The 922746-nt window shown below is 59.3% G+C and carries 830 protein-coding genes, 7 tRNA genes, 4 pseudogenes and 3 riboswitches (2 of these 844 running past the window's edge); of the genes and pseudogenes, 375 read left to right on the top strand and 466 right to left on the bottom strand.

The window, feature by feature from the left end:
* From oppB to HCG46_RS08235, 3 genes are all read right to left on the bottom strand, one after another.
* Positions 1–257 carry the start of an oligopeptide ABC transporter permease OppB gene (oppB, locus tag HCG46_RS08225; RefSeq protein WP_031268981.1) on the bottom strand. 667 nt of this gene lie to the left of the window's left edge, so 257 of the gene's 924 nt are visible here — the first part of the coding sequence; its start codon is at positions 255–257; the stop codon falls past the left edge of the window.
* 108 nt (positions 258–365) lie between these two features.
* Complete coding sequence (locus HCG46_RS08230) at positions 366–1952, bottom strand: peptide ABC transporter substrate-binding protein (RefSeq protein ID WP_062489583.1); 1587 nt, start codon at positions 1950–1952, stop codon at positions 366–368.
* Positions 1953–2174: 222 nt separating this feature from the next.
* The gene (locus tag HCG46_RS08235; protein ID WP_168685690.1) at positions 2175–2657 is read right to left on the bottom strand and encodes a BA14K family protein; all 483 of its coding nucleotides are present in this window, start codon (positions 2655–2657) and stop codon (positions 2175–2177) included.
* A gap of 203 nt (positions 2658–2860) precedes the next feature.
* On the opposite strand from HCG46_RS08235, the gene HCG46_RS08240 reads away from it, so the two are divergent.
* Both HCG46_RS08240 and HCG46_RS08245 read left to right on the top strand, forming a co-directional pair.
* On the top strand, positions 2861–4672 hold the full coding sequence (locus tag HCG46_RS08240; protein WP_168685699.1) for an ATP-binding cassette domain-containing protein: 1812 nt from the start codon (positions 2861–2863) through the stop codon (positions 4670–4672).
* A 219-nt stretch (positions 4673–4891) separates the two neighbouring features.
* Entirely contained in the window at positions 4892–5554 is a 663-nt protein-coding gene (locus HCG46_RS08245) for an FAD-binding oxidoreductase (RefSeq protein WP_023000048.1), read from the top strand.
* 124 nt (positions 5555–5678) lie between these two features.
* Here HCG46_RS08245 and HCG46_RS08250 read toward each other — a convergent pair whose 3' ends face one another.
* From HCG46_RS08250 to HCG46_RS08265, 4 genes are all read right to left on the bottom strand, one after another.
* Entirely contained in the window at positions 5679–6251 is a 573-nt protein-coding gene (locus tag HCG46_RS08250; RefSeq protein WP_168685701.1) for a GNAT family N-acetyltransferase, read from the bottom strand.
* Positions 6248–6805 (bottom strand): XRE family transcriptional regulator, encoded by a 558-nt coding sequence (locus HCG46_RS08255; protein ID WP_168685703.1) that lies wholly within the window; start codon positions 6803–6805, stop codon positions 6248–6250. The genes HCG46_RS08250 and HCG46_RS08255 overlap by 4 nt, the downstream gene beginning before the upstream one ends.
* Before the next feature lie 92 nt (positions 6806–6897).
* Positions 6898–8160, bottom strand: coding sequence for a beta-ketoacyl-ACP synthase II (gene fabF / locus HCG46_RS08260; RefSeq protein WP_023000045.1), 1263 nt, complete (start codon positions 8158–8160; stop codon positions 6898–6900).
* 100 nt (positions 8161–8260) lie between these two features.
* On the bottom strand, positions 8261–8680 hold the full coding sequence (locus tag HCG46_RS08265) for a MarR family winged helix-turn-helix transcriptional regulator (RefSeq protein WP_023000044.1): 420 nt from the start codon (positions 8678–8680) through the stop codon (positions 8261–8263).
* A 142-nt stretch (positions 8681–8822) separates the two neighbouring features.
* Between HCG46_RS08265 and HCG46_RS08270 the strand changes: the two genes are divergently transcribed.
* Positions 8823–9386, top strand: coding sequence for an HdeD family acid-resistance protein (locus HCG46_RS08270; RefSeq protein WP_031268980.1), 564 nt, complete (start codon positions 8823–8825; stop codon positions 9384–9386).
* Between the two features lie 256 nt (positions 9387–9642).
* Positions 9643–10761, top strand: a complete 1119-nt coding sequence (locus HCG46_RS08275; protein WP_168685705.1) for a TauD/TfdA family dioxygenase — start codon at positions 9643–9645, stop codon at positions 10759–10761.
* Between the two features lie 81 nt (positions 10762–10842).
* On the opposite strand, the gene HCG46_RS08280 is transcribed toward HCG46_RS08275, so the two are convergent.
* From HCG46_RS08280 to katG, 10 genes are all read right to left on the bottom strand, one after another.
* Positions 10843–11580: an anti-sigma factor gene (locus HCG46_RS08280; protein ID WP_055658531.1), complete on the bottom strand. Its 738-nt coding sequence runs from the start codon at positions 11578–11580 to the stop codon at positions 10843–10845.
* On the bottom strand, positions 11577–12125 hold the full coding sequence (locus HCG46_RS08285) for a sigma-70 family RNA polymerase sigma factor (RefSeq protein WP_152512082.1): 549 nt from the start codon (positions 12123–12125) through the stop codon (positions 11577–11579). The genes HCG46_RS08280 and HCG46_RS08285 overlap by 4 nt, the downstream gene beginning before the upstream one ends.
* Positions 12126–12360: 235 nt before the next feature.
* A complete protein-coding gene (locus tag HCG46_RS08290; protein ID WP_023000039.1) occupies positions 12361–13149 on the bottom strand; it encodes a DUF4394 domain-containing protein in 789 nt (262 codons plus the stop codon).
* A 221-nt stretch (positions 13150–13370) separates the two neighbouring features.
* On the bottom strand, positions 13371–14075 hold the full coding sequence (locus HCG46_RS08295) for a pseudouridine synthase (RefSeq protein ID WP_055658527.1): 705 nt from the start codon (positions 14073–14075) through the stop codon (positions 13371–13373).
* Position 14076: 1 nt separating this feature from the next.
* Positions 14077–15120 carry a class I SAM-dependent methyltransferase gene (locus HCG46_RS08300; protein ID WP_168685707.1) on the bottom strand — a complete coding sequence of 348 codons (1044 nt, stop codon included), beginning with the start codon at positions 15118–15120 and terminating at the stop codon, positions 14077–14079.
* 57 nt (positions 15121–15177) lie between these two features.
* A complete protein-coding gene (locus HCG46_RS08305; protein ID WP_055658523.1) occupies positions 15178–15750 on the bottom strand; it encodes a GDYXXLXY domain-containing protein in 573 nt (190 codons plus the stop codon).
* Entirely contained in the window at positions 15747–17108 is a 1362-nt protein-coding gene (locus tag HCG46_RS08310; RefSeq protein ID WP_209009418.1) for a DUF2157 domain-containing protein, read from the bottom strand. The genes HCG46_RS08305 and HCG46_RS08310 overlap by 4 nt, the downstream gene beginning before the upstream one ends.
* A gap of 424 nt (positions 17109–17532) precedes the next feature.
* The gene (locus tag HCG46_RS08315) at positions 17533–20172 is read right to left on the bottom strand and encodes a DUF3141 domain-containing protein (protein ID WP_168685709.1); all 2640 of its coding nucleotides are present in this window, start codon (positions 20170–20172) and stop codon (positions 17533–17535) included.
* A gap of 9 nt (positions 20173–20181) precedes the next feature.
* Positions 20182–20946: an enoyl-ACP reductase FabI gene (fabI, locus tag HCG46_RS08320; RefSeq protein WP_023000033.1), complete on the bottom strand. Its 765-nt coding sequence runs from the start codon at positions 20944–20946 to the stop codon at positions 20182–20184.
* A 275-nt stretch (positions 20947–21221) separates the two neighbouring features.
* The gene (gene katG / locus HCG46_RS08325; protein ID WP_023000032.1) at positions 21222–23393 is read right to left on the bottom strand and encodes a catalase/peroxidase HPI; all 2172 of its coding nucleotides are present in this window, start codon (positions 23391–23393) and stop codon (positions 21222–21224) included.
* A gap of 251 nt (positions 23394–23644) precedes the next feature.
* On the opposite strand from katG, the gene HCG46_RS08330 reads away from it, so the two are divergent.
* Positions 23645–24568 carry a LysR substrate-binding domain-containing protein gene (locus tag HCG46_RS08330; RefSeq protein WP_075284260.1) on the top strand — a complete coding sequence of 308 codons (924 nt, stop codon included), beginning with the start codon at positions 23645–23647 and terminating at the stop codon, positions 24566–24568.
* A gap of 21 nt (positions 24569–24589) precedes the next feature.
* Here the strand turns inward: HCG46_RS08330 and HCG46_RS08335 are convergent, their stop codons facing one another.
* The 3 genes from HCG46_RS08335 to HCG46_RS08345 form a co-directional block, all read right to left on the bottom strand.
* The gene (locus tag HCG46_RS08335; RefSeq protein ID WP_209009420.1) at positions 24590–25768 is read right to left on the bottom strand and encodes an MFS transporter; all 1179 of its coding nucleotides are present in this window, start codon (positions 25766–25768) and stop codon (positions 24590–24592) included.
* A 137-nt stretch (positions 25769–25905) separates the two neighbouring features.
* Positions 25906–26571, bottom strand: a complete 666-nt coding sequence (locus HCG46_RS08340; RefSeq protein ID WP_168685712.1) for a class I SAM-dependent methyltransferase — start codon at positions 26569–26571, stop codon at positions 25906–25908.
* A gap of 144 nt (positions 26572–26715) precedes the next feature.
* Positions 26716–26862 carry a hypothetical protein gene (locus HCG46_RS08345; RefSeq protein WP_023000028.1) on the bottom strand — a complete coding sequence of 49 codons (147 nt, stop codon included), beginning with the start codon at positions 26860–26862 and terminating at the stop codon, positions 26716–26718.
* A gap of 85 nt (positions 26863–26947) precedes the next feature.
* On the opposite strand from HCG46_RS08345, the gene HCG46_RS08350 reads away from it, so the two are divergent.
* Complete coding sequence (locus HCG46_RS08350; RefSeq protein WP_168685714.1) at positions 26948–27853, top strand: LysR family transcriptional regulator; 906 nt, start codon at positions 26948–26950, stop codon at positions 27851–27853.
* A gap of 91 nt (positions 27854–27944) precedes the next feature.
* On the opposite strand, the gene HCG46_RS08355 is transcribed toward HCG46_RS08350, so the two are convergent.
* Positions 27945–29579 (bottom strand): hypothetical protein, encoded by a 1635-nt coding sequence (locus HCG46_RS08355; RefSeq protein ID WP_168685716.1) that lies wholly within the window; start codon positions 29577–29579, stop codon positions 27945–27947.
* A 225-nt stretch (positions 29580–29804) separates the two neighbouring features.
* Positions 29805–30713, bottom strand: coding sequence for a phospholipase (locus HCG46_RS08360; protein WP_075284264.1), 909 nt, complete (start codon positions 30711–30713; stop codon positions 29805–29807).
* 586 nt (positions 30714–31299) lie between these two features.
* On the opposite strand from HCG46_RS08360, the gene HCG46_RS08365 reads away from it, so the two are divergent.
* The 4 genes from HCG46_RS08365 (at position 31300) to HCG46_RS08380 (ending at position 35304) form a co-directional block, all read left to right on the top strand.
* Positions 31300–32004 (top strand): ParA family protein, encoded by a 705-nt coding sequence (locus tag HCG46_RS08365; protein WP_035908315.1) that lies wholly within the window; start codon positions 31300–31302, stop codon positions 32002–32004.
* 263 nt (positions 32005–32267) lie between these two features.
* Positions 32268–33224, top strand: coding sequence for an HlyD family efflux transporter periplasmic adaptor subunit (locus HCG46_RS08370; RefSeq protein ID WP_023000023.1), 957 nt, complete (start codon positions 32268–32270; stop codon positions 33222–33224).
* Positions 33221–34159, top strand: a complete 939-nt coding sequence (locus HCG46_RS08375; protein ID WP_023000022.1) for an ABC transporter ATP-binding protein — start codon at positions 33221–33223, stop codon at positions 34157–34159. The genes HCG46_RS08370 and HCG46_RS08375 overlap by 4 nt, the downstream gene beginning before the upstream one ends.
* A complete protein-coding gene (locus HCG46_RS08380; protein WP_168685718.1) occupies positions 34156–35304 on the top strand; it encodes an ABC transporter permease in 1149 nt (382 codons plus the stop codon). Before HCG46_RS08375 ends, HCG46_RS08380 begins: the two co-directional genes overlap by 4 nt.
* Before the next feature lie 240 nt (positions 35305–35544).
* Here HCG46_RS08380 and HCG46_RS08385 read toward each other — a convergent pair whose 3' ends face one another.
* From HCG46_RS08385 to phnD (HCG46_RS08405), 5 genes are all read right to left on the bottom strand, one after another.
* Positions 35545–36465, bottom strand: coding sequence for a DMT family transporter (locus tag HCG46_RS08385; RefSeq protein WP_023000020.1), 921 nt, complete (start codon positions 36463–36465; stop codon positions 35545–35547).
* A 311-nt stretch (positions 36466–36776) separates the two neighbouring features.
* Complete coding sequence (gene phnE / locus HCG46_RS08390; protein ID WP_023000019.1) at positions 36777–37574, bottom strand: phosphonate ABC transporter, permease protein PhnE; 798 nt, start codon at positions 37572–37574, stop codon at positions 36777–36779.
* A complete protein-coding gene (gene phnE, locus HCG46_RS08395) occupies positions 37574–38368 on the bottom strand; it encodes a phosphonate ABC transporter, permease protein PhnE (RefSeq protein WP_023000018.1) in 795 nt (264 codons plus the stop codon). Before phnE (HCG46_RS08395) ends, phnE (HCG46_RS08390) begins: the two co-directional genes overlap by 1 nt.
* Complete coding sequence (phnC, locus tag HCG46_RS08400; RefSeq protein ID WP_006939395.1) at positions 38365–39138, bottom strand: phosphonate ABC transporter ATP-binding protein; 774 nt, start codon at positions 39136–39138, stop codon at positions 38365–38367. Before phnC ends, phnE (HCG46_RS08395) begins: the two co-directional genes overlap by 4 nt.
* A gap of 65 nt (positions 39139–39203) precedes the next feature.
* Positions 39204–40181, bottom strand: coding sequence for a phosphate/phosphite/phosphonate ABC transporter substrate-binding protein (phnD, locus tag HCG46_RS08405; protein WP_208984471.1), 978 nt, complete (start codon positions 40179–40181; stop codon positions 39204–39206).
* A 231-nt stretch (positions 40182–40412) separates the two neighbouring features.
* On the opposite strand from phnD (HCG46_RS08405), the gene HCG46_RS08410 reads away from it, so the two are divergent.
* Both HCG46_RS08410 and HCG46_RS08415 read left to right on the top strand, forming a co-directional pair.
* Positions 40413–41165 carry a response regulator transcription factor gene (locus HCG46_RS08410; protein ID WP_023000016.1) on the top strand — a complete coding sequence of 251 codons (753 nt, stop codon included), beginning with the start codon at positions 40413–40415 and terminating at the stop codon, positions 41163–41165.
* Positions 41162–43684, top strand: a complete 2523-nt coding sequence (locus tag HCG46_RS08415) for an ATP-binding protein (protein ID WP_168685720.1) — start codon at positions 41162–41164, stop codon at positions 43682–43684. The genes HCG46_RS08410 and HCG46_RS08415 overlap by 4 nt, the downstream gene beginning before the upstream one ends.
* Positions 43685–43718: 34 nt before the next feature.
* Here the strand turns inward: HCG46_RS08415 and HCG46_RS08420 are convergent, their stop codons facing one another.
* The gene (locus HCG46_RS08420) at positions 43719–44051 is read right to left on the bottom strand and encodes a hypothetical protein (RefSeq protein WP_139314017.1); all 333 of its coding nucleotides are present in this window, start codon (positions 44049–44051) and stop codon (positions 43719–43721) included.
* Positions 44052–44392: 341 nt separating this feature from the next.
* Between HCG46_RS08420 and minC the strand changes: the two genes are divergently transcribed.
* Genes minC through minE form a run of 3 tightly spaced genes read left to right on the top strand, consistent with a single transcriptional unit; the run spans position 44393 to position 46364 of the window.
* Positions 44393–45229: a septum site-determining protein MinC gene (minC, locus tag HCG46_RS08425; protein ID WP_075281219.1), complete on the top strand. Its 837-nt coding sequence runs from the start codon at positions 44393–44395 to the stop codon at positions 45227–45229.
* A gap of 56 nt (positions 45230–45285) precedes the next feature.
* On the top strand, positions 45286–46107 hold the full coding sequence (minD, locus tag HCG46_RS08430) for a septum site-determining protein MinD (protein WP_006939389.1): 822 nt from the start codon (positions 45286–45288) through the stop codon (positions 46105–46107).
* Positions 46104–46364: a cell division topological specificity factor MinE gene (minE, locus tag HCG46_RS08435; protein ID WP_023000012.1), complete on the top strand. Its 261-nt coding sequence runs from the start codon at positions 46104–46106 to the stop codon at positions 46362–46364. Before minD ends, minE begins: the two co-directional genes overlap by 4 nt.
* Before the next feature lie 35 nt (positions 46365–46399).
* Here minE and HCG46_RS08440 read toward each other — a convergent pair whose 3' ends face one another.
* Both HCG46_RS08440 and HCG46_RS08445 read right to left on the bottom strand, forming a co-directional pair.
* Positions 46400–47869 (bottom strand): diguanylate cyclase, encoded by a 1470-nt coding sequence (locus HCG46_RS08440; protein WP_023000011.1) that lies wholly within the window; start codon positions 47867–47869, stop codon positions 46400–46402.
* Positions 47870–48318: 449 nt separating this feature from the next.
* Positions 48319–49920 (bottom strand): peptide chain release factor 3, encoded by a 1602-nt coding sequence (locus HCG46_RS08445; RefSeq protein WP_031268973.1) that lies wholly within the window; start codon positions 49918–49920, stop codon positions 48319–48321.
* Between the two features lie 178 nt (positions 49921–50098).
* Between HCG46_RS08445 and HCG46_RS08450 the strand changes: the two genes are divergently transcribed.
* Positions 50099–50653: a DUF2585 domain-containing protein gene (locus tag HCG46_RS08450; RefSeq protein ID WP_168685722.1), complete on the top strand. Its 555-nt coding sequence runs from the start codon at positions 50099–50101 to the stop codon at positions 50651–50653.
* Between the two features lie 74 nt (positions 50654–50727).
* Here HCG46_RS08450 and HCG46_RS08455 read toward each other — a convergent pair whose 3' ends face one another.
* Positions 50728–51402 (bottom strand): GntR family transcriptional regulator, encoded by a 675-nt coding sequence (locus tag HCG46_RS08455; protein WP_055658487.1) that lies wholly within the window; start codon positions 51400–51402, stop codon positions 50728–50730.
* Complete coding sequence (locus HCG46_RS08460; protein WP_168685724.1) at positions 51395–52453, bottom strand: Gfo/Idh/MocA family oxidoreductase; 1059 nt, start codon at positions 52451–52453, stop codon at positions 51395–51397. Before HCG46_RS08460 ends, HCG46_RS08455 begins: the two co-directional genes overlap by 8 nt.
* Positions 52454–52644: 191 nt before the next feature.
* On the opposite strand from HCG46_RS08460, the gene HCG46_RS08465 reads away from it, so the two are divergent.
* From HCG46_RS08465 to HCG46_RS08500, 8 genes are all read left to right on the top strand, one after another.
* Positions 52645–53658 (top strand): TRAP transporter substrate-binding protein, encoded by a 1014-nt coding sequence (locus HCG46_RS08465; protein WP_168685726.1) that lies wholly within the window; start codon positions 52645–52647, stop codon positions 53656–53658.
* A gap of 176 nt (positions 53659–53834) precedes the next feature.
* The gene (locus HCG46_RS08470) at positions 53835–54365 is read left to right on the top strand and encodes a TRAP transporter small permease (protein WP_168685729.1); all 531 of its coding nucleotides are present in this window, start codon (positions 53835–53837) and stop codon (positions 54363–54365) included.
* The gene (locus tag HCG46_RS08475; protein WP_023000004.1) at positions 54362–55645 is read left to right on the top strand and encodes a TRAP transporter large permease; all 1284 of its coding nucleotides are present in this window, start codon (positions 54362–54364) and stop codon (positions 55643–55645) included. Before HCG46_RS08470 ends, HCG46_RS08475 begins: the two co-directional genes overlap by 4 nt.
* A 10-nt stretch (positions 55646–55655) precedes the next feature.
* On the top strand, positions 55656–55946 hold the full coding sequence (locus HCG46_RS08480; RefSeq protein WP_168685731.1) for a putative quinol monooxygenase: 291 nt from the start codon (positions 55656–55658) through the stop codon (positions 55944–55946).
* Positions 55943–56740 (top strand): N-acyl homoserine lactonase family protein, encoded by a 798-nt coding sequence (locus HCG46_RS08485; protein ID WP_168685733.1) that lies wholly within the window; start codon positions 55943–55945, stop codon positions 56738–56740. Before HCG46_RS08480 ends, HCG46_RS08485 begins: the two co-directional genes overlap by 4 nt.
* Positions 56737–57969: a 3-oxo-tetronate kinase gene (gene otnK, locus HCG46_RS08490; protein WP_168685735.1), complete on the top strand. Its 1233-nt coding sequence runs from the start codon at positions 56737–56739 to the stop codon at positions 57967–57969. Before HCG46_RS08485 ends, otnK begins: the two co-directional genes overlap by 4 nt.
* Positions 57966–58613, top strand: a complete 648-nt coding sequence (gene otnC / locus HCG46_RS08495) for a 3-oxo-tetronate 4-phosphate decarboxylase (protein ID WP_168685737.1) — start codon at positions 57966–57968, stop codon at positions 58611–58613. The genes otnK and otnC overlap by 4 nt, the downstream gene beginning before the upstream one ends.
* An 11-nt stretch (positions 58614–58624) precedes the next feature.
* A complete protein-coding gene (locus tag HCG46_RS08500) occupies positions 58625–59740 on the top strand; it encodes an isocitrate/isopropylmalate family dehydrogenase (RefSeq protein ID WP_168685739.1) in 1116 nt (371 codons plus the stop codon).
* A 28-nt stretch (positions 59741–59768) separates the two neighbouring features.
* Here the strand turns inward: HCG46_RS08500 and HCG46_RS08505 are convergent, their stop codons facing one another.
* Positions 59769–60803, bottom strand: a complete 1035-nt coding sequence (locus HCG46_RS08505; RefSeq protein ID WP_168685741.1) for a LacI family DNA-binding transcriptional regulator — start codon at positions 60801–60803, stop codon at positions 59769–59771.
* A gap of 202 nt (positions 60804–61005) precedes the next feature.
* Here HCG46_RS08505 and HCG46_RS08510 point away from each other — a divergent pair, with 202 nt between their 5' ends.
* From HCG46_RS08510 to HCG46_RS08555, 10 genes are all read left to right on the top strand, one after another.
* Positions 61006–62529, top strand: a complete 1524-nt coding sequence (locus HCG46_RS08510; protein ID WP_168685743.1) for a sugar ABC transporter ATP-binding protein — start codon at positions 61006–61008, stop codon at positions 62527–62529.
* 2 nt (positions 62530–62531) lie between these two features.
* A complete protein-coding gene (locus tag HCG46_RS08515) occupies positions 62532–63548 on the top strand; it encodes an ABC transporter permease (RefSeq protein WP_022999996.1) in 1017 nt (338 codons plus the stop codon).
* Positions 63549–63654: 106 nt separating this feature from the next.
* A complete protein-coding gene (locus tag HCG46_RS08520; RefSeq protein WP_031268970.1) occupies positions 63655–64611 on the top strand; it encodes a substrate-binding domain-containing protein in 957 nt (318 codons plus the stop codon).
* A 100-nt stretch (positions 64612–64711) separates the two neighbouring features.
* On the top strand, positions 64712–65767 hold the full coding sequence (locus tag HCG46_RS08525) for a sugar phosphate isomerase/epimerase (RefSeq protein ID WP_022999994.1): 1056 nt from the start codon (positions 64712–64714) through the stop codon (positions 65765–65767).
* Between the two features lie 249 nt (positions 65768–66016).
* Positions 66017–67177 carry a Gfo/Idh/MocA family oxidoreductase gene (locus tag HCG46_RS08530; RefSeq protein ID WP_022999993.1) on the top strand — a complete coding sequence of 387 codons (1161 nt, stop codon included), beginning with the start codon at positions 66017–66019 and terminating at the stop codon, positions 67175–67177.
* A gap of 460 nt (positions 67178–67637) precedes the next feature.
* On the top strand, positions 67638–68591 hold the full coding sequence (ytfQ, locus tag HCG46_RS08535) for a galactofuranose ABC transporter, galactofuranose-binding protein YtfQ (protein ID WP_022999992.1): 954 nt from the start codon (positions 67638–67640) through the stop codon (positions 68589–68591).
* Between the two features lie 77 nt (positions 68592–68668).
* Positions 68669–70183 (top strand): sugar ABC transporter ATP-binding protein, encoded by a 1515-nt coding sequence (locus HCG46_RS08540; protein WP_022999991.1) that lies wholly within the window; start codon positions 68669–68671, stop codon positions 70181–70183.
* Complete coding sequence (locus HCG46_RS08545; protein WP_055658468.1) at positions 70183–71223, top strand: ABC transporter permease; 1041 nt, start codon at positions 70183–70185, stop codon at positions 71221–71223. Before HCG46_RS08540 ends, HCG46_RS08545 begins: the two co-directional genes overlap by 1 nt.
* A complete protein-coding gene (gene yjfF / locus HCG46_RS08550) occupies positions 71223–72212 on the top strand; it encodes a galactofuranose ABC transporter, permease protein YjfF (RefSeq protein ID WP_031268969.1) in 990 nt (329 codons plus the stop codon). Before HCG46_RS08545 ends, yjfF begins: the two co-directional genes overlap by 1 nt.
* Entirely contained in the window at positions 72158–72928 is a 771-nt protein-coding gene (locus tag HCG46_RS08555; RefSeq protein ID WP_208984467.1) for a FadR/GntR family transcriptional regulator, read from the top strand. Before yjfF ends, HCG46_RS08555 begins: the two co-directional genes overlap by 55 nt.
* Positions 72929–73080: 152 nt before the next feature.
* Here HCG46_RS08555 and HCG46_RS08560 read toward each other — a convergent pair whose 3' ends face one another.
* The 7 genes from HCG46_RS08560 to chvE form a co-directional block, all read right to left on the bottom strand.
* On the bottom strand, positions 73081–74589 hold the full coding sequence (locus HCG46_RS08560) for an aldehyde dehydrogenase (NADP(+)) (RefSeq protein ID WP_168685745.1): 1509 nt from the start codon (positions 74587–74589) through the stop codon (positions 73081–73083).
* A 27-nt stretch (positions 74590–74616) separates the two neighbouring features.
* Positions 74617–75540 (bottom strand): Gfo/Idh/MocA family oxidoreductase, encoded by a 924-nt coding sequence (locus HCG46_RS08565; protein ID WP_055658462.1) that lies wholly within the window; start codon positions 75538–75540, stop codon positions 74617–74619.
* Positions 75540–77282 carry an L-arabinonate dehydratase gene (gene araD / locus HCG46_RS08570; RefSeq protein ID WP_055658459.1) on the bottom strand — a complete coding sequence of 581 codons (1743 nt, stop codon included), beginning with the start codon at positions 77280–77282 and terminating at the stop codon, positions 75540–75542. Before araD ends, HCG46_RS08565 begins: the two co-directional genes overlap by 1 nt.
* A gap of 3 nt (positions 77283–77285) precedes the next feature.
* Positions 77286–78281, bottom strand: coding sequence for an AraD1 family protein (araD1, locus tag HCG46_RS08575; RefSeq protein WP_022999984.1), 996 nt, complete (start codon positions 78279–78281; stop codon positions 77286–77288).
* Between the two features lie 4 nt (positions 78282–78285).
* Positions 78286–79530 (bottom strand): multiple monosaccharide ABC transporter permease, encoded by a 1245-nt coding sequence (gene mmsB, locus HCG46_RS08580; protein ID WP_168685747.1) that lies wholly within the window; start codon positions 79528–79530, stop codon positions 78286–78288.
* Positions 79531–79541: 11 nt separating this feature from the next.
* Positions 79542–81056 carry a multiple monosaccharide ABC transporter ATP-binding protein gene (gene mmsA, locus HCG46_RS08585; RefSeq protein WP_055658457.1) on the bottom strand — a complete coding sequence of 505 codons (1515 nt, stop codon included), beginning with the start codon at positions 81054–81056 and terminating at the stop codon, positions 79542–79544.
* 249 nt (positions 81057–81305) lie between these two features.
* Positions 81306–82385 (bottom strand): multiple monosaccharide ABC transporter substrate-binding protein, encoded by a 1080-nt coding sequence (gene chvE / locus HCG46_RS08590; RefSeq protein WP_022999981.1) that lies wholly within the window; start codon positions 82383–82385, stop codon positions 81306–81308.
* A gap of 156 nt (positions 82386–82541) precedes the next feature.
* Between chvE and HCG46_RS08595 the strand changes: the two genes are divergently transcribed.
* Positions 82542–83498: a LysR substrate-binding domain-containing protein gene (locus tag HCG46_RS08595; RefSeq protein WP_152507231.1), complete on the top strand. Its 957-nt coding sequence runs from the start codon at positions 82542–82544 to the stop codon at positions 83496–83498.
* A gap of 63 nt (positions 83499–83561) precedes the next feature.
* On the opposite strand, the gene HCG46_RS08600 is transcribed toward HCG46_RS08595, so the two are convergent.
* The 11 genes from HCG46_RS08600 to HCG46_RS08650 form a co-directional block, all read right to left on the bottom strand.
* Positions 83562–83637, bottom strand: a tRNA-Phe gene (locus HCG46_RS08600).
* A 378-nt stretch (positions 83638–84015) separates the two neighbouring features.
* Entirely contained in the window at positions 84016–85611 is a 1596-nt protein-coding gene (locus tag HCG46_RS08605; RefSeq protein WP_168685749.1) for a bifunctional metallophosphatase/5'-nucleotidase, read from the bottom strand.
* A 487-nt stretch (positions 85612–86098) separates the two neighbouring features.
* Positions 86099–86302 (bottom strand): DNA gyrase inhibitor YacG, encoded by a 204-nt coding sequence (gene yacG, locus HCG46_RS08610; protein WP_031268946.1) that lies wholly within the window; start codon positions 86300–86302, stop codon positions 86099–86101.
* Between the two features lie 88 nt (positions 86303–86390).
* Positions 86391–87017 (bottom strand): Maf-like protein, encoded by a 627-nt coding sequence (locus HCG46_RS08615; RefSeq protein ID WP_006939342.1) that lies wholly within the window; start codon positions 87015–87017, stop codon positions 86391–86393.
* 43 nt (positions 87018–87060) lie between these two features.
* The gene (gene infA, locus HCG46_RS08620; protein WP_006939340.1) at positions 87061–87279 is read right to left on the bottom strand and encodes a translation initiation factor IF-1; all 219 of its coding nucleotides are present in this window, start codon (positions 87277–87279) and stop codon (positions 87061–87063) included.
* Between the two features lie 117 nt (positions 87280–87396).
* Positions 87397–88011 carry a GNAT family protein gene (locus tag HCG46_RS08625; protein ID WP_168685751.1) on the bottom strand — a complete coding sequence of 205 codons (615 nt, stop codon included), beginning with the start codon at positions 88009–88011 and terminating at the stop codon, positions 87397–87399.
* Positions 88012–88026: 15 nt separating this feature from the next.
* Entirely contained in the window at positions 88027–88479 is a 453-nt protein-coding gene (locus tag HCG46_RS08630) for an arsenate reductase ArsC (protein ID WP_022999902.1), read from the bottom strand.
* A gap of 5 nt (positions 88480–88484) precedes the next feature.
* Positions 88485–88988 (bottom strand): UPF0262 family protein, encoded by a 504-nt coding sequence (locus HCG46_RS08635; RefSeq protein WP_022999901.1) that lies wholly within the window; start codon positions 88986–88988, stop codon positions 88485–88487.
* Positions 88989–89018: 30 nt separating this feature from the next.
* Positions 89019–90326, bottom strand: coding sequence for a histidinol dehydrogenase (gene hisD, locus HCG46_RS08640; RefSeq protein WP_077293138.1), 1308 nt, complete (start codon positions 90324–90326; stop codon positions 89019–89021).
* Positions 90327–90368: 42 nt separating this feature from the next.
* Positions 90369–90806 carry a DUF2948 family protein gene (locus HCG46_RS08645; RefSeq protein WP_031268943.1) on the bottom strand — a complete coding sequence of 146 codons (438 nt, stop codon included), beginning with the start codon at positions 90804–90806 and terminating at the stop codon, positions 90369–90371.
* 148 nt (positions 90807–90954) lie between these two features.
* Complete coding sequence (locus tag HCG46_RS08650) at positions 90955–91167, bottom strand: hypothetical protein (protein WP_022999898.1); 213 nt, start codon at positions 91165–91167, stop codon at positions 90955–90957.
* A gap of 155 nt (positions 91168–91322) precedes the next feature.
* On the opposite strand from HCG46_RS08650, the gene HCG46_RS08655 reads away from it, so the two are divergent.
* Complete coding sequence (locus HCG46_RS08655; protein WP_168685754.1) at positions 91323–91811, top strand: DUF3124 domain-containing protein; 489 nt, start codon at positions 91323–91325, stop codon at positions 91809–91811.
* 79 nt (positions 91812–91890) lie between these two features.
* Here the strand turns inward: HCG46_RS08655 and murA are convergent, their stop codons facing one another.
* Both murA and HCG46_RS08665 read right to left on the bottom strand, forming a co-directional pair.
* Positions 91891–93180, bottom strand: coding sequence for a UDP-N-acetylglucosamine 1-carboxyvinyltransferase (gene murA, locus HCG46_RS08660; RefSeq protein ID WP_168685756.1), 1290 nt, complete (start codon positions 93178–93180; stop codon positions 91891–91893).
* A 175-nt stretch (positions 93181–93355) separates the two neighbouring features.
* A complete protein-coding gene (locus tag HCG46_RS08665) occupies positions 93356–93538 on the bottom strand; it encodes a hypothetical protein (RefSeq protein ID WP_022999895.1) in 183 nt (60 codons plus the stop codon).
* 605 nt (positions 93539–94143) lie between these two features.
* Between HCG46_RS08665 and HCG46_RS08670 the strand changes: the two genes are divergently transcribed.
* From HCG46_RS08670 to HCG46_RS08680, 3 genes are all read left to right on the top strand, one after another.
* A tRNA-Thr gene (locus tag HCG46_RS08670) sits at positions 94144–94218 on the top strand.
* 251 nt (positions 94219–94469) lie between these two features.
* On the top strand, positions 94470–95774 hold the full coding sequence (locus tag HCG46_RS08675) for a hypothetical protein (protein WP_055658446.1): 1305 nt from the start codon (positions 94470–94472) through the stop codon (positions 95772–95774).
* Between the two features lie 6 nt (positions 95775–95780).
* Entirely contained in the window at positions 95781–96572 is a 792-nt protein-coding gene (locus tag HCG46_RS08680; protein ID WP_209009424.1) for a hypothetical protein, read from the top strand.
* Between the two features lie 41 nt (positions 96573–96613).
* Here HCG46_RS08680 and HCG46_RS08685 read toward each other — a convergent pair whose 3' ends face one another.
* Genes HCG46_RS08685 through HCG46_RS08695 form a run of 3 tightly spaced genes read right to left on the bottom strand, consistent with a single transcriptional unit; the run spans position 96614 to position 101632 of the window.
* A complete protein-coding gene (locus HCG46_RS08685) occupies positions 96614–97282 on the bottom strand; it encodes a PhzF family phenazine biosynthesis isomerase (RefSeq protein WP_161633231.1) in 669 nt (222 codons plus the stop codon).
* Between the two features lie 20 nt (positions 97283–97302).
* Positions 97303–98232: a DNA-binding response regulator gene (locus HCG46_RS08690; RefSeq protein ID WP_062491827.1), complete on the bottom strand. Its 930-nt coding sequence runs from the start codon at positions 98230–98232 to the stop codon at positions 97303–97305.
* Positions 98219–101632 (bottom strand): ATP-binding protein, encoded by a 3414-nt coding sequence (locus HCG46_RS08695; protein ID WP_168685758.1) that lies wholly within the window; start codon positions 101630–101632, stop codon positions 98219–98221. Before HCG46_RS08695 ends, HCG46_RS08690 begins: the two co-directional genes overlap by 14 nt.
* 516 nt (positions 101633–102148) lie before the next feature.
* Here HCG46_RS08695 and urtA (HCG46_RS08700) point away from each other — a divergent pair.
* From urtA (HCG46_RS08700) to HCG46_RS08730, 7 genes are all read left to right on the top strand, one after another.
* Complete coding sequence (gene urtA / locus HCG46_RS08700) at positions 102149–103327, top strand: urea ABC transporter substrate-binding protein (protein WP_208984573.1); 1179 nt, start codon at positions 102149–102151, stop codon at positions 103325–103327.
* A gap of 168 nt (positions 103328–103495) precedes the next feature.
* Complete coding sequence (gene urtB, locus HCG46_RS08705; protein ID WP_031268940.1) at positions 103496–104422, top strand: urea ABC transporter permease subunit UrtB; 927 nt, start codon at positions 103496–103498, stop codon at positions 104420–104422.
* Between the two features lie 10 nt (positions 104423–104432).
* On the top strand, positions 104433–105596 hold the full coding sequence (urtC, locus tag HCG46_RS08710; protein ID WP_168685760.1) for an urea ABC transporter permease subunit UrtC: 1164 nt from the start codon (positions 104433–104435) through the stop codon (positions 105594–105596).
* 9 nt (positions 105597–105605) lie between these two features.
* Positions 105606–106361 carry an urea ABC transporter ATP-binding protein UrtD gene (gene urtD, locus HCG46_RS08715; protein ID WP_022999885.1) on the top strand — a complete coding sequence of 252 codons (756 nt, stop codon included), beginning with the start codon at positions 105606–105608 and terminating at the stop codon, positions 106359–106361.
* Between the two features lie 9 nt (positions 106362–106370).
* Positions 106371–107060, top strand: a complete 690-nt coding sequence (gene urtE, locus HCG46_RS08720) for an urea ABC transporter ATP-binding subunit UrtE (RefSeq protein WP_055658424.1) — start codon at positions 106371–106373, stop codon at positions 107058–107060.
* Between the two features lie 58 nt (positions 107061–107118).
* Positions 107119–108348 carry a formamidase gene (gene fmdA, locus HCG46_RS08725; RefSeq protein WP_055658422.1) on the top strand — a complete coding sequence of 410 codons (1230 nt, stop codon included), beginning with the start codon at positions 107119–107121 and terminating at the stop codon, positions 108346–108348.
* Positions 108349–108431: 83 nt separating this feature from the next.
* Positions 108432–108806: an FmdB family zinc ribbon protein gene (locus HCG46_RS08730; protein WP_168685762.1), complete on the top strand. Its 375-nt coding sequence runs from the start codon at positions 108432–108434 to the stop codon at positions 108804–108806.
* Positions 108807–108951: 145 nt separating this feature from the next.
* Here HCG46_RS08730 and HCG46_RS08735 read toward each other — a convergent pair whose 3' ends face one another.
* The 6 genes from HCG46_RS08735 to HCG46_RS08760 form a co-directional block, all read right to left on the bottom strand.
* Positions 108952–109335 (bottom strand): hypothetical protein, encoded by a 384-nt coding sequence (locus HCG46_RS08735; protein WP_168685764.1) that lies wholly within the window; start codon positions 109333–109335, stop codon positions 108952–108954.
* A gap of 139 nt (positions 109336–109474) precedes the next feature.
* Positions 109475–114202 carry a VCBS domain-containing protein gene (locus HCG46_RS08740; protein WP_168685766.1) on the bottom strand — a complete coding sequence of 1576 codons (4728 nt, stop codon included), beginning with the start codon at positions 114200–114202 and terminating at the stop codon, positions 109475–109477.
* A gap of 661 nt (positions 114203–114863) precedes the next feature.
* Positions 114864–116237, bottom strand: coding sequence for an HlyD family type I secretion periplasmic adaptor subunit (locus HCG46_RS08745; RefSeq protein ID WP_023001593.1), 1374 nt, complete (start codon positions 116235–116237; stop codon positions 114864–114866).
* Positions 116234–118237 (bottom strand): ATP-binding cassette domain-containing protein, encoded by a 2004-nt coding sequence (locus tag HCG46_RS08750; protein ID WP_168685768.1) that lies wholly within the window; start codon positions 118235–118237, stop codon positions 116234–116236. Before HCG46_RS08750 ends, HCG46_RS08745 begins: the two co-directional genes overlap by 4 nt.
* On the bottom strand, positions 118234–119829 hold the full coding sequence (locus tag HCG46_RS08755; protein ID WP_168685770.1) for a hypothetical protein: 1596 nt from the start codon (positions 119827–119829) through the stop codon (positions 118234–118236). Before HCG46_RS08755 ends, HCG46_RS08750 begins: the two co-directional genes overlap by 4 nt.
* Before the next feature lie 438 nt (positions 119830–120267).
* Positions 120268–121299 carry a hypothetical protein gene (locus HCG46_RS08760; RefSeq protein WP_168685772.1) on the bottom strand — a complete coding sequence of 344 codons (1032 nt, stop codon included), beginning with the start codon at positions 121297–121299 and terminating at the stop codon, positions 120268–120270.
* A gap of 1673 nt (positions 121300–122972) precedes the next feature.
* Between HCG46_RS08760 and pseB the strand changes: the two genes are divergently transcribed.
* The 12 genes and pseudogenes from pseB to HCG46_RS08820 form a co-directional block, all read left to right on the top strand.
* On the top strand, positions 122973–123989 hold the full coding sequence (pseB, locus tag HCG46_RS08765) for a UDP-N-acetylglucosamine 4,6-dehydratase (inverting) (protein WP_139314019.1): 1017 nt from the start codon (positions 122973–122975) through the stop codon (positions 123987–123989).
* 35 nt (positions 123990–124024) lie between these two features.
* Entirely contained in the window at positions 124025–125137 is a 1113-nt protein-coding gene (gene pseG, locus HCG46_RS08770) for a UDP-2,4-diacetamido-2,4,6-trideoxy-beta-L-altropyranose hydrolase (protein WP_168685774.1), read from the top strand.
* Between the two features lie 66 nt (positions 125138–125203).
* On the top strand, positions 125204–126397 hold the full coding sequence (pseC, locus tag HCG46_RS08775) for a UDP-4-amino-4,6-dideoxy-N-acetyl-beta-L-altrosamine transaminase (RefSeq protein WP_168685782.1): 1194 nt from the start codon (positions 125204–125206) through the stop codon (positions 126395–126397).
* A gap of 246 nt (positions 126398–126643) precedes the next feature.
* Entirely contained in the window at positions 126644–127693 is a 1050-nt protein-coding gene (gene pseI, locus HCG46_RS08780; RefSeq protein WP_168685784.1) for a pseudaminic acid synthase, read from the top strand.
* Between the two features lie 134 nt (positions 127694–127827).
* Positions 127828–130230, top strand: coding sequence for a tetratricopeptide repeat protein (locus HCG46_RS08785; protein WP_168685786.1), 2403 nt, complete (start codon positions 127828–127830; stop codon positions 130228–130230).
* 206 nt (positions 130231–130436) lie between these two features.
* Positions 130437–130682, top strand: coding sequence for a phosphopantetheine-binding protein (locus tag HCG46_RS28545; protein WP_205838452.1), 246 nt, complete (start codon positions 130437–130439; stop codon positions 130680–130682).
* Between the two features lie 91 nt (positions 130683–130773).
* Positions 130774–132018: a class I adenylate-forming enzyme family protein gene (locus HCG46_RS08795; protein ID WP_286185361.1), complete on the top strand. Its 1245-nt coding sequence runs from the start codon at positions 130774–130776 to the stop codon at positions 132016–132018.
* Positions 132015–132737: an SDR family NAD(P)-dependent oxidoreductase gene (locus tag HCG46_RS08800; RefSeq protein WP_168685793.1), complete on the top strand. Its 723-nt coding sequence runs from the start codon at positions 132015–132017 to the stop codon at positions 132735–132737. Before HCG46_RS08795 ends, HCG46_RS08800 begins: the two co-directional genes overlap by 4 nt.
* Positions 132734–133339 carry a hypothetical protein gene (locus HCG46_RS08805; RefSeq protein WP_168685795.1) on the top strand — a complete coding sequence of 202 codons (606 nt, stop codon included), beginning with the start codon at positions 132734–132736 and terminating at the stop codon, positions 133337–133339. The genes HCG46_RS08800 and HCG46_RS08805 overlap by 4 nt, the downstream gene beginning before the upstream one ends.
* Positions 133336–134136 carry an AAC(3) family N-acetyltransferase gene (locus HCG46_RS08810; RefSeq protein WP_168685797.1) on the top strand — a complete coding sequence of 267 codons (801 nt, stop codon included), beginning with the start codon at positions 133336–133338 and terminating at the stop codon, positions 134134–134136. The genes HCG46_RS08805 and HCG46_RS08810 overlap by 4 nt, the downstream gene beginning before the upstream one ends.
* Positions 134129–135439: a DUF4910 domain-containing protein gene (locus tag HCG46_RS08815; RefSeq protein WP_209009426.1), complete on the top strand. Its 1311-nt coding sequence runs from the start codon at positions 134129–134131 to the stop codon at positions 135437–135439. The genes HCG46_RS08810 and HCG46_RS08815 overlap by 8 nt, the downstream gene beginning before the upstream one ends.
* A gap of 205 nt (positions 135440–135644) precedes the next feature.
* Positions 135645–135887 (top strand): annotated as a pseudogene (locus HCG46_RS08820) (transposase); the annotation flags it as partial.
* 130 nt (positions 135888–136017) lie between these two features.
* Here the strand turns inward: HCG46_RS08820 and HCG46_RS08825 are convergent.
* Together HCG46_RS08825 and HCG46_RS08830 are read right to left on the bottom strand one after the other, a co-directional pair.
* Positions 136018–137141, bottom strand: a pseudogene (locus tag HCG46_RS08825) (IS3 family transposase).
* Between the two features lie 83 nt (positions 137142–137224).
* On the bottom strand, positions 137225–140044 hold the full coding sequence (locus tag HCG46_RS08830; protein WP_168685799.1) for a hypothetical protein: 2820 nt from the start codon (positions 140042–140044) through the stop codon (positions 137225–137227).
* Between the two features lie 233 nt (positions 140045–140277).
* Here HCG46_RS08830 and HCG46_RS08835 point away from each other — a divergent pair, with 233 nt between their 5' ends.
* The 7 genes from HCG46_RS08835 (at position 140278) to HCG46_RS08865 (ending at position 148038) form a co-directional block, all read left to right on the top strand.
* Positions 140278–140790, top strand: coding sequence for a GNAT family N-acetyltransferase (locus HCG46_RS08835; protein ID WP_168685801.1), 513 nt, complete (start codon positions 140278–140280; stop codon positions 140788–140790).
* A gap of 82 nt (positions 140791–140872) precedes the next feature.
* The gene (locus tag HCG46_RS28380; protein ID WP_205838453.1) at positions 140873–141694 is read left to right on the top strand and encodes an SDR family NAD(P)-dependent oxidoreductase; all 822 of its coding nucleotides are present in this window, start codon (positions 140873–140875) and stop codon (positions 141692–141694) included.
* Between the two features lie 117 nt (positions 141695–141811).
* Entirely contained in the window at positions 141812–143254 is a 1443-nt protein-coding gene (locus HCG46_RS08845; RefSeq protein WP_168685803.1) for an AMP-binding protein, read from the top strand.
* Positions 143232–144347 (top strand): acyl-protein synthetase, encoded by a 1116-nt coding sequence (locus HCG46_RS08850; RefSeq protein ID WP_168685805.1) that lies wholly within the window; start codon positions 143232–143234, stop codon positions 144345–144347. Before HCG46_RS08845 ends, HCG46_RS08850 begins: the two co-directional genes overlap by 23 nt.
* 88 nt (positions 144348–144435) lie before the next feature.
* Complete coding sequence (locus HCG46_RS08855; RefSeq protein ID WP_168685807.1) at positions 144436–145653, top strand: acyl-CoA reductase; 1218 nt, start codon at positions 144436–144438, stop codon at positions 145651–145653.
* Positions 145654–145764: 111 nt separating this feature from the next.
* The gene (locus HCG46_RS08860; protein ID WP_168685809.1) at positions 145765–146502 is read left to right on the top strand and encodes a glycosyltransferase family protein; all 738 of its coding nucleotides are present in this window, start codon (positions 145765–145767) and stop codon (positions 146500–146502) included.
* Between the two features lie 405 nt (positions 146503–146907).
* Entirely contained in the window at positions 146908–148038 is a 1131-nt protein-coding gene (locus tag HCG46_RS08865) for a hypothetical protein (protein WP_168685811.1), read from the top strand.
* A 627-nt stretch (positions 148039–148665) separates the two neighbouring features.
* Here the strand turns inward: HCG46_RS08865 and HCG46_RS08870 are convergent.
* Genes HCG46_RS08870 through HCG46_RS08880 form a run of 3 tightly spaced genes read right to left on the bottom strand, consistent with a single transcriptional unit; the run spans position 148666 to position 151521 of the window.
* Positions 148666–149991, bottom strand: a complete 1326-nt coding sequence (locus tag HCG46_RS08870; protein ID WP_205838454.1) for a hypothetical protein — start codon at positions 149989–149991, stop codon at positions 148666–148668.
* A gap of 34 nt (positions 149992–150025) precedes the next feature.
* Positions 150026–150685, bottom strand: a complete 660-nt coding sequence (locus HCG46_RS08875) for an ABC transporter ATP-binding protein (RefSeq protein WP_077290523.1) — start codon at positions 150683–150685, stop codon at positions 150026–150028.
* Positions 150682–151521, bottom strand: a complete 840-nt coding sequence (locus HCG46_RS08880) for an ABC transporter permease (RefSeq protein WP_168685815.1) — start codon at positions 151519–151521, stop codon at positions 150682–150684. Before HCG46_RS08880 ends, HCG46_RS08875 begins: the two co-directional genes overlap by 4 nt.
* Before the next feature lie 543 nt (positions 151522–152064).
* Between HCG46_RS08880 and HCG46_RS08885 the strand changes: the two genes are divergently transcribed.
* Positions 152065–153357 carry an Hsp70 family protein gene (locus HCG46_RS08885; RefSeq protein ID WP_168685817.1) on the top strand — a complete coding sequence of 431 codons (1293 nt, stop codon included), beginning with the start codon at positions 152065–152067 and terminating at the stop codon, positions 153355–153357.
* A 69-nt stretch (positions 153358–153426) separates the two neighbouring features.
* Here the strand turns inward: HCG46_RS08885 and HCG46_RS08890 are convergent, their stop codons facing one another.
* The gene (locus HCG46_RS08890) at positions 153427–153741 is read right to left on the bottom strand and encodes a DUF1905 domain-containing protein (protein ID WP_168685819.1); all 315 of its coding nucleotides are present in this window, start codon (positions 153739–153741) and stop codon (positions 153427–153429) included.
* 66 nt (positions 153742–153807) lie between these two features.
* Entirely contained in the window at positions 153808–154326 is a 519-nt protein-coding gene (locus HCG46_RS08895; protein WP_031269595.1) for an ACT domain-containing protein, read from the bottom strand.
* 317 nt (positions 154327–154643) lie between these two features.
* On the opposite strand from HCG46_RS08895, the pseudogene HCG46_RS28550 reads away from it, so the two are divergent.
* Together HCG46_RS28550 and HCG46_RS08900 are read left to right on the top strand one after the other, a co-directional pair.
* Positions 154644–155141 (top strand): annotated as a pseudogene (locus HCG46_RS28550) (DUF3365 domain-containing protein); the annotation flags it as partial.
* A 144-nt stretch (positions 155142–155285) separates the two neighbouring features.
* Positions 155286–156089 (top strand): annotated as a pseudogene (locus HCG46_RS08900) (PP2C family protein-serine/threonine phosphatase); the annotation flags it as partial.
* 145 nt (positions 156090–156234) lie between these two features.
* Here HCG46_RS08900 and HCG46_RS08905 read toward each other — a convergent pair.
* Positions 156235–157635, bottom strand: coding sequence for a PepSY domain-containing protein (locus HCG46_RS08905; protein ID WP_168685821.1), 1401 nt, complete (start codon positions 157633–157635; stop codon positions 156235–156237).
* 85 nt (positions 157636–157720) lie between these two features.
* A complete protein-coding gene (locus HCG46_RS08910) occupies positions 157721–158095 on the bottom strand; it encodes a DUF2946 family protein (protein WP_168685823.1) in 375 nt (124 codons plus the stop codon).
* Positions 158096–158501: 406 nt separating this feature from the next.
* On the opposite strand from HCG46_RS08910, the gene HCG46_RS08915 reads away from it, so the two are divergent.
* From HCG46_RS08915 to HCG46_RS08955, 9 genes are all read left to right on the top strand, one after another.
* A complete protein-coding gene (locus tag HCG46_RS08915) occupies positions 158502–158741 on the top strand; it encodes a DUF6732 family protein (RefSeq protein ID WP_168685825.1) in 240 nt (79 codons plus the stop codon).
* On the top strand, positions 158738–159901 hold the full coding sequence (locus tag HCG46_RS08920) for a sirohydrochlorin chelatase (RefSeq protein WP_168685827.1): 1164 nt from the start codon (positions 158738–158740) through the stop codon (positions 159899–159901). Before HCG46_RS08915 ends, HCG46_RS08920 begins: the two co-directional genes overlap by 4 nt.
* A 22-nt stretch (positions 159902–159923) precedes the next feature.
* A complete protein-coding gene (locus HCG46_RS08925; RefSeq protein WP_075281446.1) occupies positions 159924–160565 on the top strand; it encodes a precorrin-8X methylmutase in 642 nt (213 codons plus the stop codon).
* Between the two features lies 1 nt (position 160566).
* Positions 160567–160821 (top strand): hypothetical protein, encoded by a 255-nt coding sequence (locus HCG46_RS08930; RefSeq protein ID WP_168685829.1) that lies wholly within the window; start codon positions 160567–160569, stop codon positions 160819–160821.
* Positions 160818–162032, top strand: a complete 1215-nt coding sequence (gene cbiE / locus HCG46_RS08935; protein ID WP_168685831.1) for a precorrin-6y C5,15-methyltransferase (decarboxylating) subunit CbiE — start codon at positions 160818–160820, stop codon at positions 162030–162032. The genes HCG46_RS08930 and cbiE overlap by 4 nt, the downstream gene beginning before the upstream one ends.
* The gene (cobI, locus tag HCG46_RS08940) at positions 162029–162754 is read left to right on the top strand and encodes a precorrin-2 C(20)-methyltransferase (protein ID WP_197923118.1); all 726 of its coding nucleotides are present in this window, start codon (positions 162029–162031) and stop codon (positions 162752–162754) included. Before cbiE ends, cobI begins: the two co-directional genes overlap by 4 nt.
* Positions 162724–164646, top strand: a complete 1923-nt coding sequence (gene cobJ / locus HCG46_RS08945) for a precorrin-3B C(17)-methyltransferase (RefSeq protein ID WP_168685833.1) — start codon at positions 162724–162726, stop codon at positions 164644–164646. Before cobI ends, cobJ begins: the two co-directional genes overlap by 31 nt.
* Complete coding sequence (cobM, locus tag HCG46_RS08950) at positions 164643–165416, top strand: precorrin-4 C(11)-methyltransferase (RefSeq protein ID WP_023001619.1); 774 nt, start codon at positions 164643–164645, stop codon at positions 165414–165416. The genes cobJ and cobM overlap by 4 nt, the downstream gene beginning before the upstream one ends.
* A gap of 183 nt (positions 165417–165599) precedes the next feature.
* Positions 165600–166229 (top strand): methyltransferase domain-containing protein, encoded by a 630-nt coding sequence (locus HCG46_RS08955; protein WP_168685835.1) that lies wholly within the window; start codon positions 165600–165602, stop codon positions 166227–166229.
* Here HCG46_RS08955 and HCG46_RS08960 read toward each other — a convergent pair.
* Together HCG46_RS08960 and cobA are read right to left on the bottom strand one after the other, a co-directional pair.
* On the bottom strand, positions 166226–167545 hold the full coding sequence (locus HCG46_RS08960) for a cobyrinate a,c-diamide synthase (protein WP_168685838.1): 1320 nt from the start codon (positions 167543–167545) through the stop codon (positions 166226–166228). The genes HCG46_RS08955 and HCG46_RS08960 overlap by 4 nt on opposite strands.
* Entirely contained in the window at positions 167535–168425 is an 891-nt protein-coding gene (cobA, locus tag HCG46_RS08965; RefSeq protein WP_208984463.1) for a uroporphyrinogen-III C-methyltransferase, read from the bottom strand. Before cobA ends, HCG46_RS08960 begins: the two co-directional genes overlap by 11 nt.
* 130 nt (positions 168426–168555) lie before the next feature.
* Between cobA and HCG46_RS08970 the strand changes: the two genes are divergently transcribed.
* Together HCG46_RS08970 and HCG46_RS08975 are read left to right on the top strand one after the other, a co-directional pair.
* On the top strand, positions 168556–169650 hold the full coding sequence (locus HCG46_RS08970; RefSeq protein WP_168685840.1) for a cobalt-precorrin-5B (C(1))-methyltransferase: 1095 nt from the start codon (positions 168556–168558) through the stop codon (positions 169648–169650).
* Complete coding sequence (locus tag HCG46_RS08975) at positions 169640–170401, top strand: cobalt-precorrin-6A reductase (protein WP_168685842.1); 762 nt, start codon at positions 169640–169642, stop codon at positions 170399–170401. The genes HCG46_RS08970 and HCG46_RS08975 overlap by 11 nt, the downstream gene beginning before the upstream one ends.
* On the opposite strand, the gene HCG46_RS08980 is transcribed toward HCG46_RS08975, so the two are convergent.
* Positions 170398–171186: a WecB/TagA/CpsF family glycosyltransferase gene (locus HCG46_RS08980; protein ID WP_075281322.1), complete on the bottom strand. Its 789-nt coding sequence runs from the start codon at positions 171184–171186 to the stop codon at positions 170398–170400. The genes HCG46_RS08975 and HCG46_RS08980 overlap by 4 nt on opposite strands.
* 163 nt (positions 171187–171349) lie before the next feature.
* Positions 171350–171964: an acetyltransferase gene (locus HCG46_RS08985; protein WP_055658374.1), complete on the bottom strand. Its 615-nt coding sequence runs from the start codon at positions 171962–171964 to the stop codon at positions 171350–171352.
* Positions 171965–172317: 353 nt separating this feature from the next.
* Between HCG46_RS08985 and HCG46_RS08990 the strand changes: the two genes are divergently transcribed.
* The 4 genes from HCG46_RS08990 (at position 172318) to HCG46_RS09005 (ending at position 178829) form a co-directional block, all read left to right on the top strand.
* A complete protein-coding gene (locus HCG46_RS08990) occupies positions 172318–173538 on the top strand; it encodes a glycosyltransferase (RefSeq protein WP_168685844.1) in 1221 nt (406 codons plus the stop codon).
* Positions 173535–174857 carry a cellulase family glycosylhydrolase gene (locus HCG46_RS08995; RefSeq protein ID WP_168685846.1) on the top strand — a complete coding sequence of 441 codons (1323 nt, stop codon included), beginning with the start codon at positions 173535–173537 and terminating at the stop codon, positions 174855–174857. Before HCG46_RS08990 ends, HCG46_RS08995 begins: the two co-directional genes overlap by 4 nt.
* Positions 174858–175021: 164 nt before the next feature.
* Positions 175022–176335 carry an O-antigen ligase family protein gene (locus HCG46_RS09000; RefSeq protein ID WP_152507268.1) on the top strand — a complete coding sequence of 438 codons (1314 nt, stop codon included), beginning with the start codon at positions 175022–175024 and terminating at the stop codon, positions 176333–176335.
* Between the two features lie 145 nt (positions 176336–176480).
* On the top strand, positions 176481–178829 hold the full coding sequence (locus HCG46_RS09005; RefSeq protein WP_168685849.1) for a GumC family protein: 2349 nt from the start codon (positions 176481–176483) through the stop codon (positions 178827–178829).
* A gap of 17 nt (positions 178830–178846) precedes the next feature.
* On the opposite strand, the gene HCG46_RS09010 is transcribed toward HCG46_RS09005, so the two are convergent.
* Positions 178847–180460, bottom strand: a complete 1614-nt coding sequence (locus HCG46_RS09010; RefSeq protein WP_168685851.1) for an alpha/beta hydrolase — start codon at positions 180458–180460, stop codon at positions 178847–178849.
* Between the two features lie 356 nt (positions 180461–180816).
* Between HCG46_RS09010 and HCG46_RS09015 the strand changes: the two genes are divergently transcribed.
* Positions 180817–181725, top strand: coding sequence for a glycosyltransferase family 2 protein (locus HCG46_RS09015; RefSeq protein ID WP_168685853.1), 909 nt, complete (start codon positions 180817–180819; stop codon positions 181723–181725).
* 31 nt (positions 181726–181756) lie between these two features.
* On the opposite strand, the gene HCG46_RS09020 is transcribed toward HCG46_RS09015, so the two are convergent.
* Positions 181757–182437 (bottom strand): polysaccharide deacetylase family protein, encoded by a 681-nt coding sequence (locus HCG46_RS09020; protein ID WP_077290543.1) that lies wholly within the window; start codon positions 182435–182437, stop codon positions 181757–181759.
* A 235-nt stretch (positions 182438–182672) separates the two neighbouring features.
* Between HCG46_RS09020 and HCG46_RS09025 the strand changes: the two genes are divergently transcribed.
* Entirely contained in the window at positions 182673–183980 is a 1308-nt protein-coding gene (locus HCG46_RS09025; RefSeq protein WP_168685855.1) for an oligosaccharide flippase family protein, read from the top strand.
* A gap of 21 nt (positions 183981–184001) precedes the next feature.
* Here HCG46_RS09025 and HCG46_RS09030 read toward each other — a convergent pair whose 3' ends face one another.
* The 10 genes from HCG46_RS09030 to HCG46_RS09075 all read right to left on the bottom strand — a co-directional run bounded on the left by HCG46_RS09030 (position 184002) and on the right by HCG46_RS09075 (position 193958).
* The gene (locus HCG46_RS09030; protein ID WP_168685857.1) at positions 184002–186452 is read right to left on the bottom strand and encodes a glycoside hydrolase family 2 protein; all 2451 of its coding nucleotides are present in this window, start codon (positions 186450–186452) and stop codon (positions 184002–184004) included.
* A complete protein-coding gene (locus HCG46_RS09035) occupies positions 186453–187475 on the bottom strand; it encodes a DUF1839 family protein (RefSeq protein ID WP_168685859.1) in 1023 nt (340 codons plus the stop codon). It lies immediately after the preceding gene.
* Positions 187476–187486: 11 nt separating this feature from the next.
* On the bottom strand, positions 187487–188395 hold the full coding sequence (locus tag HCG46_RS09040; protein WP_031269603.1) for an amino acid--[acyl-carrier-protein] ligase: 909 nt from the start codon (positions 188393–188395) through the stop codon (positions 187487–187489).
* Positions 188396–188397: 2 nt separating this feature from the next.
* On the bottom strand, positions 188398–189579 hold the full coding sequence (locus HCG46_RS09045; RefSeq protein WP_023001638.1) for an acyl-CoA dehydrogenase family protein: 1182 nt from the start codon (positions 189577–189579) through the stop codon (positions 188398–188400).
* Between the two features lie 3 nt (positions 189580–189582).
* Positions 189583–189831, bottom strand: a complete 249-nt coding sequence (locus HCG46_RS09050) for an acyl carrier protein (RefSeq protein ID WP_006933785.1) — start codon at positions 189829–189831, stop codon at positions 189583–189585.
* Positions 189832–190042: 211 nt separating this feature from the next.
* Entirely contained in the window at positions 190043–190573 is a 531-nt protein-coding gene (locus HCG46_RS09055; protein WP_168685861.1) for a cytochrome b, read from the bottom strand.
* An 87-nt stretch (positions 190574–190660) separates the two neighbouring features.
* The gene (locus tag HCG46_RS09060; protein WP_168685863.1) at positions 190661–191443 is read right to left on the bottom strand and encodes a class I SAM-dependent methyltransferase; all 783 of its coding nucleotides are present in this window, start codon (positions 191441–191443) and stop codon (positions 190661–190663) included.
* On the bottom strand, positions 191440–192492 hold the full coding sequence (locus tag HCG46_RS09065) for a glycosyltransferase family 4 protein (RefSeq protein WP_168685865.1): 1053 nt from the start codon (positions 192490–192492) through the stop codon (positions 191440–191442). Before HCG46_RS09065 ends, HCG46_RS09060 begins: the two co-directional genes overlap by 4 nt.
* 6 nt (positions 192493–192498) lie before the next feature.
* Positions 192499–192897: a 6-carboxytetrahydropterin synthase gene (locus HCG46_RS09070; RefSeq protein ID WP_077290549.1), complete on the bottom strand. Its 399-nt coding sequence runs from the start codon at positions 192895–192897 to the stop codon at positions 192499–192501.
* A 38-nt stretch (positions 192898–192935) separates the two neighbouring features.
* Positions 192936–193958, bottom strand: a complete 1023-nt coding sequence (locus tag HCG46_RS09075; protein WP_168685867.1) for a zinc-binding alcohol dehydrogenase — start codon at positions 193956–193958, stop codon at positions 192936–192938.
* A gap of 147 nt (positions 193959–194105) precedes the next feature.
* Here HCG46_RS09075 and mdoH point away from each other — a divergent pair, with 147 nt between their 5' ends.
* The gene (mdoH, locus tag HCG46_RS09080) at positions 194106–195878 is read left to right on the top strand and encodes a glucans biosynthesis glucosyltransferase MdoH (RefSeq protein WP_209009427.1); all 1773 of its coding nucleotides are present in this window, start codon (positions 194106–194108) and stop codon (positions 195876–195878) included.
* A gap of 159 nt (positions 195879–196037) precedes the next feature.
* On the opposite strand, the gene ptsN is transcribed toward mdoH, so the two are convergent.
* From ptsN to HCG46_RS09155, 15 genes are all read right to left on the bottom strand, one after another.
* Positions 196038–196505 carry a PTS IIA-like nitrogen regulatory protein PtsN gene (gene ptsN / locus HCG46_RS09085; protein WP_023001645.1) on the bottom strand — a complete coding sequence of 156 codons (468 nt, stop codon included), beginning with the start codon at positions 196503–196505 and terminating at the stop codon, positions 196038–196040.
* A gap of 60 nt (positions 196506–196565) precedes the next feature.
* The gene (gene raiA, locus HCG46_RS09090; protein WP_023001646.1) at positions 196566–197153 is read right to left on the bottom strand and encodes a ribosome-associated translation inhibitor RaiA; all 588 of its coding nucleotides are present in this window, start codon (positions 197151–197153) and stop codon (positions 196566–196568) included.
* A 291-nt stretch (positions 197154–197444) separates the two neighbouring features.
* On the bottom strand, positions 197445–198998 hold the full coding sequence (gene rpoN, locus HCG46_RS09095) for an RNA polymerase factor sigma-54 (RefSeq protein ID WP_023001647.1): 1554 nt from the start codon (positions 198996–198998) through the stop codon (positions 197445–197447).
* Positions 198999–199087: 89 nt separating this feature from the next.
* Positions 199088–199843, bottom strand: coding sequence for an LPS export ABC transporter ATP-binding protein (gene lptB / locus HCG46_RS09100; protein WP_023001648.1), 756 nt, complete (start codon positions 199841–199843; stop codon positions 199088–199090).
* Between the two features lie 124 nt (positions 199844–199967).
* On the bottom strand, positions 199968–200546 hold the full coding sequence (locus HCG46_RS09105; RefSeq protein ID WP_023001649.1) for an LptA/OstA family protein: 579 nt from the start codon (positions 200544–200546) through the stop codon (positions 199968–199970).
* 3 nt (positions 200547–200549) lie between these two features.
* On the bottom strand, positions 200550–201200 hold the full coding sequence (gene lptC, locus HCG46_RS09110) for an LPS export ABC transporter periplasmic protein LptC (protein WP_208984459.1): 651 nt from the start codon (positions 201198–201200) through the stop codon (positions 200550–200552).
* 45 nt (positions 201201–201245) lie between these two features.
* Positions 201246–201866, bottom strand: a complete 621-nt coding sequence (locus tag HCG46_RS09115) for a ribonuclease H-like domain-containing protein (RefSeq protein ID WP_031269608.1) — start codon at positions 201864–201866, stop codon at positions 201246–201248.
* A 465-nt stretch (positions 201867–202331) separates the two neighbouring features.
* On the bottom strand, positions 202332–202757 hold the full coding sequence (locus HCG46_RS09120; RefSeq protein WP_168685871.1) for a cytochrome c: 426 nt from the start codon (positions 202755–202757) through the stop codon (positions 202332–202334).
* Positions 202757–203182, bottom strand: a complete 426-nt coding sequence (gene cueR / locus HCG46_RS09125; RefSeq protein WP_055658337.1) for a Cu(I)-responsive transcriptional regulator — start codon at positions 203180–203182, stop codon at positions 202757–202759. The genes HCG46_RS09120 and cueR overlap by 1 nt, the downstream gene beginning before the upstream one ends.
* Positions 203183–203193: 11 nt before the next feature.
* Positions 203194–205551, bottom strand: a complete 2358-nt coding sequence (locus HCG46_RS09130) for a heavy metal translocating P-type ATPase (RefSeq protein WP_168685873.1) — start codon at positions 205549–205551, stop codon at positions 203194–203196.
* 97 nt (positions 205552–205648) lie between these two features.
* Positions 205649–206359 (bottom strand): ABC transporter ATP-binding protein, encoded by a 711-nt coding sequence (locus tag HCG46_RS09135; RefSeq protein ID WP_062489846.1) that lies wholly within the window; start codon positions 206357–206359, stop codon positions 205649–205651.
* Positions 206359–207090 (bottom strand): ABC transporter ATP-binding protein, encoded by a 732-nt coding sequence (locus tag HCG46_RS09140; RefSeq protein WP_077290556.1) that lies wholly within the window; start codon positions 207088–207090, stop codon positions 206359–206361. The genes HCG46_RS09135 and HCG46_RS09140 overlap by 1 nt, the downstream gene beginning before the upstream one ends.
* A complete protein-coding gene (locus HCG46_RS09145) occupies positions 207087–208010 on the bottom strand; it encodes a branched-chain amino acid ABC transporter permease (protein WP_168685875.1) in 924 nt (307 codons plus the stop codon). The genes HCG46_RS09140 and HCG46_RS09145 overlap by 4 nt, the downstream gene beginning before the upstream one ends.
* Positions 208007–208870 (bottom strand): branched-chain amino acid ABC transporter permease, encoded by an 864-nt coding sequence (locus HCG46_RS09150; RefSeq protein ID WP_023001658.1) that lies wholly within the window; start codon positions 208868–208870, stop codon positions 208007–208009. Before HCG46_RS09150 ends, HCG46_RS09145 begins: the two co-directional genes overlap by 4 nt.
* A 59-nt stretch (positions 208871–208929) precedes the next feature.
* Positions 208930–210123 carry an amino acid ABC transporter substrate-binding protein gene (locus HCG46_RS09155; RefSeq protein ID WP_209009428.1) on the bottom strand — a complete coding sequence of 398 codons (1194 nt, stop codon included), beginning with the start codon at positions 210121–210123 and terminating at the stop codon, positions 208930–208932.
* Between the two features lie 212 nt (positions 210124–210335).
* Here HCG46_RS09155 and HCG46_RS09160 point away from each other — a divergent pair, with 212 nt between their 5' ends.
* The 4 genes from HCG46_RS09160 (at position 210336) to HCG46_RS09175 (ending at position 214150) form a co-directional block, all read left to right on the top strand.
* Entirely contained in the window at positions 210336–211037 is a 702-nt protein-coding gene (locus HCG46_RS09160) for a GntR family transcriptional regulator (protein WP_055658321.1), read from the top strand.
* 35 nt (positions 211038–211072) lie between these two features.
* Positions 211073–212521: an aldehyde dehydrogenase gene (locus tag HCG46_RS09165; RefSeq protein WP_168685877.1), complete on the top strand. Its 1449-nt coding sequence runs from the start codon at positions 211073–211075 to the stop codon at positions 212519–212521.
* Positions 212522–212789: 268 nt separating this feature from the next.
* Positions 212790–213605 (top strand): hypothetical protein, encoded by an 816-nt coding sequence (locus tag HCG46_RS09170; protein ID WP_152511606.1) that lies wholly within the window; start codon positions 212790–212792, stop codon positions 213603–213605.
* 197 nt (positions 213606–213802) lie between these two features.
* Positions 213803–214150, top strand: coding sequence for an SMR family transporter (locus HCG46_RS09175; protein ID WP_055658316.1), 348 nt, complete (start codon positions 213803–213805; stop codon positions 214148–214150).
* A 100-nt stretch (positions 214151–214250) separates the two neighbouring features.
* On the opposite strand, the gene HCG46_RS09180 is transcribed toward HCG46_RS09175, so the two are convergent.
* Positions 214251–214337, bottom strand: a tRNA-Leu gene (locus HCG46_RS09180).
* Between the two features lie 178 nt (positions 214338–214515).
* Here HCG46_RS09180 and HCG46_RS09185 point away from each other — a divergent pair.
* A complete protein-coding gene (locus HCG46_RS09185; RefSeq protein WP_055659463.1) occupies positions 214516–215490 on the top strand; it encodes a complex I NDUFA9 subunit family protein in 975 nt (324 codons plus the stop codon).
* Positions 215491–215691: 201 nt separating this feature from the next.
* The gene (locus HCG46_RS09190) at positions 215692–216954 is read left to right on the top strand and encodes an MFS transporter (RefSeq protein ID WP_168685879.1); all 1263 of its coding nucleotides are present in this window, start codon (positions 215692–215694) and stop codon (positions 216952–216954) included.
* Between the two features lie 29 nt (positions 216955–216983).
* On the opposite strand, the gene HCG46_RS09195 is transcribed toward HCG46_RS09190, so the two are convergent.
* Entirely contained in the window at positions 216984–217220 is a 237-nt protein-coding gene (locus HCG46_RS09195) for a DUF1127 domain-containing protein (protein ID WP_023001666.1), read from the bottom strand.
* Positions 217221–217370: 150 nt separating this feature from the next.
* Between HCG46_RS09195 and HCG46_RS09200 the strand changes: the two genes are divergently transcribed.
* The gene (locus HCG46_RS09200; protein ID WP_168685881.1) at positions 217371–218399 is read left to right on the top strand and encodes a WYL domain-containing protein; all 1029 of its coding nucleotides are present in this window, start codon (positions 217371–217373) and stop codon (positions 218397–218399) included.
* A gap of 83 nt (positions 218400–218482) precedes the next feature.
* Here the strand turns inward: HCG46_RS09200 and HCG46_RS09205 are convergent, their stop codons facing one another.
* Entirely contained in the window at positions 218483–219289 is an 807-nt protein-coding gene (locus tag HCG46_RS09205) for an undecaprenyl-diphosphate phosphatase (RefSeq protein WP_023001668.1), read from the bottom strand.
* Between the two features lie 218 nt (positions 219290–219507).
* Here HCG46_RS09205 and HCG46_RS09210 point away from each other — a divergent pair, with 218 nt between their 5' ends.
* The 3 genes from HCG46_RS09210 (at position 219508) to HCG46_RS09220 (ending at position 223727) form a co-directional block, all read left to right on the top strand.
* Positions 219508–220200 carry a glutathione S-transferase family protein gene (locus tag HCG46_RS09210; RefSeq protein WP_023001669.1) on the top strand — a complete coding sequence of 231 codons (693 nt, stop codon included), beginning with the start codon at positions 219508–219510 and terminating at the stop codon, positions 220198–220200.
* Between the two features lie 67 nt (positions 220201–220267).
* A complete protein-coding gene (gene queG, locus HCG46_RS09215) occupies positions 220268–221410 on the top strand; it encodes a tRNA epoxyqueuosine(34) reductase QueG (protein WP_168685883.1) in 1143 nt (380 codons plus the stop codon).
* A gap of 148 nt (positions 221411–221558) precedes the next feature.
* A complete protein-coding gene (locus HCG46_RS09220) occupies positions 221559–223727 on the top strand; it encodes a hypothetical protein (RefSeq protein WP_168685885.1) in 2169 nt (722 codons plus the stop codon).
* 104 nt (positions 223728–223831) lie between these two features.
* Here HCG46_RS09220 and fdhF read toward each other — a convergent pair whose 3' ends face one another.
* The 18 genes from fdhF to HCG46_RS09310 form a co-directional block, all read right to left on the bottom strand.
* On the bottom strand, positions 223832–226600 hold the full coding sequence (gene fdhF, locus HCG46_RS09225) for a formate dehydrogenase subunit alpha (protein WP_168685887.1): 2769 nt from the start codon (positions 226598–226600) through the stop codon (positions 223832–223834).
* A complete protein-coding gene (locus HCG46_RS09230) occupies positions 226597–228273 on the bottom strand; it encodes an NAD(P)H-dependent oxidoreductase subunit E (RefSeq protein ID WP_168685889.1) in 1677 nt (558 codons plus the stop codon). The genes fdhF and HCG46_RS09230 overlap by 4 nt, the downstream gene beginning before the upstream one ends.
* Positions 228274–228546: 273 nt before the next feature.
* Positions 228547–229077: an RNA pyrophosphohydrolase gene (locus HCG46_RS09235; RefSeq protein ID WP_055658263.1), complete on the bottom strand. Its 531-nt coding sequence runs from the start codon at positions 229075–229077 to the stop codon at positions 228547–228549.
* A 30-nt stretch (positions 229078–229107) separates the two neighbouring features.
* A complete protein-coding gene (locus tag HCG46_RS09240) occupies positions 229108–230253 on the bottom strand; it encodes a divergent polysaccharide deacetylase family protein (RefSeq protein WP_208984457.1) in 1146 nt (381 codons plus the stop codon).
* A gap of 118 nt (positions 230254–230371) precedes the next feature.
* Entirely contained in the window at positions 230372–231703 is a 1332-nt protein-coding gene (locus HCG46_RS09245) for a S41 family peptidase (RefSeq protein WP_023001676.1), read from the bottom strand.
* Positions 231700–233079: a peptidoglycan DD-metalloendopeptidase family protein gene (locus HCG46_RS09250; RefSeq protein WP_055658261.1), complete on the bottom strand. Its 1380-nt coding sequence runs from the start codon at positions 233077–233079 to the stop codon at positions 231700–231702. The genes HCG46_RS09245 and HCG46_RS09250 overlap by 4 nt, the downstream gene beginning before the upstream one ends.
* Before the next feature lie 281 nt (positions 233080–233360).
* Positions 233361–233852 (bottom strand): GNAT family N-acetyltransferase, encoded by a 492-nt coding sequence (locus HCG46_RS09255; protein WP_168685891.1) that lies wholly within the window; start codon positions 233850–233852, stop codon positions 233361–233363.
* A gap of 30 nt (positions 233853–233882) precedes the next feature.
* Entirely contained in the window at positions 233883–234365 is a 483-nt protein-coding gene (gene rlmH, locus HCG46_RS09260) for a 23S rRNA (pseudouridine(1915)-N(3))-methyltransferase RlmH (protein ID WP_168685893.1), read from the bottom strand.
* Positions 234366–234445: 80 nt separating this feature from the next.
* On the bottom strand, positions 234446–234829 hold the full coding sequence (gene rsfS / locus HCG46_RS09265; protein ID WP_023001680.1) for a ribosome silencing factor: 384 nt from the start codon (positions 234827–234829) through the stop codon (positions 234446–234448).
* 230 nt (positions 234830–235059) lie between these two features.
* Entirely contained in the window at positions 235060–235695 is a 636-nt protein-coding gene (locus HCG46_RS09270; RefSeq protein ID WP_228148058.1) for a nicotinate-nucleotide adenylyltransferase, read from the bottom strand.
* A gap of 62 nt (positions 235696–235757) precedes the next feature.
* A complete protein-coding gene (locus HCG46_RS09275; RefSeq protein ID WP_168685895.1) occupies positions 235758–237038 on the bottom strand; it encodes a glutamate-5-semialdehyde dehydrogenase in 1281 nt (426 codons plus the stop codon).
* A 95-nt stretch (positions 237039–237133) separates the two neighbouring features.
* Positions 237134–238258 carry a glutamate 5-kinase gene (gene proB, locus HCG46_RS09280; protein WP_023001683.1) on the bottom strand — a complete coding sequence of 375 codons (1125 nt, stop codon included), beginning with the start codon at positions 238256–238258 and terminating at the stop codon, positions 237134–237136.
* On the bottom strand, positions 238258–239304 hold the full coding sequence (gene obgE, locus HCG46_RS09285; RefSeq protein WP_023001684.1) for a GTPase ObgE: 1047 nt from the start codon (positions 239302–239304) through the stop codon (positions 238258–238260). The genes proB and obgE overlap by 1 nt, the downstream gene beginning before the upstream one ends.
* A 46-nt stretch (positions 239305–239350) precedes the next feature.
* Positions 239351–239893, bottom strand: a complete 543-nt coding sequence (locus HCG46_RS09290; protein ID WP_168685897.1) for a GNAT family N-acetyltransferase — start codon at positions 239891–239893, stop codon at positions 239351–239353.
* Positions 239893–240462 (bottom strand): GNAT family N-acetyltransferase, encoded by a 570-nt coding sequence (locus tag HCG46_RS09295; RefSeq protein ID WP_168685899.1) that lies wholly within the window; start codon positions 240460–240462, stop codon positions 239893–239895. Before HCG46_RS09295 ends, HCG46_RS09290 begins: the two co-directional genes overlap by 1 nt.
* Positions 240459–241064, bottom strand: coding sequence for a GNAT family N-acetyltransferase (locus tag HCG46_RS09300; RefSeq protein ID WP_031269624.1), 606 nt, complete (start codon positions 241062–241064; stop codon positions 240459–240461). Before HCG46_RS09300 ends, HCG46_RS09295 begins: the two co-directional genes overlap by 4 nt.
* A 138-nt stretch (positions 241065–241202) precedes the next feature.
* Positions 241203–241472: a 50S ribosomal protein L27 gene (gene rpmA, locus HCG46_RS09305; protein ID WP_006933726.1), complete on the bottom strand. Its 270-nt coding sequence runs from the start codon at positions 241470–241472 to the stop codon at positions 241203–241205.
* 50 nt (positions 241473–241522) lie between these two features.
* Positions 241523–242122: a 50S ribosomal protein L21 gene (locus tag HCG46_RS09310; protein ID WP_023014642.1), complete on the bottom strand. Its 600-nt coding sequence runs from the start codon at positions 242120–242122 to the stop codon at positions 241523–241525.
* 633 nt (positions 242123–242755) lie between these two features.
* Between HCG46_RS09310 and HCG46_RS09315 the strand changes: the two genes are divergently transcribed.
* A tRNA-Ser gene (locus HCG46_RS09315) sits at positions 242756–242845 on the top strand.
* Positions 242846–243008: 163 nt separating this feature from the next.
* Here HCG46_RS09315 and HCG46_RS09320 read toward each other — a convergent pair.
* Together HCG46_RS09320 and HCG46_RS09325 are read right to left on the bottom strand one after the other, a co-directional pair.
* Positions 243009–243617, bottom strand: a complete 609-nt coding sequence (locus tag HCG46_RS09320; protein WP_168685901.1) for an NAD(P)-binding domain-containing protein — start codon at positions 243615–243617, stop codon at positions 243009–243011.
* A 91-nt stretch (positions 243618–243708) separates the two neighbouring features.
* Entirely contained in the window at positions 243709–244461 is a 753-nt protein-coding gene (locus HCG46_RS09325) for a glucose 1-dehydrogenase (protein WP_168685903.1), read from the bottom strand.
* 111 nt (positions 244462–244572) lie between these two features.
* Between HCG46_RS09325 and HCG46_RS09330 the strand changes: the two genes are divergently transcribed.
* Positions 244573–245475, top strand: coding sequence for a LysR family transcriptional regulator (locus HCG46_RS09330; protein ID WP_168685905.1), 903 nt, complete (start codon positions 244573–244575; stop codon positions 245473–245475).
* A gap of 191 nt (positions 245476–245666) precedes the next feature.
* Here HCG46_RS09330 and HCG46_RS09335 read toward each other — a convergent pair whose 3' ends face one another.
* The 5 genes from HCG46_RS09335 to HCG46_RS09355 are packed head-to-tail and all read right to left on the bottom strand — an operon-like array spanning position 245667 to position 250375.
* Positions 245667–247175: a tripartite tricarboxylate transporter permease gene (locus tag HCG46_RS09335; protein WP_075281364.1), complete on the bottom strand. Its 1509-nt coding sequence runs from the start codon at positions 247173–247175 to the stop codon at positions 245667–245669.
* Positions 247176–247180: 5 nt separating this feature from the next.
* Positions 247181–247642 (bottom strand): tripartite tricarboxylate transporter TctB family protein, encoded by a 462-nt coding sequence (locus HCG46_RS09340; RefSeq protein ID WP_023014641.1) that lies wholly within the window; start codon positions 247640–247642, stop codon positions 247181–247183.
* A gap of 59 nt (positions 247643–247701) precedes the next feature.
* Entirely contained in the window at positions 247702–248655 is a 954-nt protein-coding gene (locus HCG46_RS09345) for a tripartite tricarboxylate transporter substrate binding protein (RefSeq protein ID WP_168685907.1), read from the bottom strand.
* 26 nt (positions 248656–248681) lie between these two features.
* Entirely contained in the window at positions 248682–249362 is a 681-nt protein-coding gene (locus tag HCG46_RS09350) for an RraA family protein (protein WP_209009429.1), read from the bottom strand.
* 2 nt (positions 249363–249364) lie between these two features.
* On the bottom strand, positions 249365–250375 hold the full coding sequence (locus HCG46_RS09355; RefSeq protein WP_168685911.1) for a hydroxyacid dehydrogenase: 1011 nt from the start codon (positions 250373–250375) through the stop codon (positions 249365–249367).
* 179 nt (positions 250376–250554) lie between these two features.
* Here HCG46_RS09355 and HCG46_RS09360 point away from each other — a divergent pair, with 179 nt between their 5' ends.
* Positions 250555–251454, top strand: coding sequence for a LysR family transcriptional regulator (locus tag HCG46_RS09360; protein WP_023001697.1), 900 nt, complete (start codon positions 250555–250557; stop codon positions 251452–251454).
* Positions 251455–251605: 151 nt separating this feature from the next.
* On the opposite strand, the gene HCG46_RS09365 is transcribed toward HCG46_RS09360, so the two are convergent.
* The 6 genes from HCG46_RS09365 to HCG46_RS09390 form a co-directional block, all read right to left on the bottom strand.
* Positions 251606–252934 (bottom strand): TRAP transporter large permease, encoded by a 1329-nt coding sequence (locus HCG46_RS09365; protein WP_168685913.1) that lies wholly within the window; start codon positions 252932–252934, stop codon positions 251606–251608.
* Positions 252931–253494 (bottom strand): TRAP transporter small permease, encoded by a 564-nt coding sequence (locus HCG46_RS09370; protein ID WP_023001699.1) that lies wholly within the window; start codon positions 253492–253494, stop codon positions 252931–252933. The genes HCG46_RS09365 and HCG46_RS09370 overlap by 4 nt, the downstream gene beginning before the upstream one ends.
* Before the next feature lie 76 nt (positions 253495–253570).
* Complete coding sequence (locus HCG46_RS09375) at positions 253571–254626, bottom strand: C4-dicarboxylate TRAP transporter substrate-binding protein (RefSeq protein ID WP_023001700.1); 1056 nt, start codon at positions 254624–254626, stop codon at positions 253571–253573.
* 48 nt (positions 254627–254674) lie between these two features.
* Complete coding sequence (locus HCG46_RS09380; RefSeq protein ID WP_168685915.1) at positions 254675–257056, bottom strand: xanthine dehydrogenase family protein molybdopterin-binding subunit; 2382 nt, start codon at positions 257054–257056, stop codon at positions 254675–254677.
* Positions 257053–257553, bottom strand: coding sequence for a (2Fe-2S)-binding protein (locus HCG46_RS09385; protein WP_168685917.1), 501 nt, complete (start codon positions 257551–257553; stop codon positions 257053–257055). The genes HCG46_RS09380 and HCG46_RS09385 overlap by 4 nt, the downstream gene beginning before the upstream one ends.
* Positions 257550–258383 carry a xanthine dehydrogenase family protein subunit M gene (locus HCG46_RS09390; RefSeq protein ID WP_168685919.1) on the bottom strand — a complete coding sequence of 278 codons (834 nt, stop codon included), beginning with the start codon at positions 258381–258383 and terminating at the stop codon, positions 257550–257552. Before HCG46_RS09390 ends, HCG46_RS09385 begins: the two co-directional genes overlap by 4 nt.
* Positions 258384–258528: 145 nt before the next feature.
* Here HCG46_RS09390 and HCG46_RS09395 point away from each other — a divergent pair, with 145 nt between their 5' ends.
* A complete protein-coding gene (locus tag HCG46_RS09395) occupies positions 258529–259167 on the top strand; it encodes a TetR/AcrR family transcriptional regulator (RefSeq protein WP_062489896.1) in 639 nt (212 codons plus the stop codon).
* A 267-nt stretch (positions 259168–259434) separates the two neighbouring features.
* On the opposite strand, the gene HCG46_RS09400 is transcribed toward HCG46_RS09395, so the two are convergent.
* The 8 genes from HCG46_RS09400 to HCG46_RS09435 form a co-directional block, all read right to left on the bottom strand.
* Entirely contained in the window at positions 259435–260340 is a 906-nt protein-coding gene (locus HCG46_RS09400; RefSeq protein WP_168685921.1) for a 2-oxo acid dehydrogenase subunit E2, read from the bottom strand.
* A 9-nt stretch (positions 260341–260349) separates the two neighbouring features.
* The gene (locus HCG46_RS09405; protein WP_168685923.1) at positions 260350–261780 is read right to left on the bottom strand and encodes an NAD-dependent succinate-semialdehyde dehydrogenase; all 1431 of its coding nucleotides are present in this window, start codon (positions 261778–261780) and stop codon (positions 260350–260352) included.
* A 16-nt stretch (positions 261781–261796) separates the two neighbouring features.
* On the bottom strand, positions 261797–263140 hold the full coding sequence (locus HCG46_RS09410) for a biotin/lipoyl-containing protein (RefSeq protein ID WP_168685925.1): 1344 nt from the start codon (positions 263138–263140) through the stop codon (positions 261797–261799).
* Positions 263130–264128 (bottom strand): alpha-ketoacid dehydrogenase subunit beta, encoded by a 999-nt coding sequence (locus HCG46_RS09415; protein ID WP_168685927.1) that lies wholly within the window; start codon positions 264126–264128, stop codon positions 263130–263132. Before HCG46_RS09415 ends, HCG46_RS09410 begins: the two co-directional genes overlap by 11 nt.
* 11 nt (positions 264129–264139) lie before the next feature.
* On the bottom strand, positions 264140–265135 hold the full coding sequence (locus HCG46_RS09420; RefSeq protein ID WP_168685929.1) for a thiamine pyrophosphate-dependent dehydrogenase E1 component subunit alpha: 996 nt from the start codon (positions 265133–265135) through the stop codon (positions 264140–264142).
* Positions 265136–265189: 54 nt separating this feature from the next.
* A complete protein-coding gene (locus HCG46_RS09425) occupies positions 265190–266488 on the bottom strand; it encodes a Xaa-Pro peptidase family protein (RefSeq protein ID WP_006933717.1) in 1299 nt (432 codons plus the stop codon).
* A gap of 66 nt (positions 266489–266554) precedes the next feature.
* On the bottom strand, positions 266555–267361 hold the full coding sequence (locus HCG46_RS09430; protein ID WP_077290581.1) for an SDR family oxidoreductase: 807 nt from the start codon (positions 267359–267361) through the stop codon (positions 266555–266557).
* Between the two features lie 12 nt (positions 267362–267373).
* Positions 267374–269128: an extracellular solute-binding protein gene (locus HCG46_RS09435; protein ID WP_228148059.1), complete on the bottom strand. Its 1755-nt coding sequence runs from the start codon at positions 269126–269128 to the stop codon at positions 267374–267376.
* A gap of 300 nt (positions 269129–269428) precedes the next feature.
* On the opposite strand from HCG46_RS09435, the gene HCG46_RS09440 reads away from it, so the two are divergent.
* The 8 genes from HCG46_RS09440 to HCG46_RS09475 all read left to right on the top strand — a co-directional run bounded on the left by HCG46_RS09440 (position 269429) and on the right by HCG46_RS09475 (position 277340).
* Entirely contained in the window at positions 269429–270388 is a 960-nt protein-coding gene (locus tag HCG46_RS09440; RefSeq protein WP_031269629.1) for a sugar ABC transporter substrate-binding protein, read from the top strand.
* A gap of 80 nt (positions 270389–270468) precedes the next feature.
* Complete coding sequence (locus HCG46_RS09445; RefSeq protein ID WP_168685931.1) at positions 270469–271266, top strand: SDR family oxidoreductase; 798 nt, start codon at positions 270469–270471, stop codon at positions 271264–271266.
* A gap of 29 nt (positions 271267–271295) precedes the next feature.
* A complete protein-coding gene (locus tag HCG46_RS09450; RefSeq protein ID WP_228869438.1) occupies positions 271296–272327 on the top strand; it encodes an ABC transporter permease in 1032 nt (343 codons plus the stop codon).
* An 11-nt stretch (positions 272328–272338) separates the two neighbouring features.
* Entirely contained in the window at positions 272339–273340 is a 1002-nt protein-coding gene (locus HCG46_RS09455) for an ABC transporter permease (RefSeq protein WP_023001717.1), read from the top strand.
* On the top strand, positions 273337–274848 hold the full coding sequence (locus HCG46_RS09460) for a sugar ABC transporter ATP-binding protein (protein WP_168685933.1): 1512 nt from the start codon (positions 273337–273339) through the stop codon (positions 274846–274848). The genes HCG46_RS09455 and HCG46_RS09460 overlap by 4 nt, the downstream gene beginning before the upstream one ends.
* Positions 274848–275723, top strand: coding sequence for an NAD(P)-dependent oxidoreductase (locus HCG46_RS09465; protein ID WP_168685935.1), 876 nt, complete (start codon positions 274848–274850; stop codon positions 275721–275723). The genes HCG46_RS09460 and HCG46_RS09465 overlap by 1 nt, the downstream gene beginning before the upstream one ends.
* Complete coding sequence (locus HCG46_RS09470) at positions 275720–276430, top strand: ThuA domain-containing protein (protein WP_168685937.1); 711 nt, start codon at positions 275720–275722, stop codon at positions 276428–276430. Before HCG46_RS09465 ends, HCG46_RS09470 begins: the two co-directional genes overlap by 4 nt.
* 139 nt (positions 276431–276569) lie before the next feature.
* Positions 276570–277340 (top strand): sulfotransferase family 2 domain-containing protein, encoded by a 771-nt coding sequence (locus HCG46_RS09475; RefSeq protein ID WP_168685939.1) that lies wholly within the window; start codon positions 276570–276572, stop codon positions 277338–277340.
* A gap of 109 nt (positions 277341–277449) precedes the next feature.
* Here HCG46_RS09475 and HCG46_RS09480 read toward each other — a convergent pair whose 3' ends face one another.
* The 3 genes from HCG46_RS09480 to HCG46_RS09490 form a co-directional block, all read right to left on the bottom strand.
* Positions 277450–278172, bottom strand: coding sequence for a FadR/GntR family transcriptional regulator (locus HCG46_RS09480; RefSeq protein ID WP_168685941.1), 723 nt, complete (start codon positions 278170–278172; stop codon positions 277450–277452).
* Positions 278173–278369: 197 nt separating this feature from the next.
* The gene (locus tag HCG46_RS09485; protein ID WP_023001723.1) at positions 278370–279284 is read right to left on the bottom strand and encodes a response regulator transcription factor; all 915 of its coding nucleotides are present in this window, start codon (positions 279282–279284) and stop codon (positions 278370–278372) included.
* Complete coding sequence (locus HCG46_RS09490) at positions 279274–282663, bottom strand: ATP-binding protein (protein WP_168685943.1); 3390 nt, start codon at positions 282661–282663, stop codon at positions 279274–279276. The genes HCG46_RS09485 and HCG46_RS09490 overlap by 11 nt, the downstream gene beginning before the upstream one ends.
* A gap of 299 nt (positions 282664–282962) precedes the next feature.
* Here HCG46_RS09490 and urtA (HCG46_RS09495) point away from each other — a divergent pair, with 299 nt between their 5' ends.
* The 8 genes from urtA (HCG46_RS09495) (at position 282963) to HCG46_RS09530 (ending at position 293037) form a co-directional block, all read left to right on the top strand.
* Positions 282963–284249, top strand: coding sequence for an urea ABC transporter substrate-binding protein (gene urtA, locus HCG46_RS09495; protein WP_031269634.1), 1287 nt, complete (start codon positions 282963–282965; stop codon positions 284247–284249).
* A gap of 239 nt (positions 284250–284488) precedes the next feature.
* Entirely contained in the window at positions 284489–286111 is a 1623-nt protein-coding gene (gene urtB, locus HCG46_RS09500) for an urea ABC transporter permease subunit UrtB (protein ID WP_168685945.1), read from the top strand.
* Positions 286108–287346 (top strand): urea ABC transporter permease subunit UrtC, encoded by a 1239-nt coding sequence (gene urtC / locus HCG46_RS09505; protein WP_168685947.1) that lies wholly within the window; start codon positions 286108–286110, stop codon positions 287344–287346. Before urtB (HCG46_RS09500) ends, urtC (HCG46_RS09505) begins: the two co-directional genes overlap by 4 nt.
* A gap of 4 nt (positions 287347–287350) precedes the next feature.
* On the top strand, positions 287351–288097 hold the full coding sequence (gene urtD, locus HCG46_RS09510) for an urea ABC transporter ATP-binding protein UrtD (RefSeq protein WP_023001728.1): 747 nt from the start codon (positions 287351–287353) through the stop codon (positions 288095–288097).
* A 114-nt stretch (positions 288098–288211) separates the two neighbouring features.
* Positions 288212–288907 carry an urea ABC transporter ATP-binding subunit UrtE gene (gene urtE / locus HCG46_RS09515; protein WP_023001729.1) on the top strand — a complete coding sequence of 232 codons (696 nt, stop codon included), beginning with the start codon at positions 288212–288214 and terminating at the stop codon, positions 288905–288907.
* A 175-nt stretch (positions 288908–289082) separates the two neighbouring features.
* The gene (locus tag HCG46_RS09520; protein WP_168685949.1) at positions 289083–290369 is read left to right on the top strand and encodes an ArgE/DapE family deacylase; all 1287 of its coding nucleotides are present in this window, start codon (positions 289083–289085) and stop codon (positions 290367–290369) included.
* A gap of 328 nt (positions 290370–290697) precedes the next feature.
* Complete coding sequence (locus HCG46_RS09525; protein ID WP_168685951.1) at positions 290698–292005, top strand: UDP-glucose/GDP-mannose dehydrogenase family protein; 1308 nt, start codon at positions 290698–290700, stop codon at positions 292003–292005.
* Between the two features lie 279 nt (positions 292006–292284).
* Complete coding sequence (locus HCG46_RS09530; RefSeq protein WP_075281390.1) at positions 292285–293037, top strand: sugar transferase; 753 nt, start codon at positions 292285–292287, stop codon at positions 293035–293037.
* Between the two features lie 45 nt (positions 293038–293082).
* Here HCG46_RS09530 and aroQ read toward each other — a convergent pair whose 3' ends face one another.
* On the bottom strand, positions 293083–293526 hold the full coding sequence (gene aroQ, locus HCG46_RS09535; protein WP_055658186.1) for a type II 3-dehydroquinate dehydratase: 444 nt from the start codon (positions 293524–293526) through the stop codon (positions 293083–293085).
* On the opposite strand from aroQ, the gene HCG46_RS09540 reads away from it, so the two are divergent.
* A complete protein-coding gene (locus HCG46_RS09540; protein WP_168685953.1) occupies positions 293513–293953 on the top strand; it encodes a hypothetical protein in 441 nt (146 codons plus the stop codon). The genes aroQ and HCG46_RS09540 overlap by 14 nt on opposite strands.
* A 33-nt stretch (positions 293954–293986) precedes the next feature.
* Here the strand turns inward: HCG46_RS09540 and HCG46_RS09545 are convergent, their stop codons facing one another.
* Positions 293987–294517 carry a response regulator gene (locus HCG46_RS09545; RefSeq protein ID WP_023001735.1) on the bottom strand — a complete coding sequence of 177 codons (531 nt, stop codon included), beginning with the start codon at positions 294515–294517 and terminating at the stop codon, positions 293987–293989.
* A gap of 257 nt (positions 294518–294774) precedes the next feature.
* Between HCG46_RS09545 and HCG46_RS09550 the strand changes: the two genes are divergently transcribed.
* On the top strand, positions 294775–294975 hold the full coding sequence (locus HCG46_RS09550; protein WP_023014640.1) for a hypothetical protein: 201 nt from the start codon (positions 294775–294777) through the stop codon (positions 294973–294975).
* A 30-nt stretch (positions 294976–295005) separates the two neighbouring features.
* Here HCG46_RS09550 and HCG46_RS09555 read toward each other — a convergent pair whose 3' ends face one another.
* From HCG46_RS09555 to ccoN, 9 genes are all read right to left on the bottom strand, one after another.
* On the bottom strand, positions 295006–295677 hold the full coding sequence (locus HCG46_RS09555) for a class I SAM-dependent methyltransferase (RefSeq protein WP_168685955.1): 672 nt from the start codon (positions 295675–295677) through the stop codon (positions 295006–295008).
* A 72-nt stretch (positions 295678–295749) separates the two neighbouring features.
* A complete protein-coding gene (ccoS, locus tag HCG46_RS09560) occupies positions 295750–295902 on the bottom strand; it encodes a cbb3-type cytochrome oxidase assembly protein CcoS (protein ID WP_023001738.1) in 153 nt (50 codons plus the stop codon).
* A 7-nt stretch (positions 295903–295909) separates the two neighbouring features.
* Complete coding sequence (locus tag HCG46_RS09565; protein WP_168685957.1) at positions 295910–298156, bottom strand: heavy metal translocating P-type ATPase; 2247 nt, start codon at positions 298154–298156, stop codon at positions 295910–295912.
* Between the two features lie 10 nt (positions 298157–298166).
* Positions 298167–298679: a FixH family protein gene (locus HCG46_RS09570; protein WP_055658177.1), complete on the bottom strand. Its 513-nt coding sequence runs from the start codon at positions 298677–298679 to the stop codon at positions 298167–298169.
* 10 nt (positions 298680–298689) lie between these two features.
* Positions 298690–300153, bottom strand: a complete 1464-nt coding sequence (gene ccoG / locus HCG46_RS09575) for a cytochrome c oxidase accessory protein CcoG (RefSeq protein WP_187306591.1) — start codon at positions 300151–300153, stop codon at positions 298690–298692.
* A 171-nt stretch (positions 300154–300324) separates the two neighbouring features.
* On the bottom strand, positions 300325–301203 hold the full coding sequence (ccoP, locus tag HCG46_RS09580; protein WP_168685959.1) for a cytochrome-c oxidase, cbb3-type subunit III: 879 nt from the start codon (positions 301201–301203) through the stop codon (positions 300325–300327).
* A 3-nt stretch (positions 301204–301206) separates the two neighbouring features.
* Positions 301207–301362, bottom strand: coding sequence for a cbb3-type cytochrome c oxidase subunit 3 (locus HCG46_RS09585; protein WP_006933670.1), 156 nt, complete (start codon positions 301360–301362; stop codon positions 301207–301209).
* 5 nt (positions 301363–301367) lie between these two features.
* The gene (ccoO, locus tag HCG46_RS09590) at positions 301368–302102 is read right to left on the bottom strand and encodes a cytochrome-c oxidase, cbb3-type subunit II (RefSeq protein ID WP_023001743.1); all 735 of its coding nucleotides are present in this window, start codon (positions 302100–302102) and stop codon (positions 301368–301370) included.
* Between the two features lie 14 nt (positions 302103–302116).
* Positions 302117–303772: a cytochrome-c oxidase, cbb3-type subunit I gene (gene ccoN, locus HCG46_RS09595; RefSeq protein WP_168685961.1), complete on the bottom strand. Its 1656-nt coding sequence runs from the start codon at positions 303770–303772 to the stop codon at positions 302117–302119.
* Positions 303773–304165: 393 nt separating this feature from the next.
* Here ccoN and HCG46_RS09600 point away from each other — a divergent pair, with 393 nt between their 5' ends.
* Positions 304166–305071, top strand: a complete 906-nt coding sequence (locus HCG46_RS09600; RefSeq protein WP_286185237.1) for a DMT family transporter — start codon at positions 304166–304168, stop codon at positions 305069–305071.
* A 23-nt stretch (positions 305072–305094) separates the two neighbouring features.
* Here HCG46_RS09600 and HCG46_RS09605 read toward each other — a convergent pair whose 3' ends face one another.
* Positions 305095–305976, bottom strand: coding sequence for a LysR family transcriptional regulator (locus HCG46_RS09605; RefSeq protein ID WP_168685963.1), 882 nt, complete (start codon positions 305974–305976; stop codon positions 305095–305097).
* A gap of 101 nt (positions 305977–306077) precedes the next feature.
* Here HCG46_RS09605 and HCG46_RS09610 point away from each other — a divergent pair, with 101 nt between their 5' ends.
* Complete coding sequence (locus HCG46_RS09610; protein ID WP_168685965.1) at positions 306078–307400, top strand: aminotransferase class I/II-fold pyridoxal phosphate-dependent enzyme; 1323 nt, start codon at positions 306078–306080, stop codon at positions 307398–307400.
* Positions 307401–307463: 63 nt separating this feature from the next.
* On the opposite strand, the gene HCG46_RS09615 is transcribed toward HCG46_RS09610, so the two are convergent.
* On the bottom strand, positions 307464–308513 hold the full coding sequence (locus HCG46_RS09615) for an AbrB family transcriptional regulator (RefSeq protein WP_168685967.1): 1050 nt from the start codon (positions 308511–308513) through the stop codon (positions 307464–307466).
* A gap of 100 nt (positions 308514–308613) precedes the next feature.
* The gene (locus HCG46_RS09620) at positions 308614–309360 is read right to left on the bottom strand and encodes a glutathione S-transferase family protein (RefSeq protein ID WP_209009430.1); all 747 of its coding nucleotides are present in this window, start codon (positions 309358–309360) and stop codon (positions 308614–308616) included.
* 92 nt (positions 309361–309452) lie between these two features.
* Here HCG46_RS09620 and hemN point away from each other — a divergent pair, with 92 nt between their 5' ends.
* A complete protein-coding gene (gene hemN, locus HCG46_RS09625) occupies positions 309453–310826 on the top strand; it encodes an oxygen-independent coproporphyrinogen III oxidase (RefSeq protein WP_168685969.1) in 1374 nt (457 codons plus the stop codon).
* Between the two features lie 130 nt (positions 310827–310956).
* On the opposite strand, the gene HCG46_RS09630 is transcribed toward hemN, so the two are convergent.
* The 5 genes from HCG46_RS09630 to HCG46_RS09650 form a co-directional block, all read right to left on the bottom strand.
* The gene (locus HCG46_RS09630) at positions 310957–311670 is read right to left on the bottom strand and encodes a helix-turn-helix domain-containing protein (protein WP_208984447.1); all 714 of its coding nucleotides are present in this window, start codon (positions 311668–311670) and stop codon (positions 310957–310959) included.
* Between the two features lie 355 nt (positions 311671–312025).
* Positions 312026–312382: a response regulator gene (locus tag HCG46_RS09635; RefSeq protein WP_062489950.1), complete on the bottom strand. Its 357-nt coding sequence runs from the start codon at positions 312380–312382 to the stop codon at positions 312026–312028.
* A gap of 142 nt (positions 312383–312524) precedes the next feature.
* Positions 312525–313142 carry a response regulator gene (locus HCG46_RS09640; protein ID WP_023001753.1) on the bottom strand — a complete coding sequence of 206 codons (618 nt, stop codon included), beginning with the start codon at positions 313140–313142 and terminating at the stop codon, positions 312525–312527.
* Positions 313143–313149: 7 nt separating this feature from the next.
* Positions 313150–314337: a PAS domain S-box protein gene (locus tag HCG46_RS09645; protein ID WP_023001754.1), complete on the bottom strand. Its 1188-nt coding sequence runs from the start codon at positions 314335–314337 to the stop codon at positions 313150–313152.
* A gap of 77 nt (positions 314338–314414) precedes the next feature.
* Entirely contained in the window at positions 314415–315587 is a 1173-nt protein-coding gene (locus tag HCG46_RS09650) for a pyridoxal phosphate-dependent aminotransferase (protein WP_168685971.1), read from the bottom strand.
* Positions 315588–315861: 274 nt separating this feature from the next.
* Between HCG46_RS09650 and HCG46_RS09655 the strand changes: the two genes are divergently transcribed.
* On the top strand, positions 315862–319383 hold the full coding sequence (locus HCG46_RS09655; RefSeq protein WP_031269641.1) for a PAS domain-containing hybrid sensor histidine kinase/response regulator: 3522 nt from the start codon (positions 315862–315864) through the stop codon (positions 319381–319383).
* A 44-nt stretch (positions 319384–319427) separates the two neighbouring features.
* On the opposite strand, the gene HCG46_RS09660 is transcribed toward HCG46_RS09655, so the two are convergent.
* Both HCG46_RS09660 and HCG46_RS09665 read right to left on the bottom strand, forming a co-directional pair.
* Positions 319428–321920 carry an EAL domain-containing protein gene (locus HCG46_RS09660; protein WP_168685973.1) on the bottom strand — a complete coding sequence of 831 codons (2493 nt, stop codon included), beginning with the start codon at positions 321918–321920 and terminating at the stop codon, positions 319428–319430.
* Between the two features lie 265 nt (positions 321921–322185).
* Entirely contained in the window at positions 322186–322869 is a 684-nt protein-coding gene (locus HCG46_RS09665; RefSeq protein ID WP_023001759.1) for a response regulator transcription factor, read from the bottom strand.
* 455 nt (positions 322870–323324) lie between these two features.
* On the opposite strand from HCG46_RS09665, the gene HCG46_RS09670 reads away from it, so the two are divergent.
* Positions 323325–324194, top strand: coding sequence for a thioesterase family protein (locus tag HCG46_RS09670; protein WP_023001760.1), 870 nt, complete (start codon positions 323325–323327; stop codon positions 324192–324194).
* Between the two features lie 81 nt (positions 324195–324275).
* Here HCG46_RS09670 and HCG46_RS09675 read toward each other — a convergent pair whose 3' ends face one another.
* On the bottom strand, positions 324276–324818 hold the full coding sequence (locus HCG46_RS09675; RefSeq protein ID WP_208984445.1) for a hypothetical protein: 543 nt from the start codon (positions 324816–324818) through the stop codon (positions 324276–324278).
* 164 nt (positions 324819–324982) lie between these two features.
* Positions 324983–326638 carry a cisplatin damage response ATP-dependent DNA ligase gene (locus tag HCG46_RS09680; RefSeq protein WP_168685975.1) on the bottom strand — a complete coding sequence of 552 codons (1656 nt, stop codon included), beginning with the start codon at positions 326636–326638 and terminating at the stop codon, positions 324983–324985.
* 394 nt (positions 326639–327032) lie between these two features.
* On the opposite strand from HCG46_RS09680, the gene HCG46_RS09685 reads away from it, so the two are divergent.
* Entirely contained in the window at positions 327033–329150 is a 2118-nt protein-coding gene (locus HCG46_RS09685) for a DEAD/DEAH box helicase (protein WP_168685977.1), read from the top strand.
* A gap of 47 nt (positions 329151–329197) precedes the next feature.
* Here the strand turns inward: HCG46_RS09685 and HCG46_RS09690 are convergent, their stop codons facing one another.
* From HCG46_RS09690 to HCG46_RS09705, 4 genes are all read right to left on the bottom strand, one after another.
* Positions 329198–330601: a right-handed parallel beta-helix repeat-containing protein gene (locus HCG46_RS09690; RefSeq protein WP_168685979.1), complete on the bottom strand. Its 1404-nt coding sequence runs from the start codon at positions 330599–330601 to the stop codon at positions 329198–329200.
* Positions 330594–331037 carry a DUF4440 domain-containing protein gene (locus HCG46_RS09695; protein WP_023001766.1) on the bottom strand — a complete coding sequence of 148 codons (444 nt, stop codon included), beginning with the start codon at positions 331035–331037 and terminating at the stop codon, positions 330594–330596. Before HCG46_RS09695 ends, HCG46_RS09690 begins: the two co-directional genes overlap by 8 nt.
* Positions 331038–331089: 52 nt before the next feature.
* A complete protein-coding gene (locus HCG46_RS09700; protein WP_168685981.1) occupies positions 331090–332112 on the bottom strand; it encodes a ligase-associated DNA damage response exonuclease in 1023 nt (340 codons plus the stop codon).
* Positions 332113–332204: 92 nt separating this feature from the next.
* On the bottom strand, positions 332205–333128 hold the full coding sequence (locus tag HCG46_RS09705) for a DUF4189 domain-containing protein (RefSeq protein ID WP_168685983.1): 924 nt from the start codon (positions 333126–333128) through the stop codon (positions 332205–332207).
* Between the two features lie 119 nt (positions 333129–333247).
* Here HCG46_RS09705 and HCG46_RS09710 point away from each other — a divergent pair, with 119 nt between their 5' ends.
* From HCG46_RS09710 to HCG46_RS09725, 4 genes are all read left to right on the top strand, one after another.
* The gene (locus HCG46_RS09710) at positions 333248–335752 is read left to right on the top strand and encodes a ligase-associated DNA damage response DEXH box helicase (protein ID WP_168685985.1); all 2505 of its coding nucleotides are present in this window, start codon (positions 333248–333250) and stop codon (positions 335750–335752) included.
* On the top strand, positions 335749–336486 hold the full coding sequence (gene pdeM / locus HCG46_RS09715; RefSeq protein WP_023001770.1) for a ligase-associated DNA damage response endonuclease PdeM: 738 nt from the start codon (positions 335749–335751) through the stop codon (positions 336484–336486). Before HCG46_RS09710 ends, pdeM begins: the two co-directional genes overlap by 4 nt.
* Before the next feature lie 50 nt (positions 336487–336536).
* Positions 336537–337490 (top strand): AraC family transcriptional regulator, encoded by a 954-nt coding sequence (locus HCG46_RS09720; RefSeq protein ID WP_168685988.1) that lies wholly within the window; start codon positions 336537–336539, stop codon positions 337488–337490.
* A gap of 111 nt (positions 337491–337601) precedes the next feature.
* On the top strand, positions 337602–337889 hold the full coding sequence (locus HCG46_RS09725) for an antibiotic biosynthesis monooxygenase family protein (RefSeq protein WP_168685990.1): 288 nt from the start codon (positions 337602–337604) through the stop codon (positions 337887–337889).
* On the opposite strand, the gene HCG46_RS09730 is transcribed toward HCG46_RS09725, so the two are convergent.
* The 4 genes from HCG46_RS09730 to HCG46_RS09745 all read right to left on the bottom strand — a co-directional run bounded on the left by HCG46_RS09730 (position 337886) and on the right by HCG46_RS09745 (position 345420).
* Complete coding sequence (locus tag HCG46_RS09730; RefSeq protein ID WP_168685992.1) at positions 337886–339016, bottom strand: AI-2E family transporter; 1131 nt, start codon at positions 339014–339016, stop codon at positions 337886–337888. The two genes, HCG46_RS09725 and HCG46_RS09730, sit on opposite strands and share 4 nt — an antisense overlap.
* 204 nt (positions 339017–339220) lie before the next feature.
* Complete coding sequence (locus HCG46_RS09735) at positions 339221–340003, bottom strand: TIGR02186 family protein (protein WP_023001774.1); 783 nt, start codon at positions 340001–340003, stop codon at positions 339221–339223.
* Positions 340000–340929: a sulfite exporter TauE/SafE family protein gene (locus HCG46_RS09740; RefSeq protein WP_031269647.1), complete on the bottom strand. Its 930-nt coding sequence runs from the start codon at positions 340927–340929 to the stop codon at positions 340000–340002. The genes HCG46_RS09735 and HCG46_RS09740 overlap by 4 nt, the downstream gene beginning before the upstream one ends.
* A gap of 420 nt (positions 340930–341349) precedes the next feature.
* Positions 341350–345420 (bottom strand): peptidoglycan-binding protein, encoded by a 4071-nt coding sequence (locus HCG46_RS09745; protein WP_168685994.1) that lies wholly within the window; start codon positions 345418–345420, stop codon positions 341350–341352.
* A gap of 422 nt (positions 345421–345842) precedes the next feature.
* On the opposite strand from HCG46_RS09745, the gene HCG46_RS09750 reads away from it, so the two are divergent.
* The 9 genes from HCG46_RS09750 (at position 345843) to HCG46_RS09790 (ending at position 356301) form a co-directional block, all read left to right on the top strand.
* Positions 345843–346304 carry a MerR family DNA-binding transcriptional regulator gene (locus HCG46_RS09750; RefSeq protein ID WP_023001777.1) on the top strand — a complete coding sequence of 154 codons (462 nt, stop codon included), beginning with the start codon at positions 345843–345845 and terminating at the stop codon, positions 346302–346304.
* A 332-nt stretch (positions 346305–346636) separates the two neighbouring features.
* A complete protein-coding gene (locus tag HCG46_RS09755) occupies positions 346637–348433 on the top strand; it encodes an acyl-CoA dehydrogenase C-terminal domain-containing protein (RefSeq protein ID WP_077290611.1) in 1797 nt (598 codons plus the stop codon).
* Positions 348434–348537: 104 nt separating this feature from the next.
* Entirely contained in the window at positions 348538–349176 is a 639-nt protein-coding gene (locus HCG46_RS09760; protein WP_023001779.1) for a glutathione S-transferase, read from the top strand.
* A 27-nt stretch (positions 349177–349203) separates the two neighbouring features.
* Positions 349204–350412: an acetyl-CoA C-acetyltransferase gene (locus HCG46_RS09765; protein ID WP_168685996.1), complete on the top strand. Its 1209-nt coding sequence runs from the start codon at positions 349204–349206 to the stop codon at positions 350410–350412.
* Between the two features lie 2 nt (positions 350413–350414).
* Positions 350415–350798, top strand: a complete 384-nt coding sequence (locus HCG46_RS09770; protein ID WP_023001781.1) for a cupin domain-containing protein — start codon at positions 350415–350417, stop codon at positions 350796–350798.
* Between the two features lie 18 nt (positions 350799–350816).
* Positions 350817–353027 carry a 3-hydroxyacyl-CoA dehydrogenase NAD-binding domain-containing protein gene (locus HCG46_RS09775; protein WP_168685998.1) on the top strand — a complete coding sequence of 737 codons (2211 nt, stop codon included), beginning with the start codon at positions 350817–350819 and terminating at the stop codon, positions 353025–353027.
* Between the two features lie 146 nt (positions 353028–353173).
* Positions 353174–354295, top strand: a complete 1122-nt coding sequence (locus tag HCG46_RS09780; protein ID WP_168686000.1) for an AraC family transcriptional regulator — start codon at positions 353174–353176, stop codon at positions 354293–354295.
* Positions 354296–354855: 560 nt separating this feature from the next.
* Complete coding sequence (locus tag HCG46_RS09785; protein WP_031269649.1) at positions 354856–355131, top strand: DUF6460 domain-containing protein; 276 nt, start codon at positions 354856–354858, stop codon at positions 355129–355131.
* A gap of 123 nt (positions 355132–355254) precedes the next feature.
* Complete coding sequence (locus tag HCG46_RS09790) at positions 355255–356301, top strand: hypothetical protein (protein ID WP_168686002.1); 1047 nt, start codon at positions 355255–355257, stop codon at positions 356299–356301.
* 11 nt (positions 356302–356312) lie between these two features.
* Here the strand turns inward: HCG46_RS09790 and HCG46_RS09795 are convergent, their stop codons facing one another.
* Complete coding sequence (locus tag HCG46_RS09795; RefSeq protein WP_168686004.1) at positions 356313–357260, bottom strand: histone deacetylase; 948 nt, start codon at positions 357258–357260, stop codon at positions 356313–356315.
* Between the two features lie 182 nt (positions 357261–357442).
* Here HCG46_RS09795 and HCG46_RS09800 point away from each other — a divergent pair, with 182 nt between their 5' ends.
* Positions 357443–358795 carry an MATE family efflux transporter gene (locus HCG46_RS09800; RefSeq protein WP_168686007.1) on the top strand — a complete coding sequence of 451 codons (1353 nt, stop codon included), beginning with the start codon at positions 357443–357445 and terminating at the stop codon, positions 358793–358795.
* Between the two features lie 12 nt (positions 358796–358807).
* Here HCG46_RS09800 and HCG46_RS09805 read toward each other — a convergent pair whose 3' ends face one another.
* Together HCG46_RS09805 and HCG46_RS09810 are read right to left on the bottom strand one after the other, a co-directional pair.
* Entirely contained in the window at positions 358808–359902 is a 1095-nt protein-coding gene (locus tag HCG46_RS09805; protein WP_168686009.1) for a quinone-dependent dihydroorotate dehydrogenase, read from the bottom strand.
* Positions 359899–360243: a DUF952 domain-containing protein gene (locus tag HCG46_RS09810; RefSeq protein ID WP_031269651.1), complete on the bottom strand. Its 345-nt coding sequence runs from the start codon at positions 360241–360243 to the stop codon at positions 359899–359901. Before HCG46_RS09810 ends, HCG46_RS09805 begins: the two co-directional genes overlap by 4 nt.
* A 152-nt stretch (positions 360244–360395) precedes the next feature.
* Between HCG46_RS09810 and HCG46_RS09815 the strand changes: the two genes are divergently transcribed.
* From HCG46_RS09815 to HCG46_RS09830, 4 genes are all read left to right on the top strand, one after another.
* Entirely contained in the window at positions 360396–361079 is a 684-nt protein-coding gene (locus tag HCG46_RS09815) for a helix-turn-helix transcriptional regulator (RefSeq protein WP_168686013.1), read from the top strand.
* A gap of 18 nt (positions 361080–361097) precedes the next feature.
* Positions 361098–362039, top strand: coding sequence for a thermonuclease family protein (locus HCG46_RS09820; RefSeq protein ID WP_168686015.1), 942 nt, complete (start codon positions 361098–361100; stop codon positions 362037–362039).
* A gap of 226 nt (positions 362040–362265) precedes the next feature.
* Entirely contained in the window at positions 362266–364242 is a 1977-nt protein-coding gene (locus HCG46_RS09825) for a methyl-accepting chemotaxis protein (protein WP_168686017.1), read from the top strand.
* Between the two features lie 226 nt (positions 364243–364468).
* Positions 364469–365272: a pyrroline-5-carboxylate reductase dimerization domain-containing protein gene (locus HCG46_RS09830; protein ID WP_168686019.1), complete on the top strand. Its 804-nt coding sequence runs from the start codon at positions 364469–364471 to the stop codon at positions 365270–365272.
* A gap of 80 nt (positions 365273–365352) precedes the next feature.
* On the opposite strand, the gene HCG46_RS09835 is transcribed toward HCG46_RS09830, so the two are convergent.
* Positions 365353–367011, bottom strand: coding sequence for a lysine--tRNA ligase (locus HCG46_RS09835; protein ID WP_055658110.1), 1659 nt, complete (start codon positions 367009–367011; stop codon positions 365353–365355).
* 322 nt (positions 367012–367333) lie between these two features.
* Here HCG46_RS09835 and HCG46_RS09840 point away from each other — a divergent pair, with 322 nt between their 5' ends.
* The 3 genes from HCG46_RS09840 to HCG46_RS09850 all read left to right on the top strand — a co-directional run bounded on the left by HCG46_RS09840 (position 367334) and on the right by HCG46_RS09850 (position 369380).
* Complete coding sequence (locus tag HCG46_RS09840) at positions 367334–367747, top strand: tellurite resistance TerB family protein (protein WP_023001795.1); 414 nt, start codon at positions 367334–367336, stop codon at positions 367745–367747.
* Positions 367748–367765: 18 nt separating this feature from the next.
* Positions 367766–368866 (top strand): alpha/beta fold hydrolase, encoded by a 1101-nt coding sequence (locus HCG46_RS09845; RefSeq protein ID WP_168686022.1) that lies wholly within the window; start codon positions 367766–367768, stop codon positions 368864–368866.
* Positions 368867–368975: 109 nt separating this feature from the next.
* The gene (locus HCG46_RS09850; protein WP_023001797.1) at positions 368976–369380 is read left to right on the top strand and encodes a hypothetical protein; all 405 of its coding nucleotides are present in this window, start codon (positions 368976–368978) and stop codon (positions 369378–369380) included.
* A 13-nt stretch (positions 369381–369393) separates the two neighbouring features.
* Here the strand turns inward: HCG46_RS09850 and apaG are convergent, their stop codons facing one another.
* Positions 369394–369795: a Co2+/Mg2+ efflux protein ApaG gene (gene apaG, locus HCG46_RS09855; RefSeq protein WP_023001798.1), complete on the bottom strand. Its 402-nt coding sequence runs from the start codon at positions 369793–369795 to the stop codon at positions 369394–369396.
* A 210-nt stretch (positions 369796–370005) separates the two neighbouring features.
* On the opposite strand from apaG, the gene HCG46_RS09860 reads away from it, so the two are divergent.
* On the top strand, positions 370006–370623 hold the full coding sequence (locus HCG46_RS09860) for a CDP-alcohol phosphatidyltransferase family protein (protein WP_031269656.1): 618 nt from the start codon (positions 370006–370008) through the stop codon (positions 370621–370623).
* Here HCG46_RS09860 and HCG46_RS09865 read toward each other — a convergent pair.
* Positions 370620–371819 carry an O-succinylhomoserine sulfhydrylase gene (locus tag HCG46_RS09865; protein ID WP_075281460.1) on the bottom strand — a complete coding sequence of 400 codons (1200 nt, stop codon included), beginning with the start codon at positions 371817–371819 and terminating at the stop codon, positions 370620–370622. The genes HCG46_RS09860 and HCG46_RS09865 overlap by 4 nt on opposite strands.
* Before the next feature lie 45 nt (positions 371820–371864).
* Positions 371865–371944, bottom strand: a riboswitch (SAM riboswitch).
* Between the two features lie 138 nt (positions 371945–372082).
* On the opposite strand from HCG46_RS09865, the gene HCG46_RS09870 reads away from it, so the two are divergent.
* Positions 372083–373219 carry a 2'-deoxycytidine 5'-triphosphate deaminase gene (locus tag HCG46_RS09870; RefSeq protein ID WP_051990224.1) on the top strand — a complete coding sequence of 379 codons (1137 nt, stop codon included), beginning with the start codon at positions 372083–372085 and terminating at the stop codon, positions 373217–373219.
* Positions 373220–373225: 6 nt separating this feature from the next.
* Entirely contained in the window at positions 373226–373774 is a 549-nt protein-coding gene (locus HCG46_RS09875) for a YigZ family protein (RefSeq protein WP_168686024.1), read from the top strand.
* 232 nt (positions 373775–374006) lie between these two features.
* On the opposite strand, the gene HCG46_RS09880 is transcribed toward HCG46_RS09875, so the two are convergent.
* Complete coding sequence (locus tag HCG46_RS09880; RefSeq protein ID WP_031269660.1) at positions 374007–374807, bottom strand: ion transporter; 801 nt, start codon at positions 374805–374807, stop codon at positions 374007–374009.
* A gap of 169 nt (positions 374808–374976) precedes the next feature.
* On the opposite strand from HCG46_RS09880, the gene HCG46_RS09885 reads away from it, so the two are divergent.
* Positions 374977–375050 (top strand) — tRNA-Gly (locus HCG46_RS09885).
* Positions 375051–375090: 40 nt separating this feature from the next.
* Here the strand turns inward: HCG46_RS09885 and HCG46_RS09890 are convergent.
* Positions 375091–375297, bottom strand: coding sequence for a DUF1127 domain-containing protein (locus tag HCG46_RS09890; RefSeq protein ID WP_023001804.1), 207 nt, complete (start codon positions 375295–375297; stop codon positions 375091–375093).
* 150 nt (positions 375298–375447) lie between these two features.
* Here HCG46_RS09890 and HCG46_RS09895 point away from each other — a divergent pair, with 150 nt between their 5' ends.
* Both HCG46_RS09895 and HCG46_RS09900 read left to right on the top strand, forming a co-directional pair.
* Positions 375448–375897, top strand: a complete 450-nt coding sequence (locus tag HCG46_RS09895; RefSeq protein ID WP_031269661.1) for an Lrp/AsnC family transcriptional regulator — start codon at positions 375448–375450, stop codon at positions 375895–375897.
* Positions 375898–376078: 181 nt separating this feature from the next.
* Positions 376079–376960 (top strand): transporter substrate-binding domain-containing protein, encoded by an 882-nt coding sequence (locus tag HCG46_RS09900; RefSeq protein WP_209009431.1) that lies wholly within the window; start codon positions 376079–376081, stop codon positions 376958–376960.
* 31 nt (positions 376961–376991) lie between these two features.
* On the opposite strand, the gene HCG46_RS09905 is transcribed toward HCG46_RS09900, so the two are convergent.
* On the bottom strand, positions 376992–377837 hold the full coding sequence (locus HCG46_RS09905) for a sterol desaturase family protein (protein ID WP_168686026.1): 846 nt from the start codon (positions 377835–377837) through the stop codon (positions 376992–376994).
* Positions 377838–377952: 115 nt separating this feature from the next.
* On the opposite strand from HCG46_RS09905, the gene HCG46_RS09910 reads away from it, so the two are divergent.
* The gene (locus HCG46_RS09910; protein ID WP_023001808.1) at positions 377953–378600 is read left to right on the top strand and encodes an alpha/beta family hydrolase; all 648 of its coding nucleotides are present in this window, start codon (positions 377953–377955) and stop codon (positions 378598–378600) included.
* 116 nt (positions 378601–378716) lie between these two features.
* On the opposite strand, the gene HCG46_RS09915 is transcribed toward HCG46_RS09910, so the two are convergent.
* The 3 genes from HCG46_RS09915 to HCG46_RS09925 are packed head-to-tail and all read right to left on the bottom strand — an operon-like array spanning position 378717 to position 381839.
* Positions 378717–379703: an Hsp33 family molecular chaperone gene (locus tag HCG46_RS09915; RefSeq protein WP_023001809.1), complete on the bottom strand. Its 987-nt coding sequence runs from the start codon at positions 379701–379703 to the stop codon at positions 378717–378719.
* Positions 379704–379713: 10 nt separating this feature from the next.
* Entirely contained in the window at positions 379714–380643 is a 930-nt protein-coding gene (gene argF, locus HCG46_RS09920; RefSeq protein ID WP_023001810.1) for an ornithine carbamoyltransferase, read from the bottom strand.
* Entirely contained in the window at positions 380643–381839 is a 1197-nt protein-coding gene (locus HCG46_RS09925; RefSeq protein WP_075281428.1) for an aspartate aminotransferase family protein, read from the bottom strand. The genes argF and HCG46_RS09925 overlap by 1 nt, the downstream gene beginning before the upstream one ends.
* Before the next feature lie 441 nt (positions 381840–382280).
* On the opposite strand from HCG46_RS09925, the gene HCG46_RS09930 reads away from it, so the two are divergent.
* Positions 382281–382817 (top strand): GcrA family cell cycle regulator, encoded by a 537-nt coding sequence (locus HCG46_RS09930; RefSeq protein WP_023001812.1) that lies wholly within the window; start codon positions 382281–382283, stop codon positions 382815–382817.
* A gap of 326 nt (positions 382818–383143) precedes the next feature.
* On the opposite strand, the gene phoB is transcribed toward HCG46_RS09930, so the two are convergent.
* The 9 genes from phoB to HCG46_RS09975 all read right to left on the bottom strand — a co-directional run bounded on the left by phoB (position 383144) and on the right by HCG46_RS09975 (position 392983).
* A complete protein-coding gene (phoB, locus tag HCG46_RS09935; protein WP_023001813.1) occupies positions 383144–383845 on the bottom strand; it encodes a phosphate regulon transcriptional regulator PhoB in 702 nt (233 codons plus the stop codon).
* An 80-nt stretch (positions 383846–383925) separates the two neighbouring features.
* Positions 383926–384621 (bottom strand): phosphate signaling complex protein PhoU, encoded by a 696-nt coding sequence (gene phoU, locus HCG46_RS09940; protein WP_023001814.1) that lies wholly within the window; start codon positions 384619–384621, stop codon positions 383926–383928.
* A 31-nt stretch (positions 384622–384652) separates the two neighbouring features.
* On the bottom strand, positions 384653–385414 hold the full coding sequence (gene pstB, locus HCG46_RS09945; protein ID WP_228148061.1) for a phosphate ABC transporter ATP-binding protein PstB: 762 nt from the start codon (positions 385412–385414) through the stop codon (positions 384653–384655).
* A 47-nt stretch (positions 385415–385461) separates the two neighbouring features.
* On the bottom strand, positions 385462–386814 hold the full coding sequence (gene pstA, locus HCG46_RS09950) for a phosphate ABC transporter permease PstA (RefSeq protein ID WP_023001816.1): 1353 nt from the start codon (positions 386812–386814) through the stop codon (positions 385462–385464).
* Entirely contained in the window at positions 386814–388283 is a 1470-nt protein-coding gene (gene pstC, locus HCG46_RS09955; protein WP_023001817.1) for a phosphate ABC transporter permease subunit PstC, read from the bottom strand. Before pstC ends, pstA begins: the two co-directional genes overlap by 1 nt.
* A gap of 65 nt (positions 388284–388348) precedes the next feature.
* Complete coding sequence (locus HCG46_RS09960) at positions 388349–389389, bottom strand: substrate-binding domain-containing protein (RefSeq protein ID WP_023001818.1); 1041 nt, start codon at positions 389387–389389, stop codon at positions 388349–388351.
* 354 nt (positions 389390–389743) lie between these two features.
* Positions 389744–390694 (bottom strand): substrate-binding domain-containing protein, encoded by a 951-nt coding sequence (locus HCG46_RS09965; RefSeq protein WP_286185239.1) that lies wholly within the window; start codon positions 390692–390694, stop codon positions 389744–389746.
* A gap of 203 nt (positions 390695–390897) precedes the next feature.
* On the bottom strand, positions 390898–392253 hold the full coding sequence (locus HCG46_RS09970) for an ATP-binding protein (protein ID WP_168686030.1): 1356 nt from the start codon (positions 392251–392253) through the stop codon (positions 390898–390900).
* Between the two features lie 244 nt (positions 392254–392497).
* A complete protein-coding gene (locus tag HCG46_RS09975; RefSeq protein ID WP_023001821.1) occupies positions 392498–392983 on the bottom strand; it encodes an SRPBCC family protein in 486 nt (161 codons plus the stop codon).
* Positions 392984–393153: 170 nt separating this feature from the next.
* On the opposite strand from HCG46_RS09975, the gene HCG46_RS09980 reads away from it, so the two are divergent.
* A complete protein-coding gene (locus tag HCG46_RS09980; protein WP_168686032.1) occupies positions 393154–394056 on the top strand; it encodes an MBL fold metallo-hydrolase in 903 nt (300 codons plus the stop codon).
* A gap of 12 nt (positions 394057–394068) precedes the next feature.
* On the opposite strand, the gene HCG46_RS09985 is transcribed toward HCG46_RS09980, so the two are convergent.
* The gene (locus HCG46_RS09985) at positions 394069–395067 is read right to left on the bottom strand and encodes a DUF1499 domain-containing protein (RefSeq protein ID WP_062490049.1); all 999 of its coding nucleotides are present in this window, start codon (positions 395065–395067) and stop codon (positions 394069–394071) included.
* Between the two features lie 189 nt (positions 395068–395256).
* On the opposite strand from HCG46_RS09985, the gene HCG46_RS09990 reads away from it, so the two are divergent.
* From HCG46_RS09990 to HCG46_RS10000, 3 genes are all read left to right on the top strand, one after another.
* Positions 395257–395694 carry a hypothetical protein gene (locus HCG46_RS09990; RefSeq protein WP_023001825.1) on the top strand — a complete coding sequence of 146 codons (438 nt, stop codon included), beginning with the start codon at positions 395257–395259 and terminating at the stop codon, positions 395692–395694.
* Between the two features lie 287 nt (positions 395695–395981).
* Positions 395982–396125 (top strand): hypothetical protein, encoded by a 144-nt coding sequence (locus HCG46_RS09995; protein WP_023001827.1) that lies wholly within the window; start codon positions 395982–395984, stop codon positions 396123–396125.
* Positions 396126–396401: 276 nt separating this feature from the next.
* The gene (locus HCG46_RS10000) at positions 396402–397376 is read left to right on the top strand and encodes a magnesium transporter CorA family protein (protein WP_055658081.1); all 975 of its coding nucleotides are present in this window, start codon (positions 396402–396404) and stop codon (positions 397374–397376) included.
* A 43-nt stretch (positions 397377–397419) separates the two neighbouring features.
* On the opposite strand, the gene pdxH is transcribed toward HCG46_RS10000, so the two are convergent.
* Positions 397420–398055: a pyridoxamine 5'-phosphate oxidase gene (gene pdxH / locus HCG46_RS10005; RefSeq protein ID WP_168686034.1), complete on the bottom strand. Its 636-nt coding sequence runs from the start codon at positions 398053–398055 to the stop codon at positions 397420–397422.
* A gap of 135 nt (positions 398056–398190) precedes the next feature.
* Between pdxH and HCG46_RS10010 the strand changes: the two genes are divergently transcribed.
* The 5 genes from HCG46_RS10010 to HCG46_RS10030 all read left to right on the top strand — a co-directional run bounded on the left by HCG46_RS10010 (position 398191) and on the right by HCG46_RS10030 (position 401509).
* Entirely contained in the window at positions 398191–398604 is a 414-nt protein-coding gene (locus tag HCG46_RS10010) for an RT0821/Lpp0805 family surface protein (RefSeq protein ID WP_077290634.1), read from the top strand.
* A gap of 197 nt (positions 398605–398801) precedes the next feature.
* A complete protein-coding gene (locus HCG46_RS10015; protein ID WP_023001831.1) occupies positions 398802–399779 on the top strand; it encodes a J domain-containing protein in 978 nt (325 codons plus the stop codon).
* A 173-nt stretch (positions 399780–399952) separates the two neighbouring features.
* A complete protein-coding gene (locus tag HCG46_RS10020) occupies positions 399953–400483 on the top strand; it encodes a MarR family transcriptional regulator (protein ID WP_152507432.1) in 531 nt (176 codons plus the stop codon).
* Positions 400480–400800: an antibiotic biosynthesis monooxygenase gene (locus HCG46_RS28555; RefSeq protein WP_075281439.1), complete on the top strand. Its 321-nt coding sequence runs from the start codon at positions 400480–400482 to the stop codon at positions 400798–400800. Before HCG46_RS10020 ends, HCG46_RS28555 begins: the two co-directional genes overlap by 4 nt.
* Entirely contained in the window at positions 400781–401509 is a 729-nt protein-coding gene (locus HCG46_RS10030; protein WP_205838460.1) for a GNAT family N-acetyltransferase, read from the top strand. Before HCG46_RS28555 ends, HCG46_RS10030 begins: the two co-directional genes overlap by 20 nt.
* Here HCG46_RS10030 and HCG46_RS10035 read toward each other — a convergent pair.
* From HCG46_RS10035 to HCG46_RS10050, 4 genes are all read right to left on the bottom strand, one after another.
* Complete coding sequence (locus HCG46_RS10035; protein WP_168686038.1) at positions 401491–402036, bottom strand: ClbS/DfsB family four-helix bundle protein; 546 nt, start codon at positions 402034–402036, stop codon at positions 401491–401493. The genes HCG46_RS10030 and HCG46_RS10035 overlap by 19 nt on opposite strands.
* 69 nt (positions 402037–402105) lie before the next feature.
* Positions 402106–402738 (bottom strand): GNAT family N-acetyltransferase, encoded by a 633-nt coding sequence (locus HCG46_RS10040; RefSeq protein ID WP_205838461.1) that lies wholly within the window; start codon positions 402736–402738, stop codon positions 402106–402108.
* Between the two features lie 51 nt (positions 402739–402789).
* The gene (locus HCG46_RS10045) at positions 402790–404112 is read right to left on the bottom strand and encodes an FAD-binding oxidoreductase (RefSeq protein ID WP_168686041.1); all 1323 of its coding nucleotides are present in this window, start codon (positions 404110–404112) and stop codon (positions 402790–402792) included.
* Position 404113: 1 nt separating this feature from the next.
* A complete protein-coding gene (locus HCG46_RS10050; RefSeq protein WP_168686043.1) occupies positions 404114–405439 on the bottom strand; it encodes an FAD-binding oxidoreductase in 1326 nt (441 codons plus the stop codon).
* A gap of 202 nt (positions 405440–405641) precedes the next feature.
* On the opposite strand from HCG46_RS10050, the gene HCG46_RS10055 reads away from it, so the two are divergent.
* Entirely contained in the window at positions 405642–405872 is a 231-nt protein-coding gene (locus tag HCG46_RS10055; RefSeq protein WP_209009432.1) for a DUF3329 domain-containing protein, read from the top strand.
* On the top strand, positions 405862–408234 hold the full coding sequence (locus HCG46_RS10060; protein ID WP_168686047.1) for a fatty acid cis/trans isomerase: 2373 nt from the start codon (positions 405862–405864) through the stop codon (positions 408232–408234). Before HCG46_RS10055 ends, HCG46_RS10060 begins: the two co-directional genes overlap by 11 nt.
* Before the next feature lie 303 nt (positions 408235–408537).
* Here the strand turns inward: HCG46_RS10060 and HCG46_RS10065 are convergent, their stop codons facing one another.
* Positions 408538–409467, bottom strand: coding sequence for a LysR substrate-binding domain-containing protein (locus HCG46_RS10065; protein ID WP_168686049.1), 930 nt, complete (start codon positions 409465–409467; stop codon positions 408538–408540).
* Positions 409468–409646: 179 nt separating this feature from the next.
* Here HCG46_RS10065 and HCG46_RS10070 point away from each other — a divergent pair, with 179 nt between their 5' ends.
* From HCG46_RS10070 to HCG46_RS10080, 3 genes are read left to right on the top strand one after another with little or no spacing between them, the layout of a single operon-like run.
* Positions 409647–411263, top strand: a complete 1617-nt coding sequence (locus tag HCG46_RS10070; protein WP_168686052.1) for a GMC family oxidoreductase N-terminal domain-containing protein — start codon at positions 409647–409649, stop codon at positions 411261–411263.
* Complete coding sequence (locus HCG46_RS10075) at positions 411260–412747, top strand: aldehyde dehydrogenase family protein (protein ID WP_168686054.1); 1488 nt, start codon at positions 411260–411262, stop codon at positions 412745–412747. Before HCG46_RS10070 ends, HCG46_RS10075 begins: the two co-directional genes overlap by 4 nt.
* A 10-nt stretch (positions 412748–412757) precedes the next feature.
* Positions 412758–413969, top strand: a complete 1212-nt coding sequence (locus HCG46_RS10080) for a mandelate racemase/muconate lactonizing enzyme family protein (protein ID WP_168686056.1) — start codon at positions 412758–412760, stop codon at positions 413967–413969.
* Between the two features lie 93 nt (positions 413970–414062).
* On the opposite strand, the gene HCG46_RS10085 is transcribed toward HCG46_RS10080, so the two are convergent.
* Both HCG46_RS10085 and HCG46_RS10090 read right to left on the bottom strand, forming a co-directional pair.
* On the bottom strand, positions 414063–416165 hold the full coding sequence (locus tag HCG46_RS10085; protein ID WP_168686058.1) for an EAL domain-containing protein: 2103 nt from the start codon (positions 416163–416165) through the stop codon (positions 414063–414065).
* 298 nt (positions 416166–416463) lie between these two features.
* Complete coding sequence (locus HCG46_RS10090; protein WP_168686059.1) at positions 416464–418626, bottom strand: malate synthase G; 2163 nt, start codon at positions 418624–418626, stop codon at positions 416464–416466.
* A 229-nt stretch (positions 418627–418855) separates the two neighbouring features.
* Between HCG46_RS10090 and HCG46_RS10095 the strand changes: the two genes are divergently transcribed.
* The 3 genes from HCG46_RS10095 (at position 418856) to HCG46_RS10105 (ending at position 424505) form a co-directional block, all read left to right on the top strand.
* Positions 418856–419767, top strand: coding sequence for a DMT family transporter (locus HCG46_RS10095; RefSeq protein WP_031269674.1), 912 nt, complete (start codon positions 418856–418858; stop codon positions 419765–419767).
* A 109-nt stretch (positions 419768–419876) separates the two neighbouring features.
* Positions 419877–421415, top strand: coding sequence for a hypothetical protein (locus HCG46_RS10100; RefSeq protein WP_168686061.1), 1539 nt, complete (start codon positions 419877–419879; stop codon positions 421413–421415).
* A gap of 96 nt (positions 421416–421511) precedes the next feature.
* Entirely contained in the window at positions 421512–424505 is a 2994-nt protein-coding gene (locus tag HCG46_RS10105) for a cation:proton antiporter (protein ID WP_023001849.1), read from the top strand.
* Between the two features lie 60 nt (positions 424506–424565).
* Here the strand turns inward: HCG46_RS10105 and HCG46_RS10110 are convergent, their stop codons facing one another.
* From HCG46_RS10110 to HCG46_RS10120, 3 genes are all read right to left on the bottom strand, one after another.
* Positions 424566–425372: a mechanosensitive ion channel domain-containing protein gene (locus HCG46_RS10110; RefSeq protein WP_075283300.1), complete on the bottom strand. Its 807-nt coding sequence runs from the start codon at positions 425370–425372 to the stop codon at positions 424566–424568.
* 96 nt (positions 425373–425468) lie between these two features.
* Positions 425469–427016, bottom strand: coding sequence for an ankyrin repeat domain-containing protein (locus tag HCG46_RS10115; protein WP_168686063.1), 1548 nt, complete (start codon positions 427014–427016; stop codon positions 425469–425471).
* Between the two features lie 170 nt (positions 427017–427186).
* On the bottom strand, positions 427187–427597 hold the full coding sequence (locus HCG46_RS10120; RefSeq protein WP_023001852.1) for a helix-turn-helix domain-containing protein: 411 nt from the start codon (positions 427595–427597) through the stop codon (positions 427187–427189).
* Between the two features lie 135 nt (positions 427598–427732).
* On the opposite strand from HCG46_RS10120, the gene HCG46_RS10125 reads away from it, so the two are divergent.
* Complete coding sequence (locus tag HCG46_RS10125; RefSeq protein WP_168686065.1) at positions 427733–428299, top strand: NADPH-dependent FMN reductase; 567 nt, start codon at positions 427733–427735, stop codon at positions 428297–428299.
* A 67-nt stretch (positions 428300–428366) separates the two neighbouring features.
* On the opposite strand, the gene HCG46_RS10130 is transcribed toward HCG46_RS10125, so the two are convergent.
* From HCG46_RS10130 to HCG46_RS10140, 3 genes are all read right to left on the bottom strand, one after another.
* A complete protein-coding gene (locus HCG46_RS10130; protein ID WP_062490086.1) occupies positions 428367–429230 on the bottom strand; it encodes an NAD(P)-dependent oxidoreductase in 864 nt (287 codons plus the stop codon).
* Positions 429231–429303: 73 nt separating this feature from the next.
* Positions 429304–430047: a crotonase/enoyl-CoA hydratase family protein gene (locus tag HCG46_RS10135; RefSeq protein WP_168686067.1), complete on the bottom strand. Its 744-nt coding sequence runs from the start codon at positions 430045–430047 to the stop codon at positions 429304–429306.
* Between the two features lie 21 nt (positions 430048–430068).
* Positions 430069–431850: an acyl-CoA dehydrogenase gene (locus HCG46_RS10140; RefSeq protein WP_168686069.1), complete on the bottom strand. Its 1782-nt coding sequence runs from the start codon at positions 431848–431850 to the stop codon at positions 430069–430071.
* A 314-nt stretch (positions 431851–432164) separates the two neighbouring features.
* On the opposite strand from HCG46_RS10140, the gene HCG46_RS10145 reads away from it, so the two are divergent.
* The 14 genes from HCG46_RS10145 to HCG46_RS10205 all read left to right on the top strand — a co-directional run bounded on the left by HCG46_RS10145 (position 432165) and on the right by HCG46_RS10205 (position 448017).
* Complete coding sequence (locus HCG46_RS10145) at positions 432165–433160, top strand: L-threonylcarbamoyladenylate synthase (RefSeq protein ID WP_168686072.1); 996 nt, start codon at positions 432165–432167, stop codon at positions 433158–433160.
* An 831-nt stretch (positions 433161–433991) separates the two neighbouring features.
* Positions 433992–434921 (top strand): histone deacetylase family protein, encoded by a 930-nt coding sequence (locus tag HCG46_RS10150; protein ID WP_031269678.1) that lies wholly within the window; start codon positions 433992–433994, stop codon positions 434919–434921.
* 139 nt (positions 434922–435060) lie between these two features.
* Positions 435061–435309, top strand: a complete 249-nt coding sequence (locus HCG46_RS10155; protein WP_006933521.1) for an exodeoxyribonuclease VII small subunit — start codon at positions 435061–435063, stop codon at positions 435307–435309.
* A gap of 493 nt (positions 435310–435802) precedes the next feature.
* Positions 435803–436930: a hypothetical protein gene (locus tag HCG46_RS10160; RefSeq protein WP_168686074.1), complete on the top strand. Its 1128-nt coding sequence runs from the start codon at positions 435803–435805 to the stop codon at positions 436928–436930.
* 346 nt (positions 436931–437276) lie between these two features.
* The gene (gene dxs / locus HCG46_RS10165; protein WP_168686076.1) at positions 437277–439238 is read left to right on the top strand and encodes a 1-deoxy-D-xylulose-5-phosphate synthase; all 1962 of its coding nucleotides are present in this window, start codon (positions 437277–437279) and stop codon (positions 439236–439238) included.
* Positions 439239–439463: 225 nt separating this feature from the next.
* On the top strand, positions 439464–440861 hold the full coding sequence (locus HCG46_RS10170) for an MFS transporter (RefSeq protein ID WP_055658030.1): 1398 nt from the start codon (positions 439464–439466) through the stop codon (positions 440859–440861).
* Between the two features lie 523 nt (positions 440862–441384).
* Positions 441385–441903 carry a copper chaperone PCu(A)C gene (locus HCG46_RS10175; protein WP_023001863.1) on the top strand — a complete coding sequence of 173 codons (519 nt, stop codon included), beginning with the start codon at positions 441385–441387 and terminating at the stop codon, positions 441901–441903.
* 124 nt (positions 441904–442027) lie between these two features.
* Positions 442028–442654 (top strand): SCO family protein, encoded by a 627-nt coding sequence (locus HCG46_RS10180; RefSeq protein ID WP_075283310.1) that lies wholly within the window; start codon positions 442028–442030, stop codon positions 442652–442654.
* A 27-nt stretch (positions 442655–442681) separates the two neighbouring features.
* The gene (locus HCG46_RS28560; RefSeq protein WP_286145701.1) at positions 442682–442816 is read left to right on the top strand and encodes a hypothetical protein; all 135 of its coding nucleotides are present in this window, start codon (positions 442682–442684) and stop codon (positions 442814–442816) included.
* Positions 442817–442823: 7 nt separating this feature from the next.
* The gene (locus HCG46_RS10185) at positions 442824–443564 is read left to right on the top strand and encodes a TlyA family RNA methyltransferase (RefSeq protein ID WP_168686078.1); all 741 of its coding nucleotides are present in this window, start codon (positions 442824–442826) and stop codon (positions 443562–443564) included.
* A gap of 127 nt (positions 443565–443691) precedes the next feature.
* Positions 443692–444924 carry a class I SAM-dependent RNA methyltransferase gene (locus HCG46_RS10190; protein ID WP_075283312.1) on the top strand — a complete coding sequence of 411 codons (1233 nt, stop codon included), beginning with the start codon at positions 443692–443694 and terminating at the stop codon, positions 444922–444924.
* A 14-nt stretch (positions 444925–444938) separates the two neighbouring features.
* Positions 444939–446048 (top strand): class I SAM-dependent methyltransferase, encoded by a 1110-nt coding sequence (locus HCG46_RS10195; protein ID WP_168686080.1) that lies wholly within the window; start codon positions 444939–444941, stop codon positions 446046–446048.
* Positions 446049–446119: 71 nt separating this feature from the next.
* The gene (ribB, locus tag HCG46_RS10200) at positions 446120–447439 is read left to right on the top strand and encodes a 3,4-dihydroxy-2-butanone-4-phosphate synthase (RefSeq protein ID WP_031269683.1); all 1320 of its coding nucleotides are present in this window, start codon (positions 446120–446122) and stop codon (positions 447437–447439) included.
* A 23-nt stretch (positions 447440–447462) separates the two neighbouring features.
* Entirely contained in the window at positions 447463–448017 is a 555-nt protein-coding gene (locus HCG46_RS10205) for a hypothetical protein (protein WP_055658017.1), read from the top strand.
* Between the two features lie 133 nt (positions 448018–448150).
* Here HCG46_RS10205 and yghX read toward each other — a convergent pair whose 3' ends face one another.
* Both yghX and aroC read right to left on the bottom strand, forming a co-directional pair.
* Entirely contained in the window at positions 448151–449038 is an 888-nt protein-coding gene (yghX, locus tag HCG46_RS10210) for a YghX family hydrolase (RefSeq protein ID WP_168686658.1), read from the bottom strand.
* A 140-nt stretch (positions 449039–449178) separates the two neighbouring features.
* Positions 449179–450264 (bottom strand): chorismate synthase, encoded by a 1086-nt coding sequence (gene aroC / locus HCG46_RS10215; protein ID WP_168686090.1) that lies wholly within the window; start codon positions 450262–450264, stop codon positions 449179–449181.
* Between the two features lie 312 nt (positions 450265–450576).
* On the opposite strand from aroC, the gene HCG46_RS10220 reads away from it, so the two are divergent.
* Positions 450577–452850 carry a bifunctional diguanylate cyclase/phosphodiesterase gene (locus tag HCG46_RS10220; RefSeq protein ID WP_168686092.1) on the top strand — a complete coding sequence of 758 codons (2274 nt, stop codon included), beginning with the start codon at positions 450577–450579 and terminating at the stop codon, positions 452848–452850.
* Here HCG46_RS10220 and HCG46_RS10225 read toward each other — a convergent pair.
* Positions 452841–454025, bottom strand: a complete 1185-nt coding sequence (locus HCG46_RS10225; protein WP_209009434.1) for a DUF3095 domain-containing protein — start codon at positions 454023–454025, stop codon at positions 452841–452843. The genes HCG46_RS10220 and HCG46_RS10225 overlap by 10 nt on opposite strands.
* Before the next feature lie 213 nt (positions 454026–454238).
* Between HCG46_RS10225 and HCG46_RS10230 the strand changes: the two genes are divergently transcribed.
* Positions 454239–454892 (top strand): hypothetical protein, encoded by a 654-nt coding sequence (locus tag HCG46_RS10230; protein WP_023001874.1) that lies wholly within the window; start codon positions 454239–454241, stop codon positions 454890–454892.
* 152 nt (positions 454893–455044) lie between these two features.
* Here the strand turns inward: HCG46_RS10230 and HCG46_RS10235 are convergent, their stop codons facing one another.
* A complete protein-coding gene (locus HCG46_RS10235; RefSeq protein WP_205838463.1) occupies positions 455045–455689 on the bottom strand; it encodes a histidine phosphatase family protein in 645 nt (214 codons plus the stop codon).
* Between the two features lie 87 nt (positions 455690–455776).
* Positions 455777–456595 (bottom strand): enoyl-ACP reductase FabI, encoded by an 819-nt coding sequence (gene fabI / locus HCG46_RS10240; protein WP_023001876.1) that lies wholly within the window; start codon positions 456593–456595, stop codon positions 455777–455779.
* Positions 456596–456764: 169 nt separating this feature from the next.
* Here fabI (HCG46_RS10240) and HCG46_RS10245 point away from each other — a divergent pair, with 169 nt between their 5' ends.
* From HCG46_RS10245 to HCG46_RS10260, 4 genes are all read left to right on the top strand, one after another.
* Positions 456765–458177, top strand: a complete 1413-nt coding sequence (locus HCG46_RS10245) for an FAD-binding oxidoreductase (protein ID WP_168686094.1) — start codon at positions 456765–456767, stop codon at positions 458175–458177.
* 303 nt (positions 458178–458480) lie between these two features.
* On the top strand, positions 458481–459761 hold the full coding sequence (locus HCG46_RS10250) for a hypothetical protein (protein ID WP_168686096.1): 1281 nt from the start codon (positions 458481–458483) through the stop codon (positions 459759–459761).
* A 948-nt stretch (positions 459762–460709) separates the two neighbouring features.
* Complete coding sequence (gene dnaA / locus HCG46_RS10255; protein WP_075283338.1) at positions 460710–462173, top strand: chromosomal replication initiator protein DnaA; 1464 nt, start codon at positions 460710–460712, stop codon at positions 462171–462173.
* 418 nt (positions 462174–462591) lie between these two features.
* Positions 462592–463023: a glyoxalase superfamily protein gene (locus HCG46_RS10260; RefSeq protein ID WP_023001881.1), complete on the top strand. Its 432-nt coding sequence runs from the start codon at positions 462592–462594 to the stop codon at positions 463021–463023.
* A 107-nt stretch (positions 463024–463130) separates the two neighbouring features.
* Here the strand turns inward: HCG46_RS10260 and HCG46_RS10265 are convergent, their stop codons facing one another.
* Both HCG46_RS10265 and HCG46_RS10270 read right to left on the bottom strand, forming a co-directional pair.
* Positions 463131–464006 (bottom strand): methyltransferase, encoded by an 876-nt coding sequence (locus tag HCG46_RS10265; protein ID WP_168686098.1) that lies wholly within the window; start codon positions 464004–464006, stop codon positions 463131–463133.
* Positions 464007–464084: 78 nt separating this feature from the next.
* Complete coding sequence (locus HCG46_RS10270) at positions 464085–464843, bottom strand: SOS response-associated peptidase (protein ID WP_168686100.1); 759 nt, start codon at positions 464841–464843, stop codon at positions 464085–464087.
* A gap of 114 nt (positions 464844–464957) precedes the next feature.
* Here HCG46_RS10270 and HCG46_RS10275 point away from each other — a divergent pair, with 114 nt between their 5' ends.
* The 4 genes from HCG46_RS10275 to HCG46_RS10290 all read left to right on the top strand — a co-directional run bounded on the left by HCG46_RS10275 (position 464958) and on the right by HCG46_RS10290 (position 466911).
* Entirely contained in the window at positions 464958–465470 is a 513-nt protein-coding gene (locus HCG46_RS10275) for a hypothetical protein (protein ID WP_031269690.1), read from the top strand.
* A gap of 59 nt (positions 465471–465529) precedes the next feature.
* Positions 465530–465976 carry an NUDIX hydrolase gene (locus tag HCG46_RS10280; RefSeq protein ID WP_168686102.1) on the top strand — a complete coding sequence of 149 codons (447 nt, stop codon included), beginning with the start codon at positions 465530–465532 and terminating at the stop codon, positions 465974–465976.
* Positions 465977–466036: 60 nt separating this feature from the next.
* Complete coding sequence (locus tag HCG46_RS10285; RefSeq protein WP_077290665.1) at positions 466037–466447, top strand: TIGR02301 family protein; 411 nt, start codon at positions 466037–466039, stop codon at positions 466445–466447.
* 191 nt (positions 466448–466638) lie between these two features.
* Positions 466639–466911, top strand: coding sequence for a hypothetical protein (locus tag HCG46_RS10290; RefSeq protein ID WP_006933467.1), 273 nt, complete (start codon positions 466639–466641; stop codon positions 466909–466911).
* A gap of 80 nt (positions 466912–466991) precedes the next feature.
* Here the strand turns inward: HCG46_RS10290 and HCG46_RS10295 are convergent, their stop codons facing one another.
* Positions 466992–467645 (bottom strand): LysE family transporter, encoded by a 654-nt coding sequence (locus HCG46_RS10295; protein WP_023001887.1) that lies wholly within the window; start codon positions 467643–467645, stop codon positions 466992–466994.
* A 211-nt stretch (positions 467646–467856) separates the two neighbouring features.
* On the opposite strand from HCG46_RS10295, the gene HCG46_RS10300 reads away from it, so the two are divergent.
* Positions 467857–468546 (top strand): hypothetical protein, encoded by a 690-nt coding sequence (locus tag HCG46_RS10300; RefSeq protein WP_168686104.1) that lies wholly within the window; start codon positions 467857–467859, stop codon positions 468544–468546.
* Positions 468547–468728: 182 nt separating this feature from the next.
* Positions 468729–468941 (top strand): hypothetical protein, encoded by a 213-nt coding sequence (locus HCG46_RS10305; protein WP_077290667.1) that lies wholly within the window; start codon positions 468729–468731, stop codon positions 468939–468941.
* Positions 468942–469033: 92 nt separating this feature from the next.
* On the opposite strand, the gene HCG46_RS10310 is transcribed toward HCG46_RS10305, so the two are convergent.
* Positions 469034–470839, bottom strand: a complete 1806-nt coding sequence (locus tag HCG46_RS10310) for a tetratricopeptide repeat protein (protein WP_168686106.1) — start codon at positions 470837–470839, stop codon at positions 469034–469036.
* 185 nt (positions 470840–471024) lie between these two features.
* Here HCG46_RS10310 and HCG46_RS10315 point away from each other — a divergent pair, with 185 nt between their 5' ends.
* The 8 genes from HCG46_RS10315 (at position 471025) to HCG46_RS10350 (ending at position 478739) form a co-directional block, all read left to right on the top strand.
* Positions 471025–471333 (top strand): hypothetical protein, encoded by a 309-nt coding sequence (locus HCG46_RS10315; RefSeq protein WP_152533462.1) that lies wholly within the window; start codon positions 471025–471027, stop codon positions 471331–471333.
* A gap of 41 nt (positions 471334–471374) precedes the next feature.
* Positions 471375–472982 carry an arylsulfatase gene (locus HCG46_RS10320; protein ID WP_023001892.1) on the top strand — a complete coding sequence of 536 codons (1608 nt, stop codon included), beginning with the start codon at positions 471375–471377 and terminating at the stop codon, positions 472980–472982.
* A 110-nt stretch (positions 472983–473092) separates the two neighbouring features.
* Complete coding sequence (locus HCG46_RS10325; protein ID WP_168686661.1) at positions 473093–474061, top strand: HAD family hydrolase; 969 nt, start codon at positions 473093–473095, stop codon at positions 474059–474061.
* A gap of 107 nt (positions 474062–474168) precedes the next feature.
* Positions 474169–474522, top strand: coding sequence for a hypothetical protein (locus HCG46_RS10330; protein ID WP_168686108.1), 354 nt, complete (start codon positions 474169–474171; stop codon positions 474520–474522).
* Positions 474519–474887, top strand: coding sequence for a hypothetical protein (locus HCG46_RS10335; RefSeq protein WP_152504526.1), 369 nt, complete (start codon positions 474519–474521; stop codon positions 474885–474887). Before HCG46_RS10330 ends, HCG46_RS10335 begins: the two co-directional genes overlap by 4 nt.
* Positions 474888–475033: 146 nt before the next feature.
* Positions 475034–476989 carry a multiheme c-type cytochrome gene (locus HCG46_RS10340; RefSeq protein WP_168686110.1) on the top strand — a complete coding sequence of 652 codons (1956 nt, stop codon included), beginning with the start codon at positions 475034–475036 and terminating at the stop codon, positions 476987–476989.
* A 134-nt stretch (positions 476990–477123) separates the two neighbouring features.
* Positions 477124–477915 (top strand): hypothetical protein, encoded by a 792-nt coding sequence (locus HCG46_RS10345; RefSeq protein WP_023001897.1) that lies wholly within the window; start codon positions 477124–477126, stop codon positions 477913–477915.
* Positions 477916–477938: 23 nt separating this feature from the next.
* Positions 477939–478739, top strand: a complete 801-nt coding sequence (locus HCG46_RS10350) for a hypothetical protein (protein ID WP_168686112.1) — start codon at positions 477939–477941, stop codon at positions 478737–478739.
* 84 nt (positions 478740–478823) lie between these two features.
* On the opposite strand, the gene HCG46_RS10355 is transcribed toward HCG46_RS10350, so the two are convergent.
* A complete protein-coding gene (locus HCG46_RS10355; protein ID WP_062490148.1) occupies positions 478824–479144 on the bottom strand; it encodes a DUF1330 domain-containing protein in 321 nt (106 codons plus the stop codon).
* 12 nt (positions 479145–479156) lie between these two features.
* Positions 479157–479567, bottom strand: coding sequence for a hypothetical protein (locus HCG46_RS10360; RefSeq protein WP_209009436.1), 411 nt, complete (start codon positions 479565–479567; stop codon positions 479157–479159).
* Positions 479568–479700: 133 nt separating this feature from the next.
* Here HCG46_RS10360 and HCG46_RS10365 point away from each other — a divergent pair, with 133 nt between their 5' ends.
* On the top strand, positions 479701–480519 hold the full coding sequence (locus tag HCG46_RS10365) for a helix-turn-helix transcriptional regulator (RefSeq protein WP_031269694.1): 819 nt from the start codon (positions 479701–479703) through the stop codon (positions 480517–480519).
* An 18-nt stretch (positions 480520–480537) separates the two neighbouring features.
* On the opposite strand, the gene HCG46_RS10370 is transcribed toward HCG46_RS10365, so the two are convergent.
* Together HCG46_RS10370 and HCG46_RS10375 are read right to left on the bottom strand one after the other, a co-directional pair.
* The gene (locus tag HCG46_RS10370; RefSeq protein WP_152504532.1) at positions 480538–481263 is read right to left on the bottom strand and encodes a class I SAM-dependent methyltransferase; all 726 of its coding nucleotides are present in this window, start codon (positions 481261–481263) and stop codon (positions 480538–480540) included.
* 257 nt (positions 481264–481520) lie between these two features.
* Positions 481521–482231 (bottom strand): helix-turn-helix transcriptional regulator, encoded by a 711-nt coding sequence (locus HCG46_RS10375; RefSeq protein WP_023001903.1) that lies wholly within the window; start codon positions 482229–482231, stop codon positions 481521–481523.
* A 91-nt stretch (positions 482232–482322) separates the two neighbouring features.
* Between HCG46_RS10375 and HCG46_RS10380 the strand changes: the two genes are divergently transcribed.
* Together HCG46_RS10380 and HCG46_RS10385 are read left to right on the top strand one after the other, a co-directional pair.
* The gene (locus tag HCG46_RS10380) at positions 482323–483930 is read left to right on the top strand and encodes an FAD-dependent monooxygenase (protein ID WP_168686116.1); all 1608 of its coding nucleotides are present in this window, start codon (positions 482323–482325) and stop codon (positions 483928–483930) included.
* Positions 483927–484106, top strand: coding sequence for a DUF2783 domain-containing protein (locus HCG46_RS10385; RefSeq protein ID WP_168686119.1), 180 nt, complete (start codon positions 483927–483929; stop codon positions 484104–484106). The genes HCG46_RS10380 and HCG46_RS10385 overlap by 4 nt, the downstream gene beginning before the upstream one ends.
* 134 nt (positions 484107–484240) lie before the next feature.
* Here the strand turns inward: HCG46_RS10385 and HCG46_RS10390 are convergent, their stop codons facing one another.
* The 10 genes from HCG46_RS10390 to HCG46_RS10435 form a co-directional block, all read right to left on the bottom strand.
* Complete coding sequence (locus HCG46_RS10390) at positions 484241–484591, bottom strand: RidA family protein (RefSeq protein ID WP_168686121.1); 351 nt, start codon at positions 484589–484591, stop codon at positions 484241–484243.
* 36 nt (positions 484592–484627) lie between these two features.
* Positions 484628–485728 (bottom strand): FAD-binding oxidoreductase, encoded by a 1101-nt coding sequence (locus HCG46_RS10395; RefSeq protein WP_168686123.1) that lies wholly within the window; start codon positions 485726–485728, stop codon positions 484628–484630.
* The gene (locus tag HCG46_RS10400; RefSeq protein WP_168686125.1) at positions 485725–486747 is read right to left on the bottom strand and encodes a histone deacetylase family protein; all 1023 of its coding nucleotides are present in this window, start codon (positions 486745–486747) and stop codon (positions 485725–485727) included. The genes HCG46_RS10395 and HCG46_RS10400 overlap by 4 nt, the downstream gene beginning before the upstream one ends.
* A complete protein-coding gene (locus tag HCG46_RS10405; RefSeq protein ID WP_023001909.1) occupies positions 486744–487232 on the bottom strand; it encodes an N-acetyltransferase in 489 nt (162 codons plus the stop codon). Before HCG46_RS10405 ends, HCG46_RS10400 begins: the two co-directional genes overlap by 4 nt.
* A gap of 2 nt (positions 487233–487234) precedes the next feature.
* Positions 487235–488164 carry a 3-keto-5-aminohexanoate cleavage protein gene (locus tag HCG46_RS10410; protein ID WP_023001910.1) on the bottom strand — a complete coding sequence of 310 codons (930 nt, stop codon included), beginning with the start codon at positions 488162–488164 and terminating at the stop codon, positions 487235–487237.
* A gap of 10 nt (positions 488165–488174) precedes the next feature.
* Positions 488175–489530, bottom strand: coding sequence for an aspartate aminotransferase family protein (locus HCG46_RS10415; protein ID WP_023001911.1), 1356 nt, complete (start codon positions 489528–489530; stop codon positions 488175–488177).
* Positions 489527–490612 (bottom strand): ABC transporter ATP-binding protein, encoded by a 1086-nt coding sequence (locus tag HCG46_RS10420; protein WP_168686127.1) that lies wholly within the window; start codon positions 490610–490612, stop codon positions 489527–489529. The genes HCG46_RS10415 and HCG46_RS10420 overlap by 4 nt, the downstream gene beginning before the upstream one ends.
* A gap of 86 nt (positions 490613–490698) precedes the next feature.
* Positions 490699–491838 (bottom strand): extracellular solute-binding protein, encoded by a 1140-nt coding sequence (locus tag HCG46_RS10425; RefSeq protein WP_062491878.1) that lies wholly within the window; start codon positions 491836–491838, stop codon positions 490699–490701.
* A gap of 52 nt (positions 491839–491890) precedes the next feature.
* Positions 491891–492676: an ABC transporter permease gene (locus tag HCG46_RS10430; protein ID WP_077290682.1), complete on the bottom strand. Its 786-nt coding sequence runs from the start codon at positions 492674–492676 to the stop codon at positions 491891–491893.
* Positions 492676–493542, bottom strand: a complete 867-nt coding sequence (locus HCG46_RS10435) for an ABC transporter permease (protein WP_031269698.1) — start codon at positions 493540–493542, stop codon at positions 492676–492678. The genes HCG46_RS10430 and HCG46_RS10435 overlap by 1 nt, the downstream gene beginning before the upstream one ends.
* A gap of 108 nt (positions 493543–493650) precedes the next feature.
* Here HCG46_RS10435 and HCG46_RS10440 point away from each other — a divergent pair, with 108 nt between their 5' ends.
* The 3 genes from HCG46_RS10440 to HCG46_RS10450 all read left to right on the top strand — a co-directional run bounded on the left by HCG46_RS10440 (position 493651) and on the right by HCG46_RS10450 (position 497377).
* Complete coding sequence (locus tag HCG46_RS10440) at positions 493651–494619, top strand: LysR family transcriptional regulator (RefSeq protein WP_023001916.1); 969 nt, start codon at positions 493651–493653, stop codon at positions 494617–494619.
* A 162-nt stretch (positions 494620–494781) separates the two neighbouring features.
* Entirely contained in the window at positions 494782–495864 is a 1083-nt protein-coding gene (locus HCG46_RS10445) for an OmpA family protein (protein WP_168686130.1), read from the top strand.
* Positions 495865–495871: 7 nt separating this feature from the next.
* Positions 495872–497377, top strand: a complete 1506-nt coding sequence (locus HCG46_RS10450; RefSeq protein ID WP_168686132.1) for a caspase family protein — start codon at positions 495872–495874, stop codon at positions 497375–497377.
* 48 nt (positions 497378–497425) lie between these two features.
* Here HCG46_RS10450 and HCG46_RS10455 read toward each other — a convergent pair whose 3' ends face one another.
* The 4 genes from HCG46_RS10455 to HCG46_RS10470 form a co-directional block, all read right to left on the bottom strand.
* A complete protein-coding gene (locus HCG46_RS10455; protein ID WP_168686134.1) occupies positions 497426–498082 on the bottom strand; it encodes a class I SAM-dependent methyltransferase in 657 nt (218 codons plus the stop codon).
* A gap of 32 nt (positions 498083–498114) precedes the next feature.
* Positions 498115–499377 carry a DUF3419 family protein gene (locus tag HCG46_RS10460; protein ID WP_168686135.1) on the bottom strand — a complete coding sequence of 421 codons (1263 nt, stop codon included), beginning with the start codon at positions 499375–499377 and terminating at the stop codon, positions 498115–498117.
* A 243-nt stretch (positions 499378–499620) separates the two neighbouring features.
* Positions 499621–500829: a L,D-transpeptidase gene (locus HCG46_RS10465; protein ID WP_208992242.1), complete on the bottom strand. Its 1209-nt coding sequence runs from the start codon at positions 500827–500829 to the stop codon at positions 499621–499623.
* Between the two features lie 264 nt (positions 500830–501093).
* The gene (locus HCG46_RS10470; RefSeq protein WP_023001922.1) at positions 501094–502425 is read right to left on the bottom strand and encodes a dihydroorotase; all 1332 of its coding nucleotides are present in this window, start codon (positions 502423–502425) and stop codon (positions 501094–501096) included.
* Between the two features lie 195 nt (positions 502426–502620).
* Between HCG46_RS10470 and HCG46_RS10475 the strand changes: the two genes are divergently transcribed.
* The 5 genes from HCG46_RS10475 (at position 502621) to HCG46_RS10495 (ending at position 507329) form a co-directional block, all read left to right on the top strand.
* Entirely contained in the window at positions 502621–503535 is a 915-nt protein-coding gene (locus HCG46_RS10475; RefSeq protein ID WP_353621816.1) for a folate-binding protein YgfZ, read from the top strand.
* A 23-nt stretch (positions 503536–503558) separates the two neighbouring features.
* A complete protein-coding gene (locus HCG46_RS10480) occupies positions 503559–504221 on the top strand; it encodes an HD family hydrolase (RefSeq protein WP_055657932.1) in 663 nt (220 codons plus the stop codon).
* A gap of 54 nt (positions 504222–504275) precedes the next feature.
* On the top strand, positions 504276–504782 hold the full coding sequence (locus HCG46_RS10485; RefSeq protein ID WP_023001925.1) for a tyrosine phosphatase family protein: 507 nt from the start codon (positions 504276–504278) through the stop codon (positions 504780–504782).
* A 20-nt stretch (positions 504783–504802) separates the two neighbouring features.
* Positions 504803–505846, top strand: coding sequence for a hypothetical protein (locus tag HCG46_RS10490; RefSeq protein ID WP_055657931.1), 1044 nt, complete (start codon positions 504803–504805; stop codon positions 505844–505846).
* Between the two features lie 313 nt (positions 505847–506159).
* Positions 506160–507329 carry a cell wall hydrolase gene (locus HCG46_RS10495; RefSeq protein ID WP_023001927.1) on the top strand — a complete coding sequence of 390 codons (1170 nt, stop codon included), beginning with the start codon at positions 506160–506162 and terminating at the stop codon, positions 507327–507329.
* A 34-nt stretch (positions 507330–507363) separates the two neighbouring features.
* Here HCG46_RS10495 and HCG46_RS10500 read toward each other — a convergent pair whose 3' ends face one another.
* The 6 genes from HCG46_RS10500 to dctP all read right to left on the bottom strand — a co-directional run bounded on the left by HCG46_RS10500 (position 507364) and on the right by dctP (position 513780).
* A complete protein-coding gene (locus HCG46_RS10500) occupies positions 507364–507867 on the bottom strand; it encodes a YqhA family protein (protein WP_062491880.1) in 504 nt (167 codons plus the stop codon).
* Positions 507868–507978: 111 nt separating this feature from the next.
* Positions 507979–509496, bottom strand: coding sequence for a malonyl-CoA synthase (locus tag HCG46_RS10505; RefSeq protein WP_168686139.1), 1518 nt, complete (start codon positions 509494–509496; stop codon positions 507979–507981).
* A 92-nt stretch (positions 509497–509588) separates the two neighbouring features.
* The gene (locus HCG46_RS10510; RefSeq protein ID WP_023001930.1) at positions 509589–510854 is read right to left on the bottom strand and encodes a malonyl-CoA decarboxylase; all 1266 of its coding nucleotides are present in this window, start codon (positions 510852–510854) and stop codon (positions 509589–509591) included.
* Positions 510854–512170 (bottom strand): TRAP transporter large permease, encoded by a 1317-nt coding sequence (locus HCG46_RS10515; RefSeq protein ID WP_023001931.1) that lies wholly within the window; start codon positions 512168–512170, stop codon positions 510854–510856. Before HCG46_RS10515 ends, HCG46_RS10510 begins: the two co-directional genes overlap by 1 nt.
* Positions 512170–512718 (bottom strand): TRAP transporter small permease, encoded by a 549-nt coding sequence (locus tag HCG46_RS10520; RefSeq protein WP_168686144.1) that lies wholly within the window; start codon positions 512716–512718, stop codon positions 512170–512172. Before HCG46_RS10520 ends, HCG46_RS10515 begins: the two co-directional genes overlap by 1 nt.
* Positions 512719–512793: 75 nt before the next feature.
* Positions 512794–513780, bottom strand: a complete 987-nt coding sequence (gene dctP / locus HCG46_RS10525; RefSeq protein WP_075282301.1) for a TRAP transporter substrate-binding protein DctP — start codon at positions 513778–513780, stop codon at positions 512794–512796.
* A gap of 133 nt (positions 513781–513913) precedes the next feature.
* Between dctP and HCG46_RS10530 the strand changes: the two genes are divergently transcribed.
* The gene (locus HCG46_RS10530; protein ID WP_055657918.1) at positions 513914–514570 is read left to right on the top strand and encodes a GntR family transcriptional regulator; all 657 of its coding nucleotides are present in this window, start codon (positions 513914–513916) and stop codon (positions 514568–514570) included.
* Between the two features lie 6 nt (positions 514571–514576).
* On the opposite strand, the gene HCG46_RS10535 is transcribed toward HCG46_RS10530, so the two are convergent.
* Positions 514577–515512, bottom strand: a complete 936-nt coding sequence (locus HCG46_RS10535) for a GlxA family transcriptional regulator (RefSeq protein ID WP_023001935.1) — start codon at positions 515510–515512, stop codon at positions 514577–514579.
* Between the two features lie 402 nt (positions 515513–515914).
* On the opposite strand from HCG46_RS10535, the gene HCG46_RS10540 reads away from it, so the two are divergent.
* Positions 515915–516508 (top strand): HupE/UreJ family protein, encoded by a 594-nt coding sequence (locus tag HCG46_RS10540; protein ID WP_023001936.1) that lies wholly within the window; start codon positions 515915–515917, stop codon positions 516506–516508.
* Between the two features lie 208 nt (positions 516509–516716).
* Here the strand turns inward: HCG46_RS10540 and nadC are convergent, their stop codons facing one another.
* The 3 genes from nadC to nadA form a co-directional block, all read right to left on the bottom strand.
* On the bottom strand, positions 516717–517580 hold the full coding sequence (nadC, locus tag HCG46_RS10545; protein WP_031269705.1) for a carboxylating nicotinate-nucleotide diphosphorylase: 864 nt from the start codon (positions 517578–517580) through the stop codon (positions 516717–516719).
* Positions 517581–517592: 12 nt separating this feature from the next.
* Entirely contained in the window at positions 517593–519194 is a 1602-nt protein-coding gene (locus tag HCG46_RS10550) for an L-aspartate oxidase (protein ID WP_023001938.1), read from the bottom strand.
* Positions 519195–519293: 99 nt separating this feature from the next.
* A complete protein-coding gene (gene nadA / locus HCG46_RS10555; RefSeq protein ID WP_055657911.1) occupies positions 519294–520376 on the bottom strand; it encodes a quinolinate synthase NadA in 1083 nt (360 codons plus the stop codon).
* 463 nt (positions 520377–520839) lie between these two features.
* Between nadA and HCG46_RS10560 the strand changes: the two genes are divergently transcribed.
* A complete protein-coding gene (locus HCG46_RS10560) occupies positions 520840–522075 on the top strand; it encodes an MFS transporter (protein WP_168686146.1) in 1236 nt (411 codons plus the stop codon).
* A 109-nt stretch (positions 522076–522184) separates the two neighbouring features.
* On the opposite strand, the gene glyS is transcribed toward HCG46_RS10560, so the two are convergent.
* Entirely contained in the window at positions 522185–524272 is a 2088-nt protein-coding gene (gene glyS, locus HCG46_RS10565; protein WP_168686148.1) for a glycine--tRNA ligase subunit beta, read from the bottom strand.
* A 355-nt stretch (positions 524273–524627) separates the two neighbouring features.
* Between glyS and HCG46_RS10570 the strand changes: the two genes are divergently transcribed.
* Positions 524628–526070 (top strand): EAL domain-containing protein, encoded by a 1443-nt coding sequence (locus tag HCG46_RS10570; RefSeq protein ID WP_209009437.1) that lies wholly within the window; start codon positions 524628–524630, stop codon positions 526068–526070.
* 9 nt (positions 526071–526079) lie between these two features.
* On the opposite strand, the gene gltS is transcribed toward HCG46_RS10570, so the two are convergent.
* The 3 genes from gltS to HCG46_RS10585 form a co-directional block, all read right to left on the bottom strand.
* The gene (gltS, locus tag HCG46_RS10575; RefSeq protein ID WP_168686152.1) at positions 526080–527300 is read right to left on the bottom strand and encodes a sodium/glutamate symporter; all 1221 of its coding nucleotides are present in this window, start codon (positions 527298–527300) and stop codon (positions 526080–526082) included.
* Positions 527301–527382: 82 nt separating this feature from the next.
* Positions 527383–529329 carry a DUF2207 domain-containing protein gene (locus HCG46_RS10580; protein ID WP_168686154.1) on the bottom strand — a complete coding sequence of 649 codons (1947 nt, stop codon included), beginning with the start codon at positions 529327–529329 and terminating at the stop codon, positions 527383–527385.
* A gap of 10 nt (positions 529330–529339) precedes the next feature.
* Positions 529340–529900, bottom strand: a complete 561-nt coding sequence (locus HCG46_RS10585; RefSeq protein WP_168686662.1) for a LemA family protein — start codon at positions 529898–529900, stop codon at positions 529340–529342.
* A gap of 188 nt (positions 529901–530088) precedes the next feature.
* On the opposite strand from HCG46_RS10585, the gene HCG46_RS10590 reads away from it, so the two are divergent.
* The gene (locus tag HCG46_RS10590; protein WP_168686156.1) at positions 530089–530418 is read left to right on the top strand and encodes a hypothetical protein; all 330 of its coding nucleotides are present in this window, start codon (positions 530089–530091) and stop codon (positions 530416–530418) included.
* A 118-nt stretch (positions 530419–530536) separates the two neighbouring features.
* Here the strand turns inward: HCG46_RS10590 and HCG46_RS10595 are convergent, their stop codons facing one another.
* Complete coding sequence (locus HCG46_RS10595) at positions 530537–531505, bottom strand: glycine--tRNA ligase subunit alpha (protein WP_055657898.1); 969 nt, start codon at positions 531503–531505, stop codon at positions 530537–530539.
* A 289-nt stretch (positions 531506–531794) separates the two neighbouring features.
* On the opposite strand from HCG46_RS10595, the gene HCG46_RS10600 reads away from it, so the two are divergent.
* Positions 531795–533186 (top strand): MATE family efflux transporter, encoded by a 1392-nt coding sequence (locus tag HCG46_RS10600; protein ID WP_209009438.1) that lies wholly within the window; start codon positions 531795–531797, stop codon positions 533184–533186.
* 53 nt (positions 533187–533239) lie between these two features.
* Here HCG46_RS10600 and HCG46_RS10605 read toward each other — a convergent pair whose 3' ends face one another.
* The 4 genes from HCG46_RS10605 to HCG46_RS10620 all read right to left on the bottom strand — a co-directional run bounded on the left by HCG46_RS10605 (position 533240) and on the right by HCG46_RS10620 (position 536204).
* Positions 533240–533425: a hypothetical protein gene (locus HCG46_RS10605; RefSeq protein WP_023001949.1), complete on the bottom strand. Its 186-nt coding sequence runs from the start codon at positions 533423–533425 to the stop codon at positions 533240–533242.
* Positions 533426–533472: 47 nt separating this feature from the next.
* Positions 533473–534330, bottom strand: coding sequence for a S49 family peptidase (locus HCG46_RS10610; protein ID WP_031269710.1), 858 nt, complete (start codon positions 534328–534330; stop codon positions 533473–533475).
* A 118-nt stretch (positions 534331–534448) separates the two neighbouring features.
* On the bottom strand, positions 534449–535045 hold the full coding sequence (locus tag HCG46_RS10615; protein WP_161633266.1) for a PilZ domain-containing protein: 597 nt from the start codon (positions 535043–535045) through the stop codon (positions 534449–534451).
* 199 nt (positions 535046–535244) lie between these two features.
* Complete coding sequence (locus tag HCG46_RS10620; protein WP_168686663.1) at positions 535245–536204, bottom strand: uracil-DNA glycosylase; 960 nt, start codon at positions 536202–536204, stop codon at positions 535245–535247.
* 381 nt (positions 536205–536585) lie between these two features.
* On the opposite strand from HCG46_RS10620, the gene HCG46_RS10625 reads away from it, so the two are divergent.
* The gene (locus HCG46_RS10625) at positions 536586–538262 is read left to right on the top strand and encodes an electron transfer flavoprotein-ubiquinone oxidoreductase (RefSeq protein WP_168686161.1); all 1677 of its coding nucleotides are present in this window, start codon (positions 536586–536588) and stop codon (positions 538260–538262) included.
* Between the two features lie 1196 nt (positions 538263–539458).
* Here HCG46_RS10625 and HCG46_RS10630 read toward each other — a convergent pair.
* The 6 genes from HCG46_RS10630 to HCG46_RS10655 all read right to left on the bottom strand — a co-directional run bounded on the left by HCG46_RS10630 (position 539459) and on the right by HCG46_RS10655 (position 547033).
* On the bottom strand, positions 539459–540763 hold the full coding sequence (locus tag HCG46_RS10630) for a DEAD/DEAH box helicase (protein WP_023001956.1): 1305 nt from the start codon (positions 540761–540763) through the stop codon (positions 539459–539461).
* A 332-nt stretch (positions 540764–541095) separates the two neighbouring features.
* Positions 541096–542220: a PQQ-dependent sugar dehydrogenase gene (locus HCG46_RS10635; protein ID WP_209009439.1), complete on the bottom strand. Its 1125-nt coding sequence runs from the start codon at positions 542218–542220 to the stop codon at positions 541096–541098.
* 71 nt (positions 542221–542291) lie between these two features.
* Positions 542292–542639: a chorismate mutase gene (locus HCG46_RS10640; protein WP_077293159.1), complete on the bottom strand. Its 348-nt coding sequence runs from the start codon at positions 542637–542639 to the stop codon at positions 542292–542294.
* Between the two features lie 81 nt (positions 542640–542720).
* Positions 542721–545015 (bottom strand): NADP-dependent malic enzyme, encoded by a 2295-nt coding sequence (locus tag HCG46_RS10645; RefSeq protein ID WP_023001959.1) that lies wholly within the window; start codon positions 545013–545015, stop codon positions 542721–542723.
* A gap of 107 nt (positions 545016–545122) precedes the next feature.
* Positions 545123–545779 carry a ceramidase domain-containing protein gene (locus HCG46_RS10650; RefSeq protein WP_322853556.1) on the bottom strand — a complete coding sequence of 219 codons (657 nt, stop codon included), beginning with the start codon at positions 545777–545779 and terminating at the stop codon, positions 545123–545125.
* Positions 545780–545806: 27 nt separating this feature from the next.
* Positions 545807–547033 carry a PLP-dependent aminotransferase family protein gene (locus HCG46_RS10655; RefSeq protein WP_055657890.1) on the bottom strand — a complete coding sequence of 409 codons (1227 nt, stop codon included), beginning with the start codon at positions 547031–547033 and terminating at the stop codon, positions 545807–545809.
* 187 nt (positions 547034–547220) lie between these two features.
* Between HCG46_RS10655 and moaB the strand changes: the two genes are divergently transcribed.
* On the top strand, positions 547221–547778 hold the full coding sequence (gene moaB, locus HCG46_RS10660) for a molybdenum cofactor biosynthesis protein B (RefSeq protein WP_168686163.1): 558 nt from the start codon (positions 547221–547223) through the stop codon (positions 547776–547778).
* A gap of 53 nt (positions 547779–547831) precedes the next feature.
* On the opposite strand, the gene HCG46_RS10665 is transcribed toward moaB, so the two are convergent.
* A complete protein-coding gene (locus tag HCG46_RS10665) occupies positions 547832–548527 on the bottom strand; it encodes a glycosyltransferase (protein ID WP_023001963.1) in 696 nt (231 codons plus the stop codon).
* A gap of 369 nt (positions 548528–548896) precedes the next feature.
* On the opposite strand from HCG46_RS10665, the gene HCG46_RS10670 reads away from it, so the two are divergent.
* The 3 genes from HCG46_RS10670 (at position 548897) to HCG46_RS10680 (ending at position 551703) form a co-directional block, all read left to right on the top strand.
* The gene (locus HCG46_RS10670) at positions 548897–549739 is read left to right on the top strand and encodes a transporter substrate-binding domain-containing protein (protein ID WP_209009440.1); all 843 of its coding nucleotides are present in this window, start codon (positions 548897–548899) and stop codon (positions 549737–549739) included.
* Positions 549740–549894: 155 nt separating this feature from the next.
* Complete coding sequence (locus HCG46_RS10675; RefSeq protein ID WP_228872851.1) at positions 549895–551007, top strand: PA0069 family radical SAM protein; 1113 nt, start codon at positions 549895–549897, stop codon at positions 551005–551007.
* Between the two features lie 45 nt (positions 551008–551052).
* The gene (locus HCG46_RS10680) at positions 551053–551703 is read left to right on the top strand and encodes a ribonuclease HII (protein ID WP_168686165.1); all 651 of its coding nucleotides are present in this window, start codon (positions 551053–551055) and stop codon (positions 551701–551703) included.
* A 203-nt stretch (positions 551704–551906) separates the two neighbouring features.
* On the opposite strand, the gene HCG46_RS10685 is transcribed toward HCG46_RS10680, so the two are convergent.
* The 8 genes from HCG46_RS10685 to HCG46_RS10720 all read right to left on the bottom strand — a co-directional run bounded on the left by HCG46_RS10685 (position 551907) and on the right by HCG46_RS10720 (position 559791).
* Positions 551907–552386 carry a F0F1 ATP synthase subunit B gene (locus tag HCG46_RS10685; protein WP_023001967.1) on the bottom strand — a complete coding sequence of 160 codons (480 nt, stop codon included), beginning with the start codon at positions 552384–552386 and terminating at the stop codon, positions 551907–551909.
* 10 nt (positions 552387–552396) lie between these two features.
* Positions 552397–552957, bottom strand: a complete 561-nt coding sequence (locus HCG46_RS10690) for a F0F1 ATP synthase subunit B (protein ID WP_023001968.1) — start codon at positions 552955–552957, stop codon at positions 552397–552399.
* Between the two features lie 81 nt (positions 552958–553038).
* Positions 553039–553263 (bottom strand): F0F1 ATP synthase subunit C, encoded by a 225-nt coding sequence (locus tag HCG46_RS10695; RefSeq protein ID WP_006935776.1) that lies wholly within the window; start codon positions 553261–553263, stop codon positions 553039–553041.
* 70 nt (positions 553264–553333) lie between these two features.
* Positions 553334–554083, bottom strand: coding sequence for a F0F1 ATP synthase subunit A (locus HCG46_RS10700; protein ID WP_023001969.1), 750 nt, complete (start codon positions 554081–554083; stop codon positions 553334–553336).
* A gap of 53 nt (positions 554084–554136) precedes the next feature.
* On the bottom strand, positions 554137–554523 hold the full coding sequence (locus tag HCG46_RS28565; protein ID WP_023001970.1) for an AtpZ/AtpI family protein: 387 nt from the start codon (positions 554521–554523) through the stop codon (positions 554137–554139).
* Positions 554524–554735: 212 nt separating this feature from the next.
* Positions 554736–558194: a chromosome segregation protein SMC gene (gene smc, locus HCG46_RS10710; RefSeq protein WP_168686167.1), complete on the bottom strand. Its 3459-nt coding sequence runs from the start codon at positions 558192–558194 to the stop codon at positions 554736–554738.
* 87 nt (positions 558195–558281) lie between these two features.
* Positions 558282–558917: a thioredoxin domain-containing protein gene (locus HCG46_RS10715; RefSeq protein WP_023001972.1), complete on the bottom strand. Its 636-nt coding sequence runs from the start codon at positions 558915–558917 to the stop codon at positions 558282–558284.
* Between the two features lie 364 nt (positions 558918–559281).
* Positions 559282–559791, bottom strand: a complete 510-nt coding sequence (locus HCG46_RS10720) for a DciA family protein (RefSeq protein ID WP_031269719.1) — start codon at positions 559789–559791, stop codon at positions 559282–559284.
* Positions 559792–560015: 224 nt separating this feature from the next.
* Here HCG46_RS10720 and mutY point away from each other — a divergent pair, with 224 nt between their 5' ends.
* The 4 genes from mutY to HCG46_RS10740 all read left to right on the top strand — a co-directional run bounded on the left by mutY (position 560016) and on the right by HCG46_RS10740 (position 563612).
* Positions 560016–561095, top strand: a complete 1080-nt coding sequence (gene mutY, locus HCG46_RS10725; protein ID WP_168686169.1) for an A/G-specific adenine glycosylase — start codon at positions 560016–560018, stop codon at positions 561093–561095.
* Between the two features lie 83 nt (positions 561096–561178).
* Positions 561179–561727 carry a 2OG-Fe(II) oxygenase gene (locus HCG46_RS10730; protein WP_168686171.1) on the top strand — a complete coding sequence of 183 codons (549 nt, stop codon included), beginning with the start codon at positions 561179–561181 and terminating at the stop codon, positions 561725–561727.
* Between the two features lie 209 nt (positions 561728–561936).
* Complete coding sequence (bfr, locus tag HCG46_RS10735) at positions 561937–562422, top strand: bacterioferritin (RefSeq protein ID WP_023001976.1); 486 nt, start codon at positions 561937–561939, stop codon at positions 562420–562422.
* An 83-nt stretch (positions 562423–562505) separates the two neighbouring features.
* Positions 562506–563612 carry a Gfo/Idh/MocA family oxidoreductase gene (locus HCG46_RS10740; RefSeq protein WP_075282289.1) on the top strand — a complete coding sequence of 369 codons (1107 nt, stop codon included), beginning with the start codon at positions 562506–562508 and terminating at the stop codon, positions 563610–563612.
* Positions 563613–563837: 225 nt separating this feature from the next.
* Here the strand turns inward: HCG46_RS10740 and HCG46_RS10745 are convergent, their stop codons facing one another.
* The gene (locus HCG46_RS10745; protein ID WP_062490216.1) at positions 563838–565346 is read right to left on the bottom strand and encodes an AMP nucleosidase; all 1509 of its coding nucleotides are present in this window, start codon (positions 565344–565346) and stop codon (positions 563838–563840) included.
* 198 nt (positions 565347–565544) lie between these two features.
* Here HCG46_RS10745 and HCG46_RS10750 point away from each other — a divergent pair, with 198 nt between their 5' ends.
* From HCG46_RS10750 to HCG46_RS10765, 4 genes are all read left to right on the top strand, one after another.
* A complete protein-coding gene (locus HCG46_RS10750) occupies positions 565545–566345 on the top strand; it encodes a transporter substrate-binding domain-containing protein (RefSeq protein WP_023001979.1) in 801 nt (266 codons plus the stop codon).
* A 123-nt stretch (positions 566346–566468) separates the two neighbouring features.
* The gene (locus HCG46_RS10755) at positions 566469–567275 is read left to right on the top strand and encodes an amino acid ABC transporter permease (protein WP_023001980.1); all 807 of its coding nucleotides are present in this window, start codon (positions 566469–566471) and stop codon (positions 567273–567275) included.
* Positions 567276–567363: 88 nt separating this feature from the next.
* Positions 567364–568050, top strand: a complete 687-nt coding sequence (locus tag HCG46_RS10760; RefSeq protein WP_168686173.1) for a DNA-3-methyladenine glycosylase I — start codon at positions 567364–567366, stop codon at positions 568048–568050.
* 131 nt (positions 568051–568181) lie between these two features.
* Positions 568182–569321 carry a site-specific DNA-methyltransferase gene (locus HCG46_RS10765; protein ID WP_023001982.1) on the top strand — a complete coding sequence of 380 codons (1140 nt, stop codon included), beginning with the start codon at positions 568182–568184 and terminating at the stop codon, positions 569319–569321.
* A gap of 108 nt (positions 569322–569429) precedes the next feature.
* Here HCG46_RS10765 and HCG46_RS10770 read toward each other — a convergent pair whose 3' ends face one another.
* From HCG46_RS10770 to HCG46_RS10780, 3 genes are read right to left on the bottom strand one after another with little or no spacing between them, the layout of a single operon-like run.
* Complete coding sequence (locus HCG46_RS10770) at positions 569430–571235, bottom strand: EAL domain-containing protein (RefSeq protein WP_168686175.1); 1806 nt, start codon at positions 571233–571235, stop codon at positions 569430–569432.
* On the bottom strand, positions 571232–571816 hold the full coding sequence (locus tag HCG46_RS10775) for a heme NO-binding domain-containing protein (RefSeq protein ID WP_062490227.1): 585 nt from the start codon (positions 571814–571816) through the stop codon (positions 571232–571234). Before HCG46_RS10775 ends, HCG46_RS10770 begins: the two co-directional genes overlap by 4 nt.
* 53 nt (positions 571817–571869) lie before the next feature.
* On the bottom strand, positions 571870–572133 hold the full coding sequence (locus HCG46_RS10780; protein ID WP_168686177.1) for a hypothetical protein: 264 nt from the start codon (positions 572131–572133) through the stop codon (positions 571870–571872).
* 107 nt (positions 572134–572240) lie between these two features.
* On the opposite strand from HCG46_RS10780, the gene HCG46_RS10785 reads away from it, so the two are divergent.
* Together HCG46_RS10785 and adh are read left to right on the top strand one after the other, a co-directional pair.
* Positions 572241–573185 (top strand): helix-turn-helix domain-containing protein, encoded by a 945-nt coding sequence (locus HCG46_RS10785; protein WP_205838465.1) that lies wholly within the window; start codon positions 572241–572243, stop codon positions 573183–573185.
* Positions 573186–573358: 173 nt separating this feature from the next.
* Positions 573359–574879 (top strand): aldehyde dehydrogenase, encoded by a 1521-nt coding sequence (gene adh, locus HCG46_RS10790; protein WP_168686179.1) that lies wholly within the window; start codon positions 573359–573361, stop codon positions 574877–574879.
* A 108-nt stretch (positions 574880–574987) separates the two neighbouring features.
* Here adh and HCG46_RS10795 read toward each other — a convergent pair whose 3' ends face one another.
* Positions 574988–575710 carry an alpha/beta fold hydrolase gene (locus tag HCG46_RS10795; RefSeq protein WP_023014631.1) on the bottom strand — a complete coding sequence of 241 codons (723 nt, stop codon included), beginning with the start codon at positions 575708–575710 and terminating at the stop codon, positions 574988–574990.
* 22 nt (positions 575711–575732) lie between these two features.
* Positions 575733–576095: a helix-turn-helix domain-containing protein gene (locus tag HCG46_RS10800; RefSeq protein ID WP_228148064.1), complete on the bottom strand. Its 363-nt coding sequence runs from the start codon at positions 576093–576095 to the stop codon at positions 575733–575735.
* 168 nt (positions 576096–576263) lie between these two features.
* On the opposite strand from HCG46_RS10800, the gene HCG46_RS10805 reads away from it, so the two are divergent.
* The 4 genes from HCG46_RS10805 to HCG46_RS10820 all read left to right on the top strand — a co-directional run bounded on the left by HCG46_RS10805 (position 576264) and on the right by HCG46_RS10820 (position 578424).
* Entirely contained in the window at positions 576264–576878 is a 615-nt protein-coding gene (locus HCG46_RS10805; RefSeq protein WP_075282282.1) for a glutathione binding-like protein, read from the top strand.
* Entirely contained in the window at positions 576875–577261 is a 387-nt protein-coding gene (locus tag HCG46_RS10810) for a nuclear transport factor 2 family protein (RefSeq protein ID WP_055657861.1), read from the top strand. Before HCG46_RS10805 ends, HCG46_RS10810 begins: the two co-directional genes overlap by 4 nt.
* Position 577262: 1 nt before the next feature.
* A complete protein-coding gene (locus HCG46_RS10815; protein ID WP_152508317.1) occupies positions 577263–577478 on the top strand; it encodes a 4-oxalocrotonate tautomerase family protein in 216 nt (71 codons plus the stop codon).
* A gap of 373 nt (positions 577479–577851) precedes the next feature.
* Entirely contained in the window at positions 577852–578424 is a 573-nt protein-coding gene (locus HCG46_RS10820) for a DUF4166 domain-containing protein (protein ID WP_168686182.1), read from the top strand.
* Positions 578425–578430: 6 nt separating this feature from the next.
* On the opposite strand, the gene tyrS is transcribed toward HCG46_RS10820, so the two are convergent.
* The 3 genes from tyrS to HCG46_RS10835 all read right to left on the bottom strand — a co-directional run bounded on the left by tyrS (position 578431) and on the right by HCG46_RS10835 (position 581162).
* Complete coding sequence (gene tyrS / locus HCG46_RS10825; RefSeq protein WP_023001993.1) at positions 578431–579708, bottom strand: tyrosine--tRNA ligase; 1278 nt, start codon at positions 579706–579708, stop codon at positions 578431–578433.
* Positions 579709–580036: 328 nt separating this feature from the next.
* A complete protein-coding gene (locus HCG46_RS10830; protein ID WP_062490238.1) occupies positions 580037–580621 on the bottom strand; it encodes a hemerythrin domain-containing protein in 585 nt (194 codons plus the stop codon).
* A 97-nt stretch (positions 580622–580718) separates the two neighbouring features.
* Entirely contained in the window at positions 580719–581162 is a 444-nt protein-coding gene (locus HCG46_RS10835; protein ID WP_168686184.1) for a MarR family winged helix-turn-helix transcriptional regulator, read from the bottom strand.
* A gap of 95 nt (positions 581163–581257) precedes the next feature.
* Between HCG46_RS10835 and HCG46_RS10840 the strand changes: the two genes are divergently transcribed.
* The gene (locus HCG46_RS10840; protein WP_168686186.1) at positions 581258–581962 is read left to right on the top strand and encodes a glutathione S-transferase family protein; all 705 of its coding nucleotides are present in this window, start codon (positions 581258–581260) and stop codon (positions 581960–581962) included.
* A gap of 42 nt (positions 581963–582004) precedes the next feature.
* Here the strand turns inward: HCG46_RS10840 and HCG46_RS10845 are convergent, their stop codons facing one another.
* Together HCG46_RS10845 and HCG46_RS10850 are read right to left on the bottom strand one after the other, a co-directional pair.
* Positions 582005–582649, bottom strand: coding sequence for a cysteine hydrolase (locus tag HCG46_RS10845; protein WP_168686188.1), 645 nt, complete (start codon positions 582647–582649; stop codon positions 582005–582007).
* 22 nt (positions 582650–582671) lie between these two features.
* A complete protein-coding gene (locus HCG46_RS10850; protein ID WP_152508322.1) occupies positions 582672–583139 on the bottom strand; it encodes a MarR family winged helix-turn-helix transcriptional regulator in 468 nt (155 codons plus the stop codon).
* Positions 583140–583335: 196 nt separating this feature from the next.
* Here HCG46_RS10850 and HCG46_RS10855 point away from each other — a divergent pair, with 196 nt between their 5' ends.
* Positions 583336–584151: a methyltransferase domain-containing protein gene (locus HCG46_RS10855; RefSeq protein ID WP_168686190.1), complete on the top strand. Its 816-nt coding sequence runs from the start codon at positions 583336–583338 to the stop codon at positions 584149–584151.
* A gap of 64 nt (positions 584152–584215) precedes the next feature.
* On the opposite strand, the gene gcvPB is transcribed toward HCG46_RS10855, so the two are convergent.
* The 6 genes from gcvPB to HCG46_RS10885 form a co-directional block, all read right to left on the bottom strand.
* Positions 584216–585808 carry an aminomethyl-transferring glycine dehydrogenase subunit GcvPB gene (gene gcvPB / locus HCG46_RS10860; protein ID WP_077290724.1) on the bottom strand — a complete coding sequence of 531 codons (1593 nt, stop codon included), beginning with the start codon at positions 585806–585808 and terminating at the stop codon, positions 584216–584218.
* Positions 585805–587151 (bottom strand): aminomethyl-transferring glycine dehydrogenase subunit GcvPA, encoded by a 1347-nt coding sequence (gcvPA, locus tag HCG46_RS10865; RefSeq protein WP_168686192.1) that lies wholly within the window; start codon positions 587149–587151, stop codon positions 585805–585807. Before gcvPA ends, gcvPB begins: the two co-directional genes overlap by 4 nt.
* A gap of 213 nt (positions 587152–587364) precedes the next feature.
* Positions 587365–587850: an OsmC family protein gene (locus tag HCG46_RS10870; protein WP_023002002.1), complete on the bottom strand. Its 486-nt coding sequence runs from the start codon at positions 587848–587850 to the stop codon at positions 587365–587367.
* 3 nt (positions 587851–587853) lie between these two features.
* Positions 587854–588225, bottom strand: coding sequence for a glycine cleavage system protein GcvH (gene gcvH / locus HCG46_RS10875; RefSeq protein WP_023002003.1), 372 nt, complete (start codon positions 588223–588225; stop codon positions 587854–587856).
* A 26-nt stretch (positions 588226–588251) separates the two neighbouring features.
* Positions 588252–589403, bottom strand: a complete 1152-nt coding sequence (gene gcvT / locus HCG46_RS10880; protein WP_168686194.1) for a glycine cleavage system aminomethyltransferase GcvT — start codon at positions 589401–589403, stop codon at positions 588252–588254.
* Positions 589404–589585: 182 nt separating this feature from the next.
* Positions 589586–589678, bottom strand: a riboswitch (glycine riboswitch).
* Between the two features lie 224 nt (positions 589679–589902).
* Positions 589903–590487: a hypothetical protein gene (locus HCG46_RS10885; RefSeq protein WP_031269728.1), complete on the bottom strand. Its 585-nt coding sequence runs from the start codon at positions 590485–590487 to the stop codon at positions 589903–589905.
* A gap of 189 nt (positions 590488–590676) precedes the next feature.
* Between HCG46_RS10885 and ispH the strand changes: the two genes are divergently transcribed.
* From ispH to HCG46_RS10905, 4 genes are read left to right on the top strand one after another with little or no spacing between them, the layout of a single operon-like run.
* Positions 590677–591678, top strand: a complete 1002-nt coding sequence (gene ispH / locus HCG46_RS10890; protein ID WP_205838466.1) for a 4-hydroxy-3-methylbut-2-enyl diphosphate reductase — start codon at positions 590677–590679, stop codon at positions 591676–591678.
* A 4-nt stretch (positions 591679–591682) separates the two neighbouring features.
* Positions 591683–592648 carry a homoserine kinase gene (gene thrB / locus HCG46_RS10895; protein WP_062490248.1) on the top strand — a complete coding sequence of 322 codons (966 nt, stop codon included), beginning with the start codon at positions 591683–591685 and terminating at the stop codon, positions 592646–592648.
* Complete coding sequence (gene rnhA, locus HCG46_RS10900; RefSeq protein WP_023002008.1) at positions 592645–593115, top strand: ribonuclease HI; 471 nt, start codon at positions 592645–592647, stop codon at positions 593113–593115. The genes thrB and rnhA overlap by 4 nt, the downstream gene beginning before the upstream one ends.
* A 17-nt stretch (positions 593116–593132) precedes the next feature.
* Positions 593133–594056 (top strand): diacylglycerol kinase family protein, encoded by a 924-nt coding sequence (locus HCG46_RS10905; protein ID WP_209009441.1) that lies wholly within the window; start codon positions 593133–593135, stop codon positions 594054–594056.
* A gap of 239 nt (positions 594057–594295) precedes the next feature.
* Here HCG46_RS10905 and HCG46_RS10910 read toward each other — a convergent pair whose 3' ends face one another.
* From HCG46_RS10910 to HCG46_RS10930, 5 genes are all read right to left on the bottom strand, one after another.
* Positions 594296–597205: an EAL domain-containing protein gene (locus tag HCG46_RS10910; RefSeq protein WP_023002010.1), complete on the bottom strand. Its 2910-nt coding sequence runs from the start codon at positions 597203–597205 to the stop codon at positions 594296–594298.
* Between the two features lie 31 nt (positions 597206–597236).
* Positions 597237–597875 (bottom strand): GNAT family protein, encoded by a 639-nt coding sequence (locus tag HCG46_RS10915; RefSeq protein ID WP_023002011.1) that lies wholly within the window; start codon positions 597873–597875, stop codon positions 597237–597239.
* Between the two features lie 29 nt (positions 597876–597904).
* Positions 597905–599194, bottom strand: coding sequence for a pitrilysin family protein (locus HCG46_RS10920; RefSeq protein ID WP_031269731.1), 1290 nt, complete (start codon positions 599192–599194; stop codon positions 597905–597907).
* A gap of 4 nt (positions 599195–599198) precedes the next feature.
* Positions 599199–600605, bottom strand: a complete 1407-nt coding sequence (gene thrC, locus HCG46_RS10925; protein WP_077290726.1) for a threonine synthase — start codon at positions 600603–600605, stop codon at positions 599199–599201.
* Positions 600606–600834: 229 nt separating this feature from the next.
* A complete protein-coding gene (locus HCG46_RS10930; protein ID WP_168686197.1) occupies positions 600835–601431 on the bottom strand; it encodes a YqgE/AlgH family protein in 597 nt (198 codons plus the stop codon).
* 184 nt (positions 601432–601615) lie between these two features.
* On the opposite strand from HCG46_RS10930, the gene HCG46_RS10935 reads away from it, so the two are divergent.
* Both HCG46_RS10935 and HCG46_RS10940 read left to right on the top strand, forming a co-directional pair.
* Positions 601616–602437: a protein-disulfide reductase DsbD domain-containing protein gene (locus HCG46_RS10935; protein WP_168686199.1), complete on the top strand. Its 822-nt coding sequence runs from the start codon at positions 601616–601618 to the stop codon at positions 602435–602437.
* A gap of 131 nt (positions 602438–602568) precedes the next feature.
* Positions 602569–603057 (top strand): peroxiredoxin, encoded by a 489-nt coding sequence (locus HCG46_RS10940; protein ID WP_023002016.1) that lies wholly within the window; start codon positions 602569–602571, stop codon positions 603055–603057.
* A gap of 269 nt (positions 603058–603326) precedes the next feature.
* Here HCG46_RS10940 and HCG46_RS10945 read toward each other — a convergent pair whose 3' ends face one another.
* The 8 genes from HCG46_RS10945 to coxB all read right to left on the bottom strand — a co-directional run bounded on the left by HCG46_RS10945 (position 603327) and on the right by coxB (position 609956).
* Positions 603327–604088, bottom strand: coding sequence for an SURF1 family protein (locus HCG46_RS10945; RefSeq protein ID WP_023002017.1), 762 nt, complete (start codon positions 604086–604088; stop codon positions 603327–603329).
* Positions 604089–604115: 27 nt separating this feature from the next.
* Positions 604116–604511: a DUF983 domain-containing protein gene (locus HCG46_RS10950; protein ID WP_031269732.1), complete on the bottom strand. Its 396-nt coding sequence runs from the start codon at positions 604509–604511 to the stop codon at positions 604116–604118.
* A gap of 80 nt (positions 604512–604591) precedes the next feature.
* Positions 604592–605464 (bottom strand): cytochrome c oxidase subunit 3, encoded by an 873-nt coding sequence (locus HCG46_RS10955; protein WP_023002019.1) that lies wholly within the window; start codon positions 605462–605464, stop codon positions 604592–604594.
* A gap of 45 nt (positions 605465–605509) precedes the next feature.
* The gene (locus HCG46_RS10960) at positions 605510–606118 is read right to left on the bottom strand and encodes a cytochrome c oxidase assembly protein (RefSeq protein WP_023002020.1); all 609 of its coding nucleotides are present in this window, start codon (positions 606116–606118) and stop codon (positions 605510–605512) included.
* Positions 606119–606128: 10 nt separating this feature from the next.
* On the bottom strand, positions 606129–606290 hold the full coding sequence (locus HCG46_RS10965; RefSeq protein ID WP_023002021.1) for a hypothetical protein: 162 nt from the start codon (positions 606288–606290) through the stop codon (positions 606129–606131).
* A gap of 4 nt (positions 606291–606294) precedes the next feature.
* A complete protein-coding gene (locus tag HCG46_RS10970; protein WP_031269734.1) occupies positions 606295–607230 on the bottom strand; it encodes a heme o synthase in 936 nt (311 codons plus the stop codon).
* 150 nt (positions 607231–607380) lie between these two features.
* Positions 607381–608976 (bottom strand): cytochrome c oxidase subunit I, encoded by a 1596-nt coding sequence (gene ctaD, locus HCG46_RS10975; protein WP_168686201.1) that lies wholly within the window; start codon positions 608974–608976, stop codon positions 607381–607383.
* A 77-nt stretch (positions 608977–609053) separates the two neighbouring features.
* The gene (gene coxB / locus HCG46_RS10980; RefSeq protein ID WP_031285188.1) at positions 609054–609956 is read right to left on the bottom strand and encodes a cytochrome c oxidase subunit II; all 903 of its coding nucleotides are present in this window, start codon (positions 609954–609956) and stop codon (positions 609054–609056) included.
* Between the two features lie 632 nt (positions 609957–610588).
* Between coxB and HCG46_RS10985 the strand changes: the two genes are divergently transcribed.
* Complete coding sequence (locus tag HCG46_RS10985) at positions 610589–611062, top strand: invasion associated locus B family protein (RefSeq protein WP_051990219.1); 474 nt, start codon at positions 610589–610591, stop codon at positions 611060–611062.
* Positions 611063–611144: 82 nt separating this feature from the next.
* Here the strand turns inward: HCG46_RS10985 and HCG46_RS10990 are convergent, their stop codons facing one another.
* Entirely contained in the window at positions 611145–612938 is a 1794-nt protein-coding gene (locus tag HCG46_RS10990) for a monovalent cation:proton antiporter-2 (CPA2) family protein (protein WP_023002027.1), read from the bottom strand.
* A gap of 300 nt (positions 612939–613238) precedes the next feature.
* On the opposite strand from HCG46_RS10990, the gene HCG46_RS10995 reads away from it, so the two are divergent.
* A complete protein-coding gene (locus HCG46_RS10995; RefSeq protein ID WP_168686203.1) occupies positions 613239–613853 on the top strand; it encodes an AraC family transcriptional regulator in 615 nt (204 codons plus the stop codon).
* 36 nt (positions 613854–613889) lie between these two features.
* On the opposite strand, the gene HCG46_RS11000 is transcribed toward HCG46_RS10995, so the two are convergent.
* Positions 613890–614504, bottom strand: a complete 615-nt coding sequence (locus HCG46_RS11000; RefSeq protein WP_168686205.1) for an HAD family phosphatase — start codon at positions 614502–614504, stop codon at positions 613890–613892.
* 21 nt (positions 614505–614525) lie between these two features.
* Positions 614526–615950, bottom strand: coding sequence for a metalloprotease TldD (tldD, locus tag HCG46_RS11005; RefSeq protein WP_023002030.1), 1425 nt, complete (start codon positions 615948–615950; stop codon positions 614526–614528).
* 312 nt (positions 615951–616262) lie between these two features.
* Between tldD and HCG46_RS11010 the strand changes: the two genes are divergently transcribed.
* Positions 616263–616475, top strand: coding sequence for a DUF2093 domain-containing protein (locus HCG46_RS11010; protein WP_023002031.1), 213 nt, complete (start codon positions 616263–616265; stop codon positions 616473–616475).
* A 26-nt stretch (positions 616476–616501) separates the two neighbouring features.
* Here HCG46_RS11010 and lpxK read toward each other — a convergent pair whose 3' ends face one another.
* Genes lpxK through HCG46_RS11040 form a run of 6 tightly spaced genes read right to left on the bottom strand, consistent with a single transcriptional unit; the run spans position 616502 to position 622013 of the window.
* A complete protein-coding gene (gene lpxK, locus HCG46_RS11015) occupies positions 616502–617524 on the bottom strand; it encodes a tetraacyldisaccharide 4'-kinase (RefSeq protein WP_168686207.1) in 1023 nt (340 codons plus the stop codon).
* Positions 617521–618837, bottom strand: coding sequence for a 3-deoxy-D-manno-octulosonic acid transferase (locus tag HCG46_RS11020; RefSeq protein WP_168686209.1), 1317 nt, complete (start codon positions 618835–618837; stop codon positions 617521–617523). Before HCG46_RS11020 ends, lpxK begins: the two co-directional genes overlap by 4 nt.
* A complete protein-coding gene (locus HCG46_RS11025) occupies positions 618830–619528 on the bottom strand; it encodes a lysophospholipid acyltransferase family protein (RefSeq protein WP_055657809.1) in 699 nt (232 codons plus the stop codon). The genes HCG46_RS11020 and HCG46_RS11025 overlap by 8 nt, the downstream gene beginning before the upstream one ends.
* Before the next feature lie 32 nt (positions 619529–619560).
* On the bottom strand, positions 619561–619800 hold the full coding sequence (locus HCG46_RS11030; RefSeq protein WP_023002035.1) for a DUF4170 domain-containing protein: 240 nt from the start codon (positions 619798–619800) through the stop codon (positions 619561–619563).
* Positions 619801–619834: 34 nt separating this feature from the next.
* Positions 619835–620683 carry a 3'(2'),5'-bisphosphate nucleotidase CysQ gene (locus HCG46_RS11035; protein WP_205838467.1) on the bottom strand — a complete coding sequence of 283 codons (849 nt, stop codon included), beginning with the start codon at positions 620681–620683 and terminating at the stop codon, positions 619835–619837.
* Positions 620670–622013: a TldD/PmbA family protein gene (locus tag HCG46_RS11040; RefSeq protein WP_023002037.1), complete on the bottom strand. Its 1344-nt coding sequence runs from the start codon at positions 622011–622013 to the stop codon at positions 620670–620672. The genes HCG46_RS11035 and HCG46_RS11040 overlap by 14 nt, the downstream gene beginning before the upstream one ends.
* Positions 622014–622456: 443 nt before the next feature.
* On the opposite strand from HCG46_RS11040, the gene HCG46_RS11045 reads away from it, so the two are divergent.
* Entirely contained in the window at positions 622457–623047 is a 591-nt protein-coding gene (locus tag HCG46_RS11045; RefSeq protein ID WP_208984425.1) for a DUF6101 family protein, read from the top strand.
* Positions 623048–623099: 52 nt separating this feature from the next.
* Here the strand turns inward: HCG46_RS11045 and ubiA are convergent, their stop codons facing one another.
* Positions 623100–624056, bottom strand: coding sequence for a 4-hydroxybenzoate octaprenyltransferase (gene ubiA, locus HCG46_RS11050; protein ID WP_075282254.1), 957 nt, complete (start codon positions 624054–624056; stop codon positions 623100–623102).
* A gap of 369 nt (positions 624057–624425) precedes the next feature.
* On the opposite strand from ubiA, the gene purD reads away from it, so the two are divergent.
* The 6 genes from purD to HCG46_RS11080 all read left to right on the top strand — a co-directional run bounded on the left by purD (position 624426) and on the right by HCG46_RS11080 (position 632812).
* Complete coding sequence (purD, locus tag HCG46_RS11055) at positions 624426–625697, top strand: phosphoribosylamine--glycine ligase (protein ID WP_075282253.1); 1272 nt, start codon at positions 624426–624428, stop codon at positions 625695–625697.
* A gap of 110 nt (positions 625698–625807) precedes the next feature.
* Positions 625808–626725, top strand: coding sequence for an alpha/beta hydrolase (locus tag HCG46_RS11060; protein ID WP_168686212.1), 918 nt, complete (start codon positions 625808–625810; stop codon positions 626723–626725).
* 427 nt (positions 626726–627152) lie between these two features.
* Positions 627153–630302 carry an EAL domain-containing protein gene (locus HCG46_RS11065; RefSeq protein WP_168686214.1) on the top strand — a complete coding sequence of 1050 codons (3150 nt, stop codon included), beginning with the start codon at positions 627153–627155 and terminating at the stop codon, positions 630300–630302.
* A 123-nt stretch (positions 630303–630425) separates the two neighbouring features.
* Entirely contained in the window at positions 630426–631274 is an 849-nt protein-coding gene (locus HCG46_RS11070) for a patatin-like phospholipase family protein (RefSeq protein WP_168686216.1), read from the top strand.
* A gap of 193 nt (positions 631275–631467) precedes the next feature.
* A complete protein-coding gene (locus HCG46_RS11075; RefSeq protein ID WP_209009442.1) occupies positions 631468–631734 on the top strand; it encodes a hypothetical protein in 267 nt (88 codons plus the stop codon).
* Positions 631735–632002: 268 nt separating this feature from the next.
* On the top strand, positions 632003–632812 hold the full coding sequence (locus tag HCG46_RS11080; protein WP_209009443.1) for an MBL fold metallo-hydrolase: 810 nt from the start codon (positions 632003–632005) through the stop codon (positions 632810–632812).
* Positions 632813–632869: 57 nt separating this feature from the next.
* Here the strand turns inward: HCG46_RS11080 and rsmD are convergent, their stop codons facing one another.
* Together rsmD and HCG46_RS11090 are read right to left on the bottom strand one after the other, a co-directional pair.
* Positions 632870–633427: a 16S rRNA (guanine(966)-N(2))-methyltransferase RsmD gene (gene rsmD / locus HCG46_RS11085; protein ID WP_168686218.1), complete on the bottom strand. Its 558-nt coding sequence runs from the start codon at positions 633425–633427 to the stop codon at positions 632870–632872.
* Positions 633424–634842, bottom strand: a complete 1419-nt coding sequence (locus HCG46_RS11090) for a pseudouridine synthase (RefSeq protein WP_209009444.1) — start codon at positions 634840–634842, stop codon at positions 633424–633426. Before HCG46_RS11090 ends, rsmD begins: the two co-directional genes overlap by 4 nt.
* Before the next feature lie 218 nt (positions 634843–635060).
* Between HCG46_RS11090 and HCG46_RS11095 the strand changes: the two genes are divergently transcribed.
* Both HCG46_RS11095 and HCG46_RS11100 read left to right on the top strand, forming a co-directional pair.
* Positions 635061–635522 (top strand): nucleoside deaminase, encoded by a 462-nt coding sequence (locus HCG46_RS11095; protein ID WP_168686220.1) that lies wholly within the window; start codon positions 635061–635063, stop codon positions 635520–635522.
* A 162-nt stretch (positions 635523–635684) separates the two neighbouring features.
* Entirely contained in the window at positions 635685–636869 is a 1185-nt protein-coding gene (locus HCG46_RS11100; RefSeq protein WP_055657792.1) for a porin, read from the top strand.
* 77 nt (positions 636870–636946) lie between these two features.
* Here the strand turns inward: HCG46_RS11100 and HCG46_RS11105 are convergent, their stop codons facing one another.
* Positions 636947–637825 carry an alpha/beta hydrolase gene (locus HCG46_RS11105; RefSeq protein ID WP_209009445.1) on the bottom strand — a complete coding sequence of 293 codons (879 nt, stop codon included), beginning with the start codon at positions 637823–637825 and terminating at the stop codon, positions 636947–636949.
* Between the two features lie 63 nt (positions 637826–637888).
* Positions 637889–639781, bottom strand: a complete 1893-nt coding sequence (gene mutL / locus HCG46_RS11110; RefSeq protein ID WP_168686222.1) for a DNA mismatch repair endonuclease MutL — start codon at positions 639779–639781, stop codon at positions 637889–637891.
* Between the two features lie 114 nt (positions 639782–639895).
* Between mutL and HCG46_RS11115 the strand changes: the two genes are divergently transcribed.
* A complete protein-coding gene (locus tag HCG46_RS11115) occupies positions 639896–640771 on the top strand; it encodes a TIGR01459 family HAD-type hydrolase (RefSeq protein WP_075282248.1) in 876 nt (291 codons plus the stop codon).
* Between the two features lie 28 nt (positions 640772–640799).
* Here HCG46_RS11115 and HCG46_RS11120 read toward each other — a convergent pair whose 3' ends face one another.
* Positions 640800–641372, bottom strand: coding sequence for a TetR/AcrR family transcriptional regulator (locus tag HCG46_RS11120; protein ID WP_158514211.1), 573 nt, complete (start codon positions 641370–641372; stop codon positions 640800–640802).
* Between the two features lie 201 nt (positions 641373–641573).
* Between HCG46_RS11120 and HCG46_RS11125 the strand changes: the two genes are divergently transcribed.
* Together HCG46_RS11125 and HCG46_RS11130 are read left to right on the top strand one after the other, a co-directional pair.
* Complete coding sequence (locus HCG46_RS11125) at positions 641574–642947, top strand: hemolysin D (protein WP_168686224.1); 1374 nt, start codon at positions 641574–641576, stop codon at positions 642945–642947.
* On the top strand, positions 642944–646069 hold the full coding sequence (locus tag HCG46_RS11130; protein ID WP_168686226.1) for an efflux RND transporter permease subunit: 3126 nt from the start codon (positions 642944–642946) through the stop codon (positions 646067–646069). The genes HCG46_RS11125 and HCG46_RS11130 overlap by 4 nt, the downstream gene beginning before the upstream one ends.
* Positions 646070–646240: 171 nt before the next feature.
* Here the strand turns inward: HCG46_RS11130 and HCG46_RS11135 are convergent, their stop codons facing one another.
* Both HCG46_RS11135 and HCG46_RS11140 read right to left on the bottom strand, forming a co-directional pair.
* Positions 646241–646933 (bottom strand): protein phosphatase CheZ, encoded by a 693-nt coding sequence (locus HCG46_RS11135; protein ID WP_023002056.1) that lies wholly within the window; start codon positions 646931–646933, stop codon positions 646241–646243.
* A gap of 173 nt (positions 646934–647106) precedes the next feature.
* Positions 647107–647490, bottom strand: coding sequence for a response regulator (locus HCG46_RS11140; RefSeq protein ID WP_006935666.1), 384 nt, complete (start codon positions 647488–647490; stop codon positions 647107–647109).
* Positions 647491–647740: 250 nt separating this feature from the next.
* Between HCG46_RS11140 and HCG46_RS11145 the strand changes: the two genes are divergently transcribed.
* The 3 genes from HCG46_RS11145 (at position 647741) to HCG46_RS11155 (ending at position 650555) form a co-directional block, all read left to right on the top strand.
* Complete coding sequence (locus HCG46_RS11145; RefSeq protein ID WP_023002057.1) at positions 647741–648187, top strand: MaoC family dehydratase; 447 nt, start codon at positions 647741–647743, stop codon at positions 648185–648187.
* Between the two features lie 185 nt (positions 648188–648372).
* Positions 648373–649371 carry a bifunctional riboflavin kinase/FAD synthetase gene (locus HCG46_RS11150; protein ID WP_168686228.1) on the top strand — a complete coding sequence of 333 codons (999 nt, stop codon included), beginning with the start codon at positions 648373–648375 and terminating at the stop codon, positions 649369–649371.
* A 248-nt stretch (positions 649372–649619) separates the two neighbouring features.
* On the top strand, positions 649620–650555 hold the full coding sequence (locus HCG46_RS11155) for a DMT family transporter (protein WP_168686230.1): 936 nt from the start codon (positions 649620–649622) through the stop codon (positions 650553–650555).
* On the opposite strand, the gene HCG46_RS11160 is transcribed toward HCG46_RS11155, so the two are convergent.
* Entirely contained in the window at positions 650547–651830 is a 1284-nt protein-coding gene (locus tag HCG46_RS11160) for a glycosyltransferase family 87 protein (RefSeq protein ID WP_168686232.1), read from the bottom strand. The two genes, HCG46_RS11155 and HCG46_RS11160, sit on opposite strands and share 9 nt — an antisense overlap.
* Before the next feature lie 380 nt (positions 651831–652210).
* On the opposite strand from HCG46_RS11160, the gene ileS reads away from it, so the two are divergent.
* The 5 genes from ileS to HCG46_RS11185 all read left to right on the top strand — a co-directional run bounded on the left by ileS (position 652211) and on the right by HCG46_RS11185 (position 659514).
* Positions 652211–655171: an isoleucine--tRNA ligase gene (gene ileS / locus HCG46_RS11165; protein ID WP_168686234.1), complete on the top strand. Its 2961-nt coding sequence runs from the start codon at positions 652211–652213 to the stop codon at positions 655169–655171.
* 21 nt (positions 655172–655192) lie between these two features.
* Positions 655193–655726, top strand: coding sequence for a signal peptidase II (lspA, locus tag HCG46_RS11170; protein ID WP_205838470.1), 534 nt, complete (start codon positions 655193–655195; stop codon positions 655724–655726).
* A gap of 78 nt (positions 655727–655804) precedes the next feature.
* Positions 655805–656512: a hypothetical protein gene (locus tag HCG46_RS11175; protein ID WP_161633267.1), complete on the top strand. Its 708-nt coding sequence runs from the start codon at positions 655805–655807 to the stop codon at positions 656510–656512.
* Between the two features lie 195 nt (positions 656513–656707).
* Positions 656708–658183, top strand: a complete 1476-nt coding sequence (locus tag HCG46_RS11180) for a pitrilysin family protein (protein ID WP_228869748.1) — start codon at positions 656708–656710, stop codon at positions 658181–658183.
* Between the two features lie 2 nt (positions 658184–658185).
* Positions 658186–659514, top strand: coding sequence for a pitrilysin family protein (locus HCG46_RS11185; protein WP_168686236.1), 1329 nt, complete (start codon positions 658186–658188; stop codon positions 659512–659514).
* A gap of 343 nt (positions 659515–659857) precedes the next feature.
* Here HCG46_RS11185 and HCG46_RS11190 read toward each other — a convergent pair whose 3' ends face one another.
* The gene (locus HCG46_RS11190) at positions 659858–661420 is read right to left on the bottom strand and encodes an EAL domain-containing protein (RefSeq protein WP_168686239.1); all 1563 of its coding nucleotides are present in this window, start codon (positions 661418–661420) and stop codon (positions 659858–659860) included.
* Positions 661421–661796: 376 nt separating this feature from the next.
* On the opposite strand from HCG46_RS11190, the gene HCG46_RS11195 reads away from it, so the two are divergent.
* From HCG46_RS11195 to HCG46_RS11230, 8 genes are all read left to right on the top strand, one after another.
* Complete coding sequence (locus tag HCG46_RS11195) at positions 661797–662603, top strand: hypothetical protein (RefSeq protein WP_168686241.1); 807 nt, start codon at positions 661797–661799, stop codon at positions 662601–662603.
* 212 nt (positions 662604–662815) lie between these two features.
* On the top strand, positions 662816–664306 hold the full coding sequence (locus tag HCG46_RS11200; protein WP_168686243.1) for a sigma-54 dependent transcriptional regulator: 1491 nt from the start codon (positions 662816–662818) through the stop codon (positions 664304–664306).
* A gap of 181 nt (positions 664307–664487) precedes the next feature.
* Positions 664488–665054, top strand: a complete 567-nt coding sequence (locus HCG46_RS11205) for a hypothetical protein (protein WP_168686245.1) — start codon at positions 664488–664490, stop codon at positions 665052–665054.
* Positions 665055–665332: 278 nt separating this feature from the next.
* The gene (gene groES, locus HCG46_RS11210; protein ID WP_006935644.1) at positions 665333–665620 is read left to right on the top strand and encodes a co-chaperone GroES; all 288 of its coding nucleotides are present in this window, start codon (positions 665333–665335) and stop codon (positions 665618–665620) included.
* Between the two features lie 54 nt (positions 665621–665674).
* Positions 665675–667315, top strand: coding sequence for a chaperonin GroEL (groL, locus tag HCG46_RS11215; RefSeq protein ID WP_031269757.1), 1641 nt, complete (start codon positions 665675–665677; stop codon positions 667313–667315).
* Positions 667316–667536: 221 nt separating this feature from the next.
* The gene (locus tag HCG46_RS11220) at positions 667537–668328 is read left to right on the top strand and encodes an isocitrate lyase/phosphoenolpyruvate mutase family protein (protein ID WP_168686247.1); all 792 of its coding nucleotides are present in this window, start codon (positions 667537–667539) and stop codon (positions 668326–668328) included.
* Between the two features lie 205 nt (positions 668329–668533).
* Positions 668534–669208, top strand: a complete 675-nt coding sequence (locus HCG46_RS11225; RefSeq protein ID WP_168686249.1) for a YceI family protein — start codon at positions 668534–668536, stop codon at positions 669206–669208.
* Positions 669209–669311: 103 nt separating this feature from the next.
* Positions 669312–669515, top strand: a complete 204-nt coding sequence (locus tag HCG46_RS11230) for a hypothetical protein (protein ID WP_023002073.1) — start codon at positions 669312–669314, stop codon at positions 669513–669515.
* 16 nt (positions 669516–669531) lie between these two features.
* On the opposite strand, the gene HCG46_RS11235 is transcribed toward HCG46_RS11230, so the two are convergent.
* Entirely contained in the window at positions 669532–670236 is a 705-nt protein-coding gene (locus tag HCG46_RS11235; protein ID WP_168686251.1) for a glutathione S-transferase N-terminal domain-containing protein, read from the bottom strand.
* A 200-nt stretch (positions 670237–670436) separates the two neighbouring features.
* Here HCG46_RS11235 and HCG46_RS11240 point away from each other — a divergent pair, with 200 nt between their 5' ends.
* From HCG46_RS11240 to HCG46_RS11255, 4 genes are all read left to right on the top strand, one after another.
* Positions 670437–670649 (top strand): SlyX family protein, encoded by a 213-nt coding sequence (locus HCG46_RS11240; RefSeq protein ID WP_023002075.1) that lies wholly within the window; start codon positions 670437–670439, stop codon positions 670647–670649.
* A 143-nt stretch (positions 670650–670792) separates the two neighbouring features.
* Positions 670793–671806, top strand: coding sequence for an efflux RND transporter periplasmic adaptor subunit (locus HCG46_RS11245; RefSeq protein WP_168686253.1), 1014 nt, complete (start codon positions 670793–670795; stop codon positions 671804–671806).
* Positions 671803–673041 (top strand): ABC transporter permease, encoded by a 1239-nt coding sequence (locus HCG46_RS11250; RefSeq protein ID WP_075284461.1) that lies wholly within the window; start codon positions 671803–671805, stop codon positions 673039–673041. The genes HCG46_RS11245 and HCG46_RS11250 overlap by 4 nt, the downstream gene beginning before the upstream one ends.
* The gene (locus tag HCG46_RS11255; protein ID WP_168686255.1) at positions 673038–673787 is read left to right on the top strand and encodes an ABC transporter ATP-binding protein; all 750 of its coding nucleotides are present in this window, start codon (positions 673038–673040) and stop codon (positions 673785–673787) included. Before HCG46_RS11250 ends, HCG46_RS11255 begins: the two co-directional genes overlap by 4 nt.
* A gap of 28 nt (positions 673788–673815) precedes the next feature.
* On the opposite strand, the gene HCG46_RS11260 is transcribed toward HCG46_RS11255, so the two are convergent.
* The gene (locus HCG46_RS11260) at positions 673816–674505 is read right to left on the bottom strand and encodes a YoaK family protein (RefSeq protein ID WP_158514212.1); all 690 of its coding nucleotides are present in this window, start codon (positions 674503–674505) and stop codon (positions 673816–673818) included.
* A gap of 97 nt (positions 674506–674602) precedes the next feature.
* Positions 674603–674727: riboswitch (SAM-I-IV-variant riboswitch) on the top strand.
* A 41-nt stretch (positions 674728–674768) separates the two neighbouring features.
* Between HCG46_RS11260 and HCG46_RS11265 the strand changes: the two genes are divergently transcribed.
* Entirely contained in the window at positions 674769–675068 is a 300-nt protein-coding gene (locus tag HCG46_RS11265; protein ID WP_139314296.1) for a hypothetical protein, read from the top strand.
* Positions 675069–675299: 231 nt separating this feature from the next.
* Here HCG46_RS11265 and HCG46_RS11270 read toward each other — a convergent pair whose 3' ends face one another.
* From HCG46_RS11270 to HCG46_RS11280, 3 genes are all read right to left on the bottom strand, one after another.
* Positions 675300–675644: an acyl-CoA thioesterase gene (locus tag HCG46_RS11270; RefSeq protein WP_051990218.1), complete on the bottom strand. Its 345-nt coding sequence runs from the start codon at positions 675642–675644 to the stop codon at positions 675300–675302.
* 265 nt (positions 675645–675909) lie between these two features.
* Positions 675910–676131 (bottom strand): hypothetical protein, encoded by a 222-nt coding sequence (locus tag HCG46_RS11275; protein ID WP_031269763.1) that lies wholly within the window; start codon positions 676129–676131, stop codon positions 675910–675912.
* On the bottom strand, positions 676122–676625 hold the full coding sequence (locus HCG46_RS11280) for a group III truncated hemoglobin (RefSeq protein ID WP_208984417.1): 504 nt from the start codon (positions 676623–676625) through the stop codon (positions 676122–676124). The genes HCG46_RS11275 and HCG46_RS11280 overlap by 10 nt, the downstream gene beginning before the upstream one ends.
* A 97-nt stretch (positions 676626–676722) precedes the next feature.
* Here HCG46_RS11280 and HCG46_RS11285 point away from each other — a divergent pair, with 97 nt between their 5' ends.
* Positions 676723–677154 carry an Rrf2 family transcriptional regulator gene (locus HCG46_RS11285; protein WP_075284384.1) on the top strand — a complete coding sequence of 144 codons (432 nt, stop codon included), beginning with the start codon at positions 676723–676725 and terminating at the stop codon, positions 677152–677154.
* A gap of 56 nt (positions 677155–677210) precedes the next feature.
* On the opposite strand, the gene HCG46_RS11290 is transcribed toward HCG46_RS11285, so the two are convergent.
* The 4 genes from HCG46_RS11290 to HCG46_RS11305 form a co-directional block, all read right to left on the bottom strand.
* Complete coding sequence (locus HCG46_RS11290; protein ID WP_023002086.1) at positions 677211–677900, bottom strand: Crp/Fnr family transcriptional regulator; 690 nt, start codon at positions 677898–677900, stop codon at positions 677211–677213.
* Between the two features lie 284 nt (positions 677901–678184).
* On the bottom strand, positions 678185–678982 hold the full coding sequence (locus HCG46_RS11295; RefSeq protein ID WP_168686257.1) for a ChbG/HpnK family deacetylase: 798 nt from the start codon (positions 678980–678982) through the stop codon (positions 678185–678187).
* Between the two features lie 108 nt (positions 678983–679090).
* The gene (locus HCG46_RS11300; RefSeq protein ID WP_168686259.1) at positions 679091–680590 is read right to left on the bottom strand and encodes a glycosyltransferase family 39 protein; all 1500 of its coding nucleotides are present in this window, start codon (positions 680588–680590) and stop codon (positions 679091–679093) included.
* Positions 680591–680599: 9 nt separating this feature from the next.
* Positions 680600–681736, bottom strand: coding sequence for a glycosyltransferase family 2 protein (locus tag HCG46_RS11305; protein WP_168686674.1), 1137 nt, complete (start codon positions 681734–681736; stop codon positions 680600–680602).
* Positions 681737–682209: 473 nt separating this feature from the next.
* Between HCG46_RS11305 and hisS the strand changes: the two genes are divergently transcribed.
* Genes hisS through hisG form a run of 3 tightly spaced genes read left to right on the top strand, consistent with a single transcriptional unit; the run spans position 682210 to position 685798 of the window.
* Entirely contained in the window at positions 682210–683676 is a 1467-nt protein-coding gene (hisS, locus tag HCG46_RS11310) for a histidine--tRNA ligase (RefSeq protein ID WP_152508370.1), read from the top strand.
* Between the two features lie 2 nt (positions 683677–683678).
* Positions 683679–684833, top strand: coding sequence for an ATP phosphoribosyltransferase regulatory subunit (locus HCG46_RS11315; RefSeq protein WP_168686262.1), 1155 nt, complete (start codon positions 683679–683681; stop codon positions 684831–684833).
* Complete coding sequence (hisG, locus tag HCG46_RS11320) at positions 684830–685798, top strand: ATP phosphoribosyltransferase (protein ID WP_055657728.1); 969 nt, start codon at positions 684830–684832, stop codon at positions 685796–685798. The genes HCG46_RS11315 and hisG overlap by 4 nt, the downstream gene beginning before the upstream one ends.
* 152 nt (positions 685799–685950) lie before the next feature.
* Here hisG and HCG46_RS11325 read toward each other — a convergent pair whose 3' ends face one another.
* On the bottom strand, positions 685951–686631 hold the full coding sequence (locus HCG46_RS11325; RefSeq protein ID WP_205838471.1) for a DNA-3-methyladenine glycosylase I: 681 nt from the start codon (positions 686629–686631) through the stop codon (positions 685951–685953).
* A gap of 143 nt (positions 686632–686774) precedes the next feature.
* Positions 686775–687479, bottom strand: a complete 705-nt coding sequence (locus tag HCG46_RS11330; protein ID WP_208993393.1) for a protein phosphatase CheZ — start codon at positions 687477–687479, stop codon at positions 686775–686777.
* 298 nt (positions 687480–687777) lie between these two features.
* Here HCG46_RS11330 and HCG46_RS11335 point away from each other — a divergent pair, with 298 nt between their 5' ends.
* The 3 genes from HCG46_RS11335 (at position 687778) to clcA (ending at position 691057) form a co-directional block, all read left to right on the top strand.
* Positions 687778–688503, top strand: coding sequence for a DUF2927 domain-containing protein (locus HCG46_RS11335; protein ID WP_168686263.1), 726 nt, complete (start codon positions 687778–687780; stop codon positions 688501–688503).
* Positions 688504–688742: 239 nt separating this feature from the next.
* Complete coding sequence (locus HCG46_RS11340; protein ID WP_286185318.1) at positions 688743–689540, top strand: L,D-transpeptidase; 798 nt, start codon at positions 688743–688745, stop codon at positions 689538–689540.
* A 155-nt stretch (positions 689541–689695) separates the two neighbouring features.
* A complete protein-coding gene (gene clcA, locus HCG46_RS11345; protein WP_023002097.1) occupies positions 689696–691057 on the top strand; it encodes a H(+)/Cl(-) exchange transporter ClcA in 1362 nt (453 codons plus the stop codon).
* A 43-nt stretch (positions 691058–691100) separates the two neighbouring features.
* Here clcA and glcF read toward each other — a convergent pair whose 3' ends face one another.
* The gene (gene glcF / locus HCG46_RS11350) at positions 691101–692438 is read right to left on the bottom strand and encodes a glycolate oxidase subunit GlcF (RefSeq protein ID WP_168686267.1); all 1338 of its coding nucleotides are present in this window, start codon (positions 692436–692438) and stop codon (positions 691101–691103) included.
* A 268-nt stretch (positions 692439–692706) separates the two neighbouring features.
* Here glcF and HCG46_RS11355 point away from each other — a divergent pair, with 268 nt between their 5' ends.
* Complete coding sequence (locus tag HCG46_RS11355) at positions 692707–693336, top strand: hypothetical protein (protein ID WP_023002099.1); 630 nt, start codon at positions 692707–692709, stop codon at positions 693334–693336.
* Between the two features lie 73 nt (positions 693337–693409).
* Here HCG46_RS11355 and HCG46_RS11360 read toward each other — a convergent pair whose 3' ends face one another.
* The 3 genes from HCG46_RS11360 to HCG46_RS11370 are packed head-to-tail and all read right to left on the bottom strand — an operon-like array spanning position 693410 to position 696511.
* The gene (locus tag HCG46_RS11360) at positions 693410–693769 is read right to left on the bottom strand and encodes a DUF4870 domain-containing protein (RefSeq protein ID WP_023002100.1); all 360 of its coding nucleotides are present in this window, start codon (positions 693767–693769) and stop codon (positions 693410–693412) included.
* Positions 693770–693813: 44 nt separating this feature from the next.
* Positions 693814–694992, bottom strand: coding sequence for a glycolate oxidase subunit GlcE (gene glcE, locus HCG46_RS11365; RefSeq protein ID WP_209009446.1), 1179 nt, complete (start codon positions 694990–694992; stop codon positions 693814–693816).
* Positions 694993–695014: 22 nt separating this feature from the next.
* Complete coding sequence (locus HCG46_RS11370; protein WP_031269770.1) at positions 695015–696511, bottom strand: FAD-linked oxidase C-terminal domain-containing protein; 1497 nt, start codon at positions 696509–696511, stop codon at positions 695015–695017.
* Positions 696512–696666: 155 nt separating this feature from the next.
* Here HCG46_RS11370 and HCG46_RS11375 point away from each other — a divergent pair, with 155 nt between their 5' ends.
* Both HCG46_RS11375 and HCG46_RS11380 read left to right on the top strand, forming a co-directional pair.
* Positions 696667–697611 carry a LysR family transcriptional regulator gene (locus tag HCG46_RS11375; protein ID WP_077290764.1) on the top strand — a complete coding sequence of 315 codons (945 nt, stop codon included), beginning with the start codon at positions 696667–696669 and terminating at the stop codon, positions 697609–697611.
* 140 nt (positions 697612–697751) lie between these two features.
* Complete coding sequence (locus tag HCG46_RS11380; RefSeq protein ID WP_055657706.1) at positions 697752–698147, top strand: cytochrome c family protein; 396 nt, start codon at positions 697752–697754, stop codon at positions 698145–698147.
* A 111-nt stretch (positions 698148–698258) separates the two neighbouring features.
* Here the strand turns inward: HCG46_RS11380 and HCG46_RS11385 are convergent, their stop codons facing one another.
* Entirely contained in the window at positions 698259–699590 is a 1332-nt protein-coding gene (locus tag HCG46_RS11385) for a DUF3422 domain-containing protein (protein ID WP_353612647.1), read from the bottom strand.
* A 163-nt stretch (positions 699591–699753) separates the two neighbouring features.
* Here HCG46_RS11385 and HCG46_RS11390 point away from each other — a divergent pair, with 163 nt between their 5' ends.
* Both HCG46_RS11390 and HCG46_RS11395 read left to right on the top strand, forming a co-directional pair.
* Positions 699754–700521, top strand: a complete 768-nt coding sequence (locus HCG46_RS11390; RefSeq protein ID WP_168686271.1) for a FadR/GntR family transcriptional regulator — start codon at positions 699754–699756, stop codon at positions 700519–700521.
* A gap of 17 nt (positions 700522–700538) precedes the next feature.
* Positions 700539–701675 (top strand): alpha-hydroxy acid oxidase, encoded by a 1137-nt coding sequence (locus tag HCG46_RS11395; protein ID WP_023002107.1) that lies wholly within the window; start codon positions 700539–700541, stop codon positions 701673–701675.
* 4 nt (positions 701676–701679) lie between these two features.
* Here HCG46_RS11395 and HCG46_RS11400 read toward each other — a convergent pair whose 3' ends face one another.
* Entirely contained in the window at positions 701680–702480 is an 801-nt protein-coding gene (locus HCG46_RS11400; protein WP_168686273.1) for a helix-turn-helix transcriptional regulator, read from the bottom strand.
* Between the two features lie 129 nt (positions 702481–702609).
* Here HCG46_RS11400 and HCG46_RS11405 point away from each other — a divergent pair, with 129 nt between their 5' ends.
* A complete protein-coding gene (locus HCG46_RS11405) occupies positions 702610–703587 on the top strand; it encodes a threonine dehydratase (RefSeq protein WP_168686275.1) in 978 nt (325 codons plus the stop codon).
* A 56-nt stretch (positions 703588–703643) separates the two neighbouring features.
* Here HCG46_RS11405 and HCG46_RS11410 read toward each other — a convergent pair whose 3' ends face one another.
* On the bottom strand, positions 703644–704342 hold the full coding sequence (locus HCG46_RS11410; protein ID WP_168686277.1) for a type 1 glutamine amidotransferase: 699 nt from the start codon (positions 704340–704342) through the stop codon (positions 703644–703646).
* Between the two features lie 156 nt (positions 704343–704498).
* Between HCG46_RS11410 and HCG46_RS11415 the strand changes: the two genes are divergently transcribed.
* Positions 704499–705416: a DMT family transporter gene (locus HCG46_RS11415; RefSeq protein ID WP_023002111.1), complete on the top strand. Its 918-nt coding sequence runs from the start codon at positions 704499–704501 to the stop codon at positions 705414–705416.
* A 39-nt stretch (positions 705417–705455) separates the two neighbouring features.
* On the opposite strand, the gene HCG46_RS11420 is transcribed toward HCG46_RS11415, so the two are convergent.
* Together HCG46_RS11420 and HCG46_RS11425 are read right to left on the bottom strand one after the other, a co-directional pair.
* Positions 705456–706346, bottom strand: coding sequence for a LysR substrate-binding domain-containing protein (locus HCG46_RS11420; protein ID WP_023002112.1), 891 nt, complete (start codon positions 706344–706346; stop codon positions 705456–705458).
* A gap of 171 nt (positions 706347–706517) precedes the next feature.
* The gene (locus HCG46_RS11425; protein ID WP_006935582.1) at positions 706518–707393 is read right to left on the bottom strand and encodes a LysR substrate-binding domain-containing protein; all 876 of its coding nucleotides are present in this window, start codon (positions 707391–707393) and stop codon (positions 706518–706520) included.
* A gap of 263 nt (positions 707394–707656) precedes the next feature.
* On the opposite strand from HCG46_RS11425, the gene HCG46_RS11430 reads away from it, so the two are divergent.
* Complete coding sequence (locus HCG46_RS11430; protein ID WP_023002113.1) at positions 707657–707971, top strand: DUF1127 domain-containing protein; 315 nt, start codon at positions 707657–707659, stop codon at positions 707969–707971.
* A 127-nt stretch (positions 707972–708098) separates the two neighbouring features.
* On the opposite strand, the gene HCG46_RS11435 is transcribed toward HCG46_RS11430, so the two are convergent.
* From HCG46_RS11435 to HCG46_RS11445, 3 genes are all read right to left on the bottom strand, one after another.
* A complete protein-coding gene (locus tag HCG46_RS11435; protein ID WP_168686279.1) occupies positions 708099–708872 on the bottom strand; it encodes a DUF937 domain-containing protein in 774 nt (257 codons plus the stop codon).
* A 146-nt stretch (positions 708873–709018) separates the two neighbouring features.
* The gene (locus tag HCG46_RS11440) at positions 709019–710392 is read right to left on the bottom strand and encodes a glutamate--cysteine ligase (protein WP_168686281.1); all 1374 of its coding nucleotides are present in this window, start codon (positions 710390–710392) and stop codon (positions 709019–709021) included.
* Between the two features lie 350 nt (positions 710393–710742).
* Entirely contained in the window at positions 710743–711501 is a 759-nt protein-coding gene (locus HCG46_RS11445; protein ID WP_152508388.1) for a 16S rRNA (uracil(1498)-N(3))-methyltransferase, read from the bottom strand.
* 198 nt (positions 711502–711699) lie between these two features.
* On the opposite strand from HCG46_RS11445, the gene xseA reads away from it, so the two are divergent.
* Positions 711700–713262 carry an exodeoxyribonuclease VII large subunit gene (gene xseA / locus HCG46_RS11450; RefSeq protein WP_168686283.1) on the top strand — a complete coding sequence of 521 codons (1563 nt, stop codon included), beginning with the start codon at positions 711700–711702 and terminating at the stop codon, positions 713260–713262.
* 120 nt (positions 713263–713382) lie between these two features.
* A complete protein-coding gene (locus HCG46_RS11455) occupies positions 713383–713979 on the top strand; it encodes a DUF805 domain-containing protein (protein ID WP_168686285.1) in 597 nt (198 codons plus the stop codon).
* Positions 713980–714073: 94 nt separating this feature from the next.
* On the opposite strand, the gene HCG46_RS11460 is transcribed toward HCG46_RS11455, so the two are convergent.
* From HCG46_RS11460 to HCG46_RS11480, 5 genes are all read right to left on the bottom strand, one after another.
* Positions 714074–715444 (bottom strand): TRAP transporter large permease, encoded by a 1371-nt coding sequence (locus tag HCG46_RS11460; protein ID WP_023002120.1) that lies wholly within the window; start codon positions 715442–715444, stop codon positions 714074–714076.
* A complete protein-coding gene (locus HCG46_RS11465) occupies positions 715441–716085 on the bottom strand; it encodes a TRAP transporter small permease (protein WP_023002121.1) in 645 nt (214 codons plus the stop codon). The genes HCG46_RS11460 and HCG46_RS11465 overlap by 4 nt, the downstream gene beginning before the upstream one ends.
* Before the next feature lie 76 nt (positions 716086–716161).
* Positions 716162–717178: a C4-dicarboxylate TRAP transporter substrate-binding protein gene (locus tag HCG46_RS11470; protein ID WP_023002122.1), complete on the bottom strand. Its 1017-nt coding sequence runs from the start codon at positions 717176–717178 to the stop codon at positions 716162–716164.
* A gap of 440 nt (positions 717179–717618) precedes the next feature.
* Entirely contained in the window at positions 717619–719013 is a 1395-nt protein-coding gene (locus HCG46_RS11475) for a sigma-54 dependent transcriptional regulator (protein ID WP_168686287.1), read from the bottom strand.
* Positions 719010–720830: an ATP-binding protein gene (locus HCG46_RS11480; protein WP_168686289.1), complete on the bottom strand. Its 1821-nt coding sequence runs from the start codon at positions 720828–720830 to the stop codon at positions 719010–719012. The genes HCG46_RS11475 and HCG46_RS11480 overlap by 4 nt, the downstream gene beginning before the upstream one ends.
* Positions 720831–720985: 155 nt before the next feature.
* Between HCG46_RS11480 and HCG46_RS11485 the strand changes: the two genes are divergently transcribed.
* Complete coding sequence (locus HCG46_RS11485) at positions 720986–721819, top strand: universal stress protein (RefSeq protein ID WP_055657672.1); 834 nt, start codon at positions 720986–720988, stop codon at positions 721817–721819.
* A 251-nt stretch (positions 721820–722070) separates the two neighbouring features.
* Positions 722071–724800 carry a GNAT family N-acetyltransferase gene (locus tag HCG46_RS11490; RefSeq protein ID WP_168686291.1) on the top strand — a complete coding sequence of 910 codons (2730 nt, stop codon included), beginning with the start codon at positions 722071–722073 and terminating at the stop codon, positions 724798–724800.
* A gap of 125 nt (positions 724801–724925) precedes the next feature.
* Here HCG46_RS11490 and HCG46_RS11495 read toward each other — a convergent pair whose 3' ends face one another.
* Positions 724926–726188 carry a urate hydroxylase PuuD gene (locus HCG46_RS11495; RefSeq protein WP_055657666.1) on the bottom strand — a complete coding sequence of 421 codons (1263 nt, stop codon included), beginning with the start codon at positions 726186–726188 and terminating at the stop codon, positions 724926–724928.
* Between the two features lie 122 nt (positions 726189–726310).
* Between HCG46_RS11495 and HCG46_RS11500 the strand changes: the two genes are divergently transcribed.
* Positions 726311–727231: a LysR family transcriptional regulator gene (locus HCG46_RS11500; RefSeq protein WP_031269774.1), complete on the top strand. Its 921-nt coding sequence runs from the start codon at positions 726311–726313 to the stop codon at positions 727229–727231.
* A gap of 31 nt (positions 727232–727262) precedes the next feature.
* Here HCG46_RS11500 and HCG46_RS28570 read toward each other — a convergent pair whose 3' ends face one another.
* Complete coding sequence (locus HCG46_RS28570) at positions 727263–727385, bottom strand: hypothetical protein (RefSeq protein WP_268257695.1); 123 nt, start codon at positions 727383–727385, stop codon at positions 727263–727265.
* A 930-nt stretch (positions 727386–728315) separates the two neighbouring features.
* Here HCG46_RS28570 and HCG46_RS11505 point away from each other — a divergent pair.
* Positions 728316–729086, top strand: a complete 771-nt coding sequence (locus HCG46_RS11505; protein ID WP_168686293.1) for a Stf0 family sulfotransferase — start codon at positions 728316–728318, stop codon at positions 729084–729086.
* Positions 729087–729226: 140 nt separating this feature from the next.
* A complete protein-coding gene (locus tag HCG46_RS11510; RefSeq protein WP_168686294.1) occupies positions 729227–730567 on the top strand; it encodes a mechanosensitive ion channel domain-containing protein in 1341 nt (446 codons plus the stop codon).
* Positions 730568–730784: 217 nt separating this feature from the next.
* On the opposite strand, the gene uraH is transcribed toward HCG46_RS11510, so the two are convergent.
* Entirely contained in the window at positions 730785–731138 is a 354-nt protein-coding gene (uraH, locus tag HCG46_RS11515) for a hydroxyisourate hydrolase (RefSeq protein ID WP_077290783.1), read from the bottom strand.
* Between the two features lie 226 nt (positions 731139–731364).
* On the opposite strand from uraH, the gene puuE reads away from it, so the two are divergent.
* The 3 genes from puuE to HCG46_RS11530 all read left to right on the top strand — a co-directional run bounded on the left by puuE (position 731365) and on the right by HCG46_RS11530 (position 734762).
* A complete protein-coding gene (puuE, locus tag HCG46_RS11520; protein WP_209009475.1) occupies positions 731365–732759 on the top strand; it encodes an allantoinase PuuE in 1395 nt (464 codons plus the stop codon).
* Positions 732756–733253 (top strand): ureidoglycolate lyase, encoded by a 498-nt coding sequence (locus HCG46_RS11525; RefSeq protein ID WP_023002142.1) that lies wholly within the window; start codon positions 732756–732758, stop codon positions 733251–733253. Before puuE ends, HCG46_RS11525 begins: the two co-directional genes overlap by 4 nt.
* Positions 733254–733325: 72 nt before the next feature.
* Positions 733326–734762 carry a nucleobase:cation symporter-2 family protein gene (locus HCG46_RS11530; protein WP_168686298.1) on the top strand — a complete coding sequence of 479 codons (1437 nt, stop codon included), beginning with the start codon at positions 733326–733328 and terminating at the stop codon, positions 734760–734762.
* A 418-nt stretch (positions 734763–735180) separates the two neighbouring features.
* Here HCG46_RS11530 and HCG46_RS11535 read toward each other — a convergent pair whose 3' ends face one another.
* From HCG46_RS11535 to bhcA, 5 genes are all read right to left on the bottom strand, one after another.
* Positions 735181–736164, bottom strand: a complete 984-nt coding sequence (locus tag HCG46_RS11535) for a glyceraldehyde 3-phosphate dehydrogenase NAD-binding domain-containing protein (protein ID WP_168686300.1) — start codon at positions 736162–736164, stop codon at positions 735181–735183.
* A gap of 14 nt (positions 736165–736178) precedes the next feature.
* The gene (bhcD, locus tag HCG46_RS11540; RefSeq protein WP_023002146.1) at positions 736179–737144 is read right to left on the bottom strand and encodes an iminosuccinate reductase BhcD; all 966 of its coding nucleotides are present in this window, start codon (positions 737142–737144) and stop codon (positions 736179–736181) included.
* 325 nt (positions 737145–737469) lie between these two features.
* Positions 737470–738633 carry a 3-hydroxy-D-aspartate aldolase BhcC gene (gene bhcC / locus HCG46_RS11545; protein WP_168686302.1) on the bottom strand — a complete coding sequence of 388 codons (1164 nt, stop codon included), beginning with the start codon at positions 738631–738633 and terminating at the stop codon, positions 737470–737472.
* Positions 738634–738732: 99 nt separating this feature from the next.
* Entirely contained in the window at positions 738733–739725 is a 993-nt protein-coding gene (bhcB, locus tag HCG46_RS11550) for a beta-hydroxyaspartate dehydratase BhcB (RefSeq protein WP_168686304.1), read from the bottom strand.
* Positions 739722–740912 carry an L-aspartate--glyoxylate aminotransferase BhcA gene (gene bhcA, locus HCG46_RS11555; protein ID WP_168686306.1) on the bottom strand — a complete coding sequence of 397 codons (1191 nt, stop codon included), beginning with the start codon at positions 740910–740912 and terminating at the stop codon, positions 739722–739724. Before bhcA ends, bhcB begins: the two co-directional genes overlap by 4 nt.
* 170 nt (positions 740913–741082) lie before the next feature.
* On the opposite strand from bhcA, the gene bhcR reads away from it, so the two are divergent.
* Positions 741083–741943 carry an HTH-type transcriptional regulator BhcR gene (gene bhcR / locus HCG46_RS11560; protein ID WP_055659362.1) on the top strand — a complete coding sequence of 287 codons (861 nt, stop codon included), beginning with the start codon at positions 741083–741085 and terminating at the stop codon, positions 741941–741943.
* 213 nt (positions 741944–742156) lie between these two features.
* On the opposite strand, the gene HCG46_RS11565 is transcribed toward bhcR, so the two are convergent.
* Both HCG46_RS11565 and HCG46_RS11570 read right to left on the bottom strand, forming a co-directional pair.
* Positions 742157–743032: a bifunctional allantoicase/(S)-ureidoglycine aminohydrolase gene (locus HCG46_RS11565; protein WP_168686676.1), complete on the bottom strand. Its 876-nt coding sequence runs from the start codon at positions 743030–743032 to the stop codon at positions 742157–742159.
* 164 nt (positions 743033–743196) lie between these two features.
* Positions 743197–744912, bottom strand: a complete 1716-nt coding sequence (locus HCG46_RS11570) for a thiamine pyrophosphate-requiring protein (protein WP_205838472.1) — start codon at positions 744910–744912, stop codon at positions 743197–743199.
* Between the two features lie 384 nt (positions 744913–745296).
* Between HCG46_RS11570 and HCG46_RS11575 the strand changes: the two genes are divergently transcribed.
* From HCG46_RS11575 to HCG46_RS11585, 3 genes are read left to right on the top strand one after another with little or no spacing between them, the layout of a single operon-like run.
* Positions 745297–746331, top strand: coding sequence for a TRAP transporter substrate-binding protein (locus HCG46_RS11575; protein WP_168686308.1), 1035 nt, complete (start codon positions 745297–745299; stop codon positions 746329–746331).
* Complete coding sequence (locus HCG46_RS11580; RefSeq protein WP_023002154.1) at positions 746331–746846, top strand: TRAP transporter small permease subunit; 516 nt, start codon at positions 746331–746333, stop codon at positions 746844–746846. The genes HCG46_RS11575 and HCG46_RS11580 overlap by 1 nt, the downstream gene beginning before the upstream one ends.
* Before the next feature lies 1 nt (position 746847).
* A complete protein-coding gene (locus tag HCG46_RS11585; RefSeq protein ID WP_168686310.1) occupies positions 746848–748203 on the top strand; it encodes a TRAP transporter large permease in 1356 nt (451 codons plus the stop codon).
* 73 nt (positions 748204–748276) lie between these two features.
* On the opposite strand, the gene HCG46_RS11590 is transcribed toward HCG46_RS11585, so the two are convergent.
* Positions 748277–749941, bottom strand: coding sequence for a thiamine pyrophosphate-binding protein (locus tag HCG46_RS11590; RefSeq protein ID WP_168686312.1), 1665 nt, complete (start codon positions 749939–749941; stop codon positions 748277–748279).
* 382 nt (positions 749942–750323) lie between these two features.
* Positions 750324–750704, bottom strand: a complete 381-nt coding sequence (locus tag HCG46_RS11595) for a hypothetical protein (protein WP_055657628.1) — start codon at positions 750702–750704, stop codon at positions 750324–750326.
* Positions 750705–750832: 128 nt separating this feature from the next.
* Here HCG46_RS11595 and HCG46_RS11600 point away from each other — a divergent pair, with 128 nt between their 5' ends.
* Entirely contained in the window at positions 750833–752383 is a 1551-nt protein-coding gene (locus HCG46_RS11600) for a bifunctional aminoglycoside phosphotransferase/ATP-binding protein (RefSeq protein ID WP_168686314.1), read from the top strand.
* 1 nt (position 752384) lies between these two features.
* On the opposite strand, the gene HCG46_RS11605 is transcribed toward HCG46_RS11600, so the two are convergent.
* From HCG46_RS11605 to HCG46_RS11615, 3 genes are all read right to left on the bottom strand, one after another.
* Entirely contained in the window at positions 752385–752705 is a 321-nt protein-coding gene (locus HCG46_RS11605) for an AzlD domain-containing protein (protein WP_023002159.1), read from the bottom strand.
* On the bottom strand, positions 752698–753399 hold the full coding sequence (locus HCG46_RS11610; RefSeq protein ID WP_023002160.1) for an AzlC family ABC transporter permease: 702 nt from the start codon (positions 753397–753399) through the stop codon (positions 752698–752700). The genes HCG46_RS11605 and HCG46_RS11610 overlap by 8 nt, the downstream gene beginning before the upstream one ends.
* A 132-nt stretch (positions 753400–753531) precedes the next feature.
* Positions 753532–754359 carry a sulfite exporter TauE/SafE family protein gene (locus tag HCG46_RS11615; protein WP_023002161.1) on the bottom strand — a complete coding sequence of 276 codons (828 nt, stop codon included), beginning with the start codon at positions 754357–754359 and terminating at the stop codon, positions 753532–753534.
* 187 nt (positions 754360–754546) lie between these two features.
* Here HCG46_RS11615 and HCG46_RS11620 point away from each other — a divergent pair, with 187 nt between their 5' ends.
* The 3 genes from HCG46_RS11620 (at position 754547) to HCG46_RS11630 (ending at position 756365) form a co-directional block, all read left to right on the top strand.
* The gene (locus HCG46_RS11620; protein ID WP_062490375.1) at positions 754547–755113 is read left to right on the top strand and encodes a DUF3291 domain-containing protein; all 567 of its coding nucleotides are present in this window, start codon (positions 754547–754549) and stop codon (positions 755111–755113) included.
* A gap of 127 nt (positions 755114–755240) precedes the next feature.
* Complete coding sequence (locus tag HCG46_RS11625; protein WP_168686316.1) at positions 755241–755945, top strand: pirin family protein; 705 nt, start codon at positions 755241–755243, stop codon at positions 755943–755945.
* Between the two features lie 114 nt (positions 755946–756059).
* Positions 756060–756365 carry a GNAT family N-acetyltransferase gene (locus HCG46_RS11630; RefSeq protein ID WP_023002164.1) on the top strand — a complete coding sequence of 102 codons (306 nt, stop codon included), beginning with the start codon at positions 756060–756062 and terminating at the stop codon, positions 756363–756365.
* Positions 756366–756381: 16 nt separating this feature from the next.
* Here HCG46_RS11630 and HCG46_RS11635 read toward each other — a convergent pair whose 3' ends face one another.
* Complete coding sequence (locus tag HCG46_RS11635; RefSeq protein ID WP_168686318.1) at positions 756382–756870, bottom strand: hypothetical protein; 489 nt, start codon at positions 756868–756870, stop codon at positions 756382–756384.
* A 248-nt stretch (positions 756871–757118) separates the two neighbouring features.
* On the opposite strand from HCG46_RS11635, the gene HCG46_RS11640 reads away from it, so the two are divergent.
* A complete protein-coding gene (locus tag HCG46_RS11640) occupies positions 757119–757313 on the top strand; it encodes a hypothetical protein (protein WP_168686320.1) in 195 nt (64 codons plus the stop codon).
* 77 nt (positions 757314–757390) lie between these two features.
* On the opposite strand, the gene HCG46_RS11645 is transcribed toward HCG46_RS11640, so the two are convergent.
* The 6 genes from HCG46_RS11645 to HCG46_RS11670 form a co-directional block, all read right to left on the bottom strand.
* Positions 757391–758143 (bottom strand): 2OG-Fe(II) oxygenase, encoded by a 753-nt coding sequence (locus HCG46_RS11645; protein ID WP_168686321.1) that lies wholly within the window; start codon positions 758141–758143, stop codon positions 757391–757393.
* A complete protein-coding gene (gene ada / locus HCG46_RS11650; RefSeq protein WP_168686323.1) occupies positions 758140–759216 on the bottom strand; it encodes a bifunctional DNA-binding transcriptional regulator/O6-methylguanine-DNA methyltransferase Ada in 1077 nt (358 codons plus the stop codon). Before ada ends, HCG46_RS11645 begins: the two co-directional genes overlap by 4 nt.
* A gap of 254 nt (positions 759217–759470) precedes the next feature.
* Positions 759471–760229 carry an SDR family oxidoreductase gene (locus tag HCG46_RS11655; protein WP_168686325.1) on the bottom strand — a complete coding sequence of 253 codons (759 nt, stop codon included), beginning with the start codon at positions 760227–760229 and terminating at the stop codon, positions 759471–759473.
* A gap of 351 nt (positions 760230–760580) precedes the next feature.
* Positions 760581–760657: transfer RNA gene (locus HCG46_RS11660), tRNA-His, on the bottom strand.
* Positions 760658–760883: 226 nt separating this feature from the next.
* Positions 760884–761402, bottom strand: coding sequence for a phasin (locus HCG46_RS11665; protein WP_023002171.1), 519 nt, complete (start codon positions 761400–761402; stop codon positions 760884–760886).
* A gap of 366 nt (positions 761403–761768) precedes the next feature.
* The gene (locus tag HCG46_RS11670; RefSeq protein WP_031269792.1) at positions 761769–762155 is read right to left on the bottom strand and encodes a phasin; all 387 of its coding nucleotides are present in this window, start codon (positions 762153–762155) and stop codon (positions 761769–761771) included.
* A gap of 261 nt (positions 762156–762416) precedes the next feature.
* Here HCG46_RS11670 and HCG46_RS11675 point away from each other — a divergent pair, with 261 nt between their 5' ends.
* From HCG46_RS11675 to ftsH, 5 genes are all read left to right on the top strand, one after another.
* Positions 762417–767135 (top strand): ATP-binding protein, encoded by a 4719-nt coding sequence (locus HCG46_RS11675; protein WP_168686327.1) that lies wholly within the window; start codon positions 762417–762419, stop codon positions 767133–767135.
* Between the two features lie 26 nt (positions 767136–767161).
* Positions 767162–767854: a DUF4336 domain-containing protein gene (locus tag HCG46_RS11680; RefSeq protein WP_205838473.1), complete on the top strand. Its 693-nt coding sequence runs from the start codon at positions 767162–767164 to the stop codon at positions 767852–767854.
* Positions 767855–768123: 269 nt separating this feature from the next.
* Positions 768124–769167: a Fe(3+) ABC transporter substrate-binding protein gene (locus HCG46_RS11685; RefSeq protein ID WP_023002175.1), complete on the top strand. Its 1044-nt coding sequence runs from the start codon at positions 768124–768126 to the stop codon at positions 769165–769167.
* A gap of 319 nt (positions 769168–769486) precedes the next feature.
* Positions 769487–771175 carry an iron ABC transporter permease gene (locus HCG46_RS11690; RefSeq protein ID WP_023002177.1) on the top strand — a complete coding sequence of 563 codons (1689 nt, stop codon included), beginning with the start codon at positions 769487–769489 and terminating at the stop codon, positions 771173–771175.
* 116 nt (positions 771176–771291) lie between these two features.
* Positions 771292–773118 carry an ATP-dependent zinc metalloprotease FtsH gene (gene ftsH, locus HCG46_RS11695; RefSeq protein ID WP_152504662.1) on the top strand — a complete coding sequence of 609 codons (1827 nt, stop codon included), beginning with the start codon at positions 771292–771294 and terminating at the stop codon, positions 773116–773118.
* 28 nt (positions 773119–773146) lie between these two features.
* Here the strand turns inward: ftsH and HCG46_RS11700 are convergent, their stop codons facing one another.
* The 3 genes from HCG46_RS11700 to HCG46_RS11710 all read right to left on the bottom strand — a co-directional run bounded on the left by HCG46_RS11700 (position 773147) and on the right by HCG46_RS11710 (position 777039).
* Positions 773147–775315: an EAL domain-containing protein gene (locus tag HCG46_RS11700; RefSeq protein WP_168686331.1), complete on the bottom strand. Its 2169-nt coding sequence runs from the start codon at positions 775313–775315 to the stop codon at positions 773147–773149.
* Between the two features lie 385 nt (positions 775316–775700).
* Positions 775701–776330, bottom strand: a complete 630-nt coding sequence (locus tag HCG46_RS11705) for a CoA transferase subunit B (protein ID WP_023002181.1) — start codon at positions 776328–776330, stop codon at positions 775701–775703.
* A gap of 13 nt (positions 776331–776343) precedes the next feature.
* Complete coding sequence (locus HCG46_RS11710; RefSeq protein ID WP_168686333.1) at positions 776344–777039, bottom strand: CoA transferase subunit A; 696 nt, start codon at positions 777037–777039, stop codon at positions 776344–776346.
* 298 nt (positions 777040–777337) lie between these two features.
* Here HCG46_RS11710 and HCG46_RS11715 point away from each other — a divergent pair, with 298 nt between their 5' ends.
* Complete coding sequence (locus HCG46_RS11715) at positions 777338–777583, top strand: DUF6460 domain-containing protein (protein ID WP_006940008.1); 246 nt, start codon at positions 777338–777340, stop codon at positions 777581–777583.
* 10 nt (positions 777584–777593) lie between these two features.
* On the opposite strand, the gene HCG46_RS11720 is transcribed toward HCG46_RS11715, so the two are convergent.
* The 7 genes from HCG46_RS11720 to HCG46_RS11750 all read right to left on the bottom strand — a co-directional run bounded on the left by HCG46_RS11720 (position 777594) and on the right by HCG46_RS11750 (position 785680).
* Positions 777594–778739 (bottom strand): GNAT family N-acetyltransferase, encoded by a 1146-nt coding sequence (locus HCG46_RS11720; protein ID WP_168686335.1) that lies wholly within the window; start codon positions 778737–778739, stop codon positions 777594–777596.
* Between the two features lie 14 nt (positions 778740–778753).
* Positions 778754–779908: a GNAT family N-acetyltransferase gene (locus tag HCG46_RS11725; protein ID WP_168686337.1), complete on the bottom strand. Its 1155-nt coding sequence runs from the start codon at positions 779906–779908 to the stop codon at positions 778754–778756.
* A 139-nt stretch (positions 779909–780047) separates the two neighbouring features.
* On the bottom strand, positions 780048–780872 hold the full coding sequence (locus HCG46_RS11730; RefSeq protein WP_023002185.1) for an ABC transporter permease subunit: 825 nt from the start codon (positions 780870–780872) through the stop codon (positions 780048–780050).
* Positions 780869–781798 (bottom strand): ABC transporter permease subunit, encoded by a 930-nt coding sequence (locus HCG46_RS11735; protein ID WP_168686340.1) that lies wholly within the window; start codon positions 781796–781798, stop codon positions 780869–780871. Before HCG46_RS11735 ends, HCG46_RS11730 begins: the two co-directional genes overlap by 4 nt.
* A gap of 9 nt (positions 781799–781807) precedes the next feature.
* Complete coding sequence (locus HCG46_RS11740) at positions 781808–782965, bottom strand: ABC transporter ATP-binding protein (protein WP_152508445.1); 1158 nt, start codon at positions 782963–782965, stop codon at positions 781808–781810.
* 81 nt (positions 782966–783046) lie between these two features.
* Entirely contained in the window at positions 783047–784141 is a 1095-nt protein-coding gene (locus tag HCG46_RS11745; RefSeq protein ID WP_031269801.1) for a polyamine ABC transporter substrate-binding protein, read from the bottom strand.
* A gap of 150 nt (positions 784142–784291) precedes the next feature.
* Positions 784292–785680: a glutamine synthetase family protein gene (locus tag HCG46_RS11750; RefSeq protein ID WP_023002189.1), complete on the bottom strand. Its 1389-nt coding sequence runs from the start codon at positions 785678–785680 to the stop codon at positions 784292–784294.
* Positions 785681–785880: 200 nt separating this feature from the next.
* Here HCG46_RS11750 and HCG46_RS11755 point away from each other — a divergent pair, with 200 nt between their 5' ends.
* The 7 genes from HCG46_RS11755 to HCG46_RS11785 all read left to right on the top strand — a co-directional run bounded on the left by HCG46_RS11755 (position 785881) and on the right by HCG46_RS11785 (position 793008).
* Positions 785881–786558, top strand: a complete 678-nt coding sequence (locus HCG46_RS11755; RefSeq protein ID WP_168686678.1) for a GntR family transcriptional regulator — start codon at positions 785881–785883, stop codon at positions 786556–786558.
* Between the two features lie 152 nt (positions 786559–786710).
* Complete coding sequence (locus HCG46_RS11760; RefSeq protein WP_031269805.1) at positions 786711–788117, top strand: glutamine synthetase family protein; 1407 nt, start codon at positions 786711–786713, stop codon at positions 788115–788117.
* A 31-nt stretch (positions 788118–788148) separates the two neighbouring features.
* Positions 788149–789543: an aspartate aminotransferase family protein gene (locus HCG46_RS11765; RefSeq protein ID WP_023002192.1), complete on the top strand. Its 1395-nt coding sequence runs from the start codon at positions 788149–788151 to the stop codon at positions 789541–789543.
* Between the two features lie 183 nt (positions 789544–789726).
* Positions 789727–790710: an iron exporter MbfA gene (mbfA, locus tag HCG46_RS11770; RefSeq protein ID WP_168686342.1), complete on the top strand. Its 984-nt coding sequence runs from the start codon at positions 789727–789729 to the stop codon at positions 790708–790710.
* Positions 790711–790877: 167 nt separating this feature from the next.
* Positions 790878–791270 (top strand): YciI family protein, encoded by a 393-nt coding sequence (locus HCG46_RS11775; protein ID WP_023002194.1) that lies wholly within the window; start codon positions 790878–790880, stop codon positions 791268–791270.
* The gene (locus HCG46_RS11780) at positions 791239–792483 is read left to right on the top strand and encodes an RNA polymerase sigma factor (protein ID WP_168686344.1); all 1245 of its coding nucleotides are present in this window, start codon (positions 791239–791241) and stop codon (positions 792481–792483) included. Before HCG46_RS11775 ends, HCG46_RS11780 begins: the two co-directional genes overlap by 32 nt.
* Before the next feature lie 141 nt (positions 792484–792624).
* On the top strand, positions 792625–793008 hold the full coding sequence (locus tag HCG46_RS11785; RefSeq protein ID WP_031269808.1) for a VOC family protein: 384 nt from the start codon (positions 792625–792627) through the stop codon (positions 793006–793008).
* A gap of 213 nt (positions 793009–793221) precedes the next feature.
* Here the strand turns inward: HCG46_RS11785 and HCG46_RS11790 are convergent, their stop codons facing one another.
* The gene (locus tag HCG46_RS11790; RefSeq protein WP_168686346.1) at positions 793222–794016 is read right to left on the bottom strand and encodes a MipA/OmpV family protein; all 795 of its coding nucleotides are present in this window, start codon (positions 794014–794016) and stop codon (positions 793222–793224) included.
* A gap of 94 nt (positions 794017–794110) precedes the next feature.
* Here HCG46_RS11790 and HCG46_RS11795 point away from each other — a divergent pair, with 94 nt between their 5' ends.
* Complete coding sequence (locus tag HCG46_RS11795; protein ID WP_075283580.1) at positions 794111–794737, top strand: TetR/AcrR family transcriptional regulator; 627 nt, start codon at positions 794111–794113, stop codon at positions 794735–794737.
* Positions 794738–794757: 20 nt separating this feature from the next.
* Here HCG46_RS11795 and HCG46_RS11800 read toward each other — a convergent pair whose 3' ends face one another.
* The 7 genes from HCG46_RS11800 to cysG form a co-directional block, all read right to left on the bottom strand.
* Entirely contained in the window at positions 794758–796185 is a 1428-nt protein-coding gene (locus HCG46_RS11800; protein WP_168686355.1) for a sensor domain-containing diguanylate cyclase, read from the bottom strand.
* A 299-nt stretch (positions 796186–796484) separates the two neighbouring features.
* Positions 796485–797258, bottom strand: coding sequence for an SDR family oxidoreductase (locus tag HCG46_RS11805; RefSeq protein ID WP_023002200.1), 774 nt, complete (start codon positions 797256–797258; stop codon positions 796485–796487).
* Between the two features lie 472 nt (positions 797259–797730).
* On the bottom strand, positions 797731–798264 hold the full coding sequence (locus HCG46_RS11810; protein ID WP_023002201.1) for a DUF934 domain-containing protein: 534 nt from the start codon (positions 798262–798264) through the stop codon (positions 797731–797733).
* Positions 798265–798298: 34 nt separating this feature from the next.
* Positions 798299–799060: a phosphoadenylyl-sulfate reductase gene (locus tag HCG46_RS11815; protein ID WP_023002202.1), complete on the bottom strand. Its 762-nt coding sequence runs from the start codon at positions 799058–799060 to the stop codon at positions 798299–798301.
* Positions 799047–800705 carry a nitrite/sulfite reductase gene (locus HCG46_RS11820; protein ID WP_168686357.1) on the bottom strand — a complete coding sequence of 553 codons (1659 nt, stop codon included), beginning with the start codon at positions 800703–800705 and terminating at the stop codon, positions 799047–799049. The genes HCG46_RS11815 and HCG46_RS11820 overlap by 14 nt, the downstream gene beginning before the upstream one ends.
* 62 nt (positions 800706–800767) lie before the next feature.
* Entirely contained in the window at positions 800768–801067 is a 300-nt protein-coding gene (locus HCG46_RS11825) for a DUF2849 domain-containing protein (protein ID WP_055657573.1), read from the bottom strand.
* Positions 801068–801088: 21 nt separating this feature from the next.
* The gene (gene cysG, locus HCG46_RS11830) at positions 801089–802552 is read right to left on the bottom strand and encodes a siroheme synthase CysG (protein ID WP_062490406.1); all 1464 of its coding nucleotides are present in this window, start codon (positions 802550–802552) and stop codon (positions 801089–801091) included.
* A gap of 362 nt (positions 802553–802914) precedes the next feature.
* Here cysG and HCG46_RS11835 point away from each other — a divergent pair, with 362 nt between their 5' ends.
* Positions 802915–804021: a hypothetical protein gene (locus tag HCG46_RS11835; RefSeq protein ID WP_168686359.1), complete on the top strand. Its 1107-nt coding sequence runs from the start codon at positions 802915–802917 to the stop codon at positions 804019–804021.
* 167 nt (positions 804022–804188) lie between these two features.
* Here the strand turns inward: HCG46_RS11835 and HCG46_RS11840 are convergent, their stop codons facing one another.
* Complete coding sequence (locus HCG46_RS11840; RefSeq protein ID WP_168686361.1) at positions 804189–805916, bottom strand: HAMP domain-containing methyl-accepting chemotaxis protein; 1728 nt, start codon at positions 805914–805916, stop codon at positions 804189–804191.
* A gap of 217 nt (positions 805917–806133) precedes the next feature.
* Positions 806134–807300 (bottom strand): acetyl-CoA acetyltransferase, encoded by a 1167-nt coding sequence (locus tag HCG46_RS11845; protein ID WP_168686363.1) that lies wholly within the window; start codon positions 807298–807300, stop codon positions 806134–806136.
* A 582-nt stretch (positions 807301–807882) separates the two neighbouring features.
* Here HCG46_RS11845 and HCG46_RS11850 point away from each other — a divergent pair.
* Both HCG46_RS11850 and HCG46_RS11855 read left to right on the top strand, forming a co-directional pair.
* Complete coding sequence (locus HCG46_RS11850) at positions 807883–809553, top strand: alpha-glucosidase family protein (protein WP_055657568.1); 1671 nt, start codon at positions 807883–807885, stop codon at positions 809551–809553.
* A gap of 85 nt (positions 809554–809638) precedes the next feature.
* The gene (locus HCG46_RS11855) at positions 809639–810427 is read left to right on the top strand and encodes a glycosyltransferase family 2 protein (protein WP_168686365.1); all 789 of its coding nucleotides are present in this window, start codon (positions 809639–809641) and stop codon (positions 810425–810427) included.
* Between the two features lie 72 nt (positions 810428–810499).
* Here the strand turns inward: HCG46_RS11855 and HCG46_RS11860 are convergent, their stop codons facing one another.
* The 4 genes from HCG46_RS11860 to betI form a co-directional block, all read right to left on the bottom strand.
* On the bottom strand, positions 810500–811783 hold the full coding sequence (locus HCG46_RS11860; protein WP_023002212.1) for an adenylate/guanylate cyclase domain-containing protein: 1284 nt from the start codon (positions 811781–811783) through the stop codon (positions 810500–810502).
* Between the two features lie 306 nt (positions 811784–812089).
* Positions 812090–813553: a betaine-aldehyde dehydrogenase gene (betB, locus tag HCG46_RS11865; protein WP_168686367.1), complete on the bottom strand. Its 1464-nt coding sequence runs from the start codon at positions 813551–813553 to the stop codon at positions 812090–812092.
* Positions 813554–813598: 45 nt separating this feature from the next.
* On the bottom strand, positions 813599–815257 hold the full coding sequence (gene betA, locus HCG46_RS11870) for a choline dehydrogenase (RefSeq protein ID WP_023002214.1): 1659 nt from the start codon (positions 815255–815257) through the stop codon (positions 813599–813601).
* A 15-nt stretch (positions 815258–815272) separates the two neighbouring features.
* Entirely contained in the window at positions 815273–815875 is a 603-nt protein-coding gene (gene betI, locus HCG46_RS11875) for a transcriptional regulator BetI (RefSeq protein ID WP_023002215.1), read from the bottom strand.
* A 364-nt stretch (positions 815876–816239) separates the two neighbouring features.
* On the opposite strand from betI, the gene HCG46_RS11880 reads away from it, so the two are divergent.
* The 3 genes from HCG46_RS11880 (at position 816240) to choV (ending at position 819150) form a co-directional block, all read left to right on the top strand.
* A complete protein-coding gene (locus HCG46_RS11880; RefSeq protein WP_023002216.1) occupies positions 816240–817184 on the top strand; it encodes a choline ABC transporter substrate-binding protein in 945 nt (314 codons plus the stop codon).
* Between the two features lie 83 nt (positions 817185–817267).
* The gene (choW, locus tag HCG46_RS11885) at positions 817268–818110 is read left to right on the top strand and encodes a choline ABC transporter permease subunit (protein WP_055657561.1); all 843 of its coding nucleotides are present in this window, start codon (positions 817268–817270) and stop codon (positions 818108–818110) included.
* Entirely contained in the window at positions 818107–819150 is a 1044-nt protein-coding gene (choV, locus tag HCG46_RS11890) for a choline ABC transporter ATP-binding protein (protein ID WP_023002218.1), read from the top strand. Before choW ends, choV begins: the two co-directional genes overlap by 4 nt.
* 290 nt (positions 819151–819440) lie before the next feature.
* Here choV and HCG46_RS11895 read toward each other — a convergent pair whose 3' ends face one another.
* Positions 819441–819653, bottom strand: coding sequence for a cold-shock protein (locus tag HCG46_RS11895; RefSeq protein WP_006934329.1), 213 nt, complete (start codon positions 819651–819653; stop codon positions 819441–819443).
* Positions 819654–820036: 383 nt separating this feature from the next.
* On the opposite strand from HCG46_RS11895, the gene HCG46_RS11900 reads away from it, so the two are divergent.
* Entirely contained in the window at positions 820037–820402 is a 366-nt protein-coding gene (locus tag HCG46_RS11900; RefSeq protein ID WP_023002219.1) for a BA14K family protein, read from the top strand.
* 137 nt (positions 820403–820539) lie between these two features.
* On the opposite strand, the gene HCG46_RS11905 is transcribed toward HCG46_RS11900, so the two are convergent.
* A complete protein-coding gene (locus HCG46_RS11905; RefSeq protein WP_062490424.1) occupies positions 820540–820995 on the bottom strand; it encodes a YaiI/YqxD family protein in 456 nt (151 codons plus the stop codon).
* Complete coding sequence (locus tag HCG46_RS11910; protein ID WP_168686369.1) at positions 820992–822245, bottom strand: TIGR03862 family flavoprotein; 1254 nt, start codon at positions 822243–822245, stop codon at positions 820992–820994. The genes HCG46_RS11905 and HCG46_RS11910 overlap by 4 nt, the downstream gene beginning before the upstream one ends.
* A 176-nt stretch (positions 822246–822421) precedes the next feature.
* Here HCG46_RS11910 and HCG46_RS11915 point away from each other — a divergent pair, with 176 nt between their 5' ends.
* Positions 822422–823615, top strand: a complete 1194-nt coding sequence (locus tag HCG46_RS11915) for an HD domain-containing phosphohydrolase (protein ID WP_075283568.1) — start codon at positions 822422–822424, stop codon at positions 823613–823615.
* Between the two features lie 117 nt (positions 823616–823732).
* Here the strand turns inward: HCG46_RS11915 and HCG46_RS11920 are convergent, their stop codons facing one another.
* From HCG46_RS11920 to kynB, 10 genes are all read right to left on the bottom strand, one after another.
* On the bottom strand, positions 823733–823948 hold the full coding sequence (locus HCG46_RS11920; RefSeq protein ID WP_031269825.1) for a hemin uptake protein HemP: 216 nt from the start codon (positions 823946–823948) through the stop codon (positions 823733–823735).
* A gap of 423 nt (positions 823949–824371) precedes the next feature.
* A complete protein-coding gene (locus HCG46_RS11925) occupies positions 824372–824836 on the bottom strand; it encodes an Rrf2 family transcriptional regulator (RefSeq protein WP_075283567.1) in 465 nt (154 codons plus the stop codon).
* A 101-nt stretch (positions 824837–824937) separates the two neighbouring features.
* Entirely contained in the window at positions 824938–826005 is a 1068-nt protein-coding gene (locus HCG46_RS11930; RefSeq protein ID WP_168686371.1) for a LacI family DNA-binding transcriptional regulator, read from the bottom strand.
* A gap of 200 nt (positions 826006–826205) precedes the next feature.
* Positions 826206–827384, bottom strand: coding sequence for an NAD(P)/FAD-dependent oxidoreductase (locus HCG46_RS11935; RefSeq protein WP_168686373.1), 1179 nt, complete (start codon positions 827382–827384; stop codon positions 826206–826208).
* A 320-nt stretch (positions 827385–827704) separates the two neighbouring features.
* Positions 827705–828910 (bottom strand): ABC transporter substrate-binding protein, encoded by a 1206-nt coding sequence (locus HCG46_RS11940; protein ID WP_055657548.1) that lies wholly within the window; start codon positions 828908–828910, stop codon positions 827705–827707.
* Positions 828911–829003: 93 nt separating this feature from the next.
* Positions 829004–829990, bottom strand: a complete 987-nt coding sequence (locus tag HCG46_RS11945; protein WP_023002229.1) for a branched-chain amino acid ABC transporter permease — start codon at positions 829988–829990, stop codon at positions 829004–829006.
* 15 nt (positions 829991–830005) lie between these two features.
* Positions 830006–830878, bottom strand: coding sequence for a branched-chain amino acid ABC transporter permease (locus HCG46_RS11950; protein ID WP_075283563.1), 873 nt, complete (start codon positions 830876–830878; stop codon positions 830006–830008).
* Positions 830879–830883: 5 nt separating this feature from the next.
* Positions 830884–831591, bottom strand: a complete 708-nt coding sequence (locus tag HCG46_RS11955) for an ABC transporter ATP-binding protein (RefSeq protein ID WP_023002231.1) — start codon at positions 831589–831591, stop codon at positions 830884–830886.
* The gene (locus HCG46_RS11960) at positions 831588–832358 is read right to left on the bottom strand and encodes an ABC transporter ATP-binding protein (protein WP_168686375.1); all 771 of its coding nucleotides are present in this window, start codon (positions 832356–832358) and stop codon (positions 831588–831590) included. The genes HCG46_RS11955 and HCG46_RS11960 overlap by 4 nt, the downstream gene beginning before the upstream one ends.
* Positions 832359–832427: 69 nt before the next feature.
* On the bottom strand, positions 832428–833057 hold the full coding sequence (gene kynB, locus HCG46_RS11965; protein WP_168686376.1) for an arylformamidase: 630 nt from the start codon (positions 833055–833057) through the stop codon (positions 832428–832430).
* 427 nt (positions 833058–833484) lie between these two features.
* Between kynB and HCG46_RS11970 the strand changes: the two genes are divergently transcribed.
* Positions 833485–835563 (top strand): bifunctional diguanylate cyclase/phosphodiesterase, encoded by a 2079-nt coding sequence (locus HCG46_RS11970; protein ID WP_168686377.1) that lies wholly within the window; start codon positions 833485–833487, stop codon positions 835561–835563.
* Here HCG46_RS11970 and kynU read toward each other — a convergent pair.
* Positions 835556–836776, bottom strand: coding sequence for a kynureninase (gene kynU / locus HCG46_RS11975; RefSeq protein ID WP_168686378.1), 1221 nt, complete (start codon positions 836774–836776; stop codon positions 835556–835558). The two genes, HCG46_RS11970 and kynU, sit on opposite strands and share 8 nt — an antisense overlap.
* 249 nt (positions 836777–837025) lie before the next feature.
* Between kynU and HCG46_RS11980 the strand changes: the two genes are divergently transcribed.
* Together HCG46_RS11980 and HCG46_RS11985 are read left to right on the top strand one after the other, a co-directional pair.
* Complete coding sequence (locus HCG46_RS11980; protein WP_031269831.1) at positions 837026–838420, top strand: L-serine ammonia-lyase; 1395 nt, start codon at positions 837026–837028, stop codon at positions 838418–838420.
* Between the two features lie 83 nt (positions 838421–838503).
* Entirely contained in the window at positions 838504–838908 is a 405-nt protein-coding gene (locus HCG46_RS11985) for an MAPEG family protein (RefSeq protein WP_023002237.1), read from the top strand.
* On the opposite strand, the gene HCG46_RS11990 is transcribed toward HCG46_RS11985, so the two are convergent.
* The 5 genes from HCG46_RS11990 to HCG46_RS12010 all read right to left on the bottom strand — a co-directional run bounded on the left by HCG46_RS11990 (position 838909) and on the right by HCG46_RS12010 (position 844866).
* Entirely contained in the window at positions 838909–839526 is a 618-nt protein-coding gene (locus HCG46_RS11990) for a GntR family transcriptional regulator (RefSeq protein WP_023002238.1), read from the bottom strand.
* Between the two features lie 133 nt (positions 839527–839659).
* Positions 839660–840748, bottom strand: a complete 1089-nt coding sequence (locus tag HCG46_RS11995; RefSeq protein WP_168686379.1) for an anhydro-N-acetylmuramic acid kinase — start codon at positions 840746–840748, stop codon at positions 839660–839662.
* Positions 840745–842097: an aspartate aminotransferase family protein gene (locus HCG46_RS12000; RefSeq protein WP_168686380.1), complete on the bottom strand. Its 1353-nt coding sequence runs from the start codon at positions 842095–842097 to the stop codon at positions 840745–840747. Before HCG46_RS12000 ends, HCG46_RS11995 begins: the two co-directional genes overlap by 4 nt.
* 382 nt (positions 842098–842479) lie before the next feature.
* Positions 842480–844351, bottom strand: coding sequence for an adenylate/guanylate cyclase domain-containing protein (locus HCG46_RS12005; protein WP_168686381.1), 1872 nt, complete (start codon positions 844349–844351; stop codon positions 842480–842482).
* Positions 844348–844866 carry a FecR family protein gene (locus HCG46_RS12010; RefSeq protein ID WP_031269834.1) on the bottom strand — a complete coding sequence of 173 codons (519 nt, stop codon included), beginning with the start codon at positions 844864–844866 and terminating at the stop codon, positions 844348–844350. Before HCG46_RS12010 ends, HCG46_RS12005 begins: the two co-directional genes overlap by 4 nt.
* Before the next feature lie 124 nt (positions 844867–844990).
* On the opposite strand from HCG46_RS12010, the gene HCG46_RS12015 reads away from it, so the two are divergent.
* Both HCG46_RS12015 and HCG46_RS12020 read left to right on the top strand, forming a co-directional pair.
* Positions 844991–845692: a Crp/Fnr family transcriptional regulator gene (locus tag HCG46_RS12015; protein ID WP_023002243.1), complete on the top strand. Its 702-nt coding sequence runs from the start codon at positions 844991–844993 to the stop codon at positions 845690–845692.
* A 165-nt stretch (positions 845693–845857) separates the two neighbouring features.
* Positions 845858–846124: a BA14K family protein gene (locus HCG46_RS12020; protein WP_075284313.1), complete on the top strand. Its 267-nt coding sequence runs from the start codon at positions 845858–845860 to the stop codon at positions 846122–846124.
* 101 nt (positions 846125–846225) lie between these two features.
* Here the strand turns inward: HCG46_RS12020 and HCG46_RS12025 are convergent, their stop codons facing one another.
* Positions 846226–847797 carry an alpha/beta hydrolase gene (locus HCG46_RS12025; protein WP_168686382.1) on the bottom strand — a complete coding sequence of 524 codons (1572 nt, stop codon included), beginning with the start codon at positions 847795–847797 and terminating at the stop codon, positions 846226–846228.
* A 449-nt stretch (positions 847798–848246) separates the two neighbouring features.
* Here HCG46_RS12025 and HCG46_RS12030 point away from each other — a divergent pair, with 449 nt between their 5' ends.
* Both HCG46_RS12030 and HCG46_RS12035 read left to right on the top strand, forming a co-directional pair.
* The gene (locus tag HCG46_RS12030; RefSeq protein ID WP_023002246.1) at positions 848247–848456 is read left to right on the top strand and encodes a cold-shock protein; all 210 of its coding nucleotides are present in this window, start codon (positions 848247–848249) and stop codon (positions 848454–848456) included.
* A gap of 127 nt (positions 848457–848583) precedes the next feature.
* Positions 848584–848835, top strand: a complete 252-nt coding sequence (locus HCG46_RS12035; protein WP_152504690.1) for a hypothetical protein — start codon at positions 848584–848586, stop codon at positions 848833–848835.
* 170 nt (positions 848836–849005) lie between these two features.
* Here HCG46_RS12035 and HCG46_RS12040 read toward each other — a convergent pair whose 3' ends face one another.
* The 7 genes from HCG46_RS12040 to HCG46_RS12070 all read right to left on the bottom strand — a co-directional run bounded on the left by HCG46_RS12040 (position 849006) and on the right by HCG46_RS12070 (position 854798).
* Positions 849006–849401: a GNAT family N-acetyltransferase gene (locus HCG46_RS12040; protein ID WP_168686383.1), complete on the bottom strand. Its 396-nt coding sequence runs from the start codon at positions 849399–849401 to the stop codon at positions 849006–849008.
* 187 nt (positions 849402–849588) lie between these two features.
* A complete protein-coding gene (locus HCG46_RS12045) occupies positions 849589–849897 on the bottom strand; it encodes a hypothetical protein (protein WP_168686384.1) in 309 nt (102 codons plus the stop codon).
* 90 nt (positions 849898–849987) lie between these two features.
* Positions 849988–850350, bottom strand: coding sequence for a hypothetical protein (locus tag HCG46_RS12050; protein WP_168686385.1), 363 nt, complete (start codon positions 850348–850350; stop codon positions 849988–849990).
* A 312-nt stretch (positions 850351–850662) separates the two neighbouring features.
* Positions 850663–850739 (bottom strand) — tRNA-Arg (locus HCG46_RS12055).
* Positions 850740–850954: 215 nt separating this feature from the next.
* Positions 850955–852427, bottom strand: coding sequence for a HAMP domain-containing sensor histidine kinase (locus HCG46_RS12060; RefSeq protein WP_168686386.1), 1473 nt, complete (start codon positions 852425–852427; stop codon positions 850955–850957).
* 82 nt (positions 852428–852509) lie between these two features.
* Positions 852510–853940 carry an FAD-dependent oxidoreductase gene (locus HCG46_RS12065; protein WP_168686387.1) on the bottom strand — a complete coding sequence of 477 codons (1431 nt, stop codon included), beginning with the start codon at positions 853938–853940 and terminating at the stop codon, positions 852510–852512.
* Positions 853941–853976: 36 nt separating this feature from the next.
* On the bottom strand, positions 853977–854798 hold the full coding sequence (locus HCG46_RS12070) for a TVP38/TMEM64 family protein (RefSeq protein ID WP_023002253.1): 822 nt from the start codon (positions 854796–854798) through the stop codon (positions 853977–853979).
* A gap of 325 nt (positions 854799–855123) precedes the next feature.
* On the opposite strand from HCG46_RS12070, the gene rpmH reads away from it, so the two are divergent.
* From rpmH to HCG46_RS12130, 12 genes are all read left to right on the top strand, one after another.
* Positions 855124–855258 (top strand): 50S ribosomal protein L34, encoded by a 135-nt coding sequence (rpmH, locus tag HCG46_RS12075; RefSeq protein ID WP_006934271.1) that lies wholly within the window; start codon positions 855124–855126, stop codon positions 855256–855258.
* Between the two features lie 59 nt (positions 855259–855317).
* Complete coding sequence (gene rnpA / locus HCG46_RS12080; protein ID WP_023002254.1) at positions 855318–855728, top strand: ribonuclease P protein component; 411 nt, start codon at positions 855318–855320, stop codon at positions 855726–855728.
* Positions 855725–857545: a membrane protein insertase YidC gene (yidC, locus tag HCG46_RS12085; RefSeq protein WP_197923138.1), complete on the top strand. Its 1821-nt coding sequence runs from the start codon at positions 855725–855727 to the stop codon at positions 857543–857545. Before rnpA ends, yidC begins: the two co-directional genes overlap by 4 nt.
* Positions 857546–858008: 463 nt before the next feature.
* Positions 858009–859013: a hypothetical protein gene (locus HCG46_RS12090; RefSeq protein WP_168686388.1), complete on the top strand. Its 1005-nt coding sequence runs from the start codon at positions 858009–858011 to the stop codon at positions 859011–859013.
* A gap of 227 nt (positions 859014–859240) precedes the next feature.
* Positions 859241–859900, top strand: coding sequence for a transglycosylase domain-containing protein (locus HCG46_RS12095; protein WP_023002258.1), 660 nt, complete (start codon positions 859241–859243; stop codon positions 859898–859900).
* A 228-nt stretch (positions 859901–860128) separates the two neighbouring features.
* Positions 860129–860809, top strand: coding sequence for a CatB-related O-acetyltransferase (locus tag HCG46_RS12100; protein ID WP_168686389.1), 681 nt, complete (start codon positions 860129–860131; stop codon positions 860807–860809).
* A 136-nt stretch (positions 860810–860945) separates the two neighbouring features.
* Entirely contained in the window at positions 860946–861593 is a 648-nt protein-coding gene (gene yihA, locus HCG46_RS12105) for a ribosome biogenesis GTP-binding protein YihA/YsxC (RefSeq protein ID WP_023002260.1), read from the top strand.
* 98 nt (positions 861594–861691) lie between these two features.
* Positions 861692–862579: an acetylglutamate kinase gene (argB, locus tag HCG46_RS12110; protein ID WP_023002261.1), complete on the top strand. Its 888-nt coding sequence runs from the start codon at positions 861692–861694 to the stop codon at positions 862577–862579.
* Complete coding sequence (locus HCG46_RS12115; protein ID WP_023002262.1) at positions 862576–863319, top strand: pyrimidine 5'-nucleotidase; 744 nt, start codon at positions 862576–862578, stop codon at positions 863317–863319. The genes argB and HCG46_RS12115 overlap by 4 nt, the downstream gene beginning before the upstream one ends.
* A 133-nt stretch (positions 863320–863452) precedes the next feature.
* Positions 863453–864355 carry a DUF817 domain-containing protein gene (locus tag HCG46_RS12120; RefSeq protein ID WP_168686390.1) on the top strand — a complete coding sequence of 301 codons (903 nt, stop codon included), beginning with the start codon at positions 863453–863455 and terminating at the stop codon, positions 864353–864355.
* 63 nt (positions 864356–864418) lie between these two features.
* The gene (locus HCG46_RS12125) at positions 864419–865282 is read left to right on the top strand and encodes a LysR substrate-binding domain-containing protein (protein ID WP_023002264.1); all 864 of its coding nucleotides are present in this window, start codon (positions 864419–864421) and stop codon (positions 865280–865282) included.
* Positions 865283–865412: 130 nt separating this feature from the next.
* Positions 865413–865793 (top strand): hypothetical protein, encoded by a 381-nt coding sequence (locus HCG46_RS12130; protein ID WP_209009448.1) that lies wholly within the window; start codon positions 865413–865415, stop codon positions 865791–865793.
* A gap of 66 nt (positions 865794–865859) precedes the next feature.
* Here HCG46_RS12130 and pcaF read toward each other — a convergent pair whose 3' ends face one another.
* The 3 genes from pcaF to HCG46_RS12145 are packed head-to-tail and all read right to left on the bottom strand — an operon-like array spanning position 865860 to position 868465.
* Complete coding sequence (gene pcaF / locus HCG46_RS12135) at positions 865860–867062, bottom strand: 3-oxoadipyl-CoA thiolase (protein WP_152508494.1); 1203 nt, start codon at positions 867060–867062, stop codon at positions 865860–865862.
* A gap of 1 nt (position 867063) precedes the next feature.
* Complete coding sequence (locus HCG46_RS12140; protein WP_023002267.1) at positions 867064–867732, bottom strand: 3-oxoacid CoA-transferase subunit B; 669 nt, start codon at positions 867730–867732, stop codon at positions 867064–867066.
* 1 nt (position 867733) lies between these two features.
* A complete protein-coding gene (locus HCG46_RS12145; protein ID WP_152508495.1) occupies positions 867734–868465 on the bottom strand; it encodes a 3-oxoacid CoA-transferase subunit A in 732 nt (243 codons plus the stop codon).
* Positions 868466–868670: 205 nt separating this feature from the next.
* Here HCG46_RS12145 and HCG46_RS12150 point away from each other — a divergent pair, with 205 nt between their 5' ends.
* Positions 868671–869429 (top strand): IclR family transcriptional regulator C-terminal domain-containing protein, encoded by a 759-nt coding sequence (locus HCG46_RS12150; RefSeq protein ID WP_168686391.1) that lies wholly within the window; start codon positions 868671–868673, stop codon positions 869427–869429.
* A 323-nt stretch (positions 869430–869752) separates the two neighbouring features.
* Here the strand turns inward: HCG46_RS12150 and HCG46_RS12155 are convergent, their stop codons facing one another.
* The 10 genes from HCG46_RS12155 to HCG46_RS12200 form a co-directional block, all read right to left on the bottom strand.
* A complete protein-coding gene (locus HCG46_RS12155) occupies positions 869753–871246 on the bottom strand; it encodes a TIGR01777 family oxidoreductase (protein WP_168686392.1) in 1494 nt (497 codons plus the stop codon).
* Between the two features lie 2 nt (positions 871247–871248).
* The gene (locus tag HCG46_RS12160) at positions 871249–871896 is read right to left on the bottom strand and encodes a DUF4166 domain-containing protein (protein ID WP_168686393.1); all 648 of its coding nucleotides are present in this window, start codon (positions 871894–871896) and stop codon (positions 871249–871251) included.
* 175 nt (positions 871897–872071) lie between these two features.
* A complete protein-coding gene (locus tag HCG46_RS12165) occupies positions 872072–872629 on the bottom strand; it encodes a MarR family transcriptional regulator (protein ID WP_022999787.1) in 558 nt (185 codons plus the stop codon).
* Positions 872630–872719: 90 nt separating this feature from the next.
* Positions 872720–873190, bottom strand: coding sequence for a MerR family transcriptional regulator (locus HCG46_RS12170; RefSeq protein WP_083660681.1), 471 nt, complete (start codon positions 873188–873190; stop codon positions 872720–872722).
* A gap of 167 nt (positions 873191–873357) precedes the next feature.
* Positions 873358–874131, bottom strand: coding sequence for an SDR family oxidoreductase (locus HCG46_RS12175; protein ID WP_022999785.1), 774 nt, complete (start codon positions 874129–874131; stop codon positions 873358–873360).
* A gap of 108 nt (positions 874132–874239) precedes the next feature.
* Entirely contained in the window at positions 874240–875019 is a 780-nt protein-coding gene (locus HCG46_RS12180; RefSeq protein ID WP_168686394.1) for an SDR family oxidoreductase, read from the bottom strand.
* Positions 875012–875905 carry an aldose 1-epimerase gene (locus tag HCG46_RS12185; RefSeq protein WP_168686395.1) on the bottom strand — a complete coding sequence of 298 codons (894 nt, stop codon included), beginning with the start codon at positions 875903–875905 and terminating at the stop codon, positions 875012–875014. Before HCG46_RS12185 ends, HCG46_RS12180 begins: the two co-directional genes overlap by 8 nt.
* Positions 875905–876846: an L-arabinose ABC transporter permease AraH gene (gene araH, locus HCG46_RS12190; protein WP_168686396.1), complete on the bottom strand. Its 942-nt coding sequence runs from the start codon at positions 876844–876846 to the stop codon at positions 875905–875907. The genes HCG46_RS12185 and araH overlap by 1 nt, the downstream gene beginning before the upstream one ends.
* A gap of 15 nt (positions 876847–876861) precedes the next feature.
* Positions 876862–878367, bottom strand: a complete 1506-nt coding sequence (gene araG, locus HCG46_RS12195; RefSeq protein ID WP_168686397.1) for an L-arabinose ABC transporter ATP-binding protein AraG — start codon at positions 878365–878367, stop codon at positions 876862–876864.
* A gap of 68 nt (positions 878368–878435) precedes the next feature.
* A complete protein-coding gene (locus HCG46_RS12200) occupies positions 878436–879419 on the bottom strand; it encodes an arabinose ABC transporter substrate-binding protein (RefSeq protein WP_022999780.1) in 984 nt (327 codons plus the stop codon).
* Between the two features lie 224 nt (positions 879420–879643).
* On the opposite strand from HCG46_RS12200, the gene HCG46_RS12205 reads away from it, so the two are divergent.
* Both HCG46_RS12205 and dgoD read left to right on the top strand, forming a co-directional pair.
* Complete coding sequence (locus HCG46_RS12205) at positions 879644–880393, top strand: FadR/GntR family transcriptional regulator (RefSeq protein ID WP_168686680.1); 750 nt, start codon at positions 879644–879646, stop codon at positions 880391–880393.
* Positions 880394–880445: 52 nt separating this feature from the next.
* Entirely contained in the window at positions 880446–881594 is a 1149-nt protein-coding gene (gene dgoD, locus HCG46_RS12210) for a galactonate dehydratase (protein WP_168686398.1), read from the top strand.
* 35 nt (positions 881595–881629) lie between these two features.
* Here the strand turns inward: dgoD and HCG46_RS12215 are convergent, their stop codons facing one another.
* Together HCG46_RS12215 and HCG46_RS12220 are read right to left on the bottom strand one after the other, a co-directional pair.
* Positions 881630–884305: an EAL domain-containing protein gene (locus HCG46_RS12215; RefSeq protein ID WP_168686399.1), complete on the bottom strand. Its 2676-nt coding sequence runs from the start codon at positions 884303–884305 to the stop codon at positions 881630–881632.
* Between the two features lie 163 nt (positions 884306–884468).
* On the bottom strand, positions 884469–885374 hold the full coding sequence (locus HCG46_RS12220) for an EamA family transporter (RefSeq protein ID WP_022999776.1): 906 nt from the start codon (positions 885372–885374) through the stop codon (positions 884469–884471).
* A 262-nt stretch (positions 885375–885636) separates the two neighbouring features.
* Here HCG46_RS12220 and dapD point away from each other — a divergent pair, with 262 nt between their 5' ends.
* Positions 885637–886491 (top strand): 2,3,4,5-tetrahydropyridine-2,6-dicarboxylate N-succinyltransferase, encoded by an 855-nt coding sequence (gene dapD / locus HCG46_RS12225; protein ID WP_088665171.1) that lies wholly within the window; start codon positions 885637–885639, stop codon positions 886489–886491.
* A 75-nt stretch (positions 886492–886566) separates the two neighbouring features.
* On the opposite strand, the gene HCG46_RS12230 is transcribed toward dapD, so the two are convergent.
* The 3 genes from HCG46_RS12230 to HCG46_RS12240 are packed head-to-tail and all read right to left on the bottom strand — an operon-like array spanning position 886567 to position 888798.
* Positions 886567–887160: a hypothetical protein gene (locus HCG46_RS12230; RefSeq protein WP_022999774.1), complete on the bottom strand. Its 594-nt coding sequence runs from the start codon at positions 887158–887160 to the stop codon at positions 886567–886569.
* Complete coding sequence (gene dapE, locus HCG46_RS12235; protein WP_168686400.1) at positions 887157–888329, bottom strand: succinyl-diaminopimelate desuccinylase; 1173 nt, start codon at positions 888327–888329, stop codon at positions 887157–887159. The genes HCG46_RS12230 and dapE overlap by 4 nt, the downstream gene beginning before the upstream one ends.
* A 43-nt stretch (positions 888330–888372) precedes the next feature.
* A complete protein-coding gene (locus HCG46_RS12240) occupies positions 888373–888798 on the bottom strand; it encodes a DUF805 domain-containing protein (protein ID WP_031268909.1) in 426 nt (141 codons plus the stop codon).
* 295 nt (positions 888799–889093) lie between these two features.
* On the opposite strand from HCG46_RS12240, the gene HCG46_RS12245 reads away from it, so the two are divergent.
* Positions 889094–891277 carry a mechanosensitive ion channel family protein gene (locus tag HCG46_RS12245; protein WP_209009449.1) on the top strand — a complete coding sequence of 728 codons (2184 nt, stop codon included), beginning with the start codon at positions 889094–889096 and terminating at the stop codon, positions 891275–891277.
* 439 nt (positions 891278–891716) lie between these two features.
* Positions 891717–892481, top strand: coding sequence for a DUF2189 domain-containing protein (locus HCG46_RS12250; RefSeq protein WP_022999770.1), 765 nt, complete (start codon positions 891717–891719; stop codon positions 892479–892481).
* A gap of 19 nt (positions 892482–892500) precedes the next feature.
* On the opposite strand, the gene truA is transcribed toward HCG46_RS12250, so the two are convergent.
* The 5 genes from truA to def all read right to left on the bottom strand — a co-directional run bounded on the left by truA (position 892501) and on the right by def (position 896177).
* Positions 892501–893331 carry a tRNA pseudouridine(38-40) synthase TruA gene (gene truA / locus HCG46_RS12255; protein ID WP_168686402.1) on the bottom strand — a complete coding sequence of 277 codons (831 nt, stop codon included), beginning with the start codon at positions 893329–893331 and terminating at the stop codon, positions 892501–892503.
* Positions 893331–893870: an N-acetyltransferase gene (locus tag HCG46_RS12260; RefSeq protein WP_077290865.1), complete on the bottom strand. Its 540-nt coding sequence runs from the start codon at positions 893868–893870 to the stop codon at positions 893331–893333. Before HCG46_RS12260 ends, truA begins: the two co-directional genes overlap by 1 nt.
* Positions 893871–893892: 22 nt before the next feature.
* The gene (fmt, locus tag HCG46_RS12265) at positions 893893–894831 is read right to left on the bottom strand and encodes a methionyl-tRNA formyltransferase (protein ID WP_168686403.1); all 939 of its coding nucleotides are present in this window, start codon (positions 894829–894831) and stop codon (positions 893893–893895) included.
* A gap of 157 nt (positions 894832–894988) precedes the next feature.
* Positions 894989–895621, bottom strand: coding sequence for an NAAT family transporter (locus HCG46_RS12270; RefSeq protein ID WP_055657472.1), 633 nt, complete (start codon positions 895619–895621; stop codon positions 894989–894991).
* Positions 895622–895658: 37 nt separating this feature from the next.
* Complete coding sequence (gene def / locus HCG46_RS12275; protein ID WP_031268905.1) at positions 895659–896177, bottom strand: peptide deformylase; 519 nt, start codon at positions 896175–896177, stop codon at positions 895659–895661.
* A gap of 161 nt (positions 896178–896338) precedes the next feature.
* Between def and rmuC the strand changes: the two genes are divergently transcribed.
* Both rmuC and HCG46_RS12285 read left to right on the top strand, forming a co-directional pair.
* Complete coding sequence (gene rmuC / locus HCG46_RS12280) at positions 896339–897526, top strand: DNA recombination protein RmuC (RefSeq protein ID WP_035908085.1); 1188 nt, start codon at positions 896339–896341, stop codon at positions 897524–897526.
* A 78-nt stretch (positions 897527–897604) separates the two neighbouring features.
* The gene (locus HCG46_RS12285) at positions 897605–898171 is read left to right on the top strand and encodes a hypothetical protein (protein ID WP_168686404.1); all 567 of its coding nucleotides are present in this window, start codon (positions 897605–897607) and stop codon (positions 898169–898171) included.
* Between the two features lie 93 nt (positions 898172–898264).
* Here HCG46_RS12285 and HCG46_RS12290 read toward each other — a convergent pair whose 3' ends face one another.
* The 3 genes from HCG46_RS12290 to HCG46_RS12300 form a co-directional block, all read right to left on the bottom strand.
* Complete coding sequence (locus HCG46_RS12290) at positions 898265–899137, bottom strand: NlpC/P60 family protein (protein WP_168686405.1); 873 nt, start codon at positions 899135–899137, stop codon at positions 898265–898267.
* 33 nt (positions 899138–899170) lie between these two features.
* A complete protein-coding gene (locus HCG46_RS12295; protein WP_006934185.1) occupies positions 899171–899521 on the bottom strand; it encodes a MarR family transcriptional regulator in 351 nt (116 codons plus the stop codon).
* A 72-nt stretch (positions 899522–899593) separates the two neighbouring features.
* Positions 899594–900982 carry a leucyl aminopeptidase family protein gene (locus HCG46_RS12300; RefSeq protein WP_168686406.1) on the bottom strand — a complete coding sequence of 463 codons (1389 nt, stop codon included), beginning with the start codon at positions 900980–900982 and terminating at the stop codon, positions 899594–899596.
* Positions 900983–901170: 188 nt separating this feature from the next.
* On the opposite strand from HCG46_RS12300, the gene HCG46_RS12305 reads away from it, so the two are divergent.
* Complete coding sequence (locus HCG46_RS12305) at positions 901171–901947, top strand: tetratricopeptide repeat protein (RefSeq protein ID WP_051990112.1); 777 nt, start codon at positions 901171–901173, stop codon at positions 901945–901947.
* A gap of 221 nt (positions 901948–902168) precedes the next feature.
* Here the strand turns inward: HCG46_RS12305 and HCG46_RS12310 are convergent, their stop codons facing one another.
* The 9 genes from HCG46_RS12310 to HCG46_RS12350 all read right to left on the bottom strand — a co-directional run bounded on the left by HCG46_RS12310 (position 902169) and on the right by HCG46_RS12350 (position 911231).
* On the bottom strand, positions 902169–903146 hold the full coding sequence (locus HCG46_RS12310; protein WP_022999759.1) for a type II secretion system F family protein: 978 nt from the start codon (positions 903144–903146) through the stop codon (positions 902169–902171).
* An 8-nt stretch (positions 903147–903154) separates the two neighbouring features.
* On the bottom strand, positions 903155–904174 hold the full coding sequence (locus HCG46_RS12315; protein ID WP_022999758.1) for a type II secretion system F family protein: 1020 nt from the start codon (positions 904172–904174) through the stop codon (positions 903155–903157).
* Positions 904175–904181: 7 nt separating this feature from the next.
* Positions 904182–905702, bottom strand: a complete 1521-nt coding sequence (locus HCG46_RS12320) for a CpaF family protein (protein ID WP_168686407.1) — start codon at positions 905700–905702, stop codon at positions 904182–904184.
* Between the two features lie 31 nt (positions 905703–905733).
* The gene (locus HCG46_RS12325; protein WP_205838476.1) at positions 905734–907041 is read right to left on the bottom strand and encodes a CpaE family protein; all 1308 of its coding nucleotides are present in this window, start codon (positions 907039–907041) and stop codon (positions 905734–905736) included.
* Positions 907042–907050: 9 nt separating this feature from the next.
* The gene (locus HCG46_RS12330; RefSeq protein ID WP_209009450.1) at positions 907051–907755 is read right to left on the bottom strand and encodes a CpaD family pilus assembly protein; all 705 of its coding nucleotides are present in this window, start codon (positions 907753–907755) and stop codon (positions 907051–907053) included.
* Between the two features lie 16 nt (positions 907756–907771).
* The gene (locus HCG46_RS12335; protein ID WP_077290872.1) at positions 907772–909181 is read right to left on the bottom strand and encodes a type II and III secretion system protein family protein; all 1410 of its coding nucleotides are present in this window, start codon (positions 909179–909181) and stop codon (positions 907772–907774) included.
* A 38-nt stretch (positions 909182–909219) separates the two neighbouring features.
* Complete coding sequence (gene cpaB, locus HCG46_RS12340) at positions 909220–909990, bottom strand: Flp pilus assembly protein CpaB (RefSeq protein WP_031268903.1); 771 nt, start codon at positions 909988–909990, stop codon at positions 909220–909222.
* A gap of 393 nt (positions 909991–910383) precedes the next feature.
* Positions 910384–910890 carry a prepilin peptidase gene (locus HCG46_RS12345; protein ID WP_022999752.1) on the bottom strand — a complete coding sequence of 169 codons (507 nt, stop codon included), beginning with the start codon at positions 910888–910890 and terminating at the stop codon, positions 910384–910386.
* A gap of 152 nt (positions 910891–911042) precedes the next feature.
* Positions 911043–911231 carry a Flp family type IVb pilin gene (locus HCG46_RS12350; protein ID WP_022999751.1) on the bottom strand — a complete coding sequence of 63 codons (189 nt, stop codon included), beginning with the start codon at positions 911229–911231 and terminating at the stop codon, positions 911043–911045.
* Positions 911232–911758: 527 nt separating this feature from the next.
* Here HCG46_RS12350 and HCG46_RS12355 point away from each other — a divergent pair.
* From HCG46_RS12355 to HCG46_RS12375, 5 genes are all read left to right on the top strand, one after another.
* A complete protein-coding gene (locus HCG46_RS12355) occupies positions 911759–912223 on the top strand; it encodes a pilus assembly protein N-terminal domain-containing protein (protein ID WP_055657461.1) in 465 nt (154 codons plus the stop codon).
* A 26-nt stretch (positions 912224–912249) separates the two neighbouring features.
* Positions 912250–912804, top strand: a complete 555-nt coding sequence (locus HCG46_RS12360; RefSeq protein ID WP_031268901.1) for a TadE/TadG family type IV pilus assembly protein — start codon at positions 912250–912252, stop codon at positions 912802–912804.
* A 1-nt stretch (position 912805) separates the two neighbouring features.
* A complete protein-coding gene (locus tag HCG46_RS12365; RefSeq protein ID WP_022999748.1) occupies positions 912806–913396 on the top strand; it encodes a hypothetical protein in 591 nt (196 codons plus the stop codon).
* Between the two features lie 195 nt (positions 913397–913591).
* Complete coding sequence (locus HCG46_RS12370; protein WP_022999747.1) at positions 913592–915004, top strand: bifunctional enoyl-CoA hydratase/phosphate acetyltransferase; 1413 nt, start codon at positions 913592–913594, stop codon at positions 915002–915004.
* Positions 915005–915006: 2 nt separating this feature from the next.
* Complete coding sequence (locus tag HCG46_RS12375; RefSeq protein WP_168686408.1) at positions 915007–916191, top strand: acetate/propionate family kinase; 1185 nt, start codon at positions 915007–915009, stop codon at positions 916189–916191.
* A 27-nt stretch (positions 916192–916218) separates the two neighbouring features.
* On the opposite strand, the gene phnD (HCG46_RS12380) is transcribed toward HCG46_RS12375, so the two are convergent.
* The gene (gene phnD, locus HCG46_RS12380; RefSeq protein WP_209009451.1) at positions 916219–917163 is read right to left on the bottom strand and encodes a phosphate/phosphite/phosphonate ABC transporter substrate-binding protein; all 945 of its coding nucleotides are present in this window, start codon (positions 917161–917163) and stop codon (positions 916219–916221) included.
* An 84-nt stretch (positions 917164–917247) separates the two neighbouring features.
* Here phnD (HCG46_RS12380) and HCG46_RS12385 point away from each other — a divergent pair, with 84 nt between their 5' ends.
* A complete protein-coding gene (locus tag HCG46_RS12385) occupies positions 917248–917868 on the top strand; it encodes an HAD family phosphatase (protein WP_168686410.1) in 621 nt (206 codons plus the stop codon).
* Between the two features lie 84 nt (positions 917869–917952).
* Here the strand turns inward: HCG46_RS12385 and HCG46_RS12390 are convergent, their stop codons facing one another.
* From HCG46_RS12390 to HCG46_RS12410, 5 genes are all read right to left on the bottom strand, one after another.
* Positions 917953–918981 carry a histone deacetylase family protein gene (locus tag HCG46_RS12390; protein WP_022999743.1) on the bottom strand — a complete coding sequence of 343 codons (1029 nt, stop codon included), beginning with the start codon at positions 918979–918981 and terminating at the stop codon, positions 917953–917955.
* A gap of 54 nt (positions 918982–919035) precedes the next feature.
* A complete protein-coding gene (locus HCG46_RS12395; protein ID WP_077290878.1) occupies positions 919036–920034 on the bottom strand; it encodes an aldose epimerase family protein in 999 nt (332 codons plus the stop codon).
* 80 nt (positions 920035–920114) lie between these two features.
* Complete coding sequence (locus HCG46_RS12400) at positions 920115–921614, bottom strand: phosphomannomutase/phosphoglucomutase (protein WP_031268898.1); 1500 nt, start codon at positions 921612–921614, stop codon at positions 920115–920117.
* A 64-nt stretch (positions 921615–921678) separates the two neighbouring features.
* Positions 921679–922185: a TIGR02281 family clan AA aspartic protease gene (locus HCG46_RS12405; RefSeq protein ID WP_168686411.1), complete on the bottom strand. Its 507-nt coding sequence runs from the start codon at positions 922183–922185 to the stop codon at positions 921679–921681.
* 66 nt (positions 922186–922251) lie between these two features.
* A protein-coding gene (locus HCG46_RS12410) for a ribokinase (protein WP_077290881.1) crosses the window boundary here: on the bottom strand, positions 922252–922746 show its 3' portion. Its footprint extends 405 nt past the window's final position; the window shows 495 of its 900 coding nt (coding positions 406–900); its start codon lies beyond the right edge, outside the window; the stop codon is at positions 922252–922254.

A 922746-nucleotide genomic window follows, 5' to 3' on the forward strand; every position in this document is an offset into this window, starting at 1 on the left:
ATCGAGAAGTCGCGGAAGTAGAAACTCGGACCGAAATCCAGACGGGCCACGCTCTGCAGGTACAGCAGGTACTGGTTCCACAGGGGCTCGTTGAGATGGTAGATCTTGTTCAGGTTTTCCATCACCTTTGCTTCCAGGGGACGTTCCAGATCGAACGGTCCACCCGGTGCGATGCGGATGAGGAAAAAGGAAATCGTGACAATCAGAAAAAGCGTCGGGATTGCGCCGAGCAATCGTCCGAGGACATATCGGAGCATAGGCTTTGCCTCTGTTTGTTAAACGGCGGTCTTTCGGTCAATCTTGATTGATTGATGCCGCCTTGCAAGAACCGGCAGGGAAGCCCTGCCGGTCTCGATGTTGTCAGGTTATTCGGAGATGCTCATCCAGCGGGACGGATGGATGTTGAGGAGGTTGTCCTCAAATCCTGCCATCTTGTCGGAGACCAGGTTCATGGAACCGTAGTACATCATCGGAATGAACGGCAGGTCCCGCATGAAGAGCTCTTCAGCCTTCTTCAGGATGTCCGCACGCTTCTCCAGATCCACCGTGACGGCCGCTTCGTCCATGAGTGCATCATACTCAGGATTGTTGTAGCGGGCGTAGTTGAAGCCGTCGTTGTCGCTCTCGACCATGAACAGGAAGTTCTGCGGGTCGGAGTAGTCGCCGATCCAGCCGGCGCGGGCGACGTCGAAGTCCTGACGGTCACGCAGCATGGCGTAATGCGTCTTGGTGTCGGTGTTGATCAGCTTGACGTTGACGCCGAGAGGTTTCCACATGTCGGCAATCGCGACTGCCGTATTCTTGTGGTTTTCGGACGTGTTGTAGTTGATCGTCAGTTCGACAGGATTGTCCGGGCCGAAACCGGCATTGGTCAGAAGTTCGATCGCTTTTTCTTCGCGGTCGATCTGGGACATGTCCTTGTAGTCGGCATAGGCCGGTTCACCGTAGTTGCCGATGCCCGGCGGCACGAAGGAATAGCCGGCCACCATGGTGGAGCCCCAGATTTCGTCGGCCAGGAACTCACGGTCAATCGCCATGGACAGAGCCTGGCGGACGTCCGGGTTCTTCAGGACTTCGTCTTCGTGATTAAGCGCGTAATAGTAGGTGCCCAGATACGGCGCCACGTGGAACTGGTCGCCCAGGTTCTCACGCATGAAGGCGACCTGCTCGGTCGGCGCATCGTTGTTGGTGTGCAGCTCACCGGCCTGGAACCGGCGCAGAGCCGCGCCACGGTCTTCGGTCGGATAGAAGAAGACAGTGTCGATCTTCACCTGATCGGCGTCATGGAAATGCGGGTTCTTGACCGCTTTCACATGTGCGTTCGGCACGAATTCTGCGAGGGTGAAGGCACCGTTGGTGACGATGTTTTCGGCTTTCACGAAATCGGAGCCGAATTTTTCAACGGAAGCCGGATGGACCGGAAGGCCGGTCTGGTGGCCCAGAAGGTCAATGAAATACGGCGTCGGGGACTCCAGAGCGATCTCGAGCGTGTGATCGTCAAGCGCCTTCACGCCGAGTTCTTCCGGCTTGGCTTCGCCCTTGTTGACCTTTTCGGCGTTCAGGATCGGATACAGAACGTTGGCGTATTTCGCGCCTGTTTCCGGGTTCATGATGCGCTGAAGCGAAAAGACGAAATCGCCGGCAACAACCGGATCCCCATTGGACCACTTGGCATCATCGCGCAGCATGAAGGTATAGGTCTTGCCGTCGTCGGAAACCTTCCACTCCGAAGCCACGCCCGGAATGATCTGGCCATCGGCGCCATAGGCAACCAGGCCCTCGTAAAGATCACGCAGGATATGCGCTTCATAGGTTGTGGAGGTCTTGTGCTGATCCAGGGTTTCCGGGTCGGCAGTGTTGCCGCGGTGGTAGACCACCTCTGCAACCGCAGTAATAGATGTAGCAGCCATCAAGGCAGCCGCAAGCGCTGTCACACGCATGGACTTGAACATATCGCTCTCCCCTCTTGGGTTATAGTTGAAGCAAATGGAACGATGGGTCACAAGATTCCACGCTCTTTGCGAGCAATCAAGCATCCCCCAACGGCACATTTCGACCTTAGTCGCAAAAAGGCGATGTTTTTGCTTGTTTTTAAACGAAACCGGAAAATTTTTCCGTTGTTTTACTCGGCGGTCAAATAATTTGACCTCAACACGCGCAATTATATTTCAATCCTAGCGGCAAAATCGATACTTTCCACTATGAGCCAGATACATGCCCGTATCAGGGTTGAAAGACTTGAATTTCCGCGCGCAATAGGCCGTCCACTGAGGGGTAAAAGGAGCCAGTCCAGTCTTGGTATAGGGGACACGCTGCGGTTGTCCACGATAGCGCGGCGGGTTCACATAGACCCGCGACCGGTAGGGATAGGCCCGCATGTCGTAGGGGTGGTAATAGTAAGGTGCGCCATAGGGACGGTAAGGCGGGCCGTAAAGACCATAAGGTGCGTAGAAGGCGCCGCCGCGATAGCCACGATTGCCGAAACCGAAGCCGATACCGACACCATTGAAATAGATCCCGTCGGCACGTGCGGGCGATGTGCCGGTCAAGCCGGCGACTGCCCCGGCCAGACACATGGCGACAGCGGCAAGACAGATCCGAAACCGCATGCGGGCAAGAGAGCCCCTTTCGCGTTTCGCCAGGTTCAGGTCAGACATGATGCTCTCTCCTGTCGGCGCACGCCCCGCGCCTGTTGGTCGCCCCTGTCCACACGCTGCCCAGAATAACGCATTCGGGCACCAAAATCTCTCAGATCAAGATCAAAAATGCTGGGCGTTCTTTCCGGGCCGCTTGCGCGGTTCACGCGCGGCCAGTAAACCGGGCGCCGATCCGACATTCCGACCGGGAAAACAAGACCCTCATGGCTCCACCGCTGCTGACACTTCGCGACGTTCATCTGACCTTTGGCGGCACGCCACTTCTTACCGGTGCCGAGCTTTCCGTTTCCGAAGGTGAGCGCATGTGCCTTGTCGGCCGCAACGGCTCCGGCAAGTCGACCCTTTTGAAGATTGCTGCCGGCATGGTGGAGATGGACAAGGGCGAACGCTTCTTCCAGCCCGGCCGCACGGTGCGCTATCTCCCGCAGGATCCAGACCTTTCCGCCTATGCCTCCACGCTGGAGTATGTCAACGAAGGCCTGACCGAGGGCGACGATCCCTATCGCGGCGCTTATCTTCTGGAAGTCCTGGGCCTTAGCGGCACGGAAGACCCGAAGTCCCTTTCCGGCGGCGAAGCCCGCCGAGCTGCCCTCGCCCGGACGCTCGCCCCCGAGCCGGATATCCTGTTGCTCGACGAGCCAACCAACCACCTAGACCTTCCCGCCATCGAATGGCTGGAACAGGAGCTCAAGAGCCTGAAGTCCGCCCTGGTGCTGATTTCCCACGACCGTCGCTTCCTGGAAAACCTGTCGCGCACCACTGTCTGGATCGACCGAGGCGTCGCCCGCCGGCTCGACAAGGGCTTTGCCCATTTCGAAGCCTGGCGCGACGAGGTGTTCGAGCAGGAAGAGGTCGACCAGCAGAAACTTGCGCAGAAGATCAAGCGCGAAGAGCACTGGATGACCTACGGTGTCACCGCCCGGCGCAAGCGCAATATGCGGCGCGTGCGCGAGCTTGCCGACCTTCGCAAACAGAAGCGGGAACATCGCGAGCCTCAAGGCACCGCCAAGCTTGCTGCCACGGATGCCGAAGTTTCGGGCAAGCTGGTGATCGAAGCCAAGGGCATTTCCAAGACCTATGGCGACCGTGCCATCGTCAAGGACTTCTCGACCCGCATCCAGCGCGGTGACAGGATCGGTTTTGTCGGCCCGAACGGCGCCGGCAAGACGACGCTTCTGAAGATGCTGACCGGCGAACTGGCACCGGACACGGGCACGACACGGCTCGGCACCAATCTGGAAATGGTCACACTCGACCAGAAGCGCGAGAACCTGAACCTCAACGACACGCTGTCCTCGGTCCTGACCGGCGGGCGCGGCGATACGGTGGTGATCGGCGACGAGACCAAGCATGTCATGTCCTACATGAAGGACTTTCTGTTCTCGCCGGAACAGGCCCGTACGCCGGTGGGTGTGCTGTCGGGTGGTGAACGCGCCCGCGCCATGCTCGCCCGGGCACTGGCCAACAAGTCGAACCTGATGGTGCTCGACGAACCGACCAACGACCTCGACCTTGAAACGCTTGACCTGCTGCAGGAACTGCTGGCCGACTATCCCGGCACGGCCCTGATCGTCTCGCACGACCGCGATTTTCTCGACCGGGTGGCAACCTCCGTGATCGTCTCGGAGGGCGACGGCCTGTGGCGTGAATATGCCGGTGGCTACACCGACATGCTGGCACAGCGCGGCGAAGGCGTGACCGCCCGCAAGGCCGACAAGGCAGCGCCCGTGAAGAAGGAAAAGTCTTCCGCTCCAGAGGCTTCGCCGCAAAAGCCTCAGGCAAAATCAAAACTGAGCTTCACCCAGCAGCATCTTCTGAAAACCCTGCCGGACACGATCGAGAAACTTGAAGCACGTCTCGAAACGCTTCAGGCGGAAATGAACGACCCGCAGCTCTACGTGAAGAACCCTGACAAATTTGCCAAGATATCCCAGCAAATTACTGATCTCACGAATGAAAAGGATGCTGCGGAAGAGCAGTGGCTGGAGCTGGAAATGCTGAACGAGGCAGGTTAGGCAAGCTCTTCGGCACATCAACTTCAGAAATTGATTCAACTCTGGGACCGCCCAGCTCTGCACTCCGGCACCGCGATCACATGGTCTCGGGAGCACTAGGCGCCTCACCGGGCACATTGCACCAAATCGGACCTATGGCACCCAGCCTGGACACCGTGTTCTGGCGGAACCTGCCGCCACCTGTCGCGTTTCCTTTTCGAGCAAGAAGGAGACGCACAGATGCACAAGGCGACCATTCTCAAGATCGACCAGGTCACTCACGATGTGAAACGCTTCCGTCTTGTCGAGCCTGAAGGGTTCGACTTCAAGGTCGGTGACGCGACAGAGATTGCGCTCGATGAAGACGGATGGCGGGACGAGACTCGCCCCTTCACGATGACGTCCTTGCCCGAAGAGCGAACTCTCGAATTCACCATCAAGGGATACCCCGATCATGACGGGGTTACGGAGCGCCTTCACAAGCTGAAGGAGGGCGACCACGTGCTGATCGCCGATCCGTTCAAGACCTTCCGCTATGACGAGCCGGGCGTGTTCATTGCCGGCGGCGCCGGCATCACGCCGTTCCTTGCGATATTCCGGGACCTGGAGAAGAAGGGAAAGCTGAACGGCAACCAGCTGATCTTTGCCAACAAGACCTCGGAGGACATTATCTACCGCAAGGAACTTGAGGCTATGGACGGCCTGAAGATCGATCACGTTCTGTCAGACGAAGACACGGCCGGCAGCCACCACGGCATGATCGACGCGGACATGATCAAGGAATTCGTGCCTGATCTGGACCGCCGCTTCTACCTTTGCGGACCGCCGCCCATGATGGAGGCGGTTCAGGAAGTGCTCGAGGAACTTGGCGTCAAGGCGGACTCCGTGGAATTCAGCGACTAACGCAGGCGTGGCGGGTCTGCTTCCTCAGCTGAGCCATCCTGGCGACTGGCAAACCAGGCAAAGCCCAGCGGAGACCCGTGCCTCGGGCCTCCGCCGCCTGTACTGCGAAGCAAATCGCTTCCCCTCACCGTAAATCCTTGAAGAACACGGTTGTCGCGTCCAGATGGCCGTGGCTGTTATAGGCGTAGTCCGGAATGACGCCGACCTTCTGGTATCCGCAAGTCGGGTAGAGCTTTTCCGCCCGATCTCCGGTGACCGTATCCAGCACCAGCATCCAGCGGTTCTCGGAACGGGCAAGGCCATCGATGGCCGACATGAGCTTTCTGGCAAGTCCCTTGCGCCGATGTTCCGGATGAACCATCAGCTTGGCGACGTCCGCCCGATGGGGCTGGTTGTCGGCTCCTGCCTTCACAAGCATCACCACGCCCGCGATGTGCACACCTTGACGCGCGGCAAGCAGAAATGCCTCCCCACTTTCGATGGCGGGCAGCTTGCTCGCCCAGAAGGATTCCGCCTTGTCCTGTGGCATCGGCAACAGGAAGCCGATCCCGGCACCATCTTCGACACATGCTTTCAGAAGCTGCCCCAGGGCGGGAAGCGACCTGCGCACCTCATCTGCGGACATCAGATCGACGGGTGCTTCAGGCGTGAACGGCTGGACTTGCAGAGGCCCGGTCACGGTAACGGGAAGTGTCATGGCGTGATCACCGTCAGGAAATAGCGTGCCGGAACCGTTCCAGACGCGTGGTAACTGTTGGGGGCGTTGAGACGAAACCGCAAGGCATCACCGGGCTCCAGGTCGTAGGCATCCGGGCCGATGACCATCCGCAGGCTCCCCTCCAGTAGCACAAGTTGATGCTCCAGATCCGGAACCGGTGGAGCGGCATAGGCAACGGTGGCACCCGGGGGAATGCAACCTTCGATCATGGCCCCGCGATACCCGCTTGCTGCCGGCGTTAACGTGCGGCGGACATAGCCTGTCTCCGGGTCCGTCCAGACGGCCTGCGCGTCCCGAGGAACAAGGCGCTCGATCGTAGCGGAGGCCGCTCCGAATAGTTCGGCCATTGAGAGGCCGAATGCCGCGGCAAGTTTTCCGAGAACGCTTGCGGTCGGGCTGGTATCGCCGCGCTCGATCCGCGACAGGGTTGCCCGGCTGATACCGGTGCGTTCGGCCAGATCTTCCAGTGGCCAGTTTCTGGCCCGTCGCAGCTCGGTCAGCCGCCGGGCAAGATCTTGATCAAGGTTCGACATCAAAAAATCCCATAAATGAGAATTTTCTCATATATGGGATTTCTCATTTTACCAAGCTCAAAGAATGAGCAGTGTCTGACGGTCGTTTAGTTTCACACCTTCGAGAACACCGCGCTGGCGTTCACACCGCCGAAACCAAAGCCATTGGTGAGGATGTGGTTGACGTCACGAGCAATGGCCTTGCCGGGGATCATTTCGAACCGGCTCATGGCCTCGTCGGCCGCTTCCAGATTGCGGGAAGGCGGCAGCAGACCGCTCATCAGGGCCTTGACGCAGGCGATTGCCTCCACGGCTCCAGCGGCTCCCAGCAGGTGGCCGAACATAGATTTTGACGACGACACCGCAAGGTCCTTGCCACGGTTTTCGAAAAGCGTTGTCAATGCAGCAATTTCGGCAGCATCGCCGACGGGCGTCGATGTGGAGTGCGCATTGACGTAACCGATTTCACCGGGCGAGAGATTGGCCGTCGACAAGGCCTGCCGCATTGCCCGCAGTCCGCCCTCACCGTCCGGCGAAGACGCGGTAACGTGATAGGCGTCGGCGCTGGTGCCGTAACCGGCCAACTCGGCCAGGATCGTCGCACCGCGGGCGGTGGCATGGTCATGGTCTTCCAGGATCAGGATGCCAGCGCCTTCGCCCATGATGAAGCCGTCACGGTCCTGGTCAAATGGCCGGGACGCATGGGCCGGATCGCCATTGCGTTTGGAGGACATGGCCTTCGCTGCACAGAACCCGGCGTAGGAAACCTTGTCGATACAGGCTTCTGACCCGCCTGCCACCATCACGTCGGCTTCTCCCGAACGGATAATACGGGCGGCATCGCCAAGGGCCTGAAGGCTGGCGGCACAGGCAGTCACCGGCGCGCCGATCGGCCCCTTGAGGCCATGCCGGATGGAGACTTGCCCGGCAGCCAGGTTGGCCAGGAACGACGGCACCAGAAAAGGCGACGCGCGGCGGGGACCTTTTTCGTCCACCAGCCGCGTACCGGCGGTCATGGCCGGAAACCCGCCAACCCCGGTCGCGATGATCGTGCCTGTGCGTTCCTTGTCCCTGTCGGACTTCGGCTCCCAACCCGCATGGGCCAGCGCTTCCTGAACCGCCCCCATGGCAAAATGGATGAACCGGTCAGAGCGGCGCTGTTCGCGCGGATCCATCACTGCATCGACATCAAAGCCATGCTCGTCTTCTGCTTTCGAAGGAACCTCGCCTGCAATCTGGCAAGCCAGCTCACCTGCATCGAAGTGGGTGATCTGGCGGATGCCGTTGCTGCCGTCTTTCACCCGGTTCCAGAAGGCATCTACCCCGGTGCCCAGCGGGGAAACGATCCCCAGTCCCGTCACGACCACACGTCGCATGTCTTACCTCACATTGGTTTGCCAGCGCCCCCGCCCCGGCAGTTAAGATGTTTCGAGGCGGTTTGCCAGTCCGCCCGAGATGGAAATCCTTTTTGCCCGGCTATAGCTCCGAGAGCCGTTTCAGGGTGTCGATGGCACGCAGAAATTCATCGCTGCCGAGATGTCCCTTCACGTCTGCCTGGGCCTGCCGCCACAACGGGACGGCAGTATCAAGAAGCTCCGCACCCTTCGGGGTCAGCCGATACTGTTTGCTGCGGCCGTCCCGGACGGGTTGCGATGCGACCAGCCCCTTGCGCTCCAGAAGAGCGACATTGCGCACCAGCGTCGTTCGTTCCATGGACAGCCGCTTGGCCAGTGCTGCCGTCGTCACGCCTTCGTATTTCCGGATCGAGACAAGAACGGAGAACTGACCAGCCGTCATGCCAACCTGCCGCGCCAGCTTGTCGTAGTGCCGGCTGACGGCACGTGCGGCCTTGCGCGCGTTGTCGAGAACGCAGAGCGAGAAATCGTCTTCTTCCATGCGGGCTTTGTGTGCATATACACATCAAAAGTCAAGTCACAGTCGAACGATCCCCTTCCAGGGCAATTTGTCATCAGGATATTGCGTTTATTTGCAAAGGGGTTACGGTCAACAACGGCAACCGGAGCGTGAGGAGGTCAAAATGACAGATGCTGTTCAGGCCGTAGAGAATATGAGAAGAAAGATCCAGGACAACTGGGGCTGGTTTCTGGCGCTCGGCATTGCGCTGGTCATAGGTGGCATCATCCTGATCGCCGCTCCCCTGGCAACGTCGATTGCCGTGACGATCCTGATCGCGGCCGTGCTATTCGTCGGCGGCCTGGTTCAGATCTACAATTCCTTCAAGACCCATGGTACCGCCAGTTTCCTCTGGAACCTGATCACCGGCATTATCGCTGTCATCGGCGGGATCGTGATTTATGTGAACCCGCTCGCGGGAACCATCGCGCTGACACTGGTGATTGCCGCCATCTTCGTGGCGCAGGGCATCAGCCAGATCCTGCTGGCCTTCAAACTGAAGCCGCATGACGGCTGGGTCTGGGTGCTGATCGCAGGGCTCGTGTCGCTGGTGGCCGGTGCCATGATCTGGCTGGAACTGCCGAGTTCGGCCGCCTGGGCGCTTGGCCTTCTGGCCGGCATTTCGGTGCTGATCAACGGCTGGAGCTACATCGCCATTGCCCTTGCAGCCAAGGCATCCAAGAACTGAACCTGAAATTATTTGAGATGACTGGCACCCGGCAGAATTTCATTTGCCGGGTGCTTTTTTTGATGTAGCGTTTTTCAGGTTCAACAGCAGGCATCGCCTGCGTTCAGGCTGTTCCGTGGATGGTTTCTGTTCTCGGCCGCAATGGCGGCAATCCGCATAACAAGGCCTATTGGTGGTGGCCGCCCCCCGCCGACCGTTGATGTTTGCCGGCTCTTGCCGGTGTCTTTACCCTCCAAGACATCAACGGATTTTCGAAATGACGAACGTGACCTTGCGCGGTGAGGACCGCATGCTTTCTGTCGCCTGGACCGATGGCACCAGCACCGACTTTCCCTACATCTGGCTTCGCGACAACTGCCCGAGCGGGTTTCATCCGCAAACGCAGGAACGCCAGTTCGACCTGACCGGCATTGCGATGGATATTTCCATCGCGAAGGCCGAACAGGATGCGGATGAAATTATTCTTACCTGGTCCGGCGACGGCCATGTCAGCCGCTACAGGGCCGACTGGCTGTTCGATCACCGGCCAGGGGTCGGACTTGCCGATCCAGCCGAGATCGAACCTGCGCTGTGGCGCGGTGATCTTGTCCCGGAAAGCCTTCCGCGCGCGGCGGCCGCCGACTTGATGGTCAACGACGATCTCCTTCTCGCTTTCCTGATCGAAGCCAAGAAAACCGGCCTTGCTCTTGTCGACGGCATGGCTGACGACGTGGAGGCAGGTGTCGATGTCGCCCGCAGGATCGGTTTTCTTCGGGAGACCAATTTCGGCACGACATTTGAGGTCATTTCCAAGCCGAACCCGAATAACCTGGCCTATACGTCCCATGCCCTTCCTTTGCATACGGACCTGGCCAATCAGGAACTGCCACCAGGCTTCCAGTTCCTGCATTGTCTTGCCAATGAAGCAGAAGGTGGCGGCTCGACCTTTTGTGACGGCTTCGCGATTGCGGACGATCTTGCCCGGCTCGATCCGGAGGCCTTCCGGCTCCTTGCCGAGACGCCGGTGCCCTTTCGCTTTCACGACGAGGACTACGACATCCGCCGCCATCACACGGTGATCGAACTCGATCTGTTCGCACGCGTGCAGGAGCTCCATTTCAACGCCCATCTCGCCGGGATCTTCGATCTGCCGGCCGATCGAATGGAAGCTTATTACGGGGCGTATCGCACCTTGATGCAGATGACCCGATCAAGGAATTACGTCATCACCACACGGCTGAAAGGCGGAGAGATGGTGATCTTCGACAATCGGCGGGTCCTGCATGGCCGAGCCGCTTTCGACCCTGGCACCGGGTTCCGCCATCTGCGCGGCTGTTATGTCGACCGCGGCGAATTCGACAGCCGCATACGAGTCCTCAGCCGAAAAAGAAATTAAGGGTCTCATAATCAAGAGCGCCCGAACATGTCCGGGCGCTCTCCAGTTCTTTACACCTTCCGGTGCTTTTCACACAGATGATCAGCGAGGCTCCCTGGCAAGACCCTTGCCGAGGATGGGGCCGGTCGGCAACCCGGTTGGAGAGCCTCCCGGCTGTTCGAAGGTGATCTCATAAAGCTGGTCAGGCTTGGGAACCGGCAACCCGGCAGCTTGCAGGATCGTTTGTTTAGGCTCATCGAAGATGCCCAGGGAAACCGGCGGCCCATCCGGATCCGGTTTGGTCCAGAGCTGAAGGATCGTGCCTGCCGGGACATCGGTCTGCCCCAGAAGCGTGACCTGTGTCGCGTTGTTCTCAGCCCCTTCGATCATCGCAACAGGCTGCCCGGCATCGTTGACAAGCACGGCAATTACCTGCGGTTCAACCGTCGTCATGAGGTTCCAGACAAGCGCGATGGCAAGTACGAGGCTCGCCGCCAGGCTGGCTGCCGCCGTCCACATCATTGGCCTGCTGCGCTTTTCTCTCTCGGACTTGAGATCCACCGGCGCTTCAACACGACTGTCTTTCGTCTCGGGAGCGGCCATACTCTCTTCCACCGCGTCCAGACGCCTTTCAACGCGATGCCAAAGGCTCTCCGGCACGGCTTCACGGGGCGTCGCGGCGTCCAGAGCGGCGAACCGCTGACGGGCAAGTTCCACGAGAACGGCCAATTCCGGCTCCTTCATCAGGCGATCTTCCACTTCGCGCTGTTCTTCTGGGTCGCACAGGCCAATGACGAATTCGTCGGCAAGTTCAGCAAGATTTCGGCGGGCCGTTCTCATGACATGCACTCCCGCAAGGAAGTCAGGCCACGGCGCACCCACGCCTTTACCGTTCCAAGGGGGGCCGACAGACGGCCGGCAATTTCACCATGGGTGTAGCCCCAGATATAGGACATCAGCACGGCACTGCGCTTTTCCGTTTCCAGTCGTCCGAGACAACGGCGCAACTCGCTGTCATGGCCCAGCATTTCCCACGCCTCGTTCAGTTCGCTGCCGTCGATCTGGCGTTCCAGCTTGTCGTCATCGGTTGCCGCTTCCCGGGCACCGTCACGAAGCATGTTCAAGGTCCTGTTCCGCAGGACCGCGTAGATCCACGCGCGTCCGGATCCCTTCGCAGGATCAAACTGGGAAGCCTTGCGCCAGATCAGGACCAACGCATCCTGGAGCGCATCTTCAGCAAGGTCCTGCCGGCGCAACATGCGCTTGGCAATGCCCAGCATCTTGGGGCCTTCCAGTTCCAGGATCTGTCGCAAGGCCTGCCGGTCCTTGCGTGCACAGGCGGCCAGAAGGGCCGCGTGATCCACTTCGCTTACGCTTTCCGGCATATCCAGCACGTTGGTCTCACTTGTTCAATCTCACCAGGGCTCCTGAGTGCTACGCATCAGAAGCGTTGCCGGACCAGTCGTACCGGTAAGGGACCGGAGCAGCCTGGGGTGGGTGGTCCAGGCTGCTCCGGCAATCGGCTTTGCGAACCAGGTGGGACGGGGCCGCAAAGCCCAGAGCATCCTTGTTCATTCAGCGGGCTGAAGATGCTCTGTCAGTATGTGTTTTGGATGGGGCTCACATCGCGGTCATGAACGTGATGTCGCGCAGCGGCCATTCCAGGCCACCCAGTTCCCAGCTGTCGGTCACCTTGCCGGTTTCCAGCGAAACGGTGTGCAGCCACGTGCCGGTTGCCAGCCAGGCCTTGTTGTTGCCTTCCGCGTCGGTGGCGACATCAAAGGCGTAGGTTTCGGCAGCGTCCACACCCAGTTTGCCAACGGCCGCAAGGGTGCCATCGTTCGGCGAAGTCTGACGGATGACGGCACCAATGGTCGCGTCGATGTCGTACATCGCCGTCGTTTCCGGCTGGCCGTAGGAGTTGATGTAGGCGGCAGCAACGATGTTCGGCGCCTCACCCGCATGCATGTCCTTTTCCTCAAAGGCCAGGCTGCCGTCGACGGTCACCTTGCCGCTTTCGATATCAACCCGGTGGTTTGTCACACCGGTCATGAAGCGCAACTTGTTGGCCTTTGGGTTGAAGTCGACGATGACAGGCTGCCCGTCTTTCAGCGGCAGCATCTTGTCCATCTTGGAAATCACCGTTGCCGCACCGGTCTTCGGATCAATCTCGACGATTTCATGAGCACCACTGACGCCGATCAGCTGCCCCGTCGCCGGCCGCAGGTCAATGCCGAGCAGGCTGTCGACACCGGAAACTTCCATCGTGTCGGTGACCTTTCCGGAATTGCTATCGATGACCACCAGGGTCTTTTCACCGGCAAGACCGATCGCAGGGGTCGCGTGAGCAGCGCCAGCGGCAAGAACAAGGGCGGATGCTGTCAGAAGGCTACGTGCAATAAGGGGCATTTCAGATCTCCGTCTCTCAAAGGCAGGAGGCATCGGATTGGCCTCACTTCCCGGAAACACGGCAGATCGAATTTTGGATGCAGCAGGGGGAAATCTTTTTTGGAATTTTTCAGAAATTGGCGATCAGATAAAATATAAGTGCCTGAAATTATTAAACTTAAGAGAGAAACCTCTCATCACAAAAAAATCCTGGTTCGCAGCAGAAACAGGAAACCGTGACCTCATCCGCCTTCGAAAATGCGTGTCTTTTCTTCTTCGGACAGCACTTTCCATTTGCCCTCTTCGAGACCTTCCAGACCGAGGCCGCCGATGTGACTGCGGGTCAAGTCGGTGACATGATTGCCCGTTGCCGCAAACATGCGGCGTACCTGGTGATACCGGCCTTCATGCAGGGTCAGCCGGGCATGGGTTTCGTCCAGAACCTGAAGCTCCGCCGGCTTCAGCGGCTTGTCTTCACTTTCCAGCATCATGTCGCCGGAGGCAAACAGCGCGCCTTCGTCGCCCTTCATCGGGCGGTCGAGCGTCACTTCGTAGATCTTGGGAACTTCGGACTTTGGCGAGATGACGCGATGCAGAAATGTGCCGTCGTCGGTAAACAGCAAGGCACCGGACGTTTCCTTGTCCAGCCGACCGATCGTGGACAGAACCGGCTTGCGCATGCGGAACCTGTCCGGCAACAGGTCATAGACCAGCCGGCCCTGATCCTTGATGGAGCAAGTGTAGCCAAGCGGCTTGTTCATCAGGATCACCACCCCGTGTGCGGGGTCGAGCGGTTCATCGTCGAAGAGGATGTCCTCGTGAGCGGTCTTGGCATCCGCCTTCAAACGGCTGCCCTCGCGGTCTGTGAGCCACCCGTTGCGGATGGCGACCTGCATTTCCTTCCGGCTGCCATAGCCGAGATTGGCAAGGAGTTTTACAAGACGCATCTTACCGACCTCCCTTGCCTTTGACGGCCCGGATCACCTTGTAGCCACCTTCGTCGGCGAGCTGTTTCACATCGGCGAAGACTTCGCCCAGCGTGTGCTCGTAGGGAAGATGCCGGTTCGCGACCATGAAGAACTCGCCACCCGGCCGCAGTCCGCGGGCAGCGGCGCGAATGAAGCCCTGACCGACGTCAGCGCGATCTGCCTTGCCGGCCTGGTGGAACGGCGGATTGGAGACGATGAAGTCGTAAGGTCCTTCGATGCCCTGGGTCACATCCGACCAGATGCCGTTCATCGTTCTGAGGCCCTTGAAGGCAGCCAGGTTCTGTTCGGCCAGATCCAGCGCACGCTTTTCCGCCTCGTAGAGATCCATCGAAGTGACCTTCGGAGCCTTCTCGAAAACGGCACGTGTCAGATAACCGAAGCCCGCTCCAAGATCAGCGCCTCTGCCCTTCAGCGTTGCCGGCACAAGGTCTGCGAGAAGTCTGGAGGCCGGGTCGATCCTGTCCCAGGCGAAGATGCCCGGCCGGCTGACGAATGCGCCGTCAAGCACGGTCCGCGGCGCATCGAGTACCAGCCATTCGGCGAGAAGCGTGGTGTTCAGGCTATCATCGGAAAGTTCACTCCAGACAACCCGGCACTTGTTCTTGGTCATTTTCTCGGCGCTGCCCAGAAGCTCCTGAAGATCGCTTTCCAGCGTCTTGGCACCTTCGGTGTTGGGCGCGCAGGCCATCACGGTTCCGCCCGGCCGTGTCTTTGAAACCGCACGGGCAAGCTGTGCCCTTGCTTCCTGCCGTTGACGACCGGGAAGAACGAGAACAGCGTCGAAGCTTTTGTCTTCCGTCTCCGCGTCTACCTTCAGCCCTGCCTTTTGCAGCGCATCCCGGTCTGGTGCGAAACTCTGTTCGCAAACAAGATCTGTGTCCGCAAGCGCTGCAAGCGAACGCCCTGTCCTTGCGCGCAGGAACAGGACGCGACTCTTGTCGGCAAGCTCGACAGCCCCGGTTTCAAGAGGCAATACGAGTGTATCGAGCGCGGGATCGGACATGGCGGTCTTTCAGACGGGTTTCACCTGACGCGCTCATACCGCCAGAATGGCCGAAGGTCAAAAGATCGCATCAGACCGGAATGCTTTTCCATCCACCAGCAGGTTTACCGGCAGTGACCGGCCGTCTTCGGTCAACGAGATTTCAAGAAGAATGCGCGATGTGTCCATGCGTTCGATTTCAAGTCCCTCGCCCTCGGGCAGGAAGAAGGCATCGATACCGTAGTCCACCCGTATTTCGTCACCAAGGACGGAGCGAACGGTACCGGCGATCGCCAGATCACCGGCGTCAGCTCTTTCCTTCGCGATCAGGACCGGCACCGCAGCACCCGTTCCTTCTGACTTCAGACCGACGAAGATGCTGTCTCCCGACTGGACCTTGTCAGCTCCGGGCACCGTCCTGGAAATGGTACCGATCGCAAGATTGATCACCACATAGTCGCCACGGAGCAGGTCTCTCGGGTCAACCGGCACCACGGCAAGCGAAACAGCGGTTCCGCTGTGTTGCACGTCCAGCCGGTCGAACAACGGGATTGAGATGAGGCCAAGCTGGATCAGGGCCAGAAGTCCCCAAAGCAGCCATTGGGCGCGGGACTGCGGTTTTGAAACGGGAGTTGCAGTTGCCGTGGTCATTCCTGAACCTCCCCGGTGACGTCACCTTGTTCCGGCGTCCGGCCACCGCGCCTCATCAGACGCGCCAGCCAAAGGGCCATTCCCAGCAGCAGAACTCCTGCCACCAGGAAGAACAGCGACTGCCCCAGCAAACTGCCGATGGTGACCTGAAGCAGCCAGAGCGCGACCGCAGTCAGGCCGAAATAGGCACAAAGCATCCAGAACCTGTTGTTATACCATGTCCCCAGCGCGCACAGACCGATTAGTGCGGCCAGAACAAAGGCTGCAAGCACGAGAACGTTGGCTGTCAGAACCGGCATCAGCACGGCCACGAGCGCCAGGCCGGTTGCCCCGAAGAGCGCCCCCGACTTCACGGTCTTGTAGGATAGCAGCAGGCCTGTCACCAGGAGAGCCAGAGCGACGGCCAACGGCACCATGGCAGGGAGTGTTGCAAGGCCGCCCAAGGTCGGTTCATCCGCAACCTCGGGAACAAACACGAGCGCCAGGACGACCAGCACCGACAAGACCAGAATACCGACATCCTGAAGGGACCTTGCCATCAGCCAATGCCCATGACTGCGCGTCGGCCGGTCGCTTGACCACTTCACAAAAAGATCGGCAACGGGATCGAGCAACATCATCGCGGCCGCCATACCACCGGTTCCAGCTAGGAACATTGCAGTGATGAAATCATCGCTGGAGCTCATCAGTTCCGCTGTTTCGCCAAACCAGCGGCCATAAGTTACCCAGAGCAGCGAAATCGCGGCCCAGCGCGAAAGCCGTGCGGGATGAACGACCGGATGTGCAAACACCGCGACAAGAAGGAGAAGCCCGATCAGATCTTCCATCAGCGGTGCCGAACCGAATTCGGACCGCATGACCTGCCAGGTTATGGCAGCACCGGCAGCGACGATCAGGGATGTTTTCGAACCGGTGAGCCACGCGGCAGCCAATGCACCGAGACAGACAAGGAAAGCACCACCGGGCCAGTCGGCAGGCAAGTGGAAGATCTGTCCGACCAGCGCCATGCCACCGAGAAAAACCAGCGTTGCAAAGCCAGTGGCAAGATCCGCGATACCCTTGCGCCCTCTTGTAGCGGCAAAGGCCGCAAGACCGTTGCTCGCAACGACAAGCAATGCAATGCCGACGAGCTTCACGGACTTCGGGATAGCTCCCCAGTTTGCCGCAATGAACGCCAGCAGCGCCAAAGCCACGCAGACCATTCCAATTCCGGCAAGGGCCATGGGCAGGCGTGAACGACCGTCGTCCTGTTCCTGCTCCTTCAATATGGCCGTTGCACCGGCAGAACTCACCCAGCCCTTCTCGACCCAAAGTTCCAGGTCGTCCTTCAAGCGTTTCTTATAGGCCCAGTCGAACATGCGGCTCCGCCAGATTTCTCTTCATTTTTCTCTCGCAGCAGGGTTTTCCCTCACCCAGGTACACGGGTTCCCAACCGCGAGCGGCTCTGCTTCGGACAAGAAGTAGGCATTCGGGTGGCGAATAGGAAGTTTGTCTTTCGCCATCACGCAGGAGCGTAGCGAAAAATGTAATAAAAACAGAGTTCGAAATTCGGCAGCTCAAATTCCTGCCGGAAGCAGCGTTCCGGCACTTGTGAGCAGCACCGATCTTGCTATGCTTAACGGACAAATCCGGCGGTCGGACATCGGCGCCACCCGTGCCGGATTGCCGGAAACATGTCTTAGCCTGCTAAGCGAAACACCGTTTCAGATCAGAGCCAAACTCCAAAAATAATTCCAGGGGGGCTCTGTGGGGGCGTCCGAGAGGCCCGGACGCCCCCTATTATTATTCAGCCGGTTCCTGCGGTTTTTTCGCACTGCTGCGTGATTTGCGTGGAGCCGTCGTCTTACGCGCCGCTGCCTTTCGCGTTGCAGTCTTGCGAGGAGACGATTTGCTCGGCACTGCCGCAGCTGAAGCCGCCCTAACGGGAGCTGTCCGCGTTGGCGCCGACTGCGCGGGGGCCTTGCTCGCCGCCTCTTCCTGTGCCGCTCGGGCGTCTTCCTTGCCCGGCTCGACGACTACATCGGTCACGGCAAGGGGATCTTCCGTGATGTCTCCCGAAACAGGCGGCAGGCCCAGCACCTTGTGGAACTGCTGCAGCGTTTCCAGTGTATGCGGCGTCATTTCGTCTATTGCACCGGGAATGAACCGCACAACCTTGGCCGCAAGTTCCCGCTCTTCCGGGGTTTTCAGAAGCTTTGGCAAGGTTTCGATTGCCAGTTCGGGGGCAAATTCGACGATCAGCGTCTGTTCCTGAAGAATGAAGCTGCGTTCGTCCGCATTGAGCGATTTGAACGGTTCGTCCTGTGTCAGGACACGGGCTGAGCGTTCCAGACGGTCGCGGCGAACATTGCCCCGGCTATCGGCAAGCAGGATCAGCATACGGATCACCGCTTCGCAGAAACCGCCTTCCTCGATATGCATCAGGGCTGCCTGTACCGGCGGCAAGCTGCGCAACTCGTCCTTGCGCTTCAGCGTCCGGCCCGGTTGCTTGGTCCGGCCGAACCAGCGCATGTAGGGCGTACCCCAGATGGAATAGAAGAGGTTCTCATAGGCTGTGTCGCGCAAATCCCGGAAAAGGTCCATGGACTGCTCGATCAGGGCTGCATTGACCTTTTCCAGTTCGACAAACGGATTGCCTGCAGCGGCCGGAGACCTTTCGTTCCTTGCACGTTCGGCAATGCCAGGCAACCAGCCGAGAGCCGGATTGAGGCTGGAGAACAGCGCACGCTGCATTCTGAGCGGATGGCTCTTGCGACGCAGATCTGCGCTCTGCTCGGTGACGAAAGCCTGCACGAAAGGCCGTACGCAAACATCGTAGAATTCGGCCTGCTGCTCGGATGCACGGGCAACAGCGGCAAAGGGTATTTCATCGTCCCGGCCATCATCGATCTTCGTCAGGTCTTCCATCTTGCGCTCATGGAAGCTGACCGTGAATTCCCGCTCCAGCAGCGGGCCTTCATAGTCGTCGATGGTCATTTCGTAGAGGCCTGGCGCCAGCGCCTCGATTGTCTTCAGTGTCGAGGTGACTTCCGTGTGCTCCTTCTTCGCAATCTTGGAGGACACGAAAATGCCGAGATGGCCGACCTGTTCGTGGACCATATAGATGATCCGCTGGCCACGAATGGCGATTTCCCGCTCATCCGTGTAGGTGTCGATGATCCAGTTGAGGGCCTGCTGCGGCGGTGTGATGTTGTCGCCATAGCTGGCGAAAACGATGATCGGCGCGCGAATATGCTTGATGTCGACGTTTCGGCCGGGCTCAAGCTGTGCCTCATTCTTGGAAAGACGGTTGCCGACGAAGAGCTGCTCGACGATCCACTTCATCTCCGCTTCGTTCAGCAGGAAATACCCGCCCCACCAGCGTTCGAACTCCAGGAAACGCTTCGGCTCGGTGTCGACCTTGGCATAGAGATCGTAGTACTTGCCGAAGTAGTTCCGGGCCGGATTGAGCAGTTCGAAGTTCTGCACGATGTCGGCGCCATCAAAGATGCCATGACCAAGGTCGGAGTAATACATCGCGTTCCAGGTCCCACCCAGGACACCGGCATTGTAGCGCATCGGGTTTTCACCGACCCGGCCGGACCATGTGGACACAGGCGCCCCATTGAGGATGACCGGCCCGGTCAGATCCGGGTTCATGGCAGCCAGCAGCAGCGTCGCCCAGCCGCCCTGGCAATTCCCGGTCACCACCGGGTTCGGAGCTTCGGGGTGAAGCTCCATGACCTTGCGCACGAAGGCCGCCTCGGCATGGGTGACGTCCGCCAGTGTCTGGCCTTTCTCCGGCATGCGCTTGAAGGCAACGAAGTAGACCGGGTGACCGTCATGCAGGGCAACGCCCACCTGACTGTCCGGTTTGAAACCGCCGATCCCGGCTCCGTGTCCGGCCCGTGGATCGATGATGATATAGGGCCGTTTCCAGGGTTTCGGATCACGGCACGGCAGATCTGCGGGCGGAATGATTTTCAGCAGCATGTAACAGCTGGGGCGCGGCAGATCGGCACCATCCAGAACCACTTCATAATCATAGATCAGGACAGGTGGACAGCCGGCCTCTTCGTGATCCAGGAAGATGTCACCGCGCTGACGAAGCGTGTCCATTGTGAGGACCATGCGCTGGGCCGCATCCTTCCAGTAGTCTTCCCAGGCCTTGTATAAAGATCCTTTTTCCTGCGCACCGCCCATCGCTTCCACGGCTTTGCCGAACTCGGAAATATTCGACTGCCAACGGGTCTTGTGATCGTCCGAGATCCGGGTCAGGTGCTTGGTCAGTCCCCTGCCCATCAGTTCCGCAAGGTTGGACAGCTCCGTCGCCTGGGCCTGCAGTGCCGTAAAACGCTCCGAAGGCCCCCAGGCGGTGGCATCATGCAGCGATTCCAGAAATTCGTTCTGGCCTTTTTCAAGCGCGTCAAAAATGTCCTTCATCAGGACCTCCTATCCAAGAATGCTGTAGCCACCGTCGATCGGGTGCACTGCCCCGGTGACGTTGAACGCCTCCCGGCTGGCAAGAAAGGCGGCATAGGCCCCGACATCGTCGATCGTGGCCAGTTGGTGTGTCGGCGCGCGCTCAGCCGCGTCGTTCAGTAATGCGTCGAATTCGGCAATGCCCGATGCGGCACGAGTCTTGAGCGGACCTGGCGACAGCGCATGGACCGAGATCCCCTTCGATCCGAGCTCGGCTGCCGCGTAGCGGGTGGCCGCTTCCAGCGCGGCCTTGACCGGACCCATGACGCCATAGTTCTCGACGACCTTCTGCGCGCCCATGAAAGAGACTGTCATGCAGGTACCACCATGGGGCATGAGCGGCTCGGCCCTTTTGATAAGCCGCAGGAAGGAGTGGACGGAAACGTCCATGGCCAGCGAAAAGCCGTCCGCGGAACAGTCGATCACACGGCCGTGCAGGTCTTCCTTTTTGGAGAAGGCGATGGAATGGAGCAAAGTGTCGAGACGGCCCCATTTGGCCTCAATCTCGGAAAACAGCGCATCCATCTGTTCGGTATTACGCACGTCGAGCGGGGCAATGATTTCCGCATCGAGCTGTTCGGCCAGAGGCCGCACGTAGGCTTCGGCCCGCTCATTCAGATAAGTGATCGCCAGATCTGCTCCCTGCGCACGGAAGGCCTTGGCGCAGCCATAGGCGATGGACTGATCGTTGGCGACCCCGACAACAAGGGCCTTGTGGCCCGTCAAATCAAACATATGCGCACAGCTCCCGAAACCTTGGGCGGCCAGGACGGAGGGAAACCGGCCGACCACCACACTTCGCTGTCTCAAGCGCAACCTGAAACTGCTTCGCAGTGCAACATAAACCTTGTGACGGAACAATGACCTTTTCAAGGAGATAAGGGTTAGTGCTGATGAAAATGATCTGCTGCAGCGCAAAATCAGCACCGGACGGAAAGCCCGCCCAAAGAAAACGGCGCCCCGGGAAACCCCGGGGCGCCGCCATCTGTCTCAAATTGCAGATACCGTCCTTAGATCAGGTCGAACCGGTCTGCGTTCATGACCTTGGTCCAGGCTTCAACGAAGTCCTTCACGAACTTCTCGTTGTTGTCGTCCTGAGCGTAGACTTCCGCATAGGCCCGCAGGATGGAATTGGAGCCGAAGACCAGGTCTGCGCTGGTTGCGGTCCACTTCAACGTGCCCAGCTGACGGTCGCGCACTTCGTAGGTACCGTCAGCAACCGGATGCCAGCTGTTGGCCATGTCGGTCAGGTTGACGAAGAAGTCCGTGGTCAGGGCACCTTCACGGTCGGTGAAGACACCATGCTTGGAACCACCGTAGTTGGTCCCCAGCACGCGCAGGCCGCCCACCAGGACAGTCATTTCACGCGCGGTCAGGCCCAAGAGCTGTGCACGGTCGAGCATCATCTCTTCCGGGCTGACAACGTATTTCTTCTTCTGCCAGTTGCGGAAGCCGTCAGCGAGCGGCTCCAGAACTTCAAAGGACTCTGCATCCGTCTGTTCGTCGGTTGCGTCACCGCGGCCCGGAGCGAACGGGACAGAGACGTTGAAGCCACCTGCCTTGATTGCCTGTTCCACACCAAGATTGCCGGCCAGAACAATGACATCGGCAACCGAAGCACCGGTTTCGGCAGCAATCGGCTCGAGCTTGGCCAGAACCTTGGCGAGGCGTGCCGGTTCATTGCCTTCCCAGTCCTTCTGTGGCGCGAGACGGATGCGCGCCCCATTGGCACCACCACGCTTGTCGGAGCCACGGAAGGTCCGGGCGCTGTCCCATGCGGTTGCGATCATCTCTGCAGCGGTCAGGCCACTGGCTGCGATTTTCGCTTTCACGGCGTCCACATCGTAGGAGGTGGAACCAGCCGGGATCGGATCCTGCCAGATCAGGTCTTCAGCCGGAACGTCCGGACCAAGGTAGTTGACCTTCGGGCCCATGTCGCGGTGGGTCAGCTTGAACCAGGCACGAGCGAAGCAATCGCGGAAATAGGCTTCGTCAGCCATGAACTTCCGGCAGATCTCGTTGTAGACGGGGTCCATCTTCATGCCCATGTCGGCATCGGTCATCATCGGGTTCCGGCGGATCGACGGATCAGATGCATCAACCGGCTTCTTGTCTTCCGGCATGTTGACCGGTTCCCATTGCCAGGCACCAGCCGGGGACTTGCGCAGTTCCCAGTCGTAGTTGAACAGGTAGTCGAAGTAGCCCATGTCAAACTGGATCGGGAATTGCGTCCAGGCACCTTCGATACCGGAGGTGAACGCATTGGAAGCCTTGCCACCCTGTTCGGTGTTCGCCCAGCCGAAGCCCTGAGACTCAACACCGGCGGCTTCCGGCTCGACACCAATTCCTTCGGCAGACCGGTTGCCGTGGGCCTTGCCGACGGTGTGGCCGCCACAAGTCAATGCCGCGGTTTCCTCGTCGTTCATCGCCATGCGCTTGAAGGTTTCGCGAACATGCGCTGCGGTTCTGACCGGGTCCGGCTGGCCATTCACGCCTTCCGGGTTGACGTAGATCAGGCCCATGTGGATCGCCGCAAGCGGGTTCTCCAGGGAGGTCGCATCATCGGCATTTTCAAAGCGATTCTCGACCGGTGCGAGCCATTCCTTTTCCGAGCCCCAGTAGACATCGGTTTCCGGACCCCAGATGTCTTCGCGGCCGAAACCGAAACCGAAGGTTTTGAAACCCATGGATTCGTAAGCCATGTTACCGGCCAGAATGATCAGGTCGGCCCAGGAAAGCGCGTTGCCGTATTTCTTCTTGACCGGCCACAGCAGACGGCGGGCCTTGTCCAGGCTGGCGTTGTCGGGCCAGGAGTTCAGCGGAGCGAACCGGATGTTGCCGGAGCCCGCGCCGCCGCGGCCGTCCTGCATGCGGTAGGAACCGGCGGAATGCCATGCCAGGCGGATCATCAGACCGCCGTAGTGACCCCAGTCAGCCGGCCACCAATCCTGGCTTTCGGTCATGAGCGCACGGACGTCGGCCTTGACTGCCTCGTGGTCGAGACCCTTCACGGCTTCACGGTAGTCGAAGTCGGGGTCCATTGGATTGGTGCGTGCACCGCGCTGGTGCAGGATGTCGAGGTTCAACGCATCCGGCCACCATTTCGTTACCGGCTTGTCCATCGCCGTGTTGCCGCCGTGCATTACAGGGCAACCGCCTGTCTTTTCCACCTTAGCGTCCATAACTCTCTCCACTGTCATCTGAAACGTTCGATTATTCGGGCCGCGTGAGACGCCCGTGATATCCGCAAGGCCCGTATGGGCTCGGGACAGATCGGTTTCCTCAAATCTCCCAAAATCTCCGCGCACAAAAATCAACCGGCATCGCAAGGGGTGTTTGCATGCCACCTGATCTCGTCTGTGCAGATTGACGCTAGCAAAGGCAATCGATCAGAGGAAGTTGAATTTTCTGATAAGTTCGATAAGTTATTCTTATGATCAATATCACCCTCAAACAGTTGCGCTATTTCGAGGCCCTCGCCCGGCACGGTCATTTCGGCAAGGCAGCCGAGGCCTGCGCCATTTCGCAGCCGGCGCTGTCCATGCAGATCAAGGAAATGGAGGAAGTGCTCGGCGCGAGCTTGTTCGAACGCGGGGCCAGACAAATCCGCCTGACACATTTTGGTGAAGTTGCCGCCGAGCGTGCCCGCGACATCCTGCGGGCCACCGAGGAGCTGGGTGACCTTGCCAGGGCATCACGCGAAAGGCTTGTCGGGCGGCTGCGCATCGGCGTCATTCCGACTGTCGCCCCCTATCTTCTGCCGAGCGTTGTCGGAGCATTGACCAGGAGCTATCCGGAGCTGGACATTCATGTGCGCGAGACAGTGACGCCGAACCTCATCGACGAGCTGGACGAAGGCCGCCTCGACACGGCCATTGTGGCCTTGCCGGTTTCCGAAGGCACACTTGCGGAAACGGCCCTTTTCAGCGAGCGCTTCGTGCTGGTGCGCTCGGCGCGGGAAGCCAACGCACCAATGCCGAGCGCCGACAGCCTGCGCGAGATGCGGTTGCTTTTGTTGGAGGAAGGCCATTGCTTTCGCGATCAGGCCCTGTCCTTCTGCAACCTGCAATCCGGCCCACCGCGCGAAGTGCTGGACGCAAGTTCCCTTTCAACGCTTGTCCAGATGGTCAGTGCGGGGATGGGTGTCACCCTGATTCCGGAAATGGCTGTTCCCGTGGAGACACGTTCGGCATCAGTTGCGATCTCGCGTTTTGAAGCCCCCGAACCGACCCGGACAATCGGCATGGTCTGGCGTAGAAGGAGCCCGTTGGCAGGCCAGCTCACCGAGATCGCTGATATCGTCAGACGGTCAGCAGAAGGACTGACGGCCTTGCGAGACCAGCCGGCTATCAGCTGATCTTCCACCCCATGCCAAGTGTTACGACTGCGTGGCGGCGCGCCGGAATGTCATGACGCCCAGCACTGCCATTGCGCCGGCAAGGCCAAGCAGGACGGCCCTTGCGTCGTCTCCAGCTGCGAAGATGGCGACGATGAGGCCAGCCAGCGGCTGCGACAGATTGTTGAGGCAGATGATCACACCGGTTGTCTTGCCGAATTCCTCCGGCGGTATGATCTCCTTGCGCAAGGTGCGTACATAGATGTTGAACATCTTGTCGAACCCGGAAATCAGCAGGAAACCTGCCGCATAAATCAGCGGATGGGCTCCAAGGCCTGTCAGCACGGCCCCCGCGCAGATCAACCCGTAAGCCGTAACGCCGAGGGTCTTCAGGCTGAGCGCAACATGTGCGGTCAGCGTCAGGACGGCAAGTGTCGCCAGGGCTCCGCCGACCTGAAGCCAGGCGTAGACCTGTTCGCTTTGGCTGAAGAAGCCCGTCATCATGGCGGCAGCCGTTGCCAGCGTCGCGCCAATGATCAGGTTGACGCCGGCGGCCTGCAGGATTGCCCGCGTCAGGCCCGGCAATGTCCAGACCAGCTTGAGCGCGTGATTGAGGTCCGCCAAGGGATGGCGCGAAACACGCCTGCCTGGAGCGTCTTCCATTCGCGCCTGACCGGGCCAGAAATAAAAGGCTAGATCGGCCAACACAAACAGGACCGTTGCCAGCACGACCACTGCCTGCCAGGGCCAGAACGCCATGAGGTAGGCGGCGACCAACGGACCGAGCACGACGCCCATTTGCGAGGCGAGCTGTCCGTAACTCGCCACTTTTTCGAAACGCTGGTCGGAGAAGGCACGTACAAGCACCATTTCCAGCGCCAGCATGCCCTGCGTCGTGAAAATGCCGACGACGGCAGAAAGCCCGATCAGCCACCAGACCCCACCAAATGCAAGCTGGCCGGCTATACCGACAATACAGGCCACAGCCCGCAGGATGCGGCTGATACGCAGCAGCAGGATCGGCGAGAACCGGTCACACAGAATGCCTGCGACTGGAAATGTCAGATAGCGCGGCAAGGTTTCGAAGAAGAAGGCAAGGCCGGACCAGGCGACATCGCCGGTTATCTGGAAGATCACCAGCGGCACCAGAAACAGGAGGATCTGGTCGGCCAGAACCGTCAGGAACATGGACGCGAAAAAGGCGCGGTCGCGGACGAGCATTTGCAGCTTTCGAGGGAGCAAGTGTGGCGAGACAGATCACACCTAGCACTCAACACCCCTCATCTGCAAGTCGCTGCAACCGGCCAATTCAATCGATTTAAGAAATATCCGGGACGCTTCTTTTTCTGCGCCTCCTGTCAGAGCTTCCTTGCCACGACAAAGCGGCTGTAGGGTGCAGGATAGGTTCCTGTCTCGATGATTTCGAACCCTGCCGACCGGATGCCGTCTTCCAGTGTGTCGAAGGAAAAGAAACGGACAAAAGGCGCCTTGCCAACCAGTTGCATCACCTTGACGAGGGGAGCAAACAGCCACGCGCGCCTTTTCAGGCAAACGGTCTTGGAAATGTACAGCCCACCCGGTTTCAGGAGATGATGAATGCGGGACAGTGTATCCTCGGCGTTTTCCACCAGATGCAGGAAGTTGTAGGCAAGGATGGCATCGTACCCGGTTTCCCCCGGCTCGACCTTGTCGTTGAAGACATCGGCAACGGCAAACCTCAACCCTTGCGGATGATCTTCGGTGTCCGGCCCACCCTTCAATTTCGCCTGTGCAATCTCGATCATGCCGCCGGCGAAATCGGTCGCAAGATAAGACCTGACATTGCCGGCCAGCAAAAGCGCCGTCGACCCTGTGCCGCAGCCCAGTTCCAGAACACTGTCCTGCGGCCCCAGATGTTCCGTCGTACGCTCCAGCGTCTTTTCGTAAGCTTCCTGGTTGCGGATGGGAGACGCAGCATATTTGCGCGCAGCCTTGCTCCAGAAACCGGCAGATGACGGCATTTCATTGGTCCATGTTGTCGCCATGGCGAATAGTCCATTTCTAACAGATAAGCGGGAACGGCAGTAACCGGTCGAACCTGGTCCGACTGCAAATATGACAGCCGGCACGCAGTTATCCGTGCTTCGAAACAGCTTCGAAGCACAGGCTGCTTGAAACTCCCGTACCCGCTATTTCTTCTTCTTGCGACCGCCGCGCAGACCGATCTGATGAAGAATGTCGCGGCCGATATCGCGGCCGCCAGTGGGTGAAGCCAGGAACTCCAGAACCGAAAGAACGATGTTTGCCAATTGGATCATCAAAGATGACGGGCTCATTGGCGTCTCCTTTCGACAAGAAATCTACTTGCTTCAGAAATGAATGAGAATTGCCGAATTCTGGCTAGTTGATATACATATTTGCATGAACTGGCAGACCATCACATTCGACTGGAACCAGGCCCGTGCGTTCCTGGTAACGGCAGAGGAAGGGTCTCTCTCCGCAGCTGCCCGGGCACTCGGACTGACCCAACCCACGCTCAGCCGGCAGGTGGCAGCGCTTGAGCAGACACTTGGCGTGACCCTGTTCGAGCGTGTGTCGAAAAGCCTGATCCTCACGGAAGCCGGGATCGAACTGGCTGATCATGTGCGCGCCATGGGCGACGCGGCCAGCCGGATATCCCTTGCGGCATCCGGCAAATCACAGCAAGTCGAAGGACTGGTCACCGTTTCCACGACGGATCTGATGGCAGCTCATCTCTTGCCCGATATTTTGCGTGAGCTGCGCAAAAAGGCACCGGGCGTGGAAGTGAAGGTGCTTTGTACCAACAGCCTGAGCGACTTGCGCCGACGCGAAGCCGATATTGCCATTCGACATGTCGAACCGGACCATCCAGACCTTTATGCCCGCAAGCTGCGCGCGGCCCCGGCCCGCATCTTTGGCGCCAGATCACTGGTTGAACAATTCGGCCGCCCCTTGACGAGGGACGATGCGCCAGATCTCGATTTTATCGGCTTCGACAACAACGAAGAGCTGGTCAGCTACCTGCGCGCCTTCGGTCTGAAGGTGACCGAGGCCAATATTCGCCTTGGCTCCCCCAGCGGTGTGGTCGCCTGGGAATTCGTCCGCCAGGGCCTCGGTCTGGCCATCATGGCGGACGAAATCGCTGCCCGGTTCCCCGAGATCGTTCCCGCCTTTTCCGATATCGAACCGGTTTCGTTTCCAATCTGGCTGGTCACCCACCGCGAACTTCACACCAGCCAGAGGATCCGCGTAGTGTTCGATCATCTGGCGGAAGGTTTGCTGAAGGCCAAGCTCGCCAAGATATAGACGCCCGCTCCGGTCCCAGCCATGTGGCGCAGGTATCTGGTCATTTTTTAGCGGCATCCAAAACCAGTCGTTGATCTGCCCGAACTCTTCTTTACGCGGCCTTCGCCCGGCAGAGGCAGCTTGCCCGGATCGGAATGTCCGCACGCGCGATGGCCTGGTCGAGCAGAAGCTTGACGTGCGGCAGCTCCACCTTCTCCGAACGCCTTACCAGACATTCATGCAATCCGTGCAACGCCCAGACATTACGTGGATGCTGGCTCGGGCGCGGCAGTTTGCCGTCCAATCCGAGATCCGCGCGGTAGACCGCTTCGGCTTCCTCATATTTGCCGGCTTCCATCAGGAGCGCGCCCAAGGCATGGCGCGTTGGCTGTGGCCAGGACCACGGCTCTTCGTATTGAAGCCCGTCGTCCAGGTCGACGGCAGTGCGAAGATGGGCAAGTCCTTCTTCCCTCCGCCCAGCCTTGAAAGCCACCTCCCCCTTCATCATTTCCTCTGCAACGGCGAGAACATCCCTTGCGGTGTTGTTGAAGAGCATCCGGCTATCGGGCACCTGCGCATAAGCCGCGGTGAAATCCGCCATGGCGGACAGCGCTTCGTCATGACGGCCGAGGTTGGCCAGGGCGATGGCCTTCGCGTAGTAGATCAACGCGTTGGTGGTGACATAGAGTTCCTTGTCCGCCGGCTGATCGAGCTCAAGGATTTCAGGCCACATTCCGAACCGGATGTAGACATGCGGTGCGGCGGCCACGAAGGTTTCGAACACGTCCGGATACGATCGAACAACTTCGTCGGGCACCTCGTCGCGCAATCGCTCGACAGCCTCCACCGCGGCGCCTTTCCTGCCAAGAAACATGGCGCCGTAGAAGGCGAAATGCAGATTGTGGATCCGGTACAGCGCATAGAAATTCGCCGGGCCAGCGTAAGCCTTGAACTTGTCGTCGACCTTGGCTGCCGCAAGATTGCGGTAGAGCACATTCTGATAGTCGCCGCACAAGACATCGATATGCGTTCCCATGTGCACAAGATGCCCGGCATCCGGAACCAGATCCTTCAGCCTGTCGCCATGGCGCAAAGCGCTTTCCGGGTGCGGCGACATTTCCATCAGGTGAATGTACATGTGCAAGAGCCCAGGATGATCCCAGGCGCCCGGCAACCTCTCAAATGCATGTTCCAGAACAGCTACGGCCTCGGTGGTGGAACCTTCAGGGTTCGGCACGCCCGTGTGGAAATCCCACAATTGCCAGGGCGTGCGGTTCATCAAGGCTTCTGCATAGATGCACGCGACATCCAGATCTTCCCTGTTGGCTTCGTAAACGGGTTTCATCGCTTCCGCGAAGCCATCGTTGAAGGGCTGATAGTCTTCGATTTCCGGATCTGTGGGATAACGCGACGCCAGGGCCTCGATCAGCGCACGCTCCACCGGTCTGGCCTCCTTCAGCGCCTTTGCGGTGGCCAGCGCTGCATGTGCTCGTGCCAGCGCAGGCCCCTTTTCCTCAGGCGTGAAGATTTCCCAGGCCTTGTTGTAATTCGGACCGATACCGTAAGCGATGCCCCAGTGAGCCAACGCACAGGCCGGGTCAGCCGCCACCGCCTTTTCGAAACAGACAATCGCCTCTTCGTGATTATAGGCAAACAGCCAGACCAGACCGCGGTCAAACCAGACTTGCGCTTCCGGTATTGACGACACGACACGCGTATAGCGGCCGAGATCAAAATACTCTGACATGATACATCCCCCCTGATATGCGACACCAACCCGAGGATCGAGGCTGGCACGCCGAAAACGGCGGTTTCGAGCCGTCTTCCAGATGATAGGCATTGGTGCCCAGAGGGTAATTTGAAATTAAAAGTGACGTTAGGGCAATCGCAAAAGCGCTTCAAGTATGCTCAGGCGCCGCGCAGACCAATTCACACGAGCCCGTTTTGATCCTGAACAGCGCCGAGCCTTCGCCTAACCCAGCATCCAGTTGAGTATCAGGCGCCAGTCGGTCATGCGGATGGGGGTGCCGTGGGTGCCTGTATCGAACAGCGTGAACTTGATCGGATAGTTCGGAGCCCTGGTCTTGATCTGTTTGAAGAAGTTCGCCTGATCTTCCCAATTGTAGACCTGGTCGAGCGTCCCCTGCCCCATATAGATCGGCACGTTGCGCCCGAGTGCACCTGAAGACAGGAAGTTGGGATCCTTCGGAGAGCCAAGCAGCAGGATACCGGAAAGCATGCTGGCATAATTGGCGTTCTTTACCAGGTTCCAGCAGATGATGCCGCCCATGGAGCCGCAGGCAACCACGACCTTGGCACGGGGTGACAGCTGCTTCTGATACTGGATCAGGGCTGCCACATCCGCCGTGCCGCGATTGTCGAAGTTCTTTATGTCGACTGTCAGGTAGGCGCCGCCGTTCCTGACCATCAGGTTCTGAACGCGGTTGAAGTTGCCACCGAACGAAACGTCGTTCATGCCCTGAAAGCGGTTGCCGCCCTGCCCATGAATGTAGATCACGATGGCATTGGCACCGCCCTTCCAGTTGCCGGTGCCCATGAATTCGACAACCCGGCCGTTGGCTTTCAGTTCTCCGCTGCCACGGCCCCGCTTCGGTTTGTAGGAGACATAGTTTCCATAGACCCTGCGTTCGTCGACTTCGTCGCGATCGCGCAGGTCTCGCTGTTTGGAATATTCAACGACGATAAAATCGCCATCATAGAGCGTTTCGGAGACCTTCTTGTATCTGAACAGCCCATCCTTGTAAGGCTTAAGGGCCTCAGCCCACGCCGCCCCTGCCGTGCCCGCATATGCCAACACCCCGCAAAGCAGAAGGTTCCGGATCAAGCAGGCCGGGCGGGAGTTGAGAAATCGGTGCAGCATGTGGCGTCCTTCAAGGCGCGGATCAAAGACATAATTCTGACCCCAAAGCATCTGGCGTTCAAATCAACGCGGACAAGTGCCCCTAATACCATGAGACCGATCAACAGCGGCAGACCACCGATTCAGGCACCCCTTCCGCACCGACAACCTACGCGGCACCCAAGGCGCATGCAATCGGTGGCGATCCAAAATCCGGCAGGATTTCTCTCCACCCCAGACAGAAAACGCACGAGGCGTTGCTGTTGTCGAATTCGCGTCATCCAGGCTGCCCATTGCGGCTGAACGCAGCTTTTCACCAGACCCTTGCAAATAGTGCCAAGGCGCTTTGCTGGTCTTTATCCACAAATCCTAACGTTTGTTGAATAAGTCTGCTGCAAATTGCGAATTTAAGGATTTGGTAACCATAAAAATCCAAGACTGCCAGACAGATAGGCCTGCAATGGGTCATCGGCGACACAAGCGGATTTGCAACGGAACACTCGGGAACCCGCTGACAGATCGCCTTCAAGGTGTTGGGCAGCTTTCGGCATGCGCTCGCAGACGCAAGTTGCTCCAGACAATGCTCGGCAAGGTCAGGAGAAGCCAGATGCCAGTCATTTCCTTCGCAAACGCAAAGGGCGGCGCCGGAAAAACCACGGCGGCTCTGCTGCTGGCGACAGAAGTCGCAGCACGGGGAAAGCGTGTCACCATCTTTGATGCGGACCCGCAGAAATGGATCTCGAAGTGGTACGAGTTGCCACGCAAGAGCCCGGGCATCAACGTCGTCAGCGAAATTTCGCCGGCCTCCATTACAGAGCAGATCACACTTGCCGCCGAAACGTCCGACTATGTGATTGTCGATCTTGAAGGAACCGAAAACCTCATCGTCGCCAACGCACTTTCAGTGTCCGACCTTGTGGTCGTGCCGATCCAGGGGTCTTCGATGGATGCGCGCGGTGGCGCCAAAATCCTGACCCTGATCAAGAAGCTGGAAAAGATTGTCCGCCACGACATCAAGCATTGCGTGGTTCTGACCCGTACCAATGCCGCGGTGACAACGCGTGCCATGAAGGCGGTCCAGGACTTCCTTTCCGCCCAGAATATCGACGTTCTTATGACCCCGATTGTGGAACGCGCCGCGTTCCGCGATCTCTTCGAATTCGGCGGCGGCCTCTCCGGCCTCGACACGTCGCTGGTCTCCGGTGTCGGCAAGGCCCGGGAAAACGCTTCGCTTTATGCTGCGGAAATCCTCGAACGGGCTATCACCGTTCCCAGGAAGCGCTGGTACAACGTGTTCAAGCGGGCGAGTTGACGGCGTTCGTTCCTGTCGTTTTTGCAAGAAAGGCTGCGGCTCAAACCGCGGCCTTTTTCGTATCGCTTGCAGAAGACCGGACCTGCACCCTCCTGCTTGACATGCCCGGTGTTGATGCCCGGTGTTGACGCACGGCATTGCCCCGAAGACGGCAGGTCCGAACCGGCCTCAACCAGCCATGGCACAGGCCCGCGAAGCAGGCTATGGTGGCGGCAAGGCGATACCCTTCTTGCCGCATACCCTTGATCCATAGGGAGGAATTCATGTCTACACCCCGTCTGCGCAGTGTCCTCGCAGCCACCGTGTGCCTGTTTGCTGCCGGTTGTTACGGTGAAGATGGGAATGTTGCCCTTGGAAACCTCGAGCGAGACAGGGTCGCACTGACCGCAACAGCAAATGAGGTTCTGGTCGAGTTGCCTGTGCCACAAGGAACCTTCGTCAAGAAGGGCACCGTGCTGGCTCAACTGGACCCGGCCGAACAGCAGGCCATCGTCGCCCAGGCGAAGGCAGAGGTGCAGAAGGCCAAGGCCAATCTCGTGAAGCTTGAAAACGGCGCCCGCGACGAGGAGATAGCCAAGGCCCGCGCGGCCGTAGCGGGTGCGAAAGCAGAGCTGGAAGATGCACAGGCTTCGTTCGGGCGCTACGACGACCTGACCGGACGCGGCACCACAAGCCAGGCACAGCTCGACAGTGCCAAGGCTGCGCGCGATGCAGCCGACGCGACCCTGAAAAGTGCGCAGGAACAACTGAAGGAGCTTGTCGCCGGCACTAGACCGGAAGACCTCGACATAGCCAAGGCCGAACTGGAGGCCGCCCAGGCAAGCCTCGCCACCCAGGAAAAGATCCTGTCCGATCTGACCATCACCGCCTCGCGTGATGGCACGCTCGACAACCTTCCCTGGAACCTTGGGGAACGAGTGACGGTCGGCAGTCCGGTCGTTGTGATGCTGGCCGGCGATGCACCCTATGCCCGCGTCTATGTTCCCGAACCGCACCGGGTAAAGGTCAAGCAGGGCGACAAGCTGGAGGTGCGAATTGACGGCCTCGACAAGCCGATCGAAGGCACTGTGCGCTGGATCAGCTCCGAAGCTTCCTTCACGCCCTATTACGCGCTCAATCAATCCGAGCGCGCCCGATTGATGTATGTCGCCGAAGTGCAGTTGCCCGACAGCGCCAACGACCTGCCAAACGGCGTTCCGGCCCAGGTTGTTCTGCCGTGAGTTCAAACGACGGCGACATCGTGATCCGGGCCGAGGGCCTGGTGAAAAGCTTCAAGGGGTTCCGGGCGGTCGACGGGCTGGATCTGACCATCGAGCGTGGCATGATCTATGGCTTTCTTGGCCCCAACGGCTGCGGCAAGACCACGGCCATGCGCATGCTGACGGGCCTTCTCACGCCGACCGAAGGCACCGTCGAAGTGCTGGGGCTTTCCGTCCCCAAGGATGCCGAGACCCTGAAATACAAGATCGGCTACATGACCCAGGCCTTTTCGCTCTACGGCGATCTGACGGTTCTGGAGAACCTCAACTTCATGGCAACGATCTACGGCCTGCCATCGAAGCGGAAGAAGCAGCGCATTGCCGAGGTCATGGAGCGATATGAATTGAGCGAGCTGGGTGACCGGTTCGCAGGCAAGATGTCCGGCGGGCAACGCCAGCGCCTGGCGCTGGCAACCGCGGTTCTGCACGAACCGCAGCTTCTGTTTCTGGACGAACCGACCTCGGCCGTGGATCCGGAGTCGCGTCGCCATTTCTGGGAACAGCTGTTCGACCTGGTCGATGGCGGAACGTCCATTGTCGTGACCACGCATTTCATGGACGAGGCGGAACGCTGCCACAAGATTGCAATCATGGAAGCAGGCCAGAAACGTGCTGACGGGGCACCGAAGGACCTGATGGCGGCAATGGGTGCCAATGTCGTGGAAATCGAGGGCCCCAACCTGCGCGAAATCCGCCGCCGGCTGCTGGGAACGGAAGGCATCATCACCGCCGCGCAGCTGGGTGCACGCCTGCGTGTTCTGGTGCGGGACGACATTGCCGATCCCGAAGCGTTCCTGAAAAACAAGGACGAGACCAACGGTGCCACGTTGATCGAAAAGGTGCGCCCGAACCTGGAAGATGTCTTCGTGACGGCAACGGGAGAAGGCCGACAATGATCAGACCCCTTTCACGGATATCGGCCATCTTCTTCAAGGAGCTCAGCCAGCTGCGCCGGGATCGGATGACCTTCGGCATGGTCATCATGATCCCGTTGATCCAGCTGATCCTGTTCGGCTACGCCATCAACACCAACATTCGTGATATTCCCGTAGCTGTCGTCGATCACAGCCAGACCGGGCTGAGCCGGATCCTGATCCAGATGGTGGAAGCGACCCGTGTCGTAAAGGTGACCGAACGCCTGATCAGCATCGAGGAAGCGGAAACCGCGATCAAGGCCGCGCGCGTGCGCGCCGCCTTCATTCTGCCGGACGACCTCTCCCAGAGGGTCGCCCGCTCGCCCGCCGCCAACCTGGGCACGCCGCCTTCCACCGACGAAGAAACCAGCCGCCCTGTTGCCCAGTGGATCGTCGACGGCTCCGACACCATGATCGCAGGCGCCATCAAGTCGCTGCGCAACATGCCGCTGGCAGAATTGAACCGTCAGGCCCCGAACCGGTCGACGCCGACCTTCGAGGTGGCCCTGTTTTTCAACCCGGAACAGCGTACCGCCATCAACATCGTGCCCGGCCTGGTCGGCATCATCCTGACCATGACCATGATCATGTTCACATCGGCGGCAATCGTGCGCGAACGCGAGCGCGGCAACATGGAAATGCTGATCAACACACCGGTGCGGCCGATCGAGCTGATGATCGGCAAGATCATTCCCTACATCTTCATCGGCCTATTGCAGACGGTGATCATCCTCGGGCTCGGACACCTGCTGTTCAACGTGCCTTTCGGCGACAAGATATTCGATCTCTTTGTCGGCACATTGCTTTTCATCGGAGCCAGTCTGTCACTGGGCCTGGTGCTGTCGACCATCGCCCAGAGCCAGTTGCAGGCAACCCAGATGACGGTGTTCGTGCTGCTGCCGTCCATCCTGCTGTCCGGCTTCATGTTTCCCTATGAAGGCATGCCGGTGATCGCGCAGTATATTGCCGAGGCGTTTCCGGCGACCCATTTCATGCGCATGATCAGAGGGTTCGTCCTGCGGGACGCCGGACTGCTGGAGCTGCACCGCGACGTGCTCTGGATGTGCGGGTTCTTCGTTCTGGGCATGATCGTCGCCGCTTTCCGCTTCAAGAAACGGCTGGACTGAGGAATGTTTGGCCTGAGGCGAGAACCTAGCTCATCCCTTCGGTGCAAGGGGGCCTTCGCCCGCCTTCCCCACGGCCTCATCCTGAGGAGCGCATTTCTGCGTGTCTCGAAGGATGGGCGACATACTCAGGAGCAAGCGGCCCATCCTTCGAGACAGCGCTCACGCGCTTCCTCAGGATGAGGCTGTCGTATTGTGGGAAGTCCGGATAGCCGCCAGTTGGGAGCCAGTCTCCCTCGCCCCCTACTTCGGCTGCGGGCCCGTATCGAAACGCGGGTTGGCGGTTTTCAGGACCGGGGTCTGTACAGAGACATTCTCCCGGCTCTCACGCCACACGACGAAGATACCCGAGGCAATGATGACTGCAGAGCCGAGGCCGACGTAGAAATCCGGTGTTTCGGAAAAGAACAGCATGCCGAACAGGCTTGCCCAGAGGATCTGGCTGTATTGCAGCGGTGCCACGACCGCGGCCGGCGCAGCCTTGTAGGCGGAGATCGTCAGGAACTGGGCAATGACCGAGAGAAAGCCGATCGCCGCCATAAGTCCGAGGTCGAGAAGCTCCACCGGCACATAGAAGACAGGCAGCGTCATCGACATGGCCATCATCGACAGGATCATCGGGTAGAGGATCAGGACGGCCGGGCGTTCCTTGCCGCCGAGTTTACGCACCAGAATGGTGGAAAGCGAATTGGCGAAGGCCGCTGTCAGGGCGGCTGCATGGCCGAGGGTCAGCTCCGTCACGCCGGGACGTAAAACGATTAGAACGCCGATCAAACCGACGATCACGGCAGCCCAGCGCTGCGCCCGCACGGTCTCACCAAGCAGCGGTACGGACAAGGCGGTGATCAGAAGCGGCATGGCAAACAGCAAGGCATAGACCTCGGCCAGCGGCAGCGCCGTAAAGGCGTAGAACCCGCAGGACATGGCGATAATGGCCAGGCCTGCCCGCGACAGCACCAGCCAGGGGTGTCTTGGGCGGAAATTGTCGACCGCCTTGTCCGCCAGCATCATCATCGACATCGGCACGAAGGCAAAAAGCATCGTGAAGAAGATGATCTGAAAGACCGGATAGCTGCCACCGAGTTCCTTGATGATGGCGTCATGCGTGGAAAACAGGGCAAATGCGAGAAGCGCGGCGGCAAGTCCCTTGAGCGATTCAGTCATAGGCCGGGCCTTAATGGTGTGATGGCCGCCCGCAGAAACCGGACGGTTGCTGGGCTGGTTCCGGACGTGACGTCTTGTTTCGTCAGCCGAGCGGTGATGGCAAATCAGCGGTTGGTGGCAATGTCTTGTTTCGATCATCACTGAAACGAAGAAAAGTTCAAGAAAGGCCGCTTCGTTTCAGACGGGTTTCGGACCAAATGACCAAGAGTTTCCACAAAGCAAATGGCGCGGCAGAGGTTTCCCGCTGCCGCGCCATCTTTTTCAGTTCGCCAGAACGGCTTTTCAATCCTGGCAACCGGTTCCGGCTCTTTTCAGAGGATCTTGCGCCGCAGGTAGGACGATACGACCTCACCCACCACCACCAGGGCGATGATGGCCAGGAGCACCATGGAGACTTCCTGCCAGTTGAAGGTATCGATGGCCCCTTGCAGGATCACACCAATGCCCCCTGCCCCGACCAGCCCGAGAACCGTGGATTCCCGCAGGTTGATGTCCCAGCGCAGGATAGTCACCGCAAAGAAGGTCGGCATGACCTGGGGGACGATGGCATAGAGCACCACCTTGAAATGGCTTGCGCCGCACGCCTTCAGCGCCTCGACCGGTTTCGGATCGATTTCCTCGATGGCTTCGCCCAGAAGTTTGCCCAGGAAGCCGATGGAACGGAACATGATTGCAACGATGCCGGCAACCACACCCGGGCCGAAGATTGCCACGAACAACAGGGCCCAGATGATGGTGTTCACCGAACGCGACGAGACCAGGATGAACCGGCCAAGCCAGAGCGTCAGTGCGTTCGGCGTGGTGTTCTGCGCGGCGATATAGGCCACCGGCAGAGCCAGCACGACCGCCATAGCCGTGGCGATTGTGGCAAGGTTTACCGTCTCCCACAACGCACTCAGAATCTGGTCGAGGTGGGTAGGGTCTGGAGGCACCATGCGGCTGAAAAGATCGCCCATCTGGGTCGGCGCGTCCCACACCCAGGCCCAGATGATGTTGACGCTGCCGAGGGCCCAGGCAACGACGAGTGCGGTCAGGGCAAAGTAGCCGTAGCGCTGAAACCGTTGGGCCGGCGTGTAACGCGCCCAGTCTTGGAGCTGTACCTGTTCCATTATGCGATCCGCTTTCTGATTGCACCGCTGACGGCTTCGGAAATCAGGATGGCACCCACGATGACCATGGTGATGGCCAGGGCGAAGTCGTAGTCGTAGCGCCCGAAGGCATTCGCCAGGGTGGCGCCGATGCCGCCCGCGCCAACGATACCGACGACCGCCGAGGCTCTCAGGTTACTGTCGAGCTGATAGATGCCGAGGCCGATCTGGCGCTGCATGATCTGCGGGAACACCGCGTAAACCAGTGTCGACAGGAACGGTGCGCCCGCTGCCTTCATGGCTTCGACGGGCCCTGGATCGATTTCCTCGATCTTTTCCGCCAGCAGCTTGGCAACAAAGCCGATGGAGTAGACGATCAGCGTCAGGACACCCGCGAAGGGACCAAAACCGACCGCTTTCACGAAGATGATGGCGACAATTACCGGATGGAAGCTGCGTGCGATGATGATGACCGCCCGGCCAAAATAATAGATCGGGAGCGGTGCGATATTCCTGGCCGCCATGAAGGCGATCGGGATCGACAGCAAGATGCCGCCGACAGTTGCAAGGATCGCGATCTTCAGGCTTTCCATAAACCCGTCGATGAGCAACTCGCTACGCTGGAAGCTGGGCGGGAAGGCCCCGCCGAAGATCCGCCCTGCACGGCTCAAGCCTTGCATCATGCGGTCCCAGTCGATCGGCAGCGTCGCAAAGGTGGTCACGATATAGACCGCTATTGCGACATAAAGGCCGTAGCGCAATAGCGGGTTGGCGATGAAGGGCTGCTTGCGCCAGGTATCCCTCGCCGTACTCATGCCGCAGCGCCTTCCATCTGCCGGTCTTCGTGAGGAACACCGGCATAGATCTCGTGCATCGCGTCCTTCGTCAGGGCATCCGGCAGATCGTCGAAAATGATCCGCCCATAGCGCATACCGACGATACGGTCGCTGAATTCCTTGGCTTCATTGACGTTGTGAATGTTGATGATCACCGGAAGCTTCAGTTCGCGCGCAAGATCCCGCAGCAGCGTCATGATCTGTTCCGAGGTCTTCGGGTCGAGAGAGGCTGTCGGTTCGTCGGCCAGGAGGATTTCAGGTTGCTGCATCAGCGCCCGGATAACGCCGACACGCTGGCGTTCGCCGCCTGAAAGTTCGTCCGCACGCTTGTTGGCGTAATGGGCGATCCCGACCCGCTCCATGAGCTCATAGGCCCTGCGGATGTCTTCCTTGGGGTAACGTCTCGAAAGCGCTGCCCAGGTCGAGATGTAACCGAGGCGCCCGCTCTGGACATTTTCCATCACGGTCAGGCGGTCAACCAGATTGAAGCTCTGGAACACCATGCCGATGCGGCGGCGGCCGACGCGCAGCTCGCGCTTGCCCAGGCTGGTGAAATCGGTGCCATTCAGGAAGATCTTGCCGGAGGTCGGCTCGACCAGCCGGTTGATGCAGCGAAGCAGTGTACTCTTGCCTGCCCCCGAAGAGCCGATCACGGAGACGACCTCTTCACCGGGAACCTCGAGGTCCAGGTCTTTGAGCACAGGATCCCCGGCCCCGTAACGTTTCACAAGGCTTGTTATCTTTAGCATGTTTTACCTCGATTGAACCGGCCCGCCGGAGTTCAACTCACGGCGGGCCGTCAAAGCCAGTTGTCTTACTTGGCAAGACCTTGCGGCGTGTATTCAACACCGTTGCTGGCCTGGATCTGCCGGATGACAGCCCACTGATCCTTGTAGGTGATGGGGACGAACTTGCTTACGCCTTCGAATTCCTCACCCAGTTTGTTGCCCTTGAAGTCGAAGCTGAAGAACGCTTCCTTGATTTTTTCAACGAGGGCCGGGTCTAGGTCGTGGGCATAGTTGAAGGAGGTTGTCGGGAACGGATCGCTTTCCCAGACAATGCGCACTTCCTCCGGATCGTAAAGGCCACGTTCCGCCATGCGGTCAACAACTTCGGAAGCGACCGGTGCGGCGTCATAGTCGCCGGCAACCACACCCAGCATCGACTGGTCATGGGATCCGGAATAGATGACTTCATAGTCCTGATCCGGCACGACACCGAGGTCCGGGAACAGGGCCCGCGGCGCCTGGTTGCCCGAGTTGGACGTCGGAGACGTGTGTGCGATGCGCTTGCCCTTCATATCGGCAGGCGTTTTGATATCGCTGTCGGCTTGGGTGTAGATCTGAAGGCGGTAGCCGAACTGACCGTCTTCGCTGCCCATGATCGCAAACGGCACGGCACCGGCGAGATTGACGGCAAAAGGCGTCGGGCCGGTCGAGAAGCCCGCGATATGCAGACGGCCGGACCGCATGGCTTCCACTTCAGCCGAATTCGACTGCACGGCGAAGAACTGCACGTCCTTGCCGGTAACGGTTTCCAGATGCTCGATGAAAGGTGCCCAGATGTCGGCGTAAACGGCCGGATCTTCAACCGGTGTATAGGCGAAGACGAGCGTGTCCGGGTTGCTCAGTTTGGCCGGATCGGACGGGGCATCGGCGACAAGATCGCCATTGGCATCGCAATAGATGCTATCAAGTGCACCCTGGTTCGCGCATTCAGCTGCATAAGCGGACGAAAGGGCAAAACCGGTCACAAAAGCCACGGAACCGAGCCGGGCCAGCATATTTCTCATATTTTCCTCCCATTACAGATCACTCGCGCCTCACAGCGCATCGCACCGCAAGGCTCTTGAAAGATCGACTTCAGCCTAGCGGGATGTGGCGAGGGAAAACGAGCGGCGAAGTGTTAACAGAAGCTGTTGGACAGCCCTATTTTGTTAACAGTGTTACAACCGCCCATGGGCGGGTGAAACAATTGTAACGAGATTCTGGTCTCGCAACCTGGTCCTTGTGTTAGACAGCTCATGAAGGTGCAAGAGAGCGACGGCATGGATGCAAGCGCGACAAGACCGGTGATTGCCATCATCGATGATGACGCGGATGTGCGCGAAACCCTGTCTGCTCTCATGGAGGCAAGCGGGTTTGAACCGGTTGCGTTTCAGGACAGCGACGGCTTCAAGGCGGCCGGCAGTCCCCAGGATTTCGACCTCGCGCTGATTGACCTGCGCCTCAAGGGCGAATCCGGTCTGACCCTTGCCATTCACATTCGCGAAACCAGCGAGCTTCCAATCGTCATGCTGACCGGTGTGGGCGACGAGATCGACAAGATCATCGGCCTTGAGACAGGCGCTGACGACTACCTGATGAAGCCGTTCAATCCGCGCGAACTCGTCGCCCGCATCCGCGCGGTTCTGCGACGCTACGGGCATGGCGTTTCAGCTGCGAAAGCCGGCAAGGATCAGGAGATCATCTTCGGCGACAAGAGGGTGAACCTGAAACGCAGGGAACTGCTTGACGGTAACGGCGACGAGATCCCGCTGACCAATGCGGAATATGTCCTCCTGGAATATTTCGTGAAGAACCCGGACCGGATCATTCCCCGCACGGACCTGATGCGCGAGATCGGCAGCGACATGCAGCGCTATGTCGACCGGACCATCGATGTCCTGATCCTGAGGCTGCGCCGCAAGATCGAGAATGTTCCGTCCAAGCCCGTTCATCTGCAGACCCGCCGCGCACAGGGATACATCTTCGTCCTGCAGGCGGACGGACCATGAGCACGCCCCGGCTCCGCCAGCCCAGCATCCGCTCGCTGCTGCTTTCCTCCATCGGCCTGCTTCTTGTCGTGGTCATGGTTGTCGGGGCCATTGCCCTCATCACTCTCAACAGCGCCGAAGAGCAGCTCGGCACATTTCACGACCAGACCTTGAGCGACGTTTCCGACGCCCTGGAACTTTCCGGCAACGCTTCGAAACTGGCCGCCTCCGCGCCCTTTCTGATGACGCTCAGCCCCAGCTTCCAACTGGAAAGCGAGGCCGAACGAATTCTCGCAACGCTTGATCACATCGAGACACTGGGTGGTGGCGATCCCGACCTCATCAGGCCTCTTGCCCGCATCCGGGTCGCGATCACCGATCTGGCCCGCGCAATGGTTCCGCAAGGCAGGAACGCTGCAGAACTCGCATTGATCGATCAGGATCTGGAGCGCCTTCAAAAACGCTTCAGGAGGCTCGCACAGTCTCGGGACCAATCGCCTGAGGACCGTCAGGACTGGTCAGCCCTGCAGCAACTGGTCATGGCGGCCATCGGTGCGTTGCGCAGTCAGGAGCTGATCAAGGTCGGCGAGCAGCAAAGCAGCTTCCGGCGTATCCGTCAGGACATTGCTTCCAATGCCCCTGCCGCCGTACGCGCCGCCTTGGCCGAGGTCGATGACGCCGTGATGCGGCGGGGCGACCTGTTCTCGCTGCGTTATGCCAGCCTCGCCGCCAAGCTCGATGCCGAAAACGCGCTCTTCCGCATTCGCACGGAGCTCGCGCAGGTGAACGCCTACGCCCTTCAGAAGGTGACGGACACAAAGCTGCGGCTTCGCGATTCACGCGACAAGACAACGACCAGCATTACCTTTGCAAAGGCCGTCATTCTTGTCCTGACCGGCATCAGCCTGATTGTTGCCATCGGCTCCGCCCTGTTTGTCTCCCGCTACGTGGTTCGCAACCTGCACCAGATCACCGCAGTCATGCGGCGGCTGGCAGCAGGAGACCTGAAGGCGCGGCTCCCCAAGAAGGCAAGCTCGTCGGACGAAATCGGGCAGTTGTCCGAAGCCTTCCGCAAGTTCCGGTCCAACGCCCTGCGCCTGGAACGGAAAACCAGGGAAGTCTGGCGCCGAAACGAGCTTTTCATCACCGTTTTCCAGAACATAAGCGACGGTGTCGCGGTCCTGTCGCCAACCGGGCAGATCCTGGCCGAAAATGATCGTGTCCGAGAGTTGTTGCGCCTTGAAAGAGCTGGCCGCGGCAAACGCATGACTTTGCCGGAACTTCTGGAAAAGTCACCGTTCGAGCGCCGTGCCAACGAAAACGACCGCGCCGGATTTGGCGAATACGCCGACACGACCGGCCGGGTGCTGGAAGTGCGCCAGTCGGCATTGCCCGACGGCGGCTCGGTTTGGCTGTTTTCCGAAACGACGGAACGCAAAAGGATCGACGAACGGCTGGAAGAAATCCGGCGAGTGGAAAGCCTCGGCAAGGTGACAGGCGAAGTTGCCCACGACTTCGGCAACATTCTGTCCACGATCTCCGGAAATCTTCACATGCTGGAGGGCGAGCTTAGCCCCAAGGCCTCCGTGCTGAAAGCAAGGATCAATGACGCCGTCGAACTCGGTGTTTCGCTGATCGAGAGGCTTCTGGCCTTCGCCCGCAAACAACACCTTGCCCCCATCGAAACCGATATCGCCGTGATTGCGGAAGGCATGGAAGACCTGTTGTCGATGGCCCTGCCCGAAACCGTAACGCTGACGATCAGGTGCGACGAAGGCCCGATGCATGCGCGGATCGACCCCGGCCAGCTGGAAAGCGCCATCTTGAACCTGTGCGTCAATGCAGGTCAGGCCATCGAAGACGAAGGACATATCGAAATTGCCGTGACGCGGCAGACAGACGGGACGATCTCGCTATCGGTGCAGGATGATGGCTGCGGTATGGATGCAGATACGTTGCGCCAGGCCGCAGAGCCTTTCTTCAGCGCCCGCGCGAATGGTGAAGGCACGGGCCTAGGGCTGTCCATGGTGCACGGATTCGCGCACCAGTCAGGCGGCACCATCCACATTGCATCGCAGCCGGGGCACGGAACCTGCGTAATGTTGACCTTTCCCCAGCAGCCTCGTGGACAAACCGCCCATTCTGTCGAGACCGTGGCCGGGAACGGGATCGGGCACGCTCTTGTGGTTGATGACGACCGGAGGTCGGCAGCTGCGATATCGGACCTCATGACAAGGTTCGGGTACAAGGTGACGACAGAGCATTGTTTTGAGGATGCCAAGGTCAGGATTGGCCGCGACATGCCCTATTCGATCATGGTGACGGACTTGCAGCTCGACAATGGTCACTCGGGCTGGGACCTTGTGGCGAAAGCTCTTGATATGCACCCCGATTGCCGGGTCGTTGCCGTTTCGGGGCATCTGCCACAGGACGACCAGTTTTCAGACAGATTTCCGGAACGTTTTTCGAAGCTGCCCAAGCCGGTGGATGCGGAAGCACTGGCCGAAAAGATCGGGATGCAGCTCAACGCACCTGGCTGAGCAGGCGCGAACCGAACCGAAGGCTCGGTTCAGATCAAACGAAGACCCGTGCCAGTGTCGCGACCGCGAGCGCAGTTGCGGCCCGCTTCGGGCCTGCAAGATCCGACGTGGTTCCGCCAGGCACCATCAGGTTGATCCGGTTGAGGTCCGTTGCATCCAGATGATCGAGATCGGCCGATTTGGCGGCTTCCTCGGCCGACAGGCGGATTTCGTCGAGCATGCGCACAAGGCCCTGCCAGATATGGATAGGAGGAGCCTCGCTCGTATTGCACCAGCGAAGAATTTCATCTTCAGATACATTGAGCACCATCGCAGCCTCACTCGTATCGAGACCGAGATATGTCATCATATCACTGAAGTTACTCATTCTTTTCCCCAAGACGCTCTGCGCCCCAAACACCAGAACCTACATTTTGCACTGCAATATGGCAAAAATCCAGTTCTTTACGGGAATTGAGTTTACCAATGCGCCGGCAAAGCAGGCGGGCAGCAACGCAATGCTGCGATTCTTGGCGGTTCTCTTGGTATTTTTGGCAAGAGTGGCCCATTGCAATTGACCAGCGCACTGGGTGGAAGAGCCAATTATCTGAAATATCTGATGAAAATTGATATCGGTGGAAAACGGTCGCCTGCCCGATTGTCCGGTTCGGTTAATGATAGGTTTATCCGACCAAATCAACCTGACCAATTGTGCCGCCGGACTCTTTGATGAAGTTCAAGGGAAAATCCTTCATTGCCATCGTTCTGAGCCCGGAGCCGCCCTTCGCGGACTGGTTCCGTGAAATCGACCGGATCATCGAACGCTCACCGGGATTTTTCATCGACCGGCCCATTATTCTGGACGTTCGGGGAACCAAGATTCCGATTGAAGAGCTGGAACAGCTTCTTGCCGAACTTGCCGAACGCTCGATCCGGGTGATGGGAATTGACGGTGTCGCCGGAACACGCCTGAAAGCCGGCATGCCGCCGAGCTTTTCCGGTGGCCGTCTGGCGTCCGACGTGGATGTCCCGACCCCTGCAAACGCTTCGGCCGTGGCTGGAAACGGTTCTGAAACCGAAAAGCCGGACGCCAAGGACGCAGATGGCTCGACCAGGAACACAACTGCAAAGTCCAAGAAGACAGCCGCTGAGCCCAAAGCCAAGGAGAGCAAGGCAAACGGTGACAGCGATGTCGAACCGGAAGCGTGGGAAACCTCGCCGGCCAGCATCGCAAGCGGATCTTCCATCGTGATTACCGAACCGGTGCGCTCGGGCCAGAGCATCCTGCATCCGGAAGGCGACGTCACTGTCATCGGCTCCGTGAGTTCCGGCGCCGAAATAATCGCCGGTGGCTCGATACACGTTTACGGCGCCCTGCGCGGACGTGCATTGGCCGGTGTCGCAGGGAAAGACAGCGCCCGTATCTTCTGTTCCAAGCTGGATGCGGAGCTGGTTTCCATCAACGGGCTCTACAAGGTCGCGGACGATTTCGATGGCGCCCTGCGCAACGCACCTGCGCAGATCCGCTTCGAAAACGAGACCCTCGTCTTTGAAGAGCTGAACTAACCACAGGGCCGGCTGCAGAAGGCCGCCGGACTGACAACAAAAACAGGACGAACACCATGAGCAACGCTACTGTCGTTGTGGTCACGTCAGGCAAGGGCGGCGTGGGCAAAACCACCACCACCGCAGCTATCGCCTCGGCGCTTGCCAAAGAAGGCTACCAGGTCTGCGCCATCGACTTCGACGTCGGGCTGCGCAACCTCGACCTGATCATGGGTGCGGAACGGCGGGTCGTGTTCGACCTCGTCAACGTGGTGCGCGGCGAAGCTTCGATCAAACAGGCGCTGGTGCGCGACAAGAAGCTGAACAACCTCTACCTGCTGCCGGCCTCCCAGACCCGGGACAAGGACGCATTGACCGAAGAGGGCGTTGCCAGCGTCATCAGCGAATTGCGGATGTATTTCGACTGGGTGATCTGCGACAGCCCTGCGGGCATCGAACGCGGCGCAACGCTGGCCATGCGCCATGCGGATGAGGCCATCATCGTGTCCAACCCGGAAGTGTCGTCCGTACGCGACTGCGACCGGATCATCGGCCTGCTCGACGCGAAGACCAAGATTGCCGAAGACGGTGGTCGGATGCCGAAGCACCTGATGATCACCCGTTACGACACCGAGCGTGCCAAGACCGGTGACATGCTGGCAACCGACGATGTCGTCGACATTCTCTCCGTTCCACTTATAGGCGTCGTGCCGGAAAGCAAGGACGTGCTGAAGGCGTCGAACGTCGGACTGCCGATCACGCTGTCGGACGAAAATTCGCCTGCCGCAAAGGCCTATACCGAGGCCGTACGCCGTCTGCTGGGTGAAAATATCCCGGTCACCATCCCTGAGGAAAAGAAGGGCCTGTTCGGCAAGTTCTTCAAGGGGAGGGCCGCATGAACATCCTGAGCCTCTTTGGCAAAAGAGGTGAAAGTGCCTCTGTTGCCAAGAACCGGCTGCAAATTCTGCTGGCGCACGAACGGGCCGACGACGGCTCCGACGCGGTCCTGATCTCAAGTCTGCGGGAAGACATCCTGGCCGTCGTGGCAAAGCGCGTTGCGATCGACCCGGACTCCGTCCGTCTCGAAATGGACAGGACCGGTGACGTCACCACGCTCGGCATCGATATCGAATTGCCGCCGGCGAAAGCCTCCTGACGTTCAAGACCGGCCTTCTGGCCGGTCTTTTCCTATCAGCCCGGCTGAGCTGCCGACTGAATGGGGACATGCCGGAAATCCAGCAGGTCGGAAGAATAGACCGCGACCTGTGCCCTGCCCCGCCGTTTCGCCGAATAAAGTGCAACATCCGCCTGGCGAAGCAATTCCGAAGGCTTGTGCGAAAAAGCGACGCCGACACTGGCTCCGAAGGTATAGGTAGCACCGTCCAGGTTCACCGGCCGGCTGAGCTGTTCCACGATCGCCCGGCTTGCCGAAAGCACCCGCTCGCGCCGTGCCCTGCCGAACACAATGACGAACTCATCCCCGCCCAGCCGAACCACCGTGTCGTCCGCATTGACAAGGCCGGTCAAAGCTTCCGCGACATGCAAAAGCACCAGGTCCCCTGTTTCATGGCCGAAGGTGTCGTTTATTTCCTTGAACCGATCAAGGTCGACATAGAGCAGCGCGTGACCGTCCGCCAACGGCTTGACGTCCTGCAGGAGTGCCAGCTTTTCATCCAGCAATCGCCTGTTGCCCAGCCCCGTCAGAGGGTCGCTCCTGACCTGATTGGCCAGCAGTTCCTTGACCTTGTCCGCCTGGTGTTTGGCTTCCGCAAGCGCCCGGACCGTATCTGTTGCACGGTGGAAGAACATGCGCGCGGACAAGTACATGCCGAGATAGACCGCCAGCACCCCAAGGGCCAGAAGAGGCAACATCCGAAATCCGGCCAATTCCGGGTTCCAAACGAAAAACCCGAGGTGCCGCCTGTCCACGGTCTCAATGTCGTATCCAGCCTGCCAGAAGGCCGGGGGTATTTGCGCCAACCCAAGACCGGGCAAGTGATATTTCTCCGCCATATCCGCCAGGACTGAGGCATTGATAGGCCGTGCGAAGACCAGCACATGATCGGTACTGGTGTCGCTGTCCTCCGTGTAGGACGTCAGCAAAACAGCGCTGGCGAGGTAAAGCGTCTCAAGGTTCCCAACCAGACCTGTTGCCGGAACCGGCGCCTCATCCTGCGGCGTATTTCGGGCATCGGCAATCAGAACGCTCATCGAAGGCCCATAGCGAACCCGCAAGTCCGTGTTGGCGACCTTGCCTTCCACCACATGAACCTTGGGCTGGTTGTTGCCATCCAGCAAGTGGATCCCGTCGATCTGCAGTTCTTCCTGCATGTAGTCGACAAAGGTTTCCCGTATCCAGGTCATGTCAAAGGATTCGACAAGGTTTTCGACCGCGTCGTTCCAATAGCCGTACTCAAGCGTGATGTCCGCCAGATGATCGGAGCGATCGCCAAGCATGGCCGTGAAAATATGTTCTGAAGATCGGATGGAATTGCGGTCAAGGGTCCAGGAAAGGAACGACACAAACGCCATCAGGCTCACCGCGCTGATGATCACGGTTATCCAGAACGGCTTGGACAGACGGCGGATTTCTACCGCTTGCGCTTCGCCCTTGGCCTTTTGAAGCGGCGGCGAACCATGCCCGACAGGCTCGTATCGCACTTGCTTATTCGCTCTCTTAGCTGCATTCCAGCTGGAATACCTATATTCCGGCAGCTGCAAGTATCCTAGAGAAGCCTTTCAGCACTATCAACACAAGAAATATTATTTAAAATCAATACTTAGCCAAATATTTCACAAATACTCGACCTGAAAGACAATCACCGTTAAAAATTACAATAAATTATCCTCAAAACAACTTTCATGAATACGCATTAGTCACGAGCCAACTTCTGAAACTCGAAATCGTTTCTTGTGAAAAACCCAAGCGAGATAACATAGCCCCCCGTGGACAGCGCACGGTTCGTGGGGCGCGGCAAAGCCCCGGATGAAGGCTGAGGCCAACCAGGTGGTCCGGCTCCCATGCTCATTCCTCTCAGCCCCTGAGGTCGCCTCAGCTCAATAACACTGAGGTTCAGTGAACGGAGAAAAGCTGGAGCCGGATTTTCCGGTTACGCCTCGTAGACGATCTCGCGGGTTTCGCGGAATTTCACGTCCGGGAATTTTTCGGTTACGTGACCGATTTCCCAGGCGTTCTTGAACAGGAACACCGGCTTGTCGTCACGGTCGTTGGCGATCGACATGCGGTGACCTTCCAGCATCTTCTGCAGGGTCTGGCTGTCTGTTTCGATCCAGCGGGCGGTGGTGTAAGGCACTGCTTCGAAGCCGATTTCAGTGCCATATTCCGCCTTCAGCCGATCCACCACGACATCAAGCTGCAGTGCGCCGACCACGCCGACGATCCAGTTGGAGCCGAGATCCGGTTTGAAGATCTGCACCAGACCTTCTTCTGCCAGGTCCTGAAGGCCCTGACGCATCTGTTTGACGCGCATGGTGTCGGACAGGCGTACGCGGCGCAGGATTTCCGGTGCGAAGGCCGGCAGGCCGGTGACGTGGATGTTCTCGCCTTCGGTCAGGGTGTCGCCAACACGCAACTGGCCATGGTTGGGAACACCGATGACGTCGCCCGGATAGGCAAGGTCGGCGATTTCCCGTTCCTCGGCAAAGAAGAAGATCGGTGCGGAGACGGCAATCTGCTTGTCGGCGCGCACGTGCTTCAGCTTCATGCCGCGCTTGAAGGTGCCGGAGCACAGGCGCACGAAGGCAATGCGGTCGCGGTGCTTGGGGTCCATGTTTGCCTGAACCTTGAAGACGAAGCCCGTGACCTTGTCTTCCTGCGGCATGATTGTGCGCCCGCCTGTCGCCGGCTGCGAATGCGGCGGCGGGGCGAAGTCGGCGATGAAATCGAGCACTTCCTCGATGCCGTAGTCGCGCAGCGCCGAGCCGAAGAAAACCGGCGTCAGGTGTCCTTCCAGGAAGCTTTCCTTGTCGAATTCGGCGTAGCCTTCGGCGCCCAGTTCGACGTTCTCGGTCAATTCATCCATGATCCGGTCGAACACGGTGCCGGTCAGGACCTCGTCATCAAGACCGGAAACGTCCTTGGTCTGGGTAAAGGCACCACCGCGCTCGCCGTCGGACGTGTGGAATTTCTTCTTCTGCCAGTCATAAACACCGAAGAAGTCCGAGCCCATCCCGACGGGCCATGTCTGCGGAGAGACGTCGAGAGCCAGTGCCTCCTGTACCTCGTCCAGAATCTCCAGCGCATGCCGGCCTTCACGGTCGATCTTGTTGACGAAGGTGATGATCGGGATGTCGCGCAGGCGGCAGACTTCGAACAGCTTGCGGGTCTGTGTTTCGATACCCTTTGCAGCGTCGATCACCATGATGGCCGCATCGACGGCGGTCAGCGTGCGATAGGTATCTTCGGAGAAGTCCTCGTGACCAGGCGTGTCGAGCAGATTGTAGACGATGCCCTTGCGCTCGAAGGTCATGACGGAGGACGAGACGGAAATGCCGCGTTCCTGCTCGATCTTCATCCAGTCGGACCTTGCACGGCGGCGTTCGCCGCGGGCGCGCACTTGGCCCGCCGCCCGGATTGCGCCGCCTGAAAGCAGCAGCTTTTCGGTCAGGGTCGTCTTACCGGCATCCGGGTGTGAAATGATCGCAAAGGTGCGCCGGGACTGATAAGGCGCCGTGCCGTTTAGGCCAGTCATGAAGATCTCCTGATCCCAAATCCGGCGGGGCCGCGCAAACACGCCGGGAAAACCGGGGCGCAACCTTCCACTCAGAGCCGGACGGATTGATGTTTCGTTGGCGGAAGGTCATAGAGAGAATTCTTGAAGATTTCCAGTAGAGAATCGCCGATTTGCCCCGACAGTCCGAGGAGACCCCATGAGCCGAAGCAAATGTCTGATCGTCGGCCTGGTGATGATTGCCGCCACAGCGGCCATTCTCCTGGCCATGGGGCGGATCCCGATCTGTGATTGCGGCTATGTCTTGTTGTGGACACCGGCCAGCGATGTCGCCGGTTCCTCGCAACATATCGCCGACTGGTACACGCCCTCGCATATCATCCACGGCTTCCTGTTCTATCTGTTCCTGTGGCTGGTTTTCAGACACAGTTCCGTCGGTGAGCGCGCGCTCGGAGCGATCTTCATCGAAGCAGCCTGGGAAATCGTCGAGAACAGCCCCTGGATCATCGACCGGTACCGCGAAGCGACCATTGCCGTTGGTTACACCGGTGACAGTGTCCTGAATTCCGTCTTCGATATACTCTGGATGCTCGCCGGCTTCTTCTTTGCCTGGCGCATGCCGGTCTGGGTGACGATCCTGGTTGGGATTGCCTTCGAACTGCTCGCGCTCTGGGTGATAAAGGACAATCTGACGCTGAACGTTCTGATGCTGATCTACCCGGTCGAGGCGATCAAGGTCTGGCAAGGCGGGTAGGCACTGCCACCTGTTGCCACCCCTCCTACGCCGTTATCGTTGAGCCTGACGAGAGAAATACATCCGAGTGAAGCTCAGAGCTGAAACAGCTTGTGCTTTTTCAGAAGCTCGATCAGCACCTCGCGGGCATCCTGGCGATGAAGATGATGGCGCTGGCGTGCTGCCTGGGCGTCGCCCTTGCGGATCGCGTCGAAGACAGCCCGGTGGTCTTCGTTGGACTTGACCGGCAGCGGGCGAATGTAAAGCGTCATAGCGCGTGCCCGGCGCACCTGATTGGACATCATCGAGACGATGGACTGGACACGCGAGTTGCCACCGAGGCGGACAAGCTCCGTGTGGAAGGCATCATCGGCTATCGCCCAGGCTTCCCGGTCCTCACGCTCCAATGCATCTTCCATGGCCTCGATCGCCTGCTTGAGATCCGCAAGATCCGTTTCCGAATAGCCTTTTTCAGCGGCTTCTTCGGCAGCAAGGCTCTCCAGTTCGGTCAGGATGGCGTAGATTTCCTCCATGTCCTTCAACGACAAGGTGGCGATGCGAACACCCTTGCGTGGTCGCACCTCCAGAAGGCCTTGCTGGGCCAGCATCAAGGTTGCCTCGCGCACCGGTGTGCGGGACATGCCAAGCCGGTCGGCAAGTTCGCTTTCGAGATGATCGGAGCCGGCCGCCAGTTCACCGTCGAAAATGAGCTGGCGGATCTGCTCCATGGCCTGCGTGGTGATGGTCTTTTGTTTCGGAGCCTCAAGCACAGTCAAACTCCCGGATTTTCTGCCCCTTGCGGTCCGACTCATAGATGGCCTGTTCGATTGCAATCACCTTCAGGTAGCTCCGCGCCTCGTTTTCCAGCGGCTGTCCATCCAGGAGACCGTCTACAACATGGCTTATCAGATTCTTGACGCAATCGCCGCCAAAGCCAGGCCAATCCTGTGCCGCCAGCAGAAGAGTTTCGTCCTTGTCGCCGAAATGACGCAAGCGCACCGAGCCGTCGCCTTTCAATGTCAGCGTTCCCCGAGTGCCCTCCAACAGAGCTTCACCAAGTGTGGTTCTGCAATTTTCGGCGGCGTGGTCCAGAAGTCTGTTGCCGTCGAAGAGCGCTCTCACCCCGTTTGAATAGTCGAAAATGAAATAGCCGGCGTCCTCTCCCTTGATGGCCGGGTTGAGCCTGCGAAGATCCGCATAGACCGCCTCGGGCTCACCGATCAGGTAGCGAAACGTATCGATCCAGTGAACGCCGGTCTCATGGATCAGCAACCTGGGCATTTCCTGAAAATACGGCTGCCGGTCCAGATAGGCCTTCGGCCCCTGCCCGTCCCCAGTGCGCAGCCGGAAAGTTACCTGAAGCAAATCGCCAAGCAGTTGCCGTTCCAGAGCCTGTCGGATTGTCCGGTACCAGGGCTGGAAGCGGAAGTTTTCATGGATGACGATGATCACGCCGGCTTCTTCTGCCAGCTTCGTTGCCTTCCGGGCTTCCTCGAGCGAGGTACAGAACGGTTTCTGACAGATGATCGTCTTCACCCCCTTCCGGATGGCAAGCTCGATGGCGCTGAAATGCGTCGGCGGCGGCGTGATGATGTCCAGCAGATCGGGTTTCGCCATCTTCAGCATGCACTCCAGATCACTGAAGGCAGTCAGTCCAGTGGCCTTCGCCTTCGCGGGATCCTGATCACAGGAACCGACCAGCCGAACCCGTTCGACCCTGCGCCAGGCATCGTAGTGAAACTGGGCAAAGTAGCCCGCTCCAAGACAGGCAACGCGTAACGTGTCCGAGACGCCCAGGTCTTTTGCAGAGCCGTCGTTCATCTTTTTTCGTCCTCCCGCACACTCCTGAAATCGGCAGAAGACCCGAAGGCTTTCCCTGTTTCGAAGCGGCAATTCCATCATTGGATTTTTGATAGTCGACATTAGCGTCGTTGACAAGGGATTGGTTAGCGTATACGCAATCGAATGTGTAAATTGATACGGCCTTGGAGCGGCCGTGGGAGGAGATTGAAATGCTTGACAAGAAATCCTTGAGCCGCCTGCTGACGAGCGCGGCAATTCTCACAATGGGCATGAGCGGCGCGCAGGCTGTCGAAACCTTGCGATTCAGCCATACGGACAACCCTGGCGGATCCCGTCAGCAGGCTGCAGAACTGTTTGCGGAAAAGGTCGCGGAATATACGGACGGCCGTTACGAAGTTCAGATCTTCTCGTCCGGATCGCTCGCAAACGATCCGAAAGCCATTGAACTGCTGCAGCTTGGCGGCATCGACTTCACGGTCTCGGCCACGGGCAGCTACGCCACGCACATGCCGACGCTGAACCTCACCGCCATGCCGTTCCTGGTCGACACCTACGAGCAGGGTTGGGAACTCTATGACAATTCCGAATGGCTGCAGGGAGAATTCGCCAAGCTGCCGGAAAAGGGTTTCCGGGTACTGTCGACGTGGGAAGCCGGGTTCCGCAGCTTCACCACCAACGAACCGCTAAATTCGCCAGAAGACGCCAAGTCCATGAAAATGCGCGTCTTCCCGAACGACATGATCCGCTGGTCGATGGAAGCCATCGGTTTCCAGACGGTCGTCATGCCGATTACCGACGTCTACATTTCCATTCAGCAGGGCATCGTCAACGGCCAGGAGAACCCGGTCGACACCATCAAGTCACTGCGGTTCTATGAAGTTGCGCCCTACATCACGTTGACACGCCACGTCTACAGCCCTCTGCCCCTGACGGTGGCCGAAAAGACCTGGCAGTCCTTTTCCGACGAAGACAAGGAAGCCGTGATGAAAGCTGCAGCCGATTCCGCAGCCTTCAGCCGGAACCTCGTCAAGAGTTCGGTCGAAAGCCAACTCACGGAAATGCAGGAATCCGGCGCCATGGTCAGCGTTCCCGATATCGCACCGTTCCGCGAGGCGGTGCAGTCGGTCTACGCAAAGGCCAAGGATGTCTACGGCGAGGAAGCCGTCGACCAGATCCTGTCAGATGCGGCAGCGATCCGCGAAAAACTCCCGGCCCAGAACTGATCAGGCAACGAGATCAACGCACGGGTGATCGAGCCGGTTGCCCGTTCAACAGTTGATCGTTTCTTGTGGGTCGGAGCGCCGAACGGCGTTCGAAAGAACGCAGGGTGCTCCGGGGCTCAACTGCCGGAACCGCACGTCACGCGGCGGTTCCGGCCCTTTTCAAAAAGAGACGACCCTTGGATTACCGAGATCACTATCCGGCTACGCTTCGCTGGCTCAGCCACCTGGTCGATATATGCCTGGCGCTCGGCGGCTTTTCGATCGTCACCCTGGTTTTCTGCAACGCCTGGCTTCGCGGCTTCGCCGGCTTCGACCTTGCCTGGTCGCTGGAAGTGACCAGCTTCCTGCTGCTCTGGAGCACCTTCATCGGCTGTGCGGCAGCGGTTGCGCGGGGCGCGCACATGCGCGTTACCGAAGTTGTCGAGAAACTGGTGCCGCTGACGGGTCAACGTGTCTTGTCGATCGCAATCGACGTGATCATCGTCGTCCTGCTGCTCAGCCTGATCTACACCGGTGTCAATATCTCGGTCCACACCTGGGCACAGAAGACAACGGTTCTCTACTGGCCTGTCGGTCTGCTCTACGCGTCCATGCCAGCCGGCATGACACTGACCCTGATCTTCCATCTCTTCAACATGGTCTACGACCTCAAAAATCCTGTCGTTCCTCATGCAGCGCACTCAGATGGCGGCGAGGCCCTCTCATGATCCTGATCTTCGTTGTTGCGGTCTTCCTGACCTCCGTTTTCATCGGCATTCCGCTGGTCTGGGCAATTCTGATCACCGCTGTCCTGCCGATCATCGTCTTTGACCTCGGTTACCCCTTGCAGGCGCTGTTCCTGAATTTTATCGGCGGGGTGGAGCCGAACCACTTCCTTGCGATCCCGCTCTTTATCGTCGCCGGGGAAATGATGAGCCGCGGTGGTGTCGGCCTGCGCATCATCGGCTTTGCAAGGGCTGCCTTCGGCTTCATGGCAGGCGGGCTCGGCATGGTCGTCGTCGGCGCCTCCATGATTTTCGGCGGCATTTCGGGTTCGGCCATTGCCGACAGCGCAGCCATCGGTTCGGTCATGATCAAGAACATGTCCCGCGAGGGCTACAACACCGCCTTCGCCGCCGGTCTGGTGGCTGCAGCCGGGACGATCGGCATCATCATCCCTCCATCCATTCCGATGCTGATCTACGGCTTTGTCGGCAACGTTTCGGTTGCCGATCTCTTTCTCGGTGGCATGGTTCCCGGCATTCTGTTCGGCGCCCTGTTCATGGCGGTTTGTTACTATGTCGGCAAGACCACCAAGTGCGACCCCGGTGGGCGCACCACGACCTTCAAGGAATTGACCAGTTCCTTCATCGGTACCGCCCCTGCCCTGTTCATGCCGATCGTGATCCTCGGCGGCATTTTCACCGGCTGGGTAACCCCTACGGAAGCCGCGGCCCTTGCCGTCGTCTACGGCCTGTTCGTCACAACTGTTGTCTACCGGGACTTCAAACTCCGCGATCTGCCGCGTCTTCTTATCGACAGCTTTGTCACCAGCGCGGTGGTGATGGTCGTGATCGGTGCAACGACAGTCCTTGGCTGGCTGATCACGCTTGAACAGATGCCCCAGATCCTGGTCGGTTTCGTGCAGGCGTTTTCAACCGGACCATGGATGTTCCTGTTGCTGGTCAACGTCGTGCTTCTGGTCCTCGGTCTCGTTCTCGATCCGGTTCCTGCAATCCTGCTGACGGCACCGCTGTTCCTGCCGACCGCACAAGCCTTCGGTGTCGACCCGGTCCATCTGGGTGTGATCATGACCTGCAATGTGGCCGTCGGCCTGTTCACACCTCCGGTTGGCGCAACGCTTTATGTTGCCTCGCGGATATCCGGCGTCGGTGTTTTGTCGATCGCCCGCAACATGGCACCGCTCTACATAGCCGCAATCGCCGCCCTGCTCGCCGTGACTTACATACCCTTCCTGTCGATGGGTATGGTGAACCTGTTCCGCTGAGGAGAAGAACATGTATACCGTAACGGTGGTGTTTCAGATCAAGGCCGAGGCGGTGGAGGATTTTCTGCCGCTCATGATCGCAAACGCCGAAGCGTCCCTGAAGGACGAACCCGGATGCAGGCAATTCGACGTCTGCACCGACCCTGATCGCCCCGGCGATGTGTTTCTCTATGAACTTTATGACGATGCCGACGCCTTTCAGGCGCATCTGCAAACCCCTCACTTCAAGTCGTTCGATGCAAAGGTTGCCGGGATGATCGCGCAGAAAACGGTTCGAACCTACGCGAAGGTGGCCTCATGAGCCCCTGGCAGGTTTTCGCGGTCAAATATGCCGACAGGAATGCGCGCACGCGCAAGGACAGTTTCCTGTTCGACGACAACCACGACCAGCCACACGAGATGGATTACTTCATCTGGGTGCTGCGGCAGCAGGACGAGATCATTCTGGTCGACACAGGTTACGACGGCGAGGAAGGCGCGCGGCGCGGCCGTCCTGTCCGGCTCAATCCGGTAGAGGCCCTGGCCCCTCTCGGCATTGAACCTGAGGCTGTGACGACCATCATCGTCACCCATCTGCATTATGACCACGCGGGCGGCTTGAAGCATTTTCCCAATGCCACCATCCATCTGCAGGCAGCAGAAATGGCTTTCGCCACAGGTCCCTGCATGTGCCAGGGCGCGATGAAGGCTCCCTACACCGCGGACCATGTCTGTGAAGCCGTGCAAAAGCTCTACTCTGGCCGGGTAATCTTTCATGAAGGAGATGGCGAAGTCCGGGAAGGACTTACAGTTCATCGCATTGGCGGGCACAGCAAGGGATTGCAGGCTGTTCGTGTACTGACAGAAGCCGGCTGGATGTGCCTGGCTTCCGACGCAGCGCACTACTACGAGAATTTCCTCGAAGCCAAACCGTTCCCGATCGTGGTCGACATGCAGGACATGCTGGATGGTTTTGGAACCATTCAGCACCTTGCCAGCTCGATAGACCTTGTTGTGCCGGGACATGATCCCCTGGTGCGAACGCTCTTTCCGCAACACGGCCCGGACCACATCTTCCGTCTCGACCGTGGTCCGTTCAAGGGGATCCGCTCATGAAGCTGGGCGTGATTGCGGATGATTTTACCGGAGCCTCCGACATTGCATTGATGCTGTCGGAAGGCGGCATGACGGCGGCTCAATATGTCGGTGTACCCGATGTTCCGGCACTTGCGTCGGTGGACGCCGGCATCATCAGTCTGAAGTCCCGAACGATCCCAGCTGCAGAGGCAGTTGCCCAGTCTCTGCGAGCCTGCGACTGGCTGACCGATCAGGGATGCAAGCAGATTGTCTTCAAGATCTGTTCGACGTTCGATTCGACCGACGAAGGCAATATCGGCCCGGTGGCGGAAGCCCTTGCCGACAGGCTTGGCGAGACGTGCGTGATCGTCTGCCCGGCCTTTCCGGAAAACGGACGAACCGTCTACCAGGGACATCTCTTCGTCGCAGACAGGCTTTTGAGCGAAAGCGGCATGCGCCACCATCCGTTGACGCCGATGGGCGACCCGGACATCCGGCGGGTGCTGGCTCGTCAGACGTCCTGGACAGTCGGCCATGTCTCCCTCGATCACGTGGCAGATGGTCCGGCGGCAATCAACCTCGCCTGCCCTGCCGACGGCAAGTCGATGGTGATTGTGGATGCAATCCGCAACGATGATCTTGCGACCATTGGGCGGGCAATCGCCGCGCGAAAGCTTCTTGTCGGGGGCTCGGGCATAGCCCTCGGCTTGCCCAAGAACTTTGGCCACGCGCCTGCGGTCGCCAACTGGACCGGACATTCAGGCAAAGCCGTGGTTCTGTCCGGTTCATGTTCAGTGGCAACTCGCGCCCAGGTGGCGAGCTACAAGGCCATTGCACCCTCGCGTGAACTGACTGTCGACGACATGATGGCGAAGGCACTGTCGGTGCAGGAAATCGCCGGCTGGGTACTTCGCCAGGACGCTTCGCCCCTGCTTTATTCCTCCGCCGACCCGGAGGCGGTGGGTGCTGCCCAACAAAAATACGGCAGGGAAAAAAGCGCGGCGGTGATTGAGGAGTTTTTTTCCGATCTGGCGGCGTCACTGTTCAGCGCCGGTGTCAGCCGAATGGTGGTCGCCGGCGGCGAAACGTCAGGGGCCGTTGTTTCCGGTCTCGGGGCAAACACGCTGGATATCGGTCCGAAGATTGCGCCGGGTGTTCCCGCGCTCAAGGTGAGCGGTCAGCCGCTGGCGCTGGCGCTGAAATCCGGCAACTTCGGTGGCCCGAACTTTTTCTCCGAGGCGCTCAGCGTTCTGGAGACAAGCCGATGAGCGAAAGCGCAACTACCCGCGAACAGATTTGCCTGATGGCAAAATCGATGTTCGACCGTGGTTTGACACATGGATCGACCGGCAATCTCTCCGTTCGTCTGTCGGATGGCACATTGCTCGTTACCCCGACCGGCTCCTCCATGGGGTTTCTGGACCCGGCCCGGATCAGCCATCTTTCTGTCCAGGGCCAACTGCTTTCGGGTGACAGGCCGACGAAGGAAATCCCGCTTCACACGGCCTTTTACGAGACCCGCCATTCGGCAGGTGCGGTCGTGCATCTTCATTCGTGCCACTCGGTTGCGCTTTCCCTGTTGCCGGAGATCGATCCGGACAACGTTCTGCCACCCCTGACGGCCTACGGGATCATGCAGCTCGGCAAGGTTAAGCTTCTGCCGTTTTTCGTGCCGGGAGATCCGGCAATGGGAGACGCGGTCCGAGGACTTGCAGGCCGTCGTTCTGCCGTTCTGCTGGCCAACCACGGCCCCGTTGTTGCCGGCCAGGACCTGGCCGCCGCCGTCCATGCCATGGAAGAGCTGGAAGCAACAGCCAGGCTTGCCCTTCTGCTTCGCGGCACTGCCGCAACGGCGCTCAATCCGGACCAGATCGGCCGGATCGTCGAGCGCTACGACGTTGATTGGATTTGAGGAACAGTCCCATGAAAATTGCCCTGATAAAAGGTGACGGTATTGGCGTCGATGTGGCGGAAGCAGCCATTGCCGTGCTGGAAACAGCCTTGAAGCACACGGGAGAACCCGCGCCCCGCTATGACGAGATCCAGGCAGGGGCGGGTTACTTCAAGGAGACTGGCCGCGACATCGAAGACGGCGGAGAGGAACGCGCGGGGCTTGCCGATGCAATTTTCCTTGGGGCCATCGGCCTTCCCTCTATCCGGCATTCAAACGGCACGGAGATCTCGCCGCATTTGCGCCTGCGCGATCGCTTTGGGCTTTATGCGGGTGTTCGCCCGGTCAAAGCCTATCCCAACGCACCGCAAAGGCTCGCCGATCCGCGCGCTGCCGGTATCGATCTCGTTATCCTGCGGGAATCTACCGAAGGGCTGTTTTACTCTGCAGCAGCACACAAGCGCAGCCTCGTAGTCAATGATGACGAAGTGCAGGATGTCTTGCGCATCACGCGCAAAACCACCACCAAGCTGCATCGCTTTGCATTCAACCTTGCCCGCAAACGGCGCGAGCGCGGCCATCCGGGCAGGCTCACCTGTGTCGACAAGGCGAATGTGTTCACCTCTCTGGCCTTCTTCCGCCAGATCTTCGACGAAGTGAAATCGGAATTTGCCGACGTGCCTGTCGGCTACAATTACGTCGACGCACAAGCGCTCGACCTTGTGCGCAAGCCCTGGGAGTTCGACGTTCTGGTGATGGAAAACATGTTCGGCGACATCCTTTCGGACCTTGCCGGTGGCCTGGTGGGTGGCATGGGCATGGCCGCCTGTGGGGAGATCGGCGACACCACCGGATTGTTTCAGCCTGCCCACGGCAGCGCCCCCGACATCATGGGAGAAGACAAGGCCAACCCGCTGGCCGCGATCTTGAGTGCTGCGCTGATGCTGGACTATCTCGCCGAGAAGTTGGACAAGCCCTCCCTTGCCGATGCCGCAGACCTGATCAACGGCGCAGTCGACACCGGCTTTCAAGAAAACGTGTTGCGACCGATGGAATTCGGAGGTGACATGGGAACCAGGGCGGTCACGAACCAGCTGCTTACGCTTATCGGATCATCGACTGCGATCAGAAGGTCTGCCAGCGCCTAGTGCGCACTGGCATTACGCCGACAGCACGTCACTTCAGCTTGCGGGAAATGCCACCACAGCTCTCGCGCACGATGAGATCCCCGTGGAGCAGATGAGAGCGCGTTTCCAGGGACCGGTTCGCAAGGCGATCAAGCAGGATTGTCATGGCCTTTTCGCCGATATGTTGCCGGGGTTGGCGGATTGTCGTCAATCCGGGTGTGAAATTGTTGGCAAAGGGAATGTCGTCGAAACCAAGCACGGAGAAATCTTCCGGGACGCGGTAGCCACGCAGTTGAAGCGCCGAGATGACCCCGATCGCAGTGTTGTCGTTGAAACAGAAGAAAGCGGTCGGCAGATCGTCCTTGATGAACAGCCGTTCGACGGCGGCACGCCCGCTCTCGCTGGAGCCGTCGCCCTCCACGCGCCAGTCGCGCAGTGCCTCGGGTGATTCTCTCAACCCTTGCAGATATCCGGAATGGCGAAGATCGCTGCGGATGTCGGCGGGCCCGCCGGAAATATAGGTGATCCGTCGGTGCCCCAGGGAGATCAGATATTCGGTCGCCACCTTGGAGGCCGCGACATCATCCACCCCGACATAGCTGATTTCGGGATTCGAGACCGGACGCTCGGTCGCCACGATCGGCGGCAGATTGGTGAGCGGTGTTTGTGGCTGCCCGGCAACCGGAATATGTCCTGTCAGCAAGACAAGCCCGTCGGCCATGCCCGTCGACAGGAAACGCAGGTAGTTCTGCTCCAGTCCGCTGGTACCTTCGGTGTTGCCGATGAGGACACCATAACCACGGTCGTTTGCCGCCTTTTCCAGCCCTGTCAGAATGCCGGCAAAGTTTGGATCAGCAATGGAAGACGCCAGCACCAGCACCATCTGCGAGCGCTGCATGCGCAGGTTCTGCGCCATGGCATTGGCGGTGTAGCCGGTCCGGGCAATGGCGGCCGTAACCTTCTTGCGCGTGCTCTCGGCAACCTTCTCCGGCGAGCGCAAGGCCCTGCTGACGGTCGCGATGGATACGCCCGCCAGTTTCGCAACGTCTTCAATGGTCGCCGGCCGCTCGCCCGGTTCGCTCATTTTCTATTTCCAGACATGCTGCGGTGCGGCCTCGTGGTAAGTCCATGAATCGCAACGCCATCTACGCTGTATAGAACGCATTGCACATAATGAAAAGGTTTACAGAGGCCAATGTAAAGGTTTACACGATCCATGAAAACGTTTACATCAAACGCACGGCGCCATTGAGGAAGAGGGCTTTGGCGCCTTGGGAGGAACAAGAATGAGCGTGGACACCACTGCTCCGGCAGCGGTCATCGAGGCCGTGAACATCAGCAAATCCTTTGGGCCGGTTCCCGTGCTGTTCAGTGTCAGCATGGACGTCCGCCCTGGCGAGGTTCATGCCCTGATCGGCGAGAACGGCGCCGGCAAGTCGACGCTGATGAAAATCCTCTCCGGGTTTCATGATCCGACCTCCGGCCAGATCCGTCTCGACGGCAAGCAGACCGACCTGCCCGCGAACGGCGGCGCAGAGAAACTCGGCGTCGTGCTGATCCACCAGGAGCTCAACCTCGCCGAACAGATGACGGTAGAGGAAAACGTGTTCCTCGGCCGCGAGATCAAATCCAACGGTTTTCTGGACAAGGCGGCCATGCAGGCAACTGTCCGGAAGTATCTGGACGAGATCGGCCTCGACATTTCCCCGACCGATCGCATTTCCGACCTTACCATCGCCCAGAAGCAGATGGTCGAGATCGTCAAGGCTGTCAGCCGGAACGCCCGCATCCTGATCATGGACGAACCAACCGCCGTTCTGACCGAAGAGGAAACCCAGGTTTTCTTCCGCCAGGTGGAAAAGCTGAAAGAAAGCGGCGTCGGCATCGTGTTCGTTTCGCACAAGCTCAACGAGGTCAAGGAAATTGCCGACCGCGTCACCATCCTGCGTGACGGTCAGTGGATCGACACGCGTGCCTCCAGCGATCTGACGCCGGACATGATGGCCCAGATGATGGTTGGCCGGGAGCTTTCCGACCTCTACCCGCCCATGCATGAGGCAGACGTCGATGCAGAGCTCGTTCTGGAAGTCCAGAACCTGCGTGCGCCGTCCGTCGACAACGTCAGCTTCAGCCTGCGCAAGGGCGAGATATTGGGCTTTTCGGGTCTGATCGGCTCCGGCAGGACCGCAGTCTTCGAGACGATTTGCGGCCTTGCTCCGTTTGAAGCAGGAACCATCAGGCTTTTTGGACGCGACACCGGCCCCATGACCGTCGCGCAGGCACGGGACCTTGGTTTGGCCTATCTCACCAAGGACCGGAAAGAAAAAGGACTGCTTCTCGACAAGAAGATGCGGCCAAACCTGACACTGTTCGCCCTGCCGAAATTCGTCCGCAATTTCGGTCTCGACAGCAAAGCGGAAGAAGACGCGCTCAACCGTGCCATCCGCCGCTTCGACGTTCGGGCCCGCGACAAGGAAATCACAGTCGGCAAGCTGTCGGGCGGCAACCAGCAGAAGCTGCTGCTCGCCAAGATCATGGAATGCGATCCGAAGATCGTCATCATCGATGAACCGACCCGCGGTATCGATGTCGGCACGAAACAACAGATCTACCACTTCATCGCTGCCCTTGCCGCCGAAGGGGTTTCGGTCGTGGTCATCTCTTCGGAAATGCCGGAAATCATCGGTATCTGCCATCGGGTGGTGGTGATGCGCGAAGGCCATATCACCGGCGTTCTGAGCGGCGATCACATCAACGAAAACGAAATCATGCGCTACGCCGCCGGGCTGAAACGGGAGGAACTCCATTGACCATGATGACCGCGTCTGACGATACAGCGGCCAAGCCGGCCAAGAGGTCTTCCATAGACTTCAAGACGATTGGCCCCGCAGTTGCCCTTCTGATCCTTTGCATCATCGGCTTTCTGCTGAACCCTGCCTTCGTCAGCGAAGGCAATCTGACCAACCTTCTGACCCGCTCTGCCTTTATCGGCATCATTGCTGTCGGGGCGACCTTCGTCATCACCGCCGGAGGCATCGATCTGTCTGTGGGGTCCATGGCGGCAGCCATTTCCGGTGTCATGATCATCATCATGAACAACGCCGTCGAGACCATGGGCAGCGGTGTTCCGACAGTTCTGCTCGGCTGCGGCCTTGCCATCGTGCTGGGCATCGGGGCCGGCTGGGTGAACGGTGCCCTGACCACCAAGGGCAAGATCGAAGCCTTCATCGTGACGCTCGGCACCATGGGCATCTATCGCTCGCTGGTGACCTACTTTGCCGATGGTGGCACCCTGTCGCTCAACTTCGATATTCGCGGAACCTACCGGCCCGTCTATTACGACACGTTTCTGGGCCTGCCCTTCCCTGTCTGGGTGTTCATCGCGGTTGCCATCTGCGGCTGGCTGCTGCTGAACCGCACAGCGTTCGGCCGCTATTGCACGGCCATCGGCTCGAACGAGGCTGTCGCCAGATATTCGGCGATCAACGTGGACCGTGTGAAGACGCTTACCTATGTCATCCAGGGCCTGTGCGTTTCCTTTGCCACCATCATTTACGTGCCCCGCCTCGGCTCGGCGTCCGCGTCCACCGGCGTGTTGTGGGAACTTGAGGCGATCGCCGCGGTCATTATCGGCGGTACGGTGCTGAAGGGTGGGTATGGCCGGATCGGCGGCACCATTCTTGGCGCCCTCATTCTCACCACGATCGGCAACATTTTGAACTTCACCGATGTGATCTCGAATTACCTGAATGGAACCATGCAGGGCCTGATCATCATCGTCGCAGTGTTTCTTCAGCGCAGTGACTGGAAGCTCCGCAAGAGCAAGTAAGCCCCTGACCTGATTTCAACCGAACCGGGACCCGTCCCCAATTCAAATACCGGATCGCACCGGACGGGAGAGGTGCGTCCAGATGGCAGCATTGAAGGAGGAAGCAATGCTCATGAAGAAAGCTTTGGGAGTGATCGCGGTAACCGGTGCGCTGGCCTTTGCGGGCGCTGCGGTTGCACAGGAAAAAATCAAGATCGGCGTCAGCTATCCGACCCCGACCCATGCCTGGGCAGCCGGCATGAACTGGCACGCGGAACAAGCGGAAAAGCGGCTTGAGGCGCTTTATCCGGATGTCGATCTCATCCTGGTGAACTCGCCGGATCCGGAAGCACAGGCAAGTGCCCTGGAAGACCTGGTCTCCGTTCACCAGATCAAAGCCCTGGTGGTTCTGCCGTTCGAATCCGAACCGCTGACCGACCCGGTGCTGAACGTCAAGAAATCCGGTGCATGGATCACGGTCGTCGACCGCGGCCTCAGCCAGCCGGGCATCGAAGACCTTTATGTGGCCGGCAACAACCCGGAACTGGGCCGTGTTTCCGCGCAATACATGAAGACCCGCCTGAAGGACGGCGACAACATCGTCATCCTGCGCGGTATTCCGACGGTCATCGACAATGAGCGCTTCGACGCGTTCATGGCCGAGATCGAAGGCTCCGGCATCAACGTGCTCGACCACAAGCACGCCAACTGGAACCGCGACGACGGCTTTGAAGTGATGCAGGACTTCCTGTCCCGCTTCCCGGACATCGACGCGGTCTGGGCCCAGGACGACGACATCGCCATTGGCGTGGTTGCCGCCCTGAAACAGGCTGGCCGTGACGGCGACGGCATGTTCGTCGTTGGCGGTGCCGGCATGAAGGAAACCATCAAGGCAATCATGGATGGTGACACCCTCATTCCGGTCGACGTTCTCTATCCGCCGGCGATGATCGCCACCGCCATGGACCAGACGGTTGCCGCCTTCAAGTCCAATGGTCCGGTTGCCGGCCGCTACATTCTCGGTGCGACGCTGATCACGCCGGAAAATGCTGAAAACTACTACTTCCCGGATTCGCCCTTCTAAGGCTCCGGGACGTAGCAGGCCGGGGTCTTTCGCGATGGGACCCCGGCCTTTTCCACCTCACCTCACCTCACTTCACCTTCCCCGATTTCTGGAGAATGTCATGAAAACCATAAAGGGTCCGGCGTTGTTTCTCGCCCAGTTTGCGGGGGACGAAGCGCCGTTCAATTCCTGGGCATCGATCACGAAATGGGCCGCGGATTGCGGCTATCTTGGCGTTCAGGTACCCAGTTGGGACAGCAGGCTGATCGACCTTGAAAAGGCAGCCAGTTCCAAGACCTATTGTGACGAATTCATTGGAACGGCGCGCGAGAACGGTGTCGAGATCACCGAGCTTTCAACCCACTTGCAGGGCCAGCTCGTTGCCGTGCACCCGGCCTATGACACGGCTTTCGACGGCTTTGCCGCGCCGCATGTCCATGGCAATCCTGCCGCCCGTCAGGCCTGGGCGGTCGACCAGGTCAAACTGGCACTGGCCGCAAGCCGCAATCTCGGCATTTCAGCCCACGCCACCTTTTCCGGCGCGCTTGCCTGGCCCTATGTCTATCCGTGGCCGCAGCGTCCTGCCGGACTGATCGAAACCGCATTTGACGAACTTGCCAGACGCTGGCGTCCGATCCTCGACTATGCCGAGGAAATGGGGGTTGATGTCTGTTACGAAATTCACCCGGGTGAGGACCTGCATGACGGCATCACCTTCGAGATGTTCCTGGAGCGCGTCAACGGTCACGACCGCTGCAAGATGCTCTACGATCCGTCCCACTATGTGCTGCAGTGCCTGGATTATCTGGACAATATCGACATCTACAAGGACCGGATCGGCATGTTCCACGTCAAGGATGCCGAGTTCAACCCGACCGGACGTCAGGGTGTTTATGGCGGCTACCAGTCGTGGGTCGACCGCGCCGGACGCTTCCGCTCCCTTGGCGATGGTCAGGTCGATTTCGGAGCCGTCTTTTCCAAGATGGCCGCGAATGATTTCGATGGCTGGGCCGTGGTTGAGTGGGAATGCTGCCTGAAGCACCCTGAAGACGGGGCCCGGGAAGGCGCGGACTTCGTGAAGGCTCACATCATCCGCGTGACCGAAAAGGCCTTTGACGATTTCGCCGACGGCGGCAGTGACGAGGCAGCCAACCGGAAAATGCTCGGGATCAACTAGAGTTTTGACTTCGACGAGGCAACAATTGGAAGGGTCGGCGACGACGCTCGCCACCTCTCACTCTCGTCATGAGGAGGACCGCCCGGTCCGTTTCGAAGGATGGGCTGCAATCTTGAAAACAAGTGGCCCCTCCCTCGAAAAAGCGCATCCGCGCTTCCTCAGTATGAGGTTTCTATGTATGTAAACAACGCGTGTAATCGATTACAGCGCGCGGCACGATAGAACAGAAACAGTTTCAGGAGGAGCGATATGGCCATCGAAGGAAAAGACACCGTGCAGACGCGCCCGATCCGGCTCGGCATGGTCGGCGGCGGCAAGGATGCTTTTATCGGCGCCGTTCACCGAATTGCCGCACGCATCGACGGCGCCTACGACCTGGTGGCGGGCGCCCTGTCTTCCACCCCGGAGAAAGCGCTTGAATCTGGCCGCGCGCTCGGCCTCAAGGAAGATCGCATCTATGGCTCCTTCGAGGAAATGGCCAAGCGTGAAGCCCGGCTGAAAGACGGCATAGAAGCCGTTGCCATCGTGACGCCGAACCACATGCACTATCCGGCGGCGAAGGAATTCCTGAAACGCGGGATCCATGTCATCTGCGACAAGCCTCTGACTTCGACCCTGGCCGATGCCAAGAAATTCGTGAAGGCTGCGGAAAGCTCCGATGCTCTCTTCTTCCTGACGCACAACTACACCGGTTATCCAATGGTTCGGCAGGCACGCGAGATGGTGGCCAGTGGCGACCTCGGCACGATCCGCGTCGTTCAGGTGGAGTATCCCCAGGACTGGCTGACGGTGGAACAGCACAACAAGCAGGCTGATTGGCGTACAGACCCGGCACGCACGGGCCTTGGGGGCTCCACGGGCGATATCGGCACTCATGCCTATAATCTTGCCTGCTTCATCACAGGCCAGTCGGCGGAAAGCCTTGCTGCAGACCTGCAGTCCTTCGTTCCGGGCCGTCAGGTGGATGACAACGGCCACGTGATGCTGCGCTACGCCAGCGGCGCGCGCGGCATGCTGTGGTGTTCGCAGGTGGCACCGGGCAACGAGAACAATCTCAAGATCCGGATCTATGGCGACAAGGCCGGGCTCGAGTGGCACCAGGAAGACCCGAACTATCTCCACTACACGCCTTTCGGCAAGCCGAAGCAGCTTCTGACCCGGGGCGGTGCCGGCATGCTCGACAGCATCGCCTCGGCCACACGTGTGCCGCCAGGACATCCGGAAGGCTATCTGGAAGGCTTCGCCAACCTCTACAAGGACGCTGCCGACGCCATCCGTGCCCACCAGTCCGGCAAGGACGCCAGCTCTCTGGTTCCGGGAATCACTGACGGACTTGCCGGCGTGCGCTTTGTCGACGCCTGCGTCCGCTCTTCGGCGAAAAACGCTGCCTGGGTGAAGCTGGACGGATAGTCTTGCCTATCGTCGCACTTTACGAAGCCCGGGCTCTGCTGCCCGGGCTTTTGTCGTTTTCAGGGCACGCTCCCTTGAGAAAGCAGGGCCACAGAACAACATCCTTGCCGCTCTCGGCAATTCCACACGGTGGTGTGTACCGTACCCTGGAACTTGACTTGGAGCGGGAGGACCAATGATGAGCCTCATCCCTTCCTCGTCGCGCCATGGCTCAACAGTGGTTTCCATGCCTCTTCCTGACCTTCGTCACGCCTCCCGGAAATGGCCCCGCATCGGCGTGGATTGCCGGATCAGGCCCGGAAACGATGAGGGAAAGAGGCAATCCAGATCGTTATTTTTTTCATTATTACAGATACTTACCCATCCCGTTCGCACCGCACAACGCTACTCGCTTTACAAAAGTAATAAAGTATTACTTAATGATTTTTGTGAGGAGAATATACCTTGTGGAGGAGACCCTATGAAACTCAAGGCAATGCTTATTGCCGGGGCAATGTCGTTTGTCCCGATGACCGCCATGGCTGCCGATCTGACCATCGGTTTTTCGCAGATCGGATCTGAATCCGGTTGGCGTGCAGCTGAAACAACTGTCACCAAGCAGGAAGCTGAAAAGCGCGGCATTGATCTGAAATTTGCCGATGCCCAGCAGAAGCAGGAAAACCAGATCAAGGCGATCCGGTCTTTCATCGCACAAGGTGTCGATGCGATCCTGCTCGCTCCTGTGGTTGCCACCGGTTGGGACGAAGTCCTGGAAGAAGCCAAGGATGCCGAGATCCCGGTCGTGCTGCTTGACCGGACTGTCGACGCACCGGAAGATCTTTACATGACCGCCGTCACGTCGGATCTGGTTCATGAAGGCAGCGTCGCCGGCCAGTGGCTGGTTGATGAAACTGCCGGCGAGAAGTGCGACATCGTCGAACTTCAGGGAACAACCGGTTCCAGCCCCGCCATCGATCGCAAGAAGGGCTTCGAGCAGGCGATTTCCGGCCATGACAATCTGAACATTGTCCGTAGCCAGACCGGCGACTTCACCCGCAGCCAGGGCAAGGTCGTCATGGAAAGCTTCCTGAAGGCTGTTGGCGGCGCCAACATCTGTGCCCTTTATGCCCACAACGACGACATGGCCGTCGGCGCCATCCAGGCGATCAAGGAAGCCGGCCTGAAGCCGGGTGAAGACATCAAGATCGTCTCGATCGACAGTGTTCCGGACATCCACCTGGCGATGGCAAACGGCGAAGCCAATGCCACGATCGAACTGACCCCGAACATGGCAGGCCCGGCGCTGGACGCGCTTGAAGCCTACCTTGCGGATGGCACGATGCCGCCGAAGTGGATCCAGACCGAGTCCAAACTCTACACGCTCAAAGATGATAACATGGCCATCTACGAGATGAAGAAAGACCTGGGATACTAAGAACGATCCCGATGCCGGGCGGCCTGCCGCCCGGCATCTCAAGGTTCAGGAAGTCCGACTTCGGGGGAAGCCGATACATGGCGAGCGTAACCGACCCTGTGCTCGAATGCCGGGGCATATCCAAATTCTTTCCGGGGGCCATAGCGCTGGATGCAGTGGACCTGACCCTTTATCCGGGTGAAGTGCATGCGCTGCTCGGCGAAAACGGGGCCGGAAAATCCACCCTGATCAAATGCCTGACCGGTGCCTATCGGCGCGATGCCGGCACCATCCTCCTGAACAGCCAGGAAATCTCGCCCAACAGCACTCAGGACAGCCAGAAACTGGGTATCGGCACCGTCTACCAGGAAGTGAACCTGCTGCCGAACCTGACTGTTGCGGAGAACCTTTTTCTCGGCCGCCAGCCGATGTGGCACGGGTTCATTTCCCAGCGCAAGATGATGAAGATGGCGCGGGATCTGCTTGCCGAATTCGGCCTCTCCGTCAATCCGGCCGAGCCGCTGTCGGCCTATTCCGTCGCCGTACAACAGGTGGTCGCGATTGCCCGTGCCGTCGAGCTTTCCGGCAAGGTTCTGATCCTTGACGAACCGACAGCCAGCCTCGACCGGGACGAAGTCGACCTTGTTTTTTCCGTCATTGAAAAACTGAAGGCGCGTGGCCTTGCCATTGTCTTCATCACGCATTTCCTCGACCAGGTGTTCGAGATCTCCGACCGGGCGACGGTGCTGAGAAACGGCCGAGTGGTTGGCACCCGTCAGCTTGCAGATGCAACCCAGACCGAGATCGTGACGCTGATGCTCGGCCGGCAGCTGGAAGATCGCATTCACGACCGCGCCCCGTCGGCAACCGGTGACACATTGATAGAGCTGACGAACTTCGGCAAACGCGGCATGATCACGCCGTTTGACCTGACCGTGCGCAAGGGCGAAGTCGTCGGCCTGGCCGGGCTTCTGGGGTCCGGACGTACGGAAACTGCCGAAATCATCTTTGGCGCCGTGCAGGCTGACCAGGGCGAAGCGCTGCTGGAAGGCAAGAAAGTCACCATCAAGAACCCGCGTGAGGCCGTCGCGCACCGGTTTGCGCTCTGTCCGGAAGACCGGAAGAGCGACGGTATCGTCGGCGATCTTTCCGTGCGGGAGAATATCATTCTGGCTCTGCAGGCCCGACAGGGCTGGTTCCGGCCACTCCCGAAGGCAAAGGTCAACGAACTGGCGGAAGCCTATGTGAAGGCCCTCGACATTCGCCTCGCCAGCCTGGACATGCCGATCCGCCTGCTTTCTGGCGGCAATCAGCAGAAGGCACTGCTGGCAAGATGGCTGGCAACCAATCCGGCCTTCCTCATCCTGGATGAACCGACACGCGGCATCGATGTCGGCGCCCACGCGGAAATCATCGCCCTTATCGAGAAGCTGCGCGAAGACGGCATGGCGCTTCTTGTGGCCTCGTCCGAGCTGGAAGAACTCGTCGCCTATTCCACCCGGGTGATCGTGCTGCGTGACCGGCGTCAGGTATGCGAACTTGCCGGTGACGACATCACGACTTCCAACATTGTCGCGGCCATTGCCGACGAACCCATGGCGGAGGCCGTTTGATGACCGCACATGTTCACAACACCCTCCGGCGGATCACCCCGCAGCTGATCATCCTGGCTGCCGTTCTGATGTTGAACTTCATGGTATTCCCGGATTTCTTCCGGATAGAATTCCAGAACGGGCGCCTCTTCGGCAATCTGATTGACGTGCTCAATCGTGGCGCGCCAACCGCCCTTCTGTGCATCGGCATGACACTGGTCATCGCGACCAGAGGCATCGATCTGTCGGTTGGCGCCGTCATGGCAATTGCCGGTGCGGTTGCCGCTTCCCTTGCCGTGGATGGACACGGCTGGCACGTCGCCCTTACCGGTGCGCTTGCCGTCGGTGCGATCTGCGGCCTGTGGAACGGCGTTCTGGTTGCTGTCCTGCGCATTCAGCCGATCGTCGCAACGCTTGTGCTGATGGTCGCCGGCCGTGGCATTGCGCAGCTGGTGACGGAGGGAACGATCCTGACCTTCCTGGATCCTGGGCTCATCCACCTGGGCGCCGGCACGATCCTGGGCATTCCGACCCCGATCCTGATCTGGATCGGGCTTGGGCTCGCGGTTGCGGCCGTGGTCCGCAAGACAGCGCTTGGCATGCTGATCGAGGCAATCGGCATCAACGAGAGCTCTTCGCGCCTTGCGGGCATCAACAGCCGCGTGCTCATCATCTCGGTCTATCTGATTTCCGGTGTCTGCGCGGCCCTGGCCGGCGTTATCGTCGCGGCGGATATCAAGGGGGCAGATGCCAACAATGCCGGTCTCTGGCTCGAACTTGATGCCATCCTTGCGGTGGTCATTGGCGGCAACTCGCTGCTTGGCGGGCGTTTTTCGATCATGGCGTCGCTGCTCGGAGCCCTGATCATCCAGTCGGTCAATTCGGTGATCCTTCTGTCCGGCATGCCGCCTGAATTCAATCTGGTCATCAAGGCACTGATCATCATCGCGATCCTGGTCATCCAGTCTCCAACCGTGAAACACGCGCTCTACATCTTGCGGGCTTCCGCGGAGCCCCAGCCGTCCGACCCCATCAAGGAAGCGAAAGAAAGCCCGCAATGATCCGCTCCACTCATCTGCCGCTTCTGATCACCATCGCGACTTTCGTGCTGGCCTATACGCTGTGCGCGTCGCAATACCCGGCGATGCTGTCAACACGGGTCGTCGCGAACCTTCTGACAGACAACGCCTTTCTTGGAATAGCCGCCGTCGGCATGACCTTCGTGATCCTTTCGGGGGGCATCGATCTTTCGGTCGGCTCGGTGATCGCCTTTACCGGCGTCTTTCTGGCTGTGATCCTGAGGGATACCTCGATCCATCCGCTGGTCGCCTTTGTCCTGGTACTGGCGATCACCATTTCCTTCGGCGCGGCGATGGGGGCGATGATCCACTATCTGGAGATGCCGCCCTTCATCGTCACGCTGGCAGGCATGTTCCTGGCCCGCGGCGCGGCCTATGTGCTGTCGACCGACAGCGTGCCGATCACCCACGAGTTCTACGACACACTGCAGTCGCTTTACTGGAAGGCTCCGGGCGGCGGACGTTTCCGGCTCACCGGCATGATCATGCTGCTGACCTTCCTCATCGGCATCATCGTCGCCCACCGCACCCGCTTCGGCCAGAATGTCTATGCACTTGGCGGCGGGCTGTCGACCGCCCGGCTGATGGGCGTTCCCCTGGCAAGGACCACCATCGGCATCTACGCAACGTCAGGCGGCCTTGCCGGACTTGCCGGGATCATCTTCTCTCTCTACACGTCCGCCGGCTATTCACTGGCGACGGTCGGGGTGGAACTCGACGCCATCGCGGCGGTGGTGATCGGCGGCACATTGCTTACCGGCGGCACTGGTTTTGTCGCAGGCACATTCTTTGGCATTTTGATCATGGGGTTGATACAAACCTTTATCGTGTTCGACGGAACGCTTTCGAGCTGGTGGACAAAGATCGTGATCGGCGGTTTGCTCTTCGGCTTCATCTTGCTTCAGAAGGGACTCACTTGGGCAACGACACTGCGCAGAAAACCAGCGACAGAGTTCGCCGCGCAATCATGACCTTCGTCGCCACCGGCGGGTTGGGAAGCCAGATCGGAAACCATACCGATCAGGTTGTCGAGCAACTGGGAAGAGCCATCGTTGCAGGTGAGTATCCGCCGGAAACGATGATCCCCCTGGACCCGGACATTTCGGAAATGTTCGACGTCTCGCGCACGGTGGTGCGGGAAGCGAAGAAGACGCTGATCGCAAAAGGCCTGATCCAGTCGAAAGCCAAGGTTGGAACCCATGTCCGGCCCGCATCCGAATGGAACATGTTCGATCCGGACGTCCTGCGCTGGCACGCCGCGCTCAACAACCAGCGTCCGTTTCTGGAAGACCTGTTCGAGATCCGCCTGATCTTCGAACCGGCGGCGGCAGGCAGCGCCGCCAAGCGCGCAACCGATGCGGAATGCGTGACCCTGTCCAAACTCTGCGATAACCTTGCCACCGGCAAGGACAGGGCCGCCGTGGCCGTGGCCGATCTGGAGTTTCACAAGATGATCCTGAAGCTCTCCGGCAATCGCTTCCTGCAGTCACTTGGAGATCTCGTTCAGGCCGCGCTCTACTCCCTCTTCATTGCCGAGGCCAACGAGCGCAACGACCAGGAAACATACGAGTTCGTCGAGCGTCACCGCGCCATCGTCACGGCCATCAAGGCCGGAGACGCGAAGGCCGCTCATGACGCCATGGTCGCCGTCATCCTCGCCGGCCGGAAGATCGAACTGAATATCTGAGGCTTCAAACTTGAAAAAACGCCTCATCCTGAGGAGCGCACTTGTGCGCGTCTCGAAGGATGGGCCACTTGTTCAGAGCAAGGTGCCCATCCTTCGAGACGGACCTGAAGGTCCTCCTCAGGATGAGGTCGTCATTTGATCGCCCACCTGGCTCAGCTGGCCGGCAGCAGGTCGTCCGGCAGGTTCTGGTAGCAGACCGGGCGCAGGAAGCGCCGGATAGCCATCGTGCCGACGGAGGTGGCGCCGAAGTTGGTCGATGCCGGGTAAGGCCCGCCGTGAACCATGCTGTCGGCAACTTCCACACCGGTCGGGAAGCCATTGGCAAGCACGCGGCCTGCCTTGCGCTCCAGCACCGGCATCAGCTTGCGGGCAAGGTCCTTGTCGCCTGCATCCATCTGCAACGTGCAGGTGAGCTGGCCTTCCAGGCCCTTGGCGATTTCCAGAAGCTGTGCTTCATCCTTCACGCGGACCACGATGCCGAGCGGGCCGAAGACTTCTTCACCCAGTTCCTCGTTGGCCAGCCAGTTGTCGCCGGTTGTCTCGAAGACGTAAGGTGCGGCTTCACGGGTCTCGCAGGACGTGCCGATCAATTCGCGGACACCGCTGGAAGCGGCAACCCGCTTGGAACCGGACCGGTAGGCGGCCGCGATTCCGTCTGTCAGCATGGTCTGCTTGCCAATGCCGCCGAGGGCTTCTGTTGCTGTCGCAACGAAGGCGTCCGCATCCGGACCTTCGAGCACCAGGATAACGCCGGGGTTGGTGCAGAACTGGCCAGCACCCATTGTCAGCGATCCGGCCCAGCCCTTTGCAATTGCCTCGCCGCGAGCGGAGAGCGCCGCCGGCAGCAGGAACATCGGGTTGACCGAACCAAGCTCACCAAAGAACGGGATCGGCACCGGGCGCTGTGCGCACATGTCGAACAAAGCACGGCCGCCACGCAGGGAGCCAGTGAAACCGACGGCGGTGATCAGCGGGTGCTGAACAAGCGCCTGGCCGACCTCGAAACCATTGCCCTGGATGAAGGAGAAGACACCCGGATGCAGGCCGCAGGACTTGATGGCTGCGGCGATTGCCTCGGCAACGATCTCACCGGTGCCCGGATGGGCCGGGTGGCCACGGACGACCACGGGGCAGCCGGCAGCCAGAGCCGATGCCGTATCACCGCCGGCGGTCGAGAATGCCAGCGGGAAGTTGGAAGCACCAAAGACCGCGACCGGCCCGATCGGGCGCTGGACCAGCTTCAGGTCCGGGCGCGGCAGAGGCTGACGGTCCGGCAGGGCTTCGTCGTGACGCTTGTCGAGATAATCGCCTTTCAGAATGTGCGAGGCAAACAGGCGCAACTGGCCGGTGGTGCGACCACGCTCTCCCTGAAGACGCGCTTCCGGCAAACCGGTTTCGGACGTGCCGATCTCGGTGATGGCGTCCGCACGGGCTTCAATCTCGTCTGCAATGGCATTGAGGAATTTCGCCCGCTCTTCACTGCTGGAATAGCCATAGCTCCAGAAGGCTTCTTCCGCTGCGCGGCAGGCCGCGTCCACCTGGTCGGCAGTACCGACGGAAAAAGCGTGAGACGCGCCATGCGCCGGTTCGGAGGTAAATGTTACATCGCCGGCAACCCATTGCCCTGCAACAAGCTGCTTTCCGTGAGGCATAAATGTCATGTCAAACCTTCTGGTTTTGAAGATGGATCAGAATTCGAACGGATCAGTGATGACGCGCCGCCCAAGAGAAAAGGCGTCGCACACATGGATCATCGGCGAGAGATCGACGTCGCTCGTGCCCGATTTCACCAGATCCGCCATACGGACGTAGAGGTTGGCATATTCATGGTTCGCCCCCTGTATAACGGGCTCACCGTCGATTTCCAGCTTCTCACCGCCAAGTGACAGCTTTGCGGCGCCTCGGTCGGTTTCAACGTCGATGTCCCATGTCTGAGGCCCTTCCTGACGCCAGTCGAAATCGGCGGACATTTCTGCGCCAACCGGATCTGCGAAGGTCAGCCCGGCGGCAATCGGCGTTGCCCGGTTCTCCGGAAACTCGAGCGTCGCACCCGTGAGGTGAACCGGATAAGGAAGAACCTCGGTCAGGATCGAGAGCGCATTGATACCTGGGTCGAAGACCCCCATGCCACCCGGCTCCCAGATCCATTCCTGGCCGGGATGCCAACGGCGAACATCTTCCTTCCAGGTGATCTTGAGCCGTTTCAACGTGCGTTCGGCAAGGAATGCCTTCAGCGCCGGTACGCTATCGGCATAGCGGGAGTGCCAGGTGGCGAACAACGTCACCCCGTGTTCCCTTGCAAGTGCCTCCAGCGCATAGCATTCGGCAAGGCTCTGACCCGGCGGCTTTTCCAGCATCACATGCTTGCCGGCCTTCAAGGCCTTGGCCGCATACTCGAACCGAGGTTGCGGTGGAATGGCGAGCGAGACCGTGGTGATGTCCGGCCGCTTTTCCAGAAGCTCGTCGATCGTCTGGAAATGATCGATCCCGTCAACGCCGGCGTGACGGCTGACCGCCGCCTCCAGCTGCCAGTCCGGATTACCGGCAATTGCCGGAATGTGCTGATCGCGGGCAATCTTGCCGATGCCCACCAGCGCCAGTTTTTCTGCCATCAATGTGAATCCTTCGGCACGGCGGAACCGCGGCAGCCTTTCAGGAAGTCGAAATCGGCGCCGGTGTCGGCACCCTGAACGTGGTCATGGAACAGGCGGGCGTAGCCGCTGTCCGGAACATGGTGCGACGGCTTCCATGCTGCAAGCCGTGCGGACAATTCCTGTTCGGAAATGTCGAGATGGATTGTCCGGTTCGCAACATCCAGTTCGATCATGTCGCCGTCTTTCACCACAGCCAGCGGTCCACCGGCAGCCGCCTCCGGAGAGGTGTGCAGGACAACGGTGCCATAAGCCGTGCCGGACATGCGCGCATCCGAAATGCGGACCATGTCGGTAATGCCTTTCTTCAGCACCTTGGGCGGCAAGCCCATGTTGCCGACTTCCGACATGCCAGGATACCCCTTGGGGCCGCAATTCTTCAGCACCATGACGCAGGTCTCGTCGATGTCGAGGGCATCGTCGTTGATCTTGGCCTTGTAGTCGTCGATATCCTCAAAGACCACTGCCCTGCCCTTGTGCTGCATCAGATGCGGCGACGCGGCAGACGGTTTCAGGACAGCGCCATTGGGTGCAAGGTTGCCTTTCAGAACCGCGATACCACCCTGGCTGGTCAGCGCCTTTTCCGCCGGCAGGATGACATCCTCGTTCCAGTTCTTTACATCCTTGACCTGGTCCCACATGGTCTCGCCGGAAACGGTGATGGCATCCTTGTTGAGCATGCCCGCCTCGCCGAGGCGCTTGATCACCACCGGCAGACCACCGGCATAGAAGAACTCTTCCATCAGGTATTTGCCGGACGGCATCAGGTTGACGATGGTCGGAATATCCCGGCCTGCCTTGTCCCAATCATCGAGCGAGAGGTCTATGCCGACACGGCCGGCGATGGCCAGCAGATGGATGACCGCATTCGTCGACCCGCCGATGGCACCATTGGTGCGGATGGCGTTCTCGAAGGCTTCCCGGGTCAGGATGTCGGACGGTTTCAGATCGTCCTTCACCATCTGCACGATCCGCCGGCCGGAGAGATGCGCGATCACCCGACGTCGGCTGTCGACAGCCGGGATCGCCGCATTGCCGGACAGCGCCATGCCGAGCGCCTCGGCCATAGAGGCCATGGTGGATGCCGTGCCCATGGTGTTGCAGCTGCCGGGGGACCGGCTCATGGCGGCCTCGGCCTCCAGAAACTCCTCCTGGGTCATTTCCCCGGCCTTCACCGCCTCGGAGAATTTCCAGAGGTGCGTGCCGGAGCCGACCCGTTCGCCCTGGAACCAGCCATTCAGCATCGGACCGCCGGTGACGACAATTGCCGGAATATCGACTGAAGCCGCCCCCATCAGCAAAGAGGGCGTGGTCTTGTCGCAGCCGACAAGCAGGACGACGCCATCCAGGGGCGTGCCCCGGATCGCTTCTTCCACATCCATGCTGGCAAGATTGCGGAACATCATTGCCGTTGGACGCAGCGTGCTCTCGCCGGTCGAGAACACGGGAAACTCCACCGGAAAGCCGCCGGCCTCGTAGATCCCGTGTTTGACGCGCTCCGCCAGATCGCGCAGATGCGCGTTGCAGGGCGTGAGCTGGGACCAGGTGTTGCAGATGCCAATAACCGGGCGACCATCGAAGAGGTCGTCCGGCAGACCCTGGTTCTTCATCCAGCTGCGGTGATAGATGTGGTCACGGCTGGTGCCGCCGAACCATTCGGTCGACCGCAGTTTGCGCGGCCATTTCGCCGGTTTGAATGCCATGATCTAAAGAACCTTCACTTGAGCCGCCCCGGCTTCCGCAGCCTTGAAAGCCAAGCGGTTTTTCAGGGGAACGCCGAATCCCGGCGCAGAAATCTCGACCTCGTCGCCTTCCCGGCAGCCAATGCCATCGGCGAAGGAAAGCGTTGCCGTGCCGAACATGTGCACGTGCAGATCGCCCGGCTGGCGGAAAACGTCATACTTGAAATGATGGTGTTCCAGGTTCGCCAGCGTGTGGGACATGTTGCCTTCACCCGACAGGAAGGGCTTTTCCCAAAGCACTGCGCCATCACGGTAGATCCGGCTGGTGCCTTCAACCTTCTCCGGAAGCGGACCAACCATCAACTCCGGCCCAAAGGAGGCCGGACGCAGTTTGGAATGTGCCAGGTACAGATAGTTCTGGCGCTCCATCACGTGATCGGAGAACTCGTTGGCGAGCGCGAAGCCGACGCGGAACGGCGTTCCGTCTTCGGCAATAACATATACCCCGGCAATCTCCGGCTCCTCGCCGCCGTCCTCGCAGAAACCGGGACTGACAAGATCACCGCCCGGCGCAACCGCGCAGGACCCGTTGCCCTTGTAGAACCATTCCGGCTGGACGCCGACATGGCCCGGCTGCGGCCGACCGCCTTCAAGGCCAAGCTGGAACATCTTCATGCTGTCCGTGACGTTGGCATCGTCGTTCTTCGCCTTGGCGTGCATGGCGTCACGAGTCGCTGCTGACCCCAGGTGCGTCAGCCCCGTGCCGGTCAGATGCATATGAGCTGCGTCCGGGTGGTCGATCGGCAGCAGCAAACGGCCTTCAGAGGCCAGCTGTTCCAGGTCGACCGCCGCGCCGAGTTCATGTCCTCGGATACATTCGGTCAGGCTCTGGCCCTTTGCGATGGCTTCCTGAACCAGCTCGTAGGTAGAGGCAACTCCCTTCAGGACAGAAGCTTCGCTGCCATTGCGGACGACCACGGCACGTTTGCCGGCATCATCCAGGATCTGGGAAATCAGCATAGCGTTACCCCTGCTTGTTCTTGTTGTAGACGTCGAAAATTACGGCTGCGAGCAGCACGAGGCCCTTGATCATCTGCTGGTAGTCGATACCGATGCCCATGATCGACATGCCGTTGTTGAGCACGCCCATGAGGAAGGCTCCGACGACCGCGCCAATGATGGTGCCAACCCCGCCGGACATGGACGCCCCGCCGATGAAGACGGCCGCAATCACGTCCAGTTCCAATGCGAAGCCGGCCTTGGGCGTTGCGGTGTTGAGACGTGCAGCGAATACGAGACCCGCTGCTGCAGCCAGAACGCCCATGTTGGTGAAGGCCAGGAAGGTCAGTCGTTCGGTCTTGATACCGGACAGTTTGGCAGCCTTCTGGTTGCCGCCAAGTGCGTAGATCCGGCGGCCGACCGTCGTCGTTTCGGTGATGAAGGCATAGATGATCGTCAGGACGCCCATGGTGATGAGGACATTCGGCAGGCCGCGGAACAGGGACAGCTTGAACATCACGAACACCAGTGCCGCAGCAATGATCACGTTGCGGGCGATGAAGAAGCTCGTCGGCTCATCCTCGATGCCGTAGGCCTTGTTCTGTGCCCGCTGGCGCATGCCGATCCAGACCACAAGGGCTGCGGCCACGACACCGGTTGCGAGCGCAAGAACATTGACCTTGCGGGCACCGAAGAGATCCGCCAGTGCTTCCCCCATGCCGGCCGGAAACATGTCCGGTACGAAACCGGTGGCAATGATCTGGAATTCCTTCGGGAACGGCCCAACCGACTGACCTTCGAGAAGCCAGAGCGACAAGCCGCGGAAGACCAGCATGCCTGCCAGCGTCACGATGAAGGACGGTATTTTCCAATAGGCGACCCAATACCCCTGGGCCGCGCCGATCAGCCCGCCGATGGCCAGGCAGACGATCATCGTGATGTACGGCGATTGACCGTAGTTGACGATCATGACCGCGGCGAGCGCCCCGATGAAGCCCATCACCGAACCGACCGACAGGTCGATGTTGCCCGAGACGATGACGATCAGCATGCCGAGCGCCATGATGATGATGTAGGAGTTCTGCAGCTGCAGGTTGGTGATGTTTACTGCACGTAGCAGCGTGCCGTCGGTAACCACCTCGAAGAAGGCCATCACCGCAATCAGCGCGAACAGCAGTCCGTATTGCCGCAAATGCGAGGAGATATACTCGCCGATGCCCTTGGTCTTCACGACCGGCGTCGCATTGGTGTCGCTATCAGCCAGTTCCATGGGTTTTTCTCTCACTCGTTGACAATGAGCGACATGATGCGCTCCTGGCTCGCATCGCCGGCGGCAAGTTCACCGACGAGAGCCCCTTCGTTCATGACGTAGACCCGGTCGCACATGCCGAGCAGTTCCGGCATTTCCGACGAGATCATGACCACGCCTTTGCCCTGCGCGGCGAGGTCGTTGATTATGGTGTAGATTTCATATTTGGCGCCGACGTCGATGCCGCGGGTCGGCTCGTCCAGGATCAGCACTTCCGGCGCGGTGAACAGCCATTTGGCCAGCACCACCTTCTGCTGATTGCCTCCGGAAAGGTTGACCGTTTTCTGGAACACCGACGGCGTACGGATCGCCAGCGCTTCCCGATATCTCTCGGCGACGCGGGTTTCCTCGTTGCGCTTGAGGATGGGCCCGGAAGAAACGCCGTTCAGGTTGGCGAGCGTCGTGTTGAACCGGATCGTCTCGTCCAGAACCAGCCCGAGGGCCTTGCGGTCTTCAGTGACGTAGGAGATACCGGCTGCAATTGCCCGATCCACGGTGCTGACATCAATCGGCTGGCCCTTGAGCTTCACCGATCCGCTGATGTTACGGCCATAGGACCGGCCGAAGATGGACATCGCCAGTTCGGTCCGGCCCGATCCCATCAGCCCGGCAATGCCGACGACCTCGCCTGCCCGGACATTGAAGGAAGCGTTCTTGATCACACGCCGTTCGGAATGCTCGGGATGCCAGACGGACCAGTCCGTGACTTCCATCAGGACATCGCCCGGGGTTCGGCTGTGCTCCGGGAACCGGTGCGTCATATCCCGGCCGACCATATCGCGGACGATATCGTCCTCGCTCAGGCCTGCCTTGGCGTCGAGGTTCGACACGGTCATGCCGTCACGGATCACCGTAACGCTGTCCGCGACATATCGGACTTCGTTGAGCTTGTGCGAGATGATGATGCTGGTGACGCCCTGCGCCTTGAGTTCCAGCATGAGATCAAGCAGCTTGCGGCTGTCGTTTTCCTGCAGTGCCGCGGTCGGCTCGTCCAGGATCAACAGCTTGACGTCCTTCGACAGGGCCTTGGCGATTTCGACAAGCTGCTGCTTGCCGACGCCGATGGAATCGACCTTGGTCGTCGGGGGCTCCGAAAGACCGACCTTGGCGAGCAATTCTTCTGTCCGCTGGTTGGTTTTCCGCCAGTCGATCACGCCCTTGCTGGCGCATTCGTTGCCCAGGAAGATGTTTTCGGCAATCGAAAGCTGCGGCACCAGGGCAAGTTCCTGGTGAATGATGATGATGCCCTGCTTTTCACTGTCCGATATGCCGGAGAACCGGGCCGGTTCACCTTCAAAAACAATCTCGCCGTCATATTGACCGTGCGGATAGACGCCGGACAGAACCTTCATCAGTGTGGATTTGCCTGCGCCATTCTCGCCGACGACGGCGTGAATTTCGCCCTTCTGGACATCCAGATTGACCCGGTCCAGCGCCTTCACGCCGGGAAAGGTCTTGCTGATGTTCTGCATGGAAAGGAGTGCCATCGACCCCGTTCTCCGAATTCCGAGGAAAGACCCGCCCACCGAGCCGGACAATCAGGGTCCGGGTCCATTCCGCTCTCCCAGGACTGCGAGGAAGAGCGGAATTGCCGTGTCGATGGGTGGTAAGTGCCGCCGGACCAGCGGAAGATCAATCGGATGGGATCGATCCTCCTGAAGCTGATCACGTCCAAAGTGGCGGAGCATCCGGTGTGCGCTCGGTTGAACGCAGGATGCTCCGGGGTGTTGTCGTTCTTATTTGACCTGGTCTGCAGTGTAGTAACCGCTTCCGATCAGGATCTCTTCCCAGTTGCTGGCGTCGACGGAAACCGGCTCCAGCAGGTAGGACGGAACAACCTTCACACCGTTGTCGTAGGTGGTGGTGTCGTTGATTTCCGGCTCGCCGCCACCCAGCAGGGCATCAACCATGCCGACAGTGACGCGGGCAAGTTCACGGGTATCCTTGAAAACGGTCGAGTACTGCTCGCCGGCCAGGATCGACTTCACAGACGGGACTTCGGCGTCCTGACCGGTGACGATCGGCATCTTCAGATCGCCGGAACCGTAGCCGACACCCTTGAGCGAGGACAGGATGCCGATGGACAGGCCGTCATACGGGCTGAGAGCGCCGTGCAGCTGCTTGTCGGTGTAGTGAGCGGACAACAGGTTATCCATGCGAGACTGCGCAACTGCACCGTCCCAACGCAGCGTACCGACGGTATCCATGCCCATCTGGCCGGACTGGATGACGATCGTGCCATCGTCGATCAGCGGCTGCAGAACGGACATCGCACCGTCGTAGAAGAAGTAGGCGTTGTTATCGTCCGGAGAACCGCCAAAGAGTTCGACATTGTAGGGGCCGTCACCGAACCGCTCTTTCAGGCCGTTCACGAGAGACGTTGCCTGCTGCACGCCGACCTTGAAGTTGTCGAAAGTCGCGTAATAGTCGACGTCGCCGCTGTCACGGATCAGGCGGTCGTAGGCGATGACCTTGATGCCGGATGCTGCCGCATTTTCAAGAGCATTGGAAAGCGTGGTGCCGTCGATGGCTGCGATCACCAGAACGTCCACACCCTTGGTGATCATGTTTTCGATCTGTGCGAGCTGGTTCGGAATATCATCTTCTGCGTACTGCAGGTCTGCTTCATAGCCGGCTTCGGTGAACTGCTCGACCATGGAATTGCCGTCGGAGATCCAGCGTGCCGAAGATTTCGTCGGCATGGCGATGCCGATGGAGCCTTTGTCCTGGGCCATTGCCGCGCCGGTCAGCGCCACGCCGGACATAAGGGTTGCTGCTGCCGCTACCGCGACAAGCGCCTTGGAAACAAATTTCATATCGTCCTCCCGGACCGGATCCCAGCCGGCCCAATTCAGTCACAGGCATTCACGGGTTGATGCCGGGGAGTACAAAATGGAAAAGTAACATGACGGTCAAATTATTATTCATTATCATTACATACCTTAATTGATATGAAATAACGGAAATCGGCCATGAGCTTGGACTTGCTGCGGCGGGGAATGAAAATCTCCCACTTGCGATTGCTCGCGGAGCTTGCAAAACACACTCGGCTCACCGACGCAGCAAGCGCTCTCGGCATGTCGCAACCGGCCGCTTCGCGTCTGATTTCCGAAGTTGAGCGCGTGGCGGAAGCCGACATTTACGTGCGATCGGGCCGCGGAATCGAGTTGACCGACATCGGCCACAAACTGGCCGAACGCTGTGTGCGCATCCTGCAGGAGTTTGCCGATGCGGGACGCGATATCGAACAGCACAAGTCCGGCCAGAGCGGGCACGTCAGCATCGGGTCGGTGACAGGCCCTGCAATCGAATATGTCCTGCCCGCGATACGTCACGTGCGCCTCAGCTACCCGGATATTTCCATTTCGGTGGAAGTCGGTCCCAGTCTCGATCTGGCACCGATGCTGGAGGACGGGCGGCTCGACTTTTCCCTCAGCCGCGTGCCGGTGGATGAAGATCCGGACCTGTTCGAGGAACGCCCTCTCCTGCGCGAACCTGCCTGTCTGGTCGCCCGGACGGATCATCCGCTGACCCGCCTCGCAACACCTGTGCCTGCAGAAGCCCTATTGGGTTTTGACTGGGTGCTTCCTCCTGTTGGCGCCCCGATCCGCACCACGACGGAACAGGCATTGCGCGACAAGGGGCTTGGACTGCCCACCAAGGTGCTGACGACGTCTTCGTTTCTGTTCACGGTTACGACTGTGCAGCGTACCAACGCGATTGCCGCTGTTGCCCAATCGGTTGCCTCAAGCTTTGCTGAAAATGCAGATGGGAGCCCGGGCACGATCACGGCCCTTGAAAGCGATCTCACCTTGTCGGTTGAGACCTATTCCTTCCTGACCCGAAAAGGCCAGGTTCTGACGCCTGTCGCCCGGATCGTGGCACGTGAAGTCCTGCGGGCAATCACGGGCGAAACGATACTCGCGTGATTGCGGATCGCAAGCCGAAGCGATGCAACGTCTTGAAAAACTTGACAAACTGTAGAGGGTGAGTGGTGCCCAGAGCCGGAATCGAACCAGCGACACGCGGATTTTCAATCCGCTGCTCTACCAACTGAGCTATCTGGGCGTGCCTTGCAAGTGGTCCGGGGCGAGCCCCGTTCGCTGAAAGCCCGGTCCTTATAGAGGCTCCCTGAAACCTTGTCCAGCACCCCGGCAAAGTTTTTTGCCGAACGGCCTCACCTCACCTGTTGAAAACTTTCAGCCCCGCTAACCTTCTGAAAAACAATATCTTTCCCGAGCCTGACCAAAATCGTTTCGTACTGTGTCACATATATCTCGGCTTCTGTCGCAACAAGGCACGTGGTCGGAGGCTCTCTGGCCCACAGTCAAGTCATCACCTCTATCCTGCGGTACGCACCCGATCTCCCCCAAATACTGACGTGCAAACGAAAGAAGCGCGCCACGAATGGCGCGCTTCTGACAGTCATCAACGATCCTGTAGATCTTATTTTGCGGTGATCCGGTCGTCCGTGTAGGCTGAGTAACCGTTCTTGCCTGCAAGATAATCGGATACCACATCGGCCAGGTCCGGGCCGAAGTCGTAGGCATTCATGCCGTTGGTCGCGAAGATCTTGTAGCCGTCGCCGCCACCGCGCATGTAGTTGTTGGACACCACGCCGTAGACCTTTTCCGGATCCAGCGGAACGTAGCTGTCGCCTTCCATCACCATGACATCGGAGATCCGCTCCCCGGCAGGTTTGGTCTTGTCGAAGGAATACTTAAGACCGGCGACTTGCGGGAAACGGCCCGCGCCCTCTTCCACCTGGCTGACACCGTTTTCAAGAGCCGCGATCACATCGGACCCCTTCAGTTCGAAAGTGGACAGCGTGTTCTGGAACGGCAGCACCGTCAGGACTTCGCCCTTGGTGATCTCACCGGCGTCGATGGAGGCACGCAGACCACCGCCGTTCTGGATGGCGATCTGGACACCCTGGCCCTTTACGCGATCAAGCATGGCATCTGCGACCAGGATCCCCATTTCGCAAGCCTGGGCCCGGCAGACTTCCCGGTCGGCGCCGATGGGAGCATCGGCCTGGGCAACGACTTCCTTGCGGATTTCGTCGAGCGGTTCGGCGAGTTCCTTGATGCGGGAAACAAGTTCCGGATTTTCGACGATGGTGTTGTCGATGATGATCGGCTCACCGGCAGCTTCCGTGATGACGCCATTGTCGTCAAAGGTCACGTTCAGCTCGCCCAGGAACTTGCCGTAGGCGTAGGCCTGAACGACGGCGGTCGGCGTTCCATCCGGACCGTCGATCATGGTCGGATACGGGCCTTCGGCATCGTCCGACGTGTTGGACAGGTAAGTGTTGGAGTGGCCGCCGACAATCACGTCGATGCCAGGTGCCTTGGCAGCAACTTCCTTGTCGACGTTATAGCCGGAGTGGCTGAGGACGATGATCTTGTTGACGCCTTCAGCAGCAAGTTTCTCCGCTTCGCGGGTTACGGCTGCAACCGGATCGGTGAAGGAAATATTCGCGCCGGGGCTGGCCAGTTCATCGGTGTCTTCCGGCGTCAGGCCGATCAGGCCGATCTTCTCACCGCCGCGTTCGATGACGAACGAAGGCTTCAGCACGTCGGCAAGCTGAGGCTCCTTCGATACATCCGCGTTGGACATCAGAACCGGAAACTCGACCGCATCCATGAACCCGCGCAGGACTTCAGGTCCATCATCAAATTCATGGTTGCCGACGGTCATTCCGTCGTAGCCGAGCTTGTTCATGAACTCGGCGGCAGCCTTGCCCTTGTAATAGGTATAGAACAGCGTGCCCTGGAACTGGTCACCACCGTCGACGAGGATCGTGTTGTTGCTGGCCGCGCGGCGATCCTTGATGATCGTGTCGAGGCGCGCCGTGCCACCGAAGCATTTGCCTTCTGCATTATCCTCTTCACCGCAGGTCGAATCGTACTTGTTGATCGGCTCGATGCGGCTGTGGAAGTCGTTGGTATGCAAGATCGTCAGCGAATAATCGGCATAGGCTGCCGTCGACAGTGCCGTGGTCACGGACAGCACTGCGGCGCTCAGAAAACGTTTTTTCATCGGACCCTCGCCCTTGGATAGGTTGGTTATGCCGTATCAGGAACGAGACGCCTGACGCCGGCTTCCCGGTGTTCTTAAAAACCCCGTACGCCCCTCAACAAAAGGCATCAACCCTACCGGACAAAACCGGAATTCAGGGCGTCAGGATCGCCGGTATAAAAAGATCTTGGTGCAGTTTTATGACAGCTGCAAGTGTTTGGCGGCATGAAACTGAAAAAAATTTTGCTGGATAAATATTTTTGCAGCGCTGCCTAAAAATAGCTCAATCCCGCCAACTCTGCCGAGCCAAGTTCCGTGGCAGCCGGCTGAACAGGCAAATGGCAAGGCTTCCCGAAAACTCTGGTGACGGTCGGTTTTCAGGGACTTTTGAGAAGATTTTCGGGAAAGGAGCACTGAGGCGCCGAGTTCTGCCTGGAATACCGGCAAGGCCTTCGCGCCTGCTTCGCCGGCAAACGAACCGGCGGATCACATGGCGCGCCTGGACCTGTCAGGAGCGGTCTTCGTCCGGGAAATTGCTCTCGTCGATATCGTCGGTCTCCACCACGGGTATGGTGTACCCCTCGGAGAACCAGCGGTTCAGATCAATCTTGGCGCAGCGATCCGAGCAGAACGGATAATCGTCCGGCGTCGACAATTTCGAGCAGATTGGACAGGGGCGCATGCGCCGTTCGGGTTTCTGGCTTTCGGCCATTTCACTCTCCGGATTTCTGCTTCGCGCCAACTGCTGAAAAGGCAGCCGGTGATGGATCATCGGCTTGCCGAACACGATCTCGACAGCTTCAGGCTGCCGCTGTCGCCCAGCCCTGATGCACAGGGTATCCGGCTGAACTCAGCAGGTTCGCGGTTTCCACCAGGGGCAGTCCGACCACCGCCGGGTAGGACCCGACCAGTTTTACGACAAAACTTCCCGCGAGCCCCTGAATGGCATATCCGCCTGCCTTGCCGCGCCACTCGCCGGAGGAAATATAGTCGTCCATGTCCTTGCGCGTCAGGCGTTTGAACCGCACGCGGGTTTCGACAAGCTTGGAACGGACCTTGCCGTTTGCCTCTGCAACGGCCACCCCGGTGAACACCCGGTGGCCACGGCCCGACAGGAGAGACAGGCACATGAGCGCCTGATCGGTCAGCTCCGCCTTGGGCAAGGCCCGGCGGCCGACCGCAACCACGGTATCGGCAGCCAGCACCACACTGTCCTGCATCGCTTCGGACGCATCGGCCATCTGACGAACGGCTTCAGCCTTTGCACGTGCAAGGCGCAGCGCAAGACTGCGCGGTGTTTCATGCTTCTTCGGCGTTTCGTCGATATCGGCCGGCAGGAGGTGATCCGGCTCCAGTCCGATCTGCTGCAGCAGCGCGAGGCGGCGCGGCGAGGCGGAGGCCAGGATCAACTGAGGGGCATTGGTCATCTAAGAGCGAGCCTTGCAGCCGGGGTCACCTTGAAGGATCCGCTTACTTGAAGCGGTAGGTGATCCGCCCCTTGGTAAGATCATACGGGGTCATTTCGACAAGAACCTTGTCGCCCGCCAGTACGCGGATACGGTTCTTGCGCATACGCCCTGCCGTGTGGGCAATAATTTCGTGATCATTTTCCAGTTTTACGCGGAACGTCGCGTTCGGCAACAGTTCTGTTACGACGCCCGGAAACTCCAGAGCTTCTTCTTTGGCCATTTGATATCCTGAATAAAGCGGGCCCTGCCCGCGGGTGCCGGGGAAACTAACGGATTAGCGGCAGAAAGTGAACCTTTCTTTCCACCGCTATGCAAAGAAACTGCCAGATCCTATGCATCACTGCCTGCGATCGCCATTTCCTGCCGGATTTACGCCGGAAAACCCGGCATTTTCCTGCTGTTCACGCCACTCATCTTCAAGAATTGCGTAATAGAACTCTTCGTCCCAACCACCCTTGAACAGGGCATGCTCGCGAAAATGGGCCTCCCTGCGCATGCCCAGGCGTTCCATCACTCCCCAGGACGCATTGTTGCGGGCATCGCAGCTGGCGAAGATGCGGTGCAGTCCGAGATCCTCGAACCCCATGCGCAGCAGCGCGCGGCCAGCCTCCGTGGCAAAGCCCCTGCCCTGATATTGGGGATTCAACGTGAACCCGATGGTGCCCTGGCGCGCCTCCACGTTCGTCACCCTCAGCGAAACGTCACCGATGACACCACCGTCCTTCCGTTTCTCTACCGCTAAGGCCAGTGTCCCTTCACCATCCAGGCACTTCATGTCCGCCCATTTGGTCAGTTTCGACCGGATTTCCTCCAGGCTCCGAGGTTCCCAGAACTGGAAACGAGCAACCTCCGGCAGAGACTGGTAGGCATGAAGTGCCTCCGCATCGCCTGGCTCCATGGGACGCAGTACCAGCCGGTCCGTCAGGACCTGCGACGTGATTTCGAATTTCATCTTGTTCCTTCAGGTTCAGCCGCTTGGCGGCGGCGCCCAGTCCAGGCGCTTCTTGATGCGCATCATGAGCTGATCGCGCACTGCCCGGTATTCGCCCAGGATCTGCTCCCGGCTGCCGGTGGCAAGGGTCGGGTCGAGTGTCGGCCAGTATTCCACCTCGACCGATTCCGTTCTCGTCATGTCGAGCGCCTTGTGGTGCGCCTCGGGAGCGAGAGTGACCACAAGATCGAACCCGGATTCGTCCAGATCCTCGAATGTCTTCGGCGTGTGCCGGCTCATGTCGACACCTATTTCGGCCATGACCGCGTCCACGAACGGGTCAACCTTGCCGGAACGGACGCCGGCGGAACGCACATAAATCTGGCCGGGAAAGAGTTTGGCCGTCAGAGCCTCGGCCATGGGCGAGCGTACGGAATTCATTCCGCAGGCAAAAAGCACCGCAGTCGGACGCATGCCCGGCCCGGCCATATCCGTCAGCCCTTCCAGTGCAAGGCGTAAACGAGGGTAAACAGCCGTCGTGCCGTCTGCATGTCGACTTCTATCTTCCCTTCCAGCCGCTCCATCAAAATGGCAGAGCCTTCGTTGTGCACCCCGCGCCGCCCCATGTCGATCGCCTCGATCTGGCTCGGTGTCGCGTGGCGGATGGCCTCGTAATAGCTTTCGCAGATCAGGTCGTAGTCCTTGACGATCTTGCGCAGCGGAGACAGTGACAAAACATGAGTGACGACTTCCTTGTCGTCATCGGTCCTGATCCGGAAAACCAGCTTCTTTTCGATTACCGACAGGTTGAGAACATAGCTCGCAGGCGGATGCCCGACAGGCTGAAACGCGTTTTCCTCAATCAGGTCGTAGATCGCAACAGCACGGTCATGCTCCACTTCCGGTGTGGACCGAGCGATAGAAGCTTCGTCCAAAACCACATCAACCAGCTTTCCGCCGGTTTGCTGCGGTTCGGGATCCGGGTGCGGTTCGCTCATCTGGTCGAAGCCTCTTCTTCAAATCGGGAGCTATAAATTCAGTCTGATGGAAACAGAGCGCGCGTGCGCCGACAACCCCTCTGATTCACCAAGAGCGATTGCCGCCGGCCCGAGCTGACGCAGATTATCCGCATTGCATTTCAGGATCGAGGTGCGTTTGACGAATTCCAGCACGCTCAGTCCCGACGAAAAGCGAGCCGACCGCGCGGTCGGCAACACATGATTGGAGCCGCCGACATAGTCGCCAATGGCTTCAGGCGTATAATGGCCCAGGAACACGGCGCCTGCGTTGCGCACCTTCTTCAGAAGCGCTTCCGGATCGGCAACGGCAAGTTCCAGGTGTTCGGGAGCAATACGGTTGGCTAGCGGCATTGCCGCCTCCAGATCGTCCACCAGGATGATTGCTCCGTAATCCTGCCAGCTGGCACGGGCAACATCTTCTCGCGGCAACGTTTTCAACTGCGCTTCGACGGCAGCTTCCACCTGGTTCGCAAGATCTTCGCTGTCGGTGATCAGGATCGACTGCGCAGCGGTATCGTGTTCGGCCTGTGCCAGCAGATCGGCAGCAAGCCAGTCGGCATTGTTGCCGCTGTCGGCCAGGATCAGCACTTCGGACGGGCCCGCGATCATGTCGATGCCGACAGTGCCGAAGACACGGCGCTTGGCAGCCGCCACAAAGGCATTGCCCGGACCGACGATCTTGGCGACCGGGGCAATGGTCTGCGTTCCATAGGCGAGAGCAGCCACGGCCTGTGCACCGCCAATACGATAGATTTCCGTGACACCGGCAATTCTGGCGGCAGCCAGCACCAGCGGGTTCAGCACCCCGTCCGGACTCGGAACCACCATGACGATGCGTTCCACGCCCGCGACCTTGGCCGGCACGGCATTCATCAGAACCGAACTCGGGTAGCTTGCGGTACCACCGGGCACATAGATGCCGACAGCCTCGACAGCGGTCCAGAGCGAACCGAGTTCCACGCCGATGGGATCGGTATAGCGGTCGTCCTTCGGCATCTGGCGGGCATGGTGGGCGTGAATGCGGTCGTGGGCAAGCTGCAGGGCGTCCAACGTCTCCTGCGGCACCTTTGCAAGCGCGGCATCAATTTCTGCGGCGGACACCGTCAGTTCGGCCATGCTCTCGGCCTGCAGCCGGTCGAACCTTGCCGTATAGTCGAGGACTGCCTTGTCGCCTTCGGTGCGAACACGCTCGAGAATGTCCCGGACGATCTGGTCGACATCCTCCGACACTTCCCGTTTGCCGGAAAGGAGAGCCTTGAACTGGTCTTCGAAGCGGGCGTCGTTGATGTTAAGGCGTAGAACCACGCAATTCTCCATCATGTGCGGTGCCGTGCACCGTCTGTCATTCCGTGCGAGCGGTCAGCTGAGGTCGTGTTGCGGCAGGTTCGGCGTGGACCATGCGGCGCCCAGGTCCGACAGTTGCGCCTCGATGCAGTCCACCTCGAGCGCAAGGCTGCCACCACCTGCAAAGGCGAGCTGGATCGTGCCGGCCGGCTCTTCGCCCGGCTCGAAGGTCACGGCGAGCAATTCCAGGACGGCACCCTTGGCCTTCTGGTTGATGTTCTGGGCCTTCATGGCCTTGACCTGCGCAAAGGCCAGCGCCGTGCGGCGGCGCTCATGTTCCTTCGATCGCTTGTCGGCTTCCTTGTCCCACACGAACCGGTTCAACACGAACACGGCCTTCTGCTCCTTCGGCAGATAGCGGATATCCGCGATGGTGATCACCGCGTCCTGCAGATGGGCGGAAAGAACCTGAAGGTCTTCCTGGTCAAGGGCGGCAAGTTTCAGCTGGTCCATTTGCTCTTGTTCTGATCCGGTCATGCGTTGTCTGGCAGGACGCATATAAGCGACTTTCTGCCCGGTCCCAAGGCTGTTGCCTAATGGGGAATGACGGTTTTGGCAATCTCCAATGCCCTGAAACATGCCTTGCGGCATCGTGGAGCCCTCAAGGGCCTTCATCCACCCGCTGGCGCAGATCCGCCTTGACTTCGTCCAGCGATGCAATCCGCCGGAAGATCCGACGGCCCAGCCAGAGCCCGAACACAAGCAAAAAGAAGCCCAGAGACGGTCCGTAGGGCGCCGGAACAAGGACAACAGCGAACAGTGCCGCGAAGGCAAAGGCCAGCTGGACCAAAAACCGGATTGTCTGTGCATTCATGCAGTCGCTCCAACTTCGTCCCGCAGGTTATCCCGGCGTCGATTTGTAATCACCCGCCATCTGCCTTCCGTCTTGCAATCAGGGCACGCATTCTGGAAAGTGACGCCAGCACATCAGGGCGACACCCTACCATCACACGAACGCACGGGCACGCAATGCTGAAACGATCCACCTGCCTCGGCCTGCTGGCAGGCAGCCTGCTTCTTTTCCAGACGCCGATGGATGTCCAGTCACAGGATTTTACCGAGAAGGTTCTGGGTGAGACCATATATGTCCCGGCCTATTCGCGGGTCTTTTCCCATCCGAACAGGTCCGACCTTCTGGCGGCAACACTTGCCGTACACAATGTCGACCCTGAAGCCACCATTACGTTGCAGCAGGTCGATTATCACAACGAGGATGGCACCTTGCTGCGCACTCTGCTTGATGCGCCGGTGGACCTTGCGCCCCTGCAGTCGAAAACAGTGCTGATCCCGATCAACGACACCACTGGCGGCGTCGGGGCGAATTTCCTGCTCGTTTGGTCGTCGGATAGCGGTGCTCACAGCCCCATCGCAGAAGCCATCATGACCAGTGGCAGCGGCGGTCCCGGCCCCTCTTTCACGTCACGAGGCCGGGTGATCAAGCGGCAAACGGCGCAGTAGATTTCGCGAAAAATGCATTACATGGAGTGCGGCGCAGTCCACGACGCCCATGTTTTCACACCGTAATCCGATGGCTTTATCAGGCCGAGATGCGCTCGATCTTCGCGCCGCAGCGGGTCAGTTTGTCTTCCAGACGCTCAAACCCGCGGTCGAGGTGATAGACACGGCTGACCGTCGTTTCGCCTTCTGCTGCCAGACCGGCAATAACCAGCGAGACGGACGCCCGCAGATCCGTTGCCATGACCGGAGCACCGCGCAGGGTCGAGACGCCTTCGATCATTGCCGTGCGGCCGTCCACATGGATCTGGGCACCGAGGCGGGCCAGTTCCTGCACGTGCATGAACCGGTTTTCAAAAATGGTTTCGGTAATCCGGCTGGTGCCGCCGGCCTTCGTCATCAGAGCCATGAACTGGGCCTGCAGGTCGGTCGGAAAGCCCGGGAACGGTTCGGTGGTGATATCCACCGGCTGAATGCCGTTGCCGTTGCGGTAGACCTTGATGCCGTCGGCGGTCTGCGTAATGTCCGCGCCGGTCTGGCGAAGTGTCTCGAGCGCCGTTTCCAGAAGGTCCGAACGGGCGCCTTGCAACAGAACCTCACCACCGGTCATGGCAACAGCCATGGCATAGGTGCCCGTTTCGATCCGGTCCGGAACAACCGCGTGATGCGCACCATGAAGGCGCGGCACACCCTGGATGCGGATGGTCGATGTGCCTTCACCCTCGATCTTCGCGCCCATGGCCTTCAGGCACTTGGCAAGATCGACGACTTCCGGCTCACGCGCGGCATTGACGATTTCCGTCTCGCCACTGGCCAGCGTCGCCGCCATCATGATTGTGTGGGTTGCACCGACGGAAACCTTCGGAAACTCGACGCGAGCACCTTTCAGCCCGCCCGGAGCCTTGACGATGACATAGCCGCCGTCGATCTCGATCTCGGCGCCGAGCGCTGCCAGACCGTCGATGAAGAAGTCTACCGGCCGCGTGCCGATTGCACAGCCGCCAGGCAGCGAGACACGCGCCTCATGGCTGCGGGCAACCAGCGGGCCGATTACCCAGAAGCTGGCACGCATCTTGGAAACCAGCTCATAAGGCGCGGTGGTGTCGACGATTTCACGGGCGGTCAGGTTCAGCGTCTGTCCGGCAAGGTCATCCTGGCCACTGCGCTTGCCGTTCACCGAGTAATCAACCCCGTGATTGGACAGGATCTGCATAAGCTGGGCAACGTCGCGAAGGCGCGGCACATTCGACAGCGTCAGGGTCTCATCCGTCAGGAGCGATGCGATCATCAGCGGCAGTGCCGCATTCTTCGCGCCGGAAATCGGAATGACACCATTCAGTTCCGCACCGCCAACGACCTTGATACTGTCCATGTTTTTCCCCGAACAGGACCGTGCTCACCGCACGGCCATCCCTTTGCATACGTCAAGAAACTCACATCAAACGTGCGGTCTACACGCAAGTTATGGCCCATGCAAGGCGCGCAACCGGCTGCGACCGGGCATTTTTGGGGCGACACAGTCCTGCCGAACATCCGGCTGGTGGTCCTCAGTCGGCGTCCCGCGTCTTGGCAGCAGACTTGCGGCGGCGCAGATTGGCTCTCAAGGCTTCGGCCAGCCGGTCTTCGCGGGATTTCGCCCCGGCTTTGTCCGAGGCCTTTTCGCCTGACTGCTTGCCGGATTTTCCGCCGCCGCTTTCAGCGGACTTGTGCTGCTGGTCTTTTTCGCCCATGGCGCGCCTGTGTGATGATCCTGTGATTCATTTGTCTAGCAAGCTGCCCGCAGCTTGCCTAGGCGTCTTGTGTCTTCCGCATCGTTTGCCGCTAACCCTGCCAGCTTCAGCAGCATTCGGTCTTCCCATCGCTGCCCAAAACGTGTCCGCGGCCTTGCCGCCCCCGACCAGAGATAAGCAGCATCGCGCCAAGTAGCCTGCACACGGTGCTGAGCCCCGCCTTCAGTCTTCCCTGTTCCCAAACTTCTGATTTCCCCGGACGCCGCTTCCACACGCCTTTCGGCGAGGGCCTGTCTCCCCTCTCTCGAAAAGGCCAATCTGCTCTGCGCCTCGACCCGCAAGATTGCTTAATATCCACAGGCGAAACAGGGCCAAAAGCACCAGCTTTGCCGCGCCAACCCTTCAATCGTCCCGGCTTTGACGGGAGGGAGCAAATGACTGCGGAAAAAAATCCCAAAACACTGCTTGCGTCCCCGAAGGTCTTATGGCAAAAGCCCCCTCATTCCGGTCGGCACCGCTGATCGGCACCAGCACTTGCGTCTTGCAACTCAAGCTTTTCAAGCAAAAAAGTTCGACGCCGCGCCTGTCCCAAAGACAAGCCAGATGCTGCCGTAGCTCAGGGGTAGAGCACTCCCTTGGTAAGGGAGAGGTCGAGAGTTCAAATCTCTCCGGCAGCACCATTTCACATTTCTTCCCGCAAAAGACGCTAACGCCCTGAATGGTAAGGCAATTTCTGGCGCTCTATAATCCTCGTTTCGGGTGTATTCCAAGCGCTCATCAAAAGCCATTCTGACGACTATATTCTGCAACGCGATGGCGCATGGGCCCTCAAGGTTTTTCCTCGCGCTCCATTGCCGGAATAACGCCGCAATGCTTGGTTTTATGGGGTAAAGCCCTAGCTAAGCTGCTTGCGAGCTTGTGAGGAAATGCAATGAATGAGAGCCAGACGAAATTGACTGCTGCGGAAGCAAAAGGCCTTCGCACTGCCAAGGAGCTTGAAGCTCATCTTGCTTGGCTTGAAACCTTCACACCTGCGGCGCTCGGCGTTCTGGCAATCGCTTCCGGTATCTACACCTACCTGGGTGTGTCCTCTCTGCTGGAGGATACGGGTGCGATGAGTTTCTTCGCGGCGGTGGCCTATTCCGTCGCCGTGTCAGTGGGGATATTCGTATTCTGGAGCTACATGCTTCGGCTCATGCCAGCGATGCGCAGTGCGGCGGGTTTCATCGGACTTTCGGTTTCAATGCTTGTGGGGTCGGCTGCAATCATTGCCATGTCGAGCTGGCTCAACGCTGCCGCGCTTGCGGGATCGGCGGCTGTCGAACAACACCTGGATACGACAGTCCGTGATTACCAGGCGGCTTTGGAGCAGGCACATGAGATCGCCCTTTCGGGCCAGGCTCTCGGTCGCGAGGTTCAACGTGCCAAGGAAGCATTCGAAGCACTGGCCCAACAGGAACGCTCCGGCGAGCTCTCAGGCACAGCGGGTGAAGGCGCAGTCTTTCGAGTTCTGACGCAAAAAACCGAAGAGCTCCAGAACCTTGAGGAGCAGATTTCAGAACAAAAGCCACTGATTGACTCTGCCTTTGCCCGGGGCAACGAAATTCTTGGGCGCATGCGAGCTCTGACGGTTGCCCCCGGCCCGGTTGAACAAAGGTCGGTCGCGTTTTCGGAGGAAAGTGTGCGTCTTGCCGGCGTTATTGCAAACCTGAACCAGTACTCCGTTGCACCGCTCGTTGCTCGAGCCGCCGAGGATCTGCCCGCATCTGTTGTTCTTCCCGAACTTGATGGCCGAAACAGCAGCGTTCGGGACGCTCAATCAAGCACCATCGCATCCGTGTTGAACGCCCTCGACCAACGCAGCCAGACCCTGCGGCGCGCAGCCGATGAAGTGCTGGCGTTGGAGCCACCACAGGAGACGGCCTATAATCCGATCTCAAGCGCCGATGCTGTGATCAGGTACGCAGGCAACTTTGTCCCCTCATGGGCTGGTGCTATCGCGATCGACCTCCTGCCCGCCGTTCTGGTCTTTGTGGTCGCAATCACCCAGGCATCGATCCGTAGCGGCCGGGATGGGCTAAGCATCGAGGAAACCCTGACGCTCGCAGACCTCAAGGCAGCAATCAATGCGATGAAGGATGTCGAGGCTTCGATGGGGGCGGCAGACAAGGAAGTCTTGCGCCGTGTCGCAAATGCGGAAACTTCCGAACCCGCAAACCTGAATGCTGCGGAGTAGCACGACGTGTTTTCCGAGCGCCTTGATACGTCGCGAATAACCATCCAGCGCAGCCTGAAGTGGGTTTTGGTCGCTCAGGCGGTCCTGGCAGCCTTGTTGGTGCTCTCGCATCTGCAGGCTCAATGGCCCCCGGGGGCTGGCGGCAACGATGCACTGCCGTCCGGACCCACGACACCCGGCGATCAGGTGAGACACTACGATCCATCTCGAAGCTTTCCCGACTTCATGCGGACACCCGCCCCGTCGACTGTCAAAATTCCGGGTGACATGCCTCCCAGGCTTCAGTTTGAAGTGATCGACAGAGGTGAATTGGGGGAAGCGATTTTCCTGAAGGGCCGGATCTCGTCTGGAGACGCCGAACGCTTTACGAGCTTCCTGGCTAGCCTGGAAGAAGCCCCCAAAGTGGTTTCACTCCATAGCCCCGGTGGCAATGTGAGTGAGGCATTTGAAATTGGTCGTAGCCTGCGCGCAGCTGAGCTGGATACCACCATGCTGCCTGGTCTGGTGTGCCTTTCGTCGTGTCCTTACATTTTTGCAGCCGGTGTCAATCGTTCAGCCTCCAAGGATGCTGCCGTAGGCATGCATCAGCACTACTATGACACCCCCGGCTACATGCCTGTTTTCCTGGCGGTGGAAGAGATTCAGTACGGCCAGGGGGAAACGATGGAATACCTGATCGAGATGGGTATCGATCCAGGCCTGATGGTCCATTCTCTCAATACGCCCCCCAAGGAAATCTACATCCTGGTTGAAGATGAGCTTCTCGGCACCCGGCTCGCGACGGAAATCCTGGACTGAGCACCGATCAGCAGAGGTCGGGTCTGAGCCCGCTCCAAAAGCTAGAGATGCAATTGGCCCGTTGCAGTGAGCACAGCGGAACCGGTCAGCTCAACAGCGTCGGGGCGCACGAGAAGCCGAATATGGCTTTCCCTACCCATAGAAACTCCCTGTACGACCGTGAACGTTTCTTGTCCTCCAGCACCGCTGCGGTTGGCCAATAGCCACCCCAGTGGGCCTGCGGCACTTCCTGTTGCCGGGTCTTCCCGAATGCCTACCGTTGGATTGAAGAAGCGGGCATAGGCTTCCCCTCTCTGTTCACCGGATGTCGTGAAAACATAACATCCTTGCGCACCGGCACGCTCCAACAACGGAAGAAGCATGGAGGCGTCAGGCTCCGCACGATCAACTTCGTCGCGCGAAACGAGCCTGACGAGCATATGCGCCGCACCCGTGGAGACCACAACCGCTTCCTGCGGCCCAAGGGCCGGCTCAGTCTTGTCGAGCCCCAGTGCTTCGGCAAGCGCCTCCAAGTCCCCGACGTCGCCAATATGGCGCGGCATGGCCTGAGCCAGGGAGACAGTGGCCCGCCCATTTTCCCGTCCGATCGAAACTGGAAGAAGCTCTTCCCCCAGTTGCTGAACAAATGAGGCGCCTTCACCTAGTTGACCCGTTTCTGCCAACCACCGCCAGACACCAGGTGAAAAGCGACGCGATGCATCCTCCAGCAAGACTTTCTTGCGAGCCGAGTTCAGCCTTCCAGGATGCGTCTCAGTGAAACAACCGCGGCCGAGGTCCGGTTTTCAACGCCCAGCTTGCCGAAGATCCGGTCCAGATGCTTGTTCACCGTGCGCGGGCTCATGTCCAGAATGGAGGCGATTTCCTTGTTGGACTTGCCGTTGGCAATCCAGATCAGGACTTCGGCTTCGCGTTCCGTCAGGTCGAAGGCATCCTTCAGGATTTCGGAAGGCACGCTGTCCGAGACATCCGACACGCGCAGCAGATGCTCACCCGCACTGATGTTGCCGGCATAAGTGAACCGCAACTCCCGTCCCTTGATGCGGGCAACAATGTCCTCTTCCTTCTGGGCAGCCTTTCCCTGTGGCAGCAGGTAATGGCGCAGCCAGTCGACGGCAGCTTCCGGCAACTGCCCGGCTGCCGCTGCGTCCTCGGCCGTGCCCGTACCAAGCAGCGCGGAGGCTTGCGGTGTCGCCCAGCATACAGCGCCCGAGAGGTCGACCGACATCAAGTAACGACCGGATGCATCAAGTGCGACATGGGCGCTGCGCGAATTTCGGGCGTTGGAAATGTGCACGCGCAGACGGGCGATCAGTTCGTCCGGGTTGACCGGCTTGGTGACATAGTCGACGCCACCTGATTCCAGCCCCCTGACAATATGTTCCGTCTCGCTCAGTCCGGTCATGAAGAGAACCGGCACATCCCGAAGGTCTTCCAGCGCCTTCAGGCGCTTGCTGGTTTCGAAACCGTCGAGCTCCGGCATGATCGCGTCCATGAGGATCGCATTGGGGATCACGCGGGCTGCGATTTCTATCGCCTTTCGACCGCTTTGGGCCACCAGAACTGTGAAACCGGCTTCCTCCAGGGCGTCCGAAAGCATGCCCAGGGAAGAAGGCGTGTCATCGACCAGCAGCACCGTCTCGGCCTGACTAGGAGCATTCATGATCATGTCCGAGCCTTTCCAGAAGCTTGTCGTATTGGGTGAGATCGAATTCCTTGATGAGACGCCGCATGTGGTGGACAAAGTCCGCCGCATGCGGCTCATGCGCCTCGATGTCGTCGAGTTTTGCCTTTATTCCACGCACATAGCCGATGTCGCTCAGCTGTTTCAAAATCCCGAGGCTCTCTTCCGACGGCAGGCAGGCCTTCTCGAATATCGCCCTGCCCGACGATCGCAGGCCCTCTGCCGGCGGCGCTGCCGCGGGGTCGTCCGTGCGCCAGACGAGTTTCAATGCCAGCTGAAGCTTGTCCTGCAATTCCTGCAGCCTCACGGGCTTCACCAGGTAATCGTCATGATAGATACGGTGCACCGGGTCCCGGCCGCTGTCATCCGCATTGGCCGAAATCATGATGATGACCGCATCGCCAAATCCGCTTTCCCGCAGCTTGCGGGCAAGGTCCCAGCCACTCATGCCCGGCATGCTTATGTCGAGCAGAAAGGCATCGGGACGTTCGTCCTGTACCATCGCCAGACACGAGCGGCCGCTTGCAGCTGCAAGAACCTTGAAACCGAGAGGCGACAGGAAATCCCTGACCAGCGCCCTTTGGGCGGGGTCGTCATCCACCACCATGATCGTCTGGATCGGACCGTGATACCCGCGAATGCGTTTTTCCGCCCGCCCCGCCTGGATCGGCGCTTCCGCGGCGCTCAGCAGCATGCGGACCTTGAACGTGCTGCCGGCACCAACCGTGCTTGAAACCTGTATGTCACCGCCCATCACCTCACTCAGGAGTTTGGTGATCGTCAGACCGAGCCCCGTCCCGGGAACGGCCTCCTTGCCGTCCTCCTCTATGCGTTCGAACGGATTGAAGATCCGCTCGAGATTTTCCGGAGCGATGCCGATGCCGGTATCGACCACTGCAAATTCGGCAACCTGGCTGTGATAGGACACCTTCAGTTTGACGCTTCCTGTGTCTGTCCATTTGATGGCGTTCGACAACAGGTTGATCAGCACCTGCCGCAAGCGCTTCTCGTCACCGAACACGAACACCGGAAGGTTTTCGGCAGGCTCGAACAGAAAGCGCAATTCCTTGGCGTCGGTCTGAAGGCGGAACATGTCGACGGTCTGCGCCAGGAATTCATGCAGGTTGAACCGTTCCCGGTAGATGGTGAGATGCCCGGCCTCGATCTTGGAGATGTCCAGCAGGCCCTCGATCAGCCCGGCCAGGTGATCGGCCGAATGCTGGATCACCTTCACGGCGTCTCGTCTGTGGGCGGGGATTGCCGGGTCCTTGCGCATCAACTGGGCGTAGCCGGAGATCGCATTTAGCGGCGAACGCAGTTCGTGGCTGATGCCGACCACATAACGGCTCTTGGCTTCGTTGGCGGCCTCCGCGGCTTCCTTGGCTTTCTGCAGCTTGGCGTCGGTGCGTTTGTGCGCGCGGATTTCCTTCATCAAAAGGCTGGTCTGGCGCCTTGTTTCCTCATTGGCGAATTTTCGGCTTTCGTGGACAAGAACGAACAGCCAGGCCATGACACCCGAGGTGACCAGCAGAATGAAGAAGACCTGGGTCAGCGCCCTGCCAACCCCTTCGCTGCCCGCCCCCGGCGAAATGGTTTCCGCCTCGACATAGACAAGCGACAGGATCGCCCCGAGCGAAGCGGTGATCAGGATCATGACACTGAAATAAAGCCCGATCCGGGAGCTCATCCAGCCGGCGATCCGGTCCGGAAGGATCGAATGAAGCAGCACGGTGACCTGGTCGCCAATGCGTGCTTCCTGTTTGCAGTCATCCTCGCAGCGCGCGTCGAGCGAGCAGCACAGCGAGCAGATCGGCCCCGAATAGACCGGGCAATGCGCCATGTCCTCATGCTCGAACGTATGCTCGCAAATACAGCATTGAATGTCGGGGGGCCGTTCGCCGTCGGGGGTTACAGCCCGTACCGGTTCACGGGCGATATAATATTTGCCGCCGGTCGCGTAGGCGATCAGTGGGGCAAGGAGAATGGCGGTAAACAGAGCAATGTAGCTTGCCAGCGCATGAGCGGTCTGGCCGAACACCCCGGAATAGGCAATGAGGGCGATCAGGCTCGCCGCGCCCATAGAGCCAAGGCCGACCGGATTGATGTCGTACAGATGGGCACGCTTGAACTCGATATGTTTCGGGCTGAGCCCAAGCGGCTTGTTGATGACAAGATCGGCAAAGATCGCGCCGATCCAGGCAACGGCAACCACGGAATAAAGACCGAGCGTGCGTTCCAGCGCCTTGTAGACACCAAGCTCCATGAGCGCGAGTGCAATCGACACATTGAAGACCAGCCACACCACCCGGCCCGGGTGGCTGTGGGTGAGACGGGAGAAGAAGTTCGACCAGGCAATGGAGCCGGCGTAGGAGTTGGTCACGTTGATCTTGACCTGGCAGACAATCACGAAGAGCCCTGTCAGGGCGACTGCCACCTCCGGCGTCGTGGCCCTGGTGAAGGCGACCAGATACATGTGCGTCGGTTCGATTGCCTTGTCCGGGCTGAGGCCGCTCTGCAGGGCCAGAACCACCAGGAACGACCCCAGCAGCAGTTTCAGCGCGCCGATAAGGATCCAGCCAGGACCTGCCGCCAGAAGGGCGAACCACCATTTCAGCCTGTGCCCGCGCCGTTGACGCGGCAAAAAGCGCAGGAAATCGACCTGTTCGCCGATCTGTGCGATCAGCGAGAACAGAACGGCGCTTGAAGCACCGAAAAGCAGGAGGCTGAACTGGCCGCCCTCGTCGCCCAGCCGGCCGGAGAAGTTCTGCCAGTCGTCCAGTGGGGCAACGCCCTGCCAGGCCAGGAAAGCAAACGGCAGGATCTGCAACACGATCCAGAGCGGCTGGGTGTAGATCTGCAGCCGGCTGATCAGGGTGATGCCGTAGATCACCAGCGGAATGACCACAAGCGTGCACAGAAGGTAGCCGATGTTGAGCGGCACACCGAGGAACAGCTCCAGCGCCGTTGCCATGATGGCCGCCTCGAGGGCGAAGAAGATGAAAGTGAAACTTGCGTAGATCAGCGAGGTCACTGTCGAGCCGATATAACCGAACCCGGCTCCGCGGGTGAGCAGGTCGATATCCACGCCGTATTTCACGGCATGGTAAGCAATCGGAAGGCCGGTAATGAAGATGAGCAGGCAGACGACGCCAATCGACGAGACGGCATTCGTGAAACCGTAGTTGTAGGTGACGGCTGCCCCGATCGCCTCAAGGGCCAGGAAGGAAATTGCGCCCAGCGCGGTGTTGGCAACCCAGACCGGAGACCAGCGGCGGGCGCTTTTGGCGGTGAAACGGAGCGCAAAGTCCTCCAGGGTCTGGTTTGCGACCCACTGATTGTATGTTCTCCGCAGGCGTACAACCCGCTGATGACTACCCATTGCCCTTCACCATCCCGCCCGCCGGAACCGGCGCGCCAGCCCACTCATTGTGCATCGCATCTATTTTTCATGCACATTTTTGTTCAAGATTTGCGACCTCCCCCTCAAATTGATCGACAACCGCCGATCGACAAACTTCCTAGCAATTTCTATGCCTCACTCAAAAAATATTAAAAAATTTCAATATTCCCATCAATACAAGTCATTCGAATTCAAAAAATACGAATGACAACTTACCTTAAGATCGAGTTTCAGATTTTTGGACTATGAATTTATTCCAAACATGGAAGTCTTTCACATGCGGCAGTGCGGAGAAATAAGTCAAATAACCCACAGCAACTGACGCATTGCGGCACTGCACAATTCCGGACGAGCCTTGAATGCATGCGGAGGAGCTTCACGGCGCTCTGCTTCAACCTCAACCTCAGAGGGGTCCAGAGAATGAAACGTCTGAAAGACTTGATTGACCACCGGCTTTCTCGCCGGTCCGTGCTGTCAGGCACGGCAGCCGCGGCAATGCTGGCCACCGCCAGCACATTTGCACCTGCCATCGCCGACGACGCCAACACGACTGGCCTTGCGGTCACCGAAGACACCGTGAAGGTCGGCATCCTGCACTCAGTCACCGGAACCATGGCGATTTCCGAGACCGGGTCGGTGCAGGCGGAAAAGCTCGCCATCGACCAGATCAACGCCATGGGCGGCGTGCTTGGACGCAAGATCGAATACATCCAGGAAGATGGCGCGTCCGACTGGCCGACCTTTGCCGAAAAGGCGAAAAAGTTGCTGGTCAACGACAAGGTCGCGGCTGTTTTCGGATGCTGGACATCCGCGTCGCGCAAGGCCGTTCTGCCCGTCTTCGAGCAGTATAACGGCATGCTCTACTATCCGACCTTTTATGAAGGTTTGGAGCAGTCCCCCAACGTGATCTACACCGGCCAGGAAGCCACCCAGCAGATCATCGCCGGCATCGACTGGGTCGCCAAGGAAAAAGGCGCCAAGAGCTTCTATCTGCTTGGTTCAGACTATATCTGGCCGCGGACGTCCAACAAGATCGCCCGCAAGCACATCGAAAAGCTTGGCCTGGAGGTCGTCGGCGAAGAGTACTATCCGCTCGGCCACACCCAGTTCAACTCGGTGATCAACAAGATCAAGCTGAAGAAGCCGGACGTGATCTACGCCATCGTCGTGGGTGGTTCCAACGTTGCCTTCTACAAGCAGCTGAAGGCTGCCGGCATCGACATGACCAAGGAAAAGCCTGTTCTTCTGACCATCTCCGTGACCGAGGATGAAATCCGCGGCATCGGTGGCGAAAACATCGAAGGCGCTTATGCCGCGATGAAGTACTTCCAGTCTCTCGACAATGAGAACAACGCCGAATTCGTCAAGTCCTTCAAGGAAATGTGGGGCGATGACATCGTTATCGGCGACGTGACGCAGGCCGCCTACCTCGGCCCCTGGCTCTGGAAGGCCGCGGTTGAAAAGGCCGGCAGCTTCGACATCGACAAGGTGCGTCTTGCCTCCCCGGGCATCGAACTCACCACCGCGCCGGAAGGCTATGTCCGCGTCCATGAAAATCACCACCTGTGGTCCAAGACCCGGATCGGCCTTGCCAAGCCGGACGGCCAGTACGAGCTGGTTTACGAGACGGCCGACCTGATGGAGCCGGATCCGTTCCCGGAAGGCTACCAATAAGCCTCCGACAGTTCCCCCAGGGATGGAAACGCCCTTCCAGAAAGCGGGCATAACCGGGGCGCTGCGTGGAGGCAGCCTGCGCAGCGCCCGTCCCCTTCGTTTCAAACCCTTATTCGCAGCAGGGGAACAGGCGTTCCGTCTTGACCCCGCAGCATGGAGACGCGCGCAATGTTCGCCGATTATTCATGGACGGAACTCGGGTCCATATTCGCCATGCAGGGTTTTGCCGGACTGATCCTGTTTTCCGTTTTCGTCCTCATGGCCCTGGGTCTTGCAATCATTTTCGGCCAGATGGGCGTCATCAACATGGCTCATGGCGAGTTCATGATCCTGGGCGCCTATGTCACCTATCTTTGCTCCAATTTCGTCGAGACCTATGTCCCGTCCCTGTTCGGCATCTACTTCTTCTTCGCCATGGCATTGGCCTTCGTCGCTGCGGGTGCACTCGGGGCACTCGTCGAATGGTCGCTCATAAGGCATCTCTACAAGCGTCCGCTGGATACCCTGCTGGCGACCTGGGGCCTGAGCCTCATCCTTCAGCAGGCCTACCGGTCGATCTTCGGCGCGCGTGAAGTCGGCGTCAGCCTGCCGAACTGGCTGCTCGGGTCCGTGCCGCTGACGGACATCATCGAAATCCCGATCAACGGCATCTTCGTCATGGTACTGACCCTGGTCATCGCCATCGGCGTCTATTTCATCCTGTTCCGCTCCCGCATGGGCATGCAGACCCGCGCTGTGGTCCAGAACCGCGTCATGGCCGGGGCCGTCGGCATCAACACCGAAAAGGTCGACCGGCACACTTTCGCGCTCGGCTGCGGCATTGCGGGCATCGCCGGCAGCGCCTTCACGATGATCGGGTCGACCGGCCCCACCGCCGGGCAGCTTTATATCGTCGATACCTTCCTGATCGTCGTTTTCGGCGGCGCTGCAAGCCTGCTCGGAACGATCGCGTCTTCCTTCGCCATCAGTCAGGCCCAGTCCACCATGGAGTTCTTCCTTTCCGGCTCCATGGCGAAAGTCCTCACCCTGCTGACCGTCGTCGGGATCCTGATGCTGCGCCCCGAAGGTCTCTTCTCCCTGAAAATCCGTCGCTGAGGAGGTTCCGATGACACATGTGAAATCCCTGCTGTCTCGACAGGAACTGATCGGACTGCTGGTCGTGGCCGCGCTGATCTTCGTCTTGATGCCCCTGTCGATGGACATCTTCCGTCTCAACCTGTTCGGCAAATACCTGACCTATGCCTTCGTCGCTATCGGGCTGGTGCTGTGCTGGGGCAAGGGCGGTATCCTGAGCCTTGGGCAAGGCGTCTTCTTCGGTCTGGGCGGCTATTGCATGGCCATGTACCTGAAGCTGGAAGCCTCCACGCCGGAAGCGACCGCGATCCAGTCCACCCCGGGCATTCCCGACTTCATGGACTGGAACCAGATCACGTCCCTGCCCTGGTTCTGGGAACCCTTCAACAGCCTGACCTTCACGCTGCTGGCCATCATCGTCCTTCCCGCGCTGTTCGCCTTTGTTATCGGTGCAGCGATGTTCAAGCGAAGGGTTGGCGGTGTCTATTTCGCCATCATTACCCAGGCAATCGCAGCCATCCTGACGATCCTGATCATCGGACAGCAGGGCTACACCGGCGGCGTCAACGGCATCACGGATCTCAGGACCCTGAAGGGATGGGACATCCGCACCGACGAGGCCAAATACGTTCTCTACTACGTCAACGGAGGTCTTCTGATCGCCGTCCTGCTGCTGAGCCAGTTCGTTCTCAAAAGCAAGCTCGGCCGCCTCTTGGTCGCCGTCAGGGACAAGGAGGACCGGGTCCGGTTTTCCGGTTACGACGTCTCCAACATCAAGATCTTCGTCTTCTGTTTTGCCGCGGTCCTGTCAGCCATTGGCGGCGCAATGTTCACCTTGCAGGTCGGCTTCATGTCCCCCTCGTTCGTGGGCATCGTTCCTTCCATCGAGATGGTCATCTTCTGTGCGGTCGGCGGCAGGCTTTCCATCTTCGGCGCGGTCTACGGAACGCTGCTGGTGAACTGGGCCAAGACCACCTTTTCCGAAACCTTCCCCGAATTGTGGCTCTTTGGCCTGGGCGGGCTCTTCATCGCCGTTGTCCTGGTGTTCCCGAACGGATTGTCCGGCCTCTATCGCACCTACCTGGCACCGCATGTCGACCGGCTGATTTCACGGGGCAATAGCGGCAACAGGTTAGAACCAGCCAGCCCTCCCCCCGACCTTGACGGCGACGCAACCGCAAAGCCAGCCGAATAGGAGAGACACATGAACACCATCAGCAACAACACCGACTTCCTGCTGTCCATCGAAAACCTGTCTGTTTCCTTTGATGGCTTCAAGGCGGTGAACGACCTGAACCTTTATGTCGACGAAAATGAGATCCACGTCATTATCGGACCGAACGGCGCGGGCAAGACAACGGTTCTCGATCTGATCTGCGGCCGCACCAAGGCGACCGCCGGCTCGATCAAGTTCCGCCAAAAAGAACTGACCCAGCTGCGCGAACACGAGATCGTGCTTGAGGGGGTCGGACGCAAGTTCCAGAACCCGTCCATCTATGAGGACCTGACGGTCTTCGAGAACCTGGAGCTTTCCTTTCCCCGTGGCCGCAGTGTCTTCGGTGCCCTCACCTTCAAGCGCGATGCGGAGGTGACGACCCGCGTGCGCGAGATTGCCGAAATGGTGTTCCTCGACACGCTCCTGGACATGCAGGCAGCCCTGCTCAGCCACGGCCAGAAACAATGGCTGGAGATCGGCATGTTGCTGATCCAGGACCCGGAACTCCTGATGCTCGACGAACCTGTTGCCGGCATGAGCGTCTCGGAGCGCAAGCAGACCGCGAAGCTTCTCAACGAAATCACCAAGGGACGTTCGGTAATGGTTGTCGAACACGACATGAAATTTGTCGAGGACATCGCCCACCGCGTCACCGTCCTGCACCAGGGCAAGATCCTGTCCGAGGGCTCCATGGCAAAGGTGCAGGCCGATCCCAAGGTCATTGACGTCTATCTCGGCCACTAGGAGGCGACCATGCTCAATGTTGCACAGTATCACGTTGCCTACGGCCAGAGCGAAGTCCTGCACGGCCTCGACTTCACGGTCGCGCCGGGAGAAATCATCGCCATCATGGGCCGCAACGGCATGGGCAAGACCACGCTGATGAAATCCCTGATGGGGATCGTGCCCACCAGCAACGGCGCTGCCGCGGTCGACGGCGTCGACATCACCACCATGAAGAGCTACGAGCGCGTCGCCAGGGGCATCGCTTACGTGCCTCAGGGGCGGATGATCTTTCCGACCATGACGGTCCAGGAAAACATCGAAACCGGCCTGACCATCAGCGGCCAGAGCAAGGTTCCCGGCGACATCTACGAGCTGTTTCCGGTGCTGCTCGACATGAAGGGCCGTCGCGGCGGCAATCTCTCGGGCGGCCAGCAACAGCAGCTGGCGATTGCCCGCGCGCTGGCGACCAACCCGAAGGTCCTGCTGCTGGACGAACCGACCGAAGGCATCCAGCCGTCGATCATCCGCGAGATGGGCCGCGTCCTGAAACGTATCCGCGACGAGCGCGGACTTTCCATCGTTGTGTCGGAACAGGTTCTGTCCTTCGCCCTCGACGTCGCCGACCGGGTGCTCGTCCTGGAGAACGGCCGCCTTGTCCACGACGAACCGCGGGCAAGCGTCGACGAGGAAAAAGTCTCCGCATTCCTGTCCGTCTAACCAGCTCATCCAGTTCAACAGCGCACGCTTTTCAGGCGCAAATCCAGAGGAGAACCCCATGGCAGATACACTGATTTCGGTAGATTTGAGCGAGTCCCCGCATACCAATGAAAAGGTCCATAACCGCTGGCATCCGGATATTCCGATGGCGGTCTGGGTGGAGCCTGGCGACGACTTCAAGATCGAGACCTATGACTGGACCGGCGGGCAGATCAAGAACAACGACGACGCGGCAGATGTGCGCGATGTCGAACTGGAACAGGTGCACTACCTCTCCGGTCCGATCGGCGTCAAAGGAGCCGAACCGGGCGACCTGCTGGTCGTCGATATCCTCGACATCGGCGCCAAGGAAGAAATGCTCTGGGGATTCAATGGCTTTTTCTCCAAGCAGAATGGCGGCGGGTTCCTGACGGAACACTTCCCGGAAGCCCAGAAATCCATCTGGGATTTCGAAGGCATGTTCACGCGCTCGCGCCATGTGCCGGGCGTCAGTTATGCCGGCCTGATCCACCCGGGTCTGATCGGCTGCCTGCCGGACCGCAAGATGCTGGACATGTGGAACACTCGCGAAAAATCGTTGTTCGATACGGATCCTGACCGCGTTCCGGCACTTGCCGCCCTGCCGAACACCCAGTCTGCCCATATGGGACAGCTCAAGGGCGAAGCGCGCGACAAGGCGGCTGCCGAAGGCGCACGGACGGTTCCCCCGCGTGAACATGGCGGCAACTGCGATATCAAGGATCTGTCGCGCGGTTCGAAGATCTATTTCCCGGTCTATGTGGACGGTGCCGGTCTCTCCATGGGTGACCTGCATTTCAGCCAGGGCGACGGTGAAATCACCTTCTGCGGCGCGATCGAAATGGCCGGCTGGCTGCACATCCGGGTCAACCTGATCAAGGGCGGGGTCGCAAAATACGGGATCAAGAACCCGATCTTCAAACCCTCACCGATCACGCCGAAATATGACGACTACCTGATCTTCGAAGGCATCTCGGTCGATGAGGCCGGCACACAGCATTACCTTGACGTGCACATCGCCTATCGCATGGCCTGCCTCAACGCCATCGAGTACATGAAGAAGTTCGGCTATTCCGGTGCGCAGGCCTACGCCATCCTGGGAACGGCGCCAGTGCAGGGACATATTTCGGGCGTGGTCGATATTCCGAATGCCTGTGCCACCTTGTGGTTGCCGACCGACATCTTCGACTTCGACATGATGCCGGGTGCGGACGGACCGAAGACCTTCATTGACGGATCGGTCGACGTTCCGCTTGCCCCGGATCTTTGATCCGGACGCGAAGACGAGACGGGCCCTGCCCGTCTCAAACCCCTTCCGCCGGCGAGCCGGCTTTCCGTCTTTCAGGATCAATCATGCCGACCTACGATTATCTGTGCGCTTCCTGCGGTCCCATCTCGGCCAACCGGCCGATGTCCGCCCATGCGGATCCGATCGAATGTCCGATCTGCAAGGCGGAAGCCCCGCGCGCAATCCTTCAGGCGCCGCATATGTCGGGCCTGTCTCCCAGCGACCGGGCAGCCCATCAACGCAATGAAACTTCCCGGCACAACCCGAAATTCTCGACCAAGTCGGATCGTGACGACAGTGCGAGGGAAAACCGAAAACGTCACCCGTCGGGCTGCTCGTGCTGTTCCGGCTCGAAAGGAAATTTTCGCTCAAGTGCGGTCTACAAGGCCGACGGCAGCAAGACGTTCCCCTCAAAACGCCCCTGGATGATCAGCCACTGACAGGTCGCGTATTCAGGGATACGTGGCAGGCTGCCTTGTTCCACTTTGTAAAAAGCTGCGTGAGGAGGAGGCGGCCACTCGGTCAGGGATATAGTTTGCGTGGCCTTGCTCACGTTGGCCGAAACGTCTTCAACGTGGCTGTTGGTCAGTCGCACGCGTCGTAGCGGCTGTCGCCGAATTCCAGCCAACGCTGACCGTCGTCTTCGAACACCAGGTATTCGGAGTGGTCTTCCCCCAAGAGGGCAACCACAAAGCCGCGCGGCGGTTGTGTTTTGCCGAAGTAGCTATAGGCTGTCATAGCTCTTATATCGGTCCCGTTCACCGTCACGACAGCATCCCATTCCCCGTCGGGTTGTTCCGGTGTGTGGTATTCAATTCTCTGTTTTCCTGCCGCCTCGCCACAATAGGCGACACCTTTGGACGGCTGCGCCGACACCCGGACGAACCGCCCGTTGAAGATGGAACACGAGGCACCTGCCAACTGGTTCGGGCCGCATCCCCTTTCGAGTGCCCATGAGCTGCTGTGCATCCTTTCGCCGGCAGGAAAAACAGCGCGCCACTGTCCGGCGGTAGCGGGAACCGCTGCAAAGGTGAGTGCGACAGTGAAGCAAATTCCGAATTTGAACATATCTTTTAGTCCCGATTGGAATTTAGGCGGCCTGACACGCCTACCCGTGCTGGTTCGTATCGTCATTTGGATTGGGCAAGAGAGGATCTGGCAAATCGGCAACAGAAACGTCATCCGGGGCGGCGGTACTCGCACCCTGTTGTCCGTCATCATCCAGGTCTGACACATCATCGCCCGGCAGCGTCGCTGGGTCTGGCAGATCGCTCAAAGTCGTGGCGCTGGCAGGATCGACACCGACTGCATCAAGATAGGCACCCAATTGGTCTGCGTGTACCGGCGGAGCCTGAGGCGCCTCCGGATCCTGTCCGATTGCCTCGAAATAGGAAGCCAGTCTTCCGGCTCCGGCGTCAGCAGGTTCAATTGGTGGCTGCTGCGGCGCATCCGGATTGGTGTCACCGGTCTGGCTCTCGACGTGACCAAGCCCGGTTGTAGCATCCGCAACGTCTTGGGAAGACGTGTCGTGGTCTGGCGGTGGAGCTGGATCGGCACTCATCAGATCGATGGTGATGTCGTCAATATCTGGCTCATCGGGCGCATCATGCTGAACGGTTGGCACAGGAGAGAAGGTAATGCCTTGCAGCACCGTGTGATCGACATGGTGGCCACTGCTGCCGTGAACGCTTTGAACATCGATCTGGACCTGAACATCCGCAGTCCCGGCAGAGGCGCCCTGCTGAACGATGTGGAAGGTGTCGATGTGCTGACCAGACGCTGTGGAAGTCCCGCCCTGCTTTATGACACCCGAGTTCTGTTGATAGTGATACTCGAAGTGCCCGGTTTGCTGATCAATGACCAATGTCCCGTAGAGGCCTTGCAGCGAAAGGACGACACCGCCATGCCCATTGTCGATGCCCCATCCACCTTGGCCACCGCTGCTGAACGTTCCGGAAAGATGTTGTGAGCCCACGCCCTGCACTGCTGCAACGGATGGCGTCACGGCGGGGGCGTCGTAGGTACCGGTCACGGTAATGACGAGATTTTCCGTATCGGTGGCACCGGCTCTGTCGGTCACGGTCACCGGGATAGTGAGTTGTTCGACCTGGCCTTGCGCCAGATGCTGGTAGGCGGCGTGAGACGGATCAAAAGTCCAGGAGCCGTCGGTGTTCATCGCGAAACCATCGACGGGATGACTGATCGAGAAGCTCTTCGTGTCGCCTGTATCCACGTCCGTGGCGATCATCTGTCCCGTGACGACCTTGCCGTCTTCCACTGCCGATGCGGCGGCAGCAGTCAAGACCGGACCATCGTTGGTGCCGGTTACGGTGATAACAAGGCTTTGCGCGTCAGTTGCCCCGGCGCTGTCGGTGACAGCGACCGGGATGGTGACCTGCTGGGTCTGACCGGCTGCCAGATGCTGGTAAGCCGCATGGCTTGGGTCGAAATTCCACGAACCGTCCGTGTTCATCGTGAAGCCGTCGATGGGCTGACCGATGGAGAAGGCCTTGGTATCTCCGGCGTCGATATCCGTTGCCACCATCTGTCCTGTGACAGAACTGCCGTCTTCGGTAGCCGAGGCTGTCGCTGCCATCAGGACCGGGGCATCGTTGGTCCCCGTAATGGTGACGGTGATGTCATGGGTGGTCCCGTCAAGACTGGCGACTGTGAGCGTGTCCGTGAGCGGCGTGCCACCTACCTGGAGCGCCTGAACGGCGGCCTGACTGTTGTCGGCCGTATACGTCCAGTGGCCCTGGGCATCCAGCGTGAATGTGCCGTATGTCCCCGCACCAGCCACGCCCGTGACCGGCGCAAACGCCGACTCGCCTGCATCCGGGTCAACAATCATCAGGGTGCCGTCCACCGTCAGCAAGCCTCCAGTGACGTGCTTGTCTTCCGTCACCAAGCCCGTGTCGGTTCCCGTGATGACTGCTGCGTCCGGTGTCGCCCCCAGAACCAGGCTTGCGGTTTGCGAGACACTTCCGCCGTGACCATCGGTGACCTGGTAGCTAAGACTCACCGGACCGTTGTAGTTGGCATCCGGAATGAAAGTGAAGCCGTGGGCCACGTCTCCCGTGATGGTACCGTGGCTCGCGGTCAGGTTCGAGACGGAGAGGACATCTCCCGTGTCAATGTCCGTGGCATGGGCGAGAAGCTGCGCCGCAGAGATCAGAACAGCCTTGTCCTCCGTCCCTCTGCCGAGATCGACCGGGCTGGACACAACGGGACCGTCATTGCTGCCGGTGACCGTGATGACGAGGTTCTGGGTGTCGGTCGCCCCGGCGTGGTCGGTCACCGTCACCGGGATCGTCAACTGCTGGGTCTGGCCGGCGGCAAGATGCTGATAGGCGGCATGGCTGGGGTCGAAGCTCCAGGACCCGTCCTGGTTCATGGTAAAGCCGTCCACCGGCTGGCCGGCCGAGAAGGTCTTTGTGTCGCCGTGATCGACGTCGGTTGCCACCATCTGGCCGGTGACGGACTTGCCGTCCTCCGTCGCCGAGGCCGTCGCCGCGCTCAGAACAGGAGCATCATTGGTGCCATGGACGGTTATATCGATCCGGTGCGCGGTGCCGTCGGCCGAGTGCACTTCATAGATCGCATGGCCTTCCTCGCCCGCGGCAAGCGCCTGCACGGCCGGATGGGTGTTGTCGACCTCGTATCCCCACCATCCGCTGGGGAGAATGTGCAAGTTGCCGCCGAAGGGGTCCGAGACCGCGTGTTCGCCCAGGCTGTTGGACTGGAAGTGGTCGAAGGCCGTGCCATCCGGATCGTGGACGGTCAGGATGCCGCTTACACCGAGCTCATGCACGGACGATCGTCCGACATTCTTGTCCTCGGTGAGATCACCCGTGTCAGTCCCGGTGATGATGGCGGCGTCAGCGGTTGCCGCGAGTTGCAGCGACGCGCTCTGTTGAACCGTGCCGCCGTGGCCGTCGGTGACCTGGTAGCTGAGCGTGACCGGACCGTTGTAATCCGGGTCCGGCGTGAAGGTGAAGCCGTGCGCGGCATCACCGGTGATGGTCCCGTGGCTTGCAGACAGACCAGTCACGGAGAGCGTATCTCCGGTGTCGATATCGGTGGCATGGGCCAGCAGCTGCGCCGCCGAGATCTGGACGGAATGATCTTCCGTTCCTCTGCCGAGATCAACCGGGCCGGACACAACGGGCCCGTCGTTGCTGCCGGTGACCGTGATGACGAGGTTCTGGGTATCCGTTGCCCCGGCGTGGTCGGTCACTGTCACCGGGATCGTCAGCTGCTGGGTCTGGCCCGCCGCGAGATGCTGATAGGCCGCATGGCTTGGGTCGAAGGACCAGGAACCATCCTGGTTCATGCTGAAGCCGTCGACTGCATGGCCAGCCGAAAAGGTCTTTGTGTCGCCGTGATCGACGTCGGTTGCCACCATCTGGCCGGTGACGGACTTGCCGTCCTCCGTGGCCGAGGCAGTCGCTGCTCTCAGGACAGGCCCGTCATTGGTGCCATGGATGGTGATATTGATCCGGTGCGCAGTGCCGTCGGCCGAGTGCACTTCGTAGATCGCATGTCCCTCTTCGCCCGCGGCAAGCGCCTGGACGGCCGGATGAGTGTTGTCGACCTCGTATCCCCACCATCCGCTGGGGAGGATGTGCAAGTTGCCGCCGAAGGGGTCCGAGACCGCGTGTTCGCCCAGGCTGTTGGACTGGAAGTGGTCGAAGGCCGTGCCATCCGGATCGTGGACGGTCAGGATGCCGCTTACACCGAGCTCATGCACGGACGATCGTCCGACATTCTTGTCCTCGGTGAGATCACCCGTATCAGTCCCGGTGATGATGGCGGCATCATCAGTCGCAGCCAGCGTCAGAGAGGCGGTCTGGGCGGTGCTTCCACCGTGACCGTCGGTGACCTGGTAGCTGAGCGTGACCGGGCCGTTGTAATCCGGGTCCGGGGTGAAGGTGAAGCCATGCGTAGCATCGCCACTGATGGTTCCGTGGTCCGCACTCAGCCCCGTCACCGACAGAATGTCGCCCGTGTCGATGTCGGTGGCATGGGCCAGCAGTTGCGCCGCCGAGATCTGGACGGAATGATCTTCCGTTCCCCTGCCGAGATCGACCGGGCCGGACACAACGGGACCGTCATTGCTGCCGGTGACCGTGATGACGAGGTTCTGCGTATCCGCCGCCCCGGCGTGGTCGGTCACTGTCACCGGGATCGTCAGCTGCTGGGTCTGGCCTGCGGCAAGATGCTGATAGGCGGCATGGCTGGGGTCGAAGCTCCAGGAACCATCCTGGTTCATGGTAAAGCCGTCGACCGCCTGACCGGCCGCGAAGGTCTTAGTGTCGCCGTGATCGACGTCGGTTGCCACCATCTGGCCGGTAACAGACTTGCCGTCCTCCGTCGCCGAGGCCGTCGCAGCCTTCAACACAGGGGCATCGTTGGTGCCGGTGATAACGACCCGCAATTGATGAGACGTTCCGTCCACGCTCTGAACCGTAATTCTGTCGGTCAGTGTGTCACCTGGCTTCAGCCCCTGGACGGCCGCCTGGGCGTTGTCGGCGTGGTAATTCCACTGGCCGTCGGCGTGAATTTCGAAATGTCCATAGGCACCTGCGCCGGCAGGACCGGTGACCGCGGTGAAGTGATCCTGTCCTGGATCAGGGTCGACGATCTGCAATTTGCCGCCGGCAACCAATGATCCTGAAACGACGTTCCGATCTTCCGTCGCAACGCTCGTGTCGACGCCGCTGATCTGTGCAGAAGTCTGAGATGGTGTCTGGGTCGCAATCTGGGCAGGAGTTTGCTGGGTAGTCGCCGGCGGATGCGCGCCGCCAGTGAAGGTCTGCACCCCAGTGAGCAACACGGAGGGCTGCTGCGTTCCGCCGGGAGGTTGAGTTCCTGCCGGTGGCTGTGTTCCACTAGGTGGTTGTGTTCCGCCAGGTGGCTGTGTTCCGCCAGGTGGCTGTGTTCCCGCAGGAGGTTGACTGCCGGAAGGAGGTTGTGTTCCGACCGACGTATGCGAACCGACCGGCGGAAGAGGCCTTGGAGGAGCGTCCGGCAGAGCTGACACATCCACCGAAGGATGAGAGTGTGGCAGCGTTTGAGGGGCGTCTGGCGCACCCACCGAAAAGCCAGGTTGGGACACGCCCGGCGACTGATGGAGATCGGTTTGATGACCTGATGCAGGCGCCGCATGTTCACCCTGGTAGGTACTCCTCGGTGCAGCCTGTTGCCCGGCAGCTGGCGTGGCAGGCGCAACGCTGTGAGCCTGACCTGATGCATCGGCCTGGGCATGACGCGGCGACGGACTGTTTATCGCGTCATCGTTTAACGTTGGACGCCCTTCCTCCTCATTCTCCAGCGACTGTGTTTCGGCGGAGGGCGTATCCTCTCCTTCCGAGGTTGGCGTCCATCCAAAAACTTCTTCTGGCTGGATCTTCCTGGAATCCTTGATCTCCTCCGGCGTGCTACCCTGATCCTGCGAAGTGGCTTTTTTGTCCGGTTGATCGGCCATCACGGTGCTCCTACCGCTCGCTCAGCGCCAGATCCAGGTTCGTATAGATCGGCTTCCAGATGTATTCGAAGACTGTCTTCTTGCCTGTCAGGATATCCGCCTCACCGGTCATGCCCGGCAGAAGCGAATAGCGACCCGGATCATCACCAAAATGAGTAACGGGGACGGAAACCAGAACTTCGTAGTAGGCGGTTCCGCGCTCATCAACGATCGTTGTTGGCGAAACCTCGATCACCTTGCCGGTCAGAGAGCCGTAGCGACTGAAATCGAAGGAATCGACCTTGAGTTTGGCAGGCTGACCTATGGAAACAAAGCCGACATCCCGAGGGGGCAACTGTGCCGTGAAGCGCAAGTCCACGTCCCGTGGAACGATTTCAGCCACAAGCCCACCAGGTTCGATCACCCGGCCGACAATTGTCTCGGGAACCGATTGCACAAATCCGTCCACCGGGCTGCGCAGTTCTGTTGACCACAAGCGCCTCTGGATCCGCTGCATTTGTTCGTCCAGCGCACTGTGTTCCGTGTGGATTTCAGCAATCCGCTGGCGTGCTTCGGAGGCCTCGTTCAATCCGACGCGTTCGAGGTTTTCCTGCAGCTCCGAAATCTGCGCTTCAGCAACGGCGCGCCGTCCTGAAAGGGTCGAAAGCTCATACTCATATCTCGCCTCTTCCTGCACGGCCGCAACCAGCTGAGGACGCGCGGCAAGCCCTCGGTCCACCAGGTCTCGCAGGCTTTCTGTTTCCTCCCGGGCGACGGTGAGTTGCCGCTCGATCGCAGGTTGTTCGGAATCAATTGCCCAGACATCTGCCGCCTTTTCGGCTATCTGGCGATTGATGACGTCTCTTTCATTGGACAGGAAGGCGACCCTCGCCTCAAAAGCGGCCATTTCCCGGTTGATGAGTTCCTCAACAGTTCGCTGGTTTGTTGAAGGTGCCGTGGCCGTCCCGTTCTTGACCGCAATAAGATCCGGCGGTGCCGTGAAAGGAGCGGCAGCTTTCTGGAACTCAGGGGTTCTTGTTTCCACGATCGCCAGCAGCCGCTCACGCTCTAGCGTCAGCGCAAGTGATTTTGTCTGCGCTTCACGGAGCTCCGACTTCAACTCGCTATTGTCGAATATCGCGATGACGTCACCTTTTGCGACCGTCCCGCCCTTGCGCACAACCAGTGTTGCCAACGCCCCACCATGTTCGCTCTGCAGGCGCTGCACTTCGCTGACCGGTTCGATTACGCCCCGTGCCTTGGCAACTTCATCAACAGGCGTCGCAACGGCCCACGCAATGAACAGCACCAGGCAGATGCCGATCACGGCTGCAGCCATGTTGGTCAGCCTGACCGCCTTGCCGTCATTCAGTTCAAACTGACTATCCAGATGGGTCGCTTTCATCGGCTGGCGTCCTCCGACGGATCGATTGGTTGACTGGTGGGCTTCACAGGACCGAAATAGGCCATGCCGCCATCGTCCAGAATAAGTGCGTTGTCCGCGAGTTCGGCCAGGGTTGTGTCGTGCGTCGCAAGGAAGATCGTTGCCTTGCCCCTGGCTGCTTTCAGGAATTCTTGAAGTTGCTTCCGGGTTCCCGCCGTTGCTGCGCCGGTGCTGTCGTCCAGCAGTATGAACCGGCAATTTGCCGCTGCATCATTGTCTGCAGTCGAGTGCCATTCTTCCCTCAGCTGCGCAAAGGCCTTTTCATCTGTTTCGCCGTGATAATCGCCGATCCGAAGAAGGCATGTGGATCGCGCCAGGTCGTCTGGATCATACTGGCTTACCGAGCGGCTATTGATTGACAGGCGCCCTGACTGGGCAGGAACAAGGCCGGAGATCACTTTCAGAAGTGTCGACTTTCCAGCGCCGTTCGGCCCCATGACAATCGTGAGAGTTCCAGGAGCACAATTGAACGAAACGCCTGTCAGGGCCGGCTCCGAACTCTGGTCGAACTTCAGGTAAAGGCCCTTCCCGCTGACTTCCGGCGGGCCTTGCTCCAGCCTTTCGAGCGATGCAGGCTGTGCCTGCGGCGTTCCCCAGGAAAATGACTGCTCGAGCCCCGAGATTGCCTGACGGATCGCCTTCAACCGCGGAATAGCCAGGAAAAAGGCCTGGGAAGGACCTGTGACGCGCCATGTCAGCAACATTGTTCCAATGAGCGCGCCTGCCGTGATGGTGCCGTTCATGGCAAGGGCTATACCGACGCAAAGCGTTGTCAGGGCTGCGCCCGTTCCAAGAATATAGGCAAGAGACTGCAGGGCAGCAGAGCGCTGCGCCTGTCGGTGCTTCACGAAAGCCGCCTGCCGGGCAAGGGATACAAACTTGGTGAACCAGGACCTTCCATGATCGATGTTCCGGATTACCGCGGCCTTCGCACTCAGCTCTGTCAGGGCCTCAACGCGCTTCTGATTTGCATTTTCAAGCTGCGGGTCCAGGCTCTGCCTGGTTTCGCTCAGGATCCAGCTCAAGGCGAAAAACAGCGTCAGATAAATTGCCGGCACAATGGCCATCCAGCCGCCGACAAAAGCAATCGCAAAAATCGACAGCGGCACAAACGGGGCATCAAAGATGGCGGGTGTGTTCTGAGATGCAAAGGCCTCTGCTCCCATCGACGTCGTTTGTAACCTGCCTTGCAGCCGATCGAAACCCAACTTGTGCCGAATTGCGTGAGGCAGGCGCAAAATACGCGACAACGACATCAGGCGGATTACCGCGACCAGACGCGCATATTCGGCCGCAAGGATTCTCGCCCGCATACTCCGCAAAATCACGATGGCAAGAAGTACGACACTTGCGCCAGAAAGCAGCGGGATCAGGCTCTCCGAGGCTTGTGCCCCCAGAACCCGGTCGAAAATCGCCATCGAAAAGAATGGGATGAACAGCGCAAGCGCATTGAGCACGAGCGACAGAAACAGCGCCGTCATGGCGACCCTGCGCATCCGCGCGCGCACCGAAATGGCATGGACCGTCGCGACGGAGTGTTCCGGGTTATGAACAAATAGCAGCTTGCCGGCGTTCCTTATGCGGCGGCGAACCTGATCGCGGTCGAGGCCTGCGGAAGATGTCGAGAATTCGCGTGTGTCCTCCCGGACGAGCGCATGTACTCCTTCCCTGTCCTTTACGACCAAGGCACCGTCCAGTCCGCTCAGCCATGCGGCGGGCAACTTCGCTTCAACGCTTGCGCCGATATCGATAAGATCAAGCACCATCGCGGCGTCATCGAGCGACTGCAGCCCGGTTTCATGTGACATCGCCGCGCCCAGAACTTCGCTGGAACGGCGCCAGCCCAGCTCGGTCAGAACGGCCAGCAGGACGTTCTCAAGATCCGTGCGTTGAACCGGATCATCGCTCGACCATCCGGCAGTCATTGTGGAACTTCCCGACACTTTGGACTGAACATTCATGCGGCGGCTTCCGTCATCGGCACTTGTGGGACGGGAAGATCCACGCAGTTTTCGAACTGCTCGACCAGCCCTGCGGCGTTGTCGAACACAATGGTCGTGACCTTGCCATCAAGGGCCCTCAAAAGACCGGTCAGCTGATCAATGCCGCGCGCGTCGAGAAAAAGGGAGGGAGATTTCAGCAACAGGACTTGAGGTTCACCTGCCAGAGCTCGAACCAGCATGAGACGCTTCAGGTGCCCATCTGACAGCGGTACACCAAGACCGGGAGACAAACGCGTTTCCAGCCCGTCGCGCAGTCGTCCGATCGCGTCGGCCAGACCGAGCTGCTCGGACAACCACACGGCTCGCCCGGTCGCCTCGCTGTCAAAGGCCGTCATGTTTTCCAGCAGCGTTCCGTTGAAGACGGTGAGCCCTTCATCGCAAACGGACACGCGGCACTTAAGTGCAGAGACAGACTTTCCGTCCGCCGCGAAAATCTCGGCCTTCTTTAGGGGGCCGGTGCCCTCTGCGTCATTTTCCGACAGCGCATGTACCAGTTGGGCAAAGACTGCAGCAGCCTGCTGCCCATTCGAAGGACGAACGACAAGGCATCGTCCGGGTTCGCAAACAACCCGGCAACCCTCGACGTCAAATCGCAGACCAATATTCCCTTCACTTTCCACTGCTGTGCCCCGAAGAGAGTGGGCAGAAGGCAACGCAAGAAGGTCCTGGATGGTCTTGAACGCGGATGCGGAAACCCGGTGCCGGGCAAAGGCATTCACAAGACCAAGAAGACCGGCAACACCCCTTTGCCCGAGGATCAGACAAGCTGCCAGCCCTCCGGTCGTCATGTCACCGGCAAGCACGACCATTGCACCGACACCCAGCACCAGAACCGTTGTCGCCAGACCGCCGGTCTGACTGAGGTTGAGCGAGGCTGCAAGGCTGCTTTCCGAAGTCTCCTGGGCTGCCGCCTTGCGTTTCTCGTGCAGGCGCAACTTGCCGGCAAACTCACCCAGCTTCCCGCGTGCAATGAGCCGGTCAATGTGTTCGCGGCAATTCATGATAAGTGACGTTTCATCGGCCGAAGCCTCGAACAAGGCCTTGCCTGCCTTTGCCTGCCTGTAGGCGGAAAACAGTGCCAGAGCGCCAAAGACAACGACCACCGTCAACGGCCCGAACACGGTGGGCCCGCCCAGGAACCAAACCAGGACGAGAAAGGTGATCGCGAAGGGCGCATCGAAGACGGCAAGCGTCGATTGCCCTATCAGGACATCGTTGGACCTGTTGATAGCCGTAAACAGCTCGCGAATGCGCCCGGGGCTGAACTGCCCGAGCCTGTTTGCGTCAATGGAGAGCAGCTTCTCGGCCGTCTTGAACGACAGCTCATATTCCGCCTGCGCCGCAAGCCGCCCCAGGATTGAAGCGCGCGCATATTTCACCAAACCATCCAGCAAGATGGCCAGTGCAACGGCGGAAAAAATGACGAATGCCGTTCCAACCGCCTGATTTGCGAGAATTCGGTCGTAAACCTGAATAAGCGCGAGTGGCAAGGCAAGGGCAAGAACGTTTGAAATCAACGAAAGAACGATCAACCAGAGACGTATGGTCATTAGCTCGGCTCTCTTTGGCGACAGACATCACCACACCCGCAATCCGGCCCCACATATTGAGCCAGCCAGCATTGCCAAAGCCTATTTCGTTTTTCGTGAATTCTTACTTAAGGGAACTAATGAAATTTAGCTGATAAACAACCGAAAACCGTCATGTAATTGCAAAAACTATCAATCTTGCAGAGCTTCTCATTGCAAAAATTACGAATTAAATAATATATGTTAGGAACCGCCCCTTACAATTCAGAGATCTATTTAATCAAATGCTCTGCTCTTGCGCCTCAATGAGCCATTCAATTCTAACCACATTCCACAATCTGCTCGTCTACACCCGCGTAAAACTTGGCTCCTGAAGGCAACTTTTTCAGCCGCTGACAATGCTATGTGTGAAACCTCTGTCTAACTTTGCATTCCGGAACTCTTGAGCGCGATTGAGCCTCAGGCCTCACTACGTGCAAGTTGGATTCGTTCTTCCAGTTGGTAAACCGCCTCTTCAAAGGAAATCTCCCGAACAGGATCGTGTTCCAGGTAGTGGCTGTAGTCGAAATAAAGTGCAGCAAAGACTGCTTCCAGGGATACCGGGTGACGTCGGTTCAATTTCACCGGGTTTCGCTCAACGGTTAAGCCCCAACCTCCATAAAATGGAACACCGAAAGTGTGGACCTCACAGCCAGCAAGAATAGCTTCGAACCCCAGTTGACTGGATACGCAATAGACCTTGGCACAGGCCTCCAGAAGCGGCCAGGGATTGATTGCTTCCGGCGTTAAACGCAACCGACCTTCAGTCAGGGCCTTGGCGCAATTCTCATCCACTTGCGCGAGAGCCTGGAGGACTTCAGGCGTGAAATGCCCAGCCTTGCGCCCGATCATCGTTTCCGGGTGAACCTTGATCAGGATCTCTGCGTCGCGGTTCTCCTGGATGGCGACTTGCAGCATCTGGCGGAAGGTTTCATCTTTCGCAAATGCCCCCGGTATCGACGCATCGCCGGCGGTTTGATCAATAACAAGTACCCGATCCCTGCGGTCGGAAGATTGCAAACAAAGCTCTGAAATGTCCGAGAAATCGAAACTGTTGTATTTCGAGAGCCGCTTGGACCGGATCAAGTCGATGGCATCGTGGATCTCTTGCGTCCGCATGGGCTTTGCAAAACGCCGACGAACAAAACACTCCAGATCACTTGGCTGGCGGGCGTCGTAATAGATACCCGTTCGATCAAGGACCAGGGAGATCGGCTTTTCCTGCCTGCCAGGTCTGACAGATCTCAAAAATCCATCTTCGAAAGCTAAGTAAGGAAAATTTCGTTTAGCAGCTATCTTCCGGGTGCGCGCTGCGGTTTGTTTATGACCCCAGCCCGCTAGCGCATCCACTCCGTGGCAGAACATCCATATGCGTTGCAGTCTATAGCCTGATATGAGCCCGATTGCTTGTCTTAATTTCCAAAGTCCAGAAGTATTTATTCCGATTTTCATCAAAGAATTGCTCCAAGATTAATTCAGAGCATTTTAATGCACTGCGTACTTGATCGCCGGGACACTATGTGGAGTTGAAGGCTAATGGAATATTCTTTTTTACAACAGAATGTCTGATCAAAATGCACAAACTTAGAAGATTCACTCAGCAACAGACCCTAAGTGGTGGATTGTCACTCCCGACACCAATAACACCGAGACTCGCTGTGTCTCCAGCACCTACAGTCATCGACTTGCCCCCCTTTTAACTCTTGAGACTGAGACTAGAGAAACGAGCTTGCAGTATACAGTTGTGATCATCATTGCAAATACCTCAATGCGTAGAGTTTCAGCATTCATCTCTTAATCGTTCATTGAAGTTTTTGGCAAAGCGATGCTGCATTGGCTTGCCCGTGCGATGTAGAACCATTCCACCACTAGGTCCTACTGACGTTGAGTATTGCGTATGCCCCATATTCTGGGCTGTTCTCGCGGCCGCAAAACAATAAAAGGGTAGCGTTCACGACCCTCAGCGATACCGTCCAGTTTGGGAACCGTGCAAGCGCAAGAGATCGTTTATCGATTACTGTTGCGAGGCATTGCAAGCTGATGTCGCTATTGACATAAAGGGGATGGAACTCGCCCCATGATTCAGGGCATCGGAGACGAATTAGGGGAACCTGCCCTGATTGGATGCCTGTGGCACGGCATGAGCGTCTGCGTTCCCAGAACTGTTTTCCGGCCGCCACGCTAAGGCATATCAAGGCTCTTAGTTTCTGTCAGATTCTGAAAATCTTCCTCCAATTGGCCCCATCCATTTCTACTTCTAAGAATTTGCAGCTAGTGATAGCCGAAGCGTCGTCTCTCTGAAACCAGTTCCTTCAAATGCTGGCGCAATCCGACATCGTAGGCTCTAGTCGATGGACGTCGTTAGACACGTGGATCGATACAGCCCAAATAGCAAGCTCTCCCCTGTGAACAGCATATAGCCTCGGCTGTCCAGAACACGTCTTTCCTCTTTGAATTGAGCATCAGAAGTATCTCTAATCATCTAGCTGCGCGTCAATACAACCATAACTCATGCCGCGAGCAGTTTCTTGAACTTTACTTACTTTAATACAAGAGCCCTCAACCGTTTAGCCTCAGAAAGCTCGACACCGTCATACTTTAAACGCTAATGGTACAATCCAGCGTCACGGCGTATTTATTTCAAAGCTTAGAGACCTATTTACCAACCCGATACTGCTCCAACACACCAAGATTCCCTTCTTCGGATGAAGCAGAATCACTTCGTCGTCTACTTTTCAATCAAAATGGGCTAACCTCAAAGCAGGACCCTCAAAAGAATCAGGTCGCCTGTAAGCACCTACTTCCTGCCTACCGCATTCTCCCTCGCTCAATTTGTCGATATACTATTAGTCTTTCTACACTCACCGCTTAATTCGGCCTTCATCCTGATTGCCGTGAAATTTACCTCAAAATTGGAGGAGATCTAGGTCTCCTGTCATATCCGCTAATCAACAGTCAAGTGAAAGAAGTGGTTTGCCAAGAAACTCAAAAGATGGTACCGGCCCAACTAAGGTGTTGCAGGTGCTGAGATGTTTTCTCCAGTGAGAAGATATGCTTAAACACTAAAACAGAATGAAAGAGTTATCCGAACTTAGCCGATAGTCGTCATAAGTAGAGTTAATACAATGAATCTTCTAAACTCACGTATACTGATCACCGGAGCGACAGGATCCTTTGGTCAAAAATTAATTCGGAATTTGCTTGATCAACACCAGCCTGAACGGCTTGTGATTTTTTCGCGTGACGAGCTTAAGCAGTATGACCTAAAGGCCAGCCTTGAACAAGAATATGATTCAAAAACACTTAGTTGCCTTCGCTTTTTTATCGGCGACGTACGCGACCGGATGCGCCTGCAAATGGCGACGCGTGACATCGACGTGATCATTCACGCGGCGGCCTTGAAGCACGTTCCGATAGCCGAATACAATCCGATGGAGTGCATTCGCACCAACATCCATGGCGCAGAAAACGTCGTTTATGCAGCGCTTCATAACGAAGTGAAGAAAGTCATTGCGCTTTCGACCGATAAGGCCTGCAACCCAATCAATCTCTATGGCGCAACCAAGCTAGCCTCTGACAAAACATTCGTTGCCGCCAACAACCTCGTCGGTTCAAACCGAGAAACGCGATTTTCGGTTGTCCGATACGGCAATGTCGTGGGCTCTCGCGGCTCTGTCATCCCGTTCTTCCGCAAGTTGATCGAAAATGGGTGCGATGAACTTCCGATTACCGATGAGCGCATGACACGCTTTTGGATTCGGCTAGATGACGGCGTAGAGTTTGTAAAGTCGAGCCTTTCCCTAATGAAGGGAGGCGAGATTTTCGTTCCAAAGATACCAAGTGTGAATATCATGTTGATGGCGAACGCAATCGCGCCAGGGCTGAAAACCAAGATAATCGGCATCCGTCCAGGCGAAAAACTGCACGAAGTAATGATTTCCGAGGATGATTCCTGGAGCACTGTCGATCTCGGCGACCGCTACGCGATCGAGCCTGCATTCAATGAATACGGCCGCAAGTCCTATGCTGAAACTCACAATGCGAAGCATGTGCCTGATCGCTTCTATTATTCAAGTGACAACAATCCCGACCAGTTGGATGTAGCACGAATGGTCGAACTGCTAGAAAACGCGGGCGTATAAAGCGGTAGAGTAATTAGCCGGGATGGGAACCGACGATGCCTGTCGCCAAGTTCGTGTTTAGAGTTGACGGCGGACCGATCATTGGTTCCGGACACGTTGTACGTTGTTTGACGCTGGCGCAAAAATTGCATCAGTCTGGCTTAATATGCATGTTTATCACTAGACCAGATTCCGGACCATTGATCGATCAGATAGGTGCAAGCGGCTTTGAAGTTTCTACCCTATCGGAACGCCCGGAGCCACCGGCATCTGGTCAGCATGAATCTTGGATCGGCAACTGGGCTGCAGATGCCGACGAGTTCGCAGAGGCTGTCTCCAGACTTCAAGATAACAGGATAGTGGTGATCACCGATCATTACGGTATCGACCACCGCTGGCAGTCCCGTATAGGTAAAATGGCGTCCAGCCTTATTGTTATCGACGATCTCGCCGACCGGCGCCATCACTGCGATATTCTTATCGATCAGAACCTTGGGCGAACTGCCGCAGACTATGCAGGACTGGTGCCTAACGGTTGCGAGCTATTATGTGGTACTTCCTTTTCTATACTGCGCGACGGGTTTTTAGGAGTTCGCGATCGCAGCCTAGTAACCAAACGCTCAAAGACAGCTCCAAAGCGTTATCTTGTATCCATGGGCGGTGCAGACCGTGACAATTTCAGCGCTATCGCTTTGGCAGCTATCGAGGAGTTGGCTTCAGCAGGTGTTGATGTAGAGCACGTCGACATACTGCTTGGCGGGATTGCGGCTAACGCTAATGAACTTCGAGAGCGGATCAAGAACAGCTCGCTTCCTGTGACATTACATATTGATAGCGATCAGGTTCCTCAACTGATGGCCGATGCGGATCTCGCGATCGGAGCGGCCGGTACAACGTTGCTGGAGAGGCTAGTGGTCGGACTACCGGTCGTCGTTCTGGCAAATGCCAGTAACCAGGTTCGTCTTCTTGGAATGGTCGACGATTACGGATTTGGCAGATATGCAGGTTGGGTAAATGAAGTTTCTGCAAATGACTTAGCCGAGACGATCAGAGGCATAACTTCCGATCCAGGGAAATGGCACGAAATGGTCATGAACTCTTCTCGACTGTGTGACGGAGAGGGCTGTAATCGGGTAGTGGAAGCAATTCGGCTTCAGATTGAAGAATAATTGTTTTTCGACATTGGACATAGATGAACGGAAGTGGTTCCGGTAGCAAGAGCAAAGGATCTGAACATGTTACCTTATGGTAGGCAGTTCATCGATGATGACGATATTAATGCCGTTGCAAAGGCCTTGAAGAGCGACTTTCTGACAACCGGACCAGAAATCGAAGCTTTCGAACAAGAGCTGTGTCATTATACTGGAGCACCGTTCGCTGTCGCCAGTTCTAATGGCACCACCGCGTTGCACCTCGCGTCGATTGCTATGGGTTTGAAGCCTGGTGATCAAGTAATCGTGCCGACTATTTCGTTCGTCGCGACCGCCAATGCTCCACGTTTTTGCGGAGCCGAGATCATATTCAGCGATGTAGATCCCGAGAGCGGTCTAATGACCCCCGAAAATCTCGAGGAAGCCATTTCGCGGGCGGACAGCTCGAAACTGAAGGCAGTTTTCGTGGTTCATATGGGAGGGCACCCAGCAGCTGTTGCATCAATCCGACAGATCGCAGACAAACATGGGTTAACTGTTGTCGAAGATGCCTGTCACGCACTTGGAACCAGCTATGACGGGCCAGACGGAGACTGGCATATGGTCGGAGCCTGCCGGCACAGCAATTTTGCGACGCTATCCTTCCACCCTGTAAAGACGATCACTTCGGGTGAAGGAGGTGTGACGTTTACCTCAAACGAAGAACTCGCAAATAATATGCGCCTGATGCGCAGTCATGGGCTCTCGCGTGACGCCACAACCTGGTTGAACACAGAATTGGCTTTCGACCAAGGATATAGCAATCCTTGGTACTATGAGATGCAAGATATCGGCTACAACTATCGCCTGACCGATTTACAAGCCGCACTTGGTCGTTCGCAGCTGAAGAAGATGCCGTTTTTCGCGGAACAAAGGCGAAAATTAGCCAAGCACTATCGTAACGTACTCAGTGGTCAAAATAAGGCCTTCCGATTTGTCATGGTGCCAAACACAGAGCGTTCAGTGCAGCACCTGATGGTTTGCATGATCGATTTCGAAAGTATTGGTAAGACAAGACGCCAAGTAATGTCGGAACTGCGCGACAGAGGCGTTGGGAGTCAGGTTCATTATATCCCGATTCACCGTCAACCCTACTATAGCAGAAAGGTGGGCGAATTGGATTTGAAGGGTGCCGACGCTTATTACGCACGGTGCCTATCATTACCACTGTATCCCGGAATGAGCCTCGCGAATGTTGAAACAGTAGGTGAAGTTCTCAAGGATGTTGTTATGCGTTGAACCCCAAACTGGGCATCTCCCACGGCGGCAACAATAGACAAACCGTCAAGTTCGACTCACCTGAAAGTCAAGACAAAAAAAATACTAATTAGATTAATTCGAACTTGCAGTGGGCGGAGTATAACCCGGTTTCGATCTAGATTTGACTTCGAGGAGCCGTATGCTAATAGCCAAACTGCAGGGTGGTGAAATCGCCCATACCCAGTATCTCAGCACACGAAAATGGTTTGAAACAGGTCTTTGCAAATGAACGAATTTTCTATTGCAGGTCGTATTATTGGGCGAAACGCATCGCCGTTCGTCATTGCCGAAATGTCCGGCAACCACAATCATAGCATTGAACGCGCCATGGAAATTGTTGACCGTGCTGCCGAATACGGGGCGCATGCGATCAAACTGCAGACCTACACTGCGGACACCATGACTATTGACGTGCAACAGGACGAATTCGTTATCTCGGACAAGCATAGCCTGTGGTATGGTGAAAATCTCTACGAACTGTATCAGAAAGCGTGCACTCCGCTGGAATGGCATGAGCCGATTTTCAATCGCGCCAAGGAAAAAGGCATTGTCGCCTTTTCCTCGGCGTTTGATGCAACGGCAGTAGATTTTCTCGAATCCATCGATGCGCCCGCCTACAAGATAGCTTCCTTCGAAATGACCGATGTTGAACTCGTCGCAAAGGTCGCGGCGACGGGTAAGCCGGTGATCATTTCGACCGGAATGGCTACTCTTGCTGAAATAGACGAGACCGTACGCATAGCGCGTCAGAACGGCTGCCGCGATCTAGTTTTGCTGCGTTGCACCAGCTCCTATCCAGCTGATCCCGCAGAAGCGAATTTGGCCTCCATACCGGTTCTGCGAGATGCCTTCGGGTGTCAAGTCGGAATTTCCGATCACACAATGGGTTTGGCTGTGCCGATCGCATCAGTCGCGCTCGGAGCGACAGTGATCGAGAAACACTTCACGCTTGCTCGTGCCGACGGCGGGGTCGACTCGGACTTCTCGCTGGAGCCCGATGAATTGAGGGCGCTCGTGCGGGAGAGCGAACTTGCATGGAAAGCTCTCGGTACGCCACGCTTCGGAGCCGGCGACAAGGAAAAAACATCTCTCAGCCACCGCAGATCACTTTACATAGTCAAGGATGTTCCCGCAGGCGGTGAACTTACCGAAGACAATCTCCGTTCGATCCGGCCTGGATTGGGCTTACCGGTCAAATACAGACAGAATTTGATTGGAAGAACCGTCAAGAATGATGTCAAGCGTGGCACACCGATGTCCTGGGGCCTGCTGTAACAAGGTCTTCGCTATTTGTGATCGCGAGCCGAAAGGCGCAAGAACCAACGCATTCTGTTAAGCTCTGATCCGGCTGGGAGTGCGCTCGACATCGGCCAAGGATATGAAGTGTGATGGATTTAGGCGGGCGTCGCATGAAGTCTTTCCCTAAGCTTGTGAGCTGGCTGGGAAGGAGCCGTATCGGCTCTCTCGCTCTTATGGCACCTGCCATCGGCAGCCGTTTGATCGCCACCAACCCAACCACACGCCGGATGGCGGTGGACGTGGCCATTTTCGGCAGCCGGTTGCCGGCAACGCAAAGCCTGTCAGCAAGTTTTCTCGCTGCCATCAGATCCCGATTGACCGACCGGCGTCAAACAGAAGCATTCCGGCACACGATCGCAAGCAAAATGCCTCGAGACCGGGAAAGCCGGTTGAAGGCCGCATCGGCTCTTTCCAAGCGCCGGTTTTACGACGACGCTCAAGTTTTGCTGTCGGACCTCGGTAACGACCCGGCAACTGATGCACAGAGGGCGATCTGCGCAATTCACACCGGCAAATTGCCAGAGGCGCGCGAACTCTTGTCGGCCTATTCCGGCGACACCAGCGTGGCAGGGCTGACCCGTGCATGGGTTGAACTGGCCCGTATGGAAGAGGATTGGGATTGGCTAAACCAGCACTATCGAAGTCAACTTGGCTTGTCCGATCTCACACAGCAGGCGTGTGGCCCGAATGCAGTTCGGCTCGCCGAGGTGGAAATGGCCCGCGGCAATCTGAGCGAAGCGCGCAAATTGCTTTCCCAGGTTCTCGCACACGATGAAAGTGCGCTTGACGCTCGTCTCCTGCTGATCCGGATCAGCCTTGCATCCATGGACACGGATGAAATCCGCGCGGCAATCCCACAATTGCAGGCAACGCAAACACGGACCAGCTCAGAAGCCTTGGCTTTGCTGGGAGATTGTCACGAGTATTTTGGCCAGCATGATGAAGCCGCGGACGCTTATGAGGCCAGCCTTAGGCAGAGTTTTCCCACGGGGTTTGTTGCCAGCGTATACCGCAAGCTTCTGGGCTCGGAGGCCGCCAAGGAAGACTGTTCCACCAAGCGTTCGCAAACCCTGCGAGACCATTTCCTGGCGTATCCTCACAAGAGTGCGCGCGCCTGGGTAATGGCAGGACGGGTACATCTTGAGGCAGACGACCTCGAAGGACACCTGGCATGCTGCCGGGAGGCTTTGAAGCGGGATCCCGGGTCGGCTAATGCCTGGCACTGGTATGCGCATGGTCTGGCTTGGCAGGCCGGACTCTTGGAACAGGGTCAGGCTGAGGCATGGCAAGACGCCCGTCGGTTCTACGAAATGGCGATCGTCTCAACTGCATCCCATCCCTGGTGGATCGTAACCGATTACCTGCGGCTTTGTGCCCGCCTGGGAGATCTCGAAACGGGTTCAAACTGGCTTGAGGACTTTCGTGACGTGTTCGAAATGCCGGCAATGCGGACCAGATCCCACAGTAGCCGGATACTTATCCACCAAGGAACCGGCAACTATTTGGAAGCGCATCGCGCCTATGCCGACGACGCACATGTGGTGGCGGCTCGGCGTCACGTTCCCAACTTCGTCACATCGATTGAGCAACTTTCTCCAGATACCAAGGTCTTGTTCCTGAGCGAGGGGGGCGTGGGGGACGAAATCCGCTTTTCGCAGCTTTATGACGAACTCATCCACCGCTTCCCAAAGGCGGTCTTTACCGTTGAAGACCGGCTTAAGCCGCTGATACTCAGAAGCTTTCCGGCCGAGCGTCTTCATGCCGTACGACGTTACTTCCGGCGCAATGTTAATCACATCGAGACCAGTTTTATTGGGGATTTGCCGAGCGCGGATCTGTCGCACTATTTCGACAACTCCCTCTGGCGAACGGTGCTGGACTATGATGCTGTGGTATCAGTCAAGACCACTATGGCGCAGTTGCGCCCAGATCGCGCAGCCTTTCTCGGTGCCCGGATCAGGCCGCTTGAGGTCGATGCGGTGAAGCGGGAAGACTTTTCACAGCGTCTCCGAAAGCTGGGGCCTGCTCCCTATATAGGCATTTCCTGGAACAGCAGTGTCTCGCTCTACCGCCGCTCCAGTCACTATTTTAACCTAGACGAGATGATTGACACGATAAGTCGAAGCCAGGCCACATTTGTCAATTTGAACTATTTCGACGCTACTGACGATTTACGCCAACTTGCGGACGCACTAGGCCCGGACCGAATCGTGAATTTCACGGATTTCGACAAGCGGGATGACTTCGACACAATGGCCGCATTGATTGCGTCGCTCGACTTTGTGGTCGGCGTGAACAACGCGATTCTGGAGCTTGCAGGAGCCGTAGGTGCACCTGCCTGTTTCTGTGCCTTCAGTCCGGAAAACGCCTGGCGCAGAATGGGCGCGGACGGACAAGACGCCTACTACAAAAACGTGCGCGTTTTTACGCCGCTCGCAAAAGGCGACCGACAGTCGGTGATTGATCAGGTTGGCGAAGCTGTTAGGCAATGCGCGGTGATCAAGCAAGGCTGACGGTAGCTTTTGAAAACGCGGGTGCAACAGAAGCTCAATCTTTGACTAAACCACAGTGACGCCAGCGGTAGTACACAACTCTGAAAAACGATCTGGAATGCACACGGTCGCAACACGCTCTAAACTTGTATGATCCGAGAGGATGCCCTATTAGAACCATGAAAAGGGCTATTGTGACACAGGGCCCAAAAAATATTGGAGGTACAGTGCGAACCCAAATCAAAGACGTCTTTTTACGTGTATTTATCCGCGAAACCAAAGGGCAGAAACCGCCCGAAATTACCGACGATTTGGTTCTTCTGGAATCGGGTCTTGACAGTCTCGGATTCGCCATCCTGGTGGTAGAACTGGAAGAGGAATTGGGGTTTGACCCGTTCACATTGTCCGACGAGGCCTATTATCCGCAAACCTTCGGGGAATTCGTAGCCTTTTATGAAGCCAACAAGCCTTAGACAGGCCCTAGAACAGATCGACAGCGCACGCTCCGCGTTGATTACACCACAGGGTGTCACATCGTTCGAGCGATTGGTCCAATCTCGATGGATGGGACCGGGTGAGGCCTCCGTTGTGGTATATTGTTCCGATTTGAACAACACAATTCGGGCTATGGTCGCATTGGATGGGACTGTGTGTGCGTTTTGTGCCATACCGACCACTCTTGCAGCTGGAGAGATTGCGGCACTGCTCGCTCAATGGGCCTTCGACACCGTTATCACGGATGTCGGTGCCGAAATGCGAAGCATATTCATGGAGCATGGCCTAACCTGCTTAGGCGTGGATGAAGCCTTGGCCGACGATAGCGCTGCACAAGACGAGAGGGCAACAAATTGGCTTGTCCCGACTTCGGGTACGACATCCACGCCAAAACTGGTTGTGCATAGCTTTGACAGCCTTGCACGTGCGGCTCTCGCCGGGCGCAAGATCAGCGATCCGCCGCAGGTATGGGCGATGCTGTACGACGTGACCCGGTTCGCCGGGTACCAGGTGTTTTTCCAGGCCGTCCTGTCCGGGCACAAGCTGGCTTTTGCCGGGTTGGACACGCCCATGGACCAACGTGTGGCGTTCTTTTCCAATCATGGAGCAACACATATCTCGGCCACTCCCACGCTGTGGCGGAAGATCCTGATGTGTCCCGCAAGTACCGAGCTTTCGCCCGCACAGATCACCCTTGGTGGTGAGGCCGCCGATCAAGCAACACTTTCGTCGTTGGCTGCGAAATACCCTCGGGCGCGGGTGACTCATATTTTTGCCTCGACTGAAGCCGGCGTGGGGTTGGCGGTTAGTGATGGGCGAGCGGGGTTTCCCCTGTCATACCTTGAAAATCCGTTCAATGGGGTTGAAATCCGTCTCACCGACGGCAGGCTGCATGTCCGAGCTGCGACCCGACCTAGCGGCTATGCCGGAGCGATCCCGTTGACAGACAAGGAGGGCTGGGTCGATACCGGCGACCTTGTTCAAGTGAAAGATGACCGATTCTTTGTTGTCGGGCGAGCAAGCGGGATGATCAACGTAGGGGGAGATAAGGTGGTACCGGAATTGGTGCGTGCGGCGCTTTTGGCATGCGATATAGTGCAAGAGGCTGTGGTCTATGCGAAAAAGAACCCGTTCACCGGTGAGCTTGTGGCAGCCGACGTAGTTCTGAGCGGCGTTGTCGACAAGGGCGATGCCCGTAAGATTATCGATGACTTCCTTTCACAACGGCTGACCGTACCCCAACGCCCGCGTCTTTTGCGCTTCGTGCCCGAGATCAACGCCAACGCGACCGGAAAAGTGGCAACCAAACCATGACAGACCGACAAACCGTCATAATCACAGGCGCAGCCAAGGGACTTGGCCTGGCCATCGCCGAAACCCTGGTCGATGCCGGATTCTTCGTCGCCGGTATTGGGCGTAGCGCAAGTGATGCGTTTAACGCGCTTCCCTCTGATCAGAGACACTTTATCGAATACGACCTGATAGACCTGCCCGGCATTCCCGCTTTGTTGAAGCAGGTCGTGGGCGCTGCTCCCGGACCGCTTTATGGACTGGTGAACAATGCGGGGGTCGGGCTAGACGGTACGCTGGCGACACAACATGCCACCGATATCTCGCGGGTTTTGACGCTGAACCTAGAAGTGCCCATCACCCTGTCAAAATACGCCGTGCGCTATATGCTGCGGCAAAGACAGGGACGGATCGTCAATATCTCGTCCATCATCGCAACCACCGGGTTCAACGGATTGGCGGTTTATGCGGCGTCCAAGGCCGGGCTGGAGGGGTTCACGCGGTCGCTGTCACGCGAGGTCGGACGCGCGGAGATCACCGTTAATTGTGTGGCCCCGGGATACATGTTGACCGACATGACCGCGGGGCTTGAGGGATCGAAACTTGAATCCATCAAGCGGCGCGCGCCGCTTGGACTTCCCGAACCCAGCCATGCGGCCCACGCGGTGCGCTATCTGCTGGAACCCGGCACGGCCAAAATCACCGGTACGGTCATCACCGTTGACGGTGGGAGCACTGCTTGACCTATTCAGAAGCAGTGCAAAGAGGCATTGAACTTCAGGCGTTCAGTGCAGAAAACGCCGATCTCATCTTGTCTTGGCGCAATGCCGAGCATGTACGTGCCAATTCGTTGGACGAAACGATCATCGAGAAAGACGTGCACCTCGGATTTGTCGAGCGACTAGCGAGCACACCAAAAGTTGATTTCTTTGTTGTCGTGATAGACGGGATCCCCGCGGCCGTCCTTAATGTCGACGCCTCCAGTGAGCGCGCCTTTTGGGGCTGCTATCTTGCTCCGGGAAATGCACCAAAGCCAGGGGTCTTCCCCTTGCTCATCATGATAGCGGGCCATCTGGCCTTCAACCATTATGGCGTGAGCGAGCTTCGAAGTGACGTTCTAGAACACAATACTCCACCACAAAAGATGAACGCCTTTCTTGGCATTCCGGTTATCGGGCGCAGAACAGTCAAAAGAGCATCGGGAACTGAGATCGAGGTTTTGGAATACTGCATTGGGCCTGAAGACTTTGCAGAGGTAAAATCAATCGCAGTCAAACTTTTGACACGGCACTACCGAGAGAGTTTTGACGCATTCGCGGCGCTAAACGGTGAGTCGACCACATGATTGAACGCGCGAAACCGATGTTCGTGCATTCCGATATTGGGCGCGGGATGATCGCTGCGAAACGGGCCGGGGCGAAGATCAATCCCCGCGCCGTTCAACGCAGCCTCATCGATTTTCTTGCGGCGCAGGTGGATGATGGCACCAACGACCTGATCTTTCCGGCGTTCAACTATGAGTACGGCTCCAAGCGCGTCTTTGATGTGGAGTCGGATCCGGTTCAGGTGGGTGCGCTACCCGAATGGATGCGGCAACAGGGCGAAATGCGCCGAACCCACTTCCCGTTCTTTTCAGTCCTGTCTGTGTGTGATCTGGGCCTGAAAACTGACGGACAGATCAACCCGTTCGGTGACGCCTCGGCCTTTCAGTGGCTCGTTGATCATGATGCCACCCTCGTGCTGCTGGGCGCGCCGCTGCACAGCCTGACATTCATCCATTACGTCGAAGAAATGTCTGGTGGACCGATCTATCGCTACGAAAAATCGTTCCCCGGCCATATTGTCAGTGGCGGCTTAACGGCACCGTGCTCTTTTTCCATGCATGTGCGGCCCAAGGATGTGCATCTGGATTACAATTGGCCCGGTATCGAAGCTGAACTGCGCGCCGAAGGCCTGTTGCATCGCTCCGATACCGCGCCCGACCTGCAATGGCTGAACGCCCGTGCGCTGCTGGAATACTGGGGCAACCGGATCGCGGCCGACCCATTCCATCTGGTGGACGCGCCGTCCCGTGCGTTTTTCGCAAAGGCCACGGATGGTGGCAGGAACCGTGTCCAGAGAGAGGATTACGAGAATGTATGACATGATTGGCTGGGCCAAGGACCTGTTCCCGATCCCGCGGTCTCTCACCGGCGACGGCGTGCGCGAAACCTTTCGTTACCTGCAAAACATCAATTCCGAGATCACCACACAGGCGTTTCCCACCGGCACGCAGGTGTTTGACTGGAAGATCCCGCGAGAGTGGAAGATCAATGCTGCCTGGATCGAACACGTGCAGACCGGTCAGCGGTTTGCCCAGTTCTCCGAGTGCAACCTGCACGTTTTGGGCTACTCCCTACCGATCGATACCGAGATGGACCGGGCGGAGCTGCTGCCTCATATCTACACCCAGCCGGATCAGCCGGATCTGATCCCCTACGTAACCAGCTATTACAAGGATCGCTGGGGTTTCTGCATGGCACAAAACGCCAAGGACGCACTTCCTGAAGGCGCATATCGCGTGTATATCGACAGCGACCTGTTTGACGGGGAATTGCTGGTGGGGGACGCCCTTGTCCAAGGGGAGACCGATCGCGAATTGATGTTCTCGTCCTATATCTGCCATCCATCCATGGCCAACAACGAATTGTCTGGACCGGTCCTTCTTTCCGCTCTGCTGAAGTTTGTCAAGGACCACTTTCCGCAGCCGAAATTCTCGTATCGCTTCATATTGGTCCCTGAAACCATCGGTTCGCTGGCCTATATGTCGCGCAATCTCAAGCAGATGCAGCAACGCATAGAATGCGGTTTCAACCTGTCCTGCGTTGGCGATGAACGCGGCTTTAGCCATGTACAAAGCCGCTACGCCGACACCATTGCTGACGTCGCCCTGAAATCGGCGCTGATTGGCAAGGATAATGTGAAGACCTACTCCTTTCTTCAAAGGGGTTCGGACGAACGGCAATACGGTGCACCGGGCATTGCTCTGCCGATATGCGGGTTCTGCCGCTCCAAGTACGGTGAATATCCCGAGTATCACACCGACGCCGACAATTTCGATGTGGTCACGCAAAAGGGCCTAGAGGGTTCATTTGAGGTTATAACAACGATCATAAAGGCATTTGAAATCGGGCTTTACCCCACGACCGCGGTCAAGGGCGAACCCCAACTGGGCAAACGCGGGCTCTATCCCACCATCAGTAAGAAAGGCTCCTACAGCGCCATCCGCGCGCGGATGGACGTTCTGGCATATGCAGATGGATCCAACAGCCTGTTTGATATTGCCAACTATATTTCCGTACCGCTGGAAATCGTCCTGGACGAAGCGGAATTGATGCTCGAGCATGGTCTGATCACCGTGTCTGATACCGCAACGGACAGGCATCCCAGAGGGACTGGTTGTTGATTTTCACTTAGATCTGACGCGCCTTTTGTGTAGGGAACGCCAGTTACGCCGTGATCAAGATTTTGGTTTCCTCCCTTGCCGATCTGATTTGCAGTGCTGTTTTGAATTGGAAGCTTTCGTTTTCGGTTTCAAGGATATGGTTGACTTGAGACTCCATAACTCCTCCAGTTTTTGTAGAGTCCGTCGCAGTCAGGAGACGGATGGAATGAAGCGTTCACGGTTCACTGAAGAACAGATCATCGGTATCTTGCGGGATCAGGAGAGTGGCCAGAAGACAGCCGATGTTTGTAGGCAGCACGGGATCTCGGAAGCCACCTTTTACAAATACAAGGCCAAGTTTGGCGGTATGGATGTATCCGATGCCCGCAAGCTGAAGGCGCTTGAAGACGAGAACGCCAGGCTGAAGAAGTTGCTGGCGGAAACCACGCTCGACAATGTCATGCTGAAGTACGTTGCCTCAAAAAAATGGTGACGCCCGGCGCTGGCTCACCCCGTACGCTGTGTACAGATGGGCCGCGGCCTCCCGCTTCGCACCGGGCGTCACTGATCAGCACCACCTGAATGGTCCAGTTTGATTGTTAGTGCATGACAGGTGTTTGGTCCATCGGGATGATGGTTTCGGGAGCCGGTGGGCGGTAACCAATGCGCTGTGCGGTCTCTTGGTGTTGTAGTGCTTCCTCCATTTTTCGATCAGGATTTGCGCTTCCTGCAGCCCATAGAAGATTTCACCGTCGAGCAGTTCATCGCGGAACCTGGCGTTGAAGCTCTCGCAATAACCGTTCTCCCAAGGTGAGCCTGGCTCAATGTAGGCGGTCATGGCGCCGACGGCCTTGATCCAGTCCCGCACGGCATGGACAACGAACTCCGGACCATTATCAGATCGTATGAACGCAGGCACACCGCGCAGCATGAACAGTTCGCTCAAGGCGTCAATGACATCGGTCGAATTCAGCTTTCGTTTGACCCGGATCGCCAGACACTCCCGGCTGAACTCGTCGAGGATGTTCAAGGTTCGGAACACCTTGCCGTCATCGGTGCGACAATGGACGAAGTCGTAGCTCCAGACGTGGTTCCGATACTCGGGCCGGAGACGGAGGCATGCGCCGTCATTCAACCAGAGCCGTCCCTTCTTCGGCTGTTTCGCCGGCACCTTCAGCCCCTCCCGCCGCCATAGCCGTTCGACACGCTTGTCGTTCACCTGCCAGCCAGCATCCCTCAACAGAGCCGCAATCCGGCGTTAGCCATAGCGGCCATACTGTCGGGCAAGCGCGATCATACCCTCGACCAGGCACTCGTCATCGGCACGCCATCGAGGTCGCCGCCTCTGGGTAGAGCGATGCTGGCCCAACACAAGAGAGACACGACGCTCGGAGAGCTTCATTTGGCTGCGCACATGATCGATGTAGGCACGGCGACGGGCCGGCTCAGAAGTTTCCCCGTGCGGCCTCGGCAAGGATCAACTTGTCCAGTGTCAGACCGGAGACCGCCTTGCGGAGCAGCTCATTTTCCTTTTGAAGCCGTCTGTGCTCTTACATTTGGTCAGTTCCCATGCCGCCATACTGCTTGCGCCAGCGGTAGTAGGTCTGCTCATTATGCGAACTTCCCGGATCGCATCGATCCGCTCCATTCCCCGGTCCACAAGAACCTCAACCTGCCGCAGCTTCGTGACAATCTCTTCCGGCTTGTGCCGCTTGTTTCCCATTTTTGATCCTCCGTTTTCCTAAACATAACAGCGGACCACTTCATTGGGGGAGGATCATCACCACTTTTCCGAGGCAAGTCCAATCAGTTTTTCCACGCGCCAAAAAACTCTTCAGCAATATGGGCATATCGTTCGCGGAACTGCGTTGAAGTCATCTGACACAGTATATCAGGACGGTAATCGGACCTGTTGAAGTCGACGTTGGTCGCTGAGCGATGAGCCAGATCAAAAGTAGCGGCAAATGGCGCCTCCACTAGATAGCAAACATAAGCGCTGGAGAGCCTTTCGAAATCCGGATGCATCTTCAAGTCTTGTAAATTCAAAAGTAGTCTTTCATAATCTTTGCTGTCGCTTGGAACCGTGAGCTGTATTGGATAGTTTTCCCCAGCCCAATAGTCACTGGCTATGACATTGCGCCCGGCGGCCCCCAGCTCCGGGATTGATGAACCATTCCAAAGCAAGAAGCAATCTACAGTCGGGCTCAAATCTTGTAGGTTGAACTCGTGATGACCTAGAACAATGATATTCTCACTAAACTCTTCTTCTATCAGATCCAGGAATCCTTGTCGAGATTTTGATGAGATCTTGTAGTTAAGTTCGTGTGGATGCGGTTTGATGAGGAGTAGATTATTGGATTCTTTAAACACTGCGATCGTATGGTTGAGCCAGTCCTTCATGCTGGAATGAGCTGGTCCCCCCATAGTTGGAACACCCATGTCATAGGGGATTTTGCCAAGCAGGCACGCAACCGCTCCTTGAGAACTGCGACACTTGCGGATTGCGTCTCCAATCCTAGTATCTATTGGATCGACGGATTCGGAAACGGTCCTGCGCTCGCCGATTAACTTGTCCCGCAACTTTGAAAAATACTCAGGACGCTTAAGGTACTCCTGTTCATACCACTGCTGAAAATTTTCTCTGGATCCGAAGGCGGGTTGTGATGGTCCGTTTACGAGATCTCTTCGACGGCGCGCAACAATTGTCTCAAAATGCTGCCCCCGCATATTGGTTTTCCAGTTTTCATAACTCGAGTTGAGGTCCACAAACGCAAAGTTCTCAGGATTCGCAACAGCAAAACAGCGATATACGCCCCAAGGGACAAAATGCCCTTGCATGCCTGCGAAGCATATCTTCAAGTTCTTTTGCTTCGCGACTTCGCGCAGTTTTTCCAATGCAACAACGGTTCTATCCGCGACAAGAAGCCAGGGGGTGATATAAGTTTGTGCCTGTGGGCTGGTGTAATCAATGTCGAAGCGCTTTTGAACCCGGCTCAGCCTTTCATAAAACGGCTGGAAGATATCCAGACCGTTCACTTTGAGTATGCCGTTTTCTAAATCGATCTCCCAGTTGCACACTCTATCGAAGCGGGGAAGTTCGTTGCCAATCAGATAATCGCCAGTAGCCCCTATTCTCGGTGACAAAGGCCAAGGCTTAACAATGTCATTAAAAAAACCATTCTGATAAAGATTGAAGAACAAGACACCATCACCAGCCAATACTGGTACGAATGCGGACATTAGAACAGGCGTATTACGACATTGGTCTGCTGCGAATAGGAATATACTTGAGCCATCCGCGATTTCTTCCGCGCTTTTAGGTATCCCCACCACTTTCGCGATGTCGTTGTAAAAATTGTTTGACAACTGGATCATGTCCCAATCTTCGCGCAGGCGGAAGATCTTCAATCGGGTGCCGATTCCGGTGGGGGTTTCCCTAGACAGACCTCTTTTCTCGATAGTGGCACTTAACTCCATCAAATATTGATATCGCTTTTCACTGAATCCCAAAATGATGAGAGCATCAATAATTGAACCAATCTGAGAGAGCGTTAGTTTATTTGTATTTGTTCCAGGGAATAAGTTAAATTCATCAACCGAATAGCCCTTGAGAACATTCGAATTCATTTTTTGAAAGTTAGATGTATCAATTTCAGTTAACCTTTTGGAAAAGTCAGATAAATCACCCAACAATCCAAACTGCCTCAATCTTCGTATCCTCGACAAGGATTCGATATCCTCATGACGATCCCCAATCATCCACTCAACGATATCAGTCAATTGCCCTGACAGGTGATGTGCACGCGTGGCTATCATATATTCTACGAGGAGCGAGAATACTGAACTGAAACGCGGGTCGTATGGTGAAATCTGATTTGCAAATTTATTCTTCTCGACCTGCACAAGCTCAATAAATTCACTCCCGATAGTATCCAGAAGATTTCCCACTGGCCCGGATCGATCATCGACATAAAACGCCGAGTAACTTGCGCTTGATAGCAGGATATCCAGTCGGCCTTCTCGTATCTTACTTAAAAGCTGATACGTGATATCATCAAAGTTATACCAAAATGACGAGCGAACGATATAACTTAGTGCATTTGACAAATAAAAATGAGTTCTCGAAATGCCCTCAACTTTGCCATCATACCATTCACGCACGGACCTAAATGATAACGAGTTTAGCTCTGTTTCTTTATCAATTAACACCCCCTCCAATGCGCAAAGTCTTTCAAATACCGAAATATCATCAAACAAATACCCAAGTTTATACATAAGGTGCTGGTAGGAAACAAAATAACTTCCACAAAGATAATTAAATTGTTTTGAAATCGCTTCCAATTGAGCTGCAGCGTTACGTTCAGTCCCGTCTAACTTATGTGCACGCAACTCTAACTCGCCCAAAAGCGTGACAAACTCTGCCTCAAAGGTTTCGCTATCGACAGCCACGATAGCTTCGTTAAGTCGAATCAGCCGAGCATTGCCAGAAGCGTGTCGTTTCCTGTCAGCTTTTTTGGAGGCTGAAAAAAACACATTCGCCAACAAGGCAGGCAGTTTGCGGACATTTGCGTTCCCTTTAACGGAAGCTGGCATCAAACGTCGAAACCGTTCTATGGTATTTGACATGTCTGTCCTCAAATTTTTCGGCGCTCTTTTTGCGAATAACCCACCGATTGCGCTTTTTACTTCAGCGCTATCTTCTAAAACCGCGACAGACGCTTACAACACTAGGGTGATTGTTATCTAGGTTGTTTAATCGCATAGACTTGTGGTAACCGAATTCGGGCAGGTCGTAACTCTATTTACCGCTTCGATCAAGTTGTTTTGCCTGCAATCCCGGCATGCCTAGCGAGTGATCCATGAGCAATCTTGTTTTCTCCCCGGTGACAACCGCAGATGCAGCGCAGCTGCTGGATTGGCGGACTTCGGAACGTGTGACGCGTTACATGCGAACAGATTTTGAAGGGACCGTTGAAGGCCAAGCAAACTGGATCGAATCGTGCGTGAAAGCGGCCGGATTCCGGCACTGGGTTGTTCGCCGCGGCGACACACCCTTTGCCTATCTGAGCGTGCAGACCGACAGCAGCGGCCGGACTGCGGACTGGGCATACTATATCGGCAATGAGAACATGCTGATGCTCGGCGCCTATGTGCCTCTGGCCTTTCACAACAAATGGGTCTTCGATTTTGGCTATGAGGCAACTTTCGCCGATGTTGCTGAGGCAAACGAGGCGGTGCACAAGCTTCACGCCTCCCACGGCTATGTCGATGTTAGCCGCGAGCCCAACGGCATCGACAAACCCTATATCAAGTGCGACATCATCCGCATGCGACTCGACGCTGGCGCTTCCGGAAGACTACAGCACGGCTGAAATGGTTTTTTCCCAAACGCCAGGATGAGATTCGTTAGCCCACATGCGGCTGGTGGCGGAAATAGAAGAAAAATTCGACATCATGCTTGATCTTGATGACATCATCGACATGTCGAGTTTTGCCAAGGCACAGGAAATACTGAAAAATATGGTGTCACTGATTGATCTCAGCGGCAAGGTCGCTATCGTCACCGGCGCGAGCCGTGGAATAGGTGCCGCGACAGCAGAGGTGCTGGCGCAGGCTGGCGCTTCGCTTTGCCTGGTCGCGCGGTCGCAAGCCGAGATCGAGGACCTTGCCGGCCGCCTGACAGACCAATACGGAATCGAGGTTTTTGCGCACGCAACAGACCTGTCGGACTGGAAGGCCGCTGATCAAGTGGTGCGGGCAGCCTTCGGCCGTTTCAAGCGCGTCGATATTCTCGTTAACAATGCCAGCTCCCTGGCCGACGGCACGATCGGAACCTTTTCCGAGGACACAATCAACGAAGCTTTCGCTCTCAACGCATTCTCAGCGATGAACCTGATTCAGATTGCTGCCCGCGTCATGATGCGCAAAGGGGGCGGGTCGATCATCAACACTAGCTCGATCATGGCCACCCACGGTGCAAAAGGCCAGTTCGTCTACGGAGCAGCAAAAGCTGCTGTCATCGGCGCAACCAAGTCCGCTGCCCGTGAACTTGGGAGGCAGGGCATCCGCGTCAATTGCGTCGTTCCCGGACTTATCGAGACCTCGATGATTAGCGGCTTGGCGTCGGACATGCTCCAAACACGTATCGACAACATCGCCCTCGGCCGCGCTGGAAGGCCGGACGAAGTTGCCAATGTGGTGCTGTTTCTTGCAAGCGATCTCTCGTCCTATGTGAACGGGCAGGCGATTGCTGTCGACGGTTCCATGGCGATATGAGCCAGAGTAATGACTGGCGTCGTGCCCCCGTAAGCCGTCGGCTTTAAGATACCCGCGGTGAAGCTGCCCTCGTTGCGAGGCGAGAACCGTTGCGCAACTGACGGATAACGGACGCATATGAGAAACTGGAAATTTACACTTTCAGATTCGGCGGCGCTTGTAGACGCCGACCAAGGTCAGACGGTCACCTATGCCGAAATGCCCGGCGCACTCTGTCGGACTGCCCGGAGGCTTGCGCGCTGGCAAACCGGTGCGCCGCATTTCCTCCTCGCCCGGAACTGCATGGACCATGCGCTTACGATCCTCTCGGCTTTCCAGGAAAATATTCCGCTAGCCCTCGTCGATCCCGAGCTCGCGCCAGAGCAGCTTACCGAGCTCATAGGCATTTACAAACCTGCAAGCCTGATCGGTGACCAGAGTTTTCTAGATACCTACACCCTACCCGGCTACTCACGTAACACTAAGGATGAGGCCGGCTTGTGCCAGCTCGTACGAGACGCTGATAAACCGATTCCCACAACTCACCCGGATCTTGCCTGCCTGCTCTCGACCTCTGGATCGACCGGCGCCCCCAAATTCGTGCGGCTGTCATCCACCAACCTGATCTCTAATGCGCGGGCGATCGCTGAAGTTCTCGAGATTGGCCCCGGCGTTGTGAGCCTTGGACATCTCAAGTTTCATTATTCCTTCGGCCTGTCAGTTCTGACCAGCCACCTTCTGGCTGGTGGCACAGTTGTGCTGACCGGAGCTACAATTGCCGAGCGTGGCTTTTGGGAGGCGATGAGCAAGTATGAGGTTGCGGTCCTTCCCTGTGTGCCGTTTCATTGCGAATATATTTGCAGATTGGGGCTCAAACGGCTGAGGCTGGAGCATTTTAAAACCATCATCCAGGCGGGCGGCGCTTGCCGCCAAGACATTATGACCGGGCTCGACACGCAGCTGCAGGAGCGCGATGGACGTTTCTTCGTCATGTACGGTCAAACCGAGGCCTCACCACGGATGACAACGCTTCCCGCGCAGGAACTTGCGGCGCATCCGGGTTCTGTCGGCTCGGCGCTGCCGGGTGGACGTATCGAGATCCAAGATACCGATGGCCGGAGGCTGCCTTGTGGCCAAACCGGAGAGGTCGTCTATTTCGGACCGAACGTCATGATGGGCTACGCCTCATCCGCAGACGATCTGAAATTGGGCAATATCACCGGCGGCTGTTTGAGAACCGGCGATCTTGGCTTTCTCAGCGATGAGGGTTATCTGACGGTTACCGGACGGGCCGCGCGTTTTGCGAAAGTGTATGGCAACCGCGTCAGCCTTCACGATGTGGAGAAAATTGCAGCCGCCCGTTTCAATCAGGAATGCGTCGCCGTCGAGGGGACTGATCAAATTCGCATTTTCATCGAGCGCTCCGGGGGCGGCGCCGCTGACGAAGTGCTTGCCGAGGCTGAACTGGCTCTTTGCCGAGAGCTGAGGCTGCCAAATGGCAGCGTAAAGGTTCACCGGATCGACGGGTTGCCGCGCAAGACCAATGGGAAACCTGACTATGTCAAGCTCACCAGCTTCTGAGAATTTTTATGCCCTAAATGAGGCACCGCAATGGTCAATTCCCCAGGCTGTCCGCGAGGCTTCTCTGTTGTCGGGGCTGTCGGAACTGATTGACCACCATCGGCTGAACTGTCCGGAATATGAGCGGATCCTAGGTGGCCTATGGCAAGGTGATCCGGCGCAGACGCTTGAGGAAATTCCCTATCTTCCGGTCTCGCTGTTCAAGACTCACCTCTTGCAGTCCGTGCCACAAGAGCAGGTCCGCATCACCATGACATCAAGCGGGACAACCGGGGCTGCGGTCAGCCGCATCGCTGTCGACAATGAGACCTCCCGGCGCCAGAAGCTCTCGTTGCGCGCGTCCATGGCCGCAATTCTGGGCTCGAAGCGGCGGCCGATGCTGGTGATCGATTCATTGGCCGTTGTTTCCGATCCCGCGCTGATGTCTGCCAGAGGCGCAGGCGTATTGGGCATGATGCCCTTCGGTCGCGATCATTGCTTCGCGCTCGATGAAACCATGAAATACCGGCTCGACGAAGTGCGCGAATGGCTCGCCAAGCACGCCGACGAGGAAATCTTCATATTTGGCTTTACCTTCCTCGTCTGGCAGTATCTGCGCGGCCTCGCCGCAGAACTGGGCTGCGACCTGTCTAAGGCCACGCTCGTCCATTCCGGCGGATGGAAAAAACTTCAATCCGAAGCGGTGAGCCCAGAGGTGTTCAGGCGCACGTTCAGAGAACTTGCTGGGTTGCAAAACAGCTACAATTTCTATGGAATGGTGGAGCAAATGGGAGTGCTCTTCCTGGAGGGCGACGATGCGTTGCTCTACCCGCCAAATATCGGCGACGTGATAATCAGGGATCCGTTGACGTTCGAACCATGTCCGCCTGTAACCGAGGGGATCGTCCAGGTGCTGAGCCTGATCCCATCATCCTATCCTGGACACAGCATCCTGACTGAAGATGTCGGCGTCATCGAGACTATCGACGCGGGCGTTGGGGGGCGTCTTGGCAAGGCCCTAAGAATTGTCGGCCGCGTTCCAAAGGTCGAGTTGCGCGGATGCAGCGATGTCATCGCTGCGGAAAGCCAACGCGTGCTTAAGTCCGCCCTTTAGCATGCTTTGGGCGATCCACCTTGACTCGGACCACATCTCCCAGCCTGGGACATGTCCTGTTAACTTGTTTTGATTGTGCCGGATTGCCATGACGATCACTTTGTTTCCCGACGTTGATATTTCGCTGGATGCGCTTTGCGGTAAAATTGCTGCAGCTTCTCCCTCCCCGCCTTTTGAAGCCGAGCAGATCGAGGTCTTGCACGATCTTTCCCGGTTCTTGATGACCGATCGCCGCCTTGCCGGGCGTGCCGAATGGACCGCTCTTGGCTATTGGCTTCGTCGCGCTTCGCTTGCAAAGTTGAAAAGCGATTTCATGCAACGGCAGCCGGTAGGCACCATCGTTGCGCCACGGGGTCTTGCTGTGCACCTACCGCCGGCAAATGTGGACACTATATTCGTCTACTCTTGGGCGCTCTCGCTCCTGTGCGGGAACGTCAATCTGGTTCGTCTTCCATCTTCGCGTCCAGAACAAATTGATATCGTGCTTGGCTATCTAACCAATGTACTTGAGGAAGCAAGGCTTGGTGCCGCCAACTTGTTTGTGAGTTATCCGGCGGACAACAACAACATCAATGCGTCGATTTTCGGATTGGCTGATATGCGGCTCATTTGGGGGGGAGACCAGAAAGTTCGGACGCTGTCGACGATGGAGGCCAAGCCTTCCTGCCACACGCTAAACTTTGCCGACAGGTTCTCTCTGTCGCTGAACAAGGTAGAGGCGTATCTGAACCTGAACGACAAGGAACGCGAAGAACTGGCGAAGAAGGCTTACAACGATGTCTATGTCTTTGATCAACTTGCCTGTTCGTCCTCCAGACTGATCGTATGGCTTGGAAGTACTAACGGCAATTACAAGGAGGCGATCGCCGACTTCTCCCGTCGCCTGTCCGCGCATGCGCGACGCATGAACTATAATGTTGCGCCTCACACCAACTTGGCCAAGTTTGCTTCCGCCAACCGTTCGAGCCTAGATTTCGATGTAAGCGGCTTGGCTCTGCGGTCGCCGGAGCTAACGGTTGTGGAGCTTTCTACGCTTGTGGATATTCGCGATGAAGCAACGGGAGGAGGTTTTCTTTATTCCGCCCATGTCGCTGAGGCAGAAGAATTGACAAACTTCCTCTGCCGAAAGGATCAAACGATTGCCTATTCCGGATTTGACGAGAACGAACTGTTTCGGCTTGCGCGGACGCTCAGTGTTCACGGCGTAGACCGGTTCGTTCCGGTTGGAAGTGCTCTGGATTTCGATTTCATCTGGGACGGTTTCGACTTACCCGGTCAGATGCTTAGATATGTCCGTATCCGATAGAGCACGAGCCGCAAACGCGACGAAACTGATTTCCGTCCGAAATGCGACAATACGATTGATGGGTAAATACCCGATGATAGGGTAGTCACGAAATCTGCTTTTAGGAGGCGAATGACTGTGGCTGATGCAATAATCCAGGCACGAACATGTTCCACGCGACTTCCGGGCAAAGTTATGCTCGAAATCGAAGGCAAAAGCGTTTTGTCCCATGTCTGCGAGCGTGTCAGTCGAGCCCGGTCGATAAAGCGCGTCATTCTCGCACTACCGGATACACCTGAGGACGATGCGCTCGCCGCGCACGCCCGCTCTCTTACCGACTATGTTTACCGGGGAAGCGAAACCGACGTGCTCGACCGGTACTATCAGGCGGCACGCCGTTTCGGCTCGACGGAGATCTTCAGGATCACCTCCGATTGCCCACTGATCGATCCGGAAATCGTGGACAACTTGCACCAATCCTTCCAACACGCTAGGCCGGACTACATGTCGAACATGATAATGCCTGGGTTGCCGCGCGGTCTAGACGCGGAGCTCTTCGAATTCCGGTCGCTTGAAAGAGCCTGGCAAGAGGCACGCCAGCCACATGAACGCGAGCACGTGACGCCGTACATTTATCAAAATCCCGATCTATTCGACATCAAAGCTCATGAAGAGCCAATCGATCGAACTAACTGGCGGTGGACCCTGGATACAGACGCGGACTTCGCATTTATCACAGCGGTGTACGAGGCGCTCTACAAACCGGGCCAACAGTTCGGATTCGCGGATATCGAGTCCCTACTTTTGCAACGTCCTGATCTTGTAGAGATCAATGCTCATGTAAGCCAGAAGATCGACCATTTAATATGATATCTACAGTTTATCACAAAAATACTTTGTGGTTCGAACTCTCTTGGTTGTGTGCGGTTTTCGAGATGGAGCAATTTTCTTCAATTTCGAAGTATTACACAATCGAACCATCTTTCCCGCGACTTCGTTACTGATCAAATATATAAAAAATATTGTCAAATCAGAGCCCCGCAACACCCATGACGTTTTTTCCTACTGACTTGAAGTGTTCACGCAAAGAGGATAACCAACCATTGCACCTATCCGAGTCCAGATCTAAGTGCGAGGCGCTTCCACATGCAAGTTACTCATCGCTTTTTTTCATCAAGCCTTCTCGCTTGAGCTCACGCCATGATTACATTTGAAAACTTGCGATGAGGGGTCGGATTTATGGAACAAGGCGAGTGTACATAAGGCAGCATGAAAATGACTGGCAAATTTAATTTGCATAGATACTCACTCTTTGCCCCTATTTTCTCTGCGAAAAAGAAGGGTTTGTTTGCTGACAAATCGCATATTCTTACGAAATTAGATAAGTCAAACCCTACGTTATTCTTTGGGTTCTCAGCGTGGAAACATAGATTCTACAACCAAGTCTTTTCAGAACAGGAAGTACTATTTTTAGGCGATGAGTTAGCTCAAGACGATGAGGTCATAGAAAAGATATTTTCTACGATTAGAAGACAAAAAGTATTTGTTTGGTCTTATAAAGACCCCTTCTGGTTATCAGCGCTTTCCGCTCGAAATCATGTCACGATCTGCCGCGTCGAGGACGGCTTTCTACGTTCTGTGGGACTAGGCGCAGAAAAAACTGCCCCGTCGTCCATTGTGATCGAAGAAGGAACCAATCTCTACTTCCACAAAGAGCGAGATAGTCGTCTTCATCAGATCATTAGGTCTCTATCTGATGATGAGCTCAAGGATTTTCACCGCAAAGGGATCGAGCTTCAGGAGAAAATTATTAGTAACAATCTAACAAAATATAACTTTGCGAGGAGAAGTTCTGAATTTCACGTTGAAAAAGGAAGTATTCTTGTGATCGGGCAAGTTGAAAGAGACGAGTCAATCAGAAGAGGGCCCGACCCTTACTTCACCTGTGAAAAGCTTATTGAAATCGCATATCGCGATAATCCAGGCCAGTCAATCCACTTCAAAGCACACCCAGAGGTCTTGAAAGGATTCGCACAACCATTCAGCGCACCATTCCGTCGATTTCCAGAACTAGTCGAGTTTCCTCGGCATGCAAATATGTTCGACTACGCTAATCGATATGAAAGGATCTATACTATTTCGTCCTTGGCGGGTTTTGAATTATTGCTGCGAGGAGCAAGCATCACAACACTTGGCTCTCCTTGGTATGCTGGCTGGGGACTGACTGATGACCGGGCAACCGTGCTTGAAGCAAGACAAGAGATTAGCGTTCAAGTACTTTTGTGGGCTGCGTACGGTGCTTATCCCTATTATTTCGATCAAAATGGCCAAATGTCCGACGTATTCAAAATCGTGGACAGTTTATCTTCTCAAGTCAAAACTGCCAAGGACGACGCATTTACTTGATCAAATCGCTGAGAAGTATCTTACGAGCCCTAGCATTAATTGACGAAGCTCGTTTCGGTAAAATAAAGCATTGATTAAGATCTCTTTACCGCCACAGTGCGTCATTGCAAAGTGCCGACAACGAACGTTTCGGCACTAAATGGCAGAAATAAAGTCATGGCAAGCAACTGAAGTGCTGTTTCTGATGCAACCCAATTCCCGTTATCGACCTGATTTCAAGCTAGATTGAATGCACAACACTACGATCATGAGTACCAGTGACTGTGAAGCTAAGGCAGGTGGGGAATCATATTTGACCTGCTCCCCTGAAAGTTCTTCGTTTTGCGGGGAGCATGCCACATATACAGCATGTTATTTTACAGATCGAAGTTCTGTGGGAAAGTGATACTAGTCGCCGGTGAGTTTTTAAAGATGGGGAGAAACCAATATCGATGAAGACAGGCTTTCGTGTTATCTACAAGGTTAAGGTGTGTAGTTATATTACAAGCTGTTTTTCCAAAAGAGTTCGCATTGGGTGTACTTTTTCAGTAAGAAATTTTTTTTGGCCGTCTGAAAGACCTTCAATTTCTCGACTATCAGCAAGTCGTCATACACTTCAATTTTCAGTCATTTCAGCTCCTACCAATATCAAGTGCGATCCCTTACATTATAGTACATTAGAACAGCAACAGACCACGCTCCAGCCAAGAGCAAAAATGCAGCAATTGAATATAGAAAACGGTGTGGATACTGTGCGTCTTCTGAGAGGGTCGGCTGGATGAAAGTCGCTAAGTAAAGGTGTTTACCGTCGGCCTCCTGACGAGCCGTTTCCAAGCTGGCAAGCGATGTTACATAGAGTTGCTGTGCAAATTCTTCTTCCAATGCGAGTTCCGAATAGTCCGCAAGACGGAAGGAAAGAGCTGTCCTGTTCGTACCAGAAGAACCGGAAGGCGATGTGCCGGAGCCAAGGCGTTCCCGCGCACTTGAAATCTGGCCTTCCAGGGCCTCGATTTGCTGGTTCAGGAGCCTGATACGGGGAGAGTCCTCGTCCAGATAACTCATCAGGGTCTTTTTTTCTGCTTCCCGGCTTGCGCGCTGCTGATCCAGTCCGGCAATCATTTCCACAGCAAGCTTGGCATTTTCCTCCGGACTGACTTCCTGTGTCTCGTTCCTGTAGGCAAGCATTTGCTTGCGGATTGCTTTCAGACGCGCCTCGGCGCGCGCAACACTTTCTTCCGCGAAGCGCACCGTCTCTCGCCTGTTTGCTTCGGAAAGCTGGTTGACCAATATTTCGCTGCGTTTAAGCACTGCCTTGGCGATCTCGACCGAATCCTCGGGCCGGAAGCTGCGCACTTCAACCTGGATGACCCCGGAGGTCGCGTCGAAACTGACGTCGACCATGTCATTCCAGTAACTCAAGCGGTCTTCGACCGGCAGATCGCTGCCCATGCTGAACAGAAAATCCGAGGATTCGCGATTGAAGATGGTCTGCAAATCCAGATCGTCCGGAAGGTCCTCCAGCACGGATTGGCTCTGGAGATAGTCCGTGACGATGTAGCTGTTGGAGGTCGCAGACTCCCCCCCGGTATTTCCCATTACCATGCCAAGAACTTCAGTCGCTGCTACTGGCTGTGAACTGCGAACGGCAAATGCTGTCATGCTGTGATATTGGTCGCTTGCCCAGAAAAACATATAGGCGGAAAACGCGGCAGCCGGCATGGCTACGAACAACATGAAGCCTAACAGCATCATTCTATGCCGCATTTTCGTCGCGGACTTCGCCGTCGCTGCCGGCAGTGCCAAATCAAGCAGTTTCTGCGGATCGAGGCCGGACTTTTTCAGCCTATTAATCAGCTTGCCGTCCTTGGATCTCGCCTTGGCAACGGCAGCTCCCTTTTTGGACGGAAGATTGAACACCGTTCCCTGACCAATCTCGTCGGCCTTTTCTCCAGGCATTTTTTCGACAGCTGACATGTTCAATCAAACCTTCAAGTATTCAGAGACCGGCCTATCGGCGTGCCATGTTGTCATTGTGCATGTTAATTGCATCGTCAATATCGTTAAAAAAGGTTAAGTTGCCATCTTCTAACACAATTCCGGTCGTACAATATTCTTTTAGTGCACCGTTTGAGTGTGACACCATGATGATGTCAGAATTCTGGAGTTTTTCTTCAAAAACCCGTTTGCACTTTTTCTTGAAATTCGAATCGCCGACGGCCGTGATTTCGTCAACCAGATAGTAGTCAAAATCAATGCCCATACTGACGCCAAAGGCAAGTCGGGCTTTCATTCCGGAGGAATAGCTTTTTACCGGCATGTAATAGGATTTCCCAAGTTCGGCAAAATCCTGAACGTAATCGACCAGCTGTTCCGTGTCGTGCCCATAAATGCGGGCAACGAAGCGAACATTCTGCTCTCCGGTTAAAGAGCCATTGAAACTGCCCTGAAAACCAAGCGGGAATGACACGTTGGCAAGACGGATAATCCTGCCCGAGGTCGGCTTGATCGTACCCGCAATAAGCCTCAGCAATGTGGACTTGCCAGCACCATTACGCCCCAGCAGACCAATACTGTTTCCCCTGGGCACCGTAAACGACACATCCCTTGCGATGTAGCGCATCTCTCCCTTGAGCTTGAAGCGTTTGGTCAAGCGATCCAACCTGATCATTTCGCCTCCCGTAGCTGCGCATCATAAAGCCATACCAGAAAAAATCCGAAAACAATCGAAAACACGGTTAGCCCTATGATGTAAGGCATGTCGACATAAGACGCCCGGTAGGTGGGGTAGAACCCGGTTCGAAAAAGGCCAACAATGTGAACCAGCGGGTTCCACATGAGCCATTCCCTGAATGGATGCGGAACGGTGTCTGGCAGAAAAAACACTCCGGAAACGATGAATGCCGGCCGGTTAATAATACCCCAGATCTGCTGGTAGGTACTGCTCAAGTGAAACCATACGATGTTCGAAGCCCCTACTCCTGCACCAAGTGCAATTGCAATCAGGGAAGCCAGGAAGATAGGTGCCAGGTTGATACTCTCAAACGGAACCACGAAATAAAGTGCCCCGAAAAGAAGAGCATTTACGACGAAAAGCGTCGCTACCTGTAAAAAAATCCTTCCCAAAATCGTGTCGTAAGGTCGCACGACAGGATAGTTCAGTAGCGCTCTGTTTGCCTCGACTGCAGAACCTACTTGCTCAGAAGTTGAACGATACATGTAGAATGCGATGTAGCCGGTCGCAAAAAACAAGGTGAAGCTTCTTCCCAGTGGCGGGATATGAGCGACTGCCGAAAATACTGTCGTCAGGATGGCGATCGTCAAAACCGGATCCAGAACCGCCCACATGTAACCGCCGAACTTGTTTCCGTAGCGGGTGGTCATTTCGCGAACGACCAACGCAAATGTGATCGCGAATTGGCGTTTCAGGCCCTGGCGCAAAGGTTCTGAGTGCATACTGTCAATCTGCAGTTTTTGATCTCTGTTGACGCGTTCTTCGAATGCCAACTGGTTGTCTTGACTAGACCTTTAGACAGTTCATGTCCATCTTCTGACAGTGCGTATCATAATGGAATTTCGCGCAGCAACATAGTGTCACGATGCCACAATGATTTCAAAGGCGGGATGATTTGTACAAATTGGAAGTGCGAATGCCTGCTGCCTGAGACTGCGACCAACTCCGATCGCGACCACAAAACCGATGAAACGCATAGCGTGCGGTCTGGGTATTTCGACCCGGCAGCAATGTCCTGACGATAAGCTCCAGGCATCAACGCCAAATTTTCATTGAGCAATTCACCTTTTTCCAGATGGCACCTGCGAGCCGAAGGTTGGAGCCGCAACGGATGCAGGATCGAATGCCTTGAGAACAGCCAGTTTCCGCTTGCGTTTTCGTTTGTTCCCGCCTATCCCGCACAGCCATTTCACTTTTGCAGGATTGCCGTATTGGGAGTGCCCCTACGCACTCCTGCGTCGGTTTCGAATGAGCCAACGCCATTCAATTGCAAAACGGCACGGGTACAAAACGCTGCGACATAAAGGGACTTTGCCATGAAACAGACCATCGGACTTGATTTCGGCACCTCCAACACGGTCGCGGTTTCGGCGCAGGGTGTGGGCGCGACTGCGCCGATCAGCTTTGTTGATGGCAATGACAGTTTCACATCGCTTCCGACCGTCCTCAGTTTTCTCGACCGGGGGCCGGCCAAGGCGCTGAATGCGGAGGTCGGGCCCTGGGCAATCCGGCAGTTTCTGGAGAGCTTTGGCGATGTGCGGTTCATCCAGTCGCTGAAGACCTTTGCGGCGAGCCGCGTTTTCAAGGGGACCGGAGTTTTTGGGGTCCGGTTCGAGTTTGAAGATCTGATGGCGACGTTTCTGCAGCGGGCTTTCGAGCGGGCCGGGGCTGCATTTGATCCCGCGGCAACCCGGCTCGTTGTTGGCCGGCCGGTGGAGTTTGCCGGCCACAATCCGGATGAAGACCTGGCGATGGAGCGGTATCGCAAGGCGTTTCAGAAGGTTGGTTTTGAAGACATCCTCTTTGTTATGGAACCTGTCGGGGCGGCCTTTTCCTACGCGCAATCGCTGGAACAGGATACGACCATCCTGGTTGCCGACCTTGGCGGCGGCACGACCGACTATTCGATCATGCGATTCGAGACCGAAGCCGGGCACCTGAAAGCGACGCCGCTTGGCCGAGGCGGGGTCGGCATTGCCGGTGACACGTTCGACTACCGCATCATCGACAACGTGGTGCTGCCGAAGCTCGGCAAGGGCACCGCCTACCAGAGCATGGGCAAGATCCTGGAGATCCCGCCCAACCTCTTTTCCAACTTCGCCCGTTGGCACATGCTGTCGATTTTCAAGACCTCAGACGATTTCAAGGAAATGAAAAAACTGCTGCGCTACTGCGTGGAACCGGAGAAGATCGAGCTTTTCATCGATCTGGTGGAAGAGGACCAGGGCTACCCGCTTTATAAATCCGTCTCGGAAACCAAGGCCCTGCTGTCGTCTGCAGACGAGGCGGAGCTGACCTTTGCCCCGCTCGGTTCGGACTTCCGGGCGACTGTGAAACGTGCGGACTTCGACGGCTGGATCGCACCGGACCTGAAGAAGATGGATCTGGCACTGGATGTCACCCTGGAAAAGGCCGGTTTGACTGAGTCAGACATCGACCGGGTGTTCATGACCGGCGGCACCTCCTTCGTGCCTGCCGTGCGCCGTCAGTTTGCGGAGCGCTTCGGCCAGGAGCGAATTTCCGGCGGCAACGAGCTGACGTCGGTTGCCAACGGCCTTGCCCTGATCGGGGCGCGCACGGACGCGGCCGATTGGGCGCTTGCCGCCTGAGTTCGCCTGCCCGGATCCGGCGGAACGAGCCTGACCGACGGAAGTCAAAAGCTCAAACAGTCCTCCCTGTCAGCAACCCGGCGGCACCTGAAGCCACAGTGATACGTCGACGGTGTCTCCGGCTGCGATCTTCTCTTTCTTGCGCACGGCCGACTTGACCGGCAACAGGAAGGAGCCGGACGCCTTGTCCGGCCAGATGGTGGTGCTCCATTCAGCCTCGCCGATCCGCGCCTTTACCTTGATCATGCCCCAGGCGCCGCCTTTACGGCTTCCTGTGAAAAACCGGATCTGATCGGCGCAGGCCGGCGGTAACGTCACGAAGGTCCAGCCGCCTGGACCGGCGGACAGCCAAAGTTTGCCGGTAAAATCCAGCCGGTCGAGCATGAAGTTGCAGCCTCTGTCCTGCCAAGCCTGTGTCGTGTCGCTTCCGTCTGGCAGGACTGAGCGACGTCAGTCAATCAGATTGATATCCGCCATCAGGTCTCCTGCCGTTTCCTGAAGTGCGTCGCTCAGGCTCGCAGGGTCCAGTCCACCTGGCAGGCGCAGGTCGGCAGATGCCTTGAACAGGGCCTCTCCCTGCATCGAGCCGGAGACGACTTCCGTTTCCAGATGCTCGATGCTGACACCCTTTTCGGAAAGAACGCGGGTGATATCCCGCAAGATGCCCGGGTGGTCCTGGGAGACGAGATCCAGATGAGCGGAAGCGCCTTCCGGCAGCTCTGCACCGGTCTGGTCGGAGCGCAGCGTGATATCGATGCCATCGGCAGAAAGAGCTTGCAGCTTTTCCACCAGTTCGTCCGCATGCAGCCCCTCGATCGCGATGCGCACGATGCCTGCAAATTCGCCGCCGAGGCGGGCCATGGAGCTTTCGATCCAGTTGCCACCAGTGCCGGCGATGATTTCCGCCATCCGCTCGACCAGGCCTGGCCGGTCCTTTGCAATGACCGTGAAAACAAGATGAGTTTGCATGATGCCCCGCTTGCGCATTGGAACTCGACCATTCTACTAGACAGCCTCAACGTGCTGAAAACAAGACTGCAAAATCTCATCTCCAGCTGTGGCCGTTGCGGCAGACAACCGTCATAATGGCGAAATTGATCGGGTTTCCCTTCAGGCTTTCTTGCCGATCCGCATTCCGTTTCAATTCATTCTGAAAATCAGGTTTCCCCATGAAGCAGACAGAACCCCGCCGCGTCGACAAATTCTGGCTCACGCTCATCGAACGACCGGCGGTTTTTCTGGTTCTGGTGCTGATCGGGCTTGGCATGTTGCCTGTTGCCGTGTGGATGGACCTGCGCGCCATTTCAGATGCCTCCCTGCGCTCGCAGGCGGTTGACCTGGACCAGGCCATCGGCAAGATCCGGACCTATTACGCGCAAAACGTGATCGCCCGGGTTCAACAGGCGCCGGGCGACATCACCCCGACACACGAATATCACGAAACGCCAGGCGGCATTCCGATCCCCGCCACGCTCTCCATCGAGCTTGGGGAAGTGATCGGCGGCAACGACCATAATCTGCAATACCGGTTCGTGTCGAATCTGCCGTTCATGGAGCGCGGGTCACACAACCTGACACCTTTCGAGATCAAGGCACTGAACGATTTCCGACAAAGCCGTGATCCTGCAGACCTGGAGATTGCCTACGAAGGATCGATCTTCGACCGAAAGATCCAGATCGCCTCCCCCGTCTTGATGGGCGAGGCCTGCGTTTCCTGTCACAACAGCCACCCGGAAAGCCCCAAGACTGACTGGAAGACGGGCGACGTGCGTGGCATTCAGGCGATCACCATCAGCCAACCCATTGCCGCAAACCTCTGGTCGTTCAAATATCTGCTGCTCTACTTCGGCTGTGCAGGGGCGATCGGTGCTGCGGTCACCGCCCTGCAATGGCACCAGGCAACGCGGCTTCACCGGATGAACGTCAATCTGGAGCACGCGAATACGGAAATCGCGCATCTCAACAAGCAGCTGACGTCCGAAAACCTTCGGCTGGGAGCGGAAATTGAAGTCGCAAGGCAGATCCAGATGATGGTGCTGCCGACCAAGGATGAGCTTGGCGGCATTCATGAACTGGAGATCGCGGCCTTCATGGAACCGGCGGACGAAGTTGGCGGCGACTATTACGACGTGCTGCAGCTGGACGACAAGGTGAAAATCGGCATTGGCGATGTGACCGGCCATGGCCTGGAAAGCGGCGTTCTGATGCTGATGGTTCAGTCCATCGCCGTCGCCCTGCAGGAACGCGGACCGTCAGATCCGCGCCAGTTCCTGGTTGCACTCAACAGCGCCATCTGCCGCAACCTGAAGCGCACCCGGACCGACAAGCACCTGACGCTGTCCTTCCTCGATTTCGAACCGAACAAGGTAACCTTGTCGGGCCAGCACGAGGAACTGATCATTCTGCGCGACAACGGCCAATGCGACATCGTCGATACGGTCGATCTCGGCTTCCCCATCGGCCTCGATGAAGACATTGAACCGTTTATCGAAACCAGGGAACTGGCGTTCGGTCCCGGAGATCTCATCATTCTTTATACGGATGGCGTGACCGAAGCGGAAAATCCTGACGGTGTGCTGTATGGTCTGGACCGCTTGGTCGCAAGTGCCCAGCGCCACGCGGCACCAAAGGCCGGACGGGTGCTGGAAGGCATCCTGGCGGACCTCAAGGCCCATATCGACACACAAACGGTGCATGACGACATTACGCTGATGGTGATCAGGCACAAGTAAGCAGGCAGCATTGGCCGCAGCTTGCTGCCGCACACTGCGATCAAAATTTTGGAGGCGTGTCACCCCGAATAAGCGCAGCGCCTATCCGGGGTAACAGCAATGTAGAGGACCCGATCAGCGGCCTCTTCAGACGCCCCTTACGTCTTCATCCGATGGCCTTTCTCAGAACCGGCACGCGTTTGACAACAAGATAGTCCAGCGCCAGCACGCTCAATAGCGTGATGCCGACCAGCGGAAAGGCCAGGGAGACGGCCAGCATCAGGATCATCGCGCCGCGCCAATGCGGCAGGTCGTCCGGCATTTTAGGTGCAAAAACCCGAAGGGCTGAGCCTTTCGGCCGTCGCAGCCACCACATGACAAGCCCGCTGACGCAAAGGAAAATCACCGACAGGCAGAATAGTGTGTTGAGCACCACGTTCCAGAGCCCCATGTCGCCTTCATGAAAGGCAATGCCGATGGCCATGCCCTTGGCCGGCAGGGAATAATCCGCAAAACCGACATCAGCCAGGATCCGTCCGGTGTATTGATCTATATGCACCGTGCGGTCGACCATCGGGTTCTCTGAGTCGTTGCTCATGGAATCCTGGTTGATGGTCCAGACACCGGTTTCATTGCCGGGAAGGTTCACCCGGAACCGCCCTTCAAAGCCGATTTTCCGGCCGAACGCTGCAATACTGTCCAGATCAACAGGCGTTCCGGCAGCAATCGCGTCGGTGCCGGCATCAGAACCGGACATCGGCATTCTGGTCTGTTCCAGCCCCCAGGGAACATCCTTTATCGAGCCATGGTTCATCGAGGCGTGGGTGTCGTCGGACAGAGGCACGTTCGACCATTTTTCGGCTGGAAAGGTGCTCCAGGCCTGAACGAATTTCTCGCCCCAGACACCGGCCCAGGAGAGACCACTGACCAGGAAGACCAGCAGAATGAGAGAAACATAGGCGCCGATCACCTTGTGCAGGCTCTTCCAGAGCGCACGACCATTTGCGCGAAGATCCGGCACAAGAGCACTTCCACCGCCTGCCCGTGGCCACCACAGGTAAAGGCCGGTCACGATCAGCACGATGGCAAGGCCGGCTGCGATTTCGATCAGACGATCACCAAGATCGCCGATCAGCAGCGTACCGTGAATGTCGTTCAGCAAGTCATACCAGCCGTCACGCCGGATCCAGCTCTCAACGACCGAGCCCGAATAAGGATCAACTGCAACCATGTAATTGGTGCCAGCGTCGTTGACGCGGAAGACATTGGCTCCGTCGGCGGTCTTGGCGCCGATCCATTCCACCAGGCTAGCGCCCTGCCCGCGCGTTGCCAGCACAGCGCCGGCCTGCTGCGACAGCGCCACTGGTTCGCCGGCAATTGCAACCTTGATGTATTCCCCGTCGCGGCCATCAAGAACGGAAATAAACATCATCGAAAGGCCGGTGACGGCAAGCATGATCAGAAACGGCACAACATAAAGACCGGCGTAAAAGTGCCAACGCCAGGCAGCCAGGTAAAATCGGCTGGGGGTGGACGCATATACAGCGTCCGAAGGGATGTTGCTCATGGGATCTCCACACCCGAGTGCGTCCGTTCGGCAAAAGCCGGACAGACCTCGAGTTCAAATCGAGTTCAGATAAGGTTCGGAAAGATCACGCGTTGAGCGGCGGTGCCCGGGCAAAGTTCCGACCGCGCGGTGTGCTGGAAGCCCAGACCTTTGCAGGGAGAGAAACCGGTTGGCGGGAGATCTCTTCCTGCACGAAGAGGAAAGGCACCCTGTCAGGCGCAGCAAACGCACCGACACCGGCAAAGACGCAATGGCGGGAGGCCTTTTCCGCAGGGCTATCCTCGTCGGAACCCGGCGGAATTTCTGCACCGTTCGCATCCAGCGTAACAGTGCGAAGGCCCTCGGTGGTACACAGCGTGACGGTAAAACCGCCATCCGCGCGCACGTCCGGCATGTACCCCTTGGGCACAAGCGCCGTGACCAGAAACGGCAGCAGAAGCAGTAGCCTGACTGCCGCCATGAGGTCCGGATGTTTTCGCCGGAAGTTTTCCACGCCCCACTTACCCCGAATCGAGACAGGTTGATCACTAATCCAAAGGGATGACAAAGACAAACCGGTTCTTTTCGGGGAGCCGCAAGACGCAACGATTGCCGGTTTCAGGCCATGGCTGCCTCGTGCCAATGGATGTCGCTTTCATGCTTGATCCGCTATGGCCACTCCCCTAAGGTGCGCCCACCTGACGGCGTCCCGTGGAGGGACTGAAAGCCATTCCGGATGAGGTTGACCCAAGCAGGGGACCAAGGCCGGAGCTGTCCAAGGCATCTGCAGATCAACCGGCTCCGCCGGCTTTTGCGCGTGTTTGCTTTCATTCTTCCCGACGCCTGTTGCCACGCTGCCGATCCGGCATCAGCCACTGGGGAGAGACATGATCAGACGGACCATCCTTGCAGGCCTTGCCGCCGCGCTGCCTACCTCCGCCTTTGCCCATGGGGGCCATCTTGGCGAACTCGCCGGTCATTCCCACTGGGTCGGGGTCGCAGCCCTTGCCGGTGCCGCGCTCGTCGCCGGCATCATCGCCCTCAAAGACAAGAAGCAGAAAAAAGCCGAAGACGCGCCTGAAGCCCGTCCGGAAGACGACAAGACTGCCGGAGAAGCTGCTCAATGAGCGAAAAACTCGGACTGATGATCTGCGGCCATGGCAGCCGCAACAAGGGTGCCGTAAAGCAATTTGCACAGCTGGCGGAAGGCCTGACGGCTCGCTTCCCCGATTGGCCGGTGGAATACGGATATCTGGAATTCGCCAACCCGGTCATTCATGACGGACTGAACAAGCTGCGCGAGGCCGGCTGCACCCGCGTTCTGGCCGTGCCGGGCATGCTGTTTGCCGCTGGTCACGCCAAGAACGACATTCCCTCGGTCCTGAACACGTATCAGGCCATGCATCCGGAGATGACGATCTCCTATGGCCGCGAACTGGCCGTCGACACACGCATGGTGAAAGCCGCCGCTGCCCGTGTTCAGGAAGCGATCGACGCTGCCGACAGCGATGTGCCGCTGCACGAGACCCTGCTGATGGTGGTCGGGCGCGGCGCTTCCGATCCGGACGCGAACTCCAACGTCTCCAAGATTACGCGCATGCTTTGGGAAGGCTTCGGTTTCGGCTGGGCGGAAACCTGCTACTCCGGCGTCACCTTCCCCCTGGTCGGACCCGGCCTCGAACATGCGGCAAAGCTCGGCTACAAGTGCGTCATCGTGTTCCCCTATTTCCTGTTCACCGGTGTACTGGTGCAGCGGATCTATTCGACCACGGACGAAGTTGCCGCCAAACATCCGGAAATCGAATTCCTGAAAGCCGGTTATCTGAACGACCACCCGCAGGTGATCGACACGATGGCCGATCGGGTGCAGGAGATCCTGCAGGGCGCAAATCTGATGAACTGCCAGATGTGCAAGTACCGCGAACAGGTCCTTGGCTTCGAAGCCGAAGTGGGTCTGGCCCAGGAAAGCCACCACCATCACGTGGAAGGCCTCGGCGCGGAAGCAGAATGCAAGCTGTGTGACGAGATCTGCACCGGAGCCTGCGAAAAGCAGGTGCAGGCGGGTGGTCATCATCACCACGACCATGGTCATCATCCTCACGATCACTCCCATGACCATGGGCATGATCACGCGCATCATCATGGCCACTCTCATGATCATTCGCACGAGCATGGGCATGGGCATAGCCACGGGCACGGGCACGGGCACGATCACGATCATCACCACCACCCCTACCCGCACGCAGACCATCCGCACGGCCCCCGGTCGTTGAACCGCGGAGACTGAGGCTGCCGTGAGCACCGAAACCATGCCGTCCTACGACTATGAAAAGGACCCGGCGGCGATTTACCGCCAGTCCTTTTCAATCGTGCGGTCGGAAGCAGAATTGTCTCATCTACCCGACGGGCTGAAACCGGTCGCGGTGCGTCTGATCCACGCCTGCGGCATGACAGACCTTCCGCAGGATCTTGCCTGGTCGGAGGATATCCTGTCTGCCGCGCAGGATGCCTTCGCGCGGGCTGCACCCGTCTTTTGCGATGTGGAGATGGTGGTGCATGGCGTCATTCGCTCACGACTTCCGGCGGACTGCGACGTGGTTTGCACCTTGAACGATCCCGCGGTTCCGACCCTTGCCAAAGAGCTCGGCACGACCCGCTCGGCTGCTGCGGTCGAGCTCTGGCGCGACAGGCTGGAGGGAGCCATCGTTGCGGTTGGCAATGCACCGACGGCCCTCTTCCATCTGCTTGAAATGATTGCCGCCGGCGGACCGAAACCGGCGCTGGTTCTGGGGTTTCCGGTCGGGTTTGTGGGCGCCGCAGAATCCAAGGAAGCTCTGATCTCCAATCCGTTCAAGGTACCCTTCCTGGCTGTTCGCGGCCGCAGGGGTGGATCGGCCATGGCTGCCGCCGCAGTCAACGCTCTTGCCGCCGGCCTGCCGGAGGAAACGTAAGATGGCCGGAGGTCCGCCGAAAGACGACGAAAAACCAACCGGATTGAAATCCGTTCGCAGCAAAAAGCCTTTGCGGTCACGCGGTTTCCTGTCCCAGCCGGGTGGTTCGGTCAAGACGCCTGCGGACGGCAGTGATGACCAGCCGGTCCATCAACGGTCACGGGGTGCCCGGCAGGTATCGCCAAGCAGTAGCGGCGCGCCACAGGACCTGTCGGTAAAACCGGTGATCAAACCTTATCGTCTGGAGGACAAATGACTTCCTCCACAGACAAGCGCCCGTGGTTGACGCTCGTTGGCCTGGGCGAGGACGGTGTTCTGGCTCCGGGTGGCGCAGAAGCCCTGGCAGGTGCAGATATCGTTTATGGCGGCACCCGACACCTGGAGCTGACGGGCGGAATCACTGCCGAGAAGCGGACATGGCCCAGCCCCTTTGCAACCGTCTTCGAAGATCTGGCAGCGCTCAGGCAGAAGCGCGTCGCGGTATTGGCGACAGGCGATCCCATGTGGTTCGGCATCGGCTCGTCCTTGCTGAAACATTTCCCTGCGCACGAGCTGATGGTGCTGCCCTCGCCGTCCGCCTTCCAGCTGGCTGCCGCACGAATGGGGTGGGCCTTGCAGGAAACCGACTGCCTGTCGGTTCATGGTCGACCAGTCGATCTGTTGCGGGCATCGCTTTACCCGGGCGCCCAGATCCTGTGTCTAACCAGCAATGCGGAAACTCCCCGCCAGGTGGCTGACCTCCTGGCCGACGAAGGCTATGGGCGCAGCCGGATGACGGTTCTGGAGCATCTCGGCGGCACCAGGGAACGGTGCGTTGCAGGTACCGCGGAAGACTGGTCGGCCGAGGTTGCCGACTTTCACACACTTGCTCTGGAAGTGATTGCCGACCCCGGTGTGCGGTTCCGTGCGCGGATACCCGGCCTTGCCGATGATGCCTTTCGCCACGACGGCAAGATGACCAAGCAGGACATCCGCGCCATCACCCTGGCGGAGTTGAAGCCTCACCCAGGAGCGCTCTTGTGGGATGTCGGTGCAGGCTGCGGTTCGATTGCCATCGAATGGTTGCGGGCAGCCGACCGAACCCGGGCCATCGGCCTGGAACCGCATGTGGAACGGCGGCAAATGGCGGCTGAAAACGCTGTCGCGCTTGGCGTCCCACATCTGGAACTGTTGGACGCGACCGCTCCGGAAGGCCTCCACGATCTGCCGCAGCCGGACGCGATCTTCATTGGCGGCGGCCTGACAGCCTCCGGTGTGATCGAGGCCTGTCTTGCAGCGCTAGGCCCAGGGGGGCGGCTTGTCGCCAATGCAGTGACCCTGGAGAGCGAGGCCATACTTCTCTCCGCCTATCAGTCTCATGGAGGCACTTTGAAGAAAGTTTCCGTTCACCGGGCAAGCGCCGTCGGCGGCTTGACCGGATGGCGTCCCTTGATGCCCGTGACGCAGTGGAGCCTGACGAAATCATGACGGGCACACTCTATGGCATAGGTCTTGGCCCGGGCGATCCGGAGCTGATGACCCTGAAGGCGCACAGGCTGATCGCAAGCGCACGGGTAATTGCCTACCCCGCTCCCGATTCCGGCGAAAGCTTCGCCCGGTCAATCGCCTCCGATGTGATCCCCGTCGGCGTGCGGGAAATCCCGATTGTCGTACCGATGCGGGTCGACAGGTTCCCGGCACAGGAGATCTACGACAAGGCTGCCGAAGAGATAGCCGCCGTTTTGGCTAACGGTGAGGATGTCGTGACCTTGTGTGAAGGAGATCCGTTCTTCTTCGGTTCGTTCATGTATCTGTTTGAGCGCCTGTCCGACCGTTTCACGATAGAAATCGTGCCCGGGGTCACCTCGCTGACAGCCTGCGCCGCCCAGTTGAGACGACCGCTGACGGCACGAAACGATGTACTAACCGTCATTCCAGGCCCGCTTCCGGACGCGGACATCCGCCGCAAGATCGAAGAAGCCCAGGCGGTTGCCATCATGAAGGTCGGCCGTCACCTGACACGGCTGAAGACCTTGCTTTCCGACATGGGGCTGCTGGAAAAGGCCGGCTACGTGGAACGTGCCAGCCTGCCGGAGCAGAAGGTTCATCGGCTCATCGACCTTGAGACCGACACCGCCCCCTATTTTTCCATGATCCTCATCTACAAGGGAGAAGAAGCGTGGACGCTTCCCCCATCCTACTCGTCCTGAACCAGGCCGGCCTTGCCGCTGCCGAAGTGATCGCCAGACGGTTTTCAACCGCCCGCATCCACGGGCTTGCCGGCCGTGTGCCGACGGCGGACACCCAGTTCAACGAAACGATCGACCATATCCGCCTGTTGTTTCAGGCCGGTCATCCGATCGTCGGCTTCTGCGCCAGCGGCATTCTGATCCGGGCCCTTGCACCGGTCCTGTCCGACAAGACAAGCGAACCGCCGGTGATCGCCGTGTCGGAAGACGGCAAGAGTGTCGTGCCGCTGCTCGGTGGTCATCGCGGCGCCAACGAACTGGCCAAGCTTCTGGCCAGCGCTCTCGGTGGGCACGCGGCGATCACGACGGCAGGGGACACCAAGCTTGGTGTTGCGCTCGACGCCCCGCCCCGCGGCTGGCGTCTCGCCAATCCGGAAGATGCAAAACCGGTGATGGCCGAGCTGCTCTCCGGCGCTCCCGTCCGCCTGGAAGGCCGCGCCGATTGGCTCAAAGAGGCCAAGCTGCAGCAGGCAGACGACGCCGCCATCACGCTTTCGGCAACCGAACATCCGGAAGAAGCAGGCCCGACGCGTCTGGTCTACCACCCGCAGCGCTATGCTGTTGGCGTCGGCTGCGCGCGCGGGTGCGATGCGGCCGAACTGATCGAACTGGTCGAGACCGAACTGGCGGGAGCCAACATTGCCAAGGGCGCTGTTGCCTGCATCGCGACCATCGACCTCAAGGCAGATGAGGCCGCTGTCAATGCTCTCGCCGCGCATCTGGATGTGCCGCTTCGGGTCTTTTCCGCAGAAGACCTGCAGCGCGAGACCCCGCGCCTGAAAAACCCGTCGCCCGTCGTCTTCAAGGAAGTCGGCTGTTACGGAGTGTCTGAAGGGGCTGCACTGGCCGCGTCCGGCGCCTTTGGAACGCTGAAGGTCGAAAAGCAGAAAACCGACAACGCAACTTGCGCCATTGCAAGGTCACCGAAGTGGATTGACATCGACACGGTCGGCCGGGCTCGCGGGCATCTTTCCGTTATCGGTATCGGTCCGGGCAAGGACGACTGGCGCACACCGGAGGCCACCAAGCTTCTGGCGGAAGCAACCGACGTTGTCGGCTACTCGCTTTATCTCGACATTGTCGACCAGCACATTACCGGCAAGACCCACCACAACTTCCCGCTTGGCGCGGAAGAGGACCGCGTCCGCTTTGCGCTGGAAGAAGCTGGCAAGGGCAAGAATGTCGCGCTGATTTCCTCCGGTGATGCCGGCATCTACGCCATGGGTTCGCTGGTCTATGAACTGTTGCACAGGAATGAGGAGTATGGCGGTGTGTCTGATGCCGCCAAGCGCGTCAGCGTCACAAACGCGCCGGGCATTTCCGCCCTTCAGGCCTGCTCGGCTCGTATCGGCGCACCGCTTGGCCATGATTTCTGCGCGATCTCGCTGTCCGATCTCCTCACCCCTTGGGAGGTGATCGAAAGGCGTCTGAGGGCAGCAGCCGAGGGCGACTTCGTGATTGCCTTCTACAACCCGGTGTCCAAACGCCGCCGCACGCAGCTTGCAGCCGCAAAGGAAATCCTGCTGGAGCACCGCTCGGCAGCGACACCGGTCATTCTCGGCGTCAATCTTGGCCGGCCGGAGGAAACCATCCGCGTCACCAGTCTGCATGCGCTCAGCGTCGACGATGTCGACATGCTGACCACCGTGCTGGTCGGTTCGACCAACACCCGCACCGTCATGCGCGGTGACGGGAAACCTTTCGTCTATACGCCGCGCGGTTATGCCAAGCGGATCGACGCACCAAAGCCGTTGGAAGCAGCGCCAGTTGCCACTGAAGCCGCGCCTTCGTCCCTGATGGAAGACGTGACGACCGACATTTCCGACATTCTCGAAACGGATGACAAATCATGACCGTTCATTTCATTGGCGCCGGACCTGGCGATCCCGATCTCATCACCGTTCGTGGCCTGAAGCTCATCCAATCCTGCCCGGTCTGCCTTTTCGCGGGCTCGCTGGTGCCTGAACAGATCGTTGCCGCTGCACCGGAAGGTGCACGCGTCATAGACACGGCCCCGATGACGCTTGACGAGATCATCGACGAGATCAAGGCTGCCCATGAAAAGGGCCAGAACGTTGCCCGGGTTCATTCCGGCGACCCTTCCATTTACGGTGCAACGGCGGAGCAGATGCGCCGTCTGGACGCACTCGGCATCGATTACGATGTAACACCGGGCGTGCCGGCCTTCGCGGCCGCTGCCGCTGCACTCAAGACCGAGCTGACCATCCCGGAAGTTGCCCAGACCATCATTGTCACCCGCACGGCAATGAAATCCTCGGCGATGCCGAATAACGAGGACCTGGACACGCTCGGCAAGAGCGGGGCGACGCTGGCAATTCACCTGTCGATCAGGAACCTGCGGGAAGTCGAGCGCCAGTTGACGCCGCATTACGGTGCCGATTGCCCGGTGATCGTCGCCTATCGTGTCGGTTGGCCGGATGAGGCCTTCATTCACGGCACATTGTCGACCATTGCCGCAGAAGTGCGTGCCTCCAAGATCACCCGCACCGCGCTGATCTTCGTCGGCCATGCCTTGAAGCCTGCAGCCGACTTCCGCGACAGCGCCCTTTACGACGCCGACCACGTGCATGTGCTGCGCCCGAAGAAGAAGGCGAAAGCCTGAGGAACCGGCGGAACCAAACCACTTCGCGGCCTTCCTCTGTCTGTCATCATCGACATGCGGGAGGTCGCGAAACGCTTCGCAGGTTCATCGAGCGAATATTTGCCTGTCCGAGAGCGCTCATTTGCATACCGTTCCCGCCCTCGCCTAATCTCAACAGGATTAAGACCGGCCAGGAGCAATCCCATGACAGATGAAAACCCACTTCTGAAACAGGCGATTTCTCTCAGCGGTGATCCCGATGCCATTCGCAAGTTCTACGCGGACTGGGCGGAGACCTACGATGCCGACCTGCTTCAGACCATAGGGTATGTCGGTCCCAGGATTGCAGCGGAAGCACTGGTCAAACGCCTGCCCAAAACGGCGTTGGTCCTGGACGCAGGCTGTGGGACCGGTCTCGTCGGAAGCGAGCTTGTCATTCGCAATTCAACCCTGACCATTGACGGCATAGACCTGACACCGGCGATGCTGGAGCATTCGCGCAGCCGTGGGATTTACCGCAATCTGTCCCAGGCCGACATGATGGCCACGCTCTCAGGCATTGACGACAACATTTATGACGGCATCGTCAGCGCTGGCGTTTTCACGAATGGCCATGTGGGTCCGGAAGGGATCGACGAACTGCTGCGCATCGCCAAACCGGGTGCTCCTATCGTCCTGACAGTACGCGATAGCGCCTGGGAGGCCGACGGCTTCAAGGCCAAGGTCGAACAGCTGGAACAGGACGGCAAGACAAGGACGCTGGTGATCAGCCACTGTCCCTATCACACCAAGGAAGACGTCTATTGCGAGCTTGTCGTGCTTGAGGTGGTTTAGGCGAGAGCAATGACATGGGCAAAGGAGCCCATGACCGATCCGGCGCGCAGCCCCATCTGTGCCAGTTCGTTGCCTTCGGCATCTTCCGCTGAAAACAGCCGCTCCGCCCCGCCTTCCGACATTATGGAGGCATAGTGGAACTCATGCGCGGATAGCGGCATTTGCCAGGGTAGGCCACGGAGTGGCATGACTTTTCGATAGCCGAGGTGACGCTTGCGGGTCTGAAACGAGGTCTCCAGCGGCAAAAGCCCCAGCATTTCGTGGCGTGTGCCATCGGCATCGATCATGCCCTTGCCAAGTGTCATGTAGCCACCACACTCGCCATAGATCAGCTTTCCGGTGGCTGCGGCCTTCAAGACCCCAGCCTTGAACCTGTCTGCCGCAGCCAGCTTTCCGGCATGTAGCTCCGGATAACCGCCGGGAAGAAAAATTGCATCGGCATCAGGTGACGGCGCTTCATCCGCGAGTGGCGAGAAGAACTCGAGCCTCGCGCCCTGCCTATCCCAGAACTCCAGCAGATGCGGATAGGAAAAGGCAAAGGCAACGTCTCGTGCAATAGCAATGCACTGGCCAAGCGGCGCGGGCAGGTGTTCCCTGTTATCACCGGCAGGGCTCAGTGGTGACGCCAATGTTTCCAGGCGGTTCAGGTCTACATTCCGGGCACACAGGTCGCTTGCCTTTTCCAGGAAGGTTTCCAGATCCGGATGCTCCCCCGCCTGGACAAGCCCCAGGTGGCGTTCGGGAAGGCCTAGTTCCTGAGCCCGCGGCAAGACACCCAGAACATCCACGGCGAGCGGTGCCAGCGCTGCGCGCAACATGGCTTCGTGGCGCGGGCTGCCAACCTTGTTGAGAATAACGCTTGCGAGATTGATATCCGGCCGGAAGCTTTGAAACCCATGAACAAGCGCTGCGACCGACTGGGCCTGTTTGCCGCAATCGACGACGAGAATCACGGGTAGATGCAGCGTTGCCGCCAGATCGGCAGCCGAGCCCTTGCCGCTGGCAGCTCCGTCGAATAGCCCCATGGCGCCTTCGACCACGAGAACGTCATGACTGTCGGCCTGACGGTGGGCAAGCATCTGCAGTGTCGCCGGGTCCATAGCCCAGGCGTCCAGGTTGATGCAGGGCATCCCGCTGGCAGCTTCGTGGAATTTCGGATCGATGTAATCCGGGCCGGACTTGGCCGAAACGACCGAACGCCCGGCGGATTTCAGTGCGCGCAGCAACGCAAGCGTCAGTGTGGTCTTGCCAGCACCCGACGATGGCGCCGCAATCAGAACACCCTTGGCGCCTGCCTTGGCAGTGTCAGCCGGCATCGGCAGAACGGGAGGATATGCGCAGGCCTAGCGGGTCACTGTCCAGCACCTTGCCCGACAGGGCGCCGAGCCAGTCGAGCCCCTTGCGCAGACGGACAACCTCACCGACACAAACAACTGCCGGTGGTTCTATCCCGGCAGCCTTCGCTTCTTCAGCGCAGCGGCCCAGCGTGGTTTCCAGAACGTCCTGGCCCGCAAGAGACGCATTGCACACGATACCCACAGGTTCATCCACAGATCGTCCACCGGCAATCAGTTTGCCGGCTATGACGTCCAGGTGCTTCATCGCCATATACATGACAATGACGGGCGACCCCTTGGCGATACCATCCCAGTTGATCGCGTCCGGGGTGAGGCCCGTCTGGTCATGGCCTGTCAGGAAGGTGACTGCCTGATTGCAGTCCCGGTGGGTTGCGGGAATCCCCGCATAGGCCAGACCGCCGATACCGGCGGTGATGCCGGGAATGATACGGAACGGCACACCGGCCTCGACAAGGCCGAGCGCTTCCTCGCCGCCGCGGCCGAAGACGAAAGGATCGCCGCCCTTCAGGCGAAGCACCCTTTTGCCTTCGCGGGCGTAATCGATCAGCTTCAAGGTTATGTCGCGCTGTTTCGGGCTCGGTTTGCCGCCGCGCTTGCCCGCGTAGTCAGTCACGGCTCCCGGTTTGACCCAGGCAAGAATGCTCTGATCGACAAGGGCATCAAACACGACAACATCGGCCTGGCGCAGACCATTGAGCGCATGCAGTGTCAGAAGGCCGGGGTCGCCCGGACCTGCACCGGCAAGCCAAACCCAGCCGGGTTCGAACACGGGTAACCCGCCTGGCAGGTCTCCCGGCAAGCCTTCATGCGGTCTATTGTTGTCGTCTTCTCCAGTCATGGTTCCTGTTTACCCGCGTGGCCCGGTAACGCCAAGCGCTTCGGCGATCAAAAACGATGCGAAAACGACATTTCATCGCGCACATAAACTAATATGCACAAAGCGGAATTTCATCGTCTATAGAAAGAGCATGTCGAAGGAAGAGCCAAAAGAGCTGCGGCGGGGCTGGACGACGGGAGCCTGTGCGACAGCAGCCACCAAGGCGGCGTATCAGGCCCTTTTGACCGGCGATTTCCCGGATCCGGTCGAAATCACCCTGCCCAAGGGGGGCACGGCCTCCTTTGCGCTGACCCGGCATACGCTTTCAGGAAAATCGGCGTCCGCCGCCATCATCAAGGATGCGGGGGACGACCCCGACGTGACCCATGGCGCCTTGGTCACTGCGACCGTCAACCTGTTGCCTCCTGGTTCTGGAGTAATCTTCAGGGCCGGAGAAGGTGTCGGCACCGTCACAAGGCCTGGCCTGCCGATCCCGCCGGGCGAACCTGCCATCAATCCGGTGCCGCGCCAGATGATGCGGACGGCAATCGATGAGGTTTCCCAACTGAATGGCGGGGCCGGCGATGTCGAGATAACGGTCTCGATCGAAGGTGGTGCAGAGCTCGCTCTCAAGACGATGAACCCCCGGCTCGGCATCCTGGGTGGACTGTCCGTCCTGGGCACGACCGGCATTGTTCGTCCGTTCTCCTGTGCGGCCTGGATCGCGTCCATTCACCGGGGGGTCGATGTTGCCCGCGCGGTCGGGCTTGGCCATGTGGTCGGCGCAACCGGCGCCAGTTCCGAAGATGCGGTGAAGGCCCGTTACGAGCTCGATGAAACCGCTTATCTCGATATGGGCGACTTCGCCGGTGGTTTGCTCAAATACCTGCGCAGTCATCCGGTCGACCGGCTGACGCTTGCCGGCGGCTTTGCGAAATTCACCAAGCTGGCCCAGGGAGCGCTCGACCTGCATTCGGCTCGCAGTTCCGTCGATTTTTCCTTCCTGCAGGATCTTCTGCGGCAGGAAAACGCTCCCACAAACCTTATCGAAAAGGCAGCTTCGGCCAATACGGCCAAGGAGGTGCTGGACGCCTCCCTGGCGGCCGGCATCGATCTGAGTGGCCCGCTTGCCCGCCGAACGAAGACGGCTGTCCGCCAGATCCTGCGCAATGCCCCGGTGGATGTGGAAGTGCTGATCACCGATCGGCAAGGCAAGGTGCTGGGGGAAACCGGCTTTGACCGCTGAGGCCAATCATGTCCTGCTCCTTGCCGGGACAAGTGAAGCCCGGCAGCTTGGCAAAACCCTGGCGGAGACATTTCCGGAATGGCGCTTGACTGCCTCTTTCGCCGGAGCGGTTCGCGATCTGCCTGATCTTGGCGTCCCGACACGCGTCGGCGGTTTTGGTGGCACCAAAGGTCTGCTTGCCTTCATGCGGAACGAAGGGATCACCGTCATTGTCGATGCGACCCATCCCTTCGCTGCCCAGATGAGCCGTAATGCGGCCGAAGCCGCCAAGATGCTCAAGGTACCGCTTGTGCGCCTGGAACGGCCATGCTGGCACCCCGGTGAAGGCGACGCCTGGACAAATGTCCTGTCCATGGACGATGCGGCCGAGACCCTGCCTGACGGCGCGCGCGCCTTCCTGGCCATTGGCCGCAAGGAGATCGAGCGCTTCACTCATCGAAACGATATTTTCGGTCTTGTCCGGACGATCGAGCCGCCCAAAACACGATTACCTTCCGCCTGGGAGCTGATCCTCTCCCGTCCCCCGGCATCTGCCGACGAGGAAGTTTCGCTGTTTCTGGAAAAGAACATCACTCATGTGGTGACGAAAAACAGTGGTGGCAGTCGTTCCTACGCCAAGATCGAGGCTGCGCGGACCTTGAAACTTCCCGTCATCATGATCGCCCGGCCAGATCTACCGGAAGCCGAATCTGCTCCAACAAATTCAGCGCTCGTTGACCGGTTACGGCAGATCCTCCCACGTGGGAACTAGCGCGAAACGCCGGACCTGGAAAATCTGATTTTCATCAGGGCAAACAGAAAACGCGGTATGCCGATGACATAGCGGCGGAACAGGCGGCGAGGTTCCTGCAACAGTCGGAACAGCCACTCAAGGCCGGCGGCCTGAATAATCTTCGGTGCGCGGACAACGGCCCCGGACATGAAGTCAAACAGCGCCCCGACCCCGATCGCGACCGGAACAGCCAGCGCCGACCGGTTCTCAACGATGAAAGTCTCCTGCCTGGGGTTCCCCATGGCAACAAGCAAAAGGTCCGGCTTTGCCTCGTTGATCCCCTGGCACAAACTGTCCAGTTCATCGCTTGCGAAATAGCCGTTCCGGTAGCCAACCACCTGGTGCTTCGGATAGGCAGTCTCGATATGCTCCTTGGCAAGGCGAACCTGTTCTTCCTTGGCGCCGAGCAGATAGATCCGCAGCGGAATGCCGATGTTCGCCAGGATCCGGGGAATGAGGTCAGTCCCGTTCAGATTTTCCGGAAACGGCTCTTCCCTGAGCAGCTTGCTGGCAAGGCTCATACCGATGCCGTCGTTCAGAAGCGTCATTTTCTGGAGTGTTGCAGCGTAGCGGGGATCATCCATCGCTGACAGGAGCGTATGGGCGTTGCAGATGGCAATATCGAGGTTCTGCCGCTTTTGAACGGCGGCCTCGACAAGCTGGATGGCATCCCGGGAGCGAAGACGCCCGATGGCAAACGGACCGATAGCGGTTGCTTCGATCCGGCACCCCAGCAGTTCACTCTCGAAATCTCTTGCCAGCATTCCGTTCCCAGTCTCCCCTTTACGTTCGTCCCGGTTACGACGGCGGCGAACGCATTAGAGCAATATCCGATCGGTCTCTAAGCAGTTGTAAACATAGCCGTTAGAAAGTTCGTAGTTACCGATATTTAATGGGCCTGAAGGGCAGACTGAATCGGAGGGAAAATCAGTCGGCGGTTTCCAACGGCTCACGCCATCCCCGCTTCGGCACGTCACTACGCTCAAACCGCGCCCGCTCCTTGAGCGCCTTGGCAGGATTACCTGCATAAACAGTCCATGGAGCCAGGTCTTTCACCGTTACCGCACGCGCTCCCAGAACAGCTCCCTCACCGACACGAACCCCGGGACCAACAAAGGCTTCAGCGGCAACCCAGCTATAGGCCTCCAGAACGATAGGTTTTGCGATCAGCAGGAACTTGTCGTCGTTGATGTCATGCGTTCCCGCGCAGATGTGCGCACGTTTGGAGACGACACCGTACCGGCCGATCGTGACAGGGCCCATGTTGTAGATATCCGCGCCGTCTGCGATCGCGGCGAAATCCTCCAGGATCAGGTTGCCCGGATGCCATATCCTGGCGGATGGAGCCACATAGACACCCTCCCCCACTGTCGCTCCGAACTGTCGCAAGAGCCAACGGCGCCAACCATGCAACGGCTGCGTCCAGGAGGCCAGAAGGAACCAGACAATACCCCAGAGGATACGGAACAGCCTGTTCTTCAGGCCGAAGCTTTGCGCGCCGAGCGCCCTGGCGTCCCTGTCTTCGTCGATCTGGTTCGGCATTCATCGTCCTCCTGCGCAGCTCCCTCCAGCAGGTTGTTCGTGAAACGTGTTCCCGGCCAACATGGGGACGCCACTCAACCTTGGGGGCTGCCTGCCGGCAATGTGACGAACTGTCGTTTAAAGTTAGTTATTTTTGTCGATTGTACATTTTCGGTGTCCCGTGGCGCTTCAGAATGAGGCCGTTGGTGACGCAAGGTGCGGCATTCACTCTTTATTGAAACGTAATGAGAGAAGTTTGCCCCGAAAATGACGATCAAACAGGCTGATGGAACGACCTGCGGCCTTGTTGCAATCAAAGACCGATGAGCGCGGCGCAACCGTTCTGCCGCAAATATTCGCTGCCGAGGGAAACAATGGACACAAGAGCAGAATTCGGTGAACCGGGTGCAGCAGCACCCCTCATCCTGCATCTGAGCGCCGACTACCCGAACCCGCAGCAATTCCATCGCAGAACCACCGCAATCGAGCGTCTCGTCACCGGCGTGGACTTTGGCAGACACATCGTCGTGACGATGGACCGGACCAGCTTGCCCTGGCAGGCCAGCTTCAAGGATTGCGGTGAGATAAAAGGCGTGCGGCTATTCTCCTACCGCTATTTCGGCCTGCCGATGGGTATAGGTCTCGCCTCGGCGATGCGACGTATCGCAAGACATGTGTTTAAGACGCTGAGGACCGAGCACGAGACGCCTGCCCTCGTTCACGCTCATAAACTCTCGTTTGAAGGCATCGCGGGATTGTGGCTGGCGGAACGGTTTGGACCGGATACCCGGCTGTTCATTTCCGTTCGCGGTGAATCGGAACGCAAGATCCTGCTGTTCAAGCCGACGTACCGGAGCCTGATGCGCCGGATCGCGGCACGTGCAGACAAGATATATCATATCTCCGCCTGGTTCCGGGACACCTACCACAGGTATGTTCCAGCGCAGCCTGAGAAGGAAAGACTGCTTCCAAACATTGTTGGGAACTCCACCAGCAAAGTGCCGGTAAAGGATCCGATCCCCCGGTTCGTCAGCGTGTTCGATCTGGACATGCGCCGCCGAAAAGGCATGTCCGACCTGCTGCAGGGATTTGCTGGTTTCCAAAAAACACACCCGGACATCGGACTGGACCTGATCGGCCCAGGCAGTGCGGAGGCCATGGAAGCGGCGAAAAAGGAAATTGCCGAACTGGGGCTCGGCGACAGCGTACGGATTCTTGGACCGATGAACAGCAAGGACCTGTTCGAGGTTCTGCCGCACTATCTTGCGATGGCATTGGTCAGCTACAACGAGACCTTCGGGATGGTCTACCTGGAAGCGCTGTTTGCCGGTTTGCCGATTATCTACGGCAAGGATACGGGTATCGACGGTTATCTTGATGACATCGATGTCGGTATCGGCGTGAAACCCGGTGATGTCGCTGGAATTGCGGCCGCTTTCAAGGAATTGGCGGAAAAATCAGCTCACTATCGCAGCCAGATTGTGGCAAGCGAGCAAATCTTGCACGACCGGTTTAACCCTGCAATGATCCTTGAAAGTTACCGTCAGGACCTGGAAGCTGTCTTGACCCCAGATCAACAACGGAGCCGCACGTGACCGCAAAAAAGTCGAAGCGCCTATGGTCCTGGCTGACCGCGCTTGCTTTTGGTCTGGCTTTCCTCGTTTTCGTTGGTGGTTTTCTGTATCTGGACGAACGTCAGAACGCTATCGCTGCAGGAACTCAGGCAGCGAAGGAGGAGACGATTTCGATCCCCAAATTCAAACGGGGTATCAATGTTTCCAGACTGCAAAATTTTGCCTATCGGGATCCCCAGCGGCCGGGAAAATATCTCTGGCCACCGTTCCGGGGCGAATTGTCCAAGGTCTCCGACGCTGAACTTGAACGCCTGCGCGCGCTCGGGTTCGACTTCATTCGCTTTCCGATCGACGCCGGCGTCTTTCTGGCCGCGACGGACAGCGAACGCCGCATATTGCTGGATGATACGAAATCCATAACGGTTCGCTTACTGGACAGCGGCTTTACCGTGATGGTCGATCTGCATCCGGCTGCGTATCTCACGGAATGGGCACCTGTCGACATTTTGAGCGATGCACCCGATGGCCCGCGCTTTCAGGCCTACTCCGATCTTGTGGAAGAAGTCGCCAAGCGGATCCGCGATCTGCCGACGGACAAGGTCGCGCTGGAACTTATGAACGAGCCGCAGGGCGTCTGTTTCGAAGAAGACAGCCAAGACTGGTCTGTCTCTCAAAAGCAGCTGTATGACAGGGCGCGCAGTGTTGCGCCAGACCTGCCGATTGTCCTTACACCGGGCTGCTGGCGGTCCATGGAAGGCCTCGAGTACATGAGTCTCGACGGCTATGACGACAAGATCATCGTCGACTTCCATTTCTACGAGCCCTTCTATTTCACCCATCAATCCCTCCCCTGGGTATTGGACCCTCTCCGCTATATCGCGGGCCTCAGCTATCCCTGGACGGCGGGTGACGTGGAGACTGCCGAAGAGAGGACACGTCAGCATATCGCCGCCCTCAAGGCAGCCGATGTCGACGTTCCCGACTATGCCTTCGACAAGGCGATGGACGGTGTCAGGGACTACTATAAACGTGAAAGGCCCGACCGGAATTTCATTGAAAGCCGCTTTGACACGATCTCGCAGTGGGCGGAAAAACATGACATTTCCCCGGACCAGATCGTGCTTGGCGAATTCAGTGCTATCCGTCCCCCGAAAGGACTTCCGGACGATGGAAGCAGGCTTGCCTGGATCAGGGACGTCCGCACAGTGGTGGAGGAACGCGGCTTTGGCTGGGCCTTGTGGGACTACTACGAAGGCTTCGGTCTGATGACCGACAACGTCAAAAGAACCGTCGAGCCGGCTATGGTCGATACCTTGGGGCTCAACGCAGACGCGCTATGAACCGCGCCATCCAGGCACGACAGTTGATGCGGAATTTGCAGTCGACTGTGCGAAATCGTGACTGATAGATTGAGCTGACAGCTGCGAATCATGCCTAGTGACTGACCTAGCGGTGCGGGCCGGCAGAAAGCTTCTGCAGCTGCAATTGATCTGGAGACTGGGATTTGACAGTTCACCCCGTTGAACAGTCCGGGCCACAGGCCGCCATGCACGGGCAAACGTTGCTGGACAGGATCTTCAACTGGATTCCGGTGCTGCTGCTCGCCTATCCGATGTTGATCAGCCCATTCTTTCTGGTGTCGTCCGGAGGTGAAGACACCGCGGCCAACATCAGCGCGTCAAAGTCCAACGCATTGAACCAGTTGTTCTGGATCTGCCTGTTCATGGTTCTGCTGGTATCGGCGGGGCGACGCTTGCTCAACGCGTTTACGGTTCTGAAAAGTCCGCTTATCTGGATCCTGATGCTTTATCTGCTGCTCGCTGTCACGAGCGTGCTCTGGTCTCCTGCACCCGGAATTGCGTTTCGCCGCGTGGTCTTGCAGATCATCATTGTGATGAGCCTTGTGATTTCGGTTTCTTTTACGGACGACGCCCGCTCACTGCTAAGCCGACTGATGCTGCTGATGAATACCGTTGTTCTGATGAATGCGGTTGCAGTCGTCCTGCTACCGCCGACACCTATCGGTCACGCAGGCATCTACACCCAGAAAAACAATCTGGGCGCGGTCATGGCTTTGGCCATGATGTTCAATATCTACGGGTTTCTGGTTTCGCGCGGTTTTCTGAAACGTTTCGGCATGCTGATCATTTCGGCACTGGCTTTTGGCCTGCTTGTTCTCAGTCAGTCGAAAACATCCCTCGGGCTTGCCGTCCTCATGCCGGTCATCGCCTATATTGCAGTCGGCATGGCGTTCCTCTTCCGTATCAATGCGGCATTGCTGCTGATTTTCGGAGCGGTTACCGGCGCCGTTCTTCTGTCCTTCCTCTCGCTCCTTACACGGTTCGGGTTCTCGGACCTGTCTCTATTCCTGTTCAATGACGAGACCTACACCGGCCGGACGTTCATCTGGGCGTTTGTCGTGGATGTGATTTCCAGAGCCCCGGTACTTGGCCAGGGCTATGCGTCTTTCTGGGCCACGGGGTCCGATTCAATTGCCTTCCGTGAGGCGCCGGGTTTCGTCATTTTGCTGATCCAGGCTCATAACGGTTATCTCGATGTCATGCTCGAACTCGGCATTGTCGGAATTTCGCTATTGTTCCTGGTTATCCTGACCGCTCTGTTTTCCGCAGCCCGGGTCGTTTCGCTGGACTACCGGATTGCCTTTCTCTGCTATTCGTTGATCCTCTTCGTCACCTGTCACAACATGCTGGAGAGCGCCTGGTTTCGTTCCTTTTCCCTGAACTGGCTGATTTTCTTGCTTGCCGCGCTACTGCCGCATGCAGTGGTTCGCACCTGGGACAATCGTTCGCAGAACTAGTGCCCCCCCTCTCTGGCCGCAGGCAAACGACAGCGGGCTTCGTGGTGTCGGAGCACCGTAGTCTTGCCGCAAATTAGCAGTTCACTAACCATAAGTGCTTACAAGCAATAAGACGCATGCCCGCGAGGACATAAGGTGACTTTTTGTGGACCCCAGACAGGTAGAAAACCCGGCTTACGATAAGGCGGCCCTTCAAGGCCGCGACGCCATTGCTCTGGACATCCTGTCCATTTTTCAGGTCTTGCGCCGCCGCATCTTCCTGATCGCGGCAATTGCATTTGTTTTTGCAGCGTTGACTGCCGCCTACTCCCTGACCATCACACCGATCTTCAGAGCGTCCTCGCAAGTCCTGTTCGACCCGACTGTCCGCCAGCCTTTCGATGACCCGAACCGCCCAAGCCGCACGGGACAAGGCTCGGAAGTGATCGACAGTCAGATGTCGGTCATCCATTCCGACACAGTGCTGCGCCCCGTCGCCCGGGAAAACAACCTGGCTGAAGATCCTCATTTCGGCGAAGGCAAGCCGGGGCTGATGAGCCAGTTCAAGAGCCTGATCTTCGGGGCAACCAAGAAGGACGCGGCGACGCTTGAAGCGCAGGAGACCGCCGCGGTCGAAGCTCTTGCAGATGCAACCAGCGTCAAGCGCGTTGGTCAGACCTTCGTCATCAATATTGCCGCGGAATCTCCTTCACCGGTCCAGGCAGCCGTTCTGGCGAATTCGATCGCCGAAAGCTATCTGTCCGACCAGAAACGGCAAGTTGACCTGGCCTCGGACGAAGCCGCCGCCCAGATCGATGATCGGCTGGTGGATTTGCGGGAACGCCTGAGGCAAGCCGAAGAAGAAATCCAGAAATTCCGCGCGGCCAACAAACTGCAGAACTCCGACGAGGGGTCGCTGCTGACGGGACAGGAACTGACCGGACTGAATTCCAGGCTCATCGATGCCCGAGCGGCACTGGCGGAAGCAACCGCCAAATACGATGAAATCCAGCGGGTTCTGCAAAGCGGTGTCGACGCGGAATCCATTGGAGATGTGGTCAATTCCCCCACGATCTCCTCACTTCGCCAGCAATATGCCACGGCTGCACGCACGGAAGCTCAGCTGATGGCCGATCTTCTGCCCTCACATCCGTCTGTCGTGCAGGCAAGATCCCAGCTGGAACGGTTGCGCAATCTCATCCGGGACGAAATCAGGCGGATTGCGGAATCCACACGCATCGATGTCCAGGTCAATCAGGAACGGGTTTCCAGGCTCGAGCAGCAGCTCGATTCCACGCGAAACCTTTCCGACGTCGACCAGGCGGCTTCCATCAGGTTGCGTGAATTGGAAACGGAAGCGCAGGCAACTCGGCAGCTTTATGAGATAGCGCTGAGCCGGGCCAAGGAAATTTCGCAGCTCGACCAGGTTGTTCTCCCCAATGCCCGCATCATTTCGCCTGCCATTCCGCCGGAAAGCCCGGTCTACCCGAAACGGAAGATCATGGTGGTGCTGGCCGGAATCCTGGGTCTGCTGTTCGGCACCATCATCGCCGTTGGCGGCGAAGCCATTCGCATTGCCAAAAAACACCTGTTGCCGGAGTTCCTGCAGAACCCCGAACCTGCAATGGCCATCGCCGGCCCTGCACAGTCGCTTGCTCCCGTAACCACGGTTGTCGACACCTCCCACGTTTCACGCTCATCAGTGGGGCTGCCGGGAGCGCGGACGAGAAGCAAACGCACTCCCTCCAGGCAGGTACCCCAATCAGAACCCGGGCTGAAAGTTATCAGCCAGCTGCCCTGGCTGACGGAAACCGACGAAAACGGCAGTGTCCGTCCGCTCAGCTCCGACGCCATCTCTGCCGTACAAGATGCGATCGAGCAGTTTTATTCGGACGACGCCGGACCTGGATGGTCTTTCGGACAAGGCGTTGACCAGATCATTGCATCGATCCAGAGCGCGCCTGCCCAAAACGGCACGCGGATCGTCTTTCTGACCTCTCCCGCCCTTGGCCATGGTCAGACCATTGCTGCCCTTGCCCTCGCCCTCGGGGCGGCCCAGCGCGGATTGCACGTGCTCCTCGCCGATGGTGAACCGAAACAGCGAATGCTCAGCCACGACCTGAGCATCGACGATATGGAAGACATTGGCGGAACGCTTCGCGAACGGGTTGTCGACTATGACGAGCTGGATATTTCCTTTCTGTCGCTGGTCTCCGGATTGCCGAAGTACAAGCACCACCGGATGAATATCCGCGAAGCTTTCGATTTCGCAGACATCGCGCGTGACTACGATCTTGTAATCATCGATGGCGTTGCCCTGCCGCAACTTGTCGAAGATGATCCGCTCGCAGGCCTTTCGACGCAATTCCTGGTCACGGTTGCCGAGCGTGAAGAAGATCAGATCTCGATGCCGATCCTGTCGCGTGACCTGCTTACGATCGCAGAAGGTCGGCCTTCCGGTCTCGTGCGAACGATGACCGGCACTCCCCCGCCATCACGCCGTAAATACGCGTGAACGGATCAGCTGAGGCATCACTTACAAGATCTTGAAGCGGAGACTTTCGCAACAAATTCGGTCAACAGGGCGAACATCTGTTGACGGGCGGCGATAGGTGTCAGGTTGTGATCCGCATCCTGCAGGCCGTGCATCTCGATGTTCGGATAGGCTTTCAATCCATGCCGGTCGACGCCGAACCAGTTGTGTAACTCAAGAAGCCCCCGGTCGTTGTCGCTATAGACGAGAGACACTGGGACATCACGCTGCTCGAGTTTCTGAAGGCGACCGGTCAGGACCTTGAAGAGCCGGTAATGGCGTGACAGATTGCCTAGAACAGGTGCCAGGGTTCGGTCCACCTTCAACTTCACCGGCCGGGTTACCTTTTTCAGAGCGGAAACCAGATTGATTTCCCCTGACAGAACCCGTTTCAGGGTCTCTGCATCGACCGCCTTGCGTCCATAGCTGGACAGCGTCTGTATCGGCTCACGGATAGCCTTGTCCACGTTTTCGTCCGGATCCCAGACCAGTTTGCGTGAGTTCACCAGAAAGGCCGCATTGACGCGGTCATCGTCTGCAGCCGCCAGAAGGGCGAGATAGGCACCGCTGCAACGGCCGAACAGGATAATGTTTTTCGCCCCGGTGCGTTCCTTGACGAACCCGACGGCGGCTCTGACATCCTCCAGTTGCCTGTCAGAATAAAGAACCTGGGACGGCTGATCCGGCCAATAACAGCTCTCACCGATACCAGCCAGATCCGTGCGCAGAACCGCGCAGCCGCTTTCCGCAAGAGACCTGGCAAAGCCGACTGACATGCGTGCCCAGCCAATGGAATGGTCATATCCGGAATTGAGCATGATCACCGCCGTTTCCGCACATTTGCCACGGGGGCTCGCGAGCACGCCGAAGAACATTTTGTCGGGCCCGAAACGCAGCGCCTCCTCCTCGACATCTGGCAACGGCTCCGACACGGCAGAGATTTCGGCAAGAGCTGCAGTCTCCAATTGCCCTGCCGGGAAATTGGCCTTCACCCAGGCTACGATCCGATCCAGCGTTTGAACCGGGGGGACGGACAGGGTCGGGTCGGACACATAGTCGACGTACCCCTCAAACGACAGGCTCTCGAACTCCAAACCGTTTTCGGCGTAGTGATCTGCAAGTTTCTGATCGCCCGGATGGTCGGCCCTTTGAACAAGCAATGTTTTCAATCCGGAGGGCAATTCCGTCTTGTAGAGATTGAGCGATTTGATTTCGTCGGCTGTTGCGGCCGAGAGCACGAAACCGCCTGCCATCAACCCGCCTTCGGGACCATCCGACGCACTGACCAGGAACGTCGGCTGCGTCAACGCAGTCCAGGCTGCGAGTTCCCGCAGATAAGCTCGTCCCTGGGCAACTGGCGCCATTAGAACTTGTCCTGCAATCTCTCCGTCTGCTGCCAGGTTGCTTGCGAGACTTGCACCTATCCCCTGTCCGACCACGACAACCCGATCCGGGTTTGCCAATCTCTTGAGTTCGGAAAGGGCTGTTCGAACGGAAGCCTGCCATGCCGACTTGTCCTGAATATCCGCGCTGTCACCGTGTGAATTCGCGGTTGCCGGATAGTCGAACCGCAGACATGGGTACCCGGATGCAGCGAATTTTTCGCCGAGCATCCTGTAGCTTTTCCGGGAACACAGCTCTTCATACCCCCAGGGACTCAACAGCAGGATTGCTGTTCCTCCCGCAGCTTGATGAAAATAACCAGCAAGCCCATCGAACGAGATCGGCAAGGCCACAGCAGACGTTCCGGCAACAGGTGTAGCAGAGGAGGTATCAAAACCTTGCCGGTTCATATCACGTGCGAGCTCCAGCTTCATGGCGGGTGAAAGGCGGTCCTTCCAAATTCCGGGGCATCTTGCGCCTTTTTTCTAAGCCATTGTTTAATAATGCTGCAGGAACTTCTGGTGCATTAAAAGATCGTCTCACATCCTGTTGATTGCTTCCAACTCTGCTTCGGAGCCCAGTCTGAATGGAAAAAGTTTCCGTCGCCATAGCGAGCATTGGCCGTGAAACCTTGCTCGATACGTTACGTTCCCTGGCGGCGGTGACCAAACCGGTCGGGATGGAGCTCAACGTGCTGGTGGCCGATGATTCCAAATCCGGTGCGGCGACCAAACTCGTTGCCGGTCATCCCATCAAGTCGCTGGACGTGACCTGTCTTGCCGTGGCGAGCGGTAATATCTCTTCAGCCCGCAACGCATTGCTCGATGCAGCTGATGGCGACTGGCTGATATTTGTCGATGACGACGAATGGGTGGAGAGAGATTGGCTGGAAAAACTCTTCGCCTGCCAGAAAGACTTCAACGCAGACGTCGTGATCGGCCCGGTAAAACCACGCTATCCGGACAATACGCCCGAGTGGATGCGGCGTGCGAACCCGCTTTACACCGACTGGGGGCACCGGGGAAAACGGCTTTACACCGGCCGGGGCGGCAACACGCTGGTGCGGGTTGGTTTTGTTCGTGCGCTGGAACTGAGATTTGATGAAGCCTACGGCCGGACAGGCGGCGAAGACACCATCTTCTTTGCTCAAGCAGCCGAACGCGGGGCACGTATCTTTGCCACGGACGATGCGATCGCGCACGAACATGTTCCACAAGACCGATTGTCGACGAAGTTCATTCTCAGCCGCGCGACACGGTCAGGCCAATCCTATGGCCAGATGCGCCTCGCCCGGCATCCAGACCCTTTCTGGCACGTTTTTTTCGCATTTGGAGCACTGGCAAAATGTGCCGTTGCCGGTGTTTTAGCGCTCGCATTCCGGCTTCTCGACAGGGGACGTTCTTTCCGGATGCGGCAAAAACTTGCGCTCAATACAGGCAAGCTGCGCGCTGTATTCAACCTGCCCCTTGCAGAGCTCTATAGAAAACCGGATTGAACCAGCTGGCGCCTACGCCTCGGACATGCCTTCAAATGCGGAATTTCGCGCGCCGTGCGAAGGCATAGAGGGAGCTTTTCAGGCGCTTCTTGGCCGAAAACATCGGCGGGATGTCACGATCCGGGTCAAAGCCATTTGCAGGCGAAAAGCGCGGACAGAACCATGCCGTCTGATAGGCAAGTCCTGGTGTGCTTGTGAAGACCCGTCGATACCCGGCTTCCTTGAGACGATGCAAAACGTTCGCGTCCAGAGCACCGAACGGGATCGCCGCTTCTGTGACAGCAGCCCCTACCGCATCCTCGATTTTCTTTCGAGCGTCATAAAGCTCCCGTTGAAAGCCGGCAGCATCCAGCTTGCGCCAGTCGACATGGTCGTGGCCGTGGCTGCCGATGACCGATCCCGACGAAACAATCTCCCGCATCTGTTCCGCGGTCAGATAGCCCTTTGCCCCGATACGTGCAGCCAGAACGAAAAAACGACCTGGCCGACCCGCCTCCACAAGGGCTGGCAACCCAACCTCGTAATCAGACAGGTTGCCGTCATCAAAGGTGATTTCCAGCTTCACTCCGTGTTTCTGCTCAAGTGCAGGAAGGCGTTCAATTGTGCGCTGGTAAGTCTCTATCGGGACGAAGTAATGGCTCTCTTCCGGCGAAACAGGCACCGCTGGTACACCAATACCGTGGAATGTGAGAACCTGCGTTTTTGCCAGCATTTTTTCTCCGCCTTTTCGAACAGGACGCCAGATCCTTGACGCAGGGAAGTTAAAATAGTTTGTGCAGGTTCGCGTTGCCTGCCTATTAACGGCGCAGTCAGGTTTGGCACCTAGTTTCTGTTGTGACTTATCCGGGGGGCAGATACACAAAATCCGCTCCTGCGGTCCAAGGCCAGCGGCCACGGATCCAGCTTTTTTCGATCAACGGCCCACGCCTCGAGGCAATTTCGTGTCAATGAATTCCAGTTCGGCATCGAGAAAATTTCGCACGCTTTATGACAAGGCCCTTGGCCTCTCACGACGCCCGCTTGTTGCCAATACAATTTCCTACACGATTAATTTTGGTCTCTTGCTCGTCATTCAGCTCGTCTTTTTCCTGTTCATTTCGCGCGCTTTGGGAGCAGCAGACTACGGTCTGTTCATCACCATCGTCAGTGTCTCCATCATGGCCGGTTTCCTGGTCGGTCTGGGCAGTGAATACCTTCTTCTCCAGCGGGTCGCGGTTGAGCCTCAGTCCTTCGACAGATACCTCGGGCATTCCCTGATCATGATGGGACTTACCTTTCCGTTTGTCCTGCCCGGGACAATCGCTTTGTTGTACGTCCTCATCGGCGATACCGTTCCGCTATCGACTATCGCGATTGTCACTGTTTCGGATCTGCTCCTCACAAAGCTGGTGATCTTGTCCGCGCAGTCCTACATGGCCTTCGACCGGGCCAGAAAACAGATTGTCATCAATGTTCTGGCTGCTTCGTTGAAACTCGCTTTCCTTTTCGTTGCCACGCTTCTCCCCGGAAGTCTCACGCTACAGGAATGGGCGTGGTGGTATTTCGCCGCCGGAATTCTGTCTGCTCTTGCGGCTTGCTGGCTTGTTCTGCGTGATCTCGGCCGGCCGACCTTCACCCTGATCCGGGACGACCTGAAACTCAGCCTTCTCTATTGCATCGAGTTTTTTGCCATCGGCGGCATGAAGGATCTGGACAAGCCGGTGGTCGTTCACACTTTGAGCGCAGATGCAGGCGGGCAGTACGCAGCCGGGTTCCGCATCATCGACGCAGCCTCAGCGCCCGTCAGAGCGTTTCTCTATGCAACCTACACCCGCCATTTTCGCCAGGCACAAGATGGGCAGGCAAGCAGCCTTGCTTTCGGCGTCAAGCTGTTGCCGGTGACGGTATTCCTCGCCTTGCCGGTCGCAGTTTTCCTGTTGCTGATCGCCGGTTTCATTCCCCTTGTTCTGGGGGAAGATTTCGCAGAAACACCGACAGTCGTTATGTGCCTTGCGTTTTATCCGCTCCTGATGGGGCTTTCCGGTGTAGGGGCGGACATCTTGCGAGCCACCGGTCGTCAACGCGTGCGGATGGCGCTGCTTATCAGCACCAGCCTCCTGTTGATACCCGTCGTCAGCCTTGGCGCTGCGTTGGGAGGCTTGGCCGGCGCAGCGCTTTTCCGCTTTGGCGTCCAGATTGCTTTGACCGCGGGCACCTGGTTCTTCATTTTCTGGAAAAAGGCACCTGCGCCCGAACCAGACGAAACCGCAGGCTGATCCGTCGCTTCCAGAAAGGCGTCAGAAGGGCACGCGCCCGGCGAAGTTCAAGGCCGTAAGTTGCCCTTTGGGTGCTGCCTGATCATCGCGTTCTTCGTCTGGCGTTTGTTGCAGTTGAATGCACTTCGCCTCGCCCGGACCCAGATGGAACCAGTTATCCTCCGCCTCAAATCCGGGAATGGAAACGACGGTCGATTGCAGGAAGCGCTTGGCACGGATCATCAGTGACCAACTGCCGGCCTCGTCCTGTTCCACACTTACCTCGGGAGCATCGAAATGGCGATGCTGTCCTCGGCCGAGCGGGAAATGATGCGCCTCGGATAAGAGTTCTCCGGTTTGCGTATCGAACAGACGTACCACGGTTACATCATGCGAGGGTGGGCCGAAACGATAGGCGTAGGTGACGTCGTAGAAGGCTCCGATCAGGTCCACCGCATTGAGCGTCTGCGCACTGTTCGGCGCCAACAACAGCTCCTTGTCTCCTGAAACCACCGGCACCTGGCCATCCCTCAGGCAGGCAATACTGATCCTGACCGGCTTTTCCTCTGCCCTCTCGTTAAGGACGTGAATGGCAAGGCCGTTCGTGCCTTCGTCGGTGACACAGGCAATTACCGGACTGAATGCGCGCTTGAGGGCATACCACGCGGGTTTGGGCCGTCCGGCTGCATCAACAAGTCCCCACCCGGCACCAGTCGAGAAGTCGGCAAGGGTCCAGACCAGTGCGCCCTGGCAATTGGACCCGGGCCGTCGCCATTCGGAAAAGGTCTCGGACATGACTTCACCGGTGACCGCCCGTCCGAGGTCGAGGTATCTGTCCGGATCGCCGTAGCGAAGCGCGGCCGGATCGACACCGTAGAGCAGCTTCAGATAGTGATCGCGCACATCCTCGAAGTCCCAACCGGCTCCACGATCACGCGGTACCCGTGCCTTCCAGCGTGGATCATGCCCCGGTTTCACCGGCAATCCTTCTTCCAGGCTTTGCTGGACAGGAATATTGGAAAACGCAAGGCACTCACCTGCAAAGCGGACGTCAGCCCGTCTTGCGTCTTCCAGAGGCCGCAGATACGCCCCGACGCCGTAATAGTGGGCGATGCCTTCGTTGGGGGAGAACGGCAGGACCCCGCCGCATGGCGAATTTGCTGCATAGGGCACATCCGGCCGCAGCTCTGTGGCAATAGCCGGCAAGATCTCCTCGCACAGCGGCCCCTTCCAGCGATCCTCGGAAAGCCCCATCATGGCGCCCTGCTGGTAGATCTCGCTTCCACCGCACAGAACGGCAAGTGAAGGGCTGCCCATGCTTTCATCCAGCTGATCGCGCAGTTCCGCTTCGACCTCCGCGACGAAGGCGGCATCCTTCACGGGGTAATCGTAGTTGGCGAACTGAAAGTCCTGCCAGACCAGCAGGCCCAATTCGTCACATAGCTCAAAGAAGGCGCGGCTCTCGTAAAGCATCGTCCCACCGATGCGCAGCATGTTCATGCCTGCGTCCCGGGCTTTTTCCAACAGCGGGCGATAGGTTTCGCGGCTGGACGACAGGTTCAATAGATCCGCATTGGTCCAGACGGCGCCCCGGCAGAAGACCGGCACACCGTTGATCTTCAGGCCGAAGCCGCGTCCATCGGCACCGTGGTCCACCTCGATCCGGCGGAAGCCTGTCTTGCCCAGTGAAAGAATATTGTCAGCGGCCTGAACGGTTACGTCGTAAAGAGCAGGCTCGCCGTGCGTGTGCGGCATCCAGGGCTTGGCGCCCTCAGGACGGAGGGTCGCCGCATAGCAACCGTCGTCCTGAAGGCTCATCTTCGCCGATGCTCCCGCGCAAGTCAGCACCGGAACGGCATCCGTATTTTCCACCCTGACCGTAACTGACAGCGCGGCTGTGCCATCCGGAGCCAGGTCCGCAAGAATATGCTTTTCAACAATACGCGGCGGCGTCTCGGGTTCGAGCCTGATTGGGCGGTATGGGCCAACCGCATGGATTTCCGGGCACCAACCGGGCATGTGACCGAGAAGCGTCGTCCGCACGAGCCTCAGCCCCTGGCTGGTTGCCAACTGAGGCTTCCACCGGGCGCGCGGCCCCTTTGCGTTCAAGTGCGGCTCTAGCGCGCGAAAGCAGATTTTCAGAACGTTGCGATCGGCCAGTTCCACGGGAACACTGTATTTGCGGAACATGTTCCGGCTGGACAGCACCTCAACGTCGTTCAGGTAAACCTCGGCAATGGTCGCCAACCCCTCCAGGTGCAAGCGGTATCGGCCCGGCGGGGCGTCGAACCAGGCTTCATACCAGACGTCTTTGCCATGAAGGGGAACGGGATTTTCCGGGTCGTAAAGTCCTGCATCCGTCAGTGCACCGGCGACGGTTCCCGGAACGTGTGCCGGAACAAAATCCCACTGGTGCCCCGTCGAAAGCGGTGTTTCAAAGGCACCGGGCTCTGTCATTGACAGCGCCCAGGTCACTTCACCCAGGTCAATCATTCAAGCCCCGGCAGCGCTGACTACGGGAGTAAAACGTGTTTCCTGATCACCGTAGTGGGTGTCGAGAAGTTGCATCAGGTTGTCCCAGGCGTTGACCGCCGGCAGCAAGCCTTCGTCCAGGCCCTGAAACTTCTTCCGCATGACGGCGCGCGCCAGTTTGAACTGCACCATCTTGCAGGTGGAGGAAATGGTCTTGGCCATCTGCACACCCTCGGTCAGATCGTCCCTGCCTTCCGCCACCAGCCATTCGAGATAGGACGAAAACAGCTCGAAATTCGCACCGAGCTGGCGCAGCGTGTTGAAGGCATACAAGTGGAAGAAGCCGAACTCGCGTTCGCAGATCTTTTCCACCTGCGCCGGGAACACCTGTGCAAAGGCAGCAATGGGGTTCTGCTTTGGGCGGCGCTTCAGGTGATGGCGCAGAAGACCTTCCGAAACGTTCAGGATATGAGCCGGCGTAGGCAGTGTGTCCGGAACCTTCACGAATTCCGTGTATGGCAGGAACGGCGTCGGCTTTTCATGTGCGCCGCGCTGGAACACTCCGTCGAAATCGTCACCTTCCAGCCGGTGCAGGCCCAGACCATGGAAATATTCCATTGTCCTGGCTTCAAAATCCATCCAGTTGACTGCGATCGTGGTCTTGCCGTGGGCCTCGTGATAACCGACACCGTGTGTGTCCGGCAGGAAATAGCTGTCGACTTCGACCAGTGACAAGCGACCCCGTTCGATCTGTTGCCGGACGTGGGCTTCCACCCGGTCGTAGATCGCAAGTTCCGTGACCTTGAGACCATAAAGCGCTTCCAGATCCTCCAGCGGCACCTTGAAGAAGGTGAACTGGTCCCCTTCAAAATCCTGGGTGACCGAATAGGACAGACAAGCCTCCGCCGGCAGACCAAGCGACGGCAATACCTCGATCCAGACATCAAGATAGCAATTGGTTTCGGGCCAGTCCCGGTCCTGGGAATGGAGCGGGCTACGCACGTAGGTCGCCGCATTGAAGCGGTCAAACACGGCTTGCGTCATGTTGCGTCCCCTCATCCCCAAAGCGTGGCACGGACGCCTTCAGGCCATTTGGACGTGTCGAAACCATGATGGCGGAAGAGCGCCAGCGCCAGTCGTTCCAGACCGAAGCCGACACAGGCGGTGTGGGCAGGCGTTCCATCAGCCTGACGGATGTTCCAGGCCTTGCCGAAATTGTCCATGTGGTAATTGAAGCTCATGCAGGCCGTCGGTTTTTCTTCCGACGTGATCGGCACAAGCATTTCGAACTTCAATTCCTGCTCACGCTGGCCGGACGCCATGATCTTGCCGGCTCGGCCGAAGAAGGGATCGTTGGCGACATCGACGTTATGCGGGAGCTGCAGCCGCTCCATCATGTCCGAGCCGCGCTGTTTCCAGGTCTCGCGGAAATCCATGGTCTGTTCGGCAGAACCGACGCGCACGTATTCACGCTGGCGGAACATCTGCATCCGAGCCGGATCCTTGGAAGGCTCGTGGCGGAAACAATAGGACTGCAACGCTACATAGGCTCCCTCTGCCGGCAATGCGCCACGGCGCGAGAGGATCGGATAAAGCGGATAGCAGGCAGCAGGTGTCAAAGCCACCTGGGTCGGTTTCTGATCCTTGGACCAGTCGTCGCCAGCCGCCATGCATTGCAACAGCCCCATGTGGTCATGATCGTTGCCGCAAAAGGCATGCACTGTTCCTGCCAACTGCGGGAAGTTCTTCATGTAACCGCTGGTTTCGAAATCCTGCATGGTCATTCCCGGCGGGAACACCATTGCTTCGGAGATCTCGTCCTGACCGTATGTGAGGGCAAATTTTTCGAAACGGGCAATAACGTCTTCAAATTCGCCGCTGCGGGCATAGAGGCCGTCGACGCCGCTGTCATGCAGGACGCCTTTGGCAAAGAGCTGATCCAGAAAAGAGACTTGCGCGTCCATCATTACCCCAAAAGACTGGTGTCTTGTTTGTTGACCAGGAGCATCGTGGACGTGTTGCCCAGAATACGGTCGTTGGAAATCATCAGCTGCGCCGAATGGGCGTCACGCAGGTGGCGTCCGAGGCTGAACGGCGTACCGTTCTTGTAGCCTGCGATCCCGCAGATCAGCATGCAGTGGTTGATGATTGTCAGGATCGTCTGTGACGTGCCGATCTTCACGTTGTTCATGGCAACGGAGAAGCTCATGGCGTTGAGCGCATCGCTGTCGCCCTTGCAGCCTTCGAACTGTTTCAGGCCGGCAACGACGTTGGCCTTGACCAGCTGCAGCAGGCTTGACGCCTCCGCCAGACGCAGTGCTCCCGGAGGAACCTGGCCGGGAGCCTTGCGCGCAGCGTTCTTCACGAATGCCTGCCCACGGGCAACCGCATCAGCAGCGATGCCATACCAGAGCGCGCCCCAAAGAAGATGGGAAACGGCCAGCATGGATTGGGCCGCAATCTCCGCAAACGGGCGCGGCAGGATCTGGTCAGCCGGAGCTTCCGCCTTGAAAATATAGCCGTCGGAGCAGGTTCCACGCATGCCGAGCGTATCCCATTTGCTGGTCTGCTCAAGCGTGTACTGATCCTTCAGGAAAATGGTCGCAACCTGGTCGGAATGAGCCGCGTCGACATGCCGGCGGGAGGTCACCATGATGGCGTCCGCATTGGCACCGTAGGAAATCACGGTTGCATCCTTGGTCAGGCGCACGGTGTCACCCTCGACCTCGACCGCACAGATCGAATTGCGCAAGTTGCCGCCGATACCCGCCTCACTGGTTGCAGAGGCGATCAGAAGCTGCTCATCGCAGATCCGCTTCTGGAAACCTTCGTGCCAGGCACTGCCTACGGCGTAATCCGCCAGGCTGGCAATCTGGATCTGGTGCATGGCATAAGTCATCGCCGTGGCCGCGCAGGCTTGTCCAAGAATTGCGCAAACATCAGCAATCTCGGTCAGCGTTGCGCCTTCCCCGCCGAATTCCGGACGGATCATGACACCCATCAGGCGTTCCGCTTTCAGGGCGTTCATGCCTTCAACAGGAAAGCGGCCTTCCACATCAACCTTGTCGGCAAACTCAGAAGCGACCTTGGCGGCCCGCTTGGCGCGATCTGCCAACCCCATGGCAGTGATCTTGGCTGCGGCGGTCATGGATTACGCAGCCTGCTCTTTCAGGATTTCGGTCAGAGCTGCGTCGATCGCATCAATGGAGGAGAAAGACTTGCGGTTCAGCAAATGCTCCGGAAATTCGATATCGAATTCTTCCTCGAGCGCCAGCATCACCTGGACGGATGCAAACGAAGACAGACCGGCATCGTAGAGGTCAGCACCGTCCGCGACGTCGTCGATAGAAACCGGCAGATTGCCGTGTTTTGCCAGCAGGGTCCGAATGGTCTGTTTCATTTTAGTCCTTACCATTTTCTAACGGTTACACTTGAACCGGTCCTTGGGTTCCGAGACGTCATTTAGGCCAAAAAACGATAAACTGTAATTAAAGGGCATGGTAAAAAATTACAAAACAGGAACTATTAAAGTTTGTTAAGTTAACACTTCCTCAATCATAAAAAATCTTTCATGACACTCAACATTACCGCAGAGTATTCGTTCCAAAAACTTAAATCATTCTACCGAGAACACCGTCCTTGCGCACAAGACCGTGATAAAGCGCGGCGGCAATGTGCAGCACCACAGCGGCAGTGAAGAGCAGCCCGAGCACAAGATGAATCTGAAAAAGCTGGTCTGCCAACGCACGGTCCTTGGCGACAATGGCCGGCATGGTGAACAGGCCGAAGACCGAGATTGCCGCGCCGTAGGCGGAAGTAGCCACCCACCCGATGAAGGGATTAACCAGCAAAAACCCGTACAGAAAGGCATGGGTAGCCTTGGCGGCAAATTGCTGCCAGAGCGGCATGCCTTCCGGCAAGGGGGCGGGTTTGTGGGTCAGCCGATAACCGAGACGTACCAAGGTCAATATCATCAACACGATGCCGACCGAGCGATGGTAATCAAATAGCTGGTTCTGCAAGGGGCCGCTGTCGATCCGGATCATGACAAGGCCCGCGGGCACCATTGTCAGCACCAGAATGGCGGTCAGCCAATGGATCAGCCGGGCAATCGGGCTATAGCGCTCATCACTTGCGCCCATATCGCACCTCTCCTCTCCTGCCTGCACACAGTTTAGGCAGCCCACCCGGTTTCAACAAGTCCCGGGAGGATGCCGAATACCTGTGTCTTAGGGCAAGGCAGTGAAATCGACGTGACCGACGCTAAGCGTGAGTTGACCGGAAGCGATGTGTTCCTGCCGCTGCGACCACCATTGCGCCAGTTCCGTCTCGTCCAGCGCGACTTCCCTGCCGACGTTGCACCAGCCTCCGAGAAGCTCTTTCAGGAAATCCGCTGACGAACTGTCTGCCTGCCAGTCAGACCGGCCCTGCACCACCTTGTAGCCTCGATCCCGAAACAGTTCGATGGCACGCATGGCAGCGGACGGACCGAGGGCTGGACCAAACCCCTTGTCAGACAGCTGATGCGTGTTGTGTGCGGCCAACAACGCGGCATCAAGGGAAAGTTGCGGGGTGAAAAGCGCGCGGCCATCGTAGGTCAGGCTTGCCAGAAACGGTTTTCGCGCCTTCACGACCTGATCGACCAGCCGGACAAGAAACGGCTCTGCGACCAAGTCCAGAAAAGCGGATGTAGTCACCGCGTCAACCTCGGCAAACGGCAGCTCCTCCAGATCGCTCGCAAGGTCGATCTGCCGCGTTGTTACCCTGTCCTGCCAGCGCTGCCCGGCAACTTCCAACAGAGCCGGATCGTAGTCGGTCAAAAGCCATTCGATCGAAGTGCATCGATGCCGAGCAAGAGCCGAGACAGTCGAGCCTGCTCCACTTGCGAGATCCATTATGCGCATCGGCTGACTGCCGAGAGCCGTGAAGAATGCGGTTTCAACGTCCTTATTGCGAGCCGCCAGATCGACCGGTTCGCGCAAGGCAAGCCATGCTGGTGAAAAACCACTCATCGGCCATTATCCTGCAACAGGTCTGCAAACTTCCGTGCCGCATCCGTCCAGTCCGGCAAGAGTTCAGCGGCCTTTCTGGCTTCAGTGCTCAATCCCGCACGTTTCTCGCGGTCGGAGATGAGTGTTTCGAGCGCGTCACGCAAAGCATCGACATCCTCGACGCCGCAGTAGATGGCAGCTTTCTCCGGAAGTGTTTCCTTCACCGCGCCGCCACCGCTACCGATTACCGGCAAACCGTGGGCAAGCGCTTCGGTATAAGCCATGCCGTAGCCCTCATACCGGCTTGCGAGCACGAATACCTCTGCCGAGCGATAAAAGTCGCCAAGGTCTTGCGCCGGAACAGCCCCGTGAAAGGTAATCCTGTCGAGAAGTTCCAGCTCACGCGCCTGGCCTAAGAGCGCCTGGTAACATTCAGGATCCGCCTCAAGCCCGCCGACGATATCCAGATGCCAGCGCAACTTCTTGAGGCTTGCAAGAGCGGTCAGCAAGAGATCGTAGCCCTTGCGTGGCAGCAAGGTGCCGACCGACAACAGCTTCGTGACGTCGTTCTGTGGGCGTTCATACGGCTCAGGCTTTTCCGTGCCGGGCAGAACAGCGGTGATGCGGTCCGGAGATATGCCGAAAAGCTCTTCAACCTGGGTGCCTGTTGCGGGACTGGTCACGATGACATGACGGGCAAAAGCCAGCACTTTGTTTTCGCTCTGGAAAAGAGCTTCAGCCTGTTCCTTCGACAAACCGTTTTCGACGCAGAGTGGGTGGTGCACAAGCGCAATGAGAGTGATCCGGTCCTGCAGTCTTTCCATGGCTCCCGCCATTACACCAAGTGCGAGACCGTCGACGACAACAAGCGACCCTTCCGGCACCGACGACAGCCGGGCTTCGGCTTGCCGAAGCGTTTCTTCGGTGGGAAACGGAAAGCCGTCCCCAAGCGAAACCAGATCAACCTCCCAGCCAAGCGTGCGCAGACCGGCGACGATCCTGCGATCGTAGCCGTAGCCACCGGTCGGTGTGTTGAAATCTCCCGGATAGGCAAAGACAAGTGCGGGCATGAGCGGTCAGATCCCGGCTTCGTACCAGGCGCGCGCGACGTGGGATTCTGAGATTGTCACGCGGATCGCCTTCAGTTCAGATCCCGGACGTCCGAGCTTGTCCGCTCTGGCAGCCTTGGCCAGGTGATCATGGATGTGCTTTGTCAGAAACTCGGTCGTGGTGTTGATGCCCGCAAATTCCGGCACCTCGTCGAGGTTCTTGTAATTCAGAGGCTGCAGGACTTGCTTCAACGCATCATGCGCCCGGCCGATGTCGATCACCACGCCGTTGGCGTCAAGGCTGTCGGCCAGAAACGCGGCATCGATGACAAACGTGGCGCCGTGCAATGCCTGGGCCGGACCGAACAGTTCTCCCTTGAAGGAGTGGGCAATCATGACGTGATCGCGTACTTCAACTGCAAACATCTTATCATCCTGAAATCATGAGGAAAATTGAGAGCTTTTCAAATGACGGCTTGGTTGGTTCCGTCATATACGACGAGGGCGGCAAGCACATCTGACGCCTTGTTCAACAAATCGGGAAGACGATCCGGGAGCTCGGCAAACGCCACCTTGTGGGTGATGAGACGGTCGAGGGCAGGATCGGCCAGGAGGCCAAGAGCCGTTTCCAGCCTGCGGCGGTAAGTCCAGCGGGCCTGCCGATCGATCGGGATCGTTCCAACCTGACTGGAAACAAGCTTCAGGCGGCGGCAGTGAAAGTCTGCTCCCAGCGGAGCCGTGACCGCATGCGCGCCGTACCAGCTCAGCTCGACGATGGACGTACCGTCGCCGGCACAGGCAAGCGCCGTCGCCAGTCCCGCCGACGTGGCGCTTGTGTGAAACACCAGATCCTGGTTAGCCGGCGCATCTTCCGGCAGTGTAAATTCCAGACCCAGCCCGATGGCAACTTCCGCTCGGTCAGGGTTTGTATCCACGACAGTTACTTTTGATCCGGGTAACTGCCCGGCAACGTATGCGGTCAAGAGACCGACGACACCACCGCCGACCACGCAGATGTGATCCCCCGGTGATGGTTTTCCGTCCCATAACGCATTAAGTGCCGTTTCCATGTTGGCCGCCAAGACGGCTCTTTCGGCGGAAACGCCCTGGGGAACCGGCACGCACGACATGGAGGGGAGCGTAAAGACGCTTTGATGAGGGAAGAGAGAAAACACAAGACAGCCGTTGAGATCCGGGTCTCCTGCTATGACCCTGCCGACGTTTGCGTATCCGTATTTAACCGGAAACGGGAAATCTCCCTCTTGATGCGGCGCCCGCATGCGCTGCCATTCACTCGACGGAACGTCGCCGCGAAAGACAAGGCCTTCCGTTCCCCGGCTTATCCCGCTAAAGAGCGTTTCGACCAGCACTTCGCCGGTTTGCATCTCATTCAAGGAAACAGTCTCCAGTCCGCATCGACCGGGCTCGGTGTACCACAGCGCCTGCGGTTTACCTGTGTCGCGCGTCACCGGTACGTCTGCGGTCATCCTTTATCCTCTGCGGTCATCAACCCTTGCCTTTGTCAACGTTAGGACATTTTGACATGCGCACTATTGCGATGATCGCTCCGATTGGAAGTCAAAAAAATGTTTCGGGTCTTTGACATGCCAAAATTCAATGGATCAATTGCTCCTATGACCGCACGGCGTTTGACGTTCGCGGCCCTTATCGGGCTCAGTTTTGCCGGCCTCGCCACCTTGATGACGCTGACGCTTTCTCCTGGTGGATATACGGCGCTCGACCTTTTCATTCTTGTCTGCTTCATGATCACCCTGCCCTGGACCATCATAGGTTTCTGGAATGCGGTGATCGGCCTCCTCATCATGCGGCTTTCCAGAAACCCTGCTGATGCAGTCTGCCCGATCGAGCACGGCGACCCCACACAGCCGCTGCGAAGCTCGACAGCGCTGCTGTCCTGTGTCCGCAACGAAGATACTGAAAGCCTGGAAACCAATCTGAACGCCATCGTGTCTCACTTGATACGCGCAGGCGAAGCAGACCGGTTCACCCTTTATGTGCTCAGCGACACCAATATGGACGACGTTGCCCTTCAGGAGCAGCAGATGACGTCCCGGCTGAAAGATCGCTTCGAAGGCCAGATGGAGGTGGTCTATCGGCGGCGCACGGACAATCGCGGTTTCAAGGCCGGCAACATCGAAGACTTCTGCGAACGTTGGGGCGATCGACACGAGTTTGCACTGGTGCTGGATGCCGACAGCTACATGTCGGCCGACGCTATTGTCGGACTGGTGCGCCGCATGGAAGCCAATCCCCGGCTCGGCATTCTCCAAAGTCTCGTGGTTGGCCTTCCGACAGACAGCGCATTTGCGCGTGTCTTCCAGTTCGGCATGCGGCTTGGCATGCGTTCCTACACCATCGGCAGTGCCTGGTGGCAGGGTGACTGCGGCCCCTACTGGGGACACAACGCCATCTTGCGGATCAAACCGTTCAAGGAAAGCTGCCGTCTGCCGGAACTGCCCGGGAAGGGCCCGCTCTCGGGAACCATTCTTTCCCATGATCAGGTGGAAGCCGTCCTGATGCGCCGCGCCGGCTACGAAGTGCGCGTACTGCCGCTTGAAACGGGCAGCTATGAAGCCAATCCGCCTCATCTGCTGGAGTTTATCCGCCGTGACTTGCGCTGGTGCCAGGGCAACCTGCAATACCGCCGGCTGATCGGGCTTCCTGGCCTCAAACCCGTTAGCCGGATGCAGCTGGTGCTGGCTATCCTGATGTTCCTCGGCTCTCCTGCGTGGCTGGGCTTCATGACATCGGCGGCCATCCTCGGCATGGTCACCGACTACATGCCATATCGCCCTGACACTGGCGCCCTGCTCTTCTTCACCGTCCTGACGATGGTGTTCGCGCCGAAACTGGCAACCGTCGCCGACGTGCTCGCCCGTCCGGACCTTCGCAAGGCCTTCGGCGGGCCGATACGTGTCGTCGTGAGCGTTCTTGCGGAAATCGTCTATTCGGCAATGCTGGCACCGATCATGGCCGTGGCGCACTCGCTGTTCATGGGCGGGCTCCTGTTCGGCAAAACCATCGGCTGGGGTGCGCAGGCACGTGGTGTCCAACGACTGCCGGTCTTGCTGGCGGCCCGCAAGCTCTGGCCGCAGACACTCTTCGGACTTGCAGGTCTTGCCTGGCTTTCCACTCAGCCTATCGATCTGGTGTGGCCGGTCATTCCCGTGGCCATCGGGCCGCTTCTGGCAGCAGTCATCGCGGTGACAACCTCTACCAGAACACTTGGCCGGATCGCGATCCGTTCAACCCTGTGGCGTATTCCCGAAGAGACCAATCCCCCTGCAGAGCTCGCAGACCTTCACCTGCCGGCGCTTACCAAAGGTGCAGTCGCCGTCCAGCAGCAAGGGCTCGTTCAGGGCGATGCCAATCCGGCGAAGGCCTGACACGGATCAGCCTCGCGCACTGGGACCTGCCAAGTCCATTGAGGGCTGGGTGACACCAGGTGAACCGTCCAAAGCCTCCTTGCTGGCTGAACGCTCCGCATACGAACCAAAAGACCGGCCTCGCAGCCGGTCTTTTTGCATCAGAGACTTTGAAACGGATTAAGCCGCGTTGGAAGATGCCAACGGCTGGGTCAGAAGATCGTAGATCTCTTGCGCATCATGGGACGCGCGAATGCCCTGGGTGACGGCGCCGTCGCGGAGCTGGCGTGCAATTCGGGCCAGAGCCTTCAAATGGTCGGCACCAGCGCCTTCCGGCGCCAGAAGCAGAAACACCAGGTCAACCGGCTCATCATCGAGAGCATCGAAATCGACTGGTTTTTCCAGCTTCGCGAACAGTCCTACCAGACGGTCGAGCCGTGTCAGCTTGCCGTGCGGGATCGCAATGCCGTGACCGACACCTGTAGAGCCCAAACGTTCGCGCTGAAGAAGCGTGTCGAAGATTTCCCGTTCGGAAAGACCGGTCAGTTCAGACGCCTTACCGGCGAGTTCCTGAATTGCCTGTTTTTTGCTTTTGGCCTTGAGCCCGGCAATTACCGCGTCTTTACCCAGAAGATCACCAAGATCCATTAGTCCGCCTACAAGTTTCAGAAGCCGGCTTCCCTGAGGAAGCCGACCCCATCCGCATCCTTATTCGGCAGCCTGATTGGCTACCAATGCTGGATCTATCCAGCCAATATTGCCGTCTGGCCTGCGATAGACAACATTGACACCGCCATTTGCCGCGTTTTTGAACAACACGACCGGCGCTTCGGTCAGATCCAGCTCCATTACCGCCATACCGACGGTCATCGTTTTAACTTTCGCGGAAGTTTCGGCAATCACCAGCGGATTGAAATCCACCGGCACTTCCTCGTCTTCCTCGGGCGAAGCCAGCACATAAGATGCTGCTTCCAGAGCCTCCCGGTCGTGGCCGTTGGGGCCATGATGGTCCTTCAGCTTGCGCTTGTAGCGGCGAAGCCGCTTTTCGATCTTTTCCGCAGCCATATCGAAACTGGCGCGCGGGTCCTGATCCTGCGCGGACACTTGAAGTACAATACCGGTGTCCAAATGCAGGCTGCATTCAGACTTGAAGCCTGTGCCCTCCCTGCTGAGCGTAACGTGGCCTGTGAAGCCGCCTGTGAAATATTTTTCCAGAGCGTCTTCGATTCGGTCTGTGACGTGGACGCGCAGTGCATCGCCTACATCGACATTCTTACCCGAAATCCGCAAAGCCATGGGGACCTCTTCTTTTTCTATTGACCGATAGGTCACCGGCGTTGCCGCCGGTGTTGAAACGCGAGACGTTTCAAGCTTACAGAATGGACCAGTCAGCGCCGAAGCGCCATCCCCTGTTTACGTCACGAGGGCGGTGCTATAATTGCGCTCGCTCAAAGAGTCAATTGATTATGAATTAAAGAAACAAAGTTGAAAAAGAGCCGTGTAATTGCCTTGTATTGTTTCAGTGGAAATCTCTGAAACATTTTAAATATTGCACCATTGAGCCCTAACGGCAGATCACATCAGGACTTAAAGTCGCACGTTTTTTTCACGCCGGCGCTGAACGGACGAACCGATCTTCATGGCTTCGCGGTATTTGGCGACCGTCCTGCGGGCAATATCGACACCGTCGTCCTTCAGAATTTTGACAATCGTATCGTCCGACAGGATCGACTTCGGATCCTCGGCATCGATCATCTGCTTGATCCGGTGCCGGACCGACTCCGCCGAATGGGCATCGCCACCCACCGTTGCGGAGATGGCGGAAGAGAAGAAGTATTTGAGCTCGTATATGCCGCGCGGGGTCGCCATGAACTTGTTCGACGTCACCCGGCTGACCGTCGATTCGTGCATGCCGATCGCTTCCGCGACGGTCTTCAGGTTGAGCGGACGCAAATGGGCGATGCCGTAGGTGAGAAACCCGTCCTGCTGCCGGACAATCTCAGTCGATACCTTGAGGATCGTACGGGCGCGCTGATCAAGGCTCTTGGCCAGCCAGTTGGCCGTCTGCAACGAGTCGGTGAGATATTCCTTCTCCGTCTCGTTTCGGGCCGTCTTGATGACCTTGGCATAATAGGTCTGATTGACGAGCACTTTCGGCAGGGTGTCCGAATTCAACTCGATCGCCCAGGTGCCGTCGTTGGCCGGGCGCACGAAGACATCCGGCACCACCGGCTGCACCAGCGCCGATCCGAAGAGACTGCCGGGCTTGGGATCGAGTGCGCGGATTTCCGCAATCATCTCGACCAGATCCTCATCATCGACACCGCAAACCTTGCGAAGCCCCGGCAGATCGCGTCTGGCCAGCAGTTCAATATTGTCGATCAGCGCTTCCATGGCCGGATCGTAGCGGTTCTTGTCGATGAGCTGCAGCTTCAGGCATTCGGCCAGGTTACGTGCAAACACGCCTGCGGGCTCAAAGGTTTGCAAGATGGCCAGAACGCTTTCCAGCCGCTCGGTTTCGACCCCGAGCTGCTCCGCCGTCTCATCGAAATCCAGGTAAAGGTAGCCGTTTTCATCAAGCGAGTTGATCAGATGGGTCGCGATCAGCTTGTCGGCTTCATCGCCGATCGCCAGATGCATCTGTTCTTCAAGAGACGTGACCAGGGAGGCTTCGTCGGCAACGAAGGCCTCCAGATTGTAATCTTCAGAAGCACCACTGCTGCCGGCGTTCTTGTAACTGTCACCGGCCTTCAGAAGAGCCGGATCCGGCGATGCAGGCACGCCGGGCTCATCGGGAAAGACGTTGCCCAGATCGGTATCCATGCGTGAGGCAATGGCCTCCGACCCGGTTTCCAGATCGTTCTGCATCCAGTCGCCGGTATCGGGCTCGTCGCCCTGGCGGGTCTGATTGTCCGCGCCATCGCCAAATGCGTCTGCAGCGGCGTCCCTGCCGCCATCCCCCTCGCCTCCGCCTTCGGCGATGTCGTTCTTTTCCAGAAGCGGATTTCGTTCCAACTCGGCTTCGACATAGGCAACGAGATCGAGATTGGACATTTGCAACAGCTTGATCGCCTGCATCAGTTGCGGCGTCATGATCAGCGACTGACTTTGTCGCATCTCCAGCTTGGTTGAAATGGCCATTGAGTTCCCAGGCAAGCGTTATTTCAAGTTGGTCTGCTTTTTGCTTCTTGATTGCAGACCGAGTGTATAACGTAGCTGGCGGCGTGTCATCAAAGCGTAAACTGTTCACCCAGATAAAGCCGGCGCACATCCGGATTGGTGACAATTTCCTGGGGGAGCCCTTCCGTCAGAACCTCGCCCGAAGCGATGATGTAGGCGCGGTCGATGAGGCCGAGCGTCTCGCGAACATTGTGGTCCGTTATCAGAACGCCAATGCCACGCTGGGTCAGGTGACGCACGAGCTGCTGAATATCCCCTACCGCGATGGGGTCGATACCTGCGAAAGGTTCATCGAGCAGCATGAAGGACGGACGGCTTGCAAGTGCGCGGGCAATTTCAACGCGGCGGCGTTCACCACCGGAAAGGGCGATACTCGGCGATTTCCGCAAGTGGGTGAGGCCGAATTCAGCCAGCAGCTCATCTAGCTCCTCCCGGCGTTTCTGCCGGTTCGGCTCGATCACTTCCAGAACGGCGCGGATATTCTCTTCCACCGTCAGGCCACGGAAGATGGACGCTTCCTGGGGCAGGTAGCCGATGCCGAGCCGGGCGCGCCGGTACATGGGCATGCGGGTGATGTCGAAGCCTTCCAGCGAGATCTTGCCCTGATCCGGCCGGATCAGCCCGGTGATCATGTAGAAGGTCGTGGTCTTGCCGGCACCGTTCGGCCCCAAAAGGCCGACGGCTTCGCCAGGCTTCACGGACAGGCTCACATATTTCACCACCTGGCGGCGGCCATAGGTCTTGCCGATGCCATCGACGACCAGCGCCTGCGACAGTTCTTCGCCATCGTGGCCCGTTTCCGGCATGCTTCCCTGCAATCCGTTATACTCCGAAGACGTTCTCTTCACTGGCGCGCCGTCCATCCGATCATTGCCGCGGCTTCACATAAGGTCTGAGGCCGACACTGTCGAGTCGAACCAGCCGTCAATATCAGTTGCCGTTTTGGTCGTTGTTCACACTGTTAGGCTGAATGCGCACCTTGACGCGGCCGCTGCCCTGGCCGGACACCTTGCCGTTGCCGGCGCTCAGATTGGCCTGGCCGGTCTTCAGATTGACGGTCAGCCTGTTCCCGACGACAACATTCGGTCCCTGGCTGAGCACGACTTCCTTGCCGGTCATCACCATGACTTCCTTGTTCATGTCGAAGCTGGCTTCGTCGCCCTTCGCGGTCTGGTCCTTGGAGGTGATGAACACGCCTCCCGCCGCTTCCAGCTTCGAAATCTTCTGCTGGACGGCGCTTTCTTCGGTCTTCTCAGCACCAGAGCCGACGTAGAACACCTTGAGCCGCTGCGTCTTGAGGCTGGTTTCGCCCTGCGTGACCAGCACATCGCCAACGAAGGTTGCGGTGTTGTTGTTGTCTTCGACCCTCAGTTCACTCGCCTCGATCTCGATAGGCTCACCATCGTTCGACCCGAAGCCGGCGAAGGCATCGGAGAAGGTCTGGGCATGGGCCGAACCGGCAAGAAGGGCTGCGGCGGCGGCAATCGTCATGCGTTTCAGAAAAGTCATCTCTTACTGTCCTTGCGAAGCAGGATTGAGGGTCATCTTGATACCGTCGGAAAACCTGACGATTCCCTTGGCTTTATCATAGTCGAGTTTGCCCGCCACGACACGGCCCTGATCGGAACGAATGGACACGACCTGCGAGGTCTTCAGAGCCCCGTTGCTGAGGTCGATTTCCACTTCGGACAGGTCGACCGTGTAGCCCTCACTCCATTCAAGCTGAATGCCTTCATAGAGCCGCAAGCTCTCCGTCGCGTTGTTGTAGGTACCTTTCAGCGCCACAATCTGCGCGCTCTGGTCCTTGCTGAGCGTGATGTCGGCCCGAATGGTCTCAAGATCGATGACGCGCGGGTCACTGAGGCGCTGGATCGCCCTGTAGGCGGTTACACGGTAGGAGCGGTCACCATCATGACCCGACAGTTCGGGATGATCCATCACCAGCCCCTCGCTGGTCAGCATCATGTTGGTGGCACCAAGCCCGCTGAGCACGTTGAACAAGACCACAAGCCCGACCATGACTGCCAGAATCAACAGCCCGACGCCAGGAAACAGCCAGCGCATGATGCGCACCATCAGGCTGTGCCGGCGCGCGGCTCGTTGGGCGCGGGTCAATGGTCGCCTGGCCGCATGTCCGTGCATATGATCGCCAACAGCGCTCAATCCATTCTCCGAAATCGTGTGCCCGATCTCCTGGCACCTAAGCCATTACGAGTGGGCGAAAATATCGTTTTCTTCCCAGCCCTTCAGATCGAGTTCTGCCCGCGTCGGCAGGAAATCGAAACAGGCCCGGGCAATATGACTACGTTCTTCACGCTCCAGCATCATTTCCAGCCGTTCCTTCAAGGCGTGCAGATGAAGCACGTCCGAAGCCGCGTAGGCCAGTTGGGCGTCGCTCAATGTTTCTGCAGCCCAATCCGAGCTCTGCTGCTGCTTGGACAATTCAACCCCGAGAAGTTCGCGCGTGATATCCTTCAGTCCGTGGCGATCCGTATAGGTCCGAACCAGTTTGGAGGCGATTTTCGTACACCAGATCGGCGAGACCTGGATGTTCAAATAGTGCTGAAGCACCGCAACATCAAACCGGGCGAAGTGGAATATTTTCGGTTTGGCCGTATCGGTCATCAGCGCAGCGAGGTTCGGCGCCTCGCTCTGGCCGCGTGCGATCTGGACCACATCGGCGCTGCCATCGCCCGGTGAAAGCTGCACAACACAGAGCCGGTCACGATGCGGGTTGAGGCCCAGGGTCTCGGAATCGACCGCCACCGCACTTGCCGTTTCATAGGCTTTCAGATCGGGCAAATCGCCCTTGTGATAGCGGATGGTCATGACGTTTCGTCTCCTCTGGCCTGTCCCGAGCACAATTTCTGTCGATGCTCCTGCCATACTGATCCGGCAGGACACCTGTTTCTTATCTTCAATGACCGCACCTGCATTTATGCCATGACACATGAACACAGGTTGAACGACCGCAAATGTTATTGCCTGCCGACTGCCCGCAACAGGCAAACGACAGGCCGCTTTTTCGAATAAGTTTTCCGTCAGGTAAAACATGCGGCGGGATGAGGCAAGCCGGTTGACCGCAGAACCATGCCGATACGTGAAGAGAATGCTATTTCTTGATACGAATTGCCTGGTGGCAGCTCATTGCAATTCCAGTCCCAAGTCGCAAACAACGCACCAGGTACTCGGCCGCCGGCCATCCCTCTTCCATGACCGGTTCGGAAAGATGGCGCGACAGCCGAGGCCAACAAACACCCCCCCGGTTCAAAGCTCGCGCCCGCCCCTTCGAGTTCAGTTGATCCCGTTTGCCCGCTGAAGCGCGCGTACATAGGCAACGATCTTTAGTACATCCTCCTGGCTGACACCATCCACGGGCGGCATATCGCCAAATGGCCAGTGGTGCGCACGCACGCCACGGGAGACTGCAAGCAGAAATGCCCCGTCGGCGTGATGGCCAGGCTCGTAAATCTTGTGTACCAGCGGAGGCGCGATGCCATCACGCCCGGCAGCGTTGTCGCCATGACAACTCGCGCAGTTTTCGCGAAAAAGAGTTTCGCCAGCCAGGGCGTCTCCTTCCAGGGCCGGGACTTGCACCGACACCAGCGCGGCTCCACTGGCGGCAGGCGGTTGTTCCTTTCCGGACACGAGCCCCCAGAACAGAATGCCCAGCACAACAACGGACAAGATCGCTGAAACTGTCAGAAAGATCCTGCTCATCAAGCCTGCCTGCTATCTTCATCCAGCTGATCGTGGTCATGCTGGCCGGAGAGATCGTCGATGATCGGGCAGTTGGGCCGATCGTCACCATGGCAGGCGGTCACCAGCTCTGACAGAACCTTCTTGAGTGAGCGCAGCTCCTCGATCTTGCGATCCACTTCCTTGATCTTCGCCCGGGTGATCGCCTTGACGTCGGCACTTGCCCGGTTGCGGTCTTCGTAGAGAGACAGAAGTTCACGGCACTCGTCGATGGAAAACCCAAGGCTGCGCGACCTTTGAAGGAACTTCAGCCGCTGGAGATCCGCGTCGATAAAATCGCGATATCCGTTCTCGCTGCGCAGAGGACGGACGAGGCCGATATCCTCGTAGTAGCGGATCGTCTTGACCGGCAGTCCGCTCTGTTCGGAGGCTTCACCGATATTCATTTTTCTTTTCCTTAAAGCTTCAGCGTGCGCAGACGCAACGCGTTGCTGATAACCGAAACCGAAGACAGGCTCATGGCGGCGGCGGCCAGCATCGGCGATAGCAGTATGCCGAAGACCGGATAGAGCACACCGGCCGCCACAGGCACACCGACCGCATTATAGACGAAGGCGAAAAAGAGGTTCTGCCGGATGTTGCGAACCGTCTCGCGGGCGAGCTTCCGGGCGCGCAGGATGCCTTCCAGATCACCCTTGAGCAGCGTCAGTCCGGCGCTTTCCACCGCGACATCGGCCCCCGTGCCCATGGCAAGACCGACATCGGCAGCAGCCAATGCAGGCGCATCGTTGACACCGTCACCAGCCATGGCAACCGTTGCCCCCCTGGACTTCAGGTCTTCAATGAGCTTTTTCTTGCCTTCCGGCAACACACCGGCGTGAACCTCGTCAATCCCCAGCAGCTTGGCTACGGCGTCTGCCGTGCGGGGCGCATCGCCCGTCGCCATGACGATCCTGATACCGTCGTCATGCAGGGCGCTGATGGCTGCCCTGGCATTTGCCTTGACCGGATCCGCAACGGCGATGAGCCCAAGAAGCTGCGCTGTCTCACCAGCCTCTTGCACCAGATACATCACCGTCTTGCCCAGCTCAGCCAGTTCTTCGGCACGATCGCCAAGATCGGACAAATCGGCGCCACTTTCGCTGGCAAAAGCGGCGTTGCCAAAAAGAACGACTGCATCATCGACCCGTGCACGCACGCCTTTCCCCGTGACGGCTTCGAAGTTTTCTGCCCTGGGCAGATCCAGATCCTGGCTTTTGACTGCCCCGAGGATCGCTTCGGCAAGCGGGTGTTCCGAGCCTTTTTCAAGCGCGCCGGCCAGCCGCAGAAGTTCCATTTTGCTTTTGCCGGCGGCCGGAACGATCTCATCGACAACCGGTTTGCCTTCGGTAAGAGTTCCCGTCTTGTCAACGACGATCGTATCCACCGCTGCTAGCCGTTCCAGACCTTCGGCGGTCTTTACCAGAACGCCGGCCTGCGCACCTCTGCCTGTTGCCGTCATGATCGACATCGGGGTGGCAAGGCCGAGTGCACACGGACACGCGATAATGAGCACCGAAACGGCTGCGACAACCGCGTGAACGAATGAAGGGCTTGGACCTAGGAACAGCCACATCACGAAAGCAAGCACCGCCACACCGAGTACCGCAGGCACGAAATATCCTGCAACGCGATCGGCCAGCCCCTGGATCGGGGCGCGTGAACGTTGCGCCGAGGCAACCATGTCGACGATCTTGGACAGCATGGTGTCCGCACCGACCAGCTTCGCCTCCATGGTGAAGGACCCGGTCTTGTTGAGCGTTCCGCCGGTAACCTTGTCTCCCGGGTTCTTTTCGACCGGAACCGGTTCCCCGGTGACCAGGCTTTCGTCGACGGATGACCCACCCTCCTTGACCACACCATCGACCGGAACAGCCTCGCCTGGTCGAACGCGCAACAGATCCCCTGCAAGGATATTCTCCAGCGGTGCGTCGTACTCGTCACCCTCCGGCGTGATCCGCCGGGCTGTCTTGGGGGCAAGGTCCAGCAGGGCGCGGATCGCGTCGCCCGTGCGTTCGCGGGCGCTCAGTTCCAGCACCTGGCCGACGAAGACCAACGCGATAATCACCACTGCCGCCTCGAAATAAACCGGCATATGGCCTTCCGGTCCCTTCAGCGCATCCGGAAAGAGGAAAGGCAGGAAAGCGGCAATCATGGAATAGAGATAGGCTGCACCGACACCGATCATGATCAGTGTCCACATGTTGAAATTGCGAGTGACCAGAGACGCCCAGCCCCGCTGGAAAAAAGGCAAGGCTGCCCACAGGACTACCGGCGTAGCCAGCAGGACTTCCAGGTAGATCGCAACGCCTTCGCCGATCCAATCACGGATAGGCACGCCTACCATCGGCCCCATGGTCAGGATCAGAAGTGGGACAGCCGCCAGGGCGCTGACCCAGAGCCTGCGGGTAAAATCGACCAGCTCATGGTTGGGTTCGTCGGAAACTCCGCTCTGCGGTTCCAGTGCCATCCCGCAAATCGGGCAGGTTCCCGGACCTTCCTGGACGATTTGCGGGTGCATGGGGCAGGTATAAAGTGCGCCCTTGGCGGACTGTTCCGCCTCCATCGCCTTTTTCTTCCTGCTATTGCCGGACACATAGAAATAGGGATCAGCCTCGAACTTGTCGTGACACTTCGGACTGCAGAAGTGGAACTCCTCGCCCTTGTATTTCAGGCTCGGCTTGCCTTTTCCAAGAGTAACCGACATGTCGCAGACCGGGTCCGTGACCTTGCCTGCCTCGCCAGTCTGGTTCGGCTGGATCTCTGTATCCTGCATGATGTTCGCCCTGATGGATCTTCGATCTCTTCATCAGATAGGCCCTCCAGTTGCTGGAAGGTCAAGGCGGACAATTGCTTATTCTCCGGCCCGGTGTTTATCCCGATCCGAGATAGGCTTTCTGTACAGCCGGATCATTGAGCAGGGCAGATGCCGTATCAGCGCCTGTGATCAGGCCGTTTTCAATCAGATACCCCCTGTCCGCGATCGCCAGGCTTCGCTTGGCGTTCTGTTCGACCAGAAGGACGCCGATGCCGGTTTCCCGGATGCGCGACAGGTTCTCGAAGAGTTCGCCCGACAGGAGTGGCGACAGGCCAAGGGACGGCTCGTCCAGCATCAGGATGTCCGGGTTCGACATCATGGCGCGGCCGATCGCCACCATCTGCTGTTCGCCACCCGACATGGTTCGGGCGGTCTGGTTGCGCCGCTGTGCCAGCTTCGGAAAGAGAGCAACCACCTTTTCCAGGTTCTCCTGCCGGCTTGCTCGCGCCCGCTCCGGATAGGCACCCAGCATCAGATTTTCCCAGACGCTGAGATCGCCGAATATGCCTCGGCCTTCCGGCACGAAGGCTATTCCAGCCTCGACGATCCTGTCCGCTTTCATCTGGCGAAGGGATTGGCCAGCGAGTGCTGCCTCACCACTGACCGTTCCTTCACTGATCCCGGCGATGGCCCGCAACAGCGAACTCTTGCCGGCCCCGTTTGCGCCCAGAATGACGACGATCTCGCCTTTCGATGCGGTCAGGCTGACACCCTGAAGGGCTGCATGAAGACCATAGGTGACGGTGAGCCCGTTGATATCCAGCATCAGCCGTCCCCCAGGTAGGCCCGGATGACTTCGGGGTCGGAAAGCACGTCTTCCGGTGTGCCTTCGGCAATCCGGGCGCCGGAGTTAATCACAAGGCACCTGTCGCATAGCGAGCGGATGGCGTCCATGACATGTTCGACAAGAATGATCGTCCGCCCCTCCTGGCGCAGGCTGGCAATCAGATCGATGCCGACCGTCAGCTCGGAAGGATTGAGACCGGCGAGCCACTCGTCCAGAAGAAGGACTTCCGGTTCACTGGCGAGTGCGCGGGCAAGTTCCAGCCGCTTCTGGTCGATGTAGGTCAGCGCGGAGACCGGCTTGCCACTTTGCCCTTCCAGACCGACCCTTGCCAGAAGCTCCGCCGCGAAAGTTTCCACCTCCTTGCCCCAGCGCCTGGCATGGCCGAAGACGCCGCCGGCGATGACGTTTTCCAGCACGGTCAGCTCCGGCAGAATGCGGACAAGCTGGAAGGTTCTGGAAACGCCAGAGCGGGCAATTTCGTGGGGCTTTTTCCTGGTCAGATCCTGCCCCTTGAGAATGATCGCCCCGGAGCTCGGCTTCAGGGCGCCGGAAATCATGTTCATGGTCGTGGACTTGCCGGACCCGTTCGGCCCGATCAGCCCCATCACCTCATGCTCGAGTACCTGGAAACTGACATTGTTGACTGCAACAAGACCGCCGAAGCGCTTGCTGAGGCTTTCCACGTGAAGGATCGGTTGTCCTTGTGTCATGACGACCTCCCTGCCAGAAGCTTGCCGAAAAGACCAGTGACACCATTCGGCAGGAAATAGACGATCAAAAGAAAAGCGAGCCCTAGAACCAGCGTGGTGGCATTGGGGAAAGAGACAGAAATCACCTCCCACAGGAGCGTGAAGGGAAGAACGCCCAGAAGCGGACCGTAAAGTTTCCGCGTGCCCCCCAGAAGAGCCATGATGACAACGACGAAACTGAGCTCCGGCGAGAACACGACATTCGGTTCGATGTAGTAGTAGCGCGGTGCGACGATGGCACCGACGAGAGCGGCGACGAAGCCGGTGGTCATGAACATCAGGACCTTGGTGCGCGCGGTGTTGATGCCGACATGGCGCGCCACAGCCTCGTCATTGCCGAGAATGCGCAGCGCGAACCCGAGCCGCGACCGCCCCAGCCACCAGCCGAACGCGAACACGGCGGCAAGAACGGCAAGCAGCATCCAGTAGATATGCGTTTCATCCAGGTCGGTGAGCACATAGAGCCCGCGGCTGCCGAGGAAATTGTTCTGCACCCAGCTGACGAGGTTGCGGACCATTTCCGCAAGACCGAGCGTGAAGATGACGAAATAGACGCCGGACAAGCGCAGGGTTGCCCAGCCGATCAGCGCGGCGAGCGCTGTCGCGACAACGGGAGCGAGTGCCGCCATGGCCCAGAAGCTCTGGTCGTAGTCGCTCATGCCGAGGCCGACCAGATAGCCACCGATGCCGAAAAAGGCGCCCGTCGACAGGGCAATGTAATGGGTCGGCCCGGAAAACAGCGACCATGAAGTGGCAAGGGCGGCATACATGAGAACGGTAACGGCGATCGACAGCCAGTAGCCGTCTGCAACAAAGGGAACGCATGCGGCGGCGGCCAGAAGCGCTACGGCGCCGGGCATCGCAAGGGCTGAAATGTTCATGCAGGTCTCCTGCCAAACAGGCCCTGGGGCCGAAACAGGAGAACAAGCAGAAAGATCGTGTAGGCAGCAGCCAGGGTCAGCCCCGGATCGATCAGCGTCGCCACGGCGGTTTCCACCACGCCCAGGATCAGCGCAGCCACAATCGCCCCGCGAATGTCGCCGACCCCGCCCATGATCACGATGATCAACGCCTTCATGGTGAAGATGACACCGAACGACGGATCAAGCGTGACGAAGGTTGAAATCAGCACGCCCCCCATCGCGGTGATCGTGCCGCCGATGGCAAAGGCCAGCGCGCTGATGCGTTCGACGTTGATGCCGACAAGGCCGGCTGCCATCGGACTGACGGCAACAGCCCGGACAGCCAATCCGGCGTTGGACCGGTTCAGCCAGAGATAAAGTGCCAGACTGATGGCCACGGCCCCGCCGAAGGCAACCAGCCGGTTGGCGGCAACCGTCGTTCCGGCAACGTCCACCGGAACGGCAAGGAAGGAATAGGCAAACAGTTCCGGATAGATCAACACCATGGTGCCCACCAGAATGAATGCCATTCCGAAGGTTGCCAGAATGGAGTCCACCTCCAGCTGGCCTTGCGTTTTCGCCCGCCGGACAAGCGGCAGAAGCAGGACGCGGTAGACCAGCCAGCTGGTTGCGAATGCCAATGGCGCCACGAGGAACACCGTGATCAGCGGACTTATGCTAGCCGCGGTAAAGGCAAGAAACGACGCCAGTGCCCCCATGACCAGAACCTCGCCATTGGCAAGGTTCATGATCCGGGCGACGCCGTATTGCAGATTGAGCCCCATGGCTATGAGCGCATAGGTTCCGCCCAGAAGCAGGCCGGAAATCAGGATGTCCATCTAAACTACCAATTCGCGAGACGATCCGGACCGGCCTGAGTCGGCCGGTCCGAAGGTCTTCAGTTCCAGCCTTCCTTGGCGACCGGCTCGACCGCAACCGGGACACCTACGCCGGCGACGGCATTGAACTGGCCGTCGTGCCACTGGCCCACCGTCCAGTAGTGCTTCGATTCATTGTGCTTGTCGAAGCTGATCGTGCCGAGGGCGGTGTCGAAGCTGTTAGCCTTGATGTACTCGGTCACGGCCTCACGGTCCGTACTGTCAGCCCCTTCGATCGCCTGTTCCAGAACCTGCAGGCTGGCATAGTAGGTGGCTGCGGCCCAATATTCAGGCTGGTTGCCATGAAGCTCGTTGAAGGCCGTGCGGTATTCCGTCATCGGCTCCAGATCGAGATTGACGCCCCCTGCCCCGAGATTACCTTCGATCTTGCTGCCGAATTTGCCGGCGTAGGCGGGAAACGCTGTCGCGACCGCCGTGTAGAAGGCGCCGACATCGAGATTTTCAATGATCGCCTGTTCCGTCAGAGCAAAGGTATCCGGCGGATAGGAAAAGGCGATGAACACATCCGGTTCAGTCGCCTTGGCTCCCTTGACCACCGGAGACAGATCCGCCGTGCCGAGGGGGTAGGACTTGTCGAAGACAATCTCGTAGCCAGCCGCCGGCAGAACTTCACGGGCGACGGCCGCAAGCTCTATGCCGAAGGCATCTGCGACATTGACCATGGCCACCTTGTTGCCGATGGCACCGTTGTCTCGAAGCTTGTTCAAGGTGTCGCGCAGGCCCTCGACAAAACCGGTCGTGTTGCCGAGGGTGAAGAACATGTTCGGAAACCGTTCGGAAAGTTCCTCGATCTCGTCGGTGATGTTGGTTACCGAGATTTGCGGATAACCGTATTTTGCAAAGATCGGAGCAGCTGCCGCGTTGAAACCGGTGCCCCAGGGCGTCAGCATAAAATCGACTTCATCCTGCGTGGCGAGACGCTGCACCGCCTTGATCATCTCGGCCGGGTTGGATTTGTCGTCATATTCGACCAGCTCCACAGGACGACGCTCGCCACCGACCATCAGGCCGCCGCGTCCGTTCACCTGGCTAACCCAGAGCTCCACATTCGGGCTGTGGCTGGCAGCATCACCTCCTGCCGCCGGACCGGTCATATGCACCACGCGGCCGATCTTGATCGGGTCCGCGGCAAAGGCCGTGGAGGCCAGCAGCGCCGCGGCAAGCGCGGTCGCTCCAAAAACTATTCTACGCATCAGAACTCCTCCCAGTCGCGCAGATCATGCGTTTGATCGCGCATCAACTTTGTATCCATAAATTTTCAACTTTGCAACATATTGCATCCAATAACAGTGATTTCAGAAATTTTATAATGACAATCAGTTATTTTTGGATACATAAATATGAAAATGCTCATGATAAGGTCCATGCCTTCGAACTGGTATGGATCCGAAAATGGCAAGGACAGATGACGACCAAGGCAAATGAAACAGCCCCGTCTGACAAGCGCGTGCTGGCAGTTCTTCACCGCATGATCATGGACGGCTCGCTGGCACCGGGCTCGAAGATCAGCGAAGTGAGCGTTGCCGACATGTTCGACGTGTCGCGAACACCGGCACGGCTGGCACTGCGCGCGCTGGAGGTGGAAGGTCTCATCAAGAAGCGTGACGGTCGCGGCTTCACGGTGCAGGAATTCAATCTGGGCGACATCAAGCATGCCTACGAGGTGCGCGGTGTGCTGGAGGGTCTGGCTGCCGGCACGCTTGCCAAGAGCGGCATGAGCAAGGACGTCGAGGCGACGCTGAAATCCGTCATCAAGGACATGGACATCGCGCTAACCGACACATCGGCGGATGGTGACAAGATCTCGCGCTATCAGGACGGCAATGTCGCCTTTCACGAGACGATCATGCGCCAGTGCGGCAACGACTACATCGGCTATGCGTTCGATCGCATGGAAAGCCTCCCGATGCTCAAGCTGGGCACGGTGGTGTTCAGCGCCGACAAGGCCGAAGAAGACATGATGCGCCTGCGCCTGGGCAACATGCAGCACCGCCTCATCTTCGACGCGATCTCGAAACGCGACCCACAGCGCGCTGAATCGATCATGCGCGAACACGCCAACCAGACACTCGTCTACTCCGCCCTGTTCGCAGGCCCGGACGACTGACGGGACCAAACAAGACCAACACAACGGAGGATCCCATGGACTACGGCCTTTTCATCGACAACGAGGACCAGGCAGCCAGCAGCGCGGCTGTCTTCGAACGCAAGAACCCGGTCAGCGGCGAACGCGCCAGCGTGGCGGCAGCCGCGGTGGCGGCCGACGTCGACAAGGCTGTGCAGTCCGCGCAGGCTGCCTTTGCCGCGTGGTCGAAGACTGGCCCGAGCGAACGGCGCAAGATCCTTAATAAGGCAGCCGATCTCATGGAAGGACGCACGCCGCAGTTCGTCGAGGTCGGCATTCGCGAGACAGGGGCGACCGCGCCATGGCTCGGTTTCAACAACATGTTCGCCGCCAAGATCCTGCGTGAAGCGGCCGCTTCCACCACTCAGATCAAGGGCGAGATCATCCCCTCCGACAAGCCCGGTTCCTTTTCCATGGGTTACCGCCAGCCCGTTGGCGTTCTGGTCGGCATGGCGCCGTGGAACGCTCCGACCATTCTGGGTGTCCGCTGTTTCGCGCTGCCGATTGCCTGCGGCAACACGGTGGTAATGAAAGCCTCCGAGAAATGCCCTGGCCTGCACAGGCTTCTGGGTAACGTCATGGCTGATGCGGGCCTGCCCAAGGGCGTCCTGAACATCCTGACCCACGATGCAGCTGACGCTCCAGAAGTGGTCAACGCGCTGGTCGACCACCCGCTGACGCGCCGGATCAACTTTACCGGATCGACCCGCGTTGGCCGGATCATCGCAGAGCGTGCTGCCAAGCACCTGAAACCCTGCCTTCTGGAACTCGGCGGCAAGGCTTCGCTGGTGGTGCTGGACGATGCCGATCTCGACGGTGCGGTCAATGCAGCCCGGTTCGGCGCTTTCATGAACCAGGGACAGATCTGCATGTCCACGGAAAAAGTTGTTGTCGATCAGTCCGTTGCAGACGTCTTTGCGGAGAAATTCGCGGCCAGTGCCAGCGCGCTTAAAGTGGGCGCGCCAACCGAACAGGTTCATATCGGCTCGGTTGTCGATCGAGACACGGTCGACCATGTCAAAGCCCTGATTGACGACGCCGTTGCGAAAGGCGCAAAGGTTCTGTGCGGCGGCGTACCGGAGGAAGGCACCGTGATGGCCCCGACCATCGTCGATCTGGTAACACCGGAGATGCGCATCTACGGCGAAGAAAGCTTCGGTCCTGTCACCACGATGATCCGCGCCCGCGACACCGCCCATGCCATCGAGATCGCCAACGACACGGACTACGGCCTTTCGGCGGCTGTCTTCGGGCAGGATACCCGCAGGGCTCTGGAAGTTGCCAAGGACATCCAGTCCGGCATCTGCCACATCAATGGCCCGACTGTCTTTGACGAAGCGCAGATGCCATTCGGCGGTGTGAAATCCTCCGGCTATGGCCGCTTCGGCGGTACGGCAGGCATCAACGAGTTCACGGAACTGCGCTGGATCACCATCGAAGACCCCGGTCAGGGCTATCCGATCTGATCCATCATTGGTAACTCGCTGCCTCCCCCTGAGAGTGTGCGGGAGGCGGTTGAGCCAAATCACTTTCACCAGGGGCCCCGCAGCAAGGCTTGCCGGGGCCGTGCTGGGGCTGTGCCGGGGCCTGCCTCCTTTGCAAGGCCCGCCGAGTGGGACGCTGCGTCACCTGACTTAAACAGGTGTGCCTTCACGCACTGTTAACCATAAATTGCAATACCTGACACACCAATAGCGCGCATTTCCGCGTAATCAGACAAGCGGTGTTTCAGCCATGAAAAGACTTTTGCAGTCCCTTCCGATTGCGGCCTTCCTTGCGCTTTCTTCGGCGCCCCTTGCCTCCGCCGCGGATGTCTACTCAGGGTCCGGCGAGCTCTATCAGCCATCGACACTGCGCGGCAGCATCGGTCTGCGATACTGGTACAGCCAGTCGCGCTCCGATCTGGACAACAGCGGCTTCGACATTTCCAGCACGGATAATGTGACCTCTCACACCGCGGAACTGGTCGGAACGCTCGAGGACACGACGTCCAACACCTTCTTCAGGGGCTATGTCGGCCTCGGCAGGAGCGACGGTGGCGATGTGCATTTCTCTGGCTACGAGATGGACGAAACCGATGAGACCTCGCTCGGATATGTTGTTCTCGACGGCGGCTGGGGCTTTGCGCAATTTGCAAACAACCAGGTGCGGCTGAAAGGGTTCGTCGGCTACCAGTACCTGTCCGACGACGTTTCGGCGAAATACGGAAATCTGACCGTCGAACAGTCCCGCGACTGGCATGCGATCCGCCTGGGCATGACTGCTGAAGGCGACATCGGCCAACGCGCCGGCTGGTCCGTTGACGTCGCAGGTGTGCCCTGGAGCTACAACAAGATAGAAACCTGGGAAAGCGACTGGACCTATGGTCTGGAAGCAGATGCGATGCTGAATGTCGACCTGACCAAGAACTGGCAACTGGGCGTCGGTGGCCGTTACTGGTGGCTCCACTCGAATTTCGACCGCAGATATGTCGTCACTGGCGAGAAAGTGGTTCTCGACCAGAACTATCACCGCTACGGCCTGCTGCTGGAAAGCAAATACACCTTCTAGAACGTGTCGCGTTCAACCAGAAGGATCGCGCATCGTGATTTGCGCCAGACAGCTGCCCGCAAATACAGCCCCAGCCTTCAGAAAGGTCCGCGCACGCGGGCCTTTTTCGTATAAACAGACGAAACGGAAACCACTCGCTCCCTGGAAGGCCTGCGTACCTTCATCCGGAGCTCCCTCACCGCCTTAAAGAGCCAGAGATGCCGAACAGCCTCGCCGCCACCTATCTTTTCCTCGTCGCAGCCATCGTCGCCGAGGTCATCGCAACTTCCGCTCTGGCAAAAACCGAAAATTTCACCCGCCTGCTGCCTTCGATCATCACCGTGGCCGGTTATGCGATCTCGTTCTGGCTGCTGTCCTATCCGATTCGCGTTTTGCCGACGGGAATCGTCTACGCAATCTGGTCCGGAGCGGGCATCGTTCTCATCACCATGGTCGCCTGGCTGGTGTTCGACCAGAAACTCGACCTGCCGGCCCTGATCGGCCTTGGACTGATCCTTAGCGGGGTGGTGATCATCAATGTTTTCTCGAAATCGGTAGGCCATTAGGCCAAAACGCCGAAGCAGCCCCAGAAACGAAAAAAGCTCCGGAAAACCGGAGCTTTTTTAGATTGTTCTGGACCTTGGTAGTGTGTCCAAAACCAAAATTTGGTGCCCAGGAGAGGACTCGAACCTCCACGCCCTTGCGAGCGCTAGCACCTGAAGCTAGTGCGTCTACCAATTCCGCCACCTGGGCTGTGAGGGGGGCTTGTAAGGGTGGTTCCGGGGCTTGTCAATCACTCTGTGTGACTTTTTTTATTCATTCACAGCGAGCCCTTCACAGACCCGCGGCAAAGGGCTAAGAAACTCCCAGACTGAGCCGGCCAAATTCCAGGCCGCCTCTCCTTTTGGACGCGACAGAAGGCATTTTCAGGATGTCCACAGCACTTAACGGCAAACTCGTCACGGTTTTCGGCGGATCGGGATTCCTTGGCCGTCATATCGTTCAGGCGCTCGCCAAGCGCGGTTACCGCGTGCGCGCAGCCGTCCGCCGTCCCGATCTGGCGACTCATCTTCAGCCGCTTGGCGCCGTTGGCCAGATCATGCCGGTACAGGCCAACCTGCGCTATCGCTGGTCGGTCGACCGGGCCGTGATCGGCGCGGATGCGGTGGTCAACGCCGTCGGCATCCTGGCCCCCAGCGGCAAACAGTCCTTCGACGCAGTGCAGAGTTTCGGTCCGCGAGCGATCGCGGAAGCCGCGCGTGCCGCTGGCCTTGATCGGATCACGCATATCTCTGCCATCGGTGCGGACGCACAGAGCAGCTCTGCCTACGCCCGCTCCAAGGCGGTCGGCGAAGCCGGTGTTCTGGAAACCCTGCCCGGCAGCGTTATCCTGCGGCCATCCATCGTGTTCGGTCCGGAAGACAAGTTCTTCAACAAGTTTGCCGACATGGCCCGCTTCTCGCCTGTGCTGCCGCTGCTTGGTGGCGGCGAGTCCAAGTTCCAGCCGGTTTATGTCTGCGACGTTGCCGAAGCGGTTGCCCGCGCTGTCGATGGCCAGCTTGCCGGTGGCACCACGTATGAACTCGGCGGCCCTGAAGTGAAAAGCTTCAAGTCTTGCCTGGAAGACGTTCTGGAAGTCACCCGCCGCAATCGCGTTCTGTTGCCGCTGCCCTTCCCGGTCGCATCTGCCATGGGCAAGGTTCTGCAGCTCTTCCCCTACGCGCCGTTCACCGCCGATCAGGTCGAGCTGCTGAAAACCGACAACGTGGTGTCTGACAAGGCAAAGGCGGAAGGCCGCACCCTGGAAGGCATCGGCATTCCTCCGGCAACGCTGGCCGCCGTTTTGCCAACCTACCTGGAACGCTACCGCGAACACGGCCAGTACGACGCGCACCGGCCGGCGTAAGGCCTGCTTGCACCTGATTTCTTCGACGGGCCCTTCGGGGCCCGTTTTCTGTTGAAAGAAACTTGCCGGTGCCGGGCGGGTATGCGCACTCCAGCAGTTCGTCTGCATGCAGCACCGTTCATCCGCCGCCCCTACCCGGCACAGCTTTTCGTTGCCGCATCCCGCTCCTTCGCCTACCGTCAAAATTGACGGGAGGCGCAGATGTCATTTCTTGCCAAGGTCACGTTACTTTTTGTTGTCTTTGTCGACCTGCTCGGTCAGGGACTGGTGTTTCCGATCATCAATTCCCTGGTGATGGAACCGTCGACGTCGATGTTGCCGCATTCCACCAGCGACGCGATGCGCCATTTCGATTACGGCCTCATCATCGGCGTCTTCTTCTTGTGCTGGTTCTTCGGTGCGCCCTACATCTCCAAACTGTCGGATGTCATCGGCCGCAAGAACGCGATCCTGATCTGCCTGTTCGGCGCGCTCGGCGGCTATGCGCTCACCATAGCAGCGCTCTATCTCAACAGCTTCCTGCTCCTGGTCCTGGGCCGCGCGATCACCGGGTTGACTGCGGGCAACCAGCCGATCGCGCAGGCCGCGATGATCGATGGCAGCACGGATGACGAGGACCGCAACCGGAACATGGGCTATATCATCACCGGCGTCAGCTTCGGGCTGGTCGGCGGCCCGCTGCTCGGCGGTCTCCTGTCGGACCCGGTCCTGCTTGGCGACCTGGCGAGCATCAAACTGCCGTTCTATGCCTGTTTCGTACTGGTGCTGATTGCCATCCTGCTGGTTGTGTTCTCATTCAAGGATGCACACGACGCCGAGGCGGAACGGCAGAAATTCGTGTTCAGGCCTTCGGAAATCCTCGAGCTTCTATGGCGTATCCGGAAATATCCGACAGTGATGCGGCTGACAGTGGTGTTCTTCTTCTTTCACGTCGCCAACCTGTCTTTCTACATCTTCGTCGACAACTACCTGACCAGCCGCTTCGGTTACGGCACGCTCGGCGGTTCGATGGTGATGCTGACAATCGGCATTGCCCTCGCCTTTTCCAGCACGTTTCTGGTTGTGCCGGCGCAAAAGCGGTTCAGCAAGGAAGCTATTCTGGGCATGACCTTCACGGTCTGGGCAGTGTCGGCGGCAGCTTTCATAGCCTCGCCCAGCGCAATTCTGACCTATGTGCCGGTCTTCTGTTTCTACTTCGCCTTCGGCATCGCCTATCCGACGTTTCTCGGGCTTTATTCGGCAGCCGTCAGCGACAAGGAACAGGGATGGGTCATGGGTGTGACCATTGCCGTCTTCACCTTGGTGGCGGGCGTGATCTCGTTGCTGGGCGGGGAACTGATCGGGCTTGATCTGGATCTTCCGTTCTACGGTGTGATCATCGCGGCCCTTACCGCTCTTGTGGTGATGTTCTTTGCCTGGAACAAGCCGGAGATAAAGGCATTGATGCGCGGATCCGGCGGCTGACAGGAGAACTTGCCAGCCACCGGAAAAGATTATCCACGCCGAGGCCCCAACTTGAAGCGGTCGTCGTGCAGCTCGCTGTAGCCGAGCTCTGTGCGTTGCAGGCCGATATCCTTCAGCTCACTCTCGTTCAGGCGAGAAAGTGCTCGGTTAGTTTCCCGGCGGCGAAGATAATTCCGGAACTCTGCCACACAAACACGAAGGGCAGAAAACAGAACACTGCGGCTGTTTGCACGGCTGCGGAAAATGGTGTCGATCTCAAGGCTCATCTCTCTTCTCCTAAGGGCTGAACGCCCGTTCCTTCCTGGGGACGAGATGAGAATGACAAATCAATCCTGACAGCAGTGAGTCATGTTTGATCCCGTTCTGTTCTCAGGTTATGATTTTTTTTGTTCCGACCTCACAGAGCCCGATTTTCCATGAACCCGATTGAACGCGCACTCGGCATCCTGCTTCTGCTGACCGGCGGCAAACTTGTCCCGGCAACCGTACTTGCCGAACGGTTTCACGTTTCCCATCGCACGATCTATCGCGACATCGACAGGCTGATCGCGCTTGGCGTTCCGGTGGATGCGGAGCGCGGTGCGGAAGGCGGCTACCGGCTTGCCAGCGGTTATCTTCAGCCACCCGTGGCGCTGACCCGCAATGAGACCGCCGCCCTGCTGGCTGCAATGGCACTGGTGCGCTCCAGCCGCACGGTGCCGCTGGCAGACGATCTTGCGGCCGCGGAAAAGAAGCTGTTGGCGTCCCTGCCCAAAACGGTTCACGGGCTCCTGAAAGAGGCCGACAGGATCGTGGGCATCGAACCAATCCCGCCCGACATCTTTCATTCCGGCACAAAGGCGGAACCGACGGGCGACTGGCAGAAGGCCCTCGACGGATTCATGGCCGGTATCCTGGATGGCAAACGGGTCCGCTTCGAGCACGTCAACCCCACAAGGCGGACCGTGAAAGCCCATGACGTCGAACCCTATGGGGTCATGTTCGACCGGGACCTTTGGTATCTGGCCGGACGCTGCGTCGATACGGACACGCTCAAGGTCTATCGGGCGGACCGGGTGCGGGATCTGGAAATCAGCGGGCTCTTTTTCCGGCCCGACAAGACCTTCTCCATCAAGAGCCTTCTCGGCGGGGCATGGCTGTCGCAGGCGATGCGTCGCTGGGAGCAGGAAGAAGCGATTGCCGAGATCCTGATCACTGCCGCACAGGCAAAGAAGCTGAGCGCCGACTGGTATTACCGTCACGCCGTCTTCACACCGGCCGAAGAAGGCCGGATCCTCGTCAGCATCCCCTCTACCGAGCGGGCCCGCATTTTGCCGCTCGTCCGATGGCTCGGGCCGGGGGCGGAACTGCTTGGCCCGGAGGACCTTCGTCAGGAGCTTGCAAGCGAACTCGAGGCATTGGCGGGGACCTATACGGCCAAGAGACAGCTCAACCGTTCAGCCTGAGCCAAGCCGCGTCACACTCGCTCCGTCGGTCCGGACAAGCGCAGCAAAATATGCACGCTGATCCGGACATTGGTAAAGCGGCCTCAGCCCAGGAAATAAAGTCCGGCGAAACCGGCAATGCCGACGAAAATGCGCCACCAGGCAAAGGGCGCGAAGCCGTGTTTGGAGACGAAGTCGAGCAGCCCCTTGACCACAAACACACCGGCGATGAAAGACGCGACAAAACCGATACCAATGAGCATGGCATCGTCCATTGAGAGCACGTTGCGGTTCTTGTAGAGATCGTAGGCAAAGGCGCCGGCCATTGTCGGCATGGCCAGAAAGAACGAGAATTCGGCCGCCGAGCGCTTGTCGGTGCCCATCAGCAATGCACCGGCAATGGTCGCACCGGAGCGTGAAACGCCGGGCACCATGGCAAGGCACTGGCAAAAGCCGATCTTCAGGCAGAGCGACAGCGGGTAATCCATCACATTTGTATAGCGCGGCTTCAGCGGCAGGCGGTCGATCCACAGAAGGACGATGCCACCGAGCAGCAATGTCGTGCAGATAAGCGCGGGCGTTTCGAACAGCACTTCCTTGATGAAACCATGCAGCAGCACGCCGATGACGGCGGCCGGCAGGAAGGCAATCAGGATACCGGCCACAAAGCGCCGGCTGGAGGGATCGCTTGGCAGCGTGATCAGAAGCGTCCACAAACGGCCGAAATAAACCGACAGGATCGCCAGAATGGCGCCGAGCTGGATCAGAACCTCGAAAGTTTTACCTGTGCTGTCGAAGCCGAGAAAATGCCCCAGCAGCAGGATGTGACCGGTAGACGAGACGGGAATGAACTCGGTCAGACCTTCGACAATCCCCAAAATGAGAGCATTAACAATCGTTTGGCCGTCCATTGTGTATCTTGTCTCCAAATGGCTTGATGAAAACCAGCCTGACCAAGTATGTCTCGCGACTCAGGGCGTCTCCCAAGTCGCCGCTTATTTGACGAAGCGAAGTCACGCCGTCAAACCCTTGATAACCATATTCGGGGCAAACTCTCCGTTAAGGCGATTGCAGCATTCGGCATTCGCTTTGACGTAGTCTTGCCACAGTTCAGGCTCTTAACCCCTTCATGCTGACGCTCTACCATCATCCGTTCTCGCCATCTTCAAGGTTCATCCGGCTCATCCTGAGCGAATACGGTGCCGCCTTCGAGGAGCATCACGTGAACCCATGGGAGCGGCCTCAGGCGCTCCTGGTGCTGAACGCGGCAGGCACCGTGCCGGTTATCGTGGAAAACGAAGGCCCTGCCATTTGCGGCGCCGGACCAATCATGGAGTATCTGGACGAAACCCGGGGCTATGCGGTTGCCGACCGTCGCTTGATGCCGGATCATCCCGATGCCCGCGCAGAAACGAGACGCCTGGTCGAGTGGAGCCTCGGCAAGTTCGATCAGGAAGTGATCGGCCATCTTGTGCGCGAACGCATCTACAAGCAGATCATGCCGAAGTCCGCCGGCGGCGGCGAACCGGATTCGGCTGCCCTGCGCGTTGCCCGGGCAAACATCCATCACCACCTGAAATACTTCGGCTATCTGGTCGCCTCCCGCCGCTGGGTTGCCGGCGACCGGCTGACCTTCGCCGACTTCGCCCTTGCGGCCTCCCTGTCGTGTGCCGACTATCTGGGCGAAGTGCCCTGGAGCGATCAGGAAGACATCAAGAGCTGGTATGCGCGGGTCAAGTCGCGGCCGTCGATGCGCCCGCTCCTGGGCGAGAAGGTGCTGGGCATGCCGGCCGCACAGACCTATGCGGATCTCGATTTCTGACGCATTCTTCGTGCGTTCAACCGGTTCCGGTTGAACTGAACGTTGTTCCAGCGAGCAGCCGAAGGCCTTGGACCGAAAGACCCAAAAGCTTCTGACCGCCTTTGAGGAGAAGGCCCGCGCCCTCGGTTTCGACGGCGTGAAGATTGCCGCTGCCGACAGCATTCCGGAGGCGGGCGAACGCCTGCGGCACTTCCTGGACAAGGGCTATGAAGGCAGCATGGGCTGGATGGCGGAAACCGCCGACCGCCGATCCTCACCGCAAGCGCTATGGCCGGAGGTTCGCTCTGTCATCATGCTGGCGATGAACTATGGCCCCGGCAGCGCACCGCACGAACATCCCCTCGCCCATCTGGCCGACAAGACCACCGGCGGCATTTCCGTCTATTCGCGACACCGCGACTATCACGATGTCATCAAGGGGCGTTTGAAGGAACTGGCCAGCTTCCTGGTTTCCCGGTCCGGTGGAGACGTGAAGGTATTCGTCGATACCGCACCGGTGATGGAAAAACCGCTCGGGGAGGCTGCCGGGCTTGGCTGGCAGGGCAAGCACACGAACCTCGTGTCACGTGATCTCGGGTCCTGGTTTTTCCTCGGCTCGATCTTCACCACACTGGATCTGCCGCCGAGCGGCGCGGAACGCGATCATTGCGGCTCCTGCCACGCCTGCCTCGACAGTTGCCCGACGAACGCATTTCCCGCGCCTTATCAGCTCGATGCGAGACGCTGCATTTCCTACCTCACCATCGAACACCCCGGCCCCATTCCGGAAGCGTTTCGCAAAGCCATCGGAAACCGTATTTATGGCTGTGACGATTGCCTGGCTGCCTGTCCCTGGAACAAGTTTGCCGAAGCTGCCCGGGAGGCCAAGTTGATTGCCCGGGAGGAGATGATTACCCCGAAGCTTGCAGACCTCCTGTCGCTGGACGACGCAGCTTTCCGCCAGCTCTTTTCCGGATCACCGGTGAAACGGATCGGACGGGGAAAGTTTCTGCGCAACGTTTTGATTGCCGCCGGCAATTCCGGAGAAATTGGGCTGCTCGGCAAGATCGAAGCACTGCTGGACGATGCAGACGCCCTTGTTCGCGGCACCGCCGTCTGGGCACTCGGCCAACTTTCTGCACAGGAAGATTTTCAGGCCCGCAAAACCGCGGCGTTGCGCGTCGAAACCGACGAGACCGTGCGTTCTGAATGGCTCCTCGCGCAATCCTGATCCGGCATTTCCCGATTCGACCTTGTCATGTGATTGGTACATAGTCATGGAATGGCCTAGGTCTTGATGAGGACTTGGACGTCCAACCCTATCGGGACCGATCTCGTTCAAACCGCTCGATTCCGATCATTTTATTGGAGCCACGACATTGAATTTTCAGCCCGCCTCCGTTTTCTCATCCAAACCAGCCAGGGCCCGTGTCCGGCTCCTCATGCTCGGCACCGCGCTTGCGCTGGTTTCCGGCTCCGCCCTTGCGCAGGACACCGGCGAGACCGCCTATGAAGCTTATGTAGAAGGCTTGAAGAGCCTGGGTGTCGAGGTCGAAAACGGTAGCGTCGCTTACGACGAAGGTACCGATACTCTGACCCTGACCGACAGCACGATCTCCTTGAGCGGAACCATCGAGGATATTCCGGCCGAGGAAACGGATGTCACAGGCAATGACGGCGCCACGGATATCGAACCGGAAAAGCTGACCGACCTGACCTATTCGCTTTCATTCAGCAGCGGCACGGTCACCATTACAGGTCTCAGCCATGAAGACGGCGACTTTGACGCCGCAAGCTGGGTCTATTCCGACGATTCAGAAATGGTTCTTTCCGCCAGCGCCGAAGGCAAGGGCCGATTGAAGATCGACGGCCGGTTGAGCGGAGTTTCCGCGACGAACTACAGCTTCACCATGCCGGAAGTGCCGGCAGAAGACGAGGCGCATCAGGTCAGCCGCTGGCTGCCGTTCGTGAAGGCCGCCCTCCTGACTTCCTACGACGAAGTCAAGGCCGACAACACGGCGATGACCATCGAGGCGCATGAGATCGAAGACGGCAAGGACACTCTTGTTCTGTCAGGCACCATGCAGATTGCCGGCTACCGCATGGCCGACGCTGTGGATGGCCGGATCGGGGAATACACGATCGACAGCATGAGCCAGTCGATGCAGACACTGGACACGACCTCGGGCCAGATGCTGAACCAGACCACCAGCCAGGGCAAGACCGTTTACACGGACATGGACGCGGCAGCGTTCTTCGATCTGTTTGACCCCGATGTTCCCGAAACCGGCGATGAAGTGGTCATGCTCGGCTCGGCGTCGGCGATCGACTACAAGTCCAAACAGGACATCGCCGACGGGCTTGCTATTGAAATTGCCGTCGACAAGACCTCGATTTCAGAAGTCACCGTTCTGAAGCGTGAAAACAACATCCTTGCCCTGTTCGACAGTCTGTTTGCCAAGCAGATTCCAGCCCCTGAAGAACTGATCACCGGCGTATTCCAGTTCTACCGGTCGTTCGGCGTCACCGATGCCCGCATCAGCGGTATCAACGTGACTGTGCCGACACCTGGCCCAGAAAAGCCGATGGAAATCGCCATCAAGGAAATGTCCATGTCGGAGATCAACTCCGACGGTATCGGCGAAATGATGATGGTCGGTCTCGATGCCCCGGACCTGCCGGAAGGTGCATCGGTCAAGATCGACTGGGCGGCGATCGGCGATATCGAATTCGCCGAATATACGCCCATGCGTGCCATGATCAGCACATTGATGGCAGACCCAAGCTTCGGCGAGGATCACCCGATGGAGGTGGCCCGCGCGTTCATGCCGCGCTCTTTCGGTTATGAACTGGAAGGACTGGACGTTGCCGTGCCGGACCTCGGTCGGACCGAAATCGGCAGAGCCGAGATGACGCTGTCCACCACGGTGCCGCCAATCCCGACCAGCTTTCACGCCAGGACCGAAGGGCTGAAAGTGCCTGTCGCGGCCATCGATGACCCGGAAGCCCAGGCATTGCTGGAAGCTCTCGGTCTGGAAACGGTCGTCTGGTCCGACGAGACCCGGCTCTACTGGGACGAGGCAACGCTGGAACTGCGCCTGGAGCGCATGATGGTGAATGTCGAAGGGCTCGGCCGCGCCGAATTGTCCGCACGTCTTGCAAACGTACCGAAGTCCTTGTTCGAGGATCCCGAGAACCAGGGACAAATGGCCCTTGTGGTTGCCCAGTTCGTCGACGCGTCCCTGACCTTCAAGGATGCCGGCCTCACCAAGAAGGGCTTGGCCCACATTGCCGAGGCTCAGAACATCCCCGAAAATGTCTTCCGGGAAGCTCTGGTGGCACAGGCAACACAAATGACCGCGCCGATCCAGAACGCGGCCTTCACGCAGATGGTTACTGAAGCAGCATCCAAGTTCCTCGACAATCCGGGTGAACTGAAGGTCACCCTGACGCCACCGAACCCGGTTCCGCTGGCGCAGATCCTGGGTTCGATGGCAGCACCGCAAACCCTGCCGGATCTGCTTGCAGTCAAGATTGTTGCCAATTGATTGCTCTGACCACGTGAATGCGAATACCAAAAGGGCGGCCAGTGGCCGCCCTTTTTTGCCTTCAGGCAGTTAGCTCGTTCCTTGAGTTCTGGCGAGACCCGGCGTCACTCTGCCGCCTGCTGCTGTCCGCCCGTTCCGATCCGCGCCGCACAGAACTTGAACTCCGGGATCTTGCCGAAGGGATCCAGCTGCGGGTTGGTCAGGAAGTTGGCCGGGGCTTCGCTGAAGCAGAACGGGATGAAGAGCATGCCTGTCGACACGTCCCGGTCTGCGCGCAGGGTCAATGTGATCGCGCCGCGCCGTGTTTCCACCCTCACCTGCTGGCCGATGTCCAGACCCGAGCGCTCGATATCGCGCGGGTTCATGGAAACGACTGGCTCCGGTTCGATGGCATTGAGCACTTCCGCACGCCGCGTCATGGCACCGGTGTGCCAATGCTCCAGCATGCGCCCCGTGGTCAGCACCAACGGGAAATCATCGTCGGGAAGTTCATCCGGCGGCACCAGATCCGTCGGCACGATGCGTCCGCGGCCATCTGCCGTCGGGAAGGACTGGCCGAACAGGATCTCGTTGCCAGGCTTGTCCGGGGCATCCGCCGGATAGGTGACCGTGCCGTCGCGCTCCAGCCTTTCCCAGGAAATGTTGCTCAGCGAGTTCATGTGCGACCGCATTTCCTCATAGATCGCCGGGACGCCGTCATAGGTCCAGTTCAGACCCAGGCGGTTGGCGATATCGATGAGGATCTGCCAGTCGGCACGTGCTTCACCGGGCATCGGCACGCAAGGACGGCCGATCTGAACCTGGCGGTTGGTGTTCGTGAACGTGCCGAGCTTTTCCGCATGGGCGGAGGCAGGCAGGATCACGTCCGCATGCCAGGCGGTTTCTGTCAGGAAGATATCCTGAACCACAAGATGTTTCAGACTGGCCAGTGCCTTGCGGGCATGGGCCTGGTCCGGATCGGACATGGCCGGGTTTTCACCCTGAACGAACATCGCCTCGATGCCACCATCCAGGATATCGTCCATGATCTCCACCACGGTCAAACCGCGCACGGGGTCAAGTGTACGGCCCCAGGCGTCTTCGAATTCGGCGCGGATATCCGGGTTTTCAACTGAACGATAGTCCGGGAACACCATCGGAATGAGCCCGGCGTCGGATGCCCCTTGCACGTTGTTCTGACCGCGCAGGGGATGCAGGCCCGTGCCCGGGCGGCCTATCTGGCCGGTTGTCAGCGCCATGGCGATCAGGCAGCGGACGTTGTCGGTGCCGTGGACATGCTGCGAAACGCCCATGCCCCAGAAGATGATCGACTTGGCACTGGTGGCGTAAAGCCTTGCGACTTCCCGCAGGGTTTGGGCGTCGATGCCGCAGACCGGCTCCATCGCTTCCGGCGTGAAATCGACGATCTTTTCCTTCAGTGCCTCGAAGCCGTCCACGTGAGCGGCGATATACTGGCTGTCGTAGAGGCCTTCGGTGATGATGACGTTGAGGATCGCGTTCAACATCGCCACATCGGTTCCCGGCTTGAACTTCAAGCCGTAGTCGGCAAAGCGCATCAGCCCCTGGCCGCGCGGGTCCATGACGATCAGCTTTGTGCCGTTCTTGGCCGCCTGCTTGATGTAGGTCGCGGCAACCGGGTGGTTCTGCTCAGGACGAGCGCCGATCACGATCATGCAGTCTGCATCGCCGGCTGCATTGAACGGGGCAGTCACTGCACCCGAACCGATGCCCTCCATGAGCGCAGCCACGGAAGAAGCGTGGCAGAGACGCGTGCAGTGGTCGACATTGTTGGTCTGGAAACCCTGGCGGATCAGCTTCTGGAAAAGATAAGCCTCTTCGTTGGAGCCCTTGGCCGAGCCGAAGCCCGCAATACCACGGCCGCCCTTGGCGTCATAAACCGCTTTAAGACCACCAACGGCTCGCTCGAGCGCTTCGTCCCAGGTTGCCTCACGGAAATAGTCGAGATGGTTTTCCAGCGTCATGGCAATGTCACCGCGCTTGGGCGCATCGTCCCGGCGGATCAGCGGCTTGGTCAGGCGCTCGGGGCTGGAAACATAATCGAAGCCGAAGCGGCCCTTGACGCAGAGCCGGTTCTCGTTTGCCGGGCCGTCGCGTCCCTCGACGCTGACGATCTTGCCGTCCTTCACCGAGACAGACGTCAGGCAGCCCACACCACAGAAAGGACAGACGCTGTCGACGGTTTCTTCGGCAAAGATCTCGCGCTTGCTGGCGCTGGCATCCAGAAGGCTCTTTTCCATCAGGGCCCCGGTCGGACAGGCCGACACGCATTCGCCGCAGGCAACGCAGGTGGAAAGACCCATCGGGTCTGCCAGATCGAACACCGGCACCGTGTGCGAACCGCGATCCGCCATGCCGATAACGTCGTTTACCTGCACTTCCCGGCAGGCTCGCTCGCACAGATTGCACGCGATGCAGGCGTCCAGATTGACCGCGATGGCCGGATGGGAAATGTCCTGGGCCGGTTTGGCGCATGGGGCAAAGCGGCTGGTGGCGACACCGACATGGTCGGACCATTTCCAGAAATCACTTTCCGGGTCAGGGTGATGGTCACGCGAGGGCTGGTCGGCAGCCAGAAGTTCAAACACCATCTCGCGTGCCTTGGACGCACGTTCGCTGACGGTCTTCACCACCATGCCTTCGGCTGGGGTGCGAATACAGGAAGCGGCAAGCACGCGCTCGCCCTCGATATCGACCATACAGGCACGGCAATTGCCGTCTGAGCGATAACCCGGTGCGTCCTTGTGGCAGAGATGCGGAATGGCGACGCCTTCGCGCTTGGCAACTTGCCAGATGGTTTCGCCGTCTTCCGCGGTGACCATCCGACCGTCGAGGGAGAAAGTGACCTGGCTCATTTCTCGAACTCCTCCGGGAAAAATTTCAGCACCGACGTGACCGGATTGCTGGCTGCCTGCCCAAGACCGCAAATGGATGCCGATCGCATGACTTCATCGAGATCCGTGATCTTCGTCTTGTCCCAATCGCCTGCTGCCAGCAGATGTTCCATCTTCTCCGTTCCGGACCGGCAGGGCGTGCACTGACCGCAACTCTCGTGCTTGAAGAAGCGCATCAGGTTCAATGCCACATCGCGCATGTCATCCTGATCGGAGAAAACGACGATGGCGTGGCTGCCGATGAAACAGCCGTATTTGTCGAGCGTACCGAAATCCAGCGGCTCGTCGGCAAGAGACGCGGGCAGGATGCCTCCGGAGGCACCACCGGGCAGGTAGCCCTTGAAGACGTCCCCCTCTTCCATGCCACCGCAGTATTCTGCCAGAAGCTCGTTCATGGTGATCCCCGCCGGGGCCATCTTGACGCCCGGGTCCCTGACACGGCCGGAAACCGAGAATGAGCGGTAGCCCTTGTGACCACGGCGGCCGTGGCTGGCGAACCACTCCGAACCCTTCTCGACGATATCCCTGATCCAGAACAGGGTTTCTATGTTGTGATTGAGCGTCGGCCGACCGAACAGGCCGACCTGGGCAATGTACGGTGGGCGGTGGCGTGGCAGGCCGCGCTTGCCTTCGATCGATTCGATCATCGCGCTTTCCTCGCCGCAGATATAGGCTCCCGCCCCGCGGCGCAGTTCGATGTCGATGGTCGTGATGATGCCCGCTTCGCGCAGGGCCTCGATTTCCGTCTTCAGGATCCGGAGTACCGCCGGATATTCGTCGCGCATATAGAGATAGATGCGCGCGGCGGAAATCGCATGGGCGGCGATCAGCGCGCCCTCCAGCATCCGGTGCGGGTCGCGTTCCAGGTGAACGCGGTCCTTGAACGTGCCAGGTTCGCCTTCATCGCCATTGATGGTGAGGTATTTCGGGGCCGGCAGGTCGTGGACGATCTTCCATTTCGTGCCGGTCGGGAAGCCTGCACCGCCCAGGCCGCGAAGGCCTGCTTCCAGCGCCTTGTCCGCAATTGCCGCTGCATCCAGTTCACCCGCGCGCACGCGCTCCAGCAACTTGTAACCACCAGCTTCGCGGTAGGCATCCAGCTTGATGTAATCGGGAACCACCGGATCGGACGTTCCTTCGAACAAGGCAGCGCGCACGGACACTTCGCTTGCGTTGTCGATGGCCCGCTTGCCGACCTGCACGGCCGGGGCACCAGCACAGCGACCGATGCACGGAACTTTCTGGATGCGGACTTTTGCCGGATCAACCCCGGCTTCAAGCGCTGCAGCCAGAGCGTCCGCCCCCTTGAGCGCGCAGGCAACGCTGTCGCAAACACGAATGGTCAGAGGTGCAGGCTTTGCATCCCCTTCTCGTACGATGTCGAAATGGTGGTAAAAGCTCGCGACCTCATAGACCTCGGCCTGCGACAGGCGCATCTCGTCGGCCAATGCGCGCAGGTGCCGAGCCTCAAGACAGCCAAATGCGTCCTGGATCTTGTGCAGATGTTCAATGAGCAGGTCGCGCCGGCGCGGCTCATCACCCAGCAAATTCCGGACTTCGTCCAGGGCCGCATCTTCCAACTGACGCCCTTTTGGCTGGGACGGCTTGCGTGAAAGCCCCTTGCCGAAAGACATTGGCGTACCTCCCGTATTGCTGGAGCGCATCTGGATTTCGCGTCCGCGCTCCTCTCTCGATCTTCGCGGGGGCGGCTGATGGTTCGAACAGGCGAACCCAGGACCTACCCCGCATTTTGGTCCGGATGTTAGCCGCGCCGAGTCAGCCTGTCTGTTTGAAAAACGACAAGCGGGACTCCAATGCTGACGCTTTGGAGCACCTCACGGACAAAAAGCACCGCGAACCCAGCAGGTTCCAGGGGGCTTTTCAGCCCGTGTTGGATGAGCTTCGTTTTACGAGGTCAGATGTGAAAACGCGGCAACCACACGCTCATAGACCGGGCGCTTGAACGGCACGATCAAACCGGGCAGCCGGTCGGCATCTTCCCAGCGCCACTCGCTGAATTCCGCGGTGTGGCCGTCCGGTGGCGTGAGGATATCAATTTCGTCTTCCGATCCGTCGAAGCGGTAGGCGATCCAGCGCTGAGCCTGACCGCGATACTTGCCCTTGCGCGATGCGCGGACGACGTCTTCTGGATAGTCGTAGGCGAACCACTCCGGGGCTTCTTCCAGAAGGGAAACGGACTTGATCGAGGTTTCCTCGTAAAGCTCGCGCCGGGCAGCCGGCTCGGGTGCTTCGCCCTTGTCGATCCCGCCTTGCGGCATCTGCCAGCAATATTCGTAGTTGGAGGAACTGCCCCCATCATCGCGGCTGCCGATCCAGACCTTACCTGCCTTGTTGATCAGCATGATACCGACGCAGGGCCGATAGGGAAGACCGTCGACGGGTTCCGGAAATCCCGGTCCGAGTGCCAGCTTCGTCACGAATACCTCTTGGTGCTCAATTTCTCAGAATTATCGATCGATGGTCGCGCTGACGGGGACCAGCTGGAGACCGCGCTCTTCAAGATCCTGCACCCACTTTTCCAGCTGGCGCACGGTCACGGGCAATGCGGATGCGGTCGCCACCGCGACACCGCGGGCACGGGCAACGCTTTCAAGCTGCAGCAGCTTGGCGTTAATGTCGTCTTCACGCGGTACTTCGTCCAGCACCACGTCCACCCCACTGAAGGGAACGCGCATTTCCTTGGAGACATCATCGGCGATGGACCGGGAAGATGTGCCGTTGTCGGCGAACATCAGGCCACGCGCCTTCAGTTTTTCCAGAAGGAACTCCATGGAGGGTTTCGTCGCCGTGAAACGCGCGCCCATTTCAGGAATGACGCCGACATAGTTGGTCGCCCGCGTGAGCAGGAACCCAAGCCGATCCATCATTTCATTGGGGCGCAGGCTGACCAGCAGCGTGTGCGGGCCCGGGTCATTGTCGGGAAAATCGAACGGCTCCAGCGGCAATTGCAGCAGCAATTCATGGCCCTTGGTCCGGGCCTGCTGCATCCACAGGTCCAGGTCTTCACCATAAGGGGCAAGTGCAAAGGTCGTATCGGCCGGCAACCGGGTAATAGCGTTCTGGGTACCGGTTTCACTCAGGCCGAGCCCGGTCACGATGACGGCAATTTTCGGGATCGAGGTGAACTCGCGAACGATGGGCCGGGAATAGGCATCCAACGGACGGATCCCGGCATCGCTGACCTTCGGCAGGAAGCCGAAATCGGACCGTTCGCTTACACGGCTGTCCGGATTGATCGACAGGCCAGTTACCGGAGCTTCCGGGCCCAGTCCGTCCGGTCGCATGACCATGTCGTAGCGCGGGCCAAGCAGATCCTTGCTGCTTTCCGGACGCAGGTTCGGGCCCAGGTCACCGTTGATGCCCGGGCGGATCTCGACCACTTCGATGTCCTGGGAGGTCACGCCTTCGACAATGGCGTCGAGCGGCAGAACGGCAACGGGTTCTCCGCCAAGCGGGTCGTCGACAACAGTGATCCAGACGAGCGTAGAAGTGAGGATCACGCTCAGAATACCGACCCCGATAAGACCGAACGGCAGCCTGACCAGCCGCCGCTTGCCCATGCCTAAAGGAGCTGTGAGATCTTCGCTCGACATATCGTCCTGAGCCTATTGCCCGGTTTCAGGATGTCCCCGAACCGGAAAGTTTGTTTTTGATATACGCAGAACGAGAACGACAAGTCGCGCGCCGGCGGACCGGCGCGCGTTTTTTGATTTAGTTTTTGACAGCCGCGCTGTCGGAGACCGGCGGGAAGGCGCTGTTCACCTGATTACCGCGCAGAAGGTCGAGTGCCAGGTTCAGCTGGGTGTCATCCTTCGGATCGGACGGCACATAGGCCTGGCTACCGGATTCTTCCTCACCTTCGGAAGCTTCCAGGTGGCCACGAAGCCCGGCTTCGCCCTTGGTATCGACACGGCCGACCAGATCGTCCGGCAGATCCTGCAGGGACTCAATGTCCGGCACGATGCCCTTGGCCTGGATCGATGTGCCAGACGGGGTGTAGTACCGAGCCGTGGTCAGGCGGATGGCGCCGTTGGCACCAAGCGGGATGATCGTCTGAACCGAGCCCTTGCCGAAGGACCGCGTGCCGAGGATGGTTGCCCGGCGATGATCCTGCAGCGCACCTGCAACGATTTCCGAAGCGGAGGCCGAGCCGCCGTTGACCAGCACGATTACCGGCTTGCCGGTTGTCAGGTCGCCAGCCCGTGCGTTGTAGCGCTGGGTTTCGTCGGCTTCACGGCCACGTGTTGAAACAATCTCGCCACGGTCCAGGAAGGCGTCGGAAACGGCAATTGCCTGATCCAGCAGACCACCCGGGTTGTTGCGCAGATCGATGACGAAACCCTTGAGCTTGTCTTCACCGATGTTCGCGGTCATTTCCTCGATGCCTTCCTTCAGGCCGTCGAAGGTCTGTTCGTTGAACTGGGTGACGCGAACATATCCGACGTCATCCTCTTCCCGCCAGCGAACCGAACGGATGCGGATGATGTCGCGGGTGATGGTGATGTCGAACGGTTCGGCGCGGCCCTTGCGGCGCACCGTCACCACGATGTCCGTCTTGACCGGCCCGCGCATCTTTTCGACCGCTTCGTTGAGGGTCAGTCCCTGGACCTGTTCGCCGTCGATGTAGGTGATGTAGTCACCTGCCAGGACACCCGCCTTGGCGGCAGGCGTATCGTCGATCGGCGACACGACCTTCACGAGGCCTTCTTCCATGGTGACTTCAATGCCGAGACCACCGAATTCGCCGCGGGTCTGCACCTGCATGTCCCGGAAGCTCTTCGGAGACATGTAGCTGGAGTGCGGGTCGAGGGAGGTCAACATGCCATTGATGGCGCTCTCGATGAGCTGGGCGTCATCAGGGACTTCCACGTAGTCTGACCGCACGCGTTCGAACACGTCGCCAAACAGGTTAAGCTGCCGGTACGTATCCGTTGCCGCCGCATTGGCCGCTACCGAGACATTGATCGGCATCTGGGACAGTGTCGTGATTGCTGCTGCTCCCATGAGAGCACCCACAAGCAGCAAGGAAGCTTTCCGTATCATCCGCGAGCCTTTTCTTCTTCAGTGCGTGCCCACCAGGGTGTGGGATCGATCGCACGACCGTCTTTCCGGAATTCAACATAAAGGATCGGCTGGGTCGAGCCCAAACCGAACGTCGAAGCGCTTGCCCACTGGGTTGCGCCCATCACTCCGACCGGTTCCCCGGTCAAAACAAATTGCCCCAACTCCGCATCGATCCGGTCCATTCCGGCCAGCAACACATGGTAGCCGTCGCCGGTATTCAGGATCAAGAGCTGTCCGAATGAACGGAACGGTCCGGAGTAGACCACCCATCCGTCGGCAGGTGACGTAATATTGGACCCAGGCCGTGTGGCGATAGATTGACCCTCCGTCACACCGCCGAAATCGTCTTCCTGGCCATAGTCCTTCAAAAGCGTACCGGCAACAGGCTGAGGCAGCTTGCCCTTGGCTTCCTGGAACGAAATGGCCGGTGCCAGACGCCCAGGATCCGCAAAGGGATCATACGAGCGCGACGGATTTTTCCTGGCCTCGAGTGCTGCCTGACGCGACTTTTCCGCCGCCTCCCGGGCGCTCTCGATTTCCACTTCCAGGGTCGCGATCAATTCTTGGAGAGATCCCGCCTTGTCCGCAAGTTCCGCTGCACGCTCCTTCTCTTCCTGAAGGTCCTGTACCGATCTTTGATGTTCCTGCCTTTTCGCGCTCAGAAGAAGCTCCAGCCGGGACTTTTCCTCAGCCAATCGCATCGCGTCGCCGCGCAGGCGGTTTTTTTCCTCAGCAATCACCGTCTTCAGACGGTGCAATTCCTCAAGATCTGCTGCCAGCGCCTCGGTTTCCACCTTCAGCTCCGGCATGACCGCGTTCAGGAGAATCGCACTGCGCACGGCCGACAGCGCGTCGCTCGGGCGCACGGCAAGCGCCGGTGGCGGACGGCGCCCGATTCGCTGCAGGGCAGCCAGAACTTCTGCCAGCACGTCGCGGCGAGCAATCAGCGACAAGCGCACCGCGTCCTCGTTCTCCCCCAGCGCGCGCAGCCGCCGCTCGGTATCGGTCAGTTCGCCTTCCAGGCCCTTGATCGTGTCGGACGTGCTGATGATCTTGGCATTCAACGTGTCCCGGTCGCGATCAAGTGCGCGGATTTCGCGTGCGATGGTCGCCTGCCGGTCCGTCGATACCTCGATATCGCGCGACAGCGCGGCAAGTTCCTCTTCGCGTTGTTTCTTGCGTTCCAGTGCAGCAGTCACCTCAGCAGGCGGAGCCGCCTGTTCCTGGGTGGTGGTCTCGTCGACACTTTCCGTCGATCCGGCTGGCAGGGGCAGAACGAGCAAGGCCGCAGTCAGGCCACTCAAGAGCGGGCGGAATTTCTTCCGTCTCTCGAGTTCCGAACGCGCCGCTGTCATGCGATCCGCTATCAACCTGCCTAAGCTCCCAAAGGGTTATCTTCCAATGCGATACACAGTCTGCGTTAACGAACCGTTTACCCTAGTGACCGGCCAATTAACTTCTGCTCCCACCGAGGATCGCATTCCCTCTTCTGTCTGATCGATGACCGTTACGTGGCGAATGCGGCGAGATACAGGCATTCTCGCCTTTTTCCGCCGTTTCAATCGTTAATTTTTGGTCATAGTGCCGTTACGACAACAGGTTTTCCGGCGGAAACCCCATCTCCTGTCCTTCACGATCAGTAATGTCTGTAGACAATATCCTTGGGGTCCGGGCGCGCAGCATCGACATCGAGATGCGCTCCAAGCCGTTCGGCAAGGCGCGCCGAGCGGGTGTTTTCCTGATCCATATAACTGACGAGCGACGGTAGACGGCGCTCCTGCCGTGCCCAGTCACGAAAGGCCCCGGCCGCCTCGAAAGCGTAGCCCCTTCCCTCCGCATGCTCATAGACGAACCAGCCGAGTTCATGTTCCGGAAAAAGCGGGCCATGATTGATACCGACCTGACCGAAGACCTCGCCGGAGCCGCGCGCCTCCATCATCAGGGCCCCATGCCCCATCAACTGCCATTGCGCAATGTCGTGACAGAACAGGCCCCAGGCTGCAAACCGCGATAGCGGGCCTCCCATATATTGGGATCGATCCGAGGCCATCAAATCCTCGTACGCCGGCCAGTCCGACATGGTCATCGGCCGCAGGATCAGTCTTTCGGTCTCAAGTGCCGGTATCACCGGTTCTCTCCCAGGGCTCTTTCAGAAGTCTCACACACGGTGATAAGGGTGACCGGACTGGATCGTCATGGCGCGGTAGACCTGCTCCGCCAAAAGAATGCGGGCGATCTGATGCGGCCAGGTCATGGCACCAAGAGCGAGTTTAAGATCGGCGCGGCTCAGAACTTCCTGACCGTGACCATCCGCTCCGCCAATGGCAAAGACAACTTCGGGAACACCTTCATCCTTCCAGGCTTCCAGTTTCTGGCTGAAGGCCGGGCTGGTCAGGTTCTTGCCGTTCTCGTCCAGCACCACCAGCCGCGCACCGGCATTGAGCGCGGCAAGAATTCCCCGCGCTTCTTCCGCCTTGCGGTCATCGGCGCGCTGCGCACGGCTTTCCGGCATTTCGTTGAGGATGACTTCGGTAACGCCGAGACCGCGGCCTGTCTTGCGGGCGCGGTCGATATATCGGTCGAAAAGTTCTTTGTCCGCACCGGCTTTCATTTTGCCAATGCAGAAGAGCGTAAAGCGCATAAGTCCCTGCCGGAGATCGATCCGGTGAAAAATCTGCCCGGCAGCAGACGGAGGCCCTGCCTCAGGGCCTCAATGCCGGCTCAGCCGATGTAATGCGGTGCCGCATCCTCTTCCGGTGCCCACATCTTCTCAAGATTGTAGAAGCCGCGAACCTCCGGACGGAAGATGTGTACGATCACATCACCCGCATCGATCAGCACCCAATCGCAAATGTTCAGACCCTCAACCGTTGCCGATCCGGCGCCGGCCGATTTGAGGTCTTTCAGCAAGTGCTCGGCAATCGCGCCCACGTGACGATGGGAACGACCGGACACGATTACCATGTAATCGGCCAGTGAACTCTTGCCTGCGATGTCGAGGGTAACAGCGTCCTCAGCTTTGGAGTCGTCAAGACTGGTGAGGACCGTATCGAGGAGGTCTGCCGCAAGTTCTTTACCTACGGAAGCCTGCAGAGGAGAGGACATGTCTGTCCGCCCACTTTCAAAGGTCATGGTCAGGTGTTGTGCCTTTCGCCGTTTATGCCGTCCCGCGCCCAACGTCGTCACGAACTGAAACGTCCGACTTCGTACGTCACCCGTTTTGGATGCAGGACCGGTTGACCGTACCTCGGCCGCGCTCATCGCGACCGTCCCTATAATACCGCTTCCCGTTTGGCATTTTCAAGACACGCGGAAATTCTTGGCAAATCTGCTGTTTACCGCTTTTGCCCAAGGCGCAGATCGGTGGACGATGTCCGGTCCAATGGCGTGTGCAGAAAAGTCCAGATCGGCGCCTCCATTTCCGGCAGAAGTGCCGCGTCTTCTTCCGGAAGCCTATATTTTTCATAGGCTTTTGCCATGGGAGACGACATCACTGACAAGGAGGCTCCCGGCCGGTCGACAATGGCGATCGGCACCGAGCCGACGATGTCGCGCCAGTCCTGCCAGCGATGGAAGCCGGCTAAATTGTCAGCCCCCATGACCCAAACGAATCGGACAGATGGACGCATCTGGCGCAGGGCAACCAGCGTTCTGGCCGTATAGGGTGTTCCCAGAACCTGCTCGAAGGCGGTGACCTTCATGCGTGGATGGTCGGCAAGGTCCGCCGTCAGGCGCAGCCGCCGCTCCAGCGGCGCCAGGTCCGCGTGGCTCTTGAGCGGGTTGCCAGGTGTCACCAGCCACCAGACCTGATCCAACCCCAGCCGCTTCAACACGGTCGAAGCCACCAGCCGGTGACCTGAATGAGGAGGATTGAAGGATCCGCCGAAAATGCCGATGCGGTTGCCCGGCTCGGCATGGGGCAGTTTCATCCAGTCACGGTCCAGTCCCGCGCCAAGACTCAAGGGGCTCATTCAGGCGAACTCACGATTGGTCATTACGGGCGGGCATTCCTGGCGGTCCTCAAGGGCGGTCGTCACGGGCGGGTCTGGCCGGTGCCATGCACCTTGTACTTGAAGCTGGTCAGCTGCTCCACGCCCACTGGTCCGCGTGCGTGCATGCGCCCAGTGGCAATGCCGATCTCGGCGCCCATGCCGAATTCACCACCATCGGCAAACTGGGTTGAAGCATTGTGCAGCACGATGGCTGAATCCACTTCCCGCTGGAACCGGTCGGCAGTCGCCTGATCTTCGGTCAGGATGCAATCGGTATGGTTGGAACCGTAGCGCGCGATATGCTCCATGGCAGCGTCGAGATCCGTGACAACCTTCACCGAAAGGATCTTGTCCAGATACTCCGTCGACCAGTCGTCCTCGCTTGCCGGCACGATGTTTTCGCAGATGTCGCGCACAATCGCACCGCCCCGGATCTCGCAGCCCTTTTCCTGAAGTGCCTTCACGATCACCGGCAAGTGGCTGTGGGCCACGTCTTCATGCACCAGCAATGTTTCCAACGCACCGCAGATGCCGGTCCGGCGCAGCTTGGAATTGACGACCACCTCGACGGATTTCTCAAGATCTGCCGCCTTGTCGACGAAGATATGCACCAGGCCTTCCAGATGGGCAAAGACCGGCACGCGAGCTTCGGTCTGCACACGCTCGACAAGGCTGCGGCCACCACGCGGGACGATGACATCGAGGTTGCCTTGAAGACCGCGCAGCATTTCGCCAACAGCGGCCCTGTCGGTCACCGGAACGATCTGGATCGCATCTTCCGGCAGACCGGCGGCAACGAGGCCTTTTTGCAGGGCCGCATGGATCGCCCGGTTGGAATTGATGGTGTCGGATCCGCCACGCAGAACAACGGCGTTGCCGGCTTTCAGGCACAGCGCGCCTGCATCCGCGGTCACGTTCGGGCGGCTTTCGTAAATGACACCGATAACACCCAGGGGCGTGCGCACACGTTCGATCTTCAAGCCGTTCGGCCGGTCCCAGGCGGCGATCACGCTGCCGACGGGATCGTCCAGCGCGACTATGTCCTCAAGGGCTTTGGCAATCGCCTCGATCCGCTCTTCCGTAAGTGTGCCACGATCCAGGAACGCTGCCGTCTGGCCGCCTGCCTTCATCGCTTCAAGATCGAGACGGTTGCCTGCAAGAATATCCGGAATTGCAGCCCGAACGGCGGCTGCCATTTCGGCCAGGGCCTTGTTCTTCTGGTCTGCTGGAGCGATGGCAAGGATCCGGCCGGCAGCACGGGCGCGCTGCCCGATCTCTGCCATCAAGTCCTCGGTCGTCTTTGCCTCGACTACTTCCAGCATACTCACTTGCTCCCGTTTTGCGGCGCTCACCGCCGCCAGTCTTTCCGCGTTTTAGCGCGTTCTGCCTCAAAAGGCATCCATCGGTTCGCTCACACTCACTCGAGCGCGGGCAGTTCCAGAACCAGATCGTCCCGGTGGATCATTTCCGCCCGGCCCGGATAGCCGACGATGGCTTCAATCTCGCGGCTGTTGCGGCCTGCAATCAACTGCGCCTCGTCCGCGTCATATGCAATCAGCCCCCGGCCGATGATCCGGCCTTCCGGGTTGAGCAATGTCACGGCGTCGCCGCGCGAAAAACTTCCCGATACAGATGTCACTCCGGCAGGCAGGAGGCTCTTGCCAGACGTCATCGCCTTGACCGCACCTGCATCCAGCCGGATTTCGCCGCGCGGCTCCAGATGGCCGCCAATCCAGGCCTTGCGGGCGCTGGCAGGTGAACTGAGCGCCGGGAACCAGGTGCCGCGGGCGCCCTGATCCAGCCGCTGAAGCGGGTTGAGTTCCTTGCCGGAGGTGATCACCATCGACGTTCCGGCCGCGGTCGCGATCTTGCCGGCATCGATTTTCGTCTTCATGCCGCCGCGCGAAAGCTCCGACCCGGCGCTGCCGGCCATGGATTCGATTTCATGGGTAATGCGCGGCACTTCCGGCAGGAACACTGCATCGGGGTTCTGCTGGGGCGGTGCGGTATAAAGCCCGTCAATATCCGACAGCAGCACAAGGCAGTCGGCGCTGGCCATGGTGGCAACACGCGCTGCCAGCCGGTCGTTGTCGCCATAACGAATTTCGGAAGTCGCCACGGAATCATTTTCGTTGATGATCGGTACCGCACCAAGCTTCAACAGAGTGCCGATAGTGGCGCGCGCATTGAGATAGCGCCGCCTTTCTTCCGTGTCGCCAAGGGTCAGCAGGATCTGACCAGCCTTCTTGCCATGCGCGCCGAGGGCATCCGCATAGGCCTGGGCCAGCGCGATCTGACCGGCTGCGGCCGCCGCCTGGCTTTCCTCCAGCTTCAGCGGTCCACCCGGCAGCCCGAGAATACCGCGGCCAAGCGCAATCGATCCGGAGGAGACAAGCAGCACCTCCGCACCGGCATCGGACAGCTTGACCACATCGGCGATCAGCGCGTTGAGCCAGCTACGCTTGAGTTCGCCCTGCTCGACAAGCAGGGCGGAGCCGATCTTGACAACGATGCGGCTGAAGTCTCTCAGACTGCGGGACATCAGGGATGCCAGCCCTCTTGTTCGGGTGCAGGCACCTGGTTGGCTTCTTCTTCCTTGTCCCTGTCAATCGCGCGCACGATCATGCGCAGCGCCCGGTCGACATTGAGGCCGCTGGCCGAGGACAGGATCAGCGGTTTCTGACCACAGGCTTCCTCAAGGCTCGCCGCCTTTTCGGCAATCAGGTCTTCATTGAGAGCGTCGCACTTGCTGAGCGCCACGATCTCGGGTTTCTCCGTAAGCCCGGCGCCATAGGCATCCAACTCGCCGCGCACGATCCGATAGGCTTCGCCCGGGTCTTCCTGGCCGGAGCCGTCAACCAGATGAAGCAGAACGCGAGTGCGTTCGACATGCCCAAGGAAGCGGTCGCCAAGGCCCGTGCCTTCGTGCGCCCCCTCGATCAAGCCGGGAATATCGGCCATGGCAAAGCTGCGACCGTCGATCTGCACGATGCCAAGATTGGGGTGAATGGTCGTGAACGGATAGTCGGCAATTTTCGGCTTTGCAGCCGATACCGTTGCAAGGAAGGTGGACTTGCCCGCATTGGGCAGGCCGACCAGGCCGGCATCGGCGATCAGCTTCAGCCGCAGCCAGATCCATTTTTCCTCGCCTTCAAGACCAGGGTTGGCCCTGCGCGGCGCCTGATTGACCGACGACTTGAAATGGGCGTTGCCGAAGCCGCCATTGCCCCCTTTCAGAAGCATCACCTTCTGGCCAAGCTCGGTCAGGTCGGCGATCAGCGTCTCGTTGTCTTCCTCGAAGATCTGGGTACCGACAGGAACCTTCAGCACAACGTCGCCGCCGTGCGCGCCGGTGCGGTTGCGGCCCATGCCGTGAATGCCGGTTTCCGCCTTGAAGTGCTGCTTGTAGCGATAGTCGATAAGCGTGTTCAGGCCGTCGACACATTCGATGATGACATCACCACCCTTGCCGCCGTCACCACCGTCCGGTCCGCCATATTCGATGTATTTCTCGCGCCGGAACGATACGCAGCCCGCTCCGCCATTACCAGAGCGCACATAGATCTTGGCCTGATCAAGGAATTTCATTTTCTTTTTCTCTTTTCGTCCTGTTTCAGGCCGGATCCCGATCGGATCAATGGCCGTTCAGAAAGTCTGTTCGTGTCATCTCGGTGCGAATGGCGGGCATCGTACAGCCTCGCGACACGCTGGCACAGCCCACTTCACCAACTTCCCGGAAACCCAATTTCCGGGCAACGCCGAGCGAAGCCGGGTTCTCTGTCATGGCTTCGCAGGCGACCAACTTGTGATCCGTATTGCCGAACAGCCAGGCGACCGCCGCCTGCACTGCTTCGCTCATATATCCCTTGCCCCAATAGGCACGCCCCAGCCAATAGCCGATCTCCGGGGCCTCCCGCAACTTTTTGAAGCCGATGCCACCGATCATCAGGCCGTCGCAGTCGATCTGGAAACCGAGTTCCTCCGCCTCCTGCCATGTCGACCAGCGCTCGACAGACAGCGCCAGATAAGCCCGGCCCTGCTCCAGATCGTAAGGGTAGGAAACCCGCGACAGCATCTTGGCGACTTCGTAGTCCCCCAGAAGCTCGGCGCAGCGGTCCAGATCCTCCGGGCGCGGGGCTCGAAGGACCAGACGCTCGGTCTTCAGAACGGGCGACATCAGGCCGCTTCCTTGCGGGCTTCGAAATCCGTGCGCGCCAGGCGGACGATCACGTTGGAAACCCTGCGATCCAGTGCCTTCGAAAAACGTTCCGTCATGGAGTAAGGCTTGAAACCCATTTTCCGCAGCAGACCGCGGGAGCGGAAGTTGTCCTCAAAGGCGCGCGCGGCTATGGCGTCCGTCTCGAAGGCTTCGAACGCCCAGGCGAGAGCAGCCTCTACAGCCTCGCTGGCATAGCCATGCCCCTGAAACGCCCGGCCGAGCCAATAGCCGAGTGTCGGCAGGTTCGGCAGATCATCCAGGTCACCCGGCGGTTCGATGGCAACCACCCCGATGAACACCCCACCGAGCGTAATGGCAAACAGCGCTTCGGTTTCGAACGGATCCTTGCCGACCACCGTCTTCAGGAAGGCTTCCGCAGCCCCGTCCTCATAAGGCCAGGTGAACGACGTCATCCAGCGGGCGACCTCGAAATCCTTGCCCGCCAGCGCAACCATGGCTTCGGCGTCCGACATCTCGATCGGCCGCAGGATCAGGCGTCTCGTTTTCAGCTCAGGCAACATGCTCATCGTCCCTGCCCCCATCTTTTCAATGACTTCCAGACAGCCCGCTCCAGCGTATAGCGCTCGATGGGCACCGAGCCACCCGCCCCGAGAGAGCGGATCATGGCCTGGTCGCGATACTGAAATCCGGATTTGACGAGCACCCGGCGCGATGCCGGGTTGGTGACCCTGCAGGATCCCTGCAGCTCGCCGATGTCATGATAGGTGAAGGCATGGTCGACCAGTGCATGCACCGCCTCTGTCGCCAGACCCTGGCCCCAGAAGGGTTCACCCAGCCAATAGCCGACATGCACCGGACCGCCGGGCTCGACATTGGCATACCGCGCGATGCCGATCAGCCGGCCGGTTAACTTCAGGCGGATGGCAAAGCTTGCAGAACGGGGCTGGTTGATCGCGGCCTTGGCGACCAGCGCCCGGGCATCGTCCAATGCGAAGGGATGCGGCATGGTGGAAAGGTTTGCCGCCACTTTCTTGTTGTTGGCCAGAAACACCATATCGGCCAAATCGTCCATACGCGGCTTGTCGAGCCGCACACGAACCGCTTCCTGCGGCAATGGGGCCGCAGCCAGACTGCTTTCGTCTAATAAACCGTCACTTTCAACAACCATCTTTTCCTCCAGCCAAAACAAATCAAGGGAGAGATGGCGCCCCATCTCCCCCTTGGATCTTGACTGGTCGGATTGCTGACCTGTCTCGAATTGCCGGGGTCTTACGGGACGCCGGCGTTTCGAAACTTCACGTCGGCTTTACTCCGCTGCTTCCGCTACCGGGAGCACGTTAATGTAGGTTCGCTTGTTGGCTTTCGCCTGGAACTCTACCTTGCCTTCCACGGTTGCGAAGATGGTATGGTCCTTGCCCATACCAACGCCGGTGCCCGGGTGCCAGGTAGTGCCGCGCTGACGCGCGATGATGTTGCCGGGAATCACAGCTTCCCCGCCGAATTTCTTGATGCCGAGACGGCGGCCAGCTGAGTCGCGGCCGTTGCGGGACGAGCCGCCTGCCTTTTTATGTGCCATCGTTAGAACTCCTCGTTCTTCGAATACTTTTTAGGTTCGGGAGCGGCGGCTTAGTTGCCAGCCAGTTCCTTGGCCTGCTCAACCCAATTACCGCGTTCGAACTTGCCTTTCAGGCCAGTTTCTTCTTCAACGCGTGCGACGTCGTCAGCGGACATTGCTGCGATCTGAGCGAAGGTGGTGATACCTGCTTCGTTCAGCTTCTTCACAGCTGCCGGACCGGCGCCATCGAGTTTCTTCAGGTCGTCGGCGCCTTCTGCTGCAGCCGGTGCGGCTTCAGCGGTTTCTTCAGCCTTCGGCGCTGCCTTCTTCGGCGCTGCCTTCTTGGCCGGCTTTGCACCACCGGTCAGGATATCGGTCACCTTCACGAGGGTGAAAGCCTGACGATGGCCGTTGCGGCGGCGGGAATTCTGACGCCGGCGCTTCTTGAAAATGATAACCTTGCGGTTACGGCCCTGTTCGACCACTTCGGCAACCACGGTTGCGCCTTCGACAAGCGGAGCGCCAACGGTGGTGTCGGTGCCATTGCCGACCATCAGAACCTCTTCAAAGGTGACGGTGCTGCCGGCTTCGGCATCGAGCTTTTCGACCTTCAGGAGGTCATCGGCGGCAACAGTGTACTGCTTGCCACCCGTCTTGATCACTGCGAACATGTCTCGCACGTCCTTCTTTTCGTTTTTGACACACCGGAACGGGCTGTTAAACCATCGAACCGGCTGCTTTTCAGGTCGAACCGAGGCGCCTGTCTCTCCAGGTCTTGACCCTGGCTGACAAGTCTTTGTGTCGGGTTGAGCGTGAAGCTTTTAAAGCCCGGCAGGCCTTGAACGACAAACATAACTCGAAAAAGCGAACCTTTTCGAGCCCGCGCAATATAGTCGGCCGGTTCTCGTTGTCAAACGGAAATCTGGCCTTTCTGCCGCAAAACCGCTTGTTTTCGTTTCCCTGGCGCCATCGCATTCGCGGCGGTTTCTCTCGTGGTCACCACGATTCCCGCAAACAGGGATACGCCAATCGGCGTTGACGGCCGTTATCGGGGCAAGCCGACATCCGGTCAATCCGAATCTCCACGGTGTTCCCTCCTCCCCTTCCCCGGGCTCCCTGCAGACCGCTTTTCGCGTCGCGCAAATACGTCTGCAGGCGGTAAATTCGCGCCCAGGAAGCAGACAAACCGGGCAAAAACAGCCCCAATCCACAAACTGAAAAAAGAACTCATTTCCGGGCTTGCAGGGCGCGCAGAGTGTGTCTATGTTCCGCGCCACTTGAGACCCGTACATCGCAAGTACCGCGGAGAGGTGCCGGAGTGGTTGAACGGGGCGGTCTCGAAAACCGTTGAGCGCGCAAGCGTTCCGGGGGTTCGAATCCCCCTCTCTCCGCCATATCTATCCTTGCGCTACCGCCTTCGGCTACTTTAGCGCATGGCTCCGGGTCGGGACCTTGTCTTCCCTCCTCCGCCATTTCTATTCTTGCGCTACCGCTTTCGGCTACTCGAGGACCGGGTCGTCATCGGTGTCACACGTGTGGGCCGTCGGGTCAGCTCTATCACCTGCCGCCATCGATGAAGAGTTCCAGGCCGCTCAGCGCGCCGCCGAGTTCCATCAGCCTCCCACCTGTCGCCAGCGAGCCGAGGTACACCGGGTGCAGATGGATGTCTGAAACAAGATTCTGTGCGATGGCGACAGCGTCTTCGTCGTCACCGGCCACGAACAGGACTCGCCGCAAACGTTCTTCCAGTAACGGCGCGATCATTGTGGCGACAGGAAGAGTGTTGAACGCCTTGACGACACGGGCGCCGGGGGCCAGGCGGGCGACAATCTCGCTGCCGGTCTCTTCCCCAAGGTCATCGATCTCGAACGACGGTGCATAGCTGGTGAAGATATTTGTCGCGTCGATCAGGACGCGGTTGTCCCAGTCGATATCAGGCGCAAGCACGTCGCTGAGTTTCGTCCATGGCATGGCCAGGACAACAACCGGTTTGTTCATGGCCTCCGCCGCATGGCCGGCGGTAATCCCTTTCCCAAGACGCGTGATGACATCGCGAAGACTTTCCGGCCCGCGGCTGTTGGCCAGGACTATGTTGTGACCGGCAGCGGCCAGCCGGCTGGCGAGGGTCTGCCCGAGCGACGCTGCGCCCAGAATTCCGACTTCCATCGAAGAGACTCCTTGAGAGCATATTGAAGTGAGCGCGTGGGCCAGACGGCCAAGCCGGTTGTCGGCCCGGACCGTCTGGTCAACCGTGGACTTAGATCTGGTTCATGCCGCCATCGACGAACAGCTCGATGCCGTTGACGAAGCTCGATGCCTCTGAAGCAAGAAAGAGCACTGCGTTGCTGATGTCTTCCGGCCGGCCGATCCGGCCCGAGGGAATATTGCCGAGGATGTGGTTCTTGACACCTTCGGCCTGCTCACCGCCGCCAAAGAGATCGTTGAGGCCGGCGGTCTCGGTCAGCCCTGGGCTGATGGTGTTCACCCGGATATTGCGGTCCTTCAGATCGAGGATCCAGCTGCGGGCGAAATTGCGCACTGCCGCCTTGGTTGCCGAATAGACACTGAAGTTCGGTGTCCCCGCGGTGCCCGTGGTCGAAGACGTCAGGATGATCGAGGCTCCGTCCCGCAGCAACGGCAGCGCCTTTTGCACGGTGAAAAGAACACCTTTCACATTGGTATCGAAGGTCTTTTGATAGTGCTCTTCGCTGATCTCGCCGAGCGGGGCAAATTCACCTCCACCGGCATTGGCGAAGAGTACATCAATCTGGCTGTGCTGCTGCTGGACCGCGTCGTACAGCCGGTCGATATCTGCAAGCACGGACATATCCCCCTGCACGCCGGTCGTTCTCCCGCCAATGGACTTGACGGCTTCGTCAAGAGTTGCCTGGCGGCGACCGGTGATGAAGACCGATGCCCCCGCAGATGCGAATGCTTTTGCCGTCGCCAGACCGATACCACTGGTTCCGCCGGTGACAACCACAACCTTGTTCTCGAAGTTCTGTGTCATTTCATTCTCCTGTCTGACGGCACGATTGCCGTTGACAAGAAGATGCAAATGGAACGATCGTTTCTGTAGTGGACAATTTCAACACTTAGCGTTCCATAGGAAGAACGATAGATGCAGCAAGACCTGAATGACCTGGCTTATTTCGCCGAGGTGGTGGCGCATCGCGGGTTTGCGCCGGCGGGCCGGGCGATCGGCGTTCCCAAGTCAAAGCTCAGCCGGCGAATAGCGGCTCTGGAAGAGCGTCTGGGCGTAAGGCTGATCGAAAGATCAAGCCGTCGGTTTCGGGTCACCGACATCGGGAAGCAATTCTATGAGCGGTGCCGCAGCATGCAGTCGGAAGCTGAACACGCCCATGCCCTGGTTGCGGAATCCAGGGCAGAACCGCACGGGCTGATCCGCTTCGGATGCCCAACCGGCCTCGTTGAGGTTGTTGCCCCGCTGATAAGCGAGTTCCTGTCTCGTCACCCCAAGGTACGGCTGCAGCTGGTAGCTGCCGATCGGGCGCTGGACCTGATCTCGGAACGCATTGACCTCGCCTTGCGTGTGCGCACGGCGTTGACCAGCGATGCCTCGCTGACAATGCGTACGATCGGTACCTCAATCAGAATTCTGGTTGCAAACCCAGGCCTGGCGCAGACCGTTCATGAGGTCGATGACCTGGACAAAGTTCCCTTGCTATCGACGAGCGATAGCGCGGATGAAATCGAATGGCACATCGAAACCGATATGGGAGAAACCCGCGCGTTTCGAAAGCAGGCCAGGATGGGCTGCGCGGATTTTTCGGCAACCCGAACTGCCGTGAAGAAGGGTCTCGGTGTAGCGCTATTGCCCGACCACGTCTGCAGCGCGGAACTGGCTACCGGGGATCTTGTGCGTGTCCTACCGCAATGGCGAAGTCAGAAAGGGATCGTGCATCTGGTGTTCACGACGCGGCGCGGGCTGCCGCCAGCTGTCCGATCATTCATCGACCATCTTGCCCGCTGTTTTCCAAAGGATGCACTGAGCTACGAATAGCAGTCGAAACCTAACCATGTTGCGGCTCCGTCAGTCCTCCGAAAGGTACTGTGGCGGATCCCCGAAAAACCACAGCACACGGATCTCACGGAAAGAAATGGAACCGGCGGAAAACCCCGATGCGAACTCATCGTTCTGCACCGGGGTCCTGATTTTTCAGGCATGTTTCCCGTCAGACACTCAAGGTCTTGTCAGCTGGTAGCCTCTTCCCTTTTGGCGGCCTGAAACCGACGCTTGATCATCGGACCGACGACAACCGCGACCGTCAGGGCGACCAGAACCAGGCTGGTTGTGTTCGAGAACAGGACCAGCCAGTCGCCGCGTCCGATCCGCAAGGCAAGACGAAGGTTTTCCTCGGCAAACCCACCCAGGATCAGACCCAGGACAACCGGTGGCAGCGGGAACTTGAGCTTGTCCATTACCCAGCCGATCGCACCGAAGCCGAGCATCAGATAGACATCGAACATCCGTCCGTGGATCGAATAGACCCCGATCAGCATCAAGACGATGATGACCGACCCCAGGAGAGGACGCGGGAGATTTAAAAGGCGCGCAAAACTGTTCGTTGCCAGTGCCCCGCCAAGCAGCACCAGAAGGATCGCGCCGAACAGGAACTGCCACATGAAGCCGAATACCACGTCCGGATTGTCCCGGAACAGCATGGGTCCCGGCTGCAGACCATGCACCAGCAACCCACCCAGCATAACCGCAGCGACAGCAGTTCCCGGGATGCCAAGTGTCAGGGCCGGGATCAGCGCGGAAGCGGTGTCCGCATTGTTTGCCGTTTCCGCGGCCGCAACGCCTTCGGGTTCACCATTGCCCCAGGTATCGGGTGTTTTCGAGGCCCGGCGAGCTTCGTTATAGGACATGAAAGCAGCCATCGAACCGCCGGCTCCCGGAAGAATTCCGATCCAGATCCCGATGATCGATGAACGGATCCATGTCTTCCAGAAGCGGTACATGCGAGGCAGCGCACGCCAGATCGGCTCCGTTCCCAGTTTGGAACTGTTGACGCCGTCCGTTTTCAAAGGCGTTTCGAGCAGATCGATGACCGGAGGCAGCGCGTAGAGGCCGACGAGCAGAATGACGATATTGACGCCGTCCAGAAGCTCCAGCTGTCCGAAAGTGTAGCGATCATTTCCATAGATCGGGTCCGATCCCACCACTGAGACGAAGACACCGAAACAGGCGCTGATCAGCCCTTTTACCGGATTGCCTCCCAGCAGGAAGATGATGCTGGCAAGGCCGAACACGGCAACCCAGAACACTTCCGAAGGGCCAAACAGGAGCGTGACCTTGGAGAGCGGAGGCGCGAGCAGCATCAGGGCAAAGGCGCTTGCGATGCCGCCGATCGAAGATGAGACGACGGCCACTTGCAGCGCAAATCCGCCCTCGCCCTTTTGCGCCATCGGATAACCGTCGAACGTTGTGGCAACGGCTGCGGGGGTTCCGGGAATGCGCAGAAGAACAGCGGGGATGGCACCGCCATACATAGCGCCGTTGTAGATGCCGGCCATCAGACCGAGCGCGACCAGAGGTTCGAGACCGAACGTGAATGGCACAAGCACGGAGATGGCCATTGTGGCGCTCAGGCCGGGCATTGCACCGACAACGATGCCCGCAATCACGCCTATGACGACAGCGGCAAAGTTGGCCAGCCCGAAAACTTCGGGAAGTGCGCTGAGAAGATCGGAGTACATTGAGATCACTCCTGCCAGAGGCGCCCTGCCGGAAAGTCTTGCGACATTCCGTAATCGAAGATCAGCCAGATGGCTCCGACAACGACCAGGGTTGCCACTGCAAGTCCAAGTGGGTTGCGATAGCCGAAGAGCCAGGCAACGAGCGGAATGGTTATGGCTGTGCTCGGGTAAAAGCCGATCAGGTCTGTGGCCAATGCGTAGCCAAGGATCAGCAGAAAGGCACCTGCGACCCGGCCGGGCGACTTGCTCATGGGCTCGGTTTCTTCACCAGCCGACGCCTTGCGTTGATCGGCGATCAGAAGCAGTAGCGAGAGGATGATCAACCCGACCAGCATCACGGCTGGCAGCAGGGCAGATATCGGCCTCAATGTCGAGGTCGGGTAGAGAAAAGCAAACGCGGCCGCGGCGATGCCAAGAGCGGTCAGTGTCTCGGGCCGGAGAAGGCGGTGTGTACGATGGTCGGACATGGCACTGGCTTTATCTGAGTAAGAGAGGCCGCGCGGGGGCGTGCCCCGCGCAACGCGCATCAGTTCCAGGGAGTCGTATCCCAGACCTGCTTTGCAAGGGTATGCAGATCCTCGGTCAATGCCTTGAAATCGTCCCCGGTTACCACTTCGACCGGATTTGCGGTTTCCTTCATGGCTTTGAGGAACTCCGGATCAGAGGCAAGCTGTTCGAATGCGGCAAGAAGCTTAGCCTCTACATCCTCAGGCAGGCCGGCAGGCGCAACGAACCCCCGCATGGATCCATTTATCAGGTCCAGCCCCTGCTCCTTGAAGGTTGGCAGGTCTGGCGCAAAGTCAGAGCGCTCCGGCGTCGCAACGCCAAGTACATTCAGTTCTTCCTGAAACTCGGCCACCTCGGAAATGTTGAGGATCCCCATCGCCACGTGTCCGCCCATGAGCGCGGTTCGCGCCGGGGCGGAGCCCTTGAACGGTACGATGGTGAACTCGGTTTCGGTCAGGCCTTCAAGCTTGATCAGCGCGAAGTGATCATCGCCTCCGAGGCTGGACATCCCGACGGTGATGGCCCCGGGATTGGCCTTGGCTTCCGCGATCAGCTTGTCGAGCGTGTCGAGACCGCTCGCCTTGGAGGTGACGATCACGTTGGGATCGTTCACCACATTGGCGAGATAGGTGAAGCTGTTGGCATCATATTCCGCTTCACGGTCAATCGTGCGCGCCATCATGCCCGGAAGGTTGAAGGTGCCGAGCGTGTAGCCATCCGGAGAAGATCTCGCCGTTTCCGTAATGCCGATCTGCCCACTTGCACCCGGCATGTTCTTGACGACGAGGCTTGCCCCTTCGCCCAGATATTTTTCGATGAAAGGTGCAGCGGTGCGAGCCATAACGTCCGTGCCGCCGCCTGCGGAATATCCGACAATGACCTCAATGGGTTTTTCGGGATAGTCGGCCATGGCAGCCCCAGCGACCATAACCAGCGCACCTGCAATTGCAGAAGCCTTCAGGTAAGTAAGCATTTGTCTCCTCCCTTTGTTGAGACTGTTCAGTAATCCGGAAATTCGCAACCACGTTCCTTGAGGGCTGCGTCCACCCAGCTGCGATCGTTCTTGCCTTCAGCGATTGCCTTCATCTGCCGTTCTTCGGCATCCTGTTTCGCCAGGGTCTGACGAAGAATTTTCTCGGCCCCATCCAGGGGAACCGCGAGCACGCCATCGGAATCGCCCAGCATGATGTCACCTGGCTCGATCACCATTCCGTCCAGACTGATCGGAACATTGATTTCACCCGGGCCGTCCTTGTAAGGACCGCGATGGGTGACCCCCGCTGCGAAGGTCGGCAGGTTGGTCTTGAGGAAGGCATCGACATCGCGGATTGCGCCATTCAAGACGAAGCCCGCAACCCCTCGCTTGACGGCGTAGGCAAGCATCAGCTCACCCATGAGGGCATTGGAAAGATCCCCACCGGCATCGACAACGATCACATCACCGGGTTTGGCCAGGTCGATCGCCTTGTGCAGCATCAGGTTGTCACCGGGACGGCTCTTGACGGTCAGCGCCACACCGGCCAGGCCGCCGGAGGCATGCATCGGCCGCAGGCGCGGACCGGCGGCTGCGAGGCGTCCCATGCAGTCGGAGACATTGGCAACCGGAAGCTTGGCAAATTCAGCAACGAGTTCCAGCGGCGCAGCTTGTTTTCGGCTGCAAATACGAAAGCCAACCGACATGTTCATTCTCCTGCTTTGGCGTACATGGCACCGGCGTCGGCCAGAAGTGCACGATTTGCTATGCGTTCGCGGGCGACAGGCTGGCCATCCAGAACCTGGAAGATGCCGCGCACGGCTTCCACTCCGACACGTGCACCGGCTTCGCGCGTGACGCCGCCGATATGCGGAGTGACAATGATGCGGTTTTCACTGAAGAACGGATGGTTCGCCTGGGGTGGTTCCACGGCAAAGGTGTCAAGTCCCGCGCCTGCAAGATGACCTGATTGAATTGCAGCGAGCAGCGCGTCTTCGTCAATCAGCCCACCACGTGCCGTGTTGATCACGTAGCTGCCTTCCGGCATGCGCGTGATGGCTTCGGCGTTCAGGATCTGGCGTGTCTGATCGGTCAGCGGACAATGAAGGCTGAGGACATCGGATTGTTCCAGCAACTCTTCGAGCGAGCTGCAGCGTTTTACGCCCAGTCTTTCGAATACGTCGTTGTCGGCATAGGGATCGTAGCCGATCAGGTTCAGGCCAATGCCCTTGGCAATTCGGCCTGTCGCCTGTGCAATAGACCCCATCCCCAACAGGCCCAGTCGGCTTCCTGCCAGCTCGCGGCCAAGAAAACCTGCCTTTTCCCAGCGGCCGGCACGAAGCCCTGCGTCAAGCGGCAGGATGCGCTTCACGGTGGCAAGCATGAGTGCAATCGCATGTTCGGCGACTGAAACTGCATTCGCGCCCGTTGCAACAAGCACAGGAATGCCGCGGGATGCGGCTGCCTGGAGATCGATGTTGTCGACGCCAACACCATGCTTTGAAATGACGCGCAGCTTTGGAGCCTTTTCCAGGACGTCGGCATCCAGCCGGCCCATCCGCGAGACGATCCCTTCCGCCCCGGTCTCGACCAGAAGCCTGGAGATCACATCGCTGTCTGCATAGGCCGGGGTATGAACGGTTTCGTATCCGTGGTCTTTCACAAGCGCGACAGCAATTGGGTCGAGGTCGGGGCCGGTCACAAGGATTTTCTTGCTCATGCGTACGTCTCTCTGCTCTCCGCAAGCGGAAAGTGATTGTTCTTTGATAGGGGATGAGTGACCGCGTCCGCCTCCCAGCTTGCACGGTTGAATTCCTCCGCCATCTTGGGTAACGGATAGAATGACTTAACAAAAGCGAATTAATCTGGTTCTTATATTAAGAAAACCTGGATGAAGGTATGGACACCCGTCAACTCAAGACCCTGGTCGCTATCGCAACCCATGGCACCTTCACCAAGGCGGCGGAGATCGTAAACCTGACGCCATCGGCAGTCAGTCAACAGATCCAGGCGCTGGAAGTCGAACTGAACATCATCCTGTTCGAACGGTCGTCCCGTCCTCCGAAGTTGACCTCGCAGGGACTTCAAGTCCTTGAAATGGCTCAGGAGATGTTACGTCTCGAAGACGATACCAAGGCAAATCTGCGGGGAGACAAGCTCGCCGGCACCCTCATGCTGGGCTCTGTTCGTTCCAGTGCACTCAATCTGCTGCCGAGAGCCATTGTCCAGATGCGAAACCAGTATCCCGATCTGAAAACCAATCTGAGAGTTTCGCTGTCTTCAACCCTGATTGCCGATGTGGCTTCCGGACGGCTCGATGCTGCAGTGGTCGCGGAGCATGTCGGCATTCCGCCCGCCTTGCGCTGGAGCCCCTTTCTTCGTGAGCCGCTCTGGCTGATCGCACCGGAAGACACAAAATCCACCGACCCCGCCGACCTGCTTGCCACCTGTCCGTTCATTCGATTTCGCAGCGCCGTGCCGCTTGCCAACCTTATCGACACGGAGATCTCTCGCATGGGGATCGCAACCAACGACGTTGCCGAGATCGACACGATCGGGTCCATCGTCACATGTGTCCGGCAAGGCATGGGAGTTTCCGTTGTACCGCATGTCGCCTTGCAGGAGCCGGATCACCAGCGGCTGACAAAACTCCCTTTCGGCAATCCGCAAGTGACAAGGCAAATCGGCATCGTTGAGCGGATCGTATCGCCGCGGGCTGAAATCATCGCGCGTATCCACACGGTACTTGCCGAGCTTTGCGCCCCGCATGGCGTAAGCAGAATAGAGGACGTGTCTTGACCATCCTCCGAAGGATCACCAGCCGGTAGGCTGCGCCGCCTCGTAAGCGTGTCTTGTCAAAATGGCTGTTACCAGCGAGGTCGTTCGGTCTCGGGGCCGCGAAAGAAGGCGTTGCCTGGACGAACGAAAGATCCTTGCACTGTTTTTTCCATCACAAGAACAAGGTGGCAATGCCGGGTAGAAGAATAACGAGCAACAAAACCAGTAGCATGACCGCGATGAAAGGCATCGTGCCCGCGAAGATCTGTTCGACGGAAACGTCCGGATCGTTGAGCGTATTGTGCACCGTGAAGACCGATATGCCGAAGGGCGGCGTCAGGAGGCCGATTTCAACGGCGATCACGATGACGATGCCAAACTGGCTGAGGTCTATACCCATGTGCTGCGCGATGGGCGCTGCGATAGGCACCATGATCAGGAGGATCGACGTGCTGTCGAGGATCATGCCCATGACGAGAATGAGCACCGAGCACAGAACCATGAAGCCCATCGGGCCGAGGCCGGTCTCGTTGACGAGGCTTGCGATGGCGTTGGGAAGGCCGGCGATCGACAACATGCGCGAATAGTAACTGGCAGCGACAAGCAGCAGCAGGATCGATACCGAGATCACGCCGGTCTGCTTCATCACCCGCCACAGGTTATGGCGGTTGAGGGAACGGCGTGAAAGCGCAACCAGCAGCGCACCGAAGGCGCCGACACCGCCAGCCTCTGTTGGTGTGAAATATCCCGAATAAAGTCCGCCGAGCACCAGAACCACGAGCAAGATGATCGGCACCAGCTTGGCGATCATCCTACCAAGCGGCATCGGTTCGATGGCGCTGTCGCGACGGCGCTCCTTCGCAGCAGCCGGATCGGTGAGAACGAAACCCGGGAACAGCACGGTGACGGCAACGAGCATTGTCACGAAGCCACCGGCAAGCATCAGCCCCGGCACGATGCCGGCGATGAACATGCCACCGATAGAGACTTCTGCCAGAACCCCGTAAATAATGAGGAGCAAGCTCGGCGGGATCAGCATACCGAGTACCGATGAGCCCGCGACGGTACCGGCAGCAAAGGCCGGGCGATACCCGTGACGCTCCATTTCAGGGACTGCGACGCGCGTGAATACCGCCGCCGAGGCAATGGAAACGCCGGTGACCGCAGCGAAGATCGTGTTGGCCGCGACAGTCGCGACCCCGAGACCGCAGATGACTCGGCGCAGCAGTTCCTCTGCAACTTCGAAGGTGTCCCGCCCGACGTTGGAAACGCTCACCAGCAGCCCCATAAGGACGAAGAGGGGAATGGTCGCAAACAGATAATCGGCAATGCCGCTGTAGACGGTCAGCTCCAGCATCCTGAAAGCAAGGTCGATGTTATTGCGGATGATCCAGATCCCGGCAAAGGCCACCAGGAACAGCGCATAGGCTATTTGCATGCCGAGCAGAACCAGAACGATCAACGCGCCGACAAGCAGGAAGCCAATGGTCAACGTCGTCATGAAAAGCTCCGGAACATGCGAATTTCTGTGTGCGCCCGGTAAAACGCGGCCAGAACAGCCACCGCCGAGCCCAGGACCGTTATGCCCCGGAAGGGCCAGGTCGGAATGGTGAAGACGCCCTGGACGCCGAAAAATTCGGACGTCGCCCAGGCACTGGCGAATTTCGGCCAGGAAGCCCAGAGAATGAGACCGAACACGATGACGCCGCAGAGGGAGAACAGGGCCTCAATCAGGCAGACACCTTTCGGCGACACGCTTTCAAGACGCCGGACGAGAAAATCGGCCCGGGTCAGGCGCTTTTGCAGGATGGCAGCGGCAACCTGCAGGAAGACGATGGCAACAACGGTGCGTGCAGCGATTTCCGCAACGCCGGTAATCGGCGCGTTGAAGAAGTTTCGACCAAGGACATCAGCGACGATCAGTATCATGAGCGCGCCGATGGAAAGTGTACCGACCGATGACATGATGGCGGCCGTGCCGCCGAGCATTGCGCCGAAAGGCGCTTCCGAGAAAGCCGGGACATAGGCGTCGTCGGCCTCGGTTCTGGTCTCATCCGTCATCGTTACGTCCAGTTCGCTCTCAATAAACCCGCCCGGACAAGATGCCGGGCGGGAGAGGTGTGAGGCAAGGCCGCTCTCAGAGCCCTTCGTCCCAGGACCTCAGCGGTTCCGCACCACGTGCGCGCAGGGCGTCGAAATAGGCCTTCAGCACGACACGGCCGGCATCGCCGGTCTGTTCCAGCCACGGTTCCACGATATTCGGCAGTCCGTTCACCCAGGCGGTTTTTTCTGCTTCCGGCAGTTCGTGGATCGTCAGACCCGCTTCCTGCATTTCCTTGAGTGCTCGCGTGGCAAGATCCTCGACATATTGACCGTGTGCCGCGGAAGTTGCCTTCGCAGCTTCCCGGAAGGCGGCCTGGACCGGTTCCGGCAGACCGTCGAAGAAGTCCTTGTTGGCCGCGATGCCGCCGAAATACATCGAGCCGATGCCCACGCGGGTGAGTTCCGGCGCGACTTCATAGACGCGGGTCGGCAGAATGCCCGACGCGAAGGACAGCGTACCTTCGGTCACGCCGGTCTGGATGTTGGTGTAGTAGGTCGTCAGTGCACCATCGACCGGCGTTGCCCCCGTTCCGCGCAACCAGTTGGCAGAGGTCCCCGGGGCGTTGAGCTTGCGGTTTTCAAGATCCTTCATGGAGTTGACCGGGAAGGTGGCATAGATGTCGTAGCTGTCGGTAATGAGCGACGACAGATGAACCATGCCGTTTTCCGCCCAGCTGTCACGCAGCTCCGGCAGGTTTGCCGAAAGATCATCGAAGATCTCGATGATCATCTTGTGGTCTTCCGTGGCAAACGGCGTGAAATAGGTCACGTTCTGGAGCGGCATGTTCGCACCTTCCCAAACGGTGCCGACCATGCCCACATCGACGATGCCGTCCATGACGGCTTCACGCGTGTCGGTGAATTTGTAGAGCGTGCCGGCATAGGACTCCACCCAGTCGACCTTGTATTCGCCGGCGGCTTCCAGGATCCGGTTCACTTCCGGCTGGAAGGTGTTCTTCATCGCATAGACCCAGATGTTCTGTTCCGGATGCGACGAACCGATGTTGACCGTGATCGCCTGTTGCGCGGCGGCGAGGCCGGCAGAACTGGCCAGCATGGCCGTTGCGGTTGCCAATGTTACGAACTTCATGATTTTCCTCCCTGCATTCGGAGCCTTATCCTCCCAGGCTCCTCTGGTTCAGTCATTCAAGGTTCCAAGTGCTCTCACGATCCGTTCAGGGGTGAACGGCATTTCTGTCACTTGCGCGCCCATGGGCCGCAGGGCGTCGTTGATCGCATTCATGACGGCGGCCGGAGACCCGGCAGTGCCCGCCTCGCCCGCGCCCTTGGCCCCGAGCAAACTCTCCCCCGTCGGCGTTTCAACGTGCCCGATGATCATGTCGGGCATTTCAGCTGCCATCGGCACGAGGTAGTCTGCCATCGAGCCGTTCAGGAGCTGGCCTTCCGCGTCGTAGTGGATTTCCTCAAAGAGCGCTCCACCGAGTCCCTGAACGATGCCACCCCGGATCTGCTCGTCCACGAGAAGCGGATTGATCACCCGCCCGCAATCCTCGACGCACCAATGCTTCAGCAGCTTCACGATACCGGTCTCCGTATCGACCTCGAGGTAGGAGGCCTGGACGCCGTTGGTGAAGGCAAAGGGATATTCGGACGTGATGAAGTGCCGTGTCTGGACGAGTTCCCGCGGCAGGCCCTTCGGCAATGTGTCGCCGCGGAAGTACACGATCCGGCCGAGCTCTTCGAGCGGCATGCGGGCTTCGCCCGAAGTGCTGTCGACCACAGCGCCGTCGCGGATGTCGAGCTGCGCCTGATCGGCCTGGAGCATGGAAGCGGCCACCTCAAGGATGGAATCGCGAAGCGCCCGCGCCGCCTGCAGCGCAGCCTCGCCGCCGATACCGGCCCCGCGCGACGCCCAGGTGCCGCCACCATAGGGCGTCACTTGTGTATCACCGGTAATGACGCGCACACGCGCAGGGGACACGCCAAGCCCCTCGGCAACCACCTGGCTCAGCATCGCCTCGGTGCCCTGCCCCTGTTCGGTTACACCGGACAGCGCAACGATCGATCCGTCCGGATCCATCCGCACCGTGCAACCGTCTTGTGCCGAAATACGCGCGCCGCCGATACCGTACATGAAGGGCGAGGGATTGGTCAGCTCGATGAAGCTTGCAATGCCGATGCCCCTGTAGATGCCCTTCTTGCGGAGCTCTGCCTGTTCGGCTCGCAAGCCGTCGTAGTCCATCAGCTCCAGAAGCTTGTCCATGGAGGCGTGATGCGACAGCCCCTCGAAACGCATGTTCGCGGGAGACGTCACCGGATAGGCATCATCCCTGAACATGTTGCGCCGGCGGATCTCGACCGGGTCCATGCCGATTTCGGCGGCCGCCATATCCACCAGCCCTTCGGTAATCGCGACCGCGATCGGATGGCCGACTGCCCGGTACTGGCAGGTCGGCGTCTTGTTCTGGAAGACGACCGTGGTCCTGGCCCGGTAATTCTGGAAGTCATAGGGGCCACCGCAGAGGTTCACCACCTGGTTGCCTTCGATGGCGGAGGTGCGCGGATAGACCGAATATGGGCCGATCGCCGTCCAGTCATCGACATCCATGGCGAGGATCCGGCCGTCTTCTCCAACTGCAATCTTCGCCTCAATCTGATGATCGCGGGCGTGGATGTCGCTGGAGAAACTTTCCAGCCGGTCGGCAATGAATTTCACCGGTCGTTTCATGATCTTGGCGATTGCCGCCGTCGCCATTTCGTCCGGATAGACATGCACCTTGATGCCGTAGGAGCCGCCGACGTCCTCGCAGATGACCCGGACCCGGCTTTCCGGCAGGTCGAGATGAGTGGCCAGAACTGTCTGGATCATGTGGGGCGCCTGCGTCGCATGCCAGGCGGTCATCTGTTCCTCGGCCGGGTTCCAGTCGACCAGGATCGAGCGCGGCTCCAGCGTCACGCCCGTGTGCCGTCCGGTGACGAACCGCGCCGAGACGACCTTGTGCGCGGTCCGGAAGGTTTCGTCCACGTCCCCCTGTTCGTGCAGGCGCCGGAAGGCGAGGTTGTCACCCATTTCCGGATGCAGCACCGGCGTTTCAGGATCGAGCGCGGTCATCATGTCGGTGACGACGTCCAGTTGCTCGTAGTCAACATCGACAAGAGCCGCGCCATCCTCGGCAGCAGCGCGAGAGGTCGCGACAACGGCTGCCACCGGTTCGCCGACCCAGCAGGCTCGTTCAACGGCAATCGCATGTTCCGGCGGCGATTTCAGGCCTTTCAGATGGGCGAGCACAGCAACCCATGGCTTGCAGACCTCGGCGATGTCCTGACCCGTGAAGACCCGGAGCACACCCTTCACCGATTTTGCATCCTCGGCGTCGATACGGTTGATCTTCGCGTGTGCGAAGGGCGAGCGCACAAAAGCGACATGGACCATGCGCGGCAGCACGATGTCGTCCACATAGACCCCGCGCCCCTGGACCAGACGCCGGGCATTGGGCCGGGGGACCGTCTTGCCGATATAGGAATTGGGCCGGTCCGGATTACCGAATTGAATGGTCATGCGGCCCCCTTCTGTGCGCGGACACGCGCTACCGATTCAACCGCATCCACGATGGCTTCGTAGCCGGTGCAGCGGCAGTAATTGCCCGACAGATGCTCGCGGATCTGATCGCGTGACGGCATGCCGCCGGCCTCCAGCAGCTCGTTAATGGCAACCAGCATGCCGGGCGTGCAGAAGCCGCACTGGAGCGCATTGCGCTCGACAAAGACGTCCTGAAGATCCTTTATCGCGCCCTGGTCCGACAGGCCTTCCACTGTCCAGACGTCGGCACCGTCCGCCTGGGCGGCCAGCATCAGGCAGCCACGCACGGCTTTGCCATCGACCTTCAGCGTACAGGCACCGCAGACACCGTGTTCGCAGCTTGCATGGGCGCCGGTAAGGCCAAGCTCGCCGCGCAGGAAATCAACGAGATGCTGACCTGCCGGAACACGCGCCTCGACGGGCTCCCCGTTCACGGTCAGGCTGATGTCGATCTTGTCGCGGAACATCTCCGTCATGCGTTTCCTCCCTCGATCCTGGCGGCGGCGCGGCGTAAGAGGACACCGGCAAGGTGGCGGCGGTAAGCGGCACTTGCCTGGGTGTCCGACGGTGGGTCGATTTCCGCCTGCAGAGCCTGAACGGCGCCATCAATGTTGCCCTGGTCGAGAGCGGCCATGGCCCCTTCGGCAAGGATCGGCTTGGGCCCGACGGAAAAAAGCGACAGCCGGTGTCCATCGGCACGCTTGACGAGGCACACTCCGGCAAGGGCATAGTCGCCGGATCTCCTGGCAACCTCTACGATGACCTGCGTTTCGCCGGGCTCTGCCTTCGGGACCGAGAGGCCGGTCAGGATTTCACCCTCCTCGATGGCCGTTTCGAAAATGTCCTGAAAGAAATCTTCCACCGGTATGTCCCGCGAGCCGTTGAGGCCCTCCACATGCAGCGTGGCGCCAAGGGCCAGAACGCAGGCTGGAAACTCCGCAGCCGGATCGGCATGAGCCAGCGCACCACCTATCGTGCCGCGGTTGCGGATTGCAGCATGGGCGATGAATTCCACCGCCTGTGAAAGAAGCGGAGCAGACTGTCGGATCAGCGGATTGCGACCAATCTCCGCATGCGAAGTCAGCGCGCCGATCCGCAGACCATCCTGCGTTTCGGTTACCCCGGAAAGCTCGCTCAGGCGGGAAATGTCGATCAGGACGTCGCCTGCGGAGAGACGCAGGTTCAAGGCCGCAACCAGGCTCTGGCCACCTGCAAGCACGCGGCCGTTGCCGTCGCTCGCGGCCAGCATTTCCAGCGCGTTGCGCAAACTGGATGCCCGGGCATAACCGCCCGCCGATGCCTTCATGGCGTCTCCCTCCCGATTTCATCGCGACGCCCTCCAGCATCGCTTATTGAGCATCTGCTCAACTTTATTGATCAGATGATCTATAAAAATCGGAAGATTGCAAGTAGATTATTGCGTGCCGTATGAGGGAGGCAGGAAAAGGAACATGAATGGAATGACCGATGTCGCCGAAACGGGGGACACTTCCAGCCGTCGCAGGCTGCCCCCTTCCGAACGCCGCCAGCAGATCGTTGAAGGTGCCGTCGCCTTCTTCGCCGAGGTCGGCCTTGACGGCAACACACGCGATCTCGCCAAGCGTATCGGCGTCACGCAATCGCTGCTTTTCAACTATTTCGCCACCAAGGACGACCTCATAGAGGCGGTCTACGAAAAGGTGTACCTCGGTCGACTTTCTCCCGACTGGCCGGAACGGCTGACCGACCGGGAAGTGCCGCTGCGTCGTCGCCTGCTCGATTTCTACACCGAATACAGCACACTCATCTTCCAGTACGAGTGGATGCGGATTTTCATGTTTTCCGGCCTTTATGGCGCAGAACTCAACCGCCGCTATCTCAAACATCTGGGTGACGTCATCCTGCTGCCGCTCCTCGGCGAGATCGAGCACGAGGCCAGTTCCGGCGTCTCACCGGTCATGGAAGATATCTGGAACCTGCACGGCGGCATCGTCTACATCGGCATCCGACAGCACATCTACCGAACCCCCTGCCCGGACGATCCGTCCGAGGCCATATCAAGAGCGATCGACCGTTTCCTGCTGTCGTTCGGAATCAGTCCCTGCCCTTGAGCTGGTGCTGAAGAGGTTGTCCGCTGTTCAAGCGGCTCATTCACCACCCCCGGAGAGGCACACGCGAGGCAAGGCTCCAATCCTGTTCCAAGCGCAGCTGGACAATCGGAAACGCGATTTCGGTAACTTCGTGGAGAACAGAGATAACGTTGTTCCGGCTATTCCCCAAGTTTTTCAAGGACCGCATAGCGTCCACAAGCTCCCAGGCAGCTACACACATTCCGGGAACCTCAATCTTGCAGTGAGGTAATTCCAGCGAACACCCCGTCAGATCAACATCCGCCGAGGCTCTTTCAAAAGACCCGCGTAATAGCTCAGGAAGCGCGCGGCGTCGGCGCCGTTGATGACCCTGTGGTCGTAGCTGAGATCGAGGGGCACCATCTGGACGGGTTGGAAAGCCTCCCCATCCCAGACGGGGGACGCTTCGGTGCGAGTGATGCCGAGTATGGCGACTTCGGGTGGGTTGACGATGGGTGTGAAGGCGGTGCCGCCGATCCCGCCGAGGTTGGTGATGGTCATGGACGCACCGCCCATTTCATCAGGGCGCACCTTGCGCTCTTGTGCTCTGGAGGCAAGGTCGGCGATTTCCGCTGCGATCTGCCAGAGGCCTTTCCGGTCAACGTCCCGGATCACGGGCACCATCAGGCCGTGGGCGGTGTCGACCGCGATGCCAAGGTGCACATAGTCCTTCAGGAACAGTGCCTTGCCGTCCGAGCTGAGAGAAGCGTTGAACTTCGGGAACTCCCGCAAGGCCTTCGACAAGGCTTTGGCATGGAAAGCCAGCGCCGTCAGCTTCACGCCGCGCTCGCCGGCTTCCGTCCGCAATTCCTTGCGCAGGGCTTCAATGGCGGTCATCTCCGCGCGGTCATGATGCGTGACAGCAGGAATGAGCCGCTGGGCCGCGGCCATGTTCTGTGCGGCAACCTGCGCGAACCTTGAAACCGGTTCTTCCGTTATGGAGCCGAAAAGCGCGTGGTCGACGTCCCAGTAACCGCGGTCTCCTGTTTCAGCGGGAGAAGCTGAGACCGAAGGCGACATCCCGGTATCGCCTTCACCTTCCACATCCTCGCGGGCGATGGACGTGCGTCCGATGTCGCGCGCGAGTTTCTCTATGTCTATGCCCTTCTGCCGGGCCAGCGCCCTGACCGAAGGCGGTGCGATCACGTCGGACATCTCCACCTCCTACCAGCTTGCCGAAATATACTGGGTTTCCATGAACTCCAGCATGCCTTCATGGCCGCCTTCACGGCCGAGGCCGGACTGCTTGGTACCGCCGAAGGGAGCCGCCGGATCGGAGACGAGGCCGCGGTTGAAGCCGACCATGCCATAGTCCAGCTTTTCGCAGACCTGCAGGCCGCGTTTCATGTCCTTCGTGAAGACATAGGCAACCAGACCGTATTCCGTGTCGTTGGCCCTGCGGATCACGTCGTCCTGATCGGTGAAGGTCTGGAGGGCGGCGACGGGCCCGAAGATTTCGTCGTGCACGCAGTCGGCCGTCTCGGGCACACCCGACAGAACCGTGGGCGGATAGAAAAAGCCCTTTCCGCCCGGCAGGTCGCCACCGACTTCGATCTTCGCCCCCTTCTCAACGGCATCACGAACGAAATCCGCAACCTTGTCGCGGGTTTCCGCATTGACCAGCGGGCCGACATCCACGTCCGGGTCAGATCCGTCACCGACCTTCAGTTTTTTCATGGCCTCGACAAGTCGGCGGGTAAAGTCGTCGGCAACGGCTTCGTGTACATAGATCCGGTTGGCCGCCGTGCAGGCTTCACCGAGGTTGCGCATCTTGGCCAGCATCGTGCCCTGCACCGCCTCATCAAGGTCGGCATCGTCAAAGACGATCAGCGGCGCGTTGCCGCCAAGTTCCATCGCCGGTTTGAGAACCTGATCGGCCGCTGAATGCAGCAGCTTGCGGCCAACCGCCGTGGAACCGGTGAAGGAGACGACGCGCACGCGCGGGTCGTGCAGCATGTGATCGACAAGCGCGCCGGTGCGCTTGGAAGGCAGCACATTGACAAGGCCAGCCGGAACGCCGGCTTCTTCCAGGAGGGGCATGAGCGCCAGCATGGTCAGCGGCGTTTCGGAGGCCGGTTTGATGATCACCCCGCAGCCAGCGGCCAGAGCCGGAGCGATCTTGCGGGTGCCCATCGCCGCAGGATAGTTCCAGGGCGTGACAAGAACCGCAAGGCCGGCAGGCTTGTGCTGCACGATGATGCGCGCGCCAGAGGCAGGCGCATGGGTGATGAGGCCGTCGGCGCGTACGGCTTCTTCGGCAAACCAGCGGAAGAATTCGGCGGCATAGGTCGCCTCGCCCATGGCATCGCTGCGCGCCTTGCCGTTTTCCAGCGTGATCATGCGGGCAAAGTCTTCCAGCCGCGCCGTCATCAATTCCCACGCCTTGCGCAACACTTCCGAACGTTCGCGCGGCGTTTTGGCGGCCCATTTTGCCATCGCGGCTTCCGCTGCATTCAGCGCGGCATCCGCGTCCTTGATGTCTGCGGAGGCAACGGAGGCAAGCACCTCTTCGGTTGCCGGGTTCAGAACGTCGAACCTTTCGCCGCTCGCTCCCGCGCACCAGGCGCCGTTAATGTAAAGATCGGTATGGTCCATAATGGTCCCCATCGGTTCAAAGCAGGTGGCGGAGCGGTTGCTCCATCCGACCCGCGAAATTGGAAAGCAGGTCAATCGCCTGAGGCGTGGTCACTCGGTCACCGGTCCATTCCAGCACCAGAGCGAGATCCTCCCCCTGGCGCAGGATGCTGATGACAGGGCATTTGCCTGCATCAAGCTGAAGCGCCGAGATGCGGCTTGCTCTCAGGTCGCGCACCAGCAGATCCACTTCTTGATCGTCGTCCGCCGGTTTGACCTGACCAAGCCAGAGCGAAGCAGCGGAGTAGGCTTGCGACTGCCACATATTCTCAACGCGGACTTTGGCGGGAAAGTTCCCGAAACTGGCAGCCGCAAACCCGGCTAGCAGAGCTGCCTGATCGGCTTGCCCGCCGTTTTCCTTCGCCCAGGCCACGAAGTCTGCAAATCCTGTACCCGATACCTCTGCCCTGAGTTCGAAGCGCTGCGCCGTGGCACTTGCCGCCGGCGTTTCCGCGTGCAGGGTCTTGAGGGTCTCCAGATCCTTGACGTGAAACGGCTGGGGGTGGCCGGCATCGGCCAGACGCTGCAGTTCCAGCCCTTGTTCCTGCGCAAGCCGCCGTGCCTTGGGGGACGCAAGAACTCTTCCGGCCACCCCGGGCGCTGTCTTGGCCGTCATCCGTTTTTCAGGAGAAGGTGCAGGCGTGTTAACAGGTTCCGTCTTTTCCTGCCGCTCCGGCGCTGTTTCACCGGCTGCGGAGATTGGTGCTCCAGCCGCCTTGCGCGACACTGCCTTGTCCGGTTTTTGCGCCGAAATCACCGCGATCGCCTGGCCGACAGGCACTTCCTCTCCCGCTTCCGCCAGAAGCGCGGCCACGAAACCGTCGCGGCCGGCATTCACCTCAACCGTGCTCTTGTCCGTTTCCACTTCGAAGAGAATGTCGTCAGCCGCAACGGCTTCTCCGGGCTGTTTGCACCAGGCAACCAGGAGACCCGTGTCCTGAGCCATGCCGAGTGTCGGCATGATCACCTGATGTCCGTCTGGAAGCTCATCCTCCCCGGCCTCCATGCCGCCCGGTGCGGGTTCTGCCGTATCGGCGGCCTTCTCCGGTGAAGTCGCATTGCCTGCTTCTCCGGCCCCTTCCGGGGTTTCAGAGATCATCGCGATCACCTGTCCAACCGGAACATCGCTGCCTGCTTCCACGGAGACGTCGGTCAGATAGCCTTCCTTCTGCGCCTCCACTTCCATGGCGGCCTTGTCGGTTTCCACCTCGAAAAGCACATCGCCAGCGGCGACCGCCTCTCCCGGTTTCTTGTGCCAGGCCAGCAATTGGCCGCTGTCCTGGGCCATGCCGAGCGCGGGCATGATCACCTCATGCGGCATGGACCAGCTCCCCGCGGCAGATCTTGCGCGCGTTTTCGGCAACTCCTGCGGCATTCGGCACGGTGATGTCTTCAAGGGCGGGCGAAAACGGAACCGGCACGTCCATGGCGCCCATGCGGATGACCGGCGCGTCGAGGTGGTAGAAAGCTTTCTCGCTGATGCGTGCGGCAATTTCCGCCGTCACGCCGTAGCTCTGGTGGCCTTCGTCGATGACGATGGCGCGCGACGTCTTGCGGACGGACTTCAGGATCGTTTCCTCATCCAGCGGCACGATCGTGCGTGGGTCGATGATCTCCGCGCTGATGCCCTCGTGCGACAACGTTTCCGCTGCTTCCTCGGCCACCTGCACCATGGAGGAGGTCGCCACCAGCGTGACGTCCCGACCCTCGCGCTTGATGTGCGCCTGACCGAAGGGGATCAGGTATTCTTCCTCCGGCACCGGGGCCTTGTCGTTGTACATCAGCTTGTCTTCGAAGATGACCACCGGATTGTTGTCCCGGATTGCCGTCTTCATCAGGCCCTTGGCCTCGTAAGCCGAAGACGGCATGGCGACCTTGAGCCCCGGAATGTGGGCGACAAGCGCTTGCAGCGACTGGCTGTGCTGGGCGGCCGAGCGGCGGGTTGCCCCCATGTTGGTCCGCAGGACCAGCGGCACGTTCAGCTTGCCGCCGGACATATAGTGGGTCTTGGCGGCCTGATTGCAGAGCTGATCCATGACAAGATAGAGAAAGTCGCCGAACATCAGGTCGACGATCGGCCTCAGTCCGGTCATCGCCGCACCAACGGCAATGCCCATAAAGCCGGGTTCGGATATCGGCGTGTCGATGATCCTGTCCGTTCCGAACTCCTCCACCAGGCCGGACAGCACCTTGAACGGCGTTCCGGCCTCGGCAACGTCTTCGCCCAGGAGAATGATCGACGGATCCCGGCGCATTTCTTCCGCGATGGCCTCGTTGACGGCCCTGGACAGGGTGATTTCACGTGTCATGGCGTCTCTCCTCAGGCGGCCGTGTCGGCGTAGACATGCATGTCCACTTCCCGCACATCCGGATATTTCGCGTCGAGCGCATATTTGACGGCAGCTTCGGCATCGGCGGCGATTTCATTGTCGATGGCCACCAGTTCGTCGGCGGTCATGATCTTCTGGTCGATCAACCACTTGCCGAAGTTGGTGATCGGGTCGCGCACAGACTTCCACTCCGTCTCTTCATCCTTGGTGCGGTAGTAGTCGCGGTTGATGTCGCCGACGTGGTGGCCGTGATAGCGATAGGTGTCGAGTTCGATGAAGAACGGGCCTTCGCCCTTTCGGCAGCGGGCGGCGAGCTCTCCCGCCAGCTTGTTCACGGCCAGTACATCCTGGCCATCGACCTTGAAGCTCTCGATGCCGAAAGCTTCCGCTCGGGCAGTCAGCGAACCGGCCGCGATTTCCTCGGTCCTGGTGTATTCGCTGTAGCCGTTGTTCTCGCAGGCATAGATGACAGGGAGCTTCCAGAGCGCGGCCATGTTCATGACCTCGTACCAGAGCCCCTGTGCCGTCGCGCCATCTCCAAAGAAACACACGGTGACGTGCCCGGTGCCCAGACGCTTGGCGGTGAGTGCCGATCCGGTGGCAATACCCATGGAACCGCCGACAATGGCGTTGGCACCCAGATTGCCATTGGCCTGGTCGGCGATATGCATCGACCCGCCCTTGCCCCGGCAATAGCCCTCTTCCTTGCCCAGAAGCTCGCAGAACATTTCCTTGAAATGCGCCCCCTTGGCGACACAGTGACCGTGCCCCCTGTGCGTCGACGTGATCTTGTCTTCGGGCGTCAGCGCTTCGCAGATGCCGACGGCCACGGCTTCCTGACCGGAATACATGTGGGTCAGGCCCGGCATCTTCGCCGACAGGTAAAGCTGGTTGGCGTTGTCCTCGAAGGCACGGATGCGCACCATCTGCGTGTACATGCGCAGATACTCTTCCGTGTTGTGTTTCTTTTTCTTCGCAGCGCTCATCTTGTTGTCCCTTGACTGGGCCCGGCCGCCGCGCGGCCGGGCACGATGGGCAGGTCAGTACCGGTTGGCGATCGGAAGTTCTTCGGCCGGGAACAGGCTGATGACCTCGACGCCCGTGTCCGTCACCACGACTTCCTCCTCGATCCGGGCAGCGGAATAGCCATCGGCGGCCGGGCAGTAGGTTTCCAGCGCGAACACCATGCCCGTCTTGATTTCCATCGGATGGTCGAGCGAGACCGCACGCGAGATGATCGGCCGTTCGTGCAGGGCCAGACCCAGGCCGTGGCCGAATTGCAGACCGAAGGCTGTCTCCTCGTTGGGGAAGCCGAACTCCTCCGCCTTGGGCCAGACTTCCGCCACCTTGTCGGTGGAGACGCCAGGTTTGATCATGGCGATGGAGGCATCGATCCATTCGCGCGCCTTGACGTAGGCATCACGTTGCGCCGGGGTTGCCCGGCCGATGTTAAAGGTGCGGTAGTAGCAGGTCCGATAGCCCTGGTAGGACTGCAGGATGTCGAAGAACGCCTGATCGCCCGGACGGAAATAGCGGTCGGTGAAATTGTGCGGATGCGGATTGCAGCGCTCGCCGGAAATGGCGTTGATCGCCTCGACATCATCCGATCCCATTTCGTAGAGCATCTTGTTGGACAGGGCGACAATGTCGTTCTCGCGCACGCCCGGCTTCAGTTCCTCGTAGATCATGTGATAGACGCCATCGACCATGGAAGCCGCCTGCGTCAGAAGCTGGATCTCGTCCCAGTTCTTGATCTCGCGCGCCGCCAGCATGATCTGCTGTCCGTCGACCACGTTAAGTCCCTCTGCCTGAAGCGCATGGAACATGGCGGTTTCGGCATAGTCGACACCGACCGGCATGTCCGCCATGCCGGCGTCCCGGATCAGTCCGGCAATTTCGCGGGCATATTTGCGCATCAGGCCGAATTCCGGCGGAATGGTGCCGCGCATGCCGACCACACCTGCCCGGCAATGATCCGGCACCAGCCAATCGGAGAACTTCTTGTGGTGAACGGCCGCAGAGCCGAAGTCCCACACGTAAGGGGCATCATCGCCCGTCAGCAGGCAGAAGCGGCACATCTTGTCCCGCTCCCATTCGCCGATCTTGGTGGCCGAGACGTAGCGGATGTTGTTGACGTCAAACAGCAGCAGCGTACCGGCGGGAGAGGCCTTCAGCGCCTCCCGTGTTCTGGCAAGGCGATACCGGCGCAGCCGATCATGGTCGATACGGCGTTCGAAATCGACGGATGTGTGCCCCCAGGCAGGCAAACGCCCCTCCCAGCGCCAATGCGGTTCGAGATCCTGCGGCGTCAGGAGGTTGGGTAACAGTGCGCGAGACATGGCTCTCTCCTTCGGATGCACCTGCGCACATCCGTCATGTGAAAAAGAATATTGTTTTTCAGAGTGTTACTGGATGCACCAGCCGCCATCGATGTGGATCATCTGGCCGGTCATATAATCGCTGTCGGGGCTGGCGAGAAACGACGCGGTGCCCTTGATGTCATCCGGATAGGACACACGCTTGATCACCAGTTCGTTGTTGGCGATGTCTTCGTAAGCCTGTCCGGCCCGTTCCTTGAACCCGATTTCGACAAGGTCCTTGTCGAGCTGTTCCCAAAGCGGTGTCACCACCACGCCGGGGGCATAGCCGTTGACGGTTATGTTGTGCTCGCCGAGCGCAACGGCCCCGCAATGGGTCAGAGCCAGGCAGCCGTATTTGGACGTGCAATAGACGGTCACATCCACCAACGGCTTGCGCGAGGCGATGGAGCCGACATTGATCAGCTTGTAGGGAAAATCCTGTGGCCCTTGCGCAATCATCTGCCGGGCGGTTTCCTGCATGCCCAGCCACATCGCCTTGGTGTTGACGCCCATGATGAGATCCCAGTTGTCCTCATCGATATCCATGAAGAAACGGGGCTTGTTGAGGCCGGCGTTGAAGAGGCCCACATTGATGCTGCCGAAGGCTTCGACAGTTGCCGCCACCGCCGCGGCGTTGTCCTCGCGGCGGGTCACGTCCATCTTGACCGCAACCGCCTTGCCGTTACCGGCCGCATTGATCCGCTCCGCGACGGCCTGGGCTTCGTCGAGGTCCAGATCACCAAGACAGATGTTGGCGCCCTGAGCTGCAAAATGCTCGGCGTTGGTTGCGCCCATGCCGCGTGCGGCACCGGTAATCAGAACGTTTTTTCCCTTGAGCCGATTGGGGTCCATGAATTCCTCCCATTAAAGTTTTCCAGCCTCCCGCAGAAGTCGGTCGGCACGATCTTGAGCCATCTGCAACGCGGCTTTTGGCGTCTTCACGCCACGCAACATGTCGTGGCATTCCTCCCCGCAGATGCGGATGATGTCGTTGATTTCCGGGATCGGCGGTCGTGGCCAGAACTGCAGTTCGTCCCGCCAGGACATGGCGTCCACCGCTTCAAAGATCGGAGACAGGCGCCGGACTTCCGGGTCCGCGCCAACCGAATAACGCGGATTGGTGCGGCTGCCGTGTTCGACGTAGAGCTTTTGCGCCTCAGGCGACGTGAAGACGATCAGCGCTTCGGCTGCCGCCTCCAGCCGTTCCGGCGCGATATTCGCCGGAATGCCGAGCAGATAGCCGCCGACCGGGGCGATATTCTGCGCATTCGGTCCGGAAGGATGCGGCAGAAAACCAACCTTGCCGTGAGCCGCACAGGCCGGATTCTGTTCGAAGTATGGAGCGAGCAAAGTGTAGCCGTAGGCCATCGCCACACGTCCGCTGGCGAACGGACGGACGCGCTCGTACCAGGACATCGACAGGATATCTGGCGGCGAATATTGCAACAGCGCCATCAGGTATTCGGCAGCATCGAGTGCACGTTCGGAATAGATGACAGGCCGGTAGCCGCCGTCTGCCAGTCGTGAGGCGTCGTAACCACCAGCCTGTTTGGGCAAATCCAGAATAGGCTGACCGAAGTCCGCACAGGTCATCATGAATGTATGGCCAAGCGCCGTTCCGCGTGCCGCGTTCCAGGCAATTCCGTATCTGCCCTGAACCGGGTCGTTGAGCCGGGCGGCGGCCTTGAGCAGCGCGTCCGTCGTGAGGGGCGGTTCAAGCCCTGCTTCCGCCAGCAGATCCTTCCGGTAAAACAGCAGTTCCGGCGTGGTCTGCGAAGGCACACCGTATGGCTTGCCTCCCCAGTGAGCTGCCTGCCAGCCGGCGGTGTGAAAATCGCTCGGCTGAAGCCGCTCGACATCCAGCACTTCGTCCAGCGGCAGGAGATACCCGTTCTCGGCAAACTCGCCCAGCCACGGCAGGTCCAGGGCAATCAGGTCATAGCGGCTTGTCGCCCTGTGGGCGTTCTTGACCGCTTCTTCGTGAAGCCGGTCGATGGAAAAGGCCCGCTGCTGAATGGAGCACCCGACCACCTGCTCGAACTGGCGCTTCAGACCATGCATCACCATGAAGGTGGGATCGCCATGGACCAGGACGCGAAGATCGCCGGACAGTTTCAAGGGTTCAAGCAGGACCTGGGGCGGCTGGATTGTCTGGGCTTCCAGATAGGACCCGCCGAAATAATAGTCCTGTGTGCCGGAGCGCAGATCGGCAGACCCGAACGATTGTGCCGCCATCCTGCGGACCCGGCTGCTGAACTGGGTCCATGCCTCCAGCATGTCGGCGCTCGGATGGAGGGAGTAGCTTCTGCCGGAAGACGTCCTCGGCCTTTGCTCGATCAGGCCGTTGTCGATCATCTCGCGCATGCGGCGGCTGGCTGTCGCGTAGGGAACGCCCGACGCGCCAATGAGCGAGGTCGGGGTCACCGCCTTCGCTTCCAGATGCCTTTTCACCAGATAGGTCGACATTTTGACATAGGGGTTCGGAGCAGATATCTCCAACAGACCATCCATCTCTTCTTCAAAGTTCTCCAGAAAGCTGAGAACCTGGAGGATTTCCGTCTTGGCCTGTTGCGTCAGATAAGTCTTTTCGCGAACCAACTCTCCCTCTTGCTGGTTCATCGCTCGGCTCCAGTTTTCCGGACGGGATGAACCACTGCTGCGTTTCCTCGTTTTGGATATTTTTTGGATCGACATTGAATGTCCTCCTAAGCGTGAGCGACGTGGCCGATTAGAAAAACGGCCAAAAAATCCATTTTGGATATAAGAACATCCATTTTGGATATTTTCGAGGGGGCGTCGTTCTGCCGAGGCGTGCAGGCTTTTGAGTGACGCTCACGGTGGGCGCATATCCGTGTCAGGAGGAGGCACGGTTCAGAATTCAGACCATTCGAAATGGTCTCTCAGGGAGGAAATGAAACGATGAACACTTTCCGTTCGCTGCTTGTCGCCACGACGGCCGTCGCAGGCCTGACCTTGTCTGGTGCAGCCGGTGCAGAAACGATGAAGATCGGCATCACGCAGAACAACGTCGGCGTCGACAGCTACCAGACCACTTATGAAAAAGCCTTCATCGCGGCAGCCGACGCCAATGCGGATGTCGAGACCGTCGTTCTGGACGCCGGCGGCGACGTCGCCCGGCAGATCGCCCAGATGGAAGACCTGATCCAGCAGGAAGTGGACGCGATCATCATCTGGCCGACGAACGGTGAAGCCGTCATCCCGGCCGTCCGCAAGGCCTTCAAGGCCGACATTCCGGTGATTGTGACCAACTCGAACATCGCCGAACAGGGCTTCGAGTTCGTGAAGTCCTTCTCCGGTCCGGACAACATCACCCAGGGTTCCCGTTCCGCCGAGATCATGTGCGACAAGTTCAAGGCCATGGGCATCGAGAACGAAGCCCAGATCGTTCAGATTTCCGGCCAGCCGGGCTACACGACTGCAATCGAGCGCGCCAAGGGCTTCGAAGACCGCCTGCCGGAAGTCTGCCCGAATGTGACCCTGGTGGAGACCCAGCCGGGCGACTGGAACCGCGAAAAGTCCCAAAAGGTCATGGAAGCGTTCCTGGTCAAGTATGACGACATCGACGGCGTCTACGCCGGAGACGACAATATGGGTGTCGGCGCGCTGAATGCCGCCAAGGCCGCTGGACGTGAGGGCATCATCTTCGTCGGCGCGACCAATTTCTCCGTCGGTTACGAGGCGATGGAGCGCGGCGAATACTGGGGTTCGATCTACCAGTCGCCCGTTGACGATGCCGAAGCTGCCCTGCAGACGGCAATCGATATCCTGTCCGGCAAGGATGTTCCGTTCCTGAATTACTTCGACACACCGAAGATCACCCAGGACAACATGGCCGAATTCGACAAGCCTGTCTTCTGAGCCTGAAGGTCAAGCCCGACTGGGGCGCGAGCCAAGCCTTGCGCCCCATTTTTTCCCAATACATTGACCGGGAGGAAACCATGGGCCGAGTGTCCGGGCGTTCCTGTATCGTCACCGGCGCTGCCCGAGGGATCGGACGTGCCATTGGCGAAGCCCTTATCAACGAGGGAGCGGATGTCTGCTTTGCGGACATCAACGGCGAACAGGCAAGTGCCGTCGCCGAAGCCAACCGCAACCGTGCTGCCGAAACCGGCGCCGGGGTGACATGGGCCCAGGTCGATGTGACCGATCGTGACCAGGTTCGTGCCATGATCGCAAAAACCGTCGCGGCTTTCGGCAAGCTGGACGTCAAGTTCAACAATGCCGGCGTCAACAAGCCCATGAACTTTCTCGATGTCACGGAGGACAACTGGAACTTCATCATGGGAGTGAACGGCCTTGGGTGCCTGATCGGCATGCAGGAAGCCGCCCGCCAGATGATTGGCCAGGGCACCGGCGGCAAGATCATCAACACCGCGTCGGTCGCCAGTCGACAGGGGTTCGACAATGTCGCGCCCTATTGCGCCTCGAAATGGGCCGTGGTCTCGCTGACGCAATCCGGCGCAAGAGACCTTGCCAGACACAACATCACCGTCACAGGCTTCGCACCGGGTGTCGTGGCTACCGAAATGTGGGAACAGGTGGACCGGGATCTTCTGGATATCGGCGCTGCCGAACGGCCCGGACAGGCGATGGAGGAATTCTCCTCCGAGATCCTGCGCGGCCGGGTGGCGACACCGTCCGACATCACGGGAACGACCACGTTCCTGGCGTCACCAGAAAGCGATTACATGACCGGTCAGGTGGTGATGATCGATGGTGGCATGACGCTCGTTTGAAACTTTACAACAGGATGAGGGAGGGTCTGTTGTCCGACATATCAAGCAAGGCTGCCAGCCGTCCCGGCAGTTCCAAGGAAAAATCCATGAAGCCCTTCAGTCTGTCGGGTGTTGGGGGATTTCTGGCGAAACAGGGCATTCTGATCGCCTTCGCCGTCTTCATGATCGGCTTCACGATCGCCAACCAGCGCTTTCTCGACCCAGACAACATCATGGGCGTTGTCCGCTCCTCTGCAATCCTGGGCGTGATGGCCCTCGGCGTCACCTTTGTCGTCATCAGCGGCAATCTCGACCTGTCCGTCGGGTCGATGATGTCGTTTGCCACCATCGTCGTCCTCGATCTGCACGACAAGCTGGGGCCTTTGCTCGCCATCCCGTCCATGTACGCCATGGTACTGTGCCTGGGCGCCTTCATTGGCTTCCTCGTCGGATATCTGAAGCTGAATTCCCTGATCGTGACCCTTGGCATGTTGTCCGCGATCCACGGACTGACCCTCACCTATTCCGGCGGCAAGAACATGGATATTGCCGACAAGGAAGGCACCTGGTTCAGCGTGTTCGGCCAGTCGACCGTCCTCGGCATTCCGGTACCGATCCTGTTGTTTGCCCTTGTCGCCTCTGTTCTGGGGATCGTCCTTGCCAAGACACCGTTCGGTCGCAAGGTCTACGCGGTTGGAGGCAACGGCACCGCGGCAACCTTCTCGGGCATTCGCAGAGCCCGTGTCGTCTTTACCTGCTACCTCATGTCCGCTTTCTGCGTCGGTACTGCCGGTCTCATCCAGGCCAGCCGGTCACTGGGAAGCCAGAACACGGTTGGTCAGGGGCTTGAGCTTGAAGTTCTGGCTGCAGTCATCCTCGGCGGAGCATCGCTGATGGGCGGCTCCGGAACGATCTTCAAGACCGTTATCGGTGTCCTGATCCTCGGCTTTATCCAGAACGGCCTCTTGCTCGTCGGACTGCAGTTCTATGTCCAGTATGTGGTGACCTGGATCATCATCATTCTTGCCGTGTGGCTGGATATTGCCGCCAAACGCGGCAAGCTCTGGTCGCCGATCGCGTGAGGGAGGGATTGATGGAACCGGGAACCTTGAGCACTTTTCTGAAACGCGGCGCGATCTGGGGCTTCATTCTCGTCGAGCTGGTCTTCTTCTCGGTCGCGGGCGAATTCCTGTCGCTCAGTGACAAGGCCTTCATGGACGTGGACAACATGCTGCTTTTGTTCAAGCAGTCAGCCCCCATCGGGATCATCGCCATCGGCATGACGATCATCATGATCAACGGCAATATCGACCTCAGCGTCGGAGCGACCTTTGCCCTGAGCGCCGTCGTCCTGCTCGACAGCATGACCTGGCCGGTTTTCGCCGGCCTCGGCGACGGCGTCATTCCCATTGCCTGGGGACTGGCGTTGCTGACAGGGATCGTTCTGGGCGCTCTGAACGGGCTGATCGTCTGGAAGACCGGTGTCGATGCCTTCATCGTCACGCTCGGTTCCATGCTCGGCTATCGCGGTCTTGTGTTCATGTACAATGGCGAACAGCCCACATCTCATCTCAACTGGACGCTGGTTGATTTCGCCGAAGCCCATTTCCTGGGACTGCACACCGCCACCTGGTTCCTGATCGTCGTGACCGCCGTGATCTGGTTCGTGATGAACCGCACGATCCACGGGCGCAACGCCTATGCCATCGGCGACAACCGGTCTGCGGCCATCAATGCGGGTATCCGCGTCGGGCCACACATGATGATCAACTTCATGATCATCGGCTTTCTCGCCTCCCTGTCTGCCGTGGTGTTCTATTCGGAATCCGGCTCGGTCAATCCCAACGACGGCGAACTCTATGAGCTGTGGGTCATCACCGCCGTGGTTCTGGGTGGCACCAAACTTACCGGAGGTGCGGGGTCCGTGCTTTCGACGCTCGGCGGCGTTCTGGCCATCCAGCTTCTGCGAAAAGGCCTGGGACACATCGGCGCCGACACGGAAACAGTCAATCTGGTAATCGGCCTGATCCTGATTGCCGTCCTGTTCCTCGACCGCCAATTGAACCTGAAAGGCAAACAGGAGCTGAGAATATGACTGGCACCACCCCAGCCTTGCGCCTGGAAGGCATCGTCAAGACATTCCCCGGCGTGCGCGCGCTCGACGGTGTGTCCTTTTCCGTCCTGCCCGGTGAAGTGCATGCCCTGATGGGCGAAAACGGCGCCGGAAAGTCGACCCTCATGAAAGTGCTTGGCGGCATCTATCAACCTGATGAAGGCAAGATCATCGTCAGCGAACAACCGGTTGTCATGACGTCGCCGCTACAGGCGAAAAGCAAAGGCATCGTCTTCATCCATCAGGAACTGAGCCTCGCCGAGGAACTGACGGTTGCCGAAAACATCTATCTCGGCGAACTGCCGCGAAAGAGCTTCGGCCGGGTCGACTGGCAAAAGCTGCATGAACAGACCAACCGCATTCTGGAGATGCTCAAAGTCGGCTTCGACGCCCGCACGCGTGTCGGCGATCTCTCCATCGCCAACCAGCAGATGGTGGAAATCGCGCGTGCCCTGACAGTGGAAGCCAAGGCGGTCATCTTTGATGAGCCAACCGCCTCGCTGACCGATGCGGAAAAGGTGGTTCTGTTCGATGTCATCGACAACCTGAAAGCCGAAGGCGTCGGCATCATCTACATCTCGCACCGGATGGAAGAGATCTTCAGGATCACCAACCGCATCAGCGTGCTGCGGGACGGACAGTATCGCGGCACACTGAACACCGCCGAAACCAGCGAGGACGAGATCACGCAGTTGATGATCGGCCGCAAGCTCGACCTGTCACGCAACGCAGTCCATCACGAACTGGGTGAAGTGGCGCTGGAGGTGCGAGGGCTCTCCTGTGGTTCGCTTTTCCGTGACATCAGCTTCGAAGTGCGCAAGGGCGAGGTTGTCGGCTTTTATGGCCTGGTCGGGGCCGGCCGCACGGAAATCGCCGAAACGCTGTTCGGTCTCAGAGAACCCAGCAGCGGCGCTATTTTCCTGAACGGGGAAGAAACTGCCATTCACTCGCCGGCCGATGCCATTGCCAAGGGTATCTCGCTGGTGCCTGAGGACCGCAAGACGCAGGGCCTCGTTCTGGGCATGAACTGCCGAGACAACATGACCCTGCCTCAAGTAGACGACTTGAAAGCCGGCCCATTCGTCGCCGAAGGCGCGGAGATCGCGATTTTCGACCAGTACCGGGACCGGCTCGACATTCGCACGCCCGGCTGGAAGCAGCTTGCCGGCAACCTTTCCGGCGGTAACCAGCAGAAGATCGTGATCGGCAAGTGGCTTTCGATGCACCCGAGCGTTCTGATCGTCGATGAACCGACACGCGGCATCGATGTCGGCAGCAAGTCCGAGATCCACAACCTCATCCGCGACCTGGCCAGCCAGGGCTATGCGGTCATCGTCATCAGTTCGGAAATGCCGGAGGTCCTGCATGTAAGTGACCGGATCGTCGCCATATACAGCGGCGAGATCATCCGGACTTTCACCTCCGAGGAAGTCACCGAAGACAATCTCATCCAGGCCATTTCCGGCATTCGGCCGGACAAAGCCGCCTGATGCGGGTCGGATTTGCGGGGCTTGGCCGGATGGGCGTGCGCATGGCTGCCAATCTGGCTGCTGCCGGTCTGAATGTGAGCGTCTGGAACCGGACAGCTGGACCTGCACAGGCCTTCGCCTCCGCCCACAACGCCTTTTCGGCAGCCAACCCAAAAGACCTGGCTGAGCGGTCGGATGTGGTGATCACCATGCTCGCCGACGATGCTGCTGCTGAGGCAGTCTATCTCGGGCCGGATGGCTTGCTCGAGGCGTCAGGGGGCAGTCGGGTTCTGGCCGAAATGGGTACCATTTCCGTACCCATGGCAGAACGTCTGGTGCTATCGGCACGGAAGAAAGGCCGACGCTTCGTCGATGCGCCGGTTTCCGGTGCCACACAAGCGGCGGCGGATGCCAAGCTGCTCATCATGGCAGGAGCAGAAGCAACTGATGTGCCTGATCTGGCCCGCCTCTTCGAGGTTCTTGGCCGGAAAACCGTCTGGCTTGGCAAATCCGGCGCAGGCGCTGCCATGAAACTCGGCGTCAACATGCTCATTCATGGCCTCAACCAGACATTGGCAGAAGCCCTTACCCTGACCACGGCAGCCGGCATCCCAAAAGAACAAGCCTATGAGGTCGTTGAAAATTCGGCGGCTGCCGCTCCGGTTCTCGCCTATCGCAAGGGGCTTTATCTGGATGAGACTGCGCACGACGTCAGCTTCACGGTCGCACTTGCCCGCAAGGATGTCGGGCTGGCGCTGGAACTTGCATCCACGTGCGGTGTGGTCATACCGCAGGCGGAACTCAATCATGCGGTTCTGAAGGCCGCCGGATCAGCCGGATATGACGACCGCGACATGGCTTCCATTCTTTCTTTCGTGAACAAGGGTCTGAAATGAAGGCAGTTCTCTTTGTCGGTGGCTGGGAAGGCCACACACCAACCCATTTCAGCGACTGGTATGAGGCCTTGCTTCGCGACAATGGTTTCAGCGTTACCGTCTACGATACGATGGAACCGCTGGAACGCCCGGAGGACCTTGCCGATGTCGACCTTATCACGCCTATCTGGTCTTCGGCCCGGTCGGGTCACCAGCAGGAATTCGGCAACATGACCAAGCCGCAGGAGGACGGGCTGCTGAAGCTCGTCGCCAACGGTTGCGGCATTGCCGGGTGGCACGGACATATGGGAGATGCCTTCCGCGACCGGCCGACCTACCACTTCCTGATTGGAGGCCAATTCGTCGCCCATCCTCCCGGTTGGCCGGACAACCTGCAGCCCAGGGAGGACTACATCGACTACGACGTGACGATTTGCAAACCGGACGATCCGATCGTCAAGGGCATCAGGAGTTTCCGCCTCAGGTCCGAGCAATACTACATGCTGGTCGATCCCTCCAACGACGTGCTGGCCACCACGACCTTCTCAGGCGACCATCTGTGGTGGATCGAGGGCACCGTCATTCCCGTTGTCTGGAAACGGCGCTGGGACAAGGGCCGAGTGTTCTACTGCTCCATCGGACACGAACTGGATGACCTGAAGATTCCCCAGGTGACGGAAATTATCCGTCGCGGTGCACTCTGGGCAGCAGAAGGCAAATCCGCTTAGTGCCCCGCAAAGAACGCACCCTTCAAGAACCATCAGCTTTGCAATAGGATATTCAAACTTTCACGATCGTCTGGCGCACCTGTGACTGCGCTGATCTGCGCGAATGCGGTTAATACACTGCAGGAACAGGGAGACGTTTTTGAAGTTTGATAGAAAGATCTTCTTCTGCCATATCCCGAAAACAGCCGGCACGTCGTTGCGCCTATCTCTGGAACAGGCTGTCGGAGACGCAGCCGTTGTTCCCTCTCAGGCGCAGATTTCCCATCATGGTGGCCGCTATCCGCCGCTTCACGAGGCCCTGCAGGAGCTTCAGGAGAAACCGGACTATCGCCTGTTTCGGGGACACTACGGCTTCTGGGTCCGGAAATATCTTCCAAAAGATACGCTGACGATCGTAATTCTGCGTGATCCGTTAGAGCGTGTCCTTTCCCACATTCGACATTTTCTTGCAGATGGACGAATTACAGAGGCAGATGCGTTCGAAAGCCTTGATCAGGGAAGATTACCAATTCCCGACAATTCAATATGCAGATATCTCGGTGGAACGCCAATAAAAGCAGTAGGACAAGAGCTGTCAGACCGCTTCCTTGCCTCCAGATTTGATCCGATCGACGATCACGACAGCCTTTTCAAACGTGCTGTTTCGACAGGTCGCTCGGTGGATATCATGGGATTTACCGATGAAATGCCTGATCTCTATGAGAAGATCTCGCAAGAAACCGACCTGCCCCTGACAATGCGGCAGGACAATCCAAGCCGCTATCCTGCGCTTTCGCTTTCAGACCGTCAGCTCGACACCGTCAGGAGACACAATCAACTCGACCTGCAGCTCTATGAGACGATGCGAGCAGAGCGCAATTCCAACAAGTTGACACGGCTCCTAAAAAGAACAGGACTGTACCGAACCTGATCCGCTGCTACGCCCCTGTCAGCCGGAGCCCCCACTTGAGACCGTCGGCTTGCGGGAGTGGAAATCAACCGCACGAACAATCCAGTTGCAGGCAAATAGGCCGGAGGCGCTAAACTCTGGTGCCCAGCTTGACCTGAACGTTGAGACGGGACGCAGCGCCCTGAACATGAGCCGCCATGGCTTCCCGGGCGCCTGTCCTGTCACCTGCCTCAATGGCCTCAAGAACCCTGCAATGCTCACCCAAAGTGATCTCCACCAGATCGTCCTTGGCGTAGATGTCGGATGTCACCCGCGTGGTTTCCTTCAGCCTGGAGGAGATGTAGCAGATGATGCCGAAGAGATAGGAATTGCCGGCGGCCTTGCCGATTGCGCGGTGAAACACGGCGTCGGCTTCCAGCCGCTGTTCGTCGAACCGCTTGTGCCCTTCCAGAATGGCGACTGCCGCCCGCATCTCCCTGAGATCTGCCCCTGTCCGACGCATCGCGGCAAGTCCCGCAGCTTCGATTTCCAGGAGGCCACGCAACTCGAACAGGTCCGCAAGGTTGCCGGACTTGTCGAGTGAGCGGATATCGACCCGGAAGGTTTCGCGCTCCGAAACAGGTTTGACGATGGCCCCGCGCCCCTGGCGCGATTCAATGACGCCATCAGACCGCAGCCTGGCAATGGCTTCGCGCACCACATTGCGGCTGACGCCAAAGGTTCCCGCGAGTGCATGTTCGGTCGGCAACGTATCGCCGGGGTTCAGTTCACCATCCTGAATTTTCGCCATGATGTCTGCTGCGATGCGGTCCGGTAACAGCGATGACCGACGCACTTCCCGAAACTCAGCCATGCCGGGCTCCTCTTCGCATTGCCGGAGGTTATTCGTGTTCTTCAACGGCTTAATGCATCCATAGGCCAAGCTCGAGTGCTTGTCGAGCCGGTCGCCACCTCGAGGTCAGATGGCCGAAACCCGCCATTCTCACGGATCGAACGCGATTACGGAAGCAGATTGCAGATCGAGCCGAGGGACCCGTTTCCCACGAAGCCCTAAAGCGCGTAGATCACCTCTGCTGCGCGAACGGCAGCGGAGGCCCTGTTCTCAACACCAAGTTTGACGAAAATCTGTTCCAGATGCTTGTTCACGGTGCGTGGCGACAGACCCAGAATTTCGCCGATATCCTTGTTGGACTTACCCTTGGCGATCCAGATCAGGACTTCCGCTTCGCGCTGTGTCAGTTCAAAGCTGCCCTGAAGCGCCTGGACCTGCCCGGCTTCGTCTTCTGCAGTGACACGGAACAGGTTTTCATCAGGGCCGACACGGCCAAGCGGGTGAAGTTGCACTGCCAGGTTTTCAGATAAGCCGAGCATGAAACTCTTGCGACGCTCGCCCGAGGAATTCGGCCCGTCCAGCCAGTCCCCCAGTGCACGGCCCAGCCGGAAAAGACTGGTTTCGGCAGCCCCTGTCTTTGCCAGCAGGTTGTGGATCTGCGGTGTCGACCACAGCACTGTCCCCTCCTGCGACACGGCCACCAGATGGCGCCCGGCTGCATCCAGCGCCACATGCGCGCTTTGAACCGACCGGGCATTCTTCAGATGCACCTTGATCCGTGCCTTCAGTTCGTCGACGTCAATCGGCTTGGTGAGGAAATCGACCCCACCGGATTCCAGCGCCTTTACCACATGTTCCGTTTCGGACAGCCCGGTCATGAAAATCACCGGTACGTGCTGGAGCGCCGGATTTTCCTTGATCTGCCGGCAAGTCTCAAAACCGTCGAGCCCGGGCATGACCGCATCCATCAGGATCGTATCCGGTGTCACCTTGTTGCAGATGTTGAGAGCGGTTTCGCCGCTGGTCGCCACCAGAACGGCTACGCCGGTCTTTTTCAGGGCTTCGGTGACGAAGCCGAGCGTTTCCGGGCTGTCGTCGACCACAAGGACCGTATCGCGACGATCATCCGTCATGTGTTTCCAATTCACTCAAGACGTTTTTGTAGGCATCGAAATCAAACCGGGCAAGATGGACATTCAATGCGTCGATCAGGGGCAGATTTTCCGGCGTTTTCGCCAGTTCGTTCAGTTTGGCCTCGATGCCTTCCACATAACCGATCTCCGCAAGCGAGATGAGATCGGCGACGTGATCGGCACCGGGTGATTTCAAGGGATCCTTTCGGGCAGGTTCCTGGTTTCGCTCGACCGGCAGTTCGGTCCAGACAACACCCATGTGTTTTTGCAGCAGGTCGTAAAGCTGGCCGATGCCGAAGGGCTTTGCAAGGGTTGCCGAATGGTGAGCCGGACCGTCCGGCCGCAAAGCCTTGTCACCGATGTTGGCCGACAGCATGATGATCGGCGCGCTGACGCCTCTGTCCCTCAGGTCCTCGGCCAGTTCCCAACCGTTCATTCCCGGCATCAGGATATCGATCAGGTAGAGATCCGGCCGCAGCGGCTCGACCGTCTCCAGGCAGGCCCTGCCCGTATCCGCCTCGATGACGGCAAATCCGATCGGTTTCAGGATATCGCAGACAAGCGCACGGTGATCCGGATTGTCATCGATCACGGCAACCGTCTTCCGCTCGCCTTCGTAGCCTCGCACCTGTCTTTCCAGGCGGATGGTATCGACAGGCCGGTCGACAGCCGCCAGCATCAGCCGCACTTCAAAGGAAGCGCCCTTCCCCGGTTCGCTGGACAGCGCGATGGCTCCGCCCATGGTTTCCGTCAGAAGCTTGGTGATGGTCAGCCCGAGCCCCAACCCCGGTGTCTTCGCCCCGTCGGCGGTCTTGCTGCGGCCGAATGGTTCGAAAATCTTGACCTGTTCGTCAAGCGCGATGCCCGGCCCGCTGTCCGAAACGACAAAGCTGGCCACCTGTGACCGGTAACTGACCGAAAACGAAACAATGCCCTCGGAGGTGAACTTGATCGCATTCGACAGAAGGTTCACCAGGATCTGCCGCAGGCGCTTTTCATCGGTTCGGACAAACACCGGCAGGTTGGGTGCGCGCGCATAGTTGAAGCCAAGCCCCTTGGCAGCCGCCTGCATGCGGAACATGTCGACGATCTGATCCAGAAACTCGTGAATGTTGATCTCGTTCGAATAGATCTGCAGCCTTCCCGCCTCGATCCGCGAAATATCCAGGAGGCCGTCGATCAGCCCTGACAGATGCTCGGCACTGCGCCGGATTGTGCTGATCGCAGGCCTGCGGGCTGTCGGCACGCTGTCGTCCCGCTCCAGCACCTGGGCATAGCCCATGACCGCGTTCAAGGGTGTTCTGAGTTCGTGACTGAGGCCGACAACGTAGCGGCTCTTGGCAAGGTTGGCGGCCTCGGCATCTTCCTTGGCCTTCTGCAGAGCAGCGTCGGTAACACCGTGAGCGTCGATTTCCTTCTGAAGCAGCGCGTTCTGGCGCATGGATTCCTCTTCGGCGACCCGCCGGGTGTCATGAGCAAGCACCAAGAACCAGCAGGCAATACCGACGACGATGGCAAAAACAAAGAAAATCAACAGCACCGTCTGGCCGATGATGCCGGTCGGATCTCCCAGACGGTTTTCCGCCTGGGCATAAATGATCCAAAGCACCAGGCCGATTGCAGCATTCGACAGAACAGAGATGAACGCATAGCGCCCCAGCCGGGACTGCAGGAACGCCATCGCGTTTTCCGGCAGAATGCGGCCCGCGACGGTGCCGACCTGATAGGACAAACGTGCCTTAGGCTTGCAGCTGTCGTGGCAGCGGGCATCGAGTGAGCAGCACAGCGAACAGATCGGCGACTGATAGGCCGGACAATAGGCCATGTCTTCCGGTTCGAACGGGTTTTCGCAGATCGAACAGGCGATGTGCTCCTTCGTCTGCCAGCTCTGGCGCGGCTTGCGAGCCAGGTAGAACCGCCCCCTGGTCGCATAAGCGATCAGGGGCGCGGCGACAAAGGCGATGGCCATAGCCAGAAAGGTGGCCAGTGCCTCGGCCGTCTTGCCGAACTCGCCGAAGTGCGCGGCCAATGCGAGACCGGCGGCCAGAAGCATTGCGCCGGTACCAACCGGATTGATGTCATAAAGATGCGCGCGTTTGAATTCGATTCCCGGAGGCGACAGCCCGAGCGGCTTGTTGATGAAGAGGTCAGCCGAAATGGCGGAAAGCCAGGCCATCGCAATGATGGAAAAGACGCCAAGAGTTTCTTCCAGCAACCGATAGATGCCGAGTTCCATCAACAACAGAGCGATGCCGACATTGAAGACGAGCCAGACAACCCGGCCGGGATGGGAGTGTGTGAGGCGCGAGAAGAAATTCGACCAGGCAAGCGACCCGGCGTAGGCATTCATGACGTTGATCTTGAGCTGCGCCACCACCACGAATGCCGCCATCAGCAAGAGGACGACGGTTTCGTTCGGGATCATGTAGCCGAAAGCGACCGCATACATGCGCGAGGGTTCGTCGGCATGATCAACCGGAACACCGTGCGACAAAACGAGGACTGCCAGGAAAGAGCCTGCAATCATCTTGGGGGCACCGAGAACAACCCAGCCGGGCCCGGCCAGAAACAATGCAAGCCGGTGCCGGCGGCGGGCATAATCCTGCGCCGGAAGAAACCGCAGAAAGTCCACCTGTTCACCGATCTGTGCCATCAGCGCCAGAATGACTGCGGAGGCTGCGCCGAAGCTGACCAGGTTGATGCTGTCCCAGCCGCCAACTGTCGTACGCGGCGCCTGTGTGACCGGGTCGATGCCGGAGAACGTCAACCATTCGCCGACGGCCTGCCAGTCGGTGAAGGCAATGAAGACGAACGGCAGGATGTTCAGGATGATCCAGAAGGGTTGCGTTGCGAGCTGAAAGCGGCTGATCCAGGTAATGCCGTGGGTCACCAGCGGAATGACCGCAACCGCGCTGATGACATACCCCAGCCAGAGCGGCACACCGAAAGCGAATTCCAGCGCGCTCGACATGATGGAGGCTTCAATCGCAAAAAGAATGAAGGTGAAGCTGGCATAGATCAGCGAAGTGACCGTCGAACCGATGTAGCCAAACCCTGCACCACGCGTGAGCAGGTCTATGTCGACGCCGTAGCGCATGGCATAGCGGCTGATCGGCAGACCGACGACCAACAGCACCAGGCTGCCGACCAGTATGGCGAGAAACGCGTTGGCTGTTCCGTGGGACAGGGTTATCGCACCACCGATCGCCTCCAGAGCCAGAAAGGAGATGGCCCCGATCGCCGTCTGGGAAATCGCCCGGGAGGAAAAGCGGCGTGCGCTCTTGGCGGTGAACCTGAGCGCATAGTCTTCCAGGGTCTGGTTGTTGACCCATTTGTTGTACTGGCGCCGAACAGGCAGAATGCGTTGGCGCGCCCTCACGCGCTCGCCTCCACACCGGCACCAAATGCCCAATAACTGGACATATGACTATTTATTCGGCAAATGCCGTTCTTCATCGCCCGCTTTCCGCCCCGTTTTTTATTCAGCTCCTCTCTTCAGCACATTTCATGCCGTCTTTGCTTCTGGAACGCCGTGGCAGGCTTTCAAGCCGGTTACGTCAATTGACGTATGTTGCGGTGCAGTGGTGCCAGTGCACGATCCCTTCCTGACAGCGGCACACCTTCCAGCCGCCAATCGCCGGCGTGGGAACCGGTGACGTCAAGCAAAGGGGAACATCCATGAAAAACACATTCACCAAACTCGCATTGGCAGGCCTGATGGCCTCCACGATGATCGGCGGCGCATCCGCCCAGGAAGACACGATCAAGGTCGGCATCCTGCATTCGCTTTCCGGCACCATGGCCATTTCGGAAACCACTCTGAAAGACGCCATGCTGATGCTCATCGAAGAGCAGAACAAGAAGGGTGGCCTGCTTGGCAAGAAACTGGAAGCGGTCGTCGTCGACCCGGCTTCCGACTGGCCGCTGTTTGCTGAAAAGGCGCGTGAGCTGATCGAAGTCAACGGCGTCGACGCCGTGTTCGGCTGCTGGACGTCCGTTTCGCGCAAGTCCGTTCTGCCGGTCTTCGAAGAACTCAACTCGCTGCTGTTCTATCCGGTTCAGTACGAAGGTGAAGAATCCCAGCGCAATGTCTTCTACACGGGCGCTGCACCGAACCAGCAGGCCATTCCGGCCGTCGATTACCTGATGAACGAGGAAGGCGTCGAGCGCTGGGTTCTGGCCGGTACCGACTATGTCTATCCGCGCACGACCAACAAGATCCTTGAAGCCTACCTGAAGTCCAAGGGCGTGGCTGAAGAAGACATCATGATCAACTACACGCCGTTCGGTCATTCCGACTGGCAGACGATCGTGTCCGACATCAAGACCTTCGGCTCCGCCGGCAAGAAAACCGCTGTGGTTTCCACTATCAACGGCGATGCCAACGTGCCGTTCTACAAGGAACTGGGCAACGCGGGCATCAAGGCTGAAGACATTCCGGTTGTCGCCTTCTCCGTTGGTGAAGAAGAGCTCGCCGGTCTCGACACCGCTCCGCTCGTCGGCCACCTGGCTGCCTGGAACTACTTCCAGTCCGCAGATACCGAAGCCAACGCCGAGTTCATCGATGCCTGGCACGCTTACATCGGCGACGACAAGCGCGTGACCAACGACCCGATGGAAGCGCACTTCATCGGCTTCAACATGTGGGTTGAAGCAGTCAAGAAGGCGGGCAGCACCGAGCCGGATGCCGTGATCGACGCCATCGTCGGTGTCAGCGTACCGAACCTGACCGGCGGCTACTCGGCAATGATGCCGAACCACCACATCACCAAGCCGGTGCTGATCGGTGAAATCCAGGAAGACGGCCAGTTCGAAACCGTCTGGGAAACCTCCGGTCTCGTCGTCGGCGACGCATGGTCCGACTATCTGGACGGCTCCAAGGACCTGATCTCCGATTGGCGCGCACCGCTTTCCTGCGGCAACTTCAACACTGCCACCGGCAAGTGCGGCGGCTCCGGGTCTTAAGGGAGGAGACGGAGCTCGGGCGGGTCTTACGAGACCCGTCCTCTTTCCCCGGTTTTCCAACCGGAAAGGTTTGCCTGGAGAGACGCTCTTAGCTCTCCCCTCATCCTGAGGAGGACCACAAGGTCCGTCTCGATGGATGGGCGGCAATCCCGGAAGCAAGTGACCCATCCTTCGAGACGCCGCAATGCGGCTCCCAGGATGAGGTCGTCAGGTGAACGTTCTAAACACCGGTGGACACGATGTCCTTGATGAGATCCTTCCTACTCCTCCTCAGCCTCGCTGCCAGCCTCCTTGCCGCACCGGCACTGGCCCAAAGCGATCCAGAGGCACTCCGTCCGCTGATCAACGACCTGGCCAAGGGCAAATATTCCGAAACCGAAAAGCAGATCGGTGCCCTTGTCGCGACCGGTGACCCGCAGGTGGCCCCCGCCCTCGAGGCCCTGAGCGATGGCGACCTCTACGTGCGCAAGGCCGATGGCGAAGTCTTCATCACCAGGAAGGCCGGCAAGAACTTTGCCCTGATCGACCCGCTGACCATGGAAACGACCGGCGAAGCGGCCAAGGGCGAAATCGACAAGATCAAGGTCAACAACAAGCTGCGCCGGGTGATCCGGTCCGCGCTCGGGTCGCTGACCCTGATGGCGCCCGATCCGAAGGTGCGGATGGCGGCTGCCGAAGCCGTGTTCAAGGCGAAGGATCCGGACAGTATCGAAGCCCTGGATGCCGCCATTGCCGCTGAAACGGACGATGGCGTGCGCAAGGTGATGGAAGAAGCCCGGGCCGCAGCCGTTCTGAACTCAGATATGGACGAGGCAGCGAAACTCCAGGCGGTTTCGACGCTCGGCACGATGGGCAACCGTGATGCTCTGTCTCTTCTGATCGCCGTACAATCTTCCTCTGAGGGCGCCTTGCGCGAAGCGGCAACCACGGAAATCACCAAGATCGAGAAATCCATCGCCGCCTGGGATGCGGCACAGAATGTCTGGTACGGCCTGTCGCTTGGATCCGTGCTGCTGCTCGCTGCCATTGGTCTTGCCATCACCTTCGGTGTCATGGGCGTCATCAACATGGCGCATGGCGAGATGGTGATGATCGGGGCTTACGTCACCTTCGTGGTTCAGGAATTCATTCGCTCCTCCGCGCCAGGGCTCTTCGATTATTCCCTGTTCATCGCCCTGCCGCTTGCCTTCCTCACCTCAGGACTGGTGGGCGTTGCCATCGAGCGTGGCGTGATCCGCTGGCTGTATGGGCGCCCCCTGGAGACGCTGCTTGCGACCTGGGGCATCTCGCTGGTGCTGCAGCAGGCAGTGCGCTCGATCTTCGGCCCGACCAACCGTGAGGTTGGCAACCCGGACTGGATGTCCGGCGCCTTCGAAATCGGCCAGATGACGATCACCTATAACCGCATGTGGATCATCGTCTTCGCGATGCTGGTCTTCGCCGGACTGATGCTTGTCCTCAAGAAGACCCCGTTCGGACTCTATACCCGGGCCGTGACCCAGAACCGGCGCATGGCCGCCTCGATGGGCATCCGCACTCCCTGGATCGACGCCCTCACCTTCGGGCTCGGCTCTGGCATTGCCGGGATCGCGGGCGTCGCGCTCAGCCAGATCGACAACGTTTCGCCGAACCTTGGCCAGGGCTACATCATCGACAGTTTCATGGTCGTGGTCTTCGGCGGGGTCGGCAATCTGTGGGGCACACTGGTAGGCGCCATGACCCTCGGTGTCGTGAACAAGTTCCTGGAGCCCTATGCCGGCGCCGTGCTCGGCAAGATCTTCGTGCTCATCTTTATCATTCTCTTTATCCAGAAGCGTCCAAGGGGCCTGTTCGCCCTCAAGGGCCGGGCAGTTGAAGCATGATGACCTCCTTCCTCTTCCGCGCCATGGACGCCCGAGCAGGGATCTTCCTCGCCATCATGGCGGCCGTGATTGTCCTGGTTCCTGCCGGCAACCTGCTTGTCCCGGAAGGCTCTGCCTTCCATGTGCCGACCTACGCGGTCACGCTGATGGGCAAATACCTGACCTACGCGTTGTTGGCGTTGGCGGTAGATCTGGTCTGGGGCTATTGCGGCATTCTCTCGCTCGGTCATGCGGCCTTCTTCGCGCTCGGCGGCTATGCCATGGGCATGTACCTGATGCGTCAGATCGGAACCCGCGGCGTTTATGGCGACCCGATCCTGCCGGATTTCATGGTGTTCCTGAACTGGGGAGAACTGCCCTGGTACTGGTACGGCTTCGACATGTTCTGGTTTGCGGCGCTCATGGTGCTGCTGGTGCCGGGCGTGCTGGCCTTCGTCTTCGGCTGGTTCGCCTTCCGCTCACGCGTCACCGGCGTTTACCTGTCAATCATCACGCAGGCCCTCACCTACGCGCTGCTGCTTGCCTTCTTCCGGAACGACATGGGTTTTGGCGGCAACAACGGCCTGACCGACTTCAAGGACATTCTCGGCTTTGATATTCAAGCCGACACGACCCGCGCGGGCCTGTTTGCAGCCTCAGGCCTGGCGCTGGTCCTGTGTTTCCTCATCTGCCGGGCGATCACCCGATCGAAACTCGGCAAGGTGCTGGTGGCCGTGCGCGACGCGGAGAGCCGGACACGCTTCCTGGGCTACCGTGTTGAACACTACAAGCTGTTCGTCTGGACCCTGTCGGCCATGATGGCCGGTATCGCCGGTGCCCTTTATGTGCCGCAGGTCGGCATCATCAACCCGGGTGAATTTGCACCCGCCAACTCCATCGAGGTGGTGATCTGGGTTGCCGTCGGCGGGCGCGGAACGCTGGTTGGGGCCGTTCTCGGCGCCGTTCTGGTCAACTTCGCCAAGACATGGTTCACCGCCGCCCTGCCCGACATCTGGCTCTTTGCGCTCGGTGGCCTCTTCGTGGTCGTGACCCTGTTCCTGCCGAAGGGCATCGTCGGCACCCTTTCCCAGGGCTGGACGGCCTTGCGGCAACGGAAAGTCTCCAAAGACTTCGAAGCCGGGTCGGACCAACCTCCGAGCCAGGCACCGCAGTCGCCCGCTTCCCCGGCCAACGTCAGCCCGAAAAAATCTGCCTCGACCGTTCCGGCGGATGCCGAAGCCCAGCCCGCGGAGTAAAGCCATGGCACGATCTTCCAGTCTTCTTTATCTCGACGGCGTGTCGGTTTCCTTCGACGGCTTCAAGGCACTGAACGAATTGTCGCTGACGATTGCCCCGGGTGAAATGCGGGCCATCATCGGTCCCAACGGGGCAGGCAAGACCACGATGATGGACGTCATTACCGGCAAGACCCGACCGGACAGTGGCGAGGTTTTTTTCAACGGCACCGTGGACCTTACCGGCGAGGACGAAGCTTCGATCGCCGAACTCGGGATCGGCCGCAAGTTTCAAAAGCCGACCGTTTTTGAGAGCCATACCGTCTGGGACAACCTGGAACTGGCGCTCAAGGCACCGCGTGGCCCATTTGCGACCCTGTTTCATGTCATTTCGGGTGGTGAGAAGAAGCGGGTTGAATATCTGCTCGATCTGATCCGGCTTGGTTCGAAGAGAAGCGAGCTCGCAGCCAACCTCAGCCACGGCCAGAAGCAGTGGCTGGAGATCGGCATGCTGTTGGCCCAGGATCCGAAGCTGCTTCTCGTGGACGAGCCTGCTGCCGGCATGACGGATGCCGAAACCGCCGAAACCGCTGAACTTCTGAAGGATATCGCCAATGATCACTCGGTCGTCGTGGTCGAGCACGACATGGTGTTTGTGCGCTCCCTGGGTGTCAAAGTCACCGTTCTCCACGAAGGCTCGGTCCTGGCTGAAGGCTCACTCGACCATGTCTCAGCCGACGAACGTGTCGTGGAAGTTTATCTCGGACGATGAGGAGTAGGCTTTGTCTTTCGCGTCTCGTCGCTCGTGGAAGTGATACGGCGGTACCGAAAACGAACGAACCAACGGCCACAAGGCGCATCGCGATCAGCCAAGGGAAGTCAGCTCATGCTGCAAGTTGAAAACATCGATCTTCACTATGGCGCCGCCCAGGCGCTGAAGAAGGTTTCGCTGAAGGCCGAGACCGGCAAGGTAACCTGTCTGATGGGGCGCAATGGTGTCGGCAAGACGTCCACCTTGCGTGCCGTGGCCGGTCAGCACGGCATCAGCGCCGGCAAGATCCTGTGGGACGGCGAGGACATATCCTCGCTGGCAGCCCACGCCCGCGCCAAGAAAGGCATCGCGATTGTGCCGCAGGGACGCGAGATCTTCCCTCTTCTATCGGTAAAGGAAAATCTTGAGACCGGCTATGCCCCGATCCCGCGCAAGGAACGGTTCATTCCCGACACGATCTTCGAACTTTTCCCGGTGCTCAAGGACATGCTGTCCCGCCGTGGCGGTGATCTGTCCGGCGGACAGCAGCAGCAGCTCGCGATTGCACGAGCCCTGGTCACCCGTCCGAAACTTCTGGTGCTTGATGAACCGACGGAAGGCATCCAGCCTTCAATCATCAAGGACATTGGCCGGGCAATCTCGTGGCTGCGCGACCAGGGCACGATGGCCATCGTGCTGGTGGAACAATATTTCGAGTTCGCCCGTGATCTGGCCGACGATTATGCCGTCATGGACCGCGGCGAAGTGGTGCTCTCGGGCACGGGGGCCGACCTTTCTGAAACGGAAGTCCGTCGGTATCTGACTGTTTAGGCCAGGGGCACGTCTCCCAAAGCTCACTTTTCCGCCTCATCGTGGGGAGCCGCTTCGGAGGCGCCGCGAAGGATGATGGGGTTAGGTGTGCTGTTACCCGCATTTGACGCAGGCAGTGCAGTTGATAGGGTGCAGGCAAATCGCCCACCTCATCATCCTTCCCAGCCGGATCGTCATGTCAGAACCCCTTTCCAACGAAGCCATTTCCGCAATCACAGCTGCCGTTGACGCCGCATTCGAGGACGAGATCGCCTTCCTGCAGGATATCGTGCGGGCAAGATCCCTTCGCGGTGAGGAGGCCGGTGTCCAGAAGATCATTGCAGACGCTCTCCGTGACCGTGCCTATGACGTCGAGACCTATGGGCTTGATGTGGCGCAACTGCAGTCCCATCCGGCCTATTCTCCAGCCACTATCGACTACACCGACACGTTCAACGTCAGTGGTCGCAAGAAGTCTGGCCATGGCGGACGTTCGTTGATCCTGAATGCCCACGTTGATGTTGTTCCCACTGCCAATCCGGCAAACTGGACCCATCCGCCGTTTGCAGCCGTGCGCGAGGGCGATTGGCTTTTCGGACGGGGCGCGGGGGACATGAAGGCAGGCCTCGCAGCCAATCTCTTCGCAGTCGATGCCATCGAGGCTGCCGGGTTCAGCTTGAAAGGACCGCTCGAGTTCCAGTCTGTCATCGACGAAGAGGTGACGGGCAATGGCACCGCAGCTGCGATCATGAATGGTGCGACAGCGGACGCGGTTCTCATTCCCGAGCCGACAGACGAAGAGGTCACCTATGCAAATTCCGGTGTCATCAAGTTCCGGATCTCCGTCCAGGGCGTGCCGGCTCACCCACGTGAGCCGGAGTCAGGCCTCAGCGCAATCGAGGCGGCGTTCCTCGTTATCAATGAGTTGAAGGTTCTGGAAGCTCGCTGGAACGAGGAAAAGACCAGCCATCCCGGCTTCGATGACCTGCGCAATCCTGCAAGCCTCAACATCGGCACCATCAACGGCGGCGAATGGCCGGCGTCCATCCCGTTTGAATGCCGTTTCGAAGGCCGGATCGGATTTTATCCGGGTGACGCCCCACAAGACCGGATGGCCAGCGTGGAACAGATGCTGAAAACGCTTGGTACGAAGGATCCCCGGCTTGAAAAAGCCAATCCAAAGCTCAAATGGATCGGGACATGTCAGGCAGGATATCTTCTTGCCGAAGGCAGCGACGCGGAAAATGCGCTCGCCGCCGCACACAAGATCACATCCGAAACTGCGCTCAAACGGTCGATCATGGCCTGCTATCTGGATGCGGCTCTTTACGTGAACCATTGCGGCATTCCCGCCCTCACCTATGGCCCGCTGACAAAGAACATTCACGGCATAGACGAATGCGTGAACCTGCCGTCGCTGAAAAGAGTGACGAAGACGATCGCCCTGTTTACCGCTGCCTGGTGCGGCATCGCACCGACGTAGGCCAGTTCAGCTGCACCGAAATGAGGAGGCCCTTCTTCGCACAGGGGCCTTCCTTCCGGCGGAGCACATCCCCTTTTTAGCCAGAAAAATGCTCCCGTTTTTTGTGTCGTTCCGTTAGTCTTCATGCCCGGGACGCGTTCAGGCAATTGCAGACGCCTCATCCTGTCCCTTTTCAGAGTAGTGTACGGAGCAGAATTTCAAAATTTCAAACAATACGATTTCAACGAACTGGTCTTTTGCTGCCGGTCCATGTAATTCGGGCAGCACCTAGCGGGCTTATGGTGATTGACTAGCGCCTGAAGACCACCCAGAAGCAGGAAAATTTAAAATGCGTGTTGCAATGATTGGGACCGGCTATGTCGGTCTGGTGTCCGGAACCTGTTTTGCCGATTTCGGACATGTCGTGACTTGCATCGACAAGGATGCAAGCAAGATCGACGCCCTGAACAACGGACAGATCCCGATCTATGAACCTGGCTTGCAGGAACTCGTTGCAAAGAACGTTGCCGAAGAACGCCTCTTCTTTACCACTGCTCCTGAAGAAGCGATCCGCAAAGCGGATGCCGTTTTCATTGCCGTCGGCACGCCGACCCGCCGAGGCGATGGCCATGCCGATCTTTCCTACGTTTATGCCGCGGCAGAGGAAATCGCACGACTGATCGAGGGCTTCACCGTGATCGTCACCAAATCGACCGTTCCGGTCGGCACGGGAGACGAAGTGGAAGCGATCATCCGCAAGACCAACCCTGACGCAGAATTCGCCGTCGTTTCAAATCCGGAATTCCTGCGCGAAGGCGCCGCCATCAGCGACTTCAAACGCCCCGACCGGGTGGTGGTCGGGACCGATGACGAGCGCGCGGTCGAAGTGATGCGTGAGCTTTACCGCCCGCTGTATCTCAACGAAACCCCGATCATCGTGACCCGCCGCCGCACATCGGAACTCACCAAATACGCGGCCAATGCGTTTCTCGCGGTCAAGATCACCTTCATCAACGAAATTGCAGACCTGTGTGAGAAAGTCGGGGCAAACGTCCAGGAAGTCTCGCGCGGTATCGGCCTCGACAACCGCATCGGCGGCAAGTTCCTGCATGCCGGCCCAGGCTACGGCGGCTCTTGCTTTCCGAAGGACACTCTTGCCCTCTCGCGGATCGCCGCGGACGCACAGTCCGATCTGAAGATCGTCGATTCCGTCATCGAGGTGAACGCGGCCCGCAAGAAGAAGATGGCCGACAAGGTGATCGAATTCATGGGCGGCGACGTAAGCGGCAAGACGATCGCGCTGCTTGGCCTCGCCTTCAAGCCCAATACGGACGACATGCGCGAAGCTCCGAGCATCGACATCGTGGAAAAACTGCAGGCTGCTGGTGCCAAGATCCGTGCCTACGACCCGGCCAGCATGGAAGAAGCCGAGAAGGTCATGTCGGGTGTGATGTTCTGCGATGGCCCCTATCATGCCATCGAGAACGCAGATGTGGTTGTAATCGTTACGGAGTGGGATCAGTTCCGTGCGCTTGACCTCGACCGCGTCAAAACTCTGGTCTCTGCACCCAAGGTTGTCGACCTGCGAAATATCTACAAGCCGGACTACATGGAAGCCCGTGGCTTCGAGTACACCAGCGTCGGCCGCACCTACTAAGCGGCCGGTTCCCACCTCAGAATTTAATATTCAATGCGAACGTCGGGCTAACCCTAGCCCGGCGTTCAATTTTTTAAAAATTAATTAAATTTCACATCACTTTTGACGTCGGAACATTGCTCCCGTCGCGTCACTATGGTAACCAAACCCTTAATGGATAACAATTTTCCCGATCTTGTTACCCAAATATTAACGATACGATCGTGATTGCGACTGCCTCCAGACAGGTTGCTGGCGCACATCAAGTGGTCTCGTAAATCGGGTTGAGGCTGGCATATCTTGGCAGACGAAACAGTATCTTACGAAGCAGATGATCACGGCCGCGAAGCGATGAATATTGCCGGTTTCGCGACGTGGGGCTATCCGCACCCCGACCTGCTCGATGCGACAAACCGTGCCTCCCGCGACCTCCGCCCGGCACGCGGAGTGATTCAATCCGGACTGAAGAAATGTATTGACCTGACCGGTGCAAGTGCCGGCCTTCTACTGCTTTTTCCCTTATTTGTTGCACTCGCGGTTGCAATAAAACTGACAAGCCGCGGACCGGTATTTTTCCGTCAGTGGCGCTACGGTTTGAACGGCAAGAAGTTTGCCGTTCTCAAGTTCCGGACGATGTACGCCAACCAGTGCGACAGCACCGGGATTTCGCAAACCGTTGCCAACGATCCGCGCGTCACATTGATCGGCGCCTTCCTTCGCAAGAGCAACTTCGATGAATTGCCGCAGCTCATTAACGTGTTGCGGGGAGAGATGTCCCTGGTAGGTCCTCGGCCGCATGTGCCCGGAATGCTGGCCGCCGGAATGCCTTATGAAGACTTCCACCCCAGGTATATGGATCGCCACAAGGTGCTTCCGGGCATCACAGGCCTGGCGCAGGTCAACGGCTTTCGCGGGGAAACCAAAAACGCTCATGCGGCCCGTATGCGGCTGGCCTATGATCTTGCCTACATCGAGCGTCAGTCGGTTATCCTTGATGTCAAAATCCTCGCGACGACGGTCGCAAGGGAATTCTTCAACGGCAACGGTTACTGAACCGCCGAAAAATCCTCAAACAGTGTCCCTGGCGGAGACGCAGGATCATGCGTCTGCGCACAAAGTCGCCATGCGCTGCAGGGCAAGCAGGTAACCCTCCACACCGCAGCCAGCAATCACCGCATCCGCCCGGGCTGAAACATAGGAATGGTGCCGGAAGCTTTCCCGTTTGTGGATGTTGGAGACATGAACCTCGATCACCGGACAGGTGCAGGTATTCAATGCGTCCAGAATTGCGATCGACGTGTGCGTATAGGCCGCCGGGTTGATGATGATACCCGCGGCCGCTTCTCTCGCCTCATGGATCCAGTCGATAAGCACGTGTTCGGCATTGCTCTGATGGAATGCGATCTCCAGCCCCTTGGGCGCAGCGGCGGCCTCACACATCGCACGGACATCATCCAGGGTCTGAGCCCCGTAGATCTCCGGTTCCCGCTTGCCAAGCAGATTGAGATTCGGACCGTTCAGAACATAGATGATTTTTGCCATTGAATTTTCCCTAGACCTTCGTCGACAACTTGCCCCGCACTGGCGATTTTTACCAAGAAATTCGAAGATTTCCGGCAAAAGTTTGTGGACGATTGTTATCGGAGGTGATACCGCGGTCCCGCATCCTTGCGACGCTCGGTTTTACGCAATATTAACTATAAAACTCCAGTGTGAGAAAAAATCGGCTCATCGGGTAACCATGATTAAACTCCGCGAACGGTTGGACACACTTGAAGCTTTGATGGCCGCCATCGAAGGCTACCATCATCTCCCTATCGATGTTCTTTCCCAGTTCCTGCTCGACCACTACACGGTTGATCTTGACGTTCTGGCGCAGTTTGCCGAAGCGGCAGAAAGTGCCCAAGCTCAAGGCGCATCGTCTTATGCGGCAGCGGAAAATCGCGCGGCAGCACAGTCGGCCGCCTGACGCGTCCACATCACATTCAGCTGAGTTTTACGCTTAACCGATCGCGGTGAGGTTACCGTCGCCTTCGCCGCCCTGCTGTTGCGGCTGGCCGGGGCCACCTTGCCAGATTTTCTGGCGGTTCCGGATTTCGCGCGGAGCAGGGCCGAAATAGGTGGCCGTCTTGATGAAATCGCGCGGGTGCAGGATCACGCTGGAAACGCGCTGATACAGTGCCTTTGCCGAGATCGGCTTGGACAGAAGCTCGTGCACGCCGAGCCGGCGCGCTTCCACGATCCGGCTACGCTCGGTGTGAGCGGTCACCATGATAATCGGGATATAGGCGAAGGGATTGTTCGGACTGCGGATCATGCGCACCATGTCCGCCCCGTCCAGGATCGGCATGACCCAATCCAGAATAAGGATGTCAGGGTTCGCCCGGTCCATGGCTTCAAGGCCGGACGCGCCGTCTTCAGCCTCGACAATGCGCCGCGCACCGAACCCCTGCAGCATGGTGCGCAGGATGGTCCGCATGTAAGCACTGTCTTCGACCAGCAAGAATGTCAGAGAGGCAAGATCCAGGCTCACCTAGTCCTCCTTGTTTGACTTAACCTTTGCCATGAAAGTCTGAACAATGAGTTAGTCTCCGGCCGCGAGGGCCCCACAATCATCCACCGATGCGGCATCGACTTTGAATAGTTTCGGAAAGGCTGAGAAATTACTCGCAATACACTGATGGATTTCACCTATTGGTAATATTGCGCTCAATTAATCTTTTGGCCGGTTCGATATTAACGGGACTTTCAATTGTACGCCCCCATCTTGCAGGCAAGAAATCGAACTGAATGAGCAGCCTTTTGCAAACGATTGTAAGAACCATGTCCCGGGATCCTGAAACGTTCGGGGAAGACGATCCGCTCCCTATGGAGCATGAACCGTCCGACCTCGGCACTAATGCAAGACTGAGAGACAATCTCCTTCTGCTTGCCGGCATAGGGCTCGTCCTGCTTGCCACAGGCATGGCCCTGTCCAACGTCCTCTCCTAAGCTGCCCGTTGTGCCTTGCCGCGGCAGGGCTCAGGCAAGGCGCGGCTTCCGGGCACTGAAGAGTGCCACGCACCCGATCCTTTCAATCTTCACCTCGGCAAAGCGTTTTTCAAGTTCCGCTCGCAACGTGTCCTGCGTGTCGGCTTCGTTTGAAAAGACACCCTTGCGGTTATAGATCTGCATCAGCTTGCGGGCGGCACCGGACCGCGGCGCATCGCCTTGAAGGATGGTGGAGCCAAAGACGGTTGCCCCTTCTTCGAGATGCGGTACCGCATGATCGAAAATCACTGCCTTTTCAGTCATGGTTCCCGGAAGGCAATGAAGCACGTAGTTGAGGCCGATGGTCTTGAAACTGCCGATATCTTTTGGCCACGGCACGAGTGCATCTGCCTGAACGGTGACGGGGTTCAAGCGGGCAATCCTGGCAGCAGCCTTGTCGAGGCACTCCTGGTTGGGATCGAGCAACGTCACGCTTGGATCTGCAACGGGAAACCTGGTCTTGTCCAGGAAGTAACCGGTGCCCACGCCGATATCCAGGTGATCGGCGGAAACATACTGGTCATAGAGCGCGACCAGATGAGAGCTCGGACAACGCCAGATCCAGCGGTTCGACAAACCCAGCACCAGGGCATCGTAGATGGCCAGCGACGTTCTGGAATAAACGGCGTAGCCCGGTTTGTGCGCGTCCGGAAACGAATCCATGCATAGCTCCAGTTACCTTAAGGAATGCATGGGGCTAGGCGCACGGGAACACAAAGTCAAGATTGCCGGCAACTACTTGTCTGGCAGGTCGTCGTCGTCAAGGATGCGCCATTTGGCACCTTCGAGATCGTCATACTGGCCGCTTTTCAAGGACCAGAGGAAAGCCCCAAGCCCTAGCGCTCCCAGGAGCAATGCAATCGGTATCAGATAGATCAGAACGTCCATGTTGATCTCATTCAGCAGCCTGTTGCCGTCGCACTGCGGGTGCGTTCGCTCCTGCGTCCCTGCCGCCCTCTCCCCAGCGCAGCTTGAGCGCGTTTGCGGTAACTGCCAGCGACGATGCGGACATCGCTGCTGCCGCCATCAAAGGTGTGACGAAACCGGCCACGGCAATGGGCACGGCAATGATGTTGTAGACGACCGAAATCCAGAGGTTCTGCTCGATTGCCGCCCTTGCCCGTTTCGACAGCCTGAGCGCATCGGCCACCGGCTGCAATTTGTCACCGAGAAAAACGGCGTCTGCAGCGGCCTGACTGAGATGCACGGCAGAGACAGGCGACAACGAGACATGCGCCCCGGCCAGCGCCGGTGCATCATTCAGGCCATCGCCAACCATCAGGACCTTGCGGCCACTGGCCTGGAGTTCTTCGAGACGTGCAATTTTCTGGGCCGGCTTCATGCCCGACCGCCAGTCCGATACACCCAGCACAGCCGCGCAATCGGCCACAGCAGGTTTCGTATCCCCGGAGACAATTTCAAGCGCGTAGCCGGCTGATTTTAACTGATCGATCACCGCCCTGGCATCCGGCCGCAGCCGTTGCCGGAAGGCCAACAGGCGGGCAGGATCCGCGCCAAAGCGGATAGCAAGCAGAGAGGCACCCGGGTTCGACTGCAGTGCTGCCTCGACCTGTTCGTCGGATGCTTCGCAGAACAGCGGGCTGCCAAGCCGCAGACGCTGTCCGGCAACCAGGGTTTCAAGCCCCGCCCCGGATGTCTCGCTGACGTCCGGCAGAGGCTGCAGCGCTCCTGTTGCCTTGACCAGGGCTGCCGACAAGGGATGCCGACTTGCCAGGGCAAGGCGTCCGGCCAGCGCAAGCGTTTCGTCATCTGGATCGATGGAGCTACACAGATCCGGCTCGGTAAGCGTCAGCGTACCGGTCTTGTCGAACAGGATGGTGTCGATATCCGACAATCGTTCGATGGCATCGCCCGAATTGAGCAGGATTCCACACCGGAAGAGCTGCCCGGATGCCACCACCTGCACAGCAGGAACCGCCAAACCGAGCGCGCAGGGACAGGTGATGATCAAGACGGAAATGGCGATGATCAGGGCTGGCTGCCAGTCGAGCCCGGCCAGCAACCAGCCAAGAAATGTCAGCGCAGCCGCGCCATGCACCAGGGGCGCATAAAGGCGGGCGGCTCGGTCTGCAATGCGCACGTATTTGGATTTGGCCTGGGATGCAGCTTCCAGCAGGCGGTTGACCTCATCCAGCAACGTCGCGCCGGAAGCAGCCTGAACCCGGACCTGCAACACCCCTGCTCCGTTTAAGGTACCGGCATAGACCCGTTGACCGGCCGCAACCGGCACCAGCACGCTTTCACCGGTCACAAGGCTCTGGTCGATCTCGGAAACACCGGTTTCAACCACACCATCCACCGGCACCCGCTCGCCGCCCGATACCAGAACCAGGTCACCTGCGGCGATTTTTGAAAGCGGAACTTCGCGGACAGCACCGTCGGGATGGATCAGTGCAGCAACTTCGGCCTTCAGAGCGGCGATGTTCTCTGCAAAAGACCGCGTCCGCCCCCGCATGTTGTGGTCGAGATACCGTCCGACCAGCAGGAAGAACAACAGCATGACGGCAGATTCGAAATAGGCGTGATGCTGGTGCTGGATGGTCTGGACGACCGACAGGGCAACCGCCAGTGTCACGCCGATCACGATCGGCACATCCATGTTCAATCGGCCGGCAGCCAGGGCGTTGAAGGCGCTACGAAAGAACGGCCGCCCGGAGTAGGCAACCGTCGGCAAAGCAATCAGCGCAGACAGCCAGTGGAAGAAATCCCGGGTTTCCGGGGTGATGTCGGTGGCATTGCCCGACCACACGGAAACGGACAGCAGCATGATGTTCATGCCGGCAAAGCCGGAAACCGCCAGGCAGCGCAGCAATTGTTTGCCGGTCTTGTCCTGACGCTCCTTCTGGCTTGCCGGATCAAACGGGTGGGCCTTGTATCCGAGACGTTCCAGCTCGGCGACGATCTCGTCAGCCCCGGTCTGGTCTTCCGACCAGTCGACGGCGAGCCGCTGGCTGGTCAGGTTGACGCGTGCCGTCCGGATGCCCGGAAGCCGTTTCAGACCTCGCTCGATGTCTCCCATGCAGGCAGCGCAGGTGATGCCGTCGACGGCAAGGTCCATGTGGACCGCACCGTCTTCGCCCGGCGTCACGAATGCCTGCCAATCACGCTGATGGACCGTCACGGTACGTGCCTCAGTTCTTGACGAAGATCCGGTTCTCGGACCGGAATTTCCGTTCGCCATCCTGTTCGATTTCCAGGATGAGTGTCCAGTTGCCGTCGGCAAGGTTCTCGACTGTGCCGACATAGCGCCCACCGCCGTCAGCCGTGAAATCGACCTTCACGTCGGCGTCGTCATGAACCGGATTGCGCAAAAGAGCATGAAGGACCACCCCGTAAAGCGGCGTTCCCTGCGCGTCGTTGGCCGTGACGACCAGCTTGCCATCCGCACTGCTGGTGCGGGTAAATTCGGTCGAGACCTGCCAGTTCAGGTCTGCCTGAGCCTTGGCGGCCGCGATTTCCTCGTTGTAGGCCTGTCCGGCTTCATAGGAACTTTCCACCACCACGCCCGGGAAAGACCCGAGCGCGAGATAGATGAACACGGCGTTGGCGGTAAAGATCACGCCAAAGAAGGCAAGAAGCCAGACCAGGACCGTCTTTCCGGTGATCGCCTTGGGATCTTTCATGTTCGATTGAACCATCGTCATTCTTTGCTCCTCAAGGTTTTTCCGGTGCCTTGAACGTGTCTTTGGCTGTGACCACTTCGCCCATGACGCTTTCGGTGATCCGGAAGGTGACCGGCGTCGAATGTGGCATCTTTGCCCAGGGCGGCGAAGTCACGAGAATACGGACTTCCCGGGTCGTGTCAGGACCGACAGAGATGATCGGACGGCCGGCGAAGGTGTCCTCCGTACCGACGGCTTCCACCATCGTGTTGGCCGGCATGCCTTCCACATGCAGCATGAAATGGCGCTCGTGGCGTCGTTTGTTCGACAGACGCACAGTATAGCCGTTGCGCACGGACCCGTCCGACTGCTCGACGAACACCGGGTTCCTGTCATGCAGAACGCTGATATCGGCGAAATCACGATTGAGCAGTGCGAACAGCATGATGCCGCAGACCACGGCAATGATGCCCACATAAATGACCGTTCGGACGCGGACGATCTCGTAGACCGATTCCTTGCCTTCCAGGCGGCGCTGGATGTTTTCGTCCGTATCGTAGCCGATCAGTCCCTTCGGCTTGCCGATCTTTTCCATGACGTTGTCGCAGGCATCGATGCACAGGCCGCACTGGATGCAGTCGAGCTGCATTCCCTTGCGGATGTCGACACCGGTCGGGCAGACCTGGAAGCACTGGTAGCAGTCCACGCAATCGCCGGCGGGCATGCCCTGGTCGGCAAGTTTCTTGTTTTGCTTCAGGGAACCGCGCGGCTCGCCCCTGTCCCAGCGATAGGTGACGTTGAGGGCCTTCTCGTCGGTCATGGCGGCCTGGATGCGCGGCCATGGGCACATGTAGATGCACACCTGCTCCCGCATGAAGCCTGCCAGGAGATAGGTCGTCGTGGTCAGGATGGCGATCCAGACATAGGCAATCATCGGTGCCTGGAAGGTCAGGAGTTCCCATACCAGGGTCGGTGCGTCGTTGAAGTAAAGCACCCACGCACCGCCCGTCCACCAGGCGATCATCAGCCACAGGAAATGCTTTGTCACGCGCTTGCGGACCTTGTCGAAGGTCCAGGGGTCCTTGTCCAGCGCGATGCGCTCGCGCCGGTCGCCTTCCACCTTGCGCTCGACCCAGAGGAACAGGTCCGTCCAGACCGTCTGCGGGCACAGATAGCCGCACCAGACGCGTCCTGCGACCGCGTTCATCAGGAACAGTACCAGCGCTGCAAGAATCAGGAGACCGGTGAGGTAGTAAACTTCCTGCGGCCAGATCTCGATGAAAAAGAAATAGGCCCTGCTGCCTTCCATATCGACAAGAACAGCCTGGCTTGGAGCATCCGGGCCGCGGTCATACCGGATGAAAGGCAGGAAATAATAGATGCCCAGCGTGATGAACAGCAGCGCCCACTTGATCCTGCGGAACAGGCCGTGCGTCGCCATGGGATAGATCTTTTTGGCTGATGCAAACCATTCATCGGATTGCGCGCCCTCATGCGTCTCGGTGTCCGTAGACATACCGTCCGTCCTCTTCAACGCGATCCTGCCCCAATAGGATCTTTGGAAAATCATTCGCCACCCACCATTAGCAGCGAGTGCTCAAAATAAACCGGCGCAAAGCGTCACACTTTGCGCCGGATCAAATCGTTCAGGCTATCTGGCGCATTTGTCGCACCAGATCCGCAAGTTCTACTGCCCGCCCCCGAAGGAGTGGACGTAGACCGTCAGCGACTTGATGGTCGCCGGATCGAGACGATCGACCCAGGCCGGCATCACGCCGTTGCGCGGATTGTTGATCTGCGCCTTGATGGCGTCCAGCGACTTGCCATAGAGGTAGTTGGCAGACAGCAGGCTCGGCGCACCGACATCCTGAATGCCCTTCAGGTCTTCGCCGTGGCAGGCTGCGCAGTTGTCGTCATAGACGGTCTGCCCCGCTGCCAGATCGACGCCTTCGTCGGTCTCAAGTCCCGCGCGGGATGCGACGAAGTTGGCAACCTGATTGATCTCCTCGCGGCTCAACAGCTCATCACGGCCGAAGGCTGGCATTTCGCCGATGCGTGCTTCGTCATGACCGGACCTGATACCGAATTCCAGCGTGGTGTGGATGTCATCCAGCGTGCCACCCCAGATCCAGGTGTCGTCCTGCAGGTTCGGATAACCTTCCGCACCCGTGCCGCCGGAACCGTGGCACGGTGCACAGTTGTCACCGAAAGCTGCCTGGCCGTTGGCCCGGGCAAATTGCAGCAGCTCCTGATCGGTGGAGATGTCCTCAAGCGAGGCTGCCACGATCTTGTCGGCAAAGACCGACCGGTCGGAGATCCCCTTGTCGTAGGCAGCGATCGCCTCGGTCCGCTGGTTGGCACCCAGTACACCGGTGGTGTAGCTGGAGACCAGCGGCCAGGACGGGTAGAGAACCCAGTAGATCACCGCCCAGACAATGCAGGCGTAGAACAGATACAGCCACCATTTCGGCAGAGGATTGTTCAGTTCTTTCAGACCGTCCCATTCGTGGCCGGTGGTTTCGACCCCGGAGATCTGGTCGACTTCCTTGTTATGTGTGTCTGCCATGGATCAGTCCTCCCGAAACGGGATTTGAGCAGCGTCGTCGAACTTTTTCCGGTTCTTCGGCCACAATGCGTAGGCCAGAACGACGCCAAACAGGATCATGAAGTAGAGTAGGCCCCAGGTTTGTGCGAAGCCTGCGAATGCTGAGTATGTCTCGTTCATCGCCCTTACCTCGCGTTTGCCTTGTCGTCATAGATCGAGAAATCGACCATGGTACCCAGCACCTGGAGATAGGCGACAAGCGCGTCCATCTCGGTCACTTCCCTCGGGTTGCCGTCGAAATCGCGGATCGTGGCATTCGGCCAGCGCTCCTCGAAGCCATCCGCCGCTTCCGTGTCCGGTCTCGCCTGACCGAGGATGTCAGATGCGGCATTTGCGATCTGCTCTTCGGTATAAGGCACGCCGATCACGGTGTTGACCGTCAGGTGAGACTCGATGTCCCGGGTGTTGAGGCGGTTTTCAGCCAGGAACGGATAGCCGGGCATGATGGACGCTGGAACCAGCGCGCGCGGGTCCTTCAGGTGCTCCACATGCCAGTCGTCGGAGTATTTGCCGCCGACGCGGGCCAGATCCGGACCGGTACGCTTGGACCCCCACTGGAACGGATGATCGTACATCGATTCCGCAGCCAGCGAGAAATGACCGTAGCGTTCCATTTCATCGCGCATCGGACGCACCATCTGCGAGTGGCACAGATAGCAGCCTTCGCGGATGTAGATATTGCGTCCGGCCAGTTCGAGCGGCGTATAGGGCCGCACGCCTTCGGTCTTTTCGATCGTGCTCTTCAGATAGAAGAGTGGAGCGATCTCGACCAGGCCGCCGATGGCGACCATGACCAGAATGCCGATCAAGAGAACGAAGGAGTTCTTTTCAAAGACTTCGTGTTTTTTCCATGCAGACATAGTCTGTCCCTCCCTTATTCGGCCGGAGCCAGGGAGCCAGCCGGCGTGGCATCGGCTTCTTCAGCCTCGCCGTGACGGACGGTCATCCAGAGATTGTAGGCCATGATCACGGCGCCGAGCACGAAGAGCGCACCGCCAAGAGCACGGATGATGTAGAAGGGATGCATCGCCTCGACGGTTTCCACGAAGGAGTACTCCAGGAAGCCGAGCTGGTCGTAGGCGCGCCACATCAGGCCCTGCATGATACCGGACACCCACATCGCGGTGATGTAGAGAACGATACCGATCGTGGACAGCCAGAAGTGCAGGTTCACGAGCTTCAGCGAATACAGCTGACGCTTGCTCCAGAGCCACGGGATCAGGCAGTAGATCGCGCCGAACGAGATGTAGCCAACCCAGCCCAGGGCACCGGAGTGCACGTGACCGATGGTCCAGTCGGTGTAGTGCGACAGGGAGTTGACCGAGCGCAGCGACATCAGCGGACCTTCAAAGGTGGACATGCCGTAGAAGGCGACCGAAACCACCATCATGCGCAGAACCGGGTCGGTCCGCAGCTTGTCCCATGCACCCGAAAGCGTCATCAGGCCGTTGATCATGCCACCCCAGGACGGCATCCACAGGATGATGGAGAAGGTTGCACCCAGCGTAGACGCCCACTGCGGCAGAGCCGTGTAGTGAAGGTGGTGCGGACCTGCCCAGATGTAGATGAAGATCAGCGCCCAGAAGTGCACGATGGAAAGACGGTAGGAATAGACCGGCCGCTCCGCGCGCTTCGGGATGAAGTAGTACATGATGGCAAGGAAGCCGGCGGTCAGGAAGAAGCCCACCGCGTTATGGCCGTACCACCACTGCACCATGGCGTCCTGAACGCCCGACCAGACGATGTAGGACTTGGTCGAGTAGATCGAGACCGGAATGGTCAGGTTGTTGGTGATGTGCAGCATGGCAATCGTGACGATGAACGCCAGATAAAACCAGTTGGCCACGTAGATATGCGGTTCCTTGCGCTTCCAGAGCGTGCCCAGGAACAGCAGCAGGTAGGCCACCCAGACGATGGTCAGCCACAGGTCGGCATACCATTCCGGCTCGGCATATTCCTTGCTCTGTGTCGCGCCGAGCAGATAACCCGTTCCCGCGATCACGATGAAGGCGTTGTAACCCAGGATCACGAACCAGGGCAGGACCTTGCCGGGCATGCGCACACGGCAGGTGCGCTGGACCACATACATGGACGTTGCCAGCAGCACGTTGCCGCCGAAGGCGAAAATCACCGCGGAGGTGTGCAGCGGACGCAGGCGCCCGAAATTGGTCCACGGCAAATCAAAGTTCAGCGCAGGCCAGGCCAGCTGAAGAGCGATGATCAAACCGACCGTGAAACCGGCAATGCCCCAGAACATTGCCGCGACCGCACCGAATTTGATCGGTCCGATGTTGTAGTTTGGTTTGCCGTCGATTTCGGCCGGAATCACTTCCCCGCCGTCGTCGAAGTAGTTCTTGAAAATCAGAAACACGCTGACGGCGGCGAACAATGCGCCTATGCCAGCGTGGAATGCCATGACCTGATCGAATGTCTTGCCTGCCACGATGATGCAGGCAAACGCAAGCAGCACAAGGAAGATGGCGAAGCCGCCTTCCTCGAGCGAGATCATTTTGGCCTTGTTTTGTGCCATTTTAGCGCCCCAGTCTTGAAATCGTTACAAGGTGCCAACGATGGCACGACCATGCACACGACTCTGAAAATGCCGCGTTGATTCATATCAACATGCCAGCAATTGGCGATGTCGGAACAGCCTCCAAAGGTCAGATTGCATTGCGTAAATTGTCGCGGGCAAGATGAAGGCACGCCGTGAAAGGGATGTGACGCCCGCCTGAAGGACGTAGGCCGGTTTGCGGCAACGTCCTGGCCCCCTTGCTCATCCGCCGGCCTTGCGGTTTTCCGAAGCCAAGGACCGGGAAACGTGTTACGCCGTTCTTCCCTCCGCTGAAGGGCGTTGCTTTCTGGCGCGTCCGATGGCCCCTGATCTGCCGCTGACGACCTTCCACCTCGACACGGGACCCCTCGCTTGAACGCTGCATCTCAAAATGGCGCAAGCCTCCATCCCAATATCATCGGCAGCCTCTGGATGGTGGCTGCGATGGCCGCCTTCGCATTGGAAGATGCCTTCGTGAAGCAGGCTGCGGCACAGTTGCCCGTGGCGGAAATCTTGGTGCTGTTCGGCGTCGGTGGAACCATTGCCTTCTTCGGACTTGCCACTGTCACGGGCGAGAAAGTTCTCAACCGGGACGTTTTCTCGCCTGTCATGCGAGTTCGCTTCGCCTTCGAACTGGTCGGCCGGTTGTTCTATGTTCTGGCGTTGGCCCTGACGCCGCTCTCCTCGACCACCGCCATTCTCCAGGCAACACCGATATTCGTTGTGCTGGGCGCTTCCCTGTTCTTTGGCGAAAAGGTCGGCTGGCGCAGGTGGACAGCAATCTTTATCGGCCTTGTGGGCGTCCTGATCGTGCTCCGACCGACCAGCGACAGCTTTTCTTTGCTATCGATCCTGGCCGTCATCGGCATGCTTGGCTTCTCCGGCCGCGACCTTGCCAGCCGCGCTGCTCCGGCAACCCTCAGCACCAATATCCTCGGGTTCTACGGTTTCCTGACGATCATAATCGCCGGTCTTGTCTATGGTCTTTGGGACAGGTCCGCCTTCGTGGTGCCTGACACAACCGCCCTTCTCGCCCTTGGAACCGCAGTCTTCTGTGGTGTCTTTGCCTATAGCGCCCTGATGAAGGCCATGCGCACCGGAGAAATCGCCACCGTCACACCGTTCCGCTATTCGCGGCTGCTGTTCGGCGTCCTGCTCGGTGCCGTCTGGTTCAACGAGCGGATCGACGCGCAGATGCTGGTTGGCTGCACCGTCATCGTCGGATCGGGACTGTTCATCCTGTGGCGCGGCAACAAGGCGAAGACCCGGCGCACTTGAAACGGGAACAGCCTTTCAGGCACCTAGCCCATCTGACGCAAGGCCTGCAGCACCTGACCGGCCGCACCTTTGCCCCGGCTTGCCGGAAGGGTCCACAGGCAGATCTGACGCTGTAGCGGGACAACTGCTGCAAGAGGCGCCACCAGGGTGCCGGCGGCAAGCTGATCTACGACAAGTGAGCGATGCGCCATCAGTACGCCTGCGCCGTTCAGTGCTTCTTCGACCGCAAGAGCATAAAGCGAGAAGACAGGTCCGCGTGGCGCAAACCCCTCGCCCGGCATAGCTTCATCCGCCCATATTCGCCAATCGTCTGCCCAGGCCGTGTCCGTCAGACAAACCGCCTCTTTCAGATCACCAGGCTGCTTGAGCGCCTTTGCAAGCGCCGGTGTGCAGACCGGCAGCAATTCGTCGCCCGAAAACGCGATCCCGTTGTCCGGGACGCTGTCGCAGTAGAACAGGCAGAGATCGAATGGCACCCGCTTCAGGTTCGGCGGTGTTTCAAGGGCTGTGACCGAGATGTCGATCTCCGGCAACTTCTCGCGAAGCTGCGGCAGTCTGGGGGCCAGCCAAAGCTGCGCCAGCGCCGGCAGGGCCGCGATGTGTATCCTGCCGGGTGCAGCATCACGCCTCAGGTCGCGCACTGCAGTTCCAAGCTGGTCGAATGCGGCGACAAAACCCGGCAGTGCCCGGTGACCAGTGGCCGTCAGGCGGACCCCCTTGGCATGCCGCACGAACAGGGCCGCGCCGATCTCCTGCTCCAGCGCCTTGATCTGCGCTGCCACAGCTCCGGGTGTAACCTGCAGTTCCGCCGCAGCCTGTGCAAACCCACCGAGGCGCGCGGACGCTTCGAACGCTCTCAGTGCGTTCAGCGAAGGCAGTCTGGGGACGGGAGGAGCTACGGACATCTACAAGACCTATTTTTTCTAGCCCTTGAATTTCTAAAATCTGATTTGCGCGAACACAAGCGGAGATGGACACTTTGTCCAAATAGAACCGGAGTTCCGACATGACCGCGCAAGACAAATGCCCCTGGCTCCCCGCTGTGGCTGCCACCCGTATCGACGAGATCACCCAGGCAACTTCGCCTCTCGGATCCGAAGCAATTGCCGCGCGCATCGAAGCGCTGGCCGAGGCCAACAAGACCATCCACGAGAAAGACTGTTTCAACCTCAACCCCGCGACCAACGTGATGAATCCGCGCGCCGAAGCCTTGCTGGCAAGCGGCATGGGGTCCCGTCCCTCGCTCGGCTATCCGGGTGACAAATATGAGATGGGCCTCGAAGCCATCGAGGAAATCGAGGTGATCGCAGCGAACCTTGCCTGCGAAATCTTCCAGTCGGCTTATGCGGAAATCCGGGTCGCCTCGGGCGCGCTGGCAAATCTTTATGCATTCATGGCAACCACAAAGCCGGGCGACGCCATCATCGCACCGCCTGCGTCCGTCGGTGGCCACGTCACTCACCATGCGCCGGGGTGTGCCGGTCTTTATGGCCTGGATATCCACGAAGCACCCGTCGATGCCGACGGCTACACAATCGATCTGGAAGGTCTGCGCGCCCTGGCCCTGAAGGTTCGGCCGAAGCTGATTACCATCGGCATGAGCCTCAACCTGTTCCCGCACCCGGTAAAAGAAATTCGGGCCATCGCCGATGAAGTCGGCGCCTTTGTCCTGTTCGATGCAGCCCATCAGTGCGGCATGATTGCCGGTGGCGTCTTTTCCGATCCGCTGTCGGAAGGCGCACATCTCATGACCATGAGCACTTACAAGAGCCTGGGTGGTCCCGCTGGCGGGCTGATCGTCAGCAATGATCAGGATCTTGCCCGAAAGCTCGACAAGATTGCCTTTCCGGGTCTGACAGCCAACTTTGACGTTGCAAAGTCTGCAGCGCTCGCCATCACCCTTCTGGATTGGCGCGATTTCGGCAAGGCCTACGCTGCCGAAATGGCCGCCAGCGCCGGTGCGCTCGCCGCAGCTCTCGAAGCAGAGGGAATGCCGGTGTTCTCTACCGCCAAGGGGACAACCGCTTCACATCAGTTTGCCCTGGAAGCGGCAGCCCTCGGCGGCGGTCAGGCAGCTTCGAAGAAGCTTCGCCAGGCAGGGTTTCTGGCATGCGGAATCGGACTGCCGATAGCGCCCGTCGCCGGTGACATGAACGGCCTGAGGTTCGGAACACCGGAACTGGTCCGTTGGGGCATGACGACGGTCGACATGCCAGAGCTGGCAAAAATGATAGCCGAAGCGCTGCGGTCGAACGATCCGGCAGCGATGTCAGGACGTGTGGCCAAATGGCGCCAGAGTTTCAACACGCTCCACTTCATCCACCCTTGAGAAGCATCACTCAACCTGCAGATCGGCGGTTCTTTGTTCCGCACTCAGGACCGCTAAGCAGGATCAGTTGCTTCGACGCCCCAGAACAAGTCCGGTGATGAAAGGCAGCAGCAGCACCATTCCGGTAAAGCGGGCGATCTGGTGCGCAGCCACAAAGGCGGGGTCGAGATCCAGCATGAATGCGAGCAGCGTCATCACCTCAAGTCCGCCCGGCGCATAGGCAAGCAGGGCCTGGCCAAAGGGAATGTCCACCAGTTCGGCAACGATCCACGCCCCGGCAAGCGAGGTCAGGAACGCCGCCGCAAAGGCGGCCATGGATGCGCCGAGCACGCTGAGAAACTGGCGCAGTGTCATGGAGGCAAAGCGGCAACCGATGTGAGCGCCCATCATGACAAAACACGGCAGCACGATGTAACCCGGCAGGACAAGGACCAAGAGACCGGATGCATTGAGGCCGGCACTCATGAAAAACGCCCCTGTCAGACCGCCACCTGGAACTCTGGCCTTGATGGCAAGCCAGCTTGCCGCGAGGCAGAGCGGTATCCCGATCAGGAAGTCTTTGAGACCGGAGACATAAATCGTGCCGCTGCCGCCGCCCGCCGGTTCTGCGGAGGACACAACGGCGAAAGGCAGCACCGCCACCAGAACGAACAGACGCAAGGACTGGCTGGAAGCGATGCGGGGAAGGTCCGCTCCTCGTTCGGTGGCAAGAGCTATGACATAGGAAAGTGCACCGGGAATGGCGCCGAAATAGGCCGTTTCCCTGGACCATTTTGCCCCGTAGTGCAGAACCGCGTAGCCCGCGAACGTAACGGCCACCATGACAGCGATCAGCATGGCCATGGACACCGGCCACTCCGCCACCCGGTCAACGATATCGGGATGGACACCCGCCCCCATGGAGATGCCGATCATGACGAAGAGCGCATCTCGCAGCGGGACCGGCATGAGCGTCGGCACTCGCGCAAGCGTTGCGATGGCAACGAAGACCATGGCTCCCGACAGCCAGGCCGCGGGAAGCCCGAACAGGTTGAATGTTGCTCCTCCGGCAGCGGCAATGAGAAGTGTGACCGCAAGTCTTCCGGCGGCAGATTGAAACGAATTGGCAGGCATCGGGAACCGTTGAGCTTGGAATGGCTCCTTGAGCTATAAATGGATTGATCGGCCAGCGCATGGTTGATTGCATGGATCAACATGTACGGCCTGTATTTTATCAGGCGGTTGTCCCCGGCAACTGTACAGGACGGGGCTCTGTGAAAGGTTTACCCTCAATTCCTTCCAGTTCACAGGCCCTGTGTATCGTCGGGCGCATTTCCAGCCGTTCGCACAGGGCGCGCAGGTGGGGCGTCGCCGCCAGGGACCACTTGCCCTCATTACGATAGATCTGCGCCCACCTGGCACAGGCAGCAAGATAGTGGTCGAGGATGGAAAGGTCCTGTCCCAGGAGAAATGGTCCACTCCAAGTGGCAAGTTCAGTTTCCAGATGCGCGAAACTGCCGGCGATCCGGCGGGTCAGCCCAGCGTGAAGGCTCAAGGCCGTCTCCGGGTCGCGAACGTATCTTTCCGGCTTGAAGGAGATCCGAAGGTCGGAATGCAGGGTGTTTGAGAGAAAAAACAGCCATTTCAGAAATCGGCCGCGCTGTGGAGAGGCCGGCGCCGGAGCCAGACAGCCGTGCGCATCTGCCAGATGCAAGGCGATCGCGGCGGTTTCGAACATGGGGGCATCCTGACCCGGCACTTCCAGAACCGGGATCAAACCTTGAGGATTGAGCCGCCGATATGCTTCCGAATTCTGTTCGGAGATCAACCTGTCAACAGCCACGTAGTCATAGGGCAGGCCCAGTTCTTCCAGTATCATCCTGACAATGAAATTGGCGCTGTCAGGCGAACCGTGCAGGCGATAGCGCTCCAGACCCTCAGGTTTCCGGGTCGGTTCAGATGCGACAAGCAAATCGGTCACCCCACAGCTCTCCATCAAATTGCGTGTCTTTCAAACGGCTGGACTTGAGCGATATCAAGGCACGACCGGGCGAAGGACGGATAGATCGACACATGATGAAAGATCCGCTCTCCTACGCCATGCGCAACGTACCGCGCTATACAAGTTATCCGACAGCACCGCATTTTCATGACGGCGTAACGGCCGGCGTTTATGCGGACTGGCTCAAGGCGCTTTCGCCGCAGGACTCGCTTTCGCTGTACCTGCATGTCCCCTATTGCCGTGAGCTCTGCCATTATTGCGGCTGCCATACCAAGGCGACCCGTCAGGATGCGCCGCTCAAGGCCTATGCAGCGACACTCGGCCAGGAAATCAATCTGGTTGCCGGGCACATGCCGAATGCCGGTCCTGTCCGGCACATTCACTGGGGCGGCGGCACACCCAGCCTTCTGCCACGGCAGAGCCTGATCGACCTCACCGGCCTGATGCGTGTCAATTTCAACCTTGCGCCGGACCTGGAACATGCCATCGAACTCGATCCGAGGCTTGTTACGGAACAGCTCGCCGAGACGCTGGCCATCATCGGAGTGAACCGGGCCAGCCTTGGCGTTCAGGACTTTAATCCCGACGTTCAAAAGGCCATCGGCCGTCTTCAGCCCTACAGGGTCGTCAAACAGGCCGTAGAGTTTCTGACAGCAGCCGGTGTCACCGCGCTCAATTTCGACCTGATGTACGGATTGCCCGGCCAGTCGCCGGAAACGATACTCGATACGGTGGAAAAGACGCTCTCGCTGGCGCCCGGGCGCATTGCCCTGTTCGGCTATGCCCATGTGCCCTGGATGCGCAAGCATCAGCGCCTGATTGACGAAAGCACCTTGCCGAATGCCGCCGAACGGCTGGCCCTTGCGGACCTCGCCCGCGCGGAACTGCTCAAGGCCGGTTATGTCGCCATCGGGCTAGATCATTTTGCCCGGCCGGACGACAGCATGGCCATCGCCCTTTCGGACGGCTCCTTGAAGCGCAATTTCCAGGGCTATACGACGGATCAGGGCGAACAACTCGTTGGCTTCGGCGTCTCTTCCATCGGACGTCTGTCTGCCGGCTATGTTCAGAACATGTCTGATGTCGGCAACTGGCGCCGGGCAATCATGGCGAGCGAATTGCCGGTTTCCAAGGGCTTGGCGCTTTCTGCCGACGACCGTTTGCGGGCACGGATCATCGAAGAGCTGATGACCAACTATGCCTGCGATCTCGTACCGGCCTGCCGTGCTTTCGGCCTGCCGACAAGTCACTTGAACGATGCTTTCGATGCCTTGCAGGACCTGGCCGCCGACGGCCTGGTCCGTCTGGAAGTGGGCAATGAAACTGCCAGGGTTGAGGTAACTGAGGCCGGACGGCCTTACGTACGTCTCGCAGCCGCCGCCTTTGACGCCTACCTGGCGGCGAGCCAGGCAAGTGGCAAGGCTCGGCATTCTGCCGCGGTTTGAAGAAAATGGCCCCGAGGCGAGACCTCGGGGCTGACTACCGAACTTGCCAGCTTACGGATCGCCGAAGATCGACAACAAAAAAGGGCCGCGAAAATCGCAGCCCTTTCCAGGTCGACTATTAAACAACGGGTCAGTGCATACCTGTCATCTGACAGAGGCTGCAGACCTTGTTGAGATGGATCTGGTCGGCGCGGTCGACGCGGATAACGCCCCGGCGTTTCAGATCGGACACAACGCGGCTGACAGTTTCGATGGTCAGCCCCAGATAGTCGGCAATTTCCTGCCGGGTCATGTGCAGTCTCAGGTCGAACCCGTCGTCGCTGTCGTCAATCGGCCCGATGCAGCCGACACCACCGCGATCCGGAACGAGATGCATCAGAAAGCTTGCAACCCGTTCGACGGCGGACTTGCGGCCAAGCAGAACCGCATGTTCGTGCAGCACGCGCATCTGGTTGGTCAGGCATCTGGTGAGCGTGCGCTGAAGCGCATCGGAACGTTCGACCTGCTTCAGATCGATTTCCTGAATTTCGGCATTGGTGAGTGTTTCGGCGGTGCAGTCGTTCTCGTCACTGCCGGCGAGACCGAAAATGTCACCGGGACGAAGGACTTCGACAACCTGGCGGCGTCCGTCCGGCAGCAGCTTGTAGAGCATCACCGAGCCCTTCACCAACTCATAGAGCCGCTTTGCGGGATCGCCTTCGTAATAGATCACCGCATGGGTATCGTATTGGACAGCCTTGCCGCCAAATTCCGAAAACGATGTCTTGCTGGGTGTGCAGATGGGAGCACCTGTCATTCTTGGTGCTGCGCCCTGGCCGGGGGTACCCGCGTCGAAATAAGCCATATGTCCCTCCTTCGTGCCTGTGGCACGGCCTTCATTTGCTACGTCAGCGGGTGATCTCCATTCCTTGGTGCTTCCATTTCCGCACCGCTCGAAAAATCGACCACTGCTTGCAGGTGTCCCGTCCGACACCCCGCAGCTTGCAGGATGCACTCTAAAACGCGGAGTGCACACAACGTAATTCGGTCGACTGCGTAAGATAAACTACATATGAGCCGTAACGCCGCAGCCGACTAAGGTCTAATCAGGCCGGGACCGCCTGCGCGTTTCGGGCGCGCGAAGCCAACGCCTGCCAAAATCGGCAGCGCTCAATCTCGAACACTCAATTTTCTGAAATTGGGTCAAACACGTGGAGAGATCAGATGATCGCCTTCTGAGCCATGGCCGCCGTCAGCATGTCTATCGACAGCGGTTTCCTCAGGACCTTGAGCCCCGGAAGCTCACGAATTTGCTGCAACAGGTTCACTCTCGACTTGCCGGAAATGGCAAGGATGCTCGGAGGTGTTGGCAGGCCCATGAGTTCACGAACGACATCCGTGCCGCATCTGTCGGGAAGGCCGATGTCCACGATCACCCAATCGTCCGACGAAGGAATACCGCCGGCGAAAAAACTCTCCGCATCTTTGTAAGTTATCGGATGATGATCGAGATCTTCGAGCGCAATCGCCAATGCATCGGCGACTGCTTCATCATCTTCAACAATGTGAACAACCACGAATGTAGATCCTCAAAGCCTGCCCCCAACGCAGACGATCAATCATACATACGCGATTTTTTGCTTGCCGGATGTACGCAGAAATACGTTTCGGCATGCCGGTCATCCGGAAATGCATTCCAGCCGTTCACCTGAACCCGGCTTATCCCGAGGCGGAGTGGCCCAAAACAATGCGAACGAGATCCGCCGCATTGCGTGCACCCAGTTTTTCCATGATCCGCGCCCGGTGCACTTCTACCGTTCTCGGACTGATTCCAAGAGTGCGGCCGGCTTCCTTGTTGGAAGCTCCGTCGGTGATTTCCTTCAAGACTTCCAGCTCACGGCGGGTCAGCAGATCCGCTCCCTGGAAGGAGGCCGTGACGACCTCGTCCTGACGCTGCTTGGTGATGGCGATGCTTTCCTTCACCCGCTCCAGCACGGTTTCGGCGGAAAACGGTTTTTCCACGAAGTCAAAGGCGCCGTTGCGAATGGCTTCAACAGCCATCGGAATGTCGCCCTGGCCGGAAATGATGAAGATCGGCGCCGGATAGTGTTCGGCATTCAGCGCCTTGAGAATCTCGATACCGGAGCGCCCAGGCATATGGACATCCAGCATGACACAGGCAGGAACAGCCTTGCTTGCAGACTGCACGAAAGTGTCGCCATCCGAGAAGGTTTCGACCACATAGCCTTCCATATTGAAAAGCACCGACAGGGCGTCGCGCACCGCCGGATCATCATCAACGATGTATATGGCCTCCGCGTCAGCTTTCATGTCCATCACTTCCTCAGCTCATTTCTTTCGAACCGTTCGTTTCGGCTCTTTCTGCAACATCTTCTTCGGGCGGGTCTATTGGCAGAGACAACACGAAGGAGGCTCCTCGTCCGTTTGCCCCCTTCTCCAGGCGCAAATCACCACCATGGTTTTGAGCAATCGAACGGGATATCGCCAAGCCCAGGCCAACCCCCTTGTGCTTGGCACCCGTAAAGGCCCGGAACAGGTTGTCAACCAGCTCTTCGGGAACGCCCGGGCCGTTGTCCGTAACCCGAAATTCCAGGCGATCTCCATTCCGGCATACGGCCAGCACTACCTTGCGGTCGGCCTGATCGCAAACCGCTTCGCGCGCATTGCGCAGCAGGTTGATGAGAATCTGCCGAATCTGCACCGGGTCGGCCATTAGTGGCGGCAGTCCTCTTGCGATCTCGGCCTTCATGATCGATCTGCCATTGCCGCTGCCGAGTTCCGCCATTTCCAGGCAGCTGGTGACAAAGTCCCGCACTTCGATCGACTGGCGATTGGGCGTTTTCTTTTCCACCAGTTGACGCATGCGCTGGATGATTTCTCCCGCCCGCTCGGCTTCGCGTACCGCCTTGTCGATAACCTCGATGATGAAGGGATCCAGGGATTTATCGGCACGGGTCTTGCGCGATACCGATTGCAGGTAGAGCAATACTGCGGTCAGCGGCTGGTTGAGCTCATGCGCAATCGCTGCGCCCATTTCGTCCAGTGCGCTGATCCGGGTCATGTGGAGAAGCTGTGCCTGGGTCTTGGCCAACCGGTCTTCCATCTGTCGGCGCGAGCGTAGGTCGCGCAGAATGCCGATGAATTGTCGTCCGGCCGGTGTCCATGCCTCACCGACAGACAGCTCGATGGGAAAGACCGTGCCGTCCTTGTGGCGGGCCTGGACCTCGCGGCCGATACCGATGATCTTCTTATGACCGGTGGTGAGATAGTTGTTCACGTAGTGATCGTGCGCGTTGGCATATTCAGCAGGCATGATCCTGTTGACATTGCGTCCCAGAAGGTCGGCGGCTTCATAGCCGAAAAGCCGTTCGCAGGCCTTGTTGAAGGCCAGCACCTGCGCACGATCATTGATCACGACAATGCCGTCGGCCGCGGTATCGAAAACACTGGCAAGACGCGCTTCCGTTACGGCTGCATTGTCATCATCGTGATCTAAAACGTCGTCGCCCACCGTCCCCGCACCCAAATGGAATTCTCGTCCCGTCTAGGTTTAAGGGTTTTCCCGTAGGCCAGCAACCCGTCAGGGCTCTAAATCTCTGGTATCCAAGTGCTAATTCGACGCACTGCTTCCTCCAGGTGATCCTCGCGCCGGGCATAGCATAACCTTAGGTGATGTTCACCGCCCTTGCCGAACGCAGTGCCCGGCGCAAGACCCACACCTGTCTGGCGAACAAGGTCCAGCGCAAAGTTGCGTGTGTCCGTGACGCCCTCAATGGAAAAGAAGAGATAGAACGCGCCGTCGGGCGGCAGCACCTTCACGCGGTTAAGGCCCTGCAATCCCTTGAGAACACAGTCACGCCCCTTGCGAGCACGTGCGACCTGCTCCTGCAGGAACGTGCGCCCTTCGGTCAGGGCGGCAACGGCGCCCCACTGCGAAAAGGACGGAACACCCGACGTGGAATACTGGATCAGGTTTTCAAACACCTGGCCAAGTTCCGGCGGCGCCGAGATCCAGCCGACCCGCCACCCGGTCATTGCCCAGTTCTTGGACATGGAATTCACGAAGATGATGCGGTCGTCTTCTTCGGCTATATCGTAGAAGGAGGGCGAACGCTCCCCTTCCCCGTAATAGAACAGTGCATAGATTTCGTCCGCGATGATCCAAAGGTCATGCTTTCGCGCGAGATCCAGAAAAGCCTTCAAGAGGTCTTCGCTTGCAACCCATCCGGTCGGGTTGCAGGGCGAGTTCAGGAAGAGAGCGGTCGTCTGCGGCGTGATCGCTGCTTCGACGTCCTCAATGGCCAGCCGCCAGCCGTCGCCCTCCTCCCGCATCGGCACACTGACCGAACGCGCCCCGTGAATTTCGATGGCAGCCGATATGTTCGGCCAGGACGGCGTCGGCACGATCACTTCGCGCCCGGCTCCTGCAACCGCCTGCACGGCGAGTTGAATGGACTGCATGCCCGATCCGGTCACATAGAATCGTTCCGGCGAGAAAGGCTTGCCGTAAAGATCCTGATGATAGGCCGCCAGTGCCTCGCGCAGCTGCGGGATGCCGCGCTGGTATGTGTAGAACGTCTCGCCCCGGTCGAGCGACGCTTTTGCGGCTGCGCGGATGAACTCGGGCGTCGGCAGATCGCCTTCGCCTGCCCAGAGCGGGATCAGATCTTTCCGGTCACGTCCGGCATTGAAAACTTCGACGATACCGCTTTCAGGTGCGGTTCTGGCTTCCGGGCTCAATCGCTCGATCAGGCTGGTCACGTGGCAGATCCTTCATTGTCAATTGGCGCCACCTTATCGGGTTTGCTTGCCAATGTTCCATGAAAGGATGTGAAGAAGACTTCACCGAAGGTGATCAATTCACATACCTTGGGAAAGCCTTGAAAGCAGATCAGTCGCAAGGCGAATAGACAGATCGATTTGGCTGTGGTCGGATCGGACAAGGCAGCGTAAGGGGTTGCCGGGAAACAGGTTCGAGCCGGCCCGACAAGAGGCCGACGGAACCCATGCCGCTCGGGAGGACGGTTACCAGATCATGCTGCATGGATGGCTCGTGATACTGGCCGCAACGGCCTACATCCTGTGCTTGTTCGCCATCGCCAGCTTCGGCGACCGGATGCCGCGCCGGTATTCGTCGCGTACGGGCGGCCGCCCCTTCATCTACGCCCTGTCGCTCTCGGTCTATTGTACCTCCTGGACCTTCTACGGCTCAGTCGGCAATGCCAGCCGGACGGGCATAGAATTCCTGACCATCTATATCGGCCCCTTGATTGTTTTCGCGCTCGGTTATCCGCTGCTGCAGCGGATTATCCAGATCTCCAAGACAGAAAGCATCACGTCGATCGCCGATTTCATCGGCGCGCGGTACGGCAAGAGCCAGTCGGTCGCAGCACTTGCCACACTGATTGCGGTCATTGGCGTCATTCCGTACATCGCTCTGCAGCTGAAAGCCGTGTCGCTGTCGATCACCACCATGATCGGCCCGCTGATTTCCCCCGGTGACATCTTCACGCCGGTGTTCGATGACGTCACCCTGCTGATCGCCCTCGGCATGGCCATCTTCAGCTGGGCGTTCGGGACAAGACACATTGACGCGACGGAGCACCAGGAAGGGCTGATGCTGGCGATCGCAGCCGAAGCGGTAGTCAAGCTCATTGCCTTTCTCGCGGTCGGCTTCTGGGTCACCTACTCGCTTTTCGACGGCCCGGTCGACCTGATCCGTTCCATCTCGGAAGCGCCTGAAGTCGCGCAAATTTTCGAAAAACCGCTGAACATCGGCAACTGGCTCGTCATGTCGTGCCTGTCGGCCTTTGCGGTGCTCTTGCTGCCGCGCCAGTTCCACGTCACGGTGACGGAGAACAATTCAGACGCCGAGCTGCGCCGCGCGACATGGATGTTTCCGCTCTATCTGGTGCTGATCAACCTGTTCGTGATCCCGATTGCAGCTGCCGGCCTGCTGCGCTTCGGACAGGACGTCAATCCGGATACCTTCGTTCTGGCCCTGCCCATAGACGCCGGACATCCGTGGCTTGCCCTCTTTGCCTTTATCGGAGGCCTTTCGGCGGCAACAGCCATGGTCATCGTGGCGACGGTTGCGCTGGCCATCATGATTTCCAACGACATCGTTGTTCCGCTCCTGCTGCGCCGGCACAGCGAGGACGACATCGTCAACATCGGCGGCCAGGACATGAGCGACCGGCTGCTCACGATCCGCCGCCTCGCCATCTTCGGCATCCTTCTGCTGGCCTATGCCTACTACAAGGCGGCCGGCAATACCGCGGCGCTCGTTTCCATCGGGCTTCTGTCCTTCGCCGCAATCGCCCAGTTCGCTCCCGCTTTCGTCGGCGCCCTCTTCTGGCGCCGGGCCACGTCTCTTGGGGCCATCGCCGGGCTGAGCGGCGGCTTTGTCTTCTGGGCCTATACGCTGCTGCTACCGACCTTCGCCAAATCCGGCCTGATTTCCGACGGTTTCCTGGAAACCGGCCCGTTCGGCATTAGCGAACTGAACCCGCAAGCCCTGCTCGGGATCACCATGGATCCGTTTATCCATGGCACCCTGTGGAGCCTATTCGTCAACATCGTCCTGTTTGTAGGCGGCTCCTTCCTGAGAAAGCCTCTGCCTGCGGAAACCCTTCAGGCAAACGTCTTCGTACCGGCCGAGTTCGCACCCTCCCCCAGCCTGCGTTACTGGCGTACGTCCGTTACCGCCGGAGACTTGCAGGCAACCGTCGCGCGCTATCTCGGCGAAGAGCGGACGGCCCGTTCGTTCCGGCGGTTTGCGAGCGAACGAGGTATCGAACTCGATCCGAAAACTTTGGCGGACGCCAACCTGCTGCGCTTTTCCGAGCAGCTTCTGGCAAGTGCCATTGGCGCGGCCTCGTCGCGCCTTGTGCTGACCTTGATGCTCAAGCGGCACGACCCGTCGACCAAAGGCGCAGTGAAGCTGCTCGACGACGCCTCCATCGCCATTCAGTACAACCGCGACCTGCTGCAGACGGCACTCGATCAGGTGCGCCAGGGCATCGGAGTGTTCGACCGGGATCTGCGTCTGATCTGCTGGAACAGGCAGTTCCGCGACCTGCTGGGACTGCCTGCCGAATATGGTCAGGTCGGCACCACACTGGATGCGATCCTGCGTTTCAACGCGGAACGGGGCGAGCATGGCCCCGGGCCTGTGGAAGCGATCGTCGCCGACCGGATCGAGAAGCTGGTGCTGATCCAGGAAACCTTTCAGGAAAAACTGGAATCAAGCGGAGCGGTGTTCGAAGTCCGCATCAGTCCGATGCCCGACGGCGGCATCGTGACCACCTATACAGACATCACCGAACGGGTTCTGGCGGAAGAAGCGCTCGCCCGCGCCAACGAGACGCTGGAACGCCGGGTCAGGGAACGCACGGAAGAACTCACCCACGTCAACGAGCGCCTGGTGGAGGCCACCCACGCCGCGGAAGAAGCCAATATCGGCAAGACCCGTTTCCTGGCAGCGGCCGGGCATGACATCCTGCAGCCTCTGAATGCCGCCCGTCTTTACGCCTCGGTTCTGGTCGACAAGCTTAAGGACGGTGACGACGGCTCGCTGGTCCGCAATGTGGAAATGGCGCTGGAATCGGTCGAGGACATTCTCGGCGCCGTCCTCGATATTTCCAGGCTCGACACCGGCGCCCTGAAACCGGAACCGACGGTCTTCCGGCTGGACGAACTGCTGCGCGGTATCGATCTCGATTTCCAGCCTGTCGCCAAGGAAAAGGGGCTGGAACTGCGGATCGTGCCGACGTCCCTTTCGGTGCGGACAGACAGACGCCTTATGCGGCGCCTGCTGCAGAACCTCGTTTCGAACGCCTTGAAATACACTCAGTCAGGCCGCGTCCTTGTGGGGTGCCGCCGACGCGGCAATCGGGTGATCGTGGAAATTCACGACACCGGCATGGGCATCCCGAAAAGCAAGCAGAAGGCGATTTTCCAGGAGTTTCACCGGCTGGATGACGGCATGCGCGTTGCCAAGGGGCTGGGGCTAGGCTTGTCCATTGTCGAGCGCATCAGCCACGTTCTGAACCACCCGGTTGAACTCCGCTCGGAAGCCAACAAGGGCTCGTGCTTCTCGGTCGAACTGCCTCGTTCCGCGGACATGCCCGATCTCGTTCCCATTCCGCAGGCCCCAACCATGGCTGGCCAGCTTGATGGTCTGTGCGTTGTGGCCATCGACAACGAGCCGGACATCCTGAGCGGCATGCGCCACCTGCTGACGAACTGGAACTGCAAGGTGATTGCAGCTGCCGATGACGTGGAGGCGGCAAACGAGCTCAGCAAAGCCGGCCTGACGCCGGACGTCATACTGGCGGACTATCACCTCGACAATGGGACCGGTATCGAGGCGATCTTGAAACTGAGATGGAAATTCGGTCGCCAGATCCCCGCGATCCTGATCACCGCGGACCGAAGCCGGCCTGTGCGCACGGAAGCCGAGGAAAAGGACATCGCCTTCTTCAACAAGCCGTTGAAACCAGCTGCCCTGCGTGCCCATCTGGCCCGCTGCCAGGCAGGCCAGGCGGCCGAATAAGCCGCGTTGGAGCCCGGGATCCGGACGTTGTCGGCACAAATGCATCAGGAAGCGGAGCGGAGCGCTCCAGGGTTCTTCGGCGCGGTGCTCGGCGAACGGTCCTGCCAGTCTTCCCTGCGTATCTGGGCGACCCGCATCGGATTGGGATCCGGCTTGCCGAAGTAATAGCCTTGCATGGTGTCGCAACCGAGCGTGCGCAAAGCATCCACCTGAAACTGGCGCTCCACGCCTTCTGCCGTGACTTCCAGACCAAGGTTATGCGCAAGTGCAATGACTGCAGAGATGATCGCCAGACCGTCGCTGCGTTCGCCGATCTCATCGACGAAGGATTTGTCGATCTTGATCTTGTCGAACTTGTAGTGCCGCAGATACGAAAGAGACGAATAGCCCGTGCCAAAGTCATCCAGCGCGATGCGGATACCAAGGTCACGCAATTTCTGCAGCTTGATCGATGCTGTGCCGAAGTCGCGCAAAAACACGGATTCGGTGATTTCCAGGACAAGGCGTTCCGGCGGGAACCCCGTTTCCTGCAGCACGGTCAGGATCTGTTCCACCAGATTTGGATCCATGAACTGGACCGGCGACAGGTTGACCGCAACGCTCTCCAGTTCAGGACATTGGGCTGCTGCTGCACAGGCTTTCCTCAGAACCCAGCTGCCGAGCGGCAGTATCAGACCGGCGTGTTCGGCAATCGGAATGAACACGTCCGGCGGCACCTCACCACGCTCGGGATGCAGCCAGCGGAGCAGGACCTCGCTGGACACCACCTTGCCGGACCGGGCGTCCACGATCGGCTGAAAATCGACATTGAGCTTGCCATATTCGAATGCTTCGCGCAGATCCGATTCCAGTTCGCGGCGTTCGCGGACCTCACGCTCCATGTCCTGCTCGAAGGCGAGCGACCGTCCCCGGCCACCTTCCTTTGCCTTGTAAAGCGCAATGTCAGCCTTGCGCATCAGATCGTCGACAGTGTCCTTGCTGTCGCACAGACGGGTGAACCCGACGGTGGCACCAATGGCGAAGTCGCGACGGCCTATCCGGAAAGGCTTGCGTGTCACGGCAACCAGTTCTTCGGCAAATGCAAGAGCGGCCTGATCGCTGACGAAACGGCCGAGCGCGGCAAATTCATCGCCACCGAAACGCGCGAGCATCGTTCTGCCTTCGCCAAGGGCGGTAAACCGGCTTGCGACCTGCCGCAGAAGTTCATCCCCTGCCGGGTGGCCGCTGGTATCGTTCACGACCTTGAAATTGTCGAGGTCAATGAGGAAGAGCGTCAGCGTGTTCTGGCCATTCTGGCTTTGCTCTTCCAGTTGCGCCTCGGCCTGTTTCAGGAACCAGCTCCGATTGCCGATCCCCGTCAGGGAATCGTGCTCGGCCAGGTGTGAAACAAGGGCGCTTGCCCTGCGAGCTTCGGTGATGTCGGAAGCAACACCGCGGTAACCGGTAAAGGAACCATGGTCGTCGTAGACCGGACGTGCTGCCAGGGACCACCAGCGCTCCTCGCCGTTCACGTCCACCCCGATGACGATTTCGCGGAAGGCCTGCTGACGCTTCATGGCGTTTTCCAGCCTGGTCACGGCAGACCGCGCATCGTTCTCGTCCAGGGAATAGGCCAGATCGACCATGCGCATGGTTTCCAGTTCCGCCCGGTCCCGGCCACTGGCATGTAAAAACCGGTCGGAAATCGAATGCAGATTACCGTGGCTATCCGATTTCCAGAGCCAGTCGCTGGACTTTTCCTCGAACTCGTTCAGCAGCAGGGCGATCAGTTCACCGCGTTGTTCCAGCTCGGCTTCGGCAAGGAAATGGGAGGCAAACAGCCAGCCTGCCGAAGCAACGCTGCCGACCACCACCAGCGTGTAGCTGCTCAACAGGAAGACCAGCGGCCACAGCTCCGCGCTGCGTCCGATTGCGAACGATACAAGCGATGCAAGGAAAAGGATCGCGACCCAGCGAAAGGCTGCCTGCGGCACGGTTGCCAGCGTAAAACCGCCACCACACAGCATGCCGGTGGTAACGCAGGAGGCAATCCAGATGCCGTCCGGATCGCCATAGCCGAATGCGGCAATTGGAACGACCGCCCAAAGGCCACTGAAAATCGTCGCGTGCAAGACCGCCTTGTTCAGAGATCGCCGCGAGGCAAGATGAATAGGCGACCTGTTCGCTTTCAACCACTTGAACAGGGTGTAGGCAAGAAAAGCTCCAATAGCCGCAATCCAGACCGCAATGAAACTGAACGGCATGAAGTGCTGAAACGCGAGCGTAATGACGATTACGTTGACGACGTTTGCCAGCACGATAAAGGGCGTCAGGCGCGCGATACTTGCGATCTGCGCTGCACGTACCTTGCGGGCGAGGAGTTCGTCGACCACCGGGTGACCGAACGCGAGCATGAAGGCGCGAACAGGATTGCTTTCCTGCTGTCCGGTCTGCGTGTCCGCGTCAGACTGGAAGTCCACCTTGAGCTGACGACCGGGCAACACGAAGGCCATGCCGATCGTCTTGAAGATCAGTCGCCAATTGAAGCTGGACCGCATTTTCTCTCCGGGTGGCTACTCGCACTCTGCGTGGCAGCGCCCCGCAGCAATGACGGTTACAGCCATTCCCTGAAATTACGGTAAAAACGGTGGTCTGGATTCCGCTATGTTTTTGCAATCCTGACTGGAAAGCTCGACCTCAAGGCCTACAGAAATTGCATCCAGGCAGTTCTCTCTCAGCACGCAAAGCAGAAAACGGTCTCACGCATTGGAGACCGTTTCCAGGTGGAGCCGCCGGAAAGCAACGTGGCGCGTGTGCCTGGCCTCACTGGGCCTGGGCAGCCTCGGCGGTTTCGCCGCCAACCTGCCACTGCCCGGCCTCGATCTTGGACGCTGCAATAACGGCCTGGGTTCTGCTTTCCACGCCAAGCTTTTGCAGGATCGCGGATACATGGGCCTTTACGGTCGCTTCCGAAACGGACAGTTCGTAGGCAATCTGCTTGTTCAGAAGACCTTCGGACAGCATCATCAGAACACGAACCTGCTGGGGGGTAAGCGTTGCAAGGCGCTGGACCAGATCGCCGCTGCCATCGTCAGCGGCAAGGTCGACATCCGGCGGGGTCCACATGTTGCCGGACATGACCTCCGAAATCGCCTCACGGATGACATCGATCCCGTGAGACTTCGGAATGAAGCCGGAAGCTCCGAATTCAACCGCGCGCCGGATGGCCTGCGGATCTTCATTGGCCGAGACCACCACCACAGGAACGCCGGAATATTGGGCCCGCAGGTACATAAGCCCGGAAAAACCGCGCATGCCGGGCATGGACAGATCAAGCAGGATGAGATCGACTTCGCCATCCTGTTCCAGCTTGGCCGTAACGTCCTCCAACGCACCGGCTTCCTCGATCACAGCATCGGGGTATTGTGTTTCGAGCGTTTGACGCAGAGCACCCCGGAACAGGGGATGATCATCCGCGATGATGAACCGATACGATGTCGCCGACACGTTGTTATTCCTCCCTCAACGGTCCGTTTGGCCCGCAGGTTCCGCCAGAGCCATGCGTCGCAGTCATCCTGCACCCGCTCGCTTCTTGATTTTATGGCGAAGCCCCGTTGTTGCGGCCATTGTGAAGTATGTTTGCAACATGGGTTACGCGCAAGTCAAACCATGCTTTTGACCAACACTCCATGTTCACGCGCTGCGCATTCGCTGTTGGCACGGCAAATAGGCTGCCTTTACGCGCAAGAAAAATAGTCAAGTTAGAACCACCGACAAAAACAACCTTAAGTTTAAATCACGCCGCCGCAGTTGATCTTTTCATTTTACCCGCTTCCTCAACGTTGCCTGAACTAATTTTCCAGAATCTACATTTCTTGTTGATAATCAATGCAAAGACAGCAACAAATGACCTGTCCAATACACATCACATAATCAAAAATCACTGAGTGCACGAAGCAATTATGACAATTCAGGCAACGCTGTTTTCATTTGTGAACCGTTGGGAATGTGACGAAAACGATCATCTGAACGTCCAGTTCTACTTCAGCCGCTTCGAGGAAGCAGATCGCCAGTTCCGGCTAATGACCGGCTTGAGCGAAACCGTCGTGGGGGCTCGCCGGGTGCGCCACGTGCGCTACCACAAGGAGATGCGTACGGGGGACCTGATCACGGTGCACTCCAGCATCGCCTTCGACGGCCCGCATATGCTCACTGTCATTCACGAAATGCGCGACGCCGCCACAGGAACGCTTTCGGCAACAGCTCTCGACGGATATGAGCCGAGCGCCAGCGCCGCGAAGACCTTGCGCCAGCGCTTCCGCGACTTCCAGACGCCAATGATTGCAGAGGCCGGACCAAGGGGGATTTCCGCCGGACCGGCAAATGCACGCGCAACGCTTGCGGCCCTGCAGTCGAAAGGCGCCCAGATCGTCTACCGGGGAACCGTTTTGCCCCGCGATATCGGTCCAGACGGCAAGGCCGACGACAGATTTGCCCTGTCCTGCTGCACGGACGGCGTAGCCCATGTCTGGCAGCGTACGCCGATGACACACGCCTATCTGACGGAAAACGGTTTCGGCCGGGTGGCCGTTGAAATGAAGCTGACCTGGATCACACCGCTGAAGACCGGCGACGCAATGCTGGTGGTTTCCGGCTTTACCGGCGTCAATCCAAAGACCTTCTCGATGCGCCATCACCTGTTTGAAACACGGACGAACCGTCTCGCCGCCGTCCTGGATGTTGTCGCGCTGACGATGGATCTGACCAGGCGTGTTGCCGTGGAACAGCCGGATGAAGCCTATCAGAGCATCAACAAGATGCTGATCGACTGACGTCTCCCGGCCAAGGAACTTTGCCGGACACAGCGTGCCCCTGGCAGGGACACGCTGTTTTTTTATCCTGACTTCAGGCGATCAGTTGGCTTCGCCTTCGAAGTCCTTCTGCAGATCGCGAACCATGCCAAAGAAACGACGCATGGCGCTTTCTGTGAAAGTCAGAACCTTTTCCAGTTCCTCATCTTCCTCGGTTGTCGATGGGCTGCGTCCGCCCTGACTGGAGCCGGGTGCTTTTGGGCGATCAAGTGCGGAACCGGGTGGCAATTGCTTGTCGGACTTTACGCCATTGCCTTCCAGCTCCTCCACACGGGCTGTCAAGCGATCCACTTCACCGGCCAGCTCGTTGATTTCAGCAAGATAGGCATCTTCTGCCAGCGGCACCGGATTGCAGCGCCAGGCGTCGCTCTGCTCCTTGCAAATGGAGACGGTCCCGTTCTGCCGGTCCACCCTGAGGATATCCTCATCCACCCTGACCAGGGAAAAGCGGTCCGCCTGTCCCTTTGTCACTGCGTCTGCGGTTTCAGGGGCGACACTGTCCTGTGCGACAGCTGCCGGGGCCAGAAGAACGGCCACGGCCAGCCCGCGGACCACGGGAGCCAGATATTTGTTGCGGATCGTCATATTGCCTCTCCGGTTGCCGGCCTCGCGCTTTCGCGCCCCAGGCATTTCAGTTGAAACAGGGGCACAAGCGTCTGGCCGTTTGTATCTTGCCATGGGTGCCATATTTCCATGGCCAAAGCACGACTTAAGGGCGGGTTTTCAAAAGCGAGTTGTCGAACACCGAATTACCCTTCTTCGCCTGGCAACATTGCCTGAAGCGTTTCCAGCCTGTCGGCCTCGGCTGCCGGCTTGTCCCAACGCAGCCTGGAAATGCGAGGAAAACGCATGGCAACGCCGGACTTGTGCCGTGTGGACCGGTTGAGCCCTTCAAAGGCGACCTCCAGCACAAGCCCCTTTTCAGCGCTATGAACGACTTCCCTCACCGGTCCGAACCGGTTGATGGTGTTGTTGCGCACATAGCGGTCGATTTCACGCAATTCCTCATCGGTAAAGCCGAAATACGCCTTGCCGACCGGAACCAGCTCGGCTCCCGCCTCCCCGTCACGCCAGACACCGAAGGTATAGTCGGAATAAAAGGATGAGCGTTTGCCGTGGCCGCGCTGCGCATACATCAGCACGGCATCGATCAGGTAGGGTTCCCGTTTCCACTTGAACCACAATCCCTTCGGCCGGCCGGTGACATAGGGCGCATCCCACCGCTTCAGCATCAAGCCTTCAACGGCATCGGCGTCGGCAGAAGGCAGATGGGCATGGGGATCGGCGCGCGCGGAGGTGATTTCCTCCCATCCGGTTACCTTCACCATGGGCGACAGATCGATGCTTCCCTCCGGCAATCCGGTAATAAAGCTTTCAAGCGCCTTGCGCCGTTCTGCAAACGGCAGCTCCCTCAAATCGGTTCCGCCGACACTGAGCAGGTCGTAGGCACGGATCGCTGCCGGGTATTCGCGGATCAGCTTTGGCCCGGCGGTCTTGCGGTTGAGGCGTTTTTGCAGATCTGCAAAAGGACGCACCTGACCGTCCGACACCACAAGCAATTCGCCATCAATGCAGGCATCGAATGTCAGCAAATCCAGAATATCGGGAAAGGCCCTGGATATGTCTTCACCGGTCCGGCTGAACAGGCGGCGTACGCGGTCGCCATGCTCTGTCAGACCGGCTGCCGCCTGAACGCGAATTCCGTCCCATTTCCACTCGACCGCAAAGTCCTCCGCGTTCAGCAGCTCCGTGTCCTTGTCCTCGTCCAGGGGGTGCGCCAGCATTACCGGCCGGAATGGTGCGGGATCGGACGTTTGCGGTTGTCCGCTCAGTCCTTCCGCCCAGGCGAACAGTGCTTCATAAGGTGGCTCCAGACCGTGCCAGACCTCCTCCACTGAAGCAACATCCAGTCCACCGAGCTTTGCCACGGCCGTTTTCGCAAGGCGCGCAGATACCCCGACGCGCAAACCGCCCGTCACCAGTTTCAAAAGGGCCCATCTGCCGGTCTCATCCAGCGTGTCCAGCCAGTCGGTCAGCAAACCGGGCACTTCGCTCTTTCCGGCCCCTTCCAGCCGCTTGACCACTTCGGACAGGCTGGGAGCAGCTTCTTTCAGGGCAACCTCTCCGTTTGCAGCCTGCGGCCACATCAACGCAATAGTTTCGGACAGGTCACCAACAAAATCATAGGAAAGCGCAAACAGCTCCGGGTCCGTCCGCTCGCCGATCAAAGCCCTGAGCAGGGCCGGTTTGGCGTGTTTGAAACTCAACCCACCTGTCAGTGCGGCCAGGGCAAAGCCCCGGTCCGGATCCGCGACCTCCTGGAAATAACGGATCAGGAGCGCTTCCTTGGCGAGGCGCCTGGGTTCCAGCGAAAGCCGGTCGAGCAGATGGGAAAAAGCCAGCATAAGCGCTATACGAACCGCGAAAGCGCCCGGACTGCAAGCCCTTACGTCATAGATCAAAAATTCAGCTTATCATCTCAATGCGGGCTGAAAGCTAACACCGGCTCTAGGCCGAGTTCATTTCAGCTACGGCAGAAGAGAATTGGTCAATGCCCCACAAGATGACCGGATACGAGGAACAATAGTTTGCTTGTGTCATCGCTCGGGACCTGGCGCAATGTGTAAAATCACTGCAGTTTTTGCCAGTGCACCACTTTCACGCCTGAAAAATGCGGGATGGACGACAAGGAAAAATGCCTGTATAAGCCGCGGCCATCCATGGGCCGATAACTGGATGGCCCTATCCGGTAGACTGCTGACTGGCATGCAGAAGATCCGGAGCAGTTGAAAGATTTCTATGACCGATTTGACTTCTCTCGCCCCGGCGCTGAAGGCCGCGCTGGCGAAACGTGGCTATGAAAACCTCACCTCCGTGCAGGAAAGCGTTCTAAGCGACGCTCCGCCGGAAGCCGACCTTCTGGTATCTGCGCAGACCGGGTCCGGCAAGACCGTTGCCTTTGGCCTCGCACTCGCCCCGACGCTGCTTGACGGCCAGGACAGCCTCGGCCAGGCAGGCGCTCCCATTGCGCTGGCCATTGCACCGACCCGCGAACTTGCCCTTCAGGTGAAGGAAGAACTGACCTGGCTTTATAATGAAGCCGGCGCCGTAACGGCCTCTTGTGTCGGCGGCATGGACCCGCGCACCGAACGGCGGACACTGGAACGCGGTGTTCATATTGTCGTCGGCACGCCTGGCCGCCTGCGCGATCATATCGAACGTGGCGCATTGGACCTGTCGGAAATCAAGGCTGTCGTGCTCGACGAAGCCGACGAGATGCTCGACATGGGCTTCCGCGAAGACCTGGAATTCATTCTGGATACCGCGCCGCAGGACCGGCGCACGCTGATGTTCTCAGCAACGGTTCCGAAGCCGATTGCAGAACTCGCCAAGCGCTTCCAGAAGGATGCCGTTCGCCTGTCGACCATCAACGCTCGCGAACAGCACGGCGATATCGACTACGTTGCGCATCCGGTTGCTCCGAACGAGCGCGAAAACGCCATCATCAACGTGCTGCGCCAGCATGAAGCGGAAAAGGCAATCGTCTTCTGCTCGACGCGTGAAGCTGTCAGCCGGCTGACATCGCGCCTCGCGAACCGCGGTTTCTCCATCGTGTCCCTTTCCGGTGAACTCAGCCAGGAGCAGCGCTCCAGCGCACTGGCCGCAATGAAGGACGGCCGCGCCCGTGTGTGTGTGGCAACTGACGTTGCTGCACGCGGTATCGACCTGCCGAACCTCGATCTGGTGATCCACGCCGACCTGCCGACAGGCAAGGCCGCCCTGTTGCACCGCTCCGGCCGTACGGGCCGTGCCGGCCGCAAGGGCACCTGTGTGCTGATGGTTCCCTTCCCGCGCCGCCGCCAGGCAGAGCGCGTGCTGCATTTTGCCGGCATCACGGCGACCTGGAAGGGTGCTCCGACCGCAGACGACATCCGTGCCAAGGACAAGGAACGGCTTCTGGCCGATCCCGCACTCAAGGTGGAACTGGAAGAAGAAGAACTGGCGATCGCGAACGAGCTGCTTGCGCTTCACAGCCCGGAACAGCTTGCTGCCGCCTTCGTCAAGCTGCGTCAGTCGCGTCTGCCCGCACCCGAAGAAGTCTCCGATCTCGATGAGACCTCGCTTCGAGGCAGGGACGCCGGCTCGCGCGGCGGTCGCAACGCGGAAATCACCGGCAAGTTCGAAGACGGCATCTGGTTCTCGCTGTCGCTCGGCCACCGCCAGCGCGCAGAACCGCGCTGGATCCTTCCGATGATCTGCCGTGCCGGTCACGTCACCAAGAAGGAAGTCGGCGCGATCAAGATCTTCCAGAACGAGCTCTACTTCGAAATCGCCGGCAGTCATGGCCAGCGCTTCGCCGATGTGGTCAAGCGCGAAGGCACGGGCGAGGAAAATGCCACCATCACACTGCTTGATGCACGTGGCGGCAAGATCCCTGCCCCGCCGAAGGAAGACGGCTTCCGCCGTGACCGGTCCGACCGTTCCGGCCCGCCCAAGCGCCGTCCACGTGGTGCAGATGCACCGGATTATGAAAGCCTCGGTGCCGAAGACAGCATGAAATCCGGCCGGCCGAAGCGCGAAGGCAGAGGCAAGTTCGACGGTCCCAAAGGCAAATTCGACGGGCCGCGCGGCAAGTTTGACGGACCTCGTGGCAAATCCCGCCGCCGGTCCGGTGACGACGATTTCGTGCCGCACCACCCTGCCTACGAGCCTCTGAACACCAAGGACCTGGCTCGCGACCTCGACGGCGGCGACCGTGCTCCCAAGCGCAAGGAACGTGCCGCGGATGGCCCGGACGGCGACCGGCGCAAGCCGCGGACCCGGTCGGCTGCCAACTCCGCGCCGCCAAAGAAAAAGGCCGCAAAGAAAAACAAGCCGTCGCGCGCCGAGCGCAAGGCCTCGAAAACAAAGCCCTGACAGAAAGCCGGTGACCCGTGTCACCGGCTTTTTTCATTTGAACCGGTCTAGGTCTGTCCCGTCTTGCAGGTATCCGGCGCAGGCACGGATGAACCAGCATCGGGCTGGACGATGACAGTGTCCTTGTGCTCGTCATCGACCAGAAAGCTGTTCTGCAGGAAGCTACGCGACGAGGGCGAGGCATTCTTGTTGCCTTCTATCACTGTTCCCTCTATCGGCCGGTTCAGCATTTTTGCCCGGAACGGACTGCCGAGATAAAGGTATTCGAAGTCTCCCAAAAACAGATTGTCCCGGACCGTGTTACCGTCGTCCTCGATCCGGATGCCCGTGACAAGGTTCTCGAAGCAGTTGTCCTGGTACGTGTTGTCTTCGGCGAAATCCTCGTAAAGGTGCAGCTCCATCGGAAACGGCCATCTGGGAGCAAGCGCGTTCTTGTCGACAAAACCGGCGATGAGTTCCGGGTTGAAGTGATACCCCAGAAAAGTGTCGGACTGCCCCCATGGGCGGTCGCCCATCATCGGGGCCAATGAAACCGGACTGTCGTAAGGGCTCTTGTCGCCGCAGTCCCACATCACCAGGTCGCGCGCCTGGCGCGAGGCAACCCAGATGCCGATGTCCATGTTCCGAAAGACATTGCCGCGGATGACATTGCCGTCCGATCCTTGCAGGCGCGGTCGGCTTTCCGGGTTGGTGGTGTGGAACTCCCAACAGTTCTTGTAGTGAAAGATTCCGCCGAAAGCGTTGCTGTCGAAGATGTTGTTCTCGATCAGATTGTACGCGGATCCATCCACGGACAGGCCTTCGCGGCGGGTCGGTCCGATGCGCCGGATGCCCTTGTTGGTGAAGAGGCCATTGTTGCGGATCAGATTGCCGGAAACGACGTTCTTCTGCGACCCATGCTCCAGATAGATGCCGACATGGTGACCATCGGCAACGATGGAATTACGGATCGTCGCGCCGACGACGTAGTGATCGACAAAGACGCCTGTCATGTAGGACTTGGTGATGGTCAGATGGTCGAGAACAACCCCTTGGGACGAATTTGCCCTCGCCTCGTCCCGCGCCGCCGCGTCATCCGACGGCGTTTGACCTTCAATCAGGATGCCACCGGTATCGTCGAGGCGACAATCGCGAATGGTGATGTTTTTCAGGCCTGGCCGAATGGTAATGCCGCGCCGGTGCATGCCCGTGATGGTGCCACCGCGGCAATCCAGCAGGATGTTGTCGGAGGAGATGACGACCGGTTCCGTATAACGGCAATCGGTCTCCAGCAACACCTTGCCAGGCGTCATCTCCGGAAGTGTGCAGGCTCGCAAGGTTTCCGATGCTGGCGTCAATGCCCCATAGATAGCCCGCGTTTCGCCCGCTGCGGTTCCCGACAGAACCGAAAGCAGGCAAAGGATCGGCAGCAGGGCAAGGCACCCTGCCCTCCGGCCTGTCGTTCTATTCATTGACGATGCAGGCAATAACCCAATCCGCTCCGTCCTGGATAAGCTGATAATGGCAGGTGAACTCGAACACGGCTTCGCCGTCCGCCGTTTCCTGGCTCCAATCGAGGGTCACCAGTGCGACCGAGCCGCTCACGTGGCTGGATACGACGTGAAAGTCCGAATGGGACACGCCTTCCTTCTCCAAGGCCTGAAGGAGCGCTTCGATGTTCTCGATCAACTCTTCGTCGTCGTTGAAGACATGCCCCTTCTCGTGCTGCCAGATGATGGTCGGCAGGGCGAAGCAGTCGCAGATCCTGTCGATGTCATAATCGTTGAAGCCGGCCTGATAGTCGTCAAAGAGCTGTGCAATCGCCTCTTCGGCTTCGCCGTTGGCACCAGCCCCGGCGCCGTTTGTCTGGCCGTTGCCGGCACCTGCAAATTCACCGTCGTCCGCCATGACTGCCTCTCCCCCAAAAGGAAATAAATGCCGCAATTTCGCGTGGGCCGGATCAGCCTTCTGCGGCCCGCGCAACGTCGGCGTCCTCGCCGTCGTCATAGCCTATCATATTGAGCGGGCGGGCGTTTCGTCCATTCAATTCGCACCAGTGGACAAGTGCCTCCTCCGCGCCATGGGTCACCCAGATCTGCTCGGCACCCGTTTCCAGAATGGTGCGGCAAAGGTCGTCCCAGTCGGCATGGTCGGACAGGATCAGAGGCAACTCTGCCCCTCTTTGACGCGCCCGCGCCCGAACACGCATCCACCCCGAGGCCATTGCCGCGACCGGGTCGCCGAACCGGCGGGACCAACGGTCCGAAAGCTGGCCGGGCGGACACATGACGATTTCACCGGCAAGCTCCTTGCCGCGCTGGCCGACAGGTTCGACATCGCCAAGTTCGATCCCCTGGCTTCGGTAATAGGCCGTCAACTTCTCCAATGCGCCGTGAAGGTAGACCGTCTTTTGGTAACCGGCCGCCCGCAATTCTGCGAGAACACGTTGCGCCTTGCCGAGCGCATAGGCACCGACCAGATGGGTCTGCTCCGGAAACAGCTCCAGCGACGACAGCAGCTTGGCAATCTCCTCTCGCGCCGGGGGATGACGAAACACCGGCAGGCCGAAGGTCGCCTCGGTAACGAAGGTATCGCAGGGAACCACTTCGAAAGGCGCGCAGGTCGGGTCTGCCTGCCGTTTGTAGTCTCCCGATACGACGGTTCGCCGCCCGGCAGATGACAGCAGAACCTGTGCAGAGCCAAGTACATGACCTGCAGGGTGCAGCGAGATCTCGACATTCCGAAGCCTCAACGTCTCGCCATATCCGATCGCCTGCGCCGATCCGCAGAAGTTCTCGCCATAGCGGATTGCCATGATGTCGAGGGTCTGGCCCGTTGCCAGCACCGCGCCATGACCCGAACGCGCATGATCTGCGTGGCCATGCGTGATGACCGCCTTTTCGACCGGGCGGACGGGGTCGATATGGACACCTGCTTCAGGACAATAGAGGCCTTCGGGTGTCAGCGTCAGTAGATCGGACATCCGTCGCTAGATAGGTCTGATTTGCGGATCTGCCATGGCCATGCGGCGAAAAGGTCGCATGGCCATGGCGTCGTGATTCACTGGCAAGTGGCTCACTGACAATAGGAATACTCGATACGGCAGCCGCTTGCGCCGCTGTTCGAGCACCAGCCCATGGCAAAGTTCATCGCTGCCTGCTCGCTGTCGCCAGCGCCAATACCGTTGCTGGAAGGCGAAACAGCCAATGCATGGCACCTTGCCTGGGTGGCGTCCGCAATCCGGCATTGATTGTTGCCGCAATATTGCATGGCGAATTGTTCCGCGGCTGCCCTGGTGGGGGCAGCTCCATGACCAAAGGCTCCACCAGGTGCCAGGGCAAACGCCATCCAGCCACCACCGAGTTGCTGAGCCACTTTCGTGGCCGGCTGCGCAGACGCCTGCGCACCACAAGCTTGATCGACACCGGCAATCTTCGAGCCGTTGGAACACATGATTCCGCCCCACTGGAAACCGCGCAATCCGCTGTCGGCCACAACTTCAAACCAGTCGTAGCCGTCCATTCGAACACCACTGTTTTTCAGGATGGTGACCCAGGTCCCCTCCGAAAGGCTGCCGACCTGCGCGAAATTCGTTCCCGGACCTGCGCGCAACTTGCCCCCTCGAGATTGGCCCTGGAGATTCAATTGCGTTTCATTTTTTCCAACAGCGTTGCTTGCCTGGCTCTGCCCGATCGAATCTGGCACCGCTAATTCGCAGTTATGCGACACATCGCCAAGCCAGAGTTCAGGAACGGCTTTAGCCCGCTCAAAAGAGATTTCCTCGTCATCGTTGAAGTAACCACCCCGCCCGTCCGGTACCAGGATTGTCTTGCCGTTGATATCCTCGAGAATTGCGCGTCCCTCTTCCGGGATCGTTTCAATGAAGACGAACTCATTGCCGAGCTTGCAACGGTAATTGAGGCTTTCCGAAGCATTTGCGCTTCCACCTGCACAAAGAACGGTTACTGACAAAAGTCCCATAAATACCAATGTTTTCAATAGAACCTCCCTTAGGTCATATTCGCGCAGAATTGACCAAAGGTCACCTGAACACAAGCTGAACAATCAAGGAACATTCCCCCTCGCCTTTCACCCATCCCTGGCCTAAAACCAAAGCCATGGACGTGCAGTTGCTACCAAACAGATTCCAAAGCTGGTTTGCCTCGCGGGGATGGGCTCCAAGGCCCCATCAGCTGCAACTGATCGATCGTCTGCAACAGGGCCATTCCACCCTACTGATTGCGCCTACGGGTGCCGGGAAGACCCTGGCAGGCTTTCTGCCCAGCCTGGTGGAACTGGAAGCGCGAGGAAAGCGCAAACCCGGTTCCGCGGGCAATGGCATCCACACACTTTACATCTCGCCGCTGAAGGCACTTGCGGTCGATATTGCCCGCAACCTGGAGGCTCCGGTTTCGGAAATGGATCTTGCCGTCCGGCTGGAAACCCGCACCGGTGACACGCCCTCTCACAAGCGTCAGCGGCAAAAGCTCAATCCACCGGACATTCTGCTGACCACGCCGGAACAGATTGCCCTGCTTCTGTCGGATCCAGCCTCGGCACGGATGTTTGCCTCGCTTCGAACCGTTATTTTGGACGAGTTGCATGCGCTGGTGACCTCCAAGCGTGGCGACCTCTTGGCACTTGGCCTGGCACGGCTGAGGCGTCTTGCCCCGAACCTCAGGACCATAGGCCTGTCGGCGACTGTCGCCGAACCGGATGACCTGCGCGCCTATCTTGTAGATCAGCCCGACCCGGACGGCCGGGCGCTGTCTCATGTCGTTGAGGTCGCCGGTGGCGCCAAGCCCGACATCTCGATCCTGGAGAGCGAAGAACGCGTTCCCTGGTCCGGCCACTCGTCGCGTTATGCCATTGCCGACATCTACAAGCTGATCAAGGCACACAACGTATCGCTGCTGTTCGTCAACACGCGCAGCCAGGCCGAAATGGTGTTTCAGGAACTCTGGCGCATAAACGACGACACGCTGCCGATCGCGCTGCATCATGGCTCGCTTGATGTCGGCCAGCGGCGGAAAGTCGAAACGGCCATGGCCACCGGTGCCCTGAAGGCGGTGGTTGCCACCTCTTCGCTGGATATGGGCATCGACTGGGGCGATATCGATCTGGTGGTCAATATCGGCGCGCCGAAAGGGGCCAGCCGCCTTGCCCAGCGGATCGGCCGTGCCAACCACCGCATGGACGAACCTTCCAAGGCGGTTCTCATTCCTTCCAACCGGTTCGAGGTGCTCGAGTGTCAGGCGGCCCTTGCCGCGTCGATGCGCGGTGATCAGGACACGCCGCCGCTGCGCCAGGGCGCGCTGGACGTGCTTGCCCAGCATCTGCTCGGCCTTGCCTGCGCAGACCCGTTGGATGCAGTAGATGTCTTTAATGAAATACGGTCCTCTGAAACCTACAGGCATCTCGACTGGGAGACGTTCGAGCGGGTGCTCGATTTCGTCGCTACCGGCGGCTACGCACTGAAAAGCTACGATCAATATGCCAAGCTGCGGAAAGGCCAGGACGGGCTTTGGCGGATTTCCCACCCGAAGATCGCGCAGCAATACAGGCTCAACGTCGGCACCATCGTCGAAGCCCCGATGCTGAAGGTGAGGCTGGTGCGCTCCAAGGCCGCGGGGCGAAGAACACCCGTCGGCCGCGGCGGGCGTGTTCTGGGTGAGATGGAAGAGTATTTTCTGGAGCAGATGGCGCCAGGCGACACGTTTCTTTTCGGCGGCGAGGTGGTGCGTTTCGAGGGCATCCGCGAAAACGAGGCCTATGTCTCGCGCACCACATCGGACAATCCGATGATCCCGTCCTACATGGGCGGAAAGTTTCCGCTCTCCACCTATCTCGCTGAAGGCGTCCGCACGATGCTGGCAACACCCGAGAGCTGGAAGGCGCTGCCCGAACAGGTGCGCGACTGGCTGAACATCCAGAGGGAGAAATCCGTCCTGCCTGCAAGGGACGGTTTGCTGGTGGAGACGTTTCCGCGCGCCAACAAGCACTACATGGTCTGTTATCCGTTCGAGGGACGACTGGCGCACCAGACACTTGGCATGCTGCTGACCAAGCGTCTGGAGCGGCTGGGTGCGAACCCGCTCGGCTTCGTCGCCAACGACTATGCGCTTGCCGTCTGGGGCCTCGGAGACCTGTCTCTGCTGTTTTCTTCCGGCAGAATTCCTCTCGACCGATTGTTCGAGGAAGACATCCTCGGCGACGATCTCGATGCCTGGCTCGCCGAATCCAGCCTCATGAAACGTACGTTTCGTAATTGTGCCGTCATTGCCGGTCTGATCGAACGCCGCCATCCGGGGCTGGAGAAGTCGGGCCGGCAGGTAACCGTATCTTCGGACCTGATCTATGACGTGCTGCGAGCCCATGAACCAGACCACATATTACTCAAGGCAACCTGGAACGACGCCGCCGAAGGACTTTTGGATATCTCGCGTTTGGGGGAACTTCTTGCCCGGATCCGAGGACGAATCACGCATACTGAACTTCCGCACGTCTCTCCCCTTGCCGTGCCAATTCTCCTGGAAATAGGGAAGGAACCGGTCTACGGGGAGGCCATGGACACGCTGTTGGCAGAGGCAGCCGAAGAACTCGTACTGGAGGCTATGGAATGAGTGCCCTGACATCCCATTTGCGCAAATATGCTGCTGCGCCGGTATGTCATGACATTCAGATCAATGGCCAGCTGGTCGGTCTGCACGACAGCGGGATCTTGTGGTGGCCGGACGAGTCCACCCTGATCGTCGCGGATCTCCATCTTGAAAAAGGGTCCAGCTACGCCCGGCGCGGCGTGATGCTTCCGCCCTATGACACCGGAGCAACGCTGGAGAAACTTGCCGGCGTAATCGATGCCTTCGATCCGGCTTGCGTCATTTGCCTTGGAGACAGTTTCCACGATCCCGACGGCTCCGACCGGTTGCCAGCGCCCTACCGCGCGATGCTGACGACCCTTCAGCTCGGCCGTGAGTGGATCTGGGTGACGGGAAACCACGATCCGATTGCACCGGTGCGCCTGTGCGGTGTAACGGTTGACGAAATCACCATCGGCCCGCTGACCTTCCGGCACGAACCAATCGAGAAGGTCGGTTCCACGTCGACCGCAGGAGAAATCTGCGGACACCTGCATCCGGCCGCCCGTGTGCGCCGCTTCGGCCGTTCGATCCGGCGGGCCTGCTTCGTGACCGATGGCACCCGTCTTGTCCTGCCCGCCTTTGGCGCGTTGACCGGCGGGCTCAATGTCACCGATGAAGCCTATGGCATGCTCTTCCGGCGACGGCAGTTTTCCGTTTTCATGCTCGGTAATGACCGCCTGTTCCCCTTCACTGCCAGCCGTCTGGTCGGGGACTGACACTTCATCTGCCGCTTGTGCTCATGGCTGACGTTGGCTAAGCCAGAGCTATGCTGACGAATTCTCCCGTACAAGCTTGCCACTCCGTCCATACCGACAATGCTTCGCCAGCAATCGCCGCACTGAGTGATGCCGTTCGGAAGTTTGCGAAAACGGAAGGGGTCACTCCGTCCCCACTCGGCTCCGTCTGGGCTTTGAAACTATCGGAATGCCTTCCCTATCACCGTGGCCGGAACAAGGGACTTTCCGTCGCCGTTGCCGTCTCCGGGCTGAAGCGCGTTTGCCTGGGTGACAAGCAGATCGTCAATGACCCCGGCCACGTGATCGCGTTTCATGGTGACACTTCTTACAGCGCAGTTGTCGAGGGCACACCGGCAAAGCCCTATCTGGCCCTCAAACTGCAATTGTCACCTGAGCTGATTGCTCAAACACTGGTTCGCCTTGCCGAAACCGATGCCCATGCGTCTTCCCCGGCCAAAGGCGCGCTTATCTCCTGTGAACCGCTGGACGATGAACTTGCCGGTTCGCTGCTGCGCCTCGTCACCTCTTTTCGGGATCCAGCCGACTGCAATGTTCTGGCACCGCTGTGCCTGCAGGAAATCTGTTACCGGATCCTGCGGTCCAACGCCTTTGGCGTCTTGAGGACCCTGGTCAGTGCAAGGGATGAAAGGCTGGTCAAGGCCTTGCGTTATATCGAGACCCATGCGGCACGACCGGAGCTGACGATTGCCGAAATTGCAGCCGAAGTTGCCATGAGCCCCTCCCATTTCGCACATGGTTTCTCTGCTCTGTTCGGTCAGTCCCCGCTTCAATACCGCAAGCAGGTACGTCTCGACCGCGCCCGGCAACAGCTACTGACGTCAAACGCCAGCGTGGCCCGTGCAGCCGAAGCTGCCGGCTATGCAAGCACGTCCCACTTCACGCGTGATTTCAAATCCGCTTTCGGCATGGCTCCGCGCCAATATGCCGAAACTCTGGACCCTCCTCGCCAGAACGGTACTTGAGGAAAGTTCCGCAGGATCGGGCAGCCGTTCAGCAGGAATGGATCTGTCGCCAGCTACCTTGGCTGTTTATCCCATGCCGGCAACATACAGCCGACGCGGAAAGGATCCCCCATGGCCATCAAAGTTGTCGTTCAATTCAAGGCTCTCAAGGACCGGCAAGAGGCGTTTGAAACCATCATGCACTCGGTTTCGGCCGATCTTCCGGGCGTGTCCGGGTGTCAAGGTGTCGAGGTTCTGAAGGACCTGGATGATGCATGCCGCTTCACGCTTGTCGAAAGCTGGGAAAACAAAGCAATCCACAAGGCACATATCGACGGACTGATTGCTGATGGAACCTGGGCCATGATTTCCGGTCATCTCGCCGAAGATCCGGTAAGTGGTTATTTTCAGACGCTCTAGCGATCGGGCAAGGTCGTCACTTCAGGCGGCCTTTTCTCGCCTGCCTTCACCCAAGCAATGATCAGTTCGTAGAACACCGCCAGGATGACGGGCCCGAGGAAGAGACCGATCAAGCCATAGGCAATGGTGCCGCCGAGAACGCCGATCAGGATCACCAGCATCGGCACGTTGAGGCCACGGGACATCAGGATTGGCCGCAAGACATTGTCGATGAGCATCACCGGAACCATCAGCACGGTGAACAGGAGTGCCGGCACCAGTTCCCAGGAGCTCCAGGCCCAGATGATCGTGGGAACAATCACCAGTGCCGGGCCGATCTGGATGATGCACAGGATCAGCGCCACGAAGGTCAGGACGCCGGCAAGCGGCACAGAAAACGCGATCAGCACGATCCCCGTCAGCAGCCCCTGGACGACAGCAACACCGATGACACCGCGCGAGACGTTGCGGATGGTGGCACCGGCCAGATCGACAAATTCCGATCCGCGCGGCGCGATGATGCGGTCGGCAAACAGCTTGCTGCCCTTTGCCAGGGACGGGGCCGGTACAAACAGGCAGCCTGCGAGTATGATGGAGACGATGAAAAACAGCACGCTGCCACTGAGTGAAGCCAGAACACCGAGGATGCGGCTGCCGGCCGGCACCAGCGTCGGCCCGACCTTGGCCAGAAGTTGTTCCAGCCCCTGACCAGCGAGTTGCCAGATCTCGGAAATCTTGGCACCGACGACCGGCAACCCGGCGAGTTTCTCAGGCAGGGGCGGCAGCTTGAGGACGCCGTTCGCCATGCCGTGGTACCAGCCCTGAAGCGTGTCCACGAGACTGACGATCAACACGGCAACGGGACCGATCACGATTGCAAGACAGCAGAGCGTGATCAGGACTGCTGCAAGAACCTTTCGTCCACCAAGCCTGGCGACGAGCCAGTCAAACACCGGATAGAGTGCGACCGTCAGCACAACCGCCCAGACCAGGAACAGAAAGAACGGCGCGACGAGCTGAAGTGAAAAATAGGCAAAGAGCCCCAGAACGCCCAGGCGGATGGCGATATCGATGACCTTTGCATCCAGTGTCGGGTCAGGTTTCACAACTGTTTCCACCCGTGGTGTGGATGAGGGTTCTTCTGTCATGTCCGCCTGCCCCAACAGCCTGAAAATTCTTTGGACTCGAGAATAGCCGCGGCGGCGGCAAGCGCCAGCGGAAAGTGCGCGAACATGCGGTTTCCGGCGATAACATTCGGCGTTCAGTCAGATGGGTAAGCCTGGTAGGACAAGATCGGCTCGAGAAGGCAAACTCAAGCAGGCCGAGATTGGGCGGGCCGAGATCGGGTCTGCCTAGTCCTTGCGGAAGATCACACCGGCGAGCCAGCCTGTGAAAATGGCCAGTGACACCGCGAGGAGGCCATAGAAGAACGGATAGGACTGCGCCAGTTCAAAGGTGACCTGTTCGAAACCGCTTTTGGCAACAGCCAGCGTCTGCTCCGTCTGGGCCACCACCTCGCCATGGAGGAAGAGGAAGCTTTTGACCTTGTAGTCGCCCACGGGGATGTTGGCTGGCAGGGGAATATTTGTTCGGAACATTGTGTCGGTCAGAAAGGTGATCGAGGTTTGCTGTTCCGAGTAAAGACCCATCTGCTCCCGCAGCCGGACGAAGGCGCGGCGAAAATCATCCCTGTCTGACAGAGCGACATTGGAAACGCCCGAGACAGCCAGGTTGATGTGGTTGAGGCCGATGCCAAGGTCGTCAAGAACCGTGCGGTTCGCAAGGTTGCCGATATTGATGGTGCTGGCGACCGCGTAGTAGGAAGGAACGTTCTGGAACCGCTCGGCCTCCCGGTTCACCCAAACGCCCAGAAAACGGCCCTTGCGCCGCGTGGTGATGTCCTGCGGTGGTCCCTCCACGACGATGGCCAGTTCATAGCCGCTCGGATCGTTGGGTTGGCGCTCGATGTTGCTGGCTTGCCCGAAGATGACGATTTCCGTGCCCGTGAAATTGGACTGGATCGAGATCAGATCCGAGGACAGGGACGTCACCAGTTCCTGGTTCGGCCGGCTCTGGGCTGCAGCGCCGGTTACCAGGCCAACGACAATCGACAGAAGCAGGATCAGCCGGCTCATGCCCCTGCCCCCTTCCGGATCGCGATGGAATAGAAATCGTCCGGTGTCAGCAGCAGGTCGACCGCAAAGCGCAAGCCGACAGCCAGGACCAGAAGCGCAAGCAGCAGACGCAATTGATCGCCGCGCAGGTTCTGGCCCATGCGGGCGCCGAACTGGGCTCCGATCACGCCGCCGACCATCAGCGTCATGGCCAGAACGATGTCGACAGTCTTCGTGCCCATGGCATGGAACACAGTCGCGGCTGCCATTGTGAAGAGGATCTGGAACAGGGATGTGCCGATGACGATGCTGGTGGGCACGCGCAGCAGGTAAATCAGCGCAGGCACCATCATGAAGCCGCCGCCGATCCCCAGGATCGTGCCGAGAAAGCCGATGATCGCGCCAAGGCCGACAACCGGGATGATGCTCACATAAAGCTTGGAGCGCCGGAAACGGACTTTCAGCGGCAGCCCGTGGATCCAGTTATGCTGACCCGGTTTGCGGGCTTTGGGCGCAACGCCGGACTTGCGCCGACGGATGGCACGGATGGATTCGAACAGCATCAGGCCGCCAATGGCGCCCAGGAACGTCACATAGGACAGCGAAATCACGACATCCAGCTGACCGATGGACTGCAGAACCTCAAACAATATGACGCCGATAAACGACCCTATGACACCGCCGCAGAGCAGGATGGTGCCAAGTTTCAGGTCGATGGCCTTTCGTCGCCAATAGGTGACGACGGCCGATGACGAAGAGGCAACCACCTGCGTGGTAACGGTGGCAACGGAAACCGCGGGCGGGATACCGGAGAAGATCAAAAGCGGTGTCAGCAGGAAGCCACCGCCGATACCGAACAGCCCCGACAGAAAACCCACGGCGCCGCCCATGCCGAATATCACGAAGATATTCACCGGAATCTCGGCTATGGGCAGGTATAATTGCACGGGATCAACCGGAAAACTGCAGAAATGACTGCGTAAAGATTACGATGAAATGGTTAAAGACCTGTAGAGTCCAGCATGTCAACCGGCCAGCAGGTCTGTTTGGTTCGGTTCGCCGATTTTAGACAAGTGCCAGGCGGAATTCGACCATTGCGTTGCGCAAATATCCCGCGTTCCGGTCTGTTTTTGAAACCACGCCCATCGTGCTTCACGTTAGAATATCTGACTGCATTCAGGCTCTGCCTTTTCCATCGGCAAATTGCCTGTAGCGCCGTTACCGAAGAAAATTCCATTTCGTGTCACCGTGAAAAAACAATGCGGGCCGCAATGTGAAAACACCCAGCCGGGCATCTGGCCTGGCTGGGTGCTTGTTTCATCAGGTCGCCGTTTGTCGCGCCCACCCCGGATACACCTAGGGATGGTCTAGATCGCCTGGCTCTTCAACTCGTCCAGCAGACGGTTGTCGACTTCTCCGGTTTCCGGCATTCCGATGCTCCGCTGGAAGGCGCGGATCGCGCTGCGGGTGCGCGGACCCATCTGGCCGTCCGGGGTACCGGTGTCAAAACCGAGGTAGTTGAGCTTGTCCTGGGCTTCCTTGACCATGGCCGTGTTGTCGGGCGCCTGGATCGACACCTTTTCCGCCGGCAATGTGGCGCTGTCCACCCAACCCGGCTCCATCGTCACCTTGTTGGCCGCTGCGTTCGGCGTCTTCAGCTTGAAGTTTTCGACCGCGAGCCGGGCATTGGCCAGGGTTTCCTGGTCCATCATGTTGGCGACATCGTCGCGGCGCTTGGCTGCTTCCGGGTCGCCCTGATCAGCCGCAATCGCGAACCATTTGTAGCTGGCGACCAGGTCCTTATCGACGCCGATGCCTCCGGCATAGAGGATGCCCAGGTTGAACAGGCTGTCCTTGACGCCGAAATTGGCGGCTTCTTCGAACCACTTGGCAGCAGCTGCATAGTCAGGCTGTTCACCACCTCCCTCGGCATAAAGAACCGCGAGGTTATGCATGGCCTTCGCATTACCGGCCTCGGCCGCCTTGGAATACCAGGCCTTTGCCTTCGGCAGGTCCTTGTCGACACCACGGCCTTTTTCGTAGAGGCTTGCGAGCCTGTACTGGGCAGGTGCGAGACCCTTGTCGGCCGCTTTCTGATACCAGACTGCTGCCTTGGACAGATCCGCCGATACACCGCTGCCTTCGGTGAATTTCACACCCACCAGGAATTCTGCGGCCGCATTGCCACTGGCAGCAGCGCTACGCAGCGCCATCGGGCCAACGCCTTCCGGCGGCAGGTTTGCAAGGAGGCTTGCCGGAGCGCCGGCTTCGCTTGCCGGTTGGAACCCGGACACAGTGCTTTCACCTGCTTCGCCGAAGCTGCTTGCAACGCCTGCGGGCGGCGCGAACGCCAGTTCGGTTTCAGGGGCAAGCGGACCGGACGCGGAAGCAGCCTCAACATTGTTGCTTTCGGTGACCGGTGTCGTTTGCGGCGGCGCGGACTGCGCTGATGCAACAGCCGGGGCCTGTTCTGACATCGTGTCGGCTGTCTCGTCCGGCATCGCGCTGACAGGCACGGATTCTGCGCCTTCGGCCGCAGATCCGACGCCGCGGCTTTCTGCCAGAGCAACCTCGCTAGTAACCTCAACGTCCGGCTGAACGTCGGCTTGTACCGGAGCAGCGTCTGCCATTTCCGGCGCAGGAACCGCTTCAACGGTTTCCGGCGTGTTCGCGGCAAGCTGATCGGCCTCTTCCGGGCCACCGGTTGCCAGGCGGAACACCTGCAGTGTTCCGATCAACAGGACAACGGCGGCAGCTGTATAGAGAATGGCCCGACGCCGGCCGCTGGAGGCCTGCGGAGCTTCCGGCGCCGGGCGATCACCCGGCAGAACGGCAGAATCCTGGGTTTCAAACGCCTGATCGGCAACGTCCTCGGCATTCAGCTCCAGATCTCCGACCGGTTCGGCCTTGTCTTCCTTCGCAGCGGACTTGTCGCGCTTGAGAACGTTGCGCAGCCAGCCGACACGGGCCTTGCCGCGTTCCTCGTCGGCAGCTTCAGGTTCTTCCGTTACCTTCTGCCGCTTTTCCAGCTGGGCAGCTTCCGCCGAAGCTGCCTGTGCTGCGCGGCGGGCAGCTGCGATGAAGTCTGCCTTGCGATCACGGGTCCGGTCATCGGCTCGCGGTGCCTGCGATGCATCAGCGGGCTGCTGCTCGCCTTCCGTCTTCCTGGCCTGTGGGGCCTTGGAGAACAACGGGGCCGGTTCATCAACCTTGATCGGGGAGAAGCTGGAGGCCGGCGTTTCACCGAAGTGGTCGGCACGTTCCAGGTTGTCCAGGCGCTCGGTCAGCGAGCCCAGCACGGACTTGACCCCGTCAAAAGTGTTCCGCGTCCGTTCGTCAGTACCTTCAGCAGCGTCAAGCAAACGCTTCAGATCGGACTGAAGCTCCGTGATGGCCTGATCGTACTGGCCGTTTCTCGGTGCCGGTGCGCTTTCGATCGCTTCCCTTGCCGCTTCGCGGGCGATGCCCACGACGTCTGAGCGGGTTTTTTCCAGGCCCTTCTCGATCCGCTCCAGGAACGGCGAGAACTGCTCCATGCTGAACGCCTTAGTGGACGTGCTTTCGATCTGTTCCGCGAGCGCGGCAACCTTGGCTCCAAGCTGTTCGAAGCGGCTGTCGTCGGTAACTTCGGCACCCTTCGACACGATCTGTGCCAGATCGGCAATCCGCTGTTCGAGCGCTTCTGTCGATGCCGGTGCCGACACGCTGGCACGCATGGATCCGATCTCCGCGCGCAGCTTGTCGAGGTCCGATGTCGTGACCGTGTCTTTCGGCTGATCCAGACGAGCAGTCAGATCGTTCAACCGCTCCTGAAGCTGGGCCATGAACTTGGTGTCCGGCGCATTGCCGCCGGACCGCATCGCGGCTGCATCCAGAACCGGCACCGGGCGCGCAGATTTCTTTTCGATCGCGTCGATCTTGCCGGAGATCGTTTCCAGACGCTGTTCCAGCGCTGCAAAGGCGCCCGTGTCGGTCGACGGAAGCGGACCTGCTTGCTCCATCCTCTCGAGACGGTCAACGATTTCGTCGAGGCGCCGGTCAACCTGACCCAGATGCTGAGTGTCCACCGGAGCTGCACGGTCGTCGGCCATCATGCCGACGATGTCTTCCAGGCGGCCCTGCAGCCTGGAGATCGTTTCCGGCTCGGGCATGCGTTGTTCCATGGCGGACAGACGGCTGTCCAGGCCGCGCTGTTCCCGTGCCAGGACTTCCAGATCGTCGAGGCGGCCGGACACGAATTTCATCCGGTCATCGATACCCTCGACAAGACCCTTGATATCGATCTGTTCGACAAAGCCGCGCACTTCACGCAGTTCCGCACGAAGCGGTTCGATATCGGCATGGCCCTTGCGCTGCAGGAGCTCTTCCATGCGTTCAGCAATGCTGACGACCCGGTCTTCCAGCACCATCATGTGCTCGGACCGCGGCAGGGCGGCGAAGGCGTCCTCGATTTCGTTGAGGCGCGCGGTCACACCGCGCAGGACGCGGGGATCCACAGACGCACGGGACAATTCATCAAGGCGCTGCAGGATATGGGCATACCCGTGCTCCAGGGTCTGGAGTGCCCCTTCCACGTTCGTGCGGCCGACCATGTCCTTCAGGTCGGCGACTTCCTTGCGGATCTCGCGGGCCAGCTGGTCGTTCTTCTTGTCGGCACGCAGACGCTCGACCATGTCGGACAGGCGACGCAGTTCCGCATTCTGCCGGCTCACGGTTTCGTTGGTGCCGCGCGACAGGCCGCCAAGTGCCTCGCGCAGCGAACCAAGCTCATCGCGAACCTGATTGAAGGCCTGTTCCTGCGGCGCTCTCAATGCGTCGATGCGGCGGCCAAGGTCCTTGTAGATATGCATGGACGCTTCGCTTCTGGAGCGTACGTCCCGGTCGCGCTGGCGAGAGGGCTGCGGCGCATATTGCGCTTCGTAGGCATCGTCCTCGTCATAATAGGGTTCGTCAGCCGGCAGATTGTCGATGGCATAGCTCCCCGGGCGAGGACGTGGCTTCGGCGCCGGCCGAAGCGGCTCATCCCGGTAGTCCGCGCGATGCTCCTGACGATAGTCTTCCAGCGGGTCCGGGCTCGCAAGCCCCTGCACCTGTTCGTCCAATCGGTCGAGCGCACCCATGACTTCATCAATGCCCGGCTCGCGACGAGGCACCCTGCGGCGCGGCGCAGACTGGTGAGGCTCCGGCCGACGCACTTCGGGCCGGCGTGGTTCCGCCTGGTCGGCCAGTAGCCGGTCCAGCTCGTCGGCCACGGCGTCGAGATCCTCGTCACGTTCCTCGGAGGGATAACGGTCATTTTTGCCAAGCGCCGTTGCAGTGCGCGTCAACCGTTCTATGCGGTTTCGCGCCGGCTCGCGGCGTGGTGCATCGTAAAAGTCGTCGCCTTCATACGCATCACGGCCGCGGCGTCCTGCCTCGTTTTTCTTCCAAGCCGGCATCTCTTGACCCTGGGCTGACGGTCATTCAGACCGCTGATGAAACAGGCTGCGCCATGATTCCGTCGAGGACGGGACAGGCACAGCGTTTTGAAAGACTTTGTCGTTTTAGGGTAAACAGGCCGTTAATTGGCCTTGCTAAATGCGAAAACAGACCGTTTTCGAATGAAAATCAGATGTTCACGCGATCAGGGTGACGCGAATCGGCAAACGCTGCGTTAACGAATTTTTCCCCTGCGACCTTACGTGACTGGACCTTAACGCAAACGTAAGCTAAACAGTGCGCAAGAAACCGGCTGAGCCACTGTGCACACAACCGCATCGCCTGAGAACGCACTGGAGATCATGTCTTCGGAGCGGGTTTCGAAAACTGCAAAACATCAACGATGAGCCGGACAACGGCTGAAAAACGAGAACAAACTGCTATGAGCGAAGCGCTTTCGATCCTCAATGAAGACGATCTTGTGGACGTTGTGTCCGCAAACGACGACAGCACAAAGAAAACCCAGTTCACAATCGGCGACCTGGCGAAAGAATTCGACTGCACCCTGCGCACGCTGCGCTTTTACGAAGACAAGGGGTTGCTCAACCCCAAGCGCGACGGCCTGAACCGCGTCTATAACCGCCGCGACCGTGCCCGCCTGAAACTGGTACTGATGGGCAAACGCGTTGGCTTCTCCCTGTCCGAGATCCGCGACATGCTCGACCTTTACGACCTGCGCGACGGTCAGGTGACGCAGCTCCGCGTCGCCCTGTCCAAGTTCAACGAGCAGATCGCCGTTCTGGAAGATCAGCGCAAGGACATCGAACAGGCCATCGAGGAACTGTCACGCACTGTCGAGATCGTTTCCGGCATGCTGAAGCACAAGGAAGCGGAAGAGGCATAAGTCCCTTTCCTTTCGACCTCAGAGTTTTGAACCGCTGGCGGCAACGCCGGCGGTTTTTTGTTTGTGCGGACGTCAACTTGCAATTTCTGCGAGAATTGACACCCTTTTTCCAAAAACTGTGAAATTCCCCAAAAACGACAAGTCGCAACACGATTTCGCGTACGGGACCTTCGGAAATCATTCCCATCAGCATGTTTTAGGCGTATTTTTTTGACAACCCTTCCGTTGGGACACCACTTGCCGGGCAATAACAACACGCGTATATAGGCCTCAAGGTGACGTTTACGGAAACGTAAGGTCGAGACATAAACGGCAGATCTGGGAGGATTTCCATGCCGAGCTATACCGCTCCCGTCGATGACACGCTTTTCCTGTTGAAGGACGTGTTCGGCTATGACCGATATTCCAACCTGCCAGGTTTTTCCGATGCACCTCTCGACCTTGTGGAAGCGATCTTGCGCGAGGGTGGCAAGTTCGCGGAAGAAGTTCTCCAGCCGTTGAACCAGACCGGCGACAGCGAAGGCTGCACGCGCAACGACGACGGCACGGTCACGACACCAAAAGGCTTTCTGAAAGCCTACAAGGCGTTTTGCGAAAACGGCTGGGGTACCTTGTCGGCGGACGCGAATTACGGCGGACAGGGCCTGCCGCATACTCTGACCACCGTCTTCAATGAATTTGCCTCTTCGGCAAACATGGCCTTTTCCATGTACCCGGGTCTGACCGCAGGGGCCGTTGCGGCCCTGACGATCCACGGCACGGATGATCAGAAGCAGACATACCTTCCCAACATGATCGCCGGAACCTGGACCGGCACCATGAACCTGACCGAACCGCACTGCGGAACGGATCTCGGCCTCATCCGCACCAAGGCAGTGCCGCAAGCCGACGGCTCCTACAAGATTACCGGTACCAAGATCTTTATCTCAGCCGGTCAGCACGACATGGCGGAAAACATCATCCACCTGGTGCTGGCCCGCATCGAGGGCGCCCCGGAAGGCACCAAGGGCATTTCACTGTTTGTCGTGCCCCGCAACGCGATCGGCGACGATGGCTCGGTGGGAGACAACAATGGCGTTTCCTGCGGCTCGATCGAGCACAAGATGGGCATTCACGGCAACGCCACCTGCGTGATGAACTACGACGATGCCACCGGCTGGCTGGTCGGCGAAGAGAACAAGGGCCTGCGCGCCATGTTCACCATGATGAACGAGGCCCGCCTCGGCGTTGCGGTTCAGGGGCTCTCCCAGTCGGAGGTCGCCTATCAGAATGCCGTCATCTACGCCAAGGATCGCATCCAGGGCCGCGCCCTCACCGGACCGAAAAACCCGGACAAGCCCGCCGACCCGATCATCGTGCATCCGGACGTACGCCGCACCCTGATGCAAATCCGCTCGTTCAACGAGGCCGCCCGTGCTCTCGTCATCTGGACCGCGCTTCATGGCGATGTCTCGCACAGGTCCGACGACGAAAAGTCCAAGCAGTTCTCCGACGACATGATGGGGCTGATGACACCTGTGCTCAAAGGCGTTCTGACCGACACCGGATTTGCAAATGCGGTCAATGCCCAGCAGCTTTACGGTGGCCATGGCTACATCAGCGAGTGGGGCATGGAGCAGTTCGTCCGCGATGCCCGTATTGCCATGATCTACGAAGGCGCCAACGGCATCCAGGCACTGGACCTCGTCGGCCGCAAGCTGCCCGCGAACGGCGGTCGGGCAGTCATGAGCTTCTTCAACGAGGTCAATACCTTCCTGAAGGAGAACAAGGACAACGAAGCCCTTGCCGCCTTCACCGGGCCATTGAAGAAGGGCATGGACGATCTTCAGGCCGCGACCATGTGGTTCATGAACAACGCCATGAAGAACCCGGACAACGCCGGCGCCGGCTCCGTCGACTACATGCACCTCTTCGGGCTTGTTGCCCTTGGCTACATGTGGGCGAAGATCGCAAAGGCCATTCAGGAAAAGGTCGCGGAAGGTGCAGGCGACAAGGCCGAATGGCTGGAAACCAAGCTGACCTTCGGGCGTTTCTTCATGGAACGCACCTTGCCGGAAACGGGCGCGCATCTTGCCCGAATCTCGTCCGGGTCCGAAACCATGATGTCGGTTGCCGCGGACGCTTTTTAAAGCGTCCGGGGGTCAGCTCGCTGATGGCGGAAATTTGAGCCCGCAAATCGAAACCGGCGGCTATAGTCGCGTTCCAATTTGATTTGCGAGGGGAATTTCAAGTTATGGCTGAATACGTTCTTCACTGCATGGCCCAGTCGGGACACTCCTACAAGGTGGCCCTGATGCTGGAGCTGTGCGGCGCCGACTGGAAGCCGGAGTGGGTCGACTTCTTCAACGGGGCCACCCGAACCGAAGAATTCCGGGACACGCTGAACGAGATGGGTGAAGTTCCGGTGCTTGTGCATGGTGACGACATCCTGACCCAGTCCGCCGTCATCATGGACGACCTGTCCGAAAAGTTTGGCGCCTTTGGCTGGGAAAACGATGAAGAGCGGCGGGAAATCCTGCGCTGGACGATTTTCGACAACCAGAAGGTTTCCGGCTTGCTCGGCCCGCTGCGCTTCCTGCGCACGCTGATGAAGACCGGCGAGACGGACGTGGTCAAATGGCTCGACGGGCGGTCGAAATCCGCACTTGCCATCCTGGACAAGCATTTCGCGAAGAATGACTTCGCCATCGGCAAGAAGCCGACAAGCGCGGATTTCTCGCTGTGCAGCTACCTCTTTTACGAAGGTGAGCTCGGGATTGATCTCGAGGCTTATCCGAATGTCACCAAGTGGCTGGGGCGGATCAAGGCTCTGCCCGGCTGGAAACATCCTTACGACCTCATGCCCGGCCATCCCTTGCCGGATAAGACCTGAGGCCAATCCGATCTAGAGGAGGATCTGATGCCCGAAGCCTATATCTACGACCACGTGCGCACGCCGCGCGGACGCGGCAAGAAGGACGGTTCGCTGCACGAAGTGCCCGCCGTCCGGCTTGCGGCCACCGCGCTGGAAGCGATCCGCGACCGGAACGGTCTTGACACGACCCGGGTGGACGACGTCGTCCTGGGCTGTGTCGACCCGGTCGGGGAAGCCGGAGGCGACATTGCCCGTGCGGCGGTGTTTGCGGCCGGTTACGACAAGTCGGTTCCGGGCATGCAGATCAATCGCTTCTGCGCCTCCGGTCTCGACGCGGTCAACATGGCTTCGGCCCAGGTCATGGCAGGCCAGCACAAGCTGGTAATCGCCGGCGGCGTGGAAAGCATGAGCCGTGTCGGCCTTGGCGCTTCCGGCGGTGCCTGGCCGATCGAGCCGCAGGTGGCCATCCCCTCCTATTTCATGCCCCAGGGCGTCTCGGCTGATCTGATTGCCACCAAATACGGTTTTTCGCGCGATGACTGCGATGCATATGCGGTGGAAAGCCAGAAGCGCGCCGGCAAGTCCTGGGAAGATGGCCGGTTCTCCGGATCCGTCGTGCCCGTGAAGGACGTCAACGGCATCACCATTCTTGACCGGGACGAGCACATGCGGCCGGAAACCGACATGCAGTCGCTCGCCTCGCTCAACCCCTCCTTCGAAATGATGGGCAACATGGGCGGTTTCGATGCGGTCGGCATCCAGGCCCATCCGGAAATCGAAAAGATCAGCCATGTGCACCACGCCGGCAACTCCTCCGGCATTGTCGATGGAGCTGCCGCCGTTCTGATCGGTTCCAGCACCGCAGGCCGTTCCTCCGGCCTGAAGCCGCGTGCCCGCATCAAGGCTTTCGCCAATATCGGTTCCGAACCGGCCCTGATGTTGACCGGCCCGGTGGATGTTACCGAAAAGCTTCTGAAAAACGCCAAGATGGACATCAAGGACATTGATCTCATCGAGATCAACGAAGCCTTTGCCTCCGTCGTCCTGCGTTACCAGCAAGCCTTCGATCTTGATCCGGCAACGGTCAACGTCAACGGCGGTGCGATTGCCATGGGCCATCCTCTCGGCGCCACCGGCGCCATGATCCTTGGCACCGTGCTCGACGAACTGGAACGCCGCGATCTCAACACCGCCCTCGTCACGCTGTGTATCGGCGCGGGCATGGGAACAGCGACCATCATCGAGCGGGTCTGATCATGATCAGCAACATCGACAGGGAATTCGCCCAGATCACTGACTACTGGTCTCCGCGTGTGGTGGCCGACGTCAACGACCAGAGCGTCAAGCTTGCGAAGCTGAAAGGCGAGTTCGTCTGGCACGACCACCAGGACGAGGACGAGCTCTTCTTCATCATCAAGGGCAGCCTCACCATCCGCTACCGCGACCGGGACGATGTCGTCCTGAACGCCGGCGACATGCACGTCGTGCCCAAGGGCGTCGAGCACAATCCGCTCGCAGAAGACGAATGCTGGGTGATGCTGTTCGAACCCGCAGAGACCAAACACACCGGCGACGTTGTCGTCGACGGCACGAAGACGGCTGCGCAACAGCGCGCCCATCTGCAGTCGACCGGCGCCTGACCCGAGGAGGACCATCAAATGAGCTACAAGAATTTCACCGTTGAAACCGATGAGGACGGTTTTGCCCTGATCACCTGGGACATGCCGGAAAAATCGATGAACGTCATCGATCTGTCGGTCATGGACGAGCTGGATGCGATTGTCGACCAGGTGGCAAGTGACGACGCCATCAAGGGGGCCGTGATCACGTCCGGCAAGTCCGCCTTTTCCGGTGGTGCCGACCTGACCATGCTGGAAGGGCTTCTGAAGGACTTCCACATCAAGCGCGGTAACGACGCGGAAGCTGCGGCCAAGGCTCTGTTCGAAGGATCGCGCAAGCTGTCTCAGGTCTACCGCAAGCTGGAAACCTGCGGCAAACCCTTCGTCGCCGCCGTTGCCGGCACCTGCATGGGCGGCGGTACCGAACTGGCGCTGGCCTGTCATGGCCGCGTCGTTGACGAAGGCCTGAAAATGGGTCTGCCGGAAGTCAAGGTAGGCCTCTTTCCGGGCGCCGGCGGCACCCAGCGTGTCATGCGCATGACGGACGGACAGCAGGGCATGCAATTCCTGCTCCAGGGCCGCACCCTGCGGGCACCCCAGGCCAAACAGATGAAACTGGTGGATGAAGTCGCCCCGACCAAGAAACTGGTCGCCGCCGCCAAGAAGATGCTGAAGGCAGGCCTCGACCCGGTCAAGGACTGGGACAAGAAGGGTTACAAGCTGCCAAACGGCAAGGTCTATTCCCCTGCCGGTTTCCAGTTCTGGCCGGCCGCCAATGCGATCTACCGCCGCGAGACCTATGACAACTATCCGGGTGCCCGCTACCTGCTGCGCTCCGTCGTCGAAGGTCTGCAGCTGCCGATGGATCTCGCGCTTCAGGTGGAAAGCCGCTACTTCGCCAAGGTGCTGCAGGCCCCGGAAGCCGCCAACATGATCCGCTCGCTGTTCGTCTCCATGCAGGAGCTGAACAAGCTGGCTCGCCGCCCGGTGGATCAGCGTCCAAACAAGATCCGCAAGATCGGCATTCTCGGCGCAGGCTTCATGGGTGCAGGCATTGCCTATGTCACGGCACAGGCGGGCATCGACGTCGTGCTGATCGACCGCGACCAGGAAGCCGCCGACAAGGGCAAGGCTCATTCCGAAGAGCTGATCACCAAGGCGATCAAGCGTGGCCGGGCGAGCGAGGAGCAGAAGGAAAAGCTGCTGTCGAAGATCACCGCCACCGTCGATTATGAAGCCCTGGCAGATTGCGATCTGGTGATCGAAGCCGTCTTCGAAGATCGTGAGATCAAGAAGGCGGTGACGGAGAGAGCCGAGGCGGTGATGAAGTCTCGTGCCATCTATGCTTCCAACACCTCGACCCTGCCGATCACCTCTCTGGCGCAGGCGTCCAAGCGGCCGAAGAACTTCATCGGCATCCATTTCTTCTCGCCCGTCGACAAGATGATGCTGGTGGAAGTGATCCTCGGCAAACGCACCTCCGATCGCGCGCTTGCCATGGCGCTCGACTATATCAAGGCCATCAAGAAGACCCCGATCGTCGTCAATGACAGCCGCGGCTTCTACACCTCGCGCGTCGTCATGACCTATATCCGCGAAGGCCTGATGATGCTGGCGGACGGCGTTCCAGCGGCCATGATCGAAAATGCCGGCAAGATGGCTGGCATGCCGGTCGGACCGTTGTCGCTTGGCGATGAAGTGGCGCTGGATCTTGCCTGGAAGATCGTCTCTGCAACTCGCAAGGACCTCGGCGTCAAATACGTCGAAGGCCCGCTCGACAACATCCTGGAAGAGATGGTGGTGAAGCAGGAACGTTTCGGCCGCAAGAACGGCAAGGGCTTCTACGACTACAAGGGCAAGGACAAGAGCCTGTGGCCCGGCATTCCGGAAGTCACCGGTCAGCCGAAGCCCGCGGAGAGCTTCAACATCGAAGAACTCAAGCAGCGTCTCCTGGTGATGCAGGCGCTCGAAACCGCCCGCATCTTCGAGGAAAAGTGCCTGACGGATGTGCGTGAAGCCGATGTCGGCTCCATCCTTGGTTTCGGCTTCGCACCCTATACCGGCGGTACGCTCAGCTATATCGACATGATGGGTACACCGGCCTTTGTCGACTTGTGCAAGAAGTTCACCCGCAAGTGGGGACCGCGCTTCAAGCCGAACAAGCTGCTGAAGGATATGGCCAAGGAAAACGAGACGTTCTACGGCAAATTCCCGCCGAAAGCCGAAGCGAAGGTCAAGGACGCAGCCTGATCGACAACCGATGCCGCTTCCGGACGGGGGCGGCATCGACCTTCCGTGTTCGTCAAGTGTTAGCATTTTACGACAAAACTTGATCCGGCATGACTTGTCATGCACAGTTCTGCTTGGAATTGGGCATGGGCAGGCTGGAGATACGAATGCCGCTAGATGGCGAATGGGCACGCTCCGATGTCTTCCGCGTTCTGCGCGACATTTGTTCGAACGCCAATCTGGACTGGCCTCAAATGGCCAGGGACTACGAATTCGATCTCGCAAGCCTGGACGACCCGCAAGGTACCGTGCCGATAGCCGCCTGGCATGCCGTTTTTGAACATATCGCCGATGTCCTGGGCGATGACGCCGTCATGTTCGATCTGTTCAACACGATCGACATCGGCTGCTTTTCAATCTTCGACTATCTGTTTGCCTGCGCTCCGTCACTTCGGGAGGCCTGTCAGGCCTGGGCGAAGTTCAGTCCGATCAGAACCAATGCCTATCGGGTGATTTTCGAGGAAGACGAGACCGGCGGCTTCGTGGAATGGCCTATCCTTGAAGGACGCGGTGAATGGCGACAGAACGTGTTCGGACGCATCGGCTGGGCGACCCAGCAGATTGAACATGCACTCGACATGAAAGCGCCGCCAATCCTTATCGAGCTCGCGACCTCACAACCAAATTGCACGTCCAATTTTCAGAAGAAATATCAGGGCCGGATCAAGTTCGGCGCGACCCGCAACAGGATTTCGTTTCCGAAAACGTTGCTCTCCCGCCCGCTCCGGCGCCACGACGCCCACCTTTACGAGATCATCCTGACGTCTGCGAATTCGGAACTGGAAAGGTTCGGCCAGTTTGAATCTCCGCTGTCGCGCATTGCCAATGAAGTTTCCGCCAGTCTGTCGACCGGGACATGCACCCTGCCGCTCATTTCAGCGAAACTTGGCATGTCACAGAGGGCGGTGCAGAGGCTTCTGGAAAAGGAAGGCACCAGCTTCCGTCAGCTAAGCGAGGAAGTTCGGCGTTCCGCAGCCGAACGATATCTTCTGGGAACGGACCTTCCGATGAAGGAGATCGCCTATCTCCTCGGCTTTTCGGAACTGAGCACCTTTTCGCGCGCCGTGAAGACATGGTTTGGCGTCTCCCCCAAGAAGGTTCGGGATGCACCCCGCTCCAGATCTCCTGCTGCTGCTAATTCCACGACGGGGCGCAAGCAACCGATGCAGCGCTCCAAGGTCACGGTGGCGACGCCCTCCGCTGTTCGGCAATCCGCTGCCACAAAATGATTTCGTTTCCAGCCCTGGACAGGGCTTGGTCACCGCGAAGCTGTGATGGTTTGGGAATTGCGGCACGGCGGTTACGGGCTTGTCACCACCGTGCCAGAGATCATTCTTGTTGCCGGCGGTTCCGTCGAGAACACTCGACTGAACCCGCCAATACCGCTTTCGGCTGCTCTTTCATTAGCATGAAGAACAGGACGGGTCGATGGCGGCTGGCCCATCCTGCAGTGTGCGCGCTTTTTTGCCGGTTCAGCACTTGTGCCGGTCCGGCGGCTGTCTTTCACCGCAGGTAGAGGAAGGCAGATCGTCGCGGTTGTGGGTGGCCGCAAACAATCTAGATGCACATTCCTGAAAGTTTAATACGCCAACAGGGCCGCTGCGTCTTTGGCAGGAAGCGAACAGAACTTTACGAATTACGACACCAAACTTAATTAATAAGAAATTTTACAAACGGCCTTCGCACGAACTGGAGTTGCCGCCGTGCTTGCCAGGCCTCATTGTAATCGACACCGAATATTCCTAACTTCTGGCCAGGAATGGTAAGCAACGTCATGCAGGAGACACATATGTCCGACACCGGCCTGAGCCGATTTCTGGGAGGTTCACCAGCCCAGGTGCTTTTGCGGCTTGTGTTCCTGTCCTTTGTTGTCGGCATTATCCTCTCCGCGCTGAACCTCGACCCGCTCGACCTGATCACCATGTCGATCGATTTTGTCGAACGCCTGTGGAACATGGGTTTCAACGCCCTTGGACGCCTGGGCAAGTATCTGGTCATCGGTGCAATGGTGGTTGTCCCGATCTGGCTGGTTACTCGCATTCTGGCCATGGGGCGAAACCGCTAGTCCCGGCAGAGGCCTGCGTTTGTCACTTAAGGCAAGCACGCAACCCTTGCGGGAAATTAACCCTTTCTTAATCATAATTAACTGAAACTGGCGGAACCTCCCCGAGCCTTAAGGGGCCCTTGCATGTCCGCCATCGCAACGTCGAAATTTGCTGCCTCCTACCAGGCCTACGCCCGCGCGGGTTCTGGTGCGGGCAATCGCTCAGGTTCGCTTGCTGCCGCACAAACGCTCACCACGTTTCTGGGGGCCAACGGTTCGGCCGACGACGAGGACAAGGCAAAATCCCTCTTCGAAACCTACAAGGATTCTGTTGAGCTCAGCGACGGCCTCGCCCGGTCGGTTGAGAACAACAAGGATGCGATGCGCAGGCAAAAGATCGAGATGGTCCAGAAGCGCATCGAACGGCTCAAGGAAATGCTGCGGTTCGCAACGCCGGAGCAGGCCAAGCGTCTGCTCAAGGAGCTGAAACAGATCTCCAAGGAGTTCAAGTCCGCCTCCCAGGACCTCAAGTCGGCAGGTCAGGGCTTGAGCGGTGGAGGCGTCGGCACGGGTGTTCTTTCAGGCGCTTCAAACATCGCCGCCACAGCAGATATCATAACCGGTGCCGGGACGCAGGTTAATGCAACCTCCGCATTGGTCGAGACGGTGTCTGCAGCAGCGAGCAGTCCCGAGACACAAATTCCGGTATCCGGATCTGAAACGGGTGCCGCGACTTCGGGACCGGAGATCCAGGCGACGGGTCAGGCTCAGACCGGAGCGGAGCAGGATGGTTCTTCCGCAGGCGCACAGGAACCGGACAGCTGGCGGGAAGACCTGAAAGCGGCTGTCCTGACCTACACAGAACAGCAACAGGAAACGAACAAGGCACTCGCCGCAAGCCGCAGGTCAGGGCTGCAGGGCGACAAGGAAGCCCTCGCCAAGATGGCTGAGGACATCAAATTTCTTGCCCAACAGATAGAACGCCTGCTCAAACGCGATGAGCGCGACACAAAAAAAGATCTGAAAGACGTCCGTGCCGATCTCAAGGACGGCGTCAAGGCACTGAGGGCCTCAAATTTCAGCGCGCAGCCAGACCCGGCTTCCACCGCGAGCCCTGCGGGTACGGACGGGGTTTCGACCGCAACCGGTTCGACATCGGTCTCCCTGCAGGTGTCCGATATCCTGGTATGAACCGGCTGGCTTTAGCCGGCCACCTGTTCATGCGCGGCAACCGTAGTGAAATCTTCAGCCATCACAGCCTTGGCTGTTCGATGCAGTGTCACATGGCGATCGGCCAATTCGTCGATATCCGTCGAATAGCCTCCACCCAGAACTCCTGCCAGCGGCACGCCCGCCTTTCGCACCGTTTCGATGACATAGCGGTCACGCCTGCAAAGACCGTCGCGTGACAGCGACAGTCTGCCGAGACGATCACCGGCATAGGGATCGACGCCGGCATTGAAGAAAACGATGTCCCAGGGCCCCTGGCGCAGCAGATCAGGCAGAACCTCTTCCAGAACAGCAAGATAGACTTCGTCACTCGTCCCATCGGCAAGACCTATATCGAGATGGGAGGGGACCTTGCGCACGGGGTAGTTCTTTTCCGAGTGAAGCGAGAAAGTGAAGACATCCGGGTCGCCCTGAAAGATGTCCGCGGTGCCGTCTCCCTGATGCACGTCCAGGTCGACCACCAGCGCCTTGCGGATGGCGCCGTCCGCCTGCAACACCTTGATGGCAACTGCGACGTCGTTGAAGACGCAGAACCCGGCTCCGTGTGCACGGCGGGCATGATGACTGCCGCCGGCGGTGTTGCAGGCAATGCCGTGTTCCAGTGCCAGATATCCCGTCAACACGGTCCCGCCCGTTGCACAGCGCGCCCGCAGGGCGATGTCCTCGCGCATCGGAAAACCGATTTCCCGCGCCACCTTTTCCGGCACCCGGGCATTGAAGACCTGATCCACATAGGCAAGATCATGTGCGAGTGCGACCCACTCGAAGGGGGCGGGACGAGGCCTGAAAAAGGCGCTGTCGCCGAGAAGCCCTTCCTGCCGTATCAACTCGGCAACGGCACGGAACTTGTCCATCGGGAACCGGTGATTGGCGGGAAGATCGGCGCAGTAGGCCGGATGGTGAACGATAGGCAGGGTCATCTGTGCGCAATATAAGGCGCGCCGGCGCTACGGGCACCCCTTTGAACGACACAGCAGATCCGAATTTTACGGCTCAGTGCAAATTCGGCAGCCATGTCCGTGAATACCCGGTATGTGCCGAAATGAATTGACGTGCCGAGGCAAGGCAGACATGAAGGTCTTCCTCTCGAAGCGAGCCATCGATGTCCCAACTTTCAGCAACCGGCGAGCGGCCGAAACTGGCGTTTGCGGTTACCCACCGCACTGTTCTTGCCATCGCCATTCCGATGACACTCGCCTATCTGTCGACGCCCCTGCTCGGCATCGTCGACATGGCCGTGATCGGCCGCCTTGGCGACCCGGCTCTGCTTGGCGGGATTGCCATAGGCGGGATCATCTTCGACCTGGTGTTCACGACCTTCAACTTCTTGAGGTCCGGGACGACAGGCCTGACAGCCCAGGCTTTCGGCGCCCAGAACGAAGAAGAAGTCAGGGCAACACTGCTGCGCGCCTTCGTGATTGCGGCCATCGGCGGTCTGCTGGTCATCCTCTTGCAAGCCCCCTTGCGAGAAATCGGGCTCTGGTTCCTGGGGGGCAGTGCGGATGTGCAGGCCGCAACGAGCCGCTACTTTGACATCCGCGTCTACAGTGCCCCTTTTCTCCTTGCCAACTATGCCATGCTCGGCTGGTTCATCGGCCTCGGGCGCGCAGGAACAGGGCTGGTGCTTCAGCTCGTTCTGAACGGGCTCAACATCGGCCTCAGTGTCTGGTTCGTCATCGGTTTCGGCTGGAGCGTGGAAGGTGTCGCGCTGGCAACTGTCCTGAGTGAAATCGCGGCAACGGCACTGGGCGTCTGCCTGGTCGTCTTCACCACCGGCAAGACGTCCTGGCCGGCTCTTCAGGTGATTTTCGACCGCCGCCTGCTGGTGCGGATGATGGCCGTCAACAGGGACATCATGATCCGCTCCTTCACCCTTCTCTTCGCCTTCGCGTTTTTCACGGCGCGTTCGGCAGACCAGGGTGATACCGTGTTGGCCGCAAACGCTCTGCTTGAGAAGTTCATCATGCTGGCTGCATTCTTTCTGGATGGCCTGGCGACCGCGGCGGAACAGCTTGCCGGCCGGGCGGTCGGGGCAAGATACCGGCCCGCCTTCGACCGCGCATTGAAACTGACAGCACTGTGGAGCTTCGCCCTGGCGGGGATCCTGTCGACGCTGTTCTGGTTTTTCGGGCAGTACATGATCGATTTCATGACAACGGCAGAAGATGTCCGCCAGGTAACTTCGACCTATCTTGTGTGGGCGATACTGACCCCGGTCTTCGGAGTGCTGGCATTCCAGATGGACGGGGTCTTTATCGGCGCTACGTGGTCATCGACCATGCGCAACATGATGCTGTTGTCGCTCGTCGTTTACCTGGCTGCCTATTACCTTCTGTTTCCTATCCTGGGGAACCACGGTCTTTGGCTCGCCTTCCTGCTGTTCTTCGGAACGCGTGGCCTGACATTGCTGGCCGCCTGCAGAAAGCGGGCAGCCGAGACGTTCGGCAACGCATAAGAACAGCTGTATCTAGGCCGTTTCCGATGCCCAGGCATCGACATTGGCATCCCGCGCGTCGCGCAGCGACGCAATCCCGTGCTGGTCCAGTTTTGCAGAAAGGCCGCTCAGGATCTCGTCAATCAGCCCCGCACCCTTGAACACAAGGGCAGAATAGAGCTGCAACAGGTCCGCCCCCGCCGTGATCTTGGTCCAGGCGGTTTCCGCACTGTCGATACCGCCGACACCGATGATCGGTAGATCCGGTCCGGCCAGCTTGCGTGCGCGCGCCAGCATGATGGTCGATTTCCGGAACAGGGGCTTGCCCGACAAGCCTCCGGTTTCTTGTGCCGGCCCCTTGCCGCTCAGGCCGTCTCGTCCGATCGTCGTGTTGGAGACGATCAGGCCGTCGACGCTCTTGGCGAGTACTTCCTCGACAATATCCTGCAGGTCCTCATCAGCAACGTCCGGCGCGATCTTCAAGAGCACAGGAACCTTGCGCCCAAACGTCTGCGTGCACTCGTCCCGTGCCGTGATCACGGCAGTCAGCAGATCGGCAAGTGCGGACCGGGCCTGCAGGTCGCGCAGTCCCGGTGTGTTGGGCGAAGAAATATTGACGGTGAAATAAGACGCCATATCGGCGAACGCGGTGATACCGGCGACGTAGTCGGCAATCCGGTCGGTTGCATCCTTGTTGGCGCCAACATTGATGCCGACAATTCCTGTCAACCGCCGGCGGGCTTCAAGCCGCTGTCGCAAGGCTGCGTGGCCTTCGTTGTTGAATCCATAGCGGTTGATCACGCCTTCGTCTGCGGGCAAGCGGAACACCCTCGGCCGCGGATTGCCGGGCTGCGGCTTCGGGGTGACCGACCCTGCCTCGGTATATCCGAACCCCAGCTTCAGCAGCGCATCGGGCACTTCGCCGTTCTTGTCGAACCCTGCAGCCATCCCGAGCGGATTGGGAAAGGTCAGATCCCAGAGCTTCACTGCAAGGCGCGGGTCAGACACCTTCCGGCGCGGCGGCATCAGACCGGATTTCAAAGCCACAACAGTCGCACGGTGCGCGGTTTCGGCGTCCAGGCACTGCAGGCCTCTCAGCGCAACGTTTTCAAGGAAAGGCGGTATCATTGATCCAGCTCCGGAAAGTCATGTGACCCGTCCGGTGAAAGCGGCAGTTCCTTCACCCAGAGTGCGACCTTCGGGTCCAGCGAGCCATAGAGATGGGGAAACAGGGCCCCGCCCCGGGAAGTTTCCCATTTCAACAAGTCGCCAAACCCATCAGCATCAAAGGCGGCCAGCAACAGATCCTGCTGGCCCGCGAAATGTTTTGCAGCGGTTTCCCGGACCTGATCCTCGGCGGAAAAATGAATGAAGCCGTCCTGAAGGTCCACCGGCGCGCCCTTGAAGACGCCTTGGTCGGTTGCCTCTTGCCACATGGATTTCGGGACGATCTTGAAAATCAGGGTCATCTGTCTGCCTTGCCTCTTGCCGGGGATGGCATGGCAGGCAAAGGCCCGGCGCATGCTCAGCCGGTCGGGACACTACTCATCCGAACCGTAGCGAACAAGCCGCACAAGTGGCTCCAGCCTGTTTCTTTTGAATTTTGGTCGGGAAAACCCATATGAGCGAAAGGTATTTATTCCTGTCGCGCCAATACGGAGAAACGGCAGCCGTGCTCTCACATGAAAAGGTCTGGGCGGCCATTGATGCCCTCGCCTCGCAGAACGGGCTTTCGCCGTCCGGCCTGGCTCGGCGTGCCGGACTGGATCCGACCGCTTTCAACCCGTCGAAACGCGTTGCGGGCGACGGACGCCCACGGTGGCCATCGACAGAGTCGCTTGCCAAGGTGCTGGCCGCCACCGGCGAAGCCTTGAACACGTTTGCCGCCAGGGTCGAAACCCCGGGCGGGCCAACCGACGCTGCGCCAGCTTTGGTGCCCCTTGCAGGATTGGATGCTGCCTCGGAGCGAAACGCCTTCGACAGTGCCGGCCGGCCGGCTGGCGCGACGTGGCAAAGTCTCAGCTTTCCCCAAATCGGCGCTGCTTTTGCGCTGCAGGTCAGCAACGAAGACTTCCATCCCCTTTACAGGAACGGCGATATCGTCGTGGTTGCTCCCGGCGCCCCCCTTCGCACCGGTGACAGGCTTGCCATCAAGCTCAACAGTGGCCGGTTGTCGCTTTACACGTTGCAGGAGACAGGCGACGAAGACCTGGCGGTTTGCACAATCGGGGACAATTCACAGTCAGCGCGCTTTCAGCACTCGGCAATCGAGTGGACTGCCCGTATTATCTGGGCGAGCCAATAACCTGCGAGCACACATTTGATGAAGCTTCGGCCTCTCATAACGCCAGCAATCGTGCTGACCACCGCAGGTGGTCTGCTCGCCTGGCTGCTCCTGGCAGACCCGCCGTCCGTACAGGACGAGCCGGTAGCGGCTGGCAGCATCACCAGCGCCGCCGAGGAAACAAGCGAGCCGGCAAAGACGCCCGAGCCCGCACCGCAGTCGTCCACTACCCAAGCCCAGACGCAGAAACCGGCACAGCCCCAGAGTGAACCCGTCGTTGTTGCAGCTGCGCCGCTGCCGAACGACATTCGCAACGTTTCGCCGGAGGGGGTATCGGCACCGCAGGTACAAGGTGACCTCAAACGTATCGAACCTTCCAAACGCTACCTGGAACTGAAGGATCCGCCGATTGAACCGGTTCCGGACGGCCCACTGGAGCTGATGCGCGTGCAGGTTCTTGACGGCGGACGCATCAAGTCGGACCGGTTGACAGTAACGCTTGCCCATATCGTTCCGCTGAAATCGGACGAAACCTGTGTTTCCCGTCTCGGTGGCACCTGGCCCTGCGGTGCCAGGGCGCGCACTTTCCTGAGAGGACTGGTGCGGCAGTTGAAGGTGGTATGCGAAAAGATCGAGGAGACCGGACCGCAACAGATTCTGGCAACCTGCACCCGCGGATCGATGGACCTCAGCAAGCGTCTTGTCCGCTATGGCTGGGCGGATCCGGCGCCGGACGCACCTGCCGATTTCATGGAACTTGCCGAAAAGGCCAGAGACAGAAAAGTCGGCAAGTGGCAATCGGAATGGCTGAACGAGTTGCCGACGAGCGAACTGGAAACAGAAGTGCCGTCTGCCTTGCCAGGCCTTGAGGAACTTGCCCCGGAAATCGTCGAATGGAGCCTGAGGACCGAACCGGAACAGCCGGGGGACGGTCAAATGGCAATCGAGGATTACCCGCAAGTAGAACGGCCGGTGCAGTAGGGCTGGAGCGGCACCGCTTCGCGTGAAGCAAGCCTTTGTTTCTCCTCGTCAACCGACCGCCTCTCACTGCTGCTGAAAAATCCTTGCGAGCGCCTCGAAGCAGCTCATACCTTCGGCGAATAGGGTTAATACATAGACAAATCAATCAGTACAATTAGTTCAATGTTTACGCCCATAAGGGAAAGTGGCTCAAACATTATCAGTCCGTGACGAGGACCAAAGAAATATGAGCGCACCTGCCCCCAAGAACACTGTCGAAACTGACAATATCACGAAGTACATCAAGTTCATGTCCTCAACGGGAAGCGACACGTCTTCCGCTCAGACGGCATGGAACTCCCTTCAAAAACACCTGCCCGACATACTGGACCGCTTCTACAAGGAACTCGTTTCGCACGAAGAGTTGCGCCAGAAAATGGGCGCCCACGAGAAGAACACCGTTCCTCTCAAAAATGCGCAAACCAAACACTGGGAATATATCTTCAACCACGACCCGGACCTGGAGTTCATCGGACAGGCTGCGCGTATCGGTCAAGCTCACGTAAAGATCGGGCTGAAGGCCGAATGGCTGATGTCCGCGTTTGGACGGCTGTTGAACGAAATCCTTCCCGTCGTCGTCAAGAAGCACCGGTTCTCGCAAAAGGCCATGGTTTCCGAGATGCAGGCCGTGGTGACACGGTTCTTTCTGGACATGATCCTTGCACAACGCGCGTTCGAAACGGAACAGCGCCGCATTGAAGACGCTGAAATGCGGGATACGATCGGGCTGGAGAACCTGCGCACGACCGCAAACACCATCAGCGAGCTGAACGAAATCGTGATGTCGATGGCGTTGTTGTCGCGCAATACCCAGGAAGCCAATGCGAACGGCCAGTCCATTTCCGCCGCGGCGGACCAGCTTGTCGCCTCCATCGGCCAGATTTCCGAAAACAGCGAAGGCGCGGCCAACGAAGCCGTTCAAACAAACAACGCCGCCAAGGATGGCCTGGACAAGATGTCGGCCGTATCGAGTGCCATCGGCGATATTTCCTCAACGTCCCGGCAAACCGCGCAGAGCCTGTCAGACCTGAGCGAAGCTGCATCGCAGATCGGCGAATTCCTGTCGGTCATTCAATCCATCGCAGACCAGACCAATCTTCTGGCGCTGAATGCCACCATTGAAGCCGCCCGTGCAGGAGAAGCCGGCAAAGGCTTTGCCGTCGTTGCTTCGGAAGTCAAAACCCTCGCCTCGCAGACCGGCAAGGCGACGGAAGACATCGCGCAGCGGATCGAAGCACTGACCGCTGGCATGGAAACAATCCAGACAGCCATCCAGAGCTCCGAAGGCGCCATCCAGAATGGCGAGGATGCCATCGCGGCCGCCAATGAACTCATGCAATCCATCGACGGGATGGTTGGCAATGTTTCCGAACGGGTCACCCAGATTACGGACATCCTTCATCAGCAGAAAGAAGCCAGCCACGAAATCGCTCGCAACGTCGCCAATGTCGCTGAATCGAACCGGAACACGGATCAGCAGCTCGGCGCCATGCAGCGTGTTCTGAAACAGAGCAACGACAGTTTCAGCGGCTCGGCCAAAAACTTCTTCGACGCCAATTCCGACAAGTCGCTGTTGGAGATGGCGAAGATTGATCATGTCCTGTTCAAGAAGCGTGTCGTCGACACAGTGACCGGACACGACGACTGGGCATCCTCCGGCATGCCCGACCATCATCATTGCCGTCTTGGCAAGTGGTACGACGCCATCAAGAACGAGAAGATCAAGACACACCCGGTCTTCCGCAACCTGGTCACTCCGCACAAGGCAGTTCATGATGCAGGCCACAGAGCCCTGCTTGCCGCCGAGCAAGGCAATTCCACGGAAGCCTTCGCTGCTCTCGTCGATCTGGACAAGGCCAGCAAGGAAGTCCTGAATGGCCTGACGGAACTTGCCGCCGCCATGGAAACCGATCTGAAAGACGCGGAACCCCGCAAGTCGCCAAGACAGGACGTCGGCAAGAAGGCCGAAGTTCTGCTGGACGGCGCCATCCAGACCGTGGAGCTTGAAAACGTGTCCGTAACGGGTGTCGGCCTGAAGGGCGTAAAAGATGCAAAGGCGGGCAAAACCGTTTGCATCCGTAGCGATGGCAAGGAGCGCCTTGGCCATATCATCTGGGTGGACGGCACCAGGGCGGGCGTCCAGTTCTTCGACGAAGACAAATAAACTTCGCGGGAAACGCCTGCTGACAATCCTGATAAGGTGCCCGCTTGGGCACCTTATCAGCTTTATCGCCATGCACGTTTGAATGAACGGCTGCACTAGCCATTCACACCACTGGATGCAGGCAGACTTGCTGACAGACCTCTGCTCAATTGTGTTCCGCCGGTTTCTTATTTTTCCTGATTGGTATTAGGCTTCGGAGTTCGGAAGTCCCGGATCTGGAGTATTCATGACTGGAGAAATCAAGGTCGGTATCATCGGTGGAACCGGGCAACTCGGCAGCGCCATTGCGACGGCTTGGCTGGAAAGCGGCTGTGTCAAACCTCGCCAGCTCTGGATATCCAATCGATCCGGAACTGCCGCACGCTTCGAAAGCTGGCCGGAGATCACCTTCACCGCATCCAATCAGCTTCTGGCTGACGCCTGTGATGTCATCCTTCTGTCGGTTCCGCCAGCGCTTGTCGAAACGGTCAGCATTTCGGCGCCCGGAAAACTGGTGCTCTCGGTCATGGCGGGTGTCTCACGTGAGAGGCTCAAAACCCTCACAGGCTCGGAAAAGGTCGTTCGTGCCATGTCGAGCCCAGCGGCGGGCAAGCAGCTGGCCTACTCCCCCTGGTGTGCGGCTTCGTCGCTTTCGCAGGAAGACAGGGACCTCGTCCAGTCGTTGTTGTCGGCCTGCGGCCCGAGTGATGAAGTCCAGGACGAACAGCAGATCGAGGTCTTCACCGCCATAACCGGTCCGGTACCGGGATTTGCCGCGTTCTTCGCCGACTGCATTGTTGACTATGCAAGGTCAAACGGTGTCGACAGGCATATTGCCGAACGCGCCGCAAAACAGCTGATCCTGTCGGCTGGGCAAATCATCGCCGGTGACACCAGATCTCCGGCGGAACATGTTCAGGAGATGATCGACTACGCAGGAACGACTGCCGCCGGTCTCGTCAAGCTGAAGGAACTGGGTGTTTCGGATCTGATCAGTGAAGGGCTGGACGCCAGTACGGAGCGCGTCAGAACTATTGCCGGCAAAGACTGATACCGCGCTTCTTCCGCCGGAGAGCACAGCTGAAAACAAAAAAGCGGCGCTGGTGCGCCGCTTTTCCTGAAGTCTGATAATCAGGCTGTCAGTTCGCCAGCCAGTGCCTTGCGGATCATCTCACGCGTTTCGGCAATGCCGTAAAGAGCAACGAAAGACCCGAAGCGCGGTCCCTTTTCCTGCCCGAGCAGAAGCTGGTAAAGCGCAGAGAACCAGACGACGGACACGCCAGGACCACCATCGGGACCCTTTTTGGACGGGTCCTGATAACGCTCGATGGACCGGGCGACGTCCAGCACCGCATCCTGGATGGCACCGCCATCCGCATCGGCCGGCAGGGCGGCCAGTGTTTCGTCCAGTTTTTCGAGCGCAGTGCGCTCGACATCGTCCGGCACCTTGAACGACTTGGTCGGTTTGACGAAATCGTCGAAGTAGCGGATCGCATAGCCGACAAGCGCATCCAGTTCCGGATGGGTCGACGCCGTCACGCCCGGAGCGTAGCGGGAGATGAACGCCCACAGCACGTCCTTGTTTTCCGCGTTGGAGGCGGACACAAGGTTCAGCAGCATGGCAAAGGGCACCGGCATGTCGATCTTCGGAATGTTGCCCGAATGGATGTGCCAGACCGGGTTCTGAAGCTTCTGCTCGACCGGCATCTGCTCGTACTTCTGGACGAAGGTGTAATATTCGTCGACCGCCTTCGGAATGACGTCGAAATAGAGCTTCTTGGCCGTCTTCGGCTTCTGGAAATTGTAGAGCGCAAGGCTCTCCGGTGCAGCGTAGGTCAACCACTCGTCAATGGTCAGACCGTTGCCCTTGGACTTGGAGATCTTCTCGCCCTTTTCGTCCAGGAACAGTTCGTAGACAAAGTGTTCCGGAGCGGTCCCGCCCAGGATGTTGCAGATCTTGTCGTAGATCGGCGCATTGGTCATATGATCCTTGCCGAACATCTCGAAATCGACGTCAAGCGCAGCCCAGCGCATGCCGAAGTCGGGCTTCCACTGCAGCTTCACCTTGCCGCCGGTGACCGGCAGCGTGATGTCCTCGCCCGTCTCGTCCGCAAAGGTGATGGTGCCGTCCTTCGAATTGACGTCCTTCATGGGCACATAGAGCACGCGGCCGGACGTCGGCGAGATCGGCAGGAAGGGCGAATAGGTCGCCTGACGTTCCGCGCCGAGCGTCGGCAGCATCACGTCCATGATCTTCTGGTACTTCTCGGTCGCCCGGATCAGCACGTCATCGAACTTGCCGGCCTTGTAGTATTCGGTCGCGCTGGCGAATTCATAATCGAAACCGAAGGTATCCAGGAACCGGCGCAGCATGGCGTTGTTGTGCTCGGCGAAGCTTTCATAGTCGCCGCCGAAGGGGTTCGGCACCGCCGTCAGAGGCATCTGCAGATATGGCTCAAGCGCTGCGCGGTCCGGCACGTTTTCCGGGATCTTGCGCATGCCGTCCATGTCGTCGGAGAAGCACAGCAACCGCGTCGGGATCTTGTCTTCGGTCAGCAGCCGAAACGCCGTGCGCACCATTGTGGTGCGCAGAACTTCGCCGAAGGTGCCGATGTGCGGCAGGCCGGACGGGCCATAGCCCGTTTCAAACAGAACCGGTTTGTCCGTTCCCCGTTTCTCGATCCGTTTGACCAGTTTTCGCGCTTCTTCGAACGGCCACGCTTTCGATTTCGTGGCCGCCTCGACAAACTCTTGCGAAAGGTCAAGCGGAGGCAGGGATTGATCGGTCATTTTTCAAGTCGTTCTGTTCATGAGAATGGATGGAATGCAACCCGGTCGGTTTTTTGACTTTTCGGCCGGTTGCTGCGGCGCGACACTAGATCAACGCGCCTCTATGTGCAATCACATGAACACAGCTAAGTTGACCGAAATCTCGGGCTTTGCGAACTCTTTCCGCCTGCGGACATATCGCGCCGGAAAAAAGCGGATAACTCCGGTCAATCGATTGTCTCGTAGCGGTGACTTGAAGCTTGTCTTCCAACCCGTTACATCGGGCGCACGATCAAGAAGAAATTTTCCGTCTTTTGGCGCTACGGGAGAATGAATAGTGTCTATGAACGAGCCGATCAGCGTACAGGAAGCCCTTATCTACGTGATGGTTATCGTCTCGGCGTCGGACAACCAGATGACCGACAACGAACTGGCCACCATCGGCGACATGATCAAGATGCTGCCCGTTTTCAATGGCTATGACGGCAACCGGATCATCCCGGCAGCCCAGCGCTGCGGCGACATCCTGCAGGAAGACAACGGCTTGCAGCTGGTGCTGGAGCTGGTTGGCGACGTCCTGCCGGCAAAGCTTTACGACACCGCATATGCGCTTGGGGTTGAAGTCGCGGCTGCCGATCTCCACGTCGAGAAGGAAGAATTGCGCATCCTTCAGCTTCTGCGTGACCGCTTCAAACTCGACAAACTCACCGTTGCCGCAATCGAGCGCGGTGCGATTGCCCGTCACCGGACCATCTGATCCTCTCGGAGCAGGTATTTGAAAGCAACGAAGGCCCTCGCCTGGGCCGGGGCGGTATCAATAGCCGTCCTGGCAGGTGTTTTCCTGATCCTCCAGGGCCTTCAGGATTTCGATCTGTCTGAATACGAAAGCCGGCCGATTGCCTTTTCCTTCGACGGACATTCCGTCGCCGGAACGTTGCATCTGCCCCGCCTGCAAGATCCTGGGCACGCAAACCCGCCTCTGGTCCTGATCGTTCACGGGGACGGGCCAGCGGACCGCTATTCCGGCGGTGGGTACATGCCTCTCATCAGCCATCTTCTGGACAGCGGTCTTGCCGTCTATTCCTGGGACAAGCCTGGCGTCGGCGAAAGCCAGGGCAACTGGCTGTCCTTTTCCATGGATGAGCGAGCCCGCCTCGCGGCAACGGCCCTTGCGGCCGCCAAAGAACAGCCCGAATTGAAGACGTCTCCAGCCGGATTTCTCGGCTTTTCGCAGGCGGGGTGGGTTTTGCCCATTCTGGCGGAAGCGCCAGCGCAGGGCGATTTCTTCGTGATTGTCGGCGGAGCTGTCAACTGGCTGCGGCAGGCTGGTTATTATACCCGGCGCAGGCTGGACCTTGCAGGTGCAGACAGCAAGGCGATCGACAAGGCTCTCGCGCAGGACGCAAAAGACGGACAAAAGTTTCTAGACCGGGATTTTTCCTATCAGGACTATCTCGACAGCGGAATGGACAGGCTTCCGATGCCGGAAGATCGCTTCACCTTCGCGCGCCGGAATGCGGCCTCCGACTCCACCGCCTCCCTTGCCCGTATCTCCTCGCCCGTTCTGACACTGCACGGAGCAGAGGACCTCAATGTCGATCCTCATTTCAATTCCGGCATCTATCGAAAGATGCTGACGGACAACAATCCCGCCAACCGCTTCGTGATCGTCCCGGAAGCAACCCATGCGCTGTTGCGGGCGGAAGCCTTCAACTACCAGCTCGAAGGGCAAATGCCTTCCTGGTCGAAGGCCTTGTTCATGGTCCTGGGGCGCCGTGCCTACGCACCGGGCGCACTGGACACCATAACAATCTGGATCAAGGAACAGGCCTCAACAGCAAACAGCCTTTCAACTTCACCAGATCGATCAAATTGAACCCTTTTTGTTTTCGGTCCTTCAATCCGCCGCACCTTATCACCGGTGCGGGGACAGCACGCTTGTGGGCTGCCGGGACCTGTAGGTCCTTCAGTGCGGAGACAGGGACATGAGCAATCAGGCAATCGGAGAGCGGACAAGTGTGCGCTATCCACTGAGGCGACGCCGCCAGAGGCTGCGCGTACAGCGCCCCATGCCTTATGCTGTCCGGTACGTGCAGGTTCGCACCGCTCCAAAGCAGGCGAACTGGGGCACGCGAATGATGATTGCCTTTGCAGGCTTCGTCTGCGGACTTGCAGCCGACGCGCTGGTGATGTTTGCCGAAGACCATTTCCATCTGGCAAAGAACCGGGATCCGGATCTTTTCGCATGGGTGCTCGGCACCGGCTTTGCCGGCCATATCCTCTATCTGATCTTCGGAATACTAGCGGTCACGTTGCTGACGGCCTTCAACCGCCGCAAGTGGATCTTGTGGCTGCTGATCGGCTTTGTCGGCGGACTGCTGAGTATCTGATCGGCTGATAGCCTCAATTCAGGCTGTGGATCGCATCCGGCAGATCGAGTGAAAACGCCGGAATGACGACGTCGAACATGGAGCCGTCCGGACGTTCCATCGAGTAGGACCCGGCCATGATGCCGCTGTCGGTCGAAAGCGGGCAGTGCGACGAATACTCATAGGTCTCGCCGGGCTCTATCACCGGCTGTTCGCCGACCACGCCCTCGCCGCTGACTTCTTCCTGGCGCCCTCTGGCATCGGTTATCTGCCAGTAACGCGTCTTCAGCTGCACCGGTTCGCTGCCACCGTTGTGGATCTCGACCATATACGCCCAGATATACTCGCTCTCTTCCGGACGCGATTCATCGTCCAGATAAAACGGCTCGACGGAGACTTCGATCCCTTGGGTGATGGCGGTGTAACTGCCAGACACGGCTTTTCCTTAATTTCAGAACTGCGAACCTTGAAATAGACCGGTCCGAAGCGACTTCCACGGGTGGTGCCCGCTCGTTCAGGAGGGGCTTATAGGGCGAATGACGCAAGCGTGAAAGAGGGTTGTGACATATGAGGCCGGAATTGCTTGAGATTTGAGGCCGGATTTTGCAAGAACACCATCTGTCAGACCCAAAACAGTGATCTCTTCATGTTCGATGCCCACCTGCGCCCGCTGATCGATCCGCCGTTGAACCGGCTGGGCCTGATCCTTGCCGGCACGGGGCTTACTGCCAACAGCGTGACGCTGGCGGGCTTTGCTGCCGGTATGGGGGCAGCCATCGCTATCGCAACGGGTCATACCCTGATCGGCTTGTTCCTGATCGCGGTCAACCGATTTGCAGACGGTCTCGATGGCGCATTGGCCCGGGCAACGGCCAAGACGGATCTTGGCGGCTACCTCGACATCACACTGGATTTCTTCTTCTACAGCGCAATCCCTCTGGCCTTTGCCATACAGGACCCGGCCAGCAACGCTTTGCCGGCGGTGGCACTTCTTGCCAGCTTCTACGCGAACGGCTCGGCCTTTCTGGCCTTTGCCATCATGGCGGAGAAGAACAAACTGACCACCGACGCTCAGGGCTCCAAATCGCTCTATTACATAGGCGGGCTGGCCGAAGGTACCGAGACCATCGCGCTATTCCTGCTGATGGCCCTGGTCCCCGCCTGGTTTCCTGCGCTTGCCTATGGTTTTGCCGCGATATGCGTCGTGTCCGCCGGCGCCCGGGTGCTCATTGGCGTGAAGGCGCTGCGGCAGACAGGCCGTTAGATCGCCTGGAGCGCCTTCTCGATATCTTCCAGCAGATCCTGCGGATCCTCCAGACCGATTGAAAGCCGCAGGATACCATCGGTGATACCGAGTTCCGCGCGCGCTTCCTCGCCAATCGACTGGTGCGTTGTCGTCGCCGGATGGGTGATCAGGCTCTTGGCGTCGCCCAGGTTGTTGGAGATCTTGACGATTTCCAGCGCGTTTGTGAAACGGAACGCGGCTTCCTTGCCGCCCTCGATTTCCATCGCCAGCATGGTGGATCCGCCGCTCATCTGGCGTTTGGCAACATCGGCCTGCGGGTGGTCGTCCCGGCCCGGATAGATCAGCCGCGCGACCTTGGACTGGCTTGCCAGATAGTCGGCAATCCTGCCCGCCGTTTCCGTCTGGCGCGCAACGCGCAGCGGCAGCGTTTCCAGGCCCTTCAACAGGACCCAGGCACTGAACGGGCTCATGTGCGGACCGGTATGCTTGATGAAGGGCATGACCTCGTCGTTGATCCATTCCTCGTCCGACAGGATCACACCGCCGAGGCACCGGCCCTGGCCATCGATGTGCTTGGTGGCCGAATAGACGACCACATCGGCACCGAGTTGAAACGGCGACTGATACAGCGGGGTCGCAAACACGTTGTCGACGATCAGACGGGCACCGGCTTCCTTGGCGATCTGTGCCACGGCCTCGATGTCGATGACTTCCAGCGTCGGGTTGGTCGGGCTTTCCAGAAACAGGGCCTTGGTGTTCGGCCGGACAGCCGCCTTCCACTGCTCGATGTCCGTTCCGTCTACCAGCGTGCTTTCAACGCCGAAGCGCGGCAGCAGTGTTTCGCAAATATAGCGGCAGGAGCCGAACAGGGCCTTGGCGGCAATCACGTGATCGCCTGCCCTTACCGCTGCCATCAGCGCCAGATTGACGGCCGCCATGCCGCTGGCGGTTGCCCGCGCGGCCTCAGCCCCTTCAAGTGCCTTGATCCGGTCCTCGAACATGGTGACGGTCGGGTTGGCATAGCGCGAATAGACATAACCCGGGTCCTCGCCATTGAACCTGGCCTCGGCAGCTTCGGCACCGCTGTAGGTGAAGCCCTGGGTCAGGTAGATGGTCTCCGAGGTCTCACCAAACGGTGACCGCATGGTGCCGCCATGAACCAGAGTGGTTGCAGGGCGCCAGTTCTTGTTTCCGGTCTTGGTGGTCTCAGTCATGTCTTTCATTCGCTCCAAACGCAAAAAACCCCAGCCTCAAGACCGGGGTTCTCACCTCCGGCCTTTTTAGCAACTTGTTTAACGTGGCTGCAAGCCGGCCGGCCCAAATCACCACGAAGTGAGCCTGTCCTACGGGAAAAGCAGGCACAGGTCAATTGTCTTGCGCACGATCCCTTCAAAAGCCCCGTTCTGCCAGAATGCCTGTTGGCGCGGGCGGCCCGATCCTTTAATGACCATAGACCAGCATAATGCGGAACATCTTCATGAACGTCACAGCGGGTCAGGTCTTGAACGGAAGCGCACTTCTCACAGCAAACGGCATTTTGCCGGAACGGGTAATCCAGGCCATGTTCGCCGCCGGAGAGATTTCAGCGGACGCGCCGCCTGTCACCGGTCAGATACAGCCTGCCAGCCTCGACCTGCGTCTGGGCAAGGAAGCCTACCGGGTGCGTGCCAGCTTCCTGCCGGGCCCCGACATCCAGGTAGCAGCTCGGCTTGAGCAGATGAAACTGCACACGGTCGACCTGAGCGAAGGTGCCGTCCTTGAAACAGGCTGCGTCTATATCGTGCCGCTGCAGGAAAGCCTCGCCCTGGCTCCCGATATTTCGGCAACTGCCAACCCGAAAAGCTCGACCGGCCGCCTGGACGTCTTCACCCGCGTCATCACAGACAACGGCCTTGCCTTCGACACCATTCCGGCCGGCTACACCGGTCCGCTTTATGCCGAAATCTCGCCGCTGACCTTTCCGATCCTCGTGCGGTCCGGGTCCCGCCTCAGCCAGATCCGCTTCCGGCGCGGTCAATCGCTCATTCCCGATGCGGAGCTGGAAGAGGTGCACAAGGCCCACACATTGATGAGCGGCGGCAACGAGCGCATCGGCAACGGTGTGCAGCTCTCCATCGATCTGGAAGGGACCGGACCCAACAGCCTGATCGGATATCGCGCCAAGCAACACTCCGGACTGATCGATGTCGATGTCGTCGGCGCGCAGGACGTCCTGGATTTCTGGGAACCTATCTATCGCCGCCAACGGGCGGAACTTATCCTCGATCCGGATGCATTCTATATTCTGGTCAGCCAGGAAGCTGTGCATGTGCCGCCGGACTATGCGGCCGAAATGGTGCCGTTCGATCCGCTCGTCGGCGAATTCCGCGTCCATTATGCAGGCTTCTTCGATCCCGGTTTTGGTCACGCCAGTGCCGGTGGTGTCGGCTCGCGCGCGGTTCTTGAAGTCCGCTCACATGATGTCCCGTTCATCGTGGAACACGGCCAGACCATCGGGCGTCTGGTCTATGAACACATGGCGGAGCGCCCGGCGACACTCTACGGTGAAGGCATCGGCTCCAACTATCAGGGCCAGGCACTCAAGCTGTCCAAGCACTTCAAGGCACCCGCCTGACCGCCGATGGCCCTGAAAACCGTCACCCGTGAGTTTGAAGGATTTCTGGAAGACCGGAAGTCCCGCTTTCTGGCGCATCTGGTGCCGGTGGACATGTTCGACCAGCGGATGGAAGAGCTGCGCAAGGAGCACAAAAAGGCCAATCACATCGTCACGGCGCACCGGAGACTTCTGGAAGACGACCGGATTGAGGAGAGCGGCAAGGACGACGGTGAACCGGCTGGCACCTCCGGCATGCCGACATTGCGCGTGCTGCAAGGCGCCGAACTGATCAACTGCGCTGTTCTGATCGTGCGTTATTTCGGCGGTACGAAACTCGGCGGTGGGGGCCTGGCCCGGGCCTATTCAGGCGCAGCGCAGGATGCGATCAACAACGCCGACCTGATACTGTTTCAAAAGATACTGTCGAAAACAGTTCGCGCAGATTTTGCGTCCGGATCGGAACTGGAACGGCGGATCGAGACCCTCGGCCTCACCGTCATGGCGCGCGACTACACCGAAGACGGAGTGACGCTGACCGTCGAAGGGCCGGAAGAGGTTCTGGCTGAACTTTAGAGAGCGTCGACGTCCCGTCACTCCTTCCAATTCACTAGGGCCAGCCCCTCCCCCGGTCGTTATTGCCGGGCTTGATCCGGCAATCCATACCGGAATCTTGGTGACAAAGAGGCAATTGGCTCAGGAAACGGAGCGTCCTGGTTCCCACGGTTCAGCAATGGGACGACGCATCAGATCGTGGATAGCTCTTGGTTTATCCGCTGACGCCACTGTTTCAGTCCACCACGCCGCCTTACGTCCGCGTCTTGCCGGCTTCCGCCTTCAGCTCCTTCAGTTCTGCTCGAAGCGCCCTGACCTCTTCCAGGATCAGCCCTGTGTCGTCATGGATGGCCTGGCGGTTGGCGTCGGCTTCAGCCTCGTGTTCCTCCTGCATGGCGGAGACGATGATACCGATGAAGAGGTTCAGCACCGTGAAGGCCGTGCACAGGATGAAGGGGACAAAGAACAGCCAGGAATAGGGATAGACATCCATGACCGGACGCACGATGCCCATGGACCAGCTTTCCAGGGTCATGACCTGGAACAGCGTGTAGAGCGATGCGCCGAGATTACCGAACCATTCCGGAAAGGCTTCTCCATAGAGCTTGGTCGCCATGACGGCGAAGACGTAAAAGACCAGCGCCATCAACACGACGATGGAGCCCATGCCCGGCAGGGCGGCCACCAGCCCGCCGATAACACGGCGCAGGGACGGTACGACGGAAATGAGGCGCAGAGCCCTCAAAATTCGAAGCGACCGCAGAACGGACAGGTTGCCTGTTGCCGGCATCAGCGAGATTGCAACAATGCTGAAGTCGAAGAGGCTCCAGGGGTCCTTGAAGAACTTCAGGCCATGAGCATAGAGCCGCAGAGCCAGTTCAACGACGAATATGCCCAGGATCACCTGATCGACCAGCCTGAGGAAACTGCCTACCTCTGCCATGACAGCAGGACTGGTCTCCAGACCGAGCGTCACCGCATTCAAAACGATAACGCCGATGATGCAGACTTCCCAGTTGCGTGAGGTGACCAGCGCCCTGACCTGATTTCGCATATATATGACCCGGTTTGATGTCTTTTCGTGCGTACCGCACTGCCCGGGCCGGAACATGGCGATTTCAGCGTCGCAGCGCAAGATCGCAGCGCTTTGGAAAAGCATCTACCCATCAGACAAGCGTGCTTGACAGGTCGGGCAAGTCGGCGCAGAAAGCTCATCAGGTTCGGCGGGTGTAGCTCAATGGTAGAGCAGAAGCTTCCCAAGCTTAAGACGGGGGTTCGATTCCCCTCACCCGCTCCAAACAACCAATCCAATTCCTGATTTTCCCAGTGACTTTTCTTCAGCGCAGCGTTTCGCCGACCTGTGGGGTTTTCCGGACATCAGCGCGGCTGAGGCCAACATCCTTCAAGAGATAGTCGGGCAGATCCGCTAGGTGGGCCATGTCGCGCCGACGGCGCAGGCACTTCAGCGCAAAATGCAAGACGGCAGCACCGAGACCGGCTCTACGGACGCGCGCCAGGTGCAGAGGTACAAGGTGATCGGTCATCTGTTTTGCTCCTTTCCAACGGACAGGAGTAAGTTTAGAAAAAGCCTCTACGGACAGTGCGCAAAATTCTCAAAATTGAGCGATAAATTCGCAAAAATTCCGATTTTGAGATAAACTACCGCACAATTACGCCGAACAGGACTTTTCAACATGGATCTGGACGATTTCGATCATCAGCTGCTGCATCTCCTCAGTCTCGATGCCCGCCAGACCGGCAAGGAGCTTTCCGAGAAAGTTGGCCTGTCTTCTGCCGCCTGCCTGCGCAGGGTGCAACGCCTGAGAGAAGTCGGGGCGATCGAGCGGGAAGTGGCCATCGTGTCACCGGAGGCAACGGGCGCCTCCGTTACCTTGCTCGTGATGCTGATGCTGTCGCGTGGACAGCCGGAACGCATGGCGAAGTTGCGGCAGAAGTTGCTGAAGCTTCGGGAAGTGAAAAAGATCTACCACGTCACGGGCCCGGCCGATCTGGTACTCACCGTGCAGTGTTCTTCCATGGAAGCCTATGCAACTTTCACCGAAGCGCATTTCTATGAAGACGACATCAAGGGCTTCGATACGATCGTCGTCCTGCGCTCCTATGATCCGGAACCGGAGACCTGACCGCATTCCGCGGAATTCAGTCGACGCTGTGAATGTCAGAGGTCACGCGTTTGTTTTCAGGAATGCCTCGTGCCATCTTCGACGGAGCGGGCTGACAAGCGCTGCCGGTTCGCGATATTCTGTCTGCGCGATTCCCGGCGCGTATTGCCGACCATGACTTGATACGGAACGAGACGTCCGCGTGCCAGCTTCACTGCCACTTCTCAAGACTATCTGCCGCGTTGCAGCCGGGCTGCTGACGCTTGGCACTTTGGCGCTTGGTACTTTGGCGCTCGGCATCCTGTCGGTTTCAGCCCAGGAGGCTTCGGTCCGCGTTCCCAATTTCTGGGATCCGAAAGCCGTCCACGACCGGCCAAATGCCATTCCGGACAAGATCCAGTTTCTGGCAACCGACGGATATCCGCCGTTCGTCTTTCGCGACCAGCATGGCCGGCTCACCGGCTTTAACGTCGATCTCGCCCGGGCACTGTGCCAGGAACTGGGCAGTTCCTGCGCCCTGCGCATCAAGGACTTCGAGGTTCTTCTGCCTGCACTGGACGAAGAAGAAGGTGACGCGATTATCTCCGGCCTGTCGCGCAGCCTCCCCTCCACGCGCCGCCTCAACTTCACCGAGGACTATCTGAAGCTGCCGGCGCGGTTTGTGGTTCGGGCGTACAACGCGTCCGATTTCAACGAGCAGGCGCTCACCGGCAAGCGGATAGCCGTTGAAGCCGGGTCCCGCTACGAGGCGTTTGCCAAGCGCTTCTTTCCTGATGCCGAGATCATCAGTCTGGAAACCGCAGAGGCGACACGTGAGGCGGTCAAGGGCGGTTCGGCCGATGCTCTGTTCGGCGACGGCCTGAACCTGTCCTTCTGGCTGCCGAGCGAAGCTGCAGATGGCTGCTGTGCCTTTGCCGGTGGCCCGTGGCTGGAGCCGGGCTATTTTGATGAAGGCATGGCCATTGCGACCCGCCAGGACGATCCGGAACGGGCTGCGGCCCTCACCTATGCCTTGCGCCAGCTTCACCAGAAGGGCATCTACCGCGAGCTTTACCTGCGCTATTTTCCAATGAGCTTCTTCTGACCTTTCCGGCCATTCCCGACATAGAATCAGGTCAGCTTTTGCCTTTCGCGTCCTCGACACGCGCCGCCTTCCGGCGGTCCGGATTTTTCAGGAACGGGATCGCCAGGCTGAAGGGAAACGAATGCGCACGCGGCGTGAGCGCGGCACCGAGCCCGATTTCCATCGTCTCCTGTCCTTGCTCGGGATCTTCCACGTAGGTTCCGAACAGGCGGTCCCAGACCGAAAGATAGAACCCGTAGTTGGAATCCGTCTCGTGCGGTAGCACCGAGTGATGAATGCGGTGCATGTCCGGAGTGACGATCAGAAACCGCAAGGGGCGGTCCAGCCAAAGCGGCAAGCGGACATTGGCGTGGCTGAAAACCGCAGAGCCGTTGAGAACGATCTCGAAGATCAGCACGGCTTCAACAGGACCGCCGAGGGCGATGATGACCAACCCCTTCCAGAGGAAGGACAGCAGAATTTCGATCGGGTGGAACCTGAGCGCGGTTGTTGCGTCCACCTCACTATCTGCGTGGTGCATGCGGTGAATGCGCCAGAACAGAGGAACCTTGTGTGAGACCAGGTGCTGGAACCACACCGCAAGATCGAGCACGACGAAGGTGATCAGACCGGCCACAACACCCGACCAGCCGAGCAATGCAAAGAGGCCCCAACCCTTTTCCTGCGCCAGCATTGCAAGGCCGACGCCGCCGATGGGGAAGATCAGCCGCACCAGAAGGGCATCAAGCAGAACAATGCCCCAGTTGGTCGGCCAGCGCTTCAAACGGCTGCTCTTCAGGCGCCGCCGTGGCAAGCCAGCCTCCAACAGCGCCATTATCAGAAAGATGCCGCCGAAACAGGCCATGCGAACCTGGTTGATGTCGATCTGGTCAAACATGGGGTCTTTTGAAACGTCCTGACTAATGCTGCTTGCCACGGTCCCGATGGCACGATAGGGCGATACGACAATACTCCTGATATCATTCCTTGCCGCTGCGACAGATCACATCATCATGACCGACTTTCTCTGGAACCGCCCCGAAACGCCACCTGTGGCAACACTGCTGCTGGCCCATGGCGCTGGCGCAGCCATGGACTCAACCTTCATGAACAAGCTCGCGGCAGCCCTCGCGAGCCAAGGCATTGCGGCCGCACGTTTTGAATTTGCCTATATGGCCGGCCGCCGGACGGGAGGCCCGAAAAAGCCGCCGCCCCGGGCCGACAAGCTGATTGCCGAGTTCCAGACCGCCCTGCAATCTGTCCTCAGCCAGAGCGACGGCCCTCTGCTGATCGGCGGCAAATCGATGGGTGGTAGGGTCGCCGCGATGCTGGCAGGCGGCGGCTCGCTGCCTGGCCGCGCCAAGGGCGTTGCCTGTTTCGGCTACCCTTTCCACCCGACCGGCAAGGCCGATGCCGAGTGGCGGCTCCAGCCGCTGCAGGACGCCAAACGACCGGTTCTGGTTCTCCAGGGCGACCGGGATCCGTTCGGCTCGAAGGCGGAACTCGATGAAGTCACCTTGCCAGCTCATGTCAGCCTGACTTATCTGGAAGACGGCAACCACGACTTCGGACCGCGCGGCAAGTCGCCGGCGACACTCGACGGCAACATCAAGCTGGCAGCCGAAGCAGTCAGGGCATTCGTGGATCGGCTCACGAGTTAGGGCTCACTACGTGCCCGGACAAGCGCAGCGCAAGTCCAGGGCTTACGCGGAAGGCAGCAAGGAAAAAGCCCGGACCGTTTCCGATCCGGGCTTTTTGAATTTCACGACAGTCCGGCTTACTGGCCGGGCTTGCCGTCGAATTCGTAGCTGGTGCTGCAGAACTCGCAGGTGACGATGATCTTGCCGTCGACAGTCATGTGGTCGACGTCGTCGTCGCTGAACCCGGCGAGAACATTCTCGATCTTCTCGCGAGAGCAGCTGCACTTGTCGACCAGCGGCTGCGGCTCGAAAAGGCGGACGCCGCGTTCGTGAAACAGCCGGAAGAGCAGCATTTCCACGCTGACTTCAGGATCAGTCAATTCGACATCCTTGACCGTTTCGACCAGTACCTTGGCTTCCACCCAGGCATCGTCCTCGTCAATCTCGTGCGGGCTCGTGCCTTCCGGGGCATTGCCCGGATCGATGTCAGCCTGGCGCATGCGTTCCGGCGCTTCGGGCAGGAACTGGATCAGGATCCCGCCGGCTGTCCAGGTTTTCACGTGACCCTCGCCTTCCTGGCGGGTGAACAGTTCACCAACACCAAGACGAACTTCTGTCGGGATCTGCTCGGATCGCTCGAAGTACCGGCGTGCGACTTCTTCCAGCGACACACCATCCAGCTCCACCAGTCCCTGGTAGCGCTGCATGTGCATTCCCTGGTCGATGGTCATCGCCAGATGTCCGTGCCCGAGAAGGGCCTCCTGCGTCGCCTTGCCGTCAGCCATCAGCGCTGCGACTTCAGCAGCATCGAAGGTTGCGCAGGCGCGGATTGCGTCGGGTGACTTGAAGTCAACGACCAGCATGGACACCGGCCCCTTCGTCTGCGTCTGCAGCGTGAAGCGACCGTCGAATTTCAGCGACGTGCCCAAGAGGCTCGTCAGGACGATCGCTTCCGCCAGCAGGCGCGAAACCGGTTCCGGATAGGCATGCCGGTCCAGAATTTTTTCCAGGACAGGACCAAGCGCGACCGCACGGCCGCGCACATCGAGCCCTTCCACGGCAAAGGGCCGGACAGCGTCCAGCCCTGCAGGCGTAATGCCCAGTTCATCAAGATTAAGTGCCACTTGGCTTGCCTTATGCTGCGCCGAAGCACCAGGCCAGAATGCCCTTTTGGGCATGGAGCCGGTTTTCGGCTTCGTCAAACACAACGGAGTTGGGACCGTCCATGACGTCCGAGGTGACTTCCTCACCCCGGTGGGCCGGCAGGCAATGCATGAACAGGGCGTCCTGGTTTGCCTCAGCCATCAGGCGTTTGTTGACCTGATAGGCGCTGAGGAGGTTGTGACGCGATTCCGCATCGTCATCCCCCATGGACACCCAGCAGTCGGTCACGACACAGTCGGTCCCCTTGACTGCCTCATATGGGTCCGTCGTGACCTGAATGGAACCACCCTTGGCACGAGCAGTTTCAATCAGGTCCATCGGCGGCGCCAGTTCACCCGGCGTCGCGATGCGCAATTCGAAATCGAAGCGCGGCGCGGCATGAATCCAGGAGGCCAGCACGTTGTTGCTGTCACCGGTCCAGGCAACGCTCTTGCCCTTGATCGAACCGCGATGCTCTTCAAAGGTCAACAGATCCGCCATGATCTGACAGGGATGCGAGAGCTTGGTCAGGCCGTTGATCACCGGCACTGTCGCATTTTCGGCAAGTTCACGCAGGTCGTTGTGATCGAGGATGCGGATCATGATCGCGTCGACGAAGCGCGACAGAACCTGCGCCGTATCGGCTATTGTCTCTCCGCGGCCGAGCTGCATTTCCGCACCGGTCAGCATCAAGGTCTCGCCGCCAAGCTCGCGCATGCCGACATCGAAGGAAATGCGCGTACGGGTCGACGGTTGCTCGAAGATCATGGCCAGCACCTTGCCGGCCAGAGGGCCCTGGCCGCGATGCACGCCGTTACGGCTCGACTTGATCTTCCGGCTGGTGTCCAGGATGGCGCGCAGTTCGTCGCCTTCGAAGTCCGTCAGATCCAGAAAGTTCCGGTAGGTTCCGTTTGCGGTCATCAGGCCGCTCCTTCCGCCAATTTCGCTTCCATGGCGACAGCAGCCTGTTCCAGGCGCTCGACAGCAATGGAAATTTCCTCTTCGCTCATGGTCAGCGGCGGCATGATGCGCACCACGTTATCGCCGGCAGGAACTGCCAGCAGACCGGCTTCACGGGCTGCAAGCACATAATCTGCTACCGGCACCACGCATTTCAGACCGAGCATCAGGCCGTTGCCGCGCACTTCGGCCAGAACGTCCGGATGGCCGTCCACCAGTCCGGCCAGCTTCTGCTTGAAGCTGAGCCCCTTCTGACGGACACCTTCCAGGAACCCGTCTTCCAGAACGACGTCCAGAACGGCATTGCCGACTGCCATGGCCAGCGGATTGCCGCCAAAGGTGGTGCCGTGTGTCCCGGGGGACAGCGCCGCAGCGGTTTCTGCCGTTGCAAGACATGCGCCCATCGGGAACCCGCCACCGATACCCTTGGCGATTGCCATCAGGTCCGGTTCCACGCCCGTCCACTGGTGAGCGAACAGCTTGCCGGTCCGTCCGACACCGGTCTGGATCTCGTCGAAGATCAGCAGAATGCCGTTGTCATCACAGATCTTGCGCAGCGCACGCAGGAAATCGGCCGGAATTTCGCGGATACCGCCCTCGCCCTGCACGGGCTCGATCGCGATCGCGGCCGTTTGCGGACCGATGGCATCTTTCAGCGCATCAAGATCTCCTGCCGGCACCTGGTCGAAACCGGGAGCCTTCGGGCCAAAGCCTTCAAGATATTTCGCCTGGCCGCCAGCCGCGATGGTCGCGATGGTCCGGCCATGGAAAGCGCCTTCGAAGGTCACGATGTGGAACCGCTCGGGGTTGCCGTTGTCATAATGATAACGGCGCGCGCATTTGATGGCAGCTTCCATCGCTTCCGCACCGGAATTCACGAACAGCACCTTGTCGGCAAAGGTTTCCGCGCACAGGCGCTGCGCCAGCCGTTCGCCATCCGGGATCTGGTGCAGGTTGGAGGTATGCCACAGCTTGGCTGCCTGATCCTGCAATGCCTTGACCAGATGCGGATGGGCATGACCGAGTGCGTTGACCGCGATGCCGGAACCGCAATCGAGGAATCGTCGGCCATCGGTGGTAACCAGCCAGACGCCTTCCCCATGATCGAAAGACAGGTTCGATCTTGCGTAATTTCCGAATAGTGCAGTCGCGGACATAACCTCGTTTGTCTCCTTTAAACGCCCCTGCTGTCCCCTGCGTCGCCCCGACGCCGGGCCGTCACCTTGAAAAGATGCCGAAGGGCCAAAACGCAACGTGCCGCCCCGATGAGGCGGCACGCAGCGGCTTTCTTATACACTGCCGGTACCATGCACTGTCAATGGAAATGGCGCACAAGACATTTCATGTGCCGCGGAGGGCGGATTTCATAAAATTCTCAATGACCTCGCCATAATTGGGGAAAAGTCGTTTCATCCCCAACTGGTTTGGGTCGAGTGGTTGCCTGACAAATTAACGTTATTGTAACCTCTCAGCAATCAGACACGAGATCTCGTGAGGCAAATCACCAAGAGGCACTAGATCTGCCAGCATTAAGCGTGCTTGCGCATGCTTAACACGGGGTTAATGGCCGCAGGACGGTCAAACTAAAGGGTGCGGCAATGAGTTGGACAAACGAACGAGTTGAGCTTCTCAAAAAGCTTTGGGGCGACGGCTTGAGCGCAAGCCAGATCGCAGGCGAACTGGGTGGTGTTACCCGTAACGCCGTGATCGGCAAGGTGCACCGCCTTGGCCTGTCCGGCCGCGCCAAGTCCACCTCTTCAAGCGCCAAGCCGCGCCGGCCGCGCACCGCAGCTCCTGCAACGGGTGCAGCGCCGAAGAAACCGACGACGTCACATCCGCAGTCGATCGGCGCAACGGCCCTGAAAGCAGACATCTCGCCTGCACCAGTGGTGGCTGCCAAGCCGCGCGTAGAGCCGATTGCAGAGCTCGTTCCGATCTCGCAGCGGGCTACCATCCTGACGCTGACCGAGCGGACCTGCAAATGGCCGATTGGCGACCCGGCGACCGACGACTTCTACTTCTGCGGCCGCCAGTCCGATGCCGGCGTCCCCTACTGCGCTCATCACTGCAAGATCGCGTATCAGCCGGTCGCCGACCGCCGCCGCGATCGCAAGACGATGGCTCAGGCAGGCTGATAGCCTCGCACCTAACCAATTCATGAGAAAGCCCGCCATCTGGCGGGCTTTTTTTTGTTTGGGCCTTCCATTGACCAGATGCCCGACCCCGACCAGTGACCTCCCACGGCTTGTTCTTGGCACCGCTCCATGCCGTTTCCGTTCCATCAAAACAAACCTTGTTTGACCACTCCGCCACGACAGGGACCGCAGGATCAGCCCCGACACCGACACAACTGATGGGGTTGTCGCAGAAGAGAACCTTGCTCCGCGAAAGGCACATAACCGCTGAGAAACAAAAAGCCCGCTAGAAAGCGGGCTCCTTAATTCCATTCTGCAAGTTGCCCTCAGGCAGTGGCAGAGGTGAACTGGTCATTGAAGGCGTATCCGGCACCACGGACGGTACGGATAGGATCCTTTGCCTTGCCCTTGTTCAGAGCCTTGCGCAAGCGACCGACGTGAACATCGACAGTGCGTTCGTCCACGTAGACATCGTGACCCCAGACCCCATCCAGCAGTTGTTCGCGGGAGAAGACACGGCCAGGCGATGTCATCAGGAATTCCAGCAGGCGGAATTCCGTCGGCCCCAGGTGTATTTCCTTGGTGTTGCGGCGAACGCGGTGCGTTTCACGATCCAGTTCGATATCGCCGGACCGCAACATGCTGGACACCACTTCCGGGCTTGCCCGGCGCAGGATGGCGCGCACGCGGGCCATCAATTCCGGTACCGAGAAGGGCTTGACCACGTAGTCGTCGGCACCGGTCGACAGGCCGCGGATGCGCTCTGCTTCCTCACCGCGTGCCGTCAGCATGATGACCGGCAGGCGCTCGGTGTCCTCGCGCGCCCGCAGGCGGCGGCACAGTTCAATTCCGGACAGGCCCGGCAGCATCCAGTCGAGCAGCAACAGATCCGGCAGGCTTTCCCGCAGGCGGATTTCCGCCTCGTCACCCCGGACACAGGACTCGACCGAGTACCCTTCCGCTTCCAAATTGTATCTCAATAGAAGGCTGAGCGGTTCTTCGTCTTCAACGATGAGCACCTTCGGCATACATCTCGCTCCAATTACCGCAACCGGCGCCGAAGCGCCGGCCGTTAAGATCTTCTGCAAATCCGACGATTACCGGCGGGTCAGACCGCGCCTGTTTCGTCGACCTTTGCCCGGTCTTCCGGCAAACGCTCGCCAGTGACCATGTAGTAGACGTTCTCGGCGATATTCGTCGCGTGATCGCCGATGCGCTCGATGTTCTTTGCGCAGAACAAGAGATGGACGCACTGGGTAATGACCCGCGGGTCTTCCATCATGTAGGTCAAGAGTTCGCGAAAGATCGACGTGTAGATCGCGTCGACTTCGGCGTCGGCTTCCTGAACCCGGCGGGCGGCTTCCGCATCCTTGCGGGCGTAGGCATCCAGCACCTGCTTGAGCTGCGAAAGAGCGAGTTCCGTCATGTGCTCCACACCGATCGCGAGCTTCTTGGACTGCAAGTCGCTGTCGATGGCGATGACGCGCTTGGCAACGTTCTTGGCAAGATCGCCAACACGCTCCAGGTCATTGGCAATGCGCGTTGCGGCGGTGATTTCACGCAGGTCCTGCCCCATCGGCTGACGACGGACGATCAGCTCGATCAGCTTCACTTCAAGTTCGTTGTAAAGGCTGTCCAGACGGACATCGCCCTTGATCGTCGCCTTGGCAAGCTCCAGATCCTGCGACACCAGCGCGGACACCGCATCGGCGAAAGCCTTTTCGGCAATACCACCCATTTCGGCAACCTTGCCGGCCATGGCCGTCAGTTCGTCATCGTAAGCCGAGACTGTATGTTCAGACATCCTGTGTCCCCTTCAGAAACCTAAAAAATGCTTAGCCGAAGCGGCCCGTAATATAGTCCTGCGTACGCTTGTCCTTCGGATTGGTAAAGATGTCCTCCGTCAGACCTTCCTCCACCAGAACACCCAGATGGAAGAACGCGGTACGCTGAGACACACGGGCAGCCTGCTGCATCGAGTGGGTCACGATCACGATGGTGAAGTTTTCCCGCAGTTCGTCGATCAGCTCTTCCACCTTCGCGGTCGCGATGGGGTCAAGCGCCGAGCACGGTTCGTCCATCAGGATCACTTCCGGGCTGACGGCAATCGCACGGGCAATGCACAGACGCTGTTGCTGACCGCCCGACATGCCGGTGCCCGGCTCGTCCAGACGGTTCTTGACTTCTTCCCAAAGCCCGGCCTTCTGCAGGCTGGAGGCAACGATTTCATCAAGCTCGGACTTGTTGCGGGCCAGACCATGGATCCGCGGACCGTACGCAATGTTGTCGTAGATCGATTTGGGAAACGGGTTCGGCTTCTGGAAAACCATGCCGACCTTGGCGCGCAGCTGTACGGGATCGACCTTGGGATCGTAGATGTCCTCACCGTCGATCTTGATCGACCCTTCCACACGGCAGATGTCGATGGTGTCGTTCATGCGGTTGATCGTCCGCAGGAACGTCGACTTGCCACACCCGGACGGACCGATGAAGGCAGTCACGGACCGCGGCTGAATCTCGATGTCCACGTCCTTGATGGCGTGGGTATCGCCATAATAGACCTGCACCTTGTTCGCGGAAATTTTGCTGTCGGTCATGGTTTTCGCCTGTTCAAAATTCGGCATCTCGTTCATCGGAGCAATCCTTACCAGCGGCGTTCAAACCTGCGGCGCAGGATGATAGCGATAATGTTCATGGTCATGAGGAAGACCAGCAGCACGATGATCCCGCCCCAAGCGCGTTCATAGAAAGCCGGGTCGGCGCGTTTCGCCCACTCGTAGATCTGGGCCGGCATGGCCGAGTTCGGAGAGAAGAAACCGGCAGCCACACCGTCCGGGAAATTGGAGGCGATGAAACCGACCATCCCGATCAGCAGCAGCGGAGCGGTTTCCCCAAGCGCCTGTGCCAGACCGATGATCGTGCCGGTTAGAATGCCAGGCATTGCCAGCGGCAGGACATGGTGGAAGATCGACTGCATCTTGGAGGCGCCAATGCCAAGGGCCGCATCGCGGATGCTCGGCGGAACGGCCTTCAAGGAGGCGCGGGTGGATATGATGATCGTGGGCAGTGTCATCAACGTCAGTACCAGACCACCCACCAGTGGTGCGGATTGCGGCAGATGCATGAACTGGATGAACACCGCCAGACCGAGAATACCGAACACGATGGACGGAACGGCGGCCAGGTTGGAGATATTCACCTCGATCAGATCGGTGAACTTGTTCTGCGGAGCGAACTCTTCCAGGTAGATGGAAGCGGCCACGCCGATCGGCAGCGACAGGAACAGCACCACCAGCATCATGAACAGCGACCCGATCATGGACGCCCCGATGCCGGCCTGCTCCGGACGGCTGTCGGAAGCATCGGTCCCGGTGATGAAGGCCCAGTTGAAGCGCTTCTCCAGAATGCCGGCGGACTGCATCTGGTCCGCCAGATCCAGGTGTGCGGCATCCAGGTTCTTGTCTTCGGCAAGATCCTCGCGCTTGACGCGGCCCTTCAGGTAGCCGTCGACACGGGATGAGGCGATCAGCTCGAAGGTTACCGTCGTGCCGATCTTGTCCGGGTTGGCAAGTGCATAGTCACGAACCGTTGCGGCAGCCCCTGAGGAGAACAGCTTCTGCAGGTCCTTTGCCGACATGTCGGTGGTGATATTGAGGCCGGCAAGTTCCTTGGCAAAGGCGTCGTCGATAATGGCCCGGTACTTGGAGGTCTTGACCACCGACTTTTCCGCTTCGGCAATCTGCTCCTGATTGAGCGGGACATCCACCTTCAGGAAGGTCTGGCTGAAGGCGCCAAGGCCGTTGGACAGGATTGCCCACAACAGCGCAACGAGGAAGAACAGGCCGATGCCGATGGCAATGATGCCGTAGAGCTTGAAGCGCGCTTCAGCGGCGTTGCGCTTTCTGGTCAGCGGATCGAGTTCGAGGATCGACGTGGTCTTGTGCGGGGTCGGAGCACTGGTCTTGCCCGACGGTGGCGTAAGGGTCGTGTCGGTCATTAGTCGTACTGCTCCCGATATTTGCGCACGATGTAGAGCGCGACGATGTTGAGCCCCAGGGTCACGACGAACAGGGTCATGCCGAGCGCGAAGGCGACAAGGGCTTCCGGGGAGGCAAAGTCGGCGTCGCCGGTGAGCTGGCTGACGATCTTCGCGGTCACGGTGGTCATCGCTTCAAGCGGGTTCATGCTGAGACGGGCAGCTGCGCCGGCCCCCAGAACAACGATCATGGTTTCACCGATGGCGCGAGAGGCCGCCAGCAGGATGGCCCCGACGATCCCCGGCAGGGCCGCCGGCAGAATGACCTGCTTCACGGTTTCCGAATGGGTGGCACCAAGTCCGAGCGAACCGTCACGCATGGCCTGCGGCACAGCGTTGATGATGTCGTCGGAGAGCGAGCTGACGAAAGGGATCAGCATGATGCCCATGACAGCGCCCGCGGTGAACACCGAGGAAGCACCGGACATCCAGCTTACGCCAAGCGCACCGCCGGAGCCGAAGACGTTCATCAGAAGCGGCCCGACTGTCAGCAGCGCGAAGAGACCGTAAACGATGGTTGGAATACCGGCCAGGATCTCGAGCAGCGGCTTGGCGACGGCGCGTACGTGCGGCGTTGCATACTCAGACAGGTAGATGGCAGCGAACAGACCGATCGGTACGGCAACGGCAAGTGCAATCAGGGAGATATACATGGTCGCCCAGATCAGCGGCACGATCCCCAGCTCCGATCCACCGCCGAAGCTCGGCGCCCAGGTCAGGCCGAAGAAGAAATCAGCAGCCGGATAGAGCCGGAAGAACTCGACCGTGTTGAAGATCAGCGACAGCACGATGCCGACAGTCGTCAGGATGGCGATCGAGGCTGCTGCAATCAGGATATAGCGGACGACCGTTTCCACGACGTTGCGGGCACGGAAATCCTTGTTGGTGCGCAGAACACCGACAGCGAAACCGATCAGGCCGACCGCCAGAACGCCGATTGTCCGCAACAACAGGCCTGTACCCGAGATGCTGCGGTATGTCTGCGCGGCCCGCAACGTTTCGGCGGTCACTTCGGAACCGAGCGCGACACCTATCTCGCCGAGACGGCTGCGCACGTCGGTCAGATCGGTGCGGATGGAAGACGCCATGTCGGCCGACATGGCGCCCTGGGAAACGGCAAGGTCGAGCCCCTCGGCAACACGTACGACGTCGCTCATGACGAGGTCGAGCGAACTTGCGGCAATGGTCTCTTCGGAAATCTTGGAGGAAACCTGACTGTCAAGAATGATGGGCTGGAAGATCAGCCACGCAATGAGCAGCAGGAGGGCAGGAACCAATATCGAAACAACGACGTTCCAGCCGTAATAACCAGGCAGGGAATGGAGCTCACGCACATCCCCTCCGGCAGAACTTAAGGCTTTTCCGCGGCCGACTATGTATCCGGCGACAGCCAGAACCAGCAGCGCAATAAGAATATATGGAAGTGACATAGGGCGACCCAACCGGCAAAGAAGAAAGAAAGGGCGGCCGAAGCCGCCCTTCCGGAAAGATGTGCTTAGTTGCCCATCGTTTCTTCGGCTTCGATGGAAGCCTGCGTAGCTGCAAGCTCCGGATCGGAAACCAGGCCATACTGGGCCAGCGGGCCGTCCGGGCCAGCGATTTCGTCAGAAACGAAGAACTGAGCGTATTCTTTCAGGCCCGGGATAACGCCGATGTGTGCCTTCTTGATGTAGAAGAACAGCGGACGGGAAACCGGGTACTCACCCTTGGCGATGGTTTCGGTGGACGGAGCGATACCGGCCATCGTTGCCACTTTGAGTTTGTCGGTGTTGTTCTCGTAGAACGCCAGGCCGAAAACGCCAACGCCGTTCGGGTTGGAGTCGATGCGAGCCAGGGTCTCGGTGTAGTCGCCGTCGATGTCGACCGACTTGCCGTCCGTGCGAACTGCGATGCAGGCGTCTTCAGCGTCGTCTTCGGACATGCCGCCGTCGATCATGGCTTTCAGAGCGCCGGATTCTTCACAGCCAACAGCCAGAACTTTTTCTTCGAACACTTCACGGGTGCCGTGCTTGGTGCCCGGGATGAAAGCAGCGATTTCCGCGTCCGGCAGGGAAGCGTCAACTTCGGACCACTTGGTGTACGGGTTGTCGACGATCTGACCGTCCTTCAGGACTTTCGGGGACAGAGCGTTGAACCACTGAACCTGGGTGAATTCGTTGAAAGCCGGGCCGTCTTTCTGGGAAGCGAAGACGATGCCATCGTAGCCGATGCGGACTTCGATGATGTCTTTCACGCCAGCTTCGGCACAAGCCTTGATTTCCTTCTCGCGGATAGCGCGGGAAGCGTTTGCGATGTCGATGGTGTTTTCGCCAACGCCGGTGCAGAACTTCTTCAGACCAGCAGAGGAGCCACCGGATTCAACGACCGGTGTCGGGAAATCGGTGTTTTCGCCGAATGCTTCAGCAACGATGGAAGCATAAGGAAGAACCGTGGAGGAACCAGCAATCTGCACCTGGTCGCGAGCCTGAGCCGAACCAACGAATGCAGTGGAAGCAACGGCAAGAGCAGTTGCGCTAACGAGGGTCGTAAATTTCACTTGACCACTCCCTTTGAATGTCAAGGTTTCTAGATGATCACCGCGCTTGGATGTGCACGAGCGATGCGGGGAACCTAGGCTCCACGGATGAGAGTTCTATGACAGTTCCTTTTCAGTTTTGTGACAATTTAAGATGCTGAAATTACTCAAGAAAACCTGTTCCTTGACGGTTTTATGTCGCAAAGGGTCACAAAAACCCGTCTCGAGGTGCACATGGAGCAGCTCTCACTTGCCTCGGCAAAGCTGACAGGCATCTCTTTTATCCATCTGGCGAGCGTTATGCCTGATCAGGGAGGTTTTCAGGCACCTGCCGCAGCGGCCGAACGGGGTTTTGCATTGCCCGGTTCGGCTCGATCAGAGTTGCAAGGCCGGCAACGCCATTGCGTCGGTCGCCTCTTGCCTGCGTTTTTCGGCAGACAGGGGAATCAGTCCCTTGCTCGCCAGATACCCATCGTCGCCCCAGGCCTCTTCGCTGGTGAAGGCAGCCACATACTCCTCCATGCCAGGAATAAGGCCGACGTGTTCCTTCTTGATGTAGAAAAACAGCGGGCGGGACACCGGGTATTCCCCTGAGGCAATCTTTTCGAACGTCGGCTCGACCCCGTTGACGCCGACGCTCTGGATCTTGTCCCGGTTCTGCATCAGGAAGGAATAGCCGAAGATGCCGACCGTCACGGGATTGGCCTCCAGAGCACCGACGATCAGGTCGTCGTTCTCGCCCGCTTCGACAAAGCTGCCGTCCCGGCGAATGCGCGTGCAACCGTCCTTTTCCAGATCCTTGACCGTCTTGCAGCCTTCTTCCATGACAAGTTCCTCGAACGCGTCACGGGTGCCGGAGGTCGGAGGCGGTCCAAGCACCTCGATTTCCTCATTCGGCAAGTCCGCATCAATGTCAGACCAGGCGAGGTTGCCGTTGTCGACAAGCTGTCCGTCCTTCGGAAGTTTCTCGGCCAGCGCCTCGAAAATCTGCTCCACGGTCAGGGTGAATTTCGGGCCATTGCGCGAATTGGCCAGCACGATGCCATCATAACCGATTTCCACTTCGACCGGCGTGACACCGTTTGCGAGACAGGTGTCCAGTTCCGAAGGCTTCATGCGCCTGGATGCATTGGTGATGTCCGGCGTGTGTTCACCAACGCCCTTGCAGAACAGGTTGAAACCGGTACCTGAGCCCGTGGATTCGACAATCGGGAACTTTACGCCGTTGCTGCCGACTGCTTCTGCGACCGCGGTCGCAAACGGAAATACCGTGGACGAGCCGACGATAAGCAACCGGTCACGGGCTTCGGCGGTCAGGGATGCCAAACAAAAAACGCCACACAACACAGCGCGGGCTGAAAAATACATCGGCACGTTAAAACTCCTGGACAAAATGCTGGCGCGATCCGGCTAGACAGGCCTTCCTTTAGGCGGATCGCCTGACCGGTCACAAAAGACTTTTCCGATCTTGCAGTGGCAAGTCTCTAGCAGTCTCGCGTCTCAGGAATACGACAGTCGCCAATCCGGCATCAGGCGGAGATCTTCTCGGGCAGACCTTCAACGTTCTCCATGGCAGGCAAACTGACCTTGAACGTCGCCCCCTGCCCCGGCTCGCTCTCCACCTCCAGCCGGCCCCTGTGGCGTGTCAGGATGTGCTTCACGATGGCAAGTCCGAGGCCCGTCCCCTTCATCGCCCGGCTCGATTCGACATCGACCCGGTAGAACCTCTCCGTCAGGCGCGGCAGATGCTCACGCGGGATGCCCTCGCCGTAGTCGCGTACCGAAAGTTGCCAGGTCAGTGCATCCTGCGGCGCCTGCGGTCTTTCAAGACCGACGTCGACGAACTTGCCGTCATGGCCGTATTTCAGCGCGTTCTCGATCAGGTTTTCCGTCACCTGGATGAGCTCGTCCCTGTCGCCCCTGATCCGCACGGGGGTGTCCGGGAGCTGAAGCCGGATCTCGACGCCCATGTCGGTGGCCAGCGGAGACAGCGCATCGGTCGTATGTCGGACGATTTCTGACAGATCGACAGCATTTGCGGGCCGGACGTGCGCCTTCAGCTCGATCCGCGACAGTGACAGGATATCATCGATCAACCGGCGCATGCGCCCAGCCTGATCCAGCATGATCGACAAAAACCTGTCTCGCGCCTCCGGATCGTTGCGCGCAGGTCCTTGCAAGGTCTCGATAAATCCGGTGAGCGAGGCCAGAGGCGTGCGCAGTTCATGGCTGGCATTGGCGACGAAGTCCGTGCGCATGCGTTCAAGCCGGCGATTTTCTGTCAGGTCCTGAATGACCACCAGAATGAAGTCCGGCAAGCTCGGCATCTTTTCCAGGCCTGCGCTTCCGGGCATGTAGATCGGCGAGATATGAGCCTCGTACCAGGTTTCGGTCGGCACCTTCTCGATCCAGCTGATCTTCTCGGCTTCACCCGTTGTGCAGACACGGTCGAACGCTTCCAGCAGCGAAGGAGCCCGGAGCGAGAAGGACAGAGGATCCCCCGGTTTCACGCCTTCATAAATCGACAGCGCCTGCTTGTTGACATAGCGGGTGATGCCCCGCCCGTCGGCAACGAAGCAGGGTGTCGGCAACGCATCAACAGTGACCTTCATGCCCGTACCCGGCCACATCCTGCGGATTTCCCGCTGGGCATTCAGCTTGACCCTGCGGCTCGAAGACTTGCGCGGCACGAAACAGGCCACGACAACAATTGCCGCCATGGCGAGCAGCGCCGTCGTCAACGGCACTTCATGGACGATGACCGCGCCTGCGGCAGCAGCAAACGCGAACAGCAGAATCCAGCGGGCCTCGCCAAGTCGGGTCAGCGGCGATGCGGCCTGCCGGTCTTCAGCAGGTTCTTCGATTGGCGAAGGCGGTTGGGTCATGGACGGTCGAGCGAATTCGTTTCAGCGGTTAGGTGTCCCGAGTGCAGACACTATTTCGACGTCTCAGTAAATGTGCAAGGCCGGAATAGGGAGATCGGGGCAGCATCGGACCACTCCCCTAACACGGAAAGCATGTCAGCCAAGCGACAATCAAATACACCCCTGAAAATGGGTTCCGACCCACCAACGCTGTTCGCGTCAGGTGAACCGAAACTTCCGAACCGGCGCCAAATACCCGCACCAATCACCGATTTTGAGGCAAGGGATGTCTGGCGGCGGATTTCAGGTTGTCCAGAATACGCGGCCAGCCATCAGGCTGGCGCATGCGTTCCAGATATTCCGCTCCCGCTTCGCCATGTCTCAGAAACTCACTGTGAACGATTTCAAGGCGCGTGCTGTCCCCGGCCTCGCGGAAGTTCACCATGACACGGCTTGCCGTCGCAGGATCCGCAACTTCCTCGCCATCCCGGCTGACCTGCCAGGCCAGACGAATGTAAAGCGGCGGTTCCAGTGAGAGGACGGTTCCCCAGACCCTGTGCTGGCCTTCACTGTCGATCTCATAACAGCTACCGCCCGCATAGGGATCGATACCCGCCTGAACCTTGCCCTCGCCCGCATCCTTGAAAGGCGATGTCCACCACAGATCAAGCCGGTCGACAAACAGTGAAAACGCCTGGCTCCGCGGCAGATTCAACATGCCTTCAACCCGGCACTCGGTGTCATGTGTCATGATTTTCCGTCAAATTCGTTCTTTCCAACCCCAAACGCACTGTTTCACATTTGGACCCGGCTTGGCAAAGTACCGCTTCCCTAGCCGATTCAAACGTCAGATACATGACGTACAGACCGAGGCAGAACCTGCCGAAACTGTCGCCCCTGGCGGAACCAACTGGAGACATCATGAAGCACGATCGCACGTTCGATCCGCAATATGGAACTGCCGTCGAGCTGATGCCGGGCGTGCGCCGGCTAACGGTAAACAACCCGGGGCCTTTCACCTTTCATGGCACCAACAGCTATCTGCTGGGGACCAGTCGGCTGATCTGCGTTGACCCCGGGCCTGCCCTGGAAGGTCAGGTCGACACCATCTTGAAGGCTGCACAAGGCGCAGTCATCGAAGCGATCCTGATCACCCACACGCATGTGGATCATTCGCCGGGCGCACGGCTCTTGAAAGAAAGAACCGGTGCCGAGATCATCGGGTGCGGGCCGCACCGGCCGGCACGAGCGCTTCTTGAAAACGAGGTCAATCCACTCGACGCCAGCGGCGACAAGGACTACGCGCCCGACAGGTTGCTGGAAGATGGCGAGATGTTCGAGGCCGCAGGCATTTCGCTTGAAGCCGTCGCCACGCCCGGCCACACGTCCAACCATCTGTGTTTTGCCCTTGCCGGGGAACCGGTTCTGCTGTCCGCCGATCACGTCATGGGCTGGTCGACATCGGTCGTCGCCCCACCCGACGGCAGCATGCGGGACTACATGGCCTCGATCGACAAACTGCTGGCCCGTTCCGAAACCGTCTATCTGCCCGGACACGGCGGTATTGTTCGCAATGCCATCGACTACGTCCGCGACCTGAAGCAGCACAGGCTCGACCGGGAAGCCTCGATCCTTCATGAACTGGCAAAAGGCGAAAGATCGATTCCGGAAATCGTATCGGTGCTCTATGCAGCGGTTGATCCGGCGTTGCACCCGGCAGCAGGTCTGTCCGTATTCGCGCACCTGGAGGACCTCGCGGACAGAGGCCGCGTCGAGGCCAGTCCGGAGCTGTCTCTTGTCGCCCGCTATCGCCTCACCGGCTGAGCCTGCAAGCCATCAGCCTTCCAGATCGACCGCATCCAGACCTTCGGCAACCGGCGCATCCTCGTCCTCGAAATAGGGTTTGAAGCTCGGCAACGGAATGGTTTCGCGCAAGTCTTCAACCGGTTCGGCCGGCAGGTCTTCTTCCAGCTCGGTCTCGTCGACCGAAAGCCGCGCCAGATCGCCGTATGTTTCCAGAAGCACACGGTCGATCTCGCTGAAGACAAGACGGATGCGGTCCGCATTGTCGGTCAGGTCCTTCAGCGGTGTGCGCGAACGCGAACGGACGTCAAGCAGGGCCCCCACCGAATCCGGCCGGACGCGCAGTACGATATCGTGTTTCAATCCCAGGATCTGCGAAGTGCCCTCGGCCTGCAGATAGGTCGGTGCATCGAGGAGATCGGGCGGCAATTCATCAACGACCTGCCAGTTCAGACCTTCAAGCGCCTTGACACTCGCCGCATGCAGTTGAGCGGTAGAAATGCGGTATCGGCGCGGAACGATATCGGGGTAAAGACGGTCTTCCGCCGAATTGGCCACAGCAGTCATGCCCGGCGCGGCACCCGTATAAGCGGCAACGGCCGGCCAGACGTCTTCAACAAGCGCGGTGTTCAGCCAGTCGAGAAAAGGCTGTTCGCTTGAAGCCACATTTGTTTCAAGTTCGGGTGGATCGGTTCGGTTGGTGGCCAGGTCGCTCGCTCCCGCGTGCATGACCAGCATTCCGACCACAAGCACAGGCGTCGCAAGCGCCAGCAACCCCAGGAACAAACCTGTGAGCGCCGCCGGCACGCCGGGTCCGCCATAGGTCCAGATCCGGTGGAAGCCGAACAGGGCAAGCAGGATGGCGGCGAGCGCAATCGTAGCCGCTGCAATCAGAGACAGGACAAACACATCCGCGTCGATCAGGCCGAACCGCTTTGCCAGAAAGGCAATTGCCGCGAGCGCCAGCGCCACGGAGCCGGTCGTGCGACTGGCCGGGGCCGAAGCTGTTTTATAGACGGCGTAGCGCTTCATGAGATCCTATCTCGCCTGGCTTGCCGCATCGGCGCGGCAAGGTGTCCACCTGATTGTTTCTTCGTTTACAGCCAATTTGTCAAAAATGAACTTCACTTCGACAGCGAACACATCATACATTCCTTCTGGGCAAACGATAAACGTGCAAGCAAGACACGCCGGAAATACAGTTGCAAATCGGGGTAAGGCATGACCGGATTGCGGTCCCGTCATACGGCGAGCGAACAGGAACACCGCGCTGCCGGTGACGGAAAACAAAAGGCGTTTTCACCATTTGGCTTGTTTCGGCCAGGCTCTGCCAATATCTGCCTGTGCCACCTGCTGGTTCTGACGATACTCCTGTCGCCCATCGCCCTGGCATTTGCGATCCTCTATGCCGAACCGGGCGGACGCTGGCTGCAAGCCCACTACCATTACCTGCGGACAACCATTGCTCTCTTGGTCATAGGCCTCGGCACAGGAGGCCTGATGATCCTTCTGGGAGCTTCGATCTCTTCTGCATTGATGCTGGCCGGACTGGGCCTTTGTGCCACGACGGTACTGCTCAGCTACGCGCGATCGCTGCTAGGATTCTGCAGTGCCTTGCGGGGCTCTCCACTACGGAATCACAGAAGCTATTTCATATGAATGGGCAGTCATATACTTGCTCGAATGACTGGAAGGCCTAATTCGTAAATAAATCCTTACCGTATTACTTCAAATCCGGCCGGGATTCGTTACATCTTGTTATTGTTTTTGACTGGCCGATTTCCGCCAATAAGCGCATGCTTTTTCACATCCATTGCGAAAACCGGCTGAAAGGCGTGTTTTCTGCCTTCCGTTTGCCGCAATTGGATACGACATGCACACCGCCCGCGAGCCATGAAAACTTTAACCCAGAGAGCGGGCACTGGAAAAGACAACGGACGAGACAAATGTCTGAGCAATCTGCCCGCCCTGCCCCGAAGCAAAGCGCCGATGCGAAACTGGTGAACCTCTACAAGCCCGTCGGCATCGCAGCCCTCAATGCAGCTGCCCTTTGCAAGAATTCGGGCACGGTGGCCAAAAAGAAGAACTGAGCCGCTGCGCTATAGCGTCCGAAGACGCGGCAAGCCGCTGGTGACGGCCCGCTTGCCATGTTGTTTCGAGACGCTGTTTGACGGCCGGCGTGACCGGTCCAGGATAGCGTTCGGACATACAATCGGTGACGATTGAATGTCCGCCATCCTGAAGCGGCCAAGCCCCGTCGGGGTGCCGCAAAATCACTTTCTTCAGACGGTTGCCGTCTTCCGATCTGTTGGGCAAACTGCCGCCGAACAGGGCACGCTCCGTGTCCTTCGGCGGAGATTGCCTGCATGATCATTGCCTACTGCCCGACCGTCAAAGGTCTGGAGCGTCTTGAGCTTGCCTCCGGCGCCCCCCTTCCGACCACGTCTGTATGGATCGACCTGATCGCCCCGACGCAGGAAGAGCAAAAGGCAGCAGAAAAGCTGATGGGCGCGGAAATCCCGACACGGGACGAGATCGCCTCCATCGAAACCTCCGAACGCCTTTACCTGGAGCCCGGCGCCGTGGTGATGACCGCGCAGCTTCCGATCGCCACGCAGATGATCGACCCGGCGCTTTCGTCTGTCACATTTGTCGTCAATGCCAAGCGGCTGGTGACTGTGCGTTATGGCGAACCGAAATCCATCGCCCTTCTGTCGCGCAAGGTTCAGGCCGATTCGACTATCGCCCACAAGGGGCCGGCTGTTCTCTTCACGATGCTCGACATCATCGTCGACCGGTGTGCCGATGAAATGGAAAGCGCGTCAGCGCGGTATGACAAGCTGGCAGTGCAGGTGTTCGGCGACGGCCTCAACATGCGCAAGACCGCAAGCTATCAGATCGCCATCAAGCAACTGGGGCAGATCGGACTGCATGTGTCCAAGATGCACGATGTCTGTACCAGCCTGTCGCGGATGATGCTTTACCTCAGCACACATGCCAAACGTCTGAACCTGAATGAGGAGCAGGAAGCCGACTGCAAGATGTTCGGCAGGGACATCCATTCCATCAAGGAACACGGCGACGCACTGGACAACAAGCTGTCCTTCCTGCTGGACGCAACGGTCGGCCTCGTCACGCTGGAGCAGAACCAGATCTCGAAGATCTTTACGGTCGTCAGCGTGATCTTCCTGCCGCCGACCTTGATCGCATCGATCTACGGCATGAACTTTGCCAACATGCCCGAGCTGAACTGGCAGCTCGGGTTCCTGTTCTCGTTGGGCCTGATGGTGTCGTCAGTCGGGCTGACGTTCCTGTTCTTCCGCTGGAAACGCCTGCTATAACCGGTTCGGCATCTTGCAAGTTTCAGCCCTGGTCGCAGGCGCGTTACGGATAAAGGCGCGCCTTGGACCATGGCTGATCCGCGCCAGTTCGGGTGAACTGCACGCGGTCATGAAGTCGGAACGGCCGGTCGTGCCAGAATTCGATGGAAACCGGCGCCAGGCGCATGCCTGACCAGTGGTCGGGCCGCGGAATGTCGCCGATACCGAACTTGGCGGTATATTTCGCCACTTCCTTTTCCAGAGCGAAACGGCTTTCCAGCGGCCGCGATTGCCTGGACGCCCAGGCACCGATCCGGCTGCCGCGCGGCCGGGAGCGGTAGTACTCGTCCGCTTCCTCGTTCGAAACCTGTTCGACAAGGCCACGAATGCGAACCTGCCGACGCAAGGACTTCCAGTGGAAGCACATGGCAGCCTTGCCGGCGGAGAGCAGCTCCTGCCCCTTGGCGCTTTCGAAATTTGTGTAAAAAACAAAGCCGCGTTCGTCGAAGTCCTTCAGCAGAACCATCCGCACATTCGGCAGGCCGTCTGCGTCGACGGTCGACAGCGCCAGTGCGTTGGGATCGTTGGGCTCCGAAGCCCTGGCGTCCTCAAGCCATTCTGCAAAAAGCTCAAATGGCTTCACTACCTCTGTAAAGTCACCTTTTGTTAACTCTTCAGGGGGATCTTTAAGGTCTGTCATCGGTAACCTGTCGAAGGAAACGACAGCCTTTAAAGCGGCTCGAAAAAGCCGGACCGGGGGGCTGCCTGAAAAATGTATCGTATGCGTTCATATACTGCCGGGCACATAAAGATCCAACCCTTAGCCGCACTTTGCATGGCCATTGCAACCGCACTTGGCGGCTGTAGCCAGTTGTCCGTTCCGGTGGGCAGCAACAACATCGATTCCCCGACAGTCCTGACCGGCTCCATTCCGTCCGCATCCGACGTCGCCTATGCCGATATCAACGAGGACGACCGGTCTGTGATTGCGCAGAACCTCGACACTATCAGCCAGGACCTTGCCGCCGGAACGCCGACGCAGGCCTTGTCACTGACGTGGCTCAACGCGATCAGCGGCAATTCCGGCACATTGTCGAACATCAATGCCTCCACCTACAGCGAGACAGGCTGTCTCGGCTTTCAGACGACGGCAAATACCATCGTCGGCATCAAGCTGTACTCCGGCACGGCCTGCCGGGACATCACGCAAAAATTCGCGGTCACCAGCCTAACTGTCGCCGAAGCTTGAACCCCGTCAAAAAACCGCTAAAACCGGAAGGTCCTCAAGACGAATTCGGGGTCTGGAATTTTTTCCTATCCATCCCGATATAGAGGACAAGTCCGGTCAAGCATGACCTGCTAAACTTGCACGCTTGTGTTCGGCTCGCCGAACGGAGCAGTGCGCGGGGCAGCCTGCCGGAAAATCTTAGGAACCTGGTGAGACGAATGCGTGATCCCTATAGCGTTCTCGGGGTGGCAAAATCTGCCAGCGAGAGCGAAATCAAGAAGGCCTTTCGGAAGCTGGCCAAAAAATACCATCCGGATCAGAACAAGGATGATCCGACGGCCGCACAGCGTTTTTCCGAAGCAAATCAGGCCTATGAAATTGTCGGCGACAAGGAAAAACGTGCCAAGTTCGACCGCGGAGAAATCGATGCGGAGGGCAAGCAGCGCTATCAGGCGCATGGTTTTGACGGCTTTTCCGGATATGAAGACTTCGGCGGTGCACGCACCCAGAAGACATCCGGTGGCGGCGGCAGTTTCGACGATATTCTGAACGACATTTTCGGCAGCTTCGGCGGAGGCCGTGCACGCGCCGGCGCAGGTGCAGGCGCTGGACCCGGTGCAGGTTTCGGCGGCGGCGCCCGCGCGAAGGCACCGCCCAAGACAAAAGGCGCCAACGCGGAAATCGTCGCCCGCGCCTCGCTGGAAGACATCGTCAACTCCGGCAAGACCCAGGTAACGCTTCCAAGCGGCAAGACGGTGAATGTTACCCTGCCCAAGGGGGTGGTCGAAGGCGAAAAGATCCGGCTCAAGGGCCAGGGGCACCCGGGGGAAAACGGCGGTCCTGCAGGCGACGCCCTGGTCGAGATCCGCTTCAAGCCCCACAAGCTTTTCGAAGTGAAGGGATCCGACCTCCACCTCGACCTGCCTCTGACACTTTATGAAGCTGTCCTGGGCGCAAAGGTGCGTACGCCAACCCTGTCCGGTGCCGTCAACCTGACCATTCCGGCCAACGCCTCCAGCGGCAAGTCCATGCGGTTGAAGGGCAAGGGCCTTCCGACCAAGACCGGTGGTCATGGCGACCTTCTGGTCAAGCTGCAGATCGTAATGCCGCCGCACGGCGACGACGAGTTGGACACGCTGATGCGGGCCTGGAAGGAAATCACTCCGTACCGTGCACGCGGACCGGAATTCGACTAGGCGGCCCCCTCGTCAACTGTTGACCGTAACCTCGCCCCGCCAGTGCCACTGGTGGGGCGACGTTTTTGACTTTCCTCATCTCAGCCTCGGATCAGTCTCCAACTACTTCACCCACCAGGCCTTGCGAATTTACATAACTAGTTATATATCAAGTTATGTAAATGGAGTGACCCATGAGCGAAGATGTCGTCCGCGCGCTTGGCTATGCCACCCTGGGCAGCCGGCTGAAACGGATCGGGGAAATGCTGCAGGCACAAACGCAGATCGTTGCGGCCGAGCTTGCCGACACCAGTCTGCCGACGCCGCACAACCCCGTTCTTGCCGCACTCGACCGGCAAGGCCCGCTGAGTATCGGCGATCTGGCGAAGACCCTTGGCCAGAGCCAACCGGGCGTTACCAGAACGATCAACAAGATGAAGTCGGATGGACTGGTTGAATCCGTTCCCTCGCAACAGGACCGTCGCGTGACGACAATCGGCCTGACCGACAAGGGAGTCGCCCTCGTCGCCCATCTGAAAGAAACGCTCTGGCCCGCGATCACACTGGCAGTTGCCGAAGCCTGCAACAGTCTGGAAGGTCCTTTGCTAGACCAGCTTGCAGGTCTTGAGGATGCCCTTTGCACGAGGCCGCTTTCCGTCCGCTGCAAGGACAGGCCGTTGCAGGACTGGAACTCTCTGCAAACGCCCCCGGAGATTGAACGATGATCAAGCGCATCTGGCACGGCTGGACGGATCCCGGCATGGCCGACACCTATGCCCATGTTCTCACGACACAGGTCATTCCGGGCATCGAGGCGAAAGCCATTCCCGGATATCTCGGCATCGAGGTCCTTCGAAGGAACCTGGAAACCGAGGTGGAGTTCATCACCATCATGAGTTTCCGCTCGCTTGACGACATCATCGCGTTTCAAGGCCCGGATTACGAGCGCTGTTATGTGCCCGATGCCGCCCGGGACGTGTTGAAGCGATGGGATCTGATTTCACAACACTATGAGCTCGAAGATGCACGCAGTTATGAATGAACCGAGCCGGGACAGCCTTCTGAAGCGGGTTGTCTGGTCAGCCCTGACCTCCCGGCATGCGCAATTCAGCCAGGGAGGCGACCTTGCCCGCCGTTTCGATCCGGCCATCTCCCCCTTTGCGGCAGCGGCGAACAACTCGCCCGAAGCTCTGGCTGCGCTGGCGGAGCTGATTCAACCGGGTGACGACCGGGCGTTCATACTGCAGGCGGATGACATCGCACTGCCTCATGAACTTGAGGCAGAGATCACCGCGCTGGGTGTCCTCATGGTGGAAGTTTCCCCGTCAGAAGGCCCATCCCGATCGACTTCAATCGTGCAGCTGGACGAAACCGATGTCCCGGAGATGGTCGAGCTTGCAGCACTTACAAAACCGGGTCCGTTCACCGCGCGCACGCCGGAGCTGGGCACTTTCTTCGGCATCAGGCTGGACGGCCGTCTGGCTGCAATGGCGGGTAGCAGGATCAACCTCGACGGCTATACGGAAGTCAGCGGGATCTGCACTCATCCCGATTTCCGAGGCAGAGGCCTGGCATCCGAGCTCTCTCTTCATGTGACTGAAGTCATCAGGAACCGCGGCGACATTCCGTTCCTTCACGCCTATGCGGACAATCACGGAGCAATCGCCCTCTACCGCAAGCTGGGTTTTGAGATATGGCGGGAGGTCAACGTAGCCGTTGTCAGACGCAAGGCTCAGATCGACCCGGACTGATCCCTCACATCGAAATTGCGCCGGTCTCTTTCCTCCTGAAACTGCGCGAGACGTTGGCGAAGATATTTCGAAGCCGACCGGTAATGGCTTGGACCGGCGGCTTCCGCCCAGCGTCCCGTCGTCCACTTGTTTTTGGAGCCTTTCATCGGTTCGCCGTAGAGTTCGTCATTCTCCAAACTTTCCACGAGGGCGAGCAGTTCGGCATGGTTTCCCTCCAGAAGGGATCGCACCGATCGCCAGGAAAGACCGGATTGCTTTTGCCGCAAGTCGGCATTGTATCTGGGTGTCTCGTTCCACTTGTAGCCTTTGGCCGGAAACCAGACCGGTCTGCCGGCCTGGCCGTCCCGGTACCAGCCCAGAAACAGGTCTATCCAGTGGGCCCGGTGACCGACGATATCCTTGGGCGATATGCCGTCCGCATCCTTTTCAAGACGCAGCATCGCGGGCAGGTCATCGAGGAGCGTTTGCAGCTTTGAAAACTCGCTCTCGCTTGCGGCGAGCAATTCCGTTTTCGTGGTTGCAGGCATTCCGCTCTCCCGTGACCACAACATTCAGTGCGAACTATGCGGAGCTAAAGCCTTGTTGGCCCGTGGCGACTACAAGCTTCGTCCGCACCAGATGGTGCCATGAGATCCGCTGTTGCTGACTGTCAGAACCGGATGGAACTCCCGTGCTGTCCAGAAAGCAAGCCCGGCTTCGTTGGCAGCGCTCACCCCGGCATGAACGGCCGAGACACCCTTCAGTTTTGCAGCGGCAATCCAGGCGTCCAGCAGCCTGGTACCAACTCCCCTCCCGCGCGCACGCGGCAGGAGGTTCATGTGAATATGCGCCGGATATTCATCGATGACGGCCCGTGGCACGGGCGACGGATTGTGGATCGTGCGGATCCGCTGATCATCTGCTGACTGGTCGGTTTCCTGCTGCACCGGTTCCGGGTAACGCTCCCGCAAAGCCGGCCACCATTCCCGCTCCAGTTCGCGCTCGAAAGCCCGTGTATCGCTGACGCCGACGGCATAACCGAATACGCCGAGATCATCTTCAGCGACAAAGCTGATGGGACCTTTCAAAGCCACATAGGGCCCTGCGTAGATATGGCCGATCAATGCGGGGTCAGAATAAAGATCCGTGGCGTCGCGCCCGGCCTGGCCGGTTTTCAGGCAGATATCGTAAACGGCTTCCAGGTCCCGAAGCTCGGCCTGCCGAACGATCATGGTATCAGTCATAAGCATCCGATTTCTGTCTTCAATGGTCCCGGATTATGGCGAATGCAGATCTGCGGTTTACCTGTCCTGCCAGCCGTACCACCAGTAAGCGCCCTGAAGATAGAGTTTGCGCAGTGACGGCAGGGGAAACCTTGCAAAAGGCCGACGCAGGGCAACCGGCAGATCTTCCGGCTGAAGCTTGCCCAGGATCAGTCCGGCGACCTTCTCCCCCGAGATCGATGCCATTGCTATGCCGCTGCCATGCCACCCCATTGCGGCATAGACGCCGCCGAGACCGGGCACTTCCCCAACAAAGGGGGTCAGATTTCGCGCCAGGCACACATGTCCATACCAGCTGTGTTCGGCCTCAATGCCTGCCCAGGCAGGAAACATCTCGTCGAAATCCGACCTTGCACGCTTGTACATCGCCGTGAGCGACTGGGCATTTTCGAAAATGCCGCCGCGCGTTCCGAACAGGAACCGCCGGTCGGGCAACAGGCGGAAATAATGCAACAGGTTACGAGTGTCGGCAGCCATGGTGTCGGAGGTCCAGCCCTGTGCGGCAAGTTCACCCTCGCTCAGGGGGCGGGTCACCAGGATTGACGACATGACCGGCAGCGTACGCCCGTGCAGCCATCTGGGCGCATCCTCGCGTGCATAGCCATTTCCCGCCAGGACAACCTTCCGGGCCCGAATGAAGCCGTGTTCGGTCTCCAGTTGCCAGCGGTCATTGTCCCGGGTCATCCCTGTCACCGGCGACTTGCCGAAGATCTTGCCGCCGGCTCGGCGCACCTGATCCGCCAGAGCCTGGACATAGGCCATCGGATTGAGTGCAAAGCCGTAGGGTACCTGCAATCCGCCGTGGAATGTCGGCCCGCCATAGCCTTCCGCGTCCAGGTCCGTCTTGGAAAGCACTCGGGCCTTGATGCCGAAGTTCTCCTTCAGGAACGCTGCTTCCGCCTGAAAGCCGGCGAAATCCTTCCGCCGGTGGGCAAGATAGATTTCGCCATTGGAATGGCGGTCGGCGTCAACACCCCAGCTGTCGAGCCTCTGGGCAACCAGATTGACGCCCGCGACCTGATAGGCAACGAAACGGCGCGCTTCCTCGAGGCCGAATTTCTTGATGAGGCGGCGCTCGTCGAGTTTGGTACCACCCAGGCAACAAAATCCGCCGTTGCGGCCCGAAGCGCCGTAACCAACGTGTTCCGCTTCCAGAACGCACACGGAAACGCCTGCCTGCGCGAGCCGTAGCGCTGCGCTCAGCCCGGCGAACCCGGCGCCGATAATCGCAACATCGAAAAGCGCGTTGCCGATGAGCTGCCGGTCCAGCTTGACCTGCGGAACGCTGGCTTCCCAGTAACTGCCGATCGTCCGGCGCGCTTCTGTACGGCTCTGCGGCATCTCAGAACCCGAGCCTGTCCCGCAGAGAGAACCACGTCATGGCAAGTACCAGAAGCGGGAAGCGCAGCCGGTCACCGCCGGGGAATGCCGGTACGTTCAGTTTTTCAAAGACGTCGAAGCGACCCGCAGTTCCCGTCACGGCTTCCGCCAGCACCTGACCACCAAGGGTTGCCATGGCAACGCCGTGGCCGGAGTACCCACCTGCGGTCAGCATGTTGGGCGCAATCCTTGCGAAATAGGGCATGCGCTTGGGCGTAATCGCCAGCGTACCGCCCCAGCCGTAATCGATGGCCACGTTACTGAGCTGGGGGAAGATTTCCAGCATCGGTTCGCGCACGAAGGCCTTGATGTCTTCCGGAAAGCGATAGCCGTAATTCTCACCGCCACCGAAAAGCAGCCGGCGGTCTGCCGACAGACGGAAGTAGTTGATGACGAACTTGCTGTCGGCCACGGCAACGTTGTTCCGGATGATCTTCTGCGCCTCGTCTTCCGAAAAGGGCTCCGTTGCGACAATGAAATTGTTGATCGGCATGACGTGCGCGGCGGTCTGCCGGTCAAGGCGGCCGAGATAACCGTTGCACGCCAGAATGACGTGCTCTGCACGAACGTCGCCCTGCCCCGTCCTCACGGTGATCCGTCCCGTGCCCTGGCCGTCAATGCCGGTGACCTTGGTTTCCTCGAAAATCCTGGCCCCTGCCGCTTCGGCTGCCTGCCCGAGACCCAGTGCGAAATTGAGCGGATGCAGATGGCCTGCGCCCGTGTCCAGAGAGCCGCCGTAGTACCGGGGACTGCCGACCTGTTCGCCGATTTCATCCGGACCGACAAAGCGAATGTCCTCATAGCCGTAGACGAGCCTGAGATGCTCGACATAGTCCCGGCTTTCCTCGACAAAACTCTTGCGGTGATCGGCATGCAGTATCCCCGGCGTGTAGTCGCAGGCGATCTGGTGCTTGATGATCAGGTCCTTGACCAGCGCCTTGGAATCCTCGGCAAGGTCCCACAGCAATCTGGCGTGAGACTTGCCATGGCGTTCTTCCAGAACCGTCTGGTCCATGCGCTGGCCGGAACCGACCTGGCCGCCATTGCGGCCCGAGGCGCCCCACCCGATCCGGTTGGCTTCCAGGAGGATGACGTCAACACCCCGTTCAGCCAGATGCAATGCAGCCGATAGCCCCGTATAACCGCCACCGATGACGCAGACCGTGCAGGTGTGTGAGCCATCGAGAACCGGGTGAGCCGTTTGCCTGTTGGCAGTTGCAGCGTAATAGGAAGGTGGGTGTTGACCTGGCGTGTCATTAGCTGTCAGGAGATCAAGCGCAGTCAGCATGTCGGAAGCCAGGCTCCTCTTATCAACATGAATTTCCGTGGCCGGGAGTGGTACGCCACATTCCCTTGTTCAGCAGCCAGTTTCAAGGTGTAATCAGGTGATGGCAGGCAAGTTTTGCCTGATTTTGCAAGCTCTTGAGGCTCCCGCTACGTCAGCAAGCCCGGGCAGCTCGGCTCAGATGACGCAAAAGGAAGGCAAAACTGTGTTTGGTCCCGTAGAACATCCCTGGTTTGATGCGCTTTGGCGCAGAATTGTTCTGGTCGCTTTTTGCGCCGGCTGGACCGGTGTGGAATATGCATTCGGCAATATCACCTGGGTCTACATCATGGCGGCAATCACCGCCTATGCCACCTGGGCTTACCTGTTCAACTACAAGGGGCCTGATGACCCGAGCCGGGTGACCCGTCCACGGATGGAAGACGATGAAGGTTGATGCCTCTGGCATGATTGCGGCCGGCCGCCTTCAGGCTCTCTGGCCTCGGATCCTGAAACAGGCGTTTCGCGCCATACTTCTGATTTGCTGTGCCGGCGCTGCATCGGCGCAGGAGGATACATCAGCTCTCGATGTCCTCAACAAGCGCTGCGTCGTCTGCCACGGCTGCTATGACGCACCTTGTCAGCTCAAGCTGTCATCCGCCGCGGGCTGGATGCGCGGAGCGAGCAAGCAGAAAGTCTACGATTCCTCGCGTCTGGAAGATGCTCCGATGACACGCCTGGGGATCGACGCAAAGTCTGTTCCGGGCTGGCGCGCCAAGGGTTTCTTCGACGTTGTCGGTGCACAGGACGGACCATCCGTTCTGGAACAACTGCTGCTGGCCGGCCGCAAGAATTCGTTCAAGCTCGGAGCGCCGCTTCCTGACGACATCGACATTTCGACGCTGCGTGCAAACACCTGCGCCATGCCTGGCAAGGTGAAGGACTACCTCGAGGAACACCCGCAGGGCGGCATGCCCTTTGCCATGGCGCCGCTTGCAGATGGCGACTACGAGACCCTGCTGTCCTGGGCCAGGGATGGGGCACCTGCACCGGACGCCGGCAAAGGATTGCCACAGAGTGTCGAACAGTCGGTGCACACCGTCGAAACGTTCTTCAACCGCGGCGACAAACGGTCGAAACTTGTCGCGCGCTATATCTATGAACATCTGTTCCTGGCCCATCTGCACCTGGAAGGCGATGACCAGAACCGCTTCTTCCGCGTAATCCGTTCCAGAACCGCGACCGGGTCGCCTCCAGATGAGATTGCCTCGCGCCGACCCTTTGACGATCCAGGTGGCCCCTTTCATTACAGGCTCATCCCGATTGACGGCACCATCCTGCACAAGGAGCACATGGTCTATGAGATCGGCCCCGAACGCCTGAACCGCTATGAAGACCTGTTCCTGAAAAGCGACTGGGAGATTGCGAGCCTGCCGCCCTATTCAACGGCTGCAGGCGGCAACCCGCTGTCGACCTTCCGCGCCATTCCTGCGCACAGCCGCTACCAGTTCCTGCTGGACGAAGCACTTTATTTTGTCCGCTCTTTCATTCGTGGTCCGGTCTGCTACGGCCAGGTCGCGGTGAACGTGATCGAGGACCGTTTCTGGGTCTCCTTCCTGACACCCGACGCCGATCTCTCCGTCACCGACCCGAGCTTCCTGGAAGCCGCGACCCCGATCCTCGAACTGCCGGTTGCCCAGTCAAAGGGAAAACTGTCCAAGCGTCTGGAAGGCTTCCTGTCGCTCGGACCGGTCAAGTATCAGGAGTTTCGCAAGGGGCGGTATGAACGCAAGTTCCTGGCGGAAGGCGGCCCCGACTACGGTGACATCTGGCAAGGTGATGGCTCCGAGGTCGATGCCCGTCTGACCGTCTACCGTAATTTCTCTTCCGCCTCGGTCGTGACAGGCTTCGTCGGCGCGGTGCCCGAAACCGCCTGGGTAATCGATTTCCCGCTGTTCGAGAGGATCTACTACAATCTCGTTGCCGGGTTCGATGTCTTCGGCAACGTGGAACACCAGCTCACGACACGCCTTTATATGGACAGCCTGCGCCGTGAGGGAGAGCGAACCTTCCTGTCGTTCCTGCCACCACAAGTGCGCAAACCCATGCACGAAAGCTGGTATCAAGGTCCGCTTGTCAGCATGGTCGACCTCTGGAAGGAAAGCGCGCTCGACACCAGGTCTCCGACGGGTATCGCCTTTTCCACCAGCGATCCCAAGGAGGAGTTCCTCACCGAGCTGCTGCGCGAACCTGCTGGCCTGTGGGCTGAACAAGACCCTATCAACCGCTGCACCGGCAATGCCTGTGCGTCCAGTGACACGCCTGCTGGGCAACTACGCCCGCTTGCCCAGAAACCTGCGCCATATGCAAAGTTCCTGCCTGATATCTCGGTTCTGCTCGTGGAAACGGAACGGGACACGCAGGTCTTTACCCTGGTGCATGACATGGCCCACAGCAACGTTGCCTTCATATTCAACGAGGATCTGCGCCGCGAACCCCAGAACGACAGCGTGACGGTCGTACCCGGCCAGTTCAGCAGCTATCCGAATTTCATGTTCAAGGTGAAACAGGATCACCTGCCGGCCTTCGTGGAAACGGTTCGGGAGATCAGGTCACAAGATGATTTCCTCAAGCTCGTCGACCGTTTTGGCGTCCGCAGAACCGACCCGGAATTCTGGACCGACTTCGACCGGATCCAGACCGCCCTGAAAGACCAGGATGAACTTCAGGCAGGCCTGCTAGACCTCAATCGATACCGCGATCCCAAACCGCTCGACCCAATTGACCGGTTGTTCGAATTCACCTTCTCGCTGGATTAATCTTGCAGCTCGAGCGGGTGAGCTTTTGCTCAGCCAAACTCACTTCCTTATCCTGAGTGTCTGATCCGAAAGTGGTTCCCGCGGCGACTGCCACAACCACACTTGTCATTCCCGCGAAGGCGGGAATCCAGTACACCGTGAGGTGAGAATTATATTTCCAAAGCAAATTCATGTTGTTACTGGATCCCCGCCTTCGCGGGGATGACAACTGAGGAGGGCGGAAGTTCGTTACACGAACCACGTCAACTGCGCCCTCTGACACTTTCAGTCCAGACGTCCAGTTTGAACCGGAGTTTGTCGTGGTCAGTCCGACAAACTTCTCATATCCTTGATCCTCCCTTCCCCCGCTTCGCCCCCAAGTTCCCGGAACATCCAGTCGCAAAAGATCTGGGCGTCGGGGCCGAGTGCCTGACGCGAGCCGTCGGTGACGAGATAGTAGCTGTGCCGGCTCTTTATCTTCTTGTCCGATGAACGGATCAGCCGGCCGCTGTCGAGATACGGTTGGGCGAGCGTTTCCAGAACCAGAGCGTGGCCATGGCCGAGAGCAGCCAGTTCCAGGGCCGACAGGGTCTGGTCAACCTGCAGGCCGTTGCGTTTTGGAACCGCATGACCGTGGCTGCGGAAGAAACTTTCCCAGGTGTCGATCACGCCCATGATGTCGAGCCGGGTTGCTTCCGCCAGCGCCTCGATTTCACGCTTGCCTGGGTCAAGCGCCAGATCCGGATGACAGACCGGGATGATCGGGTCGTTCAAAAGAAACGCCACCACTCCGTCAGTCCAGCTGCCGTCGCCGAAACGGATATCTATGTCGAACAGTTCCGGGCTGAGAGTTTCCGCCCAGGAGGCCGAGATCATCTGCAGATCGATGCCCGGATGTGCCTCCTGAAAAGCGCGCAGACGCGGGATCATCCAGAGCTGGCCGAAGCTGTTGAGGCATCGAAAACGAACCGGCTGCCTGTCCCGCTCGCCAAACACCGAGACGGTGGCGATTGAAAGATCCGAAAACGCCTTCTCGACCGTCGGCAGGTAAGTCTGCCCCAGTCTGGTCAGGGCCAGTTCCCTGTGAACACGGTCGAACAGCGGGTAGCCGAGGAGCTGTTCCAGCTGGCGAACCTGGTAGCTGACAGCAGCCGGAGTGATCAGCAGCTCCTCCGCCGCCCGGGTGAAGTTCCCCAGGCGCGCAGCCGCCTCGAAGGCGCGCAGCCATGTGAGCGGTGGCAGGCTGTAGGCCATTTCGTCTTCCTTCCATCATCAGGTGCGGAAGCTGTTTTCACTTTCTGAAACGAATTCGCACCTGTGCAACAAGCGTCTCCTTCAAATTTTTTCAAAGCTATACCAAATATTTTTTCGTTTCAGGAATTTTCCATCCTCGCAGACACTTCTCCGAAACAGCGGTCAACCGGCAGCGCATCATGGACAAGGTCGATTACATCATCGTGGGAGCCGGCTCGGCCGGATGCATCCTGGCGGAACGCCTGAGCGCAGATCCGCAGACGCGTGTTCTGCTGCTGGAGGCCGGTGGGTCCGATGCCTCACCCTGGGTGTCGCTGCCACTCGGCTATGGCAAGCTGAATTCCGACCCAAAACGCACGTGGCGCTTCATGACCGAACCAGACGAAGGCCTCGGCGGACGCAGTGTCTACTGGCCCCGCGGTCGATTGCTGGGTGGCTCCGGCTCGATCAACGCCATGGTCTATTGCCGAGGTCTGCCTGGCGATTTCGAAGACTGGGAGGCCTCCGGCGCGGCAGGTTGGGGCTGGGCGAATGTAAAGGCAACTTACGAGCGCCTTGAAACCCGGGTGACCTGCGAGGGGGTGAAGCAAGGCGAGGGACCGATCCATATCCAGAATGTGTCCGACCAGATCCACAGGGTGAACCGGCACTTCTTTGCCGCGATCCGTGAAGTGGGCCTGCCCTGGAGTGACGACTTCAACGGTGATGCTCCCGAAGGTGGCGGCATTTACCAGATCAACACGCAAGATGGCCGCCGGTGTTCGTCCGCACGCGCCTATCTCCATCCTGCCCTTGCCCGCAAGAACCTAAGCGTCCGGACACAGGCCCAGGTTGCCCGCATCCTGTTTGAAGGAAGAACGGCTGTCGGCGTCGAACTCCTGAGCGGGGAAATCCTGCTTGCCAGCCGGGAGGTCATCCTGGCGGCGGGCGCAATCGGTTCGCCGCAACTGCTTCAGGTTTCCGGCATCGGCCCGGGAAGGTTGCTGAATGAGCTCGGCATTCCGGTGATCCGGGCCAATGACAATGTCGGCGGCAATCTGCAGGATCATCTGGCTGCGAACTTCACCTTCCGGGCCAAGGAACCGACACTCAATGCGATCCTGCGTCCCTTGCTGGGCCAGGCCCTGTCCGCCATGCAATATGCAGCAACCCGCAAGGGTCCTCTGGCTCTATCCGTCAACCAGTGCGGCGGATTCCTGCGCTCGCGCCCCGAGCTGAGCCGGCCGGACCAGCAGCTCTATTTCAATCCTATCAGCTATCGCCTGAGGCCTTACAAGGACAAGACACGGCTGAGCATCGATCCGTTCAACGGCTTCATCATTTGCGCACAGCCGGCCCGCCCGACGAGCCGCGGCCGCATCGACATCAAAAGTGCCAATGCCAGTGCGGCGCCTTCGATCCAGCCCAATTCGCTGGCGACCGAGGAAGACCGCCAGACCGTGATCGATGGCGGCAAGCTCTGCCAGAAGCTGATGGCAAGCCAGGCCTTGAGCGCGCTTGTCGAGCACCCCATCGCTCCGAACCTCGGAGAACTCGACGGCGACGGCATCCTGGCGGACTTCCGCGCCCGGGCCAGCACCGTCTTCCATCCGGTATCGACTTGCCGCATGGGCGAGAACCGCGAGACAACCGTCGTCAACAGCCGGCTGCAGGTGCACGGAATTGAAGGGCTTCGCGTTGCCGACGCCTCCGCCTTTCCGAACATCACCTCCGGCAACACCAACGCCCCGACCATGATGCTGGCTCTCAAGGGAGCCGATCTCATACTTGAAGACCAGAAGCGAGCCCTCTCATGACCGTTCAGGACATCGCCCAAGACTATCTGACCACCGGCAAGCTGGATGCCTTGCCCGACGGGCATTTCATTGCCGGCAAACGCACTCCGGCCTCGAACAAGAAGATGGAAAGCTTCGATCCGGGCCGGGCGGAAGCCTTTGCCGAATTTTCTCTCGGGTCCGACACCGATATGGATAACGCCATCGACGCTGCCGAGAAAGCAGCCCTGCATTGGCGGCAAGTCTCACCGGCAGAGCGCTGCCGTATCCTCAACAATGTTGCCCGGGTCTTCCGCGACAACGCAGACCGGTTGGCCGTGATAGAGGTGGTCGACAGCGGCAAGACGCTGGCCGAGGCCCAGGGTGACGTTCAGTCCTCCGCACGCCTTTTCGAATATTACGCCGGCGCTGCCGACAAGCTCGATGGCCGATCGGTCAATCTTGGTCCGGCCTATACCGCCTTCACCGTGCGCGAACCGGTCGGCGTTACAGGACACATCATTCCCTGGAACTATCCCACCTCGACCTTCGCGCGTGGTGTCGCCCCTGCCCTTGCCGCGGGCTGTTCCGTTGTTGCCAAGCCGGCCGAGACCACGCCCTTTACTGCGCTGGTCATGGCGGAACTGCTTTGCGAGGCCGGGGTGCCGGAAGGGCTGGTGAATGTGGTCACCGGCCTGGGCAGTAATGTCGGCGCGCACATGGCGCGCGATCCACGCATCAAGCAGCTGACCTTCACTGGCTCCGTCACCACCGGTATCAATGTTGCCCAGATGGCTGCCCCGAATGTGACCCGCCTGACGCTGGAACTTGGCGGCAAGTCACCGCTGATCGCCTTTGCCGACGCCGATCCGGAAAAGGTCGCCGACGGAGCCTACTGGGCAATCTTCTCGAACTCCGGTCAGATCTGTTCGGCCGGATCCCGGCTGATCCTGCATAAATCGATCCGCGACGAAGTGCTTTCCATCCTTGCCGAACGAGCCGCCAAGATCAGGACCGGTCACGGACTGACGGCTCCGGACATGGGGGCCATCAATTCCGAGCTGCACCTGTCCCGCATCAAGGCCCATGTGGATGCCGCAAAGGCGCGCGGTGCCAACATCCTGACCGGCGGCGACGCGACCGGCGACGCAGAGACGGGCAAAGGCTGGTTCTTCCAGCCAACGGTAATTGCGGACCTTGCACCGAACGATCCGGCAATCCAGGAAGAGATTTTCGGCCCTGTCCTGTCGGTGCAACTGTTCGAAAGCGAGGAAGAAGCCGTCGCCCTTGCCAACGGTACGGACTTCGGCCTGATTGCCAGCGTCTATACCAATGATGTCGGGCGGGCGATGCGGGTTGCCGGCGCAATGGATTGCGGCCAGGTGTCAGTTAACGATTATTGGGCCGGGGGGCTTGAGCTGCCTTTCGGCGGCAACAAGAAATCAGGTTACGGCCGCGAAAAAGGCTGGGAAGGCCTCGACGCCTATACCAAGGTAAAGTCCATCACGATCAGCAACGCGAGCTAAGCGGACCAACATGAAACTCGACCAAATCGAGACCTTCGTCGTCGAAAACGCCCCGCCGCGCCATGGCGGGCGCTACTTCATCTTCGTCAAGCTGGTGACTGCTTGCGGCATCATAGGCTATGGCGAGATCTACAACGCCACCTTCGGCCCGCACCTGGTGGCCGAGATGGCGAAGGACGTGTTCCAGCGCCAGTTCGAGGGCGAAGATCCGCATCATATCGAGAAGCTGTGGCACAAGACCTATGGTGCCGGATATACGCAACGTCCTGATGTGACCGTGATGGGCGTTTTGTCAGGTCTGGAAATGGCTTGCTGGGACATCGTCGGCAAAGCCGCTGGCAAGCCAGCCTATCAGCTTCTGGGCGGCAAGGTGCATGAGCGCCTGCGCTCCTACACCTACCTTTATCCCTCCGATGGCGATGTCTATCCGGACCCGTCGAAACCCAATGTCTACAACGATCCGGACATGGCGGCCGAAGCGGCGGTCAAGGCCGTCAGCCAGGGTTTCACGGCGGTGAAGTTCGATCCGGCTGGTGCCTATACGATCTACGATGGCCACCAGCCGAGCCTTGACGATCTGGAACGCTCGGAAGCCTTCTGCCGGCAGATCCGCAATGCAGTCGGCACGAGGGCCGATCTTCTTTTCGGTACCCACGGACAGTTCACCGTTTCCGGGGCCAAGCGGCTTGCACGCCGGATAGAGGGCTATGATCCGCTTTGGTTCGAAGAGCCGATCCCACCCGAAAAGCCGGAAGACATGGCCGAGGTTGCGCGGTTTACCTCCATGCCAGTTGCAACGGGTGAGCGTCTGTGCACGAAGTATGAATTCGCCCGCGTGCTTGAAACCGGTGCGGCCAGTATCCTGCAGATGAACCTTGGTCGCGTCGGCGGCCTTCTGGAAGCCAAGAAGATTGCCGCCATGGCGGAATGCCGGTCAGCGCAGATCGCCCCTCACCTTTATTGCGGTCCGCTGGTGGCGCTCGCAAACATCCAGCTGGCAACCTGCAGCCCGAATTTCCTGGTGCTGGAATCCATCCGGACCTTTGACGGGTTCTATGCCGACCTCTTGAAGACACCTATTCGATGGGAAGACGGCTATGTCATTCCTTCAAGCGAACCGGGTCTCGGTCATGATCTGAACGAAGACGTCGCGCGGGCCCATCCCTATACCGGCAACGAACTGCATCTCGGGTTTCAGGAAAGCCCGGCTTTGCCGCTGTAAGGGGATCAGGGCCGGCAAGGCGGTTTTCTTTACCCGGCCCATGCCCTTGTCATCTCATGGTCAAACCATGGGATGACGGGAATGAAGGTTGCCTCAGGCCACCTTGCTGATCAGCGTCATGTCCTGCGCGGGCTCAGCGGGCGGAACCGGTTCTTCGACCCGGATGGCGGTTGATGCCATCAAGGCACGGCGGACGTCGGCCACCGGCATGGGCCTGCCAAACAGGAAGCCCTGAACCTCGTTGCACCCTTGCGAAGCAAGAAAGCCGAGATGGTCTTCCGTTTCCACACCTTCGGCCAGCACCGGAATATTGAGACTTTCACCCAGAATGATCGTTGCCTTGATGATCGCTTCTGACTGCTTGTTGCCCCCGAGATCCTTGACGAACTCCCGGTCGATCTTGATCTTGTCGAACGGAAAGGCCTGCAGTGTGGCAAGCGACGAATAGCCGGTGCCGAAGTCGTCCATGGCGATGCGAATGCCGAGACGTTTCAGCTGATGGATGATCTGAAGCGCGTGCGATGTGTCGGCGATGATGCCGGTCTCGGTGATCTCCAGTTCGAGACGCTCCGGCGACAGGCCGCTTTCCTTCAAGGCGTGGGCAACGATATCCGGAAAGCTGCTGTCGGCAAGCTGCACTGGCGCCACATTGACCGCGATCTTGACCCGGTTGTCCCAGGACGCTGCCTCACGGCAGGCGGTACGGATGATCCAGGCGCCGATTTCGCGGATCTGGCCGGTCTCTTCCGCAATCGGGATGAACTCGAACGGCGGGATCATGCCGCGCTGCGGGTGGTTCCAGCGCAGCAGAACTTCCGTGCCGGTGACTTCCCGGGTCATGACATCGTTCTGAAGCTGATAATAAAGCTCGAACTCGCCGTTCTTCAGGGCATTGCGCAGGTCCATGGCAAGGGCACTGCGCTCGCGGGTCTGTTGATCTAGCTCGACGTCATAACAAAGCGCGGCATTGCCGCCGGCAGCCTTGGCACGGTGCATGGCACGCTCCGCGGCTTCGATCAGCTGCGCACCCGACGATGCGTGATCGGGATAGTTCGCGTAGCCGACACTGCAACTGACGCGGATTTCTTCGCCCTGCCATAGCAGTGGCCGAGCGACCAGCTTCTGGATGCGCTTGCAAAGGTCAAGGATATAGCCCCGGTAGTAGACCGGCTTGCCGACGATCACGAATTCGACGCCGCCGTTCCTGGCGATGTATTCATCGGCCTCCAGGTTCTCCGACAGATGCTTGGCAACGTGCCGCAGCAGAGCATCTCCGCACGCATGGCCATGAACTTCGTTGACTTCCTTGAACCGGCTCAGACTGCAGTTGAGCACGACGACCCGGGCATTGTCGGCAGCATACCTGGTTAGGAAACTATCGAGATGGCGGTCGAGTGCCCGGCGGTTCGGTAGACCGGTCAGCGGGTCGTGATGAGTAATGTGGTTGACCCTGCTTTCGGCAACCTGGGAGTTCGCGCTGTCGATCGAATAGGTGATCATCGCCGACAGCAACAGGACACTCATGGTGAAGACCACCGAGATGCCGATCAACTGGTTGGAGACAAGGTCCTTGACGCTGCCATCCAGCCGCAGTGGCAGAATTTCGACACCAGCCATGGCAACAAAGTGCAGGCTGGCCACAGCCAGGATCAGGCTGAGGACAGCCCCGTATTTGCAGTAGCGTGTCACCGGGCGGGCGACTCGGCTGGTGGCAATGAGGCAGAAGACGCAGGCCAATACGATGGAAACGACCACGAAAGGCGCCGACAACATCATGATGCCGGATATCTGAAGCGCCTTGATCCCGATGAAATGCATCGCCGCAATAGAGGCACCGAAGATGACGCCCCCGACCTCGATAAGCGCTGAGCGCGGGGAAATGCTACTGACGAGAAGTCCTGCCGTCGTGCCGGCAATGGCGATAACCAGCGAGAAGGCCGTCAGTTTGAGATCGTAACCCAGAATGAACGGGCTCTTGTAGGCGATCATGGCAACGAAGTGCGTGCTCCAGATCGTACCGCCGGCGATCAGGCCGGACAACAGCAGCCAGAGATACTTGAGATCGCCCTGTGTCCGCCGAACACGGGCGAACAGCCGCATAGTCAAAACGGCACCGACCGTCAGGATTATTACCGCCAGGGCAACAAACAACGGGTCATGCTCGAAAGCTATGCAAGACAGGACGGTTAGCATCATCAACTCCAGATGATGCAAGATAGCGTTTTTCTGCTCTAAAGTAGTAAAAACACCTATATCCCATGCAATATGGATAACAGTTGGTAAATTGTTTTAACTGATTGTAAACGCGAGAATATTTTCCGGAAACTGTACGCTTTCGATCCAAGACAGTTTGCTTCGATTTTTACCCGTTTACCATTCCCGTATTGCGCAGCACAAAGCGAAGCAACACGCCATGCGGGAACAGGGGATCATAACGATTTCGGCCGCCGGGAGTGATCCCGGCGGCCGAAACTTCAAGACCTGGTGACAAATGTCAGGCTGCGGTTTTCGCCTTAAACTCGATCCTGCGGCGATGCAGCACCGGCTCGGTGTAACCATTTGGCTGGCTGGTGCCTTCGAACACCAGTTCGCAAGCTGCCTGGAAGGCGACCGAGCCGTCGAAATCCGCCGCCATCGGCCGGTAGAGCGGGTCACCTTCATTCTGGCCGTCAACGACAGCGGCCATGCGTTTCATGGTCTCCAGAACCTGCTCACGGCCGACAACGCCATGGTGCAACCAGTTGGCGATGTGCTGCGAAGAAATGCGCAGCGTTGCGCGGTCTTCCATCAGGCCAACATCGTTGATGTCCGGCACCTTCGAACAGCCAACGCCCTGTTCAACCCAGCGGACGACGTAGCCCAGAATGCCTTGGGCGTTGTTGTCGAGTTCTGCCTGAATGTCTTCCGGAGCCCAATTGGGACGTTCGGCAACAGGAATGGAGAGAATGTCTTCCAGCTTGGCGGAAGCGCGGCTCTTCAGCTCGTTCTGACGATCCTTCACGGCGACCTTGTGATAATGCAGCGCGTGGAGCGTTGCAGCGGTCGGTGACGGAACCCAGGCCGTGTTCGCTCCGGACATCGGATGGCCGATCTTCTGCTCCAGCATGGCATGCATCAGGTCAGGCATCGCCCACATGCCCTTGCCGATCTGCGCGTGGCCCGGCAGGCCGCAGGCAAGTCCGACATCGACGTTGTTGTTCTCGTAGGCGCTAATCCAGGTCGCGGCCTTCATGTCGCCCTTGCGGATCATCGGGCCGGCTTCCATGGACGTGTGCATTTCATCGCCGGTCCGGTCGAGGAAGCCGGTGTTGATGAAGAACACCCTGTCCTTGGCCTGGCGGATACACTCCTTCAGGTTCACCGTGGTGCGGCGTTCCTCGTCCATGATGCCCATCTTTAGCGTGTTGCGCTCGAGGCCCAGCGCATCTTCAACGCGGTTGAAGATCTCGCAGGCGAATGCCACTTCTTCCGGTCCGTGCATCTTCGGCTTGACGATATAGACCGAACCCGCGCGGCTATTGAGCTCCCGGCCGTTCGGACCAATGTCGTGCAGCGCAATCAGCGAAGTGATCATGCCGTCGAGGAGACCTTCCGGCACCTCGTTGCCGTCCTTGTCGAGCACGGCATCATTGGTCATCAGGTGGCCGACGTTGCGGATCAGCAGCAGCGAGCGACCGTGCAGCGACAGCGCGGAGCCGTCGGGAGCGGTGTAATTGCGATCGCCATTCATGCGGCGGGTAACGGTTTCGCCGCCTTTCACGAAGGTTTCTTCCAGGTCGCCCTTCATCAGGCCAAGCCAGTTGGTGTAGACGACGACCTTGTCTTCCGCGTCGACAGCGGCAACGGAATCCTCGCAGTCCATGATCGTCGACATGGCCGATTCCAGGATCACGTCGGCGATGTGGGCGGCATCGGTCTTGCCGATCGGATGCTGCGCATCAATGTCGATTTCAAGGTGCAGACCGTTTCTGACCAGCAGGACCTTGTAGGGAGCCGCATTGTCCCCGGAATAGCCGGCAAACTGCGAACCGTCGGCAAGGCGCGTGGAGCCCGTCTTGGTGGAAAGAACCAGAGCTTCGCCTTCAACGGCAAATCCGGTCACGTCGGACCAGCTTCCATCAGCCAGCGGTGCAGCCTCATCCAGGACCTTGCGTGCATAGGCGATCACCTCGGCACCCCGTGCCGGATCAAATCCCTTGCCTGCCGGCAAAGAGCCCATCGCATCGGTGCCGTAAAGCGCATCGTAAAGAGAGCCCCAGCGGGCGTTGGCGGCATTCAGCGCATAGCGCGCGTTCATCACCGGAACGACAAGCTGCGGGCCCGCGACAGAGCCGATTTCCGGATCGATATTGGCGGTACCAACGGCAAAGTCCGCACCTTCCGGCACCAGGTAACCGATTTCCGTCAGGAAGGTCTTGTAGCCGTCCATGTCCGGAGTACCGGGGTTGGCCTTGTGCCAGATATCGATCTTTTCCTGCAGGCTGTCGCGCTTTGCCAGCAGTGCCCGGTTCTTCGGTGCCAGATCGTGGATCAGGCTGGACAGGCTTTTCCAGAAATGGTCCTGATCGACGCCGGTATCCGGAAGGGCCTTTTCATTGACGAAGTCATAAAGAACCCTGGCAACTTGCAATCCATGGGCATCGACGCGGCCTGTCATCTGTCAGCTCCCCTAAACGAACTTGAATGTCTGATATTAGCCCGTGTTTTGGGGTCTTAACACGCAATCGTCAATTGCCGGGTCGATTGGATGACCTTTTCCATTTTGGAAAAGATCCAGATCATTATCTCCAACAGTATAAGTCGGTATACAAAAAGATAGCCCTTTGCCTGGGCCCGCCAATCCGTTACCGATGGGTTTCCACTCCATCTTCCACGCAACGGTTTTCATGTTTTCGCTGGTTAAACGTGTAGGCGACCTGACCTACGGCAACGCCCTGTTGATGCTGGCCCTGACCACATTGTTCTGGGGCGGCAACACCGTCGCTGGCCGCCTTGCGGTGGGGGAAGTGTCTCCGATGGTGGTGGTGTTCCTGCGTTGGGTGATCGTTGCCGGCATCCTGGTCCCGCTGCAATGGCGACACATACGTGCGGAGTGGCCCCTGATGCGGCCCTATTCCTTCCGCATGGTGCTGATGGCCGTCTTCGGGTTCATCGGGTTCAACACCCTTTTCTACATCGCTGCGACGGAAACCACGGCCGTCAACCTTGGCATTATCCAGGGATCCGTCCCGATTCTTGTTCTGATCGGTTCCATGATTGCCTTCGGCAGCAGGATCCGAGCCCTGCAGGTGATCGGCATTCTGCTGACGCTTGCCGGGGTGACGCTGATTGCAGCCCAGGGCAGCCTGGACGTGCTGCTGGCGCTTGCCGTCAATCCGGGCGATGGCGTCATGCTGATCGCCTGTGTACTCTATTCCGGCTATACGCTGGCCCTGCGTGACCGGCCCCAGGTCTCACCACTGGCTTTCTTTGCGGTTCTGTCCGGCATTGCCGCCATCACATCTCTGCCCGGACTTGCATACGACATCGCTGCCGGCACCGTTCAGTGGCCGTCACTCCAGGGCTGGCTCGTGGTCCTTTATATCGCGCTGTTTCCTTCCTGCCTCGCGCAGATCTTCTTCATGCGAGGTGTCGAACTGATCGGACCGGCGCGCGCGGGGGTCTTTATCAACCTCGTGCCGATCTTCGCCGCCATACTGGCGGTCTCCATCCTCGGAGAACCGTTCAAATGGTACCACGGCACCGCTCTGGCGCTGGTGATCGGCGGCATCTGGCTGTCGGAGCGCAAGGCAGGTTAAGCGGATCGGCACAGTGCCGACGCAGTTGCAACCGGGTCGAGGGTCATTATCCTTGCTGCCGTTTTGAGTTTTTTGGAAACACCTTTTCTATCTGACCGGGATTTCAGGCGTGTTGCGCAGTTTCAAAGGTTCTCTCCGCGTGCTTGCCCTCGTGGCAGCCACCTTGTGTGTTGTCTCGACCGCCGACGCCGGGCTATTGTCGCGGCTTGCGCGGGAAGCAGGCGATGCGGCCGGGTCCGCAGGCAAGCATATCGACACGCCCAAGCATCTTCTCGATGAAGGCGCTTCCCTTGCAAAGCGGTTGCCCAAGGTCACTGGTGCTGCATCCCTTGCCCTGATGCCGGCACCAGGCAACGCCTGGCAGCTTGTCACGCCTGACGGGAAAAGCCTTCAGCTCGCCTCCCTGCACGACTTGCCGAATGCCCTGGATGACGCCGCCAGACAGAACCACCGGCCACTGGCGGGTGATCTCCCGGGCAAGGCTCCTGTGCCCGACGCCCTGCAACTTGCGCTTCGGGAAACCGATTTTTTCAAACTTCGGGACCAGCTTGACAGCCTGCCCCTCAAAGCCCGGCCGGTGATGGTGAGGCCAAATGGCAAGACCTACGACCTGAAACCGATCAGCACTTCAAAAGGCACGCGGCTTGCGGTTGCGCTTTCTCCAGACGTCCTGATCAACCCGGCAACCGCAAGGGCGCTCGACGGAAACATCAGGTTCCTGTCCCGGCCGGTTAAACGCGCGGATCTCAAGATGGCGCGGTTCAACAGTTCCGAAGCAGCCAATGCTTCAGGTCCCGGAGACATGATTGCCGATCTGAATGCCGACATTCTGGCCTCCAGCCTGGCGAAGTACAAAAACAGGACGCTGGTTGTCACCGGCCGCATCACCCCGCACCCGCAAACCGGTCGACCTCAGCTCAGCGTGCGTGACGGCAAGTCCGTGCGCGAAATCGACCTCGACGCATTTCAGAAGGCGGCTGAAAGCCAGCGGGTCAACCTGATGCTTGTGGAAAGCAAATCACTGGTGCAGCCCGGCAAAAGCTGGTTTTCAAGAACAGCACTCGAAAAGCGCTTCGAGTCCGCGCAGTCGGCAATAACCCAGACGGAGCTGCTCAAGGCACTTTCGCCTCCGAACAGCACGACACTGATCCACGCTGCCGATGAACGAAACTTCCGCCTTGTTACGGCAAACCGTTTCAGCCCGGAGGCGCCCCCCGTAACGACCTCGCCTCAGGTGTCCGCCACTGCCGGAGACGACTATACGCTCGCAGGCTGGTTGCTGGACGCAAGCTTGCGCACAAGTGTCAGGACCATTCACCGCAATGGCGAGGACCCCGAGCACACGGAAGAAGTGGAAAGCCGCTGGATACCCTGGATATCAAATTTCGACCTGATCCTGCTCTCGGTCCTTTCCGTCGTAACGCTGTTCATGAGCTGGTATCTCTGGCGCTGGTGGAACCGCTTCTGGCGCTTCGTGCTGGGGAACCGGGCTGCCGCCGAAGCTCCCTCTTTGCCGCTCAAGCTCGTGAAGATCGTCTTCTTCCTGCCGTTTGCACTGATCATGCTGGTTCCGGCGATGATCTGGCTCTTTATCGGCGACTGGGTGAGATTTCTTACATGGCCGTTCCGAAAAGCATTCGGACGTTAACGCATTTGCGCGTAATCCTGTGTCCTATTGCCCGTGGCGGCAATAATTTTGGATGGCCAATTTGAAATTGCCGCAATCGCGGTGCACCATAACGACATGGAAACTCCATTAATTACAGGCGCTTTCGCGCTGCTCCTGATTACGATTTCCCTGCTGCAGCCCCTTGCCAGACGGCTTGGGCTGGCGCCCAGCGTTTTGCTGGCCACGGTCGGCACCATGATCGGCATTCTGGCGATCTATCTGCGCTACACTGCCGAAACGAATGCCTTCAACGCTATTGCGGACGTCTTCATCAATCCCCCGCTGGATTCGGAGATGATCCTCTACATTTTTCTGCCCATCCTTCTGTTTCAAACCGCCCTCACTCTGGAAGTTCGACGGATCGTCGAGGACATTGCCCCGATCCTGCTGATGGCGGTTGTCGCCGTCTTCGTCGCAACAGCCTTCATCGGCTTTGCCCTTTATCCGCTGGCAACGCTGTTTTCGCTCACCGACATCACGCTGATCGCCTGCCTGCTGCTGGGCTCGATTGTCGCCACGACGGACCCGGTTGCCGTTGTCGCCATCTTCCGGGACATTGGCGCGCCCGCGCGGCTCGGCCGTATCGTGGAAGGCGAGAGCCTGCTGAACGATGCTGCCGCCATCGTGATCTTCGTCATCCTGCTGCACATGCTGGCCGGTCACGAGACCATGACCGTCGGCGAAGCCGCCATTGCCTTCTGCCGCTCTTTCGCCGGCGGCATCATCGTGGGTGCACTGCTTGGCCGGATCGCGGTTTCCCTTTTGCCGATCATGCGCGACATTCCGCTGGCACAGGTGACCCTGAGCCTGGCACTGCCCTACGGCACCTATGTGCTCAGCGACCAGTTCGTTGATGTTTCCGCCGTTGTTGCCGTCGTCTGTGCGGGCACTGTGTTCAACCTTTATGGCCCGGCCCGCATTCAGCCGGCCAGCTGGCAATTTCTCCATGCGGTCTGGGAGCAGATCTCCTTCTGGGCTGCTTCGCTCATCTTCCTCCTGTCCGCCATCCTGATCCCGCGTTTCGTGGAAGGCTTCACGCCTGTCGACATCCTGTTGCTGTTCGTCGTCATCGTCGCCGCATTGGCCGCCCGTGCTGTCGTCATCTTCGGACTGCTGCCGGTGCTCAGCGTTTTCCGGATGGGACAGGCGGTCAACGACCGCTACAAAACGGTGATCCTGTGGGGCGGCATGCGCGGAGCGGTCACGCTGACACTGGCGCTCAGCGTGTCCGAGCATGCGATGCTCTCGGACGAAGTGTCGGTCTTCGTCACCAAACTGGCGACGGGCTTCGTCCTGTTTACGCTGCTGGTTTACGGCACCAGTCTGAAGCCGCTGATCCGGCTGCTCGGTCTCGACAAGCTGAATGCCCGCGACGAGGCCTTGCGAACACAGTTCCTGGCCCTGGCTTTGTCAGACGTCCGGCACGAACTGGAAACCGCCGCCCGCAACTATCACATTGCACCGCGCGTCACGGACGATGTGCTGAAAGACTACGAGAGCCGTGCGGAAGCCGCAGCTGCGGAAACCAACAAGCTGGAAGAACTGAAGGACTGGGACCGCGTCCGCATTGGCCTGATTGCCCTGGCAGACCGGGAACAGCAGCTCGTGCTGGAGCATTTCCATGAAAAGACCATCTCCGGACGGTCTGTTTCGCGGTTCCTGGCCCTGACCGGACGTACCGGCGACCTGACACGAAGCGACGGCCGGTCCGGCTATAATCAGGCCGCGCGTCAGCCGTTGAAATTCGGCCTCGGTTTCCGTCTCGCCCAGACACTGCAGCGGCGGCTCAGGATTGCTCGGCCATTGGCAATCCGTCTTGCCGACCGGTTCGAATTCCTGCTGGTCTACCGGATCCTTGCCGACGAGCTTGTCGACTTCAACAACAAGCGGATACGCCCCCTGCTCGGCGACCGTGTTGCCGACATTCTGCAAGACACCCTGGCGATCCGGCAGGACGAGACCCTTGCAGCCATCGATGCCCTGCGCCTGCAGTATCCGGATTACGCCGACGCCCTGGAAGGACAGTTCCTGCGCAAGGCCGGCGTCCGGCTGGAAGAAACCGCCTATGACGAAGCCAAGGAGCAGATGCTGATCGGCACCGAACTGCATCGCGACCTTCTGCGGGATGTCGAGCGGACCCGAAAAGCCTGTCACACGCGGCCTAAACTCGATCTTGGCCTGAAGACCCGCGAACTCGTCAGCGCGCATCCGCTGTTTGCGGACCTCACCCGCAAGCAGCAGAAGGCCATTCGCCGGATGATGCGGCCGCAATTCGCGACGCCGGGCGAGAAACTGATCCGCAAGGGCGACCGCGGTGATGCTGCCTATTTCATAGCGTCCGGCGCAGTGGAAGTGCGTGCACCCAGCCACAACATCCGTCTTGGCCGCGGTGACGTGTTTGGTGAAATCGCGCTGATGACCGGCGGCCGCCGCAGCGCGGATGTCGTCGCACTCGGGTATTGCCAGTTGCTCAGCCTAAGGGCGCAGGACTTCAAGGCGCTGCTGGCCGAAAACGAGGACTTGCGCAACCACGTTGCCATGCTGACCAAACGGCGTCAGCTGATGAACCTGGACGACGGTGAAACAGAAATGGAAGACCCTGTCTTTCCCATTTTCACCGAGATCAGAACCAGCAACCAGACCGGCGAGGAGCTGTCCCCGGAGACCATTCTTGCGGAGCCTGATGCAGGAGAAACAGAAACCGAAATTCTCACCTTCGATGAGGCGGACGCGCAGAATGACCCGTCGCTCATGGAGAAGTTGAGCGCGGCGGATACCGTCACTGCAACGCCTGAAGAGCCGTCTCAGTTGGAGAAGGACAAAGACAGCCACGCCGAAGAAGGCGAAGAAGTACAGGAAGTCGCCAAGAGTGACGCCGGCTCTGCCGATGCGGAACCGGAAAAGGGTGGCGCTGAAGGCACACAGCCACACTCAAAAGGCTTCGAAGCTTCTGCAGCGGACGCATCAACGCCGAACCAGGGCAAGTCGGAACCGACTGAAGAGGCCACCGCCACGAGCGAGCCTGAGGAAACTCGAAAGCCGAAGACCAAGACCCGCGAGACGGCATAGGCTTTTGATCGGAATACAATCGCCGCAGCGGACGTTCCCCTGCGGCGATGGTACGCCGTATTATCCAGCTTTCTGAATTTCGACCGAATGCGGATAGGGAATGGAGATGCCACCGGCATCAAACGCTTCCTTGACCGACTTCAGCATGTGGAACTTCAGTTCCCAGTAGTTTCCGGCATCACACCACAGCCTGACGCCAAGATCGACCGAACTGTCTCCCAGATTGGTCAACCGGACCCAGGGCTCCGGATCCTTGTGAACGCGTTCGTCCGTGTTGGCGACATCGAGAATGATCTGCACCGCCTTGTCGATATCGTCGCCATAGTCGATGCCGAAGGTCAGATCGAGACGCCGGGTGGAATGCGCCGAGAAATTGGTGATGACCGTGCCCCAGGCCTTGCCGTTCGGCATGATGATCTGAACGTTGTCCGGCGTCACAAGCTCGGTGACGAAGATGTTGAGATCCTTCACCGTTCCGGACGTTCCGCCGATATCAACATATTGGCCCATCTTGTAGGGCCGGAAGATGATCAGCATCACGCCTGCGGCGATGTCGCTCAATGTTCCCTGCAACGCCAGGCCGATGGCCAGTGTACCGGCGCCCAGCACGGCAACAAGACTGGTGGCCTGAATGCCGAAGAGCTGCAGAACCGCGATAACCGTGATGAGCAGGATGAGCCAGCGAACGATGGATGCGGCAAAGCTGCCGATCGTGTCGTCGATGCGCGGGTGAGCCACGATCCTGCTCTTGACGATGCTCGACAGGAAACCGGCCAGAAACCAGCCGATCACCAGAACGATGATGGCTTTCACTGCGTTGATGATCAGTGGCGTATAGACACTCACCTGGTCGATTGCGCTTTCCATGAAGTCCCTCCGTTCCCGTACAATCACTTGAATACGTGGAAGTACTAACAGCAGATTTGGGCACTGGCCAGCAATGCACCCTGAGATTGCTGTAACTTACCGGAATATTGCCGGGGAGCCGGCTTCATCGGCTGAACCGGCAAGCCAATCCTCGAGAAACTGTGCCATTTCCTCGTTGCCGCATCCGCTGATGTAGCGCGGATCAAGCAAGCTGCCGGCTTCAAGCAGCAGACGTGCACAGGCAATATGATCGGCTTCACGGCGTTTCGGGGAAAATTCCGAACCGTGGACGACAGTGTCGAGAGCATCGCCGCCAAAGCGGTTCTTGCGGGTAAGATCCGGTCCAAGCGAGAGGAAATAGGCCATTTCATCCGCAAGGCCGTTCCAGCCTGCCACCTGCAATGGTGGCAGCCCCATGTCGTCGGGCTCATTCGGGTCCAGTCCGGCCGCAATCAGCGCCTTCATGTGTTCCAGCTTGCCTGGAATGAAGGCGAGCCGCGTCAGCAGGCTTTTGTCTTCCTTGCTCAGACGCGCAGTATCGAGACTACCAGGATTTGCCTTTCCCTCGGCGCAGGCGGCCAGAACCTGTTCGTTCCGGTCCAGCTTGTGCGCATGACCTTTCTCCGCCAGGTATTTGGCGACCGGCAGATTGCCGTAAATCAACGCCATGGCGTATCCGGTATGTCCGTCCCAAACCGCGTCCAGATCGGCGCCATGGGCAAGCAACAGCTCGACAACCTTCACCGAGCCACCGCGCCGGGCTGCCTGATGCAGGGAGGGAATCGTGTTCATGGGCTGGCCGCTCGGATGATCCGGCACGGTGATGTTCGGATCGGCTCCGGCTTCCAGAAGCAGACGGACCTTGATTTCATCGTCAAAGTCGAGTGCGCGCGGCAAGGCATTGGTCCCATCCGGCTGCGCGCCATGCTTCAGGAGGAGTTCGAGCGCACGCGGATGCTCAAGCTCGGTGGCGTGGTAGAGGCTTTCGTTGTCGTTGGGACTGGCTCCCTGTTCCAGCAACCAACGGCCAAGTCCGAAATTATCCGCGTGACACAACGCGCCGTAGAGTGCGGACAGCATGTGTTTGTCGCCTGGCCTTTCCGGGTAACCGTCATTTACATCCGCTCCGTTGGCGACCAGCAGTTCGGCAATGGCGATCATGTCTGCCGCCCGTTCCGGACGCCGATGTATTTCCTTCGCAAATGCCAGATGCAGGATCGGCGAGCGCACACCGACCAGGCGCGTGGCGGCTGCAGCGTCCGCTGCCACCACCCCGCGAACGGCGTCGAGGTCGTACAGGGCAACCTGAAGACCGAAATTGTCGTCCTTCAGCGTCGGGTCATCGGCAAGCAGTTTTTCCGTAACCCAATGCTGGCCGAAATAGAGCGCCTGTTTCAAACGCTCTGCCCGCTCATCCCTGCTCAGCGATGCTGCTTCGAGGGTGAATTTCAGCTTAGGCCAGCTGTCATGACCGGCTTCACGGGCAATCACATGAAGAAAATCCGCGTGGCGAAGGGGCTTTGCCGGGTCTACGTTGGCAGAAACGCGTTCAGTGGCTTCCGCCTCGCCTTTCAGAAAGGCTTTTCTGAGACGTCGTGCGGATTTCTTGAAGTCATCGAGGGAAGTTGCAGGTCCTGCGGACATGGCTTTTCTCCTGTGTCGAAAGCCCGGGCGATCCGCTGGTGTCGGGCGCAGGTGAAAAACCGGCATATGTCGTCAGAAGTCAGGGTGCTTTCGCTTTCCGCGGATCCGGCAGCCGCCCTCGTCGGCGACGCCAAATTGCATGAGGACACAACGGATTGCAAGCCCGGAGGTCAGTCCGGACCGTTCTCCCGCTCGAACCGTTCGCGAGCCGAGGAGACAGCGGCTTCGTTCTCTATCGCCCAGTTGGTGAGCGCTTTCAGCGGCACCAGAAGCGTCCGGCCGAGCGGTGTCAGCGAATAGTCTACACGCGGGGGAATGCTGGGGGTCACGACGCGGTTGACCAGGCCGTCCTTTTCAAGTTCCCGCAAGGTCGCTGTCAGGGATTTCTGGGTCACGCCGCCAATCGACCGCTTGAGATCGGAAAACCGGCGCGGCTCATATTCGAGATGGGCAACCACCAGGCTGCACCATTTGCTGCCGACAGTTTGCAGCAGTCTTCGTACCGGCACGCAGCGCGGATCCTCGTGGTGCGGCAGCTGTTCGCGCGGCAGCTCTTCGACGGGTTTCGCCAGCGGTTTCATCAAGGATACCTCGGTTTCCAAAAAGTGCCGTCTTGCGGCCGGCTCAGTCTTACATCATTTCATACCAGTATCCAACGTATACCGAGGTATCGTCTGGATACTCCTCCCAAGCTTTTGTTTCTTAAGGAATTCATCATGTCGCTGAAACTGAAGATCATCTCCGGGTCGACCCGGCCTGGCCGGGTCGGGCCGACGATCGCGAAATGGGCAGCCAGTGCCGCCGAAGCGCATGGCGGCTTCGAGGTGGAAAGCATCGATCTCGCCGACATCAACCTGCCACTCCTGGACGAGCCGGCGCATCCAGCCGCCCAGCAATACACCCACGACCACACCAAGCGCTGGAGCAGCATTGTCGCCGACGCAGACGCGTTCCTGTTCCTGACCCCGGAATACGACTATTTCGCGCCGGCATCGTTGGTGAATGCCGTGCAGGTGCTTTACCGCGAATGGAACTACAAGGCGGCCGGCATCATCAGCTACGGCGGCATTTCCGGTGGCCTGCGCGCGTCGCAGACGCTGCGCGAGCTGCTTGGCAACGTCAACGTGATGGCTCTGCCGCAAGTGGTTCCGGTTCCCTTCTTCCCGGAATTCATCAACGACGAAAGCGTTTTCACGCCGAACGACAAGATGAGCGAAGGCGCCACGCAGCTTCTGGGCGAGCTGACCAAATGGGCGACCGCCCTGAAGACCATGCGCGGTTAAATGACAAGGCCGCCGGATCGACATCCGGCGGCCCCTAGATCTTCTGAACAGTGTGGAAGACCAGGTTCTACTTCTTGACCGGCCCCAGATCGCACGGCGCCTTGCTCTCGTCAGGGACGAAGAAATCAGGTGCCAGTGCCAGGCTCGGGTCCACCCGATACTTGTCGAAATCGGTGACACCGCGACTGGCCAGGAACGTGTCGTCAATGACGAACTGTCCGGTAAATTCCTTCGACGGTGTGGTGAAGATCTCATAGGCTGCATCGGCCAGAATGTCCGGCGTCCGGCTCTGCTGCATCATCTTGTCACCACCGATGATGTTCTTGATCGCCGCCGTCGCGATGGTCGTGCGTGGCCATAGCGCGTTGACCGCAATCCCCTTGGAGCGCAGCTCGCCTGCCAGCCCCAGCACCACCAGGCTCATTCCGTATTTGGCGATCGAATAGGGCGTGAAGGGCGCGAACCATTTCTCCTGCATGTCCAGCGGCGGCGACAGCATCAGGATATGCGGGTTGTCGGACTGTTTCAGATGTTCGATGGCATGTTTGGAACAGGCAAGCGTTCCACGGGTGTTGATCTGGTGCATCAGATCGAACCGCTTCATGTCGGTCTGCTGCAGCGGGGTCAGTTGAATGGCACTGGCGTTGTTGACCAGAATGTCGAGCCCGCCGAAATGTGCCGCGGTCTTGTCCATTGCTTCCTTGACCGCTTCGTCGTCGCGCACGTCGAGCAGCACCGGCAGTGCCTTGCCACCTGCCGCCTCGATCTCCTCGGCAGCGGAGTAGATCGTGCCTTCCAGTTTTGGATGTGGCTCGGCGGTTTTGGCGGCAACGGCAACGTTGGCTCCGTCACGCGCAGCCCGCAGCGCAATTGCCTTGCCGATCCCGCGCGACGCGCCAGTGATGAAAAGTGTCTTGCCCTTCAGGGACATGGTGGTTCCTCCGTATGCCGCTCTCCGGCGACAACCTTGCGGTCTGAAATTTTCTCATCCGAGCAAACGTGGCTCAGGCCTTCTTTTTCGTCATGAAAGCCTGGAAGGCAGCTATCGTTTCCGGCGCACTCAGCCGGCTGGCGAAGATCCTGATTTCTTCCTCTACGCGCTCGGACAGCTGAGCTGTGTCGCCGCGCAGAAGCTTTCTGGAAAGCGTCATTGCTTCGGGCGGCTTTGCGGCGATTTCCTTCGCGCAGGCAAGTGCTGCCGCGTCGACGTCACCTTCGACAACCTCGTTTACCAGTCCGGCCTGTGTCGCCTTTTCGGCCGAAAAGGCGTTGCCGAGGCAGAGCAGCTCAAAGGCCCGGGCCGGCCCCATGATCTGTGGTCCGAGAAGGCTGGACCCCGCCTCCGGAACAAGCCCAAGATCGACGAAGGGGGAACGGATGAGGGCGCGCGGGCTGGCAAACACCATGTCGCAATGCATCAACAAGGTCGTGCCGACACCGATGGCGATACCGTCTATCGAGGCAACCAAAGGCTTTTCGTTGCGAACCAGAGCCCTCAGGAACCGGACGACCGGAGTTTCACCAAGCCCGGTCTTGCCGGCGTATTGCAGGAAGTCGCCAATATCGTTGCCGGCGGTAAAAACTTCCGGCAGGCCGCAGATCAGATGACAGCGAATATCCGCATCCGTATTGCCTGTTTCCAGAGCTTCGGCGAGATCACTGTACATCTGCCCGGTCAGGGCGTTCTTCTTTTCCGGCCGGTCCAGACGCAGGGTCTGGACACCGTCTTCAAGGGACTTGCGGATCATCATCTACTCCGATCAGGCGGTTCAGGACGCCAGGGCTTCGGCGTCGAACGCCTGAATGGCTTCGGCGGACAGAAGAATATCCGACTTCAAACCGGCGGTTTCCCCCATTGTGGTTTCACAGAAACTGCGGGCAAGCAGAGTACGTTCTGAAAGCCGCTGTGCCGGTTCACCTGTCGAGGCAAGCGCACCCTTGGCAAGCAAGGCGCCGCCCAGGGTCAGCCCGGCCAGTCGCAGATAGGGCGTCGCCCCGGCCAGGGCATCGCCGACCCTGCCGTCCGCCTGCGCGCTCAGCATGAAGCTTGTTGCGTCCTCAAGATCCCGGATACTGGCCGAGAGCCGATCCGCGGTGGCACCGAATTCCGGGCGGTTGGAGGCAGCAACCTCGTCGGCCACCGTTTGCAGTTCCGCGATAAAGCCCTTGATGTGCTCACCGCCGGACAGCGGCAACTTGCGCATGACCAGGTCGATGGACTGGATTCCGTTGGTGCCTTCATAAATCGGGGCAATGCGGGCGTCGCGCAGATGTTGTGCGGCGCCGGTTTCCTCGATGAAGCCCATGCCCCCGTGTATCTGAATACCCAGCGAAGCGACCTCGACGCCGAAGTCGGTCGGCAGTGCCTTGGCGATCGGCGTCAGCAGGCTTGCACGCTCGTTCCAGAAGGTCTTGCCAGCGTCGTCTTCGGCAATCTTCGACATGTCGATGGCGTGGGCACAGGCATAACAGATGGCGCGGGCAACCTGCGTGCGCGCCTTCATGCCCAGCAGCATGCGTTTGATATCCGGGTGGCGGGCAATCGGGCTCATGCCTTCGCCGGTCTCGCCGGGAGCCCTGCCCTGCTTGCGCTCCAGCGCGTAGGCAAGCGCATGCTGATAGGCGCGCTCGGCCACGCCAAGCCCCTGAATACCGACTGCAAGGCGAGCATTGTTCATCATCGTGAACATGCAGGCCAGACCGCGATTTTCCTCTCCGACCAGCCAGCCGATGGCACCGCCCTCGTCGCCATAGACCATGGTGCAGGTGGGCGAACCGTGAATGCCCATCTTGTGTTCGACACCGGCCACCTTTACGTCGTTGCGCTCGCCCAAGGAACCGTCGTCGTTGACCAGGAACTTCGGCACAAGGAACAGCGAAATACCCTTGGTGCCTGCTGGCGCATCCGGCAGGCGGGCCAGCACCATGTGAACGATGTTGTCGGTAAGATCGTGGTCGCCGTAGGTAATGAAAATCTTCTGGCCGAAGATGCGGTAGGTGCCGTCGTCCCGACGCTCGGCCTTTGCCTTGAGCGCGTTCAGATCCGAACCGGCCTGCGGTTCGGTCAGGTTCATGGTGCCCATCCACTCGCCGGAAACCAGCTTCTCCAGGTATTTGGCCTTGAGCTCTTCCGAAGCGTGTTTTTCCATCGCCTCGATAGCGCCGATGGTCAGGGTTGGGCCGATGGCGAACGCCATTGAGCCGGAGTTCCACATTTCCAGAGCCGCCGCCGACATCATGACCGGCAGGCCCTGGCCGCCGGACTCCGGATCGGCGGTCAGGCTGTTCCAGCCGCCCTCGATCCATGCGTGATACGCTTCGCGCCACCCCGGAGGAGTAGACACCTTGCCATCGGCAAGCGGCGTGCCGTGCTTGTCGGCAACTGCATTTAGAGGTGCGATTTCCTCGGCGGCGAACCGGCCCGCCTCGGTCAGGATGGCATCGACAAGATCGTCGCCGAGTTCGGCATGACGGGCACTCTTTTGCAGGTCGGACAGACCGCAGACATGTTTCAGAGTGAAGGCAATCTCATCGACGGGTGCGCGATACATTCAGGTCCTCCCAAAACCAATTGGCTTTCGATTCTTGCCGCCGGATGGCGGTTTTCGCTGTTCCGAGCTTGACGGCGGCAAGGCTACTCCGCAAAAGGCGCTATCGACAGCGGTTTGAAAGGACAATAGACCCGTTGACGTTAACGTCAACCCGTATCGCAGCGGCAGGTCATCGTCTTTTTGGTCAATTGCGGAAATGACATGTCCGGTCGGCTCGAGCCCTTCCGGAACTCATTGTACCGTCATTGTCGGAACCGAAATCTTCGCACATCCGGTCAGCTCTCGACTGCCGGGTACGCAAGCGAGTGAGGCACATGCGGACTTGGACGCTCGACATCGCGGCACCTGACTGGAAGGAAGCGCCTGAAGCAGATGCGGTGTGCGCTGCGCTGATGGCGGGTGACCTTGTGGCGGTGCCGACCGAAACCGTTTACGGCCTTGCCGCCGATGCCACCAACGGCACGGCCTGTGCGAAGATTTTTGCCGCCAAGGGCAGGCCCCAGTTCAATCCGCTCATCTCCCACGTCCAGACGCTGGATGCAGCACTGGAACATGGTGTTTTCGACGAACGCGCACTTGCACTGGCTGAAGCCTTCTGGCCCGGCCCCTTGACGCTGGTCGTGCCCAAACGTCCGGATTCCACGATTTCCGATCTGGCCACTGCCGGACTTCAGACTGTTGCGCTTCGGGTTCCGGTCGGTCCGGTGATGCGATTTCTGGCAGAAAAGACCGGCAGGCCTCTCGCCGCGCCAAGCGCAAACCGCTCAGGCAAGATCAGTCCGACGCGCGCAGAGGACGTCGTTGCCGATCTCGGCCCTTCGCTCAGCTTCGTCATTGATGCGGGCGCTTGTGCCGTCGGTATAGAATCCACCATTGTCGGCCTGGTTGACGGCACACCGCGCCTGTTGCGGCCAGGAGGCCTTGCTCGCGAGGACATCGAACGAGTACTTGGCCAATCGCTGCAAGGCGCGAGCCCCGACATGCGGCCGGACGCTCCCGCGGCCCCCGGCATGTTGACGTCTCACTATGCCCCCGACGCTGCGATGATACTGAACGCCAGCGAGGTGAACGCCGCAGACGGACTGCTCTCCTTCGGGGCTGATCGTTTGCCAGGAGCTGATCGTGCACAGGCTGAATTCAACCTGAGCCCGGCAAGTGACCTTGCCGAAGCTGCCGCAAATCTGTTTCGCGCCATGCGATTTCTGGACGCCAAGGGTGTCCGCGTCATCAAGGTGCAGTTTATCCCCAGCTTTGGATTGGGCGAAGCGATCAACGATCGGCTGCGCCGTGCGGCAGCACCGCGCGACTGACCCCGATCAACACTTGCGATGGAATGAGCCGGCTAAATTCATCCGGCAATGTTTTGGCGCATTCTTCGGCACCAAAACAAAAGGCCTTAAAAAACAGCAACTCGGAAGCAGGCGCTAAAATTCAAGCTGAATCCGGATCGCCTTAAGTTAACCGAAAAGAGACGCAAGTTTCCGCTTTAACGGACAAGCAACCGTCGCCGTCGCAACTCGATTTTGGTTAAGCAAATCATACAATATCTATCGAGATACGACCCTCTACTGCAAACTTATCAACACCATGCCCCAAATGGATTACGGTAAAAAGCTCGCATTCCCTTACTGGAATCACGTAGTTTAAGAATCAGATTTGAGATGCAGCGGACCTCCCCTCGGGCATTGCGGTGCTCGCACCTCGGTAAGGGCCGGCAAAGAGCCGGCCCCTTTTTTTGACCCTCCCTTTCCCATGACCCAAGTCCGATCAGCCGAAGCTGAAGCCGGCACACCGGGACGCGTGCGACACTCGCCCAGTCAGCTGCCTCATGTACTCACTTGCCTCAAACGCGCTCAATGCGATGGCGAAAGTTTTCAAGCGAAGTTCAAGCGAATTCCCAGATCAGACTTAAGCCACCTCTCCCGCGATGCGGGACAGGCCCCATGTGGAACCGGTATCGGGGTCCAAGTTCAGTCAGACCTGACTTTCTAAAATGCCCGCCCGAACTCCCGGCTTTCCTTTCCGCGGTTCACCAATTTTGCCGCAGTCGTTATTCCAATGCGGGAATTGACAGCCTGTCCGGCAACCGTTCTGATGCAGAGCCGACAAAAGATAACAATCGACCTTCCGGAAACGCCCCCTTGTCTACCTTGCTTCTGCATCATTCGTCCTATCTCGACCACCTGACACCCGTGGGGCATCCGGAGCGACCGGACCGGATCCGGGCGATCGACAGGATCCTGGAGCACGAAAAATTCCAGTCCGTGGAACGCGACCTCGCCCCAATGGGAACCGTTGAGGACATCGCCCGCGCCCACCCGATGAGCTACGTCGACCAGATCCACCGGCTGGCGCCGGCGGAAGGAACAGCCCGGGTTGATGCGGACACCACCATGTCGCCCGGCACCTGGGAAGCAGCGCTTCGCGGCGTTGGCGGTGCATGCCGTGCGGTCGACGAGGTCCTGACGAAAAAGGTCAACAACGCCTTTTCCGCCTCGCGCCCACCTGGCCACCACGCGGAAAAAGACCGCGCCATGGGCTTCTGCTTTTTCAACAATGCAGCGGTGGCCGCGCGTTATGCGCAGGCAAAGTTCGGACTGGAGCGGGTGGCCATCGTCGATTTCGACGTTCACCACGGCAACGGCACGCAGGACATTTTCTGGGACGATCCCACGGTAATGTATTGCTCCACCCACCAGATGCCGCTCTATCCGGGCTCAGGAGCCGCCTCGGAGACCGGAGAAGCCAACACGATCGTAAATGCACCTCTGGCCCCGGGGGAGGATGGAACCGGCTTCAAGGAAGCGTTCGAAGTCCTGCTGCTGCCTCGCCTCAATCACTTCGCGCCGGAGCTGGTTATCATTTCCGCAGGTTTCGATGCGCACATGCGCGACCCGCTTGGGGGCCTTAATCTTGTCGAAGCCGACTTTGCCTGGGCAACGCGCGCGCTGATGGACGTTGCCGATGCTCATAGTAACGGTCACCTGATCTCCGTCCTTGAAGGCGGATACGATCTCGAGGGCCTGGCGCGATCGGTCGCAGCCCATGTCATGACGTTGATGACGGGCTAAGCGATCCCGCTTCGGCGCGGCAAGATCGAAAAGCACGGGGATGACCGTCTGAAGGCCCAAATGAAACCTTGACCTTCGGCCCTCAGACCGCAAGTTTCCCTCAAGACCAGATGCCATCCAGACAAACGGGATCCGACCGATGACCGATGCTGCCAACGATATTGCCGGCCTTTCCTTTGAAGAAGCGCTGAAGCAGTTGGAAACCATTGTGCGGGAACTCGAGCAAGGGAACGTGCCGCTGGAGCGAAGCATCGACATGTACGAGCGCGGTGACGCGCTGCGCAAACATTGCGACACACTTCTGAAATCGGCGGAAGCCAAGGTCGAGAAGATCCAACTGGGTCAAAATGGCGAAGCCAGCGGTACCGAAGCACTCGACCCGCAGTAATCCGACAAGGTCATTTTCCAGTTCGACCAGACGCAATACCGTCAAATCGCGATCAGAGCAGCCTTGAAACGCGGCCTGTTCAGCCGGCGGACGCTTTTAGCTTACGTCATCCCTCATCGTCTTGACCGGCTAGCGGCTGCTCAATCGCCAACCGGAATATCGCCGGCTTTGCGAGCGCGCCGCCTCGTTGATGTGTCGGCCACCTTTATCGAGAAGACGGCGTCAACTGCGGCCAATCCACCAGCACAAGCCAGCATCCACTGTATTCATTTTGAAGTAAGCCCAAGTTCCACCCATATTCTGACATAATAAATTTCATACTATTCAACGATCATTCGACCACGCGTACCCTAGGTTACTATTGGCAGATTTATTGCAATTTATTCGATAAGTTGATAAAAATATTGTCAAAATAGAGCCTCGACAATGTAATCATTAATAGACACAGCAGAGCATGCCGGCACTCAGCCAACGCGACCACATAGAACTACTTATGCGGATGCTCAAGCGCCCGCTACAACCTGAAGGTTGGCCCCCAGTACTGAACTTCATCGACGGCAAACTGAACTGCAGAACCTTTCTTGCCGAATACGATGGAGACGGGACACCGTTAAGGTCCCTTGGCGGCGAAGACCAGGCCAGAGAGCTCGCGACCCTTTTGAGCCGCATTGAAACGGTGAGCGGCAACACCGCATTTCAGTTCCTGCTCACCGAAGCCGCCCCGCTCTACCCCTATTCAAAGACATCCCTGGCGAACCATCGACAGGCGGCATCCGCCCCCGCCACCGGATCGCAGGAAACTTCGCACTCAGATGCGAATATGGCAGACAACTGGCTGAAAAATGCTCCCGGGCTGATTACCCCAGTCAGGCGCACTGCACACTCTTCCGTCCTGTTTGGCTGTCTTTTCAGAGGATACAGCACCGAAAGGATTGACGCGGACCGGGCCAGCGCGACCTTTCACACCCTCGTCAGTGCGCTGCTGCCCGCACTCGATCTGCACTTCCAACTGGAAAAACAACGGCTAGAAAACCAGCTCCAGGAATTGATGCTTTTGGAACAGGAGAGCGCTGCGGTTCTTGTCGACGCTAACCGGGTGATACTTGCCGAGACGTCAGAAGGGTTGGAAAGGTTGAACGAACTGGATATCGCCGTCCGTCGGCAACGGCAGCTGGCGATCAACAGCAGACGCCTTGAGATTGCCCTTCAGGAACACCTGGCGACTTACGAAGACGGCGGCATCGCAGACCCGACAAGCGTCCTTTTTTCTCCCGCACCGGACAGCGGGCTTGTCTGCCGGGTGTCGCTGGAGACCGTTTCGTGCCCGGGCCTGCCGCCGGACGCCTGCGCACAACCCTTGTTTTTGATCCGCACGACAACATCAAAAGACCCTCCGGAAGAGGTCGAAATTTGCCTTCAGGATCACTACGAGCTTTCACATTCCGAAGCACGTCTGGCCTGGCATCTGACCATGACCGGTGCACTGAGCACCACGATCCAGGATCTCGGCATCACGCAGAACACTGCAAAAACACATCTGCGACGGATATACGAAAAGACCGGAGCGCACACACAACTTCAACTCGCACGGCTCGTCCACCGGATCGCCCGCCTGTTTTGAAAGTACTCAGGAACGCAGAACCTTGTGTTGAAGCCAGTTGCTATCATTATTGTTTCAGCAACCGGAAAGCGGCCAACGCACAAAAAAATGGAGCCGTGTATTACGACTCCCAGTTGATCACTGTGCACGTGGCCCCATCGACCACACCCATTCCCTAGGCCAGTTCCAAATGCTTTGCATCACCCAATGGGGTGATTGCGCGTATTTTCACTAAAAATTGCACGGTTTCTGCCAAACACCTTCTTAAGTCTTTTGAGGGAAAGGCGTGGTAAATTTTCGACCGAAATCATGAGGCCAATTTGGCGCATACCCCCCGCCCGATTTGCGCCCTATATCCGGTTGGTGTATGCCTGCCCGCCATGTTTCAAATCGTGGAGCTATCTCCAGAGTGACTTCCAAGCTCGATACCCCGCTTCTTGACAAGGTCAAGTCCCCGGCCGATCTGCGCCTGCTCGATGAAAGCGAACTCAAGCAGCTCGCCGAAGAGTTGCGTGCGGAAACGATTGATGCCGTGTCGATTACTGGCGGACACCTGGGCGCCGGGCTTGGCGTCGTGGAACTTACTGTCGCGCTGCACTACGTGTTCAACACGCCGGAAGACAAGCTCATCTGGGACGTCGGCCACCAGTGCTATCCGCACAAGATCCTGACGGAACGCCGCGACCGCATTCGCACGCTTCGCCAAGGCGATGGCCTGTCCGGCTTCACGAAACGCGCCGAAAGCGACTTTGACCCGTTTGGTGCAGCCCATTCCTCGACGTCGATCTCGGCAGGCCTCGGCATGGCCGCCGGACGGGATCTGAAGGGCGGAAACAATAACGTCATAGCGGTGATCGGTGACGGCGCCATGTCCGCCGGCATGGCCTACGAGGCGATGAACAACGCCGGCCATCTCGGCTCTCGCCTCATCGTCATCCTGAACGACAACGACATGTCCATTGCGCCGCCGGTCGGCGCCATGTCCGCCTATCTGGCCAGGCTCGTTTCAGGCCCGACCTACCAGACCCTGCGCGATGCGGCCAAGAACCTGGTGAAGAACCTGCCCAAACCCATGTTCGAAAAGGCGGCTCGGGCTGAAGAATATGCCCGCGGGTTCTGGACGGGCGGCACGCTCTTCGAGGAACTCGGCTTTTATTATGTCGGTCCGGTGGACGGCCATAACCTGGAACACCTGCTGCCTGTTCTGAAGAACGTCCGCGACACCCACCATGGCCCGATCCTGATCCATGCGGTCACGCAGAAGGGCAAGGGTTATGCTCCTGCCGAAGGGGCGAAGGACAAGTATCACGGCGTCGCCAAGTTTGATGTCGTCACCGGCAAGCAGTCCAAGCCGAAGGCCAATGCGCCCAGCTACACCAACGTCTTTGCGACGTCCCTGATCAAGGAAGCGGAAACGGACGACAAGGTGGTCGCGATTACAGCTGCCATGCCGGACGGAACAGGCCTTGATCTGTTCGGCGAAGCCTATCCGAAACGCACCTTCGACGTTGGTATCGCCGAACAGCACGCAGTCACTTTCGCCGCGGGTCTTGCGACCGAAGGCTTCAAGCCCTTCTGCGCGATTTACTCCACGTTCCTGCAGCGCGCCTATGATCAGGTTGTCCACGATGTGGCGATCCAGGGTCTGCCGGTGCGTTTCCCGATTGACCGTGCAGGCCTCGTTGGTGCGGATGGCCCGACCCATGCCGGCGCTTTCGACACCGCTTTCCTCACCTGCCTTCCCGGCTTTGTCGTCATGGCGGCTTCGGACGAAGTGGAGCTGCGCCACATGGTGGCAACTGCCGTTGCCTATGACGAAGGCCCGATCTCCTTCCGCTATCCGCGCGGCGAAGGTGTCGGCCTGGAGATGCCGGAACGCGGCAGCGTACTTGAAATCGGCAAGGGGGTCATCCGCAGGGAGGGCACCAAGGTTGCCCTTCTCAACTTCGGTGGCCGCATGAGCGAATGCCTCAAGGCTGCGGACGAACTGGATGCGGCCGGTCTTTCGACCACAGTCGCTGATGCCCGCTTCGCAAAGCCGCTCGACATGGATATGATCCGCCGTCTTGCCCGCGAGCATGAAGTTCTCGTGATGATCGAAGAAGGCTCCGCTGGTGGTTTCGGCAGCCATGTGCTGACCCGGCTTGCCGAGGAAGGCTTGCTGGACAACGGACTGAAAGTGCGGGCCCTTACCTTGCCGGATGCCTATCTCGACCACGACAAGCCGGACCTGATGTATGCCCGGGCAGGCCTCACCTGCGACGGCATCCTGAAGACCGTCTTCACCGCACTCGGAACGGCCTCCGTCAGCGCGCCGCAACGCGCCTGACCGGTCTTCAGGCTACCGGCTCCAGCACGCGACATGCTGCAATGGACAAAGTCGATTGGGGAGCGGGTTTCAAACCTGATTGACACAGGCCGCCATACCTGAAAAGGCTGGTCGAAAGAAACAGACGCGTCGGATCAATCCGGCGCTTTTGTTTTATTTCTGGAGCACGATACCGGCCGCGACGCTTCTGTTGGAGCTGCGGCGATCCATCGTCAGGATGCAGCCATGGCTCAGACCCTTCTTTCCGTGTCCGCTCTCTTGTTGTCCGTTGCCCTGCTCATATTCGGGCACGGTCTGCAGACGACACTGCTGCCGCTGGCCGCCGAACGGTTTTACTTCACCGACTTCGAAATCGGTCTGGTCTCTTCGGCCTATTTCTTCGGCATGGTGCTTGGCTGTCTCGGCGCGCCTCTGGTGATCATGCGGGCCGGGCACATTCGTGCCTTTGCCGCACTTGTCTCGCTGATGTCGGCCGCCGCAATCCTGCATCCCGTGCTCATCGATCCCTATGCCTGGATGATCATCCGCATGATCTCCGGTTTCAGCCTTGCCGGCTTCTACATGATCGTCGAAAGCTGGCTCAACGAAAGCGCATCCAACGAGAACCGCGGCACGGTGATGTCGTTCTACATCGTCATCCTGTTCGGCGCCCTGATGCTGGGCCAGATCTCGATCGCGTCGATGAATATTGCCGATTTCATCCCCTTCGCGATTGCCTCGGTGATGGTGTCCCTTGCGGTGATGCCCGTATCGCTGACCACCTCGACCCAACCTGCGCCGATCACGCTGGTGCGGTTCCAGCCCGTCAAGCTCTACAAGAACTCCCCTGCCGCCTTCATCGGCGTGCTGTTTATCGGCAGTTCTCAAGGAGCCCTGCTGACGCTGTCTTCGCTCTATGGGTCCCAGATCGGCCTCTCGACCAAGGAAGCCGCCTTTTATGCGGCAGCCATCGTCGGTGGCGGGCTTATCGCACAATGGCCGGTTGGGCGTTTGTCCGACCGCATTGACCGGCGACTTGTGATCGCAGGGCTGGGGATCGCGACCGCTGCCGTCTCGGCTGCTATCGTGTTCTTCTCGCCGAAGGACTTCACGGTTGCCATACTGAGCGCCGTGGCCATGGGCATGGTCGTCCAACCGCTTTATGCAATCGCGGTTGCGCACGCCTTCGACCACGCGGCAGCGGAAGATTTTGTCGCCACGTCGTCCGGCATGCTGCTGTCGTTCGGGATCGGATCGATCATCGGGCCGCTGGCCGCCTCGATGATCATGAGCAACACCGGCCCGTCCGGGCTCTACATCATGATCATCGGTTCAAATATCCTGATGGTGATCTTCATCCTTGCCCGCGTCCTGACCCGTCAGGCACCGACAGCGGAAGAAAAGACCGACTTCGAATACGCCTCCACGGCACAGGTCGGTTCGGTTATCTCGGCTGAACCGCTGGATGCAGCAGCAGAAGAATACGTCATCGCGCCTGAAGATTTCCCCGCCTACGAAGACGACATCTACAATTTCGAATCGTCATCCGATGCAGAGGCAGAAGAAAACAACGCGTCCGCTGAAGGCGCCGCGACGGAAGAAGCGCCGGATGCGACTGCAGACAAGACAACTCCAAAGAGCTGACACAGCCACGCCGCAGGTGACAGGCCTCAGCCCATGCACCTGCGCGGTTTCGCCCCTCGACACGGCATTGCAACCGGCTTATAGCCGCTAGCATGAATGCGCGCGTCACAAAGCTGCAACAGCTGAGGCAGGAGCGCCACCCTCTGGTGGCGCTGGCAACCCTTGCCTTTGCAATGCGGCTTGTTCTGCTGGTTCTCGCCAGCGCGCTGACGCCGGACGCAGCTGTTGCTGCAGGCCTTACCAGTCTCTGCCAGCCCTCCGGGCAGGAACAAAGTCTTCCTGGGCCACACAACCCGCTGACATGCCAATGCGGCCCGGTCTGTGCTCATGGCTGCGCTATCGCGCCCTGCCTTGCGAGTGCTTTCGCCCCTGTGAACCTGTCACCCGCGATTTCCGCCACTGACCGTGTTCCGGCAGGGCAACAGGCTGTTCTGGCCGTTCCTTATAGAGCTACTGCCATCAGGGCTCCCCCTTCCTTGATCTGAAAGAATATCCAACTTCTCAGACCTCAAGGAATAGCATTATGAAACTCTGGAAATCCGTTGCGGCTGCAGCCGCCCTTTCGCTTGTCTCCCTGTCCGCCCTTGCCAGTGACTACAAGGTTGGTGAACTGACGCTGACCCAACCGTGGACCCGCGCGACACCGCCCAAAGCAAAGGCCGGTGGCGGTTTCGTCGAGATCGTCAACAACGGCACCGACACAGACCGCCTTGTCGCGGTCAGTTCAGATGTTGCCGCCAAGGTGGAAATCCACGAGATGGCAGTCACTGACGGCGTGATGAAAATGCGCAAGATGGAAAATGGCATAGACATCCCGGCTGGCGAAACGGTTGCACTTCAACCGGGCGGCTTCCACATCATGTTCATGGGCCTGAACCAATCCTTCGAAGAAGGCACCAGCATTCCGGTTGTCCTGACCTTCGAAAAGGCCGGAGATGTTGCCATTGAACTTCCTGTCGCCAAGATGGGCGCCAAGGCACCTGATGGCGAAGCTGCGCATGGTGCGATGGACCATAGCAAGATGGATCACGGCAAGAACTGAGCCCCGTCAGCGGGCGCTGTCTCGGTGAAGAGACAACGCCCGGCAATATCTTTTTCAAGCGTCAGAGCCGCCAGCCCGTCTCGAAGCCGGCACTGAAGGCTCTGGCCAAAGCAGGACGAAACCGATGTCTGGTTTGAAACTCTTCCGGTACGTGGCCTGGGCTGCCGTTGCCGTGCTTGCTGTCGTGTCCGGTGTTCTGGTCTATCAGCAGACTGCCGGCAACAAGGGTACCGGTGCCTTGATCGAGCCGCTTGCGGCCATTGGCGGCCCGTTCGAACTTGTCAGCGGCACCGGCGAAACGGTGACCGACGAGACCTTCTCCACCAAGCCGACAGTGATGTTCTTTGGCTTCACCTTCTGTCCGGACGTCTGCCCGACCACGCTTTCCGAACTTCAGGGCTGGATGGCCGAACTCGGACCGGATGCGGACAAGCTGAACTATGCTTTTGTCACCGTGGATCCGGAACGCGATACGCCCGAAGTCATGCGTGACTATGTCTGGGCATTCGACAAGCGTATCGTTCCGCTGACCGGTTCGCGGGAACAGATCGATGCGATGCTGAAGGCCTATCGGGTCTATTCCAAGAAGGTGCCACTTGACGATGGCGACTATACGATGGACCATTCCGCTGCCGTCTACCTGATGAGCGCCGACAACAAGTTCGTCGGAACCATTGCCTATGGCGAGGCGGAGGAAAATGCCCTGAAGAAGCTGCGCAGGCTGATCGACAACGCGCCTGCCTCTTCCTGAGGCGATAGCTGGAGCAAGCCGGACACGATGCGCCTGCCGCTTTTCATGGGACTGACCGCCGGCGCGACGGGCCTCGTCGCGCTTTCGGCGTTTTTGTGGCTGTATGCCGGTGAGCGGGTTTATGCCGACCGCCTGATCTCGGCAATCGCCGGCTGCTTCTGAAGGCTGCATGTCCAAACAACGCCTCGACCAGCATCTTGTCGATACGGGTGTCTTTCCGAGCCGCGCACGGGCGCGTGACGCAATCCTGCGCGGAACGGTGAGCGTCGATGGTCATCTATGCACCAAACCGGCGCAGAAGACTTCGGCGGACGCCAGCATCACTGTAGAAGATCCCGCTTCCGGTTATGTCAGCCGGGCCGCGCTGAAGCTGATCGAAGGCCTCGACCGGTTCACGGTCGACCCCGCAGGCCGGATCTGCCTCGATATTGGCGCGTCCACAGGCGGATTTACCCAGGTTCTGCTGGAACGTGGGGCCAACAAGGTTCACGCCATCGATGTCGGGCATGGTCAGTTGCACGACAGTCTGCGATCAGACCCGAAGGTGACCGCGCGCGACGGCCTCAACGCCCGGGACCTGACCTTACAGGATCTTGGAGGAGACGCTCCGGCTCTGCTTGTCTCGGATGTCAGCTTCATCTCGCTAAAGCTTGCCCTTCCTCCCGCTCTTGCGCTGGCTGCACCGGGTGCTGAAGGCGTCTTTCTGGTGAAGCCGCAATTCGAGGCGGGCAAGGACAATATCGGCAAAGGCGGTCTGGTCGATCCGGCAATTGCCGAAGAGACCGCAAAATCCCTGCAAATATGGTTGAACACCATTCCCGACTGGCATGCAGGCGACCTCGTCCCCTCGCCGGTCAAGGGTGGTGACGGCAATGCGGAATGGCTGCTCTACGGAAAGAAAGCCGACTGAGGGCTGTCGCCTTTCATCTCCTTCGACGTCTGGTGAAAGAGCAAAAGCCTGTTTCCATCAAGGGAGCGGAAAGCACGTCCCACGATCAAGACTTGCCCAAACCCCTACTTGGCGTTATCGCTCGCCCATGAGCGAGAGAGAGATTGAAATCACCACGCTCGGTCACCGCGGCGACGGCGTTGCCGAGACGGAGACCGGGCCGATCTACGTGGCCGGTGCCCTGCCCGGGGAAATCGTCCGGGCGAAAGTCGTGGACGGGCGCGCCCAAAAGCCTGTGATCGAAAAGCCGTCGCCGGACCGGGTCGAACCCGTGTGCCGTCATTACTCCGCCTGCGGCGGCTGTTCCGTACAGCACCTTGCGGAAGAGCCATACCTTGTCTGGAAAAGCGGGCTGGTCGAAAAGGCCTTGCGCGATCGTGGCATCGAGACCGAAGTTTCCGGAACGATAGCTGCGACCATGGGAGGTCGCCGCCGGGCTGTACTGACGGCCACCCGCGCCGGACGCCACACCTTGCTCGGTTACCATGAAAAGGCCAGCCACAGGCTGGTCGATATCGCCGAATGCCCGGTGCTCGACCCGGTCATCGTTGAAGCGCTGCCCGGCCTCAAGTCCCTTGCCTCGGAAGTGCTGCCGAAAAAGGGTGAACTGCGGATGACCGTCCTGGTAACGACCACCGGTCTGGATGTGGCTCTCGACAAGGCCGACAAGGGGTACGAGCGCAAGATCCCTGCCCTGTCGCAAAAGGTCGTCGATCAGAACCTTGCCCGGCTTTCGGTCAACGGTGAAGTCATTCTGGAGTTGCGCCCGCCGCTGCTCGACATGGGCGGCATCGGCATTGTTGCCGCGCCCGGCGGGTTTGCCCAGGCGACACTGGCGGCGGAACATGCACTTTCCAAGCTGGTAATTGACGGTGTCGGCAAGGCCAAGACAATTGCAGATCTCTTTTCCGGTGCCGGCACATTCGCGCTCAGGCTCGGCCGACAGGCAAATGTGCATGCGGTCGAAGGCGATGCTGCGGCACTGGCCGCCTTTGACAAGGCCCTGCGCAAACCCCAAGGCCTGAAGAAGGTGACGTTTGAACGGCGAGACCTGTCACGCAGGCCGCTGGTGAAGGAAGAGCTGGAGCCTTACGACGCCGTGGTTTTCGACCCGCCGCGCGCAGGCGCTCAAGCCCAGGCAGAGCAACTGGCGCTATCCAAGGTCAAGACGATTGTTGCCGTCTCCTGCAATCCGGCGACGCTTGCCCGGGATCTGCGCATCCTGCTCGACGGCGGCTACGTGCTGCAAAGCGTCACACCGGTGGACCAGTTCCACTATTCGCCCCATATTGAAGCAGTGGCGGTGTTGACCAGACCTTGATCAGGGAGTGAGCCATGAGCGCGGCGGATGAGGAATTCGGACCTGTCAAAGGAACCCGCAGCCTGCCGCCGCTCCTGAGCCTTGCCCGGCGAACGCGCTATGCGCTTTACCAGGGCAGCCGAGTCGCGCTCTACACTCTTCATTCCGAAGCCATGCGGCGGATGAACCGGGATCTCCAGAAACAGCTTCCGGAAACGCCGAAGGTGGTGCCGACCGGCCCGGTGCCGAGCCAAAGGCGCATGCTGTCGGACATCGTCAAGCTGTTTGCGGATGATCTGAAGTCCGTCGAGGACGGGATTTATCCGCTGCCTTCCGATGGCACCATGACGCCGGGCGAGCTGATCGCGACCAGCCGTGCCTTCTTCAAGGACGTGCCGGAGGTGGCACGCCGTCGCGCAAGCGGTGCACATCAGGAGGTCAATGCCACCGAGGGGTTTGCCGCAGCACTGCCGCGCTATTACCGGCAGAACTTTCATTTTCAGACCGATGGCTGGCTGTCGGAGGAAAGTGCCCGGCTCTATGACTTCCAGGTGGATGTGCTTTTTTCTGGTGCCACTGCCGCCATGCGCCGACGGGCCCTGGTACCATTCGCCAGGATCTTGCGCCGCAAGGACCAACGCCACGTTTCGTATCTTGATATCGCCTGCGGCACCGGCGGTCTCCTGCGGCCCGCCCTGGCCGCATTTCCGCGCCTCAAGGGCACGGGGCTCGATCTGTCGGAACCCTATCTGAACGTTGCCCGTGAGCGCCTGCCGACGCGCCGTGCCGGCTATATCTGCGGCCTGGCCGAGACCCTGCCGTTTGCGGACAATTCTCTCGACGTCGTATCCTGCGTCTTCCTGTTCCATGAACTGCCGCCGAAAATCCGGCGTCAGGTCGTCTCGGAGGTCGCACGCGTTCTGAAACCCGGCGGCTCCTTCCTTTTCGTCGACAGCCTGCAAACCGGAGACGTGCCGGAATATGACGGCCTTCTGTCGGTCTTTCCGCAGCTTTTCCACGAGCCCTATTTTACGTCTTATCTCAGCGAAGACCTGACGGGTATCGCCAAGGCCGCAGGGCTCGAAGAGAGCTGGATGGTGCCTGCCTTTGTCTCCCGCGTCGCGGAGTTTATCAAAAGCGACTGATCTTTCAGTATTACTGAAAAATCTCATTCCTTCTCTTGAGGCTGAAAACAATCAGGCGTATATCGAACGCCATGAGATTGGATCTATGGCTCTTGCAGACAGGGGAAAGCCGCAGCGCCTTTGCGCGCCGCGCCAACCTGTCGCCTGCCTCCGTAACCGCCCTATGCAATGACCCCAATGTCTGGGTCTCGCGGGATATGGCCCGCAAGATCGCCATTGCCACCAATGGCGCTGTAACCCCCAACGACTTTCTCGGACTGTCTACAACCAAGGAGCATCCCGTGTCCCAGGCCCGTGTCGCAGAAGCAATCCGCGCATTCGAACGTGGAGAAATGGTGGTCGTGACTGACGATGACGACCGCGAGAACGAAGGCGATCTGATTGTTGCCGCCGCCAAGGTCACGCCGGAACAGATGGCCTTCATGGTGCGTCACACCTCAGGCATCATCTGTGCGCCGATGACGGTTGCCCATGCACGGCGCCTGCGTCTTGACCCTATGGTTGCCGAAAATGATGCTCCGCTTGCGACCGCCTTCACCATTTCCGTGGACTACCGCCAGGGACTGACCACCGGCATTTCGGCCGAAGAGCGCTGCTCTACCGTACGCGCACTTGCAAACCCCAATGTCGGCGCTGACGACTTCGTCCGCCCCGGGCACATCTTCCCGCTGGTGGCCAAGGAAGGCGGTGTCATGATCCGCTCCGGCCATACGGAAGCTGCCGTCGACCTGTGCCGTCTCGCCGGCCTGGAGCAGGTTGGCGTCATCAGCGAGCTGGTCAATGACGATGGCACCGTGAAACGCGGCCAGCAGGTTGCCGAGTTTGCAGCCGAGCACGACCTGAAGATGGTTTCCGTTTCCGACCTGATCGCCTGGCGCCAGCGTACCGAGAAACTGGTGGAACGGGTCAACGAACAGCCCGTCGACACGGTTTTCGGCCCGGCCTATGCCACCACCTATTCCACCCCGTATGACCCGATGCACCATCTGGCCATCGTCTACGGCGACATTCTGGACGGCCGCAGCGTGCCGGTGCGCCTGCAACTGGAATCCGTGCTCGATGATGTCTTCGGAGACGTCCAGCCACTCGACCAGATCATGAAACACTTTGCGGATCGAGGCCGGGGTGTCATCGTCTATCTCCGCGAAGGGTCGGTGGGCGTTGCCCGTCAGTCCAAGCGGCCGAGATCCGACTTTGAAGCCGCTGATTCCGAGGAACACAGCTCCGCACAAGCTAGACAGGAACAATGGCGTGAGGTCGGGCTTGGTGCACAGATCCTGAAGGACCTGGGCGTCAGTTCAATTCGCCTGCTGGCCTCCCGTGAGCGTCATTACGTTGGGCTGGAAGGCTTCGACATCAAGATTGACGAAACAGAGATCCTCGACACCTGAGGATCCTTCGGAAGGGGCCTTTCATGGCGGCGAACAAAGAGGCAGTCAAACAAGAGGAAAACGTGAAGCCGACACCGGTGCCCTTCACCGTCGGCTTTAACCGCAGTCAGAGCGAAAGCATTGTCTACGGCAGCCTCATCCTCGGCATTCTGTTCGCCGTGATCGGGATTGTCGGCAATCTTCCCTTGCTGGCCCTCGCCGCCCTCGCCCCGCTCGCAATTGCCTTCTGGCACTATCCGATGATCGAAAAAGGCAAGCCACAGCTCGGCGCCAACGAAGACGGGCTTTATGTGGAACGCATCGGTTTCATCGACTGGGCCGCAATCCGGATGACGGACGTCAAACGGACGTCCGTCCGCAACATCGAGCTGGTCCGGCTGGACGTCCTCCTGACCCGTTCACTGGATGACGCCGTCACCAAGGCACAGACCTTTCCGGTCTGGAAAAAGTTCATGATGCGCAACTGGAAGCGCACGCCGCGCGAGCATGGCCGGGAGCTGATTGCGATCAACCTGCACACGCTTGCAGCCGACCCGGAAGAAATCCTGAGCCGCATCCGCGCCTTCAAGTTTGTCTGAGATATCGCGGCCCCGGCACCAAGCCGGGCCGCAATTTATTGGAAGACGACCAAACCAAGCCTGCTCATCATGATCATCCCGGCGGGGCAAAGCCGGAACCGGGATGAGGTGAGACGAGCAGACCCAGGCAACCCTACATCAGGTTTTCCTTGAAGAAGTCGACGGTTCTCTGCTCTGCGAGCTTTGCAGCCTCTTCGTCGTAGCGTGGTGTCGTGTCGTTATGGAAGCCGTGGTTCACGCCCGGATACATATGCGCCACGTAGGTCTTGCCGTTGGCCTTCAGAGCTTCCTCATACGCCGGCCAGCCTGCATTGATACGCTCGTCCAGCTCGGCATATTGCAGCATCAGGGGCGCTTCGATCTTGGAGACATCCGCAGGATCCGGCTGACGTCCGTAGAAAGGAACGCCCGCGGCAAGCTCCGGATAGGCGACCGCAATTGCATTGACCACACCGCCGCCGTAGCAGAAACCAACCGCCCCAACCTTGCCGGTGCTGTCGTCACTGTTGAGGAGATACTCGAAGCCGGCGAAGAAATCGTTCATCAGCTTGGTACCATCGACCGTACGCTGCAATTCGCGGCCCTGATCGTCACTGCCCGGATAACCGCCGACCGAGGTCAGTCCGTCCGGCGCCAGCGCCATGAACCCGGCCTTGCCGAGGCGGCGCGCGACATCCTCGATATATGGATTGAGACCGCGGTTCTCATGCACGACCAGCACCGCCGGCAGCTTGCCGATCGCACCTGCGGGCTTCACCAGATAACCGTTGACCTCGCCATGGCCGTTTGGTGACGGGTAAGTGATCCGTTCGGTGACGATCCCCGCATCATCGGGAGCAACCTGTTGTGCCAACGCATAATTGGGAGAAAGCTGATCCAGCAGCATGGCCGCCGTCAGTCCACCCACCGCGAATTTTGCTGCCCCGTTCATGAACTCGCGCTTGGTAATCTTTCCATGCGCGTAGAAATCATAAAGATCCAGAAGCTCCTGAGGAAAGTCCTTTGCCGTCATACGGCGCACAGGCGTCATTTCATTCATGTCATTACTCCCTGAAATGCATGAGACGTCATGCTGGAGTTAAAACTAGAGAGATGACGGGCAAGGTCCATGGCCCTTGCCTTCCGGAATTGTAACGAGTTGTAACGCTGCGAAGCTGCCCGTCAGCCGATCTGGCCGCGATGACGCAGGAAATGGTCCGCCAGAACGCAAGCCATCATCGCTTCGCCGACCGGCACTGCGCGAATGCCGACGCAAGGGTCATGCCGGCCCTTCGTCATGACGTTGACCTCTTCACCCTTGCTGGTAATCGACTTGCGCTCGGTGAGGATCGAAGACGTCGGCTTGACCGCGAACCGGACGACCAAGGGATCGCCGTTGGAGATCCCGCCCAGAATGCCGCCGGAATTGTTGCTCAGGAAGACAGGCCGGCCGACATCATCAAGGCGGATCTCGTCTGCATTGTCTTCACCGGTCAGGCTTGCGGCATCGAACCCGTTGCCGACCTCGACCCCCTTGACCGCATTGATCGACATCATCGCAGCAGCAAGATCCGTGTCCAGCTTGCCGTAGATCGGCGCGCCCCAACCGGCGGGGACACCTTCGGCAACGACTTCGATGACGGCACCGACGGAAGACCCGGCCTTGCGGACACCGTCCAGGTAGTCCGCCCAGAATGCGGCGGCCTTTGCATCCGGAGAAAAGAAGGCGTTGTTGTCAACTTCCGCCCAGTCCCAGTTGGCCCGGTCGATCTTGTGCGGTCCAACCTGCACCAAAGCGCCGCGAACGGTTACGCCCTGCAATACCTTGCGTGCGACGGCCCCGGCGGCAACGCGCATGGCGGTTTCGCGCGCCGAGGACCGGCCACCGCCACGATAGTCGCGGATACCGTATTTGGCGTCGTAGGTGAAATCGGCATGGCCGGGACGAAACCGGTCCTTGATCTCCGAATAGTCCTTGGAGCGCTGGTCGGTGTTTTCGACAAACAGCGAAATCGGCGTCCCGGTCGTTTTCTGGATACCGTCCTCGTCAACCATGACACCGGACAGGATCTTCACTGCATCCGGCTCGCGCCGCTGCGTGGTGAAGCGGGACTGGCCCGGCTTGCGCTTGTTCATGAAGCCCTGAATATCGGTCTCCGTCAGGGGAATGAGAGGCGGGCAGCCGTCCACCACGCAGCCAATAGCGGGACCGTGGCTTTCGCCCCAGGTGGTAACCCGGAAAAGATGACCAAAACTGTTATGCGACATGAACGGTGACCGAGGCTTACAATTGAACTGTCAGGCGCCGAGCGATACGCCATCGCGCCCGCAAGCTCAAGCCCGCAGCCGGGAATACAGGTATTTTTGGCAAGTCCATTCGTCCACCACCCTTGTCAAAATTAAAGACAAGTAGATTTCGAATGGAAGCTGGCGTCCTTGGCACGCGTTTCACGATGTCTTGAATTAACGACCTAGGAAATCGCGCGAATCGTTCGCAAAAATTCGACCCTTGATTTGCTAATCCTTAAACCTCTACCGTTATTACACGTTGGGATCTAATAAACACCAAGAGGCAAAACGTTGCGGATCAGGGGCTGGCTGACTGGACTGATCGTATTTCTGCTGGCACCCAGCCTGCTCTTTGCCTCACTCTGGTTTCATAATAAATTCGAGAAGGTCAACTCGATCGACCACAGCCTGGCCGGGCTGCACCTGATCGAGGCACTCGGTCCGCTGATGCAGGAGAAGGCGCTCACCGGCAAGATCAGGGAGACGCCGGTCCAACTGCGCGAACGCCTGGAAACTCTCGGGGGAAATGAGCTTTCCGCCGACCTCGTTCAGCCGCTCGACACCTTCCTGAACGAAGGCAACATTCCGCTCGCGCTTCGGCAAGCCCGTATCCTCGCCTCGATGATCTCCCAGGTCACCAGGCTGAGTTCGACTTCATCTTTCGAGACCGCAAAACTTCCGCATCTGATCACCGACACCATGCCGACCGTCGTGATCGAATCCGCGATCATGGCAAGCAATGCGAAAAGCATTTCCAGCCGGGGCGAGATCAATGTCTGGGACAAGATGCTGATCCCCGTGCAGGGAGGCCAGTACAAGATTGCCGCCGACGGGGCGTCGCGGGACACGGTTGATTACTTTAACGACCTGACCGGTGAGCAAGCCGATCTCTTGCAAAAACAGGCGAGAGCCTTCCGGACAACGAACGTTGCCTTTCAGACCGCGGGCTCGAAACTGCTCTCTTCCACAATCACCGCCTCAAAGGGGGCGGATGTCATTGCCCAGCCCGTGGTGGAGATGCAGCCGGCCCTGGTCAGTGCCGCGTTCGACCTTTGGCAGTCCACCGTCGACTATCTCCTGATGGACCTGCAGAGGCAGCGATCCGAGACACTGTTTGCGGTTACACTTGCCGGTCTTGTCGGCGGACTGGTCATTGTCGCGGCCTTTGCAATTGCCATCGCCCTGTCGCGCGCACTTGCCGACCGGACGCAGCAGGAATTCGAAAATCTCGGATTTCACGATCCCCTGACCGGACTGCCGAACCGCCGCGCCCTTTTGAATACGATACGCAACCTGCCGCCGGCAGAGCCGGGAACGCGCACGGGTGCGATCCTGATCGACCTGCGCCAGTTCAAGAAGGTGAACGACCGGTTCGGGGACCACAACGGCGATTCACTTCTGCGCCAGGTGGCCGAACAGCTGACCCAGCACGCGGAACCGGAAGACTTCCTGTGCCGGACTGGCGGAACGGAGTTCCTGTTTCTGCGTCCGCGCCTCAAGAAGGCGGCGCAGTTCGAGCAACTGGCTTTCACACTTCTCCAGGAAATTGCAACCGACCGGATCATCGGCAACAACAGATCGGCGATCGAGGCGAATGCGGGCATTTTCATCAGCAGTCCGGGCGAGCAGGTCTTCGATCATTTGCTGACCGATGCGGCTCTTGCCCTGAGAGCGGCCAAGCAAAAGGGGCCGCGCAAGTTCGATCGCTTCACCCCGGCAATGCGCGCTGCCTTCGAGGAAAGCGACGAGATTGCCAAAGAGCTGCAGAATGCGCTCAAGAACGGCAATATCGTTGCTTGGTTCCAACCGCAGGTGAATATTCACACGGGCGAAGTTGTCGGCGCAGAAGCCCTCGCCCGGTGGATAGATGACGACGAGATCCGGTATCCAGGCTCTTTCCTGCCCGCCGCAATGGAAGTCGGGTATCTGGAGGAGATCGAGGAGGCCGTGCGCAGCCGGGCGCTGAAGTTTGCCGCCAGCCTGAGCGGCAAGACAAGGCCAGCCATACATCTGGGCCTGAACGTGACCGCCAGTCTGCTGACAAGCGCCAAGGCGGTGGATGCGCTCCACCGGCAGGTGCTTGACCTGGGACTTCAGCCTGCAGATGTCAGCCTGGAAATCCTGGAAGCGGTGATGATCGACGAAATCACGGCTACCCCCATCAAGCAGAATATCGCCCGCCTGTCGGAACTGGGGTTCTTCATCGAACTGGACGACTTTGGAACCGGCCATTCAAGCATTTCGAGCCTGCGCGATCTGAAGGTTGACCGGGTCAAGATCGACCGAAGCTTCATTTCCGGCGTCGATGCCGATCCCGCCCTGCAGAAATTTACCAGTGCGCTGATCAATCTTGCCAAGAGCCTCGACATCAGTGTCCTTGCCGAGGGTGTGGAAACCGAAGCCGAGCGTGACTGGCTGAAACGCCACGGGTGCGACGTCATCCAAGGGTTCCTCATATCAAAGGCCGTTCCCGACAGCGACCTTGCGATGATGATCCTTAAACAGAATTTTGCACACCCGATGCCCGCCCTGGAACGACACGGCCCACTGCGCAGTCAGGCCTGACCGACCGCCTTCGGCACCATGTTCGCCTGGCGTTTCTTGAATTCGGCAGCTGCCAGAGAAAATCCGCCGTCAGCCCCGTCGACGAAATGGATATGCCGGCTTTTGCCGATATCCTCGACAAAGCAGGTCATCAGGGCGGACGTGGACACATGCAGCCCGAACACCAGATCCCCGGTGGCATAGCCAGCTTTCAGATAGTCTTCGACCCCTGCAAACTGCTCCGGTGTCAGATCCAGCACGAGCTGCAGACTGTCGCCGACCTTGCGATGGTCAGTGTTGAGGCCAAGTTCGGGGAAGTATCGTTTCGGGTCAAAAGGGCCGATGCGCCAGCCCGTGTGATAGCTGATGACGAAGACCATCGCCTCCAGCAACGCCTTTGCCCATCCGCGGAAGTCTTTTCCCGGTGATCCCAGGCGCACCTCATGACGCGTACCGGTTGGTGGAAAGCGAAAACGAAGACGCGTCTTGTCCGCCAGTCTCATCCGGCTGTCATCCCTCGAGGGATCATAGCCGAGTTTATCGGCCAGCCCCCGCAGGACATCCTGCATTGGAATACGTCCGGTCGGCTTGACGATCAGGGACACGATGTGTCCGTTTCGTGAAGGAAGCGGTTCCCATCTGCAGGAAAGCCCGTCGAGCGGCGGTAACGCGGCATCGGGGAGAGAGATCTCAAACGGCCGCGCTTTTTCCGGATCTTTCAGAATATTGTCCGCGACGGCCAGGCCATCCCCCAGGATCATGGCCAGGTGATTGCCCGGGCTGAGCTGGTACTTGCGCACACGGACGTCGCCTCCAAGATCCCGCAGATGAGCGACCGGAATCGCAGCGGCGCGCAGCTCCAGTTCCATGACCTGGCGCGCCAGACCGACAACACCGGCCAGCGCGTCGCTGGCTGCCTCGACATCGTGTTCGGACACGACCAGCATTGCGCCGTCTCCCCCGAAGACAAACGGTACACGGTCGCTGCCGATCCGGTTCAACACCGCGGCTATCACCGCGGCGCCAACCATGTTGACTTCCTTGTACCGGCCCTGTGCGACCGCATCGCTGGAGCGGACTATGTCGGCAGCAAGAACGTACCAGTCGTCCGGCACCGGCCGGTAATCGGCCAGATCCCCGACCGTGCTGAAATCTGAAAAGCTTGGCAGTTCGCTATAAAATTCATTGGCGGACACGGCACCTGACCCGGATTGTCTCCAGGTTCCCTCGCAATCGCTGTAAACATCTACGCCGCAGCTGCTTCGCCCGATCACCGTCACTGGACAAGCCCGAGGCACGGATGGTCGGGGGCTCCTTTGCAGTGCCCAAGGTCACACGTAAAGCGGCCTTCACATGCGTACATTTCGAATAGCAAACGCTCATGGCCCGTTGTACCAGAGGAAACCGAAATGACGTATTCAAGAACCGCTTTCGATCAGGATCTACTGACACTTTCCTACAATCACTATGAGCTGAACGAGCTGAGGCAGAACCCCTGGGACACCAACCGGACCCAGTTTGAATCACCTGGAGATGCAAACAGCAAGATCAGCCTGTCACACATATCAAGACACACCGCGTGGGCCGTCTATGACAAGGTCGCCCGTTCCGGTGGCGAGATGTATGTCGGGAGACTGGCGCAGACCCAACAGCTTTACCGGCGCTTCAACCTGGAAGACCCGACGCATTTCAACCTGACCCCCGGTCTTCCGATCAATGTCCAGAAGCTTGCCCGCTGGTCGGTGTGCATCAACGACTGCTGGATCCTGGGGGCGATTCACACCCACAAGAAATTCTGCCTCGTTACCAAAATCCGCAATCCGGGTGAAATTTACGATTACGGACGCGGCTTCTTCATCGTGACAGGGCGTGAGCTTTATGGCCTGAGCAAGTTCGGCTACGAGCCGGAACGGGAATGGGGAAGCGTGATGACGTTTGTCTGCACCAACAAGCAGAAGGCCGACCGTGCGACGCTCACGAATTACGCCACCCTCATGGGACAAGCTGCCAATAGCGTTGTCGCAAAAGCGAAGATTTCCCTGTATGCCCAGGGTATCTACTGAGCCAATGGAGGAATGCCGCAGATCCTTGATATGGCGGATTGGTTCCGGCTTATTCTATGGATTGATTGGTGATTTCCGCAGACAGAACTCTCCTTCACGCAGACCTGCAACAGGCCGTCGCAAACTACGACCGAACGCCGACGAAGGGTCTGTCAAACGATCTCGAAAGCGCCCTTACGCCAGACAAAGACCTTGTCCTGCGGCACATCCAGCTTGGGAACGGAAACCGTGTCCAGCCCTTCCAGCAAGCCGCGCAGAACGCGGAAGACACCGCCATGCGACACGACGACCGAAGGCCGATCGACGGTCACCAGCCAGCGCCCGATGCGCTCGGCCAACATCTTGTAGCTTTCGCCCTTGGGGGGAACGAAGCCCCACTTGTCGGCGCGGCGCTGCAGGATCAGATCCTGCTCTTCCTCTGCCAGTTCTTCCAGCGTGAAGCCTTCCCAGTCACCGAAGGTGATCTCCTTGAGCTGGTCCTCAAGGCGGTAGGCCTCCACCGGAAGGTCCATCGACTGGCGCAGCAACTCCATTGTCGACCGTGTGCGGTGGAGCGGTGAGGATACGAAATCCAGACCGGCGGGATCGATCATCTCCTGCTCCAGAAACGCTTTGAGACGCGTGCCATTGCCGCTGGCCTGGCCGCGCCCCGTGTCGTTCAGCGGAATGTCCCTTTGCCCTTGCATGCGCCCTTCGAAGTTCCAGTCCGTCTGGCCATGGCGGACAAAGATCAGGAACTCCGGATCGTGCAGCCTGGGCAGCAGGTCGGATTTCGGGGCACTCAGCACAGATGTCATTTCAGTTTCCGGTATGCGGGATCACCCCTGGCGGGCGGGGCCGGACAATATGAAAATGGCCGGTGTGAAACCGGCCATTCGAAACGGTCAATCCTTGACGACGGAAATGTCCGGGGCGTCCACCGCCTTCATGCCGACAATGTTGTAGCCGCAGTCGACGTGCTGGATCTCGCCGGTAACACCACGGCCGAGGTCTGACACCAGGAACAACGCGCTGTCGCCGACTTCCTCGATCGTCACCGTGCGGCGCAGAGGAGAGTTGTATTCGTTCCACTTCAGAATGTAGCGGAAGTCGCCGATACCGGAGGCAGCCAGCGTCTTGATCGGTCCGGCAGAAATCGCGTTGACGCGAATGTTCTGCGGGCCGAGGTCCATCGCCAGATACTTTACGCTGGTTTCCAGCGCGGCCTTGGCAACGCCCATGACATTATAATGCGGCATAACCTTCTCGGCGCCGTAATAGGTCAGCGTCAGAATGGAGCCGCCGTCGGGCATCAGCTTCTCGGCGCGCTGGGTGACAGCCGTCAGCGAGTAGCAGGAAATGTCCATGGTGCGGGCGAAGTTATCGGAAGACGTATCGACGAAACGGCCGGTCAATTCGGATTTGTCGGAGAAGGCAACGGCATGGACGAGAAAATCGATCTTGCCCCATTTGTCTTCCAGCGTCTTGAAGACCGCATCGATGGAAGCGCCATCGGTCACGTCGCAATGGCCGACAACAATGGCGTTCAACTGGTCTGCCAGTGGCTCCACGCGCTTCTTCAACGCATCACCCTGGTAGGTCAGAGCCAGTTCAGCTCCCGCGTCGGCCAATGCTTTGGCAATGCCCCAGGCAATTGACTTGTTGTTCGCCACACCCATGATCAGGCCGCGTTTGCCATTCATCAGTCCGCGCGTTTCCGCCATCGTCGTCTCCGAAAGAATTCCAATACCACCCCAGCGGGCTGGCTTCCTATGGCACAAGGGGTTTGTTCCTTCAAGAGACACGGTGACGGAATGAACCGTCGACGCCAGCGCTTTCAGACACTATGTTGGCGCCCGAATTTTACTGTCAAACTTCACGAGGACCCCGCTCATGGAGCGTACTGCCCATGCCGACCGCTTCGCCGAGATGATCGGCGCAGCCAACGTTCTGACAAGTCCGGACGACCAGGCTCCCTACCTCACCGAATGGCGCGACCTGTATCAGGGCGTCACTCCCATGGTGCTGCGCCCGGGCAGCACCGAAGAGGTGAGCGCCGTCATGACCTATGCGTATCAGAACGATCTCAAGGTCGTGCCGCAAGGCGGCAACACCGGCCTTGTCGGTGGCCAGATTCCGCAGGAAACCGGGGATGAAATCGTCCTTTCACTGTCACGCCTCAACAAGGTTCGTGCGGTAGATCCGGCCGGCTTCACCATTACGGCCGAGGCCGGTGTGGTGCTGGAGACGCTTCAGAATGAAGCTGAAAACGTCGACCGGCTGTTCCCGCTTGCGCTCGGGGCTCAGGGCTCCTGCCAGATCGGCGGCAACATTTCCACGAACGCGGGCGGCACCGCCGTTCTGGCCTATGGCAACACGCGCGATCTGGTTCTGGGCCTCGAGGTGGTGCTGCCGACAGGGGAGATCTGGAACGGTCTCAGAACCCTGCGCAAGGACAATACCGGTTATGATTTGAAACAATTATTTATCGGTGGTGAAGGCACTCTGGGCATCATTACAGCCGCAGCGCTGAAACTTTTCCCCAGGCCCAAGAAGCTTGAGGCCGCTTTTGTCGGCCTGCCGGACCCGCACGCCGCCCTCAAGCTGTTCACCCTTGCCAAGGCGCAGGCCGGACCGGTTCTGACCGGCTTTGAAATCATGCCGCGCGTTGGCGTCGAATTCTGCCTGCGCCACCTGGAAGGCGCACGAGACCCGCTCGAGGGCGAACATGCCTGGTACGTGCTGATGGAGTTGTCCAGTGGTTCTGAAGCTTTTCCGGTGCGGGACCTGATGGAGAGCATTCTCGGCGAAGCATTTGAAGAAGGCCTGGTGGAAGACGCCGCCTTTGCCCAGAACCTGACCCAGGTTCAGGATTTCTGGCACATCCGCCACGGCATGTCGGAAGTGCAGAAGCCAGAGGGTGGCTCGATCAAGCATGACGTTTCCGTGCCGGTTGCCTCGATCCCGGACTTCCTGGACAAGGCCATGACCGCGGTAGAGGACTTCGTGCCCGGATGCCGGCCTGTTCCGTTCGGTCATATCGGCGACGGCAACATCCACTTCAATGTCAGCCAGCCGGTGGGCGCCGACAAGGAAGACTACCTGGCGAAATGGGATGAGATGAACACCATTGTTCATGGCATCGTCGGCGAGTTCGGCGGCAGCATCTCCGCAGAGCATGGCATCGGCCGCCTCAAGCGCGATCTCCTTAAGGACGTCAAGCAGGGGATTGAGCTGGATCTCATGAAGCGGATCAAGGACGCATTCGACCCCAAGGGACTGTTGAACCCGGGCCGCGTTCTCTAGGGCGCTTCGCCTGCTCTTGAAGGCAGACATTACGTCCGCACGTTTGAAAGCCGGTCATCGGCAGATTTCGACAAACAGGAAGTGCCGGCGCCAAAAGCGCCGGCATTTTTTTGCTGTCCGAACCTCTCTTGTCAAAGCGGCTTTGCCAGCGTGGCCTGCATTCCAAATCCGCTTCAATGAGGGATGTATTCTTAAAGCTTTATTCAGCACTCTTTGGTTGCATTATTGTGAGATTGCACGAAAAAGTATCTCATTTCTGAGCGCAAGACTTCCGCAAAAACCCTTTATTTCAGGCGACCCACCATGACGACAACCAAATGGACATGTTCCGTCGACAGCGATGGAACCGCAAATCTTTACTGCGAACTCACCGAAGACGGACAGCAGCCCACGACCGAGAAGGTCAAATTGAAAGGGGTCTGCTATTCCCCGGCCCCAATCAACGGTTCCAACTCCTACGCCCCCGCCTTGGGTGACTGGTATTGGGACGACTTCGAAGCAGGCTCCACTTTCATTTCCAGCTGGTCCCCCCTGCTGTCCCGCGACTTCCCCAATTTCAGGAACCTCCACAACAATGCACTGCGGGTCTACTGCATGCTGTCACGGCAGCTGGAAGGCAACGGAACCTTCCCTTCCCCCTGGGACAATGGTCACTATTTCACGCATAAGAATTTTCTGGACCTGGCCTGGGACAAGTCTGCTCCGCCAGAAGCAAAGATGCGCCGGTCCGTCCTGGTCGGCATCCCCTTGCCTGCCACGATGTTCTGGAAGACCCAATACGACCAGGCCTCACAGGTAGAGATCGATTACTGGACGAATGTCCTGCGGGAGACCGTCAGATCCGTAGCAGATCATCCGGCGGTGATGGGGTTCACCATTCAGAACGAACAGGACGGCGCCGACGTTTGCTACAACAATCCGGAATGGGCCACTTTCTGGTGGGGCCAGGTGGAGAAAATGGCAGCCATCGTCAAGGAAGAAGCTCCTGGCAAGCTGGCCGGCATGGCCACCCACGACGACCCGAACATTCCCCTGAAGGCGTCCTCCTACATGGAGAACTGCCCGAGCATCGACTTCTGGGGCGTCAACACCTACCAGACCGAGACCTTTGAAAGCATCTTCAAGGACTACGGCAGCCTGCCGCCAAAGGCGTTGAAACCCGTTCTCTTCACCGAGTGGGGCATGCCGGCAACCAGTCACCGGGACCCGAACAATCCCGGAACCATTTATGCAGACGATCAGACCTGCAGCAAGGCGGCGCAAGTTGCGCAGAAAATGCTGCCTCAGGCCTTCGCTCATCCGCTTTGTATCGGGCTTTACTACTTCGAATATTGCGATGAACTGTGGAACCAGCCTGAAGCCCCCAACATCTACACCTGGTGGGGCGGCCCGCCTGCGCCCGGTTTCCCCAACGGATACTGGGACAACGACGGCTTTGGCCTCGTTTCGGTGCAACGGGGTCAAGGCCTGCCCAACGACGCGCCCATCTGGGCGAACACCGGCCCCAAGTTTCCGATAGATGTGCACACGAACAGAAACAATCTGTTCTCGACTGTTGCGAATGTTTTCAAGACGACAACTTGAGCTGACAAGCTGCGGAGCCGGCGCACCCCAAGCCGGTTTCGCCACGTCGGCGTAGCCTAACTTCGTGATTTACTGATCTCTACTTGGAAAGCGCCAGGTATCGGCTATGTAAAAGCACCTAGTGCCGGGAAGGCCTGCCCCGCCCGCAACAGCCTCAAGGGATCAATTGTCAAAACTGGCAGGTTGCCGAAGTTTCCTCGGTGCTGGGGATAAGGTTCCTTCGATCTGCCAAATACGAATGCCCCATCAACGTATGCATTGATACGGCCAGGATCCTGATCTGTCAGCAGTTTACGGGAACGGCAACCAGGCCCGGGTTCTGGTTTTGCCGGTCATAAAGCCTGTTTTCAGGCGCCCCATTTTCCCCAGCTTCCACCACCATACGGACCTGCCAGACCGGTTAGGTGGAACGTTAGCCGATTCAGTGACCATGTGACGGGTGAACCGGCGAGTACGCACCCCTGTCATAAACGACATGATCTTTCGATTTAAGCCGGCTTTTTCCTTGGCTAAACTTCTTAATTTGACAGCGTCCTTTTGAAAACTCGCAGAAAAAAATCCTGAAAAGTTAAATTTTTCCTAAAATCGTCTTCAAGCTCACAGGCAGAGCGGAAACAGCAACAGGAGAACAACTGGGTCGGGACTTGCGGCATGTCCTGACGATGACGAAACGCAAGATTCGCTATGTAAAATTTACATGCGCAGTGCCCGTCATCTACAAAAATTACAATATGAAACGTCTATGACCTCATAAAAATAAGCTATTTGTAAATATGGTAAGCAAAAGGTTAATGGTGTTTCATAGGCGCTAATAAGCCATCCGGTCTGGAGACCCAAAATGGGCAAAAGACCTAACGAAAGAAACGGGCAGCGAGGCGGAACGTCGTTGCTCATAGACAGTGCACAGGGGGGGAGCGGTTCCAAACGGTCCCTCCAATGGAGGCCACAATGCAGGTTCAGAACTTAGCTGGTTCGGATCAATGGGATCGTGTGAAAAAGGAACTGAGAAACGAGCTCGGTGACGATGTATTTTCCAACTGGTTCGGCAGAGTAAAACACGAAGAAACCACGGGCGATGCAGTCCGCCTGTCGGTGCCCACCCGCTTCCTGAAAAACTGGATCCAGAACAACTACGAGAAGCAGCTCGTCGGCCTCTGGAAACGCGAGCAGGACGATATCAACCGCATCGAGCTGACCGTTCGCGGTGCTCTGCGTCCTCGTCAACTCAATGTCGGTCTTGCCCCCAAAGCGATCTCCGCCCGGCGGATCAGCGGCCGTCCCGGCCCCTTCAGCAGCACGCCTCAATTCGGCGCGTCCCATGGCATGTCGGTCATTCCGTGCCTTGCGGACAGCAACGAGGATGCGGCCGCGGATTTCCTGAACGGTGCGTCTCTCAATCCGAAGCTGACCTTCGACACCTTTGCCGAAGGCGCCTCGAACAGCCTTGCCTGTGCCGCCGTGCGCCAGATGGCTGCCGGCCACCAGGGCACGCTGGACTTGCTCTATATCCATTCGTCCACCGGCATCGGCAAGACCCACCTGCTGCAGGCAGCGGCGGCCGAAGCTCGCAAGACGGGACGGCAGGTTGCCTATCTGTCGGCTGAATTCTTCATGTACCACCTGGTGCCTGCGCTCAGAACGCCGGCCTTCCCGGTGCTGCGCCAGGCAATGCGCTCCATCGACCTGCTCCTGGTTGACGATCTCCAGTTCCTGCATGGCAAGCAGGCCGCGGACGAGTTCAGCAAGACGCTGGAACTGCTCATGGAGTCGCCGACCCAGATCATCATGGCAGCCGACCGCTCGCCTGAAGACCTCGATACGCTTGGCGATGCGCTGCGCTACCGGATCCAGAAAGGTGAAGTCGTCGGCATCCAGTCAACCGACTATGCGCTGCGCCACGATATCCTGAAGAAGCGGATCACCGCAGCGCGTCGCACTCATCCGGGCTTCTCCGTTCCCGAAGATGTCGCCGACTACATTGCCCGCTACGTGATCGCTTCGGCCCGCGACCTGGAAGGCGCTCTCAATCGCCTGTTCGCTCACAACCAGCTGACGAAACAGCCGGTGACGATGGACTTGGCGGAAAAGACCCTGCACGACCTGGTGCGGATCGGCGAGCCGCGCTCCATCAAGGTGGAAGAGATCCAGCAGGTTGTGTGCAAGCATTTCAGCGTTACCAAGGCGGACCTCCTGTCGTCGTGCCGGGCGCGCACATTGGTCCGTCCGCGCCAGATCGCGATGTATATCGCGAAGGTGATGACCGGACGCTCGCTGCCGGAAATCGGCCGGCGATTCGGCAACCGTGATCACACCACCGTGCTGCATGCGGTCCGCAAGATCGAGGACATGGTGTCCAAGGACAAGGCCCTTGCACAGGAAGTCGAACTCCTGAAGCGGCTGGTCCACGCCTGATCTGTTTCCGGGGACACCCCTCCCTCGGAAAACCTGCGGCGGCGGGCTTGCCCGTCTCCGCGATTGCCCTGCCCCCAATTCAGGGCAATCACCCTTCTGCGCCCGACGGGGCGCGGTCGAACTCAGGCGGTAAGAGCCGCCGGGTGTTTCATCTTAACCTCCCTCTCCTTGAAGCCGCGCCAGCGGCTTTCTTTTTGCCGCGTTGACAGACCTGGAACCGGGGCGTATGCCTTGCGCCGGTTTGAGGGAACCGGCCGCCCGCAGGCTTCGGCCATGGTGAATTCCCTTGCGCAAGACATCTTGCAGCTTTGATCGACCTTCACGAGACAGTGCAGGCTGATGGCAACGCGGGCCCCATGAAGGGTCGCCGCCAATTGGCGAACACCTTACCGCCTGCCTTTCTTGGAAAGGTAATCCCATGACGCTGCCCAGCGTTGCCAATCTCAAAGCACAGGCCAAGCGCCTGCGCGCCGCGCTAGCTGCCAAGGGGCAGGATATCTCCCACAGCCAGGCGCTCGAACTCCTGTCCGCCCAATACGGCTTCAAGGACTGGAACACCGTATCCGCGACAGCCGCCAGACCAAACCAGATGCAGTTTGCCGTCGGCAACCGCGTCTCGGGCACCTACATGAAGCAGCCTTTCGAAGGAGAGGTGCTGTCGCTGACACGGGTTGGTCCGGCAGGCCAATACCGGGTGACCATCAAGTTCGACACGCCCGTGGATGTGGTCACCTTCGACAGTTTTTCTGCTTTTCGCAGCCGGGTCGTCGTTCTGATCAACGGTGACGGTGTTGCCGTCAAGCGAACGTCCGACGGTGAACCCTATCTGCGCATGCAAAGGGCTGACTGACGGAAAGGCGATAGTCTGCCGTGCCATCGGCCATGATGGAACGGCAGATGATCCCTGGCCTTCCCGTTGAATGTCGAGCCGAAGAAATGCTCTTCAGCGCATGGGCTCTAGCGCAGCCGCGCAATCACAAGGTGCCCGGGGACAGGGTCTCCGTCCTCGAGACGAACGGTGATGGGGTCCATCGCGAGAATGTCGAACCCCGCCGCATCCAGAGATGAGCGAATATAGCCTTCGCCCTGCGCAAACCGGCTTTTCGGCCCGACCATGTAGGGACGCCCTTCAAGTGCTTCTTCAGACAGGGTTTCGGTGGAGAAAGCCAGGTAACCGCGTGGTTTCAGACGGTCGACTGCACCGGCAAGAAATGGTTCAACCGCCCCCAGATAGGGAAACACGTCGGTTGCCGCGATCATGTCCCAGCCGGGACGAGAGCCATCGTCTTCCTCGAACTCCTCAAGGAATGCGACGGCCTCGCCCACATAAAGGTCGTCATAGACTTCCCGGTCATAGGCAAGTTCAACGATCCGCTCGGAGAGATCGACGCCGGTCCGGTGGCTCGTGCAATCGGCAAGAGCCATACCTGTAAGGCCCGTGCCGCAGCCGAGGTCGAGCAATCGATCGAATGGGCCAATCTCAAGCTTCTGGACGAGATCGCGAACCAGCAGAGGCACGCAGTAACCAAGCTCATCGACCAGAATGTCGTCGAACACATCTGCGTGCTGATCGAATAGGGTCGCGACATAGGCATCCGGCATTTTCTGGGGGGCGGCTTCCGCGCCGATTGCCGCCAGACGAATGCTGACGCCGCCCGGGTCGTCCGGATCCAGCGCAAGGGCTTCGCGATAGGCCTGCGCGGCACCTGCCAGATCGCCCGATTTCTGCAGGGCGAGACCTCGATTATAGGCTTCGGCCAACGCTTCGTTCTCCGATGCGTCCTCTTCCAAGGCCTCGTCTAGCTCAAATTCAGGCGTGTCGTCGTTGCTCATGATCCATCCTTGCGGCTGAGCCCCTGCCCTACAGCCATGAGCCGACTTTTGCACGGCAATTCTGATGCCTGCGACGGTTCAGAACAGATCGAGCTGGTTCTTGTCCTCCTGCGATTTCTCCGCAGCTGACGGCTTGGCAACCTTTTTCAAGGGCACCGACATTTCTTCCGGGGAAATCTCGCGCTGGACATCAGCATCGTCATTGGCGACCTTGTTCACCCGGTTGGAAACCGGCGTCGCGACCAGAAAATCGTCTTCTACCGGCTGCAGCAGCTTTTCGGCTTCACGCCTGTCGACGTTGGCAACATCCAGCCACGTTCCGAAATCTTCCCGTTTCAGGATCACCGGCATTCGGTGATGGATCGCAGACATCATCCGGTTGGACTGGATCGTCAGGATTGCACCCGTGTCGATGTCACCGCCATCGGGATCCGACCAGGTTTCCCAAAGGCCGGCAAAGCCCATGACGTCGCCCTTCGCCGGACGGATCCAGAAAGGCTGCTTGCCTTCCGGCGTGCGACGCCACTCGTAAAAGCCGGACGCCGGCACGAGGCACCTGTGATGACGCATGGCATTGCGGAACGACGGTTTTTGCGACGCTGTTTCCGCCCGGGCATTGATCAGAAGTGTGAAGCTTGCCGGGTCCTTGACCCAGGGCGGCATCAAGCCCCAACGCACAAGATGAAAGCGGCGTGTGCCGTCGAGCGTCTGCCGCACAATGGCCAGCGGCTGGGTTGGCGCAATGTTGTATCGCGGCGGAAAATTGGGCTGATCGACGTAGTCGAAGAAGCTGCGCACAGCGTCCGGTGGTGTCGTCAGAGCCAGGCGGCCGCACATCGTTTTTCTCCGGTTGGGGCCCCTGAAGCGGGGCAAACAGGGTTCCGCCAAGTTAGGCAATTGGAAATAAAAAAGAAGTACCGTAGGCCCCAAGTCAATAACAGGGGGACCGGTATGGAATGTTTGCATCCAGTTTTGGGCGCCGGGGAGCTGGCAGCCGAAAGGCTGGAACAGGCAAACATTAATCCCCAAACCGGTTTGGCGACCGATTATCTCAATCATTTCAATGAAGTCATGATGCTTCTGGAAATGCTGCCGGATATGCCGGATTGCGCCGAAGATGTTCTGGAGTGGGAGCCGCTCGACTATGAGGGCCACTTCGAGAACTCGAGTTTCAAGGACAAGAACCTGGCCATCATGGCCTATCATGCCGCCCCTAACTTCTTGCGCGAACACCTGGAAAAACAGGTTGCCGGCATAAACAGGCTCGTGGGCAAGATTCAGGACCAGCTGCGCGAGACACCGGATCCCGCGATGATTGCGACTGACATTGCCGACCGGGCCACGAACGAAATCAAACCGCTGATAGCCGTTGCCGGTGCCGTCATCCACGGCCATGTGGAACCCGAAGCGACTCAGCACGAAGGCGAAGGCGCACAGGCGGAAATCGACGCTCTGTTCGCATAACGCCTTGGGGCTTATTGTGCCCGGACAGAATCAGCCGTCTTTCCGTCCGCCGAGGTTCCATGTCCAGGTTTTATCCGGAAGCGCCACGCGCCAGTGTCAGTGTCCTGTGCCATCGTGATGGCCGTGCGCTGCTGGTGAAGCGCGGCAGGCCTCCTTTCAAGGATCACTGGAGTTTGCCTGGTGGAGTGATCGAGCTTGGGGAGACCCTTCAGGAAGCGGCCGCGCGTGAACTGCTGGAGGAAACCGGTGTCACTGCCGCGATCAGCGAGCCTGTCGAGACCTTCGATTCCATCCAGAGAGATGATGACGGCCGTGTCGTCACTCACTTCATCCTGACTGTCTTTTGTGGGCCTTATCTATCGGGAACTGCAGTTGCCGCCGATGATGCCGCTGCGCTCGACTGGGTCGGCCTGGAAGATCTCGACGGGCTGTTGACCACACCCGGTACGCCGGACCGCATTCGGCGGCACCTGCCTATCCCTTCAACCAAGCAACCAGACCTCTAATCTTTGGATCAACTTGCCATAGTGCTTGCGGTGCGGCGCCGGGTTCAGCATGATCCGCCCATGATCAAACGCCGAATGCACGTTTTCCTGTCCCGGACTGCTGTTGTTCTGGCCCTTGCGGCCATGTGCCCGGTGCAGGTTGTATCGGCGCAGGAAACCGCGATCGACGCGCCCCCTTACGAACAGCAACTCATGCGTCTGTCGGAGATATTCGGAGCTCTGCATTTCCTGCGACCGCTGTGCAAGGAAAGCGATAACCCGAGCTGGCGTGACCGTATGGAAGATTTCCTGGACGCTGAAACGCTGGACGAGAATCGCCGCCGAAGGTTCATTGAGCGATTTAACCAGGGTTATCGTGGTTTCTCAGTTGCTTACCGAGAGTGCACAGAGGCTGCCCGTCTCGCAATGGGACAGTACTTGAGCGAAGGCGAGGTCATCATCAGCGACGTCACCAGTCGCTATGGTCGGTAATTTTCGCAGAAATCTTCAAATCGTTACGAGTTGGTTAACCTTTTGAATCAAATTTGTGGGTGGCCGTTAAGTTTGCGTTCACGGTTACTTATCAGCGCGGTTCGCCGTGCTAGGATCATTACTCAAGATTCGGGGCAGGAACACGCGGGAGTTGTCCCTCTTGCGTTCGGGAAGGACCGGTAAGGAAGCGAATGATAAACGACGATTACGCCGACGCGGCAATGGAAGCCGAATTTGCTGAAGACGAAGACATCAGACGTGCTGCACTCGGCTTCATTTCCGACGCCTGGGCCGAAGCCATCGCCAATGGTGTAGATGCGGACGCCGTCGCTCACGCGGCGATGTTCACTGCACTTGCGGATCTGGTTGCTGCCTATGGTGAAGATGCCGTGGCCAAATTGGCTGAAGGCCTGCCGGACCGCATCCTGCAGGGCGACTACACCGTGAACCGCGTACTTCAGTAAAACGCACGCTCACGACACGCATTCTGAAGAGGCCGGTTGCCCGGCCTTTTTGATTCAGGTGTATTTACGCTTGGCCAGTGCTACGTGATCAGCCCAACGCCTGCCGCTTCGAGCGCCAGCTTGAGATAGATCAGCGCGCCGAACACGACCAGCAGAAATCCGGCAATATGGTTGGCACGATCCAGCCAGAGATCGTCGATACGCGACTTGAAGTGTGAAACAGATGCCGAGACCAGCACCCACCAGGTGGTCGCCCCTGCCGTGACACCGGCAACCATCACCAATGCGCCGAAATGATCCCCCGTCTGGGGGCGATAATCTCCGAGACCACCAAATATCGCCACGAAGGCAAGCACTGCACCCGGATTGGTGATCGCCATGAAAAAGGCTGCGGTGGCATCGGCCAAAAATCCATGTTCTCTCGGATTGCCGTTCCGGGTCAGATGCGGATGGGTGTTCCAGATCTTGATGCCGAAAATGATCAGCAGAGCTCCGCCGACGATCTCGATGAGGTCGAACTGGCCTTCGATGAAATTGGTGACAGCGGAGATGCCGAAAATCGCAGCAGCCGCAAAGATGGTGTCGGCAACGACAGCCCCCAGCCCCACGAAGACACCCTGTCGAAACCCGCCATGCACGGCGTGTTGAATGGCCATGATGTTTACAGGACCAACCGGGGCTGTTGTGATAATGCCAACAAAAAACCCGATCAGCGCATATTCGAAAAACGACACGGCCGGTCCTTTTCTAGACCCTTGATATTACTTTTAAAGCGAACGGACCTCTCGATAGCGGCCCCGCGGCGTCGTGACAAGACAAGAGGAAATCTCGGTCCCGATGTTTTCAGTCTCGCATGAATTGTTTAAGGAAAGGCGCGGGGCGATGCCTGCTTGTGCCAGTGTTATACGATGGGGACCGGCAGGTGCGGATAAACGAGGAACTTTCATGAGTCGGATTTATCAGGCTGCGGTTCTTGCCGCCGGTCTTCTGGCGGGCACAGCGCTCGCAGCCCCGGGTTTCGCCAAGACTGTCCAGGTGGAAACAATTCCGGTTGCGCCGTCCGAGCCTGAAAATGCACCCGCAATTCCGGCGGAAGACCTCGCAGCGCCCGAAGCTGGAGAGCCGGCAGCCGCAGAAGGTTCCAAAGCAACTTTGCCGGCCAGCGCCGAGTTGCCTCAGGTGCTCTACAGCACGTCCTATCTGCCAAAGCCTGTGCAGCGCATGCAAGCCCAGCTGAAGGAAGCAGCGCTTTCGGGCAACATGGAACGGCTGCGCATGGTGTTCGAGAGCAACGAACTGCCGCCTACGGTCTCATTCGGGCAAATCGACGACCCGATAGACTTTCTGAAGGAAATCTCCGGTGACGGCGAAGGCTTCGAGATCCTGGCCATTCTCGCCGACATCATGGATGCAGGGTTCTTGCATGTAGATGCAGGTACACCCCAGGAAATGTATCTCTGGCCGTATTTTGCCCGTTACCCGCTTCACGATCTGACACCCGATCAGAAAGTGGAGTTGTTCCGGATCGTTACCGCAGGCGACTTTGCTGAAATGCAGGATTTCGGTGCCTGGACGTTTTATCGCGTCGGCATCGGTCCTGACGGCACGCTTCATTACTTCGTGGCCGGTGACTGACAAAAGCCCCCCTCAGAACGCAAACCACCAGATAAATCGGGCGCCTGTACCGATGGGGCTATTGCAGCAAAACAAAAAATCGTGACAATCAATACGAGCGCAAGAAGTTCATTACGCGAAAAGCACGTACTTGCGCCCCGCCTTCCAACTCCCGCCATCTGCGGCGCATGCGAGTGACCAATATGATTGTAAGATTTTTCTCTGCTGCCTTTCTGATTTCGCTTCTGGCCCTGGGCGGCTGCCAATCCAGCAACCAGTCCGGCGACGGCCTGGAGAACGGTAGCGCGGCGCCTCCGATCGGCGGCCTGAGTTCAGTAGACCAGGGCCCGGATGGCGACCCGGACGCTTGCGCAGGCGAAATGTCCGAAGGCACTTCGATGACACCGGGCTGCTAACCGCCCACAACTCGTTCAGAACACGCTTTCCGGAACGGCTGCCGCAAATAGCACAACCGTCCCGGAAAGCTTCCGGGCTGCTTCGCCGGACCTCACTGTCCGGCAGGGGCGGTCCATCCTGCTTCTCTCAGTCCTGCCATGAGGGAAGTAACAATCTGCTCGCTAGCCCGATGGGAGCGGAGGAAGGCACCTGGGTCACGGCTCAGGCCGGGAGAAACGTCGGCCATCTTTTCCAACGCAGCACGAGCCGCTTCCTTGTTGCCAAGTTTCGATTGGGCAACAGCGACAAGACACCAGCTCACTCCGGATCCGTCCAGAACGCCCTTCTTCGCCGCTGTCAGCATCTCGGCGTAGTGGCCGTTCAGCAGGTGGTTTATGGCAATCAGGTGGAAATACCAGCCGGGCGCGTTCCGCGTACGTTCGATCGCCTTTTCCAGATAGGGAATGCCTTCCTCGAACTTGCCCACAACGGACAGCCGCCAACCAAGTTGAGCCAGTGTGTCCGGATCGTTGGGATCTAGTTCGAGTGCTTTCTTGGCAAGCCTTTCCCCTTCCTCGATGTTTCCCATGTAGTGATTGATCGATGACAGCGCCTTGAGCGCCAGAATGTTGTTGCCATCAAGGCTCAGGGCATGTGACGCGGCGTCCAAGGCACGGTCGAAGGCAAGTTCCTTGTTTCCGTCTGCTGCCAGACCAAAGCGACCAGCATCCAGATAGATCCAACCGAGCATAGCCCAGGCTTCAACATAACCCGGGTCCCGTTTGACCGCACTATTCAGGCACGCCTCGACTGTTGCATGCAGTTGCCTTGAAAAGTTCCTCCGGTACACGTAGCCGCGCAGTACGCATTCGAAACTGTCGTTGCTCGGTTCACTTCCAACGGACAGGTTACCGGCGAGTTCCGACTTGATAACACCGTAGGGCTGACCAGCGACGGTAGCGATTTCCGAGGCGATGCTTTTTTCGATTTCCAGCAGAGTCGTCCGGCTGCGCATACGATCATAGCTGCCCGACCAGAGCACCCGCTTGCTGGGGCTGTGCACCAGCTTCGCACTGACACGGACAATCCCGTCTTCCGACCCGACAGATCCGGTAATCAGGAAAGAGACGTTTTCCTGCCGGCCGATTTCAACCGGATCAAAGGTTTCGGCTGTCTTGGTTCCGACGGGGGGCCAGAAAATACGGAAGTCCGGAAACCGGCTCAGGGCAGTCATGATCTGCTCGGCAATACCCGCCGCCAATATCTGTTGTTCCGGATTAGCCGAGGTAACGCTGAATGGAAGAACCATCACGGAAGGTTTCGAAGTCTCGAGACGCTCCTGCTGTGGGGGCACGAAGTACATCACGAAAGCGGCTCCGAGCACCAGGAGTGCGAACAGCACCGCGCCCAAAGCAACCAGCCATGGCAGCCTGGGTGAGGTTCGTGCAGGTCTTGGCGACGCATTGACCTCTTCCGGCACATGAGTATCTGCCGTCTCATCGTTGCCGGTGGTCGAGACGTCCCGTGCAGTCACACTGGCCAGATTGTCATGAAACTTCGGCGCATACTGGCCTTTGGGAATGGAAATGCGGATCGGATTCCGCGCGCCTTCGGCGATGTAGTAACTGTCCAGATCATGCCGCAGTCGGCGGGCCTCCAGACGAACGATCGGGTCTGATTGCGGGTCAAAGTTCTCGTCACGACAGAAGACGGCCAACCCGATAACGTAGCCCTTCAGCGTGTCCGCGCGCCCGGCCAACGCTTCCTCTATCAGGAATGTCAACATGGCGCGGCGCTTGGGCGTTGCGTGAAAATGATCGCTGTGCAGGACACGGGAAAGTTCTTCCCGAACTCGTTCCGGGCAATCGAACTCCTCGACATCACCCGACGCAACTATTTGTTGTCTGCCAGACCGCATAATTCCCCCTGAAAGGGCCGGACAATAAATTTAGTTGAACGATAGTCCATCGCCATAAGTTTTGTCATCCGTAAGAAGCACTATAGCCGACAATCTTGGTGAACACACCACCTCAGACTCCTGTTCGTACCTGTTCATACCTTGTAACGCCCCTGAGTCCCGTACGTAATCCTGTTGGAATTTCCGTGATTATTAGACAACGGGGCAGTGTCGTCATGCCGACAACAGCTCTCATCATGCGTCGTTTCAAAGTGGACGAACTTGCCCTTCGCCGCCTGTGCAACGCTCATCCTTCCTTCTTGTCACTTTGCGAGGACTACGCAACCGCATGTTGTGCCCTTGAACGCTGGCAGAACGATGAAGCAAAGGCTGCCGACTATCGCTCCGTGATTGAAGAACTTGAACGGGAAATTTCAAGCTTCCTGACAGGAGGCGCACCTATCGACGGGTCGTCATCGGCCTACTCCACGAATGGTCCAAAAAGGAGCCATTAGGTATGTTGACCAGAATAGTAACCGGACTGGCGGTCGCAGGCATGGCCTGCACAGCGCTGTCAGGTGTGGCCTTCGCGCAAGACGCGAAGAAACCCAACATCCTCTTCATTGTATCGGACGACACCGGCTACGGTGACACTGGCCCGTATCTGGGCGGTGAAGCCCGCGGCATGCCGACTCCGAACATCGACAAGCTGGCTGACGACGGCATGATGTTCACGCATTTCTACGCCCAGCCCAGCTGTACGCCGGGCCGCGCAGCCATGCAGACAGGCCGTATTCCCAACCGCTCCGGCATGACAACGGTGGCCTTCCAGGGCCAGGGTGGCGGCCTTCCCGCGGCCGAGTGGACATTGGCGTCGGTTCTTAAAACCGGTGGCTACGACACCTATTTCACCGGCAAATGGCACCTTGGTGAAGCGGACTACGCGCTGCCAAATGCCCAGGGCTATGACGTGATGAAATACGTCGGTCTTTACCATCTCAACGCCTACACCTATGCCGATCCGACCTGGTTCCCGGACATGCCGAAGGACCTGCGCGAGATGTTCGAGAAGGTTACAAAGGGGTCGCTGTCCGGCAAGGCCGGTGAAAAGCCGACAGAGGACTTCAAGATCAACGGCCAATACGTCGACACGCCGGACAAGGGCGTGGTTGGTATTCCCTATTTCGATGGCTACGTCGAAAAAGCGGGGCTCGAGTTCCTGGAAGAAGCTGCGAAGAAGCCGGACACGCCGTTCTTCATCAACGTCAACTTCATGAAGGTGCACCAGCCGAACATGCCGGCGCCGGAGTTCGAAGGAAAATCGATCTCCAAAACCAAATATGCAGACTCCGTCGTCGAACTGGACAGCCGCATCGGCAATCTGGTCAATAAACTCGATGAGCTCGGTCTGTCCGACAATACGATCGTCTTCTGGACCACGGACAACGGCGCCTGGCAGGACGTTTATCCGGACGCCGGTTACACGCCGTTCCGAGGCACCAAGGGCACCGTGCGTGAAGGCGGCAACCGCGTTCCGGCAATCGTCCGCTGGCCCGGGCACGTCAAACCGGACACGAAAAGTGCCGCAGTCGTCGGCGGTCTCGATTTGATGGCCACTTTCGCTTCTGCTGCCGGCATTACGCTGCCGACCGAAGACCGCGAAGGCCAGCCGATCATCTTCGACAGCTACGACATGACACCTGTGTGGGAAGGTTCCGGAGACTCCGGCCGAAAGGCCTGGTTCTATTTCACCGAGAACGAACTTTCTCCCGGTGCAGCGCGCGTCGGCAACTACAAGGCCGTTTTCAACCTGCGCGGTGACGATGGCGCAACCACCGGAGGCTTGGCAGTCGACAGCAACCTTGGCTGGAAGGGCCCCGACAGCTATGTTGCTACTGTTCCGCAAGTGTTCAACCTGCTGGACGATCCGCAGGAGCGCTACGACATGTTCATGAACAACTTCACTGAACGCACCTGGTATCTGCCGGTGATCAACAACGAGGTGACGGAACTCATGAAGTCCTACATCAAATATCCGCCGCGCAAGTTGCAGTCGGAAACCTATACCGGTCCGATCACGCTCAGCCAGTATCAGCGGTTCAAATATGTTCAGGAGGCTCTCGCCAAGGACGGCTTCTCGATCGGCCTGCCAACCGGCAACTGATCTACGAAGTAGCTGAGTGTCCGTCCCGGCGACGTCCGGGGCGGACATCGCCTTGAACAACACGAATTTGGAAGGTTGCAGCTATGAAGGTCAAATTCCTCTTCGGCGCAATGGTCTCCGGCCTGTTGGGAGCAAGCGTCTGGATATCGGGTGCCCTTGCACAAACCGACCCGCTGCCATCGTGGAACGATGGCGCGAACAAGCAGGCGATCGTCGAATTCGTCGAAGCAGTTACGAGCGAAGGTGGCGCGGATTTCGTGGCACCGGGAGAGCGGATCGCAACCTTCGACAATGATGGCACCTTGTGGGTCGAGCACCCCATGTACACCCAGCTTGCTTTCGCGCTCGACCGGGTGAAGGCAATGGCACCGGACCACCCGGAATGGAAGACGACCCAGCCTTTCCAGGCCGTTCTGGAAAACGACATGGAAGCCCTCGGCAAGGCCGGTGAAAAGGGATTGATGGAGATCGTCGCAGCGACTCATGCCGGGATGAGCACGGATGAGTTCGAAAAGACGGTCACCGACTGGATCGCAACTGCCAAGCACCCGAAATTCGACAAGCCCTATACCGAGCTTGTCTATCAGCCGATGCTGGAACTTCTCGCCTATCTGCGTGCCAACGACTTCAAGACCTTCATCATCTCCGGTGGCGGCATCGAATTCATGCGTCCTTGGACCGAAGAGATCTACGGCATACCGCCTGAGCAGGTGGTCGGCTCATCGATTGTCACTGAATACGAGGTCGTCGACGGCATTCCCACCTTGATGCGGACACCCAAGATTGCCTTTGTCGACGACAAGGCTGGCAAGCCCGTCGGCATCCTGACCCACATAGGCAAACGCCCGTTGGCCGCCTTCGGCAATTCCGACGGCGATTATCAGATGCTGCAATATACGACTGCCGGTTCCGGCAAGCGCCTCGGCATGTTTGTCCATCATGATGATGCAGATAGAGAATATGCTTATGATCGTGATACCCATTTCGGGTCGCTGAACAAGGGGCTGGACGACGCCCCGAAGGAAGGTTGGCATATCATCAGCATGAAAGACGATTGGAAGCAGATCTTTCCGGAATAGATTAACCGGAAAAGACACATGAATTGAACAGCAACTGGAGTGCACCGCGCCCGGCTCGGAGACCTGAAGGGACAGACCGAGGGCGATGCAAGCTGCAAGGATAGATCATGAAAAGAATTTTTTGCCTCACCCTCATGACAGGACTGGCATTTGCCGGCCCGGCGTTGGCGCACGATCCCCAAAAGATACAAAAACGCATGGAAGAGCGTATGCGGACACTCGGACTGGATGTCGGCAATGCCTACGCCTGCACGCCGGACGACCAGAAAAAGGCGTTCCGTGACCAGGCCCGCCACCTGTTTGTGCACGTCCTTTACGACCATGGTGAAGATGCCGCCTACGACTATGCGGCCTCCGTCGGTTTTGGCTCTGCTCGCGATCTAGAAAGCATCAACTGTGAAGAGCGGCTCGCCTATTGGGAAGACGTCAAGGAAACGCTGGAACTGGAGGAAAAGGAATGAGGCTTCGCACGATCAGACTTTTTGGTGTTGGCGCTGCCCTGCTCCTCGGCAGCAGCGGGATCGCAATGTCCCATGACGTTGTCCGCGGCGGATACCATGGCGGTTATCACGGTGGTTACCACGGGGGATATCACGGCGGGTATCATGGTGGCCACAACGTGGTCGTGGAAAACAACAGCAGCCATGGCTACTACGGCCGCCCCTATTATGGCCCGACTGGCGGCTACCTGGCCGGTGCGGCCGTTGGCGCAGCAACCGGTGCGCTGGTCGGATCTGCAATCGCAAGCTCGAACAGCGACAATGGTTGCCAGGTAACGGATGCTGCCGGCCAGAAACACGTCGTTCCCTGTTCAGACCTCGACTAGGCATCGGCGAGACGAAGCCGTGCGGAGAAGCAGCCGGTAGGCAGCAGCTTCTCCGCATGGAGCCTGCACAAGCACCAGGCAGTGCCGGCAGAAACAGACGTCTCGTTTTACCCAGCGGCTTTGACGGAGAGGTTTGAGCGCACAGAATGTTGTTCACCCGATTGCTCGTCGCGCTCCTTGCCGTGCTCTGGTTCCAGAGCGCCAATGCAGCCGAAAACCTTTCTGCCGCTGTTCCGGACTATGCCGGCACAGCAACATGTACCGGTTGCCACGAGGCGGAAGCCGGCGCCTGGCGCGCTTCACACCATTCCAAGGCATGGATGGAGCCCGGACCGGATACGGTCGATGCGGACTTCGACAATTCGCAGTTCACGCACAAGGGGCGCACCAGCCGCTTCTTCACACGCGACGGCGACTATTTCATCGAGACGAGCGACGTTCCGGGTAAGACGCAAACGTTCAAGGTGATCGGCGTCGACGGAATTGCTCCGCTGCAACAGTATCTTGTCGAAACGGAACCGGGACGGGTTCAGTCTTTCGACGTGGTCTGGGACCAGCAGAACAAGCGCTGGTACCACCTTTACGCAGACGATGCTCCGCCACCTGAAGACGGGCTGCACTGGACCGGACCTTACAAGAACTGGAACGCCCGCTGCGCCGAGTGCCACGCCACCGGCTTTGAAAAGAATTATGACCCCGCCACCAGGACCTACTCCAGCCGGCAGGCGGAAATCGGCGTCGGATGCGAAGCCTGCCACGGACCGGGGGCCGCCCATCTTGCCTGGGCGAAAGACCCGGAGACCTACGGCAAAAGCCCCTTCCCCGGAACCGGGCCGACCGGTCTTCTACCGGTGTTTGCAAAAGGCCAGCCGGAAGCGGAAATCCAGCAATGCGCAGGTTGTCATTCGCGCCGCGAAGCCTTTGAGGACGGCAATCCGGTGCCTGGTACACCGTTCCATGATGCGTACCGTTTATCGCCACTACGTGAAGGCCTTTATCACGCCGACGGGCAGATCCTTGACGAGGTCTATGTCTACGGCTCATTTCTGCAGTCAAAGATGTATGCCAAGGGCGTAAGCTGCAGCAATTGCCACGAGCCACACAGCGGAGAATTGCGCGCGGAAGGCAACGCCGTTTGCACACAATGCCACAGTTCCGCGGGCAACGAGGCGTTTCCGTCGCTGACGGGCAAGCTTTATGACGACCCTTCCCATCATTTCCATCAACCGGAGACGCCGGGCGCCGAGTGCAAATCCTGCCACATGATCGAGCGCGTCTATATGGGCATCGACGGGCGAAGAGATCATTCCTTCCGCGTTCCACGGCCGGATCTTTCTGAAAAGCTCGGCACGCCGAATGCCTGCAACGACTGCCACACCGACAAGTCTGCCGCCTGGGCGGCCGGAGAACTTGAAAAGCGGTTTCCGGACAGTCGTCACCGTGGGCCGCATTTTGCAGAGATCTTTTCGGCGGCACGGCAGAACCCGGGCGTGAACGCCACGGACCTTCTGGCAGTCGCCCATCAGGCAAGCTACCCGGGCATCGTTCGGGCGAGCGCGCTGGACCTGCTGCTGCCTGTTGCGACACCGGAGATTGCCGAGGCCGTCACCGACCTTTTGGCAGATCCGGAGCCAATCGTCCGCGCCGGAGTGCTGGCGTTACAGCAGCCGGTTCCGCCAACCCAGCGGCTTCCGCGGATCATTCCTGCCTTGAGTGATCCGGTCAAAGCCGTCCGGATTGCCGCGGCCCGTCTCATGATCGGCGCTCCCATTGCCCATATGCCGGACCAAATGGCCGAGGCTGCGTCCAGTGCCACAACCGAATGGCAGCAGTCACTCGCGAACAAGGCGGATTTTCCGGAGACCCAGCTCGTGCTTGGTGGAACTGCGCTCGTTCTTCGCAATATCCCGGCAGCCATAGCAGCCTTTGAGGAAGTCACGCTGCTGGATCCGCAAATGATCAATGCCTGGGTGATGCAGGTACGCATCAAGATGGCAGTCGGTGACATGGCGGGAGCGCAGCTCAGTCTGCAAAAGGCCCTGGTTGCCAATCCTTCGGACCCGACGTTGCAATCCTACAGGCAACAGCTTTCACAGCAATAAGACGAAAAGGCATGCTATACTCCTGATTGCCATTTCCAGAAGTACATCCACAAAACCCGGAAGGAGCTTCTGGGTCACATAGATGATCAACCCCCTGCAAGGGCAGTTCTCTTGAGCATGGAAGGCATGAGACCATGAAGCAATTGGTTACCTTGGGCGCTCTGGCGCTTTTCTTCCAGATGACACCGGCAGGTGCTCAGGATTCCGAACTTGCCAAGAAGCTCTCCAATCCCGTGGCGTCTCTCATCAGCGTTCCGTTTCAATGGAACTACGATCACGGATTTGGCCCTGCCGACGGCAACAAGGTCACGCTCAACATACAGCCCGTGGTGCCGTTCTCGCTCAACGAGGACTGGAACCTGATCTCTCGAACGATCCTGCCCGTTGTCTGGCAGGATGACATTGCCGGAAATTCAGGCACGCAGTTCGGTCTCAGCGACACGACGCAGAGCTTCTTCTTTTCGCCAAAGGAGCCAACGTCCGGCGGGATCATCTGGGGCCTTGGTCCGGTGTTGCTGCTGCCCACAGGTACCGACGACCTGTTGAGCACCCGCAAATGGGGCGCCGGTCCGACGGGCGTTGTGCTGCGTCAATCCGGCCCGTGGACCTATGGCGGGCTAGTCAACCACGTCTGGTCATACGCAGGTGACGATAATCGTAGCGACGTCAATTCGACCTTCCTGCAGCCGTTTCTGTCCTACACGACCGACGACGCCTGGACCTTCACGCTGAACTCGGAAAGCACCTATGACTGGACGTCGGACGAATGGTCCGTGCCGATCAACGCCATGGTTGCCAAACTTGTGACCATCGACAAGCAACCCATCAGCTTTCAGGCAGGTGTTCGGTATTATGCAGCAAGTTCCGACAACGGCCCGGAGGGCTTCGGCGCACGGGCTGCAGTGACCTTTCTTTTCCCGAAATAGGGACCCAACAGGGGCGGGGTAATATGAAAAGAGCTGCATTTCTTCTGATATTGGCCAGCCTGCTGACCGGGGGTGCTCAGGCTGCCGATCTGGCCCAAGCGCCTGCTCCGGTTGACACACCGGATGTGCGTGTCGACCGAGCGTGGAAATTCGTCGTCGCGCCTTACCTGCTTGCCCCGACCATTCAGGGAAACAGCCGTATCGGCCGCTTGCCCAACACGTCGCTCGACGTTTCCCCCGGAACCATTTTCGAGAACCTTCAATTCGGGGCGATGGGTCATTTCGAGGCGCTTTACGACAATCGCTTCGGCGCAACACTGGACGTGGCCTACATGGACCTTGGTAAGGGCCGGAGTTTCCCACGTGTCGGCGGCAGTATCGATGCTGGCGTCAAGCAATTGGTGACCGAAGCCTTCTTCGGCTACCGCTTCTGGCATCAGGACCGGAACTGGGCCGAAGCCTATGCCGGGGGGCGCTGGTGGTACAATCAGCTGAAGGTCAGTGCCAACACGCCGGCCAACACCTTTACCCGAACAATCACCGAACAATGGATCGATCCGGTGATCGGCGTTCGCGGTCAGGTTTTCGTGGCACCCAAATGGTCGCTGTTCGGCAGCGGTAACGTCGGCGGTTTTGGCCTGGTGTCGGACTTCACTTGGGGTCTGCAAGGCGGTGTCGGCTATCACTTCAACGATCGTGTCGCGCTGCATCTGCAATACAAGGCAACCGGCGTCGATTATGACAACGGCAAGTCCGGCCGATCCGCCTTCAGCTATGACACGGTCACACACGGCCCGTTGATGGGAGTTGCCATCAGCTTCTAGGACGCAGGCAAGGACAACAAGTCAAAAGGCCGGTTCCTCATCGGGACCGGCCTTTCCTTTTCGTGCTGCGACTTCGTCGGAAGATCACGAAAGTACATCCGTTGCCTTGTGATCCGCGTCGACACCTTCGATCAGGAACACCTCGCCCACCGCCTTGTTCAGGCGCAGTGGCAGGATCGTCCGGTAAGCCGGCGATGCATACCAGGCCTCGGCCCGTACCCGGTCAGGAAAGGCAATCACGATGAGGTCTCCCTGGAACGCGCCTTCCAGCTGATGTTTCTCGCCACCATGGATGATGAAGCGACCGTCAAAGGGTGCCAGCGTTGCGTCGATCCCTTCCAGATAGGCCACGATGTCGGGCCCCATTTCGATTTCGCGCAGATGGCCGATGGCGTAACAGGTCATGGTCCGGTCTCTTCAAGCTAGCGGTTGCGCAATGACGGGCTGCGGCCTTGCGGCTTTCCACTCCAGCCAGGTGAAGCAGAGCACGACGACAGCCTGCGCCAAGAGAAACGCCCAGCCCAGCACGTTGGGCGCAATCAGGCCCGTCAACGGCAGCAGCAAACTGGCCAGCACCCAAAGAAGATTGCCGGTAACTACCAGGCTTGACGCCCAGACAGGCACCTGACCGGCAAACGCGAATACTCCCATGAAAACCGCTACCGGAAACAAGGCCAGACCTGCCCAGAAAAGAAGCTCGCTCGGAAGTGCCGTCAATCCGGCAATCCATCCGGATGCGCCGACCAGCAGGACACCCATCACCGCACAGGTCAGCGCGTCAAACCGTAGAACCACCTGTAACGAAACACCTGAATTCGATTTGGTCATCATCTGTCTCCACTCGTGAAATCCACCCGCACACTGCGAGTGGCGATGACAAGAGGATTGCCAATCGATGTTCTGAAGTCGATTACTTCGCAGGTAATTGAATCTTCGAAACTGCACCAGCAGGGTAATGCTCATGAAACGAACAGCGGAAACGGCGGGTGACCTGCTGCGCCAGTGGCGACAACACCGGCGAATGAGCCAGCTTGCACTGGCCAGTGAAGCGGATATCTCTCAGCGCCACCTGAGTTTTCTGGAATCAGGACGGTCTCGTCCAAGCCGGGACATGGTGATGCATCTTGCCGAACAGCTGGATGTCCCCTTGCGTGAACGCAATGCCATTCTTGTTGCGGCAGGCCATGCCCCGCAATATCCGCAGCACGGGCTGGATGAGCCTGAACTTGCCGCGGCAACCGCTGTTGTCCGGCAGATCCTCGACGGACATCTGCCCCACCCTGCCCTTGCCGTGAACCGGCATTGGGAGCTGCAGGCCGCCAATCAGGCGATCTTTGCCCTGCTGGACGGCGTCGCGCCACATCTGCTGGAAGCACCGGTAAATGTGCTTCGTCTCAGCCTGCACCCAGAAGGCCTGGCACCACGCATCCTCAACCTCGGTGAATGGCACGCCCATATTCTTGCACGCCTCGCACATGAGGTAGATCAGTCCGCCGACCCGAAGCTTGCCGCGCTCAGGGAGGAACTCGCCGAAATGGCTCCGGAGCGGTCGCGCAAATCACGGACCGAGGTACCGTCACAGAAGGGACGCATCGCCGTTCCGCTTTATCTGCAAGGCCCCAACGGAACCTTGAGCTTCCTGAGCACCACAACGGTGTTCGGCACGGCCGTGGATGTCACCTTGTCCGAAATCGCCATCGAGGCCTTCTTTCCCGCAGACGAGGAAACGGCAAGGCAGATGAGCGCCTTGAGCGCTGGAAGCGCGGGCGGTCGTTCCTGAACCGCCCGCGCTCCGGACTCAAACGCGTGCCTTGACGATCAGGATCATCGGGCGCTCCATCTCTTCCGCCAACGATGGCATGGCTTCGATTTGCTCTTCGCCGGGGAACCATTCCAGCACATGATCAACCGTGAAACCTGCCGCGATCAGCGTGTTGAGCGTGGTGCCGATGGTACGGTGGTATTTGACGACGCCATCGGCCAGCCAACTGGTTTCCCGTGCTCCTTCGCGAAGATACTGGTTGACCGGCCAAGACTTCCGGCCGTTCAGTTCGATCCATCCAGGTTCTACTGGTGCCATGAAGATCGGGTGTTCGATGCTGAAGACGAAACTGCCTCCTACCTTGAGTGATCTGAAGATCTCTCCGGCCAGGCGGTTGAAGTCCTCTATATAGTGAAAGGCGAGCGAGCTGTAGACCAGGTCGAAGGCTGCCTGAGGCAGCTTCAGGGTTTCCAGGTCAGCAGTCCGGTAAACGATCGCATCGTCTTCGGTTTCGTCCCGCGCACGGGCAAGCATTTTTTCAGACAGGTCGAAACCAAGTACATGCGCAGCACCAGCGCTCCGGACCCAGCGGGCAAACCAGCCGAACCCGCAGCCGAGATCGGCAACGTGCAGCCCATTTGCTTCCGGCAACAGTGCCCGGATAGCAGGCCATTCGGGAGCCCCGTCAAGGCCGAACTGCGACCTGGGCAGCTGGCTGTAGCCTTCAAAAAAGGCCGGTTCGTCATAGATGTTTTGTGCCATTTATTTCTCCATCAGAGTGCCGATGGACGGCGCGCACCGCAACAGGTAAAGCCCCGCCCGATCCGGCGGGGGTGCAGGTGCGCGAAACGCTTGAAACTCAGCGTACACAATCAGCCTGCATCCCGCCTATTGGGATGCAAGCGAACCGGGAAACGATTTGAGTATCTTCTTCGCACATGAGAGCATCATTAGGAGCGCCCTTGGTGCCTGTCAACGAGTTGCAGGTCTCTGACACGGCTCGCCATGGCGAGATGGAGCTACTTCCCGCAGATTGCGAAGAGGCCGGCTCTGGAGGCAATGCCAAGCTTTGCGTAGGCGCGTTTGCGGTATGTGATGACTGTCGAGGGAGCGACGTCGAGATCTGCTGCAATCGCCTCCGCCTTGCGACCTGACAGGATGCCCAGACACACCGAACGCTCCCGCTCGCTGAGCGCCGCCAAAGGCGGTGGCAGATCCGTGTCCGATGCCTTTTCGAAATGGAGCAGAGCCAGACGGCCTGCAAGGCGTGCAAGATCCGGATCACACAGGGGAGCGGCAGGATCGCTTTGATAGAGGCTGACGAAAAGGCGCAGTTTTTCTCCGACCGCAAGCAATGTCGTCTTTGCCAGCATGCCGGGATTTTCGAAAAAGAGCTTCCGGTAGTCTGCGCTCATCCGGCCCTCGATCTCGGCGAGCCGGCTCAAGGTCACCGACTGAGGCGGTGACGCCACCAGATCGGGCAATAGAGGGTCCTTGAGAAACCAGCCGTCGAGATAGGTCTCGGCAAGTTTTCCGGCCATGACGGAGCGGCTGAAGTGCCACGACAGCAGGCACCGAGCCTGCGTGTTCTCGATTGCAAAAACCATGATCTGGTCGACACCGAGCGTTTCGACAAACGAGACAAAGGTCTGGGCAAACCGATCCGTGCCCAGATCCGCGAGGCAGGCTTCAATGTGACAGGCAGTGGTGTGTCCGTCCGGAGTGCTCATGAAATGCTGATAGCATGTCCTCCCCGAAAGGGGACAGACGCGCGACGGCAAGGCTCCTAATCTTCTGCCAACAATCAGGGAGGATCCTCAAATGAGGCCAGCCGGACGTGCCGAAACGGACTCGCTCTATTTCACCTATCCGCATTTCGAAGCGCCGACGGACCGTGCGCATCTGACCCGGCCTGCACGTGTTACCATTGCCGGAGCGGGGCCGGTCGGAATGACCGCAGCGCTGGCACTTGCCCGCGAAGGAATTGCTTGCGTCCTGTTGGATGCGAAGTCCACCTTCAACGACGGCAGCCGCGCGATTTGTATCGCCCGGCAGAGCTACCACATTCTCGACCGGGTTGGCGCAGTCGAGCCCTTTCTGGAAAAATCACTCGGCTGGACCACAGGCCGCAGCTTCTATCGCGGCAGGCAGATCCTCGAATTTGAAATGCCGGACAGTCCCCGCGAGAAATACCGGCCGATGTACAACCTCGAACAGCAATATATCGAGCAGTACCTGTGGGATGCGATCCAGCGGGAGCCGCTGATCGAAACGAGATGGCAAAGCCGTGTCTGCGGTCTGGACGATCTTGAGCAGGGTGTGCGACTGACAATCGAGGATCCGCTTGGCACCTACCAGATGACCTGTGACTGGTTGCTGGCGGCGGATGGTGCTCGCAGCACCGTCCGGAGCTTGCGCGGTCTGCGGCTCAAGGGCGAGAATTTTGAAGGCCGCTACGTGATTGCCGACGTCCAGATGGAGCATGATTACCCGACGATCCGGCGCGCCCTGTTCGATCCGGATTGTCGCCGGGGCGGAACGATCCTTGTTCACAAGCAGCCCGACAACATCTGGCGCATCGACTATCAGCTTCGCGATGGCGAGGACGAAGCCGAAGCCATCCGCGAGGACACCGTGCGTGCCTCAGTGGCCGCCGTTCTGACGGAAATCGGTTATGACGGGAACTGGGACCTGGAATGGTGGAGCATCTATTCGGCCAACACCCTGGCGCTGGATGACTACCGCGACGGCAGGGTGTTTTTCATCGGCGACAGCGCGCACATCGTGCCGATCTTTGGCGTACGTGGCCTCAACAACGGTCTCGCCGACGCCCACAACATTGCCTGGAAACTCGCCTGGGTGCTGAACGGCAAGGCCGGCGCGGATCTCCTCGACAGCTACACGCCCGAGCGGCGTGGGGCGACGCTGGATGTGTTTCGGAACGCCTCCAAGTCCGCCCGTTTCATGACCCCTCCGACGGCAGGCTGGCAATTGATGCGCGACGCAGCTCTCAATCTTTCGCTCAGCCACTCCTTTGCGGGAGAGCTCGCCAACCCGCGCCAGATGACACCCTATACTTATGCCGACAGTCCGGTTGTTACCCCGGACGACGAAAACTTCGATGGTGGGCCAAAACCCGGCGCTGTCTTTCCGAACGCGCGCGTTGGTGACGGGTTCCTGTCCGACTTGCTCGGTGACGGGTTCTCGCTGATCGCCTTCAGTAAAGAGGTGGCGGATCGTCTCGCCGACCTGGATTTTACCCGGGTCGTGCTGCAGCCGGGCTCGGAAGCATCTGAAGTGCTCGCGGCTTCCGCCGGCAGTGCCTATCTTGTCCGGCCCGACATGCACATTGCAGCGCGCTGGCAAACCGCTTCACCAGAGGCAATCCGCCAAGCTCTCGAGCTTGCAGTAGCTGGAGGAAAAGCATGACGCCCGCCGATCTGGAAACCGTTTACGAGGCCTTGGCCGAACAGCTCGATGCCATCGGATCCGCTCAACGGGAGCTTTACCTCGCCAAGCTCGCCTTGCTGCTGGCGCATGAGATCGCCGACGCCGGTCGTGCGCGCTCGCTTGTTGCCGAAGCTGCCAGCAATCTCGAGATATAACGTCAGCGCAATTGAGCGGCGGATTCTTTTGAACGGAGCCCCTCGGCTCGTCATCCCGGCTCGCGCTGCGCTTGGCCGGGATGACGCCGGTGGGTGAAACCGGAGGCCCTGACTTCGAACCGGCCGACCTCGCTTTAAGCGAGTGCCGCGATGACGATGATCTCGACCTTGTATTCCGGGGCCGCCAGTTTGGCTTCGCCGGTAGCGCGTGCCGGCGGGTTTGCCGGATCGACCCAGGCGTCCCAGACCTTGTTCATCTCGGCAAAGTCCTTCATGTCGTCCATCCAGATAGTGGTCTGGAGAATGCGGCTCTTGTTGCTGCCAGCCTGCTCCAGAAGGGCATCGATGCGCTCCAGGATCGTCTGGGTCTGGTTGGAAACGGTGTCGCCCGGGTTGCCGACCTGGCCAGCAAGATAGACGAGACCGCCGTGGATAACAGCCTGGCTCATGCGCGGGCCAACTTCCAGCCGTTTGATGTCGGACATGATTGAATTCCTTCTTGTCTTGAAAGAGACGCCCGCTCAGAACAAGCGGGCGGGATCGAGAGCAGCCACTACCTTCTCGGGCAGTTCGCTCGGACGCTTGAGACAAAGATCCGCAACGAGCCGGGAGAGCGCTGGGGCCGTTTGTACGCCGTAGCCGCCCTGACCGGCAAGCCAGAAAAACCCTTCCGCATCCGGTGCAAATCCAACCACAGGCGTGCGGTCCGAAACGAAGCTGCGCAGGCCTGCCCAATTGCGCTCGACGCGCGTGACGGGCATGGTGACCGCCTGCTCGAACCGGTGCAGACCTTCAGCCAGAACCATGTCATCTGCCCAGGCATCGTGCGGCTCCACCGGGTCTTCATCGGCAGGTGAAACCATGAACTTGCCGGCATCCGGCTTGGCATACCATTGCTCCGACGCGCTGGCGACGAGCGGCCATTTCGTGACATCGATACCATCCGGCGGCGGCACGATGGCCGCCGAGCGGCGCATGGGCACCAGGCCGACCTTGCGAACGCCTGCGAGACCCGCAATCTGATCCGCCCAGGCCCCGGCTGCATTGATGAGGACCGGCGCTTCGAAGGCACCCTTGGGCGTCTCGACACGCCACTGCCCGCCGCTTCTGAGAATGCGCTGTGCGGGCGCTTCCGTGACGAACCGCGCCCCGGCCTTTCGTGCAAGCCGGGCAAAGCCCTGCAACAATCTGTCGACGTCGATATCTTGCGCGTCCCGCTCTATGGCAGCAGCGGCAATCGTTTCCTTGCGAAGCAGTGGAAACAGGGCGACAGCTTCTTCCGCCGTCAGGACTTCCATACCGTCGGCACCGTCCAGATAGGCCTTGAACGCGTCCAGTTCGTCCTCGGTCGCAATGAGCATTTCACCACGGGGCGACAGCAGGCTTTCCTCCGATATCCCTTCCGGGTTCTTCAGAACCGGTTCAGAAGCTGCATTCAAGGCCCGCAAGGTGGCATTGCCGTAGTTGCGGATGAAGATGGCGGCGGAGCGACCGGTCGCGTGTCGGCCAAGCGCATCTTCCATTTCCAGCACGGTGACCTTTGCGTCCGGCGCAAGCCGTGCCGCGGCCCCGGTGCCGGCAATGCCGCCGCCGATGATCAGAAAATCCGATGTCTCGATCATGCGTCCTGGAACCCTTTCAGGAAACTGGTGAGGTTCTGGCCGAGTTCTTCCGATAGGTAACCGCCTTCCTGCACGAACAGCACCGGCAGGCCGAGCTTCGCAATGGCGGCACCAATCCGTCCGAACCCGGGAGTGGTGATGGCGAGTCCCTTGAGAGGATCTTTTTCATAAGCGTCGAGCCCCAGGGCAACAACCAGAATATCGGTGCCGAAGGCCCGAATGTGGTCGAAGGCCGTTTCCAGGGTTTTCAGGTACTCGTCATCCCCGGTGCCGCGTGCCAGGGGCAGGTTGAGATTACAGCCCCGTCCCGCGCCCTCGCCGCGCTCATGGCCGTGGCCCCAGAAGAACGGATAGAACCGCACCGGATCGGCATGCAGCGAAACGGTGAGAACGTCACCGCGCTCATAGAAGATGCCTTGCGTGCCATTGCCGTGGTGGACGTCGATGTCGAGGATCGCCGGACGCTTGCCTGCCTTCAGAAGCCTTTCGGCCGCAATGCCGGAGTTGTTGAGAAAACAGAAGCCGCCCGCCAGATCCGCGAATGCATGGTGACCGGGAGGGCGCGACAGCACATAGGCGGCCTGTTCCCCGGCCGCCATCAAGTCCGCGCCGTGGACCGCACTTTGGGCAGACCAATAGGCCGCTTCCCAGGTACCGGCTGCGATGGGACAACTGGTATCGGCCTGGTGGAAACCGGCCTGACCGACTGCGGAGCGCGGATAACTTGCCGTGCGCCGATCCGGATGAATGTTCGGGATGACCTCGTCGGATGCGCCCTCGATCCGGCCCCAGCGTTCATGGATGGTCTGAAGAAAAACGAGGTATTCCGCAGAGTGGAGAGCCGCAATCGGGCCGAGTCCATGATCGTCCGGCACCTCGAAACGACAACCTGCCGCCTTGGCACCTTCGGTCAGGACCTCGATGCGCTTTGGCTGTTCCGGATTGGCCAGCCTGGTGCCGTTCGCCATGAAATGCTTGGGATCGTGCACCCATTGGCGGTCGTCAAAAATGGCTTTCATGAGCGGTCCCTCAATTTGTCGAGTGCCGGTGCGCGCAGATCGAAGACGGTTTCGCCTTCCCGAGGCGCAAAACCGAGCCGTTCATAGAAACGGCGTGCATCCGGATTGTCGTGATAAACGGCGAGCTTCAGAAAGATCGGCGTCCAGCTATCAGGCGCAAGATCCAGACTGGCGGCAAGCAGGCGCTGGCCCAGCCCTTCTCCGCGCGCTTCTCCATCGACCCAAAGATCGGAAACATAGAGACCGGTGCCGCCACGCGTCGTCGAAAAGACAGGCGAGGCCTGCAACACGCCGAGCGTTCGGTCGTCAGACGGCCGGATCGCTAGCAGCGCGAAGAAGGCGGGAGTTTCCGAGAAACCGTGGCGGATCACATCATCAAGACTGGCGACGTGAGTGTCACCCATATCGGCCGAAAGCTGGAGCAGCGCTGCGTGAAGCCTTTCGGCATCAGCTCGTTCAGCCCGCCTGATCGTTATGTTGCTCATGATCAGAAGGCCGTCTCGCCGGCCCCTTTGAGGCCCAGCATCTGCCGGGCTTCTTCCGGTGTTGCGACCGTTCGCCCGAGTTCCTCGACAATCTTGCGGATCTTGGTGACCTGCTCCGCGTTGGAACGGGCCAGCTTACCCTTGGCGATGTAGAGATTGTCCTCCAGCCCGACACGGACGTGCCCGCCCATGCTGGCAGCAATGGTGGCGAAAGGGATCTGCTGTCGGCCCGCCGCAAGAACGGAGAAGACATAGTCGTCGCCGAAAAGCTTGTCCGCCATCCGCTTCATGTGCTGCAGGTTTTCCGGGTCCGCACCGATACCGCCCAGAACGCCGAAGACGAACTGGATGAAGTACGGCGGCTTGACGAGACCCCGGTCGGCGAAGTGGCGCAGCATATAAAGATGCCCGACGTCGTAGCATTCGAACTCGAAACGCGCACCGCGCTGCTGGCCCATCTGCGTCAGCACGAATTCGATATCCCGCGGTGTGTTCTTGAAGACGAGATCATCCGTTCCGCGCAGGAAAGGCTGCTCCCAGTCATGCACCCACGCGTCGTACCTGTCGGCCAGCGGATAGAGCGCGAAATTCATCGTGCCCATGTTGAGTGAGCACATTTCCGGCTCTGCCTTCAGCGGACCGGCAAGCCTGTCCTCCAGGCTCATGATGGCGCTGCCGCCGGTGGACAGGTTGAGCACCGCGCCGCAGCCCGCCTTGATCTCCGGAAGGAAGGCCATGAAGTCGGCCTCCCGCGCCGACGGCTGGCCGGTTTCCGGATTTCGGGCATGAAGATGCAGGATTGCGGCGCCCGCCTCGGCAGCACCTATCGCCTGGCCTGCAATCTCGGCAGGCGTCACCGGCAAGTGAGGCGACATGGTGGGTGTATGAATGGAGCCCGTGACGGCACAGGTGATGATGATCTTGTCTGTCATGTCTTGAATGTCAGCTGGCTCTGGCCTGTTGCTGCGAAATCCTGTCGAGAAACTGGCGGAGAGAAAGGTCGAGACCTTCAATGATCTCGGCTACATGATCCGGTGTCGAGATCATGGGAGGCGCAATCAGGAAGTGGTCGCCGCTGTAACCGCCCCGCGTCCGGCGGGAATAGATGATAAGGCCGTTCTCGTAAGCTATATCGACCAGTTCGTTGAAGGCGTTCAGTTCCTTTGCGAGCGGTCTCAGGCTTGCACGGTCCTCGACCAGTTCGAAGGCCAGCAACAGCCCTTCGCCGCGTACGTCGCCGATGATCGAATAGCGGTCCATTAGCTTCTTCAGTTCGCTCTTCAGGAGCGCCCCGGTCTCCGCCGCGTTCTGGCACAGGTTTTCCCGCTCGATCTCTTCCAGCACCGCCAGACCGGCAGAGCAGGCAAGCGGATTGCCGGCATAGGTGAAACCATGCAGGAAACCGCCATTGTCGAGCACATTGGTGACGATGTCCTTATGCGCAATCATGGCGCCCAGAGGTGCATAACCAGCAGCAAAGCCTTTGGAGATCACCAGAATATCCGGATCGACATTCCAGTGTTCACCGGCGAAGAACTTTCCGGTCCTCCCGCCACCGGTCATGACCTCGTCATGGATCAGCAGGACGCCATAGCGCGTACAGATCTCGCGAATGCGTTGCATGTACCCCTTCGGCGGCACGAGCGCGCCGGTGGAGGCGCCACCGATCGGCTCGACAATAAAGGCCAGGATCGTTTCCGGGCCTTCGGACAGGATCTTCGCCTCCAGCATGTCGGCGTAGTGCCTGCCCGTTGCCTCGTCGTCCGGATCCAGCCCGTCGAGATAGGCGCGCGGTGCCGGAATCTTCGGCATCGGCCGCATCATGGGGTCGAACGGCGCGGTAAGGGGTGCGTAGCCTGTCAGGGCGAGAGCGCCGAGCGTGCAGCCGTGATAGCTCGGTTCGCGCGAGATGATCTTGTAACGCTGCGCCTGGCCGATCGCGATGGCGTTCTGGCGGGCCAGCTTGATGGCGCTCTCCACCGCTTCCGACCCACCGGAAACGAAGAACACCTTTTCCAGCCCCTCGGGCGCCAGTGCGGCGGTCCTGGCGGCCAGCAGCTCCGCAGGCTCTGTCTCGAAATGGAGGCGGTACCCGAAGGTGGACTTGTCCATCTGCTTGCGCATTGCCTCCAGCACGCGCGGGTTGGAATGGCCGATGTTGCAGACCATCGCCCCGGACGAACCATCGAGATAGCGCTTGCCGTCGACGTCCCACATGTAGACACCGCGCGCCTGGTCCAGAACGGGCCGGCGCTGACGAGACTGATAGAACAGATGAGAGGTTTGCGGACGGCTCATGAAGCAGCTCCAGGCAGGGCTGCGCAGTCGCGCGGACGGAAGCGAACGGAGACGTCCGAGCCTTCCTCGAAAGGGTGCTGATCGATCATGTTGATCACCTGAAGTTGCTGGTCGCCGACACGCACGAAATACCGTGCCGCCTGACCCTGGTAGTCCACCGCCTCGACCTTGCCGTCGAGCGCGATGCGATCATCCGCCGGAGCGGATTTTTCCGCCAGCAGAAGTTTTTCAGCCCGGATAACAAGCTGTGCAGGACCGGCCTGCGAAAGATTGGGAGCCTTTTCCCTCGGCACATTGATCTTGCCGAAGTAAGGCAGTTCAAGGGACAGCTCCTGCCCGTTCACCGCCTGGCACGTCGCTGGCAGAATGTTGGAGATGCCCAGGAAGCGCGAAACGAACTCGCTTGCAGGCGTGTTGTAAACCTCCTGCGGCGTGCCGATCTGCTCCACCCGTCCGTTGGACATCACCACGATCCGGTCGGACATGGCGAGCGCTTCGGACTGGTCATGGGTAACGAAGACGGTGGTGATGCCGATCTGGTGCTGGATGCGCTTCAGCTCAACACGCATGTCCTCGCGCAGGTTGGCGTCGAGCGCGGACAGCGGTTCGTCCAGAAGCAGCACGTCCGGCTCTATGACGATGGCCCGAGCCAGCGCGATACGTTGCTGCTGACCACCGGAAAGCTGCTTGGGATAACGGTCGCTGACATGGGGCAGCTGAACCAGTTCCAGCGCCTCGCGCACTTTCTTTTCGGCATCCGCCTTCGGGATATCGCGGTATTTCAGGCCGAAAGCCACATTTTCGGCAATCGTCTTGTGCGGAAAGAGCGCGTAGTTCTGGAAGACGAGACCAAGGTTTCGCCTGTGGATCGGCACGTCGTTGATGCGTTGACCCTTGATGGTGATGTCGCCTTCGGAAGGGTCGATGAGACCGGCGATCATCCTGAGGGTGGTCGTCTTGCCACATCCGGAAGGGCCGAGTAGCGTTACGAAGCTTCCGTCCGGGATGTCCATGCTCATCCGGTGAACGGCGGTAAAGCCACCGAACTTCTTGACGATATTGTTAAGGGAAACCGCGCTCACGCAAATTCTCCAGATCCTGGGGAGAAGACGACCTTCCGGCAATAACTGCCGGAAGGTACTGGGTCAGTGATGGGGCCGTACCGGGCTCAGTACCCCTTCTGGATCCGTCCGAACATCTTGGACCAATCCTGTTCGTGACTGTTCCAGTATTCCGGATTGGCGAAGGTCAGACCGTCAAGCGTGCCCGTCGGATCGAACGCCGGAAGGGTCGGGATTTTCTTGCCGAGATCAACCTTTGTCGGGTCAAGCGCCGGCGGGTAGTTCTGGCCTTCGGCGACCGCGATCGAGGTTTCGGGCGCCAGCATGAAGTTCAGAAGTTCCTCGCAAGCTTCCATGGGCGAGCCCTTGATCACGAACAGGCATTCCTGCCAGCCGAAACCGTTGGGCGGATCGATATAGCCGATGTCATGGCCTTGCTCCTGAAGGGCGTAGATCCGGCCGGACCAGCCCTCGGTAACGTAGATTTCCTCTTCGGCCAGAAGGCTCATCAGTTCCGCGCCGGACTGCCAGTATTTCAACAGCAGATCACGGTTGGTGCGCACAGCCTGCCAGACGGCATCCATATCCGTTGCGTTGTTCGGATCCTGGTCGGTCTGCAGCGATGCGTACCAGATGCGGGTGCGCCAGTCGGACCAGCCGCCGATCTTGCCCTTGTAGGCTTCATCGATCAGGAGCTTTGCACCCTTTTCCTTGGCTTCGTCGTCGGAGATGTATTTCCGGTTATAGGCAATGCCTGTGGTGCCGTAGTCATAAGGCACGCAGGACAGCTTGCCGTCTGTGACACCGCGGAAGACGTCGGTGAGTTTCGGGATCACGTATTTCAGGTTCGGGATGTTGTCCTCGTTGAGCGTCGAGTTCAGCCCGAGATTGACATAGCGTGCGTAGTCGAAGACGCCTGACAGGTGCGCGATATTGTATTCGCCTTCCTGGCTGGCCTTGACGCGCGACAGATATTCATCACCGCCGCCGAACGTTCCGTCGACAACCTTGATGCCGGTCTTTTCGGTGTAGGGATCGAAGGCATATTTGCGGAAGGCTTCCGAGACGACCCCGCCCCAACCATCGAAGCGGACTTCCTCCGTCGCAGCCATGGCATGGCGGGCAAAGGGTGTCTGCACTCCGTAGGCCAGACCGGCCGCCCCGATCAGCCCGAGAAACTTGCGGCGGTCGAGATCACCGTTGAGATAGCGTTCGCGCAGACGCTCATAGCGTTTGGTATTGTCCATCTTGTTTTCCACTCTGGTTCTTGTGTCGGTTTCTTGCTTTGATCGCGCGGTTCTAACCGCCGCGCTGCATGGCCATCCGCCGGGCGATTGCCAGCCCGAGAAGCGGCAGGCCGACGGTCAGGAAAATCATCACGGTGCCGAGCGCGTTGATCTCCGGGGAGATGGAATTGCGCAGCATGGCAAAGATCTGGGTGGGCACTGTTTCGACACCGCCCGGCTTCCAGAACAAGGTGCCGGTGATATCGTCGAAGCTGATGGTGAACGCGAAGAGCATACCGGCGAAGACCGCCGGGGCCAGCAGCGGCAGCGTGATCTGGAAGAAGGCCTGCACGGGACTTGCGCCAAGGCTGAGTGCGGCTTCCTCGTAATCGCGGCGGATGCCGACAAGGCGGGCCTGCACCACAAGGATGACAAAGGGCAGCGTGAAGATGACGTGCCCCATCAGGAGGAGGAAGAAGCTCTTGTTGATCGACAGGAAATTCAGGAACAGCAGCAAGGCGACCGCCAGCACCACCTCCGGCACCAGGATCGGCGCAATCAGGAGGGTGGAGATCAGGTTGCGGCCGGGTACCTCGTAGCGCACCAGGGCAAGACTTGCCAGAACACCAAGTGTCGTGGAGATCAGCGCGGTCAGGGCACCAAGGACAATCGAGGTCTGGAACGCCCGCAGGATGGCGTCGTTTCCGGCCAGTTCGACGAACCAGCGGAACGAGAAGCCGGTCATCGGAAAGCTGCCGAACTGGCTGGCATTGAAGCTGAGCAGAACCACCACCGCGACCGGCAGGAACATGAACAGATAGACCAGCAGCGTATAGGCCCGGATCAGTTGCCACCCCATCAGCCAAGCCCCTTCATCAATTGGCCCATGCCGAGATAGTGGTTGTAGATCAGCACCAGGGCGCCGAGGACGGCGAGCAGCATGAGCGAGAGCGCGGAGCCGAGCGGCCAGTTGAGCTGAGTGATGATCGCCTCGAAAACGAGATTGGCGAACATGGCGTCCGTCGGACCACCCAGAACCAGCGGCGTGATGTAGGTACCGGCGCTCAGTACGAAACAGAGCAAGCCGCCAGCGGCGAGCCCCGGCAGGGACAGCGGCAAGGTGACTTCCCGGAATGCCTGCCAGCGGGTGGAGCCGAGGGAACAGGCCGCGTCCTCCAGCGAAACATCGATCCCTTCCAGCGCCACATAGACGTTCAACACCATGAAGGGCAGCAGGAAATGCACAAGGCCGAGGATCACGGTCGGCTCGTTGTAGAGCATCTGGACCGGTTCGGAGACAATGCCGAGGTTGAGCAGGGCCCAGTTGACCGCACCGGATACACCCAGGATGTTGATCCAGGACATGGTCCGGATGATGTAGCTGATCCAGAACGGCAGCATCAGCAACAGCAGCAGTAACGCCTTGTTGCCACGTGAACGGGCAATGAAATAAGCCGCCGGATAGCCCATGACGGCGCAGGCAAATGTGGTGATGGCGGCAATCCGCAGGGTACCGAGCAGGATGTCCCGATAGAAGGGATCGGTCAGCGCCTCGTTCCAGTTGTCCAGGTAAAAGCCCGCCTGGTCAGCGCCCGTGGCCGTGCGCAGCCAGAACGAATAGACGACAATAAAAACGAGCGGCACGAAAAGCAGCAGCCCCACTGCTGTGAGCGCAGGGGAAAGGAGTATCCATGGCTGTCGTTTTTCCCGCGCCTCGACGCTCATGCGCTCAAACCCTGCCAGATGCCTTGTCAAAATTGCTTGACTTCAGCGTCGCAGGCAGGTGTTCATTGATCAAATAGATAATGAAAATTATAATTATAGATCTAATCAATGGCTGATGGATTACGCCCGATCCAGGCGGAACGGCTTGCCCGCGAACTGGACTGGAACCTGCTGAGAACCTTCATCGTCCTGGCCCAGTCCGGAAGTGTGACGCGGGCGGCTGACAGACTGCGCCTCAAGCAGCCCACCGTTTCCAGCGCACTGAAGCGGCTGGAGGACCGGTTGGGACGCAAGCTCATCAATCGCAAGCCGGGTCAGTTCGAGCTGACGGAAGCCGGCGAATTGCTGTTGAAGGAAGCCATCGAGATCCAGGGATCCATCCTGAGGCTCGGGACCCTGATGCGTGACGTCACCGACGAGATCCGCGGCCACGTCGAAATCGCCATGGCCAGTCACGTGGTTTCGCCGCTCTATGACGACACCCTGCGCGAGTTTCACGAACGGCACCCGGCCGCAACACTTACCATCAACGTTTCGGCCAGCAAGGATGCACTGGAAGCCGTCACATCCCGCCGGGCTTCGCTCGCCGTCTGCCTGGTGCGCGAACGCAATCCAAAGCTTGAGTACCTGCGCCTTTTCCGGGAGTTTTTCGGCCTCTTCTGCGGTCCGCCTCACCCGCTTTACGGCAAGACCAACCTGACAAAGGCCGATCTTGCCGGTCAGTCCGCCGTCAGCTTCGTGACCGACCGGCTGGAAGACGCCCTTCGTCCGGTAACGCTGATGCGGGCGGAAGCGGATCTCGAAGACCGGATCGTCGGCACATCGGCCAACCTGGAAGAAGTCCGGCGCATGATCATTGCCGGACTGGGCATCGGCCCCTTGCCTGTCCACGTTGCCAAGCGGGATATTCGAGAGGGTCTTTTGTGGCAACTCCCACCCTATGACGCGCTGCCGGAGATCGACGTTCATGTGGTCTGGAACCCGAAGGCGAAACTGAACCGCGCCGAACAGGCTCTTCTGGACATGCTGCTGGAAAAGATAAGGCTGACGCCGATAGAGGAGCGGACCTATCGCTGACACATATCGCAGAGCATTGGCCTGCCGGCTTCTTTACCAACCCGAGCGACCAATACGGGAAACCCGGCAGCGGCCCGTTGCATTCCCCCGCTGACGTTGTAAAACTTTCAGGACGCTACGAAAATTGGCGATCAACGCCGTCCGGGTTGAAGGGGTAGGAAGATGAATGGTGTGCGGTTCGCCTGGAAAATGCTCTTCCTTGCGCTGGTGACAGTGGTCCTTATTCAGTCGCCTGCCAATGCATCGGAAGAATTCTTTGAAGGCGGCTGGACCCTGCAACGGGATGCATCTTCCCTGCGGTTCCAGTCGGTCAAGAACCTGACCATCGTTGAATCCAGTTCTTTCGCGGAATTTGAAGGCGGCATTGACGATACCGGCAACGCCAGCGTCCGCATCTTTCTTGACTCGATCGATACGAAAATCGACCTCAGAAACGTGCGCATGCGGTTTCTCTTCTTCGAAACGTTCGAGTTCCCTGAAGCCGTCATCTCGACGAAAATTGATGCGTCAGCCCTGGCTGACCTTCCGACCGTCAAACGCAAGACGATCCCGCTTGCCTTCAATCTCGACCTTCACGGCGTCTCAAAACCGTTCGAGGCCAATGTTACGGTGACCTATCTGAGCGAAGACCTGGTTGCCGTTTCGAGCACCGCGCCGGTGTCTGTCGCAGCTTCCGACTTCGCTCTCGGTGGCGGTATCAAGAAGCTCGAGGAAGCCGCCGGCGTCGTCATCGTGCCATCGGCAACGGTCTCCTTCGATTTCATCTTCGCCCGCAAATCGGGCGAAACGGACGAGGATGATACCGACGACCAGCCCCAGCAGGCGGCCGCTTCTCAGCCAGCTGCAAGCACCGCGCTTGAGCCGGAAGGCAACCTGGACAACGAGGCTTGCACCGGCCGGTTCGAGATCCTGTCCCGCACGGACAACATTTACTTTCCAAGCGGCAGTTCGCAGCTTGATCCGCGAAGCCAGCCACTCCTGAACAGCCTCGTTGACATCATCATGAGATGCCCGGAACTGACCATTGAAGTCGGAGGACATACCGACAGTGATGGCAGCGATACATCGAACCTGGCCCTGTCCGAACGCCGGGCGGGTGCGGTCAAGCAGTATCTTGTCTCCAAGAACGTTCCCGACAGCAGGATCAGGAGTGTCGGGTATGGCGAAAGCCGTCCCGTCGCTCCGAACACCTCCGCGGAAGGAAAGCAACGCAACCGGCGGATAGAGTTTGTCGTTGTCGAATAGGTCCAACATGCACCGCTTTGCAATCGCAATCCTCCTGGCACTGACAGTGACCATTGGCGCGCTGTCTGAGAGGGCTCACGCGGAACCGCGGCTGGCTCTGGTTGTCGGCAATGGCGCCTACACGACCGTGACGCCACTGGACAATCCGGTAAACGACGCAAGCCTGATGGCCGACGCGCTGCGCAAGGTTGGCTTCGAGGTTACCCTCGTCACCGACTCCAGCCAGAACGAGATGATCACGGCGATTTCGCAGTTCGGCAGCAAGTTGCGGGCCGCGGGCGAGGACGCGACCGGGCTGTTCTATTATGCCGGCCACGGCGTGCAATCGTTCGGTGCAAACTTTCTCCTTCCAGTCGATATCGAACTTCAGGACGCTGCCGACCTCAGCCTGGTCGGGGTCCCTGCGCAGGCCGTTCTGCGGCAGATGTTCTCGGCACGGAACCGGACCAACATCGTCATTCTGGATGCCTGCCGAAACAATCCGTTCGTTTCCATCCCGGACCTCAGCGACAACGGTCTGGCAGAAATGAAGGCCCCCAGAGGTACTTTCCTCTCCTATTCCACCGCACCGGGCGACATCGCGCTCGATGGTATCGGCGGCAACAGCCCCTTCACCGAAGCGCTGGCCCGGCACATGCCGACACCCGGCATGCCCGTCGAAACCCTTTTCAAGGCGGTGCGGGTCGATGTTCTGAAGGAGACCGGCAACCAGCAGACCCCGTGGGACACGTCCTCCCTCACCGTTGATTTCCAGTTTGTCCCGGCCAAGGCTCCCTCTGCCGAGGAAGTCGAGCTGCGCCAGATCTGGGACACGGTGAAACTCAGCAAGGACCCCTTGCAAGTCCTCCTGTTCCTGCGCGCGCACCCGGACAGCCGATACTCCGCAGAAGCCAGGGAACTCCTGACGGCTCTGATGGAGAAGGAAACGCAGCCCACCGCGCAGGCGACACCTGCCCCACAACAGGAAACCGAACCTGCCACGCCCCAGACAAGCGAGCGTGACATGATCGAAACAGCGCGCCGAGAGGGAACCGCAAGCGCCTATCAAACCTATCTGGACGCATATCCGAATGGTGCCTTTGCCGAACTCGCACGTCTGGAGCTGCAAACGATCGTCAACAAGGAGCAGAGCACGGATCCGGTCGCCAGTCAGCCGCAGCAGGAAGACGCGCCGGCCATCGCCGAGCAAGGCTCACCTGCCGCCGAGCCGGGGGAACCGTCAGCCGTCATAGCATTCAACGCCCCCCTTGCCATGGGAGAGCCGGATATCGCCACCCGAAGCATTTCGGAGCTGATCACCGGATCGCCGAAATTCCCGCCGATCGAGGGCCTGCCGGAAGCGGTCTGGAAGGACAAGACTTGTGCCGCCTGTCATCAATGGGAGCAGGCGAACCTGTGCGACCAGGCCAAGACCTACGTCGCAGACAAGTCCAGAACCATCGAGAAACAGCACCCCTATGGCGGCACTTTCAAGAATGCGTTGCGGCTTTGGGCCGAACAGGGGTGTCCGTAACTTCGACGCCGGTTCTGTAGCGATCCGACGTGTTGTCGCGTACCTCGGTTACTGCGATTTCGAGATCACCGCATAGTCGGAGTAGCCGGCGTAAAGGCGATGGAAAGAGGCAACGGCGCCGATGCTGGCAGCCAGGGCTTTCAACTCGCCTTCCAGGTCAGCTCGTGGAGATACGTGGAAGGATTTGAGCCAGGCAAACAGGACGCGCTTGAACCAGCCGGGCAAGCGTTCCTGCTGACCGAAATCGACCACGTGGATCCGCCCGTCCGGCGCCAGCCGCGCGGCACCTGCCGCCAATGCTTCGCGCCAGATCGGGATCATGGACAGCGTATAGGAATAAAAGACGCGGTCGAAAGCCGGAACACCAAAACCTTCCGTTGCCGCCGGGTTTGCGGCATCGCCTTCCACAAGCGTAATCCGGTCTGTCAGGCCTGCCTTGTCGATGTTCTTCTGGGCGGTTTCCAGCATGTTCCTGGAAATGTCGAGACCGTAGAAACGAACGTCCGGATAGGCTTTCGCAGCCGCAATCAGGTTCCGGCCGGTGCCGCAGCCAAGTTCCAGCACGACGCCGTCTCGCGGCGGCTGAAGCTCTCGGATCAGCTTGTCGCGCCCGAGCAGGTAGAACTTGCGGGTCAGGTCGTAAAAATGGCGCTGATGGCGATAGACGGCATCCATCAGCCGGGCTGTTTCGACGGCTTGGGTCATGACGCTATGTTTCCGTACGCAGGACGGCCAGCTTAGCCGTTGAACACATAAAGATGGAAGCCACCATAAATGGAGGAGCGGTCCTGACGGCCCAGCTCCAGGCTTTCCTCTTCCTCGTAGGTCCAGCGGTTCAGGATCTGGTCGGATACGCGGCCCGGCAGAAGTGTCGGTTCGGCAGCGGTGCGGAAGATGACCCGGGCACCTGGAAGAGCGGTCCGCGTTATCTCGGTCCAGAGTGCATTGAGCTGATGGTCTGTCATCCAGTCCTGGGCGTCCAGCAGCACATAGGCGTCAAGCGTATTGTCCTGAACCGACTGAAGGTGTTCGGTAAAATTGCGATTGAGCACGCGGACCCGGCCCGCACGCTGACGGATTTCCTCGAAATGCTCGCGCTTTAGGTATGGCGGCAAAGGCCCGGCCGGCCCAGTGCTGTCCTGACCGCTTGGAGCATAACCACGGCCGAAGGCCTGCCAGGCGAAATAGTTGTCCTGCATGGAGAAGTCGCAAGCGAGTTTCTCAAGCCGCTGACGCAGAACCGCAGACATGTCGCGTTCGGCACTGGCCGATACCAGGGCGTCATACTGCGCCGGCGGAATGCCGAGGCCGTAGAGCGACATCTTCTTGGACGTAGCCCAGCGCACCAGACGCTTGTCGAACAGCGGCGCCAGTGCGGTATCGAAGAAAGTGCGCTGTTCTTCCAGCGACCTTGTCTTGACCATGTGCTTCGGGTCGATGCCATAGAGCCTTGCGACCAGGTGTCCCGCGCCGATGCAATAGCCCAGCAGACCGTGATGATAGAGGTCGCGCGAGAACAGCGTGATCCTCTTGCGGCCCCAATTGGCCATGTCACGGCCTTCCCAGTAGGCGACCGTTTCAGGATCGAGCTTGTCTTTCAGGAAACGCTGATAGGCGGCAACATTGGCCTTTTCGTCTGCTTCGCCGAAGAACCTGTAGAAGACCTCGTAATTCGGCAGATGCTTGGCTGCCGCCAGTTTCAGCCGGCCCAGCGCCACATGTGCACGGTTGAGGTCCACCGCAGTGATCTCGGCCGGATTTGCCGTCAGGTAGGACATGACGTTGCAGCCGCCCGACGCGATCGTGATCATTCGGGAGTCCGGCGTCAGGCGAAGAGCCCTCATGTCGACATCCGGATCTTCCCAGATCTGCGGATAGACAAGGCCCTTGAAAGCGAATGTGAACAGGCGCTCGAGAAAACCGTCCTTGGAGGTGGCTTCGGAACGGTGAACCGCATTCTTGAGACGTTTCTTCGATGCGGTAAGCGTGCTCTGCGCCATGTCTTTCTCCCGAGTCACCTGCGCCAATAAACTGCCTTCCGATACGTGACGGACGCGACAGTTTGGTGACGTTTGCGGAGAAACGAGCCGTTATCCGGATAATAAACCGCCAGTGAAGACCTGCCTCAGCAGTCAGGAGCGTCTTCGTCGATGGGAAGCCTTCCTCCCCAGCGGAAACGAAACAAAAAAGCCCCCGCCGAAGCGGGGGCTGTGTTTCCGTCCAGACCGTTGGGAGATCCGAACCTAGCGCGTGATAACCACGAAGTCGGTGCCAAGACCCGTGTTGCGGGTGAAGTTTCGGTCCGTGACCGTCAGGGACGAACCCGGGGTCAGCATCCTGGAAACTTCAAGCGCGACCTTCTTGGACATCTCGATCCGGTCGAGAACGTCCATCGACGCGCCACCGCGTTCACCTTCGGCAGATACCGCCATCCACTCGACCGACGAGTCACCGGGCTTGAAATCCATGGCAGTGAAAACGTGCGTTCCGATTTCCTGGTCGATATCCTTGATCGAGACAGGGGCGGAATAGACATCGCGGAACTTGCGACGGATCCGCAGCGTTGCATTCTTCGGCTCTTCGTATCCGGCATCGGCATGGATGCGGAACTCAAGCGCATTGGTCAGCTGACCAGTTACCGGCAGTTCGGCACCTTCCTGGTACAGGCTGATTGCTGCACGCGTCTTGCGGCCCATGACACCGTCTTCCGGACCGGCATTGAAGCCCATCTGGTTGAGCAGCTGTTGCAGCACCTGAATGCGGCTTGGTGCTTTCTGCGGCGTGATGATCATCCGAAGAGGCTGATCGAAATAAGGATTTTCCGGCTGTACTGCCGGCAGGTTAGCCTGCAGGGGCGCTTCCTGAATGGCACCACGCAGAGCCGGATCGGCTGCAATGGTCTCGTCCGTCAGGCTTGCGACCTCGGTTTCAGGCACATAGGGCTGCGGCAATACAGCGTGATGCACACCAAGCGGGTTCGCCTCGCCCCGTGTCACGACAACATGCATGCCGCGCTCGGTCATGCTGTAAAGCGACTGTGCAAATGCTTTCGGAAGACGAATGCAACCGTGCGAAGCCGGATAGCCGGGCAACCTTCCGACATGCAGGGCAATACCCGACCATGTCAGACGCTGCATGAATGGCATCGGCGCATTGTCGTAGAGGTTGGAAAAGTGCTTGCGCCTCTTTTCCAGAATGGAAAACACACCGGTCGGTGTGCTGTGGCCGCGCTTCCCGGAGGAAATCGACGACACTTCGATCAGATCAAGGCCGCGATAGACCTTGATCTTCTGCTCGTCCAGCGACACCAGCATGTGCAATGGCGGTTCGCTTGTCACATCCGTTTCCGGAGCGGCGTCACGCGCGAATGCGGCCGACATGGCGGCGAACGAAATAACTGCGGCACCGGTCAAGTTGAGCAGCGAGCGCTTGTGCCTACTCCGGCTATTCATTTCCAATGACAACATCCCTGAGCTCCCCAACGCAAATACCCATAAAGCTCGATTAAAACTGTAACCAACATCTGTGTAGATCGGGTTAGGAAACACGGTTACTTATTGGTTTCCTTCGACCTTTCAGCCGCAAAGTCGCACATTACCCAGCTCGCGGCTGTTATTCACATCACATTTTGTACAGCTAGCAGCCACAACGTGAACGGGGCCTGAATGGGGAAAACGGCCCATTCACGCCAACGGTTCCCGCAGGAGTGGCTTTTCTCAGGCTTTCAGTCCGTCCAGGAAACGGACGGGTTCGCCACGCGAGGGTGTCGTCAGCTCGCCGTCCCACATGACGCGCTGCCCGCGGACAACAGTCCCAACCGGCCAGCCGGTGACGTCCTTGCCGTCATAAGGTGTCCAGCCGCACTTGGAGGCAATCCACTCGTTGCGGATCGTTTCCTTGCGCTTCATGTCCACCACGGTGAAGTCGGCATCGTAGCCGACTGCGATCCGGCCCTTGAGCGCCGTCTGGAAAAGACGGGCCGGGCCTGCACTGGTCATGTCGACAAAACGCGCGAGGCTGAGGCGGCCTGCGTTGACATGATCCAGCATGATCGGAACCAGCGTCTGCACACCGGTCATTCCCGACGGGGACGCCGGATAGGGCTTCTGCTTTTCTTCCAGAAGATGCGGGGCATGATCGGAACCGAAGATGTCGAGAATGCCCTGCTGCAAGGCCCACCAGAGACGTTCCGAGTGGCGCGGTGCACGCACCGGTGGGTTCATCTGAACCAGCGTACCCAGCCGGTGGTAGGCTTCGTCCGTCAATGTCAGGTGGTGCGGTGTCACCTCGATGGAGGCGACATCCTTGTGGTCGATCAGGAAATCGACCTCCTCTGCCGTAGACAGATGCAGAATGTGGATCTTGGCGCCGGTTTCGCGCGCAATGCCCACAAGACGCTGGGTGCACTGAAGCGCTGCGATCTCGTCACGCCAGATCGGATGGGAGCTTGGGTCGCCTTCAACACGTTCTCCCTGACGTTCGCGCAGGCGGAATTCGTCCTCGGAGTGGAAGGCCGCCCGGCGGCGGGTTACGGACAGGATTTCCTTCACGCCCTGGTCGTCTTCCACCAGAAGGTCGCCGGTGGAAGACCCCATGAACACCTTGATGCCCGCTGCCGCCGGCAGTCGTTCCAGGTCAGGAATGTCCTTGACGTTATCCCGCGTTCCGCCGACCCAGAAGGCAAAGTCGCAGTGCATGCGGTGGTGTCCGCGCCGCACCTTGTCGGCAAGGGCTGCCTCGGAAGTCGTCAGCGGATTGGTGTTCGGCATCTCGAAGACCGCGGTGACGCCGCCCATGACGGCAGCACGGGAACCGGATTCCAGGTCTTCCTTGTGGTCGAGACCGGGCTCGCGGAAATGCACCTGGGTGTCCATGACGCCCGGCAGGACATGCAGCCCCGTGCAATCGACCGTTTCGCCTGCCTGTGAAGCGTCGAAGGAGCCTATGCCGACAATCCGGCCGCCGCGAACAGCGACATCACGCTGCCCCTCGCCGTCCTGATTGACTACGGTTCCGCCCTTCAGGATCAGGTCATAGGTCGCGCTCATGTGGCTCCTCCGCGTTAATTCGGGTCTGTCGGCAGGTCTATTTAACGGGCTTATACGCGGCCCGGCGGCAAAGGACCAGACAGGGGTCGACAGATTCAGAACCTTGCCCACGGTGGGGAAAGCGCCTATGTGGCACTCAAGTGAAACTGGCCAGTCAACCTGTCTGAATCAGTCATCCGTTCCATGGAGCCTGCCGTGTCGACCCTGTCCTATGCCCACCTGTCCGACCGCTCGTTGATCCGCGTTGGCGGTGCCGAGGCACAGCATTTCCTGCAAAACCTGGTGACGGCAGATATCGACGGCATGACGGAAGGTGGCGCTCGCGCAGGTGCCCTGCTGACGCCCCAGGGCAAGATCCTGTTCGATTTCCTGATTTACCGCGTCGAAACCGGGTACCTGCTGGATGCCCCATCAGAAACGGCAGCTGACCTTCTGAAACGGCTGACATTCTATCGGCTGCGGGCAAAGGTGGAACTGGAACTGCTGCCGGAAGACATCGGTGTGATTGCGGTTTGGGATGGCGCTTCGGAAGCGGGCAACGCTTTGAACCTTGGTCTGGAGGCAGCCCTGGCCTGCGTCACGGATCCGCGGCTGCCAGCGCTCGGGATGCGTATTTCCGGTTCAGTGGCTGATGTTTCCGCAATGCTCGACGGTTCACCCGCGGACGTTGCAGCCTATGATCTTCACCGCATTTCAAATGGCGTGCCGGAAGGTCTGAAAGACTACGACTACTCGGATATTTTCCCTCACGATGCCGATCTAGATCAGCTTGGCGGTGTCTCCTTTTCCAAGGGATGTTACGTCGGCCAGGAAGTGGTTTCGCGCATGCAGCACCGGGGCAGCGCCCGCAAGCGGTTCGTTCAGATCGAAAGCGGCGCGATGCTCCCCGAAAAGGGCGCCGATATCATGGCCGGCGGCAAATCCGTCGGGGCGCTCGGGTCCAGTGCCGGTACCGGTGACAGCGCTGTGGGCCTTGCCCTGCTCCGTCTTGACAAGGTAGCCCAAGCCAAGGACAACGGCATCCCTCTGCAATGCGGTGACGCGGAGATTCTGGTCAAGGTGCCCGACTGGGCATCGTTTTCCTTGCCGGAGCCCAGCACCGCGGACTGAAACCGCGAGACCTTTGAGGACCGATGGCCTCTGCCCGAACCGACCAGCCCCCGCGCGCCTGGCAGCGCATGTTGTCCGGCAGACGGCTCAATCTTCTGGACCCCTCACCGCTCGACGTCGAGATCTCCGACATCGCCCATGGCCTTGCCCGTGTCGCCCGCTGGAACGGACAGACCTATGGCAACCATGCCTTCTCGGTCGCGGAACATTCGCTGATCGTTGAAGACATCGCCATGATGCTGAAACCGGACCTGCCGCCGCACTGGCGCCTGGCTGTTCTGCTGCATGATGCGCCGGAATATGTCATCGGCGACATGATATCTCCCTTCAAGTCCGTCATTGGTGAAGCCTACAAGGGGGTGGAATCCCGCCTGCAGGGGGCAATCCACCTGCGGTTCGGTCTGCCCGCGGCAATTCCCGTGGCCGTGAAGAAGCTCGCAAAGCGCGCCGACATCATCTGTGCCTATTTCGAGGCGGTGGAACTGGCCGGTTTCGACGAAGACGAAGCTGCCAAGATTTTCGGCAAACCACGTGGTTTTCCGCTCGATGCGAACGGCAAGTTGCGTTACGGCCTTGAGCCTCTGCCGGTGAAATCTGCCCAGGAAATGTTCATGCAGCGCTTTGAAGAGATCGAAGCCCTGCGCGAAGCTGGGAACAACCCGAAAAGCAGACAAGCTAACGGGTGACCTTGCCCACGAATGACCCTAGTTTATTGACGGATACGAAGAACCGGTTCTGTCATGCTGCACGTTTGTTCCCTGTCGAAATTGCCCGAAACGGTGGTCTCCACCGGCGCCAAATCCGTGATCACCCTGATCAACGCCGAAATGAGCGTGCCGACCCCTGTCGGTATCTTGCCGGAACGCCATCTGTTTCTTGCCTTCAACGACATTGTAACGCCGGTGAAGGGGCTGGTTCCGGCCAGTGAAAGGCAAGTGGAGGCTTTTCTGTCCTTCGTGAGATCCTGGGACCGGCAGGAACCGCTGGTGATACACTGCTGGGCAGGCATCAGCCGCTCGACGGCCGGTGCCTATGTGGCAGCTTGTGCGCTTAACCCGAATGCGGATGAATACGATCTTGCGAAGATCCTTCGGACGCGGTCGCCGTCGGCCACACCGAACGCCCGGATTGTTGCGATGGGCGACAAGATCCTCGGCCGTGATGGCCGCATGATCGACGCCATCCGGGGCATCGGCCGCGGTGCAAATGCCTTTGAAGGCAACCCCTTTGTCATGCCGATCGACTGACGACCAACCACGGAGACGCAATGCCCCACCGGCAAGCCAATATTGAAATCGGATTGAATGCCGTCATCGTATCGGTTGCCGGAGGCCTGCCCCAGATCGTTCACGTGAACGATGCGAAGGAGGCCAGTACACAGACAGGCCAGCAAACCGGAGCAGAGAGCGGCACGAACGCGCCGGGTGAGGCAACACTCGACAGCCTTCCGTTTGGTCCATTCGACCCGATCCGTCACCGCACCTTCGAAATCGGCCTGCGCTCCTGGGTGGAAAACCAGACCGCGCTGAGGTTGGGATATGTCGAACAGCTTTACACCTTCGGCGACCGTGGCCGGCACCGGGTCTTCGGTGATGAAGGACCGCATGTGGTTTCGGTCGGATATCTGGCTTTGACACGTCAGACCCCGGATTCGGAAAGCATGCTCCTGCGGCACGATTCGGCATGGCGTTCCTGGTACGACTATTTCCCCTGGGAAGACTGGCGCACCGGGCGTCCCGATGTCCTGGATCGGGACATTCTGCCGGCTCTCGACGCCTGGTCCAGCGAACCGCCGCCTTCGGGTGAGCCGCCCAAACCACTTGGGCGTCAGGAACGGGTGCGGCTTGCCTTTGGCACCGGCGGGACTTCCTGGGATGAAGAAAGGGCACTGGAGCGGTTCGAACTTCTTTATGAGGCTGGCCTCGTCGAAGAAGCCCGGACCGATGGACGGCCCGCGGCCCTGCGGCGGTCAAACCTGCCTTTTCTCGGCGCGTCGATGCGCTTCGACCATCGCCGGGTGCTGGCGACAGCCATTTCCCGGTTGCGCGGCAAGTTGAAATACCGACCGGTGATCTTCGAACTGATGCCGGAGACCTTCACGCTCACCGAGCTTCAAACCTCTGTCGAGGCCATTTCAGGACGTCATCTGCACAAGCAGAATTTCCGCCGCCTGGTAGAAAACGCCGACCTTGTTGAACCGACCGGTGCAACATCGACCGCGACCGGGGGCCGCCCGGCCGCCCTGTTCCGGTTCCGCCATCAATTGTTGAGCGAACGGCCTGCCCCCGGGCTTCGTGTAGGCGGGCGCTGACGGCTTTCTGCGATTTTTTTCGACACGGCCATTAAAGTTAAGTCCTTAGTAATATTAACCATAACTCCTCCTATCGGCGCGAAAACTTCCACGATTTTCCACGAATTCCAGTCTTATTAACGCTCTTTCAAGGTTAAGCAGACATCTTCAATTTCAGCGTCGTTGTTTACACAGCGTTCACGCTGTTCGTCCGGCGTTTTCGGGACGATGTGTAACGAGTTGGAGTTGGCTGCGTATGTCTGGCCTTAAGTCCCGCAACGGAAAGCGGTTTTCTTCTAAAGTGACACAAGATTTCGGCCCGGTCCGTGCGCGTATGCGACGGCTCAAATATGTTCTTGTTGCCTGCCCACTGGTCTGGCTCGGTATCGGCGGATCGGTTGGAAACCAGGACATCTTTTCGCTCGTCAACTCGCGCAAGGCGGAATCGCCGCGCTGGATGATGTATCTTGAGCCAGCGAATTTCACGACCAAGGTTGCACCGAAACTGGCGCTCGGCACGACGCCGGTACCCGACCATATCTCTGCACCGATCCTGACACTGACGTCCGCAGATGAGGATTTCGAGGCCAGGCCACTCGTCGGTTTTGAAGAGGTCGCCATGAACGCCAGGCCGACCGAAGTGCCCGACACGATCCTCACCAACAGCACCGCCAAAAGCGACCGCTTGATCACGATGGCGCCGGACCGCCAGATGGTCGACAGGGCAGCCGGCAATCTCTACGCCATGTCGAGCCTGATCTCGACGGAGAAGAAACACGAGGATCTGCCGCGCGTCGCCTTCGTCAAGGCGCAGCCGCTCAACTCCCAGGAAACCAGCATGCTCGCCAGCAACGGCAAGGATGGTTTCCCGGAAGGTGGGCCGCTGGACCTGCAAAAGGTCATGATGGCGCGCAATGCCGCTGCCGCCAGCTTCTCCCTCGTTTCCGCCTACGCTCCTGAAAGCGTGAAGGAAACCAAGGAACCCTTCGACGCGCTGTTCGGCGCTGCCATGTACGAGCAGGAGCTGCCGCCGCCGGAAGATCCCGACAACCCGCATTGGTGGGCGCAAAAGCCGCTGCCGCTGTCCGTTGGAGACAAGAAAGAGCAGCGCTGCCTTGCCGAGGCCATCTACTTCGAAGCTCGCGGTGAAAGCGAAGATGGCCAGGTGGCCGTCGCACAGGTCGTGTTGAACCGGGTCAAGAACCCGGCCTACCCGGACAGCATCTGCGGCGTCGTTTACCAGAACCGCCACAAACGCAACCGCTGCCAGTTCTCCTTTGCTTGCGATGGTATCAAGGATCGCATTTCCAGCCCGACCGCCTGGGCCACGGCCCAGAAGCTGGCAAGGGATGTCGCTGACGGCAAGCGCTATTCGAAGATGGTCGACGCTTCGACCCACTATCATGCGACCTACGTCAACCCGCGGTGGGCGAAGTCCATGGCAAAACGCGGCAAAGTCGGCCTGCACATCTTTTACAAGACCTACGCCGGCGGCTGGAACTGATCCTGCCGCCCAGGGCCTTCCACGTCCTTTCCCGTCAGTCGCTCGACTTGAAGACGTTGGTGACCACATAAGTTGCCAGAAGGACGAGATGAAACCCCAGAAGCGCGGCAACCTGAAGCGGTGTGGTCTGGGAAAATTCCAGAAGTTCGCTCAATACGTGGATCGATGAGATGATGATGATCGTCGAGACGATCCGGTGCTTCATCCGCCTGTAGGCCTTCTCGCCCTGCTGGATGTAGTCATCGCCCTGCACAAGCGCCTTCAGCCGGAAGGTGTTGTAGGTGTTGGTCGCCACCATGATCACCAGATTGGCGATGAACACCATGTCGAGCAGATTGAGAATCAGCAGAATCGTCTTCTTTCGATCCAGAAACTCGAAGCTCTGGATCGCGTCGTAGATATCGACGAAGAAGGTGACGAGAAACAGCACCATGGCAACAGACAGACCGGCCAGGATCGGAACCTGCGCGTAGCGGGTCAGCCTGATTACCGGATCGCTTGCCGAGATCTTGCGGTCTTCGTTCTCACGTTCGCTCATGTGCCTGCCCCGACTGTCCTTCTTCAGAGCTAGCACGAGTATGGATTGCAGACCAACCCGGAAGGTCGGCCTGCAAACTGCATTCACGGCCGGCATCTAACGCCGGCCGGATCAAGCGGTTGCGAAAGTGTCCTTGAACTGCTCGCGAAGAACGTTCTTCTGGACCTTGCCCATGGTGTTGCGCGGCAGGCTGTCGACCAGAACAAGCTTCCGCGGATGCTTGAAACGGGCGAGCGATGTTCCGGCAACAGCAAGGATCGCGTCCAGATCGGGCGTTTCCGGGCTATCCGGCACCACCAGGCCCAGCACTGTTTCTCCGAAATCGGAATGCGGCACACCAATGACGGCGCTTTCCCGAACCCCGGGCTGGGCATCCAGGATCAACTCGATTTCCTTCGGGTAGATGTTGTAGCCGCCGGAAATGATCAGGTCCTTGTTGCGCCCGACGATATGGACATAGCCGTCTGCGTCGATCATCCCGAGATCACCGGTGATGAAGAAGCCGTCCTCCCGCAATTCGGCAGCGGTCTTCTCCGGCATCTGCCAATACCCCTTGAAGACGTTCGGGCCGCGCACCTCGATCTGGCCAACCGTTTCGGCCGGCAACGTGTCGCCCGTCGCGGGGTCCGTGATCTTCAGTTCCACGCCCGGGAGCGGGAAACCGACCGTCCCGGCGCGGCGTTCGCCTTCATACGGGTTGGAGGTATTCATGTTGGTTTCGGTCATGCCGTATCGCTCCAGGATCCGGTGACCGGTCCTTTCCTCGAACTGCCGGTGCGTTTCGGCAAGCAGCGGCGCGCTTCCGGAAATGAACAGCCGCATGCCCTTTGTGAGGTCCGCCGTAAAACGCTCGTCCTGAAGCAGTCGGGTGTAGAAGGTCGGCACACCCATCATCGTCGTTGCCTTGGGCATCAGATCGATCATGGCGTCGAGATCGAATTTCGGCAGGAACAGGATGGCACCACCAGCAGCCAGCGACACGTTGGTTGCAACGAAAAGCCCGTGAGTGTGGAAGATCGGCAAGGCATGCATCAGAACATCCTTGTCGGTGAAGCGCCAGAGTTCCGCCAGGGTGGCGGCATTCGACAACAGGTTCGCCTGTGTCAGCATTGCCCCCTTCGACCGCCCTGTCGTGCCGGAGGTGTAAAGGAAAGCGGCCAGATCGTCCGGCGCCCGTTCCACCGTTGCAAATTCTGAGGGTTTGGCTTTGGCCTGATCCGTCAGCGACCCGCTTCCGTCAGCGTTGAGCGTCTCGAGGCGGGCGCCGAGTTTCGAGACGACAGGGTCCAGCAAGGTCTTGCTGCCACCGTCGCAGACCACGGTCCTGGCGCCGCTGTTTTCGATAAAATAGCTGAGCTCATCGACGGTGTAGGCCGTATTGAGCGGCAGGAACACGATCCCCGCCTGAGCACAGGCCGCGTAAAGAGCCAGAGACGTGGCTGACTTTTCGACCTGGGCGGCGAGCCGGTCACCAGCCACCATGCCGTTGTCGGTCAGAACATGGGCAATCTGCGCCGCGCTTTCCAGAAACGCAGCATGGGTCAGGATGGAGCCGTCCTGAAAGATCAGAAAGGGAGTGTTCTTGCCGGCATGCTTTCCGAACAGTTGGTCGTAGAGTGGGTTTGTCATCTATGGGGCTCCTGGATCAGCAGGCTTTCGATCTAACCTTGCAAGGCCAAAAAGCTGATCGATTCTATATTGTTAGAGCTTATTAGCCGCATTCAGTTCAGTGCGGAAAGCTCTAAAGTGAACGCATTTTCTCCAGCAGTGCTGAGTGATTTGATTTCAGAAGAAGCGGCAATTGTCCGGGTCGAAGCGAACCTCTCATGGTTCTGGGTTACCTTCTCCAGATCATAGAGATAATTGACCATGACGCCGGCAGACTGCTTCATTCCCTTGTCGGAAAGATCCGCGCCTGCGTGCACCTGGTGGACCAATGCACCGTTGCCAAGGTGGAAGCGGGCAACTGGGTCCAGCGGCAGACCGTCCTTTCGCTTTGCGGTCATCAGGTACCGGGCTGCAAGCTTGCGCAAGGTATCCTCGTCGGCAGAGCCGTGGTCGATCCCCTCGCCTTCCAGCCAGCGGACCAGCCCCGGGATCGGCGACAAGGTTACGAATGTCTTGAGCTTGGGCAGCTCAAGCGACAAATCCGCGGCCACCTGTTTGATAAGCGAGTTGCCGAAGGAAATGCCGGCAAGGCCGGCCTGGCAGTTGGAGATCGAATAAAACACCGCGGTATCCGCCGTATCTGCTTCGATTTGGGTTCTGTTTTCGGCAAGAAGACCCTGGATGGAGCCTGGTATTCCCTTTGTCAGGGCAACTTCGACGAAGATCAGCGGCTCGTCCGGCATAGCCGGATGCAGAAACGCGAAGCACCGTCTGTCGACAGGTTCCAGACGCCGGCGAAGATCGCTCCAGCTGTCGATCGCGTGAACGGCTTCGTAGGCGATGATCTTTTCCAGAAGCTGGGCCGGGCTTTCCCAATTGATCGGCCGAAGCACCAGGAAGCCGCGATTGAACCAGCTGGCAAACAGATGCCGGAAGTCCAGATCAAGCGCCTGAAGGGCATCATCGCCCTTGCTGAGGCGCAACAGGTCCTCGCGCATGCCGACCAGAAGCCGGGTTGCGTCCGGAACCTGGTTGAGCCGCCGGATCAGTTCCTGCCGCGGAGGTTCGACAGCCTCCATGAATTCGCGGTAACTGGCCTTCGACTGCCCCTTCTCATAATGCTCCAACGCCGATCTGACAGCCGGAGCCGATACGGCCAGACCGTCCGCGAGATGACGGAAGAAGGCACGTTTTTCCTCGTCATTGAGAGCGCCATACCGGCTGAGGATCTGCCGGGCAAGATTTTGCCCGGAGACCTCCCCGGTTGCACCGATCAGATCGGCGACGAGCGCCTCGAGCGGACGGTCATCCGCCTTGTCCGCCCCCTTCGACAGGTATCTTCGTTCGAAAACGGTCGTCAGCAGATCGGCCAGAAACATCACCGCGCTTCTCCCATCACCACGTCCGGCAGCCAGGTGGCCAGTTCCGGAAACAGACAGAGGATGACGATCGCCACGAACATGCACGCCACGAATGGCAGGGACCCGGTGAGGATCGTCTTCAAGGAAATGTCCGGAGCGATGCCGTTGATCACGTAGAGGTTCAACCCGACCGGAGGAGAGATCAGACCGATCTCCATGTTGATGGTCAGGACAACCGCGAACCAGATCGGATCGAAGCCGGCTGTGGTGATGATCGGCAGCAGGATCGGTGCCGCCATCAGGATCACCGCGACGGGCGGCAGGAAGAAACCGGCAATCAGCAGGAAGACGTTGATTGCCGCCATCAGGATCCAGCGGTTGACGGACAGCGTGCCGATCCATTCTGCAATCGCCTGCGTGATGAAAAGCGACGACAGCATGTAGGAGAAGACACCGGCTGCCGCGATGATGAAGAGGATCATCACGCTTTCCCGCGTACTGTCGCGCAACACCGTCCAGAGCAGTTTCGGGCTCCAGAGCCGGTAGATGATGACCGCGATCAGCAGACAGAGCAGAGCGCCGACGGCAGCGGTTTCAGACGGTGTCGCGATGCCGCCGTACATGGCATAGAGCACACCCAGAATAATGAGCATGAACGGCAGGACGCGCGGCAGGATCTCGAACTTTTCCGCCCAGGAATAGTTGCCCGCGCTGAGCACGCTGGCATTGCCGCTGCGCCAGGTCGAATAGAGCGACCAGGCCATGAAGAGGCCCATCAGCATCAGGCCGGGAATGACACCTGCCAGGAACAGACGACCGATCGAGGTTTCGGTTGAAATGCCGTAGACGATCATCGTGACGGACGGCGGGATCAGGATGCCGAGCGTGCCGCCCGCGGCGATGGAACCGGCGGCGACACCATCCGGATAACCGCGCTTGCGCATTTCCGGAATACCCATCTTGCCGATAGCCGCACAGGTGGCGGGTGAAGACCCGGACATGGCAGCGAACAGGGCGCATGCACCGAGGTTCGAGACGACCAGTCCACCGGGCACCCGGGTGAGCCAGCGTTCCAAAGCTTCGTAGAGATCGGCCCCCGCCCGAGTGGAGGCGATGGAGGCGCCCATGATGATGAACATGGGGATCGACAGAAGGGCGAAGTTATCGAGTTTGCCGAACAGGATTTCGGGCATCAGTTCGAGCGACCGGAAGCCGTCGAATGCCAGCAGGAAGCCGGCGGAAACGATCAACAGACCGATCGCGACGGAAATGCCGGAGAAGAGGACCAGGATGGTGGCGACCGCCACCAGGGCGCCGAGCAGCAAGGGATCCATTATTTGTCCTCCAGACCGAAGGGTTTGTCGATACCGATGAGAACCGCGTAAAGATCTGCGGCGAGCTGCAGCAGCAGCAGTCCGAACCCAACGGGGATCGACAGATACGGGATCCAGAGCCTGACGCCCCAGACAGTGTCTGAGGTCCAGCCCTTCGACCAGGCGAGGTACCAGAATTCAGTGCCGTAGAAGAGCATCATCGCCATCACCAGGATCGAGATTGACAGCGTGATGCAGGCCAGCACGAAGCGGGCACGTGGTGCCAGCGACATGGGAAACAGGTCGACATTGACGTGCCCCCGAAGCCGCTGAACGTAAGGCAGCCCCACAAGGGTTGCGGCGATGACCAGATAAATGACCGTTTCGGTCTGCCAGACGGTGGAAGCGTTGAGCACGAGGCGCACGAAGATCATCTGGCAAGTGACGACGACGGCGACAACGATCATCGCTGCCGCACACCAGCCGGCCACGGTCGAAATCGCTGCGACAACGCGCAAGAAGGGGTTGCTGCCGGCATGCGCTACCGCAGCCGTACTGTGGCCCGCCATGGGTCACTCCTTGAAATGAGGTCCTTTGGAACAGGTTTCGGGGCGGCTTTCAGGCCGCCCCGCAAGTTCAGTCGCTTATTCGACGGCGAATGCCAGATCGAGAAGCTGCTGACCGTTCGGGGTTTCTTCCACGAACGCCTTGTAGGAGGTTTCCTTGGCAAGAGCCCGCCAGGCATCGAAGTCCGCTGCGGTCATTTCGGCGATTTCGACACCGTTCTCACGGAAGACTTCTGCAGAGGCCGCATCTTCCTTCTTGGCTTCTTCGAGATAGAAAGCCTGCGCCTTTTCAGAAGCCGCCAGCAGCGCTTTTTGCTGGTCTTCGGTCAGGCTGTCGAACTTGGCCTTGTTCATCAGGAGTGGCTGGTACATGAACCAGAGCGCATATTCGCCAGCCGGGGTGTAGCAGGACACCTGTTCGTAAATGCGATAGCTGACGAAGGACGAGGACGAGGTGTTGACCGCGTCCAGAACACCGGACTGCATGGCATTGTAGACTTCCGAAGACGCCATCGAGGCAATCGAGGCGCCTGCGCCTGCAAGCATCTGCTCAAAGGCCTTGCCCGCAGCGCGGGTCTGAAGGCCCGGCATGTCTTCCGGCTTGGTGATGCACTTGTCCTTGGCTGCAAAGCCGCCGGCCAGGTAACCGTGCACCAGCACGATCACATCGTCCTCGGCCATGATTCCCTCAATGGCCTCCATGAACGGGCTTTCGTTCATGCGGGCTGCATGGTCATGGTTTTTCACCAGACCCGGCATCAGGGTGAGGTTATAGGCAGGTTGCTGGCCACCGGCATAACTGAGCGGCAGAACGGTCATATCCAGCAGACCGCGAGACAGCGGCTTATACTGTTCGCGCGCCTTCAAAAGCGACTGGGACGGGAAAATCTTGATGTCGAGATCGACACCGGCCGCCGCCACGTCGTCGGCAACCATCTGGGCCACCTTGTGGCGGACGTCGCCGGTGGACCACTGGTGAGACAGGCGCAGCTCGGTCGCGTTGGCGGTGAGCGCGCTGGCGAAAAGCGTCACGGCAGCAACCGACGCTGAGAATTTGAAGTTCATTTTTTCCTCCCTGATGGTTCCGGACGGGAACCGGAATTCGATCTTACCCTCATGTGATGTTTTTCTGTCAAGTCATTTTGTATACAAGATCGACAATATTGCGCGCGAAAAACTCCTATGCTAAATGCGAAATATGGAAAGAAAACGATCCGACCGCATCGCGGATGCGCTTGAAGGGCTGATTTTCGACGGCACTTTCGCCGATGGCGACAGGCTGGACGAGGTTCAGCTTGCCGGCCGGTTTTCGGTTTCCAGAACACCGGTCCGGGAAGCCCTTCACAGGCTTTCCCAGTCCGGTCTGGTCGTGCAGATACCCCGCCGCGGTGTCTTCGTCCGGCAACCCGGTCCGGTGGAACTGATCGAAATGTTCGAAGTCATGGCAGAGCTGGAAGCCGTGAGTGCGCGCCTTGCTGCCGCGCGTATTTCCGAAACTGCCCTTGCCGATCTTCACGCTGCGAACGAGCGTTGCAAACACGCCGTCGAGGCGCAGGACACGGATGGCTACTATCTGGAAAACGAACAATTCCACGCCATCATCTACCGCCAGTCAGGCAACCGTTTTCTGGAGCAGGAATGCCTTCGCCTTCAACGGCGTCTGCAGCCCTTCCGAAGGGTGCAGCTTCGCGTGCGGGGGCGCATGAAACAATCCATGGCCGAACATGAAGACGTCGTTGCCGCCATCGAGGCTGCCGACGGTGAACGGGCGGCGGCTGCCATCCGTCGGCACGTTTCCGTACAGGGCGAAAAATTCCATCACCTGATGGCAAGCCTGAAGCCCGCAGCAGAGTAAGTCCGTCTAGAACTCGAAAACCCGGCCATGCTGCTGACGGTCCGCGGCAGGACTTGTGCCGAGGGCTGACCGGTAGCGTTTCGAAAAATGGGATGCGCTGGCAAAGCCGCAAGCCATCGCGATGTCGATCATGCGCATAGAGGTGCGGCAGACGAGCTGGCGGGCAATGTCCAGACGAACCTTGGCGTAATATTCCTGTGGGCTGCACTTCAGATATTTCTGGAATTCCCGCTGCAACTGGCGGGGGCTGACGTCCAGTTTCTGCGCGATTTCCTGCAAGGAAAGCGGCTCGACGACGTTCTCCGTCATCAGGGCGATGCTGCTGCGCACCCGCTGCGAGACGGATTCCAGATCATCACGCATGTGCTTGTGCTGCCGCTCATTGCCACTGCGCCAGTCGTGATGAAGGGCGATTTCGGCAACATCCGCAGCAACCGCGCCGCCGTGGACCTGGGCCACGAAGCCGATCATCAGATCGAGCGCAGAGGTTCCCCCGGCGCAGGTCATGTACTTGCCGTCCGTCTGAATGAGACTGTCCACCAGCCGCGCATCCGGAAACCGTTCCTTGAAAAAATCGGCATATTCCCAGTGGATCGTGCAGTTCCTGTTGTCCAGCAGGCCGAAGTCGGCCAACACATAGGCACCAGTGCAAATGCCTGCGATCCGGCTGGAGCGGTTGGCCAATTTCCGAATGGCAACCTTCTGAGCCAGCGTCAGCCCAATGCGTTCCACATCGTCACTGCTGCAGACCGCAAGAAGGTCCGGCCGCTCGACATCGCCGATGGCGCAGTCGGCCCGTATGGTGCTGCCGTTGCTGGCAACGGCGTCGCTGCCGTCCAGACTGCAGCAGCGATATGTGAAGGCCTTGCGTTTCAACACCTTGTTCGCGATCCGCAGAGGCTCGATTGCAGAGGCAAAGGAGAGCAGGGAAAAATTTCTCATGAGCAGAAAGCAGATCTCGACGGTTCGCGAGGCAAGCGCCTCTCCGCCGTCATCCCCTTCGCTTCGGCTGGGGGCCGGAGAGGATTTCCGCCCTGGGGAAACTTGTGCTTCGTCCAATCTAGCGCTCACAGGTATCCTGCCTTCACCATCTTCATCGGCTCGAACCGATCTTGAAGAACCTTCAGCCGGAAATTTAGCAGCCTGAAAAGCTGCTCCCTATCGGGAAACCGGACTACATTGTCGCAGTTCTTCCGTTGCGCTACCCGGCACACGCCTCACGAACGAGACCGTCGTTGTGGTTTACAGGCTCCCAGAATCATCGATAGTACACGGGTCTTGAGCTCTTCATGAACGGTGCGACCCATCCCGGGGCACCGGAGTGACCAACCGAAGGAACATTTCATGCTCTACCGCCTCGGCCTTGCCACCGCATTCGGCCTGTTGACCGCCTCTCCCGCCCTTGCCCATCTGGATCCGTCCGAGCACGGCTCCTTTGCCGCCGGCTTCACGCATCCACTGTTCGGTACCGATCACGTGCTGGCGATGATTGCCGTTGGCCTTTGGGCCGCCCTTCTTGGCGGGCGCGCCGTCTGGGCTCTGCCGACCGCCTTCGTCGGTGCGATGATCGTCGGATTCCTGCTCTCGCTTGCCGGCGTTCCGCTGCCCTACGTCGAACCGTTCATTCTGACATCGGTCGTGGTTCTGGGTGTCGTTGTCGCCCTTGCACTGCGCCTGCCACTTGGCGTGTGTGCGGCACTGGTGGGGGTGTTCGGCATTTGTCACGGCCATGCCCACGGCGGTGAAATCGGCTCGGCTGGCGAACTTTCCTATGCCGGTGGCTTTGTTTTGGCGACAGCGCTTCTGCATGCAGCCGGGCTCCTGATTGGCTACGGCGCCAATGTGGCCACCCGGAACGATCCCGCCTGGGCACCACGCATCATTCGCAGCCTGGGTGTGCTGACCGCACTCGGCGGGCTGTATCTTGCAGCTGCGTGAGTTCGGCGACTGAGTAAAACAGCCGCGACTGTCGTCCTCTGCTCCCCCTCATCTGAGCGTGCGTGCAGCGCTGTTTCGAAGGATGGCCGGCAAACTCCAGAGCAAGTGGCCCATCCTTCGAGACGGACCTGACGGTCCCTCTCAGGATGACGTAGAGACGGGATGGCAGACAGGGCAGAACACCGAACGGGTAGCCGGTAAAGGGATCTCAGCCGATCTCGATATCCAGACCCAGATCCAGAACCGGAGCCGAATGGGTGATCCAGCCTGAGGAGATCAGGTCAACCCCGGCTTCGGCGACGGCCTTGACCGTATCGAGCTCTATTCCACCGGATGCTTCCAGCAGAACCTTGCCTCCGGCCTTTGCAACGGCCTGCTTCAGGACTTCAGGCGGCATGTTGTCGAGCATGACCACGTCAGGACCGGCGGCAAGTGCCTCGTCCAGCTGTTCCAGCGTGTCGACTTCCACCTCGATCTTCACCAGATGACCGGCGAAAGCCTTGGCGGCTTCGATGGCTTGCGTCACACCGCCGGCGACCGCGATGTGGTTGTCCTTGATCAGGATCGCATCGTCGAGACCAAAGCGATGGTTGGAACCGCCGCCACATTTGACCGCATATTTCTCGAACGCACGCAGACCCGGTGTCGTCTTGCGGGTGCAGACGATGTCCGCCTTGGTGTGTGCGATCAGATCGGCGAATTTCGACGTAGCCGTCGCAATGCCTGACAAGTGACCCAGGAAGTTCAGCGCCACCCGTTCAGCGGCCAGAAGCGCGCGGGCCGGACCTTCGATCCTGGCGACGACCGCCTTGGGCGACAACCGGTCACCATCTGCCAGAACGGCCTCGAAATGCAAACCGGCATCCGTCTGACGAAAGGCGCTTTCGGCGAAGGCTAATCCGGCGAGAACCCCCGGTTTGCGCGCAGCAATCACGGCGGAGGCTTTTGCATCGGGTGGCAGTGTTGCCTGGCTGGTGACGTCACCCGCCCGGCCCCAGTCTTCCAGAAGAGCGGCCTTGACGGCTTCATCCACCATCAGGCGTGGCAGCTCGGGCAAAAATCTACGGGTCATGCGCCTCTCCGGTCAGGCAGTTTCCAGGGCCTCGGCGGTGATGGCTTCGACTTCCTTCAAGGTGGTGTAGGAGCGGCTTGCCATGTCAGGGTTTTCCTGCGGGAAATCCTTGCGGAAATGCCCGCCACGGCTTTCCTCGCGCTTCAGCGCCGCCGCGGTGATGATACGCCCGGCGACCATCATGTTGAGGATCGACTGGCGCACGCAATTCTGTTCAACCTGCGCAATATCGGCCAGGGCCGTCTTGAGGCCGGCCGCGTCGCGCAGCACGCCGACATTGCGCGCCAATGTCTTGCGCAGAACGGTGATCGCTTCCCGCTCCTCGACGTTGCGCTGGCTCGGCAAGCCCGGAGCATCGTCCATCTCGTTCCAGTAGGCACTGCGCGGGGTCGGCATCAGGCCCTGGATATCTTCCGCGATGCGCGCGGCAAAAACGACCGCCTCCAGCAGCGAATTGGATGCCAGGCGGTTGGCGCCGTGGGCACCGGTTGAAGCCACTTCACCCGCGGCCCACAGACCGTCAAGCGACGTCCGGCCGTTGGCATCGGTCAGGACCCCGCCCATGTGGTAATGCTCCGCGGGTGCCACGGGCAGCAGATCCTTTGCCGGATCGATGCCCGCTGCGGAGGCTGCGGCGAAGACGGTCGGAAAATCGTCCTTGAACCTTTCGCCGATCGCTGTCCGGCAGTCTAGGAAGGCCCCCCGGCCTTCGGACACTTCCCGGTGAATGGCCCGGGCAACGATGTCGCGGGGCGCCAGTTCCAATTCCGGGTGAACACCTTCCATGAAGCGTTCGCCGGCCTTGTTGACGAGGGTAGCTCCCTCGCCGCGCAGGGCTTCGGTTGCCAGTGGTGCCGGATCCTTGCCGAGATCAAGCGCGGTCGGGTGAAACTGCACGAATTCGGCATCGGCAATCACCGCACCGGCGCGGGCCGCCATGGCAAGACCATGACCGTTGGCTTCGTGCGGGTTGGTCGTCAGTTCGTAGAGGTGGCCGATGCCGCCGGAAGCAAGCACCACGGCCTTTGCCGGGAAAATCAGCCGTTCCAGGCCGCCGCGCCGGCGCGCCAGGACCCCGGTTACATACCGTCCCTCGCCAATGAAGCTTTCGCCGATGTAGCCTTCCAGAATGCGGATCGACGGCGTCTTGCGAACAGCGGCGATCAGGGCATCCATGATCGCCCGGCCTGCCATGTCGCCGCGCACACGTACGACCCGGCTCTGGGAATGAGCGGCTTCGCGCGAAAACTTCAGCCGGCCTTCAAGATCCTGATCGAACGGAACGCCATAGGACAAGAGGTCATGAACCCGGGCACTGCCTTCACGGGTCATCTCTTCGACGATCTTTTCCTCGCAGATGCCGCAGCCGGCGGCCAACGTATCGTCGCGGTGTTTTTCCACCGAGTCCTGCTCGGAGATCGCAGCAGCAATTCCGCCCTGCGCCCAGGCAGACGACGCCCCCTGCCCGATCGGTGCGTTGGTGATGACGGTGACCGGACGCGGGCTGAGCTTCAGCGCGCAGAAAAGGCCTGCCAGACCTCCCCCCAGAATGACGACATCATCCACATCCTTGCCTATATAGGCAGGTGCAAAATCCTCAACCGACACGGCCATGGGAAACTTCCTGGAACAGACGGGGCAAGAGCCCCAAAGAAACTCCCGGGCCGGCAGGCCCGGAAGCAATCGCATAGATGCGGTTTAGACCGAAGCCGGTCAGATTTTCAAGTTGATCATCCGCTCGACCGCGGTGCGGGCCCTGTCGGCCACCGCCGGGTCGACGACCACTTCCTCTTTCATCTCCAGGAGAGTGTCGAGGATCTTGTTCAGCGTGATCCGCTTCATGTGCGGGCAAAGGTTGCAAGGGCGGATGTAGTCGACACCCGGCGTTTCGCTGGCAACATTGTCCGCCATGGAGCACTCGGTGATCATCATCACCTTTTCCGGACGCTTTGTCTTGACCCAGTCGATCATGTGCGCGGTGGAACCGGCGAAGTCGGCTTCCGCGACCACTTCGGGCGGGCACTCCGGATGGGCAATGATCTTCACATTCGGTTCGATCTTGCGATAGTCACGCAGCTCTTCCGCGGTGAAGCGCTCATGCACTTCGCAGGCACCGTCCCAGACCAGAACCTCGACGTCGGTCTTGTTGCCGACGTTTGCAGCCAGATACTTGTCCGGGATCAGGAACACCTTGTCGACGCCGAAGCTTTCCACGACCTGCAGCGCGTTGGAAGACGTGCAGCAGATGTCGCATTCCGCCTTCACGTCGGCAGACGTGTTCACGTAGGTGATGATCGGGATGCCGGGGTTCCGCTCGCGCAGGGCCCGCACATCGGCACCGGTAATGGATTCAGCCAGCGAACAGCCTGCACGCATGTCCGGGATCAGCACGGTCTTTTCCGGGCTCAGGATCTTCGAGGTCTCTGCCATGAAGTGCACGCCGCACTGGACGATGACTTCCGCATCGGTGCGGGTCGCCTCGATGGCCAGCTGCAGGCTGTCGCCAACAATATCGGCAACACCATGGTAGATATCCGGCGTCATGTAGTTGTGCGCCAGGATAACCGCGTTGCGCTGCTTCTTCAGCTTGTTGATCGCATGGATGGTCGGCGCCAGAGCAGGCCATTCGATGGCCGGGATGATGTGCTTGACCTTCTCGTAGATCGGCGCAGTCGCCTCTGCGACCTCCGGCGTATAACGCAGGTCCGGGCGCTCCAGCTTGCCGAAACGCTCCAGTGCCGTCAGTCCGGCGGCAATCGGTGCTCCAACCGGTGCTTTGGTCTGGGCAATGGTCATGGCGACCTCCCTTTTTTGCGCGGCGCGAGGGGTATTTTGTGCCGCTATTTAATTATACTCAACTTGAGCATATCAGAGGCAAAAGAAAACGGGCGGTGATGCCCATACTTTTGCTCTTTCGGAGTTTATATAGTCATCAGCAAATCGAAAATCTACAAAAATCCGAAAAATTCTCGCGGGAAATCCGATTCGCCTTTGTTTTCCTGAGCTTAAGGCGCAACTTTTCCATTTCCGGAAAGCCGGCTAACAATTATCGCCTTCACACACGAGATGCAAACGACAAAACCAACCGGGCTCTGACAGCATCTGTTGCTGCGTTTACACCGCGAACGCGCGACGCACTGGCGTGATCCAAGTTTTGCCGTTCCATTTGCAACGTTGATCAATCCATCAAAATTACGCGTTTTGCGATTGGATGGCTTCAGACTATACCTATCGTAATTTCACGATCAGAGACTCATCCATGACAACAGCTTCTTCCACCGGCCGGGTCGGCCCGAATATACCGCTGGTGATTTCCTGCGGCTGTTTGATCGCCCTCATTTCGTTCGGGCCGCGTTCTGCCATGGGCCTGTTCTTTCAGCCCATGACCGAGGCCAGGGACTGGAGCCGCGAGATCTTCGCACTGGCACTGGCGATCCAGAACCTTATGTGGGGCATCGGACAGCCGATCGCCGGCATGATGGCCGACCGGTTCGGAACCTGGAAGACCATGACACTTGGCGCAGTCCTCTACTGTGCCGGCCTTTTGCTGATGATCGACGCGGAAAGCACCGTCGCCCTGCACATTTCCGCAGGTGTGCTCATCGGGCTCGGCATTGCGTGTTCGTCCTTCTCGCTGGTTCTGGCGGCTTTCGGCCGTGCCGTCTCGCCCTCACAGAGAACGCTGGCCTTCGGTATCGGCACAGCCTCCGGATCTCTCGGCCAGTTCCTGTTTGCCCCACTTGGCGGCACGCTGATTGCCAGCATCGGCTGGCAGCAGACCCTGATCGTCTTCGCCGGCCTTGTGGCAATTGTTCCGCTTCTGGCGATCGCGCTCAGGGGCAAGTCGGAGATGCCGAAAGACAGCAATCCGGCGAACGACCAGAAGCTGACCTCCGCCATTTCCGAAGCCTTCGGAACACGCGGATTTATCCTGCTCACCTTCGGCTTTTTCGTCTGCGGCTTTCACGTCGCCTTCATCACGGTGCACCTGCCGCCCTATATCGCCGACCTTGGCCTTGACCCCGCCTGGGGCGCTACGGCCATCGCCCTCATCGGTCTTTGCAACATCGCGGGTTCGCTGCTGTCAGGATATATTTCCGGCCGCTATTCCAAGCCGATCTTCCTGTCGCTGATCTACCTTGGCCGCGCCGTCGCGATTTTCGCCTTCATCATGCTGCCGGTCACGCCTGCCTCGGTGCTCGTGTTCTCCGGCGTGATGGGTCTCCTGTGGCTGTCGACCGTGCCACCGACATCCGGCCTTGTCGCCGTCATGTTCGGGCCGCGCTACATGGCAACCCTGTTCGGCTTCGTCTTCCTGTCGCACCAGCTCGGCTCGTTCCTCGGTGTGTGGCTCGGCGGCAAGATCTACGACGAAACAGGCTCCTATGACGCCATCTGGTGGCTGGGCATCGCCCTCGGCATCTTCGCCGCCATCGTGCACTGGCCGATCCAGGAAAGACCCGTTGACCGGCTCGCTGCTGCACCTGCCGAGTAAGAGACGCCGGACCTTCAAACTTGAACGTTGAGGCAAAGAACGAAAAAGGCGGGCTCAAGGCCCGCCTTTTTGTTTGTCAGTTCCGTTTCGCTTAACCGGCCAATTCCGGTTACCCAGCCACTTTCGAGAAGTCCGCCACCACGTGGGTCGCATCGCGGATTTCAGCAAGGAGCTGCAGGCGGTTCATGCGCAGCGTGGCGTCCTCGGCATTGACCAGGATATCGTCGAAGAAACGGTCGACCGGAGCACGCAATTTCGACAGCGCTTCCATTGCCCCTTCGAAGTTCTCGCTTGCCACGGCGTCGGCCGCTTCAGCCCGGGCCACATCGATGGCAGCGGCCAAATCGATTTCGGCCTGCTCCTGGAAGTGATCGGCGTGCGGCTTGCCGGAAACAGGGCTGCCGTCCTTCTTTTCCTCGGCCTTCAGAATATTGACCGCACGCTTGTAACCAGCCAGCAGGTTGGTGCCGTCGTCGGACGATACGAACTTGCCAAGCGCCTCGACACGGCGAACCACCATCAGGAGATCGTCCTGGCCTTCCAATGCAAAGACCGCGTCGATCAGATCGTGGCGCGCGCCTTCATCCTTCAGGTGGACTTTCAGGCGATCACCGAAGAAGGACAGCAGATCGGCTACAAGGGCTGCGGGATCGCTCGCTTCAACACCTTGAAGATCCAGAGCGGAACGAATGGCTTCGCCCAGCCTGATCCTGAGGTTGTTTTCCAGAATGATCCGGATCACGCCCAGAGCCGCGCGGCGAAGCGCGTAAGGGTCCTTGGAGCCGGTCGGCTTTTCATCGATGGCCCAGAAACCTGCGAGAAGGTCCAGCTTTTCGGCAAGGGCCACGGCAACGGCGACCGGGTCGGTCGGCACGCTGTCACTTGGTCCCTGCGGCTTGTAATGCTCTTCGATAGCCGTTGCCACCGAGGCATCCTCGCCCTGGGCTGTTGCGTAGTAGCGGCCCATCAGGCCCTGCAGTTCCGGGAATTCGAACACCATGTTGGAGACAAGGTCCGCCTTGGCGAGTTCCGCCGCGCGTTTGGCCTTGGTCTCGTCCGCCCCGGCGACCGTGGCCAGTTCGGCCGAAAGCGCGATCAGGCGCTTCACCCGTTCGCCAACGCTGCCGAGTTTTTCGTGAAACTTCACTTCATCCAGCTTAGGCAGGTTGTCCGAAAGTTTCGACTTCAAGTCGGTTTCCCAGAAGAAGCGGGCATCGGACAGGCGTGCACGGATAACCTTCTCGTTTCCGGCCACGATCAGCTTGCCGCCATCGTCGGCAATGATGTTGGAAATCAGCACGAACTTGTTGGCAAGGCGCCCGGTAGCCGGGTTCTTCAGCACGAAGCACTTCTGGTTGACCTTAATGGTCAGCTGAATGCACTCGTCCGGGATCGTCAGGAAATCCTCGTCGAAGCTGCCCGTCAGCACCACAGGCCATTCTACCAGCCCGGCAACCTCTTCCAGAAGACCCGGATCCTCCACCAGATCGAGGCCTAGCGCCAGCGCACAATCCTTGGCGTCATTCTGGATGATGTCCTTGCGGCGGTCGGCATCCAGCACGACCTTGTGCTTCTCAAGCGAAGGCGCATAGTCGTCGAAACGGCGCACGTCGAAGGCCTCGTCCGCCAGGAAGCGGTGGCCGCGTGTGGTCTTGCCGGCCTTTATGCCATCGAATTCGAACGGAACCACGTCCGGTTCTTCCGTTTCCGGACCGAAGGTCGCGACGATTGAGTGCAGCGGCCGCACCCAGCGTGTGGATCCAGTGCCCCAGCGCATGGCTTTCGGCCAGGGGAAGTTGCGCAGGATGCCCGGCATGAACTCGGCAATGACGTCGATCGCCGAACGGCCCGGCTTTTCGATCACCGCAACGTAGAAATCGCCCTTCTTCGGATCCGTCTGGATGGTTGCCTGATCGATCGACGCCAGCCCGGCGCCTCTCAGGAAGCCTTCCAGTGCCTTTTCAGGAGACCCGACGCGCGGCCCCTTGCGTTCTTCACGCGTGGCGGCAGAGCCGGCGGGAACGCCGGCAACATGCAGGGCCAGACGCCGCGGTGTCGCGAAAGCCTTAGCACCCTCATATGGCAAACCGGCATCCACCAGGGCATTGGTCACGAGAGATTTCAGGTCTTCGGCCGCCTTGCGCTGCATGCGGGCCGGAATCTCTTCGCTGAAAAGTTCAAGCAGAAGATCGGGCATGGATATCTGGACCTTTGGTCTGGTGGAATAACACCGGAAACGGTTTGCGCCGTCCGTTACCAAGACAACGGAGACTTGTCACCCCCTTTCGCGGAACCGGACAACGGGCGGCCTGCCCATTTTGACGCCAGTCCGTCTGCTTTGTTTCACTCTTCTTCAAGGATTGCATGTGAAACTGCGCGACTTGTTAGCAGTTGTATGTATTGGGACCGACCTTGTGGCGAACCGGGAAGTTGCAGACAACAGATATATGACACGATCTATAGTTGCGTTACTTGCGATAGTTCTTGTCATTTTTACTGGGGTTAAGGTCCTTCCAGTACTTTTCCCGACCTACCAAATCCATAATTCGCAAATGACGTTCGACGTGGTCACCAGCCTCCTTCTGGGCATCGCCATCTTCAGTCTGGGATATGGCACGTGGGCAACGCGCCGTCTGCGCAAGGAGCTGAAGGCAAGATCCTCCGCTCATTCCGAAGCCCTGGCCCTTGCCCAGCACGACCCGCTGACCGGGCTGCCAAATCGCCGCCGACTGCTGGAGGCCTTTGCTGATCTGACCCGTGAGGTGAAGCCCGACTGCTTTCGTGCCGTAATGATGCTCGACCTTGACGGGTTCAAACCGATCAACGACGTCTATGGTCATGCCTTTGGCGACAATCTGCTGCGAAGCTTTGCCGACCGTCTGGCCGAAACTCTCGGCAAGGAAGGCATTGTCGCCCGTCTCGGAGGGGACGAATTTGCCATCGTCTCCCCGGTGTTCAAGGACAAATCCGAGGCAGCCGGCTTCGCCAGGCGACTGTTGACGCGGATCAACGACCGTTTCGAGTTCGGCGACCGCCAGATTTCCATCGGCACAGGTATCGGCATCGCGCTTTATCCCCATGACGGCCACGCGGTCACCGAGCTATTGCGCCGGGCCGATATTGCCCTTTACCGGGCCAAATCCTCTGGGCGCTCGACCTACCGGTTCTTCGAGGTCGACATGGATGCCTCGATCCTGCATCGCACGCTACTGGAACAGCGTCTGCGCCGCGCTATTTCGGAACATGAGGTGAAGGCCTATTACCAGCCGATCCTGGATATGGATTCCGGCCGCATCGCAGGCTTCGAAGCCCTTGCGCGCTGGACCGATGCCGATTTCGGCAAGGTACCGCCGCTGCAGTTCATCCCGATTGCCGAAGACTGCGGCATCATCTCCGAGCTGACCCAGCATCTGCTAGAGGATGCCTGCAAGGTCGCCGCCACCTGGCCGGACGATCTCTACCTGTCCTTCAATCTGTCGCCGGTGCAGTTGCAGGATCCGGCCTTGCCGACCCAGATCAATGCCATCTTGAAGAAATTCGAATTTCCGCCCAGACGGCTGGTGCTGGAGATCACCGAAACGTCGCTGGTGAAGAACCCGGAATCGGCCAAACGCATCCTGACCGAGCTGACGGAAACCGGCATTTCCATTGCGCTCGACGATTTCGGCGCGGGCCATTCCAGTCTGAGCTATCTGCGCGATTTCCCGATCAAGAAGGTCAAGATCGACAAGTCCTTCACCGAACGCATGCTGGAAGACAAGCAGTGTGCCGCCATCGTCGAGGCCATACTGGTCCTGTCCAAGGGTCTCGACATCGACGCCGTCGCGGAAGGGATCGAGGAAAGCGCGGTCCATGACGCGTTGAATTCCAACGGCTGTCACTACGGCCAGGGCTTCCTTTACGCCGCGGCCGTTACTTCAGACGAAGCCTGCAGCCTGCTGGAATCCCAGGTCGACGGACGGTTTCCTTTCAGCGAGAAGACAGACGCCGCCTGACCGCACCCCTCATCCTCCGAGAAACAGAAGGATGATGACCGCATTGGCCAGATCGACGAAGAACGCGGACACAAGCGGCAGGATCAGGAATGCCTGGGTTGCCGGGCCGAAGTGTTTGGTGATTGCGGTCATGTTGGCAATCGCCGTCGGTGTCGCGCCCAGTGCAAACCCTGCAAAGCCCGCCCCCAGCACCGCCGCGTTGTAGTTCCGGCCCATCAACGGATAAAGCGCCAGGATGATGAAGGCGGCCGCAACGACGACCTGCGTGAAAAGAATGAGCAACATCGGCCCTGCCAGTCCCGCGATGGTCCAGAGCTGCAGGCTCATGAGTGACATCGTCAGAAAGATGCCAAGTGCAAGGTCCGACAAGACCGCCAGGGACTTGGACCGGGCCGGCCAGGTCATTTTCGGAAAGACCAGCGGCACGGTGTTCGACAGCACGATGCCACAGAAGAGACAGCAGACGAAGACCGGCAGATCGAGGCCTATTCCCGCGCTCAAGGCTTCCTGAAGCGCGACGCCGAGGCCAATGGCAATGTTGAGAACCAGCAGCGAGCGCATCAGCCCGGTGTGGGTCACGCTCGTGTCTGCCTCTCGTTCCATCTCAAGGCCGATCATGGGAGCTTCTTCCGGGCGGTTCGGATCCGGTTTGCCACCCCGTTTTTCGATCAGGAACTTGCCCACTGGACCGCCAAGAAGGCTGGCGGCGATCAAGCCGAGCGTTGCCGTTGCAGCACCGATCTCGATCGCCCCTGGGACGCCATAGTCGGTGGCCAGCTTCGGCCCCCACGCAATTGCCGTGCCGTGGCCGCCAACCAGCGAAATGGTGCCTCCAAGAAGGCCGAACCCTGTGGGCAGACCCAGCGCCGCCGCAATGCCCGAACCGACCGCATTCTGCAGCAGCATGTAACAGACGGTGAGCATCAGCAGGATCAGGAGCGGCTTGCCGCCCTTGGCCAAGTCCGTGAAGCGGGCGTTCAAGCCGATTGCCGTGAAGAAGCAATACAGCAGGTAATCACGCGACTGCAGGGAGAACCCGATTTCCGTTCCAAGGCCGAGGTAGACCACGAGGGACAGAAACGCGACAAGCAGGCCGCCTGAGACCGGTTCCGGAATGTTGAACCTGTCCAGAACCAGAATCTTCTTGTTCAGCCGCACGCCCAGGAAATAGACGAGGATTGCCAGATTGAAGCTGACAAATTCCGTTAGCGTGATCGTTTCGCCGGCCATCCGCACCCCCGCTCCTGCTTGATGCTTCCACTATGCCGTTCGAAGCAGCTTGCGCAAGGCGGAGCTGACGATCCTCAGCTCGTCACCAGCCGCCGCCACCGCCACCGCCGCCACCGCCGCCGGAAAAGCCGCCGGAGGAACCCGACGATCCGGAGCTGGACGATTTGGGAGCTGGAAGAGACGACTGGAAGGAGCCAGCCATGGAACTTGCCGTCCGGCCGAGGCTGTCGGACACGTGCCGGGCATCGAAGTGATTGCCGGAGTACCAGCCCGGATGGTAGCTGGCGGCCGCAGCCGCCCCGGCAGCGGTTGTCAGCCAGGCCTCGAAGGCCTTGGCCCAGGGCTTTTCGACGCCAAGCGCAACGGCGTAGGGTAAAAGCTCCTCGAAATGATCCGTGCTCATATCCGGAAGCTTTTCCATATTGAGCCGCTCCTTTTCCGCCACGCTCAGATACATCCGAAGACCCTCGATTTCATCGAGGGCCTGGCGGCCGATTGCCGTCGGCGCACCGATCAGGAAGAAGAACAGGATGTTGAGGGCAACCAGCGCCACCGCGATGAACGGCAGAACAGGCAAGGAATCCACACCGCCATTCACATGGAAAGCACCGAAGGCTGCCCCTGATATTGCGAGACCAAAGACTATGAAGATCAGCGCCATACGCAGTTTCATGCTGGCGAAGCGGAAGATGGCCCTCCCCAGATTGACCGAAATGACGGTCGCAAAAACGGAAAAGACCAGAAAGACGATGACGAACCCTTCCTGACCCGGCTGCAGTCCACCGAAAGCCAGCAGCGCGACAATGGTAACCAGGCTCAGTATGAACCCGGGAATGAGATAGCCCCTGTTCGCCCTGAAAAAGACGTTTCGGCTCTCCCGCTCGATAGCCGCCCGGAATTTTTTCCCCAGCGCCTGGATAGAAGTGCCGTTGTCCTTGTTGAGGGTCAATGGACTCCCCCGTCCGCTTAGCCAGTCCTCAAGCGCAGCTTCGCCCTTGGGCAGCCCGAAGCCCGGGATCTGACCTTCCCGTCCCTTCCGGTTCAGAACCAGAGTTGTATCGCCATCCGTCTCTTCAAGTCGCAAGCGCTTCTTGACCGCGAGGTTGAGGCAGGCTGCAGACAGGGCCACCCAGCCACCATCCCCGAACCCTCGGTTGACAATGTATTTGGCAAGAGCAGGCGAGATGCCGGAAGGCGGTGAAAACCTCGGGAAAACAACACCTTCAGAAGGATCCCGGCCAACCATCCACCAGGCTGCGAAATAATAAAGCAGCACCAGCAGCACCCCGGCTCCGCCGATCAGCTCCGATCTGTAGTCCTCGACGAAATACTCCAGCTGTTCGGCTTCCGTAGGCGCTGCAATTGCGCCTTTCGGAAGGCTGACGTTGATCGACAAGCCTTCGTAGCCCCCCAGAACCTCGGTTGTCCGGAAAATAATCTCAGAACCACCCTGGGCGCTTTGTGCCTCAAAGGCATTGCCGGTTTCGCCATAGCCGCCCGTATAGGCCGTCCATGCACTGGCTTTCACCCCTTCCGGCAAAACGACCCGCGCGATGGCCTCATCAACGGGGAAGATCCATTCATTGCCTGTCACGTTCCAATAGACCTCGTCATGGCCTTCAAAGAAACGGATTTGCCGGTTGGTTTCATAGGTGAAGCTGTAGGTGTAATTGCCCGGAGACAGGAAGGTGTATTCATCCCCAACATAGATCCGCACACCCCGACTGTTCTCGTTGGTGTGGTAGGAGGCCGGGGCGCCGTCCTGCAGCACCGAGAGCAGCTTGAAGCCGGCCTTGTAGATGCGCCCGTTTGCACCTTCCACAGCAAGCGGAATATCGCGGAAAATGCCCCGCTTGATCTGATCGCCTTCCGCACGAACGGTAATCGTTTCGGTGATCGTCAGCGTGCCATTGCTCGCAACGTCAATGTCGGAAACGAACTTCAAGATGCGTTCGTCAGCTTGCGCGCAAAGTCCGGCAGTCAGCAGGACGAAGACGGCCAGGATGCCCGCGGAGATCCGGTTCAGCATTGCGCGCACCTCAGAACTGGACCTTCGGAACCGCGCGGTCAGCCTCGTCTTCGATTTCGAAGTACTCGGCCTTTTCGAACTTGAACTGGTTGGCAATCAGATTGGATGGGAAGCTCTCGACCGCAACATTCAGGTTCCGGACCGCGCCATTGTAATAACGGCGCGCCATCTGGATGGCGTTTTCGATCTCGTCCAGCGAATTGTGAAGGTCGGAAAAATTCTGACTTGCCTTCAGGTCTGGATAAGCTTCCGCAACTGCAAACAGGCGGCCGAGAGCATGACTGAGTTCTCCTTCTGCCTTCGCACGGCCAGCAACGTCATCGTTCGGCACTGCCGAAACTTGCGCGCGCATGCTGGTTACGGCCTCGAGCGCTTCCTTTTCGTGCGAGGCGTAGCCTTTCACGGTCTCGACAAGGTTGGGAATGAGATTTGCCCGCCGCTTGAGCTGGACATCGATGCCGCTCCAGCCCTCCTCGACCATCTGCCGTTTCTTGACAAGTCCGTTGTAAAGAACGATCGCAAAAACAGATAGCGCAATCAGCGCTGCAAGAAAGAACCAGGACAAGACAATCACCTCCAGAAAATGTGTTCTGGAAGCTAACCGGGAGGTGCTGACTTGTCATCTTCTTCAAGCGACCGACGCCTGAATTGAGTCATTCTGTAATCTTCGACACAGGATTGCAGATAAGCTTGGGCGAGCTTGCCCGAAACGCCTGAACGAAAGGTCGCCCACCAATGTGCGTGTTGCAACTTTGCAGAATGATCCCGGCGCTTGCGGTGCTGCCGTTGGTGCTGGCAACGCAAGAGGCCCGTGCTTCGCTTGCTGACCAGTATCGCTGTTCGAATGGCGATCTGGTCTTTCACGTCATCTTCACCCCACAGGAACCGGGGCCCGCGACGCTTTCCGGACCTGTCGGCGGAAAGGCACATACGCAAGTCCTGCTTGACCCGGTTCCAGGTACTTCGGGAGAAAGTTTCGAGTGGGGAAACACCCGGTTTTCCGGCAATCGACAGGCAAGCCACCTGGACATCGGCGACATGCGCCTCGCCTGTGAACTGGAGCCCGAGCCGGGCTCGGAACCCGAGTGAGCCTTCGCAGGTTGCTGGTAGCAGGCAAATGAACAGCCTGGATATTGCCTGACGAAAACGGGGCCAACCTGGCCCCGCATTCGATTGATCAAGAAGATCCGCCTCAAGCCGGAATGCGTTATTCCGCGGCCTGGTTGTGATAGCCGACACCGCCGGCTTCCGTTTCAAGGAAGGCAGCGCCGCAGGCCTTGGCAAGTTCGCGGACACGCAGGATATAGCTCTGGCGCTCGGTCACGGAGATGACGCCGCGCGCGTCGAGCAGGTTGAAGGCATGGCTGGCCTTGATGCACTGGTCATAGGCCGGCAGCACCACCTGATGGACATTGGCACCGGCAGCTTCACGTGCTTTCGCACCGGCTTCCAGCAGTGAACGGCATTCGGCTTCGGCATCCTTGAAATGGCGGAACAGCATTTCGGTGTCCGCGTGCTCGAAATTGTGCCGCGAGTATTCCTGCTCGGCCTGCAGGAAAACATCGCCATAGGTGACCTTGGCATCGCCTTCCATGCCGTTGTAGTTGAGGTCATAGACGTTATCGACGCCCTGAATATACATCGCCAGGCGCTCAAGGCCGTAGGTCAGCTCGCCGGAGACGGGCGAGCATTCAAAGCCTGCCACCTGCTGGAAATAGGTGAACTGGGACACTTCCATGCCATCGCACCAACATTCCCAGCCGAGGCCCCAGGCCCCCAGGGTCGGGCTTTCCCAGTCGTCTTCCACAAAGCGGATATCGTGCAGCTTCGGGTCAAGGCCGATCGCATAGAGCGAATTCAGATAGAGCTCCTGAAGGTTTGCCGGTGACGGCTTCAGGATCACCTGGAACTGGTAGTAGTGCTGCAGACGGTTCGGGTTCTCACCATAACGCCCGTCGGTCGGGCGGCGCGACGGCTGCACATAGGCAGCCCGCCACGGACGTGGGCCGAGTGAACGCAGCGTGGTCGCCGGGTGGAACGTACCGGCGCCGACTTCCATGTCGTAAGGCTGAAGCACAACACAGCCCTGGTCGGCCCAGTAGCGCTGCAGGGTCAGGATCAGGCCTTGAAAGGAGTTTTCCGGCCGCATGTGCGCCGGCAGGGTTTCAGTCGACATGAAGATGTTCCGCGAATATGGCTGTGCCCGGCGTGCACGTATCGCCGGTTTGGGCGACAGGTGCCACGATGTCGGGGCAAGGTCAAGGCGAAGCGGGCGTGGCTGTTTCAGATTGACGGAGCGCCGGCACCAAGGTATCCCTCGCACCGGCTTCGGAATGCCTGCCGCTCGCGGACGACAGTCACGGTGAAATTCTGGTCTTCAAGACTTTCTGTTCCCCACGCATTTCGCGCTGGTGGCAATGCGAGCCCCTCCTTCCCGATCGAAATGCCCATTGATGGAGAACGGAATGTCTTCCGACATATCCCGGCCCAACGCCTATACGCATGGGCCAATCCTTCCGACCCTGGCCAGAACCGCCTTGCCCATCATCCTGGTGATGAGCATGAACGGGTTGCTGACCGTGGTCGATGCCATATTCCTCGGCCTTTACGTCGGGCCGGATGCCCTCAGCGCGGTCACGCTGATGTTTCCTGCCTATATGCTGCTTGCGGCGTTGGCGACACTTGTTGCCAGCGGCATGTCCAGCGTGCTTGCCCGCAAACTCGGAGCCGGCCTTGGTGCCGATGCCGAAGCGGTTTTTGCCGGTGCACACGGTCTGGCGCTTGCCATCGCTGGCATCGTGATCGCCCTCTTCCTGGGTCTTGGCGACAGCCTCACCCGGGCCGCCGCTGACGGTTCGGTGGAGATTGCCGGTATGAGCCATACCTACATGGCCATCACGGTTGCCTTCACACCACTGATGTTCGTGCTGTCGGTAAATGCCGACGCGCTGCGCAACGAAGGCCTCGCGGTGGTAATGGCGGGCTTCAGCCTGCTTGTTTCGCTGGCCAACATCGCCTTCGATTATCTGCTGATCGCGGTTTACGATTACGGTGTTGCCGGTAGTGCGGCCGGAACCGTGCTGGCACAGGCGATGGCGCTTGCAATCATGCTGGGTCTGAGACTGAGCGGGAAAACGGAATTGTCACCGTCCGCGCTCCTGCGATATCCGCTGACATCTTTCTGGCGCGATATCCTGATGCTTGGTGCACCTCAGAGCCTGAGCTTCATCGGCATTGCCCTGGGGTCCGCTGCAACCATTGCCGCACTGCAGACGGCCGGTGCCAGCGGATATGAGGCAACGGTCGCCGCATTCGGGATCGTTACCCGGGTCATGACCTTCTGCTATCTGCCTCTCCTGGGCCTTGCCCAGGCGCTACAGTCCATGATCGGAAACAATTTCGGGGCAGGTCTGTGGCATCGCTCGGACAGCACCTTGCGGGCTGGCCTGGTTGTGGCCCTTGTCTACTGCGGCCTTGCCGAACTCGTGCTCACGCTGTTCTCATACCAGGTCGGCTTCGCATTTGTGAACGATCCAGACGTGGCGGCGGAAGTCGGCCGGATCCTTCCGGTGATAATGGCGCTCTACTTCGTCGCGGGGCCGCTGTTCATGGTTGCGACCTACTTTCAGGCGCTCGGAGATGCGGCTCGGGCAGCTCTGCTGAGCCTCGCCAAACCCTATGCGTTCTTTCTGCCGCTGGTGTTCCTGATGCCGGTCTATTTCGGAGAGGGCGGCATCTGGCTGTCCAGTCCGCTGGCGGAACTGATGCTGCTGGTGGTGACGCTGGTCCTGCTCGGGATTACCGCGCGCACCGGGACAGCGCGCTGGGGGCTTTTCCGGGCGGTACCGGCAAATTGAAACCGCTGAAAAAAAGCACCTGACGGCGGGCGGGCAAACTGCCCGCCGTTGCGTCAGGCTTGCGGACGGTACTTGCCGCTGACCGGGTCAAGCACAAGCTTGGCACCGCGGCCATTGGGATCGGCTTTTGCAGCTGCCCTGGAGATCTGGTTTTCAACCTCGGCCATCTTGCGCTTCACGCGCTGCACGATCCAGTAACCTCCCACGGCCAATGCGGCGACGCCTATCAATTCGGTCATGTCTTTTCCCCTTGCTCACCCGATTTTCACACAGGCATTGTGCCTTTTTAAAGGCCGTAGCGCATCCACATTGCCCGTTCCTCGACAGAGGAGATCAACTCCTCGCCGACCCCGTCCAGCAGTCGGCCTTTTGCAAGGCCGACACCAAGCCCGGCCTTGCGGCCAAAAAGGCCACGTGGTGCGGAAATCAATTTCGGCTCGGCCTTGTCACCATACCGGTCCTTGATCACTTCGCGCAGGTCGCCGATCGCGTCGACCAACCCAAGCTGAACACCGGTGCGCCCGGTCCAGAACTTGCCCGTGAAAAGATCCGGATCATCTGCGAGCACGTCACCACGACGCGATTTCACCATGTCGATGAAGGTCTCGTGGATCTCGAGCTGCAGGCTCTTGATGTATTCGATGTCTTCCGGCACTTCCGGCTGGAAGGGATCGAGGGTCACCTTCTTTTCACCTGCGGTATAAACGCGCCGATCAACGCCGATTTTCTTGATCATCTCCGTGAAGCCGAACCCGGCTGCAACCACACCGATCGAGCCGACGATGGACGACGGATCGACAAAGATCTCGTCCCCTGCGAGCGCAATCATGTAACCGCCGCTGGCAGCCACATCCTCAACGAAAACCAGAACGTCCTTCTCGTTTTCCTTGGCCAGGTCCCGGATCCGCTTGAAGATGAGCCTCGATTGAACGGGCGAGCCACCCGGCGAATTGACCACCAGGGCCACCGCCGGTGCTTTCTTCATCGAGAAGGCTTTTTCCAGGGGGATGGACGCGGTCGCCAGGGACAATCCGGACTTCAGCGGCCCACCGCCACCGATTGCCCCATGCAGGCGCACGACCGGAATGACAGGCTTATCGTTTCGAAAGGGTTTGGGAAGAAACCGGCGAAGGGATGAAATCACGCGCAATAGGCCCTGAAAGAGTTCACAAACTCCATCCGATATATGTACGCAAAGCCCGCTTGCAAAGACTCCAGGCCGTCAAAACCTTGTCGCACGGTTTAACGCGCCCAAGCGCTGTTCAACCACCGAAAGCGCTGATCTTCTTTTTGCGCTTGCGTTTCGGCTTTTCGTCTTCTTCTTTCATGCGCTCCAGAACGTCTTCCGGTTTGGGCTTGGGCGACGCTTCGAACGGCCAGGTGAGCCTGACACCGGCCTGGTTGTTCTTGCGCCAGACAATCTCTGCACTGATCGGCAGATCGAGACCGGGAATGGAGACCTCGATGTCATCGGGAAGTCGATCCAGCTTGTCGCCTTCCAGCCGGCATCCTGACCTGCTGGCATCAACGATCCGACATCTCATTGTCGCCGGATTGGTCTTGCCGCAAACGATTGCCGTGATCCAGACTTGCCGCCGGATCTCGCGGCGTTTTTCGCCTGACGCCTCTCGTTTGGTCTGAAAAGAAATTTGCGCTTGCTGATCGCCAAAGGCAATCACGGTCCCGCGGACCAGTTTGTCGAACCCGGCAAGGCGCAAGCCCACCTCCTCCTTCAGGAGGTCAACCCTGTCGGACGCAATCCAACAGCCGTTCTCTGTCAGATCATAGGCCGTTGCTTCGAAACAAGACATGTCCGCCAAGTCGACGACGAGCGCCGAAATGCATTTGTCTGCATCCATCGTCATGACCGGTTGTTAAAATCACCCAGAGCGTTACACACTCAATGTTACAACCTGTAGTCTGAAATCCAAGTTAACGCAAGGTCACTTTTGATCTGAAAAAGAAGGATTTCCCTGAACGTTTCGAACAACCTGCCCGGCGAGGTCGAGAAAACGAAGAAACGTCTGGATGATTGCAGGAAACCATGCAGTCCGAAGGCTATTGCGCTGCTTTTTCTTCCAGCTTCTGCTTGATCGCCAGAAAGTCGCGCCAGGACAACCGCTTCTCAAGCGGACTGCGCAAAAGATACGCCGGATGATAAGTGGCGATAGCCGAGATTTCCCTGCCCTTGCAGGGATAGGTCATCCAGCGCCCGCGCATCTTGCGGATGCCGTCCTGTACCCCGAGCAGGGTCTTGGCGGATGCCGCACCGAGAAAAACGAGCACGTCCGGATTGACCAGTTCGATCTGGCGCAGAATGAACGGCTTGCAGATCTCGGTTTCCTGCGGTGTCGGCGTCCGGTTGCCAGGTGGCCGCCAGGGAACCACGTTGGCGATATAGGCCGACGAGCGATCCAGACCGATCGCACCCAGCATTCTGTCCAGCAATTGGCCGGAACGGCCAACAAAAGGCAGGCCTTGAAGATCCTCATCGCGGCCCGGCGCCTCGCCGACAAACATCAGCTTCGCCTGTGGATTGCCGTCGGCAAACACGAGCTTCTTGGCGGTCAGCTTGAGGTTGCAGCCGTCGAAACCGCCCAGGCAATTGCGCAGTTCCTCGAGAGTCGGGGCAGTTGCCGCCAGATCCCGGGCTGCGGCGATTATCTCCCTGTCGGGCAAGACCGGCGCTTGCCCCGCAACTGCGGGCGGCACGGAAATCGCCTGGGGAGCGACGGGAGCTGCCGGAACCGGAGAGCCTGTCTGCCCCTGGAAATTGCCTGCCGGGGCCTGTTGCCGGGGCTGCTGAGCATGCGTGGGGGCTGCCGCATGCTGACCGGCCAGCGCACGCTGCGCTGCTTGGGCACGCGTAAGCGCTACCCAATCGACGGGTTCGTCCTGAAGAAAACAATCGACACCCGCACCGGCATAAAAATCCAGCAGGGCTTCAAGGTGTCTCGGGTCGTTCGGGATCTGTTGCAAGAGGCTGCCTCCGGGGCGGAGTTTAACCGCCCCGATCATTTCTACAAGCATGCAGCGCCAGACCACCTTCAATCCGGCCGGTTTTCCAAAGCCTGTGCACATTTTCGAAACTGCCGGGAATACCCATTAGTTACGTTTACGTAAACGTTAACTAAGCACTTGACGCCCTGCGCCTGCTTTGGTCTATCTGATGCCCAACTGAAGGAATAGCGGCGAAATTTCGCAATTGCCGATGAAAAATGTCGTGTTTTGCGCTGCAAAATGGGGCAAATAGGCGGTAAGGGCTAATAGGCGCTGCTTCCGAACGGACGCAGGTAAGTTGCTCTAACAATTGGGCATCAGCCGTTATCCATACGCTGGTTCACTTGATTTGAGCACCTGGCGGCGCAGAAGTTGCCCTTTGGGCGGAGGGAGAAAAAGATGAGCGAACAAGAAGCGCTTGGCGAACGCGAAAGCATGGATGTGGATGTTGTGATCGTAGGCGCAGGGCCCGCCGGTCTTGCAGCTGCGATCCGGCTGAAACAGATCGCCAACGACAAGGGCGAAGAGCTGAGCGTTGTCGTACTGGAAAAGGGATCCGAGGTCGGCGCGCATATTCTCTCCGGCGCCGTGATTGATCCGATCGCTCTCGACAAGCTGCTTCCGGAATGGCGCGAAGAAGACACGCCGCTCAAGACGGCGGTTACCGACGACCACTTCCTCGTGCTGGGGCCGGCAGGTTCCATGCGTTTGCCGAACATGTTCATGCCGAAACTCATGAACAACCACGGCAATTACATCGTCTCGCTTGGCAATGTCTGCCGCTGGCTGGCCGAAAAGGCTGAAGCGCTCGGCGTTGAAATCTACCCGGGCTTTGCAGCTGCCGAAATCCTCTATGACGACAATGGCAACGTGGTTGGTGTTGCGACGGGCGACATGGGCATCGGCCGGGATGGCAAACCCAATGCCATGTTTACACGCGGCATGGAGCTGCGCGGCAAATACACCCTGATCGGTGAAGGCGCACGTGGCTCTCTGGCCAAGCAGCTGATCGAGAAATTCGACCTCGACAAGGACAGCGACGTGCCGAAATTCGGCATCGGCATCAAGGAGCTGTGGCAGATCGACCCGGAGAAGCACCGGCTTGGCCTGGTGCAGCATTCCTTCGGCTGGCCGCTTGACGGCAAGACCGGTGGCGGCTCGTTCCTCTATCACCTGGAAGACAACCAGGTCGCTGTCGGCTTCGTGGTTCACCTCAACTACGAAAACCCCTGGCTGTCGCCCTTTGACGAGTTCCAGCGTTTCAAGACGCACCCGGCGATCCGTGACACCTTCGAAGGCGGCAAGCGTATTTCCTATGGTGCCCGTGCCATTACCGAAGGCGGTTTCCAGTCCGTGCCGAAACTCTCGTTCCCCGGCGGTCTGCTGATGGGTTGTTCCGCAGGCTTCGTCAACGTGCCGCGGATCAAGGGCTCCCACAATGCCATGCTGTCCGGCATGCTGGCGGCAGAAGAAGTCATGGCAGCAATCGGCCGCGGCGAAGCACACAACGAGCTGGCCAATTACGACACAGCCTGGCGCGAAAGCCCGATCGGCAAGGATCTCTGGCGCGTGCGCAACGCAAAGCCGCTGTGGTCCAAATTCGGCACCGCTATCGGTGTTGCCCTAGGCGGTCTCGACATGTGGACCAACGAGCTGTTCGGCTTCTCCTTCTTCGGCACCATGAAACACGGCAAGAAGGACGCCGACACCCTGAAACCGGCCAAGGACTGCAAGAAGATCGACTATCCGAAGCCGGATGGTGTCGTTTCCTTCGACAAGCTGTCTTCGGTGTTCCTCTCCAACACCAACCACGAAGAGGATCAGCCGATCCATCTGAAGGTGAAGGACGAGGCACTGCAGAAGCGCTCGGAACACGATGTCTTTGCCGGTCCGTCCAACCGCTATTGCCCGGCTGGCGTATACGAGTGGATCGAGGAAGGCGAAGATGCGCCGCGGTTCCAGATCAATGCGCAGAACTGCGTCCACTGCAAGACCTGCGACATCAAGGACCCGAACGGCAACATCAACTGGACCGTTCCGGAAGGTTCCGGTGGTCCGAACTATCCGAACATGTAAGGTTCGCTGCCAAACTGGAAAACATTGAAAGCCACGGGGAAACCCGTGGTTTTTTGTGCCTTGAAAAAACGAACAGCACCGGAAAGGAAGCCTTCCCGGTGCTGCAGTCTTGCGGCCGATGGGTCGTAATCAGGCTGGCGTATGTGGGGGTCCAGCCTGTTGCGGTTGTCAAACACACGGACAAGGCCGAGTGGACATGCCACTCCGCTTGCTGCCGCGTGGTTGCCCGCGCCACAAGTTCGTACCCGTATTAACAACGGGCAATTCTTATGAGGTCGTTGGTCCCGATGGAGCCAGCGTGCACATTTATCCCAGAGATGATCTGGATTTTTTTCGGGTTTCGATTTGTTTAATTCTGTTAACCAAAACCGTGATGGCGCCGGAATAAACTCCCCCTACGGCAAGGTCAAATAAATAATGAGACGAATAAAAACTTGTTATGACTCCAAAAGACAAAATTATACCAACTGGTCAAAAAAATGCCAGGAATAAGCCTCAACTGAAAACACGGAGCCTGGAAAATAAGGGTTACCGAAAATACCGATCAATACATCGCGATATTTGACAGTATGACTATTGCCGGTTTTTTCCGTTTACAAACAAGGCGATAAGGAACTTATCGACCTTCAGAGGGTCTATAAATTTTTTCTATATAACAATAAATTAAGAAAATGAATTAGCCAATTCTTTGAAATCTAAGCGTTTATTTCAACCACTCAACCATCAACTCCATCTGAGGTTGTTCGTCAAATCCATCACTATTTCACCAAAAGCAAACTAACTAGCTGAATTTACTGATAAATCTATTTATCCACATACCAAATAGCGACCAACTGGTTGTGATTGCAGTCTCTCGTTGGTTAATTTACTTTTACTTTCACGGGGCAAATTTGTAGCAAATCACCAAGATCTTGGTGACTTTCTACAAGTTCTTCGCGGAGTTCCCGCGGTTTTCCCGAAAGCTTAACGAGATCGAGCCGCGCAAGCGGTTGGATACCTTGTGGACAGGAAGACAGCAGGGTCATAACCAGCCGGCGGCGGTTCTGGTTCGGATCAGGCGGTTCATCCACCAAATTCATTCAGCACTGTTTCAACAGTTCTGAAACCCATCGACCACAAGGTTCGGCACCGGGAAGGCCACTTCCCGGTGCAATTTTTTTCACATCACAATGAACTGCGACGTAACCCGTCAGTCGTCAGGCTGCATCTCTGCGTGTGTTCTGACGACGGCGACGCGGAGGACGACGGTTTTCGGACGCGTTGTCGTTGGCGCCGGAGGACGACTGCTTGCGGAACGGCTTCTTGCCACCCGGTTTGCTGTTGCCATTCCGGTTTCCGCCGCGCTTTGCGCGCCCGGCAGCCGCGGACATCGGCGGAATTTCACCACCGGCGACCGTGATATCGATACCGATCAGCTTCTCGATCTGGCGGAAGAGACCGATTTCCTCCGGAGCACACAGGGCAATCGCCTCGCCTTCCGCACCGGCGCGGGCCGTACGGCCAATTCGGTGAACGTAGGCTTCTGCAACTTCCGGCAGCTCGAAGTTATAAACGTGGCTGACACCCGGGATATCAATGCCGCGAGCGGCAACATCGGTTGCCACGAGCACGTTGATGGTGCCTTCCCGCAGGTCCTTGATCGCGCGGTCACGCTGGTTCTGGCTCTTGTTGCCATGGATCGAACCAGCGGAAATTCCGGAATGCGCCAGCTTGCGCATCAGCCGTTCCGCGCCGTGCTTGGTGCGGCAGAACACCAGCGACAGCCCGTCCGGCTTGTCACGAAGCTGATCGACCAGGAAGTCGCCCTTGTCGTTCTTGTCCATGAAATGAACCGACTGGGTAACCTTGTCAGCGGTCTTGCCGGCCGGAGCAACTTCGACCCTCTCCGGGTTGCGCAGATAGGACTGTGCCAGCTCGTTGATCTGCTTCGGCATGGTTGCGGAGAACAGCAAGGTCTGGCGCTTGTCGGCCACCAGGCCCGCGATCCGGCGCAGGGCATGAATGAAGCCCAGATCGAGCATCTGGTCAGCTTCATCGAGCACCAGGTAGGAAGCGGTGCGCAGGTCGATCGCTTCACGATCTACCAGGTCCAGCAGCCGGCCCGGTGTTGCCACCAGAATGTCGGTGCCCTTTGAGAGCCGCTTGATCTGGCCGTTGATGGACACACCACCGACAACGGAGGAAACCCGCAGCGGCGTATGCTTCAGGAAGGAAATCAGGTTCTTTGCGATCTGGTTCACCAGTTCGCGGGTCGGGGCCAGAATCAGCGCCCGTGTGCCCTTGGGAACGGCTCTTTTCTTCTCCAGGAGAAGCCGGTCGATCAACGGCAGGCCGAAAGCAGCCGTCTTGCCCGTACCCGTCTGTGCCAGACCCATGAGGTCCCGGCCTTCCAGGATCAACGGGATGGCTTTTTGCTGGATCGGTGTCGGAGCGTCATAGCCGTTTTCGGTAACGGCAGTCACAAGGCCATTGGAGAGTCCCAGGCTTTGAAAGTCGGTCAATATAAAATCCTTGGTTCAAGCGAAACAAACGCTTGTTAAGCCGCACGTCATTGACGGTGCGACTTGAAGTTGGAATGCGGCACAGCCGGCAGCCATCGCTACCCGGTCTCTCTGCCGCCAGACCCTCGCGTGAAATGGGAACTGGTTGAACCCCTCATTGGGTTCTTGAAGTGGCAACCCTCTTGCGACTGCCCGCCAAGAAACTTCTCTTGTCCGGGGCGCACTCTCTGCTCACGCGGCAGCGGTTGCAGTGCGGTATATCGTCGGGAACGGCCCTAATGTCAAGCAAAGAAGCCGCAAAAGCGCTTACAGCTCAAAAAGTTCGGCCTGCCTCAAGGTTGCAGCCGCAGCAACCGGCCATCGTCGCTGTCTGTCAGAACATAGACGTAGCCATCGGGGCCCTGCCGGACATCGCGTATCCGCTCGCCAAGATCCGTCAGCAGCTTTTCCTCGCCGACAACGGTTCCGCCGTCGAGGTCAACACGGGCAAGGTGTTGTCCAGCCAGCGCACCGACCAGCATGTCGCCCTTCCAGTCTGGATATCGGTCGCTGGTTACAAAGGCCATGCCGGACGGAGCGATGGAGGGATCCCAATAGTGAACCGGCTGTTCCATGCCTTCCTTCGACGTGCCTTGACCGATGGTTGCCCCCGAGTAATGGCGTCCGTAGGAAATCACCGGCCAGCCATAGTTCTTTCCGGCTTCGGGAATATTGATTTCGTCGCCGCCTCGTGCCCCGTGTTCAACTGTCCACAATACGCCGGTTTCAGGATGGATCGCAGCCGACTGCGGATTGCGATGACCATAGGACCAAATTTCCGGCTTGTAGCCTTCCTGCCCGATAAAGGGATTGCCCGGAGCAGGTTGACCGTCCCTCGTCAGACGCAACACGGACCCGGCGTGGTCCGAGGTATCCTGAGCACGCTCACCGTCTCCCCGCTCACCGACGGTCATGAACAAGGTGCCATCGGGCGCAAAAACGAGGCGTGATCCGAAGTGGCGGCCTCCGTAGGCCTTGTTGTTGCCGGAAAAGATCGTCTCGCCATCTTCCAGCGCGAAGCCTCCCTCAAAGGCACCGGTAAGCTTCGCCCGGAACAGGGATGTGCCGGCGCCCTCCGCCGATCCTTGGGAATAGGACAGAAAGACCGTCCGGTCGGTGGCAAAGTCCGGGCTGAGCGCCACGTCCAGCAGACCACCCTGTCCTTGGGCAAAGACTTCCGGAACGCCGGTAACTTCGCTCTGCCTGCCGGATGCATCAATGTGCTTCACAGTCCCGTCGCGTTCCGTCACCAGGTAGCCCTCCTCCGGAAGGAAAGCGACGCTCCATGGGTAGGACAATCCCGCGGCAACGGTTTCCAGCTGAACCGCTGACTGGGCCATAGCGGCAGGGACAATCGGCAGGATGAGCGCTGCGGCCATTGCGGCCACGCCTGGAAGAAGATGCGAATTCAGGGTCATTGGGGCTCCACGGACGATCCATACTCCCTGATAGGTAGGAGCCTGAACGGTCTGGAAAACCCGGCACGGTGCTAAAAATCGGAGCCCGGTTTCGTCGGCTCGTCCTGCAGCGCCTCGAGCCGTGCGGCGATCGTTCGCTTTTCGAAAGCCACGTTCCAGTCGATCAGCGTCCGCCAGACCGCTTCCGCCTGCGCGCCTTCCAACCCCAATTCTTCCGCCCGGTCTTTCAGAGCAGCCACCATTGTTTCAATCCTCTGGTGATCAAAGGCCTCATCAGGATGCTGTTTCAGGTCCGCCATCCGCCGGACATAGCCCTGGCGACGGGCGAAGAGCTGCAGGAGTTCTTCGTCAAGCGCATCAATTGCGGTGCGAATATCCGTTTTGCTGACGCAGTCGGCTGGCTGTTTCACAAGGGTCATGGCAGGCCGTTTGAAAAATGGAAAAGCGGACCGGTTGTACCGATCCGCCTTGTTCAACAGAAGGCGCGATTTGAAGCAGGACTAGCCGGCGGACCGGGTCTGTGCCTCGACGCTGGCAAGCGCCGACATGTTCACCACGCCGCGCGAGGTGACAGACGGTGTCAGGATATGCGCGGGCTTGGCCGTGCCCAGAAGGATCGGTCCGACATGAAGCGCCTGGGTCGATACCTTCAAAAGGTTATGGGCAATGTTGGCCGCATCCAGGTTCGGGAACAGAAGCAGGTTGGCCTCTCCCTTCAACTTGCTGCCCGGCATCACCCGCTCACGCAGCTCCACGCTGAGCGCGCTGTCGCCGTGCATTTCGCCATCGACTTCCAGTTCCGGATAGCGCTTCCAGATCATCTCCAGCGCTTCGCGCATCTTGCGCGAGGACGCCGTGTCGCGAGAACCGAAGTTGGAAAGCGACAGCAGGGCGATCTTCGGCTCGATACCGAAGCGCCGGATTTCCTCAGCCGCGAGGTTGGCCATTTCGGAGATCTCTTCGGCGGTCGGGTCTTCCGTCACGAAGGTATCCGACAGGAATATGGCCCCTTGCGAGTTGATCAGCAGCGACATGGCCGAAAGGTCCCTGGCCGTCTCGCAAACGCCGATCACTTGCTTGATGTCCCGCAGATGGCGGATGAACCGGCCTTCCAGACCGCAAATGACCGCATCGGCATCGCCGCGGCGCACCGCAAGGGCGGAAATTACCGTGGTGTTGGTGCGCACGACCGTCCGCGCCGCGTTGGGCGGCATGCCTTTGCGGCCGACACACTCGAAATATTCGTCGACATATTCACGGTAGCGCGGATCGTCCTGCGGGTTGACGAACTCGAAATCGACATCGGGACGAATGCGCAGGCCAAAGCGTTCGCAGCGTTGCTGCAGGACGTCCGGACGGCCAACCAGGATCGGCTTGGCGATATTGTCTTCGATCAGCACCTGAGCGGCACGAAGAACACGTTCGTCCTCGCCTTCGGCATAAATGATCCGCTGCGGGTCCTTGCTGGCGTTCTGGATGATCGGCTTCATGATGAGGCCGGACCGGAAGACAAAACGGTTCAGCCGGTCCAGATAGGCCGTGAAATCCTCGATCGGGCGCGTGGCGACACCTGTTGCCATGGCCGCCTTGGCAACAGCCGGTGCAATGCGCAGGATCAGGCGCTGATCGAACGGCGAAGGGATCAGGTAGTTCGGTCCGAAGGTTTCGGTCTTGCCGCCGTAGGCACGGGCGGCAACGTCGGACGGTTCTTCGCGCGCAAGGCCGGCAATTGCCTCAACGGCGGCCCGCTTCATTTCCTCGTTGATGGTGGTCGCCCCGACGTCGAGCGCGCCCCGGAAGATGTAGGGGAAGCACAGGACGTTGTTGACCTGGTTCGGGTAGTCGGACCGTCCGGTACACATGACCACGTCGTCACGGACAGCCTTGGCGTCCTCCGGCATGATTTCCGGGTTGGGGTTGGCGAGCGCCAGGATCAGCGGGCCCTTGCCCATCTTTTCCACCATGCCCGGCTTCAGCACGCCGGCAGCGGACAGCCCCAGGAAGACATCGGCGCCGTCGATTACCTGATCGAGCGACCTCAAATCCGTCTTCTGGGCAAAGACCGCCTTCCATTCGTCCATCAGCGCCTCGCGGCCTTCATAGACGACGCCTTCAATGTCGGTAACCCAGATGTTCTCCCGCTTCGCCCCCAGCGAGACGAGCATGTTGAGGCAGGCAAGCGCAGCCGCGCCCGCACCGGACGCCACAATCTTGGCTTCCTCGATCTTCTTGCCGGCAAGGTCCAGACCGTTGCGAACCGCGGCGCCGACGATGATCGCCGTGCCATGCTGATCGTCGTGAAAGACCGGGATCTTCATACGTTCCCGGAGCTTCGATTCAATCATGAAGCATTCGGGCGCCTTGATGTCTTCCAGGTTGATACCGCCAAAGGTCGGCTCCAGAACCGAAACCGCATCGACGAATTTTTCAACGTCGGTCTGGGCCACCTCGATATCGAAGACGTCGATGCCGGCGAACTTCTTGAAGAGAACCGCCTTGCCTTCCATCACCGGCTTGGATGCCAGCGGACCGATGTTGCCGAGGCCGAGCACTGCCGTGCCGTTTGAGATGACGGCGACCAGATTGCCGCGCGAGGTGTAATTGGCTGCCAGTGCCGGATTGTCGGCAATCGCAAGGCACGGCGCGGCCACGCCGGGTGAATAGGCCAGCGCCAGGTCGCGCTGGTTGCCCAGCGGCTTGATTGCCTGGATCTCCAGTTTTCCCGGGCGCGGATGCTCGTGATAGAACAGGGCCGCTTCGGTCAGATCACTTCCGGTCTTGCTGCTGTCGCTCATGACGGTCCCTGTCTCCTGCCTCTTCCCTAAGGTCATATTGTTTTTCTGCAAAGCTCTGCGGCCTGTCCGCGACGATGATCTGCAATTTCGTGAATACTCTGTGTGATTTAACCGGCACGCTGCCTGATGAGAACCCGTAATAACAAAAACAGTACGACCCCGTTCAGGATATGCCACAGGAAATGCGTGCCAATGGCAAGTTGATCGCAAACCGGGCCGTCCAGCGTCCGGAATGTCAGTGATACGGCAAAGACGACACCTGTCAGCAACACCTCACGCCCGAACCGCACATTCTTGCGAAGAAACAGTGCCCCCACCACGAAGATCGCCAGTAGCGCAGGCACATAGCCTGCAGATGAGCCGACCAGCGGTGCGACCGCGCGCCCGGCAAAGGGCGTGACTGCGAAAAACACGATAACGATGCCTAGCGCCGCCCACCAGGACAGACCCAGAAACCGGTTCAGCGCCGCAAAGAGATAGACATGGATAAACAGCGCGATCGGGATGACATCGGCAAGGCTCGCCCAACGTGTCGCGAAAGTGTGAAACAGGAACGACCCCAGGCCGGTCACGAAGACGATGCCGATCAGGACAAGGGCAAAGAGATCGTCCGGTGTCTTGCGGCGCCAGAGCATGTATCCGGCAATGGCCGCAATCAGGAAAGCCGCATTGGTGAGCGCATTGAGCGGCTCGGACCAGAACTCCGGCCCGATCCGCTCACAATAATTGTCCAGCTTGTCGGTCAGCGCCATCGGCTCCAACACCCGCCCCTGCTTCTTCCCTCGAAGGACTTACAACTTGGACGTGACAGTTTCGGTAATCAAGCGGCCAAGCCTTGAAATACCTTCTTCGATTTTCTGATAGTCGTTGCAGGAGAAGCTGAGCCGTAGGGTGTTCGCCCCGGTGCCATCCGGATGGAACGCACGGCCGGGAACGAAGGCGACACGCGCCGTTTCGATGGAGGTTTCCAGCAGAGTTGCCGCGTCCATCCCTTTGGGCAGGGTCATCCAAATGAACATGCCCCCTTCCGGGCGGGTCCAGCTGACACCAGCCGGCATGTGCCGCTCAAGTGCGGCCAGCATTGCATCGCGCCGGGACTTGTAGACCGCATTCGTCTTTGCCGTATGCGCTTCAAAGACATTTTCGGCGACCCGGGCCATGGCTTCCTGGTTGAGCACCGGCGAATTCAGGTCACTCGCCTGCTTGATCAGAACCAGCCTGGAGATGACATCAGCCGACGCACAGATCCAGCCGAGGCGCAATCCCGGTGAGAGCGACTTGGAAAAGCTGCCGCAGTAAAGTGTGCGGGCGTTGTTGATCCCACCCGAGGCTTCGCAATCAAGCGCCAGCATCGGTGGCAACGGTTCGCCGTCATAGCGCAGCGCCTCGTAGGGCGAATCCTCAATGACTGCACAGGAGAGCTCTCCGGCCAGTGCCAAAAGGCGTTGTCGCTCGGCCAGATCCACCGTCAGGCCCGTGGGGTTGGCGAAATCGGGAGAAAGGTACGCGAACTTGATCCGTCCGCCCTTTTCGCGCGCGATTGCCGCATAATCTTCCGCAGGGCGGTTGGCTCCAGGGTCAAGCCGGTCGTAACCGGGCTCATAGGCATTGAAAGCCTGCAATGCGCCCAGATAGGTCGGCCACTGCACCAGCGCGGTGTCGCCTTCCGTCAGGAACAGTTTGCCGATGTAATCGAGCCCCTGCTGAGACCCGGAGGTGACGAGAATATTTTCTGGCCCGCACTCGACGCCAAGGCGGCGCATGTGGTTGACGATCCAGTTGCGCAGGCGGGCGCTGCCTTCGCTCATGCCGTATTGCAGTGCGCGGCCCGCGTCCGGACCTGCCAGAATTTCCTGATAGGCTGCCTTGAACGCCTCGGCGGGGAACAGAGCCTGGTCGGGAATACCGCCGGCGAAGTTGATCACATCCGGCTGGTCCAGCAGTTTCAGGAGTTCACGGATTTCCGAGGCGCGCATGCGGCTGGCGCGTCGGGCGTATAGGCTTTCCCAGGTTGTCATTGTTGGCTCGTTGCATTTTTGGATTGGTTATTTAAGTCAATAATACTGACCTAACTTTTTTGCAAGTGTCTCAATCTTGTTATTTTTTGTAATTTTATTTCAAAGTCAATTTGCCGCGACAGTTTGCTTGCTGCCTCTGGAAGCCATTGCGGCTATTGCCTATGTCTGGAGAGCAAAGGAGTTCACCATGTCCCGTCTCGATGAAACCCGTCCGTTCATTCCGCTCAACATTGCTGTGCTGACGGTATCGGACACGCGCAAGCTGGCAGAAGACCGCTCCGGCAATACCCTGGTGGACCGGATCGAAAAGGCAGGACATACGCTTGCGGACAGGCAGATCGTCACCGACGACGTTCCGGCCATTCAGGCGGTCGTCAAAAGCTGGATCAATGACAAGGGCGTGGATGTGATCGTCTCGACCGGCGGCACCGGCTTTACCGGCCGTGACGTGACGCCGGAGGCTATGGAGCCTCTGTTCGAAAAACGCATGGACGGGTTTTCAGAGGTCTTTCACCGGATCTCCTACGACAAGATCGGCACCTCCACGATCCAGTCCCGTGCGACCGGCGGCGTTGCCGGGGCGACTTATATTTTCGTGCTCCCCGGTTCCCCGGGCGCCTGCAAGGACGCCTGGGACGGTATCCTGAAATGGCAGCTGGACTATCGTCACATGCCCTGCAATTTCGTGGAGATCATGCCCAGGCTGGACGAGCACCTGAAGCGCGGCAAGCTGCGGGAGGCGTGATCGCCACCATACCGAAGAAGAGCGTATCCGCCCAGAACCAAGCAGTGCCTTGTTCAGCCGTGCAGCTTGACGGCAACGCTCGCTGGAATGCGCAGGGTACCGACGCAAAAGCGTGCGAAGGCCTGGCGGAACCTGGAAAACAGCCCTTCCCGCTCGGGTTCACCCGAAGAGACGGCGGCAGCCCGCAAGAACACCATCCGCCCACGTCCGATACGCTTGGCGATATCGAGATCTTCCAGCTCCGGCAACGGCCGATGGCCGCCGAGCTTCTGATAAAACTGTCTGGAGATCAGCAGGCCCTGGTTGCCGTAAGGCATGCCAAGCAGTTGGGACCGCAAGGCTGCAAAAGACTCGCTTACCCGCGCACTGAGCCCGAAAGCCTCATAGCGAAGGCGGAAGCTTGCGGCGGTCCGTGGACCGTTGGAGGCACGGGCTGCCCGCTCGATGAAGGCCTGGGCCTCATGATGCCAGCCGCTTTCCAGAAGCGTTTCCGGCCGCAGGAACAATAGCCAGTCGCCCCGGCTCGCCATGGAGGCGCCATAGGCAAGGCGTTCGCTGCGGGAAGCATTGCCCCGGCTGGTCCAGACACACCCGGCCGCGTCGGCAACCTTCTCGGTATTGTCCGACGAACCACCATCGACCACGATAACTTCGCGGATAACGCCCTCTGCAGCTGCCGGCACCAGGGCCGAAAGCGCGTGAACGAGTTCGGTTTCGGAATTTCTTGTCGCAATGATGACGCTGATCATGATCTCAAGTTTTACATGATTTTTTTCAAAGTGCGAGTGTCGCCGACGAGCCGGGAGCTGTTTTTTTGTTGGGGTTCTTAACAAACTCCAATAATCGGCCACCAACCTTCGCGATATATATCGCCGGGTAATGTCTACTTTGGTTGCATGAAAAGAAAAGACCGGGCGAAAGCTGTAGCAGTACCTCTTTCACATTTGTCATAGGGCCGTGAAAAGTTGCTCCAGTGTGAAACCGATCGGTATCCATTTGACGGTTTTCAGGAAAATAGCCCCTTTTCGGCAAATGGAAGTGCCGGGTTTCATGTTATCTTAAGAGTGCATACCAAAGCTGAAAGCTCTTACTTCGACCAGAACCCAAGCGATCGCGCCATGACGACACCCGATCAACAGCCAACTTCAGGCGCAGGATACCTGACGCAGACGCTCGGCCGGATCTTCATGGGGCTCGCCGGGTTTGTTCTGTCCCTGGCTTTGCTGGCCGGGACAGCATCGGCCCGAGACCTCGTGGTGCTGGCAACCCCGGAAGAGCCATACAAGTTTCTTGAAGACGGGGTGTACAAGGGTATCGACGTCGAAGTTCTCGATGAAGTCATGCGCCGTCTCGGCCTTTCCTATTCGCTGGAACTGGTCGAATCCGGAACCCGCATCCAACAGGAAGCGCGCGCCGGACGGGCGGACATGCTGCTATTGTTTTCCAAGAAGCCGGACCGGATGGAGTACCTGAACTATCCAGACGAAAGCTACATCGACATCAGCTGGAGCTTCTTCATCCGCGCCGAAGATGCCGGGACAATCCGTTTCGAAGGCTACGACGACCTGAAGGGGCTGCAGATCGGTATCACGCAGGATTTCGCCTATACGCCGGAGTTCCTCAACGCCGGCCTCGATTTTCAGACGGTCGCCAGTAACAATCTCCAGATCGGCATGCTGCTGGCAAAGCGTGTGGACGCCGTTCCCATGAACACCATCAGCACGCTCTACGAGGAAAAGAAGGCCGGGAGGCTGGACCAGTTGGCGACGTTACCGCTGCCGCTGATAACGAAGCCCTACTACAACGTCTTTGCCAAAGCCTCGACCTACCCGGACATCAAAAGCCTTCCCGGACGCTACGACGAAACCATTCGCGAGATGCAGTCCGACGGGACGCTGGATGCGATCCTGATCAAATACCTTGGTCGCCGGCCAGGTCACGATGACCGTGGCGGTTCCTGAATTCCGGCCTGGTCTGCAGTCCACCATCTTTTGAAGGTCAAAACCCACAAGGTGTAAACAGCATCTTGCGTCGCGTTGGCGTCGTGATAATGTTCTTGTTATGTTCCATTTCATAACCTGGACGTTCTCGCGTGCCCTTCAGTCCCCCCGATGAGATTTCACTACCAGCCGACGCAGCCGGCCTTGTACCCGATGTCCGCTCCGTTTCCGAGCACAGGCGGCGGGGACGCGCGGCTGCGCTCAATGCCTCCGGCCGCTTCGAGAAATTAACTCGTGAATGTTTCGACGATGGCTGGGAAACGCTTGAAGACCTGCCGCCGCTGAAAACCCAGGTTCAGGAAGAGCGTGCGCGCACAATCATCACCCGAAACGAGTCGCCGGATATTTCCTTCGACCGCTCGATCAATCCCTACCGGGGCTGCGAACATGGATGCATCTACTGTTTCGCCAGACCGAGCCACGCGTTCATGGGGCTGTCTCCGGGCCTGGATTTCGAAACCAGGCTGTTTGCCAAACCCAATGCCGCACAGTTGCTTGAACGTGAACTTTCCCGCCCCGGTTATCAGCCGCGCGTGATCGCCATCGGCACGAACACTGATCCCTACCAGCCTATGGAACGCGGCTACAAGCTGATGCGTGAGATCCTGGAAGTGCTGGACAATTGCTCACACCCGGTTGCGATCGTCACCAAGTCAGCCCTGGTCACGCGAGATATCGACATTCTGTCGAGGCTGGCAGAACGAAATCTGGTGAAGGTTGCCTTGTCGGTCACGACGCTCGACAAGAAACTCTGCCGGGCCATGGAGCCGCGTGCGTCTGCACCCCACAAAAGGCTTGAGGCCGTCCGGGCTCTCTCCGACGCGGGCATTCCCACGTCCGTAATGATGGCGCCTGTGATCCCAGCCCTGACAGACAGCGAAATTGAAAACGTTCTGGAAGCGGCAGCCGAGCATGGCGCGACGGAGGTTGCCTACATCCTTTTACGGCTTCCCCTGGAAGTGTCGGAACTCTTTCGGGACTGGCTGCTGCGAGAGCGTCCGGACCGTTACCGCCATGTGATGAACCTGATCCGCGCCATGCGCGGCGGCAAGGACTATGACGCCAAATGGGGCGAGCGCATGCGCGGGAGAGGTCCTTATGCCGACCAGATTGCCAAACGGTTCTCGCTGGGAGCGAAACGCCTTGGCCTCAATCTGCGTCGCCGAAAGCTCAACACCGAGGCCTTCGTCCAGCCGCAAAAAGGCGGTGTGCAATTGGACCTGTTTTGACGCAAGATCTTGAGAAACTTGCTGCCGGACGGCAGGGTGCAGTTCATGACGTTCAGCCCTTCCCTCTTTGACCTTGCCTTTCCCGATAGCCCGGACCTTGTGATCGAGCGTAAGCACGCGAAATCCTTTGACGGTCGGCTCTGCGGCGTAGACGAAGCCGGTCGCGGCCCCTGGGCTGGGCCCGTGGTCACGGCCGCGGTTATCCTGGATTACGACCGGGTACCGGTTGGCCTCAATGATTCCAAGAAACTGACAGAAGCCCGGCGAGAAGAACTTTTCGAGCAGATTGTTGCTACAGCCCATGTCTCGCTCGCCAGCGCTTCACCGGCAACGATCGATGCTGTCAATATTCGCACCGCAACCCTTTCGGCCATGGTGCGGGCCGTCAATCACCTGCCACTTGTTCCCGACTACGTTCTTGTCGACGGCCGAGATGTGCCGCATGGGCTGAAACAGGCCGGACAGGCATTGATCAAGGGCGATGGCCGCTGCCTGTGCGTTGCGGCTGCCTCTATCGTTGCGAAGGTGACAAGGGACCGGATGATGGTTCACCTCGACGCCAGTTTTCCGGACTACGGGTTTGCCCAGCACAAGGGGTATGGCGTGCCGCAACACCAGGCAGCGCTGGAACGCCATGGGCCGACCGTTCATCATCGCCTCAGCTTCAAGCCGGTCAGGCTGGCTGCAGGGTCTTGAGGTTCCGGACATGACGGGTTGGGTTTAGACGGCAGGAAATACGCTGCAAGTCAGCGACATTCCTCTGCTTTCGGGCACGTCAACACCAACCAGCAATGGCGTTCGCTGCCGATTAGTGCCAAGTAGCGTGCAAATTGCTTGCCGCAACAAAAAAGCGGCCCCGAAAGGCCGCTTCTTCAATTTGTCAGCAGAGTGGACCGAACTTAGTTCAGCCGCTCCTTCACCTGCTCAATGCTCTTGGCGAGGATGTCGTCGGCGACTTTATCCTTCACCTTCGCTGCAAGGATTTCCTCGGCAGCGGCAACGGCAATGTCAGCGGCCTTGGCACGGACTTCAGCGACTGCCTGGCTTTCGGCCTGTGCAATCTTGTCTTCCGCAGCCTTGGTACGGCGAGCAATCATTTCTTCCAGAGCCTGGCTGGTTTCGAGCGTCAGGCGCTCAGCTTCCGAGTTGGCTTCTGCGATGATGGCTTCCGCTTCGCTTTCGGCTTCATGACGCTTGCGCTGATACTCAGACAAGAGAGCCTGGGCTTCTTCACGCATCTTGCGTGCGTCTTCCAGTTCCTTGCGGATGGTTTCTGCGCGTTCGTCCAGTGAACCGTTGATCTTGGCCGGAACCTTGACGTAGAAAATCACGACGAAGAACAGGATAAGACCGATCAGGGCCCAAAATGTAGCATCCATGACGGTCTCCTCAGTTCATCGCCGACTTGAGCGCCTTGGTCAGGTCGGTCTTGGTCGGAGCTTTGCCCATCAGCTGCTCAACGAGCGCTGAAGCGGTTTCTCCGGCAATATCCCCGATCTGAGAAAGGGCATCGGTCTTGGTTGCAGCGATCTGTGCTTCAGCCGCTTTCAGCTTCCCGTTCAGCTCGGCTTCCGCCTTTTCGCGGCGAGCTTCATGATCTGCCTTGAGCTTGGTCCGCGTCTCGTGGGCAATGCCATGAGCCTTGTTGCGGGCCTCGGCCAGCGCCTGCTCGTAAGCTGCGATCGCAGCGTCGGTTTCTTCCTGCAGCCGGTTGGCTTCGGAAATGTCACCGGCGATACGGTCCCTGCGGTCTTCCAGAATGCCTGCGATCCGCGGAACGGCCACATTCTTCATAATCCAGTAGAACACGCCGAACGTGATCGCGAGCCACAAGAGCTGGGAGGCGAATGTGGTGCTGTCAAAAGGCGGGAAACCCGCGCCATGCTCTGCGGCCGGCACTTCTATGGCTTCGTGCATGCCTTCTGTGGTCGAGTGAGTTTGGCCTGCCATTTCCAGTCTCCTAAATCCGGCTGGGCGGCGCTAGAGAGCGCCGCCACCGGAGTCGCATCGATAGTCGCTAAGGTTTAGCGATTAAGCGAACAGGAGGATCAGAGCCACCAGCAGGGAGAAGATGCCCAGAGCTTCCGTCACGGCGAAGCCGAAGATCAGACGGCCGAACTGGCCATCAGCAGCGGACGGGTTGCGCAGAGCGCCTGCGAGGTAGTTACCGAAAATGTTGCCAAGGCCGATGCCTGCGCCGCCCATGCCCAGGCATGCGATACCGGCACCGATGTATTTTGCTGCTTCTGCTTCCATGACACGTGCTCCTAAATGGTGTTTGCAGATTGCTCACTCGCGGCGCAATGGCCGTGTGATTGGGTTACCCTCAGTGTGAAGGATGAATGGCGTCGTTCAGGTACATGCAGGTCAGAACGGTGAAGACGTATGCCTGCAGGAACGCGACCAGGAATTCCAGAGCCGTCAGGGCAACCGTCATTCCGAGAGGGAGAATGGATCCGAAGATACCGACCGCACCCATCGCGCTAAGGCTGACGATGAATCCGGAGAACACTTTCAGCGTGATGTGACCGGCGAGCATGTTCGCGAAAAGACGAACGGACAGGCTGATCGGGCGCGAAAGGAACGAGATCACCTCGATCAGCGTCACGAGCGGGATCAGTGCACCGGGCACGCCGCTGGGGACGAAGAGCTTGAGGAACTTCATGCCGTTTTTCATGAAGCCGTAAATGATCACGGTAAGGATCACCAGCATCGCCAGGGCGAAGGTCACGATGATGTGGCTGGTGATGGTAAAGAAGTACGGGAACATCCCGAACAGATTGGCAACCAGAACGAACATGAAGAGCGAGAACACGAGAGGGAAGAAGCGCATCCCTTCCGTTCCTGCTGAACTTCGCAATGTTCCGGCAACAAACTCATACGCCATTTCCGAAATCGACTGCAGGCGGGTCGGAACGAGTCCGCGGCCGCTGGTCGAGAAAATCAGGAATGCAGACGTCGCCGCCACGGTCAAAACCATGAACAACGAAGAGTTGGTAAAAGAGAAATCCATGCCCCCGACTTCAATCGGGAATAGCGTCTGGATATGGAACTGATGGATCGGATCGTTCGCCACCGGCCAGCCTTCTTCGTTCGTTCATATCAATGCGCCAGAAGGCGCGACAAATTCTATTTCGATCTGTCGTTCTGAACGTCTTTTTCGCGCTGGACCTTGGCATCCGGCTGCTCGACGACACCGGCCGCGCGCAGAACGTTCAAGACCCCGGCCACGAAACCCAGCAACAGAAAGACAATCAGCCCGAAAGGCGACGTCCCAAGCCACTGGTCGGCAACCCAACCAATCCCGGCCCCCACCAGCACGCCGGCGATAAACTCCGAAGAGAGTTTCATTGCCTGCGCGTATCCGGATGAGCTGCTTTGAGACTTCCGAGCGGTCTTTTCTTCAACCACCCTTATGTCATCAAGCTTCCGGTTCAATTGAGCCCGCCGTTCCGACAGACCTGCTTCCGGGGAACCAACCGCCCGATCCTTGTTATCGCCGTTTTGCGAAGACATGTTCTTAAGTCCTCAGCTTGCGCCGACATGCTTGATCCGACAACTGGGGAGCCCCCTAAGCCGCGCGCACCATAGTCGGCACCTCATGCCGTGTCAAGAAGCCTGCACTAAACTCTATCCATTTGAAAAATAAAGATCTTTTCTGTTTTTGCAGAATCAGCCAGACCTAAGTTGCATAAGGTTTTCGCGGCAGTGCCGCACCAGACGCAATCTTAGCCAGTTTCGCGGAATCGCTCTGCCGTCTCCAGATCGACCGAAACAAGCTGGGAAACCCCGCGCTCGGCCATCGTCACGCCGAAGAGGCGGTTCATGCGCGCCATGGTGATCGGATTGTGCGTGATCACCACAAATCTGGTTTCCGTGCTCTTGGCCATCTCGTCCAGGAGATCGCAGTAACGCTCCACGTTCGCGTCATCCAGCGGCGCATCGACCTCGTCGAGCACGCAGATCGGCGCAGGGTTGGTCAGGAACACCGCGAAAATCAGGGACATGGCCGTGAGCGCCTGCTCACCACCCGACAGCAGCGTCATGGTCTGTGGCTTCTTGCCGGGAGGGCGCGCGATGATTTCCAGCCCCGCATCCAGCGGATCATCGGAATCGACCAGCTGGAGTTCGGCCGTGCCGCCACCAAAAAGATGAGTGAACAAGCGCTGGAAATGACCGTTGACGATCTCGAAGGAAGCGAGCAGACGTTCGCGCGCCTCGCGGTTGAGATTCGAAATCCCTGTTCGCAGACGGCGAATCGCCTCGATCAGGTCATCACGCTCCGAGGTCAGCGTGGTCTTCTGATCGTCGATTTCGCGCAGCTCTTCTTCCGCGCGCAGGTTGACGCCGCCAAGCCGTTCGCGCTCCGCCTTCAGCCGTTCCAGCTTGCGCTCCATGGAATCGGGATCCGGCAGCGGTGCACCTTCCTTCAGACCCGCGATTTCCGGCAATGCCGTTACCGGAACCTCCAGGTCCTCGTCGATCCGCCGTTCCAGGTTCTGCTTGCGGTCGCGGGCGGCTTCCAGCCGCTCCTCGGCGCGAATCTTCTCTTCTCGTGCGCCTGCCATCGCTTCCATCGCGGCCTTGGCTGCACGGTCGACGTCGGCAAGATCCAGTTCCGCCTGCTGAAGCTGATCGTCGCGCGCCTTCTTTTCCTCTTCTGCCTTGGCAATGGCGGAAAACACGTCGCGGCGCTTGATTTCGATGTCTTCGGGCGCCTCGATCAGCTCGGCCCGCTCTTCTTCCGCTTCTTCACGCCGTTCCTGCAAAATGGAAATCTGCTGGGCGGCATTGGCAGCACGGGTCTTCCAGCCGTCATATTCCCGGGCGATGGCTTCAAGCCGCCGGTCGCGCATCTGCTGTTCGCGGGCAAGACCCTCTGCCACGGCCCTTGCTTCGGCCAGGGCGCCGCGTGCGGCCGCGACCTGCCCCTGCAATTCTTCGATGCTTTCGCGATAGCTGGTTCCGTCTGGCGCTTCTTCCAGGCGTTCTTCGGCCTCTGCCAGCTGTTCACGTGCCAGCTCGGCCTCTTCACCAAGACGCTGTGCCCGGTCCTGCGCAGCTTCCAGCTTGGCGGCGAACTGGGAAACGGCCCTTTCCGCCGCAGCCAGGGCTTCGCGCGCCGCGGCTGCCTGACGCTGGCCGTCACGAACCTTGCCTCTGGCCATCTGTTCAAGTTCAACGGCCTGCCGAACCCTCGTTGCGGCACCTTCCAGTGCCTGCTGACGATCCTCAAGCTCGCGCCGGGCCTGCTCGATTTCATCTCCGAGTTCAGAAAGGCGGTTCTTCTGCGCCAGGCGCTGTGCCGCCGGTGTCGGCGCATTGGCCGCGATTACAAATCCATCCCAGCGCCACAGGTCGCCTTCCACGGAAACCAGACATTGCCCCGGTTGCAGGGTCGTGCGCAGGCCTGGTCCGTCGGTCTGGTCGACAAGGCCGATCTGACGCAGGCGGCGGCTCAGCTCGACAGGGGCTTCAACCACCTCGGCCAGACTGCGGGTTCCCGCCGGCAAGGATGGATCGCCATCATGAGAGAGGACACCACCCCAGCGAACAGCGGCAGCTTCTTCAAGTGAGGCATCAAGGTCTTCACCAAGTGCCGCCCCCAGAGCCGTTTCGAAGCCCTGCTCCACCTGGATCTGCTCGACAACGGGCGTGTGATCCTGTTCGGAGTGAACATTCAGCACCTGCTCCAGCGTCCGTGCCTCTGTCTCGAGGCCCTGCAACATCTGGCGGGCATCACCAACGGGTCCACGTGCGGACTGCTCCTGTTCGCGCGCTTCGCGGGTCGCGGTTTCGGCTTCTTCCGCGGCAGCTTCCGCCTCCAGAAGAGTTTCCTCGGCCATCTCCAGCGCTTCCCGGTTCTCGGAAACGCCGTCCTGTTCGGCCATGCGTTCGTTGATTTCCTGAAGAGCCTTCTGAGCGTCCTGAGCCTGAGCTAACAACCGGTCCGAGCGCTGGCGGCTTTCCGCGACTGCCCGCTCCAACTGGCGGCGTTCGGCGGTTGCACGCGCTTCGGCCGCGGTCAGGTCGGACAACTGGTTCTCCAGCGTTCCCACGGCCTCTTCGGCCTCGGCCACCTTTTCACGAGCGCTTTCGGTGCGCTCCTGCACCATCTCGTTTTCTTCCAGTAGCTCTGCGCGTTCTTCCGACAAGCGCTCCAGAACCTCGTCGTTCTCGGACACCATGGACTGTTCGCGCCGGATATCTTCCGCCAGCTGCACCAGGCGGCGCTCCAGATCCTGAAGCTTTTCCTTTACCCGCCGTTCTTCCGCGTCCAGTTCGTTGCGGGCGATCACCAGCCGCTGCAAGGCGGCGCCCGCCCTGGCCGCATCCTCGCGCAGTTCCGGCAGCTTGTGGGCGGCGATAGCCTGGATGCGGGCGCTTTCCGCCTGCAAACCCGTGGCTTCGTTCACCTGCTTCTGGGCTTCGGCAAAATGGCTTTCGGCTGATCCCAGCGCATCGCGCGCCTCGGTCCAGCGAATGTAAAGGATCGAGGCTTCGGCCCCGCGGATTTCAGACGACAGGTTACGATAGCGCGAAGCCTGGCGCGACTGGCGGCGCAGATTGTCGAGCTGGCTGTCGATCTGAACGAGGACATCTTCCAGTCGTTCCAGGTTCTGCTCAGCGGCGCGAAGGCGAATTTCCGCCTCATGCCGGCGCGAATGCAGACCGGAAATACCGGCGGCTTCTTCCAGGATCTGCCTGCGGGAGGTCGGTTTGGCGGCAATCAGCTCGCCAATCTGCCCCTGGCGCACCATGGCAGGTGACCTGGCGCCTGTGGATGCGTCGGCGAAAAGAAGCTGCACGTCACGCGCACGCACATCCTTGGCGTTGATCTTGTAGTTGGAGCCCTGCTCGCGTTCGATACGGCGGCTGACTTCAAGCGCATCGGCATCATTGAAAGCGGCAGGTGCCGTACGGTCCTGGTTTTCAAGGTAGAGCGTCACTTCCGCGGTGTTGCGCGCCGGGCGGTTCAGGCTGCCGGAAAAGATGACGTCGTCCATGCCGGACGCACGCATGTTCTTGTAGGAGTTTTCGCCCATCACCCAGCGAAGGGCCTCGACAAGATTGGACTTGCCGCAGCCATTCGGCCCGACCACACCGGTCAGGCCGTTGCCGATGATGAACTCCATCGGTTCGACGAAGGATTTGAAACCGACAATGCGGAGCTTGGAAAATTTCATTGGCGCCCGTGCCTCCTGGACACGGACACCCGAAAATCACGGGCTTGATCGGCGCATACCGAACAGACCGGCGGACAGACCGCCAGTCTAGAGGTTTGCGTCAATAAGTTTGCCCATCTCTTCAATCGAAAGCGCCCCCGAGTGCTTTTCGCCATTGATGAAGAACGTCGGGGTGGAGTTCACGCCAAACTCGTTTGCACCGCGGTTTTTCACCGCATCGATGGCGTCGAGCAGACCCTGGTTCCCCAAGCATTCCTCAAAGGACTCTTTTGTAAAACCTATCTGCTTGGAAAAGTCGAGCATGGATTGGTACGGATTGTCGGTAAACGCCCAGGTCCGCTGCTGTTCGAACATGATGTCCACAATCTCGAAATATTTGTCCGCAGGAGCGCAGCGGGCGAGCATGAACGCGCCGGCCGCAACCGGATCCAGCGGGAATTCGCGGAAAATGAAGCGAACCTTGCCGGTATCGATGTAGTCGGCCTTCAGGGCCGGATAGGTACGCTCATGGAAATTGGCGCAATGTCCGCAGGTCATGGATGCGTATTCCACAATCGTGACCGGCGCGTTTTCGTCGCCAAGGATCTTGTCGCCCAGCGGGCCGGGTTTGACCAACTCGTCCTGGTCGACGGCCTGCGCAAGAGCCAAGCTCGAACCGGCAAGGCAGAATGCAGCCGTCGCCAGGGCAGTGGTTTTGAGAAACTGTCTACGGGTCTGGGTCACGAAGATCGTCCTGTCACATTAATCAAGCGCTGCACCGGCCGGTGCGTGGATCGAAGCACATCCTGTCGGATATCCTGGCCGATCGGGTTAATTGATACCGGGCCACCCTATTTGCGTTCAGCTGAATGCAGGATGAACCAGCTTGCCGCTTTCTGTGCCCTCTCGGGCAGGCGGCGTCAACAAAGCTTATCAAATGTGGCAGGAGCGAGGACGGTCAAAGGCTATTAAATACTGGCATCCACCCTTGACCCGCCGACACCAACACAAGGGAAATCCTGAGTTCTTCGATATCATGCCAAAGCCGGCGGCACGTTTGCCAATGCCGGTTTCACAGAGTTGTTATTGGAAGAAGCAATGTGGACCGTCAGGCCGCATCTTCTGCGCTGCGGGCAATAACCTGGGCGCCAAGCTTCCTGAGCGCCTGCCGCAGGCGGTCGTTCTCCACCCCCTCCAGCCGTGCTTCGAGCTGCTGTTCCTCGGTTTGCGTCAAGTCGCGCAAGGGCTTCTTGCGCACGGGCTGCTTCACCAGAACCGGCTTCTGCAGGATCTTGATGCGACCGATGGCCCGCCAACCATAGAAAGTATTGATACGCTCGATCACCTGGGCACTGTCATGAGACAGGATCAAGGCTGTCGCCCCGTCCGTGTGCACCACCAGCGTCGCCGGTTCCGGCGGGTTTTCCGGGTCGCCGCGTTCTGGCTGCCGCGGCCAGATCAGTCTGTCCGGCTGCACGCGCGTGCCATAACGCTCGCCGACAATATCGGCCCAGGAGGCAATGATATCGACGGACGCAAATCCACGCTTCCGGCAAACAGGCGTCATCGCCTTGCCGACAAGATCGGCCAGCGATTTCACCCCCTTCGAGGCGTGCACGGGATTTGCCTTTGTAGCGCTAATAGCCTACCTCCTCATCCAGATGTAAGGTGCGGCGATTTGCCGACCATTTTCCAGATTGGGGTGTTGTGTCTCAATAGAATACGACAAAATGACGACGAATACTTTCCCCAACCTCACCGCACTGCCTTTATCAGCCAAGTTGTCCCCAGGCTATCCAAGGCTTGCTGCTTCATATCAACACCACTTGTTCTGCTGATCTCATGGCGTCTGCTTCCCCTTCCCGACTGCTTCTCGACTGGTACGACCGTCATGCCCGGCGCCTGCCCTGGCGGGTTTCCCCGGAAGACCGCCTACTGGGCGAAGTCCCCGATCCCTACCGGATCTGGCTGTCCGAAGTCATGCTTCAGCAAACGACCGTTGCCGCCGTCAAAGACTATTTCACGAAGTTTACGCGAAGCTGGCCAACCGTAACCGATCTTGCCGCTGCGGCAGAAGAAGACGTCATGAAAGCCTGGGCGGGCCTTGGCTATTACTCGCGGGCGCGCAATTTGAAAAAATGTGCCGAAACCGTTGCCCGCGATCACGACGGCCGCTTTCCGGAAGACGAAGACGCATTGCTGAAGCTTCCGGGCATCGGCCCCTATACGGCTGCCGCCATCGCAACCATCGCGTTTGACCGGCACGCAGCAGTGGTCGACGGCAACGTGGAGCGGGTGCTGACACGACTTTTCCAGATCGAAACACCGCTTCCGGACGCCAAACCAGAAATAAAGGCAAAAATGGCTGGCCTGACACCGGACCAACGGCCCGGTGACTTCGCGCAAGCGGTGATGGACCTTGGCGCAACCATCTGCACGCCCAGACGTCCGGCCTGCGCGCTCTGCCCGTGGCGCTCTATCTGCAAGGTGCAATCCTCAAACCTTGCCGAAACACTGCCGCGCAAAGCACCCAAGAAGGAAAAACCCACCCGTTTTGGAGCTGCATTCGTGGCTGTCGATACGGCGACGGGGGCCGTGCTGTTGCGCCGCCGCCCACCAAGAGGTCTGCTTGGTGGGATGAGCGAAGTGCCGGGGACCGAATGGGCAGAGGATTTCTCGCCCGATGCGGCTCCAGACTTCGCACCGTTTCCGGCGGATTGGCAGCAGCGACCGGTGGAAGTGAAACACACCTTCACCCATTTCCATTTGCGGCTCACCGTCTATCGGGCCAACCTTACGGCAGACACCACTCCACTGCTTGACGGTGGCTGGTGGTCGGCCCCGGAAGTCATTGAAACCGAAGCACTTCCCACGGTTATGAAGAAGGCTCTTGCCGCTGCGTTCGAAAGCCCCCGGAAATAGTTCTTTCCCGGCTCAAGAAAACAGTTGCAGTTTGTCCGGTTTGGATGTTGAACAGCGCACCCAATCCTTGGATCTGAGCCTCGATGTTCACCTATTCCTATGACGCACTCTTCTCTCAAAAGGACTGCGATGAAATCATCCGCCTGAGCCGGGCCGAAGCTCAGGATACGGGCGGCCTCGTCGGGGGCAAGCAGCAGGGTGACATCCGCCGGGCCAGAATCAGCTGGCTTGATGACGAAGGCGATGCGCGATGGGTTTTGAACCGCGTGATGACCGCCGTTGCAAAGGCCAACCGCGAGGCTTTCGATTTCGACATCACCGAGTTTCGTGAAAAATTGCAGGTCGCCATATACGACGAAAGTGAAGAAGGCCATTACGACTGGCATTCCGATGTCGGCGAAGGCCCAATCGCGCAATTCCGCAAGGCAACCATCGTCACCCAGCTTTCCCCTTCGCAGGACTATGAAGGTGGCGCGCTGGAAATCAGCCTTGGACACAAGGTGATGGCCGCATCGCGTGAACAGGGCTGTGCAACGCTGTTTGCCAGTTTCATGCTGCACAGGGTCGTACCCGTGACCAAGGGCACCCGCTACTCCCTGACCTGCTGGAGCCACGGCCCCCGCTTTCGGTGAGATCTGAGCGGGGACAGGTGTCTACGGCTCCGAAGCTTGCTCTTCGCACCCGGAAAAACGTCAAAGCGCACGTGATCGGTTTCAATTCGCTGTTTCGGGGTGTAACCAGTGGAAGTTACACTTCCGTGCGCAATGGACCCTTGCGCCTGCCGTGAATTACTCTAGAATAATTCTAAACAAAGATCGGTTTGCAATAAGGAGGCTCTGCCGTGAAAGGGAATGAAAAAGTCATTGAGTGCCTGAACGAAGCTCTGTTTCTGGAGCTCGGCGCCATCAATCAGTACTGGCTTCACTACCGCCTCCTGAGCGACTGGGGCTTTGCGCGCCTTGCCAAGAAGGAACGTGAAGAATCCATCGAGGAAATGCAGCATGCCGACAAGCTGGTCGACCGCATCATCTTCCTGGAAGGCCATCCGAACATGCAGAAGGTCGCACCGCTGCGCATCGGCCAGAACATCAAGGAAGTTCTGGAATCAGACCTTGCCGGCGAATATGACGCCCGCACGGCCTATGCCAAGTCCCGCGATGTCTGCCGTGAAGAAGGCGACTATGTTTCCATGCAGCTTTTCGAAGAGCTGCTGTCCGACGAGGAAGGCCATATCGACTTCCTGGAAACCCAGATCGACCTTCTGGAAAAGATCGGTGTCGAGCGCTACGGCATGTTGAATGCCGCACCAGCCGACGAAGCCGAGTAGTCGCAAGCGGCCATTTCATTGGTTATGTTGAAGCCGGTGCAGGTCTGCACCGGCTTTTTCATTGCAATTGGAGGTGCGAAACCATGACGGAAATCCGGATCGGGCTGATCGGAACAGGCTATATGGGCAAGGCCCATGCTGTTGCCCTGAAATCAGTGGCGTCAGTTTTCGACACAGGCCTGCGCCCGATTTGCGAGACGATCTGTGCAACGACGCTGGAAGGTGCCCGGGAAAAGGCCCGTGCTTTCGGGTTCAACCGGGCGACGGACGACTGGCGCACTGTCGTTGCCGATCCGGCGATCGATGCGGTTGTGATTGCCTCACCCCAGTCGACCCATATGGATATCGCAATTGCCGCCTTTGAAAACGGCAAGGCTGTCTTTTGCGAAAAGCCGCTTGCCAGCCACGCCGAAGATTGCCGCAGGATGATGGCGGCGGCAGAAGCCTCCGGCCTGCCGAACATGACCGGCTTCAATTACATTCGCACTCCTGCAAGCCAATTTGCCCATGACCTTGTCCAGTCAGGCCGGATTGGTCAGATCCACTATATTCGCGCTGAACACACCGAGGATTTTCTGTCAGATCCGCAAACGCCGTCGCACTGGCGTACCAAGGACATAAGCAATGGATGCATGGGCGATCTCGCCCCTCACATCATCAACGCCGCCCTGCGCCTTGCCGGGCCTATCTCCAGCGTTAGTGCGGATATTCAGACCGTCCACTCCGAACGTCCGGGCGCAAACGGGCCGGAGGCGGTCACCAATGACGACCAGGCCCATCTCATGTGCCGCTTTCAAAACGGTGCGATGGGTCATCTCTTCATCAGCCGTGTCGCCACCGGCCGGAAGATGGGTTACGCCTACGAGATATACGGTGACAAAGGTTCGATCCGCTTCGACCAGGAAGACCAGAATGCGCTCTGGCTTTACCTTGCCGAAGGGCCGGAGGCGGAACGCGGCTTCCGCAAGATCCTGACCGGACCGGCACATCCCGATTACCTGCCCTTCTGTCAGGGCCCCGGTCACGGAACCGGTTATCAGGACCAGATCATCATCGAGATGCGGGACTTCCTGAAGGCCATCGAAACCGGAACACCTGTCTGGCCGACCTTCCGGGACGGGCTGGAGGTGCAACTGGTCACGGAAGCTGCCTGGAAATCGTCGAAGACCGGTACGTGGGCAACGGTTTGACGGACGGGGCGGCTGGGGGCGAGCGTTGTTCTCCAGGGTGCCACCCCGGACAAGCGCAGCGCAGATCCGGGGCCTACTCGCAAGTCAGCTTGCCAAAGCAGGAGGTTCTGCCAACCCCTTGCCACGCCAGGTCATTTCTCTGGAAATCAGTAGGCCCCGGGTCTCGCTTTGCGCGCCCGGGGCGACACTCATAAGTGGGGAAACTTCCTGCCCGCTCTGCACACCCTACTGGAACGCCGTCTCGGCAAAGCTGCGGAGCTTCCGGGAATGCAGGCGCTCTGCCGTCATGTCTCGCATCTTCTCCATTGCCCTGATGCCGATCTGGAGATGCTGGGCGACCTGGCGCTTGTAGAAGTCGGTCGCCATGCCCGGCAGTTTCAATTCGCCATGGAGCGGCTTGTCCGAGATGCACAGCAGCGTGCCGTAAGGCACCCGGAAGCGGAAGCCGTTGGCCGCGATGGTTGCCGATTCCATATCGAGCGCGATGGCACGGGACTGGGAGAACCGCTTGACCAGTTCCGGCTGGTCCCAGAGTTCCCAGTTTCGGTTGTCGAGCGATACGACGGTTCCGGTGCGCATGACACGTTTCAATTCATACCCATCGATGCCGGTGATTTCGGCAACCGCGTCTTCCAGTGCAACCTGCACTTCGGCAAGCGGAGGGATCGGCACCCAGATCGGCAGGTCCTGGTCGAGCACATTGTCCTCTCGCACATACCCATGGGCCAGAACATAGTCGCCTAGCGTCTGGCTGTTCCTGAGGCCTGCGCAGTGTCCGAGCATCAGCCAGACATGCGGGCGCAGCACCGCGATATGATCAGTGATGGTTTTGGCGTTGGACGGCCCGACACCGATGTTGACCATGGTGATGCCGCTGCCGTCAGCCCGCTTCAGGTGATACGCCGGCATCTGGGGCAGTTTTGTCAGCTCTTCGCCATCCGGCTGTGTCTGCCCTGCCTCCAACACCACGTTGCCGGGGGAAACAAACGCCTCGTAACCACTGTCCGGCTGCAACAGCAACGCCTTGGACATGCGGCAGAACTCGTCGATGTAGAACTGGTAGTTCGTGAAAAGCACGTAGTTCTGGAAATGCTCGGCCTTTGTCGCCGTGTAGTGCTGCAGGCGGTGCAGGGAATAGTCGACGCGCGGCGCCGTGAAGGATGCCAGCGGCATCACACCGTCGGCCGGATCGTAGGTGCCGTTGGCAATGGAATCGTCCATCACCGTCAGGTCGGGAAGATCGAACATGTCAGCGAGGGGACGGTCGAGATTTGCAGCTGCTGCGCCGCCTTCCACATGCGTTCCGTCATAGAAAGCGAAGTGCAGCGGTATCGGCATGTCGCTGTCGCCGACCTGGATCGGCACGTCGTGGTTCTTCATCAGCAGCGAAAGCTGCGACACCAGATAGTTGCGAAACAGATCCGGGCGGGTAATCGTGGAGGCGTGGGTGCCAGGGCGGGAGACGAACCCATAAGACAGGCGGCTGTCGAGGCGGACGTGGCTGTCGGTCACGATACGGACCTGCGGATAGAACGCGCGCACGCGGCCGTCGATTTCCTTGCCATCCAGAAGGTCCTGAAAATGCTGGCGCAGAAAGGCGGTGTTGGATTCAAAAATTTCGATCAAACGGTCGACCGCCTTGTTGGCGTCGGTAAAGACCTCAAGCGGATGCGATGGCGCATGCCGAACCCTGCGGGCGGCTTGATGAAAAACGTTTTTGGTTGAGTTGGACATAAACCGTCTCCTTATTGTTGTTATGGGCTCACAGTCCCGCTAACGCTTGCCTTGGTCAATAGATCTAGCATCGGATTTTGAATTTTTTTTCGCAGAGAGAAAATTTCTGCACATGCCCCTCAACGATGCATTTGAGCAGGCTTTCCCAAACCGTGGCAAGCGGCTAAAGTCCGGCTAACTTTTGACCAGGAGTTTCCCATGAAAAAAACCGTTCTGACCCTCGCGGTCGCCGTTTCCTCCCTGATTGGCGCAGGCGTCTCCGCCCTTGCCGACAATCTGCCGGATCTCGGTGGCCGGGACATTGTCATTGCTTCGGAAAACACCTACCCACCGCTGCAGTTCGTCGACCCCAAGTCTGGCGAGGCAATCGGCTGGGAATATGATGCGGTTGCAGAAATCGCCAAGCGGCTGAACCTGAACGTCACCTTTCAGAACACCAGCTGGGATGCGATGATCCCTGCCATCTCCGCCGGCGAATACGACATGGCGATGAACGGCATCACCATTCGCGCCGACAGGGCCGAGCAGGTCGACTTTTCGGAGCCCTACATGCGGTCCGAAATGTTCATGCTGGTGCGCGCCGATGAAGACCGGTTTACCGATGCAAAGGGCTTTGCTTCCAACACGGACTTCCTGGCCGGTGCTCAACCGGGCACCACCCCCTTCTACGTCACTGTTTATGAAGTGCTGGATGGTGATGAAGCCAACCCGCGCATCAAGCTGTTCGAAACCTTTGGTGCCGCTGTCCAGGCGCTCAAGGCGGGCGACGTCGATCTGGTCCTGACAGACAGCACCGGCGGCCAGGGCTATGTCGCGACCAATCCGGACACCTTCAAGCTGATCGGCGATCCGATGGGCTCGGAAGACTTCGGCTTCATTTTCCCGAAAGGCTCCGACCTGATCGAACCGATCAATGCGGCTGTCGCCAGCATGCGCACAGACGGCACGCTGGATGCACTGAACAAGAAGTGGTTCTTCGACTATAAAGTCGCCCAGTAAGGCCATCCTCCGCCCCTGCGCGGCTGGACTTTCCACTCCATGGCCGGTATCCGGGCTTTTGGCCCCGATGCCGGCCATTTTCGTTTGAACTGCCGTTAACAAAGCTGGAGCCGAGACCAACCCATGTTCCGCAACAAGACACCGTCCGGCGCCCCCAAGGAAGACTTTCCCTATTGGCTTGTTGCTGCCGCCGGCATTGCGGTTTTCCTGTTGTTCCAGATCGCCACCGACGACATCTATTCGCAGGTTATGTCGACGGTCTCGCGTGGTATCGGACTGACGGTCTTCGTCACGCTTGTCGCCTTCTTCTGCGCCTCCCTGATCGGGCTCCTGCTGGCGCTTGCCTCCCTGTCCGGATCAATCGTCTTGCGGCAGATGGCCCGGTTCTACGTCGAGATCGTGCGCGGCATGCCGATCATCGTGCTTCTGCTCTATATCGCCTTCGTCGCGACGCCGCTGTTCATTGCCGGGGTCAACGCCGTTGTGGAACCTCTGGGTCTGGATCCGTTGCGCACGCGGGATTTCCCTCTGCTCTGGCGCGCCGTTCTCGCGCTGACCATCGGCTATTCAGCCTTCATCGCCGAGGTCTTTCGGGCAGGCATCCAGGCGGTCGACAAGGGACAGATCGAGGCCGCCGAAGCACTCGGCATGAACGGTTGGCTTCGCTTCCGCCTCATCATCTTCCCGCAGGCCCTGAAGACCATCCTGCCGCCCCTCGGCAATGATTTCGTCGCCCTGATCAAGGACAGCTCGCTGGTCTCGGTTCTGGGTGTCGCGGATATCACCCAGCTGGGCAAGGTCTACGCTGCCGGCTCCTTCCGGTACTTCGAGACCTACAATGTCGTTGCGCTGATCTACCTGATGATGACGATCACGCTTTCGCTGGCCCTGCGCAAATTTGAACGGGCAAAGCAGATCCAGGAGCGCTAAGGTTTTCGCCTGACCACGCCTTTCTTCCTCCCTCATCCTGAGGAGGGGGTGCAGGGGGAACGGCGTCTGCAGCGAGACGGAGACCCGCATGCGTTCCTTTGAAGAAATAGAAGCACTGGCCGCGGAGAAGAAAGGCGGACCGGCAGCACTCAATGCTCTTTTGGCAGAGCATAATGCGCCCAGGACTGCGGAAGAGCTGGAGAAGGTCGGTGACGATCGCTGGCTGGCCATGTTCACCAAGTGCGTGTTCCAGGCCGGTTTCAGCTGGAAGGTGATCGACCAGAAGTGGCCGGGTTTCGAGGAAGCCTTCGAGGGGTTCGACGTTCCCCGCCTCGCCTTTCTCCCTGACGAGGCCTTTGAAGCGCTGCTCGGCGACAAACGCATCGTCCGCAATGGTGCCAAGATCCGATCTGTTCAGGAAAACGCGATTTTCCTCAAGGACCTAGCGACCGAACACGGCAGTGCAGCCGGTTTTTTCGCGCATTATCCCGTCGACGACCAGATCGGCCTGATGGAGCTGCTCAAGAAGCGCGGCAGCCGGCTTGGTGGCAACACAGGGCAAATCGCCTTGCGCTTCATGGGCAAGGAAAGTTTCGTCCTCTCCGGCGATGTGGTTAACGCCCTGATCCGCGAAAATGTCATCGAGAAGGACGCGATGTCGAAAAAAAATCTCACCGCGATTCAAGCCGCCTTTAACGAATGGAAAGCAACTTCCGGTCGTCCTCTGAACGAAATCAGCAGAATTCTGGCCTTTTCGGTCGGGACAAGTCATTAACTTCTCATTCAGCTTTTACGATTGTAAACAAAGCCTTGATTCAAAGGGAATTTTTGTACCATCAGCTTAACCGCTGATTTACCAAACCCGGTAACCATGACACTCGAAATTGCGTGAGGTATTGCGTCGCAATGAGTGTACTGCGTACCGGGGTGTCCTTCGCGGCACCCCGCCTATCAAATGAACCGGAAGCTGGTGCTTCCTGGCTGAACACGATCCTGAAGGGCGACTGCGTTGCCGCCCTTGAGAAACTGCCGTCCCGGTCTGTTGACCTGGTCTTCGCGGATCCGCCCTACAACCTTCAGTTGGGTGGCGATCTGCACAGGCCGGATCAGTCAAAGGTGGATGCCTGTGACGACCATTGGGACCAGTTCGAAAGTTTCGAAGCCTATGACGCTTTCACCCGGGCCTGGCTTCTGGCCGTCCGGCGGGTGATGAAGGCGGATGGCTCGCTGTATGTGATCGGTTCGTATCACAACATCTTCCGCGTCGGCGCGATCCTGCAGGATCTCGGCTTCTGGATCATGAATGACATCGTCTGGCTGAAGTCCAACCCGATGCCGAACTTCCGCGGCAAACGGTTCACCAATGCCCACGAGACCATGATCTGGGCGGTCAAATCGAAAGATGCGAAGCCGACCTTCAATTACGATGCGCTGAAGACCTTTAACGAGGATCTTCAGATGCGCTCCGACTGGCACCTGCCGCTGTGTACCGGTACCGAGAGGCTGAAGGGCAAGGACGGGCAGAAGGTGCATCCGACCCAGAAACCGGAGGCCCTGCTCTACCGTGTTCTGACGGCCTCCTCCAAACCGGGAGATGTCGTGCTCGACCCGTTCTTCGGGACCGGCACCACCGGGGCTGTCGCCAAGAAACTTGGCCGCCACTATGTCGGCGTGGAGCGTGAGCAGGACTATATCGACGCGGCCACGGCTCGTATCGAGGCCATCGAGCCTGGCGACGCTGCGTCACTGGAAATGCAGCAGGGCAAGCGAGCGCTGAAGCGCATCCCGTTCGGCACGCTTCTGGAAAGCGGTCTGCTGCAGCCGGGGACGGAACTCAGCTGCCCGAAAGGCAAGCATCTTGCCATCGTGCGCGCCGACGGCTCGCTCAAGTCCGGTGATCATACCGGCTCGATCCACAAGGTCGGTGCTTTGGTACAGGGTCAGGAGGCCTGCAACGGCTGGACCTTCTGGCACATCAACGAGGGCGGCAAGACGTCGCCAATCGACGATCTCCGCAAGGAAATCAGATCCCGCCTGCAGGCATAAGCAGGCACTCCAAAGAGAGACTTCGCGTTCCCCGCGAGATCGACTTAGCCCCGTTTCCCAGAAAAGGAGACGGGGTTTTCTTTATGGAATACGGGAACGGTATCTCGATCAGGCGCTTTTGTATTTCACGTCCGGCGCCCAGACATCCAGCCAATGCAGGATCTCGTCGGCACTGATGGGCGGCGAAAAATAGAAACCCTGGAATAGACGGCAGCCACAGTTTTTCAGGAACTCCAGCTCCTCGCGGGTTTCAACGCCTTCCGCCAGAACGTCCAGCCCCATGTTCTTGGCCATTGCCAGCATGGCGCCGGCAATTCTCTGCATCTTCGGGTTCCTGTCGAGCCCGGAAACGAACGAGCGGTCGATCTTAAGCGTCGCGACCGGTGTTTCGATCAAGGTTGCAATGGAGGAATGTCCGGTGCCGAAGTCATCAAGGGCCAGGGCGAAACCTGCCTGTTCCAGGTTACGGCACTGGGCAATCAGCTCCTGATCCGACTGGTCGAAGAGGATCGATTCCAGCAGTTCCAGCTGAATGTCCCCGGGCTTCAGGCAAGCCGCGGCAAGTTCGGCATGCAAGATCGCGACAAACTCCACCGACCTGAGGTTCGATGCCGTCACGTTCAACGAGAGCTTGCCTATGTCCCTGCCGGCGGATTTCCAGGCAGCAAAATGGGTGAACGCCTTGCACCGCACCTGCCGGTCGATTTCGGACATGATGTTTGCCCTGGTCGCCGTTTCCAGGAAACGGGCCGGTGGCAACACCCCTTGTTCTGCCGTCTCCCAGCGCGCGACCACCTCCAGGCCGCACACCCGACCCGTGACGATATCGATCTGCGGCTGAAAATAGGGAACGAACTGGCTGCGTTTCAGACCTTCTTCGATCTGTGAAACCAACCTGCTCGTCTCCTCGTGCCGCCGGATCATCTCCTTTGACAGCAATTTGACGGACGACCGGGTGACCTTGGCATCGTAAAGCGCGATATCGGAATTCGCGATCAGCCTGTCGGCGTTCTGCACTTCGCCGGGATGAAACAGAACCACGCCTATACTCGCGCTGACCTGGCAGCTGTGCCCGTTGTAGCGGATCGGCATGGCGATCGCATTCAAGAGGCGCAGCGCCATGGCATAGAGGCTTTCCTTGTCCGGAGGCTCAGCCAGAAACAGGGCAAACTCATCACCGCCAAGCCGTGCAGGAAGGTCGTTCGGACCGCATATCGCCGACAACGCCTCGGCCGTCTGCATCAGGATCATGTCGCCCGCGGTATGGCCGAAGTTGTCGTTGACCGACTTGAATTCGTCGAGGTCGATGTGAAGGAGCGCAAACACGTGCCCGGTGTCGGCCAGCTGCAACGCCTCTTCCAGACGCCGGTGCAGTGCCCCTCTGTTGGCAATCTCCGTCAGCGGATCCTGTGAGGCCTTCTTTTCCGCTTCGATCTTCGCCGCCTTCAATGCGGTTGCCATCTTCTGGCTGTCCTCCAGAAGCGTGCGCTGCGCTTCGAAGGAGTAGAAGAGATCGATGGAGAAGTCGTTCGGTTTGAAGTCGGTTTCCGTCAACCCGAAACGCTCGACGACCTGTGACAGGTGAAGACCGAAGGACAGGTCAAGAAACACTGTGTCCTCGTCCGCAGCAGCAAGGGCGAAACCGCGAAACTGTATAGGCTCGCCATCCTGCGGACATGCGGAAAGGACCAGTTTCGTGCCGAGCCTTTCGCGAACACAGGCCATGGATCTGACGTTACGCGGCCGCTCAACCGTGAAGACGTCGAACAAGCTTGCTCCCGACGCTTCCGGCCCGAGGATCCGTTCAAGGGTTGGGCCCAGTCCACTGATCCGGCCGCGACTGTCCAGAACAACATGCATTGGAAATAGCATGTCGATGGCCTTGCAGGTCAGATCGAGTTTGGATGCTGTCAAATTCCGGCCTCGGTTCTCATGGGCTTGAGTGCAGTGTCGAGGATCCGGATTTCAAAGATGTCGTGATCCGCCTGTTCCGATTTCACCGCGACCTGGTTGACCTCGATGCTCTCACCGGTCTCCTTGGCGAGACCATGCAGAAGTCCGATGACCATCGGCGCCAGTCCGTCACGATCGGAATAGTAGTGCAGAATGCAGGATCCATCTTCCTTCTGGTCGACCTCGAAGGACGGCGGCTTCAGATGTGGCATCGACAGCAGGATCCGGTCGTGCATGTCATCGAGCCCCTTCAACTGCTCGATGAAGGAATTGCCGGCAAGGCGCATCAGATTGCCGAAATGCGAGGCGCCTGCGTATTCGACCCAGTATTTTCCGAAGATGCTCAGGACGTCCGATGCAGGCAGGCCGGTAAAGCTGCAGATGGCACCGACGAGCTTGTAGGTGATGGCATCGTCATAACTCGACATTCTTTCAAATTCGAGTTCCTCCAGGCCCGCGGTTTCGCAAATGCTTTGCCAGGCCTCGGGTCCGTGGTTGTCCAGAATGAAGGTGCGAATGCCTTCGTTCACCATTCCATACATGCAGACTCCTCCAGAGTTAGCATTGTGAGTATACGAATTTGCTTACGTCAGCATTAATCAGCTCCAGACATATGTCTGTTTTTAACTGCCATTACTGACAAACAATCACTACTTCCGCGCGAGTTTTCCGATTTAATTACCCAACGTTTCTTTTTCTCCAAATAACCCATTGAGAAAAACAACAATGAATACCTGGAACTCTTGCCGGAAGAAGGTGCATCGTTTGAGGTATCGGAAAGGCAATGCAAACCTTCGTGTCCGGCTCGGCCGCGTCTTCGGTTCGGCCCCTTGCCGGACAGACGGCTTGCAATCGTCATGCAATCCCTCCATCCTCCGCGATCAATCGAGCGTTCATGGGAGGAACGATCCGACGGTTTGAAACCGGCGCAAACGGCCGGAAGACCCGAGGTCGGCGGTCGCATTTATGAAAGACCATGTCGAGACAGTTCTGCGAACCGTGCAATCGGGATCGGCGCCTGCGCTGTCCCGGATTGCAGCTTCGTGGCGCAGATCGATCGACAAGCACGGCCTGGACCCTGCCACCCACAAGGCGCCCCAGCGCATGGGGGACGACCAGCTTTACCGGCGGCGGGAAGAGACAGGTGCTTTCCTGAAAATCGCCACGCCGAAACTGGACCAGTTATTCGGCCTGGTCGGTCAGTCCGGCTGCACGGTTCTGCTGACCGACGCGGAGGGGGTTGTGCTTGACCAGCGTTGCATGAGCGCCGATGCGGACATCTTTCAGGACTGGGGTCTCAGCCAGGGCACCGACTGGAGCGAAGCCGCCGTCGGCACAAACGGCATCGGCACCTGCCTTGCCGAGGAACGCAATCTGATCGTCCACCGGCAGGAACATTTCCTGGCTCGCAATGTCGGCATGAGCTGCATGGACGCGCCGATCTATGGTCCGGACGGCAGGCTCGCCGGTGCACTCGATGTGTCTTCTGCCCGTTCCGACCAGACGGAAACCTTCAACCGGTTGATCGCAGCGATGGTCTCGCAGACTGCAAGACAGATCGAGATCGAAACCTTCCGCGCCGCTTTTCCTGCCGCCCGTATCATCGTCGCCGACGGGGAAACCACCGATACCGCAATGCTGCTTGCCGTCGACGCCGACGACATCGTTCTCGGGGCAACGCGCGCTGCCAGAAAGGCCTTTGGGCTTGGTGCAAGCGGCCCTCTGAAGCCCCTGCCCGCTTCCGATCTGCTTGGCCGCGAGGATGGCCCCAGCGGCTTTGAGAAGGCCGAAAGGGCTGCCGTCATTCGTGCACTGGCGCGGGCCGGCGGCAACGTTTCCGAAGCCGCGCGCGCGCTCGGCATCGGCCGGGCAACCCTTTACCGGCGAATGAAACGGCTGAACATAGACTGATATCCCTGCTGACCTGTCTCAGAACTGAGACACATGCCGGACACAGGCATCTGCCCCCTCCTACCACTGCGCAAGTTCCTCCGGCACAGTCCGCCCATTCCCGGTGGAGGACCGGGACCTTCGGCCCGTCGCAGCTTCGGTTGCCTGACCGCCGATCTTGTGGAGGAACCCAGATGAATCAGATGCCCAGTTTTTCCGTCGACACGACGTCTCCGTTCAAGTCCCGCTACGACAACTATATCGGCGGCAAATTCGTTGCGCCTGTGAACGGACGGTATTTCAACAACATCACGCCGATTTCCGGCGCCACCGTTTGCGAAGTCGCCCGTTCCGATGCCGCAGACGTTGACCTGGCGCTTGATGCGGCCCATGCGGCCAAGGAAGCCTGGGGCCGGACCCCGGCAGCAGAGCGTGCCAATATTCTGCTGAAAATCGCCGATGTCATGGAGCAGAATCTCGACATTCTGGCCAAGGCAGAAACCTGGGACAACGGCAAGCCGATCCGCGAAACCACGGCAGCCGATATTCCGCTTTCCGTCGACCACTTCCGCTATTTCGCAGGCGTTCTGCGCGGCCAGGAAGGCTCCATGTCGGAGATCGATGCCGACACCATTGCTTACCACTTCCATGAGCCGCTCGGCGTTGTCGGGCAGATCATTCCCTGGAACTTCTCCATCCTGATGGCTGCCTGGAAACTGGCTCCGGCGCTCGCCGCCGGCAACTGCGTCGTTCTGAAACCGGCCGAGCAGACCCCGGCGGCAATCATGGTGCTGGCGGAGCTCATCGGCGGCCTGTTGCCGGATGGTGTTCTCAACATCGTCAATGGCTTTGGTGCAGAGGTTGGCGCGCCACTCGCCAAGTCAAATCGCATCGCCAAGATCGCCTTTACCGGGTCGACCGAAACCGGCCGGATGATCATGCAGTACGCAACCGAGAACCTCATTCCGGTAACGCTGGAACTGGGCGGCAAGTCGCCGAACATCTTCTTTTCCGACGTCATGAGCGAAGACGATGCGTTCCTCGACAAGGCCATCGAGGGCTTTGTTCTGTTCGCCTTCAACCAGGGTGAAGTCTGCACCTGTCCGAGCCGGGCCCTGATCCAGGAAGACATCTACGAAGCCTTCATTGAACGGGCGATCGCCCGTGTGAAAGCCATCAAGCAGGGTGACCCGCGCGCCATCGAGACCATGGTCGGTGCCCAGGCCAGCCGCGAGCAGCAGGACAAGATCCTGTCCTATCTGACCATCGGGGTCGAGGAAGGTGCACAAGTGTTGTGCGGCGGCGCGGAAGCGAAGTTCGACGGCGACCTTTCCGGCGGCTTCTACGTTCAGCCGACCATCCTGAAAGGCCACAACAAGATGCGGGTCTTCCAGGAGGAAATCTTCGGCCCGGTGGTGTCCGTCACCACGTTCAAGACCGAAGAAGAAGCCCTGGCGATTGCAAACGACACCATGTACGGCCTCGGCGCCGGCGTGTGGTCGCGTGATGCCAACCGCTGCTACCGATTCAGCCGCGCCATCGAGGCAGGCCGCGTGTGGGTGAACAACTATCACGCCTACCCGGCCCATGCGGCCTTTGGTGGCTACAAGCAGTCCGGCATCGGCCGTGAGACCCACAAGATGATGCTGGATCACTATCAGCAGACCAAGAACATGCTGGTCAGCTACAACCCGAACAAACTCGGGTTCTTCTAAAGACTGCCGGCGTTACCCGATCTTGTCCTGGCAGTGATGCGGGGCAGTCTTCGAAAGAAGGCTGCCCCGTTTTCCGTTGAAGCTCCGGGAACGGCAGCCTGTTCATCGTCAAAGTTCTTCTGCAATCTCTTCCAGCAGATCTGCAAGCGCCTCAGGCTCGCTCACCATGGCATCGTGGCCTGTCGCGATCCGAGAGACCGGCCATCCCTTGGCCTGTGCCCGGGCCAGCGCGACTTTTGCCGGCGGATACGGCGGGTCAGTGCATTCGATGTAATGGGCTGGAAGACCGTTTCCGACCGGGTGCTTCAGGTCCAGTGCCGTGGTGAAGGTCCGGAACGGGTGCGGTGTCAGGCGCGGTTTCAAAAAGGCAACGTCGTCTGGCTTCGTGATGCCAAAACTTTCCGGCGGGGCTGGCGGCAGCGACAGGCCACCGCTGCTGGTTTCCGCCAGCTTCCTGCGGTCTTCGGCAAGATCTTGCGGCAGAAGATCGAACCAGGTTTCCCCACTCTCCAGCATAATCGCGTCGAGATAGACCAGCTTCGCGATGCGCTCCGGCACGAGGTCCACAACTCCGGTGATCGGAATGCCGCCAAAGCTGTGGCCGACTAGAATGACGTCCGCCAGGTCCTCGAACTGAAGATGGCGCACGATATCTTCCACGAAGGTCCGGATCGTGATGTCCGGCGAAAGCAGATGCGAGCGCTCGCCAAGGCCCGTCTGCGTTGGTGCGGTCACGCTATGCCCACGTGCCCGCAGGATGTTTGCCAGACGCGACCAGCACCAGCCGCCATGCCAGACACCATGGACGCAAACGAAAGTCTGCTGTTTCAAGAGCCCCTCCCCGCTTCACCGCCTATTCGGCGGCTTCGGCCGCCATCTGGAAATCGCGCCGTACCTTCAGTTTGTGCCCGACTTCGACAATAGCTTCCAGTGCCGGAATCAGATCCTGGCCCAGATCCGTCAGCTCGTATTCAACGGAAGGTGGCGATGTCGGGCGGACATGGCGCAACAGCACACCGCGGCCTTCCAACTCTGAAAGGCGCTGTGACAACACCTTGCCGGACACAGGAGGAATATCCGCCTTCAGCTCGTTGAAGCGGCGGGGGCCTGCCCGCAGGCTCCAGATGACGTTGGGTGCCCAGGCTCCGGAAATCACCTGCATGCACTGGGTCAGACTGCAAGGGGTCGGCGGTTTCGGGCTCAGATTCTTGCGCATTTTCAAGGCCATGGGCACCACACGATCTTCAAGGGTCCAAGGTCACGCGGGAACCATCAGGTTTCTGCCCGGTAACTCGATAATGCAAGTTACCAATAGAAACCTACTTGTCAATGGTGACTTCAAAAGACACCTTCCGGGCATCGATACAAACCAAGGAGCCAATCGATGAAACTGTTCTACAAACCCGGTGCCTGTTCCATGGCTGCTCATCTCCTGCTCAACGAAGCCGGAGCCACCTACAGTCTCGAAAAAGTCGATACGACCGCGGGTCTGACGGAGACCGGCGCAGCATACGCGCAGACCAATCCGCGCGGCTACGTGCCGGCACTTCGGTTTGAGAACGGTGACGTTCTGACGGAAAACGTTGCAATCCTGCATTGGCTTGGCGAGCAGTACCCGGACTTTGCGACGGATACAGCTGGCAAGCCGCTCGACCGGTTCCGCGTGCTGGAATTGCTCAGCTTCCTGTCCTCAGAGCTTCACAAAGGCTTCAGTCCGTTCTTTTCCGGCAAGGAATTTTCTGAAGCAGAAGCAGCTGAAAACCAGGCTAAGCTGAATACCAAGCTCGGCCAGTTCGATGCCTTGCTGGCCAAGGGCGGCGACTATCTTTTGGGAGATACCTTCTCCGTTGCCGACGCCTATGCCTTTGTCATCTTGAACTGGACGAACTTCATCGGCGTGTCTCTTGGCGACTGGCCGAAGACGGCAGCCTATGTTGAGCGCATCCGTGCTCGCCCGGCCACCCTGAAGACCCTTCAGGAAGAAGGCCTGGCGGCATGAGCAGTGCCTTGGCTGCGCTGGAAAAGGTCATATCCGACTATTTCGACGCGCTTTATCACTGCGATACCGACCTGCTGCAGCAAGTGTTTCACGAGAAGGCAATCTACGCCACGGCGGACGAGACACCCCTGCTCTATCGCACGATGGCCGAATATGTACCGGTCGTCGCCGCCCGCCAGTCGCCGGCGTCCCGGGGTGAGGAGCGCCGCGATGTCATCGACGAGATCCAGTTCGCCGGTGAGAACACGGCCTTTGCCAGAGTTCGCTGTTCGATCGGCAACAACGATTTCACCGATTTCCTGACCTTCGTGCGGGACGAAGGCCGCTGGCAAATCATGGCGAAGATCTTCGAAATTCGACCACGCAACGAAGGAGTGGCCTGACATGCCTTACGTGAATATCCAGGTGACCCGTGAAGGGGTGACGGCGGAGCAGAAAGCCAGGCTTATCAAAGGCGCGACGGACCTACTGGTTGACGTTCTCGACAAGAACCCGGCAACCACCTTCGTGGTGATCGAGGAAGTGGACCTTGAGAACTGGGGCGTCGGCGGCCTGCCGGTGGAAGAATACCGGGCAAGGCAGCTGGAAAAACAGGGCTGAACGGTCAAATGGAAGCCGGGACAATCCCGGCTTCTTTCTTTGCCGCGTTGCGCTTCCCTCTTTCAGTTCCTCGCCACTGCCCGGAAAACCCTGGACTATTTCGTTCGTCCCAAACATTCGTCATTGCAGGGCGCGACCCTGCAATCCATGCCGTGACCGTGCCTCAGCCAGTAGCCTCAATTGGCGGATGGGGAACGGCATGGATGCCATGGTCGGGCCATGGCATGACGGAGGAAGTGGAGAGGGATGATGGGAAGGCTGAATGGTGCTCACCTGGACGTCACCAAACAAGTGCAAAGAGTTTTTGCTGTTGTCCAATCGACGCGAGAATGGTCTGTCTGAGAAGACACATCGACATCAAAGCAGATCTCGCATGCCCCGCACGCTTTATCAAACCATCCTCGGCCCCGAGTTCGACAAGGTACCGGCAGAAATCCGGCGGATGCACAGCTTCGCGCGGGTGGCGCGGGGCACCGCGGATGTCACCCGGGGAAGCTCGTGGGGCGCAAAGCTGATTTGCCGGCTGGCGAAGTTGCCGGAAGCACGGATGGGTGTTCCGGTCGAGACCAGCTTTGAACCTATCGTGGGTGGAGAGCGCTGGACCCGGCGGTTTGACGGGCAGCCGTTCCAGACCGACATGATGGCCGGTAAAGGCGAAGCGTATCCCTGCATGCTCGAGCGCCTTGGACCGTTCCTGTTCAAGATGCGGGTAACGGCAAGTGACAAGGGCATCGACATCACCCCGGCAGAAGTTTCGCTTGGACCGCTTCCGCTGCCGCTGCCGCTGCCGCTGCGCATCGCTCCGAGAGCAGTCGGGCGCGAGCGTGTTGTCAATGGAAGGTACAGTTTCACCGTAGAGGTGACCTTCCCGCTGATCGGGAAGGTCTTCGGCTACAACGGCCGGCTGGAGCCGGCCGTTCTGATCGATGATGCAAAAGCCGTCTGACCGGCCTCACTCGAAGCCGACCAGGGCCTTGCGGCGTTTACCGACAGAAATCGACAAACGGTCGTTGGCCTGAAGATCGCCTGTGGCAATGCGGCGGCGCGCGTCGTCGACGATCTGGTTGTTGAGGCGAACGCCTCCACCTTCCACCAGACGCCGTGCTTCGCCGTTGGATGCCGCAAAGCCAACGGCGACCACAAGCTCCAGAAGACCGAGACCGTCTGCCAGAATTTTCAGCGGCAGACTGTGGGTCGGTTCCAGGATCTCGCCCTCGCCTGAAAACAGGGCATCGCCTTGCTGCAAGGCGCCGCGCGCTTCTTCCGGGCCATGAACGATTGCCGTCACCTGGGTTGCCAGGATCTTCTTGGCTTCGTTCAGCTCCGCCCCTTCCAGCGCCGCAAGTCGTTCGATTTCGCTCATCGGCAGCTCGGTAAAAAGGCGCAGGCACTTGGCGACATCTGCATCGGCGGTGTTGCGCCAGAACTGCCAGAAGCCGAAGGGCGACAGGTGTTCGGGATGCAGCCACACGGCACCCGCAGCCGTCTTGCCCATCTTCGCACCGCTGGCGGTGGTCAGCAGAGGAACAGTGAGGCCGTGCAACTTGCGGCCATCACGGCGGCCGAGTTCCACACCATTGACGATGTTGCCCCATTGATCGGATCCACCGACCTGCAGCGCACAGTCATGACGCTTTGCCAACTCCAGAAAATCAACGGCCTGCAGCATCATGTAGCAGAACTCCAGAACCGTCAGCGGCATCTGAGCATCGAGGCGCGACTTGACGCTGTCGAAGGTCATCATGCGGTTGACGGTGAACTGGGAGCCATAGTCGCGGAGGAATTCCAGGAAGCGGAATTCATTGAGCCATTCCGCATTGTCGACCAGCAAAGCCCCATCTTCGCCGTTCATATCCACGAGACGCTCAACGGATCGTCGTATGCTCGCGATGTTGGCTGCGATCTGGCGTTCTTCCAGCATCGGCCGGGCATCCTTGCGGAAACTCGGATCGCCGATCTGACTTGTGCCACCGCCAAGCACGACGATGGGACGATGGCCGAGCTTCTGCAGCCAACGCATGGTCATCAACGGCATCAGGTGGCCGACATGAAGACTTGCCGCCGTGGCATCGAACCCGGCGTATGCGGTGATCGGCCCTTGTGACAGCGTCTGGTCGAGCGCCTCGATATCCGTGCATTGGTGCACAAGACCACGTTCCAGAAGCACGGCAAGTGCTTCCGATTTGAGTTTTGTCGCCGGTTTGCCGGCTTCGATCATATGTCTGGTCATTTTTCGCTTCCTGGTTCCCCCGCCAGGAAGCTCGGGTCTCTAGAAACCAAAAAGCCGCCTGACGCGGCGGCTTTTGAGGTGTCTATGGGGTGAACAAGATCCTACGCAGCCGCCGGTATGTCGGTGACGTAATAAAAATACACGAAGGATGCGCTCATCTTGGTCATGCCAGCTTAAATGCGTTAGGGCGGGAAAAGAGTCAAGGCTGTTGTGTTCGTGACGTTCCAGACCCCGGCAAGTGTAACCGGAATGCCTCAAGGCTGCGCGCGGTCAAGAAATCCCACCTTCCCCTGTGCGACAGGCGTGCGCTTCCGCACATCTGGCCGCGTTACGACAACCCGAGTTTCCGTTCGCCGCGATCCAGGATAACCGGAACGATCAGGTCTTCCTCGTCATCCAGATGGCGCATCAGGCCGGAGATCAGGGTGTCGCTGACACCGGCGAAACTGTCGGCCGCGCGGCGGATGGCATCGCGGTCTTTCGTCTGCAATTGCCCGAACAGCTTGTTGGCGCTCTTGATCACCGCCTCAATGCGATGGTGGATCAGTTCGTGGTCGCCCTCCAGTAGCTCAAAGCCATCCACCAGGCGCTTTTCGGCTTCCATGAACACCGGGAAATAGTGCTCATCCTCGATCATGTGGTGGTGATGCAGCTCACTGAGAAACTGTTGCAGACGCGGGGCAAAGAGGTTGCCGAAACGGTTTACCGGGAGCCGTTGTTCGCGGAAGTCGGTCAGGATCGTATCCAGGTCAGCACCGAGCTGACGGAAGCCGTTATGCCGTGCGAGCCAGAATTCGGTCAGTGGGCCGAGGTTCTGGTGACCCGGCCAGTCTTCGCGCGGATGTTCTTTCAGAAGGAACAGCCACTCCTGCGGAAGTCCGGTCCGTTCATCCAGATTGGTGGTGTTGGTCATGGGTTTCAGGTCCGGTCAGAGAGAAGGTTTGCCGACCTTATACGCATGTTTTGGCCTGTCATGCGGAAACAGTGTGTTCACTCCCCGGGAACAGACGTCACTGCACCAGTTTGCCCAGCACCTTCCAGAGCGCTTCGGTGTCCCCCGGCTCCAGATGCCTTGTGAATTCGGTTTCCACCGCTGCCCGGTAACACGGCCACATGGCCTTCAAGAGCATCTCCCCTTCCTGGGTCAGACGCACCGAGACACCTCTACCGTCTTCCGGGCTCTTCAGCTTTTCGATGTAGCCCGCAGCGGCCAGCCGGTCGAGCAGGCGCGAAACATTGTACTGGGCCAGCAGCATCCGCTTTTCGATTTCGACCGGACGCAAAGTTTTGTCCTCTGCCCGGCTTAATTCCAGCAGCACATCGTACCAGCCAAGAGGTGGGAATCCGGCCGCCTTCAGGCGTGCCTCGACCCGTGCCAGCACGTTGCCGCTTGCACGCTGCAGACGGGCCCAGGCGTCGATGGCCTGGGGGACGGTTTCGGCGGAATTGCTCATGGCCAAGAAATAGAAAATTTATGCAATTGCATCAATCTTGATTTTTCATGCATATGCATCCACCTTAATGCAGATGCATGAAAAGGAGTTTCCAGATGCCCGACACACTCACGCTGATCAGCCATGCGCTTTGCCCTTACGTGCAGCGCGCGGCGATCGTCCTTCATGAAAAGAATGTTCCGTTTGACCGGGTTACCATCGACCTTGCCGACAAACCGGACTGGTTCCGCGCGGCCTCACCACTCGGCAAGGTGCCGCTGCTGAAACTGGGTGGTGATCGCTATCTCTTCGAATCCGCCCCGATCGTCGAATTCCTGGACGAGACAGAAGGGAGCCGGCTGCACCCGGAGGACACTGCCGAACGCGCGCGGCACCGGGCCTATATCGAATTCGCCTCGCAGATCCTGAACGGCATCGGCGCGCTCTACAACGCCAGGGACGACACCGGGTTTTATGCTGCGGGTGAAGCACTTCGTGCAAAGTTCCGTCATCTGGAAGGTGAACTTGATCCGGACGGTCCCTTCTTCGCCGGTAGAGCCTTTTCGCTCGTCGATGCGGCTTTCGCCCCGGTGTTCCGCTATTTCGATGTCTTTGAGACGTTCTTGACGCTTGCGATGTTTGACGACCTCGACCGGGTTCTTGCGTGGCGTGGCAAGCTTGCGGCCCGTACATCGGTTCAAGAAGCAGTTACTGCGGACTATCCAGCGTTATTGACCGCCTTTCTGCGAAACCGAAATAGCTGGATCTCCCAACTTCTCGACTTGCGCAGCCGGGAGCGATCACTCCTGGTCGCACACTGAGGCCTTCAAGCGCAGCCGGACATGGCTCCGACTGCGCCCGCTTCAGGCGAAAGCTGCGCCGAGTTTGCCCAACTCGCCTTTGAGGTCCGTCCATCTGTCCGGCGTCGTGGTTAGTGTCGCAGGATCCCTGATTTCGACGTCATAGCCCCGGTTCAACGCACCTTTTGCGGTCAGCTGAACGCAGTGACAGGCATCAAGCCCAACCAGGACCAGCCGCCCGATCCGCTTTTCCTCAAGCCAGGCTTCAAATTGCGGACTGGAGAAACTGTCACCGATCGACTTCTCAAAGACCGGAGCATTGCCGACAGCAAGTGTTCGGTCGAGCTTCAAACCGTCTCGCCCCGGTGTGCCGATACCGCCCGCCGACATCTTCATGGCCACGATCACCGGCCAGTCGCGGAAGACATTCTTGACGAAAGCGACCTGGTGGCCTGCCATCCGGTGCGCTTCCACCTGGCGTCCTATTTCGGCAAGCACGGCGTCTCTCTGGCCTGCGTCAAAAGCGTGTTTGCCGGTGTTCCTGGTGAAGTCCTCCTGCACGTCGATGACCACCAGAGCTGTGCCCGGCCGCATTGACCTGTCGATACTTGCGCCCTTTGTCGGCGTCCCCAGCCGCCGCAGGCAATAAACGATATAGGCGACAACGCCTGCGGCACAGAGCCCGGCCGCAATCCAGATACCGGTCATGTGACCTCTCCTGTTCGTGAAATTATTCCAGTGCCTTGGGCCGATCCGGGTCGTCCTCGAACGCGGCAAAATGATCAAGCATGGTGCAGAGCACCCGCTGCGTGGAACGCAGATCGTCGTCCGAGAAGAGCTCGCAGACTGTCTCGATTTCGTCAGTCTCCCGTGCCCGGATTTCGCCGAACCGGTCGTGCCCCGCTTCGTTCAAGGCAAACAGTGGTGATCGCTTGTGCGCCGGATTGGCCCGGCGCTCGACCAGTCCCTGCTCTTCCAGAGCGTTCATCAGCAGCTGGATCTGCTGGCGGGCAAGAAACAGCGCCCGGCCGATCTCGGGTACCGCCATCGGCCCAGCCTCCTCCAGCACTTCCATGACCGCTCGCATACCGACGGTCACGCCGGTTCCCTCCAGCTTGGCCTCCACCGCCCGCGCAAGCCGGCGGTGCACGGGGCGTATCAGGCGGATGATTTCATAAAGCTCGACGGACTTCTTCATGGACACCTCATTTGACAACTTGTATGTCATTTTGACATTTATATTGTCAATAAGAATTTTGAAGGCCCCTGTGTGTCATCACCCTGGAATCGAGGGCCCTAAGCCAGACGTTTCGATGCCGGTGAAAACCAGGTTCCGTGCCTTGGCGAGGGTTTGGAGCTATACTGCCGGCCCCGTTCGTAGTCTGGAGCGAACCATGAGCAATCAGGAGGGCGTCCCCCGAAACGGAACATTCGCCGAGCGATACGACAGTGTCATGGTGCCGGTGATCTTTCAGCCTTGGGCACAAGAGCTGCTCCAACGGCAACCACCCCAAAACGGAGACCGGATCCTGGACCTTGCGTGCGGCACCGGTGCGGTAATCCGTGAAGTCGCGAGCCATGGAATCGGGTTCGCAAAACTGGCCGGCGTGGACATGAGTGCGGGAATGCTGGCCGTTGCAGCCGAAAAGGCCAGCGTAAACGGGATAGACGCAGAATGGTTCGAGGCGACCGCAGGCAATCTGCCGTTCCCTGATGGCGGCTTTGACCTCGCTTACTGTCAGCAGGCTTTGCAGTTCTTCCCCGATCGTGTCGGAGCCCTGCGCGAACTTCACCGCGTTCTGGCACGCGGGGGTCGCGTCGCCTTCTGCGTTTCCCGCGGTCTGTCAGAAAATCCTCTGCTGATGGCGCAGGCAACCGCATTGGAAAAACACGTCGGCGCAGAGGCGGGGGCAGCCGTTCGTGCGATCTGCCAACTCTCCGACCCTGAAGAAATACGATCGAACTTCGAGGCCGCCGGGTTTCTGGATATCCAACTGGAGACAGTTTCACTGACGCTTCATCACCCGGATGGCCGTGCGTATGCCGCCGGAGCCATGGGCGGCATGCATACCGGAGACAAGCTCTCCCGGCTATCCGAAGACGACAGGAACGCCTGCTTCAATGATTTCCTGAAAGAACTGGGCCCCTGTTTTGACGGCAAGGCAATCCGGTTTCCTCACGTCTCCAACGTGGTGACAGCGCACACCTGAGCGACAGGAAACAAAAAACCCCGGCCGAAGCCGGGGTTTTCATCCTTGAAAATTCGTCCACGTGCTACTCGGCAGCAGCCGGGGTCACTTCGGCCGGAGCCGGCTCGGTCCATTTCAGGACCGGCTTGCGAGCTGCACCCGTTTCGTCCAAACGGCGTCGCGGGGCAAGGTACGGTGCACCGGAGAAGCGTTCCGTTTCGCCGCGCTTTGCGCTCATCACGAGATCGCGCATGGTGGCGACGAAAAGATCGAGCGCAGCCCGGCTTTCCGATTCCGTCGGCTCGATCAGCATCGCGCCATGGACAACCAGCGGGAAGTACATGGTCATCGGATGATAGCCTTCGTCGATCATCGCCTTGGCGAAGTCGAGCGTGGTCACGCCGGTGTCCTTCAGGAAGCTGTCGTCGAACAGCACTTCGTGCATGCACGGACGCTCGCCAAAGGGCAGGCTCATCAGGTCCTGCAGGCCGACGCGAATATAGTTCGCATTCAGCACCGCATCTTCAGACGCCTGCCGCAGACCGTCGGAGCCGTGGCTCATCATGTAGGACAGAGCCCGCACGTACATGCCCATCTGGCCGTGGAACGCGGTCATGCGGCCGAACGGCTGCTCGCCGTCCTTGGTGGCAGCTTCGGTTTCGACCAGTTCGACACCTTTTTCCGTCTTGCGGATGAACGGCAGCGGCGCGAAAGGAGCCAGTCTCTGGGACAGGACGACCGGACCGGAACCCGGGCCACCGCCGCCGTGAGGCGTCGAGAAGGTCTTGTGCAGGTTGATATGCATGGCGTCGACGCCAAGATCCCCCGGGCGAGCCTTGCCGACGATGGCGTTGAAGTTGGCGCCGTCGCAGTAGAAATAGGCATCCGCCTTGTGAATCAGATCGGCGATCTGCTTCACTTCCCGTTCGAACAGCCCGCAGGTGTTCGGGTTGGTCAGCATGATGCCGGCGATGTTGCCTTCGTGTTCGGCAATGGTCTTCTTCAGTGCCTCCAGATCGACGGTACCGTCGTCCTTGGCATCGATGTTGACGACCTTGTAACCCAAGAGCGCTGCCGTTGCCGGGTTGGTGCCATGGGCGCTTTCCGGCACCAGAACGATCTTCGGATCACGGCCGGCAGCGGTGTGGGCTGCCTTGATCGCCATCATGCCGCACAATTCGCCATGGGCACCGGCTTTCGGGCTCATCGCGACGGCGGAGGTGTTGGTGGACACCATCAGCCAGTGGGCAAGCGCATCGATCAGTTCCAGTGCACCAGGCACCGAGGACACTGGCTGAAGCGGATGGATGTCCGCGAAGCCCGGCAGGCGGGCCATCTTCTCGTTGAGGCGCGGATTGTGCTTCATGGTGCACGACCCGAGCGGATAGAGACCGCTGTCGATGGCATAGTTGTTCCGCGACAGGCGCACATAGTGGCGCATGGCTTCCGGTTCGGCGAGGCCAGGCAGACCGATCTCGGCCTTGCGCTTGAAGCTGCCAAGCTCGAACTCGGCGCTTTCGTCCTCGTCGAGATCGACACCGGTGGTTTCCAGCGAGCCGAATTCGAAAATCAGCGGCTCTTCCATATCGAGACCACGGTTGCCGGTGAAAGTCTTCGGGCGGAAAGCATCCCCGGCATCACCTGCTGCGGTCGGGCGGCCTTGCGTGTTCATGCTCATGCCAGCACCTCCTTCAGCGCGTCCGCAAAGGCCGCGCGGTCTTCATCCGTATTGACTTCGGTCGACGCGACGACCAACAGGTTCGCGAGATCCTTGTTGCCCGGCTCCAGTCGAGAAACCGGCAGGCCTGCGAGAACGCCCCGTTCGGCCAGTTGCTCGACCACATCCTCGGCCACCTTCGGCAGCGCGATCGTGAACTCGTTGAAATAGGCCGAGTTCAGAACCTCGACACCGGGCACGCCGGCAAGAAGCTTCTTCAGCTTCACCGCGTTGCCGTGGTTGATGCGGGCGAGTTTGGTCAACCCGGCCTGCCCCAGCAGCGACATGTGAATGGTGAAGGCAAGGCAGCAGAGACCGGAGTTGGTGCAGATGTTCGACGTTGCCTTGTCGCGGCGGATATGCTGTTCGCGGGTGGACAGCGTCAGCACGAAACCGCGCTTGCCTTCCGCATCCACCGTCTCACCGCAGAGCCGGCCCGGCATCTGGCGGACATATTGCTGGCGGGTGGCGAAGAGACCGACATAAGGACCACCGAAATTGAGGCCGTTGCCGATGGACTGGCCTTCACCGACCACGATATCCGCGCCTTGTGTTCCTGGCGGTTCGATCAGGCCGAGCGACACCACTTCGGTGAAGACCGCGATCAGCAGCGCCTTGTGCTGGTGCGCCTTTTCGGCAATCGGCTTCAGGTCGATCAGCTGGCCGTAGAACGACGGCGACTGGACGACAACGCAAGACGTCTCGTCATCGATCTGGGACAGGATGTCTTCGGTGCCCGTCGGGTCTGCCGGCAGGCTGACGACCCGATCGCCGGCCATGTTGGACAGGCCTTCGACGACTTCCCGGTACTGCGGATGCAGCCCGCCGGAAAGCACGGCCTTGTTGCGCTTGGTCACCCGGTGCGCCATCAGCACGGCTTCACCGGTGCCGGTGGAGCCGTCATACATGGACGCGTTGGCGACATCCATTGCGGTAAGGTGCGCTACCTGGGTCTGGAACTCGAACAGGTACTGAAGTGTGCCTTGCGTGATTTCCGGCTGATAGGGCGTATAGGAGGTCAGGAACTCCGACCGCTGGATCAGGTGGTCGACCGTTGCCGGCACATGGTGCTTGTAGGCACCTGCGCCGACGAAGAACGGTACGGAGCCTGCCGCAGTGTTCTTCGATGCCATGGCCGAGAGCTTGCGCTCCACTTCCATTTCGCTGGCTCGTTTGGGAAGGTCGAGCAGACCCTTCATGCGAACGTCTTCAGGGATGTCCGCAAAGAGTTCATCGACGGATTTGACGCCGACCCGCGCGAGCATGTCGCTGCGGTCGGTATCGTTCAAAGGCAGGTAGCGCATCAGGCAGCTCCCAAGGGTTTGATCAAAAATCGGACCGGCGAAAACCATGCTCTCGCTTCATCAGCCCGGAACCGGAGAACTGACAAGCTTCCGGATACGGGCTCCCCGATTCCTGCTCGGCGCGGTGGCGCCGTGCAGACGCACAGAGAAGAGAACTGGTCACCATCCAGAACAGGGAACCGGCTGCGACTTCGTGCGGCCGGCTCCGGAAAGTCACGGTGCGACAAGGCGGAGCGGTTCGGGCTCCACAACGATCTCGCACTTCACGGAGTTGGCTATGAAACAGACGTCATGCGCCTTTTCATGCAGATCGGTCAGCCAGGTCGGATCCGGGTCCTCGGCCGCAACCAGCGTGATAACCGGCCGCAGCACCACTTTCGTGATTGCCATCTTGCCCCGCGCCACCCGGCTCATTTCGCCCTGGGCACGGTCGCTGTAACTGGCGACAACGAAATTCGCCCGCCGGGCAAGATCCAGGAAGGACATCATGTGGCAGGACGAGATAGCGGCGACGAAAGCCTCTTCCGGATCGACGGCGGCCTCAATGGAATATGGCAGGGGTACCACCGTGGGCGAAGCGCTTGCCGGGATCTCCAGACCACCGTCAAAACGCCAGATGTGCCCTCTGGAATAGGCGTTTGCGGCATAGTCGCCGTCGCATGCCCATTCCACCTGTGCCGTGTAGTAGTGCCCTGCCATGAATTACAACGTCTCCACGTACGCCTTGTAGGCTGCCGCGTCCATCAGGTCGGACAGCTGATCCGCATTGCCGACGGTCATCTTGATGAACCATGCAGCGCCTTCGGGATCTTCGTTCACCTTGGCCGGCTCGTCCACCAGCGCATCGTTGGCTTCAACGACTTCACCGTCGATCGGAGCGTAGACTTCACTGGCGGCCTTGACGGATTCCACGACGGCGGCTTCATCGCCCTGTGACAGCGCCTTGCCGGCTTCCGGCAGTTCGACGTAAACGACGTCGCCGAGCTGCTCCTGCGCGTAAGTCGTGATGCCGATGGTGGCTTTGTCGCCATCTACGGCGATCCACTCGTGGTCTTTGGAGTAATAGGTGGTCATATTGTGCGTCCGTTATCTGGAAAGATTTATGCTTTGGGTTTGCGGTAATACCGGTTCGGAACAAACGGCATGTCCGCGACGGTAGCGGGCAAGCGCTTGCCTCTGACGATCAATTCAAGTGGCGTGCCAGTTTCGGAGTGCTCCACCGGGACATAGCCCATTGCGATCGGGGCACCCACGGTCGGTGCGAAACCGCCGGATGTCACGGTGCCGATCACCGGCCCGTCGGGCAGTGCGATCTCGGCCCTTTCCCGCGCAGGTGCCTTGCCATCGAGGCGCAGGCCGACGCGGACGCGGCCCGGTCCCTTTTCGAGTTCGCCCTGAATACGTTCGGCGCCCGGAAAGCCGCCTTCTTCTCGGCGGCGCTTCTGCATGCAGAAGGTGATGGCGCCTTCGACGGGAGACGTCATCTCGTCAATGTCGTGTCCGTAGAGGCACAGCCCTGCCTCAAGACGCAGGCTGTCGCGGGCCCCGAGCCCAATCGGTTCGACCCTGTCGTCGGCGAGCAGTGCACGGGCAATCGCTTCAGCAGCACCGGCAGGCACGGACATCTCCACGCCGTCCTCGCCGGTATAGCCGGCACGGGCAACGTGGCAGTCGATTCCGTCAAACTCCATCGGTTCGGCGGCCATGAAGCCAAGTTCGGCTGCCCTGGGCGCATGTGCTGCGACCGCAGCCACGGCTTCCGGTCCCTGAACCGCGATCAATGCACGATCGTCGATCACTTCAAGGGTCACGTTTTCAGGCAGTCTGTCGCGGAAATGGGCGTAGTCGACATCCTTGCGGGAGGCATTGACCACCAGCATCAGCTTGCCGTCTTCTGCTTCGGACAGCGGCCGGGTGACCATCAGATCGTCGATAATGCCGCCTTCGTCGTTGAGCAGCACCGTGTAGCGCTGACGGCCGTGGCCAAGTTCGACGAAATTGGATGGGGTCAGCGCTTCCAGAGCCCGGGCCGTCGTTTCGTGATCGGGACCGATCAACAGGGCCTGGCCCATGTGGGAGACGTCAAAAAGGCCGGCTTTCGTGCGGGTCTGCTGGTGCTCGGCCATGATGCCGGCCTTGTACTGCACGGGCATGGAATAGCCGGCAAACGGCACCATGCGTGCACCCAGTTCCACATGAAGGTCGTGAAGAGGCGTTTGTTTCAGATCTTCGTCTGCAACGGTTTCCGCCATGAACGGTCCTCGTATTCGGGGTTGCGCAGTCCCGAACCGGCCCGCATGGGTCCTGATCCGTCTGCACCCCCTCTGTCCGAGTACCTGAGAGATTTCCCGACCGGCGCCGATGACGCCTTTCGGTTACTCCTTCGGTGAGCAGTCCGCAAACCCACTTGCGGAGCACTGCTTTCCAGAGCGTTGCAGTTCATGCGGTCCTTCTGCCTGAGAGTTTCCGGGGCGGTTGCTCCTTCGGCGCCAGGATCCTTTCACCCGGCCTCTCCCGCATAAACATTGACGTGTTTCCACGCCAACCGGGGGACGACCCCGATTGGGGCCGGATTGTGCGAGGCAGACATAGTCTTGTCAATATGCGACATGCAGCCCCCGCAATTTTGCCGGTGCACAATTTTAGGCATCGTCTTGCAGAGTGTGCACGATCAATGGCCGGCCGGCTTCCATCTTCCCGGCCAGGCCTCAAATTCAGTCAACACTGCTGTGCTACGTGCGTGGCCGGGCCTTAGCGGCGACGGCCTTCGTCAAAGCCGAAGACAACCTTGGCGTCCGCACCTGCCGGGATCGTGAATTTCTCTTCGATCAGCGTCCAGGTTTCGCTTGGCGAGTTCGCTCCAAGCGTGACCGGAATTTTCACGATCTCGGAGCTGAGCGGCTTGGCACCGCTGCCGCCGGGCACAATGGCGACGCGCATCGGCAGAACCACTTCGCCGCCCTTCCAGGCAGGACCGGAGGTGACATCGCCGGACAGGCCCAGCTTCATGCGGCGGCTACCGTCCGGTTGCTGCGTGCAGGTGTTGGCCCAATCCTTGACGGTGGCCTGGTAAAGCAGACCCTGCGGGTCATCGTCCTTGCCGCGAACGTACTTGCGGATCAGGAAGGTGTTGGACTGAAGCTGCAGCGCAGGACAGGGAACCGGCGGCGCAAAGGTTTCGGGAGAAATCTCGATCGGCTGCTGGCCACCGGAAATTACCTTGCCCGCAACACCGTCAGCGGCACTCATACACCCCGCAAGAGCCGCGGCGGAAAGGCCCACGGCCATAATTGTCTTCAGGGTCTTGCCGGAGACGGCGGGAATCGCACTGATCATCTTCATTCCATAAAAATGCAACAATTGTCGGCGGAGCTTCATAGCAGGTGAAGAATTGCTTGGCGAGGCTTGTCAAACGCAAACCTTCAAGCAGCTCATTGTGGCTGAATTGGTTCAGCTTGCCGCACATCCCTTGACACGGCGTGGCTGCGAGCCCTTATTGCGCGCAGAAACGTTCCTCGAAAGAGCATGATGACCGAGAGCAATCAGGAAAAAACACCGCTTGCCATTCACCTTTGCGCGCCCCGCGGGTTCTGCGCCGGTGTCGATCGCGCGATCCAGATCGTGGAACTCGCCCTGGAAAAATACGGCAGTCCGGTCTACGTCCGTCACGAGATCGTGCACAACAAGTTCGTGGTGGACGGGCTGAAGGCCAAGGGCGCTGTGTTCGTGGAAGAGCTGGAAGAAATACCGGCCGGGCACACCGACAGACCGGTGATCTTCTCTGCGCACGGCGTACCGAAATCCGTGCCGGAAGACGCCCAGAGCCGCAAGATGTTCTATCTCGACGCCACCTGTCCCTTGGTCTCGAAGGTCCACAAGGAAGCGGAAATCCATTTTCGCCGGGACCGCGAGATTCTGCTGATCGGTCATGCGGGGCATCCTGAAGTGATCGGCACCATGGGCCAATTGCCCGACGGCACCGTCAGCCTGATCGAGACTGAAGACGACGCGCGCGCCTTCACGCCGAAGACCGACCGCCCCCTCGCCTATATTACCCAGACCACCTTGTCCGTGGACGACACGGCCGGGATCGTGGCTGTGCTGCAGGACCGGTTCCCGCAGATTGTCGCTCCGCACAAGGAGGACATCTGCTACGCAACCACCAACCGTCAGGAAGCGGTCAAGCATGTGGCGCCAAAGGTCGACGCAATGATCGTTGTCGGCGCCCCGAACTCCTCCAACTCGCAACGCCTGCGTGAAGTTGCTGAACGGGCCGGGTGCAGGACTGCAGTGCTGATCCAGCGCGCAAGCGACATCGACTGGCACGATTTCGAAGGTATCACGTCGTTGGGTCTGACAGCAGGTGCATCGGCCCCCGAGACCCTGGTAGAGGAAATCATCGCGGCATTTGCCGACCGGTTCGACGTCAACGTCGAGACGGTGCGTACTGCCGAAGAAACGATTTCCTTCAACCTGCCGCGGGAGCTGCGCGAGATCATCGCCTCCTCCCAGGCTGCTGCCGGATAACCCCATGGCTGTTTATACCGAAGTAACCGATGAGGAACTGAACGACTTCATCGGCAGCTACGATGTCGGACGTCTGTTGTCATTCAAGGGCATTGCCGAAGGTGTCGAGAACAGCAACTTCCTGGTCCACACGGACAAGGCGTCCTACATCCTGACGCTGTACGAAAAGCGTGTGAACCCGGACGATCTGCCTTATTTTCTAAACCTACTGCAGCATCTGGCCGCAAAGGGTCTTTCCTGTCCGACGCCGGTCCCTTCGAGGGACGGCGAACTTCTGGGCACACTCGCCGGCCGACCGGCCGCGCTGGTCACCTTTCTGGACGGCATGTGGGTCAAGCGGCCCAAAGTGGATCATTGCGCCGAGCTGGGCCGGGCCATGGCAGAGTTGCACCTGGACGGCGCCGATTACGACGGGTTCCGCAAGAACGCGCTCGACGTCAGCGGCTGGCGACCCCTGTTCGATCAATGCGGGGAGCGCAGCGATACGGTTCATCCCGGTCTCGGTGCAGAGATCGCCAGCGAGCTGGATCACGTGGAAAAGGTCTGGCCCAGGGACCTTCCGGGCGGGGTGATCCATGCGGATCTGTTTCCCGACAACGTGTTCTTTCTGGGCAACGAGCTTTCCGGGCTTATCGATTTCTATTTCGCCTGCAACGATGCCTTTGCCTATGACATTGCCATCTGTCTCAACGCATGGTGCTTCGAGCAGGACATGTCTTTCAACGTGACCAAGGCAAAGGCCCTGCTCAAGGGCTATGCCGCCGTGCGACCGTTGAGCGAGGCTGAATACGATGCCTTGCCGACCCTTTGCCGGGGTGCGGCCCTGCGTTTCCTGCTGACACGGCTCTATGACTGGCTAAGCGTGCCGGAAGGTGCGCTGGTTACGCCGAAGGATCCGCTGGAATATCTGAAGAAGCTCCGCTTCCACCAGAGCATTTCCTCCACGCAGGCCTACGGGTTGGAGCGATGACGGAGAGCAACAACCGGGTCACGATCTATACGGACGGCGCTTGTTCCGGCAATCCTGGCCCGGGCGGCTGGGGTGTCATCCTGCGGTTCGGGGAGCATGAGAAAGAGCTTTCCGGCGGCGAGTCGGAAACCACCAACAACCGTATGGAGCTGATGGCCGCCATTGAGGCGCTGAATGCCCTCAAGCGCCCTTGTGCGGTCGACCTTTATACCGACAGCACCTACGTGCGCAGCGGCATCAAGGAATGGATGTACGGCTGGAAGCGCAAGAATTGGCGCACGGCCGCCAACAAGCCGGTCAAGAATGCGGATCTCTGGCAAGCTCTTGACGCCGCAAGGGAACGTCATGACGTTACCTGGCACTGGGTCAAGGGACATGCCGGCCATCCGGACAATGAACGCGCAGATGAACTGGCGCGCGGCGGAATGGCCCCGTATAAGAGCGGCGAAAAAACGAATCCTGTCTGATGAGCAGAGGATTTTGAGTGAGACTTTTCTGGTGGTCCGGCGCAGCAGCAGTGCGCACAATGGTTCCGGATATGGCCGGAAAAGTTCTGATCGTGGCCAACCCGACCTCGGGTGGCTATAGCGCCGAATTACTGGATGACGTGCGCAATCGCCTGGAAGATCTCGGCTGCAAGACCGAGATCCGGTTGACAAGGCGCGCAGGCGAGATCGGCGACATCTGCGCGGATCCCACGCTGCCTGTGCAGACGCTGGTGGTCGCCGGCGGAGACGGCTCCGTCAACGAGGCCCTGACCGGATTTCAGAACCACCCCGCCCCGCCGCAACTGGGCATCATTCCCTTCGGCACCGCCAATGTGCTTGCCCTTGAACTTGGCCTCCCGCGCAATGCGAAGGCAATTGCCGAACTGATCCGACGCGGCAAGACCAGGCAGTTGCACTATGGCCTTGCCAACGGCAGGCCTTTTGTACTGATGGCCTCTGCCGGGTTCGATGCCGAAGTCGTTCACGCCGTGCCGCTTTCCCTGAAACGGCGCCTTGGCAAGCTCGCCTATGTCATCACGGCGCTGCGGACCGGTTTCAAACGCAAGAGCGCCTCGCTGAAAGTGATCCTGGATGGCGAAGAGCTGACCGGCAAACTCGCCGTAGCCAGCAACGCCCGCCACTATGGCGGCCCCTTTGTCATTTGCCCCGGCGGGGCGACCGATCCCGGCCTGCATATGCTGGTTCTGGAAAGGGACGACCCCTGGTCGTCCTTCTGCTACGGCGTCGCGCTCTTGATGGGCCGCATCCACAAGGCCAAGGGCGCTTTGGTGCGCCCGTTCAAAACGGCTTCCATTCTGGCAACAGGTGCCGTGGCTGCACAGGTGGACGGCGATCCCTTCGGTGCAACGCCGCTGGAAATCCGGCAAACGGACAAGACCGTGCCCATCCTGGCACCTTGACGCGGAAACGGCGCGGCATCGCCTCCTCGCCTTCCAACCCCAACGACATCTACTCCCTCTGCCATTCCAGGGCTTGCCCCTGCAATCCAATTCGTGACCTCGGCGACCCCGAAGTCTTGACGACAGGATAGCGCGCGGCATGGATGCCATGGTCGCGCCATGGCATGACGGAGTGGGTGGGAAACAGCTATCAGAGCCCCTGACACAAGATCAGCCGGCACGATAGGTGCCGGCCAATATCAGGCCGTTTCGGCTTCCGCCGGCATCTTGCGCAGGATCTTGGTGGCTTCCGCTGCCGTGACGGCCTCGCCGAAGTAGAAGCCTTGAGCGTATTCGCAGCCGAGCTGGTAGAGCTCCAGCGCATCGTTCTCGCTCTCCGCTCCTTCGGCAACGACCGACATGCCAAGGTCATGCCCCATGGCGACGATTGTCCTGAGCAGGACCGGCCGGGCGGAAGACCCGTTGGGTTTGACGAAGGACTGGTCGATCTTGATCGTGTCGAACGGAAACCGCTGAAGATAGGACAACGAGGAATGACCGGTGCCGAAGTCGTCGAGGGACAGGCCTGCCCCCAGCCCGCGAAGGCGCTCGAGCACCTTGGCGGAATATTCCGGGTTGGACATGACGAGTGATTCCGTCAGTTCCAGCTTCAGGGTTCCTGGTGCCAGCGATGTTCTCGACAGAACGGCCTTCACATCGTTGATCAGGTCCTGTTTCAACAGCTGACGCGACGAGAGATTCACCGAAGCGAACAGAGGCTGCTGCATCGGGAACTCGCGTTGCCAGAACGCCAGCTGCTGTGCGCCCTTGTCGAGCATATAGATGCCCAGTTCGTTGATGAGACCGGACTGCTCTGCGACGGGAATGAATTCCGAAGGTGAAATCTTGCCGCGCTTGGCGTGGTTCCAGCGTGCCAGCACTTCGAAGCCGGCAACCGCCTGGTCTTCCAACCGGATGATCGGCTGGAAGTAGACACCCAGCGTTTCTTTCTTGATCGCTTCGCGCAGGTCGGCTTCCAGGTCGACGATGTTCTTGTCGAGCGGGCGCAAGATCGGACGGAACACTTCCTGGCGGTCACCGCCCAGGCGCTTGGCGTGATTGAGGGCGATCTCCGCATTGGTGACCATGTCCTCGACAGCCTGTTTGCCACCTTCGAAGAAGGCAATGCCGACGGAACAGGTCAGAAAGATCTCCCGGTCGCCGAAGGTGATCGGCGCGCGGACCGCCTTGCGCAGCGAATCCGCCAGCGCAACAATCCGGTCCGGCTCCTGCTCGGACAGGAGAACAAGGCCGTACTGGTCGCCGGAAAGACGTCCCAGCGTATCCTGCTGGCCGATCAGTCGGCCGAGACGACGCGCCACCGTCAAGAGAATGCTGTCACCGGCGGATAGACCGATGCTGTCGTTGACCTGCTTGAACCGGTCCAGATTGAGCACGAGCAAGGTCGGCTTGGAGGTTTCTTCCGCACGCGACCGGATGACGCTGGTGCGCAAGCGGTCGACGAAGAGTTCGCGGTTCGGCAGACCGGTCAGATTGTCGTGTACGGCATCGTGCAGAAGGCGTTCTTCTGCCGTGCGTTCCTCGGTCACGTCCAGGAGCGTGCCCACGCAGCGGATCACCTCGCCGTCCGATCCGATGATCGGCCGGGCCCGCAGGCGGAACCAGCGGAAGTGACCGTCTTCTGAGCGCAGACGGAAGGTTTGGGTTACCTTGCCGCGACGCTGATCGATGACCGCGTCGAGCGTCGCCCGGAACCGGTCACGGTCCTGGGGATGCAGGATGTCCAGCCAGTCACGCGCAGGCCCTTCCAGGGTGCCACGCTTCAGGTTGAGCAGATCTTCAACCTCATTGCCCGTGTAGATGCGGTCGCGGTCGATGTCCCAGTCCCAGATGATATCGCCGGCACCCGTCAGGGCCAGTGCCTTGCGTTCGACATCGGAGATAAGCCCCTGCGCAATCGCACCGCCGGCAAAGGCGTGCTGCATCACCGTGAAGCCGATCAGCAGCACGATGAGAACCAGACCACCGCCGAGCGCGGGCTGGACGATGTCGTTGGACAGATAGCCAGTTACGGTCATCGCCGCCCCGACCAGCCAGGCCATCAGCAGGCACCAGGTCGGGATCAGCAGGATGGCGCGGTCATAGTGCTGGAAGGCCAGCACCGCGATGGTGACGAACCCTAGCAAGCCGATGATGGCCAGCGCAAGACGGGCGATGCCGGCTGCAATCGAAGGATCCCAAACGGCAACGCCAAGCAGACCCAGGATCAGGATCAGCGTCGTGAGTGCCAGATGGGAATAATGAATGTTCCAGCGGTTGAGGTTCAGATAGGCGTACAGGAAGATGATCAAGCTGGCCGCGAGCATGACCTCGGCGCAGGCACGCGCAAGCTGGCTGCCGCCACCCTCCAGATTGAACACCATGCCCCAGAAGCCGAAATCGATGCACAGATAGGCCAGCACCGACCAGGCAAGTGCCGCGGTGGCCGGGAACATGACCGTGCCCTTGACCACGAACAAGATGGTGAGGAACAGGGCCAGCAGGCCGGAGATGCCCAGAATGATGCCACGGTAGAGCGTGTAGGCGTTGACGGTTTCCTCGTAGACGTCCGGTTCCCAGATCCGGATTTCCGGCAGGTTCGGCGTCGTCATTTCCGCGACAAAGGTGACGATCGACCCCGGGTCGAGCGTGACCAGGAAGACGTCTGCCTCAAGGCTTTTCTGACGTTCGGGAGCGATGCCCTGGCTCGGTGTGATCGCCAGAATGCGCGAGGAACCGAGATCCGGCCAGAAGAGGTCGGAGCCGACCAACTTGTAATTTGGCGCAACGATCAGGCGGTCGATCTGTTCATCGCTGGTGTTGGCCAGCGCAAACACCGCCCAGTTGGTGTTGGTACCATCGCGGGAGGGAACCTCGATACGGCGCACGATGCCGTCCGCACCCGGTGCGGTCGACACCTGCAGCCGGGTGCCGGCTTCGCGATGCAAGTCGACGGAATTGGTGATGTCCAGTGCTTCGACGTCGATCGGAACAGGGATCGGCTCCAGCGCCCGCGCAGGCAGGGTGGCAAGCAACGTTGCAAACAACGTCAGAGCAATGACAAGGTTTCTGATCACGCTTGTTTTCGGATCCGGTATCACAATCGACATGGGGCGAAGAAGTACCGGGTTGTGGCGCATGTCACAAGAATTCTTTCAAGATTCCCTCGACGCTCGGTGCCACCTTTTCAGGTCGCGACGCATGGTCTTCCGCCAAACAGGCAAACAGAAGATGATCCTGCCAGGTCCCGTTAATTAACAGATAGTTGCGTGCGTAGCCTTCCCGGTGGAACCCGGCATTTTCGAGCAGACGGATGGACGGCATGTTCGTTGGCAGACATGCCGCTTCAATACGATGAAGGTTCAACACGTCGAAACAAAACGGCAAGATCATGGCGACAGCCGAGGACATATGTCCTTTTCCGGCGTGCCGCTCGCCCATCCAGTAGCCAAGTGTCGCAGTCTGGCTGACACCCCTGCGGATATTACTGAGTGTCAGTCCGCCGAGGATCTCGTTGCTGCGCGCGCGAAACAGCAGGAACGACAGGCTGCGCCCTTCCTTGCGGTCCTTCGAATAGCGGCGCAAGCGGCGGCGAAAGCCGGTTCGGGTGAGGTCATCGGACGGCCAGAGCGGTTCCCAGGGCTTCAGGAAGGCCCGGCTTTCGCCGCGAAGTTCCGCCCAGGGCTTGAAGTCGTACATGATCGGCGGGCGAAGATAATAACCGCCGGCCTCGATCAGGAGTTCGGCGTCAGGTGTTGCTCCCGGCCGTAACAGCGCCATGCCCCACTCTCCGCCTTGTTCTGTCCGACTTACATGGATGCGGCCCGCAGGACCGGGCTTTGCTGAAGCCGTCCTGCGAGTTCGTCCGCAGTCATGATACCGTCAACCGGCCCGATCGCAGTCAAGGTCGGCACCGTGCCCACGAAAGTCTCGTGCGCGACCCTGCGGATATCAGCAGCTGTCACCGCTTCGATCTTCGAGGAGATCTCGTCCGGATCGAGCACGCGGTTGTGCACGAGGATCTGACGGGCAATCTGTCCGGCGCGGGCTGCCGGGCTTTCCAGCGCCATCATCAGTCCCGCGCGGATCTGCGCCCTGGAGCGGGCGACTTCCTCGTCGGTGATCGTCTGGGTGGCGGCGATCAGTTCGTCCACGATCATCGGCATCAGCGCAGCCAGGTCTTCCTGGCTGGTGGCCGCATGCAGTCCGAACAGTCCGGTATCGGAAAACGCCCAGTGGAAGCTGTAGATGGCGTAGCAAAGGCCGTGCTTCTCGCGGATTTCCTGGAACAGGCGCGAGGACATGCCACCGCCCAGGACCGATGCCAGGATCTGGATGGCGTAATAGTCCTTGGACTTGTAGGGCCGGCCTTCGAAGCCGATCAGAACCTGTGCTTCCATCAGTTCCTTCGGCCGAAGGGTTTCGCCGCCGCGGTAGCGTGCTTCGGATTCCGGAGCTGCAGGCTCGGAGTTGAAACCACCGAACTTCTCGCGGGCAAGAGCGACAAGCTCTTCATGATCAACCGCGCCGGCAGCGGCCAGCACCATGTCGGGTGCCCGGTAGCGATCGGCGAGATAGGCGTTGAGTGCGTCGCGGTTGAACCCCTGCACCGTTTCCGGCGTTCCGAGGATCGGCCGTCCGATGGCCTGGTCCGGCCAGGCGGTTTCCTGGAACAGATCGAAAGCCTGATCGTCAGGGGAGTCGTTTGCCGCGCCGATTTCCTGAAGGATCACATGTTGTTCGCGCGTCAGTTCCTGAGCATCGAATGTGGAATTCTGCAGGATGTCAGCGAGAATATCGACCGCAAGCGGCGTGTCCTCAGCCAGGATACGCGCGTAGTAATTGGTGTGTTCGATGCTTGTGGAAGCGTTCAGCTCACCACCGACGGCCTCGATCTCTTCTGCGATGCCACGCGCCGTGCGGGTCTTGGTGCCCTTGAAGGCCATATGCTCCAGAAGATGGGTTATCCCGTTCTGATGCACATTCTCCGCGCGGGATCCGGTTCGCACCCACACGCCAAGAGCCGCCGTCTTCAGATGAGGCATCTGGTCGGTGACGACCGTCATCCCGTTATCGAGGATTGTTGTTTGTACTTTCATATGCTCACACCCCAGCAGTAACGGCCCGGGCGTGATCTTCGATGTATCGCTCCACCACGCCCTGATCCGCCGCCAGAACCTGCTGGCGCTCCTCCGCAGTCATCATATCCTTCAGGTTTTCCGGCAGCTCCGGCCGGTTTCCTGAAGCCCTTTCCACCGCATCCGGGAATTTGGCCGGATGCGCCGTACCCAACACCACCATCGGTGTCTCGCCATTATCGTGGTCTTTCGCCACATGGACACCGATTGCCGTGTGCGGGTCCAGCAAATAGCCTGCCTCGTTCCACAGTTCGGCAATGGTCGATGCCGTTTCATCCTCGTTGCAGCGGCCTGCGCCGAAGACCGCGCGCATGGCGCGGAGCGGACCTTCCTCGATCTCGAAACTGCCGGACTGGCTCAACTGGTTCATCATGCGCCGGACTGCCGCGCCATCGCGTCCGCAGACCTCCGCCAGAAGCCGCTCGAAATTGGAGGACACCTGGATGTCCATGGACGGAGAAATGGTCGGCGTCACGCCGCGCTTTTCATAACGCCCTGTCTTGAGTGTCCGCGCCAGGATGTCGTTGACATTGGTCGCCACCACCAGCTTCTCGACGGGAAGCCCCATCTGCATGGCGGCATAGCCGGCGAAAATATCACCGAAGTTGCCGGTCGGCACCGTGAAGGAGATCTTGCGATGCGGCGCGCCAAGGGCAGCGCCTGCGACGAAATAATAGACGATCTGCGCCAGGATCCGCGCCCAGTTGATCGAATTGACGCCGGAAAGGGCAACCCTGTCGCGGAAGGAGAAATGGTTGAACATGCCTTTGACGATGGCCTGGCAATCATCAAAGTCGCCGTTTAGTGCCAGGGCATGAACGTTCTTTTCCGCCGGGGTCGTCATCTGGCGGCGCTGCACGCTGGAAACGCGTCCGTCGGGAAACAGGATGAAGATATCGGTGCGCTCGCGCCCGCGGAAGGCCTCGATGGCGGCGCCGCCGGTGTCTCCGGAAGTTGCGCCGACAATGGTCGCGCGAAGGCCGCGCTCGGTCAGGACATAGTCCATCATCCGGCCAAGCAGCTGCATCGCGACGTCCTTGAACGCCAGCGTCGGGCCGTGGAAGAGTTCGAGGATGAAAGTGTTCGGTCCGGTCTGGACAAGCGGCGTCACTGCCGGGTGGCGGAAGCCATCATAGGCTTCAGCAATCATGGACTTCAGATCGTCTTCGGGAATGGCGCCGGCCACGAAGGGCGAAATAACCTCGAAGGCAACATCCTGATAGGGTTTACCGGCGAAAGACGCGATGGTGTCGGCATCAAATTGCGGCCAGGTTTCGGGTAGATAAAGTCCGCCGTCGCGTGCGAGCCCCTGTAGCAGGACATCGGAAAATTCCAGAACTGGTGCTTCACCACGCGTACTGATGTATTTCACCGCGCAACGTTCCTCTTGCTTTGTTTGTCGCGGGACGCCCGCGTCCCCTGCCTGTTTGCCAGACCTCTGATGCGAGAAGGATCAGCCTACTTGAATTCCGGCAGATTTGAAACAAACCATGCCATTGATGCGACTTACGCGCCATAACATTCAAGCGCAAGTCGCTTTTGGCTAAAATGATGACCGTGAAGAGACAAGTTTTGCGAAACCGGCCGTGACGTCAGCGCCGTCAGGCGTGCCCTGCATCGGCATAGAGCATGGCGGGGTCGATACCCATGCTGGCGAGCGCGCGATGCCATTTCTTGTCGGAGGCCTGATCGAACAGGATGTCCGGATCGGCCGGAGCCGTCAGCCACCCATTGGCCTGGATTTCGTTTTCAAGCTGCCCCGGAGCCCAGCCCGCATAACCGAGGGCCAGCATGGCCTGGGTGGGGCCGGTCCCTTGCGCAAGCGCCCGCAGGATCTCCAGTGTTGCCGTCAGGCAGATGCCGTTATCAATGGCAAGGGTCGACTGGTTCAGCATGAAATCGTCGGTATGCAACACGAAGCCGCGTTCGACCTCTACCGGGCCACCCTTGTGAACGCTCATGTCGCGGACTTTCGACGGCAGACGAATGGCACCATCGTCGTTGACGATATCGAGTTGAATCAGAAGCTCTTCCAGTGACAGATGGCGGGCCACCTGGTTCACCACCAGACCCATTGCGCCCTGGTCCGAATGAGAGCACAGATAAATCACAGAATGTTCGAACCGGCTGTCTGACATGCCCGGCATCGCAATCAGAAACTGACCTTCAAGGGAATCTGTTGCTGCGGATCCGGCCATGCGTACCTCGTTTTCTGTTGACGCTCTCTGCCCAAGGGAAAGCATAGCCCCTTTGCCGGGCTTTGTTAATGTCTGTTTGTGCTCGCCGAATGGCAACCGGCTCACTTCAGCGTCACAAGGATATGACCTGGATTGCCCAGTCTGGCCGATGACGCTTGCCTGAAACTCGTGTAGCAAAGAAGGCATGAAACGCTCTGTCCTTGCCCTTGCGCTCACCCTTTTTGTTTTTGCTTCACCCGCCCATGCCGCCATGACCGGTTGGACGGAAGTTCAGGGAGGCGCCGTCAGGCTGATCGCCTCGGGCCCCATGAAGGACGGCCATTATGAAGCCGGTCTGGAGTTCCTTCTGGAACCGGGCTGGCACACCTATTGGCGCTATCCTGGCGAAGCCGGAATTCCGCCCCAGATCGATACGACCGGAAGCGCAAACATCAAGACCACCGAGGTGCTCTATCCTGCGCCGGAGCGCTATGACGACGGCTTTTCTGAATCAATCGTCTATCACAATGGCATTGTTCTGCCGCTGCGGGTCGAACCTGAAAATCCCGGTCAATCCGTGACGCTTTCCCTGGACGTTTTCTTTGGTATCTGCAACGAGATCTGCGTTCCCGGAGAGGCCTCCCTGACGCTTGATCTGACCCCGGATGACCAGACCGACAGCCTTGCCCAGACACTGATCCTACGAGACCTCGAGGCCGTGCCTGCCAAGCAGCCGTCCGCGGATCTGAAGATAAGTGCGATAGCCCTGTCGGCATCGGGCGATGCAGTGGAGATCGAGGTCCAGGCGCCTGACGACACCACGCCGGATCTTTTTGCAGCAGCTCCCGAAGGCTCCTATATCGGCCTGCCTAAACCTGCCGGCCAAGGCGGTGAAAAGACACTCTGGCGCTTGCCACTCAAAGGCATGAAAACAACTGAGACCGACGCCGATCTGCGCCTTGTGCTGACTGCGGGCGGTCGTGCGGTCGAGCAGCTGTTTCCCATTGATCCGGCCTGGGTGAAATAGAACCTGCCTCCTGCCGGTCTGTCTATCGAACCGCTTTTGCCTCAACTTCCCTCGACGGATGGCCAACAAAGCCCTATCTGTGTCGCGGGGCTGCCGTTTCGCCGCAGCCGGTCAATCAAGGGATATTCACTATGACACTTTCTGTTGGGGATCGTCTTCCTGAGGCAACATTCAACACCATGACCGCGGACGGCCCCGGCGAAATATCGACCAGCGAGCTGACATCCGGCAAAACCGTTGTGCTGTTCGGCGTGCCCGGTGCCTTCACCCCGACCTGCCACATGAACCACCTGCCGGGCTTCATCGAGCATGCGGAAACGCTGAAGAACAAGGGTGTCGACACCATTGCTGTCCTGTCCGTGAACGATGTCTTCGTCATGGACGCCTGGAAGAAAGCCTCCAGCGCCGGCGACAGCATCACGTTCCTGTCAGACACGGCTGCCGGCTTTGTCGAAGCCGCAGGCCTCGGCCTCGGGCCGGCACCGATCTTCGGTCACCTGCGCTCACAGCGTTTCGCGCTGATTGCCAAGGATGGCGTGATCACCTTCCTGGCTATTGAAGACGCTCCGGGCGAAGCCGTAAAGTCCGGTGCCGCCGCAATCCTGGAAGCACTCGGCTAAGCAGTTTGCAAGCTTGCAGGAGAAATGATGAAGGGCCCTGCGGGGCCCTTTTTTGATCGCCCCCTCTCAGCAGATCATCCCGGACGCAGCAATGCGGAGATCGGTGACTGGAGAGACGAAGGCTTTTCAACCTGCCTGCCGACAAAAGTGAAGCAGTGGCTCCCCGATCCCGGCTCGCGCTTCGCTTGGCCGCGACGACGACCGAGAGCCTGGGTTCTCCTGCCCCTCCGGAGCCACGTTCTTTCGTGTCACGAGGCCACCAGCACCACCTACTTGCTCGACGTTTCGCCCGCCTGCCGTTTGCGAGGCCAAAGGATACTTGCCGCGTAAGTGAGGTAGACACCGATCAGCGTTGCCGCCAGACCGAACCAGGTCAGCGCATAGCCGAGGTGGTCGTTCTTGAAATGAACGATGGTCTCCCCCGCCTGCGGCAGACCGGACGGCGGCGTGAAGGAAGCGTCGAGATCAATGCTGAAGGGAGCCAGCCTGGCGGGATCGAGGCCCAGTTCTGCTGCCATGGCATCCGTATCACGTGCGAACCAGATACGATCTTCCCGACCGGGTTCCGGCGTTGTCCAGTTCGGTTTTTCACTCAGCCGCAAAAGTCCAGTCAGCTCCCAGGCACCATCAGGCGGCGTGATTGCCTTTTCGCGCGAAGCCTTGTCGAGCCCTTGTGGCAGGAAGCCGCGGTTGACCAGAACGATCCACTGCTGATCCGTTTCGAAAGGTGCATAAACCATCACCCCGGGCCCGCTTACTGGCCCGACCGGATCAGTCAGCGCGGTGTAATAGAAGACCGCACCTTCCAGGAAACGTCCGGTGAGCCTGACATGGCTATAGTCGTCAGAGGGGGCAAGGTCGCCCCAGGCCCCCGGTTCGGGTGCTGTTTCCGGCGGGGTCGAAACACCGGATTCCACCTGTTCGATGAGGTTTTCTTTCCAGGCCAGGCGGTCGAGCTGCCAGAAACCGAGATTGAGCAGAACCACCAGAGCCGCGATGGCGGCGAGTGTCGGGATAACGAGTTTACGCATGAGATTGTCTTCCCGGGACCTGCCCGGTCAATTGTCGTCCTTGCCGGTGTCCAGTTGACCTTCGGCAGCCTTGTGCCGGAACTGAAGCGCAATCATGAGGCCTTTCAGCGGTCGAAGCACTCCGCCGGCCAGCAGGATCGTCAGCGGTAGCCAGAGGACCAGGTGTACCCAGATCGGCGGCTGGTAGGAGAGTTCCACGAAGAGCACCAGACCGACCACGATAAACCCGACGATCATGATGACGAAAACCGCCGGGCCGTCACCACTGTCGGCGAAAGAGTAGTCGAGCCCGCAGGCCATGCAGGATTTCTTGACGCTCAGGAACCCGTCGAAGAGCTTCCCCTGGCCGCAGCGCGGACACTTGCCCGACAGGCCTGCGGAAACCGGATTGACCGGTGGAAAATGCGCCTTGTCTTCCATGATGTGCCTCAAGCCTCAGCTGAAATGAAAACGCCCGATCCGGTGGCCGGATCGGGCGTTGCTCGTGCCGGTTTGGCGCGATCCTAGTGAGCGGCCGGTGTGCCTGCGCCCCAAATGTAGATGGAGACGAACAGGAACAGCCAGACGACGTCAACGAAGTGCCAGTACCATGCGGCGGCTTCGAAACCGAAGTGCTTCTCGACGGTGAACTGACCAGCCAGTGCCCGGAACAGGCAGACGGCCAGGAAGATGGTGCCGACGATAACGTGGAAACCGTGGAAACCGGTCGCCATGAAGAAGGTCGCGCCGTAGATGTTGCCGCCGAAATCGAACGCAGCGTGCATGTATTCGTAGACCTGGCAGACGGTGAAGAGAACACCCAGCAGAACCGTAAGGGTCAGGCCCCACTTCAGGCCATCGCGGTCATTATGCAGCAGCGCATGGTGTGCCCAGGTGACCGTGGTGCCGGAGCACAGCAGGATCAGGGTGTTGAGCAGCGGCAGGTGCCAAGGATCGAATGTTTCGATGCCGGCAGGCGGCCAGTGACCGCCAGTTGCCTCGACACGGGCAAACTGGATGGCTTCGCTGGTGAACAGCGATGCATCGAAGTAGGCCCAGAACCATGCAACGAAGAACATCACTTCAGAAGCGATGAACAGCAGCATGCCGTAGCGAAGATGCAGCGAGACCACCCGGGTGTGGTGACCCTGAGCGGATTCGCGAACGGTGTCGCGCCACCAGCCGAACATCACATAAAGGACGATCAGCAGCCCGATAGCGAACAGGCCCCAGCCGGTGAGATCCAGGCCAAGCAGCACGAACTCCGTGCCCTGTGCATATTTCATGAAGCCGATGGCACCCAGTGCCATGACGAATGCACCGACGGATGCGATGAACGGCCACGGACTCGGATCGACCAAGTGGTAATCGTGGTTTTTGGTATGTGCCTCAGCCATCGGCAAGCTCCCCAAAGACAGTCATTTCAAGCGCGGATGCGCCAATCACTCGAATTTTGTTTCAGCTGCGGCCTTCTCGGCCTTTGCTGCAACAGGACGTTCCGGTTCTTCTACCGGGAAGAAGGTGTAGGACAAAGTGATTTCCTTCACGTGTTTCAGCTCAGGATCCTTGTCCATTTCCGGGTCGACGAAGAAAACGACCGGCATCTGAACAGTCTCGCCGCTTTCCAGCGCCTGCTCGGTAAAGCAGAAGCATTGCAGCTTGTTGAAATAGGCTCCGGCGGTCGGCGGCGACACGTTGAAAGTCGACGTGCCGACGGTCCTGCCGGAACCCGTGTTGGTTGCCACATATTCCAGTTGAGCGGTTTCGCCCATCTGGAGCGTGACCGAACGCTGCACCGGTTTGAATTTCCAGGGCAGCTCGTGATTGACGTTGCCATCGAAGCGCACGGTGATCTTGCGGTCGATGATCACGTCGCTTTCAGCCGTGGCAACCTGCGTGGTGCCACCAAACCCGGTGACACGGCAGAAAAGATTGTAGAGCGGCACGGCGGCATAGGCCGCCCCGACCATGAACATGAACACGCCAGCGCAAACCACCGCGACCTTGCGGTTGCTGCGTGACAGGTTTGAAGTGTCTTGTCCGTTGCTCACACGATCTCCCTCAAAGCGCCCGGTCCAGGATACCGGGGCCCAGTTTGACGATGGTCACGACATAGAACAGCACGACGAGGCCGCCGAGCACGCAGGCGATTGCAATCGACCGCGACCGGCGCTTCTTCTTCTGCTCTTCGGTGAGCGCAATGCCCTGCTCTTCCTTGGCCATCACGTCACACTCCTGCAATCAGGCTCTCGCCCAGAAGCAGGGCAAACAGCATGAACAGGTAAAAGATTGAAAACTTGAACAGACGCCAGCAGGCGGCCTTCGCCGGATCGCCCTCGCGCTTGCGCCAGACGTCAAAGGAAAGGCCGACGAAGATGGCACTCAGAAGAGCGGATGCAATGCCGTAGACGGGGCTTGCAAAGCCAAGCAGGTAAGGCGCGACACCGATGGGTGCGAGAAGGATGGCATAAGCAAGAATATGATGCCGTGTCACGGTCTCGCCGGCGACAACTGGCAGCATCGGGATCTTGGCGGCCTGATAGTCACCATTCTTGACCAGCGCCAGCGCCCAGAAGTGCGGCGGCGTCCACATGAAGATGATCAGGAACAGGACAAAGCTTTCCAGGCTTACGCTTCCGGTAACGGCAGCCCAGCCGATCATCGGAGGAAATGCCCCGGCTGCGCCGCCGATAACGATGTTCTGCGGCGTCGAACGCTTCAGCCACATCGTATAGACGATCACGTAAAAGAAGATGGTGAAGGCCAGGAACGCACCGGCAAACCAGTTGACCAGAAGGCCGAGTAGCACAACCGAACCGATGGACAGCGTCACACCGAAGGCAAGCGCTTCCTCACGCGTGACCTTGCCGGCCGGGATCGGCCGCTTGCGGGTGCGCGTCATGACTTCGTCGATGTCGGCGTCGTACCACATGTTGAGCGCGCCGGAAGCGCCCGCTCCGATGGCAATGCACAGGATCGCGACAACGCCCAGCACTGGATGCACGGAGCCTGGTGCCAGCATCAGGCCGACAAAAGCGGTGAAGATGACCAGAGACATCACACGCGGCTTCAGGAGCGCCACATAGTCGCTCACCGATCCCATGCCACCGTCCCAGACAGCGGTTTCCTGGCTCATCATATCCTGGCGCTCAACGAGCGACATAGGCGCGTCCTTTGAATTCTTGTTTTCTTCCGCGATCCAGGGATCGCGCATCCGGGTGCACATGGCCCGGCAGTTTTCTTGAAAGGGAGCACCGCGCCGGCAACCGGCGCGGTGCTGATCTTGACCGGGAGGCGAACCTCCCTCCGCGAATTACTTGATGCGCGGCAGGGTCTCGAACTGGTGGAACGGCGGAGGAGAAGACAGGGTCCACTCCAGGGTCGTTGCGCCTTCGCCCCACGGGTTGTTGCCGACGACGCGCTTCTTGGAGAACGCTTCGACGATGCCGAAGAGGAACACCAGAACCGCAAAGGCCGAGATGTAGGAGCCGATGGAGGAAACGAAGTTCCAGCCGGCAAACGCATCCGGATAGTCGACATAGCGGCGCGGCATGCCGTTCAGACCCAGGAAGTGCTGCGGGAAGAACACCAGGTTCACGCCCACGAAGGTGATCCAGAAATGGGCCTTGCCGATCGTCTCGTTGTACATGTAGCCGAACATTTTCGGGAACCAGTAGTACCAGGCCGCGAAGATTGCGAACACGGCACCCAGCGACAGCACGTAGTGGAAGTGAGCAACCACGTAGTAGGTGTCGTGGAACGAACGGTCAAGACCGGCGTTGGCGAGCTGCACACCCGTCACACCACCAACGGTGAACAGGAAGATGAAGCCGATTGCCCAGACCATTGGCGTGCGGAACTCGATGGAGCCGCCCCACATGGTGGCGATCCAGGAGAAGATCTTCACGCCAGTGGGAACCGCGATCACCATGGTGGCAGCCACGAAGTAGGCCTGCGTCTCGGAAGACATGCCGACAGTGTACATGTGGTGCGCCCACACGATGAAGCCGACGACGCCGATGGCGACCATGGCGTAGGCCATGCCCAGGTAACCGAAGATCGGCTTGCGCGAGAAAGTGGAAATGATGTGGCTGATGATGCCGAAGCCCGGCAGGATCAGGATGTACACTTCCGGATGACCGAAGAACCAGAACAGGTGCTGGAACAGGATCGGGTCACCGCCACCGGCAGGCGCAAAGAACGTGGTGCCGAAGTTACGGTCGGTCAGCAGCATGGTGATGGCACCAGCCAGAACCGGCAGGGACAGCAGCAGCAGGAACGCAGTGATCAGCACGGACCAGGAAAACAGCGGCATCTTGTGCAGGGTCATGCCTGGCGCGCGCATGTTGAAGATAGTCGTGATGAAGTTGATGGCACCGAGGATCGAGGATGCACCTGCGATGTGCAGGGCCAGGATCGCCAGATCCATTGCCGGTCCGGGCTGACCGGACGTGGACAGCGGCGGATAGATGGTCCAGCCGCCACCGACACCGTTGGAGCCCGGAGGACCTTCAACGAAGAGCGAGAGAAGCAACAGCAGGAAGGCCGGCGGAAGCAGCCAGAATGAAATATTGTTCATCCGCGGGAACGCCATGTCCGGCGCACCGATCATGATCGGTACGAAGTAGTTGGCGTAGCCGCCGATCATGGCCGGCATCACCATGAAGAAGATCATGATCAGGCCGTGAGCGGTGGTGAACACGTTGAACAGGTGCGGATCACCGAAGATCTGCATCCCCGGTTCCTGAAGTTCCATCCGCATGCCGACGCTGAGCGCGCCGCCAACGATACCTGCCATGATAGCGAACATCAGGTACATGATACCGATGTCCTTGTGGTTGGTCGAATAGACCCAGCGGCGCCATCCGGTCGGATGGCCATGTGCCGCATGTGCTTCGGTCGCAGCCATTTTGGGCTCCCTCTTTCAGACTTTCTCAGCGGCGCTGCATGACATCGCGCGCATCGCCAAACAGGATCGCCGCCGCATTATTTCGCGGCGACAGAGATCTCTTCAAGCTTGCCTGCGGCAGCCAGCTTCTTGGTATCGGCGATCGAAGCCAGGAGCTGCTGGTTTGCAGTGTCCAGATCGTCCTGAGCGGCAGTCGACCAGGTCTGGAACTGATCCTTGGAAACCACACGGATAGCGATCGGCATGAAAGCGTGATCCTTGCCGCACAGTTCGGAACACTGACCGTAGTAGACGCCTTCCTCGCGAGCGTGGAACCAGGTCTCGTTCAGGCGGCCCGGAATGGCATCGACCTTGACGCCGAAGGACGGCATCGCGAAGGAGTGAATCACGTCTTCGGAAGTCACCTGGACGCGAACCGTCGTGTCGACCGGAATGACGAGGTCGTAGTCAACGGACAGAAGGCGCGGAACTTCGTTCAGCGTCACGCCGCGAGCGTCTGCAACAGCCTGGCGCTCGTCGTCCTTGACCATGATGGAGTCGAAGGAGAGCTCACCCATGTTCTCATCGGTGTACTCATAGCCCCAGTACCACTGGTACCCGGTCGCCTTGACGGTCATCTCGTATTCGGGAATGTCCAGCTGCTTGTAGAGCAGGCGGAAAGACGGGATCGCGATCACGACCAGAATCAGGATCGGAGCAACCGTCCAGACCACTTCGATCATGGTGTTGTGCGAGGTTCTGGACGGAACCGGGTTCGACTTCGCGCTGAAGCGGGTCATGCAGACGATCAGCAGCGCCAGCACGAACAGGGTGATCACGGTAATGATCACCAGGGTGAACCCGTTGAACCAGGTAATGTCGTCCATCACATCGGTGACAGAGGCCTGAAAGCCCAACTGCCATTCCTTGATGCCGGATTCCGCTGCCAGGGCCGCTGTCGACACTCCAGCAAAAGTTGCCGCCGCACCGGCCATAGTCATGAGACGCTTGAAGACTGCCTTCACGTCCGCGCTCCCTTCCCTCATCCGCCTGAAATGGCGGAAAATGCTAAATTTCCGGACTCAGATCCGGTCCAATCCGGTGCGGCAGTAGCGGGCTTGGCGGCGCTGCGCAAGCCAAATCTGCTGCGTCCTGGAGTTGGACAAGGTCATGAGTTTGACCGGACTATAACCACAAACTCATATAAAGGGCGATGGCTACCATCGGGCATAGCGGCGATGTGCCGCATCATTCCACCGACACCTTTGAGCCGCACAAAAACCACAAGAAACGCCGGGCTGCAACGGAATTTCCAACTTTTCACAGCCACCCGAAGCTCTCTGCCATTTGACACGGGTCAAGGACATGCGAATTTTCGACAAGAATTGCGGCTAATCCTTCGGTTCCTGAACCGCCGGACTGGAAACGTGCGCCGTCATGCGGCAATGTCTGGCCTAGAATTACACCTTGATTCGCCAAGCAGGCCGCATCTTTTTATGCCGGGCCGACCAAAAGCGAACCGGACAACGATTGACTGGAGGATTTCTTGTCAACCCAATTGCCGCAGTCACTGGCTGCCCGCCCTAACGGACGTTCCAGACTGTCTTTTTCCAAACTCGCGGCCGTTGCCGGGATCGTCTTCAGTTCGTTGACTTACGGAAATCTGCCCGCCGCGGCACAAGGCGAGGTCCGCTCGACTCACGGCGACTGGCAAATGCGCTGCGACACGCCTCCCGGCTCCACCGGTGACCAGTGCGCTCTGATCCAGAACGTCACTGCGGCCGACCGGGAAAACGTCGGGCTTTCCGTGATCATTCTGAAAACCGCCGACAAGCAGGCCCGCATTCTCAGGGTTCTCGCACCGCTCGGCGTGTTGCTGCCGTCTGGTCTTGGCCTCAGGGTCGACAACGCCGATATCGGCCGGGCCGGTTTCGTCCGCTGTCTTCCGAACGGCTGCATTGCCGAGGTCATTCTCGAAGAAGATCTGCTGAGCAAATTGCAGGCCGGCTCTCAGGCGACCTTCATCATCTTCCAGACCCCGGAAGAAGGGATCGGCATCCCGATTTCTCTGAACGGGTTCTCTGCAGGCTTCGACGCCCTGCCCTGACGCGGAAACGCAAGCAACCAAACGAAAGGCGCCCATTCGGCGCCTTTTTTGTTTCCGAAATCCTGGTGATGAGCCTTGCCGCCTATTCCGCGGCTGGTGCGTCAGGAGCGTTCGCCTCCATCGACCGGCGCGGTGTCACCTTGTGCAGCTTGTCGGCGCCGGCAAACATGCCCTCACGCAGTTGCTGGGCAAGCCGCTCCTCGTCCCGGTCGCGGACGTCTTCCTCGATCTGGTCGATCCGGTCGAGGGGAGTTCCCAGTGCCTCGAGTGCCGCCCGGCCGAAGACGACGCTTGATTCGAAGGTTTCACGAATCTGGAAATCGACGCCCCGTTTGGTGAGGTCCAGCATATGCGCGCGGTCCGTCGCCCGGCAGAAGATCAGCGCTTCGGGGAAGCCTTCTCGAACGAGGTCGATGGCCTTGCCCATCACCTTGTCGTTCTCGATACACATGGCAACCAATGTTGCCTTGCCCGCCCCAGCCGCCGCCAAAACGTCTGCCCGCGTCGCATCGCCGTAATAGACCTTGTAGCCCTGCTTGCGGGCGTAGGCGATACGGTCCGGCCGGTTGTCGATGGCGGTGATCTCAAGACCTTCGGATGTCAGGAACTGGGCCACCACCATGCCGAAGCGGCCGAAGCCGATCACCAGCACGGTCGGAGTTGCCTCCTCGAATGTTTCGATCGACGGGTTTTCAACACCCCGTGCCTTGACCCTGGCCGCCAGCCGGTCCAGCCCGAGGCAGGCAACCGGCGTCAGCAACATGGTCAAGACCACAATCGCGTTCAGCTGGTTGACGGCCTGATAGCTCAACAGGCGTTCGCCGACAGCGGCGGTGAACAGGACAAAGGCGAATTCACCACCTTGAGGCAGCGTGACGGCAATGCGCAATGCATCGGAATTCGGCGAGCCGGTGCCCCGTGACAGAGCCCAAAGGAATATGCCCTTCACGCCCATCACACAGATGACGCCGATTGCGAGGATTTCCCAGTGGGTCATCACCAGGTAGACATCCAGCGACATGCCGACGGCGACAAAGAACAGGCCCATGAGCAAAGACCGGAAGGGCTCGATGTCGGCTTCAAGCGTATGGCGGAAACTCGATTCGGCCAGCAGAACACCTGCCAGGAACGCCCCGAGCGCCATCGACAGGCCGACCGCATGCATGATGCCGGCACTGCCAAGAGCGACGAGGAGAGCGGCTGTCAGCATGACCTCGCGCGCGCGGCTTGCCGCCAGCAGCAGGAAAATCGGCGACACCAGATATCGGCCAGTCAGGATAACGGCAGCCACCGCCGCCAGAACGATCAGGATCTCGCTCGCGATCTGGGTATAGGTGGACGGGCCTTCCCCCGGCGCCAGAATGGCCACCATCGCAAGCAGTGGCACGATGGCGATATCCTGAAGCAACAGGATGCCGAACGCCCGCTGGCCGTAGGCTGAGGAAAGTTGTCCGCGTTCCTGCAGGATCTGCAGTGCGAACGCGGTGGAAGAAAGCGCCAGGCCGAAGCCAGCAACCAGAGAGGTGGTGAAGGAATAACCGAACAGCCGCCCTATGGCGTAGAAGGTCACACCGGTCAGAAGCACCTGGGCCGTTCCAAGGCCGAAGATGTCACGCTTCATCCGCCAGAGTTTTCGAGGATCCAGCTCCAGACCGATGACAAACAGCAGCAGGACGACGCCAAGTTCGGCGACATGAAGCACGTCCTCGCCCGAGCCGAGAAGCTTTAGGCCGTGCGGGCCTATAACGGCTCCGGCAGCGAGATATCCGACCACCGATCCAAGCCCCAGCCTTTTGGCGATCGGTACGGCGACGACCGTCGCGGCCAGAAACACGATCGATTCGGCAAAAAACGGAGGGGCTCCTTCTGCTGCCATTCCTTCTCCTTAACCGCATGGTCCCGACACGTCGCCTTCTTGTTTCAGGCGACTTCGGCTCACTTCAACGATATCAGAGAATACGCCCTATCCTTTAATCAAATCCAGCGACTGCAGCAAAAAAGTGCTTTATTTTCAATCAAAGGACAGCCCCACGCGCCGAGAACCGCACAAGCTGATTGCACGTTGGATATTTGCTGCGTAGCGTTGCAGATGTCCGGTGAAAAAGTCTGGCAGGCAACGTCCAGTCCAAAGGCTGGCTATCTATCCCTGTACTCCAAGACGGAGCTCTTGCACCGCATGTCCGATCTGTTTGCCTCAATCGATGCCGCACGCCTTGCCTGCGGGTTTCTGCCGCTGTCTCAGATGATGGAAATCCTGGACGGCAATCATGTTCTGGATCCCTTTTCCACGCTGGTTTCCGAAGGCGTATCGGCTGGCAGGAACAACATCTTTTATCCGGGCGTCACGCTGAAGGCCTCATCCGGAGCGGAGATCCGGCTAGGCGACGACAACATTGTGCACTCCGGCAGCCATTTCGAAGCGTCGAACGGCAATATTCTGATCGGTAGCAAGAACCAGTTCGGCGAAGGCGGATTTACCGCCAAGGCCAACAGACCCGGCGCGGAAATCCGGATCGGCAGCCATGGCAGGTTCCTCAACAACCCGGCCCTGTTCGGCATATGCATGCTGGGAGACGGCAGTCAGATCCTCGGCAATATCACGGTCGACAGCTGCATACTGTCGGACGGAGGTTCCTTTCAGGAAGATGATCCGGACCTGAGAGGCGGTCTGCTGAAAGGAAGCGGCGTTGCCAGGAACCTGAGCGTGGCACGCGGCATGGTGATAGCCGGAAACGGGACTTTCAGTTCGGAAGACCTGCTGCCTCAAAGGCACTTTCACCCAAAGCACTGACTGAAACACCCTGATCGCGCAAACCTGCGTTCCGGATCAGATTAGCCGGCAAGTCCTCAGGAACGTTTCAAGGCCATCCGCAGTCACGTAGTGATGGCCCTTAAGCCCGACGCTCTGCGCTCCTTCTATGTTTTCCGCGCGGTCATCGACAAACGCACTTTCCTCGGGACCGTAGCCGTAGCGACCGCAGATGCGCTCAAAGACCAGCGGATCAGGCTTGCGGGCTCCAAACTCAGCCGAGACATGGGCTTTCTCACCGAAAATTTCGACCGTTTCCGGCGCGCAGACGGGCAAGGCATCCTTCAAGAGCATGCCGTTGTTGGTCAACAGCGCAATGTCTGCGGTCGCCTTCAGGCGGCGGACAAGCGACAAGACATCCCGGCGCGGGCGCATCATCTGCCGGCGCACATCCGCCCAGGTTTCGAAGTCGATCGGAAACTCGAGCAGTCTTGCAAATTGCTCCAGATAGGCTTCGGCCGTTGCAGGATCTCCCGCCTCGGCTGCATTCTCGTGAGGACCGCCCCAGACCGAGCGATCAATATCGGCCGCAGGCCTTCCTGTCAGCTCTTCAAGCAGCTTCAAGCGGATCTGGTGGTCATAGTCGTAGAGCACCAGATCCATATCGAAGATGACGAATTTTATGTCCGGCATAGGTCCTTCCAGGCGGCTTTGTCAGACCGCCGTCCCGCCTATGGTCATGGCATTGATGCGCATGGACGGTTGGCCGACGCCAACCGGCACGCCCTGCCCCTGCTTGCCGCAGGTTCCCATGCCGGGATCGAGCTTCATGTCGTTCCCGATCATGGAAACGCGGGTCAGCGCGTCCGGTCCGTTACCGATCAGCATTGCGCCTTTCAGCGGCGCGCCAACCTTGCCGTTCTCCACGCGGTAGGCTTCGGTGCAGGAGAACACGAATTTGCCGGAGGTGATGTCGACCTGGCCACCGCCGAAAGACACGGCGTAAATGCCGTCCTTGACCGATGCCAGGATCTCGTCCGGATCCTTGTCACCGGCCATCATTACCGTGTTGGTCATGCGCGGCATCGGGATGTGGGCGTAGGACTGCCGGCGACCATTACCGGTCGGCTCCATGCCCATCAGGCGTGCATTCTGGCGGTCCTGCATATAGCCCTTCAGGATACCGTCCTCAATCAGTACCGTTCGGCTGGAAGGCGTGCCTTCGTCGTCCACAGTCAGCGAGCCCCGACGATCGGCAATCGTTCCGTCGTCAACGATGGTCACGCCAGGCGAAGCGACGCGCTGGCCCATGAGACCGGCGAATGCGGACGTTTTCTTGCGGTTGAAGTCGCCTTCCAGTCCGTGGCCGACGGCTTCATGCAGAAGAATGCCCGGCCAGCCCGGCCCCAGCACGACATCGAAGGTGCCGGCAGGTGCCGGAACCGCTTCCAGATTGACCAGAGCCTGACGCAGCGCCTCGTCGACACCGCCCTGCCAGTTTTCTGTGGTGATGAATCGCTCGAAGCCTTCCCGGCCACCGCAACCGAAAGAGCCGCTTTCCTGGCGTTCGTCATTGCCGGCGACGACGGAAATGCTGAGCCGCACCATCGGACGCACATCGCGCACCAGATGACCGTCCGCACGCAGGATCTCGACCACCTGCCAGGACCCCGCCAGAGACGCGGACACCTGCCGCACGCGTGGATCCTTTGCCCGCGCGTAGGCATCGATTTCCTGCAGCAGCTTGACCTTGTCCTCGAAGCTCGGCCCGCCAAGCGGATTTGCATCGGTGTAAAGCGTCTGGTTGGTGCGCGCAGGTGCTGCCGCGTAGCTACCCGAATACCCCTTCTTGACGGCGCTGACCGCATCGGCCGCCCGTTTCAATGCACCTTCGGAGATATCTCCGGCATGAGCGTAACCGGCAGCTTCACCGGCAACGGCTCTCAGGCCGAAACCTTGTGCGGTGTCGTAGTTGGCCCCTTTCAGGCGCCCGTTGTCGAAGACAAGGCCTTCGCTTTGCCGGTACTCGACAAAAAGTTCGCCATCATCCGCTCCATCAAGTGCGTCCTGAGTGATCCGCCTTGCCGTTTCGAGGCCCAGGCCTGAAGATTCGATAAGATCGGTGGTGGAAAGGGTCATCTGTCTGTCCTGATTTCGCCCGGAGTGTCTGCCGATGCAGGTTGCATTGCCAGACCGGGCAATTTGGTTGTTTCTCTCAACATAGGCGTTTTGGCGCGCAAATCATCCCATAAGCGGAGAATTCCACTTGCCAGTCATACAGTACCGCGCGCCGGAATGCAGTCGGGGCCGGGTTACCCTGCGCGGTTTTGAAGCCGATTGTCCCGCAACGGGGAAAAGGCCCGCTGGCAAAGCTTTGACTTGCCCTCTCCTGCCAGTCTGCCATAAATGCTATCAAGACTTCCCGATAGACCGACAGCCAAACTGCAGATCATGAACCGCTACGAAAATCCGCGCATCCCCAATGAAGCCCGCGTTCGCTACCTGGATGGCGACTATCAGGTGGAAACACCGGGGACATTCGTGCGCTGTGCGGTGACCGGAACGGCGATCCCGCTGGACGAGCTGAAATACTGGTCTGTCGAACGGCAGGAAGCCTATGTCGATGCCAATGCGTCCATGAAGCGGTATCTGGAAACGCGCTGAGCCGCGTCAGGCGAAGTCAAGCAGCCTCATTTTCCGAACTGACGCCGACGTAGCCGCTCCTTGATGAGTGACGCCAGCCTGTCTTCGTCGTCGATCTCCATTCGCACTTCCAGAACGGCCGCACTGGATGCGATCCAGTGGAACAGCTCTCCCGTCGACGTTTCCAGCCTGGCCATGTCCTTGGACGTCGTCACCAGCTTGAACCCGGCTTCCTCGGCTTCGGTCAGCAGCGCACGCACGTCGGCTTGCGTGTATTGATGGTGATCGGGGAATTCCCGCGTTTTCTTCACGTCGTAGCCAAGCGATTTCAGCGTATCGAAGAATTTCTGCGGTCTGCCGATGCCCGCAAATGCAAAGAGCCTGCTTCCCGCCAGTTCATCGTTCGGCTGTGGCCGCACATGCGCGTGAAGGATCGGCAGCCCCTTGCGTCCAGCCAGATGCACAGCTTCCTCTGCCGCATCCCCCTCGCCTACCAGGACCAGGCAATCGGCCTTCACGATCTGCTTGGCCGCAGGTGCCCGCAAGGGCCCGGCAGGCAGACACTTGCCATTGCCGAACCCCACGCTGCAATCGACCAGCACCAGGCTGAGATCCTTGGCCAGCGCCGGGTTCTGAAATCCGTCATCCATCAAAAGGACATCAATGGGTTGCTGTTCGGCAAGCCGTGCCCCCGACGGCCTGTCGGCCGCAATCACGGTTGGACCGTACCGGGCCAGCAACAAGGCCTCGTCACCGACAACATCGGCGTCGTGCATGCTGGCCTCGACGAGGAGCGGCCCTTTGGCCTTGCCGCCGTAACCGCGCAGCAGGAAACCGGGCCGCAAGCCTTCTTCCTGCAATCTGTAGGACAGTTCGATGGCGAAGGGGGTCTTTCCGGTTCCGCCAACGACGAAATTGCCGACGCAGATTACAGGCAACCGGCTTTTCGCTTTCGGCTTCTTCAACATGCGGCGGCCAGAGACCAGTCCGTAAATCCAGCCTGCCGGCGACAGCAGCCAACTTGCCAGTGTCTGTCCCGGCTTCCACCAGAAGTCGGGCGCCGACTTCATGCGCGGCCCCGCGGCAGCGGATCGTCAGTCGCCGGACCTGCTTTTCCCAATATGGGTTGCAACACTTTCAGGGTTTCGGCCAAGGCACCGCGCCCGGCCTCGACCAGGGCTCTTGCTCTTTCCGCCTGCGCCCGGGCAGCGTCAGCATCGCGCAAAAGACTGCCGACACAATCTGCCAGGTTCTCCGGCAACTCCGCTTTCAGTGAAGCCCGCCGGCTCCAGAAGTCCTTGTAGACGGCTCGGGCGTTCGCAACACGCGGGCCAGTGACCAGCGCGGAGCCCGACAATGCAGCTTCCACCGGGTTATGACCGCCCGCATCGTTGAATGAACCACCCAAAAACGTCACCGGTGCCAATTTGTAAAAAAGTCCCATCTCGCCCAGTGTATCACCGAGATAGACATCTGTGTCCGTTTCAATTGCCTGATCCAGACTTCGACGCGCCGCACGCAGGCCACGGCTATCGATCATGGCCGCAATATCATCTGTCCGGACGGGATGTCGCGGCACCAGGACCAGCAGGAGACCGGGAAATTCCTCGGTGAGACGGCCAAAGGCCTCGAGCACGATCTCGTCCTCGCCCGGATGCGTCAGGGCGGCCAGCCAGACCGGACGCGCTCCTGTCTGCACCAACAGGGCGGTTGCCTGGCCTTCGTCCACGGCCGGGTCCGGTGCATCGAATTTCAGATTGCCGGGCGTTGAAACATTGCGGCAGCCCAACAGGCGGAACCGCTCGCCATCGGCGGCGCTTTGCGCCAGAACCATATCCAGACACCGAAACAGATATCCGGAAATACGCGGAAAGCGCGCCCAGCTTCGATACGACCGGTCCGACAGGCGGCCGTTGAGAAGTACGAAGGGCGTTTGCCGTGAACGCATTTCATCAAAAAGGCACGGCCAGATTTCGGACTCGACCACCATCGCCAGGTCCGGGGACCAGTGGTCGAGAAATCGGCAGATCGGTCCGGGCGCATCGAATGGCATGAACTGGTGGATCGCCCCTTCCGGCAAGCGGCCCTGTGCCAGCTGTGCCGCCGTCACGGTGACAGTGGTCAGGAGCACCTTGTTGCCGGACCCCGTCAGTTCATCAACCAGCGGCAGCACGGATACGGTTTCACCGACACTGGCCGCATGGATCCAGACAAGCTTGCCTGCAGGCCGGCTTGTCGCACTCCGTCCGAAACGCTCCCCCTTGCGGGCCGGCAATTCCTTGCCGGAGCGGCTGCGCAGCCAGAAAAGCAGATTGAACAGAGGCGTCAGAGCCCGTGCAAGGCCCCTGTAGAGACTGAAGACAAGGGGTCGCCGGTCAGCCATCCGCCCTTCCGACCAGCTCGTAAGCACGTTTCGTTGCGGCGTTGAGCCCCTCTTCCACCTTGAGGCGGTATTCCTCAAGCGTGTCGTCGTCCGCATCGGCGGGAACCCAGATGAGATCACTCACCGCGATGCTGCCCCGGCCGAACGGCAGGTTGACGCTGGCCTTGTCCCAACTGTTCAGCTCGATGCTGCGGCTGGTTGCCACCGCCACAGGCAGGACGGGACGGCCCGAATGCTTGGCAAGCTGAACGATGCCAACGCCGGACTTGCGGGCCGGACCTTTGGGCACATCCGCCGTCATGGCGATGGAATAGCCTTCCTTGAGCGCACGAAGCGCCTCGATGAAACCACGCATGCCGCCGCGCTTTTTTATCTGGCGTGCGTTCTTGCCGCCGGAGGCACGGATCAGGCCGAGGCCGAGCTTGCGGGCCGCGATCGCGTTGACCTCGCCATCGGCAGACCGGGAAATCATCACCTTGGCGGGCCAGTGAGCCGGCTTGGCGAAGGGCACCATGAAGTGCTGGCCGTGCCACATGGCCACGATAACCGGGAGATCCTGTTCGGAACGTTCGTGCACGCCCTCCGGATCGATCACGAACCGGTTGGTACGGTAGACCAGTTTCAGGTAAACGGCCATCAAAGTGCCGATGCTGGCCAGAACCCAGGGCTGACGGCCGAGGCGTTTTATCATTTGGTGTTGTCGCCTGAGAGAGCTGCGCTGCCTTAAGAAGCCGTTTCCGGATCGAGCAAGCGGTGCATGTGGACGATGAAGTAACGCATATGAGCGTTGTCGACCGTCGCCTGTGCCTTGGATTTCCAGGCTTTGTAGGCTTCGGCATAATTCGGGTAGATTCCGACGATATCCAGTTCGTCCAGATCGCGGAACGTCAGCCCTTCCGGTGATTCCAGCTCGCCGCCGAACACAAGATGAAGGAGCTGCTTCGGAGTATCGGTATTACTCATCAATATCCTCGCTTTCGTCGCTGCAACCGGTCTGTTACCTGATCAGGTCGTCGAGCGCGTCGCGCACAGGCCCGATCAGCGCAACAGGAGCTGCGATCAGGGCCGGGTGGCCGGTCTTGGCGCGGTTGTAGATCAGGTTCCGACCCGACAGGTCGGTCAATACACCGCCCGCTTCCTGCACCAAAAGATCCGCCGCCGCAAGATCCCAATCGCTCGGCCCGCCCCGTGCGGCCCCGACATCGACCCGTCCTGCTGCAACGATCGCCAGCCGATAAGCCAGGGAGCGCAGGATTTCCGTGCCGACAAAACCTGCAGCGACAACGTCCTGATTGGCAACAATGGAATGCGGTCCGGTCAAGGTTGCGCCGGAAAGGCCGGTGCGATCTGACACCGCCAGTCGTACCCCATTGAGCCAGGCTCCGCCGCCTGTACGGGCCAGAAACATCTCGTCCCGGCGCGGGCAAAAGACCGAAGCTGCAACGGGCCGACCGGCCTCGACCACGGCAATCGCCACCGTCCATTCGTCCCCACCCGCCAGAAAAGCCCGCGTGCCGTCAATCGGATCGACAATAAAGACACGCTCGTGGTTGAGACGGCTGCGGTCGTCAGCGGTTTCCTCCGAAAGCCAGCCGTAGTCCGGCCGCGCGGACCGCAGGTAGTCCGCGAGAAAACGGTCTACCGCGAGATCTGCCTCGGAAACCGGCGACATGCCCGCCTTGCCCTTGTACCAGGTCTCCGGATCCTGACCGAAGAAACCCAGCGCAATATCGCCCGCCTGGCGTGCAGCCAACTCCAACAGGCGCAGGTCCGCGTCCCTTCCGGCTTCATCCAGCCCGATTTCGCTTCGTCCGGTGTCGTTCAGGCCCTTGTCAGCTTCCGGCAAGGGCCATTCCTTCAATCATGACCGAGGGAGTGGCTGCCGAATAACGATTGTCGAGGTCGCTGCCGGGCACGAGCCGTGCAAACATGTCCTTCAGATTGCCTGCAATGGTGATTTCACTAACGGCTTCTACGATCTGGCCGTTTTCGAACCAGAACCCGGCGGCCCCACGCGAATAGTCACCGGTAAGGCCGTTTACGCCGTGACCGATCAGGTCGGTCACCAGCAGGCCCTGCCCGGCTTCCGCCATCAATTCTTCCAGCGATTTTTCGCCCGGCATCAATGTGACGTTCGTTGCGCCAGGCGACGTGCCGCTGCCACTGCGGTGCGCCCGGCCATTGGGCGTCAGGCCCAGTTCGCGTGCGGAAGCACCGTCCAGAAACCAGTGTCGCAGGACACCGTCTTCGATGACATCGAGACGTTCCGCCCGGGTCCCTTCCCCGTCGAAGGGGCGTGTTGCGGCACCCCGGCGTTTGAACGGGTCGTCAACCACCTGGATGCCAGGTGCGAACACGGCCTCGCCCATCCGGTCTTTCAGGAAGCTGGTCTTGCGCGCAATTGCGGCCCCGTTGATCGCCCCGACAAGGTGCCCGAGAATGCTGCGGGCAGCGCGCGATTCATAAATGACGTTCGCGGTGCGGGTCGAAAGCTTGTTCGGGTTGAGACGGCGCACAGCTCTTTCACCGGCCCTGCGTCCGATCTCCGCCGGTGCTTCCAGGTCTTCATAATAGGTACGGCTGTCGAAATCGTAATCCCGCTCCATGCCGGTCCCTTCCCCTGCGACGGCTGTCATGGACATGCCATAGCGGGACGACATATAGGACCCCTGGAACCCATGGCTGGTCGCCAGAACGACACCGGCAAGACGCCAGGAGGCCCCCGCACCGCCGGATTTGGTGACGCCTTCGACTTCCAGACCGGCAGCTTCCGCTTCCAGCGCGATCTGCGTCAGGTCCTCGGCAGTCATTTCCTTTGTGTCCAGAAGCTCGAGTTCCGGAAACTCCTTCACGAGAAGATCCTGATCGGCAAGACCGGCATAGGGATCTTCCGGCGCGACCTTGGCCATGGCGACGGCCCGTTCAGCCAGGCTTGCCGGATCATCGAGACGGTTGGCTGAGACAGCAGCAGTGCGCTTGCCGACAAACACCCTCAAGGTGACGTCGTCGCCTTCGGCCCGCTCGGTTTCTTCCACCTTGCCTTCGCGAACATCGACCGAAAGCGAGACACCGGTAACCGCAATCGCGTCGCAGGCGTCAGCTCCGGCCTTGCGGGCTGCTTCCACCAGACGGGCTGCCCGGGATTGCAATTCGCTTTGATCAATCAGTTCCGACATCGTGTCCGCTCTTTCGTCTTCTGGTTCGGCAGTTGTTTACGCCCCGCACGGCTGCGCTGCAACTGTCGGGGCCTTTTGCGGGCAATCCGGTCGTGCCGGGCGCCGTCCAGAGCCATGGTTTTCCCCTGATAGGTGGGAAATGGGATTTTGAGCCGGTTCCGGCAAGAGGTTGCAATGCCGCAGCGCCTCATCCGATTTTCATAATGATGACCGCAAGATAGGCGGGATCGGGACAGGGTGGAAAATTCATTCAAAGGTTGTATCAAGTCGAATCTGCCACATGACTGAACAAGGTGTTACCTGTCTGATTACATTCCAGTAACCCTCTTATAAATCAGACTTTTTTAACTCTGTATCTTAAGTGGTTCACGACTTTTCTTCAGTAGATTGAATGCATCGAGAGACCAAAAATGGTCCGACCTAAAGGTCCGGTGGAGAGTCATTTGAGACGTCAAACAGAAATACAGGAAATGGTAGCAACCGGGGTCGGCGCCCAAACGATGCCGCATCCCGGTTGCCTGCCGGCCCACTTCGAGCAACGCCTTGAAAACCGGCCGGGTACCCCTTCCCTGCCAGCCGAAATTTTCCTGGATCGCGACAGGGCGGTCATCAAGCGGCGGGTTGCCGGTGTTCCGGTGACGGTGGTGGTGCCCGCTCAAGGTTTCGATGGTGTCATGGTCCGGATCGTTCCGGGCGCGGTGCCGGGCGAAATCGTGGCGGCACTGATCCTGAAACATCCCGATAGCGCGCTGTCGATCACCCTGGCCGAAACCGAGAAATCCGACGACCTCGCGGTCCTGTGGAGCCGGTGGGCCCAGGTGTTCAACCTGCCTATGCTGGTGTGTGACCTCGGCGGCAAGGTAAAGCCGATCGAAGCCTACAGCGCCGTTCCGGCTTCAAAACCTGCGCCCCGGCGCAAGCTGCGCCTATTGACCGGCCGCCGTCCGCGCTTCCTGAACCGCCGTCTTCCCGGCCGGCAGGAACCTTCGGCAACCGTCCACGCCAATGAGCGTGAGATCATTGCCCGCACCTGAGCGTGCACACGACAGTCTTCAAAAAAAGCCCCGCTGAGCGGGGCTTTTTTCGTTAGAGCGCACCGATAAGGGCATCGGCGAAGAAACCGAAGAACAGGATCCAGCCATAGGTCCCGTTGGATCGGAACAGTTGCAAGCACTGATCGCCGTCATCGATATCCAGAACGACGATCTGCCACCCCAGGTGAATGACGCCAGCCAGGATGCCGACAAAAGCGGCCGGACCGGCATCGGCAAAGATCGCAGCCAGAAAGAACAGCGCGGTTGCGCAGCTGTAGAGCAGGATGAGAGCCGGCTTGGTGTGCTCATCGAAGAGGCGGGCCGTCGACTTCACACCGACAAGCGCGTCGTCCTCCTTGTCCTGATGGGCATAGATCGTGTCGTAGCCGATCGTCCAGCAGATGCCGCCGATATAGAGAAACACCGGTGACCAGGACAGGGACCCAAAGGCGGCCGCCCAGCCCATGAGCGCCCCCCAGGAAAAGGCGAACCCCAGAAACAGCTGCGGCCAGTTGGTGATGCGCTTCATGAACGGGTAGACCGCAACCGGCAGCAGCGAGGCGATGCCCAGCCAGATCGTGTAGGTGTTGAACTGCAGCAGCACCGCAAGGCCGATGAGGGCCTGGACCACCAGAAAGATCTTTGCCTGAAGTCTGGACACCTGCCCCGCCGGGATGGGCCGGGAGCGGGTCCGCTCGACCTTGGAATCGATGTCGACGTCGACGAGGTCGTTGTAGGTGCAGCCTGCACCGCGCATGGCAACCGCACCGATGAAAAACAGAACCATGTGCCAGGGGTCCGGCCAGGCCTTGCCACCGGCGACCGCCGCCAATGCCGCCGACCAGAAACAGGGCCACAGCAACAGCCACCAACCGATCGGACGTTCCCAGCGGGCAAGGCGCGCATAGGGGCGCAGGCCAGCCGGCAGCCGCGTGTCCACCCAGTGCTGCTTGACCGCATCTGCAACCGGCCCCGTGTCGTTCGTGGAAAACACTTTCGATCCGTCCATTTCTCGATTATCCGGCGGAAACGCTCCTGCTTTCCGCCCTTCTCAGGTTCTTTTAGCGATTTTCAGCAGGAAATTCATCCCGCAAGAGGTCACAGGGGCGCTATCGTGAAACTCAGAGTTGGGCAAGGTGTCATGGTCTGACGACCCAAACCCCGGTCAGCCCTCGGTTTCCTCTTCGCGCTTGCCACACTTGGCTGGCAAGCGTTCCGGCCTTTTGCTGGTCGCGGAAACCACCTCTCCCGCCGCGTCACAAGTTGGGCGGAGACCGGCAGAAATGCGCCGTTGCATGCGCCGCCAATTGCGGTATGCCGCCCTCCGTGTTAGGGGACGGCCCTCTTGCTTCAACCTTCACGAAGAGACTGCCCGTTTATGAAACTTCTCCTGATCGGATCCGGCGGCCGCGAACACGCGCTCGCCTGGGCGCTGGCAAAATCTCCCAAGCTGACCAAGCTCTATGCGGCGCCCGGCAATGCCGGGATTGCCGAGGTGGCCGAGCTTTGCAATCTGGACACCGCGGATCATCAGGCAGTCATCGGTTTCTGTCGCGAACATGCCATCGATCTTGTGGTCGTCGGCCCCGAGGCACCGCTTGTGGCCGGCCTTGTCGATGATCTGGAAGCGGCCGGGATCAAGGCTTTCGGTCCGTCCAGAGCAGCGGCCCAACTGGAGGGCTCCAAGGCCTTCACCAAAGGCGTGTGCGACGAAGCAGATATTCCGACCGCCGGATACGGCCGCTTTGATACGGCAGATGCCGCGCTCGCCTATGTCCGGGAAAAAGGTGCACCGATTGTCGTGAAGGCGGACGGGCTTGCAGCCGGCAAGGGTGTCGTGGTCGCCATGACCCTGAAAGACGCCGAAGAGGCGGTAACGGCCTGTTTTGAAGGCTCGTTCGGGGCTGCAGGTGCGGAAGTCGTCATCGAGGAATTCCTGGAAGGCGAGGAAGCGAGCTTCTTCGTGTTGTCCGACGGCACCAACGCACTGCCGCTTGCCACCGCCCAGGACCACAAACGCGCCTATGATGGTGACGAAGGCCCGAATACCGGCGGCATGGGCGCTTACTCGCCCGCTCCTGTCCTGACAGATGCACTGATTGCCGAGGTGATGCGTACCATCATCGAGCCGACCATCGCGACACTGGCCAAACGTGGCACCCCTTTCAAGGGCGTTCTCTATGCGGGTCTGATGATCGGCAAGAACGGCCCGAAGCTGATCGAATACAATACCCGCTTCGGTGATCCGGAATGCCAGGTCCTGATGATGCGCCTCAAGAGCGACCTGCTGGAGCTGCTGCTTGCAAGCGTCGAGGGCCGGCTGGACCAGACAACGGCGGACTGGCGCGACGAAGCCGCACTGACGGTCGTCATGGCCGCCAAGGGTTACCCGGGCAGCTACGACAAGGGCACGGAAATCCGTGGTCTCGATACACCAGCAACGGATGACGTTGCCGTCTTTCATGCAGGCACCAAACGCGATGGCACGCAGATCCTGGCAAATGGCGGACGCGTTTTGAACGTGACGGCGGTCGGCACCACCGTTCGCGAGGCACAGCAACGGGCCTACGAGCGGATCCGCGACATCGACTGGCCGGAAGGCTTCTGCCGAACCGACATCGGCTGGCGGGCCATCGCCCGGGAAAGCTGAGGCCGAGCCAGGCGAAAAACCGGCAATCGTGGCATTTCCGGTTTCCGGGACTTGGCAGGCGCTTGAAAGCAAAGGTAATCTTCTCCCCGGTGCGGGCTGGGGAGACAGACGTGAAAAACGACCTGCCGGATCTGTTTCCGGGGTTTGACAGCATCACTGTGGAAGCCAACGACGTGCGGCTTTTCTGCCGGACCGGCGGGTCCGGCCCACCGTTGCTTTTGCTGCACGGCTACCCGCAATCTCATGTCTGCTGGCACAAGGTGGCCCCGCAGCTTGCCGAACACTTCACGCTCGTCCTGCCCGACCTGCCGGGGTATGGCCGTTCGTCCGTGCCGCCGCTATCACACGATCACGCGGCCTATTCCAAACGAAGCATGGCCTCGGTCATGGTCGAGCTCATGAAGGTGCTCGGCCACTCGACGTTCTTTCTGGCTGGCCATGACCGTGGCGGCCGGGTGGCTTACCGCCTTGCCCTCGATCACCCGCAAGCCCTTCTGAAGGTCGCCGTACTCGACATCCTTCCGACATGCGACTACTGGGACCGGATGGACAGGCTGTTCGGCCTCAAGATCTATCACTGGATGTTTCTGGCCCAGGCTGCGCCTTTCCCGGAAAAGACAATTTCTGCCGCACCGATACGATTTCTCGATCACACGCTGGCCAGCTGGACTGCAGCCAAGAACCTGTCGTGCTTTTCCAAGGAAGCCATGGCGCATAACCGTGACTGGTTTTGCGAACCAGACCGGGTATCGGCAACCTGCGAGGACTACCGCGCAGGTGCAACGATCGACTACGACCACGACCGCGCGGATCTGGATGCGGGAAGAAAGATCCTTGTTCCCCTCCTTGCACTTTGGGGAAGCAAAGGTATTGCCACCAGCGTGTACGATCCGCTTGAAGTCTGGCGGGGCTGGTCAAGGACCGCTGTCGGCGCCGCGCTTCCCGGTGGGCACTTCCTGCCCGAAGAAGCCCCGGAAGAGACGGTCACTGCCCTCCTCGAGTTCTTCGCAAGCGCATCAGGGAGTTGAGGGCACCGCGCCATACGACTTGCTTGCCAAGTTGAGGCTGGCTCGCGTCAATCGGCTGGGTCAAACACAGACGCTTGGGCGGCGACATCACCTCAACTGGTGACGTTCAAAGGAGATCGTCTGATTTAGATCAAACTATTTTGCCGCATCGCCAATCATCAGGCTCAGCGCAAATACATTTGATCTTGAGACTGGAAGAATTCCTCTCGAATGAATTCTATTCTTAATAAGCCTTAAGGAACACATTCAATACAATTTAACCAATACAGCCTATTGAGAAAATTGGCAGTGATGGTTTGCATAACTTCGCCGTGCCCGGCGACCATAACAAACAGCGGACTGTCCTTGCCGATCAAAGAGGAGCTACGGCTGCTCGGGGGAACGGGTGCAACGCGTGGGCAAGCAAGAGTTTTGGCAAGACAAGGACTTGCGCGACGAGAAATCGCGCACAGTTGCGCGTGGGCGAAGTCCGAGTGCCATTCTTGACCAGATCCTGGCGCGGTGGTGCAAGGACGAAACCCGTTTCGAAAAACCCCTTCGCGTTGTTTTTCTGTCGTTTCTCTGCCTGACAGTTGCCGTCCTGACGCTCCAGAACGTTGTGACCGAATATCGTACGCTGAGCGAGCCGCAGGACCTGATCGTCCGGACGACTGAACGTCTTTTGATGCATCAACGGGCGTTGGGCGAACAAACGCTCGACCAGGCAGTCAGTGTCGTCAGCGCCGACACGGATCTGCAGACAGCCATCCGCAAGAAAGACACCGCCAACATCAAGGCCGTTGCCGACAGGGTCTTCGCCGGAAAAGCTGCCGATCTCAATATTGCGGAATTGACCATCTATTCCGCCGACCAGCAGATCGTCTATCGCGCACAAAGCAATGCCACCCCGGCACAGGATTCCGCCAGCTTCGAGACCGAACTGAATTCCAACCGTTTTCGCGAAGTCGATGCTATCGAACTCGGCCGCAACAACGAGTTCATCGTCAGCGTGCTGAAACCCTGGCTCGTTGAGGGAACACGGATCGGTTATCTGAAACTCGCGATCAATATCGAACAATCGCTCGCGCTGGCCAGTTCCGCGGTCAATGCCCAGATCGTCAAGGCCTGCGAAGTCGCCGAAGCAGGTGATTCCAGCACGGTTCACTACAAGGTTCTGGGCAATCTGACGCCGACCGGCTTCGACTTCAGCAAGATCGCTTCCAACGGCCACTTCGCCGGCTTCAACAGCTTCTTCCTCCAGAACAGCAAGGTGTTCATGGTTCGCGATCTGCCAATTATGGTCGTAACCCCGAACAACGACGTGAAGCTTCTGCTGGTAAAGGACATCACGGACAACATCTGGGACTTTGCCAAGGGGACATTGCTTTCTCTGATGGCAGGCATCGGTCTGGCGCTGCTCGCCTGGACGGTGGTCTTCCGTCTCCTGTCCCGTCTTCAGTCCTCCGTGCAGCTGACGCGTTCGCGCCTCGAGGCAGAAGTTCTGGACAATACCCTGAAGCTGGAAAGCAGCACGCTTCAACTTATCGAAGCCCAGCGGATTGCGCATGTGGGCAGCTGGGAACGCGATATCGCTTCAAACGAAATCCTGGGCTCGGAAGAATACTACCGGGTCATGAAGATCCCGCCGAACCTTCCGGCAAACGAGATCCAGGCCTATCTCTTTGATCGTATTCCCGGTGACGACCGGAAGAAAACCCTGGACGCGGTCAACGCAGCGGTGAAATCCTGCGGTGAATTCGACACCGAACACCCGCTGGTACATGACGACGGCACCATCCAGTACCTGCACGTTCGCGGGTATGTGCTTGCCGGTCGGGACGGTAAGGCATCCAAGGTGATCGGGACCGTTCACGACATCACCGACCGATGCCTGGCAGAACGCAGGAACCATCTGCTGGCCAATATTCTGGAATCCTCGCTCAACGAGATCTACATCCTCGACGCGGAAACCTTCCAGATCGAATATGCCAACCGCTGTGCCCTGGCCAATCTCGGCTACACGATCGAAGAGCTGAAATCCCAGAAAATCGGCGATATCGATCCCGTTTACGACCCGAACACGGTCCGGCGCCACGTCGCGCCCCTCCTGAAAGGACATCGGGACAACCTGTCGGTCGAAAGCGTTCACCGGCGCAAGGACGGCACGGAATATCCGGTCGATCTCAGGGTACAGCTTCTCCGCGATCAGGACCGCGACCTGTTCGTGGCCATTGCCAATGATGTTTCCGAACGGGTGCAGCGGGAAAACGAAACCCGCGAAGCCAAGGTCCGGGCGGAGCGCCTGGCCTATTTTGACCCCCTGACCAAATTGTCCAACCGCGCCGGCTGCCAGCGCGATGCCAAGGAGCGTTTCGCCCGGAGCGAGAAACCGGCGTTCCTGGTTCACGTCGACATGGACGGATTCAAGCGGGTCAACGATACACTCGGCCATCTTGCCGGCGATCATTGCCTGGAAGAGACGGGCCGCCGGCTGCGCGAAGTCTGCCGTGGGCTGGGCACGGCCTATCGCTGGGGAGGCGACGAGTTCGTCATTCTGGCGGAAAGCGGAACGTCGGATCCCAACGAGTTGTGCGAACGGGCGCGCCGGATCATGCGGATGCCGATGGAGTTCAACGGCAACAGGTTCTGGCCGACCGTCAGCATGGGACTGGCACTGTGCCCGGAGGACAGTGACAACTTCGACACGCTTCTGGTCAATGCCGATCTCGCGCTTTACCAGTCCAAGGAAAACGGCAAGGACCGGTATACTTTCTTCCGTCCGGATATGCGCACAGACAGCGAAACGGAAGCACAGATCGAGCTGGAACTGAAGGACGCGGTCAAGAACGACCAGTTCTTCCTCGTGTTCCAGCCGCAGGTCAACCTGCGCACTCAGGCCGTTACCGGCATCGAAGCGCTGGTACGCTGGCGACACCCCGAACGCGGCACGGTTTCGCCCGGAGACTTTCTGCCGGTCGTGGAAAAATCCGGTCTGGCGCCGATCCTGGGTGAGATTGTCATCGACAAGGCTTTTGCCGCTGCCCGGCACTGGATCGACCAGGGCCTCGATTTTGGCCGCATCTCCGTGAACATCTCGCCATCGCACCTGTCGTCCGGGCTGCTGCTCGAGCACTTCAAGGCCGCGATGGAAAAGCACAATGTCGGACCGGAGCGGATCACCGCCGAAGTTCTGGAATCGGTGTTCCTGAACGACAACCGGTCAGGTCACCTGGCTGCGCTGCGGCAACTCTTCGAGCTCGGCGTTCATATCGAGCTGGATGATTTCGGCACCGGCTATGCGTCCCTCTCCCATGTCTCGGACTTGCCGATAAACGGGCTGAAGATCGACCGCTCCTTCACGCGCCAGATGCTTCAGGACCCGAAAAAGGAAGTGATCGTCAACCAGCTCATCCATCTGGCCCGATCGCTCAACATCGGCATAGTCTGCGAAGGCGTTGAAACCGAAGAGCAATACGACCGGCTTCGGATGATGGGCGATTTCTCGATCCAGGGTTACCTGATTGCCCGGCCGATGCCGTTTGATCATGCAACGGACTGGATGTCGGAAGCCGCGGACGATCTATACTTCGTGATCTGAGTTTTTCCGGCATTGAGAGGGTTTTCCTGTTCGCAACTGCCGTTGCAGGCAGTTGCAAGGTTGGCAAGGCGCGCGTCAGCCCCCATGTGCAGGGAGTAACGCTCTCAATGCCGGACCCGCGCCATGCCCTCTACCTCCTCCCCCAGAATCGGTCTTGCCCTTGGCGGCGGCGGTGCGCGCGGCCTCGCCCACATCCCCGTTCTGGAAGCGCTGGATGACCTGGGCATAAAACCTGTCCGGATCAACGGCACGTCCATCGGTGCCCTGATGGGGGCGGCCTATGCCAGTGGTCGCAGTGGCCAGGAAATCCGCGACATTGCTCTGGAGATTTTTGCTGATCGCAACAGTGTGTTGTCGCGCCTGTGGCAGTTGAGACCACGCAAGTTCGCAGATGTGTTCCGTGGCGGCCCGGTGCAGTTCGACCCGCTTCGCGTGCTGGAAGTGTTTGTTTCGGACTATCTGTCCGAAACGTTCGAAGAGCTGGACATCCCGCTGCGTATGCTGGCGACGGACTTCTATCGCTGCGAGGAAGTGGATTTTGAAAGTGGCCCCTTGCTGCCTGCCCTGGCCGCCTCGATAGCGATTCCCGCGGTTTTCAGACCCGTGCGCTATGGCGACCGATTTCTCATCGACGGCGGCGTCGTCAATCCACTGCCTTTCGACGGGCTCAGGGCGAGTTGCGATATCGTCATTGCCGTTGATGTCGTTGGCGCGCCGGTGCCGCGAGACAACAAGGATGACATCAGCATGCTGGATTCCCTGTTCGGCTCTTCCCAGATCCTGATGCAGACCATCACAAAGCAAAAACTGAAATCAGATCAACCGGATATCCTGGTCAGCCCGCCCCATGACTCCATCCGGGTTCTGGACTTCATGAAAGCCGAGAGCATACTGGATAAGGCGGAATCCTTGCGTACAGTTACCAGGGAAAAACTGGAGGAACTGATAAAAGAAACAATGGAAGTTACTTGATGGCAACATCAGCAGATTTATCCGTATAATTCCTTTTTATTGGACCCGACTTTGCGTTTAACAAATCATTAATCTTACTCCTAAATACTTTTCTCAATCTATTAGGAGAAGGTCAATGCGGCCATCGGGATCAACAGATTTGGAAGCCTGTCCGGTATCGGAAGATTTGCTGAAACGGTTGCTGGATGCAACGTTGAACGCGGTTACTGATGTCGGATGCCAGCTGCCGGAACAGCAGCGCGCGGCACTTGCCGTCTACTGCTATCGCCGTGCGCATTTCCGCCGTCTGGGCCTGTCGCTGGCCTCGCTTTGCAGCCAGCAGGCGCTGGTCATGGAGGCCGGGCACGCGGGCGATCTTATCTACCGCCAGGCAAGCAGCGCCGGGTTCATGAGCGAAAGTGACGCGGCCAACCGGACGGCAAAGTCCGGGAAACCGCCGGTCAGTCTTTACGTGGTCTGAAAGTCAATTCCGGGGCTGGTTCTTCCTCCCACCCGCCCCCACCTCAGGCAACCGCCTTTGCAGCTACAAGCGCAGGCCGGTTGCCTTTTCTTTTGGCATCCCCTTCCAAAACGTCTCAAGTTTCAGGCAAACGGGCAGCGCACACCTCGACATGCCTTGCCGTTGGCGGTCTGCCCCCTAGTATTTTGCTCAGGTGTGGTTTTCGGGATGGACTGACATGGCGATGTGCTTTTTCCCAATTCACGGACGGCGACAGAAGGCCGGCGGATTGTTCCGGCTGGTTCCGGTGCTGCTCAGCCTTCTGGTTACAGCTGTTGTTGCAGGACCCGCATTCGCGGTCTGTCAACTGGTTGCAGACGCCCCCTACCGAGCGCCCGGGCCGGACGAAATGCGCATCTGGCGCGCGTCTCTTCAGGCAAATGAAGTCCAGATCCGCTACATCGGCCATTCCACCTTTGAACTTGAAACGCCCAAGGGCGTGCGGATCGCAACCGACTACAACGACAGTGTCCGCCCGCTTCTGCCGCCGGATGTAGCCACGATGAACGGGGCTCACAGCACGCATTACTCCATCAGCCCGGATCCGAACATCGAACATCTTCTGTACGGCTGGAACCCGAAGGGCGGGCCGCTGGACCATGACATCACTGTTGAGGATGTCCGCATCCGCAATATCCAGACCAACATCCGTGGCTGGGACGGGGAAGAACGCCGACTCGGCAATTCGATCTTCATCTTCGAGGTCGCCGACATGTGCATTGCGCATCTCGGCCACCTGCATCACCGGCTTACGCAGGAAGATCTCGTCCGCCTTGGTCAGATCGACGTCGTATTTGCGGCCATAGACAATTCCTCGACGCTTCGGCTGGACAGCCTGATGGACGTTCTGGAAAGCATCGGCCCTGCGATGGTCGTGCCGATGCACTTCCATTTTTCCGGAGCACTTCAGGCCTTTGTCGGGCGAGCACAGGAGGCAGGGTATGACATCGTGCGGGCGCAAACGCCGGCGCTGATCGTCAGCCGTTCCAGCCTGCCAACGCGGAAAACCGCCTACATCATGATGCCGGGCGGCGCCTGACGGGTGAAGGAAATCCCATAGCGAGACGAGAGGGTTGATGGCGGGCCGAAAGAGACTTCAGCCGCCATATCGCAGGAACACGACCTGGCTATCGCCTGCCTGGCGGCGGTCGAGTTCCTCGAAGCCTGCGGGAACATCGATGTGAGCTGAAGATCTCTCTTCAAGCACGCACAAGGCGCCCTGTTTCAGCCAGTCTCCGCCTGCTGCCGAAGCAAGGGCCTTTTCACCCAGCTTCTTGTCATAGGGAGGGTCGGCAAACACCAGATCGAAAGGCTCGATGGTGCCTGCACTACCAAGGCGGGTGGCATCGCGCCGGAAGATCTTGGCAGCGCCATTGAGGCCCAGGGCCTCCATGTTCCGGCGAATGATGCCGCGCGCTTCCGTCCCTTCTTCAATGAAAGTGCAATGTCGGGCGCCCCGGCTGATCGCCTCGAAGCCCAGCGCGCCCGTGCCGGCAAAAAGATCCAGGACCCTTGCATCTTCAAGATCAACATCCAGGCCATGAGCCAGGATGTTGAAAATGGTTTCTCGCAATCGGTCGCTGGTCGGCCGTGTGTCGTGCGATTTCGGCGCGGCCAGAGCCGCGCCCTTGAAACGCCCGGCGACTATTCTCACGAACGATCTCCGCGACGCGGCGGACGTCCACCTTTCGGAGGCCCGCGCCGGTCGTCCTTGTCACGGCTGGAGCGGCGTTCCTGCTGCTTGTCTTCGACCACGCCTTCCTCGCCCCAGATGCGGCGCGGCGGCGGTGTGAAACGCTCTTCACCGAAATCCTTGCGTGGTTTCGGTTCGGACGTCAGGCGGAAACGGGAGCGCGGCGAGACTTTTACTTTTTCCTGGCGCGGCCCGGCATTCTTGCGCGGCCCCTGGCCGGATGCCTTCTTGCGATCTTCACGCTTTTCGCTGCGTTCAGTCTTGGCTGCGCGCTTGCGATCGGTCTCACTACGGCCTTCTCGCGCGGTCATCCAGCGACCCTGGCTGGCTTCACGCTTGCCGCCATCCCTGCCGCTACTTTCCCGGCCGCCACCTTCCCGGCCACCGCCACGCTTGGCGCCTGCGGACTTCTTTTCCGCTTCCGGCTTGGGGGCATGAAAGATCGGAGCGTCAAAATCCGCACCGGCTTCCTCGGCCAGCGTATCGCCCAACTGGTCACGCAAAACGCGGCCCCGGATTTCACGGACGTCGCCTTCCGGCAGATCCATCAGCTGGAACGGGCCATAGGACAGGCGGATCAGGCGGTTCACGGCAAGGCCGAGATGTTCCAGAACCCGCTTGACCTCACGGTTCTTGCCTTCGCGCAGGCCGACCGTCATCCAGACGTTGTTGCCCTGCTCCTTGTCGAGCGTCGCCTCAATCGCGCCGTAGAGCACGCCATCGATCGCGATACCGTCCTTCAATGTGTCGAGATCCGCCTGGGTCACCTTGCCGAAGGCGCGCACGCGGTAGCGGCGCAACCAGCCGGTGGCCGGCAATTCCAGAACGCGCGCCAGGCCGCCATCATTGGTCAGGAGCAGCAAGCCTTCAGTGTTGATGTCGAGCCGGCCCACGGTCAGGACGCGCGGGAGATCATCGGGCAAGCGCTGGAACACCGTCGGACGGCCTTCCGGATCCTTGTTGGTCGTCACCAGACCCCGTGGCTTGTGGTAGAGCCAGAGCCGGGTGCGCTCGCGCATCGGCAACGGTTCCCCGTCCACCAGCACTTTGTCGTCTGCTGTCACTGTTACCGCAGGCGTGGTCAACAGCTTGCCGTTGAGCTCAACCCTGCCATTTTCGATCCACACTTCCGCCTCTCGGCGAGAACACAGTCCGACGCGCGCCATGACCTTGGCAATGCGTTCGCCACGATCATTGGCTTCGTCTGCCAGCGGTGCAGTCGCCGGTCTCGGCGCCTGTTTTTCGAAGTCGCCCTTTTTGGGGCCGGCTTTCGATTTGTCGTTCGGTGCGGACCGGCGCTTTTCCGGTGCACGTTTATCGCGTCCCCGGCCTTTTGCGGGACCCGGGCGCTCGGAAGAGAATTTTCTTGTCGTCATGCGCGCGTCATAGCAGAGCTTGAGCCTTTCGGGAATCGCTTGTTTTCTGCATAAACCGCAGAGGCGCCGTGCTCCGGATGCATGGCAGTGGCCTGACGCCTCCGCGAAGGCCCTGTCCGGGGCTGACGACCGGCATAATAACGGGTAAACAGAACAAAGCCGACAGCCTCTCAAATCGAGGCTGAACCCTACACTTACGCTCCGACTCACCCTGCTCGATGCTTACCACTTCTGCCAATCAGACATCTTTCATGGATCTCGCGCTCGAAGAGGCCGAGAAAGCGGCGGCACGCGGTGAAGTGCCGGTCGGTGCGGTGCTCGTTCGCGATGGTGAAGTGATCGCTCGAGACGGGAACCGGACGCTGGAGCTCAACGATCCGACAGCTCACGCAGAAATTCTCGTGATCCGCTCCGCATGCGAACGGGCAGCTTCGCAACGCCTTCCGGACTACGATCTCTACGTGACCCTCGAACCGTGTCCCATGTGTGCGGGAGCGATCTCCTTCGCGCGGGTCCGCCGGCTTTACTATGGCGCAGGAGATAAAAAGGGCGGCGCGGTCGATCATGGCACCCGCTTTTTCTGCCAGCCGACGTGTCATCACGCACCGGATGTCTATTCCGGCATAGGCGCGACACGCGCGGCGGAGTTGCTCAGATCGTTCTTTCAGGCAAAGCGCTAAACGGTTTTCAAGTTAAATTGACCGGATTGCCCGTTGCTCAAAAGCAACAACATCAACCAATCGCTCATATCTGCTGATTTCACCTCTCCGAGAGGCTGAAACTGACATCTACGAACGGCATAATGTGCGTGGGGGTATTTCCGCACTTCATCGGAGTATCAAATGACTCGTAATGTTGTTCTCGGGGCAATTGCCGGTTTCTTCGCGGCCGCAAGTCCGGCTCTTTCGGCCGACCTGCCAGTGGCTCCGGAACCTGTCGACTATGTCCGGATCTGTGACGCCTACGGCGCGCGCTTCTATTACATTCCCGGCACCGAAACCTGCCTGCGCGTAGGTGGTCGTGTCCGGACCGAATTCCGCGTCCGCAACTTCGGCGAGGCCGAAAACGCCTGGGGCGACCGGGACACCGATGGTTACCAGTGGCGTTCGCGCGGGTATCTCTACCTTGATGCACGTACCGCGACCGAATTCGGCACACTGCGTGCCTTTATCGAATCCTACATCACGCTGACCAACGCCTCGACTTCGACCACGCTGGACAAGGCCTATATCCAGTGGGGTGGCCTGCTGGCCGGTCACAACGGTTCGAACTTCGACTTCTTCACCGGATATGCCTTCAACGCGCAGATCGAAAGCTATTCCGATCGCAAGCTGAATCAGGTCGCCTATACGATGGCCTTCGGCAACGGCTTCAATGCGACTGTCGCGCTGGAAGACCGTTCGGGCCGCGAAGAGAATATCGCGTTCAACGGCACCAACCAGAGCTATGGCGGCACCCGCGCTCCGGACTTCGTCGCGGCACTGGGCGTCAACCAGGGCTGGGGCCAGGCCCAGATCATGGGTGCTCTTCACCAGGTCTATCCGAGCGCTGCCTACAACGGTCTTGCAGGCCGGACGGAAGACGAACTCGGCTGGGCAGCTGGTGCCGGCGTGACCGTGAACTTCGGTGGCTTTGCCAAGGGCGGTGCGGTCTCCCTGCAGGCCGTCTATACCGATGGCGCCAGCGGATACGGGTCCACGGGCTGGAACAGCCGCATCACCGATGCGGTCTGGAATGGCAGCAGCACCGAGACCACCAAGACGCTGAACATCTTCGGCGGCGTGACGCTCGGCGTAACCGACACCGTTCAGGTGAATGTCGAAGGCGGCTACCATGATGTCGATGGCGGCACCAGCGCCTATGACTTCACCCAGTGGGACGCGACCGCAAACGTGGTCTGGGAACCGGTCTCCGGCTTCCTGATGGGCCCGGAATTCCAGTATCGTGACGTCGACTACAGCCGCTCCTCTGGCCTGAACGATACCTACGAGCTCTACGGGACCTTCCGTCTGCAGCGCACATTCTGATGCCGTAATCCTGGCAAAGGAAAACCCCGGGCACGTCGCCCGGGTTTTTCTGTTTCAGGCGTAACACCGCAGATGGTTCAAGAGCCTTCGTGCCATTTCACCCAGGCGGCGAGAACGAAGTCCCACATCCCGTTTGACCACAGATTGCTGTGACCGCCACCTTCGACAATCACAAGCTGCCTGGGGTCTTTCGCAAATTCATAAAGACGCCTGCCGTGTTCCACCGGGATGACCCGGTCTTCCGTCCCGTGCACGATCAGGACCGGCGCGGCGATCTTGCCGACGCGATCCCGTGTCGCCATCGGGTCGCTCATCATGAGGCCCACCGGCAACCAGGGATACCTGTCCCAGGCCATGTCGATCAGCGCCGTATAGGGCGCTTCCAGCACCACAAGGTTCGTTTGCGGACGCTCTGCCGCCACTGCGGCCGCAACACCCGAGCCAAGACTTTCTCCATGGACAATGACCGGCGTGCCCGAAGCTGCCATCCGGTCGAAATGTTCAAGGCCGTCCGAAATCAACGCCCCTTCCGACGGGCTCCCCTCACTGCCGGCATATCCCCGGTAGCTGGGCGCATAGAGACCGAAACCGCTGTCCAGGATCTGTTTGAACCGCTTCCAGCGGGAGGAGACATTGGCTGAATTGCCGTGAAAATAGAGTACCGTGGGAGTGCCTTCAGTAGCAGGTGGCGCGTGCCAGACGGTCACCTTTGTACCGTCAGCCATCGCCGCTGTTTCAACGGTGACACCTGAGAGCCCCTTTTCATCCGGCGTACTCAACTCTCCGGTTGGAACGAAGATGAAGCTGCGCTGGTTGAAATACATGTAACCGGCCGCCATGGCGTAGGCGATGCCGGCAATGACAGCCACACGCGAGACGGCCTTCCAAAGCGTGCGCCCAGGTCTGTCGGTCTTGTTCAATGCCTGTTCCGCGCTTCCGGAGCCCGTTTGTGTCATCTGACTGTCTCCCATTGCTCCGACGTCTACGATCCGCATCGGGAGGTCGATCAGATTGCCGGGTTATTTGCGGCCGAACAGCTTCTCGATATCGCCGAGTTTCAGCTCCACCCAGGTTGGCCGGCCGTGATTGCACTGTCCGGAAAGCGGCGTGGCTTCCATGTCGCGCAAGAGCGCATCCATTTCCTCGGGACGCATGCGCCTGCCTGCACGCACCGAACCGTGACAGGCCATCGTGGCGGCAACATGGTCCAACTTTTCCTTGAGACCTTCGGCGGTGTCCCATTCGGCAAGCTCGTCGGCCAGGTTCCGGACCATGCCCTGGATGTCCATGTCGCCGAGGATAGCGGGGGTCTCCCTGACGGCGATGGCACCCGGGCCGAAGGCTTCCAGGGACAGGCCGACTTTTTCGAGATCCTCCGCGCGATCAGCCAGCCGGATTGCATCTTCTTCCGGCAACTCGACGATCTCGGGGATGAGCAGCATCTGGCGGGCGACATCCTTCTTGGCCAGCGCTTCCTTCAGACGTTCGTAGACAAGGCGCTCGTGGGCAGCGTGCTGGTCAACGATGACGACACCGTCCTCGGTCTGGGCGATGATATAGGTCTCGTGAACCTGCGCACGGGCGGCCCCCAGCGGAAGGCGGGTCTTTTCGGTTTCAACCGGCACGTCATTCGCGCGGGCATCCGCCGACGGTCTGGCAAAGTCTGCAAAACCGTTCTGCCGTTCGAAGGCCGGCTGTGCTGCTTCGGCAAAGCCTGTTGCGTGCGCTTCCTCCATCTGGAGCGGGCGAAAGGCCTCCGGCGCCCAATGGGGCGCAGCAGACGTGCGGGTGTAGGAACCACCGCCATATCCCCCGGAACCTGCCGGAGAAGATGGTGTATGACCCGGTTGAGAGAACCCCGCCGACTGTGCCCTGATGGCGTCCAGTGCAACGGCCGCGTTCGAGGTCGATGACCGGTGTCCGGACTGAACCAGTGCATGCTTGATGGCACCCACCAGAAGCCCGCGCACAAGCTGGCTGTCCCGGAAGCGCACATCGGCCTTGGCCGGGTGCACGTTGACATCGACCAATGCCGGGTCGAGATCGATGAACAGAACCACAACCGGATGCCGGTCACGGGCCAGCACATCGGCATAGGCTCCGCGCAATCCGGATAGCAGCAGCTTGTCCTTCACCGGGCGGCCGTTGACGAAGAAGAACTGGTTCTGCGCATTGCCACGGTGGTGTGTTGGCAAGCCTGCAAAACCGGTGAGACGCACGCCTTCCCGGGCAGCGTCGATTTCCATGGCGTTGTCGACAAAATCCTGGCCGAGAATCTGCGCGATCCGAGCAAGATGCGGTTCACCGCCGCGTGCTGCTGGCCAGCTCTGCGACTGCCGGTCGGCGCCGCCGAGGGAAAAGCCGATCTCCGGATAGGCGAGCGCGATCCGCTTGACGATTTCGGTGATGGCGGCCGCTTCCGCACGATCCGATTTCAGGAATTTCAGCCGGGCAGGTGTCGCGAAGAAAAGGTCTCGCACTTCAACCTGGGTGCCTTTTGTGCGGGCTGCGGGCACAAGCGGCTGCTCCCTGCCGCCCTCGACGGCGATGGCCCAGGCGTGGTCCTCGTCCTTGTGACGGGTCTGGATCGCCAGCCGGGCAACGGAGCCGATGGACGGCAGCGCTTCACCGCGAAACCCGAGCGTGCGGATGTCGAACAGGTCGTCGTCGGAAATCTTGGAGGTGCAGTGCCGGCGGATTGCCAGTTGCAGATCCTCCTGGCGCATGCCCTCGCCGTCGTCGGCAACGCGCATGAGCGTCTTGCCACCGGCGGCGGTGACGATCTCGACCTGTTTTGCCCCGGCGTCGACGGCGTTTTCCACCAACTCCTTGATCACGCTGGCGGGTCTTTCGATGACCTCGCCGGCCGCAATCTGGTTGATCACCTGTTCGCCAAGTTGCCTGACCTTCATGAAACTCCCTCTACTCGGTTTCGCACCGCGCCATGTTCCTATATGGTCCGCGCCGAGTTTGCGTCGATTCTTCAGCAAAGCTTATCAGACCTACCCAGATCCGAGTGACCCGCCATGACAGTTTCTGCACCGCTTCTTGTTGAGGGGCTCCGCACCCTCGCCCCGTCCTACAAGGGCATCCTGTGTGACGTGTGGGGCGTGCTGCACAACGGTGTATCGGCTTTTGAAGGCGCGCACAAAGCCCTCAAGGCCTTTCGCGAGGAAGCCGGTGGCAAGGTGGTCCTCATCACCAATGCCCCGCGCCCTGCAAAGCAGGTTGGTGAAATGCTGGCCGCTCTTGGTGTGCCGGAGGGAACCTACGACGACATCGTCACCTCCGGCGACGTGACCCGCGAGATCCTTGTGGCTCAGGGCAAAAAGACGCTCCTGCACATCGGTCCGCACCGGGACCAGCCGCTGTATCACGGCCTTGAAGCCACCTTCACCACCAATGACGAGGAAGCGGAAGGCATCAGCTGCACCGGGCTGGAAGACGACGAGGTCGAAACGCCCGACGATTACCGCGACCGGCTGCAGAAGCTGGCCGAACGCGGCCTGCCGATGATCTGCGCCAACCCCGACATCGTGGTGGAGCGCGGCGAGCGCCTGATCTGGTGCGCCGGCGCCCTTGCCCGTCTTTACGAAGATCTCGGCGGCGAAGTGGCCATTCTCGGCAAACCGCATGCCCCCATCTACGACGCGGCGATGAAGCGCCTCGCGACGCTGGCGGGCGAAGAGGTCGCCAAGGAAGACGTCCTGGCCATCGGCGACGGCCTGCCGACCGATATCCGCGGTGCAGTGTCTCAGGATCTCGACGTTCTGTTCATCACCGCTGGCATCCATGCCTCCGACTTCGGTCCGAGCGACGCGCCGGACGAACATCTGATCCGCCGCCGTCTGGCCGAAGAAGGCCTGCGCGCTCGTGCTGCCCTGCCGCGTCTTTGGTGGTAAGCGCGCGCAGTATTGCTAGCGGGCTCATTTAACGTCCCGTATCGGGGCCATGCCCCTGCAAATAGGTCTGGACGTAATTTTCCACGTCCAGGCCTTCGTGGCCTGTCCCCAGGCCCATCTCCTTCATGAAGCCCATGACGGCCAGCGGCGCGATGAGCGCAACGGCGAAGCTGACCGGATCACCCGGCTTGAGCCGCCCGCTGCTCTGATGCTTTGCCAATGTGCGGGCTACGCCCTGCAGGTTTTTCAGCAGGAAGGGTGTCACCGCTCGCAGTTCAGGATGCTGGGGCACCTGCGCAAACAGCGTCAGGGCAAGCCCGCTGTGCTTGCGGTAGGTCTCCAGATAATTGCGCACGATTTCCAGAAGATCGGCCTTTACGTCTTCCCCCGGCAACATCTTGCCGAACGAGACATCGGATAGCGTGTCGCCGATGGCGGCCTCGATCAAACCTGCCTTCGACCCGAAACGGCGAAACAGCGTGACTTCGTTCACCCCTGCCCTGTCCGCTATTTCCTTGGTCGTGGTTCCGCTGAACCCGCGCTCGCAAAACAGTGCGACGGTCGCGGAATAGATTTCTGAAACATCTACATTTCTAGGCACTTGGCCGCCAAACGCGCCGGGCGCGCCCTCAATTTTCCGGAAGACATTCCGTCGCACCTAATGCCAAACAGGATGCAAATGCAAGCAATCGCTTGCAATAAAATTGGATCATCACTATTTGCAAGTTTGGACTTGCATTAAAAGAATTGTGGTCGGCGGAGGTCTGCAGCCCGCCGAGCGAACATTGCCAGGAGAGCCGCCGTGTCGCTGTTGCGAAAAGCCCTGATCCTTCCCCCCGTGATCGCCGGTGCAGCAGTGCTGGTTTATGCGGTGAGCGGGCGCGAAGCACCCAAGCGCACCGACATCGGGGAAACGACGACGCTCGTGCGTGTCGTCACGGTCGAGCCTCAGGACTTCGTGCCGCGCGTAACCGGATACGGCACGGTCGATCCGACCCATACACTTGATGCCATCGCGCAGGTGTCCGGCCGGGTCACCTACATCAATCCGGATTTCAAACGCGGTGAATTCATCCCGGAAGGCAAGATTCTGGTGACACTGGCACCGGAAGACTACGAGCTGGAGATTGCCGAGGCGCAGAGCGATATCGCCAGTGCCGAGGTGGATATTGAAGAGCTGGCCGTTACCCTGGATACACAGAAACAATCCCTGGCGATTGCCAAATCGGTCCTCGACCTGGAACAGCGTGAGCTGGCCCGGCTGAAAACGCTTCAGGAGCGCAAGGTCGCCTCCGATCAGCTGGTCGAAAACCAGGAAGGCACGGTGCTTCAGCAAAAGTCGCGGGTTCAGGACCTTGAGAACGAGATTGCGCTCAACCCGGTGAAGCGCAAGGCACTGGAGCAGGTAAAGGCCAAGAACGAGGTTCGTCTGGAAACCGCAAAGCTGAACCTTGCCCGCACCACGATCCGTGTTCCCTTCGATGCCAGGGTTTCGAAGGTCAATGCAGAGATCGACCAATATGTCGGTGCCGGCAGCTCCATCGGTGAACTTGACGGCATCGACGCAGCCGACATCGACGTTCAGATCAGTCCTGGCAACATGGCCGGATTTGCCAATCTGGCCTTTCCCGGACAATTGGAAACGGAAGAAGGTGTCATCCGGGCACGGCATTCGCTTGACCGGCTGAAGGCCAAGGTAAGGGTCGGATCTGTCGGAGAGACCGCCGTCTGGGATGCGCACGTCAAGCGGGTCAGCGACACGGTGGATCCGGACACCCGCTCCATCGGACTGATCGTCAGCGTGGACAAGCCCTATGACACCATCCGACCGGGTATAAAGCCGCCATTGGTCAAAGGCATGTTTACCGAGGTTGAGCTGTCCGCACCGCCCGTGGCCGATCAGATCGTGTTGCCGCGCAACGCGGTCCACAGTGGCAGGATCATGACTGTCTCGCCCGACAGCCGACTGGTTACGGTGCCGGTCGAAATCGCCTTCCGCTTCGATGATATCGTCGTTCTGGGAACGGATCTGCCAGCTGGAAGCAAGGTCATCGTCAGCGATGTGTCCCCGGTGATCGAAGGCATGTTGCTGAAGCCGGTCGAAGACGAAGCCGTAAAGGCAGGTTTGAAGCGAATGGCGAGCACGGATGCTCTCAACGGTGAGGACAAGCCATGATCCGCTACTTCGCCCAGCACCCAACCGCCGCCAATCTGTTGATGGCCGGTTTCATCATTCTCGGACTGCTCAACCTTCCGGGTCTTCTGCTGGAAACCTTTCCGCAGATCCCGATAAAACGGATTACCGTGACAGTCGCCTATCCCGGAGCAACCTCAGCCGATGTCGAACGCACCGTTTGCCGGCGCATCGAGGACGCGCTCGACGGGATCGAGAATATCGACGAACTCAAATGCGATTCCCGGGAAAACCTCGCACTTGCGACCGTCAAGATCATGGAAGGCAAGGACATCGACCAGCTGATGCTGGATATCGACCGCGAGATCAACGCGATCGATGATTTTCCCGAGGGTGTTGAAGACCCGATCATCGAAGAGGCGGGCCGCCTGAGCGAGGCGACCTCCGTCGTCATCACCGGAATTGACGACAAGCCGCAGCTGAAGAACTACGCCGAAGCGGTGAAGGACCGCATGCTGAAGTTCGGCGGCATACCCCAGGTCGAGATTTCCGGCTTCTCTGACCGGCAGTTCCGCATCGAGGTGCGCGACGCCGCCGCGCGTGAAGTTGGGCTAACCCTCTCGGAAATCGCAAATGCCCTCACCAGGCAGAATATCAGTGCTCCCTCTGGAGAGATCACGACTGTAGGCGGCTCGATCCTGCTGCGTTTCGCCGACGAGCGCCTTGCGGCGGATGCCTATGCGTCGGTGATTGTCGCCTCTTCCCCGCAAGGCGGACAGATCAAGCTGGGCGACATTGCCACGATCAATGATCTCTTCGAGGACGAAGAGGTCGAAACCCGGCTGAACGGCAGGTTGGCCGCTGTTCTCGACATTTCCATGACCCGCAGTGACGACCTGATCAAGGTGGTGGAGCGGGTGCAGGAATTCGTCGACGAGGAACAGGCCCGTACTGCCCCAGGCATCACCCTGACCATCATCAACGACGGCTCTATCATCCTGAAAGACCGCCTGTGGATGCTGGTCAACAATTCTCTCCAGGGGCTGGCGCTTGTCGTTGCGGCCATGTGGATCTTCTTCGGCGGGCGACAGGCATTCTGGATCGGCATGGGCCTGCCGGTGTCCTTTCTGGGCGCGCTCGCCGCAATGTCCATTCTGGGGCTGACGATCAACATGCTGTCGATGGTGGCCATGCTGATCGTGGTCGGCATCATGATGGACGACGCCATCGTGATTTCCGAAAACATCGCGACACGGCGCCAGAAAGGGCTCGGTCCGCTGGAGGCCGCCGTGCAGGGAACGCGGCAGGTCGCCCCGGGTGTGCTGTCTTCGTTTGTCACGACCACCGCCATTTTCGGTGCACTTGCCTTTATCGAGGGCGACCTCGGCGACCTGTTGCGCGTGATCCCGATGGTCATGTTGCTGGTTCTGGCCGTGTCGCTGGTCGAAGCCTTTCTGATCCTGCCCAACCACCTGTCCCATGGCGCTACGCGCGACACCCCGAACTGGGTAACCCGCAAGGCGGAAAGCGGTGTCGGGTGGGCGCGGGAGCATGTGATCGGTCCTTGTGCCACTTGGTCTGTGCGGAACCGCTATTTCGTCATCGGCGCCTGCTTCATGCTTTTCCTGGCTTCGGTCTCGCTACTGGCCGGCGGCGTCGTTAAATTCCAGGCCTTTCCGAACGTGGAAGGCGACCAGATCGAAGCGCGGATCGAACTGCCGGCAAGTGCGACGCTCGCCGACACACGCAAGGTCGTGACAGAGGCAATCAGTGCGCTGGAACGCACGGATGCGGCGCTGTCGCCGCGCAATCCGGATGGAACATCCCTCCTCAAGAACATACTGGTGCGGTTCAACGAAAACAGCGATGCCGGCACCAGTGGAGCACATCTGGCGACCATCGACATTGATTTGCTGGACGGGCCCCTTCGTGACGCAGGCAACCAGGAGATCCTGAAAGTCTGGCGCCAGGAACTGCCTGAAACGCTCGACGTCCGGCGCATCATTCTCACCGAATCCAGCATCGGTCCGGCGGGACGCGCCATCGAATTGCGCCTGGCCCACAATGACCTGCAATTGCTCGACCAGGCTTCTGAAGAGCTTCAGGCCTGGCTCAAGGGCTATGACGGCGTCTACAACATTTCCGACGATCTCAGCCTCGGAAAACCGGAACTGGCCCTGTCTCTCAAGGACGGAGCCGGGGCGGTCGGCCTTGATGCCAAGGCGATCGCCGACCAGCTGAGAGGGGCCTACAACGGCATTACCGCCGATGAAGTGCAAGTCGGTTCGGAAAGCTTCGAGGTCGATGTCCGCCTTGCCGGCAGCGACCGCAACAGCCTTGGCGATTTCGAACTCTTCACCGTGGAGACCCCTTCAGGTCACCGGGTCCCGCTTGGCTCCGTCGCCGACATCCGGTCCGACCGCAGCTTCACGCGGATCAATCGTATTGACCGGGTACCGACCGTGACGGTCACTGGCGACGTTCTTCTCGGTGTCGCCAATGCCAACGAAGTCGTCAAGGACACGGAAACGAGTTACCTGCCGCAACTCCTGGAAAAATACCCCGGATTGAGCACTTCGACCGAGGGGCAGAATGCGGAAGGCGCCAAGACGCAGGCGTCCATGGTCAAGGCCCTCGGCACCGGCCTGATCTTCGTGTTCATCCTGCTGAGTTTCCAGTTCCGCAGCTACAGCGAACCGGTCGTGGTGATGACGCTCATCCCCATGGCGTTGATTGGCGCGGTCTGGGGGCACTTCCTGATGGGCATCGACTTTGCGATGCCAAGCATGCTGGGCTTCATTTCGCTAGCCGGGATCGTGGTCAACGATTCAATCCTGCTGGTCCAGTTCATCAAGGACGAGCACGACCCATCGCTGGAAAGCGTTGCAGAGATCGCTCCACTGGGTGCCAAGGCCAGGTTCCGTGCGATCCTGCTGACGTCGGTGACCACAATCGTCGGCCTGCTGCCGCTGCTGTTCGAAACAAGCCCTCAGGCACAGGTATTGATCCCGCTGGTGACTTCGATCTCCTTCGGACTGATCGGCACGACACTCATGATCGTCTTCGTGGTTCCGGCGTTCTATACCATCCTCGACGATTTCGACCTGACCTCGCTCGCCCGGGAACGCAAGGCGCATCGGGAGAAGCTGGTGGCCGCCGAATAGATGCACCGCTCCGACTTCGTCGCTGCAGGGCTTGCCCTGCAGGCCAATCCGACTTGAGACCAAACGGCATGGATCCCATGGTCAAGCCATGGGATGACGATGGAGAGAAAGTTCAGAACCAAAAAGGGCCCTCCAATGGAGAGCCCTTCGAAATCGTTTTTTCAGTCCGGATCAGTCGAACAGCTTGTCGATATCCGCCTGTGCGCCGCCCAGAAGGGCATCGATATCGTCCTGCGAAACACCTTCGCCTGAATGCTGCGGACCATGGAGGATCAGCTCGCGCTTGCGGCGCTCCGACTCTGTCTCGACGAGCGTCGCATCGAGATCTTCCGGAATACGCAGTTGTTCGATGAAGGAAGTCACACGCTCGTCGATGTAACGCAGTGTTGCGACCACCTTGGAAATTCTCTGGCCGGTAATGTCCTGGAAGGTGCAAGCCTCGAAGATGCTGATCATCTTGTTGCTGACCAGTTCCTGATAGGCTTCCTGGTCGCTGGCATCGGCGCCCATGATCTCTTCGGCCGCTTCCATGATGGTGTTGGTGGCTTCTTCCGTCGCCTCAACGATGGCGTCCAGTTCCCGTCCGGCGTCCGGGATCTTGCTGCCAGTCATGTCATTGGCGCGCAGTTGGGAGATTTCCTCCTTCATGCGCCTGATTTCCTTGGCGATGACGGTCAGCTCTTCCGTTACGGCCGGTTGTACGGTCGACAGAAAGTCGTGCATCGAACCCGACATGACTTCTGCAAGATGCATCACGTCGGTCAGGGAAACTTCACCTTGCCTGTTCTTGTTTTCCTGCAGGAAGTCTATGACTCGGGCAATGTTTTCCTGTTTCATACTGGCCACCAGGTCGAGCCTTTCCATTTTGAAAGCATCCTCCGAAGCGCGGATCCGGAATTCTCAGGAACCGCTATAACTTTTCGGATGCAGCAAAGCTGACCCGGCCTGCCTGCCCAGCAAGACCGCGCCGATCCTGTACATCCGTCTGGCACTGGCGGAGGTGCGCCCCAACGCAGCTCCCCGCCAAGTGCAAGAAATCAATCGGAGAAGACCGCCTCGATCTTGCCTTTCAGCGTCTGAGCATTGAAAGGCTTCACGATGTAGTTGTTCACGCCGGCTTTCTTGGCGGCGATGACGTTTTCCGTCTTGGATTCAGCAGTCACCATGATGAAAGGCGTCTTGCTGAGGCTGCCGTCGGCACGAACCTGCTTCAGCAGCTCGTAACCGGTCATCGGCTCCATGTTCCAGTCGGAAATCACCAGGCCATAACGGCGCTGTTTCATTTTTTCCAAAGCTTCGGTGCCGTCCGCAGCATCGTCGATGTCTTCGAAACCGAGTTGCTTGAGCAGGTTCCGAATGATGCGAATCATCGTTTTGTAGTCATCGACCACGAGGACCGGCATCTGAAGATCAAGGGCCATTGTCTACTCCATACTGTCAATTTGCGCGGCCCCTGGCCGTGGGCCGGTGGAAACGCGTTATGACTTCGAAGGAGAGCGACACATTATTGTGTCCTCACCTCCCCACACTCAACGCAATCTACCCGCCGCCCCTGAAAAGACCGTTAATAACAGGCGCTTTTTTCTTCGCCCAAAGCACAATTGCCAGAAAACCTTGCACCGCATAGCGTCCGCCTACTTCAAATCAAGACAAATCAGGGCGGAAACCGTAATGTTGGAACTGCAAAAACTCTGCTTCGAAGATCTTTCCGTGGGTATGAGCGAAGTACTCGTGAAGCATGTAAGTTCTTCCGACGTGGTCGGCTTTGCGGAAGTATCCGGCGACCGGAACCCGATTCATCTGTCCGAACATTTTGCCGCCCGCACGCCCTTCAAGACGAGAATCGCCCACGGCCTCTATACGGCCAGCCTGATCTCGGCCGTGCTCGGCACCCGCCTTCCCGGCCCCGGCGCGATCTATCTGTCGCAGACGCTCAATTTCAAGGCACCGGTCAGGATCGGCGATGACGTCAAGGTGACTGTCACCGTCGAGGAACTGATGGAGCGCGGCAACCGTGCCCGCCTTTCCTGTATCTGCAGTGTCGACGACACCGTGGTTCTGGAAGGCGAGGCACTGGTGAAGGTTCCCGGCCGGGACGAAGATCAATCAGGTCTTTGACGGGCAGCGACCGCAAAGGCAAGTCTTCGGCACATCCCCATCTTGACCTTTGCTTTGCTTGACGGCAGGTTCCACGCCAAAGTCGGCAGGGCTGCTCCACCCGGAGCGCCTTGTTCGACGTGTTCCTGCAGGACGGGCCGGCACACCGGACCGTTGTGACGTATCGTTGCGCGAAGGTTTGCCGCATGAGCTCCACTGATCCCTCCAGCTTTCCGATCATCGAAAGCCTGGATGCCTTTCCGGCGGACCTGAAAGGCGGCATCGTTGCCATCGGCAACTTCGACGGCGTTCACAGGGGCCACCGTGCCGTGCTCGACGCCGCGCTCGGTCTTGGCCACGGCACGCATCATCCGGTCTATGCCATGAGCTTCGAGCCGCATCCGCGCACGGTCTTCAACCCGTCCAAACCTGTTTTCCGTCTGACCCCGCCACAGCAGAAACTCGACCTGCTGCGCCTGTGCGGTCTCGACGGCGCGCTCATCCTTCCTTTCACCCGGGAATTTGCCGGCATCGAAGCGAATGCCTTCGTTCAGGACATTCTCATCGACACGCTCGGCATCTCCCACGCGGTCACCGGTTATGACTTCCACTTCGGCCGGGCCAGACAGGGCACCCCAGACTATTTGCGTTCCGCCGGCGCCGACCACGGCTTCGGCGTGACCATCGTCCAGCGCGAGGAAGACGAAGGCGCCGAAGTCATTTCTTCCACCCGTATCCGCGACAGCCTCTCACGGGGGGATATCGCCCAGGCAAACGGTCTCCTTGGCTACCGCTGGTTCTTCGAGGCGGACGTGCGCCACGGAGACAAGCGCGGCCGCGACCTCGGCTATCCGACCGCCAACATGAGCCTTACCGAGGACTGCCCGCTGAAGCAGGGCATCTATGCGGTCAAGGTCCGTGTCGACGGGGCCTGGCATGACGGCGTCGCCAGCTATGGTCGCCGCCCGACCTTCGACAATGGCGCCGCACTGTTTGAAGTGTTCCTGTTCGACTTTGCTGGCGATCTCTACGGCAAGACGCTGCGCGTGCACCTGGTGTCCTATCTGCGCGGCGAGGAAAAGTTCGACTCGGTCGAGGCACTGATTGCCCAGATGGACCGGGACAGCGAAGAAGCCCGCGCCGCGCTCGGCTCGTTACAGCCGCTTTCCGAACTCGACATGAAACTGCTCGATCTTTCCGCCTGAGCAGCCTTCGAAATATTTTCTCTTTTCTGACGAACTTGGCGTTTGCCGGCTTGCTCCGGGAGACGTTCAACTTCAAAAGGAATATGGATCGGCAATCCTGCTGCGGTCAGCGACCGCAGAGATTTTTGCCCGGCCCTTTCCTTGTTGCCGGTCCTTCTCCCAAGCGATTGCCCATCGCCGGAAAGCCGGCGAAATCCCTGTTCGCGTGTGGTTTTCAGTGATGAAGACGCTCCGGAGGTTGCAGCACGATGAAGCGTCAATCCATTTCCTCGCGTTCCGGGGATGTCGAGCAGAACCCGCTCATGGCAATTTTCCTGATGACGTCGGCCATGCTGCTGCTGCCGGTGATGGATATCACCGCAAAATATCTCTCCGCGGAGCTGCCGACGCTTGAAGTCACATTCGGCCGCTTTTTCTTTCAGCTTGTGATCAGCCTTGCCATTGCATTGGTCACCGGCCGCCTCATGCACCTGAGGGGCAAGCAACCGGTCGTGAACTACCTGCGCGGCATTCTTCTGGGCACGGCATCGCTCTGTTTCTTCACTGCGGTGAAGTACATGTCGGTGGCGACCGCGATTTCGATCTTCTTTGTTGAGCCCATGGTCCTTACCATCCTGGCGGCAGTGCTTTTGAAGGAACAGGTCGGCCCGCGGCGGATCGGCGCCATTCTCGTTGGCCTGCTGGGGGCCATAATCGTGCTGCGGCCGACGCTGGCGGAAATTGGCCTCGTCAGCCTGCTGCCGGTCGCAACCGCCGTTCTGTTTTCCTTCTACCTGCTGCTCAACAGGCTCTACCCCGTTCGCGACGATCTTCTGACCATCCAGTTCAGCGCGGGCCTGTCCGGTTCACTGCTGCTCGGGACAGGTCTCGTGATCGGATATCTGACCGGGATCGAAGGCATGGAATTCGTCATGCCGGACGCACCCCAGTCCGGCTTGCTGGCCTTGATCGGGCTGATTTCCTTCGCCGGCCACGGTCTAGTCGTTTCCGCGTTTCAACGCGGCAGCGCCAGTATGCTGGCACCGCTGCAATATATCGAAATCGTCAGCGCGACCCTGTTCGGGTATCTGGTCTTTTCCAATTTCCCGGACGGACCGACATGGCTGGGGATTGCCCTGATCATCTCGAGCGGGCTCTACATCACCCACCGCGAGCGCAAGCTGCGGCAGGCGGCCTCAAACTGACCCGGCAACCGCGCCGTCGAGGTGCTCACGTTTCGGATGTGCGGCGTGCAACTGCAGTCTGCGCAGCCCCAGCCAGACGAGCATCACCGGCAGGACGGGTGCGATCGGCATGCCGAGCCAGATCGCAAACGGGCTGGTGGATGCAGACAGGCCGATGATGATGAAGAGCGCTATTTTCTCGTAAGGCAAGAAGCCGTTTCTGAGGCCCTCGCGGATCAGGAAGGCACAAGGGATGATGATCAGCGTCAGGTCGTAGGAAAGGGCAAAGGGTGTGACCAGCAAGGTGCCGCCGACCAGGACCGGAGCCCGTACCGACATGGCGTCCGTCCGCCGCCAGACCCGCCACACGCAAACGGCAGCGGCAAGGGCAAAAACCGCCTGCACCATCATCGCCGGCATATGACCGAGCCCCAGCACCCTGCCTGCACCGTAAACCGAAATCATCTTGACCCATTCAACGCCGCCCAGCTCCATCATGGCGGAGGCAACCGGCGCCTGAATCCAGAAGGCCTGCCAGGTGCCAAAGCCGAGTACCGCAACGCCGAGCGCAGCGAACACCAGCGTCGAGACGGATGCACTCAGGAAGGTCCGCCAATTGAAGCTGGCAACAAGGGCCAGCGGAACCAGGATGCCCAACTGCGGTTTGATGGTCAGAAGACCCAGCGCGATGCCCGCCCACACCATCTGCCGCCGTTCGATCCCGACGAGAAAGAAACCGTAGAGCGCTGCGGTCAACGCTGCATTCTGGCCATGGAAGGCGTTGTTCGCGCAGGCTGGAACGAGGATCAGACAGGCGGCCAGCAGCCAGTTGCCCGCAATCAGGCGGCAGGCCAGACACAACAGACCCGTGGTGATCCCGATAAAGACGGCAAACGCGATCTTGTAGGGTAGAAGCGCAAACGGCATCTGCAACATCTGGAACGTGGGCGGATAGAAGAAACCGAAGACGGTGTCTGTTCCGGTGTACTGCTGCTGGAGGGCGGAAAACGCAGCGGGACTGTATGCCACTTCCGGCGTTCCGTTGAGAGCCTGGCCCCCTGCCATCCAGAAGCTGAGGTAATCCATCAGCAACGTGCCGTTGGGCGCGCCATAAGTGTTGGGCACCACCAGCATCCACAACAGGCCCAGCGTGAAACCGATCGCCGAGCACAGACATGCAAAGCCGATCCGGTCCCAGCTCAGCCAGTCGCCCGTCACGACACCGCGAGACCAGAGACTTGCCTTGTCTACGCCCGCCTGCGACCCATTTGCCGCCTGTTTCACCTGATTGGCCATTTTCTGCCGGTCTGTCCGTCGCTCACCCGTCTCAATCCGGGCCTATCCATGACCGAAAGACATTCATATTCGGTTACCCGAAGCCGATTTTCGGAAGTTGTACGTTTGCCGGACAGACAAACAACACAGGAATTGCCGGAACATCTTTATTCATCGCCGAAGTGCTGCTATGTCCCTTGCCATGCAACACAAGGCTCTCATAGTCGTCGCCAGACCGACGATCGCGATTACGCGAATTACTTGCCCGGCCTTCGGCTGACGCGGCAATGCGGCGCCAGGGACCGGGACTTCCTGATTTCATGTTGCTGCCCGAAACGGGCCGGCAATCATCCTGACATATGACGCGGGCCCAGGGCCCGAACGACCGGATCGACGTGACGATGACCGAGACAGATAAACGCGACTATTCCGAAACGCTGAACCTGCCGCAGACCGAATTCCCGATGCGCGCCGGCCTTCCCAAGAAAGAGCCGGAAATCCTCGCTCGCTGGGAGCAGATGAACGTCTACAAAAAGCTGCGCGAGCAGGGCAAGGGCCGCAACAAGTTCGTGCTGCATGACGGACCTCCCTATGCCAACGGCAACATCCATATCGGCCATGCGCTGAACAAGACGCTGAAAGACATCGTCACGCGCTCCATGCAGATGACGGGCTTCGAGAGCAACTACGTTCCGGGCTGGGACTGCCACGGCCTGCCGATCGAATGGAAGATCGAGGAGCAGTACCGCGCCAAGGGCAAGAACAAGGACGAGGTGCCGATCAACGAATTCCGCCGCGAGTGCCGCGAATTCGCCGAGCACTGGATCGACGTCCAGCGCAAGGAGTTCAAGCGCCTCGGCATCGAGGGCGACTGGGACAACCCTTACCTGACGATGCGCTTCGAGAGCGAAGCCGTGATTGCCCGGGAACTGATGAAGTTCGCAACCTCCGGCCAGCTTTACCGCGGATCCAAGCCGGTGATGTGGTCGGTGGTCGAAAAGACCGCGCTTGCCGAAGCCGAGATCGAGTATCAGGACTACCAGTCCGACATGATCTGGGTGAAGTTCCCGGTCGAAAGTGCCGGCGGACGCGATGAAGCGGCTGTCGAGGAATTGCTGGACGCTTCGGTCGTGATCTGGACGACCACGCCCTGGACCATCCCGGGCAACCGCGCCATCAGCTATTCCTCGCGCATCGACTACAGCCTCTACGAGGTTACGCAGGACGGACTGCCGGACGACAACTGGGTGCAGAAGGGCGACAAGCTGATCCTGGCGGATGCCCTTGCCGACGAAGTGTTCAAGAACGCCCGTATCACCGATTTTGCGCGTGTCCGGTCCGTCAGCAACGACGAGCTGGAAACACTGACCTGTGCTCATCCGCTGGCAGGGCTCGATCTCGGCGGTTACGAATTCGACGTGCCGCTGCTGGACGGTGACCATGTCACCGACGATGCCGGTACCGGCTTCGTGCACACGGCACCCGGCCACGGCACGGACGACTTTGAAATCTGGATGACCAAACGGGCCGATCTGGAAGCACGCGGTATCAACACCGCGATCCCCTTCACTGTTGCCGATGACGGCTTCTACACCAAGGATGCCCCTGGCTTCGAAGGTTGCGAAGTCATCACGCACAAGGGCGAGAAGGGCAAGGCCAACAAGGCCGTGATCGAAAAGCTGAAGGAAAGCGGCAACCTGATCGGCCTCGGCCGGTTGAAGCATTCCTATCCGCATTCCTGGCGTTCCAAGAAGCCGGTGATCTTCCGCAACACGCCGCAGTGGTTCGTCTACATGGACAAGCAGCTGTCCGGCGAAGGCGACACGCTGCGCACGCGGGCACTGAACGCCATCGACGAGACACGCTTCGTCCCGGGTGCCGGCCAGAACCGTCTGCGCTCGATGATCGAGAACCGGCCGGACTGGGTCCTGTCGCGTCAGCGCGCCTGGGGTGTGCCGATCACCGTGTTCATCCACAAGGAAACTTCTGAAGTCCTGAAGGACGAAGCCGTCAACAAGCGCATCTTCGATGCCTTCGTGGCGGAGGGTGCCGACGCCTGGTTTGCGGACGGCGCCAAGGAACGTTTCCTGGGCAACGACTACAAGGCAGACGAGTGGGACATGGTCCGTGACATCCTGGATGTCTGGTTCGACAGTGGGTCCACACATGCCTTCGTTCTGGAACAGCGCGAAGATCTCGCCCCCAAGCGCAAGACCGACGGCGGCAATGACTATGTCCTTTACCTTGAAGGCTCCGACCAGCATCGCGGCTGGTTCCATTCCTCACTGCTGGAAAGCTGCGGCACACGCGGTCATGCACCTTACGACGCCGTTCTGACCCATGGCTTCACCATGGCCGAAGACGGCCGCAAGATGTCGAAGTCTCTCGGCAACCAGGTGTTCCCGCAGGACGTCATCAAGCAGTATGGCGCCGACATCCTGCGCCTGTGGGTGGCCTCCACCGACTATTGGGAAGACCAGCGCCTCGGGCCGGAGATCATCAAGACCAGCGTCGACAGCTACCGCAAGCTGCGCAACACGCTGCGCTGGATGCTGGGCTCGCTTGGCCATGCCACCGGTGAAGAAGTCGCGCTGGCCGACATGCCTGAGCTGGAGCGGCTGATGCTGCACAGGCTGGTCGAACTCGACAAGATGATCCGTGAAGCCTACTGGGAGTTCGACTACAAGAAGGTCTTCCACCAGCTGTTCACTTTCATGACGGTGGAACTGTCGGCCTTCTATTTCGACATCCGCAAGGACGCGCTTTATTGCGATGCGGCTTCGTCCGTGCGCCGCAAGGCGTCGCTTTTCGTGATCGAGAAGCTGTTCGATTGCCTGGTGACCTGGCTCGCACCGATGATGCCGTTCACCATGGACGAAACCTGGACCTCCCGTTACGGCGAGGATGCCTGCGTTCACCTGGAGCAGTTCCCGACCGTTCCGGCCGAATGGCGTGACGATGCACTGGCCGCCAAGTGGGCGAAGATCAAGACGGTTCGCCGCGTGATCACCGGCGCGCTGGAAATCGAGCGTCGTGAAAAGCGGATCGGTTCCTCGCTGGAAGCTCACCCGGTCGTGCATGTCACCGATGCGGAACTGATGGACGCGCTCAAGGGCAAGGACATGGCGGACATCGCCATCACCAGCCAGTTGACGCTCAGCAGCGAACCGGCACCGGAAGGCGCGTTCACGCTCGGCGACACCAAGGGTGTGGCTGTCGTGCCCGGCCTTGCCGAGGGTACCAAATGCGCCCGTTCCTGGAAGATCCTGCCGGAAGTAGGCTCCGATCCGGATTATCCGGATGTGACCCTGCGCGATGCTGCCGCCCTGCGTGAATGGGACGCTGCCCATGCCGCAGCCTGAGCGGCAGGGTTTCCGGACACGATGACGCAACAGGATACATCTTCCAACAATACGAAACGGCCCCTTCTCTGGGGCCGTTTCAGCACCTTTGTGCTTCTGATCGCGCTTGTCGGTGTTGCCATCGACCAGGGCAGCAAGCTCTGGCTGGTTTACGGCTTTGATCTTGCCCGCAACGGGCCGGTTGACCTTTTGCCGGTTCTCGAGATCGTTCTGGTCTGGAACCGGGGTATTTCCTATGGCCTGTTCCAGCAGAACAGCGACCTGGGCCGCTGGCTTCTGGCCGGTGTGACGATTACAGTCACGATTGGCCTGTGGGTCTGGTCGGCGCGATGCCAGTCACGCCTGGTGGCCCTTGCCCTGGCGCTGGTCATTGGCGGGGCGATCGGAAACGGGATCGACAGACTGACCTATGGCGCCGTCGTCGACTTCGTCCATTTCCACGTCGGCACGTTCTCCTGGTACGTGTTCAACCTGGCAGATGTGTGGATCGTTGCGGGCGTCGTCGGTCTCCTGTATGACAGTTTCCGAGATGGTCCTAATTCAGCCGCAAAATAATGGTTTAGGCTGGACAACGACTGATCGCGGGCGGAGTGCTGCCGGCTGTTTTTTATGAGAAATCGAGGGGTCTGCGCAGTGCGGACGTTAGTTGGGTTTGTAAAGAATTCTGCAGTGCTGGTGCTTCTGGCCGGTTTGGCCGCATGCCAGGCAGCGGATGGCACGAGCCAGGCGCCGGATGTCGCCCTTGTCGACACCGTGATGAAAGGCCTTGGCGCCGTCGATCCGAATGAAAAGCAGATCGAGTACAAGCCTCGCGGACCGCTGGCCATGCCCGCAGAGCCGACGAACCTTCCCGAACCGGAAACCAATGTTGCCGGTGTGAATGATCAGAACTGGCCGAAGCAGCGTGAAAACGAACAGCTGACCGAGCTGAAGCAGCTTTATGCCAGCTCCGGCAAGACCGGCAGCATGAATAGCGAAGCGCTGACCCCGGAACAGATGCGCGGCTTCAAGATTACCGGTGTTACCGGTCAGAATCGCGATCTCGACGCAGAGCGCCGCTTCAACGAGATCACCGAAGGCGGCAAGCTGACCCGCGAAGAGCAGCGGGCCGAATGGGAGCGCCTGCAGCAGTTGCGGTCCCAGCAGGCAGGTATCGAGCAGAACGGCCTGTCCGCACGCCGCTACCTGACCGATCCGCCCACCGGCTACAGCACGCCTTCTCCGGATGCACCGATGCCGGAAGTGGTGAAGAAAAAGCGCAAGCCGACGAATTACGACGAGTACGACTCCAAGCCGCTCGATCCGCGCTGCCTGGAAGGCGACCAGAACTTCTGTAACTGATCTTTCAGCATCCGGACTTCAGGGTCCGAAAGACAGATGACAAAATTGTAACGGGACCTCCGGACCGCACCTCCTATATGGAGGATAGGTCCGGAGGTCTTTTTTGTTGGCCACCATGAAATTGCCCGGCTTTGCGCTTTTCCCGCAACTGGTTGAAGCGCATGCTGTTCGAACGACAAAGAACGGGAGTTGCACGTGAACCCATCGTCCTCGAAGCACGACAAGACATCCCCCGTGCGGCGGTTGAAGCGGTCCATCGGCCTTGTGCTGATGCCTGCGCTCCTGCTGGGCGGCGGCATGGCCCTTGTGCCGGGAAGTGCTTTTTCCGCGCCGGCAACGGCAGGAAACCTGATGATTGCGCCGAACCTTGAAAGCTTCACGCTGGATAACGGTTTGCAGGTCGTGGTCATCCCGGACCGCCGGGCACCGGTTGTCACCCACATGATCTGGTACAAGGTCGGTTCCGCCGATGAACCGGAAGGTCAGTCTGGTGTTGCGCATTTTCTCGAACATTTGATGTTCAAGGGTACTCACGACCATCCCAACGGAGAATTCTCCAAGATGGTTGCCGATCGTGGTGGCCAGGAGAACGCCTTCACCAGCACCGACTACACTGCCTATTTCCAGAAGGTCGCCAAGCAGCATCTGCCGCTCATGATGAAGCTGGAAGCCGACCGGATGGAGAACCTGGTTCTGAGCGACGAAGTCGTGACGCCGGAACGGGACGTGGTTCTGGAAGAGCGGCGCATGCGGGTCGACAGTGAACCCGGTTCCCGGCTGCAGGAGGCGCTGAATTCCATCACCTTCGTCAACCACCCCTACGGCTCACCCGTCATCGGCTGGCAGAGCGAAATCGAAGCGCTCAACAAGGAAGCTGCGATCGCCTTCTACGACCGGTTCTACACGCCCAACAACGCGGTGGTGGTAATTGCCGGTGATGTGGACGTTGATGCGGTTCGCAAGCTTGCGCAGGAAACCTACGGCAAGGTTGCCCGGCGCGCAGAGCCTGGAGAACGCCTCCGGCCGGCCGAGCCGCCGCTTGCGGGTGAAAGACGCATTGCCGTTTCCGATCCGCGGGTGCGCCAGGAGTCCCTGTCGCAAATATGGATCGTGCCGAGCCAGACCACCGGCGAAGGTCGCACGCCCGAGGCGCTGGACATACTGTCGTATATTCTGGGCGAAGGGCCCTCCAGCCGCCTGCACAAGGCACTGGTTCTCGACCAGGAAGCCGCCCTCAGCGCCGGCGCCTATTATCAGGGCAGCGCCCTTGATAACGGCCGCTTCGGTCTCTACGCCGTGCCGCGCCCCGGCTACACGCTGGAAGACATGGAACGGCTGATAGCGACCGAACTTCAGAAACTGCTCGAGACCGGCGTCACGGAAGAAGAAGTCGAACGCGCCCGAAACAGCATGGTCGCCAGCGCGATCTACGCCCAGGACAGCCAATCCGGCCTGGCACGCCTTTTCGGCGGTGCCCTGACCACTGGGCAAACGATCGAAAACGTCCAGACCTGGCCTTCGCAGGTGCAGGCTGTCACCCCTGAAGATGTCCTGGATGCGGCCCGCACCTATCTCGCCGGTCTCCCCGTGGTCGGAGAGTTGCGCATGGAACCGCCCGTGGTACCCGATGCCGCCCAATCCGATGCGCCCCAGACGAAGGACAAGTCCTGATCATGGCACACACCCTCTTCTCCCTGCGCGGTCCGGTCTCCGCCCTCGCTTTGTCGCTTGTCACCCTGCTTGGCCTGATGAGGCTGGCGCAGGCCGTCGAGATCCAGGAAGTCACCAGCCCCAAAGGCATCACAGCCTGGCTGGTAGAAGACCATACCGTGCCTATCATTGCGCTCGATTTTTCCTTCGACGGCGGCTCCGCGCAGGACCCTGTCGGAAAGGAAGGCCTGACGCGCCTGCTCGCCGCAACGCTGGACGAAGGCGCGGGTGAAATGGATTCCGAGACCTTCCAGGCCAAGCTGGAAGAACTTGCCATCAGCATCAACTTCAGCACCGGCAAGGACCGGTTCTACGGCAGCTTGCGGACCCTGACGCCAACCCTTGACGAGGCCAGTGACCTTCTGGCCCTCGCCGTGAACGAGCCGCGCTTCGACGAAGCCCCGGTGGAGCGGATGAAGGCCCAGCTGTCGCAAAGGGCGAGACGCAACGAAAGCGATCCGGATGCGATTGCCGGAAGAGCCCTTGCCGAAGCTATGTTCGGTGATCACCCCTACGCCCGGCCAACGCTTGGCACTGCCGAAACACTGGCCGGCCTGAACGCGGATGACCTTGCAAACCAGAAGGGCAAGCTTCTCGCCCGCAAGGGGCTGATCATCGGTGTCGTCGGTGCGATCGATGCTGAAACCCTCGCCGGAATTCTCGACAAGGTCTTCGCACCTCTGCAGGAGGAAGGTCAGCTGGTGCAGATTGCCGATTTCGAACCGGAATTCGGAACCGGAGTAAACCAGCAGCTGGCGGTACCGCAAACCACGATCCTGCTCGGCCTTCCCGGGCTGACACGTGACGATCCGGACTATCAGGCCGCCTTTGTGATGAACCACATTCTGGGTGGCGGCACCTTCACCTCCTGGATGTATGAAGAAGTGCGGGAAAAGCGCGGGCTCTCCTATGGCGCCGGCACATCTCTTTCTCCTTACGCACACACGGGTCTTCTGATCGCCAATGCCGCGACCAAGGCGGACCGGGCGGACGAGACTGTGAAGATCATGTTGGAACAGATCAGTCGCATGGCCGAAACCGGACCGAGCGAAGACGAATTGCAGTCTGCCAAACAGTATCTGACCGGCTCTTACCCTCTGCGCTTCGACAGTTCCGGCAAGATTGCCCGGCAGTTGGTCGCTCTGCAGAATGCGGAACTGGGGATCGACTATTTCGACCGCCGCAACAGCGAGATCGAGGCTATTTCATTGGACGACGTAAAACGGGTGGCCAAACGCCTGCTGGCCGACAAGGCTCCGACAGTGGTGACCGTCGGCCCGAAACAGGGGTAGCCCCAAACCACCAACGACATTGCCTCAATGACAATCGCCCCGGCTCAAACCGGGGCGTCTTTGATTTTGCCTGCCAGACTGAAGTGCGATCATCACTGCTCGAGCCTGGGAACAGCCTTCAAGGCAGAAAACGTGCATTCGAGACAGGCATTGCGATCCGCTTGTCCGGAGTGACACAGGGCTTCCAGGTCGGCACTTGAAAAGGCCGAGTGGAAAAGCCCTCAAGCCGCCTGCTTTTGCCATATGGCGGCAGACCACTGTCATGGGCTGCTTCGTCGGTTTGCAGCGGCTGAAATGTCGAAGCAGGTTATCGTTTCGGGAACGCGGAAGCGCCTTGCGCTGATCAACCGGCGGCGGAGCGTCTCGGGCCGGGTGCAGGTGCGCCCTGCAGCACTTCCGCACGCACCGGGCGCGGCGGCGAGAACAGGTTGCCCTGAGCGAGCTTGACGTCGTAGTCGAGCAGCTCCAGCACCTGGGATTCCGTTTCCACATGATCAGTGATCAGCTGCATGCCATAGCGATGAAGCAGGTCGCCGAAATCGGACGGATGGATGTGGCCGTGTTTGGCTTCGCGGCGCCCGATGAGATAGTCGGCGTGCAGCTTGCCGTATTTGAAACCCCTGCCCGCCAGGGAGTTGAAGTCCATCTTCATGTCCGCGATCTGGTCGACGGAGAAGCGGAACCCGGCTTCGAACAGCGAACTCAGGCTTTCCAGCTCCATCCCGCCCATCTGGGCGACATCGTCCTGGGAGAATTCGAACACAAGTACATCGGCCAGATCCTGGTTCGCCTTCACGAATTCCAGGAAGCCGGGGAAGAAGGTTTCGTCAACCAGCGACTGCGACGAGATATTGCAGAACAGGATGGCATTGCGATTGCGCGAGGTCAGGCGGCGCACGACCTGGATGGATCGGAACAGCAGCAGATTGTCGATCCGGGCTATCTGGCCCGAGAGAACCGCTTCCGGAACAAAAGCCGATGCTTCGATCAGGTTGCCACCGTTGTCACGCAGGCGGGTGAAGGCTTCATAGTACTTCACCTGGCGCTGCGGCAGTGTCACGATCGGCTGCAGGTGGAGCTCCACCCGGTTGGCATTGAGTGCCGACGTGATCAGTTCGCGCATGGCCATGTTCGGCTTCGGCTTTTCGGCCGGCATCGCGGTACGTGCGGCAAGGCGCTGGTCGGGTTCATCCGGCAGTTCGAACGCGTAATCCTGCTGCTGGTGGACCGGCTGTTCCTTTACCGGAACATGACCCAGCTTATCATCGAGACGCGGTGCGTGCACACCATAGCGTCGATCGAAATCGTTCATGTCCCGGCGCGGTGCAGCCGCTGGCGCATAGGGCTCCTGCATGGCGTTGTCCGCTTCATGAGAAAAGGACGCCGGGGCGTGCTGCTGGCGCTGCGGGGCCTGCGCAGGCTGCTGAACCGGAGGCCAGTTCTGCGGCGCCTGATAGGTGGACCGGCGTTCTTCCTGGTAGGTCTCCTGCGGCTGCTGATAACGTGGCAAGCTTGGCATCTGCGGCGGCGGTGCGATGGCCTGCTGGTCCTCGACCCTCGCTTCAAGGTCGGACATGGCCTCGGCCATCTGCTTGACCAAGGTGCCCAGAACTTCAACTTCAGCAAACAGAGGGTCGATTTCAGCGCGGGTACGGCGCGGCATGGTGTGTTCCATGCCCGTGAGCCTGCCTTCGAGATTGCCGACATCCTCGTCCAGATCCGCCATGCGCTCTTCAAGACGGTCGACCGCTTCACTCACCGCGCCGCGGTCGCGCGCACGACCGATCAGCAGGTGGATCAGGATCATGGTGCACATGAGCGCAAGCGACAGGGAAACAGCTTCGCCGAACGGCCGTCCGAACTGGAAGACCAGAACTGTCGCAGACGACAGCGCGATCACGGCCATGCAAATTGCTACGAATATGGTCCCTGTCCGCCCCATGGTATTCGAAAGTTCCAACGCGAATCAAAAGTTACTGGTTAATCATGCCTTAAGAACCATGCGTGGCCGAATCTACAACCGCCTTGCGGTATGGAATCCGTGACTTGTCCCCGACTATGGTTGATGCGTCACGGTATTTCGGCGTTTTTCGCTCCTCACGCAGCGTTCACAGTGTCTCAAACAGCTCACAACCACAAGTCTCCCACTCACCCGCTGGACGCACCGGGCAATGACGTCCCCATGACTTTTTGACCGTTGCATTCGGTAGTACTTCGTCTAAATTTACGTAAGGGAAGCTACTTCACGGCGGATCAGTCAACAGGTCTAGCAGGGGGCTGATATGCATGCAGCCGAACAAACGACATATCGGGCACCGCGCGACAATACGCCGGATGCGAAGATAGACCAGCCTGCCAAGGACCGCCCCACACCCGAGGCCTCAACTTCTCTCAAGTCAGGTGAAGCAGCGGCCCCGAACACAGTGCAGGAGCAACTTCCCTGCGAGGAGCAGATCAAGGCCGCGCTCATCAACACCCTGAAAAGCTCCGAATTCCAGTCCGCGCCCCAACTGCGTGCCTTCCTGGGGTTTGTCGTGCATGCCACGTTGAACAGACAACAGGAAAAGATAAAAGGCTATACGATCGCGGTCGAAGCGCTCGGGCGGCCGGAAGACTTCAATCCGGTGACGGACCCTATCGTACGTGTCGAGGCCGCCCGGCTGCGGCGCAGGTTAGAGAAGTACTATGCCGGGTCCGGTGCAAACGACCCGGTGCGCATCACCATTCCCAAAGGCAGCTACGCGCCGGAGTTTCAACCGGCGCACGCCGGGTCGTTTCCGGATTGTGCAGCAGACCTTGCCGCCAAAGATGCACCAGACGGGGACTCGGCCGGTAAACATTTCGCGCCGGGAACGAAGGCTCTTCCACACCTTGAAACAGGTGGGGTGTCGGGAACCGTGGACGAGCATGATGCCTTCCGGCCGCCCGCGCACGCCTTGCGCACCGGAACCAACGCACCGGGTGGAACCGGCCTTCCGGAAGTCTTCCGAAAGCTGCAACGCGCATTGGTACATCCTGTTGACCTTTGGCTGGTGTTCGCCCTCTGCCTTGCCAGTTTCCTGGCAGGATACCTGTCGGCCGGCCTTTGATTTCTCAGGTCTGACCGGTCTTCGGCATATCCACCCCCCCGTTTGAGCTGGAATATTTTGCTCACTTCGGCCCTTTTCTGTGCCGAAAGCGAAGATCGCCTGCAATTTGCGTCATCTGACAACGCTTTGTTTACCCTGTTCGGAGAATTATCAAATTGACGAATCTTTCGATATTCGAATGACCCGTATCCAGCGATGGGAGTTACCCAGCAATGGGGAGTAATGAGGGCAAAGAGCTGCCTGTTATAGTACGCGTACTTGACGCAACGGCCTCCGAGGCTGCCCGCACATCTGCGGTCTGCGCCAAACTGTCTCATGCCTGTACGGACCCCATCCTGTACACGGACTCCTCGTCCTGCCTGCAAGACCTTGCAGACAAGACCACCGACATTCTGATCATCGATCTGGAAACCATCGGTGGCGACGAAGCCCTGGAAGCCTATGCGGTTCGCTGTCCCAAGGCGGTCATCATCGCGGTTTCGGCCAAGGGGTCTGTCTCGCGGGCCGTCAGCGCGATGCGCGCCGGAGCCCATGATTTCCTGACCAAGCCCTTCTCGCTCGATGCGCTTGCGTCCAAGATTTCCTTCCAGCTGAAACAAAGAAGGCCCGTTCAACCGGTTGCTCCCGCAGCACCGCAGAGTGTCCAGCCTGTCGTTTCAATGCCGGAGCTATCCGCACCTCCGCTTCGCGCCGCACACATCAGGACCGAAAGCTCCGGAACGAACCGCCTGGTGGGCACCTCCGCCCAGATGCGCGACATCCACGACCAGATCGGTCGCATGGCGCCGTCGCAGGCTCCGGTCTTCATTACCGGAGAGTCCGGAACGGGCAAGGAACTGTGCGCCGCAGCGGTTCACGAATTATCCGAGCGCCGGTCCAACCGTTTCGTCACCTTGAACTGCGCGGCGATTCCGCGAGACCTCATTGAAAGCGAGATCTTCGGATATGTGCGCGGCGCCTTTACTGGAGCTGCAGACAACCGTGCGGGCGCGGCCGAACAGGCCGATGGCGGCACGCTGTTCCTGGACGAGATCGGCGAGATGGACCTTCTCCTGCAGAGCAAGCTGTTGCGCTTCCTGCAGACGGGGACGTTCCAGCGCCTCGGTGACACACATACCCGCAAGGTGGACGCGCGCATCATCTGCGCAACAAACCGGAACCCGGTTCAGGAAATATCCGCCGGCCGCTTCCGCGAAGACCTTTACTACCGGCTGCACGTGCTGCCGATCCACATGCCGCCTCTCAGAGAGCGCCGCGACGATATCCTGCCGCTCGCCGAAACCTTCCTTGAACGCTATTCGGCGGAAGAACGGCGCGGTTTCAGAGGGTTTGATGCGGACGCTGAAGCGCGGATCATTTCCTATCCCTGGCCGGGCAACGTCCGCCAGCTTGAGAACACCATCCGGCAGATCGTTGTCATGAATGACGGTGCCGCTGTCACATACGACATGCTGCCGCTGATCATTCGCGACCAGAGCAGCCGGCCGGGCACCTTGATCGACCTGTCCCGCGAGCGATCGCGCGTGGCGCCACCAAGCCGGCCGTTCGGAACCATCGAGCCGCTTTGGGCCCAGGAGCGGCGCATCATCGAAGACGCTCTTGATGCCTTTGACGGCAACATCGCCATGGCGGCAGCAGCGCTTGAGATCAGCCCTTCCACTATCTACCGCAAGCGCCAGTCCTGGACAGCCCGCAGCATGTAAATGCCCGGACCGGCGACACGTTAACCGCAATCGGGTTTTCTACTTTCGCGGATAACGAGTAGAGTACAGCTAAATCCGGCGTTTACCGCGCCGCACACATTGCCTTGTTTAATCGGACAAGTCGGTTTATATCGGCAAAATCGCTGAAAACGACAAGATTTAAAGGCGTGCGGGGATATAGATGATGCTGGTGGGAAAATGTGCTTTTCGGCAGACGCTGTCTGCTGTTCTGATTGCAACCGGACTGTCTGCTGGACAGCTGTCCGCGCAGGCCCAATCCCCCGCCAGCCCTCCTGAAGCTTTCCAGAACGCACTTGCCGCCTATGACCAGGCATGGGCGGCTGCCGGTCTTTCGTTCACGGCCGCAACCTTCGCTTCCAGCCCGAGCACCGGATATGGCGAGTATACGCCGCGCGCTGATGCAACGTTTGCCGATGGTGAAGCGCTGTCTGTCTACGCAGAACCGGTCGGTTACGGCTTTCAGGAAACCGAAGGCGGTTATGCCTATGAGCTGACCGCGGACTACAGACTGCTGACTAAATCCGGCCAGGTTCTGGCCGAACAGGAGAACTTCGCGACCTTTTCCGGCAGCGGCCGGTCCAAGCAGCGTGAACTTTCCGCGGCCCTCACGTTTCAGTTCAGCGGACTGCCGGCCGGCGACTACCAGCTGGAAACGAGCTTCACCGACGAAATCGGCGGCAAAACGAGCGCCTTTACACTGCCATTCAGCGTTTCCGGCGCGAATTGAGCCGGGCTCGCTGACGCAGTAGCAGCGACGCCATAATTCCGCCTCCCCGGTCTGTTGACTACCCCATAGGCGCAACGCGACCGATTGCGATTAAATTCTCGTCACAAAGCATTGACAAGCTGAGCACAGCTACATAAATCCATGGCGCTGTTAGCACTCGCTGTTAAGGAGTGCTAATTGGTGACGGGAGGCAATTTCCTTCCGTGCAACGCAACCCAATGTTCATGTCTCGCGCGCTGCCTATTGCGTGGGGCGCGCTCATGAGAGGAAACAGTGTTATGGCATTTCGTCCACTGCACGACCGTGTCGTCGTTCGCCGCGTAGATTCTGAAGCAAAGACTGCTGGCGGCATCATCATTCCGGACACCGCTAAGGAAAAGCCGCAGGAAGGCGAAATCATCGCCATCGGCACCGGCGCCCGCAAGGACAACGGCGAGATCGTTCCGCTCGACGTCAAGGCTGGTGACCGCGTTCTGTTCGGCAAGTGGTCCGGCACCGAAGTCAAGATCGACGGTGAAGACCTCCTGATCATGAAGGAATCCGACATCATGGGCGTGATCGCGTAACCAGCCGCGAACCGCTTCTGATTTCAACCTGTTCCAAAAGAGTGAGACGATCACATGTCTGCTAAAGAAGTAAAATTCTCCTCCGACGCACGTGAGCGCATGCTGCGTGGTGTCGACACCCTCGCAAACGCCGTCAAGGTGACCCTCGGCCCGAAAGGCCGTAACGTCGTTCTCGACAAGGCTTTCGGCGCACCGCGCATCACCAAGGACGGTGTGTCTGTTGCCAAGGAAATCGAACTGGAAGACAAGTTCGAAAACATGGGCGCCCAGATGGTGCGCGAAGTGGCTTCCAAGACCAACGACATCGCTGGCGACGGCACCACCACCGCGACCGTTCTGGCTCAGGCCATCGTCAAGGAAGGCGCCAAGGCTGTTGCAGCCGGCATGAACCCGATGGACCTGAAGCGCGGCGTTGATCTTGCTGCTGCTGAAGCCGTCAAGGCTCTGACCGCTGCTTCCAAGACCATCACCACCTCTGGTGAAGTTGCACAGGTCGGCACGATCTCCGCTAACGGCGACGAGCAGGTCGGCAAGGACATTGCCGAAGCCATGCAGAAAGTCGGCAACGAAGGCGTGATCACCGTCGAGGAAGCAAAGTCCCTCGAAACCGAACTCGAAGTCGTTGAAGGCATGCAGTTCGACCGCGGCTACCTGTCTCCTTACTTCGTCACCAATGCTGACAAGATGATGGCTGACCTGGAAAAGCCGTACATCCTGCTGCACGAGAAGAAGCTTTCCAACCTGCAGGCCATGCTGCCGATCCTGGAAGCTGTTGTTCAGTCTTCCCGTCCGCTGCTGATCATTGCTGAAGACGTTGAAGGCGAAGCACTTGCTACCCTCGTCGTCAACAAGCTGCGTGGCGGCCTGAAGATTGCTGCTGTCAAGGCTCCGGGCTTCGGCGACCGCCGCAAGGCCATGCTGGAAGACATCGCGATCCTGACCGGCGGCACCGTTATCTCCGAAGATCTCGGCATCAAGCTGGAGAACGTGACCCTCGACATGCTCGGCACCGCCGAGAAGGTGTCCATCACCAAGGAAAACACCACCATCGTTGACGGTGCTGGCTCCAAGGACGACATCAACGGCCGCGTTTCCCAGATCAAGGCTCAGATCGAAGAAACCACTTCCGATTACGACCGTGAGAAGCTCCAGGAGCGTCTTGCAAAGCTCGCAGGCGGCGTTGCCGTTATCCGCGTTGGCGGTGCGACCGAAATCGAAGTGAAAGAGAAAAAAGACCGCGTCGACGACGCTCTGAACGCAACCCGCGCTGCCGTTGAAGAAGGCATCGTCCCGGGTGGCGGTACCGCTCTGCTGCGCGCCAAGAAGGCAGTCGAAGGCCTGGCCTCCGACAACGCCGACATCGCAGCTGGTATCAAGATCGTCCTGCGCGCTCTGGAAGCTCCGATCCGTCAGATCGCTGAAAACGCTGGTGTCGAAGGCTCCATCGTTGTTGGCAAGATCCAGGAAAACGACGATCCGTCCTTCGGCTTCAACGCTCAGACCGAACAGTTCGTCAACATGATCGAAGCTGGCATCATCGACCCGACCAAGGTTGTCCGTACTGCTCTGCAGGACGCAGCTTCCGTCGCTGGTCTGCTGATCACCACCGAAGCCATGGTTGCTGAACTGCCGAAGAAAGACGCTCCGGCAATGCCGGGCGGCGACATGGGCGGCATGGGCGGCATGGGCTTCTAAGAAGCCCAAAGCTCACAAGCTTTACAGAAAGGGCGGTCTTCGGACCGCCCTTTTTTCTTGGCCGCCCATCATCTCATGCTTGTACTGCAAGGCAGCCCAGGGCTGGCATGGGTTTCCAGAAACCTGAACAGCAACTCAACCAACGGAAGCGCTTGCTCTTCTTGCTACCTCTGTGTTTTCATATCGGTCCAAGATAGCCCTGCTCTTCGCGCATCCTTCAAATGTCCAGCCCAGCCAATGTCTTTCGAGAACTGCACGAGACCGGGTGCTTTATCGTGCCCAATCCGTGGGATGCCGTATCCGCCAGGCTGTTGGCGCACTGCGGCTTCAAGGCTCTGGCCACCACGTCGTCGGGATATGCCTTCACGACAGGCCGGCGCGATAGTTCCCGGCAAATTTCCAGGCAGGAAGCGATCGACCACGCATCGGCATTGTCCCGTACGACTGGCCTTCCCGTCACCCTGGACGGAGAAGACTGTTTTGCAGACACACCGGAAGGTATCGCGGAGACGGTCGCACTTGCCGCGAAAGCCGGGCTTGCCGGCATCTCGATAGAAGACCGCGACACGTCCAACCCTGGTCGTATAAGACCATATTCCGAAGCTCTCGAGCGCGTTGATGCCGCTGTCTTGGAGGCCCGGAAATCCGGGATCGTCCTGACGGCTCGCGCCGATGGTCTCGGCAAGGGAGCCTATGACCTCGATGAGGTTCTTCGCCGTCTGTCCGCTTTTGCCGAAGCAGGGGCAGACGTCGTCTACGCACCGGGCCTACCTGATCTTGAAGCCATACGGACGGCCTGCGCATCGGTACCTGTTCCGGTCAACCATGTCATCGGGCAAGGTACATCGGGCCTGTCCTTCGACCAGCTCGCAGACGTTGGCGTGCGGCGGATCAGTCTTGGCGGATCATTTACCCGCGCGGCTCTCAATGCGATCAATACACTGGGTCAAACCATCGCCGCGGGAGATTTTACCAGCCTTGATGCTTCTCCCGCATGGTCAAGGCTTTGTTAGATGCTGAAGCCCAACACCTTCCTCGTCCGGCGACAGATCAGGGCCGCAAGATTGACAACATACCAACTGGTCGGTATCTTTTGATTGCCTGATAGCCGATCGGCAAGACCACTGGCTATGGCCACAGGTAATTCAGCCACGGCTTCACCTGAAATCGGCCTGAACACACCGCTGTTTCCAACTACCGGTCAATAGAGGAACCACTATGCCACTGTCCCCGGGACTTCGTTTTCTGTCCGCCCTTTGCGGTGTCGCAGCGGTGCTGTTGCCATCACTTGCTGCAAATGCAGGTGACGCCGCGACGGCTCTACCGGCAGGCAGTTACAAGATCGACAAATTCCATTCGACGCTCATCTTCCGGGCAAATCACCTCGGCTTTTCATACTACAGCGCGTCCTTTGCTGACTTTGACGCCGCACTGGAACTCGATCCCGCTGATCCGGCCAACGCCAGCCTGAGCGTCGACATAAACGTCGCATCCCTGCATCTGACGGCAACGCCACCCGATGGCTTTCGCGACATGCTGCTTGGCCCGGACTGGCTGAATGCAGGAGATCATCCGAAGATCACCTATCGCTCGACCAGCATTGAACTGACCGGCGCTGAAACTGCCGTCGTGACAGGCGACCTGTCATTCAGGGGAGAAACGCGGCCAGTTGAGCTCGACGTGCGTTTCAACGGCGGTTATCCGGGCCTGGCGGTTTACGACCCACAGGCTCGGATCGGATTTTCCGCAACAGGTACGCTGAGAAGGTCCGATTTCGGCATGTCTTACGGACTTCCGCCAGAAGGCTCTAACCTCGGGGTGGGGGATGATGTTGGGTTCGTTATCGAAACGGAGTTCAGCGGCCCACCACTGAAAGAGGCTGAAGCGCAATAATCCGGTCAGCATCCGTTCCTCATGCGTGACCGTCTTACACGGTTTTCGGAACCTTAGCCGCCTCTGACGGTTTTCTTCCTAGAATTGAACCATGGAGGGACCGATGGCACAGAGTATGCGACAGACTGCGTCAGACCAATATGAGAATGCCGATCAACTCAACAGGACGATCGCTCAGGATGCCCAGACCGATCAGGAACTGGAATCCCAGGTTCCCCCGGTTTCCAGATATGGCACCATCTGGCGGGTCGCAGCGGTGATCATCCTGCTACTGGCATTGCTCACTTCGGTCGTCTTCCTGGCCTGATCGACACCGTTTCACGTTAGTCGCGCGAGGGAATGTTGACCGCCTTCTGGCTTGCCGGACGGCTCATGCAGGTGTCGACCCAGCGAACCACATTGGTGTGGGACGCGAAGTCGGTCACCTCGCCGGCCTCGTAGAAGCCGTTGAGATTTCGCGCCCAGGGCCAGCAGGCCATGTCTGCGATGGTATAGTCGCTCCCCATGATGAAATCGCGCCCATCCAGCTGCCGGTCCAGAACGCCAAGCAGGCGTTTCGTCTCGTCCCGGTATCTCTCGAAAGGCCGACGGTCTTCATAGTCCCGGCCCGCGAACTTGTGGAAGAAGCCCAACTGACCCGCCATCGGGCCAAAGCCACCCATCTGCCACATCAGCCACTGCAGCGTTTCGGCGCGCCTTGCCGGCTCCTGCGGCAGGAATTTGCCCGACTTTTCCGCCAGATAAATCAGGATCGCGCCGGATTCCCACAAGGGCAGCGGCTCGCCGCCTGGACCGTGCGGATCGATGATTGCCGGGATCTTGTTGTTCGGATTGAGCGACAGGAATTCCGAGCTTAACTGGTCATTGCTGCCGAAATCGACCACATGCGGCTCATAAGGCAGGCCCGTTTCTTCCAGCATCGCCGAAACCTTGATGCCGTTGGGCGTCGGCAGCGAATAGAGCTGAATACGGTCGGCGTGTTTGGCGGGCCATTTGCGGGAGATCTCGAAGTCAGACAGATCGGTCATGGAGCCCTCTTTAGGGATTGCAGGTCCCGACCCCTGTCAGGATTACGCATAGATATAGCGCAGCACCGCCCGGCGCAAACTCACAGTCCGCTGACAATGAGAGTTGGTGTTTCGCCGCCGCCGCAATATACCTGCCTCGACAGACATCGGGCGAGTGCCGAAAGAAGCCACATTGCCCCAGGACGACGCAGGAGACACCCATGGCGGACGACAAAGAAGCCCGAATCGAGAAGCTCGAGATCGATCTCGCTCATGCGCTCAACACCATTGATGAACTGAATACGGTCGTCTTCGATCAGGGACGCCAGCTGGACAGGCTCAACCGGCTCGTCACCAACATGACGGATCAGGTCACGGAACTGATGGAGAACGTTCTGCCCGGCCACCAGATCGAAAAGCCGCCGCATTACTGATCTTCGACGAAGGGCGCTACCTGATCGCGCTCTTGAGGCACACGTCCAGCCAGCCTTTGCGCGCAGGCATCCTCATTTGATCCAGGCCATGGCGTTCCTTGCTCGAAACGTTATTGTGGCGGCAGATCCGGCAAGGGTGTGCCATGCGCTTTTTAAAACTTTTGATATTTGTTCTGCTGATCGCGGGAGCCATCGCGGGCTCACTTTGGTGGTTCAAGAAACCGCCGGAAGTGCAGACCGTGATGCCGACGACCGGGCGGGCAGCCGAAGTGGTCTATGCCACCGCAGTCGTTGAACCCGTCCGATGGGCGAAGGTTACCAGCATCATCCGCGAGCGGATCGTCTCGTTGTGCGGCTGCGAGGGTGACCAGGTCCAGAAAGGCGACCAGCTGGCGGAACTGGACAGCGGCGATGCCCGTGCGACGCTTGCCGAACTGGAAGCCCGCCAGGAGCTGGCACAATCCGACAAGGAACGTGCGCTGCAACTGCTGGAACGCCGTGTCGTCAGCCAGCAGGTTTACGACAAGGCCCAGAACGAACTGATCCGCATCAACGCCATCACCGCGGCCCAGAAGGAACGGCTGCGCGACTATGTCATCGTGGCCCCCATGGACGGCATGGTTCTGAGGGCGGACGGGTCGGTGGGGGAAGTTGCCGAACCCGGTGAAATTCTCTTCTGGATCGGTCAGCCTTCTCCCCTTCAACTGGTGGCGGAAGTCAACGAGGAGGATATTCCCAAGGTCGCCAAGGGTCACAAGGCCCTGATCCGTGCAGATGCCTTTCCAGGCAAGGAACTGACAGCGGAAGTTGCCAGCATCACTCCGAAAGGCGATCCGGTGCTGAAGAACTACCGGGTCTATCTCGATCTCCCGGAAGACACCCCGCTGCGCATCGGCATGACAGCCGAGATCAATATCGTCACCTCGGAGAAGGACGACGCGCTGCTTCTGCCGACCGCTGCCTTCGACGGCTCGAAGCTGCTGACGCTGGATGGGGATAACAAAATCGTTCAGCTGGAGGTCGAAACCGGGATCAAGGGCACCCGCGCCACGGAAGTGCTGAAGGGGATCACCGGAGATAGCCGGGTCGTCTTTCCCTATAACCCGGATCTGGCAGAAGGACAGAAGGTCAGGCCGGTTCCCGGAGACGGCAAATAATGCTTCTCCTGCGCATCGCCTCCACCCACATTCGCAACCGCTTGCGCCAGACCATTGTCTCAACGCTTGGCGTCGCACTTGGTGTCGGATTTTCGGTGGCGATGGCGAGCCTCATGGAAGGGTCTCAGCGGGATTTTACCGCAACACTGATCGACGCCATTCCCCATGTGGAGATCCTGGACGAGCAACGCGCACCGGCGGAACAACCGGCCAGTGCAGTCTATGACGCTGTCACCTATCATGGTCTCAGACCAAAGGAAGACCTTCGCGGCATCCGAAATCCGACCGAAGCGCTTGCCTCGCTGCGCGACTGGGTGAACGGATCGATGGCGCAGCGCCTGAGCGGCCAGGCGGTGCTGCGCTATGCCGGACAGGACATCGGCATGACCCTGGTCGGTGTGGAACCCAAGCGCGAACTGACCGTCTCCAAGATCGGCGAGGATATGCGCCAAGGCTCCTTCGAGGACCTGGACACGACGTCAAATGGCCTCGTTGTCGGCGACAAGGCAGCGGAACGGCTGGGTGCGGACCTGGGCGATACCGTGACCCTGACATCCGCAAACGGTGTCGCCAAGCGCTTCAAGATCGTCGGCCTGTTCCACAGCGGCATCACCACCAGCGACGAAGGGCTTGCCTATGCGCCACTGAAGGCCGTGCAGATCCTCCTGGAAAAACCGGACGTCATCAATTCGATCGCGATCCACCTCAATTCCATCGCCGAAGCCAACGCGGTTGCCGCACGGGCCGAGCGGCAGCTCGGCTACAAGGCGGTTTCCTGGGAAGAGGCCAACGAGGGGCTGATGGAAGCCTTCTTCGTACGCAACGTGATCATGTACACGGTTGTCGGGGCCATTCTGGTGGTCGCCGGCTTCGGCATCTTCAACATCGTCTCGACGATCGTGCACGAAAAGGCGCGTGACATCGCGATCCTGAAGTCGCTCGGATTTCCGGAAGTCGATATTCAGCAGATCTTCGTGCTTGAAGGGCTGGTGATCGGTATCCTTGGCGCTCTTGCAGGTTCGGCGCTCGGTTTCGGACTGTCGAGCTATCTCGCGTCGGTCAAATTCGAATTTACCCAGGACGTGGAGATGACCCACCTGCCGATCTATTTTTCCGCCCTGCACTACATCATAGCCTGCCTGTTGGCGCTGTTTTCATCCGGGATCGCCGGCTACATTCCCGCCAGGAAAGCCGCCCGGCTCAATCCTGTCGACATTATCCGAGGGGCGACATGACCCCTTCCCCGGAAAAACAAACGGCTCCCGGCCACGTTCTGCTGGAAGCGAGCAACCTCACCCGCATCTTGCCGGCCATCGTGCCGGTGACACTGGTGCAGGACGTCAGCTTTCAGGTTGGCGAGGCGGAGTTCGTTGCGATTACCGGTCCGTCCGGTTCCGGGAAATCATCGCTTTTGTATCTGCTTGGCCTTCTGGACAGGCCGACGTCCGGCGAGGTCCGGATAGACGGCCTTCCCACCCATGCGCTGACATCTGCCGAAATGGCGCATCTTCGCCTGGAAAAACTCGGCTTCGTCTTCCAGTTTCATTTCCTGCTGCCGGAATTTACCGCGCTGGAAAACGTAATGATCCCGATGCAGCGGCTCGGCAAACGCAGCCCCAAGGCTCAACTCGACCATGCGACGGAGCTTCTGGCGGCGCTGGGTCTGGAAGAGTTTCTTCACCGCCGCCCGGAGCAATTGTCCGGCGGGCAGCGACAGCGCGTCGCTGTCGCCCGGGCACTTGCCAATTCACCGCAGTTGATCCTTGCTGATGAGCCGACCGGCAGTCTCGACAGTGTATCGACGGAACAGGTGTTTGAAAGTCTTCAGGCCATTGTGAAGACCGAAAGGACCACCGTCGTCGCCGTTACCCATGATATCGATCTCGCCGACAGGATGGACCGGCGTATCCACCTGGTCGACGGCCGCATCGATTACGACCGGCACCACCAAAGGGAAGAAGCACCCAGCTTGGGCGCATAATTTGCGGCCTGAGTAGCTGGCACCGGTTTCAGGCGACTTGAGGCTCATGCACCGGCTGGACTATCGCCAGCAGCATCAAAAGCGCAACAGGTATCGCAAGCGCCCAGAACCCCATGACGGTCATCAGGAAACTCGCCAGGAGGCCTCCGGCCGCGAAGGCCATCAGGACGAAGGCCTGGTGACGGATCCGGGAGCGGCTGTCGGGCCGCGTTTCGGGATGCGTGAAATAGTCGGCGATGCCGAGCACAAGCTTCAGCGTATTGCCGGTCATGATGGTCGTGGGAACATGTCTGTTGAGCAGGGTCAGCATGATGACGTTCTGCAACGACATGGCCACGGTCGAAAACCCGACAGCCGTCAGAGTGACGGCAGACAACGGTCCTCCGGCTGACGGATCTCCAAGACCGGCGACGAACATGAAGCCCGCCACCAGCAAAGCTTCGAGCGCGAACAGATGCCGGACGGCAATCCTGTTTTTGCGCACCAGCGCAGTGACCGAAACGAACCAGAAGAGAGTCGAACCGAAGAAAACCGCGAGCACGAAGACCTTCAGGGCCGCGTTTTGCCCCTGGTGAAACACCTCCGTGCACAAGACGACAAGCGTTCCGGTAATGAATGCCGTGAAGGTGTGAAACAGGCCGAGAATGCAGACCACATCGATGAAGCAGGCACAAAAGGCGAGCAGGATCGGCACCAACGGCCGACTGTGATGCAACATGGATCGGTCCAATTGTGGTGCTCCCGAGCTAGTCCTTTCAGGAAGATGTGCCATGCACTGGCGGACTTGCCAAGCCGGATTGGACATGGCATAAGCGCGCCATCATCAAGAGAAGGGCTGGCGCCCTCGCCAACCTGCCATTCCGGGCAAGGTGGTTTCCGCAACAGGGATGCGGCTGGTCAGACCCTCAACCGAGGCTTTCCGGCAACTAAGCGGTTAATTTGCATGCGCCAGTCCTCCTCGGGCAACCGATGGAGGATTTTTTGTCTCAGGACCCTTTTGCCGGACGTGCGGCAGATCTGATCGAGAACCATGTGGCGGCGAGCTCCAAGCTTGCCGGAACGGATATCTGGTGCCAGGCCGCTGAAGACTGCGTGCTGGCGCGGATCAAATCCCTGCGCATCCTGGGTGGCCTACCGCGGCACAAGGCGCCGCTCAGCCAGACCGCCCGCACCGAGCGTTTGAAAACACTGCTTCAACTGTGGGCGAACGGCTGCACCTGCGCTGTCGATGAAGACCTCTTTGCCGATATTCTCAACCGGCACGGACCCGTCAGGCACTGACGGGGCGTGCCCCCGTGTGGTGCACAACGTCTGCACTCTGCCAATTTCTTTGATACAGGCGTGCTGCAACAACTCGCCCCTTCCTGAGCAAGGTCGAAGGCCTGTCTCGAAGGATGGGCCGCTTGCTCATCAGTATACCACCCATCCTTCGAGACAGCGCTGACGCGCTTCCTCAGGATGAGGTTTTTTATGAGGTTTTTTTGGGAACCAAGCCGGATGAGATCGCGGCGCTCAGTCCCTCTTGGGGACCGGGCGCGGCTTGCCGCCGTCATCGACGGCCACCATGGTGAAGACCGCTTCGGTCACCTTTTCACGATGGCCGTAGCGATGGCGCAGGGCCCAGGATTCAAGCTTGATTTCCATCGACGAGTTGCCGACACGAAGGACTTCTGCATAAACGCACAGCACGTCGCCCACATGGACAGGCCGGATGAATTTCATCTTGTCGACCGCGATGGTCACGACACGTCCCTCGGCCCGTTGACCGGCTGCGATACCGCCTGCCAGGTCCATCTGCGACAACACCCAGCCCCCGAAAATATCTCCCGAGGCATTGGTATCGGCAGGCATTGCCATGGTGCGCAATGTCAGATCGCCTGTCGGCTTTTCGTCGTACACGCCTGAGCCCCTCCGCTGATTCTCGCAAGAAGACTAGGTCATCACCTGCAAGAATAGAAGTGGTTGATCGGAGGGCCTCAGAAGGAACTGCGGATCAAGTCCAGCGTCAAAGGACAAACAACAGGATTGCCATGATCCACAACGGCATGGGGGCAGCGACCCAGATCAGCAGGATCGGCAGGCCGCGATGCAGAAGGTTGGAGGTATTCATTTCGGTTGCTTTCTAGCTGAAGGCCTGGATTTCAAGGACTGTCATCGCCGAAAGGGCGACGATGCCGGTGATGAAGGCCAGTTTCGCGCTGCCGATGAGTGTGCGGCCGGCGACATCCAGTTTCGGCAGCGGCATGCCGCGCGAATCCAGATACATGGACAGAAGCATCAGCGAAAAGACGGTGAACCAGACGAACACCAGCACTTCCGCTATCAGGACAATCGTTACCAGCATGATCCGCTCCATTCAGAGGGTTGCGATGTCAGTTCGGCAGGCGGATTGGCTCCGGGGGTTCCGAAAGTGGCCAGCCACAGGCTCTGCGCGATGCGTTCGGCAATGGCCACAATCTCGTCTGCAAGGTCCGGTACGAACAATTCACGGATCACGGGCCGGAAGACACCGAGCCATTCGCCATAATCCGTGCTTACCAGCTCCTTCTGCTTCAGGTGAGCCGGCACGGGTTTGCCCTTGTAGGCGCCGTTCTTCATCAGGACGGATTGCCAGAAGGCTTCCATTTTCGGCAGGTGCTCTTCCCAACGGCCAGCCAGACGGCGTTCGAAGATGCCTCCGAGCCGTGGATGCTGGCGAATGCAGCCATAGAAGGTATGCACCATCACATGGATCGCCTGTTCATCGACCTTCTCGTAACGACGGAGCCGGTCGCCCTGGTCCGGCGTTTCGCGTCTCTTCAGCTTGTATCTGTTGGTACTGGAGTTAGGGGCTTCCATAGCCGCCTCCATAACATTCATTTAATATGCATCTTTTAAATGGCACAACAACCCGCTAAAATCAACATATAAGATGAATGTTTAAAGAGACCCAGCCATGCGCCTCAGTCAGGCCAGCGATTTTGCCTTGAGAATTCTGATGGCGACCGGCCAATCCGACGACCCGCAGACCGTCGACAAGCTTTCGCGGCAGCTTGGCCTTGCCAAATCACATGTCATGAAAATCGTCGCTCATCTCGCCAAAGGTGGCTATCTGGAGACGACGCGCGGGCGTGGCGGCGGGATACGGCTGGCGAAAACACCGGACATGATCCGCCTGGGGGATGTGGTACGGCTGATCGAGCCGGACCTTGGCGTCGTCGCCTGCCTGAAGCCCGAGCCCACAGTCTGCGCCTTCCTGCCCCGGTGTGCGCTGAAAGGCGCAATGGCGCGAGCCTCGGAAGCCTTTCTGGAAAGCCTCAATACCGAAACGCTGGCATCCATTCTGGCCGGAACACAGATGGCATTGCCGGTCGAAACCAGCGCCTGAGGCAACCCCGGCTGCAACGAGGCAGACGGGGACCATCCGTTTCGATCCTGGTTTTCCTAGAGCGTCGAAGCCTTTTCCAGGAAGTCCATCTGCTCCAGGCAGTAGTAGCCGGAAATCCGGCTGATGGTGCCTGCCCTCTTCCAGTCGTTGAGGACGCGGCTGACGTTTTCGCGCGCGGCACCTGCCATGTTGGCGATATCTGCCTGGCTGAGCTTGTAGTGGATCAGCAACCGGCCATCGTCGAGCGGCTTGCCGAAGGTTTCCGCCAACTGCAGCAGGGTCTGGGCGACCCTTCCCGGCAAGGGCAGGAACGAGCGTGCCGCCAGCACATCATTGGCATGGCGCAGACGCTTGCCGACGATTGACAGCATATGCCGGTAGACGGCCGGGTTCTCATCGGCAAACCTTTGGAAGGCGGCCTTGTCGATGAAGGCAAGCTGGGCTTCCTTCAGGGAGATGACCGTTGCAGACCGCGGACGGCCATCAAGCAGGGCCAGTTCGCCGACAAGATCGCCAGGGCCGAGCACTGCAAGCAGTTGCTCGTCGCCTTCAACGGACAGAAGCGATACCTTGAGCGAGCCCTCCAGAACCGCGTAACAGCCGTTTCCGGGATCGCCATTTTCGAAGAGAATGGTGCCAGCCGATATTTTCATCGGCCTTGCAAGGCGCGACAGGCCGACAGCCAGTTCCGGGTCAAGCCCTTCAAGCGAAAAGCTATTTTTTAAAAAATCCTTGATTTCAGCCACACCTTACCCCTGCCAAAAGCGCTGCTGCCCGCGAAATTACAAGATCAAACGCCATCTTGTGATGCCCATCACGTGCATTCCAGCAAAATAACCCTATATCTAAGGACATGGAAGCGGGGCCGCCCCTCCCCTCTTCCGGACCTCCACGAAAAACGGCCCTGTACCCCGCAGGGCCGTTTTTTCGTTTCACCACTTCGTCATGCCCACTGGCCAATCCGAATTCGCAAGTCCGAACCAAACCTCGCAAAAGCCTGACTGCCAGCACCTTAAGCGAAAGTTCGGCGTCAGTTCAGAAAAACGTCCTTCTTCTCCAGCGTCTGAAAGAACCTCTGGCTGGACAGAACCTCAAACTGGCATTCGCGTATTGCAATCTTCCGGCGCGGCTCGTCGCGCCGCAGGCGATCGTCCGAACGGCCGGGAATAGCAGCCACGAAACTGAGATCGCTCATGCCGTCAAAATGGTTATGCAAAAGAGCGTGCAGCACTTCCTGATCCTCGGTCTCCGGCAAGGGATCCGCCTTGGGAAGCAGCTTCAGGCCGTGCGCCTTGGCAAGCCGTGCCAGGCGGACAGCCTTGAGACCTGATTGCACCGGCGAAATCAGCAGTGGCGGTTCGGGATAATCGGCATGCTCGATCGCCTTCAGAACGATCCGCGCAAGGGACGTGCGCTCCAACAGACCTTCACGCACCGCCACGAAATCCGGCTGACGTTTCATCAACACGCTGTAGCGGGCAAGCTGAGCCTGGGCTTCCTCCTGCAGAAGCTGGTCCGGCAAAAGCCGCAGCAAGGCACGGCGCTGCAGTTGTTCGCGCGTGAACATCCGGTCGCCATAGATTTCCTGCATGCGGGCGCTGACAGGCGAAACACGATCACCGCTGAAGGCCAAGGTCACCCCGAAGAGTGCCCGTTTGCCGACCTTCTCCGCGGTTTCCTGCAACGGACGGAATTCGCGTGGCCACAGCTCGGTGGCAACCATGGCTCCAAGAGCGCTCAGGCGCCCCCGTTCCACAAGTTCACGCAATGCGCGATCGACCCCGAAGGCAAGGCCGTAGTCCAACGCTCCAAGTGTAATTCGCTTCATGAAATTCCGCAGGCGGACCGGACAATGTGAATATTAAGCCACATCCCTGCGTCATTCAGCCAAGCAAATCAAGTCGGATGTTGGGTGGAGCCGACATCTCCTGCCGGTTCAATTTGGGTCGACCGGCTCGAACACCGGGCCGATACGCCCCTCAACCTTGTAGACGACAAGCTTTTCCAGCGGCACATCTTTAACCTTGCGCGTCAGCTCGGCAACTTCCTCGACGTTGGCAAAGGACTGCCGCAGGTCGCCTTCCCGGTTCCGGCGCTTTTCAGCAACATAGAGCCCCGGCCCGTCGAACAGCGACATGTCAGGCGCAGGCTGCATGACATAGCGGATACGCTCGGTCAGCTGGAACACCGGCAGGTCGTCTTTCATCAGGAAATCGAGCTGGCCATTGAGGCCGTAGCTGGTCGTTGCCACGAAGCCGGCCCCCTCCCTTTCTGCCAGTTCCTTCACTTCCTGTCCGATCTCCGGCCAACCGCGTAACTGGAAGGTCGGGTCCTTGCGGGCAAAGGTACCCGTCAGCGGCCAGACTGCGTGCAATTGCACCACGACGGCAACTGCAAGACCAAGGACGACACCGGCTTGCGCCAGACGCTGCCACAGGGCTGGGCTGGCAGGCCGGCTGGTGACAAAGACCGCAGCCATCATGGCAAAAGCGGGAAAAAGCGGTGCCGGCCAATTGGCCTGCACGCGCGAATGCAAGGAGTGATACCCGAGATAGAGCAGGAACGGCAAAACGGTCAGGAGAAGGAGAGACGCCGCGTTTTCCCGCGCCCGAAGCCCCTTGAAAAGCCTGGCGGCACCAGCAAACGCCAAAACAGCGATCAGCGGGTTCATCAGCCCGACCAGCGCGCCCAGGAACTCTGGAATATATCTTGCCGTGTAACCGCCGGTGCCAGCCCGGCCGAACTGCTTGTAGAAGCTGACCCATTCGTGGACGTGGTTCCAGTAAAGCACCGGCGAAAAGCAGAGCAGCGCGATCAGTCCACCGGTCCAGAGTTGCCAGCAGCGCCACCAGCGGCGGGCATCCGGCACCCAGATCAGCCACAGGACGATGCCCGCGCCCAGAAACAGAACCGAATATTTGGCAACCAGGCCGCAACCGGCCATCAGCCCCACCACGAACCACCAGTTGGCGTTTCTGGACGTTGACAGTTCTGTCAGCGCCCACAGGCTGAGGCCCCAGAACAGCACTGACGGAGCGTCGGGCGTTGCCAGAATGCCGCCGATGCCCACCAGCAGGCTGGCGTTGAGGAACAGGACGGACCAGGCCGCGGCAGTGCGTCCGAACAAAAGGGAGGCTGTGCGCCACAGGGCCAGGGAACCGATCACGCCTGAGGCGATGACAAGGGCGCGAACCGCGAAGACCGTGTCACCGAACAGTGCCTGACCGATACCGATCCACCAGCCGATCATCGGCGGATGGTCGTAATAGCTGAGCGCCGGCGAAAGCCCCCAGAGGCGGTAATAGGCTTCGTCCTCGACAAAATGCGAGTGGCTGGCGGCAAAGATTTTCAACGCCGTCAACAGGCCGACAATCAGGATCAGGCCTGCGGGCCGCAGGTAGAAAGGCAAGGATCCGGTATGAGCTTCAGCGGTCACAACGGGCCTTTACGACTTGCGCCAGGTCAGGGCGGAGCTGGCCGCGTAGTTCCAGACAGCCCCCATGATCGCCCCCGCCGTACCGGCGAACCACCAGTAGGATGGATCGGCGTAGATCAGGTTGGCGACACCGACGTTGGCCAGCACGCCGACCGAACAGACAGCGTAGAAGGTCAGGAGGCCGACCAGCGCCCTGATGCCGTTCAAGCGGCGGTCGCGATAGGTCAGCTGGTTGTTGAGAAAGAAGTTCGAAGTCATTGCGACGAAGGACGCCGCCGTCTGGGCGAGGTTGAATTCCATGTCGCTCAGCAGGAACACGCGCAGCGCCGCCAGATGGACGAAGAGGCCGCTTGCCCCCACAAGGCCGAACATCAGGAAACGGACCGAAACGATGTTGCCGAAATATTTCGCGAGCAGCAGACCGAAATAGTCGAGCGTGACCAGCGTATCCAGCTTGCTTTCGCCGTGCTGGCGCTCGCGGAAGGTGAACGGCAGTTCCTTGATCTTCAAGGTACCCCCCGCACTTGAGACCAGGTCGAGCAGGATCTTGAAGCCCTGGGGCGAGAGTTTCGGTGCGAGAGCTTCAGCCTTGTCCCGGCGGATCATGAAGAACCCGCTCATCGGATCCTTGAGGGTGACGTTCAGCAGCTTCTGAGCGAGGCCGTTGGCGAGATTGGAGCCCCAGGCGCGAAAGGACGACAGGCCTTCGCCAATGGTGCCGCCATCGACCTTGCGGCTGGCGACGACCAGGTCTGTCTCGTCTGCCTTCAGGGCGGCCAGCATCTTCGGCAGCATGGTCTCGTCGTGCTGCAGGTCCGCATCCATGACGGCGACAAAGGGGGCGGAGGACGCCAAGATGCCCTCAATACAGGCCCCCGACAGGCCCCGGCGGCCAATACGGCGGATGACCCGGACGCGCGCATCGGTCCGGGCAATCTCGCGGGCAACCTCGGTGGTTCCATCGGGCGAATTGTCGTCAACGACGATCGCTTCCCAGGCGATCCCGGCGAGCGCCTCGTCCAGGAGGCCGATCAGGATTGGAATGTTCGCAGCTTCGTTGAAACTCGGCAGGATGACACTGAGTTCAGCGGCCTTCGGCCCTTTCAGAGCCTCGGCCCCAACTTCGCCGGCATTCCCGTCCGCCATGCGCACCGCACTGTCCATACTGAGCCCTGTCCGCCGGTCCCGTGCCTTCCTTGCAGCACCGGGACGGCCCTTTTCACCCGATCCGCGCGGACCATAGCCCGGCAGAGATTAAATACAAGAAAAGACAATGGATGCCCGCACTGCCCGGCCGATTTACCGGCCCAATGTGCTTCACCTGTCTTTCGCAGCTGCACTTCCACTGTTCCTGAAGCGCCCTTTTACCGCGAACTGTGATGCAAACAAGGCACGGACTGCAGAATTGCTTCCCTGTCGCTGGTCCCGCACGACATTCATTGGTTCGCGGCCAGAACCACCAGCTTTCTTCCAACTCCTATCGAACGAACTGGCAGGATGTTGCACCGCCTTGCCCTTGCGCCTTGTTTCGTCTACGACAGCCGCAACATCAGACAGCCGGATGCGAGAGGTTTCCTTGGGCGCGTCCGGCCGGGAACTCGCCAGGATTCAAGACCTTTATGGCCAAAAAACCGAACAAGCTGAAAGCCCGCCTGCCGCGCGGCTTCGTTGACCGCTCTGCCGAGGACATCCGCGCCACCGACGAGATGCTGGCGAAGATCCGCGCTGTCTATGAGCGTTACGGTTTCGATCCCGTCGAAACCCCTGCCTTTGAATATACCGATTGCCTCGGCAAGTTCCTGCCAGACACCGACCGGCCCAATGCCGGCGTCTTTTCCGTACAGGACGAAGACGAGCAGTGGATGAGCCTGCGCTACGACCTGACCGCACCGCTGGCCCGCCATGTTTCGGAAAACATCAACGAGATCCAGCTGCCCTATCGCACCTACCGTGCCGGCTGGGTGTTCCGGAACGAAAAGCCCGGGCCGGGCCGCTTCCGCCAGTTCATGCAGTTTGACGCCGACACCGTCGGCGCACCCGGTGTCCAGGCGGATGCCGAAATGTGCATGATGATGTCCGACACGATGGAAGCGCTCGGCATCGCGCGCGGGCAGTATGTGATCCGCGTCAACAACCGAAAGGTCCTGGACGGCGTGCTGGAAAGCATCGGCCTTGGCGGTGAAGAGCACGAAGAACGCCGGCTGACGGTTCTGCGAGCGATCGACAAGCTCGACAAGTTCGGGATTGAAGGCGTTCGTCTGCTGCTGGGCGACGGACGCAAGGACGAGAGCGGCGACTTCACCAAGGGTGCGGAACTAGACCCGGCTGCCATCGACAGCATCGTTGCCTTCGTCTCGGGAACGGGCACGCTTGAGAACGAAGGCATCACCGAGCTCAACACCATGGCGGAAATCTTCTCGGCCTGTGGTTATGGCGAAGACCGGATCAAGATCGACCCGTCCGTCGTCCGCGGTCTGGAATATTACACCGGTACGGTGTTCGAAGCCGAACTCCTGTTCGACGTGACCAACGAAAAGGGCGAAGTGGTCCAGTTCGGTTCTGTCGGCGGCGGCGGCCGTTATGACGGGCTGGTCAAACGCTTCACTGGCCGCGACGTGCCAGCGACCGGCTTTTCCATCGGCGTTTCGCGCCTTATGACGGCGCTGAAGAACCTCGGCAAACTCGGCACGTCCGACGTTGTCGCGCCGGTGCTGGTCACCGTGATGGACGGCGACGTTGCCGCGCTCGGACGCTACCAGAAGATGGTACAGGACCTGCGCGAGGCCGGTATCCGCGCAGAGATGTACCAGGGCAACTGGAAGAAGTTCGGCAACCAGCTGAAATATGCCGACCGGCGTAACTGCCCGATCGCCATCATCCAGGGTTCTGACGAGCGGGAAGCCGGTGAAATCCAGGTCAAGGACCTGATCGAGGGCAAGCGGCTTTCCGAAGAGATAACCGACAACATTACCTGGCGTGAAAGCCGTCCGGCGCAGGTCACCGTCAAGGAGACGGAACTCCTTGCGACCGTGCGCGGCATCCTGGACGGGCAGGCGGAAGACCGCCAGCGCCAGAACGAGGGCTGATCATGAGTGGGGCGGCACAGGTGACCGGACTGGCTCCGGAGAAGATCGAGAAGGTTCTTGGCCTCTTCAAGGCCGCGGGCCATGACGAGGTCAGCCCGCCGATCCTGCAACCGGCGGACGTCTTTCTGGATCTCACCGGCGAGGACATCCGACGCCGGCTCTATCTGACCAGCGGTACCGACGGGCTGGACCTGTGCCTGCGCCCTGACTTCACCATTCCGGTTTGCCGTCATCATCTGGCGCAGGACGCCGTCAAGCTTCCGGCCGCCTATTGCTACAACGGCCCGGTGTTCCGCCAGCGACCGGACGGCCTGGGCGAAATCCCGCAGCTCGGCGCGGAAAGCCTCGGCCGTACGGACACGGCCGAAGCGGATGCGGACCTGCTTGCGCTTTCCGTCAAGGCCCTGGAGGAATTCGGCCTGTCGGACATCGTCATCCGAATTGGCGACGAGACCCTGTTTGCCGCCGTGCTGGAAGGGCTTGACCTGCCGACCGTCTGGCGCCGCCGGCTACGTGATCTCTTTGGCGAGACCAACCGTCTGACCGCTGCGATCACCCGCATGGCCGGAGCCTCTTCCTCCGACGATGACAGCCGCGACGTCCGCCTCGGTTTCCTGTCTGCGCTGGAAGGGGCTGATCCGGAGGCTGCCCATGCGGTCGTCGAGGATCTTCTGTCGATTGCCGGAATTTCCGCCGTGGGCGGACGCACGCCCAGCGAAATCGCAGACAGGTTCCTGGAACAGGCCGCCCTTGCCAGCGGTGCCCGCGGCCATGACAAGGCGGCGGAAACACTTTCCGCCTATCTGGCCCTGAAGGCGGATGGCGCCAGCGCCGCCGGAATGCTGCGCGATTTCTCCCGCGATTTCAGCCTTGGCCTGGATACGCCCATCGCCGCCTTCGAACAGCGCCTTGCGGCCCTTGAAGCCAAGGGCATCGATCCCGCCCGGCTGACATTCGCAGCCGAGTTCGGCCGGCGTCTTGATTATTATTCCGGCTTTGTCTTCGAGATCCATGCAGTCAATCCACCCGTGGAAGGACCGCTGGTCGGCGGCGGGCGCTACGACAAGCTGGTCACCCTTCTTGGGGCCGAAGACGACGTACCGGCCATCGGCTTTTCCATGTGGCTCGACCGGATTGCAGCGAGTGTTAGGTCATGAGCAAACTGATTATCGCCATTCCCTCCAAGGGCCGTCTGCAGGAAAACACGCACGAGTTCTTCGGCCGCGCAGGCCTGAAGGTGGTGCAGCCCGGCGGCGCGCGGAACTATCGCGGCGCCATCAAGGGTCTGCCGAACGTCGAGATCGCGTTCCTGTCGGCTTCCGAAATCGCGCGGGAACTTTCCGACGGCACGGTCCATTTCGGGATTACGGGTCTGGATCTGGTGCATGAAAACATCGCCAACCCGGAAAGCACCGTTCACATCGTCACGCCGCTTGGCTTTGGCCCGGCGGATGTGGTGGTTGCCGTGCCGAAAGCCTGGATCGACGTTGAAACGATGGCGGATCTTTCCGATGTCGCTTCCGATTTCCGCAATCGCCATGGCCGCCGTCTTCGCGTTGCCACCAAATACGTCAATCTCACGCGCTCGTTCTTCGCCGGTCACGGCATTGCCGACTACCGCATCGTGGAAAGCGCGGGGGCGACCGAAGGCGCACCGGCAGCCGGATCCGCTGAACTCATCGTGGACATCACCACGACCGGCTCGACGCTGCAGGCCAACAACCTGAAAATCCTTTCAGATGGTGTGATGCTGAAAAGCCAGGCCAATCTGGTAGCCTCCCTCAACGCCGACTGGTCCGCCACCGCCCTTGGCGCTGCCCGGGCGATCCTCGACCGCGTGGCCGCAGAAGAAGCAGCGCGCAACGTCAAGCTGGTCAAGGCCGTGGTTGCCGACCGCACACAGGCCCTTCGATCTGTCAGCAAGGTTGGCGCTCTTCAGCGTTTTTCCGAAGTCGATGACCTGCACCACGTCAGCGTCTTGTGCCCCAGGGACGCGGTTGCCGACTGTGCCCAGCTGTTGATCGAAGAAGGCGCGGAAACGGTTACCGTCGAAACGCTCGACTATGTGTTCTCCAAGGAAAACCGCCTGTTTTCGCCGCTGAAGGCGAAGGTGAACGGGTAAACACACAGCAGCGTTTCCGAGCCGCGTGACATGATTGCGGAGGTTGCTTGCGGACGTTGTTTTTTCGGCTTCGCCGAATACCCCCTTCCCTAACCCTTCCCCACAAGGGGGAAGGGAATCCAGCCGAGTAACTCGTCAGGACCCAGTCACCTTCAGCGCCTCACAGGACGCTTGAATGCCGTGCGTGCCTCTTCAACGCTTTCCCGGCAGCAGCAGCCTTCCAGGTGGTCGTTGACCATGCCCATGGATTGCATGAAGGCATAGACGGTGGTCGGGCCGACAAAGCTCCAGCCGCGTTTCTTGAGATCCTTGGAGAGTTCGGTGCTTTCGGCCGTCTTGCCCAGGGTCTTTGCCGTGGCGAAGTCCAGCTTCTCAGGCCGGTTTTCCGGTTTCGGCTCGAATGACCAGAAGTATGCGGCAAGCGTGCCGAACTCCTGCCTCAGCTCCAGTGCCCGCCGGGCGTTGTTGATGGTGGATTCGATCTTGCGGCGGTGACGGACGATGCCGCTGTCCTGAAGACAGCGTTCGACATCTGCCTCGGTAAACTCTGCCACCCGTTCAAATTCGAAATTGGCGAAAGCTGCCCGGAAAGCCTCGCGCTTGCGCAGGATGGTCAGCCAGGACAGACCCGACTGAAATCCTTCCAGGCAGATTTTCTCAAAAAGACGCCTGTCCTCGTCAACCGGCCAGCCCCACTCCGTATCGTGATAGCGCTGGTAGTCCTCCAGACCGCCATGCCACCAGCAGCGGTTCCTGTCGTCCTCGCCCAGCAGCAGACCTGTTACCGGATCGCGTTCCGCTTTTGCCGTTTCCGCCGGTTTCTGCTCTGCCATACGCCACCTTGATATTCACTGTTTGTTCCTACCTTGGTACCCTCCCCGATACCTGGAAGCAACCCGAAATGCGAGCCGGCTTCAAAAACAAAAAACCCGGCCAGGCCGGCCGGGTTTCGAATTTTAAAGGCCAGAGACCTTTCTCAGGCGAACAGGGCGTCGATATCGTCCTGGGTCGCCACATCGATGTCGCTTTCCAGTGCGGGACCGTTGAGAAGGGCAGCGTCGCCTTCCTTCAGTTCGCGCTGCTCGACTTCGATATCCTTGAAGGTTTCGATGCCGCCCCAGATATCCATCATCTGCATGATGCGGTCTTCGACGAACCGCAGCGTCGATACCACCTTGGTGATGCGCTGGCCGGTCAGATCCTGGAAGTTACAGGCTTCGAAGATCTGGATGACCTTGTCCTGAATGTCGTTTGCAAGTTCAGCGTCTTCCTTGCCAAGTCGCGCGGACAGCGTGTTGGCGGTCTCGTCGATGAACTCGGCAGACGCCAGGATCGTTTCGGTCGCCCCTTCCGTTCCGATCACCACGGCGTCAAGCTCGTTGGTGACCCGGGTCATCTCCTCGCCCTTGGAACCAGTGGTGTGATGCAGCGTCGCGATCTCGCGCTTTGTCTGGGCGATTGCCTCGTAGATGGCGTCGAGTTCAACCTTCAGCTTGGCGGCCTCGGACAGTTCCTTGCGGAATTCGGCCATGAACTTTGCGCTCATGGCTTCCGGATCAAGCGGTGCCTGTTGGTCCGGTCCGCTTTTCAGCATGGATTTGAGGCTGGCGATCTCTGCCAGGACTTCCTGGTGACGACGTTCTTCGGCATAGGCGGGGTTCTCGTTTGCCCCGGAATTCATGCGTATCAAGCTTTCCGCTCGAAAGGATCTTTTCACCGCGGCCATGCCTACTCCCGTTCCCCGCCCCTGCAGGCTTTCTTAAATCGCAATACCGACCCTTATAGCGCGGGAAGTTTAAAGAATTGTTTTTTCAATGCTTGGCGCGCCTTACGGCATAATTTGGTGTTTGGTAACGGTTTCTTGGCTTTCCTCGCGGCGGCGCTTTGGTTATCCTCGCGCAGATTGACAACGAACTGCTGCGCGCATGATCAGGCATGACCCTCAGGCCAATGTGGCTGCAAACGGTGCTTTGACCTAGATGAATTTCCTGCGCATCCTTTTGACCTGCCTGCTCTTTCTTACGGCCTCGATCACGCTGAGTTCCCCTTCGGGCGCAAACGATTCCTTTTCAACGGAAGAGCTGCTGGAAGGGTTCGAGAAGACCGTATTCGGGCTGGAGTACCGCAGCTGGAGCTGGCGTCCCTATCTGGTCAAGAAGTTCACCACCCCGGTCCTGTTCTACGTCCATAACCTGTCCGCGCGCGACAGGACACAGACGGTCCATCGCTTCATAAAGGAAATCGACAACCGCATTGGCGGATTGACGACCGGCGTTACGAACGATCCGGCCAAGGCGAATTTCGAGATCTATGTGGTCGACCGGGCTCAGTATGAACCGGTGGTGAAAAAGGACATCTACAAGAACGAACATGCCCGGGTTCCAGGCAGATGCCTTGTTCGTGTCGTTTCCGGCCGCAAGGGCATCAAGCGCTCGGCGGCAGTCATCGTTTCCGACGAAGGCGAATTTCTTTTCAAGCGTTGTCTTGTCGAGGAACTTCTGCAGGGGCTGGGGCCGATGAACGACGACGAGCAACTCACCCATTCGGTGTTTAACGATTCCTCGCGCCACAGCCGCTTTACGGTGTTCGACCAGATCATTTTGAACATGCTTTACGATCCGCGTATCAAACCGGGCATGTCGATGCAGCAGACCCGGCCGATCCTGCCGCTGGTGGCGCGCGATGCCAGAAGGCGCGTGCGTTAACCAAGGAATCGCGGAAAGCTTTGTCTTTTCAAACCACCTTCAAAGGTTAATCCGGCGACGACCGAAGCGCCTAGGATTTCATTAAGCCTGTTCCTCAACCAACAACTAACCATAAGAAAAGATTACCTGATTTCCGTGCGCCGGATTCATCTTTGCAACAGCCTGAGCTGCTTATCATCCTTGCCAATCCGTTAACCGGCGGCTGTAAAAGGCCGCTGAACGTGGTCGATGACAAGTTGATGAGTACTGCCATGTTGCTGCTGCGAAATATGTTTCCCAAGGCTATCGCGTTTGCCGGTGTCCTGGTTCTTTCCACCGGCCTTTCCGGCACTCCGGCAACCGCGGGCCAGGTCTCGCCACCGCCGCTCGTGCTCAGCCCGAACCTGACAGAACCCTGGATGCTGCAACTGCAGCCCCAGGTCCAGCGGCGTTCGACGGCGCAGCGCTACCAGTTCAAGCAGCAACGTGTGCAACGGCCACGTGTCCAGCAGCAACAGCCGCAGGTGCGCCGCGCCAACTGGTGGTCTCCCCGCCAGCAGCCGGTCCGTCAGCAGCCGCAACGCCAGGCACGAGCCCCGCAGTCGCGGCAGATTGCACCGCAGTTCCTGCCGACCATCGTGAACTATGACGGCCCGCACAAGGCCGGTACGATCGTGATCGATACCAACGAACGCTTCCTCTATCTAGTTCAGAGCGACGGCACCGCGCGGCGCTATGGTGTCGGCGTCGGCAAGCCCGGTTTCGAATGGGCCGGCACCCACAAGGTCACCCGCAAGGCGGAGTGGCCGGACTGGCGTCCGCCGGCGGAAATGCGCAAGCGTCGTCCCGACCTGCCGACCTTCATGGCCGGCGGACCGGACAACCCGCTCGGCGCACGCGCCATGTATCTCGGGTCCACCCTTTACCGCATCCACGGCTCCAACCAGCCCTGGACCATCGGCCACGCGGTCTCCTCCGGCTGCATCCGCATGCGCAACGAAGACGTCATGGATCTCTACGAACGGGTCAAGGTCGGCACCACGGTGCACGTGATCTGACGAAGTTTTCCGCTTTCCGGCAAACGGAACACAGACGCGCGGCTCTGCCGCGCGTTTTTGTTGCCGGCACCTGCTTTTCTTTGCAGTCTGACGTGACGACAGGTCGAATCGCCGGCCTGGAGCAGTCTCCCTAAAGTCTCTTTCAGGACCGCGGCATGAAAGCCCCCCACATCTCCTTTTCGGTTCGATCGGATGCCGCCTATTTTCTCAAGGCGACGCTGGTCGGCATTCTGGTTGGCGGTCTGGCAACCGGATTTCACACCGGACTCGATTTCCTTTTCTCCCGTTATGCGGCACTGCGGCTGGCTCTTGGCCCGGGATACATGCCTTATGTCGTATCCATGGCCATTTCGGCAGCCTGCGTCACGGGAGCCTTTCTGCTCATCAGGCGGGTTGCCCCGGAAGCGGCAGGCAGCGGGATCCAGGAAATCGAAGGGGCCATGGAAGACAAGCGCCCGCTGCATTGGCCGCGCGTCCTGTTCGCCAAGTTTTTCGGCGGTCTGCTGGCGCTTGGGTCAGGGCTTGTGCTCGGCCGAGAAGGCCCCACCATCCACATGGGTGCGATGACCGCCGAGGCCCTGTCGCGGTCGCAGGATCTTTCGCCCGATGATCACAAGGGTCTGCTGGCGGCCGGCGCAGCCGCGGGACTGGCCGCCGCTTTCAATGCCCCCCTGGCCGCGATCCTGTTCATTGTCGAGGAAACCCGCCGACAGTTTCCCTTCGGCTATCGCACCTACATGGCCGTCATCATCGCATCGATCCTGAGTGCGGCCATCACCGAACAGCTGACCCATATCGGCCCGCCCCTGCAGGTGGATGTCGGCTATGTTCCGGTCTGGAGCTTCGCGCTGCTGGCGGTTCTGGGGGTTTTCCTCGGTGCGCTTGGCGTTTTCTTCAACCGGGCGCTGATCACGGTCATGGATCTCTTCCTGAAGATCCCCTCCGGTTTGCGCTGGGTTCCGGCGCTTGTCATCGGTGCGGTAACAGGCCTGCTGCTCAACGCGCTTCCCGCGGCGACCGGCGGCGGCGAAGAACTGGTCCACAACCTCATTCTGTCGAACTATGGCGTGATCACGTTGCTGGTGCTCACGCTCCTGCGCTTCGGCGGGGTGCTGTTTTCCTACGCGTCCGGTGTTCCCGGCGGCATCTTTGCGCCGATGCTGTCCATCGCGACCTGTGCCGGCCTCGCCTTCGGTGTCGCGTCGGCCGAATTCCTGCCGGTGGAAGACGATTTCCGCAGCGCCTGTGCCGTTGCCGCCATGGGCGGCTTCTTCGCAGCGTCTGTGCGCGCACCACTTGTCGGTGTTGTGCTGGTCATGGAACTGACCGGCGCCTATTCGCTGATCATGCCGGTATTGATCACCTGTACGACAGCATCACTGACGGCACACCACATGGGTGGTCGACCCATCTACGAGGAATTGCTGGAACGCACGCTGCGGCTGGCCGGACAGCCTGTGGACGGCCCTCCGGACGGAGACAAGACACCGGTTCAGCTGGGCACACGGGAGAGCTGACGGGCTGAAAACAAGCCCGCGAGCCACTTGTCACGCTGTCCGGCTATTCCGCTGCCTGGCGCTGCTGAAGTACCGGCGTCAAGCTGTCAGGCTGAGGGCCGCCATAGACCCAGTCGAGCAGTTCCGCCGTGTGCAGGATCGGAATTTCCGTGCCAAGACCGATTTGCGTCATGCAACCGATGTTGCCGGTTGCGATCACGTCCGGCCGGGTCTTTTCGATATTGGCAACCTTGCGGTCGCGCAGACGGCGCGCAATCTCCGGCTGGAGAATGTTGTAGGTGCCGGCAGAGCCGCAACAAAGGTGGCCTTCGGGAACGTCTTTGACCGCAAAGCCGGCAGCCTTCAGGAGATCCTTCGGCTGCCGGGTGATCTTCTGGCCGTGCTGCATGGAACAGGCGGAGTGATAGGCAACCGTCAGGCCGGGCTTCATCGCCGGCTCACCGAGATCGACACCGGTCAGGAACTCGGTCACGTCCTTCGCAAGGGCTGACACCCGCGCCGCCTTTTCGGCATAGGCCGGATCGTCCTTCAGCATGAAGCCGTAGTCCTTGATTGTGGTGCCGCAACCGGATGCCGTGATCAGGACGGCATCCAGCCCTTCGCCCTCGGCTTCCTTCATCCAGACATCGACGTTGCGACGGGCGTTTTCCAGCGACGCTTCTTCCTTGCCCATGTGATGAACAAGCGCGCCGCAGCAGACTTCCCCCTTCGGCATCACGATCTCGTACCCGGCCCTGCGCAAGAGCCGGATGGTCGCATCGTTGATGCCGGGGTTGAGCACAGGCTGGGCGCAGCCGCTGAGGAGTGCAACACGCCCCTTGCGTTTGGGGCTTTCGGCCGCAAAGACCCCCGGTCCTTCCAGCTGGCCGCGGCCCGGCGCCTTTGCCGGGGCCAGTTCCAGCATGGCGCCCATCCGGGCAAGCGGGCCGCCCATCATCTTCAGCAGCCCGGCGAAGGGTCGGCCGAAATAGGCGCCGATCAGCGCCAGCCGGAACCGTTTCGGATAGGGCAAGACAAACGCAAGGACCGAGCGCATCAGGCGGTCGGCAAACGGTCGCTTGTAGGTCTTCTCGATGTGGATGCGTGCGTGATCGACCAGATGCATGTAGTGCACGCCGGACGGACAGGTGGTCATGCAGGCAAGGCAGGACAGGCATCTGTCGATATGCTTGACGATGGTTTTGTCTGCTGGACGGTCGTTTTCCAGCATGTCCTTGATCAGGTAAATCCGGCCTCGAGGGCTGTCGAGCTCATCTCCAAGCAGTGTGAAGGTCGGACACGTGGCCGTACAGAAACCGCAGTGCACGCATTTGCGCAGGATCTTCTCCGACGCTGCAACGTGACTGTCCTTGAGCTGCTCTGCGGTGAAATTTGTCTGCATTGCTCCCCGTATCCCTCAATGACCCGTCGTTGCGGGTTTCTCCTTCCGAGCGAGGCGGATCGTACGGTCAGAAGGAAAGCGGCACAAGGCACCTTTGTGGCACAACGGTTTTGCCGGCACGGACTTTCTGCCTCACCACCTCCCCCTTCCCTGAACGGACAGATGGAACATGAACCCGGGATAAACAGTGCACTCAGAACCGGTTCAACCGGGTCTGCCTAAGTTCCGAAGCGTGGGCGAAAGAAATGCCAACCAAGGAATTGATTTGATGATTAAGACGATTTCAAAAACTGCCGTTCTGACCGCTGTTCTCGCCAGTGTCGCAACCGGAGCCATGGCCAAGGACTGGATCGAGAAAGTGGAAGTCAAGCGCGACGGCATCGACGTCATTCCCGTCGAAGTGAAGGCCAACGCCTACAATTACACCAAGATCAAGTCCGGCAATCACCGGTTCCTGCTGCGCCTGTCGGCAAAGGCGACGAATGGCGAGCGGATTGTTGCCATGAAGGTCGGTTCCTTCAAGAACGTGCTTTACTTCGAAGGGGACGGCAACCTTTGGAGCAAGAGCTTCCAGAACCGCGACGTCGGCGCGGGCACGAAGCGTTCGGTTTCCATTTCCTACACGCCGGTTATCCCGATGGCCAAGGTCAAGTGGCAGGGATGGGATCCGGTTCAGGCCTGCTCGCTCAACCTGGACAAGGTTCTTAAGAGCGGCATGAAGAAGTCGGTCGCGCTCAGCAAGACCTGGACGGTGTCGGCCAAGGCCTATTTCGAGCTGGACGCTGTGGCCGCGAAGAAGAACAAGGCCGAAAAGAACAAGTGGTCGTTCAAGAACACCACGCATCAGCGCGATGGTTATGGTTACGACGTGACGGTGAAGTGCCTGCCGGCGCAGTGACATTCGCCGCACCGGCAGCCTGGTAAAGGTTCATGGCCCGTGCCGCGCCTTGCGGACGGGCCTTGCCCTCTTGTCAGAACATCCAGGTTTCCGGGTTGGGCACAGGCTCGTTACGGCCTGCAAGCTGAAGCCCCTTGATGCAGCGGACGATCATCCAGATCAGTACGGCAATCAGCATCAGGAAGCCGATCAGGATCAGGGTCAAAAGACCACTGACGATGCCGAACAGCAGCCCGATCCAGAAAGTGCGGATCTGATAGGTGTAGTGACTATCAACCCAGGCCGAGCCCTTGCCCCGATTGAGATAGGCAAAGATGACGCCGACAATGGCGGTGAACGGCACGATGATATTTGCCAGATAAAGAATATAGATGAGCGTGGCGTTCTTGCCGCCTGGCTCCATGTAGCCTGAAACGTCGGACTGTTGATCCATGAAGGCACTCCGTTGGAAATGCGTGTGACAATTATGGCCTCACACTACACACCACTGACCATTTTTCCAGGATTTAGAATGCCTTTCGGGTCGAACTGTTCCTTCAGGCGGCGAGACAGTGCCGCGAGCGGAGCAGGCTGCGGGTGAAACACCGGCACATTGGACCGCTGGGACGCATCGGCCCGCACAAGTGTTGCGTGACCGCCGCCGACGGCATCGACCGCAGCCCTGATTTCCGCCTCATGCAGGCTGCCATCCAGACACGACAGCCAGACAAGGCCGCCGCTCCAGTCGTAATAGGCCTGAAGCTCAAACGCCTCCCTCAGGCTGGAAACCAGTTGCGGCCCTGCGGTCGGGGCAACGGAAAGCCGCCAGACCGGGGTTTCACCACCCGCATAGGGTTTGACATCCCGGATCGTCTGCCAGAGAGCGCCTGTTTCCGATGCCTCCAGTCGCGACGGCGTGCCATAGGTGCCAAGCAGTGCCTGCAGGGTCTTGAAGCGGTAATCCACCGAGGTGGAGAACCCTTCCAGGCGCAATACGGTTGAGCTGCTGCCGCCGTTCACCCCCGCAGGCAAATGGGCCGCGCCGGACACTTCCGCCGACGATCCCATGGCCTGGCACAATGCCTTGATGCCATCGTCGTCATCGAGCCCGGAAAGCACGAATGTTGCAGAGGTCTCCGGCTTGGGATTGACCTTCAGCGTCACGGTCGTTGCAACGGCAAGCGTGCCATATGCGCCGCACAGAGCCCGCGGCAGGTCATATCCGGTGACGTTCTTGACCACCTTGCCGCCGGAATTGAAGATCTCGCCGCGTCCGGACACCGCCTCCATGCCCAGCACGTGATCGCGAGCAGCCCCGGCCTTGATCCGGCGGGGTCCGGAGAGATTGGCTGCAAGCACGCCGCCGATTGTCCCCTGTGCCGGCGTGACGCCCAGGAGCGGGCCGAAGTCCATCGGCTCGAACGAAAGCTCCTGACCATTGTCGTCGACCAGCTTTTCCACTTCGGCAATTGGCGTACCCGCCTTGACCGTCAGCACCAGTTCCGCAGGTTCATAGCTCTCGACCCCGGTCAAACCCGACAGGTCCAGCACATGAGCGGCCTGCACAGGGCGTCCGAGCGTCCGCTTCGAGCCCTGACCGATGATTTCCAGCGGCTGGTCTTCGGCAGCGGCCCAGGCCACCACCTTTTCCACGTCGCTGGTGTTTCGCGGTTTCATTGTCGCGTCCATGCCCCTACCCTCAGAACCGCGGAATATCTGGAAAGGGCAACTGGCCCTTGTGTACATGCATCTTGCCAAGCTCGGCGCAGCGGTGCAGCACCGGAAAAACCTTTCCCGGATTGAGAAGATGCTTCTGGTCGAAAGCGCATTTGACCCGTTGCTGCTGCTTCAGGTCCGCTTCGGAGAACATGTCTGTCATCAGATCGCGTTTTTCGATGCCGACACCGTGCTCGCCGGTCAGAACGCCGCCAACCTCAACGCAAAGCCGAAGAATATCGGCTCCAAAGGCCTCCGCCGCATCGAGTTCACCCGGCTTGTTGGCGTCGTAAAGGATGAGCGGGTGCAGGTTGCCATCACCGGCGTGAAAGACATTGGCAACGCCCAACCCGTGTTTTTCGGCCAGCTCCCGCATGCGGGCCAGCACCTTCGGCAGTTCGCGGCGCGGGATGGTGCCGTCCATGCACAGGTAATCCGGGGAAATGCGGCCCACCGCCGGGAACGCGGCCTTGCGGCCGGCCCAGAAGGTCATGCGCTCTTCCTCGCTTTCGGAAATGCGCACGTGGCTGGCCTGGTTGGCCCTGGCGATTTCCTCGACACGGCCGATCAGGTAATCGACCTCGCGCTCCGGCCCATCCAGTTCCACGATCAGCAAGGCCTCGACATCACGCGGATAACCTGCGTTGACGAAATCCTCCGCCGCGTGGATGGCGGGCTTGTCCATCATCTCCATTCCGCCTGGAATGATGCCGGCGGCGATAATATCGGCCACACAGCGCCCCCCGTCCTCGCTGGTCGGAAAGCCGATCAGGAGCGCCCGCGCCGTTTCAGGCTTTTGCAGGATCCGCACGGTGACTTCGGTGACGACGCCGAGCAGGCCTTCCGAACCGGTCATCAACGCCAGCAGGTCATATCCCTCGCTGTCCAGATGCTTTCCGCCGAGGCGAATGACCTCGCCGGTGACAAGCACCATTTCAAGGCCGAGAACGTTGTTGGTGGTCAGGCCGTATTTCAGGCAGTGCACACCACCGGAGTTCTCCGCGATGTTGCCACCGATGGAACAGGCGATTTGCGACGAGGGATCCGGCGCGTAGTAGAAGCCCTCGTGCTCGACCGCACGTGTAATGCCCAGATTGGTGACACCCGGCTGAACGACCACGGCCCGGTTGTCATAGTCGATATCGAGCACGCGGTTGAACTTCATCATCGACAGCAGAACGCCATCTTCCAGAGGCAGCGCGCCGCCGGAAAGCGAGGTGCCCGCCCCGCGTGGCACGACTTTCACGTCATTGTCATGACAGTATTTCAGAACCTTCGATACCTGCTCGACCGTCTCCGGCAGGACGACGATCAGTGGCAACTGGCGATAAGCCGTCAGCGCATCGGTCTCATAGGCGCGCATCTCGCGTTCGTCATGGATTACCCCTTCTCCGGGCACAATCGCCTGAAGCGCGCTCAGGATTTCCTGGCGGCGGGCCAATACGGCCTGATCTGGCGCGGGCATCGCAATGGCGGTCACGAAATGAACTCCTTCTACTTTTTAATACGTTGATCCAGTTGAATTGGTCCTACGTAACATGAGATGGCAGTGAATTACCCTTGCTTAAGTGTGGCAAGGTTCGCGCCCGAGGAAAACGACCGGCAAATACTAATTGTCTTTCTGAGAGATTGAAAATGAGCAATCTGACCGACATGGAGATTTTCGCAAGGGTGGTAAGCGCCGGCAGCATGTCGGCAGCCGGCCGCGAAATGAGCCTGTCGCCCGCAGTCGTCTCCAAACGCATCCGGCGTCTGGAAGAAAAACTCGGTACCAGACTGCTGCAACGGACCACTCGCCAGATCGCCATGACGGAGGCCGGACAGGGCTTTTACGAGCGCGTTGTGGCCATTCTTGCCTCCGTTGAAGAAGCCGAATCATTTGTCTCGCGCGGCTCGGCCAAGGCACGCGGCAACCTGAAGGTGGCCGTTCCGACGTCCTTCGGCCGGCTTCACATTGCTCCGCACCTTGGCAAGTTCCTGGCTGAAAACACCGATCTTTCGGTCAATCTCGATCTGTCCGACGATTTTGTCGACATCGTCGGTGACGGCTATGACCTTGCCATCCGCATTGCGGAGCTCTCCGATTCCAGCCTCGTCGCGCGGCGCCTGGCACCGGTCCACCGCGTCCTGTGCGCAAGCCCGACCTATCTCGAAAAATACGGCACTCCGCAAAGCATCGAGGATCTTGTCGCAAACCATGTGACCATTGCCGCAACCAACCAGGACCCTTGGCGGCTCGCCGGTCCGGACGGGATCGAGACCGTCCGCACGCAGGCGCCGGTCAAGACCAACTCCAACGAGGTCGTGCGCGAATGCCTGTTGGCCGGCGTCGGCGTTGCGCTTCGATCGACCTGGGACGTAGGTCCGGAGTTGCGTGAAGGCAAACTGCAAATTCTCCTGCCCGAGTACCGGGCCTCGAAGGATGTCGGACTTTATGCCGTTTACCCCAGCCGCCAGTTTCTGCCGGCCAAGGTGCGTGTCTTTATCGACTTCCTTGCCGGGCTCTATGGCTCATCCCCCTATTGGGACCATGGGCTTGAGGACTGGTTACGCCTGCCGAGCAACGCCCGCGCGGGCTGACCTTCCACCCGGACGCCAAACGATCCCAGTCGGCGATCGCAGCTTGGCATGCGGGATGCGACGGTCCGTCACTTGCATCAAGGCCTGACATCCTGTTCTGTTGACGGGGGTTTTAAACACCCAAACCGAGGGAGATATACATGCAGCGACTGCTGATGATCGCCGGAACCGCGCTTCTGGCCCTGACCGTTCAGGCAAGCGCCGAAGGCGACCCTGCCAAGGGTGAGAAAGTATTCAAGAAATGCGCCGCGTGCCATGCGGTTGGACCCGAAGCCAAAAACAAGGTCGGTCCGGAACTGAACGGCATTGTCGGCCGGGCATGGGGCGCGGTTGACGGCTACAAGTATTCCGCCAACCTGCTCGAATTGGCCGATGGCAAGGTGTGGGACGAGGAGACGCTTGACGTTTACCTGACCAAGCCGAAGGATCTGATTCCGAAAGGCAAGATGGCTTTTGCCGGCCTGAAGAAGGAAGACGACCGCGCCAACGTGATCGCCTATTTGAACCAGTACAACGAAGACGGTTCCAGCAAGTAAGCACTGATCGCCGACTGACGACAAAAGGCCGGGTTTACCCGGCCTTTTTTCTCTGGTGAAGCCTCTCGTCAGTCATTCCGGACGCAGCGAAGCGCGCTGCCATTTACGGTTTCAATGCTCTCCGTGTTGCTGACGGATGCGCTTGACGGTCCACCAGATCACCAGCACGACCAGCGGCACGGATATGCCGGTCATCAGGTTGGAGTCAGGCAGAGGCAAGCCGGTTTCCTTGGCGGCTTTCGCCAGATAGGAAATCAGGCCGACGACGTAGTAGCTCACCGCGGCAACGGACAGGCCTTCGACGGTCTGCTGCAGGCGGAGTTGCAGATGGGCACGCCGGTTCATGGATTCCAGCAGCGAACGATTCTGCTCTTCCAGTTCGACGTCGACCCGCGTGCGCAGGAGTGTGGTTGCCCGCGCCAGTTTGCGCGAGAGCATCGCCTGACGGTCTTCGATCGCCTGGCAGGTGCGCATGGCCGGGGCAAGTCGGCGGACGAGGAAGGACGCCATTGAAAGTTCGCCGGGAGCAGCCTCTTCACGCAAGGTTTCCAGCCGTGCCCGGACGATCTGGTCATATGCGCGGCTCGCGCCGAACCGGAACGTGCTGGCGGTTGCCCCTGCTTCCAGCGCGGCGGCAAGGCCGCTCAGTTTGTCCAGAAGCTCCTGATTGGCGCCGAGCGCCGAGGTCTCCTGCATCTGGCCGGTCAGTTCCGCAAGCTCGATCTCGAAACGCCTGATATCCGGCTGAAGTCTGGTTGCCTCGAACAGGCCCAGCATGGCCAGCGTTCGATAGGTCTCGACTTCGAGAAGCCGCTGGACAACGGCGCCGGACTGAACGTCGCTCAAGGTCCGGTTGCAGACCAGGAGCCGTGTGAGCCCATCGCCATCCTGCCGGAAGTCGGTCGCCACCATGGCAGCGCCGTCTTCAAGATTGGAAACCGTCAGGCTGGCTTCATCGAACTGGCTTCGCCATTCCTTGCCTTCATCACCTCCGCGCAATTCCAGCCGGACGGCGACCAGCAGATCGCCGGGAGCCCGAAACGCAGCGCCAAAGGGGTGCTTGATCGGCACCTGCCCGAAAATCGTTTGTTCGTGGGCGCTACCATCCCAGGTGTATGTGGTGAATTCCGCGTGCTGTTCCCAGCTCAAGGTGCCGCCGCCGAAATTGACGGTGTGATGACGGGCTCCGGGCGCAGGGCCGTGGCCGCCGCGAGAAATGCAGAACTCTGACAGCCAGGCATGATCTCTGGCGGCTTCCTCAGCATCTGTCAGGAAAGCGTAGTGGAGCACTGTCCGCGGACAGGGCAGCGGACGAAACGGCCGCGCATGAACCTCCCCCAACACCTTTTCCCGCAAGGGAGATGTGCGAAAGGCAGGAAAGGTGGACCCGTTTTCTGATCCCTGATCCAAGGAGCAACCCCGACTTTGGAAATGTTCTGTCAATTCTACATTCCGCTAAGGCACCGCCGAAACCAATCCGCATTTTTGCCGCAGCAGACAATTGGGTTTCCGGAGAGACATTTCAGCAACAAATAATTGGACAAAAAAATTGACCAATTTTGAAAGCGGCGCTATTTTCCGCGCCAACAATTGGAGCGGGAGCGGCATGTTTCAGCCGGTCGATCATCAGAAGACGGCAAATGCCGTGGTGGAGCAGATCGAAGATCTGATCCTGAAGGGCGTGCTGCAGTCCGGCGACAGGCTGCCAGCCGAACGCGACCTTGCCGACCAGATGAATGTCTCCCGTCCTGTGCTTCGCGATGCCTTGAAGACGCTTGAGGACCGCGAGCTGATTTCGTCGCGCCGGGGTGGCGGCACCTATGTTGCCGAGCTGATCGGCCCGATCTTTTCCGAAGCAGTGGTCCAGCTTATTGCCCGGCACCCGGGCGCGGTAAACGACTATTTCGAATTCCGGCGGGGCATCGAGAGCCATGCGGCAGCCCTTGCAGCCGCACGGGCCGCCCCATCCGACCTTGCCCGGCTGCAGGACATTGTTCGCCAGATGCAGGAAGCGCATGACAGCGAGGACCTGCCTGCCGAAAGCCGGCTGGACGTTGCCTTTCATCACGCGGTCGGTGAAGCGGCCCACAATGTGGTGATGCTGCACACTCTCAGGTCCTGTTACCGGCTTCTGGAAAACGGCGTCTTCTACAATCGCGGGCGCCTGTACCACCACCCGTCGGCACGGATCGAGCTGCTGCAGCAGCACAAGGCCATTGCCGACGCCATTCAGACCGGGGATGCCGACCGCGCGAGGCAGGCCTCGGAAAACCATATCGACTATGTGCGCGGCACCCTTGCCGAAACGAAGGATCTGGACCGGCGCGAGCAGCTGGCCGGCCTGAGACGGACCCGAAAACCGGCTCGCGCGTGAGCCTCAGGAGGAATTCGATGACTGTTGTGACCGATGTTGCCGACATGCAGGCCCTGGCCCGGCGCCGGGTACCGAAGATGTTTTACGACTATGCGGATACCGGTTCCTGGACGCAGAGCACCTACCGCGAGAACGAAGCGGCGCTGCAGCGCCAGAAGCTGCGCCAGCGCGTGGCCTGCAACATAGACAACCGCTCGGTCAAGACCACCATGATCGGCCAGGACGTAACGATGCCGGTTGCCCTTGCCCCTGTCGGCCTGACCGGGATGCAGCGCGCCGACGGTGAAATTCTCGCGGCCCAGGCAGCAGAAGAATTCGGTGTCCCTTTCACCCTGTCCACCATGAGCGTCTGCTCGATCGAGGATGTCGCCGAGAACACCAAGAACCCGTTCTGGTTCCAGCTCTACGTCATGCGCGACAGGGGCTTTTCGGAAAACCTGATGCAGCGTGCAACGGCTGCCGGCTGTTCGGCACTCGTGCTCACGCTTGATCTTCAGGTTCTGGGCCAGCGGCACAAGGATCTGAAAAACGGCCTGTCCACGCCGCCGAAACCCAAACCGCACGTTCTGCTGGATCTTGCCTTCAAGCCGCGCTGGTGCTGGCACATGCTGCAGACCAAGCGTCGCCAGTTCGGCAACATCCATGGCCACGTGTCCGGTGTTGGCGACATGACCTCGCTTGCCGAATGGACCAACAGCCAGTTCGACCCGACCCTCGACTGGTCCTCGGTGGAATGGGTGAAGTCCCACTGGAAGCGCAAACTCATTCTCAAGGGCATCAACGATGTGGAGGATGCGAAGATCGCGGCGGACGTCGGGGCCGACGCGATCGTCGTCTCCAACCATGGCGGCCGTCAGCTTGACGGAGCTCTTGCGTCCTATGAGGTGCTTCAGGACATCGTCGATGCGGTCGGCGACAAGATCGAAGTGCATTTCGACAGCGGCATCCGGTCCGGTCAGGATGTCTTCAAGGCCGTGGCTATGGGGGCGAAAAGCACCTACATCGGCCGCGCCTTCATCTATGGTCTCGGCGCCATGGGCAAGGAAGGGGTCTCGAAGGTGCTGCAAATGATGCACAAGGAACTGGACGTCACCATGGGCCTTTGCGGCGAAACCGACATCAAAAAGGTCGGCCGCCACAACCTGGTGCTCTGACGGGTCACCGATCCGGGCGCGCGAACTTGGAGGGACTGACCCCGAGGCGCGTCCGGAAACTCGCCGTCATGTGGCTTTGCGAGGAAAAGCCCGACCTGAGAGCGATTTCCGAAAGCGGCTTGCCGGTGGAAACGATGAGCGCCCGGGCGCGCTGCAGCCGCCGGCTGACGATATAGTCGTAGGGCGACTGCCCACAGTAAGCCGAGAAGGCACGGCTCAGGAAACTGGCCGAAACGCCGATTTCCTGCGCCAGAACGGCAACGGACAGATTTGACCCGAGATCGGCCTCGATCCTGTCCGCCACTTTCCGAAACCGATTGCCTGTCATCCATCTGGCAGCCTTGCCAGGGCGCTGCGGCTTCAGCCCCGCCTCTGCAAGTGCGTTGATGCATGCTTCGGTTTCCAGATGATCCAGAGGCGTATCCGACAACAGCCACTTGCGCAGTCTGCCTGCGGCCATGGAAGCAGATTTCGACCGGATGTTGGTGCGGTAACACCCTTCCGTCAGACGGATTTCGCCACCGCTGACCAGAAGATATTCACCGCCCATTTCTGACCGGGAGCGGATGTCGCAGCCGCTGGGTGTCAAAGCCAGCGTGTTGGGCAAGCGAACGAAATCTTCTCGCTTGTCCGAAGCGATGGCATGGCTGCCCGATTGACAGTCAAACGCAAAGCCGATGGAGCCCGTATCTGCCACGAAACCGACATCGTAGCCGGCGGCCGGCAAAAGGCAGAGCCCATATCCGGCAACCTCCCGGTGGATGGGCACAGATCCAGGCTGGGTATGAACAGTGTCCGTTTGCATGGCGCGCAAACCTGACGCAGGAACAGGGGTCGCGCAAGTCCGAATAGGTTCAGGATCCTGAAAGACAGTGCGGACCACGCGGATATACTCGCGGCCGACCCACACCAGAAACCGGACCTGACCACGCCCATGACCGCTCTCTTCACCCTGGACGACCTTGAAGCCGCTTTTCCGATCGTGCGCCAGCTTGTGCCGGAAACGCCAAGTTATGCCTGGCCACTCCTGAAGGAGCGGTTCGGCCTGGAAATCGCGGTCAAACACGAGAACCACACCCCGATCGGCGCCTTCAAGGCGCGCAGCTCCATCGTCTACATCCAGAAACATATCGAAGAACACGGCCGCCCCAGCGGCGTCGTAACGGCCACCCGCGGAAACCACGGCCAGTCCATGGCGCTGGCCGCCCGAACACTCGGCCTGCCCGCCACCATCGTGGTGCCGGAAGGAAATGCGGAGGGCAAGAACCGGGCGATGAAGGCCTTTGGTGCTGATCTCGTGATCGACGGTCGCGACTTCGACATTTCCCGGCGCACTGCCGAGCGGCTGGCCCGTGAAAGCGGTTTCCTGATGGTGCCGAGCTTTCACAGGAACATCGTCCTTGGCGTTGCGACCTACGCGCTGGAGTTTTTCAGGGCGCATGACGATCTCGACGTGGTCTATGTCCCCGTTGGCATGGGCTCCGGCGCCTGCGGACTGATCACGGTGCGCGACCTTCTGGGGCTTAAAACCGAGATCGTGCCTGTCGTCACGGAAAACGCCCCTGCCTACCGCCTGTCCGTCGAGGCGGGAAAAATCGTGACCACGGAAACCGCAGCCACTTTCGCCGACGGCATGGCCTGCCGGGAGCCGGTACAGGCGGCGCTTGATATCCTGCAGACCGGCTCCAACCGGATCGCAACGGTTACGGATGACGAAATCGCTGCCGCCATCCGCGTCCTGTTTGCAGATACGCATAATCTCGCCGAAGGTGCCGGTGCCGCCGCCCTCGCCGGATTGATACAGGATGCGCCGAAGCTTCAAGGCAGGAAGGCCGGTATCATTCTGTCAGGAGGCAACCTGGACGAAACGGCAATGCAGACAGTTCTGACCGGTGGAACACCGGTGGTCTGAATACCGGGATGACAATATCCCGGGACACACCCCCGGAACCAGAAGTGCGATAAGTCTCAAAGCAACGACAGCCAGGCCTTTGCAATTGCGGCTCCGGTCTCGTCGGCCTTTGCTGCATGGCGGGACGCTTCGGTGTCGAAACGGCTGTGCCAGTCCGGCGTATGCGCAAGAATGTCGTCACTGAAGGCTTCGCTCCAGTTACGTACTTCCGGAAGGCCGGTTTCGAAATGAAACTGGATTGCGTAGGTCAAGTCGCCCATGCGGAAGGCCTGGACCGGTGTCATGGCGCTGCTCGCCAGAAGCACCGCCCCATCCGGCAGCGTTACGGTGTCGGAATGCCAGTGGAACTGAGGAGCACCGGCCCCGAGCTTGCCGACCACGGGGTCTTCCAGCCCTGCGTCGGTCGGTGTCACGTCGCGCCAGCCGAATTCAACGGGCAAGCCCAGAAGGTTCTCTCCACCAAAGGCGCGGGCGATCAGCTGCGAGCCCAGACAAATACCGAGGACGGGCTTGCCGGCATCGTCAAAGACACGGATCAGGTCGCAGACCTTCGGCAGATGCGGATAGGCTTCGTCCGCCAGCGCATCCTGGGCTCCGCCCAGCACGACCAAGCCGGCAAACGCATCGGTGCCTTGGGGTAGCGGCTCGCCTTCAAATGCCTTGACGGTGTGCCAGCTGTGACCTTCCTGCGTAGCGACACGGCCGAGAACGCCAAGTTCCGTATGCTGATAGTTCTCAACGACGAGAAAATGCATGTTGTCCTCTAACCTGCTCACGAGCCTTACCGCTTCAATTCCGGCAGGACTTTATCCATGCGCAACCTTGATGAAAACATCAAAAACAATCATTTGCATTGAAGTGTCCTGACCGCCAATCTTAGGAACAACATCCCCATAAAGATCGGTTCATTCATGAGCGTTGCATCCCCCAGCCTCCGGCCCGGCTCTGCCGGCTTCAGTGCAACCGACTATGGTCTTTACGCGGCGACGGTTCTTGCCTGGGGCTTCAGCTGGATTGCGATGAAGGGCCAGGTGGCAACAGTCGCGCCTGAAGTGTCTGTCTTCTGGCGCTTTGTGCTGGCAGCGTCGATCATGATGGCGTGGGCACGCTTTCGCGGACACCATCTTGCCTTCGGCCTTCAGGATCACCTGCGGTTTGCCGGACTTGGCGTGTTTCTGTTTTCCACCAACTTCACGCTGTTCTACTACGGCGCGGCCATTTTGCCGTCCGGTTTGCTGGCGGTGATCTTCTCGACCGCCTCGATCTTCAACCTGTTTCTGGGACTGATCCTGTTCGGCCAACGACCAAGCCCGATCGCTCTCGGTGCCGGGCTGCTCGGCTTTCTGGGTATCGGCCTGATGTTCTGGCCGAAGCTGGCCGGGGCAGAGTTCAACGACGAAGCTGCCATTGGCCTCGCCATGTGTGTCGGCGGCACGTTGTCCTTCTGCCTGGGCAACATGCTGTCGGCTGACACCCAGCGGCGCGGCATCGGCGTTACACCGGCCACTGCCTGGGGTATGGTTTACGGCATGCTTTTCCTGGGGGTGTTCTCGGCCCTGCGCGGCCAGAGTTTTTCCGTCGAATGGTCCGTGAACTATTTCGGAAGCCTGATCTATCTGGCTGTTGTCGCCTCGGTCATCGCCTTTGCTTCCTACCTGACCCTGCTCGGCCGCATCGGCTCGGCGCGGGCAGGCTATGCCACCGTGATGTTCCCGGTGGTCGCTCTCACTCTGTCGACCATTTTCGAAGGCTATCAGTGGACGCCAGTGGCCGCCGCCGGTCTGGCCTGTGTCATTGGTGGCAACCTGATGATGCTGCGCGCCCGATAGGTCTATCCCTGACATGAGAAGAAACCGGACGGCGGAGGTTTATTCCGCCGCCAGTTGCGTTGTGCCGCTGCCAACGTTGCCGATGGCTGCCACCAGGTGGTTGCACAACGTATCGTGCATGGTTTCGCGTGCCGTATCCGAGCGCAGCAGGGCGATGTCGCAATAGGGCAGCGTCGGAAAGCCGTCCTTCTCGTCCAGAATACGCATGCCGTCTCGAATCGCGCTTTCAGGAAACACCGTTACGGCAAGTCCGGCCTGAACCGCACCGACGAGAGCCGCCGCGCTGGAGCTTGTGTAGGAGACCCGGTAGGGGCGTCCCGACCGGTCGAGCGCATCCATCGAAATCCGGCGCCAGCCACAGGTGACCGGTCCGAGTGCCAACCGGACAACGTCCTGTGTGTGGGCGCAATGTTGGTTAGACGTAACCCAGTAGAGCGGCTCACGGCGAATGATTTCACCGCGCAGGTCCATCGTATCCTGGGAGGTCGTGATGGCGACGTCGAGCGTTCCTTCCCGGATCGCATCCGTCAGCCGGGCACTGGACAGACATTCCACCTGCACTTCAATGGAAGGATTGAGCCGGTTGAAGGCCGCCAGCACCTGCGGCAGCAGCCGGTCGGCATAATCGTCCGGCACACCCAGCTTAACATGGCCGACTTCCTTCTGGCCATTGAAGGCAGACAGGGTCTCGTCATTCAACATGATCATCCGGCGGGCGAACTCGACCAGCCGCAGGCCGTTTTCCGTCAGCCGGGACTGGCGCCCGTCCTTGATGAAGATCGGCTGACCAACACGCTCTTCCAGCCGCCGCATCTGCATGGAGACTGCCGACTGCGTCTTGTGCACAGCCTCACCAGCCTTGGTGAAGCTTCCCAACTCCGCGATCGCCAAAAACGTTCGAAGTTGGTCGATGTCCAGTGCGTGATGCATGCAAGGACCCTATGAAATGAGCCACAAACCGGTGGTGAAATTTGAGATTCGAATTGATTTACTAAAGATACATCACAACTTCTTACACTTCAATCGATATTTGGCCAGCAGGACAAATCAATACTCTAGGTAAGATTTTGAAATCGTTCCGGGAATTCCGTTCGCCTGCAACTATTCGGCAGCGAGCGGAACCGAAAGGTTGTCGAGCGATGAAACAATGTGCTCGACCAGGGCATCCGTGACCCTGGAATTGTTATGCCAGGACCGCATGATACCGATTTCGCAATCGGGCAATTTCGGGAAACCCTCGGCTTCCGTCAGGACCCGCATGCCGGACCGAAGCGCAGATTCCGGCAGAACGGAAATGGCAAGCCCGGCAAGGACCGCGGCGCCGACTGCCGTAGAGTTCCAGCTTGAATAAAGCAGGCGATGTTCGCGCATCTGATCGCTGAGCGCATTGATCGCAGCCCGGCGCCAGTCGCAGGTAGCGCGCCCCAGCGCCAGAGGCAGAGGCGACTCGTTTTCCACCGCGTGGCGGGCCGAGACAACCCAGAGCAAAGGTTCGCGCCGTACCAGATCAACGTTCTTGCGACCACGCTTCTGTACGTGGGTGATGATGGCGACATCCAGCTCACCCTCGGCGATCATGTCGGCCAGATTGGGTGTCGGCGCGCAGACGACGCTGACCTCCGCCTTGGGGTTGGACCTGGAAAAGCGCGCCAGAATTTCCGGCAGGAACCGATCTGCGTAGTCATCCGGTGTGCCCAGACGCACGAGCCCGGCAAGTTCCGTGTCATCGAAAGCGGCAAGCGTCTCGTCGTTCAATTGCACGAGCCGGCGCGCGTAGTGAAGCAGACGCTCGCCATGTTCGGTCAGGCGGGACTGCCGGCCAACCCGGACAAAGAGCGGTTTGCCGATCCGCTCCTCCAGACGGCGCATCTGCATCGACACCGCCGACTGTGTCTTGTGCACATTGTCCGCCGCCTTGGTGAAGCTGCCGCTTTCGGCAATGGCCACAAAGGTCCGGAGCTGATCCAGGTCGAGCATGAGCGCCTCACTGATAAAGGATGCTCATATTTAACATGGCATCCATTTAAAGGGGAAATGATTTCGCGAAGCGGCCGCCTTGCTTGAATCGAAGCGCTTTGGGGATTTTGACTTCACAGAAAGTGATAATTTCAATCACAAACATTCGTTGGATTAATAGCAGCAAACAGTCCACATAGGAGATGTTCCACAACAAGCGACGCCAAATCAGGCTCGGAACAGGCAGTCGGAATCCCTCCGTCCGCCAACAGGAGAATTTTGCCATGACACATACAGCAAGCACCCCGTTCTTCGCTCTCTTCGGGCAGATGGTTGCCCGTGTATGGCGTGTGTCCAAAAACCGTCGTCAGTTCGCGGAACTGAATGACTGGTCCGACGAGCAGCTGAAGGACATCGGCCTGACGCGGAGCGACGTTCGACGCGCATTGGCCCAACCGTTCTATACCGATCCGACATCCCTGGTGAACGGATCTTCAGCGCTCCGCGAGACCATCGGCTATAGCGCCGCCAATTCGGCGCAGGACAAGCCGATGATGACACTCGTGACCGAAAGCAAGACCCGCCAGCTGGCGGCCTGACCTTTCGGCTGACCTCCCCTCATTTGCAGCCCCTGTCGGCAAGCCTTGCTGACGAACCTGACCCGCCTCATCGGCGGGTCTTTTTTTTGAAAAAAAGCGTTAAGGGCGGCCCAAGCCTGAAGACGGCTCAAACGTCGCGGAAATCCTTGGCGGCCTTTTCGAAGAAACTGTCGAAAGCCTTGAACTGGTTGGACTGGAAATCACGGCCAGCGGACATCCAGCTCGACACCATTTCCTCAAACTCGGACGCATTGCCCTCAGGGCCTTCCGGCTCGTCGTCCGGGGGCAATTCTTCTTCCTGCGGCTCGGGCTCAGGCTCTGGCGAGGCGGATTTCGTAACGATGCTGGCCGGTTGCAGGAACGCGCCCCAGAAGGATTGCATCGCCTCGGCATAGCCTTGCAGGTAGTCGACCGGGGTCGGCTGCGGTTTCGGCCGGCCTCTGGCAAAGCCGCGCAGATAGGCGTCAAGCAGGTTACGAGCTTCACCGTGGACAAAGGGCCTGGCAATCTGCCCCATGGCAAGCGTCGCCGCCACGGGCATCATTTCCTGGATGGCATCGCGCTGAAGGCCTGTGAGGCCGGAAATCTGGCTGGCAAGCGCCTTTTGAACAGCTTCAGGCCCGAAAAAGGGTGTCAGGGCCGCATCGGACGGACTCTGGAACAGACCTGCGTAGCCGGCAAAGGGGTTTTGCGCGACTGCGCCAAGCGGCGACGTCTGCCCGAGGAACTCCGAAAAGCCCGGTACCGTGCTGCCGAAGTAGCGGAAACCGTTGAGCGCGGCAGGCAGGAGCTGCTCCATCACCCGGCTAAGGTCTTCATTCGACCAGCCGAAGCGGTTGCGCACATCTTCCGACAAGGAAAAGATGTCGAAGGGAGGAGCTCCCGTCTCGCTGCCAGTCATTTGCGTCGCTCCGCTCACGCTGTTGCAAGGCCTTGAGAAAAAAGACCGATCACAGACAGAGTGACGCTTCGCGGGCCTCAGGTCAATTCAGGCCTTTTGCGGACAGCGCCGGTCGCCCACAACTTGATGCTGCGGGCGAAGTTTATTCAGTAGGCGTAGTCGCGGAAGACCTGGCTGATATCGCCCTTCCAGGAACCGTTATAGCGCTGCAGCAGAACGTCTGCCGGGCACATGCCGGAGGCGAGGCCTTCCTCGATCGGAGCCAGATGCACGCGCTCGTCCAGATCGCCATCGCTCAGGCGATTGCGACGCTTGAGACCTTCCTGGGACAGGGCAAGCACCTGTTTGGCGACATCCAGAACGGTGCCTGAGCGGAAAGGTGTCTGCAGGGCGGTTTTGGGAACGCCTGCACGAAGAGCCGCGCGTTCTTCCTGGGTCCAGTCCTTGACCAGTTCCCAGGCCTGATCGAGCACGCCCTTGTCGTAAAGCAGGCCGACCCAGAGTGCCGGCAGAGCGCAGATGCGCCGCCACGGGCCACCGTCTGCGCCGCGCATCTCGATGTATTTCTTCAGACGGACATCGGGGAAAAGCGTGGACAGGTGGTTGTTCCAGTCACCGATATTTGGCGTTGCATTCGGAACCTTGCCTTCCAGCGCGCCGTTCATGAACTGGCGGAAAGTGGTGCCCGTAACGTCGTAGTAGGTCGAACCGCGCTTGACGAAATACATCGGCACATCAATTGCCCATTCCACATAACGCTCGAAGCCGAAGCCTTCCTCGAAAGCGAAGGGCATGTCGCCGGTGCGGTCGTGGTCGGTGTCGGTCCAGATCTGGGCGCGGAAGGATTTGAAGCCGTTCGGCTTGCCTTCGGTGAAGGGTGAATTGGCGAAAATGGCGGTCGCGATCGGCTGCAGGGCCAGGCCGACGCGCATTTTGAGGGCCATATCCGCTTCGGACGAGAAATCGAGGTTCACCTGGATGGTGGAGGTCCGGTACATCATGTCGAGACCAAGCGAGCCGACCTTCGGCATGTAGTTGGTCATGATGTCATAGCGGGATTTGGGCATACGCGGCATGTCGGCACGCGACCATGTCGGGGTCATGCCGATGCCAAGGAAGCCGATGCCGAGCGGTTCGGCCACGCGGCGCACATCGGCAAGGTGCTGGTTGGCTTCGCGGCAGGTCAGGTGGAGGTTGTCGAGCGGCGCGCCAGAAAGTTCGAACTGTCCGCCGGGCTCGATGGAAATCGCGCCGCCGCCGCGGTCGTCTGCCAGACCGATGATCTTGCCGGCGTCCTCGATCCGCTCCCAGTTGATCAGCTTTTCCATGCCGGTCAGGATGGCCTCGACGCCCTTTTCACCACCATAGGGAATTGGCGTCAGTTCGTTCAGGCAGAAGCCGAATTTTTCGTGCTCGGTGCCGATGAGAAACTTCTCTTCCGGCTTACAGCCCTCCTCGAGCGTCGCGGCAAGATCCGCAACCGTTTCAATCGGGGTGGAGTCGACCGTATCGCGGGCCATGAAAGCGTCCTAAAAACTGCGCGGCCCGTCAGGCTGCCCCCTACAAACCGCAGTGATCCGGCGCGTTCCGGGAGGAACGCTTTTGAGCCTCGGTGATTTAGGTTTCTTGAAACAAGAATGCAAGCAAGGAAACGACACCGAAGTGTGCGTGGTGATCATGCCGGTCCGTTTCAGGAACGCAAGCCGTTCGTCGGGGAATGTGCAACCGGCTTCTGCGACGGCGCCGATCCCAGCTTTGCCCTGACCTTGGAGAGGAGCGATACCAGATCAAGCAAGGCCTCCTCCCCCAACGCTGTCACGCGATCCTGAACATGAATAACGGTTCCGTGCAGCCGGACAGCCGGACAGCCCTACCTCCAGTCGCCCACCGTTGCCTGCAGAACCGCCAGGGCCGCGACAGCGGCCGTGTCGGCACGCAGGATACGTGGGCCGAGGGGAATTGGCGTGACAAAATCGAGACTGCGCAGAAGAGACCGCTCCTCCTCGGAAAAACCGCCTTCCGGCCCGATCAGTATGGCGAGCGGCTTCGGACCGCTTTCCTTCATCTGGGCCAGGGTCAAAAGCGGATTGTTTGTCCCTTCCGCTTCATCGCAGAACAGCAACCTGCGGCCGGGCTGTGCTTCGTTCCAGACCGCAAGCACATCCGCCAGCGGCTGGGGCGCAAGAACTTCCGGCACGGCCAGCACACCGCATTGCTCGGCCGCTTCGATCACGTTTGCTTCCATCCGCTCGAGATTGATTCGGCTGGCCTGGGTATGCTGGGTCAGCACCGGCTTCAGGCTGCCAGCTCCCATCTCCACGGCCTTTTGCACCATATAGTCCAGCCGGGCGTGCTTGAGCGGCGCGAACATGTACATCAGGTCATTTGCCGAGGTTTGCTCGCGGGTGCGTTCCATCAGCTGCAAAGTGCAGTCGCGCCGGCCGTTGCTGACGATCTTGGCCAGCCATTCACCATCATTGCCGTTGAAGACAAGCACGTAGTCGCCATCCTTGAGGCGCAGAACGTTCAGCAGATAGTTCGCCTGGCTGCGGTCCGCATCTATGCGCGCGCCATCGGCAAGGATATGTCGCAGGAACAGTCGTTGCATATTGAACTCGTATTTGGCCATGGTGCTTAGGTATGCGCTCGATTGTGAGGGTTTCAAGGCGGTTCGGATGGCTGTGGAAGCTTCCACAGCCTATTCGATTCTTACGCGCCAGCTTAAGCCGTATCTTCTTTTCCCAAGCCTTGGGCAAAGGCGGTCCGCACGGTCCTTGACCCTGCCTCCCCGAACGGCCACTTTCGGGGCAGAAGAGGAATCACCTGCGTGAGCGAAACCCAGTCCAACGTCGCCGAATTCTCCGTCTCCGAAATTTCCTTCTCCATCAAACGTACGATGGAGGAGGCTTTCGGTTACGTGCGCGTGCGCGGTGAGTTGGGCCGGATCTCCCGGCCGGGGTCCGGTCACATCTATCTGGACCTGAAAGACGACCGCTCGGTCCTGTCCGGCGTTATCTGGCGCGGAGCAGCCTCCAAGCTGAAGATCCAGCCTGAACAGGGGTTGGAGGTGATTGCCACCGGCAAGATCACCACGTTCCCGGGCCAGTCGAAATACCAGATGGTGATCGACTCACTGGAACCGGCAGGAGCTGGCGCCCTGATGGCGCTGCTGGAAGAGCGCAAGAAGAAACTTGCCGCGGAAGGCCTCTTCGCCGAGGAGCGCAAGCGCCCGCTGCCGCCCTTGCCGAGTGTCATCGGCGTGGTCACTTCGCCGACCGGTGCCGTCATCCGCGATATCCTGCACCGGATCGCCGACCGCTTTCCGCTGCATGTGCTGGTCTGGCCGGTCCGCGTCCAGGGCGAGACCTCGGGTGCGGAAGTCGCCAACGGCATTCGCGGCTTCAACGCCCTGCAACCCGGCGGACCGATCCCGCGGCCGGACGTCCTGATCGTAGCCCGCGGAGGCGGCAGCATCGAGGACCTGTGGGGCTTCAACGAGGAAGCCGTCGTCCGTGCAGCCGCAGACAGCCAGATCCCGCTGATCTCGGCCGTCGGCCATGAAACCGACTGGACGCTGATCGACCTTGCCGCCGACCTGCGTGCCCCGACGCCGACAGGCGCAGCCGAATTTGCCGTGCCGGTGAAGGCCGAGCTTATGGCCATGGTCGACGACCGCTCCCGCAGGCTCAATTCGGGCCTGGTGCGGTTCGTGACCTCCCGGCGAACAGAACTGCGTGCCGCCAGCGCCGCCCTGCCCGCGCCGCAAGACCTTCTCGCCCTGCCGCGCCAGAAATTCGACACACTGGCCAGCAGCCTGGAGCGCGCACTGATCGTAAGCACCAGAACGCACCGGACCCATTACCAGAATTTTGCCGGACGCCTGTCACCGTTGCTCCTGTCCCGCCTGAGCACGAAAGCCCGGCAGGATCTTGTCCAGGCGAGCGAACGCAAGCAACGTGCGCTGCAAGTCGCGGTCTCGCAAAAGCGGCATGCCTTCGAGGCCCTGGCCGTGCGGCTGACACCGGCCCGGCTCGCCCAGCAGACGACGCTCGGGACCGAGCGCCTGTCCGGTCTGGGTGACCGGCTTGACCGGGCCTATCTTGCCCGCTTGTCGCAGGAAAAGGCGCGCCTTGACGGTTTGCAGAAACTGCTGAAGTCGCTTTCCTACAAGGATGTGCTTGCACGCGGGTATGCCGTGGTGCGCGACGACAGCGGCCAGCCGGTGCGCTCGGCGGCAGCGATCGCGTCTGGTGCAGCCCTTTCCATAGAACTGGCGGACGGTACGGTTGACGCCGTCGCGCTCAGCGACAGTGCCGGCCCGAAGCCTGCCAAAGTGAAAAAACCGGCGACCGGCAAGGGACCGGCAACCAGCCAGGGCAGCCTGTTCTGAACGGGTAGAAAACCCTCCGCAATTTCACCAAGATTTAACCACGTCCCTTACGTCAATCTTAAGCCGGCTCGCGTAAGGTTACCTTCGTTCTGACAAGAAATTTTCGGACGGGGGATACTCATGCCTGTGCAGCGCAAGCAATTTGGAAAACGTGGACTGGACCCGCAAGGTCAGGGCCAGTGGGGCCCGAGCCAGAACGGCTATTCGGGCAACAATGCCTATGCTCCGAGCGCCGGCGGGTATGCGCGCGCCGGAGGCGCCGCCGTTCAAGTTGCCGGCGACAGCAGTCTTTCCATCATCGATGCGGTGATGCAGTTCCTCGGTTTCTTTTTCAGCTTCAACGGCCGCATCGGCAGGCTCGGTTACTGGGGTATCGGCACATTCAACCTGATCATGATGGTCGCGGTCATCTTTGCCTATTTCACCGCGATCGAGAACGAGATTCAATACTACGCAAACGCGGACGAACTGCTGGCAAGCGGAAGTGGACTGACCATGTGGTTGCTGATCCTGCCGTTCTCCATTTCGAACCTCTCCGTTCAGGTTCGCCGGTTCCACGACAGGGATGTGTCGGGCTATTGGCTGCTCGTCTGGTTCATCCCGATTGTCGGCAGTCTCTTCGCTCTCTGTCAGGGGTTCGCCAACATGTTCTTCTCCGGCACACAGGGACCCAACCGGTTCGATACGCCGCAGAGCCAGGCTCACATCTTCGATTAACCCGAACCCGGGGCAATTCCCCGGCCAGCAACAAAAAACGCCGCCGGAAAAACCTTCCGGCGGCGTTTTTGTTTTCTTCATCTCGGCTTTCCCGTCAGGCCATCAGCTCGGGCAGGATGGTGATGATCGAGGGGAATGCCAAAAGGCCTGCGATGGTCAGGACGTCCGCGACAAAGAACGGTACGCAGCCGCGGAAGACTTCCTGCACCGGAATATCCGGTCGTACTCCCGAGACAACGAAACAGTTCAACCCGATCGGTGGTGTGATCAGACAGAGTTCCGCCATCTTCACCACCAGAATGCCGAACCAGATCGAGCAGGCCTCACCCGACATGCCGAACGCACTGTCGGCAGCCGACACGCCCTCACCGCCGTTCAACGCCATCACCGCAGGATAGACCACCGGCAGCGTGAGGATGAGCATGCCGATCGCATCCATGAACATGCCGAGAACGGCGTAAGCCAGGAGGATGCAGACCATCACCACCCAGGGGGAATAGTCCAGGGCGACGATGAAGTCCTTGAAGGCGTCCGGCAGGCCGGCAAAACCCAGGAACCGCACGTAGACAAGCACGCCCCAGATCAGGGTGAAGATCATCACCGTCAGTTTCGCGGTCTCGTGCAAGGCCTGGCCCAATTGCTTAGTGCGCATGCCTTTCATGAACGCAACGACCAGCACCACGAAGGCGCCGAGCGAACCGGCTTCGGTTGGGGTGGCCAGACCGAAGAAGAACGAACAGAAGATGATCGCGACGACGGCGATGATCGGCAGGGTTCCGGGCACGCTTTCAAAGCGCTCTTTCCAGGTAAAGCCGCCGACCGGTGGTGCATCGCCGCGCCAGGCGGCAACGGCCACGATGATGCCGACGTAGATCAATGCCGAGAACACGCCCGGCAGGAAACCGGCGATCAAGAGCTTGCCGACCGACTGTTCCACCAGAATGGCGTAGATCACCAGGATTGCGGACGGCGGGATGAGCGAGGCCAGCGTGCCACCGGCGGCAACGACGGCAGCCGACAGTCGTTTGGAATAACCGGCGGCCAGCATTTCGGGAATGGCGACACGCGCAAAGACCGCGGCTGTTGCCACCGATGCACCTGATACGGCTGCGAAACCGGCAGTGGAGAACACCGTGCCCACGGCCATGCCGCCCGGCAGCCAGCCCAGCCAGCGCTTTGCCGCTTCGAAAAGCTGCTTGGTAAACCCGGCGTAGAAAGCCAGGAAGCCGATCAGAATGAATGTCGGCAGCACCGACAGGGCATAGGTGACCGACTTGGAATGCGGGATCGTGCCGGCCATCTGCAAGGCCACGAAGAAGCCTTTCGAGAACCCCATTTTCAGGGAGAACAGCACGATAAGGCCGACCAGTCCCGTAAAGGCCGCGGCAAAAGCCACACGCACACCCAGGACGACGAGGACCAGCAGGACGCCGGTCATCAGGAGGCCAACTTCAAACGGCGTCATCGCGCGCCTCCTTCTTCCACGTCATCGCCAAAGGCTTCTTCGATCTCGTGTTTGGCGTGTTCCTCGACACCCTCGATCATCGGCACGCAATAGGCTTCACGAGACGGGTTCACGACCAGACGAGCGTACCCGTAGATCTGCATGCACAGGCGCAGGAACAGGAGACTGAGCGCGACCGGAACCATCAGCTTGGACGGCCAGGTCGGTAGGCGGATATCCATGGTGCTGTCGCCGATCGTCCAGGACCGGTCGAAATGGTACCAGGAGCCCCAGATTAGGAGCGCGACCGTGAAGGCGATCAGGATGACACCCAGCATTTCGCAGATGTAAAGCGTCCGGCCGCTGAGCCGGCCGAGCACGATCTCCATGCGGATATGGCCCCCGACGCGTTGGCAATAGGCAATACCGGCGAAGGCGAAGATGGCCATTGCCTGTTCGGTGATGTCGATGAAGCCGGGTACCGGGGTATTGAAGCCCAGGCGGCCGACAACCTGAAGGACGGCCAGCAGCATCAAGGCCAGGATGGCTCCTGCGGCAAACAGGTTGAAGGCATTCTCGACGTGAGCGAGCCAGCCGTCAAAGCGGATATAGGTGACCGGGCGCTCCGAAACGGAACGTCCTCCGGGATCGATTGTGTTCATGAGTTAAGCCCCGAGCATTGGCTTCCCGGCGCAGGTCGCGCCGGGAAGAGTGTGAAACAGTCCAGGCTTGCCGGGCTTATTCCGCGAGGGTCGACTTGACCATGTCCAGGATGTCCTGCGCCGGCAGACCGTTGGCGGACTGCTCTTCCACCCAGGCGGCCTGGATCGGACCGGCCTTTTCGGCAAAGGCAGCCAGTTCGGCATCGGAGAACTCGACCTGCGTCACACCGCGGCTTTCCAGTTCCGGCCACCACTTTTCGTAGACCTTGTCATAGGTCTCCAGGTAATGCGCCAGGGCCGGCTCAACCGAGCTGTCGAGAGCTGCCTTGAAGTCGTCCGGAAGGGCATTGTAAGCGTCGATGTTCACGATCACCGGGCACTGCACGGTTCCCGGGTTCAGGTTCTTGGTCCACCAGTTGGCGACTTCAACCACCTTGAACGACAGATGCGCATGCGGTGCGAAGCTTGCAGCCGCCACCGTGCCGGAATCAATCGCCTGATAGGTTTCCGAAGCGGTCACGGAGGTCGGCACCGCGCCGACAGATTCCATCAACTGGCCGATGCCGCCAAGGGCACGCACGCGCATGCCGTCAAAGTCGGAAATCGAGCTCGGCACATCGCCCTTGCCAGCAAAGTTGTACTGCGGCATCGGCGAAGGCATCAGAGCCTGAGCGTTCCAGCGGCCAAGGTCTTCCTTCACGGCGGGATGTTCATAGAGCTTCATCGATACCTTGATTTCCTGGTCAAGGTCCTTCACGCCCAGGAACGGCAGTTCCAGAACCGTCAAGCTCGGGTTCTTGTCCGGGTGATAGGAGGCGCAGATCTGCGCCATTTCGAACGCACCGAAGGAAATGCCGTCGAGATTCTCGCGAGACTTCGACAGAGCTTCACCGTACTGCAGTTTGATTTCGAACTTGCCGTCGGTCTTTGCGGCCACTTCTTCGGCCAGCTTTTCGACATGCTCGGTAAACGCACGGCGCTTGCCCCATAGCGACACGTTCCAGGTTACGTCGGCGGCGAAGGTTTCGGTGGCGAATACCAGAGACAGCGCAGCCGCGGATACAGCGGTTGCGGATTTCAGTGAAAAGAGCATGCAATCCTCCCAAGACGTTTGCTCATTTCCTTGACAGCTCGGCCTGAACACCTCCGCGCACAAGCCCGTGCCAAGTCGATGAGCCCGTAGCATGACCCGTGCCAGTTCTTGCTGGCAACACTTTCCGGCAGGAAATCGATGCTTCTTTCCGCCCTACCCTCCATTTGCTGCAGTGCACCTCGGCAAGATCTTGCCGATAGCCCGATACCCTCGGCGGATTTCCGCCGGTTCGGGTTGATGTCGGGAACTTGTCTGCCAGCTTCGAACCGCCGTCTCATTTCCCGATTACCTCCATCCTGAGGAGGACCATCAGGTCTATATCGAAGGATGCGCAGCACACTCGGGAGCAAACGGCCCGTCCTTCGAAACAGCGCTTACGCGCTTCCTCAGGATGAGGCTGGATGTTGGGGCATCGCTCGGGTGAATGCTCTCAGGAATGCCTATCCCTCGACAGTCTCGGCATTCGCCTGATCGCGGCTGAGGCCGAGGCGAGTCATTTTTTCGTTGAGCGTTCGCCGCGGCAGGTTGAGTTCCTGCATCACGTCGGCCATCCGCCCACCGTGACGACGCAAGGCACCTTCGATCAGGTTGCGCTCATAGGCGTCCATCAGCTCCTTCAGGCCACCTCCAACGGGAACCGGTCCCGTTTCCCGCTGGCCGGTCACCAGTTCTTCCAGCGGCTGCGGCGTGACTGGTGCGTTGAGCACGAAGCGCTCGGCGGCATTGCGCAGCTCCCGGACGTTTCCCGGCCAGCCATAGGTTTGAAGGAAAGCCTCGTCGCGGGCGCTTGTGGCCGGGGCATCCAGACCGTACTGGACGGCGAAGCGGTTCAGGAACGTGTCGAACAGCAGGAGCGCATCACGGCCTCGTTCGCGCAGTGGCGGTACCCGCAGTTCAATCGTATTCAACCGGAAGAGCAGGTCCTCGCGCAGCCGTCCGCTGCGCACTGCTTCCCTGGGGTCGACATTGGCGGCGCTGACCAGACGGATATCGACATCGACGGGTCTTGTGCCGCCGATACGGTCTACCTTTTTCTCCTGCAGCACGCGCAACAGCTTTGGCTGCAACGCCAGCGGCATGGAGACGATCTCGTCCAGGAACAGGACGCCGCCACTGGCCGCCTCGATCCTTCCTGTCCTTTGCTTGTCTGCACCGGTGAAAGCGCCGGCCTCATGGCCGAACAGTTCCGCTTCCACCATAGCCTCCGGCAGGGCTGCCGCGTTGATCGCCATGAAAGGCCCGTCCTTGCGCGGGCTGAAATCATGCAATGCCTGGGCAATCACTTCCTTGCCTGTGCCGGTTTCACCGGTAATGAGAACCGCAGCATCCGTTGCAGCAAAATGCAGGATCTGCTGGCGCAGGGCCTGCATGGCGGGGCTATTGCCGATCAGGCGGCTTTCCAGACCCGCGCTATCGAGCAATTGCGTGCGCAGCGAACGGTTCTCCAGAACAAGCGCACGCCTGTCACACGCCCGGCGAACCACGTCGGCAATCAGATCTGGATCGAACGGCTTTTCCACAAAGTCATAGGCCCCGGCCCGCATCGCCTCGACTGCCATCGGCACATCGCCGTGACCGGTAATCAGCACCACTGGAAGATCCGCGTCGAGCGCCCCGATCCTGCACAAAAGCGAGACGCCGTCTTCCCCGTCCAGCATCACATCCGAAACGACGCAACCCCGGAATTCGGCGGACAATCTGGCAAGCGCCTGACCTGCCGTTGCAACTTCATGGGTTTCAAAACCTGCAAGTCTTATCCATTGACGCAGGGCCGCGCGCATGGACGGATCGTCGTCGACGATGAGAACTGGAATCTTCTGGGAAAGGTCGGTCATTCTGCGGCTTCTGGTTCCCGTTCGGTCCTGGTGCCGGAGGCCCTGTCACCGGCGCTGTCACTGGCTCTTTCACTGGCTTTCTCGCCGGACAAGGCAGGCAGACGCAATTCGAATATCGCACCTTTGGGGGTGTTTGCGCGCACTGACAAGCTGCCGCCAAGGTCCTCCGCCAGCCGCATGGATATGGCAAGGCCGAGCCCCATGCCTCCGCTGCTGGTCTTGGTGGAAAAGAACGGGTCGAAGATCCGTTCCTTCAGGTCCTCCGGGATGCCGGGGCCGTTATCGGAAATTGCCAGCACCAGCTCTGTCCCTTGCCGTTCCGCGTGTAGTTTGACTTCACCGGCCTCTTCGCCCGCCGTTGCATCGGCACCGTTGCGCAAGAGATTGACCAGGATCTGCTCGATCCTGAGCGGTGCGGTTTCCGCCTCCAGCGGATCGGTTGGAAGGTCCAGTTTCAAAAGGCAGCCGGTCTCTTCAAACCGGGGCCGCACGATCTTTTCAGCGGTCCGGACACTTTCTGTCAGGTCAATCTTCTCGATACGGCTTTCACCAGGCCGCGCAAAGCGCTTCAGTTCTTGCGTGAGGCTGGCCATGCGCATCTGCAGGGAATCGATTTCGTCAAGGTTTTCCGAGGCGGTTTCCGTGTCGCCCTTTTCCAGGAACTTGCGTGTTCCGGCAACGAACATGCGCAAGGCTGCCAGCGGCTGGCTGAGTTCGTGGACCACTGCCGCGGACATTTCGCCCACAGCCGCCAGACGGCTGGAGCGGGCAAGGCCGCGCTGTGCTTCCAGAAGCTCTTTCTCGACACGTCGCCGTTCCTGAATCTCCTCCACCAGACGAGTGTTCAGCTCTTTCAGTCCGGCCGATTCCTGACGCAGCAACGCAGAGGCCTTACGCAGACGCCGACCGCGCAGCACAAGGACAATGACCGCATAGACAAGGCAGAGCGAAATGGTTGCCGCCCAGATCGGCAGCACGCTCTTGCGGGTCTCTTCCACCGGGACCAGGAAATGCAGGGTCCAGCCAAGCAGGCCGACATCCGCCGAATTGTGCCGGTAGTTCTTGCCGTCGATGACGAGCTGCTGTCTTTCCTGATCCAGACTATCGCTGACCGGGGACAATTCCCGACCGGCATACTGGCGCGTTGCCTCGATCATCTGGCGCACCTCCTGCGGCAGCGTTGTCAACGTCCGGTAGCGCCAATCGGGCTGGCTCGACAGAAAAATCACGCCATTGTCGTCAGAGGCAAAGACGGTCTCACCGCCTTCGGCCCAGGCTTCTTCCAGGGGGCCCATGTCCACCTTGACCACAGCCACACCAACCGGCTTGCCGCTGACCGGCGTCGGCCGTGCCAGGAACAGGCCCGGCTCGTCCGAGGTCGCGCCGATTGCAAAGAACCGGCCTTCCTCGCCTTCAATGGCGGCTGAGAAATAAGGCCGGAAACCGTAGTTGCGGCCGACCAGCGACAAGTCTTCCTGCCAGTTGCTTGACGCCAGGGTCGTGCCTTCGGCATTCATGACATAGAGCAGATCCACGCCGGAATTTTCGGCCATTTCCTGCAGGAACCGATTGGCGCTTTCCGACGGCTGGCCAAGGCCCAGCGCTGACGTTGCGCGGGGATCCCGTGCAATCATGTAAGGCAGATAGCGGTACTTCTGGTATTCGCCCAAAATCGTCTGGCGATAAAGCGTCAGCCGCTCGGCGGCCTTCCTGTCAACGCTGTCCTCATCCAGCTCCATGAAGAGCTGAACCAGCATGAAGGCGACAGCCACGAGCAGGAACGGTGGCAGGGCCAGATAGAACCAACGGTTTGACATGGCTCCATATTGCGCATTTTTTTCATTCCCGCCACCCGACCGGCTATCAGAACAAGTTGGTGACATTGATGCGCGTCAAGGACTCACCACATTCAGACCTATAGATTTTTAACGAGGCTGGTTCGATGACATGATACCGGCCGCAGGAGGGATATATGCCTATCAAAGATATTTTGACCGTTCTGGATCTCGCAGGTGACCAGCCGGCCGCCAAATACGCCCTGGAATTCGGCCGAAACTACGATGCCCATGTCACCGGACTGGCGGTGTCGTTCGAGCCGGTCGTTCCCGCATTCGCGGCCGCGCCGATGCCGGTCGACTATTTGCAGGCAGCGCACGAACAGGCAGTTGCCGCAGCCACCGAGGCCAAGAAGGAATTCGACGAGCTGGCCCGTCTGGCAGGTGTGAAGAGCGAAAGCAGGCTCGCGGAAATCCTCACCGGCGGCCCCCTGGAAAACGTGCTGGTTCATTGCCGCCCGACAGACCTGGTAGTCATCGGTCAGGCCAATCCGGACAAGCCGGAGCCGATGCGTGAGCTCTTGATCGAGACCGTCCTGTTTGAAAGCGGCGTACCGGTTCTGCTTGTACCCTATATCGGCAGCAAATCCTTCCAGCCGAAGAACGTGCTGGTTGGCTGGGACGGCAGCTCCACCGCGACACGGGCCATCCATGCGGCTCTGCCCGTTCTGGAAAAGGCGGAGAAGATCACGGTCCTGGTCGTCGAGAAGAAAGCCACCAAAGCAACCGGCCAACCGGGTGCCGACGTCGCCAACTATCTGGCGCGCCACAACATGGATGTCACCGTCGAGGTTGTCACCAACCCGCAAGCCGGCATTGCCGACACGGTGCTCAACCATGTCTCCGACAATAGCAACGACTTGGTCGTGATGGGCGGTTACGGCCACAGCCGCATGCGTGAATTCCTGTTCGGCGGGGCAACCCGGGAAATCCTGGAAGCCATGACCGTACCGGTTCTGATGGCCCATTAAGCCACCGGCGCACACTCGATCGCCGAGATTTTGCGATGCATGAAGCCCGCGAACCTGACACACTCCGGTCCGCGGGCTTTTTTTGACCGGAAAACATGATGAAACTGCAGGCTCTAAACACCGGCAAGGCCGGACGCTCGTCTGCAGCCACCCTGTTGTTTTTCGCTTCTTGTTCGTGAATTTTGCGACGCGCGACCTAGGTTCGTTTCAGACGCCTCGTTCCTTGCGGAGCTTTTCAAAGGATCGATCTCATGACCATTCGCAACCTCGACGGTTTCTTTGCGCCAGGATCGATAGCCATTATCGGCCCTTGCAGGCATCCGGGCGTTCTGACCAGCAAGTTGATTTCCTGCCTGCAGGATATCGAGGCCGGCCATCCGGTAACGCTCGTCGGGATCGATGAGGATGTCCCTTTCAAGGGCCGAAAGGTCGCTCGGCTGGCCGATCTGGAAAAAATGCCGGATCTGGCAATTTATCTCGCCAAAGCGGAAGCGCTGCCGGAAAAGATCCGGATCCTTGCTGCTGGCGGGACGAAGGCCGTGCTTATCCCTTCGCCCGGATTTGAAACCTGGCCTGAAGAGTTGCTTCAGGAGTGCCGCGAAGCCGCGCAGGCGACCAACTTGCGACTTATCGGACCAGGCACGCTTGGCCTTGCCGTTCCCGCCAGGGGACTTAACGCACTCCTCAGCGCGGAGCGCCCCGAAAAGGGGGAAGTCGCGTTTTTCGCTCGTTCCGGTGCCGTGCTCAATGCAACGCTTTCTTGGGCGAAGACCCACAATACCGGATTTTCCGCTGTCGTTTCTCTCGGCGCGCGGATGGACGTCGATATCAGCGACCTGATCGACTATTTCGCGCAGGACTATCATACCCGTGCGATCGTGCTTCACCTGGAAGGCATCGCGGTCCCGCGAAAATTCATTTCCGCCGCCAGGGCAGCTGCCCGCAGCAAGCCGGTGATCGTGATCCGCTCCGGCAAGAGCCGGGATACAGGCGGCTCGGGCAGAACCCACGCCGGGCGACTCGCACGGACTGACCGGGTCTATGAGACCGTGTTCCGCCGCACCGGCCTTTTGCGGGTGCATGATCTTGACGAGATGTTCGAGGCACTGGAAACCCTCTCCCACATTCGCGTTCCCCGCTGCGACAAGCTTGCCGTCATTGCGAACGGTCGCAGTCTTGCCAGTCTTGCCGTCGACAGGCTGATGGATCTGGGTGGCTCCTTCGCCGAGCTTGGCACCGAAACTCGAACAGCTCTTGAAGACACCAGCCGGAGCCACGCCGGCCTGTCGGTGACACCCGCTGCCGATGGTTCGGTAATCCTGAAGGAGAACGTGACACCGGAACAGATTACCGAGGCAATCGTCACGGTGTTGAAAGACCCGAATGTGGATGGTGCCGTCGTGCTTCAGGCTGCCAGTGCCTTCCAGCCCTTGTCGGCCATTGCAAAGGCAATTGCCGATGCGGCGGCGCTGGACAGGCGGCGCACCGGGCGGCGCAAGGCCCTTGTCGCCGGTCTTATCGGTGGTGATGGGGCAACGCGGGCAGCCCTTTCCGAAGCGCGCATCCCGAACTATGCCAGCCCGGCCGAAGCTGCCCGCAGCCTGATGCATCTGGCGCATGATGCGCAGGCGCGCGAATTCCTTATGGCGGCCCCGGCCAGCCTGCCCAGCACGTTTTCACCCGATGTTGCGCGGGCACGCGGCATTGTCACAGCGGCGCTTCAGGAAGACCGCACCTGGCTCAGCCCGCCGGAAGTGGTCTCCGTTCTGGAAGCATATGATCTGCCGATCATGGCAACCGCCATGGCGACAACGCCAGAGGAAGCCGGCAAACTGTCGGAGCCTTTCTTCAAGACCGCGGCTCATTGCGTTGCCAAGCTGATTTCGCCGGATCTGCCGTTCAAGTCGCGCATCGATGGTGTGCGGCTGGGGCTGGAAAGCCCTGAAGCCGTCCGTCACGCGGCACAAGAACTGATCGAAAAGACCAGACGGGACTACCCGGACGCCCGGATCGCCGGGCTCTCCATTCATCCGATGCTGGAAGACCGGCACGGGCTGGAACTTTATATGGGTGTTGCCGAAACACAGGACTTCGGCCCGGTCCTGGTGTTCGGCCATGGTGGTACCGCAATCGAGGAAAGCGAAGACGTCGCGCTGGAATTGCCGCCGCTGGATCTCAATCTGGCAGAAGCACTGATTTCCCGCACACGAATTGCCAGGCTTCTGGATGGCGGACCGGCGCGCCCGGCCCTCGACAAGGCAGCCCTTGCCCAGGCGCTGGTGAAACTCTCCCAGATCACCATCGATATTCCCGAGATACAGGAACTCGACATCAATCCGCTGGTTGCCCTGCCGAGCGGGCTTATCGGGCTCGATGCCCGCATGACGTTGTGCCATCCGGAAAAGCGACCGGGCCGTACCGGCAGTTCCCGCCTGGCCATCGCCCCCTATCCCCAGGAATGGGAACAGACACTTGAGTTGAAGGATGGGCACGAGATCTTCATCCGGCCCGTGCGCCCGGAGGACGAGGACCTGTTCAAGACGTTTTTCGAGCAGGTAACACCCGAAGACCTGCGCCTAAGGTTCTTTGCACCTGTGCGCGATTTCAGCCACAGGTTCCTGTCCCGGCTGACGCAGCTCGACTATGCCCGCGCAATCGCCTTTGCTGCCATCGAACCCAAAGACGGCAGCTTGCTCGGCGTCGTCCGCCTGCACGCGGATCCCGACCATCAAACCGGCGAATACGCGATCATGGTCCGCTCCGACCTGAAGGGACAGGGCCTCGGCTGGACCTTGATGAAACTGCTCATTCGCTACGCCAGGGAAGACGGCATCGAGGTCATCAAGGGCGAGGTTCTGAAGGAAAACACCTCGATGATCTCCATGTGCCAGTCGCTCGGCTTTTCTGTCGGCACTTCTCCGGACGATCCCGGCATAGCCCTCGTGACGCTGCCTGTGGCGGAAGTGCCGGAACAAATCTGAACGCGTTTCGCAGTCCGCAACGCATCTGATTTCCATTTGCCTGTCAGCACGCCCACATGGACGTTGCCCCAAACAAAAACGCTCCCCGCGAGGAGGAGCGTCCCGGGTGGATCATCTGTAGATGCTCAGTGCGTTGCGGCCATACCGAAAGACAACTGTCCACGGGCGTTCTTGTACCATTCGATGATCTTCTTGCGCTCGTCTTCTTCCATGAAGGAGACGTTGGCGGGCGGCATGGCGTTGGTGACGCCGGCCTGGAGGTAGATCTGCTTTGCAGCGCGCACGACGTCTGCCTTGGTTTCCAGATGCAGGCCCTTGGGTGCCCAGTGGATGCCTTCATAGAAGGGTTCGCGGGCGTGGCACATGCCGCAGCGGCCGGGAATGATGTTCATGACATCATCGATGCCTTCCGCATTGGCGAATACCTGTTCGGTCTGCGTCAACGGACGGGCATCCGACGCTTCCCAGGTATCCTGCTGGAGCGGTGCCATGGACAGCTGGATAATGGCCACGAACAAGATCGCCGTTGCCAGCCAGGTCCAGGTCGGTGCCGGAGCACCCGTGTGCTTGGTGTTGAAGTAATGCCGGATGGTGACCCCCATCAGGAAGACAAGGGCAGCAATCAGCCAGTTGTATTCCGAGGCGAACGCGAGCGGGTAGTGGTTGCTCAGCATCAGGAACACGACCGGCAGGGTCAGGTAGTTGTTGTGGGTGGAGCGCAGCTTGGCGATCTTGCCGTATTTTGCGTCCGGGGTACGCCCTGCCTTCAGGTCCGCCACCACAATCTTCTGGTTCGGAATGATGATGAAGAACACGTTCGCGGTCATGATCGTCGCGGTGAAGGCACCGAGATGCAGCATGGTGGCACGGCCGGTGAAGATCTCGTTGTACCCGTATCCCATGGCCACCAGCAGCGCGAACAGCAGCAGCATCAGCAGCGTCGGGCTTTCGCCGAGTTTCGACTTGCACAGCCGGTCATAGACCAGCCAGCCGATGGTCAGAGACCCGGCGGAAATCAGGATACCCTGCCACAGGGCAAGATCGGCCTTTGCCGGATCGATCAGGTAAAGCTCGCCGCCGACCCAGTAGACGACCATCAGGAGAGCCGCGCCGGACAGCCACGTGGAATAGCTTTCCCATTTGAACCAGACCAGGTGTTCCGGCATGTTTTCCGGGGCCACAAGGAACTTGCGGATGTGATAGAAGCCGCCGCCGTGGACTTGCCATTCCTCGCCATGGGCGCCCTTGGGCAGGTCCGGGGCTTTCTTCAGGCCAAGGTCCAGCGCGACGAAATAGAACGACGAGCCGATCCAGGCCATCGCCGTAATCACGTGCAGCCAGCGAACCGCAAAGGCGATCCAGTCCCAAATGATGGCAATGTCCAGCATTGCTTCCCCTCCAAATTCGTTTGACCCAAGCTAGCTCATGCAAGAATTTTCTGGTATCTCGGGATAATTCCGAGCAGTTTCAAAAAAATCGGAACAATAAACCGGCCCGGTTGGACATCCTCATGGCGTATCTGGAAAACATCCGAACCTTTCTGCGCGTTTACGAGCTGGGCAACATGTCCGCCGCCGCACGCGATCTGCGGATTTCCTCCGCCGTCGCGTCGTCGCGGGTGTCCCAACTGGAAGAGCACCTGAACGTTCGCCTGTTCCAGCGAACCACCCGAGCCCTCAGCCCGACAGAGCATGGCAACTTGTTCTATCGCGGTGCAACAAAAATAATCGAGGCGGTGGAAGAAGCAGAAGCGGAGATCAGCAATGTCACCCGTTCACCGCGCGGCACGCTGTTTGTTGCCGCCCCCATCGGCATGGGCCAGCGGCTGATCGCCCCGGCGATCCCGAAATTCAAGGAAGCCAATCCGCTGATCGACATTCGCCTGCGCCTGTCCGACCGCAAGGTCGACCTGACGGGTGAAGGTCTCGATGCCGCGTTCTTCCTTGGCCTGCCGGAAGATTCCAATCTCAAGATCCGCAAGATCGCCGATTGCGACCGGCTGCTTTGCGCCTCTCCGGAGTATCTCGCCCGCAAGGGCAACCCGAAAACAAGCGACGAGCTTGCCGCCGGCCGCCATGACTGCCTCAACATGCGTTATCCCGGTGCACCGGAATTCCAGTGGCCGCTGCAGACGGAAAATGGCGTCAAGCGCGTCGCAGTGTCCGGCCCGTTCGAATCCGACCATGGCGATGTCCTGACCGGCTGGGCGCTGGAAGGCCACGGCATCGTGCTGAAACCGGCGTTTGAAGTTGCCGACTATCTGGCTTCGGGCAAACTGGTGCCGGTGCTGGAAAACGAACCGCCGATCCCGGTGCAGATGGCCTGCCTTTACACGCACCGCCGCCGCCAGGACCCGAAAGTACGCCTCTTCCTGGATTTCATGGTGGCGCATATCCAGAAGTCACTTGCGGAGTTGGCAAACGCCCACTGAGGGCTAGCCGTCTCACCTCTTCACCAAGACCTCATGGAAGATCGCGGAGACCGGCGGCTCTCTCCACGAGTGCCTTGATCTCGGCACGCAAAACTTCAGCAAAGCTTTCCACCAGCAGGGAAAGCGGCCGGTTGGCCGGAGTAAGCAGCGACATGTTGAGAAAGCACTCCGGCTTGAAAGGCCGAAAGACCAGGCTGTTCTGGTCGCCGACCAGATGTGCCGGGCAGATACGCTACACTGGCTCTGTTGGAAACACAGACATTCGCCAACAGGCAGGCATCGCTGCGGCATTTGACCGGAGCGCTGCGCGGCGGGCGGCTGCTTGCCAAGAGGTTGGGACTACTCGCAGAAATCCGCAAGGCGGGCATTCCCCGCTACACCGGCGCATCGGCAATTGCCGTTGAGGGCAGGACGCAGGCCGAAACCATAAGCTTCACATTCGGAGGCAGAAGCCACAGGCTGGAGTGTGCAATGGTGCTACTGCCGTCGCTTGGCGTTACTTGAGTGCTTGCCAGCAAGACCTCAGACGCAAACATACGCCGGTGTTAATCCCTTTGAAGTCCCCCCGGGCGAGCAACGCGAGACCCGGGGTCTGCTCATTTCCAGAATTCAGGCGTGGTTCTGAATGCGCCCGCTTCAGCGAGCCGCCTCTTCGAGTAGACCCCGGATCTGCGCTGCGCTTGTCCGGGGTGACGGCCTTGGGGGGCGGGGCTTGAACGAAAACGGCGCTGCCGGCTATGGCAAACGAAACGTCTGCACGGTTGGCAAGGTATCCCAAAGCCTGTCCGGCAACAGGGACGATCTTCCAGCCCCCAGCCCCCAGCCTCCAGCCCCCTCATCCTGAGGAAGCGCGCAGCGCTGTCTCGAAGGATGGGCCGCTTGCTCCGGATTTGCCGCCAATAGTTCGAGGCATCGGCCAACCTCGGGATGAGCGATCCTCTCTGGCAAATTCACGGACAGAGTGTTGCTCGCCAGACACCCCTTGATCAAAATCCGTCGCAAGTTCAAGCCAATGTCCGGTGCAGTCCCCTCGCTTTGCTTCAGCTATCTTGCACCTGTCACCGATCCTTGAAATGAACACCCCATGATCGGCTACTCGTCCTACATCCTGTGCACCTCCCCCCGTAGCGGCAGCACGCTGCTCTGCAAGCTTCTGGCGGCGACGGGTGTTTCCGGGCATCCGGGCTCCTATTTTCACGAGCCGTCCCAGGAAGATTGGCTTGAGGACCTGAATGTCGATGTTGTGCCGGGGGAAAACGAGCAGGCGACGCTGCGACGCATCTTTGCGGCAGCAATCGAAAAGGGCACGCGGGGCAAAGGTCTTTTTGGCCTGCGGCTGCAGCGGCACAGCTTCGATTTCTTCATGAAACAGCTGGCCGTCCTTTATCCGGACGGTTCGAGCGATCTGACGCGTCTTGAAGCAGCCTTCGGCAAGACGCTGTTCATTCACCTGACCCGTGCTGACAAGATCGACCAGGCGGTTTCCTTCGTTCGCGCCGAACAATCCGGCCTCTGGCACAGGGCTCCGGACGGCACCGAGCTCGAGCGATTGTCGGAACCGCGCGAATTGCAATATGACGCCGCTGAAATCCGCGCTTGTCATGATCGCTTCACCCGGTTTGACCGCGACTGGCAAGCCTGGTTCGAAATCCAGGGCATTTCCCCACTTCAGATTACCTATGACGCGCTTTCTGCAGATCCGCAGGCCACGCTGAGACTGGTTCTTCAACGACTCGGCCTGGATGCGTCAGCAGCGGAGGGTATCGTGCCCGGCGTTGCCAAACTGGCAGATGCCACCAATGCCGACTGGGTGTCCCGTTTCCGCGCTGAGCTGGAGATCGACAGCGCCAGCTAAAGCCGCCTGTGTGAACCACCTACGCGGCCGCGCCGTATCCTTCTCGAAGAAGCACGCGTTTTGCAGCCGCCTTGGCCGCGGGCCAGGAATGCTGTTAAGCTGTTGATGCTTCGACGGGAAACAGACGGACGGGTGGTTTGATGAACCTCGAAAGTTTCGTTGCCGAACTTCAATCCTGGGCCACGCTGGCTCTCAGCTACCTGACTGCGCCCTGGTTTGCCTATCAGCTCGCCATCATCGTAGTTCTGTTCGGCCTGGCCAAGCTGCTGAGCCTTCGCGTCGAGCCGAGGCTTGAGGCCCGTGCACGTGAAATCAGAGGCCATCCGGGCCTGCTTCGTGTGGTGGTGGCCCTGCTCCGGCGGATCGAGTGGATCTTCTTCAGCCTGTTCCTGTTCATTGCGCTTACGGTGATGCGCAGCGTCACCTGGCCGAGCCGGAGCCATTTCATCGCGATCGCCCTGTCGCTGTCGCTCGCCTGGCTGTTTGTCTCGGTTCTGTCGAGGGTTATCCGCAACCGGCTGGTGGCAAGAACGCTCAGCTGGCTCGCCTGGATCTATGTTGCGCTGGTCATTCTGGGCTTTGATGACGAGGCCGGCACCTTCCTCGACAGTCTGGCATTGCCACTCGGCGAGATGCGGTTGTCCTTGCTGCTGATCCTGAAGGCGGTTCTCTTGCTGTTTGCAACCGTCTGGGTCGCGGTGGTCCTCGGGCGCTATTTCGATGAGCAGGTACAAAAGTCGGATGAGCTGACCCCGTCGATCCGCGTGTTGATCGGCAAGGTCGCCAAGTTCGGGCTGATCCTGGTGGCCGGAACGATCGCGCTTTCCTCCGTCGGTATCGATCTCTCCGCCTTCACCGTCTTTACCGGGGCGGTCGGCCTCGGTCTCGGGTTCGGCCTGCAGAAGGTCATTTCCAACTTCATTTCCGGCATCATCATCCTGCTCGACAAGTCGATCAAACCCGGCGACACCATCTCGCTCGAAGGCACCTTCGGCTGGATCCGCGAGTTGCGCGCCCGCTTCGTTTCCGTGGTAACGCGGGACGGACGCGAATATCTGATCCCGAACGAGGACTTCATCACCCACCGTGTGATCAACTGGTCCTTCAGCGACGAACTTGTCCGCCTTGACGTCAATTTCGGCGTCTCCTACGACGCCGACCCGCATGAAGTTTCAAAGCTTGCCATCGAAGCGGCGATGACGGTCGGCCGAGTGGAAGGCTCCCGCCGTCCGGTCTGCTGGCTTACGGGCTTCGGCGACAGTTCGCTCGACTTCGTCCTGCGTTTCTGGATCCGCGATCCGCAACAGGGCCTCACCAACGTGCGCGGTAAGGTGTTGCTGGCGCTTTGGGACACCTTCAAGGAAAACAACGTCGGCATCCCGTATCCGCATCGGGAGATTATCATGAAGAAGGAGACGGGCAATGGATTGCCTGCCGACGCGTTCCAAGAGGTCCACGGAAAGCAGAAAGAAATCGATTAGCCGGTAGCGGTTCAACCTTGTCCGGACGGGTGATCACCGATCGAAGCTATCGATAGCCCAGCTCAGCAAAAAACCTCATCCAGAGGAGGACCTTGGGTCTGTCTCGAAGGATGGGCCGCTTGTTTGGAGCAAGGGTCCCATCCTTCGAGACGCGAGCAGGCTCGCTCCTCAGGATGAGGTTGAAACTTTGGAAAGACACTCGAAACAGCGACTTTCCTCAACTCCCCCGATAGGTCGAATAGCTGAACGGCGAGACCAGAAGCGGCACGTGGTAGTGGGCTTCTTCCGACATGCCGAACCGCAGCGGCACCGTGTCGAGGAATTTCGGGTCCGGCAAAGCGATTCCAGCGGCGTCGAAATAGGCGCCGACATGGAACACCAGCTCGTAGGTTCCGGTTTTGAATTCGTCTTTCGGCAGGATCGGGCTGTCGGTGCGGCCGTCGTCGTTGGTTTCTAGGCTGCGGACGTAGGTCCTGTTGTCACCATCAATTGCATAAAGATCGATCTTGATGCCTTTTCCAGGGCAACCCTGGGCGGTGTCGAGCACGTGAGTCGTCAGGTAACCGGCCATCTTGGCCTCCTCCAAATGTCAGTTTGCGCGCATGATGCTGTGGGCCTCAATCGAAGGGCACCCGTGGTTCACAGGAAGCACTTTCTAAAAAGACGAGAAAGTCATGTCCATTATTCTGTTTTATAAGAAGACAACATGCCAGCCCTTGAATGAGGCATAGTCTTTGCTTGGTTCAAAACACGTTGGTATCACGAGGAGGTCCGTCTTGAATCGCTATTCCCGGAACATGCGTGGCTATGGTCAGAACCCGCCGGATCCAAAGTGGCCAGGCGGGGCCAGGGTCGCTGTCCAGTTCGTGTTGAATTACGAGGAAGGCGGCGAGAATTGCGTGCTGCATGGCGATGCGGCGTCCGAGGCGTTCCTGTCTGATATTCCGGGTGCGGCCCAGTGGCAGGGCAAGCGTCACTGGAACATGGAATCCATCTATGAATACGGCGCCCGCGCCGGTTTCTGGCGCCTGCACCGGCTGTTCACGCGGGCCGATATTCCGCTGACCATCTATGGTGTCGCTTCCGCTTTGGCCCGCAGCCCGGAACAGGTACAGGCAATGAAGGACGCTGGTTGGGAAATCGCCAGCCATGGCCTGAAGTGGGTCGAACACAAGGATATGCCCGAAGCAGAGGAACGTGCGGCCATTGCCGAGGCGATCCGCCTGCACACGGAAGTGGTCGGCAGTCGCCCGCTCGGCTGGTACACGGGCCGTTGCTCGGAAAACACCGTTCGCCTCGTCGCCGAGGAGGGCGGTTTTGCCTATATTTCAGACACCTATGATGATGATCTGCCCTATTGGCTGGATTCCGATGGCCGTGATCAGCTGATCATTCCCTATACGCTGGAAGCCAACGACATGCGCTTCGCGACGGCACCGGGATGGACGGATGGAGAAGATTTCTTCCTCTATCTGAAGAACGCCTTCGACATGCTTTATGAGGAAGGCACGACGGACACGCCGAAGATGATGTCCATCGGCCTGCATTGCCGCCTCGTCGGCCGTCCGGGCAAGATCATGGCGCTGAAGAAGTTCATCGATCATATCCAGGCTCATGAAGGCGTCTGGTGTCCGCGCCGCATCGAGATCGCAGACCATTGGGCCAAGACACACCCGCCGCAGAAGAGTCTTCGCCCCAGCCGCATGGAAAAAGCCGAGTTCGTCAAAACCTTCGGCGGCATCTTCGAGCACTCCCCCTGGATCGCAGAACGTGCCTTCGAGCTGGAACTCGGCCCGGCTCATGACTGTGCCGCCGGTGTTCACAACGCGCTGTGCCGCATGTTCCGCTCCGCAAGCGAGGAAGAGCGCCTCGGCGTTCTGACTGCCCACCCGGATCTGGCCGGAAAGCTGGCACAGGCAGGCCGCCTCACGGCGGAAAGCACCAACGAGCAGGCCAGCGCCGGTCTCGACATGCTGACCGACGAGGAACGCGAGACCTTTACCCGGCTGAACAATACCTACGTCGAAAAACACGGCTTCCCGTTCATTATCGCAGTGCGCGATCATGACAAGGCCTCGATCATGGCTGCCTTCCAGCGCCGGATCGACAACGACCGGGCGACCGAATTCAAGGAAGCCTGTCGCCAGGTGGAACGGATTGCCCAGTTCCGGCTCAAGGACCTGCTGCCGTGAGCCGTCTCATTGCCCCATCGATCCTGACCGCAGAGGCCTTCGCCCCCTATGGCGATGTTCTCGAGGTGGCGGGCGCACCCGACAAAATCATAAATCAGGGCATGTGCGGCCGTCATCATGACCGGGCGAAGCTCGACTTCGGCGAAGGCCGGGCAGGCATCAGCCTGTTCGATGCCAAGGCCCGGTCGTTTCCCTATGTCGTCGACATGGTCGAGCGACACCCGGAAGGCAGTCAGGCCTTCATACCGCTGGACGGTGTGCCGATGCTGGTTGTCGTCGCTGACGACGAGAATGGCCAGCCGGTCAACCTGAAGGCATTCATCAGCCAGCCCGGACAGGCGATCAACCTGTATCGCGGCACCTGGCACGGTGTTTTGGCCCCGCTCTGGCAAGCGGGCCGCTACGCGGTCGTGGACCGCATCGGGGAAGGAACCAACCTGGAGGAACACTGGTTTCCCGACCCTTGGACAGTGGAGGCCGACAACAAGGAATAAGCCTCCCTTTCAGAACGATCCCTGCCCGCTCAACGAGGCGGAGACGTTCACACGACCTTCAGAGGAGCAGAAATGTCTAATTCATCGATCGGATCTCCGGAGCAGCTCCGGGATCCCAATTTCACGCCACCGCTTTACAAGGCGATCCCGCTCGGCATCCAGCATGTCCTGGCCATGTTCGTCTCCAACGTCACACCTGCCATCATCGTGGCCGGTGCAGCCGGGTTCGGCTTCGGGTCCAATTCTCCCGACTTTCCCGAACTGCTTTATCTCATCCAGATGTCGATGGTCTTTGCCGGGGTCGCGACCCTGTTGCAGACGATCACCCTCGGCCCGGTCGGTGCGGCATTGCCGATCGTTCAGGGCACATCCTTTGCCTTCCTGCCGATCATGATCCCACTGGTTGCCGGCAAGGGGGTCGACGGTCTCGCGGCTCTGTTCGGGGGCGTGATCATCGGCGGTTTCTTCCATGCGTGCCTTGGCCTCGTCATCGGCAAGATCCGCTTCGCCCTGCCTCCCCTTGTGACAGGACTTGTGGTGACGATGATCGGTCTCGCGCTGGTTCAGGTGGGCATCCAGTATGCCGCCGGCGGCGTCCCCGCCATCGGCACGCCGGAATACGGCTCGCTGCTCAACTGGGCGGCCGCTCTGGTGGTAATAGTGGTGACACTCGGGCTGAAGTTCTTCGGCAGGGGCATGATGTCGGTCTCCGCGGTTCTGCTCGGACTGATCGCCGGTTACATCTTCGCCCTTGCCACCGGCATGCTGACCTTTGAAGCCGTCTCCACGTCCTGGGACCGTGCGGCCGTCTTTGCCCTGCCGCAGCCGTTCAAATACGGCTTCGAATTCTCGTTCGCGGCCGTGCTCGGCTTCTGCCTGATGGCCTTCGTTTCCGCGGTGGAAACCGTGGGCGATGTATCCGGCATCACCAAGGGTGGCGCCGGCCGGGAAGCGACCGACAAGGAAATCGCCGGTGCGACCTTTGCCGACGGTCTCGGCACGGCTGTCGCCGGTTTCTTCGGAGGTTTCCCGAACACCTCTTTCAGCCAGAACGTCGGCCTCATCGCCATGACCGGCGTCATGAGCCGCCATGTGGTGACCATCGGCGCGATCTTCCTGATCGTCTGCGGCCTGATCCCGAAGGTCGGCGCGGTCATCCGCACCGTTCCGATCGAGGTTCTCGGCGGGGGTGTCATCGTGATGTTCGGCATGGTTGTTGCCGCCGGTATCTCGATGCTGTCGGATGTGAACTGGAACCGACGCAACATGGTGATCTTCGCCATTTCGCTTTCCATCGGTCTCGGTCTGCAACTGGAACCGGGCGCCCTGCAGCACATGCCGGACACCGCACGTATCCTTCTGACCAGCGGCCTGCTGCCGGCAGCCCTGATCGCCATCGTCCTCAATCTGGTGCTGCCGGAAGAACTCTCCGACGAATCCACCGAAGAGGTTTCCGGCGGTCTCTCCGGCCACGGACGCGGCTCCCTGCCGAAGGAAGAAACCGCGTAAAGACAAGCCACACCTGTATGAGAAAGGGCCGCGTGAGCGGCCCTTTTTTATGACTTCTTGCACGTCATCCCGGACGCAGCGCAGCGGAAATCCGGGGTCTGTCGATATGCAACGTAAAAGACCCCCGTCCTCTGGGGCCCCGATCCCGGCTCGCACTTCGTTTGGCCGGGATGACGATGGAGGGGGTCTGCAGGGAAGAATTTCAGGCGTTTCAGCAGTTGGAAATTTCCCCCTCCGTCATTCCGGACAAGGGAGGCGCAGCCGGACGCAGATCCGGAACCCAGACATATTTCGCGCTGAAAAAGCGCCTCGATTTTTGAGAGGTGTTCGCTTTGCTCACGCTGACGCGCTGGGTTCCGGATCTGCGTGCAGCCAAGCTGTACTTGTGCGCAATGACAGGGGAGGAGAAATTGTGTCCCTACCGTCCCGCCATCAGCCGTGCCATGTCGATCATGCGGGCGGAAAAACCCCATTCGTTGTCGTACCAGCCGAAAATACGCACCTGGTAGTCATTGGCCTCGAGCGTTTCGGGCAGGTGTATGACGAGGGATTCCGGCCGCGCACGCATGTCCGTCGATACCACATGGTCCCGTACGAAGCCGATCACAGGATTGCCGGAAAAGATCTCGAGCAGCCTGGTGTTGAAGGGGGCCTTCACGGGCTGTGCCAGCGTCACTGTCAGGTCGACGGCGGAAACACTGATCGCGGGCACCCGGACGGCGGCACCGCTGATCTTGCCCTCAAGCTGCGGCAGAACCTTGCCGACCAGCTTGGTAGCGCTCGTGGTAGTCGGCACCATGGAGACGCCGCCGGCACGACTGCGCTCCAGCGGCCCCCTCGGGGCGTCCACCATCGGCTGACTGCCGGTGTAGCAGTGGATGGTGGTCATGTGCCCGCTCTTGATGCCGATAGCATCATCAAGACCGCGTAGCAGCGGAGCGAGGGCATTGGTAGTGCAGGAACCGTTGGAGACGATGCGGTGGTCGCCGAGCTGGTCTTCGTTGGCACCAAGCACCAGGGTGATATCGGCTGCCCTGGAGGGGCCTGAAATCAACACGTTGGCAGCGTCGGCTTTCAGGCCACGTTCCGCAATCTCACGCGTGTCAGCCTTGCCGGTGCATTCCAGCACCACGTCCACCTGGGAAAGATCAAGGAGAGACAAATCGGGTTCGGCGGAGAAGACGATCTCGCGTCCGTCTACCGTCAAGGTGCCCTCGCCCGCTGTTACTTCGCCCGGCCACGGGCCGAAGACGCTGTCATACTTGAAGAGATAGGCACAGGTCTCAAGCGGTGCGATATCGTTGATCCGCACCACCTCGATGCGTTCCGTTTCCGGAAGCTTCAGCACTTGACGCAAGAGGGTCCGGCCGATCCGGCCGAACCCGTTGATCACAATCCGCATTTTCCACGGTCCGTCTAGAAATCCACTTCGATCGCGACGCCCTTCTGGATTGCCAGATCGACCGCGGCGGATGCCACGGCAAGATCCTGAAGGCCGACGCCGGTACCGTCGAAGAGGGTGATATCGCTCTGCGACGTCCTGCCTGGATGATTACCATTAATGACCGCGCCGATCTCAATTATATTGTCCTCAGAGACAATTCCGCTGGCCACCGCATGCTGGCATTCACCGATCGTCGCTGACTGAGCGACTTCATCCGTGAAGAGCTTTGCCTTGGCAACAAGCGCAACATCGACTTCCTGTTTGCCCTTGGTATCGGTGCCCATGCACGCGATATGCGTGCCCGGCGAAACATGCTCTTCCATCAGGATCGGATCGAAGCTGGAAGTGATCGAGATGATCACGTCGGCTTCCGCACCCAGCCTGGCCAGATCGACAGATTCGTAGGGCAGACCGAGTTCGTTCGCCGTTTCCTCCAGACGCACCAGCATCTCCGGATGAAGGTTCCAGCCGAGGACCTTCTCGAAATCGCGCTGTTCGGCGGCGGCCCGCATCTGGAATGCGGACTGGTGGCCGGCTCCGATCATGCCAAGCACCTTCGCGTCCTTGCGTGCCAGATGCTTGATGGAAACCGCAGAAGCTGCCGCTGTTCTGAGGGCGGTCAGCAGGTTGCCGCCGACGACGGCCTTCGCCTTGCCGGTATCGGCATCGAACAGGAACACGGTCGACTGGTGGTTGGTCAGGCCCTTTGCCATGTTGCCCGGCCAGTAGCCACCGGATTTCAGGCCGAGTGCCAGCGAGGACCGGTCGAAGCCCGACTTGAACCCGTATAGCGCATCGGCATGGCCGATTGCCTCGCGAATAACCGGAAAATTATAGGCCGCCCCGCCCGCCATGGCGGCAAAGACGCTTTCGACAGCGTCAAAGGATTCCTGGCGGCCGATCAGGCCGGCGATTTCCTTTTCAGGAACGATGATCATGTGTGTCTCCAGCAAAACATCGTCTTCCCCCCCGACCTCATCCTGAGGAGGTGCGAAGCGCCGTCTCGAAGGATAGGCGGCTCGCTCGGAGTGTTTGGCCCATCCTTCGAGACGGGCTTGTCTGCCCTCCTCAGGATGAGGTGTTGGTGTTCGTTTGTGCACTTAATGCCAAACCCTCCATCGTCATCCCGGACGCAGCGTAGCTGAGATCCGGGATCGGTGAGCCGGGGCGTATCGGGTTAAACCCGAAGACCAGGTGGCTCTCCGGTCCCGGCTCGCGCTGCGCTTGGCCGGGATGACGAAGGGGAGGCCTTAAGTCGTAACTTCAGTAAGCCTTGCCGCGGGCCGAGACCGGCCAGACCGTCTCAACCTTGCCGCCCCGCACGCCGACATACCAGTCGTGGACGTTGGCGGTCGGGTCGCAGTGGCCGGGCACCAGCTTCAGCTTCTCGCCCACCTGCAGAACACCCTTCGGGTCGGCAATGACCCCGTGCTCGTCCGAGCACTTGATGTATTCGACATCGTTGCGGCCGTAGATGAACGGCAGACCGCTGTCGACGGACTGGGCTTTGAGGCCCGCATCACAGATCGCCTTGTCGGCTTTCGCGTGGCTCATCACCTGGGTCAGGATGAAGAAGGCGTTTTCCCATTCCCCCTGGTCGATGCGCTTGCCGTCCTTATCGAGAATGCGGCCGTAGTCTGCATCCATGAAGGCATAGGAACCGCATTGCAGCTCGTTGTAGACGCCCGAATTGGATTCAAAATAGTAGGAGCCCGTGCCGCCACCTGAAACGAGTTCCGGCTCCAGGCCTTCCTTCTTCAACGCCTCGACGGCGTCCTTGACCATCGCAATGGCAATGTCGAGCTTGTCCTTGCGGGCTTCATAGCTGTCGATGTGCTGCATGGCGCCCTGGTAGGCCTGGATGCCGCTGAACTTCAGGTTCCTTGCCGCGTCCACTGCCTTGGCGATTTCGACAACCGCCTCGCTCGTGGTCACGCCGCAACGACCGGCACCGCAATCGATCTCGATGAAGACTTCCAGCGTGGTGCCGTGCTTGGCAGCGGCTTCAGACAGATCGGCAACATTGGCAAGATCATCGACACAGACGATGGTGCGGCAGCCAAATTTGGGCAGCCGGGCCAGACGATCGATCTTGGCCTTGTCGCGAACCTGGTTCGACACCAGGATGTCCTTGATACCGCCACGGGCAAAGACCTCGGCTTCCGAAACCTTCTGGCAGCAGACCCCGACAGCACCGCCGAGCCGTTCCTGCAGCTTTGCGACATCCACCGACTTGTGCATCTTGCCGTGGACCCGGTGACGCATGCCGTGGGCCTTGGCATAGTCGCCCATCTTCTTGATGTTGCGTTCCAGCGCATCGAGATCGAGCACCAGACAAGGGGTCTGGATATCGGCCTCATCCATTCCGGGCACGGCGGGAATGTCATAGCCGACTTCGAGTTTTTCAAATCCGGTTTGTGCGTTCATTTTGTGCTTCTCCAAGTGGCTCAAACGGTCCGGATCAACCAGCTTTCGGATTTCATCCGATTGCTGAAAAGTTGATCGTTTTTAAAGCGATGGCGCATCTTAGCTGCGGTCCTCGGAATGCAGGGTGCTCCAGGGCAGCTTGCCGAGATCGACATTGCCGCCGGTGATGATGACGCCGACACGCTTTCCGGCGAAGACGTCCCTGTTCTTCAGGATGGTTGCCAGCGGCACTGCACTGGATGGCTCCATCACGATCTTCATCCGCGCCCAGATCAGGCGCATGGCGTCGATGATTTCCTGTTCCGACGCGGTCAGGATGTCGGTGACGTGGTTGGAGACGAAGTGCCAGGTCAGCTCCTTTAGCGGCACTTTCAAACCGTCGGCGACCGTGTTCGGTGCATCGTCGGCAATGATGTGGCCGGCCTTGAAGCTGCGGGCCGCATCATCCGCCTGCTCCGGTTCGGCGGCATAGATCTTCACGTCAGGTGCCAGGTTCGACAGGGTCAGACAGGTACCGGAGACCATGCCACCGCCGCCGATCGGGGCGACAACCGCATCGAGGCCGTCTGTCTGCTCCAGCAATTCCTTGGAACAGGTGCCCTGCCCCGCAATGACACGCGGGTCATTGTAGGGGTGAACGAATTCCGCACCCGTGCGGGCTTCGACCTCGGCAAAGACCGCTTCGCGGCTGGAGGTGGAGGGTTCGCACTCGGTGATGATGCCGCCGTACCCACGAACGGCATCCTTCTTGGCCTGCGGCGCCGTTCTCGGCATGACCACGTGGCACGGAATGCCCCGCCGGCCTGCCGCATAGGACAGGCTGAGCGCGTGGTTGCCGGAGGAATGGGTGGCAACACCGGCCTTGGCGGTTTCCTCGTCCAGACCGAACACGGCGTTGGATGCACCGCGCACCTTGAAGGCACCTGCCTTCTGGAAGTTCTCGCATTTGAAGAACAGTTCCGCACCGGTCAGCTCGTTCAGGAACGAGGAGGTCAGAACCGGCGTGCGGTGGATATGCGGCTTGATGCGCTCATGCGCGACGAGCATGTCCTCGAGCGTCGGGATGTACTGGGTCAGGGCGTCGGTTTTCATGCGGCTTCCTTCGAGGCAATGGCGCTGTCGCTGCGATAGACTTCCTGGGCGGCCGCAACACCGGAGCCCAGTTGGATGTCGAGGCCGAGATCGGCCATGACCATTTCGGCAGTCGCCAGCCCCGACAGCATCATGACGTCGGTCAGGCTGCCCAGGTGGCCGATACGGAACACCTTGCCTGCGACCTCTCCGAGGCCGACACCGAAGGCGACGCCGTATTTCGCGGCGGCGTGGGTTACGATGCCGGTGGCGTTGAAGCCCTCGGGCGTACGGATCGCGCTGACCGAATCCGAATAGACGTCCGGTGTCTGCGCGCAAAGCTCCAGGCCCCAGGCCCGGACCGCGGCGCGCACGCCTTCTGCAATGCGGTGGTGCCGGGCAAAGACATTGTCGAGACCCTCTGCCAGCAGCATGTCGCAGCTCTGCTTCAACCCGTTCATCAGGCCGACGGCCGGCGTGTAGGGATAGGCGTTGTTGGCGTAGGCTTTCATCATGTCGCGAACATCGAAGAAGGTGCGCGGCAACCGGGCGCTTTCAACGGCGGCCTGTGCCTTTGGCGACAGGGCGATGATGGCGAGCCCCGGTGGCAACATGAAGCCTTTCTGGGAGCCCGTGACCGCGGCATCGACACCCCATTCGTCCATGCGGAAATCCATCGAGGCAATCGAGCTGACGCCATCGACAAAGAGCAGCGCCGGATGCTTCGCGGCATTCAGCGCGCGGCGCACCGCGGCAATGTCGGATTTGACGCCGGTCGCGGTTTCGTTGTGGGTTGCCAGCACCGCCTTGATCTCGTGGTTTGTGTCCGCAGCGAGTATTTCCTCATAGCGGTCTGCCGGCAGCCCCGTGCCCCAGGCTGCCTCGACAACATCAACCTTCAGGCCGTGGCGCTGGCACATGTCGATCCAGCGATGGCTGAACATGCCGTTGCGGGCAGCCAGGATCTTGTCGCCGGGGCTCAAGCAGTTGGTGATCGCGGTTTCCCAGCCGCCGGTTCCGGTCGACGGAAACAGGAATACCTCGGCGGTTTCCGTCTTCAGCACCTTTTTGACGCCTGCAAGCGCGGGCTGCAGGATCTCACCGAACAGCGGCGAGCGATGGTCCAGGGTCGGCATGTCGCACGCTCTGCGGAGCGCTTCCGGCATGTTGGTGGGGCCGGGAATGAAAACAGGATTTTGGAAGCTCATGGCCGTTTCCTCTTATGAATTTTGAGAAACGGTACCGTGCAGGGGCGGAGCTCCGCAATTTTTTTAAAATATTTTTTCAAAAATAGATTTTGTATAAATTGCCAATCTTGTCAGTATGTTATATTTTTCATATGGTGAATTGATTTTTCAAATTTCGAAAAAATGAGCTGATGACAGATCTCAAATCCGATAGTTCCGCCACCAGACGCGCCCGTGGGCGACCACGTGCCTGGGACGACAAGACCGAACAGAACACCATCAAGTCGCTCGACCGGGCGATGGCGGTGTTCGAGCATCTAAGCACCCAGTCCGGCGTCTCTCTTTCAGCCCTGTCGGATCAGCTTGGAGAATCCACGGCAACGCTCTATCGCATCCTGTTCACGCTGGAGACACGTGGCCTGGTGGAATTCGACCAGGCGCAGCAGCTCTGGCACATAGGTCCGGGCGCCTTCATCATCGGCGCTCGATTTTTAAGGCGTACCAGTCTGGTGGAACGGGCGCGTCCTGTCCTGCGCTCCCTGATGGAGCAGACAGGGGAAACGGCCAATCTTGGTGTGGCACAGGCGGACCAGGTGCTGTTTGTCAGCCAGGTCGAAACCCACGAAAGCATTCGCGCCTTTTTCCCGCCCGGCACCTTGTCACCGCTGCATGCCTCCGGCATCGGCAAGGCGCTCCTGGCTTTCATGGACGAGGACCAATGCAAGCGTATCCTGAAGCAGACCGACCGGGAACGCTTCACCGAGCACACATTGTGTGACGCGGCCCTGCTGGCCACGGACCTGGAAGCGATCCGTGCACGCGGGTTCTCGATCGACGGGGAAGAAAAGAACCTCGGAATGCGCTGCATTGCGGCACCCGTGTTCAATCACTATGGCGAAGCTGTCGCCGGGCTGTCCGTCTCGGGCCCGACCAGCCGGGTCAGCCCGGACAGCATCGCGCCCTTCGCAGAAGCGGTGAAGGCGGCGGCCGCTGCATTGACCGCCGCCCTCGGCGGCGAAATCGCTCCGCCGCAAACGAAGACCGTGGGATGAGGGCGCTTGCTTCACTCCCGACCTGATCCAGAGGAGTTCGTTACACCCACACCCTGAAGCGGCCAATCCCACCCTCTCCCTCATCCTGAGGAGGACCGTCAGGTCCGTCTCGAAGGATAGGCCGCTTGTTCCGGAGTGTGCCGCCCATCCTTCTAGACGCCGCTGAAGCGGCTCCTCAGGATGAGGGGGGCAAGGAGGAAGGGGCTTTTCTCTTTACTCCGCGGCGCTGCGGAAGCTCTGCCGGGCACCGGCCTCGAAACGGCCTGCCGCCTGTAGCTTCATGTGGCGGTTGACGTCCTTGTAAAGGAGGTAGCGGAACGGGCCCGGGCCACCGGCATAGCAGGCCTGCGGGCAGAAGGCGCGTAGCCACATGTAGTCGCCGGCTTCCACCTCGACCCAGTCCTGGTTGAGGCGATAGACCGCCTTGCCTTCCAGGACATAAAGCCCGTGCTCCATCACATGGGTTTCCGCAAACGGGATGACGGCACCCGGCTGGAAGGTGACGATGTTGACGTGCATGTCGTGGCGCACGTCTTCCGGATCGACGAAGCGGGTCGTCGCCCATTTACCGTCTGTGCCGGGCATTGCCCGCGGTTCGATGTCGTTTTCGTGGGTGACGAAAAGTGCCGGTCGCTCCAGGCCCTCAACAGGCTCGAACGCCTTGCGAACCCAGTGGAACCGCACCGGTTCACTGCCTGTGTTCTTCAGGCTCCAGTCGGTTTGCGGCGGCAGGAAGGCGTAGCTTCCGGGCCTCAGGTCGTATCGCTGTCCTTCAGCTGTCAGAACAGCTTCGCCTTCGACAACGAACAGCACGCCTTCGGCGGAAGGGTCTGTCTCCGGCCGGTCAGAGCCGCCACCCGGCGACACCTCAACGATGTATTGCGAGAAGGTTTCGGCAAAACCTGACAATGGGCGCGACAGCACCCACAGGCGGGTCTTGTCCCAGAACGGCAGATAGCTGGTGACGATGTCACGCATGGTGCCTTTCGGGATGACCGCATAGGCATCGGTAAAGACAGCCCGGTCTGTCAGGAGTGTTTCCTGACCGGGATGACCACCGGTCGGCGCGTAATAGGATCTTGGGGGCATGGACTGGGACACGGCCAACCTTCTTCTTCAACAAAACCAGTTGCCGGGAACTATGACCTGCCTTTCGAGGCCGGACCACGGGGCATGTCCGAAGAGCTCCTTTCGGAAAAACAAGATAATCGTCCCTTGATTTTCTTATTCTTCCGATCAATTGAACCCGCGCCTCAAGCCCGCGCGATGGCGATGTTGAGCAGAACTTGCCGCTTTTCCTCCGTCGCCACCTTGATGGCACGTTCCAGCGCTGCCGGCAGCGCGTCGCCTTCCGTCACCGTTTCGGTGTAGGCGCGGCTGGCCTCCGCGGTTCTGGTGAAATCCGGGCTTGGCCGAAGGGACGTCAGCGGCACATCGTTGGCCTTGCTGGCAAGACCATCCTTGTAAGTGCCCACCACCGAGTGTCGCACCGCGCCCCACTCCTCGTTGTTCAGCACAAGCGTGATCACCGGCAACTCCTGCGCCTCGGCAACCATGTGGCAGGCCGTCGGGTTGGCGAACATGTAGCTGCCGTCGCCGATGGTTGCGAAGACCAGCCGGTCGCGGTCGGCAAGCTGTGCGCCAAGCGCCGCTGCGAGACCCCATCCTAGCCCCCCGGAATGCGGTTCCTGGAAGTAGCTGTTCGGCTGCTCCAGGTCGAGCGGCTCGAGCGGACAACCAAGCTCGTGGAAGATGGTGGCCTTCCGCCCCTTGATGGCGCGGCCAAGGCAAAGACTGACCCAGTCCTTGCTCATCGGGCCGGCATTGCCGCGCTTGGCCCGGGCGACAACCTCCGCACGATTGGCGGACGACAGTTCGGCAATACGATGTCTGCGGGCGTTCAAAACGGCTTCGTCACGCGGACGGCTCTGCATTTCGGCAATCAGGGCCAGCAGCGTTTGCGCGGTTTCTCCTGCCAGGGTCACATCCGCCTGGAAGTTCCGGATCGGCGTGCGGGTGAACAGGGGATCCGGCCCCAGCTGGATCACGGTGACATCATCGCGAAGGGCGACCTTGTCCGGCCACCAGGGTGCCAGAGAGTTCATCACCAGCACCACGTCCGCCTCGGCAAGCAGGGCTTCCGGCGACGCACCGACCTGCATCGGATGCGACAGGGGCACGGAAAGCTGGTTTGCCCAATAATGCGACAGCGGCAGGGCCCAGTCCGTCAGGAACCGTCCGAGGGCCGCAAAGGCCTCTTCCGATCCGGCTCCTCGCTGACTGATGATCAGCGGGCTTTTGGCCTGCGCCAGCAGGTCTGCTGCCCGTTTCAGGGACGAGGGATCCGACGCTGCGATGACCGGTGCCTGTTTCGACGGGGTATCAAGGCCGTCCGGCGGAGTTTGCTCGCACAGAACTTCACGCGGCAGGCTGAGATAGACGGGGCCCTTGGGCGTGGAATTGGCAATCGCCCAGCCCCGGTCGAAGAGATCCGCGATCTGCTCGGGAAAACGCAACTCGTAGTCCCACTTGGTGACTTCGCGGATCAGCGCGGTCTGGTCGAACATTTCCTGTCCCCAGCCGATCGGCACCGTGCGCGCGCCAAAGCGGCCGGCTTCCATCACCGGCGTGCGACCGGACATCATCAGTACGGGGATCTGATCGCACCAGGCGTTGATGGCGCCGGTAATGCCGTTGGAGAGCCCCACGTTGGTGTGCAGCATGACGGACTGGATCCTGCCGGAGATCTGGTAAAAGCCGTGCGCCATACCCACGGCAACATGTTCGTGCGGCACCGTGATCGGCACCGGAAGGTCGAGCCCGTTCTGCGTTGCCTCGATCAGTCCCTCGATGATCGGTGGAAAATCTGTGCCGGAATTTGCGAAGACATAGTCGACACCGAGCGCCTTCAACTTGCCGAACACCGCTCCACCCGCGGTAATCGTGGTGCTGTCCATCCTGTCGGCCATGCCGTCCTCCCATGTTCCTTTTGGATGCAGAATGCAGAAATTGCGAGGCAATTCAGGCTCTTGCGGGAGAGGAGCCCCTCCGCGAACCGCCGCCTTCGCATCTGCTTTGACGCGCACCCTAGACGATAAAAAACGGCAATGGGAACAAGGAATTTTCTTTCCAAAATTGGAAAGTATAATGGCTATTATCTCATTTTACATTACCAAACTAATTAGTGAAGATGATCGCGGAGCTACGTTCCCTGCTGGCTGCAAATCTGCAAGAGGTGCGCCCGAAAGGTCTTCCGACTTCGTTGAAGGGCGTTCCACGATCGCACACATTGAAGGTTGGCCAGCAAGTTACAGACCGGGAGTCGACAAGAGCTTCCGATGGGAGGAGACAACATGAGCATTCTCAAGAACGCGTTTCTGGCCGCTGCCATGATCGCCGCCGGCGCATCGTCCGCAGCCGCGGCCGATTACGAATTCAAGCTGCACCACTTCCTGGGTGAGAAAGCCCCTGCGCACACGCAGATGCTGGTGCCGTGGGCCAAGCAGGTGGAAGAAAATTCCGGTGGCAAGGTCCATATCGAAATTTATCCGGCCATGACGCTTGGCGGCCGTCCGCCCGAACTGATCAACCAGGTGCGTGACGGCGTGGTCGATCTGGTCTGGACCGTGAACGGCTATACGCCTGGCCTCTTCCCGCGCACCGAGGTGTTCGAACTTCCGGGCATTCACACCAACGATCCGGCGGCCACAAACCAGGCGCTGATGGATCTGTACGAAACGGACCTGAAGGACGAGTACAAGGGCGTTGAAGTAATGTTCCTGCATGTGCACGCCGGCCAGGCCATTCACATGCGCGACACGGAAGTTCACTCCCCGGCAGATCTCGCCGGCAAGAAGATCCGCATCCCGACCCGAACAGGTGCCTGGGTGATCGAGGCGCTCGGCGCTTCGCCGGTCGCCATGCCGGTTCCGGAACTGCCGCCTGCGCTGCAGAAGGGTGTTATCGACGGCGCGTTCATTCCGTGGGAAATTATTCCGCCGCTGAAGATCCAGGAGCAGACCGAATACCAGATCGAAGGCGTCGACAAGGAGCGTTTTGGCACCACCACCTTCCAGGTTTCCATGAACCAGGAACGCTGGAATGGTCTGCCGGAAGACATTCAAAAGGCCTTTCGTGATGCTTCCGGTCCCGAGTGGATCGTGAAGGTTGGCGAAATCTGGGCTGCATCGGATGATTTCGGGATCGGTTTGGCCACCAAGGCGGGCAACACGCACATCACCTTGACCGAGGAAGAGACCGAAGCTTTCCGTCAGGCGCTGGCCCCCGTTGCCGACCGCTGGGTCGAGGAGGTCTCCGCAAAGGGTATCGACGGTGCCGCGCTGGTTGAAAAGGCCCGCGCAGCGGTGGCCAGCCACTCGGCCGACTGATGTCGAACACTCTCAAAGCCAGCAGCTCCGGGTTCACCGGGGCTGCCAGCCGCCTGATAACGCTCTGGGCCCTGCTTGGCGGCGGCGTGCTGTTGCTGGTCGTCGCTGTCAACATGCTGTCGATCATCGGCTCTGTTTTCGGCACACCGTTTCCGGGCGATTTCGAGCTGACCGAAATGGGCGTCGCCATCGCGGTCTTCGCGTTCCTGCCCTATTGCCAGCTTGTCGGTGCAAACGTCTCGGCAGACATCTTCACCGCCGGCGCGTCCAGACGGGTGATTGCCTTCTTCACCCTGCTCGGGTCACTGGTTGCCCTTGTGTTCGCGCTGCTGCTGATCTGGCGCATGTATTACGGCATGCTGGACCAGAAGGACTACGACTACACCACCACCATCCTGCAGATCCCGCACTGGATGGCCTTCGTGCCGATCCTGATATCGCTTGCGCTGCTGGCACTGGCCGCGCTGGTCACGCTGCTGCAGGACATGACCGCGCTGTCGAGAGGACACCACTAGAATGACGGACGCACTTGTCCTCGGGCTTGGCGCTCTCGTGGTGCTGATCGCCCTGATCGCGATCCGCATGCCCATTGCCTATGCGATGATCCTTGTCGGCGGTGTCGGCACCATGATGCTGAACGGCCCCGCCCTCGTCCTCAGCCAGCTGAAGACCCTCGCCTACGGCCAGTTCTCCATCTACGACCTTTCCGTCGTGCCGATGTTTGTCCTGATGGGGGCGATCGCCTCGAAGACCGGCCTGAGCCAGGCTTTGTTCCGGGGGGCGAATGCATGGCTCGGCTGGCTGCGCGGCGGCACGGCCATGGCGGCCATCGCCGGCTGCGCCGGGTTCGGTGCGGTCTGCGGCTCGTCGCTTGCAACCGCCTCCACCATGGGCAAGGTCGCCCTGCCGGAACTCAAGCGCTACAATTATTCCGGTGCGCTGTCGACGGGAACGCTCGCCGCGGGCGGCGTGCTCGGCATCCTGATCCCGCCCTCGGTCGTCCTGATCATCTATGCCATCATCGTGGAAGCAAACATCGTCACCATGTTCATGGCGGCGTTCCTGCCAGGCCTGCTGGCAGTGGTTCTCTTCCTTCTGACCATCGCCCTCTATGTCACCATCAAGCCGGAAGCCGGGCCCAAGGGAGGTGTTGCCGACCGCAAGGAATTCCTGGAGGCGACTGCCGGCATGATCCCGGTGCTGATCATCTTCGGGCTGGTCATCGGCGGCATCTACTTCGGGTTCTTCAACCCGACACCGGCAGCTGCCGTCGGCGTTTTTCTGGTCCTGCTGTTCGGGCTGCTACAGCGCAAGCTGTCCGGCCACGACTTCATTCAGGCGCTCAAGGAAACCGCGTCCACTTCAGGCATGATCTATCTGATCATCCTTGGGGCGGAACTCCTCAAGATCTTCATGTCTCGCGTTGGCCTGCCTCAGGAAACCGCTTCCTGGATCGCCAATTCCGGGCTCGAACCGATGACGGTTCTGATCCTGCTGCTGATCGCGCTCATCCTGCTCGGCTGCCTGATGGACAGCCTGTCGATGATCCTTCTGGTGATCCCGTTCTTCTGGCCGGTTCTGGTCGAGATCAACGGCGGCATCTACCAGGGAGCGGAAGGGGCAGGCTTCGGCATGAGCACGGAGGACCTGAAGATCTGGTTCGGCGTACTCGCCCTGATCGTGGTCGAACTCGGCCTGATCACGCCACCGGTCGGCATGAATGTCTTCGTCATCTCCTCGCTCGATCGGGAAACGCCGATGATCGAGACTTTCAAGGGCGTTGCGCCGTTCTTCTGTGCCGAGATCCTGCGCGTAATCCTGCTGGTCTGTTTTCCGATCATCACCCTGTGGCTGCCGCAGGTGCTGAGGTAGGCATCGAAAGCCCCTATAAATGAAAAAGCACGCCCGGGTAACGGGCGTGCTTTTTTCGTTCAAGGCTGGGCTTTTACTTTCCCTGTGCCGCCGCGCGGATCTGGCTGAGGCTGGCGGCCGGGGTGATGGCTTCCGGGTCCAGCTTCAGATGCAGGATTGCGGGTGTGCCGGCGGCACGGGCACGTTCGTACGCAGGACCGAAAGCGTCTGTCGTCTCGACCGTCTCACCGAAGGCACCATAGCTGCGGGCAAGCGCTGCGAAATCCGGATTGACCAGCTTGGTTGCCGACGGGCGGCCGGGATAGGTGCGTTCCTGATGCATGCGGATGGTGCCATACATGCCGTTGTCGATCACAAGCACGATGATGTTGGCGCCGTCCTGACAGGCGGTGCCAAACTCCTGCATGGTCATCTGCAGGCAGCCATCGCCTGCAAAACAGACGACTTCGCGCTCCGGAAAGGCAAGCTTGGCGGAAACGGCAGCCGGCAGGCCATACCCCATGGAGCCGCTCGTCGGCGCTGCCTGGGTGGCGTAGCGACGGAACCGGTGGAAGCGGTGCAGCCAGGTGGCGTAGTTGCCGGCACCATTGGTGCAGACCGCATCTTCCGGCAGGTTGGCTTCCAGCCATTCCATGACGCCGGCCATCTGGAGGTTACCGGGTACCTGTGGCCGGGCACCGGACCAGTCCAGATAGTCCTGATGGGCCTTGGCCGCTTCGCCTGCGCCTTTCAGTTCGGACGGCGGCTGAAGGCCTTCGGCCGCCTTGCAGAAGGCAGTCGGGCTGGCATGAATTGCCTGCGCCGGCCGGTAGACCCGGCCGATTTCCTCGGCGTCCGGATGGACATGAACCAGTTGCTGCGAGGGCGAGGGAATCTCGAGCAGCGAATAGGACTGGCTCGGCATTTCCGACAAGCGGCCACCGACAAGCAGGATCAGATCGGAGGACTTCACCCGTGCCAGCAGCTTCGGATTGATGCCGATGCCCACATCGCCGGCATAGTTCGGATGCAGATTATCGAACAGCATCTGGCGGCGGAACGAGCAGGCAACCGGCAGGTCGAAACGCTCGGCAAAGCGGGTAAAGCCGGCGACGGCCTCTTCCGACCAGCGGCTGCCGCCCAGAATAACGATCGGCCGCTCGGCCGCCCAAAGGCGCTTCTGCAGGTCCGCCATCTGGGTGAGGCCAGGATGCGTTTCGACCTGGGTCCACGCAGTCGGCTGCGGGGCATCCGCCTTTTCGACCAGCATGTCTTCCGGAAGCGCCAGAACCACCGGTCCTGGACGGCCGGACGTGGCAACATGGTAGGCGCGCGAAATGAACTCCGGTACGCGATCCGCGTGATCGATCTCCGCAACCCATTTGGCGATGCCACCGAACATTTGGCGGTAGTCGATTTCCTGGAACGCTTCACGCTCGCGCATGCCACGCTCGATCTGTCCGATGAACAGGATCATCGGCGTGGAATCCTGTGCCGCCACGTGGACACCGGCAGAAGCGTTGGTGGCCCCGGGACCGCGGGTCACCATGCAGATGCCCGGCTTGCCGGTGAGCTTGCCCCAGGCATCGGCCATCATTGCAGCCCCGCCTTCCTGGCGGCAGACCGTGACCGGGATCGACGCATCGTAAAGCGCATCGAGCACGGCAAGGTAACTTTCGCCGGGCACACAGAAAACGCGCTCTGCCCCGTGGCGCTCCAGCGCCTCCACCAACAATTCACCGCCGGTCTTCTGGTCCATGTTCCGGGTCCTTACGAGAAAGATGATCTGTTCATTCTATAGCGTATGAAAATCCCGCCTGTTAGAGGCGAAAATCAGATTAATTGGCAATAGGGTCATTCCGATTTAGAATAATATATCTCCGATAACGGACTTGTAGCCCATCCTTCGAGAAGCGCCCAAGCGCGCTCCTCAGGATGAGGTTGAATGTGTTGTAAGGCCGCCTGATTGTGCCACACACAGTCCTTATCCTGAGGAAGCGCGAAGCGCTGTCTCGAAGGATGGGCCTCATGTCATGGTAGGCCTTGCTGGTAAGCATCGGCGCTGCAAACAAAAAAGGGGCACCGGTTTCCCGGCACCCCTGCCCCCATTCGTTGTTATGTCTTGTTATGGGAAGCTGATCTCAGATCGACTGAACCGTCACCACCTGGAAGGTGTGCATCTCGCCATCCTCGTCCTTGATGGAGACGTATTCACCCGGGTTGAAGGCATGAGCGCCGAAACGGTAGCCCGCCTCGTCGTCGTCCTCGCCGTCGATATCGTAATGGAAAGCCCAGGAGCCACCCGGACGGTGGATGAGGTGGCCGACTTCCTCTTCCTCAGCGCCCCAGAATCGCCGCACACGGCAATGGTCGCGCTGCTTCTTCCAAAGACCGGCGTCGATATGGCCGGTTTCGTCAAGCGGAGCGGTGAATTCATAACCGTGGTTCGCCGAACCTTGCGGGAAATCCTTGGTTCTGGCCAGGTTCAACCTGATCTTCTTCAAAGCCGGATAGTCGCTCATGGGGCCCTCCTTTACTGACAATCCGGTTTATTTGTGCCACATCCGGGGCACCTCACATTGAGAAGGATCAAACCGGGTCGTTTGCATGTGAGGCATGTATTGCCACGTGTCAGCAAAAGGGACGGAAGATGGATCAGGCCGAAACCCAGAACCAGGCGCTCGAGTTCCTCGGCAGCCTTCCGTCCGACGATCCGGCGCGGCCCGAGGTGAAGCGGATCGACACCCATGCCAATATCGTCTTTCTGGTGGGCAGCAAGGCCTACAAGGTCAAACGGTCGGTCAAGTTTCCCTTTCTCGACTATTCGACGTTGCCCTTGCGCGAAGAAGCCTGCAAGGCGGAAATAACCTACAACCAGCCGAACGCACCTCAGATCTACCGGCAGGCCTTGCCTGTGACGCGGGAGGCAGATGGCACGCTGGATCTTGGCGGCACTGGAGAGCCCATCGAATGGGCAGTTGAAATGAACCGGTTCGAGCGACAGCACGAACTGGACTCCGTCGCTGGAACCAGCCCGCTTCCGGACACCCTGACGGACAGTCTGGCGGACATGATGGTGACTGCTCATGACGCCGCGCCACTACGGCAGGGCAACGGCTTCTACGCGGAGCTTGCAAGCTATGTGGAGCAGAACGACGCCGCCTTTCGCGAGCACCCCGATCTGTTCGAAGCCGAGGCGGTCCGGCATCTGACCGAGACTTCCCGCACTGTCTTGTCGGCTCTGCACGAGCTGATCCTGCGCCGGGGCGAACAGGGCCTTGTCCGTCGTTGCCACGGCGACGCCCACCTTCGCAACATCGTCATGGTTGATGACACCCCGGTCCTGTTCGATGCGGTTGAATTTTCAGATGCGATTGCTACCGGCGACGTTCTTTACGATCTCGCCTTCCTGCTGATGGACCTGTGGGACCGGGGTCAACAGCGTGCGGCCAACCGGGTGTTCAACCGCTACATGGACAAGAGCCGCCTGGACACGCATTCGGAGGGCCTGGCAGCCCTGCCCTTCTACCTGATGATGCGCGCGGCGATCCGCTCCAAGATCGCGGCCAGCTCCGCTCTCAACCAATCGGACCCGAACCAGAAACAACGTGAGCGCGACCAGGCCCAGGCCTATTTCCGCCACGCAGTGGACTTTCTGGATCCCTCACGCCCGCAACTGGTTGCCATCGGCGGACTTTCCGGCACCGGCAAGACCACGCTTGCCTACGAAATTGCCCCCGGCATCGGCCGGGCACCCGGCGCGCGCGTGCTGCGCACGGACGTGATGCGAAAGCGCCTGCTGGGCATTGAAGAAACGGAAAAGGCGCCGGCGGAAGCCTATACGCTGGAGGCGTCCCAGAAGGTCTACCACGCGCTGGACGACACCATTCAGACCGTCCTCGCAGCGGGTCACTCGGCAATCTTCGATGCCGTTTTTGCCGCCGAGAGCGAACGGGACCGTATCGAGGCCATCGCCAACAATGTTGAATGCGGTTTCTGCGGCCTATGGCTGACTGCGCCGGCAAACATCCTGAAAGCCCGGGTCTCCGCGCGCGGGGACGATGCCTCGGACGCAAACGCTGACGTTGTCGATACCCAGCTTGGCTACGACCTCGGCCAGATGAACTGGGTGGAAATCGACGCGGGCAGCAATGTCGACGAAACCGCCGGACAGGTTCGGAAAATCCTGAACCGCCAGTAGCCTACAGTCCGGCAGCCCTGAGGGCTGCCGCGGCTCCGGCTGCACAGAAGACGGCGACATATTCCTTGCGCAGGGTCACCTGCGCCGCTGCAGCAACGACAAGGCACAGCGCCACGGCCAGCCCGCCCTTCAACACGATAGGCAGAATGGTGGAAACGATGATCGCACCCGGCAAGGCCTCCAGACCGCGGCGCACCCGCGGCGTGATGGGCAGCCGACCCATGACCCAGTATCCACCCGCCCTCAGGGCATAGGTGACCGCCGTCATGCCAAGCACGGCCAGGACAAAGATCGGGTCGGCGGTGAATGCTCCCTCAGTCATCGAGATAGGCCCCCGCGAATGCTCCGGCGATGGCACCGGTGAAAATGCTCCAGTAGCCACCGACCAGATACCAGGTCAGCGCGGCGATACCGCCGGCGAACAGCCAGCTGACTGTCTGGCGCTTGCCCTTCCAGAGCGGCACGAGCAGTGCAGCGAAGAAAGCCGGCAGAACCACATCGAGGCCATAGACCTTTGGGTCCGACACCAGACTGCCTGCGAAATAGCCCGGAACGACGGAAAGCGACCAGACCGACCAGGTGAAAAGACCGCTGCCGAGATAGATCCCCCAGTCGCGCGTGCCCTTGTCGTATTCCGACAAGGCCAGCAACCAGTTGAGGTCCGTCAGCAGAAACAGGGAAGGATAGGTCTGCCAGGCCGGCACTTGGCCAAGCCAGGGCCGCAGGCTCGCGCCGATCAGCAGCATGCGCATGTTGACGGCAGCGGTAACCCCGATCATCGCCACGACGAGAGCATAATTGAGCGGATCGCTGTAGACTTCCATCGCGACAAACTGGCTGGCGCCGGCGAAGACCAGCGAGTTGATCATGATCGTTTCGAGGAAGGTCAGCCCCTTTTGCGCGGCGACCGTTCCGAAGACCAGTCCAAGCGCGATGATGCCCGGGGAAACCGGAATGCACATCGTGGCGCCCCGCACGCAGCCTTGCAGGCTGAGGGTCACATTTTTGTTCAACATGTCTGTCCAAGAGTGTCAGGCGGCGGGCAGCCCCCGCAAAGAAAGGTCAGTATTGCTGATAAATCGCCTCAGAACCAATGAAACCTTTTGATTTACCCATCAGCGATCCTGTAGCCGGGACCTGGCCACGGGTCAGAACACGACGCCGTAGATCATGCGCAGGCCGGTAAAACCGAGGAACAGCGCGAACACGAGCTTGAGCTTCGACGGATCGATCGCATGGGCGATCTTCGCGCCCCAGGGTGCAGCAAGGGTGCTGGCCGGAATGATCAGGAAGAAGCCGATCAGGTTGACATATCCGAGCGAGAACGGCGGGCGCCCCTCCTCGCCCCAGCCGAAGAAGATCGACAGCAGGGTGCCCGGAACGGCAATGATGAGGCCGATGGCCGCCGCGGTGCCAACCGCCTTGCGGATCGGATAATTGAAAAGGGTCAATGTCGGAACGCCGAGCGTTCCACCGCCAATGCCCATCATCACCGAGATCCCGCCAATCAGGAAACCCAGCGTTTCCTTGATCGGAGATCCGGGAAGCTTGTCGGCCAGATGGGAGCCATCCTTGCGGAACATCATGTTGGCCGACACGGCCAGAGCGACAATCCCGAAGACCAGCGTCAGTGCGCCACCCGAAATGTTCCCCGCGAGCGTTCCCCCGGCGATGACGCCAAGAGCGATCGCCCACCACCAGCGTTTCAGGAGATCCATGTCGACGCTGCCACGATTGTAGTGGGCGCGCGCCGACGACGTGCCGGTCGCCAGAATGGTTGCGAGCGACGTTCCCACGGCCACATGCATCAGAACCGACGGGTCGATCTTCAGGGCGGTGAACATGTAATAGAGCACCGGCACGATGACGATGCCGCCACCGACGCCGAGCAGGCCTGCAATGATCCCGGCCACAAGCCCGGTTGCCAGCAGCGCAACAGCCAGAAGGCCAAGGGAGAAAAGGCTGAGATCTTCCACGCGATTATCCTCGTTGCCGGTGCCGGGCTCATGCCGGCCACCAAAGTCTTCTTCCAGCGCTTAGACCAGCTGCGCGAATTTTTCCAGCCGCATGCGTGGACTATCTGTTTTGCGACGCTTGCAACCTCTTGCGACACGGGTGAATTGCAGCCAGTCTCTGCCGGGTGTCATTCAGCGGCGAGGAAGCATGAACGGTCACTGGCTTGCGCTCTATACATTCGGCCAATTCCGTACGCGGGCGGACCACCCGGTTGTGGAACCCTTTCACCAGGCCGAGCCGCTTGTGTGGGCTGCGATGGAACGTGCCGAGGGTTTCGTCGCCCGCTCCGGCTACGAAGACGAACCGGGACCGGACAGCTGGGGCGAGCAGGTTTTTCCCAGGTACTGGCAGGACAATGGCGACGGCTGGGCACCCTCCACCATCTCGCTTTGGCAAGACCTGGAATCAGCGCTTGCCGCCGTCTACCGAGGGCCGCACGCCGAGATCCTGAAAAAGGGTCCGGACTTCATGCGGGAAGACCACGCCTACCCCGCCTATGCCCTGTGGTGGGTGCCGGAAGGCCACCAACCGGACTGGGTGGAGGCGATCGACCGTTTCGAACGCCTGGGCGACGCGGGCCCCACGCCCGCGGCCTTCACATTCAAGTCCGCTTTCGATCCTTCCGGAAAGCCCACAACAGTGAACGGCGGCGTATCGAAACAGATCGCGGAACGAAACCGGACCCGGACCGAAGCTCCCAAGGCCGTTCAATAGGGATTGTTCAAAAATCGATGACTAATTGTCCAGATTTGGCAGAATTGTAAAACAATCCCCCAATGGCAATCTTAGGCCCAACAGCGCACGGACATTCCCGTGCCAGAGATTGGGAAAGGATTGAACCATGAACAAGATACTCCGTCCTTCGGATGCTCGCGGCGATGCCGATTTCGGCTGGTTGAAGAGCAAGCACACGTTCTCCTTCGGGTCCTATTTTGACCCGAACCACATCGGTTTCGGTGCCCTGCGGGTGATTAACGAGGACCGTGTCGCCCCCAGCGCCGGCTTCCCGACCCACCCGCACCAGAACATGGAGATCATCTCCTATGTCGTTTCCGGTGGTCTGGAACACAAGGATTCGCTCGGTACGGGCTCAGTCATCCGGCCGGGAGAACTGCAGCGCATGAGCGCCGGCACCGGTGTTCGCCACAGTGAGTACAATCACTCGGACACGGATCCGGTCCACTTCCTGCAGATCTGGATCGTTCCGGAAGCTGACGGGATCTTGCCAAGCTACGAGCAGAAGGCCTTTCCGGAAGACGGCCGCCGCGATGCGCTGCGCCTGATCGGATCACGCGACGGGCGGGACGGATCCGTTACCATTCATCAGGATGTCGATCTCTACGCGTCGCTTCTGTCCGCGGATCGCGGCCTGGCCTTCGACATCCGTCCCGGCCGGAAGGTCTGGCTGCAACTGGTGAAAGGCAAGATCAGCGTCAATGACCAGCCGCTTTCCGCAGGCGACGGTCTCGGCCTGCTTCAGACAGGCGCAATCTCGCTGACAGCCAGTGAGAATGCCGAATTCCTGCTGTTCGACTTGGCAGCCTGATCCGAATTGGGGCGGGATTGTTCCCGCCCCATCCCATGTACTTCCCTGGAAACGAACAGCCAGATTGAACACAGGATCAGAGCAATTGCTTTCATCCACTTCAGGAGACCGACAATGGTAGAGACAACTTCCCCCGACATCACCCTGGAACAGGATGGCAGCAAAGGCCGCTATGTGGCGAAGGTAGGCGGGATCACCGAGCCGGCCGAACTGACCTTCTCCATTGTCAACGAACACCTGATCATTGCCGATCACACCGGTGTGCCGGACAGCATGCGTGGCATGGGGGTTGGCAAGGCACTGGTGGAAAGGCTTGTTGATGACGCCCGTCGCAAGCAGGTGAAGATCGTGCCGCTGTGTCCTTATGTGAATGCGCAGCGGCGCAAGCACCCCGAATGGGCGGATGTGTTTCAGGCCTAGGCGAAAAGAAACATGCTCAGCTCGAAGGCTCGCTGTCCTCTACCGCCGTCTCGCACCCCCGCAAGGTGTAGAGCGCACTGGTCAGCATGTCGCCGGCCTGTTCGAAAGCGGTGTCGGTGATTTCCGGACCGGCAGCGCTCAGACCAACGGCCGCCAGCCTGATGTCGGCAAGGTTCCGATTGAGTTCCTTCAGTTGCTGCGCCACTTCCCAATGATCCCTGAGGTCGGGATCAGAGAGTTGCGCAGCAAGCGTGGAGATCTTGCCGTCGAGCGCTTCGATCCGGGCCTTGAATTCACCCGGAGAGACCTGCAACCGGGCGAGCGCGGCTTCTGTCACATTGCCGGCGATACGTTCGCCCGCTGTATCGACCCTGTTCAACACAAGGAGCGACAGCACGCAGGCTGCAATGACGAGTAGCGCCGTCGCATTCACGAGCGCCAGCAGCAGCTGACCGGGCAAACGGACCAGACGGCGGCCAAGGCCGGGGGCATCATGATAGGACATTGCATGCTCCTTAGAGATCAGGTGCTCTCATTCAGACAGAGTCCCGCATGACACACAACGGCCCCCCGGCCCGTGAACCGTCAGAAAGACCTGATTTCTTGGGAGAACCGACCGACCATCCGTTCACCGTATCAGCGCCCTGGAATCTTCTGCCTGTAGCCCAGCCTACACTTTATCCGGGAAACGACACTTACCTTTAACGGAAAAAGGGTTACTCCGTTCCCATTCAAAACACCGATAGGGCACGGATGAACTACAGCCGCCTGATCACAGCAATATTGTTCCTCTGGATGACGTCCGCCCTCTTCAAGTACGGCAACCAGAACTACGAGGCGCTCAAGGCGGACTTTGGCCTGCTGGCTCCATTGATGTGTTTCATCGCCGGCGTCCTTCTCGGCTGCAGCGCCATTGTCCTGCTCATCAAGTCTTTCAGGAAGACATGATCGCGCTTCGGCAGCTATCAACCTGCTGCCGGGTACCATCAAACTTCAAGACGGCTCGCCAAGCACGGAGCAGGTGTCTATTTCGCGTCGTGAAAGATGATCCCTGCGGTGTGTCTCGTGCCGGAGCGCACGCGGCTCACGCCGTGGCGCAGGTTCACGCGGTAATTACCTCTCGTTCCCTGGACAGGCCGGTTGTGAACGGCAAAGGCCACGGCATCCCCCTGGCGCAGGCTGACAACCTCAACGCGGCTCTGCATGCGCGGGCGTTGTTCGGTCATGCAGAACTCGCCACCCGAGAAATCCTTGCCCGGTTCCGATAGCAGAATCGCGACCTGAATCGGAAACACCAGATCGCCGTAAAGATCCTGGTGAAGGCAGTTGAAGTCGCCGGCGCCATACTGCAGCAACAAAGGGGTCGGCCGGAGCTGGCCCGCCTTGTGGCATTGCTCCAGATACGCGTCATGGGTGACCGGAAATCGTTGATCGAAGCCCATGGCCTCGTTCCACGTGTTGGCAAGACCGGCGAAGCGGGGATAAAGGGCGGTCCGCAATCCACCCAGAATATCCGGCAGCGGATATTTGAAATAACGGTATTCCCCCTTGCCGAAGCCGTGCCGCGCCATGACGACATGGCTTCGGAAATGCTCTTCCTCGGCATAAAGCGACGAAAGGGCACGACATTCCCCGGGCGACAAGAGCTGAGGCAGCGTGGCACAGCCGAAACCGTTCAGCTCTTGGTGGATAGCAGCCCAATCATGACCGGCAACCCGAGCCTCTAAAGAGGTCGCCAAGGCATCCGGACGATCCTCGTTGGCGGTAATCTTTCTCATGCCCGTTTCTCCCTCTCGATGAGATCGCGCTTGCGCTCCACACCCCATGCGTAGCCGGAAAGTGCACCGCTGGTTCGAACCACGCGGTGGCAGGGGATTGCCACTGCGAGCTTGTTGGCAGCACAAGCCCGGGCAACAGCCCGTGATGCCTTGGGTGCCTTGATACGCCGGGCAATCTCGGCATAGGAGACCGTTTCTCCGGCAGGGATTTCCTGAAGAGCTTGCCATACCCGTTGTTGAAAGACGGTTCCGCGGACATCCAAAGGCAGGTCCAGACCGATCTTTGGACATTCGACGAAGCCCACCACCCGGGCCACCAGACCTTCATAGTCGCGATCCGCCCCGAGCAGTGTTGCCTTGGGAAACCGGTCCTGCAGATCCCGGACCAAATCCCCTGGGTCACTTCCGAGAAGAATCGACACAACGCCTTTCTTGCTGGACGCGACCAGAATGGCACCAAGCGTCGTCTGGCCAACCGCGAACCTGATCTCCTCGTCGGCTCCGCCGGCACGGTATTGCGTGGGTGTCATACCCAGCATCCCGGTGGATTTTTCATAGAACCGTCCGCTGGAATTGAAGCCTGCGTCATAGATTGCCTCGGTCACCGTTATGCCGGAACCAAGTCCATCACGGACCCTGTTGGCCCGATGCGCTGACGCATAGTCTTTTGGCGTGAGCCCGGTCGCCGCCTTGAACACCCGGTGAAAGTAGCTGGGGCTACGACCGACAGAGCGAGCAAGATCATCCAGTGACGGCTCTTCTTCGCTGCCTTCAATGATGCGGCAGGCCTTTGCGACAATTGCTGCATTCTCGGCACCGGCAGGCAAGCCTTCCGGCTTGCAGCGCTTGCACGCCCTGAAGCCGGTCGCCCGGGCGCTTTCGAGCGTGGTGTGAAGCTGTACGTTTTTCGGATTGGCCAGGCGCGAAGGGCACGACGGGCGACAATAGACCCCGGTTGTCGACACCGAATACCAGAACTGGCCGTCTGCGGTCTTGTCACGGGCTGCTATGCGCGCCCATCGAGGGTCCTCTGCCAGGGGCAGCTTGGTCTGATTGTCGTTCAAGGCTTCCATTGGTGCGTCTTCCCGAAATTGTTGTCGTCAACTTCGCCAATCCTGTCACCGGCTTCACGACCGTGCACTCCGGTCCTTACCTTCAAATCAGGATCTTCAGCGACCCGTTTTCCGAGCTGCTGGCATATTTGAATTTCAAGGCAAGGGACGGAGCGGGGGCTCCGTTCAACTCTGTTGAAAAGGCGCTGTTGTCTGAAACAGGCGGTTCGGGCTTTGCCACAAGGCGGCTGCCCGCCTTGTGGCAAAGCGTCCGGTCAGGTCAGCCGAATGGACATGCCGCCATCGACAATCGTCGGGCTGCCCGTCATGAAACTTGCGCGGTCGGACAGCAGGAAAAGCGCAGCCTGTGCGATCTCCCTTGCGTCCGCCATGCGTTTCATGGGGTGCAAACCTGCAATGAACGCCAAGACGTCCGGATTTCCTTCGCCGCCGGCCGGTGTAATTGTGCCACCCGGCATCAAGGCATGAGCCCGAATACCCTCCGCGGCGTGGTCGGAGGCAAGTGATTGCACCAAGCCGTTGAGACCGGCCTTGGAAGCCGCATAAGCGCCCATGCCAGGCATGCCCGCGTTGCTGAAACCAACAAATGACGATGTGAAGACGATCGAGCCACCGCCGGTTTTCTTCATGACCGGTATCTGCGCTTTTGCAGCCAGAAACGCCGCCGTCAGGTTGACAGTCAGGACCTCGTTCCAGTTGCCGATACCCATGTCCGGGACCGGCTCCATGGCCCCGACAATGCCTGCATTGTTGAAGGCACCGTCCAGTTGCCCGAACTCCTTCAGGGCGAGGTCGACCAGTGCCGCGGCATAACCATCGTCCTTGACGTCGCCCTCCAGGAAAACGGCCGTGCCGCCGGCTTCACGGATCTTGGACGCCACAGCCTCAAGTTCCGCGGAACGCCTGGCACCGAGGATGACATTCGCTCCTTCGGCCGCAAAAAGGGTCGCTGCGGCAGCCCCGATCCCGCTGCTTGCCCCGGTAATGATGATCGACTTGTTTTCGAGTTCCATGACGTTTTCTCCTGTCTGTCATTGGACCCGGCATAAGCCAGGGTCCGAGCGACAGGTGTCATGATCGGGCCGAGCCGAACTATCCGTTTCTTGTTGTCAAATCCGAGAACCCGTCGCTGAAGGTCAGGGACAGCCTGTGTGCGCCGTTGGAGATCGGCTTGCAGACAACAGGGATTGCCGCCCCGGTTACAGTCTTCCTGCCGGCGATTCTGAATTTGATGGTGAAGGATTATGTCTCAACAGCTTCGGACAATCCGGCTGCGACATACCCGATACAGAAAATCATGTCGCCGGCCGCAAGAGAGCCCTGCGCGGGACCAAATTCTGTTTCAAAACGAATGAAGAGGGAAATGGTACAGACGAGTGGATTCGAACCACCGACCTTCGGAGCCACAATCCGACGCTCTAACCAACTGAGCTACGTCTGCTTAAAGGCGTGAGGTGACGCGGACCATACTGACCCGTGCCGCCATTTGCAAGGGCGTCTTCTAAACTCGTTTTTTCCAACCCGCAAGCGGGAATTTGCGGAAATTTTCGAGCTGTTGAAAAGCAAATGCCCGGAGCGTTGCCCCGGGCATAACAACCGTTTGCCGATGTCATCGGCATGGCCCTGCCGAACCGCAATCAGGTGACTGCGAACGGCAGGATGCCGGATTAGTTGACCTTGATGTCCTTGAAGGACTTCTCGAACGCTTCCTTGACCGGTGCGGAAACGTCGGTACCGAGCTTGGTAGCCAGTTCGTGCATTTCCTTGGACTGGGCGCTCAGAGCGTCAAACTGCTGGCGAGCAAACGTGGACTGCAGCTCGATAGCTTCAGCCAGGCTCTTCGCAGACATGATGTCCTTCACGAAAGTGAAAGTTGCGTCGGCGTTGGCTTTGGCAGCATCAACGGCCTTGTGGTTGAATTCGACAACGCCCTGGCGGGAAGTCTCGAAAGTGTCTTCCATCAGGTCGGTTGCGTCTTCAGCAGCGTTTTTCACTTTTGCATAGGCTTCGCGAGCGTTCTCGATGCCTTTTTCGGTTGCTTCACGGAACATGGCCGGAACTTCCATTTTCGGCATAGCAAAAGCCTCGAAGTCAGGGAAAGCTACACCAGCAGCAGCGGTTTTGGCTTTGGTGGTGCGAGCTTTCGGCGCCGGCTTTGCCGGAGCAGTGGTTGTGGTGTCAGTCATGATCTCATCTCCTTGAGTCCGGATGCGATCATTGGTGCAAGTTCATTCCGCCGATACGTGTGCCGGCGGACCCTGTCGTCATCCGCAAACACTACATAGTGCATGCCGTGCTGCATTGCAACATTTTTTTGCACTGCACAACAAACTTGCCGTCGGGGATTTCTGGTGTTTCGTCGGTTCCGTTCTGCAAAAAGCGGAGCGGACTGCAGCCCTTTGTCGGTAAGCCATTGGCTGGACAAGGGAAGACGAAAACATACAATCAGGACCGGAAAAACATTACAACCAAAGCAGGAAATATTCAATGAAACACTTGTGACACCTTGCGCGGGGCTCTGGCGCCCTGCGCAAGGAAAAATGCCGGCCAGATTATTTTTTCTGGGTGGCCTTGGCCGCGTCCTGAACGGCCTTCGTCGCCGAGTTGGAAAACTCGCGCGCCTGTTCGCCGAGGGACTCCATCTGCCGGCGCAGATAGTCCTGCTGCAGCTTCATCATGTCCTCGACATTTTGCGCCTTGACCAGTTCCTGCGCAAACTTGAATGCCGCATCGACATGCTCTTCGGCATAGTTCAGCGCCTTCTTGTTTACATCCGCAGCACCGGCCTGAACCGCATTTGCGCTGTCTTCCGCATTGCTGACAGCCTTGTGGGTCGCGCCCATGAAGTCGTCAAAGGCCTTGCGGGCCTGGTCGACGCTCTTTTCCGCGAAATCGCGCATCTGGTCGGGAATTTCAAAACCGGTCTTGTCTGTGCTCATGTCGGCGCTCCTCAGGTCGACGAAAGATGTCAGGCGGGTATCCTGAAATCCTTCCATGCCAAAAATTCGTAACACGACGATGGCATTCCGGCAAACTTGTCCGGTCGGATTAACCACGCCTTCATGTAACCCCTTTAGCAACCTTGCTTTACGTGGACTGTGTTGGAGATTGCTTGTATTAACGGAGTGTTTACCACTTTGGGCAAATCCGGCCGCCACGCACCCGTCAACCGGTGTTGCAGACCAGTTTGGAGCAGAGCCATGGACGAACAAACCCTATCATTCCTGGAACTGACTGCCATGGATGATCTGGTTCAGCTTGTCGCCGACAAAAGGGCAGCCTGGCTCTGGTCGGCCGACGGGGCGCGTATTCTATGGGCGAATGCTGCCGGTGCTTCCTTTTTCTCCGCACAGTCCGTAGCCGATCTGGCCAACCTGACGTCGCTCGAGCGCTCACCCGCCCGTCCGCATATCGCCCGCATTGCCGAATCCGGCCCTACAGACAAGTTCAGCATCGACCGGCTGCGGTTTTACCGGGGTCTCAGGGTCATGCTGCTGACCTGTCAGTGCATGCGCATCGAGCTGGACAACGGTGAAGCCGCTGCCCTGATTGTCTGCGGTGACAAGGGTCTGTCCATGACGAAGGACCCGGTGCCGGCTTTTGCACAGATGTTGCGTGCCGATGATGCCACCGTGTTCGTGACGGATGCCGGTTCGGTGGAAGGCTGTTTTGGCGAACTGAAAGGAACACCGGAAGACCTCGACCTGCCGGACGGACAGACGGCGCTTTTCGGTCCTCTGGAACTCGATGGTGACTTTCATGAGGGCGTTGTTCTGAAGGTGACGGACCGCCAGAAGCTGGTCGTCCTGGAAAACCTGCCTCTGGCGGATCCCGGCACTGAAGCCGGGGAAGACAGCTCTGAAAGCGCGCAAGAAGCGGACGCCTCAGCAATTGAAGCCGGGCTGCTGGCCGCAGGCGTTGCCGCCGGAGCTGCAGTAGCCGCTGACACTTCGTCCGCGGACGAGGAAACAGTTTCCCAGACCGGTGAGGACGACGCCGGTTGGGTACGGGCCGACGAAGACGAGTTTGAAACTGTTGACGACATGGCCGCAACGCAGGCCGCCCCTGCCCTACCCGTTGAAGAACCTGTTGAGGAAGACCTCGACGACCTGGCTGCCAGTGAGCAATCCATTGCCGCTGGTGTTGTCACCTCAGACGACATCTCCCCGATGGATGCCGGAGAGGCGGACCTTGAAGACGCGTTGTCCGACCTGGAAGAGATTGAAGACGACGACGGCGAGACGGCAGAAGACGTCTCGGCCGATGCTGAAGAGGACGACGGCCTCGAAGAACTCGACCTCGAGGAAAGTGTCCTTGAGGAGACGACCGCCAAAGTCGTGGCCGAAGACACCTCTGATGACGCTGCAACGGAAGGTGGGGACGGCTTTGTCTTTCAGCCACGGCGCAGACCTGTGCGCTTTGCCTGGAAGATGGACATCGACCAGCGCTTCACCTTTCTGTCCGACGAGTTTGCCGAAGTTCTTGGCCCTTCCTCAACCGACATTATCGGTCTGACCTGGAAGGAAGTGTCCGACGCTTTCGTTCTCGATCCCCGTGGCCATATTGCGCGGGCGCTCGACCGACGCGACACCTGGAGCGGAAAGACAATCGACTGGCCGGTCTCCGGTGCGGACCTGCGCGTACCTGTCGACATGGCCGCCCTGCCCGCCTTCGACCGGAACCGGAAATTCGAAGGCTATCGCGGCTTCGGAGTTTGCCGGACCGCGGATGCCGTGCCCGAGCATGGCAGCCAGCCCTCCGGCCCGGCGCTGGCCGTTGTCGGGGCATCTGACACTGACATTGACACTGACAGGGACGAAACCGGACGCGACACGCTTGCGGAAGACGAAGCCACCCACGCCGCTGCAACGCTGCTGGAAGGCGCGCGCGGTGCCGAAGCTGCCGACATGCCCGTGGCGCCAGAGGTGGAAGACGACATTGCCACCGCGGGCGATGACAACGGACATGAAAACGTCCGCTCTGAAACAGGTGATGAAACGACAGATACATCGACTGGTGAGGCTGGTACCGATGAAGCTGGTTCACCAGACGCAGCAGAGCAGCAGGCAACCGCGGAGGCAGCAGCCAAGCTTGCGGAATTGAAGCCGGCAAAACCGGATTCTTTCGCGGGAAAGACCTTTCTTGGCGCAAGTGCGGCTGCTCTCGTCGGCTCCCTGGCAAAGTTCACCGGCAAGGCCCCGCAGCGCCCGGCAGACCCACCAGTAAAGGCAGACGAGCCCGCCAAGGCGGATACCCGACACCTTGAAGCAGACACGTCTCCAAAGGACGTTGGCCCGGATGCCGACAAGGATTTCGACGATCTGCCCGGCGCAGCTCTCGACAGCAAGTTCAAGGCCCTGGAATCCGGTCTGCAAGATGCACCGGAAGACGATGCTCTTCCCGAGGAAAGCGACGTTCTGGAGACTGGCGAAGACAAGCCCGTCTCCGGCAGCGATGAAACCGTTCCTGAGGACAGTGAAAGCGCTGAGGACACCGGAACTGCAACCGACGAAACGGACGACGTGGCAGAAGCAGTCGTCGATGACGCTGATGCAGTAGCTGATGACGAAGACCCTGAAGACGAGGTCAGCGACACGTCGAGCGAAGACACCGCCATCGTTGATGACGACACTGAACTGGCAGACGAAGACGAAGCGGACGCCGACAGTGAGAACTATGCTGCGACCGACGAGCTGACCGGTGAAGAGACAGGGGACACCACCACAGCCGTTGCAGTGCCCACTCCAGCGAGTGCCGAACCAACCGGTATCTCCGGGCCAGCGGCGCTGAAACCGGCTGAAATCGAAAGCGCGGTCAAGTCGCTCGCCAAGGCTTACAAAGAGGCGGAAAAGAAGTCTCGCGACCTCTTTGAGGAAGAAGAAAACCCCACGGCCCCGGATGACGACGACATGTCGTCCACAGCCGTCGCAACAGCCGAAAGTGACGAGGACCAGCAAACGGGAACCGATGAGGCTTCGGCTGGCGACGAAGATCTGTTCGAGCCCGAGCCTGCCTTTGAAGACACCCATTTCGATCTTGTTGAGGAGGAAGACCGCGAGATCGAAGCCGTGGCAGCGTCATTGGAAACGGACGATGCGGCTGAAGAGCGCGAGTTCTTCGAAGAAACCGCTGCCTTCGAGAGCGAGGACAAGGCTGCCGAAACCGCCGACGCCGATGAGCCGGCCGAACCGAAACCGACAGGCCAGGTCATCCCGCTCGCAACGGTGAAACCGCGCGTTGTTCCGGTGGATACCTCCGGTCTTTCCCGGCCCGAACGTCAGGCCTTCCGCAAGATCGCCGAAGCCCTTGGAGCACGGCTGGAGGGCGACCTTGAAGATTTCGATGCGCCCGATCCGGTGGAACCGGTCGAAGAGCTGCCGCCCGAAGTTCCGGAAGCCGGCCCTATCGACCCGAGCCTTCTGGACCGCCTGCCCATCGGCATCGCCATTGCCCATGACCGGGAAGTTCTCTATGCCAACAAGGCGCTGCTGAGCATGCTTGGCTACAAGTCGATCACCGCGCTCTCCGAGGCTGGCGGGTTGGAAGCCCTTTTCATCGACGATGCGGAAGAGCTGCCGGACGCCGAAGGCATGGATGGTGAAGTCGACGAGACCATGAAGATGCGCCTGTCGGATGGCGGTGTCCTCAACGTCGACGCTCATATGCATTCCGTTCCGTGGAACGGCACGCGCGGTCTGATGATTTCCATCACCGAACGCAAGGCCAAGCCGGCACCTGCGACCGCTGCTCCGTCTTCGCCGAACTTCTTTGCGGAAGTCCGCTCGGAACTTGATAGCGCGCGCAACCAGATCGCCGAGATGGACACCATTCTGGAAACGGCGACCGACGGCGTTCTCGTGCTTGATCAGAACGGCACGATCCTGAAAGTGAACGGCTCCGCGGAGGCGCTCTTCAGCGCCAACCGGTCCGACATGATCGGAGCGCCCTTCACGGATTTCCTGGCGCCTGAAAGCCACCGGGCGGCGGCCGACTATCTGGACGGATTGTCGCGCAACGGCGTTGCCTCGATCCTGAACGATGGCCGCGAAGTGCTTGGCAAGGTTCCGACCGGCGGGCTCATCCCGCTGTTCATGACCATCGGCCGGATCAGCGGCAACAAGGACGACGTCAAATACTGTGCGGTGCTGCGCGACATCACCCAGTGGAAGACGGCAGAAGAAGAACTGACCCAGGCCAAGCGTCAGGCTGAAAACGCCAGCTCTCAGAAGTCGGATTTCCTGGCGAAGATCAGCCACGAAATCCGCACCCCGCTGAACGCGATCATCGGCTTTTCGGAAGTCATGATGGAAGAGCGCTTCGGCCCGATCGGCAATGACCGCTACAAGGACTATCTCAAGGATATCCGTACATCCGGCTCGCACATCATGAGCCTGATCAACGATCTCCTGGACCTGTCCAAGATCGAGGCGGGCAAGCTGGATCTGAAGTTCTCCGCCGTCTCGACCAACGACGTCATCAACGAATGCGTTGCCCTGATGCAGCCGCAGGCCAACCGGGAGCGTGTCATCATCCGTGCCAGCCTGCCGGAATCCGTGCCCGATGTCGTGGCTGATCCGCGGTCTCTGCGCCAGATCGTGCTGAACCTTCTGTCCAACGCGATCAAATACAACAAGTCCGGTGGGCAGGTGATCCTGTCGACGGCGCTGGAAAGCAACGGCGAAGTCGCGCTGCGGGTTCGCGATACCGGCACCGGCATGACAGCCAAGCAGCTGGCAGCGGCGCTTGAGCCATTCCGGCAGCTGCATACCTCCAGCCGCGGCGGTGGAACCGGGCTTGGCCTGCCGCTGACAAAGGCACTGGTGGAAGCCAACCGGGCCAGCTTCCATATCGATTCCACGCCGGATCAGGGCACCCTGGTGGAAATCATCTTCCCGACACAGCGGGTGCTTTCGGAGTAATGCCGGGCTCCCGACAGGAGAGCACCTTGGTTGAAGTCGACAGCAATATCTGGATCCTTGAAGGGGACACTGTCTCCTTCTACGGATTTTGTTACCCGACCCGCTGTGTGATCATTCGCCTGCCGTCCGGCAAGCTGTGGGTCTGGTCACCCATCGCCTTGACGCCGGCGGTCCGGCAGCAGATCGATGCCCTTGGAACCCCGGCACATCTCGTCAGTCCCAACAAGATCCACCATCTCTTTCTGCAGGACTGGAAGGCGGCCTGGCCGGAGGCCAGGCTCTGGGGACCTCAGAGCACCATTGCCAAGCGTACGGATCTCGCCTTCGAACCGGCGCTGGACGAAGCGGTGCCAGATGCATTCGAAGGCGTCATCGACATGGTGCGCTTTTCCGGTTCTCCGGTGATGGACGAGTTGGTGTTTCTGCACCGGCCCTCGGCAACCGTCATCCTGGCCGATCTCAGCGAGCATTTCTCGCAAGGTTTTTTGCACCGGCACTGGAAACCCTGGCAGCGCTGGATTGCCGGTCTATGGGGCATTGTCGAAGGCAAGGGCTATGCGCCCCTGGAATGGCGGCTGAGCTTTTTCGACCGCCGAAAGGCCCGAACCTGCCGGGACAGGATCCTTGCCTGGTCACCGGAAAGGGTGATCATGGCGCACGGCGTCTGGCAGCCAGGCAATGGCACAGCCTTCCTGCGGCAGGCGCTTGCCTGGGTGTGACAGTTTTTCACGCCAGCCGGTAACGCGTTCGTGATCAGCCTTTCGAAGCAAGCTTCAATGACCATCAGACCTAAAGTCGAGTCTTAAACTCCTGTATTCTCACCGGTTTTCGGCAAAATAGTGGAATGCAATCCTCCAGTTAGTTTTGAATCATTCTAAAGTATTGATTTTGCTAGATTTATTGACTTGAAGCCCCGCTAACGACATATTCCCGGCAAGCTTCGGACCCCGCTTCCGAGCAACAAGAACCATATCAACGGGAGAGTTACATGAATTCCACTTTCCGCATCCTGGCAGGCGCTGCCCTGCTGTCTTCGGCAACCCTTACCGCTGTACCCGCATTTGCCGACGGGGAAGTGAACATCTACTCCTATCGCCAGCCTTACCTCATCGAGCCGCTGCTCGACGCATTCACCAAGGAAACCGGTATCAAGACCAACGTGGTCTTTGCGGCTGAGGGCCTGGGCGAGCGTATTGCGGCTGAAGGCGCCAACTCTCCGGCCGACGTTCTCTTGACCGTCGACATCGGGCGCCTGGACGGTGCCAAGCAGCTCGGCATTTCACAGCCGGTTGTTTCTGAAATCGTCAATGCAAACGTTCCGGCAGAATTCCGCGACCCGGAAGGCCACTGGATCGGCCTGACCAACCGTGCCCGCGTGATCTACGCTTCCAAGGAACGCGTCGACCAGGACAGCATCACCTATGAGGAACTTGCCGATCCGAAGTGGAAGGGCCGCCTGTGCACCCGTTCCGGTCAGCATGTGTACACCGTCGGACTGGTCGCCTCGATGGTCGCCCATCATGGTGCGGAAGAAACCGAAAAGTGGCTTGAAGGCGTCCGCGACAACCTTGCCCGCAAGCCTGCCGGCAACGACCGCGCCCAGGTCAAGGCCATCTTCGCCGGCGAATGCGACATCGCACTCGGCAACACCTATTACATGGGCCTGATGCAGACCAACGAGAAGGAACCGGAACAGCAGACCTGGGCTGACAGCGTCCGCATCCTGTTCCCGAACACCGACGACCGTGGCAGCCACGTGAATGTTGCCGGCGTCATCCTGACGAAGAACGCACCGAACCAGGACAATGCGGTCAAGCTGATCGAGTTCCTGTCTTCCGATGAAGCGCAGCAGATCTACGCCGAAACCAACCATGAATATCCGGTCAAGCCGGGCGTCGCGGTTTCCGAGCGCGTTGCAAGCTGGGGCGAGTTCAAGAAAGACACCCTGTCACTCGCCGACATTGCCAAGAACCGCAAGACCGCCAGCGAGCTGATCGACGAAGTCGGCTTTGATGACGGCCCGGCCTCCTGAGGCCATATCGACAAAAAAGACGGGCGCCGCATTTTGCGGCGCTTTTCTGTTGAGAGCGAGGAAGGCGGACTTTCAAACTATTCTGGGGCCCGTCATTGCCGGACTTGATCCGGCAATTCATGCCGTTCCCTGTCGACAAAATTCAGAGGTGACGTCGATCCGACCCTCAACGGCATGGATGCCATGGTCGAGCCATGGCATGACGAAAAGAAAGCCACCGCAAAAATTCAGGTCACGCCTCGGGATCTCTTGGCTTTTGCATTTTCCGGGTTTTGCCTATAGAGCTTCCTGCGAACCATTCTCAAAGAAATGACAGGCCTTGCTGCGCACGCCCACCCTCACTTTTGCTGACCGTTTCTGGCAAATTGCATCGCTGGCGATTGCCACACTGGTGCTGTTGCCACTGGCGGCGATCGTGTGGATCGCGCTGACGCCGACGGGCGAAGTCTGGGGCCATCTTCTGACAACGGTTCTGCCCGGCTCCTTGCAGACGACGGTTTTGCTGATGCTCGGGGTCGGCCTGACCACAGGCATCACCGGCGTTGCCACGGCCTGGCTCGTGACGATGTGCAATTTCCCGGGAAGAAAGGTCCTCGACTGGGCCCTTCTGGTGCCCCTTGCGGTGCCGACCTATATCGTCGCCTTCGCCTATGTCGAAGTGCTCGATTATACCGGGCCGGTTCAGAGCCTGATCCGCACGCTTTTCGGTTTCAAGACGTCCAGAGACTACTGGTTTCCCGAAATTCGCTCACTGGGCGGCGCCATATTCGTCATGGGGGCAGTGCTTTACCCTTATGTCTATCTGACGACCCGGGCGAGCTTTCTGATTCAGTCCGCCTCGACGCTGGATGTCTCGCGTACCCTTGGCGCTTCGCCTTACGGGCTGTTCTTTCGTGTCGCCCTGCCATTGGCACGCCCTGCCATCGTCATCGGCATTTCGCTTGCCTTGATGGAGTGCCTCAACGATATCGGCGCGGTGACATTCTTCGGCGTGAAGACCCTGACCTTTTCCGTCTATGACACCTGGCTGCACCGTTCCAGCCTCGGTGGCGCAGCCCAGCTCGCGCTTGCCATGCTGGTTATGGTGTTCCTGCTATTGTGGCTGGAACGGTTCGGGCGGCGCAAACAACGCTTCGACAGCGGCGGTGGCTCCAAGCACCGGCCACCGACACGCTTCGAACTTGGACGCTGGCAGGCTGCGCTTGCGTTGCTGCTATGCCTGACGCCGGTCTTTGTCGGCTTTGTGGTTCCTGGCCTGCTGCTTGCAGACCTGGCCAGCCGGCGCCTGGACGGTTTTTGGGACAGCGGATTTCTGGATGCTGTCTGGAACAGCCTCAGCCTCGCTGCCATTGCAGCGCTGATCACCGTGCTCATTTCCGTTGCCCTGGCCTATGCCCTGCGTCTCAACCCCAGGGGTCCATTGAAGTTTGCCGTCCGGCTTGCCTCGATCGGTTACGCCATTCCGGGCACCGTTCTCGCCATCGGTATTCTGGTGCCGTTGGCCGGCTTCGACAATTTCCTGGATGCCCGCATGGAAGCCTGGTTCGGTATCAACACCGGCCTGCTACTGCTGGGGAGCGGCACCGGCCTGGTGTTTGCCTATGTGGTTCGCTTCCTTGCAGTTTCTTACGGCCAGGTCGAAGGTGGTTTCGGCCGGATCACACCTCATCTCGACATGGCGGCGCGCACGCTCGGCCGCAACAGCGGTCAGACCCTGACGCAGATCCACCTGCCGATCCTGAAGCCGGTGCTGTTGTCCGCAGCCCTGCTCAGCTTCGTCGATTGCATGAAAGAGCTGCCGGCAACGGTTCTCCTGCGTCCGTTCAATTTCGAAACCCTGGCAACGACCGTGTTCGAGGCCGCCTCGCGCGAAGCCTTTGGCGAAGCGGCCCTGCCCTCGCTTGCCATCGTTCTGGTCGGCCTCATCCCGGTCATCTATCTCGCCCGTTCCAGCGCCTCGTCCTTCCGCACGCAAACGTCCAAGCGGCAACTGGAGCCGGTCGTCTGAACCAGGGCAGCCATGCCACCTCGTGCCCACCTCGTGCCCACCTCGTGCCTTGACAGCCTCCGGGCGAACCGCGTCAATGGCGGCATAGTTCAGACAATTGCCGGGACAGTTTCACGATGGAAAAGAAACACCAGATAAACCTTTGGTACGCCTTCATTGCCATGATGCTGGTGCTGATGTTCCAAAGCTGGTGGACCACCTACAAGACCGTCGAGCAGATCCCCTACAGCCAGTTCGAGCAGTACCTCAAGGATGGAAAGATCGAGGAGATCGCCGTCAAGGAGAACTTCATCGAAGGCAAGTTCAAGGCGGAACTGAAGGACGGCAAGCAGTATTTCGTCACTACGCGCGTCGAGGTTCCGCTCGCCGACGAACTCAGCAAGTACGACGTCAAATACACCGGCGTCGTCCAGAACACCTTCATTCGCGACATCCTCTCCTGGGTGCTGCCGGTCTTGCTGCTGTTCGGCCTCTGGATGTTCTTCATCCGCCGGTTTGCCGAAAAACAGGGTCTTGGCGGCATGATGACGGTCGGCAAGTCAAAGGCGAAGGTGTTTGTCGAAAAGGACGTGAAAGTCACTTTTCAGAATGTCGCCGGAGTGGATGAAGCCAAGCGGGAACTGAAGGAGATTGTCGATTTTCTGAAGGAACCAGCTTCCTATGGCCGTCTGGGGGCACATGTGCCCAAGGGCATCCTGCTGGTTGGCCCTCCGGGCACAGGCAAGACGCTTCTGGCGCGCGCCGTGGCCGGTGAAGCCGGTGTGCCGTTCTTCTCGATCTCCGGCTCCGAATTCGTGGAGATGTTCGTCGGCGTCGGCGCCGCACGGGTTCGCGACCTCTTCGAGCAGGCCCGAAAGGCCGCCCCTGCCATCATCTTCATCGACGAGCTGGACGCACTGGGCCGGGCGCGTGCAGCCGGCCCGATGGGCACCAACGACGAGAAGGAACAGACGCTCAACCAGCTTTTGACCGAGCTCGACGGGTTTGATCCGTCCAGCGGCATCATCCTGCTGGCAGCAACGAACCGGCCGGAGATCCTCGATCCAGCTCTCCTGCGCGCCGGGCGCTTCGACCGGCAGGTTCTGGTCGACCGGCCGGACAAGATCGGCCGGCGGGCGATCCTCGATGTCCACGTGAAGAAGATCAAGCTGGCCGCAGATATCGACCTCGATCAGGTTGCCCAGCTGACAGCAGGGTTCTCCGGCGCCGACCTTGCGACGCTGGTCAACGAGGCGGCCCTCCTGGCAACACGTCGGCAGGCGGATGCCGTTACCCTGCTGGACTTCAACGAGGCAGTGGAGAGGGTGATTGCGGGACTGGAAAAGCGCAGCCGGATCCTGTCGGACAAGGAACGAAAAACCGTCGCTTTCCACGAAATGGGCCATGCCCTGGTTGCCGCCAACCTGGAAGGCTGTGATCCGGTGCACAAGATCTCGATCATCCCGCGCGGCATCGGCGCGCTCGGCTACACGATGCAGCGGCCGACCGAGGATCGTTTCCTGTTGTCCTCTCTCGACCTGGAAAACCGCATGGCTGTCCTGATGGGCGGCCGGGCGGCTGAGGAGATTGTCTTCAACGAGATCTCTACCGGGGCTTCCGACGACCTGCAGAAAGTGACCGAAGTCGCCCGCGACATGGTCATGCGATACGGCATGGATCCCGACCTTGGCAATCGCGCCTATTCCACCCAGCGCCAGAACTTTCTCGGCCAGCCTGCCGGAGACGTTGCCGAGGTTTCAGAACAGACCCAGCGGGAGATCGACCTTGCCATCAAGCAAAGGGTGGAAACTGCCTTCCAGCGTGCCAAGGCGCTCCTGAACAGCCATCGCGGCGAACTGGACGAAGGGGCTTCATTGCTGCTTGCAAAGGAAACGCTGACCGATCAGGACTTCCCCGCAATCCGCCCCCTCGCCGAACGCCGGAAGACCGAGGCGGCGGAGTAAGGCCGGTTCGTGTCAACGTCGAATTGCCTCACGCGGCGAACGTGCTGCCGCCTTTTGGCTGTGCTCCGGCGGCCAGGTGCTGATGGTTGCCATCCATCAGAAATGCCTTCGACCAGGCTTCGAAATGTTCTGCCGGCATCGGCCGCGCGAACAGGAAGCCTTGCGCAGTCGTGCAGCCGTTCTCAGCCAGGAAAACGTGTTGTTCTTCCGTTTCGACGCCTTCGGCGACAACCTCGTAATTGAGGCTTTTCGCCATTGCCAGAATGGTTTGAACGATCGAGCGGCTGTGATGGTCATCGGCAAGACCGCTGATGAAACTTCGGTCGATCTTGAAGGTGTTGAACGGCAGACGCTGAAGATGCGCCAGACTTGAATAGCCGGTGCCGAAATCGTCTATCGCAAAGGTAATGCCGGCTTCCAGAAGTGGCTTTGCCGCCTCCGAGATTCGCTCCGGATCCCCCATGGCAACAGTCTCCGTCACCTCGAGTTGCAGCAGCTCGGCCGGAAAGCCCGTGATTTCCAGAATGTCGAGGACGCGGGCGGTGAAGCCCGGCTTTTCAAGCTGGCGAATGGAAACATTCACGGCCAGCGGCAGACGTTGGCCATGATCGAGCCAGACCCGACCCTGGCGGCAGGCCAGTTCCAGCACCCTGTCACCCAGGCGCGTGATCAGATCGCTTTCTTCGGCAACATCGATGAAACATCCCGGTGCCAACAGGCCACGTTCGGGATGGTCCCACCTGGCCAGCACTTCGGCACCAACCACCCTCAACGTGGCGCAATCGATCTTGGGCTGAAAGGCGATGGTGATCTCATCCGCCAGAAGGGCCCGTTTCAATTCCGCTTCCAGACGAATGCGTTCGTGAGAGCGGGAATCGCGCTCGATCTCGTTGAAGAAGCATGCACGGTTGCCGCCGGTTCGCTTGGCCGCATACATGGCAATGTCCGCGTTCTTCAGAATGGCGGTGTAGTCCTCGCCGTCATCCGGATAGGTCGAGACGCCGATGCTGGCCCCAACGGCCATTGTCAGACCGTTGATTTCCAGCGGTTGCTCGACGCATTGCACCAGTTGGTCCGCGAGTGTGTAGACGTTGGACATGGGCTTTTCAGCCGGCAGGACGATGGCAAACTCATCGCCGCCGAGCCTGGCGACAAGTGGTGAAAAAGCCGTCTTGCCTGCCCCAACCTTATCCGAGGAGTTCAGCAAGCGCTGCAGCCGCGCCGCCACTTCCTTCAACAGTGCGTCGCCATGATCGTGTCCGTAGCTGTCATTCACCCGCTTGAAGCGATCAAGGTCAATAAACAGAACGGCCATCCGGACCGGCGTGCCGTCCGCAAGCTGCATGTTTGAATTGAAATGCTGACGGAAGCTCTCCCGGTTCGGCAGCCGCGTGACCGGGTCCACATAGGCAAGCTCGTGAATGCGGGCCATGTTGTTCCGAATGGTTCCGACCATGTCTCGATAGGCGCGGGCGAGAACACCGATCTCATCGGTTCGTTCGACTGGGAAAGGCGCGTCGAAATTGCCGGCGCTTACCGTGTGGGCGGTCTGGGTCAGCGCCTTGATCGGCCGGACGAAATTTTCCGCAAAATGAAACGTCACCGGAACACAGAATATCAGGAGCACCAGGGTGATGACGATGTTCCGTCCCCAGATGGCGAACAGCATGCCGTTGGCCTGAAGACGTTTGACCGACACCAGCGCAACCCCTAGAACCGGGCTGTTTGCCGTCTCGCGCACCGGCAAGGCTATTTCGATCCTGGCTCCGGTCTGACGGATCTGATCGAGCCCGGTTTGCAGCGACAGCTTGATCAGCGGATGCTGGTCCATTTCGTCGAAGTAGCTCGTGTCCGGATCGCTGTCGATAGTGACCGCACGCGCGGGATCGTGAACCTGCGCCAGATCGACCACGCCGCTGCCGGCAATGCTTTCCAGTTCCTGTTCAAGGATCAGATAGTGGTGGTTGGTCAGATGCGGTACGGCCAGTCGGCTGACGGTCGCCCCGATGGCCCGCGCGTCCGAAACCACCCTTTGCTCCTCGTCCCGCAGGTCCAGGTAGCTCGCCACCATGATCATCACGACCGAGAGCGCCAGAAACAGGCCGGCCACCAGCAAGACAAAGCGGGTGCGCAGGCTGGGCAGCCAGGTCGACAGGACTTTTATCAGCTTTGAGACAGCCCCATGCGTTCCAGGCACGCCAAACACCCCTTGCGAATACCTGAACACCATACAGAACAAGTCTTGAAGGTGGATTGAAGAAGGTAAATGCGGGTGACCAGATCGCGTAAACACTGATCTGTTCTTTAGCCGGGAAATCGACTTTCCCGGCTTTTAAAGGATAACGGGTTATCTATGCTTGATTTATGCGGGTTATTCGCAATTCGATCTATTAACGGATTTGGAAATTTCCTCGGCAATTCTACGAATTGGTTCCAATTCGGGACAAATTGTGCCTGCGACACGTTCAAACAGTCAGTTTTTATTGAAAAATCGACGAGCTGGGTGAAGCGGCCATGAAAAAAGGTGCCTGCGGGACCGCAGACACCTTGATTTAAAACGACGCCGAAGCGCGCATCCTGCCTTATGACTGAAGCGTTGCCTGGGTCTTTTCCTTGACCTCGTCCAGCGTTACGCCGTCAGCGAGTTCAACCACTTTCAGGCCGCCTTCGACAACATCGAAGACACCGAAATTGGTGATCACGCGATCAACGCATTTCACGCCGGTAAGCGGTAGCGAGCATTCTTTCAGAAGCTTGGGATCGCCAGCCTTGGAGGTGTGATCCATGATCACCACCACACGCTTGACGCCGGCGACGAGATCCATCGCGCCGCCCATGCCCTTGACCATCTTGCCAGGGATCATCCAGTTGGCGAGATCGCCGCCCTCGGACACTTCCATAGCGCCCAGGATCGACAGGTCGATATGACCGCCGCGGATCATGCCGAAGCTGTCGGCAGACGAGAAGTAGCTGGTCTGCGGCAATTCGGTGATGGTCTGCTTGCCAGCGTTGATGAGGTCTGCATCAACCTCGTCGTCAGTCGGGAACGGGCCCATGCCGAGCATGCCGTTTTCCGACTGGAGGGTCACATGGACACCTTCCGGAATGTAGTTGGATACCAGCGTCGGAATGCCGATGCCCAGGTTCACATAGAAGCCGTCTTCCAGTTCCTGCGCGGCACGCTTTGCCATGTCATCACGAGTCCAGGCCATGATGTTTTCTCCCTCAGGCTGCGCGCGTGGTGCGCTTTTCGATACGTTTTTCGTGGCTTCCGACGATGATACGGTCGACGAAGATGCCGGCGGTGTGGATGTTGTCCGGATCGAGTTCACCGATCTCGACAATCTCCTCGACTTCCACGACACAGGTCTTGCCGGCGGTTGCCATCATCGGATTGAAGTTACGCGCGGTCTTGCGGTAGATCAGGTTGCCTTCCTTGTCGGCTTTCCAGGCCTTGACCAGCGACACATCGGCCACGAGGCCGGTTTCCATGATGTAGGTCTCGCCGTTGAAGTCCTTGTGCTCCTTGCCTTCGGCAATCAGCGTACCGACGCCGGTCTTGGTGTAGAAGCCCGGAATGCCCGCGCCACCAGCGCGAATGCGTTCGGCCAGCGTGCCCTGAGGGTTGAATTCAAGCTCAAGCTCGCCGTTCAGGTACTGCTTTTCAAAGGTCGCGTTTTCACCCACGTAGGACGAAACCATCTTCTTGATCTGGCGGGTCTGCAGCAAAAGACCGAGGCCAAAGTCATCGACACCGGCATTGTTGGAAATGGCCGTAATGTCCTTGACTCCGGAATCCCGGAGCGCCACGATCAGATTTTCCGGAATGCCGCAGAGGCCGAAACCGCCGGCCATCACCGTCATGCCGTCAAAGGTCAGCCCCTCGAGGGCGGCCTTTGCGTCCGGATAAATTTTGTTCATGTTTCACTCCCGTTTAAGACCGCTACATGCGTGAGGCGCACATTCGCCGCTTGGTTCGACCGGGTCAAGAGCTCTTTCCCGCGTTGCAGCGAAAAACATGAATGGCCCGTCACTTAATCGATTTGCGTCACTTTGCCCGACGCCAAACTGCCGTTGCAGCGCGGGTTTGGGCGGTTTCCGGCAAGTTGTTTATGGTTTGTAAATCCTTAACGGCAAGAATTAGGCATCGTTCGCGGAGCGTTACCGCCACTCTCCAGCGCACCGGATACCTTGAGCCTACTGAGAGACACTACGCACCGTGTTCCCGTTTCTGTCGACATTCTTCAAGATCGCGGTCATCTCGCTGCTCGTCGGCGCGGGTCTTTCCTTCGTGAACATCACCGCGCAGGACATTCTGGGCTCCGTCGGCATGAGCCCTCTGGAGCTCTGGATCTATCTGCTGGAGTTTCGGGACTGGGCCATTCCCAACATGATCCTGGGCGCCTTCATCGTCGTGCCGATCTGGCTGGTCATCTACCTGATCCGGCCACCGCGAGCGGGATGACATTTCCGGATCAGGCTGTCTGAGCGGTTTTCCGATGTTTCCAGCGATCAACGGTTTCCTGGAAACTCCGTTTTGCCTTCAGGGCAGTGATCGCCGCGTGACCTTTCACCGTAAGCGGTAAAAGCAGGCGTCGTGTCGGCTGTTCCGTGGCGCCGAACCTGCTTTTGTAACCCTGGTGACCCGTGCCGAAACCATAGACCCGAATGTTGTTGTCCCGCGCCCAGTAGATCGATTGAACCAGTGCCACCATGCCAGGTGAAAACCGGTGCCATTGCTCTGCCCCGATCGAAATCAGAATGAGGGTGGCGTAGCCATCTTCCACCAACATCGCTACCACGGCGATGGCGTCGTGACCGGACCTCAACGCCAGAACCTTCAGGGGATTTTCCTGCCCCGCTTGGGCCGCCAGGGCGCGATAGAAGTTTTCCCGGTTGTCCTGTTTCATGGAATTGGCGCGGCCGAGTGCTTTGAAACGCTCCTCCTTGGAGACGATCAGAGCTTCGAGAATTTTCACACGCTCTTCAGGGGTCGTTGCTTCGACCAACTGAACGTCTTCGCTTTGAAGCTTGCGAAAGTTGACCCTTGCCTTCTTGTAGATACTTATCCCGGACTTGGCCCCGGCGGCGAGCAGGGCGTCAGTTTCCAGAAAGAGGCTGCTGCTTTCCGGGCTCGCATTTGGATGCACAAAGAAGGGATTATCAGCGCTGCCTATCGATACGTGCAATTTCTTGATGTCCACCACATCGGCACCCGGGATGGCCTCGATCATGGCGGACATGACCGCCTGCACCGTTTCAGCGCCTTCGCTTGCGAGCGCTTCGCTCAATACCGGGCCGTTCTGGTCTGCCACGCCAAGGTCGGGAGTGGATGCGATGCGAACCGGACCTTTCCTGAAAAGGATCAACGGCAGCAATGCAATCGGGTCCTGCAAACCGGCGCGATAAGCGGCAAGCACTCCGAAAGTGTCGCAGGCAGCAGGTGCCATTTCCTGAAAAAAGCACTCGACGAACCGCGGTGCCTGAAACGCCGAACATATGGCTCCGCCGGGTAGTGAAGCCCAAAGCGAGCGCAAAAGGTCCGCGCCGGGCTTCTCATGCCAGACAACATGAAGCTTCTGCCCAGCCACCTGCCCGCAGAAGGTCTCCTTTCCTGCCACGTCCGACATCTCCGTCACGTATCCACCCCATTCCTGCGCAACGCGATCTGAAGCATATCCTGAGCGGCACGATGCGCTTCACGGGCACCGACAAAGAGCCGTCCACGCGTGCTGAGTGGCATAAGAAGACGTCGGGAAGGTTGCTCAACCCCACCGAACCGTTGCTTGTATTCCTGTTGTCCTGTGCCGAAGCTGAACCAGCGAACACCGGTTTGCGCAGCGTGCTGTATCGCCTTGGCAAACAACACCATACCCGGCGAAAAGGCGTGCCACCGCGGATCCCCGATAGACACCAGCACGGCGGTCGCCTGGGAACCAGACATCATCAACACCATGGCCGCAACGGTCTCTTCTCCGCACTTCAGCGCGATGGCCCTGAAAGGCGAGGACGAAGCTTCCATCTGCGCAAGGCGGATGTAGAAGTCAGCACGGTCTTCACGTTCCAGACTGTCTTTCCGCCCGAGCTGTCGGAACCTGTCGCTGCGCTGCGCCGCAAGTGTCTTGAACAATTCAGTTCGCTCTTCAGGCGTTTCAGCCTCAACCAGGCTGACACCTTCCTTCACGAGCCTGCGAAATTTGGATCTGGTCTTCTTGTAGATGGACTTGCCGCACCAATTGTCCGATCCCTCTCCGTCGCGAAGGTCGAGGAGAAGGGAACTGTTCTGGGAAATGGTTTCCGGCATGAAGTTCAATGGGTTTTCCCGGGCGTCGATCCGGCCATGCAGTTTATGTACGTCGACGATATCCGCATCGTGGAGACGCTCAAAAAATGCCCGGATCATTGCAACCCGGCACTCTCTGGAGGCCCGGCATCCTGCACCTAGAACTGGTGCATTCTGATCGGCGAGACCAAAATCCGGCATGCCAACGACCCGGATTGGGCCACGCTGGAACCGCACCAGCGGCAACAGCATACAGGGAGAGGCTTCCTCGCCTTGCTCCGCGAAAACGCCCACTGAAAATCGGTAATCACCTGTCTTCAGTTTGGTTTCCTGCAAAGCTGCAAGAAACTCCGGCGTCTGAAACGGCGTCGATACGACGCCGCCCTTCAACGAAGACCAAAGACCGCTCATATCCGAAAGCGTTGGAGCTTCGAGTTCACGAACCTTTATCCGGGAAATAGCGCTGCTTTCCAGAGCCAGTAGATGCTCTGTTTCCCGCAATGCCATCACTCGCAATACCCCAATAAAAACCATCGGCCCGGACACACCAATGAAGTGTACCGCCCCACCGTAAAATAGGCATGGTTTTGTTAAAATTCAGTATTGCCTACACAATATCACCGACTTCTGGAAGCTTCGGAAATCATCACCCTTCCGCGCCAAAGGCCGCCCTTTCGTCTCGTTCTTTTTGCGCCTGTTGCCGCTTGGTCGCAATGGAGGCGGCAATCACGCCCATGGTGACCAGAGCAACGAGAATGGTACAGACCGCATTGATCTCCGGTGTCACGCCAAGGCGCACCTGTGAGTAGATCTTCATTGGCAGCGTGGTGGCGCCTGGTCCCGTGGTGAAGCTGGCGATCACCAGGTCGTCCAGAGACAAGGTGAAGGCCAGCATCCAGCCGGCGATGACCCCTGGAAGGATGATCGGCAAGGTGATCAGGAAGAAGGTTTTCACCGGCGGGCAGCCGAGGTCTTCTGCGGCTTCCTCGATCGACTTGTCGAAGCCGACCAGACGCGACTGGACGACAACGGCCACATAACAGCTGGCAAAGGTGGTATGCGCCAGCATCACGGTCCAGAATCCGCGCGTATAGTCCATGGCCACGAACAGCAGCAGCAGCGACAGGCCGAGGATCACTTCCGGCATCACAAGCGGCGCGAAGATCATGCCAGAAAACAGAGACCGGCCGACGAAGCGTCCGGACCGCACCAGCACAAGTGCAGCAATGGTGCCTATGATCGTTGCCAGTGTGGCCGACGCAAAGGCAACCCGCAGGGTCACCCAGGCCGCGTCGAGCAACTGATCATTCTGCAGCAGCGACGCGTACCACTTGGTGGAGAACCCGCCCCAGACCGTCACCAGACGGCTCTCGTTGAAAGAGTAGATCACCAGCAGCACGATGGGCAGGTAAAGGAACGAAAAGCCTACTACCAGCGAGGTGATGTTGAACCAGGTCGGGCCGCGCGTCATCCGTCTCTCTCCGACATTTTCTGCTGCTGGTTCTGGAAGAGCACGATCGGAACCACCAGGATCATCAGAAGGATCACGGCAACCGCAGAAGACACCGGCCAGTCGCGGTTGTTGAAGAACTCGACCCAGAGTGTCTTGCCGATCATCAGGGTGTTGGACCCGCCAAGAAGATCCGGGATGACGAATTCACCGACGGCGGGAATGAACACCAGGAAACACCCCGCGATGACACCGGGCAGCGACAACGGCACGGTGATTTTCCAGAAGGCCTTCCAGGGTGGGCATCCAAGGTCTTCGGCGGCTTCCAAAAGGCTGCCGTCCAGCCGCTCCAGGCTGGCATAAAGCGGCAGAACCAGGAACGGCAGGTAGGAATAGACGATGCCGATAAAGACCGCGATGTTGGTATTCATGATCACCAGCGGTTCGTCGATGATGCCGAGCATCAGGAGAAGCTGGTTGAGCAGGCCTTCGTTTTTCAGGATACCGATCCAGGCGTAGACGCGGATCAGGAAGCTGGTCCAGAACGGCAGGATCACCAGCATCAGCAGCGTCGGACGCAAGGATTGCGGACTGCGTGCCATGCCATAGGCGATCGGGTAGCCAATGATGAGCGTCAGAAGCGTTGAAATCGCCGCGATAACAACCGACGACAGATAGGATTTCCAGTAGAGATCGTCTTCCGTCAGCCAGACATAATTCTCGAAGGAGAATTCAGAGACTCTTTCCCAGATACCGTTCCAGCCTTCTGCCAGATCGAAGGTCGGCACATAGGGCGGAATGGCGACGGCCACCTGCGAAAGGGAAATCTTGAAGACGATCAGGAACGGCGCCAGAAAAAAGATCAGCAGCCAGATGTATGGCACCGAAATCAGCAGCCAGCCGCCGAGCGTCCGTTTGGGTTGAGCGGGAACGTGTACGTCGGACATCGTTACCTCCTACCCTTTTAGAATGACGCCGGCGTCCCGGTCGAAGGACATGACGACCTCGTCATCCCAGGTGATCGGGTTTTCGACCATGCGCGAGACATTGGCGAAGGTCGCGCGCAACGTATCGCCGTCGTCGTCGCCGACTTTCGAATGGATGATCGACATGTCCCCCAGGTAGGCGATGTCCCAGACAACGCCGTCGATCCTGTTGGGGACGCCCTTTTCGCGGCGCCCCTGGGCAATGCGGACCTTTTCCGGACGAATGGCATACCAGACCCGATCGCCGACGGCGGCATCGGTCACCTGATCACTTTCGATGGAGAAGTTGTCCGCGACCGAACGCAGCTTCGTACCGGCGTCCGACTTCTCGATGACGTTGGCTTCGATCAGGTTGATGTCGCCGATGAAGTCGGCAACGAACTTGGAATTGGGCGCTTCGTAGATTTCGGCTGGGGTCGCAACCTGCACAAGTTCGCCCTTGTCCATGACGGCAATACGATCGGCCACTGTCATGGCTTCTTCCTGGTCATGGGTCACGATCAGGAAGGTCATTTTCAGTTCTTCCTGAATGTTCATCAGCTCGAACTGGGTTTCCTCACGCAGCTTGCGGTCAAGCGCGCCGAGCGGTTCATCCAGCAGCAGCACCTTGGGGCGCTTGGCGAGCGAGCGAGCCAGCGCGACGCGCTGGCGCTGACCGCCGGAGAGCTGGTGCGGACGACGTTTGGCAAATTGTTCCAGCTTGGTCAGTCGCAGCATTTCGGACACGCGCGCATCAACTTCCGAGGCCGGCAACTTGTCCTGCTTCAGACCGAAGGCAATGTTCTTCTCGACGCTCATGTGCGGAAACAGCGCGTAGGACTGGAACATCATGTTGGAGGGACGCTTGAAGGGCGGAATTCCGGCCAGGTCCTGGCCATCCAGAAAGATCTGCCCTGAAGTCGGCGTCTCGAAACCCGCCAGCATGCGCATCAAGGTGGTCTTGCCACAGCCTGAGCCACCAAGCAGCGCGAAAAACTCGCGCTCGTAGATTTTCAGGGACAGGTCTTTGACCGCGGTGAAATCACCGAACTTTTTTGTGACATTCCGGAATTCGATAAATGGTGCCTTGTCCGGATCGTCCCACGGGCTGTAGGCCCGACGCACCGGTCCAATCGATTTCTTCGCCAAAACAATCTCCCACCCCTAAGAGACCTTCCCAAGACTAAATCGCCGGACCCTTGGAAAGGGCCCGGCGGTGTTCGTGTTCGCTTACTGGCCGCTCTTGACCGAGGTCCAGGTGCGGGTCACGACCCGGTTCACCTTCGGAGGATAGGGGGTGACGGTGTAGAGGTTCTTCACCGCTTCCTCGGTCGGGTAGATCGCCGGATCCCCGATCACGTCCTCGTTGAGGAATTCCTGCGACGCCTTGTTGCCGTTGGCGTAGTAGACGACGTTGGAAGCCTTCGCCATCACTTCAGGACGCATGATGTAGTTCAGGAACTCGTGCGCCTCTTCCTTGTGCGGAGCATCGGCCGGGATCGCCATCTGGTCGAACCACATCAGCGCGCCCTCTTTCGGGATCGAATATTCGACGGTCACACCGTTGTCGGCTTCCGCCGCACGGTCGCGCGCCTGCAGAACGTCACCGGACCAGCCGACCGCAAGGCAGATATCGCCATTGGCAAGAGCGTTGATGTATTCGGAAGAATGGAACTTCTGGATGTACGGGCGAACCGACATCAGGAGCTCACCGGCCTTTTCGATTTCCGCCGGGTCCTTGCTGTCCGGATCGAGACCCAGATAGTTGAGGGCAGCCGGGATCAGCTCGGTCGGAGCGTCCAGGATGAACACGCCGCAATCCTTCAGCTTCTCGATGTTCTCCTTCTTGAACAGGAGATCCCAGCTGTCCACCGGCGGGTTGTCGCCGAGCGCGGCCTTCACCTTGTCGACATTGTAGCCGAAACCGGTGGTGCCCCACATGTAGTTGATCGAGTGCTTGTTGCCCGGATCATACTTGTCGACCCGTGCCTCGATGTCCTTCCACATGTTGGACAGGTTGGTCAGCTTGGACTTGTCGAGTTCAGAGAAAACACCGGCCTGAATCTGGCGGGCCAGGAAGGTTCCGGTCGGCACGACGACATCGTAGCCGGTACCGCCTGCCAGCAGCTTGGTTTCCAGCACTTCGTTGCTGTCGAACACGTCGTAGACAACCTTGATGCCGGTTTCCTTGGTGAAGTCTTCCAGGATGGTCTCGTCGATGTAGTCGGACCAGTTGTAGACATTCACGACCTTGTCCTGGGCGAATGCAGCACCGCTCATCAGGCTGAGAACGGCGACCCCGGTCAACATGGATTTAAACGTCATTTGAGAACTCCCCTCAGAGTTTTGTCAGTGGCCCTTTGATGGCCTAGTGCCTGAATGCAAATGGACATTTGCGCTGTTTGCGTCTTGTCTGTCCCGCAGATTGGCTATGGCGCCGGTTTTTGTCCAGCGTCGATTTTGGGCAGCAGCCGATCACAAATACGTCTGTCGCTCAAGCGATGAGATCTCCCGCCCAAATTCGTTCAGTTCCTCCCGTTTGATCTCGGTAAGTACCTTGTGCATTTCCTTTCCGACCGCCTGTTTCATCAGCTTGGAGGCTTCAAAAGCATCAATGGCTTCGTCCATCCAGGGGGTCAGTCGCTTCTTGCGTTTCTCATACGCATTGCCGGTCACGGGCGCAGGCGGATCCTTTTTCAGCCTGAGGCCTTCCATCATGCCGGCGAGAATGCCCGTCAGCACAAGATAGGGGTTGGCGTCGGCGCCTGCGATCCGGTGTTCGACACGAGCAGCTTCCGGTGTCGAGGCAGGAACGCGCAACGCCACGGAGCGATTGTCGTAGCCCCAGCAGATGGAGGCCGGGGCATAGGAGCCCGGCTGCATCCGGCGGAAGCCGTTGAAGGTGGAAATGAACAGCAACAGAGCTTCCGGCATGGTCTTCAAGAGACCGTTGATGGCATATCCCAGCCGGTCTGCGCCGGTTTCCGGATCCGCGAACAAATTGCCGTTATCGTCTTCCATGGACACGTGCACATGCATGCCGTTGCCGGGCCATTCCACGAAAGGCTTGGCCATGAAGGACGCCTTGAGTTCGTGCTTGCGGGCGACACCCGCCACCAGGCGGCGCAGCATGACAACGTCATCGGCCGCCAGGAGCGGGTTGCGACGATGGTGCAGGTTGAGTTCGAACTGGCCGGGCGCGGCTTCGGAAACTGCAGCGTCCGCCGGAATGCCCTGAACCTCGCAGGCCTTCCGCAGATCGTCCACCACCGGCAGCAAGGCCTCCAGGTCGGACAGCGCGTACATGTTCTGGCGGGCAGGGCCGAGATGCGTGGAGAACAGCGGCTTGGGCTGCTCCGTCCAGTCGCCGTCACTTTCCTCGAACAGATAGAATTCCAACTCGAAGGCGCAGGTGGCGGTCACGCCGAATTCGTCCTTCAGTCGGTCGACCATGTTTTCCAGAACGTGACGCGGGTCTGCCAGGAACGGATCGCCGTCCCGATCGTACATGGACAAAAGCACCTGGGCGGTCTTGCGGTCGGTCCAGGGAACAAGCTTCAGCGTTTCGGGGATCGGCCAGCAGACACCGTCCTTGTCACCCGTTTCCAGATGCATGCCGGTGGCCTCGACCTCGCGCCCCCAGACATCAAGCCCGTAAAGCGAATAGGGAAAGGCCACGCCGCCCTCGAATACCTTTTCGAGCGCCTTGCCCGGCAACCACTTGCCGCGCAGCACGCCGTTGGTATCGGGCAGAATGACCTCGAGCGTATCAAGATCGGGATGGGCGGCCATGAAGGCCTCGAAGTCCGTCTTCCAGCCGGGCAGCGCCGGATGCTCGAGGATCTGGTGGGGAAGCTCGTTCATTTAGAGTTTTTACGCCCCTGCGTCTTGCTGGACTGAGCCGTCCGCACTCCTGCGGCAGCCGGCAGCTTTTGTTTGCGTCCTTTTCAAAAATGTGATCACTTTCGGAAAACCCTGTCAAGCGGGATCGCATAAATTGACCGTTTGACTTTTTCGGGAGGACGTCTTTGGCCCTTCGGCAATCCGCTTTGCAATCCGGCCCCGTGAAGGAGGCCAGCGGCCCTTCCACGTCCCGTGGTGCAACCCGTGGGCAGGTCGACAATGCCGTCCGGTCCGGGCTGCTTACAGGCCGGTTCATACCTGGAAAAGCCGTGACAATCCGGGGGCTTGCCGCAGAACTTGGCGTCAGCCCGATGCCAGTGCGCGAAGTGTTGCAACGGCTTGCGGCAGAAAACGCTCTCGAGGTGAAACCGAACGGCCGGGTACAGATACCGGACATGACCCCGGCCCGCTTCGACGAGGTGCTGAAAGCAAGACTTCTTCTGGAACCGGAATTGGCCGAATTGGCCCTGCCGCACCTGACATCCAAGGATGCAAAGGACCTTCAATCGATCGATGACGACATCGACGAGCGGCTCACAAGTGGCGATGCAGAAGCCTACATGCGGCTCAACCACGCCTTTCACTTCCGCATTTACAGAGCGTCCGGATCCAAGGTTCTGCTGCCGCTGATCGACAGTCTCTGGCTACAGTTCGCGCCATTCATGCGTACGGTTTACGGACGGGTCGGCACTGCCAGTCTTGAGGACCGTCACAAGGAAGCCATCCGCGCGATCGAAGATCAGGACGGCCCTGCACTGCGGGCTGCGATCGCGGCCGATATTGCCGACGGCATGGGGCTTCTCGGCAAGGAAATCCTGTCAAATGCATCATGCGGTTGATCCTTTTTGAAAGCCATGTCATTTTGTGATCACAAAATGATTTCTCCGACCCGGGACAGCCCCATGCAGACAGGCACTTGATAACGCCCCTGTTTGCCGTCCAAATGGCCTTCCCTGCCCCGGCCAAAGTGCCAAAACCATTGGAGCTTCTTGTGACTGCTGAAACGCCTGCCAGCGAAAGCGAAAATCCGATCGACAGCCTGCGCGGCGTTCCGGATGTCGATGCGGCCCGTGACTGGCTCAACGCGCGCAACATCCAGGACATCGAATGCATCGTTCCGGACCTTGCCGGTGTTGCCCGCGGCAAGATGATGCCGACTGGCAAGTTTTTCTCCGGCCCGGTGATGACAATGCCTGCTTCGATTTTCGCGCAGACGATCTCGGGCGATTATCCGGACGACGACGACTGGTTTCAGCACAACCCCATCGACGGCGATCTCTATTTCAAGCCCGACTACAGCACCCTTACCACCGTGCCCTGGGAAAGCGACCCGACCGCGCAGCTGATCCACGACGCCGTCACCCGGCAGGGTGCACCGGTCGAGACCGCCCCGCGCAATGTTTTGAAGCGTGTTCTCAAACTCTACGAGGACAAGGGCTGGGAGCCTGTCGTGGCGCCGGAAATCGAGTTTTACCTCGTCCGTCCGAACACGGATCCTGACTATCCGCTTGAGCCGCCGCGGGGCCGGTCCGGCCGTCCGGAAGTCGGCCGACAGTCCTATTCGATTTCCGCGCTGAACGAATTCGACGACCTGATCGACGACATCTACGACCTGTCGGAACAGCAGGGCCTCGAGATCGACACCATGATCCACGAGGAAGGCGCAGCGCAGATGGAAATCAACCTGCGCCATGGCCAACCGCTGGCCCTGGCCGACCAGGTGTTCCTGTTCAAGCGCACCATCCGTGAGGCCGCGCTTCGTCACGAGATGTATGCCACCTTCATGTCGAAGCCGATGTCGAACCAGCCCGGTTCGGCGATGCATATTCACCAGTCGGTGGTCGACAAGGAAACCGGCCTCAACATCTTCGCGGATGAAAACGGCGAGGAAACACAGGCGTTCCTGTCATTCATCGCCGGTCACCAGCGGTTCCTTCCGCGGGTCACCTGCATCATGGCGCCTTTCGTCAATTCCTATCGCCGGTTCTCCAAGACCTCGACGGCACCGGTGAATGTCTACTGGGGCTACGACAACCGCACGGTGGGTTTGCGTGTGCCTTATTCCAACGCCCAGGCACGTCGTCTGGAAAACCGGGTACCGGGGTCCGACGTCAACCCGTATCTCGCGATCGCCGCAAGCCTTGCCTGCGGGTACCTGGGGATGGTCCACGGGCTCAAGCCAGATTCCCCGAAATCCGACGACTGCTCGGAACGGTCCAAGTCCCTGCCGCGAGGTTTGCCAGAGGCGCTGGCCAAGTTCGAAAAGTCCGACGAGATGATCGAGGTATTCGGCGAACAGTTCGTCGCCACCTACCGCGCGATCAAATACGAGGAATTTGAAACCTTCATGTCCGTGATCAGCCCCTGGGAGCGGGAATACCTGCTGCTCAACGTCTGATCCCGTCTGTCACTATCCGGAGCGTTCGCCAATGACGGCCCATTCCAACATCTATCCGACCAAGGCCCTTCAGGAGCTCGATGCCGCCCATCACTGGCATCCTTTTTCCGACATGAAGTCGCTGAACCAGGAAGGCAGCCGGGTGATCACCCATGCCGACGGTATCTGGCTGACGGATTCGGAAGGCAACCGGATCCTCGACGGCATGGCCGGTCTGTGGTGCGTGCAGGTTGGCCATGGCCGCAAGGAGATTGCGGATGCGGTCTACAAGCAGATGAACGAGCTGTCCTATTACAACACGTTCTTCAAGACGACCCATCCGCCCGCGATTGCCTTGTCTGAAAAGCTGGCGAAACTGGCACCCGATCACATCAACAGGGTGTTCTACTGCTCGTCCGGGTCCGAGGCCAACGACACCGTGTTCCGCATGGTCCGTACCTATTGGGACAAGATGGGCAAGCCGGACAAGAAGGTGATCATCGGCCGCTGGAACGGCTATCACGGCTCGACGCTCGCCGGCACCAGCCTCGGCGGCATGAAGGGCATGCACCAGCAGGGCGGCCTGCCGGTTCCGGGCGTGCATCACATCGACCAGCCCTACTGGTTCGGTGAAGGCCATGAAATGAGCCCGGAAGAGTTCGGCGTCTTTGCCGCGCGCAAACTGGAAGAAGCCATTGACGAGATCGGCGAGGACAAGGTTGCGGCCTTCATCGCCGAACCGATCCAGGGTGCTGGTGGTGTCATCATTCCGCCGGAGACCTATTGGCCGGAAATCCGCCGTATCCTCGACGAACGGGATATCCTCTTCGTTTCCGACGAGGTCATCTGCGGCTTCGGCCGTCTCGGCGAATGGTTCGGCTCGACCCACTACGGCATGAAGCCGGACCTGATGCCCATCGCCAAGGGACTGACGTCCGGCTATCTGCCGATGGGCGGTGTCATGGTGTCCGATCGCGTGGCCGAAGGCCTGATGCTTTCGGGTGAAGAGTTCTACCACGGCTACACCTATTCCGGTCACCCGGCCTGCGCCGCGGCTGCACTCGCTAACCTGGAGATCATCGAACGCGAAGGCCTGGTCGAGCGCGTCAAGACCGATATCGGTCCCTATCTCAAGGAACGCTGGCTGAAACTGGGCGATCACCCTCTGATCGGCGAAGCTCGCATGACCGGCCTTGTCGGTGCACTGGAACTGGTGCCGGACAAGAAAAATCCGCATCGACCGTTCAAGGACGTCGGCACGGCCGGCACCATCTGCCGCGACATTTCCTTCGGCAACGGCATGGTCATGCGCGCGGTGCGCGACAGCCTGATCATTTCGCCGCCGCTGGTCCTGACCCACGAGGAGGCGGATATTCTGGTGAAGACCGCCGAGAAAACCCTCGACGAGACCTATCAGGTCCTGAAGCGTGACGGCTGGATAGGCTGACATCGACAGCCGAACCGGTTGCGGGGACGATGAAACATGCGTCATCTTGGCATCGGTTCGGCTTCTCTTAATTTGCTAACATCCGAATATAACCTGATCGGTGATCGAACCGGCTCGGGCCGGCGTGCTGCCTGCCTGAAGGCGGTCCACCTGCAAAATGGTAATCCTGGGTGAGAGGCATTGATGTTCGGACGTGTTTTCAGACTGGGAAAGCGGGATTTCTCATCCCTTTCCGAACAGGAAATCCTGGCGCTTGCGATTTCCTCCGAGGAGGACGATGCCCGCATCTACAAGGCTTATGCCGATGGTCTGCGTGACCAGTATCCGCAATCGGCCAAGGTCTTCGACGACATGGCCGAAGAGGAAAACCAGCACCGGCGGAGACTGATCGAACAGCACCGGGCGCGCTTCGGCGAAACGATCCCTCTCATACGCCGGGAACATGTGCGCGGCTATTACGACCGCAAGCCCGACTGGCTGGTGCGCCCCCTCGGACTGGAGAAGGTCCGTGCCATGGCCGAGGAAATGGAGGCGCAGGCCTTTCGCTTCTACACCGAAGCTGCCAAGCGCACCTCGGATGCAGGAACCCGCAAGCTACTGGGCGATCTTGCGGTTGCCGAGAAAGGCCACGAGAGTCTCGCCCAGCGCCTTGGAGCCAAACACACGCCCGACGACGTGCAGGAACAGGAGCGCCAGACCGAACGTCGGCAATTCATCCTGACCTACGTCCAGCCGGGCCTCGCCGGTTTGATGGACGGCTCGGTATCAACGCTGGCTCCGATCTTTGCCGCCGCCTTCGCGACGCAGGATACCTGGCAGACCTTCCTCGTCGGCCTGTCGGCCTCCGTCGGGGCGGGCATTTCCATGGGCTTTACGGAAGCGGCCCATGACGACGGCGTGCTCTCGGGACGCGGATCACCGCTGAAGCGCGGCCTCGCCTCGGGCATCATGACCGCCCTCGGCGGCCTTGGTCACGCCCTCCCCTATCTCATTCCTGAATTCTGGACAGCGACAACTGTCGCCGCATTTATCGTTTTCATCGAATTGTGGGCGATCGCCTGGATCCAGAACCGCTACATGGAAACACCGTTTCTGCGGGCGGCCTTCCAGGTTGTCCTCGGTGGTTCTCTGGTCTTTGCGGCAGGCGTTCTCATCGGCAACGCCTAGAAGATCACACGGACTGGAGTTGCCCGGCTTAACGGCCGGCAACTCTCCCTTTCGGCCAGGCCATGTCCCGATCGCAGGCAAGTTTTCACTTTTTTTCGGTCGGCTGTCGGATAAGCTCGCGCCTGCCCGTTCCTTGGGTATCAATCCAAGCAACCGGAGGGACCCACATGCTTTTTTCCGTTTTGATTTACGCCAGCGAAGATTTCATTGACGCTCTGCCGCCGGAAGAGCTCGCCACCGTTTATCAGAAACACGGCGCCTTTCACGAACACACAAAGACAAACAACTCCTTCGCCGTTGCAACCAAGTTGATGTCGACGGGAACGTCGGTCACGATCAACAAGGACAAGGACGACTTTATTGTCACCGACGGGCCTTTTGCCGAAACGAAAGAGCAGTTCATGGGCTTTTACGTGATCGACTGCCCGACACTGGAGGACGCCATCGAGGCGGTGAAGATCCTGCCGCTGGATCATGGCCGCATCGAAATTCGCCCGGTGGAATTCTTCGAGGGAGCCGATTTCAAGAATGCCGAGCGCCTGGTTATCAGCGCATCTTAGGGCTGCCCGCCCGCGCGTCCTGGCAGCGCTCAATCGCGTCTTCGGCGACATTGACCTTGCCGAGGATGCGTTTCAGGACGCCTCGTTGAAGGCGCTCAAGGCGTGGTCACCCGACAGGATGCCGGCGGATCCGGTTGCCTGGCTGATCATATCCGGACGCAATGCCGGCATCGATACGCTGCGGAAACGCAAAAAGGAAACCCTCACCGCACCGGATGATCTCGAGCCTCTTCCCGAAGGCCCGCACCCGGAAGACGAGCTGACCCAATCGCTGGATCATGCCGTCTACCGGGACGACATCCTGCGTCTTCTGTTTACCTGCTGCCACCCGGTGCTGCGCCGGGACCAGCAGATTGCCCTTTCCCTGAAAATTGTCGCTGGTCTTGCTGTGGAGGAGATTGCCCGTGCATTTCTGGTACAGGCCAAGACCATGGAACAGCGCATCACGCGCGCCAAGAAACGGCTGCAGGCGGCCAAACTGAGCTATGAGGAGCCGGACAGAACCGCCCGTGCCGAGCGACTTTCCGCCGTAGCCAATGCCATCTATCTGATCTTCAACGAAGGCTATGCGGCGTCACAGGGTGAAGAACTGATCCGCGAGCCCCTGTGTGAGGAAGCGATCCGCCTGGCCCGCCTGATCGTTCGGCTGTTTCCCGAAGAACCGGAACTGCGCGGCTTGCTGGCCCTTTGCCTGATCCAGCATTCCCGCCGCAAGGCCCGGCTGAGCCGGAGCGGCGCTGCCGTAACGCTGGAAGACCAGGACCGTTCCCTTTGGGACCGGAAACTGATCGCCGAAGGCAACATTCTGCTTGAGGCCGCCTTGCGCAAGGCGCGGCCCGGCCCCTTTCAGATCGAGGCAGCCATTGCCTCGACACACACCCAGGCTGCGACCTACGCAACCACCGACTGGGTCGAGATCGACCGGCTCTACCGTGCTCTGGAACATATCCGGCCTTCACCGGTTGTGGCGCTCAACCGCGCCGTGGTCCAGGCAAAGCTGAACGGGGCACAGGCCGGCTTGTGCCGCCTGGAGCAACTGGCTGGCTCTCTGGAGCGCTACCCGAACTTTCACGTTGTCCGCGCTACCTTTATGGAAGAACTGGGCCTGATCGAAGAGGCTCAGGCCGCTTACCGCAAAGCGCTGGAATTTGCGGGAACCGATGTCGACCGCGACCATATCCGCCGGAAGATGAAGGTTTCTGGCGGACAATAGGCCTGTTTCGAGCCTCGATTTGTTCAGATCCCGCCAGACCAAAATATTTTTTGCCCCCCCTGTCGGTTCTGCCTGTCGCCTGCCGTCCTCTGATCACCTGGCACTGCCAGGCAATTGTTTTCAACACAGAGGATGAAAGACATGAGCACTCCGTCGCAAACACATGGCGCGTTCAGCTGGATGGAACTTCATTGCGCTGACGGTGCCAAGGCGCAGGCCTTCTATTCCGACCTGCTCGGCTGGGGCACAAAAACCGTGGATGTGGGCGTAGGCCCCTACACCATGATCATGAACAATGAAAACATGATCGGCGGCTTCCCATCAATGGAAACTGAAAGTCCCCGTTGGCTGCCCTATGTGACTGTCGACAGTGTCGATGCGCGTGTCGAAAAGGCCCGTGCGCTTGGCGCGACGATTGCAATGGAACCAATGAGCATTCCAAACGTCGGCCGCATGGCAACGATTGTCGACCCGCTCGGAGGCGTGATCGCGATGATCACATACGAAGAGCCGACAGACGCGTGATTGCGCCTGCCGCTTGAACCTTCAGCAGCCCCGGCCTTGTGCCGGGGCACGCTTGGTGGAACGCGGCCCGCGATAACCTTTCAAAAATTCTGGCTGACGGAGCCACTGATGCAACCGATGACCGTTCTGGCGCTGGTGCGCTGCGTGGTTTTACCGGGAAAGGTGCCGGCACAGTTTTTCAGCGTCAGAGCAGCTTTCCGTGCAGACCGCCGATCAGAACTTGTACCAGAGAAACAGACCGCCATGGCCGTTGATCGCCTCTCCCCGGTCTTCAACGATCGGGCTATCAGCCATGCCGCCCAGAAGCACCGACCCGCCGACGAGGCCACCGACGCCCCAGTTTTCGGTTACGGCAAATCTTGACGAAACATCCACGCTCACGTCCCTGAAGCCTGCGTCGGCCTTGTATTCCTTGAGACCGCTTGCGGCCGCGCCTTTTGCGGTCACGGAATAGTAGGCGTCAGCATAGGTGCCGTCGACAAAGGTCGTGGAGACATCAAGGCCGAAAGCCAGACGCTGGGTCGCGTTGATTTCGTAACCCAGGCTGAATGTGGCCGTTGTGCCGCTTTCGCCGATGACGTCATGGGCAATCTCGACACTGGCACCAAGTGAATCGCGATCGAGCAGCAAACCGGCGTAGCCACCGCCTGCCGTGGCACCAACCCAGAGCTCCTCGTCAACATCGGGAAGCTTGTCGACAACATTGTCGGACACATCCTTGCGGCCCGTGCCGTAGCCAATAAGCGGCCCGGCGTAAAAGCTGTCGAAAGGCAGCACGTTGGCGGTCGCCGTCAATCCGTTGAACTTGACGAAATAAGGCCCCTTCTGCACAGACGCGATGATGCCGGGAACGAAACCGTAGTCCTTGGAGCCCAGATACTCCGGACCGAAGAAGGGACCAGCGCCAACCAGTACGCTCCAGTCCTTCTGTTCGTCCCCCATGGCAGGACATGCGACAAGCGCGAGACTTGCAAGGACGGTAGCCCGCACATAACACTTAGACGACATAAGACAACCCTTCTGCATTGCGACCCCAGCAATGTTGTCACTGTCTATATGCGGAATTTTCAGCCGTCAACGAAAATGTTGACAGTGTCTACTTATGGAGGAAACAGGCCTGAGCGACCCGAAATATCACCACGGCAATCTGAAAGAGGCCCTGATCCAGGCAGGGCTGGACATTCTGCGCGAAGATGGACTTGAAGCCCTGTCGCTGCGGGCGTGCGCCGCCCGTGCCGGCGTTTCCCATGGAGCGCCGAAGAACCACTTCGCCAATCTTGCCGTCCTGCAGGCAGCCATCGCGACGGAAGGCTTCCGGCAGTTTGCGGGCACGATGCGCCGGCATATGGCGGATGCGTCCAACGACGCCCGTGAACAGATACTCGCAAGCGCCCGCGGTTACATCGCCTTTGTTGAAGAGAACCCGCATCTGTTCCGGCTGATGTTCTCCATGGAACGACAGATCGACATCTATCCGGAGCTTCAGCCGGCCAGCCGCGAAGCCTATGCGGTCCTAAGGGAGGTCTCCGAAGGACTTTCACCGGAGAATTGCGAGAACCCCGTTCACCGGACTTCCGTTGAAACCATGCTGTGGGCGTTCATTCACGGGTATGCCAATCTGAAGGCAAATCGGCAGTTTTATACGGCCAATGCGGAAACCGGACGTGACCCGGCGCTGGAGGAAATATTCCCGCAACTGCTTTACCTGACCAGGAATAAGGAAGTCTGACGGCCGCCTGTCCGAAAACCCTATGCCGCTCCGCAATGCTCCACGCGGTTCCGGCCGCGTTCCTTCGCCTGGTAGCAAAGCCGGTCGGCTTCGGCCAACAGGGTATCAAGACAGGCTGCATTGTCGTGTTCGACAGCGACGACGCCGAGGCTTGCCGTCACGCGAACCAGTTTTCCGTCTCCTGCGGCAACCGGCTCACTGCAGACGCTTTGCCGAATTTTCTCGGCTTCCGCCACTGCGTCCATGATCTGGCTGTTCGGAATCATGATGGCGAATTCCTCGCCGCCCATACGACCCAGAAGACTGCCTGGCCGCAACGTGCCTTGCACACGCCGCACGAAGCTGACCAGTACGGTATCACCGGTGGCGTGTCCGTAGGTGTCGTTGACCGACTTGAAATGATCGAGGTCGACCATCAGCAGGGCAAAGCCGTTCATGCCAAGGGAGAGACTGCGGGAGACCTCCTCGCGGAAGGCGTTGCGGTTGAGCACGTCGGTCAGTTGGTCGTGCGTGGCAAGATATTGCAGACGGATCAGCAACGCATTCCGGCTCTGCGTGACGCAGGACAACATGATAGGCGCCAGAGCAACAAGGGAAATGCCGAGCCGGATGGAAATGAGCGTCATCACGTCGAGTTGCAGGGAGCTGCTGTCGCCAAGCCCGTTTGACAGGATGACGAGACCCCACACGCCAATGCACAGCGTCAGTATCGCTGTCGGAAAGACCGGATAGACGACACCACACCACAAGAGCGCCGGAACCGGAAACGCAATGGCGCCAGGCCCTCCGACGACTGCTCCAGCAATACAGGAGATCAGCAGCAGGATCAGCGGTGCGCGTTTTTCCTGCCTCAACCGGGCCAGCAGACCGGAAAAGTCCGGCAACGTTCCTTCCAGCTTCGGTGCCGACAGGATAACCGGCAGAAAGGAGATGTAGTTCACCAGCTCGGTCGTCGACCAGAATATCCAGCCGGGAATGACACCCCCGCCGAAGAGGATCGGATTTGCGATGCCCCCGACAACCCCTGCCAGGGAAGCGGCGATAGCCGAAGCCACCGCGAGATGGAGAAGGGCCAAGGGTTGTTGCAGCCGAACGGAGGAGGCAGGCAAGTACTTATAGACCTGATACCCGGCAGCCACCCCAACCATGTTGGCCGCATTCAGCAGCACGGCCTTTTCGAGCGTCGCTCCTGTCAAAAGATCCGCTGCCAGATAGCCTACGGCAGCAGCAACCCAGCCCTGCCAACAAGCCGACTTCGGCACACGGACCAGCAGTCCGAGGAGGATTGCGTTGGCCGGCCAGACTGCCGCCAGGAACCCGGTCGGCCGGGTAAGAATGCCGAAGATGCAAGCCAGGAACACCACCAGACCCAGCAAGAACGGTACGCGCATTTCAGGCCTTGCGACCCGGTCCAGGACACCACCCTTTCCGTATAAATTTGCGACCAATTTTCTCTCCATCTGCGACAGCTCGAATTAAGATAATTCAGGCATTCGCCGTCGGACGTTCCGCAATTTCCCGAAGTGCGTCCCTGGTTTCGGAAGGTTTCGGCAACCGAATCCGTTGATCCCTCTGAGGCATGGTGAGGGTGTTTATCTAACGAACCAATAAAAACACAAGCACAAAGTATGCATTAACTTCCGGAGCACGGATGTTTTGCATTAAGTTCACGTGGAGCATTGACTTGGATTAGGCTGAACGACGTGCGGCATCACGAAAAGACCGCGACGCCATACCAGCCACCAGCTTAGAGCACCGTGTGCCGTAGACCGCCGTTGACTTGCAGGATCTCACCCGTCATTCCGCCGGAAAGATCACTGAGCAAATAGGCAGCAGCTCCGGCAACTTCCTCTGCAGTGACACCGCGGCGCAGGAACGACTGCCGTGAGAGAACTTCATGAACCTTGCGGAAGTCGGGCAGGACGCGCGATGACGTGGTCGGGACTGCGCCGGCGGAAACACCGTTCACACGTACGTTTTCATGGCCAAGTTCCGCCGCCAGCGCCCGCACGGAGTGTTCCAGTGCAGCCTTGGCGACACCCAGGACCTCGTAGCCGGGCACCACCCGCTCACCGCCCAGGAAGGTCAGGGCAACAACGGATCTGAGGTTCGGGTTGCGACGCTGCACCTCCCGCACCAGGGCGATGAAGGCATAACAGCTGGTGCTGATCGTCTTCAGAAAGTTCTCTTCGCTCGTCCCCAGCAGACCGTTCTGTCCGGCTTCGCCGATGTCGGTCTTGGCAAGGCAGAACACCATGCCGGTCAGGTCGGTCAGATCGTCAATCGCGTCGATGGACTGCGGATAATCCAGGAAGCGGATGTCGTGATGTGGCGTTTTGGCAGACAGCTTTTCCGGCCGGCGCGACGTCAGCACGGTTTCCCAACCGTTCTGATACATGTGCTCGCCGATTGCCAGGCCGAGCGATCGCTTTGAACTGACGCCGACCACAAGCACCTTGTTGGTCTTTACTGCGGGCTTCCTCAGATCGAAGAGCGTTTCGAGGGTGCGAGTGACGGCCATTGAGCGACATTCCTGCTGAGGACCGGAACCGGCCTGCGGTATTGGATTTCGGGAAACAATTGGCAATGCCCCGGTATCCCCGTTTCGACGCCACATTGCCTCGTGCGCCAGTGCCGGTTCGCCGGCAAATCATTTTGCCGCCAGACCATATGACGTATAATAAGTCAGTCTTGTGACAATGCGATTCACAGCCTGTAACCGGATGTTTCAATCCACTGACGAACTGCATTCCGGTTGCTGACACAAATTGGACAGGCAAAACACTTGCCGTGGTTCGGTTTCACCTTTTCCTTCGACAGCAAATGACCTTGGACGAGCACCTGTAGTCTTTGGCGATGCCGACGGCCTCTTGCAAGGATCGCCGCTCGCAAACAAATGGGGACCCCGCCTTGCGAGGTCCCCTGAAACGCTCGTTCGAATTTTGTGCCGCCATCCTATGACCATTGTCGCAAGACGGGCAGACCTGTTCGGCTTACTCCGCGGCGACCGCCAGATCCCGGTGGGAGCGGCGCGCCCACGGGCGTGTTCCTTCCGGGATTTCATCGACCGTGCCGACCGGCTGCAGATATTTGGTTACTTCGGGCCATTCACCGGCCTTCAGGGCTTTCAGCACTTCCGGCTTGGAGATCTCGAACGTCGACACACCGCAGCGGCGTGCCAGCGGCACCTGGTCGAGAATGTATTTCCCGAGCGCGCGGATATCACCCTTGTAGCCGATCTGCTCACGCAGGATGCGGGCTGCGGAAAAGCCGCGGCCATCGGAAAAGCTCGGAAAGTCGACGGCAACCAGTGCCAGCCGGTCGAGATAATTTTCGATCAGCTCGACATCGTCACCAGCCTCGACGATGACGGCGGTTTTGCCGTCTCGTGCCAGATATGCATCCGGGTCGATGAGAAACACGGTCATCGGTACAAGCGCATCGCCTTCGACAGCAGTGCCGGTTTCGGCATCTGTCCGCGCCCAGCTTTCCTCGACGAAATCGCCGTCCTTGAAAATCGTTGCCATTCTTTGCGTCCTCAAAATCCTCTATCGGCAGCGGTCAGATACCGCTGCCGTCAACTTCCTTGCCATGGGTCGGCCAGTGAATGCCGCATTCTGTCTTGTCCTGGCCACGCCAACGTCCAGCCCGGGGGTCCTCGCCGGGGGCAACCTTGCTGGTGCAGGGCAGGCAGCCAATCGAGGGGTAGCCTTGCGCCACCAGCGGATGCGGCGGCAGATCATGGGTCTTGGCATAATCCAGAATTTCGGCAGCCGTCCAGTCCGCCAGCGGATTGACCTTCACCCGGCCTTCGTCGATTTCGAAGAACTCCAGGCTGGAGCGACTTGCGCTCTGGAACCGCTTGCGGCCGGAAATCCAGGCTTCGAACCCGTTCAAGGCCTCGGCCAGCGGTACCACCTTGCGAATATGGCAGCAGGCGTCGGTATCGCTCATCCAGAGCATGCCCGCGGGATCTTCCCTGGAGAGATCATCCTTGTTCGGCTTCTGGGTGCGGACATCGGTCAGGCCGAGCTTCTCGATCAGCTCATCACGATAGAGCAGCGTGGCCGGAAACAGTTTGACCGTGTCCACGAAAACGACCGGTGTCGACGGGTCGATCTGGGCAACCATATGCAGGAGCACTGCGGAATCGGCCCCGAAGCTGGAGACCATGGCAATGCCACCGGCGAACTGGTGGCGGATGGCCGCCCTCAGGACGTCGTCCGCGGTTGCATCCTCGAACTGGGCGTTAAGTGCGGCGACTTCCGCCTGCAAGCCCAGCTCCGGATCAACACCTAGGCTGAATGTCTCATGCAGCGCCATAAAGGGCCTCCTTGAAGGGATCCTCCCCAACCCGGCGATAGGCTTCCAGGAAGGTCTCTTCTTTGCCGTTCCGCAGGCCGAGATAGGTATCGACCAGCTTCTCGATGGCATCGACCACTTCTTCAGACGAGAAGCCGCGGCCGACGATTTCACCAATGGACGCGTTTTCGTTGGCGGAGCCGCCAAGCGTCACCTGATAGAATTCCTCGCCCTTCTTCTCCAGGCCGAGAATGCCGATGTGGCCGACATGGTGGTGACCACAGGCGTTGATGCAGCCGGAGATCTTGATCTTCAGCTCACCGATCTCGGCCTGCCGTTCCGCAGCACCGAAGCGTTCGGAGATCCGCTGCGCAACCGGAATGGAACGGGCGGTTGCCAGGGCGCAATAGTCCATGCCCGGGCAGGCGATGATATCGGTGATCAGACCGGCATTGCCTTCCGCGATACGCGCGGCCACCAACTCGTCGAACAGCGCCGGCAGGTCGTCCAGCTTCACATGCGGCAGGATCACGTTCTGCTCGTGACTGATGCGGATCTCGTCATGACCGTATTTCTCGGCAAGGTTCGCGATCACATCCATCTGCTCATCCGACGCATCACCCGGGATGCCGCCGATCGGTTTCATGGACAATGTGACGGAGGTATAGCCAGGCACCCGGTGCGGGTTGAGGTTATGCGCCGTGAACTGGGCAAAGGCTGCATCCGCCGCCTTGCGTGTTTCAACGGCAGCCGAGGTCGCATTGCCCACTTCCAGCGGAGGCGGAGCGAAATAGGCCTCGATGCGGCGCACCTCCTCGTCCGGCAGGCGCAGGACCCCGAAGCGGATCTTTTCGAATTCGGCCTCGATATCCGCCTTCAGTTCGTCCAGCCCGGTTTCATGAACCAGGATCTTGATGCGGGCCTTGTACTTGTTGTCGCGGCGGCCGTAGCGGTTATAGACGCGCAGAATCGCTTCCGAGTAGGCAAGCAGATCTTCCTCGGGAAGGAAGTCGCGCACCTTGCGGCCGATCATCGGCGTACGGCCAAGTCCGCCACCGACGAAGACCACGAACCCGACCTCACCGGCATCGTTGCGTGCGAGCTGCAGCCCGATATCGTGAACCTGGACGGCAGCACGGTCGTTCGGTGCGCCTGTGATGGCGATCTTGAACTTGCGCGGCAGGAACGAGAACTCCGGATGCAGCGATGACCACTGGCGCAGGATTTCCGCATAGGGCCGCGGGTCGGCGATCTCGTCGGCGGCAGCACCGGCGAAGTGATCCGCGGTCACGTTCCGAATGCAGTTGCCCGACGTCTGGATGGCATGCATCTCGACTTCGGCCAGCTCTTCCAGGATCTTCGGCGTATCTTCCAGTTTCGGCCAGTTGAACTGGATGTTCTGGCGCGTGGTGAAGTGGCCGTAGCTCTGGTCGTACGTGCGGGCGATATGGGCAAGCTTGCGCATCTGCCGGCCGTTGAGCGTGCCATAGGGAATGGCAACGCGCAGCATGTAGGCATGGAGCTGCAGATAGAGACCGTTCATCAGGCGCAGCGGCTTGAACTCGTCCTCGGAAAGCTCGCCAGCCAGACGGCGGCGGACCTGGTCCTTGAACTGCTCGGTACGCTGGTTCACGAAGCTCGCGTCAAATTCGTCGTAACGGTACATGTCTCAATCTCTCCTCAGCGAGCGCTGCCATGGAAGGCGCTGCCCTGCCCTTCATTGTTGTTTCAGGCGGAAACCGCCTGGGCCTGCTTGCCCAGTTCCGGGTGGGTGGTCGGGCCGGTTGCCCGGATCTTTTCGCGCAGGCGCACCGGTACGATGACGCCCTCTTCCACGGTCACGTCCATCTCGTAGACACCAACGACTTTCTGGTTCTTCTCGGCCTCAAGACCTTCGGCCAGGGCTGCCGCGACCGCGTCCTTGCCGTCATAAACCTTAGCCAGCGTAATGCGCTCGACCCAGGAACCGTTTTCCGCGAGCCAGACAACATCGCCGTTCAAAAGGCGGTTGGCGGTGATGACTTTCATGTGCGTCCACTCTCTTCAAGTTCAGGCGGCTACAACCCGGGCGGCGAGCTGCGGCGCCAGGGGTTCGGCCTTGTCCATTGCGGCATGGCCCACGGCCTCGCCGATCACGATCAGAACCGGTCCGTCGATCTCAGCGCGGTTCGACAGCACCGCGAGTTCGGACAGGGTTCCGGCAAATTGGCGTTCGTCCGGGTGTGCCGCATTCTCGATAACGGCAACCGGTGTTTCAGGTTTCAGGCCCGCGCCGATCATCTTCTCGGCAACCGCAGCCGCCACGGTTCGGCCCATGTAGACAGCCACCGTCGCGCCCTTGAGTGCCAGCCCAGCCCAATCCGGCAGGGTTTCGGACTTGGCATTGTGGCCGGTAGCGAAAACCAGGTTGGAGGCGACACCGCGCAACGTGAGCGGGATCTGGGCTGACGCTGCCGCGGCGAAGGCTGCCGTGACGCCTGGAACAATTTCAAAGCCGATACCAGCTTCGCGAAGCGCTTCCATTTCTTCTGCCGCTCGGCCAAAGATCATCGGATCTCCAGCTTTCAGACGCACGACTTTCAAGCCCTTGCGGCCAAGCTCGACCAGGAGCTCGGAAATTTCGGACTGCGGCACGGAATGAGCGCCCTTGCGCTTGCCCACTGAAATGCGCTCCGCATCGCGGCGGCCCATGGCAACGACATTTGCCGGCACCAGCGCATCGTGAACGATGACGTCGGCTTCCTGCAGCAGGCGCTGCGCGCGCAGGGTCAACAGGTCTTCCGCGCCCGGCCCGGCACCGACAAGCCAGACAAAACCGGGCTCGTCCGCCATCGAATTCAACAACCGCTGTGCCTCTGAACGGGCGACATCAGCCTTGCCTGCATAGAGATTGGTTGCGACCGAACCGGAGAAGAAGCGCGCCCAGAAACTGCGGCGCAGCCCACCGTCGCGGATCACCTTGGTTGCGGCATCGCGGAAACTTTCGGCAAGACGCGCCAGCTCGCCGGTCGAACGCGGCAGCATGGCTTCAATGCGCGCGCGGATGTGGCGCGACAGGACAGGACCGACACCGGTCGAGGTTATCGCAACGGCGATCGGTGCGCGATTGACCAGGGCTCCGGTGTAGAAGTCGCACAGTTCCGGCTTGTCGACCGCATTGACCGGAACGCCCTGCGCCCGTGCCGCATCGACAACAGCCTTGTCGAGATCCCAGTCTTCGCGCGCGGAAAAGACCAGAGCGGCGTCCTTCAGATGACCAGGCTGGAAATCTTCGGCAAGATGCTCGGTCTCGAAGAGGTCAATAGCCTCCTGCAGATCCGGTTCGACAATTTTGGAAACGACGACGATCCGGGCGTTGGTTTCCCCCAGGAGACGAACCTTTGCAGCAGCTTCACCGCCGTGCCCGACAACGAGCACACGCCGACCGGCAACCTTCATGAAGGCCGGAAACACGTCGAGCCGGTCTTCCGGCTTTTTCAGTGTTTTCAGAGTGTCGCCACCACGGCTAGTCATCGTCAGGGTCTCCAGTCCCAGTTTGATGGGTCTAATGTAATCGGCAGCCCATGCCTGCGCCGGGCACCGGATTTCAAAGCTGGAAACAGAAGCGGAATAGTTTTTTGCAATCCTCTGATTTGACCAATTTCAATTCCCGGCGGCCGGTCAGAGTGATTTTTGCGAGGAAAAATTTCCAACGGGCCTGGTCCGATTGAAAGAGTTTTTCTCCTGTTCCAACGGGCAGCGAACACCCCGTTCAGCCGTCGTTTGCGACGGCATTCAACCTTCCGGGCAAGCGTGCGTCATTCTTGATGCCGCAAAGGAAATCACTTAGCCTTTCCAGACGGCTGGGACACGGCCGCAGTGGCATCAGAGGGGGTATGATGCGTCTTGTTTATTCATTGGTTGCCGCCGGGGTTTCCGCAGGTCTTTTGCTCTTCGGCAGCTTCGGAACTAGCCATGCAGCCGTTGTTGAAAACTTCCAAAGCGGCGGCTGGAACGGCAGTGCCTTCACTGATGATCAGACCGGCGCATTTTCGACCTGTGTCGCGTCCGTGAGCTACCACAGCGGCATCACGCTATATGTCCAGCTCGACACCAACTACAACTGGGCCATCGGCTTTTCGGCTCTTCAGTGGAACATGAAGGTCGGCGCGGATATTGCGCTTCAGTATCGCATCGACCGGGGCGCCTGGCAGAGCGGCGTTGCCAAGGCGACGTCGAAGAATCTGGCGCGCATGCAAATGCCCAGAGGCGGCTACATCATCACCCGATTTCGCCGCGGACGGACACTTTACGTTCGAGATGGCACCTACAATTACGAATTCCGCCTCACAGGCACCTCTCGCCTGATGGCACGTCTTGCCAAATGCGTGGAGCAGAACATCGCACGGTACGGTGCGGCACCCGTTGCCGGCGCTGCAGGCGCCAGCTCTCAAGGTGGCCTCGGACATTCCGCCCCGACCAAGGACGAAGCGGCGGCGTCCAGTTCGGCGACCGACCCGCAACTTGCCATCGAAGCGACCCAGGCCCTGTTCAACCTGATGGGCAGCGCTGGCCTGTCCGGGCTAAAGCTTGTTTCCGACGGACAGCGCGAAGAAGATCTGAACGGCCTTCATGCCGTTGCCACCAACGACGCACGCACGATTGTGGCGCACATTTTTCCGGCGGGTAGCTACCAGTCGGAAGAAGAACTGATGTCGCTTATTGTTGCCGACAGCCAGAAGAAATGCGCGGAAGGCAAATTCACCTCAGGTTCCGAACGGATCAACGAGAACGGCAAACCGATCTATACAAGTTACGCCAACTGCGAAACGGGCGACTTCCAGTTGATCGAGCGGGTCGCCATCGCAAAGCGCAAGGCGGGCGGGGTCTTCATTTACGGCGTGGCGGATACTTACGTCGGCGAAGGCGGTGGCGCACCGGTTTCTCCGCCTGAACTAACGGATCCGGATCTCTACTCGGCAATCGCAAACGCTGCGGAGTAAGGCAAAACGAGCAGCCCAGATCACCGACCACAAGTCGGCTGTTCACCTGAGGAGCAGGTCGGCGTTTTTCCGTTCGCCGCCTCATTGTCACTTGGAGGATTGTCAAAACCGGGAAACAAAAAAGCCGGTGGAAACCGCCGGCTTTTCGTCACTGGTCTCGGTTGACATCAGGCCGCAAAGGACTTGATGAAGTCCTCGATCTGGTGGGTCAGCGTCTGGGTGCGTTCTGCAACCAGGTTGACCGCCTGGCGAACTTCACCTGCCGCATCCTTGGAGCGGACCGCGTTTTCCTTCATGCCGGACACGCTGTCGCTTGCCGTCTGGGTGCTGGTGGAGGCCTCGTTGACGCCACGGGCAATTTCGCCAGTCGCTGCGCTCTGTTCAGTAACCGCCGATGCGATTGCCGTTGTTTCCGCCGTTACATTGCCCATGATGTCGGTTATCTGCTGGATCGAGTGGGCTGCATCGGTGGTCGCTTCCTGAATGGCGATGATCTGCTGGGTGATGCTTTCCGTGGCTTTCGCTGTCTGATTGGCCAACTCCTTGACTTCCGCAGCAACGACAGCAAAGCCCTTGCCAGCTTCACCAGCACGAGCAGCCTCGATAGTTGCGTTGAGAGCCAGAAGATTGGTCTGTTCGGCGATGGTCTGGATCAGCTGGACGACTTCACCGATTTCCTGGGCCGCAGAGGAAAGGGTTGCGACCTTTTCATTGGTCAGGCTGGTGGTTTCGGCAGCTTCCGAGACAACTGCGGAGGTGGAAGCCACACGCTGGTTAATTTCCTCGATGGAAACCGAAAGCTCTTCAGCGGCGGAAGCGACAGCCTCGACATTACCCAGAGCCGAATTGGATGAATAGGCCGCTCCTTCAGCGTGTGTCGTGGTGTCATCTGCAACACCGATCAGCACAGTTGCTGTGTCTTCCAGCTGCGACATGGTGCCGGTCACATCCACGATGAGGGACGATACGCTGCTGCGGAAGGAAGCAGTCAGCTCTTCGCGCTGCCGCATGCGCCGAATACGCGCCTCGTCTTCCGCCTTTTGCGCCTTGACCAACTCCTCTCGCTCCGAAGCGCCGTCGCGCAGGACATTGATCGCATTTGCAAGCTGTCCGATTTCGTCAGCCCGTTCGCATTCGGCAAGGTGAATGCCATAGTCGCCCTTCGAAAGCCGGGCGACTGCCTCGGCAAAGGACCCGAGCGGCAGAATGACCGCACGCATGATGAAGAAACCGGCCATTGCCAGGGCAAGGACGACGAGCCCGAGGTTAGCGTAGGTCATGACGTCAGCGTTCCGGGCCGCACTCTGATAGCTCGCCACCTCAACGGCCAACTCGGCGCGTTCCGTTTCCAGATGCTGGTGATGAAGATCAAGGGCTGCTTCCAGCGCCGTCGTCAGGCTTTCAGCTTCGCCGTCGAATGCCCCCATGAGCTTGTTGCCCTGCTCCGGTCCACCGGCAACATAGGCCTCCGCCATGGCTTTTCCCGTGTCGTAGTATGACGGGAATTTCGCCTGAACGTTCCTGATCTTGTCAACAAGATCCGCATAACCGAGCTTTTCGGCGAGATCGATTGCCGCGGTGCTCTCGCTCTTGAAATTGTCGGAGAAGGAAACCGCAAGATCAAAACCGTCGTTCAGTCCATCAAGACCTCTTGTTGCGGAAATGTCTGTCAGCCATTGCTGCACCTGAACGATGTCGAACTGCATTTTCTGCAGTGAAATGGCCAGGTTCACGCCGTCGGTGGCAAAGGTTTCCGCCCCTTCGCGGAGATGCCCCGCGTTTTCTTCGAGCACGCCAAGATTGCGTATCGTGCCAAGGCTCAGCGCTGTCGCGACAACGAACAGTACAGCCAGCATGGCGATCATTTTGGATTTCAGACTTTGAAAGACGGACATGGTTAACCCAGCTTATGTCGCACCTGCCCCCTGCCGATGCGTTACTCTGGGCAACAATCTGATTTCATAAGATTTTTAAAAAATTAATTTAGGTGAACACTTAGGAACTTTTCACGAGTATGTATTTAGACAAAAACTACTTTTATCTTCAACAAAAACGAAAAGAGGACGATTTCTCGTCCTCCTTTAAATCTTACTTAAAGGCAGTTGTTGCCGATTACTTCATCGCCTGCATCACGGACACGAAGTTGGCCACCGCGGCACCACCCATGTTGAAGATGCCGCCGATCTCGGCGTTCTTCACCTGGATTTCGCCGGCAGTGCCGGTCAGCTGCATCGCAGTGAGCACGTGCATGGAGACACCTGTGGCGCCAATCGGATGGCCCTTGGCCTTCAGACCACCGGACGGGTTCACCGGCAGCTTGCCGCCCATTTCCGTCCAGCCTTCCAGCACGGCGCGAGCACCCTCGCCTTCCTTGGTAAGGCCCATGGCTTCATATTCGATCAGCTCGGCAATGGTGAAACAGTCGTGGGTCTCGACGAAGGAGAGGTCGTCCAGCGCCAGATTGGCATCGCCGAGTGCCTGACCCCAGGCCTTGGAACAACCTTCAAACTTCAGGATGTCGCGCTTCGACATCGGCAGGAAATCCTGCACATGGGCAAGCGCGCGGAAGGCAACCGCCTTCTTCATGCCGAGCGCCGTTGCAGGATCGGTCAGGACGAGTGCAGCAGCACCGTCGGACACCAGCGAACAGTCGGTGCGCTTCAGCGGACCGGCGACAAACGGGTTCTTTTCCGATTCCGCGCGGCAGAAGTCGAAACCGAGGTCCTTGCGCATCTGGGCGTAGGGGTTGCCGACACCGTTCTTGTGGTTCTTCGACGCAATCTTGGCCAGGGCATCGGACTGGTCGCCGTATTTCTGGAAGTAGGCGTCGGCGATCTTGCCGAAGACACCGGCGAAGCCTGCCGGGATATCGCCTTCTTCCTTCAGGTAGGAGGCCTTGAGCAGGTTCTTGCCGATTTCCGGACCGGGCGTCGTGGTCATCTGCTCGACGCCGACAACAAGCACGAAGCGGGCGTCGCCCGAAGCAATGGCGCGCACACCCTGATGCACGGCGGCAGAGCCGGTGGCGCAGGCGTTTTCGACACGGGTCGCCGGTTTGAAACGCAGCGTCGGATCGGCCTGCAGCACCAGCGAAGCGGTGAAATCCTGTGCCGAGAAACCGGCATTGAAATGACCCAGCAGGATCTCGTCGACATCTCCCGGCTCGATACCCGCGTCCTTGATGGCATCGACCGCCACCTTGACGATCATGCTTTCAACCGTCTCTTCCGAATGCTTGCCGAAGGGCATGTGTGCCCAACCCACCATGGCTGCCGTCATGACACTTCCTCCAGGTTTTTTGCCCGCAAGATGATACCCGATTTCCGCCGGATCTCTTGTCCGTGCGGGGGGCTCCATCTTACGTAAGTTCTGTGTGCGGGGACAGTTCCAGCTTCCATGTTGCTTTGCAAGAAGAAACTGACCTAAACGTCATAACAATATTTTTCCATGTTTTATTTCAGTTACTTAAATAAGATAGTCCAAAGAGATAACACGCATTGGCCGCGCAGGCGCGGCATGTCGGGGGCTTCCGTCTTCAGCGAGGCCCGGAGCAGGCAAACTTAATGAGATGGTCACACCCCTGTCACTTAAGCCATGTAGGAAATGCGCGTTCCGGACAAAATCGTGTTTCGTTCCTTTTCAGTAGCTCCACCGGTCCTGCCTCGCAGGGCCGGTTTTTGCATGTGCTCATCCTCCCCGTTCCACATGTGCGACGCAATTCACACATCGCTTACCGAAAGCAATTGCCGAACGACTTTTTCAACACTGTTCACTTGACCTGACAAGGCGCTGGATATAGCCATTCAAAGCGCTTTGAAACCCATAAAGACCGCCTCAGAAGCGGAACGGAGACAACCGGCAATGTTCGAAGAAGCCGAAACGGGCCTGGAGGCTGATGTGCCGTCAGACATGAAGAATGACCCGGATTGGTGGCGTGGAGCGGTGATCTACCAGATCTATCCGCGCTCCTTCAACGACACCAATGGTGATGGCATAGGCGACCTCAACGGCGTCAGCGAACGCATGGACTACATTGCCTCGCTGGGCGTCGATGCCATCTGGCTGTCGCCTTTCTTCACCTCGCCGATGGATGATTTCGGTTACGATGTCTCCGACTATGAAGATGTCGACCCGATGTTCGGCACGCTTGCCGATTTCGACCGCATGCTGGCTGCCGCTCATGCGCGTGGCCTGAAGGTGATCATCGACCTGGTGATTTCGCACACCTCCGACCAACATCCATGGTTTGTCGAAAGCCGTTCGTCACGCGACAATGCCAAGGCCGACTGGTTCGTTTGGGCCGACGCCAAGCCGGACGGCACGGTGCCGACCAACTGGCTTTCGATCTTCGGCGGCCCGGCCTGGGAATGGGACAGCCGCCGGCGCCAGTATTACATGCACAATTTCCTGACCAGCCAGCCGGATCTGAACTTCCATAACCCTGAGGTTCAGGACGCGGTTCTGGGTGCCGCCAGGTTCTGGCTCGACCGCGGTGTCGACGGGTTCCGTCTCGACACGGTGAACTTCTATTTCCACGACAAGCAGCTCCGGGACAACCCACCCCTGAGCGCGACTGAAATGCCGTCCACCGTCGATCCGACCAACCCCTACGGCTATCAGGATCACCTTTACGATAAGACCCAACCGGAAAACCTGTTGTTTCTTGAGAAGCTGCGCGCGCTCCTGGACAAATATCCGGGCACGACGTCCGTCGGTGAAATCGGTGCGGACGGACAGGCCGTGGAACTGACGGCGTCCTATACGGAAGCCGGCAAGCGCATTCACATGGCCTACAGCTTCGACCTGCTGACGCCTCAACATTCGGCGCCCTACATCCGAAAGATCGTGGAAGAGATGAACGCCGGCATCGGCTCCGGCTGGGCTTCCTGGGCGCTGTCGAACCACGACGTGAAGCGGGTCGCCAGCCGCTGGGGCGAGGATCTGGACATTGCCCGGTTCGCACCGCTTGAAACCGCACTCTGCGCCTCGCTGCGCGGCACCCCCTGCCTTTACCAGGGCGAAGAACTCGGCCTGCCGCAGGCTGAAGTTCCTTTTGAAAAGCTGCAGGATCCCTACGGCATTCGCTTCTGGCCGGAATACAAGGGCCGCGACGGCTGCCGGACACCGATGCCCTGGGTGAAAGACAACAGCAACGCCGGTTTCTCCGAAGCCGAGCCCTGGCTTCCGGTCGCGCAGGATCATCTGGCGCTTGCCGCCTTCGAACAGGACAAGGACGAAAGCTCCATCCTGAACCGGAACCGGGCCTTCTATGCCTGGCGGCAGGCTCAGGAGCCCCTGAAGAAGGGCGACATGGTGTTTCTGGACAGCCAGGACAACACGCTGGTCTTCACCCGCAGCCATCAGGGTGAGACCGTGCTGTGTGCCTTCAACCTTGGCACCGAACCGGCCACCGTCACCTTGAACGGACTTGAGCTGGAAAACCTCAATGCACCCGGCTTTAACGGCACGCTGGAGGGCGCCACGATTGCGCTTCATGGCCTCGATGCTCTGTTTGCCCGCGTGAAATCCTGATTTCGCGCCTTCAATTCGGGCTCCGGCACGGCTAAATAGTCGCGCCGGAGCATTTCCGGCCGAGCAACCCAACGCCGGACCTTTCATGACCGACCGCCTGCCTCTTTCCGTTTTCATCATCGCCCGTGACGAGGCCGACCGGATCGCCCGACCGATCGAAAGTGTCATTGGCTGGGTGGACGAGGTCATCGTCATCGACAGCGGATCAACGGACGAGACTGTCGCCGTGGCCGAACAACTTGGCGCGCGGGTCATCCGCAACGACTGGCCTGGCTACGGTCCGCAAAAGCGTTTCGGCGAAGACCAGTGCCGCAACGACTGGCTGCTCAATCTGGATGCCGACGAAGAGGTAACTCCGGGCCTCGCCGCGGAAATCAAAGCCAAATTCGCAGACGGCAGTTACGCGGATGCTGATGGCTGGCGCATCATGATCCGCGATCTTTATGCCCATGAAACCGACCCTGCCCCCTGGGCCTACGGGTATCATCAGATCCGCCTCTACGACCGGCGCAAGGGCCGGTTCTCTGCCTCGACGGTTCATGACACGGTCCGGCCCGAGGAAGGCGCGCACATCTCGAACCTTTCCGGCATCATGGCGCACCGGTCCATCCGGTCACTGGATTTTCAGGTCGGCAAATACAATCGCTATTCCGGTATGCAGGTGGACGACATGCGCGCCCGCGGCCGCAAGCTGCCGAAAAGCCGCCTCCTGACCGAATTCCCGGTGAGCTTCTTCAAGGCCTATTTCGTGCGCAAGTACCGCAAATACGGCTGGTGGGGCTTTATCCTGGCCATGAACTACGCCCACGCCCGCTTCCTGCGCGTCGCCAAGGCCTATGAGGCCGAGTTGCTGGACAGGACCAAAACGGACTGAGGCAAGAGCTGCGCATTACCGTTTTCGCAGCCCCCTCACCGGACCTGTATCGGTTTTCAAAGTCGTTCCATACTAGGCCGCAAAAATGGCAACCGGTTTGCCGACGCCGCGCAGGGCATGTTCGCCCATGGCATTGAGGCCGGTCTGGAGGTCGCCGGAAAGAGCAGCGCGTACCGGTTCTGTCAGGAGCAAGGCGCGGCCGAGGGGTTTGCACAGGGATTCCACCCGGCTGGTCTCATTGACGGCGCGGCCGATCACCGTGAAGTCGAGCCGTTCCTCACCACCGACATTTCCGAAGAAGACTTCACCCCGGTGAAGGCCGATACCGATCTTCAGGGGGTGCCAGTGGATCGGGTCGGGAAGATCCTCGGGTGGATTGCGGTTCAGCTCGTCAATGGCCTCCAGTGCAGCCTTGGCGGCCTTCACGGCGGCGTTCGCCGCCGCTGTTTCACCAAATGTCTTCTGATCGAATACGGCCAGAATGCCGTCGCCCATGAATTTCAGGATATCGCCGCCGTGGTTGAGCACAGCGTCCGAGATCCTGTCGAAATAGGCGTTGAGGATAGCCGTCACTTCCGGTCCGCTCAGCCTGTCGGCAAGTTGAGTGAAGCCGCGCATGTCGGCCATGAAGACCACCGCCTTGATGGCCTCGCCATCACCGCGCTTGATCTCGCCGTCCAGCACGCGCTGTCCGGCGATCGGCCCGAGATATGTGTCGGCAACGTTGCGGGCAATCCGCTGAACGATGTGGCGCTCGATGTGCAGCGCCAAAAGGTCGATCAGATTGCGGATCAGGTCTTTTTCCGCCGGAGGGAACCCACCGGGTTTGCGGGTTGCCAAGGTCATGGCATTCCGCTTTTCGTGCGAGGAACTGAGCGGCAGGGCGACATAGGTCGTGTATCCCTGATCGGCAAGTTCGCGCATCAGCGGAGCGGAATTGGCGCCTTCCTCGCTTTCCAGATCGACCTTGATGGTCTGGCCTTCGTTGATGACGTGGAAAAGCGGATTGCGGGTAAAGGCTTCCGATTTGGTCGCGTTGGCATCTGCGGCAACCTCGTCGCAGAAATAGTCCTGACTGTTCCAGACCCAGGAAAAACCGATGACGCGCGGATGCAGGGTACCGATATGCAGCGTTGCCCGGTCGATGGCGAGGCCTGCAGCCTTGCAGCGCCACATGAACTCCTCGAACATCAGCATGACATCATCGATCCGCGTCGCTTCATGCAAGAGCCACGAATTCAGCTGGTCGATGCTGAGTGTCTCCGGCGCACAGGAAGGGCCTCTGCTGGAACGGGCAAGCAGATAGACATGAGGCGCGTATGTGCGCGGGGCTGGGTCAAGAAAGGCTTTGTTCATCGGGGCTCCGTGAAACGCTCTGGCTAATATCTCGGGCACCGGAGATCAAACTTCAATCGGCAAAAAACCGAATGGCGGGAAATGCTCTCGATTGGCCCAAGGAAACTATCGAACCAAGGGCAACTGGGCATCGAGGATTACCGGCCCAACCCTCGAGACGCCGCTTGCGCGGCTTCTCAGGATAAAGACGCATGGAATGACAGGCAGCTTGATTGAACCACACACGCCAGCCCTGTCCTGAAGAAGCAGGAAACGCCGCCTCGAAGGTTGGGCCAAGCTGTTCTATGTGGAACGAGAAGCAGCGCCTTAAAACGCCGCCTCTACACCGCCCATTTCCACATAAACGCTTTTGGTCTGGCTATAATACTCGATCGCGGCATGGCCGTTCTCGCGGCCGATGCCCGACTTCTTGTAGCCGCCGAAAGGCATTTCGATCGGAGTCAGATTGTAGGAGTTGATCCAGCAGGTGCCTGCCTGCAACTGGTCGATCACCCGGTGCGCCCGTTGAATGTCCCTGGTGAAAACGCCCGCGGCAAGGCCGAAGTCGGTGTCGTTGGCTCGGGCGATGACGTCGTCCTCATCGGTGAAGTCGAGCACGCTCAGCACCGGGCCGAAGATTTCCTCGCGGGCAATGCGCATGTCGTCCTTCACGTCGGCAAAGACGGTCGGCTGCACGAAATAGCCGTCCGGGAAGCTGGCGACAGAGGCTGAACCACCGCCGCACACCAGCCGGGCGCCCTCATCCTGACCGATCTGCATGTAGTGGAGCACCTTGTCGAGCTGCTGTTTGGACACAAGCGGACCAATATTGGTTGCCTCGTCCAGCGGATCGCCCAGAACCGCCTTGGCGGTGCGTTCAGCCAGCCGTGCCACAAAGGCTTCCTTGATCGCTTCATGAACGAACACACGCGTCCCGTTGGAGCAAATCTGCCCGGTGGAATAGAAGTTGGCATTGATCGCGGCGGACACCGCGTTTTCAATGTCAGCGTCCTCGAACACGATCAGCGGGGACTTGCCGCCAAGTTCCAGCGTTGTCTTCTTCAGATGCTCACCCGCAAGGGCTGCCACTTTGGCGCCAGTCGGGACAGAGCCGGTCAGCGAAACCTTGGCAATGGCCGGATGAGCGACCAGCTTTGCACCGACATCACCAAAGCCCTGAAGCACGTTGAAGACACCAGCGGGCAGACCGGCCTCGGTAAAGGCCTCCGCCAGTTTCAAGGCGCTCAGCGGGGTGACTTCCGAGGGTTTGAAGATCATGGCATTGCCGCAAACGAGTGCGGGAGCAGACTTCCAGCAGGCGATCTGGATCGGATAGTTCCAGGCGCCGATGCCGAAACAGATGCCGAGCGGTTCGCGCTTGGTGTAGGCGAAGGAGCCGCCCAGATCGATATGTTCGCCGGTAAGCGTTGCGGCCAGACCACCGAAGTATTCCAGGCAGTCGGCGCCGGACGCAGCATCGGCAATCAAGGTTTCCTGCAAGGGCTTGCCGGTGTCGAGCGTTTCCAGAATGGAGAGTTCCCGGTTCTTTTCACGCAGGATCTCGGCCGCCCGGCGCAGCACGCGGCCGCGTTCGGCTGCTGGTGTTGCCGCCCAGACCTTCTGGCCTTCCTGGGCAGAGCGGATTGCCGCCTCGATCACGGCATCGTCGGCCGCGCGGATCTGCGCGATGACTTCTCCGGTTGCGGGATACAGCGAGTCAAAGGGAGTGCCGCTCTGGCTCTCGACATATGAGCCGCCGACATAATGGGACGCTTGCGGTTGGGCGCGCATGGGTTGGCTCCTTGATCTGTGTGTCTGCCGTTGGACTGCCGGGGATCATCGCTGGCTGGATTGCCAGTCCGGGTGGATCCACGGTTCCTGGTTGGCCGCGGGCAGCGGGGTCTTGCCGAGAATATGGTCCGATGCCTTCTCCCCGACCATAATCGAGGGGGCATTCAGATTGCCATTGGTGATTTGCGGAAAGATGGAACTGTCGGCAACACGAAGCCCGTCAACGCCGATTACCCGGCATTCAGGGTCGACCACGGCCATGGCATCATCCTTCGCCCCCATCCGGCAAGTGCCGCATGGGTGATAGGCGCTTTCCACGTGTTCGCGGATGAAGCCGTTCAGGTCCTCGTCGCTCTGCACACTGTCTCCCGGCTGGATCTCCTTGCCACGATAGGGGGCAAACGCCTCCTGGCCGAAGATCTCGCGGGTCAGGCGGATACAGGTGCGGAAGTCTTCCCAGTCGTCTTCGTGGGACATGTAGTTGAACAGGATCGACGGCTTGGCCTTCGGATCGCTGGAGGTCAGCTTGATACGGCCGCGCGATTTGGAGCGCATCGGTCCGACATGGGCCTGGAAACCATGACCTTCGGCTGCTGCCTGTCCGTCGTAGCGCACGGCGAAGGGCAGGAAGTGATACTGGATATCAGGATATTTCACGCCCGCCTTGGAGCGAATGAAAGCGCAGCTTTCGAACTGGTTCGATGCACCAAGACCCTGCTTCAGGAACAGCCACTGGGCTCCGATCACCGCCTTGGAGAACAGGTTCCAGTGCTTGTAGAGCGTGATGGGCTGGGTGCAGGCCTGCTGAAGATAAAGCTCCAGATGATCCTGCAGGTTGGCACCGACGCCCGGCCGGTCGGCCACGACGTCGATCCCCATTTCGGCAAGATGCGCCGCCGGGCCGATGCCGGACTGCATCAGGATCTTCGGCGAATTGATGGAAGACGCCGACAGGATCACTTCGCGGGCAGCTTTTGCCTCGCGGACCTCGCCGCCGGTTTCGAATTCCACACCGACCGCGCGCTTGTCCTCGATCAGAATCCGGCGCACGAGAGCCCCCTTGATCAGGGTCAGGTTACCGCGCTTCAGTGCCGGCTTCAGATAGGCGTTTGCGGCAGACCAGCGCCGGCCCCGATGGACCGTCATTTCCATGTCGCCGAAGCCTTCCTGACGCTCGCCATTGTAGTCGGCGGTCACGCCATAGCCCGCCTGCTCGCCGGCTGTCTTGAAGGCGTCGAACAGCGGGTTCCACTTTGTTCCGCGCTGGACATGCAGCGGACCGTTGGTGCCGCGCCAGCCGTCCTGGCCGCCATGGCTGTGCTCCTGGCGCTTGTAGTACGGCAGCACATGGCGATACCCCCAGCCGCTCGCACCCATCTCTTCCCAGGTGTCGAAGTCGCAGGCATGGCCACGCACATACACCATGCCGTTGATGGAGGACGACCCACCGATCACCTTGCCACGCGGTGTGGCCAGGCGCCGGCCCTCCAGATGTGGTTCCGGTTCGCTGGTGTACCCCCAGTCATACAGCGGCATGTTCATTGGGTAGGACAGGGCAGCCGGCATCTGGATCAGCGGACCGACATCGGTGCCGCCGAATTCCAGCACAAGCACCCTGTTGCTCGGGTCTTCCGACAGGCGGTAGGCCATCGCACAGCCGGCGGATCCGGCTCCGACGATGATGAAGTCGAACTGGTCGCTCATGTTGATCCTAGCTGCTCAATTCTTGGTGTTGCGCGCCAGGTGGACGGCAATCTGGGTTTCCACATAGTCCTCGACCAGCTCGATCGCGGCCGGCCGGTCGGTCTTGCCGTCGCGCAGGGCTTGCCGGATCCAGACGCCGTCAATCATCGACGCCGTGCCTTCGGCAATCCGGCGTGCTTCGTCCTGAGGCATGAAGGCCCTCAGATTGTGGGTCAGGTTCGAGGCAAGCCTTGCCGAATAGATATTCAGAAGACGATTGTTGCTGTCGGTGGTACGCGACTGAACGTAGAAGGCGAGCCAGGCCGCGATCACGGCGGGCTGAAATTGGTCGACTGCAAAGTTGCCGGCAATGATTGCCGAAATACGCTCGCGCGGGGTCTCCGCCTTTTCCAGGCTCTCGCGGATCGCCCGGCCGAGTTCGGTCAGGAGATGGCGCATGGTTGCGGCAAGCAACTGGTCCTTGGAGCCGAAATAGTGATGCACAAGACCGCCGGAAACGCCTGCGCGCTTTGCGATCTGCGCCATGGTCACGTCGCTGTAGCCGCGTTCGTGTATGGCATCGACCGTCGCGTCAATCAGACTGCGCCGCCGTTCCGCTTCCATTCCGACCTTGGGCATTTCAACCTCCGACACAGGGCGAGAGAAGAATTCGGCTCAGCGTTTCTGGCGATGATCAGACGGCGGCACATCCGGACAAGAACAAGTCCGGTTACCAATCGTCACGATCATGGTGCAGCAGCGTCAAGGAGAAGGAAAAGCCTTCCCAAGAGCCTCTGAATGCGCCTTGCCGCGTTCGTCTCACATCCAAGTTTTATTTTTAATTGATCAGTCAATCAATGAAAACTTGCAATTTTTTCCCGTGGATGTTTGGATCTAGGTTAGGCAGGCTGTGGGCAGAGGAAACTGAGGGCGTTAGAACCACACTGACACCCCATGCCCTGCAGAAAAACAAGAAAACAGACTTTCCATAGGAGGTATACATATGAAAGTAGCAGCGAAACTCGCTGGAGGCCTGGCGCTCGGGCTGATGCTCACGGGAACCGCCCTGGCAAACGATCCGGAAAGCTGCCAGACGGTTCGCTTCTCCGACGTCGGCTGGACTGACATCACAGCAACCACCGCCGCAACCTCGGTCGTCCTGGAAGCGCTCGGCTACAAGCCGGAAGTCAAAATCCTGTCCGTTCCGGTGACCTATGCGTCGCTCAAGAACAAGGACATCGACATCTTCCTCGGCAACTGGATGCCGACCATGGAAGGTGACATCAAGGCCTATCGCGAAGACGGCTCCGTGGAAACGGTCCGGGCCAATCTGGAAGGCGCGAAGTACACGCTTGCCGTTCCGGAATACACCTACGAAAAAGGCCTGAAGAGCTTCCAGGACATCGCCAAGTTCAAGGACGATCTCGACGGCAAGATCTACGGCATCGAGCCGGGCAACGACGGCAACCGCCTGATCATCGGCATGATCGATGAAAACCTCTTCGAACTGGAAGGTTTCGAAGTGGTGGAATCCTCCGAGCAGGGCATGCTTGCGCAGGTCGCCCGCGCAAACCGCCGCGAGGCGGACATCGTCTTCCTCGGCTGGGAACCGCACCCGATGAACGCCAATTTCAAGATGAAGTATCTTGAAGGCGGCGACGACATTTTCGGCCCGAACTATGGCGGAGCCACCGTCTACACCAACGTGCGTGCCGGCTATGTCAAGGAATGCCCGAACGTCGGCAAGCTGCTTGAAAACCTGGAATTCTCGCTGCCCATGGAAAACGAGATCATGGGTGCCATCCTGATCGAGGGTGAGGATCCCAACAAAGCGGCAGCCGCCTGGTTGAAGGAGCATCCGGCAACCTTCGAAAACTGGCTCGTCGGCGTGAAGACTTTTGATGGCGGCGACAGTTTCGCGGCCGTCAAAGGGGCTCTCGGTCTCTGATCGCTGACCAAAATCTGGCGCCGGTGCGGGTCTCCTGCCCGGCGCCACTGGTTTTCCAAGAACAATAATACCGGAGCAGTGGCGTGGACTGGCTCACAGAACACAAGCTGCCGATCGGGCCGTGGGCGCGCACCTTGGTCGATTGGCTCACCGACAACGCCTATTGGGTGTTTGACGGAATCTCGGCAATTCTCGAAACGCTGATAGACGGAATCCTCTGGTTGCTGCAGACGCCGCATCCATTGGTCATCGTTGTTGTCGCCGTCGCCATAGGCTACCTGGTCCACAGGACCATATCCTTTGCGGCTTTCGTGGCAATTTCCCTGCTGCTGATTATCAACCAGGGCTACTGGGAAGAAACGACGGAAACCCTGGCGCTGGTGGTTGCCGCGTCCGTGGTCTGTATGGTGGTCGGCGTGCCTGTCGGCGTGCTGGCCGCGCATCGCCCCCGGTTCTACGCCGCACTTCGTCCCGTGCTGGACCTGATGCAAACCATCCCGACCTTCGTTTACCTGATCCCGGCACTGATCCTATTCGGTCTCGGCATGGTGCCGGGTCTCATCGCGACGGTCATCTTTGCCATTCCCGCTCCGATCCGTTTGACGCAGCTCGGCGTTTCCTCGACGCCAACCGCGCTGATCGAAGCCGGAAAGGCCTTTGGAGCAACCAAATCGCAGCTGCTCTGGAAAATCGAGCTGCCCTACGCCCTGCCACAGATCATGGCTGGCCTGACGCAGACGATCATGCTGTCGCTGTCGATGGTCGTGATTGCCGCCCTTGTCGGTGCGGACGGCCTCGGCGTGCCGACGTTGCGCGCCCTGAACACGGTGAATATCGCCCAAGGTTTCGAAGTTGGTGTCTGTATCGTCCTGATCGCCATCGTGCTTGACCGCTTCTTCCGCGCCGAAGAGGGAGGCAAACGATGAGCGAGACCAACAAATCGGCCGTCGTTTCCTTCAAGGACGTCGACATCGTTTTCGGCGAAAAGCCTCACACGGCTCTGCCCATGATCGATGCCGGCAAGACCCGGCAGGAAATCCAGGCAGAAACCGGCCAGATCCTCGGTGTCGCCGGTGCGACCTTCGACATCTACGAAGGCGAAGTCATCGTGCTGATGGGGCTTTCCGGCTCCGGCAAGTCGACGCTGCTCCGGGCCGTCAACGGTCTTAACCCGGTCATCCGGGGTGAAGTGCAGGTTCATGACGGCAAGCGTTACGTCAATCCGGAAACCTGCTCTGAAAACGATCTGAGGGAATTGCGCCGGCACCGGATCGGCATGGTGTTCCAGCAGTTCGGTCTTCTGCCCTGGCGCACGGTGGCGGAAAACGTCGGCTTTGGCCTGGAGCTTGCCGGCATGCCCGCAAAGGAGCGAGCCGCAAAGGTAGAGGCGCAGCTCAAGCTAGTTGGCCTGAACGGCTGGGGCGAAAAGCATGTACACGAGCTATCGGGCGGCATGCAGCAGCGCGTTGGCCTCGCTCGCGCCTTTGCGACCGACGCGCCGCTTCTGCTGATGGACGAACCGTTCTCGGCTCTCGACCCGCTCATCCGCGACAAGCTGCAGGACGAACTGCTCGACCTGCAGAAGGAACTCAACCGGACCATCATCTTCGTCAGCCACGATCTCGATGAAGCCGCCAAGATCGGCTCGCGCATCGCAATCATGGAAGGTGGACGGGTGATCCAGCTGGGCACGTCGCAGGAAATCGTCAAGTCGCCGGCAACCGACTATGTGGCTGAATTCGTCAGCCACATGAACCCGCTGAACGTGCTGCGCGCGCGCGACATCATGGTGCCTCCGGGCAGCTTGCCGGGCTCGCTCGCCAGCGCCCTGACCTGCGATGCCGACGCTTCGGTGCGTGAAGTCGCCCAGCTGAAAAAGTCCAGCAAGGATCCGGTCGTCGTGAAAGCAAGCGGCTCCATCGTCGGTGTCATTGGCGAGAAGGAACTGCTGGACTGCATGGCGTAAGGCGTGTGGCGACCTGGAGTTTTTCCGCACATTGAGCCTCATCCTGAGGAGGACCGCCAGGTCCGTCTCGAAGGATGGGCCACTTGTTCAAGAGGTTGCCGCCCATCCCTCGAGACAGCGCTCTTGCGCTTCCTCAGGATGAGGATGAACAAATCGGCCGCGCTGAGTGGGTGAAGATACGAGGCTTGGTTTCATCCTCAAAAACAAACAAAAAACGGGACCTTTCGGTCCCGTTTTTCGTTGTTCAATCCGCGCCAGCCGTCCCCGGACGGAGGCTGCAGCCTGAAACCTTAGAGCAGCTCGAGCTGAGCAGCCTGCTTGCCGCGACCGCGACGGTCGTCTTCAGCAACGAAGGAGATCTTCGCGCCTTCGACAGGCGTTCCGATACCGGCCTGCTCGAATGCGGTGATGTGGACGAAAACGTCCTTGGAACCGTTTTCCGGAGTGATGAAGCCAAAGCCACGGTCATGGTTGAAGAATTTAATGGTGCCGTTCTCGCGCATGGAGAAACCTTTCCGCTGGTTGGATGCGCCATCCCGTTTCCGGCAGGCGCGGATAAACGAGAAGTCAACAAGAAACGGAAAGCTTGGAAATTCAGAGCAGCGCTTGATGGAGCCCTGCCGAAGTCAGTCTCACCGGGTCTTTCGTCAGTCCCGTACGGCACAACGCGTACCGATGGAGAATAATGTAGGTCCAGGTGGCGCTTACGGCAAGCGAAAGATTTTTGCAGTGGTCAAACCGAGGCCACAAAGCCGATAAATCCTGTTCCGGTGACAAAGTGACAGCTTGTGACACCAGTCACAGAGCCCGACCGGGGGGCGGGTTAGTTTCGTCTCATGAGTTGAGGCGGACAGCAGGGCCTCACGACACTGGAAGGGACACCGTCATGTTCAAGAAGTTTGCAGTTACCGCCTCTGCGCTGGCTCTTGTTGCCGGCGTCACACTGACCTCTCAGGCCACACCCGCACATGCCGCCAAGGGCTGGCAGGTCGGTGTCGGCGTCGCCAGCGGCCTTGCCGCCGGGGCGATCCTCGGGTCAGCACTTTCCCAGCCGCGTTATGTCGCTCCGCCCCCGGCCTACTATCCGGCCCCACCGGCCTACTATCCGGCACCGGCTCCGGCCCCGGTCATCTACCGCCCGGCTCCGTGGAGCCCCGCCTGGTACAACTACTGCAGCCGCAAGTATCGTTCGTTCAATCCGAACACCGGCTACTTCCTGTCCTATTCCGGACAGTACCGCTTCTGCCAGTAAGGCAGTTTCCAACTTCGCCGGGCCATAACCGGCCTGAAAAGGCCACCGGCCACTCCCTGCAAGGGTTTCCTCCCCTCCTTGCAGGGAGATTTTTGTTGGAACACCGATGTCGCCAGGAAGGATTTATGTGTCTGGCCCTAGGGGGATATACGTTTCGCCGCGCGCATGGTGGTCTCAAGCTGGTTCAGAAAGCGCGATCTGTCGGCCTTCGTGAAGCCAGGCCCGCTTTCGCGGATCTCGCCGATTTCACGCAGATGCGTGTTGAGATCCCGCATGGCAAGGCGCATGCCGATGGCATCCTCGCGAAACGGCTTGCCTGTCGGACCGATGACAAGAGCGCCCGCCTTCACACAGCGTGCCGCAAGCGGCACATCGGCCGTCACGACCACATCACCCGCCACAGCACGTTCCGCGATCCAGTTGTCGGCTTCGTCCGGCCCTTCAGGAACGACAACCCGCTCGATCAGATCGCCTTCGGGAAGCCGCATCCAGCTGTTGGAAACGAACTTGATCTCAACATTGTGGCGCTCGCCCACGCGAACGGCCTCGTCCTTCACCGGACAGGCATCGGCGTCGATGTAGAGCACGGTCATGTTGTTTGCTCTCCTTTCGAGCTTTGGAGAAAGGCCGCGATGCCGTTTGCTGCCCGGGCACCTGTCGCAAAACACGCCTGCAGCAAATAGCCGCCTGTCGGAGCTTCCCAGTCCAGCATTTCACCCGCGGCAAAGATGCCCGGCATCTTCTTGAGCATCATGCCTTCGTCCAGTTCGTCCAGCGCGATGCCTCCGGCGGAAGAGATCGCCCGGTCGATGGAATAGGGCGCGTCCAGAATAACGGGAACGGCCTTGATACAGCGTGCGAGGCTTTCCGGATTGGAAGGGACATCGCCGGCTTCGCGCAGCAGCGCCATTTCAACGTGGCTCAGCCGAAGGACCTTCTTGAGAAACGTGGCTGCAGACTGCTTGCCTCGGGGTCTTGAGAGTTTCGCTGCCAATTCGTCAACTTCGTCCTGCGGCCGCAGGTCGATGTGCAGTGTCGCCGAACCGGTTTCGTTGATTGTTTCACGCAGTTCGGCGGACAAGGCGTAGACGGCACCGCCTTCAAGGCCCTGAGCCGTCAAGACCGCCTCCCCCTGCACCCTTTTCCCGCCATGGGACAGGGCGATACGTTTGAGCGGCGTACCGGCAAACCGTTCTTTCAGGAAATCGCTCCAGCCAGTCTGAAAGCCGCAATTTGCCGGCTGGAACCGGTTGATGCGAACACCGCGTTCTTCCAGCATCGGCACCCACGCGGCGTTGGAACCGAGCTTCGGCCAGCTTGCACCACCCATGGTCAGAAGGCAGGCACGCGCAGTGAGGGATTGCAGGGCGCCTTCACCTTCAGTGTCTTCGGCGGCAGTTTCATCCCGTGTCCTGAGTTGAAGCGGTCCGTCTCCTTCAATGGCACAAAGTGCATGCCGGGTCAGCAGGCGGACGCCATTGGCATCCAGCCGGCGCAGCCAGGCGCGCAGCAAGGGGGACGCCTTCATGGATTTCGGGAAAACCCGTCCGCTGCTGCCGACAAAGGTTTCTTCGCCAAGGTCTTCGCACCAGCGCCGCAGCGTTTCGGGCGGAAATTCCTGGATCAAGGGCGCCAAAAAGGGTTCGGCCTGCCGGTAGCGCGCGAGGAACGCGGTCAGGTCTTCGCTGTGGGTCAGGTTCAGGCCGCCGCGGCCAGCCATCAGGAACTTGCGCGCGGGCGAAGGCATGCGGTCGATAACCACAACGCTATACCCGTTTTCGGACAGGCGCTCCGCAGCAAAGAGACCGGCCGGACCGGCACCGGCAATCAGGACGTCGAACATGCGGCCTTATAGTTCAAGGCGGGCTGCAAAGACCACCATCGATTTTCATCAGAACCGGTGTTGGTATGTCGAGAATTATTGCAAGTATTTGTTATCAGTCTCATGAGAATATCATCCAGGGGGTGTACCTGCGGAAGTTTTCCCGGCGGGTCTGCTTCCTGTGAAAGGAGCCGTGAATGGAAAAAGGCACGGACCTGGTAGTCGTTGCCGATCCGGACAAGGACGTTCAGGCAGGCTTTGAACGCCTGTTCGGCAGTCACATGAGGGTTGCCTGCTTTTCCGAAACGGAAGCTGCATTGCAGTTTCTGAAGCAGAACCATGGCACAGCCGTCATTTTTTCCTGTTTCAATCTGCCGGGCCGTGGCGGAACGGCCTTTCTGCGAGCAGCGGAGACCATTGCGCCTCAAGCCGCGAGGGTCATGCTGACCCGGGAAACCTCGGCAGATGCGATCAAGAAGACGCTCAATGAGGCCCATGCCTTCATGTATCTGGAAAAGCCCTGTCAATCGACAGATCTGGCCAGCGCCATGGAAACAGCTCTTTCCCATCATTTTCAGCTCGCCAAGGACCGTGCGCTGCTGGAGCGGACGCTTGCCGGATCCGTCAAGCTGCTGATCGACATGCTGGCGCTCTTCCATCCGGAAGCGTTCCGGCGCACGAGCACGGTTCGCAAACAGGCCCTGCGGCTGGCCAAACGCCTGGGCATGAAGAAAACCTGGGAACTGGAAATGTCGGTGATGTTGTCACCGCTTGGCGAGGCGTTGCTGCCGAAACAGATCCTTGCCCGCTACCGTGCCGCACGCGGCCTGACCGAGCAGGAGCGGAATATCCTGGATCGGGCACCGGACCAGACCCGGGATCTTTTGAAGAATATACCGCAACTGGAGAAAGTTTCCGAATACCTGTTTCTATCCGGCCGAGGTTTCGACGGCTCGGGTTTCCCAAAGGACGGGCCGACGGGCAAGGAAATCCCGATGATTGCCCGCATCCTCAAGCTCTTGACGGATCTGTGGTACGCAAGCCCGGAAAGCGGACCGGATGCAGCGGCCTTCGAGGCGCTTACCATCAACAAGCGCAAATATGATCCGATGCTGCTGGAGTTGGCCAAGGAAACGCTGATGGACGACGTGCCGGAGGAGCGCAAAAGACTTGTTGCCGAATGCTACATACGCTCTCTGCGGCCGGGTGATGTGCTGATCGACGACGCCTTGACCGAAACCGGTCACGAACTGGTTCTGTCCCGCGGCCATATGCTGACACCCACCACCATCCGCCGGCTGGAACATTTCCACCAGGCCGCAGGCGTGCGCCAACCCATCCGCGTCGAACGCCATTCGGCACCCGAAGAAGCTCTGATCGATACGGCTTGAAGGTGGAGAACGAAAGGCTGTGGTGAGAGCGCCCGGGCATATCGCAGTCTATAGAGAGGGCGTTCCCTTTGCCGCACCCCTTCCCCGCAAAAGGGAAGGGATGTCAGCCCGGCAATATCATTTCGTCAGGATCAGCTTGCCCTGTTTGGTGATCGACAGACGGTAGGTTTCGTCGTTGTGGCGGATCTGGATCTGGCGCTGGCCGCTGAACAGGTCGCGCGTGTCGAGCTCCGATTTATGCTCACGCGGCGGTGTTGCCGCAAAGGCGCGCGTAGCGCGGCTGCTGGAACCCAGGGAGAGGCGGTGCTTCTGGCTGTTGGCGGTCGGTGTCATTGCGCGCAATCGGTCCTTGGCCTTTGTGTTGCTCCTGAAACTGTTCAAAAAATCAGTTTCTTAGCGGAGCGGTGGGACATCGGAATCAAAAGATGAGTTTCAAACTCAACTTTATACTTGACACTCATACTCAAGTTTTCCTATCAAGGCAATGCCTGATCGAAACGGAACCGGAAATCGCGTCCTCTGGTTTCGGATTAGACAGGACCTCCGGGCAACCGGAGTGACAAATGCCAGGCCAGCCAACCGCCCTCTCCTCTCCCTCAGCGGCAAGCCAGCCCGGCCTTTTCTTTGAGAGCGCCCGCGCAAGACGCGTGGCATGCCTTTCCTTTTCCCGACCAATCGTCACATTTCGAGACATACGAAACGAAAAAGGCGCCGACCGGGTGGTGGCGCCTTCGAAACTTTTTACGTCGAAAAACCTTAGGCGTTGGCCGCGATCGGAGCCTTGGTCATTTCGATCTTCAGGAGATCGCGCATGCCGAAGCGGTCTTCCGAAAGGTCGGCAATAGACTTGCCGTCCAGAACTTCCATGAATGCTTCCAGCGCTTCATGCAGCAGACCATTGAAGCCGCAGGACATGATGAGCGGGCAATCCTTGCGGCCACTGTCGAAACATTCGGCAAGAAGGAAGCTTTCTTCAGCGGCGCGGACAACTTCGCCAACCGAAATATTCTCTGCCGGACGAGCCAGCATGACCCCGCCGTTCCGGCCACGAATGGTCTTGATCAGATTTGCATCGACCAGAACCTTCATGATCTTGAACAGGTGGGTTTCGGACATGTCGAAGCTGGCCGCGATATCCGCGACCTTGCTTGGTTTGTCCGGGTTGACGGCGCAGTACATCAGCGCGCGCACGGCATAGTTTGTCTGTTGTGTCAAACGCATGCCATAGATATGAGGTGCGCGATCTGAAAGGTCAATTCAAAATTTGAGTGTGAGAGGCGACTTTTTGGCAGGAATGCCGGAAAGACGCCCCGTTGCCGGGATCAGACAGGTTGTTCGGCGGTGTCTGATGGCTCCAGATCCCCGGGCAGATTGTCCTTCAGGAACACATCGATGCCGATACGCTCCTGCCCTTCGATGATCGGCACACCATCACAAAGCGCTTTCAGGACGCGGATGGCGCTGCGGATCTCGTGACCCGGGTCCTGCGCGATCACCGCATCCAGCACATCGTCCTGAAGCGCTTCGCGCGTATAGGGCGTCAGTTCGTGTCCGACAAAGACGATGCCCTGGCTGCGGCCGCTTTCCTTCAGGGCCGCAATCGTGCCGCGGTTGCCCGCGCCGATATTGTAGAGCCCGGCAAGATCGGGATGTTCCGCAAGAAGCTTTCGCATCAGGTCCGCATTGCGGGCGTTGTCGTCCCTCCCCTCGCGCACCTTCAGCAATTCCAGATGGGGATAGTCCTGCTCGATGACCGCCCGACAGCCCTGATAGCGCTCCGCATGATCGCGAAGGCCGAGCGATCCGGCAATGATGGCGACTTTGGCCGGGGATCTGGGCAGGAAGCGACCGAGCAACCGTCCGGCGGTGCGCCCGGCGGCGACGTTGTCGATGCCGACAAAATGCTGGCGGCTGGAGGAAGGATGATCGGAGACCAGCGTCACGACGGGCACCCCCCTGTCCTGCAGCCGGTCGATGGCTGCCTGAACCTCCGGGAACGCGGGCGCGACCACCGCGACACCGTCGCACTGCGAGCGGTCGAGGATCGCAAGTGTACCGGCCACCCTGTGCCCGTCGAAGGCGTCGATGGGCTCGACATGCACATGCATGCGGTCACCGCTCATGGTTTCAGCGTGGGACAGCGCTTCGCGGGTCAGGTCTTCCATGAAGGCGTTCGGGCCATTTGGAATGAGGAAGTGCAGGCGGTAGACCCGTTTCTTGGCAAGGCCGGCGGCAAAGACATCCGGTTTGTAGTTCAGCGCCTCGACGGCCTGCTTGACCTTTTCGATTGTGACCTTCCGGACACCCGGCCGCCCGTTGAGGACACGATCAACCGTTGCCAGACTGACACCCGCTGTTTCGGCCACATCGTGGATCGTTACGCGCTTCATTCATCCCCCCGGACGTCAGCCATTTGCCGTTACTTCGCACCGGCACAGACCTTTTCCGCGGGAAGAGGACACTCAAGGCAACGGTGAAAGAGCGGCTTGGTTCCAAGCCTTCTTTCAAGCCACTATAACCAGCTTTGAGGGGCGATCATCAAAAAATGCTGCGCCGCGCAAAGTCTTCTACCAATTGATGATTACGAAACTCAGGCCACCTGCCCGGCAGCATGACCGGACGCCCAGGCCCACTGGAAATTGAAGCCGCCGAGATGGCCGGTGACATCGACCACCTCACCGATGAAATAGAGGCCCGGCACCTTCGTGCTTTCCATGGTCTTGGAGGAGAGTTCCTTCGTGTCCACGCCACCAAGCGTGACTTCCGCCGTGCGGTAGCCTTCGGTGCCAACCGGCGTCAGCTGCCAGCGGTTCAACTGCTCTGCCGCCCGGCGCAGGACCTTGTCCGACTGGTCGGCCAGACGGCCTTTCAGGGCAAACGCCTGCGAAAGTTCGTCAGCCAGCCTGTTGGGCAGCAGTCCCCCCAGTGCGGTCTTCAAATCCTGTTTCGGGTTGTCCTGGCGGGCTTGCCGCAGGGCTTCGAAGACGTCGGCCTCGGGAGACAGGTTCACCGAGATGGGCTTGCCTTCCTGCCAGTAGGACGAAATCTGCAGCACCGACGGCCCGGACAGACCCCGATGCGTGAAGAGCAGGCCTTCGCGAAACGACGTCTTCTGGAACGAAACGACCGCATCCACCGAAACACCGGCAAGCCGGCCGCACAGTTCCTTGTTGGTATCGGAAAAAGTCAGCGGCACCAGCGCCGCGCGCGGGGCAATCACGTTGTGGCCGAAGCGCTTGGCCAGATCATAGCCGAAGCCGGTCGCGCCCATCTTGGGGATCGAAGGCCCGCCTGTCGCCACAACAAGCGATACCGCCCGCAACGGCCCCTTGGACGTTGACACGGAAAACCGGTCGTCGGGTTTTTCAATCGCCTTGATGTCCGTTTCCAGCTGTAACGTGCCTCCGGCCGCTTCCAGCTCGGCCAGCAGCATCCGGATGATGTCCTTGGCGCTGTTGTCGCAAAAGAGCTGGCCGAGTGTCTTCTCGTGCCAGGAAATGCGGTGTTTTTCGACCAGTTTCAGGAAGTCCTGCTGGGTATAGCGCTTCAGCGCGGAGACGCAGAACCTCGGGTTCCGGGAGAGGAAATTAGCCGGCGAACAATGAATATTCGTGAAGTTGCAGCGCCCCCCGCCGGAAATGCGAATTTTCTCCGCCGGGTTTCTGGCATGGTCGATCACGAGCACCTTGCGCCCGCGCTTTGCCGCCTCAATCGCACACATCAGCCCCGCGGCACCGCCACCAAGCACAAGAACATCCAGATCACGCATGGCGGGGTGTATAGCGGGAATTTCGGGAGGGGGTAAGGGAGATGTAAGCTTGTTTTCTCTACCCCTCCATCTTTCCGGACAAGCGCAGCCAATGCTGCGTGCCGATCCGGAACCCAGTGCGTAAGCGTGAGCATGAGCGAACACTTGTTTGACAGAAAAAGAAGCCGCGCCGCGTGCGCGCGAAATAAGTCTGGTTTCCGGATCTGAGTTCGGCTTTGCCTTACTTGTCCGGAATGACGGGGAACCGAAGCGATGGAAACAGAAAAACCGGCGACCTTTTCAGGTCGCCGGTCTCTTAAAAACGCTTCTTGCGAAGTCGCTTATTTCATTTCGGTCAGGACTTCGAAGCCATTTGCACCGACTTCCCAAAGGGCGTAGGTGCCCGGGACGTCGCCCTTTTCATCGAAGTTGTGGTCGCCGGCTGCGCCCTTGTAGTCGATGGCCGTGCCGGCTGCGATCAGTTCCTTGGCCTTCTTCCACTCGCCCGGACGGATCGCTTCACCTTCGCCGTTGGAGACTTCGGCCATTGCCGCTGCAACGTCTTCCTTCTTGCCGCCGGCCTTTTCGACCGCCAGCGCCAGCAGGAACGCCGCGTCATAGGAGGTGGTGGCAAAGATCGCATCCGGATCGCCGCCGATGCCCTTGAAAGCTTCGTTGAAGATGTCGAGGGATTCGGACTGTTCGCCAACCGGCGAGGACGAAACAAAGGTGGCCAGGTTTTCGGCACCCAGCTCGTTGATGACTGCTTCGGACTTCATGCCGTCGCCGCCGACGAACTTGTCGAAGAAGCCGTTTTCGAGAGCCTGACGCAGGATGGTGAGGCCGGTGCCGTCGCCGTAGTCGAAGATCACCAGCGTGTCCGCGCCGCCCTTGGCGAGTTCGGCAAGGTTGGAACGGTAGGAGGCCTTGCCTTCCTCATGCGCTGCGAACTGCGTGATTTCACCGCTGAGTTCATCGACGAATTCCGCCTTGAACGCGTTGGCAAGACCGGTGCCGTAGTCGTTGTTGAGGTAAGCGACGGCGACCTTCTCGTAGCCCTGCTCCTTCAGGGTACGTGCCAGTGCACGGCCCTGATAGTCGTCGGACGGCACGGTGCGGAACACGGTGCCCTTGTCGTCGAGGGTGGAGATTTCCGGCGAGGTGCCGGACGGCGTGATCATGGTGATACCAGCCGGAATGGTAACGGAACCGGCTGCAGCCAGAACCGCGCCCGAGCAATGCGGACCGACGACGCCGATGACGCCTTCGATGTTCACGGCCTTGGTTGCGGCGTCAGTGCCGTTCTGCGGATTGCAGGCGCTGTCGCCGACAACGCCGACCAGCTTTTCGCCGTCGCCGATGCCGCCCTGCTCGTTGACCTGCTGAAAGGCCAGCTGCGCGGCGTCGATCATGGCCGGAGCCATGGCTGCGATCGGGCCGGAGATGCCACCGAGCAAGCCGATCTTGACATCGGCCTTTGCCGGCACGGATGCCAGCGCGGTTGCGGTCATCAGACCGGCTGCAAGCGCGAGAATCTTGGTTTTCATCAAAGTACCTCCTCATTATTCCGGTCTTCGCCGGGACTTTGGATTTTCGAGGCTCCGCCTCCCGATACCGGGAAGCTAGCCTGAGGAACGGATCTAAGTGTGATCCGCACCGGATCTTGTTGCACGCCGGTCGCCTCTCAGCGGTTCCGGCAGCAGGCCTTCCGGCCGGAAGCGCAGCACCAGCTGCAGCATCAGGCCGATCAGGAACAGGCGAATATATTTGGCCTGGATGGCATATTCCGTCGGCAGGCGATCAGTTGCGATTTCCGACATCGACCAGATGATCCAGACCACCGCAGCTCCCAGAATGGCGCCGCGGTTGTTGCCGGAGCCTCCAAGGATCAGCATGATCCAGACCAGGAAGGTCGCGACCATCGGGTCGATGGCTTCCGGGGTGATCGAGCGGTTGAAATGCGCGAACAGCGCACCACCCAGCCCCATCAGGGCCGAGCCGAAAATGAAGGCCTGCAGACGGCGGAACTCGACATCCTTGCCCATGGCCTTGGCGGCGCCTTCATTGTCGCGGATGGCGCGCATCATGCGGCCCCAGGGCGCGTTGAACTGGCGCTCGACCAGCAGGTAAGCCGCAATCAGAACGACAATGACAATGGCAAGATAGGCAGCCTGAGACGCCATGTATGCGCTTTCCTGCGCCAGTGACGGAAACTCCGCCGCAGGGCGCGGAATACCGGAAATACCGCGGGCACCATTGGTCAGCACCGGTTCGGACTTGACCACAAGTCGAATGATTTCCGCAATCCCGATGGAGGCAATCGCCAGATAGTCGGAGCGGAACCGCAGACAGATCTTGCCGATAGGCCAGGCCACGAGAGCTGCGGCAAGCATCGCTCCGATCCAGCCGACGAAGAACGGCATGTCAAAGCCGCCGATACGGCCGTCGGCATGTTCTGTCGTCAGAATCGCGGAGGTATAGGCGCCAACTGCGAAGAACCCGGCAATGCCGGCGTTGAACAGACCGGCAAAGCCCCACTGGATGTTGAGCCCCAGCGCCAGCAGCGCGTAGATGCCGATGAAGATCGCCATGAAGAGGGCGTAGTTGAGAAGACCGAGATATTCCACTTTCTCTCCCTCCCCTTATAGCACTTTGCCCTTGAGCAGCCCGGTCGGGCGCACAAGCAGCATGAACAACAGGATGGCGAAGGCCATTGCGGCCTTGTATTCGCTCGGGATCACCAGAACCGACAACTCCTCGGCAATGCCGACGATCAACCCGCCAAGCACGGCACCCTCGATCCGGCCGACCCCGCCCAGGATGGCGGCAGCGAACATCGGCAGCAGCATCTGCCAGCCCATCAGCGACTTCAGTTCCGTGTTGAGGCCGAGGAAGACACCGGAGGCAGCACACAGACCACCTGCGATCACCCAGGTCAGCATCACGACCTTCTTGTTGTCGATGCCAGAGAGCAAAGCCAGATTGGGGTTGTCCGACATGGCGCGCATGGCCTTGCCCCACTTGGAGCGGGTCAGGAACAGCTGCAGTCCGCCGACAAGCGCTAACATGGCGATGACCGTCAGGATTTCGCGGTCACGGATGCGCAGGCCGAAATAATTTTCCGGACGGACGATACCGCGGGAATAGGTTTCCGTATCGACACCCCAGACCACCTGCACCACGGCGCGGATCATAAGCGCTATGCCGAGTGAGGCCATCACGGTGACGATTTTCGGCCGCTCGCGCAGATGTTCATAGAACACCTTGTCGATGCCGACGGCAACGGCGGCGGTTGCGATGATGGCGATCGGCAGGGCCAGCAGTGGCGAGATCCCAAGACCGGTGACAACCGCCAGCGCAATGAAGGCACCAAGCGTCGCCAGATCACCATGCGCCAGATGGGCATAGCGCAGGATGGCGAAGATCAGCGTGATGCCAACGGCGCCAAGTGCATAGATCGAGCCGAGCACGATGCCCGGAATGACGTAGAAATTGATGAGCTCAAGAAAATCCATACCGCTCAGCCCCCCAGGAACATTTCAGCGACTTCACGGTCGGCCAAGAGGTCGGCACCGCTGCCTTCGTGGCGGTTCTTGCCGGCGGCCAGGACATAGCCCCGGTCGGCAAAGGCAAGCGCCTGCTTGGCGTGCTGCTCCACCAGGAGAATGGCAACACCGGTGTCGCGCACGTCCCGGCAGATCTGGAAGATCTGTTCCATGTATTTGGGCGAAAGCCCGGCGGTCGGTTCGTCGAGAAGCAGAAGCTTCGGATCGAGCATCAGCGCCCGGCCCATCGCCACCATCTGCCGCTGCCCGCCCGACAGGGACCCCGCAAGCGTCTTGCGGCGTTCCTTCAGGTCCGGAAACAGGGTGTAGACCCGGTCATAGGCAGCGCTGAGGTCACCCTTCTTCAGGAAGCCGCCCATTTCCAGGTTCTCGTGGATCGACATCTCGCGGAAAATGTTGTCGACCTGCGGGACATAGCAGATGCCGCGCTGGACGATGCGGTTGGGAGCCCAACTGGTAATGTCGTCGCCGTCGAACAGCATGCGGCCGCCGCGGATGGTCAGGAGACCGAAAACGGATTTCATGGCTGTGGACTTGCCGGCACCATTCGGGCCGACGATGACGACGATCTCGTCCGCATCCACGTGCATGGAGACGTCCTGAAGGATGTCGGCGTCACCATAGCCTCCGGTGATGCCGTCCATGGAAAGAAGCGCTGTCATGCGGCATCTCCCGTGGTTTCGCCCAGGTAGGCTTCCAGCACCTGAGGATTGGACCGCACGGTCTGGAAATCGCCCTGGATCAACACCCTTCCCTCGGCCATGCACACAACGGGATCGCAGAGTTTCTCGATCATTTCCATGTCATGTTCAATCAGGATGAACGTGTAGCCGCGCTCCTTGTTCAGGATCTCGATCTTGGTCTCGAGCTTGCGCAGCAGGGTGCGATTGACGCCTGCCGCCGGTTCGTCGAGCAGCACAAGCTTGGCATCGGTCATCATGGTGCGACCCAGTTCCAGAAGCTTCTTCTGGCCACCGGAAAGGTTGCCGGCCGGCTCGTGCGCGACGTGCGTCAGCTCCAGGAATGCCAGGGTCTCATAGGCCTTTTTCTCGACCTCGGCCTCGGCAGCCTTCACCCGCCCCCAGGCGAGCCAATTGGAAAACAGGCTTTCGCCCGGCTGAGACGGCGGCACCATCATCAGGTTTTCCAGCGCCGTCAGCTTGTGAAATTCATGCGGGATCTGGAATGTCCGCACCAGTCCCTTGTGAAACAGCTCATGGCTGGCCAGGCTGGTGACGTCCTCGCCCAGAAACCGGATGCGTCCGCTTGTCGGTTGCAGTGCCCCTGCGATCAGGTTGAAAAGCGTCGTCTTGCCAGCCCCGTTCGGGCCGATCAATCCGGTGATACTGCCTTCCTCGACGCGGAACGAGCAGCCATTCACCGCCCGGAATCCGCTGAAATCCATAACGAGCTGATCAAGCTCCAGCATTCACGCTCCTTGCCGCTCCCAACGGTCAGTCTTTTTCTTATTCCGGCCGCGCTTTCCCGTTTCCCGGGATTAGCGGAGCGGGCGCAAAATGGCCCGAACCGGCGCGGCGTCCAGCCCTTCTAACTTCATTGGCAGCGCAATCAACTCATAATCACCGGGTTCCACCGCAGAAAGAGCAAGATTTTCCAGAATCAGCATGTCACGGGAACGGGCGATCCCGTGACTGGGCAGGGTTTCGGAAGGATCCGGGTCGACGGAGGGCACATCCACGCCGATCAACTTGACACCGGCGTCCGCCAGCAGGCTCATGGTTTCCGGTGCCAGAGCCCTGTAGCCTGCCGGCCAGACCGTAACGTCTCGTTCTTCGGCAAGCCGCACAAGCACTCGGGACGGGCAGCCTTCAAGGAACGCTTCCAGCTCTCCGGGCTGGCAAAGCGGACCGGAACCGCGTGCATCGATCAGCCGGGCCGGTCCGACGAAATCATGCAGATCAAGCTGATCGATCGTCAGACCGTCCGGGTCGTAGTGCAGGGGTGCATCGGCATGGGCTCCGCAATGGCTCGACATGGAAAACTCGCCGACATTCACCGGGCAGTCCTCTGAGATCGTCGCCGTCCAGGAGCTGCGATAAGGCGCGTCGCCGGGATAGACCGCCATACCCGGCCGCACGGGCGGCGTGATGTCGAACAGATCCGTCATCTTGAAATATCCTGCTGAAGGGCAATTGCCGCGTTTCAGACAGTTTGAAACAACCATGGCTGGCAAGTGTTGTAAAGCTGAGCGGACACGCCGGCGACAGGCAGTCAGTTGGCGCAAAACCAGCGCGATACGGCCTTTTGCAATCGGGGAAAGCTCAAATCCGGCATCCAAGGTGTCGCACAACAATCTGTTGGCGTTTGATGCAAGTTTTATCTATCGGCACTATTCTAAATTCAGAAACTGAAAGTATCACCAGATCTCGTTAAGTTTGTCAGCGGTTTTCCCGATTTTAAATTGAATGATATATTCACGTTCCTTACACTTCTGCAAAGTTGCAAATTTGCGTTGCCAGACACGAACTGGCGGCTTCGTCCGTCATGATTTTTGATTTCGAATGCGTTCATCCCGGAGAACGACCCTGTCACACATGTCCGATCTTTCCCAGACGCAGCGGGCAACCGAAAAAAGGAAAGCGTCCCTGCCTTTTACACTCGATGACGGCAGGGTGGATCAGGAGCTGATCTTTTCGATTTACGATCGTCTCGACACCGGTATCTGGATTTTCGATTTCGACAACAAATGCATTGTGTGGGCCAATCGCAAGGCGCTTGAGATTACCGATGCCGAATCGCTGGAAGAGCTGCGAGCACGCGACATGGGCTCTGACATGTCCCATTCGGTTGAACAGCGTCTGCGGCAGTACCAGCAGGATTTCACCAAACACGACGTGAGCTTTTCGGAGATCTGGACACTTTATCCGAAAGGCAAGGCCGAGGTCCTGCAGGTTGTCATGAGCGGCATCCGGCTGAATGATGGCCGCATGGCGCTGCTGTGCGAAGGCCGACCACATCACGAGCAACAGCCGGAAACGCTCCGAAGCGCCGAAGCGCTGATGCACACCACAGTGATGATCTCGCTGTTCTCCGAAGACGGACAACCTCTTTACCGCAACACGGCCGCGAGGGCAGCCTGCACCGATCTCGCGTGCACCTTGTGGGATCATTTCATCGATCAGGTTCTCGCCAAGAACGTGATGGGCGTCCTCACGGAGAAAGCCACGACCAAGTTCGTGGCGGAGGTCCGGACGAGCGACGGCCTGCGCTGGCACGAAATCACCATACGCCGCTGCCACGACGCCGTAACAGGAAAGCCTGCCTTTCTGCTGAGCGAGATTGATGTCACGGAGCTTCACCAGACCAAGGAACGCGCCCAGTATCTTGCAAGCCATGATGCGCTGACAGGGCTGTCGAACCGGACCTATCTGAAGGAACGCCTGTCGCATGTGAGGCAGACTGCGAAGGACAACAACCTGATCGCAACGCTTTATCTCGTGGATCTGGACGACTTCAAGATGGTCAACGACACGCTTGGCCATGCTGCAGGCGACCATCTTCTGCAGCTTGTTGCATCCAAACTGAAGGATCTGGCCGGAAACAACGACATTGTCGCCCGTCTTGGCGGCGACGAATTTCTGATCTGCCACCTGTCCTCGCCCGAAAGCCCGCGACCGGACTGGTTCGGACAGGCGCTGCTGCAGGCCTTTACCAGTCCGCATCTGATTGAGGGCAAGCCTCGTCATGTCGGACTGAGCATCGGCTATGCCCATTATCCGGCCGACGGTACGGACATCGACCAGCTCATGCGTCATGCGGACCTTGCGCTTTATCAGGCCAAGTCGGAGCGGAAGAACAAATGCGTCCGCTACAAGGAATTCATGCGCAAACTCCGGGACAAGCACATGTCCCTGAAGAAGGATCTCGAACGGGCAATCCGCGAGAATGAATTCCTGCTGTATTACCAGCCGATTGCCTGCACCCGCACCCAACGTGTTGTCGGCGCCGAGGCCCTGTTGCGCTGGCAGCACCCCGAAAAAGGCCTGGTCAGTCCCGATGACTTCGTGCCGGTTGCCGAGGAAACGGGCCTCATCAACGAGATCGGCACCTGGGTCAGCCGAAATGTTGCCTACATGCAGTCCGGGCTCAAGTTGCTGAACGTTTCCGTACCGCTGTCGATGAATGTCTCACCGAAGCAGCTTTCGGACCCCACGTTTGTTGCACGCATGCAGAGCCTGCCGAAGGAAACCGGCTGCAATGCGAACGACATCTCGCTGGAAATCACCGAAAGCGTTCTGCTTGGCGATATTCCGCATGCCTACGAATCCCTGACGAAGCTGAAAGCTGCCGGCTACCGGATCGTTATCGACGACTTCGGCACCGGCTATTCCAACCTGGCCTATCTGCACAACTATCCGATCGACGGTATCAAGATCGACCGGATGTTCATGAACGACATTGCCACCGGCGGCGCCATCGTGAAGCTGATCCTGTCGCTGGCATCAGCGCTTGATGCCAGCGTTGTCGCCGAAGGGGTGGAAACCGTTGAACAGCGGGCCTGGCTGTCTGAAAACGGCTGCAACCGTTTCCAGGGCTTCCTCTATTCCAAACCGGTGCCCGAACAGCAGTTTATCGACATGCTGCAGGCCCAGGTTCGCGTCGCGGCTATGTGACCTTTGCGCGGGTCTTGAACTCCGGCCGGTTCCAGCTTTCCGTATCCAGAATATCCTTCAGGATCTCAACCGCATCGACAATGTCCTGATGCGACAGGTACAGCGGCGTGAAGCCGAAGCGCATCACGTCAGGTGCCCGGAAATCACCGATCACGCCGCGGTCGATCAGCGCCTGCATGACGGCGTAACCTTCCTTGAAACGGAACGAGACCTGGCTGCCGCGGGCATTCGGATCCCGCGGGCTGGCCAGTTCCAGTTGCGGGCACTTGGCCTCGACTTCAGCGATGAACAACTCGCTGAGTGAAACGGACTTGCGGCGGATGTCCGCCATGTCGACGTCCTCGAAGACGTCAAGGGCCGCATGAAGGCTCGAAAGCGCAAGAATGGCGGGCGTTCCGACCGTCATCCGGCTGATGCCGGAAACCGGCCTGTAGTCGAGATCGAACGCGAAGGGGGCCTCATGCCCCATCCAGCCGGTCAGCGGCGAGGTGACCTTGTCCTGGTGCTCGGGGGCGACATACAGAAATGCCGGAGCACCCGGGCCTCCATTCAGATACTTGTATCCGCAACCAACGGCAAAATCCGCTCCAGCCCCGTGAAGATCGACCGGGATCGCACCGGCAGAGTGGGCAAGGTCCCACATCGCCAGGGCACCTGCTTCATGGGCCGCGCGGGTGATATCCGCCATGTCATGAACCCGGCCGGTGCGGTAGTCGACCTGCGTCAGCATCACCACCGCCACGTCTTCACCAATGGCGTCCTTCACCGCTTCCGGATCGACAACCTTCAGTTCATGTCCCTTGTCGAGCAATTGCTTCAGGCCGGAGGCGACATATAGATCGGTCGGGAAGTTGCCATTGTCGGATAGGATGACCTTGCGCATCGGCCGCAGTGCCAGGGCTGCGGAAAGGACCTTGAACACATTGACAGAGGTGCTGTCGCAGGCGACGACCGTCCCTGCCGGTGCGCCGATCAACTTGCCGATGCGGTCACCTGTGCGGGCGGGAAGGTCGATCCAGCTGTGGGTGTTCCAGGCCCGGATCAGGCTGTTGCCCCATTCCTCGTTGATTACCTGCGCAATGCGGGCAGGCACGTGTTTCGGCAGCACACCAAGCGAATTGCCATCCAGATAGATGACCCCGTCGGGGATTTGAAACGCCTGTTTTTTGGAAGCCAGAACATCTGCCGTGTCGGCCGGGTGCTGCGAGGTCATGAGTAGCTCTTGTGTCGGATAGTTGCATTTGAAAAGAAGCGGCACGCTATCAAAGGGGCATTTCGCAAACAACTGTTTCCGCGAACCGTTTGATCCGGTTCTAACCCGCACGGGAAAACGTCTGTTTCAGCCGCATGTCGCAAATAACACAAAAATGCCCGTTTGAATGGAGGACATCCGGGCGCTATCTGTTAGCGTGACCTCAAAGCGCCGGCAGGGCCGGTGCATCTGACATATGCGGTTCAAGAGATGTTCATCAGCGTCTTCGACATTTTCAAAATCGGCATCGGGCCGTCCAGTTCTCACACGGTTGGCCCGATGGTTGCCGTTCACCGTTACCTTGACCGGGTGCGGGGCCTGTCCGGTGCGGAAAACCGTGCGACACGGCTGACCGTCACCCTGCATGGCTCGCTTGCCTTCACCGGCAAGGGCCACGCCACGGACAAGGCCGTGTGTCTCGGCCTGCTGGGAGCCAGGCCCGATTCCATCGATCCGGACAAGGTCGACCCGATGCTGGAAGAGCTGGAGCAGACCAGGAAGCTGAAAATAGACGGCCTGCCGGAGTTGCATTTCGAACCGTCCCGGGATGTCATCTTCGACTATGGCCCTCCGCTGGCGCTGCACGCCAATGGCATGACCTTCCATCTGCTGGATGCTGCCGGCGCCGTCATCGACACCTTTGTCTATTATTCCATCGGCGGCGGTTTCGTGGTCAGCGAATCCGAATTGCGCAAGACCAGCAACGAACCGGTCAACGAGCTTGCCAAGCAGGATGTGCCATTTCCCTTTGCCAATGCCAAACAGATGCTGGAGATGGGCCGGGAAGCCGAGCTTTCCATTGCCGAGATGAAGCTGCGCAACGAGTGCAGCGACAAGCCTCAGGCTGAAGTGGAAGAAGGCATCGACCGTCTTTGGTCGGCCATGGATTCGTGCATCAACCGCGGCATTTCCCAGACCGGCATTCTGCCCGGCGGCCTGAAAGTGAAACGCCGCGCCGCAGATATCTACCAAAAGCTCATTCGTGAAGGCCGCACGAACCCGCCTTTCGAGCACAACGTGGTCGACTGGCTCGGCGTTTACGCTATGGCCGTCAACGAGGAAAACGCTGCCGGAGGCCGTGTCGTCACGGCCCCGACCAATGGTGCTGCCGGGGTCATTCCGGCGGTGACCCGCTATTACCTCGATCATTGCCCCGGCGCGGACCAGGCCGGCATCAGGACCTTCCTGCTGACGGCGGCTGCCGTTGGCGGCATCATCAAGGCCAACGCCTCGATCTCTGGTGCCGAAGTTGGCTGTCAGGGAGAAGTCGGCTCGGCCTCTGCCATGGCGGCTGCCGGTTTGTGCGCAGCGCTTGGCGGCACCAACGAGCAGATCGAGAATGCGGCGGAAATCGCCCTGGAACACCATCTCGGCATGACCTGCGACCCGATTGCAGGCCTGGTGCAGGTCCCTTGCATCGAGCGTAATGCCCTTGGTGCGGTCAAGGCTGTTACTGCTGCCTCTCTGGCGCTTCGTGGCGACGGTTCGCATTTCGTGCCGCTGGACGGCTGCATCGAGACCATGCGCCAGACCGGCATGGACATGATGGAGCAGTACAAGGAAACCTCGAAGGGCGGGCTGGCCGTCAATATCGTGGAATGCTGATCCGCCTTTTCCCGCCCGTCGTAAGCTGAACATCCCCGGCGGCCAGAACCTGCGCCGCCGGCTCTCTCTTTCAAGGGGCCGACATGGCGCTTTACATCACCCCGCTTTTCGCGGGCCTGCTGACGCTGCTTTACATTTTCCTGAGTGTTCGGGTGATCGGCGTGCGCAAGAGCGAACGCATCGGCCTCGGCGATGGCGGCCATGGCGGTTTGCAACGACGCATGCGCGCCCACGGCAACTTTGCAGAATATACCCCGCTGGGGCTGATACTCATGCTGCTTCTGGAGCTGACGGGCGCCACGCCCTGGCTGCTCTGGGCTCTGGGGGTGGGTCTTTTCACCGGCAGGGCCCTGCACGCCTACAGCGTCAGCCAGGAACCGGAGCCGCTCAGGTTCCGGATTGCAGGCATGGCTCTCACATTCACCGTTCTGGTTGTCGCGGCACTGATGTTGTTAACGCGCTCGGCAAACGGTCTGCTGACCGGCTGATCAGATCTGCTGCAGCCGGGTCTTGTGTGCGTGCGCTATGTGAAGCCGGGCAGCAGCTTCTGCTGCGGCACAGTCGCCCCGTGAAATAGCGTCAACGATTGCGGCATGTTCCTCGACCGCCGTTTCGCGCCTTTCCGGCGTATCCAGCGTCGTGCCCGCCATCAGGATGAGCGACAGGCGCAGGTGGTCGATCTGGTCGACCAGATAGCGATTGTGCGAGGCCAGGCACAGGCGGCGGTGAAACTCCCGGTTCGAGCGCACTAGGCTGTCCTTATCCGCAATGCGCTTGCGATCGGCGCTGACCAGATCCTGCAGGATCTCCACTTCCGGCTTTGACGCATGCTTGGCGGCAAGTCCGGCGGCCGTTCCTTCCAGAACTTCCCGCATGAAGTAGACTTCGTTGATCTGGCCATGATCAAGGGTCGGCACCACCATGCCACGGTTGGGCTCGTGCACGGCGAGGCCCTGGGCCTCAAGCCGTTTCAGGCCTTCGCGGATCGGCGTTCTGGAGACGCCGAATTCTTCCGCCAGGTCTGCCTCGCGCAATCGGTCGCCGGGTTTCAAGACCCGCTCTTCAATAAGGCCGATCAGCCGGTGGTAAATTTCAGATCCGTTCATGATGTCTGGTTAGCGGCAAGCTGGGGTTCGCGCAAGCAATTGCAGCTTTCGGGTCGCTTGACCTTCCGAAACACTGTCTTCCGGTAGAGAAGCGTTTTTGCGATTACCGGGAGCCGCGCCTGTCTACGCACGCTCAGGTGCCGGGCGTAAACAGTTTGCCGCCGACAACCGGCTTGCTGACACCGGTCGTGCCTGGAAAGGTGGTTGGCAGACCGGCCTTCAAACGCGCGCCCAGGAAAGCCATTGCCTGGGCTTCCAGGGCATCGCCGTCGATCCGGTAGTCGTCAGCCGACACAACATCTCCCGCAAGAAGCTTCGCCAAGGCTTTCATCAGAACCGGATTGTGCCGTCCGCCGCCGCAAACCAGCCAAAGCCGAGGAACCCGCGGCAAAAGCTTTTCCGCGCTGGCAATGGCGGCTGCCGTGAAAGCGAGCAAGGTGGCAGCTCCATCCTCCAGGCCAAGACCTTCAGCAAATTCGCCAGAGAAACTGTAGCGGTCGAGGGACTTCGGACCCGGCTCGGCCAGGAACGGATGGGTGAGCGCTGACTGAAGACGACCTTCATCGACCGTGCCCTTTGCCGCAATCGCCCCGCCCGCGTCATAGTCGCCGGCACCGTGCTTGCGGACCCAATCGTCCAGGAAAGCATTGCCCGGTCCGATATCGAACGCCAGCAGCTTGTCGCCTTCAATATAGGTAAGATTGGAAACCCCACCGATATTGAGGAAACACAAGGGCTCCTTGTCTTCGCCAACCAGTGTCTTGGCGAGCGCCTGATGATAGACAGGGACCAAAGGAGCTCCCTGCCCGCCTGCCACCATATCTGCCAGGCGAACGTCGCCGATCACCGGAACGTTGAGATCCGTTGCAAGAGACTGCGGATCACCCAGCTGAACCGTTTCGCCCTTGGCCGGATCGTGCCAGACCGTTTGGCCGTGAAAAACCACGGCATCCGGCGCGAGACCGTGCGTTGCCAGGAACCCCAGGATCGCCTCGGCATGATCGCGCGTTACCGCAGCGGCGATTTCCGGCCAGTCGTCGCGTCCGGTTCCCTTGCGCGCAGCAGCTTCCAGCACCCGGCGCTTTGTCTCTGGCCGGTAGCTTGCCGTTTCCGCAGGGCCGAACCGGGCAACCGTCCGGCCGTCGGTTTCGATCCACGCCAGATCGATACCGTCGGCCGAAGTGCCCGAGATTGTTCCAAGGATGGAGTAGTGATCGCTCACAGGCTTTCCTGAACTGCCTTGAGACCGGCTTCTGCGATGTCGAACAACTCGTTCACCTGGGCTTCGGTAATGATCAGTGGCGGACAGAAGGCCATGGCGTCCAGCATGTTGCGCGAAATCAGGCCCTTGTCGTGGAACATTGCATTGGTTTTCGCGCCGAGCGCGCCGGGCGTTGCCGCAAGCGCCTCATGCGACAGTTCCGCGGCACCGATCAGCCCGATGCCGCGCGTCTCGATTACCAGCGGATTTTCCGCAAGGCCGGCAAGGCGTTTCTGGAAAGTCGGTGCGATGGCTCTGACATGGCCAACCAGATCGCGCTCCTCGATGATCTTCAGGTTTTCAAGCGCAACAGCTGCTGCAACCGGGTGCCCGCTGCCGGTGTAACCATGACCAAGCACGCCGATCTTGTGGCTTTCGTCCGCGATCGGCTGATAGACCGTGTCGTTGATCAGCAGCGCGGAAATCGGCTGGTAGGACGACGACAAGGCCTTGGAGAGGGTCATCATGTCCGGCTGCAGATTGTAGGTTTCCGTGCCGAACATGTTGCCGGTCCGGCCAAATCCACAGATCACCTCATCGGCGACGAAGAGAATGTCATATTTCTTCAGAACCGGCTGAACTGCTTGCCAGTATCCGTCCGGCGGCACGACCACGCCGCCGGCGCCCATCACCGGCTCGGCAAAGAAGGCCGCGATCGTTTCCGGGCCTTCAGCCAGGATCAGGTCTTCCAGGTCCTGCGCACAGCGCTTTGCGAAATCCGCCTCGCTTTCACCGTCCTTTTTCATGGTCCGGTAGTGCGGGCAGGTGGTGTGCAGGATCTGCGGCAGCGGCAGGTCGAACGAGCGGTGGTTGTTGGGCAGGCCCGTGAGACTGGCCGAGGCGATGGTGACACCGTGGTAACCGCGCACGCGCGAAATGATCTTCTTGCGCTCCGACTGGCCAAGCGCATTCGACCGGTACCAGATCAGCTTGATTGCCGTGTCGTTGGCCTCAGACCCGGAGTTGGTGAAATAGGCCTTCGACATCGGCACGGGTGCCATCTCGACCAGCTTTTCCGCCAGCTCGATCGACGGTCCATGGCTCTTGTAGGTGAAGGTGTGGTAGTAGGGCAGCTTCTCCATCTGCCGGGCGGCTGCATCGACCAGGCGCTTTTCACCGAAGCCGACGGCAACGCTCCAGAGACCGGCCATGCCTTCGATGTAACGCTTGCCGTTGATATCCTCCACATAGATGCCCTCACCCTTCTCGATCACCAATGCGCCTGTCTCTTCCTGACGGCGGGCGTCGGCGTAGGAATGGAGCTGGAATGCCGTGTCGCGGGCTTCAAGGGAATTCGGCAGCTGTGCCATGAAGGGTCTCGTCTCAAATGCGGTTGGAAAGATCCGGCCGCAGGCGACTCAAAGGTTCCTGCGCGGTGGAGCACACGGTAGGCCATAGCCTGACAAAATTGAAGAGATTGCTTGGGACGATTTTTCCTGCAAACGAGCTTCGAAAGGCCGAAGCCAAGCGCGAGGCATCGCAAGTCGCGATCTTTGGCTGAAGACCGTTTTGCCTGTGAGGGCCGTCACATGTCTCCGGGGCTCAGTCGGGCTACTTACATCTTGTCCGCAGAAACGGACACACCACTGGCAGGAGCAACCCTCAAGCAGATGGCCGGTGGAGCAAACGGGCGGAGGCAGAAAGCTTCCGCCCGTCCGCTTTTCGGCCAACCCGGGATCGCCTAGCTCACATTCAGTTTGTCGCAGAAAGCGTGCGCCGCTCCGGCATGGCTTCGTCCGCTGTCCAGAGCGCAACTTCTAGCTCCTGCACGCGCCCCCTGATTGCGACGGCTTCCCTGCGTGGCGGCATTCCCAACATCTCACCACCAACCTCGGCCGCTTTCGTCAGGGCGGTGGAAAGGACGATCGAAGCGCCACGTGACTTGCCGACTTCCATCAGCCTGCTGGCCACATTCACGCAGTCGCCGGTTGCCGCGATCTGCTGCTGGTTCTCATGCCCCAGACGCGACAGCACCACCGGACCGAAATGGCCGCCAAGGCGTACGTCGCGAATTTCGGCGTCGAGCCCGGAGGCAAGGATCCAGCCACGCACGGCAACGACGAGATCAAAGGCACAGCGACAGGCGTCAGCGGCATCCTTTGGTCCGGCGTCCGGAATGCCGAATCCGATCATCGCCCCGTCTCCCATGAAATCCAGTACCAGTCCCTTGTTGCGCGCGGCCTCATTGACGACCAGCGTATGAAAGGCCTTCAGAACATCCCGGGTTCGCGCAGGACCCAGTTTTTCCGAAAGGGCGGTGTATCCGGCCAGATCAATGAACAGGATCGCAACCGGCTGCTCCCGCGGGACCAGCAGAAAGCCGGGATCATCGGCAATACGCCGGGCAAGATCCGGCGCCTGAAACCGGCTGAGAGCCTCACGGGCCGCCACCAGCCGGCGTACCCTGAACCATTCGAAACCTTCCCTCAGCACAGCAAGCGCAACAACCGGCGGGACGCTTGCCGCAATCGGCAATGCCGCGTTGAGCCAGATGCCCTGGTTGAAACAGATGACGACGACGGTCAGCCAGCCCAGCAATAGCAGCAGGTAAACGATGGTTGCGCTGGCCAGCGGCAGGAACACGACAACGGCCATGCCCAGTAGCGTAATGGAGACGGCAGCGAGTGCATCGAAACTGCGGACCCGGCTGTCGCGTAGCAGAACCGATCCGTCCAGCAGGTTGGCAATCCCCGTCGACAGGACTTCCACCCCAGGCAGGATAGGGTCGAACGGAGACGAAAACCGGTCACCGACAGCCGAAGCGGTGACACCAAGAAGCACCAGACGACCACCAAGAGCTGCCTTGGCGGCGGCGGCATCCTGAAGAAGCGATTGCGCGCTGACGGTTCTGATGGTGCCGCCCTTGCCATAATAGTTCAGCGGTTGCTGCCACTGCAGATCCAGCGACTGCACTCGCCCGGAAATCCGGATGCCTTCTGCGGTCACCGATGGAGGCGCACCCAGGAACCCGGCAACAGCCAGCATGCCAAACGAGGGAGCCAGTCCCTGGTCGGTCTTGAAAATAAGAGGGATATGGCGCGGTGTGCCGCCGGCATCGGTCGAGACATTGACGAGGCCGACGCTGGCTGCTTCCGCAAAGGCTTCAAACGGTCGCAACTCGGTTTCGGGAGCCGGCACCAGTACCGCCGCAGCCCTTTCAAGCGGGAACTGGCCACCGGCCGCAATCACCGTAGGCAGAGAAGCAAGCGCCGTCGCAAGGCCGGTGTCTGCTGCCTCGTTCGATTTTCCCATCAGCAGAATGTCGATGGCCAGGGCCTTGGCGCCTGCGTCCCGGATCCGGTCAACCAGCTCGGTCAGAAACACCCTGTCGACCGGATAGTGACCCGCTGCGGCCACCGTCTGATCGTCGATGGCCACGATCACCACATCCTGCGGCGCTTCGCGCGGTCCCTTGATATGGATACGAAGATCGAGAAGCACCGTTTCCAGCCGGTCAAGCACGCTTGCCCGTCCGGCAACATGGCCCAACGCCAGGGAGCCTGCCCAGACGGCCCCGACGATCATCGCCAGGACCACGAGACAGACGTAGAGCTTCAGTTTCATTGACCGAAACGGGACATAAGCCCTGCGGCCCTTTCCGCTGACCATGTGGCCGGTGCGAAGGGAAGGCCCGGGGCGACGTCCGCTCCTTCACCGGCTGCGAGCAGCACCGTATCGCTGCCATCCGGCCGGGATACCGACACGTGACCGCGCAAAACGAAGACTGACGTGCGCTCCGGCCCGACATCGACCGCGTAGATCGTGCCGCGAACGGCGGCAATGGCGTGAGGGGTTCGCACCTGGAACGGGCCACTGCCCGGCTCGACCTCGATCAGCATCGCATCGGTTTCGAGATCGACATCTTCCGGGCGCGTGGCGCCTGCGGCGGTGTCGATGTTGAAAGCACTGGCTGCTTCTGCTTCGATCACGAGACCGTTCGCGCACTGAAACACAGTCCTGGGCGGATCCTGGATCTGTGTGCGTTCGCAGCCGTTCACATTTTGCGCCATGGCCGTGGAGGAAGCTGCGAGCATCAACCCGATCAGGGTTCCGGCCAATTTCAATCGTCTTGTTGACATTGCAATCCCGATAGGCTTGTCAATTTTAGGTAAGGCATCGCCGTGAGATACCACCATGGTATGACACAACAACCGTTGTAACCACCGTTGTACTGGTGCTCGCATCACACGAGAAAGAGAGAATATGGCTACCGAAGAGAGTTTGAATAAGGAAAAGCTCCTGGGACAGAGCTTTATTTTCGAAGCGCTGGATGACGAGAGCCGCAAGGATCTGGCCGCTTTCGCACATGTCAAACGCTACACCGCAGGCGATATCATTTTCGACATGGGAACGCCGGGGCAAAGCATGATGGCAATTGCGGAAGGCTCGGTACGCGTCAGCATGCCGACGCCCAGCGCCCGCGATGTTACCTTGTCGGAACTGCATCCCGGCGACATCTTCGGCGAAATTGCCCTGCTCGATGGCGGCGAGAGGTCAGCAAACGTGCGCGCCTTGACCAACTGCAAGTTGGTCGTGGTCGAACGGAGGTCTCTGCTTGAAGTGCTCAATCGCGATCCGGCTCTTTCCATCCGGCTGATCGAGCTTCTTTGCCAGCGCGTTCGCCGGTCGGACGAACGGATGATGGAAATCGGTTTTCTCGGTCTGCCGGAACGTCTCGCCCGCCTGCTGCTCCGCATCACCGTGACCGCTCCCGGCACTGAAGAGAAGCCACTGACCAAACTGTCGCTCTCCCAGTCGGAAATCGCAGAGATGATCGGCAATACGCGAGAGACAGTGAACCGGTGCCTGCGCAAGTTCCAGAAAGCAGACCTGATCGACCTCAAGGAAGGCTGGCTGATCATCCGGAACCGGGAAGGCCTGGAGGACGTCGCGGACTTCGTGTGAGGAACACGAGAGCCGTTTTGGCCAGAACTCGGGACGCGCTGGCTGTCATCAGACAGCCGATGTCGGGGCAGTGTCGCGCGTCACAGGCCTCGGCGAATGATCTCTCCTAGGTAAGAGGGACAGGCGAACACCACTTCGCCTTCACCAAGCCAAAGGAAGATCCAGATGTTCAGGAAAACCATCTTCACCGCCGTTGCCGCCGCAGCCCTGGCAACCACGACCTTCGCCCCTGCCGCCTTTGCCGGGGGCTATGGAAAAAGCAGCCACAAGGGCTATCAGCACCAATGGGCTTTTGGCGCTCGCGATGCGGTTGTGACACGGCATATCGACTGGTGCTTTGGCCGCTACAACTCCTATCGTGTTTCCGACAACACGTTCCAGTCCGGGCAAGGCTCGCGCCTGCAGTGCTCTTCTCCGTTCATTAGCCGCTGACCATTCGCCTGACAGGAGACATTTGCCGGCAAAGCGGGCAGAGCGCGGAGATCATATCCCGGCTCTGCCCCGCCGGAATGCGCTTCCGACAAGAGCCAAAATCAGATGCCGTTTTCTTCAAGAAAGCGATGGATGGCACCAAGGCACACCTGCCAGGCAGGTTCCTGATCGACCAGAATGTGATTTCGGCTTTCCAGCGCCACGAATTGCGCCCCCGGTATGCCTGCCGCAACAGCCTGGCCGAGTTCCAGCGGAATGCGCTGATCGTACCTGGAGTGCAAAACGATTGTCGGCGCCTTTACCTGCCCAAGGCGGTGGCGGACATCGATACGGCCGAAGGCTTCCTGAAACCGCGCCGCGTTTTTCGGCGAGGTTGTCTGACGCTGAAAATCATCGAACCAGTCCAGGGTTTCCGCGCTGGCATCCGGCATGAAGGTTTGCGTGAAAATATGCCGGTAGGCCGGATTATCCGTTCCCCAGCCAAGTTCCGTCAGCGTGATCACCGCTTCGCGCCGGGCCTGTTCCTCCGGTGAGGCGAGATATCGCCAGCCGGCAGCATACCCACTGATCAGGATCAGTCCGGAAACGCGCTCGGGATGACGCACGGCGTATTCAACAGACACGGCACAGCCCTGAGAAATACCCACCAGCGGAAACCGCTCCAGCCCCAGGGTATCGGCAACGACCTCAAGATCCTCGACAAAGGCGTCGAACCCGAGATCGTCCACATCCCAATCGGACAGACCGCAGCCTCTCTCGTCGTAGCGGATCAACGTGCGGCCGCGGGAAAGCTCTGCAAAGCTTCTGCCCCAGATCGGGCTCGACCAGTCGAACTCCAGGTGGTTCAGCCAATTGGCCGCCTTCAGAATAGGTGGGCCGGACCCGATGCTGGCATAGGCGATCCTGGTGCCGTCTGCCACGTCGCAAAATCCGATATTCTGCGCCCTGAGCGCATGGGCACGGGCCTTGCGAACCCTGTCTGCGGGGTCGGCCGAACTCGTCTCGGCAAGCACGACGTGGTCAGACAAAAGACCTGGGGGTGGTGTGCCCCGCTGAAGGCCTGCCGGCGACGTATCACTTCGCATCCGCTGGTGCGCCTCTGCGCCTTCCGGGTCGGCTTCCAGCCACAGTCGCTGCCACTTCCGACTGGCAGCCGGGCCAATATCCCTGTGGGTCGCCAGACGCCTGTAAACTTCCACCTGCGCCAGATGGACGTCTTCGCGTTCAGCCGTCAGCCAGGCATCGAAAGCCTCGTCCCCGGCACCGTCCAGGCCGTCCAGCAACATGTTCCCGAGCCGCGTGGCCATGTCCTCAAGCTCGATGACGCCAAGCATCCCTGCCTGGTTCCGAAGCCTTGCGTGAATATCGAGAATGTCGATACCGATGCCTTCAGCATCGAACTGGACGCGTTCGCGGTCGGCGATGATCCGCAACCGGTCCGGCGTATCGACCGCCCGCCGCAGCTTGCTGAGTGCCCAGCGCAGCGCCGCTTTCGGATCGTCCGGAAGGTCCCAGAACAGCTCACACAATCGCTCACGCCGATGCGGCCGCCCCGTCGCAACCAGAAACGCCAGAAGCGCCCGTGCCTTCTTGGAGGCCGGCAGAACAATTTCCTGCCCCATGGCCCTGACGCGCAGTTCCCCAAGGAGCGAAATTTCCAGCGCCTGGGACATGTATGTCTCTGAACTCACTTTGGAAAAACACTTCGCGTCTTTGTAGCACCTAAAAGAAGGCTGGTAAAACAAACCTGTCAGAACTACCGCCTGCGCCTTCGCCAATTGCCAGGTGCTACGTCCATTAACCGGAATTCCGTTATTACCCCTGGGCCTGCACCCAGCCGAGATGACCCATCACCCGCCAAAACGATCCTGAAATCGGATCAAAACGAATTATTATTGCTAAGTTTCATCGCCGCAAAAATTCTTTTCAAAGAAACAGGAAATGCGCCTTGTTTTGGACACGGTTTCAACTTAGGTATCGGGCATCGATATTGTTTGTCGAACTTTGTGACTGCGCGGTTTTCCGTGTTCTGAACGATCTTCCCATCAACGTCGACCTAACCGCGCCGCCCCGCATACCGTGAGGCGCGCAAACTACCATGACCGATTGAAAGGAAATCGTTATGCCAGTAGGTACCGTAAAATTCTTCAACACCACCAAAGGCTTTGGCTTCATTCAGCCGGAAGATGGCGCTGCCGACGTGTTCGTGCACATCTCCGCTGTAGAGCGCGCAGGCATGCGCAGCCTGGTCGAAGGCCAGAAGGTCAGCTTTGAAGTTGTCCAGGACCGCCGTTCCGGCAAGTCCGCTGCTGACAACCTTCAGGAAGTCTAATTCTGCATCCAACTCTGTTCGGTGACCACGGATGTACTGGCACCGGGCAGCAGGATGAATGGAAAAGGCCGGGGTAACTCCCGGCCTTTTTTGCAATTACCACCAGTGAACGGTTGGAGACGCGCAGATGACTTCGTCCAAGGATAATGAAAGCCCGCTTCGCACACGACGGGAAACTGCGGAAAGCAAAGCGGAAACAACCCGTCGGGTCGCGCGTGAAATCAATGAGGCCGAGACATCTGCCCGCGATGCCAAGACGGCCCGGCTGAAAGCTGCAAGACTGGCGAACCAGGACAAGCAGGCAGCCGCCGCCACGAATACCGCCAAAGGCAAGTCAGCCCCGGCAAAACCCCGCAAACGCATTTTGCCGAAGGCCTGACGCCAGGTTTCATTTCTCTTTTTCCCAGGGCTTCTTGCGAGTTCCGTGGGCTTCTTGCGGGCACTGTCGGCAAGGCGAGTGAAACGGGCATTCAATATGGACCGCCCCTAATTGCCGTTCGGCGTTCGCTTCTGCTTTTCCGCCCAAAACCTCGGAACCATGGCACACCGTCAGGCGGTCGCCAGTTCCATGACCAGCGCCGGCTCCCTGCAACCGGGAAAGAGCTCGTATTCTACGCGTTCCACAACTGCAAATCCCAAAGATCCGTAAAAGGCGACTGCGCCCGCGCTGGCGCATAGCACCGTGACCTGAAGCCGCCTTGCGCTCAAACCTTCACGTTGAACATGCCGGATCAATCTGCGTCCAGTCCCCGATCTCTGGAACGCCTGGCTGATGTAACAGCCCCAGACATAGACAGTTTCCCCGCGAGCTGCGTAGACGCAGCTTCCGACGATCCGATCGTCATGAAACGCGAGGACCACCCGTTCATCCGTCGCAGGCAGAATGCCACCCAGACCTTCTCCGGCAAGGGATTCGACCATCGCAGTGGCAGTGTCGCTACCCAATTGTTCCTGGTAGGTTTCCCGCCAACACGTTACAAGAAAAGCCCTGAGACGGGATCTGGGCAGGCCGTCTGATAGATCGCCATCAGACGCAAATTCGACCAGCTCCACCACTGTTCCTGGTTCATCAGGCAATCACAGACGAGGAACACCTCTTCTCGCGCACGGGCAGAACCGGTTCTCCAGCAACCTAACGATGGCTTGAACCGAATGTTTTTTCAAGCAGCGTCGAATTGGAACCAGAAGCAGCTTCGCCAACCGCTTCAAGTTGATCCTGCGTGGTCATGCGCTCGTACGCTTCCCCATCGGACTGTATGCGATACTGCGGCATGCCATCGCGAGCAGGCAACCTGCCTGTCACACGATACGTCAGGCCGGACATGCCCTTGCCACCGAATACGTTTTTCAGGCGCACGGCCTGCCCTATCCTGAAACTGTGGTCCGAAGAGCCACCCGAGGCTCTGCCCTGGCTGGTATTTGCGACCGTTTTCCTGGTCATGATAACTGGGTATCCTTTGATTTGAAGAATTCGCCGGCTGAGATCCGCCAAGTGACGCTATGCTATCGACAGATACGTGTATCAGCCTGTTCAACCGGCATACGGTGGCCGCTTCCGTAAACTGTCCTTGATCCGAGAAGGCCAAATGCATGACGGAAAGCGGTAAACATCTGCGCCGCCAAATGTGTCATGACTGATTTCGCGGGCACACCTTTCCAGGGAGGGCGCAGGCTTAAGCAGCACCTTTGCAAGGAAAAATACACTCATGTACTTTGAATTTTCATGACAAAACAGGCGGTAAGATTGATTTTTATTTTGTTCCGCGCTTATTTTTCTAATTTTCAGCATACACATTTTACAATAATAATCAAACAACAAAATATTTTGAGATTTTATTTCTTCCAATTCTTTTGGAATGACCCGAAACGGCCCCTTCTTATAGGGACCATCCAAGCCGGGCGACCGTAATCACCTGCCCAAGAACATGCGGCATGTGTCATCGGAACCAAGATCCGATTTTCCGGATCAGGCACGTTGGGATTCGGCAAATCACCCGCTGACAACCTGGCCTTAAAACGAGATTGGCGCCCCCGAGAACCTGTCCGGTCCATCGCATGGAAAGCAGGAACCCAATGCACGAATGTAGCCGTTGCAAAGACGGCAAATGTTGAAGTTGCTTCCTGGGAACTGTCCAGACAGGCCAACAACGCTTCAGCGCAATGCACAAAGGTGCAAGCAGATCAAATACTGATGGTGCGGGAAAAGTGGCGCACCGGGGAGGATTCGAACCCCCGACCCCCAGATTCGTAGTCTGGTGCTCTATCCAGCTGAGCTACCGGTGCGTATTTGCGAAGATCTTGTCATCTCGGTTGAACCTGCCGATGACTGGTCTTGGCGCTGCGGGGCGTGTCGTGTGCCCCGGACAGGGCGCTTACCTACTGCGGTCCGATGGGGATTGCAAGAACCTTTTTGAACTTTTTTTCAAAGAACTGTCACACAGTTCGGAAAGCCGCAGAACTCCTCGAGACTTAGCGGTGAATAAGATCGCCCTTCCCGCTCATGGCTTGCGGTCGGGAACCTCGAAACAGAAACATGTGCCGGTCCGATTGTCTTCCAGCCGCACCGATCCTCCATGCGCCTTGAGCAATTCGGCGACAATCGCCAGCCCGAGACCGACGCCGCCGTTTTTCGAACCGCTGTGAAAAGCCCTGAACAGCGCCTTGCGGATATTGTCCGGAATGCCCGGCCCCGTGTCGGAAACCCGGACGCGGACACATGTGCCCTCACGCTCGGCCTCGATGGTGATCCGGCGGACCAGCGTTTCGTCCTTTTCCGCCTCCAGCGCCTGAAAGGCATTGCGGACGAGATTGAGCATCACACGGAAGATCTGTTCCGGATCGGCGTCGATCTCGATTTCCACCGGCACCTTGTTGTCGAAACGCACCGTGGCATGATCCACGAGACCCAGCACGTCCGCCACGTCGTCACCGACACGCTTCAGCGCCAACAGACGGCGCTGCGGTGCCCGTTCCTGGGCCTTGCCGTAGGACATCACCGCCTGGGTGTAACCGACCGCCCTGTCGAGCGTTGCCAGGATCTTGGGGGCAAGGCGCTTGACCGTCGGGTCCGGCACATGCTCCAGGCGCTCCAGAAACAGCTGCGCAGAGGCCAGCAGGTTGCGGAGGTCGTGATTGATCTTGGAAACGGCCAGACCGAGGTCAGCAAGCCTCTGCTTTTGATGAAGCGCCCTTGAAAGAGCCTCCTCCATGCCCGCCAGACGGATTTCGGCGTCGCCGAGCTCGTCGCGGCGGCCGGAAATCGACATGATGCGCGAGGTATCTTCCGGGCTTTCGGCAAACCGTTCCATGGAGCGCGTCAGGCGGCGCAACGGCCGGATGAACAATGCCCTGAGGGTGATGTAGACAAGGCTGGCGGTGATGATCGAGATCACCAGCGACAGTGCAAGAATGCGGCCGGAGAAGGCCAGCATATCCTGTTGCAGAAGGCGTACGGGCAGGACCACATCGACATGCTCGGTATGGCCCATCTGGCCGACACCGATGATGCGCATGGCGCCGTCGCCGCGATAGGTGAGGATCTCGAAACTGTGCAGGATGGCCGACCAGGGGGTGACTTCGGCCATGTCGACAACGAAATCCATCTCGCCAGGCACATTGCTCATGGCGATCAGGCTGCGCCGCGAGCCTTCGTCGAGGGAAATCGCGAGCGCACCAGTCGTGCGCAGCAATTCTTCCTGAAGACGCGGGGCGATGGTGTTGGTTTCCGCAAGCACAGAAGCCGCGACACCTGCCGTGGTCAGCCGATCGGTAAGCCAGGTGTTTCGAAAGTTGGCGATCGAGGGCACATAGATGAGGATTTCCGCGAGCATCACGAAAAGCACCGTCATCAACAGCAGTTTGCCCGACAGGCCACCAAATCGATAATGCCCGAAGCCATCGCCGGGAGAAGCGGGCGTGGCGGCGGGTTCTTGCGGGACAGCCGATCCTTGCGGCGCGCCCTCATGTTTCATGTCACGTCTTTCCAAATCCCAAGGCCCCGGCCCCGCATCAGCGATGGTACCACAGCTTCTCTAAAACAGACGGCACCAGCGGTCACCCGAACAGACGCAGGAAACCGATCGCTTTGCGCAGCCAAGCATTTTTGGGCGCTTCCGCATAGTAAGAAATTGCCGCACGGCGCACGAGTTCACCCAGTGTCGGATAGGGCGCAATGAACCCGGCAAGGTCCTTCATGGTCATCTTCTTCGACAGGGCGAGCGACAGAAGATTGATGACCTCCCCGGCCTGGGCACCCGCGATATCCGCGCCAAGCAGTCTGCCGCGCGGGCCGGCAATCAGCTTCAGGCGCCCCTTCGTGAGACCTTCTGCCTGCGCCCTGTCATTGCCGGCATAGTCCGCCGTCAGCACCTTGACCTTGTGGCCATAGCGCGAGCGGGCCTCGGCTTCGCTCAGGCCGACATGACCAAGTTCCGGCGATGTGTAGGTAACCCAGGGCACAATGTCGCTGGTCATGGAGACCGGCAGCCGGAACAGGATGGAGCGAATCGCAAGACCTGCCTGATAGCCGGCGACATGCGTAAACTGCAGACCGCCGGCAACGTCGCCAATGGCATAGACGCGCCGGTTGCTCGTTCGCAAACCCTTGTCGACCGCTATGCCTTTGCGGTCATGATCGATGCCGGCTTCTTTCAGGCCGAGCCCGTCGACGTTGGGCGCACGGCCGGTCGCCACCAGCAGATGAGAGGCCTCCACCGTGACCGGCTTTCCGTCCGCTCCCTTCGCACTGATCACAAGCCCCGCACCGGATCGCCCGACCTTTTCGACCGCCGTTTCTTCCAGAATGTCGATGCCTTCGGCACGCAGGGTATCCAGCACCAACGCCGCCAGTTCCGGATCGTCCTTGCCAAGAGCCTTCTGGGCTTCGAACACGGTGACTTTCGAACCGAGACGCCGGTGGGCCTGCGCCATTTCAAGACCGATTGGTCCGCCGCCGATAATCGCCAGATGCTCCGGTCGATCGTGCAACTGGAACAGGGTTTCGTTGGTGAGATAGGGAACATCCTCGAGGCCTGGAATAGGCGGAACGAAAGCGGAGGAACCCGTTGCGATGACAAAACGCCGGGCCTTGATACGGACTGCACCGGCCAACACCTCATCGGGTCCGGTGAACCTTGCCGTCTCGCGCAGGACGGTGACGCCGAGGCCTTCGAAGCGTTCCTGGGAATCATGCGGCTCGATGGCGGCGATGACCTTGCGGACATGATCGTTCGCTTCGGCAAAATCGACTTTCGGCTTGTCGCCATGCACTCCGAACCGGCTCGCAGCTTCCTGCGTATGCGCGGCCTTGGCGGCAGCCAGAAGCGCCTTGGAGGGCACGCAGCCGTAGTTGAGGCAATCGCCGCCCATGAGCCCCTTTTCGATCAGCACCACCTCAACGCCAAAGGCCGCCGCGGCCGCGGCAACGGACAGGCCGGCGGAGCCTGCGCCAATCACGCAAATGTCCGGGGTCAGCAAATTGGCCATGACGGGCTCCGATTCGGCAGGAAACTGGCGGAAAGTTTAACGATTGCGGACTTTTTTCAAGATCACCGGAATGAGGCTGGCGATTCCGAGCGCAAAAAACGCCGCCAGCAGCTGCGGAGTTACCAGGGCAGCAACGTCGATCTGGCAGGTTCCGGACGCCGCGCAGCCGGGGTTGGCGGCTTCCTGTGCCGCGATGACACTGTCGAGGCCGGAACCGATGAAGGTGAAGGCAAAGGTGCCCGGAATGATGCCGACAAACGTGGCGAGCGTGTAGGAGGGCAACGGCATTTTGAAGATTGCCGGGGCGATGTTGACCAGCCAGAAAGGGAATACCGGCGTCAGCCGCAGAAACAGGAGGTAGTGAAACGCATCCTTGCGAAACCCTTCGGCCAGACGGGCAAGGAAGGGGCCGGCCCGATTGGTGAGCACCTCACCGAAGGAGGATCTTGCAACAAGAAAGACGGCGCAGGCGCCGATCGTCGCGCCCAGAACCGTTGCGACACCGCCAATTACCCAGCCAAACAGAAAACCGCCCGCGATGGTCAGCAAGGATGCCCCGGGAAACGACAGAGCGACCGCCACGGTATAGATTGCCACATAGGCGAGAATGGCGAGCACCAGGTTCTGCTCGACATAACCGGCAAGGTCCTGCCGCTGCATGATGAGGTTCGACAAGGTCAGCTGCTTGTGCAGGCCAAGCGCGAATCCGAGCACCATCAGTCCTGCGAGAACCGCCAGTGGCAGCCACTTTCTGAGCCTTTCGGCTGCCGTGCGTTCCTGCGTCTTTCCGCCGGTCTGCCCCGTGTCCTTCGGCGGCGTCATCCTGTTGGCCTCGTCACCCAGCATCCACTCTTCCATCAGCTCGCCTCTTGTCGCAGGGGCGCCCTGCTTTTTTGTTCTGATAGGCAGATGTACCTTAAACCTCGTAAAAAGAACTGTGCTTCACTGATAAGTGACGCTTGCCCGTTTCAGGTTCACCTGTGCGTGATCGAAAGGAAAACGCAGAATCTTAGGCGTGCAAAGTTGACTTGAGGCGGCATGGCCCTTATAAGCGCGCTCGACCGGGACATGCATTCGGACCCAAGGCTGGAAAAGCCGCGCTCTTCATGGCGCTTCGGGTGCTTCCTCCAAAGAATTTAAAAAATGAACAAGGGCCGCGCTCTTAGCCGCGCGGGGAAGAACAATGAAGCGTACGTATCAACCGAGCCGTCTTGTCCGCAAGCGTCGCCACGGCTTCCGCGCACGTATGGCCACCAAGAATGGCCGTCAGGTGCTTGCTCGTCGCCGCGCGAAGGGTCGCAAGAGCCTCAGCGCCTAATCGGCGACCAGCCCGCAGTGCGCCGGGTTGGCGGCGACTGCCAACACCAATCCGCCGCTATGGACACTTTGAAAAAGCGCTCCGAATTCCTGGCGGTCGCCAAAGGCGGCCGGCTGGGCCGGCGCGCTTTTGTCGTTCAGGGCTTGAACCGCGACAGCGACGACGCGTCGCGGGTTGGCTACACGGTTACCAAGAAAACCGGCAATTCGGTTATGCGCAGCCGCATAAAGCGGAGGCTTCGAGCCGCCGTGGCCGAACTTGCGCCCGAAGATATCCCGCAAAAGGCGGATTTCGTGCTTGTCGCTCGCGACAGCGCACTCACTCTTCCCTTTGAAAAAATCGTTGCAGACCTTAAGTCTGGCCTGAGCCAGGTGCTGGATCCGCAAACGCCGCGCGGACGGGGAAAACCGCGCCGGCAGGGCTCGCAGCCCAATCGAAACAGCGCAGGAAACAGGGGTAAATCCAGTTGATTTCTGAAAACCGCAACACGATTCTCGCGATCGTTCTGTCCCTGATTGTTCTGCTCGGCTGGCAATATTTCGTTGCCGCGCCTCAGTTGGAACGCCAGCAGGCCGAACTTCAGGCCCAGCAGGAGGCCGCTCAAAAGGCCGCGACCGGCACAACAAACCCGGATGCACCGCAACCAACCGGTTCGCAGGGCGCCAACACCGCGGCACCGGCGGCCGGGCAACAGGCCGCCTTTGCCAACCGGGATACTGCGCTTGCCGCTTCCCAGCGCGTGACCATCGATACGCCCAGCCTTGAAGGGTCGCTCAATCTGAAAGGCGGCCGCCTCGACGATATCCGGCTGAAGGACTATCACGAGACCGTCGACAAGAGCAGCCCAACCATCGTGCTGTTCTCACCGTCCGGCAGCCCCAAGCCCTACTACGCTGATTACGGCTGGGTCGGCGATCCGGGTTCGAACATCGCCCTGCCCGGCCCGGATACCATCTGGTCCATCGACGGCGAGACGACACTGACCCCGTCAACCCCCGTGACACTGTCCTGGGACAATGGTGCGGGCCTCACTTTCAAGCGCACCTTCTCTGTCGACGACAACTACATGTTCACCGTCAATCAGGCGGTCGAAAACACCGGCGCCGACGCGGTAACGCTCTATCCCTACGGCCTGATCGCTCGAAAGGGCATGCCGGAAACCAAGGGTATCTACATTCTCCATGAAGGTCTGCTCGGCGTCTTCGGCGCGGAAGGCCTCAAGGAAGTCGATTACGACGATCTGATGGAAGAAAGCTCCATCCGGCCGGCCAAGGTCGACCAGGGCTGGCTCGGCATCACCGACAAGTACTGGGCCGCGACGCTCATCCCGACCCCGGGTCAGGAATTCCAGCCGGGCTTCAGCCACTCCGCCACCACCGACGTCTTTCAGGCCGACTATCTCGGCAACGGTGTGACCATTGCAGGCGGTTCGACCGGCGAAAGCAGCTCGTATCTGTTTGCCGGCGCCAAGGAAACCAAGGTTCTCGACGGTTACGAGGAAGCGCTCGGCATCGAACGGTTCGAACTCCTCATCGACTGGGGCTGGTTCTACTTCCTCACCAAACCGATGTTCTTCGCGATCGACTGGTTCTTCCACCTGTTCGGCAACTTCGGTGTCGCCATCCTGGTCGTCACCGTTATCGTCAAGCTGATCTTCTTCCCGCTGGCCAACAAGTCCTACGTCTCCATGAGCAAGATGAAGCTCGTGCAGCCGCAAATGACGGAAATTCGGGAGAAATATTCCGACGACCGGCAGAAGCAGCAACAGGCGTTGATGGAGCTCTACAAGAAAGAGAAGATCAACCCGCTGGCCGGCTGTCTGCCGATCCTGGTGCAGATCCCGGTGTTCTTCGCACTCTACAAGGTGCTGTACGTCACCATCGAAATGCGCCACGCACCGTTCTTCGGCTGGATCCAGGATCTTTCGGCACCGGACCCGACCACCATCTTCAACCTGTTCGGCCTGATCCCCTGGGATCCGCCGCAGATGCTGATGCTGGGCGTCTGGCCGCTGATCATGGGGATCACCATGTTCATCCAGATGAAGATGAACCCGGCTCCGCCCGATCCGACCCAGCAGATGATCTTCACCTGGATGCCCGTGATCTTCACCTTCATGCTGGCCTCTTTCCCGGCCGGTCTGGTGATCTACTGGGCATGGAACAACACCCTGTCCGTAACGCAGCAGTATGTGATCATGCGCCGTCAGGGAGCCAAGGTGGAGCTCTGGGACAATCTGGGGGCGCTCTTCAAACGCAAGAAGCCAGCTCCCGACGACAAGAGTTAGTCCTCTGGCAGTTGCCTGAAAACAATAAGCCCCGCCAACCGGCGGGGCTTATTCATTGAGAGGCCGGTCATCGAACCTTTTGATGTTCTTATGATGCCCCCCTGGCTTCCGTCGGCAGGACATTGCCGACTTTGTCCCGCTCCGCCTGTCGAGTGAATGTTCGGTATGGAAATGACCGGCAAGAGTTCGCCATTTCTCGACAAGACCCAGCGTTGACCACTTCAAGGCCCATGCGAGCGCAGTGACGGGCGTCACTGGCCATTTGGCCCTTCTTCCATCAAATTGTCTGCCAGAGACGCAACAACTTGTGCGGCCGGGTGCTCGCAGCCGAAAGCGCCTGCTCAATACCCGGTGACACAAGCAAGCCAGCCAACACCTGAAACAGAAACCGGCACACAGCAAAGCGTGCGCCTGATCCCTTTTATGCGGCCGCAAGCATGGCCACATCGTGGAGAACGTGAACATGTACGCAGACTATGACGCCTTCAAAGCAGCGGTTGAACCTCACTGGCAGCGTTACTGGGACGACAACGCGTGGGTTCAAAACTGGTCCAACTGGCAGGATCGGGACAAAATGGACCAGTTTTGCCGGGCTGCTTACAATCTGTACAGGGCTGCCGCAAATAACCGAATGCCATATACCTTGCTTGGCGGCACCGGTATCCGGATGTGCAAAAACCTGATCGCAAACTTCGGTGTGACGGCTGCCAGCGGCATCCAGGAAGACGTAACCAGGAAGCATGTCCGGACGGAACAAAGAGCCCGCAACGATGGCAAAGGCACGCACACGGACGCGGACAACAATATCATCCCTCCCGTGCCCGTCACAGGAGGCGCCATCCTGAGTGAAAAGAAGTGGACGCCTCTTCTCAACGATGCACTCATCATCGGTGCGATCACTGCCCACAAGACCTTCAGTCTGACGCTGGAAACCGCTGAGGCCGGCCTTTTTCGCCAATGCGGCGAGGATTTGCTGGACGAAGAGGTCCCGAAACTGCAGAAGATTCTGCCGCATGTGACCAACCGGAGAAATGCAGAGCACCTTGTGAAGGGAACCGTGGACTATCAAAAGAACCACTGGAAGGAGTTCATGAACCGGAACGCCGGCATGTTCTGGACCTTCGGACAGTACACGAACAGACAAACCAACAGGAAAGCATCATTCCAGAACCCGCGTGTGCTGGCGCGCGAACTGCTTGGCCTGGCGTTTTTCGGCTATCAGCCTGCGTTCGGACAAGGTGAGCTCTATTTCAAGCCACCGCAGGACAACGCCCCGGACCCGACATTCCAAGCCTATGTGAGAGGGCTTAATGATATCGGATTTCACGAAGGCAACAGACACACACGTATCAGGTTGATATCGAGAATCTCCGAATTCCTGTTCAACGACCCGAGGGCAGTCCAAATGCCGCAGGACAGGGCTTATGGTGAAAGGCGTGTCGAAGCCCGGGTTCGCATTCCCACCTGAACACGACTCCAGAAACCGGCACCACCTGTCCGGTCCACTTTCGACGGGGTTCTTGACCGACCCGAAGAACCCCACTCACGCAGGTTTTTTCGAGTCGTCGCCTACCACACATCTCCGCAGCCCTCGATGTGAAAAACGCAGGCAAGTGCCGTCTTTAGGCCTCGTTTCCATCATGACAGTGCCCGCTTTGCCCGACACGGTTCGAGATATATTTCCGGAGGTGTCCCTTGCGCGTACTCAAAATCCTTTCCGCCCTCGTCCTGCTTCTGACTGCCGCCGCCTTTGTTTACGGATTTGCCGGTTATCTCGATGCCCGAGCCGATGCCTTTCGCCTGTCCGCGCGCGCCGACAGGCTGATTGCCGGCGGCCGAGGCGGTGTCGATCTTGGGCCAAGGCAACTTGCGAAATTGCTGCAGGTCGAGGATCCCGGCTTTGTGGACCATTCCGGTGTTGATCTATCCAGCGCCGGAGGCGGTCTCACCACAATTACCCAATCGCTTGCCAAACGCGTCGGTTTCGAAACATTCCAGCCCGGTATCGCCAAGATCCGGCAGACTGGTTACGCAATCGGGCTGGAACATGAGCTTACCAAGCAGGAAATTCTGGCTCTCTGGCTCGACACCCTGGAAATGGGCCATGGGCCCGACGGTTGGATGACCGGGTTCTTCAGGGCAAGCAATGCCATTTACGGGAAAGCTCCGGCAGAGCTTTCCGAGAGGGAATTTCTCTCCCTTGTCGCGGTCCTTATCGCCCCGTCCACATACCATCTTGGAAAAGACGATCCGAAACTTGAAGACCGGGTTGCGCGGATCGAACGCCTGGTTGCCGGCAGTTGCACACCGCTGGACAATGGCGACGTCTGGCTGGAAGGCTGCCGCGACAAATAGACAAGCCCGAAAAGGTTCCACCTTGACCGGCGCCGGAACCTCGTGTTTTTATCCCGACCCTTGACGCGAGGCTCTCGCGTCTTTCAACCGATCCCGTTTGGAGTGCCTGGACCAATGATCCGATAAAGCAAGACCTGATCCGCAAGGCGAAGCCGCTCACCGGCAGGTCAACCGCGTCCAACACGCGTTTTCCAGTTTCCCTTGTTTTCTTGCTTTTAAGGAGGCCCCATGCACGGCCCGTCCCCCGATACGCTCTATCCCTTCAACGGCGAACCGCACACGGTTTACCTGAAAAACGTGATCACCCGCCCTACCATCGAAGTGGGCGACTTCACCTATTACAACGATGAAAACCACGCAGCGGAGTTTGAAAGCCGCAATGTGCGCTATCACTTCGACTTTGTCGGCGACCGGCTGAAGATCGGGAAGTTCTGCGCGCTGGCGCAGGGAACGACGTTCATCATGAGTGGTGCCAACCATGCCATGACGGGTTTTTCGACCTACCCTTTCAACATCTTCCAAAACGGTTGGGAACAGGGCTTCGATCCTGCGACCATTTTCGACCACCTGAAGGGAGATACCATTGTCGGTCATGATGTCTGGTTCGGAACCAATGCAACAGTGATGCCCGGTGTCACCATCTGCTCCGGGGCAATCATCGGCGCGCACGCGGTGGTCGCGTCCGACGTCCCGCCCTATGCGGTGGTGGTCGGCAATCCTGCCCGGGTGGTAAAACTCCGGTTTGATGAAGCCACTATCGAACGGCTGCTTGAAATCGCCTGGTGGGATTGGCCGGCCGAGACGATCTCCCGGAACCTCAATGCGATCCGCGGCGCGGATATCGAGGCCCTGGAGGCGGCCGCGACAGGGTTGGGCGGTGAGTGTGATGCCAAACGAAACAGCGCCTGATCCGAACGGTCCGGCCGTGCGGACCAAAAGACCTGCAAGGCGTCCCTTTCAAATGGGTGCGCCTTGCGGGGTTGCAGGCTTGAACCGGCACGCCAAAACTAGTGACGGTTGCTTTCAGGCAGGGTAGAAGGCGCTTATGAGCGAAGAACAAAAATATTCCGATGAAGACCTCGAAGCCGGCCGGCTGATGTTCTGCCGTCCGTGGGATTTTCTTACCAGCGTCACCGACATGGCCAACCTGCCGGAAGCGGCCGGAGCGGAGATCGCCTTTGCGGGGCGGTCGAACGTCGGCAAGTCCAGCCTGATCAACGCGCTGACCGGGCGCAAGGACCTTGCCCGGACTTCGGCAACCCCGGGCCGGACACAGATGCTGAACTTCTTCATTGCTCCCGAGACGCCGCTGACGATCGTCGACATGCCGGGATATGGCTATGCGCAGGCGCCCAAGGAACTGGTGGAAGCCTGGACCCAGCTGGTGTTTTCCTATCTGCGCGGTCGGCCGAACCTGCGCCGCGTGATCCTTCTGATCGACAGCCGTCACGGCATCAAGAAGAACGATCTCGAAGCGATGGAACTGCTCGACAAGGCAGCCGTCGTCTATCAGGTCGTGCTGACCAAAGCCGACAAGATCAAACCGCCGCAACTCGTTCGCCTCATCGAGGACACGAAGGCAATCCTGCGCAAACGGGTCGCCGCCCATCCGGAGATTCTGGCCACGTCCTCGGAAAAGAACCGCGGTGTCGACGAACTGCGGGCGGAGCTGTTTCTTCTGGCCACCCAGTGACCCGTCACTCCTGCGCCGATTGTGAAGCCACTTCAAACCGGCTATAGCAGGGGACTTTCGCGAGACGTTTTCCCAGCCACGGTGAGTATTTCCGTTCCATGACCACGCCTGACACCGCCACACGCGCCAACATCATTGCCCATGCCCTGCCTTACATGCAGCGCTACGACAACAAGACCGTTGTCGTGAAATACGGTGGCCATGCCATGGGTGATCCGGAACTCGGCCAGGCCTTCGCACGCGACATCACGCTGCTGCGCCAGTCCGGTGTCAATCCGGTGGTGGTTCATGGCGGCGGGCCGCAGATCGGCAAGATGCTGCAGCGGCTGAACATCGTCAGCGAGTTCAAGGGCGGTCTGCGCGTCACCGACAGGGCCACCGTCGAGGTGGTCGAGATGGTTCTTGCCGGTTCGATCAACAAGGAAATCGTCCAGCTGATCAATGCCGAAGGCGGCCGCGCGGTCGGACTGTGCGGCAAGGACGGCAACCTGGTAACCGCCCGCAAGCTGACCCGGACCGTTGTGGATCCGGACAGCAACATCGAAAGCGTTCTCGATCTCGGCTTCGTCGGCGAACCGGACAAGGTCGACCCGACCGTTTTGAAGCTGGTGCTCAAGGAAGACATCATTCCGGTTGTCGCCCCGGTCGCCCCGGGGGAAGACGGCGAGACCTACAACATCAACGCCGACACCGCTGCCGGCGCCATTGCGGGCTCGCTCAACGCCAAACGGCTGTTGTTCCTGACGGACGTGCCCGGCGTTCTGGACAAGGACGGCAACCTGATCAAGCAGCTCACCGTTGCCAAGGCGCATGAGCTGATTGCCGACGGCACCATTTCCGGCGGCATGATCCCCAAGGTCGAAACCTGTATCGAAGCTTTGGACCGCGGCGTTGAAGGCGTTGTCATCCTGAACGGCAAGGTACCGCACGCGGTGCTGCTGGAACTGTTCACCGACGGCGGCGCAGGGACGTTGATCCGCCCGTGACAGGAAAACGCCCCCTGCCCCACGAGGGCCCGCAGGCTCATCGCCGCGACCTGAGGATCTTCAAAGGCGTCGAAGCCTGGGTCTTCGATCTGGACAATACGCTCTACCCGCACGAGAGCGACCTGTTCCCGCAGATCAACGAGCAGATCTCGCGCTATGTGCAGAAGATCCTGAACCTGCCGCCCGATGAGGCGATGGCGCATCAGAAGGAGCTCTATCACGAGTTCGGCACGACCCTGCGCGGGCTGATGACCAACCACGCCATCGACCCGGACGACTACCTGCGTTTCGTCCATGATATCGACTATTCGACCCTGAAACCCGATCCGGACCTTGCAGCCGCGATCGAGGCCTTGCCGGGCCGGAAGTTCATCTTCACCAACGGCGACCGCCCACATGCGGAACGCACGGCGGCTGCGCTCGGCATCGCGGATCATTTCGAGGATATCTTCGACATCGTCTCGGCGGATCTTGTGCCCAAGCCCAACAAGGTCACCTACGAACGTTTCCTGGCACATACCGGCGTCGCGCCGGCACGTGCTGCCATGTTTGAAGACCTGGCCAAGAACCTGAGCGTGCCGCATGCGCTTGGCATGTGCACGACGTTGATCCTGCCGACCGGCACGCGGGACGTGTTCCAGGAAACCTGGGACATGGAAGGCGAACCCTATCCGCATGTGGATTTCGTCACCGATGAACTGACCGGGTTCCTGAAGGCCGTGCTCGGCGCCATCAGCTAGCGCCCGACCGCAGGTCAGCCCGCAATATTGCAGAAAACTGTGAAGGCACTGCACAGTTCCTGCACATCGCCAGATGCATAGAAGACCTGCCGGCCGCTTGCGGACCGGCCGGTATCTTCAGCTGAGGCGTTACATGTTACCCACCGGGATCGTCCAACCGCTACAAGCCCCCTCCCGTCCAGGCTCCGGAACGGAAAGGCTCATAAATCACCTCCTGCACAGGCTGCGTCCGGTCTTCGGCAAGGGCTTGTTCGGTCTGGCGGCGACGGAGTTTCTCGCCTTCGGCCTGAAGCAGGCCTATGCCTGCATCTACGGCGGACTGTTGCTCGCAATCATCCTTCTGACGCGGTTCGTCTATCCGGAAGACGCCGCACTCAGTCGCTACGACTTCCTGTTTCTCGCGGCCCTCGGTCTTCAGATCGCAATGCTGGCCACGCGTCTGGAAACGCTGGACGAAGCCAGGATCATCCTGATCTTTCATGTGGTCGGCACGGTCATGGAGATTTTCAAGACCTCCGCCGGGTCCTGGGTCTATCCGGAGGAAAGCCTGTTCCGCATCGGTGACGTGCCCCTGTTCACCGGGTTCATGTATGCCTCCGTCGGCAGCTATCTCGCCCGCGTTTCCCGGATCTTCCACTTCGCCTATAGCGGTTATCCGCCGTTGTGGACCACATGGCTGTTCGCGCTCGCGATCTACGTGAACTTCTTCAGCCACCATTTCATCATCGACCTGCGGCTTGGCCTTTTCGTCTTCTTGTTTTTGCTCTTTGGACGAACCTGGGTCCATTATTCGGTGTTCCGCTACAGGCACAAGATGCCGCTGGTGCTGGGCTTTTTTCTGGTCGCCCTGTTCATCTGGATTGCAGAGAATATCGGCACTTTCGCCCGTGCCTGGCAGTATCCGGACCAGGCCGATGCATGGACACTGGTTTCAATCGCAAAGTTGAATGCATGGGTGCTTCTGATGATCATTTCCTTTGTACTGGTCACGCTTGTGAACAGGCCGAAAAGGGAAAGTTCCGCCGAAAAAGCCTGACCGATCTCGACAGGGTCTCCGGGGTTCATTATTGAAGAATATTCAACTTTCCGGAGATCGACCATGGCGTCCCTGCGTGCGCTACATGCCTTTTCCCTGCTGGCCCGCCACGGGCGTGCGTCGCTTGCGGCCGAAAAGCTCGGGGTTTCGCCTTCGGCGCTGTCCCACCTGATGCGCAAGCTCGAAAACGAGCTTGGTGCGACGCTGGTCAACCGGGATGGTCGCGGGCTCACCCTGACAGAAGAAGGACAGCGCCTGGCCCTGAGCATGGGCGATGCCTTCGACCGCATAGAAGAGGCTGTCGACAGCTTCCGTCGGCGCGGCCGGACGGAGCTGAGGATCAGCACCGTCTCGACCTTTGCCACCCGCTGGCTGATCCCCCGCTTGCCGGATTTCCAGGCGAGCCAGCCGGATGTGGAACTGCTGTTGTCCGCCTCCACTCGCATGGTTGATCTCGATCGCGAAAACTACGATTGCGCCATACGGCTGGGCACCGGTAACTGGCCGAGTGTCGAGAGCCACCTCTTGTGGAAGGAACACCTGGCGGTGGCCCTGGCACCCGGTCTGCTGCGTGGCAAGGATGCCACCGACACATCCGTTCTGAGCGGCCTCAGGCTTCTGCACAGCGCCTCGCGGCGTGGCGACTGGGTGCGCTGGCTGGAGGAGGCCGGGCTCAGCCATTCCGACACGAAATCGGGAACCGTGCTGCAGAGCCGGGATCTTGCCATCCAGGCTGCCATAGCAGGGATGGGCGCGATCGTGATCGACAGACGCTTCGTCTCCCAGGAACTGGAGGCAGGACACCTGATCATGCCGGACTGGAAACTGGTTGAACTGGAGACCGGATACTGGTTTGTGCGCTCGCCCGCCCGCACCTTGACCCGCCCCGTGGCCGCCTTTCGGGACTGGCTGCAAACAACTGTCTGAACACTGCAATTGGCAACGCCTGCTTGCCATCTTCTTCAAAAAGGCCCCATTATTTGCGCGAGCTGCCAGATAACCATTCAACACAATGGTCTGACGCAGCTTTTCATGGGGATACTTTGGGGGAAGTATTATGCGTAAGGGGCTTTTGAGCGCCGTCTTGTTGGCGTTCTCATTTGTTTATTTTGCCGCCGCTACCTTGCCGGCATCAGCGGAAACACTGCACTGGCGGTTCGAAAGCAAACACCCGAACATTGTCGATGTGGAACTTTATTCCGATACCCGCCGCGGTCACGTCTGGCCGGGCAACAAGAAGATCTACGTGCTCGACGACTTTTCGACGAAGACGATCAACATATCCTGCCAGCGCGGCGAAAAGGTCTGCTATGGCGCCTGGGTGCGCAATCGCAACAATCTCTACTGGGGCGTGGGCTACAAGAACCGCAATCGCTGTTCCAACTGCTGCTACACCTGCAATGGCGGTCAGACCAAGGTGATCGTCCTCAATCCCTGAGGAGCAGATAGCGAAACGGCCAGGCGTGATGCCCGGCCGTTCCACCTGACAATTGCCGATCGATAATCAGACGCCTTCGAGCGCGATCGCGATACCCTGGCCGACACCGATGCACATTGTTGCAAGGGCGCGCTTTTCGCCGCGCTGCTGCAGCTCCAGTGCAGCCGTGCCGGCAATACGTGCGCCCGACATGCCGAGCGGGTGCCCGAGTGCGATGGCGCCGCCGTTCGGATTGACGTGGGGTGCATCCTCGGCAATTCCGAGCTGGCGCAGGACGGCAATGCCCTGGCTTGCGAAGGCTTCGTTGAGTTCGACAACATCGAAATCTGTCGGCTTGATGCCAAGACGTTCGCACAGCTTTTTGGTTGCCGGTGCCGGGCCGATACCCATGATGCGCGGTTCGACACCTGCCGTCGCACCGCCGGAAATGCGGGCGATCGGCGTCAGACCGTACTTGCGGATCGCTGCCTCGGACGCAACGATCAGGGCTGCCGCGCCGTCATTGACGCCGGACGCGTTGCCCGCGGTGACGCTGCCGCCTTCTCGGAAGGGTGCCCGCAGTTTGGCCAGAGCTTCCAGCGAGGTTGCGCGCGGATGTTCGTCCCTGTCGACGACAATCGGATCGCCCTTGCGCTGGGGGATGGTCACCGGCGTGATTTCCCGTGCCAGACGTCCGTTTTCCTGTGCTGCCGCCGCCTTTTCTTGCGAGCGCAGGGCAAAGGCGTCCTGGTCTTCGCGGGAGACGGCATAGTCTTCGGCAACATTCTCGCCGGTTTCGGGCATGGAATCGATGCCGTATTGCTTCTTCATCAGCGGATTGACGAAACGCCAACCGATGGTGGTGTCGAAAATCTCGTTCTGGCGTGAAAACGCTGTTTCCGCCTTGGGCATGACGAAGGGAGCGCGGGACATGGATTCCACGCCGCCGGCAATCGCCAGCTCCATTTCACCCGCCTTGATGGCCCGAGCCGCACTGATGACCGCATCCATGCCCGAACCGCACAGGCGGTTCAACGTGGTGCCGGGCACGGTTTCCGGCAGCCCGGCAAGCAGCAGGCTCATGCGCGCCACGTTGCGGTTGTCTTCACCAGCCTGGTTGGCACAGCCGAAAAAGACTTCCTCGACCGCCGCCCAATCCATGTCCTGATTACGCTCCATCAGCGCTTTCAGCGGAATGGCGCCAAGGTCATCGGCGCGGACGGAGGACAGCGCCCCGCCGAAGCGGCCGATGGGCGTACGGATATAGTCGCAGATAAAGGCTTCAGCCATTTCACACCTCGGGAACAACAAGATCGGCGACAGCGCCGGGAACAAGAAGCTCAGCACCGGTCACCGCCTGAAGATCTTCAAGCGACAGGCCGGGCAGTTTTTCACGCAGCACGAAGCGGCCGTTCTCGATATCGATCACCGCAAGGCTGGTATAGACACGAGTCACGCAGCCGACACCGGTGAGCGGCAGCGAACAGCGCTTGACCAGTTTCGGCTGGCCGTTCTTGGTGACGTGGTCGGTGATAACGGCAACCCGCTTGGCACCATGCACGAGATCCATCGCCCCGCCGACTGCAGGCACGCCCTTGGGGCCGGTCGACCAGTTGGCTAGGTCGCCGTTTTCGGCAATTTCATAAGCGCCCAGAATGGCCACATCCAGATGACCGCCGCGCACCATCGCGAAGCTGTCGGCATGGTGGAAAAAGGCCGCGCCTGGCTTCAGCGTGACGGCTTTCTTGCCGGCGTTGATCAGGTCCCAGTCCTCCGAACCAGGCTCCGGGGCCTGGCCGAAGCCCAGAAGTCCGTTCTCGGTGTGAAAGATTGCCTCGCGTCCCTCTGGCTGAAACTGGGCGACCTTTTCCGGGAAGCCGATGCCGAGGTTCACATAGGCGCCGTCGGCAATATCCTGTGCCGCGCGCCAGGCAATCTGGTTGTTTGAAAGCTTTTCCATCTCAGGCCTCCAGCGGATAGGCGGCATTGGCGCGGTTGAGGTCTTCTTCCTGCAGCGGATTGGCCACCTCAACGATCTTTTGTACGAAGATACCCGGCGTGACGACGACCTCGGGGTCGATCCCGCCCGCTTCGACGATCCGGCTTGCCTGCACGATGGCCTCCGCGGCAGCCATACACATCAGCGGATTGAAGTTACGGGCTGCCATGCGATAGGTCAGGTTGCCAAAGGTATCCGCTGTTTCGGCTTTCACCAGCGCAACATCTGCCTTCAGCCAGCGTTCCTGCACGTACATGCGGCCGTCGAATTCGCCGACGGGCTTGTCCTTTGCCAGATCCGTACCGTAGGACGACGGCGTGTAGAAGGCGGGAATACCCGCACCGCCCGCGCGGATCCGCTCCGCGAGCGTGCCCTGGGGCACCAGCTCCAGCTCGATGCCGCCTGCAAGGTACATCTCGGTAAAGACCACCGGATCGGCAGAGCGCGGGAAAGAGCAGATCAACTTGCGCACCATGCCCGCCTCGATGAGCGCAGCCAGGCCGACATGGCCGTTGCCGGCATTGTTGTTGATGACCACGAGGTCCTTCGGATGCCCCGTTTCGCGATAGCGGTCGATCAGCGCATGGATCAGCTCGATGGGAGATCCGGAACCGCCGAAGCCGCCGATCATCACCGTCATGCCGTCCTCGATCCCCGCCACGGCGGTGGCAAGGTCGGAAACCGTCTTGTCCATCTTTGTCTCCTTTTCGGGCAACGCCCGGAGCTTCCTGCGTGCGCCTTGAGTGAGCAAGGTTCCAACACCTCAAGGCCGACCAGATTTCGCCCCTTGTCGTGTCCATGGAGATAGCGACGGCAGGTGTCTTTCGTCCAATTGATTTGTGCGATATGATTCATTTGTTTACATATCGCACAAATCAATATCAGCAAGAGACCGGCGAATGATTGCAGAGCGGGACATCATGGGGGGCCTGGCCAAGGGCCTGCAGGTTATCGAAACCTTCACCGCAGACCGTCCTCGCCAGTCGATCTCCGAAGTCTCGAACGCATCCGGTCTCGACCGGGCAACCTCCCGCCGGTGCCTTCTGACATTGGCCCATCTCGGGTATGCAAACTGGGACGGCAAGTATTTCACCCTGACGCCGCAGGTGCTGCGGCTGGGGACTGCCTGCCTTGCCACCATGCCCTTGCCACGTGTGGTGCAACCCCTGCTCGACCGCCTGTCGGAACAGATCGGGGAAAGCTCGTCGGTGTCGATCCTCGACGGTGACGAGATCGTCTATGTGGCACGGGCCGCCCGAACGAAAGTCATGTCGATCGCGCTGATGCCGGGCTCGCGGTTGCCGGCTCATTGCTCCTCCATGGGCCGCATCATGCTGGCCGCCCTGCCGGAGAGCGAGGCGCGGGCAAGGCTGGAAGCCATGACCCTGACAGCACTGACGCCAAAGACCCTCACCCGGGTGGACGCCATTCTGGCCGAACTTGCCAGTATCCGCAGCCAGGGGTTCGCAACGATCGATCAGGAAGTCGAACCAGGACTGTGCTCCATCGCGGTTCCGGTGCTGAATTCCCACGGCCAAACGATTGCTGCGCTCAATGTCGGCTACGCCAGCACGTCCGCCACGCCGGAAACGGCAAAAACAAAGTTCCTGCCCGCCCTCCTGAAGGTCCAGTCGGAATTGCGTCCGCTTCTGACGTGAGCAGCATTTGAGTGCAAGAGCAGATGGGTGTGCTTGCGAAACGCCTCCCTCTCGGTTGCACTTCGCCTGCAGGTTCGCACTCAACCTTCTCCCTCGCCTTCTCCTTCGTCATCCCGGACGCAGCGCAGCGAAGATCCGGGATCGGAGAGCCGAGGTTTTCCAATAGAGGACAATACAGCACTGCCTGTGGCTCTCCGATCCCGGCTCGCGCTTCGCTTGGCCGGGATGACGATGGACAGGAGATCGTGAGTCGGGGCAGCCGGTGTCAGCCGGCTGCCCCTTTTTGATCGCAGATCATGATCTTTTGATCTCGTCCCATCCGCCTATGCCAATGACCGGGCTTCTTGTTCCTCAGTCCGAACCAAGCCTGCCCTTGCGCCCGTGATCACCTGCAGCATCGGGGCAAGTTCCGGGCGACGAAACCTGAAACCTGCGGCGACCAGTTTCGCCGGCACCACACGCTGGCCAGCCAGCATCGTCTCCCGGCCCATGTCGCCGAGCGCCGTCGACAACAACCAGGCAGGCAGACGGATGTAGGCCGGGCGGTGAAGCGCCTTGGCCAGAGCCCTCGTGAATTCCGCATTTCGAACCGGCACGGGTGCCGTGGCGTTGACGGGGCCGGACAAATTTTCATCGGCCACCGTGCGGGCAATGATACGGACCAAGTCGTCCCGCTCGATCCAGGACATCCACTGGCGGCCAGAGCCCATCGCCCCGCCACCACCGAATTCAAACGGCGTTAGCAGCTTTGCCAGAATGCCACCCTCGACACCGAGAACGAGACCGATCCGCAAGATCACGACTCGCACTCCGTCCCGCTCCACCTTTTGGGCCGCCTGTTCCCAGCGCTCGCAAACTTCGTGGACGAAGGCAGGTTCGAAGTTTGCGTCTTCGGTCAGGGTTTCATCACCGCGCAGACCGTACCAGCCGATGGCAGACCCGTTGATCAGGCAGGCTGGTTTCGTGTCGAGGCGCTCGATCAGCGCCCGCAATGCTTCGGTCATTTCAACACGGGAGCCGATGATCCGGTCGCGTTTGCGGCTCGTCCACAAGCCACTCGCGATCGGGTCTCCTGCCAGGTTGACGATGGCATCGAAGCGCTCGGCATTGTGGATCCGGTCAAGACTTGTGATCACACGGACAGGGTGTTCCAGCTCATCCGCCTTGCGCAGGTCTCGCGTGAGAACCGTGACGAAATGCCCCCCTCTCACCAGCGCTTCCACCAGCCGCTGACCTATGAACCCGGTGCCGCCCGTCACAAGGATATGCCGGCGCGGTGGCAGGGCTGCAACCAGTCCCGCCGGATCTGGACCACCAAGCCTGTCGCTGCGCGCTGCAGCAAGCAGGTCCCGCGCGCTGAAGAGCCCGACACCAAGCGCCGAAACCGTGGAAAGCACACTCCACCAGCCGTAGCTGACGGGCACCAGCGCGCTGGGGAGGAACGACCATTGCCACAGAACCGGCGCGGCCAGGACCAGGATCGCACCATAGTTCAAGGCCAGCAGCGTGTGGTTGATCCTTTCGGTCCATGGCAGCTTTCGGGTCATGTCTTCTTCGACAAAATCCCAAAGCGTGATCAGCACCTCGGCGACAAGGATTGCCGTCAACAGCATGGTGAAGACCCCATGCGGTTCCAGCCAGCCGAAGCAGAGGAAGATCACCGCGTAGAAGAAATTGCGCACACCGTGCAACCGCAGTTCGGTTTTCTGCGACGGACGCCAAGCCAGGCGTTCGCTGCCTTCATGGTGCACAAGCGTATCGAATGCGCCCATGAATATCTGGATGGAGATCAACGTCCAGAGAACGGGATTATCCATGATCAAGTCTCCATGTCATGAAAGAGTGCGTCCTGGTGAACCAGTTCACCGAAGACGCGGCTCTTGAGGGAAAGGGTGAACAGGAAACGGTCCTTGCCGAGATCCCGGTGCGTGATCGTCAAAGCTCCGGGCCGGAGCCAGGCGGGCAGCCGCAACCGCCACCGTCCGGCCTGCAGAAAATAGTGGTCGCTTTCGAAACTGAGGCCGTCTGTCAGGGCATTCACCCGCAGTGCCATGCCAATCCCCGCACCGATATATTCCTCAATGCCGGTTGGGCCTTCGAACCGCTTGGAACTGTGGATCACCTGAGGAAAGCCAGAGCTACGCCCGTATTGGCGGATCCAGAACTGGCCATCGCTCGCAATATCTTCTGTGACGGTGACGACGGCAGGCTGGTTGAAAGAGGATCTGTCAAAGGGAAGTGGACCGCCGACAAGCCGCGCGAGCTGCGCCAGAATGCTTCCGGCAAGGTTCATCCGCATGGTCACGACCAGGCCTTGATAGACGACACTTGCCCCGCCGCTCAGGCGTTTGCCGAACCGGCGGCGGACGGTCGCTGGCAGGCCATGCCAGGCAGCTTCTCCCAGAAGGTCGCGAAAACGGCGGTCGCCAGCTTGGAGCCGCTCCAGAGTGGCGCTTGCGTTTCGCATTTCCAATCCCTCCTGTTATGTCGGTTATTTCTGTATAAAGAGAAATTACGTGGCAAAAAATTTTGAGCCTGAATTCGAGTGGCAAGCCTACTGGCCTCTCACCCGATCTTATCTCGCTGTCCGGCACTTCCATGGGAGCTTCCAGGTAAGGCGAAGACCTGGCTCGCCCCAGCTGTCAGCCCTTCTTGCCGCCGATCTTGAGCAGCGAGAGAACCTTGTCGCCCATCTTCATCAAGCTGGCGAGTTTCGACTTCGGCACGCTCAGCATCTGCTCCGACCAGCGATCGGCGGTGGTCAGAAACTGGTGCATCTCCTGCATCCGCTCCAGAGCAACGGGATCAAGCGTCTTCTCCTTTTCCGCCTGGCGCACACAGACATCGATAGCGCGGATCGCCGGATCGATCTCCCGTTCCTTGCGGCCCTTCGCAATCAGCAGCGCCATTTCCCAGACGTCGGTCTCGGCCACGAAGTGCTCCCGGCGATCCCCCGCGACAGGCACTCTCTGGATCAGCCGCCATCCGACAAGTTCCTTCAGGGAGTTGGAGACATTGGACCGGGCAATGCCCAGTTCCTCGGAAATCTGCTCCGCATTCATCGGCACCGGGCTCAGGAACAGCAATGCATGGATCTGCGCTACCGAACGGTTGACGCTCCACTGGCTGCCCATGTCCCCCCAATAGAGGATGAACTTCTCTTTTGCCGAAGGATCGGCTTTGTCGGTAATTTCTGTCATGACAGAAATCTATGACGAAAATCGATTGATGTCAATGGCGAAGTTCGCCAGGGGATGCGGCGCGTGTCAAAAAATCAGCAAGTCAGCCCGTCAGCGCCCGCTTGCGTGAGGCTCCAGGTCGGCAAGGCCCCTGCCGGGCGTGCCAGAACCCCGGCCTGGAACAGGGGCATTCATCCCGGATCCGGCGCCATCTTTCTCATCCGCACTCACCGAGAGAGCTTCTTCCAGCACGGCCAGGCGGTCGAGAATGGCTTCGCGTTTCGCTTCAAGATCGGCGCTGAGCCGGTCGATGTGCTCAAGCTTTTTCAGAAGCTGCGGAATACCGCCTTCGCAAGGCCCGGATCCTTCGTCCGACAGACAGGCGGCCATCGCACGAACTTCGCGCGTCGAAAAACCCGTGGCAATGAAATCGCGGATCCGGGCGGCACGGCGCAAGTCCGCGGCACTATAGCTGCGATAGCCATTTTCCGAACGGCGAGCTTCCATCAGGCCCGACTTTTCATAGTGGCGCAGCATCCGTTCCGTAATGCCAAGCCGTTCGGCTGCTTCCTTGATCTGCATGTCGACCCCTTTCAACACCGGACTAAGGTGCGGACCCTAGCACCTTGACACTAGTGTCAGGGTCAAGCCCTGTTTTCCCGGAAGTGCTCGCTTCAGGCCTTCAAGTGGCGAGGGGCACCCTCCCCATCAAGGGGAGGATGCCCATTTTTGCCCTTGGTCACAAATGCTCAGCCTGCCTGGCCCCGAAGCGACCAGCCACCGTCAATCGTGATCACCTGTGCGGTGAGCCACTCGTTGGCGGAGCTGCCGAGCTGCAAGATCCACGGCACAAGATCGGACGTCAGTCCGCGCCGTCCCATCGGAACCTGAGCTGCTTCTGTTTCCTCGATGGTTTGCGCGACTTCCGGCGGCAGGCCCATCATGCCCGTGAGAGCGCCGCTCTTGACGGGACCGGGAGAGACGGCGTTCACCCGTACTCCGTCGCCTGCAAGCTCGATGGCCCAGGACCGTGTCAGATGCTCAAGCGCCGCCTTTGTGGCCGCATAGTGCGCCAGGCCCGGCGCCGCATTCTGGGAGACGGCCGTTCCGATGTTGACGACAGCCCCCTTGCTGTCCCGCAGGGCCGACTGGGCTTCCTTCAACAGAAGAGACGGCGCAACGATATTCACCGCACAGATTTCCGAAAGCGTTTCGGCATCATAGGCCTCGATGGGCAGCGGCTTGCCCGCGCCCGCATTGTTGACGACAAGGTCCAGGCGGCCCCATCGTCCCAGTGCCGCCTCGACAGCGCGCCGGCTGCCGGCCGGGTCGGCACTGTCGGCTTGCACGGCCTCGATTGCCTCGCTCTTGCCGGCAACACCGGCAAGCTTTGAAGCATCACGTCCGGTGATGACAACATTCGCCCCCTGCCCGGTCAATGCCAGCGCGGTGGCCTCTCCAATTCCGGAGCTTCCGCCTGTTACGATGGCAACCTTGCCCTGCCAGTTTGTCCGTTCATTCATCTTGGCTTGCTTTCCTGAATTAACACCTGCGCATTGCGCGCCAAGCCGGTGTTAGCCGGTTGACGTTAGTGTCAGGGTCAAGCCCGATTTATTGAAAAAATAACCGCATCAAGCTGGGTGCTGCTGGACGCTGAGGCCGCCATCGACAGTCAGACAGGCAGCGTTCATGAAGGGGCATTCGTCGGAAATCATGAAGACAGCCGCTCTGGCGATTTCTTCAGGCGTGGCGATACGCCCGCCCGGATGCAGTCGCAAGGTCTCCTGCCGGGCAGCCTCGGGATCGGGAAAACTGTTCCAGTACTCGACCACCTTCTGGGTCTGGACATAGCCCGGCGCCAGGGCATTCACCCGGACATTCCGTGCAGCATATTCCAGCGCAAGGGACTTGGTGAGCCCTAGCAGGGCGTGTTTGGCCAGCGGGTAGGGAAAGGTGTGCGGGATGATGGTGAAAGCATGCGTGGAGGCGATATTGAGAATGACCCCGCCACCCTGTTCAAGCAGACCCGGCAACACGGCTCGGGCGCAATTCCACGCCCCCTTCAGGTTGACGTCGAAGCAGCGGTTCCAGTCTTCATCGCTCAGGGACAAAGGCTCGTCGAAAACATTTATCCCGGCATTGTTGATGAGCGCGTTCAACGGACCGATGGTCTCCTGCGCGCGAGCGACCACAGCGGCAACGTCATCCGTGTTCGTGATGTCCCCGGCAAGAGCCGTCAGATACTCTCCTTCCCCACCCAGATCCGCGACACTGCGGGCAAGAAGTGCTTCGTCCCGGTCCATCAGAACCACGGCAGCGCCTTCGCCGAGACAGGCTCGGACGATGGCAAGACCAATGCCCTGTGCGGCGCCAGTGATCAGGATACGCTTTCCTGAAAGCCGATCAGCCATCGTTTTTCTCCCCGGTCTCCAACACATGCAGAAATGTCATCTTTATCGTTCCCGCCAGTTCCTCCCCCGGCTCCAGAACGCTCAGGCCACCGAGATCCGGCAGATTGTGACCGTTCGGCAGATGGCTCATGGGTTCCAGACAGACAAAGTCTGCAGGTGCCTGCGGGGCAAAGATCATCATCACGTCGAACACCGGATCGCAGCTGAGATCAAGAGCGAGCTCAATATCCGGCCAGTGTAGCCGGGCCTTGCCGGAAAAACCGCCGAAGGCATTGTTGATCCAGCGCGGCGGCATGATACGCGGCATCGAAAAATCGAGTTCGGAAGGAATATGCTGCAGACCGTCCGGAAGATGTCCCTCGCCTTCACGCCACATGTCTTGCACCCTCGTCTGCAGGGTCATGTCGGGCGCTCGCCGGAAAAACGGATGAAACCCGATGCCGAACGGCAGGGCCTTATTGCCAAGGTTCGTCACGCGAAGGCTCAGGGACAGGCAGCCCTCATCCAGATGAACCTTCTGGTGCGCCTTGAAGGCATAGGGACTATGGGAGGGTTGCTCCCTGACCAGGTCCAGCTCAAGCGAATTGCCGGTCTTTTCCGTCAGGTTCCAGGTATCCAGCCAGCCGTCACCATGCAGAACAAGCGGTTCGTCGGTGTTGGGCTGAAGTGTGAAGCTCTCCCTCCGGAAGGTGAAGCGATTGCCGGCGATCCGATTTCCGAAGGGCACGAGGGGAAAACAGGCTGCCTTCCCCTCCGGTCCACCGGCAGCTTGCAGGATCGGCGAGCCTCGCCACGCGGCCTGGACAATTGAACCTCCCGCAGGGCTGGCGGTGACCACCAGATCCCCTTGCGCGAGCGTCCAGTCCTGCCCGGCCCCCACGGACATCAGCGGCTTGCCGTGGAGCGCAGATTGTCGAGAAGAACCGCGATGAGCAGGATCAGGCCACGCACGACATACTGGTAGAAGGCCTGAATGTTCAGGAGGTTCATGACATTTTCGGCAATGCCCATGATCATGACGCCGACAATGACACCCGTCATGGCGGCGCGGCCACCGGCCAGGGAGACTCCGCCGAGGACACAGGCGGAAATCACCGAGAGTTCAAGGCCGGTGGCTGCATTCGGTTGGCCGGATGTGATGCGGGAGGCAAGCATGATGCCTGCGACAGCGCAGATCAGGCCCTGCAAGGCAAAGATCCAGATCCGCATGGACACCACATTCACCCCGGCAAGACGGGCCGCTTCCGGATTACCGCCAATCGCCAGCGTGTTCTTGCCGAAGACCGTGCGGTTCAGCAGAAAACCGAAAGCGATGAAAAGCGCACCCATGACCCAGATCGGCGTGGGGATGCCCACGAAGCGGGACAGCGCGAGCTGGTAGAATCCGGGGTCGTTGATGCCGACGGCCCGGCCGTCGGACACGATCAGCGCCAGTCCCCGGACAATCTGCATGGTGGCCAGGGTTGTGATCAGCGCGTTGATGCGGAAACAGGCGATGACGAAGCCGTTGACCGCACCCACCAACGCACCGCTAAGCAAAGCTATGATGAGCCCCATAACGATGGAGCCGGTCATGTTGGAAGCAATGACGGCGATCATGCCGGTGAATGCGACCGTCGATCCGACCGAAAGGTCGAAATCGCGCGAAGCGAGGCAGAACATCATCGTGCAGGCGACAATGCCGATTGTCACCACCGACTGCAGCAGGCCGAGGATGTTGCGCTCGGTGAGAAAGTTGGGAACGGTCAGGGAAACGATTGCGAAGGCCACCGCGAAGATGACGACAAGGCCCTGGTCTCCGAGCAAAATTTTCTTGAGAGAATTCATCTGAAACGGCCCCGTTCACACCGTGTGGGCAGCATTTCTGTCCGGCAAGGCCAGGGTCAGAATGTTGCGCTCTTCAAAGGTTTCCCGCGCGAATTGGCCGACCATGCGGCCTTCGCACATGACGATGATGCGGTCGGAAATACCCATCACTTCGGGCAGCTCGCTGGAAACGACCACGATGGCCATACCGCCTTCCGCAAGCTCGTAGAGGATGTCGTAAATCTCCGACTTGGCGCCGACGTCGATGCCGCGTGTCGGCTCGTCGACAATCAGCACCTTCACACCCTGTTCCGACAGCCAGCGGCCCAGAATGACCTTCTGCTGATTGCCGCCAGAGAGATTGACGATGTCCTGCTTCCGCGATGGCGTGCGCACCTTGAGCCGGGCGATGAAGCGATCCGCAAGAGCTGCTTCCTTGCCAAGCTGGAGAATGCCGAAGGAGGACATGTGCCTGCGTGAGGAAATGGCTATGTTTTCCTCGATGGACCGCCCCTGGATGATGCCGTCGTGTTTCCGGTCTTCCGGACACAACACGAGCCCTGCATTGATGGCACCGCGTGGATTGTCCGCAGGCACTTCCTTGCCGTCGATGGAGACCGTGCCGCCGCGCCGCGTGTCCGCACCATAGACAAGGCGCATCAACTCGCTGCGTCCGGCGCCAATCAGGCCGAAGAAGCCCAGGATTTCGCCCTGCCGAACCGAGAATTCGGCCAGTCCGGGAAGCTTTTCGCCGCACATGCCGGACACTTCCAGCCGCACCGGCCCGAACGAACGCTCACGCCAGCCCCAGATGTTGCCTATTTCACGCCCGACCATCTCGGCGATGATCTGGTCGCGGGTCACATTGGCAATGTCGGGGTGATGGGCCGCAAGACGGCCATCCCGCAAAACCGTCAGGCTGTCGCAGAGGTGGAAGATTTCCTCCAGCCGGTGAGACACATAGAGGATCACCGTGCCCTTGGCCTTCAACCGGGCGATCAGCTTGAACAGGATCTCGCTTTCCCTGGAGGACAGGGATGACGTCGGCTCGTCCAGTGCGATGACCCGGGCCTCCATCATCACGGCCTTGGCGATTTCCACCATCTGGCGCGCACCGATGGACAGCGAAGCGACCTTGGCATTGGGATCGACATCGACGCCGATCTCCTCAAGCCGGTTGCGCACGGTCTCGACCAATCGCCGGCCTTCGAGGACGCCACCCCGGTTGGGAAACCGGCCCAGCCAGAGATTTTCCGCCACCGTCAGCTCCGGCACCAGCTGAAGTTCCTGGTGGATCACGATCACTCCGGCCTCGAAGGCATCGCGCACAGACCCGTAGTTCTGCTCGATCCCGTCGATGGAAATGGATCCGCTGTCCGCGGACTGATCGCCGGATAGCACCCGGATCAGGGTGGACTTGCCGGCACCGTTCTCGCCCATCAACCCATGTACGGCTCCCTTCTCCACCGAGAAGGAGATGTCCGACAGGGCCTGAACGCCCGGGTAGCTCTTGGATATGTTTTGTACTGACAGATAAGACATGACGCTCGCGCAACAGTTCCCCGGCGACCGCAAGACCGGTCGCCGGATCAGGTGTCAGTCGGGACGGATCACTCGATGCCCAGGTCCTTGCGCACATCCACATAAGTGTCGCGCAGGGCCAGCGAGCCGGACGTCAGGATGAGCGGCTCCGGTGCCTTGTTGTTGGCAATCCACTCGTACATGTTGAGTGCGGTTTCATAACCGTGGCGCTTCGGCGAGATAATGACCGTACCGTAGAAACCGGTCGCGCTCGGTTTCTTGAACTCGTTGATGGCCGATTCAGCACCGCCGATGCCAACGCCAATGACGTTCTCAGCCGGAATGCCGACCGATTCCGTGGCCCGGACTGCGCCGAGAACGGCTTCGTCGTTCAGGCCGAAGGCAATCCACTTCTTCACGTCCGCGTGCTGGTTGAGCACGGTGGTGGCAGCGTTCAGAGCCGCTTCGGTATCGGTCTTGGCCTGGGGCGCGTCATAGATGTTTTCCGCGGGGAAGCCAGCAGCCGTCAGAGCTGCGATAGCGCCTTCGACCCGATCGACGGCCGTCGGAAGCTGGTCGTAGGAAACGCGGATCGCGCCCACTTCGGACATGTCCCAGCCGCGCGCCTCGATCTCGGCCGCAATGGACTGGCCAACGGTCTCGCCGATCTTTATCGCGGAAATGCCCATGTGCGGCACGCTTTCAATGGGTTCGCCATCGGCGCCGACAAGTCGGTCATCCACAGTCATCAGCTTCAGGTCGTTGGCGGCTGCCTTGGCCACGATCCCCGGTCCGAGCTTCACATCCGGCACGCAGATGATGAAGCCCTGCGCGCCCTGCGCACCCAGGTTATCGATCGCTGCCTGAACCTTCTCTCCATCCGGTGCACCGATTTCAACAAGGGTAAACCCTTTTTCCTCGGCAGCCTTCTGGGCGAACTTCCACTCGTCCTGGAACCAGGGCTCCTCCGGCTGCTTGACGACGAAACCGATTTTCACGTCAGCGGCATGGGCAGAACCGACGAGGGCAAGGGCCATCACTCCGGTCAGAACGGCTTTCTTCAACACACGCATTGCAGAACCTCCCAATTCATTTCGAGGCGCCCAGCCTCCCGGGGCGCTTCAACAGACCTACTGTGAATCATCATACCAGTCAATTGCCTTTGTATGATGTATCGGATAAGGTTGCCAGACATTCGATGACGGACAGTGAAACGCGCAGTTCGCGCAGCGCAAAAAATCCGCTAAAAATGCGGGATCTCATTCCGCCACAAACAGGGAGCAGGCCATTGGAAACGTTGAGGGAGGAGACAGCGACCGCTGATCAGAACAGTGGCAAGCGCCCTCGCGTGCGAAAGAATGTGACGGCGGCACTGGCGGAAGACATCTGCTCTGAAAAATATCCGGTTGGCGCTCAGCTCCCGCGGGAAAACGACCTGTGCGAAATCTATGGCGTCAGCCGCACGGTCATTCGCGAATCCATCAAGGTTCTGGAATCCAAAGGCATGCTGCGGGTGAAGCCTCGCGTGGGAACCGTGGTGACCGACCGGGAGGACTGGAACATACTGGATGGGGAAGTGCTCGATTGGATCGGCCCCTTCATCCATGAGTTCAACCTGCTTGGATGCATCCTGGAAGCCCGGCGCACGATTGAGCCGGCAGCAGCGGAATTTGCGGCCAAACGTGCCACCTTGCAGGAAATTGCGGCGCTGGAAGCGGCCTGGATGCGGATGCGCGACTCAAATTCCGACCCTGAGGCCTTCACCGAGGCGGACGTCGATTTCCATAGCGTACTTATGGCCGCCAGCCACAATCAGGTGTTTCGGCGTCTTTCCAGTGCCATTCATACGGCCCTGCATTATACGCTGCATGCGTCCAACACTGCGGTGGAGAGCCGGGACCTTGCCGTCGAACTGCATGGCGAACTTGTGGATGCCCTGCGTCTGCGCGATGCACCGCGAGCCCGGGAAGCCTCGAACCGGATGCTGGACCTGGCCGAGCATGACCTGACTGCGGCCCAGGCTGCTGCAGGGCGTGTCGATCTCTGACCACCCCTTCGCCTGCCGCCCGATGACGTCGCTTTTGCCGGAAACTTAAAGAATGAAGATCACCAAACTCACGACCTATATCGTGCCGCCGCGCTGGCTTTTCCTGAAGATCGAAACCGATGAAGGCGTCACCGGCTGGGGCGAACCCGTGGTGGAAGGCCGTGCCCTGACCACGGAAGCGGCTGTCCATGAACTTTCCGACTATCTCATCGGCAAGGATCCCTTCTTGATCGAGGACCATTGGACGGTGCTTTATCGAGGCGGATTTTACCGAGGCGGCGCAATACACATGAGCGCCCTTGCGGGCATCGACCAGGCCTTGTGGGACATCAAGGGGAAGGCTCTCGGCCAGCCGGTTCACTCGCTGCTTGGCGGCCAGGTGCGGGACAGGATCAAGGTCTATTCCTGGATCGGTGGCGACAGGCCTTCGGAGCTGGCGGACAACGCCAGGCAGGTGGTCGAGCGCGGCTTCAAGGCGCTGAAAATGAACGGCTGCGCCGAGCTCCAGATCGTCGACAGCAACTCACGGCTGGACAAGGCTGTGGAGGCGATCGCGAGCGTGCGCGAAGCCGTTGGTCCGGACATCGGCATCGCAGTAGACTTCCACGGGCGGGTGCACAAGCCCATGGCCAAGGTCCTGGCGCGGGAACTTGATCCCTACAAGCTGATGTTCATTGAAGAACCGGTGCTTTCCGAAAACAAGGAAGCCCTGCGCGATATCGTCAATCACACCTCGACGCCGATTGCCCTTGGCGAAAGGCTTTATTCCCGCTGGGACTTCAAGTCGGTTTTGTCCGACGGCTATGTGGACATCATACAGCCGGATCTGTCACACGCGGGCGGGATCACGGAATGCCGGAAGATCGCTGCGATGGCCGAGGCTTACGATGTTGCGCTCGCGCCTCATTGCCCGCTTGGCCCCATCGCCCTTGCCGCCTGCCTCCAGGTCGATGCGGTGTCCTACAATGCTTTCATTCAGGAACAGAGCCTCGGTATCCATTACAACAAGTCCAACGACCTGCTGGACTACATCACCAATGCCGGTGTCTTCGCCTATGCGGACGGCTTTGCCGCCATCCCGCAGGGACCAGGCCTAGGCATCGAGGTGAACGAGGATTATGTCGTCGAGCGCGCCAAGGAAGGCCACCGCTGGCGCAATCCCATATGGCGTCATGAAGACGGAAGTCTCGCCGAGTGGTGACCTGAGCGACCTTGCATGAACCCTGACGGGGCGTCTCAGGACGCCTCGCGCCAGCGCTCCTCGCGAACGAACTCGATCAGCCTGTCCGAGGGCATCGCCGGTGCAAAGGCATAGCCTTGCAGGGCATCGCAGCCGAGATCACGCAGGATCCTGGCATGCTCCATGGTTTCCACGCCTTCGGCGACAACCTTGATGCCGAGCGACTGCCCGATTTCGATGATCGATGCCACCAGGCGGCGCTGGCCTTCCGAATGGGTGATCGGGATGACCAGCTGACGATCGATCTTCAGCCGTTTCGGACGCAGGTGAATGAGGCTGACGATGGAGGCATAGCCCGTGCCGAAATCATCGATCTCGATGTCGATGCCCATGTCCCGCAGGTGTTCGAAATTGGCGGCGATAAGATCGTTCTTGTCGTCCAAAAAGATGGATTCCAGAAGTTCGAAGGACAGTGACCCGGGCTCGAAGGCAAGACCGTCGAGGCTCTGCATCAGGTTTGCGTCGTTGAGCCTGCCAGCCGACACGTTGACCGACATTTTCGGAATATGGATCCCGGCTGCCTTCCAGCGCGCGGACTGCCACAGGGTCTGTTCCAGAATAATCCGGTCGATCAGCGGCACCACATTGAGCTCGTCGGCCGTTTTCAGGAATACGTCCGGTGTCAGAATGCCTTCGGTGGGATGGTTCCAGCGCGCCAGTGCCTCGACACCGGTGATCGCCAGCGTTCTCGCATCGAACTGCGGCTGGAAGTACGGCAGGAATTCCTGACGCTCCAATGCACACAGGATGTCGTCGGCAACCTGCTTGTTGCGGACGATTTCCGACTTCAGCGTGTCGGAGAAGAATTCGAACCGGTTGCGGCCGTTGCTCTTGGCCCGGTAGAGCGCGATGTCCGCATCGACCAGCAGGTGCCGACCGTAGTCGCTCAAGGTCGTGTCGGCCATGGCAATGCCGATGGACACGCCGAAGCGGCATTGATGATTTTCGAAAGTCACCGGCTGACGCATCTGCTCGATGATCTTTTCAGCAAGGGCGGCCAGGCTTTTCTCGTCGGTCGACTCGGTGATGGCAATGACGAATTCGTCACCGCCGATGCGGGCCACGAACTCGCTGGAACTGACGTTTTCCATCAGCACCGATGCGGCATGTGTAAGCATCGAGTCGCCGGCAGCGTGGCCAAGTGTGTCGTTGATATGCTTGAAGCGATCGAGATCGATATGCAGCAGCGCCGTCGGCTTGTGCGGGGCCTGCTCGTCCAATAGCTGCCGGTCCAGGAACCGGCGGTTCGGGAGACCGGTCAGACTGTCGTGCAGCGAATGGTGCTCCATCAGCGCACGGGCATCCTCCAGTTCGCGGTTCCGGTCTTCGGCATTCTGCTTGGCGTTGAGCAACCGGGTCTTGAGCTGGAAATCCCGAGAAACATCCCAGTTGACGCCCAGTATGTAACGTTGGCCGCGAGTGTTGGTGTGAACGGCGCCGATGGCCCGGATCCAGCGGGTGGAGCCGTCCTGAAGGATCACACGGAAGTCGGAATGATAAGTTCCGCCGGTGTCGATCGCGTCCCAATATTCCTTTTCGGCGCGCTTCAGATCCTCCGGGTGCAGGCACTCGGACCAAACATCGTATTGCGACGTGTCGCGCCACTCCGGGATATCGTAAAGCTCCCGCATCCGGCTGTCCCAGGTCAACACACCGGTGTCCAGGTTCAGTTCCCAGATGCCTATCTTGGAGGTATCGAGGGCCAGCTTCAGGCGCTGAGACAGGCCTTCCATCTGCACCTGGCGGCGTCTCAGTTCGCGGATATGCCCGCGCCGCTGATCGTACAGCTGTCCGGCGATGAAGATCGGCAACAGGACCAGCAGCCCTCCGGCCAGCATCAACAGCCGGACTTTCCAGGCGTTGTCCGGCATTGCCGACCAACCGCCACGCGGGATCGCCGCAATCCGCCAACGCCCGGTCGGCAGAACCACCTCGGACAACACCGGGTTCTGGGACAGAATGTTCTCGTCCCCGAAGAAAACCGACTTGTCCGCCATGGTCGCATCTCGGCCCATGATCGCGATTTCCACCGGGAGCGCGGCGTCCAGCAAGCCGCTGTCCGCATAAAGCCTGTCGGCGTCGACGACAGCAGCAACCAGCCCCCAAAGGCGCCTTGTGCCATCATCATTTTCGGTAAAGACAGGGAAGCGCCCGACGAACCCCTTGCCCCCCTGCAAGAGATCGACGGGACCGGCGAGCACCATCTCGCCCGAATTCACCGCCCGAAGGGCCGCATCACGCTGCTGCTCGTTTTTCCGATAATCGAGCCCGATGGCCTTTTCGTTGCCGGTCATCGGATACATCAGCCTGACGACAAGATCCGGTGCGCCGGCGACATTGCGAAGCTGCGAGTGATTGCCGATGAGACCGCTGGATATCCGGCCGAACTGGTCCTGATCAATATCCGGCTGTGTCGCAATCAGCGCAACAAGCCCCCGGACAAGCTGCAGGTTGCTGTTGATGTTGCCTTCCAGCCGGGCACGGACAATGCCGAGTTGCTCGGCGACATTCGCGCGCGCACTCTGCAGATGCACGGACCGGTTCTGAACTTCCGCGAATATTCCGGCAGCAATTGTCACGGCAAGGGCAATGCCGATCGCCGCAACGCTGGCCAGGCTGGGCCGTGTCAGAATATGACTGGCTCCAATTCGGGAAAAAAATGTCTTCGGCATCTCATCTCGTTAGGTCGAGAAATCTCCAATGGCCAACGATCAGGACACCGCAGTCTTGGAGCTTATCTCAGAATAACCTTAAAAACGAAACAAATGCCTAAAGGTCACTTTACAGTTTGACTGAAGGGATTGAGCGATATTGCTTCAGAGCTTTTGTGCTGTTCTAACGCAGCAGGATAACCCCCACGACCGCCGCAACGATGAGCATGCAGCCGAAAATCTCGGACCGGGCGATCGCTTCCTTGAACACCAGCCATGACACCAGAAAGGTGAACACGAGTTCGACCTGGGCAAGTGCGCGCACATAGGCAACGTTTTGCAGCGTCATTGCCGTGAACCAGCCGACAGACCCGGCCACGCCGGAAGCGCCAACCCAGACGGCTGCTCGCCAGGCGCGAAGACTGGCACGCAACTGGTCGGGTTCACGCAGCACCATCCAGCTTGCCATGACGATTGTCTGGAAAGCCGTTGCATAAACCAGCGCGTAGGCGGCCTGCATCGGTACCCCGGTGCCTTCCAGCGACAGTGAAGCCGTGCGATAGGCGACGGCGGACGCACCGAAAAAGGCAGCCGAGGCAAGGCCGATCAATGCAGGACGTCCGACTAGCGACGTGCGGATGGCAGCCAGTGTCAACGGAACCCGTGCCAGGGAAATGACCACCACACCGATGACGCCGACCAGAATGCACAGTCCAGCCGCCAGGGAAATGTGTTCGCCGAGAACGACGAAGCCGAAGAGCGCCGCCTGGATCGGTTCTGTCTTGGAATAGGCGGTCCCGACGGCAAAGTTGCGGAAGGAGAACAGGTGGATCAGCAGAAACGTGCCGAGAATCTGCGCCAGACCACCCAGGGCACCGGCAATCAAAAGCGTTGGTGTCGGTTCAGGCAGCGGGAACTTGAACACGACGTGCAGCACGGCGGCATAGGCGATCGCAAAAGGCACGCCGTAGCCGAACCGCACAAATGTTGCCCCGGTGGTGCCAAGCTGACCTTTCAGGTGTTTCTGGAGGGCCGTGCGCAGGTTCTGGCAGAACGCTGCTGCAATGGTGATCGGGATCCATAATTCCACGGAACGTACTCTTGTCGATTTTGTTGAATTGATTTCACCCTAGCGATTTGGTCGCCGCTTTAAACTGCCGTGATCGCAACCAACATTTTATTTTTTCTCAACTCATCGACCTGGACGGCAGGTGTAATCCAGCCAGCATTCCCCCGAGAATGGCGGCTTGTTTGACGGCTACAGGACATCTGCCGACCCTCCCGTGCTTGACAGCACCTTGCCGGGCAGCTTAGGTCCGCGCCAGAAATGTTAACGCCCGGAGACCATCTGCCTGATGACCCACGATCTCGCTTCCCTGTCCAAGATCATCGACGCCGCTTTCGAAGACCGTGCAGCCATCGACACCACGACCACCGGTGAAGTCCGGGACGCGGTCGAGGAAACTCTGAACCTGCTCGACCGTGGCAAGCTGCGCGTTGCGGAGAAGAAGGATGGCGACTGGGCGGTCAACCAGTGGGCCAAGAAGGCTGTTCTGCTGTCGTTCCGCCTGAACCCGATGGACATCATCAAGGGCGGCCCCGGCGACGCCACCTGGTGGGACAAGGTGCCGTCCAAGTTCGACGGCTGGCGCGGCATGGATTTTGAAAACGCCGGTTTCCGCGCCGTGCCGAACTGCATCGTTCGCCGCTCTGCCTTTATCGGCAAGGGCGTGGTCCTGATGCCGTCCTTCGTCAATCTCGGTGCTTTTGTTGACGAAGGCACAATGGTCGACACATGGGCGACCGTCGGCTCCTGCGCCCAGATCGGCAAGAACGTCCACCTGTCCGGCGGCGTCGGCATCGGCGGCGTTCTGGAACCGCTCCAGGCCGGTCCGGTGATCATCGAAGACAATTGCTTTATCGGCGCACGCTCCGAAGTGGTCGAAGGCTGCATCGTGCGCGAAGGTTCCGTGCTCGGCATGGGTGTCTTCATTGGCCAGTCCACCCGCATCGTCAACCGCATGACCGGCGAGATCACCTACGGCGAAGTACCGCCCTACTCCGTGGTTGTTGCAGGTTCCATGCCGACGTCCAGCGTGATGGGCAACGGCGAAGCCGCTCCGAACCTTTACTGCGCCGTAATCGTGAAGACGGTTGACGAAAAGACCCGCTCCAAGACCGGCATCAACGAACTTCTGCGCGACTGACGCAGACCAGGGGGCGCCGCGAGCGCCTTGATATCTGGAAATCCGGAAAGCCCCGCCCTAACCCGGCGGGGTTTTTCATGCGCCCCACAAAAGCCCGACCACCTGGGAAATCACGAGCGTGAGCAACACATCCAGGACGACGACGCCGATGGTCAGGCTCACGGTCGTCTGAAGCGCGATGCGGGCGACCTGGTAGCGATACCAGATCACGACAAAGAGGCAGGTCAGCGACAACAAGACAACGATGCCAGGCGAGATAACGTCCAGAAGAAACAGGATGTAGGTAAAGAGATACGGCACCGACGCGAGCAGGCTTGTCCAGTTGCGTACGACAATGAAAGACACGTAGCGGTTCGAAATGCCTATCGGCGCTGCCAGCAACGCCAGCAACAACGGTAGTGCCAGCCAGTCGACGCCCATTCCCAGGAACTGGGCAAACCAGTAGCTACCGTTCGGAAAGGCGTCGGGATGGTAGAGGTTCTCGGCGAAAAAGAGCCGCTTTTCCGCAAGGCAACTGACCACGTAAACCGGCACCAGCAGAAAGATGACGGAGAACGAACGCCAGAACCCCTGAATGGACTGGTCGAAAAACGCCATTCCTTCCGGACGGTTGCGCAGAAGCAACCAGGACCCGTCCAATGCCGCGCGAATTTCGACCTTGCTGATCAATTCCCGTCTGCTCCGGAAAAATAGCTGAAGAGGAATTTTTTGTAGATTGCTGCCAGCCGGTCAAGGTCCTCAACCGCGACACATTCGTCCACCTTGTGCATCGTCTGGCCGACAAGGCCAAATTCCACGACGGGGCAGTAGTTCTTTATGAAGCGGGCGTCTGATGTTCCTCCGCCCGTTGAAAGCTCCGGAACCCGGCCGGTTTCCGCTTCCACAGCCTTGCTCAGGGCTTCGATCAGGACTTCGTCCCGCGTCAGGAAGGATTCGCTGGCATCGCGCTTGAACTCCAGCCCAAGCGCTAGATTTCCAAGGTCTACCGCTTCAAGCGTCTCGGTGATGCGGGCCTTGAGGCTCTCCAGCGTCCATTCGTCATTGTAACGAATGTTGAAACGGGCTTCTGCCCGCGCCGGAATGACGTTGAAGGCCGGATTACCGACATCGGCGGAGACAATCTCCAGATTGGACGGCTGAAAGCGTTCGTTGCCCTTGTCCAGTTCCAGCGCGTCAAGCGCGGCCAGAAGGCGAACCAGGCCCGGGATCGGGTTGTCAGCCAGATGCGGATAGGCGGCATGGCCCTGGACACCCCGGACCGTGATGGTGCCGGACAGCGATCCGCGCCGCCCGACCTTGATGGCATCGCCGAGCACATCCGGATTGGTCGGCTCACCGACGATGCAGGCATCGAACACATGCCCTTGTTCCCTGGCCCACTGAAGCAGCTTGACGGTGCCGTTGACTGCCGGGCCTTCCTCGTCGCCGGTGATGAGAAAGGAAATCGTGCCGCCAAAATCCGGGCCCTTTTCGGCAACGTAAGCAAGCGCCGCTGCTGCAAAGGCCGCGATGCCGCCTTTCATGTCGACTGCGCCCCGGCCAAACAGCATGCCGTTGTCGATGGTCCCCTCAAACGGGCCGTGCCGCCAGTCGCTCTCGGCACCGGCCGGAACCACATCCGTGTGGCCTGCAAAGACGAAATGCGGTGCACCGCTGCCGATGGAAGCAAACAGGTTCTCCACGTCCGGCGTGTCCTCGTCCTGGAACGTGACGCGCGACACGGCAAACCCGGCCTTGCCGAGCAACGCTTCCAGCGATGCCAGCGCGCCGCCTTCGGCAGGGGTCACGGACGGGCAACGGATCAGGTCCTGTGCGATTGCGACGGCGGAAGTGGGCATGAAACAGTCTCTTTGGTTAGTCGTATGCAAGGCTCACGCGCGTTCAGCGCTTGCGCCAGTAGCTGTTTGGCATCGGGCCATGGCGGTTCGGCTGGCCCTGGCTCGGCACAACGCCGAGAAAGATCAGCATGATCACATTCAAAATCGGAACGAAGATCAAAAGTGCGAGGAACCCGCTCTGACCGATGTCCTGCAGACGCTTGACGACCAGTGCCAGTTCCACCCACTGCAGAACGAAGAACAGAACCGGAAACAGCGGATTCGTGCCGATGTAGTCGCCGGAAATCATGGATTCAGGCGTCGGCGTTTCAGCGGAGGAAAGCCACCATATCCGCAGCGCAATGCCGAAGATGATCCAGCTGACAAGGAAACACAGCCAATAGGGTTCCCGGCCCATACGACCGATAGGGCTCAAAAGGGCCCAGATCGGCCCCGGGGCAGTATTCGCGCTCTGTGGGGGCGTTGTCATTCCATCCAGCTCAGGTTCGATTGATCTGGCAAGGAGGTAGACGCATACGCGGGCCGGATCAAGGTCTGTTACACAGTCGCACCGGCCTTGGCCAGTGCGTAATCATGCGAATTGTGCCAGTCGTATAGTTTGCACCCCTATTACCTTGGGTAATTTTAATGGATTTTGCACGTTCGGCGTGCCAATCCTAATTTTGAAGGTTCACTGCCGACGAGGGGGCTCGCTGATGACCGGTGCCTGGAAGACTAGACTAACTGCCTGTGCATTCTCAGTATTTCTGGCGTTCTTGTCCACTATGGCACTGCCGGCCAACGCACAGGACACCGGAAAAAACCTTCCGTCGCAACTTCAGCCCGAAGCCATGGAAAAGCTTGTCTCCGATCTCGATCCGGAACAGGTAAAGGCGCTGACCGACCTGATGACCCTGCTGCAGCAAGGTGCCGCAGCCAAGGGCGCGCAGACCCCGCCTCCGTCAGAAGAAGTCGAACTGATCGAGAAAGTGCAGACTGCAGCCGATCAGTTCGGCGCGCTGATTGCCAACAATTTCAGAACCTTGCCGGAGCTCTTCAGCAGCCTTTTCTCCAGTATCGGCGCACTGTTTGCGGGAACGGTCGCAGGACCGGTGCATATCTTCATTGGTGCCATCGCCCTCATCCTGGCAGCCGGGTTTGCCGCCGAATTCCTGGTCAACCGGCTTTTCGCTTCCCGCCGGGAAAAGATCCAGAGCCATGCGCCCCACAGCCTCTTTGAGACTGTCAAACTGGTCTCCACACGTGCCGCGCTTGATCTTGGCGGGCTGATTGTTTTTGCAATCGTCGCCTTCGCTGTCGGCAAGATCGCGATCTTCGATCCTGTCGCCAGAGCCTTTGCCTTTCAGGCGGTATACTGGATCGTTTTCCTGCCACGCATCGTCGCAGCCCTGCTGCGTTTTGCCCTGGCCCCGCATCGGAGCGAGCTGCGCCTCGTCACCGCGGACGACACCACCGCCAAGTCGCTTTACCGCAGCTTCACGAGCCTCTTCGCCTTTGTTGGCGTCACGTTCTTCCTGCGTAACATCATGATCGAGGCCGGCGACGGAGATGTTGCCGAAACCTTCCGCTTCTTCATCGGCTTTGGCGTCAATCTCTGGATCGCCATGGTCATCTGGAACGCCCGTCATGGCCTGACGAGCATCATTCTGGGTGATGAGCACCAGCCAACCAGCGGCCTGGAACGCATGGCCCGGTTCTGGCCCTATTTCTCGATTGCCTTCATCGCCTTCAACTGGCTGCTGGTTCAGATAACAACCAGCATGGGCATCGAGGCGCTGACCGCGGGACGCTCTCTCGCCGTGATTGCGTTGGTCGTGTTCGCGCCGTTTCTCGACACGATGGTACGCGGCATCGTCTCCCACATCGTTCCGCCCATGCGCGGGGAAGGTCCGGTTGCGGAAGCTGCCCATATGCAGACCCGGCACAGCTACGTGCGCATTGCCCGCGTGGCCCTGCTTGCCTTCCTGGTGCTGATGGTCGGCAGGATCTATGGTCTCAATCTGCTCGCGCTCGGCGCGGAAGACGGGTCCTCGGTCGCCCGGCATACGGTTATCTTCCTGCTTATTCTGGCCGCCGGTTACCTTGCCTGGGAAATCACCAATCTCTGGGTTGCCCACCAGCTCGCCAAGGATTCGCCGCCGCCTTCCAACGAAGATGAAGACGCGGAGATGGGTGGGGCCGGCAAGTCGCGCCTGGCAACGATCCTGCCGTTGATCCGCGTCGTCGTGCAGATCACGATCCTGACCCTGACCACACTGCTCGCCCTCAGCCAGCTGGGCATCAACATCACGCCGCTTCTGGCCGGTGCCGGTGTCGTTGGCCTGGCAGTCGGCTTCGGGGCGCAGACCCTGGTGCGCGACGTGGTCTCAGGCATCTTCTTCCTGATGGACGATGCCTTCCGTCTGGGTGAATTCATCGATGCGGGCGGTACACAGGGCACTATCGAGAAAATCTCGATCCGGTCCCTGCAGCTGCGCGGTACGCGTGGTGCCGTTCATATCGTCCCCTATGGCGAAATTCCGAAGCTCACCAACCTGTCCCGAGACTGGGTGATCATGAAGCTGAAGTTCACCGTTCCTTTCGACACGGATGTCGAGAAGGTTCGCAAGCTCTTCAAGCGGATCGGCCAGGAAATCATGGAGATGGAAGAGTTCAAGGACGACATTCTGGCCCCATTCAAGGGACAGGGCGTTGCCGATGTCGACGACGTCGGCATCGTGGTGCGCGGCAAGTACACCACCAAACCCGGCAAGCAGTTCGGCATCCGCAAGGAAATCTACAAGCGCGTTCAACAGGCGTTCGAGGAAAACGGTATCCAATTCGCGCGCAAGGAGGTGCGGGTCAACATTCCCGACACCACGAAGCTGGACGACAAGCAAAAGGAAGCCGTCACAGCAGCTGCGGCTGCCGCAGCCGCCGACATGGACAAGAAACCGGCTACCGAGTGAGGCCCTGCCTTGCTTCGCCTGCAACAGACCCGCCTGCCGCTTTGCCTGTGAGAGCGGTGGGCACAGCGTTTGTGGCCCATCCTTCGAGACGCCGCTACCGCGGCTCCTCAAGATGAGGCGATACGGGGAAGAAAGGCTTCAGCAAACCGCAGCCTCATCCTGAGGAGGCCGCCAGGCCGTCTCGAAGGATGGGCCCAAAGCCCTGCTCCCCATTTTCACGACTGGATAACATGGCACGCAGGTCTGCCCGCGCTTCACGTCGGATTTAACCGGCGCATAAGCCCTTCTCCCGATTGAGCCGGACACCGTTCCGTGCCTAAGATTGCCTGTCCGCGGGAGGCGGGCGGGCAATATGCTTTTGGGAGGAAGCCGCCTGATGAGTGACAACACGTCAACCCCTCACGATAGCGGGGCATCCGCAACAACTGGATTGCGGCCCATGCCAAAGGTCAACAAGATTACCGTCAACGACGTGATCGACGCGTTCGCTGCGGGTCTGGCCGATTTCCGCAGGGCGCCGGTCTACGGCCTGGCGATCGGCGCGTTTTTCGCTCTTGGGGGCCTGTTTGTCGTCTTGAGCGCGGCCGCCCTCAACATGAGTTACCTGTCCTATCCGGCAGCGGCCGGTTTCGTCTTGATCGGGCCATTCGCTGCGGTTGGTCTCTACGAGGTCAGCCGGCGTCTCCAAAATGGTGAGGAGCTTTCCTGGTCACGCATCTTCGGCACCATGTGGGCCCAAAAGGGGCGGGAACTTTCCTGGATGGCCTTCGTGGTTCTGTTCATCCAGATCATGTGGATGTATCAGGTACGCCTGCTGCTCGCGCTGTTCCTCGGCTTCCGGTCGTTTGCCTCGTTCGACGAGTTTCTGACCCAGGTCATCTCCACCCCGGAAGGCCTGATGTTCCTGGCCGTTGGCCACGTGGTGGGTGCAATCCTGTCGCTGATCCTGTTCTCGCTGACCGTGGTGTCTTTCCCGTTGCTGATGGAGGAGGACCGGGACTTCATCACAGCCATGATCACCAGCGTGCGGGCCGTGTTCACATCGCCCGTCCCGATGATCGGCTGGGCCTTTGTCGTAACCGCGGTTCTGATCGTGTCGATGGCACCGGCGTTCCTGGGTCTGGTCGTGTCCCTGCCGATCCTCGGTCATACGACCTGGCATCTCTACAAGAAATGCGTGGAGATACCCGAGGAGACGTTGTGACGGGCTAACGGGGGTCCTCTCACGCGTCGCCGTCTTCTTCGCCTTCTCCAGCAGCCAACACGGCTCTGCGGGACTGCCAGTCCTTCTTGAGTTCGATGTCCATTTCCGCCGAGCGGTAGTCGACACGGGTCAGGTAAAGCCCGTCTGCCGGCGCGACCGGGCCGCAGGCGTTCCGGTCGCGGGCTTGCAGGGCCCTGGTGACATCACCCGGCCCCCATTTGCCCTCACCGACCAGGCGCAGGGAGCCGACCATCGAGCGCACCTGATTGTGGAGGAAGGACCGTGAGGAGCATTCGGCAATGACGAACTCGCCCTCGCGGTAGACCCAGAATTCCTCCAGCGTCTTTTCCGGGCTTTTTGCCTGGCAGCGCGTGTGACGGAAGGTGGTGAAGTCGTGATGACCGACGAATTCCTGCGCGGCCGCGTGCATGGCGTCCGCATCGAGATGCACCTTCACATGCCAGGCAAGCCCAAGCTGGTGGGTGAGCGGCGGCAGGCGATTTTGAATGCGATAGCGGTAGGAGCGTCGGATCGCGGAAAAGCGCGCGTCGAAGCCTTCGTGCATTTCCGCAGCATCCAGGATCACCACCGGATGGGGCTGGCAATGGAAATTCAGTGCCCCCATGACCGTTCTTGCGTCCCAGTCCTTCGAAAGATCCACATGGCAGACCTGCCCGGTGGCGTGGACGCCGGTGTCTGTGCGACCGGCGCCGCCAATGGTCACCTCCTCACCGGAGAATGCCTTGACGGCACGTTCGATCACCGCCTGGACGGACGGCGCGTTCGCCTGGCGCTGCCAGCCGCTGAACGGCCTGCCGTCATATTCCACCGTCAGTTTGTAGCGGGGCATTACTCGAATTCTTCAAAGGGTGTGGCGAAGGCCACCTCGATTGGCAGGTCCCGCGATCCGGCTTCCGTCAGCGCAAGCGCCATGAAGGCATCGCCCGCATAAGGTCCCTGCACCTTGCGTGCCAGCACGGGATCGAAACCGAAGCGCGGATAATAGGACGGCGGGCCGAGCACCAGAACAAGATCCTCTCCCAGATCCTTCAGGCTTTCCAGAGAGGCCTTGATCAGCGCCGAACCGATGCCCGTCTTCTGCAGGTCCGGCCAGACGGAAACAGGCGCAAGGCAGACAACCTGCATTCCCTGCCCCGGACCGATGGCAGCCGGGGTGACACGGCTGTAGGCGATATGTCCGACGATCCGGCCGCCGGCATCGACCGCGACCTGTTCCAGCACCAGAGCACCGCAATGACGCAGCGTGTGCACGAGGCGGGCTTCCATGTCGGACGGAAAGGCAGCGGTGACCAGCTCTCTGACGGAAGCTTCATCGTCAGAAGTCACGTTTCTGATGGCAAGGCCGGCAGCTTCGGCAGCTTGGGTCATGTCGGTCTCCTCGAACCTCAGATTAGTCCAGAACCGTGCCGTCAGAAAGCGATGCTCCGCGCAGGAATTCCGCGCCGCTCATCGGCTTCTTGCCGGCCCGCTGAACCTGTTCCAGACGTACGGCACCCGCACCGCAGGAAATCACCGGCACATCCCCACCGGTCTGGACGGATCCCGGCGTGCCGGAGCCTTCGCCAAGCGTGCTGCGCAGGACCTTGACCCGTTCCATCTTGCCGCCGAGCGGCATTTCGCACCAGGCACCGGGAAAGGGTGACAGGCCGCGAATGTGATTGTGAACCTCCGCAGCCGGTTTCGACCAGTCGATCCGGGTTTCCTGCTTGGAGAGCTTGGCCGCGTAGGTGACACCGTCCTCTGCCTGGGTCTGGTCGCCAAGCGCCCCGCGCGACAAGGCCGCCAGCGCCCGAACCATCAGATCCCCGCCGAGCGAAGACAGCTTGTCGTGAAGGTCTCCGGCCGTCATGTTCTCGCCGATGGCAACGGTTTCCGACATGCAGACGGGGCCGGTATCGAGCCCCTCTTCCATGCGCATCACCTGAACGGCTGTTTCTTTGTCACCGGCCATGATCGCCCTGTTGATGGGTGCCGCGCCGCGCCAGCGTGGCAACATGGAAGCATGAAGATTGAGACAACCGTATTCCGGCGCTTCCAGGATCGGCTTCGGCAGGAGAAGGCCGTAGGCAACCACCACCGTGACATCTGCATTCAAGGCCGCAAAGGCCTCCTGCTCTTCTGCCCCTTTGAGGCTCTGCGGCGTGAACACCGGAATACCGAAAGATTCAGCGGCCTCATGAACCGGCGATTTCTTCAGGTCCATGCCCCGGCCCGCAGGACGCGGCGGCTGCGAATAGCAGGCGACCACGTCGTGGCCCTGGCCGACGATTTCCATGAGGGTCGGCACCGAGAAATCCGGGGTGCCCATGAAGATGACGCGTAAGGACATGAGGCTCCTGAGGGGTTTTGAAGATCTGCGCCCTTATTGCGTCTCGCGGCGGGTGTTGCAAGGGGGCAACGTGCGTTGTTTGGCACCCCTGCACCCAGCGCGTCTCCTTCCTGGAAGTGCGAAATCGATCAGGCCTGCTGCGTGGCGTCAGCTCGCTTCAAGCCAGGCCTGGCAGCAGGACCTTTAGGCTTCCGACCATCATTTCCATCGCAATGGCCGCCAGGATCATCCCCATCAGGCGGCTCATGACGCTGGTTGCGGTCTGGCCGAGGAACTTCGACAGGAACGGAGCGGCGAAGAATGTGCCTACGAGAACGGCGATGGAGGCGGCGATGGCAGCGATATACGCAATTTCGTGGGAAAGATCCGTGACCTGGCCACGGTAGATAATCATGGTCGAGATCGTTCCCGGTCCGAGCAGGATCGGTACGGTCAGCGGATAGATTGCAGGATTGTCCTGTTCGGAATGATGTTCCTGTTCCTCGTCCGTCCCGTGATGCGCCTTGCTCTTCTCACCGGAGATGAGATTGAGCGCGATCAGGAGAATGAGGAAACCACCGGCAAGCCGAAACGCATCCAGGCTGATGCCGAAGACCTTGAGAATGGCGTCGCCCGTGAGGCCGATGAATGCGGAGCCAAGGGCAAGACCAATCAGCACCGTCAGGGCAACCTTGCGCTCAAACCCCGGCCCTTTGTCGGCGGTGAGCGACAAGAACACCGGCAGGTTTGCAATCGGGTTCATGATTGCAAAGAGCGCAGCGAAGAGTTTCAGGAACAGGACCTGATCCATTTATGCCGCCCCCCGGTTTCAGCCAGGCAGCAGCGGATCAGAGTTTTCCGGCCAGCTTTGCCTGCTTGGTGAATTTCTTGACAACGCGTTCGCGCTTCAGCTTCGACAGGTAGTCAATGAACAGCTTCCCGTTGAGATGGTCAAGCTCGTGCTGAATACAGGTTGCCAGAAGCCCGTCAGCCTTGATCTCCTGTTCGGCGCCTTCCCGGTTGAGAAACTGGACCGTTACTTCGGCAGGCCGCTCGACCTCCTCGTAGTAATCGGGGATCGACAGGCAACCTTCCTGATAGACGGACAGGTCCTCGCTCGACCAGACGATCTTCGGATTGATGAACACCATCGGCTCTTTCGGCGCGTCTTCCTTGGCGACGTCCAGCACGAAGATGCGTTGCAGCAGCCCGATCTGGCTGGCGGCAAGTCCGATACCGGGGGCATCGTACATGGTTTCCAGCATATCGTCGGCCAGTTTGCGGACGTCGTCGTCGACGGTCACGATAGGTGCACACACCTCGCGCAGGACCGGATCGGGAATGGTGATGATCGGGCGTATTGTCATGCGCCTGACATAAGAAATCAGAGCGCTCCGGTCAACGCGGAAATAGCGCGGCAGCCTCCCGTTTTCAACGCCTTCGACCGGACCTGCTATCTGGTACAAGACCACAGCTCTCTCCTGCCGCGCGGATGGGCCTTCGCCCCGAATCGTTCTATGTTTGTTTCATGAATGAGATCCTGTTCGATTTGAGTGGCCGTCCGGTGACGGTTCTGGAAGCTGCCATCGCCGGCGGCCTGTTTCTTCTGGCGCTGATTGTCTGGCTGGTCCTGAAGACCATGCGGGAGATCCGTTTGCGTGCCGAATCGGACGCAGTGGCCGGCGAGCGCATTCACGAGCTGGAAAGCCATCTCTCGCAACTTCTGAAATCTCAGGGGGAAATGACCGGCCGCATGCAGACCATGGCGGAAGTGTTCGGCTCGCGGCAGTCCGACATGATGCGCGCCGTCAACGAGCGCCTGGACGGCATGGGCCACAAGCTGAACCTTTCGATGGCCGACACCAGCAAGCGCACGCAGGACGGCCTCAGGCACCTGCACGAGCGGCTGGCGGTGATCGACCGGGCGCAGCGCACGATTACCGATCTCTCCGGCCAGGTTGGCCAGTTGCAGGCAATCCTGTCCAACAAGCAGACCCGCGGCGCTTTCGGTCAGGGCCGGATGGAAGCGATTGTTCAGGACCAGATGGCGCCCAGCACCTACTCCTTCCAGGCAACGCTGTCGAACAACAGCCGCCCGGACTGCCTGATCCACATGCCGAACGGTGCGCCGCCCCTGGCCATCGACGCCAAGTTTCCGCTGGAAGCCTTCAACCTGCTGCGCAATGCGGAAACCGACGACCAGCTGAAATATGCCCAGGCCCAGTTTCGCCGCGACTTCACCAAACACATTCAGGACATCGGCGAGAAATACCTTCTGCCCGGCGAGACGCAGGATACCGCGTTCCTGTTCGTGCCATCGGAAAGCGTGTTTGCAGAACTCAACGAGAGCTTCGAGGATCTGATCCAGAAGGCGCACCGCACCCGGGTGGTGATCGTCTCGCCGTCGCTGCTGATGCTGTCGATCCAGGTGATCCAGTCGGTGCTGCGCGATGCCAAGATGCGCGAGCAGGCCCATCTGATCCAGGCGGAAGTCGGCCACCTGGTTGCCGATGTCAGCCGGTTGAACGACCGCGTCGGCAAACTTCAGGCCCATTTCGCGCAGGCGAACAAGGATATCGACCAGATCCTGATTTCCTCCGACAAGATCTCCAAGCGCAGCCGCCGGATCGAGGATCTCGAGCTGGGAGAACTCGAAAGCGTGGCAAAGGACACTTCCAGTGCCGAACCCCAGCTGGCGATGACACCCAAGGGGTGACGCAGCAAATCTGTTGCTGCTGTTCTACCTCGGGTCTACAGTCCGGCCGGCTCGATCCGAGTCGATTTGGAGGCAGGTATGTCGTTCCGGAATTTCCTTTTTTCCAAGACACTTAACATCGCGATCACCGGCGTGGTGCTTGGGGGGCTCGCGCTCCCGCTGAGCCAGAATGCAGCGGCGGAAGAATGCTCGCAGTCCGTCGAAGCGGTCTGGCTGGACACCTATTCGGTTGAAGCCGATGCACAGGGCGAATGCGGGTCTGCGGAGGTCTCGCTCGCGGTCTTCAATCAGTCCGGTGGCATTGAATATCAGGCTACCTTTGATCAGAACGACCTGTTCGGTTTTTACGGCATCGAAACCCTCACCGACATGCAGGCAGCCCTGCTGGACTGGATCAGTGGCTATACCGATGTCGCGACATCCGCCAAGCTGCCGGTCTGGCCTGAAGGCGCTGAGGGCCCGGAGGCCGGCGAATTTCCGTTTTATGCAGAAGAAGGCGTGACACGGGAGACCTATGAGCTGGCCCGCCAGGAAGAGCGTCCCATGGTCTGCTTCATTCAGGGAACTGAAAGCCAGCTTTGCCTGGTCAAGAACCCGAAGTCCGGCGCACTCGAATCCATTGGCGTCCAGACGTTCCCCGGCTGAGAAATTCGCGTAGATTAGACAAACACAAGACCACAGCCGACAAAACCCCGGGCGAGCACTTGAATGCCCGGGGCACAGTTACATTCAGCCCACTTACAACTCCGGCAGGCGCCGCGCCTTCGTGATCGCGCCCCATTCCGTTGCCGCGATGCGATCAATTGCCTTGTCCAGTGGCTCATAGGCGACGGTCATCGTGAAGCCGTTGGCGTGCAAAAGGCGATTCTCGCCCGCGATGATGCCGACATGGCCTTTCCAGAACAGCAGATCACCACGTTTCAATGCGGCCGGATCGTCGTGCGGAACGGCTTCGCCGGCTTCCGCTTCCTGCATGTCGCTGTCGCGCGGCAGGTCGTGTCCGCCTGTCTGCGCCGCAAGTTGCACCAACGCTGAGCAATCGAGACCCAGGCTCGAGCGTCCACCCCAGCGGTAGGGCGTGCCGAGCAGCTCTTCGGCGACAGCCACCCAGTCATCCTCAACGGCGTCCAGCGGCACAAGATGTTTGGCAACAACCGCCGACCCATCGCTGAGGAGCGCATAGGACAGCCCACGCGTTTCGGTTTCACCGATAACCGTGACCAGCGAGCCAATGGACAGGAGCCCGAGTGGCGGAAACTTGAGGTCGGCAACCGGGTAACGGTAGGTCCGAAGGGCGCGCACCCGGTGGGTTGCCGGCTTCACCGGCCCAAGGTCGTCGGAGGAGAACCAGCCGACGTAGCCGTCCGTGTCGAGCTGTCCCCAGGCCCAGCCTTCCGGTGTCTGCTCGTAAACGGTCACCCACTCGCCGCTGAGGGCCTCGGTGTCGATCGGCCGGTCCGGGCGCGGTTCAGGCCGGATCGGCAGCTGGTCGGCAATGACCTGAAACACCTCGCCCTCGGCGAAACGGCTAGCGGCTGCCCGGCCTTCATAGTCGATGGCGGCAAGGTCGGCTCGGACCGGATGGCGGCGGCGGTCGAAGGTCTCGGTCATGGTCGATAGTCGATCCCGAAATGGATTGGACTGTCAGCGCGGCAGTTCCCGGGCCTTTTCCACCACGAGATCGCCAAGCTGCTCCAGATAAAGCGCACCTTCCACCGTGCGAGTGATGATCACATTGCGTTTGTCGGCTTCGTCGCGCTTGCGCGACAAAAGCCGCATACCGCCCAGAGTGTCAAGCGCCCGGGTGATGGCAGGTTTGGTGACATTCAACTTGGCAGCCAACCCGCGCACCGTATGCGGCGGCGGCTCCAGATAGACTGTCATCAGGATCGTCAACTGGCGCGCGGAAAGATCCTGTTCGCTATCGCGAACAAGCGCCAGATTGACCTCGTGCATCAGTTTCAGCGCCTGCGAGGCGCGCAATTCGACGGCCATGAGTTACAGGGTCCCATCCTTTTCCCCCATCCATCTCCATGACCATCGAAGCACGAAAACGTTTCGGAGCCGTTATTGTGCGCCCGCAAAACGCTCCGAGAGGACATCGAACAGACCACGAATGCCCTGGGCTTCCCCACCCATCGGTTTTCCGGGCTTTTCCATCGGGGTCCAGCCGAAAATATCGAAGTGAACCCAGCTGCCAGTGTTCTCGACAAAGCGGGACAGGAACAGCGCCGCCGTGATCGACCCAGCGAATCCAGCGCCGGATGTATTGATGTGATTGATATCGGCAACCTTGCTGTCGAGATATTTCAGATAGGGCTGCCACAGCGGCATGCGCCACAGCGGGTCGGCCGCAGCCTCGGCCATGACCGCGATATCCTCGGCAAGTTCCTCGTCGTCCGTGTAGTAAGGCGGCAGATCCGGCCCCAGAGCAACGCGGGCAGCACCGGTGAGCGTTGCCATATCGATCAGGATTTCCGGGCTCTCCTCGTCTGCAAGCGCCAGGGCGTCGGCCAGGATCAACCGGCCTTCGGCATCGGTGTTGCCGATTTCCACGGTCAGCCCCTTGCGGCTCGGCAGGATGTCTCCCGGCCGGAAGGCGTTTCCGGCAACAGCGTTTTCGACACAGGGAACGATGACCCGCAGGCGAACAGGAAGCTTTGACGCCATGATCATGGACGCAAGGCCCAGCACATTGGCCGCCCCACCCATGTCTTTTTTCATCAGCGCCATGGAAGAGCCCGGCTTCAGGTTGAGACCGCCGGTATCGAAGATGACGCCCTTGCCCACCAAAGTGACCTTGGGCGCGGATTCTTCACCCCAGGTGAAGTCTGCCAGGCGCGGCGCCCGGCTGCTGGCCTTGCCGACTGCGTGCACCATCGGGAAGTTTTCTTCCAGAAGGTCTTCCCCGATGACGATACGCCCGGTGCCGCCATGCTGCTTGAACAGGGCGACAACGGCCTGGGACAGTTCCGCCGGTCCAAGGTCGTTCGCGGGCGTATTGATGAGATCACGCGCCAGCTGGACCCCGTCGAGAATCGTTCCGAGTCGATCCAGGTCGACGGTCTCGTCAACGGCAAGACGGCGGGTCTTGCCTTCGTTTTTCAGGTAGCGGGTAAAGGAATAGGTGGAGAGGGCAAAGCCGAGCGCTGCCTGTTCGGGATCCGGAAACCCCTCGGCAAGATGGTAATCGCCTTCCGGCAGTCCCGCGACCAGGCCGCCTAGTGCCAGCGGATGCGACAGACCGCCATCCTCTACGCCGAACAGCACCGCGGCACCGTCTGCTCCCGGGACAAGCAGGGATGTTGCGGGCTTGCCTGCAAAATCGTTGACCTTGCACCAGTTCAATGCTGCTGATCCGAGCCCATCCAGAACTTGGGGCAGGCTTGCCTCGGTGACGGCGTGGATGGGCGTGGAGCTGGATACATCGCTCTTGCGGACTAGGCTTTCGCGCACGGGAGGACCTCCGTTGGAGATTGGATTCGATCTTCAAGACCTAGGATGCCCGGCGTTCGGACGCAATATGGTGCGCGTCGATGCGCACCGCTTCTCGCATTTCGCAACGGTGCTTAACCAAGCATTAGGGTTAATTATCTATTTCTCATAAGGAAACCTGAAAGCCGCCGACAACAAGGATGTTGGAAATGCAATCGCCCAGAACCGGTTCCGTTCGCCGTCGCACTCGTCTCGCTACGACGCTGCTGGCCATGTCGGCGCTTGTCGTTGTCACTGGCTGTGCTTCCAACCGCGCCAACACCGGCACCCACTCCCCTGCCTCCGGCTACACTTCGCCGGGCTCCTCGCAGGCACTGGCACAGGTGTCCAAATGGTCCAAGGCCTATGAGCGCGATCGCAAAGACCGCAGTGCCATTCTTGGCTATTCCAGCGCTCTCAGCCAGAACGGACAAATACCGCAGGCCATGGCCGTTCTTCGGTCCGGCGTGATCGCACATCCCAAGGACCGGGAAATCTCTTCCGCCTATGGCAAGGTCCTTGCGATGAACGGTCGTTTCGACGAAGCGCTGAACGTCATTCGTGGTGCCCAGAGGCCGGACACGCCGGACTGGAGGCTGATGTCCGCTGAAGCGGCGATTTACGATCAGACCGGCAACCACGACAAGGCCCGCAGCCTCTACAAGCAGGCACTGATCATCGCGCCAAACGATCCCAGTCTCCTGAACAACCTGGGCCTGTCGTATCTGCTGTCCAATGATCTGCCCGACGCGGAATATACCCTGCGCAAGGCAGCCACCCTGCCCGGCGCAGACAGCCGCGTTCGCCAGAACCTGGCCCTGGTGCTTGGCATCCAGGGCAAGTTTGACGAAGCCATCCAGGTGGCCCAGTCCGAGATCGATCCGCAGCAGGCCCAGGCCAACATCGCCTATCTGCGCACCATGATGCAGAAGCGCCAGCAGGGCTGAGGCAACAACGCGGTTTCGATAGTCCCGCTTTTCTAAATGACTGTACGGCCGTCAGCTGCCCGCGTCGGGCCAGAACTAAATCCAGAAAAATCGGAAACCGACGAAAGGAGTGCTGCTCAACATCGGCACTCCTTTTGCGCGTTTGACGCATCCGGTTTTCGGTTGTCGCTGAGAGACCCCTGGGCCGCCGGCATAAGCCCGCCGGAGAGCAAACCTGCTGCCTATTGGAAGGTGTTGATCACCTGAATCACTGCCGGCCCCATGATGATGAAGAACAGCACAGGCAGGAAGAACATGATCATCGGCACCGTCAGCTTCGGCGGCAGGGATGCAGCCTTCTGTTCGGCCATTTGCATGCGCTGCTCGCGGGTGTCGTCCGCCATCGTGCGCAAGGCCGTGCCGACAGGCGTACCGTAACGCTCGGCCTGGATAAGCGCCATCATCACGTTCTTCACACCTTCGACACCAGTGCGTTTCGCCAGGTTTTCATACGCGATACGGCGGTCGCTCAGGTAAGACAGTTCGGCCGTCGTGAGCGATAATTCTTCTGCCAGCTCAACCGACTGCACACCGACTTCTTCCGCAACGCGCTTGAAACCTTCTTCGATGGACATGCCCGATTCCACGCAGATCAGCATGAGATCCAGTGCATCCGGCCAGGCCCGCTGGATGGTCAGCTTGCGCTTGTCGATCTTGTTCTTCAGATAGATGTTCGGCATGAAAGCGCCGAGGCCGGCAAGACCCAGACAGAAGCAGAGCTTCGACAATGCCGGGAAGTCGTCGGGCAGCACGAGAAATGCGTAGGCCACCGTGAAGGCGAAGATACCGACAGGTAACGCTATGCGCGCAACCAGGAAGTAGTAAAGCGGTGCGGAGCCGCGGTAGCCGGCCATTCTGAGATTTTCGACCGTGCTCTCATCGGAAAGCGCTTCCTTGAGATTCAGCCGGTCGACAAGGCTTTTCATCTGCGCCTTGGGCTGGTTTCGCAGGGAAGCCTTGGCGTCTGCCTGGGCTGCCTGAAGACGGGCCCTCTCCTTGGCGCGCAGCTTATTGCGCTCGATCGCGACCGATTTCATCCGCGATTTCAACGTGTCGCGGGACAGAAGTGGCATCACCAGGGAAAAGATGGTTCCCGTGACCGCCACCATGGCCAGAACAGCTGCCAGAAACTGACTGGATGCGATGGTATCGATATCCATGTCGTCTCCTAGAAGTCGAAGTTGATCATCGCGCGCATCACCATGATGCCGCAGAACATCCAGAACAGGCAGCCAGCGATGATGATGTTTCCGGCCGTGGTCTCGAACAGAACCAGAATGTAGTTCGGCGAAATGAGGTACATGATCCCACCGACGAAAAACGGCAATGAACCGATGATCCCGGCGGAGGATTTCGCTTCTGCGCTGAGTGCCTTGATCTTGCGCTTCATGGCCTTGCGGCCGCGCAGCACCTTGGACAGGTTGTTCAATGCTTCGGCGAGGCCACCACCAGCCTTCTGCTGAATGGCAACCACGATGGCAAAGAAGTTGGCTTCTGCCAGCGGAACTCGTTCGGGCAACTTGCCGACCGCTTCGGCAAGCGAAATCCCCATGATCTGGGTTTCGGTGATCTTGCGGAACTCGGTCGCGACAGGTTCGCGGGCTTCGCGGGCAACCACCTTGATGCAGTCGCTTAGCGGCAGACCGGCCTTGACGCCGCGCACGATGATGTCGACGCCGTTCGGCAACTCGTCGAGAAACGCGTTGAAGCGGCGCTTGCGCTTGCTGGAAACGTACCAGCGGGGAAAACCCAGCGTGCCGGCAAAGCCGAAGGCTGCCGCAATGAGCAGATTTCCGCTGAAAATCAATCCAAGGATCAGGAAGACCAGGCCGGCAACGATACTGAAGATCACGAAATGATGGGTCTCCCAGGCCAGGCCGGCCTGCTCGATCTTGACCTTCAGCGAGACCTTCTGCTGCTTGTCCTGCTTGGCCTTTTGCCGTACCTCGAATTCCTTCAGCTGATCCTGGATCGACCGTTTGCGCCGGTCGACATCACGAAGGGCCTTGCGCTGATTTTCGCTCTGGGGCCGCGCTGCGACCGCGTTCACGCGCTGATCGCGCCGCTTGGAGCCGGACAGAGCAGGCTGAAACAGGCTGTAGATGATGCCGCCAACGGCAAGCATCACCAGGGCGGCGACGGCCAGGCCGGTGATTTCAGGCGTGAGAAACTCTTCAAGTCCGGACATGGGGTCCTCAATCAGCTACATATTCAGGCATCTCGGCAGCATCCAGTGCCTGTGCCAGACGGGCTTCTTCGCCAAAGTATCTTGCCCGCTCCCAGAATTTCGGACGACCGATTCCGGTGGAGCGGTGGCGGCCGATGATCTTGCCGTTCGGGTCTTCGCCGACAATGTCGTAGAGGAAGACATCCTGGGTGGTGATGATGTCGCCTTCCATGCCCATTACTTCCGTCACATGGGTGATGCGGCGGGAACCGTCGCGAAGACGCGCCGCCTGGACCACCACATCGATGGACGAGACGATCATCTCGCGCAGGGTTCTGGACGGAAGCGAGAAACCGCCCATGGTGATCATGGATTCCAGACGGGACAGGGCTTCTCGCGGGGAGTTGGCGTGCAGGGTTCCCATGGAGCCGTCGTGACCGGTATTCATGGCCTGCAGGAGATCGAATGCCTCCGGGCCACGCACTTCGCCCACGATGATCCGCTCAGGACGCATACGCAGGCAGTTCTTGACGAGATCGCGCATGGTGATCTCGCCTTCCCCTTCCAGGTTGGGCGGACGCGTCTCCAGGCGCACCACATGCGGCTGCTGCAGCTGCAGTTCGGCAGAATCTTCGCAGGTAATGATGCGTTCGGTGCTCTCGATATAGGCAGTCAGACAGTTGAGCAGCGTCGTCTTGCCCGAACCGGTACCGCCGGAAATCAGCACGTTACAGCGTGAACGGCCGATGATCTGCAGGATCGTCGCCCCTTCCGGCGTGATCGAGCCGAACTTGGTCAACTGGTCAAGTGTCAGCTTGTCGCGTTTGAACTTACGAATGGTGAGGGCCGGGCCGTCGATGGCGAGCGGTGGCGCGATAACGTTGACACGGGAGCCGTCGGGAAGACGGGCGTCACAGATCGGGCTGCTGTCATCAACGCGGCGGCCGACCTGGCTCACGATGCGCTGGCAGATGTTCATCAACTGCGCGTTGTCGCGGAACGTCACACCGGTCTGCTCAACCTTGCCGGAGGTTTCGATATAGACCGTGTGTGCGCCATTGACCATGATGTCGGCGATGTCGTCGCGAGCCAGCAGAGGCTCAAGCGGACCATAACCAAGTACGTCGTTGCAGATGTCTTCCAGCAGGTCTTCCTGCTCTGAAATGGACATCACCACGTTTTTAAGCGCGATGATGTCATTCACGACATCGCGGATCTCGTCGCGGGCATCTTCGGCATCGAGACGAGCCAGCTGTGACAGGTCGATCGCCTCGACCAGCGCATTGAAGATCTGGGCCTTGGTCTCGTAATATTCGCTGTTCTTCTTCCGAGCTGCCGGGGCTGCCGGCTGAGGCTCGGGCGGCGGAGGCGGTGGCGGAGGTGTCGGCGCGGCCGCCGGCTGGGAAGGCTCGGTCTGGTTCTTCTGCGGCGCCGGTTGTTCCGGCTGTTTAGCCTGTTCCGCCGGCGCAGGCGTGTCCTGCAACCCGGGTATGCCACCTGGCCGAAGGGTCTGGGGTCCAGACGATGAGCTGCCACGTCTACCAAACATAACGAACTATCTGCTCCGCTCTCAGGCCGGCCTAGCCGGCCTTCCGCTTCAGTTTCGAAAGCAAACCACCGAGGCTCGACCTGGACGCCCTGACGGGCTGGGCCTTGCCGGAGATGGTGTGTGCCAGGTCGTCGAACACGCGCGCAATCGCGTGCTTGCCGTCAATCTCACCAATCATCTGACCGTTGTTGGCGGCGGTTCCAAACAGCTGCGGTTCGAACGGGATTATCGCGTGAACCGACAGGCCGAGTGCTCCGGCAAATTCTTCCGGCTTGATCTCTGGGCGTTTGGGAACGTTGACCTTGTTCATGATGAGATGCGGCGGGCGGTCGTTCGGCCGCAGCTGCTTCAACATGTCGACAACGTTCTTGGCATTGCGAAGGTTGGCAAGGTCCGGCTCCGCGACAAGCACGATCTCGTCGACGCCAAGCAGTGTGTTCTTGACCCAGGCATTCCAGGAATGCGGCACGTCCAGCACGACGCTCGGCACCCCGGCGCGCATTGTCTCGACCAGCAGGTCGAAGGACTTCTCGCTGTAGTCGTAGGTGCGTTCGAGCGTTGCCGGTGCGGCCAGCAGGCTCAGGTGCTCATTGCATTTGGACAGGATGCGATCGAGATACGTTTCGTCCAGGCGCTCCGGAGAAGACACGGCCTCGAAAACGCCCTGGAGTGGATCCTGATTGTAATCCAGCCCGGCCGTGCCGAATGGCAGATCCAGATCCGCCACCACGACCTCGCTTTGGAACACGCGGCCAAGTGCCCAGGCCCCGTTGTGAGCGATAGTCGAAGCACCGCAGCCTCCCTTTACGCCGAAGAACGCGATGGTCCGGCCAAGCGGCTCAGCCTCGGGATCGGCATAAAGGTTGGCAATTGAGCCGATCAGCTGGAACACGCTGACAGGCGTGATCAAATACTCGCTGACGCCTCGGGAAATCAGATCGCGATACAGCATGACATCGTTGACATCACCGATGACAATCACCTTTGTACCGGCGTCACAATATTCGGCCAGATGATCGAGGCTCGACAGAAGGTCTTCCCGCCTGCCGGACGTCTCAACGATGATCAGGTTCGGTGTCGGAGCCTGTTCGAAGGTTTCGATCGCCGCCGGAATACCGCCCATATCCAGCTTCAGGTGCGCCTTTGCCATGCGCCGGTCTTCCATGGCTGCTTCCGCCACCCGCATGGTGGCGTCGGTCAGGCAGAAGCCGTGCACCGTGATGCGTGGGATGGAGCCGATATGGAGACCATCATCGCTGCCCGCATAGTTGTGATCCGCAGGCTCGGAAATGGGATCCATGTAGCCGGACATATCTTTCAAGTCTGGGTTGGCACTCATAGCTATCCCCTAGTCCTCGGCAACTTCGGCGCCGACACCTTCGGTGAAGTCACCCGCGGTGACTTCACCCTTCCGGTATTTTTCTATGACCACAGCTCGCCGGCCCTGATCGGAAGGATCGGATGCTCTCGGCGTGATCAGGTCGGACGGATTGTCGACCATTGCCGCCAGGTTCGCCTGGCTGGCACATCCGAAGTTCTCGTAGTTGATGTTTTCGCCGAAGCCGCCACCGATGTTTTTCGGCCAGGCCCCACACTCGCCCGCAGTTGCCTGCATGCGCGCATAGGACAAGCGGATCGGTGCATCCGCGCCGGGATCACCTACCGAGTAGGTTCGGGTGCTGATCCTGTTCCTTGAAACGCCCCCGCGCTGCAATGCCTGACGGATCTTCGGCGTGATGGAATGAACCGCTGCCTCGTTGGCCCCACCAGACGGCACCAGGATCTCGACGGATCCATCGCCCTTTTGCCGGGACTGCTGGCCAAAGGCGGCAATGGTGCTTTCGATCGGCCCGTTGATGTTACGCGTGTTGCGTCCAACAGGGAGATCCAGCGTTTCCGGCTCTTCAGTGATCACGATCGGGTGCATCAGCCTGTAGTCGTGAGACGCCAGAAGCTGGCTCTGCGACTGGTTCTGGCAGCCGGCTGCGATCAGGCACCCAAAGACCACAAGTGCGGTTTGCGAGAGCGTCTTGCTGCGGACCGTGTTTGACATGTTCATCCGTCCGTTCTCACTTGTAGATAAAGCCAACCTGACCGTGATAGATGCCTTCGGCGGCGGCTCCGGTCGGGTTGTAGATCTTGTTCAGCCGGTTCAGGAAAATCGTCTCGGCATCCGACGGCGCCATCAGGTTCTTGTCCGGGCGCTGCAGCTTGCTGACTGCAACCGGCTGAACCACGTAGGGCGTCACGAAGACCGCCAGTTCCGTCTGCTCACGCAGGAAGTCGCGGCTCTTGAACAGCGCGCCCAGGATCGGGATCTGCATCAGACCCGGGACACCTTCGATCGCCTGCTGATAGGATTCCTGCAGAAGACCGGCCATCACCAGCGTGCCGCCGGACGGCAGTTCCATGGTTGATTCCGCACGGCGCACCTTCAGGGCGGAAATGGTGATCCCACCTGCGGAGACCGCGCCATCGTTGCTCAGTTCGCTGACCTCGGTCTTCACGCGCAGACTGATCCGACCTTCGGACAGAACCACGGGTGTAAAGTCGAGACCAACACCGAACTTCTTGAACTCGACGCTGATCTCGCCGTCCTGCTGGGAAATCGGGATCGGGAATTCGCCACCTGCGAGGAAACTTGCGTTTTCGCCGGAAATCGCGGTCAGGGTCGGCTCAGCCAGTGTGCGGATAACCCCCTCACGCTGCAGGGCTTCCACCTGTGCGGTGATGCTCGTCGCTCCTGCAGACAGCTGCGTACCGCCAACTGCCTGGTTCACGATGGAAGGGTTCACCGTGAAGTTCGGCAGGCTGGACATGAAGGGCGTGAAATTGCCAACGCCGATCGTGCCCTGGAACTGGACGCCAAGCTGCTTGATGATCGAGCGCTCGACTTCCGCGACCGTGACCTTCAGGTGAACCTGATCCTTGCCGGCGACGGAAATCAGATTGATGACTTCGCTTGCGCCCTTGGCACCTTGAAACTTCGCCGCGATATCCGCTGCCTGCTGGGCTTCCAGCGTGCTTTTGGTCGTCCCGCTGAGCACAACACTGCCGTTGATCGATTCTGCGGAAATGTTGGAACCGGGAATAAGCTTCCGGATGATCCGGGTAATATCGGATGTATCCTTTTCGACACGGACGTCGAAGCTGGCCAGCTCCCGACCGCTGCGACTGAACAGAACCAGTCGAGACTGACCCGCGGTGTTGCCGATCACGAAGATGCGGCGCGGTGTTCTGAGGACGGCATCAGCGATTTCCGGGTTGGACACCAGCACATCGGCTGCATCTTCCGCGAGATTGACCACCACCGACCGGCCGACACCAACATTCAGGATGCGGCCCGTTGCCCGTTCACCGGCGGCGATATGGACCTGGCTCGGGAAGTTGCCTTCCGCCTGTGCTGCCGGAGCCGACACTCCCATCAGTCCTCCGAGCAAAACAGCCGTGGCAGCCAGCTTGTGAAGATAGTTTTTCATCGCGCCCCTCTTGCTGGACGTTCTGTTTTCAACCGGGCTCATTGCGCACCTGCCTGGCTCGTCACGCCATATTTCACGTAGCTGACACCTCGGCGGCGACCGCCCTCATCGTCTGCGTCATCGGCGGAATCCTGGGCACTGCGCAAGGCAAGCGCGATCGTGCCGATCTGCTGCGACTGAGCGACCACCTCGGACTGAGGCAGGGTCAGTTCCAGCGTGGCCGTGCGCTTTGGTGACAGGTTCTTCTGGTCCTGCTCGCCTGCGGTCGTGCTGTCGATTGCCAAGACGCGGATGTTTTCCAGGATCGTTTCGCTGAGAGCGCCCGTATCCGACTTGCGGGTCAGGATCAGGTCGACCTTGTCGCCCGGCAGAATGAAACCACCTGCCGTTGTTTCCGCTTCCACACTGACGGCGATGGCGCGTTTGCCTTTGGGCAGGATCGCCGCCATGAAGCCCTTGTCGGTATTAATAAGACGCTCGGGGCGAACGGGCTCACCGGCAAAAATCGGTGCCCGGGCGATTCGGCCTTCATACTCCTCGTTGGCCAGAGGCGAGGCCTCTTTCGTCACGGCTCCGAAGGGAACGGCATCTTCAGGCCATTTCGCCCAGCTCATGTCGTCCGCCGTGAGTTTGGCACCGAGCGGAATATCCCTTTGGGCAACCAAAACCTGCGTTTTGGTCTGCTCGGCGGCAGGTGCCTGTACGATCTGAGGCTCTGCTGGCTTGTTGCCCGACATCATGACCATGCGGAAAGCGATGATGCCTGCCGCTACAGCAATTGCCAGGACGAAAATTCGCGCGATTTTCATGACCAAAACCCAATATTCCAATGCGCACATGCGCTGTTCCCGACTAGGATGAGGGGTAATTGGTCAAAACATGGTTAATCAGATATGGATGTTTTCGGTTAATATTCGTTAACTTTACTGAACACTTTCTTAAATTGATGCATTCTGCAACGAATACTGGGCCACAACACCGTCTCACAGCTTCAAAGACCGTGTTTTTGCTTGTCTGAAACACCTGCAGACAAATTGGATTGCTGCGGCCTGAAGCAGAAAAATCCGTTCGCCGGCTAGCATTTGCCAACCAGGGGCAAATGGCTCACTTCAAAGTGATGACCCATAACGGTAGTCGAGCGCCAACAGGTCTTCGGCCAGGCGCGATTCGACCCGGCAGCCAAAGCCCATCAGGACAAGACCTCAACGAATGAGGTCGAACCAATAAGTAGAGGAATAGACCTGAAGACCGGCAATCGCGATTGCGATGCCATAGGGAATGCCGCTTTTGCTGTCATGCAGACGAGCGAACCATTCCTGCCGATAAAGCACGGACGGCACCACCGCATTCTGCCGTAAGGCCAAAAGCCCCAGCGTCAGGAACATGCCGTAGACAGCAACAAAGAGAACGAACATCAGCAGTTCGTGCGAAAAGCCAATCCAGAGCGCAATGGCACTGATGAACTTGACGTCGCCTCCGCCCATCCATCCGAAGGCGAAGAACAGGAAACACGGGGCAAAGACGACAGCAAATGCGAGAGCATGCATCCCCCAGGCTTGCAACGGCAAGCCTGTCGCGACCGCCAGAATGGCAAACCCAGCGATCAGCAGCAGGGAAACCCGGTTCTGGATAGTCATTGTCAGCAGATCGGATGCGCCGCCAAAGGCGACCAGCATCGGAAAAATGACGAGAATTGCGGCCTGAACCATGGAACATTCGTCTCGTTGAAAACCTGATGCCTCAAGGCTAGGGGGCAGAGGTTAACATTTCGCGGAAATACGGCCCGGCAGAACAAAAAACGGGCGGAAAAACCGCCCGTTCTTGTTCAACCTGTTTGGCAGCTTGAGCCGCCAGACGACGCTTAGGAAGCGATGTCGGTAGCTGCAACGCCGAGCTGCGTCTGAATGCGGGTGAAGATCGCGCTCAGGGACGTACCGGTTGCTGCCAGTGCGCCGATGATGACGATGGACAGCAGGCCAGCGATGAGGCCGTATTCGATTGCAGTTGCGCCAGATTCGTCTTTTACGAAACGGTTGATAAGAGATTTCATGTGTTTTGCTCCAAGTACCACTGAATTGACAGCTTCAAGTCCGTCGGATCTTTTGTGTCCGATTGGACATAGGCTCACCCTAGGACAGAGAGCTTTCCAAGCAGTTAAATTTACCATCCCAACCAAAAAGAATGCTGGCAATTATTACTATAGTTAACAAGACGTATAAATAAAATTTCGTTAATACGATCAAAAAACTTTAATATAAACGCGTATAATTCAATCTCATACAGAATTATCTACATACTCACGCGATTTGTCCAGTTTGTTTCTTAGATTTTATTTTGGGCTTGATCGGCCTTATACGCTAATTCCCCGAACTTCTATTTTTCTTCCCGCCTCTGAAATTTTACCGAGGGAGAAGAATATCCACGCACCCACGAATAAAGGCAAAACAAACGTAGAATTGTCCCTGAAAAAGCAAAAGAACATCCATTTACACTTCCTTCGCCGGGTCGTTAGCAGATCGTTCACCACGTTTGACGCATGATCTTCTATGGAAATGCACAATTGGAGTATCCATAGGCATGTTTGCGCAGCTAATCAGATGGACAAGCCTTTTCGCCGTTGCCTTTGGCGCGACCGTTGCGGTCGCACAGGACGGCCCTGTGCTTGTTACGGTCGATCGCGCCAAGGTCTTTCGGATCGAGGACGGCGCCGCGGCGGTTATTGTCGGCAACCCCTTTATCGCGGATGTCGCGATGTTCGATCAGAACACCGTCGTCATTACCGGCAAGAGCTACGGCACAACAAACCTCGTGATCCTTGATGGTGACAACAAGCCGATCGTCGACGAAGTCATTACGGTGAAGGCGTCGGATGATGACGTCGTCTCCGTATACAGGAAGGCCTCGCGGGAATCGCTGTCCTGCAATCCGGCATGCGAACCGGTCCTGCGCCTCGGGGACTCGATTGAAGCCTTCAAGGAAACCGCAGATCAGGCAAGCGCACGCAATGATTTGGCGACCAAGGCAGCCGGCGGGCAGCAGTAACTGTCCCCTAACGGAGTAGTCACCGAATGCGCTTGTTGAAACGGCTCCTCGTCTCGAGACGGAAAAGAGGGCGTGCGTCCTTCGGCAAGAACGACAGTGGCGCTACAGCCGTCGAATTCGCACTGATCGCCCTGCCCTTCTTTACAGTCGTTTTCGGGATCATCGAGGTGGGCCTGTCCCATTTCGTCAACCGGATGGTCGACAATGCCGTGATCAATGCGTCCCGCGAAATCCGCACCGGCCAGGCACATGATGGCGGTTATGACGCTGCCACCTTCAAGACCCGGATTTGCGGTAACCTGCCGGACTTTCTCTGTTCACTGGATCGCCTGGTGGTCGACGTCGACAAGGTCGATGCTTTTGCCTTGGCCAAATCCGCCGGCGAAAGTCTTTACGATGAAGACGGCAACCTGAAGGAAGAGTCCAACTACGAAGACGCCGGTGCGGGCGAGATCGTCGTGGTCAACGTCATCTACAGGTGGCCGATGATCACGTCGCTTCTGTCGCTCAACCTCGCCGATCATGGCAGCGAACGCTATCTCACCTCTACATTGGTGTTTCGAAATGAACCCTGGAACTAAGATGCCTCGTCATTTCGGCCACTTCCGGCGCCGGCTTGCCGGACTGAGGAGCTTCCACGCCGACAAGCGCGCCGTGTCCGCAATCGAGTTTTCGATGATCCTGCCTTTTCTGCTGATCCTGCTGATCGGCATGGAAGAGGTCACGGGCACCTTGAACTATGACCGCAAGGTCAGCCGCATAGCCAACTCGGTCGCCGACCTTGTGGCCCAGGCGCAAACCATTACCCCTGCCGACCTGAGCGCCATGATGGCTCTGGGTGGCAAGATCCTGGATCCTTATCCGGATACCAATCTGGAAACGATTGTCGCCAGTGTAACCTTCGACGAGGACGGTGATCCCGCTGTCGACTGGAGCTATTCGTCCAAAGGCGGCAGCCCGTGGGCGGAAGGGTCGACACCGCCGATCGAACTGCCTGCCACGGTGGCCGCAGCGAACACTTCCATCGTCGTGACGCAGACCAACCTGAACTATGTGCCGACGTTCTCCGGGCTTTTTACCGAGTATTTTTCCCGGGCATCCTCGATCGACCTGAGCGATACCTATTATCTGCGCCCGCGATTGACCGATACCGTCAAGTGTCCGGCCTGCTGAAGATAAACGCCGAACGTCTTGGAAACGGGAACTGCAGCGCCAAAACGTGTCTGTTTCGCGTTACCTGATCCCGTTTCAATCGGTCGGACACGCACCTACGCTAACTCCCGTATTTGTAACGTCGCACATTCCGGCTAATCTGCTCCGGAATGCTGCGTCGCAATATGCACTTTTAAGTATGGGATTTTTGAACCGATGGCGACAAACAAGACTTACGATCAGATCAAGGTCGGCGATACCGCAGAAATCGTCCGCGAATGCTCCTCCAACGACCTTCTGGTTTTCGCGCACGCTTCCGGCAATCACAATCCGATACATCTTCCCGACACGGACTGGACCGGCGATGGCCTGGTCGACAAACCGGTCGCACCGGCCATGTGGGTCGGGGGGCTTGCCTCCGCGGTGCTCGGCAACATCCTTCCCGGACCCGGCACGATCTACAAGGCGCAGTCGTTCCGCTTTCTGAGCGGAGCTGCGGTCGGCGACAAACTGCATGTCAGGGTCACGGCAACCGAAAAACGTCCGGACAACATTGTCCTGTTCGACATGTCGGTAACACGGGGAGACGGTACCCGCCTTGTTGAAGGCGTTGCCGAAGTCGCCGCACCGACAGAGCTTATCGAATTCGATTCCAGCGACATTCCAGCGATCCTGGTGCAGCGTCATCGGCACTTCAACCGGATGATCGAACTGGCAAAGACCCTGCCCGCCTTGCCGACCGCGGTGGCTGCGCCAGATGACCCCAACTCTCTGGAAGGTGCCTTGATGGCCGCCCGCGAGGGGTTGATCATGCCGATTCTGATTGGCGCGAAAAGCCGGATTGAAGCTGCAGCCAAAGAACTCGATGAAGATCTCGGCCCGTATGAGCTGATCGATATCGAAGATGAAATGGAAGCAGCCGGCCGTGCCGTTGCGCTGGTCCATGAAGGCCGGGTCAAGGCCGTGATGAAGGGCCACCTTCATACCGACCATCTTTTGCACCACGTGGTCAAACGCGATGGCGGGCTCAGAACCAAGCGGCGTATCAGCCATGTCTTCGTGATGGACATCCCGGGCCGCAAGACCCCGGTCCTGATTTCGGATGCTGCAATCAACATCACGCCCGACCTCAACACCAAGGTCGACATCACCCAGAACGCCATTGATGCCGCCCTGTCTCTCGGCCTGGAAATGCCGCGTGTCGGGGTCCTGTCCGCCATCGAAACCGTAAACCCGGCAATCCCGTCCAGTCTCGATGCGGCTGTTCTTTCCAAGATGGCCGAACGTGGACAGATCACCGGTGCGATCGTCGACGGTCCCCTGGCAATGGACAATGCGGTCGATGTGCAGGCAGCCCGGACCAAGGGCATCACCTCGCTTGTTGCCGGACACGCAGAGGTCCTGATCGTACCGAACCTGGAATCGGGCAACATGCTGGCGAAGGAATTGACCTTTATCGCCCACGCGGAAGCGGCCGGGCTGGTGATCGGAGCGAAGGTCCCCATCATGCTGACGAGCAGAGCCGACGACAGCCGGGCCCGCCTCGCCTCCTGTGCCCTCGCCCTGCTCTACATGCACTGGCAGGCAACCGGCAATCCGGCAGGTATCCTCGACCGGGACGGCGAGTAACCATGGACCCGGTCATTCTTGTCCTTAACTCGGGCTCATCCTCGATCAAGTTCACCCTCTATTCGGGTGACACCGTTCAACTCAAGGGGCAGATTTCCGGACTGGGTGCCCAGCCGAATATCTCCCTTGCCTCACGGGTTTCTGACACAAGGGTGGACCGGCAACTGTCCGCGGACGAAGGCAGAAGCCACGGGGCTTCGCTCGCGGCGCTCCTGCCGGTTCTGGAACAGGAACTTGGAGGACGCAGTGTCGATGCAGTAGGTCATCGGGTCGTCCACGGCGGTGTCACCCACACCGAACCGGTTCGCCTGACGGCTGAGATCCTTGAGGACCTAAAGGCGCTCGAACCGCTTGCGCCCCTGCATCAGCCGCATAATCTGGCAGGGATCACCGCAGCCAGGGAAGCCTTTCCTGAGGCCATGCAGGTCGGCTGTTTCGATACCGCCTTCCATCGCAGCCACCCTTGGGTCAACGATACCTTCGCCCTGCCCCGGCCTCTCTATGACGAAGGTGTACGCCGCTACGGCTTTCACGGCCTGTCCTACGAGTACATATGCTCCTATCTGAAGCAGGCTCATCCTGAAATCTATAAAGGCCGGTTAGTCGTCGCCCACCTCGGCAACGGCGCCTCCATGTGCGCTATTCGAGAAGGCCAGAGCATCGGGTCGACGATGGGCTTCACCGCGCTTGACGGCTTACCGATGGGCACGCGCTGCGGCCAGCTCGATCCGGGCGTGGTGCTGTATCTGCTGACGACAAAGGGCATGAGCCCCGATGCGGTCTCCGACCTGCTGTACAAGCAGTCCGGGCTCAAGGGGCTTTCCGGCATCAGCCAGGACATGCGCACCTTGACGCAGAGCGACGATCCGAAAGCCGCCGAAGCCATCGATTATTTCGTCTTCCGCATCCGGCGGGAACTCGGAGGCATGGCCGCCGTTCTGAGCGGTCTCGACACCGTGGTCTTTACCGGTGGGATCGGCGAGAACGCTGCTCTGGTCCGTGAGAAGGTCTGTGCCGGTCAGGAATGGCTCGGACTTGAAATCGACCCGGTCAGGAACGAGGCAGGAGCGGAGATGATCTCCACCGATACCTCCAGCATCAATGTACTGGTCATTCCAACCGACGAAGAGGCAATGATCCGGCGCCACACCGAACGGCTTCTGGGCAGCGCCGCCGCTGGTGCCTGACGATCGTTCAAACGCTGCAGGATTCCTTCAGCGGCCTGCTGGATCCAGCAGCGTGGCGTAATCGTCCTCGTAAGTGCGTAGCACCGGCCGGTAGTCGGCATGCACCACAGGCTCGAAACCGCCCGGCAGGTCTGGTTCGATAGCCAGATAGGCGTCGGGTGCTTCCCGGCGCATGTCCATCAATCCGGCCCTGAGACGCCGTTTCAACGCGTCAGGCAAATCCTTGCGCACACTGTGAGCGGAATAGGGGATCGGCGGCGAGCGCCAGACGATTTCCAGATCCTTGAAACCGCGTTCTCCCGAAACATAAAAATCATTGAGTGTTCCGGCCGTATAGCCATTCTTTGCCTCCCCCGCCAATGACGACCAGCCAAGGGTCGCATCGACCCGGCCGTCCAGAACGGCGCGGAGGCCCTCAACAGGGTCCTTCACCTCAACAAGAGCGCTGAAATGCGCGCGCGCGTCGACACCGTCAGCCGCCAGATTGGCGAGTGGAACACGATAACCGGTCACGGAGTGGGTACCACCGACAGCAAGGCGCTTCCCCTTGAGGTCTGCCAGGGTTCCCTGCTCTGCGCCGCGCTTCGCTATCAGAATGGCGTAAAAGCGCGCCGGAAAATCATCCGGAGCGGCGGTGACCAACGGCTCAACGCAACTGCAGAGCTGATGCACGGCAGCATAAGCAGATGGTGAAAGGCGAGCATAGTCGATCTTTCCGGAAGCAAGCGCCTCAACAGCATCAGCCATGGTTTCCATCAGAAAGAGGTCAACCGGCAGGTCGGCAATTTCCTCAAGAGCAAGGCGGAAAGGCTCCACCCGGTCCCGGGCCCCTTCATCTGCCGCCACGACAACACCGAGGCGCAGCCGATCGGGCATGGTCTCCGGATCCTGTGCACTGGCGGTGGCAGCGGTGAGAAAGACTGCCGCGAGAATGGGGGCCAGCCAGCGGAACAGGAGATTTACAAGTGCCATATTGCCGACATAACCTTCTGATGAAACTTGCAAAATTTTATCTCGCCTTTTGAACAACTTCCGCCAGAAAACCGGATCGACCACATGAACGATGCTATCACGACCGTCGTCTTCGATATAGGGAATGTCCTGATCGAATGGAATCCCGAATATCTCTATCGCGAGCTCATTCCCGATGACGATGCACGCGAACACTTCCTGACGACGGTCTGCACAATGGAGTGGAACCTGCAGCAGGATCTTGGCCGCCCCTGGGCGGAAGCCGTCGATGTTCTGTGCCGCCAGCATCCGGACAAGGCCGAGCTTATTGCCGCCTACAGCGAACGTTGGCACGACATGGTGCCCGGCGAAATTCCCGGTACGCCTGACATGCTTGCTGAGCTCAAGGCTCAGGGGACGCCCCTTTATGCAATTACCAATTTTTCAGAAGACAAGTTTGTCCAGGCCCAGGAACGGTTTCCGTTTCTGAAGACCAGCTTCCGCGACATCGTCGTCTCCGGCGCTGAAAAGGAGATCAAGCCCGGCCTGCGCATCTACGAAATCCTGCTGGAGCGAAACGGACTGACCGCCGCGCAATGCCTTTTTATCGATGACAGTGAGCGCAATCTCGAGGCTGCCAGAGAAGCCGGCATGTCAGCCCATCACTTCAAGGGGGCTGAGGGTCTGCGCGCGGAACTGAAACAGCTTGGTCTGCTGAACGGGTAATTGCCACGAGGAAGAGACCAATATTTGGGAGGCGGCAAGGCCGCCTCTCAGGATCCGTCGCACTCAAGTCCCGGCGAAGAGGTCTTACCCCTCGAAGCCTTCAAGCACATTGACGCAATTGGTCCCCAGTGCGTCGACCGCATAGCCGCCTTCCATCAGGAAGATGGTCGGAACGCCGACCTTGGCGAGCCTCTGGCCAAGCCGGATGTAGTCTTCACTCTTGAACTTGAAGCCGGAGATCGGATCGTTCTCGTAGCAATCCATGCCAAGTGAGACGATCAACGCTTCTGGCTTGTACACCAGCAGCCAACGGCAGGCTTCCTCGAGTGCCGGTGTGTAGCTGTCCCAATCGGTGCCGAGCGGCAATGGCCAGTTACGGGTGAACCCGGTACCGGCATGTTCACCGGTCTCGTCGGCAAACCCGAGAAAATAGGGATATTCGTGTTTAGGGTCGGCATGGATCGACAGGAACAGGATGTCCGGCCGGTCATAGAACAGCGCCTGGGTGCCATTGCCATGGTGGTAGTCGACATCCAGGATTGCGATGCGATGCAGTCCGTAGTCCCGAAGATACTGCGCCGCGACAGCAGCGTTGTTGAAAAAGCAGTATCCACCGAAGAAGTCATAGCCCGCGTGGTGTCCCGGTGGCCGGCAAAGCGCGAAAGCCGATTTCTCGCCATCGAGAAGCAGGCGGGCCGCAGTCAGGGCCGTGTCGGCTGACGCCCGAGCCGCCTTGTAGGTGTTTTCGCCGAGCGGCGTACCGGCATCCATCGAGTACCGTCCGAGCAGGCCGTCGATATGTTCGACCTGAACATCCTGACGCAGGCTGCGGATGGGCCAGACAAAGGGAAAGGCTTCGCGCGACCGCCCTGCGGCTGTCCATTTTTCCCAGAAGCTTTCCAGAAACGAAACATATTCGGGGGCGTGCACCCGGTGCAGCGGACGGACGGGGAATTCCTCCGGCGCAACGATTTCACCGACATTGCGCTCCCGCACGGTCTTGAGCACGATTTCGGCGCGGCTCGGGATCTCGACAGCAGGCTTCAGTTCGCCGTCTGATATTTCCTGCGCCGGTGCATGCGCGAGCTGGGTGTTTGAAAAAACCGTCTTCACGAGTTGCCCCCAAGTCCCCTGTTGTCTCACACAGCAGCGCTAATGTAACCCATTTCAGGAAAAACGGAATTCCGTAACATGAGTATAAGTCTCTGAGGGCTGTAACAAAACCGGTGTGAACCCGTCGTGATTGACGCTGTCCGGCCATCGCTGCGCTTCAAGACACAGCCCGGCATGGGCCCCATAGTGTCTGCCGTCCAGCCCGGGAACCGTCACCGAGATCCGCTGCGCATCATAAAGCTGCAGGCCGGGTTCGCTCGTCCAGACTTCCATGCGGCGATTGCCGGAACCGTCTTCGAGGGCAGCAGCGAATTCCACGCCCTCGCGTGGTGCATCCGCAAGGCAGAAGTTGTGATCGAAGACCACGTTCTCCTCACCCGCCTTGCGCCGCAGTTTGCGCCCATCGCGGAAGTCGTATGGCGTCCAGGCCACGTTGCGGATCTCGCCGGTCGGGATCAGCGCCTCGTCCACGGGCAGATAGGTCTCCGCTGCGATTTCCAGCGTATGGTCCAGAATATTGCTGCTGCCATCCAGATTGAAATAGGCGTGCTGGGTCAGATTGACCGGCGTCGTCTTGTCGGTGGTTGCGGTGATTTTCAGACGGAGCGCACCGGTGCCGGTCAACGTATAGCGGGCAAGCACTTCCACCCGGCCCGGATACCCCATATCGCCGTCTTCGGAGACAAGCTTCAGCAGGACACTGGCCTTGTCGTGCTGCTCTACCTGCCAGACCCTGCTGGAGAAGCCGAGCGAACCACCGTGAAGGTGGTTGATACCCCGTTCGTTCTGGTCGAGTTGATAGGTGACCCCGTCTATCGTCATCCGGCCACCGCCGATCCGGTTGGCGCAGCGCCCGGCAATCACGCCGAAATAGGGCGAATGATCCAGATAGCTCTGGAGATCGTCAAAGCCCAGCACCACCGTCTCACCATCGACCTTGAGGTCGCGGATAATCGCTCCAAGGGTGAGAATGGAGGCAGCCAGAGACCCTTTTGCCAGCGTAATTTCCTGGACAACGGTCCCGTCTGGCAGAACCCCAAATTCCTTGATCATGAAAGTCTCCGGCGAGAAGGCGGCAGGATGCGCAAAAGGCGGCGGAACTATCCGCCGCCTTTCGTCAATCGGTCAAGTGGTCAGAGCGTTTGGTTGTAGTCGCCCACTTCCGAGTTCTCGCGCAGGACGCCGTCGACAGCCTTGAACATGGCGTGGAGCCGGTCTTCCGAAACCGGGCTCTCGACCACGACCACCAGCTCCGGTTTGTTGGAGGAGGCACGCACAAGACCCCAGGTTCCGTCTTCACTGACGACGCGAACGCCGTTGACGGTGATCAGGTCGGTGATCGACTGTCCGGCAACCGTTTCGCCCTTGGCTTTCATATCCTGGAAACGGGCGACAACCCGGTCGACGACGTCGTACTTGATTTCGTCGTCGCACTTGGGAGCCATGGTTGGCGACCCCCAGGTCTTGGGAAGATCCCGGCGCAGGTCTGCCATCGTCTTGTCCGGGTTACGGTCAAGCATGTCGAGGATGGCAATGGCCGAAACGAGACCGTCATCATAGCCGCGGCCAATCGGCTTGTTGAAGAAATAGTGGCCGGATTTCTCGAACCCGACCATGGCATTCAGTTCAGTGACACGGCGCTTGATATAGGAGTGACCGGTCTTGAAATAGTCGGTCTTGGCGCCGTTGGCCTTCAGCACCGGATCCGTGTGGAACAGGCCGGTGGATTTTACATCGACCACGAACTGAGCACCGGGATGAAGCGCGGAGATATCGCGCGCAAGCATCACGCCGACCTTGTCGGCGAATATTTCCTCGCCTTCATTGTCGACGACACCGCAGCGATCGCCGTCGCCATCGAAACCAAGTCCGACGTCCGCACCGACTTCCAGAACCTTGTCACGAAGCGCGTGGAGCATCTTCATGTCTTCCGGGTTCGGGTTGTAGCGCGGGAAGGTGTGATCCAGCTCGGCATCAAGCGGGATGACTTCGGCTCCGATCGCCTCCAGGATCTTCGGTGCGAAGGCACCGGCAGTGCCGTTGCCGCATGCCGCGACCACCTTGATCGGGCGCTTCAGCTTGGCCCGGTCGGTGAGATCCTTGAAATAGACATCCGGGAAACCGTCGACGAAGCGGTAGCTGCCGCCGCCCTTCAGGTCGAAGGCCGCTTCCAGAACGATGTCCTTCAGCCGACCCATTTCATCGGGACCAAAGGTCAGCGGACGGTCGATGCCCATCTTGACGCCGGTCCAGCCGTTGTCGTTGTGCGACGCCGTAATCATGGCGACCGCCGGAACATCGAGCGCGAACTGCGCAAAATAGGCCATCGGCGACAAGGCCAGGCCAATGTCGTGCACGTTGATGCCGGCTGCCAGAAGGCCGTTGATCACCGCCATCTTGATGGAGGAGGAATAACCCCGGAAATCATGACCCACCACGATGTCCGGGCGCACGCCACGTTCGTGAATGAGCGTGCCGATGCCCATACCGAGCGCCTGCATGCCCATCAGATTGATTTCCTTTTCGAAAAGCCAACGCGCATCGTATTCACGGAAACCCGTGGGCTTCACCATTGGAAAGGATTCATATTCAAAAGTGTTCGGAACCAATTTCGGACGCGGTTTCGGAAACATCAATGCCTCTCAAAGCAAGGAAGAAGAACGGAACTGGGTAATTACCTAAACACGGTATGACAATTCACTGCACCAGTACAAGCGTGCCATCGGAGATGTCAAACCGCTTCATTTGGTTGAGAACGGACATGCCGAGCAGGGGTTCCCCGAGGCTTTGATCTTTCAACACAAGTGTGTCGACATTGCGTAGCCGGATCTTTCCAATGCGCAAATTGTCAATGGTCGCCCTGGCGCCACGAACTGTGCCGTTTGCCGTCCGGATCGCGTATTTGTAGTCGGCCGAATTCAGGAAGATTCCGATGCTCTCGGCAAGCGATTCCGGCAAAACGGTGACGGTTGCACCGGTGTCGACCAGCATGTCCACCGCACGGCCGTTCAGATAGGCATCCGCCACGAAATGCCCCTGCCTGTTGGCTGATATTCGGTGGCTTCGCTCGCCGGCCTCGTCCACGTCCTGATCTTCAGCAACCGGGTCGCTGCTCACCAGCACTTCAAGCCTGTTTTCCAGCAGATACGCCGCAAGCGGGACGATTGCCATGCAGGCCAGAAAGATGATGACAAAGCGCGACATGCAGGGTCTCGACGTTGCGTGAGCCCCCTGATTATCACGGTTTCCTTAGCGGCCTGTAAAACAGCATCAGGCAATCGTGTCGGCCAGCCGGGCAATATCCTCCAGATGCGGTGCACTGGACTGGGCCCCTGTCACGGTGCAGGCAAGCGCACCGGCGGCGGCACCTTCCTTCAAGGCACGTTCGAAGGACGTCTTGCGATCGAGAGCGGCAGCCAGGGCGCCGCAAAAGGCATCGCCCGCACCGGTCGTATCCACCGCGTTGACGGCAGGAGAAGCGAAGCGATAGCGCGCGGTTGGCGTGCGGGCGAGAACACCGTCCGCACCAAGGGTGACGATGACGTTCCGGCCACCTTCCGCCAGCTTCAGCGCGAATGTTTCCGTGTCACCGGCAATGCCGAGACGACCTCCGATCTCTGCCGCCTCGCTCACATTGACCACAACCGTACCGGCAACATCCAGACAGGCACTCAGGTCACCCTCAGGCACAGGAGCCGGGTTCCAGATGACCGTGCCTGCCGCATCCCGGGCAAGCCTGGCACCTTCGATCACCTCAACCAGAGG

This window comes from Labrenzia sp. PO1, from assembly GCF_012273635.1.
GTDB classification, from domain to species: domain Bacteria; phylum Pseudomonadota; class Alphaproteobacteria; order Rhizobiales; family Stappiaceae; genus Roseibium; species Roseibium algicola.

Excerpts from the sequence above, each read along its gene's own strand:
- HCG46_RS08230 (WP_062489583.1), bottom strand. The coding sequence starts at position 1,952 with ATGTTCAAGTCCATGCGTGTGACAGCGCTTGCGGCTGCCTTGATGGCT.
- HCG46_RS08235 (WP_168685690.1), bottom strand. The coding sequence starts at position 2,657 with ATGTCTGACCTGAACCTGGCGAAACGCGAAAGGGGCTCTCTTGCCCGC.
- HCG46_RS08240 (WP_168685699.1), top strand. The coding sequence starts at position 2,861 with ATGGCTCCACCGCTGCTGACACTTCGCGACGTTCATCTGACCTTTGGC.
- HCG46_RS08245 (WP_023000048.1), top strand. The coding sequence starts at position 4,892 with ATGCACAAGGCGACCATTCTCAAGATCGACCAGGTCACTCACGATGTG.
- HCG46_RS08250 (WP_168685701.1), bottom strand. The coding sequence starts at position 6,251 with ATGACACTTCCCGTTACCGTGACCGGGCCTCTGCAAGTCCAGCCGTTC.
- HCG46_RS08255 (WP_168685703.1), bottom strand. The coding sequence starts at position 6,805 with ATGTCGAACCTTGATCAAGATCTTGCCCGGCGGCTGACCGAGCTGCGA.
- fabF (WP_023000045.1), bottom strand. The coding sequence starts at position 8,160 with ATGCGACGTGTGGTCGTGACGGGACTGGGGATCGTTTCCCCGCTGGGC.
- HCG46_RS08265 (WP_023000044.1), bottom strand. The coding sequence starts at position 8,680 with ATGGAAGAAGACGATTTCTCGCTCTGCGTTCTCGACAACGCGCGCAAG.
- HCG46_RS08270 (WP_031268980.1), top strand. The coding sequence starts at position 8,823 with ATGACAGATGCTGTTCAGGCCGTAGAGAATATGAGAAGAAAGATCCAG.
- HCG46_RS08275 (WP_168685705.1), top strand. The coding sequence starts at position 9,643 with ATGACGAACGTGACCTTGCGCGGTGAGGACCGCATGCTTTCTGTCGCC.
- HCG46_RS08280 (WP_055658531.1), bottom strand. The coding sequence starts at position 11,580 with ATGAGAACGGCCCGCCGAAATCTTGCTGAACTTGCCGACGAATTCGTC.
- HCG46_RS08285 (WP_152512082.1), bottom strand. The coding sequence starts at position 12,125 with ATGCCGGAAAGCGTAAGCGAAGTGGATCACGCGGCCCTTCTGGCCGCC.
- HCG46_RS08290 (WP_023000039.1), bottom strand. The coding sequence starts at position 13,149 with ATGCCCCTTATTGCACGTAGCCTTCTGACAGCATCCGCCCTTGTTCTT.
- HCG46_RS08295 (WP_055658527.1), bottom strand. The coding sequence starts at position 14,075 with ATGCGTCTTGTAAAACTCCTTGCCAATCTCGGCTATGGCAGCCGGAAG.
- HCG46_RS08300 (WP_168685707.1), bottom strand. The coding sequence starts at position 15,120 with ATGTCCGATCCCGCGCTCGATACACTCGTATTGCCTCTTGAAACCGGG.
- HCG46_RS08305 (WP_055658523.1), bottom strand. The coding sequence starts at position 15,750 with ATGACCACGGCAACTGCAACTCCCGTTTCAAAACCGCAGTCCCGCGCC.
- HCG46_RS08310 (WP_209009418.1), bottom strand. The coding sequence starts at position 17,108 with ATGTTCGACTGGGCCTATAAGAAACGCTTGAAGGACGACCTGGAACTT.
- HCG46_RS08315 (WP_168685709.1), bottom strand. The coding sequence starts at position 20,172 with ATGAAGGACATTTTTGACGCGCTTGAAAAAGGCCAGAACGAATTTCTG.
- fabI (WP_023000033.1), bottom strand. The coding sequence starts at position 20,946 with ATGTTTGATTTGACGGGCCACAAGGCCCTTGTTGTCGGGGTCGCCAAC.
- katG (WP_023000032.1), bottom strand. The coding sequence starts at position 23,393 with ATGGACGCTAAGGTGGAAAAGACAGGCGGTTGCCCTGTAATGCACGGC.
- HCG46_RS08330 (WP_075284260.1), top strand. The coding sequence starts at position 23,645 with ATGATCAATATCACCCTCAAACAGTTGCGCTATTTCGAGGCCCTCGCC.
- HCG46_RS08335 (WP_209009420.1), bottom strand. The coding sequence starts at position 25,768 with ATGCTCGTCCGCGACCGCGCCTTTTTCGCGTCCATGTTCCTGACGGTT.
- HCG46_RS08340 (WP_168685712.1), bottom strand. The coding sequence starts at position 26,571 with ATGGCGACAACATGGACCAATGAAATGCCGTCATCTGCCGGTTTCTGG.
- HCG46_RS08345 (WP_023000028.1), bottom strand. The coding sequence starts at position 26,862 with ATGAGCCCGTCATCTTTGATGATCCAATTGGCAAACATCGTTCTTTCG.
- HCG46_RS08350 (WP_168685714.1), top strand. The coding sequence starts at position 26,948 with ATGAACTGGCAGACCATCACATTCGACTGGAACCAGGCCCGTGCGTTC.
- HCG46_RS08355 (WP_168685716.1), bottom strand. The coding sequence starts at position 29,579 with ATGTCAGAGTATTTTGATCTCGGCCGCTATACGCGTGTCGTGTCGTCA.
- HCG46_RS08360 (WP_075284264.1), bottom strand. The coding sequence starts at position 30,713 with ATGCTGCACCGATTTCTCAACTCCCGCCCGGCCTGCTTGATCCGGAAC.
- HCG46_RS08365 (WP_035908315.1), top strand. The coding sequence starts at position 31,300 with ATGCCAGTCATTTCCTTCGCAAACGCAAAGGGCGGCGCCGGAAAAACC.
- HCG46_RS08370 (WP_023000023.1), top strand. The coding sequence starts at position 32,268 with ATGTCTACACCCCGTCTGCGCAGTGTCCTCGCAGCCACCGTGTGCCTG.
- HCG46_RS08380 (WP_168685718.1), top strand. The coding sequence starts at position 34,156 with ATGATCAGACCCCTTTCACGGATATCGGCCATCTTCTTCAAGGAGCTC.
- HCG46_RS08385 (WP_023000020.1), bottom strand. The coding sequence starts at position 36,465 with ATGACTGAATCGCTCAAGGGACTTGCCGCCGCGCTTCTCGCATTTGCC.
- phnE (WP_023000019.1), bottom strand. The coding sequence starts at position 37,574 with ATGGAACAGGTACAGCTCCAAGACTGGGCGCGTTACACGCCGGCCCAA.
- phnE (WP_023000018.1), bottom strand. The coding sequence starts at position 38,368 with ATGAGTACGGCGAGGGATACCTGGCGCAAGCAGCCCTTCATCGCCAAC.
- phnC (WP_006939395.1), bottom strand. The coding sequence starts at position 39,138 with ATGCTAAAGATAACAAGCCTTGTGAAACGTTACGGGGCCGGGGATCCT.
- phnD (WP_208984471.1), bottom strand. The coding sequence starts at position 40,181 with ATGAGAAATATGCTGGCCCGGCTCGGTTCCGTGGCTTTTGTGACCGGT.
- HCG46_RS08410 (WP_023000016.1), top strand. The coding sequence starts at position 40,413 with ATGAAGGTGCAAGAGAGCGACGGCATGGATGCAAGCGCGACAAGACCG.
- HCG46_RS08415 (WP_168685720.1), top strand. The coding sequence starts at position 41,162 with ATGAGCACGCCCCGGCTCCGCCAGCCCAGCATCCGCTCGCTGCTGCTT.
- HCG46_RS08420 (WP_139314017.1), bottom strand. The coding sequence starts at position 44,051 with ATGAGTAACTTCAGTGATATGATGACATATCTCGGTCTCGATACGAGT.
- minC (WP_075281219.1), top strand. The coding sequence starts at position 44,393 with ATGAAGTTCAAGGGAAAATCCTTCATTGCCATCGTTCTGAGCCCGGAG.
- minD (WP_006939389.1), top strand. The coding sequence starts at position 45,286 with ATGAGCAACGCTACTGTCGTTGTGGTCACGTCAGGCAAGGGCGGCGTG.
- minE (WP_023000012.1), top strand. The coding sequence starts at position 46,104 with ATGAACATCCTGAGCCTCTTTGGCAAAAGAGGTGAAAGTGCCTCTGTT.
- HCG46_RS08445 (WP_031268973.1), bottom strand. The coding sequence starts at position 49,920 with ATGACTGGCCTAAACGGCACGGCGCCTTATCAGTCCCGGCGCACCTTT.
- HCG46_RS08450 (WP_168685722.1), top strand. The coding sequence starts at position 50,099 with ATGAGCCGAAGCAAATGTCTGATCGTCGGCCTGGTGATGATTGCCGCC.
- HCG46_RS08460 (WP_168685724.1), bottom strand. The coding sequence starts at position 52,453 with ATGAACGACGGCTCTGCAAAAGACCTGGGCGTCTCGGACACGTTACGC.
- HCG46_RS08465 (WP_168685726.1), top strand. The coding sequence starts at position 52,645 with ATGCTTGACAAGAAATCCTTGAGCCGCCTGCTGACGAGCGCGGCAATT.
- HCG46_RS08475 (WP_023000004.1), top strand. The coding sequence starts at position 54,362 with ATGATCCTGATCTTCGTTGTTGCGGTCTTCCTGACCTCCGTTTTCATC.
- HCG46_RS08480 (WP_168685731.1), top strand. The coding sequence starts at position 55,656 with ATGTATACCGTAACGGTGGTGTTTCAGATCAAGGCCGAGGCGGTGGAG.
- HCG46_RS08485 (WP_168685733.1), top strand. The coding sequence starts at position 55,943 with ATGAGCCCCTGGCAGGTTTTCGCGGTCAAATATGCCGACAGGAATGCG.
- otnK (WP_168685735.1), top strand. The coding sequence starts at position 56,737 with ATGAAGCTGGGCGTGATTGCGGATGATTTTACCGGAGCCTCCGACATT.
- otnC (WP_168685737.1), top strand. The coding sequence starts at position 57,966 with ATGAGCGAAAGCGCAACTACCCGCGAACAGATTTGCCTGATGGCAAAA.
- HCG46_RS08500 (WP_168685739.1), top strand. The coding sequence starts at position 58,625 with ATGAAAATTGCCCTGATAAAAGGTGACGGTATTGGCGTCGATGTGGCG.
- HCG46_RS08505 (WP_168685741.1), bottom strand. The coding sequence starts at position 60,803 with ATGAGCGAACCGGGCGAGCGGCCGGCGACCATTGAAGACGTTGCGAAA.
- HCG46_RS08510 (WP_168685743.1), top strand. The coding sequence starts at position 61,006 with ATGAGCGTGGACACCACTGCTCCGGCAGCGGTCATCGAGGCCGTGAAC.
- HCG46_RS08515 (WP_022999996.1), top strand. The coding sequence starts at position 62,532 with ATGATGACCGCGTCTGACGATACAGCGGCCAAGCCGGCCAAGAGGTCT.
- HCG46_RS08520 (WP_031268970.1), top strand. The coding sequence starts at position 63,655 with ATGCTCATGAAGAAAGCTTTGGGAGTGATCGCGGTAACCGGTGCGCTG.
- HCG46_RS08525 (WP_022999994.1), top strand. The coding sequence starts at position 64,712 with ATGAAAACCATAAAGGGTCCGGCGTTGTTTCTCGCCCAGTTTGCGGGG.
- HCG46_RS08530 (WP_022999993.1), top strand. The coding sequence starts at position 66,017 with ATGGCCATCGAAGGAAAAGACACCGTGCAGACGCGCCCGATCCGGCTC.
- ytfQ (WP_022999992.1), top strand. The coding sequence starts at position 67,638 with ATGAAACTCAAGGCAATGCTTATTGCCGGGGCAATGTCGTTTGTCCCG.
- HCG46_RS08540 (WP_022999991.1), top strand. The coding sequence starts at position 68,669 with ATGGCGAGCGTAACCGACCCTGTGCTCGAATGCCGGGGCATATCCAAA.
- HCG46_RS08545 (WP_055658468.1), top strand. The coding sequence starts at position 70,183 with ATGACCGCACATGTTCACAACACCCTCCGGCGGATCACCCCGCAGCTG.
- HCG46_RS08560 (WP_168685745.1), bottom strand. The coding sequence starts at position 74,589 with ATGACATTTATGCCTCACGGAAAGCAGCTTGTTGCAGGGCAATGGGTT.
- HCG46_RS08565 (WP_055658462.1), bottom strand. The coding sequence starts at position 75,540 with ATGGCAGAAAAACTGGCGCTGGTGGGCATCGGCAAGATTGCCCGCGAT.
- araD (WP_055658459.1), bottom strand. The coding sequence starts at position 77,282 with ATGGCATTCAAACCGGCGAAATGGCCGCGCAAACTGCGGTCGACCGAA.
- araD1 (WP_022999984.1), bottom strand. The coding sequence starts at position 78,281 with ATGCTGATTTCCCAGATCCTGGATGATGCCGGCAAACGTGCCGTGGTC.
- mmsB (WP_168685747.1), bottom strand. The coding sequence starts at position 79,530 with ATGGAACTGGCTGATAGCGACACCAATGCGACGCCGGTCGTGAAGACC.
- mmsA (WP_055658457.1), bottom strand. The coding sequence starts at position 81,056 with ATGGCACTCCTTTCCATGCAGAACATCAGCAAGACCTTTCCCGGCGTG.
- chvE (WP_022999981.1), bottom strand. The coding sequence starts at position 82,385 with ATGAAATTTGTTTCCAAGGCGCTTGTCGCGGTAGCGGCAGCAGCAACC.
- HCG46_RS08595 (WP_152507231.1), top strand. The coding sequence starts at position 82,542 with ATGAGCTTGGACTTGCTGCGGCGGGGAATGAAAATCTCCCACTTGCGA.
- HCG46_RS08605 (WP_168685749.1), bottom strand. The coding sequence starts at position 85,611 with ATGAAAAAACGTTTTCTGAGCGCCGCAGTGCTGTCCGTGACCACGGCA.
- yacG (WP_031268946.1), bottom strand. The coding sequence starts at position 86,302 with ATGGCCGAAAGCCAGAAACCCGAACGGCGCATGCGCCCCTGTCCAATC.
- HCG46_RS08615 (WP_006939342.1), bottom strand. The coding sequence starts at position 87,017 with ATGACCAATGCCCCTCAGTTGATCCTGGCCTCCGCCTCGCCGCGCCGC.
- infA (WP_006939340.1), bottom strand. The coding sequence starts at position 87,279 with ATGGCCAAAGAAGAAGCTCTGGAGTTTCCGGGCGTCGTAACAGAACTG.
- HCG46_RS08625 (WP_168685751.1), bottom strand. The coding sequence starts at position 88,011 with ATGAAATTCGAAATCACGTCGCAGGTCCTGACGGACCGGCTGGTACTG.
- HCG46_RS08630 (WP_022999902.1), bottom strand. The coding sequence starts at position 88,479 with ATGGCCGGGCCGGGCATGCGTCCGACTGCGGTGCTTTTTGCCTGCGGA.
- HCG46_RS08635 (WP_022999901.1), bottom strand. The coding sequence starts at position 88,988 with ATGAGCGAACCGCACCCGGATCCCGAACCGCAGCAAACCGGCGGAAAG.
- hisD (WP_077293138.1), bottom strand. The coding sequence starts at position 90,326 with ATGGAGAATTGCGTGGTTCTACGCCTTAACATCAACGACGCCCGCTTC.
- HCG46_RS08645 (WP_031268943.1), bottom strand. The coding sequence starts at position 90,806 with ATGGACCAGCTGAAACTTGCCGCCCTTGACCAGGAAGACCTTCAGGTT.
- HCG46_RS08650 (WP_022999898.1), bottom strand. The coding sequence starts at position 91,167 with ATGAATGCACAGACAATCCGGTTTTTGGTCCAGCTGGCCTTTGCCTTC.
- HCG46_RS08655 (WP_168685754.1), top strand. The coding sequence starts at position 91,323 with ATGCTGAAACGATCCACCTGCCTCGGCCTGCTGGCAGGCAGCCTGCTT.
- murA (WP_168685756.1), bottom strand. The coding sequence starts at position 93,180 with ATGGACAGTATCAAGGTCGTTGGCGGTGCGGAACTGAATGGTGTCATT.
- HCG46_RS08665 (WP_022999895.1), bottom strand. The coding sequence starts at position 93,538 with ATGGGCGAAAAAGACCAGCAGCACAAGTCCGCTGAAAGCGGCGGCGGA.
- HCG46_RS08675 (WP_055658446.1), top strand. The coding sequence starts at position 94,470 with ATGAATGAGAGCCAGACGAAATTGACTGCTGCGGAAGCAAAAGGCCTT.
- HCG46_RS08690 (WP_062491827.1), bottom strand. The coding sequence starts at position 98,232 with ATGAATGCTCCTAGTCAGGCCGAGACGGTGCTGCTGGTCGATGACACG.
- HCG46_RS08695 (WP_168685758.1), bottom strand. The coding sequence starts at position 101,632 with ATGGGTAGTCATCAGCGGGTTGTACGCCTGCGGAGAACATACAATCAG.
- urtA (WP_208984573.1), top strand. The coding sequence starts at position 102,149 with ATGCTGGCCACCGCCAGCACATTTGCACCTGCCATCGCCGACGACGCC.
- urtB (WP_031268940.1), top strand. The coding sequence starts at position 103,496 with ATGTTCGCCGATTATTCATGGACGGAACTCGGGTCCATATTCGCCATG.
- urtC (WP_168685760.1), top strand. The coding sequence starts at position 104,433 with ATGACACATGTGAAATCCCTGCTGTCTCGACAGGAACTGATCGGACTG.
- urtD (WP_022999885.1), top strand. The coding sequence starts at position 105,606 with ATGAACACCATCAGCAACAACACCGACTTCCTGCTGTCCATCGAAAAC.
- urtE (WP_055658424.1), top strand. The coding sequence starts at position 106,371 with ATGCTCAATGTTGCACAGTATCACGTTGCCTACGGCCAGAGCGAAGTC.
- fmdA (WP_055658422.1), top strand. The coding sequence starts at position 107,119 with ATGGCAGATACACTGATTTCGGTAGATTTGAGCGAGTCCCCGCATACC.
- HCG46_RS08730 (WP_168685762.1), top strand. The coding sequence starts at position 108,432 with ATGCCGACCTACGATTATCTGTGCGCTTCCTGCGGTCCCATCTCGGCC.
- HCG46_RS08735 (WP_168685764.1), bottom strand. The coding sequence starts at position 109,335 with ATGCACAGCAGCTCATGGGCACTCGAAAGGGGATGCGGCCCGAACCAG.
- HCG46_RS08745 (WP_023001593.1), bottom strand. The coding sequence starts at position 116,237 with ATGAAAGCGACCCATCTGGATAGTCAGTTTGAACTGAATGACGGCAAG.
- HCG46_RS08750 (WP_168685768.1), bottom strand. The coding sequence starts at position 118,237 with ATGAATGTTCAGTCCAAAGTGTCGGGAAGTTCCACAATGACTGCCGGA.
- HCG46_RS08755 (WP_168685770.1), bottom strand. The coding sequence starts at position 119,829 with ATGACCATACGTCTCTGGTTGATCGTTCTTTCGTTGATTTCAAACGTT.
- HCG46_RS08760 (WP_168685772.1), bottom strand. The coding sequence starts at position 121,299 with ATGAAAATCGGAATAAATACTTCTGGACTTTGGAAATTAAGACAAGCA.
- pseB (WP_139314019.1), top strand. The coding sequence starts at position 122,973 with ATGAATCTTCTAAACTCACGTATACTGATCACCGGAGCGACAGGATCC.
- pseG (WP_168685774.1), top strand. The coding sequence starts at position 124,025 with ATGCCTGTCGCCAAGTTCGTGTTTAGAGTTGACGGCGGACCGATCATT.
- pseC (WP_168685782.1), top strand. The coding sequence starts at position 125,204 with ATGTTACCTTATGGTAGGCAGTTCATCGATGATGACGATATTAATGCC.
- pseI (WP_168685784.1), top strand. The coding sequence starts at position 126,644 with ATGAACGAATTTTCTATTGCAGGTCGTATTATTGGGCGAAACGCATCG.
- HCG46_RS08785 (WP_168685786.1), top strand. The coding sequence starts at position 127,828 with ATGAAGTCTTTCCCTAAGCTTGTGAGCTGGCTGGGAAGGAGCCGTATC.
- HCG46_RS08795 (WP_286185361.1), top strand. The coding sequence starts at position 130,774 with ATGGGACCGGGTGAGGCCTCCGTTGTGGTATATTGTTCCGATTTGAAC.
- HCG46_RS08800 (WP_168685793.1), top strand. The coding sequence starts at position 132,015 with ATGACAGACCGACAAACCGTCATAATCACAGGCGCAGCCAAGGGACTT.
- HCG46_RS08810 (WP_168685797.1), top strand. The coding sequence starts at position 133,336 with ATGATTGAACGCGCGAAACCGATGTTCGTGCATTCCGATATTGGGCGC.
- HCG46_RS08815 (WP_209009426.1), top strand. The coding sequence starts at position 134,129 with ATGTATGACATGATTGGCTGGGCCAAGGACCTGTTCCCGATCCCGCGG.
- HCG46_RS08830 (WP_168685799.1), bottom strand. The coding sequence starts at position 140,044 with ATGTCAAATACCATAGAACGGTTTCGACGTTTGATGCCAGCTTCCGTT.
- HCG46_RS08835 (WP_168685801.1), top strand. The coding sequence starts at position 140,278 with ATGAGCAATCTTGTTTTCTCCCCGGTGACAACCGCAGATGCAGCGCAG.
- HCG46_RS28380 (WP_205838453.1), top strand. The coding sequence starts at position 140,873 with ATGCTTGATCTTGATGACATCATCGACATGTCGAGTTTTGCCAAGGCA.
- HCG46_RS08845 (WP_168685803.1), top strand. The coding sequence starts at position 141,812 with ATGAGAAACTGGAAATTTACACTTTCAGATTCGGCGGCGCTTGTAGAC.
- HCG46_RS08850 (WP_168685805.1), top strand. The coding sequence starts at position 143,232 with ATGTCAAGCTCACCAGCTTCTGAGAATTTTTATGCCCTAAATGAGGCA.
- HCG46_RS08855 (WP_168685807.1), top strand. The coding sequence starts at position 144,436 with ATGACGATCACTTTGTTTCCCGACGTTGATATTTCGCTGGATGCGCTT.
- HCG46_RS08860 (WP_168685809.1), top strand. The coding sequence starts at position 145,765 with ATGACTGTGGCTGATGCAATAATCCAGGCACGAACATGTTCCACGCGA.
- HCG46_RS08865 (WP_168685811.1), top strand. The coding sequence starts at position 146,908 with ATGACTGGCAAATTTAATTTGCATAGATACTCACTCTTTGCCCCTATT.
- HCG46_RS08870 (WP_205838454.1), bottom strand. The coding sequence starts at position 149,991 with ATGTCAGCTGTCGAAAAAATGCCTGGAGAAAAGGCCGACGAGATTGGT.
- HCG46_RS08875 (WP_077290523.1), bottom strand. The coding sequence starts at position 150,685 with ATGATCAGGTTGGATCGCTTGACCAAACGCTTCAAGCTCAAGGGAGAG.
- HCG46_RS08885 (WP_168685817.1), top strand. The coding sequence starts at position 152,065 with ATGAAACAGACCATCGGACTTGATTTCGGCACCTCCAACACGGTCGCG.
- HCG46_RS08890 (WP_168685819.1), bottom strand. The coding sequence starts at position 153,741 with ATGCTCGACCGGCTGGATTTTACCGGCAAACTTTGGCTGTCCGCCGGT.
- HCG46_RS08895 (WP_031269595.1), bottom strand. The coding sequence starts at position 154,326 with ATGCAAACTCATCTTGTTTTCACGGTCATTGCAAAGGACCGGCCAGGC.
- HCG46_RS08905 (WP_168685821.1), bottom strand. The coding sequence starts at position 157,635 with ATGAGCAACATCCCTTCGGACGCTGTATATGCGTCCACCCCCAGCCGA.
- HCG46_RS08910 (WP_168685823.1), bottom strand. The coding sequence starts at position 158,095 with ATGGCGGCAGTCAGGCTACTGCTTCTGCTGCCGTTTCTGGTCACGGCG.
- HCG46_RS08915 (WP_168685825.1), top strand. The coding sequence starts at position 158,502 with ATGATCAGACGGACCATCCTTGCAGGCCTTGCCGCCGCGCTGCCTACC.
- HCG46_RS08920 (WP_168685827.1), top strand. The coding sequence starts at position 158,738 with ATGAGCGAAAAACTCGGACTGATGATCTGCGGCCATGGCAGCCGCAAC.
- HCG46_RS08925 (WP_075281446.1), top strand. The coding sequence starts at position 159,924 with ATGCCGTCCTACGACTATGAAAAGGACCCGGCGGCGATTTACCGCCAG.
- HCG46_RS08930 (WP_168685829.1), top strand. The coding sequence starts at position 160,567 with ATGGCCGGAGGTCCGCCGAAAGACGACGAAAAACCAACCGGATTGAAA.
- cbiE (WP_168685831.1), top strand. The coding sequence starts at position 160,818 with ATGACTTCCTCCACAGACAAGCGCCCGTGGTTGACGCTCGTTGGCCTG.
- cobI (WP_197923118.1), top strand. The coding sequence starts at position 162,029 with ATGACGGGCACACTCTATGGCATAGGTCTTGGCCCGGGCGATCCGGAG.
- cobM (WP_023001619.1), top strand. The coding sequence starts at position 164,643 with ATGACCGTTCATTTCATTGGCGCCGGACCTGGCGATCCCGATCTCATC.
- HCG46_RS08955 (WP_168685835.1), top strand. The coding sequence starts at position 165,600 with ATGACAGATGAAAACCCACTTCTGAAACAGGCGATTTCTCTCAGCGGT.
- HCG46_RS08960 (WP_168685838.1), bottom strand. The coding sequence starts at position 167,545 with ATGCCGGCTGACACTGCCAAGGCAGGCGCCAAGGGTGTTCTGATTGCG.
- cobA (WP_208984463.1), bottom strand. The coding sequence starts at position 168,425 with ATGACTGGAGAAGACGACAACAATAGACCGCATGAAGGCTTGCCGGGA.
- HCG46_RS08970 (WP_168685840.1), top strand. The coding sequence starts at position 168,556 with ATGTCGAAGGAAGAGCCAAAAGAGCTGCGGCGGGGCTGGACGACGGGA.
- HCG46_RS08980 (WP_075281322.1), bottom strand. The coding sequence starts at position 171,186 with ATGCTGGCAAGAGATTTCGAGAGTGAACTGCTGGGGTGCCGGATCGAA.
- HCG46_RS08985 (WP_055658374.1), bottom strand. The coding sequence starts at position 171,964 with ATGCCGAACCAGATCGACGAAGACAGGGACGCCAGGGCGCTCGGCGCG.
- HCG46_RS08990 (WP_168685844.1), top strand. The coding sequence starts at position 172,318 with ATGGACACAAGAGCAGAATTCGGTGAACCGGGTGCAGCAGCACCCCTC.
- HCG46_RS09010 (WP_168685851.1), bottom strand. The coding sequence starts at position 180,460 with ATGCTCGGCGAAAAATTCGCTGCATCCGGGTACCCATGTCTGCGGTTC.
- HCG46_RS09015 (WP_168685853.1), top strand. The coding sequence starts at position 180,817 with ATGGAAAAAGTTTCCGTCGCCATAGCGAGCATTGGCCGTGAAACCTTG.
- HCG46_RS09020 (WP_077290543.1), bottom strand. The coding sequence starts at position 182,437 with ATGCTGGCAAAAACGCAGGTTCTCACATTCCACGGTATTGGTGTACCA.
- HCG46_RS09025 (WP_168685855.1), top strand. The coding sequence starts at position 182,673 with ATGAATTCCAGTTCGGCATCGAGAAAATTTCGCACGCTTTATGACAAG.
- HCG46_RS09030 (WP_168685857.1), bottom strand. The coding sequence starts at position 186,452 with ATGATTGACCTGGGTGAAGTGACCTGGGCGCTGTCAATGACAGAGCCC.
- HCG46_RS09035 (WP_168685859.1), bottom strand. The coding sequence starts at position 187,475 with ATGACGCAAGCCGTGTTTGACCGCTTCAATGCGGCGACCTACGTGCGT.
- HCG46_RS09040 (WP_031269603.1), bottom strand. The coding sequence starts at position 188,395 with ATGGACGCGCAAGTCTCTTTTCTGGATCAGCTCTTTGCCAAAGGCGTC.
- HCG46_RS09045 (WP_023001638.1), bottom strand. The coding sequence starts at position 189,579 with ATGACCGCCGCAGCCAAGATCACTGCCATGGGGTTGGCAGATCGCGCC.
- HCG46_RS09050 (WP_006933785.1), bottom strand. The coding sequence starts at position 189,831 with ATGAAACAGACCATTCGGACCCTGCTGGCAAAACACGGCAATCTGCCG.
- HCG46_RS09055 (WP_168685861.1), bottom strand. The coding sequence starts at position 190,573 with ATGGGCGCAAGTGATGAGCGCTATAGCCCGATTGCCCGGCTGATCCAT.
- HCG46_RS09060 (WP_168685863.1), bottom strand. The coding sequence starts at position 191,443 with ATGAGTGGTTTTTCACCAGCATGGCTTGCCTTGCGCGAACCGGTCGAT.
- HCG46_RS09065 (WP_168685865.1), bottom strand. The coding sequence starts at position 192,492 with ATGCCCGCACTTGTCTTTGCCTATCCGGGAGATTTCAACACACCGACC.
- HCG46_RS09070 (WP_077290549.1), bottom strand. The coding sequence starts at position 192,897 with ATGTTTGCAGTTGAAGTACGCGATCACGTCATGATTGCCCACTCCTTC.
- HCG46_RS09075 (WP_168685867.1), bottom strand. The coding sequence starts at position 193,958 with ATGACCGCAGACGTACCGGTGACGCGCGACACAGGTAAACCGCAGGCG.
- mdoH (WP_209009427.1), top strand. The coding sequence starts at position 194,106 with ATGACCGCACGGCGTTTGACGTTCGCGGCCCTTATCGGGCTCAGTTTT.
- ptsN (WP_023001645.1), bottom strand. The coding sequence starts at position 196,505 with ATGGATCTTGGTGATCTTCTGGGTAAAGACGCGGTAATTGCCGGGCTC.
- raiA (WP_023001646.1), bottom strand. The coding sequence starts at position 197,153 with ATGGCTTTGCGGATTTCGGGTAAGAATGTCGATGTAGGCGATGCACTG.
- rpoN (WP_023001647.1), bottom strand. The coding sequence starts at position 198,998 with ATGGCCATTTCAACCAAGCTGGAGATGCGACAAAGTCAGTCGCTGATC.
- lptB (WP_023001648.1), bottom strand. The coding sequence starts at position 199,843 with ATGCCGGAAACGGGCCACGATGGCGAAGAACTGTCGCAGGCGCTGGTC.
- HCG46_RS09105 (WP_023001649.1), bottom strand. The coding sequence starts at position 200,546 with ATGACTTTTCTGAAACGCATGACGATTGCCGCCGCCGCAGCCCTTCTT.
- HCG46_RS09115 (WP_031269608.1), bottom strand. The coding sequence starts at position 201,866 with ATGACCATCCGCTATCACAAGGGCGATTTGCCCGATCTGAAAGCCTAT.
- HCG46_RS09120 (WP_168685871.1), bottom strand. The coding sequence starts at position 202,757 with ATGAGCAGGATCTTTCTGACAGTTTCAGCGATCTTGTCCGTTGTTGTG.
- cueR (WP_055658337.1), bottom strand. The coding sequence starts at position 203,182 with ATGAATATCGGTGAAGCCTCCGAACAGAGCGGACTGCCGGTCAAGACG.
- HCG46_RS09130 (WP_168685873.1), bottom strand. The coding sequence starts at position 205,551 with ATGCAGGATACAGAGATCCAGCCGAACCAGACTGGCGAGGCAGGCAAG.
- HCG46_RS09135 (WP_062489846.1), bottom strand. The coding sequence starts at position 206,359 with ATGCTGGATATCAACGGGCTCACCGTCACCTATGGTCTTCATGCAGCC.
- HCG46_RS09140 (WP_077290556.1), bottom strand. The coding sequence starts at position 207,090 with ATGACACAAGGACAACCGATCCTTCACGTGGAAAGCCTCAGCAAGCGC.
- HCG46_RS09145 (WP_168685875.1), bottom strand. The coding sequence starts at position 208,010 with ATGAACATTTCAGCCCTTGCGATGCCCGGCGCCGTAGCGCTTCTGGCC.
- HCG46_RS09150 (WP_023001658.1), bottom strand. The coding sequence starts at position 208,870 with ATGGACATCCTGATTTCCGGCCTGCTTCTGGGCGGAACCTATGCGCTC.
- HCG46_RS09155 (WP_209009428.1), bottom strand. The coding sequence starts at position 210,123 with ATGCGTAGAATAGTTTTTGGAGCGACCGCGCTTGCCGCGGCGCTGCTG.
- HCG46_RS09160 (WP_055658321.1), top strand. The coding sequence starts at position 210,336 with ATGACGACCAAGGCAAATGAAACAGCCCCGTCTGACAAGCGCGTGCTG.
- HCG46_RS09165 (WP_168685877.1), top strand. The coding sequence starts at position 211,073 with ATGGACTACGGCCTTTTCATCGACAACGAGGACCAGGCAGCCAGCAGC.
- HCG46_RS09170 (WP_152511606.1), top strand. The coding sequence starts at position 212,790 with ATGAAAAGACTTTTGCAGTCCCTTCCGATTGCGGCCTTCCTTGCGCTT.
- HCG46_RS09175 (WP_055658316.1), top strand. The coding sequence starts at position 213,803 with ATGCCGAACAGCCTCGCCGCCACCTATCTTTTCCTCGTCGCAGCCATC.
- HCG46_RS09185 (WP_055659463.1), top strand. The coding sequence starts at position 214,516 with ATGTCCACAGCACTTAACGGCAAACTCGTCACGGTTTTCGGCGGATCG.
- HCG46_RS09190 (WP_168685879.1), top strand. The coding sequence starts at position 215,692 with ATGTCATTTCTTGCCAAGGTCACGTTACTTTTTGTTGTCTTTGTCGAC.
- HCG46_RS09195 (WP_023001666.1), bottom strand. The coding sequence starts at position 217,220 with ATGAGCCTTGAGATCGACACCATTTTCCGCAGCCGTGCAAACAGCCGC.
- HCG46_RS09200 (WP_168685881.1), top strand. The coding sequence starts at position 217,371 with ATGAACCCGATTGAACGCGCACTCGGCATCCTGCTTCTGCTGACCGGC.
- HCG46_RS09205 (WP_023001668.1), bottom strand. The coding sequence starts at position 219,289 with ATGGACGGCCAAACGATTGTTAATGCTCTCATTTTGGGGATTGTCGAA.
- HCG46_RS09210 (WP_023001669.1), top strand. The coding sequence starts at position 219,508 with ATGCTGACGCTCTACCATCATCCGTTCTCGCCATCTTCAAGGTTCATC.
- fdhF (WP_168685887.1), bottom strand. The coding sequence starts at position 226,600 with ATGAGCCAGGTCACTTTCTCCCTCGACGGTCGGATGGTCACCGCGGAA.
- HCG46_RS09230 (WP_168685889.1), bottom strand. The coding sequence starts at position 228,273 with ATGTCTTTCGGCAAGGGGCTTTCACGCAAGCCGTCCCAGCCAAAAGGG.
- HCG46_RS09240 (WP_208984457.1), bottom strand. The coding sequence starts at position 230,253 with ATGTCGAGCGAAGATCTCACAGCTCCTTTAGGCATGGGCAAGCGGCGG.
- HCG46_RS09245 (WP_023001676.1), bottom strand. The coding sequence starts at position 231,703 with ATGATACGGAAAGCTTCCTTGCTGCTTGTGGGTGCTCTCATGGGAGCA.
- HCG46_RS09250 (WP_055658261.1), bottom strand. The coding sequence starts at position 233,079 with ATGACAGCGGCGCGTTCGGAACTCGAGAGACGGAAGAAATTCCGCCCG.
- rlmH (WP_168685893.1), bottom strand. The coding sequence starts at position 234,365 with ATGCGCTTTACGCTCTTCTGCATTGGCAAAATGAAAGCCGGTGCGGAC.
- rsfS (WP_023001680.1), bottom strand. The coding sequence starts at position 234,829 with ATGTCCTCTCCTCTGCAGGCTTCCGTAGGTAAAGAACTTGCGGCAGAC.
- HCG46_RS09270 (WP_228148058.1), bottom strand. The coding sequence starts at position 235,695 with ATGAGCCCCTTGAGTCTTGGCGCGGGACTGGACCGTGACTGGATGAAA.
- HCG46_RS09275 (WP_168685895.1), bottom strand. The coding sequence starts at position 237,038 with ATGCTGGAAGTAGTCGAGGCAAAGACGACCGAGGACTTGATGGCAGAG.
- proB (WP_023001683.1), bottom strand. The coding sequence starts at position 238,258 with ATGTCCCGCAGTCTGAGAGACTTCAGCCGCATCGTTGTCAAGATCGGC.
- obgE (WP_023001684.1), bottom strand. The coding sequence starts at position 239,304 with ATGAAATTCCTTGATCAGGCCAAGATCTATGTGCGCTCTGGTAATGGC.
- HCG46_RS09290 (WP_168685897.1), bottom strand. The coding sequence starts at position 239,893 with ATGTCGCCCGTTCTGAAGACCGAGCGTCTGGTCCTTCGAGCCCCGCGC.
- HCG46_RS09295 (WP_168685899.1), bottom strand. The coding sequence starts at position 240,462 with ATGAGCATGTTGCCTGAGCTGAAAACGAGACGCCTGATCCTGCGGCCG.
- HCG46_RS09300 (WP_031269624.1), bottom strand. The coding sequence starts at position 241,064 with ATGGTTGTTGAAAGTGACGGTTTATTAGACGAAAGCAGTCTGGCTGCG.
- rpmA (WP_006933726.1), bottom strand. The coding sequence starts at position 241,472 with ATGGCACATAAAAAGGCAGGCGGCTCGTCCCGCAACGGCCGCGACTCA.
- HCG46_RS09310 (WP_023014642.1), bottom strand. The coding sequence starts at position 242,122 with ATGTTCGCAGTGATCAAGACGGGTGGCAAGCAGTACACTGTTGCCGCC.
- HCG46_RS09320 (WP_168685901.1), bottom strand. The coding sequence starts at position 243,617 with ATGGAAGTCGGAATTCTGGGCGCAGCGTCGCTCGGGCAGACCCTCGCC.
- HCG46_RS09325 (WP_168685903.1), bottom strand. The coding sequence starts at position 244,461 with ATGACACAGAACTTCGAGAACAAGGTTGTGGTTGTCACCGGCGGAACC.
- HCG46_RS09330 (WP_168685905.1), top strand. The coding sequence starts at position 244,573 with ATGCAGCAAGACCTGAATGACCTGGCTTATTTCGCCGAGGTGGTGGCG.
- HCG46_RS09335 (WP_075281364.1), bottom strand. The coding sequence starts at position 247,175 with ATGTACTCCGATCTTCTCAGCGCACTTCCCGAAGTTTTCGGGCTGGCC.
- HCG46_RS09340 (WP_023014641.1), bottom strand. The coding sequence starts at position 247,642 with ATGTCCGACCATCGTACACACCGCCTTCTCCGGCCCGAGACACTGACC.
- HCG46_RS09345 (WP_168685907.1), bottom strand. The coding sequence starts at position 248,655 with ATGCTTACTTACCTGAAGGCTTCTGCAATTGCAGGTGCGCTGGTTATG.
- HCG46_RS09350 (WP_209009429.1), bottom strand. The coding sequence starts at position 249,362 with ATGTCGGTTGGCTTTCGTATTTGCAGCCGAAAACAAGCTGCGCCGCTG.
- HCG46_RS09355 (WP_168685911.1), bottom strand. The coding sequence starts at position 250,375 with ATGAGCAAGAAAATCCTTGTGACCGGCCCCGACCTCGACCCAATTGCT.
- HCG46_RS09360 (WP_023001697.1), top strand. The coding sequence starts at position 250,555 with ATGGACACCCGTCAACTCAAGACCCTGGTCGCTATCGCAACCCATGGC.
- HCG46_RS09365 (WP_168685913.1), bottom strand. The coding sequence starts at position 252,934 with ATGACGACGTTGACCATTGGCTTCCTGCTTGTCGGCGCGTTGATCGTT.
- HCG46_RS09370 (WP_023001699.1), bottom strand. The coding sequence starts at position 253,494 with ATGACGGATGAGACCAGAACCGAGGCCGACGACGCCTATGTCCCGGCT.
- HCG46_RS09375 (WP_023001700.1), bottom strand. The coding sequence starts at position 254,626 with ATGAAGTTCGTAACATTGGCAACCGCAACGGCCATGCTGGCCAGTTCT.
- HCG46_RS09380 (WP_168685915.1), bottom strand. The coding sequence starts at position 257,056 with ATGACCATTCAATTCGGTAATCCGGACCGGCCCAATTCCTATATCGGC.
- HCG46_RS09385 (WP_168685917.1), bottom strand. The coding sequence starts at position 257,553 with ATGACGGAGATGTTCCGCGACAAGATCGACATCAGCCTGACCGTGAAC.
- HCG46_RS09390 (WP_168685919.1), bottom strand. The coding sequence starts at position 258,383 with ATGAAGGCATCGGCGGGCGGTTATGCCCGGGCATCCAGTTTGCGCAAC.
- HCG46_RS09395 (WP_062489896.1), top strand. The coding sequence starts at position 258,529 with ATGAATGGAATGACCGATGTCGCCGAAACGGGGGACACTTCCAGCCGT.
- HCG46_RS09400 (WP_168685921.1), bottom strand. The coding sequence starts at position 260,340 with ATGTCCGACGTGATCGCACCGCCTTCGGTCAGGGCGCTGGCCCGGCAG.
- HCG46_RS09405 (WP_168685923.1), bottom strand. The coding sequence starts at position 261,780 with ATGGACCATACCGATCTTTACATTAACGGCGCCTGGTGCGCGGGAGCG.
- HCG46_RS09410 (WP_168685925.1), bottom strand. The coding sequence starts at position 263,140 with ATGCCGCATGAGGTGATCATGCCCGCGCTCGGCATGGCCCAGGACAGC.
- HCG46_RS09415 (WP_168685927.1), bottom strand. The coding sequence starts at position 264,128 with ATGACACGTGAAATCACCCTGTCCAGGGCCGTCAACGAGGCCATCGCG.
- HCG46_RS09420 (WP_168685929.1), bottom strand. The coding sequence starts at position 265,135 with ATGAGCGCTGCGAAGAAAAAGAAACACAACACGGAAGAGTATCTGCGC.
- HCG46_RS09425 (WP_006933717.1), bottom strand. The coding sequence starts at position 266,488 with ATGTCTCGCGCACTGTTACCCAACCTCCTGACGCCGCAGGATCTCGAA.
- HCG46_RS09430 (WP_077290581.1), bottom strand. The coding sequence starts at position 267,361 with ATGGACCCCAATCGGCTCAAGGGAAAAAACGTTCTGATTACCGGTGCC.
- HCG46_RS09435 (WP_228148059.1), bottom strand. The coding sequence starts at position 269,128 with ATGAACCAGCAAGAGGGAGAGTTGGTTCGCGAAAAGACTTATCTGACG.
- HCG46_RS09440 (WP_031269629.1), top strand. The coding sequence starts at position 269,429 with ATGAACACTTTCCGTTCGCTGCTTGTCGCCACGACGGCCGTCGCAGGC.
- HCG46_RS09445 (WP_168685931.1), top strand. The coding sequence starts at position 270,469 with ATGGGCCGAGTGTCCGGGCGTTCCTGTATCGTCACCGGCGCTGCCCGA.
- HCG46_RS09455 (WP_023001717.1), top strand. The coding sequence starts at position 272,339 with ATGGAACCGGGAACCTTGAGCACTTTTCTGAAACGCGGCGCGATCTGG.
- HCG46_RS09460 (WP_168685933.1), top strand. The coding sequence starts at position 273,337 with ATGACTGGCACCACCCCAGCCTTGCGCCTGGAAGGCATCGTCAAGACA.
- HCG46_RS09465 (WP_168685935.1), top strand. The coding sequence starts at position 274,848 with ATGCGGGTCGGATTTGCGGGGCTTGGCCGGATGGGCGTGCGCATGGCT.
- HCG46_RS09470 (WP_168685937.1), top strand. The coding sequence starts at position 275,720 with ATGAAGGCAGTTCTCTTTGTCGGTGGCTGGGAAGGCCACACACCAACC.
- HCG46_RS09480 (WP_168685941.1), bottom strand. The coding sequence starts at position 278,172 with ATGGCTGAGTTTCGGGAAGTGCGTCGGTCATCGCTGTTACCGGACCGC.
- HCG46_RS09485 (WP_023001723.1), bottom strand. The coding sequence starts at position 279,284 with ATGACGGATGATCGTCGCGATACGGTCCTTGTGGTCGACGACAGCCCG.
- urtA (WP_031269634.1), top strand. The coding sequence starts at position 282,963 with ATGAAAAACACATTCACCAAACTCGCATTGGCAGGCCTGATGGCCTCC.
- urtB (WP_168685945.1), top strand. The coding sequence starts at position 284,489 with ATGTCCTTGATGAGATCCTTCCTACTCCTCCTCAGCCTCGCTGCCAGC.
- urtC (WP_168685947.1), top strand. The coding sequence starts at position 286,108 with ATGATGACCTCCTTCCTCTTCCGCGCCATGGACGCCCGAGCAGGGATC.
- urtD (WP_023001728.1), top strand. The coding sequence starts at position 287,351 with ATGGCACGATCTTCCAGTCTTCTTTATCTCGACGGCGTGTCGGTTTCC.
- urtE (WP_023001729.1), top strand. The coding sequence starts at position 288,212 with ATGCTGCAAGTTGAAAACATCGATCTTCACTATGGCGCCGCCCAGGCG.
- HCG46_RS09520 (WP_168685949.1), top strand. The coding sequence starts at position 289,083 with ATGTCAGAACCCCTTTCCAACGAAGCCATTTCCGCAATCACAGCTGCC.
- HCG46_RS09525 (WP_168685951.1), top strand. The coding sequence starts at position 290,698 with ATGCGTGTTGCAATGATTGGGACCGGCTATGTCGGTCTGGTGTCCGGA.
- HCG46_RS09540 (WP_168685953.1), top strand. The coding sequence starts at position 293,513 with ATGATTTTTGCCATTGAATTTTCCCTAGACCTTCGTCGACAACTTGCC.
- aroQ (WP_055658186.1), bottom strand. The coding sequence starts at position 293,526 with ATGGCAAAAATCATCTATGTTCTGAACGGTCCGAATCTCAATCTGCTT.
- HCG46_RS09550 (WP_023014640.1), top strand. The coding sequence starts at position 294,775 with ATGAGCAGCCTTTTGCAAACGATTGTAAGAACCATGTCCCGGGATCCT.
- HCG46_RS09555 (WP_168685955.1), bottom strand. The coding sequence starts at position 295,677 with ATGGATTCGTTTCCGGACGCGCACAAACCGGGCTACGCCGTTTATTCC.
- ccoS (WP_023001738.1), bottom strand. The coding sequence starts at position 295,902 with ATGGACGTTCTGATCTATCTGATACCGATTGCATTGCTCCTGGGAGCG.
- HCG46_RS09570 (WP_055658177.1), bottom strand. The coding sequence starts at position 298,679 with ATGACGATGGTTCAATCGAACATGAAAGATCCCAAGGCGATCACCGGA.
- ccoG (WP_187306591.1), bottom strand. The coding sequence starts at position 300,153 with ATGTCTACGGACACCGAGACGCATGAGGGCGCGCAATCCGATGAATGG.
- ccoP (WP_168685959.1), bottom strand. The coding sequence starts at position 301,203 with ATGGCAGACACACATAACAAGGAAGTCGACCAGATCTCCGGGGTCGAA.
- HCG46_RS09585 (WP_006933670.1), bottom strand. The coding sequence starts at position 301,362 with ATGAACGAGACATACTCAGCATTCGCAGGCTTCGCACAAACCTGGGGC.
- ccoO (WP_023001743.1), bottom strand. The coding sequence starts at position 302,102 with ATGTCTGCATGGAAAAAACACGAAGTCTTTGAAAAGAACTCCTTCGTT.
- ccoN (WP_168685961.1), bottom strand. The coding sequence starts at position 303,772 with ATGGCACAAAACAAGGCCAAAATGATCTCGCTCGAGGAAGGCGGCTTC.
- HCG46_RS09605 (WP_168685963.1), bottom strand. The coding sequence starts at position 305,976 with ATGTCCGTAGCTCCTCCCGTCCCCAGACTGCCTTCGCTGAACGCACTG.
- HCG46_RS09610 (WP_168685965.1), top strand. The coding sequence starts at position 306,078 with ATGACCGCGCAAGACAAATGCCCCTGGCTCCCCGCTGTGGCTGCCACC.
- HCG46_RS09615 (WP_168685967.1), bottom strand. The coding sequence starts at position 308,513 with ATGCCTGCCAATTCGTTTCAATCTGCCGCCGGAAGACTTGCGGTCACA.
- hemN (WP_168685969.1), top strand. The coding sequence starts at position 309,453 with ATGATGAAAGATCCGCTCTCCTACGCCATGCGCAACGTACCGCGCTAT.
- HCG46_RS09630 (WP_208984447.1), bottom strand. The coding sequence starts at position 311,670 with ATGGCTTATTTCGACGCGGGTACCCCCGGCCAGGGCGCAGCACCAAGA.
- HCG46_RS09640 (WP_023001753.1), bottom strand. The coding sequence starts at position 313,142 with ATGGACATGAAAGCTGACGCGGAGGCCATATACATCGTTGATGATGAT.
- HCG46_RS09655 (WP_031269641.1), top strand. The coding sequence starts at position 315,862 with ATGCTGCATGGATGGCTCGTGATACTGGCCGCAACGGCCTACATCCTG.
- HCG46_RS09660 (WP_168685973.1), bottom strand. The coding sequence starts at position 321,920 with ATGCGGTCCAGCTTCAATTGGCGACTGATCTTCAAGACGATCGGCATG.
- HCG46_RS09670 (WP_023001760.1), top strand. The coding sequence starts at position 323,325 with ATGACAATTCAGGCAACGCTGTTTTCATTTGTGAACCGTTGGGAATGT.
- HCG46_RS09675 (WP_208984445.1), bottom strand. The coding sequence starts at position 324,818 with ATGACGATCCGCAACAAATATCTGGCTCCCGTGGTCCGCGGGCTGGCC.
- HCG46_RS09680 (WP_168685975.1), bottom strand. The coding sequence starts at position 326,638 with ATGCTGGCTTTTTCCCATCTGCTCGACCGGCTTTCGCTGGAACCCAGG.
- HCG46_RS09685 (WP_168685977.1), top strand. The coding sequence starts at position 327,033 with ATGACCGATTTGACTTCTCTCGCCCCGGCGCTGAAGGCCGCGCTGGCG.
- HCG46_RS09690 (WP_168685979.1), bottom strand. The coding sequence starts at position 330,601 with ATGAATAGAACGACAGGCCGGAGGGCAGGGTGCCTTGCCCTGCTGCCG.
- HCG46_RS09695 (WP_023001766.1), bottom strand. The coding sequence starts at position 331,037 with ATGGCGGACGACGGTGAATTTGCAGGTGCCGGCAACGGCCAGACAAAC.
- HCG46_RS09700 (WP_168685981.1), bottom strand. The coding sequence starts at position 332,112 with ATGTCCGATCTACTGACGCTGACACCCGAAGGCCTCTATTGTCCTGAA.
- HCG46_RS09710 (WP_168685985.1), top strand. The coding sequence starts at position 333,248 with ATGGACGTGCAGTTGCTACCAAACAGATTCCAAAGCTGGTTTGCCTCG.
- pdeM (WP_023001770.1), top strand. The coding sequence starts at position 335,749 with ATGAGTGCCCTGACATCCCATTTGCGCAAATATGCTGCTGCGCCGGTA.
- HCG46_RS09720 (WP_168685988.1), top strand. The coding sequence starts at position 336,537 with ATGCTGACGAATTCTCCCGTACAAGCTTGCCACTCCGTCCATACCGAC.
- HCG46_RS09725 (WP_168685990.1), top strand. The coding sequence starts at position 337,602 with ATGGCCATCAAAGTTGTCGTTCAATTCAAGGCTCTCAAGGACCGGCAA.
- HCG46_RS09730 (WP_168685992.1), bottom strand. The coding sequence starts at position 339,016 with ATGACAGAAGAACCCTCATCCACACCACGGGTGGAAACAGTTGTGAAA.
- HCG46_RS09735 (WP_023001774.1), bottom strand. The coding sequence starts at position 340,003 with ATGAGCCGGCTGATCCTGCTTCTGTCGATTGTCGTTGGCCTGGTAACC.
- HCG46_RS09745 (WP_168685994.1), bottom strand. The coding sequence starts at position 345,420 with ATGCCGGCTTGGAAGAAAAACGAGGCAGGACGCCGCGGCCGTGATGCG.
- HCG46_RS09750 (WP_023001777.1), top strand. The coding sequence starts at position 345,843 with ATGAGCGAAGCGCTTTCGATCCTCAATGAAGACGATCTTGTGGACGTT.
- HCG46_RS09755 (WP_077290611.1), top strand. The coding sequence starts at position 346,637 with ATGCCGAGCTATACCGCTCCCGTCGATGACACGCTTTTCCTGTTGAAG.
- HCG46_RS09760 (WP_023001779.1), top strand. The coding sequence starts at position 348,538 with ATGGCTGAATACGTTCTTCACTGCATGGCCCAGTCGGGACACTCCTAC.
- HCG46_RS09765 (WP_168685996.1), top strand. The coding sequence starts at position 349,204 with ATGCCCGAAGCCTATATCTACGACCACGTGCGCACGCCGCGCGGACGC.
- HCG46_RS09770 (WP_023001781.1), top strand. The coding sequence starts at position 350,415 with ATGATCAGCAACATCGACAGGGAATTCGCCCAGATCACTGACTACTGG.
- HCG46_RS09775 (WP_168685998.1), top strand. The coding sequence starts at position 350,817 with ATGAGCTACAAGAATTTCACCGTTGAAACCGATGAGGACGGTTTTGCC.
- HCG46_RS09780 (WP_168686000.1), top strand. The coding sequence starts at position 353,174 with ATGCCGCTAGATGGCGAATGGGCACGCTCCGATGTCTTCCGCGTTCTG.
- HCG46_RS09785 (WP_031269649.1), top strand. The coding sequence starts at position 354,856 with ATGTCCGACACCGGCCTGAGCCGATTTCTGGGAGGTTCACCAGCCCAG.
- HCG46_RS09790 (WP_168686002.1), top strand. The coding sequence starts at position 355,255 with ATGTCCGCCATCGCAACGTCGAAATTTGCTGCCTCCTACCAGGCCTAC.
- HCG46_RS09795 (WP_168686004.1), bottom strand. The coding sequence starts at position 357,260 with ATGACCCTGCCTATCGTTCACCATCCGGCCTACTGCGCCGATCTTCCC.
- HCG46_RS09800 (WP_168686007.1), top strand. The coding sequence starts at position 357,443 with ATGTCCCAACTTTCAGCAACCGGCGAGCGGCCGAAACTGGCGTTTGCG.
- HCG46_RS09805 (WP_168686009.1), bottom strand. The coding sequence starts at position 359,902 with ATGATACCGCCTTTCCTTGAAAACGTTGCGCTGAGAGGCCTGCAGTGC.
- HCG46_RS09810 (WP_031269651.1), bottom strand. The coding sequence starts at position 360,243 with ATGACCCTGATTTTCAAGATCGTCCCGAAATCCATGTGGCAAGAGGCA.
- HCG46_RS09815 (WP_168686013.1), top strand. The coding sequence starts at position 360,396 with ATGAGCGAAAGGTATTTATTCCTGTCGCGCCAATACGGAGAAACGGCA.
- HCG46_RS09820 (WP_168686015.1), top strand. The coding sequence starts at position 361,098 with ATGAAGCTTCGGCCTCTCATAACGCCAGCAATCGTGCTGACCACCGCA.
- HCG46_RS09825 (WP_168686017.1), top strand. The coding sequence starts at position 362,266 with ATGAGCGCACCTGCCCCCAAGAACACTGTCGAAACTGACAATATCACG.
- HCG46_RS09830 (WP_168686019.1), top strand. The coding sequence starts at position 364,469 with ATGACTGGAGAAATCAAGGTCGGTATCATCGGTGGAACCGGGCAACTC.
- HCG46_RS09835 (WP_055658110.1), bottom strand. The coding sequence starts at position 367,011 with ATGACCGATCAATCCCTGCCTCCGCTTGACCTTTCGCAAGAGTTTGTC.
- HCG46_RS09840 (WP_023001795.1), top strand. The coding sequence starts at position 367,334 with ATGAACGAGCCGATCAGCGTACAGGAAGCCCTTATCTACGTGATGGTT.
- HCG46_RS09850 (WP_023001797.1), top strand. The coding sequence starts at position 368,976 with ATGAGCAATCAGGCAATCGGAGAGCGGACAAGTGTGCGCTATCCACTG.
- HCG46_RS09860 (WP_031269656.1), top strand. The coding sequence starts at position 370,006 with ATGTTCGATGCCCACCTGCGCCCGCTGATCGATCCGCCGTTGAACCGG.
- HCG46_RS09865 (WP_075281460.1), bottom strand. The coding sequence starts at position 371,819 with ATGACTGAGACCACCAAGACCGGAAACAAGAACTGGCGCCCTGCAACC.
- HCG46_RS09870 (WP_051990224.1), top strand. The coding sequence starts at position 372,083 with ATGAACGTCACAGCGGGTCAGGTCTTGAACGGAAGCGCACTTCTCACA.
- HCG46_RS09875 (WP_168686024.1), top strand. The coding sequence starts at position 373,226 with ATGGCCCTGAAAACCGTCACCCGTGAGTTTGAAGGATTTCTGGAAGAC.
- HCG46_RS09880 (WP_031269660.1), bottom strand. The coding sequence starts at position 374,807 with ATGCGAAATCAGGTCAGGGCGCTGGTCACCTCACGCAACTGGGAAGTC.
- HCG46_RS09890 (WP_023001804.1), bottom strand. The coding sequence starts at position 375,297 with ATGACCGATCACCTTGTACCTCTGCACCTGGCGCGCGTCCGTAGAGCC.
- HCG46_RS09895 (WP_031269661.1), top strand. The coding sequence starts at position 375,448 with ATGGATCTGGACGATTTCGATCATCAGCTGCTGCATCTCCTCAGTCTC.
- HCG46_RS09905 (WP_168686026.1), bottom strand. The coding sequence starts at position 377,837 with ATGTTTGACCAGATCGACATCAACCAGGTTCGCATGGCCTGTTTCGGC.
- HCG46_RS09910 (WP_023001808.1), top strand. The coding sequence starts at position 377,953 with ATGACCGACTTTCTCTGGAACCGCCCCGAAACGCCACCTGTGGCAACA.
- argF (WP_023001810.1), bottom strand. The coding sequence starts at position 380,643 with ATGACCGCAAACGGAACCTACCGGAACTTTCTGGATCTGACGGACTTC.
- HCG46_RS09925 (WP_075281428.1), bottom strand. The coding sequence starts at position 381,839 with ATGTCCGCGACTGCACTATTCGGAAATTACGCAAGATCGAACCTGTCT.
- HCG46_RS09930 (WP_023001812.1), top strand. The coding sequence starts at position 382,281 with ATGAGTTGGACAAACGAACGAGTTGAGCTTCTCAAAAAGCTTTGGGGC.
- phoB (WP_023001813.1), bottom strand. The coding sequence starts at position 383,845 with ATGCCGAAGGTGCTCATCGTTGAAGACGAAGAACCGCTCAGCCTTCTA.
- phoU (WP_023001814.1), bottom strand. The coding sequence starts at position 384,621 with ATGTCTGAACATACAGTCTCGGCTTACGATGACGAACTGACGGCCATG.
- pstB (WP_228148061.1), bottom strand. The coding sequence starts at position 385,414 with ATGACCGACAGCAAAATTTCCGCGAACAAGGTGCAGGTCTATTATGGC.
- pstA (WP_023001816.1), bottom strand. The coding sequence starts at position 386,814 with ATGACCGACACGACCCTTACGCCACCGTCGGGCAAGACCAGTGCTCCG.
- pstC (WP_023001817.1), bottom strand. The coding sequence starts at position 388,283 with ATGTCACTTCCATATATTCTTATTGCGCTGCTGGTTCTGGCTGTCGCC.
- HCG46_RS09970 (WP_168686030.1), bottom strand. The coding sequence starts at position 392,253 with ATGACCCAACCGCCTTCGCCAATCGAAGAACCTGCTGAAGACCGGCAG.
- HCG46_RS09975 (WP_023001821.1), bottom strand. The coding sequence starts at position 392,983 with ATGACACATGACACCGAGTGCCGGGTTGAAGGCATGTTGAATCTGCCG.
- HCG46_RS09980 (WP_168686032.1), top strand. The coding sequence starts at position 393,154 with ATGAAGCACGATCGCACGTTCGATCCGCAATATGGAACTGCCGTCGAG.
- HCG46_RS09985 (WP_062490049.1), bottom strand. The coding sequence starts at position 395,067 with ATGAAGCGCTACGCCGTCTATAAAACAGCTTCGGCCCCGGCCAGTCGC.
- HCG46_RS09990 (WP_023001825.1), top strand. The coding sequence starts at position 395,257 with ATGACCGGATTGCGGTCCCGTCATACGGCGAGCGAACAGGAACACCGC.
- HCG46_RS09995 (WP_023001827.1), top strand. The coding sequence starts at position 395,982 with ATGTCTGAGCAATCTGCCCGCCCTGCCCCGAAGCAAAGCGCCGATGCG.
- HCG46_RS10000 (WP_055658081.1), top strand. The coding sequence starts at position 396,402 with ATGATCATTGCCTACTGCCCGACCGTCAAAGGTCTGGAGCGTCTTGAG.
- pdxH (WP_168686034.1), bottom strand. The coding sequence starts at position 398,055 with ATGACAGACCTTAAAGATCCCCCTGAAGAGTTAACAAAAGGTGACTTT.
- HCG46_RS10010 (WP_077290634.1), top strand. The coding sequence starts at position 398,191 with ATGGCCATTGCAACCGCACTTGGCGGCTGTAGCCAGTTGTCCGTTCCG.
- HCG46_RS10015 (WP_023001831.1), top strand. The coding sequence starts at position 398,802 with ATGCGTGATCCCTATAGCGTTCTCGGGGTGGCAAAATCTGCCAGCGAG.
- HCG46_RS10020 (WP_152507432.1), top strand. The coding sequence starts at position 399,953 with ATGAGCGAAGATGTCGTCCGCGCGCTTGGCTATGCCACCCTGGGCAGC.
- HCG46_RS28555 (WP_075281439.1), top strand. The coding sequence starts at position 400,480 with ATGATCAAGCGCATCTGGCACGGCTGGACGGATCCCGGCATGGCCGAC.
- HCG46_RS10030 (WP_205838460.1), top strand. The coding sequence starts at position 400,781 with ATGCACGCAGTTATGAATGAACCGAGCCGGGACAGCCTTCTGAAGCGG.
- HCG46_RS10035 (WP_168686038.1), bottom strand. The coding sequence starts at position 402,036 with ATGCCTGCAACCACGAAAACGGAATTGCTCGCCGCAAGCGAGAGCGAG.
- HCG46_RS10040 (WP_205838461.1), bottom strand. The coding sequence starts at position 402,738 with ATGCTTATGACTGATACCATGATCGTTCGGCAGGCCGAGCTTCGGGAC.
- HCG46_RS10045 (WP_168686041.1), bottom strand. The coding sequence starts at position 404,112 with ATGCCGCAGAGCCGTACAGAAGCGCGCCGGACGATCGGCAGTTACTGG.
- HCG46_RS10050 (WP_168686043.1), bottom strand. The coding sequence starts at position 405,439 with ATGCTGACTGCGCTTGATCTCCTGACAGCTAATGACACGCCAGGTCAA.
- HCG46_RS10060 (WP_168686047.1), top strand. The coding sequence starts at position 405,862 with ATGAAGGTTGATGCCTCTGGCATGATTGCGGCCGGCCGCCTTCAGGCT.
- HCG46_RS10065 (WP_168686049.1), bottom strand. The coding sequence starts at position 409,467 with ATGGCCTACAGCCTGCCACCGCTCACATGGCTGCGCGCCTTCGAGGCG.
- HCG46_RS10070 (WP_168686052.1), top strand. The coding sequence starts at position 409,647 with ATGGACAAGGTCGATTACATCATCGTGGGAGCCGGCTCGGCCGGATGC.
- HCG46_RS10075 (WP_168686054.1), top strand. The coding sequence starts at position 411,260 with ATGACCGTTCAGGACATCGCCCAAGACTATCTGACCACCGGCAAGCTG.
- HCG46_RS10080 (WP_168686056.1), top strand. The coding sequence starts at position 412,758 with ATGAAACTCGACCAAATCGAGACCTTCGTCGTCGAAAACGCCCCGCCG.
- HCG46_RS10085 (WP_168686058.1), bottom strand. The coding sequence starts at position 416,165 with ATGATGCTAACCGTCCTGTCTTGCATAGCTTTCGAGCATGACCCGTTG.
- HCG46_RS10090 (WP_168686059.1), bottom strand. The coding sequence starts at position 418,626 with ATGACAGGCCGCGTCGATGCCCATGGATTGCAAGTTGCCAGGGTTCTT.
- HCG46_RS10095 (WP_031269674.1), top strand. The coding sequence starts at position 418,856 with ATGTTTTCGCTGGTTAAACGTGTAGGCGACCTGACCTACGGCAACGCC.
- HCG46_RS10105 (WP_023001849.1), top strand. The coding sequence starts at position 421,512 with ATGGAAACTCCATTAATTACAGGCGCTTTCGCGCTGCTCCTGATTACG.
- HCG46_RS10110 (WP_075283300.1), bottom strand. The coding sequence starts at position 425,372 with ATGGAAAGCGCAATCGACCAGGTGAGTGTCTATACGCCACTGATCATC.
- HCG46_RS10115 (WP_168686063.1), bottom strand. The coding sequence starts at position 427,016 with ATGTCCGCAGGACCTGCAACTTCCCTCGATGACTTCAAGAAATCCGCA.
- HCG46_RS10120 (WP_023001852.1), bottom strand. The coding sequence starts at position 427,597 with ATGAAACCGCTGGCGAAACCCGTCGAAGAGCTGCCGCGCGAACAGCTG.
- HCG46_RS10125 (WP_168686065.1), top strand. The coding sequence starts at position 427,733 with ATGTCGCTGAAACTGAAGATCATCTCCGGGTCGACCCGGCCTGGCCGG.
- HCG46_RS10130 (WP_062490086.1), bottom strand. The coding sequence starts at position 429,230 with ATGTCCCTGAAGGGCAAGACACTTTTCATCACTGGCGCGTCGCGCGGG.
- HCG46_RS10135 (WP_168686067.1), bottom strand. The coding sequence starts at position 430,047 with ATGATCCGCAAGTCCCTTGAAGACGGTGTCCAGACCCTGCGTCTGGAC.
- HCG46_RS10140 (WP_168686069.1), bottom strand. The coding sequence starts at position 431,850 with ATGTATCGCGCACCCGTCGATGAGATTGCCTTCACTCTGAAACATGTC.
- HCG46_RS10145 (WP_168686072.1), top strand. The coding sequence starts at position 432,165 with ATGCGGACTTGGACGCTCGACATCGCGGCACCTGACTGGAAGGAAGCG.
- HCG46_RS10155 (WP_006933521.1), top strand. The coding sequence starts at position 435,061 with ATGACCGATGCTGCCAACGATATTGCCGGCCTTTCCTTTGAAGAAGCG.
- HCG46_RS10160 (WP_168686074.1), top strand. The coding sequence starts at position 435,803 with ATGCGGATGCTCAAGCGCCCGCTACAACCTGAAGGTTGGCCCCCAGTA.
- dxs (WP_168686076.1), top strand. The coding sequence starts at position 437,277 with ATGCCTGCCCGCCATGTTTCAAATCGTGGAGCTATCTCCAGAGTGACT.
- HCG46_RS10170 (WP_055658030.1), top strand. The coding sequence starts at position 439,464 with ATGGCTCAGACCCTTCTTTCCGTGTCCGCTCTCTTGTTGTCCGTTGCC.
- HCG46_RS10175 (WP_023001863.1), top strand. The coding sequence starts at position 441,385 with ATGAAACTCTGGAAATCCGTTGCGGCTGCAGCCGCCCTTTCGCTTGTC.
- HCG46_RS10180 (WP_075283310.1), top strand. The coding sequence starts at position 442,028 with ATGTCTGGTTTGAAACTCTTCCGGTACGTGGCCTGGGCTGCCGTTGCC.
- HCG46_RS28560 (WP_286145701.1), top strand. The coding sequence starts at position 442,682 with ATGCGCCTGCCGCTTTTCATGGGACTGACCGCCGGCGCGACGGGCCTC.
- HCG46_RS10185 (WP_168686078.1), top strand. The coding sequence starts at position 442,824 with ATGTCCAAACAACGCCTCGACCAGCATCTTGTCGATACGGGTGTCTTT.
- HCG46_RS10190 (WP_075283312.1), top strand. The coding sequence starts at position 443,692 with ATGAGCGAGAGAGAGATTGAAATCACCACGCTCGGTCACCGCGGCGAC.
- HCG46_RS10195 (WP_168686080.1), top strand. The coding sequence starts at position 444,939 with ATGAGCGCGGCGGATGAGGAATTCGGACCTGTCAAAGGAACCCGCAGC.
- ribB (WP_031269683.1), top strand. The coding sequence starts at position 446,120 with ATGAGATTGGATCTATGGCTCTTGCAGACAGGGGAAAGCCGCAGCGCC.
- HCG46_RS10205 (WP_055658017.1), top strand. The coding sequence starts at position 447,463 with ATGGCGGCGAACAAAGAGGCAGTCAAACAAGAGGAAAACGTGAAGCCG.
- aroC (WP_168686090.1), bottom strand. The coding sequence starts at position 450,264 with ATGTCGCATAACAGTTTTGGTCATCTTTTCCGGGTTACCACCTGGGGC.
- HCG46_RS10230 (WP_023001874.1), top strand. The coding sequence starts at position 454,239 with ATGACGTATTCAAGAACCGCTTTCGATCAGGATCTACTGACACTTTCC.
- HCG46_RS10235 (WP_205838463.1), bottom strand. The coding sequence starts at position 455,689 with ATGACATCTGTGCTGAGTGCCCCGAAATCCGACCTGCTGCCCAGGCTG.
- fabI (WP_023001876.1), bottom strand. The coding sequence starts at position 456,595 with ATGGCGGAAACGCGCGGACTGATGAATGGCAAACGCGGCCTGATCATG.
- HCG46_RS10245 (WP_168686094.1), top strand. The coding sequence starts at position 456,765 with ATGGAGCGTACTGCCCATGCCGACCGCTTCGCCGAGATGATCGGCGCA.
- HCG46_RS10250 (WP_168686096.1), top strand. The coding sequence starts at position 458,481 with ATGACGACAACCAAATGGACATGTTCCGTCGACAGCGATGGAACCGCA.
- dnaA (WP_075283338.1), top strand. The coding sequence starts at position 460,710 with ATGCAGGTTCAGAACTTAGCTGGTTCGGATCAATGGGATCGTGTGAAA.
- HCG46_RS10260 (WP_023001881.1), top strand. The coding sequence starts at position 462,592 with ATGACGCTGCCCAGCGTTGCCAATCTCAAAGCACAGGCCAAGCGCCTG.
- HCG46_RS10265 (WP_168686098.1), bottom strand. The coding sequence starts at position 464,006 with ATGAGCAACGACGACACGCCTGAATTTGAGCTAGACGAGGCCTTGGAA.
- HCG46_RS10270 (WP_168686100.1), bottom strand. The coding sequence starts at position 464,843 with ATGTGCGGCCGCCTGGCTCTGACGACACCACCGGACGCTGTGCGCAGC.
- HCG46_RS10275 (WP_031269690.1), top strand. The coding sequence starts at position 464,958 with ATGGAATGTTTGCATCCAGTTTTGGGCGCCGGGGAGCTGGCAGCCGAA.
- HCG46_RS10280 (WP_168686102.1), top strand. The coding sequence starts at position 465,530 with ATGTCCAGGTTTTATCCGGAAGCGCCACGCGCCAGTGTCAGTGTCCTG.
- HCG46_RS10285 (WP_077290665.1), top strand. The coding sequence starts at position 466,037 with ATGATCAAACGCCGAATGCACGTTTTCCTGTCCCGGACTGCTGTTGTT.
- HCG46_RS10290 (WP_006933467.1), top strand. The coding sequence starts at position 466,639 with ATGATAAACGACGATTACGCCGACGCGGCAATGGAAGCCGAATTTGCT.
- HCG46_RS10300 (WP_168686104.1), top strand. The coding sequence starts at position 467,857 with ATGAGTCGGATTTATCAGGCTGCGGTTCTTGCCGCCGGTCTTCTGGCG.
- HCG46_RS10305 (WP_077290667.1), top strand. The coding sequence starts at position 468,729 with ATGATTGTAAGATTTTTCTCTGCTGCCTTTCTGATTTCGCTTCTGGCC.
- HCG46_RS10310 (WP_168686106.1), bottom strand. The coding sequence starts at position 470,839 with ATGCGGTCTGGCAGACAACAAATAGTTGCGTCGGGTGATGTCGAGGAG.
- HCG46_RS10320 (WP_023001892.1), top strand. The coding sequence starts at position 471,375 with ATGGCCTGCACAGCGCTGTCAGGTGTGGCCTTCGCGCAAGACGCGAAG.
- HCG46_RS10325 (WP_168686661.1), top strand. The coding sequence starts at position 473,093 with ATGGTCTCCGGCCTGTTGGGAGCAAGCGTCTGGATATCGGGTGCCCTT.
- HCG46_RS10330 (WP_168686108.1), top strand. The coding sequence starts at position 474,169 with ATGAAAAGAATTTTTTGCCTCACCCTCATGACAGGACTGGCATTTGCC.
- HCG46_RS10335 (WP_152504526.1), top strand. The coding sequence starts at position 474,519 with ATGAGGCTTCGCACGATCAGACTTTTTGGTGTTGGCGCTGCCCTGCTC.
- HCG46_RS10340 (WP_168686110.1), top strand. The coding sequence starts at position 475,034 with ATGTTGTTCACCCGATTGCTCGTCGCGCTCCTTGCCGTGCTCTGGTTC.
- HCG46_RS10345 (WP_023001897.1), top strand. The coding sequence starts at position 477,124 with ATGAAGCAATTGGTTACCTTGGGCGCTCTGGCGCTTTTCTTCCAGATG.
- HCG46_RS10350 (WP_168686112.1), top strand. The coding sequence starts at position 477,939 with ATGAAAAGAGCTGCATTTCTTCTGATATTGGCCAGCCTGCTGACCGGG.
- HCG46_RS10355 (WP_062490148.1), bottom strand. The coding sequence starts at position 479,144 with ATGACCTGTTACGCCATCGGCCATCTGCGCGAAATCGAAATGGGGCCC.
- HCG46_RS10360 (WP_209009436.1), bottom strand. The coding sequence starts at position 479,567 with ATGACCAAATCGAATTCAGGTGTTTCGTTACAGGTGGTTCTACGGTTT.
- HCG46_RS10365 (WP_031269694.1), top strand. The coding sequence starts at position 479,701 with ATGAAACGAACAGCGGAAACGGCGGGTGACCTGCTGCGCCAGTGGCGA.
- HCG46_RS10370 (WP_152504532.1), bottom strand. The coding sequence starts at position 481,263 with ATGGCACAAAACATCTATGACGAACCGGCCTTTTTTGAAGGCTACAGC.
- HCG46_RS10375 (WP_023001903.1), bottom strand. The coding sequence starts at position 482,231 with ATGAGCACTCCGGACGGACACACCACTGCCTGTCACATTGAAGCCTGC.
- HCG46_RS10380 (WP_168686116.1), top strand. The coding sequence starts at position 482,323 with ATGAGGCCAGCCGGACGTGCCGAAACGGACTCGCTCTATTTCACCTAT.
- HCG46_RS10385 (WP_168686119.1), top strand. The coding sequence starts at position 483,927 with ATGACGCCCGCCGATCTGGAAACCGTTTACGAGGCCTTGGCCGAACAG.
- HCG46_RS10390 (WP_168686121.1), bottom strand. The coding sequence starts at position 484,591 with ATGTCCGACATCAAACGGCTGGAAGTTGGCCCGCGCATGAGCCAGGCT.
- HCG46_RS10395 (WP_168686123.1), bottom strand. The coding sequence starts at position 485,728 with ATGATCGAGACATCGGATTTTCTGATCATCGGCGGCGGCATTGCCGGC.
- HCG46_RS10400 (WP_168686125.1), bottom strand. The coding sequence starts at position 486,747 with ATGAAAGCCATTTTTGACGACCGCCAATGGGTGCACGATCCCAAGCAT.
- HCG46_RS10405 (WP_023001909.1), bottom strand. The coding sequence starts at position 487,232 with ATGAGCAACATAACGATCAGGCGGGCTGAACGAGCTGATGCCGAAAGG.
- HCG46_RS10410 (WP_023001910.1), bottom strand. The coding sequence starts at position 488,164 with ATGACAGACAAGATCATCATCACCTGTGCCGTCACGGGCTCCATTCAT.
- HCG46_RS10415 (WP_023001911.1), bottom strand. The coding sequence starts at position 489,530 with ATGAGCCGTCCGCAAACCTCTCATCTGTTCTATCAGTCTCGTCAGCGC.
- HCG46_RS10425 (WP_062491878.1), bottom strand. The coding sequence starts at position 491,838 with ATGGACAATACCAAACGCTATGAGCGTCTGCGCGAACGCTATCTCAAC.
- HCG46_RS10430 (WP_077290682.1), bottom strand. The coding sequence starts at position 492,676 with ATGGGGTGGCAACTGATCCGGGCCTATACGCTGCTGGTCTATCTGTTC.
- HCG46_RS10435 (WP_031269698.1), bottom strand. The coding sequence starts at position 493,542 with ATGAGCGTCGAGGCGCGGGAAAAACGACAGCCATGGATACTCCTTTCC.
- HCG46_RS10440 (WP_023001916.1), top strand. The coding sequence starts at position 493,651 with ATGGCTGATGGATTACGCCCGATCCAGGCGGAACGGCTTGCCCGCGAA.
- HCG46_RS10445 (WP_168686130.1), top strand. The coding sequence starts at position 494,782 with ATGAATGGTGTGCGGTTCGCCTGGAAAATGCTCTTCCTTGCGCTGGTG.
- HCG46_RS10450 (WP_168686132.1), top strand. The coding sequence starts at position 495,872 with ATGCACCGCTTTGCAATCGCAATCCTCCTGGCACTGACAGTGACCATT.
- HCG46_RS10455 (WP_168686134.1), bottom strand. The coding sequence starts at position 498,082 with ATGACCCAAGCCGTCGAAACAGCCCGGCTGATGGATGCCGTCTATCGC.
- HCG46_RS10460 (WP_168686135.1), bottom strand. The coding sequence starts at position 499,377 with ATGGCGCAGAGCACGCTTACCGCATCGAAGAAACGTCTCAAGAATGCG.
- HCG46_RS10465 (WP_208992242.1), bottom strand. The coding sequence starts at position 500,829 with ATGAATAGCCGGAGTAGGCACAAGCGCTCGCTGCTCAACTTGACCGGT.
- HCG46_RS10470 (WP_023001922.1), bottom strand. The coding sequence starts at position 502,425 with ATGAGCGCGACCTATGACCTGATCCTGAAGGGCGGAACCGTAGTCAAT.
- HCG46_RS10480 (WP_055657932.1), top strand. The coding sequence starts at position 503,559 with ATGGCCTCTGCCCGAACCGACCAGCCCCCGCGCGCCTGGCAGCGCATG.
- HCG46_RS10485 (WP_023001925.1), top strand. The coding sequence starts at position 504,276 with ATGCTGCACGTTTGTTCCCTGTCGAAATTGCCCGAAACGGTGGTCTCC.
- HCG46_RS10490 (WP_055657931.1), top strand. The coding sequence starts at position 504,803 with ATGCCCCACCGGCAAGCCAATATTGAAATCGGATTGAATGCCGTCATC.
- HCG46_RS10495 (WP_023001927.1), top strand. The coding sequence starts at position 506,160 with ATGCGACGGCTCAAATATGTTCTTGTTGCCTGCCCACTGGTCTGGCTC.
- HCG46_RS10500 (WP_062491880.1), bottom strand. The coding sequence starts at position 507,867 with ATGAGCGAACGTGAGAACGAAGACCGCAAGATCTCGGCAAGCGATCCG.
- HCG46_RS10505 (WP_168686139.1), bottom strand. The coding sequence starts at position 509,496 with ATGACAAACCCACTCTACGACCAACTGTTCGGAAAGCATGCCGGCAAG.
- HCG46_RS10510 (WP_023001930.1), bottom strand. The coding sequence starts at position 510,854 with ATGTTTCTGGCCGATCTGCTGACGACCGTTTTCGAACGAAGATACCTG.
- HCG46_RS10515 (WP_023001931.1), bottom strand. The coding sequence starts at position 512,170 with ATGGATCCCTTGCTGCTCGGCGCCCTGGTGGCGGTCGCCACCATCCTG.
- HCG46_RS10520 (WP_168686144.1), bottom strand. The coding sequence starts at position 512,718 with ATGGCGGGCCACAGTACGGCTGCGGTAGCGCATGCCGGCAGCAACCCC.
- dctP (WP_075282301.1), bottom strand. The coding sequence starts at position 513,780 with ATGAACTTCAAATTCTCAGCGTCGGTTGCTGCCGTGACGCTTTTCGCC.
- HCG46_RS10530 (WP_055657918.1), top strand. The coding sequence starts at position 513,914 with ATGGAAAGAAAACGATCCGACCGCATCGCGGATGCGCTTGAAGGGCTG.
- HCG46_RS10535 (WP_023001935.1), bottom strand. The coding sequence starts at position 515,512 with ATGAGAAATTTTTCCCTGCTCTCCTTTGCCTCTGCAATCGAGCCTCTG.
- HCG46_RS10540 (WP_023001936.1), top strand. The coding sequence starts at position 515,915 with ATGCTCTACCGCCTCGGCCTTGCCACCGCATTCGGCCTGTTGACCGCC.
- nadC (WP_031269705.1), bottom strand. The coding sequence starts at position 517,580 with ATGACCCGTAGATTTTTGCCCGAGCTGCCACGCCTGATGGTGGATGAA.
- HCG46_RS10550 (WP_023001938.1), bottom strand. The coding sequence starts at position 519,194 with ATGGCCGTGTCGGTTGAGGATTTTGCACCTGCCTATATAGGCAAGGAT.
- nadA (WP_055657911.1), bottom strand. The coding sequence starts at position 520,376 with ATGACCATTGCCCAGACCAAAGCACCGGTTGGAGCACCGATTGCCGCC.
- HCG46_RS10560 (WP_168686146.1), top strand. The coding sequence starts at position 520,840 with ATGACAACAGCTTCTTCCACCGGCCGGGTCGGCCCGAATATACCGCTG.
- glyS (WP_168686148.1), bottom strand. The coding sequence starts at position 524,272 with ATGCCCGATCTTCTGCTTGAACTTTTCAGCGAAGAGATTCCGGCCCGC.
- HCG46_RS10570 (WP_209009437.1), top strand. The coding sequence starts at position 524,628 with ATGACGTTCGACGTGGTCACCAGCCTCCTTCTGGGCATCGCCATCTTC.
- gltS (WP_168686152.1), bottom strand. The coding sequence starts at position 527,300 with ATGGCCGGCGAAACGATCACGCTAACGGAATTTGTCAGCTTCAATCTG.
- HCG46_RS10580 (WP_168686154.1), bottom strand. The coding sequence starts at position 529,329 with ATGCTGAACCGGATCTCCGCGGGCATCCTGGCCGTCTTCGTCCTGCTG.
- HCG46_RS10590 (WP_168686156.1), top strand. The coding sequence starts at position 530,089 with ATGATCCCGGCGCTTGCGGTGCTGCCGTTGGTGCTGGCAACGCAAGAG.
- HCG46_RS10595 (WP_055657898.1), bottom strand. The coding sequence starts at position 531,505 with ATGTCGACTGAAACCCTGCCGGCGCACATGCGGCCGGAAAACTCCTTT.
- HCG46_RS10600 (WP_209009438.1), top strand. The coding sequence starts at position 531,795 with ATGTCTTCCGACATATCCCGGCCCAACGCCTATACGCATGGGCCAATC.
- HCG46_RS10605 (WP_023001949.1), bottom strand. The coding sequence starts at position 533,425 with ATGACCGAATTGATAGGCGTCGCCGCATTGGCCGTGGGAGGTTACTGG.
- HCG46_RS10615 (WP_161633266.1), bottom strand. The coding sequence starts at position 535,045 with ATGGATGCAGACAAATGCATTTCGGCGCTCGTCGTCGACTTGGCGGAC.
- HCG46_RS10620 (WP_168686663.1), bottom strand. The coding sequence starts at position 536,204 with ATGATCGGGGCGGTTAAACTCCGCCCCGGAGGCAGCCTCTTGCAACAG.
- HCG46_RS10625 (WP_168686161.1), top strand. The coding sequence starts at position 536,586 with ATGAGCGAACAAGAAGCGCTTGGCGAACGCGAAAGCATGGATGTGGAT.
- HCG46_RS10635 (WP_209009439.1), bottom strand. The coding sequence starts at position 542,220 with ATGACCCTGAATTCGCATCTTCTTCCAGGCGTGGCCGCAATGGCCGCA.
- HCG46_RS10640 (WP_077293159.1), bottom strand. The coding sequence starts at position 542,639 with ATGACCCTTGTGAAACAGCCAGCCGACTGCGTCAGCAAAACGGATATT.
- HCG46_RS10645 (WP_023001959.1), bottom strand. The coding sequence starts at position 545,015 with ATGAGCGACAGCAGCAAGACCGGAAGTGATCTGACCGAAGCGGCCCTG.
- HCG46_RS10655 (WP_055657890.1), bottom strand. The coding sequence starts at position 547,033 with ATGACAACCTGGGAAAGCCTATACGCCCGACGCGCCAGCCGCATGCGC.
- moaB (WP_168686163.1), top strand. The coding sequence starts at position 547,221 with ATGTCCCGTCTCGATGAAACCCGTCCGTTCATTCCGCTCAACATTGCT.
- HCG46_RS10665 (WP_023001963.1), bottom strand. The coding sequence starts at position 548,527 with ATGATCAGCGTCATCATTGCGACAAGAAATTCCGAAACCGAACTCGTT.
- HCG46_RS10670 (WP_209009440.1), top strand. The coding sequence starts at position 548,897 with ATGACGACACCCGATCAACAGCCAACTTCAGGCGCAGGATACCTGACG.
- HCG46_RS10680 (WP_168686165.1), top strand. The coding sequence starts at position 551,053 with ATGACGTTCAGCCCTTCCCTCTTTGACCTTGCCTTTCCCGATAGCCCG.
- HCG46_RS10685 (WP_023001967.1), bottom strand. The coding sequence starts at position 552,386 with ATGGATGCTACATTTTGGGCCCTGATCGGTCTTATCCTGTTCTTCGTC.
- HCG46_RS10690 (WP_023001968.1), bottom strand. The coding sequence starts at position 552,957 with ATGGCAGGCCAAACTCACTCGACCACAGAAGGCATGCACGAAGCCATA.
- HCG46_RS10695 (WP_006935776.1), bottom strand. The coding sequence starts at position 553,263 with ATGGAAGCAGAAGCAGCAAAATACATCGGTGCCGGTATCGCATGCCTG.
- HCG46_RS28565 (WP_023001970.1), bottom strand. The coding sequence starts at position 554,523 with ATGTCTTCGCAAAACGGCGATAACAAGGATCGGGCGGTTGGTTCCCCG.
- smc (WP_168686167.1), bottom strand. The coding sequence starts at position 558,194 with ATGAAATTTTCCAAGCTCCGCATTGTCGGTTTCAAATCCTTCGTCGAA.
- mutY (WP_168686169.1), top strand. The coding sequence starts at position 560,016 with ATGGCGTCTGCTTCCCCTTCCCGACTGCTTCTCGACTGGTACGACCGT.
- HCG46_RS10730 (WP_168686171.1), top strand. The coding sequence starts at position 561,179 with ATGTTCACCTATTCCTATGACGCACTCTTCTCTCAAAAGGACTGCGAT.
- HCG46_RS10740 (WP_075282289.1), top strand. The coding sequence starts at position 562,506 with ATGACGGAAATCCGGATCGGGCTGATCGGAACAGGCTATATGGGCAAG.
- HCG46_RS10745 (WP_062490216.1), bottom strand. The coding sequence starts at position 565,346 with ATGTCCAACTCAACCAAAAACGTTTTTCATCAAGCCGCCCGCAGGGTT.
- HCG46_RS10750 (WP_023001979.1), top strand. The coding sequence starts at position 565,545 with ATGAAAAAAACCGTTCTGACCCTCGCGGTCGCCGTTTCCTCCCTGATT.
- HCG46_RS10755 (WP_023001980.1), top strand. The coding sequence starts at position 566,469 with ATGTTCCGCAACAAGACACCGTCCGGCGCCCCCAAGGAAGACTTTCCC.
- HCG46_RS10760 (WP_168686173.1), top strand. The coding sequence starts at position 567,364 with ATGCGTTCCTTTGAAGAAATAGAAGCACTGGCCGCGGAGAAGAAAGGC.
- HCG46_RS10765 (WP_023001982.1), top strand. The coding sequence starts at position 568,182 with ATGAGTGTACTGCGTACCGGGGTGTCCTTCGCGGCACCCCGCCTATCA.
- HCG46_RS10775 (WP_062490227.1), bottom strand. The coding sequence starts at position 571,816 with ATGTATGGAATGGTGAACGAAGGCATTCGCACCTTCATTCTGGACAAC.
- HCG46_RS10780 (WP_168686177.1), bottom strand. The coding sequence starts at position 572,133 with ATGACGATTGCAAGCCGTCTGTCCGGCAAGGGGCCGAACCGAAGACGC.
- HCG46_RS10785 (WP_205838465.1), top strand. The coding sequence starts at position 572,241 with ATGAAAGACCATGTCGAGACAGTTCTGCGAACCGTGCAATCGGGATCG.
- adh (WP_168686179.1), top strand. The coding sequence starts at position 573,359 with ATGAATCAGATGCCCAGTTTTTCCGTCGACACGACGTCTCCGTTCAAG.
- HCG46_RS10800 (WP_228148064.1), bottom strand. The coding sequence starts at position 576,095 with ATGCGCAAGAATCTGAGCCCGAAACCGCCGACCCCTTGCAGTCTGACC.
- HCG46_RS10805 (WP_075282282.1), top strand. The coding sequence starts at position 576,264 with ATGAAACTGTTCTACAAACCCGGTGCCTGTTCCATGGCTGCTCATCTC.
- HCG46_RS10810 (WP_055657861.1), top strand. The coding sequence starts at position 576,875 with ATGAGCAGTGCCTTGGCTGCGCTGGAAAAGGTCATATCCGACTATTTC.
- HCG46_RS10815 (WP_152508317.1), top strand. The coding sequence starts at position 577,263 with ATGCCTTACGTGAATATCCAGGTGACCCGTGAAGGGGTGACGGCGGAG.
- HCG46_RS10820 (WP_168686182.1), top strand. The coding sequence starts at position 577,852 with ATGCCCCGCACGCTTTATCAAACCATCCTCGGCCCCGAGTTCGACAAG.
- tyrS (WP_023001993.1), bottom strand. The coding sequence starts at position 579,708 with ATGACCAGACATATGATCGAAGCCGGCAAACCGGCGACAAAACTCAAA.
- HCG46_RS10830 (WP_062490238.1), bottom strand. The coding sequence starts at position 580,621 with ATGACCAACACCACCAATCTGGATGAACGGACCGGACTTCCGCAGGAG.
- HCG46_RS10835 (WP_168686184.1), bottom strand. The coding sequence starts at position 581,162 with ATGAGCAATTCCGCCGAAACCGTCCCCCAGGCCATCGACGCCTGGGCC.
- HCG46_RS10840 (WP_168686186.1), top strand. The coding sequence starts at position 581,258 with ATGCCCGACACACTCACGCTGATCAGCCATGCGCTTTGCCCTTACGTG.
- HCG46_RS10845 (WP_168686188.1), bottom strand. The coding sequence starts at position 582,649 with ATGACCGGTATCTGGATTGCGGCCGGGCTCTGTGCCGCAGGCGTTGTC.
- HCG46_RS10850 (WP_152508322.1), bottom strand. The coding sequence starts at position 583,139 with ATGAAGAAGTCCGTCGAGCTTTATGAAATCATCCGCCTGATACGCCCC.
- HCG46_RS10855 (WP_168686190.1), top strand. The coding sequence starts at position 583,336 with ATGAGCAATCAGGAGGGCGTCCCCCGAAACGGAACATTCGCCGAGCGA.
- gcvPB (WP_077290724.1), bottom strand. The coding sequence starts at position 585,808 with ATGAGCATGAACACGCAAGGCCGCCCGACCGCAGCAGGTGATGCCGGG.
- gcvPA (WP_168686192.1), bottom strand. The coding sequence starts at position 587,151 with ATGCGCTACCTGCCTTTGAACGATACCGACCGCAGCGACATGCTCGCG.
- HCG46_RS10870 (WP_023002002.1), bottom strand. The coding sequence starts at position 587,850 with ATGGCAGGGCACTACTACACGGCACAGGTGGAATGGGCATGCGACGGC.
- gcvH (WP_023002003.1), bottom strand. The coding sequence starts at position 588,225 with ATGACCACCTATTACTCCAAAGACCACGAGTGGATCGCCGTAGATGGC.
- gcvT (WP_168686194.1), bottom strand. The coding sequence starts at position 589,403 with ATGGCGGAAACCGTTGCAGACGAAGATCTGAAACAAACGCCTCTTCAC.
- HCG46_RS10885 (WP_031269728.1), bottom strand. The coding sequence starts at position 590,487 with ATGATCAGTGCGATTCCCGCCGTCTCCGGCAAGACCCTGAAGACAATT.
- ispH (WP_205838466.1), top strand. The coding sequence starts at position 590,677 with ATGATGACCGAGAGCAATCAGGAAAAAACACCGCTTGCCATTCACCTT.
- thrB (WP_062490248.1), top strand. The coding sequence starts at position 591,683 with ATGGCTGTTTATACCGAAGTAACCGATGAGGAACTGAACGACTTCATC.
- rnhA (WP_023002008.1), top strand. The coding sequence starts at position 592,645 with ATGACGGAGAGCAACAACCGGGTCACGATCTATACGGACGGCGCTTGT.
- HCG46_RS10910 (WP_023002010.1), bottom strand. The coding sequence starts at position 597,205 with ATGTCGATTGTGATACCGGATCCGAAAACAAGCGTGATCAGAAACCTT.
- HCG46_RS10915 (WP_023002011.1), bottom strand. The coding sequence starts at position 597,875 with ATGGCGCTGTTACGGCCGGGAGCAACACCTGACGCCGAACTCCTGATC.
- HCG46_RS10920 (WP_031269731.1), bottom strand. The coding sequence starts at position 599,194 with ATGAAAGTACAAACAACAATCCTCGATAACGGGATGACGGTCGTCACC.
- HCG46_RS10930 (WP_168686197.1), bottom strand. The coding sequence starts at position 601,431 with ATGGCCGGATCCGCAGCAACAGATTCCCTTGAAGGTCAGTTTCTGATT.
- HCG46_RS10935 (WP_168686199.1), top strand. The coding sequence starts at position 601,616 with ATGAAACGCTCTGTCCTTGCCCTTGCGCTCACCCTTTTTGTTTTTGCT.
- HCG46_RS10940 (WP_023002016.1), top strand. The coding sequence starts at position 602,569 with ATGACACTTTCTGTTGGGGATCGTCTTCCTGAGGCAACATTCAACACC.
- HCG46_RS10945 (WP_023002017.1), bottom strand. The coding sequence starts at position 604,088 with ATGCGTAAACTCGTTATCCCGACACTCGCCGCCATCGCGGCTCTGGTG.
- HCG46_RS10955 (WP_023002019.1), bottom strand. The coding sequence starts at position 605,464 with ATGGCTGAGGCACATACCAAAAACCACGATTACCACTTGGTCGATCCG.
- HCG46_RS10965 (WP_023002021.1), bottom strand. The coding sequence starts at position 606,290 with ATGGCCAAGGAAGAGCAGGGCATTGCGCTCACCGAAGAGCAGAAGAAG.
- HCG46_RS10970 (WP_031269734.1), bottom strand. The coding sequence starts at position 607,230 with ATGTCGCTCGTTGAGCGCCAGGATATGATGAGCCAGGAAACCGCTGTC.
- ctaD (WP_168686201.1), bottom strand. The coding sequence starts at position 608,976 with ATGGCTGCGACCGAAGCACATGCGGCACATGGCCATCCGACCGGATGG.
- coxB (WP_031285188.1), bottom strand. The coding sequence starts at position 609,956 with ATGACTATGGCCGGTGCGGCGGCAACTTTTGCTGGAGTGTCGACAGCG.
- HCG46_RS10990 (WP_023002027.1), bottom strand. The coding sequence starts at position 612,938 with ATGGCAGCAGAAGGAGCCCCTCCGTTTTTTGCCGAATCGATCGTGTTT.
- HCG46_RS10995 (WP_168686203.1), top strand. The coding sequence starts at position 613,239 with ATGTCCGATCTGTTTGCCTCAATCGATGCCGCACGCCTTGCCTGCGGG.
- HCG46_RS11000 (WP_168686205.1), bottom strand. The coding sequence starts at position 614,504 with ATGCCGGACATAAAATTCGTCATCTTCGATATGGATCTGGTGCTCTAC.
- tldD (WP_023002030.1), bottom strand. The coding sequence starts at position 615,950 with ATGACCCTTTCCACCACCGATCTTATCGAATCTTCAGGCCTGGGCCTC.
- HCG46_RS11010 (WP_023002031.1), top strand. The coding sequence starts at position 616,263 with ATGAACCGCTACGAAAATCCGCGCATCCCCAATGAAGCCCGCGTTCGC.
- lpxK (WP_168686207.1), bottom strand. The coding sequence starts at position 617,524 with ATGAAGTCGGCGCCCGACTTCTGGTGGAAGCCGGGACAGACACTGGCA.
- HCG46_RS11020 (WP_168686209.1), bottom strand. The coding sequence starts at position 618,837 with ATGGCTGACCGGCGACCCCTTGTCTTCAGTCTCTACAGGGGCCTTGCA.
- HCG46_RS11025 (WP_055657809.1), bottom strand. The coding sequence starts at position 619,528 with ATGATAAAACGCCTCGGCCGTCAGCCCTGGGTTCTGGCCAGCATCGGC.
- HCG46_RS11030 (WP_023002035.1), bottom strand. The coding sequence starts at position 619,800 with ATGAGTAATACCGATACTCCGAAGCAGCTCCTTCATCTTGTGTTCGGC.
- HCG46_RS11040 (WP_023002037.1), bottom strand. The coding sequence starts at position 622,013 with ATGTCGGAACTGATTGATCAAAGCGAATTGCAATCCCGGGCAGCCCGT.
- ubiA (WP_075282254.1), bottom strand. The coding sequence starts at position 624,056 with ATGGACGGATCGAAAGTGTTTTCCACGAACGACACGGGGCCGGTTGCA.
- purD (WP_075282253.1), top strand. The coding sequence starts at position 624,426 with ATGAAACTTCTCCTGATCGGATCCGGCGGCCGCGAACACGCGCTCGCC.
- HCG46_RS11070 (WP_168686216.1), top strand. The coding sequence starts at position 630,426 with ATGCCCTCTACCTCCTCCCCCAGAATCGGTCTTGCCCTTGGCGGCGGC.
- HCG46_RS11090 (WP_209009444.1), bottom strand. The coding sequence starts at position 634,842 with ATGACGACAAGAAAATTCTCTTCCGAGCGCCCGGGTCCCGCAAAAGGC.
- HCG46_RS11095 (WP_168686220.1), top strand. The coding sequence starts at position 635,061 with ATGCTTACCACTTCTGCCAATCAGACATCTTTCATGGATCTCGCGCTC.
- HCG46_RS11100 (WP_055657792.1), top strand. The coding sequence starts at position 635,685 with ATGACTCGTAATGTTGTTCTCGGGGCAATTGCCGGTTTCTTCGCGGCC.
- HCG46_RS11105 (WP_209009445.1), bottom strand. The coding sequence starts at position 637,825 with ATGACACAAACGGGCTCCGGAAGCGCGGAACAGGCATTGAACAAGACC.
- mutL (WP_168686222.1), bottom strand. The coding sequence starts at position 639,781 with ATGAAGGTCAGGCAACTTGGCGAACAGGTGATCAACCAGATTGCGGCC.
- HCG46_RS11115 (WP_075282248.1), top strand. The coding sequence starts at position 639,896 with ATGACAGTTTCTGCACCGCTTCTTGTTGAGGGGCTCCGCACCCTCGCC.
- HCG46_RS11130 (WP_168686226.1), top strand. The coding sequence starts at position 642,944 with ATGATCCGCTACTTCGCCCAGCACCCAACCGCCGCCAATCTGTTGATG.
- HCG46_RS11135 (WP_023002056.1), bottom strand. The coding sequence starts at position 646,933 with ATGGAAAGGCTCGACCTGGTGGCCAGTATGAAACAGGAAAACATTGCC.
- HCG46_RS11140 (WP_006935666.1), bottom strand. The coding sequence starts at position 647,490 with ATGGCCCTTGATCTTCAGATGCCGGTCCTCGTGGTCGATGACTACAAA.
- HCG46_RS11145 (WP_023002057.1), top strand. The coding sequence starts at position 647,741 with ATGTTGGAACTGCAAAAACTCTGCTTCGAAGATCTTTCCGTGGGTATG.
- HCG46_RS11150 (WP_168686228.1), top strand. The coding sequence starts at position 648,373 with ATGAGCTCCACTGATCCCTCCAGCTTTCCGATCATCGAAAGCCTGGAT.
- HCG46_RS11155 (WP_168686230.1), top strand. The coding sequence starts at position 649,620 with ATGAAGCGTCAATCCATTTCCTCGCGTTCCGGGGATGTCGAGCAGAAC.
- HCG46_RS11160 (WP_168686232.1), bottom strand. The coding sequence starts at position 651,830 with ATGGCCAATCAGGTGAAACAGGCGGCAAATGGGTCGCAGGCGGGCGTA.
- ileS (WP_168686234.1), top strand. The coding sequence starts at position 652,211 with ATGACCGAGACAGATAAACGCGACTATTCCGAAACGCTGAACCTGCCG.
- lspA (WP_205838470.1), top strand. The coding sequence starts at position 655,193 with ATGACGCAACAGGATACATCTTCCAACAATACGAAACGGCCCCTTCTC.
- HCG46_RS11185 (WP_168686236.1), top strand. The coding sequence starts at position 658,186 with ATGGCACACACCCTCTTCTCCCTGCGCGGTCCGGTCTCCGCCCTCGCT.
- HCG46_RS11190 (WP_168686239.1), bottom strand. The coding sequence starts at position 661,420 with ATGGCCGTGATCGCGCTGTCGTCTGCGACAGTTCTGGTCTTCCAGTTC.
- HCG46_RS11195 (WP_168686241.1), top strand. The coding sequence starts at position 661,797 with ATGCATGCAGCCGAACAAACGACATATCGGGCACCGCGCGACAATACG.
- HCG46_RS11200 (WP_168686243.1), top strand. The coding sequence starts at position 662,816 with ATGGGGAGTAATGAGGGCAAAGAGCTGCCTGTTATAGTACGCGTACTT.
- HCG46_RS11205 (WP_168686245.1), top strand. The coding sequence starts at position 664,488 with ATGATGCTGGTGGGAAAATGTGCTTTTCGGCAGACGCTGTCTGCTGTT.
- groES (WP_006935644.1), top strand. The coding sequence starts at position 665,333 with ATGGCATTTCGTCCACTGCACGACCGTGTCGTCGTTCGCCGCGTAGAT.
- groL (WP_031269757.1), top strand. The coding sequence starts at position 665,675 with ATGTCTGCTAAAGAAGTAAAATTCTCCTCCGACGCACGTGAGCGCATG.
- HCG46_RS11220 (WP_168686247.1), top strand. The coding sequence starts at position 667,537 with ATGTCCAGCCCAGCCAATGTCTTTCGAGAACTGCACGAGACCGGGTGC.
- HCG46_RS11225 (WP_168686249.1), top strand. The coding sequence starts at position 668,534 with ATGCCACTGTCCCCGGGACTTCGTTTTCTGTCCGCCCTTTGCGGTGTC.
- HCG46_RS11230 (WP_023002073.1), top strand. The coding sequence starts at position 669,312 with ATGGCACAGAGTATGCGACAGACTGCGTCAGACCAATATGAGAATGCC.
- HCG46_RS11235 (WP_168686251.1), bottom strand. The coding sequence starts at position 670,236 with ATGACCGATCTGTCTGACTTCGAGATCTCCCGCAAATGGCCCGCCAAA.
- HCG46_RS11240 (WP_023002075.1), top strand. The coding sequence starts at position 670,437 with ATGGCGGACGACAAAGAAGCCCGAATCGAGAAGCTCGAGATCGATCTC.
- HCG46_RS11245 (WP_168686253.1), top strand. The coding sequence starts at position 670,793 with ATGCGCTTTTTAAAACTTTTGATATTTGTTCTGCTGATCGCGGGAGCC.
- HCG46_RS11255 (WP_168686255.1), top strand. The coding sequence starts at position 673,038 with ATGACCCCTTCCCCGGAAAAACAAACGGCTCCCGGCCACGTTCTGCTG.
- HCG46_RS11260 (WP_158514212.1), bottom strand. The coding sequence starts at position 674,505 with ATGTTGCATCACAGTCGGCCGTTGGTGCCGATCCTGCTCGCCTTTTGT.
- HCG46_RS11270 (WP_051990218.1), bottom strand. The coding sequence starts at position 675,644 with ATGGCAATGCCTGCCGATACCAATGCCTCGGGAGATATTTTCGGGGGC.
- HCG46_RS11275 (WP_031269763.1), bottom strand. The coding sequence starts at position 676,131 with ATGCTGGTAACGATTGTCCTGATAGCGGAAGTGCTGGTGTTCGTCTGG.
- HCG46_RS11280 (WP_208984417.1), bottom strand. The coding sequence starts at position 676,625 with ATGGAAGCCCCTAACTCCAGTACCAACAGATACAAGCTGAAGAGACGC.
- HCG46_RS11285 (WP_075284384.1), top strand. The coding sequence starts at position 676,723 with ATGCGCCTCAGTCAGGCCAGCGATTTTGCCTTGAGAATTCTGATGGCG.
- HCG46_RS11295 (WP_168686257.1), bottom strand. The coding sequence starts at position 678,982 with ATGAAGCGAATTACACTTGGAGCGTTGGACTACGGCCTTGCCTTCGGG.
- HCG46_RS11305 (WP_168686674.1), bottom strand. The coding sequence starts at position 681,736 with ATGGCGGACGGGAATGCCGGCGAAGTTGGGGCCGAGGCTCTGAAAGGG.
- hisS (WP_152508370.1), top strand. The coding sequence starts at position 682,210 with ATGGCCAAAAAACCGAACAAGCTGAAAGCCCGCCTGCCGCGCGGCTTC.
- HCG46_RS11315 (WP_168686262.1), top strand. The coding sequence starts at position 683,679 with ATGAGTGGGGCGGCACAGGTGACCGGACTGGCTCCGGAGAAGATCGAG.
- hisG (WP_055657728.1), top strand. The coding sequence starts at position 684,830 with ATGAGCAAACTGATTATCGCCATTCCCTCCAAGGGCCGTCTGCAGGAA.
- HCG46_RS11325 (WP_205838471.1), bottom strand. The coding sequence starts at position 686,631 with ATGGCAGAGCAGAAACCGGCGGAAACGGCAAAAGCGGAACGCGATCCG.
- HCG46_RS11330 (WP_208993393.1), bottom strand. The coding sequence starts at position 687,479 with ATGAATTCCGGGGCAAACGAGAACCCCGCCTATGCCGAAGAACGTCGT.
- HCG46_RS11335 (WP_168686263.1), top strand. The coding sequence starts at position 687,778 with ATGAATTTCCTGCGCATCCTTTTGACCTGCCTGCTCTTTCTTACGGCC.
- HCG46_RS11340 (WP_286185318.1), top strand. The coding sequence starts at position 688,743 with ATGAGTACTGCCATGTTGCTGCTGCGAAATATGTTTCCCAAGGCTATC.
- clcA (WP_023002097.1), top strand. The coding sequence starts at position 689,696 with ATGAAAGCCCCCCACATCTCCTTTTCGGTTCGATCGGATGCCGCCTAT.
- glcF (WP_168686267.1), bottom strand. The coding sequence starts at position 692,438 with ATGCAGACAAATTTCACCGCAGAGCAGCTCAAGGACAGTCACGTTGCA.
- HCG46_RS11355 (WP_023002099.1), top strand. The coding sequence starts at position 692,707 with ATGATTAAGACGATTTCAAAAACTGCCGTTCTGACCGCTGTTCTCGCC.
- HCG46_RS11360 (WP_023002100.1), bottom strand. The coding sequence starts at position 693,769 with ATGGATCAACAGTCCGACGTTTCAGGCTACATGGAGCCAGGCGGCAAG.
- glcE (WP_209009446.1), bottom strand. The coding sequence starts at position 694,992 with ATGAAACCGCGAAACACCAGCGACGTGGAAAAGGTGGTGGCCTGGGCC.
- HCG46_RS11375 (WP_077290764.1), top strand. The coding sequence starts at position 696,667 with ATGAGCAATCTGACCGACATGGAGATTTTCGCAAGGGTGGTAAGCGCC.
- HCG46_RS11380 (WP_055657706.1), top strand. The coding sequence starts at position 697,752 with ATGCAGCGACTGCTGATGATCGCCGGAACCGCGCTTCTGGCCCTGACC.
- HCG46_RS11390 (WP_168686271.1), top strand. The coding sequence starts at position 699,754 with ATGTTTCAGCCGGTCGATCATCAGAAGACGGCAAATGCCGTGGTGGAG.
- HCG46_RS11395 (WP_023002107.1), top strand. The coding sequence starts at position 700,539 with ATGACTGTTGTGACCGATGTTGCCGACATGCAGGCCCTGGCCCGGCGC.
- HCG46_RS11400 (WP_168686273.1), bottom strand. The coding sequence starts at position 702,480 with ATGCAAACGGACACTGTTCATACCCAGCCTGGATCTGTGCCCATCCAC.
- HCG46_RS11405 (WP_168686275.1), top strand. The coding sequence starts at position 702,610 with ATGACCGCTCTCTTCACCCTGGACGACCTTGAAGCCGCTTTTCCGATC.
- HCG46_RS11410 (WP_168686277.1), bottom strand. The coding sequence starts at position 704,342 with ATGCATTTTCTCGTCGTTGAGAACTATCAGCATACGGAACTTGGCGTT.
- HCG46_RS11415 (WP_023002111.1), top strand. The coding sequence starts at position 704,499 with ATGAGCGTTGCATCCCCCAGCCTCCGGCCCGGCTCTGCCGGCTTCAGT.
- HCG46_RS11420 (WP_023002112.1), bottom strand. The coding sequence starts at position 706,346 with ATGCATCACGCACTGGACATCGACCAACTTCGAACGTTTTTGGCGATC.
- HCG46_RS11425 (WP_006935582.1), bottom strand. The coding sequence starts at position 707,393 with ATGCTCGACCTGGATCAGCTCCGGACCTTTGTGGCCATTGCCGAAAGC.
- HCG46_RS11430 (WP_023002113.1), top strand. The coding sequence starts at position 707,657 with ATGACACATACAGCAAGCACCCCGTTCTTCGCTCTCTTCGGGCAGATG.
- HCG46_RS11435 (WP_168686279.1), bottom strand. The coding sequence starts at position 708,872 with ATGACTGGCAGCGAGACGGGAGCTCCTCCCTTCGACATCTTTTCCTTG.
- HCG46_RS11440 (WP_168686281.1), bottom strand. The coding sequence starts at position 710,392 with ATGGCCCGCGATACGGTCGACTCCACCCCGATTGAAACGGTTGCGGAT.
- HCG46_RS11445 (WP_152508388.1), bottom strand. The coding sequence starts at position 711,501 with ATGGCCAAATACGAGTTCAATATGCAACGACTGTTCCTGCGACATATC.
- HCG46_RS11455 (WP_168686285.1), top strand. The coding sequence starts at position 713,383 with ATGCCTGTGCAGCGCAAGCAATTTGGAAAACGTGGACTGGACCCGCAA.
- HCG46_RS11460 (WP_023002120.1), bottom strand. The coding sequence starts at position 715,444 with ATGACGCCGTTTGAAGTTGGCCTCCTGATGACCGGCGTCCTGCTGGTC.
- HCG46_RS11465 (WP_023002121.1), bottom strand. The coding sequence starts at position 716,085 with ATGAACACAATCGATCCCGGAGGACGTTCCGTTTCGGAGCGCCCGGTC.
- HCG46_RS11470 (WP_023002122.1), bottom strand. The coding sequence starts at position 717,178 with ATGCTCTTTTCACTGAAATCCGCAACCGCTGTATCCGCGGCTGCGCTG.
- HCG46_RS11475 (WP_168686287.1), bottom strand. The coding sequence starts at position 719,013 with ATGACCGACCTTTCCCAGAAGATTCCAGTTCTCATCGTCGACGACGAT.
- HCG46_RS11480 (WP_168686289.1), bottom strand. The coding sequence starts at position 720,830 with ATGTCAAACCGTTGGTTCTATCTGGCCCTGCCACCGTTCCTGCTCGTG.
- HCG46_RS11485 (WP_055657672.1), top strand. The coding sequence starts at position 720,986 with ATGCCTATCAAAGATATTTTGACCGTTCTGGATCTCGCAGGTGACCAG.
- HCG46_RS11490 (WP_168686291.1), top strand. The coding sequence starts at position 722,071 with ATGACCATTCGCAACCTCGACGGTTTCTTTGCGCCAGGATCGATAGCC.
- HCG46_RS11495 (WP_055657666.1), bottom strand. The coding sequence starts at position 726,188 with ATGCTGGACATTGCCATCATTTGGGACTGGATCGCCTTTGCGGTTCGC.
- HCG46_RS11500 (WP_031269774.1), top strand. The coding sequence starts at position 726,311 with ATGGCGTATCTGGAAAACATCCGAACCTTTCTGCGCGTTTACGAGCTG.
- HCG46_RS28570 (WP_268257695.1), bottom strand. The coding sequence starts at position 727,385 with ATGTCGCTGCTTACTCCGGCCAACCGGCCGCTTTCCCTGCTGGTGGAA.
- HCG46_RS11505 (WP_168686293.1), top strand. The coding sequence starts at position 728,316 with ATGATCGGCTACTCGTCCTACATCCTGTGCACCTCCCCCCGTAGCGGC.
- HCG46_RS11510 (WP_168686294.1), top strand. The coding sequence starts at position 729,227 with ATGAACCTCGAAAGTTTCGTTGCCGAACTTCAATCCTGGGCCACGCTG.
- uraH (WP_077290783.1), bottom strand. The coding sequence starts at position 731,138 with ATGGCCGGTTACCTGACGACTCACGTGCTCGACACCGCCCAGGGTTGC.
- puuE (WP_209009475.1), top strand. The coding sequence starts at position 731,365 with ATGCGTGGCTATGGTCAGAACCCGCCGGATCCAAAGTGGCCAGGCGGG.
- HCG46_RS11530 (WP_168686298.1), top strand. The coding sequence starts at position 733,326 with ATGTCTAATTCATCGATCGGATCTCCGGAGCAGCTCCGGGATCCCAAT.
- HCG46_RS11535 (WP_168686300.1), bottom strand. The coding sequence starts at position 736,164 with ATGCGGATTGTGATCAACGGGTTCGGCCGGATCGGCCGGACCCTCTTG.
- bhcD (WP_023002146.1), bottom strand. The coding sequence starts at position 737,144 with ATGATCATCGTTCCTGAAAAGGAAATCGCCGGCCTGATCGGCCGCCAG.
- bhcC (WP_168686302.1), bottom strand. The coding sequence starts at position 738,633 with ATGAACGCACAAACCGGATTTGAAAAACTCGAAGTCGGCTATGACATT.
- bhcB (WP_168686304.1), bottom strand. The coding sequence starts at position 739,725 with ATGAAAACCGACGCCCTGACCCAGTACATCCCGACGCTCGAGGACATG.
- bhcA (WP_168686306.1), bottom strand. The coding sequence starts at position 740,912 with ATGAGCTTCCAAAATCCTGTTTTCATTCCCGGCCCCACCAACATGCCG.
- bhcR (WP_055659362.1), top strand. The coding sequence starts at position 741,083 with ATGACAGATCTCAAATCCGATAGTTCCGCCACCAGACGCGCCCGTGGG.
- HCG46_RS11565 (WP_168686676.1), bottom strand. The coding sequence starts at position 743,032 with ATGCCCCCAAGATCCTATTACGCGCCGACCGGTGGTCATCCCGGTCAG.
- HCG46_RS11570 (WP_205838472.1), bottom strand. The coding sequence starts at position 744,912 with ATGGCCGACAGGATGGACAGCACCACGATTACCGCGGGTGGAGCGGTG.
- HCG46_RS11575 (WP_168686308.1), top strand. The coding sequence starts at position 745,297 with ATGAGCATTCTCAAGAACGCGTTTCTGGCCGCTGCCATGATCGCCGCC.
- HCG46_RS11580 (WP_023002154.1), top strand. The coding sequence starts at position 746,331 with ATGTCGAACACTCTCAAAGCCAGCAGCTCCGGGTTCACCGGGGCTGCC.
- HCG46_RS11585 (WP_168686310.1), top strand. The coding sequence starts at position 746,848 with ATGACGGACGCACTTGTCCTCGGGCTTGGCGCTCTCGTGGTGCTGATC.
- HCG46_RS11590 (WP_168686312.1), bottom strand. The coding sequence starts at position 749,941 with ATGGACCAGAAGACCGGCGGTGAATTGTTGGTGGAGGCGCTGGAGCGC.
- HCG46_RS11595 (WP_055657628.1), bottom strand. The coding sequence starts at position 750,704 with ATGAGCGACTATCCGGCTTTGAAGAAGATCAGGTTGAACCTGGCCAGA.
- HCG46_RS11600 (WP_168686314.1), top strand. The coding sequence starts at position 750,833 with ATGGATCAGGCCGAAACCCAGAACCAGGCGCTCGAGTTCCTCGGCAGC.
- HCG46_RS11605 (WP_023002159.1), bottom strand. The coding sequence starts at position 752,705 with ATGACTGAGGGAGCATTCACCGCCGACCCGATCTTTGTCCTGGCCGTG.
- HCG46_RS11610 (WP_023002160.1), bottom strand. The coding sequence starts at position 753,399 with ATGTTGAACAAAAATGTGACCCTCAGCCTGCAAGGCTGCGTGCGGGGC.
- HCG46_RS11620 (WP_062490375.1), top strand. The coding sequence starts at position 754,547 with ATGAACGGTCACTGGCTTGCGCTCTATACATTCGGCCAATTCCGTACG.
- HCG46_RS11625 (WP_168686316.1), top strand. The coding sequence starts at position 755,241 with ATGAACAAGATACTCCGTCCTTCGGATGCTCGCGGCGATGCCGATTTC.
- HCG46_RS11630 (WP_023002164.1), top strand. The coding sequence starts at position 756,060 with ATGGTAGAGACAACTTCCCCCGACATCACCCTGGAACAGGATGGCAGC.
- HCG46_RS11635 (WP_168686318.1), bottom strand. The coding sequence starts at position 756,870 with ATGTCCTATCATGATGCCCCCGGCCTTGGCCGCCGTCTGGTCCGTTTG.
- HCG46_RS11640 (WP_168686320.1), top strand. The coding sequence starts at position 757,119 with ATGAACTACAGCCGCCTGATCACAGCAATATTGTTCCTCTGGATGACG.
- HCG46_RS11645 (WP_168686321.1), bottom strand. The coding sequence starts at position 758,143 with ATGAGAAAGATTACCGCCAACGAGGATCGTCCGGATGCCTTGGCGACC.
- ada (WP_168686323.1), bottom strand. The coding sequence starts at position 759,216 with ATGGAAGCCTTGAACGACAATCAGACCAAGCTGCCCCTGGCAGAGGAC.
- HCG46_RS11655 (WP_168686325.1), bottom strand. The coding sequence starts at position 760,229 with ATGGAACTCGAAAACAAGTCGATCATCATTACCGGGGCAAGCAGCGGG.
- HCG46_RS11665 (WP_023002171.1), bottom strand. The coding sequence starts at position 761,402 with ATGACTGACACCACAACCACTGCTCCGGCAAAGCCGGCGCCGAAAGCT.
- HCG46_RS11670 (WP_031269792.1), bottom strand. The coding sequence starts at position 762,155 with ATGAGCACAGACAAGACCGGTTTTGAAATTCCCGACCAGATGCGCGAT.
- HCG46_RS11675 (WP_168686327.1), top strand. The coding sequence starts at position 762,417 with ATGGACGAACAAACCCTATCATTCCTGGAACTGACTGCCATGGATGAT.
- HCG46_RS11685 (WP_023002175.1), top strand. The coding sequence starts at position 768,124 with ATGAATTCCACTTTCCGCATCCTGGCAGGCGCTGCCCTGCTGTCTTCG.
- ftsH (WP_152504662.1), top strand. The coding sequence starts at position 771,292 with ATGGAAAAGAAACACCAGATAAACCTTTGGTACGCCTTCATTGCCATG.
- HCG46_RS11705 (WP_023002181.1), bottom strand. The coding sequence starts at position 776,330 with ATGGCCTGGACTCGTGATGACATGGCAAAGCGTGCCGCGCAGGAACTG.
- HCG46_RS11710 (WP_168686333.1), bottom strand. The coding sequence starts at position 777,039 with ATGAACAAAATTTATCCGGACGCAAAGGCCGCCCTCGAGGGGCTGACC.
- HCG46_RS11725 (WP_168686337.1), bottom strand. The coding sequence starts at position 779,908 with ATGGCATTGCGGGAAACAGAGCATCTACTGGCTCTGGAAAGCAGCGCT.
- HCG46_RS11730 (WP_023002185.1), bottom strand. The coding sequence starts at position 780,872 with ATGACGCGCGGCCCGACCTGGTTCAACATCACCTCGCTGGTAGTAGGC.
- HCG46_RS11735 (WP_168686340.1), bottom strand. The coding sequence starts at position 781,798 with ATGTCCGACGTACACGTTCCCGCTCAACCCAAACGGACGCTCGGCGGC.
- HCG46_RS11745 (WP_031269801.1), bottom strand. The coding sequence starts at position 784,141 with ATGACGTTTAAATCCATGTTGACCGGGGTCGCCGTTCTCAGCCTGATG.
- HCG46_RS11750 (WP_023002189.1), bottom strand. The coding sequence starts at position 785,680 with ATGAACGAGCTTCCCCACCAGATCCTCGAGCATCCGGCGCTGCCCGGC.
- HCG46_RS11765 (WP_023002192.1), top strand. The coding sequence starts at position 788,149 with ATGACGGCCCATTCCAACATCTATCCGACCAAGGCCCTTCAGGAGCTC.
- mbfA (WP_168686342.1), top strand. The coding sequence starts at position 789,727 with ATGTTCGGACGTGTTTTCAGACTGGGAAAGCGGGATTTCTCATCCCTT.
- HCG46_RS11775 (WP_023002194.1), top strand. The coding sequence starts at position 790,878 with ATGCTTTTTTCCGTTTTGATTTACGCCAGCGAAGATTTCATTGACGCT.
- HCG46_RS11780 (WP_168686344.1), top strand. The coding sequence starts at position 791,239 with ATGCCGAGCGCCTGGTTATCAGCGCATCTTAGGGCTGCCCGCCCGCGC.
- HCG46_RS11785 (WP_031269808.1), top strand. The coding sequence starts at position 792,625 with ATGAGCACTCCGTCGCAAACACATGGCGCGTTCAGCTGGATGGAACTT.
- HCG46_RS11790 (WP_168686346.1), bottom strand. The coding sequence starts at position 794,016 with ATGTCGTCTAAGTGTTATGTGCGGGCTACCGTCCTTGCAAGTCTCGCG.
- HCG46_RS11795 (WP_075283580.1), top strand. The coding sequence starts at position 794,111 with ATGGAGGAAACAGGCCTGAGCGACCCGAAATATCACCACGGCAATCTG.
- HCG46_RS11805 (WP_023002200.1), bottom strand. The coding sequence starts at position 797,258 with ATGGCCGTCACTCGCACCCTCGAAACGCTCTTCGATCTGAGGAAGCCC.
- HCG46_RS11810 (WP_023002201.1), bottom strand. The coding sequence starts at position 798,264 with ATGGCAACGATTTTCAAGGACGGCGATTTCGTCGAGGAAAGCTGGGCG.
- HCG46_RS11815 (WP_023002202.1), bottom strand. The coding sequence starts at position 799,060 with ATGGCGCTGCATGAGACATTCAGCCTAGGTGTTGATCCGGAGCTGGGC.
- HCG46_RS11820 (WP_168686357.1), bottom strand. The coding sequence starts at position 800,705 with ATGTACCGTTACGACGAATTTGACGCGAGCTTCGTGAACCAGCGTACC.
- HCG46_RS11825 (WP_055657573.1), bottom strand. The coding sequence starts at position 801,067 with ATGAAAGTCATCACCGCCAACCGCCTTTTGAACGGCGATGTTGTCTGG.
- cysG (WP_062490406.1), bottom strand. The coding sequence starts at position 802,552 with ATGACTAGCCGTGGTGGCGACACTCTGAAAACACTGAAAAAGCCGGAA.
- HCG46_RS11835 (WP_168686359.1), top strand. The coding sequence starts at position 802,915 with ATGATGCGTCTTGTTTATTCATTGGTTGCCGCCGGGGTTTCCGCAGGT.
- HCG46_RS11840 (WP_168686361.1), bottom strand. The coding sequence starts at position 805,916 with ATGTCCGTCTTTCAAAGTCTGAAATCCAAAATGATCGCCATGCTGGCT.
- HCG46_RS11845 (WP_168686363.1), bottom strand. The coding sequence starts at position 807,300 with ATGACGGCAGCCATGGTGGGTTGGGCACACATGCCCTTCGGCAAGCAT.
- HCG46_RS11850 (WP_055657568.1), top strand. The coding sequence starts at position 807,883 with ATGTTCGAAGAAGCCGAAACGGGCCTGGAGGCTGATGTGCCGTCAGAC.
- HCG46_RS11855 (WP_168686365.1), top strand. The coding sequence starts at position 809,639 with ATGACCGACCGCCTGCCTCTTTCCGTTTTCATCATCGCCCGTGACGAG.
- HCG46_RS11860 (WP_023002212.1), bottom strand. The coding sequence starts at position 811,783 with ATGAACAAAGCCTTTCTTGACCCAGCCCCGCGCACATACGCGCCTCAT.
- betB (WP_168686367.1), bottom strand. The coding sequence starts at position 813,553 with ATGCGCGCCCAACCGCAAGCGTCCCATTATGTCGGCGGCTCATATGTC.
- betA (WP_023002214.1), bottom strand. The coding sequence starts at position 815,257 with ATGAGCGACCAGTTCGACTTCATCATCGTCGGAGCCGGATCCGCCGGC.
- betI (WP_023002215.1), bottom strand. The coding sequence starts at position 815,875 with ATGCCCAAGGTCGGAATGGAAGCGGAACGGCGGCGCAGTCTGATTGAC.
- HCG46_RS11880 (WP_023002216.1), top strand. The coding sequence starts at position 816,240 with ATGAAAGTAGCAGCGAAACTCGCTGGAGGCCTGGCGCTCGGGCTGATG.
- choV (WP_023002218.1), top strand. The coding sequence starts at position 818,107 with ATGAGCGAGACCAACAAATCGGCCGTCGTTTCCTTCAAGGACGTCGAC.
- HCG46_RS11895 (WP_006934329.1), bottom strand. The coding sequence starts at position 819,653 with ATGCGCGAGAACGGCACCATTAAATTCTTCAACCATGACCGTGGCTTT.
- HCG46_RS11900 (WP_023002219.1), top strand. The coding sequence starts at position 820,037 with ATGTTCAAGAAGTTTGCAGTTACCGCCTCTGCGCTGGCTCTTGTTGCC.
- HCG46_RS11905 (WP_062490424.1), bottom strand. The coding sequence starts at position 820,995 with ATGACCGTGCTCTACATCGACGCCGATGCCTGTCCGGTGAAGGACGAG.
- HCG46_RS11910 (WP_168686369.1), bottom strand. The coding sequence starts at position 822,245 with ATGTTCGACGTCCTGATTGCCGGTGCCGGTCCGGCCGGTCTCTTTGCT.
- HCG46_RS11915 (WP_075283568.1), top strand. The coding sequence starts at position 822,422 with ATGGAAAAAGGCACGGACCTGGTAGTCGTTGCCGATCCGGACAAGGAC.
- HCG46_RS11920 (WP_031269825.1), bottom strand. The coding sequence starts at position 823,948 with ATGACACCGACCGCCAACAGCCAGAAGCACCGCCTCTCCCTGGGTTCC.
- HCG46_RS11925 (WP_075283567.1), bottom strand. The coding sequence starts at position 824,836 with ATGCGTTTGACACAACAGACAAACTATGCCGTGCGCGCGCTGATGTAC.
- HCG46_RS11930 (WP_168686371.1), bottom strand. The coding sequence starts at position 826,005 with ATGAAGCGCGTAACGATCCACGATGTGGCCGAAACAGCGGGTGTCAGT.
- HCG46_RS11935 (WP_168686373.1), bottom strand. The coding sequence starts at position 827,384 with ATGCGTGATCTGGATGTTCTTGTGCTTGGTGGCGGTGCCGCGGGGCTG.
- HCG46_RS11940 (WP_055657548.1), bottom strand. The coding sequence starts at position 828,910 with ATGAAAACCAAGATTCTCGCGCTTGCAGCCGGTCTGATGACCGCAACC.
- HCG46_RS11950 (WP_075283563.1), bottom strand. The coding sequence starts at position 830,878 with ATGGATTTTCTTGAGCTCATCAATTTCTACGTCATTCCGGGCATCGTG.
- HCG46_RS11955 (WP_023002231.1), bottom strand. The coding sequence starts at position 831,591 with ATGACAGCGCTTCTTTCCATGGACGGCATCACCGGAGGCTATGGTGAC.
- HCG46_RS11960 (WP_168686375.1), bottom strand. The coding sequence starts at position 832,358 with ATGCTGGAGCTTGATCAGCTCGTTATGGATTTCAGCGGATTCCGGGCG.
- kynB (WP_168686376.1), bottom strand. The coding sequence starts at position 833,057 with ATGACGGATCTGTTCGACATCACGCCGCCCGTGCGGCCGGGTATGGCG.
- HCG46_RS11970 (WP_168686377.1), top strand. The coding sequence starts at position 833,485 with ATGTCCGATCTTTCCCAGACGCAGCGGGCAACCGAAAAAAGGAAAGCG.
- kynU (WP_168686378.1), bottom strand. The coding sequence starts at position 836,776 with ATGACCTCGCAGCACCCGGCCGACACGGCAGATGTTCTGGCTTCCAAA.
- HCG46_RS11980 (WP_031269831.1), top strand. The coding sequence starts at position 837,026 with ATGTTCATCAGCGTCTTCGACATTTTCAAAATCGGCATCGGGCCGTCC.
- HCG46_RS11985 (WP_023002237.1), top strand. The coding sequence starts at position 838,504 with ATGGCGCTTTACATCACCCCGCTTTTCGCGGGCCTGCTGACGCTGCTT.
- HCG46_RS11990 (WP_023002238.1), bottom strand. The coding sequence starts at position 839,526 with ATGAACGGATCTGAAATTTACCACCGGCTGATCGGCCTTATTGAAGAG.
- HCG46_RS12000 (WP_168686380.1), bottom strand. The coding sequence starts at position 842,097 with ATGGCACAGCTGCCGAATTCCCTTGAAGCCCGCGACACGGCATTCCAG.
- HCG46_RS12005 (WP_168686381.1), bottom strand. The coding sequence starts at position 844,351 with ATGAAACTGAAGCTCTACGTCTGTCTCGTGGTCCTGGCGATGATCGTC.
- HCG46_RS12010 (WP_031269834.1), bottom strand. The coding sequence starts at position 844,866 with ATGTCAACAAGACGATTGAAATTGGCCGGAACCCTGATCGGGTTGATG.
- HCG46_RS12015 (WP_023002243.1), top strand. The coding sequence starts at position 844,991 with ATGGCTACCGAAGAGAGTTTGAATAAGGAAAAGCTCCTGGGACAGAGC.
- HCG46_RS12020 (WP_075284313.1), top strand. The coding sequence starts at position 845,858 with ATGTTCAGGAAAACCATCTTCACCGCCGTTGCCGCCGCAGCCCTGGCA.
- HCG46_RS12025 (WP_168686382.1), bottom strand. The coding sequence starts at position 847,797 with ATGTCCCAGGCGCTGGAAATTTCGCTCCTTGGGGAACTGCGCGTCAGG.
- HCG46_RS12030 (WP_023002246.1), top strand. The coding sequence starts at position 848,247 with ATGCCAGTAGGTACCGTAAAATTCTTCAACACCACCAAAGGCTTTGGC.
- HCG46_RS12035 (WP_152504690.1), top strand. The coding sequence starts at position 848,584 with ATGACTTCGTCCAAGGATAATGAAAGCCCGCTTCGCACACGACGGGAA.
- HCG46_RS12045 (WP_168686384.1), bottom strand. The coding sequence starts at position 849,897 with ATGACCAGGAAAACGGTCGCAAATACCAGCCAGGGCAGAGCCTCGGGT.
- HCG46_RS12060 (WP_168686386.1), bottom strand. The coding sequence starts at position 852,427 with ATGAAACATGAGGGCGCGCCGCAAGGATCGGCTGTCCCGCAAGAACCC.
- HCG46_RS12065 (WP_168686387.1), bottom strand. The coding sequence starts at position 853,940 with ATGGCCAATTTGCTGACCCCGGACATTTGCGTGATTGGCGCAGGCTCC.
- HCG46_RS12070 (WP_023002253.1), bottom strand. The coding sequence starts at position 854,798 with ATGGAAGAGTGGATGCTGGGTGACGAGGCCAACAGGATGACGCCGCCG.
- rpmH (WP_006934271.1), top strand. The coding sequence starts at position 855,124 with ATGAAGCGTACGTATCAACCGAGCCGTCTTGTCCGCAAGCGTCGCCAC.
- rnpA (WP_023002254.1), top strand. The coding sequence starts at position 855,318 with ATGGACACTTTGAAAAAGCGCTCCGAATTCCTGGCGGTCGCCAAAGGC.
- HCG46_RS12090 (WP_168686388.1), top strand. The coding sequence starts at position 858,009 with ATGTACGCAGACTATGACGCCTTCAAAGCAGCGGTTGAACCTCACTGG.
- HCG46_RS12100 (WP_168686389.1), top strand. The coding sequence starts at position 860,129 with ATGCACGGCCCGTCCCCCGATACGCTCTATCCCTTCAACGGCGAACCG.
- yihA (WP_023002260.1), top strand. The coding sequence starts at position 860,946 with ATGAGCGAAGAACAAAAATATTCCGATGAAGACCTCGAAGCCGGCCGG.
- argB (WP_023002261.1), top strand. The coding sequence starts at position 861,692 with ATGACCACGCCTGACACCGCCACACGCGCCAACATCATTGCCCATGCC.
- HCG46_RS12120 (WP_168686390.1), top strand. The coding sequence starts at position 863,453 with ATGTTACCCACCGGGATCGTCCAACCGCTACAAGCCCCCTCCCGTCCA.
- HCG46_RS12125 (WP_023002264.1), top strand. The coding sequence starts at position 864,419 with ATGGCGTCCCTGCGTGCGCTACATGCCTTTTCCCTGCTGGCCCGCCAC.
- HCG46_RS12130 (WP_209009448.1), top strand. The coding sequence starts at position 865,413 with ATGCGTAAGGGGCTTTTGAGCGCCGTCTTGTTGGCGTTCTCATTTGTT.
- pcaF (WP_152508494.1), bottom strand. The coding sequence starts at position 867,062 with ATGGCTGAAGCCTTTATCTGCGACTATATCCGTACGCCCATCGGCCGC.
- HCG46_RS12140 (WP_023002267.1), bottom strand. The coding sequence starts at position 867,732 with ATGGAAAAGCTTTCAAACAACCAGATTGCCTGGCGCGCGGCACAGGAT.
- HCG46_RS12145 (WP_152508495.1), bottom strand. The coding sequence starts at position 868,465 with ATGGACAAGACGGTTTCCGACCTTGCCACCGCCGTGGCGGGGATCGAG.
- HCG46_RS12150 (WP_168686391.1), top strand. The coding sequence starts at position 868,671 with ATGATTGCAGAGCGGGACATCATGGGGGGCCTGGCCAAGGGCCTGCAG.
- HCG46_RS12155 (WP_168686392.1), bottom strand. The coding sequence starts at position 871,246 with ATGGATAATCCCGTTCTCTGGACGTTGATCTCCATCCAGATATTCATG.
- HCG46_RS12160 (WP_168686393.1), bottom strand. The coding sequence starts at position 871,896 with ATGCGAAACGCAAGCGCCACTCTGGAGCGGCTCCAAGCTGGCGACCGC.
- HCG46_RS12165 (WP_022999787.1), bottom strand. The coding sequence starts at position 872,629 with ATGACAGAAATTACCGACAAAGCCGATCCTTCGGCAAAAGAGAAGTTC.
- HCG46_RS12170 (WP_083660681.1), bottom strand. The coding sequence starts at position 873,190 with ATGCAGATCAAGGAAGCAGCCGAACGGCTTGGCATTACGGAACGGATG.
- HCG46_RS12175 (WP_022999785.1), bottom strand. The coding sequence starts at position 874,131 with ATGAATGAACGGACAAACTGGCAGGGCAAGGTTGCCATCGTAACAGGC.
- HCG46_RS12180 (WP_168686394.1), bottom strand. The coding sequence starts at position 875,019 with ATGGCTGATCGGCTTTCAGGAAAGCGTATCCTGATCACTGGCGCCGCA.
- HCG46_RS12185 (WP_168686395.1), bottom strand. The coding sequence starts at position 875,905 with ATGTCCGTGGGGGCCGGGCAGGACTGGACGCTCGCGCAAGGGGATCTG.
- araH (WP_168686396.1), bottom strand. The coding sequence starts at position 876,846 with ATGAATTCTCTCAAGAAAATTTTGCTCGGAGACCAGGGCCTTGTCGTC.
- araG (WP_168686397.1), bottom strand. The coding sequence starts at position 878,367 with ATGTCTTATCTGTCAGTACAAAACATATCCAAGAGCTACCCGGGCGTT.
- HCG46_RS12200 (WP_022999780.1), bottom strand. The coding sequence starts at position 879,419 with ATGCGTGTGTTGAAGAAAGCCGTTCTGACCGGAGTGATGGCCCTTGCC.
- dgoD (WP_168686398.1), top strand. The coding sequence starts at position 880,446 with ATGAAGATCACCAAACTCACGACCTATATCGTGCCGCCGCGCTGGCTT.
- HCG46_RS12215 (WP_168686399.1), bottom strand. The coding sequence starts at position 884,305 with ATGCCGAAGACATTTTTTTCCCGAATTGGAGCCAGTCATATTCTGACA.
- dapE (WP_168686400.1), bottom strand. The coding sequence starts at position 888,329 with ATGCCCACTTCCGCCGTCGCAATCGCACAGGACCTGATCCGTTGCCCG.
- HCG46_RS12240 (WP_031268909.1), bottom strand. The coding sequence starts at position 888,798 with ATGACAACGCCCCCACAGAGCGCGAATACTGCCCCGGGGCCGATCTGG.
- HCG46_RS12245 (WP_209009449.1), top strand. The coding sequence starts at position 889,094 with ATGGCACTGCCGGCCAACGCACAGGACACCGGAAAAAACCTTCCGTCG.
- HCG46_RS12250 (WP_022999770.1), top strand. The coding sequence starts at position 891,717 with ATGCCAAAGGTCAACAAGATTACCGTCAACGACGTGATCGACGCGTTC.
- truA (WP_168686402.1), bottom strand. The coding sequence starts at position 893,331 with ATGCCCCGCTACAAACTGACGGTGGAATATGACGGCAGGCCGTTCAGC.
- HCG46_RS12260 (WP_077290865.1), bottom strand. The coding sequence starts at position 893,870 with ATGACCCAAGCTGCCGAAGCTGCCGGCCTTGCCATCAGAAACGTGACT.
- fmt (WP_168686403.1), bottom strand. The coding sequence starts at position 894,831 with ATGTCCTTACGCGTCATCTTCATGGGCACCCCGGATTTCTCGGTGCCG.
- HCG46_RS12270 (WP_055657472.1), bottom strand. The coding sequence starts at position 895,621 with ATGGATCAGGTCCTGTTCCTGAAACTCTTCGCTGCGCTCTTTGCAATC.
- def (WP_031268905.1), bottom strand. The coding sequence starts at position 896,177 with ATGACAATACGCCCGATCATCACCATTCCCGATCCGGTCCTGCGCGAG.
- rmuC (WP_035908085.1), top strand. The coding sequence starts at position 896,339 with ATGAATGAGATCCTGTTCGATTTGAGTGGCCGTCCGGTGACGGTTCTG.
- HCG46_RS12285 (WP_168686404.1), top strand. The coding sequence starts at position 897,605 with ATGTCGTTCCGGAATTTCCTTTTTTCCAAGACACTTAACATCGCGATC.
- HCG46_RS12290 (WP_168686405.1), bottom strand. The coding sequence starts at position 899,137 with ATGACCGAGACCTTCGACCGCCGCCGCCATCCGGTCCGAGCCGACCTT.
- HCG46_RS12295 (WP_006934185.1), bottom strand. The coding sequence starts at position 899,521 with ATGGCCGTCGAATTGCGCGCCTCGCAGGCGCTGAAACTGATGCACGAG.
- HCG46_RS12305 (WP_051990112.1), top strand. The coding sequence starts at position 901,171 with ATGCAATCGCCCAGAACCGGTTCCGTTCGCCGTCGCACTCGTCTCGCT.
- HCG46_RS12310 (WP_022999759.1), bottom strand. The coding sequence starts at position 903,146 with ATGGATATCGATACCATCGCATCCAGTCAGTTTCTGGCAGCTGTTCTG.
- HCG46_RS12315 (WP_022999758.1), bottom strand. The coding sequence starts at position 904,174 with ATGTCCGGACTTGAAGAGTTTCTCACGCCTGAAATCACCGGCCTGGCC.
- HCG46_RS12320 (WP_168686407.1), bottom strand. The coding sequence starts at position 905,702 with ATGTTTGGTAGACGTGGCAGCTCATCGTCTGGACCCCAGACCCTTCGG.
- HCG46_RS12325 (WP_205838476.1), bottom strand. The coding sequence starts at position 907,041 with ATGAGTGCCAACCCAGACTTGAAAGATATGTCCGGCTACATGGATCCC.
- HCG46_RS12330 (WP_209009450.1), bottom strand. The coding sequence starts at position 907,755 with ATGTCAAACACGGTCCGCAGCAAGACGCTCTCGCAAACCGCACTTGTG.
- HCG46_RS12335 (WP_077290872.1), bottom strand. The coding sequence starts at position 909,181 with ATGAAAAACTATCTTCACAAGCTGGCTGCCACGGCTGTTTTGCTCGGA.
- cpaB (WP_031268903.1), bottom strand. The coding sequence starts at position 909,990 with ATGAAAATCGCGCGAATTTTCGTCCTGGCAATTGCTGTAGCGGCAGGC.
- HCG46_RS12345 (WP_022999752.1), bottom strand. The coding sequence starts at position 910,890 with ATGGTTCAGGCCGCAATTCTCGTCATTTTTCCGATGCTGGTCGCCTTT.
- HCG46_RS12350 (WP_022999751.1), bottom strand. The coding sequence starts at position 911,231 with ATGAAATCTCTTATCAACCGTTTCGTAAAAGACGAATCTGGCGCAACT.
- HCG46_RS12355 (WP_055657461.1), top strand. The coding sequence starts at position 911,759 with ATGTTTGCGCAGCTAATCAGATGGACAAGCCTTTTCGCCGTTGCCTTT.
- HCG46_RS12360 (WP_031268901.1), top strand. The coding sequence starts at position 912,250 with ATGCGCTTGTTGAAACGGCTCCTCGTCTCGAGACGGAAAAGAGGGCGT.
- HCG46_RS12365 (WP_022999748.1), top strand. The coding sequence starts at position 912,806 with ATGCCTCGTCATTTCGGCCACTTCCGGCGCCGGCTTGCCGGACTGAGG.
- HCG46_RS12370 (WP_022999747.1), top strand. The coding sequence starts at position 913,592 with ATGGCGACAAACAAGACTTACGATCAGATCAAGGTCGGCGATACCGCA.
- HCG46_RS12375 (WP_168686408.1), top strand. The coding sequence starts at position 915,007 with ATGGACCCGGTCATTCTTGTCCTTAACTCGGGCTCATCCTCGATCAAG.
- phnD (WP_209009451.1), bottom strand. The coding sequence starts at position 917,163 with ATGGCACTTGTAAATCTCCTGTTCCGCTGGCTGGCCCCCATTCTCGCG.
- HCG46_RS12385 (WP_168686410.1), top strand. The coding sequence starts at position 917,248 with ATGAACGATGCTATCACGACCGTCGTCTTCGATATAGGGAATGTCCTG.
- HCG46_RS12395 (WP_077290878.1), bottom strand. The coding sequence starts at position 920,034 with ATGATCAAGGAATTTGGGGTTCTGCCAGACGGGACCGTTGTCCAGGAA.
- HCG46_RS12400 (WP_031268898.1), bottom strand. The coding sequence starts at position 921,614 with ATGTTTCCGAAACCGCGTCCGAAATTGGTTCCGAACACTTTTGAATAT.
- HCG46_RS12405 (WP_168686411.1), bottom strand. The coding sequence starts at position 922,185 with ATGTCGCGCTTTGTCATCATCTTTCTGGCCTGCATGGCAATCGTCCCG.